Origin of the sequence: Klebsiella sp. PL-2018 (assembly GCF_019048985.1) — a bacterium.
Classification (GTDB): Bacteria; Pseudomonadota; Gammaproteobacteria; order Enterobacterales; family Enterobacteriaceae; genus Klebsiella; species Klebsiella michiganensis.
Map to the genome: position 1 here is coordinate 1,092,727 of NZ_CP077673.1, position 922,746 is coordinate 2,015,472.

Here is a 922,746-nt window from a genome sequence, read left to right on the forward strand (position 1 = left end):
GATGCGGACCTGTCTGACTATACCAACAAAAGCTATGGTACAGACATCACGCTGGGCTTCCCGGTTAACGAATACAATACGCTGCGCGCGGGCCTGGGCTATGTGCATAACAAGCTATCCAACATGCAGCCTCAGGTATCCATGTGGCGTTATCTGAATTCGATGGGGCAGTATCCGGACAACACCAACGACAGAAACTCGTTCAGCGCTGACGACTTCACCTTCAACTACGGCTGGACGTATAACAAGCTTGACCGTGGCTTCTTCCCGACCGAAGGCTCACGCGTCAACCTGAACGGTAAAGTGACGATTCCGGGATCGGATAACGAATATTACAAAGCGACGCTCGATACCGCGACCTATGTACCGATCGATGACGATCATAAATGGGTGATGTTGGGTCGTACCCGCTTTGGTTATGGCGATGGTCTGGGCGGTAAAGAGATGCCGTTCTATGAGAACTTCTATGCCGGTGGTTCAAGCACCGTGCGTGGCTTCCAGTCCAATACTATCGGTCCGAAAGCGGTTTATTTCCCGGCCAGCAGCCGTCATGACGACGACAGCAGCTACGATAACGAATGTAAGAGCAGCGAGTCCGCACCGTGTAAGTCTGATGATGCGGTGGGCGGTAACGCCATGGCGGTTGCCAGCCTTGAGCTGATCACCCCGACGCCGTTTATTAGCGATAAATATGCGAACTCGGTCCGTACTTCCGTCTTCTGGGATATGGGTACCGTGTGGGATACTCACTGGGATTCAGCCGCATATGGTGGTTACCCGGACTACAGCGATCCAAGCAATATCCGTATGTCTGCGGGTATCGCAGTACAGTGGATGTCGCCGTTAGGTCCGTTGGTATTCTCCTACGCTCAGCCGTTTAAAAAGTACGATGGAGACAAAGCCGAACAGTTCCAGTTTAACATCGGTAAAACCTGGTAATGGTATTGGCTACAATGGAATGTAAGTGCAGTTGCAGTATAGCGCTGACTATTGGCGATAACTGAGGTTATCGCCTGGCCACGCAAATAACGGTACCCCTGGGTACTCATGGGATGGTAAGGAGTTAATTGTGAAAAAGTGGTTATTAGCTGCAGGTCTGGGTTTAGCAATGGTAACTTCCGCTCAGGCGGCAGATAAAATTGCAATGGTTAACATGAACAGCCTCTTCCAACAGGTTGCCCAGAAAACAGGCGTTTCTAACACGCTGGAAAACGAGTTTAAAGGCCGCGCGAGCGAGCTGCAGCGTATGGAAGGCGACCTGCAGTCTAAAATGCAGCGTCTGCAGTCCATGAAAGCGGGCTCTGACCGTACCAAACTGGAAAAAGACGTGATGGCTCAGCGCCAGACTTTCTCCCAGAAAGCGCAGTCTTTCGAACAGGATCGTGCACGTCGTTCTAACGAAGAGCGCGGCAAGCTGGTGACTCGTATTCAGAGCGCCGTGCAGAGCGTGGCTAAAGATCAGAGCATCGATCTGGTTGTTGACTCTAATGCCGTTGCATACAACAGCAGCGATGTAAAAGACATCACCGCTGATGTGCTGAAACAGGTTAAATAAGTAATGCCTTCAATTCGACTGGCTGATTTAGCCCAGCAGTTGGATGCAGAATTACACGGTGATGGCGATATCGTCATCACCGGCGTTGCGTCCATGCAGTCCGCACAAGCGGGCGATATTACTTTCATGGTAAATCCTAAGTACCGTGAACACCTGGCCGCTTGCCAGGCATCTGCCGTCGTGATGACGCAGGATGATTTACCTTTTGCTCATAGCGCCGCGCTGGTAGTGCGTAATCCCTACCTGACCTACGCGCGCATGGCTCAAATTCTTGATACCACGCCGCAGCCGGCGCAGGATATCGCGCCCAGCGCGGTCATCGATGCGACGGCGAAGCTGGGTACCCACGTGGCGATTGGCCCGAACGCCGTGATTGAATCGGGCGTCATCCTCGGTGATAACGTGGTTATCGGCGCGGGCTGCTTCGTTGGGAAAAATACGAAAATAGGTGCCGGCTCGCGTTTATGGGCCAACGTCACCGTTTACCACGACATTGAGATCGGCGAGAATTGCCTGATCCAGTCCAGCACGGTGATTGGCGCAGATGGCTTCGGCTACGCGAACGATCGCGGCAACTGGGTTAAGATCCCACAGCTGGGTCGCGTAATTATTGGCGATCGCGTGGAGATTGGCGCCTGTACGACCATCGACCGTGGTGCGCTGGACGACACCGTCATCGGTAACGGCGTGATTATTGATAACCAGTGTCAAATTGCGCACAACGTGGTGATTGGCGACAACACCGCGGTTGCTGGCGGCGTGATCATGGCGGGCAGCCTGAAGATCGGCCGCTACTGCATGATTGGCGGAGCCAGCGTGATCAACGGCCATATGGAAATCTGCGATAAAGTCACCGTCACGGGGATGGGAATGGTTATGCGTCCTATCACCGAGCCAGGGGTTTACTCTTCAGGTATCCCGCTGCAGCCGAATAAGGTCTGGCGTAAGACCGCTGCGCTGGTACTGAATATTGATGATATGAGCAAGCGCCTCAAAGCCATTGAGCGCAAGGTTAATCAACAAGATTAGTGCTGCGTCCAGCCACATTAAATTTTCGGCCTGTTGCATTCATGAGATTGCCGCAGGCCGTGTTATTATTGCCTTTTAGGATATTTAGACAGGAAGAGTATTTTGACTACTGACACTCATACTCTGCACATTGAAGAGATTCTGGAACTTCTGCCTCACCGATACCCGTTCCTGCTGGTCGATCGCGTGCTGGATTTTGAAGAAGGTCGTTTTCTACGCGCAGTTAAAAATGTTTCTGTAAATGAGCCGTTTTTCCAGGGGCATTTCCCTGGTAAGCCGATTTTACCGGGCGTATTGATTCTCGAAGCTATGGCTCAGGCCACCGGCATTCTGGCATTCAAAAGCGTTGGAAAACTGGAACCGGGCGAGCTGTATTATTTTGCCGGGATTGACGAAGCGCGTTTCAAACGTCCGGTCGTGCCAGGCGATCAGATGATTATGGAAGTCACTTTTGAAAAAACCCGCCGCGGTCTGACTCGCTTTAAAGGCGTTGCAACCGTTGACGGAAAAGTGGTTTGCGAAGCAACGATGATGTGTGCCCGTAGCCGGGAGGCCTGATACGTGATTGATAAAACCGCCTTTATTCATCCTTCCGCCATTGTAGAAGAAGGCGCCGTTATTGGCGCTAACGTCCACGTTGGCCCGTTTTGTATTGTTGGTGCTAACGTCGAAATCGGCGAAGGTACCGTACTGAAATCTCACGTTGTCATCAACGGCCATACCAAAATTGGCCGCGATAACGAGATCTATCAGTTCGCTTCCATCGGCGAAGTTAACCAGGACCTGAAATATGCTGGCGAACCGACCCGCGTGGAAATTGGCGATCGCAACCGCATCCGCGAAAGCGTCACCATTCATCGTGGCACAGTACAGGGCGGTGGATTAACGAAGGTGGGCAGCGATAACCTGCTGATGATCAACGCCCACGTGGCGCACGATTGTACGCTGGGCGACCGCTGTATTCTGGCCAATAACGCGACCCTTGCGGGCCACGTTTCGCTGGATGATTTTGTTATCATCGGCGGCATGACCGCCGTGCATCAGTTCTGCATTATTGGCGCACACGTGATGGTGGGCGGCTGCTCCGGCGTAGCGCAGGACGTTCCGCCGTTCGTGATTGCGCAGGGCAACCACGCGACGCCGTTTGGCGTCAACATCGAAGGGCTGAAACGCCGCGGCTTCAGCCGTGAGGCGATCACTGCGATTCGTAACGCGTATAAGCTGCTGTACCGCAGCGGTAAAACGCTGGACGAAGCGAAAGCTGAAATTGCCGAGCTGGCGGCGCAGTATCCCGAAGTGCAGACCTTTACCGACTTTTTTGCCCGCTCCACGCGCGGCCTGATTCGTTAATGGCTGAATTGCGTACCCTGACGATTGCCCTGGTCGCCGGAGAAACCTCCGGCGATATTCTTGGTGCCGGTCTTATCCGCGCGCTCAAAGCCCGCATACCTGATGCCCGCTTTGTCGGCGTTGCCGGGCCGTTGATGCAGGCGGAAGGCTGCGAAGCCTGGTATGAGATGGAAGAGCTGGCAGTGATGGGCATTGTGGAAGTGCTGGGTCGCCTGCGCCGTCTGCTGCATATTCGCGCCGATCTCACCCGTCGATTGACCGAGCTTAAGCCAGACGTATTCGTCGGCATTGATGCGCCTGACTTCAATATCACCCTCGAAGGTAATCTGAAGAAGCAGGGTATCAAAACCATCCATTACGTCAGCCCCTCGGTGTGGGCATGGCGGCAAAAACGCGTTTTCAAAATTGGCAGATCCACCGATCTGGTATTGGCATTTCTGCCTTTCGAAAAAGCGTTTTATGACAAATTCAACGTTCCCTGCCGGTTTATCGGCCACACGATGGCGGATGCGATGCCGCTGGACCCGGATAAAGGCGCGGCGCGCGACCGTCTGGGGATCGATCGTAACGTGCATTGCCTGGCGCTGCTGCCGGGAAGCCGCGGGGCGGAAGTTGAGATGCTCAGCGCTGATTTTCTGAAAACGGCGCAGCTCCTGCGAGACCATTATCCCGACCTGGAAGTGGTTGTTCCGCTGGTCAACGCGAAGCGGCGGGAACAGTTCGAGCGCATCAAAGCGGAAACGGCGCCTGATCTTGCCGTCCACCTGCTCGACGGCCGGGCGCGCGATGCGATGATCGCCAGCGATGCCGCGCTGCTGGCCTCCGGCACGGCTGCGCTGGAGTGTATGCTGGCTAAGTGTCCGATGGTTGTCGGCTATCGGATGAAGCCGTTTACCTTCTGGCTGGCGAAACGGCTGGTGAAGACCGACTATGTGTCGTTGCCGAATTTACTGGCCGGGCGCGAACTGGTTAAAGAACTGCTGCAGGATGAATGCCAGCCGCAGGCGCTGGCCGAGGCGCTGAAGCCGCTGCTGGCCGACGGAAAAACCAGCCACGATATGCATGAAACCTTCCGCGCGCTGCATCAGCAGATCCGCTGCAACGCTGATGAGCAGGCGGCGGATGCCGTACTGGAGTTAGCAAAATGATGGAATTCGTATATCCGCATACCCATCTGGTTGCGGGAGTCGATGAAGTCGGACGCGGCCCGCTGGTTGGCGCAGTGGTGACCGCCGCGGTTATTCTCGATCCGGCAAAGCCGATCGTCGGTCTTAACGACTCAAAAAAGCTAAGCGAAAAACGCCGCCTTGCGCTATTTGACGAGATCAAAGAAAAAGCGCTGTGCTGGAGCCTCGGTCGCGCTGAGCCGCATGAAATCGATGAGCTGAATATTTTGCACGCGACCATGCTGGCCATGCAGCGCGCCGTTGCCGGTTTGCGCGTTTCCCCTGAGTTTGTTCTTATTGATGGTAACCGCTGTCCGCCGCTGCCGATGCCGTCACTGGCGGTCGTCAAAGGCGACAGCCGAGTGGCGGAAATCAGCGCCGCGTCTATTCTGGCTAAAGTGACGCGCGATGCTGAAATGGCCGTACTGGACCGGGAGTTCCCGCAGTACGGCTTTGCGCAACATAAAGGTTATCCCACCGCTTTTCATCTGCAAAAGCTGCTGGAACATGGCGTAATCGAGCAATACCGGCGCAGCTTTGGCCCGGTGAAACGCGCGCTGGGCCTGGCGTCCTGAACCGACACGCAAGCAATTAAGTAACGCGGAATCTGAAGATGGCTGAACCACGTTTCGTACACCTGCGGGTGCACAGCGACTATTCCATGATCGATGGTCTGGCGAAAACCGGACCGTTGGTAAAAAAGGCGGCCGCGCTCGGCATGCCTGCGCTGGCGATCACTGATTTTACCAACCTCTGCGGGCTGGTGAAGTTCTACGGAGCAGGGCACGGTGCCGGAATTAAACCCATTGTAGGGGCAGATTTTCACGTTCAGAGCGATCTGCTTGGCGATGAACTGAGCCAGCTGACGGTACTGGCGGCGAACAACGCTGGCTATCAAAACCTGACGCTGCTGATCTCCAAAGCCTATCAGCGCGGCTACGGCGCGGCAGGCCCGATTATCGATCGCGACTGGCTGATCGAATTAAAAGAAGGGCTGATTTTGCTCTCCGGCGGGCGTATGGGCGACGTGGGTCGTAGCCTGCTGCGCGGAAACATGGCGCTGGTGGATCAGTGCGTTGATTTTTATGAACAACATTTCCCTGATTGCTACTTCCTTGAGCTCATTCGCACCGGCCGTCAGGATGAAGAGCCCTACCTGCATGCGGCGGTAGAACTGGCGGAAACCCGCGGCCTACCGGTGGTGGCGACCAACGATGTTCGCTTCCTTGAGCCGGGCGACTTCGACGCCCATGAAATCCGCGTGGCTATCCACGACGGCTTTACCCTCGACGATCCCAAGCGTCCGCGCAACTACTCGCCGCAGCAGTATATGCGCAGCGAAGAGGAGATGTGCGAGCTCTTTTCCGATATTCCCGAAGCGCTGCAAAACACCGTGGAGATCGCCAAACGCTGTAACGTGACCGTGCGCCTTGGCGAGTACTTCCTGCCGCAGTTCCCGACGGGGGATATGACCACCGAAGATTATCTGGTTAAGAAATCCAAAGAGGGTCTGGAAGAGCGTCTGGAATTCCTGTTCCCCGATCCGGATGAACGGGCTAAACGCCGTCCTGAATATGATGAACGCCTGGATATTGAGCTGCAGGTGATTAACCAGATGGGGTTCCCGGGCTACTTCCTGATCGTTATGGAGTTTATCCAGTGGTCGAAGGATAACGGCGTGCCGGTAGGGCCGGGACGTGGTTCCGGCGCCGGATCGCTGGTGGCCTATGCGCTGAAAATTACCGACCTCGATCCGCTGGAGTTCGACCTGCTGTTCGAACGTTTCCTTAACCCGGAACGTGTCTCCATGCCCGACTTCGACGTTGACTTCTGTATGGAGAAGCGCGACCAGGTGATTGAACACGTCGCGGACATGTACGGTCGCGATGCGGTCTCGCAGATTATTACCTTCGGCACCATGGCGGCGAAAGCGGTTATCCGCGACGTTGGCCGCGTGCTGGGCCACCCGTACGGCTTTGTGGACCGCATTTCCAAGCTGGTACCGCCCGATCCGGGTATGACGCTGGCGAAAGCGTTTGAAGCCGAGCCGCAGCTGCCGGAGATTTACGAGGCGGACGAAGAGGTTAAAGCGCTGATCGACATGGCGCGTAAGCTCGAAGGGGTCACCCGTAACGCCGGTAAACATGCGGGCGGGGTGGTGATTGCGCCCACCAAAATAACCGATTTTGCCCCGCTGTACTGCGATGAAGCGGGCCAGCATCCGGTTACCCAGTTTGATAAGAACGACGTTGAATATGCCGGGCTGGTGAAGTTCGACTTCCTCGGTCTGCGTACGCTCACCATCATTAACTGGGCGCTGGAGATGATCAACGCCCGCCGCGAGAAGAACGGTGAGGGGCCGCTGGATATTGCCGCTATCCCGCTGGACGATATAAAAAGCTTCGACATGCTGCAGCGTTCGGAAACCACCGCCGTCTTCCAGCTTGAATCGCGCGGTATGAAGGATCTGATCAAGCGTCTGCAGCCTGACTGCTTTGAAGATATGATCGCTCTGGTGGCCCTGTTCCGACCGGGGCCGCTGCAGTCGGGAATGGTGGATAACTTTATCGACCGTAAGCACGGTCGCGAAGAGATATCGTATCCGGACGTACAGTGGCAGCACGAATGTCTGAAACCGGTACTGGAGCCAACCTATGGCATTATCCTGTACCAGGAACAGGTCATGCAGATTGCCCAGGAGCTTTCCGGCTATACCCTCGGCGGCGCGGATATGCTGCGTCGTGCGATGGGTAAGAAAAAGCCGGAAGAGATGGCCAAGCAGCGCGGCACCTTTGAAGAAGGGGCGAGAAAGCGCGGCGTTGACGGCGAACTGGCGATTAAAATCTTTGACCTGGTAGAGAAGTTCGCCGGTTATGGATTTAACAAATCGCACTCTGCCGCTTATGCTTTAGTGTCCTATCAGACGCTGTGGCTGAAGGCGCACTATCCGGCTGAATTTATGGCGGCGGTAATGACCGCGGATATGGATAACACCGAGAAGGTCGTCGGCCTGGTGGATGAGTGCTGGCGGATGGGGCTGAAAATCCTGCCGCCGGATATTAACTCCGGCCTGTACCATTTTCACGTTAACGACGATGGCGAAATCGTTTATGGTATCGGCGCCATCAAAGGCGTCGGCGAAGGTCCGATAGAAGCGATCATTGAAGCCCGTAATCAGGGCGGCTATTTCCGCGAGCTGTTCGATCTCTGCGCGCGTACGGATATTAAAAAGCTCAACCGCCGGGTGCTGGAAAAACTGATTATGTCCGGGGCCTTCGATCGCCTCGGGCCGCATCGCGCGGCGTTAATGAATTCACTGGGCGATGCGCTAAAAGCCGCCGATCAGCACGCCAAAGCTGAAGCTATCGGTCAGGCGGACATGTTCGGCGTACTGGCGGAAGAGCCGGAGCAAATCGAACAGTCCTACGCCAGCTGCCAGCCGTGGCCGGAACAGGTCGTGCTGGATGGCGAAAGGGAGACCCTGGGGCTGTATCTGACCGGGCATCCGATTAACCAATACTTGAAAGAGATCGAGCGCTACGTAGGCGGCGTACGACTCAAAGACATGCATCCGACCGATCGTGGTAAAGTGACCACGGCGGCCGGGCTCGTTATTGCCGCGCGGGTCATGGTCACCAAGCGCGGCAATCGTATCGGCATCTGCACGCTGGATGACCGTTCCGGGCGTCTGGAGGTGATGTTGTTCACCGACGCCCTGGATAAATACCAGCAGTTGCTGGAAAAAGACCGCATACTTATCGTCAGCGGACAGGTCAGCTTTGATGACTTCAGCGGGGGGCTTAAAATGACCGCTCGTGAAGTCATGGACATTGACGAAGCCCGGGAAAAATATGCTCGCGGGCTTGCTATCTCGCTGACGGACAGGCAAATTGATGACCAGCTTTTAAACCGACTCCGTCAGTCTCTGGAACCCCACCGTTCGGGAACTATTCCAGTACACCTCTATTATCAGAGGGCGGATGCACGCGCGCGGTTGCGTTTTGGCGCAACATGGCGCGTCTCTCCGAGCGATCGTTTACTTAACGATCTGCGTGGCCTTATCGGCTCGGAGCAGGTGGAACTGGAGTTTGACTAATACAGGAATACTATGAGTCTGAATTTCCTTGATTTTGAACAGCCGATTGCAGAGCTGGAAGCGAAAATCGATTCTCTGACTGCGGTTAGCCGCCAGGATGAGAAACTGGATATTAATATCGATGAAGAAGTGCATCGCCTGCGTGAAAAGAGCGTAGAGCTGACGCGCAAGATCTTCGCCGATCTTGGTGCATGGCAGGTTGCGCAACTGGCGCGCCATCCACGTCGCCCGTACACCCTGGATTATGTCCGCCTGGCTTTCGACGAATTCGACGAACTGGCCGGTGACCGTGCCTATGCTGACGATAAAGCTATCGTCGGCGGGATTGCGCGTCTGGACGGGCGTCCGGTAATGATTATCGGCCACCAGAAAGGGCGCGAAACCAAAGAGAAAATTCGCCGCAACTTCGGTATGCCGGCGCCGGAAGGCTATCGTAAGGCACTGCGCCTGATGGAAATGGCCGAACGCTTTAAAATGCCGATCATCACCTTCATCGACACCCCGGGCGCCTACCCGGGCGTCGGTGCGGAAGAGCGCGGCCAGTCTGAAGCGATTGCCCGCAACCTGCGTGAAATGTCGCGTCTGAGCGTCCCGGTTATCTGCACCGTTATCGGTGAAGGTGGTTCCGGCGGCGCGCTGGCAATCGGCGTGGGCGATAAAGTGAATATGCTGCAGTACAGCACCTATTCCGTTATCTCCCCGGAAGGCTGTGCCTCCATTTTGTGGAAAAGCGCCGATAAAGCGCCGCTGGCCGCCGAAGCTATGGGGATTGTTGCCCCGCGTCTGAAAGAGCTGAAGCTGATTGACTCCATCATTCCTGAGCCGCTGGGCGGCGCGCATCGTAATCCGGAAGTCATGGCCGCCTCTCTGAAAGCGCAGCTGCTGGCCGATCTGGCTGACCTCGATGTTCTGAGTGAAGAAGAGCTGCTGAACCGTCGCTATCAGCGTCTGATGAGCTACGGCTACGCCTGATTATCTGACTCATTTTTTATCCCTAAGGGCCGGATTTTCCGGCCCTTTTTTTATGTGTTGTTTACTGAGACGAGATGAGATGAATAAGAGCTAATGTGATTAGCCGATGATGCCGATCTCTCCTGAAACTGCAGCAACTGCCAGGGATTGCGACCCGGCAGGCCGTTAACAAGGATAAAGGAGAAATACTATGGCATTGCACAAAACCGTCGCATTAAGCGCCGTGGCCGCAGGGATCATGTTAAGCCTGGGGGCCGCACAGGCCACACCGTTGCTTGGCGCAACGGAAGCGACAACCATCAAGGCGAGTGACCTGGCCGCGAAAGAAAAAGCCTTAACCGACTTTCCGCTCATGACATCGGTAAAATCATCGATTCAAACGCTGCCGAACAGCGAAGTTGAAAAAATCGAGCCGGGTCTGGCGACTAACCCGGCAAACGTGAAGCGCGTGGAAAGCATTCTGTCCGAAAAGGATTGGGAATATCTGTTCCCGATGCGCGCGGCAGAATATACCTACTCTAACTTTCTGAAAGCTATTGGTAAATTCCCTGCGGTTTGCGGGACCTATACCGACGGACGCGATAGCGATGCCATATGCCGTAAATCTCTGGCAACCATGTTTGCCCACTTTGCTCAGGAAACCGGCGGCCACGAAAGCTGGCGCGATATTCCCGAGTGGCGCCAGGCGCTGGTTTATCTCCGTGAAGTGGGCTGGGTTGAGGGTCAGAAAGGCGGCTACAACGGGGAGTGTAACCCGGATATCTGGCAGGGGCAGACCTGGCCCTGCGGTAAAGATAAAGACGGCGACTACCTGAGCTACTTTGGCCGCGGCGCAAAACAGCTCTCCTATAACTACAACTACGGCCCGTTCTCCGATGCCATGTACGATGGCGACGTTCGTCCTCTGCTGGATAAACCGGAGCGGGTGGCGGATACCTGGATGAACCTGGCGAGCGCGGTGTTCTTCTTCGTTTACCCGCAGCCGCCTAAGCCCTCTATGCTGCACGTCATCGACGGAACCTGGGTACCAAACGATCATGATAAAGCGAATGGCCTGGTTGAAGGCTTTGGGGTCACCATTCAAATTATCAACGGCGGCGTCGAGTGCGGCGGGGCGGAAGAGAACGCGCAGTCTCTGAACCGTATTGCCTACTACAAAGAGTTCGCAAACTACCTGAAAGTGCCGATTGCTGATGATGAAGTTCTCGGCTGTAAGAATATGAAGCAGTTCGATGAAGGCGGCGCGGGCGCGTTACCGATTTACTGGGAAGAGGATTGGGGATGGAGCCCGGACACCGCTGACGGCAAGACTAACGCCTGCCAGCTGGTGGGCTACCAGACGCCGTATAGCGCCTTTAAACAAGGTGACTATGCGAAGTGCGTCCAGAGCCACTTCAACGTCAATATCATCGACGACACCGGCCAGGCCGAGGATACCACCCCGGCGACGCCTGACGATACCACGCCTGCGCAGGAAACTAACGTGGCGCCGGTTGCGCGTATCGCCGGTCCGATTGGCGCTATCGAAGCGGGCGCCAGGGTTTCCCTGAGCGCGGAGGGCTCTACCGATGCGAATGGCGATAAGCTCACCTATACCTGGATGTCGCAGGACGGCCAGACTATCAGCGGACAGGATAAAGCCGTTATCACCTTTACCGCTCCGGAAAAAGATCGCGATGCGCAATATGTGGTGAGCCTGACGGTAAGCGATGGGACCTTGTCCAGCACGGCAACGTACACCCTGAACGTGAAGGCTAAAGCTGCTGCTGCGGATGAAACGACCGATGGCAAAGACAGCGACACCATCAGTTATCCTTCCTGGAGCAGTACCCAGACCTGGAAAGCGGGCGATATCGTTAATAACCACGGCGCGCTGTATCAGTGTAAACCGCTACCTGAAGGGGCGTGGTGCAACGTGGCGCCGACCTACTATGAGCCCGGCGCAGGCATTGCCTGGGGCGATGCGTGGAAAGCGCTGTAATAGAGATAAATCCGCCAGTGCTTAGCGCTGGCGGGGTGATATGATGCTTTCCTTAGGTAAATTCAGGAGGAAAGCGTGAATATCATTGCGATCATGGGTCCCCACGGCGTCTATTATAAAGACGAACCGATCAAAGAACTGGAAGCCGCCCTGCAACGGCAAGGTTTCCAGACCATCTGGCCGCAAAATAGCGCCGATCTTTTGCAATTTATCGAGCATAATCCGCGGATCTGCGGGGTTATTTTTGACTGGGATGAATACAGCGTTGATCTGTGCAGCGATATTAATTGCTTAAATGAATATCTACCGCTGTACGCATTTATCAACGCCCATTCGACGATGGACGTCAGCAGCCAGGACCTGCGCATGACGCTATGGTTCTTTGAATACGCGCTGGGGCTGGCGGAAGAGATCGCTACCCGCATCGGTCAATACACCCGCGAATACCTCGACAACATAACCCCGCCGTTTACCAAAGCCTTGTTCAACTATGTGCAGGAGGGGAAATATACTTTCTGTACCCCCGGGCATATGGGCGGCTCGGCATATCAAAAAAGTCCGGTGGGCTGTCTGTTTTATGATTTCTTTGGCGGGAATACCCTAAAGGCCGACGTCTCTATTTCCGTGACGGAGCTGGGATCGCTGCTCGATCATAGCGGTCCGCATCTGGAGGCGGAAGAGTATATTGCCCGCGCATTCGGCGCCGAACAGAGCTATATGGTGACCAACGGAACTTCGACGTCGAATAAGATTGTCGGTATGTATTCCGCTCCGGCGGGCAGCACCCTGCTTATCGATCGCAACTGCCATAAATCGTTGGCTCATTTACTGATGATGAGCGACGTGGTGCCGCTGTGGTTAAAGCCGACGCGCAATGCGCTAGGGATCCTCGGCGGCATACCCAAGCGCGAATTTACCCGCGACAGTATTCAACAAAAGGTTAATGCGACAGGCGGCGCCGGGTGGCCTGTGCATGCGGTGATCACCAACTCCACCTATGACGGACTGTTGTATAACACCACCTGGATCAAAGAGACCCTCGACGTACCGTCAATCCACTTTGATTCCGCCTGGGTGCCCTATACCCATTTTCATCCGATCTATCAGGGTAAAAGCGGGATGAGCGGCGATCGCATTGCGGGGAAAGTGATCTTTGAAACGCAGTCGACGCATAAAATGCTGGCCGCGCTATCGCAGGCTTCGCTGATTCATATTAAAGGCAGCTATGATGAAGATACCTTCAATGAAGCCTTTATGATGCACACCTCGACCTCCCCGAGCTACCCGATCGTTGCCTCCATTGAGACGGCTGCCGCCATGCTGCGCGGCAACTCCGGCAGACGACTGATTCAGCGTTCGATTGAGCGGGCGCTGGATTTTCGTAAAGAGGTGCAGCGGTTGCGCGAAGAGTCTGACGGCTGGTTTTTTGATATCTGGCAGCCGGAAGAGGTGGGGGAAGCGCAGTGCTGGCCGGTTTCACCCGGAGAAAGGTGGCATGGCTTTCAGGACGCCGATGACGACCATATGTTCCTCGATCCGGTGAAAGTCACCATTCTGACGCCCGGTATGGACGAGCAGGGCAACATGGATAGCGAAGGCATTCCGGCCGCGCTGGTGGCGAAGTTCCTTGATGAGCGCGGCGTGGTGGTAGAAAAAACCGGGCCGTACAACCTGCTGTTCCTGTTCAGTATCGGTATAGATAAAACCCGGGCGATGGGGCTGCTGCGCGGATTGACCGAGTTCAAACGCGCTTACGATCTCAATTTACGGGTGAAAAACATGCTGCCGGATCTGTACGCCGAAGATCCGGATTTTTACCGCAACATGCGTATTCAGGATCTGGCCCAGGGTATTCATCGTCTGATTCGCCAGCACCAGCTCTCGCAGCTGATGCTTAGCGCTTTCGACGTCCTGCCGGAGATGAAAATGACGCCGCATCAGGCCTGGCAGCGGCAGATTAAAGGCGAAGTGGAAACCATTGAACTGGAGAATCTGGTCGGGCGTATTTCAGCGAATATGATCCTACCGTACCCGCCCGGCGTGCCGCTGCTGATGCCCGGCGAGATGATCGCCGAAGAGAGCCGCGCGGTGCTCAATTTCCTGCTTATGCTGTGCTCCATCGGCCGCCACTATCCGGGTTTCGAAACCGATATCCACGGCGCGAAACGCGATGAAGACGGCGTGTACTGGGTTCGAGTCTTAAAAAATGACTAAGCGCTTGCGCACTCACGAACTGAACGAGTAACTTTGTTGGCTTCAACTGGAGGAGTTGTACCATGCTGGGTTTAAAACGGGTTCACCATATCGCCATCATTGCGACGGATTATGCGAAGAGTAAAGCCTTCTACTGCGACATTCTGGGGTTCACCCTGCAGGGCGAGTTCTATCGCCAGGAGCGCGATTCATGGAAGGGCGATCTGGCGCTAAATGGCGAATATGTTATTGAACTCTTTTCATTCCCGTTTCCTCCTGCGCGTCCGAGCCGCCCCGAAGCCTGCGGGCTGCGCCATCTGGCGTTTAGCGTTGATGATGTCGATGCCGCCGTTGCGCATCTTGAGGCCCACGGCGTGGCCTGTGAAGGCGTTCGTATCGACCCCTTCACCGGTAAACGATTCACCTTTTTTAACGATCCGGACGGGCTACCGCTGGAGATTTATCAGCAGTAATTCTTGTCAGAGCGTGTTCTGCCGGGTAACGTGCCGGACACGCTTTCCTCAGTTAGTACTCTCATGATGATGATCCCAGACATGGCGCAAACGCTACAGCCGCACCGCCATTTTTTAGTGGCCTTTAGCGGCGGGCTGGATTCGAGCGTGCTCCTGTATCGCCTGGTTTGCTGGCGCGAACAGGATCCTACCGTTCAGCTGCGGGCGATGCATATTCACCACGGCCTCAGCGCGAACGCCGACGATTGGGTGGCGCACTGCCAACAAATATGCCAGCAGTGGCAGGTACCGCTTTTGGTTGAACGGGTGGCGCTCGCCGATGAGGGGCTGGGGATTGAGGCCCACGCGCGTCAGGCGCGCTATCAGGCTTTCCGTTCGGCGCTATTACCCGGCGAAGCGCTGGTGACGGCACAGCATCTTGACGACCAGTGTGAAACCTTTCTGTTGGCGCTTAAGCGGGGGAGCGGCCCAACCGGGCTTTCGGCGATGGCCGGCGAGTCCGATTTTGCCGGGACGAAACTGCTGCGTCCGCTGCTTAACGAAAGCCGCGACTCCCTGCACCGGTGGGCGATAGCCCATCAGCTCAGCTGGATTGAAGACGAAAGTAACCAGGACGACGCCTACGATCGCAATTTTCTCCGCCTGCGAATTGTTCCGCTGCTTAGCGCTCGCTGGCCGCACTTCGCCGAGGCCGTAGCGCGCAGCGCCAGCCTGTGCGGCGAGCAGGAAAAGCTGCTGGATGAAATGCTCGCTGCGGAGCTGGCAACGCTGGTGGCGGAGGATGGCGCGTTGACTATCGAACCGTTGGCGGCCATGAGCGCCCCGCGTCGGGCCGCGCTGCTGCGCCGCTGGCTGGCTGGGCTCAATGCGCCGATGCCTTCGCGCGAGATGCCGGAGCGTATCTGGCGTGAAGTGGCGATGGCGCGCGAGGATGCGTATCCCTGTCTGCGCCTTGGCCACTTCGCCGTTCGTCGCTATCAGCAACGGCTGCACTGGGTGAAATATCTCCCCGGACAGAGCGAGACGGTGCTGGCGTGGCGCGATATTGCCAGGCCGCTGCCGTTACCCGACGGCCTTGGCGAACTGAAGCTCCTGGCTGGCGGCCCGTTACGCGGCCCGCGCCAGGATGAAGCGGTCACTATTCGTTTTCGCGCCAGCGGTAATCTGCATATCGTCGGTCGCCAGGGCGGCCGCAAGCTGAAGAAAATCTGGCAGGAGCTCAACGTTGCGCCCTGGCGGCGCGATACCACGCCGCTGCTGTTTTACGGCGAAACGCTTATCGCTGCAGCCGATGGTCTGTTTATTACCGTCGATGGGAAAGTTCAGGAAGGTGAAGGCGTGCAGATGATGTGGATGAAAACGGGCGGCTGAGCCACCCGTTTTGCTTCAGGACTCGCTAACCACAACCGTACCGATTTCCGGATGGCTGAAGCTGGCGATTTTATCCAGGCGCAGTTCGCGGACATCACCGGCGAGCTCCACGACGAGATACTCGATATTTTTGCGCGAGATAAGATCGTTGGCCTTCGCTTGCAGCTGTTCGCCATCTTTGAGCTCCAGCGCCAGGACCAGATGGTGCTGACAGGCAAGTTCGAGGTTGTCATAATCATCGCAATTGATGGGTTGATAAGTATCATTCATTGACATAATCGCTCACCAGTAAGTTTGCCGCCGCATATGCGGCCTTTTCCCTGACTGACTCAGCAAGGGCCTGATCCGCCGCAACCTCATTCAATACTTTCAACACGCAACCTAGCGCATCCGGGATATACCCAAGGTCCCCGCTGGCTATTTCCGCATACCGCTTGCGTATTAACTCACAATATTTGTCCACATGCCCTCCTGTCAGCGTTCTGACTTAACCGTGGGATGTAAGTTTAAGCCTACGAAGATAAACTCTGTTTAGCAAGGTGACTATACCATAGTCATTTAAGCAATATCAGCAGGATGAAAGGGGATCCTGCGATTGCTGACAGCCTTTTGCCGCCAGTTTCGCTACAATGAACGCCATTTTTATCAGGAGTTTCCTCATGGCGCTGAAAGCGACGATTTATAAAGCGACGGTGAACGTGGCCGACCTGGACCGCAACCAGTTTCTGGATGCCAGTTTGACGCTTGCCCAGCATCCGTCAGAAACCCAGGAGCGCATGATGCTGCGCCTGCTGGCGTGGATGAAATACGCCGACGAGCGTCTGCAGTTTACCCGCGGTCTGTCTTCCGATGATGAAGCTGAACTCTGGCTGCTAAACGATCATCTGGGCGTTGATCTATGGATTGAACTGGGGCTGCCGGACGAACGGCGGATTAAAAAAGCCTGTTCGCGGGCGCAAGAGGTGGCGCTGTTTGCCTATAATAGCCGGGCGGCAGAAATCTGGTGGCAGCAAAATAAAAGCAAAATGGCACAGTTTTCAAAGCTAACCGTATGGTATTTAGATGATACTCAGCTGGCGCAGATCAGTGCTTTTGCCGATCGGACAATGTCGCTACAGGCGACTATCCAGGATGGCGCTATCTGGTTATCTGACGCTAAGAATAATCTGGAAATTCATTTAACGGCCTGGCAAACATCCGCATGATTACGATTAGCCGCAGCGTGGCGATTGCGGATGACGAGGTCTCACTTTCCGGGATACGCGCCCAGGGGGCGGGCGGTCAGCATGTCAATAAAGCATCGACGGCTATCCATTTGCGCTTTGATATTAAGGCATCGAGCCTGCCCGAGTATTATAAGGAACGTCTGCTTACCTCCAGCCATCACTTAATTTCTGCCGAGGGTGTGGTTATCATTAAGGCTCAGGAATATCGCAGCCAGGAGATGAATCGCGAAGCGGCGATTGCGCGTCTGGTTGCCTTAATACAAGAATTAACCGCAGTGCAGAAGCACCGCCGGGAGACGCGGCCGACCAGAGCGTCAAAAGAGCGCCGGCTTGCCTCAAAGGCGCAAAAATCCTCAGTTAAGGCGCTGCGTGGGAAAGTTCGTCCTTAAAGGCATGGCGAACCGGTGGAATGGATAATAAGGAATTTACAGTGAAGAAAATCGTATTTTCAGTCGTGGCGGCATGCTCGCTTTTTGCCCTATTCGGCTGTAACCATCGCGCGGAGATGGACACGCTACAACCGGCGCCGATGGAAGAGCTAAAGCCGATGCAGCAGAGCTGGCGCGGCGTGCTGCCGTGTGCCGACTGCGAAGGCATCGAAACTTCGCTCTTTCTTGAGAAAGACGGCACCTGGGTGATGAACGAGCGGTATCAGGGCGTCAGTCGCGAGCCTTCCTCCTTTGCTTCCTATGGCACCTGGGCGCGCACGGCCGATAAGCTGGTGCTGACCGACAGCAAAGGCGAGAAGTCTTACTATCGGGCGAAGGGCGACAAGCTGGAAATGCTCGATCGCGACGGTAATCCCATCGAGTCTACGCTGAACTATACGCTTGAGTCAGTCAAATCCAGCCTGCCCATCACGCCAATGGCGATGCGCGGAATGTACTTCTATATGGCGGATGCCGCGACCTTTACCGATTGCGCAACCGGCAAGCGAGTGGCAGTCGCGAATAACGCGCAGCTCGAGCGTGATTATGCCGCGGCGCGCGGAACGGATACTCGCCCGGTGCTGCTGGTGGTTGAGGGGCACTTTACGCTGGAAGCGAACCCGGATTCGGGAGCGCCGGTTAAAGTTCTGGCGGTGGATTCACCAGGCAAGTTTTATCAAAAAGAAGACTGCAATTCTCGTTAGTTAATTGAGTCCTACGAGACGGCTTGTCTTGATATAAATTCCCAATTTAAGATGCCCGATATACTGCAATTGTGTTTCGGGCTGAAAGTTTGCCACGTCCCCCTCACGCATATGAAGCAGGTCTGATGGGCTAATCCAGCCCGGTTGAGCCAGGGTCAGCGGGTGTCCGGCCTTCGCGAAGGCATCGCTGACAAACTCAGAACAAAACCACATTTTTTTGTCCCCGGAAACGGCATCGCTAAGCTGCGCTTTGGCCAGGCCATTCACGCACTGCTGGCGGAAATCTTTCGAAAAGGGATTCAGGGAGCAGAGCTGTTTGGTTACCATAAAGGGCACAAATTCAATGATGCCGCGATAGTTATAGCCGCTGTTTCTGTTTTTATAGGCGAAATTTTTAATGCCTGCGGCCTGTTGCGGCGTGAGGTCAGGCGCTCTTAGAGCAAACAGCTTATCGCTGTGCCGCATCGCTTGCTGGAGCGGAATAATCTGCACCCCAGCGCCGGTTGCTTCTGCAACCTGGTTATCACCGATATAGATAGCAACATGGCTAACGGACGATGTGCTAAAAGCACGAATCCCCAGGGACGTCACGCCAATGCTGGAAGAGAAAAGGAGATCGCCGGGGAGCAGGTCTTGTGCGTTAATTTCAGTCAGCGTGTTATTAGCCACCGAGCTCTGGCGCTGAAGTTTAACTGCCCATTGCTGCGATGGTGGCTTAATAGCGGAAGCGGAAGGCGCGGACCGGCTGACGTCTACCGTGCAGGCCGAAAGTAAAAACAATGCGGGAAAAAGCAGGACATAATTTGCCCGTTGTTTAGCCATGATTACAATCCTTGTAAAAAAGAGGCTCTGAAACCAGAGCCTCTTTTGGCGTTAACCTTTAATTTGTTGTACCAGGTAATTCACGATATCACCGGTTTTAATCAGCTGCTTCTCGCCGCTGCGACGATATTTATATTCGATATCGTCGTTGTCGAGGTTACGGTCGCCCAGCACGATGGTGTGCGGAATACCGATAAGCTCCATATCGGCGAACATCACGCCCGGACGCTCTTTACGGTCGTCCATCAGCACGTCGATACCCAGCGCGCTCAGCTCTGCGTACAGCTTCTCGGCCAGCTCCTGCACGCGGTAGGATTTATGCATGTTCATCGGCAGAATCGCAACCTGGAACGGGGCGATAGCTTCCGGCCACAGAATCCCGCGATCGTCAAAGTTCTGCTCAATGGCGGCCGCCACCACGCGCGTCACACCGATACCGTAGCAGCCCATCGTCAGGATCTGGTTACGGCCATCTTCGCCCTGTACGGAGGCTTTCATCGCTTCAGAGTACTTGGTACCCAGCTGGAAGATGTGGCCCACTTCGATACCGCGTTTAATCAGCAGCGTACCTTTACCGTCCGGGCTCGGGTCACCCGCCACGACGTTACGGATATCAGCCACTTCAGGGGTGGCGACGTCGCGATCCCAGTTGATGCCGAAGTAGTGTTTCCCGTCGATGTTCGCGCCCGCGGCGAAATCGCTCATTGCGGCAACGGTACGGTCAATAATCACCGGAATGGGCATATTAACCGGGCCCAGAGAACCAGGACCCGCCTGCACCAGCGCGCGGATCTCTTCTTCGGTGGCGAAGGTCAGCGGGCTGGCGACCTGCGGCAGTTTTTCCGCTTTCACTTCGTTCAGCTCATGATCGCCGCGAACCAGCAGGGCAATCAGCGGAGACTTGCTGTCTTCTACCGCTTTGACCAGCAGGGTTTTCACCGTTTTCTCAATCGGCAGATTGAACTGCTCAACCAGCTCGGCGATGGTTTTGGCGTTCGGCGTATCGACCAGCGTCATTTCCTGAGTGGCGGCCGCGCGCGGCTCTTTCGGCGCAACGGCTTCGGCGAACTCAATATTGGCCGCGTAGTCGGAAGAGTCAGAGAAGATCACGTCATCTTCGCCGCTCTGCGCCAGCACCTGGAATTCGTGAGATGCGCTACCGCCGATAGAACCGGTGTCAGCCTGTACCGCACGGAAATCCAGGCCCATACGGCTGAAGATTTTGCTGTACGCGGCGTACATCGCGTCGTAGGTTTCCTGCAGAGATTCCTGAGAGGTATGGAAAGAGTAAGCATCTTTCATCAGGAATTCACGGGAACGCATCACGCCGAAACGCGGGCGCACTTCGTCACGGAATTTGGTCTGAATCTGATAGAAGTTCAGCGGCAGCTGTTTGTAAGAGCTCAGCTCGTTACGAATCAGGTCGGTGATCACTTCTTCATGAGTCGGGCCGAGTACGAACGGACGTTCGCCACGGTCAGCAATACGCAGCAGTTCCGGGCCGTACTGTTCCCAGCGACCACTCTCTTGCCACAGCTCAGAGGGCTGAACTACCGGCATTAACACCTCGATTGCACCGGCGTTATTCATCTCTTCACGCACGATGTTTTCGACTTTTTTCAGGACGCGCACGCCGGTCGGCAGCCAGGTATATAACCCGGAGGCCAGCTTGCGGATCATCCCGGCGCGCAGCATCAGCTGATGGCTGATAACCTCGGCGTCGGCAGGTGTCTCCTTCAGAGTGGAGAGCAGGTATTGGCTAGTACGCATGTTGTTACGGTTCCATTTGGACGATCGATACAGGCTGGGAGCCAGCCTGACACAAAAAAGTGGTTTAGTTTACCAGTGTGGCAAAGATGCCAAAAGAGAGGAAAATAAAATTAGCGTGGTTCGAGAGAAAAGACTTCAAAACCGGACGAAATCACCCGCCAGCGCACGTTAAAATCCAGCAGCCAGACGGCGTAGGTCTTTCCCGGGTCTTCTTCTTTACGATATGCCGGGCGCGGATCTTGCGCCAGAACTTCGCTAATAAACACCTTAAGTCGGGGATAGCGCTTTTCCAGTTCTAAAAGCCGGGCTTCTGTTTCGGGCGTGAAGCTCACCGCCACTTCCGCCTGCGGTGCCTGCTGCGCGTAGCTCGCGCTGGCTTCCGGCAGCGCTTCGGCAAAGGGCAGGTAAGGTTTGATGTCCACGACCGGCGTACCATCCACCAGGTCCAGACTACCGAGTTCCAGAGCGACGTGTTCTTTCTGGCAGCGAATACCTTTTAGCTCGACCAGCGACATACCGATTGGATTAGGACGAAAGGTCGAACGGGTGGCGAAAACGCCCATCCGCGCATTACCGCCGAGACGGGGAGGGCGCACGGTCGGGCGCCAGCCGCCTTCCATGGTCTGATGAAACACAAACAGGATCCACAGATGGCTGAAGTTTTCCAGGCCACGTACGGCATCGGCCTGGTTATAGGGGGGCAGAAGATGTAATTCGCCGCCGCCGTTTTTAACCAGCCCAGGCTGGCGGGGGACGGCAAATTTTTCTTTATAGGGCGAGCGAATAACGCCTATCTGCGCAAACTGAAAATCACTCATTGCGCCGTAACGTTAAGCGCTGAACCAAGGCAGACGGCCTGGCGGTAGCAGCCCGGAGTTCCGCTGGTCACTTCGCAGCGGTGCAGCAGCACGGCATTGGCTTTCATTTTTGCAGCGTTAATCTGCATGCGCTTGCGCGCCGTCGGGATATTGGGCGGAGAGTCTTGATTCGAGGCCTGGCATGATTCACCGGTGACTTCGCCGAGTTCGCGGAAAGGTTTACCCACCAATTCTGTTGCATCGGTATAGATTCTTACCGGGGCCGGACGCGTCGCTTTCGGTTTTGCCGGTTCCGATTTGGCAGGCGGGGTTACGGTGCTTTGTACAGGCTCGACGGGAGATCTGCTTAGCATAGAACAACCGCTTAACATGAGTGCTAACAAACAGACCGGTAAAGCACGCATAGTATTTCCTCAATAAATAATAAAACAGGGCGCTATTGAATCAGGTGCTTGCATAAATGACAAGACGGGCATAAAGCCCGTCCTGAATGATATTACGCTGAGAAAAGATTACCAGCCTTTCACTGCACCGCCGTTAAAGATTTTGTTAGCCGCTTCGTAAACTTCATCACTCTGATAGGCTTGAACAAATTTCTTAACATTTTCCGCATCTTTGTTGTCTTCGCGAGCGACAATCAGATTCACGTACGGAGACTCTTTACCTTCCACGAAAATACCGTCTTTTGCCGGCGTTAAGCCAATCTGGCTGGCATAGGTGGTATTGATAACCGCCAGAGCGATTTGCGCATCATCCAGAGAGCGCGGCAGCTGCGGGGCTTCCAGCTCAACAATTTTCAGGTTTTTCGGGTTTTCAATAATATCCAGAGAGGTTGGCAGCAGACCAACGCCTTCTTTCAGTTTGATCAGGCCAACCTGTTGCAGCAGCAGCAGAGAGCGGCCAAGGTTGGTGGGATCGTTAGGAATCGCAACCTGAGAGCCCGGCTGCAGTTCGTCCAGCGATTTGATTTTTTTCGAATAACCCGCAATCGGGTAAACAAAAGAGTTACCTACGGAAACCAGCTTGTAGCCGCGATCTTTGATTTGCTGGTCAAGATACGGTTTATGCTGGAAGGCGTTAACGTCGATATCACCTTTGCTCAGCGCTTCGTTCGGCAGAACGTAGTCGTTGAAGGTCACCAGTTCGACATCAAGGCCGTATTTTTCTTTTGCTACTTTCTGCGCGACTTCCGCAACCTGCTGCTCCGCACCGACGATAACGCCGACTTTAATATGGTTAGGATCTTTTTCGTCCTGACCGCAACCCACCAGAGCCAGAGAACCGATTAACGCGCCGACTGCCGCAAAGGTTTTGAAATTAAAGGCCATGTTATTTCCTTCCTGTAAGATTCTGTATTGTGTGTAATGTTATTTGTGAGTCACAGCCCGGACGATACGATCGCCTGAGAATTGGATTAAGTACACCAGAATAACCAGCAGCACCAGTACGGTATTCATTACCGTTGCATTGTAGCCGATATAACCGTACTGATAGCCAATCTGCCCGAGACCACCGGCACCGACGGCGCCGCCCATCGCGGAATAGCCGACCAGCGTAATGAGCGTGATGGTTGCCGCATTCACCAGGCCCGGCAGCGCTTCCGGCAGCAGAACCTTACGCACGATCTGCATCGGCGTTGCGCCCATGGCGCGGGATGCTTCGATAAGGCCGGTGGGGATCTCCAGCAGGGCGTTTTCCACCATACGGGCGATGAACGGCGCAGCGCCGACCGTCAGCGGAACGATAGCCGCCTGCAGGCCAATCGACGTGCCAACGATCACGCGAGTGAATGGGATCATCCACACCAGCAGGATAATAAAAGGAATCGAGCGGAAAATATTCACCACCGCCGAAAGCGTGCGGTAGAGCTTCGCATTAGCGACAATTTGCCCCGGACGGGTGACGTACAGCAGCACGCCGACCGGCAGGCCGAGAACAAAACCGAAGAAGCCGGAGACAAACGTCATGGCCAGCGTTTCCCATACGCCGCGAACCAGCAGCCAAATCATTGGTTCAGACATATCCCAGTACCTCTACTTTTACATGGTGTTCCTGTAGCCAGGCGATTGCGGCCTGGGTATCTTCCTGCGTGCCGTGCATCTCAGTGAGCATAATGCCGAACTTCACGCCGCCCGCGTAATCCATCTGCGCGCTAATAATGTTGTTATTCACATTAAAACGACGGGCAGTCTCAGAAAGAAGCGGGGCATCAACGGAGTGACCCGTAAACTCCATGCGCAGCATGGGCACGCTATCGGGAAGCGCTTCAGGTTTAAGGCGGGCCTGATAATCATCCGGGATATCAAGGTGCAGCGTTGACTGAATAAACTGTTGCGCCAGCGGGGTTTTGGGATGAGAGAAGACCTCACTCACCGTATCCTGTTCAATCAGCTGGCCGTTGCTGATAACGGCAACGCAATCGCAAATGCGTTTGACGACATCCATTTCATGGGTAATCAGCAAAATCGTCAGGCCCAGGCGACGGTTGATATCTTTCAGCAGTTCCAGAATTGAACGCGTAGTGGCCGGGTCCAGAGCGCTGGTGGCTTCGTCGCAGAGCAGGACTTTTGGATTGCTCGCCAGCGCACGGGCGATGGCCACGCGCTGTTTTTGACCGCCGGAGAGATTTGCCGGATAGCTATCGTGTTTATCCCCCAGACCGACGAGATCGAGCAGCTCGGTCACCCGGCGCTTGATTTCATCTTTCGGCGTATTATCCAGCTCCAGAGGCAACGCCACGTTGCCGAATACGGTGCGTGAGGCAAGCAGGTTAAAGTGCTGGAAGATCATGCCAATCTGGCGACGAGCGCGAGTGAGCTCTTTTTCTGACAGCGCCGTTAGTTCCTGGCCGCCCACCTGTACGCTGCCCTGCGTTGGACGTTCGAGCAGGTTAACGCAGCGGATTAACGTACTTTTACCCGCGCCGGAAGCGCCGATGACGCCATAAATTTGCCCGGCGGGGACATGCAGGCTGACATCGTTCAGCGCCTGTATGCTGCGATTTCCCTGCTGGAACACTTTGGTAATATTCGAAAGTTTAATCATCAGTTATTTATTATCGTTTAGCCGTTTGCCGTGGCATTTTCTTCTGCCGTGTCCAGGCGATGCCTGTCAATGAAATGGATGTTAAGGCATCCAGACGTCTAAATCAATCTGACTCTGTATAATGAGCACTTTCTTGCGTCCGGAAACATGCGATACTACGCGCATTAGCCTTTATCAGGAGCAAACCGGTGGCAATGTCAGTACCCGCAATTTTTCTTGACCGTGATGGCACGATTAATGTCGATCACGGCTATGTCCATGAAATCGACAACTTTGAATTTATCGATGGCGTCATTGACGCAATGCGTCAATTAAAGGAGATGGGCTACGCGCTGGTGCTGGTGACCAACCAGTCCGGTATCGCCCGCGGTAAGTTTACTGAAGAGCAGTTTGAAACGCTGACGGAGTGGATGGACTGGTCGCTGGCCGATCGCGGCGTTGACCTGGATGGCATCTATTATTGTCCGCACCACCCGCAGGGAACTGTTGAAGAGTTTCGCCAGACCTGCGACTGCCGCAAGCCGCATCCGGGGATGCTGATTTCGGCGCGCGACTATCTGCATATTGATATGGCGGCTTCCTTTATGGTTGGCGATAAAGTCGAAGATATGCAGGCAGCTCTGGCGGCCAATGTCGGCACGAAAGTATTAGTGCGCACCGGCAAGCCGGTGACCCCAGAAGCCGAAAGTGCCGCTGATTGGGTACTTAATAGCCTGGCAGACCTGCCGGATGCTATCAAAAAGCAGCAAAAATAAGCGTTATGTATAAAAGGTGAGCGGTTGAAATAAAATTGCATTTTACCGCTTGTCACCGCCGAATAACTCCCTATAATGCGCTCCCACTGACACGGCAGATGTGAATCACTTCACAAACAACCGGGTCGGTTGAAGAGAAAAAATCCTGAAATAACGGGTTGACTCTGAAAGAGGAAAGCGTAATATACGCCACCTCGCAACGGTGAGCGAAAGCCGCGTTGCACTGCTCTTTAACAATTTATCAGACAATCTGTGTGGGCACTCAAAGTGACATGGATTCTTAACGTCGCAAGACGAAAAATGAATACCAAGTCTCTGAGTGAACATACGTAATTCATTACGAAGTTTAATTCACGAGCATCAAACTTAAATTGAAGAGTTTGATCATGGCTCAGATTGAACGCTGGCGGCAGGCCTAACACATGCAAGTCGAACGGTAGCACAGAGAGCTTGCTCTCGGGTGACGAGTGGCGGACGGGTGAGTAATGTCTGGGAAACTGCCTGATGGAGGGGGATAACTACTGGAAACGGTAGCTAATACCGCATAACGTCGCAAGACCAAAGAGGGGGACCTTCGGGCCTCTTGCCATCAGATGTGCCCAGATGGGATTAGCTAGTAGGTGGGGTAACGGCTCACCTAGGCGACGATCCCTAGCTGGTCTGAGAGGATGACCAGCCACACTGGAACTGAGACACGGTCCAGACTCCTACGGGAGGCAGCAGTGGGGAATATTGCACAATGGGCGCAAGCCTGATGCAGCCATGCCGCGTGTATGAAGAAGGCCTTCGGGTTGTAAAGTACTTTCAGCGGGGAGGAAGGCGATAAGGTTAATAACCTTGTCGATTGACGTTACCCGCAGAAGAAGCACCGGCTAACTCCGTGCCAGCAGCCGCGGTAATACGGAGGGTGCAAGCGTTAATCGGAATTACTGGGCGTAAAGCGCACGCAGGCGGTCTGTCAAGTCGGATGTGAAATCCCCGGGCTCAACCTGGGAACTGCATTCGAAACTGGCAGGCTGGAGTCTTGTAGAGGGGGGTAGAATTCCAGGTGTAGCGGTGAAATGCGTAGAGATCTGGAGGAATACCGGTGGCGAAGGCGGCCCCCTGGACAAAGACTGACGCTCAGGTGCGAAAGCGTGGGGAGCAAACAGGATTAGATACCCTGGTAGTCCACGCTGTAAACGATGTCGACTTGGAGGTTGTTCCCTTGAGGAGTGGCTTCCGGAGCTAACGCGTTAAGTCGACCGCCTGGGGAGTACGGCCGCAAGGTTAAAACTCAAATGAATTGACGGGGGCCCGCACAAGCGGTGGAGCATGTGGTTTAATTCGATGCAACGCGAAGAACCTTACCTACTCTTGACATCCAGAGAACTTAGCAGAGATGCTTTGGTGCCTTCGGGAACTCTGAGACAGGTGCTGCATGGCTGTCGTCAGCTCGTGTTGTGAAATGTTGGGTTAAGTCCCGCAACGAGCGCAACCCTTATCCTTTGTTGCCAGCGGTCCGGCCGGGAACTCAAAGGAGACTGCCAGTGATAAACTGGAGGAAGGTAGGGATGACGTCAAGTCATCATGGCCCTTACGAGTAGGGCTACACACGTGCTACAATGGCATATACAAAGAGAAGCGACCTCGCGAGAGCAAGCGGACCTCATAAAGTATGTCGTAGTCCGGATTGGAGTCTGCAACTCGACTCCATGAAGTCGGAATCGCTAGTAATCGTGGATCAGAATGCCACGGTGAATACGTTCCCGGGCCTTGTACACACCGCCCGTCACACCATGGGAGTGGGTTGCAAAAGAAGTAGGTAGCTTAACCTTCGGGAGGGCGCTTACCACTTTGTGATTCATGACTGGGGTGAAGTCGTAACAAGGTAACCGTAGGGGAACCTGCGGTTGGATCACCTCCTTACCTTAAAGAACCTGCCTTTGTAGTGTCCACACAGATTGTCTGATGAAAATGTAGCAGTAAAAAATCTCTGCAGGCTTGTAGCTCAGGTGGTTAGAGCGCACCCCTGATAAGGGTGAGGTCGGTGGTTCAAGTCCACTCAGGCCTACCAAATTCGCTCCCGTGCTGCGTTGTGAAATAACTCGCATACTTCAGTATGCTTCGTTCTTCCACGCCTTGCCCGGAATCGAATTACGGTAAATGAGATTAACTACGATGGGGCTATAGCTCAGCTGGGAGAGCGCCTGCTTTGCACGCAGGAGGTCTGCGGTTCGATCCCGCATAGCTCCACCATCTTTACTGCACAACACAAGAAAACTTCAGAGTGTACCTGAAAAGGTTCACTGCGAAGTTTTGCTCTTTAAAAATCTGGATCAAGCTGAAAATTGAAACGACACACTGTTTAAGTGTGTTCGAGTCTCTCAAATTTTCGCGACACGATGATGTTTTACGAAACATCTTCGGGTTGTGAGGTTAAGCGACTAAGCGTACACGGTGGATGCCCTGGCAGTCAGAGGCGATGAAGGACGTGCTAATCTGCGAAAAGCGTCGGTAAGGTGATATGAACCGTTACAGCCGGCGATGTCCGAATGGGGAAACCCAGTGCAATTCGTTGCACTATCGTTTGATGAATACATAGTCAAACGAGGCGAACCGGGGGAACTGAAACATCTAAGTACCCCGAGGAAAAGAAATCAACCGAGATTCCCCCAGTAGCGGCGAGCGAACGGGGAGCAGCCCGGAGTCTGAATCAGCTTGTGTGTTAGTGGAAGCGTCTGGAAAGTCGCAGGGTACAGGGTGATACTCCCGTACACTAAAACGCACAGGTTGTGAACTCGAAGAGTAGGGCGGGACACGTGGTATCCTGTCTGAATATGGGGGGACCATCCTCCAAGGCTAAATACTCCTGACTGACCGATAGTGAACCAGTACCGTGAGGGAAAGGCGAAAAGAACCCCGGCGAGGGGAGTGAAAAAGAACCTGAAACCGTGTACGTACAAGCAGTAGGAGCCCACTAGTTGGGTGACTGCGTACCTTTTGTATAATGGGTCAGCGACTTATATTCTGTAGCAAGGTTAACCGTATAGGGGAGCCGCAGGGAAACCGAGTCTTAACTGGGCGTTAAGTTGCAGGGTATAGACCCGAAACCCGGTGATCTAGCCATGGGCAGGTTGAAGGTTGGGTAACACTAACTGGAGGACCGAACCGACTAATGTTGAAAAATTAGCGGATGACTTGTGGCTGGGGGTGAAAGGCCAATCAAACCGGGAGATAGCTGGTTCTCCCCGAAAGCTATTTAGGTAGCGCCTCGTGAATTCATCTTCGGGGGTAGAGCACTGTTTCGGCTAGGGGGTCATCCCGACTTACCAACCCGATGCAAACTACGAATACCGAAGAATGTTATCACGGGAGACACACGGCGGGTGCTAACGTCCGTCGTGAAGAGGGAAACAACCCAGACCGCCAGCTAAGGTCCCAAAGTCATGGTTAAGTGGGAAACGATGTGGGAAGGCCCAGACAGCCAGGATGTTGGCTTAGAAGCAGCCATCATTTAAAGAAAGCGTAATAGCTCACTGGTCGAGTCGGCCTGCGCGGAAGATGTAACGGGGCTAAACCATGCACCGAAGCTGCGGCAGCGACACTATGTGTTGTTGGGTAGGGGAGCGTTCTGTAAGCCGTTGAAGGTGGCCTGTGAGGGTTGCTGGAGGTATCAGAAGTGCGAATGCTGACATAAGTAACGATAATGCGGGTGAAAAACCCGCACGCCGGAAGACCAAGGGTTCCTGTCCAACGTTAATCGGGGCAGGGTGAGTCGACCCCTAAGGCGAGGCCGAAAGGCGTAGTCGATGGGAAACAGGTTAATATTCCTGTACTCGGTGTTACTGCGAAGGGGGGACGGAGAAGGCTATGTTGGCCGGGCGACGGTTGTCCCGGTTTAAGCATGTAGGCGGATGTTCCAGGTAAATCCGGAACGTCACTAACGCTGAGGTGTGATGACGAGGCACTACGGTGCTGAAGTGACAAATGCCCTGCTTCCAGGAAAAGCCTCTAAGCATCAGGTAACATCAAATCGTACCCCAAACCGACACAGGTGGTCAGGTAGAGAATACCAAGGCGCTTGAGAGAACTCGGGTGAAGGAACTAGGCAAAATGGTGCCGTAACTTCGGGAGAAGGCACGCTGATGGTAGGTGAAGCGACTTGCTCGTGGAGCTGAAATCAGTCGAAGATACCAGCTGGCTGCAACTGTTTATTAAAAACACAGCACTGTGCAAACACGAAAGTGGACGTATACGGTGTGACGCCTGCCCGGTGCCGGAAGGTTAATTGATGGGGTTATCCGTAAGGAGAAGCTCTTGATCGAAGCCCCGGTAAACGGCGGCCGTAACTATAACGGTCCTAAGGTAGCGAAATTCCTTGTCGGGTAAGTTCCGACCTGCACGAATGGCGTAATGATGGCCAGGCTGTCTCCACCCGAGACTCAGTGAAATTGAACTCGCTGTGAAGATGCAGTGTACCCGCGGCAAGACGGAAAGACCCCGTGAACCTTTACTATAGCTTGACACTGAACACTGGTCCTTGATGTGTAGGATAGGTGGGAGGCTTTGAAGTGTGGACGCCAGTCTGCATGGAGCCATCCTTGAAATACCACCCTTTAATGGCTGGTGTTCTAACGTGGGCCCGTAATCCGGGTTGCGGACAGTGTCTGGTGGGTAGTTTGACTGGGGCGGTCTCCTCCTAAAGAGTAACGGAGGAGCACGAAGGTCAGCTAATCCTGGTCGGACATCAGGAGGTTAGTGCAATGGCATAAGCTGGCTTGACTGCTAGCGTGACGGCGCGAGCAGGTGCGAAAGCAGGTCATAGTGATCCGGTGGTTCTGAATGGAAGGGCCATCGCTCAACGGATAAAAGGTACTCCGGGGATAACAGGCTGATACCGCCCAAGAGTTCATATCGACGGCGGTGTTTGGCACCTCGATGTCGGCTCATCACATCCTGGGGCTGAAGTAGGTCCCAAGGGTATGGCTGTTCGCCATTTAAAGTGGTACGCGAGCTGGGTTTAGAACGTCGTGAGACAGTTCGGTCCCTATCTGCCGTGGGCGCTGGAGAATTGAGGGGGGCTGCTCCTAGTACGAGAGGACCGGAGTGGACGCATCACTGGTGTTCGGGTTGTCATGCCAATGGCATTGCCCGGTAGCTAAATGCGGAAGAGATAAGTGCTGAAAGCATCTAAGCACGAAACTTGCCCCGAGATGAGTTCTCCCTGACCCTTTAAGGGTCCTGAAGGAACGTTGAAGACGACGACGTTGATAGGCCGGGTGTGTAAGCGCAGCGATGCGTTGAGCTAACCGGTACTAATGAACCGTGAGGCTTAACCTTACAACGCCGAAGATGTTTTGGCGGATTTGAGAAGACAACAATTTCAGCTTAGATTCAGAGTTGAGTACGCGATAATTTGCGCAGCAGCAAGGCGACAAGCAAAGGAAAGGAAGGAGCATACTGAAGTATGTGACTGACTTTACGAGCGCGGGCAACGCGGCTGATGCGATAAAGAATTGCGTACTGAGCACAAAGAATTTGCCTGGCGGCACTAGCGCGGTGGTCCCACCTGACCCCATGCCGAACTCAGAAGTGAAACGCCGTAGCGCCGATGGTAGTGTGGGGTCTCCCCATGTGAGAGTAGGGAACTGCCAGGCATCAAATTAAGTAGTAAGCCGGTGCATAAATCCGGTGGTTACAGAAGTATTCGGTGGAGCGGTAGTTCAGTCGGTTAGAATACCTGCCTGTCACGCAGGGGGTCGCGGGTTCGAGTCCCGTCCGTTCCGCCACTTATTAAAAGCCCTGAGCATTTGCTCAGGGCTTTTTCTTTGCCTGTCGCTTTATTATTGCTGTTTTAGCAAAAATCCTCTGCGTTTAGCGCTCTTTTTCTCAATCCTCTCGTTGGTCATAATTACCCTCGTTAACCGATATGAATGAATAAAGAGGAAAATCATGACAATCCCTGCATTTGGCCTTGGGACCTTCCGTCTGAAAGATGACGTGGTTATTGCATCTGTAAAAACGGCGCTTGAGCTGGGCTATCGCACCATTGATACCGCGCAAATCTATGATAATGAAGCTGCTGTGGGTCAGGCTATTGCTGAAAGCGGCGTTGCGCGCGATGAACTGTTCATCACCACCAAGATCTGGATTGAAAATCTCAGCAAAGACAAGCTGATCGCCAGCCTGAAAGAGAGCCTGCTGAAGCTGCGGACTGACTATGTCGACCTGACGTTAATCCACTGGCCGTCGCCAAACGATGCCGTTGCCGTCGAGGAGTTTATGGCCGCGCTGCTGGAAGCGAAAAAGCAGGGGTTGACCCGTCAGATTGGTATTTCTAACTTCACCATTCCGCTGATGGAGCGGGCAATTGCCGCCGTTGGCGCAGAGAATATTGCAACCAACCAGGTTGAACTCTCTCCGTACCTGCAGAACCGCAAAGTGGTTGATTGGGCGCGTGAACACGATATTCATATCACCTCTTACATGACGCTGGCCTACGGTAAGGCGCTGAAAGATGAAGTGATTGCACGTATTGCGACGAAACATAATGCCACGCCGGCACAGGTTATCCTGGCCTGGGCAATGGGCGAAGGTTATGCGGTAATTCCGTCTTCGACGCGGCGCGAAAACCTGGCAAGCAACCTTAAAGCTCAGGATCTGCAGCTTGATGAAGACGATCGCCAGGCGATCGCCGCCCTGGACTGCAACGATCGTCTGGTTAGCCCGGACGGTCTGGCGCCTGAATGGGACTAATCTAATCCCCCTCTGTACTCTACAACCCTCTTACAGCTCCTTCGGGAGCTGTTTTACATGTTCGCTAAGAAAGTCGATAAAGGCTCTGATCCGCGTGCTTACGGCTCTGTCGCTGTAGTAAACCGCGCTAAACGGCATTTCAACCGGCAGCCGTTTATCAGCCAGCAGCTCGACAAACGCCCCTTCAGCAATTTCCTTATCCACCATATAGTCCGACAGACAGGCGATTCCGTTACCGGCCAGGCACAGCTGCTTGAGCGTTTCTCCGCTATTGGAAGATATCTCGCTTTCGATTTCCAGCAGCTGGCCATCGCAGCAGGAGACTGGCCAGGTATTCAATGAAGCAGGTTCGCTAAAACCGAGGCATTGATGATTTTTTAGCTCAGCGACGCTTTGCGGCGTTCCATGGCGAGCGAGATAGTCCGGTGAAGCGATTATTTTGCGGTAGCTATTAAACAATGGCCTGGCGCGCAGGCTGGAATCGGTCAGCGTGCCGGCGCGGATCGCGACGTCAACTTTCCGCTCAATCAGATTGATAAAGGTTTCGGACGAGACCAGCGTAAGGCTCATCTCTGGATAACGCTCGCGGAAGGGTCTTATCAACGGCATCAGGAAATGCAGTATCACCGGCGTCGCGGCATCAACCCGTAATAGTCCTCTTGGCGTCGTACGACTCTCCAGAAGTTCATTTTCGGCAGCGGCCATCTCCTGAAGCACAACCTGCATGCGACGGAAATAACGCTCTCCTTCTTCGGTCAGGCTTAGCTGACGGGTCGTACGGTTAAGCAGGCTCACGCCGAGCTTTGATTCCAGCTTTTTCACCGCCCGGCTGACGGCGGAATTGGCCTGACCTAGCTGTTCCGCTGCACGGCTAAAGCTGCCGCTCTCGACCACGGCGACAAAAATGGCGATTTCTTCTGAGGTAGCTCTCATTATTGCACCTGTGGCAAAATTCTATTGATACTTTGGCTATTTTTGTTATTAAAGCATCTCTTCATACTACGTGTCATCTTAATCATGTTGATACGGAGTACATTATGCCGCTGGCGCTACTTGCCTTAACTATCGGTGCCTTTGCTATTGGCACGACCGAATTTGTCATTGTGGGCCTGGTGCCCACCATTGCAGAACAACTTGCTATTTCGCTACCCTCTGCGGGGCTGTTGGTTTCTATCTATGCGCTCGGCGTGGCGATTGGCGCCCCGGTGCTCACCGCGCTGACCGGGCGTATGCCGCGTAAGCAACTGCTGCTGGCGTTAATGGCGCTGTTTACCGCCGGTAACCTGCTGGCCTGGCAGGCGCCGGGTTATGAAACTCTGGTTCTGGCACGCCTGCTGACGGGACTGGCGCACGGGGTATTCTTTTCGATCGGATCGACAATTGCGACCAGCCTGGTCCCGAAAGAGAAAGCGGCTTCGGCGATTGCGATTATGTTTGGCGGTCTGACCGTTGCGCTGGTGACCGGCGTACCATTGGGCACCTTTATCGGCCAACACTTTGGCTGGCGCGAGACGTTCCTTGCCGTGTCGATCCTTGGCGTAATCGCGTTAATGAGCAGCCTTATCCTGGTGCCGAATAACATTCCCGGTCGTGTCAGCGCCGGTTTGCGCGCCCAGCTCCAGGTTCTGACTCATCCCCGTTTACTGATAATCTATGCCATTACGGCTTTGGGATATGGCGGCGTATTCACCGCTTTTACCTTCCTGGCGCCGATGATGCAGGATCTTGCCGGATTTAGCCCGGCGGCCGTTAGCTGGATCCTCCTGGGCTACGGTGTTTCTGTAGCGGTGGGCAACGTATGGGGCGGAAAGCTGGCGGATAAGCATGGCGCCGTGCCCGCGCTGAAGCTGATTTTTGCCGCCCTGGTTGCTTTACTGCTGATCTTTCAGTTTACGGCCAGCATTCAGTATGCGGCGCTGGCGACGGTACTGGTGATGGGCATCTTCGCATTCGGTAACGTTCCGGGTCTGCAGGTATACGTTGTGCAGAAAGCGGAGCAGTATACTCCAGGCGCGGTTGACGTTGCCTCAGGCCTGAATATTGCCGCCTTTAACATCGGGATTGCCTTAGGATCGGTGATTGGTGGGCAGACGGTAGAACATTATGGTCTGGATCAGACGCCCTGGATTGGCGCGCTGATAGTTCTGGTCGCGCTGTTGCTGGTGGTTCTTAGCGGCCGGCTCGATAAGCCTCAGCGCTGTGCTACGGTTCTTTCCGTAGAAGGATAAAGGTTTCTGGCAAATTGCATTGAAAGTGTATACAAAAATCCCTATAACAGAAGGACCAGCTGCAGTCTCGGGCTGGTTTCCTGTTATCGAGGTTTGATGCCTAAATTGCGAAAGAATACCTATGCCATGCGCTACGTCGCCGGACAACCCGCGGAGAGAATCTTACCTCCGGGGTCGTTTGCTGGCATGACTCCGGCTTTTCCGGCCGGGGTACCGTTAAGTTCGGATGAGAAAATCCGCGTGCTGGTGTGGAACATCTTTAAACAGCAGCGCGCAGAGTGGAAATCCGTGCTTAATAATTTCGGTAAAGATGCGCACCTGGTGTTATTACAGGAAGCGCAAACCACGCCTGAGTTAGTGAAATTCGCCACCTCCAATTATCTGGCCGCTGACCAGGTTCCGGCACTGGTACTTCCGCAGCATCCTTCCGGCGTGATGACGTTAGCTTCCGCCCACCCCATTTACTGCTGCCCACTGCGCGAGCGCGAGCCTATCCTGCGGCTGGCAAAGTCAGCGTTGGTCACCGTTTACCCGTTACCGGATACCCGGCTGCTGATGGTGGTGAATATCCACGCGGTCAACTTTAGTCTTGGCGTGGATGTCTACAGCAAGCAGCTGCTGCCGATTGGCGACCAGATTGCCCATCACAGCGGGCCGGTGATAATGGCGGGTGACTTTAACGCCTGGAGTCGTCCGCGAATGAACGCTTTGTATCGCTTTGCGCGTGAAATGTCGCTGCGCGAAGTCCGCTTCTCTGACGATCAGCGCCGCCGTACTTTTGGCCGCCCGCTTGATTTTGTGTTCTACCGGGGGTTAAGCGTGCACGATGCTTCCGTGCTGGTGACCCGCGCGTCCGACCACAACCCGCTACTAGTTGAATTCAGTCCCGGCAAGCCTGATTAATTAAGGTATGTCAGGCCTGCCATGGGGCAGGCCTGCGTATGCATGGTGCTGCCTTTATTACTCAAAAAACCGAAGGACAATGCAATGACAACACGCTCTCATCATGACAACGTCGAAAAACAGTTTGGCTCACAGGCCAGCGCCTACCTGAGCAGTGCCGTACACGCTTCAGGGCGCGATCTGCAGCGACTGGCCGAACGGCTGGCGGACTTCCCTCAGGCCCACGTGCTGGATATGGGATGCGGTGCCGGACACGCCAGCTTTGCGGCGGCAGGGCAGGTTGCCCAGGTAACGGCATATGATTTATCCAGCCAGATGCTGGAGGTGGTGGCTCAGGCCGCAAGGGATAAAGGTTTTGCTAATATTGCCACGCAGCAGGGCTATGCCGAATCTTTGCCTTTCGCTGATGCCAGCTTTGATGTCGCGATCAGCCGTTATTCTGCGCATCACTGGCATGATGTTGGCCAGGCATTGCGTGAAGTGAAGCGGGTGCTGAAACCGGGCGGAGTGATGATTATTATGGATGTGATGTCGCCCGGCCATCCTGTTCGCGACGTCTGGCTGCAGACGGTTGAGGCGCTGCGCGATACCTCCCATGTTCGCAACTACTCCAGCGGCGAATGGCTGACAATGGCGAGTGAGGCCGGTTTGGTGATAAATCATCTGCTGACCGATCGCCTGCCTCTGGAGTTCAGCTCCTGGGTCGCGCGGATGCGGACGCCAGAGGCGCTGACGGAAGCGATTCGTTTATACCAGGAGAGCGCATCGGCGGAGGTCAAAGCCTATTTTGCATTGCAGCAGGATGGTTCTTTCACCAGCGATACGATTATGTTTGAGGCCCATAAGGCCATCTAACGCAGAGATAAAACAAAAGGCACCGCATGGGTGCCTTTTTTAATGCCTGCTGAATCATCAGGATTCCGGTCTGTCGCTGTTTTTCACAAACAGCGTCAGCTGATCGCCAGGTTTCAGGTTGCCGGTATCGCTGTTCCAGCGCATCACATCGCGAATGTTCACGCCATGGCGTTTCGCAATGCTCGACAAAGAGTCGCCCTTACGCACGCGATAGGTAATGCTATCGCTATTGTTTGCCAGACGTTCAGCGCTGCTGCCTGCGCCAATCACCAGATTCTGACCGACCTTCAGGTTAGAACCGCGAATACCGTTCCACTGCTGCAGATCTTTCGTTGATACGCCGAGACGCGATGCAATACCGGAGATGGTGTCACCGGAGCGCACCTGGTAGCTGCGGCTGGTCAACGGCTTGTTATCAGCCAGCAGCGTCGGCTGCACGGCGGCAATATCACCGGAGGCCAAAGACTCACGCAGCTGCGCCGCATGCTTCTGCGGTACCAGTACGTAATTCGGCCCGTTCGCGCCCAGAGTCGACCCCTTAACGCCTGCATTGAACGTTTTCAGCTTGCTGACGGGCATTCCTGCCATATCCGCTAGCTGTGAAATCTCAACCGGACTGTCGAGACGTACACGCGCCAGGGCACGGCTTTCGTCTGCTGTCGGCAACCTTACGCCATACCGCTTGCTGTTCTTGAGAATATCGCTCAGGGCCAGCATTTTTGGTACGTATATTTTGGTTTCCTGTGGTAATGACAGCGACCAGAAATCGGTGGGTTTACCCCGTGATTTGTTCGCTTTGATAGCCTTCATTACCCGACCTTCGCCGCTGTTATAGGCAGCGACGGTTAACAACCAGTCGCCGTCGAACATTTTGTTCAGACGTTGCATCATGTTTAACGCTGCCGTGGTTGAGGCAACGATGTCACGACGCGCATCGTAACTGCGGGTCTGTTTCAAACCATAATTGCGCCCGGTGCTCGGAATGATCTGCCAAATGCCTGCGGCATTGGCGCCAGACGTTGCGTGCGGGTCAAAAGCGCTCTCCACTATGGGTAGTAATACCAGTTCCATTGGCATGTTACGTTTCTTAACTTGCCCGGCTATCCAGTACATATACGGCTCTGCCCGTAAAGTTACATCGTGGAGATAGCTCTTATTTCTTAAGTACTTCTGTTTTTGTTCGCGAATCCGGACGTTTTCCGGAATTCCCATCTTTAGCTCGTCGCCTATTGAAGTCCACAGATCCTGGTCTTGCGCGTAGAAGGTTCCATCATCTAACCAGCGCGCTCGACTTGTGAACTTGCTTGCTTCCCCTTGACTCGCTGCAGAAAGGCTCTGTGCGTGCTGTTGTACGGTGCCATCGTTCTTAGACGCCTGGCACCCCACCAGCAGGACAGAGGCGAGTAAAATCGCTCGTGCCTTCATGTGTGTGTCAATAGTTGCTTAAAAGACGAGCAAGGATAACGGTGAAGTCGTCTGAAGACAAGAATTAAATATCAGAAGTCGTCTTTCTTTGACCTTAACCAGGCAAATCGCTGAATAGAGTGTTGCAAATTTGTTTCTTTGTCTATTTCTTTAATTAAATCATCATCATCCGTTCGAAGAAATAAATTAATAAGACGCTCATTTTTCAGAGTTACGGGGAGTGTTTTTTGGTTTTTTGCACGTAACTCATTAACTTTGTGGTAGTAATCGTTTATCTCCCTATCATGGGGAAGGATGCTTATTGCAAACTTCATGTTTGCTAAAGTGTACTCATGTGCGCAACATATTAATGTTTCGTCAGGAAGGGCGCTAATCTTCTTAAATGATTGATACATCTGCTCTGCGGTCCCTTCGAATAGTCTGCCGCAGCCGCCGGAAAACATTGTATCGCCACAAAATAGATAAGGTGCGCTGTAGAAACAGATGTGTCCTAAAGTGTGACCTGGCGTGGCAAAAATAGAAAATTCGCGGCCCAAAACAGTGAGGCTATCTCCGTCCTTCACGACGTGGGTTGCGCCCTTATCCTGGGTTTCTGCCGGTCCGTAAACCACCAGGTTCGGGAATTTTTCCCGCAGTTGTTTAACGCCGCCAATGTGGTCGCGGTGGTGATGCGTCAACAAGATAGCTTCCGGCTGCCAGCGGTTTTGTTCGACGGCGGCGAGCACGGGCGCGGCTTCTCCTGGATCGACTATCAGGCAGCGCCCGCTATCTTCACTAAGAACCCAGATGTAGTTGTCCTGAAATGCGGGAATACTGATAAGATTCATAAATTACCTCTAATGCGTAGCGGAAGGTTGCGATGAAGCCGGCAAGGATACCTCATACAGTTACAGCGCCAGAGCACTGGTCCAGCATGCCGTGGGGCGAATACTACCGCGAATCGCTGGAACGGCAGATGAAACCGTGGCTCGCTAAATTATATGGCTTTCATTTACTTAAGATTGGCAATCTGAGCGCGGAAATCAATACCGAAGCCTGCGCGATTTCCCATCAGGTGAATGTCTCTTTGCAGGGGAATCCTGTGCAGGTAAAGGCCGATCCGCTGCATTTGCCTTTTGCCGAAAAGTCGGTAGATGCCTGCCTGCTGGCGCATACCTTACCGTGGTGCAGCGATCCGCATCGACTGCTGCGGGAAGCGGACCGGGTGCTGATTGACGATGGCTGGATAATTTTAACCAGTTTTAATCCTGTAAGCCTGATGGGGTTACGTAAACTGGTGCCGGTGTTACGCAATAAGCCCCCCTATAACAGCCGCATGTTCACCTTAACGCGTCAGATGGACTGGCTGGGGTTGCTGAATTTTGAAGTTATGCACTACGGGGGCTATCAGGTCCTTCCCTGGTCGCGCCACGGGGGGAAAATGCTCAGCACGCATCTACCGGCGTTGGGATGTCTGCAGCTCATTGTTGCCCGTAAACGCACTATCCCATTGACGCTAAACCCGATGAAATCGGGCAAAGCAAAAAAACGGATACCGCAGGCGGTAGGCGCCACGCGTCAGTGGCGCAAGGGGCAGAATTAACTTTCTGCCTGATAACCGATGTCGTCCCGGGTTGGGTTAGATGCTGCCGCGCGCGCCAGTTCGTCGCAACGTTCGTTTTCCGGATGTCCGGCATGGCCTTTAACCCATTCCCATTTTATCTTGTGTTGACCCAGCGCGGCGTCCAGGCGCTGCCAGAGATCGACATTTTTTACCGGTTTCTTGTCGGCCGTTTTCCAGCCGCGTTTTTTCCAGTTGTGGATCCACTGCGTAATCCCCTGACGCACATACTGGCTGTCGGTACTGAGGATCACTTCACAATGTTCTTTCAGCGCTTCCAGGGCGACGATGGCGGCCATCATCTCCATGCGGTTGTTCGTTGTAAGGTTAAAGCCTTCGCTAAAAGTTTTTTCCTTCCCGCGATAGCGTAAAATCGCACCGTAGCCGCCAGGACCTGGATTTCCCAGGCAAGAACCATCGGTGAAAATTTCTACCTGTTTGAGCATCTCTGGTAGACTTCCTGTAATTGAAATCGATACGTAAAACGGTAAGTCTGACATAAATGACCGCTATGAGCACTGCAATTACGCGACAGATCGTTCTCGATACCGAAACCACCGGTATGAATCAGATTGGTGCGCACTATGAAGGGCACAAGATAATTGAAATCGGTGCGGTGGAGGTGATCAACCGCCGCCTGACCGGAAACAACTTCCACGTCTATTTAAAGCCGGACCGGCTGGTGGATCCTGAAGCGTTTGGCGTCCACGGTATTGCGGACGAATTCCTGATGGATAAGCCCGCGTTTGGTGATGTGGTCGATGAGTTTCTCGACTATATCCGCGGCGCGGAGCTGGTCATCCATAACGCATCGTTCGATATCGGCTTTATGGACTATGAATTTGCTAAGCTAAATCGCGGAATTCCGAAGACGGATACCTTTTGTAAGGTGACCGATAGCCTGGCCCTGGCGCGTAAAATGTTCCCGGGCAAGCGTAACAGCCTTGATGCCCTCTGTTCACGTTATGAAATAGACAACAGCAAGCGAACGCTGCACGGGGCGTTGCTCGATGCCCAGATTCTGGCCGACGTTTATCTGATGATGACCGGTGGCCAGACGACGATGGCTTTCTCAATGGAAGGGGAAGGGCAGCAGCAGGCCGGAGAAATGGGCATTCAACGCGTTGTGCGCGCCGCCAGCAAATTACGGGTGGTTTACGCCTCTGATGAAGAGCTGATGAACCACGAGTCGCGGCTCGATCTGGTGCAAAAGAAAGGCGGAAGCTGCCTGTGGCGGGCCTGATTTACCCATAAACGCGCTAAAAATAGTCTGTTGGGTGATTTTTGCAGCAAGCGATTCAAAAATGAAGAAAAAGCGTTGACGGAGTAGAGGGGAATCCGTAATATTCGCCTCGTTCCCAAGGGAACAGTAAGTGGAGCGGTAGTTCAGTCGGTTAGAATACCTGCCTGTCACGCAGGGGGTCGCGGGTTCGAGTCCCGTCCGTTCCGCCACTATTCAGAAAGCCTGAATCAGCAATGATTCAGGCTTTCGTCGTTTTAGCCTGCAGAACACATTCTCTTCCCCGTCTTCGCCAGCCATCCGTCGCGCCGGTCTGACAACGTTTGCCCGCGAGCCTGGCGTTAACAGCATTCATATTCTCGTTCCGCGCTGCGGGCGTTTACCTGCAGGGCTTTGGGGCGAGCGGGCGGGATAGCGCTGGTTTGAGGCATAAAAAGGGAGCCTGGGCTCCCCTGCCAGTCTGGCTTTAGCTGAGCGTGAAGGGATCAGCGTCCTGCCAGGCCGGAAACTTCTCGCGATACTCTTTTAGCGACGTCAGCGAAAGCTCAGCATCCAGGCGAGTCGCCTGATGCGGTTCGGCCGTCGCGATAATCTCACCCTGCGGCGTGATTATCCGACTATCGCCCCGGTAATGGTGTCCGTTGCCATCGGTGCCGACGCGATTGCATCCGGCAACATAAGCCTGATTTTCGATAGCTCTGGCGACCAGCAGCGACTGCCAGTGCATTGAGCGCGGGGCGGGCCAGTTGGCAACATACAGCGCTAAATCGTAGTCGTTATGGTTGCGTGACCACACGGGGAAGCGCAGGTCGTAGCATACCAGCGGCAGAATTCTCCAGCCGCGCCAGGCAAAAATGACCCGCTCGTTACCCGCTGCGTAATGATGATGTTCATCCGCCATGCGAAACAGGTGGCGTTTGTCATAGAAATGGATTTTACCGCCGGGCTCAACCAGCAAGAAGCGGTTAACCGGACCACGGTCCGTTTGCAGCGCGGCGCTACCGGCAATCAGCGCGTTGGTTTGGTCGGCTTTAGCCTCCATCCAGGCTACCACTTCCTCTTGCGACAGCGACTGTTTTGCTGCTTCCATCGCGAAACCGGTGGTGAACATTTCGGGTAAAACAATGAGGTCACGCCCGGTAATCCCTTCCAGTTGACGATCGAAATGGCGCAGGTTGGCGGGACCGTCCATCCACACCAGCGGTTGTTGTAAAAGGGTAATTTTCAGTCCGGGCACGGTGGTGAACTCCAGTATGATGAGAGGAATTATAATGACTTTAACACCATATCAGCCGATGGACGGCTCAGGGAATATTTTGTAAAAGAATGACAGCCCTGGAAATACCTTCCGCTGAATTGTCAGAAAAAAGAGAGGCGGGGAAGTCCCCGCCTCGATCGTGATGGGTTTATTTTTTTGTTTTTAAGCCGCTTCGATCTTGCGCACTTTCTCCGGCAGCTTTACCGGGCGGGTCGCCAGTTCATCCGGGGCGAAATCGTCGACGTTAATGCTGCGCAGTCGGCTGGTTTCCGCACGGACCAGGATGTCCGCCTCGTCCTGATTGATTAACCCTTTTGCCAGCGCGTTGCGGGCCAGTTCATCAAGACGCGTAAACGACAGATTCTTGCCCAGCTCTTTGCACAGGCGCTGGTGGATAGGGTCTGCTGCCATAACATCAAGCAGCGCTTCTTCCAGCAGGCCAACCGGATTATGCTCGCTCGGCGTCAGATACTGACCGCGGCCGATACGCGAACGCGTCGCGCTCGGAACCTGCAGGATTTTCGCTACCTTATGATCCAGCTTGTCTGAAGGCGCCAGGTAATGACGTCCGGTCGGGAAGATTGCCACGCGAAGCGCCCCAGCGACCAGACGATTCGGGAAGTTCACCAACAGATCGTCAATCGCCTGCTCGGCCTGATACAGCGCATCCTGCACCCCCCAGTGAACCAGCGGTAAGTCCGCTTCGTTACGCCCCTCATCGTCATAGCGTTTCAGGACCGCCGACGCCAGGTAGAGCTGGCTCAGCACATCTCCCAGACGCGCAGAAATTCTTTCACGACGCTTCAGACTACCGCCCAGTACCGCCATTGAGACATCGGACAGCAGAGCCAGGTTGGCGCTCAGTCGGTTCATATGTTGATAGTAGCGACGAGTGGCATCGCGGGTCGGCGAGCTGCTGGTGAGACCGCGGGTCAGGCCCAGCCAGAAACTGCGTACCTTATTGCTGCCCACGTGCCCGATGTGTTTAAACAGCAGCTTATCGAAAGCGTTAACGTCGTTATTCTGCGCGGCCGCCATTTCATCCAGCACGTACGGATGGCAACGAATCGCACCCTGGCCGAAGATCATCATGCTGCGGGTCAGGATATTCGCCCCTTCAACGGTGATGGCGATCGGCGCGCCCTGATAGGCCCGCGCCAGGAAGTTTCCGGTGCCGAGCATAATGCCCTTACCGCCGGTAATATCCATTGCGTCAATAATGGAACGCTGACCACGGTGAGTACAGTGATACTTCACAATTGCCGACAGTACCGCTGGTTTTTCGCCAAGCATAATGCCGTAGGTAATCAGCGAGGCGGCGGCATCCATTACGTAGGCGTTGCCTGCGATACGCGCCAGCGGTTCTTCGATCCCTTCCATTTTACCGATAGAGATTTTGAACTGGCGGCGAATGTGCGCGTAGGCGCCGGTAGCCATGGCGACGGATTTCAGGCCGCCGGTAGCGTTTGACGGCAGGGTGATGCCGCGTCCCACGGATAAACACTCAACCAGCATCCGCCAGCCCTGGCCGGCCATCGACGGGCCGCCAATAATGTAATCGATAGGAACGAAAATATCTTTCCCCTGGGTCGGGCCGTTCTGGAACGGAACGTTCAGCGGGAAATGGCGACGCCCGATTTCAACGCCGGGGGTGCTGGTGGGGATGAGCGCGCAGGTGATGCCCAGCTCCTCTTCTCCACCCAGCAGGCGGTCTGGATCGGAGAGTTTAAACGCCAGCCCCAGTACGGTGGCGATAGGCGCAAGGGTGATATAGCGTTTGTTCCAGGTCAGGCGCATACCCAGCACCTGCTGGCCCTGCCATTCGCCCATGCAGACGACGCCGGTATCCGGAATGGCGCCGGCATCTGAACCCGCTTCCGGGCTGGTCAGCGCGAAGCACGGGATCTCCTGGCCGCGAGCCAGGCGCGGCAAATAGTGGTTTTTCTGTTCTTCTGTACCGTAATGCTGCAGCAGCTCGCCCGGGCCTAATGAGTTCGGCACGCCGACGGTAATCGCCAGGATCCCGGAGACGCCCGATAGCTTTTGCAGGACGCGAGCCTGCGCGTAGGCGGAGAATTCCAGCCCGCCGTACTCTTTCTTAATGATCATCGCGAAGAAGCGATGCTCTTTCAGATAGGCCCACAGCTCCGGCGGCAGATCGGCCATCTCGTGGGTAATTTCGAAGTCGTTCGCCATACGGCAGGCTTCTTCGACCGGGCCGTCAATAAAGGCTTGTTCTTCAGCGGTGAGGCGCGGCTGCGGATAGTTGTGCAGTTTCTGCCAGTCGGGGTTGCCGCGGAACAGATCGCCTTCCCACCAGGTTGTGCCAGCGTCAATCGCTTCTTTCTCGGTGCGCGACATCGGCGGCATGACCTTACGGAAAGCGCGGAACGCCGGGACTGAAATCATGGATTTACGCATCGGCGCAAGGTTAAACGGCAGTAAAACGATCGCCAGCGGAATCAGCAGCCAGATATTCCACAGCCCCGCAGCGCCGAGTGCGGCGGTCCAGACAAGCAAAATCGCGCTGCTCAGCAGCAGATTGATTCGGTGATAGAAGAGCGCACCGAGTAAAACAACGGTTGCAACAATACTCAAAATCATCATAGAGAAATGCTCCCTGTCTTGTAGGAGGTCTGACCACTTGTGATGATATGGTTGTAGTGGATGTAATTTGTTTTAGCAATGTGTTTACAAAATAATTACAACCTTGCTCACATTGTTGTACGGAAATGCGGCACATAAAATCAAAAGCACAGGGGATTGCATTGCGTGCTGCTTCTCGCTGCGTCGGCTATCCGGTAAACTGCCTAGGTTATCCCACAAATACTGAAGGATTATCCTCATGTACCAGGATCTTATTCGTAACGAACTGAATGAAGCCGCTGAAACGTTGGCTAACTTTCTGCAGGACGAAGCCAACATTCACGCGATTCAGCGTGCTGCGGTGCTGCTGGCGGATAGCTTTAAAGCTGGCGGCAAAGTCCTTTCCTGCGGTAACGGCGGTTCGCACTGCGATGCGATGCATTTTGCGGAAGAACTGACCGGGCGCTATCGTGAAAATCGCCCCGGCTATCCGGCCATTGCGATTTCCGACGTGAGCCATCTCTCTTGCGTCAGCAATGATTTCGGCTATGAATATGTTTTCTCTCGCTATGTAGAATCAGTGGGTCGTGCAGGCGACGTATTACTGGGGATCTCTACTTCCGGTAATTCAGGTAATGTTATCAAAGCGATTGAAGCCGCCCGCGCCCAGGGGATGAAAGTGATTACTCTGACCGGGAAAGATGGCGGTAAAATGGCGGGGTCAGCGGATGTAGAAATTCGCGTACCGCATTTTGGCTACGCCGACCGTATTCAGGAAATCCATATTAAAGTGATTCATATCCTGATTATGCTGATCGAAAAAGAGATGGTTAAAGCTTAAAAGGCTATTTTGTTAGCCATTTTGAACCCGGGCAGTGCTCAAGATCCTCACGTACATGAAGTACGCTCCGGTTTCTGCGCGCTGGCCGTGTCCAAACTGGCTGCACCAATAACGCCTTTTATGTTTCAGTAAGTGGTATGAGGTGATCTATGTGCGAATTGCTCGGGATGAGCGCGAATGTGCCCACAGATATTTGCTTCAGTTTCACCGGGCTGGTGCAGCGCGGTGGCGGAACCGGGCCACATAAAGACGGCTGGGGCATTACGTTTTATGAAGGTAAGGGCTGTCGCACATTTAAAGATCCGCAGCCTAGCTTCCAGTCGCCCATAGCAAAGCTGGTGCAGGAATATCCTATCAAGTCCTGCTCGGTCATCGCCCATATTCGCCAGGCCAACCGAGGTATCGTTGCGCTGGAAAACACTCACCCCTTTACCCGGGAGCTATGGGGGCGCAACTGGACCTACGCCCATAACGGTCAGCTGGAGGGGTATGAGAGCCTCGAGACGGGAAGTCTGCATCCTATCGGGGAGACCGACAGCGAAAAGGCCTTCTGCTGGCTGCTGCACAGCATCACCGAGCGCTATCCGGAAATGCCGGGCGATATGGTTGAGGTATTCAGATTTATCGCCACGCTTGCCGGAGCGCTGCGTGAAAAAGGCGTGTTTAACATGCTGCTCTCCGATGGGCGCTACGTGATGGCGTTTTGCTCGACGAATTTATACTGGATTACGCGAAGGGCGCCGTTTGGCGTAGCGACGCTGCTGGATCAGGACGTAGAAATTGACTTTCAACGCGAGACCACACCGAATGATGTGGTCTCCGTTATCGCCACTCAGCCGCTTACCGGCAACGAAACCTGGAATAAAATTATGCCAGGCGAGTGGGCGTTATTTTGCCTCGGGGACCGAGTAGTTTGACGCGAGCTGCGGCTGCACAACTTCGTGGCTGAGCGGTTTGCTCACCACGTAGCGGCCATTGGCTACCGAAACCACTGGCGGCTTATGCGTCTGCCGGAAGTAGTCGTACCCGGGTTTCAGCTGCTGCCAGAAATCCGCGAAGTAGGAAAATTTGTGACGCGCCATGTTGGCGTCGGTCATGCGGAAAGGATAAATGCTCACCTGAACGTTGGGCTGGCCGAAGACTAACGCGCCGGTGACGAACTGGAAGATTTCATCAATGCCGGTATCGGTCATGGCGTAACAGCCAACGGATACGCAGGCACCGTGAATCATCAGATACTTTCCTTCATAGCCATGCGCGCGATCGTAGGCGTTCGGGAAACCGATATTGATCGCTTTGTAGAAACGGCTGTCGGGTTTTAGCTGATTGCGGGAAACGTTATAGAAACCTTCGGGGCTCTTGAAATCGCCCTGGCGCTGCTTTGGACCGAGCCCGCCGGAGTAGTTACAGATCCGGTAGCTGTCGAGAAGCTGCCAGGTTTCGCCCATCTTGACGTAAAGATCGAGCATGCGCTCTTCTTTGAAGATCTCAATGTAGACCGGCGAACCCATGAGCTGCTGCTTATACTCTTTGCTCATCGGCGTTGTCGAGCTGTTACTGCTAAGTAGCCCTGCGAATGAAACGCACGGCAACAGAAGCATCGCAATAAATAATGCGATTTTGCGCATACTACTTGTTCCTTGATAAAACAAATAACCACATTGCCAGGACGGCAAGAGAGACCCGAAATCAGAGTTTTCTGGTTTTAGAGCGCTCACATTAGCATCACGGCATTTTTTCGCAAGCACGACGTGCCACGTTTACGTTTTAGTTTTCCGTTATAGCGAATATTCAGGTAAAGCGCAGTCAGAACTTTGCGTAATAGCTCGCATTTTAGAACGACTTAATGGCAGTTTGTCTACAGGCGCTGCTCACGAAATGTTACACTTGCTCCGCTAAATACTCAGGGTAAGAAAGGATGCTTCTCTCCCGTCTTGTGAATCACCAGGACTACGATGTTCCTTTCTTCCTCTTATTTTCCATTAATTATGCTGGCCTCGGCCTGATGCCGGGGTTTACGTAACGGATACCTGCTAACGATATGATTAAAATCACGAAAGGGCTGAATTTGCCCATAGCTGGCATGCCATCACAGCAGATTTCTTCGAAGACTGCGGTCAAGCGCGTTGCGCTGTTGGGTGAAGAGTACATCGGTATGCGCCCCTCAATGGCGGTGCGTGAAGGCGACCGGGTACAAAAAGGTCAGCTTCTGTTCGAAGATAAAAGAAATCCTGGCGTGCGATTTACTGCCCCTGCGAGTGGAACCATCAGCGCCATTCATCGCGGCGAACGGCGGGTTCTGCAATCGGTCGTTATTGACGTAGATGGCGATGATGCTGTTCACTTTCCCCGCTATGAATTAGCCGATCTTGCCGCGTTGACGCGCGAGGCCGTGCAGCAGCAGCTGGTGGAGTCGGGGATGTGGACGGCGTTTCGCACCCGCCCTTTCAGCAAAATACCTGCGCCGGGCAGCGTTCCAGCGGCCATATTTGTCACTGCCATAGATACGAATCCACTGGCGGCAGACCCTCAGCCAATCATTCTGGCCCAGCGCGAGGCTTTTGACGCGGGCTTAACCCTGTTGACGCGGTTGACCGACGGTAAGGTCCACGTCTGCCAGGCCAGCGGTGGCAAGCTTGGCGGGCATCCCGTGGGCCAGGTGACCTTCAACCAGTTTGCCGGGCCGCATCCGGCCGGGCTGGTCGGGACCCACATCCATTTTCTCGAGCCGGTTAGCCTGAAAAAGCAGGTCTGGCATCTTAACTATCAGGACGTTATCGCCGTTGGCAAATTGTTCCTTGAAGGGGTGTTGTCTAGCGAACGCATTGTTGCGCTCGGCGGCCCGCAGGTGAAAGAGCCTCGTCTATTAAAGACCTGCTCTGGCGCCAGCCTTGATGAACTGCTGGCAGATGAACTTCTGGATGATGAAAACCGCGTTATTTCTGGTTCAGTCCTCAGCGGAACGCATGCTCAAGGGCCCCATGCTTTTCTTGGCCGCTTTCATTTACAGATAAGCGTCGTAAAAGAGGGGCGTGAGAAAGAGCTGTTCGGCTGGGTAATGCCCGGGAAAGATAAATTTTCCATCACCCGCACCACGCTCGGCCATTTTATGAAGCGTAAGTTATTTAATTTCTCGACGGATACCAACGGCGGCGAGCGGGCTATGGTGCCGATTGGCAACTATGAGCGAGTGATGCCGCTGGATATTCTGCCCACCATGCTGCTGCGTGATTTGCTGGCGGGGGATACCGACAGCGCGCAGGCGCTGGGCTGTCTGGAACTGGATGAAGAAGACCTGGCGCTTTGCACCTACGTATGTCCCGGCAAGTACGAATATGGCCCGGCATTGCGCAGCGTGTTAACCCAGATAGAGCAGGAAGGATAAGTGATGGGCTTAAAGCAACTGTTTGACAAAATTGAGCCGCACTTTACGCACGGCGGCAAGCTGGAAAAATACTATCCGCTGTTTGAAGCGACGGCGACGCTGTTCTACACCCCCGGGCAGGTCACGCGCGGCGCGGCGCACGTCAGAGACGCCATCGATCTCAAGCGGATGATGATTCTGGTGTGGTTCGCCGTTTTCCCGGCGATGTTCTGGGGAATGTATAACGTTGGCCTGCAGACCATTCCTGCACTGCATAAATTATACGGCGCTGAGCAGCTGCAGCAGGTTATCGCCGGGAACTGGCACTACAGCATCGCGCAGTGGTTGGGGGTGAACTTCACCGCTGACGCCGGTTGGCTCAGTATGATGACCCTGGGGGCGGTATTTTTCCTGCCTATCTACATCACCGTGTTTCTTGTCGGCGGGTTCTGGGAAGTCTTGTTTGCTATCGTGCGCAAGCACGAAATAAACGAAGGCTTCTTCGTGACGTCAATTCTGTTCGCGCTGATTGTGCCGCCATCGCTGCCGCTATGGCAGGCCGCGTGCGGGATCACCTTCGGCGTCGTCATGGCCAAGGAGATTTTTGGCGGAACCGGGCGTAACTTTCTCAACCCGGCCCTGGCGGGGCGCGCGTTTTTATTCTTTGCCTGGCCGGCGCAAATTTCCGGCGACCTGGTGTGGACTGCGGCGGATGGTTTCTCCGGCGCGACGCCGTTATCCCAGTGGGCAAGCGGCGGCGGTGAATCGCTGGTTAACGTCTCTACCGGTCAGCCGGTAAGCTGGATGGACGCCTTCCTCGGCAATATCCCGGGGTCGATTGGCGAAGTCTCGACGCTGATGATTCTCATCGGCGGCGCCATCATCATTTTTGGTCGCGTGGCCTCGTGGCGCATTGTCGCAGGGGTTTTCATCGGCATGGTGGCCACCGCGACGCTGTTTAACTTTATAGGCTCTGATACCAACCCGATGTTTGCCATGCCGTGGTACTGGCATCTGGTGCTCGGCGGTTTTGCCTTCGGCATGATGTTTATGGCGACGGACCCGGTGTCCGCGTCGTTTACGGATAAAGGTAAATGGAGCTACGGCCTGCTGATCGGCGTGATGTGCGTCCTGATCCGCGTGGTCAACCCGGCCTATCCGGAAGGGATGATGCTGGCGATCCTCTTCGCCAACCTCTTCGCGCCGCTGTTTGATTACCTGGTGGTGCGGGCCAATATTAAGCGGAGGAAATCGCGTGGCTGAGAATAAAAGTAACGATAGCATCGGCAAAACGCTGCTGGTGGTGCTGGTGCTTTGTCTGGTCTGCTCAATTGTGGTCGCCGGTTCTGCCGTGGGGCTAAAATCGCGCCAGCAGGAGCAGCGCGCTCTCGATAAACAGCGCAATATCCTGGCGGTTGCCGGTCTGATGAAGCAGGGAATGAGCGCAGATGAAGTGGCTGACATTTTTAAGGCCCATATCTCTCCGCGTTTAGTCGATTTAGCCAGCGGTGAGCTGCTGGATAAAGATCCGGGCAAGTTTAATCAGGCCCAGGCCCTGAAAGACCCTCAGCAGAGCCTACAGCTGGAGGCGAGTCAGGATCCTGCCGGTATCAAACGCCGCAGTAATATTGCCGAAATTTACCTGGTGCGCGATGAAAAGCAGCAGATTCAGGAAGTGGTACTGCCTATTTACGGTAATGGCCTGTGGTCGGTGATGTACGCTTTTGTGGCGCTGGAAACCGATGGCCGCACGGTCAAAGGGATCACCTATTACGATCACGGTGAAACGCCGGGGCTGGGCGGGGAAATTGAAAACCCCAACTGGCGCCAGCAGTTCGTCGGTAAACAGGTGCTTGATGATAAAGGGATGCCTGCGCTGAGAATCGTCAAAGGCGGCGCGCGTCCTGGCGACCTGCACGCCGTTGATGGCCTGTCGGGCGCAACGCTGACGTCAAACGGCGTGCAGCATAGCTTTGATTTCTGGATGGGCAAACTGGGCTTTGGCCCATTCCTGCAAAAGGTGCGAGAAGGGGAGCTGAATAATGGCTGATTTGGGCGACATGAAAGAAATGAAGCGCGTGCTGGTGGGGCCGCTTATCGCTAATAACCCTATCACTCTGCAGGTACTGGGCGTCTGCTCCGCGCTGGCGGTGACCACCAAGCTGGAGACCGCTTTTGTAATGACCATTGCGGTGACGCTGGTTACGGCATTCTCCAGCATGTTTATCTCCATGATTCGCCACCACATTCCGAATAGCGTGCGCATCATTGTGCAGATGGCGATTATCGCTTCGTTGGTTATCGTCGTCGATCAGGTGCTACGCGCGTTTGCCTATGAGATCTCGAAACAGCTTTCGGTTTTCGTCGGTTTGATCATCACTAACTGTATCGTGATGGGGCGCGCCGAAGCCTATGCCATGAAGTCGCCGCCGTTGGCGAGCTTTATGGACGGTATTGGCAACGGTCTGGGATACGGGGCGATCCTAATCATCGTCGGTTTCCTGAGAGAGCTGATCGGCAGTGGTAAGCTATTCGGTATTACCGTGCTGGAAACGGTGCAGAACGGCGGCTGGTACCAGCCAAATGGTCTGTTTCTTCTGGCGCCCAGTGCGTTCTTCATTATCGGTTTGTTGATTTGGGCGGTGCGCAGCTGGAAGCCTGAACAGCAGGAAAAGGAGTAACCGATTATGGCTCATTATATTAGCCTGTTTGTTCGCGCCGTGTTTGTTGAAAATATGGCGCTGGCCTTCTTTCTTGGGATGTGTACTTTCCTCGCGGTATCGAAAAAGGTCTCGACCGCTTTCGGACTCGGCGTGGCGGTAACGGTCGTACTTGGGCTGGCGATGCCGATCAATAATCTGGTGTATAACCTGGTGCTGCGCGACGGTGCGCTGGTTGAAGGCGTCGACTTAAGCTTTCTGAACTTTATCACCTTTATTGGCGTGATTGCCGCGCTGGTGCAAATCCTGGAGATGATCCTCGATAAGTACTTCCCGACGCTCTATAACGCGCTGGGGATCTTCCTGCCGCTGATCGCCGTCAACTGTGCGATCTTTGGCGGCGTCTCCTTCATGGTGCAGCGTGACTATAACTTCACCGAATCTATCGTTTACGGCTTTGGCTCCGGCATCGGCTGGCTGCTGGCAATTGTGGCGATGGCGGGCATTCGTGAAAAAATGAAATACGCAAACGTGCCTGCGGGTCTGCGCGGGTTAGGGATCACCTTTATTACCACGGGTCTGATGGCGCTGGGCTTTATGTCATTCTCCGGTGTGCAGCTATAAGGGCGGAAAGTATGGAAATAATTCTTGGCGTAGTGATGTTCACGCTGATCGTCCTGGTTCTATCGGGGCTGATACTGGCCGCGCGTTCGAAATTAGTGAATGCGGGCGACGTGGTCATTGAAATCAATAACGAAGCGGATAAACAAATTCGTACTCCGGCCGGCGACAAGCTGCTGAATACGCTCTCCAGCAACGGTATCTTTGTTTCATCCGCCTGCGGCGGCGGCGGTTCCTGCGGCCAGTGCCGGGTGACGGTGAAAGAGGGCGGCGGTGATATTCTGCCTACCGAACTGTCTCATATCACCAAGCGTGAGGCGAGAGAGGGCTGCCGTCTGGCCTGCCAGGTCGCGGTGAAGCAGAACATGAAAATTGAGCTGCCGGAGGAGATTTTTGGCGTTAAGAAGTGGGAGTGTGAAGTTATCTCGAACGATAACAAAGCCACTTTTATCAAGGAGCTGAAGCTGCGCGTGCCGGACGGTGACGCGGTTCCGTTCCGGGCCGGCGGGTATATTCAGATCGAATGCCCCTCGCACAAGGTTGCCTATGCCGATTTTGACGTTCCGGACGAGTATCGCGGCGACTGGGATAAATTTAACCTTTTCCGCTACGTCTCTGACGTGAAAGAGCCAACGCTACGCGCCTACTCCATGGCTAACTATCCGGAAGAGAAGGGTATCATCATGCTCAACGTGCGTATCGCAACGCCGCCGCCGCAGGTACCTGATGCGCCTCCGGGGATCATGTCCTCCTATATCTGGTCGCTGAAGCCGGGCGATAAAGTGACGATTTCCGGGCCGTTTGGGGAGTTTTTTGCCAAAGAAACGGATGCTGAGATGGTCTTTATCGGCGGCGGAGCGGGGATGGCGCCGATGCGCTCGCATATTTTCGACCAGCTTAAGCGACTGCACAGCAAACGTAAAATCAGCTTCTGGTACGGTGCGCGATCTCTGCGAGAAATGTTCTATGATGACGAATTCGAGCAGCTGGCGCGGGAAAACCCGAATTTTACCTTCCACGTGGCGCTCTCCGATCCGCAGCCGGAAGATAACTGGACCGGCCATACCGGCTTTATTCATAACGTTCTGTATGAAAACTATCTGCGCGATCACCCGGCGCCGGAAGATTGTGAATTCTACATGTGCGGGCCGCCGGTGATGAACGCCGCGGTCATTAAAATGCTTAAAGATCTCGGCGTTGAGGATGAAAACATCATGCTGGACGATTTTGGAGGCTGATGATGCTGACGGTATTTGTCGCGACCTTCGTGATTTTCGCGCTGGTTATCCTGGGAATGTCGCTTGGTTATCTGATCAAGCGCAAAAGTATTCAGGGCAGCTGCGGCGGGATCTCATCGCTGGGTATGGAAAAGGTCTGCGACTGTCCTGAGCCCTGCGATGCGCGCAAAAAACGCCTGGCTCGCGAAGCGCAGCGCAAGCAGGATCGCATCCTATAATCAGCAGGCCGCACCGTGCGGCCTTTTTTGATTTACCAGGTTTTCGCTTTCGCCGGCGAGTCTACCATCACGCCGTCGGCGCCCAGCTCGCTTGCGGTACGAAAATCATCGGCACTATTAATGCCGAAGAAGACAATATGGGCTTTGCCCTGTGAGCGGAAACAGTCCATAGCTTCTTTATCCCAGGTGAGCGTGGCTGGCGATACGCCTTCGCCCAGCGTGAACTTCTCCACTATTTCTACCTTGCGTTTCAGCTCCAGACCGTACCAGTATTCATTGCCCGACGCCGCAGTTGGCTGGCACTGGTGGCTAAGCGAAATATTAGCCAGCTTCGTTCGCGTTTCGCCCCGGCTGACGAAATGGGGGATAGATGCTGGCAGCGCCGCGATATAGCGGTCTTCCGTTGAATACACCCGTACGCGCGAGAGGCTATTGGTCTTTTGCAGTACTTCGCTAAGACGCGCCGCCATGATGGCCGGATCTGCATCAGGTGATTTGATATCGATGTAAAAGAAGGTCTGCGGCCACTGTTCCAGTACCGATTGCAGCGTTGGAATGGTTGCGTTTTTACCGCGCCAGGGGTGAGTTTCACCGCCCCATGTCCATCCCGCGTCCATACGGGTCAGCTCGGCAGCGCTGAAGCTTGAGATTTTCCCCGTATGGTCAGTCAGCGCGGACAGATCGCTCGGGCGATATAAGACCGGAACGCCATCCTGGCTTAATTGTACCGTTATCCAAATCGCCTCGGCCTTATTCTCCAGCGCAAGTTTTATCGCCGGAAGGGTATTTTCCGGCGCATCGCCGGTGCCTCCCCGATGGGCAATGAGCTGCGGCGCGGCGCAGGCGCTGCTGGCAATAAGCAAACCAAGCGCAGTAAGTATTGATTTCATGATTGCATTCACCTTATATACTCATATAACTATATGAAAAGTAACTTATATTTATTGCATTTTTATGTTGTAGCACGTTTTTCAGGATAGTGGATTTAAAAAGATTAAATTTCGCCGTATTTTGCTATGCTGTATGCATGTACAGTCTAAGGTTTGGCTATGCGTAAAATCATCCACGTTGATATGGACTGCTTCTTCGCGGCGGTGGAAATGCGTGACAACCCGGCACTGCGCGACATCCCTATTGCCATTGGCGGCAGTCGGGTGCAGCGCGGTGTTATCAGTACGGCTAACTATCCGGCGCGTAAATTCGGCGTGCGCAGCGCCATGCCAACCGCCACCGCGCTCAAACTTTGCCCCCACCTGACGCTGCTTCCCGGCCGCTTTGACGCCTATAAAGAGGCGTCGAACCATATCCGGGAGATTTTTTCCCGCTATACCTCGTTAATCGAACCATTATCGCTGGACGAAGCCTATCTCGACGTTAGCGACAGCGTTCATTGTCAGGGGTCGGCGACGCTGATGGCGCAGGAGATCCGCGAGACCATCCATCGTGAGCTAAATTTGACCGCCTCCGCAGGAATTGCGCCGGTAAAATTTCTCGCAAAAATCGCCTCGGATCTGAATAAACCCAACGGTCAGTTTGTTATTGCGCCGCATCAGGTCGCGGAGTTTGTCAAAACGTTGCCGCTATCGAAGATCCCTGGCGTCGGCAAGGTTTCCGCCGCGAAGCTCGAGAGCATGGGGCTGAGGACCTGTGAAGATGTGCAGAACAGCGATCTGGCGATGCTGCTCAAGCGCTTTGGTAAATTTGGGCGGATACTGTGGGAACGCAGCCAGGGGATTGATGAACGAGAAATCAGCAGCGAGCGCCAGCGAAAATCGGTGGGCGTTGAACGAACCCTGATAGAAGATATCCACGAATGGGCGGAGTGTGAATCGATTATTGAGAACCTCTACCCGGAGCTGGAACGGCGACTGGCGAAGGTTAAACCGGATTTGCTGATTGCCCGTCAGGGGGTCAAGCTGAAGTTTAATGATTTTCAGCTCACCACCCAGGAACATGTCTGGCCCCGGCTGAATAAAGATGATTTGATTTCTACCGCGCATAAAGCCTGGCACGAGCGGCGCGGAGGTCGGGGAGTAAGGCTGGTGGGGCTGCACGTGACGCTGCTTGATCCGCAGCTGGAGCGGCAACTCGTTTTGGGATTGTAACGATGTTAACGATAAGAATGTACGAAGAGCGGGATTTTCCGGCGCTATGCGCACTATTTTTACGCGCCGTTAAAGAGACCGCCAGCGCCGACTATTCCCCCCGGCAAATTGCCGCCTGGGCGCAGGTTGATGAAGCCCGCTGGCGGCAAAAACTCGCGGCGTCACGCGTACTGGTGGCAATAAATGATGCCTCGCCGGTCGGGTTTATTACCGCCGTGGATGACTATATCGATTTACTATTTGTCTCTCCCGACTATAGCCGCCAGGGCGTCGCCAGCGCGCTGCTCAATACGCTATTGAGGCAGCTTCCTGAGCGCGTTTATACGGTAGAGGCCAGTATTACGGCAAAGCCCTTTTTTGCGCGTCACGGCTTCACCGTTATGCAGCCACAGGAAGTGACGGCGCGGGGTGAACAATTTCTTAATTATTTGATGCGGCGGCAAATCGACCCCACATACAGCGCGTGACAGGTATGCCCGGATGCGGTTACCACAATCGGCACGGCGTGCTTTCGCTCGGTCATTTTATAAAGAAAAGGCCCACTCTCTGCGGAGTGGGCCTGTGTTGTCTTACTTCGCCGGAATGGATTTCAGCAGTTCAGTCAACAGCGTCCAGTACTGGCCCACGCTTTCGATATGAACCTGCTCATCCGGGGAGTGAGGACCGGTGATGGTTGGCCCGATAGAAACCATGTCCATATCCGGATACGGTTTTTTGAACAGCCCGCACTCCAGGCCCGCGTGGATAATCTGGATGTTCGGCGTCTTGTTGAACAGACGCTGATAGGTTTCACGCACCAGATGCATCACCGGCGAGTTGGCGTCCGGCTGCCAGCCCGGGTAGGCGCCTTTCGCTTCGGTTTTCGCACCGGCCAGCTTGCCCAGCGAATCCAGCATGCTCACGACATAATCTTTGCCGCTGTCGATCAGCGAGCGAATCAGGCAGTGAATCTGCACGTTGTCGCCGGTCATGGTCACCACGCCGACGTTCAGCGAGGTTTCCACCACGCCTTTTGCCACATCAGAGTTGCGGATGACGCCGTTTGGCGTGGCGTTCAGCAGACGCACAAAGGTATCACGAGATTGGGCCGTCAGCGCAGGCTGCTCGTTAGCAACCGACTCCAGCAGCACAGTCAGGTTTTTCTCTTTGGCCGCCAGCTCGTTTTTCAGGATCGCCTGGTACTCATTAGCCAGCGCTTTCAGCGCGTCCGCTTTATCCGCGGCCACGGCGACTGTCGCGAACGCTTCACGCGGGATCGCGTTGCGCAGGGTGCCGCCGTTGAAATCGACCAGGCGCAGATCCAGCTCTTCAGCATGGCCTGCGAGGAAGCGTGCCAGCAGCTTGTTGGCATTACCTAAACCAACGTGGATCTCGCCGCCGGAGTGGCCGCCTTTGAGTCCTTTAAGGGTCAGCTTAAAGCTCTGGAAACCGGCCGGAACGGCTTCGCGGGTCAGCGCCAGGTCAGAGGTGAAGTCGATACCCCCCGCACAGCCCATGTAAATCTCACCTTCTTCTTCGGAGTCGGTGTTGATCAGGATATCCGCCTGCAGCCAGTTGGCCTGCAGGCCAAACGCGCCGTCCATACCGGCTTCTTCCGTCATGGTCAGCAGCACTTCCAGCGGGCCGTGAACCACGTTGTCGTCAGCCAGTACCGCCAGCGCGGAAGCCATGCCGATACCGTTGTCGGCGCCCAGGGTGGTGCCGCGCGCTTTGACCCACTCGCCGTCGATGTACGGCTGAATCGGGTCCTTAGCGAAGTCATGAACGGTATCGTTGTTTTTCTGCGGCACCATATCGAGGTGCGCCTGCAGCACAACCGGTTTGCGGTTTTCCATACCGGCAGTCGCGCCTTTACGAATCAGAATGTTGCCAACCTGGTCGCGTTCCGCGTGTAAGCCTTTTTCTTTTGCCCAGCCCATGATGTGCTCAGCGAGCTGTTCTTCGTGATAGGAGGGGTGAGGAATAGAGCAGATTTTGGCAAAAATATCCCACAGCGGCTGCGGGGATAATTGAGACAGTTCAGACACGATAAGTCTCCTTACAATCACCTGCAAAAGTCGTTTGCAGATCGAGGGGTTAGCAATCAAATACACTACAAGCCCGGGCTTGCGCGATGGGGTTGAGAATACCACTTTCCGTGTACTCTGGTAGTGTAAACCACGTAAAAAGAGTCGTCGTGGCCGCTTAACGCTGGTTTTTAGCGCGTCAGATCTCTATAATCTCGCGCAACCATTTTCCCCCTCGAACATTATTTAAGCCGTATTACACAGGCTGGGACACTTCACATGAGCGAAAAATACGTCGTCACCTGGGACATGTTGCAGATTCACGCCCGCAAGCTGGCAACTCGCCTGCTGCCGGTTGAACAGTGGAAAGGCATTATTGCCGTTAGCCGCGGCGGTCTGGTACCGGGAGCACTACTGGCGCGTGAACTGGGTATTCGTCATGTTGATACCGTTTGCATCTCAAGCTATGACCACGATAATCAGCGTGAACTGACCGTGCTGAAACGTGCTGAAGGCGATGGCGAAGGCTTTATCGTGATCGATGACCTCGTCGACACCGGCGGTACCGCCGTAGCCATCCGCGAAATGTATCCGAAAGCACATTTTGTCACTATCTTCGCAAAACCGGCCGGTCGCCCGCTGGTTGATGATTATGTTGTTGATATTCCCCAGGATACCTGGATTGAACAGCCGTGGGATATGGGCGTGGTGTTCGTACCGCCTATCGCAGGTCGTTAATTTCCAGCATAAATGCTAATTACCACGCCCGGTTTTGCCGGGCGTGGTTTTTTTTACCCTTGCGCAGGTTACAATAGCTTCAGTGGCAACATGATGGAGGCTGCACATGTCCCAGGCTAACCTTAGCGAAACGCTGTTTAAACCCCGATTCAAACATCCGGAAACCTCTACGCTGGTGCGTCGGTTTAATACCGGAGCGCAGCAACCGATCCAGTCTGCGCTCAGCGGTAATCACGTTGATCACTGGTATCGATTGATTAACCGCCTGATGTGGATCTGGCGTGGCGTGACGCCGCAGGAAATCCTCGACGTGCAGGCGCGCATCGTCATGAGCGATGCCGAGCGAACCGACCCGGAGCTTTACGATACGGTCGTTGGCTATCGCGGCGGCAACTGGATCTTTGAATGGGCCAAACAGGCGATGGACTGGCAGCAGAAGGCCGGTCAGGAAGAGAATCTGCTCGTGAGCGGTCGTCACTGGCTCCATGCGGCAAACCTTTACAGCATTGCCGCCTATCCGCACATCAAGGGCGATGAGCTGGCGGAACAGGCGCAGGTGCTGGCATACCGGGCTTATGAAGAAGCCGCTCAGCGCTTGCCCGGCAAGCTGCGAGAGCTGGAGTTCTCTATCCCCGGCGCCGCGCCGATCACCGGTTTCCTGCATATGCCGCCAGGCGATGGGCCGTTCCCGACGGTACTGATGTGCGGCGGGCTTGACGCGCTACAGACCGATTATTACAACCTGTATGAAAACTATTTTGCGCCGTTGGGTATCGCTATGCTGACCGTGGATATGCCTTCCATCGGTTTCTCCTCAAAATGCAAGCTGACCCAGGATACCAGTCTGCTGCACCAGTATGTGCTGCAGCATCTGGCTAATGTGCCCTGGGTCGATCATACCCGCGTGGCCGCTTTTGGTTTCCGTTTCGGCGCGAATATCGCCGTGCGGCTGGGCTATCTTGAGTCCCAGCGCCTGAAGGCGGTGGCCTGCCTGGGGCCGGTGGTACACGGCCTGCTGGTGGACCCGCTGCATCAGGGGCGGGTGCCGGAGATGTATCTTGACGTTCTGGCTTCGCGGCTGGGGATGCATGACGCTTCCGACGACGCGCTGCGCGTTGAGCTTAACCGCTATTCCCTGAAGGTTCAGGGGCTGCTGGGACGCCGCTGCCCCACGCCGATGCTCTCAGGCTTCTGGAAAGACGATCCGTTCAGCCCGGAGGAGGAGTCGCGGCTGATTACTTCATCATCATCCGACGGCAAGCTGCTGGAGATCCCGTTCAATCCGGTCTATCGCAATTTCGATCACGCGCTGCGGCAGATCGCCCGCTGGATTAGCCATAGATTTAGTTAATATATTGCTAAATTCTATCGATTTGGTAACGTCATGGCATCACTAAAGGAGATCGCAATGACGTTACCGAGTGGACACCTGAAGAGTAAGCTGATTAAGAAATTCACGGCGCTTGGCCCTTACATCCGTGAGGAGCAATGTGAAGACAACCGCTTCTTTTTCGATTGCCTGGCTGTTTGCGTCAACGTAAAACCAGCGCCTGAAAAACGCGAGTTCTGGGGATGGTGGATGGAGATGGAAGCGCAGGAATCGCGCTTCACCTATAGCTATCAGTTTGGATTGTTCGACAAAGAGGGCGTCTGGCGTCCGGTCGCGATTGACGATCCTGAAGTCACTGAAAAGCTTGAAAAGACGCTACGTGGTTTTCACGAACGAGCCGAAGCGTTACTGGCGACGTTCAGTCTTAAGCTGGAGCCCGCCGATGATTTTAGCGAACCGGTTAAGCTGAGAGCCTGAGTTCCGGTCGGCGGCTGTCATCCTGCTCGCAATAAAACCCGCGTTTCGACCAGCGCGGGTTTCCTTCCCAGGCAAACCCGCGCTAAATACCGTTTAATATCCGACAGGGTTGACCGACGGCAATCATTCCTGCGGCCAGATCTTTGGTCACCACCGTGCCTGCCCCAACCTTGACGTTGTCGCCCAGCGTGACCGCGCCAATCACTACGGCGTGGGCGCCAAATTCGACGTTATCGCCGATGCGCGGGCTGTCGCCCTCACGACCCTGACTGTCGGTCACGCTGCCAATCGTGACGCCCTGGCGCAGGGTGCAGTTCTGGCCGATGACCGTTCCCCGATTAATCACGATGCAGTGCGGATGATACAGCTTCAGCCCATAGCCAATGCGCGCTCGCCACGGCAGCTCAATGCAAAATAAACACTCGTTAATCACGATATTGAGAATAACGAAGGGGATCCCGCAGATCTTCCACAGAGGGTTACGGCTGCGATAGAGCGTCGCCAGACGATAAAGCAGAACCGCGATTTTCGCTTTTATGCCGCCGCAGGATTTGATTTCCCGGGCGACCAGCCTGATAGCCTCAAACATGGTTATTCCTTAAGGTTAAACGAAGCCAGTGAATACCATCCATCACCGGTTTTACCTTCGTTAGCGAGTTGAATACGCGGCTGGCCCTGATAATTGGTCAGGGCCGCTTCCAGGCGATATTGGCCGCCCGGGAGTCCGGCAGGCAGCGGCAGCGTAGCGCTGCTGTGATGATCGCCGGGCAGCCACTGGCGAACGTCATCCGCCGTTTTGATTTGCGTAACGGTCGTTCCGGCGTCATTGACTATCCGCCATTGCACAAGGTACGGGAGATAGGCTGGCGCGACGCCGTCGTTACGCCAGGTGACGTTTAGCGTAAGCGGCATGCCGCTGCGTACGGGCGTATCCCATTCCATCTGACCCACCCGGTAGCGGTAGCCGATTCGCAATAACGCGCTATCAACGATATCGCGATACGCTGCCGGCACCGGACGCGATTTCAGATTCAGGGTACTGGCGTGCTGCGCTAATGCCCAGTCGAAGCTTGCCTGGACCTCTTCGCGGGTATAGTGCTGCACGCTTTCCCACTCCGCCATATAACCGCAAATTTCCAGGCTAACGGGGGCGTGCTGCCAGCTATCATTAAACCCGGACCACGCCGTCTGCGCCGCGGCCAGGCGTTGAGGATAGTCATCGCGCATATGGCTCCACTCTGCGGAAAAGTTATGCCAGTCTCCCCAGCAATCCGCGCGCCACCCCGCGCCTTTTTGGCTGGCCCAGGCCAGCGAATTACCGCCGCTGATTAACATGATTTTGGGCGTTTTCGGGAAACTGCTGAAGTGCATATCAACGTAGCGATTGAGCTGCTCCGGAGCGTACTTTTCCAGCAACGGCGCAACGTCAGGGAAATTGGAGTTGTGCCATTCCCCCCACGAACCCACCATGCCGATATCGACAAACCCGAGGTTCGGATTGCCGTCATAACGCGCGCCGAGGGCGTTAAGCAGCTTTTGCGCATAGGCGATAAAGGTCGGATCGCTGAGGTCCGGCACAAAGGTTTTGCCATTTTCGACCCATTGTCCCTGAATGCCTTTTTTGATAAGCCAGGCGGGGATTTTCGAGCCCGATTGCGGTTCATCGAGCGCCATGAAACGCAATCCGACGTTCATCGCCGGCTGATGCCGGGCGGCGACGCTGAAAGCACGATCGATCGGCGCAAAATCATAGACGCCTTCTTCAGGCTCCAGATCGCTCCAGTAAAAGCGATCGTATTCAAACCCGGTGTCCGGATACTCTTTCAGAGAGGGTTTCTGACCATAACCATCGTGGAAACTGGCCACGCCGATCCCTGGGTTCGTCAACAGACCGGTAAAGGCCGGCGGGGTGATAACCGTGCGTTCAGCCAGCACTGCCGCTGAGGGTATGACTCCGGCCAGCAGTAGCGCCACAAGCAGCGCGGCGCGGCGCAGCGAAAAAGAGCTCATCGTTAATTCACTTTATCGTGGAGGTTCACAAACCACGTCCAGATACCGACGTGGAAGTTTTTAAACACATCGATACCCAGCGCGGATTTCAGCATATAGAGCGCCAGCAGCACCGCAAGAATGGCGAACAGCACGGCGATGGTAATCGCCAGGGTGGAGAATATACGCCCGAGCAGCGTACTCTCTCGCGGAATTTTGCGCAGATCGCGGCCGCATAAAAAGACCACGAAATAGCGGCGATGCAGAAAAGGAAAGCTATGGCGAAAATCAATGCGATGGCGCGAGGCCAGGCTCGCTCTCACCAGCGCCTGTTCAATACCGCGCTTTTGCTCCGGCGTGAGTGAGGTTTCTGTTTCCGGGTCAAGCGCGGAATAAAAGCGCTCGACGACCAGGTCGGATGTTGATTTAGTCACGGTTGACTCTTATTCATTAAACGCTGATAGACCTGAGCGGTTTTTGCCGCAATGTCCGGCCAGCGGTATTTAGGCATCAGTTGGCTGTAATCCGCGGTCTCCTCGCCGCGCCAGGACTGGAGCTTTTGCGCCAGCGCGGCGACATTGCCCGTCGGAAAATAGACCTCGGCAGGCAGGCCAATCTCGAGGTTGGCCGGGATATCGCTGACGATAACCGGCAGTGACCAGGACATGGCTTCCAGCAGGGCAATGGGCAGCCCTTCGTGATAAGACGGTAGAACAAAAAGCCCGGCCTGTGAGAACAAAGTGTGCAGCGGATCGCCGCTAATAAAACCGGTCATGATCGCTCCCGGGGTTTCGGCCGCCTGCTTCTTCAGCCGCTCGCTGTACTCATCGGGATGGTCGGCATCGCCAATCAGTACCAGCGGCAGCGAACAGTTCGAGGCTTTGTAGGCGGCAAGCAGATCGTGCAGCCCTTTTTCTTCCACAAAACGGGCGACGGCGACAACGTATTGCCCGGCTTTCAGCGAGTACTGATTCAGCGTGGCCCGTCGCGTCTCTTCGGCGGGAAGCTGCGGTTGGCGCACGCCGTTATAGATCACGTTAGCGTTGGTACGGCCGTGTTTGGTCTTAATCAGCGTATTAATCACTTCCGAGATAACAATAACCTCGTTGGCATATTTCACCGCCCATTTCTCACCGAGGCGCAGCATCTCTTTCGCCATTTTGCCCCACTTCTGCCTGTCGTAGTCCGGGCCGTGGTGGGTAAAAACGACGCGCTTGCCGAGCAGGCGCAGCAGCGGGACCACCAGGCCAGGGCCGACCGCGTGAACGTGAACCACATTCGAGCCGTCAAACAGGGTAGTGAAGGCGGCCAGCGTAGAGTGAATAATGGCTTCGAATTTACGGCTTTTGGGCGCCCACAGGCTTTTCAACCGCACGCCTTTATATTCGCTACGGCGATAGTCCACGTACGGTGAGCGGGCAATGACGCAGATATCGGCGTGATTCTGGTGATAGATTTCTGGATAAAGATTCTGGCAATGGGTCTCAACGCCGCCCTGGACGTTCGGAATACCGCGGGTGCCAAGCACCGTCACTTTGAGCTTCATTTCGCTTCCCCCACGAGCTGCTGATAGAGTTCCTGCAGAACCTGCATATGCCGGGCGAGATCGTATTTCTCCTCTAAACGCTGGCGTGCGTTGATGCCCATTTCACGCGCCTGCTGCGGATTGGCGGCCAGGCTATCCATGATGCGCGCCAGCGCGTCGGCATCCCCGGGTTCCACCAGATAGCCATCAATGCCATCGCGAATTTGCTCCGGAATGCCGCCGATATTGCCGCCGACGACGGGGCGACCGAACGCCATCGCCTCCAGCACCGACATCGAGCAGTTTTCATAATATTCGGAAGGGACGATCACCGCCCGCGCGCCGCGAATCAACGCGTTGAGCGCGTCTCCGTGGCGCATATAGCCGAGAAATTCCGGACCGCTAAAGCGGGCGCGCAGGTCGCTGCCGAGAGGGCCATCGCCGACGATTTTCAGCGGCATGGACTGCTGCATTTTTTGCTGCGCCAGCGCCAGGGTGGCCACGCCTTTCTCACGGCTCAAGCGGCCGATATAGAGTAAATAATCCCCCGCCGTATCGCCCGGGATCGTGGTGCTGGCATCAATACCGTTGACGATCACATCGATCCGCGATCTGGGTAATTTACGCAGCAGCGTCTGACGCATAAATTCGCTGGGAGCGATAATGCAATCGAGCATGGCGTAATTTTGCGCGAACTTTTGCCAGTAGGCCTCAAGCGAGAGCAGCAGGCTTTTAAAGGTATCGCCCTGCTGGCAACGATGGCGAAAGGCATTGCTCACCGAACCGGTAAGACAGTCATCGCAGACGTGGCCATCGCGTAGCATGGTGTACGATGGGCAGACGATTTTATAATCGTGCGCCGTCAGTACGGTTTTGCAGCCAAAGCGCTTAGCGACGCCAATCAATGCGGGCGTCAGCTGGTGGTAGATATTATGAAAGTGCACAATATCCGGGCGCTGCTCCAGCAGCAGGGTGTTGAGTTTATTGCAGGCCTCAGCGTTGTAGATAAAGTCGATGCCCGCTTTGAGCTTGCCCGTCAGCCCGTGGCTTTGATGATAATCCACGTTATGTACGAAGAAGCTTTCCCAGGGCGAAGGCTTATTTTCCGCATGCTGCATGCTGAAGTCGACAACCTGATAGCCCGCTTGCAGCATGGCGTCTCGCTCCTGGAAAAAAACGGTTTCCGCTCCGCCCTTAATAAAAAAGAATTTATTAACGAATAATATTTTCATGTTCTGTCTGGATATGTTTTGGGTTGGAGACGGTCACGGCGGGTTGTTTCAGCGGATCGCGAACGGAGTTAAGCAGGCCTCGCACCATACCTGCGGAAAATAACGATAAGTTGATCACGCTCTGGACGCCGTCCCGCAGCGACTTATTTTTAATCGCCTTCAGCGCGATAAATGCCAGCAGCGGAAGCAGGGCGATAAAAATCACCCCGGGATTGAACGACAGGAGGCAAATAATCAATACCAGGATATACAGCGTGAATATCAGTTCGTTGCGAACAATCTTAAGCGCGGCGGGGAAATGCTTTTTCCCCCAGCAGTTGCGTAATAGCTCACCCGGCGCCCATAAAAAACCGTTCTTCCAGCGATAGGTCAGCATTTTGAACGTCGGCATGGTATAGGACGCATGGCTAAAATAGGGCGCGGCGAGGCGGTGGAGTTTATAGCCCGCGGCCTGCAAGCGGATCCCCAATTCGGCTTATTCATAACCGTGAAGGTTAAGATTGGTCAGATAGCCAATTTTCTCGATTGCCGAACGGCGGTAAAGGCCGCCGCCGCCAAGATGATCGGTATCGCCCTGCGGATAGATAAGATGCAGACGCTGCTTGCGCGATTTAAACTCATAGTTAGCGGCGTCATCCATCTCGACGCTGCCCGCCACGCCCGCATATTCGGGATGCGTTTCAAGAAACGCCACCGCGGTGTCGAGAAAACCCGGCTCCAGCTCCATATCGCCGTCCAGCAGCAGCAGATAGTCCCCTTCGCTGAATAACCAGCCCAGCTGGTGGCCCACGCCGCAGCAGCGATCTTTCGCGTTATCGAGGCAGACCACCATCGCGTCTTTGGCGACGGCCAGCTCGCGGGTATTATCGGTGGACAGGCTATCGGCGACGATAATCTGATGCGGGTAAGGCTGCAATTGCTTGCGGACGCTGTCGATCGTTTTTTCAATACCCTGCGCTTCGTTGAGGGTCTTAATGCTGACGGTAATTGATGGCGTTTTATTCATATTGGGTACCGGAGTTCAGACGGACGGAACGATGAATGACAATAAGCGCCCCGAGGGCCAGCCATAATAAAAACTGTAGCATGGGAATGATCATCAGGATCTGGCTGTAGGGAAGGCTGAGCAAACAGCCAATGGCAAAGACGTAAAACGCAGGCGCGGAGCTGAGCAGCTGTAAATCTTCCCGTTTGAGATCGTAGCGGGAAAAGGTCTCTTTGGGCCGCATGCCGATGAGAATAGCGGCAATCATGGCGATAAATAAGATCACGCCGATAATACCGACTTCCCACAGCATCATGCTCAGCGCGGTGGAGTCGAGTATCAGATGATACCAGGCGCCAATATAGCCGGGGGAGACGGTACTGCCGCTGTTGGTGGCGTTCAGACCGTAGCCAAACAGCATCCCGCCGGGGCCAAAAAGCTCGTTATGCTGGAGCCAGAAGAAAATAGTGGTAAAACGGCCGAGCTCGCCGCTTTCCATAATGTAATTGGTATCAAAGATATAGCCGAGGGAATCGATAAATACCGAGAGCGCGCTTTTGGTCGGGTCCCCGCCGAAGGCCGACGAGTAATTGGACGCCAGAATGGTGATAGCGGCAAAAATTAGCACCACCATTCCGGCGGCGATAATCATCAACGAGCGCAGGGTGACTTTGCTGATGCCGCTGACGTAAGCGGGCATGATCCACAGCAGCGCCAGTAAGAAAGGCGACAGCAGAATCACGAATTTTACCTCGCCCACCACGCAGAGGAAAAAGGCCAGCACGATATGCGCCGCCATCGACTTGAACGAGCAGATACCGTGCTTAAATTCGGACACCTTCAGCAGCATAATCAGCAGGCAGAACATCCCCATAGCCGCGGTATTGCCGCCGCCCATCGGGTCGCCGCCAAACGTGCCGACCACCGAATCCCACTTTTCATCCTCGCCGCGCAAAGCCACGCGTTTTGGCACCACCACCAGCACCTGATAGATAGCCAGCGGGAACTGGACGTAGAACAGCCAGTAAAATAGCCGGGTCAGGCGGTGCAGCTGCGACTCGCGAAACATGCCGAGCAGCATGCAAAACATCACCAGCGACAGGGCCAGTTCGTTTTTGAAGCCGACGATGGCGGTAACGATGCCGGATTGTAAAACCGTGGCGCAGAGGCTAAGGATGATAAACGTCAGATACAGCGCCAGCACCACCTTCTCGCGCGCGCTAAGCGCCAGCGGCTGCGGCCGGCTTTGCATCATCAGCAGGACCACCATCACCAGCACCATGAAAAAGGGGAGCCACAGCACGGCTGCCACGCCGGTGAAATACTGAATCGTGCCGCAGAAGACGATGGTCGTCAGCGCGAATACCTCCAGATAGCGACCGGTGTTTAGCTGCATATTTTCTGCTCCTGCCGGGAGAGCTGTAGCGCCCGTTTGTTCATTTTCAGCAGGATGAACAGATAGCGAATGCTGGTCAGCACGGAGAACGTCAGGAGGGCTATCTCATAGCGCTGGCCCAATTCAGGCAGCGCGATAAAAGCGACGATAATAATCAGCAGCTGCTCGATCTGAATGCGTAAAAAATAGCGTTTAGAACCAAAGATAAGCTCAATAACGGTCAGCGGACTGACGGCCAGCGCGGCGAACAGATAGGGCAGCATATAGCGTGAGGTTGGAATTGAATTGAGCCACTCCTGACTGAATCCCAGGCGCATGACCAGCGGATAGAAAATCCAGATCCCAAGGATACAGATCAGCGCCGCGGCCATCAGCAGCAGGCGAATCTTTTTGTACTCCGGATAGTTAAAGGTGCCGTTGCGAAAATCCATCGACCATTTTGAAAAGATGGAGTTGCGCACCGCGTTACCGACAATCATCACCGGTGATAAACAGAAGCGGCTCACCACCGAGAAATAGCCCGCGACCAGCGGTGAAAACCAGATATTTATCAACATCGTCGGCAGGTTATTGCTGGCCATCGCCAGCACTTCCGCGCTGCCGACGCGGCTGAGGTGCTGCCAGTGCTGGCGCGCAAAAAGGCCGTTCGCCCGTGGTGAAAAGTGCGCCGGCGTCAGGGTGCTGAAGCGAAACAAACGCAGCAGGCAGAGGCCGAGCAGCAGCAAAATGCCCGCCATCCAGGCAATATAGAACAGCGTGGTATTCGGCATCGCCAGCAGAGCTATCGCCACCACCAGCGACACGGCGATACGCTGAAAGGTGAGGAACCGATAGTTACCGCCGCGCAGCGAGAGGTTCTCGGCGATCAAAACCAGCGCATAGCCGAAGGTGAGCAGATAGAGAAACGCGATATTGAGATGGAATATCAGTCCCGTGATGACCGCCCATGGCAGCGCCAGAAGCAGGCTTTGCAGCAGGCAAAACACCACGTTCTGCCCCAGCTCATGCTCTTCCTGGCGCGGGATCAGCAGCTGCGACGCAAAGGTGCAAACCTGCGCGCCAATCAGCACGTTGCTGTAGATCATCGCATAGTGCCCGACTTCCGCCATGCCGTAGCGATGGGAAATCAGCCACACGGAAAAAGCGCCGATCGCCTGCGAGAGGACCGAGGAGCTGGCGATTGAAGAAATACTCTTAATTAAGTTCATAATCGCTACTTCGGTGAAATCAGTTCGCCCATGCCGCGCTCGGGCAGGCGTTTGCCCTCCTGCGTCTCCAGGTTCTCTTCTTGTACCCGGTTAAGCATGGTGGCGACAGGCGTTGGCGCGGCGGCTTGCAGACGATGTTGCGCGTCGCGGATGCGCGACGCCTGCTCGCCTGCGCTGACCACCAGCAGGCTGATATCGACGTGCGGCGCGAGCAGCAGGGCGTCCTGGGCCAGCCCGAGCGATGGCGCATCAATAATCAGATAATCGTAGGTCTGCCGCAGCGTCGTCAGCAGCGCCGGGAGCCGCTCAGAAGTGAGCAGCAGCAGGGCTGAGTCGCTGAGTTCGCCTCGCGGCATAAAATCCAGCGTCTCGGAAAGGGGGACCACAGCCTGGGACGCGGCGCTGCGGCCATCAAGACGCTCGCTGAACCCTGTTTTATGCTGAGGATAGCGCGCGGAGAGCCCCGCGCTTGCCAGATAATCTATATCGATGAGCAAGGTTTTGCCTGACTTAGCGGCGGACCACGCCAGCATTTCGGCAATCAGGCTGCTGCCGGCATCGGCCTGCGCCGAGGTCACCAGTATCGTCCCGCTATGAGTATTCTGGCCGAGCAGCGCCAGGCGCAGGCTGTGGAGCATATCGGCATACAGCAGGTTCTGGAACGTCAGCTTCGCGCTGTTCGCCTGAGGCAACAGCGGAAACTCACCGCTGGCATCAAGGCCCGTTTTGGCTTTCAGTTCGCTGATGCTGTTCACCGTTTTGTCGAGCGCGGTGCTGACTATCAGGTACATGATGTACAGCGCCAGCGCCATCAGGGTCGCCATCACGATAAGCAGACCGCGCTGCGGTTTAGAAGGAAGATTTGGCGGCACGGCGGCATCGTAGATCACTTCATCGGGAACCGAAAAGCTCTCGGAGAGCTTCTGCTCATTCGCCCGCTGATACAGCGATTTATACAGCTCTTCGGTTTTGTTCAGCGCGGTCATCATGGTGTTGTATTTGTCGCGCTTGGCGCCCAGCGCCTGGAAGTCGGCTTTCTGATCGTCGAGCATCTTCTGATAGTGCTGTTCATCGTCCAGCGCAATCTGATACTGCTGGCGTAAGCCGTTAAGCAGTTCCCCCAACACCTGGCCTATCTGCCCGTTGACGACCTGCAGCTGGGCCTGAGCCTGAAGATATTTCGGATGCTTAGGGCCATAGTGTTTTGCCGCTTCCGATAGGTTACGCCGCGTCTGGATCAGCGCGATCCGCAGATCCTGAATCTGCGGATGACCGGAAATTTCCGGCAGCGAGATGATGGCTTCCGGCGCTTTTCCCTGCTGACGGCGCACTTTATCCCATACCGTTTGCGCTTTCAGACGGCGCTGGGTGGCGTCGGCCAGATGGTTAATTACGATCCCCAGGCGCTCGGTCTCGTAGCCATCCATGCTGCGGAAGGTCAGCAGGCCGTTTTGTTTGAGAAAATCATCGATGTCGGCTTTCTGGCGATCGAGCTTATCGCGCAGATCGTCCATCATTTTCTCGTTCCAGCCCTGGGCCTGAAGTAAGATTTTCTGCTTCTGCGCCAGGCTGTAATCGATAAACGCCTGCGCCACGCCGTTGGCGATATCGGCGGCTTTTTGCGGCGATTTCGCCTCCATCGAAACGGATACCAGCTGCGTGGTGCGCACGCCGGAGATGGTCAGGTTTTTTTGCAGGGCGCGCAGCGCATTATTGACCCGCGCGGCCTCATCAAGATTGTCCCCGCCGTTAAATTCCGGGTCCCGATCCAGCTTTAGCGCTTTTACCGCGGCTTCCAGCACGACGCGGGAGCCCATCAGCGCGTATTTGGTTTCATAGTAATCGCTGCGGGTGGAATCATAGTTTTCCAGCCGCGGCAGGGGGGTAACATCCTGCGACTGCGCTTTAAACAGCACCGTCGCGGTTGCGGTATAGCTGGATGACATAAAGCGCGTCAGGATCCACGACGCCGCGGCAGCCACCACCACCACCACCAGGCACCAGATCAGCTTGTGCTTAATTTTGTTGAAATAAGGCGTGAAGTCGATAAAGCCTTCTTTCTTCTTTCCATTTTCAACTAATGAAATAGCCATATCAGAAGAAACTCATGCCAATGATGATGGTATCTCCGGCCTGTACGGCGGAGTCGGCGGCGACGTTTTCCAGCAGTTTACCGCTGCGAAACTGACGAATGCGGATGTCATGGCGATCGGCGCGATCGGTAAACCCGCCGGCCAGCGCAATGGCTTTTTCAGCGGTTAAGCCCGGTTCCCAGGCGTAACCGTCCGGTTTTTTGACTTCGCCTAACAGATAAATTTTACGGTATTCGGCAATGCTCACGGTCACCATTGGCGCCTGCAGATAGTTACCGCGCAGCTTATCGGCAATTTCGTTGCCGACCTGTTCAGGCGTTTTCCCTTTCAGCATCAGGGAGCCTATATAAGGATAATCAACGCTGCCGCTATTATCGATTTTTACGCGCATAGTGAGATCCTGTTCGCCGGAAACCGCGATATTGATCTCATCTCCCTGGTCCAGATGATAAACGGCATCCGGCGGCGTTCGGATTGTCTGCGGCGGCGCCGAACAGCCCGCCAGCCATAGCGCCAGAAGAGAAATCACCGCCCGTTTTCCATAGCTAAGGATCATATTTGTACCTGCGTCATAAAAATAATGGCCGAGTCGTTGTAGCCCAGCGTGCGCTCGACCTCATGGTCATAGTCCGGGCCAATATAAAAGGCATCTTTTTCTTTATTAGAATGCATCGTGTTCCATTGCAGCTTCAGCTGAAAATTAACGGATGGACGGTAGTCGTAGTTGAAGGTGAGCGAAACGAGGTTTGATCGATCTTTGCGTCCGTTGGTCTGGTGTTTGTAATCCTCTGTAATATAAGAGTAATCAACCAGAGTGGAGAACCGGTCGACCAGCCAGTGGTGCTCATAGCCCAGACCGAAATTTGATACCAGAATATAGCCGCCGGAGTCGGTGGGATCTTTTATTCGTTGTGAACTGTGTAGGTTGAGCTTTATCTGTTCAAGCGGTTTCCAGTCGGCGTTAATATCCCAGTTCAGGCCGTTGAATCCCTGCGAGTCGGGATTATGGATAAAATCTTTATACAGCCAGGCGACGTTGCCGTTGATCTCGGTCTTGCCGGAAAGACGATTTTTCATGCCGACCAGCAGGTAATATTCATTACTGTCTTTTAACGGGTTGAGCTCATAGCGACGCTGGTTGGTAATAAAACTGTAGCGATAGCGCAGCGTTTTGGCTTTTTGATCAAAAAGCTCGGCGACCACGCTGTTTTCATGCCACTCCTGATCGTGCATGTAATAATGAAAGTCGGCGCTGGCGTCCTCAATGCTGTCGAGATTGCGAAAGCGCAGCTGCTTATGCATTAGCGCAACTTCTGCTTTACCGCGGCCTTCCGGCGCCCCGTAGCTATAGCGCAGTTCACTGTTAAAGAAGCGCGTGGCGATGGGCTTATTAATGCCAAACTCTTTAAACTGCTCGGGGAGAAACCCCTCGGTGGTATCGCGGCCGCGCTCTTCATGGCCGAACGTTTCATCGAGATCCAACGACAGCCCGTGCATGCTGCCGAAGCGCCACTTGCCGTTAAACATAAAAAAATGGTTGTCGCGGTTATCTGCGCTATCGCTGGCGTAGCGGCGGTAATCGCCGGAGTACATCAATAAATAGCGGTCCTCGTAGCGCTCGCCGATGGCTTTGAAAATCGGCTTAACGCCTTGATAAGCGGAGCCGATTTCATTCCCGCCGTAGCGTTGCCAGGTCACGTTGTCATTGTAACCGACGTCATAACCCACCTGGCTCTCGAAATCGATGCCAGCCACACCGGTATGTGGTTTTGCCTGCAGGTCAGCCCATGCGTAAGGCATCGCCAGCAAACCTGCGAGGAAAGTGAGTTCAGAACGCATTCTTCCCCACAAATCCGCGGAAAAACGTTAAAAACACAATTTTAATGTCCAGCAGCAGCGACCACGACTGAATATATTCCAGATCGTACTGAATGCGTTTTTCCATTTTATCAATCGTGTCGGTTTCGCCGCGAAAACCGTGTATTTGCGCCAGCCCGGTAATGCCGGGCTTCACTTTATGGCGGATCATGTAATTTTCCACCAGCACGCGATACTGCTCATTATGCGCGACCGCGTGAGGGCGTGGGCCCACTATCGACATGGTTCCCTGCAGCACGTTAAAAAACTGCGGCAGTTCGTCAAGCGAGGTTTTACGTAAAAAGGCGCCGAAGCGGGTAATGCGCGGATCGTTACGCGTTGCCTGGGTCACTACCGCGCTATTTTCCATCACGCGCATGGTTCTGAACTTCCAGACGGGGATCTGTTTACCGTTCAGGCCGTAACGGTTTTGTTTAAACAGCACCGGGCCCGGCGAAGTCAGCTTAATTCCGATCGCCACCGCCAGCATGACCGGCAGGCTGACCAGGGTAAAAAAAGCGCCAAGCACGATATCTTCGATACGCTTGAGTACCGCGCCTTCGCCTTCAAACGGCGAGGTAAAAATGCTGATCGTCTGAATATTGCCAAACATCCGCAGCTGAGAAATATGTGAGCTGTAGGAAAAGAGGTCCGGTACCAGAAACACATCTACGGTGGTGTCGGAAAATTCATTCAAGAACTGGCGAATACGCTGCTGGGCGACCATCGGCAGGGCAATATAGACTTCATCGATTTCTCCGGCTTTCGCCAGCGCCAGCAGGTCGCGTGAGTTGCCTTTTTTATCAATGCTGAGCAGGCGACTGTCGCGCTGCACGGCGCGGTCCTCAAAGAAGGTGATGTCAATCCCGTCGTGGGTATACTCCTTAAACAGCGCCTGCTCGATGGCCAGCCCGGCTGGCGTTATGCCTAAAATAGCCACCTTGAGTCTGGATTTGAAAAAATAGCGGCTGGAGATAACGCGAATCAGAAACATACTAATAAATATGGCAATCGAGCACAGCACAATAATTTCAGCTAATCGCACCGCGTTTGTGCTGGCGTGATTGTTCAGTAATAATTCGGCACTTACAAACAATAAAAATGATAACAAGCCGCTTATACTGACGCTGAAAAACAATTTAGTTAATTTTTTTAAATACTGGCCTTTAAACTGACCAGAATATAGCTGAAAGTGTTCATTGGCTCTGATAAAAATCAGTGAATATATTATGCCCAGGAACAGAGAGGCCGTTGAGGGTTCGACGAAAAAGTATTTTAAATAAGCGAAAATGAACAAGTTGACGGCAATAAAATCCAGTAGCTTCATCAGCTTACTATAGCGGGCGTTGTAAATTTTAATGGTGCTATCCGTCATCTTTTTGCTCGTTTTATAGTCAATAAAATGATGTCCTGTCCTTCTTTAAAGCTGAATTTATGTCTATGAATCTATTCAAAAATTAAGCTTTAGCTCGGCGTTGATTATTGTAGCCTACGATTAATCTTATGTCGAACCTGCCCCGGACTGAGAGGAGATAACTTTTCCTGACGGGCAATAATATTTTTATCATTGCCTGAAGCATAAAAATGGCGGTTACGATTAAATAGGGGCGGAGAGACCCGGGCGGCAAACGAACGGCCGTCGTGACTACATTTCCTGGCCGATCCGCACTTGAGCGTTAAAAAATTCGCGCCAGCGGGGCTGGCGCGTTTATTGGCTAAATCCCAATGCACATGTATTTGATTTCTAAGTAATCCTCGATGCCATACTTCGACCCTTCGCGGCCGAGACCGGAAGATTTCACGCCGCCGAACGGGGCGACCTCGGTGGAGATCAGGCCGGTGTTAATCCCGATAATGCCGTACTCCAGCGCTTCGCCGACGCGAAAGACGCGGCTCAGATCGCGAGCGTAGAAATAGGCCGCCAGGCCGAATTCGGTGTCGTTGGCCTGAGCAATAACATCCGCTTCATCTTTAAAGCGGAATAGCGGGGCGAGGGGGCCAAAGGTCTCTTCTTTCGCCACTTTGGCATCACCGGGGACGTCCACCAGAATCGTTGGCTGAAAGAAGTTTCCGCCGAGCTCATGAACTTTCCCGCCGGTTACTATCCGCGCGCCTTTGCCCAGCGCATCGGCGATATGCTCCTGTACTTTGGCGATCGCTTTCTCGTCAATCAGCGGCCCGATGGTGACGTTCGGCTGCAGGCCATCGCCGATTTGCAGCTTACTCACCGCCTGCTGAAGCTTTTCGGCGAAACGATCGTAGACGCCATCCTGGACATACAGGCGGTTGGCGCAGACGCAGGTCTGCCCGGCGTTGCGAAACTTGGAGGCCAGCGCGCCTTCGACGGCTTTATCCAGATCGGCGTCGTCAAAAACGATAAACGGCGCGTTGCCGCCGAGCTCCAGCGAGACCTTCTTGATATCTTTCGCGCACTGTTCCATCAGCTGGCGGCCAATTTCCGTCGAGCCGGTAAACGAGAGTTTGCGTACCAGCGGGTTACCGGTGAGCTCATTGCCGACTTCGCTGGCCGAACCGGTGACCACGTTAAACACGCCCTCGGGGATCCCGGCGCGGTTGGCGAGCTCCGCCAGCGCCAGCGCGGAGAACGGGGTCTGGCTGGCGGGCTTGAGCACCATCGTGCAGCCTGCGGCCAGCGCCGGACCCGCTTTACGGGTGATCATCGCCGAGGGAAAATTCCACGGGGTGATAGCGGCGGTCACGCCAATCGGTTGTTTAATCACCAGCAGCCGCTTGTCGGCCTGATGGCCGGGAATGGTATCGCCGTAGATGCGCTTTCCCTCTTCGGCAAACCACTCGATAAAGGAGGCGGCGTAGCTGATTTCACCTTTTGCTTCCGCCAGCGGTTTACCCTGTTCCAGCGTCATCAGGCGCGCCAAATCGTCCTGATGCTCCATCATCAGCTCAAACCAGCGGCGCAGGATAGCGGAGCGTTCTTTGGCGGTAAGGGCGCGCCATGCGGGCAGCGCGCCGGCGGCGGCATCGATAGCCTCGCGGGTTTCTGCGGCGCCCATTTTGGGCACGCTGCCCAGCTGCTGGCCGTTGGCGGGGTTCGTGACCGCGAGGGTCTCTTTGCTGCTGGCGTCGCGCCAGCGTCCGTTAATCAACGCCTGCTGGCGAAAAAGGGTAGGGTCGTTAAGTTGCATGGTTGCGTCCTGTCGTAAACTGTTTTAGCAGTGAATGCGTCCGGCTCGGCTGGGCCTGCCGTTTATAGAAGCTCCCGGCAGACGCAGCGGTATCAAACATCTGTCCCTGTTTAGTGTAGTCGAACGCGTTCAGGAAGCCGGGCACAAGCCAGGCTGTGGCTATAATAACCACGGGTAATTTACGGTTATTTGAGCTGGCAGGACGTTATTGGACGAAAAACGCGGTATTTTTTATGCTCAATCCGCAAGAAAGGAGCGCTCTATGTCACAGCAAGAACGGTTTTGTCAGGCCTGTGGAATGCCAATGTCCGCCGGGGAGGCGAAAAGCGCAAGCGAAGAGTACTGCGCCTGGTGCTGCGATAGCGAGGGGAAGCTTAAATCCTGGGAGGACGCCGTCTCCGGCCTGGCCGAGTTCCTCGATTCCTGGCAGAAGGTTGGCCCCGCGGAAGCGCGCAAGCGGGCGATGCGCTACTTAACGGCCATGCCCGCGTGGGCCCATAAAGCGGAAGAGTAACCCGCAGCCCGGAGCGCAAAACTCCGGGCTTTTTTAGCGCGATCAGAACTTCCAGGAGACGCTGCCGACGATACTGCGCTCTGCGCCAAAGTAGCAGTAAGAGAGCGAGTTACAGGCGGCAATGTAGCTCTTGTCGGTCAGGTTATTCACGTTCAGCTGGGCGCTGAGGCCTTTAATTCCCACCTTCGACAGGTCATAGCCGATCGCCATATCCACCAGCGTCCAGGACGGCAGAGTGTGCGTATTCAGGCGGTCGCTGGTAATGCCGTTGACGTAGCGCACGCCGGAACCCAGCGTCAGGCCATCCAGCGGGCCGCTTTTCACATCATAGCTCAGCCAGGCGCTGGCCTGATTGCGCGGCGCGTAAACGGCACGCTTGCCTTGCTCTTCCGGGCTGCTTTTCTTATAGCGAATGTCGGTGTAGGTATAGGCGGCCTGCAGGCGGAAGCTATCGGTTAGCTGGCTTATCGCCTCCAGCTCCACCCCTTTCGACTCAATTTCACCAATCGAACGATACGGATCGGTCGGCTCTTCTTTGGTGGCGATATTGGTCTGATTGATGCGGAATACCGAGGCGCTGAACTGGCTGTTCATTCCTTCCGGCTCATACTTCAGCCCGGCTTCCCACTGCTTGCCTTTCATCGGATCCAGCACGTTGCCGTTTTCGTCGGCGAAGCTGGTGGGCGTAAAGGCGGTGGAGTAGCTGATGTACGGGGCAAACCCGTTATCGAACAGATACAGCAGCGCGGCGCGGGTGCTGAAGTTGTTCTTATCCAGATCGCTGCGCGTTTGATTAAGCTTATCGATGTTGGAGACGCTGACCTGGTCGTAGCGCCCGCCGAGGGTCAAACGCCAGCGCTCCCAGGACATTTGATCCTGTAAATAGTAGCCGGTCTGGCGCAGCTTGTGCTTCTCGCGGCTGTACATGGTGATGTAATCCGGCTTCGCGCCGTAGACCGGATTAAAAGCGTCAATGGCCGGGAATGCGCCATAGTAGCCGGTGGTGTCGTTGCTGCGGTCCTGATAGTCGATCCCTATCAGCAGGCGATGGTTAACGGCCCAGGTATCGACGCTGCCGTCGAGCTGGTTATCGAGGGTGATGGCGTTCATCTTTTCGTCCGAGCCGGAATAGCCGCGGTTCAGCTCGGTTTCGTTCAGCCAGCCCGCGGCATAAACCTGATTCAGCTCGACTTTGGTATGCAGGTAGCGCAGCTTCTGCCGCACCGACCAGCCGTTATCAAACAGATGCTCGAAGTTGTAGCCGACCATATTTTCGCGGCGATCGTACTTGTCGTAGTCATCTTCTCCCTCGAAGAAGGTGTTAGCGATTTTCTTGCCGTAGTGCGGCACCACAGTACCTTCATAGGGGAGGCCCGAGTGGCTGCCGCCCTCCGGGTCGCGATGCAGATAGGCCATTAAATCAAGGCGCGTCTGGTCGGTGATGCGCCAGGTCAGGCTGGGCATAATCGCGTAGCGCTGCTCTTTTAAGGTATCAAACTGCGAGTCTGCATAGCGGGTCATGCCGCTTAAGCGCGCCGCCACGCGATCGTTATCGTCCAGCGCCCCGGTAACGTCAAACGCTGCCCCGCGCTGGTTGTTATTCCCGGCAAACAGCTTAATTTCTCCGCCGGGATCGAATGAGGGTTTACGCGAGGTGAGGGCGACGATGCCGCCGGGTGAAGAGCGGCCGTACAGCACCGAGGCCGGGCCGCGCACCACTTCGATATTTTCCAGGAACCACGGATCGACCACCAGCGAGCTGTGCGAGTTGGTATCGCCCATCATTTTCAGGCCGTCGAGATAGACGTTATCCAGGCTGCCGTCGGAGAAGCCGCGCAGGACGATATAGTCAAAGCGGTTGGAGGCGCCAATCTGGTTGCTGTAAACCCCGGGGGTATAGCTCACGGCCTGGCGGACGCTGATCGCGCCCTGTTCTTCAAACTGCTCGCGCGTGATAATGGACACCGATTGCGGGGTCTCTATATCCGGGGTGGCAATTTTGGTCGCGCCGCTCTGCATCTGCGAAGTGACCACGATGGTTTCGTTTTTTGTTGTTTCCTGGGCCAGCAGCGGGAAGGCGACGCCGCCGGTCACCCATCCTACCAGTAGCGCCAGGCGAGTTTTCGCAAACATGAACATCTCCAAAGGCATTTCTAATTGTTAATAAGAATTATTACCTTTTTGATGCTGTCTATAGCTATGCGCAATGCCAGGATGCGTATGCGCGCTGCCAAAGCCGCTGACTATTTTTCGCAAAAAGGGGAAAAATGGATTAGCCCGGCTTTTGCACATCGCAGGGCGAGATGCCGTAGCGCCGACGAAAAGCGGTAGAGAAGTTGGTGGCGTGCTGGTAGCCCGACATCCAGGCCGCCTGCTGCACGCTATAGCCTTCCAGCAGATAGCTTCTTGCCCGCGCCAGGCGGCAATCGCGCAGGTAGTCAAAAACCGAACAGCCGTAGGCCTGGCGAAACTTACTGCGCAAGCTGCTGGAGCTCATCGCCGCCCGCTGGGCCAGCTCATTGAGGGTATAGTCGTTTTCCGGCGCCTGCTCCAGCAGGCGGCGAACTCTCTCCAGCCGCTGCTGTTCGCCGCCCGCCGGGGCGACGTGCTTCGCGCTTTCATCCTGACAGACGCTCAGCCCATGGCCGAACAGCTGCAGGATAAGCCCTTCCAGCATCAGCTGTCGGGACACGCGACTCAGCGCGCTCTGCTGCGCGTACTGCAGTCCGCTCAGCAGAAAACCCGGTATCTGCCAGATAAGCGTTGGCGTCTGGCACCTTTCCCACTCGCGCATCAATGAATCGAGCAGGCCATCGCGCCAGGTGCCGTCCGGGTAGAGTCCGAGGGAGAGCGTACGGAGCCGGCTGTCGGCATCGTGGCGGGCGCGCATGGCCTGATGTTCGCTAAGGCGCGAGGTGAAGGCCATCCCGGAACGCACCAGGTGCTGCTCCCCGTTGAGGGTCAGCGCGACGCAGCCTTCCAGCACCACCAGCATATAGAGCGGGCTACTGTGGCGGGAGGTGGTCTCATAAGGCTGCAATACGTGAACATCAGAATGGGTGACGCACATGCCGCAGGGCAGGGTCATCTCTTCCACTTCTCCCCGCAGCACCGGGCTGGCGTGCGGAGGCTCCGGCTTTTGCAGCAGCTGCGGGAAGCGGTAGTCGATACCGTATCGTTCACCAAACGCCATAAACTCGCTGACGGAGAAGGTTTTCCTCAGCGCCTGGCGGGCGGGTTCGTTCTGCGTAGTTGTCTTGTTCATGCGGTTTTCGGCACCGGAGAGGGCGTCATCGGATGACGTCACCTTATCACTGCGCGGTCAGGGCGACAATAAAGATGAGAATCATTATCAACTTTTGCGCTGCGGCACAGAAGGCGCGCGGACGGCCGCTATCCGTGCGCCAGCGGCAGGGATCAGGCGTCAGCGTTGTCCAGCGGCCAGGAGTCGAACAGGTAGCCGTCGAAGTAGATATCATCGACGTTGGAGAACTCCAGCAGGCGGCGTTTGACGTTTTCCAGATGCTGCCACATGGCAAGCTTGGCCGCCCGGGCGTCTTTTTTGATTAAGGCGGCGAGGATCCGTTTGTGATCCACCAGCCACTCCTGGCGGTAGTGGGTATCGCCGAGATGGCGGTGCAGCTGGATCCACATGGGGTTATTTTCCCGCCACTGCCATGACTGCCTGAACAGCTCGACCAGCATACTGTTGTGGGTCGCTTCGGCAATGGCCAGATGAAACTGCATATCGCCGCTTTCGGAGCCGCCCGGCGCGCTGCTGGCCAGCTCGCGCTCTTCCAGCTGCAAAGCCTGGCGCATTTTGATGATATCTTCCCGGGTTGCCTGCAGGGCGGCAAATTCGGCGATATTGCTCTCCAGCAGCTGGCGGGCCTGCAGCAGTTCAAACGGACCGGCATCATTGCAATGATTGATGTCCGCGCTCTCCGCCGCGCCTTCTCCGACGGCGTTATCGAGCACGTAGATCCCGGCGCCGCGGCGCACTTCGACCAGCCCTTTAATCTCCAGCATGATCAGCGCCTCGCGGACCACGGTGCGGGTCACGTCCAGCATCTCGGCGATTTCACGTTCCGGCGGTAAGCGATCGCCGGGGTTATAGGGCGTCTGGACGATCAGATTGCGGATCAACGCGCCGACTTCCTGATAGGGTCTGTGCTGAGAAGTTTGTGATTTCATGATGTTATGTTGTGAGATGCGATAGCCCGGTGGCTGACTATAGCATCTGGCCAGGGGGTTGGCACCTCCCCGTGCGCGGAGAGTGGGAAAACGGGTCAACCACATTGGTGTGCAGTTGACCCATGGCAGGACAGAGCGTTACAGGCCGCCGCCGAGCGCCGCAACGCACTCGCGGGCGCCGCGTTCGCACAGCGCGTGGTAAGCCTGCGTCACCGCCGCAATAAAATCGCTATTGTCCGGCAGATCGTGGGCAAAAATTCCGCTTAACGCCAGCAGCGCGGCGACGCGTTCTGCACCCTGAAAACGCTGGTTGATCTGTTGGATCTCCGCCAGCAGCGGGTCGACAACATCAATAGGCTGCCCCCGCTCGTCGATGCCCTGGGTATAGCGCATCCAGCCCGCCACGCCGAGCGCCAGATGGCGCCAGCTGCTGCCGTTTTGCAGATGCAGACGGATGGGATCCAGCAGGCGCTGCGGCAGCTTCTGGCTACCGTCCATGGCGATCTGCCAGGTACGATGGCGCAGCGACGGGTTGCTGAAACGGGCAATCAGCAGCGTGGCGTAGGCCTGGAGATCGGTGCCTTCCGGCATGGAGAGCGTCGGCGCCTGCTCCTGCATCATCAGGGCGAAAGCCGCTTCACGATAGGCCGGGTTGGTCATGGTATCGGCGATGGTTTCATAGCCGCCGAGATAGCCAAGATACGCCAGGAAGGAGTGGCTGCCGTTGAGCATCCGCAGCTTCATCATTTCAAACGGCACGACGTCTTCAACAAACTGCGCGCCGACTTTATCCCACGCCGGGCGGCCGCTGACGAAGCTATCTTCAATCACCCACTGGCGGAACGGTTCGCAGGCGATGGCGCACGGATCGTAGACCCCAAGCTGGTCGGCAATCTCCTGCAGCGTTTCCGGCGTCGCCGCGGGTACGATGCGGTCAACCATGGTACACGGGAAGGTGGCATGGGCTTCAATCCACGCCGCCAGCAGCGGGTCGCGCGCCCGGGCCAGGCCAAGCACCGCCACTTTCGCCACGTGGCCATTCTCGCGGACGTTATCGCAGGACATCACCGTAAAGGCCTCAAGACCCTGCTCACGGCGCAGGCGCAGCGCTTCGACGATATAGCCTATGGCGGATTTCGGCGTCGTCGGGTTGGCGAGGTCGTGTTGAATCAGCGGGTTGTTGAGATCGAGCTGGCCGCTGGCCGCATCGGTGCAGTAGCCTTTTTCAGTGACCGTCAGGGAGACGATTGCCGTGTGCGGACGCGTCATGGCGCGCAGAATGCCGTCACAGCCGTCGATTTCCGGATGCAGCGCCTCTTTCATCGAACCGATAATTTTCAGCGCGGTGCTGTCAGCGCCTTTTTCCGCCACCGTGTAGAGCAGCTGCTGATTTTTCAGCTGTTCAATCAGAACGCGATCGTTGCCCGGCATCAGGTTGACTTCGCAGATGCCCCAGTCGCTGTCGCTGGTTTCCAGCAGATGATGGGTATAAAGCGCCTGATGCGCGCGGTGAAATGCGCCGCAGCCCAGGTGAACGATGCGGGATTCCAGGCGAGAACGATCCCACGCGGGGCGCGTCACCGGCAGGTTGCTGTCGGCAATGGTTGCAGTCATAGCAAACTCCAGAGTGGGCCGCAAAAGGCGGCCGAAGAGGTAAAGGCGGGACGTCGGCCCCGCCAGTCAGGAATTAGCGGCTAAAAAAAGCGCGCTGAATCGCCAGCTCGACGCCGCGAACTTCAGCCAGCCCTTTCAGGCGACCAATCGCGGAATAGCCGGGGTTGGTTTTCTTTTTCAGATCGTCGAGCATCTGGTGGCCGTGGTCAGGACGCATAGGGATAAGATCCTCTTTGCCTTCCGCTTTACGGCGGTGCTCTTCTTCAACAATCGCTTTCACCACTTCGTACATGTCCACGTCGCCGTGCAGGTGAGCGGCTTCGTGGAACGTTTTCGGGTTCTCTTCGCGCAGCGTAGAGCGCAGATGGGTGAAGTAAATGCGCGGGCCGAACTGCTTAATCATATCCACCAGATCGTTGTCGGCGCGGACCCCGTAGGAGCCGGTGCACATGGTAAAGCCGTTAGCCATGCTGTTCACCGTGTCGACCATCCACTGCATATCTTCAATGGTCGAGACGATGCGCGGCAGGCCGAGAATCGGGCGCGGCGGATCGTCCGGGTGTACCGCCATACGTACGCCAACCTCTTCGGCGACGGGGATAATCGCTTTCAGGAAGACGGCGAAATTCTCGCGCAGCGCGGCTTTATCAATATCTTTATAGGTGGCAAGGTGCTGGCGGAACTGGTCGAGGGTATATCCCTCTTCCGCGCCCGGCAGACCGGCGATAATGTTGCGGGTCAGGCGCGCTTTATCTTCATCGCTCATGGCGGCGAAACGCTGATTCGCCTGAGCGACCTCTTCGGCGGTGTAGTCCGCTTCCGCGCCCGGACGCTTGAGGATATGCAGTTCAAAGGCGGCGAATTCAATTTGATCGAAACGCAGGGCTTTGGAGCCATCCGGCAGGACGTATTCCAGGTCGGTACGGGTCCAGTCAAGGACCGGCATAAAGTTGTAGCACACGGTACGGATGCCGCACTGGGCCAGATTGCGCAGGCTCTGCTGGTAGTTAGCGATCCACTTCGCGTAGTTGCCGGTATGGGTTTTGATCTCTTCGTGAATCGGTACGCTTTCGACCACCGACCATACCAGCCCGGCGGCTTCCACGATGGCTTTACGCTTGAGGATTTCGTCAACCGTCCACACTTCACCGTTCGGGATATGGTGCAGGGCGGTAACCACTCCGGTTGCGCCCGCCTGACGGACGTCAGCTAAAGTGACCGGATCGTTAGGGCCATACCAGCGCCATGTCTGTTCCATGCTTAACCTCTTTCACGTTATTGACCTGCTTCAGGCCGCTGCTTTGATGGTAGCGTCGGTTCCGGTCAACCATCGTAACGGAGGGGAAACCAGACGATATGGCGTATAAATTCCTCCAATTGGTCGAACATGTCAACCATGAATGGCAAATTGGTAAACCAAAGTGTGACGGAGATGCGTGAAGGGGAGGGAACGTTAAACAGGGCGGCATTGTTAAACCGCCACGGGGCGCGGGCTGATTCTGCTGGCGTTAGTGTTAAGCATTTTTCATGTACTTCAAGAGATTACTCAGAACCGGGGAAGTGGAATTCTTCATGGGCATAGGGTCAGTGCGCGGCGGGTAGCGTCGTGTTGCGAAATGGTTAACCAATGTACCAAACCTATCGACCAGAAGAACGGAGGCGGTCATTGATGCCGGCCGGAGCGCGTACGGACTCGCAGCAGATCACACTTTTTGATTATTACGATTTCCATATAAAAACTACGTGTTATCATTCCGCTGGTAAATACCTTTTCAACTCTCACCGAGGCTTTGATGCTGGAGAATGTCATCATCAGATAATCAGCTTCCCGACCTTTTCAGGCCGGACTGGTTATCGCTGCGCTTAAACCTTACGCGAACACCTGCGGGTGTTGGCTCGTTTTTACGCATGATGATTAACAGGTTTCTTCAGTATGAATCTATCCCGTCAGGAACAACGTACCTTACACGTTCTCGCTAAAGGTGGCCGGATCGCGCACATCCGCGATGCATCAGGCCGCGTCACCTCTGTTGAATGCTACAGCCGCGAAGGGCTCCTGCTCAGCGACTGCACGCTCGCCGTTTTCAAAAAACTCAAAACCAAAAAGCTGATTAAGTCCGTCAACGGACAGCCCTACCGCATCAATACCACCGGGCTGAATAACGTCCGCGCACAGCTGGACAATCGCTAAGGAGCCTCTGATGACAAACCACAGCTTCACTTTTCATGTCGCCTCTGAAGGCGATACCGATGACATTCTCGACGTCGAAACCCGGGCTTTCGGCTACAGCAAAGAGGCCAGGCTGGTGGCCGATTTGCTTAACGATGAGAGCGCCTGCCCGACGCTATCGCTGCTGGCCAGGCATAACGGAGAGGCGGTTGGGCATATTTTATTCACCCGGGCGACGTTCAAAGGGGAGCCGGACTCGCCGATGATGCACATCCTTGCTCCCCTGGCGGTGGTGCCGGAATACCAGGGCGTAGGCGTTGGCGGAGAGCTTATCCGGCACGGCATTGAGCAGTTGAAAGCAATGGGAAGCCAGACGGTATTTGTTCTGGGCCACGCCGCTTACTACCCCAGGCACGGGTTTGAGCCATGCGCGGGAGATAAAGGCTATCCGGCGCCTTATCCGATTCCCGCGGCGCATAAAGCCTGCTGGATGCTGCAGCCGATTTCGTCTCAGCCGCTGGGGCGAGCGGGCCAGATACAGTGCGCCCGGGCGTTAATGAAACCCGAGCACTGGCGCGAGTAATCAATAAGGAGATGATGATGACTATTGGCACGATTATTACAGGTTCCAGGCATATCGCGTTGTCATCCCGGGAGCGCAAAATCCCCTGGGATGAACCGGCTTTTAGCCAGCGTATGCTGGAGAACCATCTGTCGCAGGAGCACGACTGGGCCAGCCGCAGGCGGGCGGTTATCGAACAACAGGTCGCGTGGATTGCCGGACAGCTACCCGCCGGCGCGCGCATTCTGGACCTCGGCTGCGGGCCGGGCTTTTACACCCGCCTGCTGGCGGAGCGCGGCTTTTACTGTACGGGCGTGGATTTTTCGCCGGCGTCGATCGCCTGGGCCCGGCAGCAGGCGCAGGCGGCCGGGCTGGATATTACCTATCACCAGCAGGACGTTCGCGAGTACGCGCCGGAAACCCAGTTTGATTTCATTATGATGACCTTCGGTGAACTGAACGTGTTCAGCGCGGCTGAGGCCCGCTCGCTGGTTCATCGCTGCGCGCAGTGGCTGGTTCCGTGGGGAAAGCTGCTCATCGAGGTTCATACCTATGCAGAGGTTAAACGTCAGGGAATGGCCGATCCCGGCTGGCAGCGCTGTCCGCAGGGGCTGTTTCTTGATGTTCCGCACCTGCTGCTGACGGAGCACGCCTGGGATCCGGCGGCGCAAACCAGCTCCACGCGGTTTATGGCGATTGAAGAGAGCGGCAAGGTGACGCGCTTCGGCAGCCGGATGACCGCCTGGCATGATGATGCTTATCTCGACCTGCTGCGCACGGCGGGTTTGACCACCATTACTCGCCCGGATGAGGCGGAATGGCCGGTCAGCGAAACCTTTACCGGCAAGCTGTACGCGCTGCTGGCCGAAAAAAACGTTCCCGATTCTCTTTCCGCAAAACCCATAAAAGGAATTCAACCATTGGATATTCCACGTATTTTCACCATTAGTGAAAGCGCTCACCGCATCCATAACCCGTTTACGCCGGAAAAATACGCCGCCCTTGGCCGCGCGCTGCGAATGAAGGCCGGAACCCGGATACTCGATCTTGGCAGCGGGTCGGGGGAGATGCTCTGTACCTGGGCGCGCGATCGCGGCATTCGCGGCATCGGCGTCGACATGAGCGCGCTGTTCAGCGAGCAGGCTAAGCTGCGGGCAGAAGAGCTCGGCGTTGCCGACCGCGTGACGTTTATTCACCAGGACGCCGCCGGTTATGTGGCCGAGGAAAAATGCGACATCGCCGCCTGCGTGGGCGCGACCTGGATCGCCGGCGGCGTCGCCGGGACTATCGAGCTGCTGAGCAAAAGCCTCAAGCCCGGCGGTATGCTGCTGATCGGCGAACCGTACTGGCGCCAGGTACCGGCAACGGAAGAGATAGCACAGGCCTGTGGCGCCTCTTCGCTCGCCGACTTTCTGACGCTTGCCGATCTGGTCTCCTCTTACGATGCGCTTGGCTATGACCTCGTCGAAATGGTGCTGGCGGACCAGGAAGGTTGGGACCGCTACGAAGCGGCGAAATGGCTCACCATGCGACGTTGGTTGGAGGAAAACCCCGATGATGAGTTTGTGCCAGAAGTCCGGGCGGAGCTGACGATGGCGCCAAAACGCCATACGACTTATACGCGCGAATACTTTGGCTGGGGCGTGTTTGCGTTAATCAAACGGTAGTTGAAATACCCGGCATAGCAGGAAGGCTATGCCGGGATCAGGGGGGTTCAGAACCGCAGGAAAGGGCGCCCATGGGTAATGATCACACGCACTGGGTCAGGCCTGACGGCGGCAGCCCGTTTTATCAGAATTTGACGGTCACCTGATTGCCGAGCACCCAGGCGTTTTTAATCTCTTCGCTTCCTCCCGGATGAACGAGCAGCTGCAGGTTAGGGCGCACGGTCAGCCATGGCGTCGCGCGAAAGCTATAATGCAGCTCTGCGGCATACTCGGCTCTGCGAACCGGAACATACAGAGGGTTATCATAATCATCGATCCCCCGCATCTGGTTCAGGAGCTGCGCCCGACGGGCGACTCTGTCGTTGGCGTGCATTTTACTGACGCCGAAGCTGATAAAGTCCTGCGGACGGCTGGCGAAAGGGCCTTGATAAATGGCGCCGGCCTGAATCTGATAGTCCATTGTCGCCGTATCTTTATCATTCATTGCCAGATGCCCGAAAAGGCTAAGGCCACGCTGGCGCTGGCTGCTCGAGTAGGTCAGCTGCTGGACGACATAGAGATAACCTCCGTAGCGGCCGTCGTGTCGCCGGGCGGCCTGGTGCGTGAGCACATAGGGATCGCCATTGTCATCATCCAGCACATCATTGGCGTCCGCCGTGTTATACCATCCCCCGAGTTTCCAGATGCCGGGGAGTTTTGCCGCGCCGAGAGTAGGTCGATATCCCAGTTCAAAAAGGTACATGTACCCCAGATGCCCGGTACCATCCAGCTGGAAGCTTCCGTGGCGGGTGGCGTAGGCAGGATTGTACTGAAACGCGCCGGCCTGGACGTAAAGCGCCGGGGCAGGGCTGTATTTAATACGGCCGCCCCACTGGCCTATGGGGGTGTTATACCAGACGCCGCTGCCGTGGCCGGCTAAAGAGCCGCACAGCGACAGGTTTTGAAAAAAGCAGCCGTTGTTATCAAAATCCTCTCCCGGCGGCATCAGGCCCACCTTGAGATCCAGCTTCTTATCCCACCCGGTTTTTTTGAACCAAAACTGCGTCGCGTGCCATGTTTGCCCCCGACCGTAGTTGCTCTGAACACCGGAGCCTATTACCGGCGCGCGCGGATCCTGAAGGCGATCCTGAGTCAGATCTCGCCCGTTACGATTATTCACCGACGCTTTAAATTCACCGTCGTGAATACCTAAAATCTTTTCCAGATCCATATTTACGCCGAGAATATACTGGTCGCTGTAGCGCAGGGTTTTATCGCGATCGTAACCGCCGGAGATATTCGTGGCCGTCATTGCGCTATATTCCAGCGTAAAATCATAACCATGACGGCGCAGATCCGTACGCACGCCTCCCCATTCTCCGGTCATGTTTTTTGCGGTGGGAGAAAAAAGCGTCTCGCTGGCCAGCGTCTGTAAAGGGTGTAGTAAAGCCAGCAGCATCGTGCCGCTGTGGATGAGTTTGTTCATGTTTTTACCGCCTGTTAATGATCCAGGTCTATGAATAATTCCCGGTCAGGCGCAGCTGAATCAGCCGACTGCGCCGACCTCCCGTCAGAGGTGGCTCCGCGCTTCCTGGAGCCACAGCCGTCTATGGCGACAGCTCTTCTAACGATTTTCCTTTGGTTTCAATGGCAAAAAGCCAGGTAATTAAGCCACCAATCAGCGCAATGACCGCGAAAGTGATAAACACAAAGCGGATCCCGAAGCCGCTGACGATAAAACCGACCATCAGTGGGCCGATTGATGACCCCGCCCGGAGCCATGCGCTGGAATACGCGGTGCCGATAGCGCGCAGTCGGGTGGGGTAAAGCTCTGCCGCGTACAGATAAAGCGAGAAAGCGATGGTCTGCAGAATGGCGTAGGTCAGGCTGCCCAGAATCAGAATTTCAACGGCGGATTTCGCGCCCAGAACGGAGAGCGTAATCAGCGGAACGATGGCCAGTAAAAAGGCCCATGTGTACCAGCGTTTGCGCCCGACGCGGTCGATCATCAAGGCGCAGATCACCGAAGCCACGACGCCGCAGGAAGAGGTGATCCAGCCGTAGGCCAGACTGGTATCGAGGGAGAGGTTAAACCAGGTTTTGTAGAGGGTTGGAAACCAGGTGATCATTCCGTTGTTGACGCTATAAACCGTCAGCCACAGTCCCCAGAGCATAAAGGTGCGGGATTTATAGATACCGCCAAAGAGGGCTTTAACCCCTTCCGGAGCCGCTTTTTGCACCGCGGGGGCTTTTATTTCCGGTTCGGGCAACGTCATCCCGCGCCTGATGACCTCTGATTCCAGCGTCGATACGATGCTGTCCGCTTCCTTCAGCCTCCCTTTTGCTGTCAACCAGCGCGGTGATTCCGGCATCAGCCAGCGCAGGGGAACGGTCAGCGCGGAGGGGACTAAGCCAATTAAAAACATGACCTTCCAGCCATAGATGGGCACCAGAAAATACCCCACCAATCCGGCAAACATCATGCCGATAGGGAAAATCACTTCATACAACAAAAAGAAACGCCCGCGCTTTTTGGCACCGACAAATTCATTGATATAGGCGCTGGCAACGGGGACTTCCGCACCGATACCCACCCCCTGTAAAAAGCGAATAACAAGAATTGACCAGCCGTTCCAGGCAAAAAGGCAGGCCGCATCCATGAGTACGAACATGATGATGGTGATACGCAATACGCCGATACGGCCTATTTTTTCCGCCAGCGAGCCGAAAAACAGGGCGCCGCACAGCTGGCCCACGTAGCTGGCCGCAATAATAAGACCGACAAACGTCGGCGTGAGACCCCACTCCTGGGTAAGCTGGGGGAGCGCAAATGCGATTGCAATAATGGTATAGGCATCGAAAAACGTCGATAAGCCGACGATAACGCGGATCGCTTTCAGCCGTCGGGTGATGGGGAGGCGTTCCAGCCTTGCCAGCAGCGCGTCTGGCGTGGACGCCGTTCCGCTGGCAACGGCGTAATCTGAAGCAATGGCCTGAGTTGACATAGTATTACCCTGTTAAACGTTGTCTGGGGCATACACGTAAGGTTCTGAATAACCACAGGGCAACGAACCCTTATTCATCGACGTGCTGCATATAATGCTGTCCTGATGTGTTTATGATAACGTTACTGCAATCGATTTCACTTGCAGCTAATCCTTTGCTGGATTCGCCGCTAAGTCAATTACGCCTGTTGTATAAATGTCGAGCAGTTCACAATCTGAAAAAACTCACGCGCAAAAAGGCGAAGCGGCGAATGCAAAGCAAAATGGATAAGAAATGTGAATTAACGACCAGCCGAATGAACCCGGTAAAGTGAAGCACCATTCCTTTTGTCCGGGCGAGGTTTGACGTAAGATCCTTTAACCCCAAGGTTTGCACGATGGTATCCGTTGAACGGGCAACACGGATTTTTACCCGCATTGATGAGTTGGAGCAGCAGATGGATCAAGAAAGTGAACTGAACGATTTGCCGGAAAAAAAGCTGGCGACAATGCGGGATGTTGCTCGCGCTGCGGGCGTGAGCGTCTCGACCGTTTCGCGCGTACTCGATGAACGGTTACCCACTTCACGCAGCGCCTCGGCAGAGAAAATTCGCCAGGTGGCCCGTGAGCTGGGCTACCGTCGGGACTATGTTGCTTCCAGCCTGCGCCGGGGCGATACCGGAACGCTTGGCGTCCTGGTGCCGAGGCTGACCGATGCCGTTACGGCGATGCTTTTCGAAGAGATAGCCAGGGCGGCGGCCAGGCGAGGCTATTTCGCGATCGTTGCGACCTGCGGTGATAGCAAGGATCAGGAGAAAAACGCCGTGGAATCGCTGCTGGATCGTCGCGTGGATGGGTTGATCATGTCCACCTGCCGGCTGGACGATCCTTTGCCGCAAACCCTGCGTGAACGGGATGTGCCCCACGTTCTGGCGCTGCGTACCGACGGTTTTAGCCCCTCATCGGTCGGGGACGATGAGCTTGGCGGCTATCTGGCTACCCGACACCTGATTGATTTAGGCCACCGCGATATTGGCCTGATTGGCGGCCCTGATTTTGCCTCCAACGCGCGCAACCGGCGTAAGGGCTTTGAGCGGGCAATGCAGGAAGCCGGGCTCAGGATCGAAGCGGAATGGTGCTGTCATTCAGATTTTAATATCGCCTCGGGGGAGCAGCAGGGAATGAAAATTCTCAGCCAGCCTCATCGCCCGAGCGCACTATTTGCCGTCAATGACGAACTGGCGATCGGCGTCCTCGCGGCCGCGCACCAGCAGGGGCTGGTGATTGGCGAAGATCTCTCCCTGGTCGGTTACAATGATATTCCCCTGGTGAGCAGACTGCCCGTGGCGCTGACCTCGGTCAGAACGCCGCTGGAGCATATCGCCAGCAATGCGGTTGATATGTTATTGAATCCAGAGATAAATAATAATATTCGGATTACCACGCCTTCCCTTATTCCCCGTAAGTCTACCGCGTCTCCACGTAAATAATCCCCCTGCGATCCTCCCCCGACTTTCCAGGAGAAAGCGGGGAGGGTTGAATTTTGTATAACGGATCTCATCCCGGATGCAGATCGCGGTTTAGTTTGTGATCTGCATTGCATTTTTAACCAACATGGCGTTGACGGTTTTATTTTTGAGGTTCAATGTCAACGTCGTGAAAACGATTGCAGAAACGATTTCACTTCCGTTTCAAAGAATCGCTTAACCGTAAACAAATGCTTACTCATCAAGGGGATATTTATGATTAACATCGATCTGAGAGGTTTGACTCCGGCTCCGGTTACACCCTTCACTCGCGATGGACGCGTAGACTATGATGCCATTCAGCGCCTCGGCAGCTGGCTGGGCAGCATCGACGGGGTGAAAGGTCTGGTGGTGCTGGGACACGCAGGGGAGGGGACTTTTCTGACCCAGGAAGAGCAGGCGAATGTGATCCGCGCGTTTGTGAAGTCCGTGGATGATAAGCTTCCGATTATTGCCGGCATCACCGGGGAAGGGACGGAAGTGGCTGCGCTGGAGGCGAAGCGCGCCGTTGCCGCCGGCGCATCCGCCGGTTTGCTCTATCCTTCCCACGGCTGGCTGCGCTTTGGCTATCAGGATGGCGCGCCTCAGGATCGCTACCGCGTGGTGTACGAAGAAAGCGGCCTGCCGCTGATTCTTTTCCAGTATCCGGATGTCACTAAAGCCACCTACAACCTGAAAACGCTGCTGGATATCTCCGCGCAGCCGGGCGTATTTGCCATGAAGAATGGCGTACGTAATATGCGCCGCTGGGATACCGAAATTCCGGTTATTCGCCGCGAGCGTCCGGATCTGCAAATCTTAAGCTGCCACGATGAATATCTGCTGCATACCGCCTTTGATGTGGATGGCTTCCTGGTCGGCTACGGCAATATCGCGCCTGAGCCGTTAATTGAAATGATTAAGGCGGGTAAAGCGGGCGATTACGTTAAAGCGCGTGAGCTGCACGACCGACTGCTGCCGGTGACCAAAAGCGTCTACCACCGCGGTTCGCACATGGAAGGTACCGTGGCCCTTAAACATGCTCTGGTTGCGCGCGGGATCCTTGAACATGCCACCGTTCGCTCTCCGCTGCTGCCGCTCGAAAATGGCGCTGAAAAAGAGATCCACGACGCCATGCGCGCCGCTGAGCTGGGCCGCGTCGGTTAATTTATTCTGCGTCTGTTGTTAATCCGCAATGCAGAGATATCGCTTACTGTATTGCGGATCATCGGTTACTTCGCCCCGGTATTTTTTGCTGCTCTTCATCATAACGTCGGGGCTTTCACCTCTGTATATTGCTGGGTGATTTATGAAACTATTAAGCTTTCGCGTTAATGATAAAAACAAATATGGCCTGGCGACCGCTGACGGCGTCATCGATCTGCAGGCGCGGTTTCCTCAATATGGCAGCCTGCTGGAATTTATACCGCATCTTCATCTTGTTGATACTCTGCCGCCGTCTGCGAAACAGGCGAACTATTCTTTCGACGAGATCGCTTTCCTGCCGGTCATTACTGAACCGAAAAAAATTATCTGCGCTGGCGTGAATTATCGCGATAAAAACGCTGCCGGTGACGAGAAGCCCTCTAACCCAGTGCTATTCATCCGCTTTGCGGATTCACAGACCGGGCATCTGGCACCGCTCCTAAAGCCGGAACGCAGCAATGAGTTTGACTATGAAGGCGAAATGGCGCTGGTGATGGGCCGTGGAGGACGCAATATACCAGAGCAGGAGGCGCTGCATTATGTTGCCGGCTACAGCTGCTATATGGATGGCTCCGTGCGCGACTGGCAGCATGCCTGCTTTACCGGCGGCAAAAACTGGCCAGCGACGGGCGGCTTCGGCCCCTGGCTGGTGACCGCGGACGCTATCCCCGACCCGCAAAATCTGAATATTACCACCCGACTGAATGGCCAGACGGTGCAGCAGGATAATACGGGCAGCATGTTGTATTCAATTGCCGAACTTATTGCGTATATCAGCACCTTCAGCGCGCTCTCTCCGGGGGATGTCATTCTGACCGGCACGCCCGGAGGCATCGGAAAAAAACGTACCCCGCCGCTCTTTATGCAGCCCGGGGACAGGGTGGAAGTCGAGATTGAGCAGATCGGATGCCTGATAAATAGCGTGCGCAGCGATGCCGCGGTAGCGCGATAAGTTATCGTTTTGTATCCAAAAACAGGGTGAGAGCGCGTTTGCCCGGCGGCCAGGACTTGCAGGCCATTTAATCATGTAAAGGGTTAATGCCGGACAGGGAGCCGTGGAGGTAATGTATGATATTGGTTCAGTTTCTGGTGGTGCTGCTGTTTCTGTACATCGGCATGCGGGTCGGGGGGATCGGCGTGGGGTTTGCCGGCGGCGCCGGCGTGATTGTTCTCAGCGCGCTCGGCGCCACGCCGGGTGATATGCCGATGCTGGTTATCGTATTTATCATGGTGGTGATCGTGGCGATTGCCGCCATGCAGGAGGCCGGCGGTATTGAATACCTTGTTGACCTCACCGAGCGACTGCTGCGCCGCTATCCGCGATTGTTAGTCATCACCGCGCCGCTTTCCACCTGGCTATTAACCATGATGGCCAGCACCGGGCAGGTCTCTTTTGCCTGTATGCCGGTTATTGTCGGCGTGGCGAAAGAGAACAATATAAAACCCACCCGGGCGCTTGCTCTTTCGGTCGGCGCCTCTTTGCTGGGCATTGTGGCGTCGCCCATTTCTGCGGCGGTGATTTTCTTCTCGGGGATTCTGGAAAAAGGCCATTCTGGCTGGGGCTATATTGAGCTTATTGCGGTATCAATCCCGTCCACCTTTCTGGCGCTGCTGGTCACCTCCGTTTTTTACCTGTGCTGGGACAGGATCCGCCAGCAGGATCGGCTCAATGACAATCCGGTTCAGGTGCAGGCAAGGACTGCGCGGGCGATCCCGCCCTGCGCCGGTCGTTCGGTGCTGATTTTTATCGTCGGGTTGGTTGTGGTGCTGGTTTATGCGATTGTCACCAGTCCGAAACTCGGGCTGATTGCCCATCCGGTCATGAGCAGCGGACAGGCGCGGGTAGGGGTGATGATGGGCGTTGCGCTGCTGATTGTGGTGTGCTGCCGGGTTAACGTACACAAGGTCCCGTCCGGCTCGGTATTTAAAACCGGGATGACCTCCTGCATCTGTATTCTCGGCGTCGCCTGGCTGGGTTCAACCTTTATGGACAGTAATCAACAGTGGTTGCAAAGCGCGGTCTCGTCACACTTGCTGGATTCGCCCATGATGCTGGCCATTATTATTATGGCGGCCTCATGCTTCTTGTATTCTCAGGCGGCCTCCACAAAAATTTTATTCCCCGCCGCGCTGAGTATGGGCGTTGCCCCTGCTATTTTGGTTGCCTGCTTCCCGGCAACGGCTTCTCTTTTTATTTTGCCAAACTATCCGACGCTGCTGGCGGCGGTAGAGCTGGATGATACCGGCTCCACCAGACTGGGCCGACATATTATCGATCACCCTTTTCTGCTGCCTGGCCTGGCATCGGTCCTGCTTTCAATGCTCTTCGCCGCGGGGCTGGCTTATTGGATTCAGTGAATCGCCCGAGGCTTTTACTTTGAATACCTCCGAAAACAAAGCGGTTCACCGTCGGTGAACCGCTTTTTTCGATATCAGGCTGCAAGATCTTTCATTACCTGAATAAATGCCTGAGAGACAGATTCTTCTTTATGGTGATGCCCATCCTCAATCACCCAGCGTCCGCCAGTCATCACCGCGGTAATGGGATTAGATGAGCAGGCGAAGATCCAGCGGTTGAGCAGCATCTGGTCTTCTGCGCTGGCGATAAAGGGATTCTGGCTATCCAATACGACCAGATCGGCCCGATATCCTACGCTTAGCTGGCCAATGTTTTGGCCCAGCGCTCTGGCGCCGCCTCGTAGCGCCCCTTGATACAGAACGTTGCCGACGTGAGGCTCGCCTGGGACGATGAGCCGGTTGCGGCGCTGGGCTATCAGGCGCTGCCCGTATTCGAACCAGCGTAAATCCTCGCTGACGCTGACGCTAATGTGGCTGTCGGAACCAATTCCCCAGACGCCGTTATGCTCCAGATATTGTGGGCCAGGGAATATGCCATCGCCGAGATTGGCTTCGGTGGTCAGGCACAGGCCGGCCACCGCACCGGATGTGGCGATCTTCATCGTTTCCTGAGGCGTCAGATGAGTGGCGTGGATCAGGCACCAGCGCGAATCCACGGGGAGATGGTTGTACAGCCACTCCACCGGGCGCTCGCCGGACCAGGCCAGGCAGTCATCCACCTCTTTTTGCTGTTCAGCAATATGAATATGAATCGGCTGCTGGCCAGGATGGCAGGCCAGAATGGCGCCAATCTGCTCCGGCGTAACGGCCCGTAATGAGTGGAAGCACAGACCGGTACGCTGCATTGGCTCGCCGGCCAGCCGCGATGTGAGCGACTCGTACATTGTCAGATAGCTGTCGCTATCGTTGATAAAGCGGCGCTGTCCAACGGAGGGCGGCTGCGCGCCAAACCCGGCGTAACTGTACAGGACGGGCAGCAGCGTCAGGCCGATGCCGGTATGTTTCGCCGCGCTGGCGATACGCAGCGCTAATTCCGTCCGCTCTTCATAAGGCGCGCCGCTGCTGCTGTGATGCAGATAGTGGAATTCGGCGACCGAGGTGTACCCGGCTTTGAGCATTTCGATGTACAGATAGCTGGCGATGGTTTCCAGCTGTTCTGGCGTAATTTTATCTACCAGCCTGTACATCAGATCCCGCCAGGTCCAGAAGCTATCCGACGGATTTCCCGCCACCTCCGTTAACCCGGCCATCGCCCGCTGGAAGGCATGGGAGTGCAGGTTCGGCATACCCGGCACGACGACCCCTTTGATGCGCGTCGCCTGCGGATTCGGCGCTGCGTTCTTTTCCAGCGCGGTTATGATGCCTTCTTCGGACACGGTTATGCCGACATTATTTGCCCAGCCATCAGGCAACAGCGCTTTTTCTGCCAACCAGACTGCCATTTTACCACCTTATTATCAGTGCTAATGTATATACATGTACATATATATACATCTAACAGGTCATAGAGTAAACTGACAACGTCAGCATATGAGGAATGGTTAATGGCGCGTAACGACCTGTCAAATTCGGATTCCATGGATGAGTTACTTGAACATCCCGCCCCCTTTTATGAAAGGGTAAAGGCCATGATCAAAACCAAGATCCACAGCGGGGCATGGCCCGCGAATTACCGTGTTCCTTCTGAAAGCGAACTGGTCACGCTGTTTGGCTATAGCAGAATGACGATTAACCGCGCGTTGCGAGAGCTGACCGCGGAGGGCTTGCTGGTGCGGATGCAGGGGGTCGGTACTTTTGTCGCCGAAATTCGCGGCCAGTCGGCGCTGCTGGACATTAACAATATCGCTGACGAAATCGCCAGCCGTGGCCATCGCCACCACGCCAGAGTCTTCAGACTGACGGAAATCGAAGCCGATGCCCAGCAGGCGTTCAGCTTTGGCATGCAGCAGGGTTGCGGTCTGTACCATTCGCTGATTTGCCATTATGAAAATGGCGTACCGGTTATGCTGGAAGACCGACTGGTGAATATGCAGGTTGTGCCGGACTACCTGCAGCAGGATTTTACACGTATCACGCCGAACGCCTATCTCTCCTCAATTGCGCCGATTGTTGAAGGCGAACACGTTATTGAAGCGGTCAACGTCACGCGGGCCGAGTGTGTTTACCTGGAAATTGATGAACATACGCCTTGTCTGCTGGTCAATCGTCGGACGTGGACCGGCCGTCAGGAGAAGAAAATCGTCACCAGCGTGCGCCTGGTCTATCCCGGTCCGCGTTACCGCCTGGAAGGGAGCATGCGCAAATGATCCGTCTGCTCCCTGCCGGGTTGTATACGGAAATGCCCTGGAAAAACGGCCAGGGCGTGACGCGCGAAGTGGCCCGCTATCCGGAAGCGGGGGAATATGACTGGCGTATTTCCCTGGCGACCATTCGCCAGCCTGGTCCGTTCTCCGCATTTCCCGGCTACCTGCGCAATATCAGCGTGCTGGAAGGCGGCGGGATGTACCTGACAATCGATGGGCAGCGCAGCGCATTGATTGCGCCTTTCCAGGCGCTGGGGTTTAACGGCGCGAGCGGCGTATCCTGTGAGATTGTCGGCGGCCCGCTGCTGGATTTTAATGTGATTTACCGGGAAGCCGCTCTGCGGGCGACGGTGAGCTGGTGCGGGGCGGGGACGTGGTCGCATCAGGGCGGACTGCGGATATTGTTTAATGCCGGGCCCGCGTTGCGGGTGAGCATCGGCGACCAACGCTATTTACTGGAACATTACGACAGCCTGCTGGTGGATGAAGCGGTGGCGCTGGTTATCCAGGACTCTCCGGGCGCGCGTCTGGCCCGCATCACGCTGGTTCCCCTTTAATCACGCCGCGGGCTCCTTCTGCGGCGCCTGTTGTCACTCCTCTTCGCACAATGCCTGCAGCATCGCGCTGAGTTCGCCCTGATTAATCAGGGCGCGTAGCGCATGTATATCGGGGTAGAGCAGCGTATCTTTATCCCGGAACGGCACCGCCTGACGCACTCTCTCCAGCGTCGCCTCGCTGCCCACGGCGGCACGCAGCGGGCGATGGAACTCCAGCGCCTGACAGGCGCACAGCAGTTCGATGGCGACGATGTCCACGGCGTTTTCTACCGCCTTAAGCGCTTTACGTGCGGCGGCAACTCCCATGCTGACATGATCTTCCTGACCGGCGCAGGTGGATACCGTGTGGATACTGGCCGGGCCGGCCAGACTGCGGTTATCGCCCGCCAGCGCAGCGGCGACGTAGGGTGGGATCATCATCCCGGAGTACCCCGAATCCGGCGAGATAAGAAAGGCCGGCAGCCCGCTGAGATGCGTATTGGTTATTCGGTCGCAACGGGCCTGGGAAGCGGTGCTCAACTGGGCAATCGCAACGGCCAGCGCATCCAGCGCCAGCGCCGTTGGCGCACCGTGACCGTTGCCCCCTGGCATCACGATAAGCCTGTCTTCTTCTACCAGAAACAGCGGATTATCGGTCACCGAATTGAGTTCGATGGTCATAATCTGTCGACAGTGGGTCAGCTGGTCGCGCACCGCGCCGTGGATCTGGGGGATACAGCGTAAACTAAGCGCGTCCTGAACCCGGTGGTCGCGATAACGCGCCAGGATCTCGCTGCCTTTTAGCAGGCGGCGCAGGTTTTGCGCGGTTTCCTGCTGTCCGGGATGAGGGCGCAGGGCGTGCAGGCGGGCATCGTAGCCGCGCGTATTGCCCCGCATGGCCTCGAGGCACATCCCGCCCGCCATATCGGCGACGGGGAGCAGACGCTGGAAATCCGCCACGGCCAGGCAGCCCAGCGCGGTGATCTCATAGGTACCGCCGACCAACGCGTGACCCTCTCTGGGACCGGGAACATAGGGCGGGATACCCGCCCGCGTCAGCGCCTGTTGCGCCGGCAGCAGTTCTCCCTGATACCAGCATTTGCCCTCGCCGAAGACCGCAAGGCCGATATGGGCGGTGGCAATCAGGTAACCGACGGAGCCGCCGGCGGGTGACCACGGCGTGACCTGACGGTTCAACATATCGGCGATACGCTGCGCCAGCGCCGGGGTAACGCCGCTGTATCCCTGCAGCAGGGATTTTAACGTCACCGCCATCATGGCCCGCACTTCACGCACCGTCAGGTCTGGACCGACTCCGCAGGCGTGGCTGCGCAGCATATTCAGCTGAGTATCCGTCATCCTGTCCGGGGAAAGCCGGGTGGTGACCAGATCGCCGACGCCGGTCGTCAGCCCGTAGATTACCTGACCTTGTTCAATGGCGCGCTGAATACGGCTGCTGACCCGCGCCATATTATCCAGCGCGGCCTTCTCCAGCGCGATCGGCGCGCCGTCGGCAATCCGCACTATCTCATCCACAGTACCCGGTGCCTGCCCGAGGGTAATGCTGCAGTTCAGAGGAGTTGTCATGTCTGCGACCTTATTGGCTAAATCCGTGTTTTACCAGCCACTGATGCGCGATATCGTCGATGCTGACAAATTCGGCAATTTGCTCGTTCATGTCGATCAGATCTTCAGTCGTTAGCTGAGCAGAGACTTTGTTCAGCGTGGTGGTCACGGCGTCATTCAGCGCTTCACTGGCGACGATTGGCACAATATTTTGCGCCGCGAACAGATGTTTTGTGTCTTCCAGCACGACAAGGCGATCTTTTTTGATTGCTGGCGAGGTTGAAAGCAGATCGGCGACCTGGACCTGGTTATTTTTCATGGCGCTGAGCGTCAGCGGCCCGCCGACATCCAGCACTTTAAAACTCTTAAAGTTCAGCCCGTACACGTCGCGCAGGCCGGAGAGCCCCTCATGGCGGGTTTTCCATTCCGCCGGGCCGCCCAGCACCAGTTGGCTGGCAACAGGCTGTAAATCGGCGATGGTTTTCAGTTTATATTTATCGGCGGTTTTCTGCGTCACGGCCAGAACGTCGATATCCTGAGCCTGGGAGATCTGCAGCATTTTAACTTTCTCCGGCAGCTTAGCGGCCAGCTCTCTGGCGACATCCTCACTACCGTGTGCCGCATTTTTCGCATCCAGATAGCTCAACAGCGCGCCGCTGTATTCCGGGATCAGCGTGATGGAACCGTCCAGCAGCGCCGGGATATACACTTCGCGGCTGCCGATGTTCAGCTTTTTCTCCACCGGGATATTTTGCGCTTCTAACGCACCCGCATAAATGGTGCCCAGCAGTTGGCTTTCCGGGAAGTCTGCAGAACCGACAATGACTTTCGGCGCGGCCCAGGCCGATGAGGTCGCCGACAGCAGCAGCGCTGAACACAGCGTCAAAATACGTTTTTTCATATTCATTGAGGTATCCTTTTGAGCAGTGGAATGAGGTTATGGGTTTTTAATACGCCGGGTAATACCGGGTGAAACGACTATTTTTTGCGAGAAAGAGAACAAGCAGTCGATTAGTAAAGCCAGTAGCGCCACCAGCATGGCGCCGGCGATCATCTGGCTGAAATCGTTCGCCGCGCGTCCGTCAATAATCAGACGTCCGAATCCCCCCAGCGAGACATAGGCTGCGATGGTGGCGGTGGAAATAATCTGCAACGTGGCGCTGCGCACGCCGGAGAGGATCAGCGGAAGCGCGCAGGGCAACTCCACCTGTAGCAGGATCTGCAGCCGCGTCATCCCCATGCCGCGAGCGGCATCAAGGACATAGGGATCGAGCGCGCGAATACCCGCATGCACACCCAGCGCAATCGGCGGGAGCGCCAGCGCCACCAGCACCAGAATACAGGGCAGAATAAAGGCCATATCGGACTCAAACTCGCCGGAAAGTAAAATCACCAGCAGAATAATCAGCCCAAATGAGGGCAGGGAGCGCAGGGCGTTGGTGGTACCGATGAGCAGGCCTTCCCCTTTGCCGGTATGGCCGGTGTAGCAGCCGACGGGAAACGCGATGATAAAGGCGATCGCCAGAGCGACAGCGCTATAGCTGATGTGCTGCGCCAGAAGGGGGAAAATGCCGCCCTCACCAAACCAGTGGATGGGATCCATAAACCAGGTAAGCATAATTATCCTCTCTGAGGTTGCCAGCGGCTGAGTTGACGAGTGGCGTAAACCACCAGCATATCCAGCAGCAGCGCCAGAATGATGCTGAGCGCGATCCCGGCGATGATGGGCGTCAGAAATTGCAGCTGGAAGCCCAGGGTAAACAGCGAGCCGAGCTGCGGTGCGCCAATTAATGCCGCGACGGAAACGATACTGACGTTAGACACCACGGCAACGCGCAGGCCGGAACCAATCACCGGCACGGCCAGCGGCAGGTCGATCTGGAAAAACTGCTGAGCGGGTTTATACCCGAGCGCTGCCGCGGACTGACGGGTATCGGCCGATACGGAGTCCAGCCCGTCGCAGACGGTGCGAACCAGTAGCGCAAAGCTGTAGATGGTCAGTGCGACCACAACATTAATGGGGTCCAGAATCTGCGTGTGGAGCAGCGGGGGCAGCAGCACAAACAGCGCCAGTGACGGAATGGTATAGAGTAGGCCAAACAGGTTAACGATCGCCGACTTGACCGATGGCAGGTGGTGAATGCCCCAGCCGACGGGGATCGCCAGAATTAACCCTATCACTACCGGCACAATTGCGAGATAGCTGTGCCAGAGAAACAGGTTGAAGATTTTATCGCTCTGCGCCCATAGCCAATCGAATCTCATGCTCCCTCCTGGCGCGTGGATTTACACATGTCGAGTACTTGATCGAGGTGGATGGTCCCCTGCGGGATTTGCCGTTCATCGACGATCACGGCCCGATGGTTGGGCGAGCTCAGCGCAGCGTCCAGCAAATGGCGCAACGGGCTCCCCTGCTGGTGGAACGTCGCCCCCAGATTGATGTTGTCGTGGGTAATTGCTGTTGCCGGCTGATGGGTGTCGAACCAGCCAAACGCTTTGCCGTTTTGGGTAACCAGCAGCCAGCGGTCGATGGCCATCTCTTTGGCCTGCTCGAAGGAACAGTCCAGCTCGGCATAGGGCTCGTCGCGTAACCCGGTTTCTGTGTCGGCGGCGTGGAAACTCAGTTTGCGATAGCCTCTGTCTTTGCCGATAAAGTCCGCCACAAAGGCGTTTTGCGGCGTATTGAGCAGTTCGCCTGGGGAGGCCATCTGCGCCAGCTTGCCGCCAGGTTTAAGTACCGCGACCAGATCGCCGAGCTTCATGGCTTCATCAATATCGTGAGTGACCATAATGATGGTTTTGCTCACCTCTTTCTGAATACGCAAAAACTCTTCCTGCAGCTGTTCGCGGACCACCGGGTCGACCGCGCTGAACGGTTCGTCCATCAACATAAACTCCGGGTCTGCCGCCAGGGCGCGGGCAACGCCCACGCGCTGCTGCTGGCCTCCGGAAAGCTGCCAGGGGAAGCGTTTGGCGATTTGCGGATCCAGACCGACGACTTCCAGTAATTCCCCGGCTCTGGCTCTGGCTTTACTTTTGGCGGCGCCGTTGAGAATCGCGGTGGTGGCAATGTTGTCGATATTATTTTTATGGGGGAATAAACCTGCATTTTGAATGACATAGCCAATACGGCGGCGCAGTTGCACGATATCCATTTGCTCGGTGGCTTCGCCGTTAAGCAGGATCCGGCCCGATGATGGTTCCACTAACCGGTTAATCATCCGCAATGAGGTGGTTTTTCCACAGCCCGAAGGGCCGACAAATACCGTAATTTTGCCCCCCGGCGCTACCAGGCTAAGGCCATCTACTACGACCGAACCGTTGTCGTAGTGCTTAGTCACATTCTGGAAGGTAATCATCTTCACGCCTCTGATTGTTGTGTGTGGTGTTCCCGAATGCAGGGGAGTCACGCGACAAAATGCTGCTATGTATAATCTTGTATGTACAACTAGCAAAACTTGTGCCACTGCCAGAGGGGTATGTAATGAGATGGTTATTTAATTATTTTAAAACAATTACTTATAGTTTATTTGCGTTATCTGGTACTGCCGTCTATGGCGAGATAAGAAGTCATGACGAGATAGAAAATGCACTGGTGTTATCTTTTTGTGATGTTTTGGTGCACAAAAATAAGGCAGAGAGCTGTATTTTTGCACCGTAATGGCCCATCATCACGGTGTGTTCACGAGTGTATAGCGCAGTATGTTCTTCTGTTTTTATGTTAATTTGTTGAATTTTATTGATTTTATAAATTAATTGCTAACCTGGCATCCAATATGCTTATCATGTATATACAATTAAAATGCAAATAACAAAACTAACAATTAATTAACATATGACAGGTAACGGATAAGAAGGTAAAGCGCATGAGTAAACAAGCAACCCGTTTTCGCGATGTTGAAATCAGAGCCCCGCGAGGCACTAAGCTGAACGCAAAAAGTTGGTTCACAGAGGCGCCGCTGCGCATGCTGATGAACAACCTGGATCCTGATGTCGCCGAAAATCCAAAAGAGCTGGTGGTGTACGGCGGTATTGGCCGGGCGGCCCGCAACTGGGAATGCTACGACAAGATCGTTGAGACCCTGAAGCAGCTCAATGATGATGAAACGCTGTTGATCCAGTCCGGTAAACCGGTGGGGGTTTTCAAAACCCACGACAACGCCCCGCGGGTGCTGATCGCCAACTCCAACCTCGTACCGCACTGGGCAAACTGGGAGCACTTCAACGAGCTTGATGCACAAGGTCTGGCGATGTACGGGCAAATGACGGCCGGCTCATGGATCTACATCGGCAGCCAGGGCATTGTTCAGGGCACTTACGAAACGTTTGTGGAAGCCGGGCGCCAGCACTATAACGGTAGCCTGCGCGGACGCTGGGTGCTGACAGCGGGTCTGGGGGGCATGGGCGGCGCCCAGCCGCTGGCCGCAACCCTGGCGGGAGCCTGTTCGCTGAATATTGAATGCCAGCAGTCGCGTATCGACTTCCGTCTGCGTACCGGCTACGTCGATGAGCAGGCGAGCGACCTGGATGACGCCCTGACCCGCATCGCCCGCTATACCGCAAAAGGAGAAGCGGTATCCATCGCGCTGCATGGCAACGCGGCGGAAATTTTACCGGAGCTGGTAAGACGCGGCGTGCGCCCGGATATGGTGACCGACCAGACCAGCGCACACGATCCCCTCAACGGTTATCTGCCGCTGGGCATGAGCTGGGAAGACTACCGCGCTCGCGCGCAGTCCCACCCGGTGGAGACGATCAACGCGGCGAAATCTTCAATGGCCGAACACGTTAAAGCCATGCTCGCCTTCAGGCAGCAGGGCATTCCCACCTTCGATTACGGCAACAACATCCGCCAGATGGCGAAAGAGATGGGGGTGGAAAACGCTTTTGACTTCCCAGGCTTTGTTCCCGCCTATATTCGTCCGCTGTTCTGCCGGGGGATTGGCCCATTCCGCTGGGCGGCGCTTTCCGGCGATCCGCAGGATATCTACCGCACCGACGCGAAAGTTAAAGCGCTCATACCCGATGATGAACACCTCCACCACTGGCTGGATATGGCCAGAGAGCGCATCAGCTTCCAGGGGCTGCCGGCCCGGATCTGCTGGGTCGGCCTGGGACAGCGCGCCCGGCTGGGCCTGGCGTTTAACGAAATGGTCCGCAGCGGCGAGCTGTCGGCACCGATCGTGATCGGCCGCGATCATCTTGACTCCGGCTCCGTTGCCAGCCCTAACCGCGAAACGGAAGCGATGCAGGACGGCTCCGACGCGGTCTCCGACTGGCCGTTGCTGAACGCGCTGCTGAATACCGCCAGTGGAGCGACCTGGGTTTCCCTGCACCATGGCGGCGGCGTAGGGATGGGCTTCTCCCAGCACTCCGGCGTCGTCATTGTATGCGACGGCAGCGATGAAGCGGCGGAGCGCATCGCCCGGGTGCTGAGCAACGACCCGGCCACCGGTGTGATGCGCCATGCGGATGCGGGTTATGACATCGCGATTGAATGCGCCAGAGAGCAAGGACTCAACTTGCCAATGATTGCGGACTAATTTCTCCGGCGAAGGGGGCAATGTATCCCCTTCGCCTCACCGGAGTGCTGCCATGAATAATAACAACACAACATACATCGAAACACGTTCTATTGAACCCATCCCTGACGGTGAACGCCACGGTAGCATTTTTAGCCAGTTCACCCTGTGGCTGGGGGCTAACCTGCAAATCACCGCCATGGTCACTGGCGCATTAACTATTTTATTCGGCGGGGATGTTTTCTGGTCGCTGGCCGGTCTTATGCTGGGGCAGATTGCCGGTGGGATTGTGATGGCATTGCATGCCGCGCAAGGGCCGCAGCTGGGGATACCACAGATGATCAGCAGCCGGGTACAGTTCGGCGTCTACGGCGCCTGCCTGCCGATTCTGCTGGTCTGCCTGATGTACCTTGGCTTTATCGCCACCGGGGCGGTGCTGTCCGGCCAGGCGATCTCAGCGGTTTTCCATACTACGGAAACCAGCGGCATTCTGCTTTTTGCTGCCGCCACGCTGGTTATCGCCTATGTCGGCTATCGTTTGATCCACCTGTTGGGTAAGCTGGCGAGCCTGGTGGGGATTATCGCGTTTATCTACCTGCTGTGGAAAATCAGTTCCTTTCCGGCTATTGGCGACCTGCTGAGTATCCGACCCTTTAGCTGGAGTACGTTTTTAACCGCCACCGGCCTTGCGGCTTCCTGGCAGATCACCTTTGGCCCCTATGTTGCCGATTATTCCCGCTATCTACCGCGCAGCACCTCTCCCGGGAAGGTCTTTTTCGCCGTCGGGAGCGGTTCGGTGATTGGCGCGCAAATCGCCATGACCGTCGGGGTGCTGGCTGCCGCTCTCTCGCAGGGAAAACTGGTCGGTCATGAGGTGGACTATATCGTCGGCCTGGGCGGCACCGGCGCGATTGCCACGCTGTTATATCTGAGCATCGCGTTTGGTAAACTGACGATCAATACCCTGAATGCCTACGGCAGCCTGATGTGCCTGGCGACGGTGTACAGCTGCGGGAAGCAGCGAGTGCGCGTAAGCCAGTCGGTACGTCTGCTGGTGCTGGCGATGATTATTACCCTGGCGACCGCTATCGCGATTATCGGGCAACACTCTTTCCTGTCGGCTTTTAAATCCTTCCTGTTGTTTCTGTTAACTTTCTTTACACCGTGGAGCGCGATTAACCTGGTGGATTACTATTTCTTCAACCATCAGGCTATAGACATGGAGGCGCTGAACGATCCGAACGGGAAATATCGGGCGTGGAATGTGACGGGGCTCGGGGTTTATCTCGTTGGAGTGGCGGTACAGACGCCGTTTATTGATAGTGGATTCTATTCCGGCCCATTTGTGAAGATGCTGGGCGGTATCGATATCTCCTGGCTCATTGGGCTGGCGCTACCGGCGGGGCTCTACTATGTCCTGCGCAAAGCGCAGTCCGCAGCGGCGGCTGGCGCCGCCATCAGTCGTTAAAGGAGAGCGCCATGTATACCCTTTGGCACCACTGCCGGATCGCCACCATGGCCGCAGGGCATTATCAGTTGCTTGACGATGGCGCGATGCTGACCGACGGCGCAGTGCTGTTATGGGTCGGGAACCGGGCAGAATTGCCGGACTTGCCCGTTGCGCAGCGGGTGGATTTGCAGGGCAGGGTGGTCACGCCGGGACTGGTGGATTGTCATAGCCACGCGGTGTTTGGCGGCGACCGGGCCCGGGAATTTGAAATGCGTCTCAACGGGGCGAGCTATGCGGAGATCGCGGCTGGCGGCGGCGGGATCGCCAGTACAGTCAACGCCACGCGACAGGCCAGCGAAAGCCAGTTGCTGGAGAGCGCGCGGCAGCGTATCCGGGAGCTGTGCCGGGACGGCGTAACGGCGCTAGAGATCAAATCCGGCTACGGCCTGGATCTGGCTAACGAACGTAAAATGCTGCGGGCGATCCGCCGTTTAGGCGACATATTGCCGCTGACCGTGCGCAGTACCTGCCTGGCGGCCCATGCGGTGCCCGTCGAGTATCAGGAGCGGGCGGATGCCTGGATTGACTATATTTGCGAACGACTGCTGCCGGAACTGCATCAGGAAGGGCTGGTGGATGCGGTGGATGCGTTCTGCGAACACCTGGCATTTTCGCCCTCGCAAGTGGAGCGGGTCTTTCAGAAGGCCCGGGAACTGGGGCTGCCAGTGAAGCTCCATGCTGAACAGCTAACGCTACAGCATGGGGCGGCGTTGGCCGCTCGCTACCATGCGCTGTCGGCGGATCATCTGGAATATTTGTGCGAAGAAGATATCGCCGCAATGGCACGCCATGGGACGGTGGCGGTGCTGCTGCCGGGCGCCTATTACTTCCTGCGTGAGAAACAGCTACCGCCGCTGGATCTGCTGCGTCAGTACCGGGTGCCGATTGCCCTCGCCAGCGATTTAAATCCCGGCACCTCGCCGGTGTTGTCCCTGCGTCTGATGATGAATATGGCCTGTACGCTATTCCGCATGACGCCGGAAGAGGCGTTGGCTGGCGTGACGCTTAACGGCGCGAAGGCGCTGGGGCTGGATACCGTTTGTGGTTCTCTGGAAGCCGGAAAAGAGGCCAGCTTCGTGGCGTGGGATATCGCTCATCCGGCGGAGCTAAGCTACTGGCTGGGAGGCTCCCTTTCGAAACAGGTGATTTATCAAGGTAAGGAGGTTTATTGTGATTAAGGCGTTTGATTTGCAGCAGGGGAACCTGCCGCTTCTGGTCAGTATGCCCCACCCGGGAACGTTATTAACCCCCGAAGTCGACCAGGGGCTCACGCCGAGGGCGAAGCGTCTGGAAGATACCGACTGGCATATTCCCTTGCTCTATCAGACCATCGCGGATATGGGAGCCAGCACGTTATGCGCCCGCTATTCCCGCTATGTGGTGGATATCAATCGCCCGGCGGATGATAAACCGCTTTACAGCACGGCGACAACCGGGCTGTTTACCGATATCTTTTTTGACGGAGAAGCCCTGTTCGTGCCGGGCGGTGCGCCTGACGCGGCGGCGAAGGACGCGATCCTAAAACAGGTCTGGCAGCCTTATCACCAGGCGCTTGCCGCTGAACTGGCACGTCTGCGTGAGAAATTTGGCTATGCGCTGTTGTGGGATGCGCACTCGATCAAATCCGTGGTGCCGCGCTTGTTTGAAGGGCGACTGCCGGATCTGAACTTTGGTACGGCGGACGGCGCCAGCTGTTCGACGCAGCTTAGCCAGGCGCTGCTGGCAAGCTGCAATGCGTTCCCGCAGTATAGCCGGATACTCAATGGCCGCTTTAAGGGCGGATATATCACCCGTCACTATGGCGATCCCGCCAACCATATTCATGCTGTTCAGCTAGAAATGGCCCAGTGCTGCTATATGGATGAGGAGAGCTTTGCTTATCTTCCGGAGAAAGGGCAGCAGGCGCAACAACTGCTGGAGAGGTTGATTAATACTGCGTTGCAGTGGGGGCGAGAGCAGTACGGCGAGCCCGGAATGTGAACGCGTATATTGAAATGCTGAAGACACAGGCATCCAAAAAGTCTGTAAAACAGCCGAAGGCGATAAGAAAGGTCAAATAAAGCGACGCCTTACCGCCTGCCTGACTTCTTCTGAAGAGAGGGGGAATGCGGGCCGTTAGCGGACCCCCTTATATCCCCGTCTTTCAGGGCGGGGATCCTGCTTCAGCATTAACGCTACCGCATGAGCATACTGCTCACGCTGCTTTTCCAGCCCGGCCATTGGGCCAAGACAGGAAGCACCATCTGGATTGCTTTCAATTAAGCAACTCCAGGCACCGGGAAGCTGGAGAATGTGAATCGTGTGGCCCGTCGGCGCTGTATCATAAATGATGTGATCGAAACGGGTCAGCAGGGAAGCGTCTGTCAATAAGCCGGTGAACTCATCAAACGCCGCAATCTCAGTGGTACAGGCTCCTGAAAGCTGCTCGCTGATACTGTTAACAACGTCATCAGGCAGAAGACCTTTGATATGATCAACGATTCTGGCGCGGTATTGCTGGGCGGCTTCCTGCGGGTCAATCTCCAGAGCAGAAAGCCCAGGAACTGCCGTCACAGGGCGAATGGTATTACCGATAGCCTGATCGAATACCTGGCCGACATTGGAAGCCGGATCGGTACTGACCAGCAAAACCCGCTTACCATGTTCAGCAAGGCGGATAGCCGTCGCGCAGGAAATAGAAGTTTTTCCTACACCACCCTTGCCGGTAAAAAACAGGTAAGGCGAGATATTCTGTAAGAATTTTATATGTCCTCCTGACATATTCAGCAACAGGAAGTATTACCACCACAGCAACTGGTGGGAGCTAACCCTATCTTCTCCAGCGGAATACCGAACTAGCGAGCCAGCTCAGCACGTTTTGGGTATCGCCCAGCCATCACCGTTTCACCGTCCAACAGCAGTAGCGGAAGCCCTTCTGCTCCAGACGCTTCGAGGAATGCTTTCGCTTTCTCATTCTGAACAAAGCTCATGGGCTGCTGCGCCAGGTTGTAACGTTCAACCTGTACACCACGTCCTTTCAGCCACTGCACATCAGCAGAAAAATCAACCAGAACCTGATCGACATCTGAGCCACATACGCCGGTACTGCAGCACATTGCCGGGTCAAACACCGTTAACGTTTTCATTCTGAATACCTCACATTCGTAAAATCATATATGTTCAGGCAAATTTTTTAGATGCAAACAGCCTTACCGCTACCAGAGCAGTTTGCCGATGCCAGCTTACGGGCGATGGCCTGTATGTCGTCCTGTTGGCTTAACCAGGCCTGCTCAATCACCTGAGCAGCCCAGGAAGGAATATGCGGAGATAAGCGGTAATGAACCCATTTCCCCTGCTTGCGATCCAGCAATAGGCCACTTTCCCGAAGCATTGCCAGATGGCGGGAGATCTTGGGCTGTGACTGTTCTAGCGCAGTGCAAAGGTCGCACACGCACAGCTCTCCCATCTCTCTGAGCAGCAGTACGATCCCTAGACGGGTTTCATCGGAGAGGTTTTTGAAGAGTTGTAAGGATGTTAGTGACATCTGGCCTCCTGTCCTATTGAAGTTAGGATACTCCCATAAGGACCAAAATCAATATTTACATTCGAAAAAACATATGTGTTATTTAGAAGGATTTTTTTGCTAACGATCAATAATTACGGCTAACACACTAAAATCTAGTGAATTAAAGTGTTATACAGTTCCTAGAATACACACTTCATTGTTGGTTTAGCTGGCTTATGCGCCAAGGAATAGAATGTGATAAAAAAGATTAAAATCTCAGGTTACAGAATCTACAAGCAATTGATTTTAGAGCCAAATCCAAAGCTTAACCTGATAGTTGGGGGAAATGAGGTTGGAAAATCAACCCTAATGGAAGCAATAGCCTTAGCGCTAACAGGCAGAATCAACGGAAAAGGAGCTAATGATGAATTAAATCCGTATTGGTTTAATACAGAGCTAGTCGCTGATTTTGTTGAAAGAAGACAAAGAGGTGAAAACATTAGTCTACCTGAGATTAAAATTGAGCTCTTTTTTGATAATACGCCAGAATTACAAAATCTATGTGGAGCTATTAATAGCGACCATCCAACAAATGCATGCCCTGGTGTATTATTCCATGTACTGCCCAATAGTGACTATAGGTAATGGTGCCAACTTACTGATTTAGTGTATGATGGTGTTTTTGAGGTGCTCCAGTGGCTTCTGTTTCTATCAGCTGTCCCTCCTGTTCAGCTACTGAAGGCGTGGTGCGTAACGGTAAAAGCACTGCCGGACATCAGCGCTATCTCTGCTCTCACTGCCGTAAAACATGGCAGCTACAGTTCACTTACACCGCCTCTCAGCCCGGTACACACCAGAAAATTATTGATATGGCCATGAATGGCGTCGGATGTCGCGCCAGTGCACGCATTATGGGCGTTGGCCTCAACACGATTTTACGACACTTAAAAAACTCAGGCCGCAGTCGGTAAACTCACGCATACAACCGGGCAGTGACGTCATTGTTTGCGCGGAAATGGACGAACAGTGGGGTTACGTCGGCGCTAAATCACGCCAGCGCTGGTTGTTTTACGCGTATGACAGGATACGGAGGACGGTTGTGGCGCACGTATTCGGTGAACGCACGTTGGCCACGCTGGAGCGTCTTCTTGGCCTGCTGTCGGCCTTTGAGGTCGTGGTATGGATGACGGATGGCTGGCCGCTTTATGAATCACGCCTGAAGGGAGAACTGCACGTTATCAGCAAGCGATATACGCAGCGCATTGAGCGGCATAACCTGAATCTGAGGCAGCATCTGGCAAGGCTGGGCAGGAAGTCACTGTCGTTCTCAAAATCGGTGGAGCTGCATGACAAAGTCATCGGGCATTATCTGAACATAAAACACTATCAGTAAGTTGGAGTCATTACCCAAATCTCTGCCTTGCATAACGGATCAGGTCATCCACTTCTGCTACACTTAGGAACTCCTTAATTTCAATCCTATCAATTATATTTATTTTCCTGCTTTTGAGGAAATTGCTTAGTATTAGTAAGTTTGTTGCAACTATCTCCATCGTTGATGCGGTCGCACTTCTATTCCTGACATTGGTTGTAAGATAGAGATTTTGATAATAAACAGGCAACTGTGTTTCTTTATCGAGAACCAAACATCCTCGTTCGCCATTGCTCATCACAAATTTTTTTATTTGATATGACATTATAATAACCCTCCAAAAACTTTACATTTAGTAATCACTACGGCTTATCTTTATTTTATCAATTTAAATTTTGCAAATTTTTTTGTTATATATGGCTTTATTTATAATGAATTTAAATATTTAAAAAAATTTCTTTCACGTGAAAGAAACAGGTACGGCTAGTAGATAGTATCCATACCCGATATTAAGAAAACCATCTCTAAACCTTATAGCAAAAGCTCTGCCAGAAAAAAGGTAAAGAATTACGTTAAATATACTAATTTTTTAGATTGAAACTTTACAAAACCTCGTTTTTTTACGAAACTCAGTCAGTGAACTTATAAGGTCTCTAAATTTATTTTCTTAATATTATTAAAAGTTAAAAGATCGATGTAGCAACATTCCTCTTAAGCAACATGCTTTCTTGAATTCTCGATAGTTAATTGAATCCATTCATCGATTTCGCTTTCGATAAAAGCAATAGCACGAATACCGATCTTTACAGGCTGTGGAAACCGATTTTGGCTGATAAGACGATAAATCCAAGCCTTACCAAATCCGGTTTTATTCATCACTTCTGACAGGCGGATAAGACGTGTGCATGGCTGATTCATGGTATTTCCCTCATCTATGTTGACGGAAATGAATATACGATTGAATCACCAGCAAAAAGAGCGACCTTCAGATCGCCAAGTGTATGAATATCAGTCTTTATCAGAATCCGCGATTTTCATCACGTCTGAAACTCTGATGTTTTTGAGATGACTATTTTTGTTGATGAACAGGTGGAACTGACGGATGAAAGGTATACTGGCTGCTTTTATCGCCAGTGGTCTGTCTGTGTCCCGAATTTGGTGATTGAGGCGGGTCTGCTCTTCATCATCATCGTCGGTGTAAAGGAGGCGTGAAAGTCGATCTTCTGATATGCGAACCTTGTGCAGAGTTGACCATACAAGGATGTCGATCATGGGTATGAGTCTGTAGTTGATGATTTTCTTGATGGTCCCATAGCCAAACCTGATCGAATCAGATGTATCGGCTTCAATACCCCGTACTTTACGCCATTGAGGTAGCGCGGCTTTCAAAGATTCAGCTATTTCCTCATCAGTTCCATTCGCAAGGTCTATTTCGACCATAACCGTATCCCTGAACAATTTTGGTAAAACTTCCGATACAGGGCTATCGAGAAACTCCCTGTTAACTGAATATTCATCACTACCATCCCAAAAAAATAATGAGTTCCGTAATCCGACGATACTGATTTGAGCCAATCTCTCTATTGTCGTCAAAAAGAAATGAGGAGGTTGATAGAGAGTATCTTCCCTGGTGAGATAACCAAGGTGTTTTTCTGTGATTAGAAACGGTTTTCCAGTGAAGATCCTGTCGATGTAAAGCCTGACCGCTTCTGCTTCGAATTCCTCATGATAAGGCTTAAAGAACAGCGTCCTTGCAAGCAGCTCATGGTAAAGCTGTATAAGAGTCAGATCTTCAAATCCTCGATAGGTATTGATATCCAACCATTTTTTCACTTCTTTGGTGTGTTCCGTTGACCAGTTTTTCATCATCACTCTCCGCTGTAAACTATCATTTTATGTTAGTATAATGAAAGATATAGCACTGTGTTATTTACTCAACGCATCTGCGCCTTGTACGAAGTTTAGATATTAATATTGATATTTCGACCAATAAGAAACTAATATGCAAACTACATACAGATTAGCTAGTAATACCTCTACCATACTGGGAGTAGAGGAAAGTCATGGTATAACCGAAGTACTATTTCCAGATATAAATTATTTTGGCCACACCATAACTATCACCAAGATGTTTTCGGGATATGCCGGACATCGTTGGAAGGTAGTTTCTGTAAGTCATCCTTCCGTAACAGATATATTTGTTGATTTAGAATTGCGAGGAATAAACAATGACGAGATTTATCTATCTCAAACATACAATCAACGTAATTCTGTAATAAGCAATCTTCATAAAGGTACGTTAGTTGAGGTTGATTATGGATATATTTACTCCATAAAGAAGCAAAGTGGCGATACAAGGTCCTGCAAACGTTATCCCGATCAAAAGCAGTCTGGAGAAATGCATAAACGCAGATTGGCAATCGTCATTAAGGCATCCCCATCTGGAATACAAATTGTACCTATCACATCAAAAATACCTTCAAATGCTGGGGATAAATCTATATTTGAAGTTAGTTCCCAATCTACTCAACAACTTATCCATTACAATGATACAACGAAGCGTTCCTTTGCCCTATGCGGAATGATAGAAACAGTTTCATTAAACAGAATATTTGCCCCACTAGCCTTTCCCGTGGTACAAAAGAGTAGAAAAGGTCCGGAACGCTCAACTGGATATCCAAACAAATTAACTAAAGCCGATAAAAAGTGCCTTGATGACGCTTTATCATCATCAATTGGTTTTCAGGATTATCCTGAACTTAAGAAAAAATACCCTTTGATTTACACTGAAAACGAAGCCAATAAGTCAGAAATCATTAGATTAAATTCTGTTCTCCAGAATGAAAAGGAAAAGATAGTAAACTACGAAGCCCTCATGACGCTTGTAGAAGAACACTATCAACAGTTATACTCGCACAAATCTCTTCTGGAAATTCAGCAGATGATTAATGAAGAGTTGCATATAAGACGCGAGATTCTCGAAGGCACTTGACTTATCTTAATAATCTGTCTATCATGTACACATCTGGTAAGGAACTGGAACGGCTTCCAGCCTTACGTCGCCTATAAACGGCTTAGCCGCCTATCTAAAGCTTTACAAAAAAACCCGCTCTTGCGGGTTTTTTTGTATATGCACGTAAGCTTAGAAGCATCAGTTTAGGTGCATAAGACGCTGAACAGTTCTATAGATTGCTGAAAATTCTATTTTAGATCTGATTGGGCCACACAAACTCTTGATTTAAATCATTAAATATTTTTTTTAGTATGTACAACCTAGGAGTTCTTCATATTGGCATCCAGTGTCTTTTGTTCTTCCATCCAGAAAGAGCAGTTGTTCCAGACTGAGCACCGAGAAGCTATAAACACAAAGAATACAGGCGTGGAAACAGAGCTACGCTCTACTGAGACATAGCCCTTCGTTCAGCATCAGCATCCCCTATCCACGTCGATTAAACGTCCCATGAACCACATTACCGCCGTTCTCAAGGCTATCCATATAGTCGGCATACCATTGAAGCATTTCCCGTCTGCCATCAAGATATTGCGCATGGTTGTAGGTACCACGGATAGCGTTCTTATCAACATGCGCCAGTTGGGTTTCAATCCAAGCGGTGTTGTAGCCTTGTTCATGAAGAACGGTGCTCATGGTATGACGGAATCCATGCCCCGTAACGCGTCCCGTATAACCTATTCGCTTAAATACCTGATTGATACTGGCTTCGCTCATGGTTTTACTTGGATCATTACGTCCGGGGAACAATAGAGGGAAATTACCCGTCATTGCCCTGATTTTTTCAATAATTTCCAATGCCTGAACGGATAACGGAACAACATGAGGACGGCGCATTTTCATGCGTTCAGCAGAGATTTCCCATAATGCTTTATCAGTATCGATTTCAGACCATAACGCACCGCGTAATTCACCCGTTCGAACACCAGTGATAATCAGCAAGCGAGCTGCTAATACAACTAATTCACTACCTGAGTAGCCAGCAAGGGCCTTAAAGAAGGCGGGAAGTTCTTCGATGGTCAGAAACGGGTAATGTTTAGACTCATGCCCCTGCATAGCACTGGTGAGATCTGGTGCGGGGTTATACTCGGCTCTGCCTGTAACGATGGCGTAGCGAAACACTTCACCACACCGCTGACGTACTTTCTTAGCTTTCTCAGTCGCACCTCGCTCTTCCATCTTTTTAAGCACGTTAAGCAATTCCAGCGGCTTGATGTCTGCAACAGGACGTTGACCGATGAACGGGAAGACATCTTTGTTGAAGGCTTCAAGGATGTCAGAGGCATATCCCGCAGACCATTTTTTCACTTTCATGTTGTGCCATTCGAGCGCAATTTGCTGAAAGGTGTTTTTTACTTCTTCGATTTGGGCTAGTTTGCTTTCTTTCTTAAACGCACTCGGATCAACGCCATTAACCAGCAGCTTTTTAGCATCATCTCTTTTGCTTCTGGCATCAGCTAAGGTAATGGTCGGGTAGACACCAAACACCACACGTTTTTCTTTACCTGCGATACGGTATTTCATGCGCCAGCTTTTGGTGCCGTTAGGGAACACCTCCAGATACATGCCCCCACCATCTGCTAACTTGTAGGGTTTATCTTTAGGCTTGGCAGTCTCGACCTGTCTGGCATTGAGCTTCATTTGGGGGCATCTCCTTTAGACCGAACACGACATGCCCCCACCGATGCCCCCAATTCACCGTAGATTTTCGTGAACGGGAGTAGACGAGCAGAGACAACAAGGGCCGTAAAACCACGCATTATAAGGGTTTAAAGGGTATTTGAGTAGACTTAAGGAGACGTTAAAATAGGTAGGATGGTGCCGATAATAGGAGTCGAACCTACGACCTTCGCATTACGAATGCGCTGCTCTACCAACTGAGCTATATCGGCCCTGCAAGATGTGCTGACGAGCGTAAGCACGGGATAGAAGGTTAAAACTAAGTGGGTGATGCGTCAATGCCCTTGCGAATCAAACGGCTACTTTTGCATCACCCAATTAGCATTAAGCACGAATGGTATCGTCGCCGAAACCAATCCACTTATAGGTCGTCAGGGCTTCCAGGCCCATCGGGCCGCGCGCGTGCAGCTTCTGGGTGCTGACCGCCACTTCCGCGCCGAGGCCAAACTGGCCGCCGTCGGTAAAGCGGGTAGAGGCGTTGACGTACACCGCCGAGGAATCCACCTCGTTGATAAAGCGGTTCGCGTTGCCCAGGGTGCGCGTCAGGATGGCGTCAGAATGCTGGGTGCCGTGCTCGCGAATATGCGCTACCGCTTCATCCTGATCGGCCACCACCTTCACGTTCAGATCCAGCGACAGATACTCATTGTCATACTGCTCCGCTTTCACCGGCTCTACGCTGGCCGGGCCGTTTTGCAGCGCGGGCAGGGAGGCCGCATCGGCGTGCAGGCTGACGCCGCTTTCCGCCATCTGCTTGCTCAGCGCGGGCAGGAAGCGTTCGGCGATATCCTGATGCACCAGCAGCGTTTCGACCGAGTTACAGGCGCTCGGGCGCTGCACTTTGGCGTTAACGATAACCTTCAGCGCTTCGGCCACGTCGGCGGAGTGGTCGATATAAATATGGCAGACGCCGATACCGCCGGTGATCACCGGGATCGTCGACTGCTCGCGGCACAGCTTATGCAAACCTGCGCCGCCGCGCGGGATCAGCATATCGATATACTTATCCATCTTCAGCATCTCGCCGACCAGCGCGCGATCCGGGCTCTCAATCGCCTGCACGGTGGCCGCCGGTAAGCCGCACTCCTGCAGCGCCTGCTGAATCACTTTCACCGTGGCGGCGTTGGTGCGCCAGGTCTCTTTACCGCCGCGCAGAATCGCCGCGTTGCCGGTTTTCAGGCACAAAGAGGCGACGTCGACGGTCACGTTCGGACGGGCTTCATAAATTACGCCCACCACGCCCAGCGGCACGCGGCGACGCTCAATGCGCAGGCCGCTGTCCAGCAGGCCGCCGTCGATTACCTGACCGACCGGGTCCGCCAGGCTGCAGACCTGACGAACATCGTTAGCAATCCCGCTCAGGCGCGCCGGGTTGAGCGCCAGGCGGTCAAGCAGCGCCTCGCTCAAACCGTTGGCGCGCGCTTCCGCCAGATCCTCAGCGTTAGCCCGCAGGATCGCGTCGGTCTGCGCTTCAAGATAGTCGGCAATCTTTTCCAGCACCCGGTTCTTTTCGCGGCTGGAAAGCTGCGCGAGTTTGTACGAGGCCGCTTTGGCAGCAATGCCCATTTGTTCCAGCATTTTCAGCTCCTTAACGGATAATCATGTCGTCACGGTGGACGGCGACCGGGCCGTATTCATAGCCCAGAATGGCATCGATCTGCTGCGAGTGCTGCCCGGCGATGCGGCGCAGCGCATCGCTGTTATAGCGGCTGACGCCGTGGGCGATATCGCGGCCTTCAAGGCTGCGAATGCGGATCACTTCGCCGCGCGAGAAGTTGCCGGTGATGGTTTTAATCCCTTTCGGCAGCAGGGAGCTGCCGCGTTCGAGAATTGCCTGGGTCGCGCCGGCGTCCACGGTAATTTCGCCCGCCGGCGGCGCGCCGAAAATCCAGCGCTTACGGTTTTCCAGCGGCGATTCCTGGGCGTGGAAGCGGGTCCCGACGGAGATGCCCTCCATCACGTCGCCAATCACCCCCGGACGGCTACCGGCGGCGATGATGGTATCGATGCCCGCGCGGCAGGCGACGTCGGCGGCCTGCAGCTTGGTGCCCATACCGCCGGTACCTAAACCGGACACGCTATCGCCCGCGACGGCGCGCAGAGCGTCATCGATGCCGTAAACGTCTTTAATCAGCTCGGCCTGCGGGTTATTGCGCGGGTCGGCGGTGAACAGGCCCTGCTGATCGGTCAGCAGCAGCAGTTTATCGGCGCCGGCGAGAATCGCCGCCAGCGCCGAAAGATTATCGTTATCGCCGACTTTAATCTCGGCGGTCGCCACGGCGTCATTTTCATTAATGACCGGCACGATATTGTTATCCAGCAGCGCGCGCAGGGTATCGCGGGCGTTGAGAAAACGCTCGCGGTCTTCCATATCGGCGCGGGTCAGCAGCATCTGGCCGACGTGAATACCATAAATAGAAAACAGCTGTTCCCACAGCTGGATAAGACGGCTCTGGCCGACCGCCGCCAGCAGCTGTTTCGACGCAATGGTCGCGGGCAGTTCCGGGTAGCCGAGGTGCTCACGTCCGGCGGCGATCGCCCCGGAGGTGACTATCACAATTCGATGACCCATCGCGTGCAGCTGCGCGCACTGGCGCACTAATTCAACGATATGGGCGCGGTTCAGGCGGCGGGATCCGCCCGTTAAAACACTGGTGCCCAGTTTTACCACCAGCGTCTGGCTATCACTCATGATTCTCTGCCGTTCGAAAAGGAGTTTCGATATCGAGTTGATGTTGTAACAGGAGTCAGCCCGCTTGCCAACACCTGGCGTGGTGGACGAACCACTTCATTGCGCGGATCGGGCATTCTGGCGGGGAAGTGTGACACATTCATGACGGAAATAATTTAATACCCTTTTTTAGAAAAAGTTCCATATTGTCATAAATTTTTAATATTAGAGCGTTAAAAAACCTGCAGTTTTTGACGGGGCTTCCGCCCGGAATTGATTAGCGCGTATAAATAAATCACCAGGACTGAATAATGAAAAAGAGCTCACTGGCATTAATGATGATGGGTCTTATTGCTTCTTCGGCTACGCAGGCGGCAGAAGTTTATAATAAAAACGGCAATAAACTGGACGTCTACGGCAAAGTCAAAGCGATGCACTATATGAGCGACTATGACAGCAAAGATGGCGACCAGACCTACGTTCGTTTCGGCATCAAAGGCGAAACGCAGATTAACGACGATCTGACCGGCTACGGCCGCTGGGAATCGGAGTTCTCCGGCAACAAAACTGAAAGCGACTCTTCGCAGAAAACGCGTCTGGCGTTCGCCGGCGTGAAAGTCAAAAACTACGGTTCATTTGACTATGGTCGTAACCTCGGCGCGCTGTACGACGTCGAAGCCTGGACCGATATGTTCCCGGAATTCGGCGGCGACTCTTCCGCGCAGACCGATAACTTTATGACCAAACGCGCCAGCGGCCTGGCAACCTACCGCAATACCGACTTCTTCGGCGTGGTGGATGGCCTGGACCTGACTCTGCAATATCAGGGTAAAAACGAAGGCCGTGAAGCCAAGAAACAGAACGGCGACGGCTTCGGTACCGCCTTAAGCTACGACTTCGGCGGCAGCGACTTCGCCGTCAGCGCGGCCTACACCAGCTCCGATCGCACGAACGATCAGAACCTGCTGGCCCGCGGCACGGGTAAAAAAGCGGAAGCCTGGGCGACCGGCCTGAAATATGACGCCAATAATATCTACCTGGCGACCATGTACTCCGAAACCCGCAAAATGACGCCAATCAGCGGCGGTTTTGCCAATAAAGCGCAGAACTTTGAAGCCGTGGCGCAGTACCAGTTCGATTTCGGCCTGCGTCCGTCCCTGGGCTACGTGCTGTCAAAAGGCAAGGATATTGAGGGCGTGGGGAGCGAAGACCTGGTCAACTACATTGACGTTGGCGTGACCTATTACTTCAACAAAAACATGAACGCCTTTGTGGATTACAAAATCAACCAGCTGAAGAGCGATAATAAGCTCGGGATCAACGATGACGATATCGTCGCTGTCGGTATGACCTACCAGTTCTAAGCCGTCGCCGGTAAAAAACAATAAAGCCGCCGTGGTGACAGGGCGGCTTTATTCTTGCTGATTAACGGTTTTTCGCCAGATGCAGATTATCGTTATTCATCGTGATCTGCGCGTTATATTCCTTCGGCAGGCGGCGCGCCTGATAAAATACCGATTGCCAGTACGGATTATCCAGCGAAGAGCGCATCACGCCCTGGCTGGTGGAGGCATGGAGGAAATTACGGTCGGTATCATAGAAGCCGACGTGCATGCCGCCTTTAATACGGAAGAAAACCAAATCTCCCGGCCGCAGCTGCCGCGGGCTCACGCGTTCTCCCATATGCAGCAGTTCGCGGGTGGTGATGCGCTCCATCGGCAGGTTGAAGCGATCTTTGAGCGTACGCCAGACAAACCCGGAGCAGTCGACCACGCTTTGCTCCGTCCCGCCCCATTCGTAGGGCGTTCCCTCCCAGGTATGCATCTGATCGTGCAGCGCGGCGATCACCGGGATCAGATCGTCAGAACCTCCGTCGATGGTCGCGTGGCTACTCTGGGCGGCGGTTTTATGCGGTTTCGATGAGGATGAACATCCTGCCAAAAGCAAAAAAGGAACAAATAATAGCGCGTGAGAGAGTCTGGGCTTCATATCATTGTTTTTCGTCACTGAAAACGGGCCGTGATATTTTATAGCCGATTCGCTACGGCCTCAGAATGAGGTAATGGTGCCAACTTACTGATTTAGTGTATGATGGTGTTTTTGAGGTGCTCCAGTGGCTTCTGTTTCCATCAGCTGTCCCTCCTGTTCAGCTACTGAAGGCGTCGTACGTAACGGTAAAAGTACTGCCGGACATCAGCGCTATCTCTGCTCTCACTGTCGTAAAACATGGCAAATCAGCTTCACTTACACCGCATCACAACCCGGAACACACCAGAATATCATTGATATGGCCATGAATGGCGTCGGATGCAGGGCTACCGCCCGCATTATGGGCGTTGGCCTCAACACGATTTTACGACACTTAAAAAACTCAGGCCGCAGTCGGTAAACTCACGCATACAACCGGGCAGTGACGTCATTGTTTGCGCGGAAATGGACGAACAGTGGGGTTACGTCGGCGCTAAATCACGCCAGCGCTGGTTGTTTTACGCGTATGACAGGATACGGAGGACGGTTGTGGCGCACGTATTCGGTGAACGCACGTTGGCCACGCTGGAGCGTCTTCTTGGCCTGCTGTCGGCCTTTGAGGTCGTGGTATGGATGACGGATGGCTGGCCGCTTTATGAATCACGCCTGAAGGGAGAACTGCACGTTATCAGCAAGCGATATACGCAGCGCATTGAGCGGCATAACCTGAATCTGAGGCAGCATCTGGCAAGGCTGGGCAGGAAGTCACTGTCGTTCTCAAAATCGGTGGAGCTGCATGACAAAGTCATCGGGCATTATCTGAACATAAAACACTATCAGTAAGTTGGAGTCATTACCTAATAAACGTTGTTTTTAAAATTGTGCACCAGGTCGTAACACCCAAAATAATTTGCGTCGCAGATAATAATGATGCGGCCTGAACTATGGCGGGAATGCACACAGACGTGGGACATCAGGTCCCTTAATAAACTCAGGATGAAAAAGCTATGAAAAAAAAGGTTCTTGCAATTGCTCTGGTAACCGCGTTTGCCGGTATGGGTGTCGCTCAGGCAGCTGACGTTACTGCTCAGGCAGTCGCTACCTGGTCCGCAACCGCCAAAAAAGACACTACCAGCAAGCTGGTGGTGACTCCGCTGGGCAGCCTGGCTTTCCAGTATGCCGAAGGGATTAAAGGCTTTAACTCACAGAAAGGCCTGTTTGATGTGGCTATCGAAGGCGACGCCACCGCGACCGCATTCAAACTGACCTCTCGTCTGATCACCAACACCCTGACTCAGCTGGATACCTCTGGTTCCACCCTGAGCGTGGGCGTTGACTACAACGGCGCTGCGGTCGAAAAAACGGCTGACACCACCATGATCGACACCGCGGCGGGCATCCTGGGCGGCAACCTCAGCGCGCTGTCTAACGGCTATAACGTCGCGGGTCGTACTACCGCTCAGGACGGCTTCACGTTCTCCATCATCAGCGGCACCACCGATGGCACAGCTGCTGTTACTGACTACAGCTCCCTGCCGGAAGGTATCTGGAGCGGTGACGTCAGCGTACAGTTCGACGCGACCTGGACCAGCTGATCCTCTCGTAGCACCAGGCAGGGGGGCTCCCCCTGCCTTATTTCACGGATTGAATTCATATGAAAAAACACATTCTGGCCATCGGCCTGTTGCTCAGCACAATGACGCCAGCCCTGGCGCTGGATGTGGGCGATATCTCTTCATTTATGAACAGCGGCAGCAGCACGCTGAGCAAAGAGATCAAGAACACGACCGACAGCGGTCGCTTAATTAACATCCATATGGAACGCCTCTCTTCGCCGCTGGACGGTGGCAAGGTGATCCCGATGGATAAGCAGGACGAGATTTTACTGACCCCCGCCAGTCTGCTGCTGCCCGCGAAGGCCAGCGACGTGATCCGCTTTTTCTACAAAGGCCCGGCGGACGATAAAGAACGCTATTACCGCATTGTCTGGTTCGATCAGGCGCTCAGCGATGCTCAGCGCAATGGCTCGACCCGCAGCGCGGTAGCGACGGCCTCGGCGCGGATCGGCACCATCCTGGTGGTCGCGCCAAGAAAAGCCAACTTCCGCTATCAGTACGCCAACGGCACGCTGGTCAATACCGGTAACGCGACGTTGCGCATTCTTGCCTACGGCCCGTGTCTGAAGCCGGCTGACGGTAAAGAGTGCAAGGAAAATTATTTCCTGATGCCGGGAAAAGAACGGCGCTTCACGCGCGTGAATGTGGCGGATAAAAAAGGACGGGTCGCGCTCTGGCAGGGCGAGCAGTTTGTTCCCGTGAAATAGACATTTCTTCTGACGGATCAACATTATGGCTCTACCAGGGAACGCTCCAGGATTAAAAACACTCCTTGCCTCCGGCATGGTCATTTTGCTGGTTCCGTTTAGCGTCACTGCCGCCACCGACAAAGTACAGCAAATCGGCGGCGTGATTATCCCTCAGGCCTTCAGCCAGGCGCTGCAGGACGGAATGAGCATCCCACTGTTTATTCATCTTGAAGGCAGCACCGGTACCCAGGACGATCAGCGGATCGGCAATGCCTTTATCTGGCTGGATAATGGCGTTCTGCGCGTTCGGCAGATTCAGCTGGAAGAAAACGATAATAACGCCACCGTCAGCGAGCAGACCCGCAAACAGCTGACCGCGCTGGCCAATGAAGCTTTCAGCAAAGATCTTAACATTAGCCTGACGGATGACGCCCGGCTACAGCTCAGCCTGCGCCAGCTGCTCCTGCAACTGGTGGTAAAAAAAGAGGCGCTGGGTACGGTGCTGCGCTCGCGCAGCGAAGATATCGGTCAGTCCAGCGTCAACACCCTTAGCAGCACCCTGAACTATAACCTCGGGGTCTATAACAACCAGATGCGCAACGGCGGCAATAACACCTCCAGCTATCTGTCGCTGAACAACGTCACCGCGCTGCGCGAGCACCACGTGGTGCTGGACGGCTCGCTTTACGGTATTGGCTCCGGCAATCAGGACAGCGACGTCTATAAAGCGATGTATGAACGCGACTTTGCCGGTCACCGCTTTGCGGGCGGGATGCTGGATACCTGGAATTTACAGTCCCTTGGCCCGATGACCGCCGTTTCGGCAGGGAAGATCTACGGCGCTTCTTGGGGCAACCAGGCCAGTTCGACGGTGTTCGATAACACCCAGTCGGCTACGCCGGTGGTCGCCTTTTTACCCGCCGCCGGGGAAGTCCATCTGACCCGCGACGGACGCCTGATGAGCGTGCAGAACTTTGCCATGGGTAACCATGAAGTCGACACCCGCGGCCTGCCGTACGGGATTTATGATGTCGATGTTGAAGTGATTGTGAACGGCCGGGTGGTCAGCAAACGCACCCAGCGGGTCAATAAATTGTTCAGCCGCGGACGCGGCGCCGGCGCGCCGCTGGCCTGGCAATTCTGGGGCGGCAGCTTCCATATGGATCGCTGGTCCGAAAGCGGTAAAAAAACGCTTTCGGCAAAAGATAGCTGGCTGGCGGGGGCCTCGGCCTCCGGGTCGTTCAGCACCTTAAGCTGGGCGGCCACCGGCTACGGCTATGATAACAACGCCGTCGCCGAGACGCGCCTGACCCTGCCGATCACCGAGTCCATTAACGTGAACCTGCAGAATATGCTGGCCAGCGACAGCTCCTGGAGCAGCATCGGCAGCATCAGCGCCACGCTGCCCGGCGGCTTTAGTTCGGTGTGGGTCAACCAGGAAAAAACGCAGATTGGCGACCGGATACGGCGCAGTAATGCCGACAACCGGGCTATCGGCGGCACGCTGAACCTCAATTCACTCTGGTCAAAGCTGGGTACCTTCAGCATCAGCTATAACGACGACCGCCGCTATAACAGCCATTACTACACGGCGGATTACTACCAGACGCTTTACACCGGCTCATGGGGATCGCTGGGCCTGCGCGCGGGCGTACAGCGCTTTAATAACGGCGACAGCAGCGCCAGCACCGGGAAATATATTGCGCTCGATTTCTCGCTGCCGCTCGGCAACTGGTTCAGCGCCGGGATGACGCACCAGAACGGTTACACCATGGCCAACCTGTCGGCGCGTAAACAGTTTGATGAAGGCAGTATTCGCACCATCGGCGCGAACGTTTCGCGCGCCATTTCCGGCGATACCGGCGATGACAAAACCCTCAGCGGCGGCGCGTATGCTCAGTTTGATACCCGCTACTCCACCGGCACGCTGAATGTGAACAGCGGCGTGGATGGCTATGTGAACACCAACCTGACCGCCAACGGCAGCGTGGGCTGGCAGGGGAAAAATATCGCCGCCAGCGGCCGCACCGATGGCAACGCCGGGGTGATTTTCAAAACCGGCCTTGAGGATGACGGCAAGCTTAGCGCCAAGGTTAACGGCCGCATTGTGCAGCTCTCCGGCAACCGTAATTACCTGCCGCTGTCGCCGTACAGCCGTTATGAAGTGGAGCTGCAGAACAGTAAAAACTCGCTCGATAGCTACGATATCGTGACCGGGCGTAAGAGCCAGTTGACCCTTTATCCGGGCAACGTGGCGGTGATTGAGCCGGAAGTGAAGCAGATGGTGACGGTCTCCGGGCGTATCCGCGCGGAAGACGGCACGCTGCTGGCTAACGCGCGGATTAATAACCATATCGGTCGTACCCGCACCGATGAGAACGGTGAGTTTGTGATGGACGTGGATAAAAAATATCCCACCATCGATTTCAGTTACGGTAAAAACCAGAGCTGCGAAGTGGCGCTGGAGCTGAGCCAGGCGCGCGGCGCGGTGTGGGTGGGCGATGTGGTCTGTAGCGGCCTCTCCACCTATGCCCGCACGCAGCAGACAGGAGAAGGTAATTAAAGCTAAATGGCTGGCATGTTTAGTGATGTTCACGGCGGCGCTGTGCGTGACGCGGGTCAACGCCGCGGTCACCAAAACCACCTGGCCGGATGCGGCGACTATGCAGTTTGTTTTCGTGGAAAACAACTCGGACGATAACTTCTTTGTCACCCCGGGCGGCGGGCTGGACCCGCGCATGACCGGGGCTAACCGCTGGACCGGGCTGAAATATAACGGCTCGGGCACCATTTATCAGCAGAGCCTGGGCTATATCGACAATGGCTATAACACCGGTCTGTACGCCAACTGGTTCTTCGATATGTGGCTGGATAACTCTCCCGCATCTCATCCGTTACAGGGGCTGCGCTGTATCAACTGGTATGCGGGCTGCGATATGGCCACCAGCCTGATTCTGCCGCAAACCAGCGATGCCAGCGGCTTCTACGGCGCGACGGTGACCCCCGGCGGACAAAAGTGGATGCACGGCATGATGTCCGACGCTTTCTACCAGTATCTGCAGCAGATGTCGGTGGGCAGCAGCTTCTCGATGACCATCAACTCCTGCATGACGTCGGTGAGCTACGACGCCAGCAGCGGCGCGCGCTGTAAAGATCAGGCTTCAGGTTACTGGTACGTGCGCAAAGTCACCCATACTAAAGCGGCAAACCTGAAGCTGATTAACACCCATGCGCTGGCGGAAGTCTTTATCAACAGCGACGGGGTCCCGACGCTGGGCGAGGGGAACGCCGACTGCCGCACCCAGACTATCGGCTCCCGTTCCGGTCTGAGCTGCAAAATGGTGAACTATAATTTGCAGCACAATGGCCTGAGTAATACCTCAATTCATATTTTTCCGGCAATCAGCAACTCGGCGCTGGCTTCCGCGGTCGGAAGTTATGATATGCAGTTCAGCCTGGATGGGAATTCATGGAAGCCGGTGAGCGGCATCTCCCAGTACTATACGTTTAATGAGATGAAATCATCTGACTCGGTTTACGTATTTTTCTCGAGCAACTTTTTTAAGCAGATGGTCACGCTGGGCATCAGCGACGTGAACACCAAAGACCTGTTTAATTTCCGTTTCTATAACACCACCTCGCCGGAGTCAGGCTGGTACGAGTTTTCGACCTCCAACACCCTGATTATTAAACCGCGCGACTTCAGCATCAGCATTATTTCCGATGAGTACATTTCGGCGCCGACGCGCGAAGGCTACGTGGGCAGCGGCGAGCCGTCGCTGGACTTTGGCTATATTGTCACCACCAGCGGCAAAACCGCCGCCGATGAAGTGCTCATTAAAGTGACCGGGCCAACGCAGGCGATCGGCGGACGTTCATACTGTATTTTTAGTTCACCCGACGGCACGTCGAGAGTACCGTTCCCGGCGACGCTGGCGTTTACCACCCAGACCGGGACCATCAAAACCTACGATGCCGGATGCGATGATACCTGGCGCGATATGACCGACGCCCTGTGGTTAACCACGCCGTGGACGGATATTTCCGGCGACGTCGGTCAGATGGACAAAACGACGGTGACGTTTTCCATTCCGATGGATAACCCGATATCGCTGCGCACGGTGGAAGATAACGGCTGGTTTGGTGAAGTGAGTGCTTCAGGAGAAATTCATGTTCAGGCGACGTGGCGTAACATTAACTAATTTGCTGCGGATGCTTATCTGCCTGCTGTCGCTCGGCTTCGCGACCGCGGCGCAGGCCATCTCGGTGGGTAATTTAACTTTCTCGCTGGCGGCGGAAGATAACTTCGCGTCTAAACGGGTGATTAATAACAATAAAAGCGCCCGACTGTATCGGGTTTCTATTGTCGCTATCGACCGCCCCGGCGGCAAAGAGGTGCGTTCTCGCCCGGCGGACGGCGAGCTGCTGTTTGCCCCGCGTCAGCTTACCCTGCAGGCGGGGGAGAGCGAGTATTTTAAGTTTTACTACCACGGCCCGAAAGATGACCGTGAGCGCTATTACCGGGTCTCCTTTCGTGAAATACCCACCCGCAATTACGTGATGCGCAATAAAAGCGGTACCGAGGTGAGTATGGATCCGGTGGTGGTGATGGACACGATTCTGGTTGTGCGCCCGCGCGAGGTACGGTTCAAGTGGGCCTACGATCGGGCGGCGGGCACCGTCAGCAATACCGGGAATACCTGGTTTAAGCTGCTGATCAAGCCCGGGTGCGATACGACGGAAGAGGAAGGGGATGCATGGTATTTACGGCCCGGGGACGTTGTTCGCCAGGCCTCGCTGCGCCAACCGGGGAACCACTACATCATCTATAACGATAAATTTATAAAAATGACCAAAGACTGCCCGGTGAACTAACCGGGCAGCTTTTTTCGCGCTTCGTCGCTAAACCGTACGCCCGGCATAGCGGCGGTTCGCCAGCAGGCTCAGGCCGCAGCACAGCAGATAATAAACCGCGCCGGTAAAGACAAATATCGCCAGCGGGTAAATCTGCACCCGGTTATTGACCTGCCCGGCGACGGTGGTCAGTTCCGGCACGTTGACGATAAACGCCAGCGACGTGTCTTTGAGCAGCCCGATAAATATCCCTACCAGCGAGGGCTGAACGTTGCGCAGAGCCTGCGGCAGCAGAATAAGGCGCAGCGTCTGTCCGGGGGCAAAACCCTGGGTCAGCGCCGCTTCGTACTGCCCGCGGGGCAGCGATTGCAGGCCCGCCAGCACCGAGTGCATCACCGACGCGGCGGTAAACCACGCCAGCGCCACCGTGACGGTGACCGCGCCCGGCAGGTCGCTGCCGGTGAGCATGGGGAGCAGATACCACAGCCAGAAAATGACGAAGATCAGCGGGATGCCGCGAATAATCTCCGCCCACAGGAAGAGCAGCCGCCGCACGATCCCGTCGTAGCGCCAGGCGATGGCCGCCAGCAGCACGCCCCCCGGCAGCGCCAGCGCGGCGGCGCCGACTGCCATCAGCAGCGTCAGCACCACGCCGCCGGGAATACCGTCCGCCAGCCGTCCCCACAGCAGATAATCGAGGTTATCAACGATAACCGCCAGGTTAGCGTTCATAGCCGGCTCTCCTTTGCTGATCCCTTCCCGGACCGAGACGCGTCAGCGCCACGCCCATGAGCACCCCAAGCGCCAGATACAGCGCGGTGCCGACGGCAAACGCCTCCAGCGCATGCGCGTTGTAGCTCTCGATTTGCCGCACCTGATAGGTCAGTTCGGCGAAGCCGATACCGCTCGCCAGCGAGGAGAGCTTCATCAGGTTCAGATACTGGCCGATAATCGGCTGCCAGGCGTTAGCCAGCCCCTGCGGCAGCAGAATGTGGCGCAGCTCCTGCCACGGCGTAAACCCCTGCGACAGCGCCGCTTCCCGCTGGCCGTGGCTAACGGCGCGCAGCCCGGAGGCGATCTCTTCGATCAGAAACGCCGAAGTAAAGACCCCGAGTCCCCACATTGAGCAGAGAAACTCCGGCGTCAGCCACCAGACGTTGCCCGGCAGAATCGACCAGCTGTGGTCGTCGTTGATAAAATCTCGCGCCCCCAGCGGCAGCAGATTCCAGGCGGCAAAATACCAGAACAGCAGCTGGACCAGCAGCGGCGTATTGCGGAACAGTGAAACCCAGGCCGCCACCAGCCAGCGGCCGGGCCTTCCGCCCCCGAGACGCAGCGCCAGCAGCAGGACGGCCAGCACGGTCGCCAGAATCATCCCCGCGACGCTGACCCAGACGGTGGTGAGAAAACCGGAGATGATCCACTGCAGCGGCTGCCCGCTCAGCACGCCATGCCAGTCGAGATGTGGGATCACGCCTCACTCTCCTGGTGCAGCGGATCGAGCACCTTCTGCAGGAAACGGCGGGTGCGGGCGTGCTGCGGCCGGGCGAAAAACTCGGCCGGCGGCGCGACTTCGAGAATATCGCCGCCATCGATAAACACCACCCGATCGGCAATCTCGCGGGCGAACTGCATCTCGTGGGTCACCACCACCATGGTGATCCCGCTGTGGGCGAGGGTTTTCATGACCTGCAGCACTTCGCCGATCATCTCCGGGTCCAGCGCCGACGTGGGTTCATCGAACAGAATGATTTGCGGCGAGGAGGCGAGGGCGCGGGCGATCGCCACCCGCTGCTGCTGACCGCCCGAGAGCTGGGCAGGCATCTGCCGGGCTTTATCCGCCAGGCCAACCTGGCTGAGCAGCGCCAGAGAGCGCTCGCGGGCGGCGCTTTTGCTCCAGCCGTGAACGCGTTCCAGCGCGAGGGTAATATTCTCCTGCGCCGTCAGGTGGGCGTAGAGATTAAACTGCTGAAAAACGAAGCCGACCCGGCTGCGCAGCTGGCGCAGGGCGCTGCCGGTAAGCTGGCGCGTCGGTTTGCCGTCGATCAGAATCTCGCCGCCGCTAAGGGATTCCAGCTGATTGATCAGGCGGATCAGGGTCGATTTGCCCGATCCCGAAGGGCCGAGGATCGCCACTACTTCGCCGGGTTCAACCTGTAAATTTACGCCGTTCAGCACCCGATGGTCGCCGTAGCTTTTGGCGACATCGCGAAACTCAATGCTGGCGCGCTGCAGATGCGAAAAATCCGCGGACGATGCCGCGGAGCGTGAAAATAGAGCCGATAACATCATCTTTCTCTGCTTATTTCGCTTCGATAGTAAAGGCGCGCGGCTGCGGGGTTTTGGTGCTCGGGCCAAACCAGACGTCGTAAATTTTGGCCGCTTCACCGGTTTTTTCCAGCTTGACCAGCTCGTCATTGACCGCTTTCAGCAGGGCCGGTTCGCCTTTCTTCACGCCGACGCCAATCTCTTCTTTGCTCAGCAGGTCGGGGATGATTTTGAAGTTAGCCTTGTCCGGCGCTTCCGCCAGCAGTCCGGCGAGGATGGTGCTGTCCTGGGTGATGGCCTGCACGTTGCCGTTACGCAGGGCGGTCAGCGCCAGCGGAATATCGTCATAAGAGAGCACGCGCGACTGCGGGAAACGCTGATGCAGCGCCTGTTCGCCGGTGGTGCCTTTTACCGCGCCGATGCGCGCTTTGCTGTAATCATCGAGCTTATCCGGCGATTTTGCCGGGACGAGGAACTGCTGGCCGGTCACGAAGTAAGGCGTTGAGAAATCAATCACCTGGGCGCGTTCCGGGGTGATGGTAATATCGGCGACGATCAGGTCGGCCTTACCGGACTGCAGCAGCGGAATGCGGTTGGCCGGGTTGGTGGCGACCAGCTCCAGCTTGACGCCGAGCGATTTTGCCAGCGCTTCGGCGAAGTCCACGTCGTAGCCGACGATTTTATGCGTTTTCGGGTCTACCGAGCCGAACGGCGGGTTGGCGTCGAAGGTGGCGACTTTGACCACGCCGGCGGCTTTGATATCGGCTAATTGATCGGCTTGAGCCTGCGCGGCGAGCACCAGCATGCCCAGCGCCAGCGCGATTTTTGTTTTTGCAATGCGCATTGTTATTCCCCTGAATCCCTGTTTTGTTTTGTGTTTATCACGCTCCCACAAATCGCCCGTCGGCGGCAAAGAAGAAAAAGTTCTTATCTATAACGAAAAAGAACTTAACAAAGTTGTGGATATTGTTTACCCGGCTCTGTGCTACCAAACTGGGGAGACATTCCGTCAGCTATTGGTATCTTTCTGAAATCACAAGACTCGCAGCGATGCCCTGGTGCCCGCTGAAATCGGCGAACCGGAGGTCGGAAGACAAGGGCTGGCCGCCAGGGATGGCGGCCAGAGGCGAATCGAGACAGTGATGTCGAGTTGAGCCGACCGCAGGCTGAGGACCGGGAGGTGAGCGCAGTGCGCAGCACCGATTTCTTTGCGGGACCGCGGGGATTGTAAAGGGGGAGACGGTTTTCTCCCCCTTTACCCGTTCACGGGTAACGGTGAGGCATTTTCTGCAGATTGCGAGTGAACGGAACCCTTACGCATAGAATTACAAATCAGGCTCCGGCAAACGCTGCGGGTCCTTCCCAGCCTGCGCTGCGCTTGGCTGGGCTACGGGGTCTCAGTCGTCTGGGGTCGCGTAGCCCGGATAAGACGTTTACGTCGCAATCCGGGAAAGGCCCCAATATGCATCCCACAGAATTACAAATCCGGAATTGATATTTCCCGCCCGCCGTCAACTGTGGTTGAAATAGACACAGGCAAAAATGCTTCCCGACGGAGGAGAAAAATGAAAGTGGCGCTGTGGCAACGCATAACGGGCTGGCTGGCTTCTTTATCTGGATCCGGCGGTGAAGCCGGTCAGCAGGATACCCAACGCATCATGGAGGCAATATTACCGGTCGCCAGTCTCTACGGAATTGAGCTCGGCAACGTTGAAACAAGGTGGTTTCGCCATGATAAAACATACTGAGCGGCGCAGGACGCGTGAAGCCTACTGGAACGAGGTGTGCTTTGTGTAGCGCGAGGCTGTTTGCGGTTGCGGCGACGCAGGAAGCGAAGCCGCAGCCCTGAACAGCTTTATCCCCCCAGATACATCCGTTTGATTTCCGGATTCGCCAGCACCTCCGGCGCCGGACCAGAGAGCATAATCTTCCCATTCTCCAGCACATAGGCGCGATCGGCGATGGTCAACGCCGCCGTGGCGTTCTGCTCTACCAGCAGCACGGTAATATTCTCTTCCCGCAGCTGCTTAATCGTCGCAAACAGCTCTCCGACAATTTTCGGCGCCAGGCCGAGGCTTGGCTCATCGAGCATCAGCAGTACCGGCTCGCTCATCAACGCTCTGGCGATCGCCAGCATCTGCTGCTCGCCGCCGCTCATGGTTCCCGCCATCTGGCTGCGCCGCTCTTTCAGCCGGGGAAACAGGCTGTACATGCGATCGCGCAGGCGGGTAAAGCCGGCGAGATTGTTGTAGGCCCCCATGCGCAGATTCTCTTCGATGGTCAGGTTGGTAAAGATGCGCCGTCCTTCTGGCACCAGCGCCAGCCCCTTACGCACAATCTGATGCGTCTGGCTGCGGGAAATATCCTCGTTGAGAAAATTGACCCGCCCCGTGGAACGCACCAGGTTGACGATCCCGTTGAGGGTGGAGGTTTTCCCGGCACCGTTGCTGCCGATAAGAGTCACAATCTCCCGATCGTGAATATCAATGTCCACCCCTTTCAGCCCCTGAATCACGCCGTAAAACACTTTTAACTCGCGCGCGCTAAGCATAACGAACGTCCCCCAGGTAGGCGGAAATCACGTCCGGATCCTGAATGGCTTCGGACATCAGGCCGCTAAACAGCGGTTTGCCGTACTCCAGCACCATCACCCGCTCGCACAGCTTGTTGACGAACGGCATATCGTGCTCGATCAGCAGTACGCTGAGCTGATAGTCGTTACGCATGCGGAAGATCAGATCCGCCAGATCCTCCGTCTCTTTCGGGTTCATCCCGGCGGCGGGCTCGTCGAGCAGCAGCAATTTTGGCGACGTCGCCAGCGCGCGGGCGATCTCCACCTTGCGCTGGTTGCCGTAGCTGAGGTTGGTGGCCTGCACGTCGGCGAAATGGGCGATACCGATATCGTCCAGAATCGCCATCGCTTTGGCCTTTGCCGCCCGCTCGGCGGGGAAGTAGCGGCCAATATGCAGCGCCGCTTCCAGCAGCGAATAGCGGCTGGCGCTGTCGAGGCCGACCATCACGTTTTCTAATACCGTCATCGAGTTGAACAGGCGGATATTCTGAAAGGTGCGGGCAATCCCGGCTTTGACCACCCGGTTCGGCTTCAGCCCCTTCAGCGATTTTCCCGCCAGGGTCACGCTGCCGCTGGTCGGCTTATAGTTGGCGGTGATGACGTTGAACATCGTGGTTTTGCCCGCGCCGTTGGGGCCAATCAGGCCAAAAATTTCCGCCTCGTCGACGTGGAAACTGACGCTGTCGATGGCCCGCAGGCCGCCGAACTGCATGGTCACGTCCTGCACCTGTAAAATGACCTTATTTTGCGCCATAGCCGCGGCCCCTTTTGCCCACTTGCCAAATCTCTTTTTTGCCCAGCAGACCTTCGCGGGCGAACAGCATGATGATCAGCAGCAGCAGCGAGAACACCACCATCCGCAGGCCCGGATACGCGCCGAGATCGTGACCGAAGAACTGGAGCGGCTGGTCGAGAAAGCGCAGCCACTCGCCGCTGCCGACCACCAGTACGGTGCCGAGCAGCGCGCCGGTGGTGCTGCCCAGGCCGCCGAGCACGATAATAATCAGCAGCTGGAAGGTGAGCATAAAGTCGAACAGGCCCGGCGAGATGGTGGTCAGCAGCGAGGCCAGCAGGCCGCCGCCGATCCCTTCGAAGAAGGCGCTGGTAGCGAAGGCGCAGGTTTTAATGCGAAACGTGTTCACGCCCATGGCGATAGCGGCGTCTTCGTCGTCGCGCACCGCTTTCATCATTCGCCCGTACTTCGACCACACCAGTTGCAAAATCATCCCGGTCGCCAGCAGGGCGAACAGCCCGCACCAGAACAGGAGATGCGGCTGCTGCGGAATATCGTTGAGGCCAATGGCGCCGTTGGTGATCTGCGGATTGTTGATAGCGAGGATTTTAATGATAAAGCCGAAGCCGAGGGTCACAATCGCCAGGTAGTCGCCGCGCACGCGGAAGACCGGCAGGGCAAGGCAAACCGCCAGCGCCGCCGCGCACAGGCCGCTAATGAGCAGCGCGGGCAGGAACCCGGCATGCAGCACGAGGATCCACGGGCTGGGCGCGGCCATCTCAAACATATCCAGCTTGCTGTCGCTGGGGAGGATCAGCAGGGCGGTGACGTAAGCGCCGACCGCCACAAAGCCGTTGGGCTCCAGCGACAGCTGGCCGGTCACGCCGTTGATCAGGTTGTAGCTGACCGCGAGGATCATAAAGACGAAAATGGTGCTGATGACGCGAATAATGTAGTCGTTGAAGACGACGTTGATCCCGGCCAGCAGCGCGACGCAGAGAGCAATAATGACCAGGTTGCGCAGCTGCGCCCCGGCGGTAGTCGTAGCGTTGAGCATCAGAAACGGCTCCTTTCCAGACGTTCATCGCCCATAATGCCAACCGGGCGGAACAAGAGGACCAGAATCAAGAACATAAAGGCAAAGGCGTCTTTGTAACCGCCCAGCTCGGGAAACAGAGCGACCGCCACCACCTCGGTAAAGCCGAGAATAAAGCCGCCGAGCACCGCGCCGGTGACGCTGCCGATTCCGCCGAGCACCGCGGCGGCGAAGGCCTTCAGGCCGATCAGCACGCCCATCAGCGGGTCGATGGTCGGGTAGCTGATGGAGTAGAACACCCCGCCCAGCGCCGCGAGGCTGCTGCCGAGGGCGAACACCAGCGAGATAATGCGGTTGGCGTCGATGCCCATCAGGCGCACGGTATTAACGTCGAAGGCCACCGCGCGGATCGCCATCCCGTAGCGGGTGCGGTACAGCAGCCAGAGGATCGCCAGTAGCAGCAGGACGGTGATCAGCGGCACGATCCACGCCACGTTGGTGATAATCACGTCACCAAAGGCGCGGGTGTTGTTGAAAAATTCCGGTGCGGAAAAGAAGCGCGAGCTGCCGCCAAACAGCACGTTGAACAGGTTTTCGAGGAAGAAGCTGACGCCGATGGCGGTGATCAGCATGGAGATTTTTGATGCCTGACGCAGCGGGCGATAGGCCACCCGGTCGATCAGCATACCGAACAGGCCGCACAGCGCGAGGGTCAGGAAAACGGCTACCCCGAAGGGTAGCCCAATGGAAGAAAACAAAAACAGGGTGGTAAACGCCCCGACCATCATTACGTCCGCATGGGCGAAGTTGATCAGGCGCAGCACCCCATAAACCATCGTATAACCGATGGCAATCAGGGCGTACATGCCCCCAAGGCTCATTCCATTGACCACTTGCTGGAGAAAAATGGCACCATCCATCTGATATCCCTTATAAAACCTTAAGGATTAACCACGGTACGAAACGCCAGCTTGCCATCCTTCACTTCGTTGATGACCGCGCTGCGGATAGCGTCGCCGTTTTGTAACGTCAGCGTGCCGGTTACGCCCTGGAAGTCCTTAGTGGCGCGAATTTTTTCGTTAACGCAAACCCGGTCGTGCGGGTCGCTGCACTGGTTCATGGCGTTGATAATGACGTTATAGGCGTCCGCCGCCATCGCGCCCCAGGTGTGGGTCGGCTGCTGGTATTTGGCTTCCCAGGCTTTGATAAACACCTCGCCCGCCGGCGTTTGCTCTTTGGCGTTCGGCGAGTAGTAGTCGGTGGTCATATAGCCGTTGACCGCGTCTTTGCCGACGTCAAAAAAGACCTGATCCGCCGCCAGCCCGTCGCCGCCGACCACCGGCTTGCTCAGCCCCAGCTGCTTCGCCTGTACGGCGATCAGCGCCCCTTCGGTGTAGTAGATCGGCATATAGATCATGTCGACGTTCTTCGCCTTCACGCTGGCCAGCTGGGCCTTAAAGTCTTTGCTGCCGCCGGGAGCCTGAACTTCGATAGGAATGGTGCCGCCGTTTTTCAGGAACTGCGTGCGAAAGGCCTTCGCCAGGCCGACGGAGTAGTCGTTGCTGCTGTCGAAGACGATGGCGGCGGTTTTGGCTTTCAGATCGCGCGAGGCGAGGTTAGCGCCGACCACGCCCTGGAAGCTGTCGGAGAAGCAGACCCGGCTGACGTAAGGGTGGTTGCGGGTAACGCGGTCGTTGGTCGCGGTTGAGGAGACCAGCGGCGTTTTGCTGTCGTCGGCGATTTTGGTCATCGCCAGGGTATTGGAGGAGGTGACTTCGCCGATCACCGCATCGACTTTATCGCTGGAAACCAGGCGCTGCATGGCGTTAGCGGCTTCGACCTTATCGCTCTTATCGTCGATCACGATAAGCTTCACGGTGTCGCCGTTTTTTAACGTCGGCGTAATGCTCTGGATAATATCCAGCCCTTTTTGCGAAGGCTGACCGTAGCCGCTCAGCGCGCCGCTCAGCGGTAAGACCACGCCGATTTTAATTTCAGCCGCCTGCGCGCTGCTGGCACCGACCCACGCGGCAACCAGCGTGGCCATTAAAGACGCTTTCCCGGAAAACTTGTTCATTGTTACCTCACCGTCGGTCGATTATTTATCTTTAACCATCAATGACTGCATAACATTGAGACATAATTCGCCAGCGTATCCGGCGAATTATTGGCTGTTATGTTGAATAGATAACGAGATATATTTGGTATGCGGATTTACCTTACAACGTCCGTTTCGTTTTTACTCATGCAATATTCTTATTACCTCCAGGAGAGGGCATAAGGCTGATGAAAATACTGTTTTTGGTACGGTTAACGCATTTTGCCAGGTGGCGGCTGACGCCTTACCCGGCCTGGAAAGCCCGCAATTTTAGCGCGCACCCGAATATAATATTCAGGTGCGCCAGATAATATTAAAAATCTATTCTGCTGCCTGCGTGACTTATTATTTTAACTGGCTCAACGGTTTTATTTTTCCATGCAGCGCCGGATTATCGCTTTCGTCTTTCAGGCGCACTCCGGTAAGCCGCCGCAAAAAGGCCTGCTCCAGTAGCCAGGCCAGTTTAAATGCGGCGGCATCAAAGCTCAGTCCTTCCGGACGGATATTAGAAATACAGTTGCGCTCCGACTCCAGCCGCTGACGATGCGGCTGCCAGGTTAAATACACCCCGAGGCTATCCGGCGAGGAGAGCCCGGGCCTTTCGCCAATCAATATCGCCACCGCTCTGGCCTTCAGCGTTTCGCCTATATCATCGCCCAGCGCGACCCGCGACTGGTGCGCCAGCACCACCGGGGCCAGGCTCAGGCCGAGGGTTTCCAGATAGGGCAGCAGGGCGCGAATCAGCGGCACCGCCTGGCGCTGCACGGCGTATGACGACAGCCCGTCGCCAATCACCAGCAGCAGGTCGGCGGGGCGCGCGCCGCTGGCGGCGAGGTCGGCGCGGCTCTCTTCGTTCAGCTGTCGCCCCAGATCCGGGCGATTCAGATAGACATGGCGATCGCTGGCGGCGCTGCGGACGGTCAGCGTCGACAGCCCCAGCTCCGCCAGCGGCTGGACTAACTGGTCGCTGGCGAAAGGCTGGTGAATGGCATCGCGCGCCAGGGCATGGGCGAGGCCGAAATTCAGCACTTCGCGGGTCGGCAGGCTGGCGCCGCTGCGCCCCAGCGCAATCCGCGCATCGGTAAACTCACGCAGCGGGTTCCAGGCGTCGGGAGGATTCATACCGGTTCTCCTTGCGGCAGGACGGAAAGCAGCGGATGGCGGGCATCGGTCAGACGCAGCGCGCCGTGACGGTCAATAATCTGCATCTTCGTCAGCCAGTCGGCGAACTCAGGCGCATGCTGTAAACCCAGCAGTCGGCGGGCGTAAAGGGCATCGTGGAACGAGGTGCTTTGGTAGTTGAGCATAATATCGTCAGCCCCCGGAACGCCGATCAAAAAGGTCAGCCCGGCCGCGCAGAGCAGCGTCAGCAGGGTATCCATATCGTCCTGATCCGCTTCGGCGTGATTGGTGTAGCAAACGTCGCAGCCGATGGGCAGCCCCATCAGCTTGCCGCAGAAGTGATCTTCCAGCCCGGCGCGGATAATCTGCTTACCATCGTACAGATACTCCGGGCCGATAAAGCCCACCACCGTATTGACCAGCAGCGGCTCAAAATGGCGGGCGACGGCATAGGCCCGGGCTTCGCAGGTCTGCTGATCAACGCCGTGGTGGGCGTTGGCGGAAAGACAGCTGCCCTGGCCGGTTTCAAAATACATCACGTTGTTGCCCAGCGTGCCGCGGTTCAGGCTAAGCGCCGCTTCCCGAGCTTCCTGCAGCAGCGCCAGATTAATGCCGAAACCGCTGTTGGCGGCTTCGGTACCGGCCACCGACTGGAACACCAGATCCACCGGCGCGCCGCGCTCAATCAGCTGCAGGGTGTTGGTGACGTGGGTCAAAATGCACGACTGGGTGGGGATGGCGAAGCGCTGAATAATATCGTCAAGCATATGGTTCAGCTGCGCCAGCACCGGCAGGCTGTCGCTGGCCGGATTGATGCCGATCACCGCGTCCCCGGCGCCGTACAGCAGGCCGTCGAGCATGCTGGCGGCGATGCCTTTCATATCATCGGTCGGGTGATTGGGCTGCAGGCGCACGCTCAGGCGCCCCGGCAGGCCGATGGTATTGCGAAAACGGGTGACGACCCGGCATTTGCTGGCGGCGAGGATCAGATCCTGATTGCGCATCAGCTTGCTGACCGCGGCGGCCATCTCCGGGGTTATCGCGCGGGCGACCTGGCGCAGCGCCGCTTCATCGGTGGCGTCGTCGAGCAGCCAGTCGCGAAAATCGCCGACCGTAAGATGGCGAATCGCCGCGAAGCCCCGGGCGTCGTGGGTATCGAGGATCAGCCGGGTCACCTCATCCTGCTCGTAGGGAATCAGCGGATTATCGAGAATCTCCGTGAGCGGAACCTCCGCCAGCGCCATTTTTGCCGCCATCCGCTCTTCGGCGGAGCCGGCGATAACGCCCGCCAGCGCGTCGCCGGAACGCGCAGGAGAGGCCTTCGCCATCAAGGTTTTCAGACTGTCAAAGCGCCATACCTGGCCCGATAGCGTAGTTTTATACATGTGTCGCCTCCTCAGGAGACCGTACGCAGCTGCGGATCCACCGCCGCGCGCTGGCGGGCCGCTGCGGTCTTGCGAAACCACAGGTAGCCGCCGAGCATCATGGCGGCGAAAATCAGCGCCAGCAGCGTGTTGTACCAGACCATCGCCACCAGGCAGAGTACCGCCATGGCCAGCGCGAAGGCCGGCGCCCACGGATAGAGCGGCGCGCGGAACGGTCGAATCAGCTTCGGCTCGCTGCGGCGCAGTTTAAACAGCGCCGCCATCGAGGTGATATACATAACAATAGCGCCAAATACCGACATCGTGACGATACAGGCGGTCAGCGGCATCCCGCTAATGGTGATCAGCGAATCGGAGAAAATGGCGGCGATGCCCACCACGCCCCCGGCGAGGATCGCCAGATGCGGCGTGCGGGTGCGGCGGTTCAGCGTCGCCAGGCTGGCGGGGAGATAGCCCGCGCGCGCCAGCGAGTAAATCTGCCGCGAGTAGCCCATGATAATCCCGTGGAACGAGGCCACCAGGCCGAAGAGTCCCAGCCACACCAGCATATGCAGCCAGCCGCTGCTGTTGCCGACCACCATTTTCATCGCCTGCGGCAGCGGGTCGTTAATATTGGCCAGGGTTCGCCAGTCGCCCACGCCGCCGGCAAAAATCATCACGCCAATCGCCAGCACGGTCAGGGTCAGGATGCCGCCGCCCAGCGCCCGGGGAATGGTGCGCTGCGGATCCTTCGCCTCTTCGGCGGCCATCGATGCGCCTTCAATCGCCAGAAAGAACCAGATAGCGAACGGGATGGCGGCAAACATCCCCGGCAGCGCCAGGCCGCTGAAGCTCTCCGCGCCCGCCCAGCCGTTAGCGGTAAAGTGGCTCCAGGAGAAGCCCGGCGCGACAACGCCCATAAACACCAGCAGTTCGAAAATCGCTAATAACGTCACCACCAGCTCAAAGGTCGCGGCGATACCCACGCCGAGAATATTCAGCGTCATAAAGATGATGTAGGCGCCGCAGGCCACCCATTTGGGGTCGAGCGCCGGAAACTGCACGTTAAGATAGGCGCCGATGGCCATGGCGATGGCGGGCGGGGCGAAGACGAATTCAATCAGGGTCGCGAAGCCGGCGATAAACCCGCCGGTCGGGCCAAAGGCGCGGTAGGCGTAGGCAAAAGGCCCGCCCGCATGCGGAATGGCGGTGGTCAGCTCGGTAAAGCTAAAAATAAAGGCGCAGTACATCGCGGCGATGGCCAGCGCGACGATCATAAAGCCCAGCGTCCCGGCCTGGGACCAGCCGTAGCTCCAGCCAAAATACTCTCCGGAAATAACCAGCCCAACGGCGATCCCCCATAAGCGGAAACTGCCGAGCGTTCTTTTTAGCGTTGTGGTTTGCTCTGTCATGTTCGTTGCCTCGCCAGATAAAGATATCGGGAGGGTTGCAAAGAGAATGCCAGGGCATACCACCGATAAACGCGGCGGTTTACGCCAACGAGGATCAAAAAAGGTGCAGACCGCGCCCGGCGGGAGAGTCGCGGTGGTGCAGCTGCCCGCAAATGTGGCGTTACTGGTGCATGAGGGCGCCAGCGTCTTTTTTGCGCCATCGCGCCAGGCCGCTTTGCAATTTGGCGATAGGCGGGGTATAAGGAATCTCTTATCTGGATGTTTAGATGTCTATACGCCCATGAGGTCAAATGCAAACAACACAACAACAAGGTGGGCAGCTTAAGCGCACCATGAAGACCCGCCACCTGATTATGCTGTCGCTGGGTGGCGTTATTGGCACAGGGCTATTTTTTAATACCGGCTATATCATCTCCACCACCGGAGCGGCGGGTACGCTGCTGGCCTATCTGATTGGCGCGCTGGTGGTCTGGCTGGTGATGCAGTGTCTGGGCGAACTGTCGGTGGCGATGCCGGAAACCGGGGCGTTTCACGTCTACGCCGCCCGCTATCTCGGCCCGGCGACCGGGTACACCGTCGCCTGGCTCTACTGGCTAACCTGGACCGTCGCGCTTGGCTCAAGCTTCACCGCCGCCGGATTCTGCATGCAGTACTGGTTCCCGCAGGTGCCGGTATGGGTCTGGTGCGTGGTGTTCTGCGCGGTGATTTTCGCCCTCAACGTTATCTCCACCCGCTTCTTTGCCGAAGGTGAATTCTGGTTCTCGCTGGTGAAGGTGGTCACCATTATTGCCTTTATTATTCTCGGCGGGGCGGCGATCTTCGGCATCATTCCGATGCAGGATGGCTCCCCGGCGCCGGGGCTGCGCAATATCACCGCCGAAGGCTGGTTCCCGCACGGCGGTCTGCCGATCCTGATGACCATGGTGGCGGTTAACTTCGCTTTCTCCGGCACCGAACTTATCGGCATCGCGGCGGGGGAAACGGAGAATCCGCACAAAGTCATTCCGGTGGCCATTCGCACCACCATCGCCCGGCTGATTATCTTTTTTATCGGCACCGTCTTCGTGCTGGCGGCGCTGATCCCGATGCAGCAGGCGGGAGTCGAAAAAAGCCCGTTTGTGCTGGTGTTCGAAAAGGTGGGGATCCCTTACGCGGCGGATATCTTTAACTTTGTGATCCTGACGGCGATTCTATCGGCGGCCAACTCTGGCCTCTACGCCTCCGGGCGGATGCTGTGGTCGCTCTCCAATGAAAAAACGCTGCCGGCCTGTTTTACTAAATTAACCAAGAACGGCGTGCCGCTGACGGCGATTTTGGTCAGCATGCTTGGCGGCGTGCTGGCGCTCTTCTCCAGCGTCGTGGCCCCGGATACGGTGTTTGTCGCGCTGTCGGCGATTTCCGGCTTCGCGGTGGTGGCGGTATGGCTGAGCATCTGCGCTTCGCACTTTATGTTCCGCCGTCGCCATCTGCAGCAGGGGAAGGCGCTAAGCGAACTGCACTACCGCGCGCCGTGGTATCCGCTGGTGCCGGCGCTGGGATTTGTGCTTTGCCTGGTGGCCTGCGTGGGTCTGGCGTTTGACCCGAGTCAGAGGATTGCGCTGTGGTGCGGGATCCCGTTCGTGGCACTGTGTTATGGTGCGTATTATCTGACTCGTTCACGGAAACTCACCCAGGAGCCTCAACATGTCGCAGAATAATCCGTTAACCGCCCTCCTTGACGCAAAGCCCTTTATCCTGCTGGACGGCGCGATGGCGACGGAGCTGGAAGCGCGCGGCTGCAATCTTGCCGACAGCCTGTGGTCGGCGAAAGTGCTGGTCGACAACCCAGAGCTTATCCGCGAAGTTCACCTCGACTATTTCCGCGCCGGCGCGCAGGTGGCGATCACCGCCAGCTATCAGGCGACACCGGCGGGCTTTGCCGCCCGCGGCCTCGATGAAGCGCAGTCGAAAGCGCTGATCGGCAAAAGCGTTGAGCTGGCCCGCAAGGCGCGGGAGGCGTATCTGGCGGAAAACCCGCAGGCGGGCGCGCTGCTGGTTGCCGGTTCGGTCGGGCCGTACGGCGCCTTCCTGGCGGACGGTTCGGAGTATCGCGGCGATTATGTCCGCAGCCATGAGGAATTTCAGGCGTTTCATCGTCCGCGCGTGGAAGCGCTGCTCGACGCCGGGGCCGATCTGCTGGCCTGCGAAACGATGCCGAATTTCGCCGAGATGAAGGCGCTGGCGGAGCTGCTGATCGCCTATCCGCGCGCGCGGGCGTGGTTCTCGTTTACCCTGCGCGATGCGCAGCATCTCAGCGACGGCACGCCGCTGCGGGAAGTGGTTGGGGTGCTGGCAAACTATCCGCAGGTGGTGGCGCTGGGCATTAACTGTATCGCGCTGGAGAACACCACCGCCGCGCTGGCGCATCTGCATAGCCTGACGGCGCTGCCGCTGGTGGTTTATCCTAATTCCGGGGAGCACTATGACGCGGTATCCAAGACCTGGCATCACCACGGCGAAGCCTGTGCAACGCTGGCGGAATATTTACCCCAGTGGCTGGCGGCGGGGGCGAAGCTGATTGGCGGCTGCTGCCGCACGACGCCGAAGGATATTGCCGAACTGAACGCCCGGCGTTGAGTTTGCGCCGGGTGGCGGCTGATGCCTTACCCGGCCGACAACGTGCACGAATCGTAGGCCGGGTAAGCGTAAGCGCTACCCGGCATCAATCATCCGGCATCCGCTAACACAAACATCCCGTACGGGTGGATTTCGAGATAGTAATGCTCGCCGACGTCCGGCTGCAGCCGCGTCGCGTTCACCTGCAGCAAAATTTCCTGCCCGTGCCACTCTACCGTCACCTCGTACTGCGGCCCCATATAGGCCACGTGGCGGATCGTGCAGCGCTGGCTCTCCTCGCCGCGATCGCTCAGGGTGATCGCCTCCGGGCGGACGCCGACGCTGCCCTCGCCGTGGGCGGCAAAATGCGGCGGCCTCGGCAGCCGATAGCCATAAATATCGACGAACCCCTCGCTGAAGGCGGCCGGGAACAGGTTGGCATCGCCCATAAAGCTCGCCATAAAGCGCGACGCGGGCTGGCGGTAAAGATCCTGCGGCGAGCCGATCTGCATGATATGCCCCTTATTCATCACCAGCACGGTATCGGAAACCGCAAAGGCTTCACTCTGATCGTGGGTCACGTACAGCGAGGTGATATCAAACTGCTTTTGCAGTTCGCGGATCTTATCGCGCATGCTGCGCCGCAGGTTGGCGTCGAGGTTGCTTAAGGGCTCATCAAACAGCAGCACCTTTGGCTTGAGGATCAGGGCGCGCGCCAGCGCTACGCGCTGCTGCTGGCCGCCGGAGATCTGATCGACATAGCGGTCTTCGAAGCCCTCCAGATCCACCATCGCCAGCGCCTCCTTCACCCGCGCTTTCACATCGCTGCGCGACGCGCCGAGCATCTTCAGACCGTAGCCGACGTTGTCCCCCAGCGACATATGCGGAAACAGGGCGTAAGACTGAAACACCATACAGATGTCGCGCTGCTGAATGGAGCGATGGGTCACGTCTTCGCCATCGATGAAAATCTGCCCTTCGCTCGGTTTTTCCAGCCCGGCGACCAGGCGCAGAATGGTGGTCTTACCGCAGCCGGAAGGGCCGAGCAGGGTCACCATTTGCCCCTGCGGGATGGTGAGATTGATATTGTCGATAACCGTGTTGCTGCCGAATCGCTTGGTGACGTTGCGCAGTTCAACAAAATTTTTCTGACTCATAGTGCGCTCCATTACGCCTGGTTTTTGGCTTTTGACCGGGAGATACGCGCTTCCCCGATCAGCCAGTCAAAGATAAAAATAATCGCCAGCATCACTACGATCAGAATTGATCCGTAGGCGATCGCCACGCCGTATTCGCCGTCTTCCACCCGGTTGAGGATATAGGCGGTAGCGACGCGGGTGTCCGGCGTCACGAGGAACACAATGGCGCTGACGGTGGTAATGGCGCGCACAAAGCTGTAGATCAGCGCCGAGAGGATCGCCGGGCGCAGCAGCGGCAGCAGGATATGCGTAATGGTGCGCAGGGAACCCGCGCGCAGGCTGAGCGACGCTTCGTCCAGCGATTTGTCGATCTGGCCTAAACCGGCAATGCCCGCCCGGATGCCCACCGGCACGTTACGCATCACCATCGAGATAATCACAATCGCCGCCGTTCCGGTGAGGTACACAGGCGCGCTGTTAAAGGCGAGAATATAGGAGACGCCCGCCACGGTGCCCGGCACCGCGAAGCACAGCATGGTGGTGAACTCGATGGTCTTTTTGCCTTTAAACTGCTGACGCACCACGATCCAGGCGATCAGCAGGCCGAAGGCGGCGGTGATCGGCGCGGCGATCCCGGCGTAGAGCAGGGTATCGAGCAGCGAAGGCCAGGCGCCGTCGCTCATCCCCTGGCCGAACAGCTTGATAAAGTTATCCAGCGTCAGGGTGTAATCCACGCCCCAGTTAACGGTAAAACTGCCATAGAAAATGCTGCCGTAGAGCAGGGCGTTAAAGGCGATCCACACCGCCAGAATGGCGATCACGCTCCACACCAGGGTCACCGGCAGCGGCTGCACGTCGCCGCGATAGGACTTGCCGGAAACCGTGACGTAAGAGCGCTTGCCAATCCACATATACTGAATGCAGAACACCAGCAGCGAGAACAGCAGCAGGAATGCGCCGAGGGTACTGGCGGCCTGATAATCGAGCTGCGAACCGGTGATATAGAAGTAGATTTGCGTCGCCAGCACGTCGAAGTTGCCGCCGAGCACCAGCGGGTTGCTGAAGTCGGCCAGCGACTGAACGATGACGATTAAAAACGCGTTCGCCAGCGCCGGTTTCAGCAGCGGGACGAAGACGCCATTGAAGGTCTGCCAGCGGCTGGCGCGCAGGGTGTACGACGCCTCCTCCAGCGACGGATGAATGGTCTTAATCGCGCCGTCGAGGATCATAAATGCCATCGGGGTGAACGCCAGCACCTGCGCCAGCCAGATGCCGGTAAATCCGTACAGCCAGTTAGTGTTGGTTAAGCCGAACCAGTCGACCATCAGTTCGGTGACGTAGCCGGAACGGCCCATCATCAGGGTGACGCCGAGGCCGACGACAAAGGGCGGGGTGACGATCGGCAGAATCGAGAAAATGCGGCCGATAATCGCGCTGCGCTTCGCGATGCGGGTGGTGTAAATCGCCAGCACCAGACCAAAGAAAGTGCAGCCGATGCCTACCGCAATCGACAGGGCGATGGAGTTGAGGATCACCTGGACAATATGCGCCTGCGACAGCACGGCCATAAACGCCAGCGGGGCAAACTCGCCGGCGTCGTTGGTGAACATCGGGATGAAAATGGCGATGCTCGGCCAGACGATAAAGACGCCGATTAACGCCACGATGGTGACCAGCGAACCAATCACAAAGCGGTCGCCGCCCAGCCATTCCAGGCGGGTGAGCGCCAGGGTCATGATGGCGCCCAGCGCGACAAACAGCACGAGGGTGGCGTAGCCTAACCCGCGGCCTTCCACGGTGGCGCTGACGACGATAAACGCCATACAGAGGAGCGCCCAGCCGGCGTCGAGGTAGTGGCGGCTGCGCTGCTCCCGGCTGGCTTCCTGCCATGGACGAATCAGCAGCAGGCTCGGCAGGAGATACCACAGCCAGCTGATATTGAACTGTGACCAGCCGTAGGCCGCGAGAATTTCATCTTGCGTGGACTCCAGCAGACCGTAATCCAGGCTCCAGCTCGGCAGCAGGGCGAACGCCAGCCAGCCGAATAAAACCCAAAGGAATATCGCATCCCGCTTTTTCACGGGATGGAGTGCAAGTGTGTGTGACATAAGTTTTCCGGTGTCGTAGGCCGGGTAGGGCGTGGATGCCGCTACCCGGCAAATGAACGCAGTGCGGGCTTATTTACCCATCTTCACTTCGCTAACCCATTTATTGATGAGCGCTTTACGCACGTCCGTTGAGCCGTATTTATCCATGTCGTAGTTGATAAGCTTCAGGTCGTCGAGCTTCAGCGAGTTCGGCGAAGTTTCGGCGCTGGTGTTGGTCAGGATCTGATAGGACTTGCCTTTCTTCCACGCCAGCTCCTGGGCCTCTTTCGACAGCACCCAGTCGACAAACAGTTTGGCGTTGTCGAGGTTGCGCGCGCCCTTCAGAATGCTCACGCCGCCAATTTCGTAGCCGGTGCCTTCGCAAGGCGAGATCAGCTCCAGCGGCGCGCCCTGTTCTTTTTCCAGCGAATAGTCGTGCAGGAAGCCGATGCCGATGGCCGTTTCACCGCGGGCGGCGTTGCGCGCCGGGGCGATACCGGATTTCGTGTACTGGGAGACGTTAGCGTTGAGCTGTTTAAGATAATCGAAAGCCTGATCGTCTCCCCACAGCTGGGCGAAGGTCGCCAGCGCGGTGTAGGCGGTGCCGGAGCTCTGCGGGTCGGCAATCTGGATTTCGCCTTTGTATTCCGGTTTGGTCAGATCCTTCCAGCATTTTGGCACCGGCAGGTTTTTCTCTTTCAGGCGCTGGGTGTTCACGCCGAAGCCGAGAATGCCGACGTACACCGCCGAGGAGTAGTTGCCTTTCAGCTTCGCCGGATCGCGGAACTGCTCCATCACCTGCGTAAGATTCGGCGATTTATAGGGCTGCAGCAGGCCCATTTCGCCGGCCTGGGACTGCGGGTCGAGGGTGCCGCCGTACCAGACATCCGCCTGCGGGTTTTTCTTCTCGGCATCGACCTTCGCCAGCGTGCTGCCGGAGCCGTTGCGAATAAACGAGGTTTTTACGTCATATTTTTCGCCGAAGGCTTTAGTTTCCGCCTCACACATTTCGTTGGTGGCGCTGCAATAGACCACCAGACGACCTTTGGCGTGCGCCGCGCCGCTTAACGTCGCCAGCGCAATGCCGGAAGCAATCAGGGTAGTGACCAGCGTTTTTTTCATTATTTTATCCTTTGAGCAGCAGAGGTAGTAATGCTCGCCATCAGCAGCGGCATCAGCAATAAACCCATCAGAACTGCGGCGACCGAGAGTAAACTGAACATCCCCGACCAGCCGTAGCGTTCAATGACCAGCGATAGAGGCCAGCCCGCCAGCGCTGCCCCCAGATAGGCGAACAGGCCGAGAAATCCGCTGATTGACCCCGCCGCCGCTTTGTGTCCGCACTCCACCGCCGCGAGGCCAATCAGCATTTGCGGGCCAAAAACGAAGAAGCCCACCGTAAAGAAACACACCGCCAGCAGCGCGTAGTGGTGTACCGGCGCCAGCCAGAGCGCGGCGACGGAGACCATCAGCCCCAGCGTGAACAGTAAAATCATCGGCGCCCGCTGGCCGCTGAACAGCAGATCCGAGCCCCATCCGGCGAACAGCGCGCCGAGCAGGCCGCCCGCTTCAAACAGCATCACCGTGGCGTTGGCGCTGAGCAGATTGACGCCGTGGCTCTCCGTCAGCCAGATGTTGCCCCAGTCGTTGAGCGCGATGCGGATCAGGTAGACCAGCACATAAGAGACGCCCAGCAGCCAGATCATCGGGTTCTTCAGCATCGTGGTGCGCAGCATCTGCCACAGCCCCATCGGCGGGCTTTGCCGCTCCTGGCGCAGCTCCAGCGGGTCGTTACGCCAGGCGCCCACCGACGGCAATCCCTCTTCGCGGGGCGTTCCTTTCAGGTGCAGCGTTAACCAGATGCCTGATGCCATGCTGATCATCCCCGGTGCCAGCATCGCCGCCTGCCAGCCCCACCAGTGGGCGGCAAAGGCGCTAATCAGCGGGATAATCGCCCCGCCGATGTTGATCGACATATTCCAGCAGCCCCACCAGAAGCCGCGTTCGTTGCGCGAGTACCAGTGGGTTAGCAGGCGGGCGCAGGGAGGCCAGCCCCAGCCCTGAAAAAATCCGTTCAGCGTCCAGACCGCCAGCAGCAGCGTCAGCGACTCGCCGAAGGCGAACACCACGTTCAGCAGACCGGTGGCGAACAGGCCCGCGCCCATAAACCAGCGCTGCCCGTGGCTGTCGTGCCACAGCCCGGCGGTAAACTTCGACAGGCCGTAGGTCAGGTAAAACAGCGACCCCAGCAGGCCAATATCGCCTTTATCCAGGCCCAGATCCGTTTGCAGCGCCGGCAGAACGTAGTTGACGCTTTTGCGCGTCAGGTAAAACGCCGCATACCCGATGACCATGTACATCAGCAGCTGCGGACGCAGCGTCCTGTAACGTTGATTAATGTCGGTTGCTGAGCGCATAGCCGTCTCCGTTTTGCTGACTATATGAAAGTGAAATCGAAAGGGGATGAGAGAAAGTCCGGAGTGACTAAGACTTTTTCCTGGTTAGCCGGCTGTTTGTTGCAAATTTGTGGGCAAGTTAACAATTACGCGTGTGCCGCGCTGCGACTCCAGCGTCAGCTCTCCGCCCAGGGCGCTGACCCGCTCACGCATGCCCTGAATGCCGAAGCCGGCCATTTTGTCGGGGCTGATGCCGATACCGTTGTCCTTCACCTCCAGGCGCAGCAGCGTCCCCTGCTGATACAGGGCAATGGCGACCTCGCTGGCGTCGGCGTGCTTACAGACGTTATTAAGCAGCTCCTGCAGCAGCCGATAGAGGGTGAAGCGCACCGTTTCGCTCTCCGGCGTGGCGGTGAGCCGGTAGTCAAAGCGGCAGCGGATACCGCGCTCGGCAAAGGCAAACTCATTGAGCAAATGGTGCAGCGCCTCTTTAAACGACAGCTCATCGAGGGCCGGCGGGCGCAGCTGGCGCAGCAGCTGGCGGGTGGAGTGGTGAATACGCCGGGCGAGATCGTTAATCTGGCTGGCGGCGGCCTGGGTTTGCGCCGGATCGCGCGCCCGCTTCACCAGCTGCGACTGGATCTGAATGGCGGTAATATTCTGGCCGATTTCGTCGTGCAGCTCACGCGCCAGGCTTTTGCGCGTATCCTCTTCGGTATGGATCAGCTTTTCGGCCAGCGCCCGCCGGGCCGCCAGCTCCGCCTCCAGCCGCTGGCGGTAGTGGTGCAGGTTTTGCGCCAGGTGCTGCTGGCGGCTGATGGCAATGCCCAGCCCGATGCCGAGCAGCGCCTGGGTGGCCAGAAAAATCTCCAGCTCCACCAGGTTGCTGAATCCAACGCCAACCTGGCGGGCGATGGTGATCATCATGCTACCCAGCAGGCCGGAAAGGACGCCGCCCTGCCAGCCGAACTTCCACGCCATCACCACGTTGGGCAGAAACACCACAATTAACAGCAGGCGCTCGATTTCCGGCGACAGTACCATCTGGGTGCCGATGCCGATGATAAAGAACAGGCTGCACCAGATGATCAGCGAGGTGCGCAGCGGCGGATTATTGGTATCCAGCCCCAGCAGATGGTAGCGGTGCTGCTGGCGCAGGAATTCAAAAATCAGATAGACAAACGGCGTCAGCAGCACCCCGCCGGTAAACGAGGCCAGGCCGAGCATCATCGCCGGGCTTTTCACAAACGGCGAGAGCAGCGCGGTGTTGAGCAGCGCGCTGGCGGTGACCGTAGCCAGCAGCAGCGTCAGCCGCTGCCAGTAAAGGGGAAAGCGGTGCCAGAACTGTTGGGCGATGCCGGCGGGAAGCAGGCCGATCAACGGCGCGGCCAGCAGAATATAGCCGTTCAGCAGCTGTTCGCCGTGCAGCCAGAGCAGCATCAGCACCGGAGGCAGCACCAGCGCGGGCCAGTAGCGGCGCGAAAGCAGGATCAGCAGCGCCAGATAGACGCCGTGCGGCAGGAACAGCGCCGCCTGCTGGCCGTTATGGGTCAGGTAAAACCCGAGCGTCCACAGCATCAGCCAGCCGCTTCCCCAGGCCAGCACGATGAACAGCGAGATGACGCTGTGGCGAAGGCTGCGCGACATTAATGACCCGCCAGCAGCTGGTGGTCGAGGGCGAAATGGACCAGATCAATGGTGCTGTGACACTGTAGTTTGCCCAGCACGTTGGCGCGATGGACGTGAACCGTTTTGTGGCTGAGCTCGAGCTTAAAGGCGATCTCCTTGACGCTGTCGCCTTTAACCAGCAAATCAAAGACTTCGCGTTCACGCGGGGTGAGCACTTCCAGCACCTGCGCCGATTGTTCTCCGCCGCGCAGCGCCCGCAGCGCATCGGCGCACAGGTAGTGTCCGCCCATACCGACGGAACGCACCGCCTGGACCAACTCTTCCGGGCCGCAGCGTTTGGTCAGATAGCCGCTGGCGCCGGCATCAAGCGCGCTCTGCACGAAGGTGGGGGTGTCGTAAATACTGAGAATAATGGCGCGGAACTGCGGCTTTTGCGCGCGCAGGCGCTTTAGCAGGCTCAGGCCGTTCTCATCCGGCATTGCGATATCCATGACCGCCACGTCGACGTCGTCGCGCAGCAGCGCCGGCCAGGCTTCCGCCGCGCGGCTGAACTGGCCAACCACCTCGAGATCTTCTTCGAGGCTGAGTAACTGCGCAAAGCCTGAACGCACCACCACATGGTCATCGACCAGCACCACTCGAATCATGTTTCTTCTCTCTCAGCGCATCATGGTTCTATGATGCCTGCCGCCGCTGCGCTGGCAATCAATCAGGCGCAGTTATGCAATGAATGTAACAAAATCGCAATACACTTCATCCTTCAAGCTGCCTCTTTGTTGGCTTCGTTTGCCCGCCCCGGTCACTGACTTATGTCAGCTCCCGGGGACGAACAACCTTGCCGCCTCGATGCAGCATGAATGATTTTGTGTATAAGCATTGCCGATTTTTTTCTAAAAACGCTTTGTTCTTAGCAAGATGTTTTAATTCCTTTATCAAATTCAGGCGCAACGAAATACTGCCCCCATAACAAGACAGGGGAGCAGACAACATGGTTTTTTCATCGCGTATCACACTCATTGCCGCGCTGGCGCTGGCGGCGTTCCAGGCCCAGGCGGTCAACGTTACCGTGGCGTATCAGACCTCCGCCGAGCCGGCGAAAGTCGCCCAGGCGGACAACACTTTCGCCAAAGCGAGCGGGGCGACCGTCGACTGGCGCAAGTTTGACAGCGGCGCGAGCATCGTGCGGGCGCTGGCTTCCGGCGACGTGCAGATCGGCAACCTCGGCTCCAGCCCGCTGGCGGTCGCCGCCACCCAGCAGGTGCCGATTGAAGTCTTTCTGCTGGCCTCAAAGCTCGGTAACTCCGAAGCGCTGGTAGTGAAGAAGAGCATCACCAAACCGCAGGACCTGATCGGCAAACGCATCGCCGTGCCATTTATCTCCACCACCCACTACAGCCTGCTGTCGGCGCTGAAGCACTGGGGGATTAAACCGGGGCAGGTGCAGATCCTCAACCTGCAGCCGCCGGCGATTATTGCCGCCTGGCAGCGTGGCGACATTGACGGCGCCTACGTCTGGGCGCCGGCGGTTAACGCGCTGGAAAAAGACGGCACGGTTCTCACCGACTCGTCGCAGGTGGGCGAGTGGGGCGCGCCGACGCTGGACGTGTGGGTGGTACGCAAAGACTTTGCCGAAAAGCATCCTGACATCGTCAAAGCCTTCGCCAAAAGCGCCATTGACGCGCAGCAGCCCTATATCGCCAACCCGGATGAGTGGCTGAAGCAGCCGGAGAACATCAGCAAGCTGGCGCGCTTAAGCGGCGTACCGGAAGCCGACGTCCCGGGGCTGGTGAAAGGCAATACCTACCTGACCGCCGCCCAGCAGGCGCAGGAGCTGAACGGGCCGGTGAATAAAGCCATCATCGACACCGCTAAATTCCTGAAAGAGCAGGGTAAAGTGCCCGCAGCGGGAAGCGACTACAGCCAGTACGTCACCGACCGTTTTGTGAAGTAAAGGAGGTCATGATGCTGCAAATCTCGCATCTTTCCGCCGATTACGGCGGTAAACCGGCGCTGGCGGATATCAACCTGACGCTGGACAGCGGCGAACTGCTGGTGGTCCTGGGGCCCTCCGGCTGCGGTAAAACCACGCTGCTGAACCTGATTGCCGGATTCGTGCCTTATCAGCACGGCAGCATCACCCTTGAAGGCCAGCGGGTTGAAGGGCCGGGCGCCGATCGCGGCGTGGTGTTTCAGCACGAAGGGCTGCTGCCGTGGCGCAACGTGCAGGATAACGTTGCGCTCGGGCTGCAGCTGGCTGGGGTCGACAAAACGCAGCGCCGGGCAACCGCCGCGCAGATGCTGAAAAAAGTGGGCCTCGAAGGGGCGGAAAAGCGCTTTATCTGGCAGCTCTCCGGCGGCCAGCGTCAGCGGGTAGGCATTGCCCGCGCGCTGGCGGCCAACCCGCAGCTGCTGCTGCTTGATGAACCGTTTGGCGCGCTGGATGCCTTTACCCGCGAGCAGATGCAAACCCTGTTGCTCAGCCTGTGGCACGAGACCGGTAAGAAGGTGCTGCTGATTACCCACGATATCGAAGAGGCGGTGTTTATGGCCACCGAACTGGTACTACTCTCGCCGGGGCCGGGCCGGGTGCTCGAACGGCTGCCGCTCGATTTTGGCCGCCGCTTCGTCGCCGGTGAATCCTGCCGCAGCATTAAATCGGACCCGCGGTTTATCGAACAGCGCGAATACGTCCTCAGCCGGGTATTTGAACAACGGGAGGCTTTCTCATGAGCGTGGTCATCAATGACAAACCGCGTCAGCGGGGGCTGAAGTGGCGCTGGCCGCTCTCGCGTCAGCTCAGCCTGAGCGTGGCGACCCTGGCGGTACTGCTGGCTATCTGGTGGGCCGTTGCCGCCCTGCAGCTGATTAGTCCGCTGTTTCTGCCGCCCCCGGGACAGGTATTGCAGAAACTTATCGCTATTGCCGGTCCGCAGGGTTTTATGGACGCCACCCTCTGGCAGCACCTGGCGGCGAGCCTGACGCGTATCGTTATCGCGCTGCTGGCGGCGGTACTGCTCGGCGTGCCGGTGGGGATCGCCATGGGGCTGAGCCCCACGGTACGCGGGATCCTCGACCCGCTGATCGAGCTTTATCGCCCGGTGCCCCCGCTGGCCTATTTACCGCTGATGGTGATCTGGTTCGGCATCGGCGAGACCTCGAAGATCCTGCTGATCTACCTGGCGATATTCGCGCCGGTGGCGATGTCGGCGCTGGCAGGGGTTAAGAGCGCTCAGCAGGTGCGCATTCGCGCCGCGCAATCTTTAGGGGCCAGCCGGGCGCAGGTGCTGTGGCTGGTGATCCTGCCCGGCGCGCTGCCGGAGATCCTCACCGGCCTGCGCATTGGGCTCGGCGTGGGCTGGTCGACGCTGGTGGCCGCGGAGCTGATTGCCGCCACTCGCGGGTTAGGTTTTATGGTGCAGTCCGCCGGTGAGTTCCTCGCCACCGACGTGGTGCTGGCCGGGATCGCGGTGATTGCCATCATCGCCTTTTTACTGGAACTGGGGCTGCGCGCGCTGCAGCGTCGCCTGACGCCCTGGCATGGAGAAGTACAATGAGCGAACGTTTAAGCATTACCCCGCTGGGGCCGTATATTGGCGCGCAGGTATCCGGGGTCGACATCACCCGCCCGCTGAGCGACAACCAGTTTGAGCAGCTGTATCACGCGGTGCTGCGTCACCAGGTGGTGTTCCTGCGCGAGCAAAACATCACTCCCGAGCAGCAGCGGGATCTCGCCCTGCGCTTTGGCGACCTGCATATTCATCCGGTCTATCCGCACGCGCCCGGCGTGGATGAGATTATCGTGCTTGATACCCATGACGATAATCCGCCGGATAATGATAACTGGCACACCGATGTCACCTTTATTGAGACGCCGCCCGCCGGGGCGATCCTCGCGGCAAAAGAGCTGCCGTCAACCGGCGGCGATACCCTGTGGACCAGCGGCATTGCGGCCTATGAGGCGCTCTCCGCGCCTTTGCGCCAGCTGTTAAGCGGCCTGCGCGCGGAGCATGATTTTCGCAAATCGTTTCAGGAGTACAAATACCGTAAAAGCGAAGAGGAGCATCAGCGCTGGCTGGAGGCGGTCGCGAAAAATCCGCCGCTGCTGCATCCGGTGGTGCGCTCCCATCCGGTGACCGGGAAGCAGGCGCTGTTTGTCAATGAGGGCTTTACCACCCGCATCGTTGACGTCACGGAGAAAGAGAGCGAGGCGCTGCTCGGCTTCCTGTTTGCTCACGTTACTAAACCGGACTTCCAGGTGCGCTGGCGCTGGCAGCCGAACGACGTGGCGATTTGGGATAACCGCGTCACCCAGCACTACGCCAACGCCGATTACCTGCCGCAGCGGCGCATTATGCACCGGGCGACGATTCTCGGGGATAAACCCTATTACCGGGCGGGGTAATGCTTGTAGCCCAGCCGCGCGCCGTGGAGAACATCGGAAGCGGTATTGCACGCTGCTTCCCGGAGGCGGCGCTTAACGCGCCTTGTCCGGGCTACCGGTCCGCAGAAAGCGGTAAACCCGTAGCCCGGCTAAGGCGCAATGCGCCGCAAGCCGGGAAACAACCTACGATAAACGCGCCGCCTCCGGGAAAAGGCTTTTATGCCGATTTTTGCGCGTCCAGATGTACCCCAATATAGCGCTGATAGCGGTTCGCCTTCAGGTAGGTCAAGTCCACCAGCACCAGACCATCAACGCAGTTGTTGAAATCCGGGTCGCTGCCGAAATCGATAAACTGTACGCCGCCCGGCTCGCAAACTTCCGAGTACTGCTTATACAGCGGCGGGATCGCGCAGCCGAGGTTGCCGAGCAGGGACTTCAGCCGCGCCAGATCGTCGTTGTAATCTTCTCCGCCAAACTGCGCCAGCACATCGGGCAGCGAGGCCGGATAAGGGCGACGCGACTCCGCCAGCGGATGCGTCGCCGGGAACCACAGTCGATAGAACGCGACCAGCAGATCGCGCGCCGACGGCGGCAGCCCGCCGGAAATCGACACCGGGCCGAACAGATAGCGATAGTGCGGATAGCGCGCCAGATACGCGCCGATGCCGGACCACAGGTAGTCCAGTCCGCGGCGGCCCCAGTAGCGCGGCTGGATAAAGCTGCGCCCCAGCTCAATCCCGTGCTGCAGAATATCGTCCATGCGCGCGTCGTAATGGAACAGGCTGTAGCTGTAGATACCTGTCAGGCCGCGCTTTTCCAGCTGCATCGCGGTCGGCATAAAGCGGTAAGCGCCGACGATTTCCAGGTCTTCTTCATCCCACAGAATCAGATGCAGATAGTCGTCGTCGTAACCGTCAACGTCGCGACGTTTGCCGCTGCCTTCGCCCACCGCGCGGAAGGCGATTTCCCGCAGGCGGCCCAGTTCGCGCAGCACTGGCGCATCTTCCTGGCCGCGGCGCTGCCAGAGATAAATCACTTTGCCATCCGCCGTGCGCCCCAGCGTTTCCGCCCGTCCCAGTTCGCGCTTGAGCAGGGCGCGGTCTTCAGGTCGGGCAATAGCGCTTTCGCTTTTAAATACGCCGGGCTGCCCTTTTGCCAGCAGCTCCAGGTGGCGATAGCAGCGTTCGGTCAGCTCGCGAACAGAGCGCTGAGGATCGAACCAGCTTGACCAGGCAATCTGTTGGCCGAAATTAACCGGCAGGCTGCCGTTGCGGCGGCGAAACATTTGCTGCATCAGCAGCAGCAGCGGCAGGCTATCGGAAATCAGCGTGCTGGCGTAAAACAGCGCGCTGTTGCGCGCGCGGATCCACGCCGGCAGCAGCGGGGCGCGGTATTTCGCCGCCAGCTTAATAAATCCGGAGTGCCATTTTTTATCGCGAATACCGCGTCGGGTGAGGCGTGAAACTTCACCCGCCGGGAAGAAAATCAGCACGCCGCCGTTTTGCAACTGCTGGTCCATCTGCTGCAGCGCCGCTTTGGCGGTTCGGCCGTTGATATTATCGACCGGAATAAACAGCGAGCTCAGCGGTTCAAGGTGGGTCAGCATGCGGTTGGTGACCACTTTGACGTCGCGACGCACGCGGGACACCGCGTAGAGCAGGGCCAGGCCGTCAAGCGTACCGGTGGGGTGGTTGGCGATAATGACCAGCGGGCCATGTTCGGGGATTTGTTCGAGATCGTGCGCCGGGATAGCGCAGCGGATATTAAGATGTTCGAGCACCTGTTCGACCGTATCCAGTCCTTTCAGGTGATGATGACGCGCGGCAAACTGCTGAAACTCTTCCTCATGCAGGAGCTTTTTCAGCACCTTTTTCTGCCAGAGCGCTGGCTTTGCCTGAGGCCACAGGTCATCGATGACATTGTCGAGACTAAACATAGCGGCACCTCCTCCGTCCTGCCCAGACAGTAGAAGGCGCAGATGTCGCTCAGATTACAGTTGAGTGAAGATTTGGGATATTTCCCCGGGTTGCGGCTGGCGCCTTACCCGGCCTACCGGAGCAGATCGTAGCCCCGGTAAGCGTAGCGCGACCGGGGGTTTACTGGCGTTCGCCGCACAAAAAATCGTGAATTTCGCCACCCCAATTATCGGGATATAACCCGCGGCGTACATCCCGGTGAAAGGTTGAAAAAGGCCAATCACAAACCTGTCGTACCCAACCGTGTTTTACAGGATTAATGTAGGTGTAATCGATATGCCGGCGGTAGTCTTCTTCATCGCGGATTGCATGTTCCCAGAAACGCGGTTGCCAGACATTTTCTTGTTTTAATGCTTTGCTAAAGCAACCTTTTATGTCCCGCCATCTGGCGGAGAAATCGCTATCGTCTCCGGGTAATGTCCAGATGCAATGAAGATGTTCAGGAAGGATAACCCATGCATCAATGTAAAAGGGTTTTCGCCGTTTGATGGTGAGGATGGCGTGACGTAAAGTACCGATGTGCTCGGTCAGAAGTCTGCTTTTTCGGCTTCGCAAATTAACTGTAAAAACCAGGTTCCACCCTTCAGGTAATAACGACGGTAGGCCACCATGCAGCGCTCCTTTGCAAAAGATAGCGTCTTAAGCGGCAGGGTAGAGTCGGGGTAACAGTCTGGCAAGAATCCAAAGATAATGGTGGAAAGAGTCTCGCAACTTTTTGCAGCAGAGAAATTCCCCGGGTTGCGGCTGACGCCTTACCCGGGCTACCGGAGCAGGTTTGTAGCCCCGGTAAGCGTAGCGCGACCGGGGAACGGTAATAGCCGAATTAACGCAGGATTTTCTTTTCGGCGAGATCGAGGGCGAAGTAGCTGAAGATCAGATCCGCGCCGGCGCGCTTGATTGCGCCGAGGCTTTCCAGCACCACTTTCTCTTCATCGATAGCGCCGGCCTGGGCGGCGAACTTAATCATCGCGTATTCACCGCTCACCTGGTACGCGCCGAGCGGCAGGTTGGTGCGCTCGCGCAGATCGCGCAGGATATCGAGATAGGGACCGGCCGGTTTGACCATCAGGCAGTCGGCGCCCTGGGCTTCGTCCAGCAGCGATTCGCGAATCGCTTCGCGGCGGTTCATAGGGCTCATCTGATAGGTTTTACGATCGCCTTTCAGCGCGGTACCCGCGGCTTCGCGGAACGGACCATAGAACGATGAAGCGAACTTGGTGGAGTAGGACATAATCGCCGTATCGGTAAATCCGGCGGCGTCCAGCGCCTGGCGAATGGCCTGCACCTGGCCGTCCATCGCGGCGGACGGGGCGATAAAATCCGCGCCTGCGGCAGCGGCGACCACCGCCTGCTTACCGAGGTTGGTAAGGGTTAAATCGTTATCGACACCGTGGTCGCACAGCACGCCGCAGTGGCCGTGGGAGGTGTATTCGCAGAAACAGGTGTCGGACATCACGATCATCTCCGGCACAGCCTCTTTACAGATGCGGGACATGCGCGCCACCAGGCCGTTTTCGTTCCAGGTATCGCTGCCAACGGCATCGGTATGATGGGAAATCCCGAAGGTCATCACCGAACGGATACCGGCGTTGGCAATGCGCTCGATTTCGCGCGCCAGGTGTCTTTCCGGAATACGCATCACGCCGGGCATCGCTTCGATGGCTTTGTAATCGTCGATTTCTTCTTCAACAAAGATCGGCAACACCAGGTCGTTCAAACTCAGTGTTGTCTCTTCAAACATGGCACGTAGCGAAGCGGACTTGCGCAGTCGGCGCGGGCGAGTGATTAAATCTGTCATGGTTTGCCTGATTTTGTGAAATGAAAAAAGCGAGTTTACCTCAATTGGCGGCGGGATGTTTCGCCAAAACGATCCTTATCTATCGTCGGCAAAACATCCCAACAGGTTACTGGCTGGCGGTCTCAATCCCTGGGCGGTCGCCGCTTAATTCGCTGACCAGCTCGTTGACGCCATCGCTCATGTTGTTGAAACGCGTCAATGAAGAGCGGGTGACCACCACGAAGGCGCCGACGTTAGCCTGCGGGTTCATCGCCATGTAGGTGATAAAACCGCCGCCGCCGCCGGTCTTCTGAATAATGCCCGGCTGGCCGTTTTTCGGCTTCATGTAGACCCAGCCGAGACCCAGCGCATCGGCTTTGCCCGGCACGTCCATCCCGATCACCCTCGTCAGCTGGCTGCGCTGATAAATGAGCGTCTGCATCCGGTCCGCCTGCTGCCCGCGGGTGAAGAAATCGGAAGAGAGGAACTGCTGCATCCAGCGCATCATATCGCCAGGCGTGGAGTAAACGCCGCCGCTGCCGATGGCCGCCAGCGTATTGTTGCACGGGCTGGCCCCTTTCTCCGGGATCATCAGGCGCCGGCACTGATCGGGCGAAGGCGTAAAGGTGGTGTCTTTCATCCCCAGCGGACGGGTAATCTGCTCTTCAAACAGCTGCGGCCAGGGCTTGCCCGCGGCGGTAGAGAGCGCATCGGCCAGTAAATCGAACGCCAGATTGGAATAGGCGGCCTGCGAACCCGGCGCGGCTTTTAACGTTGCCGTGGAGAGCCAGTTCCAGCGCTGCTGGCGCGTCGGCCAGACGAACACCGGACGATGCGCCGCGCCGCCGGGCTGCTCGCGCGGCAGGGCGCTGGTATGGGTCGCCAGATTCACCAGCGTAATGGGCGCTCCCTGATATGTCGGCACGCGCGCGCCCGGCGGAGCGTATTTGCTCAGCGGATCGTTGAGCTTCACCACGCCCTGGTCGAGAAGTTTGACCAGCATTTCGCTGGTCATCAGCTTGCTCAGGGAGGCGATGCGAATCACCGAATCGAGCTGCGGGTGCTCATTATTGCCCGGGCGCGTCTCGCCGAAGCTGCGGAATACGCGCTGGTTACCATCGATAACCACCAGCGCCATGCCGATCGCGCCGCTGCCGTAGTAGATATGGTTAGCGTAACGGTCGACAACATCCGCAGCGAATTCCGGGTCGACGCTCGGCTGCGCGGCCTGGACCGATGTCAACGACGCCGCGCACAGCGCAGCAAAAATGAGCAGACTACGTTTCAACGGGGGCATCCATCATGGTGAAGAAAAATATAGAGCGTATTTATACTACGAAGCGCCGCCGAGCAAAGCGCTAATAACGCCATTCTGTGCGGAAAAACGTAACCTGGCGTAAAAAATCCTTTTTTTGCTTTCGGATAGCGGCTTTCGCCTGCGGGCGCGTATGATATTCGTTTTGGCTAAACATGGGTGGCAAGAGACGATGGCGGCGAAACGGGTAGTGATGGTAGTGGATATGCAAAACGGCGTTTTCGCGACGCCGCGTATTGAGCGCGAGCGCTGCGCGGCGCAAATTAACCGCCTGATAAACGCCGCGGATACCGTTATCTTCATTCAGCACTGCGAAGAGGGCGGTCTGGAAGAGGGGAGCGAAGGTTTTGCTTTGCTGCCTGAACTGCACCAGCCGGCAGGCGCGTTGTTCGTGACCAAGACCGCCTGCGACGCCTTTTACCGCACCCGCCTGGAAGAGGTGCTGCGCGAACATCACATCACGCAGTTTGTGATTTGCGGCTGCGCCACCGACTACTGCGTAGATACCACCATCAAAAACGGCGCCAGCCGGGGCTATGCGATTACCGTCGCTGAAGATGCCCATACCACAGCCAACCGCCCGGCGGCGCAGGCCGTCACGCTGATCGCCCACTACAACGAGGTGTGGCGTACGCTGACCGTTCCGGACAATCCTTTACAGGTGCAATCGACAGAAACAATTCTGAACGGATGGTCGGCGAACTAAGCTGCTGATATCCGGTCTCATCATCCGCCCACTTTGCTTCGCTGCGACGGCTTTGCGGCGGGCGTCTTTGTGGTACACAGCACAGCAAAACGAAAAAGAAGTTAGCAGGAGAGCATGATGTTTAAATCCTTTTTCCCCAAACCGGGGCCGTTTTTTATTTCTGCCTTTATCTGGTCGCTGCTGGCGGTGATCTTTTGGCAGGCGGGCGGCGGCGACTGGCTGCTGCGGGTCACCGGCGCATCTCAGGATGTGGCGATTAGCGCGGCGCGCTTTTGGTCGCTCAATTACCTGGTGTTCTACGCGTTCTACGTATTCTGCGTGGGCGTTTTCGCCCTCTTTTGGTTTATTTACAGCCCCCACCGCTGGCAGTACTGGTCGATCCTTGGCACCTCGCTGATTATTTTCGTCACCTGGTTTCTGGTCGAGGTTGGGGTGGCGATAAACGCCTGGTACGCCCCGTTCTACGATCTTATTCAGGCCGCGCTGGCGACGCCGCATAAGGTCAGCATTAACCAGTTTTATCAGGAGATTGGCATCTTTCTCGGCATCGCGCTTATCGCGGTGGTCATCGGGGTGATGAACAACTTCTTCGTCAGCCACTACGTTTTCCGCTGGCGTACCGCCATGAACGAACACTATATGGCGCACTGGCAGCATCTGCGCCATATCGAAGGCGCCGCGCAGCGTGTGCAGGAAGATACCATGCGCTTTGCTTCCACCCTGGAGAGCATGGGCGTCAGCTTCCTTAACGCGGTGATGACCCTTATCGCCTTCCTGCCGGTGCTGGTGACGCTCTCCGCGCACGTCCCGGATTTACCGATTGTCGGCCACCTGCCTTACGGCCTGGTGATTGCCGCCATCATCTGGTCGTTAATGGGTACCGGCCTGCTGGCGGTGGTGGGGATCAAGCTGCCCGGCCTGGAGTTCAAAAACCAGCGCGTTGAGGCCGCCTATCGTAAAGAGCTGGTGTACGGCGAAGATGACGCCAACCGCGCGACGCCGCCGACGGTGCGTGAGCTGTTTGGCGCCGTGCGCCGCAACTATTTCCGCCTCTATTTCCACTACATGTATTTCAATATCGCCCGTATTCTTTATCTGCAGGTGGATAACGTTTTCGGTTTGTTCCTGCTGTTTCCGTCGATTGTTGCCGGTACGATTACGCTGGGCCTGATGACCCAGATCACCAACGTCTTTGGCCAGGTTCGCGGTTCGTTCCAGTATCTGATTAGCTCATGGACTACACTGGTTGAGCTGATGTCTATCTACAAACGTCTGCGCAGCTTCGAGCGCGAGCTGGATGGCAAAGAGCTGCAGACCGTGACGCAAACATTAAGTTGATCAACGCAAGGATGAACCATGCCGGTAGCGCAATCCAGAATCACTTCTCTCACCCTGACGCTACTGGCAGGGATTGTCCTAAGCGCCTGCTCCAGCAAGCCGGAGCCGGAGCTGAAAAAGGGCGAAAAGGCGATTGATGTTGCCGCGGTGGTGCGGCAGAAAATGCCCGCCAGCGTGAAAGATCGCGAGGCATGGGCGCAGGCCATCGCCAAAACCTTTGCCAGCCAGAAGCTGGCGCCGACGGAAGAGAACGTCTGTTCGGTGCTGGCGGTGGCGCAGCAGGAGTCCAACTATCAGGCCGACCCGGCGGTGCCGGGGCTGAATAAAATCGCCTGGCAGGAGATTGACCGCCGGGCGGAGAAAATGCATATCCCGGTTTTTCTGGTGCATACCGCGCTGAAAATCAAATCGCCCAACGGCAAAAGCTATAGCGAACGCCTCGATAGCGTGAAAACCGAAAAGCAGCTGAGCGCGATTTTCGATGATTTTATCGGCATGGTGCCGATGGGGCAGAAGCTGTTCGGCTCGCTGAACCCGGTGCATACCGGCGGCCCGATGCAGGTCAGCATCGCCTTCGCCGAGCAGCATACCGACGGCTACCCGTGGAAAATCGACGGTACCGTGCGCCAGGAGGTGTTCAGCCTGCGCGGCGGTCTGTGGTTCGGCACCTATCATCTGTTGAATTATCCGGCGAACTACAGCGTGCCGCTGTACCGTTTTGCCGATTTCAACGCCGGATGGTACGCCAGCCGTAACGCCGCCTTCCAGAACGCCGTCTCTAAAGCGACGGGCGTGAAGCTGGCGCTGGATGGCGATTTGATTCGCTACGATAGCGACGAGGCCGGAACCACCGAACTGGCGGTGCGTCGGTTATCCTCACAGCTGGCAATGAGCGATGATGATATCCATCGTCAGTTAAAGAAGGGCGATACCCTGGCGTTTGAAGAGAGCGATCTCTATAAGCAGGTGTTTCGCATTGCCGATAAGAAAGCCGGCAAAACGCTCCCGCGGGAGGTGCTGCCGGGCATTCAGCTTGAGAGCCCGAAAATCACCCGTAACCTGACGACCGCCTGGTTTGCCAAACGCGTTGACGACCGGCGGGCCAGCTGTATGGCGCGCCGTTAGCGGCGGCTGCGCCAGCGGAATATCAGCCCAGGAATACCAATGAGCACGCAGCCCGCCAGGAAGGGAATCAGGCCGAACAGGGTACCGACCACCAGGCTAATCTCGACCCGCGGGCGGCTGCTGTCCTGCATTTGAATCAGATGCTCAAAAACGCCGGGCGCGTGGATCAGCATACTCAGCATTTGCGCACCGGCCCAGAAGCAAAACAGCACAAACAGAGCGTAAGCGATGTTGCTGCCGGTGAGAGAGCCCCTCTTTTTGCCGCCGTTGACGGTCTTTGCAAAGGTGAACTCTGCCATCTTGACCTCCGTACTTCACTTTCTTGCCGTTTTTTCCACGGCGACGTAGAGGGTAATTCTGGCAACGAAGGGGGGATTTCAGTATCAGATTGCTGGTAATTTCCGCCCAGGAATATTCCTGATTTCATCGGGTTGTGAGTTTGCTACAAATTTGTGAAATTTAGACCGATATCGCAATGTGCGACAATTCTCAACGCCGCTACAGACCCGCGGTGGCGGCTATGCGAAGATGCTTTTTTTGTTGTCGGAGTGGTTATGAAACTCACGGAAAAAATCCGCCGAGATTGGCACTACTACGCGGTAGCGCTGGGGTTAATTTTTATTATGAATGGCGTGGTCGGGCTGCTCGGGTATGAAACCGAAGGCTGGCGTTCTTACGCGGTTGGGCTGGTGACGTGGGTCATTAGCTTCTGGATTGCCGGGTTTATTATTCGCCGCCGCCCGGCAGAGGAAGCGTGAACCGGAGGTGGTGAACCCGTAGCCCGGCTAAGCGCAGCGCGAGCCGGGAAGATTCCGGGCTGATACATCAACCCCGGCGCACTCCCCGGGTCGCGGCCTAAACGCTTACCCGGGCTTAATTCATCGATGTTTTCAGCGCCCGATCGGCGGCGTGACGCTCAAGCGCCAGCTCAATCAGGCGGCTAATCAGGCTGGTATAGTCCAGACCGCTGGCCTGCCATAGCTTCGGATACATGCTGATGTTGGTGAAGCCCGGCAGCGTATTGATTTCGTTAATCACCACGTCGTTATCGGCGGTCAGGAACACATCGACGCGCGCCATCCCGCAGCAGCCGAGGGTCTGATAGGCGCGAACGGCGATATCGCGAATTTTATCGTTTACATCGCTGTCGATGGCCGCCGGAACCACCACCTTCGCGCCCTGATCGTCAATGTACTTGGTGTCATAGGCGTAGAATTCGCTGTTGAGGACGATTTCACCGCAGGTGCTGGCCTGGGGATTATCGTTGCCCAATACCGCGCACTCGATCTCACGCCCTTTAATCCCCTGTTCAACCACCACTTTATGGTCAAATTCGAAGGCCAGGGCGACGGCCTGCTGATACTGCTCTTCGCTGTTGACCTTGCTGACGCCCACCGAGGAGCCCTGGTTCGCCGGTTTGACGAACAGCGGCATGCCCAGCTTCGCCTGCACTTCGGCAAAGCTCACCTGATGACGGTTGGCGCGGGTCAGGGTAATAAAAGGCGCAATCGACAGCCCGGCATCGCGCAGCAGACGCTTGGTCACGTCTTTGTCCATGCAGGCGGCGGAGCCGAGGACGTCGGAGCCGACGAAGGGCAGGTTAGCCATCCGCAGCATACCCTGCAGAGAACCATCTTCCCCAAGGGTGCCGTGAACAATCGGGAAAATGACGTCGATGGCCGCCAGCGGCTGGCCGCTATCGGCGTTAATCAGCTGCTGCGCTTCGCGTCCGGGAATTTGCGCCAGGGTAATATCGGATGGGCGCAGGGCAATATGGGCGGGGTCCTGCGGATTGAGCAGATAGTTGCTGGCGTCGTTGATATGCCACTGCCCCTGCTTATCAATCCCCAGCAAAACGACGTCGAAGCGCGTTTTGTCGATGGCTTCCACGATATTTTTCGCTGACTGTAGCGATACTTCATGTTCTGCCGACTTACCGCCGAAAACGATCCCAACCCTCATCTTAGCCATTTCAACTTCCATCATGATTACATCAAAGGGCATAACATAGCATGTGAAACGGCCGCCTGGCTGCCATAATATTCACCGGGTAAAGCATTGGGAGGCAGCGCGTGAAAGGAAAAGGGCTTATCGTTCTGTTGGCGCTGCTGGCGGCCGGATATTACGGCTATCGTTATCTTCCCGCGCACTATAACCCGCTGGCGCCGCTGCGTCTGGAGGATCCGCCGGGGTTCATCACCCACTATAAGCTGCGGCGATTGACGCCCGGACAGTGCGCCAACCTGCTGAAGGAAGCGAATCAGCGAAATCTCATCACCAGCCGGGCGGTGGCCGATAGCGGGGGAGAGTGCCCCCTGCAAAACGTGGTTCGGGTACGCGATTTTGGCGCGGTAAAGCTTAGCAGCAGCTTCCTCGCCAGCTGCCCGCTGGCGTTAAGCAGCGCGCTGTATCTGCAACAGCAGGCGAAACCGCTGACTCGGCGGATGCTGGGGCAAGAGCTCCGCCAGGTCGACCATTTTGGCAGCTATGCCTGCCGTAATATTTACCATCGTCAGAACGCGCGGCGCAGCGAGCACGCTACCGCGGAGGCGCTGGATATCAGCGGCTTTCGTTTGGCCGATGGCCGACGCATCAGCGTGCTGAAAGGGTGGCCCGATGCGCAGTATCACCCCTGGCTACAGGCGTTACTGGCCGGCGGTTGCAGCTATTACGGCAACGCTTTAGGGCCGGACTATAACGCGGCCCATGCGAACCATTTTCACCTCGGTATGCGCGGCCAGGGGTTCTGTTTCTGAGCATAACTCGCTGTATACCACGCTTTTCACCATGAAATTATTCGCAATAGGGCAATCTGGTGTCATAAAACACTAAACTCGCCGTCAGCGCATCTCTGGTAGTACGTCGGACAGGGGAAATTGCTAAGCTAGTTAATAATTGCCAAAAAATTAATGAATACGCGTAGTTATGGAATCCTGGAAGGTTAATCTTATCTCCGTCTGGTTTGGCTGTTTTTTTACCGGCCTGGCCATCAGCCAAATTCTTCCCTTTTTGCCGCTGTACGTTTCCCAACTGGGCGTGACCTCGCATGAAGCGTTATCCATGTGGTCGGGCCTGACGTTTAGCGTCACTTTTCTGGTGTCGGCGATTGTCTCGCCGATGTGGGGGAGCCTCGCCGACCGCAAAGGGCGCAAGCTGATGCTGCTGCGCGCCTCGCTGGGGATGGCCATCGCCATTTTACTTCAGGCGTTCGCCACCAACGTCTGGCAGCTGTTTATCCTGCGCGCGGTGATGGGACTGACTTCCGGCTATATTCCCAACGCCATGGCGCTGGTGGCGTCTCAGGTTCCGCGCGAGCGTAGCGGCTGGGCGCTGAGCACGCTGTCGACGGCGCAGATCAGCGGCGTGATTGGCGGGCCGCTGCTCGGCGGTTTCCTGGCCGACCACGTCGGTTTGCGCGCCGTATTTATCATCACCGCGATTTTGCTGACCGTAAGCTTCCTGGTGACGCTGTTTCTGATTAAAGAGGGCGCCCGGCCGCAGGTCACGAGGGCGGAGCGGCTGAGCGGCAAGGCGGTATTTGCCTCGCTGCCCTATCCGGGACTGGTGATCAGCCTGTTTTTCACCACTCTGGTGATCCAACTTTGCAACGGCTCAATCGGCCCGATTCTGGCGCTGTTTATCAAGTCGATGGCGCCGGATAGCAATAACATCGCCTTTCTCGCCGGCATGATCGCCGCCGTGCCGGGCGTGTCGGCGCTGATTTCGGCTCCCCGTCTGGGGAAACTGGGCGACAGGATCGGCACCTCGCGGATCCTGCTGGCGACGCTGTGCTGCGCGGTGGTGATGTTCTTTGCCATGTCGTTCGTTACCACCCCATTCCAGCTTGGCGTCCTGCGTTTCCTGCTCGGTTTTGCCGATGGGGCGATGCTGCCGGCGGTGCAAACGCTTCTGCTCAAATACTGCAGCGACAGCGTCACCGGGCGTATTTTCGGCTATAACCAGTCGTTTATGTATCTTGGCAACGTGGCCGGGCCGCTGATCGGCGCGTCGGTCTCGGCCATGGCCGGCTTCCGCTGGGTGTTTATCGCGACGGCGGTTATTGTCCTGATCAATATCTGGCAGCTGGCCATTATGCTGCGCCGCAGCCGCCGTCCTGCGGCTTAATTCCGCTCTTTCTCCTCGGCCGCGATGGATGCGACAGCGTCAGTAGCGGCCTCGGTGTTCCTTAAGCTTTAAATGTATCACCGATCACAAAACGATCATTTTCCCCTCTCATCCTCTTCTATTCCTGACTGTTACGCGTATACAGTTACGCGTAACAGTTATTGAAAAAGAGGTTTTATGCGAAATTTATTTGATTTGTCAGGGAAGCGCGCGCTGATCACCGGATCCGCTCAGGGGATTGGCCATCTGCTGGCCGGCGGCCTGGCGGAGTACGGCGCGGAGATCATCATCAACGACCGCACCCAGGCGCGCGCGGACCAGGCGGCGCAGGCGCTGGTGGCGCAGGGTTTTCATGCGGTAGGGGTCGCCTTTGATGTCACCCGGGCGGCGCAGGTCGAGCAGGCGATAGCCCGCATCGAAGAGGAGATCGGCGCCATTGATATTTTAATTAATAACGCCGGAATCCAGAGGCGTTTCCCTTTTACCGAATTTCCGGAGGAGGAGTGGGATAACGTTATTGAGGTCAATCAGAAGGGCGTTTTCCTGGTTTCACAGCAGGTGGCGAAATATATGATGGGCCGCCGCGCGGGGAAAATAATTAATATTTGCTCAATGCAGAGCGAGCTGGGGCGTAAAACCATTACGCCTTATGCGGCCTCGAAAGGGGCGGTTAAAATGCTGACTCGCGGCATGTGCGTTGAGCTGGCCGAATATAATATTCAGGTTAACGGTATCGCGCCGGGATATTTTGCCACCGACATGACGGCCGCCCTGGTCAACGATGAGGCGTTTTCCGCCTGGCTGTACCAGCGTACCCCGGCGGCGCGCTGGGGAAAACCGGAAGAACTGATTGGCGCCGCGGTATATCTGGCCTCGTCGGCGGCAAACTTTGTTAACGGTCATTTGCTGTTTGTGGACGGCGGAATGCTTGCCGCTGTCTGAATCACTTCGCGTCCTTCGGGCAGCAGCGTGCCCGCACTACCTGAAGGACAGAGTATTAAACCCGTGTGATGATATTGATATCTGAGGAGTGCTTATGCACATGCTCGCGAAATTACCCGCGCGTCGCTGGTGGTATTTAATGCCGATTATATTTATTACCTATAGTCTGGCCTATCTTGACCGTGCGAATTATGGTTTTGCCGCTGCGGCGGGAATTGAAAGCGATTTGGGTATTACCAAAGGAACGGCATCGCTTATTGGCGCGCTATTTTTTCTCGGCTATTTCTTTTTCCAGGTACCCGGCGCGATATATGCGGTAAAACGCAGCGTGCGAAAAATGATTTTCTTTAGCCTGATTTTATGGGGATTCTGCGCGGCGGCGACCGGGTTCGTCAGCAATATTCCGATGCTGATGGCGATTCGCTTTACCCTTGGCGTGGTTGAGGCGGCGGTGATGCCGGCGATGCTGATTTATATCAGCAACTGGTTTACGAAAACCGAGCGTTCGCGCGCCAACACGTTCCTGATCCTCGGAAACCCGGTAACGGTGCTGTGGATGTCCATCGTTTCCGGCTACCTGATTCAGGCGTGGGGCTGGCGCGAAATGTTTATCATCGAAGGCATTCCGGCGGTACTGTGGGCGGTATGCTGGTGGATACTGGTGCGCGATAAACCGTCCGAGGTTTCCTGGCTGAACGAGCAGGAAAAAGAGACCCTGCAGAAGGTGATGGACAGCGAGCAGAGTCATATCAAGCCGGTGCGCAACTACGGTGAAGCGCTGCGCTCGCGCAATGTGATCATGCTCTGCGCCGTGCACGCGCTGTGGAGCATCGGCGTGTACGGCTTCATGATGTGGATGCCGTCGATTCTGAAGAACGCCGCGCAGATGGATATCGTGGCGGTGGGCTGGCTGGCGGCGGTGCCGTACCTGGCGGCAATTATCCTGATGCTGACGGTCTCCTGGCTGTCGGATAAGTTCCAGAATCGTAAACTGTTTATTTGGCCGTTATTGCTGATTGCCGCTATCGCTTTCTTTGGCTCCTGGCTGGTGGGCAACCAGGCGTTCTGGCTCTCCTATGCGCTACTGGTCATTGCCGCGGCCTGCATGTATGCGCCGTATGGGCCGTTCTTCGCGCTTATTCCTGAACTGCTGCCGCGCAACGTTTCCGGCGTATCGATGGGCTTAATCAACAGCTTTGGCGCGCTCGGCGCTTTCCTCGGCGCGTGGCTGGTGGGGTACCTCAACGGGATTACCGGCGGGCCGGGGGTTTCCTATACCTTTATGGCTGTCGCGCTGCTGTCCTCCGTCGTGCTGATGTACAACGTGCGCGCTAACCCGCAACCCGTCTCCCCGGTGACGGCAAAAAAGGTTGCCGGCTAACATAAACCGCCGCTGCTGTGGTAAGGTTCTCTGCGAGCATAAAAGTCGCTTGTCGTAGAGAACCTGATGAAAAACAACCGGATGACATTGCAGGATATCGCCAACCTGGCGGGGCTGAATAAAATGACGGTCAGCCGTTATTTACGTGACCCCGGCCAGGTTTCTGAGCGCAGCCGTGAGCTGATTTCAAAGGTCATGGAAGAGAATAACTATATCCCTAACCGCGCCCCGGAAATCCTGCTTAACGCCCGGAGTAAAACGATTGGCGTGCTTATTCCCTCCTTCCGCAACCAGATTTTTGCCGATGTGCTGGCCGGCATTGAGTCGGTGACCTCCGCGCACCAGTATCAGACCCTGATTGCCAACTACGAATATGACCCGCAGCGCGAAGAGCGCGAAGTGCTCAATCTGCTCTCTTATAATATCGATGGGCTGATTTTGACCGGGAAGCAGCACAGCGATCGCATGGTGCAGTACGTGCGCGCCAGCGGTATCCCCGTCGCTGAACTGATGGACTACGGCGGCCAGCAGCTGGATATCCAGGTGGGGTTCGATAACGAAAAGGCGGCGTGGGATATGACCCATGCTTTTCTTGAGAGCGGCAAACGGGCGATCGCCTTTTTTGGTTCAATGGACGATCCCCGCGATTTAAGCCGCTTCCGCGGCACCGAGCTGGCGCTGGCGGAGCACGGCCTGAAGGCGTATCACATGGCGCCGCGGACCATCTCCTCGGTTGCGCTTGGCCGGCAGATGTTCCTGCAGATGCAGCAGACGCGCCCGGATATTGACGCCATTTTTTGTACCAACGACGATCTGGCGGTGGGGGTGCTGCTCGAGTGCCAGGCGCAGGGGAAAGCCGTTCCGCAGGAGATCGCCATCGCCGGTTTTCACGGGCTGGAAATTGGCCGTGCGCGGCTGCAAAAAATAGCCAGCGTCATTACCCCACGTTATGAAATCGGTAAAACGGCGAGCGAAATACTTATTGCGCGCCTGGCCGGTAAAGACGCGCCGGACAGCGTGAATCTGGCCTACCAGATATATTATGGCGATACGTTATAGTTATCGATAGAATAGCGATATTCCATTTTATTCTTATTTGTTAAAGTTGGTTATGATGCTTATTAATCCGCATTGAGTAAATTCCTGGCGGGTGGCATGTAAAGAGCAAAACGTTTCGCTTGTTATTCACCGGCGTGGCGAACTTTTTTAAAAAATAATAGTGGCAACCGACGGCTAATGTATGACATAAATAGCAGACTACGGACCTCGCATAAGGATAAAGTGCTGTGAAGAATCTCATTGCTGAGCTACTGGTAAAACTCGCCCAAAAGGAAGAAGAATCGAAGGAGCTGACGGCCCAGGTTGAGGCGCTGGAAGTGGTGGTGACCGCTCTGCTACGTCATATGGAGCAGGACGCCCAGCAGGCGCTCATCACCGATATTGAGCAGGCCATCGATGAGGCCAGCCCCGGCCCGCTGGTGGATGACCGCGATACCCAGCTACTGCAGCAATATATAAAGAAGCTGTTACGGCATCCTCGTAGTTAGTTTTGTGACAGGGTATGGATGCTGTCATTTTACTGTCACATCGCTTTTATACAGTCTCCCTCGTTTTGTTTTTTAAAGTATTTTTTACATGGAGACGATAAAAGTGAAATTAAGCGCCCTGTTTATTGCCCTGCTGCCTCTGCTGGGCTCCCCGATTATTCACGCAGAAACAACAACCGCACCGGTTCTGGAAAATCGTGCCGCGCAGGGCGATATCACCACGCCGGGCGGCGCGCGTCGTTTAAGCGGTGACCAGACCGAGGCGCTGCGCGCTTCGTTAATCAATAAACCGGCTAAAAATATTATTTTGCTGATTGGCGACGGAATGGGCGATTCTGAAATCACCGCCGCGCGAAATTATGCAGAAGGGGCGGGCGGCTTCTTTAAAGGCATTGACGCGCTGCCGCTGACCGGCCAGTACACCCATTATTCTCTGGATAAGAAAACCGGCAAGCCGGATTATGTCACCGACTCCGCCGCTTCCGCAACGGCCTGGACCACCGGCGTGAAAAGCTATAACGGCGCGCTGGGCGTGGATATCCATGAAAAAGATCATCAGACCATCCTTGAGCTGGCGAAAGCGGCGGGCTTAGCCACCGGTAACGTCTCCACGGCGGAACTGCAGGACGCCACTCCCGCTGCGCTGGTGGCGCATGTGACGTCGCGTAAATGCTACGGCCCGAGCGTGACCAGCGAAAAATGCGCCAGCAACGCGCTGGAAAAGGGCGGTAAAGGTTCGATTACCGAACAGTTGCTGAACGCCCGTCCCGACGTAACACTGGGCGGCGGCGCGAAAACCTTCGCGGAAAGCGCGACGGCCGGTGAATGGCAGGGCAAAACGCTGCACGATCAGGCGGTAGCCCGCGGCTACCAGATCGTCACCGACGCCAGCTCGCTGGCCGCCATTAGCCAGGCCAATCAGGACAAACCGCTGCTCGGTCTCTTCGCGGAAGGCAATATGCCGGTGCGTTGGGAAGGCCCAAAGGCGTCTTATCACGGCAATATCGATAAGGCGGCGGTGACCTGTACGCCGAACCCGAAACGCGATGCATCGGTGCCGACGCTGGCGCAGATGACCGAAAAAGCCATCGATCTGCTGAGCAGCAATGAGAAGGGGTTCTTCCTGCAGGTGGAAGGCGCTTCTATCGATAAACAGGATCACGCGGCGAATCCGTGCGGTCAGATTGGCGAGACCGTCGATCTGGACGAAGCGGTACAGAAGGCGCTGGAATTTGCCAAAAAAGAGGGCAATACCCTGGTTATCGTCACCGCCGACCACGCTCACGCCAGCCAGATTATCCCGGCAGATACCAAAGCGCCGGGCCTGACGCAGGCGCTGAACACCAAAGATGGTTCGGTGATGGTGATGAGCTACGGCAACTCTGAAGAAGAGTCGATGGAACATACCGGCACCCAGCTGCGTATTGCCGCCTACGGCCCGCACGCCGCCAACGTGGTGGGTTTAACCGACCAGACGGACCTGTTCTACACCATGAAAGCCGCACTTAATCTGAAATAACCGGGCGCCGGTGATGAATTTTCGTTACCGGCTGGTTTTTTCTCCATCAGCGACCAGACTTACAGAGATCCACTCATAGAGGATGGTGCGATGAAAATAACATTACTTGTGACCCTACTTTTTGGCCTGGTATTTATGACAGCGGTGAGTGCCGCGGAAAAAGAGTTGACCCCTCAGCAGCAAAAGATGAGCGTCTGCAATAAAGAAGCGTCATCGAAGTCGCTGAAAGGGGATGAGCGTAAAACGTTTATGAGTAGCTGCCTGAAGAAAGATGGCGCCGCGCAGGACGGTAAGGGGCTAACGCCTCAGCAGCAGAAAATGCGCGAGTGTAACGCTCAGGCGACCCAGCAGTCCCTGAAAGGGGACGATCGCAGCAAATTTATGAGCGCCTGCCTGAAAAAACAGGTGTAAGAAATGGGCGGGTGAGGGAAACCTCACCCGCTATTCGCTATTGCAATCAGGAACGGCTCAGCTTCTCTGATTTCTCCATGCATTTCACCATCGCTTCGATGACGGCGGAACGGAAGCCTTTTTCTTCCAGCACGCGTACGGCTTCGATGGTGGTGCCGCCGGGCGAACACACCATATCCTTCAGCGTTCCCGGATGCTCGCCGCTTTCGAGTACCATTTTGGCCGAGCCCATCACCGCCTGCGCCGCGAATTTATAAGCCTGCGCGCGGGGCATTCCGCCAAGCACAGCGGCGTCGGCCATCGCTTCGATAAACATAAAGACGTAAGCCGGCGCGGAGCCGCTGACGCCGACCACCGGATGAATCATCGGCTCAGCAATGATTTCCGCCTGACCAAAGCAGCGGAATATGGTCAGGATCTCCGCGGTTTCTTCGGCGCTGACCAGCGCATTCGGCGTGACCGACGTCATCCCCGCGTTGACCAGCGAAGGCGTGTTGGGCATCGCGCGGACTATTTTGCGGTCATGGCCTAAGGCGCGCGCCAGCTGGTCGAGCGTCACGCCCGCGGCGATAGAAACCACCAGAGAGTCTTTATTCAGGCTGGAGGCGACGTCGCTGAGCACTTTTACCATCACGCCCGGCTTTACGGCGCCAAAAACGATATCCGCCACCTGAGCCACTTCCTGCGCGCTTTGCGCCGCATTAATGCCGTATTGGTCGTGCAGGGCCGCCACTTTATCCGGCGACGGGGTATAGACCCAGATTTGACCCGGCTGCACCTGCCCGCTGGCGATCAGGCCGCCCAGGATGGCCTTGCCCATGTTGCCGCAGCCGATAAAGCCGATTTTCTTCTCCATCACCAATCCCCTTTGTTTGTTTTATCGTTAGCGATATAGCTTAACATCTTGTTGCTTTCGCGGAAGGCAAAAGCAGGCGACAATACGGCATCTCTTTTTCATCGACAGGAGCCGCAATGGCTATTTGGGTTGATGCGGACGCGTGTCCGAACGTCATTAAAGATATTTTGTTCCGCGCCGCCGAGCGCGCGCAAATCTCGTTGACGCTGGTTGCTAACCAGCCTCTGCGCGTCCCGCCGTCGCGCTTTATCCGCACGCTGCGCGTGGCGCAGGGGTTTGACGTGGCGGATAACGAAATCGTACGTTTATGCGAGCCGGGAGATCTGGTGATTACCGCCGATATCCCGCTGGCGGCGGAAGTGCTGGAGAAAGGCGGGGCGGCGCTGAATCCACGCGGTGAACGCTACAGCGAGGCGACCATTCGCGAACGCCTGACGATGCGCGACTTTATGGAAACGATGCGGGCCAGCGGCGTGCAGACCGGCGGCCCGGATAGCTTATCCCAGCGCGATCGGCAGCAGTTTGCCGCCGCGCTGGAGAAATGGCTGTTAGACGTTAAGCGCCAGCAGGGTTAAACCCAGCTGTCATCGTCGCTGCCGAAATCATCATTGCCGAAACCGGCGTCAAAGTCGGCGTCATAATCGTTGTTGTCGGCGAGGAACTGCCCGTCATCCTGGCGGAAGGTATCGTCAGCGACGCTATTGTCCTGCGCCTGGCTGAGATCCGGCTGCGGTTTCTCTTCGATGATATTGACGATCTCCTGCGGATGCGAGCCGCTAAACATATTGGTCAACATGTTTCCCAGCACCACGCCGCCCGCGACGCCTGCCGCCGTTTGCAGCGCGCCGGCCATAAAACCGCCGCCGCTGCGCGACGCCTGAGGGGCGTAGTTCTGCTGCTGCGCCTGCGGAGCATACTGAGGCTGGGCGCCGGCCTGCGGTCGGCCATACTGCTCGGCGCCAGGAATCGGATCGGAACCGCGCGACTGACCGCCGCCAAACAGGCCTGAGAGAAACCCGCCGCTGCTCGGCTTCGCGGCCTGAAGCTGGGTGACCTGGCTCTCCAGCGCCTGAATACGGTCGTTGAGCTGTTTGATCGCCGCTTCCTGAATCAGAATCGTTTGCGCCATATAGTAAGGGGCGAACGGCTGCTCTTTAATGTGCCCGGCAATCCGCTCCTCAGCGCTGGCATCCCGTGATGCGCTGTGGCTCTCGGCCTCTTTTAATCGGGAAAACAGTCCATCGATAAGGCGTTGCTCTTCAGATTGCATACTACATACCTCTGTCATACTGATTGATTAGCTTCAGATTCGCTCCGAAGCACGCATCTTGTAAATATGCGGCAGCGTAAAGCTGTGCAGAAATGTGTTACTGTTTACGCCAGACTGCGAACAAAAAATAACTTCTGTACAAAAGTAAAGCTGGCATAACACCAAATGCAATGATAAGTTTACATTAAATGTCCTTTCTAATACTAAGGTGAAAGGGTTTGCAGATGGTGTGTAACGTTTATTTTACGATTTGCGTCGGGTAAGTTTGCGGTACCATTGTTTCTCTTTTCGCTTTCATTTATCCGCAAAATGCGGAACCAAGGGGTCTTCGGTAATGACACAGCTAATATTTCTTGTCGGGCCTCGCGGCTGCGGTAAAACGACCATCGGACACGCGCTGGCGAAAGCTCGCAGCTTTAAGTTCGCCGACACGGACCATGAGCTGCAGGAGCATGAGCAGCGCACGGTAGCGGCTATCGTCCAGCAGGAAGGCTGGGAACGCTTTCGTGCACTGGAAACGCAGGCTTTAGAACGCGTCGCTCAACCCGCGACGATCATCGCCACCGGCGGCGGCATTATCCTCAGCGAATACAACCGACAGTTTATGCGGGAAAATGGCATCGTTATCTATCTCGAGGCCTCGGTTTCCGCGCTGATTGACCGCCTTGAAGCCTATCCGAAGGCGGAACAGCGCCCTACGCTGACCGGAAAGCCCATCCGCGATGAAGTGGGTGAGGTGCTGGCGCAGAGGGAAGCGCTGTATCGCGCGGCCGCGCATCATATTATTAATGCGACCGCCACGCCGGATGAGGTCGTAGAACAGATTATGACCACCGTCTGCGGCGAGACCTATACCAGTTAAGACTTTGCCTGGGGTAAACGGATCGGCAGCGCCTATACTTTAAAGCTCTTAAGGTAAAAAAAGGAAACGCTATGCCGACCAGACCTCCATATCCAAGGGAAGCGCGTGTTGTCGCCGTTGAAAAGGGCCCGCAGGGCCAAACGGTCACCTGGTATGAACTGCGCGCCGATCACCCGACGCCAAACTCACTCATCAGCGAACATCCTACAGAACAGGAAGCGCTGGACGCCAAACGGCGTTACGAAGATCCTGATAAGTCTTAATTCCTCTTAAATGTCCGGGATTCGTTCTGAAAAGATCGCTACCGGACATGTATCACATTTTTAATCTATTAACGGTACTAATGATTACCTAAGGTACGGATTTTCAGGAGCGTTTTTGACGCTTCTGGAATCTTTACATTCCATATCAGCCGTAACCTGCTACGCTTCTCGACGGTTGCTTTGGGTCACCAGGGGGCAGAAGTTGTAAATAAAAGCCTGTTTTGAAACAGCGGTTGTGAAAAGGTAAACGATATGAGTAGTGCATCGATGGCAATCTTGACCATTGGGGTCGTACCCGTGGCGGAGATGCTGCCGCTTTTAACTGAACATATCAGGGAAGACGAGATCGCCCACATTAGCCTGCTCGGCAAAATGACGCGCGAAGACGTTATGCGGGACTACAGCATAGAGCCCGGCGATGAGATGCTATTGACCTTGCTTAACGATAATCAAATTGCGCAGGTCTCACGGCAGAAGGTTGAGCGTGATTTACGTAGCGTCATTGCGATGCTCGATAAACAAAATTACGACCTTATTTTACTCATGAGCACTCATCCCTTTAGCGGATTTACGGCGAATAATGCGATCCTGCTTGAGCCGCAAAGAATTATTCCGCCGCTGGTCGCGTCGATTGTCGACGGCCATCAGGTGGGGGTGATTGTTCCGGTTGAAGAGATTTTGCCGCTGCAGCGGAATAAATGGCAGGTATTAGAAAATACTCCGTTTTACGCCATTTCCAATCCGGTGAGCGGCGATAAAGAGGAGTTAATCGCCGCGGGCAGGGAGTTGATTGAACAGGGCGCAGACGTATTAATGCTGGATTGCCTTTGCTACCACCAGCAGCATCGCGACATATTACAAAAGGCGCTGGATATTCCGGTTCTGTTGTCAAATGTGCTGGTTTCACGGCTGGCGGCAGAACTATTAGTTTAACCTGATGTAACGCGTTAATTTTACGTGACAGGGGCAAGGAGCGCCCCCTATATTGTGCCTTCAACACAAGATCATAAGGGCGAGTTTATGCTTCAAAGCAATGAATACTTTGACGGAAAAGTAAAATCAATCGGCTTCACCAGCAGCAGCACCGGTCGTGCGAGCGTGGGCGTGATGGCGGAAGGGGAATATACCTTTGGTACCGCGCAGCCGGAAGAGATGACCGTAGTCAGCGGCGCGCTGAACGTACTTCTGCCGGGAGAGACCGAGTGGAAAGTCTATGCCGCCGGGGAAGTATTCAACGTTCCGGGGAATAGCGAGTTTAATCTGCAGGTGGCTGAGCCGACCTCTTATCTGTGCCGCTACCTGTAATGTTCGTTTCCTTCCTGCGCTGGCAGGAAGGAATTCACGAGATTAGCGCTGCGCTTCGCCGCCTAACCCTTCCACCAGATTCTGAATCAGCGCGGCCAGCTCGCCGGTCATCAGAATAAAGTCCGCGTCAAAACGCTGGGCGAAATCTTCCCGATCGATATCTTCATTCTGATCGCGCAGTTCGTCGCAGAACTTCAGGCGTTTAATCGAACCATCATCGCACATTAAGAACTGAATGCGCTGCTGCCAGTCGAGCGCCAGCTTGGTGACGACCTTACCGGCTTCAATGTGCACGGCGATCTCGTCGCTCACCAGATCCTGTTTTTTCGCGCGGATCACGCCGCCGTCTTCCAGCATCGCTTTCAGCTCGGCTTCATCCAGCAGCTGGAAGCCCTGAGCTACGGTACCGGAACGCACCCACTCGGTCAGCGTCAGTTCGATCGGGGTTTCCAGCGCCAGCGGAACAACCGGCAGCGAGCCCAGGGTTTTACGCAGCAGCGCCAGCGTATCTTCCGCTTTTTTGGCGCTGGCGCAGTCCACCATGATCAACCCGTTGACGGTATCGATCCACATCATGGTCTGGCTGAAGCGGCTGAAGGCGCGCGGCAGCAGGGAATGCAGCACTTCATCTTTCAGAGAATCTTTTTCGGTTTTTTTCAGCTTACGGCCCTGCTCGGCTTCCAGCTTGAAGATCTTTGCTTCCAGCGCCTGTTTGATCACCGGAGACGGCAGGATCTTCTCTTCTTTACGCGCGCAGATAACGATCTGGCCATTTGCCGTATGCGTCAGCGCATCGCTGTGCGATCCCATCGGCGGTACCCAACCGGTTTTGGCCATATCCTGGCTGCCGCAAGGGGTAAAGGTCAGCTCGGCCAGCTGTTTTTCCATCTCCTCGGCGCGCAGGGAAATGTCGCGGCTGAGACGATAAACCATTAAATTTTTGAACCACAGCATGATAATTTCCACGGCTTAGTCGTTAAATCCAGCGGGCATGATAGCGAATTGTCGCTATGCTTGCATTGTTAATCGGGAGAGGAATTCACAGTGCGCATTGGCATTGATTTAGGCGGAACCAAAACGGAAGTCATCGCGCTGAGCGACCAGGGAGCGCAGCTATTTCGTCATCGCCTGCCTACGCCAGGGGGCGATTATCGCCAGACGATAGAGACGATAGCCTCGCTGGTCGAGATGGCCGAGCAGGCTACCGGGCAGAGCGGCACGGTCGGCATCGGCATCCCCGGGTCGATTTCGCCCTATACCGGCGTGGTCAAAAACGCTAACTCAACCTGGCTCAACGGTCAGCCGTTTGATAAAGACCTTAGCCAGCGTCTGCAACGGGAAGTGCGTCTGGCCAACGATGCCAACTGCCTCGCGGTGTCGGAAGCGGTAGACGGCGCGGCGGCCGGGGCGCAAACGGTATTTGCGGTGATTATCGGCACCGGCTGCGGTTCAGGCGTGGCCCTTAACGGACGCGCCCATATTGGCGGCAACGGTACGGCGGGCGAGTGGGGGCACAACCCGCTGCCGTGGATGGATGAAGATGAACTTCGCTATCGCGCTGAAGTACCGTGCTACTGCGGCAAGCAGGGCTGTATTGAAACCTTTATCTCCGGTACCGGCTTTGCGACCGATTACCGGCGGTTAAGCGGTCATTCGCTAAAAGGCAGCGAGATTATGCAGCGTGTGGGCGAGCGGGATCCGGTGGCGGAGCTGGCGCTGAGCCGCTATGAGCTGCGGTTGGCGAAGTCGTTGGCTCACGTGGTTAACATCCTCGATCCGGACGTTATTGTGCTTGGCGGCGGAATGAGCAACGTTGACCGTCTCTACCAGACGGTGCCGAATCTGCTAAAACCATGGGTATTCGGCGGTGAATGCGAGACGCCGATTCGCCGGGCGGCGCACGGGGACTCCAGCGGCGTGCGCGGCGCGGCCTGGCTGTGGCCGCTGTAATCATCAACCGCTGCGCGGCCTGAACGGCGCAGCGGGTACCCCGCGGATTACCGGTCCGGGATCTCCTCCAGGCTGTAGTAAATCGGCAGCCCCCTTTTTTTACCCTCCTCAATATCCAGATCCGCTCCCCGGGATTCGCCCGGCATGCGCAATATAGCGTCGCAGCGGCTAATGACACGGTGAGCGACCGGATAGAGATATTCCTCGCTAATCGCATCGCCAATTTCCGTTGAACCCGCAGCTTTGGCGATGGGCAGAGCCAGCCATTCGCCGACCACGGGGATATGGCCTTTCTGGTAAACGCGTAGCGCAACCTGGGCCATATTGTTCAGGTTAGCGTCGATAAGTTCCGCGCGATTGTGGGTGCCGCTGCGTACCGGGCCGGCAATCAAAATAAGTAAGCTTTTCATGGTTAAGACCTTCTTAATGGGCCAGAGGGGATGGGACGATGCTGCCGGAGGCAGCAGCACGCCCTCAGAAAAAGTTATGAATGCACGTTTTTGCACGAAATGATGTGGTTAAAATAATAATCACGAATTTTATGCATGATTTCGCCTGAGGCTCATCGTTAAAGCAATGAGTTTAAACTTATCATGCAAATTCGTGCAATATCAAGATTTATCGTGAATGCTGAGCCCGGGCAACGGCGCGACCTCTCCCGTGGGGGAGAGGCTTGAAGACAGGTGCGGAGGGGGAAATTTATTCGACGGCGAAAGCTTTATCGAGACGGCTATAGCCCAGCCCGTTGATTTTTTTAACTTTAATTTGCACAGGAATGCGCTCTTTCATCGCCTCAACGTGGCTGATGACGCCGATAATCTTGCCGCTGGCGTTGAGCGCGTCCAGCGCATCCAGCGCGGTATCCAGGGTTTCGCTGTCCAGAGTGCCGAAGCCCTCATCGAGAAACAGCGAGTCTATCCGCGTTTTATGGCTCACCAGATCGGAGAGCGCCAGCGCCAGCGCGAGGCTCACGAGGAAGCTCTCGCCGCCGGACAGCGTCCGGGTGTCGCGCACCGCGTCCGCCTGCCAGGTATCGACCACTTCCAGCTCCAGGGCGTCGCTGGCTTTGCGTTGCAGCAGATAGCGGCCGTGCAGGCGGTTGAGCTGATGGTTGGCCAGCCACACCAGGTTATCCAGCGTCAGGCCTTGCGCAAACTTACGGAATTTATCGCCCTCTCTGGAGCCGATAAGCGCGTTCAGCCATCCCCAGTCTTCCACTTCCTGCGCAGCGCGTTCCATCTGCTGGCGTAACGACTGCTGACGCTGCTGGTTTTCTGCATTCTGCTTCAGCTGCTGGCGAATCTCTCCCTGACGGGCGCTGTTTTCCCGCAGCAGCGTCGTCAGCTGCTGAAGCTGTTCCTGTACCCGCTCAAGAGGCTGGCTGATATCCGTTTCCGCCGGCGGCTGCTGGCGGTGGCTATCCAGCGCCTCGCGGGCCCGCATCGCCAGCGCCTGATTCTGCTGTAGCGTACTTTCCAGCGTCTGCTTCAGGCGTTCAAGGCGCCGGCGCGCCTCCTCATCGAGCAGCGCGGCGAGAAACGCCTGCTGGTCAGCGAATGGGCTGGCGGCCAGCGCCGCGCTGAACTGCGCTTCGCTCTCTTTCAACTGAGCCTGCTGCTGGCTCTCCTGCTGCCCCAGGGTTTGCCACTGGCTCTGAAGCGCGAGGCAGTCGTCGTGCACCTGGCGCCAGCCGTCCAGCGGCGCGGGTTCCGCCGCTAAGTCCGTTTCCGGCAAGGACTCCAGCAGCGGGGTCAACTGCTGAAGCTGTTCCTGCAGGGCGATCAGTTCGTTCTGTTTGGCCTGCCAGCCGCGGGTCTCGTCTTCCCGCTGCGCCAGCCAGCCTGCGGCCTGCTCTGCTGCCGGTAAACTCAGCGCAAATGCGGCCAGTTCAGCCGCCAGCGCGGCGCTGCGCTGCGCTTGTTCCTGCTGGAGCTGCTGGAGCTGCTGCTGGCACTCCTGCTGCTGGGCCTGCCAGGCCAGACGCTGCTGATGCTGATACAGCCGCTGTTCATGCTCCTGCTGCGCGTTTAGCCAGCCGGGAATGTCATCCTTTGGCGTCAGGTCGATATTTAATCCGGCGATTGTCGCCTGCCAGCGTGAGGTAAGCGCTTGCTCCTGCTGCAGAAGCGATGCTTTCTCGGTGGCCTCTTTCTGCTGCTGCTTAAGCAGGGCGTCCAGCTCGCCGCGTACCAGGGCGCCGGCCTCCGCCAGCTGTTTGACTTCGCGCTCAAGCGCATCGCGCCGCGCCTGATTTACGCCGGGAACCAGCGCCTGATACTCGGCGACGGCCGGATGCTGCGCGGAACCGCAGAGCGGACAGGGGGAACCGGGCTGCAGGCGGGCTCGTTCGGCCTCCAGGCCGGCAATGCGCGCTTCCATTTCGCACAGGGCTTTGACATCGCTAAACTGCTGATTCTTCTCTTTATAGGCCTGACGGCGCTGGGCCAGGGTGGTTTCCAGCCGCTCCTGCTCCTGCTTACTGGCCTGCCCGGCGGCATGAAGCTGTGATAATCGCTGGCTCAGCGGCTGCAGCTGGCCATGCAGGGCCGCGAGCTGCTGGCGCAGAGCGCGCGCCGCGGCGTGCTGCGCGAGGCTGGCGCTGACCTGCTCAGCATCCAGCGCCAGCCCGTCGGGCGGCAGTTCGCCCAGCCGGCGGCTGGTTTCCGCCAGACGCTGCTGCAGAGCGGCTTGCTGCTGCGTATCGCGGGCCTGCTGCTGGAAAGCGGCCCGCCAGCCCGCCAGCGCATTGCCCCATCGCTGGTAGCGGTCGTGCTCTTTTAGCCATGCGGCGAGCGTTTGCTGGTGGTTCTGCAGGCGTTCAGATTGCTGCCGGGCGGCGAGGCGAATCCCCGCCCGCAGCCGCAGTCGTTCATGTAAGCGAGTATTTACTTCTTCTCTCAGATTGCGGGTTTGCGCCAGCGCGGCGGTTTGCTCCTGTTGACGCGTCCACTGCGGGCGTAGCTGCTCCGCGGGCTGGGCATTCAGCAATACGGTAAGCTGCGGTTGCGCCTGCTCCAGCGCAGCCTGCGCTTCGCGTAGCGCGGTTTGAGCCTGCCGATCTTCTGCCGTCAGCTCTGCGCCGCGTACCAGCCACTGACGGGCATTTTGCAGGCGGGTTTGTTCGCTAACCTGCTGTTTTTCTTCATCAGTAAGCGCTTGCAAACTTTGTTGGAGCGCCTGCTGCTGTTCGTCGCTCAGCAGCAGCACGCCGGAGGCCTGGGCCTGAATTTTCTCCAGCTCGACGCGGGCCTGCTTATGCTTTTCAAAGACCTGTGCCGAAATCTGGCCGTAAATCTCGGTGCCGGTCAGCTCCTCCAGCAGCTCGGCGCGCTCTTTCGGTTTCGCGTTCAGGAAGGCGGCGAACTGCCCCTGCGACAGCAGCATCGAGCGGGTGAAGCGGCCATAGTCCAGGCCGGTGAGCGAGGCGGTCAGTTCCAGCTTATCTTTGACCTTATCGGCGAGGATCTTGCCGTCCTCGCAGCGCGCCAGCTCGACGCGCGGAACCTGCAGGTTGCCGTCCGGCTGGTTTCGCGCCCGGTTCTGGCTCCAGAAGGCGCGGTAGGCGATGCCTTTTACCTCAAACTCCACTTCCGCCAGGCATTCGGCGGTGTCGCGGGTCATCAGATCGTTCTGCGATTGCGACACGCTGCTCAGGCGCGGGGTTTCGTGATACAGCGCCAGACAGATTGCATCCAGCAGGGTGGTTTTTCCGGCGCCGGTTGGCCCGGTTATCGCGAACAGTCCGTTGCTGGCGAAGGGCTCAGCGGTGAAATCAATTTTCCATTCGCCTTTGAGTGAGTTGAGGTTTTTCAGGCGTAAGCTGAGTATTTTCACAGGCGATCCTCACCGTTCAGACTATGCAGCGTTTCATTAAAGAGCTGTTCCAGGCGCTGCTGCTGCGTTGCTTCCAGCGTTTCCAGCGCCAGACGGCGGGCGAAGACGTCCTCCACCTGCAGTTCGCTGAGGGTCTCGCGCTGAGCGCCGGCCAGAATGCGATCGCGCTGGGCGCGGCTGCGGCGCACCAGCAGCACTTCTACCGGCAGCGTTTCGGTCTGCGCCTGGATTTTACGTTGGATATCATGCATATATTCGTCGCTGGTGACTTCGATATCCAGCCACGCTGAGGGCTGCTGGTCGTTATTCTGCCATTGGTTTAGCTGTGCGCTAATGCTGGCGAAATCGCCCTTCAGGACCGCCAGCGGCTGGGTGACGGGGACGATAAGCGGCGTGACGTCCGTCAGGCAGCCGTTAGCGAAAGTGACCAGATTGACGCTCTTATTTTTCCCGGTTTCGTCAAAGCTCAGCGGGATGGGCGAACCGCTGTAGCGGATATGTTCGCAGCCGCCGACCACCTGCGCCCGGTGAATGTGGCCGAGCGCGATATAGTCGGCGGGCGGAAAACGGCTCGCCGGGAAGGCGTCCAGCGTACCGATATAGATTTCGCGAACCGCGTCGCTTTTGCTGGCGCCGACGGTGGTTAAATGGCCGCTGGCGATAATCGGCAGCGCCCGGTCGCCGCGCAGTTCGCAGGCCAGCTGGTACTGCTGCTGGTAGTAGTCGCTGATGGCGCTGAGCAGCAGCTGCTGCTTTTCGCCGCCAGAGTGCCCGGCCTGGCTGGTCACCAGCTCACGCGGGCGCAGGAACGGTACCGGACAAAAAATCGCCCCCGGCGTACCGTCGCGCAGCGGCAGGATAAAAGGGGCGTGGCCGGCATTGGCCACCACCGTCGTATTCAGGAAGGCGAGAATGTCTCGCGACTCGTTGAGGGTGGCAACCGAATCGTGGTTTCCCGCCAGCACCACCAGCCGGCAGCGGGTCTGCTGCAGCTGAACGACAAAGCGGTTATACAGCTCGCGCGCGTAGCTCGGCGGTGAGCCGGTATCAAAAATATCGCCCGCAACAATAATGGCATCGACATCATGTTCCTGCGCGCTGGCCAGCAGCCAGTCGAGAAACGCCTGATGTTCGGCGGCGCGACTTTTGCTGTAAAAATTTTGCCCAAGGTGCCAGTCAGAGGTGTGAAGGATGCGCATAGTTGTTCCCTGGAGAAAAAGCGTAAGCGGCATTATATACCCGTCATCCTTCAAGTTGCTTATGCGTTGGCTACGTCCAGCCACCTGGTTACCTGTACTTGTGGGGAGTGAAACCTGAATTATTGAGGGGATAACGCTGCTTTTGGGTGAGTTAAGTCCGTGTCACAATTCGAAATCCGCGTTCATCTGGCGGTCATTTTTTTCATAAATCTGTCATAAATCTGACGCATAATGGCCGCGCACTTCTATACTGATGGCTAAAAAATACAGGGTAAATAATGGCGAGAAGAATTCTGGTCGTTGAAGATGAAGCTCCAATCCGCGAAATGGTTTGCTTTGTTCTGGAGCAAAACGGCTTTCAGCCCGTCGAGGCGGAAGATTTTGACAGCGCGGTCAATCAGCTCAATGAACCCTGGCCTGATTTGATCCTCCTTGACTGGATGCTGCCGGGCGGGTCGGGTCTGCAGTTTATTAAACAGCTCAAGCGTGAAGCGATGACCCGTGATATTCCGGTGGTGATGCTGACCGCCCGCGGCGAAGAGGAAGATCGCGTCCGCGGCCTGGAGACCGGCGCCGATGACTACATCACTAAGCCGTTTTCCCCGAAAGAGCTGGTGGCGCGAATTAAAGCCGTGATGCGGCGCATTTCGCCGATGGCGGTGGAGGAGGTGATTGAAATGCAGGGGCTGAGCCTCGACCCCTCTTCGCATCGCGTCATGACCGGCGAAAATCCGCTGGATATGGGGCCTACGGAGTTTAAATTACTCCACTTCTTCATGACGCACCCGGAGCGAGTCTATAGCCGCGAACAGCTGCTGAATCACGTCTGGGGAACCAACGTTTATGTCGAAGACAGAACGGTAGACGTGCATATTCGCCGTCTGCGCAAAGCGCTGGAACATAGCGGCCATGACCGGATGGTACAAACGGTTCGCGGTACGGGATATCGTTTCTCCGCCCGTTTCTGAATGCTGACAGGAGTGTGAACCGTGCTGGAACGGCTGTCATGGAAAAGGCTGGCGCTTGAGCTTTTCTTGTGTTGTATCCCGGCCCTGATCCTCGGGGCGTTTTTAGGTTACCTGCCGTGGTTTTTATTGGCGGCAGTGACCGGTCTTCTTGTCTGGCATTTCTGGAATCTGATGCGCCTGTCGTGGTGGCTGTGGGTTGATCGCAGCATGACGCCGCCGCCGGGCAGCGGCAGCTGGGAGCCGCTGCTTTACGGACTGCACCAGATGCAGATGCGTAATAAAAAGCGCCGCCGTGAGCTGGGAAGCCTGATTAAGCGCTTTCGCAGCGGGGCGGAGTCTCTGCCGGATGCGGTGGTGCTGACCACCGAAGAAGGGGTGATGTTCTGGTGCAACGGTCTGGCCCAGCAGATCCTGAATCTGCGCTGGCCTGACGATAACGGGCAGAACATCCTTAACCTCTTGCGCTACCCTGAATTTGCCAATTATCTGAAATACCGCGATTTTTCCAAACCGCTCAATCTGGTGCTGAATAACGGCCGTCATCTTGAAATTCGCGTGATGCCCTATAGCGATAAACAGCTGCTGATGGTGGCGCGCGATGTCACGCAGATGCACCAGCTGGAAGGGGCGCGGCGAAACTTTTTCGCCAACGTCAGCCACGAACTGCGCACGCCGTTGACGGTGCTGCAGGGGTATCTGGAGATGATGCAGGAGCAGGTGCTGGAAGGGGGAACGCGCGAAAAAGCATTGCACACCATGCGTGAACAAACCCAGCGCATGGAAGGCCTGGTTAAGCAACTGCTGACGCTGTCGCGAATCGAAGCCGCGCCGGTACTGGCGATGAACGATAAAATCGATGTGCCGATGATGCTGCGGGTGGTCGAGCGCGAGGCGCAAACGCTAAGCCAGCAGAGGCAGGTGCTGCATTTTTCGGTCGATGAATCGCTGAAAGTACTGGGTAATGAAGAACAGCTGCGCAGCGCCATTTCCAACCTGGTCTATAACGCGGTCAACCATACGCCGCCGGGAACGGACATTACCGTAAGCTGGCAGCGCGCGCCGCACGGAGCGTTGTTCAGCGTCGAAGATAACGGGCCGGGCATCGCGCCGGAACATATTCCGCGTCTGACCGAGCGTTTCTACCGGGTGGATAAAGCGCGTTCAAGACAGACCGGCGGCAGCGGTCTGGGGCTGGCGATCGTCAAACACGCCGTCAGCCATCACGATAGCCGCCTCGAAATTGAGAGTACGCTGGGGAAAGGCACCCGCTTTAGCTTCCTGTTACCGGAACGTTTAATTGCCAAAAATTGAGCCCGAGCGGCCGGGTGTCAGAATAACTTGCCAATGACCAGCTTCGGCTGGTCATTTTCCTTTGCAGCGCAATCACAGCTGCGTAATTAACGAACGCTCGCTGCTTTTTTGTTCGCATGATAAGCCAGATGTTTTCTATCCATCAGGTAAATAATTCTACGCATCAAAATAGAGTTAGCATAATCATCTGCTTTTGCGATCCCTCCTTGCTTTAAAACGTTATAAGCGTTTAAATTGCCCCCCTACGGTCGCAGACAGACTGTTTTTGCGTGGTAATTCAAAAAACAATTCTTTTCCACGCCGCTTTGGGAGCATATCCCGCTGAGTTTACTGACAATGGCCGCTGTATCATCCCCAGGGGAAAGGCGCGGTATTTATCCGTTTTTACAACACCACATCCACAGGCTGTAATGAATTTATGACCCATCAGTTAAAATCTCGCGACATCATAGCGTTGGGCTTTATGACCTTCGCGCTGTTTGTCGGCGCAGGCAATATTATCTTCCCCCCAATGGTTGGCTTACAGGCCGGCGAACACGTCTGGAGCGCGGCCATTGGCTTTCTGATTACCGCCGTGGGTCTGCCGGTGCTAACGGTCGTGGCGCTGGCAAAAGTCGGCGGCGGCGTAGAGAGCCTGAGCACGCCGATTGGTAAAGTCGCCGGTATCCTGCTGGCGGTCGTCTGCTATCTGGCCGTAGGGCCGCTGTTCGCGACCCCGCGTACCGCGACCGTCTCTTTTGAGGTGGGGATTGCGCCGCTGACCGGCGACGGCCCGCTGCCGCTGCTGATTTACAGCATTATCTATTTTGCGCTGGTGATCCTCGTTTCGCTCTACCCGGGCAAGCTGCTGGACACCGTGGGGAATTTCCTCGCGCCGCTGAAAATTATCGCCCTGATTATTCTCGCCGTGGCGGCAATCGTCTGGCCTGCCGGTCCGCTGAGCCACGCGATGGAAGCCTACCGCACCGCGCCGTTCTCTAACGGCTTCGTCAACGGCTATCTGACCATGGACACCCTCGGGGCAATGGTCTTTGGTATCGTGATTGTCAACGCCGCGCGTTCTCGCGGCGTGACCGAAGCCCGCCTGCTGACCCGCTACACCGTCTGGGCTGGCCTGATGGCCGGCGTGGGCCTGACGCTGCTGTACCTGGCGCTGTTCCGTTTAGGTTCCGATAGCGGCACGCTGGTGGAGCAGTCCGCTAACGGCGCGGCGATTCTGCATGCTTACGTCCAGCACACCTTCGGCGGCGCGGGAAGCTTCCTGCTGGCGGCGCTGATCTTTATCGCCTGTCTGGTGACGGCGGTGGGCCTGACCTGCGCCTGCGCGGAGTTCTTTGCCCAGTATCTGCCGTTCTCCTACCGTACGCTGGTGTTTATCCTCGGCCTGTTTTCGATGGCGGTCTCCAACCTCGGCCTGAGCCACCTGATTCAGATTTCGATTCCGGTGCTGACGGCTATCTATCCGCCGTGTATCGCACTGGTTGTATTAAGCTTTACCCGCGGTTGGTGGCATAATTCGTCCCGCGTTATCGCCCCGGCAATGTTTATCAGCCTGATGTTTGGTATCATTGACGGCATTAAAGCGTCGGCGTTTGCAGAGATGATGCCGTCCTGGACCGCGCGTCTGCCGCTGGCGGAGCAGGGCCTGGCCTGGCTGATGCCAACCGCCGTTATGGTGGTGCTGGCGGTTATCTGGGATCGCGCAGCGGGACGTCAGGTGACATCCAGCGCGCACTAACCGACGCTTTACACAGGTGTTTAACCACGGGACTTCAGGTCCCGTGGTTTTTTGTTTTTTTGGTCACCCTCCTTTGTTCTTTGCCCCCGCGAAGGCCAGAGGAGAAAAACGGCATGGAACACGATGGAAAGTAGTAACAAGCTTAAGCGCGGGCTAAGTACCCGGCATATTCGCTTTATGGCGCTGGGGTCGGCAATCGGTACCGGCCTTTTCTATGGTTCGGCTGACGCGATTAAAATGGCGGGGCCGAGCGTTCTGTTGGCTTATATTATCGGCGGCGCCGCGGCCTACATTATCATGCGCGCGCTGGGCGAGATGTCGGTGCATAACCCGGCCGCCAGTTCATTCTCGCGCTACGCGCAGGATTATCTTGGCCCGCTGGCGGGCTATATCACCGGCTGGACCTACTGTTTCGAAATTCTGATTGTCGCCATCGCCGACGTCACGGCCTTCGGTATCTATATGGGCGTCTGGTTCCCGGCGGTACCGCACTGGATCTGGGTACTCAGCGTGGTGCTGATTATCTGCGCCGTCAACCTGATGAGCGTGAAGGTCTTCGGCGAGCTGGAGTTCTGGTTCTCCTTCTTCAAAGTCGCCACGATTATCATCATGATCCTCGCCGGTTTCGGCATCATTATCTGGGGTATTGGCAACGGCGGGCAGCCGACGGGTATCCACAACCTCTGGAGCAACGGCGGCTTCTTCAGCAACGGCTGGCTGGGGATGGTGATGTCGCTGCAGATGGTAATGTTCGCCTACGGCGGGATCGAAATCATCGGTATCACCGCCGGCGAAGCGAAAGATCCGGAGAAATCCATTCCGCGCGCCATTAACTCGGTGCCGATGCGTATCCTGGTGTTTTACGTCGGGACGCTGTTTGTGATTATGTCTATCTATCCGTGGAACCAGGTGGGGACCAACGGCAGCCCGTTCGTACTGACCTTCCAGCATCTCGGCATCACTTTTGCCGCCAGCATCCTGAACTTTGTGGTGCTGACCGCTTCGCTGTCGGCGATTAACTCCGACGTCTTTGGCGTGGGGCGTATGCTGCACGGCATGGCGGAACAGGGCAGCGCACCGAAGATGTTCGCGAAAACCTCCCGTCGCGGGGTGCCGTGGGTGACGGTGACGGTGATGACGATTGCCCTGCTGTTCGCGGTCTATCTTAACTACATTATGCCGGAGAACGTCTTCCTGGTGATCGCCTCGCTGGCGACCTTCGCCACCGTCTGGGTGTGGATTATGATCCTGCTGTCGCAGATCGCCTTCCGTCGCCGCCTGCCGCCGGAAGAGGCGAAGGCGCTGAAGTTCAGGGTGCCTGGCGGTGTCGCGACCACGGTGATTGGCCTGCTGTTCCTGGTCTTTATTATCGGTCTGATCGGCTACCATCCTGATACCCGCATCTCGCTGTACGTTGGCTTTGCGTGGATTCTCCTGCTGCTGATTGGCTGGCAGTTTAAAACCCGCCGCGAGCGAAAACTGGCGAAAGCCTAGTCATTTTCGTTCTCTTCTTGCCGGATACGCACGGGCTATCCGGCAAGCTATCCCTCCACCCCCGCCATCCTCCCCCAATAATTCTGCCGATGATGAGTCATACGCCAGTACGCTGTGGCAAGGTGTGCCCATTCTGCAAAGAGAGGAATAATGATGTTGAAGGCATGGCACCTCCCGGTTGCTCCGTTTATTAAGGAACAGCAGGAACGACTGATTATTACGCTATGGTTAAGCGGCGACGATCTGCCGCCGCGGGTCACGCTGCGCGCGGAAGAGGATAACGAAGAGCTGTCGCTGCCGATGCACCGCCTGCGGCAGGAGCCGCATCCGGGCGTGGTGGCGTGGCGCGGGGAAATCAGCCTCGTTAACGGGCAGCCGCGTCGCCGCTACAGCTTCAAGCTGCTGTGGGCCGACCGCCAGCTGTGGTTCACGCCGCAGGGGTTCAACCGCTTTCCGCCGGCGAGGCTGGAGCAGTTTGCGGTCGATCTGCCGGACAGCGGACCGCAATGGGTAGCCGATCAGGTATTTTATCAAATCTTCCCTGACCGTTTTGCCCGCAGCGAGTCTCGCGAAGCGGGAAAGGATGCGATTTATTACCATCACGCCGCCGGTCACGACATCGTACGCAAAGCGTGGGATGAACCGCTAACCGCCGAGGCGGGCGGCTCCACCTTTTACGGCGGCGATCTCGATGGTATCAGCGAGCGGCTGCCGTACCTGAAGCAGCTTGGCGTAACGGCGCTGTACCTGAATCCGGTATTTGTCGCCCCCAGCGTGCATAAATATGATACCGAGGATTATCGTCGCGTTGATCCGCAGTTTGGCGGCGATGCGGCGCTGCTGCGCCTGCGCCACCATACGCAAAAAGAGGGAATGCGTCTGATCCTCGATGGCGTGTTCAACCATAGCGGCGATTCGCATGCCTGGTTCGACCGCCACCAGCGCGGTAGCGGCGGCGCCTGCCATAACGCCGATTCGCCGTGGCGCGACTGGTATAATTTTTCCCCCGAGGGCGTTGCCCACGACTGGTTGGGATACGCCAGCTTGCCTAAGCTGGACTACCGGTCGTCGACGCTGATCGATGAAATCTATGGCGGGGAAGATAGTATCGTGCGCCACTGGCTGAAAGCGCCATGGAGCATGGACGGCTGGCGCCTGGATGTGGTGCATATGCTGGGCGAAGAGGGCGGGGCGCGCAATAACCTGCGCCATATCGCCGGCATTACCCAGGCGGCGAAGCTGGAGCGGCCGGACGCTTTCGTGTTCGGTGAGCATTTCGGCGACGCGCGCCAGTGGCTACAGGCCGACGTTGAAGACTCGGCGATGAACTACCGCGGCTTTACCTTTCCGCTGTGGGGCTTTCTCGCGAACACCGATATCTCCTACGATCCGCAGAAAATCGATGCGCAGACCTGTATGGCGTGGATGGATAACTATCGCGCCGGACTGTCGCACCAGCAGCAGCTGCGGATGTTTAACCAGCTCGATAGCCACGATACCGCGCGCTTTAAGTCTCTGCTCGGCAAAGATGTTGCCCGCCTGCCGCTGGCGGTAGTGTGGCTATTTAGCTGGCCGGGCGTGCCGTGCATTTACTACGGCGATGAAGTGGGCGTGGATGGCAATAACGATCCGTTCTGCCGTAAGCCGTTCCCGTGGGATCCGGCTTTGCAGGATGGCGCTCTGCTCGAACTGTACAAGCGGATGAGCAAGCTGCGTAAGGCCAATCAGGCGCTGCGCTACGGCGGCTGTCAGGTGATTTATGCCGAAGATAACGTGGTGGTGTTCGTGCGCGTCTATAAACAGCAGCGCGTGCTGGTGGCGATCAACCGCGGCGAAGCCTGCGAGGTGGTGGTGGAGGATTCGCCGCTGCTCGATGTCAACGGCTGGCAGCTGAAAGAGGGCGCCGGGGCGCTACACGACGGCGTGCTGACGCTACCGGCGATCTCCGCCAGCGTCTGGTTTAGCCGCTAGTCGTAGAGCTGGCTCAGGCTTTCACTTTGCAAAATGGCCTCGCGCCACCAGCGCTGGGCCAGCCCGTCGTTGCCGCTGCGCCAGGCCATATAGGTGATATCTTTCTCGCGGCAGGAGATGACGGCCTTTTCGACCAGCTCGCCTTTTTCCAGCCACGGCCGGGCAATGTGGCGCGGTAAAAAGCCGCAGCCCAGCCCGGCGCGCAAGAGTTCGACTTTACTGGCGAAATCATCGACGCGGATTTGCGGCTGCTCGTCGAGCAGGTTGCTGTTGAGCGGATGGCAGTAGCGGGCGCTGTCGCTGATGACCACCGCGCGATGCAGGCTGAGCTGCTTGTTGGTCAGCGGTTGGGTTGTTTCCGCCAGCGGATGCCCCGGCGCGATGACGAAAATATTGTCCATGGCGCCGAGCATTTTCCACGACCATTCGGCGGAGGTCGGCGGTTCATTGATCGCCCCGAGAATAATATCCGCGCCGTTGTGGGTGAGCTCTTCCCACGAGCCCGCAAGAGTATGGTGGGTAAAGTTAAGGCGGGTTTGCGGATGCTGGGCGTAGAACGCGTCGATCAGCGGCAGCAGCGCGCTAAACGGGAAAGAGTCATCCAGGGCGATTGCCAGATCCCGTTCCCAACCGGCGCTGAGCTGCACCGCCTGCTTTTCCAGATCTTTGGCGGCATTCAGCAGCAATCGGCCTTTCTCCAGCATCATTCTGCCCGTATCGGTAAATTTTGCCCGGTGCCCGGAGCGATCCAACAGAGTGATATTCAGATCGTTTTCCAGCTTTTGAATCATGTAGCTCAGCGCGGCAGGGGTTTTAAATAGCGATTCTGCGGCGGTGGCAAAAGAGCCATGTTTGTCCAGCGCGTCGAGAATCAACAGGACATCAAGGTTCAGGCGCATGCGTCAGCTTCCGGTAAAAAAGAGTGCCCCCGTTTTACCGGAGCGCCCTGTTCAATTCCAGTGAATAATTTAGAACGGTTAACCGTAAAAATTTGATAAACATAATTTCGCCCATCTTGTAATGGTTAATCGAATAGTCATAACTTTCGCTTTGGAAATAAATCAGAAAAAAATCTTTAATAACTCGTTAGAAATTACTGACTATACTCACCATGCTTTATCAGTCAGGATCCAGACAGCACAACGGAAACGGTAGTATCTTTTTAACTCATTGATTAACAGGATATGTGGTAATGACTCCAACTTACTGATAGTGTTTTATGTTCAGATAATGCCCGATGACTTTGTCATGCAGCTCCACCGATTTTGAGAACGACAGTGACTTCCTGCCCAGCCTTGCCAGATGCTGCCTCAGATTCAGGTTATGCCGCTCAATGCGCTGCGTATATCGCTTGCTGATAACGTGCAGTTCTCCCTTCAGGCGTGATTCATAAAGCGGCCAGCCATCCGTCATCCATACCACGACCTCAAAGGCCGACAGCAGGCCAAGAAGACGCTCCAGCGTGGCCAACGTGCGTTCACCGAATACGTGCGCCACAACCGTCCTCCGTATCCTGTCATACGCGTAAAACAACCAGCGCTGGCGTGATTTAGCGCCGACGTAACCCCACTGTTCGTCCATTTCCGCGCAAACAATGACGTCACTGCCCGGTTGTATGCGTGAGTTTACCGACTGCGGCCTGAGTTTTTTAAGTGTCGTAAAATCGTGTTGAGGCCAACGCCCATAATGCGTGCACTGGCGCGACATCCGACGCCATTCATGGCCATATCAATAATTTTCTGGTGTGTACCGGGCTGAGAGGCGGTGTAAGTGAACTGTAGCTGCCATGTTTTACGGCAGTGAGAGCAGAGATAGCGCTGATGTCCGGCAGTGCTTTTACCGTTACGCACCACGCCTTCAGTAGCTGAACAGGAGGGACAGCTGATAGAAACAGAAGCCACTGGAGCACCTCAAAAACACCATCATACACTAAATCAGTAAGTTGGCACCATTACCGGATATGTTATGTCTATTCGTGAACTGATCGATCCCTCAAACTCAGCGCTTATTTTTATTGACCACCAGCCGCAAATGTCTTTTGGCGTGGCCAATATTGACCGTCAGACCCTGAAAAATAATACGGTGGCCTTAGCCAAAGCGGGCAAAATTTTTAATGTTCCGGTGATTTATACCTCAGTAGAAACCAAAAGCTTCAGCGGCTATATCTGGCCGGAACTGCTGGCCGTACATCCTGATGTGAAACCTATTGAACGTACCTCAATGAATTCCTGGGAAGACGCGGCTTTTGTTGAAGCGGTAAAGGCGACCGGACGCAAGAAACTGATTATTTCCGCACTGTGGACGGAAGTCTGCCTCACTTTCCCGGCGCTGATGGCGCTGGATGCGGGCTATGAAGTTTACGTGGTGACCGATACCTCCGGCGGCACCTCGGTTGATGCCCACGAACGCTCCATTGACCGTATGGTACAGGCCGGCGCGGTGCCGGTAACCTGGCAGCAGGTGCTGCTGGAGTACCAGCGCGACTGGTCGCGTAAAGAGACGTATGACGCGGTGATGGACCTGGTGCGCGAGCACAGCGGCGCCTACGGGATGGGCGTGGATTACGCTTATACCATGGTGCACGGCGCGCCAGAGCGTAAAGCTTAAATACACTTCATCCTTCAAGCTGCCTCTTTGTTGGCTTCGTCTGCCCGCCCCGGTCACTGACTCATGTCAGCTCCCGGGGACGAACAACCTTGCCGCCTCGACGCAGCGTGAATGATTTTGTGTATGGTCATGTATAGCGAATGGCGGCGGACAACCCGCCATTCCCTGAAGCAAGGAACTCTTAATGGCGCAACAGAAATCGGTGACCCTGGTGATCAGCCATATGCTCGACCCGGAGCATGGCCAGCGGTATGAAGCGTGGCTGGGCAAAATTATGCCGATTGCGGCAGAGTTTCCCGGCCATCTTGGCGCAAACGTCATTCGTCCGGCCCCCGGGCAGAATTTATGGAGCGTGATTATTCGCTTCGACACCATTGAGCATCTTTACGCCTGGACCCAGTCGGAGACCCGCCGCCAGCTGGTGGCGGAAATTGCGCCGCTGCTGAGCGAAGGCGATCGTACCGAAGTCCGGACTGAACCGGCCTTCTGGTTTACGCCGCCCGCGGCGAACGTGCGCCAGCCGCGACGCTGGAAGCAATTTTTAATTACCCTGCTGGTGATTTTCCCCAGTACTAACCTGGTGCCGTCAATAACCGGAATACTGTTGCCCTCGCTGAAGGGAAGCCTGTTGCTGCATCTGATCAATGATGCCTGTGTGGTCGCGCTGGTGGTCTGGTTCTGGATGCCCATCGTGACCCGTCTGTTTGCTGGCTGGTTAAAGAAAAACTGAGCCAGCCTCCTGAAGGAGTGCGTTATGTCGCAAACTGCCACACTGATCCTGACCCACGGTCGGGTTCATACTCTCGATCGTCAAAATCCCGTGGCCGATGCGGTGGCGATCGCTGACGGTAAAATTCTCGCCGTCGGTAGCCACGATCGGATCATGAGCTTTGCCGCGGACGGGACGCAAATTATCGATCTCAAAGGCCATACGGCGATCCCCGGCCTGAACGACTCCCACCTGCACCTGATCCGCGGCGGTCTGAACTACAATCTGGAGCTGCGCTGGGAGGGGGTTCCCTCGCTGGCGGACGCGCTGCGGATGCTAAAAGATCAGGCCGACCGCACGCCGTCGCCGCAGTGGGTGCGGGTGGTCGGCGGCTGGAGCGAGTTCCAGTTCGCCGAACGGCGGATGCCGACGCTGGAGGAGCTTAACGATGCGGCGCCGGATACGCCGGTATTTGTCCTGCATCTGTACGATCGCGCATTGCTAAACCGCGCGGCGCTGAAGGCGGTGGGCTACACCAAAGAGACCCCGGATCCGGCGGGCGGCGAGATCGTTCGTGACGGTAACGGCAACCCGACCGGGATGCTGATCGCCAAACCCAATGCGATGATCCTCTACTCGACGCTGGCCAAAGGGCCGAAGCTGCCGCTGGAACTTCAGGTCAACTCAACGCGGCAGTTTATGCGCGAGCTTAATCGTCTGGGGCTGACCAGCGCTATTGATGCCGGGGGCGGTTTCCAGAACTACCCGGAAGATTATGAAATTATTGAACAGCTGCACGCCAAAGAGCAGATGACCGTACGTATCGCCTATAACCTGTTTACCCAGCGGCCTAAGCAGGAGCTGGAAGATTTTGAGCGCTGGACCGATATGCTCAAGCCGGGACAGGGCACCGATTTTTACCGCGCCAACGGCGCCGGGGAGATGCTGGTTTTCTCGGCGGCGGATTTCGAAGACTTCCTCCAGCCGCGTCCGGATCTGCCGGAAGGGATGGAAGATGAGCTGGAGCGGGTGGTGCGCCATCTGGTTGAACACCGCTGGCCGTTCCGTCTGCACGCCACCTATGATGAATCCATCAGCCGGATGCTCGACGTCTTCGAGAAGGTGAATCGCGATATTCCGTTCAACGGGCTGCACTGGTTCTTCGATCACGCGGAAACCATCACCGAGCGCAATATCGAACGCGTTAAAGCGCTGGGCGGCGGCATTGCCGTGCAGCACCGTATGGCTTTCCAGGGCGAATATTTTGTCGACCGCTACGGTAAAGACGCGGTCAAACATACGCCGCCGGTCGCGAAAATGCTCGAACTGGAGGTTCCGGTGGGTCTGGGGACGGATGCCACCCGCGTGGCGAGCTACAATCCGTGGACCGCGCTTTACTGGCTGGTATCAGGGCGTACCGTCGGCGGGATGGCGATGTACGACGACAGCAACCGCCTGCCGCGCGACGTGGCGCTGGAACTGTGGACGGCGGGAAGCGCGTGGTTTTCCAGCGAGCAGGGCAAGAAAGGGCGCATTGAGCAAGGCCAGCTTGCCGACCTTGTGGTGCTGTCGAAAGACTACTTCAGCGTCGCGGAAGAGGAAATCAAGGGGATCGAGTCGGTGCTGACGGTGGTGGACGGCAAGGTGGTGTACGCGGCGGGACACTTTTCGCCGCTGGCGCCGCCGCCCATTCCGGTGCTGCCCGAGTGGTCGCCGGTGGTGAAAGTTCCGGGCCATTACCGTTCCGCGCCGCCGACGGCCGCGAATATCGGCGCGATAGTTCAGATGCACCAGTGCTGCGGCAGCTGCGGCGTACATGGGCATCAGCATGATATTGCGCGCAAATCGGCGATTCCGGTTGCCGATGAGCAGGCGTTCTGGGGCGTACTCGGCTGCTCCTGCTTTGCTTTTTAGCGCGACGGACGCTTATTAGTACCGGTAGGCCAATGAGAGCATCCACGCCCTCATTGGCCTTTTTCATTTTCTCGGATAGCGCTGATAAGACAATGTGTGTCATTCTGCTCCCTCTTCAAACAGTGAAGGTGAGAACATGGATGATCTACTGATCTTTGGCGCTGTGATTTTATTCTGCGGGCTGGTGGTTGGGCCGCTCGTGGCGATTGCCGCGCTCAGGCGCAGCGCGGCGGTCCGTGTGGAACTGGCGGCTTTGCAGCGTCGGGTTGAGGAGCTTGAGCTGCGCGGCGTTGCGCAGGCACCGGTGGCGGAGGCAAGTGGCGTCGTGCCGACTGCTCCGGAAGTCGTTGCCTCTGTTGACGCAACAGCGCTGGTAGAACACGAGCCATCACCGGCGCCCGTGGCGGAAGCCGTTGACCCATGGCTTTCGCAGCCGAAGCCAACGCCGAAGCCGGAGCAGATGGCGAAATCGGCTCCTGAAACCGAACAACCTTCCGCGTTTGGCGGGATGGTATCGTCATTGGTTCGTTGGTTTATGCAGGGTAACCCGCTGGCGAAGCTCGGGATCCTGCTGCTGTTTCTTGGCCTCTCCTTTCTGCTGCGCTATACCGTGGAACACGCTCTTTTCCCCCTCGAGTTGCGTCTGGTCGCGGCGTCGTTGTTCGCCATTGTCCTGCTGGCTGTCGGATGGCGGTTGCGGCATAAGCAACCGATGTACGCCCTGATCTTACAGGGTGGGGCAACGGGGGCGCTCTATCTCACCGTTTTTGGCGCCTTTCGCCTGTGGCAGATGCTGCCGATGACCCTGGCGTTTGCGCTGCTGGTGGTGATTTGCGCGGCGAGCGTAGGGCTGGCGATTGTGCAAAAAGCGCTCAGCCTGGCCATGCTGGCGAGTCTTGGCGGTTACCTTGCGCCGCTGCTGCTCTCTACCGGCGGCGGCAGTCATGTGGCGTTGTTCTCCTTCTATCTTCTGCTGTCAGTCGGCATTCTTGCCATCAGCATCCGCCAGCACTGGCGGGAGCTTAATCTGCTTGGCCTGCTGTTTACCTTTGGCGTCGGTGGCCTGTGGGGGCTGAATGATTATCGGCCAGAGTATTACCTGAGCTGCCAGCTGTTCTTAATCGCCAATACGATTATTTTTGGCGTGTTGAGCGTGGCGCTGTCGCTGCGGGCGCAGGAAAAGGGTAAGCAGATTATTGATGGCGTTCTGCTGTTTGCACCGCCGCTGGTCGGCTTTGGTATGCAGTACGCTATCACCCGGCATATGGAATACGGTCCGGCGCTCAGCGCGCTGGGCTACGGTGGCTTCTATCTGGCTTTAGCCTGGCTGGCACTGCGTCGCTACCCCTCTTTAGGGAAGCCGCTGGTGCTGGCCGCGCTGGCGCTCGGCGGCGCATTTACCACCCTTGCTATTCCCCTTGCGCTTTCGGCTCGCTGGACCGCGATGGCCTGGTCGCTGGAGGGGCTCGGGATCCTCTGGCTGGGCGTGCAACAGCAGCAGCGGCGTATGAGCTATAGTGGGACTGCGCTACTCTTTTTGGCGGTTGGCAGCGCGCTCTGGGCGCAGGCAAATGACGCCACGCCGCTTTCTTTGCTGCTGATTTTCGCTGTACTCAGTCTTAGCTGGCTGGTCGCCGCCTGGCTGTGGCGAAGCATTGAGGTGCACGCCAGTGGAGGACTGCTTTTGGGCGGGCTACTGTTCTGGGTGGTGGCGCTGGTCGGCGCATCGCAGCTGGCGTTGAGTAAAGACTCGCAGGTTATATTTGGCGTGCTGGCGACGCTGGCCGCGTCGGTATGGTGCTGGCGCACGGTCGCTGCGCGTTTAGTCTGGCAAGAGCTGGATGCCAGCAAATGGTTGTTGTGGCCAATGATGCTGATAGTGCTGTTTTATCAGCTATCCCAACGGCAGATTTTCGCTGCTGGCTGGCAAAATCTGGCCTGGTGCGCGGCGCTGCCCGCGGCGGTGGCGCTGCTCTGGCATGATGGGCCTTCGCTCCCGCCGCGCATAAACAGGCTCGCCCACCTGTCGCTGTTCTGGATGGTGTTGCTGGCGCTGGCGATGGAGCTGTTTTGGTTTACCCGGGATTTGCCGTGGGGCATGTCGGCCTGGGCGAGTGGATTAATGATGGCGGCAGGCGGGGGGCTGATCTTCCTTGTCTCTGAAGCCGTTCATCGGCAAATATGGCCATTCCGGGTATGGCCTGGGCTGTATGCCTCTCAGGCCATGATACCGGTGGCGGTTGCGCTGGGATGCCTGCTAACGCTGACGAACGTGCAGGATGGTACGGTCTACGGTCAGACCTATTTGCCGTTGATTAACCCGCTGGAAGAGGGCGCCGCTTTCGCGCTGCTTGGGCTGACGATATTTTATCGCGTTTCGCGGCGTTATTTTCCGCTGCAGCTATCGGTATGCCGCCCCTGGCCCGCGGTCGCGCTGCTGGCGCTCGGCTTCTGGTGGCTGAATGGCCTGCTGCTGCGCGCCCTGGCCTGGTACGGCGAGGTGGCCTGGAATATAGAGGCGCTGTGGCATTCGCGCTTAATTCAGACCACTTTCGCTCTGGTCTGGACGCTGGCGGCGCTGGCGGTCATGCTGCGTGCGACGCGGCGACACTCCCGCCGCGAATGGCTGTGCGGCGCGGCGTTGTTAGGCGTTGTCATTGTGAAACTCATGCTGGTGGACAGCGCGCGCGGCGGCGGGCTGGCGCGCGCTGTCGCGTTTATCGGCGTGGCTATTTTGGTGCTGATCGTCGGGTATTTTTCCCCGTTACCGCCCAAAGCAGGAGAAGAAAAATGAAATGGATGAAAGTGGTGTTATGCAGCGTGCTGCTGGGCGTGACGGGCGCGGCTGTCAGCGGCGATGAAGCGCGAGAAAAACCACTGGACTATATGCAGGGGGGGATGCTGGAAACCACCGGCGCGTCGCCCTGGTATCGCGTCGAGCTTTCCCCGCTGCTCTATCAGGGGACGGCGTGGCCTGACCTGCGCGATGTGCGGGTATTTAACCATCAGGGAGAGACCGTACCGTTCGCGCTGCAGGTGCAGAAGGCGCAACCCGTTACGCCTGAAGCGATGACGCTGCGGCTTTTCCCTCTGGAGATGTCGCCGGTTCCGCCGCGCGAAGAGGGGCGACGCGGCGGAGAATCGCTGGTCCTGCGTTCAACAACGGGGATCGAAATTCATCTGGAAACCGATGATGCGAAGGCGCTCGGGCAGAGCTACTTACTGACGCTGCCGGCGGAGAAAACGGACGCGTTTGCGCTGGCTCAGCTGCGGCTGAACTGGGCGGCGCTGGCGGGCAGCTGGCAGGGGAAAGCGTCGGTCTATTCCAGTCGGGATTTGAAGTACTGGCGCCCTGTCCAGGAGGATGCGCCCCTTATGGATCTGGCGCGCGATAGCGATCGTTTGAAAATGGATACCATTAGCGCTGACCTGACGCTCTCCGTGGACGGGAATCGTTACCTGCTGGTGATCCTCGATTCGCAAAGCAAGGCGGTCGTGTTAAATAGCGTGACGGCCCTGGCCGAACGCAGAGAGCCCGAGTCTACGCGCATTGAGCTTGATGCGCAGGCGAACAAGATTTCAGATGAGGAAGCCGTTTGGCGCTGGGCCCGGCCTCAGCCGCTGACTTCGCTCAGGATATCGATGGCCAGCGAAGGGGTTCTGCCGGTCGCGCTCTCCTGGCGCAGCGGCGAAAAAGAAGCCTGGCAGCCGCTGACCAAAACCGTGCTGTATCGACTGGACGGCAAGCGTTCGGAGGATATTCAACTTTCAGGCCGGCCGGTTGAAGCGGTGCGGATCACAACGATTAACGCCAGATTACCGACGTCGCTGCCCGCGATAAGCGGTGCGCGAGACAAATACCAGCTGGTTTTTAATACCCAGGGAAAAGGGCCTTATATGCTGGCCTGGGGCAACCGGGCGGCGCCAAAGGCAGATGTCGCCATGGACATGCTGATCCCGGCGTCGCTGCGCAAAACGCAGGCTGTAAGCGATCTACCGCTGGCCGTCGCGCAGGAGAGCGTCACCCTCGGCGGTGAAGCGCGGTTGACGGCGACGTCGGCTACCGAGCAGCAAAGCGGCTGGAAAACGCTGCTGGTGTGGGGAGCGCTAATAGTGGGCGTCCTGGTGCTGGCGCTGATGGCGTGGCGAATCTGGCGCGAAGTGAAAAAAAGCGGCTCCGTATAAAACAAAAAAGGCTCGCATCTGCGAGCCTTTTGCCGAACGTACGCCGATTACAGGCTGGATACGTTCTCGGTCAGGTATTTAGCGACGCCTTCCGGAGAAGCGGCCATACCTTCTTTTCCTTTTTCCCACTGCGCCGGGCAAACTTCGCCGTGCTCTTCGTGGAACTGCAGCGCGTCAACCATACGCAGCATTTCGTCGATGTTACGGCCCAGCGGCAGGTCGTTAACCACCTGGTGACGAACAACGCCGTTGGCGTCGATCAGGAAGGAACCACGCAGGGCAACGCCTTCGTCCGGGTGCTCAATACCGTACGCTTTCTGGATTTCGCGTTTGATGTCAGCAACCATGGCGTATTTAACCGGGCCGATGCCGCCCTGGTCTACCGGGGTGTTACGCCACGCGTTGTGGACGAACTCGGAGTCAAAAGAAACGCCAACCACTTCTACGCCGCGTTTCTGGAATTCTTCGTAGCGCTTGTCGAACGCGATCAGTTCAGACGGGCAAACGAAGGTGAAGTCCATCGGCCAGAAGAACAGAACGGTGGCTTTACCGCTGGTGTGCTGTTTGAAATTGAATTTCTCAACGATTTCGCCGTTACCTAAAACCGCTGCCGCGGTGAAGTCCGGAGCCTGACGAGTAACCAGAACCATATGATTCTCCTGTTAATACTAAGGTTAATTGGAACGCAACGCGGGCAAGTATAGGGAGAGGCGTCGGCGAACTCAACGTGACGCTGACAATCGATGAGATAGGTTTTGTCTATCAATCGTTATTTGAAACGGCTATTCAGAATAGTCTTTTGCCAAAAAAGCGCAATCTTTTACAGTTCACCTTTTTTCGCCTGCGCCATCATCTGCGGGTAGAAGCGCCAGAACTGCTGCTCAAGACGATCGTAATGGGTATCCAGATCCTGCCAGGAGTCGCGCAGGGCGTCCAGCCGCGGACGGCGGCTGGCCATACCGTTCAGAACCCGCTGAATAAACGCCATATCCCGATAGCGTTCAAGCCAGCGCTCTGACCACAGGTATTCGTTGAGATTGACAAAACGCGGCGGGGAATTGGGCAAAATAAACGTGACCTGGGCGTGGGCGTAGCGGACAAACTCCGGCAGCGGCAGCTCGGGCGACAGCTGCGTCCAGTGGCGTGACAAGAAATGGTCCCACATCACATCCAGCGTAATCGGCGCGACCCGGCGCGTTTCGGGGCGAAACCACCCTTTGGCTTCGGTGACTTCGGGCAGGTTATCCGTCAGTACATCGATCCGGCGGTGCATAAAAATGCCCTCCACGACGTCAGCGGGCCACTCGCCGGCGGGGTCGCCGCGAACGAAATCGGCCAGTAAATTACCGGAAAGGGAGCTGTCAGCGAGATGGGCGAGGTGCAGGTGTGCGAGAAAATTCATGCGATTCGTTATCCGGATACGGCTAGTTGTTGCAGCGAAGAGGTGTGAGCACTAGACTAAGCCGCCTGTTTTTAAGTCATGAGTATATGCCATGCGCGTCGCCGATTTCTCCTTTGAATTACCCGAATCCCTGATTGCCCACTATCCCATGCCCGAGCGCAGCAGCTGCCGCTTGCTGTCATTAGACGGGCCGACGGGCGCGCTGACGCACGGTACTTTCACCGATTTACTCGACAAGCTCAACCCTGGCGATCTGCTGGTTTTTAATAATACCCGCGTGATCCCGGCCCGCCTGTTTGGCCGTAAAGCCAGCGGCGGCAAGATTGAGGTGCTGGTCGAGCGCATGCTCGATGATAAACGTATTCTGGCACATATTCGCGCGTCTAAAGCGCCGAAACCGGGCGCGGCGCTGCTGCTCGGCGACGATGAAAGCATTAAAGCGACCATGGTTGCGCGCCACGACGCGCTGTTTGAAGTTGAGTTCGACGACGCGCGCAGCGTGCTGGACATTCTCAACGCTATCGGCCATATGCCGCTGCCGCCGTACATCGATCGTCCTGACGAAGACGCCGACCGCGAGCTGTATCAGACCGTATACAGCGAAAAACCGGGCGCCGTTGCGGCGCCAACCGCCGGCCTGCACTTTGACCAGCCGATGCTGGCGAAGCTTCGCGAAAAGGGCGTTGAGATGGCGTTCGTCACGCTGCACGTGGGGGCAGGAACCTTCCAGCCGGTACGCGTAGACAGCATTGAAGAGCATATTATGCACTCTGAATATGCGGAAGTGCCGCAGGAGGTGGTCGATGCGGTGCTGGCGGCAAAAGCGCGCGGCAGCCGGGTGATTGCGGTGGGCACGACCTCGGTGCGTTCGCTGGAAAGCGCGGCGCAGGCGGCGAAAAACGACCTGATTGAGCCTTTCTTCGGCGATACGCAGATTTTCATCTACCCGGGCTATCAGTACAAAGTCATTGATGCGCTGGTGACCAACTTCCATCTGCCTGAATCCACGCTGATTATGCTGGTTTCCGCATTTGCCGGCTATCAGCACACCATGAACGCCTATAAGGCTGCGGTAGAACAAAAATATCGCTTTTTTAGCTACGGGGACGCGATGTTTATCACGTACAATCCGCAGGCTATTTTTGAGCGCCCATAAGAAGGCTGTCGCGCTGGTTATTTTGACGCCTTCAGGAATTTATTAGCTATGGAATCATTCCGTAGCGAGTCGTTAAACGTCAGACTGTTTTTCTGACGCGGGAGTGATAATGAAATTTGAGTTAGATACCACCGATGGTCGCGCGCGCCGCGGCCGTCTTGTGTTTGAGCGCGGCGTCGTTGAAACGCCAGCCTTTATGCCGGTTGGCACCTATGGCACCGTGAAAGGGATGACGCCGGAAGAAGTTGAAGCGACCGGCGCGCAAATCATCCTCGGCAACACCTTCCATCTGTGGCTGCGTCCTGGTCAGGAGATCATGAAGCTGCACGGCGATCTGCACGATTTTATGCAGTGGAAAGGACCGATCCTCACCGACTCCGGCGGCTTCCAGGTCTTCAGCCTCGGCGATATTCGCAAAATCACCGAGCAGGGCGTGCACTTCCGCAACCCGATCAACGGCGATCCGATTTTCCTCGATCCGGAAAAATCCATGGAGATTCAGTACGATCTCGGTTCCGATATCGTGATGATCTTCGACGAATGTACGCCGTATCCGGCGGACTGGGATTACGCTAAGCGCTCGATGGAAATGTCCCTGCGCTGGGCGAAGCGCAGCCGCGATCGGTTTGACGGTCTGGGCAACAAAAACGCGCTGTTTGGCATCATTCAGGGCAGCGTTTACGAAGATTTACGTGATATCTCTGTTAAAGGTCTGGTAGAGATTGGCTTTGATGGCTACGCTGTCGGCGGTTTGGCTGTCGGCGAGCCGAAGGAAGATATGCACCGTATTCTGGAGCACGTCTGCCCGCAGATCCCGGCCGACAAGCCGCGATACCTGATGGGCGTCGGTAAGCCGGAAGATCTGGTTGAAGGGGTGCGTCGCGGGATCGATATGTTCGACTGCGTCATGCCGACGCGCAATGCGCGCAACGGCCACCTGTTCGTCACCGACGGCGTGGTGAAAATCCGCAACGCGAAGCACAAGAGCGATACTTCGCCGCTGGATGCAGAATGTGATTGCTACACCTGTCGCAACTATTCACGCGCTTACTTGCATCATCTTGACCGTTGCAACGAAATATTGGGCGCGCGACTCAATACCATTCATAACCTGCGATACTATCAGCGCTTAATGGCTGGTTTACGCAAGGCTATTGAAGAGGGTAAATTAGAGAGCTTCGTGACCGATTTTTACCAACGTCAGGGTCGAACCGTTCCACCTTTGAACGTTGACTAATTTTAATAATGAGGGAATTTCAATGAGCTTTTTTATTTCTGATGCGGTAGCAGCAACCGGTGGCGCGGCGCAGGGCAGCCCGATGTCTCTGATCCTGATGCTGGTGGTGTTTGGTCTGATTTTTTACTTCATGATCCTGCGCCCACAGCAGAAACGCACCAAGGAACATAAAAACCTGATGAACTCCATTGCCAAAGGCGATGAAGTACTGACCAACGGTGGCCTGGTTGGGCGCGTCACTAAAGTCGCGGAAAGCGGCTACATCGCTATCGCGCTGAACGATACCACTGAAGTGGTTATCAAACGTGACTTCGTAGCTGCCGTTCTGCCGAAAGGCACCATGAAGGCGCTGTAATTACCCATTTTCCCTAAGGGAACTGCCGTGTTAAACCGTTATCCTTTGTGGAAGTACGTCATGCTGGTCGTCGTCATTGTCGTCGGCTTAGTGTATGCGCTTCCCAACCTGTATGGTGAGGATCCGGCCGTTCAAATCACTGGCGCGCGCGGCGTCGCCGCCAGTGAGCAAACGCTGATCCAGGTCCAGAAAACACTACAAGAAGAAAAAATTACCGCGAAGTCTGTAGCACTGGAAGAGGGCGCAATTCTTGCGCGCTTCGACACCACTGATATCCAGCTGCGCGCGCGCGAAGCGCTGATGGGCGTGCTGGGTGACAAATACGTCGTGGCGCTTAACCTTGCTCCGGCAACCCCGCGCTGGCTGGCGGCCCTGTATGCCGAGCCGATGAAGCTGGGTCTTGATCTGCGCGGCGGCGTGCACTTCCTGATGGAAGTCGACATGGATACCGCGCTGGGCAAACTGCAGGAACAAAATATCGACAGCCTGCGCAGCGAACTGCGTGATAAAGGCATTCCTTACGCGACCGTGCGTAAAGAAGACAACTACGGCCTGAGCATCGCTTTCCGCGACAGCGCCGCGCGCGACCAGGCTATCTCATACCTTAGCCCTCGTCACCGCGATCTGGTTATCTCCACTCAGGGCAGCACTGGCCTGAAAGCCGTGATGACCGACGACCGTCTGAAAGAAGCCCGCGAATATGCCGTTCAGCAGAACATCAATATCCTGCGTAACCGTGTAAACCAGCTGGGCGTTGCCGAACCTCTGGTTCAGCGTCAGGGCGCCGACCGTATTGTGGTTGAACTGCCGGGTATCCAGGACACCGCGCGTGCGAAAGAGATCCTCGGCGCGACCGCGACCCTGGAATTCCGTCTGGTTAACACTAACGTTGATAGCGCCGCGGCCGCCGCCGGTCGCGTTCCGGGCGACTCTGAAGTGAAATATACCCGCGAAGGCCAGCCGGTTGTGCTGTACAAGCGCGTCATCCTCACCGGTGACCACATCACCGACTCGACGTCGAGCATGGATGAGTACAACCAGGCGCAGGTTAACATCTCCCTGGATAGCGCTGGCGGCAACATCATGTCTAACTTCACCAAGGACAACATCGGTAAACCGATGGCGACCCTGTTTGTGGAGTACAAAGACAGCGGGAAGAAAGATGCCAACGGGCGCGCGATTCTGGCGAAAGAGGAAGAGGTGATTAACATCGCCAACATCCAGTCTCGTCTGGGTAACAGCTTCCGTATTACCGGCATCAGCAACCCGACCGAAGCGCGCCAGCTCTCCCTGCTGCTGCGTGCAGGCGCGCTGATTGCGCCGATTCAGATTGTTGAAGAACGGACCATCGGTCCAACCCTCGGTATGCAGAACATCAAGCAGGGCCTGGAAGCGTGTCTGGCCGGTCTGGTGGTCTCCATCCTGTTTATGATCTTCTTCTACAAGAAGTTCGGCCTGATTGCGACCTCTGCGCTGGTGGCTAACCTGGTGCTGATTGTCGGCATTATGTCCCTGATTCCGGGGGCGACGCTGACCATGCCGGGGATTGCGGGGATCGTGTTAACCCTTGCGGTGGCGGTCGATGCGAACGTTCTGATTAACGAACGTATTAAAGAAGAGCTGAGTAACGGGCGCTCCGTGCAGCAGGCGATTGACGAAGGTTATCGCGGCGCGTTCAGCTCCATCTTTGATGCCAACATTACGACGCTTATCAAAGTCATTATCCTGTACGCGGTCGGTACCGGTGCCATTAAAGGGTTTGCGATTACCACCGGTATCGGTATTGCGACCTCAATGTTTACCGCTATCGTCGGCACCCGTGCCATCGTGAACCTGCTGTACGGCGGCAAGCGCGTTAAAAAGCTGTCTATCTGAGGAGTGCGTTGTGGCACAGGAATATACTGTTGAACAATTGAACCACGGCCGTAAAGTCTGGGACTTTATGCGCTGGGACTACTGGGCTTTCGGCATTTCAGGTTTTCTGCTGATTTTGTCCATCGCTATTATTGGCGTGCGCGGGTTTAACTGGGGTCTGGATTTCACCGGCGGTACGGTGATTGAGATCACCCTCGAAAAACCTGTCGATATGGACCAGGTGCGTCAGTCGCTGCAGAAGGCGGGCTTTGAAGAGCCGCAGCTGCAAAACTTCGGCAGCAGCCGCGACATCATGGTGCGTATGCCGCCGGTGCATGACGCCAACGGCAGCCAGGAGCTGGGCAGCAAGGTCGTTAGCGTGATTAACGACTCGACCAGCCAGAACGCGACGGTCAAACGTATTGAGTTTGTGGGGCCGAGCGTTGGCGCGGACCTTGCGCAGACCGGCGCGCTGGCGCTGATAGCCGCGCTGGTGTGTATCCTGATCTACGTCGGCTTCCGCTTTGAGTGGCGTCTGGCGGCAGGGGTGGTTATCGCGCTGGCGCACGACGTGGTGATCACCATGGGCGTGCTGTCACTACTGCATATCGAGATCGACCTGACCATTGTGGCCTCGTTGATGTCGGTTATCGGCTACTCGCTGAACGACAGTATCGTGGTATCCGACCGTATTCGTGAAAACTTCCGCAAGATTCGCCGCGGTACGCCGTACGAAATCTTTAACGTGTCGTTGACGCAGACGCTGCACCGTACCTTGATCACCTCCGGGACAACCTTGATGGTTATCCTGATGCTGTACCTCTTCGGCGGTCCGATTCTGGAAGGCTTCTCGCTGACCATGCTGATCGGTGTCTCCATCGGTACGGCTTCTTCTATCTACGTCGCGTCCGCGCTGGCGCTGAAGCTGGGCATGAAGCGCGAGCACATGCTGCAGCAGAAAGTCGAGAAAGAAGGGGCGGATCAGCCGTCAATTCTGCCGTAAGGCAATCGCGTAGCGATAAAACGAATCCCGGTCGCAAGGCCGGGATTTTTTTATTACAGCCGCCCGGATTTTGGTTACTCTCCCGTATCAGCACGCAATGACATGGAGAAATGCCGATGGCTGTCGTAACGCTTTCCACCGTTCCTCAACCCCCGCTCTGGCACGATGTGCCTTCCGTTACGCTTAACGACGACACGCTGCGGCTGCGCAAGTCCAGGGTGCTGGCAAATATGCGTCAGTCCGGCGTAGACACGCTTATCGTCTATGCCGACAAAGAGCACGGCGGCAACTTTGAGTATCTCACCGGTTTTATTCCCCGTTTCGAAGAGGCGCTGCTGGTGCTGCATCGGGACGGCGAGGCGGTGCTGGTGCTGGGTAACGAGAATCTCAAGCTGGCAGGCCATGCCCGGCTGGAAAACCGTGTGATTCACGCCCCGTGGTTTTCGCTGCCCAATCAGCCGATGGAAACCGGTAAAACGCTGGCTCAGCGGCTTCAGGAGGCAGGCGTTGCGGCGGAAAACCGAATTGGCCTGGCGGGCTGGAAGCTCTTTACCGGCGCGGCGGATGACCGCGCGCAGATGTTCGATCTGCCTGCTTTTATCGTGGACGCTATTCGCCAGGCCGCCGGCCCGCAGGCAAGATTAACTAACGCCACCGGCATTTTTATCGACCCGGCAAGCGGAGCGCGAGTCACCAATAATGCCAACGAGCTGGCGCACTATGAGTACGGCGCAAATCTGGCTTCCACCGCGATTCTCACCGCGCTTAACGCCGTTGCGCCGGGTAAAACGGAAAAGCAAATCGGCGCGCTGCTGGCGGCGGAAGGGCAGCCTAATAGCGTGGTGATGATTGCCGCTACCGGCGATCGCTTTGCCTGGGCGAATCTCTATCCGGGCGATAAGGTGATTCAGCGCGGAGATAAATTCTCGCTGACCACCGGCTTCAAAGGCGGCCTGAGCAGCCGCGCCGCCTACGTGGTGGCTGATGAGAGCGAACTGGCGCCCGAGGTGGCTGATTACCTCGAGGTCGTGGCGAAGCCCTATTTCAACGCGGTGGTGAACTGGCTGGAAAATCTGCGCATCGGCATGCGCGGCGGCGATATGTATGCGCTGATAGAGCAAGCGTTGCCGAAGGCGGAATATCACTGGCACCTGAATCCGGGGCATCTGGTCGCGGATGAGGAGTGGCTCTGTTCGCCCATTGGCCCCCATTCAACCGCCTGCCTGCAAAGCGGGATGATACTGCAAATCGACATCATTCCTTCCCGCCCGGGCTACGGCGGCGCAAGCATTGAAGATACCGTGGCGCTTGCCGATAGCGCGTTGCGTCGGGAGCTGGCGCAGCGCTATCCCGAACTCTGGCAGCGTATCGTCGCCCGGCGCTTGTATATCGGCGAGCAGCTTGGCATTGTGCTTCCTGAAGAGGTGCTGCCATTTTCCAGTACCGTGGGATACCTGCGTCCGTGGCTGCTGAATCCCGAGCGCGCGCTGGTGTGCGCACCATACTGACACAATGCTGTCAGTAGGCCTGTCTTACACTCCTCCTGAACCCAAACAATGGACAGGAGGATGTATGAACAACGTAATTAACTGGTTTGAGATCCCGGTTGCGGAGATGGATCGTGCCGTGGCATTTTACGAGCCGGTGATGCAGGTGACGCTGCGTCGGGAAAAAATGGATTGCATCGAGATGGCCGTTTTCCCGCATGAGGATCCGGCTCCTGGCGGCGCGCTGGCAAAGTTCGATGGCGTTAAGCCCTCCGATCAGGGATGTATTATCTATCTGCATACTGACAATCTGGCGGCCACGCTCGATCGCGTCAACTCGGCGGGCGGAAGCTGCGTGTTTGGCCCCCTTGAGCTGGCGGACGATATCGGCACGATTGCCCTGTTTATCGACAGTGAGGGTAATCGGATTGGCCTTCACCAACCCGCGTAAATGAGACAACAGAAATGAGCCGACGCGCCGACCGCCTTTTTCAAATCGTCCAGATCCTGCGCGGGAGGAGATTAACCACCGCCGGGCTGCTGGCCGAGCGGCTCGGCGTGTCAGAGCGCACCATCTACCGCGACATTCGCGACCTCTCGCTCTCCGGCGTCCCGGTTGAGGGGGAAGCCGGGAGCGGCTACCGGCTGCTGGCAGGCTATGACCTACCGCCGCTGATGCTGACAACCCAGGAATCGGAAGCGCTGATGGCCGCTATACGGCTGCTGCAAACCTGGGGCGGCGCCTCGCTGTCCCAGGCGCTGGAGTCGGCGCAGGAAAAAGTGCTGGCTATTTTGCCTGCCGAGAGCCGGCGCAAGGCGGAGCAGTCGCGCGTGTTCGCACCGGACTTTGGTGCGCAGGGCTATAGTAAAGATCAGTTTGATATAGTGCATCGGGCAGTCTCCGCCCAGCAGGCGCTGGGGCTGCGCTATCGCGATGAAGCGGGAAACGTGTCGCAGCGTGACGTACTGCCGCTGGGGCTTTTTTTCTGGGGCGAGCGCTGGCTGCTGGTGACCTGGTGCGAACTGCGGGAAGATTATCGCTGTTTTCGCCTTGACCGCTGCCTGGAGATTTCCGCCACCGGGCGTCATTTCAGCGAACGAGCCGATCGCTCATTAAGTGATTTCTTGCGTAAGGTGAGATGCGAAGAGCGTTAGCTTTTATGATCCCCGGCGTAGTTGCCGGGGATCATCGAGCCGATTAGAAGTTGTAGCCGACCACGAAGTAACCACCCCAGCCGGTAGAGCGGACGTTAAAGTCGCCGTCGCCGAAGTTCAGCTTCGCGTCATCCGCCCACTGGCCGCCGTTGTGGAAGTAACGCGCCACGACGGAGTAGTGCCAGTGATCGTAGTTCAGCGCCAGGATATGGCTGGATGCGATGGAGTTGCTGGTGCGTGAATGCTTACCGTTCAAATCATAAGCGTTGTCATCGCCCAGATCGGAGCCCCAGTCAAAGTTGGTGAAGCCGATATAGCTCAGTGAACCGCCCCACAGGTCGGTCAGCGGCACGAAGTATTTCACTTTGAAGCGGTAGCCGTCCCACTCGTTCTCGTTTGATGCGCCATAGTTTTGCCACTGATATTTCGCATAGACGTTGAGCGAGAGGCTCATCGGCAGGCCGGTATCGATATCGGTACCCAGACCCATATACCAGGTGCTCTGACGACCGGACTTGTTGCGGCCCATGTCGTAGATATAGTTGTTAGCGAAATACCACTCTTTGAACGGGCCGAAGCTGAGGTCGGTACCGGTCAGTTTGTCGATGGAGAAGCGCGGCTCAATTTCCATAAACAGCGGGGAACCGTGGTTCCAGATACCTTTCGCGTTGGTGTTACCACCGAAGAATACCGGCGCATCCATATAGCCATAGAAATCAAACCAGTCTTTCTTGGCGAACGCTTCATATTCCAGATAAGTATCGTTACGGATCTGCGGCCCAAAACGAGTGTGGTAGCTGCCCACCACGTTTACACTCTGGTGCCACCAATCAGACAGGTATTGCGGTTTGTCGTTTTCTGCCGCGCTGGCAGAGAAAGATGCGGAGAGCGCCAGAGCTGCGCCGGCTGCCAGTAATGTTTTTTTCATAATGATGCCACTGTTTAAATTAAGCCTGAAGGCGTTAAAAGAAGCGCCGAAGCGTTTCTAAATATTTCGTATTTCTGTGGCGTCTATTATAGGAATCATTGCTCACAAAAATATGTGTTGTTTCACATAACGAACATATGCGTAATCGATTGCGTTCACGATTTTATGCATTTCTTGCGGGAATGCCACCGAAATTCATAAATTCTGGCAATTTTTAGTGAACTGAATGGAAAATCTGTAAGTGGATTAGCATGAGAGGAGGGGAGCCGGATGTTCAGGGCATCCGGCTGACGGGGTTACGGCGTGTTTGCGGGCTGGATATCGTGGATGCGGACAAAGCCAACCTGCTCGGGCGTTACGCCATTCAGGCGTAGCGGAATATCGACGTCGCTCGGCGCCAGAACGCTTGCCGGCGCGCTAATCAGCTGATTTTGGACGTTAACTTCCTGATAGCTATCGGTGGTGCCGCTGATCTGCCCGGAGGCGACCGTCGCGCTAAAGGCCGGCAGCGGATCGTTTGATTCACCCTGGATACGCAGGGTCAGGCGGGTACCGTCGCCATCCGGCGTGATATTGAGCAGCGACATGCGCAGCGTACCAATCTGACTTTTGAGACGGGCCGGCGTTTTCGCCTCCGGCAGCAGGTATACGCCGCTGCTCGATTTCGCATTCAGCACGTTTTGCTGGGTAATTTTGACCGTTTGCTGGTTGAGCTGGGTCATCTCTTTGCTCAGCGTGCTCACGCTCTGGTTCATCTGGCGGATTTCGCTTTGCTGCGCGCAGGCGCTGAGGGTGAAAATGCTACCCACAATGGCCAGCTTTAAATAACGTCTTGTCATAGTTGGGATTCCGTTAACAGAGGATGCTTAATGGTAGACCGATCGGATAATCGCACTATAGATCCTTTGTCTCAAAAGCTCTTTCTTTGTTGTCGGGTCACTTCGCGGTAAACTACCCGTTAGTTTAACTACATGTCAGGACGCGCCATGCATTGCCCTTTCTGTTTCGCCGTAGATACCAAAGTTATCGACTCTCGTCTGGTGGGCGAGGGCTCTTCCGTGCGTCGTCGTCGTCAGTGTCTGGTCTGTAATGAACGTTTTACGACGTTTGAAGTGGCGGAACTGGTGATGCCGCGAGTCGTAAAAAGCAACGACGTGCGCGAGCCTTTTAATGAGGACAAACTGCGCAGCGGTATGCTGAAAGCGCTGGAGAAGCGCCCGGTCAGCTCAGACGATGTCGAAATGGCGGTTAACCATATAAAAACCCACCTGCGCGGGACCGGCGAGCGGGAAGTGCCGAGCAAAATGATCGGCAACCTGGTGATGGAGCAGCTGAAAAAGCTCGATAAAGTCGCCTACATCCGCTTTGCTTCCGTCTATCGCAGCTTCGAAGATATCAAAGAGTTTGGCGAAGAGATCGCCCGCTTACAGGACTGAGCCGATGCAGGATGAAATATACATGGCGCGAGCGCTGAAGCTGGCCGCGCGCGGACGCTTCACCACGCACCCAAACCCGAATGTCGGCTGCGTGATCGTTAAAGATGGCCAGATCGTCGGCGAAGGTTTTCACTATCGCGCCGGTGAACCGCACGCGGAAGTGCACGCGCTGCGCATGGCGGGCGAAAAAGCGAAAGGCGCGACGGCGTACGTCACGCTGGAGCCCTGTAGCCATCACGGGCGCACGCCGCCGTGCTGCGAGGCGCTGATTGCCGCAGGGGTGACCCGCGTGGTTGCGGCGATGCAGGACCCGAATCCGCAGGTCGCGGGTCGCGGTTTGTACCGTTTGCAGCAGGAAGGGGTCGACGTCAGTCACGGGCTGATGATGAACGAAGCCGAGGCGCTGAATAAAGGTTTTCTTAAGCGGATGCGCACCGGTTTTCCCTGGATTCAGTTAAAAATGGGCGCATCGCTGGATGGGCGCACGGCGATGGCCAGCGGAGAGAGCCAGTGGATCACCTCCCCGCAGGCGCGGCGCGATGTGCAGCGCCTGCGCGCGCAAAGCCACGCCATCCTGACCAGCAGCGCGACGGTGCTGGCGGATGACCCGGCGCTAACCGTACGCTGGGACGAGCTCAACGCCGACACCCAGGCGCTGTACCCGCAGGAAAACCTGCGCCAGCCTTTGCGCATCGTTATCGATAGACAGAATCGCGTCACGCCGCAGCATCGTATCGTGGAGCAGGCGGGTGAAACGCTGTTTGCCCGTACCCGTGCAGATGAACGCCAGTGGCCGGAGAACGTACGCACGCTGCTGGTGCCGGAGCATAACGGTCGCCTGGATCTGGTGGTCCTGATGATGCTGCTGGGCAAACAGCAAATTAACTCGATCTGGGTGGAAGCAGGCCCCACCCTTGCCGGCGCGCTGCTGGAGGCCGGGCTGGTGGACGAGCTTATCGTCTATATTGCGCCTAAACTGTTAGGCAGCGATGCGCGCGGATTATGTGTACTGCCGGGGCTTGAGAAACTTGAGCAAGCACCCCATTTCAAATTCAATGAGATACGTCATGTAGGCCCGGATATTTGCCTGCATTTAGTGAACGCTTGATTTCCCCGGACAAAAGGGAAAGCAGTGCGCCGATTATTATGATAGAATCCGCCCCCCTTGCGGGGCCAAATGAACTGAACCCGAAGGAAGAGTATGAACATTATTGAAGCTAACGTTGCTACCCCGGACGCTCGCGTCGCCATCACCATCGCGCGTTTCAACAACTTTATCAACGACAGCCTGCTGGATGGCGCGATTGACGCCCTGAAGCGTATTGGCCAGGTCAAAGATGAAAACATTACCGTGGTTTGGGTTCCAGGCGCGTATGAGCTGCCGCTGGCGGCTGACGCACTGGCGAAAACCGGTAAGTATGACGCAGTGATCGCGCTGGGTACCGTTATCCGTGGCGGCACCGCGCACTTTGAATATGTGGCTGGCGGTGCAAGCAATGGCCTGGCGCACGTCGCTCAGGACAGCGGAATCCCGGTAGCCTTCGGTGTTCTGACCACAGAAAGTATTGAACAAGCCATCGAACGCGCTGGCACCAAAGCCGGTAACAAAGGCGCTGAAGCCGCGTTGACCGCGCTGGAAATGATTAACGTATTGAAAGCCATCAAGGCCTGATTTTTGTAAGGGGAATTCCGTGAAACCTGCTGCTCGTCGCCGCGCCCGTGAGTGTGCTGTCCAGGCGCTTTACTCCTGGCAGTTGTCCAAAAACGACATCGCTGATGTCGAATACCAGTTCCTGGCGGAACAGGATGTGAAAGATGTAGACGTTCTGTATTTCCGCGAACTGCTGTCCGGAGTGGCGACTAACAGCGCGTATCTCGACGGCCTGATGAAGCCGTATCTTTCTCGTCTGCTGGACGAGCTGGGTCAGGTGGAAAAAGCGGTGCTGCGTATCGCACTGTTTGAGCTGTCAAAGCGTAGCGATGTACCGTACAAAGTTGCGATTAACGAAGCCATCGAACTGGCGAAAACCTTTGGCGCTGAAGATAGCCATAAGTTTGTCAACGGCGTGCTGGACAAAGCTGCCCCGGTAATTCGTCCCAACAAAAAGTAAATTCCAGGGCCGGTTTTTGCAGAGTCTCACTTCTGCAAACCGGCCTTATTCTTTTCTTTTTCTGAGGCATAACGTATGGCATGCGGCGAATTTTCCCTGATTGCCCGTTATTTTGATCGCGTAAAAAGCGCACGTCTTGATGTTGAAACCGGCATTGGCGACGACTGCGCGCTCCTGAACATCCCCGAGAAAAAAACGCTGGCAATCAGCACCGACACCCTGGTGGCGGGAAACCATTTTTTACCCGATATCGACCCTGCCGACCTCGCCTATAAAGCGCTGGCGGTCAACCTGAGCGACCTGGCGGCAATGGGCGCTGAACCGGCGTGGCTAACCCTGGCCCTGACCCTGCCGGAAGCGGACGAAGCCTGGCTTGAGGCCTTTAGCGACAGCCTGTTCGTGCAGCTTAATTATTACGATATGCAGCTCATTGGCGGCGATACCACGCGCGGACCGCTGTCGATGACGCTGGGTATTCACGGCTATGTGCCGACGGGACGCGCTTTGAAGCGCTCCGGGGCAAAGCATGGCGACTGGATTTACGTCACCGGCACGCCGGGAGACAGCGCCGCGGGTCTGGCGATTTTGCAGGATCGGCTGCAGGTTGAAGATGACGCCGACGCGGATTATCTCCTGGCGCGCCATCTGCGTCCGCTGCCGCGGGTTCTGCAGGGGCAGGCGCTGCGCGATTTGGCGAACGCCGCCATCGATCTCTCCGACGGCCTGATTTCTGACCTGGGGCATATTCTCAAGGCCAGCGGCTGCGGCGCGCGCGTCGATCTTGATGCGATGCCGTTTTCGGATGCGATGCTGCGCCAGGTTGAGCCTGAGCAGGCGCTGCGCTGGGCGCTCTCCGGCGGTGAAGATTACGAGCTGTGCTTTACCGTACCTGAACTCAATCGCGGGGCGCTGGACGTGGCCCTTGCCAACCTCGGCGCGCGTTTTACCTGCATTGGGCAGATCCTGCCGGAATCGGAAGGTCTGCAGTTCACACGCGAAGGTAAGCCCGTCACGTTCGATTTTAAGGGATACGATCATTTTGGCGCGTAGTAGAGATGTGGCGAAAAGCCGCCTGAAGATGAGCAACCCCTGGCATCTGCTGGCCACGGGATTTGGCAGCGGCCTTAGCCCCGTGGTTCCCGGCACCATGGGATCGCTGGCGTCGATCCCCTTCTGGTATTTGCTGACCTTACTCCCCTGGCAGCTCTATTCGCTGGCGGTGATGATGAGCATCTGCATTGGCGTCTATATTTGCCACCGTACGGCGAAAGATATGGGTACCCACGATCATGGCAGCATTGTCTGGGATGAGTTTGTCGGGATGTGGATCACCCTGATGGCTCTACCGACGATGGACTGGCAGTGGGTCGCCGCCGGATTTGTGATTTTCCGCCTCTTTGATATGTGGAAGCCGTGGCCCATCCGCTGGTTCGACCGCAATATCCACGGCGGGATGGGGATCATGGTGGACGATATTGTCGCCGGGGTGATTTCGGCCGGGGTGCTGTACGTGATTGGCCACCACTGGCCGATTGGTCTTTTTTAAACCAGTCTGGCCTGGCGCCTCTGGGAAATGGATCAGGCAGGCTTTTCCCGGAGGCGGTGGTGAACCCGTCGTCAGCAGATGCTGGTGAACCTGTAGCCCGGCTAAGCGCAGCGCGAGCCGGGAATCGGCAGGGAACCGCGCGTTACTTGAACCCCACAATCGGGTGCGGTTTATACGGCGTCTCCAGCTTTTCTATCTGATCCGGCGTCAGCGTTAAATCGACCGCATGCAGCAGCTCATCCAGCTGCTCCTGCCTTGAGGCGCCGATAATCGGCGCGGCCACGCCCGGCTTGCTCAATAGCCAGGCCAGAGCCACCTGCGCGCGGTTGGCGTCAAGCTCTTCCGCGACTTCGGCCAGGTTTGTCGCAATCAGTTCATCATTCTCATCAGTGGCATTGTAAAGCGCCTTACCGACTTCATCGGATACCAGACGGGCGGTGGTTTCCCCCCACGGACGGGTCAGGCGACCGCGCGCCAGCGGACTCCACGGCATCACCGCGACGCCTTCACGGCTGCACAGCGGCAGCATTTCGTTTTCTTCTTCACGATAAATCAGATTGTAGTGATCCTGCATGGTGACGAAGCGGGCCCAGTTATTCTGCCGCTGTAGCGCTAACGCCTGGGCAAACTGACGGGCATGCATTGACGATGCGCCGATATAGCGGGCTTTACCCGCCTTGACGACGTCGTTTAGCGCTTCGAGAGTTTCTTCAATGGGCGTGGTGTAATCCCAGCGATGGATTTGCAGCAAATCGACATACTCCATGCCGAGGCGGCGCAGGCTGTCGTCAATGGAGCGCAGGATCTGCGCGCGCGACAGTCCCTGCGGCAGATCGCCCACCTGATGGTAAACCTTGGTGGCGACGATCACGGAATCGCGACGAGCATACTCACGCAGCGCGCGCCCGAGGATCTCTTCGCTGCTGCCGTCAGAGTAGTTATTCGAGGTGTCGAAGAAGTTAATGCCGCCCTCGAGGGCGTATTTTATCAGCGGGCGGCTGCTCTCTTCCGGTAAGGTCCATGCATGGTTACCGCGGTCCGGTTCGCCAAAGGTCATACAGCCGAGGCAGAGTCGGGAAACGCGGAGATCGGTATCGCCAAGAGGGATATAGTGCATAGTGCGCTCCTGCTACGGGTAAAGGGTATCCTTTAAGCATAGCAGGAGCGGTGGCGGCAATTATGCCAGCCAGGCGTGGATTTTGGCTTCTATTCCGGCGGCGTCCAGGCCGAGGTCGGCGTGCGCTTCTTCCTGGGTTCCCTGCGGGATAAAGAAATCAGGCAGGCCGAGATTGAGCACAGGAATCGCGCGGCGGCGGGACATCAGCAGCTCATTCACGCCGCTGCCCGCACCGCCCATAATGGCATTCTCTTCCAGGGTGACCAGCACTTCGTGTTCTGCGGCCAGCTGTAGCACCAGCGCTTCATCCAGCGGTTTGGCAAAGCGCATATCCACCAGGGTGGCGTTAAGCTTTTCCGCGACTTTTGCCGCCTGCGGCAGCAGCGTGCCGAAGTTCAGAATCGCGATTTTTTCACCTTCGCGTTTCACTACGCCTTTACCGATAGGCAGCGAGGCTAGCGGTTCAAAGGCCGCGCCGGTACCGGAGCCGCGCGGATAGCGCACCGCGCTCGGGCCGTCGTTGTAGTGATAACCGGTATACAGCATCTGGCGGCACTCGTTCTCATCGCTGGGGGTCATGATGACCATGTCAGGAATGCAGCGCAGGAAGGAGATATCAAACGCGCCCTGATGGGTTTGCCCATCGGCGCCGACGATACCCGCACGGTCGATAGCGAACAGCACCGGCAGCTTCTGGATGGCGACATCGTGAATCACCTGATCGTAGGCGCGCTGCAGGAAGGTGGAGTAGATCGCCACCACCGGCTTATAGCCGCCGATCGCCAGGCCGGCGGCAAAGGTCACCGCGTGCTGCTCGGCAATGGCCACGTCGAAATACTGGTCGGGGTATTTTTTCGAGAACTCGACCATCCCTGAACCTTCGCGCATCGCTGGCGTGACGGCCATCAGCTTGTCATCTTTCGCGGCGGTTTCGCACAGCCAGTCGCCAAAGATTTTCGAGTAAGAGGGCAGGCCGCCGCTGCTTTTCGGCAGCACGCCGCTGGTGTGATCGAATTTTGGCACCGCGTGGAAGGTGATCGGGTCTTTTTCGGCGGGCTCATAGCCGCGGCCTTTTTTGGTCATAATATGCAGGAACTGCGGCCCTTTCAGGTCGCGCATATTCTTCAGCGTATTTACCAGACCGATAACATCATGACCGTCCACCGGCCCAATGTAGTTAAAGCCCAGCTCTTCAAACAGGGTCCCCGGAACCACCATCCCTTTGATATGTTCCTCGGTGCGTTTGAGCAGCTCTTTAATCGGCGGCACGCCAGAGAAGACCTTTTTGCCGCCTTCGCGCAGCGTGGAGTAGAGTTTGCCGGAGAGCAGCTGCGCCAGATGATTGTTTAGCGCACCGACGTTCTCGGAGATCGACATTTCGTTGTCGTTGAGCACCACCAGCAGATCGGGTTTGATATCGCCAGCGTGGTTCATCGCTTCAAACGCCATCCCGGCGGTTATCGCCCCGTCGCCGATTACGCAAACCGCGCGGCGCTGCTTATCCTCTTTGGCTGCGGCGATAGCTATGCCGATTCCGGCAGAGATGGAGGTCGACGAGTGGCCGACGCTCAGGACGTCATACTCGCTTTCTCCGCGCCACGGGAAGGGGTGCAGCCCGCCTTTCTGGCGGATGGTGCCGATCCGATCGCGGCGTCCGGTCAGAATTTTATGCGGGTAAGCCTGGTGGCCGACGTCCCAGATTAGGCGATCGAAAGGCGTGTTGTAGACGTAGTGCAGCGCCACGGTTAGTTCTACCGTACCGAGCCCGGAGGCAAAGTGTCCGCTGGAGCGGCTGACGCTGTCCAGCAGATAACGCCGCAGTTCGTCGCACAGTTTCGGCAGGCTATCTTTCGGCAACAAACGCAACTCCTGGGTGGAATCCACCAGCGCCAGGGTCGGGTATTTGGCAATATCAAAACTCATCAGAGACTCATTTATTGTTTATTTATCACGCTGAATTATGTAATTCGCGAGCGCTTCCAGTGCCGTGGTATCCAGAGATTGCGCGGCCAGCTCAGTTAACGACCGGCGGGCGTCGGTAATCAGGTCAAAGGCCTTTTTCCGGGCTTGCTCGAGTCCCAAAAGGGCGGGGTAGGTACTTTTGCCCAGCTGCTGGTCGGCTCCCTGACGTTTGCCAAGTGTGGCAGTATCCCCTACCACGTCGAGAATGTCATCCTGGACCTGGAAGGCGAGACCGATGTTCTCGGCGTATCGATCGAGAGCGGGTAGCGCCCTGCGTCCGGCTTCACCTGCGCTCAGCGCGCCCATTCGTACCGCGGCGCGAATCAACGCGCCGGTCTTATGGCGGTGAATTCGCTCCAGCGACGTTAGATCAACCTGATGGCCTTCTGCTTCCAGATCCAGCGCCTGACCGCCGCACATACCCGCGATGCCGCTGGCCTGGGCCAGCTCAGAAATCATCGCCAGGCGATCGCGATCCGGCACTTCCGGCATCGGCGCATCACTCAGTATAGAAAACGCCAGCGTTTGTAGGGCGTCTCCGGCAAGAATTGCGTTCGCTTCGCCGAATTTTATATGGCAGGTCGGCTGGCCGCGGCGTAAATCGTCATCGTCCATCGCCGGGAGATCATCGTGCATCAGCGAATAGGCATGGATGCATTCGACGGCGGCGGCAGGGGCATCCAGCGTAGCGCGGCTAACGCCAAACATATCGCCGGTCGCGTAAACCAGAAACGGGCGCAGGCGTTTGCCGCCTAATAGTGCGCCATACTGCATGGCTTCGACCAGCGGAGTGTTCTGAAAGGGCTGCGGAGCGATAAAACGGCGCAGCGCTTCGTTAGCCTGCTCGACGCACGCCTGTAGCTGTTGCGGGAAGTCCATTTATTCAGCGTCCGGCGTAAAAGGGGTAAGCGGCGCGTCTTCGCTATCCGCCAGCAGAATTTGTACGCGCTGTTCGGCCTGCTGCAGCTTTGCCTGCCCCTGGCGCGCCAGCTGGATCCCGCGCTCGAATTCGCCGAGCGCTTCTTCTAACGGCAGCGAGCCGCTTTCCAGACGATTAACAATTTGCTCCAGCTCGCCCAGGGCGGTTTCAAAGCTGGCCGGGGCCTCATTTTTCTTTGGCATAGTGAATATAGACTCTTGTAATGTCTCGATGGCTATCAATATGGTAACGAAGTCGCGCGGTTAATCAAATAACGCGCAATGCCAGGTGAAAAGCGTCCAATAGTGGTATACTCCGCGCCCTGGATGCAGACGCCAGTCGCGCCTGTACAACTTTTTATGCTTAAAGCCCCGTCGGGCTTGCCAACGACGGGCTTGCCAACGAATAGTGTCGCCATGAAGTTTATCATTAAATTGTTCCCGGAAATCACCATCAAAAGCCAATCTGTGCGATTGCGCTTCATTAAAATTTTAACCGGGAACATTCGTAACGTTCTCAAAAACTATGATGAGACGCTTGCCGTCGTTCGTCACTGGGATCATATCGAGGTCCGGGCGAAGGATGAAAATCAGCGTCCGGCTATTCGCGATGCCCTGACCCGTATCCCCGGTATCCACCATATTCTGGAAGTCGAAGACGTTCCTTATACCTCTCTGCACGATATTTTCGAGCAGACGCTGCCGCTGTGGCGCGACGCGCTGGAAGGTAAAACGTTCTGCGTGCGCGTTAAGCGTCGCGGTAAGCATGAGTTTACCTCAATCGAAGTGGAGCGCTACGTCGGCGGCGGTTTGAACCAGCATATTGAAACGGCGCGAGTGAAGCTGACCGACCCTGATGTGACGGTTAACCTCGAGATCGAAAACGATCGCCTGCTGCTGGTTAAAGGGCGCTACGAAGGTATCGGCGGTTTCCCGATCGGCACCCAGGAAGACGTGCTGTCGCTCATTTCCGGCGGTTTCGACTCCGGCGTTTCCAGCTATATGCTGATGCGCCGCGGCTGCCGCGTGCATTACTGCTTCTTTAACCTCGGCGGCGCGGCCCATGAAATCGGCGTGCGTCAGGTCGCGCACTATCTGTGGAACCGCTTCGGCAGCTCACACCGCGTGCGCTTCGTGGCGATTAACTTCGAGCCGGTGGTGGGTGAGATCCTTGAGAAAGTCGACGACGGTCAGATGGGCGTGGTGCTCAAGCGCATGATGGTGCGCGCGGCGTCAAAAGTCGCCGAGCGCTACGGCGTCCAGGCGCTGGTCACCGGCGAGGCGTTAGGCCAGGTTTCCAGCCAGACGCTGACCAACCTGCGCCTGATCGACAACGTCTCGGATACGCTGATTCTGCGTCCGCTGATTTCGCACGATAAAGAGCACATTATTGACCTCGCGCGTGAAATCGGCACTGAAGATTTTGCCCGCACCATGCCGGAATACTGCGGCGTTATCTCGAAGAGCCCCACCGTGAAAGCGGTGAAGGCGAAGATCGAGGCGGAAGAAGAGCACTTCGATTTCAGCATCCTTGAGAAAGTGGTGGCGGAAGCGAGCAACATTGATATCCGCGATATCGCTCAGCAGACCGAGCAGGACGTAGTGGAAGTGGAAACCGTCAGCGGTTTTGGCCCTGACGACGCGATCCTCGATATCCGCTCTATCGACGAGCAGGACGATAAGCCGCTGAAGGTGGAAGGCGTGGACGTGGTTTCTCTGCCGTTCTATAAGCTGAGCACCAAATTTGGCGATCTCGACCAGAGTAAAACCTGGCTGCTGTGGTGCGAGCGCGGGGTGATGAGCCGCCTGCAGGCGCTGTATCTGCGCGAGCAGGGCTTTGAAAACGTGAAGGTATATCGCCCCTAGTTCTTCAGGAGCAAGGCGCAATCATGAAAACGGCAACCCTGGGTTGCCGTTTTGCATTTATTCGTAGTAGTTATAAATTCCTGCCGCCATCACCAGCTGTGAAGCGACTTCGTGCGCTTTTTCGCGTCCAACCAGCAGGTCGATCATCTTCAAGGCGAAATCAATTGAGGTTCCCGGCCCCTGGCTGGTGAGCAGCTTAACGCGAGCGTCCCAGACGACGCGCTTATCCTGCCACTGCTCGGCGGGAATGCGTTCTTTCAGCGCCGGAAAGCCGGTCATATTGCCGATGGGGAAAAGGTTGTGCGGCACCAGCACGGTCGGCGCCGCGGCGCAAATCGCCGCAACGATGCGCCCGGAAAGATGGAATTGACGTACTGTTTCAACCAGCAGCGGGCTGTCGCGAAAGCACTCCGCACCCTTAATGCCGCCGGGCAGAACAAGGATATCGAAATCGCCATCGGCCACTTCGACCAGCGGCGCATCGGCCAGTAGCTTAACGCCGCGCGAGCAGACAATGGTCAGGCTGCCATCGCTGGCAACGCTGGCGGTCGTGACCTTTACTCCTCCGCGAACGAGTAAATCAATGGTGGTGACCGCTTCGGTCTCTTCGCTACCAGGGGCGAGGCAAATCAGTGCCGACGCGCTCATATTCATTCTCCTTACGCTTTACCAGTTCAAACAGGCGGGTATTCTCAGGTACGGCGATACCGTGGGCTCGGGCGCGTTTTAACAGATAACCGGTGATATAGTCGATTTCCGTATGGCGCTGGGCGAGAATATCCTGCAGCATGGAGGAGGTATTTTCTGCCGTACTTTCAATAACCTGATGTACATAGAATAACAGGTTTTCCGGCGAGGTATGCATCCCCTCGCGATCCATCACCGCCGCAACTTCATAACAAATTGCGGCGACCTCCTGCGGGTATTCGCGTAAATCGCCGTTCTGACAGTTTTTTAACGCCGTCAGCGGGTTAATCACACAGTTTACCGCCAGCTTGCTCCAGGTCGCGGGGTAGATATTGTTATGCCAGGCGACGTCGGGCAGCACGCTCTGCAGTACATCGGCGAGATAGCTATAATCCTCAGGGTAGGCTTTCGCTGGGCCAATATGGCTGGTGCCGTTGGCGACGTGGACGATTACGTTGCCGTCGCGGCGGGCCGCCTGCGTTGTCGAAGCCAGAAGCAGCGGCTGTTTGAGGCTCTTAAGCTCGTCAACGGTACCCATACCGTTGTGCATGAGCAGAACAGGTACTGACGACGGCAGGATGGCGCTCAGGTTTTTTACCGCGTTAGAGACCTGCCAGGCTTTGAGGGTGACCAGCAGCAGGTCGCTGCTGGCGAGAAAATCAGGATCGTTAGCGGTAAACGATTCATTAAACACGCTGCCGTCGGTTTCAATCACATTGACGCTACAGAATGGCTGTGGGACGCGTAACCAGCCCTGGACTTCATGTCCGTGTTTGTACAGCGCAGTTAGCCATAACTGTCCCAGTGCACCGCATCCGAGTACGGTTACTTTCATTATTCCTCCTCACCTGTGAGTGCTGCATCAGGTGCTCATGGCTAAAGTATAGCGTTATCAGTTATCCTTTCGGGATAACAAGTTGAGTTATGTCGCGTTGCGGGTATTATGCAACGCAAAAGAAACTGAAGGAGAGGAAAAGATGCCATCTTTCGATATTGTCTCTGAAGTCGATCTTCAGGAAGTTCGAAACGCCGTAGAGAACGCGACCCGCGAAGTTGAATCGCGTTTTGATTTCCGTAACGTCGAAGCGAGCTTTGAGCTGAACGAAAAAAACGAGACCATCAAGGTACTCAGCGAGTCTGATTTCCAGATTAACCAGCTGTTGGATATTCTGCGCGCCAAGCTGCTGAAACGCGGAATTGAGGGCAGTTCTATCGAAGTGCCGGACGAGTTCGTGCACAGCGGTAAAACCTGGTTTGTCGATGCGAAGCTGAAGCAGGGCATTGAGAGCGCGACGCAGAAAAAAATCGTCAAGCTGATTAAAGACAGCAAGCTGAAAGTACAGGCGCAGATCCAGGGCGAAGAGATTCGCGTTACCGGTAAATCTCGCGACGACCTGCAGGCGGTTATGGCGCTGGTGCGCGGTGGTGATTTAGGCCAGCCGTTCCAGTTCAAAAACTTCCGCGATTAAAAGAGTCCCGTCTGTCGGCCGGGCACGGCGTTAGCCGCCGCCCGGCAGGACACAAAGCACCGCTCAGAACCGTTTTTGCCTGCCTGTACAAAGGTGCTCGCTTTTATATCCCTTTGATTGCCTGCTCAATTTCAAAGCGGTTAGTAATCTTGCTGTCGATTTTGATATACACCGAACGCTCTTCGCTAATCACCAGCACCTCTTTGACGCCCTCTTTAGCCCGTAAGCGCGCTTCGAGCATTTTGTCCGCGGCGATATCCTCCGGGATCTCGACCCGCAGGCTGCTAACGTACGGCGGCTCGCTCATGGTGCTGGCCACCAGCAGCCACAGCATCGCCAGCAGGGCGCCGAGCAGGAAGACGGTTTGCGAATCAAAAAAGCCATCCACCCAGCCGCCGAGCGCTCCGCCGATGGCCACGCCAAGGAACTGGCTGGTGGAGTAAATGCCCATCGCGGTGCCTTTATATCCGGCCGGTGATTCTTTACTGATTAACGACGGCAGCAGCGCTTCCAGCAGGTTAAACGCGAGGAAAAATAGCTGAACGCCGGCGACCAGCTCCCAGAAATAGCCTCCGGCACCCCAGAGTACGATTTCAGCAATCAGCAGGATGGCGACGCACAGCAGAAAGACGCGCTTCATTTTGCGCTTCACTTCGGCGTAGATAATAAACGGCACCACCGCGACAAATGAGACCAGCATGGTGACCAGATAGATTTTCCAGTGCTCGGCGGCGGGGAAACCGGCGGCCTCAAGCTGGCCCGGCAGAGCGACAAACGTGGACATCAGCATGATATGCAGGCACATAATGCCGAAATTGAGCTTCAGGAGTTTTGGCTCAGCAAGAACTTTGCTGAAGCAGCCTTTCACCATACCGGACTCGCGGTTCAGCACGTGATTCTGGCTGTTCGGCACCACCCATAGCGTCAGCAGGATGCCGAGCGTCGCCAGAACAGCAATCATCCAGAACAGGGCGTGCAGGCCGAGCTGGTGGGTAACGACAGGCCCGAGAACCATGGCGATAGCAAAGGTGACGCCAAAGCTGACGCCGATAAACGCCATGGCTTTAGTGCGGTTTTGCTCGCGGGTTAAATCGGAAAGCAGCGCCATGACCGCGGCGGCAATCGCCCCGGAGCCCTGCAGCGCGCGGCCAAGAATAATGCCCCAGATAGAGTCAGAAAGCGCGGCGATAACGCTGCCGACAACGAAGATTAACAGGCCGCCGACGATCAGCGGCTTACGGCCAATGCGGTCAGAAAGCAGCCCGAAAGGTATCTGGAATAGCGCCTGGGCCAGCCCGTAAATTCCAATTGCCAGTCCGATAAGGGCTTCGCTTGCGCCCTGTAACGCCATGCCGTAAGTGGTCAGAACCGGCAGGACCATAAACATGCCGAGCATGCGCAAAGAGAATACGGTCCCCAAACCCCAGGTCGCACGCAGTTCGCCTGGCGTCATTTTATTATCGTTCATTACCACCTCAATATAAAAACTGCGCATAGTGTAGTGGGGGGAAACAGAAGCGTAAATAAATGTTTGTTTAACAGATATTACGACTGTGTTGCATGATGAGGTGAGTACGGTAGAAAGAAAAAACCAGTGGAGGGGCCTCCACTGGTGTTCAGCGGTTATTGGCAGTTAAAGTCAACCCACTGGCCGCCTGCGTCGGCGGATTTGACGCACTGCTCAACCCAGTAAACGCCGTGAAGACCGGCTTCGACGTCCGGATACCAGAAGGTCTCCAGGAACGCCTGGTCCCCGCGATCCATCGCGTCGATGGCGATAGCGTAGCGGCGATAGAGGTTGGCCCACGCCTCGAACAGCCCTTCAGGGTGACCGCCGCCAATGCGGTCGTCCGCCAGCGCCTGCTGGCTGAGATAGGGCATCCCGCGCTCGAGGACGCGGGCCGGTTCGCCCTGTACCTCATAGCTGAGCTGATTTGGACGCTCATCCCACCATTCGATGCTGGCTTTTTTGCCAATGACGCGGACTTTTTGCGAGTGCATCGCGCCGCTGTTGACCGCGCTGGTCCACAGTGAGCCAACGGCGCCGTTGTTATATTCCATCAGCACAAAGGCGTTATCTTCCAGCGGCGCGCGAGATTTGACGAAGCTTTGACGCGCGCACATCAGGCGGGTGATGTTCAGGTTCGGCACCATCGTCTCGGCAATAAATAGCGGATGGGTCGCCAGATCCCCCAGCACATAGCTAGGGCCGGCATATTTGGGCGTTACCCGCCAGCGGGTGGATTCAGCCTGTAGCTCAACGGCTTCATTATGAAAACCGTGGGCGAACTGCATATTAATAATGCGGATCTCGCCGAGCATCCCTTCCGCTATCATCTGTCGCGCCTGCTGGATCATCTGGTGCCCGGCATAGCCGTACGTGACGCCGATAATTTTATTCTGCTTTTTGCTTAGCGCCAGCAGCTCGCGCGCTTCGTCGGCGGTAAAGCACAGCGGTTTTTCGCAAATAACGTGCAGCCCGGCTTCAAGCGCCGCTTTAGTGATAGCGAAGTGAGTATTGTTCGGCGTCGTTACCGATACGGCTTCAATGCCGTCAGGGCGTTTGGCCTCCTCCGCGAACAGCGTTTGGTAATCGGCGTAGCAGCGTTCAGGAGCGATGCCGAGCTGCTCGCCGAATTGACGACCGCGCTCGGCATCGATATCAAGCGCGCCGGCGAGCAGAGTAAAGACGTTGTCGCGAAGCGCCGCACAGCGGTGGCTGTAGCCAATCTGGCTGGTGCCGCCGCCGCCGACCATGCCCCAGCGCAGGGAGCGGGATAAGGGTTTCATGCCGTTTAACATGATGGTGCACTCCTCAATGATAGAGATCCTACGGATTTCAGATGTTCTTCTGTGTACCCGCGCTCGCCGAGCGCGGGCCTGGTTCTAAGGTTTTACATCTCGCCACGGGCTTCGCGTTCTTTCAGGTCATGCATGATCTGCGGGTATTGCTTATCCAGGCGATAAAACAGCAGGGTGATAATGACCACGATCCACAGGAAGAAAGAGCCGTAGAGATAAACGTGGTTAATCATGTCGATAGCGCTTTGCGGCTGAACGCCGGATCCGCTGCTGGAGCTGACGTAACCCGCCATGCTCAGCAGGCCGGAGATAACCGCGGCGGCAATACCTGCGCCGAGTTTCGTCCCAACGGAACCGGCGGAGAAGATCATCCCTTCCTGTCTGACGCGCGTTTTCCATTGGCCGAATTCGACGGCATCGCCGCAGAAGCCGAACAGCACGGCGTTCAGCGGGGCGAAGCCAATACCGCGAATAATCGCGTTTGCCAGCGCCCAGTGGTAATCATCAGAGTTAAACATAAACAGCACCTGGCCGATGGTCGCCAGCACGATACCGCAGAGGGCAACGTTGCGTTTACCGTATTTGCGGATGGGCACGGAGCTCAGGAAGGTGAAAATAATAATGCAGGCGGTTTCGGCAACGAAAATGGAGCTATAGAAGGTATCGTCACCGAGCACGTAGCGGCAGTAGTAAGGCAGCGCGATCCCTACCACGGTGTAGTACACGCTTTGCGCGGTCCACAGGATGGCGCTGGCCCAGAAGTACTGGTTACGAAACAGCGCGGAAAGCTGGGTTTTTACCGGTACGTTTCCCTGTTTCTCTCGCGCTTTGATGACCACCTTCTCTTCGCATTTATAAAAGCAAAACAGCAGCAACAGCAGCGCCAGAAAAGCCCAAATAGACATGGTTTTGATCCACGCCGCCTGATCGTCGCCAAAGTACTTCACCAGCGGCAAAGTGCAGGCAACGGCGAGAATACGACCAAAAGGCGACATCGACATTCGGGTGATGCTGAGCATATCCCTTTCCCAGGAGGCGCGGGTCATCATCGCAGAGAGGCTGCCGTAGGGGAGGTTGATGGCGGTATAGCACACGGTGGTGCAGAAATTATAGGCGACCAGCAGATAGAGAAACTGCAGCGTGCCGGTGGTCTGCGGGACGGTGAACAGTAAAATTGCCGATACGGCGTAGGGCACGCTCATCCACAGCAGCCAGGGGCGTGATTTACCCCAGCGAGAGTTCGTGCGTTCCACCATCAGGCCCATGATGACATCGGAAACGCCGTCAAACAGACGTGAGATCAGCATCACCAGGCCAACGGTGGCGATGCTGATGCCGACATAGTCGGTATAAAACAGGGTTAAAACCGTGCCGATCATGCCGAACACGACGTTACAGGCGGTATCGCCGCCGCCGTAAGCGATTCGGGTAGCCCAGCTTAGCTTATCGCCGCGTGCTGCCGCGGGAGAGAGAAGAATCTGCTGTTCACTCATGGTCAATTCCTTTGTCTGGAAGGACAAGTCAGGACCTCTGCGCCAGTTCCACCGGCACGACCTTATCCTGAATATCAGCCAGAACATAAGGAAATATTTATTTCATTTCAATGTTTGTTTGGAATTTAATTTCTGTATATGCGAGGCGGATCGAAAAACCGTAAAAATTGAGCCGTAATTTTTCTGGCTACAGCTATCAAGCCATTCTGATTGATAAGGTTATTAAGTGTTTTTCTGAACGATGTTTTATTTTTTTCATGTATGTATTTAATGATTTTGCGCTGTGGTTTTGTGAAGTGAATCGATACTGCATGGCATTTTTCTTTTTCATTATTCATTTAAATGAAATTAATTTTTCTTTTCTGGGCAGGCGTGTTTTTGAAACACGCCTGCCTTAGCGTCAACGTTTAAAATGTACTTCTGACGGGCGCGATTGACGCGGTGGCCCTTGCCGACGGGCCAGCCGCGAAAATACCTTTGGCCGCCAGCCCGGCGACGGTTATCGCGGCGGGAATGCCAAGGATCAGGAAAACGCTTTCGAAGCTGATATTCAGCGCCAGCATCTCCGCCCCGGCAAAGGCGCTCAGGATCGCGCCCATGCGGCCAACGCCGTGCATCCAGCTGGAGCCGGTAGCCCGTGCTTCGGTAGGATAGTAGCGGGCGGAGAGCGCGTTCATGCCGGTATTGGCGCCGTTTAAGCAGGCTCCGCTGATAAACGCCAGCAGGCAGATGAGCGCAAAGCTTGCCGCGGCATAGCCCATCGCCATCGTAAACAGGCCGCCAACCGCGTAAATCAGCCCGAGCGCCCGATGTGGGTTGATCCGGTCCATTAGCCAGCCCGCAAACAGCGAGCCAAGGGTTCCCCCAGCCTGGTACATTGCGGTCATTACCGCCGCCTGGCCGACCGTTAAGCCCACCTCTTTTACCAGCGTCGGTAGCCAGCTGCCGAGGAGGTAAACCAAAAAAAGCCCCATAAAGTAAACCAGCCAGAGCATCATCGAACCGAAGCGATACTGGCGGGAGAGAACGATGCGCATGGCATTTGCCTGGACGGGCTGGGCCGGGAGGCTGAACTCGGCCTCATCGGGGATTTGTCCCGGATAGAGGCGTTGCATAATCCGCCGAATACGTTCGGCAGGCGCGCGCTTAACGACCAGAAAACGCACCGATTCCGGTAACAGCCAGATCAGGACCGGAGCGAACAGCAGCGGGAGGATCCCGCCAAGCAGCATCAGCGAGTGCCAGCCAAACTGCGGGATTAGCCAGGATGCGGAGAAACCGCCCGCCGCCGCGCCAAAGGTGAAGCCGCAAAAAATAATCGTAATCAGGAACGAGCGCTGGCGCTCCGGCGCATACTCTGACACCAGGGTGCCGATATTCGGCATGGCGGCGCCTAATCCCAGCCCGGTCAGGAAGCGGAAAACCATCATCTGCTCAATATTTTGTGAAAGGGCGGTGGCGATGGTCCAGAAGCCGAAGAAGAAGACGCTATTAATGATAATTTTTTTCCGTCCCAGCCAGTCGGCGAGCGGCCCGGAGAAAATGGCCCCCAGCGCCAGGCCTATCAGCGCGGCGCTGATGACAAAACCGAGTTGGTGATTGCTTACTCCCCATTCCTGCTTCAGCGTCGGGGCGATAAATCCCATGATGGCGATATCAAAGCCGTCCAGCGCGATAACGCAGAAGCCTAAAAACACCACCAGCTTCTGAAAGCGGCTTAGCGGATTGGCGTTGATTAACTCCCTGACGTCCAGGCGTTGAGTCTGTGTCATGGGACTCTCCTTATGCGCAAGGGCGCAGGTAGGACTGCGCGGCGTTAAACAGCAGCTGAGCGCGAGCGAGCGGCGGCAGCGCACCCCGATCGCCGCTTAGCGGGACCTCGATGGATACCGGCAGCGTGGCCGGAAGCGCCGCCATCAGACCGTGCAGGTCGAGTCCGCCTTCGCCGGGGACCTGGCGCGCGGCGCGGGCCTGGTAAATCAGCTCCTGCTCGTCAGCGGGGGGTTGCGGTGAGGCATCGCAAAGCTGCATATAGTTGAGGCAATTTTGCGGTAGCGCCGCGATCGTGGACAGGGATTCGCCGGCCCGCCAGAAGTGAATAGCGTCAATCAAAATACCGATATCGCTGCGGCCGCTGGCGGTGATGAGCGCCCGGGCTTCGGCAATGGTGCGCAGGTGGGTCCAGGGCATGGGCTCCAGGTTCATGGTTAATCCATGCTCCTGGCCGGCTTCGGCAAGCCGGGCGAGATTTCCCGCGCTGCGCGCGCGGTTATCATCGTTTCCTGCCACTAAAACCTGCTTTGCGCCAAGGCGCGCGGCGGTAGTAAGAAAAAGCTGCAAACGAGCGTCCACTGAAAAATCGGGCGTCAGGCGGACGATCTCAACGTCCGAAACGCGAACGCCGGTTTCCATCAGCGCCGCCAGGGTATCGCGTACGGCGGCGGTGTCGCCGAGCATGTCGTAATCCGGATCTGACGGGGTTGCGGGAAGCAGGCGCAGACCAACGTGGGTGAATCCGGTCTGGGCCGCAATGCGTACCTGTTCCGGCGGCGGAACGTCGAGGAGGGTAAGCGCGGCGAGTGAGAGGGTTCGCATGTTCATAAAGGACTCCAGTACAGTTGCAGGTGATTGTTGTTATGCGTATTGCCGTCCCTGGTGGAATGCTTTTACTGCGTTGTTTTATTGAGATTTTCTGCCAGGTTTTTTCCGACCAGATAGCCAAAAGTCATGGCCGGACCCAGCGTGATACCGCCGCTGGGATAGAATCCCCGCATCACGCTCGACATATCGTTGCCGATGGCGAAAAGCCCCTGGATCGGCTGCCGCTGCGCGTTGAGAACACGGGCATTTTCATCGGTGATTAGTCCACTGAAGGAACCCAGCGAGCCGGGCAATATACGTACCGCATAAAAAGGCCCATGGCTGAGTTTCCCGAGCGTGGGGTGGGGCGAGCGGCTGGCGTCACCCTGCGCGCGGTTATAGGCCGAGGCGCCGCGCTGAAAATCCTTATCCTCTCCCTGGTCTACAAAGCCGTTAAACCGGGCGATCGTTTCCGTTAGCTGCTGCGGATTGATGGCGCATGTTTTCGCCAGCGCTTCCGGCGTCTCACCGACGTACAGATAGCCGGTCCGTCGCCAGGCCTCGGGGGTAAACGGGAAGGGGCGAGCATGGCCCAATCCGTAGCGCCGCAGCGCACGGCCGTCGGCAATTAGCCACGCCTGCGGCGTTTCGCCCGACGGCGTCGCGTCCAGCAGCGCGGCAATAAAATCATGATAAGAGTCGGCTTCATTGGTGAAGCGTTTACCGTTAGGCAACACGGCAATAAAGCCGGGCTTAGCGCGCTCAACCAGATGCGGGAACGGCAACTGCAGTCCGCTGGCGAGGGTAACGCGCGACACCGGCGCCCAGGCCATGGCGTGCCTGAGTGAGGTATCAAACTGGCCGCCGACCGCTTCGCCGAGCCGAATGCCATCCCCCTGATTGCCCGGGGGCGCGGCGGAGAAGTGGCCGTAGCCGCTGGCGGCGTGCGGCACATTTTCGGCCAGACGCTGCCTATCGTGAGGAAAGCCTCCGCAGGCGAGGAGCACCGCGCCGGCGCGGACCTTCAGCGCGCCGCCGTCGCTGCGTAATATCGCGCCTGCAACGCCGTTGTTGTCGGCAAGCAGACGTTCTACCGGCGCGTTAAGCTGAAAATTAACCCCCGCATCCAGCGCCGAACGCAGCAGGCGGGCGACCAGCGCGTTGCCGTTAACCAGATGCTGTCCGCGACCGGCGCGTAGCCGCTGCCAGCCGTGACGCAGCAGGCGGCGGGTCGCATACAGCGCCGAGCCCGGTGAGCGGGTCGCGTTGAAAAAGTGCGCCATGTCCGTGCCGCCGGCAATGCCCATACCCGCAAGGCTGATGGTCTCCAGCGGAGGCCGCAGGCGATGCAGCCAGTCGCCCAGCAGCCGTCCGTCAAAAGGCTGCGCCGTGACCGAGCGGCCGCCCAGCGCAGCGCCCGGTGAAGCGTGAAAATCGGGCATTTTGCTGCCGGAAAGAAACTGCACGGCGGTACGGCGGCGGAAAAAGTCGATCATCTCCGGTCCGTACTGTAAGAAGGCAAGCAGACGCGCATCGGCAGGCTCACCGTCCATTTCATGGCGTAAATAAGCGAGCGGCGCGCCCGGCTCTTCTTCAATCCCTTCTTCACGAGCCAGCGGGTTACGCGGGATCCACAGCCAGCCGCCGGACCAGGCGCTGGTGCCGCCAATGACCGACTCTTTCTCCGCAACCAGTACGCTGGCGCCGCCGAGCGCGGCGGTGACGGCGGCAGAGAGCCCCGCCGCGCCGGAGCCGACGACCAGAACATCCACGTTCATCTGCCCGCTCATGACCCTCTCCTTATTGCAGTGGTGAAAAATCAGTGGGGCGCAGAAGCACCGACTCCAGACGCTCGACGGCGGCCAGCTCGCGGTTTTTGCGCGAGAACGTCAGCCAGCGTTCGTCCTGCGCCATGCGCGCCCGACGCGCCAGGCGATCGTCCAGACTTTCATAGGCCCAGATATGCACCACCTGATTGACCACGCCAATTTCGGTAAAGAAGAAGCCGATGAGCTTACCGAGGTGCTCGGTTTGCACGGCGTAAGCATCGCTTTTGTACAGCGCCAGCCAGTCGGCCATTTTCAGCGGATTGATGGTGTAGGTGCGTTTTTCATAGATCATGATTTTCTCCTGTTTATAGTGCGTGTTGTTGCGCCATATGGCTGGCTGAGAGATAGCCGAAGGTGAGCGCCGGGCCGAGCGTAATACCTGGGCCGGGGTAGGTTCCGGCCATCATCGAATCCATATCATTACCCACGGCATAGAGGCCTTTAATCGGTTCACCGTGCTGGTTAATGACCTGAGCATCGGCGGTAGTGACCAGGCCGCGCGAGGTACCGAGATCGCCGGTATAGAGGGTGACGGCATAAAACGGCGCGCGGGTCAGCGGAGCGTTACAGGCGTTTGGCCGGTGGCCGGGGTCGCCCATCGCGCGGTTATAGCTGTTGCCGCCTTTGGTGAACGCCGGGTCGAGGCCCTGAGCGGCGTCGCGGTTGTAGCGAGCCACCGTGTCAGCGAGCGTCTGCGGATCCAGGCCGAGCCGCTGCGCCAGTTCAGGCAGCGTATCGGCCTTATGCAGATAGCCCGCTTTCACCAGCGCGTCATTATTGACCGGGGCAGGGCGCGCCAGGCCGAGGCCGTAGCGCTTCATGGCCAGGGCGTCGCAAATCAGAAAGCAGGGCGCATTTTCTGCCCGGCTTTGCATGGCGCTGGCGAAGTGGTGATAAGAGTTAGATTCGTTCACGAAGCGCACCGCGCGCTGGTTGACGGCAATCACTCCAGGTTTGGCGCGATCGGTGACCAGATGAGGGAAGCGCTCTTGCGTGCCGTCGGGATGCTGTAAAACCGAGACCGGCGCCCAGAAAAAGTTAGACGGCAGGTCAGCCCCTTCCCGGGCATTGACCGCGGCGGCAAGGCGCAGCGCGGCGCCGTCGTTGGCGGCGGGGGACATGGTGTAGTGCTCGCGGGTCTGGGGGCGATAGCGTTCAGCCAGCCTGCCTGCGGCAAAACCACCCGCCGCCAGTACCACCCCGCAGCGGGCTTCAAGGGCCTGCTTTTGTCCCTCGTGCTCAATTTCTACGCCGGTCACCTCGCCATTGCGTTCGCTCAGCGAAAGCACGTTGACGTTGAGCCTGAGCTGCATACCTTTGCGAAAGGCGAGCGTCGCCATGCGGGCGATCAGCGCGTTGCCCATCGCCAGGCGGGTACCGCGAGGGTACCGCAGGCGATCGCGACCGAAGCGCAGCAGCAGTCTGCTGCAGTGCGCGAACGAGCGCGGGGAGCGGCGCATATCGAGAAAGTGCTGGATATCAACCCGGTTAACCATCATCCCGCCAAACAGCAGCATTCCCGGTGGGGGAGAACGGAGGTCGCGAAAATGCGCACCCAGTTCCCGTCCGTCAAACTCCACCACCTCGAGCGCCCGCCCGACATCGACGGCGCCGGGCTCATCCGGGTAATAATCCGGAGAGAGCGGGCGCAGGCTATATTTCACCGCGCCCTCTTTTTCAAGAAATGCCAGCGCCTCGCGCCCTGAAGCGATAAAGGCATCCACCAGATCCTGACGATAATGAGGCTCACCGATAATCGTCCGCAGATAGGTTTCGATGGCCTGCGGGCTGCCGCCCACGGCCATTTTCCGCGCCTGATCGCTATCGTGGATCCACACCGCGCCGCCGGAAATGGCGGAGGTGCCGCCAAACTGCGGGGCTTTTTCCAGCATCAGCACCGACAGTCCCTTACAGCTGGCGGTCACCGCCGCGGCAAAACCTGCGGCGCCGCTGCCGATAACGATGACATCCCAGCTTTTCATGCCGCCGCTCCTTGTTCCTGCGCGATGGCGCCGATGAATTGCCCCATCAGTTTCATCTGCGCCAGCGCCATCTCCGGCCCGGTCTGGATCGCGCAGCCGCGATCCCGGGCGAAGGCGAGGAGCGGGGTGATGATCGGGGCGGTCACCACGTCGGCGACATGCGTGGATAGCGGAAGGGTTTCCAGCAGCGTCTGCGGCAGCGGCAACGGCTCGAAACCGGCCATTCCCGCCGGGGAACCATTCACCAGCAAATCCAGGCCGGCAAGCGTAGCGGGCAGGTCGACGAGATGAACGTGCGGAAAATGGGTGGCCAGCCGGTTATGCAGCAGCTGAAGGGTGGCGGGATTCTGATCATAAAGGGCCAGCTGGCGGATACCCGCTTCGCAAAGCCCCCACGCGATAGCGCTGCCCACACCGCCGCAGCCGGAGAGCAGCCCCTTTTTACCGGCGGCGCTAAAGCCGTGCGCCTCTGCGGCAAGCTGAAAACCGACGCCGTCTAGCATATCGCCCTGTAAACGGCCATCGGCCAGCTTACGGATGACGTTAATGGCATTGAGGTGCTGAGCCCGCGGGGTTAACTCGTCGACCAGGGCGGCGGCCCGCTGTTTGTGCGGAACGGTGACCAGGACGCCGCTCATGTTGTGCCAGCCGCGCAGGGTCTGCAGAAAGTCAGCAACGGCTTCGGGGGCGATATCAACCGGGATCATCACGCTGTCCAACTGCTGGTCAGCAAAGAAGCGGTTGAAATTCTCCGGCGACTTAACCTGGGTAATCGGGTGGCCGATGACGGCGACGACCTGAGTGAATCCACTGACCATTTCAAACCTCATCTTGTTAAATGAATGTTGTGAAAGTATTTCAGCGGAAGCTGAGAGCGACAACGCAGAATTCGGCCATACTGGTTGTTAATCGCACTACCACTGCGATAATCGCGCTAAACTGATTGTATTGTTGCGAAAGTGTGAACAAGTATGCGAAACCAGATTCATACCCGCGATCTGATCGTCGGCCTGCAAAAAGGGCTGGCGCTGATCCAGCTATTTTCAAAAGAGTTCCCCCGGCTCACCGTGCCGCAGGCGGCGAAAATGAGCGGCCTGACGCAAAGCGCCGCGCGGCGCTTTTTCCTTACCCTGCTGCACGAGCGCTATCTGCAAACCGACGGACGTCATTACTGGCTAACGCCTAAAGCGTTAAGGTTGGGGCAGGCGTATGTCGATTCGGCGCAGTTCCCACGCATGGTACGACCGATCGTGGAGTACATCGCCAGTCGGACGGAAGAGCACGCTTCGGTCGGCGTGATAGATGATGACGAGCTGGTGTATATCGCCCGCAGTAAACACACGCCGTTTAACTCGACTTCAGTGCGTCTGGGGGAGAGAGTGCCGATTTACTGTACCGCCGGAGGGCGACTATGGCTGGCTTCCTTAGCGGAAACCGAGTGTGAAACCGTTTTGCAGCGGATCCGCCGCGAGCAGCGTACGCCCTATACGGTGACGGACGTGGCGGCGTTAATGGAAAAGATCGCTCAGGTTCGTCGCCAGGGATACGCCGCGATTGAGCAGGAGTTTGAAATTGGCATGCTGGTCCTGGCCGTGCCGCTGTCAGATCGGGAAGGGCTCTACTGGGGAGCGCTGAGTTTAACCAGCCATCAGTCAAGAACCTCGATTGAGGCACTATGCCGCGATCATCTGGATTTGCTCTATAGCGCTCAGGCGATGCTGGTGGGTTAAAACCAAAGGCGCAGACGATTCACTCATCCTCGTGCCGAGAGAGCTTACGGTAGGCAAAAAAAAGGGCAGGAAGAATCCTGCCCTGAGAATGACGAACCGATATTAGGCGGTGACGCTGTTAGTGAAAGTGTTCCACTCGCCCGACAGGTCGTGCACAGAATTGCTCCAGTTTTCGTTGCTTGAGGCAACGAAATCCTGCCACGTAGATGTGCCGCTCAGGTAATCACCGAACGCAATGGTATCGTTAACGATGGCATTGGCGATGGTAGCACCTGCGGAGGTAATAAAATCGCTCAGATGGCTTGCTGTATTATTAATAATGCTGGAAATGCTGTTAGCAATGCTGCCGAACACATTAAAACCACCAGAAATAGATTCCATTTCGCCAATAGTTAATTCTTTCATTGGTATTCCTTGTTAAGTTTGATTAATTTTTATTAGTGGGTCTCTTACCCACGGAAGAAATACTAACACTCTTAAATTATGTTAATCCAGAGTATTAATATGTGAAATATTCAATTTCATACAAATTTAATAAAATGAAGTTTTCTTCAGAGATAACGGCGTAAGCCATGAGTATGAATTTTTTATTCGGCACATCTGGCTTTAATGTGAAATTGCATGAGGGCCTTATAAAGAAAAACGCGCTGAAAGTGGTTGCAGGCGGAAATAAGACGGACAGCTTTTTTTTCATTGAAAACTTTACTATTGTTCAATAGAGATGCTATATGAACCGGAGAGAAAAATATTCATGGCAAAAGACCGCCTGTTCGTGCGGAGGAGGGGAGGGCAAGAGAACATCACCCTGGCACCATACCTCACGTTAATATGTTAATTTTCGATTTCACATTCGCCCACCGGGAATGAAGGAAGCGCAGCCCGCTGAATGAACGAGAGCCTGTCTATGGTTTGCTAACCCGAATGACGTCAGCGTTCGACGAAACAAAAATTTCGCGATATATCTCTTATACTATTTTGCGCACAATAAATTTATTTACCGTATATATGCAGCTAAACCACTCGGCGCCGTACGGGGTAGCGCGGCGGCGGGATTCATATCTCAAAGATACCATTGCCGACCGCAGTGGGAAAACCGTGCTTAGCGATGATTCGTTAAACAACGGAATCATTAGCCGGTATATAGTGCTCATTTTATTGACAGTACCAGCGTTAAAACCAATTTTAATTCATCTAAATAAACGATGGCTGCAGGATAATGAATTGCTGCTGATGAATCTGATGCGGCTATTTGTCGAAACGAATTGGCAGTACTGCGTGACTATTATCGCATCAGTATGGCTAAACGCGTTCCGGCAGTAAGCGGAGAAAGGCATGTACGGGGGGCGTCTTTGATCGAGGACGCTGAAGCGGAATTTAGCCAGGGGCAGAGAAAGCGTTGAGAGGGTTGAGGGCACAATCTCAGAATAATAGGGTGGGGAGAATGATTTACAACCATCGGCGATGCGAGATTAACAGGGGGAAATAAGTAATGGCGTATCGTGCGATACGCCATTGAGAGACACTATCTGACCATGGTCAGCAGGTTGTGTGAATCCGGCACCATAAAGTCGACGGACATCATCACCGACAGCGCGGTAATGGCTACGATGGAAAAGACGAACAGCTTACGCGCCCAGACTTTATCATCCGCCACTTTATAACCGCGCAGCGCCATTCCGAGCCACCAGACGCTCACCGCCGCAGCGACAACCAGATATTTATATCCAGCGTAGCCGCCCAGGGAGAGCATCAGCGTGGCAACGGCGAAAGCGATGATGTAAACGGTGATATGGTTTTTCGCTACCGAAATGCCTTTCACTACCGGCAGTACCGGAATGTTCGCTGCCTGATAATCCTTGAAGCGGAAAATCGCGATAGCGTAAGAGTGAGGCATCTGCCACAGGCTGAAAATCGCCAGCAGAATCGCGGCACCGCTGTCAAAATCACCGGTAACCGCGCAGTAGCCAATCACCGGCGGCGCAGCGCCGGAGAGAGAACCAATCAGCGTGCCGTAGACGGAGTGGCGCTTCATGTACAGGCTGTAAACGCCGACATAAACCACGAACCCCATCACCCCCAGCCAGCAGGCCAGGGGATTCGCGCCAAACCACAGGAGCATGAAGCCATCAATACCCAGCAGGGTGGCGTATACCAGCGAAGCTTCTGGCGAGATCAGCCCTTTGACCAGCACCCGGTTTTTCGTCCGTTCCATCTTACGATCGATATCACGGTCGATATAGTTGTTGAAAACACAACCCGAGGCGACCACCAGGGATACTCCGAGGAGCGTCCAGATAAAAAGCGGATAGTCGATGTGGCCCTTGGAGGCCAGCAGGAAACCGCCAATCACGGAGATCAGGTTGCCAAAAATAATGCCTGGTTTCGTTACTTGCAGGTATTGCTTAAACATACTCGCCGCTCTTAGTGCATCATCATGTTGTAGTTCAGGTTCCACATAATCCAGATGGAGCCGACAACTACGATAGCAATGATGATTACGGTGAAGATAAATGCGGTCAGGTTCCAACCTTCGTCCGATTTACTGTTCATGTGCAGGAAGTACACGAGGTGTACCACAATCTGCACAACCGCAGTGACCAGGATGGTTCCCAGAATAGCCGCATGCGATGCAGATCCACTCATCACCATTGCAAACGGGATAACCGTCAGAATGATCGACAGGATGAAACCTGTCATGTAGCTCTTCACGCTGCCGTGAGAAGCGCCGCTATGATCGGTAGAATGACTCATTACATCGCCCCCATCAGATAAACAACAGAGAACACGCAGATCCACACGACGTCCAGGAAGTGCCAGAACAGGCTCAGGCACATGATACGGGTGCGGTTCGTGCTGGTCAGGCCGCGACGAGAAACCTGAACCATCAGCACCGCCATCCAGATCAGACCAGAGGTCACGTGCAGACCGTGGGTGCCGACCAGCGCGAAGAACGCTGACAGGAAGCCGCTGCGATCCGGGCCCATACCTTCAACAATCAGGTGATGGAATTCATAGAGTTCCATCGCGATGAACCCAGCCCCGAAGAGGAAGGTCAGCGCCAGCCAGGAAACCACCTGGCTCTTGTTGTTTTTGTACATGGCGATAGCCGCCATGCCGTAGGTGATGGAGCTGAACAGCAGCAGCGCGGTTTCAACCAGAACGAACGGCAGTTCAAAAATATCTTTACCGGTCGGACCGCCCGCCGTGCCGTTCACCAGAACGGCATAGGTAGCGAACAGAGTGGCGAAGATAATGCAGTCGCTCATCAGGTAGATCCAGAAACCGAATACCTTCATCGGTCCTGTATCATGGTGCCCGTGTTCGTGCGCGTGGGCGTTATGCGCAAGAGTATCAGTTGCCATTTTTCAGCCCTGCTTTGTTAATCTCATCGAAATGCTGATTTTCCAGTTTTTCGACTACTGCAACCGGCACGTAGTAATCCACGTCCTCGTCAAAGCTCTTAATAATCCAGGTCACCAGGATACCGACGAAGCTTGCAATCGCCATCCACCAGATATGCCAGATCATTGCGAAACCAAACACCGTTGCGAAAGCAGCAATCACGATGCCCGCGCCGCTGTTTTTCGGCATATGAATCTCTTCATAGCCAGCCGGTTTCTTATACGCGTCGCCTTTTTCTTTCATTTCCCAGAACGCGTCACGCTCGTGAACGACAGGAACGATAGCAAAGTTGTAGAACGGCGGAGGAGAAGAGGTTGCCCACTCCAGCGTACGGCCGCCCCAAGGGTCGCCGGTCAGGTCACGGTTCTGCTCGCGATCGCGGATAGACACGTAGAACTGAATCAGCTGGCAGAGAATACCGCAAGCGATCAGCGCCGCACCGCAGGCTGCAACAACCAGCATCGGGTGGAACTGCGGGTCAATCTGCTGGCTCAGGCGACGGGTCATGCCCATGAAGCCCAGTACGTACAGCGGCATAAACGCGACGAAGAAGCCGATGATCCAGAACCAGAAAGCGCGTTTGCCCCAGGTTTCGTTCAGGGTGAAGCCAAAGGCTTTCGGCCACCAGTAGGTCAGACCTGCGAAGCAACCGAACACCACGCCGCCGATGATGACGTTATGGAAGTGCGCGATCAGGAACAGGCTGTTGTGCAGCACGAAGTCTGCGCCCGGTACCGCCAGCAGTACGCCGGTCATACCCCCTACGGAGAAGGTCACGATAAAGCCAATCGTCCACAGCATTGCTGAGTTGAAGACGATACGGCCCTGGTACATGGTAAACAGCCAGTTGAAGATCTTAACCCCGGTCGGGATAGCGATGATCATGGTCGTAATACCGAAGAAGGCGTTTACGTTCGCGCCCGCACCCATAGTAAAGAAGTGGTGCAGCCAAACGATGAACGACAGAACGGTAATACACACTGTTGCCCATACCAGCGAGGTATAGCCAAACAGACGCTTACGCGAGAAGGTTGCGGCGATTTCGGAGAAGACACCGAATACCGGCAGAACCAGAATGTACACTTCCGGGTGACCCCAGGCCCAAATCAGGTTGATGTACATCATCATGTTGCCACCCATATCGTTGGTAAAGAAATGGGTGCCCAGGTAGCGGTCCAGGGTCAGCAGCGCGACGGTGACGGTCAGAATTGGGAAGGAGGCGATAATCAGGATGTTGGCGCACAGAGATGCCCAGCTAAACACCGGCATCTTGAACATGGTCATGCCAGGGGCACGCATCTTGATAATCGTTACGAAGAAGTTAATACCGGTGAGCGTTGTACCAATACCGGATAGCTGGAGAGCCCAGATCCAGTAATCGACCCCGACGCCCGGACTGTACTCAATTCCCGAGAGCGGCGGATAGGCCAGCCAACCGGTCTGCGCGAATTCACCGACGCCCAGAGAGAGGTTAACCAGAATCACGCCCACAACGGTGAACCAGAAGCTCAGGTTGTTAAGGAATGGGAAGGCAACGTCGCGCGCGCCGATCTGCAGCGGAACCACCAGGTTCATCAGACCGATAACAAACGGCATCGCTACGAAGAAGATCATGATAACGCCGTGGGCGGTAAAGATCTGATCGTAGTGGTGAGGCGGCAGGAAGCCTGCTTCCCCGGCCGAGGCCAGCACCTGCTGGCTACGCATCATAACGGCGTCAGCGAAGCCACGCAGCAACATGACGATTGCTACGATAACGTACATGATACCGAGACGTTTGTGGTCAACCGAAGTCAGCCACTCATTCCAAAGGTAGGACCACTTACCGAAGTAAGTGATGGCCGCCAGAAGCGCCAGTCCCCCAATGATAATTGCAGCCACCGTAACCACAATAATGGGTTCATGGTAGGGCACTGCATCCAGTGTAAGTTTTCCGAACATCGTTTTCTTCCTCGGCCCCTTAGTGAGCGGTTTCCGCGTGGCTCATGTCCATGCCTTCCATTCCTTCGTGCGCAGCGTGCTCGCCCTCAGGTTGGGTCATATCCATGCTCTTACCGTGAGACATAAATTTGTTAACAACATCTTTAAACAAATCTGGTTTCACGTTAGAGAAGTATTCCACTTTGTTGTATTCGCTAGGCGCAGCCAGTTTGTCGAACGTTTCCATGGAGTCCATGGCGTTCGCAGACTGTTTGGCTTTCGCTACCCACTGATCGAAGGTTGCACGATCCGGCGTGGCGATAGCTTTGAACTTCATTCCTGAGAAGCCCGGGCCGCTATAGCTGGCGGAGATACCGTCGTAAGTACCAGCTTCGTTCGCGATGAGGTGCAGCTGAGTCTGCATCCCGGCCATTGCGTAAATCTGGCTACCTAAACGTGGGATAAAGAACGAGTTCATCACGGAGTTGGAGGTCACTTTGAAGTGTACCGGTACGTTCGCCGGGAAGGCGATTTCGTTGACGGTAGCAATGCCTTGTTCCGGATAGATGAAGAACCATTTCCAGTCCATCGAAACGACTTCGATAGTGATAGGTTTTTCATCGTGAGCAAGCGGTTTGCTCGGCTCTAATGCGTGAGTGGTTTTCCAGGTCAGAACGGCCAGGAACAGGATGATCAGGATAGGAACCGTCCAGACCACAGCTTCCACTTTGTTGGAGTGTGACCAGTTCGGGCTATACTTCGCATCTTTATTGCTCGCACGATACTTCCAGGCAAATCCTACTGCCATCAAGACGGCTGGAATAACGACGATCATCATCAGGCCGAAGGCCGTCAGAATCAGAGAGCGTTGCTCCAGTCCAATCTGTCCTTTTGGGTCGAGGAGTGCAGAATCACAACCACTGAGTAATACAGTGCCTGCGATTAATGACATCCATCCCAAACTTTTATTGTATTTCCTAAGTCTCATTGAACGACCTCAATTCCACGGAATCTGGTGGCGCTTAAAGTGTACGGGTATTTTACGGGAAGGTTGCATTACTGTAAACATAGTTGGAGCTGTGTCTGCTCTATGTTAGCGGCTTCTGCTTGCCCTGTCACATATGTTACGGAGTGTGACATTATCGCTTGCAAACCTTGATTTAGGCGGGATTGATAACGAAAGGGATAAGAACGAAAGGCTTTATAAGAGAATGAGCATAACTACCCGCAAAACAACACAAATAATTAACAATTAATTATCAAATAAAAGACATCGTAAAAGCGGAAAATAAAACCTGCAGAGCTGAATCGGTTAAATTATTTAAAGATTCGCATGAAAATTGTCAATAATTTCCAGAAATCTAAAACGCACAAAACAACAAATCGGCTACGATGAATATAAAATCGTTAATAAGACGTTATAATTACGTTTAGTAATTACAACGTCCACGTACGTTTCTGCGCTGATTTAAATCAGCTCGGTTTTACGTAATGCCAGATAGTCAAGGAAGGCGCCGAGTAAAATACCCGCGACGGCGGTGAGTACGGCGATCTCAAGCAGGCCGGCAAGGAAGGAGAAGTTGGTGTAATCCAGCGCGTTGAGCGCCAGCAGCAGCAGCCAAATCGCCAGCATCAGGCAGCCAGCAGCCAGAATAATTAATGCCAGCCCGTAGGTCTGCGGAAAGCGCGTGCGCGGCATAAAGCTTTCTGAGCGCTGAGTGTGTTCCAGCGTACGCCGGCAAATTAACAGCAGCAAAATCCCCGGCACCGCGGCGACGACGGAAAAGAGATAGAAGGTAGGCCAGCCGTGGGCTTCAACAAACCAGCCGGCGATAGGCCCAACGTACACGCGCCCAACGGCAGAGAGCGCTGAGAGCAGGGCAAACTGGGTGGCTGAAAACGATTTATTGCACAGCGTCATCAGCAGCGCGACGAACGCCGCGGTGCCCATCCCGCCGCACAGATTTTCGAAAAACACCGCCGTCGCCATGGAGAAAAGGTGTTTATCGGTAATTGAGAGCAGCCAATATCCGGCGTTGGATACCCCCTGCAGCAGGCCGAAAATCAGCAGCGCGCGGAACAACGTCAGGCGCTGCATGAGCACGCCGCCGTAAAGCGCGCCGATAATCGTGGCGAACAGGCCGAGCGTTTTATTCACCATTCCCACTTCACCCGCATCGAAACCGACGCCGCGAATCAGGAACGTGGTGGTCAGGCTCATGGCAAACGCGTCGCCAAGCTTATAAAGGACGATCAGCAGCAGAATAAGCCAGGCATTATTGCGGCCGAAGAAGTCGCGCAGCGGTGCGGCGACGGCCTGCTCCAGCGTCTTCGGCACCGGAATAACGTCGCTGGGTTCCGGCGCCAGCAGCGTGGCGATAATGCAGGGGATCAGCAGCGCGGCCATCAGCCAGTACATCCCCTGCCAACCCAGCCAGCGATCGGCCAGCCAGAGCGCCAGCCCGCCGGAGACCAGCATCCCCAGACGATAGCCCAGCACGCTGATTGCCGCTCCGGTGCCTCGCTCTTCCGCGGCCAGCACGTCAGTTTTCCATGCGTCAAATACGATATCCTGAGAGGCGGAACAAAAGGCGATGACCACCGCCAGCGCTGCCATCCAGCGCAGCTGCGTGGACGGTTCAAGGAAACCCATCGCCGCAATGGCGATAAGGAGCAGAAACTGGGTCGCCAGCAGCCAGCCGCGACGACGGCCGAGAAACGGCGGCGTATAGCGGTCCATCACCGGCGACCAGAGGAACTTAAAGACGTAGGCCTGGCCGACGAGCGAGAAAAAACCGATAGTTTTCAGATCGATGTTTTCAACGGTCATCCACGCCTGCAGCGTGCCGGAGGTGAGGGCGAGCGGTAATCCCGAGGCAAAACCGAGGATCAGCAGGATAGCTGATTTTGGCTGCGTGAAAATGCGTAAGTAATGATTAGACATGGCATGTCGTGCAGACCCGGCGCGAAGCCGGGTCTGCGACTTAAATTAACGCGCGTTTTGCTTGATGAAATCGTGAATGCTGGTGTCCTGCGCCATATCGCTAATGGTATCGGTCATGACGCTATTAACCGCATCGGCGATATTTTTATTCGAGGCCTGGAAGGCGCCTTCAACAGAGTAGCTGGCACGATAGTTTTTCGTCATCTTATTGCCGTTAGCGGCAGTGGCAACGATCGCAATATCGGCTTTAGTCGCAATGTTGTAACGCACGTTGCCCTGAGAAACGTCGGCGTACAGTTTATTCACGATGATTTGCAGATCCACGGCGCCGTTCGGGCCAATCATATAGCCACGCGAGGTCATCTGTTTCTCGAGCACTTCCTGCAACAGGAAGCGCAGGTCGCGAGAGGCGGTGAGCGTAACCTGTTGGTTATCGCGGGTGACTTTCGCCAGCGCCTGATCCGGACGCTGATCGGCGCCGTTAATGCTGACGGTCACGCCCATCAGGCTGGGATCCTGCTGCGGCAGGGTGATTTTCGGTGAAACATCAATGGTGGTCGGCGGAGTGGCGCATCCGGCCAGCATAAACAGCGCGACCAAAGGAAAAAGAATTTTCTTAAACATGTTCAGGGTCTCAACGCATGGTGGAGTGGTAATGAGGAAAATTCCCGCCATCATAACATCGCCAACGGCAAGGGGAAGTGGCAACGCATGTAAATTCATCGCCTTGTGCGTTTTCTGTCCTGACTGCATCTCTTATCGCAACGCAGGCAGGGCTTTCAGGACACCGAACCACTAAAGCCGATACTTTTGCATGAAAATATCAGAGGAATGCTAATTTTTTGTTGTTTTCGCCCAATGGAAGCGGTAAAAGCGGCTAACATTTAAAGGGAATGGCGGCAATACAGCGTTGTCGGAGGAGAAAATTCATGATGATACGTGAACAGATCGAAGCAAAACTTAGGGCAGCGTTCGACCCGGTGTATCTTGAAGTCGTGGATGAAAGCTATCGCCACAACGTTCCTGCGGGCTCTGAAAGTCATTTTAAAGTGGTGTTGGTGAGCGATCGCTTCCTTGGTGAGCGTTTTCTTAATCGTCACCGTATGATTTACGGAACGTTGACTGAGGAACTATCAAGCACCGTGCACGCTCTGGCGTTGCATACCTATACAATCAAAGAGTGGGAAGGGCTACAGGATACCGTCTTTGCTTCTCCTCCTTGTCGCGGGGCTGGAAGTATCGCGTAGAAATCGCATTTGCAACCGCTGGAGCTTTTCCAGTATGTTGCGTGAAGATTTATGAGAAAACGGCCTGCGGGCCGTTTTGTTTTGCCTGAAAAATGTGCAATTCACGCATATTTACAGGCAAATTTGCTCGGGAAATGTGAAAAAAGCCGCAGCAGTGGGCGACAACCGTTCTCGACTCACAAAAGTGATGCCGCTATAATGCCGCGTCTTTTATTATGAATGTCTTCGGGATGATTCTGACGACAGGGAATGTGTTTCTGATTTGAAGAGGGCATCCCGGTTCTGCGAAGCAACCTGTTCGCGCTTCCAGAGTTGACCGAGCACTGTGATTTTTTTGAGGTAACAAGATGCAAGTTTCAGTTGAAACCACTCAGGGCCTTGGGCGCCGTGTAACGATTACTATCGCCGCTGACAGCATCGAGAATGCTGTCAAAAGCGAGCTGGTCAACGTAGCGAAAAAAGTTCGCATTGACGGCTTCCGTAAAGGCAAAGTGCCGATGAATGTTGTTGCTCAGCGTTATGGCGCATCTGTTCGCCAGGACGTGCTGGGTGACCTGATGAGCCGTAACTTCGTTGACGCGATCATCAAAGAAAAAATTAATCCGGCCGGCGCGCCGAACTACGTTCCGGGCGAATACAAGCTGGGTGAAGACTTCACCTACGCGGTAGAGTTCGAAGTTTATCCGGAAGTTGAACTGCAGGGTCTGGAAGCGATCGAAGTTGAAAAACCGGTTGTTGAAGTGACCGATGCTGACGTTGACACCATGCTGGATACTCTGCGCAAGCAGCAGGCGAACTGGAAAGACAAAGACGGCGCTGTTGATGCAGAAGATCGCGTTACCGTTGATTTCACCGGTTCCGTTGACGGCGAAGAGTTCGAAGGCGGCAAAGCCTCTGACTTCGTACTGGCGATGGGCCAGGGCCGTATGATCCCGGGCTTTGAAGACGGTATCAAAGGTCACAAGGCTGGCGAAGAGTTCACCATCGACGTGACCTTCCCGGAAGAGTACCACGCTGAAAACCTGAAAGGTAAAGCGGCCAAGTTCGTTATCAACCTGAAGAAAGTTGAAGAACGTGAACTGCCAGAGCTGACTGAAGAGTTCATCAAACGTTTCGGCGTTGAAGATGGTTCCGTAGCCGGGCTGCGCGCTGAAGTGCGTAAAAACATGGAGCGCGAGCTGAAAGGCGCCGTGCGTAACCGCGTTAAATCTCAGGCTATCGAAGGTCTGGTTAAAGCTAACGATATCGACGTTCCGGCTGCGCTGATCGACAGTGAAATCGACGTTCTGCGTCGTCAGGCTGCTCAGCGTTTCGGCGGTAACGAGAAACAGGCTCTGGAGCTGCCGCGTGAGCTGTTCGAAGAGCAGGCTAAACGCCGCGTTGTTGTTGGCCTGCTGCTGGGCGAAGTGATTCGTACCAACGAGCTGAAAGCTGACGAAGATCGCGTTAAAGGCCTGATCGAAGAGATGGCTTCCGCTTACGAAGATCCGAAAGAAGTGGTTGAGTTCTACAGCAAAAACAAAGAGCTGATGGACAACATGCGCAACGTCGCGCTAGAAGAGCAGGCCGTTGAAGCCGTGCTGGCGAAAGCTAAAGTGTCTGAAAAAGCCACTTCCTTCAGCGAACTGATGAACCAGCAGGCGTAATTTCGCCCCAAGGTTTAAGGTTTGAGCAAAAACCCGTTGCCGAAAGGCTGCGGGTTTTTTTATTGCAATGATAGCCTTAGGATGAGTGCGAAAAGGCGATTTCAGTGATAGCGTTACGACAAAAGATTGTTATGCTTGAATTATGGCGACGTCATCCCCATAACCGGGAGACGTAACTGCATTGGCATAATCATGCGCCGTAATGAAGCGTGCATCTATGCACTTCTGCCCGACGGCAGAAATTCTGGCTGATAATCCGTCCGTAAGGTTACAATCAGTGCAGCGGTTTTTTTCAAATTAATCCAGGAGACGGAAATGTCATACAGTGGCGAACGAGACAACTTTGCACCCCATATGGCCCTGGTGCCGATGGTCATTGAACAGACCTCACGCGGCGAACGTTCATTTGATATTTACTCCCGTCTGCTCAAGGAGCGCGTCATTTTTCTGACCGGCCAGGTAGAAGACCACATGGCTAACCTGATCGTGGCGCAGATGCTGTTTCTGGAAGCGGAAAACCCGGAAAAAGATATCTATCTGTACATTAACTCTCCGGGCGGGGTGATTACCGCCGGGATGTCTATCTATGACACCATGCAGTTCATCAAGCCTGACGTGAGCACCATTTGTATGGGCCAGGCGGCCTCAATGGGCGCGTTCCTGCTGACCGCCGGGGCGAAAGGCAAGCGTTTCTGCCTGCCGAACTCCCGCGTGATGATTCACCAGCCGCTGGGCGGCTACCAGGGCCAGGCGACGGATATCGAAATCCACGCCCGCGAAATCCTGAAAGTGAAAGGTCGCATGAATGAACTGATGGCACATCATACGGGTCAATCCCTTGAGCAGATCGAGCGCGATACCGAGCGCGATCGCTTCCTGTCTGCCTCAGAAGCAGTGGAATACGGCCTCGTTGACTCTATTTTGACTCATCGTAATTGATGCCCCAGGCGCAAGGGTGCCGCTATACTTGTTTGAAAGAGGGCGGCACAACGCTTCACAGCGGTTTGCGCCTGAGAATGGCATTTGCGTCGTCGTGTGCGGCACAAAGAACTTAATAAGAGGTTTGGACTCATGACAGATAAACGCAAAGATGGTTCGGGCAAACTGTTGTACTGCTCTTTTTGCGGCAAAAGCCAGCATGAAGTGCGTAAGCTAATCGCCGGGCCATCCGTGTATATCTGCGACGAATGCGTTGATTTATGTAACGACATCATTCGCGAAGAAATTAAAGAAGTTGCGCCGCATCGCGAGCGCAGCGCGCTGCCGACGCCGCACGAAATTCGCCATCATCTGGACGATTACGTTATCGGCCAGGAGCCGGCGAAAAAAGTGCTGGCGGTGGCGGTATACAATCACTACAAACGTCTGCGCAATGGCGACACCAGCAACGGCGTTGAACTGGGCAAAAGTAACATTCTGCTGATCGGGCCGACCGGTTCCGGTAAAACGCTGCTGGCGGAAACGCTCGCGCGCCTGCTGGATGTGCCTTTCACCATGGCGGATGCCACCACCCTGACCGAAGCCGGCTACGTGGGTGAAGACGTTGAGAACATCATCCAGAAGCTGCTGCAGAAGTGCGACTACGACGTACAGAAAGCCCAGCGCGGTATCGTCTACATTGATGAAATCGACAAAATTTCCCGTAAATCGGATAACCCGTCGATCACTCGCGATGTTTCCGGCGAAGGCGTGCAGCAGGCGCTGCTGAAGCTTATTGAAGGTACCGTTGCCGCGGTTCCGCCGCAGGGCGGGCGTAAGCATCCGCAGCAGGAGTTCCTGCAGGTTGATACCTCTAAGATCCTGTTCATCTGCGGCGGCGCCTTTGCCGGTCTGGATAAGGTCATTTCCCACCGTGTTGAAACCGGTTCAGGTATTGGTTTCGGCGCGACGGTCAAGGCGAAGTCTGACAAAGCCAGCGAAGGCGAGCTGCTGTCTCAGGTTGAGCCGGAAGATCTGATCAAGTTTGGCCTGATTCCTGAGTTCATCGGTCGTCTGCCGGTTGTGGCGACCCTGAGCGAGCTGAGCGAAGAAGCGCTGATTCAGATCCTCAAAGAGCCGAAAAACGCCCTGACCAAGCAGTATCAGGCGCTGTTCAGCCTGGAAGGCGCTGAGCTGGAATTCCGCGACGAAGCGCTGGACGCTATCGCTAAGAAAGCGATGGCGCGTAAAACCGGGGCTCGCGGTCTGCGTTCTATCGTTGAAGCCGCGCTGCTCGATACCATGTACGATCTTCCGTCAATGGAAGACGTAGAAAAAGTGGTCATCGACGCTTCGGTTATCGATGGCCAGAGCAAGCCGCTGCTGATTTACGGCAAACCGGAAGCGCAGCAGGCATCTGGTGAATAATTAACCATTTTGCTCAAGCAGTTAACAAAAAGGGGGGATTTTATCTCCCCTTTTATTTTTCCTGCATTCCCGCCGTTGAATGTATGGAATACATCCCCATATACTGGTTTACATATTAACGGCGACGCGTCGTTGAGTTGCGTCGTCGGCTACCTGGCGGACTTTAAACTAAGAGAGAGCTCTATGAATCCTGAGCGTTCTGAACGCATTGAAATCCCCGTATTGCCGTTGCGCGATGTGGTGGTTTATCCGCACATGGTCATACCCCTGTTTGTAGGGCGGGAAAAATCTATCCGTTGCCTCGAAGCAGCCATGGATCATGATAAAAAAATCATGCTGGTTGCGCAGAAAGAAGCCTCGACGGATGAGCCGGGTGTAAACGATCTTTTCACCGTCGGGACCGTGGCGTCTATTTTGCAAATGCTGAAGCTACCGGACGGTACTGTCAAAGTGCTGGTCGAAGGTTTGCAGCGCGCGCGCATCTCTGCGCTGTCTGATAATGGCGAGCATTTTTCGGCGAAGGCTGAATATCTTGAATCGCCGGCCATTGACGAACGCGAGCAGGAAGTGCTGGTTCGTACGGCCATCAGCCAGTTTGAAGGCTACATCAAGCTGAACAAGAAAATCCCACCGGAAGTGCTGACGTCGCTGAATAGCATTGACGATCCGGCGCGCCTGGCGGATACCATCGCTGCGCATATGCCGCTGAAGCTGGCGGACAAACAGTCCGTGCTGGAGATGTCCGACGTTAACGAACGTCTGGAATATCTGATGGCGATGATGGAGTCGGAAATCGATCTGCTGCAGGTTGAGAAGCGCATTCGCAACCGCGTGAAAAAACAGATGGAGAAATCTCAGCGCGAGTACTATCTGAATGAGCAAATGAAAGCCATTCAAAAAGAGCTCGGCGAGATGGACGACGCCCCGGACGAGAACGAAGCGCTGAAGCGTAAGATCGACGCGGCGAAAATGCCGAAAGAGGCAAAAGAGAAAACCGAAGCGGAACTGCAGAAGCTGAAAATGATGTCCCCGATGTCGGCGGAAGCGACCGTCGTTCGCGGCTACATCGACTGGATGGTGCAGGTACCGTGGAACGCCCGCAGCAAGGTCAAAAAAGACCTGCGTCAGGCTCAGGAGATCCTCGACACCGACCACTACGGCCTCGAGCGCGTGAAGGATCGTATTCTTGAGTACCTCGCGGTGCAGAGCCGTGTTAACAAGCTCAAAGGGCCGATCCTGTGCCTGGTTGGGCCTCCGGGGGTCGGTAAAACCTCTCTCGGCCAGTCCATCGCCAAAGCCACCGGACGTAAGTACGTGCGTATGGCGCTGGGCGGCGTGCGCGATGAAGCGGAAATCCGCGGTCACCGTCGTACCTATATTGGCTCAATGCCGGGCAAACTGATCCAGAAAATGGCCAAAGTGGGCGTTAAAAACCCGCTGTTCTTACTGGATGAGATCGACAAGATGTCTTCGGACATGCGCGGCGATCCGGCCTCGGCGCTGCTGGAGGTGTTGGATCCGGAACAGAACGTGGCCTTTAACGATCACTATCTGGAAGTGGATTACGATCTCAGCGACGTGATGTTTGTCGCGACCTCCAACTCCATGAACATTCCGGCGCCGCTGCTGGATCGTATGGAAGTGATCCGTCTCTCCGGCTACACCGAAGATGAGAAGCTGAACATCGCCAAACGCCACCTGCTGTCAAAACAGATTGAGCGTAACGCGCTCAAAAAAGGCGAGCTGACGGTGGATGACAGCGCAATTATCGGCATTATCCGCTACTACACGCGTGAAGCGGGCGTGCGTGGTCTGGAGCGCGAAATCTCGAAACTGTGCCGTAAGGCGGTAAAACAGCTGCTGCTGGATAAATCGCTGAAGCACATCGAGATTAACGGCGACAACCTGCATGACTTCCTTGGCGTGCAGCGCTATGACTATGGCCGGGCGGATAGCGAAAACCGCGTGGGTCAGGTGACGGGTCTGGCATGGACGGAAGTGGGCGGCGATCTGCTGACCATTGAAACCGCCTGCGTTCCGGGCAAAGGCAAGCTGACCTATACCGGTTCACTGGGTGAGGTGATGCAGGAGTCCATCCAGGCTGCGCTGACCGTGGTGCGTTCGCGTGCGGATAAGCTGGGTATCAACTCAGACTTTTACGAAAAACGCGATATTCACGTGCACGTACCGGAAGGCGCTACGCCGAAAGATGGCCCAAGCGCAGGTATCGCGATGTGTACCGCGCTGGTTTCCTGTCTGACGGGCAATCCGGTGCGCGCCGATGTGGCGATGACCGGGGAAATTACCCTCCGTGGCCAGGTGTTGCCAATCGGTGGTCTGAAGGAAAAACTGCTGGCCGCGCACCGCGGCGGCATTAAGACTGTTCTGATTCCTGATGAAAACAAACGTGACCTTGAAGAAATTCCAGATAACGTTATCGCCGATTTAGATATCCATCCGGTGAAACGAATCGAGGAAGTTCTGGCACTTGCACTGCAGAACGAGCCGTTTGGTATGGAAGTCGTCACGGCAAAATAGTGATTTCGCGCAAATTGCGCTAAGAAAAATAGGGCTGGTAAGTAAATTCGTACTTGCCAGCCTTTTTTTGTGTAGCTAACTTAGATCGCTGGCAGGGGGGTCAATTACAACTCTGTTGTAAGGGCATGACAGTCCTGATATAACTGCTGCGCGGTCGCGCCACGAAGGATTCTGGTGCGATATAAATTATAAAGAGAGGAAGAGAACAGTGAATAAATCTCAACTGATTGACAAAATTGCTGCCGGTGCGGACATTTCTAAAGCCGCAGCTGGACGTGCGTTAGATGCTTTAATCGCTTCTGTTACTGAATCTCTGCAGGCTGGGGATGACGTTGCGCTGGTAGGGTTTGGTACTTTTGCTGTTAAAGAGCGCGCTGCCCGTACCGGTCGCAATCCGCAAACAGGCAAAGAAATCACCATTGCTGCTGCTAAAGTACCGGGTTTCCGTGCAGGTAAAGCGCTGAAAGACGCGGTAAACTGATCGACTTCCCCACTGGGGTCTGTGACGAAGTACAAGGGCGCATCGTAAGATGTGCCTTTTTTATTTGCCAGAATGAGACTTAATGTGACTTTATACGCACTTGTGGGCTGACAATCACCCCGTTTTCTTGTCAAAATACGTCCTCACGCGCGGCGGCCATCACATGCTATGCTGCGCGAGCTAAAGTCATCTACAGCGGAGCGTTGTTACACCATGATGGACAACCTACGCACGGCCGCCAACAGCGTCGTGCTCAAGATTATTTTCGGTATCATTATCGTCTCGTTCATTTTGACCGGGGTGAGTGGTTACCTGATTGGCGGTGGTAACAACTATGCCGCAAAAGTTAATGACCAGGAGATTGGTCGCGCACAGTTTGAAAATGCCGTTGCCAGCGAGCGTAATCGCATGCAGCAGCAGCTTGGCGACCAGTTCTCAGAACTGGCGGCCAATGAAAATTACATGAAGACCATGCGTCAGCAGGTGCTGAACCGTCTGATTGACGAGGCGCTGCTCGATCAGTATGCCCGTGAGCTGGGTCTCAACATCAGCGACGACCAGGTGAAGCAGGCTATCTTCCAGACCCAGGCTTTCCAGGCGGATGGCAAATTTGATAACGAGCGCTTCAGCCGTATTGTTAATCAGATGGGGATGACGACGGATCAGTACGCGCAGGCGCTTCGTAATCAGCTGACGACTCAGCAGCTGATCAACGCCGTAGCCGGTACCGACTTTATGCTGCCGGGCGAATCCGACCAGCTGGCGGCGCTGGTTTCTCAACAGCGCGTCGTCCGTGAAGCCACTCTCGACGTGAACGCGCTGGCGGCGAAGCAAACCGCTACCGACGATGAAATCAACGCGTTCTACCAGCAGAACCAAGCGCGTTTTATGGCGCCTGAGCAGTTCCGCGTCAGCTACATCAAGATGGACGCTGCCAGCATGCAGGAAAACGTCTCTGACGAAGAAATTCAGTCATGGTACGACCAGCATCAGGATCAGTTCACTCAGCCGCAGCGTAACCGCTACAGCATCATCCAGACCAAAACCGAAGCGGATGCGCAGGCGGTGCTTGATGAGCTGAAGAAAGGTGCTGACTTCGCCACGCTGGCCAAAGAAAAATCAACCGACATTATCTCTGCCCGCAACGGCGGTGATATGGGGTGGCTGGAAGATGCGGCGACTGTGCCAGAGCTGAAAGAGGCCGGTCTGAAAGAAAAAGGCCAGCTTTCTGGCGTAATTAAATCCTCCGTTGGGTTCCTGGTTGCCCGTCTGGACGATATTCAGGCAGCACAGGTTAAACCACTGGCTGAGGTTCGCGACGATATTGCGGCGAAAGTGAAGCAGGAAAAAGCCCTGGATGCGTACTATGCCCTGCAGCAGAAAGTGAGCGACGCGGCGAGCAACGATAACGAGTCGCTGGCGGGCGCAGCCCAGGTTGCCGGTCTTAAAGTGGTTGAAACCGGCTGGTTTGGCCGCGACAGCCTGCCGCAAGAGCTGAATTTCAAGCCGGTCTCTGAAGCTATCTTCAACGGCGGCCTGGTGGGCGAAAACGGCACGCCGGGCAGCAACTCCGATATCATCACCGTCGACGGCGATCGCGCGTTTGTTCTGCGCATCAGCGAGCATAAACCGGAAGCGGTGAAACCGCTGGCGGATGTGAAAGCGCAGGTGAGCGATATTGTGAAGCACACGAAAGCGGAACAGCAGGCGAAGCTGGATGCCGACAAGCTGCTGACGGCCCTGAAAGAGGGCAAAGGCGATGAAGCGATGAAAGCCGCAGGCCTGAGCTTTGGTGCGCCGCAGACGCTGTCACGCACCGGTCAGGAAGCGCTGAGCCAGTCTGTCTTTGCACTTCCGCTGCCGCAGGCGGGTAAGCCAAGCTACGGCGTGGGCTCCGATCTGCAGGGCAACGTGGTGCTGCTGGCGCTGGACGAAGTGAAAGCGGGTACGATGCCGGAAGAGCAGAAAAAAGCGATGATTCAGGGGATCACCCAGAATAACGCCCAGATCGCTTTCGAAGCGCTGATGAGCAACCTGCGTAAAGCGGCGAAAATTAAGCTCGGCGACATTATCGATCAGCAACAATAATTACGTGCTGCTTCGCAAAAGCAAGTAACGTAATGTCATTCTCAAAGGCCGCTTTCGCGGCCTTTTCCATTTCTGCATTTTGCCTTTTGTACTCTTTTTCCTTCGTCGCTATCGTGACCTTGCTGTCTACAAACAAGGAGATAACAGCATGAAACGAGGAATGAAAACGCTTATTGCCGCCGTACTGGTTTGCGCGGCGGGGAGTCAGATAGCGCAGGCGGCGCCTTCTGCCGGCAAAGCGTCGGCGCCGGTAAAGGAAAGCGTGCAGTCGCCGCAGGCAAAAGCGCCGGATGCGTTAAATGCGGCGGATAGTGAAGGCACCAGGGTGAGTATCAATAACGCCAGCGCGGAAGAGCTGGCTAAGGCGCTGAATGGCGTCGGCCTGAAGAAAGCGCAGGCTATAGTGAGCTATCGCGAAGAGTACGGGCCATTTAAAACCGTTGACGATCTTAAGCAGGTGCCCGGAATGGGCAACTCGCTGGTAGAGAGAAATCTGTCACATCTGAAGCTGTAAATTTTCAGCGAAAGTTTGCACAGTCGTCATTATTTGCCAGACTGAAGAGGTCATGCCAGTGGTGTGACCTCTGACCTCAAAACAACAATTAAAGATAAGGCATTTGCGCTATGCAGACACAAATCAAAGTTCGCGGCTATCATCTGGATGTCTATCAGCACGTTAACAATGCGCGTTATCTGGAGTTTCTCGAAGAAGCGCGTTGGGATGGCCTGGAAAGCAGCCCGGCCTTCCACTGGATGACCGCTCGCAACATCGCCTTTGTGGTGGTCAATATCAATATCAACTACCGCCGACCGGCGGTACTAGGCGATGTATTAACCGTCACCAGCAAGCTCGAACAGCTGAACGGAAAAAGCGGGACGCTAAGCCAGGTGGTCACCCTCAACCCTAATGGCGAAGTGGTCGCCGATGCGCTTATCACTTTTGTCTGTATCGATCTAAAAACGCAGAAAGCGCTGCCGCTTGAGGGCGAACTGCGGGAGAAGCTGGAGCAGCTTGAGCCTCGCTAACAGGCCAGCCGGAGGGGGATGTCCCGGAGGCGGTGCTGCGCACCTGTCCGGGCTACTTTTCCTCAGCTGTCTGCGATCCGGTAGCGCGGGCTACGCGTTCTCAGCAGCCTGCGATCCGGTAGCCCGGGCAGGCGCATCGCGCCGCCCCCGGGAGCAAGCGCACAGAAAGTGGCAGAACTTCCCGAAGGCGCTTCTGCGTATCTGACCGGGCTATGCATCGTGAGCCGCCTGCGATCCCGCCGCGCCGCCGGGAAGTAACCGGTTACTGGAGCCCGGTTTTCTGCTTCATCACCGTCATCACCCCAACCTTATCGCCCAGATACTGGCTCAGCCCGTTGGCGCGGAGGTTACAGGCGGCGCACTGCCCGCAGCCGTCGCCTTTAATGCCGTTATAGCAGGTGAGGGTTTCATGGCGCACCAGGTCGAGCTGGCCCCAGTAATCGGCCAGGGCCCACGTTTCGGCTTTGTTAAGCCACATTAGCGGCGTCTCAAAGCGAATATCTTTCGCCATACCGAGGCTGACGGCATGGTGCAGCGCTTTCACGAACTCGTCGCGGCAGTCCGGGTAGCCCGAAAAGTCGGTCTCGCAAACGCCGGTGATAATAGCTTCCGCCTTCACCTGATACGCGTAAATGGCCGTCAGGGTTAAAAACAGAATGTTGCGCCCGGGTACGAAGGTATTCGGAATGCCGCTGGTGTCCGGTTCATAATCCGGAACCGGAATGCTATCGCGGGTCAGGCTGCTGACCGCCAGTTCGTTAAGCAGGGTGACATCAAGGACTTTATGGGCCACGGCCCCCAGCTTTAGCGCCAGTTCGCGAGCAACGTCAATCTCCGCGCGATGACGTTGGCCATAATCAAAAGTGACGCAATGCACTTCATCATACTGTTGCAGAGCCTGCACCAGGCAGGTCGTCGAATCTTGTCCTCCGCTGAAGACAACTACGGCGCGTTTCATGGTAATTCCTGACAATCGAAGTGAGGCGCATATGGTAGCGCCTGATGAACGTGACCACCAGCCCCGTCACGGCGTAGAGGCCGGTAGCCAGGCGCTGGCGAAATCAAACCAGCCGCGCGCGTTTAGCCGTAGTCCGTTGACCCCCGGCGGCGCGCTGATGCGATAATTATAATTGAACAGCGGCGTCATGATGGCATCGTCCATCAGGCTGTTAAAGACGTTGCGCAACGCTTCGCTACGGCTGCGTTCGTCCGGTAAGGCCTGAACGGCATCCAGCGTCGCCTGGAGATGCGCATATTGCGCCCCGGTCAGCAAATTAGGCCACAGCACGTCGCAGCGTAGCCACTGCTCCAGCGCATAGACCGGCGCTTCGCCAATCAGGCGGTCGCCCATCATCAGGTCCGCCTGTGCAAACTGCTGGCAGCCATCCCAGTTTTTCGCATCATGGAAAATAATCGTCAGCTCACAGTCCAGTTCCGCCAGCCGTTGACGAAGCCGATCCGCCATAGCGTGTAGCTCTACGGGGAGGTGATAGAGCAGCGTAAGCCGTTCGGGCAGAGGGGTACTATGATTTTCAGGCCACTGCGGAATAGACCAGCCCGGCAATACTTCGTTGCTGGGCGCGATCAGATCCTCATCCAGCGGCAGGGTTTCTAACAGGGTGGAGCGATGAATCAGCGAGACCAGCCTTTGCGCCTGCGCTTTGTTAAGACGAGGGCTCTGGCGCAGCGTCAGATAGCAAAAGCCGAGGCTAATACTGTTGCTGACCTGACGTAGTCTGGTCAGTTCGTCAGGATCGCCAATGGTTATCTGTACCGGATGACGACAGCTGGTGCCCAGATCCTGCTCGAACAACTGCGGCGTGATCCAGTATTCCACGGCCTGCAGCAGCGGGTGAGTGAGATGATAGCGCTGATGGTTTTCCAGCCGCACCAGGTCCGCAGTAAATCGCTTCAGGCGAAACGGTCCGCTGCCGATCGCCGGATCGTCAGGATGCGCCAGCACGCTGCAGTAGCTGGCAAGGCGGAACGGCAGCCAGTAATCGGCGCGATGCAGGGTGATAGTCAGACACTGGGAGTGGGTTACGCTAATTTCGCTGATACTGGCGAACAGCGTGCGCAGCGCGGGCAGCTGCAGCAGCATCAGGAGCCGCTGCTGCAGCTGTGAGGTTTTAATCGGATCGCCGTTGTGCCAGAACAGGGTAGAACGAATATAAAAGTGCCAGCGCAGGCCGTCAGGCGACACCTCCCAGTGATGGGCTAAATCGCCTATCGGACAGGTACTCTGCGCATCAAATCGGGTCAGACCGGAAAATATCTCCCCGGCCAGGTGCTGCTCCGCGCGTCCCGGCATAAAACCCGGGCGCAGCGGCTCCAGCGGACGGTAGTAAGGAATACGCAGGGTCGGCGTATTGTTCTGCCATTGGCCGCCGAGAAAGGGGGAAAGCAGCGCTTTAAGCTCCACCGGCGCCAGCTGGGCCAGTTCGAGGGCATTTTGCTGCTGCCCTTTATTCAGCGCCTGCTCCATCATCTCATTGCGCAGCGCTTCCGGCGCTTTATAAAACTGGAGTAGCCCGCGCTTTCCGCGACCGGAGCTGGCCTGCCAGCTTAGCCAGCCTGACTCTTGCGCCTGGCGCAGCAGGGTTCGAATGTGGCGTTCGCTGCAAAAGCAGCGTTCGGCCAGCTCGCCGACGGTTACCTGCTGCGGCTCTCCGGCGGAGGGCTGCCAGAGTCGCTGGTACTGATGCAGACGGTTTAATAGCCTCATCGCTGTGTAATCCTGCGTAGATTGGTAAACCCGGAACAATAAAATTTATCTATTCACTATTACTTCCGTATATCTCAGGCAATACTGCAACACAAGCAAAATCCACCACGATTTGGGGAGCAGAAGATGGCAAGACTGGCTGCATTCGATATGGACGGTACGCTACTGATGCCGGACCATCGTCTGGGAGAAAAAACGCTTTCGACGCTCAAACGTCTGCGCGATCGCGATATCACCCTGACTTTCGCCACCGGTCGTCATGCTCTGGAAATGCGCCACGTTATCGGCGAGTTCTCTCTGGATGCGTTTTTAATCACCGGCAACGGGACGCGCATTCACTCTCTGGAAGGTGAGGAGCTGTATCGCCGCGATCTGGCTCCCGATGTGGCGGAAGAGGTGCTGCACAGCGCCTGGGAAACCACGGCCAGTATGCATTTCTTTAACGACGGCGGCTGGTACACCGGGCAGGCGATCCCGGAATTACTGAAAGCGCACGTCTTTAGCGGTTTTCGTTATCAGCTGTACGATCCAAAGCGAATACCGGCGCATCAGGTCACTAAAATCTGCTTCTGCGGCGATCATGACGATTTGCGGCGGCTAAGGCTTCAACTGAGTGAAGCGCTGGGCGGCCGAGCGGATCTCTGTTTTTCGGCGATGGATTGCCTTGAAGTGTTGCCTGGCGGCTGTAACAAAGGCGCGGCGCTGGCGGTATTAAGCCAGCATCTGGGGCTGACGATGCAGGATTGTATGGCGTTCGGTGACGCCATGAACGACCTGGAAATGCTCGGCAGCGTCGGGCGCGGCGTGATTATGGGCAATGCGATGAATCAGCTGAAAGCGGAACTCCCACATCTACCGGTTATTGGCGACTGCCGTCATCAGGCCGTCTCCCACTTTTTGACTCATTGGCTGGATAATCCCGATCTTCCTTATTCCCCCGAATAAAGAGACCCTGCCAGCAAGCCAGATATCCTGTGATATCTGGCTTCTTTTATTTTGCCTGCAGCATGTCGGCGATTTGTGCCTGCCATGAGGAGATATCGCCAATATTGGCCGCTACCCACTGCGGGTTGTAGTAGGTTTCCAGATAACGTTCACCGCTGTCGCACAGCAGCGTGACGAGAGAGCCGGTGCGCCCCTCTTCGCGCATCCGCACGGCCAGCTGCAGTACGCCCCACATGTTGGTGCCGGTGGAGGCGCCGACCTTACGTCCGAGCAGCGTTTCCAGCCATAGCGCGGTGGCGACGCTGGCGGCATCCGGTACCCGCAGCATCTCATCGACCACGTCGGGAATAAACGACGGTTCGACGCGCGGGCGGCCGATGCCCTCAATTTTACTGCCGACCGGGCTGCGCAGGCTGGCGTCGCGGCTCTGCCAGTAGTCCATAAACACCGAGTTTTGTGGGTCAACCACCAGCAGCTGCGTATCGTAGCCCTGACTACGAATGTAGCGTCCGATGGTGGCAGAGGTGCCTCCGGTGCCCGCGCTCATCACGATATACGACGGCTGCGGATGCGGCTCGTGGTTCATCTGACGGAAGATACTGTCGGCGATATTATTGTTTCCCCGCCAGTCGGTCGCCCGTTCGGCATAGGTAAACTGATCCATATAATGGCCGTTCAGCTCGCGGGCCAGGGTTTCGGAGGCGGCATAGATTTCGCAGGCGCTATCGACGAAGTGGCAGCGGCCGCCGTAGAACTCAATTTGTTCAATTTTACGTTTTGCCGTACAGGAAGGCATCACGGCGATAAACGGCAGGCCTAAGAGACGGGCGAAGTAGGCTTCAGAGACGGCGGTCGAACCGGAAGAGGATTCGATAATCGTTGTCCCTTCTTTAATCCAGCCGTTGCACAGACCATAGAGAAACAGCGAGCGGGCCAGGCGGTGCTTCAGGCTACCGGTTGGATGGGTGCTTTCATCCTTCAGGTAGAGCTGGATCCCCGGGAACCCCGGAAGCGCCAGACGAATAAGGTGCGTGTCGGCGGAACGCTGATAATCGGCATTAATTTCACTAATCGCGTGTTTAACCCAGGCGCTGTTCATCTCAAATTCCTGTTTGTCATTTTGTGCCCAGCTTAGCGGAAATCGAAGGAAAAATTGTTGCCATTTAGCCTTTCAATTACAATGAATGGAGTAAATTTTTCTCCCAAGGTGCCCTATGTTAGATAAAATTGACCGTAAGCTGCTTTCTTTACTGCAAACCGACTGCACCCTCTCTTTGCAGGCGCTGGCCGATGCCGTTAATCTGACCACCACGCCCTGCTGGAAGCGCCTGAAGCGGCTGGAAGATGAAGGTATTCTGCGTGGACGCGTTGCGCTGCTGGATGCGGAAAAGGTCGGGCTTGGGCTGACGGCGTTTGTGCTGATTAAGACTCAGCATCACAGTAGCGACTGGTATTGCCGCTTCGTCAGCGAAGTCACGCAGATGGCGGAGGTTCTCGGTTTCTGGCGTATGGCGGGGGAGTATGACTACCTGCTGCGGGTCCAGGTGGCGGATATGAAGAACTACGACGATTTTTATAAACGCCTGGTTAACAGCGTGCCGGGGCTCTCGGATGTCACTTCGAGTTTTGCCATGGAACAGATAAAATACACCACTGCCTTACCGATTGATTAACGGCATCAGCCGCTACGAATTACACACTCAGGATTTAACTGCTTGCGATTATTTGCCCAACTTAGCTGGTATTTCCGCCGGGAGTGGCGTCGTTACCTCGGCGCTATTGCTCTGCTGATCGTGATTGCCATTCTGCAACTGGTGCCGCCAAAGGTGGTGGGTATCGTGGTTGACGGCGTAACAAAACAACATTACACCGCGGAAAAGGTGTGGATGTGGATCGGCCTGCTGGTCGTTATTGCGGTGATGGTCTATCTGCTGCGCTACGTCTGGCGCGTATTGCTTTTCGGCGCCTCTTATCAGCTGGCCGTCGAACTGCGCGAGGATTTCTATCGCCAGCTCAGCCGCCAGCATCCGGCCTTTTACCTGCGCCATCGTACCGGCGATCTGATCGCTCGCGCCACCAACGATGTGGATCGGGTGGTGTTCGCCGCCGGCGAGGGGGTATTAACCCTGGTTGACTCGCTGGTCATGGGCTGCGCGGTGCTGATTGTCATGTCGACGCAAATCAGCTGGCAGTTAACCCTGCTGGCGCTGCTGCCCATGCCGCTGATGGCGCTGGCGATTAAGCGTAACGGCGATGCATTACACGAACGCTTTCGCGTCGCGCAGGCGGCCTTCTCCAGCCTCAACGACCGCACCCAGGAGAGCCTGACCAGCATCCGCATGATCAAAGCCTTTGGTCTCGAAGACCGACAGTCGGCGCTGTTTGCCGCCGACGCCGCGGATACCGGGGCGAAAAACATGCGCGTGGCGCGTATCGACGCCCGCTTTGACCCGACGATTTATATCGCTATCGGGACCGCTAACCTGCTGGCCATCGGCGGCGGCAGCTGGATGGTGATCCAGGGCAGCCTGACTCTGGGTCAGCTCACCAGCTTTGTGATGTACCTCGGCCTGATGATCTGGCCAATGCTGGCGCTGGCGTGGATGTTTAACATCGTTGAGCGCGGCAGCGCGGCCTATGCGCGCATTCGCACCATGCTGGAGGAGGCGCCGGTGGTGAACGACGGCAGCGAGCCGACGCCGGAAGGGCGCGGTACGCTTAGCGTCGCCGTGCGCGAGTTTATCTACCCGCAGGCGAACAAGGTCTCGCTGGAAAAGGTCAACTTTACGCTCCAGCCCGGGCAGATGCTGGGGATTTGCGGGCCGACCGGCTCCGGCAAGAGCACCATTCTGGCGCTGATTCAGCGCCACTTTGACGTGACTGAAGGCGATATCCGCTTCCACGACGTTCCCCTGACCCGGCTACAGCTGGATAGCTGGCGCGCACGTCTGGCGGTGGTTAATCAGACACCGTTCCTGTTCTCCGATACCGTTGCCAGCAACATTGCTCTCGGTAAACCGGACGCCACGCAGGAGCAAATCGAGCACGTTGCGCGGCTTGCCAGCGTGCATGAGGATATCCTGCGCCTGCCGCAGGGGTATAACACCGAAGTCGGCGAGCGCGGCGTGATGCTTTCCGGCGGGCAAAAGCAGCGTATTTCCATCGCCCGCGCGCTGCTGCTGGAGGCGGAGATTCTGATCCTTGATGATGCGCTGTCGGCGGTGGACGGCAGAACGGAGCACCAGATTTTGCATAACCTGCGGCAGTGGGGAGAGGGGCGGACGGTGATCATTAGCGCCCATCGCCTGTCGGCGTTGACCGAGGCCAGCGAAATTCTGGTGATGCAGCACGGGCATATTTCCCAGCGCGGTCGCCATGAGGCGCTGGCGGCGCAGCCGGGCTGGTATCGGGATATGTACCGTTATCAGCAGCTGGAAGCGGCGCTGGATGATGTCCCGCAGGAAGATAAGGAGGTCGCCGGTGCGTAGTTTCACTGAACTCTGGCCGACCTTAAAGCGCCTGCTGGCCTACGGCTCCCCGTGGCGTAAACCGCTGATGATAGCGGTTGCCATGATGTGGGTTGCGGCGGTGGCGGAAGTCAGCGGCCCGCTGCTGATCAGCTACTTTATCGACAATATGGTGGCGAAGCACTCGCTGCCGTTGAAGCTGGTCTGCGGTCTCGCCGTGGCCTATATCGGCCTGCAACTTCTTGCCGCTGGCCTGCATTATTGCCAGGCGCTGCTGTTTAATCGCGCGGCGGTCGGCGTGGTGCAGCAGCTGCGCAGCGATGTGATGGACGCCGCGCTGCGTCAGCCGCTCAGCGAGTTTGATACGCAGCCGGTCGGGCAGCTCATCTCGCGGGTTACCAACGATACCGAAGTGATTCGCGATCTCTACGTGACCGTGGTGGCGACCGTGCTACGAAGCGCCGCTTTGATTGGCGCGATGCTGGTGGCGATGTTCAGCCTTGACTGGCGGATGGCGCTGGTGGCTATCGCTATTTTCCCGGCGGTGCTGATCGTGATGATGATTTATCAGCGCTACAGCACGCCCATCGTCAGGCGGGTTCGCGCCTGGCTGGCGGACATCAACGACGGTTTTAATGAAGTGATTAACGGCATGGGCGTCATCCAGCAGTTCCGCCAGCAGGCGCGGTTCGGCGAGCGGATGCGCGAGGCCAGCTACGCCCACTATCTGGCGCGTATGCAAACCCTGCGTCTTGATGGCTTCCTGCTGCGCCCACTGCTGAGCCTGTTCTCTTCATTAATTCTCTGCGGCCTGCTGATGCTGTTTGGTTTCAGCAGCAGCGGAACGATCGAAGTCGGGGTGCTATACGCCTTTATTAGCTATCTTGGGCGACTGAACGAGCCGCTGATCGAGCTGACCACCCAGCAGTCAATGCTGCAGCAGGCGGTCGTGGCGGGCGAGCGCGTCTTCGAGCTCATGGACAAACCGCGTCAGGCGTGGGGTGAAGATAGCGAGCCGCTGCGCAGCGGGGCGATGAGTATCGATCATGTCTCTTTTGCCTACCGCGACGATAGCCTGGTGTTGCAGGATATTAATCTCGATATCCCGTCCCGCAGCTTTGTGGCGCTGGTTGGTCATACCGGGAGCGGTAAAAGCACCCTGGCCAGCCTGATGATGGGCTACTACCCGTTAACCCAGGGAGAGATTCGCATCGACGGTCGTCCGCTTTCTTCCTTAAGCCACAGCGCGCTGCGGCAGGGGATTGCAATGGTGCAGCAGGATCCGGTGGTGCTGGCTGACACCTTCTATGCCAACGTCACCCTCGGTCGCGACATCAGCGAAGAGCAGGTGTGGGAAGCGCTGGAAGCGGTACAGCTGGCGGCGCTGGCCCGTGAAATGGAAAACGGTATTTATACGCTGCTGGGCGAGCAGGGGAATAATCTCTCCGTTGGCCAGAAACAGCTGCTGGCGCTGGCGCGGGTGCTGGTCGATACGCCGCAGGTGCTGATTCTTGATGAGGCGACGGCCAATATCGATTCCGGTACCGAGCAGGCGATTCAGCAGGCTCTGGCTCGGGTGCGCGAGCACACCACGCTGGTGGTGATTGCGCACCGCTTATCGACCATCGTCGAGGCCGATACGATCCTGGTACTGCACCGCGGTCAGGCCGTTGAGCGCGGAAGTCACCAGCAGCTGCTGGCGGCCAGAGGCCGCTACTGGCAGATGTATCAGCTGCAGCTGGCTGGCGAAGAGCTGGCGGCCAGCGCGCAGGAAGAGTCGCTTATCGCCTGATGCACCATAAACAGGCAGCGGCGCCGCCGCGGCCTGAGGTGGTGCAAAATCGTCACAAGCTGCGCACTGAAATGGTGCAGTTTCAGGCAAAAGAGGCATTTTGCCGCTTCGTTTCCGCCGAATTATTCTCCTTCCTCCTCAAAAAGGGCCGCCTGGCGGTCCTTTTTCATTTCTGGCATAGCCCTTGCTTTATTAGAAACGTGTTAGCTGCGGCCATTACCGAATTCTGACTGGAGGGGACTTATGAAGCTGGTTACCGTGGTAATCAAACCATTCAAACTGGAAGACGTGCGTGAAGCATTATCTTCAATGGGTATTCAGGGCCTGACGGTCACTGAAGTTAAAGGGTTCGGCCGTCAGAAAGGCCACGCGGAGCTCTATCGCGGCGCGGAATATAGCGTCAATTTTCTGCCGAAAGTGAAGATTGACGTCGCGATTGCCGACGATCAGCTGGACGAAGTCGTCGATGTCATCAGTAAAGCGGCTTACACCGGAAAGATTGGCGACGGCAAAATCTTTGTCGCCGAGCTGCAGCGCGTGATTCGCATCCGTACCGGCGAATCAGACGAAGCGGCACTGTAACTTTCAGACCACACAGTGATGGGGAACGAAACAATGAAGATAGCAACAATGAAAACAGGTCTGGGAGCGTTGGCTCTTCTTCCGGGGCTGGCGATGGCTGCACCGGCGGTCGCGGACAAAGCCGACAACGCTTTTATGATGATTTGCACCGCGCTGGTGCTGTTTATGACGATTCCGGGCATCGCGCTGTTCTACGGCGGGCTGATCCGCGGTAAAAACGTTCTCTCCATGCTGACGCAGGTCATCGTGACGTTTGCGCTGGTCTGCGTACTGTGGGTGGTTTATGGCTACACGCTGGCCTTCGGCGCTGGCGGCAGCTTCTTCGGCAACTTCGACTGGGTACTGCTGAAAAATATTGAACTGAAAGCGCTGATGGGGAGCTTCTATCAGTACATCCACGTTGCTTTCCAGGGCTCCTTTGCCTGTATTACCGTTGGCCTGATCGTCGGTGCGCTGGCGGAACGTATTCGCTTCTCGGCGGTACTGATATTCGTTGTGGTATGGATGACGCTCTCTTATGTGCCGATTGCGCACATGGTATGGGGCGGCGGTCTGTTGGCTACGCACGGCGCGCTTGATTTCGCCGGCGGTACGGTTGTTCACATCAACGCCGCGGTCGCGGGGCTGGTGGGCGCCTACATGATGGGCAAACGCGTCGGCTTTGGTAAAGAAGCGTTCAAACCGCATAACCTGCCGATGGTTTTCACCGGCACCGCTATCCTCTACGTTGGCTGGTTCGGCTTTAACGCCGGTTCAGCAAGCGCGGCGAACGAAATTGCCGGTCTGGCGTTCGTTAACACCGTGGTTGCAACGGCGGCGGCTATCCTGGCATGGACCTTCGGCGAGTGGGCAACCCGCGGCAAGCCGTCACTGCTCGGCGCCTGTTCAGGGGCGATTGCCGGTCTGGTCGGCATCACTCCGGCCTGTGGCTATATTGGCGTCGGCGGCTCGCTGATTGTGGGTATCGCAGCGGGCCTTGCGGGTCTGTGGGGCGTCACCGTTCTGAAACGCTGGCTGCGCGTGGATGACCCGTGCGATGTGTTTGGCGTCCACGGCGTCTGCGGTATCGTAGGTTGCATCCTGACCGGTATCTTCGCCGCGACTTCTCTGGGCGGTGTGGGCTACGCGGAAGGCGTCACCATGGGCCATCAGGTTCTGGTACAGCTGGAAAGCATCGGTATCACCATCGTCTGGTCAGGCGTCGTCGCCTTTATCGGTTACAAGGTTGCCGATATGACCGTTGGCCTGCGCGTACCGGAAGATCAAGAGCGTGAAGGGCTGGACGTAAACAGCCACGGCGAAAACGCCTACAACGCCTGATAAAACGAGTTATCTCCTGAAGCTGCAGAGCCTCCCCTCGGGGAGGCTCTGCTTTTTTATGCGTTGCGATTACGCATGACGCCTTCCTGCACCGTGGAAGCCACCAGCGTACCGTCCTGAGTGTAGAACTCGCCGCGGACAAAACCGCGCGCGCTGGAGGCGGAGGTGCTCTCAACGCTGTACAGCAGCCAGTCGTTGATGTTGAACGGGCGGTGGAACCACATTGAGTGATCGATGGTGGCAACCTGCATGCCCGGCTCCAGAAAACCGACGCCGTGAGGCTGCAGGGCAACGGGCAGGAAGTTAAAATCCGAAGCGTAGCCCAGCAGAGACTGATGGGTGCGGAGATCTTCCGGCACTGCGCCGTTGGCGCGGATCCAGACCTGACGCGTTGGTTCTGCAACGTGTCCTTTCAGAGGGTTATGGAATTCGACCGGGCGAATCTCCAGCGGTTTATCGCAGAGAAATTTCTCTTTGACCTGCGGCGGCAGCAGGTGGGCCAGCTTGCGGGCAATATCCGTTTCGGAGGGAAGCGCGTCCGGAGCGGGTGCCGCTGGCATGGTTTTCTGATGTTCATAGCCGGGTTCTGGCGCCTGGAAAGAGGCGGTCATATAGAAAATGGGCTTCCCGTTTTGAATCGCCGCCACCCGGCGGGCGCTGAAGCTATTGCCATCGCGCAGGACTTCAACATCATAGATGATAGGTTTCAGGCTATCGCCGGGACGCAAGAAGTAGCTGTGAAACGAGTGAATCAGGCGTTCTGAGGGCACCGTCTCTTTTGCCGCATACAGCGCCTGACCCACTACCTGGCCGCCAAAGACCTGTCGCAATCCCAGATCTTCGCTCTGTCCGCGGAACAATCCCTCTTCAATTTTTTCCAGATTTAACAATGCCAGCAAATGGGTTAGTGCCTGACTCATAGTTATCCTCAATCAATGATGACTGCCTGGCGCAGCGCGTTATTGAGGCAAAGTATAACCTGGAATCGCAAGTGGTCCGATGGGTTCAATAATCTGAATATGGGCTCTTTTCCAGGAAGAGATCTGAGATCTGTGCCACACTTATTCACGATACTAATGTCCTGTCCCCGATTGTGGCTGGATGTACTCCTGTTAAAGAAGGGATGAAAAGGAGAAAAGAATGAAATTTGCCTATATGTTAAGTGCTTTAGCCGTAGCGGCTACGCTGTCTGCCTGTGCCAACAACCACAACAGCAATGCAGCGAACCAGGCGGCGCCCGATCCTTATGGCATTGCCTCACTAAGCTCCTCGCAGCAGCAGCCTAACGTATCCGGGACCATCAATATTCGACAGCGCGTGGCGTTACCGCCGGACGCGGTATTGACCGTAACCCTGTCGGATGCGTCTCTGGCCGATGCGCCAGCGCACGTGCTGTCGCAAAAAGCGGTAAGGACCGAAGGGAAGCAGGCGCCGTTTAACTTTGTCCTGCCCTATAACCAGGCGCAAATTCAGCCTAATGCCCGCATTCTTCTCAGCGCGGCGATTACCGTTAACGGTCAGCTGATGTTTATTACCGATACCGTGCAGACGGTGATTAACCAGGGCGGTAACCGGGCCGATCTGGTGCTGGTGCCGGTTCAGCAAACGGCGGTGCCGGTGGCGAACAACAGCGCCCCTGCTGCCCAGTAACTCCCCACCATGCCCCTTTACAGGGGCATTTTTTTGCCTTCAATAAATCCAGCGGTAGTGCTGCAGATCAATATGTCCGCTGCCTGAAACCTGGACGCCCTCCGCCAGTAGCGCCTGGCGTTGGCGCTGCAGATCTGGTCCGGTAAGGGAGATATCGCCGTGGCGGTTGACGACCCGATGCCAGGGGAGAGTCGATCCTTCCGGCAGGCGCTTTAATACTCCGCCCACCTGGCGAGCCGCTCGCGGTGAACCCGCCAGATGAGCAATGTCGCCGTAGGTGGCAACGTATCCCTCTGGAATCGAGGCGACTATCTGCCAGACCCGCTGCGGAAAAGTATCGTGAGAATCCATAGTACGTCCTGTTGCCGGAAAAGGCTCAGGATAAGCGTTGTATGACGGGCTGTACAGATAGCGGGTCAGGCCGATTTAACGATGGTAAATTCCAGCGCCAGACCCAGCACCTGCATGCCATGAACATTTTCATTCGCCGTATTGCTCAGCAGTGTTTCAAGAAACTTCAGGCGTTTTGACTGGGCGTTAATCACCAGCTTTGCGCGCATTGCCGGAAGCTTAAGCGTTGATATCGGATACACCACGCGACCGCTGACGTCGATGGGGAGTTTACGTAATTCAATGTGCTGAAGGACGCCGACGGTAGAGTAGAGCAGCGCGACCGGGGTGACGGCGAGCAGCTGATTATTGCTAATCGTCACAAAATCGAGGATGACCTCCGGACGCAGAAAGTTTAAACCGCGGAAGGAAACGGTCACTTCGGCGATGGCCGGCATCGCCAGGGTAGTGATTAAACGCGGTGATTCACTCATTCATATACCATTGAGACAGTGCGTTGATTAAAAAAGACGGTAGATAAGCCTCATTATGGCCGCTGGCGAGGATTTCCGCTGAGAGTGTGCTCGCAATCTCATAAGGGGATCGGGGCCATTTTACGCTGAGAAGCCGCTGTAGACGCGACTTTGCGCAATAAACCAGCACCCAATCGCCGGCGGCTTGCAATTCAGGGGTTCAGCAGGGATAATGCGCCAGCGCGTTAGGTAACTAACGCTCTCAATGGGGGCTCTGTTGGTTCTCCCGCAACGCTACTCTGTTTACCAGGTCAGGTCCGGAAGGAAGCAGCCAGAGCAGACGACGTGTGTGCCGGGATGTAGCTGGCAGGGCCCCCACCCATTTCAGGGTACCCTCTCGCTATTCGCATTCATTCCATGGTTTCCCTCAGCCTTCATATTTAATATCCACAAATATATTGTGAGTATTTTTGGTTTCTAAACCCTCTATTTTTTATGCCAAAAATTCACTACGTCATAAATTTGAAATTTAACTGAAATATTATTGTCATCTTTATGTCATATATAACGTGCAGATTATTCATGGGAAAATGTAGTTTGATATAAGCTAAAAATATATGTCTGGATCAGCATGTTAACTTCGTGTATTAATTATATGATGATTTTATTTCACGGGAAGCGTGACTATGACCACTGTGGTTCTGAACGTAAAAATTGATGGCGAGTTAAAAGAAAAGCTGCGTCAGTATGCGGAAGAAAATAACGAAAATTTAGGAACAGCTACGGAGAAACTGCTGCTGCTGGCCTTTCAGGTAGCGGAATCAGCAGACGAGGCGGGGGTTTCGGAAGAAGATATCGATAGCCAGCATACCGAAGAGGAAGCGTCTCCATTAACCCCTAAAGAAATCAAAGCATTACGTAAAATTCTGAAGAAGAAAAAATGAAACAACAACTCTCTACAGCCAGCAACTATAGCGAAGCCTGCGATATGCTGCGTTCCGGATACGTTAAGCACGTACGCCTGAACTGGAATATCGGTAGCGATGAGTTCTTTCGCATTGCCTCCGACTGGTGTGACACAGGGGCAAAAATAAAAAAAGATGAAGACGGCTTTATTATTTCTCTGAAAGGGTTTCCGATCCCGCGTCAGCATTAATGAAACTATTGCAATTTTGTCATCGGGCTGACACGTCAGAAAGACAAAATTGAAGCGCAATTTTATAAAAACATCTCATATGCGTCATGGATGATGGTTTTTGACGGGCTGGCTCCAGCCCGTCGATATTTTCTTAAATGATTTTCCTCAGGCGGAAACTCTCTTTCTGCTCAGTCAGACTATGCCACAACGGCTGCAATGTCGTAAACGCGTTGCGCAGTTCGTCATCCGAAAGGGTAAAGGGCAAACGCAAATAGCGATCAAACGCGCCGGCCAGGCCAAAGCGAGTTCCCGTCCCGATGTGAATTCCCCGGCTTTCAGCGCGAACGGAAAAGAGCGTCGCCAGCATTCCCGGTAATTCCACCCAAAAAGAGAGTCCTCCTTCCGGCGGCGTGAAGTGCCAGTGGGGAAAATATTCCGCCATCAGCGCGCCGCACATATCCCGGCGAGTCGCCAGCATGGCGCGCCGTGACGGTAGCAGCCTGTTCTCATTCTCAAGCAACCAGCAGCAGGCCAGCTGTTCCAGCAGCGGGGAGCCGAGATCGAGAGAGTCGCGGGCCTGAACCAGCGAAGCAATAGTTCGCGAAGAAGCGCGGATCCAACCTATTCGCAGGCCGCCCCAGAAGCTTTTTCCCGCTGAACCGATGGTTATCACCGGGGCATCAGGATTAAATGCCGCTAGAGGCGGCGGCGGCGGGGCGTCATACCATAAATCCACCATCGTTTCGTCTGCCACCAGCGTGGTGCGGGTTTGTGCGGCGATGTCCGCTACCCGCTGGCGCGTTGCGCTATCCATACAGCGGCCGGTGGGATTATGAAAATCCGGCATCAGCCAGGCCAGACGCGGAGCAGTTTGGGCAATCGTTGCCGCCAGACCATCGCAATCCCATCCCTGCTGCGGTAACGCCACGCTAACCGGACGACATGATGCGCCTTGTATCGCGCTAAGCGCCATGGGGTAAGTTGGTGCATCCACCACCACCCGATCGCCGGGCCCGGTGAATAAACGCAGTACCAGCGCAAAGCCGCTAAGGGCCCCGTTGACGATCATCACTTCATCGCTGCGGGTTGGCAGCCCGCGTTCGCTATAGCGGCGGGCGATGGCTTCGCGCAGAAGCGGGAGCCCTTGTTGATCGTAACCGGTGTTGGATAAATGTTCAGGCATGATCTTTAAGGCCTGGCTGTAGGCCTGATGGATCTCGGGGCCGGCGCTAAGGGAGGCAACGGCCAGATTCACCGATAGCGGGTCCGTTTGTTTGGCCGCCGCCTCTACCGGACGCTCCGGCAAGGCGATCCGCGAACCGCTTCCCTGACGGCTGTAGAGATAACCTTCTTCCCGAAGCTGACCGAGCGCGCTGGCAACCGTGGTGCGGCTGATATTCAGGGCAGCCGCCAGTTCACGTTCCCCAGGCAGTCGCGTTTCCAGCGCCAGGCGGCCATCGAGGATGAGCAGGCGCAGCGCTTCTGCAAGCTGACGCCAGATAGGCGTGCGAGAAGTGGACTCCTGCCAGTGACCGAGCAGCCGTACCAGCGATTGTGCACCAAAGCGACGAGATAACATAGCAATCCACTTTTTAAAAACTGGCCATTAATTATCAATCCATTTTTACTGATGATAAGGGAAATCGCAATTGTCCTGAGGTGAAAAATGGTACGTCGCTTGCTGCAACTTTACATTGGTCTGGTCCTGTACGGCGTGTCGACCGCGTTATTTGTGCATGCCAATCTGGGGGCCGATCCGTGGGATGTTTTTCATCTGGGGATCGGTAAGCAGTTTAATCTGGATTTTGGTACGGTCATGATCCTGACGGGAGCGGCAGTGCTGCTGCTGTGGATCCCGCTACGGCAAATGCCGGGGCTGGGTACGGTGAGCAACGTGATTGTGCTGGGGCTGGCGGCAAACGCGACCTTAGCCGTGCTGCCGCCGTTGGATTCGCTGGTGGCGCGTAGCCTGCTGCTGGCGGGCGCTATCGTACTGAATGCGCTGGCGACGGGGATGTATATTGGCGCGGGCTTTGGTCCCGGGCCGCGCGATGGGCTGATGACCGGTCTGCATGCTCGTACGGGGTGGTCGCTGCGCGGTATCCGCACCGCGATTGAAGTTTCGGTCCTGCTGATTGGCTGGATGATGGGCGGCAAGTTTGGCGTGGGAACCGTACTCTATGCGTTAACTATCGGCCCGCTAATCCAGCTGTGTCTGCCGTGGTTTCATCAGCCAGCCGCGCGGAAGGCTCTGGCGAAACCCGGTGAGGCTATCTCCTGATTTTACGCTGCCATCAGACCTGGAGACTAAACTTATCAATTCAGATACGGCCGGATTCTCCGGCCGTACTGTTCACTTCGGAGAGCAGACTCATGAAGTACGTTGATGGTTTTGTCGTTGCCGTACCGGCGGAAAATAAGGAGGCATACCGCGAGATGGCAGCAAAGGCCGCGCCATTATTTAAAGAGTTTGGCGCACTCCGCGTGGTCGAGTGCTGGGCGGATGATGTCCCGGATGGCAAGCTGACCGATTTTCGCCTGGCGGTGAAAGCGGAGGAGAGTGAAGAGGTGGTGTTCAGCTGGATTGAGTATCCCTCTAAAGAGGTTCGCGATGCCGCGAATGCCAAAATGATGGCCGACCCGCGGATGAAAGAGTTTGGCGAATCGATGCCCTTTGATGGAAAACGAATGATATACGGCGGCTTTGCCCCGCTTCTGGATGAGTAATTCATCTTTGCCATCCCCATAGCTTTTGGGGATGGCGATAGACGCGCTACAGATGACTCCAGCCATGCAGCAGCATATAAAAACCCACCACCATAATCAGGATGCCGGAAATCCACGGCGCTTTGCGCGAGAGATCGTTCAGCCCGGGCCAGCGGTTTGCCACGTGCTTCAGGCTGAGGGCGGCAATTGCGCCGGAAGCCACCAGGGTGATCGCCAGCCCAACGCTAAACCCCAGTACCAGGGTTGCCCCCAGCGAGAACTTTTTCAACTGCAGGCAAATGAGCAGTACGGTAATGGATGCCGGGCAGGGAATGAGTCCCCCGGTCAGTCCGAACAAGACGATCTGCCCGGTGGTGACCCGCTGGCCGTTAAAGCGGCGATTGATCGCTTGCGCATGCGCGCGCTGATGGGCGTCCTGCCAGTCATCGGCGGCAACCCGCGAAGGTTGGTGAGCGTGAGGATGATGTTGATGCGCAAGGTGGCGATCGTGATGATGTTCATGTTCATGGTCATGGTCATGGGTATGGTCATGGGTATGGGTATGTGAACGCGATTCGCGCCAGGTACGCGCCAGCATCCAGCAGACAATCAGTACGATAAGGCCCCCTGAGATTAGCTGAAACCAGGGTTCCGACGTTTGTGCATTCCAGCCGCGGCCGAACCACAGGCCTGCCATGGCCACCAGCCAGACCACCGCCGTATGCGATACCGTCGCCGCCAGCCCCAGCAGCACCGCCTGCTTTAATGTTCCGCGCACCGCCACGATAAATGCCGCCATCATGGTTTTTGAGTGCCCGGGCTCAAGGCCGTGCAGCGCGCCCAGCAGAATCGCGCTGGGAATAAATAGCCAGGCGTTGCCCTGCTGCAGGAGTGAAGCGAAATCGTTCATAACGTGATCCCTAACTAAAAAGTGCTTGTATGCTACTCCCCCCCAGTACATAAATACTACCCCCCAGTAGAAAAATACTCCGGGGGAGTAGGGCATGTTATGCTGTTCTGATTGCATACAAGGGTCGTTAGTGGAAACGATCGATTAATCAAATAGTGGATCGCGAAATGTCACATACCGTTCGTCACAAGAAGATGTTATTGACCCGATTGAAGAAAATTCAGGGGCAAAGCGCCGCGCTGGAAAAAATGCTTAACCGCGAGCATGAATGCGCAGAGGTTCTACAGCAGCTGGCTGCCATTCGCGGTGCGGTAAACGGCATGATGATGCAGGTTATCCAGGGGCATTTAACGGATCATGTCGTGAAGGAGCCGGAAGAAGGTCAGCGTGAGGCTGACCTTGATGTGGTGATGCAGGTGATAAAATCCTATCTGAAATAGGCTCAGTCATCATGTGTTCCGGACGGTGATGAATACGCCTTGAGGTTATTCTCGGCCCACAGAATAAATTTCTCTTTTGGCAGCGCCTTACTATAAAGCCAGCCCTGTGCATACAGCACGCCATGCATGCGCAGCCAGTCGCGTTGGCTTTCGGTTTCGACGCCTTCTGCGACGGTCGCCAGATTGAGCGCTTTCGCCATTTCAATGATGTGCGGCGTCAGCGATTCACACTCCAGCGTATCGACAAATGCTTTATCGATTTTTAGGGTATCAACGTCCAGCTTTTGTAAATAGCTCAGGCTGGAATAGCCGGTGCCGAAGTCATCGATGGAGATACGGTGTCCTGCCTGACGATAGCCGGCGATGACTGGCAGAGTGGTTTGCGGGTCGACAAAACCGCGCTCGGTGATTTCCAGAATGATCTGCTGAGCGCTGATGCCCCAGCGCTGAAGCTGATCTTGTAACAGCATCGGCAGCCTTGGCGAACGCAAATCATCAACCGACAGGTTTATCGAGATGTGTATCTCCGGGCGCTGCCGCAGCCAGGTACCGAGATCGGTAAATATTTTCCGTACAATATCTTCGGTTAAGCGGGTAATCAGCCCGGTTTGTTCGGCAAGCGGAATAAAAATATCCGGCGATAAGAAACTGCCATCGGGTTGCCTCCAGCGAGCAAGCGCCTCCGCGCCGACGATCTTTCCACTCTGCAGCGAAATAATGGGCTGGTAATAAACCTGGATGGCATGAGAATTCAGCGCGTCCAGCATCCCATTACGCGGTGAGCGCAGCCTTCGCAGCAGGCGAAGCAGCAGAAATGAGGCCAGAAGGCTGGTGAACAGACCAATCGGCAGCCACAGCATCAGCTGCTGATGTAGCTTTTTCTGCAGCGGCACCGTCGAGGACCAGGTGGCAATGGCCAGCCCCAGCTCCGGGAGACGATGAAGACGATAAACGGTGCTATCGAGGGTTAGGGTCCTGGCATACTGATGCTTAATTCTCTCCCAGACGGCAGCGTTGAGCGGTTTACTGCTAATGATGATTTGATTGCGCTGCGTGCCGAACAAGAGCGTGTGAATCTGTTCATGGCCTAATGGAATGACATCGATAAACGACTCGGGATCGATCATCACCACGTGATGCTCGCTGCCCATGGCCGTCATTTTATGTTTCAGACCCAGATCGTTAACTGAGGTATGCCAGGTACGATAGCCATCGGCCGTGATGTGGTCGGGAGCAGGAAAGGTAACCGAAACCTGATGATCTTCGAGGGAAGAGCACTGCGGAATACCCTCATGTAACCACAGCACTTCCTGAACGTAGCGATGGGTATAGGCGATCCGTCGCATCGTGAGCAAATGCTGCGGACTGCAGGTGGTAGCCGCATGCGCATCAGCTTCGTTCAGCGCCTCTCTTGCCTGATCGGCAACCTGCTGAACGCGGGCCAGTACGCGGACGGAAAAGTTGTCCAGTTCGCTATAAAATTGCTCTTTGGCCTGCTGCATTGCCAGCCAGATGCTCAGCGCGACCGGCAGGATAATGGCCAGTATCAATACCCCTGTAACCAGACTCACCTGATGCCGGGTCGTCATGAGTATTTCCTTATTTTATTGAGGGGTTCGATGAGTATACGCGAAAGATAAAAGAGGGTTCAGCACGGGGTAGAAAAAGGCCCGAACCGCAAGATAGCAACGAATTCGGGCTAACAGTGGATGAACCGCGACGCCCAAGGCCTGGAGCGTCGCGGAGAAAAACGAGGGCTGGTATGCTGGCAATAAGCGTTGTCAGCACAGATTCATATTCTAAAGCGCAATCATGACAGTCATATGTTGCGCTTAATGGGCGTCCGGCGCAGCGATGTCAGCGCTAATCCGCTGGTCGTTTTCGTCGAAGACCATGCAGTAGCGATCGTCAAACGCGACCCTTATCTTCTGCCATGGACGGAAATGAACGTCGCCGGGCAGCAGAATTTTGACGTTATCGTGGCCGTAGCACTGGCCGAACAGATAGGTGTTGTTACCCAGTCTCTCCACGACTTCACATTGAAACTCAACTACGGTACCGATATTCACATCAGTTGAGAGATGTTCAGGGCGAATACCGAGGGTAACGGCAGCGCCGGGCTGCAGCGGCGATGTGGTGATATTGAGCGTCAGATTATGATCTTGCGCCATCTTCACGCTAAGCTGGCCCGGCTGCCATGCGGTGACCGTCGCGGGCAGGAAGTTCATTTTCGGCGAACCGATAAATCCCGCAACGAACTTATTGACCGGGTTGTAATACAGCGACATCGGCGAACCCATCTGCTCAACTTTGCCGTAGTTCATTACCACGATTTTATCGGCCAGCGTCATCGCTTCAACCTGATCGTGGGTGACATAAACCATGGTGGTTTTGAGTTCATGATGCAGTTTAGCAATATGCAGGCGCATCTCAACGCGCAGCTCGGCATCCAGGTTGGAGAGGGGTTCATCAAACATAAACACCCGTGGATTACGCACGATGGCGCGACCGATCGCCACGCGCTGGCGCTGGCCGCCGGAAAGCTGCTTAGGTTTGCGATCCAGCAGATGAGAGAGCTGCAGCGTTTTCGCCACCATTTCAACCTGGCGGCGAATTTCATCTTTTGGCACTTTATTCACCTTCAGGCCATAGCCCATATTTTCCGCTACCGTCATATGCGGGTAGAGCGCATAGGACTGGAATACCATGGCGACGCCGCGATGGGCAGGAACGACATCATTCATCACCTCATCGCCAATAAGCACTTCACCTTCGCTCACCTCTTCGAGACCGGCAATCATTCGCAGTAGCGTCGATTTGCCGCAGCCTGACGGACCGACGAAAACCGCAAACTCGCCATCTTCAATATCAAGATTTACCTGATGCAGCGTCACTGTACTGCCGAACCGTTTGGTGACATTCCTCAGTCGTATATTGGACATCAACACTCCCCGGGTTAGTAGCCGTTTTTGCCGTTGGGATTTGGGCTGTGACGCATTATTTGTATAACGTGTAACAATTCAGCCGGGCGATGCTCAACGACACTAAAATCATGCAGTGACTATAACTTCCAGAGTTTTAGCGCCCTATATCGATGTTTCATTTCTGCAATCACGATCACACAACTGGCAGCTTTCAGTAGTTTTGTCAGCATTCAAAGCGTACCGTATAACAAATCAGGAATAACGGCATATTTGTTTATGAATCACTGTTTATCAGTTAACTGAAAGATTCTCGGAAGTCACATCGCCCAATAAAAACCATTAAATTGTTATACCTTCACATGAGGTTGATAATGAAAAAGAACACTCTTGCTGCACTGATCCTTACTACTCTGGCTGCCGGGCAGCTGGTTAGCCTGCAGGCGCACGCGGCCGGACAGCTCAACGTCTGGGAAGACATCAAAAAATCCGACGGCATTAAGGCCGCGGTAAGCGATTTTGAAAAGCAGTTCAACGTTAAGGTGAACGTGCAGGAAATGCCGTACGCCCAGCAGCTGGAAAAGCTACGCCTTGATGGCCCGGCGGGCATTGGCCCGGACGTGCTGGTGATCCCTAATGACCAGCTAGGCGGTGCGGTCGTCCAGGGACTGCTGTCTCCCCTGACGCTGGACCAGGCGAAGCAGGAGGCCTTTACGCCGGCATCAATCAACGCGTTCCATATGGATAACGTGCTTTACGGCGTACCGAAAGCGGTGGAAACCCTGGTGCTGATTTACAACAAAGACCTGATCGATAAGCCGCTGGATAGCCTGCAGGCCTGGTTCGACTATTCGAAGAAGCAGCGCGAAGAGGGTAAGTACGGCCTGCTGGCGAAGTTTGACCAGATCTATTACAGCTGGGGCGCTATTGGCCCAATGGGCGGCTATATCTTTGGCAAAAACGACAAAGGCAGCTTCAACCCGCAGGATGTCGGCCTGAATAAGCCAGGCGCGGTGGAAGCGGTGACTTTCCTGAAAAAATTCTACACCGACAAGGTATTCCCGGCGGGGATCCTCGGCGATAACGGGCTGAACGCCATCGACTCGCTGTTCACCGAGAAGAAAGCGGCTGCGGTGATTAACGGCCCGTGGGCCTTCCAGCCGTATGAAGCGGCAGGCATTCATTATGGCGTCGCGCCTTTGCCGACGCTGCCGGATGGCAAACCGATGAGCTCCTTCCTCGGCGTGAAGGGCTATGTCGTCTCGACGTGGAGTAAAGATAAAGCGCTGGCGCAGCAGTTTATCGAGTTCATTAACCAGCCGCAGTACGTGAAAGCGCGTTATGTCGCCACCGGAGAAATCCCGCCGCTGAAGGCCATGATTGACGATCCGCTGATTAAGAATGACGAAAAGGCCAGCGCGGTGGCGGTGCAGTCAGCGCGGGCGACGGCGATGCCCGGGATCCCGGAAATGGGTGAGGTATGGGGCCCGGCGAACGCCGCGCTCGAGCTTAGCCTGACCGGTAAACAGGAGCCGAAAGCGGCGCTCGATAACGCTGAAAAGCAGATCAAGATGCAGATCGAAGCCATGCAGGCCAGCAATCAATAATTCGGTGATGTAACAGAACGGGAGGGCCGTCCTCCCGTTTTCAGAAGGAGTCGTGTGTGATTATCAATCCCAGCGAAAATATTGCCGAAGCGCGCGGCGCAGGACGCCATGCGTGGTGCGGCCTGTTGCTGGCTATCGTGCCGGGTTTTGGGCAGTTTTATCACCGCCAGTGGCTGAAGGGGATTGTCTTCCTGGTGCTGCTGAGCAGTTTTATGAGCATTTTCTATGACTTTCTCAGCGAAGGCCTGTGGGGGTTATATACCTTAGGCGAGGAAGTCCCGCGGGATAACTCTATTTTCCTGCTGGCGGAAGGGATAATCAGCGTACTGATTATCGCATTCGGTTTGTTGGTCTATTTCCTCTCGCTGCGCGATGCCTGGGTTAACGGCAAAAAGCGCGATGAAGGCATGGCGCTGAATAGCGTACGCAAGCAGTATCAGATGCTGCTCAGCGAGGGTTTCCCGTATCTGATGATCACGCCCGGCTTCATACTGCTGGTGTTTGTGGTCATCTTCCCGATCCTGTTTGGTTTTGCTATCGCCTTTACTAACTACAACCTTTATCACACGCCGCCGGCGAAGCTGGTGGATTGGGTGGGATTCAAAAACTTCATCAATATCTTCACATTATCCATCTGGCGCTCGACCTTCTTTGACGTACTGCAGTGGACGGTGGTGTGGACGCTGCTGGCGACGACCCTGCAATGTACCGTCGGCGTGCTGCTGGCGATTCTGGTCAACCAGAAAGATCTGCGCTTTAAGCCTATGATCCGCACAATTTTCATTCTGCCGTGGGCGGTGCCGGGCTTCGTGACGATTCTGGTTTTTGCCGGCATGTTCAATGATTCATTCGGGGTGATTAACAACGCCATTTTGTCCTTCTTTGGCATCACGCCGAAGGCTTGGCTGACCGACCCGTTCTGGACTAAAACGGCGCTGATCATGATGCAAACCTGGCTGGGCTTTCCGTTTGTTTTCGCCATGACCACCGGCGTCCTGCAGGCGATCCCGGACGATCTGTATGAAGCGGCCACCATGGATGGCGCCAGCGCGTTTACCCGCCTGCGGACCATTACTCTGCCGCTGGTGCTCTACTCCATTGCGCCGATCATCATCACTCAGTACACCTTCAATTTTAACAACTTCAATATCATCTACCTGTTCAATAACGGCGGACCGGCGGTAGCCGGGTCGAATGCCGGCGGTACGGATATTCTGGTGTCGTGGATCTACAAATTAACGATGTCGTCTTCGCAATACGCCATCGCGGCCACCATCACGATTCTGCTGTCGATTTTTGTCGTCGGCCTGGCGTTGTGGCAGTTCCGCGCCACGAAATCCTTCAAAAACGACGACATGGCGTAAGGGAAGCAACATGGCTAAATCACCGAGTATTAAACGCGAAAAGTGGATTCGCCTGTCTCTCACCTGGCTGGTGGTCCTCTTCGTATCGACGATCATTATATATCCGCTGGTCTGGACGGTAGGGGCGTCTCTGAACGCCGGGAACAGTCTGCTGAGTACGTCGATTATTCCTGAAAACCTGTCGTTCCAGCATTACGCGGATCTGTTTAACGGCAATGTGAATTATCTCACCTGGTACTGGAACTCGATGAAAATCAGCTTCATGACCATGGTGTTGACCTTAATCAGCGTGAGCTTCACGGCCTATGCGTTCTCCCGGTTTCGTTTCAAAGGGCGGCAGAACGGGCTGATGCTGTTTCTGCTGCTGCAGATGATCCCGCAGTTCTCAGCGCTGATTGCGATCTTTGTTCTCTCTCAGCTGCTGGGGTTGATCAACAGCCATCTGGCGCTGGTGCTGATCTACGTTGGCGGCATGATCCCGATGAATACCTGGCTCATGAAGGGGTATCTGGACGCGATCCCCAAAGATCTGGATGAATCCGCGCGGATGGATGGCGCCAGCAGCTTCCGCATCTTTATCGAAATCATTATGCCGCTGTCGAAGCCGATTCTGGCGGTGGTGGCGCTGTTTTCATTTACCGGCCCGCTGGGGGATTTCATCCTCTCCAGCACCATTTTGCGTACCCCGGATAAATACACGCTGCCGATTGGCCTGTATAACCTGGTGGCGCAGAAAATGGGCGCCAGCTATACCACCTACGCGGCGGGCGCGGTGCTGATTGCCGTCCCGGTGGCAATTCTCTATCTGGCGCTACAAAAATACTTTGTTTCCGGCCTCACCTCAGGCAGTACAAAAGGATAACCCCATGAAAAGATTAACACCCGCGTGGCTTGCTGTTTCTCTGGCATGCTGTTTTTCCGCCGGTACGCTGGCGGCAGATGCGCTGCAAACGAAGGCGTTTAGCAATATGCCCGCTGATTTTATTAAAGGCGCGGATATCTCCACGCTGCTGGATGCGGAAAAGCACGGCGCGAAGTTCTTTAACCACAACAATCAGCCGCAGGATCCGATCGCGATTCTGAAGGCCGACGGCGTGAACTATGTTCGCCTGCGCCTGTGGGTGGATCCAAAAGACGCCCAGGGTCAGCGTTACGGCGGCGGCGATAACGATCTGGCGGCGACGCTGGCGCTGGCGAAGCGCGCAAAAGCGCAGGGTATGAAGCTGCTGCTTGATTTTCACTACAGCGATTTCTGGACCGATCCGGGCAAGCAGTTCAAGCCGAAGGCCTGGGAGAAAATGGATTATCCGCAGCTGAAAACCACGATCCACGACTACACCCGCGACACGATTGCCCGCTTTAAGCAGGAGGGGGTGCTGCCGGATATGGTCCAGATCGGCAACGAGATCAACGGCGGTATGCTGTGGCCGGAGGGCAAAAGCTGGGGGCAGGGCGGCGGCGAGTTCGATCGCCTGGCGGGGCTGCTTAACGCCGCCATTGACGGCCTGAAGGAAAACCTCACCGGCGGCGAGCAGATTAAAATTATGCTTCATCTGGCCGAAGGCACGAAAAACGACACCTTCCGCTGGTGGTTTGATGAAATCAGCAAGCGCAACGTGCCTTACGACATCATTGGTCTGTCGATGTACACCTACTGGAATGGTCCGATTAGCGCGCTGAAAGCCAATATGGACGATATCAGCAAGCGCTATAACAAAGACGTGTTAGTGGTGGAAGCCGCTTATGCCTATACCCTGGAAAACTGCGACAACGCCGAAAATAGTTTCCAGGCGAAAGAGGAAAAGGATGGCGGTTATCCTGCCACCGTACAGGGGCAATATAATTATATTCACGACTTAATGCAGGCCGTTGCGGACGTACCGGACCACCGCGGTAAAGGTATTTTTTATTGGGAGCCGACGTGGATTGCCGTACCGGGAAATACCTGGGCGACGCCTGCCGGAATGAAATATATCCATGATGAATGGAAAGAGGGGAATGCCCGGGAAAATCAGGCGCTGTTTGATTGCCAGGGAAAAGCATTGCCGTCGATGAAGGTATTCAATTAATTATTCAGCTTTACACTTCAGGATGTTTATTATGAAAAAATTTGCGCCTTTGAGTCCGAAGGTCAATGCGCTATTGCATGGCGCCGACTATAACCCGGAGCAGTGGGAGAACTATCCCGATATTATCGATAAAGATATTGCCATGATGCAGCAGGCAAAATGTAATGTTATGTCGGTAGGGATATTTAGCTGGGCGAAACTTGAACCTCAGGAAGGCGTATTTGAGTTTGGCTGGTTGGACAGTATTCTGGATAAACTCTATGCCGCCGGCATTCATGTCTTTCTCGCGACCCCAAGCGGCGCGCGCCCGGCCTGGATGTCGCAGAAATATCCTCAGGTCCTGCGCGTCGGTCGCGATCGGGTGCCTGCGCTACACGGTGGACGTCATAATCACTGTATGTCGTCGCCGGTCTACCGTGATAAAACCCTGAAAATAAATTCCCTGCTGGCGGAGCGCTACTCGCAGCATCCGGCGGTGCTGGGCTGGCATATCTCCAATGAATACGGAGGAGAGTGCCACTGTAGCCTGTGCCAGGAGCGTTTCCGCGACTGGCTGAAAGCGCGCTATGAAACGCTGGATAACCTCAATCACGCCTGGTGGAGCACCTTCTGGAGCCACACCTACAGCGATTGGTCGCAGATCGAATCTCCGGCCCCGCAGGGGGAAGTCTCCATTCATGGTCTGAACCTGGACTGGCATCGCTTCAATACCGCTCAGGTGACGGACTTCTGCCGCCACGAAATTGCGCCGCTGAAAGCGGCGAATGCTGCGCTGCCGGTAACAACCAACTTTATGGAGTATTTCTACGATTACGACTACTGGCAGCTGGCGCAGGTGCTGGACTTTATCTCATGGGACAGCTACCCCATGTGGCACCGTGATAAAGATGAAACCACGCTGGCCTGCTACACCGCTATGTATCATGACATGATGCGCAGCCTGAAGGGCGGCAAACCGTTTGTGTTAATGGAATCCACCCCGAGCGCCACCAACTGGCAGCCGACCAGTAAGCTGAAGAAACCGGGAATGCATATTCTCTCTTCTCTGCAGGCGGTGGCGCACGGCGCGGATTCGGTGCAGTACTTCCAGTGGCGTAAGAGCCGCGGTTCGGTTGAGAAGTTTCATGGCGCGATTATCGATCATGTCGGTCATCTGGATACGCGCGTGGGTCGTGAAGTGACGGCGCTCGGCGAGATGTTAAGCCAGCTGCCGGGCGTCGTGGGCTGCCGGACGGATGCGAAAGTGGCGATTATCTTCGACCAGCAAAACCGCTGGGCGCTGGATGATGCACAGGGGCCGCGAAATCTCGGCATGGAGTATGAAAATACCGTCAACGAACATTACCGTCCGTTCTGGGAGCAGGGGATTGCGGTTGATGTTATCGATGCTGACGTTGACCTGAGCGCTTATCAACTGGTCATTGCGCCAATGCTGTATATGGTTCGTGAGGGATTTGCCGAACGCGCCGAAGCGTTTGTGGCTAACGGTGGTCATTTAGTTACAACATACTGGACGGGTATTGTTAACGAATCCGACCTTTGCCATCTCGGCGGTTTCCCGGGCCCGCTGCGTAAACTGCTGGGCATTTGGGCGGAAGAGATTGACTGCCTGAACGACGGCGAACGCAACCTGGTACAGGGGCTGGCGGGCAATGAAGGGGGCCTGCAGGGACCGTATCAGGTACGCCATCTGTGTGAACTGATCCATGCCGAAACGGCGCAGCCGCTGGCGACCTACCGCGATGATTTTTACGCGGGAAGACCGGCGGTTACCGTCAATCACGTGGGTAAAGGTAAGGCCTGGCACGTCGCTTCGCGCAACGATCTGGCTTTCCAGCGGGACTTCTTCACCGCCATAAGTAAAGAGCTGTCGCTGCCGCGTGCGGTGGCAGCCGATTTCCCGCCGGGCGTGGTGGCGACCGCACGGACGGACGGTGAGACCACCTACGTGTTCCTGCAAAACTACAGCGCGCAGCAGCAGCAGGTGACCTTACCGCAGGGCTATCAGGACAGCCTCACCGGCGCGGCACTGAACGCGCCGTTGACCTTAAAAGCGTGGGATTGCCGCATTCTCAGCCGTCACGCGTAATTTTTCTCTATCCACGCCTGCTCGCAAGAGCAGGCGTTTTTTTATCTGCTTATCAGGAGTCTATTATGGTGAGTTTAAAATCCTTTCTGAATTATTTCTCCCAGTCTCGTCCGGCGGTAACGTTAAGCCCGGCGGAACAACAACAGATTGAACGTTTAATTCAGGCTTTTGGCGGCGAGGCGAATATTGTCAACGTTGACGCCTGTATCACCCGCTTACGCGTCACGGTGAATAATCTGTCGATTGTTGACTCTCAGGCGCTACAGCAGCAGGGAGCGCTTGGCGTTATTATCCTTGGGCAGCAGGTGCATGCTATTTTCGGTAAACAGTCGGATGCTTTGCGTCAATTACTTGACGAACACTTTGCCAGCCGTAAATAAAATAAAACGGGATAACGCAATAATGAGTTATCCCGAAAAGAAAACAAAGCATTCAATGGCAATAATGATTACCGGAGGGTAATTAACGACCTTACAGCTGGAGATAAAACAGTTAAATGACGACTACCACCAGGCCTCGACCTGTACACCAAAGTTCCACGTATTATTGGCAGTTTGATCTTCGAACGGTTTACCGTTTTCAGAGTCATTCAGATACGAAGCGAAAATGCGCAGTTCCGGGCGAGACATAAAGTCAGGGCCATCGGCCAGGCCCAGCGCGATGGTATATTTCTCACCGGCCTGCTTATAATCAGTATTGTTCTTGTAGCTATCTTTTTGGTAAAAGCCGCCCACTTCGCCAATCAGGCGCACGTATTCGGTGAACTGATACTGCCCACGAGCCACCAGCGACAGCATGCGCGTTTTATCCGTGTAATCGGTGATGTTGTCCGCGGAGCCCCAGGTGAGAACGTGGTTAATGGAGAACTTTTCGGTAATCGGAATTAAACCGGTATTAATCACGCGGTATCCGGTGGCGTCATTGACGTAGTTCCACATGTCGTACCAGCCGCCGCCCTGGGAAACCATGTTCTGCGCCAGCCCTTTGTTGGCGTACTGCAGCACCGTTTTGTTGTAACCACCCAGCATATCCTGGCTGATTTCACCGGTCAGCATGACGCCGTTTTCAGCATCGTATAGACCACCGTAGGAGTCCTGCTTTTTAGTGGTATTCGGCATCGCGTAGTCGATACCAAATTCGGTCCACGAACCGGCCCACGGCTTCCAGCCTGCGTAGCGCAGGTCGAGGTAGTTAATGTTGACGTTGCTATCGCCATCGACGCGGTAGTCGACGTCATTGGCATCTCCGCGGATCCAGGCAAATGAAACGGCCCCCGGGCCGAGCGTATAGTTTTCGATCCCGGCACCGGATCCGGAAATGTTCCAGTATTTGGTATCAATGATGTGGAGATCGTGGCGCTGGTAGTAGCGTTTACCGCCCCAAATGACCGCGTTCGGATCGCCGGGGACTAGCCCTTTGATTTGTAGGTTGAGCTGGCGCAGGCCGAATTGGGCATCATCATCGAGCGTGGTTTCGTTATCGTTAGAACCGTCAGAGACCATGCTGACCATGCTATCAAGATAGAAGCTAACGTCATTCTTCTTATAGACCTCTGATCCCAGCTCCAGCTCGCCGTAGGTATCGGACTCATTACCCAGACGGCCAATTTTGTTTTTTTGCCATTCGGCCTGACTACCGTCGCCGGAGACCCCAACCCCGGCGCGCATATAGCCATGAAAATCGATACCCGGAAGCGTGGCGGAAGCAGCAAACACGGATGGTGAAATCAGCGCAGCGGCCAACGCAGCGGAGAGTGTGCGCAGCGTAGTGTTCATGTCTATCCTCTTATTGTTTTGTATTACGTTCACATAACCGATGTCATAAAATGCCTAAACCCGAATTCAGGCAATTAAATGATCGCTATAGTGTGATTAACTGCAAATAAATTGGCGGGTTTTGTTACGACTAGTGAGTCCATTCACAATTTGTTGTATTGTGAGCGTAATACTTTTTGTGATAATTGTGGTTCGGGGGACGCGGCGATGAGCGTTTTTTCACATTGCCCCTGTTACAATCCAGGGATAACAACATAAGGAACCGGACTATGAAGTCTAAAAGCGCGACCTTAGAAGACGTTGCTCGCCATGCGGGCGTCTCCTATCAGACCGTGTCCAGGGTACTCAATAAATCTGCTAATGTATCCAAAGCCACACGCAGCAAGGTGGAGAAATCCATTGAGGAGCTGCGCTATGTCCCAAACCGCCTGGCGCAGCAGCTGGTAGGAAAGCAAAGCCGCACCGTGGGCCTGGTCACCATCTCCCTCGCATTGCACGCGCCTTCTCAGGTGGCTGCTGCGGTAAAACGCTATGCGAATGTGGAAGGCTATCAGGTGCTCATCTCCATGATCGATGAGAGCGTCAACCAAAGTATTCAAGATTCCATTAATGAACTTAAGTCTCAGCTGGTAGATAAGGTCATCATCAACGTGCCGCTGGAGACTGAACTGGCTCAAAAAATTGCCGCTGATAACGATGATATCGTCTGTCTTTTTTTAGATGTTGACCCCTACAGCTCCGTGTTTAACGTTTCGTTTAACCCGGCTGACGGCACCCGGGCCAGCGTCAAATATCTCTATGAAATGGGGCATCGGGAGATCGCGCTGCTAGCCGGCCCGGAAAGCTCGGTATCGGCCAAACTGCGTCTGAAAAGCTGGATTGAGACCCTTGAGGGATATGGCCTGCAGCCGGTCACGGTGATTCGCGGTAACTGGGATGCGCAGAGCGGCTATGCCGGCGCGCTGCAAATGCTGCGGGAGACGCCAAACTTTACCGCCGTTCTGGTGGGTAACGATCAGATGGCGCTGGGCGTACTGAGCGCGTTTCACCAACATCAGGTGCCGATTCCGGGGGAAAAATCGGTTATTGGTTATGATGACACCTATGAGAGTTCGTTCTTTTACCCGGCGCTCACCACCGTTTCGCTGGATCTTGATTTACAAGGAAAAGAGGCCGTCCGGCGCCTTCTCGATAGCGGCGATCGCGAGACATCTCATACTTCCTCTATCCTTCCGGCTCGTCTGGTCGTGCGCCACTCTACCGGACCGAAAACGGAGCCGGGCAAAAACCTGCAGTCTATTGCCGAACAGCTCAGAGCGCTGGCGCATCAGCTTAATCCTTAATCCGCAACGGGCGGCCTGCGCCGCCCTTTAGCCCCTTCCATTCTCAGGGTTGATCTTTGTATTCACCCGGCGTACCATGAATGTTATGTTATAACGTAATGATTGAGGTCGCTATGAAACCCAATATTCATCCGCATTATCGTACGGTGGTTTTTCACGATACCAGCGCCAACGAATACTTCAAAGTCGGATCAACGATCCGTACCGAGCGCGAAATTGAGCTGGAAGGCGAGACGTATCCCTACGTAACGCTCGATGTCTCCTCCAAATCGCATCCGTATTACACCGGCAAACAGAAGGCCTTCAACAATGAAGGCAGCACCGCGCGTTTCCGCCAGCGCTTCGGCGGTTTTATTGATGCGAAAAGGAGTAAATAATGCAGGTGCTCAACTCATTGCGTAGCGCGAAACAGCGCCACCCGGATTGCCAGATCGTCAAGCGTAAAGGGCGGCTGTACGTTATCTGCAAAAGTAATCCTCGCTTTAAGGCCGTCCAGGGGCGCAAGAAGAGACGTTAACGGAAGCTCTCCAGCGTTCGTAACTGCCGGCCGTCGGCGCTAAAGTTGTCGGCGGCCAGCCACTGCTGCATTGCCTTGTCAATCTGCGGCCACTCGGAATCGATAATCGAAAACCAGTCGGTATCGCGGTTGTGGCCCTTTATCACCAGCGCCTGACGAAAACGCCCCTCATACTGAAATCCCAGCCGCAGCGCCGCCCGGCGTGAAGGCTCGTTCAAACTGTTGCATTTCCACTCGTAGCGACGATAGCCGAGCGTTGCAAAAATATAATGCATCAGCAGCCATTGGGCCTCGGTGGCCATCGCCGTCCGGCTTAGTAAAGGCGAGAAGTGAACGTGGCCGACTTCAACAACGCCATTTTTAGCATCGATTCTCATCAGCGCCAGTGAGCCAACGGGCTGGTCTGTCCGTTGATCTATCACGGCAAAGTGAATGGGATCGGCCTGCCCGGAAACGTGCTCTATCCACGCGCGGTATTCCTCTACGCTGTTATCCGGCTCACGCAGCAGCCACGTCCAGCTTCGGGTGTCCGGGGCCAGACGATGGGCGTCAAACAGCGCACCGGCGTGCGTGGAGCGCAATGGCTCAAGTCGGCAAAGGCGGCCCTGCAGATTCAACCTTTCAGGATGCGGACGGGGCTGCCAGTCGGGAAGGGCTGCGCCAACGGGTTGATCGAATTGATTAAGATGGCCCATAAGGTTTTCCTTTGGCAGGTGAATGCTGCGAGATTAGGCGCTTGTTGGTTCCATAAAAAGAGCCACAGGAGTATGTTTTTAGGGTGCCACGAGGAGCGATGATGAATATTCCGGATGATGCTTTTTTTGCTTTACTGGAGCAGGCCCTGCGCGGCAGGGGAGGTGGAACCCTGCAGCGTACGCTCTATCAGACACTACGCGAGGCGATTTTGCAGGGGGCGCTGGCAGGTGATAGCCGTTTACCCGGCTCGCGCACCATGGCCCAGCGTCTGGGACTGTCGCGCAACACCGTCAACGGCGCGCTGGAGCAACTGGCGATAGAGGGGTATTTATTACGTGGCCGCCAGGGGACGTCCGTCGCGCCTTTAGGAACTCAGGGAGAGGGGGACGTTGAGGCGCGCCATATTGTGCTCCCTGAATACTTACAGGGATTACCAGCGGCAATCCATCGTGATTCACCCACGCTGCTCTTTACGCCGGGAATGCCTGCGGTTAACTACTTTCCGCTTTCCATCTGGCGCCGGCTCCTGGATCGCGTACTGCGTGAAGAGGGAAGCGCATTATTGGACTACGGCGATGCGCAGGGAGAGCTCGTACTGCGAAAAGCCATTGCCCGCCACCTTGCGCTCTCGCGGGGGATCCGCTGTGAAGCCAGCCAGATTGTGATTACGGAAGGTGCGCTGGAAGGCGTCGATTTATGCACGCATTTGCTGAGCGTCGCTGGCGATACGGCATGGGTAGAAGAACCCGGCTATCCGGGAGCAAAAAGCATCTTTCTCAAATCCGGACTTCATATAGAGGGCGTGCCGGTTGATCATGAAGGGATGCGTTTTGATAGTCATAATGATAGTGAAGTGCCGCGATTGATCTTTACTTCACCTTCCCATCAATACCCCTGCGGGGCAGTGATGAGCGCCGGGAGGCGACTGGCGCTACTGGAGTATGCCCGACGGCATGATTCTTGGATTATTGAAGATGATTACGACAGCGAGTTTCGCTACAGCGGTGAGCCCATTCCGGCCATGCTGGGGATGGCCAGGCAGGCGCCGGTGGTTTATCTGGGGACATTCAGCAAAACGCTATTTCCGGCACTGCGCATTGGCTTTATGGTGATGCCTCCCGCGCTGGCGGAGGCCGCACGTGGCGCCATTGGTTCGCTATTACGCGGCGGCCATCGGGCCGAACAGAGGGCGCTGGCGTTGTTCATTGAGGAGGGGCACTACGCACGTCATTTAGCCGCCATGCGCCGTTTATACCGTAAACGTCAGCAGCAGCTGCGGGAGATTCTGGCTCAAGAGCTCAGGCATCCTTATGAACTGTTTGGCGGCGAGGGGGGCCTGCACCTGACCGTTGCTATCGACAACGTGGATGACCTGGCGATTGTGCAGCAGGCCCGGCGGTTTCAGCTGGCACCCGGGGCGTTAAGCCGTTTTTACCTCGATGTAAAAACGGCGCGAAGCGGCTTTGTTCTGGGCTACGGTAATACGTCCGCCTCGCATTTTATGGCTGCGGTACGGACGCTGAACCGTCTTATTGCGCTGGACCGACGCGGGTAAGAGAAAACACATCGTAAAAGGAGAGTTCGCCTTTGGTGGCGATCATTTTTTGTAGCTGCGCCTTTTGTTCGCCGCCGACGCGTGGCGATTGCAGGATGCGTTCAAGCAGCTGGTCAGGGACAAATCGGGTGTTGTACCACTCACCGTTGTAGCACACGCGGAAATCAAGAACGTCAATATCTTCATAACGATAGCGCGGGTAGACGTCGAAGAAGAAGAAACCGTTTAGCAGAACAAATAACACAATTAACAGCCAGACAGAATCTACCAGCGTTTCGGAACGTAGCATCACAATAAGCGTGGCCAGGAAAGCCGCGTACATGGCGACAAAAAGCCATGGATGGTTGCGAATAAAGCTAATGCTAAAGCGCGGACGGTTGTCGCGCTTCTCTTTCACATTAAGCTCATCAATGGTGCTCTTCAGCAGCAGCTGTATTTCTGTCATCTTATTCCCCAAATTCTGCCATGAGCCCGTATCCAGGCGTGACAAACCGGGCTCAGCCTGAAGGCTATTTTATGTTGCGTAAATCCATGGGGAAAGTAACAGATTGGTTGCAGAAAAGCATAACAGTTACCGTTTTTCGCTCTCCAGCATTTTGATTATCCGTGCCGGGTTTCCGCCAACGACGGCGTTGGCCGGCACATTTTTTACTACGACGGCCCCCGACGCCACCACGGCATTATTGCCGATAGTGACGCCTGGATTAATCACTGCCCGGCCGCCAATCCACACATTGTGGCCAATGGTGACGGGTTTTCCGTACTCTTGACCACTGTTGCGGTCGACAGGGTCAAGGGGATGCGTAGCGGTATAAATATGCACGCCCGGCGCCAGCATGCAGTTATCGCCAATATGAATCGGACAGACGTCAAGCATGACGCAATCAAAGTTAGCGTAGAAATTTTTGCCGAGGAAGATATTGTAGCCATAGTCACAGCGAAATGTGGGTTCGATATACGCGTCACTCGCGTGCCCAAGCAGTTCAGAAAGTAATGCGTTTCTTAATTCACGTTCTTCAGGCGCCGAATGATTGTAGCGGTGCAGCAGCTGTCTGGCCCGCAGACGATCGGCTTTCAACGTGGCGTCACCTGCCAGATACAGTTCGCCGGCAATCATTTTTTGTTTCTCTTCGCTCATGGAGGCTTTCCTTATTTCCTTATCGTTAGGCCGCCATAGTATAAAAAAGAAACCGGTTTCATATTCGCATTGAGCCAACATCTGTGAGCACTGTCACACTTATTATCATCACGAGAGAGGGGCGTTTTTGGCACGAGATGTATGACTTTCATTTGAAATAAACTAGCGGATAAATTTCCAGACTGAAGGGGGGATCTTGTCATACAGTTTATTCATCGTCAGCTCAGCAAGACGATGGTCGGCCGCTGAGTAAAATACCGCCAGTTCATTATCGGAAAGTTCATATTTATTTTTTTCAATTACGCGCTCCAGCGTATCAATTGTCTGACAGCGTCGTAAACGCATCAAATAGTCTATTTTGGTTAATGTTTTATCAGACATAAATTCACCTTTTGATTGTAATAATACTAACAAGAAAGACTGGCCGGGTTTTCCCGACAGGCGTTGACAAAGCAGCGGAATAACCGATTGCCAGATTTACGCCATTTCTGCAGATCTGCGCTGTTAATGCCGTAGTTGCTGAACAAGACGAAAGTGTCATCCAGATATTCATCAATCTGGGTAATCAGCTTATTATCCTCTGCGTACTTAATTTTATAATTAAGTGCGAACGCGGCAATGTGCTCGATCAATTCATTAAGTTGAAGATTGACAGCCGAGGTCGGGTCATTAACCCAGCCGTGGTTGCTCTCTTCCAGGTTTGCAAGACAGTCATGATACAGGGTTTCGCAGAGAAATTTAAGCTGCGCAATATCATGTCTTTTTGGCGAGTATTCGTCCATAACGCATCCCCTTTTGAGTGGTTTAAACGACGATTATCGACACCGTTGTGGGATGAACACGACTAACAGACCTGACACATACATTGTAATCTTGCTGTTTAACTATAATCCACTCTTAAAAAGATTTCATCGTGCTATTACGAAAAATTACAATTATCAGCGTCCTTTTATCTTCAATGCCTCGGACTTTATTATATCGTGCCGTTACCCCGATCGGAAAAAACGAATACTGACCTTATATTTCATCAGGTTAGCCGACGCGTTTAGCCGTTATAGAGAGACAACCATACATAAAATCAGTGATTAAGAATATTCTGAGTTAGGGGCGCGGGAAAGAAATTGTGGAAAAAAAATGGAGATAAGCACCGCGACTCATCATTAAATATTATATCTCAGCTTATAAATTAGACAATAACAATCCGTGCGTTTTAACGAGGAACAAAAGAAAAGGGCCGCAAATGCGGCCCTGAGAGGAGAGAGATTAATGATGCTCAACCGGATGGCTGTGCTCAATATCCTCATTTTTCTTACTAAAGCGGCGGCGAACCACCACGAAGAACACCGGCACGAAGAAAATCGCCAGCACCGTCGCGGTCACCATCCCACCCATTACGCCAGTACCGACGGCGTTCTGCGCGCCGGAGCCTGCGCCGGAGCTGATAACCAGCGGCATGACCCCAAGGATGAACGCCAGCGAGGTCATCAGAATCGGACGCAGACGCATACGAACGGCTTCCAGCGTGGCTTCGATCAGGCCTTTGCCCTCTTTATCCATCAGGTCCTTGGCGAATTCAACGATAAGTATCGCGTTCTTCGCCGACAGGCCGATGGTGGTCAGCAGACCAACCTGGAAGTAGACGTCGTTGGTTAATCCACGGAAGGTAGCCGCCAGCAGCGCACCCACAACCCCCAGCGGAACAACCAGCATGACCGAGAACGGAATCGACCAGCTTTCATACAGCGCCGCCAGGCACAGGAAGACGACAATCAGCGAGATAGCGTACAGCGCTGGTGCCTGGTTGCCTGACAACCGTTCCTGATAAGACATACCGGTCCAGTCATAGCCAATACCCGCAGGCAGTTTACCCGCCAGCTCTTCCATCAGGTTCATCGCTTCACCGGTACTCTTGCCCGGTGTCGCCTGGCCGAGGATTTCCATTGATGGCAGACCGTTGTAACGCTCCAGACGCGGCGAGCCGTATTCCCAGCGTGAAGTCGAGAAGGCGGAGAAGGGCACCATCTGTCCATCGCTGCCGCGTACGTACCAGTTGCCGATATCTTCCGGCAGCATACGGTATTTCGCTTCAGACATGATATACACTTTCTTCACGCGACCGCGGTCAATGAAGTCGTTGACGTAGCTACCACCCCATGCTGCGCCAAGCGTCGTGTTAATGTCGCTGATAGACACGCCGAGAGCCTGCGCTTTTTCCTGATCGATATCCACTTTAAACTGCGGAGTATCTTCCAGTCCGTTTGGACGCACGCCGGTTAAGACGTCAGGATGCTGCGCGACCATACCAAAGAGCTGGTTACGTGCCTGGGTCAGTTTTTCATGGCCCAGTCCCGCCTGGTCGATAAGCTGGAAGTCAAAGCCCGTTGCGGTACCCAGTTCAACAATTGCCGGCAGGTTAAAGGCGAAGACCATTGCGTCTTTAATCTGCGAGAAATACCCCATTGCGCGACCGGTAATCGCCTCAACTTTGTTCTCTTCGCCCGGACGCTGGCTCCAGTCCTTCAGAGAAACGAACGCGATACCGGTGTTTTGCCCACGACCCGCGAAACCAAAGCCGTTTACGGCGAATACCGATTCAACGTTGTTTTTCTCTTTGGTGAGATAGTAGTCGGTCATCTCATCCAGAACTTTCTGAGTACGCTCCTGAGTTGCGCCAGCAGGCAGCTGCGCCATGCTCAGGAAAACGCCCTGGTCTTCGTCCGGCAGGAACGAACTTGGCAGACGAACGAACAGCCAGGCCATGCCTACCACGATGATCAGGTACAGCACCAGATAACGACCGGTACTGCGCAGGATGTTGCCTACGCTATCGGTGTAGTGATGCGTGCTCTTATCGAACATGCGGTTAAACCAACCGAAGAAGCCGGTGGTGGCGCCATGGCTGCCTTTCTGGATGGGTTTCAGCATCGTGGCGCAGAGCGCCGGGGTCAGAATCAGTGCCACCAGTACCGACAGCGCCATCGCGGAAACGATAGTGATCGAGAACTGACGGTAAATCGCACCGGTAGAACCGCCGAAGAAGGCCATCGGGATAAATACCGCGGAAAGCACCATCGCGATACCCACCAGCGCGCCCTGAATCTGGCCCATTGATTTACGCGTAGCTTCCTTCGGCGGTAGCCCTTCCTCGGCCATTACACGCTCGACGTTTTCTACCACAACGATGGCATCATCCACGAGCAGGCCTATGGCGAGCACCATACCAAACATGGTGAGGGTGTTTATCGAGAAGCCGAACAGCGCGAGGATAGCGAACGTCCCCAGCAGTACGACCGGCACGGCGATAGTCGGAATCAGCGTTGCGCGGAAGTTCTGCAGGAACAGGTACATCACCAGGAACACCAGAATGATGGCTTCAACCAGCGTTTTCACCACTTCGTGAATGGAGATCTGCACGAAGGGGGTGGTGTCATACGGGTAAACAATCTTCAGGCCTGACGGGAAGAAAGGTTCCATTTTCTTCAGTTCGGCACGAATGGCGTTGGCGGTATCCAGCGCGTTCGCGCCGGTCGCGAGCTTAATACCCAGACCGGACGCGGGCTGACCGTTAAACTTCGCAACGACGTCGTAGCTTTCGCCACCCAGCTCAATCTTCGCGACATCGCGCAGACGCACCTGGGAACCATCCTGGTTAACCTTCAGCAGAATGTTGCCGAACTCTTCAGTATTGGTCAGACGGGTCTGCGCCACGATGGAGGCGTTCAGCTGCTGACCTTTCACCGGTGGAGTACCGCCTAACTGTCCGGCTGCGACCTGGGCGTTCTGCGCTTTCAGGGCGCTGATCACGTCAACCGGCGTCAGCTGGAAGTTATTAAGCTTGTTCGGATCCATCCAGATACGCATCGCGTACTGGGAACCGAACAGCTGTACGTCACCGACGCCGCTGGTACGGCTAATCGAATCCTTCATGTTGGCGGCAACATAGTCAGAAATGTCATCCTGATTCATGGTGCCGTTGGTATTGATAACGCCGACAACCATCAGGAAGCTGCTGGATGCCTTTTCAACGCTAATACCCTGCTGCTGAACTTCTTGCGGCAGCAGCGGCGTTGCCAGCGCCAGCTTGTTCTGAACCTGTACCTGGGCGATATCCGGATCGGTACCGGATTCAAAGGTGAGGGTGATGGTTGCTGTACCGGTGGAGTCGCCATTAGAAGACATGTACATCAGGTGATCGATACCGTTCATGTTCTGTTCGATAACCTGGGTCACGGTGTTCTGCACGGTTTCAGCATCGGCACCGGGGTACATGGCTGTAATGGAAATTGCCGGCGGCGCAATCGTCGGATATTGCGCTATCGGCAACTTGAGGATCGATAACCCCCCAGCCAGCATGATGATAATGGCGATCACCCACGCAAATATGGGGCGATCGATAAAGAAATTAGGCATGTCTTAACGGCTCCTGTTTAAGTTAAGACTTGGGTTGTTCTGACTGAGCGTTGCCTGCGGCTTGCTGTTTATCGTCAGAAACGACTTCCTGCGCTTTTACCTGCACGCCTGGTCTGACTTTTTGCAGACCGGTGATGATGACGCGATCGCCCGTTTTCAGCCCTTCGGTGACCAGCCATTTATCACCAATAGCCTGAGTGGCGGTAATCTGGCGAACTTCGACTTTATCACCTTCGCCGACGACCATCGCGCTGGCATCGCCGCGCGGGGTGCGGGTTACGCCCTGCTGAGGAACCAGCAGCGCATCCGGGTTGACGCCTTCTTCCAGACGCGCGCGGACGAACATCCCCGGCAGCAGAGTGTGATCCGGGTTCGGGAAAATGGCGCGCAGCGTGATAGAACCGGTGGTCTGATCAACGGTGACGTCAGAAAACTCCAGCGTACCGTTCTGCGGGTATTTCAGACCGTCGTTCGTCACCAGCTCAACCTTCGCTTTACCGTTTTCCTGCTGCAGCTTGCCGTTGGCCAGCTCTTGTTTCAGACGCAGGAAATCGTTGCTCGATTGCGTCACGTCAACATAGATAGGATCCAGCTGTTGCACGGTCGCCAGGGCGGTGGTTTGGCCGTTTTGCACCAGAGCACCTTCCGTGACCGCGGATTTACCAATGCGGCCTGAGATTGGCGAGGTGACTTTGGTGTAGGCCAGATTAATGCGCGCGGTTTCAACCGCTGCTTTGGCGGCAACCACGGCAGCGTTGCTCTGTTGCGCGGTCGCGACGGCAGTATCGTAATCCTGTTGACTGATGTACTTAGTGCCTAACAGTTTCTGATAACGTTTAACCGTCAGCTGATCCATATTTGCCGCGGCCTGCGCTTTGGCTAAATCGCCTTTCGCGCTTTCATAAGTGGCCTGATAGGTCGCCGGATCGATTTGATAAAGAGACACCCCTGCCTGGATATCGCTCCCTTCGGTGAAGTTACGTTTAAGAATAATGCCACTGACCTGAGGACGAACTTCCGCAACGCGATAGGCGCTGGTACGGCCTGGCAGTTCGGTAGTAATTTGTAGAGGAGCGGATTTGAGCGTCACAATACCGACTTCCGGCATTTGTTGGGCTCCTTGCTGAGCCGGTTTGTCGTCACATCCTGTTAGCGCTAAGCTGCCTGAGAGCATCAGAACGACCGCCAGAGGCGTTAACCCTCTGTTTTTGTTCATATGTAAACCTCGAGTGTCCAATTTCAAATTGTTCAGTGGCTCAATCGACCACAAACCCACTGCTGTGTTTCTATTATGGTCATGCTATGGTACATACATTCACAAATGTATGTAAACGTAACCTCTGTAAACTCATCGACCTATGGCACGAAAAACCAAACAACAGGCGCTTGAGACCCGGCAACATATTCTGGATGTTGCTCTGCGTCTGTTTTCGCAGCAAGGCGTATCATCCACCTCGCTGGCCGCAATTGCAAAAGAGGCCGGTGTGACGAGGGGCGCTATCTATTGGCATTTCAAAAATAAATCAGATTTATTTAATGAAATATGGGTGCTTTCAGAAGCCAACATCAACGATCTCGAAGTTGAGTATCGGGCAAAATTCCCCAACGATCCACTGTCAGTTGTCAGAGAGATCTTAGTGTATATCCTTGAAGCAACGGTGACAGAAAAACGCAGGCGCTTGATGATGGAAATCATTTTCCATAAATGCGAGTTCGTCGGAGAGATGGTCACGCTGCAAGAAGCGCAGCGAAGTTTATGCCTTGAGAGCTACGATCGTATCGAGCAGACATTAAACGAGTGCATTGCGGCGAAGATGCTGCCCGCCAATTTACTCACCCGGCGGGCGGCGATTTTAATGCGCAGCTATCTTTCTGGCCTGATGGAGAACTGGCTGCTGGCGCCCAACGCTTTCGATCTGCAGCATGAAGCGCGGGCATACGTCGAAACGCTGCTTGAAATGTATCAATTGTGCCCCTCTCTGCGCAGTTCTGAAGGCGCGGAAGCTTAAGTATCCTCGCGGACAAAAGGGGTATTTTTCCTGCTGTCCGCCGCTATTCGCGCGATAACAGAAGTGCTATTCTTCGCGCTGCGACGATCCCCGGTATTCTCCGGCTTTTGCAATCACTCATGTTAACACTATGCTGCATACTATCCGTTGGCGAAACGCCATATCCGCTTTTGTTCTTACCCTGATGTTTTTTATCGGCTGTATTAGCGTTAACACGGCGCTGGCGGCTGACTTACCCGAACGTTCCGAGGTGCAAAGCCAGCTCACGACGCTGAATAAGCAAAAAGAGCTGACTCCGCTGGACAAGCTGGTTCAGCAGGACCTGACCCAGACCGTGGAAACCCTCGATAAAATCGAACGCATTAAGTCGGAAACGACGCAGCTGCGTCAGCAGGTGGCTCAGGCGCCAGCGAAAATGAATCAGGCTATCGATAGCCTCAACGCGCTAAGCGATGTTCCCGATGATGAGGCGACGCGTAAAACGTTGAGCACGTTATCGCTACGTCAGCTGGAATCGCGCGTCTCTCAGACGCTGGACGATTTGCAAAACGCGCAGAACGATCTGGCAACCTATAACAGCCAGTTAGTCTCCCTACAAACCCAGCCGGAACGTGTGCAGAATGCGATGTACTCCGCTTCGCAGCAGCTGCAGCAGATCCGTAACCGCCTGAATGGCACCTCGACGGGCGAGGAGACGCTGCGTCCTACCCAGCAGAGTTTGCTGCTGGCGCAGCAGGCTCTGCTGAATGCGCAGATAGACCAGCAGCGCAAAAGCCTGGAAGGTAACACGGTCCTGCAGGATACCCTGCAAAAGCAGCGTGATTACATCACCGCCTACAGCAACCGTCTTGAACACCAGCTTCAGTTATTGCAGGAAGCGGTGAATAGCAAGCGCCTGACGCTGACGGAAAAGACGGCTCAGGAAGCGGTTTCCCCGGACGAAACGGCGCGTATTCAGGCAAACCCGCTGGTGAAGCAGGAGCTGGAGATTAACCACCAGCTTAGCGAAAGACTGATTTCGGCGACGGAAAATGGTAATCAGCTGGTTCAGCGCAACATCAAAGTGAAGACCTGGCTCGATCGCGCTTTGCAATCCGAGCGTGACATAAAAGAGCAGATTTCCGTGCTGAAAGGCAGCCTGCTGCTGTCGCGTATCCTTTATCAGCAGCAGCAAACGCTGCCCTCTGCGGAGGAGCTGAGCGATATGACGAACCGCATCGCCGACCTGCGCCTCGAACAGTTTGAGGTTAACCAGCAGCGCGATGCGTTGTTCCAGAGCGATGCGTACGTCGCGAAGCTGGAGGAAGGGCACAGCAGCGATGTCAATGCCGAAGTGCATAGCGCGCTTCTCGAAATCGTTGATATGCGCCGGGAGCTGCTCGATCAGTTCAACAAACAGCTGGGTAACCAGCTGATGATGGCCATTAACCTGCAGATCAATCAGCAGCAGTTAATGAGCGTGTCGACCAACCTGAAAGCCATTCTGACGCAGCAGATTTTTTGGGTAAACAGTAACCGTCCGATGGACTGGGAGTGGGTTAAAGCCTTCCCGGAAGCGCTGAAAGGGCAGTTTAAGGCGATGAAAATCACCGTAAACTGGGAAAAAGCCTGGCCTGCGGTATTTATCGCTTTCCTTGCCGGCCTGCCGTTGCTGCTGATTGCCGGTCTGATTCGCTGGCGTCTTAACTGGCTGAAAGCGTATCAGGCGAAGCTGGCTTCACAGGTGGGGCAACTGCGCAATGACACTCAGCTTCATACGCCGAAAGCGATTCTTATCGATCTGATCCGCGCGCTGCCTGTGGTGCTGGTGATTCTGGCCATTGGCCTGATTCTGCTGACTATGCAGCTGAATATCAGCGATTTGCTGTGGGCCTATAGTAAGAAGCTGGCGCTGTTCTGGCTGGTGTTTGGCCTGTGCTGGAAGGTGCTGGAAAAAGACGGCGTGGCGGTGCGCCACTTTAATATGCCGTCGCAGTTGACCAGCCACTGGCGGCGGCAGATTGTCCGCGTCAGCCTTGCGCTGCTGCCGCTCAATTTCTGGTCGGTGATGTCGGAGCTGTCGCCGCTGCACCTGATGGATGACGTGCTCGGGCAGTTTGTTATTTTCCTCAACCTGCTGCTGATTGCGGTGCTTGTTCTGCCGATGTGCCGCGAGAGCTGGCGTGATAAAGAGTCCCACAGCCTGCGCCTTATCACCGTCACCGTGCTATCGATTGTGCCCATCGCCCTGATGGTGCTGACGGCAACCGGCTACTTCTACACGACGCTGCGTCTGGCCGGCCGCTGGATTGAAACCGTTTACCTGGTGATGCTGTGGAACCTGCTGTACCAGACCGTTCTGCGCGGCCTGAGCGTGGCTGCCCGGCGTATTGCCTGGCGCCGTGCGCTGGCGCGTCGTCAGCATCTGGTTAAAGAGGGCGCTGAAGGGGCCGAACCCCAGGAAGAACCGACGATTGCCCTGGAGCAGGTTAACCAGCAAACGCTGCGTATTACGATGCTGGTGATGATTGCGCTGTTTGCCGTGCTGTTCTGGGCGATTTGGTCCGATCTGATCACCGTGTTCGCCTATCTCGACAGTATTACGCTGTGGCATTACAACGGTACGGAAGCCGGCGTCAGCGCCGTGAAAAGCGTCACCATGGGCAGCCTGCTGTTCGCGATTGTCGCGTCGATGGTCGCCTGGGCGTTAATCCGCAACCTGCCGGGCCTGCTGGAAGTGCTGGTGCTATCGAGACTCAATATGCGCCAGGGGGCGTCGTATGCAATTACGACCATCCTTAATTACGCCATTATTGTTATTGGCGCGATGACGGTATTTGGCTCGTTGGGCGTTTCATGGGACAAACTTCAGTGGCTGGCGGCCGCCCTGTCGGTTGGTTTAGGGTTTGGCTTACAGGAAATCTTCGGTAACTTTGTTTCCGGTCTGATTATTCTCTTTGAGCGCCCGGTGCGTATTGGCGATACGGTGACCATTGGTACCTTCTCCGGTACCGTCAGCAAAATCCGCATTCGCGCCACGACGATCACCGATTTTGACCGTAAAGAGGTCATTATCCCGAATAAGGCCTTCGTGACGGAACGCTTGATCAACTGGTCGCTCTCCGACACCGTCACCCGCGTGGTCATCCGCCTTGGCGTGGCCTATGGTTCCGACCTGGATAAGGTTAAAGAAGTGCTGCTCCAGGCCGCGCATGAGCATCCGAAAGTGATGCAAGAGCCCGCGCCCTCGGTCTTCTTTACCACCTTCGGCGCCAGCACGCTCGATCATGAACTGCGCCTGTACGTGCGTGAACTTCGCGATCGCAGCTATGCGGTGGATGAGCTTAACCGCGCTATCGATCGTTTGTGCCGCGAGAACAATATTGACATCGCCTTTAACCAGCTGGAGGTGCATCTGCGCAATGAGAAGGGCGATGAAGTGACAGAGGTGAAGCGGGATAAGGGCGACGATGCCTCCCCGGCGATAAGCTAAGCATAACGGGGCGGTGGGTATCCGCCCCGCAGATGTTAATGGCTGAGCGAGGAGAGTTCTTCCTGGCTCAGACCGGTCAGTTCCATCACCATCTTCGGCTCCAGCCCGCAGGCGAGCATTTTCAGGGCAATGCTGCGCGAGATTTCTCTACGGCCCTCCTGCAAACCTTCCTGCAAACCTTCCTGTCTGCCTTCTTTTCTACCTTTTTTACGGCCTTTCTCTTCCAGCCATTCGGCAATTGTCATCAGTAGCTCCTTGTGCCTGGGCGACTGCTTCGCCAGCTCGCGAATCAGGGGCCCGGGTTTTTCCGAGGTTCCCGCCTGCAACATATAGCTGATGAGGATATTGATCTGGTTTTCCGTCAGATATCCTTGCGCCAGCAGCGTAATCAGCATCGGTTGCAGTTCGGCCAGATCGCGCTGGCGGATATGCTTTTGCAACAGTTCCAGCATCGCCATACGCTGGTGGCGGAGGATATGATTATCTGGCATAACGGTCAGGTCCACCAGCGGAAAATCTCCGCCGTACAGCGCGCCGGCAAGCTCAGGATAGTCAAAAAGCTGGAGCCAGTTGAGCGTATGTGGCCAGGGGCTGACGGTGCCGTGATAAAACAGAATCGGGACCACCAGCGGCAGCGTATTGTGGCCGGCATCCAGGTGGCGCTGCATGGCGGCCAGCGTATAGCGCATCAGGCGAAAAGCCATCAGCTTATCCGGCGAGCTTTGATGTTCAATCAGCGCGTAGATATATCCCGCGCCGTGCTGCGTTTGTAGGGAGTAGAGAATGTCGGAGTAGCTGGATCGCAGGTCTTCCTCGATAAAGCTGCCGGAAGCCAGCTGCAGCGTATTGAGATCGCAGATACTTAAAAACTGCGCGGGAAGATAAAGCTGTAAAAAATCGCGAGCGACCTCTTTCTGGGCCAGCATTTGACGAAAAATAGCATCGTGCGGCGTACGTGAGAATCTTTCCATGAGCATCTATCCGTTGTGGTAAGGGGCAGGCGACAACTCTGCCACCCCCAACGATCCGCCAACAGGCTACTCCTGTGCGTTTTGCGAGGCCTCTTCCGCACTTTTTACTTTGTTTTCATAGTCTCGACGGATAATTTCCAGCGCAGCTAGCACGGTTTGCGCAGGAACTTTATTCTCCTCAAGCAGCATAATTAAATCGACGGCCAGCTTGACCTCGTCAGGGGCATTTTCCAGCGACATACTTCTTCCTCCCGTTAGCGCGTTAAGCGGGCCAGTCTGTTTTCAATTTTTTCCAGCGCGTCGCGACAGCGGGCCAGACGCCCGGTATAGGCTTCAACTTCCTTTGCCAGCCGCTGCTGGTCATCAAGGCTTATGGCTTGCGCCAGTCGTCTCTGTCGGTCGTTGCGCATGGCCAGCAGGCGCCGTTCATACTCCTGATGCTGTAGACGTCGGCGCTGCCAGCGGCTAAGCGTTGGCGACGCGCTATCCCAGGCGCGTAATGACCAGGTCGCCGTTTCCCGGTTAATCGCGGCGATTTGAGCAACGAGACGTTCTGCCAGCCAGGCGACCTGCGCAAGCTGCTGGCGTTCGGCCGCCTGTTTTAACGCCGTTAAGCCGTCTCTGGCCTCATTGAGATAAGCCTGCATCTGCGTGCTGCGGGTACGGAACAGCTGACGATCGAAGCGCGGGCTGAGGGTCGCGTGATTGGCCATGGGCGCCACCTGAGCGGCCAGCTCCGCAAGCTGGTTTTCCAGTGAATGTAAAAGCCGGGCGGTTTTCAAATAACTCCTCCATCCCCTGATAAGCAACTGTGCTACATTAGCGTTATCTTCGTGATAACGATTCGCATTATGCCACGTATTATTTTGATCATCATTGGCTGGCTGGCGGTAGCGCTGGGAACGCTGGGCGTGTTTTTACCGCTACTGCCGACGACGCCGTTTATCCTGCTTGCCGCCTGGTGCTTTGCGCGCTCGTCGCCGCGCTTTCACCACTGGCTTTTGTATCGCTCATGGTTTGGCGGCTACCTGCGTCACTGGCAGAAATACCGCGCCATGCCGCCGGGCGCAAAGCCGCGGGCGGTCGCGATGATTTTGCTGACCTTTGCCATTTCGCTGTGGCTGGTTAATCTTACCTGGGTGCGCATCTTGCTGCTGATCATTCTGACCTGTCTGCTGATATTTATGTGGCGCATTCCGGTGGTTGATGCAAAGCAACAAAAGCACTGATGCGCAATAATGATGGTTGCAATTGTCGCTGACAGCCAGTAAATTCTGGCGTTTTCGAGCGCGGGTAAGCCTGGTCAAAGGTTAAACAAAAGTTTCTTTGGCCCATTTGGCATGCCCGCGAGTAACACCGTTTTAATCAGGCATACACTTATGACCGCAACAGCACAGCAGCTTGAATATCTGAAGAACAGCATCCAAAGCATCCAGGACTATCCGAAACCTGGCATCCTTTTCCGTGATGTCACCAGCTTGCTGGAAGACCCGAAGGCCTACGCGCTCAGCATTGAGCTGCTGGCCGAGCGTTATAAAGACGCGGGGATTACCAAAGTGGTGGGCACCGAGGCGCGTGGCTTCTTATTTGGCGCACCGGTTGCGCTGGCGCTGGGCGTAGGCTTTGTTCCGGTACGCAAGCCGCGTAAGCTGCCGCGTGAAACTATCGCAGAAAGCTACGAGCTTGAGTACGGCACCGATCAGCTGGAAATCCATGTCGATGCGATCAAAGAAGGCGATAAAGTCCTGGTGGTTGACGATCTGCTGGCAACCGGCGGCACCATTGACGCCACCGTGAAGCTTATTCGTCGCCTGGGCGGTGAAGTGCACGATGCGGCCTTTATTATTAATCTGTTCGATCTGGGCGGCGAGCAGCGCCTGGAAAAACTGGGAATCAACTGCTATAGCCTGGTCCCTTTCCCGGGCCACTAAGCAAATCCCGCCACATAGCCTCGCTGATTGAGCGGGGCTGTGATAGCATGACCCCTCGTGATTTCACCTTCCAGCGTTTCAGAGCCAGCCCATGAGTTATCAGGTCTTAGCCCGTAAATGGCGCCCACAAACCTTTGCTGACGTCGTCGGCCAGGAACATGTGCTGACCGCACTGGCGAACGGCTTGTCGTTAGGGCGCATTCACCACGCATATCTTTTTTCCGGTACCCGAGGAGTCGGTAAAACCTCTATCGCGCGCCTGTTGGCAAAAGGATTAAACTGCGAAACCGGCATTACCGCCACGCCGTGCGGCGTCTGCGATAACTGCCGTGAAATAGAACAGGGGCGCTTTGTCGATCTGATTGAGATCGATGCCGCCTCGCGCACCAAAGTCGAAGATACCCGCGATCTGCTGGATAACGTCCAGTACGCGCCGGCCCGCGGTCGCTTCAAGGTCTATCTGATCGATGAAGTCCATATGCTTTCGCGCCACAGCTTCAACGCGTTGTTAAAAACGCTGGAGGAGCCGCCGGCGCACGTTAAATTTCTGCTGGCGACGACCGATCCGCAGAAGCTGCCGGTGACCATTCTTTCCCGCTGCCTGCAGTTCCATCTTAAGGCGCTGGATGTCGAGCAGATTCGCCATCAGCTGGAGCATATTCTCGGCGCCGAGCAGATCGCTTTTGAACCGCGCGCGCTGCAGCTGCTGTCGCGCGCGGCGGACGGTAGCCTGCGCGATGCGTTAAGCCTGACCGATCAGGCCATTGCCAGCGGCGACGGTCGCCTGACGGCTGAATCCGTCAGCACCATGCTCGGCACCCTTGACGACGATCAGGCGCTTTCGCTGATTGAGGCGCTGGTGGCTGCCGACGGCGAGCGGGTCATGGCCGGCGTCAATGAGGCTGCCGCCCGCGGCGTGGAGTGGGAGGCCTTGCTGGTGGAAATGCAAAGCCTGCTGCACCGTATTGCGATGGTTCAGCTCTCGCCGTCGGCGCTGGGAACGGATATGGCCGCGATTGAGCTGCGCATGCGCGAGCTGGCGCGGACGGTGCCGCCAACCGATGTTCAGCTGTACTATCAAACGCTACTGATTGGCCGCAAAGAGCTCCCGTACGCCCCGGACAGACGAATGGGCGTCGAGATGACGCTTCTGCGTGCGCTGGCTTTCCATCCGCGTATGCCGCTGCCGGAACCGGAGGCGCCGCCGGTGCAGGCTATTCAGACCGCATCGGCCCAGCAGGCTGTCCCGGCATCCGCGCCGCCGTCGCCGCCGCCGAATTTGCCGCAGACCACCAGCCAGGTGCTGGCGGCCCGCAGCCAGCTGCAGCGAAGCCAGGGAGCGCCCACCCCAAAAAAGAGTGAACCGGCAGCCGCTTCCCGCGCGCGGCCGGTGAATAACGCTGCGCTGGAACGACTGAGTTCAATTACCGAACGCGTACAGGCGCGTCCGGCGGCGGCTGCGCTGGAGAAAGCGCCGGCGAAAAAGGAAGCCTATCGCTGGAAATCGACGACGGTTGTTGAAGCCGTAAAAGAAGAAGTGGCGACGCCGAAGGCGCTGAAAAAAGCGCTGGAGCATGAAAAAACGCCGGAACTGGCGGCAAAGCTGGCAGTCGAAGCGGTCGAGCGCGATAGCTGGGCGGCGGAAGTCAGCCGGCTTGCGGTACCCAAACTGGTGGAGCAGGTCGCCCTGAACGCCTGGAAAGAGCAGGAGGGCAATCGCGTCTGCCTGCATCTGCGTCCGAGCCAGCGTCACCTGAATTCGGCGGGCGCGCAGCAAAAGCTGGCGGAAGCGCTCGGTATTTTGTACGGTACGCCGGTTGAATTGACCATCGTGGAAGATGATAATCCCGCGATGCGCACGCCGCTTGAGTGGCGGCAGGCAATTTATGAAGAAAAGCTCGCGCAGGCGCGTGAAGCGATTATTGCGGATAATAACATTCAGACGCTGCGTCGATTCTTCGATGCGGACCTGGATGAAGAGAGTATTCGCCCCATTTGATTGCAAGTCTGACTTGCGGTCAGCATCCTTAACGATGACTTACTGAGAGAGAAGCCTATGTTTGGTGGAAAAGGCGGTCTGGGTAACCTGATGAAGCAGGCCCAGCAGATGCAAGAAAAAATGCAGCAGATGCAGGAAGAAGTGGCCCGGCTGGAAGTGACCGGTGAATCCGGCGCAGGCCTGGTAAAAGTCACCATCAACGGCGCGCACAACTGCCGTCGCGTTGAGATCGACCCGAGCCTGCTGGAAGACGACAAAGAGATGCTGGAAGATCTGGTGGCTGCCGCGTTTAACGACGCCGCACGCCGCATCGAAGAGACGCAGAAAGAAAAAATGGCGTCCGTGTCCGCCGGTATGCAGCTGCCGCCAGGCTTTAAGATGCCGTTCTGATGCAGACCAGTCCGCTGTTAACGCAGCTTATGGAAGCACTGCGCTGCCTGCCGGGCGTCGGCCCGAAGTCGGCGCAGCGCATGGCGTTTACCCTGCTGCAGCGCGACCGCAGCGGCGGAATGCGCCTGGCGCAGGCGCTAACGCGCGCGATGTCGGAAATCGGCCACTGCGCCGATTGCCGTACCTTCACCGAGCAGGAGGTGTGCAATATTTGCAGCAACCCTCGGCGCAAGGAAAACGGCCAGATCTGCGTGGTAGAGAGCCCAGCGGATATCTACGCTATCGAGCAGACCGGGCAGTTTTCCGGTCGCTACTTTGTGCTGATGGGCCACCTGTCGCCGCTTGACGGTATCGGGCCGGATGACATTGGGCTCGATCGTCTGGAACAGCGTCTGCGTGACGAATCGATGCAGGAAGTGATCCTCGCGACCAACCCAACGGTAGAAGGGGAGGCGACGGCCAATTATATCGCCGAGCTCTGCGCGCAGTATGGCGTAGACGCGAGCCGTATCGCCCATGGCGTACCGGTCGGCGGCGAGCTGGAGATGGTTGACGGCACGACGCTATCCCACTCGCTCGCCGGGCGGCATAAGATTCGTTTTTAATCAAACGGAGGCGCTTTTCGGGGCCTCCGCTTGAAAACTTCTCCCTCTGTCCCCATCTCACCCTCAACGGTTTTTTTACCATTAACAATGGCATTGTTGAGGTTGATTTAGATGAAAGGACAAGAAACTCGTGGTTTTCAGTCAGAGGTCAAGCAGCTTCTGCACCTGATGATCCATTCTCTTTATTCCAATAAAGAAATTTTCCTGCGTGAGCTGATTTCCAACGCCTCCGATGCGGCCGACAAGCTGCGCTTCCGCGCGCTGTCCCAGCCGGATCTGTACGAAGGCGACGGCGAGCTGCGCGTGCGTGTTTCATTTGATAAAGACAACCGCACCCTGACCATCGCCGATAACGGCATTGGTATGAATCGCGATGAGGTCATCGACCATCTCGGCACCATCGCCAAGTCCGGCACCAAAGCGTTCCTTGAGTCCATGGGCTCTGACCAGGCGAAAGACAGCCAGCTGATTGGCCAGTTCGGCGTGGGCTTCTATTCGGCGTTTATTGTTGCCGATAAAGTTACCGTCCGTACCCGCGCGGCGGGCGACAGCGCCGAAAACGGCGTCTTCTGGGAATCCGCTGGCGAAGGCGAATATACCGTTGCCGACATTAACAAAGCCGATCGCGGTACCGAGATCACGCTGCACCTGCGCGAAGGCGAGGACGATTTCCTCAACGACTGGCGCGTGCGTTCGATCATCAGCAAATACTCCGATCACATCGCGCTGCCGGTGGAAATTGAAAAACGCGAAGACGTTGACGGCGAAACCGTCATTAGCTGGGAGAAAATTAACAAAGCCCAGGCGCTGTGGACGCGCAATAAGTCGGAAATCAAAGACGACGAGTACAACGAGTTTTATAAGCACATTGCCCACGATTACAGCGATCCGCTGACCTGGAGCCACAACCGCGTTGAAGGTAAGCAGGAGTACACCAGCCTGCTGTATATCCCGTCGCAGGCGCCGTGGGATATGTGGAATCGCGATCATAAACACGGCCTGAAGCTGTACGTGCAGCGCGTCTTCATCATGGATGACGCCGAGCAGTTTATGCCGAACTACCTGCGTTTCGTCCGCGGCCTGGTCGACTCTAACGATCTGCCGCTGAACGTGTCGCGTGAAATCCTTCAGGACAGCAGCGTCACCCGCAATCTGCGTACCGCGCTGAGCAAACGCGCCCTGCTGATGCTGGAAAAACTGGCGAAAGACGACGCGGAAAAATATCAGACCTTCTGGCAGCAGTTTGGCCTCGTGCTGAAAGAGGGGCCGGCGGAAGATCAGGCCAACCAGCAGGCCATCGCCAAACTGCTGCGTTTCGCCAGCACCCATACCGACTCCGCCGCGCAGACCGTGTCGCTGGAAGAGTACGTCTCCCGCATGAAAGAAGGGCAGGAGAAGATTTACTACATTACCGCCGACAGCTACGCCGCCGCGAAAAGCAGCCCGCATCTGGAACTGCTGCGTAAGAAAGGCATTGAAGTGCTGCTGCTTTCCGATCGCATCGACGAGTGGATGATGAGCTATCTGACCGAGTTCGACGGTAAGCCGTTCCAGTCGGTGGCGAAAGCCGATGAGTCGCTGGATAAGCTGACGGACGAAGTGGATGAAACCACTAAAGAAGCCGAGAAGGCGCTGGAGCCGTTCGTTGAGCGTGCCAAAACGCTGCTTGGCGACCGGGTGAAAGAGGTTCGTCTGACCCATCGTCTGACCGATACGCCGGCCATCGTCACCACCGACGCGGATGAAATGAGCACCCAGATGGCAAAACTGTTTGCCGCTGCGGGCCAGGCCGCGCCGGAAGTGAAGTACATCTTTGAACTGAACCCGCTGCATCCGCTGGTAAAACGCGCGGCGGATACCCAGGATGATGCGCAGTTCGGCGAGTGGGTTGAGCTGCTGCTCGATCAGGCGCTGCTGGCCGAGCGCGGTACGCTGGAAGATCCGAACCAGTTTATCCGCCGCATGAACCAGCTGCTGGCGTCGTAATCTTTACCCTCACTCTACCCCTCTCCCGCTGGGAGAGGGCCGGGGTGAGGGCATCAAACCGCACTCTACGTAAAATATCTCACCATTAACCGTTTCAGCCGCCCCGCCTTCCTTGAGCCATCCGCGTTCTGGTGGTATGGTTTAGCGTTTTTTGAAAAATTGAATCAACTTTTGAGGGGATTTTCGTAATGCGTATTATTCTGCTTGGCGCTCCGGGCGCGGGTAAAGGAACTCAGGCTCAGTTCATCATGGAGAAATACGGTATTCCGCAAATCTCCACCGGCGACATGCTGCGTGCCGCGGTGAAGTCAGGCTCCGAGCTGGGCAAACAGGCGAAAGATATTATGGACGCCGGTAAGCTGGTCACCGACGAACTGGTTATCGCCCTGGTCAAAGAGCGTATTACTCAGGAAGATTGCCGCAACGGTTTTCTGCTGGACGGCTTCCCGCGCACCATTCCGCAGGCTGACGCCATGAAAGAAGCGGGTATCACCGTGGATTACGTGCTGGAATTCGATGTTCCTGACGAACTGATCGTTGACCGCATCATCGGGCGTCGCGTTCACGCAGCTTCCGGCCGCGTTTACCACATCAAATTTAATCCGCCGAAAGTTGAAGGCAAAGACGACGTGACCGGCGAAGAGCTGACCACCCGTAAAGACGACCAGGAAGAGACCGTGCGTAAGCGTCTGGTTGAGTATCATCAGATGACGGCTCCGCTGATCGGCTACTATCAGAAAGAAGCCGAATCGGGCAATACCCAGTACGCGAAAGTCGATGGCACCAAAGCGGTGGCCGACGTTCGCGTTGAACTGGAAAAAATCCTCGGTTAATTCCGTTAGTTCTCACCCCGCCGCGGCGGGGTGAGAACTCCTCTCATTTTACCTTTTTCTATGATTGGTTCCGTTTAGCGCCATTTCAGCTACAATTGTCAGCGATTCAAATGGTTAAGAGGCGGTAATGCATCAGACGAAAACAGGTATCTTATTAGCCAATTTAGGCACTCCCGATGCGCCCACGCCCGACGCGGTAAAGCGCTATCTACGACAGTTTCTTAGCGATCGGCGCGTGGTGGATACCTCCCGTCTACTGTGGTGGCCGCTGCTGCGCGGCGTGATACTGCCCCTGCGAGCGCCCCGGGTCGCTAAGCTCTATCAGTCCATCTGGATGGAAGACGGCTCGCCGCTGATGGTCTATAGCCAGCAGCAGCGGCAGGCGCTGGCCGCGCGGCTTCCGGATACGCCGGTGGCGCTGGGGATGAGCTACGGTTCGCCGTCGCTGGAGAGCGCGGTTGATGAACTGCTGGAGCAGGGCGTGGATCACATCGTGGTGCTACCGCTCTATCCGCAGTACTCCTGCTCCACCGTGGCGGCGGTCTGGGATGAACTAGGGCGTATCCTTGCCAAAAAGCGCGCCATCCCCGGCATCTCTTTTATTCGCGACTACGCCGATGACGTGGACTATATTCACGCGCTGGCCGCCAGCGTGCGCGCGTCCTTTGCGGTGAACGGTGAGCCAGATTTACTGCTGCTCTCCTATCATGGCATCCCTCAGCGGTACGCCCAGCAAGGGGATACCTATCCTCAGCGCTGCCGCGATACCACCCGTGAGCTGGTTTCAGCCCTGGGGCTGCCGCCTGACCGGGTGATGATGACGTTCCAGTCGCGCTTTGGTCGTGAGCCCTGGCTGACGCCCTACACCGACGAAACGCTGAAAATGCTCGGTGAGAAAGGGGTGAAGCATATTCAGGTTATCTGCCCCGGCTTTTCCGCCGATTGCCTGGAGACGCTGGAGGAGATCGCGGTGCAGAACCGGGAAATCTTCCTCGAAGCCGGCGGCCAGCAATATGAGTACATTCCGGCGCTTAATGCGGACACCGCGCATATTGAAATGATGGTCAACCTGACGGCGAAATATCGCTGATCGCGCGTGCGGCGGGGAGTATGCTACTATTCCCCGCTTGTTCACTGTCAATAAATCGCCACTATGAAATTTCCCGGTAAACGCAAATCCAAACACTATTTTCCCGTCAACGCTCGCGATCCGCTGCTGCAGCAAATTCAGCCGGACAATGAGTCTAACGTCGCCTGGGTGGTCGGCATCGATCAAACCCTGGTCGATATCGAAGCGAAAGTGGATGAGGCGTTTATCGTACGCTACGGCCTGAGCGCCGGGCATTCGCTGGTGATTGAAGACGATGTCGCCGAAGCGCTGTATCAGGAACTGGTTCGCAATGACCTGATTACCCACCAGTTTGCCGGCGGCACCATCGGTAACACCATGCATAACTACTCGGTGCTGGCGGATGACCGTTCGGTTCTGCTTGGCGTCATGTGCAGCAATATTGAAATCGGCGGCTACGCCTACCGCTACCTGTGCAACACCTCCAGCCGTACCGATCTGAACTACCTGCAGGGGGTGGATGGGGCGATTGGGCGCTGCTTTACGCTGATTAGCGACTCCGGCGAGCGCACCTTTGCGATCAGCCCCGGGCATATGAACAAGCTCCGTCCGGAAAGCATTCCGGAGAGCGTCATCGCCGGCGCCTCCGCGCTGGTGCTGACCTCCTATCTCGTGCGCTGCAAGCCGGGCGAGCCGATGCCGGACGCGACGATGCAGGCCATCGCATATGCGAAAAAGCACGATGTACCGGTGGTCCTGACTCTGGGGACCAAATACGTTATCGCCGATAATCCGGCGTGGTGGCAGGCGTTCCTCAAGGAGCATGTCTCTATTCTGGCGATGAACGAAGAGGAGGCGGAAGCGCTGACCGGACTATCCGATCCGCTGCTGGCTTCCGACAAGGCGCTGGAGTGGGTTGACCTGGTACTGTGCACCGCCGGGCCTGCCGGGCTGTATATGGCCAGTTTTACCGAGGATGAGGCTAAGCGCAAAACGCAGCATCCGCTGCTGCCGGGCGCGATTGCCGAGTTTAACCAGTATGAATTCAGCCGCGCGATGCGCCATCAGGATTGCGAAAATCCGCTGCGTATTTATTCGCATATCGCACCCTATATGGGCGGGCCGGAGAAGATCATGAATACCAACGGCGCGGGCGACGGCGCGCTGGCGGCGCTGCTGCACGATATCACCGCCAATAACTATCATCGCAACAACGTGCCGAACTCCAGCAAGCACAAGTGCAAGTGGCTGACCTATTCCTCGCTGGCGCAGGTGTGTAAATACGCTAACCGCGTGAGCTATCAGGTGCTGAACCAGCACTCGCCGCGTCTGACCCGCGGCCTGCCGGAGCGTGAAGATAGCCTGGAAGAGGCTTACTGGGATCGCTAAGCCGGTAAGTAAAGCCGGCCCCGAGAAGTCGGGGCCGGAAGCATTAACCGGTAATAAGCTCGCCTGCTGGCGGCGTTTCGAGCAGCTGCAGCATGGCGCGGGCGATTTCCCGCTCGCCCATCACCACCTGGTTGGCGCCGCGTTCAACGATATACTCCACTTCATCGTCGTAGTGGGCGCGCGCGATGATCTCGATATTCGGGCACTTCTCGCGCGCGGAAGCCACGATTTCCCCGGCTTCATAGCCGTTAGGGATGGTCAGCAGCAGCCAGCGGGCGCAGTCAAGATGCGCCAGATTCATAATCTCTTCATTGGCGGCGTTGCCTAATACCGCGCGAATACCGCGTGCGCGCAGTTCGTCAACGCGGGTACGCGAGGTTTCGATAACCACCAGCGGCACGCCCTGCGCCATCAGTTTTTCACCGAGCAGGCTCCCGACGCGACCGAAACCGACCAGCAGCGCGTGGTTACAGATATCGACGGGGATCTGTTTCTCATCTTCAAGTACTTCTTCCAGCGTCTGTTCGTCCAGCGTCTCCGTTTTATCGAGATATTTTTCCAGCAGGGTAAACAGGACCGGGTTGAGCATGATGGAGATAATGGCGCCGGCAAGCACCAGGTTTTGCCCGGCCTGCGGCAGCAGATCCAGCGCCATTCCCAGCCCGGCGAGAATAAAGGCAAATTCACCGATTTGCGCCAGGCTGGCGGCAATGGTCAGCGCGGTGCGCGGCGAGTGGCCGAACATTCGTACCAGGAAGAAAGCGGCGGCCGATTTACCGAAAATAATGATGACCAGCGTCGCCAGCACCGCCAGCGGCTGATCGATCAGGATCATCGGGTCAAACAGCATTCCCACGGAAACAAAGAACAGTACGGCGAAGGCGTCGCGCAGCGGCAGGGTATCGTGGGCCGCGCGATGGCTGAGCTCGGATTCATTGAGCACCATACCGGCGAAAAAGGCGCCGAGGGCGAAGGAGACGTCAAACAGCTCAACGGCGCCGAAGGCGATGCCGAGCGCTAACGCCAGCACCGACAGCGTAAACAGCTCGCGCGAGCCGGTTGCCGCGCTGCGTGACATAATCCACGGCACCAGGCGGCGGCCTACCAGCATCATTATGGCGATAAAGGCAACGACTTTACCGATGGTAATGCCCATATCGAGGGCCAGGGTAGCCAGGCCAACGTCGCCTTTCTCGGTCATGCCGGCGACCGCCGGCAGCAGCACCAGCGTCAGCACCATCACCAGATCTTCCACAATCAGCCAGCCGATGGCGATTTGCCCCCGCTGGCTATCAATAAGCTGTCGTTCTTCCAGCGCGCGCAGCAGCACCACGGTACTGGCGGTAGAAAGACACAGACCAAAAACGATCCCGGTCATTAACGACCAGCCCAGCATGGCAGAGAGCGCCATACCCAACAGCGTCGCCACGGCGATCTGGGCGATTGCCCCCGGAATAGCGATGGCCTTGACCGCCATCAAATCTTTTAAGGAGAAATGCAGACCCACGCCGAACATCAGCAGGATCACGCCAAGCTCGGCCAGCTCCGGCGCCAGCTTGGTATCAGCAACGAAACCTGGGGTAAAAGGTCCGGCCAGCACGCCCGCTAATAAATATCCCACCAGAGGAGAAATACGTAGCTTATTGGCAATCATGCCGAGAATAAAGGCGAGCACAAGGCCGCCGACAATGGTGGTGATTAGCGGTGTTGCGTGGTGCATTCCGTCTCCTTGCAGTGGTGAGCTGATCCATTTTCGGCATATACCCGTCATACTTCAATTTGCATGGGCGTTGGCTTTCCTCGCTCACCCCAGTCACTTACTTCAGTAAGCTCCAGGGGATTCCCTGCGTCGCCGCCTTCCTGCAACTTGAATTATTTAGGGTATAAAACCAAAAAACCGAATAATAGTTTATGACAATTTCAGCGGTTTTGTTTATGAATAATCGTTGAATTTTGCAGAAAGATGGAATTGGCATGCAAAAAAGCACGGACCGCAAAATGGCAGCAGCTTATGCGGGGTAATGCTGGTGGAGTAAGGGATTGAGGCAGCCAAAGTTACACTTTGGCTGCCGAAGAATCAGGACTTTTGGTGGTTGTTAGGCAGAAATATCGTCAGGATGCCAATCAGTGGCAAGAAAGCGCAGATTTTATAGACCAGCTCGATACTGGTATGGTCAGCTAACAGCCCCAGCACCGCGGCGCCAAGGCCACCCATGCCAAAAGCGAATCCGAAGAACAAACCAGAAACCATACCGATCCGCCCCGGCAACAGCTCCTGAGCGTAGACCAGAATGGCGGAAAAAGCCGACGCGAGGATAAAACCAATTATCACCGTTAAAATGCCGGTCCATTCCAGCGATGCGTAGGGTAAAACAAGAGTAAACGGCGCTACGCCAAGGATAGAGCCCCAAATAACATATTTGCGCCCAATCTTATCGCCTACAGGCCCGCCAATCACCGTTCCCGCCGCGACGGCAAAAAGAAAAGCAAACAGATGAAACTGCGCGTTCTGCACCGATAATCCAAACTTTTGCATCAGATAAAAGGTGTAATAGCTGCTGATGCTCGCCATATAGAAGTATTTTGAGAAAATCAGCAGCAAAAGAATGCTAACCGCCAGAATGACTTTGTTTTTCGGCAATGGATTGACAATGACCGCTTTGGGTTTACCTTTGTTCATACGGTGCTGAGCGGCATACCAGCGGCTGATCTGCGCCAGCACGACGATCGCCAGCAGCGCCGCCAGGACAAACCAGCCAACGTTACCTTTGCCGTAGGGCGCGATAATCAGGGCCGCAAGCAGCGGGCCTAACGAACTGCCAAAGTTGCCGCCGACCTGGAATATCGACTGCGCCAGGCCATGGCGACCGCCGGAGGCCATTCGCGCCACGCGTGAAGACTCAGGGTGAAAGACCGAAGAGCCGGTACCGACCAGCGCGGCAGCCAGCAGAACCATCCCGAAGCTCCCGGAAATCGCCAGCAGCACCAGACCGCTTAAGGTAAAGCACATGCCTATCGGTAGCGACCACGGCATCGGGTGTTTGTCGGTCAGATAGCCCACGACCGGCTGCAGCAGCGATGAGGCCAGCTGGAAGGTTAGGGTAATCATCCCTATCTGCACAAAGGTCAGCGAAAACTCGGCCTGCAGCAGCGGGTAGATAGCCAGAATAAGCGATTGGATCATATCGTTTAGCAAATGCGAGAGGCTGATAGCGCCGAGAATGCGAAACGAGGTGCGTGCTTTTTGCGGCGCAGCAGCAGGGCCGGATAAGGGTTGTGCGGTCTGATTCATTGCCATAGGTTCGCTTAAGTATTTTTTATAGAGGATGCAGGTGGAATTATTATCTGCCTAACATACCTGCCCCTAAGGTTTGAAGGAAGTCGCAATTCTGAAAACATATTTGTCTAATCGGCTAACTCGCTATACTTTCGGCACTTGTCATTTCGTCAGGGAGAGAAATATGCACTTTATGAAGCAAGGCGTTGCGCTGGCGCTATTCATGGCGTTATCGCTGGGGAGCCTGTCTGCGCAGGCTTATGAGCAGGATAAAACCTATAAAATTACCATCCTGCATACTAACGATCATCATGGCCACTTCTGGCGCAGCGACTACGGTGAATACGGACTGTCGGCACAAAAAACGCTGGTGGACGGCATTCGCAAAGAGGTGGCGGCAGAGGGCGGCAGCGTGCTGCTGTTATCCGGCGGCGATATCAACACCGGCGTGCCGGAATCCGACTTACAGGACGCGGAACCCGATTTTCGCGGGATGAACCTGATTGGCTATGATGCGATGGCGGTAGGCAATCACGAGTTTGATAATCCCCTTAGCGTACTGCGTCAGCAGGAAAAATGGGCGAAGTTCCCGTTCCTCTCCGCCAATATTTACCAGAAAAGCACCGGCGAGCGTCTGTTTAAGCCGTGGGCGCTGTTCAAACGCGGCGGGCTGAATATTGCGGTTATCGGCCTGACGACCGACGATACGGCCAAAATTGGTAACCCTGAGTTCTTTACGGATATCGAGTTCCGCAAACCGGCGGAAGAGGCCAAACTCGTTATCCAGGAGCTGCAGCAGAATGAAAAACCGGACGTCATTCTGGCCACCACCCACATGGGCCATTATGACAACGGCGCCCACGGCTCGAATGCGCCGGGCGACGTCGAGATGGCGCGCAGCCTGCCGGCAGGTTCGCTGGCGATGATCGTCGGCGGCCACTCGCAGGACCCGGTATGCATGGCCTCTGAGAATAAAAAACAGGTGGATTACGTTCCGGGCAGCCCGTGCGCGCCGGACAAGCAGAACGGTATCTGGATCGTCCAAGCCCATGAGTGGGGCAAATATGTGGGCCGCGCCGACTTCGAATTCCGCAACGGCGAAATGAAGCTGGTGCACTATCAGCTGATCCCGGTCAACCTGAAGAAAAAGGTCACTTACGACAACGGCGAGAGCGAGCGCGTGCTCTATACGCCGCAAATCGCCGAAAATCCGCAGATGCTCTCCCTGCTGACGCCGTTCCAGAATAAGGGCAAAGCGCAGCTGCAGGTCAAAATCGGTAGCGTAAACGCGCACCTGGAGGGCGATCGCAGCAAAGTGCGTTTTGTGCAAACCAATATGGGACGTCTGCTGCTGGCGGCGCAAATGGCGCGCAGCAATGCCGATTTCGCGGTGATGAGCGGCGGCGGAGTGCGTGATTCGATTGAAGCGGGCGATATCACCTATAAAGACGTGATGAAGGTGCAGCCTTTCGGCAACGTGCTGGTGTATGTCGATATGAGCGGTAAGGAAGTGACGGAGTATCTGACCGCCGTGGCGCAGATGAAGCCCGATTCTGGCGCCTATCCGCAGTTTGCCAACGTCGGTTTTGTGGCCAAAGACGGTAAGCTTAATAATTTGACTATCAAAGGCGAACCGGTCGATCCGGCGAAGACCTACCGTATGGCGACCCTGAGCTTTAACGCCACCGGCGGCGATGGCTACCCGCATATTGATACCAAGCCCGGCTATGTGAATACCGGCTTCATCGACGCGGAGGTGCTGAAAGAGTATATCCAGAAAAACTCACCGCTGGACGCGGCAGCTTATGAACCGAAAGGCGAGGTAAGCTGGCAGTAACGTCAGAGCAGCGCCCCGGTGGCGCTGCGCTTACCGGGGCGACAGGTCTGAGCGGTTTTGGATTTTGTAGCCCGGACAAGGCGCGTCAGCGCCGCCTCCGGGATTATCCTCTGACGCAAAACCGTCAATTAATCGCGCCGCGCGATATCGGCGAATTTTGCCTCAAGGATCTTCGCCAGATCGCTGGCCGCCAGCTCAATATCCAGCCCGCGTTTGCCGCCGGAAATATAGATGGTGGCAAACGACTGGGCCGGCGCGTCAATCACCGTCGGCAGGCGTTTTTTCTGTCCAAGCGGGCTGATCCCGCCCACCAGATAGCCGGTGACCCGCTGTGCGACCATCGGGTCTGCCATATCGACTTTCTTAGCGCCTAAAGCCCTCGCCACCTTTTTCAAATCCAGCTGACCCGCTACCGGCGTCACCGCGACGGCCAGATGCTTCATGTCGCCGTTGACGGCGACCAGCAGCGTTTTATAGACCTGGTCCGCGTTGAGCCCCAGCTTACGCACCACCTCATCGCCAAAATTGGTTTCGTTCGGATCGTGATCGTAGCTGTGAATGTGAAAACTAATTTTGTTTTTTTCGAGTAATTTTACGGCGGGAGTCATCGTTATCCTTCTTACCAACCGATTTAATGTGACATAAGCATACGCCCGACGGCTGTCTAAAAAATAGTATCATCTTGCGCAATAGTATTGGCAGTGATGGTCACTTTGAGCGACAATCAGACGATCCGGGGCGCGAACCCCGGAATAATAATAATGATGAAATTCCTCTTTGACGGGCCAATAGCAATATTGGCCATTTTTTTACGTCAGCATGTCCGGCAGATTTCCTTCCCCGTACAAATGAAGCGCCCCTACGGCAACCACGTAGCGCCCCGGCGGCAGCGCCAGCAGCGTTTCGCGCCAGGCGAGATTGCGCTGATGCATCAGCACATCATACAGCGACTGGCTAAACGTTGTCGGTAGCGAGGTTGCGCCCGTTGACGGCGGCTGCTCCAGCCACCAGCCGATCATCACCTGCAGCAGACGCGCATTCGTGCGCCAGTGGGTGAGGGTATCCTCCAGCAGCGCCAGGCCGCCGTCGGGCAGATCCCGCAACAGCGCTATCTGGCTGTCGGCTCCCTCCAGCTCCATCACGCGGATATTGCTCTCGCGTGCCGCCATCAGCAGTTGATAATCAATGCCGTAATCCGCCCTTAGGCCCAGTTTTTGCGCCTGAGTTGCCTGCAATACCATCGCCACCTGCCACAGCGGCTGGCTGTCGAACAGCGCGATGGACAGCCCCATTTCTCCCGCCCGCTCTTGCAGTTCAGCAAGCTGGGAGGCGCTCAGGCGTTCCGCCAGCGGCGGACAGGAGGGGAGGTTGCTGAACGGCGTTTCGCTGCCGCTAATATCCGCTTCCACAATCAGCGCATCGGCCTGGCGGATCTTTTTTAATAACCTGGCGGGCGGCGGCGACATGTCGCGGGTGCCCATATGAATACTGCCGACCAGGTGCAGATAGCGCTCGCCGGGAAGCGTGATATCCAGCGCGGGCCAGGAATAAGACGAGCCGACGGCGGCTTGCCACAGCATTTTTATTCGGTTTAACAGGCCCATACGTGCTCCGTAGTGTGAGGAAGCCATGCTAGCGCGCGGGGGGCTGGGGCGCAAGGGGACTCAACGTGCGCGACGGAAGAGGCGTTTTGCAATGTCACGAAAATAACAAAAAAATTTGATGTTCTCTTCTTTGTCATTTCTGTAATGGCGTTTTGAAATTAATTATCACTTAAAAAACAATGGAGTGACTATTTATAACGTGAATGACCATGGTGTTTTTTTCTCAAATATTCCTCTGTTGTGATAATAAAATAAAAAATCTGTAACAAAAAATAAACAAAACGCTTCTATATTGGCCCCTTCAATTTTTGGGGGGAGTGACATGCGTAACTGGAGTGAGCCTAAAAAGAATAAAGCCCATATCGAGCTGATCCCGATGATCGATGTGATGATGTTTCTACTGGTTTTCTTTGTCCTGATTAGCCTGAATGTGATCCCGGCTCTGGGCTTGAAAACGCAGCTGCCGTCGGCCGGCAGCGCCCAACAGCTTAAACCGCAAAAAAAAGCCATTATCACCCTCGGCATCGGCGACCAGCTGCAGCTTGATGGCCAGCCGCTGCCCCTGAATGCGCTGGTCAATACCCTGAAGCAACAGCAGCAGGAAAACCAAACCACCACCATTATCGTGAACAGCGATAAAGAGGTTGCGGTGGAACGCCTGATCGCCGTGATGGATACCCTGCGTCAGGGTGGTTTCTTCTCCATTTCCATTGCCACACGGAAGCAGTGATATGTATCTGCTTTATCGCTCACGTCACGTTGTTAGCTGGCTACCCGCCCTTGTCGTCGCCGGATGTTTACTGTTTGTCAGCCAGCAGGCAGTGCTGCAGGTCAAACCGCATTACGACGATACGGTCATGGAACTGTCGCTGGCTGAACCCGAACCGCCGCAGCCGGAGCCTGTCCCGGAACCGCAGCCGGAAATACCGCCGCAAATTCAACCTGAGCCGGAACCGGAGGCGGTCGCTGAACCCGTCGTTTCTGCGCCAGAACCCATTATCCAGGCCAAACCGGTTGTTAAACCGAAAGCCAAACCCAGGCCCAAACCGGTTGTGAAGGAAAAAGCGCCGAAACCGCAGGCGATCGCGGCTCCGCAGCCCGCCGCCGTTCGTAGTCCGGTGAGTAAACCGGCCCCGCCGCCTTCTCCCCCGGCGCCGAAGGCGAACGCGCAGGCGGTGGAAAACGGCTATCTGCAGGCGCTGCGCCGGGAGCTGGAGCAGCGCAAGCGCTACCCGAGCGGCCGTCAGGCTTCGCTGGAACGTCCGCAGGGCAACGTGGAGGTCTGGCTGGAGGTTGACCGCAGCGGCAGAGTGCTGGCTTCCGGTATTGCCAGCAGGGCGCCGAACATGCTGCTCAATCGCGCTGCGCTTAGTTCCCTGCAAAGCATCAGCCAGCTGAAGCCCTTTCCTGAAGAGGCTTTTGCCGGACAAAGCAGCAAAAAATTTACCGCGACGTTTAATTACCAGGCGCCATAAGCCTAATTAATCATTTGTTTTTACAGGAAAAGAAATGAAAAACTTTAATTATTCTGGGATTGCGTTAGCCGTGGTGTCGGCCCTGTTATCGGGGTCCTCGCTGGCGGCGGAAAGCAGCGACGTGGGGGAGATTAACGTTAAGGGGCAATCGCTCGGCGGCGGTCTGATGGTGCAGGAAGACAGCGGCAAAGCGCGTTCCACCCTGACCAAAGAGGCGATGGAAAAAGCCCCCGGCGCCAGCAACGCTATCGACATGCTGAAATATACGCCGGGAATGAACGTCAACAGCAATGACGCCAGCGGCCTGAGCGGTATCGACTACACCATGCGCGGGATGAACTCGGATCAGATCGGCCTGTCGATGGACGGCATCCCGATTAACGACTCGGGCAACTATGCGGTCTACCCCAACCTGCTGGGCGACGCGGAAAACCTTGAGCAGATCTTTGTCACCCAGGGCTCTTCCGAGGCTGACGGCCCGCATATTGGTTCCAGCGGCGGTAATATTGGCCTTGTGACAAAGCGTCCCTCAAAGGAGTTTGGCGGCTTCGTCAAACAAACGCTCGGCAGCCATAACCTCAGCAAAACTTTCGCTCGTCTGGAGACCGGGGAGTACAACGGTTTTAGCAACTGGCTCTCGTACTCGCATACTGAAGCCAAAAAATGGCGCGGGGAGGGGCGTAATTATTCCGATAAGTTCGAAATGAACTCGCTGTACGAGGATGGCAACGGCAACAGCAGCAACCTGATCATGAAGTATAACCGTCAGGATAACAGCAACTATAACACCCTGAGTAAAGCGCAGTTCGAAGAAGACCCGCGTCAGGACTACTCGACCACCCCGGTCTACAACAGCAAAGGTCAACTGAGCAAATATTACAAGCTGAACCGTAATCCGTTTGAAACCTTCACCCTCTCTTTTGCCCAGCGCTTACAGCTGCGCGATAACCTCGCGTTGACCGTTCAGCCCTATTACTACTGGGGTAACGGCGGCAGCTTTACCGGACAAACGGCCTCGGTGCTGTCCAATACGTCTGATACCGCCGGACAGTACGATCTCAGCAACCTGACTTCTAATACCTATTACCGGCCTTCGTGGACCCAGACCTGGCGGCCGGGCGTTACCACGAAATTGAAGTGGGATATTAACGACGAACACAGCCTGGATATTGGCTACTGGTACGAGCGCGCGCGTCAGTCGCAGACCCAGCCGTTTATTAGCATTCAGGACGATGGCAACCCGGCGAACGTTTCCGGCAAACCGGGCGGTTCCGATCAGGTTAAAGATGCGAACGGCAATACGGTACAGGGGCGTAACCAGTACACGGTGACTCCTGCGCACAAAGTATGGCTTCAGGACAGCTGGTTCGTGACGCCGGACTGGACGCTGGTGGGCGGGCTGGCTTATCAGTATGTTGAACGTAAAGGCGATAATAAAGGCAGCCTGTATAGCGCTGCGGAAAAACGCCAGGCGACCTACCATGAATTCCTGCCGAACTTTAGCATCAGCTATAAGCCGGATAGCGAAAATCAGCTGTTCTATAACCTGACGCGCAACATGCGTACGCCACCCAACTACGTGCTCTACAACGTCGGCGATTCGATCAGCACCAAACCTGAGCTGAGCTGGAACCACGAGCTGGGCTGGCGTTTTCAGCGCGAAGATATGCTGCTGAGCGCGACGCTCTTCTATATGCGCTATACCGACCGGCAGATTTCGACCACCAATGCGGATGGTGACTACGAAATGATGAACATCGGCAGCGTGGAGAGTAAAGGTCTGGAGCTGGAGTGGAGCGGTAAGCTGCCGTACAACTTCAACTACTACACCTCTTATACCTACACCCATTCCGAACAAAAAGACGACATTGTGAGCAACGGCGGACATCCGCTGCCAACGGCGGGCAAAACGGTGCCAAACGTACCGAAAAACATGCTTAACGCGTCGCTGGGCTATGACGATGGTCTCTACTACGGCAGCTTCGGCGGCAAATACGTCAGTTCGTTCTACGGCGATTTGACCAACGACGAAAAAATCGGCGGGCGCACGGTCTTTGATGTCGCCGCGGGCGTGCATCTGCCGGTGGATAAAAAGATTGTCAAAAGCGCCACCCTGCGCTTTGGCATCGATAACCTGTTCGATAAACAGTACCTGACCTCCGTCCGCTCGACGACTTTTAACGCGGCGGCTTACGACGGCGTGAAGGCCAGTACCCCGTACTACAACGTTGGCGAAGAGCGCACCTTTAGCGTCTCGCTGGAAGCAACCTTTTAATTAACCGGAGGGCACTCTGATGGATGCCAATCTGATTCACGATATTATTTTCTACGTTATGTACGCCGCGCTGGCGATCGCCGTGGTGATACTGGTTGAACGCGGCCTCTATTTTTCGTGGGCCCAGCGTCAGGCTTTGCGCTTTGAAAAGGCGCTGACGCCGGACGTTCGCCGCGCGTCGGATCTGCCGGAATCGCTGACCGGCCGCAGTAGCCTCCCGCTGACCCTCATTCTGCCGGTGCTGGAGAAAAAGCAGACGGCGGAAGACCGTGAGGCGATGAGCGATCTGATCGACGCTCAGTATCTGCTCAGCAAACCGCAGATGTCGCGTGGGCTGTGGATGCTTGAAACCGTTGTCACCGCCGCGCCGCTGCTGGGCCTGCTGGGGACGATCCTCGGTATTATGGATACCTTTAAGGCCCTTTCCGCCTCAGGCGTCTCCGATGCCAGCATGGTTTCTGCGGGTATGGGGACCGCCCTGTATGCCACCGGCCTGGGCATTGCTATTGCGCTGCTGTGCCTGGTGGGCAATAACTATTTGCAAAGCCGCATGGAGCGAATCAACGAACTGCTGAAGGTGCTGCTGATCCGCGCCGGCAGCCCGGTCAGCCGTCCGGAGCAGGGCGGCAAACGCTGGGAAGGCCACGAGGCGCAGCGCTATGCCTGAACATGGTCAATGCGGGTGGCCGGCAGGCCGCCTGATGAGCGCACTGGCGGGGAGCTGGATGCTGTTAAGCCAGCCGGTATGGGCGGCGTTCTCTATACCCGGCTACGAGCTGGTGTATAACGCGCCGCAGGAAACCACCTTACAGGATAACGATTTACGTCATGCCGCCGAAGTCTGGCAGCAGATGTTCGATGCGGCGCGCAGCCATATCGATCTGGCGCAGTTTTACGTGGCGAATGAAAAAGGCTCTCTGCTGGATGGGGTTCTGGCACGTCTGCGGGCCGCCGGGGAGCGTGGAGTAAAAATTCGTTTTCTGATGGAGGAGAAGGGCGTGGGCCTTTCAACGCCGGAAACGCTGACGGCCCTGAAAGCTATCCCCAACCTGGAGCTGCGGGTGATTCCGTTCCATCGGCTGACCGGCGGTATTGTTCACGCCAAGTATCTGCTGGTGGATGGCAAAGAGGCTTTTGTCGGTAGCCAGAATTTTGACTGGCGCGCGCTGGAACAGATCCAGGAGACCGGTCTGCGCATCAGCGATCCGCAAACGGTGCAGCAGATTCAGGCTATTTTCGATCAGGACTGGCAGGCGCAAGCTCTGCTGGCGGAGAGTAAGCCGGTACCGAAGCCGGCGAGGCAGGCGGTAGCGTCGGCCCCGCAGGGCAATTATCTGGTTGCCAGCCCGCGCGATTATAACCCGGGCGGGGTGATTGATTCGCAGGTGGCGCTGCCGCGGCTGCTGGCGAGCGCCAAATCGCGGATCCGGGTGCAGGTGATGGACTATGCGCCGCTGGCGTGGGGAGAAAAGGGGAGCCGGCCCTTTTATGCGCCCATTGATAACGCCCTGCGCAGCGCGGCGGCCCGCGGCGTACAGGTGGAGCTGATGGTGGCGAACTGGAACCTGAAAAAGCCGGAGGTATTCTGGCTGAAGAGTCTCTCTCTGGTGCCAAACGTTCAGCTAAAAGTGGTGACCATACCTCCCGCCAGCCGAGGGTTTATCCCCTTTGCCAGGGTGGTACACAGTAAGCTGATGACCATCGATGGTACGACGGCGTGGGTCGGAACCAGCAACTGGAGCGGAGGCTATTTCGATAACTCACGCAACCTTGAGCTGGTGCTGAATAATGCGTCGATGGCCGCGCGCGTGGACGCGCTTTACAGCCAGCTGTGGAATAGCCGCTATGCGGCGCCGATCAAGGTTGATTTTGATTATCCGGTTCCGCATCCTGGCCGCGAGTTCGAATAGATAAATCGGCTGAGGCTTCCCCTCTCCCGAAGGGGGCGAGGGGAAGCCTGTTTTCGCCCTCGCCAGAGGCTGCCTTATGCTTTGGGCTTATAGCGCAGCAGGCGGTTGGCGTTGCTCACAACGGTAATCGAAGAGAGCGCCATGGCCGCGCCCGCCACCACCGGGTTGAGCAGCGTGCCGGTCAGCGGCCACAGGATCCCGGCGGCAATCGGAATGCCCAGCGAGTTATAAACAAATGCCCCCAGCAGGTTCTGCTTCATATTACGCAGCGTGGCTTTGGCGATGTCCAGCGCATCGGCAACGCCGTTCAGGCTATGGCGCATCAGGGTAATCGCCGCCGTCTCAATGGCGACATCGCTGCCGCCGCCCATGGCGATCCCCACATCGGCCTGCGCCAGCGCGGGCGCATCGTTGATACCGTCGCCGATCATCGCCACCTGATGCCCTTCGCTTTGCAGGCGCTTAATCGCATCGGCTTTCCCGTCCGGCAGCACCCCGGCAATCACCTCATCAATGCCCGCCTCTTTGGCGATAGCTTTGGCGGTGGTGGGGTTATCTCCGGTCAGCATCACCAGACGATAGCCCTGGCGGTGCAGCCTGGCTAATGCCGCCACGCTATCTTCGCGCAGCGGATCGCGGATGGCGAACAGCGCCGCCGCCTGACCATCTACCGCCAGCAGCACCGGCGTGGCACCCTGTGACGCCTGGGCGGTCATGTCGTCTTCTATTTCAGCCGTTGCAATCTTGTGCTCATTAAGCAGCGCCTGGTTGCCGAGCAGCAGACGGCGGCCTTCGGCTTCGCCGCTGACCCCCAGCCCGCGCAGCGTGCGGAAGTTTTCTACCGCAGGCAGGCGTTGGTCCGCGGCTTTGTCGAGAATGGCTCGCGCCAGCGGGTGGCTGGAACCTTGCTCCAGAGACGCCGCCAGACGTAGAGCGGTGGACTCATCCATGGCGGTAAAGGTTTTTATCGCCACCACCTGCGGTTTACCCTCGGTCAGGGTACCGGTTTTATCAAAGACCAGCGTATCGAGAGTGCTGGCGCGCTGCAGCGCATCGGCGTCGCGCACCAGTACGCCGTACTCCGCCGCGCGGCCCACGCCGGAGATAATCGACATCGGCGTTGCCAGCCCCAGGGCGCACGGACAGGCGATAATCAGCACCGTAGTGGCGATCACCAGGGTATAGACAATTTGCGGCGCCGGGCCAAAAAAGTACCAGATCGCGGCGCTGAACAGGGCTATCGCCACAACCGCCGGGACGAACACGGCGGAGATTTTGTCCGCCAGCTGGCCGATTTCAGGTTTACTGCTCTGCGCCTGGCGCACCATGCGGATAATGCGCGCCAGGGTGGTTTGACTGCCGACGGCGCTGGCGGTAAACAGTACGCTGCCGTCCTGCACTACGGTCCCGGCATGAACGGCGTCACCGTCGCCTTTTTGCTGCGGCACCGGCTCGCCGGTGAGCATCGCTTCATCGAACCAGGCTTCGCCCTGGCTAATGACGCCGTCGACCGGTACGCGATCGCCGGTGGTCAGACGCAGGATCATTCCCGCCTGAACCTCAGCCAGCGGCAGATCTTTTTCGCCTTCGTCGGTGACCACCCTCGCTGACGGCGGGGTTAAATCGAGCAGTTTTTCCAGCGCTTTCGAAGAGCGCTGGCGCGCGCGGGCTTCCAGCATATGGCCCAGGTTAATCAGACCGATAATCATCGCGCTGGCTTCATAATAAAGGTGGCGGGCTTCCATCGGAAACCACTGCGGCCACAGGTTGACGCTCATTGAATAGAGCCAGGCGACGCCGGTACCCAGCGCCACCAGCGTATCCATGGTCGCGGTGCCGTTTTTCAGGCTTTTCCACGCGCTGCGGTAGAAATGGCCGCCGGCAAAGACCATCACCGCCAGGGTGACAACACCGATAGCCAGCCACAGGGCGCGGTTATCATCGCTGACCATCATATTGTCGCCGATCATTCCCCAGCCCATGACCGGGATACCTACCAGCAGGGCGACGATAGCCTGCCAGCGGAAGCGCTTCATTGTGGCGACGGCGGTTTCCTGCTGGCGCTCGCGGCGTTCGAGGTCGTCTTCGATAGCTTCCGCGCCGTAGCCCGCTTTCTCTACGGCCTGGACTAATTCTGCGGCGGACGCGCTGCCCATCACCAGCGCAGTGCGTTCCGCCAGGTTGACCCGCGCCTGCGAGACGCCAGGCACCGCGGCGAGCGCGTGTTGTACCCGGGATACGCAGCTGGCGCAGCTCATGCCGTTGATTAACAGCTGCTGGCTGTCATCTTCGTCACGGGCTGCCGGAAGCTCAGAGGTGGCCGCTGTCAGCGCTTCCGGCGGGATTGATGATTCTGCCAGCGGTTTAGCCTTTGGGTGGCTGAGCTCCGCGCCGTATCCGGCCTGTTTAATGGTCTCAATCAGCGCTTCCGCGCTGGCGCTGCCCGTGACGTGGGCTTCGGTAACGGTGACTTCCGCCTGCTCAACGTCGGGACGCTGCTCCAGACTCTCTTTCACCCGTTTAACGCAGTGGCCGCAGGAGAGGCCATCAAGCGCGAGGTCGATAGTGGTAGACATACATAACTCCTGAATAAATTTCCGGTTAATGATTGACCGAACACACTCTTTCATCGAGTATTAACAAGGTTAAACCTTCCAGCAAGGGGAAGGTCAAGGGGGAAAGATGAATATTAGCGATGTGGCGAAAAAGACCGGCTTAACCAGCAAAGCGATCCGTTTTTACGAGGAGAAGGGGCTGGTGACGCCGCCGCTGCGTAGCGAAAACGGCTACCGCAGCTACAGCCAGCAGCATCTGGATGAACTGACCCTGCTGCGCCAGGCGCGCCAGGTGGGGTTTAATCTGGAAGAGTGTCGCGAGCTGATATTCCTGTTCAACGATCCCTCGCGGCACAGCGCCGACGTGAAACGCCGGACGCTGGAGAAAGTCGCGGAAATTGAGCGGCATATCAGCGAGCTGCAGGGCATGCGTACGCAGCTGCTGGCGCTGGCGGACTCCTGCCCCGGCGATGACAGCGCGGATTGCCCGATCATCGATAATCTCTCAGGCTGCTGTCACCGCAAGGCGCAGGCTTAACGCCGCGCCGGGTTGAGCATAAAGACCACCGTGCCGCGGTAGTAGGGGGAGTCATTCAGCTGCATTTCCGCCTGCCGATCGCGTCTGCCGTTTTGCACCAGCCCGAGTTTGAACGGGATACGCAGCCGGCTGAGCGCGGGGAGATAGTCCTGATAATTCGCCACCGTGTGGCGTCCTTGATAGCTTTGCACCACCAGTTCATCAACCGCAAGCGCGTTCAGTGTGGCAATATCGCCGGTTTTAGCCCAGTCCAGCAGGCCCGTTACCCCCAGCGCGAACTCTGGCGGCAGCTGCTGGCGTAGCTGTTGCAAAAACTGGGCGTAGTCGGCGAGCTGATATGTGGCTGCGTCAAAATCAACCTGCAGACCAACCACCTGATTGCCAGCTGCCCGCCAGCGCTGCATCAGGCGTACGATCCGCGGCACAATCGTCTGTGGTACATCAAGTGTGGTAAACCGGACGGTAAGCCAGATTGCGGGAAACGTCAGGCGGCTGACCGGCAGGCCGAGGCGCTGGAATATGACCTCGCCAGCGCGCGTCAGCACCTCGCCCTGATGCAGATATACCGTCTGCGCGTTCTGCAGATCGTTGCTGGCTTTCACCCCGGACCACAGCCAGAAGGCGGAATGCTGGCGCGCATCAACGCGCTCCGCCGCCTGCGCTGACCCGGACAGCAGCGCGATTACCAGTAATATTTGAGTTTTTGCGCCCACGGGCTTCCCGGATACTGCGTTTTCAACTGCGTGAACCAGCCCTTACGCTGCAGTTTTTCGACATCTTCGCCGCCGCATTCGTTGCTACCGGAGGGGGCGTAACAGAGAATCGCCCGATAGAGCGCATAGCTTTTATCTTCCGGCTCCGCTTTCGGCGAGGTGATAATCTGCTGGTAATAGCGTTGGCGATCGTACTGTCCCAGAGGCTGCTGGCGGTTGATGGCAGCCTCGAGCATATCGTTGCCGGCGTGGTCTTTCCACAGATCAACATGCGTCTGCGTGGTGCGGAAGAACTCGCCCAGGCAGTTAAGCCCATGGGCATCGTCGGCGTTTTTACTGAGCACGGTGACGGTGTCATCCAGGCTGCGGCAGGCATAACCGGCTTCGGTCGCCTCGCCATCCCAGTCGAAGCTGCTAAGGTTGACGTCGTTAAAGGCCTCGCTGATTACCGGCTGGGTAATAGCGGTGGCGAGCTTTTTGTCGTTCAGCCAGTCGCTGAAGCGACTTTCCGTGAGATCCCGCACCAGCAGCGTATGCAGAGCGATAGTACGTTCTTCATTATTGGGACCGTTGGCCGCCTGTTGGCGTAGCAGTTCAGGCGAGGCCTGGGTTTTCAGCACTCGGGAGCGAAAGCGTAGATTGGTCACCGGGCTATCGGCGGCAAAGATAGCCGCCGCGTTACCGCTGTAGACCAGCGTTGCCGCCAGTTTTGCCTGGATATACTGCTGTTGCTCGGGGTTTTGGCTAAGTTGTAGCAGCTGCTGCCAAAAATCGCGCGCCGCGGGCCACTGTGTTTGTCCCATTAGCGCTTCGCCGTAGAGGACCTGTTCGCTGAAGGCGAGAATATCATTCGCCGGCAGCGTTTTTGCCGGCGTGACAGCCTGCAGGATGGCGGCATTGTTGCCCGTCGCGCTCCACAGCTGCAGCTGCAGGTCGCGCCACAGCGGCAGATCTCCGCTCTTCTCAAACGCCGCTTTGCTGGCGTCAAGCTGTGCCTGGGTTAAGGTTGGCTTATTGTCAGCATTCAGGCGCAGGGCGCGGAGAAGTTCGACATAGCTGACCTGCGGCGCGTCCGGGAATGCTGCCAGAACGGGCTGCGCGTAGAACGGCATGCCGAAGACATTATCATATTCACTCACCAGTTTACGCAGTTCCCCGGCGTCGGCAGCCTGCCGGAAGGCCTGCTCATAGAGTCCGGCCAGCTGCGGCCACGCCTGCAGATACCAGTTAATGCGGCGCAGCATATTGCGCGCGGAGTCGGCATAAAGCCCTGCGGGCCAGCGTTGCAAATAGGTTTGTGCTTCTTTTTGCGCCTGTGCGGCATCATCACGATTGATCCGCGCAATATCAAAATCACCGTACTGCCCGACGCTGTTCTGGCTACTTTTGTTGAGCGCCGTGCGCATCAGCATATATTGCGCGGTCTCGGTCAGCCAGGGCTGCTGACTCTCCAGCAACAGGGTGAAATCGTGGGTCGCGGCGGTGTAATTGCCGCCATAGAAGTGGGCGATGCCGGAAAGGTAATAAGCGAATAAGTCGGCGTCCGCATCTGTCGGGAAGCTATTGAGGATATCAGCGACTGCGGTGATATTGGCGCCATAAAACAGTTTCAGCCGCGCCAGCGCCAGGTCATGACGCTGCTGCGGGGTCACAGAGGGCGCGGCGAGCAGGGCGGCGTTGAACTGGCTAACGGCGGCAAGGGTGTTGCTGACAAAGCGGTTTTCCAGTTCATAGTCGGATGTTCCCAGCCGTTCAGCCGAATTGGCCGGCATGATCTGCGCCGGATCGATATTCAGCGCCGCCATTTGTTGGATGAAGGTTTCATCTTCGCGTTGCGCCGGCGGCGCGGGAGGCGGCGGCGCGCTATCCCATTCAGGATGCCAGGCGAAGTAAACATCGCGGGTACGGCTGACATCAGCGGGAATGGCCTGAACGGGCAGGGCGAAAGATTTCGCTTCGCTCAGCAGGCGCAGCAAGTTGTCCCGCGAGTCATTTCCCGGTGTCAGTACAGGTTCGCCTTTTAGCAGGCATAGCGGGTCGCTCCACGAGCAATCTTCGATATCAGCAGAAGCATATGCCTGAGCGGCTGCCGCGAGCAGGGCGCAGAGCGAAAGGGTAAACGTTGTCTTCCTGACCATGACGGATGTCCTGTGGCGTGATTATTGTGATACGACTCTTATATGTAGGGTTATGCCTTCGATGGCGACCACTTCAACCTTGCTGCCCGCAGCGAGGTCGTCATCGGCAATGACCGGCCATGAACTGTCGCCCACGCGGACGTGTCCGCGGCCGTTAACCAGCGCCGTTTCCAGCGTAAAGCGGCGGCCAAGCAGCTGCTGCCCGCGCTGATTAAGCTGAGCGTCCGCCGGCTTCTGGCGCTTAACGCGGTTACGCAGCCAGCGCGACCACAGCCAGGCCGCCAGCAGAGTCAGGACGGCAAACAGCGTACCCTGCCACTCCCAGCTCAACGGCAGCATCCAGACCAGCAGCCCGGTTACGACGCCGGCAATGCCGCTCCACAGCAGATAACCGTTGCCGCCGAGCATTTCCGCCGCCAGCAGCAGCCCGCCGAGGCTGAGCCAGAAAATATGCGGGTGGGCGAGAATCAGCGCGATCATGATTTTTTCTGCGCGCCAGCGCCTTCTTTAAGCAGCTCGCCGATCCCGGCGATGGAGCCCATCAGGCTGCTGGCATCGAGCGGCATCAGCACCACTTTGCTGTTGTTGGCCGCGCCAATTTGCTGCAGCGCATCGGTATATTTCTGCGCGACAAAGTAGTTGATGGCCTGAATGTCGCCGGAAGCGATAGCGGATGAGACCATCTGCGTAGCGCGCGCTTCCGCTTCCGCGGAACGTTCGCGCGCCTCTGCCTGTAAAAACGCCGACTGACGCTCGCCTTCGGCTTTGAGGATCTGCGACTGCTTCTCGCCCTCGGCTTTTAAAATTTCCGCCTGACGTATCCCTTCGGCCTCAAGAATATAGGCGCGCTTGGTGCGCTCGGCTTTCATCTGGGCGTTCATTGAGGCGATAAGCTCCGCCGGCGGGCGTACGTCGCGGATCTCAACGCGGGTGATTTTGATGCCCCACGGGTTGGTCGCTTCATCGACAATATGCAGCAGGCGGGTGTTGATGCTGTCGCGCTGGGAGAGCATTTCGTCCAGCTCCATGGAGCCCAGCACGGTACGAATGTTGGTCATAGTCAGGTTGATAATCGCCAGCTCGAGGTTGCTGACTTCATAGGCGGCTTTCGGCGCGTCGATAACCTGAATAAAGCACACCGCATCAATGGTGACGTTGGCGTTATCGCGCGAAATCACCTCCTGCGAAGGGATATCGAGCACCTGCTCCATCATATTAATTTTGCGCCCGATACGATCCATAAAGGGCACCACCAGGCTCATCCCCGGCTGCAGCGTTTGCGTATAGCGGCCAAAGCGCTCTACCGTCCACTGGTAGCCCTGAGGAACGATTTTTACCGCCGCTCCGACGATAACCAGCGCGACGAAAATAAGAATGGGGATAAAAATCAGCATCAAAAACCTCCTGTCTTGTTGCCTGTTGATGCGCCGGGAGAGTGGCGCGCGTTTAACCAGAGTATATCTTTCCGCGCATCCGGGTGAAAGAAAAGTGGAGTAAACTAGAGGCGTTGTCGAAAAACTGGGAATAATAATGACCGAAAGTAACGCTATTTTGCGCCTGGACAATGTGGGTTTTCAGGCCGATGGAGTGACCATCCTTAATGAGATGAGTTTTCAGCTCAGGGCAGGGGAATTTAAGCTGATTACCGGCCCTTCCGGCTGCGGAAAAAGCACGTTATTAAAAATAATCGCTTCGCTGCTGAGCCCCACCGCGGGAAGCATTTTCTTCGCCGGTAAAAACATTAATGACTTAACGCCGGAAACCTATCGTCAGCAGGTTTCCTACTGCGCGCAAACCCCGGCGCTGTTCGGCGATTCAGTGTATGACAACCTGGTCTTCCCGTGGCAGATCCGTCATCAACAGCCGGATCCTAAGGCGCTGGTGGCCGATCTGCTGCGCTTCGGGCTGGCGGAGAATACGCTGGAAAAGTCAATCAATGAACTTTCGGGCGGGGAAAAGCAGCGCGTTTCGTTGATTCGCAATCTGCAGTTTTTACCGCAGGTGCTGCTGCTCGATGAAATTACCAGCGCGCTGGACGAGAGCAATAAAAAAAACGTGAATGAGATTATCCATCGCTACACGACCGAAAAAAATATCGCCGTTCTGTGGGTCACTCACGATAGCAATGAAATTGCCCATGCGGATGAAGTGATCACGCTCGAGCCTGCCGGCGGAAAAGCGCAGGAGGAGAAAAAAAATGAACGGGCATAATATTACTAACGAATCGCTGGCGCTCTCCATGGTTCTGGTGCTGGTGGCGATCGTGGTCAGCTACCGGGAAAAGCTGGCGCTGGAAAAAGATATTATCTGGAGTATCTGCCGGGCGATTGTGCAACTGATTATCGTCGGCTACGTGCTGAAATATATCTTTAACGTTAATCACGCCGTGCTGACGCTGCTGATGGTGCTGTTTATCTGCTTTAACGCGGCGTGGAATGCGAAAAAGCGCAGCAAATATATCGATAAAGCCTTTGTTTCTTCGTTTATCGCGATAACCACCGGTGCCGGATTAACCCTGGCGGTGCTGGTTTTTTCCGGATCGATTGCGTTTGTGCCGATGCAGGTGATTCCGATTGCCGGGATGGTGGCCGGTAACGCGATGGTGGCGGTCGGGCTGTGCTACAACAACATGGGGCAGCGTTTCAGCAGCGAGCAGCAGCAGATCCAGGAGAAGCTGAGCCTGGGCGCGACGCCGAAGATGGCTTCCGCAAGGCTTATCCGCGATAGCATTCGCGCCGCGCTGATCCCGACGGTAGATTCGGCGAAAACGGTGGGGCTGGTGAGCCTGCCGGGGATGATGTCGGGGCTGATTTTCGCCGGGATTGATCCGGTAAAAGCGATTAAGTACCAGATTATGGTGACGTTTATGCTGCTGTCGACTGCCAGCCTGTCAACGATTATCGCCGGGTATCTGACCTACCTGAAGTTCTTTAATGCTCGCCATCAGCTGGTGGTGACTCAGCTGAAAAAACGCGCGTAAGTTTTTTCCCCGGAGGCGGCGCTGAACGCGCCTGTCCGGGCTACCGTCCCGCTGACGGCGGGTAACCTGTAGCCCGGCTAAGCGCAGCGCGAGCCGGGTTTTTTACGATTAATAAAGCAGAGAGTAGAGCTGGCGGCGGTACTTCGCGGCCAGCGCGTCACCGGTGCCGAGGGCGGAGAGGATCTCCTGCAGCAGCTTGCGAACCTCGCCGTTTCCGGCGCCTAAATCTTTTTGCAGATGGCTGAACAGCAGCGCCAGCGCCTCTTCGTTACGCCCAACCTGATGCAGCTGTAATGCCAGCTGGGAGGCCAGCGCCGCGTCTTCCGGGTTCTGCTCTACCTGCTGCTGCAGCTGCTGAATTTCCGGCGTGTCGGCGGCTTTTTTCAGCAGCTCGATCTGCGCCACCAGTCCCTGATAGCGGGTATCCTGATCCTGCAGCGGCACGGTTTTCAGCACCGTTTCCGCTTCATCGGAACGGTGGAGGGCAATCAGCGTTTCCGCCAGCAGGAGGCCAATCTGGCTCTCCTGGTTCGACAGTTGCCAGGCGTCTTTCAGCAGCGGCAGCGCTTCGGCGTAGTTCTCTTCCTCCATCAGCGCCAGCGCCTGCTGCGCTTTGAGCTCCTCTTCGCGCGGCAGGAACTTATCCAGCAGCGCGCGCACCGCTTCTTCCGGCTGCGGGCCTTCGAAGCCGTCGACCGGCTGACCGTTCTGGAACAGGTAAACCGTAGGGATTGCGCGCAGGCCAAACTGCGAAGCCAGCATTTGTTCGGCATCGCAGTCAACTTTAGCGAGGGTAAACAGGCCGTTGTACTGGGCGGCGAGGCTCTCCAGTACCGGCGTCAACTGCTCGCAATGTTGGCTGCGCGCGGACCAGAAATAGAACAGCACCGGCGTTGTCGCGGACTGCTGTAGCGTCTGGTGTAGGTTAGCTTCGGTAATATTGACAATATTCTGTGCGGACATGAGCAAGTCTCTTTAATCGATATTTGTATAGATATATGGGGGCGACGGCAGGCGCTTCAACTTAGCCCTGGATAATTTTGTCCATCGCGCGGGTCGGCAGCAGGCGTTTCAGCAGGGCGACCGCATGCGCCACCAGAGTGACCCGGTAGCGCAGCTTCGGTTTATCGCTGACAAAAGCATGGCGCACTTTTTCCACCACCGCTTCCGGCCCGAGAGTAAAGCGGGCGGCGATGCCGGGGTTTTCCACCGGCTGATCGGCCTGGGTCTGGTTGACGTTGTTGGTGAAGCGGGTGTGGATCGGGCCCGGCTCAATCAGAATGACCTTAATTCCGCTGTGGCGCAGCTCCATGCGCAGCGCGTCGGACCAGGCTTCCAGCGCGAATTTGCTGGCGGCATAGGCGCCGCGGCCGGGGCTGGAGATAATTCCCATCACCGATGAGGTCATCACAATTCGCCCTTCGCCGTGCGGCTCCATCGCCGGAAGCAGCAGCATCGTTAGCTGATGGACGCCGAAAAAGTTGGCGGAAAACTGCTGCTCCATCTGCCGGCGGCTGATGGTCGGCAGCGGGCCGTAGACACCGTAGCCCGCGTTGTTAAACAGGCCGTACAGGCGGTTGTCGGTCAGAGCAATCACCTCGGCGGCGGCGCGTTCAACGCTCTGCGGATCGTCAAGATCCAGCAACACACCGGTCAGCCCCAGCTCCTGCATCCGTGCGACATCTTCCGCTTTGCGGCAGGCGGCCAGCACGTTAAAGCCCTGGCGCTTTAAATCAAGGGCGCTTTCAAGACCAATTCCGCTGGAACATCCTGTAACTAAAACCGATTTTTGCATAACTTTACCTGCAAATGACTCGCTGTTATCAGGAGTCATGATTAACTAAGGGAGCCAAACGCGTCGCCATCCAGTCGGCGATAAACGGCTGGGCGTCGCGATTAGGGTGAATTCCATCGTCCTGCATCCACTGCGGTTTCAGATAAACCTCTTCCATAAAAAAGGGCAGCAGAGGAATATCAAACTCTTTGGCCAGTGCCGGATAAATTGCGCTAAAGGCTTCATTATAACGGCGGCCATAGTTGGCGGGCAGGCGAATTTGCATCAGCAGCGGCTGGGCGTTCGCCGCTTTGATATGCTCAATAATGGTACGCAGCGTCTGCTCCGTCTGCTGGGGCGGGAAACCGCGCAGCCCGTCGTTACCGCCCAGCTCTACCAGCACCCAGCGCGGCTGATGCTGCTTAAGCAGAGCCGGCAGCCTTGCCAGCCCCTGCTGCGAGGTATCGCCGCTGATGCTGGCGTTAACCACCGGCGTTTTGGTCTGCCACTTATCGTTAAGCAGCGCAGGCCAGGCGGTATTGCCCGCCATGCGATAATCGGCGCTCAGACTGTCGCCGAGAACCAACAGCGTGTCGGCCGCCATCGCGCGGCAGGTAAACAGGACCAGAAACAGGAAAGGCAAATGCCAGCGGAAAACATACTTGAAGTTCATCATCTTAAGAAATCCGTCGGTCAGGGTGAGCATCAGCTTTCCATCCTTACCGGAGTTGAGCTGGTTGTCAAACAGGGGCAGACCATCGCCCTGATTGGCGAGTCGGGGTCCGGTAAATCGACGCTGCTGGCGATCCTCGCCGGGCTGGACGACGGCAGCAGCGGGGAGGTTTCGCTGCTCGGACAGCCGCTGCACCAGATGGACGAAGAGGCGCGGGCGAAGCTGCGCGCTAAGCACGTCGGCTTTGTGTTTCAATCTTTTATGCTGATACCCACCCTCAATGCGCTGGAAAACGTTGAGCTTCCTGCGCTGCTGCGCGGCGAAAGCGATAGCCAGAGCCGCGGCAGCGCCCGGGCGCTGCTGGAGCAGCTGGGGCTGGGCAAACGCCTGCATCACCTGCCGGTACAGCTCTCCGGCGGCGAGCAGCAGCGGGTCGCGCTGGCGCGCGCGTTTAACGGCCGCCCGGAGCTGCTGTTCGCCGATGAACCCACCGGCAACCTCGACCGTCACACCGGGGATAAAATCGCCGACCTGCTGTTCTCGCTGAACCGCGAGCACGGCACCACGCTGATCCTCGTCACCCACGACCCGCTGCTGGCGGCGCGCTGCGACCGACGGCTGAGGCTGGTGGATGGCCAGCTGCGGGAGGAAGCATGATCGCCCGCTGGTTCTGGCGCGAATGGCGCTCGCCGTCGCTGCTGATCGTCTGGCTGGCGCTGAGCCTGGCGGTGGCCTGCGTGCTGGCGCTGGGCTCGATAAGCGACCGCATGGAGAAAGGACTCAGCCAGCAGAGCCGGGAATTTATGGCCGGCGACCGCACGCTGCGCAGCTCGCGCGAAGTCCCAGGCGCATGGATTGACGAAGCGCGTCGCCTTGGTTTAACCGTCGGCGAACAGCTGAGCTTCGCCACTATGACGTTTTCCGGCGATACGCCGCAGCTGGCGGACGTCAAAGCGGTTGACGACACCTATCCGCTATATGGTCAGCTGCAGACCCAGCCGCCGGGGCTGAAGCCGCACGCCGGCACCGTGCTGCTGGCGCCGCGATTAATGGCGCTGCTGAATCTGAATACCGGCGACACCATCGACGTGGGCGACGCCACGCTGCGCATTGCCGGCGAGGTGATACAGGAGCCGGATGCCGGATTTAACCCCTTCCAGATGGCGCCGCGGCTGATGATGAATACCGCAGACGTGGCGAAAACCGGCGCGGTGCAGCCCGGGAGCCGCGTCTCCTGGCGCTATAAGTATGCCGGAACCCCGCAGCAGCTGGCGGACTACGAAAAGTGGCTGCTGCCGAAGCTGGGGCCTGAACATCGCTGGATCGGCCTGGAGCAGGACGACAGCGCGCTGGGTAAATCGCTGGAGCGCTCGCAGCAGTTTTTGCTGCTGTCTGCGCTGTTAACGCTGCTGTTGGCGGTCGCCGCGGTGGCGGTGGCGATGAGTCACTACTGCCGCAGTCGTTACGATCTGGTGGCGATCCTCAAAACCCTCGGCGCCGGGCGGGCGCAGCTGCGCAAGCTGATTGTCGGCCAGTGGCTGATGCTGCTGGCGCTGGCGGTGGTCGCCGGCGGGGCGATGGGCGTCGGGCTGGAGCATATTCTGCTGCTGATGCTTAAGCCGGTGCTCCCGGCGGCGCTGCCGGCGGCGAGCGGCTGGCCGTGGCTGTGGGCGATCGGCGCGATGGTGGTGATTTCCCTGCTGGTCGGGCTGCGTCCTTATAGACTGCTGCTGGCGACGCTGCCGCTGCGGGTGCTGCGCCAGGATGTCGTCGCCAACGTCTGGCCGCTGACGTTCTATATTCCAGTGGTGTGCGCGGTGGTGGTAGCCCTGCTGGCGCTGCTGATGGGCGGCAGCCCCCTGCTATGGGCGGTGCTGGCGGGCGCCGTGGTGCTGGCGCTGCTGTGCGGCCTGGCGGGATGGGGCGTTCTGTGGCTACTGAAGCGTTTGACGTTAAAAGCGCTGCCGCTGCGCCTGGCGGTGAACCGTCTGCTGCGTCAGCCGTGGTCGACCTTGAGCCAGCTGGCGGCCTTTTCGCTGTCGTTTATGCTGCTGGCGCTGCTGCTGGTGCTGCGCGGCGATCTGCTTGACCGCTGGCAGCAGCAGCTGCCGCCGGAAAGTCCTAACTATTTCCTGATTAACATCGCGCCGGAGCAGGTGGTGCCGGTGAAAACCTTCCTCGCCGAACATCAGACCCGCGCCACCGAGTTCTACCCCATCGTGCGCGCCCACCTGACGCAAATTAACGGTCAGGTGACGGAGGGCAATAAAGATGAAGCCCTGAACCGGGAGCTTAACCTCACCTGGAGCCGCGAGCGTCCGGATCATAATCCGCTGGTTGCCGGTAGCTGGCCGCCGAAGGCGGGCGAGGTGTCGATTGAAGAGGGGCTGGCACAGCGTCTGGGCGTCAAGCTCGGCGATAGCGTGACCTTTACCGGGGATACTCAGGATTTTAGCGCGAAGGTGTCCAGCGTGCGTAAAGTCGACTGGGAGAGCCTGCGGCCGAACTTCTTCTTTATCTTCCCGCAGGGGGCGCTCGACGGCCAGCCGCAAAGCTGGCTGACCAGCTTCCGCTGGGATAACGGCAACGGGATGCTCACGCAGCTCAACCGCGAATTCCCCACCGTCAGCCTGCTGGATATCGGTGCGATTTTGCAGCAGATTGGCCAGGTGCTGACCCAGGTAAGCCGCGCGCTTGAGGTGATGGTGATTCTGGTGACCGCCTGCGGCGTTTTGCTGCTGCTGGCGCAGGTACAGGTCGGGATGCGTCAGCGTTATCAGGAGCTGGTGGTCTGGCGCACGCTGGGGGCCGGGAAGTCTCTGCTGCGCACCACGCTGTGGGCGGAGTTCGCGCTGCTGGGCGTGGTGTCCGGCGTCGTGGCGGCGATTGGCGCTGAGGTGGCGCTGGCGCTGCTGCAAAGCAAAATCTTTGACTTCCCGTGGTCTCCGGACTGGCGGCTGTGGGTGATGCTGCCGCTGTGCGGGGCGATACTGCTGTCGCTGTGCGGCGGCTGGCTGGGGCTGCGTCTGCTGAAAGGTAAGGCGCTGTTCCGCCAGTTTAGTCAGGGATAGGGTTAGCTATGTAGCCCGGGTAAGGCGTTATCCGCCACCCGGGGGTTTCACTGTATGCGGAAAAGTAGCCCGGGTAAGGCGTCAGCCGCAACCCGGGGGGTACCCGGTACGGATGCGCGTTGCTATTGCAGATGACCGTGGTTCAGCGCGGTGAGCGGCTCATTAACATCGAAAATTTTGCAGATAACCTCGTTTACGCCGAGAGATTTCAGGCGCGCGGTGTGCTTGTTGAGATAAGCGAGCGCGGTTTCTTCATTCGCAAAAAGATAGATCCCGCCCGCCTCCTGATTTTTTTCGCTTTCCGTCCAGACCTTCCAGATAAACCCCGGCTCCTGATTGATGGACTCGGCCAGCTCCACGAGCTGACGGGACATCTCGCTGCCGAAAGGACCGTTAAAGGCAAAGTGCAGCTGCAGTAGTTTTTTCGACATACTTCCTCCATGGATGATGTTTGCGCGGTAATAGACCATTTTAATGACATGGCGATGAAAAGATAACCACAGTTTTTTTAACGGCACAAAATGGTAAGTCACTGATTTTTAACCGCACGAAACATTAAAAACTCAACAACACGCCATACTCGATCGCAGTTAATATTCAACTGGTAAATATAAGGTTGCTTATTAATCAAGGAAAAAGTATGGCACATAAAATAAAAGCGCTGGCGATAACGATCGGCGCAGCCCTGGCGTTAACCTCTTTTGCATCCCAGGCGGAAATTACGCTTTTAAAACAAGATCCGCAGGCGGGCGATCCGTTAAGCCGGCTTAATTTCACCGTCGGCGGGAGCATCCGTCCCCAGTTCAACATGATGTCCGGCGACGGAGACAAAGGCTCTTATAAACGTAACGGTTTCGATGGCGGTACCCGTTTCCGCTTCGCCGCCGACTACTATCTGTTCGATGATATTAGCTGGATCAGCTACTACGAGCTGGGCGTCAATATTCCGGCGCTTTTCGACTGGGATAACCACTACGCCGAAGGCGCGAATAACACCAGCCGCCGTATGCTCTATACCGGCCTGAAAAGCGATACCTGGGGGACGTTAACCTACGGTCAGCAGAACAGCGTTTATTACGACGTGGTCGGGGTAAAAACCGATATCTGGGATTACGACATGATAGGCCAGGCACCGGGTAACGGCATCAACGGCGACTACGATGGCTCCTATCGCTCACGCAATATGCTGAAATATAAGAAAACCGTTGGCGATGTCGATCTTTACGCCTCTTATCTGTTTGAGGACAGCGAATATCTGCCGGGCAACGGCCTGCGCTACAAGCGTAAAGGCGGCGGCTCCATCGGCGCCGATTACCACATCATGAAGGATTTGACCTGGGGCGCAGCGTGGAACTATACCCGCGCCGATATGCGTAACCCCTCCAGTTCAGACAGCAAATCATACGATCAGAATATCGTCGGTACCGCGCTAAGCTGGACGCCGGATAACTGGACCTTCTCCTTCGGCGGCGGCTGGTATCAGAACTTCCTGACCACCAAAAAAACCGATGTTCATAACTACTTCGCGGGCGATGCCTGGGGTATTGAGTACTTTGCCGGTTATAAATTCCCGATTGGTCAGTATGCGGTGAAATCTATTCAGCCGTACTTTATGGGCGACCGCCTGCAGTACGTGAACGGCCGCAACTATCAGCGGATTGATAATGGCGTCGGCGTGAGCTTCCAGCTGGATTATGGTTTCCGCGTTGACTATGAACACGTCTTCACGTCGAGCACCGACAACCTGGGCGATATGAACCTGGTGCGTCTGCGCTACGACTTCTAAGCGCTGACACTTCCCCGGTGACGCTGCGCTTACCGGGGCTACAGGTTCACCGCCGTCTGCGGACCCGTAGCCCGGCTAAGGCGTTTACGCCGCAAGCCGGGACAGGAGAGGATGTGATTACTCCGCCAGCCAGGCGGCGACGTCCTGCCAGCTGCCGCGAAAAATAATCTTCTCCGCTTTTTTGCCGAGCTGGTAGCGGTACATCGGATCGTAATACTCGTTCAGCAGGGGAACCAGCCAGCTGAAGTGGGCTTCGGTGCTGGCGGTTCGCTGTTGCTCAAGCAGGGCTTCATCAAGCCGGGCGGTGAGCTGGGCAAAACGCTGTAACCCGAGGCGGCGGCGGATTGCGAACAGACCATGATGCAGATATTCGCTATACGCCTGCCAACCTTGCTCTTCGCCGTAGGCCGCCAGGAAATCATGATGCATGCGCGCAAAATACTCTTCCCGCAGCCGTTCAAGACGGACAGCGAACGGATCTTCCACCACCGCCAGCGGCGACTGCGCCATGCGAAGGCGCATGCACTCCGGCAGGTGATTGGCGCCAATCATATGCCCCTCATCCTCCAGCACCCAGCGCGTCTGCTGCCCTGACTTTTTGAGCATTGCCACGGCCAGGTGATTTTCAAAGGTTGCCTGCTGATGCTGCTCCTGCAGGGTGCGACCGAATGAAGAGCCGCGGTGATGGGCGAGCCCTTCGAGATCGATACCGTCCGGTTGAGCGCCGACCAGCTGGGTTTTACCGTTACCGGTACAGCCGCCGATCAGCACGATAGGGCGCTGCACCAGCTCTTCGGTAAGCTGTATCGCCGCCTGGCGCAGCGCTTTGTAGCCGCCGACGATCAGCGGGTAATCCACGCCCGCTTCCTTCAGCCACTGCTGGACGATATGCGAACGCTGGCCGCCGCGAGCGCAGCACAGGTAGCCCTCGGGATAGCGCACGCAGGCCTCTTTCCAGGCGGCGAGGCGGCGGGCGCGAATCTCACCATTCACTAACTGATGGCCCAGCGCGAGAGCGGCTTCCGGCCCCTGACGCTTATAGCAGGTGCCGACGGCGGCGCGCTCGTCATCGTTCATCAGCGGCAGGTTGATCGCCGCGGGCATGGCGCTTTGCCTGAATTCAACCGGGGCGCGTACGTCAATCAGCGGCGTATCGCTGGCGAGAATCTGCCGAATATTCTGTGGTACTAATTCCATCATTTAAACCGTTAAGCCATTCAGACGCGTCGCTCGACGCGATAATTCCTCTATTGTACGCGGTGAGCGCCCTGCTGAATTGATTTTTCACGGTGTATCGCTGAATAGCGTCAGGAATGGCTGGATTTAAGCATCCGTGGGGCTGGCAAGTTGGGTAGCCCGGCTAAGGCGCAGCGCGCCGCAAGCCGGGATAAAGGAGAGAGGATTACGCCAGCTGCGCCTGCGCCCAGAAGATACCGCTGGCATATTCCGGCGGCAGCAGCGGCTTCAGCGCTTCCAGCGTCGCGCTCAGGCGGTCGGTATCGCTGTCGGTCAGGTTCAGGTGGCCGACTTTACGACCCGGGCGTACCTCTTTGTCGTACCAGTGCAGATGCACCAGCGGCAGCTTCAGCCAGTCATAGTTCAGATCGGTACCGATCAGGTTGATCATCACCGACGGGCTGTTCACCACCGGCGGCGGCAGCGGCAGATCGGTAATCGCCCGCAGATGCAGCTCGAACTGGCTAATGGAGGCGCCGTTTTGCGTCCAGTGGCCGCTGTTGTGCACGCGCGGCGCCAGTTCGTTAATCAGCAGGCCATCAGCGGTGACGAAACACTCCATCGCCATCACGCCAACGTAGCCCAGCTCATGCATGATCGCCGACAGCATCTGCTCCGCCTGCGCCTGCTGGCGGGCATTGGCCTGCGGAAAGGCGACGCTGGCGCGTAAAATACCGTCCTGATGCAGGTTGCGGGTCAGAGGATAGAAGACCGTGCTGCCGTCCCGGGCGCGAGCGCCGACCAGCGATACCTCGGCGGAGAAGTTAATGCCCTGCTCAACGATACACTCGCCGTAGTTATCCTCCGGCAGCTGCGCGGTTTCATTTTCCCGCAAACGCCACTGGCCGCGGCCATCGTAGCCGCCGACGCGGCGCTTAACGATAGCCAGCTCCCCGAGGCGGGCGAATACCGCAGGCCATTCGCTTTTATCCGCCAGAAGCTGCCACGGCGCGGTGGCGAGCGCTAGCTTATCGAACAGTTGCTTTTGCGTCAGGCGGTCGGCGATTATCGGGAAAACGTCGCGGTTAACGAAGGCGGAATGACGCGCCAGCTCGCGGGTCAGCGCTGTTTCCGGCCAGCGTTCAATCTCTGCGGTAATCACGCTTTGCTGTACCGGCACCGCTTCCGGGTCGGCTTCCAGACCGACCGGCCAGACCGCAATACCCAGCGGCTCGCCGGCCTGGCGCAGCATCCGGCCTAGCTGACCGTTGCCGAGAACGCAAACCTGCTTCATGCCGCACCCCGCGGATCCGGGTTATCCAGCACGTCATCGGTTTGCGCCTGACGCCAGGCGCTGAGGCGCTGGTGCAGTTCCGCATCGTGCTGGGCGAGGATCTGCGCCGCCAGCAGGGCGGCGTTGGCGGCCCCGGCTTTGCCGATGGCCAGCGTACCCACCGGGATGCCGCGCGGCATCTGGACGATGGAGTAGAGGCTGTCTACGCCGCTCAGTGCCGCGCTCTGAACCGGCACGCCTAACACCGGCACCAGCGTTTTCGCCGCAATCATGCCCGGCAGGTGCGCCGCGCCGCCGGCACCGGCAATAATCACCTGAAAACCGTTTTCTTCCGCGCCTTCGGCGAAGCTGAACAGTTTATCGGGCGTGCGGTGGGCGGAGACCACTTCGACATGGTACGGAACGTTCAGGGCATCAAGGATTTCTGCGGTAAACTGCATGGTAGCCCAGTCGCTTTTGGACCCCATCACGATGGCGATACGCGCCGAATTATTGCGGGAAGACATGCGTCTTAAAACTCCTGTGGGTGTGTTTCACACTGCTTTAGAGGCCACAGAGAATAGCATGAACTCCCGGCAAGGAAAACGGTTGCGTGTGCATGGCCAGCCGCCTTTGTGTTGTCGGTATTCGATGAAACGCGCCGGTTATGAGCGGGCAAAAAGTAAAACCAGCCCCCGTCCCCGGGTCAGCATAAGAATGCCCATCACCAGCAGGTAGATTTGCACAACGCGCTCATCGTGCGGCCCGGATAAATCGCGGAAAAAGAAAGAATCAGCCCTTGCCGGGGCTAGAAAGGAAAATGAATCAGCTCAACGTCTTCTGGCGTCACTTTGACCATAGAGCCCTGGCTATGCCAGGCGCCGAGCACCACGCGGTACGCGGTTTGGCCGTTGGCTTCTAGCGGGTGGACGGCGGGGCGGTGCGTATGCCCGTGAATCAGCCACTGAACGCGATGTTTCTCCATGACGTCAACCACCGCCTGGGGATTCACATCCATAATTTCCATCGACTTGCTGCTGTTGGCCGCTTTGCTGTCGGCGCGCATTCTGGCGGCGATACGGCGGCGGATAAACAGCGGCAGGGCCAGAAACAGGCGCTGGATCCAGGGATTGTGAACTTTCGCGCGAAACGCCAGATAGCCTGCATCGTCGGTGCAGAGGGTGTCGCCGTGCATAATCAGCACCTTGCGCCCGTAGAGGTCGAGAAGCTTCTCTTCCGGCAGCAGGGTCATCGCGCTTTCGCGGGCAAAGCGCTTGCCGACGAGAAAGTCGCGGTTGCCGTGAAGGAAGTAGCAGGGGACGCCGGAATCGGCCAGCGCTTTGAGCGCTGAGGCGATTTGCCGATGCAGCGGGTTAGGATCGTCATCGCCGATCCAGGCTTCAAAGAGATCGCCGAGGATATACAGGGCGTCCGCCCTGCGGGCTTCCCCCTGTAAAAAGCGCAGAAAACCGGCGGTAATCGCCGGTTCTTCCGTTTGCAGATGCAAATCCGCAATAAAAAGTGTCGCCACGAATTATTCGCTAACGGTGACGCTTTTGATCACAACATCTTCTTTCGGCACATCCTGGTGCATGCCGCTGCGGCCGGTGGCGACCGCTTTGATTTTGTCGACCACGTCCATCCCTTCAACGACTTCTGCGAATACGCAGTAGCCCCAACCCTGCAGGCTTTCGCCGGAGAAGTTCAGGAAGTCGTTATCGGCGACGTTGATGAAGAACTGCGCGGTGGCGGAGTGGGGCGCCTGAGTACGGGCCATCGCCAGCGTACCGCGGGTGTTTTTCAGACCGTTGTTCGCTTCGTTCTGAATAGGAGATTTGGTGGTTTTCTGATTCATGCCCGGCTCAAAACCGCCGCCCTGAATAATAAAACCGTTGATTACACGGTGGAAAATAGTGTTGTCGTAGAAACCTTCACGACAGTAGTCCAGGAAGTTTTTAACTGTTTCCGGCGCTTTGTCGTCAAACGTCTTGATTACGATATCGCCATGATTGGTGTGGAAAGTAACCATTTTTGCATCCTGTTCCGATGATTGTGGTGCCTGCACCCGGAGTCGGGTGAGATATAGGGGGCTGTTATAGCATAACCGCGGGGTTGGATCACCTTGCAATGTGTGCTGCTTCGGGGTTGAATTAAGGTTAGAATACGCGACTTATATCCACACACGTCTACACGGAATCTTCGATGTTAAAAATTTTTAATACACTGACGCGCCAAAAAGAAGAATTTAAACCTATCCATGCCGGGGAAGTTGGCATGTACGTGTGTGGTATTACCGTTTATGACCTCTGTCACATCGGCCATGGCCGTACCTTCGTCTCATTCGATGTGGTCGCGCGCTACCTGCGTTTCCTGGGCTACAAGCTAAAGTACGTGCGCAATATCACCGATATCGACGACAAAATCATTAAGCGTGCTAATGAAAACGGCGAAAGCTTTGTTGCGCTGGTGGATCGCATGATTGCCGAGATGCACAAAGACTTCGACGCGCTGAATATCCTGCGCCCGGATATGGAGCCGCGAGCGACTCATCACATTGCGGAAATTATTGAGATTACCGAGCAGCTGATCGCTAAAGGCCACGCGTATGTTGCCGACAACGGCGACGTCATGTTCGATGTGCCGACCGATCCGAACTATGGCCAGCTGTCGCGTCAGGATCTCGACCAGCTGCAGGCCGGCGCGCGGGTTGATGTCGTTGACGTCAAGCATAACCCGATGGACTTTGTGCTGTGGAAGATGTCGAAAGAGGGCGAGCCAAGCTGGCCGTCGCCGTGGGGCGCGGGCCGTCCAGGCTGGCACATTGAGTGTTCAGCGATGAACTGCAAACAGCTGGGCAACCATTTTGATATTCACGGCGGTGGTTCGGATCTGATGTTCCCGCACCATGAAAACGAAATCGCCCAGTCCACCTGCGCCCACGACGGCGAGTACGTCAATTACTGGATGCACTCCGGGATGGTGATGGTTGACCGCGAGAAGATGTCAAAATCGCTGGGCAACTTCTTTACCGTGCGCGACGTGCTGAAGTTCTACGACGCGGAAACTATTCGCTACTTCCTGATGTCCGGCCACTATCGCAGCCAGCTGAACTACAGCGAAGAGAACTTAAAGCAGGCGCGTTCCGCGCTGGAGCGTCTGTATACCGCGCTGCGCGGAACCGACAAAACCGCAGAGCCGGCCGGCGGCGAGGCGTTTGAGGCGCGCTTTATCGAAGCGATGGACGACGATTTTAATACTCCGGAAGCCTATTCCGTGCTGTTCGATATGGCGCGTGAGGTTAACCGCCTGAAAACCGAAGATGCCGCCGCGGCCAACGCGATGGCGGCGCATATGCGCAAGCTCTCTTCTGTGCTGGGGCTGCTGGAACAGGAGCCGGATGCTTTCCTGCAGAGCGGCGCGCAGGCGGACGACGGGGAAGTGGCGGAAATTGAGTCGTTGATCCAGCAGCGTCTGGACGCGCGTAAAGCGAAAGACTGGGCGGCGGCGGATGCCGCGCGTGACCGTCTCAACGAGATGGGCATCGTGCTGGAAGATGGCCCGCAGGGCACCACCTGGCGCCGTAAGTAGTCTCATTCTCTCTTTTTAGCCGGGGCCATCCCCGGCATTTTTTTGCCCTGACTCAGGCTAAGAAACGAAGCGCGGTCCTGATTTCGCCTTCGTACGTTCCCGGCCAGCGGCTGCAGCGTTCGTTGGGAAGAAGAGGTATCAGGCGGAAGTGCAGGTTGCCGGAGGCAGCCAGGGGAGCGGCTGTGCTACACAGGACGTGATATCGGAAGATGGCGGCGCTGACTGAAGTGCAGAAAAACGAGAGATCATCTGTCGGGGTGGGGGGACAGGCGCCGGTTGCGGCGCCTGAACGTTTTACTCGGTAACGGTAACGCTCTGACCTTCAAAGCTCACCGTTTGACCGGCGACGATTTTGCAGCGCTTGCGGGTTTCCACCACGCCGTCAACGTTGACCAGGCCGTCGGCAATAGCGATTTTCGCCTGCGCGCCGCTTTCGCTCCAGCCTTCCAGCTTCAGCAGGTCGCACAGTTCAACGTGCGGGTGTTTGCCTAAAGAAAAATTCGCCATCTCAGGCCTCCTGAATGTCGTGATACTCTTCGCACGCCTGCAGCGTGTTCTGAATGAGGGTGGCTACGGTCATCGGGCCGACGCCGCCGGGAACCGGCGTGATGTACGACGCGCGCGCGGCGGCATCTTCATAGACCACATCGCCAACCACTTTGCCGCTTTCCAGGCGGTTAATCCCGACATCGATCACGATCGCGCCTTCTTTAATCCATTCGCCCGGAATAAAGCCCGGTTTACCGACAGCCACGATCAGCAGGTCGGCATTTTCGACGTGATGACGCAGGTTTTTGGTAAAACGGTGGGTGACGGTGGTGGTGCAGCCTGCCAGCAGCAGCTCCATGCTCATCGGGCGTCCGACAATATTGGAGGCGCCAATGACCACCGCGTTCAGGCCGTAGGTATCAATGTTGTAACGCTCAAGCAGCGTGACGATCCCACGCGGCGTGCACGGACGCAGACGCGGCGCGCGCTGGCACAGACGGCCCACGTTATACGGGTGGAAACCGTCAACGTCTTTGTCCGGCGAAATGCGCTCCAGCACTTTGACATTATCAATGCCGGCGGGCAGCGGCAGCTGGACCAGAATGCCGTCGATGGCGCTATCCGCATTCAGGGTGTCGATGAGTTCCAGCAGATCCGCTTCGCTGGTGGTTTCCGGGAGATCGTACGAGCGGGAGACGAAGCCTACCTCTTCACACGCTTTGCGCTTGCTGCCGACATAAATCTGCGATGCCGGGTTGCTGCCGACCAGCACGACGGCTAACCCTGGAGCACGAAATCCGGCCGCAACGCGCGCCTTCACTTTTTCCGCAACCTCAGAGCGTACCTGCTGCGCAATCGTTTTACCGTCAATAATTTTTGCTGCCATCAGAGAGAGGATTCCATCTGTATCTTTACGAAAGGGGGATGGCGATATTTTGTCAGAAGCCAGCCCCGCTGTCAGTCTTCGTTTAAGATTTTATCTTTCTTTGGCGTTACGGCGGCTGAAAAACGGGCCTGACCGCGCTGCGAATGGCGCAAAAAGGAGCCCGGGAGCCGAAGAAAAGTTAACGTGCAGAAACATAAGGTTGGATAAACTTTATACTGCTTTTGCGGCATAAGCCGCCAGCCTGCACAGGCAAGCGCAGTTTCGCGGCAAAATACATTGACTCATCAGGCGTGGACCGTATAATTCCGGCGATTGCACATCATGAAGCTCGCTTCTCAATGCGCCCTTAGCTCAGCTGGATAGAGCAACGGCCTTCTAAGCCGTAGGTCACAGGTTCGAACCCTGTAGGGCGTACCATTTTTTTGTTAAGAATCCTCTGCCAAATCCTCTTCCCTTACCTTTTACTCCCTAGAATGAGTCTTTTTCTATGACTGGCTTTATCGAAGCCTACGCAGGTGTAAACGAATCAGGGCGGCGCAGAAGACTTTTACGGGCTTATTTCATTCAGGCGAATAGGGGCGCCCTCAATCCACCAATAAAAGGAACGGCAGAGCCAAATGAGAGATAATACCAACTCATTGATGGTGGCGAATTGCATCGGTTGGTTACAGCAGTAGGTCTTTCGTTGATTGAGGGATGCGTAGTAATATAGGCAGATACAGTCTAAAATATTTGAGTTAGTATATTCGCCATTGAATCACATAATATGCCGGGTCGGATGAAATATATGAAACTATGAGGATGCTATAGCATTCAATCATGGAACATGCCGCTAAGGACAGTATATGAATATAACTGAAGATAATCTCAATGAAACAATTGATTTGCTGAATGATTTAATTTGCGATGAAAATTTGTTAACACGCACGGAACGCCTTGATTTGGTCCGGGCTGTTGCCGCCATCGGGGCGATGAAAGCACGTGTTGCTATACTGTCTTCACAAAAATCTTCGTCGGTAAAAAAGAGTGGAGAAAAGAAAGAAAAGGTTATCGATCCACGGTTTCCAAACGCTGGCATACCCTGGAATGATAATGATGAGTCCATGCTACGGGAAGTATTAGAGCCTATTCCGGAGGAGGAGATAGGAGAGCATCTCTTCTGGCTGGCTGAAAAGCTTGGGCGCACTCCTTATAGCGTAGCTTGTAAGATAGCTCAGATAAACAAATTACCTGCAGAATGGAAAGATAGCTTCCGTAAAATTTCCGATCGGATTCGCGATTCGAAAATGACGATTAGCGAATATATTCAAGCTAAAGGCCATGAATAGACGCGGAATAAGATTCGAGCCCACATGGCTTTGAGGCACTTTTTAGTACAGGATCTGCGTGCAAGCTGCAGGCAGATCGACTGTATAACGATTTCTTGTGACGTTACCAAAAAATATTTTCAGAGATATTCGGCACTATTGAGAAAGATCAATATGCTGTTTCTTGCTGCCGCGTAATTTGAGTTGTCCTCTCTCACAAGAGCAATCATTATGGCCGTTAAACGACCCGTTACCGCCGTGTTAGTGTTGCTGTGCACTTTTATCGTCGGCGCTGCTGCTGCTAAAACACCGCAATTAACTGATGATCAAGTTAAGCAGCAAATTATTGAGGCTTCTATCGCTTCTTACCCCGGCGTTTGCGCTTGTCCGTTTAATCGGGCGAGAAACGGCAGTGCCTGCGGCAGGCGCAGTGCCTGGAGTAAAGCAGGAGGCTATGCGCCAGTTTGTTATAAGAAAGAAGTCACTCAAGAGATGATTAAACGCTGGCGTCAATCTCAACAAATATAAATATTTATCTCCGCTGGAAACTCAACGATAGTTTGCGCTGGAACCTGGTTTCAGAGAGTCCAGCAACACGCAGACTCTCTGGAAAAAGGGCAGAGGCACGCTCGTTTTCCTGGCCTCAGGCGCCGGTTTCATTTTTTATTCGCCTGTTAATGTATTCCACGGCCTGAGAGACATCCATAATCCCATTTATCGCGTTCGTCACGCCCTGGCCGATAATAATTTCTGCCTGGCGCAGGTTGAAGGGCTTACCCTGCGTACCCTGCGACTCTCTTATCCCGACCATGCCCTTTTCATTCAATAAATTAAACCATGGATAGAGGTTCAGGACGTTCTGATCGTGACAAACCCCTGACCAGGCGCAGTTTCCTCCGAGCAGAACCAGATGACGCGCAATTTCATCGGAATAAAGCCAGTTGAAGAACTGTTCAACCTGCTTTTTCTTTTTGCTGTAGCGGGACATCCCAATGGATCCCCCTCCCAACTGTGGAAGCTGTCCCGGGACTGAAGCATAGCCGATAGTGGGAGCGATAGGGCTATGCGCGACGTCGTTGAACAAATTGAGATACATGATCAACATGGCGAGGTTGCCGCGCTCAAACTGCTTAACGGCGTCACTCCACCATTCTCCTGAGAGATTCACGGCGACGGAGAGCTGTTGCAGGTATTGTTCAAGCGCCGTAGCGGCAAGCGAAGTCTCCAGTTGAACTGGTTCGCCTTCGCGAACCAGACGTCCGCCGAGCGCGTAGTAACGCAGCAGATATTCCGTGGCGATAAGCCCTGAGCTGCCTAAGGTCACCGCCGTGCCCATCGGGCGCAGCCTGTTATCCGGCTGATGCTGGCGACTGAAGAAAGTCGCTAACTCATCAAATTGCGCAAAGTTTTCGGGTAGCGTTAACTCTTTGCCCGTCGTTTCGTAGAACATCCGTTTTATCGTCGCATCTTCAAAGAGATCGCGTCGGTAAAACAGGAGCTGCATACTGGCATCAAAGGGGATGGCCCACGCGGTGCCATTCACCATGCTGAAGTGCTGTTGAATCTGGTCAGAAAAATGAGTCAGCAGCTGCGGCAGCGCAGGGGAAATCGACTCCAGCGGCAATAACGCTTTTTCTGCAAACCAGGGAAAACAGGCCATATCGATGCGCAGGAGATCGTAATAGGGATGCAGATGAAGATGGGAAAGAATTTCAAACACTTCATCATAAGGATAAACCGCAAGATTTACCTTGATACCGGTCTGACGATAAAAGTGAGGTAACAGCTTTTTCAGCGCATCGGTTGAGGGGCTGGGTAAAATTAACATATTCAACGTCGCCTCAGTCTCAGGCGGCTGGACGGATTGGCCATCTAATGAAAATCCGCTATTTGTCAGAATTCGATGCGTTACCTGTTTTTTAGGCTGGCGAATATGGGAAGCGATGGCGGTACCCAGGCGACCATAGTCCATCTGGTAGTTTGTGACGCCGTCGAAGGCTGCCGGAAGATTATCACTCAACTGCAGTATCTGCGGACAGGACTGCACGCTACCAAACCAGGCTGCCTGCGTCACGGCTCGCGTTTTATCACTATCCTGAGTGATGAAAATATCGGGGGGAACGCCGCGGAAAAAATCAAACGCTACGGTGTTAGACTCGCCCGCCTGCGAGGATAAAACGGTGAGCTTAGTCTGCGGACTTACTGTCCGGCAGGTCTCCTGTATCGCCTGCATAAAACATGCGCTATGAGCATATTCAAGTGGTTCGCAGAAGATACCGATATGGCCCGGCCGCTGCGCGAGCGCTCTTCTCGCAAGGTGTTCACCCGCAGTGACGTAATCGAGGCTGAAATAGTTGTCAGCTCCGGCAGGTTGCCGGTACGCAAAAAGGATCTGTTCCGCGGGCAGCTTAAGCATTTCATAATAAGGTTGGCTATTGCTCAGGCAGCTGACGGTAACAATGGTCTGGTAAGATTTTGCCGCCAGCATTTGCAGAATCTCCAGTTCCAGGCTGGGCAGATCGTTGGTCAGGTAAAGATCCAGCGGTTCGCTTAATGATGGCTGACAGACCTGATGTAAGCCCCGGTAAAGCTGGTAATACTGCTCCGCATTAATGTCTGGCAGCAGTAGCGCCACCCCCTGGCTTTTACTGGCTCTTAACGATTGCGCCTGCGCATTTAACTGATAGCCCACTTCCTTAGCCGCTCGTTGAACCGCTTCAATCTTCTCAACGCTGACATTACCTCTGCCATTAAGTACGTTCGAGACAGTGCCGTGTGACACACCGGCTAGCTTTGCTATGTCTTTGATTGTCGGCATATTTTAATCCTTACCCTCATGCGTTGATGCTAGCACGGCCTACCTCTGAAAACTATCGTTGCCGGTGTTATTTGAACGTTACAAAATAAATTTGTGTGATTTATAGACATTAAAAATATTAATCTTTTCCGGCTTGAGACGAGTAACCATGTAGTAAAGATTACAATTTGTTGAAATTTAACATAAATAAAATAAGTTTTTGAAGGTGATCACTTCTGGGATAAAAGATCATTGTTCCTGTTAAACGGCAGAACCATAATTGACACGTTCCAATTACTTTTGATTGCATTTCTGATGATAAAAACAGCAACCTGTTAGTGATAAGAGGAAATCATGAAGATCCATTTTCTGGGAACGGCAGCGTCTGAAGGAATACCTAACCCGTTTTGCCGCTGCGAGCACTGTCAGCAAGCCCGTATACGTAAGGGAAAAGACATTCGTACACACTCTTCCGCGATTATTGATGATGAACTGTTGATTGACGTCGCACCGGAATTTAGCCAGCAGCTGCTGCGCGACGGCATGGACGCAACTGAAATCAGGTCGCTTCTGTTTACCCATACTCATCCCGATCATTTCAACGTCGGCGATCTTTTCAGCCGAATGGAGGGTTACGGATTTGAGATTACCCATCCGCTGAATATCTTTGGGAACGATCGTGCGATTAACGGTGCGGCAGAGGTTTTGCCGGGCTATAGCGCAGAGCGCTTTGCCTTTCATTGCCTGGTGCCCTTCGTCACCGTAGAAACCCGTGGTTATCGGATAACTCCGCTGCTGGCTAACCATGCTAAATGGGAGCTTTGTTATACCTGGTTTATCGAAAAAGAGGGCCAGTCAATATTTTACGGTCATGACTCTGGCTGGTTTCCTGAGCTCACCTGGCAGTGGCTGGAAGGAAAAAAAATCGATCTGGTCGTTCTGGAGTGTACCTACGGCTTTAATGGAGAAAATCGTACCAATAACCATATGAGTCTGGAAACGGTGTTCGCTGCCAGAGACAGACTGGCGGAACTGGGCTGCCTGAAGAAAACAAGTCAGCTTGTCGTCTCGCATATTTCACACAGCGGCGGTCTTCTGCACGATGAGCTAGTAGCAGCATGCGATAAAGAGAACATTCTTGTTGCCTGGGACGGGCTTAACCTGAGCATTAACCAATAAAGGATATGCAATATGGACCTTAATAAAACACCACGCCTGTTAATTATGATGTTCATACAGTACTTTATGCAGGGTGCCTGGAATATGACCATGGGGCTGGTATTAAGTACCTATGGAATGGCGACCATAATCGGCTCATCCTATGCCTTGCTCGGATTAGCGACAATTATTTCACCGTTATTTATTGGTATGGTGGCCGATCGCTTCTTTGCATCACAAAAGGTCATGGCGATCCTGCACTTAATCAATGCTGGCGTTCTGCTGTTTGTTCCGCAATTTATTGAAGCACAAAATACCGGCATGACGCTGACCATGATTTTCCTCGTTGGTCTGCTGTTTTATCCGACAACTGCGCTGGCTAACAGTATCAGTTTTAGCCATATCAATGGGGTTAAATATTTCCCATTCATCCGCGTTTTTGGCACCTTCGGCTTTATGGCAATCGGCTTTATCATTGGTGAAATGGGATATTCCGGCAACACGGTTACCTGGTATATTGCGGCAGCTTCCGGCGTCGTCCTGGGCTTATATTGCTTCACATTGCCGAATACGCCGCCAAAAGCAAAAGGAAACGCTTTTGCGCTGCGCGATCTGTTATGTCTCGATGCTCTGGCACTCTTCAAAGATCGTAGCTTCAGCGTGCTGATGCTGAGTATCTTTGTCTTAATGATCCCCAAAACCGCATATTCCGCCTATATTCCGGTCTTTTTGAAAGCGCTGGGGTTCGATAATGCCGCATCAATGATGCAGATCGGGATTGCCTGCGAAGTGATTTTCATGTTCCTGCTGTCGTTCTTCTTACTAAAAGCCGGCTTTAAAATCACGCTGATGCTGGGGGCCGTTTGCTGGATCATCCGCACGCTATTGTTTGCTCATGCCTCGCTGGATGCCAACATGATGTTTGTGCTGATTGGCCTGATGTTACAGGGATTCTGCTGGGACTTTTTCTTTACCGTCGGCGATATTTATGTCGACCGCAAAGCCGCGCCAGAGATCAAAGCGCAGGCGCAAAGCTTGAGGTTTATCGTCTCCAACGGCGTCGGGCTGCTGTTTGCTTCTACCGTTTGCGGGCAGATTTTTAACAATACCGTGACAGAGCAAGGGCCGGAAGCATTACCGCAATGGGAAACATTCTGGTTAGTTTCAGCCGGTGTGGCCGCGGTAGTGAGCGTCTTCTTCCTGATTTTCTTCCGCGACGATCTGTCAAAACGCAAAACGGATCTCGCATTGAAGAAAGCGAATTCCTGATTGATAACGGATCTTTCATTAAGGTAATAATATGAATAATCTGGCCGCCACGATCGTCGATCACGGATGGTTTCCGTTATTGACCATCGTCAAAATCAGCATTGCGTTTATTCTGGGAGGCATCATTGGTCTGGAAAGAGAATCGAAAGGGAAACCTGTCGGATTCAAAACCTGCGTCATTTTGTCTGTCGCCAGCTGTGTGTTAACCATCGTTTCAATACAGTCGGCGGAATACTATGCTGAAATTTCGATGAACATTCGTAGCGATCCGATGCGCCTGGCGGCCCAGATTATCAGCGGCGTCGGTTTTCTGGGGGCGGGAGTGATTCTGCATCGACACGACGATGCTATTTCAGGCCTGACGACGGCGGCCATTGTCTGGGCATCTGCCGGGGTTGGAATTACCTGCGGCGCCGGTTTTTATTTTCATGCTTTTTTCGCCACGGGTTTGTTCTTATTGGCGATAAAATTAAGCCCGTTCATTATATTCCTGCAAACTAAAAATCAGTTCCCCGGAAAAGTGAAAGTACGGGTGGTTCTTGATGAACGAGGGGCCCTTGAAAAGCTGATAAGCCGTATTCATCAGCAAAAAAATATTATTGAGAATATTACGATTAGAGATCTTAAAAAGGGAAAGATTGAGGTTAATTTGAAAATGGTTATTCGCCAGAAAATGACCTTACCTGACTTATACCACGATCTGTCTCATGTTGATCATGTCTGCGCGCTCGCTCTTGAACACTAAGCTGGCGAGCACATTTGGGATGTAATGGAATTATATCGTCCGGGGAACGCTGAATACGCCGGTTATGACCTGCGTCTTTACTTTGGACCACTGAGCGACAGATATCTGTCGAGGCCAGAAGCGCTGATAAAACCCGGCGCCTTACGCCGCCGGGAACGCCATTACTTCATTGCCCCCTCAAGGATAAGTTTGTCCTTTTCTCCGCGGGTGATGCTCTGCTGATGCAGGCTGTCAGCGAGCGTCACGTCATTGACGGCGAAAAAAGCCCAGGCCTGCGGCGTATTGGCGAACGTCACCTCATCAAACTGACTGTCGTGCAGGAAGGAGATACTGGTCGCTTTGGTGTTACGGAAGCTGACGTTGGAAAAACGCAGATTCTGGTGATAGGCATCGCGAGAATAGGTCAGCCCAAATGATTCTGCCATTTCGGCTACCGTCATGCCGTCAATCAGGATGCTGTGCTTAGCCGAAGTACCATCGACGGTGACGTCCTGCACCTGAACGTCGCGGAACTGAGCGGGCTCGTCGGCAGGGGTCGTATCATTCACGTCGGCGCTGTATTTGATAGTAAAAACGAACGGCTCTTTGGCGATATCTTTCATCGCATTATGGCGAAACAGCACATCCCTTACGCCGCCGCCGTAGTAAGGGCGGCTTTTCATGCGCAGGCCGACATCGGTCATATACATGACGTTATCCTCGGCGCGAACTTTTTCGATCCACGCGCCGGTATGGCTACCGGTCACCACGGCGCCGTGGCCTTTGCGGAAATAGTTATTAAAGATCCACGCCCCGCTTTGCGGCTGTTGATGAAAAGTTTCCGCGCCTTTACCAAACCTGGCGGCGAAATTGACGCAATCATCTCCGGTATCGAAGAAGTTATTGAAGACCAGCGCATTCTGGCTATTGCCGAACTCGACGCCGTCGGCGTTATTGCCGTCAAAGGTCTGGTGGACCAGGCCATTCAGGGTGATATTTTTTGACTCCAGCGCCATTACCCCGTGGAACGCGGGGTTGCGGATTGTCAGCCCGGCAAGATAGAGGTTCTGCACACCGCGCAGGGTCATCAGGCTGGAGCGGCGATTTTTATAGGCGCTATTGCTTTCGATGCCTTCCGCAATAGCCGCTTCGGTCTGATGCTTTGCCAGAATGCCGTCCGCGCTGACTTTTGCCGCACTGCTGGCCCGGTATTGCGGCAGCGCGTTCCCCATTTCGTCGATGATGGTGGCCTCGCCGCCGCTTTTGACGCCCCGGGTCCAGCCGTTGCCGTCAATCGTGCCTTGACCGACGATGCGAATATTGCGAAACGTTCCGGCCGGAGACTCGCCCTTATCGTCCGCTTCCAGCACGTTAATTAATGACGGCGGGCGGCGGGGCTGCGGATGATCGCTGTAGGGATAGAGGTAATAGCCTTTTTCCAGCGGATACTGGGCCGGATCGTCCGAACCCAGCAGGGTGGCGCCAGCGGCAATCTCCAGGGTCATATCGCTGTGCAGAAACAGCGCGCCGGTTTTGAATTCGCCGTCGGAAATCACCACCTTGCAGCCCTGAGGATAGTACGAGACCGTACAGCTATCGATCGCCTGCTGCAGCGCCTGGGTATTCAGCGTTGTGCCGTCACCCTTCGCACCAAAGGTTCTGGCTTCGATGATGTGCGGCGTTTTGCTGGTCCGCGCTTTAATCACCGCGCTATCCGGCGACTCTTTGCCATTGGCGTAGACCGCACGCACCGTAAATGCGTATTCCGTATCCGGCTCCAGGTGGGTGACCGTAAAGGTACGCAAGTCGATTGGCTGCTGCCAGCCGTCGCTGGCAATCCGCTGATAGAAGTTATCAATATAGGGTTTGGCCGGTGAAAAATGGTTTTGATTTTCGCGCGCCAGACCCAGCCGCTCGCCCTGACGGTAAATCGCGTAGTCCACCACCTGCTGCGTCTCTGATTCCGGCTTTTCCCAAACCAGCACCAGGCTATTTTCATCGGCAGAAAGCGCGGGAACGAAGACATTCTGCGGCGCGGAGGCGGGCGCATCCTGCTGATTGTCGCGTGGGGCGCCGCTATCATTACAGCCGCCCGCGAGGCCAGCCAGCGCGATAGCCAGCGCCAGCATACTGCGTGAAGGTCCAAAGGTATTGCGCATAAATTTCCCTTAATGTCATATCGCTTGTAAAAAACAAAATGCATATTCATTTAAAATAAAATGACATTTTATATTTATGGCAAAAAATAAACGCGAGTCAGTTCAATCTTTCAGCAGGTGAAAAATAAAGCGTTGTTGGATAAGAAAAGGCGGCCAGGGCGTTAACCTCCGGCCCGCTTTCTCTTTACGGCGCGGAATATTGAATACGATAGCCGTGCGAGGTCGGTACGATATGCGCAAATCCCGACCCGCCAAGGTGCATACCGGCAATCAGCAGGTTTTCGCTGACGGCCTGGGCGAGGATCGCTTCCCGCGTCGCTCTGGCCTGCGCGGGATCGCAATCAAAAGCAACGGCGGCGGCGGGTCGGGCGGTCTGAATATGCGGAAAATGGACGATGTCGCCCCAAATCAGCAGGCTTTGCGCCGCGGCGTCGATGCGAAACCCGCTATGGCCTGGCGTGTGCCCGGGTAGCCATAGCGGGCGGATACCCGCGACGGCCTCGCGCTCATCCAGAAAACCGAGGCTGCGGGAATAGGCGTCCAAGGCGCGGCGGGCGAGCGTGAAGTTGCGCTGCCCCCGCGCATTGGCCCGGTTTAGCATGGCGTCGTCCTGCCAGTATTCGGCTTCCAGAGGGTGCAGATAAAGACGGGCGTGGCGATAGCGCGGCGCGCCGTTGGCATCCAGCAGGCCGCCGATATGATCCGGGTGAGCGTGGGTCAGCAGGACAGTATCCACGTCGTCTGGCGCACTCCCCGCCGCTCGCAGACTGGTTTCCAGCACGCCGCCTCCCGTACCCGCGTCGACCAGAATCGTCCTTCCCCGACCGCGAATAAGATAGCCACTAATGTCGATATTGCCGGGGTCAATGACGCCCGCGCTGCGCTGAATGTCTGCGGCATCGTCGATATTAATACCCGACAGCAGCGCCAGGCCAGCGGCCATGCTGCCGTCGCTGAGGGGCGTCACCTGAAAATCGCCAATCTGGCGGGAGAGAAAAGCGGGTTTGTGCATATCAACCTCTTAGCGTGATGGGGGCGGTATTTCAGTCGGGCTTTGCATCTGACCGGCCATGGGCTCATACATCGAGACGTTTTCCCGTCCCGCCAGCAGCATGGCTTCCCGGCGCGGCAGAACGTACGCCACGCGCTGCGGCGGGTTGTTATCCAGCCCGGCGGCCGAAAGGTTTGTCGGCGGATATCCCAGCTCCGACTCAACGACGTCCAGCGGCTCGGGGCTCAGCAGCAAAACATCCCCCTCAGCGACGGCAGGAAAGACGCCGCCGTAGCGATACAGGTTTCGCCGCCAGTCGCGAATATGCGCCTGCCAGCGGGAAAAGCTGCCGCCGCCTTTCTGGCGATACGCTTCACTGGCGAGCGTATCGCCATGCTCGATGGTATGAATAGCAAGATAGACCGGGCAGCCGGAGGAGAGCGCCCTGAAGCGCTGCGAGGCGCGGAATCCGCTGACGGACACCAGCGCAGGCAGCTTGTCCTCGCTGTAAAACCTGTTCCAGCCGGCTTCGCTTTGCGGGTCGGCGTAGCTGCACTCAACGATATATAACATGGGCTGCCCTCTGCATGATGGAATGATGTTATTGACGTTTGATCATGCTACGTTGGGCACTAAGCGCTATAAAACGATATTATTTCACCACTCAATGACATTTCGTCATTGATAAACCTTCAGCAGAGGCGGCGTTCGTGCGAAAAAAACTCCCCAGCAGTACCTCGCTGCAGGCCTTTGAGGCTGCCGCCAGGCACGGTAACTTTGCCCGCGCGGCGGAAGAGCTGTCGCTTACCGAGGGCGCAATCAGCCGGCAAATCGCCCGCCTGGAATCGCTGTTAAACTGCAAGCTGTTTGAGAGGACGGGAAGCCGGGTGCGGCTGAACCCCAACGGCGCGCGCTATGCGCACCATGTCCGCGAGACGCTGGAGCGTCTTGAGCGAGATACGCAGTATCTGATGGGGGCTGCGGACGGCAGCCGAAGCCTGGAAATCGCCGCGCCGCCGACCTTTGCCAGCCGCTGGCTCATTCCCCGACTGGGGGATTTTCAGCGCCGGAATCCGGATATCACGCTGAATATCGCGGTCAGAACCGACCCGTTTATCCTCACCGGCAGCGGTTTTGACGCGGCGGTTCATTTCGAGCATCCCGCATGGGCAGGAATGCGCTTGCGGTTTCTGTTTGAAGAGAGACTGGTGCCGGTATGCCACGCCGGGCTACTTACGGGAGAAGATCTCGCCAGCCAGCTGAACGCGCTGCCGCGTATTCATCGACGGCAGAATCCTGACGCCTGGCAGCGCTATGCTGAAGAGTGCGGGATCGCGCTGGATAATCCGGCGCGGGGCGTGCGCTACGATCTGCATGAGATGGCGATAGCCGCCGCGCTGGCCGGGCAGGGCGTTGCGCTGGTACCGCACGTGTACGTTGAAAAAGCGCTCGAAAACGGGACGCTGGCTGCGCCCTGGCCGCAGGCCCGCAGCCTGAGCAAGCGCTTTTGCCTGGTGAGGCCGCTGGAAAACGGCGTCAACGAATCGGCGCTACAGGCGTTTGAACAGTGGTTATTGGCGCAATAAGGCCCGGTCGCGGGCCGTAGACGCGTTAAGCGCAGCCTCAGGCGTGGGATAAAAGCGGGAACATCAGCTTATTCTCTTTGAAGATATTTTCTTTTTGTCCGTAGATAAACAGAATATCTTCGCCTTCGATTTTTTCATACTCGCCGGTCCGATTCTCTTTGGGGGTAAAGCCGAGGATAGCCTGGTACGTATTTTCATCGGCGAGCTCGTTAATAATGGCCGACAGGGAGCGTCCGCTGTCGCAGAAAATATCAAAACAGATCAGCGCCGGACCGTTTTGCATCGCAATCGCGATGGCCTGGTTTTTGTCGGAATAATAGACGAAGTGCTTCATAAAGGCGGAGCAGTAGAACATCAATAAACCGAAATTATCCTGTACCCGCAGCTGTGAAAACGGATTCGATTTTTGATAGTACCGCTGTAATCGCGCAACCTCTTCCGGCTGGTCCATATCGAGCTTGCGGAAGTCGCCCGCTGTCGGTACTACCGGCATAATATATTGATGTTCGGCGGTGCGCTCGAAGCCAAATTTCGGATAAAAATCAACGGTTGTCGGGTTAGCAAACAGGAAAAAGGCGTCGGCCTTATCCTGCCAGTCCGTCAGAATCTCCCTGACGAGCTGCCCGGCCAGGCCCTTATCACGATGATCGATATCGGTCATCACGGTGCCGATTTGAATATAGCGGCGGGGTTCGCCCTGCCAGATCAGATCGATAATATTGGCGGAGGCGTTAGCAATCACTTTATTGTTGCTCACCAGGGCGTAGGGAATATAGGCGTCGGTCCAGTACCCTTTGCGGTACCACTCTTTAAAGGAGAGATCGAAGGTTTTAATCGCCAGGTCAATGAAGCTATTTCTTAACACGTCATTGTGCACAATTTGCTTATCTAATTTGTAGTTCATCGTCGACATTCCTTACGCTGCGGGTGAGGCACTGTTTTCGGCCATCTGTTCGGCGGTCCGATCTCTGTCGGGCGAGCTAAAAATAGCATATCCCCACGGATGGGCGACGATTGTCGCGCCTAAGCTTTGCTCAGGTCACACATTCGGGGAAAATAGGGCTAAAAATGGCGCGCTTTTGTCGCCCCAGGGAACATCGCCCTCAGGCAAAAGACGCCTTTAGCAAATGAAAGTTTGCCAGTCATCAAAAACGAAGAGGAATATATTGCGTTCATGGTCATGACCCCTATCATTAATAGGTAGGGTAAATGTGGTATCATCGCGCCTTTCCCTTTTCGTCCTGGGGCTCTTTTTTATGCAACAACCTGTTGTTCGCGTTGGAGAATGGCTGGTTACTCCCTCTGTTAACCAAATTAGCCGCAAGGGGCGTCAGCTAACTCTCGAACCGCGCTTAATCGATCTTCTGGTTTTCTTTGCCCGTCATCCCGGCGAAGTACTCAGTCGGGATGAGCTCATCGATAATGTCTGGACCCGCAACGTTGTCACCAGTCACGTCGTCACGCAAAGCGTTTCCGAGCTACGTAAGTCGCTGAAAGATGGCGACGATGGCAGCCTTGAATATATCGCTACCGTACCCAAACGCGGCTATAAGCTGACGGTGCCGGTGATCTGGTGTACCGAAGAGGGGGAGGAGCCGACGCCGGTTATTCCCGCAGAAACGCCGACGGTCGGGTTTGACGCGCCGTTGACCTCCCCGCAGCACGATGCGGCTGCGCCAGACAGCACAGCGGTGGCGAAGCCGGAAAAACGCAAGCGGCTGACCACGTTTATCGTCTGGGGTCTGTTCCTGCTGGCCCTCGCGAGCTGCGTGGCGCTGGTGGCCCTGTCAACCCTGCAGTCGCGCCCGCCGGTCACGAAAACCCGGCTGCTGCTTAACCCGCGTGATGTCGATATTCACCTGCTCAGCGGCAACACCTGCAACAACTGGTCATCGCAGCACTCCTATGCCATCGGTCTGGGGAGCCTGATTACCACCTCGCTGAACACCTTCTCCACCTTTATGGTGCACGACAAAACCAACTACAACATCAATGAGCCGAGCAGTTCCGGTAAAACCCTGACCATTGAGTTCGTCAACCAGCGGCACTATCGCGCGCAGCAGTGCTTCATGTCGGTGAAGGTGGTGGATAACGCCGACGGCTCGACCATGATGGATAAGCGTTACTTTGTCACCAGCGACAATCAGCTTTCGATTCAGAACGACCTGCTGAGCAGCCTCTCTGAGGCTCTGAAGCAGCCGTGGCCGGCGCGGATGCAGGAGATGTTAAAGCAGTATCAGCCGTCGCAAAGTATCGCGCTTACCCATTTCTATCAGGCGCATCAGCTATTAATGAACGGAGACGTTGATTCGCTGGGCAAAGCCAGTAGCCTGCTTGCCGACGTGAATAAGCAGTCGCCGGACTTTACCTATGCGTGGGCGGAAAAAGCGCTGGTTGACGTATTGCGCCATTCTCAGCAGCCGCTGGATGATAAACAGCTCGCCGATCTGTACAGCGAAATAACCCGGGTGGGTAATATGCCGGGGATTAAAGATATGGCAATATTTTATCAGATTAAAACGGTGGATATGCTGGGCAAAGGAAAAGTGGATGAAGCCTATGACGCGATTAATGCCGGGATTGATCTGGAAATGTCGTGGATGAATTACGTGCTGCTGGGCAAAGTCTACGAAATGAAAGGGCAGAACCGGGAAGCTGCCGATGCCTATCTGACGGCGTTTAATTTACGCCCGGGTGAGAATACATTTTACTGGATTGAAAACGCCGTATTCCAGACCTCCGTGACCCGCGTGGTTCCGTATCTTGATAACTTCCTCGCTTCAGAATAAGTAAACCCTCACCATGGTCATGGTTTTGGCCGTGGTGAGGTTAAAATTATGTTTCTCATGAGCCACCGAGTTGTTATTTTTTATAACCACCCTGGTCCCGCACGCAACACTTTTTCAACACGAAATTGATCATATAACCTAATGAAAAGTATCTGAATTTACCTTTTCCTGATATCAACATGTCATCCTGATATGTTGCACGAAAAAGGTCAAAATATCATTTGTCTGATGTTTGCAGTTATTTCACTTTATCTTTAGGACTTATCTCGTACTAATCCGTAATCTTGTTGGCAGTTGGTCGGGTCAATAAAAGGTTCATCATCATGATCTGTACCTCCCAAATAAACTTAGGAGAAAAGCAAACATGAGTTCTGCCAAGAAGATCGGGCTATTTGCCTGTACCGGCGTAGTCGCCGGTAATATGATGGGGAGCGGTATTGCATTATTACCTGCAAACCTCGCTAGCATCGGTGGTATTGCCATCTGGGGTTGGGTGATTTCTATTATTGGCGCGATGTCTCTGGCTTATGTTTATGCCCGGCTGGCGACCAAGAATCCGCAGCAGGGTGGCCCAATTGCCTACGCCGGTGAAATATCCCCAGCGTTCGGTTTCCAGACCGGCGTGCTTTATTATCACGCCAACTGGATCGGTAACCTGGCAATCGGTATTACCGCCGTCTCTTATTTATCAACCTTCTTCCCAATTTTAAATAACCCGGTGCCGGCAGGTATTGCCTGTATCGCCATCGTATGGATATTCACCTTCGTGAATATGCTCGGCGGGACCTGGGTGAGCCGCCTGACAACAATTGGCCTGATACTGGTACTTATTCCGGTGGTCATGACCGCGGTGGTCGGCTGGCACTGGTTTGATGCCGCAACCTATCAGGCAAACTGGAACACCTCCAGCACCACTGACAGCCACGCGGTAATCAAAAGTATCCTGCTCTGCCTGTGGGCCTTTGTCGGGGTAGAATCTGCCGCCGTGAGTACCGGGATGGTGAAAAACCCGAAACGCACCGTGCCGCTGGCCACCATGCTGGGCACCGCGATGGCCGGTATCGTCTACATCGCCGCGACCCAGGTGATTGCGGGTATGTATCCTGCCTCTCAGATGGCCGCATCCGGTGCGCCGTTTGCAGTGAGCGCCTCCACCATTCTCGGTGGCTGGGCTGCGCCGATGGTTTCCGCCTTCACCGCCTTTGCCTGCCTGACTTCGCTGGGCTCGTGGATGATGCTGGTGGGTCAGGCCGGCGTACGTGCCGCCAATGACGGTAACTTCCCGAAAGTGTATGGCGAACTCGACAGCAACGGTATTCCGAAAAAAGGCCTGCTGCTGGCCGCGGTGAAAATGACCGCGCTGATGGTGCTGATTACCCTGATGAACTCTACCGGCGGCAAAGCGTCTGACCTGTTCGGTGAGCTGACCGGTATCGCGGTACTGCTGACCATGCTGCCTTACTTCTACTCCTGCGTTGACCTGATTCGCTTCGAAGGCATCAATGTACGCAACTTCGTCAGCCTGATTTGCTCCGTACTCGGCTGCGCGTTCTGCTTCATCGCCCTGATGGGGGCAAGCTCCTTCGAACTGGCCGGTACCTTTATCGTCAGCCTGATTATCCTGATGTTCTACGGTCGCAAAATGCACCAGCGTCAGAACAACGACAACTCCGCTGATAGCAGCACCGCCAGCGCGCATTAATCAGCAACCCTATTCCTGAGGCTCCTTCCATCACCTGTCACGACGTGGCGGGAGGGGCTTTCTTTATCTGGAGATTTGACTATGAACGTTATCGCAATCATGAATCACATGGGTGTCTACTTCAAAGAAGAACCCATCCGTGAACTGCATCGCGCCCTCGAACGCCTGGACTTCCGTATTGTCTACCCGAACGACCGTGAAGACTTATTAAAACTTATCGAAAACAATGCGCGTCTGTGCGGCGTGATCTTCGACTGGGATAAATACAATCTCGAACTGTGCGAAGACATCAGCAAAATGAACGAATACATGCCGCTGTACGCCTTTGCGAACACTTACTCAACGCTGGACGTGAGCCTCAACGATCTGCGGATGCAGGTTCGCTTCTTCGAATATGCGCTGGGCGCAGCGGAAGATATTGCCAACAAAATCAAACAGAATACCGACGAGTATATCGACACCATTCTGCCGCCGCTGACCAAAGCGCTGTTTAAATACGTGCGTGAAGGCAAATACACCTTCTGTACCCCAGGCCATATGGGCGGTACCGCGTTCCAGAAAAGCCCGGTCGGCAGCATCTTCTACGATTTCTTTGGTTCTAATACCATGAAATCCGATATCTCGATTTCGGTTTCTGAACTCGGTTCTCTGCTGGACCACAGCGGCCCGCACAAAGAAGCGGAAGAGTACATCGCCCGCGTCTTCAACGCGGAACGCAGCTACATGGTGACCAACGGGACCTCTACCGCCAACAAAATTGTCGGCATGTATTCCGCCCCGGCCGGTAGCACCGTGCTGATTGACCGTAACTGCCATAAATCGCTGACCCATCTGATGATGATGAGCGACATTACGCCAATCTACTTCCGCCCGACCCGCAACGCCTACGGTATCCTCGGCGGTATCCCGCAGAGCGAATTCCAGCATGCGACCATCGCGAAGCGCGTGAAAGAAACCCCGAACGCGACCTGGCCGGTGCACGCGGTTATCACCAACTCCACCTATGACGGTCTGCTGTACAACACGGACTACATCAAGAAAACCCTGGATGTGAAATCCATCCACTTTGACTCCGCGTGGGTGCCTTACACCAACTTCTCGCCGATTTATGAAGGCAAATGCGGGATGAGCGGCGGCCGCGTCGAAGGGAAAGTGATTTACGAAACCCAGTCCACGCACAAACTGCTGGCGGCGTTCTCTCAGGCCTCGATGATTCACGTTAAAGGCGACGTGAACGAAGAAACCTTTAACGAAGCCTACATGATGCACACCACCACTTCTCCGCACTACGGCGTGGTGGCCTCGACGGAAACCGCGGCGGCGATGATGAAAGGCAACGCCGGTAAGCGCCTGATTGACGGCTCTATCGAACGTTCAATCAAGTTCCGTAAAGAGATTAAACGCCTGAAAGGCGAGTCCGACGGCTGGTTCTTCGACGTCTGGCAGCCGGAACATATCGATGGCGCTGAATGCTGGCCGCTGCGCTCCGACAGCGCGTGGCACGGCTTCAAAAACATCGATAACGAGCACATGTATCTCGACCCGATTAAAGTCACGCTGCTGACTCCGGGGATGAAGAAAGACGGCACCATGGATGAGTTCGGTATTCCGGCGAGCATCGTGGCGAAGTATCTCGACGAGCACGGTATCGTGGTCGAAAAAACCGGTCCGTACAACCTGCTGTTCCTGTTCAGTATCGGTATCGACAAAACCAAAGCGCTGAGCCTGCTGCGTGCGCTGACCGATTTCAAACGCGCGTTCGACCTGAACCTGCGGGTGAAAAACATGCTGCCGTCGCTGTATCGTGAAGATCCGGAATTCTACGAAAACATGCGCGTTCAGGAACTGGCGCAGAACATTCATAAACTGATTGAGCACCACAACCTGCCGGATCTGATGTTCCGCGCGTTCGAAGTGCTGCCGACCATGATGATCACGCCGTACGCCGCGTTCCAGAAAGAGCTGCACGGTCAGACCGAAGAGGTGTATCTCGAAGAGATGGTGGGCCGCGTCAACGCCAATATGATCCTGCCGTATCCTCCGGGAGTGCCGCTGGTCATGCCGGGTGAAATGATCACCGAAGAGAGCCGTCCGGTGCTGGAGTTCCTGCAGATGCTGTGCGAAATCGGCGCCCACTATCCGGGCTTCGAAACCGATATCCACGGCGCCTATCGTCAGGCGGATGGTCGTTACACCGTTAAAGTGCTGAAAGAAGAAAATAACAAATAATCGATGCACAACAGGGAAGTGGCTTGCCACTTCCCTTTTTCACGCTGCAAGGAGAACACATGAAAACACCCTCACAGCCGCGCGCGATTTATTACATCGTTGCGATCCAAATCTGGGAATATTTCAGCTTTTACGGCATGCGTGCCTTACTCATCCTCTACCTCACCCATCAGCTCGGCTTTGGTGACAGCCACGCTATCAGCCTGTTCAGCGCTTACGCTTCCCTCGTGTACGTCACTCCTATTCTCGGCGGCTGGCTTGCCGACCGCCTGCTCGGCAACCGCACGGCGGTGATTGCCGGCGCGCTGTTAATGACGCTTGGCCACGTGGTGCTGGGCGTGGAATCCGATTCCACCTGGAGCCTGTACCTCGCGCTGGCGATCATTATCTGCGGCTACGGCCTGTTCAAATCCAACATCAGCTGCCTGCTGGGCGAGCTCTACGCCGTTGACGACCCTCGCCGCGACGGCGGTTTTTCGCTGCTGTACGCCGCCGGTAACGTCGGCTCCATCGCCGCGCCTATCGCCTGTGGGCTGGCGGCGCAGTGGTACGGCTGGCATATCGGCTTTGCGCTGGCGGGAATCGGCATGTTTGTTGGCCTGATGATTTTCCTCAGCGGTAGCCGCTACTTCCGCCACGCGCGCGGCGTCGATAAACAGGCGCTGCGGGCGGTAAAGTTTGTGCTGCCGACCTGGGGCTGGCTGGTGGTGATGCTCTGCGTTGCGCCGGTGTTTTTCACGCTGCTGCTGGAGAATAACTGGTCCGGCTATCTGCTGGCGATCGTGTGCGTGTTCGCCGCCCAGATGGTGGCGCGCATTATGGTCAAATCGCCGGAGCATCGCCGCGCGCTGTGGCAGATCGTTCTGCTGATGCTGACCGGGACTCTGTTCTGGGTTCTGGCGCAGCAGGGCGGGAGTTCGATCAGCCTGTTCATCGACCACTTTGTTAACCGTCATCTGCTGAATATTGAGGTGCCGACCGCGCTGTTCCAGTCGGTTAACGCCGTGGCGGTGATGGCGGCTGGCGTCGTGCTGGCGTGGCTGATGCGGCCGGAAGGCGCGACCCGCTCGGCGCTGCGCGTGTGGCTGAAGTTCGCCTTTGGCCTGGTGCTGATGGGCTGCGGCTTTATGCTGCTGGCGCTTAATGCGCGCCACGGCGCGGCGGAAGGGCAGGCATCAATGGGCATGATGGTGGCCGGCCTGGCGCTGATGGGCTTTGCCGAACTGTTTATCGACCCGGTAGCGATGGCGCAGATCACCCGCCTCAATATGCCCGGCGTCACCGGGGTACTGACCGGGATTTATATGCTGGCGACCGGCGCGGTAGCCAACTGGCTGGCGGGAGTGGTGGCGCAGCAGACCACCGAGTCGCAGATCAGCGATACGGCGATTGCCGCATATCAGCACTTCTTTGCCCAGATGGGCGAATGGACGCTGGGCTGCGTGGCGGTGATTGTCGTCGTCGCCTTTGCCGCCGCGTTTAGCGTCGGCAAACGCCGCGCGGCCGCCGGTGAACTTCCCGGCGGCGGCGCCTAGCCCCGTCTGGCGACAGGTCCGGCTTACCGGGGCTACAAAATCGTGCTCCCTGGTAGCCCGGCTAAGGCGTTTACGCCGCGAGCCGGGGATCGGTAACCCCAACAGTGGAGCGACAAGCCGCTCCTTGCACCGTTTACTGAACAGGAGGAGGATATTCTGGCAGGCGCGGAAGCCGAAGATAAAAAACTGTTACTGAAGCGATGGCTGAGCGAAATCAGCCGGAATTGAAGCCAGGCTCCTTAAGATTGTTCTTTGGCGTCGACGCCGGAACAGGCCGCGCTGGAGAGTGACCTGGTTCAATTATCGAAGCAAGTTTGCAAGCAGGGTTATGAGGAACCAACATGTCTGAACAACAAGCACAAGGTGCCGATGAGGCAATTGACCTTAATAATGAACTGAAAACCCGTCGTGAAAAACTGGCCGCGCTGCGTGAGCAGGGCGTGGCGTTCCCGAACGATTTTCGCCGTGACCACACTTCTGATCAGCTCCATGCGGAATTTGATGGTAAGGAAAACGACGAGCTCATCTCTCTGAACGTCGAGGTCGCCGTGGCTGGCCGCATGATGACCCGCCGGATTATGGGGAAAGCCTCTTTCGTCACCTTACAGGACGTCGGCGGCCGCATTCAGCTGTACGTCGCGCGCGACGATCTGGCGGAAGGCGTCTACAACGAACAGTTTAAGAAATGGGATCTTGGCGACATCATCGCCGCCCGCGGTAAGCTGTTTAAAACCCAGACCGGCGAACTCTCCATTCACTGCACCGAGCTGCGCCTGCTGACCAAGGCATTGCGCCCGCTGCCGGACAAGTTTCACGGCCTGCAGGATCAGGAGGCGCGCTATCGTCAGCGCTATCTGGATCTAATCTCCAACGAAGAGTCGCGCCACACCTTCAAGGTGCGTTCGCAGATCCTCGCCACCATGCGTCAGTTCATGGTCGCGCGTGGCTTTATGGAAGTCGAGACTCCGATGATGCAGGTGATCCCCGGCGGCGCCTCCGCGCGTCCGTTTATCACCCATCACAACGCGCTCGATCTGGATATGTATCTGCGCATCGCGCCGGAGCTGTATCTGAAACGGCTGGTGGTCGGCGGCTTCGAACGGGTGTTCGAAATCAACCGCAACTTCCGTAACGAAGGGATCTCCGTGCGCCACAACCCTGAGTTCACCATGATGGAACTCTATATGGCGTATGCGGATTACAAAGATCTGATCGAACTGACCGAATCTCTGTTCCGCACGCTGGCGCAGACCGTGCTGGGGAAAACCGAAGTCCCGTACGGCGACCAGGTGTTCGACTTCGGCAAGCCGTTTGAAAAACTGACCATGCGCGAAGCGATCAAGAAATACCGTCCGGAAACCGAGATGGCGGATCTGGATAACTTCGAGGCGGCAAAAGCGCTGGCGGAATCCATCGGTATTCACGTTGAGAAGAGCTGGGGGCTGGGGCGTATCGTCACCGAGATTTTCGACGAAGTAGCGGAAGCCCATCTGATCCAGCCAACCTTTATCACCGAGTATCCGGCGGAGGTTTCGCCGCTGGCGCGCCGTAACGACGTGAACCCGGAAATCACCGATCGCTTTGAGTTCTTTATCGGCGGGCGTGAAATCGGCAACGGCTTTAGCGAGCTGAACGACGCGGAAGACCAGGCCCAGCGTTTCCAGGATCAGGTCAACGCCAAAGCGGCGGGGGATGATGAAGCGATGTTCTACGACGAAGACTACGTCACCGCGCTGGAATATGGCCTGCCGCCGACGGCCGGCCTGGGCATCGGTATCGACCGCATGGTGATGCTGTTTACCAACAGCCATACCATTCGCGACGTGATTCTGTTCCCGGCAATGCGTCCGCAGAAGTAAATTCCGCTAAAACCAGGTCCCCTCGTTTCCCTGAACCGGGGGGCCTTTATTTCGACGTGTTTAATTCCGACGAGTAATAATTGCGAATCAGCTTACTCCGGACACCTTATGTGCTATAACAGCGCGCATAAAAAACATAAGGTGTTGATTAAATGAAAAAAATAAAATTAATTGTTGGTGGCGTGATCTGTGCAAGTTATTTATTTACGTCAGTGTTATCAATGGCAAGTGATAATATCAACAACCATACCGTTCATTTTGATAAAGGCAGCAACGGCACGATAATAAAAAGCACCGTGACCGGTGACGGTGTTAACGACTATACGCTGGAGGCGAAAGCGGGCCAGATGATGCATATCAATATGAACAGCCAGCGGCCGCATCCTTATTTCAATGTTATCGCTCCTGATAATAATTCGATTTTTAACGGTTCTCTGAGCGGTGATACCTTTGAGCAACGTCTGATGAGCAGCGGTAAATATACGGTGCGGGTTTATCAGATGGGCGGAGCGCGCGATGAAAGGAAAACCAGCGCTTACGCGCTGACGTTTAAAATTACCGACTAATATTTGGCGGCTGTCTATTCAGGCTGTCCCGGAGGCGGCGGGCTGCGCCTGTCCGGGCTACCGGCCCGCAGACGGCGGGGAACCCGTAGCCCGGTCAGCGCAGCGCCACTGGGGAAACAAAGCGCAGAGTGGCTGAATTTCCCGGAGGCGATGCTGCGCATTTGTCCGGGCTACCGGCCCGCAGACGGCGGTGGACCCGTAGCCCGGTCAGCGCAGCGCCACCGGGAAACAAAGCGCAGAGTGTTGCAGAGGGGCCTGTTCCCGGGTTAAAGCCCTTCGGTGACGATTTTTGCCGCCGCGGCTAACACCTCTTTGCGGCTTTTCGCATCCTGCTGCGGCTGGGTAAAATAGGTCACCAGCACCAGCGGGGCATGATTTTCCGGCCAGATCACCGCGATATCGTTGGTGGTGCCGTAATCTCCGCCGCCGGTTTTATCCCCGACCACCCAGCTTGCGGGCAGGCCTGCGCGAATGCTTTGCCCGCCGGTGGTATTGCCTTTTAGCCACGTCACTAACTGGGCGCGCTGCTGTTCGCCCAGCGCATTGCCCAGCGTCAGCTTGCGCAGGCTTTCGGCCATCGCCAACGGGGTGGTGGTATCGCGCTTATCGCCGGGAATCGCGCTGTTCAGCGCCGGCTCCGTACGATCGAGACGAAAAGTGACATCCCCGATACTCTGGGCGAATGCGGTCACCTTTTCCGGTCCGCCAAGGTAGCTAATCATCTTATTCATCGCGGTATTGTCGCTGTACTGCAGCGCCGCCGCGCTGAGTTCCGCCAGGGTCATTCCGCTTTGCAGATGTTTTTCGGTGATCGGGCTCCAGACCACTAAATCCGATTTTTTAATCTCCAGCCTTTTATTCACCACCTCTGGATTGCTTTCGCTCTGTTTTAACACCGCGGCGGCGGCCATCACTTTACCGGTGCTGCACATGGCAAAACGTTCATCGCCGCGATAGAGGGTTTGCGAATCATCTGCCGTGTTAATCAGCGCTACGCCCAGCCGACCGCCGGAACGTTTTTCTAAATCAGCCAGCTTTTGCTGGATAGCATCGGCACTGGCCCATAATGAACCGCTCGCCAGCAGCAGCGGAACGGCGGCGGCGGCCATCAGGGCGGTTTTACGCCACGAACTTTTCAACATCTCAGACTCCTTGATAGTGATGAGCTGCCCGGACTATCCGCGACTCCCGCGCTTTTGACAAGCACTGTGTCGATGATGGAATTCCATCATAAATTCGTTATTCGTCCTCCTCTGCGCCTGCTTATAGTGTCTCTCCCCGGCAAAATAAAATCAGGAGCCGCTATGTTCCCGTCACAGTTACCAAAACCGCGCCATCCCGCCGCCTCGGCGATCCCCTCGCTGCGCTGGGCCATTATTGGCCCCGGCTGGATTGCCGAGCGCTTTGTGAAATCGTTAAAAGAGCTCAGCCGCCAGCGGGTGGTTGCCGTCTCCTCGCGCACGCAGCAAAAAGCCGACGATTTCGCCGCCCGCTGGGGGATCCCGCAGGCTTACGCTCAGGTGGATGAGATGCTGGCGCGACCGGATATTGATGCGGTTTACGTTGCCACGCCGCATAACCACCACTTTCCCGACGGGCTGCGGGTGCTGCAGGCGGGCAAACATGTGCTGATTGAAAAGCCGTTTGCGCTGAACCGGCGGGAAGGCGCGGCGCTGAAAGCGGAGGCCATGAAGCAGGGGACGCTGGCGATGGAGGCGATGTGGTGCGACTACGCGCCGAAGTATGACGTGATTCGCCAACTGCTGGAGGACGGCGTGCTGGGCGATCTGCACACGCTGCTCGCCGATCACGGCGAGTTTTTTACCCCGGATCATCGCATTTTTAATGCCGATCTCGCCGGCGGGCCGATGATGGATCTCGGCAGCTATCTGACCTCATTCTGCGTGATGGTCGGCGGCGTGCCGCAGGACATTATCGCCCGCGGGCGTCCCGCCCAAAGAGGCGTCAACGGGCAGATTTCGATGCTGTTTAACTGGGAAAACGGCTTACAGGGATTGCTCAATACCACCCTGTTCAGCAACACGCCGGGCGGCGCGGTGGTGGCCGGGCGCGATGCGACCCTTACCCTCGACGGGCAGTTCTACGCGCCGGGGAATTTTACCCTCGCCGCCAGCCAGGGCGGGCAGGTGCTGCGCTGGGAGGAGCCGCGCAACCGCTACGACCAGCTGTTTTATCAGGCCGAACATTTTGCCTGGTGCGTGGGGCAAGGGCTTGCGGACTCGCCGATCCGCCCGCTGGCCAGGGTGTTGGAAAACCTGAGCGTGATGGACGAAGTGCGGCGGCAGGTTGGCGTGATATTTAACGAGGAGCGTTAACGGCGCGCCGTTGCCCCGTATGCCGACCGCATACGGGGCTTTTTTACGCCAGCGGTTCGACGCTGACAAACTGCCCTTGCCGCAGGGAAAGCACGGCGGCTTCGGCGATAGCCTGCGCCCGCAGCCCGTCCAGCAGCCCCGGCAGGTCCGGCACCGCTTCTCCGCCTAGCGAGCGGACAAAAGCATCCAGATGCGCGTAGTACGACCCCTCGACGCGACTGAACCAGTCCGGATAGAGGCCGGGCTGAATGCAGCGCGCTCCCTGCCACAGCGTGACGCCGCGCGATGCCTGACTGCCGGACTCTATCACCCCCTGCGGGCCAAGCAGGCTAATGCGCTCATCGTAGCCGTGGCCGGTGCGCCGGGTGTTGTCCAGCTGCGCCAGCGCGCCGCCGCGCATCCGCAGCATGACAATAGAGGTATCGACATCGTCGAATTCGGCAATTTCCGCCAGCGCCAGCGCAGCCCCCAGCGCGGCGACGGTCGTCACTTCATCACCGGTAAGAAAGCGCAGCAGGTCAAAGAAGTGAATCGCCTGGTCGCGCATCTGGCCGCCGGAGCTGCGCAGATATTCCAGCGGCGGCATAACCGATGCCCGACACACCATCTGAACCAGTTCGATTTGGCCAATCGCGCCCGCCTCGATCTCCCGGCGCAGCTGCTGGTGGCTGGCGTCGAAGCGGCGGTTAAAGCCAACGGTCACCGGTACCCCGAGCGGCAGCACTTTCTCGACGACCTGGCGGGCGCGGGCCAGCGAAAGATCGATCGGTTTTTCGCAGTAGACCGCTTTTCCCGCGCGCGCGGCGGCTTCCAGCAGCGCCGCGTGTGAAGGCGTCGAGCTGGCGATCAGTACCGCGTCAATGGCGTCGCTATTGATGGCCTCGGCGACGGTTACCGCCCGCGCGCCGTAGCGGGAAGCCAGCGCTTTCGCCCGCTCGGGATCGGCGTCGGCCACCATGGCCAGAACGGTCCGCTCATGGCGAGCGAGGCTGGCGGCGTGAACCTGGCCAATAAAACCGCTGCCCAACAATGCAAAACGAATGCAGGTCATTTTTTTCTCCAGAAAGAGGGATTTAGCGTTGCCAAAGTAATCCGTTTGCTACACTGACCGACACGGGCGTTTTGATGGATTTCCATCATGGGGGAGACGAGACGATGAAAAGCATTTCGCTGGAGGCACTGGCTAAACGGATTGGCGTGGGCGTCGCGACCGTTGACCGGGTGCTTAACGAACGCGGCGGCGTGTCGCCGGAAACCACGCGCAGGGTGCTGCAGGCCGCGCGGGAGGCCGGGCTGAAGCGCATTCTGCCGGAAGAGCGCCGTCTCCCGTGGCAAATAGAAGTGTTTCTCAGCGATAACGATTCGCGCTTTTTCTCCCGTCTGACGCAGGATTTCGCCGACGTGGCGGATAGCCTTGGCTATCGCCGACTGACGCTGCACCGCACGCTGGTGGCGGAGTCCGCGCCGGAAAAGCTGGCGAAAAGCCTTATCCGCAGCAGCAAAAAGCGCCATGCGATAATTGTCTTTGGCAACGAACATCCGCGGGTCTATGACGCCTTGCGCCAGTGTCGCGAGGCGAACGTGCCGGTGATTACGCTGGTCACCGATCTCCCCGGCGCGCAGAGGCTTTGTCACGTCGGGATCGATCAGCAGCAGGCCGGCCGCACCGCGGGCAGGATGATGGGGTTAATGGCGCACCGTCCTGGAGAAGTGCTGATGCTCAGCGGGCGCCAGGACTTCAGCGCTCATCGCTTACGGATTCAGGGATTTCGCGAGGTGATTAGCCAGCGCTTTCCGCATCTGCTGCTGGGCGAGGTTTTGGCGGGGGAGGACAACCGACAGCGAATCGACCGCGTGCTGGAAGAGGCCCTGCGCCGCAACCGCGACGTGGTGGGCATCTACAATACCGGGCTGGGCAACACGCAGGTGGCGCAGGCGCTGGCTCGCCATCGCCGCTACGGCGAGTGCTGCTGGATGACCCATGAACGCTACAGCACCACCCGTGAACAGCTGGCCCTGGGGGGAATGGCGCTGACGATCGATCAAAACCCGCGCCAGCATGCCCGTCTGGCGGTGGAGCTGGCCCTGCGCCATCTGGAAACCGGCTATCAGCCGCATCTCTTCAGCGACGGCAAGGTCGAATTTATCCTTTACAGCGCTGAAAACGTCGACTGAGCGCCCGCCGCCCGCGGGGCGACATCCCCTTTTACACCCTATATCCTGTCTCGTTTTAAACCGCTGCCGCTATCGGCGCGCCGCGCGGCAAACCGTCGCCTGCCTCTCATTTTTTGCGCATTTATGCGTCAATGTTAGATGTGTGTCAAAGTTCTGTTAACACGCAGTTTTAAAATTTTCATTTCAGTTATTTACTTATAAAAGTTTCATATGTGTTGTTAATGAAATAAATGGTCTGGAATTTTTCTTCCGCTATAAATGGACTAATGTTTCAAAAAACCATTTTAAAACAACTGAATTTTGTGATTTCGATCAACAACAAAAAATGCACCAGCGCGCGGGCTGTTTTTTCAAAAAGCTGGAAAAGCAGGCGCTTAACGCACAATTAATGAAACTATTTTTTCATTTTACCTTACCTAACCGATGTACCTGAAAATAAAGGATCAACGATGAATATTAAGAAAACGGTTGTTGCCTCTTTGATAGCCTGCATGCTGCCAGCGGTCGTGATGGCGAAAGATATTTCGGTCGGTGTTTCCATGGCGCTATTCGATGACAACTTCCTGACGATTCTGCGCACCGCAATGCAAAAAGAGATGCAAAAAGATGGCGTTAAGGCGCAGGTGGAAGATGCCAAAGGCGACGTCTCCCAGCAGCTACAGCAGGTGCAGAACTTTATTGGCCAGGGCGTCGACGCGATTATCGTCAACCCGGTCGACACCAACGCGGTCAAACCGATTATGGACCAGGCGACTAAAGCGGGCATTCCGCTGATCTTTGTTAACCGCCGCCCGCAGGCGCAGCTGACCGACAAAATGGCCTACGTTGGCTCCGACTCGGTGCTGGCGGGGCGCTTACAGATGGAAGCGTTAGCCAAAGCGATGAACGGCAAGGGGAACGTCGCCATTCTGCTCGGCGACCTGGCGAATGAATCGACCCGTGACCGCACCAAAGGCGTCGAAGAGGTGGTGGCGAAGTATCCGGATATCAAAATCGTGCAGAAGCAGACCGCGAAATTTACCCGCAACGATGCCGTTGACGTGGTCAGCAACTGGATGACCAGCGGCGAAGACATTCAGGCCATCGCCTCCAACAACGATGAAATGGCCATCGGCGCGCTGCAGGCGCTGGGTAAAAACCCGAACCATATCCTGATAGCCGGGGTGGACGGGACGCCGGATGCCCTGCAAATGCTCAAAAACGGCAAGATGATCGCCACGATTTTCCAGGATGCCAAAGGGCAGGGCGAAGGCGCGGTGGATGCCGCCATTAAGCTGGCCAACGGCGAGAAAGTGGAAAAGATCATCGATGTCCCTTACCAGCTGATCACCAAAGACAACATGGCTGAGTTCGTTAATCGCAACCAGAAATAGTCGCTCAGGGTACGGAGGTGAAGTATGAACGCTTTTGCACTTGAAGCCGAAGGGATCAGCAAATTCTTCCCCGGCGTGAAGGCGCTCGACAACGTCTCATTACGCGTGCGCCCGGGGACGGTGCACGCGCTGATGGGCGAAAACGGCGCCGGAAAATCCACGCTGATGAAATGCCTGATCGGGATCTACCGTCCCGATAAGGGCGCGATTCGCGTTAAAGGGGAGCCGGTCCAGTTTCAGGATACGATGGACGCGCTGCGCGCCGGGATCTCGATGATCCACCAGGAGCTGAATCTGGTGCCGCATATGACGGTGGCGGAAAATATCTGGCTCGGCCGCGAGCCGATGAAATACGGTTTTGTCGATCATCGCCAGCTTGCCCGCCAGACGCAGGATCTGCTGGATAAACTCAATATCCGGCTATCCGCCGACCGGCTGGTGGGGGAGTTAAGTATCGCCTCCCAGCAGATGGTGGAAATTGCCAAAGCGGTTTCGTGGAACGCGGATATTGTGATTATGGATGAGCCGACCTCGGCGTTAACCGAAAGCGAAGTGGCGCATCTGTTTACCATTATTCGCGATTTACGCCAGCAGGGAAAAGCCATTATTTATATCAGCCATAAAATGGATGAGATTTTCGCGATTACCGATGAGATCAGCGTATTTCGCGATGGCACCTGGGTCGGCAGTAAACATACCACCGAGTTTACCCGTCAGTCGCTGATCACCCAGATGGTCGGCCGGGAGCTCACCCAGCTCTTTCCCAAGTTCAATAACGCCATTGGCGAAGAGGTGCTGACCGTCCGCAATCTGTCGCGCAAGGGGGTCTTTCACGATATCAACTTTAGCGTACGCCGCGGCGAAATCCTCGGCGTGGCGGGGCTGGTGGGGGCCGGGCGTAGCGAAGTGATGGAGAGCCTGTTCGGCATGGATAAAGCCGATAGCGGCGAAGTGCTGATTGAGGGAGTGCCGGTCACGATTGACTCGCCTTCGACGGCGATTGAAAAAGGGATGGCGCTGCTGACGGAAGACCGCAAAAAGTCCGGACTGTTTCTCGTGCTGTCGGTGCTGGAGAATATGAGCATCGTCAAAATGCCGGAATATATCGGTAAAACCGGCTTTGTTCAGCACCTCAAAATGGCCGAAGACTGCATGGAGCAGATCCGCCGCCTGAATATTAAAACCCCCACCATGGATCAGATTATTAATAACCTCAGCGGCGGTAATCAGCAGAAGGTACTGATTGCCCGCTGGCTGCTGGCCCAGCCGAAAATACTGATTCTCGATGAGCCGACGCGCGGAATCGACGTCGGGGCGAAAGCGGAAATTTACCATCTGATCAGCGAGCTGGCCAACCGCGGCGTGGCGGTGATTATGGTCTCTTCAGAATTGCCGGAGATTCTCGGGATGAGCGATCGGGTGATGGTCATGCATGAAGGGCGTATTACCGGCATCCTCAATAAAGAGGACGCCGACCAGGAAACCATTTTGTCGTTGGCATCCCATTGAGGCACAGAGAATGAGCAATATGAAAATAACGGCGACCCCGATCACTGAGAAACCCTCTTTCTTTGGGCAATTACGCCACCGGCTGCCGAAAGATACCGGGATATTTATCGTCATGCTGGTGATTGCCCTGACGTTTGAAATTGCCGGCTGGTACGTCCGCGACCAGTCCTTTTTATTAAACACCAATCGCCTGATATTAATTGTTTTACAGGTAGCGATTATCGGTATTATCGCCGTCGGGGTCACCCAGGTCATTATTACCACCGGCATTGACCTCTCCTCCGGCTCGGTGATCGCTCTCGCCGCCGTGGTGGCGGCAAGCCTCGCGCAAACCTCCGATAGCCTGTCGCCGATGTTCCCGTCGCTGGTCAATATGCCGGCGATTATCCCGATTGGCGCCGGCATCGGCGTCGGTCTTCTGTGCGGCTTAACCAACGGTTTTCTGGTGACCCGCACCGGCATCCCGCCGTTTATCGCGACGCTTGGAATGATGGTGTCGGCGCGCGGTCTGGCGCAGTACTACACTCAGGGCAACCCAATCAGCTTCTTATCCGACAGCTTTACCGCCATCGGCCAGGGGGCGATGCCGGTGATTATTTTCTTCGTCGTCGCCGCGGTCTTCCATATCGCCCTGAAGCATACCCGCTACGGTAAATACGTTTACGCTATCGGCGGTAACATGACGTCGGCCAAGGTCTCCGGTATCAACGTGAATAAATACCTGGTGATCGTCTATGCCATCGCCGGGGCGCTCTCCGGCCTGGCGGGCGTGGTGCTGGCGGCGCGCGTCAGCAGCGGGCAGTCGAGCATGGGCATGTCCTACGAACTGGATGCTATCGCCGCGGCGGTTATCGGCGGCAGCAGCCTGATGGGCGGGGTGGGGCGCATCACCGGGACCTTAATCGGCGCGATGATCCTCGGCCTGATTAAAAGCGGGTTTACCTTTGTCGGCGTCGATGCCTACGTGCAGGATATTATCAAAGGCATCATTATCGTCGCGGCGGTGACTATCGATATGCGCCGCAACCGCAAAAAGCATTGATCGGCAATAGCCCACGGCCTTGGCTGGCGTGGGCTGTATCGCGTTTTACGTCGCGCCGCAAGCGGGCTCATCCGCGGCAAGACGTAAACTGTTGAGCAGCACGTTCGCCCCTTTCTCCGCCCATTCCGGCAGAATGTTCTCCGCTTCGTTATGGCTAATTCCCTTCTCGCAGGGAATGAAAATCATGCTGGCGGGCGCGACCTTGCTGATATAGCAGGTATCGTGCCCGGCGCCGGAAACCATGGTTCGCGCGCTATAGCCCAGTTCGTCCGCCGCCCGCTGGCTGCGCGCCAGACATCCGGTATCAAAGGCAATGGGCGCGTAATCAAAAATACGCTCGACGTTTGCCGTCACGCCGCGCGCCGCCAGCGCTTCAGCGGCGCGATGCAGGGCGAGTTCCATCGCTTCCAGCGCCGGGGATTGCGGATGACGAAACTCGACGCTGCACGCCACGCCTCCCGGCACCACGTTGCGCGATCCCGGAATGACCTGCGCCATGCCGATAGTCGCGCGCCCGTCTGGATTATGGGCGATACCGATTTGCTCCACCGCCAGCGCCAGTTCGGCGAAGGCGGTCAGCGCGTCGCGGCGGCTGCCCATCGGCGTGGTTCCTGCGTGGGCGGAAAAGCCCTCCAGAGTGACGTTGAACCAGCGCTGGCCCATTGCCGCGTGAACGAGGCCGATATCAACGCCTTCTTCTTCCAGAATCGGCCCTTGTTCGATATGCACTTCGTAGCAGGCGTGGAGCGGGAAGGCGGCGGCAGGACGCTCCCCGCGATAGCCGATAGCCTCCAGCGCCGCGCCAACGCTGATGCCGTCGCGATCTTCGCGGGCGAGGGCGAAAGCTTCGCTAAACTGCCCGGCCCACACGCCGGACGCCAGCATCGCCGGGGCAAAGCGCGCGCCTTCTTCGTTGGTCCAGTTCACCAGCACAATATCGCGTTCGGTCTCAATGCCGCGATCGTTCAGCGTGCGCAGCGCCTCCAGCCCGGCGAGGACGCCGTAAATGCCGTCATAGCGGCCGCCGAGCGGCTGGGAGTCGACGTGGGAACCGGTCAGCACCGGGGCTAACTGCGAATTTTTACCGGCGCGGCGAATAAACATATTGCCCATGCTGTCGACTTCGCAGGGAAAGCCGGCCTCCTGAGCCCACTGGCGCAGCAGGTCGCGCGCCTGACGATCCTCTTCGCTGAGCGCCAGCCTGGTCACGCCGCCCGCCGGCGTGGCGCCGAGCAGCGCCATCTCGTTGAGCATCGACCACAGACGTGCGCCGTTGACGGTTATCATGACTTGTCCTTTTGCACGCGATAGCGGAAGTCGCAGCATTTACCGCCCTGCATGATGGTGGTGGTGCGGGTCAGCTCCACGTCCGGGGCGTAGCCGACGATAAATTTATCGTCGCGGGCGCAGGAGAGCAGGTGGCCAATCTCGCCGAGGCCCATTTCGTGGTACATCTCGGCGTAGCGGCAGCGGTTTACGTTGTAGTTATACTGCTGGTCGTCGGCGTCCAGCACCGTGACTTCCAGGGCGTTATCTTTCTCCCACAGATACTGCAGCGCGACAAAGCTCTGGATATCCGCACCGTTCGGCTCCTGGCGGGCAAACGCTTTTCCCGCCTCAATGGCGGCGTTTTCAATCGCTTCGCCGATGACCGCCTGGGCGCGAGCTTTCCCTATCTCGCGCACCAGGATGGCGTAAATCGGCTTGATTATTTCTGCTTCAATTTTGCGGCGGGCGAGAATGCCCAGCTCGTTATTATCACTCATCACATTGCCTCACTGCGTTACTTCGTTGTTGCGCCGCCGAGTACGGTTTGCGGCTGCCATTTTCCGTCGACGACTTTATAAACGGTAAAGGTTGGCGATTTCAGGTTGCCCTCTTTATCAAAGGCGATTTGTCCGGTCACGCCGGCGTAGTTAATGGCGCGCAGGGCGGGCAGATAGTCGGCAGGGTCGACGGAGTCGGCTTTTTCCATCGCCGCGACCAGCACGCGGGTAGCGTCATAGGCGAACGGCGCGTGCAGTTCGATATGGGTGTGATAGCGCGACTGGTAGGCCTGCTCGAAGGCTTTACCGCCCGGCATCTGCTCGACCGGCAGCCCCGGCTCCAGCGCCACCACGCCGTCGCCCTCTTTTTGCGCCAGCTGGAGGAAGGTCTGGCTAACGAAGCCGCCTGCGCCCATCAGGGTGGCGTTCATACCCAGCTGTTTGATGCGGCGCGCCAGCGGGGCGGCCTGGCTATCGACGCCGCCAAAGAAAATCAGGTCGGCGTTTTTGCTGCGGATCGCGGTCAGCACGGCGCTGAAGTCGACGGTTTTGTCATCGACGTACTGGCGGTCGACGATGTTGATTCCCTGCGCTTCCAGCGACTTAATAAACTCATCCGCCAGCCCCTGGCCGAAGGCGGTACGGTCATCAATGACCGCGATGCGTTTGGCCTTCAGGGTTTGTACCGCGTACTGTCCGGCAAACTGCCCGCCGTCATCGTCGTGGCCCATCACGCGGAAGCTGGTGTCGAAGCCCTGTTTGGTGTAGGCGTGCCCGGTGGCGACCGGCGCGACCTGGGCGATGCCCGCATCGTGATAAACCCGCGCAGCGGGAATGCTGGTGCCGGTGTTCCAGTGGCCGACGACGCCCGCGACGCCGCTATCCACCAGACGCTGGGCGACGGCAACGGCGGTGCGTGGGTCGGACTGATCGTCTTCCGATTGCAGCTTGAAGGTTACCGCCTTGCCGCCAATGGTCGGGTGCTGCTTGTTGATATCGTCAATCGCCAGCTGCGCGCCGTTTTCCAGATCCTTGCCGATACGCGCGGAAGGGCCGGTGAGCGGGCCAGCCAGGCCGATAATAACGGTTTCGCTGGCCGCGGACCACGCGGCGGATGAGGCAAAACCACTGAGCAGAATAGCGGCGCTGAGCGCGCTGATTTTTACGGTTTTCATTGTTTTTCCCTGATGCTGGTTGGTGTGTTAAACGGGCATTTCGCCCAAATAAATCTGTGCTATACGATCGTCGGCCAGCAGCGTCTGCGACGGACCGCGCTCGACGATGCTGCCGCTGTCCATTACCCAGGCGCTGTCGGTCGCCTCCAGCGCCAGACGTGCGTTCTGCTCGATCAGCAGCAGCGCGACGCCGCGCTGGCGCAGGGTGGCGATAACGCGAAAAATGTTCTCGACCATCAGCGGCGCCAGGCCCATTGACGGCTCGTCGAGGATCAGCAGGCGCGGCTGGCTGAGCAGGGCGCGGTTGAGCGCCAGCAGCTGCTGTTCACCGCCGGAGAGCAGCCCCGCCAGCTGATGCTGGCGTTCGGCGAGGCGCGGGAAATTAGCGAAGATGGCGCCCATCTCCTGCTTTACCGCCGCCGCGTCGCGTCGGAGCCAGGCGCCCATTTGCAGGTTTTCCAGCACCGTCATGCGCGCAAAGATGCCGCGTCCTTCCGGCACCATCACGAGTCCTTCGCGCAACAGGGATTCGGCCCGACGTTTGCGGATCGGCTTGCCGTTAAACAGAATTTCGCCGCGAAAGGGTTCCAGCCCGGTAATGGCGCGGACGGTGGAGCTTTTGCCCGCGCCGTTGGCGCCGATAAGCGTGGTCTGCTCGCCCTCTTTCACGCTGAATGAGACGTCGCGCACCGCCTGGATGCCGCCGTAGTGGACGCTAAGCTGGTTAACGGTTAATAAATCAGACATGGACATTGCCTCCCAGCCAGGCGGCGATCACCGCCGGATCGCGGCGTACGGTATCCGGCGTGCCGCTGGTTAACGTTTTGCCGTAATCCAGCACCATCAGGCGATCGCAGATCCCCATCACCAGCTTGACGTCATGCTCGATCATCAGCAGCGTTTTGCCGTCGTCGCGAATGCGCAGCAGCAGTTCGCCAAGGGCCATCTTCTCGGCGGCGTTCATCCCGGCCGCCGGTTCATCCAGCGCCAGCAGGCGCGGTTCGGTGGCCAGCGCGCGGGCAATCTCCAGCCGCCGCTGGTGGCCGTAGGCGAGGTCGCAGGCGCGATAGTGGGCGAACTGCGCGATGCCGGTATAGTCCAGCAGGTGCCAGGCCAGCTCGCGGGTTTGCGTCTCCTCGGCGCGGGCGCGTTTATGACGGGAGATCGCGGCCCACAGGCCGTTGCGGGTGCGGACATGGCGGCCCACCATGACGTTTTCCAGTACCGACATGTCGTTAAACAGCCGCACGTTCTGGAAGGTGCGGGCGATGCCCGCGGCGGTCACTTTCTCAATATTGTTCGGAGAATAGGCTTCGCCGCCGATAGCGAACTCGCCGCTGTCCGCCGGGTAGAGCCCGGTAATCAGGTTAAAGCAGGTGGTTTTCCCCGCACCGTTGGGGCCGATCAGGCCGTAGATTTCACCCTGATTAATGCTCAGCGATACGTTGTCGACCGCCGTCAGACCGCCGAAACGCTTCGTCATATGGCGTACGCTTAACAGGCTCATGCTTTCGCTCCTTGATGTCGCGCGGGCCAGATGCCCTGAGGGCGCAGCAGCATGACCAGCACCAGCGCCAGGCCGTAGAACAGCTGGCGCAGCACTTCCGGGTCAATCAGCACTTCGCCAAACAGCGCCTGCTGTACCGGCGCCGCCTGGCTGCGCAGCAGCTCCGGCAGCGCGGTCAGCAGCACCGCGCCGAGGATCACGCCGGGGATATGCCCCATCCCGCCCAGCACCACCATCGCCAGGACCGCAATCGACTCCTGCAGGGTAAAAGATTCCGGCGAAACGAAGCCCTGAAATGCGCCGAACAGCGCGCCCGCCACGCCGCCGAATGAGGCGCCGATAGCGAAAGCCAGCAGTTTGTAGTTCCGCAGGTTGATGCCCATCGCGCGGGCGACGTCTTCATCCTCGCGGATGGCGTGCCAGGCCCGGCCAATGCGCGAATGCTGCAGTCGCAGGCAGACGAAAATAATCGCCACAATCACCAGCATCAGCAGGTAGTACCACAGCCACAGCGCCGGGACTTTAAAGCCAAACCAGTGATAAACGCCGCTAAACTTGAGGCCGAACAGATTCAGCGAATCGACCCCGGAAATGCCTTTTGCGCCGTTGGTGATGTTGACCGGACGGTCGAGGTTGCGCATCAGGATGCGGATAATTTCGCCGAACCCGAGGGTGACGATGGCCAGATAGTCGCCGCGCAGCTTCAGCGTCGGCGCGCCCAGGACGATACCGCAGCCTGCCGCCAGCAGCGCGGCGAGCGGAATAATCACCAGCCAGGAGGTGTGCAGGCCGTCCGGAAACCAACTATTTAAAATCGGGAAGACGTCCAGCAGATGCGGTGAGGCCAGCAGCGCCGCCAGATACGCGCCGACGGCGTAAAAGGCGATAAAGCCCATATCCAGCAGGCCGGTATAGCCGACCACAATATTCAGCCCCAGCGCCAGCATAACGTAGAGCAGGGCGAAGTCGATGACCCGCACCCAGTAGTTGCCGCCGAGCTGGCTGGCGACCATCGGCGCCACCAGCAGCGCGCAGACCAACAGGGTCATCCCGGACCAGAAGCGGCGGGAGACGACAGGCGTATCGAGTTGTGCCGTTGTCATGATTTTTCTCCTAAGCCCGGTGCGCGACGCGTTCGCCGAGCAAACCGGCAGGGCGGAAGACCAGCACCAGGATCAGCACCATAAAGGCGAAAATATCCTGATAGTTGCTGCCGAAGACGCCGTGGGTCAGGTCGCCGAGATAGCCTGCGCCGAGGGATTCGATAAGGCCCAGCAGCAGGCCGCCGATCATCGCGCCGCGAATATTGCCGATGCCGCCGAGCACCGCGGCGGTAAAGGCTTTAATGCCGGGCAGAAAGCCCATGGAGAAGCTGGCATTACCGTAGTTGCTGGCCATCATCACGCCAGCCAGCGCGGCGAATATGCCGCCGATGGCGAAAGTGAGGGCGATAATTGCGTTAGGGTTTACGCCCATTAGCGTGGCGATGCGCGGATTTTCCGCTACCGCGCGCATACCGCGACCTAAACGGGTGTACTCCACCAGCAGCCACAGGCCAAGCATCACCGCGAAGGCCAGCGCGACGGTGACGATTCCGGTGACGGTAACGAGAGCCGGTGGATGCGCTGCGCTACCGTGGGTCACGGCGATCGCATCCATTGGCAGGATCTGCGGGAACATCAGCGGATTGCGCGACCAGACGATCATCGCCACGGTTTGCAGCAGCACCGAGACGCCGATCCCGGAGATCAGCGGCGCCAGGCGCGGGGCGTTGCGCAGGCGGCGGTAGGCAAAGCGTTCGACCGCCATCGCCAGCAGGGCGCAGACCGCCATGGCCAGCAGCAGCGCCAGCCCGAGCTGCGCCAGCGGTGGCAGAGTGGGGAAATGCGCGTTCAGGGCGTGCATCCCGGAAAGGGTGGTCAACGCGCCGACCATCAGAATGTCGCCGTGGGCAAAGTTAATAATGCGCAGGATGCCGTACACCATGGTATAGCCGAGCGCGATCAGGGCGTAGATGCTGCCGAGCATGACCCCGTTGATGATTTGTTGTATGAGTGTGTCCAACTGATTGTTCCGACAAGATGCTCAAATAATAGCTACCATCCAACAAATGAATTAAATTGTAAAATACGCATATATTCTTTCTTATTATAAATGTGTGGTTAACTATCATTATGATTTTAAATATAATTTAATAACTCGCCGGATAGCGTAATGCGCTAAGAAAATCAACATATGAAAAAAACAGAACAATCAGAAGCGCCGGTTAGCTGGTCGGAGAGTACGTTGGCCAACGATCCGCCGCTGCGGGCGGTGCGCGCCTTCGAGGCGATCGCACGCCTGGGCAGCGTGACCCTGGCGGCGCAGGAGCTGGCGATATCGCCTTCGGCGGTCAGTCATCAGCTTAAGGTGCTGGAGGGCTATTTGCAGATCCCGCTCACCGAACGGCAGGGGCGGCGGCTGACTCTCAGCCAGCAGGGGCGGGAGTATTATCGCTCGATCCGCGCGGCGTTTAACGTGCTGCGTCAGGCCACCGAGCATCTGGTCGAGCAGGTGCAAACCCAGCAGGTGACGATCAGCCTGATCCCGCTGTTTGGCATGGGCTGGTTTATTCCCCGCCTGCCGTCGTTCGTGCACGCGAACCCGCATACCGAAATCAACGTGGTTTATGCTAACCACCGCAACTATCTTAGCGACGCTTCCGATATGTCGATCCGCTTTGGCAACGGTCACTGGGTGGGCTATCAAAGCGAAAAGCTGATTTCCGGCAAAATGGTGCCGGTATGCAGCCAGGCCTTTTTGCGCCTGCACGGGCATATTGATACCCCGGAACAGCTGTTGCAGATGCCGCTGCTGCACGATGAGGAGCGCACGACCTGGAATCAGTGGTTTGTGCAGCAGGGCGTGAAGCGCCCGCCGCGCTCGACCGGGCCGCTGTTTGAGGATGGCCTGTTGACCCTGGCTGGCGTACAGGCCGGGCTGGGCTGCGCGCTCATGCGCGAGCCGCTGATCGCTCCCTATCTGAAGCGCGGGGAGCTGGTGAAAATCTTCGATGCGGCAATTGATGATGGCCGGGATTATTATCTCTGCGTGCGTCAGGATAGCGAGATGACCCCCAACGGTAAGCTATTGCAGAGCTGGCTACGCCAGCAGGCCCTCGGTTGATATTTACTTAAGAATTTACTTAATCCAGTTCACACTTTTGTTCGGTCGCCATTGTCATTACGCAGGGGCGCTTAGATAATCCGCCGAAATAACCCATTTTTATGATGGCGTGCTACTGCGAAAGCAGGCAAGACCAAAATAGAAATGCTCTCCCGCCAAGGGGAGCGTCTCTGTTTTGGTCTTTTTTTTTGCCCCAACACCAGGGAACACTATGAACTATAACGAAACAGCAGACAAAATCCTCCACGCGGTGGGCGGTGCGGAAAATATCCGCATGCTCACCCATTGCGCGACCCGGCTGCGCATGGAGTTCAACGACCGCGCAAAGGTTAACGATGCGCAGATTGGCTCCCTCCCCGGCGTGATCAGCGTGGTGGAGAAGGGCGGCCAGTTCCAGATTGTGATCGGCAACGAGGTGCAGCAGGTTTACCGGCGGCTTAATAAGGCGCTGCCGGAGAAGAAAGGCCCGGCAGGCGGCGATAAAAACGCGAAGCCGGCCGGCATCGTCGCCCGGATTATCAGCGTCATTTCGACCACCTTTACCCCGGTGATCCCGGCGATTACCGGCGCGGGAATGATTAAAGCGCTGCTGGCCATTCTCAAGCTCACGGGGGTGATTAGCGAAACCAGCTCGACGTATCAGCTGCTGAATATTATTGCCGACGCCGCCTTCTTCTTCCTGCCGGTGCTGCTGGCCTACGGCGCGTCGCTGAAGTTTGAATGCAATCCGATTCTGGCGATGACCCTCGCGGGCGTGCTGCTGCATCCGGGCATCGGCCAGATGCTGGCGGCCGGTAAAACGGTCGATTTTGTCGGCATCAACGTCCTGCTTTCCGATTACGCCGGTTCGGTGCTGCCGATTATTCTGACCGTGTGGCTGATGTCGTGGGTGGAGCGCTTTGCCGAAAAAGTGTCGCCATCGATTATCAAGTTTTTCGTTAAGCCGATGCTGATTCTGCTGATTACCGCGCCGCTGGCGCTGGTGGTGGTCGGCCCGGCGGGCATTTTGCTTAACGATCTGGTCGCCGCCGGGGCGGGCGCTATCGACCGCCACGCCAGCTGGTTAATCCCGATGCTGATGGGCACCCTGCAGCCCTTCCTGATCATTACCGGCACCGCCTGGGCGATGACGCCGATCGCCACCGGTCAGCTGAGTAAAAGCGGTTACGAGATGATTAACGGCCCGGGGATGCTGGCATCCAACGTGGCGATGGGAGCGGCGACGCTGTGCGTGGCGCTGAAAACCAAAAATAGCAACCTGCGCCAGCTGGCCTCTTCGTCGGGCTTTACCGCGCTGCTGGGGATCACCGAACCGGCGCTGTACGGGGTGCTGCTCAAGTTCCGCCGGGTGCTGATTGCCGCGATGATCGGCGGCGGCTGCGCCGGGGTCTACGCCGGGGTGAGCGGGCTGGTGCGCTACGCGTTTGTCTCGCCAGGCCTCGCTGCGCTGCCGGCGTTTATCGGCGAAAACCCGATGAACATCGTCCATGCGCTGGTGACCTGCGCGATTTCCATCGTGGTGACCTTTACCCTGACCTGGTTTATCGCTTTTAAAGACGTTCCTGAGGAACAAGACGCGGTGAGCGAGACGCCGCAGCCTGCGGTCAGCCCGACAAGCGAGGGGGAGACGGAAGTATTCAGCCCGCTGCGCGGCCAGGTGGTGGCGCTCAGCGACGTGAACGACGACGTCTTTTCCGGCGGCCTGCTGGGCGAGGGGCTGGCGATTCGTCCCGAAGAAGGGGTACTGCGCGCGCCGTTTAGCGGCACGGTAATGATGTTTCTGCCCTCCTGCCACGCCGTTGGCCTGCAGAGCGACAGCGGTCTTGAGCTGCTGATCCATATCGGTATCGACACCGTCAATCTTAACGGCCAGCACTTTAGCTCTACGCTGAAGGTGGGTGATAAGGTGGAAGCGGGACAGGCGCTGATCCGCTTTGATATTCCCGCCATCGAACAGGCCGGATACGACCTGATTACCCCGGTGATTGTGGTCAACGGCGACGCGCAGCGCGCTCTGCGCCTCACCGCCGCCGCGCAGGTGGATTACGGCGAACCCCTGATGGTGCAATCCGCTAAGGAGGCGCAGGTATGATTTATCAACAGCAGGCCCGGTTCCCGGACGGTTTTCTGTGGGGCGCCTCCACCTCGGCCTATCAGGTTGAGGGCGCGTGGAATGAAGACGGTAAAGGGCCGTCGGTGGTCGACATGCTCAGCCATCCGCCGGGAACGGCGGACTTCCGCATCGCCAGCGACCACTATCACCGGGTGGAGGAGGACGTCGCGCTGATGGCGCAGATGGGGCTGAAGGCCTACCGTTTTTCGGTGGCCTGGTCGCGGGTGATACCTGACGGCGATGGCCCGGTGAATCCGGATGGGCTGGCCTTTTATCACCGCCTGATCGACGCCCTGACGCGCCACGGGATCACCCCCATCGTGACGCTCTACCACTTCGATCTGCCGTGGGCGCTGGAGCTAAAAGGCGGCTGGCTGAACCGCAAAACCGGGGAGGCATTCGTGCGCTATGCCAGGCTGCTGTTCAGCGAATTTGCCGCCAAAGTTCCGCTCTGGCTGACCATCAACGAACAGAACACCATGATTCTGCATCCCGGCGCGATTGGCGTGCCCGCCGATCGTGAACTGCCGGACAAGAAAGCGCTGTACCAGCAGAATCATCATATGATGCTGGCCCAGGCGCAGATCTTCGCCCTGTGCCACCGTGAGTTCCCCGGGCTGCGCATCGGCCCGGCGATAAACACCACGTCGATGTACGCCGAAAGCTGTAAGCCGGAGGACGCCATCGCCGCGCATAACTGGGAGACGCTGCGCTGCTGGAGCTTTTTGGATGTTGCGGTGCATGGGCGCTACAACGCCCTGGCGTGGGCCTATATGCAGGATCGCGGCCTTGCGCCGGAGGTGCAGCCGGAAGATGCGCTGATTTTGCAGCAGGGGAGGCCAGACTATATCGCCATTAACTACTACTCGACCGCCACCATTGCCGCCAGCCGGGGCGACGGCGGCGACGTTGCGCCCCGCGCGGGCGATCAGCAAATTATGCTGGGCGAAGAGGGGGTTTATCGTCCGGCGGAAAATCCGTGGGTTGGCAAAACCCCCTACGGCTGGGTTGTTGACCCGGTGGGGCTGCGCCTGACGCTGCGTAAAGTGTGCGAGCGCTACGGTCTGCCGATTCTGATTAGCGAAAACGGGATGGGCGCGCCGGACAAACTGGAGCATGACGGGACGGTAAATGACGACTATCGCATCGCCTTCCTCGACGCGCATATCGAGCAGATGCGGCTGGCGATAGCCGACGGCGTCGAGCTGATGGGCTACTGCCCGTGGGCGGCGATTGACGTGGTCAGCACTCACCAGGGATACGCCAAGCGCTACGGTTTTATTTATGTCGATCGCGGCGAGGATGACCTGAAGCGCCTGCAAAGGATCCGCAAACGCAGCTTCTGGTGGTATAAGGATGTCATCGCGCAGAACGGCAACCACGACGAGTCGCAGAGATGATTGTTCAGAAGGTGCTCAATAATAGCCTCGTGCTCTCTACGGATGACGATAACAGGGAGGTTATCGTCATGGGGAAAGGCATTGGTTTCAATAGCAGACCCGGGGACGAGATCGCCCCGGAGAAGATAGAGAAGCTGTTCGTGACCCAGACGCTCGGCGCGCGCAGCGGCTATCTTGAGGCGCTCTCCGCCATTCCGGATGAGGTCATCGAAATGGCGGCGATGATTATTTCCCGCGCCAATCTGCAGCTCGCCGGCAAGGTTCGCGAGCAGATTTTCTTTACCCTCGCCGACCACCTGACCTTTGCCATCGAGCGCAGCCGTAAAGGGATCGCCATTCAAAATCGCCTGCTGCCGGAAGTCAGGCGCTTTTATCCGCAGCAGTTCCGCGTCGCCAGCGAGGCGGTGACGATTATTCGCAAGCAGTACGGGATTGAACTGCCGGAGGAGGAAGCCGGGAATATCGCCTTTCATCTGGTAAACGGCCAGAGCGAGGGCGACGACGTGGCGCAGACCATGCAGTCGGTGAAAATGCTGAAGGATATTTTTAATCTCGTGCAGTACCACTTTAAGCAGCAGATAGACACCGACTCGATTAACTATTCGCGCTTTCTGGTCCATATGCAGTTTTTCCTCCAGCGTTTACAGGAGGGGGAGCTGGACGGCGCGCGGGACAGTTTTCTGCTGGTGCAGGTGATTAAGGCGTATCCGGACGCATACCGCTGCGCGCTGCTAATCCGCGACTACGTCAAAGCCCAGCTCGATATCACCCTCGGCGGCAACGAGCTGCTGTGGCTCACCGTTCATCTGGTGCGGATCGCGGGACTGGATGCGTGAATCACCGATGCCGAAACTGCAGCGTCGCCGGCAGGTAGCGCTGTAGCGGCTCAGGCGTATTGCCGTCAATCAGCTGGCTGATTAAATCGTAGCAGTGCCAGGCCAGCTGGCGGTTGTCCTGCTGGACGGTATCAATACGCAGCGACAGCGAATCGTAGAGATAGTGATCGTCAAAACTTGCCAGGTGGATGTCTGAATCCAGCAAATGGTGCTGGCTCATATAGCGCAGCACCCCTTCCAGCAGACCACAGGCGGCGGTAAACAGCGCCTTTGGCGGCCGGCCCAGGCGCGCGCAGAGGGCGGCGAACATCTCATAGCCGGAGCTGGGGTGATAGTTGCCGTTGATCACCCACTCCGGGCGCAGCGCAATGCCCGCCTGAGTCAGACCCTGCGTAAACCCGGCCAGGCGATCGCGGGAGGGCGACAGACGTGGCTGGCCGCCTAAAAACCAGAACTCATCGTGATGCTGAGGCGCGATACGGGAAATTAGCTCCGCCGTCGGGGTAATCGAATCGGTCATCACCAGCGGCAGCGCGCTTTCAGTTGGACAGCGGTCAAACAGCACCACCGGCAGCTGTTCGCTGAGCTTCAGGTAGTCGGCATCGTTGTGCATACAGGAGGCGACAATCAGACCGTCGACCTGGCGGGCAATCATGTTATTGACCACCATGCTCTCCTGACCGGGGTTTTCATCGGTACAGGAGATCAGCAGCTGGACGCCCGCTTCGCGGCACAGCATCTCCAGCTCATGGGAAAAGACCGCAAAGCCGTAGTTGGTGATCTCCGGCACCACCAGGCCGATGGTGTGGCTGCGGTTATCGCGCAGCGAGCGGGCGTGAATGCTCGGCTGATAGTGCTGCTCGCGGGCAATCGCCAGCACGCGCTCGCGCGTTTCCTGCGCCACGCGCAGCTCCTTGCCACGACCGTTCAGCACCAGGCTGGCGGTCGCTTTGGAAACGCCCGCCAGTTCGGCGATATCTTTAATGGTTACGCGTTTGGTTTTCATTACGACGCCATGAGCCTGAAAGCAAAACGCTTATTCTATCATGCATGTTCGCAGCGGCCAGTAGCAGAATGCATCCGGCGCGCTGCCGGAGAAAATCAGCTGCGCCGGATAATCCGGGAAGCAGCGGCTGCTCATCACCCCCTCGCCGTCGTTGATGAAAATCTCCACGCTCGACCGATCGATGAAAATCCGCAGCGAGCGCACCTCGCCGCGCCAGTAGCGATAGTGCATTTCGTCGCTGGCGAGGCTGCGTCGCGCCAGACGGATACCGCTGGCGTCGCGCTCCAGGGTTAACGCGCCGCCGAAATCAAGGCTTAGCGCGTCGTCGCCGGCGGTTTGCAGCGAGATTTCCATCGGAGCCAGCGGCAGTGCGTTCCCCTGCCAGCCGTGCGCCTCCCCGCGCAGGGCGGTCAGCTCGCGCAGCGGACGCTGGTAGAGCCGGCCGTCGATAAATTCCAGCTCGCGCAGGCAGGTCATCTGGTGGATCCAGCCGCTGGCAAGCGTCGGCTGAAGCATCTCTTCACCGTCCGGGACGCCCATCCAGCCGACCAGCAGGCGGCGGCCATCGCTGGTGTGCATGGTTTGCGGGGCATAAAACTCAAACCCGGCGTCCAGCTCGTGCAGCTCGCCGTGTTTGAACGCGGCGCGGTCGTAGTCGACATCGCCGCTCATCCATACCGCCGGATAGGTATTGAGGAAGCGCTCTTCTTCGCGGGCAATCCCCTGCGGGCAGCAGATCAGAATATGCTGGTCGCCGAGCGGAAACAGATCCGGACACTCCCACATATAGCCCGCGTCGCTCAGGCCGTTAATGCCGTAGCCGGCGATTTCGCCCTCGCTGCGCCACTGATGAAGGTCCGGGGAGCTGAACAGCAGCACCTTACCGCGCTTTTGCCGATCCTGCGCTCCCAGCACCATGTACCAGCGGTCTTTATGCCGCCAGACCTTCGGGTCGCGCACGTGGCCGGTATAGCCCTCCGGCAGCGGCAGGACCGGACCGATTTTGCGGAAGGTACCGTCGGCGTTTTCCGTCGCCAGGCACTGCCACGCGGTTCGGCCGCCGTCGTCAAACTTCACGTTGCCGGTATAGCACAGGGTGAGCGTACCGTTGTTATCCACCGCGCTGCCGGAGTAGCAGCCGTTGCGGTCGTACTCTTCATCCGGCATCAGCGCAATAGGCTCATGCCGCCAGCGCAGCAGATCCTCTGAACTCCAGTGCGCCCAGCACTTGAACTTATGATCGCAGGCGAGCGGGTTCCACTGGTAGAACAGATGATAGCGCCCGGCAAACTCGACAAAGCCGTTGGGGTCGTTCATCAGCCCGGTCACCGGCGCATGGTGCCAGCGTGGATAATGGCTATCGGCCAGCGCGCGCGGCTGGCCCTGCATAACGGCCTGCAAAATCGCAGGCAGACGTGATGGTAGTGACATTATTCAGCGTCCGTTTTGTATTTCAGCAGCAGAGAGACGACGAAAGCGACGCCAAAGGCGATGACCATGCCGATAATGTAGTTCAGCAGCGAGCTGGCCTGTACGATGGCCATGCCGGGAATCGCCGTCAGGCCGACTGCGGTCATATAGACGTGCACTGACACGACCCACGCGCCGCCCGCCGCGCCGCCGATCAGCGCCGCGATAAACGGCTTCATGAAGCGTAAGTTGATACCAAAAATCGCCGCCTCGGTGATGCCCAGCATAGCGGAAAACGCCGAGGGCAGCGCAATGGCTTTGATTTTGACGTCTTTGGTTTTAAACCATACCGCCAGGCAGGCGCCGCCCTGGGCGACGTTGGCCATGGACCAGATCGGCAGCAGGAAGTTGACCCCGATGGACGGGTTGCCCAGCAGTCCGGCTTCGATGGCGTGGAAGCTGTGGTGAATACCGGTAATGACGATAACCGAATAGAGACCGCCAAACAGCAGCCCGGCGAGCCAGCCGGCGTGGCTAATCAGAGTGCTGAGGACAAACGAAATGCCGTCGCCGAGCGCGCGACCGGCCGGGCCGATAATCAGCAGGGCGATAAAACCGGAAATAATCACCGTCAGGAACGGCGTCAGGATCAGGTCCAGGGCATCGGGGATCGCGCGGCGCAGCTGCTTCTCAACGATGCTCATAAACCACACCGCCAGCAGCACCGGGAACACCGTCCCCTGATAGCCGATCATGGCGATTTCGAGGCCGAAGAAGTTCATGGTATGGAAACCGGCGGCCACGCCCCAGGCGTTAGTCAGCGCCGGGTGGGTCAGAATGCCGCCGAGCGTCGCGCCGAGATAGGGGTTACCGCCGAATTCGCGGGCCGCGGTAAAGCCAATCAGGATTGGCAGAATGATAAACGCCGCCGAACTGCACATATCCAGCATGATGTAGAGGGCGTTGCTCGGATCAACCCAGCCGTAGGTTTTGACCATCCCCAGCAGGCCCATCAGCAGGCCGGAGGCGACGATAGCCGGGATAATCGGTACGAAGATGTTCGACAGCAGGCGCGCGATGCGCTGGAAAGGATTAAGCTTTTTCGCCGCGATGTCGGCGGCCTCCGATTTGCTGGATTCGCTTATACCTGCCGCCTGAATAAAGGCGGCGTAGACTTTATTCACCACCCCGGTGCCGAAAATAATCTGCATCTGCCCGGCATTGCGGAAACAGCCCTTAACCCCTTCAATTTTGCCGATAGCCTGCTGGTCTGCCAGCGCGTCATCGACCAGCACCAGGCGCAGGCGCGTGGCGCAGTGCGCGGCGCTGGCGATATTTTCCTTGCCTCCCAGAAGCGGAAGCAGCGAGCGGGAAATCTGTTCAAAATCCATAGTACCCTCTGAATGCGTAAAAAAATTCGTGTTGTCGTCCCGCGTTAACGGGGGCGCAGTCTCTGCGTCGTTATTGTGTCCGGGGCGATGAAAGGCGCGTCGTCGCCCCGGAGGGGCCTGTCGTCAGGCATTCACCGTCAGAACCAGGTTTCCATCTGCATACCGAACGACCATTCGCCGCCCGAGGTAAAACCATTGCTGCCCAGCGCGTCATCGCTGGCGTAATTATTCAGTTTTTTGCTCCAGTCCATCCACGAGGTGTAAAGGCGGATTTCAGGGCGGCTGAAGAAATCACCGATGCTGCCGACCTTAAATGTCGGGGCGAAGGTGAGCTTGTAGAAGCTACCGTTTACCGCATGACGATCGTTATAACCTTCGGGTTTGAGATCCATATACTGGTAGCTGCCTTCGTAAGCGAGAGCGAAGTTCTGGTTGATCTCCTGGATCAGGCGCATGTTGAGCGTGGCCCACTGATAGCTGTCGCCATCGGCATAACGGCCTTTACTGCTTTGCGCCAGGATCGCCGGGGCGATAGACCAGTTTTCGCTGAGCGGGGTGGTGCCATAGCTGGCGAAGCGCCAGGTGTTGGCTCCCGACCGTAGCGCGCCGTCAGAGCCGATACCTTTAACTTCCGCGCCCAGGCCGTGACCGTAGAGCAGGGCGGTTTTGCTGGTGCCTTCACGCAGACCGTAAAAACTGTCGTTGTGCAGGCCGAGCAGCGTATGTACCCCGGTATTTGCCGCATCGCCTTTGACCGGGTTACCGTTGGTATCCTGACGGTCGTCGTTGTCTTTTGCCCGCATCCCGCTGACCATCACCTGCACCGGACCGATGAAGTTGTTCATGCTGAGGATATAGTTCTGCACGCTGTTGCTCGAGTCAGCAATATCGCCGAAATTGCGCCCGTAAAGCGAGAGGTTGCTGCGGATGCTGTCGTTCCACCTGACGTCGTAAATACCGCCGCCGGTACCGGCGAGGAACACAACGTCAGAGTCAATCCAGTGAATATCAAAGTTGTCGCGGTCGAAGCGTTTCCCGGCCCACAGGGTGGAGCCTTTAAACGCCCCTGTGAAGGTGGGCAAGTTGCCCAGTTCGACAAAGGCCTGACGAACGTTCAAATCGCTGCTGCTTGCCGTCCAGTCGTTATAAGTGGTTTGTCCGTCGGCGACCATCACTTTGAAACGGGTCGTCGCGCCATTATCCAGAGTCTGCTTGTGTTCAAGGTTCATTTCAACATAGGTATCGGCCTGGTTTCCCAGACGACCGATAGCCCCGCCGGTTTCCCCCGCTGGCGTCATGTAGGCGCCGGATTTGGTGCTGGCGGCGGAATCATTCATTATCACGCCGGAGCGGGCGTAGCCGTGAAACTCAAAGCCGCTTTTCTCATCGGCCTTCTTCTCGAGTTTGGCGGTACGTTGAACCACTTCCTGCGTCGTGTCCTGATTTTTCTGCTGCTGCGCGGTGAGCTGCTGGACCTGTTTCTCCGCCGACTCGGCGCGGTTTTCCGCAGTCTGCGCCCGGTTTTCCGCCTCCTGCAGGCGTTTTTCCAGGGCGATCAAACGGGCTTCGATCGTGCTGAGATCCGTTTGCGCGTGGGCTGAGGCGGCGCCGGTTAGCAAAGCGATAAGGACGGCGAGTGTACTTTTTTTATACATGCTGGTTGCATCCCGAAAGGAAAATGTAAAATGTTGTTTTTTGCTAAACCGGTTTAGGCGTTATGTTAAGCATGACCCTTAACATTTTGAAATGGATTTTGCTAAACCGGTTTAATAAATGTGATGGATGCAACAAAGTGGGCCGCGCGCGGCGGCCTGAAGGATCAAAACTGGCGATTAAGATCGCGCTGGTATGGCAGGGCGGTCATGGCGCCTTTCGCCGTTGTCGCCAGGGCGCCGCAGGTTTGCGCCAGCGTGAGCGTCGGTTCCAGCGCAGCGATATCCGTCGGCATCCCGTTGGCAGCAAGGCTTGCGAGCAGTCCGGCGACAAATGCGTCGCCCGCGCCGGTGGTGTCCACGCTGACAACGGGCTTGGCGCTGAAATGGGTAAACTGCTGCTGAAAGGCGGCAAGTACGCCGGCTTTGCCCTGGGTCACCAGCAGCAGTTCAGGCTGATAGCGTTCGGTCACGCTGGCGATTCCGTAGGCTAAATCATCACTGCCGCTGATGAATACCAGCTCCTCTTCCGACAGCTTCACCACGTTGGCCATGCGCAGGGCGCGATCGAGGCAGGCGTGCAGTAGCTCCTGATCCTGCCAGAGGTCCGGGCGGATATTGGGGTCAAAGCTGACCCGGCCGCCGGCATGTTTGATGCTTTCCATCGCCGAGAAGGTGGTGCTGCGGCTGGGCTCGGCGCTGAGCGCGATGGAGCAGACGTGCAGCCACTGGTTGGCGGTAAACTGCGGCAGGTCTTCTTCCGCCAGAAACAGGTCCGCGCTGGGGCGCACCATAAAGGTAAAGGTACGTTCCCCTTGATCGTCCAGGTCGACCACCACGGTGGAGGTACGGTGCTGGCCGTCGAGGCGCATATGGCTGACGTCGACCTGCTCCTGTTGCAGGGTATGGCGCATAAAGCGGCCAAACGGATCGTCGCCGACGCGGCCGATAAATCCGCTGTCGCCGCCAAGGCGGGCGATACCGACCGCCACGTTAGCCGGGGCGCCGCCGGGGCAGCGCAGCAGGCGGCCTTCGCTCTCCGGCAGCAGGTCCACTACCGCGTCTCCCAGAACCCAAACTTTTGCATTCATGTTGAAAATTCTCCATAGCTAAACTTAATTAAACCGGTTTAGCACATTAAAGCATAGCGACAGAATGAGGGGAACGTCACGGGCGGAAAAGTGCCAATCAGGGCATAAAAACGTGAGCTGGTTAGCAAAAGAGTGATGATTCGGCCAGGCGGGAGGGGCTTCCGGTGGCGGCGGGCGAGATGGCGGCATAACGCGGTAGGCCGGAGAGGCGCAGCGCGCCGCCTCCGGCAAAGCCCTGGAGAGAGGGGATCTCAGGGCTTGATGTTCAACGCCGCAGCCGCTTAAGCCCCCGCCGCCAGACCGTCGATAATCACCTGCATCACCCCCTGAGAACAGGGCTCGATGCGCCCGCGCACGCCGTAAACCGCAGCCAGAGCCTGCGGGGTAATCACCTCGGCCGGCGCGCCGTCCCCCAGCAGTTGTCCCTCTTTCAACATCAGCACGTGATCCGCGTGGCGCAGGGCGATATTGATGTCGTGAACCACCACCAGCGTGATGATGTTGCGCCTCTGCGTCTCCTCACGCACCAGATCCATCACGTGGAACTGATAGTTTAAATCCAGCGCGCTAAGGGGCTCATCCAGCAGCAGCAGGGCTGGCTGACGGATAAGCGATTGCGCCAGGCCGACGAGCTGCTTCTGCCCGCCGGATAGCCGGTCGAGATAGCTCAGCGCCAGATGTTCAATGCCTAGCTGGCGCAGCAGAGACATCACCTGTGCCTGATTTTCCGGGCTGTGCGCTCCTCCGGCGGCGCGTTGAGCGACAATAATCGACTCCAGCACCCGCAAGTGCACGCCGGCGGGCAGCGTCTGCGGCAGGTAGACCACTTTTTCCGCACGCCGGGCAAAGGGGAGGGCAAGCAGATTCTCACCGTCCAGCGACAGCTCGCCCGCGGACGGCCCCAGCCCGGCCATCGCCCGCATCAGGGTGGATTTCCCGCTGCCGTTGGGGCCGAGCAGCGCGGTGATTTTACCGCGCTGCAGCCGCGGTACCGTCAGGTCGCGGATCACCTGACGTCTGGGATAACCGGCGCTGAAATGGGTCAGCGCCAGTCCGGATACAACATGGCTCATACGTGCCCCCGATGGCGCAAAATGATGCTCAGGAAAAAAGGCACCCCCACCAGCGAGGTGACGATGCCCACCGGAATCACTGCGCCGGGAATCAGGTTTTTTGCCGCAACCGAAGCCAGCGACAGGACGAGGGCGCCGATTAACGCGCTGGCCGGCAGGTAAAAGCGGTGATCTTCGCCGAAAACCAGCCTGGCGATATGCGGCGCCACCAGGCCGATAAAACCGATTGGGCCAACGAACGCCACCGAAATCGCCGACAGAACGCTGATGCGCAGCAGGGTGGTCAGGCGCAGGCGGCGCACGTTGATGCCGAAGCTGACGGCCCGGTCCTCGCCGAGGCGCAGCGCGGTCAGCTTCCACGCACTGCGCATTGATAGCGGCATGACGACCGCCAGTATCGCAAGCAGGATCCCCACCTTTTGCCATGAGGCGCGGTCAATGCTGCCCATCGTCCAGAACACCAGCCCCTGGAGGGTATCTTCATTGGCGACAAACTGCAGCATCGATACCAGCGCATTGAAGGTAAACACCAGCGCGATCCCGAACAGAATGACGCCGGAGGTGGCGACCTGGGTCCAGCGCGTAATACCGTCCAGCAGCAGCGCCGCCAGCAGAGCGAAGATAAAAGCGTTGGCCGAGACAAACCACTGGCCGGGAATGCCGGGAATCCCTATCCCCAGCACGATAGCCAGCGCCGCGCCGAATGCCGCCGCCGAGGAGACGCCGAGCGTAAACGGGCTCGCCAGCGGATTGTTAAGGATGGTCTGCATTTCCGCCCCGGCGAGGCCGAGAGCCAGGCCGACGACGATCGCCATCAGCGCATAGGGCATGCGGATATCCCAGACGATCGCCCGCGTCCCGGCGCTGGCGCTGGCCGGGTCGGTAAGGGTTTGCCAAAGCGCCTGCAGCGACAGGCCGGATGGCCCCATCACGAAGTCGAGCAGCAGCGAGGCGACAATCAACAGCGTCAGCAGCAGCAGCATGATGGCGCGGCGGCGCACAATGTGACGGTAGTTTGCCATTACGTCACGGCTATCGAGGCCGAACGCGACGATATCGGATTCAGGAGAGAGACTCATGGCTAATTACTCACCTTGTTGCCAGGAAAAAACAAACGGCAGATCGGGAAGGGTGGTGAAATGACGGACAATGTAGTGCCAGCTATCGTCAGGGTTGAGGTCGCTGAAGGTCTGGGGATAGATATCCTTCGCCAGATACGCCATCCCGACGATATTCCACGGATGGTTGTAGAAGTGGTGGTAAATGCCGTAAGCGCGTTTTGCTTCAATCGTCGGGATGTTGCTCACGCCGGTGCGCGACAGCAGCCGCTCCGCCTGACGATTGACCTCCTGGGGATCGGCCTGTAAACCGAGCGGCAGCACCTGGCTATTCCCGCGTTTTGAACCGGTCATAATATAGGCATCCGGCTTCATGCTAATCACTTTTTCCAGCGACACAAAGCCGGAAGCGCCCGGCAGCAGCTGCGAGCCGATATTGTTCGCGCCGACGGCTTCGACCAGACCACCCCAGCCGTTGTGGCCGTGGGTAAAGCAGCAGGCATCGCTATTACCCGCCAGCGCCTCGACAAAAACGTTAGCCTTCGGCGTGATGTTCGCGGTTTTCTGGCGGATGGCGTCCAGCTGCTGACGGTAATAGTCGGTATAGGCTTTGGCGTTTTCTTCACGGTTAAGGACTTTCCCCAGCAGATCGATACTCGGGGCGGTGTCTTTGCCGGGGTTGATTTCATAATCGACGAACAGCACGGGAATATTCAGCGCGCTGAGCTTGCTGATGACACCGCTCTCCTCCAGCGCGGGCTTCGCGCGAAGCTGGGCGATCATCAGGTCCGGCTGGCGGGAAATGACGCTCTCAAGGTCAACGTTGCCCTTATCGCTAAAGCCCATATCGAGGATCTGAGCGGATTGCGGCCACTTCTCTTGCAGCATTTTCCAGGTATTGATGTCCTGTTTTCTGGCCAGGTTATTCCATGCCACGACGCGCCTGAAGGGGTTGTCGCGGTCGAGCAGGGCCATGGCCATAATATCGCGACCATCCTGCAGGATAATGCGCTGTGGCTCATGCTGGAGCGTAATCGCGCGGCCGTCGAGATCGGTGACGGTGAGCGGATATTGCGCGGCAAAGCTACAGAGAGGAGTGGAAATCAGGGCAGTAAGGATGAACGAACCTACTGATTTTCTTGCCATAATATGCGTTCCGTTTGCTAATTTATAAATATAATGATTCTGAGAATTATTCTCGTGTAAACATAAACGGCAAGTATATCAACGGCAAATGACTTAAAATGTAACAAATTTGTTGGAATTTATTCGCGCATTCAGAAGCGGGACGCGGCAGACCAAAAGTCGATAGAAAAGTCCGAAATCAGTTTTAAGAACAATCCCTAAAGCCAGGCGGTAAAATCTTGTGCCATGCTAAATGCGACTCATAACATTAAGTTCGTTAGCGAGAGAGGACATTATGAAAAAAGCAATGATTGCGTTATCTGCGATTCTGGTAGCAGCTCCTGTTTTTGCTGCAACAACGACACACGCAACCGACGATACCGTCGCGGCGGCCCATGAAGGGGCGAACACCGCGAAAGAAAAACTGCACGAGGCCCAGCACCAGGGTGAAGAGCAGCAGCTGAAAGCCAAACACGCGGCAGAAGGCAAAAGCGACAGCGTAGGCAGCGAAGTTAGCGAAGGCGCGCAGAAAACCTGGAATAAGACCAAAGAAGGGACTGAGAAGGGCTGGAACGCGACTAAAGAAGGCACCGAAAAAGGCTGGAATAAGACCAAAGAGGTCAGCAAAGAAGGCTGGGATAAAACCAAGCAGGGTGCCGAAGAGCTAAAAACCAAAGTCACTGAGTAATCTCTGGCTATTTTCTAAAAAAGGTCGCGAAAGCGGCCTTTTTTGTTATTTGGTGCGCTTTGTTCAGCGTCGGGATAATATTTTAAAAACGTTATCATGCTCTCTCCCTGGATTTTTAGCCGCACTGCGGCGGCGAATTTATAAGTCCCCGGGAGCACCGGTCGCCAGGTGAACGGGGGAATGCATCCAGCCAGGACATGCGCCTTAAAAGATGAAAGGTATAAGCCAGGAATTGTCCTGGTTATATTGTTACTCACTATTCCTCCACATTTTCCCGGTACAAAGGAAATATATCAGGAGGTGTATTATGAAAAAGATTCTTTCACTGGCGATTATTCTATCTTGTGCTTTGACTTCCGTCTCCTGGGCGGATGGCCCTGGCGGCAACAACCGCGGTCAGCAGCAGGTCTGGCAGCAAGACGCCGGCCGCGGCGGTCCGGACGGCAACCGTCAGCAGGGGCCGGGCAAGGGGCCGCAGGCCAACAATCATCAGGGTAACGACGATAACCGTGGCCCGTCGCGCGGTGACAAGGGGCCGCAGGGCAACCCTCATCAGGAGCGCCATGAGCGGGACCACTTCGCGTGGAACGGCCATGATTTTCGCAAAGGTCAGCCGGCTCCGGAACGTTATCGCGGCAATGATTACCGGATAAACGACTGGAACGATCGCGGATTACCGGCACCGCCGCACGGACAACACTGGTCCTATATTGACGGTAACTATGTGCTGATTGCCGCCGCGACCGGGATTATTACGTCGATCCTGATTAACGGCGCGCTGAGCCACTAACCTTTTCTGCTTTAACCTCGCAACCGCCTCCTCCGGAGGCGGTGCTGTGCACCTGTTCGCGCTACCGATTTCCGCGTCTGCGGGACGGTAGTCCGGCCAGCCTGGCGCTATCGGGCGATGCCCACCTGCCCCTGTTCTCACATCAAATCCGCTTAAAAACCGCAAAGTTGAAAATATCATCCTTGCGCCTCTTCTTTGATGTTTTATCTGCTTATTTAGGCTTTATAAATGAGTATTGTGCTTCATGATTAATAAAAGGCAGAGAATGTAAGACGTTTCCTGGTTCAGGTGATAGTAAAACTCGTCCGCTTCGCCGTTAAATCGCTATGAATAAATCAGATGAAAACCCCGCGCGGAATAAGAAATCCTGCTTGCAATAAACCCTTAGCACGTTAAGTTATTAAAGCTTAGCACTTGATTCTATATCCCGGAGACCGGCATGACCGACTGTGTAATTCCTGAAATTAAAGCCACCGAAGATGAAATGATTGCGATCCGTCATTATTTGCACGCCCATCCGGAATTAAGCCTGGAAGAGTTTAATACCAGCGAGCTGGTGGCCGGAAAACTGACCGAGTGGGGCTATACGGTGACCCGCGGGCTGGCGAAAACCGGGGTGGTAGGAACGTTAAGCAAGGGCGATTCGCCGCGTACTATCGGCCTGCGCGCCGACATGGACGCGCTGCCGATTTTCGAAGCGACCGATCTCCCCTGGGCCAGCACCGTGGCCGGAAAAATGCACGCCTGCGGCCACGACGGCCACACCACCATTCTGCTGGCGGCGGCGAAATATATCGCCTCGCCGGCCTGCCAGTTCAACGGCACGGTACACCTGATTTTCCAGCCCGCGGAAGAAGCGATCGGCGGCGCGGATTTAATGATCAAAGACGGCCTGTTTGAGCGCTTTCCCTGCGAGCGCATCTTCGGCCTGCATAATATGCCGGGCCTGCCGGTGGGGAAAATCGGCTTTTACGCCGGGAATTTTATGGCCTCGGCGGATACGGTAAAAATCACCATTACCGGCTACGGCGGCCACGGCGCGCATCCCGAGCGCACCGTCGATCCCATTGTTACCGGCGCGGCGCTGGTGATGAATCTGCAAAGCATCGTTGCGCGTAACGTACCGCCGGGCGAAACCGCGGTGGTGAGCGTCGGCACCTTCCAGGCGGGTATCGCCTCCAACGTCATCCCTGAGAACGTGGTGATGGAGCTGAGCGTGCGGGCGATGAAGCCGGAAATTCGCGACCTGCTGATTAAGCGGATCAAGGAGCTCGCTGATTTTACCGCCAAAAGCTACGGCGCCAGCAGCGAGGTAGCGGTTTTTGACTCCTATCCGGTACTGACCAACAGCGTCGAAGAGACCGAATTCGCCAAAGCGCTGGCGCTGGACGTCTTTGGCGAGGAGGGCGTGCTGGAATCCATTTCGCCGATGAACGCCAGCGAAGATTTCGCCTTTATGCTCCAGCAGCGCCCCGGCTGCTACTTCCTGCTGGGCAATGGCGAGAAAGGCGGGAAGGGCAGCTGTATGGTGCACAACCCCGGCTATGACTTTAATGATGACATTATTTCTACCGGCGCGACGCTGTTCGCCCGGTTAGTTGAAACACACTGCCGTTGATCTCTGGAGTCCGTAAATAATGAAAAAATCTCTTCTGCTGTGGGTCGCGCTGATGGCCTCAACTTCAGCCCTGGCCGCAGAAAATAAGGAAATTCGCTTTGGCGTCGATCCGACTTTCGCGCCGTTTGAATGGAAAGATCCGCAGGGTAAGCTGGCGGGTTTTGATATTGACCTCGGCAACGCGATTTGCGCCCAGCTGCAGGCGAAGTGCGTGTGGGTGGAAAGCAACTTCGACGGCATTATTCCGGCGCTGAAGGCGCGTAAGTTCGACGCGATCCTCTCCGGCATGTATATGACCGAGAAGCGCAAAGAGCAGATCGGCTTTAGCGACAAGCTGTACAACGGCCCGGTGTTCCTCGTGGCGCGTAAAAACACCCTGGCCGGGAATACCGTCGAGCAGCTGAAGGGCAAAACCATCGGCGTAGAGCAGGGCTCGGCGCAGGAGACTTACGTTAACCAGCACTGGCGCACGGCGGGGATCAATATCGTCGCCTATCAGGGGGCGGATCGCGTGGTTCAGGATCTGGAGTCCGGGCGTATTGACGGCGCGGTGCTTTCCGGGATGATGGCCGACTACAGCTTCCTGCAGCAGCCGCAGGGTAAAGATTTTGCCTTCGTTGGCGGCCACCTGAAGGACGACAAGCTGTTCGGCGCCGGCGCGGCGATTGGCCTGCGCAAAGAGGACGATGCTCTGCGCCAGGAGATAAACGGCGCGATTGCCACTATTCTCGCCGACGGCACCTATAAAAAGTTAGCCGGGAAATATTTTAGCTTTGACGTCTATTCCGGGACATAATGTTGTTATGCATTCAGCGGGCACGGATAGCCCGCTTCAAGCTTCCTTTTCTTACTATCCCGTAATTGTCCTTTTCTGGCCCTCACGGCGTTCCGAAGGATACTGAATATAAGCGATAAGGAGTGAACGGCATGATGACACGTCCCTTGGGCAAAACCGGATTTTCCATCGCCCCGCTGGTGTTTGGCGGTAACGTTTTTGGCTGGACCATCGATGAAAAAACCAGTTTTGCCATTCTTGATGCGTTTATAGACCACGGCTTCGATGCTATCGACACGGCGGATGTCTACTCCCGCTGGGCGGATGGCAACCAGGGCGGCGAGTCTGAAACCATTATCGGCCGCTGGCTACAGGCGCGGCCAGGCATGCGCGATAAGGTAAAGCTCTTCACCAAAGTGGGTTCCGATTTAGGCCTTCCCGGTCATAAAGGGTTGAAAAAAGCCTGGATCCAGCAGGCGGTGGACGACTCCCTGCGACGCCTGAATACCGATTATATTGACCTCTATTTCGCCCACTGGCCGGACCCGGAAACGCCGGTCGCCGAAACCCTCGACGCCTTCCACGCCCTACAGCAGGCGGGGAAAATCCGCGCCATGGGCGCCTCGAACCTCGATGCGCAGCAGCTTTCAGGCGCGCTGGAGGTGTCGCGTAAAAGCGGCCTGCCGGCCTGGCAGGTGCTGCAGCCGGAATACAATCTTTATCATCGCTCGGCTTTTGAGGGCGCGCTCTGCGACCTGTGCATCAGCCGCGATATCGGCGTGGTGACCTACTACAGCCTGGCGTCCGGCTTCCTGACCGGCAAATACCGCCAGCAGTCCGACCTGGCGCAAAGCCAGCGCGGGGGCGGTATCGGCAAATATCTCAATCCTCGCGGGCTGCGTATTGTCGATACCCTGGTTGAAGTGGCGGAGCAAAGCGGCGCTAAACCTGCCGAAGTCGCGCTGGCCTGGCTGATGAGCCGCGACGGCGTGACGGCGCCCATCGCCAGCGCCACCAGCCTCGCTCAGGTGGAGAGCTTTGCTCGCGCCGCCGCGCTGAGCCTGAGCGCCGGGCAGCTGGCGCGTCTGGATACCGCCAGCGCGTAGTGATTGAGGCCGGAGCCTGTCGGGTTCCGGCCTTTTGTCTCTCCGCGTTTTGCTGCGCGCGCTTCCTCACCTTTCGCCCAAACCTCTGCGGCGAATCCCTTTCAGCGAAAAATGAAACGTTTTTCCAGACGGCAAAAGCCAGGCTTGATTACGATAAGATAATGCGTATAGTTCTCATTCTTCTTCTTGTTTGCGGTTTTATCAGGAGATAACCTGCGTACGTCGCGGGCTCACAGGGAAACGGCGAAGGCACTGGATGGGGCTCACAGGCGCAAGACCGGAAATGCGAATTTCGGCGGCGGAGTCACTATCGGATCGTTGATTTTGTTCAGGACTGATCTTATGAAACGCACTCTCCCGGCGCTGGCCGTCTCTGCCAACTTAAGCGGCTGCGCCGCACCGGCTTTCCCGCTGCGGAAAACGCTGCTGGCGTTAACCATTGGCGCAATCTCCCATTCGGCAACGGCGGCGGAAAACGTCGCCGAACGCCAGAAAAGCGAAGAAACGATGGTCGTTCAGGCCGCATCCGCCAGCGATTTTAAAGCCGGCGGCGATTTGATAGTGCCCGCCTATCTCGATGGTCAGATAGCCAACGGCGGCCGTCTAGGGATGCTCGGCGAACAAAACGCGATGGACGTTCCGTTTAGCATCATCGGCTATACCTCGAAGCTTATCGAGGATCAGCAGGCGAAAACCATCGCCGATGTGGTCAGCAACGATGCCGGGGTTCAGCCGGTGCAGGGCTACGGTAACTACGCCGAGACCTACCGCATTCGCGGCCTTAAATTTGACGGCGATGATATGACCCTGAGCGGGCTGGCGGGCGTGGTGCCGCGTCAGGTGGTGGATACCGCCATGCTTGAGCGGGTCGAAATTTTTAAAGGCGCCAACGCTCTGCTTAACGGTGCGGCCAGCTCCGGCGTCGGCGGGATGATCAACCTGGAGCCTAAGCGCGCGGAAGATACCCCGACCGCCCGCGTGGGCGTCGACTATACCTCGGATTCTCAGGTCGGCGGCACGCTGGATTTGGGCCGCCGCTTTGGCGACGACAACCAGTTCGGCGCGCGGGTGAATCTGGTGCACCGCGAAGGCGAGGCGGCGGTGGAGAGTGATAAGCGCAGAACCACGCTGGCCTCCATAGGGCTCGATTATCGCGGCGAACGGATGCGCAGCTCGTTTGACTTTGGCTATCAGAAAAAAACCTTCCACGGTAGCCCGATGGGCATCAACATTTCGGGCGTCGATTTTATTCCGCGCCTGCCGGATAACACCCACAACTACACGCAAAAATGGGCTTACAGCGATATCGAAAATGAGTTCGGTATGCTGAGAATGGAATACGACATTGTCGATAAATGGACCGCCTACGCCGCTCTGGGGGCGCAGCATGCCCATGAAATCGGTCTCTATAGCGCCTCGAAGCTGATTGACCGGGCGGGCAACGCCACGGCGGGGCGCCTGGACACCAACCGCTATATGGATACCGCCAGCGGCATGGCCGGGATACGCGGCGAATTCGCCACCGGTTTTGTGTCGCACAAGGTCAACGTCGGCTATTCGGCGAAAACCCAGAACGACAAAACCGCGTGGCGGATGTCGAAGGCGGCGGATAATCCGCTGGTGAATATCTACGATACCCGTCCGGTTGCGCCCCCGGCGAACGCTTCATTCGGCGGCGACTATGACGATCCGCTCACCAGCGGCCGCACCCGTTCCCAGGGCTGGCTGCTGAGCGACACCCTCGGCGTGCTGGACGATACGCTGCTGTTCACCGTCGGCGCCCGTCATCAAAAAGTGGTGGTGCGCAACTACGATAAAGTCACCGGCCTGCAAAGCGATGCGTATGACGACAGCCGCTGGATGCCGACCTATGGCGTGGTCTATAAGCCGTGGCAGGTTCTCTCTTTATACGCTAACCATACCGAAGCCCTGCAGCCGGGCAGCAATGCGCCAACCTCCGCCGCTAACTATGGGGAAAGCGTCGGAATTATTCACTCAAAACAAAACGAAGTCGGGATGAAGGCGGATTTTGGCCGCATTGGCGGCTCGCTGGCGCTGTTTGAAATTAAAATGCCTTCCGCCTTCCTGGATAGCCAGAAACGCTATGGCCTTAACGGCGAGCAGCGCAATCGCGGCGTGGAATTTAACGTTTTCGGCGAACCGCTGTACGGCCTGCGCCTTAACGCCAGCGCGACCTGGCTGAAAGCCGAACTGTCGAAAACCAAGGATGGCGTCAATGATGGTAAAACGGCCATCGGCGTACCGGGCTTCTACGCGGTGCTTGGCGCAGAGTATGACATCAAACCTATCGACGGCCTGACCGCCACCGCACGCCTCAATCACTCGGGTTCGCAGTATGCCGACCAGGCGAACAGCAAGAAGATTGATAGCTTCACGACCCTGGATCTCGGCGTGCGCTATCGTCTGGCGCTTAACGAGAACCAGAATCAGATGACGGTACGCGCGGGCGTCGATAACGTGACGGATGAGAACTACTGGTCCGGCGCGGACGACAGCGGAACCTATCTGTTCCGCGGCGAACCGCGCACGTTCAAGGTTTCGGTCGGCTACGAATTTTAAGGCAAAACCGCAGGAGCGGGCAGGGCGGCTCGCCGGTTGTAATAAATCAATGAATGTATAAAGCCAGGGCATCTGCGGCTTGAAGTATGACGATTTTATACCCTAAATAATTCGAGTTGCAGGAAGGCGGCGACGCAGGGAATCCCCAGGAGCTTACTCCAGTAAGTGACTGGGGTGAGCGAGAAAAGCCAACGCACATGCAGCTTGAAGTATGACGGGTATAAGTGTTAAAAGGTGCCCCTTCATATATACACACAGGGGATCGACGTGAAAGACGCGTCAACATCGTCGGATGCCGTAGAGGAAAGCGGCCCGACGCTTCATCGCGGTTTACAGAACCGACATATTCAACTTATCGCCCTTGGCGGCGCCATCGGTACCGGCCTGTTTCTCGGCATCGGGCCGGCGATTCAAATGGCGGGACCGGCCGTACTGCTCGGCTATGCCGTCGCCGGGATCGTCGCCTTTCTGATCATGCGCCAGCTGGGCGAAATGGTCGTCGAAGAACCGGTTTCAGGCTCCTTTGCCCACTTTGCTTATAAATACTGGGGCCCGTTCGCCGGTTTTCTTTCCGGCTGGAACTACTGGGTGATGTTCGTGCTGGTCGGGATGGCGGAGCTGACCGCCGCCGGGATCTATATGCAGTACTGGCTGCCGGATGTGCCGACGTGGATCTGGGCCGCCGCGTTCTTCATCATTATCAACGCCGTAAACCTGGTGAACGTGCGCCTGTACGGCGAAGCGGAGTTCTGGTTCGCGCTGATTAAGGTGCTGGCGATTATCGGCATGATCGGCTTTGGCCTGTGGATGCTGTTCGGCGGCCACGGCGGCAGCAAAGCGGGCATTGATAACCTGTGGAAACACGGCGGTTTCTTCGCCACCGGCTGGCACGGCCTGATCATGTCGCTGGCGGTCATTATGTTCTCCTTCGGCGGGCTGGAGCTCATCGGCATTACCGCGGCGGAAGCCCACAATCCGGAAAAGAGCATCCCGAAAGCGGTTAACCAGGTGGTATACCGTATCCTGCTGTTTTATATCGGCTCGCTGGTGGTTCTGCTGGCGCTCTATCCGTGGGTGGAAATTAAATCCGACAGCAGCCCGTTCGTGATGATCTTTCATAATCTCGACAGCAACGTGGTGGCTTCCGCGCTGAACTTCGTGATTCTGGTAGCGTCGCTGTCGGTTTATAACAGCGGCGTTTACTCAAATAGCCGGATGCTGTTCGGTCTGTCGGTGCAGGGCAATGCGCCGAAGTTTCTCGCCCGCGTCAGCAAGCGCGGCGTGCCGGTTAACTCCCTGCTGCTCTCGGGGATTATCACCTCGCTGGTGGTGCTGCTTAACTATCTGCTGCCGCAGAAAGCCCTCGGCCTGCTGATGGCGCTGGTGGTAGCGACGCTGCTGCTGAACTGGATTATGATCTGCCTGGCGCACCTCAAGTTTCGCGCCGCCCAGCGGCGCAAGGGGCGCGAGTCGAAGTTTAAAGCGCTGCTGTCGCCCGCCGGAAACTATATCTGTATCGCCTTTCTGGGGCTGATCCTGGTGCTGATGTGCACGATTGACGGGATGCGCCTGTCGGCGATTCTGCTGCCGGTGTGGATCCTGTTCCTGTTTGTGGCCTTTAAAACCCTGCGCCGTTCGGCGTAGCGCGATCGCCCCGTCGTCCGGCGGGGCATTATCTCTTTTTATTGTGATCTTCTTCGCGCTTAGCGTATTTTGCCCGCGACCTTCTTTTTGTAATCGATTACTTTTTATTTGAGCGTATTTGTAATCGATTACTTTTTGAGGGCGGTCGAAATGGTCACAACAACCGAAGGTCGTGAAAGTCCCCGCGTAGCCCACCGTTTTCTGGTGCCGCGGCTGTCGTTAATGATGTTTATGCAGTTCTTTATCTGGGGTAGCTGGTCGGTGACGCTGGGGCTGGTGATGACCCGCTATGAGATGTCGCTGCTGATCGGCGATGCTTTCTCCGCCGGGCCGATTGCGTCTATTCTCTCGCCGTTTGTGCTGGGAATGCTGGTCGATCGCTTTTTCGCTTCGCAGAAGGTGATGGCGGTGATGCATCTGGCCGGAGCGGTTATTCTGTGGTTTGTCCCGCAGGCGCTGGTGGCGCAAAACGGCGCGCTGCTGATTGGCCTGCTGTTCGGCTACACCCTGTGCTATATGCCGACGCTGGCGCTGACCAACAACATCGCTTTCCACAGCCTGGCGAACGTCGATAAAACCTTTCCGGTGGTGCGCGTCTTCGGCACCATCGGCTGGATCATCGCCGGTATCTTCATCGGCGTCACCGGTATCTCCGATACCACCGGCATTTTTACCCTGGCGGCGCTCTGCTCGGCGGCGTTGGCCGTTTATAGCCTGACGCTACCGCACACGCCGGCGCCGGCGAAAGGGACGCCGGTCCAGTTTCGCGATCTGCTGTGCGCCGACGCTTTCGCGCTGCTGAAAACGCGCCACTTCCTGATTTTCTCCCTCTGCGCGACGCTGATTTCGATTCCGCTGGGGACCTACTACGCCTATACCGCCTCTTATCTGGCGGATGCCGGCATCGCGGACGTCAGCACCGCGATGTCGTTCGGTCAGATGTCAGAAATTTTCTTTATGCTGGTGATCCCGCTGCTGTTCCGCCGCCTCGGGGTGAAATACATGCTGCTGATCGGCATGGCGGCGTGGTTCGTGCGCTACGCCTTCTTTGCGCTGGGGGTCAGCGAAGAGGGGCGCTTCCTGCTCTATCTCGGCATCCTGCTGCACGGCGTGTGCTATGACTTTTTCTTTGTTGTGGGCTTTATCTATACCGACCGCGTGGCCGGTGAAAAAGTGAAGGGCCAGGCGCAAAGCATGATCGTGATGTTCACCTACGGTATCGGCATGCTGCTGGGGTCGCAGATCTCCGGCGCGCTGTACAACCATCTGGTGGCAGGCCAGAGCGTACCGCAGGCGTGGGTGACCTTCTGGTGGATCCCGGCGGTGGCCGCTGCGGTTATCGCGCTGATTTTCCTTTTCTCTTTCCATTACAACGAGAAAGAGCAGCGTTAATTTTTCAGGAGGTGGTATGAAAACAATCAAAGGACCGGGCATTTTCCTGGCGCAGTTTATCGGCGCGCAGGCGCCGTTTAATACCCTGGAGGGCGTGGCGCAGTGGGCCGCCGGTTTGGGCTATCAGGCACTGCAGATCCCCTGTAACCATCCGGCGATTTTCGACGTTGAACGCGCCGCCGCGAGCCAGACCTACTGCGATGAGGTGAGCGGCATACTGGCGGAACAGGGCCTGGCGATCGGCGAGCTGTCCACCCATCTAGAGGGGCAGCTGGTGGCCGTTCATCCGGCTTATGATACGGCCTTTGACGCGTTTGCGCCCGCCGCGCTGCGCGGTAACCCGCAGGCGCGCCAGCAGTGGGCGGTCGAGAAAGTGCGCCAGGCGGCGGTGGCCTCGGCGCGTCTGGGGCTCAAGGCGCACGCCACCTTTTCCGGCGCGCTGGCGTGGCCTTATTTTTATCCGTGGCCGCCGCATAATCAGCCGCTTCTTGATGAGGCCTTCGATGAACTGGCCCGGCGCTGGCGACCGCTGCTGGACGTTTTTGACGAGCAGGGCGTGGATGTCTGCTACGAAATCCATCCCGGCGAAGACCTGCATGATGGCGTGACATTTGAGCGTTTCCTGCAGCGGGTCGATAACCATCCGCGCTGCAATATGCTCTATGACCCCAGCCACCTTCATCTTCAGCAGATGGACTACCTGGGTTACATCGATATCTATCATTCGCGAATCAAAGCCTTTCACGTCAAAGATGCCGAATTCCGCCGCGACGGGCGCAGCGGGGTCTACGGCGGCTATCAGAACTGGCAGCAGCGGGCGGGGCGTTTTCGTTCGCTGGGCGATGGGCAGATCGATTTCAAAACGATTTTCAGCAAGCTCACCGAGTATGATTTTGACGGCTGGGCGGTGCTGGAGTGGGAGTGCTGCCTGAAGGACGCGGAGGTCGGCGCGCGCGAAGGCAGCGAGTTTATCCGCCGCCATATCATCCCGGTCTCCGGGCGGGCGTTTGACGATTTCGCCGCAGGCAAGGAGGGGGAATAATGATTCAGGTCGGCATTATTGGCTCCGGATTTATCGGGCCGGCGCATCTGGAAGCGCTGCGCCGGGTGGGCGACATCGAGGTGGTGGCGCTGTGCGACGGTTCGCTGGAGATGGCGCAGCAGAAGGCGCGCCAGCTCAACGTGGCGCACGCCTACGGTAGCGTTGAGGCGCTGCTGGCGCATCCCGGGCTACAGGTGGTGCATAACTGTACGCCGAACCATCTGCATGCGCGGATTAACCGACAGATCCTCTCCGCCGGACTGCACGTCTTTTCGGAAAAGCCGCTCTGCATGACCGCGGAGGAGGCCCGTGAGCTGGTGGCGCTGGCGGAAAGCGCCGGGGTGATTCATGGCGTCAGCTTTGTTTATCGCCAGTTTGCCATGGTGCAGCAGGCGGCGGCGATGATGCGCAACGGCGATGTCGGGAGGCTGTTTGCGGTGCACGGCAGCTATTTGCAGGACTGGATGCTGCTGGAGACCGACTATAACTGGCGGGTGGATTCGGCGCAGGGCGGGGCCTCGCGGGCGATGGCCGACATTGGTTCCCACTGGTGCGATACGGTGCAGTTTATGACCGGCCGACGCATTGTGGAGGTGATGGCGGATCTCTCCATCGTCTGGCCGACGCGCCAGGCGCCCGTGGCCGGCGACGCGACGTTCAGCCAGCATCGCGATGATATCGCGTATGAAGCGCGGCCCGTCGATACCGAAGATTTGGGGTCGGTCCTGTTTCGCTTCGACGATGGCAGCAAGGGGAGCTTTATCGTTTCGCAGGTCAGCGCCGGGAGAAAAAACGGCCTGACGGTGGAGATCGGCGGCAGCCGCTGTTCGCTGGCCTGGGATCAGGAAATGCCACAGCGGCTGTGGATTGGCCATCGCCAGGGGCCAAACCAGCTGCTGAGCGACGATCCGAGCCTGATGCTCGGCGAGGCCGCCGCCAGCGCCCACTTCCCCGGCGGGCATAATGAAGGCTGGCCCGATGCGTTTAAAAATATGATGCTGAGCTTTTATCAGGCGGTGCGCACCGGTGAGATGCCGCCGGCATCGTCACGGCGTTTCGCCTCGTTCTACGAGGGGGCGGATGTGATGTACATCATTGCGGCGATAGTGAAAAGCCATCAGCAGCAGCGCTGGGTGAAGGTGGAAAGATAAGCCGAAGGCGCGGTGCGCATTTCGCGCACCCGCTGGGTTATTTCACGCCAAAATAGCCGTCGAGATACGTTCCGGCCAGTTCATTACCGAACAGCACGGCGTCTTTATTTTCCATTTCGTTATCCCATTTATCGCTGACGTTGCCGGTAAATGCGTGCTGGGTTTTTGTGCCCTCTGCCACCTGCTGCCTGATTGCGTCGGCGGTACGGCGGGCGTCGCTTTCGCTCATCCCCGACTTTCTGTCCTGCTGGCCGCGGGCATAGATGTCGGTAAAGTTCGGCAGATTTAAGCGGTAGTTTTCCTGACGGTTACTAACGAAGTTACCGCCGACGAAATCGCTGCGGTGTGAGACAAAATAGTAAGCGTGGCGTTCCGGGGACGATTTTGAGGAGGTACAGCCGGAAAGGGCGGCAAGCGAACAGCCGAGCGCGATAAACGCTATTTTTAGTTTCATTGATATCATCATCCATAATTATTAGAACAGGTATACCGATCATTCGGCTACAGAACAAAACGGCTAATTATGTCTATACGGTAGCACCTGAAGACCCATGAATCCAAGGGTCTTCAGGCAGCATTTTTTAGTTCTGCGCCAGCCCGCCATCAACGTAGTCTGGTGGTTGCTGACAGCCCCTCGGACCTTATCAGCGGCAATATCGACTGCGCGTATTTATCGACTGGCTGGCGGAGGCATTTCCGGCGGCGGCGAGTGGGCCACTGCCCACCGGAGCCAGAGAATGACGATTGCCTGCGAATATTATGCATCGCGTGATGATAAATTAAGTCACAAAATTGTATGCTCGCTTCGAGTAAGGGAATCAGGCAGCGATGTTTTGCTATATATGATATAGTTAAATTATATGATGGTTCTATTAAAATATTTAATGAAAGGTGTTAACGTTATTTTTCCGAAGGTCTGGAATTATAAATTAGTCTTTTGTTTTCTATGGTTATAGTAAATATAATAGCGGCAATAATTTTTGTTTATAGTATGTTTGATATTCCATATGTATCTTTTTGAAAATATTTTTTAGCCACTCAAGAGGTAAGCGTAATGCCGGCAGGTAACCATGAGATTAAATGTATGGCGTGTGGTTTAAACTGCCCTATTGAAGCGGAAGATAAAATGGAGCGATCCCTTTGCGGAGAGAGGAAGTTTTCTGTATGGCCAGATAAAAACTATTTTTTTAAGCGAGCGGTGAATGATTTGGTTTTTCGTGAAATTACCTGTTTTTTGCCTGAAGGAATGGTGGTGGTGGATTTCTCCCTCGACAATATTTTGTATTTTCTGCATGAGGAGTGGGCTGAAAAACTGCAGGAGACCGGGCTGAAAGTTATTTTACTCGCGGATAAGAGCATGCTGCCCATGGCTAATTTTTGGATGCTGCGCTCCGGATTATTATGGTCGGTGGTGGAAGTCAACGATAGCTTAAGCAGCTTAATCAAGAAAATAAAACGCATCATGCTGGGGCGAAATCTTCGCTGCCGGCGCACACCGTCGCTGACGGAGCATGAAATGAAGACGCTGCGCCTGCTGGCGGACGGGCATTCCAGCCAGGATATCGCCCGCATCATGGCGTGCGATACCCGCAGCGTCTACCGCTTTCAATACTCTTTATGCAAGAAGTTCGGCGGACTCAATCGCCTGCGCGAGCTGCGCTTCAGGCATAACATACCCGCTCTGGATCGGCAGTGATTAGTCAGAGGCATCGGTAAAGCAGCTGCTTCCTAAGCGATGGTATTTACCCAGTGCGACAATAAATTTTTTATTACCGTATTGAGCCTTAGGATCTTTCCAGCTTTCCCCTGGCAGCATGTAAAATTGCGTCGAACTTTCATCATCACCATTGCATCCTTTCTGGATAACAACTCTAAAAAAGGTGTTACCGGTATTTTTAATAGTGCCTGTTTCTTCGTTTATCTCATACTTGAACTGCGTTTTACGCGGGCGCACGATGAGTATGGTGCTCATAGACACTGAGGGAACGACATCCATTTGTTTCTGGTCCTGACGCCAGGGGAAAATCGTAACCGGGGTTTCCTTAAAAATTACCCGATAATATCTCTCAACGGCATCTTTAGGCCCGCGATAATAGAGTTTAAAATATTCCTGGCCATTCGCCTGTACCGTGAACTTCAGCGGCGACCAGACCAGATCTTTATCCTGGCCTGGAACGGGTCTTTCATCTCCGCTGCCCGGTCGGGAGATTTTATAAGCCGATATGGTATACAAATTGTTGTTTTTTGTATCATTGACTATTGGCCGGGAGATAAAATCTTTACTGGCATCCATATCATAGATAATAGAGTCAAAGTACACCGCAGACGCGGGCGGCATCCACAGCCCGCATAATCCGATGACAAGGATTTTTTTCATCATACCCCCCGATCGACGCCAATCCAGGTGGCGGTCACTTTCACATCTCCGGTAGCGTTGACGACACCCATCCAGTCATGGCCATTGGTGGTGAACTGTGAATGCGGGTCATCCATCGGAAACAGCAGTTTCAGCGTGGTGGTAAAAAAGAAACCATCGTTAACGTTGGCGTTCCAGGCCGTCTGAACCCAGGCGGCATTGGTCATATCGACAGGATCTTCGCCGCAGCTGTTGCGGACTTTTACCGCTTTACCGGTAGCGGACGTCCATTCGAGGTAGGCCGGGACAGGCACTTTTAGCGTCTCGTCCGCTGAGGTAAACAGGCAGTACGGCAGACCATACATGTTGATGGAGTCGCCGATGACCTGGGCGGTGATGCTATCGGCCTGACGCGATGCGGAGGTGGTGACTGTATACTCAAAGGTGATGGGCTCTTCGCTACCGATCTTGCCGGATGCTTGTGGATGCGAATGCCCGTCGCTGGCGACAATGCTGATGCCGTATTCCCGCGGGATGAGGTTAATTAATGTTGATGGCGTGAACTGATAATAACCCGATTGTGTGGTGACGGCGTTATCAAAATAGAAGGTAAACAGAGAATCCTTGTTGGTTAAATCCGTTCCCGCCTTGAGGACTTTTTGGAAAAAGGCGTTGGACAGGAACACGTAGACGTAGTTACCTGACGGTGTGAAAACCTGGTTATAGTCGACGGTAGTGCTACTGTAGTTGTACCAGGTTGCCCCATCACCGCTGAACCTTACTTCCGATGCGGAAGGAGAGAATCCCAACATTGCCGTATCAATGAGCATCCGGATATCAAGGCTGGAGGTGAGTACTTTGGTCTCCTGTAAATTGTAAGACACCATTTTACAGATGATTCCCGAAGCTCTCGACGAACCGCTTCCGGCCTCGCCCATCTGGCATAATTCAGAGCCGAGGTTAACGCTTGGCGTGCCATCGCTGGCAATCCACACTTCAGCCATAGCACCGGTACTGTTTAACTTCAGATGCGAGACCTTTTCGAGGTTGAACGTGTAGTAGCGCCATGTTCCCCCGCTGGGGAGATCTTTACAGCGAACGCCGGAGGCAAAGTCATAATCGGTATTGGTATTCATGTAGCAAAGATTAAGCTGCAAAGAATCGATGGTCCCTACCGGCCGATCGCGAAAATACTCATAGGCCGACTGGCTCAGCGCGCCGGCGCCGTAATAACCGTTTGCTACGGTGTTGCCGGACATCGCGTGATAGTAGCCGTCTTTATCGATGACATCGGGAGAAATATAGCCAGACGCCGGGCAGTTTGCGCCCGTAGACATGCAGCGGATCCCGAGAAACGGCTGGTTAATGGGCGAATTCTCGATCCACAGGTCGAAGTAGCGGTTGGCGTAAGCCCAGCCTACGTAGGTTATATATCCCAGGCTACGCTGGTTAGTCGGATATTTTGTCCAGACGTTGGCTCCGGTGAAGCGCGGGTCGAGGGAGCTGGTGGTGATGAAATATTCGTCATCGACATCATTGTCGATAAACATATAGGAGTTGCTGCCGCTTCCGCTGTTGCTGGGGGTGAGCGCCATAGCTGGCGCAGCCAGCAGCCAGCCGGCCAGCAGCATGATGCTTTGGGGTTTAATAGACATTCTTAACATCTCCAGTCACTGATGCCGTTTGTTGTTGGATCTCACAAGGAATCTCCCCGACCCACACGGCGCCTTTCGCTTCATTCAGATCCAGATCCACTTCGCAAATGCCGCCGAATTTATCCACCAGGGTAATCACTGGATAACGCTTATCGACGTCCATGGCGAACTCACCGAGTTCGTCGGTTCGGGTTTTACCAATGTGGTTATGAATATCGGCGTTGGCGTAGTAACCGCCGCGACGGTCTTTCACCCGGCCAAATACGGTGACCAGCTGTTTGACTTCCGGATTAATCACGCTGACGTTGCCCGGATAGAGCACGACTTTGCTGCGGCGGTCGGTAACGATGTCGACGCTGTCTTCTGAGTTTTTGTCGTTCATCAGCTCCACCTTATATTCCGCGTAAGGCGGAAGGCTGATGAAGTTGCTTTTGCCGGTGAGGGGATAGCTTTGACCGTTGATCTGCGCCATCATCCGGCCCTTGCCGCTGAAATTGGTGTTAACCACCAGGCCTGCGGTTTGGGTACCTTTTCCGGCATAGATATTTTTTTGCGTCCAGGCCACGCTGCCCTGTGAGCTCAGGCTGTAGTTTGAGCTGTGCTGCGATGAGCGGCTGACGGAGACGGTGCCGGCGTTATATTTGGTGTCATAGCTGACGTAACCATTGGTTGCGTAATCGTCGGCGCGATAGCTGCTATCGTCATTTTTATTCTGTTTAATTTGTTTCGAAACCGATGCCCCCACCTGGGTAATGGCGCTGTTGTCGAAGCTCTTTCGCAGCGTGGCGTTAGCCAGCATATTACCGTTCTGGCTGGACACCCCGGTGCTAAGCCAGGTAGAGAAGGGGATAGAGATATCAATATTGACGTACTTATCGCGCAGATTTTCGTGGTTGTTGTACTGATAATTCTGAATACCGGCGCGCAGAGAAATCGTCGCATAGCGATTGGCTAACAGCGATTGATCGTAATCGACGTTGGTATAGGTGCTTCCGGTATATTTATTATTGGTTCGGCTGACGCTCAGCGTACCGAGGAACGGCGCTATTTTGCGCAGGTTAGCGTTAGCGCCTACGGTAAAGTAGTCGTTCTGCTGCATGGGCAGCGCGTTACCGATAGAACCATACTGGCGCGACCCCCACAGGCTGCCGTACCCATCCGGTAAACTCATATTGAAGGTGGAGGTACTCTGCCAGCTGCCGTCGGTAGCGAGCAGCCCCTGCTGGTTAAAGCTGAACGAGTTGTTGAAAATAACGTTCGCTTCCGTTTCATTGACGCCGTTATTGTCAAAACCGTAGAGCGTGGTTTTCAGATTCACGCCGGAAAGCCAGGATTGGTTGGTTGCAGCGGCGACCCCGGCAATCCACGTATTCCGTGTGCCATAATTGATGTTGTAGTTGTGGCGATAGTCCATCTTGTTGTATTCGAGGCTGCCCGCGAAGGTTTGCCATGAGAGATCGCCGGTGACGCTCGATTTTCGGGCGAACGTTTTATTGATGTTCGCCGTCCGGCTGCTGACCACGCGCCCGTTAACGACCACCTGTATATCAACGTTGTAGATGCCAAACGGCAGGCGCGACGTATCCAGTTCGTAGCTGCCCATGGAGAAGTTTTGAATGCTGAGCAGTTTACCGTCACGGTAAACGTGTACTTCACCGGCGGCCGGCAGGAACACCGTTACGGGCACCAGAGCAAGCGTGTTATCTTGCGTTTGTGAACTGCTTTTATTGCCATAGCTGATGCCGTAAATGCGGCTGGAGTTCAGGGCGCTCATGCTGGCGATCGATTGCAGATTCCAGGTATCCACCATCCCCATCGCCAGGCGGCGCCCCTGATAGTCACGTTCGTACATCGAGCGATACAGTTTGCTCTGCTGGTTGCTGGTACCAATACCGTACAGAGAACCGTTGAAGTTCAGATGGTGCTCGCGCAGCGACCAGGTATTGTCCAGCGTCAGGTAGCTACTTGCGCTATCGGTATTCTCATATTTGTTGTAATAGCTTCCCATGGAGTAATTCAGTACGCTGGAGAGGTCCTGCGCAGTGGATTCTCCAAGTACGTTGGTACGCGGCAAAATAGCGGCCTGCATGGCCTCCCGGTTAACCGTCAATTCAAGATAAAATGAACGCGTATCGAGTGATAACGAGGCGTCTTTGTTGATATAAACGCGCTGACCGTCGCCGATGCTTTTGTCCTGCATCTCGTTAATCAGCGATTTTATTTGCGGCGATAGTTCAGTTCGCTCAGGGAGATCGCTGAGGGTGATCTGGTTCAGGCGAAACTCATTATCCTTGATGGTAAGGATGGCATCAGCGATTTTTTGCTGGCTGCGTTGGGTACTATTATCGCCTTCATAACGAATAAAAACAGGGACCGACATGCCCTGATATAACGCGTTAGCAAATACCGAAGGAATAACATAGTTACTGACTTTAACTGGCGCTGTAGCATTAGCTGCCCAACCCTGGTTTACCGTAAGCAATAACCCAGCGAACAACGTCCCTTTGACATAACCAAGATTATCCATAATATTACTCAGTTTACATTTATATATTGCTCACCGTGCCATATTCCAATTCGCGTTTTTTTGTTGGTGAGATCGGTATGCTTTATTTTTACGCTGACACCAGGCATGACATAATAGCGTTCACGGCAGCCTTGACCCTCATCCTTCGCTTTATCACGACAGGGCCCGTAGGAGATAACGCGGAATGAAGCGTTGCCGGTATTGGTCACCGTGTCATTATCGCGACGATAGTCAAATCTTTCTTCACGCGGCGCGACCACCAGAATGGTACCAATAATGGCAGAGGTCGTTGCCTCACCCTGTTTTTTCTTTTTACTGGCTTCGAACTCGGTCACCGGCTCATCGGTCCAGGATATGCGGTAATAACGTTCCTGGTTGTCCTGAGGTCCTTTGTAAAAAAAACGAAAGTTCTCTTTGGCATTTCCGGGTAATATCAGGCTGGCTGGCGTTGATAATAATTCCGATCTGCTCGCCATCGGGATAACAGTGCCGCCGGCCATAGGCGATGAAATACGCTCCACGCTGACGCTAACGTAACGCGCCGTATCGGTGGTATTAATGATTTCTTTTGCCAGAGTCGAGGCATCCGGCCCCATTATTGAGGTGACGTCTCCGACATTAATTGCATGGGAGGAGGGCGTCACGGTGAATAAGAAGAGAGAGAGTAATAATGGATTCAGTTTCATGGCGCATCCTTATAAGGAGGCCGAAGCCTCCTTGTCATACCGGACAGGTGTTGGCTACACCTGATTAGATAGTCCAGACCGCGTTGAACTGAACGCGAACGTCGCCGCTCCAGTAACCGTCGGTTAAATCTTTGAACTCAGCGGCGGTGCTGCCGTCAGAAGTCGCGGAGTCGACAGTGAAATCGAAGGAACCCTGAGTGCTGACGCGATCGGCGCCTGCGAAGGCGGTAGCGACAGCCAGCGCATCCAGACCCGCGGAGATGTTGTTGGCGGTATCAATCATCGTTACCGGGGTGGTTTTGTTCAGCGCGTTGCCGTTCCAGCTCACACCGACGGCCAGAGTAGAGGCATCAGTGGTACGGCTCAGGGTGTTGCTGACAATCTGAGAGGTCAGCGTGAAGTCGGTCGCGCCAGACTGGCCCTGGATGGTGATGTCAAAAGCGCCTTTCTGGGCGTTAAACGCTTCAATCCCTTCAGCGTACTGGAAGTTCAGGGATTTCAGCGGAGTGACAACCAGCGCGCTGGTGGTGTCTTTAGTTGCGCTTGCATCCCAGCTTGCAGTGGCGGAAGTGGTCACGTCAGCCATTGCGTTGGAAGAGATAAGAGCCGCAGCCACAACACCCGCTAATACGATTTTTTTCATTTTAAATTTCCTGAGAATAATTAAGTTAGTTCCATTTATGGAGTTATTGCTACAAATACTGATAATGACTTTATCCAGATAGAATAATGTTTAACTTCCCTCTGCCTCCCATCTTATTCTGCAAGCTGAGCTTGATTGCGTAGATCCTTTTTTCTGCCATCTGCAAATCGTTGGCTATTTGCTTAACCGACTTTTCTGCGAGTAAAAGATCGAGAACCAGCACTTCCTGGTCGCTGAGTTTTTGGCGGTAACCTCGACCATCTCTTTGACCGAGAAACGAAAGCTGTATTTTCTTTTCAATCTCGTCTCGGGTATCGCTGGTGTTGATAATCGAAACTATCTGCTGACAGCGGTGTTTCCAGAACAGCGCCAGCGGCTGCGCTAACCTGTCGGCAATCAACACTATCCGCAACCCTGTTTTGATCAGATATTCAATCCATTTATCATTGGTGAATAATCTGATGTTGTAGCGAGAAAAATCAACAAAAATAAATCCAGAATTAGAGAAGTTGTAGTGCTTGTTAATTAAAAAACAATGCACACCATTTTTTAAATAGATGTTTTTATCGGGCCATACGCAATAGCGGGTTTCAATGCAGTTAATCGATTTTATCGTAGGTCGTGGATAGATTTCGCATTGATACTGACAGCTTATGCAGTATACCTTCTCATATTTCTGCGGAGCCATATGTCGATTTATTTCCCTATATTGTATTACCCTATCGTTCAATGATGTGGCTATATTATGGCTAGTTAATAAATGTGACAACTTTAATTTCTGGAGAGTTATATAGATGAAAAATGTGTAAATTCTTAAGGGCTGAAATTGACTGGATTGATACTAACCTACTATTCTGAATAAGAAAAATCTTAAGGTGCAGGATTTTATGTCGATCGCTCCTTAAGAATTATCCATGGTGACCAGGAATTTTCTCGCTGAATGGGGGAGAATTGGTTAAAAAAAAACAGCACAATAAGTCAAAAAAAATGCTATTTCATCGCTGTTTGTTAATTTTGTGTTTTTGTTTTGTTTTATTTTGTGGTGTTTATTCTGTAATCACCTGTTTTTTGTAAGGGAAAGTTGCGATATTTTGGATTATGGGGGAAAGGACCGTCTGGCGAAATATGATCTGGCGTACAAAACAGGGCGTTTTTAAGAACTAAAACGCGTCGGCGCTTGAAAAGGAGCGAATCAGAAGGATGTGCTAAATCTTAACCGGAAGAAGCGGACAAATGCTTCTCGGGGAGACGGGGCGCTGCAGCCTGAACGGGCTCTGCCTGCAGGCCGCCGTAGCGCCACCGGGACGATGGCAGCGTGAATGTGCAGACAAATGAGCCAATACTTTCGATGCGCCCCGGGCGCTTACGCCCCTTTCAGCAGAGGAAGCAGGTGATTCTCGGTAAGAGGAGCAAGCTTAATATGCCGATCCTGGCCCGGCGTATACCAGATAACTTCTTCTATTTCTGCCGTCGGTGTAAAGCTCGCTCTGTTGGTGGCTATCTGAAAGATATCCGCCGAGACCGTATGGCCCGGCTCGTTTGCCGCCGTATCGGTGAAGCGGCCTAACGGGACCAGTTCTTCAGGTGAGACGATGAAGTTGAGCTCCTCTTCGAGCTCGCGGATCAGCGCCGCTTCCGGGGCTTCCCCGATTTCAGGTTTTCCACCGGGCTGCATAAAGTACTCAGTCCCTCGTTTGCGTACTAAAAGACAGCGTCCTTGACCGTCGGCGATCACTGCCGCCGCGATATGAATATTTTTTATTGTGTTCAAGAGATACCCCAGTTATATGCCGATGATGTTCAACGGCCGGCGTACGTTTCATCTCTCGCGAAACAACGCCGACGCTATCATGATAGCGACCTTAGCGTGCTAATCAATCCCGTCGATTCTCGCAAAACCTGCTGACGGCGCAGGCGGGGCTCATTTATGATAGCCTGCGAAATATAACGTCTATGCGGGAAGTGCAGCCTCTATGTCAATTCAGAAAATCGCTCGCCTGGCGGGCGTCTCGGTGGCGACGGTATCGCGGGTATTGAATAACAGCGATACCGTTAAAGCGAAGAATCGCGAACGTGTGCTGCAGGCGATCAAAGAGAGTAACTACCAGCCGAATTTGCTGGCCCGCCAGCTGCGAACGGCCCGCAGCAATATGATTCTGGTGATGGTCTCTAATATCGCCAACCCCTTTTGCGCCGAGGTGGTCAAGGGCATTGAAGAAGAGGCGGAAAAGAACGGCTACCGGATCCTGCTGTGTAATTCAGGTTCGGATTTAGCCCGTTCAACCTCGGGGCTGCAGCTGCTCTCCGGCAAAATGGTCGACGGCATCATCACCATGAACGCGCTCTCCAGCCTGCCGGAACTCACCACCATGATCGGCGACGCGCCCTGGGTGCAGTGCGCGGAATATGCCGATAACGGCAGCATCTCCTGCGTCGGCATCAACGACGTCGACGCGGCGCAGGGCGCCGTTTCCCGGCTGGTTGACGGCGGGCGTAAACGCATTGCTTTAATCAACCACGATCTCAGCTATCGCTACTCGCGCCTGCGCGAGCGCGGCTATAAAAGCGTTCTGCACGTTCGCGAACTGGCGTATCAACAGGTGATCTACGCCAGCGATCTGAGCGCCGCGGCCGGTAAACAGGCGATGGAGACGCTGCTGGCGCAGGAAGAGCAGCCGGACGCGGTGTTTGCCGTCTCTGATTCGCTGGCGGCGGGCGCGCTGCGGGCTATCGCTCAGGCCGGAATGCGGGTGCCGGAAGATATTGCGGTGGTCGGTTTTGATGGCACCGAACTGGCTGAAGTGGTATCGCCGCAGCTGACCACCGTGGAACAGCCTTCGCGCGAGATTGGCCGTACGGCGGTCACGCTGCTGATGAAAAGAATCGACAATCCCGACGCCGCGGTCGAGCGGGTGATGATGGACTGGCGCGTCATTTCCCGCGCCAGTGCCTGAGGATATTACTGAGACACCGCGCCCGCCAGCGAACGAATGTCGTTACCGGTAGGGGACTGATGGATCCGCAGGCCGAATTCGTCAACCACGGCATAAACGTGATCGAATATATCCGCCTGAATGCTTTCATATTCCGCCCACACCACGGTGTTGGTGAAGCAGTAAATCTCAATCGGCAGGCCGCTGGCGTCCGGCGCCAGCTGGCGCACCATCAGCGTCATATCTTTGCGGATGCGCGGATGATTACGCAAATACTCCTGCAAATAGGCGCGGAAGGTGCCGATATTGGTCATCCTGCGCTGATTCAATATCGATTGATCGGCGGCGTTCTGCTGGTTCCACAGGCTGATTTCCTGATGACGTGAATCCATATACGGTTTCAGCAGCCTGGCCTGAATTAAGCGCTGCTGCTCCTGTTCATCAAGAAAATGAATGCTGGTGGTATCGATATTCAGGCTGCGCTTAATGCGGCGACCGCCGGATGCCGACATACCGCTCCAGTTTTTAAACGAGTCGGAAACCAGCGACCAGGTTGGAATGGTGGTGATGGTGTTATCCCAGTTGCGCACCTTCACCGTGGTCAGGCCGATGTCAATCACCGCGCCATCGGCGCCATATTTTGGCATCTCCAGCCAGTCGCCGAGCTTGAGCATATCGTTGGCGGAGAGCTGAATTCCCGCCACCAGGCCAAGAATAGGATCTTTGAATACCAGCATCAGTACCGCGGCCATCGCGCCGAGTCCGCTAATCAGAATCGCCGGCGACTGGCCAATCAGTAAGGAGATAACCAGAATGCCGACAATAATCGCGCAGACCAGCTTAATACCCTGAAATATCCCTTTAAGTGGCAGCTGAGAAGCGGTGGCGAATTTCTGCGATAAATTGAACACCACGTCAAGCAGCGAAAAGAAGGACAGCATCGCGTAGATCATCACCCACAGCTGCGCGCAGGTGGTGAGTATTTCCGCGGCCTCGCTGCCTTTTTGCAGCCACAACACCGCCTGCACGTTGACGATAATCCCCTGCAGGGTGAAGGCCAGACGATGAAACAGTTTGTTCTGGGTAATAATTTGCAGCCACAGGTGGCTACTGGCCTTCGCCCGCTTTTCGAAGGTGCGCAGCACCACTTTGTGCAGAATAAGATGAACGACAATCGCCGTCAGAAAAATAATGCCGAAGATAATAATGAGTGAGGTGGTGGGGGTAATTTTGATGCCTAATGCGGCGATTTGCGATATGAATTCCTGCATAACGTCTCCTTTACATCCAGCGGTTATGATGACCGCTGGATGTCTATTATGCAAATCGCAGGTTACGCTGTTGTGAATTATGGGGTCGCTACCGCCGGACGGACGTTAAGGTGATGGCGTAGCCACAGCGCGATGGCGCCCAGTACCAGCATCATCACCACTTCCACCGCCAGGAAATCGATCAGCGCCCGGGGATAGTCGCCGCCGCTGCGCTGGGCAAGGGTTAAGAATAGCGACCCGAGAATTGCCGGGCCCAGACCCAGCGTCGCCTGCTGCAGAGTGCTGAGAATCGCGCTCCCGGCCCCGGCGTCGCAGGCGCTGATATCGCGCATCCCGATACGGTAAAAGCTGTTGACGATCAGCGCCTGCCCGTAGCCGATAAGCGCCGTGGAGGGGACCAGCGCCAGGGTGGTGGTGTGGATACCAAGGCGATAAAAGGTCGCGCTCAGCAGCAGCAGGCCGACAATCTGCACCGACAGGCCGGTCAGCAAAATGCGCCCCATGCTGTAGCGGGCAATCAGCTTCGGCGCGTACAGCGCGGAGATGAAGTAGGCCACGCCGAGCGCGATAAAGCTGTTGCCGGACTGCCACGGCGCCATCCCCAGACCGGCCTGCATGGTCAGCGCCATGCAGAACATAAACCCGGACCAGGCGCTGAAAAAGAGCAGGGCGATGGCCATGCCAAAGCGAATGCTGGTGAGCTTCAGCAGGCGAGGCGGCAACAGCGGCTGCTCGCCGCGCTGCTGTTTGCTCAGCGCGCTGGCCCGCATCCAGACCAGCAGCGGCAGCACCGCAGCTAACATCAGCTGCAGCGTCCACGGCCAGTGCAGCTCCGGCCCCAGCGCCATCGGAAACAGCAGGCAGCAGAGGATCAGCGCAAGGCTGAAGGTGCCCTGCCAGTCGATGCGCGAATGCGCTTCGCGCCGGGTCTCCGGAACGTATCGCGGGCTAAAGGCCAGCACCAGCAGGCAGATCGGCACGTTTATAAAGAAGGCATTTCGCCAGCCTAAACCGGCGATATCCGCCGAGACCAGCCAGCCGCCGCCCATCTGACCGACGATAAAGGCGATTCCGCCAATGCCGCCGTAGAGGCTGATGGCCCGGGCGTGGGCGGTGCCTTTGAGGGTGATATGCAGCGTAGCGAGAATCTGCGGCACGATCAGGGCCGCGCCGGCGCCCTGGACCGCGCGCGCCGCCAGCAGCGTGGAGATGGAGTTCGCCATCCCGCACAGCAGGGAGGCGACGCCAAAAATCGCCACGCCCCACATAAACAGACGGCGGCGGCCATAGTTATCGCCAAGCTTGCTGCCCATCGCCAGGCAAACGGCAAAGGCGACGCCGTACAGCGCGACGATCAGCTCCAGCTGGGTGGCGCTGGCGTTCAGCGACTGGGTGATGGAGTCCAGCGCGACGTTGGCGATCGAGGTGTCGATCAGCGGCAGCATCTGGCCGGTCAACAGAAGGAATAAACCGGCGCGGCCGGGTGAAACAGCAGACGAATTCATCGGATCTCTCCATTGCGTCATTCAGCGGATGGCCGTAGCATCACCGATAAATTAAACGGGTACCAGTTCCTGCTTATACTGGTATTGGCACTACCATGCTGGAGGTTTTATGACGACCATGCCGCAACGTGAATCGACGATCGCCGCGCCCGATGACGGCCGTAAACAGCTGGGGGCGTTTCTGCGCGCCCGGCGTGAGAGCCTCGATCCGCAGCGCCTGGGGTTACCTCGCGTCGGCCGGCGGCGCACGCCGGGCCTGCGGCGGGAAGAGGTGGCGATGCTGGCGGAGGTCGGCGTCACCTGGTACACCTGGCTTGAGCAGGGGCGGGAAGTGAATCCGTCCGCGGCCGTGCTGGTGTCGGTGGCGAACGCGCTGCAGTGCAGCCCGCTGGAGACCCGACATCTGTTTGTCCTGGCCGGACTGACGCCGCCGGAAGCCGCGCAGGTCACGGTATGCGAAGGCATCAGCCCGGGCACCCGGCGGATGCTCGATAGCCTGATGCCGCAGCCCGCCAGTATTCAGAAGCCGAGCTTTGATATTGTGGCCTGGAACGACAGCTTCTGCCGCCTGATGGGCATCGATTTCGCCACCATTCCGGAAGAGGATCGCAACTGCATTTATCTGTATCTGACCAATGAAACCTGGCGCAGCCGCATCGAGAATCGCGACGTGCTGGCGACGTTTGTCTCCTATTTCCGCGCGGCGATGGCGGAGCACCGCGGCGATCCGCTGTGGGAGAATAAGCTGGCGCGCTTTTTCGCCGCGTCGGCGGAGTTCGAGGCGCTCTGGCATCAGCGCTATGAGGTGCGCGGGGTGGAGAATCAGGTGAAACACTTTAACCATCCGCAGCTCGGACGCTTCAGCCTGCAGCAGATGTACTGGTACTCGGCCCCGCGCAACGGTTCGCGCCTGCTGGTCTATTTGCCGATGGATGAAACGGGCGAGCGGGCGCTGGCGTGGCTGCACACACACTAACGGAATGCTTATGAACGTGACCCGAAAAGAGCAGCGCATTATTCAGCGTACGCTCAACGCCTGGCGGTCATTGGCCGCTATGCGGAGCGCATCTGGCACGTGGAGGTATCCTGGCTGCAAAATACTGCGGGCTATCCCCGGGGGCGGCGCTTGACGCGCCTTACCCGGGCTACGGGTTCCCACAGTGTGTAATTTTGTAGCCCGGATAAGGCGACAGCCGCAATCCGGGGATCATCCTGACGTAAAAGAAAAGCAGAGAATTAAATCTCGGTAATGGTCGTCGCCTGCGGCAGGCGTGATTTCGGCAGCGTAGCGTTGAAGTCTTCGACGCTATGATGGCCGACCGGCACCACCACCAGGCTGGTGTAGCCCTGGGCTTTCAGGTCGAATTCGGCATCGAGAATCGCGAAATCGACTCCTTCAATCGGCACTGCGTCCAGGCCCATTGCCGCCACGCCCAGCAGGAAGTTGCCGACGTTGAGATAAACCTGCTTCGCCATCCACTGATCGTCGTCGTGCAGCTCTTTGCGGTGCATATCGGCAAAGAAGGTGCGGCCTTTATGGTTCGCGGCTTTGGCGTCGGCGTTTGCGAAGCGGCCATCGGCCTCTTCCTGGTTCACCACGCGCTCAAGCCAGGCGTCGTCCATTGCGGTTTTGGCGCAGAACACCACCACGTGGGAGGCATCGAGAATTTTACGTTCGTTAAACACGTAGGTGCCGCTCGCCGCTTTGGCAACGCGCGCTTTGCCTTCATCGCTGCTGGCAACGATAAAGTGCCACGGCTGGGAGTTGGTGCTTGACGGGCTGTACTGCAGCAGCGTTTTCAGGTTTTCCGCCTGCTCGGCAGTTAGCTTTTTGGTGGCGTCAAATGCCTTGGTGGAGTAGCGCTTTAAGGCAACCGATACGATATCCATACTCTTCCTCACTGTTTACAACCCCTTGCGGGTGCGTTTCGTGAAGGAAGAGTACAGCGATGGCGGGCAAATGATAAGGGGCAAAAATGCGATAACACTTATCGCGCAGCGCTGAAAATCACCCCGGACGTAGGCGCTGCTGCTCTTTTTTGCTGAGTTTATCGACGATCAGATTCCACGAATCATCGATCAGCTCCGCTAGTAACTCGACGCTGATGTCCTCGCCGGGAACCACGGTGATCCAGTGCTTTTTGTTCATGTGATAGCCGGGCTCGATGCTGCGGTAAATCGCCTGATGAAGCAGCGATTTTTGCGGATCGCACTTCAGGTTGACCAGCGCGCGGCCGCGTACCGTCGCGGTGAGTATAAAAATCTTCCCGCCGACTTTAAACACATCGTACTCCGGGCCAAACGACCAGCAGTGCTCGGTAAAGGGGAGCTCCAGCGCGATACGATGCGCGTTGTCATGCAGCGAGCGGTGATCCATCAGCTATTGTCCTCGGCAAGGGCCTGCCACATGGCTTCAAAGCCCAGCTCGACAAAACGGACGGCGCGCTCCGGCTCGTGGCTGGCGTATTCAATGGTGGTTTCGGCCAGCGAAAGAAACAACGCATCGCCGAAGGTACGGTACTCGTCGGATTGAAAAACGGGTTTGATTGAGCGCTGGCACAGTTCATTGAGCTCGGGAAACATCTCCTGGACGCGGTTGCGGGTTTCGTCGGTGATCCGTTCACTCAGCGCCATCCGGCGAATCGCTTTATGCTCCATGGGGTTACGCACGCCCCAGCCGATATAGCTATTCCAGATATTGCGCGTGTTCTCTTTTGGCCGGGTCTCGTTCGGGTTGAGACCCGCTATCATTGTCTGAACCAGGTCTGCTTTTATGGTCAGATAAAGCTCGTTGAGCAAATCGTCCTTGGTGGCAAAGTAGCGAAAAAGCGTACCCTCGGCAACCCCGGCGCTGCGGGCGATGGCGGAGGTTGAGGCGGCGATTCCCGATTGGGCAAAGGCGGCGGTTGCTGCCTCCAGTAACGCTTGCTTTTTATCTTCACTCTTAGGACGAGCCACTACACTTTACCTCACTCATAATAAAACCACGATCTAAGCACGCCCGGCATGGGCGCTGCAACGCTGTCTGTCAAAATTTGAAAATCGTCTTGACGACTTTCAGCTTCTTCCTAATAATGAGTGCTTACTCACTCATAATCAAGCCTTATAACAAAAACCTCCAGGAAGGGGGATTTCGCCAGGTCAGGATATGAACCGTGTCACTTTCAGCGTGGTCGCCATCATGTTATTAGCGTCAGCAACAACTTTGCCGTTTGTGTTAAATGCCGGATTTGGTCAGGCGCCGCAGGGCGCGCAGCTCAGCCTGGTGGAGCAGTCGCCGCACTATCATGACGGTCAGTTTCACAATCAGCTCCCGACGCCTGGCTTTACCGGGCAAAAAAATATGCTGGCCGCATGGTGGGAGTTTCTGGTCGCCAAACGTGAAAATGCCAGACCGGCCCAGCCGCTGCCGCTGGTGAATACCGATCTGGCCAGCCTGCCGTCAGGGCAGGACGTGATGGTCTGGCTCGGTCACTCCTCCTGGTACCTGCAGCTGGCGGGCAAACGCATCCTGATCGATCCCGTATTTAGCAACTATGCCGCGCCGTTTTCGTTTATTAATAAGGCCTTTGCCGGGGATTACCCGTGGCACGCTGAGGGCATGCCGGATATCGACCTGCTGATTATCTCGCACGATCATTACGACCACCTCGATTACGCCACCATCAAAGCTCTGATGCCGAAGGTCAAGCGCGTGGTGACGCCGCTGGGCGTGGGGTCGCACCTGCGCTACTGGGGAATGGAGAGCGCGATCATCAGCGAGGCGGACTGGAATCAGTCGGTGCAGGTGAGCGATGAGCTGACGGTACACGTCCTGCCCGCGCGCCACTTTTCCGGCCGCGGCCTCAAGCGCAACCAGACCCTGTGGGCCAGCTTTATGTTCGTTACCCCGCAGCAGAAAATTTACTACAGCGGCGACAGCGGCTACGGCCCGCACTTTAAAGCCATCGGCGAACAGTTTGGCGAAGTGGATTTAGCGATCATGGAAAACGGTCAGTATGACCAGGACTGGAAGTACATCCACATGATGCCGGAAGAGACGGCGCAAGCCGCTGACGATGTTCATGCACGCGCGGTGCTGCCGGGTCACGCCGGGCGCTTCGTGCTGGCAAAACACGCATGGGACGATCCGTACAAAAGGCTGGCGGAGGCCAGCACAGGGCGACCGTGGCGACTGCTGACGCCAATGTTGGGTGAGCCGGTTTGGGTCGCTGATAAAACGCAATCATTTAACGCCTGGTGGCGCTAACGATGAGAGTGGTTCAGGAGGAGAGAGGACATATGACTATTTCCGCTCAGGTCATTGATACTATCGTCGAGTGGATTGATGATAATTTGCATCAGCCGCTACGTATTGACGATATTGCGCGCCACGCCGGTTATTCGAAGTGGCATTTGCAACGACTGTTTTTACAGTATAAAGGGGAGAGTCTTGGGCGCTATATCCGCGAGCGTAAGCTGCTGCTGGCGGCCCGCGATCTGCGCGATACCGATCAGCGGGTCTACGATATTTGCCTGAAATACGGTTTTGACTCGCAGCAAACCTTTACCCGCATCTTCACCCGCACGTTTAATCAGCCGCCGGGTGCCTACCGTAAAGAAAATCACAGCCGCGCGCACTGAAAAGCGTCCGCCGGGGGAAGACCGGCGGACGCTTTTTTACCAGGCTCACGTCGTCAGGCCGAGAGAGACAGAATTCAGCAACCGCTGCTGGCATTTCGATATGACGCGTTTAAAGAGCGCAGATAACGCCCTTACAGTCTGAAATATGAGGGGTTAACGGTACGAATAATCGCCCGGTTCTTCAGGACGGCGTGGAACAATGTCGTACTTAAGCTGGTTATCTTATTGAAGAAATTGTTGTCTATTGATGACAACTCACTTATCTTTTATTTCTAATGTTAATTATCATTCTTTAATATTAATTAATCATTTATATTAATGATTAAATTTCATTTGCATCACTGAGTGAAAGTCGTGATATTTTCATTTTCAACGTACTGGCGGTAATGACTCCAACTTACTGATAGTGTTTTATGTTCAGATAATGCCCGATGACTTTGTCATGCAGCTCCACCGATTTTGAGAACGACAGTGACTTCCTGCCCAGCCTTGCCAGATGCTGCCTCAGATTCAGGTTATGCCGCTCAATGCGCTGCGTATATCGCTTGCTGATAACGTGCAGTTCTCCCTTCAGGCGTGATTCATAAAGCGGCCAGCCATCCGTCATCCATACCACGACCTCAAAGGCCGACAGCAGGCCAAGAAGACGCTCCAGCGTGGCCAACGTGCGTTCACCGAATACGTGCGCCACAACCGTCCTCCGTATCCTGTCATACGCGTAAAACAACCAGCGCTGGCGTGATTTAGCGCCGACGTAACCCCACTGTTCGTCCATTTCCGCGCAAACAATGACGTCACTGCCCGGTTGTATGCGTGAGTTTACCGACTGCGGCCTGAGTTTTTTAAGTGTCGTAAAATCGTGTTGAGGCCAACGCCCATAATGCGTGCACTGGCGCGACATCCGACGCCATTCATGGCCATATCAATAATTTTCTGGTGTGTACCGGGCTGAGAGGCGGTGTAAGTGAACTGTAGCTGCCATGTTTTACGGCAGTGAGAGCAGAGATAGCGCTGATGTCCGGCAGTGCTTTTACCGTTACGCACCACGCCTTCAGTAGCTGAACAGGAGGGACAGCTGATAGAAACAGAAGCCACTGGAGCACCTCAAAAACACCATCATACACTAAATCAGTAAGTTGGCACCATTACCGGAATTTTAAGGGAGATATATTTTGACCAAAACGATCAAAACTAATAATACCACCCCCTCAGGGGATGTCGCGCCACGCCGCGCATATCAGCAGACGGTTGATGCGGTGCTGGCGCAGAAAAAAAGCCACGTCGACGGCCTCAGTTCCGCCGAGGCCGCCGAGCGTTTGAAGACCTTCGGCCCCAACGCCTTGCCGGAGAAAAAAGGCAAGCCGGCCTGGCTGCGCTTCCTTGCCCATTTTAACGACGTCCTGATTTTTGTCCTGCTGGCCGCCGCCGCGCTCACCGCGGTCATGGGCCACTGGGTCGATACGCTCGTCATCCTGGGCGTCACGGTGATCAACGCCCTGATCGGCCATATCCAGGAGAGCAACGCCGAAAAATCGCTGCAGGGCATCCGCAATATGCTCTCCAGCGACGCGCGCGTGCAGCGCAGCGGCAAGCATGAAACCATCCCGACCCGCGACCTGGTGCCGGGCGATATCGTGATTCTGCGCGCGGGTGACCGCGTACCTGCCGATATGCGCCTGATTGAGAGCCATAATCTGCGGGTCGAAGAGGCGATTCTCACCGGCGAGTCGACGGTAGTGGATAAAACCACCGACGCGCTGGAAGGCGAACTGCCGCTGGGCGACCGTACCAATATGCTCTTCTCCGGCACCACCATCAGCGCCGGCGGCGGCGTTGGCGTGGTGACCGCAACCGGTCAGGAGACCGAGCTCGGCCACATCAACCAGATGATGGCGGGCATCGAGAAGCACCGCACGCCGCTGCTGGTGCAGATGGATAAGCTCGGTAAGGCGATTTTCGTTATCATCCTGGCGATGATGGCCGCGCTGTTCGTCTTCAGCCTCGCGCTGCGCGACATTCCTCTCGGCGAGCTGCTGCTCTCCCTGATTAGCCTGGCGGTGGCCGCCGTGCCGGAAGGCTTACCGGCGATTATCTCGATTATTCTCTCTCTGGGCGTACAGGCGATGGCGCGTCAGCGGGCGATTATCCGCAAGCTGCCAACGGTGGAAACCCTGGGCGCCATGACCGTGGTGTGCTCGGATAAAACCGGCACCCTGACGATGAACGAGATGACCGTCAAAGCGATCATCACCGCCGACTGCTGCTACCGCGTCGAAGGCGACAGCTACGAGCCTCAGGGTAACATCTGCCTGGAAGGCAGCAACGAGCCGGTGCTGCTTAAACCGGGCAGCGTGCTGGAAACCTATCTGCGCACCATCGACCTGTGTAACGACAGCCAGATGATTCAGGACGAGCGCGGCCTGTGGGGCATTACCGGCGGGCCGACCGAAGGTGCGCTGAAGGTACTGGCGGCGAAAGCGCAGCTTGCGCCAGTCGATGCCCGCCTGGTCGCGAAAATCCCGTTCGACTCGCAGTACAAGTACATGGCGACCCACCAGAAAATGGGCGACGTCGAGCAGGTGCTGATTACCGGCGCGCCGGACGTGATTTTTGCCCTGTGCCGCCAGCAGATGAGCAAACAGGGGGCGGTGCCGTTTGAGCCGCAGTACTGGGAAGAGGAGATGGCGCGCTTTGCCCGCCAGGGCCTGCGTATGGTCGCCGCCGCCTACAAACCGGCCACCGTTGGCAGCACCACGCTGACCCACGACGATCTGCGCGAAGGACTGGTCTTCCTCGGCATTGCCGGAATGATGGACCCGCCGCGTCCGGAAGCGATTGACGCTATCCACGCCTGCCAGAACGCGGGGATCCGCGTGAAGATGATTACCGGCGACCACCCGCAGACGGCGATGAGCATTGGCCAGATGCTGGGGATCACCAACAGCAGCCAGGCGATGACCGGCTATCAGCTGGAGCACATGGACGACGCCGAGCTGGCGAAAGCCGCCGTTGAGTACGATATCTTTGCCCGTACCAGCCCGGAGCACAAGCTGCGCCTGGTAAAAGCGCTGCAGGATAACGGTGAAGTGGTTGGCATGACCGGCGACGGCGTCAACGACGCCCCGGCGCTGCGCCAGGCCGACGTCGGGATCGCCATGGGGATTAAAGGCACCGAGGTGACCAAAGAGGCCGCCGACATGGTCCTGACCGACGACAACTTTGCCACCATCGCCAGTTCGGTCAAAGAGGGGCGTCGGGTCTACGACAACCTGAAGAAGACCATTCTGTTCATCATGCCGACCAACCTGGCGCAGGGGCTGCTGATTATCATCGCCCTGCTGGCGGGGAACATCATTCCGCTGACGCCGGTGCTGATTCTGTGGATGAACATGGCCACCTCCGCGACGCTCTCCTTCGGCCTCGCGTTTGAAGCCGCCGAGCGCAACGCCATGAACCGGCCGCCGCGTAAAACCGGCCAGCACGTTATGGACGCCTTCGCCGTCTGGCGCGTCGCTTTCGTCGGCACCATGATCGCCGTCGCCGCCTTTATGCTTGAAGCCTGGCTGGCGCCGCGCGGCCACAGTCCGGAGTTTATCCGCACCGTCCTGCTGCAGATGCTGGTCACCGCACAGTGGGTCTACATGATTAACTGCCGCAGCAGCGACAGCTTCTCGCTGAACATGGGACTGCTGCGCAACAAAGGCATCTGGCTGGTGAGCGGCGTGCTGCTGCTGATGCAGCTGGTCATCATCTACGTACCGGTGATGCAGACGATGTTTGGCACCGAAGGGCTGCCGCTGCGCTACTGGTTCATCACGCTGGTCATCGGTATCGCGATGTTCCTGGTGGTGGAGGTTGAGAAGCGCCTGACCCGTCGTTTCCGCAAAGCCGCATAGCGTGTCTGACCCGCCCGGCGTCCCTTCTCCTGAGGGGGGAGGGACGCCGCATCGTCGTAAGGAATTCCCCATGAACAAGATTATCCGCTCCGCCCTGCTGGCCTGCGGTCTGGCAGGCTACGCGCTCACCGCCGCCGCCGCGCCGGCCGTTCCGGTGCGCGTTGCCACCGTGGAACACGCGCCGCATGCCGATGAACGGCAAATCTCCGGCCGCGTTGAGGCCATTCACTCCGTCGATATTCGCGCCCGCACCGAAGGAAAGATTGTGCAGCGCCACTTCCAGGATGGGCAGTACGTCAACCAGGGCGAGCCGCTATTTACGCTGGATGACGCCCAGCCGAAAGCCGCGCTGGCGCTGGCGCAGGCCGAACTGAAAAGCGCGCAGGCTTCGCTACGCCAGGCCCAGCAGCAGCTGAGCCGCTACCAGCAGCTGAAAAATAACCACGCAATCAGCCGCAACGACGTAGACACCGCGCAGATGCAGCGCGATGTCGCCGCCGCCGCCGTCGAGCAGGCCCGGGCGCGCATTGCCGCCCAGCAGATTACGCTCGGCTATACCCGCATTACCTCGCCGGTCACCGGGCGCGTCGGCCATAGTCCTTTTCACGTCGGCGGTCTGGTGAATCCCGCCAGCGGCGTGCTGGTCGATGTGGTCCAGCTTGATCCCATTCGCGTGGCGTTCTCGCTGGATGAAACCGCCTTTTTCGCGAAAGCGGGACAGCACACCGATATCGCCGCGCTGAAGCAGGCGTGGCTGGCGCAGGTGGATGTCGATGGGCGGCGTGAAGACGGCGCCCTGACCTCCGTCGATAACCGTATTGATAGCCGCACCGCCAGCGTGGCGCTGCGCGCTGAGTTTGCCAACCCGCAGCACCGTTTGCTGCCGGGCGGCAACGTCACGGTTTTCTTCCGGCCGCAGCAGCTTAAGGAGAGCCCGATGATCCCGGCCTCTGCGCTACAGCAGGATGCGTTGGGCTTTTACTGCTGGGTACTGACGGCGGACAACACCGTGACGATGCGCCGTTTAGCGCCCGCCGGTCAGCATGGCCAGAGCTTCGTGGTGGCCGATGGTCTGAAAGCGGGGGAGCGCGTAGTGACGGAAGGCGCCCAGCGCCTGCGTGACGGCGCGGCCGTTCAGCTGCTGAGTGAATAAGGGAGAGGCGATGCTCACATTTTTTATCCGTCGCCCGCGCTTTGCGATGGTGATTGCGCTGCTGATGACCTTTGTCGGCGCGGTCTCGCTGAAGCTGATCCCGGTCGAGCAGTATCCGCAGATTACGCCGCCGGTCATCAACGTTAGCGCCAGCTGGCCGGGCGCCAGCGCGGCGGACGTGGCGGAAGCCATTGCCGCGCCGCTGGAGACCCAGATCAACGGCGTCGATCATATGCTCTATATGGAGTCCACCAGTTCCGATGAGGGGACCTACAGCCTGAGCCTGACTTTTGCCGCCGGGACCGATGCCGATTTAGCCGCGATCGATGTGCAGAACCGCGTGTCGCAGGCGGTGGCGCAGCTGCCTGCCGACGTGCAGCAGAACGGCGTACAGGTGCGAAAGCGGGCGACGAACCTGCTGATGGGCGTGAGTCTCTATTCGCCGCTCGGCACGCTGTCGCCGCTGTTTGTCAGCAACTACGCCAGCACTCAGGTGCGCGAGGCGCTGGCGCGTCTACCCGGCGTCGGTGAAGTACAGATGTTCGGCGCGCGCGACTACAGCATGCGCATCTGGCTGCGGCCCGACCGCATGAACGCGTTGAATATCACAACCGACGATATTGCCCAGGCGCTGCGCGAGCAGAACGTTCAGGGCGCGGCGGGGCAGGTGGGGACGCCGCCGGTATTTAACGGCCAGCAGCAGACGCTGACCATCAACGGTATCGGGCGACTCAGCGACGCCGCCGGCTTCGGGCAAATTGTGGTTCGCAGCGGCGAACGCGGCCAGCTGGTGCGCCTGTCTGACGTGGCGACCATTGAGCTGGGCGCGCGCAGCTACAGCTCCGGCGCGCAGCTCAACGGCAAAGATTCCGCCTATCTCGGTATCTATCCGACGCCCACCGCCAACGCCCTGCAGGTCGCCACTGCGGTGCGCGCTGAGCTGACCCGGCTGCACGCGCGTTTCCCGGCGGATCTCACCTGGGAAGTGAAGTTTGATACCACCCGCTTTGTGGCGGCGACGATCAAAGAGATCGGCGTGTCGCTGGCGCTGACCCTTATGGCGGTGGTGGTGGTGGTTTCGCTGTTCCTCCAGAGCTGGCGGGCAACGCTGATTGTCGCGCTGGCGATCCCGGTGTCGCTTATCGGCACCTTTGCCGTGCTTTATGCGCTGGGCTACAGCGCCAATACCCTGAGCCTGTTCGCGATTATTCTCGCCCTGACCATGGTGGTGGATGACGCCATCGTGGTGGTGGAGAGCGTGGAAACGAAAATGGCGGAGGGGCTGGATCGCGGCGCCGCGACCGCCGAGGCGCTGCGGCAAATCGCCGGGCCGGTGATCGCCACAACTCTGGTGCTGCTGGCGGTGTTTGTGCCGGTAGCGATGCTGCCGGGGATCGTCGGCGAGCTGTATCGCCAGTTTGCGGTGACCTTATCGACGGCGGTGACGCTGTCGAGCGTGGTGGCGCTGACCCTGACGCCCGCGCTGTGCGCGCTGCTGCTGCGTCCGCGGCCGCAGCAGCCAGCCGCTATCTGGCGCGGTTTTAACCGCGGTCTGGATACGGTGCGCGATGGCTACGGGCGTCTGGTCGGGAGGATGAATCGTCGCCCCTGGCTGGCGCTGGCGGCGACGATGGCGGCGGCCGGGGTGGTGGTGTTTAGCTTTACCACCATGCCAAAGGGTTTTCTGCCGCAGGAAGATCAGGGCTACTTCTTTGCCAGCGTGCAGCTGCCTGAAGCCGCCTCGCTGGAGCGTACCGAAGCGGTGATGGCCCAGGCGCGCGAGCTGCTGTTGTTGAATCCGGCGGTTGAGGATGTGATTCAGGTCTCCGGTTTTAATATTCTCAACGGTACCAGCGCTTCAAACGGCGGATTTATCTCGGTGATGCTGAAGGACTGGCACCAGCGGCCGCCGCTGGAGGCGGTGATGGAAAAGGTGCAGGGCCAGCTGATGGGGCTACCGGAGGCGACGATCATGACTTTTGCGCCGCCGACGCTGCCGGGGCTGGGCAACGCCTCCGGGTTTAATTTACGCATTCTGGCCCAGGCCGGACAATCGCCGGCGGAGCTGGAGCAGGTGACGCATCAGGTGCTGCGGACGGCTAACCAGTACCCGCAGCTGAGCCGGGTATTTACCACCTGGAGCAGCAACGTGCCGCAGCTGACGCTCACCGTCGATCGCGACCAGGCGGCCCGGCTGAACGTACCGGTGGCGAGGATTTTCAGCAGCCTGCAAACCGCGTTTGGCGGCACCCGCGCCGGCGATTTCAGTATTAACAATCGTGTCTACCACGTGGTGATGCAAAACGAGATGCAGTGGCGCGAGCGGGCAGAGCAGATAAGCGAGCTGTACGTGCGCAGCGACAGCGGCGAGCGGGTTCGCCTGAGTAATCTGGTGACGATTACGCCGACGGTGGGCGCGCCGTTTATTCAGCAGTATAACCAGTTCCCGTCGGTATCGGTGAGCGGGTCGGCGGCCGAAGGCGTCAGCAGCCGGACGGCAATGGCGGTGATGGAGCAGATTTTACAAGCGAACCTGCCGCACGGTTATGATTACGCCTGGAGCGGCATCTCCTGGCAGGAGCAGCAGACCGGTAACCAGGCGGTGTGGATTGTGCTGGCGGCGGTAGCGATGGCGTGGCTGTTCCTCGTCGCCCAGTATGAGAGCTGGACGCTGCCGGCGAGCGTGATGCTGTCTGTGCTGTTCGCCATCGGCGGGTCGCTGCTGTGGCTCTGGTGGGCCGGTTACGCCAACGATGTGTACGTGCAGATAGGCCTGGTGCTGCTGATCGCGCTGGCGGCGAAAAACGCGATTTTGATCGTCGAGTTTGCCCGGGCGAAGCGCGAAGAGGGGATGTCGATCGTCGATGCCGCCCGCGAAGGGGCGACCCGCCGCTTCCGCGCGGTAATGATGACGGCTGTCTCTTTTATCATCGGGATTGTGCCGATGATGCTCGCCACCGGCGCCGGGGCGCAGAGCCGGCGGATTATCGGTACCACGGTGTTCAGCGGCATGCTGGTGGCGACGGTAATCGGCATTTTATTTATTCCTTCGCTGTACGTGCTGTTCCAGCGGCTGCGCGAGTGGGCCCACCGCCGGATGTAGGTGGCCCGGACCTGTCCGGGCTACAATACTGCATATTGCCGATAACCCGTAGCCCGGGTAAGGCGTTTACGCCGCAACCCGGGGAATATGCCGCGACGTGGTATTGCTGTGGCTTCTTCCCGGCTTGCGCTGCGCTTAGCCGGGCTACCGGGCCGCAGATTGCCGGTAATCCGTAGCCAGGACAGGCGCGTAAGCGCCGCCTCCGGGAGAGTTTCATGCAGCTACGGATATGTCTCTGAAACAACGTGTTATGCAGCGATGCCCTGGCCCCCGCTGAAATCGGCGAACCGGAGGACCGAAGACAAGGGCTGGCCGCCAGGGATGGCGGACAGAGGCGAATCGAGACACGACAAAATTGCCTGGAGCAATTTTGAACAGCGCTTGCGCTGGCCCCGTAGGGGCGAGTCCCAGGGATGGGACGAGTAAGGTCGAGTTGAGCCGACCTCGGGCTGAGGACCGGGAGGTGAGCGCAGTGCGCAGCACCGATTTATTTGCGGGACCGCGGGGATTGTAAAGGGGGAGACGGTTTTCTCCCCCTTTACCCGTTCACGTACCACGGTGAGATATTTGCTGTGGGATAATAGTGAACGGAATCCCTCAACACCGTCCCGGAGGCGGCGCTGCCACGCCTGTCCGGGTACCCAATCTCCCTCCCTCAGGCACCGGGCCCGGAAATCCCGGGTCACGGCGTAAACGCCTTACCCGGGCTACTCCCCGCAGACGATGTTATGAAAACTACCTGCTCTCCACCGCGATCATGGTGACGAACGGATGGTACTGCCACGGCACGCTGCCGCCTTTCTGGTACATCTTCGAAATGGTACCGTCGAGATAGAGCATCTGGCGCACGTTGAGCTTCGACTGCGCGTAGCAGGCAAAATCATAGAAATTGGTTTCGCGCGCGCTGAGCATAAAGACCACTTTGCCATCGCCGGTGATGCCCACGCCGTTACGCAGCTTGCGCGAGCTGGCGGACGGCTTCAGCCGCCAGTTGATCTTGCCGTTTTCAATCAGCATCGGCCCGGACTGCACGGCGTAGCGGATGGCTGGCGACGGCTTGAATTTATCGATGCTGACAATCCCCGCGTTTTGCCCGCGCAGATAAAACACCCCGCCGGGACGAATAAAAAAGTTGCCGCCGCCGGAAGCACGGTTAAGCGGGGTCAGCTGCCTGCCTTTCTCGATATACAGCCCCAGCGGCGCATAGGCTTTATCATAAATTCCGCCGTTCATCGCCATCTGCACCTGTCCGTTGTGGTCGATATCCGCCAGCAGGGCGCGCAGCGATCCCCAGGCTTTACCGTCCTCTTTTTGCCAGTACATCACGATGCGTTCGCGCTGCGGATCAACGGTATAGCTTTGCAGCGTCAGCGACGGGTCGGTCAGCGAGCACTTCCCGCTGGCGAAAGCGGGCAGGGATAACAGCAGCAGCGGCAGAAGAGAGAAAAAGCGCACGACAGGTTCCAGACAGACGACGAAAGCGTGCAGTATAGCGTTTTATCGCCGCTACGCCGTCCAGATTTCGCAGTGCTTTTGTACCAGCCCGATCAATGAACCGCCGTTGGCGACAAACTCGCGCATCTGCTGCGGCTCGCTGCGATCCTGCTTCGCCTGGCGCACAATCGCCTCCAGCGCGCTGCCGGCATTCAGCTTGTGGGCGCTGGGGGCCAGCCTATCCGCCAGCTGTAAAATTTCTTCGCGCAATGTTCGTTGTTCGCCGCCGTTAACATCGGTATTGATCCCATCGAGCCCGTAGCGGCAGGCCTGATAGCGGTTGAAGGGGTAGAGCAGATAATCCTCGGGCTGATGCTTAAACGGCCGCTCCGTCAGCAGCCAGCAGGCGATGATCTGAATAAACCCGGCGATATTCACCGCCTGAGCAATCGTCAGCGGCGTATCCATCACCCGGACTTCGACGGTACCAAAGCGCGGGCTGGGGCGGATATCCCAGTGCAGATCCTTCATGCTGTCGATCATGCTGGTATAGCTAAGACGGCGAAACAGACCGGTAAAAGCCTGCCAGTTATTCACCCACGGCATCGGGCCGTTATCGGGATAGGCGGCAAAAAGGTTAAGCCGCGAACAGGCAAAGCCGCTATCGGTCCCGTCGAGCCAGGGCGATGCCGCATTCAGCGCGATAAAATGCGGTACGAAGCGCGACAGGCCGTGCAGAAGATAGATGGCATCATCGCCGTTTTGACACCCCACGTGCACGTGCTGGCCGAAGATCGTCGCCTGCTTCGCCAGGTAACCAAAGTGCTCGACGGTTTTCAGGTAGCGCGGGTTATCGCTGATCTGCTGGCGCTGCCAGCTTTGAAACGGATGCGTTCCGCCGCCGCAGATTTGCACATGATGGCGGGAGGCGGCGCGCAGCACCGCCTGTTGAATCGCGCTCAGCTGCGCGGTGGCCTGGTGGATATCGCGGCAGACGCCGGTGGCGATCTCCAGCATGCTTTCGGTAATGTCATGCTTGGCCTCGCCCGCTTTCAGCGTGCCCTGAACCTCGTCAATCAGCGCGGAAGAGTCCTGGCTCAGATCGAAACCCGGCGGGTTGACGACCTGAAGCTCCAGCTCGATACCGAGGGTAAACGGCTCGGAGCGGTGAAAATCAGGTAACGGCATGGCGACTCCCTCTTTCTCTATATAAAGGAGTATATACCCTAAATAATTCGAGTTGCAGGAAGGCGGCAAGTGAGCGAATCCCCGGGAGCTTACTTTGGTAAGTGACCGGGGTGAACGAATGCGGCCAACGCACATGCAACTTGAAGTATGACGGGTATAGAAGACAACGCCTCAAACTGATGATCTGCCGGATATTATGAATTTAATTTATAGAAAATAACGCCACGTGATTATCCCTTTAAAAAGAAAGTAAGGCTGGTGCAATCCTGCAACAGAATTCCCGCCGGTGGTGCAAAAAGATAAGGTTATTCTATTTTTTAAATAAAATCATATAGATGATATAAGTCATTCTTATTTTATAAGCCATTTCACGCTTATTCCCCGCGCGTTCAGAACTGGTATGTATCTTGCCTGTTAAATAGCGACTTTTATTTAACAGGGACAATGTGATGCTGAAGAAAAAAATATTTTCGCGTAAATGCCATCTCGCCGTTGCTGTTAGCGGAGCATTGGCGCTGATCGCCTCTTTGCCGGCCAATGCCTCAACCCTGCGGATCGCCATGACCGCCGCCGATATCCCTTTGACCCTCGGACAGCCCGATCAGGGCTTTGAGGGCAACCGCTTCACCGGCATTCCGCTCTACGACGCCCTCGTTGAATGGGATCTCTCTCAGGGAGAAAAGCCCAGCGGCCTGGTGCCGGGGCTGGCGACCGAGTGGCACGTTGACCCGCAAAATCAAAGCCGCTGGATTTTCACCCTGCGCCCGGGCGTTAAGTTTCACGATGGTTCAACGGTCAACGCCGATGCCATCGTCTGGAACGTGGATAAGGTGCTGAATAAAGCCGCGCCGCAGTATGCCCCGGGCCAGATAGGCAACACCCTCTCACGCATGCCGACCCTGACCGGCGCGGAAAAGATTGACGACCACACCGTGGCGCTGACCACCTCCGAACCGGACGCGCTGCTGCCTTACAACCTTACCAACCTGTTTATCGTTTCGCCGACGGCGTGGCAGAAGCTGTATGACGCAGTGCCGGCAAACGCCGGCGATGCCGCCGCGCGTAGTAAGCAGGCGTGGACCGAGTTCGCCGCCCACGCGGTGGGCAGCGGTCCGTTCAAAATGGAAAAACTGGTTCCTCGCCAGCAACTCATCCTCGATAAGAACCCCGACTACTGGAACAAAGATCGCATTCCGCGAGTGGACAAAGTGGTGCTGATCCCGCTGCCGGAAGCTAACGCCCGCACGGCGGCGCTGCTCTCGAAGCAGGTGGACTGGATCGAAGCCCCGGCCCCGGACGCGGTCGATCAGATAAAAGCCCAGGGCTTTAAAATCTACGCCAACACCCAGCCGCACCTGTGGCCGTGGCAGTTCTCCTTCGAAGAGGGCTCGCCGTGGAAAGATATTCGCGTGCGCAAAGCCGCCAACCTGTGCCTGAACCGCGCGGAGCTCAAAAGCTATCTCGGCGGCTATATGACCGAAGCGACCGGCGTCTACGAGGCCGGCAGCCCGTGGCACGGTAAACCCACCTTCCAGATCAAATATGACCCGGATACCGCCCGTAAGCTGATGACCGAAGCCGGGTATAGCGCCGGGAAACCGCTGCACGTCACGGTCGCCACCTCGGCCTCCGGCTCCGGGCAGATGCAGCCGCTGCCGATGAACGAGTACATCCAGCAGAGCCTGAAAAGCTGCTTCTTTAACGTTGACATTAAGGTCAACGAATGGAACACCCTGTTTACCAACTGGCGTCTCGGGGCGAAAGATCCGTCGGCGAAAGGGATCGACGCGATCAACGTCAGCGCCGCGGTTAACGATCCCTATTTCGGCATGATCCGCTTCTCCACCGCGAAGGCCTTCCCGCCGGTGGCGACCAACTGGGGCTACTTCTCGACCCCGGAAACCGAAAAGCTGGCGGCGGCGGTGAAACATGCGTTTACCCCGGCTGAAATGGATAAAGCCGCGGGTGAACTGCACGCCGCGCTGGTCGATCAGGTGCCGTTCCTGTTCGTCGCCCACGATGTCGGGCCAAGGGCGATATCGCCAGCCGTCACCGGTGTGGTACAGCCGCAAAGCTGGTTTATCGACCTCAGCCTGGTGAGCAAAAAAGAGTAATCGACACGGGAGCAAGAGATGATCAATACGCTGCTATATCGCATCCTGCTGGCCGTCCCCACCATGCTCGGGGTGGCGGTGATCTGTTTTATGCTGGTGCAGATAGCGCCGGGCGACCCGCTGGTATCGGTGATGCCGCCGGACGCTTCGGAATCGCTGCGTCAGACCTTAATGCAGGCCTACGGCTTTGATAAACCGCTGCCGCTGCAGTTTGTGCACTGGCTATGGCGGGCGCTGCACGGCGATCTGGGCATGTCGGTCGCCACCGGGCGCCCGGTCATCGATGAAGTGATGACGGCGGTCACCTACTCTCTGCGTCTGGCGCTGCTGGCGACGGCGATCGGGTTTGCGCTGGGCAGCCTGTTCGGTTTTGTCGCCGGCTACTTTCGTAACAGCATTATTGACCGTCTGGCCTCAGTGCTATCCGTGTTTGGCGTCAGCGTACCGCACTACTGGCTGGGGATGCTGCTGGTCATCGTTTTTAGCGTCAAATTCGCGCTGCTGCCGGCGACCGGCGGCGGGCCAATCGGCGAGGTGGGCTGGCAGTGGAACTGGGAACACCTGCAGTTTATGCTGCTGCCGGCCTTCACGCTGTCGGTGATCCCGACCGGCATTATCGCCCGCACCGTTCGTTCGCAGGTGGCGGACATTCTCAGCCAGGAGTTTATCGTCGGCCTGCGCGCCCGGGGGCTCAACGAGTCGCGGATCTTTCTGCACGTGGTGAAAAACGCCGCCCCGACCGCGCTGGCGGTGATGGGGCTGCAGGTCGGCTATCTGATGGGCGGCTCGATTCTGGTGGAAACCGTCTTCTCCTGGCCCGGCACCGGTCTGCTGCTGAACACCGCTATCTTCCAGCGCGATCTGCCGCTATTGCAGGGCACCATCTGGGTACTGGCGCTGTTCTTTGTCCTGCTCAATCTGCTGGTGGATATTCTGCAAACCAGTCTCGATCCGCGAATTAAGAGGAGCTGACGATGGTGGATACCGTGACGACCAAAGGCATTACCGTCTCTGCCGCGACGGTTGCCAGACAAGGCTACTGGCGCGGCGTGTTTCGCCGCCTGCTGCGCGACCCGGGCGGCGTATTCGTCGGCGCGATCATTCTCATCCTGCTGGCGCTGGCGCTGTTCGGTCCTTGGCTAATCGTGAAAGATCCGTATCAAACATCGATGTTTTTACGCCTCAAACCGATTGGCGCCGACGGCTTTCCGCTGGGCTCCGATGAGCTCGGGCGCGATATGCTATCAAGGCTGATTCTCGGCACCCGGCTGTCGCTGTTTATGGGGATTGTCCCGGTGGTGTTCGCCTTTTTCATCGGCGGGGCGATCGGCATTATCGCCGGCTATGCGGGCGGTAAAACCAACACCCTGATTATGCGCACCGTGGACGTGTTTTACGCCTTTCCCTCGGTGCTGCTGGCGATCGCGCTCTCCGGCGCGCTGGGGGCGGGCATCGGTAACGCGCTGCTCTCGCTGACCCTGGTGTTCGTGCCGCAGGTGGCGCGTATCGCCGAAAGCGTCACCGCGCAGGTGCGGCATATGGACTATATCGACGCCGCCCGGGCCACCGGGGCCAGCGCGTTCACCATTATTCGCGTCCAGGTGCTGGGCAACGTGCTGGGGCCGATTTTCGTCTTCTCCACCGGCCTGATTTCGGTGTGCATGATCCTCGCCTCCGGGCTCTCTTTTCTCGGTCTCGGGGTTCGCCCGCCGGAGCCGGAATGGGGGCTGATGCTGAACACCCTGCGTACGGCGATTTATACCCAGCCGTGGGTAGCGGCGCTGCCCGGCCTGATGATTTTTATCACCTCCATTTCGTTCAATATCCTCGCGGACCGCCTGCGTGCGGCAATGGCGATTAAGGAGTAAGCGATGCAACCCTTTATCAATATCGACCTCGGCGGACCGGCGCAGCCGCTGCTGAAGGTCAACAATCTGCTGAAACATTTTCCCGCCGGCGGCGGCAAAGCGCGCGAAGTGGTGCAGGCGGTGGACGACGTCAGTTTTTCGGTGATCAAAGGCGAAACCCTCGGCGTGGTGGGGGAGTCAGGCTGCGGTAAATCCACCACCGCGCGGCTGCTGATGCAGCTGCTTAAGCAGGACAGCGGGGAGCTGATCTTCGATGGTCTGGAGGTGGGTTCATCGCGCCTGCCGATGAAAGCGTATCGCCGCCAGGTGCAGATGGTTTTCCAGGATAGCTACGCCTCGCTCAACCCGCGCATGACTATGGAAGAGAGCATTGCGTTCGGCCAGCGGGTACACGGCGTCAGCGCCAAAGAGGCCAGCGAGTACGCCCGCTATCTGCTGGCGCACGTCGGCCTTGAGCCGGAACGTTTTGCCCATCGTTATCCGCACGCGCTTTCCGGCGGCCAGCGCCAGCGGGTGAATATTGCCCGCGCGCTGGCGATGAAGCCCCGGCTGGTGATCCTCGACGAGGCCGTCTCGGCGCTGGATAAGTCGGTGGAAGCTCAGGCGCTGCAGCTGCTGCAGGAGCTGAAGCGGACGCTGGCGCTGACCTATGTGTTTATCAGCCACGATCTGCACGTGGTGCGCTGGCTGTCGGACCGCATTCTGGTGATGTATCTCGGCGAGGTGGTGGAGATTGGCCCGGCGGAGCAGCTGTTTACCGCCTCGGCCCACCCCTATACCCGGGCGCTGTTAAGCTCGATGCCGTCAATGGACCCGCACAATCGCACCTTAACCTCGCCGCTGAGCGGCGATCCGCCCAGCCCGATTTCTCCGCCCTCCGGCTGCCGCTTTCATACCCGCTGCCCGCACGCCAGAGCGGTGTGCGCCGAGGTGAAACCGACGCTCGAAAGCGTCGGCGAGGGGCACCAGAGCGCCTGCCTGATGGCGCAGCCCGCGTCGCCCTGGCATCAAAATATCGCCATTCAGGAGGTCAGCCATGTCGCATGAAGCCTACGTCCATATCCGTGACCTGCGGGTTGAGTTTCGCCGCGACGGTCAGACGGTCAACGCGGTCAACGGCGTCTCCTTTGATGTGCAAAAAGGCGAGGTGATGGCGCTGATCGGCGAGTCTGGCTCCGGGAAAAGCGTCACTCTGCGCGCCCTGATGCGGCTGCACCCGCCGAAAAGCAGCGTGCTTTCCGGTACCCTGAGGGTCGGGGAAGAGGATGTGTTGAACATGAGCGCCGGGCAGCTGCGGCGCTACCGCGGCGCGCGCTGCGCGATGATTTTCCAGGAGCCGCTGCTGGCCTTCGACCCGGTCTATACCGTGGGCCAGCAGATTGTCGAGGGGCTGCGTCGCCATGAAGGCCTGTCGCGGCAGGCGGCGCGGGAAAGGGCGCTGGAGGCGCTGCGTCAGGTGCGCATTCCGAGCCCCGAGCGGCGGCTGGATGCTTACCCGCACGAGATGTCCGGCGGGATGCGCCAGCGGGCGATGATTGCCCTCGCGCTCTCCTGCAACCCGCAGCTGCTGCTGGCGGATGAGCCGACCACCGCCCTCGATGCCACGGTGCAAATCCAGATCCTGATTCTGCTGCGTGAGCAGCAAAAGCAGCGCGATCTGTCGATTATATTTGTGACCCACGATATCGGCGCGGCGGTGGAGATCGCCGACCGGGTGGCGGTGATGTACGCCGGGCGCATCGTGGAGGAGGCGTCGATCGAGGAGATTCTGTATCGTCCGCGCCATCCCTATACCCAGGTGCTGCTGGGCAGCCGGCCGAAAGAGGGGCTGAAAAAGGGCGATGCGCTGCACTGTATTCCCGGCTCGCCGCCGGATCTCTCGTGCCTGCCGCCGGGCTGCGCGTTTGCCGAACGCTGTCCACACGCGCGCCCCGCCTGCGCGCAAAGCCAGCCGACGACCGAACCGGCCGGGCCGCGTCACGTGGTAAGTTGCCATCGCTGGCGTGAGCTGAGCCCGTCCGTTGAAAACCAGGCGCTTTACGCCTGAGGCCAGGAGGAAACCATCATGCAGGACGACATTCGCGCCTTTATGCCCTATCCGCCGCATCCGGTGGCGCATGCGCTCAGCGGGCCGCTGAGCGGCTTAACCTTTGCGGTCAAAGATCTGTTCGACGTGGCGGGCTACCCAACCGGCGGGGGCAATCCGCACCTGCTGGCGCTGTCCGGGATTAAAAACCGCACCGCGCCGGTGGTGCAAAAGCTGTTAGATAACGGCGCGCGCTTTATCGGCAAAACCCATACCAGCGAGCTGGCGTATTCGATGAGCGGGCACAACGTGCATTACGGTACCCCGCGCAACGGCGCCGCGCCGAATCATATACCCGGCGGATCGTCGTCCGGCTCGGCGTCGGCGGTATCGAACGCGGCGTGCGACTTTGCCCTCGGCAGCGATACCGGCGGCTCGGTACGCACGCCGGCGAGCTACTGCGGACTGTTTGGCCTGCGTCCAACCCACGGCCGTCTCTCCCTCGACGGCTGCCAGCCGCTGTGCGCCACCATGGACACCTGCGGCTTCTTTGCCCGCTCGCCGGAGGTCTTTTCCGCCGTCGCCGCTTGTCTGTTCGACGATGAACGCGCGGATTTCGACGGCGTGCGGCTGGCCTGCCACGATGGGCTGTTTTCCCGCCTGCCGCTGCGCAGCCAGCAGGCGCTGCTGCCGGTCCGCCAACGGCTGGCGCGCTTTTTCGGCCCGTTAGCGCCGCTCGATGCGCCGCTGCCCGACGCGGACGATATTTATCTCGCCTTCCGCCAGATTCAGGGCTACGAAGCGTGGCAGGCGCAGGGCGAAACCATTGAGCGCTATGGTCTGCAGCTAGGCCCGGACGTCCGCGAGCGCTTTTTCTGGGGCAAAGCGGTCACTCGCGCGCAGTTTGACGCCGCCTGCCAGCTGCGCGAGCGTTTTACCGCCTGGTGGGACGCGCAGCTGGGCGATGCGGTCCTGGTGATGCCGACCGTTCCCGATGGCGCGCCGCTGCTGACGGCGCAGGCCGAAGAGATAGAAGCGGTCCGGCGCCTGTCTCACGACCTGCTGTTAATTTCCGTGATGACCCAACGTCCGCAGGTGACGCTGCCGGTCGCCCAGACGGGCGGTCTGCCGCTGGGGATCTCATTTTTAGGCCCGCGCGGCAGCGATCGTCTGCTGGTCGAGCTGGCCGCCGCGTTTATGCAAGGAGACCGAAATGAGCAGTGATGTCCTTTTTACCCCGATGACCGAAACCACCGACTGCCGGGTTAACGGCGAGCGTCTGTGGGAGTCGCTGATGGCGCTGGCGGAAATCGGCGCCACGCCGAAGGGCGGCTGCTGTCGTCTGACGCTCACCGATCTCGATCGCAAGGGGCGGGATTTGGTGATTAGCTGGGCGCAGGCGGCGGGGATGCGCGTCACCGTCGATAAAATCGGCAACGTCTTTATGCGCCGGGAAGGGCGTAATCCGGCGCTGCCGCCGATTGTCTCCGGCAGCCATATTGATACCCAGCCCACCGGCGGCAAATTTGATGGCAACTACGGCGTGCTGGCGGCGCTGGAGGTGGTGCGCACCCTGAACGATCGGCATATCGAAACCGAAGCGCCAATTGAAGTGGTGTTCTGGACCAACGAAGAGGGCTCGCGCTTTGTGCCGGTGATGATGGGCTCCGGGGTGTTTGCCGGAGTATTCCCGCTGGAAACTGTCTATGCCGCGCAGGATGCGGACGGTAAAACCGTGGGCGAGGAGCTGGCGCGCATCGGCTATATCGGCAGCCAGACGCCGGGCGATCATCCGATTGGCGCCTACTTTGAAGCGCATATTGAACAGGGGCCGATTCTGGAAGATGAAGCGAAAATTATCGGTATCGTGCAGGGCGTGCTGGGGATCCGCTGGTATGACTGCGTGGTGACCGGCCAGGAGTCCCACGCCGGACCGACGCCGATGCGCCTGCGTCAGGATGCGCTGCAGGTGGCGACCCGCATTATGCAGGAGGTCGTGGCGATCGCCGGGCGCAGCGAGGAAGGGCGCGGTACGGTAGGGAGGGTGCAGGTCTATCCGAACAGCCGCAACGTGGTGCCGGGAGAGGTCACTTTTTCGATTGATATGCGTAATCTCAGCGATGCGCTGGTGGATGAGATGGACCGCCAGCTGCGGGCGTTTATCGCCGGGGTTGAGCGGGAGAGCGGCCTGAAGGTGGCGCTGAAAGAGGTGAGCCACTATCCAGCGGCGCCGTTCCACCCGGATTGCCAGGCGGCGATCGCCGACGCCGCGCAGCGGCTGGGCTATCCGGCGCGGGAGATTGTCTCCGGCGCCGGGCACGACGCGGTGTATATGAGCTACCTGGCGCCAACCGGGATGATTTTTATCCCCTGCAGGGACGGGATCAGCCACAACGAAATTGAGTATGCGTCGCCGGAGCACGTTGAGGCCGGCGCGAACGTGCTGCTGCAGGTGATGCTGCAGTACGCGCGGGTGGTATAAACGGCCGCTCTCCCCGGTCGCGCTGCGCTTACCGGGGCTACGGGTTTCCAGCCGCCTGCGGGGGAGTAGCCCGGGTAAGGCGTTTACGCCGCGACCCGGGATTTCCGGGCTACAAGGGCAATACAGGCTAGCTGCCAAATTTGCGCGAACCGATAACGCACAGAATCATGCCCAGGGTTACGGTCAGCATCAGGCCGTTCTCCCCGGTCGCGCTGCGCTTACCGGGGCTACGGGTTTCCAGCCGTCTGCGGGGCGGTAGCCCGGGTAAGGCGTTTACGCCGCGACCCGGGATTTCCGGGCTACAAGGGCAATACAGGCTAGCTGCCAAATTTGCGCGAACCGATAACGCACAAAATCACGCCCAGCGTCACGGCCAGCATCAATGGGCTGACGGTTTCGTGCAAAAGCGCCGCCGCCAGGCCAAGCCCGAAGAACTGCTGTAATAGCTGGAGCTGGCCGACGGCGGCGATACCGCCAGCGGCGAGCCCTTTGTACCAGAAAATAAAGCCGATAAGCATGCTAAAGAGCGACACATAGCCGAGCGCGATCCAGGCGGAAGGCGATATAGCGCCCCATGACGCTGGCCGGGTCATCCACGAGGCCACCAGCATAAAAGGCAGCGCCATAATCAGCGCCCAGCTAATCACCTGCCATCCGCCGCCGCCGGTGGCCAGCTATGCGCCGGAAAGCACGGTTTATATCACCGGTTTTTCGAAAAGGAGCGCCATATTTCCGTGTCGACCGCCGAGCCTTTTTGCGTTACAGCGAACGTTCCGCAGGCGATCCGCATCGCCCTCGGCTCCGTTCCCTTCGATAGCCTGCGCGCGGCGCTAGTCCAGGTTCGCGAAGCCGTGGAGTATGAGCAATATCGCTAGCGTTTCGGCGGCGAGCGATAGGGTGACTTATTAGTAACGTTTTATGGGGTAAATAGCGGGTTAATAGTCTTAAAATAAATGTTTGTTTTTTATTATTATGATTTATAGGGTTAATTTTAAATTTGATGACAATATAAAATTGTTACGGTAGTGTACAAAACACATCAAGTACGGTTGTGCTGTTGACGCTGAGCGAGCGCACGTCCTGAAGATACGACGTTGTTAATCATTTCAGGGGCGGAGCCGCGCCCTGTTCTGTACAGGATCCTTTTTCAATGCAGCAGCTCTACCTTTATATACTGATTGCCAGCCTGACCATTGCCAGCCCCGGGCCAGGAGTGCTTCTGACGCTGACCAACACCCTGAATTATAATCTGCGTAATGCAATGGCGGGGATTATCGGCGTGGCGGTGGGGATGGGCGTCATATCTATTATTGCTGCCAGCAGCGTTGGCGTGATGATTACCACCTCTCAGCTGACGCTGTTGATAGTCAAGGGGGTTGGGGCGGCCTATCTGATCTATCTGGGCGTAAAGCTCTTTCGCTCGGTGCCCCGCGCGCTGAATCAACCTCTCTCTTCTGCCGATTCAACGATGCCTTCCGCCAGCCAGCGGTTTCGTCAGGGAGTACTGGTGTCGTTGTTTAACCCCAAACCCATTGTGTTTTTTATGGCGCTGTTTCCCCAGTTTATTCATCCGCAGCAGCCCTTTATTCCGCAGTTCAGCGTGCTGTCGATAACCTTCTGTATTCTGGTGGTTGTCATTCATTCACTCTACGGCCTTTTCGCACACAGCGTAAAAACGAAAATGTCGTCCGGGAATGCCTTTGTTAAGCTGAATAAAACCGGTGGCATCGTGTTTGTGTGTTTTGCCGTCGGTCTTATTGTTTCCGCCGTTCATCCTTATTTGTCGCTATCATCGTGAGGCCGCCGCGTTAAGGCTGGGGGCCCTGCGTTCAGCCCATCTGCGCCAGCTGGCCGCGCAGTACCTCCACGCCCTGTTCGATGGCGTCAGGGTGAATGGCGTGGAACCCCATCCGGAAGAAATTAGCCGGCGGCGCGTCGCTGAGAAAATGCCGCGCGCCGGGCTCAATCAGCACCCCGGCGTGGGCGGCGCGCCAGGTCAGCTGCTGGGTGTTGATTTGCTCCGGCGTGGCCAGCCAGAACGCGTTGGCGTGTTCGCTGCCGGGGATGATGCGGCACTCCGGCAGATGCTGCTGTAGCGCGTTGTTGAGACGGTCCCAGCGCTGGGCAGAGTCGTAATGGTAGCGCCGCAGGTGGGTTTCATAGTGGCCCTGGGCGAGGAAATGGGCCATCTGATACTGAATATTGGTCGGCGGATGACGATACACCAGCCGCCGCAGCGCCCGGGCTTCGTCAATCAGATCCGGGTCAGCGACCATAAAGCCCAGCCGCAGGCCCGGCGATAGCGCTTTTGACAGGCTGCTCACGTAGATCACTCTTCCGCAGCGATCGCTGGCCTTCAGCGCCGGCAGCGGGTTGAGCATAAAGTTACTTTCAGAGTCGTAATCGTCCTCAATAATCACCGCATCATGGCGAGCGGCATGCTCCAGCAGCTGGTCGCGCCGCGCTTTGCTCATCGCCACCCCGGTTGGCACCTGGTGTCCGGGAGTGACGTAGTAGTAATCGCAGGGGGCGTCGTTGAGGACGATCCCCTGTTCATCCACCGGATGCGGCACGATATCGGTATCGGCAAGCAGAAAGGTGTTAATAGCCTCGCGAAAGCAGGGATTCTCCACGCCAACGCGCGTGCTGGATGACATCAGCAGGCGCGTCAGCAGGTACAGCGCGTTTTGCGAACCGAGGGTAATCAGAATCTCGTCCGGCGAGGCGACAATGCCGCGTTTGGGCAGCACCCGGGTGCGGATCTGCTCAATCAGCATCGGCACGTCGCGATCGATGTGATCCACCACCCACTCCGGGTCGCGCACCCCGCCGTGCAGCCAGTTTGCCGCCGAGCGCCAGGTCGCCAGCGGGAACTGGCGGGTATCCGGCTGGCCGTAGATAAACGGATAGCGGTAGTTCATCCAGCCGGCCGGTTTCAGAATCGACTCCTGCTGGCTGGGGGTGATTTGCAGCCGCGTGCCCCAGCGTGGTGCAGAACCCTCGTCCTGCGGTGCAGCTTCCGGCGCCGAAGCGGGGCTGGCGTGCTGGTAATCCGGATGCAGGTAATAACCGCTGCGCGGGCGACTCACGAGGTATCCCTCGTTAACCAGCCCTTCAAAAACCAGCGCCGTGGTGTTGCGCGAGACCCGCAGCTGGCTGGCCAGCTGGCGGCAGGAGGGGAGCGGCGTGTCGGCGGAAAAAATGCCGCCCAGAATGGCGTTAATCAGCGTCTCGCGCACCTGCTCCTGCAAACCGCGGCGCGGGTCGAAATCAACGTGTAACAGGTGTCGGATCATGCCTGGCTCCTTACTCAAACGCACAGTACAGACACTGGAGCAAATTCCATACCACCCTGAGAATGACTGACACATCCGCGCGGTGAATCTGGCTCTATCCGGAAATTTAAAACGCTCCCTACAGTAAAAACGTATTCATCAGTCGCGGACCGGAACTTCCGTCGGCACATATTTTGCAAAACCTTTTCATGTTCTGGAGTGAACACGTCTGGCGAATTAATTAGGGGTGAATTAATGAAAAAATCATTAGGTTCAATTTGTCTGGGCGCCATCATGGCGATGGCCTTTTCTTATCACGCAGCCGCCGCGGATCTTCCGGAAATAGAAAAATCCGGCACCCTGAAAGTCGCAACCGAAGATGATTACGCGCCTTTTAACTTTATGAATAACGGCCAGGCGGATGGCTTCAACAAAGATATGCTCGATGAATTACGCAAATACGCGAAATTCAACGTCGACCAGAGCATTTTGCCGTGGACCGGATTACTGGCGGCGGTTTCTACCGGGCAATACGATATGGCCTTAACCGGCGCGGTAATTACCGACGACCGTCTCAAGGTCTTTGATTTCACGCCGCCGTGGGCGTCAGCGCAGCACTATTTTGTCAAACGCGCGGGCGATAATTCATTGAACACCATTGCCGAACTGAGCGGGAAAAAGGTGGGCGTACAGGCGGGCAGCGCGCTGCTGGCAAGGCTGCCGGAACTGAAAGCGATGCTGGAGAAAACCGGCGGTAAGCTGGGGCCGGTGGTGGAGTATCCCTCCTACCCGGAAGCCTACGCCGATCTTGCCAACAAACGCCTGGACTACGTGATTAACGTGGTTATCTCGGTCAACGACCTGGCGAAGGCCAAGCCGAAGGTGTTCGCCAAAGGTCTGGCGGTATCCGGCCCGGGCTATATGGCCTGGCCGATCCCGAAAAACTCGCCGCAGCTGCTGGCCTATATGACCAAGTTTATGAACCACATGAAGGAGACCGGCAAGCTTGCGGAACTCCAGAAAAAGTGGTTTGGCGAAACCTATGACGATCTTCCGAACGTGCCAATCACCAGCCCGGAACAGTTCCATAAATTGGCCGGTCTGTAATGCGTTCTGCGGCGGGTAACCGCCGCCCGTTGAGTGAAGGAGGGCTTCATGGATGCAATTTCCTGGCAGTTACTGATTGAAGGCGCATGGACGACCCTCTGGATTTCGGCCATCGCCATTGCCTTTGGGGTGGTGATTGGCCTGCTAATTGCGCTGGTGCGCATGCTGCGCATTCCGGTTATCGATCAGCTGCTGGTGGTCTATATCAGCCTCGCCCGCGCGACGCCGCTGGTCACGCTGGTGCTGTTCCTGTTTCTTTCTCTGCCGACCGTCGGGATTAACCTCGACAAAAACGTCGCAGCGATAGTGGCGCTGACGCTCAATACCTCGGCCTTTAACGCCGAAATATGGCGCAACGCCTTTCGCACTTTTCCCCGCGAACAGCGGGAAGCGGCGGAGTCGGTCGGGATGCGCCGCTGGGCCTACTTCCGCTACATCATGCTGCCGCAGATGTGGATTGAAAGCCTGCCCGCGCTGGTTAACGAGATGTCGTTCCTGATTAAGGGCAGTCCGGCCATTGCGGTGATTGGCGTGGTGGATTTGACGCGCGTCACCAACCGGATTTCTTCGGTCACCTATGAACCGCTTTCGCCGATTCTGGCGGCGGGTCTGCTGTACGTGGTGATTATTGGCCTGCTGCTGAAACTGCAGGGAATGGCCGAGCGTAAAGCGAAGCGTCTGGCACGATAAATACGGGAGGTGCTATGAATCAGTGGGCCGTTATCTGGTCGGTGCGCGACAGCTTTATTGCCGGTTTACTCGCCACCCTTGAGCTTTTTATTACCGCGGCAATTGCTGGATTAATTATCGGCGTTGTCCTGTGCTATTTAAGCGAATATCAAAAGAAAACCCTTAACCGGCTTATTATTGCCTTTGTCAGCTTAATGCGGGCGATTCCCTTTTTGATCCTCGCCTATTTGCTCTATTACGGGCTGCCGCAAGTGGGTATTAGTATGGAGCCCTGGACCGCCGGCTTAATTGCCTTAATTATCTACCACGGCGCCTATTTCTTTGAGATTTTGCGCAGCCAGCGGCGGGTATTTTCCGGTGGCTATATCGAGGCGGCGGTCGCGCAGGGGTTTTCGCGCTACAAAATATTCCGCCGCATTATTCTGCCCAATATTCTCTCTTCCGCGCTCCCGCTGATGGGGAACCAGCTGATTATCTGCCTGAAAGATACCGCTTTCCTCAGCATTATCACCGTCCAGGAGATAACCGCCGCGGCTAACAGCGTGCAGGCCACCTATTTTATCCCGTTTAACGCTTTTATCGTCGCGATTGGGCTCTACTGGGCGATCAGCATCCTGGTGGAGCTGCTGATTAAACGCCTGAGCGCCTGGGGAGTCAGAAGAGGAATGAGTCATGTCTGATACTACTGCTGTAAGCGTCAAAAACGTCTCTAAACAGTTTGATAACGTGGAAGTTCTGCGTGATATCAACCTGACGGTAGAAAAGGGGACCGTGGTGAGCATTCTCGGCTCGTCGGGGTCGGGTAAATCGACGCTGCTGCGCTGCATGAACTGGCTGGAACAGCCGGATCGCGGCGAGATCCGCATCAGCGGCCAGCGGCTGGGGATTGATGAGCATAATGGCCGCGCGATGTCCCATCGCCAGCTGTCGAAAATCCGCGAGCGGGTTGGCATGGTGTTTCAGAGCTTTAACCTGTGGCCGCACCTGACGGTGCAGCAGAACGTCAGCGAAGCGCTGCTGCACGTGAAGGGGATGAAGCGTGATGAAGCGAAAGCTATCGCCATGCAGCAGCTGGAGAAAGTGGGGATGGCGCATAAAGCCGACGTTTACCCGATTACGCTCTCCGGTGGACAGAAGCAGCGGGTGGCGATTGCCCGTTCGCTGGCGATGTCGCCGGAGGTGATTCTGTTTGATGAGCCGACGTCGGCGCTGGACCCCGAGCTGGTCAACGAGGTGCTGGGGGTAATGAAGGCGCTGGCCGCCGAGGGCTACACGATGGTGGTGGTGACCCACGAGATGGATTTTGCGCGCCAGGTCTCGGATGAGGTGGTGTTTCTAGAGAAGGGGTTGTTGATTGAGAAAGCGCCGCCGGAGAAGTTTTTCACCAACCCGGATTCCGAGCGCGTTAGGCAGTTTTTGCAGAGTAGTCGGTAAGCATCAGCGGCCGTTCTCCCCGGTCGCGCTGCGCTTACCGGGGCTACGGGTCTCCAGCCGTCAGCGGGGAGTAGCCCGGGTAAGGCGTTTACGCCGCGACCCGGGATCTCCGGGCTCGGTGCATGAGGGAGGCAGATCGAGTAGCCCGGACAGGCGCGTCAAGCGCCGCCTCCGGGACGGTGTTCATGCAGGGGCGGTAGCCCGGGTAAGGCGTTTACGCCGCGACCCGGGATTTCCGGGCTCGGTGTTGGAGGGTGGCAGATTGGGTAGCCCGGACAGGCGCGATAAGCGCCGCCTCCGGGACGCTGTTGAGGGGTTCCGTTCACCGCTATTTCGCAGAAAATGTCTCACCGTGGTAGGTGAACGGGTAAAGGGGGAGAAAACCGTCTCCCCCTTTACAATCCCCGCGGTCCCGCAAAGAAATCGGTGCTGCGCACTGCGCTCACCTCCCGGTCCTCAGCCCGAGGTCGGCTCAACTCGACATCACTGTCTCGATTCGCCTCTGTCCGCCATCCCTGGCGGCCAGCCCTTGTCTTCGGTCCTCCGGTTCGCCGATTTCAGCGGGGGCCAGGGCATCGCTGCATAACACGTTGTTTCAGAGACATATCCGTAGCTGCATGAAACATTCCCGGAGGCGGCGCTTACGCGCCTCTCCGCTCTACCAAACCTTAATCCCGATCGATGGCGAACGGCTGCCAGGCCTGACGCACCGGCATCACCTCGACCCGGTTGATATTCATATGGTCCGGCAGCGTAGCGATGTAGAACATCTGTTCGGCAATATCCCGCGCGCTCAGCGGCGTGGTACCGCGATACAGGTTGTCCGACGCCGCCTGGTCGCCTTTGGTGCGCACCAGGGTAAATTCCGTTTCGGCAATGCCCGGTGCGAGATCGGTCACACGCACCCCGGTCCCGAGCAGATCGCAGCGCAGGTTATAGCTGAACTGCTTCACGAAAGCCTTACTGGCGCCGTAGACGTGGCTGCCGGGATAGGGCCACTGCCCGGCGATAGAGCCGATATTGATGATGCTCGCGCCCGCGCCGTGGTTAATCAGCGTCGGCAGCAGCGCGTGGGTCACGTTGACCAGCCCGGTGACGTTGGTGTCGATCATCGTTTTCCAGTCGTCCAGATCCACTTTCTGCGCGGGCTGCGGCGACAGCGCCAGCCCGGCGTTGTTAATCAGCGTCGTGATATCGGCGAAGCCCGCGGGCAGCGCCGCTACGGCCGCGGCCACCGCATCGCTATCGCGTACGTCGAGTTCGATAATGTGCACCGGCACCTGCGAGGCGAGCTTATCCTGTAACGTCTTCAGCCGCGTAAAACGGCGTCCGCTCAGCACCAGCGACCAGCCCGCATCGGCGAAGACCTGCGCCGCTGCTTCCCCAAATCCCGAGGTCGCCCCGGTAATAAACACCACTTTGCTCGTTGCCATTTCATTCTCCTGTGCAGGTTGTCGCTCCCACTATAAAAACCGCGCGCGCGCGGGCACAGGGCCAGTCGGCGCGCGGCGATGTGACACGGTGTCACATCATTTTCGCCTGACTGGCTCTATCCGTTTCTCCCCCGCACGGCCAATGATGAGGCCAACAACAACGACATGAGAGAGGGCAGGGTATGAAGCTGGCACTACAGAACGAGGTAGCGATAAGCAATGATGAAGTTCGGCAGCTGGATCGCGCTTATGTGTTTCATTCATGGTCGATGCAGGGCAATTTACATCCGCTGGTGATCGCCGGGGCAAAAGGCTGCGAGCTGTGGGATTACGAAGGCAATACTTACCTGGATTTCAGCAGCCAGCTGGTCAACGTCAACATTGGCTATCAGCATCCTCGCGTGCTGGCGGCGATGAAAGCCCAGCTGGAAGAGCTGGTGACCATCGCGCCCGCCACCGCCAACCTCGCCCGCGGCGAAGCGGCGAAGCGGATTGTCGAGCTGGTGCCGGAAGGCTTTAGCAAAGTGTTCTTCACCAACGCCGGCGCCGACGCCAACGAGAACGCCATCCGTATGGCGCGGCTCTATACCGGGCGCGATAAAGTGTTCTCCGCCTATCGCTCCTATCACGGCAATACCGGCAGCGCGATTGCCGCCACCGGCGACTGGCGCCGCGTGCCGAATGAGTATTCACGCGGTCACGTGCACTTCTTTAATCCCTATCTCTACCGCAGCGAATTTAACGCCACGACGGAAGAGGAGGAGTGCCAGCGCGCGCTGGCCCATCTGCGGCGGATGATCGAGTGCGAAGGCCCGAACGCGATAGCCGCGATTCTGCTGGAGTCGATTCCTGGCACCGCCGGGATTCTTGTCCCGCCGGAGGGCTATATGCAGGGCGTGCGGGCGCTGGCCGACGAGTTTGGCATTGTGCTGATCCTCGATGAAGTGATGGCCGGTTTTGGTCGTACCGGGAGCTGGTTCGCCTTCGAGCAGGATGGCGTGGTGCCGGATCTGGTGACTTTCGCCAAAGGGGTTAACGCCGGCTACGTCCCGGCCGGCGGCGTGCTGATTAGCGAGCCAATCGCCCGCTACTTTGATGACCATTTCTTTGCCGGGGGGCTGACCTATTCCGGCCATCCGCTGGCGATGGCGGCGATTGTCGCCACCATTGACGCGATGAAGGAAGAGAAGGTGGTGGAGAACGCGGCGACCATCGGCAACGAAGTGCTGCGTCCGGGGCTGGAAGCGCTGGCGGAGAAGCACGCGATTATCGGCAACGTACGCGGCCGCGGTCTGTTCCAGGCGCTGGAGCTGGTCAGCAGCCGCGAGCGGAAAACTCCTCTGACCGCTGCCGATATGGCGGCCATTAAAGGCGCGTTAACCGAAGCCGGCCTGCTGGCGTTTGTGGTGGAGAACCGCATTCACGTGGTGCCGCCGTGCACCATCAGCGCCGAACAGGTGGCAAAAGGGCTGGCGATTTTTGATGCGGTATTCGCCCGCTTCGCGAGCCTGGCGAAATAAGGGGATGATTTCCCGGGTCGCGGCGTATATGCCTTACCCGGGCGACCTTCTCGCAGATGGCGGCGAACCCGTAGCCCCGCTAAGCGTAGCGCGAGCGGGGGCGGGTTTTCAGCCTATCCGATGTTCGCCGTTCACCAGCGCTTCGCGGTCAAAGAAGCGCTGAATCACGCCCTCCGCCATAAACGCCGCGCGGTCCGACATATGGGCAATCACATCGGCATCGTGGCTGACCAGCAGATAGGTCATTCCGTGCTCCTGCTTTAGCCGATTGAGCAGATTCAGTATTTCCGCCTGCACCGACATATCCAGCGCCGACGTTGGCTCATCCAGCAGCAGAATCTTTGGCCGCAGCAGCAGCGCGCGAGCAATCGCCACCCGCTGGCGCTGGCCGCCGGAAAGCTGGTGCGGATAGCGGCGCGCGGCGTCGGCAGGCAGCCCCACCTCTTGCAGGGCGGTGGACACCCGATGTTCGATCTCGCCGATAGCGTGAATTTTCAGCGGCTCCGCCAGCTTGCGCCATAGCGTATGATTGGGATGCAGCGAGGCGTACGGGTCCTGAAACACCATCTGTACGTTGCGCCGCAGCTCGCCCTGAAAACGCAGGCCCGGCGTAATGGCCTTATCGAACAGTTCAACGCGGCCGCGCCAGTCCCGCTGCAGCCCGGCTAATACCCGGAGAATCGTTGATTTTCCGCAGCCGGATGCGCCGATCAGGCTGAACGTTTCTCCCGCGTCAACGGCAAAGCTGGCGGCGGACACCGCGGTTTTTTCGCCAAAAATAACCTGTAAATCCTTGAGATTAACGACCGCCATGCGCCGCCTCCGTCAAGTTCAGGGTTCGGTCGAGGGTCGGCAGCATCTGACCGTAAGTTTGCGCGGCCGGGCGACAGGTCCAGAGCGTACGGGTGTAGGGATGCGTCGCCGTCGGCAGATCTCGCGCCGCCATCTCATCGACCTTTTCCCCTTGATACAGGACCAGCACCCGCTGGCAGTGCTCGGCCACCAGCGGCAGGTCGTGGCTAATCAACAGCATCGCCATCCGCCGCTGTTCGCTCTGCTCTACCAGCAGTTCGAGGATCTGATTGCGCAGCCGGGCATCGAGGGCTGAAGTGGGCTCATCGGCGATCAGCACCTGCGGATTATTGAGCAGCGCAAGGGCAATCATCACCCGCTGGCCCATCCCCCCGGAGAGTTCGCCTGGATAACGGTTGAGCACCGGTAAATCCAGACCGACGGCGGCAATGGCGGCTTTGACTGCCTCCAGCCGCGCGCGGCGGCTAAGGCGCTGATGCAGAGTTAATGCCTCTTCCAGCTGCGCCTGAATGCTTTTTACCGGATTGAGCGCGTAGCGCGGGTCCTGCAGCACCATCGCTATATCGTTGCCGCGTAGCTCGCGCCAGCCGCGTTCGCGAAGGGTTAATGCGTCGCGCCCCAGCACGTTGAGCGCCTCGGCGCTGACGACGCCGGGCCGGCGGACCAGCCCCATCAGGGCGCGGGCGGTCATGGATTTACCGGAGCCGGATTCGCCGACCAGCGCCAGCCGCTCGTTGCCGAGCGTGAAGCTTAAATGGTCCACCACTCTGGCGGTGGGATAGTCGATGGTCAGACCCTGAACGATCAGGCGAGTATCAGTCATGTTGCGGCTCCAGAACGTCGCGCAGGCCATCGCCCAGCAGGTTAAACGCCAGGCTGGCGATCAGGATAACGGCGCCAGGGGCGGCGGCGATCCACCACTGGTCGAAAATGACCTGCATGCCGTCGGCGATCATCGCGCCCCATTCCGCCATTGGCGGGCGGGCGCCGAGGCCGAGGAAGCCAAGACCGGCAGCGGCGAGAATAATCCCGGCTAAATCCAGCGCCAGCCGGACGATGGCCGAGGGCAGACAGAGCGGCAGAATATGACCTATCAGCAGACGCCGGCCGCGAATGCCCATCATCTCCGCCGCCGCCAGATAGTCGCTATGGCGCAAGCGCTGAATTTCGCTGCGCGCCTGACGGGCGTAAGCGGGCCAGGTCGTCAGCGCCAGCGCCAGGGCGCCGTTCACCAGGCCCGGGCCGAGCATCGCGACAAACGCGAAGGCCAGAATCAGCCGCGGCATCGACATTACCACGTCGGTAAAACGCATCAGCACGCGTTCCAGCCAGCCGCCGTAATAGCCGGACAGGATCCCCACCAGCAGACCGGCGGGGAGCGTAATCGCCGTCACCAGCGCGACCAGCCCCAGCGCCGGACGGGCGCCGAAAATCAGCCTTGAGAGAAGATCGCGGCCGTAGCTGTCGGTGCCGAGCCAGTGCCGCGGGCCCGGACCCTGCAGCCGCGCGGCGGCGTCCTGCCAGTTCGGGTCGAGCGGAGCCAGCCAGGGCGCAAAGAGCGCAATCAGCAGGAGTAACGTAATGATGATCAGGCCGCAAAAGGCGGCGGGAGAGCGGCGCAGGCGGCGTAAAAACAGATAGCCCGGCATCAGCGTATCCTCGGGTCGGTCAGCCGCACCAGCAGGTCGGTGAGGTGATTAATCAGCACAAAGCTCGCGCCGATCAGCAGCGTACCGCCCATGATAGCCGTGGTATCGCCGGCAAAGAGCGCGGTAGTCAGATAGCGGCCAATTCCCGGCCAGGAGAAGACGGTTTCGGTCAGCACCGCGCCTTCCAGCATGGCGGTCCAGGCGAGGGCGGTCACCGTCAGCAGGGTGCCGCGGATATTGGGCAGGACGTGACGCAGTAGAATCGTCATCTCACCGGCCCCTTTGGCGCGCGCCAGCAGGATGTACTCTTTGTTCATTTCGCTCAGGCAGGCGGAACGGGTCAGGCGAGTGATGCTCGCCAGAGAATAATAGGCCAGCAGCAGCACCGGCAGCAGCAGGTGCCCGGCGGCGTTTTTAACCGCCTCTTTATCACCCGAGAGCCAGGTATCAATGAGCGCAAAGCCGGTGCGCGGTTCGACGGTGTACTGATAGATATCGTCCAGCCGCCCCGGCCCCGGCGTCCACTGCAGTTTGGCGTAAAACAGCGCCAGCATCAGCAGACCGAGCCAGAAGATCGGCACCGAGTTGCCGAGCAGCGTAAAGGTGCGCATCGCCAGATCCCACGGCGAGCCGACGTAGCGGGCGCAGAGAACGCCTGCGATAACGCCCGACAGCGCGCCGATAATCAACGCCAGCGTGGCCAGTTCGAGGGTGGCCGGGAACGCGGCAAGCAGGTCGTGCAGCACCGGCTGGCCGGTTGAGCTGGCGATACCGAGATCGCCGTGGACGAGATTCACCAGATAGCGCCAGAACTGCAGCGGCAACGGCTGGTCGAGGCCGAGCTGGTGACGTACCTGATCATAGGTGGACTGACTGGCGTGGTCGCCGACGATTTGCAGCACCCGATCAACCGGCGACAGCGCCGAGAGCGCAAAGGTCACCAGCAGCAGGCCGAGCAGCGTCAGGGCCAGCGTCAGCAGTCCCTGAAACAGCGCGAGCAGGGGGCGTTTTGCGCGCCGCTCTGCTCGGGGGGGTAACACAGCAGACATGGTTATTCCGTTGGTAAAAAGTACAGTGTTATCAGCTGGCGCGATCTGTTGTTGTAGCCCGGTCAGCGCAGCGCCACCGGGAAAACATAAGGTATCGGGGCCTGCGTTCCCGGAGGCGGCGCGTTGCGCCTGTCCGGGCTACCCGATCGTACCTGCCCCAGGCGTTATTTGGTTACCCGGTCATACCAGACCATATCGGCATTGAGACCCTGCTGATAACCCTTCACGTTATCGCGAACCACAATCTGGGTTTTACCCTGATCGATAAACACGTAAGGCGAACTGCGCTGCAGCGCCTCCTGCATGTTTTTATACAGATCCAGGCGCTTCGCTGCGTCCGGCTCGGCGACTGCCGCCAGGGTCGCTTTATTCAGCTCCGGGATCTGCCAGCCGTTTAGCCCGGCGACGGTACTGGATTTACCGTCGTTGTACGCAAAGGCGCTGGCGTTAGAGTGGGCATCGAAATAGTCAGGGATCCACAGCCGAATCGCCGCCTGATGCTGTTTGGCGCGCACGCGAGCATAGACCTGACTACCCGCGGCCGGCAGCAAATCCACCTTCACGCCGCCCTGGGCGAAGCTCGCCTGCATCGACTGGGCGATGGTGATAAACGGCGGCTTGTTTTCGACGTCGAGGGTGAAATGCGCCTCTTTGATGCCCGCTTTAGCGAGGATATCTTTGGCTTTTTGCGGGTTGAATGTAAATGGGTTATTGTCCAGCGCGCCCGGCAGGCCGACCGGCAGGAAGCTCTGATGGACGAAATATTGCCCCTTCAGCAAATCTTTCGTGATGCCGTTGTAATCTACCAGCCAGCGCGCCGCTTCCCAGAAGGCCGGGTTTTTCAGCAGCGGGTTGGCGCTGTTGCCGGTATTAAAGACCAGATAGTTCTGCTCAGCGGAAGGGATGCTGAGGACCTTGACGCCCGGTTTACCCTGCAGAGCCGCAATCTGGTCGGCGCCGAGATCGCGCGCCACGTCGGCATCACCCTGCTGGATGAGAAGACGACGTGAGGCCGGGTCCGGAACGTTCTTAATAATGATGCTTTTCAGCTTCGGCGCGCCGCCGGGTGCGCTGCTGTTGGCCTCCAGCACGATGGCCTGATGCGGCTGATAGACCCGCATTTTATACGCGCCGCTGCCCGCCGAGTGCATTTTCAGCCAGCCGTTACCGAAGTCGCTATCTTTGGCGTTCGGGGCGACCTGTTTCTCATCGACGATAGAGGCGATCGGCGTTGAGAGAATATTCAGCGCCACCGCCGGGCTGACGTCGGCGGTCCAGCGGAGCTCCAGGGTATGGTCGTCTACCTTCTTCAGCTGGCTGGCGATGTTATCCGGCTGCCAGCCGAGGACGTTAAGAATAAACGCCGGCGATTTGTTCAGGATGACCGCGCGGGTGTACGAGTAAATGACATCTTCCGGGCGCAGCGGGTTACCGGAGGCGAATTTGGCGTCGGGCTTTAGCTTGATGGTCAGGGTTTTCGCCGCCGGATCGGCCTGCCAGCTTTCGGCCAGGATCGGGGTGATTTTTTCAGGGTTATCGCGGTCCGGCTGCACCAGGCGCTGATAAAGGCTCGGTACCGTCTGGATGCTGGAGAGCTCGTTGGCTTCCGCCGGGTCGAGGCTGACGATATCGTCGAGGCCCTGCGCGACCACCAGGGTCCCCGGCGGCGTGGCGGCGTGAACGGCGGCGGATAACGCGGCGAGCACCAGCAGCGGCAGCAGTTTTTTAGTCATATGCGATCCCTGAAAAAAGTTATTGTGATTATTGATGTTTCGCTACGTTAGGCCGCTTAATTACGGGCGTAAAGTCAAAGATCGGCTAAGTTTATGCTTAAAAAGCATAAGCAAGACCAAGGGGTTATGACGATCGATCGTACCGGGCATCTTCCGGCCATTCGCCTTTCTTGATATAACAATTTGATAACACTACGGGAGAGATAAGCGTGCCGGAAATTAATGAATTTGGTCAGCAGGTCAACGATCGCGTGCCAGGGTGGCAGGGCGCGGGACTTCTGCGCCGCACGGCGTTAAATGGCCGTTTTTGCCGGCTGGAGCCGCTGGATACCGAGCGGCACGCGGCGGATCTGTTTGCCGCCTATGCCCTCGGCGACGACAGCGACTGGACCTGGCTTGCCAGCACCTGCCCACAGAGCGTGGAGTCAACGGCGAACTGGATCACCGGTAAGGTTATGGACGACGGGCTGGTGCCGTATGCGGTCATCGATTTGCGCGCCGAGCGGGCCGTCGGGCTGGTCAGCTATATGGCGATTGAGCGGGCGATGGGCACGGTGGAGATAGGGCACGTCACCTGGTCGCGGGCGATGAAAAATACGCCGCTCGGGACCGAGGCGGTGTGGCTGCTGCTGCAAAATGGTTTTGCTCACGGCTATCGTCGGCTGGAGTGGAAGTGCGATTCGATGAATCTCGCCTCCCGCCGCGCCGCCGACCGGCTGGGGTTTACCTGGGAGGGGCGTCTTCGTCAGAGGATGGTGCGCAAAGGACGAACCCGCGATAGCGATATGCTGTCGATTATCGATAGCGAATGGCCCGCGCGCGACGCGGCGCTGCGGGCGTGGCTGGCGCCGGAGAACTTTGATGCTGATGGACGGCAGCTAAAGCGGCTGGAAGATTTTCGCTAGTTTTTCCTCACCCTAACCCTCTCCCGCAGGGAGAGGGTTAGGGTGCTTACTTTTACCGGCGAACCGGCGCGCCGTTCGCCACGTAATACGCCGCGGTGCTCTTCGGCAGCGGCTGACGGCCGCGAATGGCGTCAGCCATTTTTTCGCCAATCATGATGGTGGTCGCGTTAAGGTTGCCGGTAATAATCTGCGGCATAATCGAGGCGTCGACCACGCGCAGGCCTTCCAGCCCGTGAACCCGACCTTCGCCATCCACCACCGCCATCTCGTCGTAGCCCATTTTACAGGTGCCGCACGGATGGAAGGCGGTTTCCGCATGATTGCGCACAAACTCATCCAGCTCGGCATCGCTCCGGCACTCCGCCCCCGGACTGATCTCCCGGCCGCGATAGTTATCCAGCGCCGGCTGATGCATGATTTCGCGGGTAATGCGAATCGCGTCGCGGAACTCCTGCCAGTCCTGTTCGCTGGACATATAGTTAAACAGAATCGCCGGATGTTCGTGCGGGTCGCGCGACTTCAGACGCACGTGGCCGCGGCTTGGGGAGCGCATGGAGCCGACGTGGCACTGGAATCCGTGCTCTTTCACCGCGTTTGAGCCGTTGTAGTTAATCGCGACCGGCAGGAAGTGGTACTGAATATTCGGCCACGCAAAGGCTTCCCGGCTGCGAATAAATCCGCCCGCTTCAAACTGGTTGCTGGCGCCGATGCCGGTCCCGCCGAACAGCCATTCGGCGCCGATTTTCGGCTGGTTCCACCACTGCAGCGCCGGGTAGAGCGACACAGGCTCTTTACATTCGTACTGCAGATACATCTCCAGATGATCCTGCAGGTTCTCGCCGACGCCGGGCAGGGCGTGAACCAGCGGAATATCGAACTGGCGCAACAGTTCCGGGCTGCCGACGCCGGAGCGCTGCAGGATTTGCGGCGAAGCGATGGCGCCCGCGCAGAGCAGCACTTCTTTACTGGCGGTGGCGTTTGACGGCGCCGTGCTGTCGCCCTCCAGCCACTCGACGCCGACGGCGCGTTTGCCGGCAAAAATAATGCGATCGGTCAGCGCATGGGTGCGAATGGTCAGATTGGGTCGCGCGCGCGCCTGGTCGAGATAGCCGCGCGCGGTACTGGCGCGGCGTCCCTGCGGCGTCACGGTACGATCCATGGGGCCAAACCCTTCCTGCTGGTAGCCGTTAAGATCGTCGGTGCGCGGGTAGCCGGCCTGTACGCCGGCTTCAATCATCGCGTGGAACAGCGGATTGTTGCCCTGCTTTGGCGTGGTGACGCTGACCGGGCCGTTGCCGCCGTGGTAGTCGTTGGCGCCAATATCGCGGGTTTCCGCTTTGCGGTAGTAGGGCAGGCAGTCGAGGTAGCTCCAGTGCTCAAGCCCCGGCGCCGAGGCCCAGTTATCGAGATCCATAGCGTTGCCGCGGATATAGCACATGCCGTTGATTAACGAGGACCCGCCGAGGCCCTTACCGCGTCCGCACTCCATGCGGCGATTGTTCATATGCGGTTCAGGCTCGGTCTCGTAGGCCCAGTTATAGCGCCGACCCTGTAGAGGAAAGGCCAGCGCGGCGGGCATCTGGGTGCGGAAGTCGAAACGGTAATCCGGGCCGCCCGCTTCCAGCAGCAGGACGGTGGTCTGGGGATCTTCCGTCAGTCGTGTAGCCAGTACGTTGCCGGCGGAACCGGCACCAATAATAATGTAGTCAAACTGCAAAAATGACCTCCTGGTTAAAATATGGATTGAAACTGACCCATCTCAACCTGGATGGATTTTATCTGGGTGTAGCTGTGCAGCGTCTGCACGCCGTTTTCGCGGCCAATCCCGGAGTGCTTGTAGCCGCCGACCGGCATCTCCGCCGGGGATTCGCCCCAGGTGTTGATCCAGCAGATCCCGGCCTCCAGCCGATGAATCAGGCGATGGGCGCGGTTTAAATCCGGCGTGACGACGCCGGCGGCGAGGCCGTATTCGGTGGCGTTGGCGCGGCGAACCGCTTCTTCCTCATCGTCGTAGCTCAGAATCGACATCACCGGGCCGAAGATCTCTTCGCGGACGATGGTCATCTGGTCATCGCAGTCGGTAAACACCGTCGGGGCGACCCACGCGCCGCGGTCGAAGCCTTCGCCTTTCAGCACCTCGCCGCCGCAGAGCAGGCGCGCGCCTTCTTGCTTGCCGATCGCGATGTAGCGCAGCACGTTATCGCGGTGCGGGAAGCTCACCAGCGGCCCGAAGTTGGTGCTTTCAGCAAACGGATCGCCGGGGCGGATACGCGCCACGCGAGCGAGGATTTTCTCTTCAAACGCCGCCTTCAGGCGCGCCGGAACGAATACCCGGGTGCCGTTGGTGCAGACCTGTCCTGAGCTATAGAAGTTAGCCATCATCGCGATGTCGGCGGCGAGGTCGAGGTTGGCGTCTTCGCAGACGATCAGCGGCGATTTACCGCCCAGCTCCATGGTGACTTCCTTCAGCGAGGAGGCGGCGGAGTTGGCCATCACTTTTTTGCCGCTGGCGACGCCGCCGGTAAAGGAGATTTTGGCGATGTCCGGGTGCTCGGTAAGATACTGGCCGGTTTCGGCGCCGATGCCCGGCAGCACGTTAAATACTCCCGCCGGCAGTCCCGCCTCGCGGTAAATTTCCGCCAGCTTCAGGGCGGTGAGCGGGGTGACTTCACTCGGCTTAAAGATCATCGCGTTACCGGCCGCCAGCGCCGGGGCTGATTTCCACAAGGCGATCTGGATCGGGTAGTTCCAGGCGCCGATCCCGGCGACGACGCCCAGCGGTTCCCGGCGGGTGTAGACGAATGAACTATCGCGCAGCGGGATCTGGCTCCCTTCCAGCGCCGGGATCAGGCCCGCGTAGTACTCCAGCACATCGGCGCCGGTGACGATATCGACGGCGGCGGTTTCGCTCAGCGGTTTGCCGGTATCGAGAGTCTCCAGACGCGCCAGTTCATCGTTGCGATCGCGCAGAATATCGACCGCTTTACGCAGAATGCGCGAACGTTCCATGGCGCTCATCGCCGCCCAGATTTTTTGCCCTTTTTGGGCGCTCTTTACCGCCCGGTCGACGTCTTCGCGGCCGGCGGCCTGGACGGTCGCCAGCACTTCCCCGCTGGCGGGGTTAATCGTCTCGAAGGTTTTACCGCTGGTGGCGGAAACATAACCACCGTCGATGTAAAGCTGCTGTTCGGCCATTCGGGACATGGGTCCTCCATTAGTGAGAAGTCGGTGGCAGATATTGGCTGATGAAGTGCTCGGCGAGCGTTTCGGCGCGGGCTTTATCCAGCGGTTTACCGCTCAGCGCCGCGCGTAGCCACAGCCCGTCGATCAGCGCGGCGAGACCGTATCCGGCCTCCTGCGCCTCTTCGCGCGGCAGGGCGCGCTGAAACTCATAGACGATATTCGACAGCAGTCGCCGGCTGCTGACCTGCTGCAGGCGATAGAGCATCGGCTGATGCATGCTGCTGGCCCAAAAGGCGAGCCAGGCCTTCATTGCCGCGCTGCTTATCTGGCTGTCGTCGAAGTTTCCCGCCACGATGGCGCGCAGGCGTTCCTGCGGGCCGGCGCCGGGCAGGGCGTGCAGACGGCCCAACACCGCCTGGCGCAGCTGGCCGGTGATATCGCGCATCGTCGCTTCCAGCAGGCCGTTCTTATCCTTGAAATAGTGGCTGATGATGCCGGTTGATACGCCAGCCCTCCGGGCGATCTGCGCGACGGTGGCATCGTGCATTCCCACTTCATTGATGGCGGCCAGGGTGGCGTCAATCAGCTGCCGCTGCCGTATCGGTTGCATCCCCAGTTTGGGCATTTCTCAGACTCCATTCATCAGCTTTGTTTATCTATTAAAGCGGTTTTTGATTGGACGTTCAATATAAAATGTGTCTTAATTGTTGCCGATTTTGGTTCTAATAGTTGCAAAAACAGTAAGGAGAATGGATGACAGACCTTTCGCCGAGCAGAGAAAAGGACAAAATCAATCCGGTGGTTTTTTACACTTCCGCCGGACTGATTTTGTTGTTTTCCCTGATGACTCTCTTCTTCAGCGATTTTTCCGCGGCCTGGATTGGCCGTACCCTGAACTGGGTTTCCCGCACCTTTGGCTGGTACTATTTGCTCGCCGCGACGCTCTATATCGTGTTTGTTGTGTGCATCGCCTGCTCGCGTTTCGGTTCGGTGAAGCTCGGGCCGGAACATTCGAAGCCGGAGTTTAGCGTGCTCAGCTGGGCGGCAATGCTGTTCGCCGCCGGTATCGGTATCGACCTGATGTTTTTCTCCGTCGCCGAACCGGTGACCCAGTATATGCAGCCGCCGGAAGGGGCGGGGCAGACCATGGAGGCGGCGCGCCAGGCGATGGTGTGGACGCTGTTTCACTACGGGTTGACCGGCTGGTCGATGTATGCCCTGATGGGGATGGCGCTGGGATACTTTAGCTATCGTTATAATTTACCCCTGACCATCCGCTCCGCGCTCTATCCGATCTTCGGCAAAAAGATTAATGGCCCAATCGGCCACAGCGTGGATATCGCCGCCGTTATCGGCACCATTTTTGGTATTGCCACTACGCTCGGGATTGGCGTGGTGCAGCTAAACTACGGCCTCAACGTGCTGTTTGATATTCCGGACTCGCTGGGCGCGAAAGCGGCGCTGATCGTGCTGTCGGTCATTATCGCCACCATCTCCGTGACCTCCGGGGTGGATAAAGGCATTCGTATTCTTTCCGAGCTTAACGTTGTGCTGGCCCTCGGGCTGATCCTGTTTGTCCTGTTTATGGGCGACACCGAGTTTCTGCTCAACGCGCTGGTGCTCAACGTTGGCGACTATGTGAATCGTTTTATGGGCATGACCCTGAACAGCTTCGCCTTCGATCGTCCGGTAGAGTGGATGAACAACTGGACCCTGTTCTTCTGGGCGTGGTGGGTGGCGTGGTCGCCGTTTGTCGGTCTGTTCCTGGCGCGTATTTCACGTGGACGCACCATTCGTCAGTTTGTGGTAGGAACGCTGATTATCCCGTTCACCTTTACCCTGCTGTGGCTGTCGGTTTTCGGCAATAGCGCGCTGTATGAAATCATCCACGGCAATGCGGCCTTCGCCGCCGAGGCGGTCGCCCACCCGGAGCGCGGCTTCTATAACCTGCTGGCGCAGTATCCCGCGTTTACCTTTAGCGCTTCGGTGGCAACGATTACCGGCCTGCTGTTCTATGTGACCTCCGCGGATTCCGGGGCGCTGGTGCTGGGTAACTTCACCTCGAAGCTGAAGGATATCAACAGCGATGCGCCAAACTGGCTGCGGATCTTCTGGTCGGTGGTTATCGGCCTGCTGACCCTCGGGATGCTGATGACTAACGGCATTTCCGCCCTGCAGAACGCGACGGTGATTATGGGGCTGCCGTTTAGCTTCGTGATCTTCTTCGTGATGGCGGGATTGTACAAGTCGCTGAAGGTTGAGGATTATCGCCGCGAGAGCGCCAACCGCGACACCGCCCCGCGACCGCTCGGCGTGCAGGATCGCCTGAGCTGGAAGAAGCGCCTGTCGCGGCTGATGAACTATCCCGGCACGCGCTATACCCGCCAGATGATGGAGACGGTGTGCTTCCCGGCGATGGAAGAGGTGGCGCAGGAGCTGAAGCTGCGCGGCGCTTACGTCGAGCTGAAAAGCCTGCCGCCGGAAGAGGGAGACAGCCTGGGCCATCTTGACCTGCTGGTGCATATGGGCGACGAGCAGAACTTTGTTTATCAGATCTGGCCGCAGCAGTACTCCATTCCCGGCTTTACCTACCGGGCGCGCAGCGGGAAGTCGACCTACTATCGTCTGGAGACCTTCCTGCTGGAAGGGAGTCAGGGCAACGACCTGATGGACTACAGCAAAGAGCAGGTCATTACCGATATTCTTGACCAGTACGAGCGTCATTTGAACTTTATCCATCTGCATCGCGAAGCGCCGGGCAACAGCGTGACCTTCCCCGGAATGTAGGTCATCTAAACGTTTTCTGAAAAAGGATTGCGGCTGGTTAAATATACAGTGAATTGCGCAGGGAAGCGTATGATGGCGGCGGGTGCCTGAGGCTTTCTGCGTTCAGGCTTAGGTGAGGATTCAGAAAGACGAAGCCCCAGGAGATGTTCCCATCAACCTGAGGCTCACGATCCAACCCTAGCACGTTGGATAGTAGCCTCTTCTTCGCATGGAGGCAACGAGATGCTGACAAAATACGCCCTGGTGGCAATCATCGTGCTGTGTCTGACAGCGCTGGGATTGACGTTAATGGTGCGCGACTCACTGTGCGAGCTGAGCATCAAAGAACGTAGTATGGAGTTCAAGGCCGTTCTCGCTTACGAAACGAAGAAGTAGCCGGTATGCGGGGAGCTATCCCCGCTTATCCGCAGGCTGGGTAAGGAACCTTAAGGCACCTTTTTTTTTCTGCTTATGGGGGCAGGATGGACGGCGAGAGAACATCGACCGGTTAAAACAATCGCGCCGCCACCCTGCATACTGCTTCGCTGACGTCAACCTCACCCTTACCGGCATTTTTCTAAGCTAAATCCGTTCTACCAGCAGACAAAACCACCATCAACCACCAGGTCAACGCCGGTGCAGAACGAGGCGGCATCGCTGGCGAGGAACAGCGCCGGGCCGGCCATCTCCTCAACCTTCGCCATGCGCTGGATCGGCGTCTGGCTTTCGAATTCGCGGGTCTGATGAACCATCTCAGGACGCGTGTTCATCGGCGTGGCGGTATAGCCGGGGCTGATGGAGTTGACCCGAATCCCTTTGCCGATCCACTCCATCGCCAGGCTTTTTGACAGGTGGATAACGCCCGCTTTAGAGCAGTTATAGTGCGCCTGATCGAGACCGCGGTTAACGATAATGCCGGACATCGAGGCGATATTAATAATCGAACCGCCGCCCGTTTCCTGCATCAGTTCGGCTTCCGCTTTGCAGGAGTTCCACACGCCGGTCAGGTTAATATCGATAACCCGCTGCCACTGCTCGGTTTCCATCTCCAGCGCCGGATTGGCGTTGGCAATCCCGGCGGCGTTGACGGCTATATCGAGGCGGCCAAAGCGGCTTTTCGCTAATGCCACGCCGGCGCGTAGGTCGCTAAGCTGGCGCACATCACCGGTGTAGAAGCAGGCCTCTCCGCCGATGGCTTCAATATTTTTGACGGTTTCGGCGAGGCCGCCGTCTTCGCGGAGATCGAAGCAGACGACCCGAGCCCCCGCGCTGGCGAGCCCGTAAGCAATCATCTGGCCGATGCCGCTGCCCGCGCCGGTGACAAAGGCCACGCGGTCCTGCAGGTTAAACAGCTGTTGGGCAAAATCTTTTGCGATCATAGTTATTACTCTCTAAAAAAATATTCTTTAGCATGCCCGGTGTTGGCGTTCCCGGAGGCGGCGCGTTGCGCCTGTCCGGGCTACGGGGCTTGTGCCGTCGGGTAGTCGGGTAGCCCGGACAGGTGCGCAGCACCGCCTCCGGGACATGATTTGTGTAGCCTGACCTGAAAAATGCCAGGCTGGCGGCATTACGACATAATCAAGCCGCCATCGATATTGATGGTCTGCCCGGTGAGGTAGCGCGCATCGTCGGAGGCGAGAAACGCCACCAGCCCGGCAACGTCTTCCGGTTTGCCGGCGCGCTTCATCGGAATGCCTTCGACCCACTCCGCCATCAGCTCGCCTTTACCGTAGCGCTTCTGCTCGGTGCTGAGGATTTCGCCCCAGACGCGGTCGTTGTAATCCCACATCTCGCTTTCGATAATGCCCGGACAGAAGGCGTTAACGGTGATATTCCACGGCGCCAGCTCGTGCGCCAGGCTTTGGGTGATGCCGATCACGCCCATTTTGCTGGCGGCATAGTGCGGGGTGTAGATAAAGCCCTGACGACCCTGGCCGGAAGAGGTGTTGATCAGGCTGCCGTGGTTCTGCTTGACCATATATTTGGCGGCTTCGCGGCAGCACAGCCAGACGCCGGTGGTGTTAACGGCGAGCACTTTTTCAAAGTCGGCTTTCGGCATGCGATCGTAATAGTCGATAGTGATCACGCCTGCGTTCTGGATAGAGACGTCGATGGTGCCGAAACGCGCTGCCGCCTGCTCGTACAGCGACTGCACCTGCGCTTCGTCGGTCACATCAACCTGTAACGACAGGATGTCGGCCTGGTAGCGCTGGCGGAGGGTTTCCGCCGTTTCGTGGACGCGCTCGGCGTTAGAGACCATCACCAGATTCGCGCCGTCGCGCGCAAAGCGCTCGGCAATACCTGCACCGATTCCGCGGCAGGCGCCGGTGATAACAACCGTTTTGTTCTGGAAATTTCTTTGCATGTTTTTCATCCCTTATAGAGGCCGGACGGCAGAGCATCCGGCGGGGTAATAAAGACGTGATTAGCTGGTGGCGCCTGCCGCCGCCAGCTTCTCCTCATGGCGGCGCATCAGGATGACTTTGTTCTGCAGTTTCTGCTGGAACTGGTCGACGACGACGGCGGTGACGATAACCACCCCCTTAATGACCATCTGCCAGAAATCGCTGACCCCCATCATCACCATGCCGTCGGCGAGGAAGACGATGACGAACGCGCCAATGATTGACCCGGTCACCCGGCCGCGACCGCCCGCCAGCGCGGTTCCGCCGAGCACGGTGGCGCCAATGGCGTCCATTTCGAACATATTGCCGGTCATCGGGTGCGCGGTTTGCAGCTGCGAAGCGACGATAAGGCCGACGAACGCTGAGCACAGGCCGGAGAAGGCGTAAACGAAGATTTTTGCCTTGACGATAGGCACGCCGGCCAGGCGTGCGGCGGATTCGTTACCGCCGATAGCGTAGATATAACGGCCCAGCGGGGTTTTGGTGGTCAGCCAGTAGCCCAGCAGCAGGAAGCCGATCATCAGCCAGATTGGCAGATAGATGCCCAACAGCGTCCCGGATCCCAGGGTGGAGAAACCGGTGTTGCCCAGCGCTTCCATGCCGTTGAGGTTGGGGTAGGTGCTGCCGTCGTTGAACAGCAGCGCCGAGCCTCTGGCGACATACATCATGCCCAGGGTGCAGATAAAGGGCGCGACGCCGAAGCGGGTGATGACCGCGCCGTTAACGAAGCCAACCAGCACGCCGAAGAGCGCCACGCAGAGGATCACTTCCGGTACGTTGAAGAAGATAACGCTGCCGTTCCATAAGGGCAGGCCGTTGGTTAACAGCGCTCCGGCCACCATGCCGCAGATGCCGGCCACGGCGCCGACGGAGAGGTCGATACCGCCCGTCAGGATAACCAGCGTCATGCCGATGGCCAGCAGGCCGGTGATGGCCACGTGCTGGGTCATAATCAGCAGGTTAGATGTGGTCAGGAAATTCGGTACCATCACGCTGAAGAACGCGATAACCAGCAGCAGAGCGATGAACGTTCTGGCCTTCAGCAGGTACATATAAATCATATATTTCTGGTTCATGATGGGTTCCAGCCTGATTAATCTTGAGGTGTTGAAGCCGCGATTAATTTTTCGCGGGTCACCGCATGACGCGGTAAATCGGCGGTAATCCGACCGTCGGCCATGACCAGGATGCGATCCGCCAGCGCCATCACTTCATCCAGCTCCGATGAAGAGAACATCACTGCCAGACCCTGCTGGGCCATTTTGCCGATCAGATGATAAACGTCGGTTTTCGCGCCGACGTCGATACCGCGAGTGGGCTCATCGAGAAACACCACCTCCGGCTTCGTCATCAACGCCTTGCCGAGCACCACCTTTTGTTGGTTGCCGCCGCTGAGCGAGGTGACAGGCAGATCGGGGTCGCTCACCTTGATTGCCAGTTCGCGAATCATCTCTTTGACGCAGGCGATTTCTTTCTGCGGATTCAGCCATTTCCACGCCCGGCGAAATCCCTGCAGGCTGAAATCGGATAAGGTCATATTTGATTGAATCGACATCATCTGCACCACGCCTTCGCCCTGACGGTCTTCAGGCACCAGAGCCAGCCCTTTTTTCAGCCGCGCCTGGAACGGGGCCTTTTCGATATTTTCGCCGTTGAGATGGACGTTACCGCTCTGGCAGGGCATCAGGCCGACCAGGCCTTTAAACAGCTCCGTGCGTCCGGCGCCGAGCAGGCCGTAGATGCCGATCACTTCTCCCTTACTTAAGGTAAAGGTCACATCGTTGAGCTTATAGCCGCCGCTGGGGTGCAGCGCCGTCAGACCTTCAACGGCAAGGACCGCTTCGCCTTTCGGCGCCGGCCGGTAGTCGAAATGTTTTTTCTTATCGCCGACCATCTGTTCGATAATCCACGGAATACTGGCGTCGCTGACCTCGCGCTCGCTGATAAAGCGCCCGTCGCGGAAAATAGTGATGTGGTCGCCAATTTCCATCAGCTCTTCCAGACGGTGGGAAATATAGATAATGGTGACGCCGCGGCGTTTAAGCTGTTCGATCACGTTAAACAGGATTTTGACTTCCGACTGGCTGAGCGCGGAAGTGGGTTCATCCATAATTAATACCCGGGTGTCCTTAGAAAGCGCGCGCGCAATTTCCACCAGCTGCTGATGGCCAATGCCTAATTCGCCAAGCTGGGTGTAGGGATCGACATTCAGCTCCAGTCTTTCCAGTAATGATTTGGCTAACTCATATTGATATTTTTCGTTAATCTTCCCTTTTTGAAAGAATTCGTTAGCCATAAAAATATTATCCATGACGTTCATATTCGGGAATAAATTTAATTCCTGAAAAATGATGCTGATTCCCTGCTTTTCAGCCTGATGCGTCGAGCTAAGGGTCACCGGGGCGCCATCAAGAATAATTTGACCGGAAGAGGGTGTTTCAACGCCAGCAAGCATTTTCATCATGGTGGATTTACCCGCACCATTTTCACCGATCAGAACGTTTACTTTATTTCGATAGACCCGGTAATTCACGCTATCTAAGGCGACAACGCCCGGATAAACGCGAGATAATTCGCGAGTTTCGATAATAACTTCAGAGTCGACTGGTTGGGAATTGACGAGTTCTTGCCGCTGCATGTTATTGCCCTCCCAAACGAACAATTTTGGCTGGCGTAATATCAGGCATGGTCTGCGGAATATCCCAGGCCGAGAACACGCCGTACACCTGTACCGCTTCGCCGGTTTTCACCTGCGCCGTCTGGATCATCTTGACCGCATGTTCGTTAATCGCCCGGCTATATTCGCCAAACAGCACCTGATCGTTAAAGTCCTGATAGCTGGCGCCCTGATAGCCGTCGCGTAATAATGTGCCGCGCAGCGTTGGGCCAATTTGCACCACCACGTTGCCGCCACTGATATCCTCAATCGTCATTTTTCCGCTGCGCGAAGCGGAGTCAATTTTACTGATATTGCCTTCGACTTTGACGTAAAACACGCAGGGGTTTTCGTCCTGAGCGCGATAGCCTAAGGTTTTGCAGGCGCTATCGATATCTTTCGCCGCGCGCAGGGCGGTCATCAGCTCGGCAACGGGGCGGGCTTTAGCCACAACCTGGGGAACCAGCTGGTCTTGCCATGTCCGATCGATATCCGCCATATGCGGGTTGGGCGGAGATTTAAGATCGGCCAGCTCCTGCTGAGAGACGATACGACAGCCCCCGAGCGCAAGAATAACCAGCGTCAGCGAGATTTTTTTATACATAATACGCTCCTGTGCGCCCCGGACGGGGCGCAACAACCCAAAATCAGGATTTGATATTGAAGTCCTGCACTTTGTCTGCATTGTCCTGAGTAATCAGAATGCCGCGGAACATCACGCGCTGCTTGGCCGGTTTTTCACCTTTTTGCAGGTAGTTATCGAGGTCGGTCACCCCCTGAGCGGCGATAGCCTGCGCCTGAAGCATTACGGTGGCCTGCAGGGTGCCGGCTTTTACCGCGTCGCGCTCATCGTTGCTGCCATCGATACCGACCACCACCACATCGTTACGATTCGCGGCTTTCAGCGCGGCAATGGCGCCGAGGGCCACAGGACCGTTGCCGCAAATCACGCCTTTCACGTCGGGGTGCGCCTGCAGAATACTGTCCATAATGCGCTTGCCGTCGATTAACGTGCCTTTCGCGTCCTGCTTAGCGACGCTGACCATATCCGGGTACTGGTCAATCACCTGGTGGAAAGATTTAGAGCGGGTCACGCAGTTATTATCCGCAAGGTTACAGGTCAGTTCGGCATATTTGCCTTTCTCCGCCATTTTCTCGACAAATACGTTGGCGACTTCAGAACCGGCCTGGAAGTTATTATGGGTAATTTGCTCCAGCGCGATATCATCGACAGGAATTTCGCGGTTAATTAAAACCACCGGAATACCCGCTTTCTTCGCTTTTGCAATGGCGGCGACGCTGGCGGTGGAGTCGGCGTTATCCAGAATAATGCCCTGAACTTTTTTACCGATGGCGGTATCGATCAGCTCATTCTGTTTTTTGACATCTTCGCCATGCGACAAAATGGTGGTCTGGTAGCCCAGCTCTTTGGCTTTCTCGCTAGCGCCCTTGGCTTCAGAGGCGTAATAGGGGTTATCCAGCGAGTTAACCATGATCATGATGGTGCCTTTTTCTGCCGCCTGGGCAGCGAAAGAAAAGGCGGTCAGGGTAGCAGCGGTTAAAAGCGTTAAACGTAATTTCATGACAATTTTCTCTCTTGGTTGTTATTGTCGGGTACGGTGAAACAACGTAAGGCCTGTAAATCGAGTTTATGGGCCGGGGTTCTCCTTTTGTTGATGATTAAGAGCCTATCCATTAGGGCTATTTTACTGGCCATTTTGAACCAGGGCAGTGCTCAAAACCCTCACGTACTACGTGTACGCTCCGGTTCTTCCGCGCTGTCCGTGTTCAAACTGCCTGCGCCAATAACGCCTACTGGGATAGGCTCTAAGGTGCGTCACGCGTTCGATTCCCTGGTGGGCGTCAGGCGGACGTTGCCGGTTTCCATAATGTTCTGTTCACCGCATGGCGCCACTCCTGCCATCTTTTCTGCAGGCGCTGGTGGCGGGCCATATCGGGGATAAATTCGCTGTGTTCGGTTAAAAACGCGTTCAGGTCGGTCACCGATCCGGGATTCAGGGCTTTGCGCGCGAGCAGGGCCGCGCCAATCGCCGACAGCTCGGCAACGTCGCTGCGCATCACCGGACAGCCGAGCAGGTCAGCCTGATACTGCATTAGCCAGTCGTTCCTGGTTGGGCCGCCGTCGACCATCAGCGCCGTTAAGTGGAAGTCGTCCTGCTGGCGCATCGCCACCACCACATCGGCGATTTGATAGGTAATGGATTCCAGCGCGGCGCGAATCAGATGGGCGCGCTTGACGCCGCGGCTCAGGCCGCAAATCACGCCGCGGGCGCTGTCATCCCACCACGGGGCTCCCAGGCCGGTTAACGCTGGCACAAAATAGACGCCCAGCGTGGAGTCCACGGAGGCGGGCAGGGTGTTGAGTTCATGCGCCAGTTCGGCATCGGAAAGTTCGCTCAGACCGGTGCTGTCCGCCATCCACGCCACGGCATCGCCGGTATGCGGAATATTACCTTCGAGTCCGTAGGTGATGCTGTCGCCGTCGTGCCAGGCGATGGTGGTGGCCAGCGCGTCGATATCGCACTGTGCGGATTTTACCGGCGCCATCACCGATGACCCCGTACCGTAGGTGGCTTTCACGCAGCCGAGTTCACCCAGCGCGTGGCCAAACAGCGCGGCGTGGGAATCCCCGACCATCGCCATTACGGGAATACCGTCAGGGATAGCGTTCAACCCCCGGGTATAGCCAAACAATCCGCTGGAGGGCTTGATCTCCGGCAGCGCGGCGCGCGGGATCTGGAACAGCGCCAGCATGTTGTCATCCCACTGGCCGGTTTGCAGGTTCAGCAGCTGGGTACGCGCGGCATTGGAGTAATCGCAGCAGAACGCCTCGCCCTGGGTTAAGTTCCACAGCAGCCAGCTGTCGATAGTGCCGAGGCAGATTTCTCCGCGCTCAGCCAGCGCGCGCCCCTCAGGAAGAGATTCCAGCAGCCAGCGCATTTTCGAGGCCGAAAACAGAGGCGCAATCGGCAGGCCGGTCACGGCCTTGATTTGCCGCTCTTTGTCGCTGTGGCGCAGTTCATCGCAAAACGCGGCGCTGCGGCTGCACTGCCAGGTGATCGCGGCGTTGATTGGCTTACCGCTCTGGCGATACCAGCCGATCGCGGTCTCGCGCTGGTTACTGATGGCTAATGCCGCGACATTTTCTGCGCCAATGTGCGCTACCGCTTGCGCGATAACCGCCAGCGAAGCGTCAACCAGGACTTCTCCCGACTGCTCGACCCAGCCTTCACGCGGCGTCTGGATCGCCAGCGGCTGAGAGAATTTCACCACGACCTGGCCGCGGCTATCGAGTACGACGGCTTTGGCATTGGTGGTGCCTTCGTCCAGCGCAATGATGAACTCTTTACGTGTTGCCTGCATTAGGTAGTCTCCTGAGTCACACTTCGTCCTGGCGCGGAGGGGGAAGTCGGCATTCCTCTTTATCGCATTGCTTCTTAGCAGGCCATGATGTGACAATTCGTTTTCACTTTTTTAATCACTGAATATATATTCGATAGTGATTATTTATTTGTTACCTTAGCCAGAAACTTCCCGTCGGGCTACAGGAAAAGTTATCAATTGTGCTGGCAATCACACTTATCCGTTTGGTGAAGCTTCCGGATGTCGGGGGAAAAGAGCGCGGTTTTCTGGTTATATACGATTGAAATATAAAAATTTATTGGCGAAGCCTTTACGCCTGAAGGAAAGCGTAAAGGCTGTGGGAAAGTGTTTGAGTGAGGAAATTACCCGGCGATAAGCAGCCTGGCCGTTGGATAATCGGTGATCAGAACATCGATATAACCGCCTGAAAGCGCGCCTTTGATAGCCGCTACCTTCTCGCTGCCGCCGGCAAGGGCCACCACGTTAGGGCACTTCTTCACTTTCTCCAGCGCCATGCCGATCACAGGATCTTCATCATCGCGTAACACCGCCTTGCCGTTTTTATCGTAGTAGTGCAGGCAAATGTCACCCACGGCGCCGCGTTCCGCCAGCACCTGCAGCATATCTTCGTGATAGTAGTTACCGGACGTTTTGAGCAGCTGCGAAGGTTCAAGGATGCCAATCCCGACGATGGCGATATCGACTTCGTCGAAGCGCGCAATCACATCGGCGACATCTTTGCTGGCCACGAGGCGATTTTTCTCCTCCGTAGAACCTTCGATGCTCTGGGAAGGGAGCAGCCAGGCTTCACAGTTCAGACGCTGCGCCAGGGTCTGGGTCAGGATGGTCGCCTGCACGTTACCGTTAGGACCCACGCCGCCGAGCAGTTGAATCACGCCGTTGGCCTTCAGGTTTTGCGCGTGAACCTCATCAACCATTGCGCGAATAGTCGAACTCCACGACGAGACGCCAATCAGATCTTTCGGCCGCAATCGCGTTTCCAGATAGTGGGCCGCGGCGGATCCGATGGCGCGCTTGATAGTGTGATCGCTGGCGTCCTCTTCGGTATCCACGACGATGGCCTGTTTAATTCCGTAGCGATCCTCGAGGCCTTTTTCAAGATTGAGGAAAATATTCGATGGCTGAACAACGCTGATTTTGACCACGCCTTCTTTTTGGCAGCGGGCGATCGCTCGGGAGATAAATGACTGAGAAAGCGAGAGAAGTTGAGCGATATCGGACTGCTTTCGTCCTTCAAGATAGTAGAGCGTGGCAATCTTAACTAATAGCCGTTGTTCATCCTGCTTAGCCATATATTTCCCCGAAAATCATTTACGTGCAGCCATTATGTTAGAGCTCATTATCATACGCGAAAAGAAAAGACAGTTAAGTGTGATGGATATCTAACTTTCGCCAATCCTCAAAATCAGCTATGGACAAAAACAGAACAGTAGCCGCATAATTGAATAAAGAGTCGTTAGTGAATATATATTCATAGCGATTTCAGGTCAACTGAAAAGTGCCCGGGTGACGTCACGCCCGGTGGTAAGGAGGCAGAATGTTCCTGAGTATGATGCAGCGGCGTAAGCCTTACGATGCGTTGCCTGGGGATGTCTGGTTTTTTTAGTCCCTGACGGAATAAATATTCCAAGTTGAAAATAAATTCAGAGGTATTAAATGAATCCCTATAGCTATGATGTCCAGGCCCTTGAGCGTAAAGCCCGCGCCGTACGTCGCCATATCGTCAGATTGAACGCCAACAGCCCTGCGGGCGGGCACACCGGCGCCGACCTGTCGCAGGTTGAACTGCTCACCGCGCTCTATTTCCGCATTCTGAACGTCGCGCCGGAGCGTCTGGCTGACGACCAGCGCGATATCTACATCCAGTCGAAAGGCCATGCGGTGGGCTGCTACTACTGCGTGCTGGCCGAGGCGGGCTTCTTTCCGGTTGAGTGGCTGGAAACCTATCAGCATGCGAACTCCCATCTTCCGGGTCACCCGGTGCGCCAGAAAACGCCGGGGATTGAGCTCAACACCGGCGCGCTGGGCCACGGTTTGCCTGTTGCGGTGGGGCTGGCGCTGGCTGCGAAAAAAAGCAACAGCTCCCGCCGCATTTTTTTAATTACCGGCGATGGCGAGCTGGCGGAAGGCAGCAACTGGGAAGCGGCGCTGGCCGCTGCGCACTACGGCCTTGATAATCTCATCATTATTAATGACAAGAACAATCTCCAGCTGGCGGGTCCGACGCGCGAAATCATGAATACCGATCCGCTGGCTGATAAATGGAAGGCCTTCGGGATGACGGTCACCGAATGCCAGGGCAACGACATGGCGTCGGTAGTGGCGACCCTGGAAGGGCTGAAGCAGGAAGGTAAACCGAACGTCGTTATCGCCAACACCACGAAAGGTGCCGGTATTTCCTTTATCCAGGGGCGCCCGGAGTGGCACCACCGGGTACCGAAAGGCGAAGAAATTGCACTGGCACTGGAGGAACTGAAAGATGAGTAATGCAGAACACCTGGCGAGCGTGATGGTTCAGGCCTTTATTGATGCGGTCGACCGCGGCGTCGATCTGGTGCCGGTGGTGGCTGACTCCACGTCAACGGCCAAAATCGCGCCGTTTATTAAACAGTTCCCCGGGCGTCTGGTGAACGTGGGCATCGCCGAGCAGAGCATGGTCGGGACGGCGGCGGGTCTGGCGCTGGGGGGCAAAGTGGCGGTCACCTGTAACGCCGCGCCGTTCCTGATTTCCCGCGCCAATGAGCAGATTAAAGTCGACGTTTGCTATAACAACACCAACGTTAAGCTATTTGGCCTTAACGCCGGCGCCAGCTACGGCCCGCTGGCCAGCACCCATCACGCGATTGACGATCTGGCGGTGATGCGCGGCTTCGGTAATATCCAGATTTTCGCTCCGTCTTCGCCGCGCGAATGTCGGCAGATTATCGATTACGCCATCGGCTATCAGGGGCCGGTCTATATTCGCCTCGACGGCAAGGCGCTGCCGGAGCTGCACGATGAAAGCTATCGCTTTGTGCCGGGAGCAGTCGTTACGCTGCGGGAAGGCGAGGATATCGCGCTGGTGGCCACCGGCTCGACGGTGCATGAAATCGTCGATGCCGCGCAGAGGCTGGCCGATGCGGGGATTCAGGCCAAAGTGGTGAGCGTGCCGTCCATTCGCCCTTGCGATACCGCCGCGCTGCTGGCGGCCCTGAAGCCGTGCAAAGCGGTGATAACGGTGGAGGAGCATAACGTCAACGGCGGCTTGGGGAGCCTGGTGGCGGAAGTGCTGGCCGAAGCCGGCGCGGGAATCCCGCTCAAACGTCTGGGGATCCCGGATGGCGAGTATGCGGCGGCGGCAGACCGCGGCTGGCTGCGCAAACACCACGGCTTCGATGCCGCTTCCGTCGCCGGGCTGGCGCAGAAAATGCGCTGACTTTACGCCGGCTTAAACCGATAACCCGCGCGGTCTGCCGCGCGGGTTTTGTTTTTTACGATGCGCAGAGCGTGATGACGTAGTCACCGGCCTTAATCCATTGCAGCCGATACTCCCCGGCGGAGAGCCGAAGAAGCAGATTTCCTTCCTTTATATACGTCACCTCAAAATCGCTGAAACCCACGCCGTTCTGTATTTCGGGCGGGCTGGCCTTAAATGCGCTCTCTTTTGCCGAAAACGCCAGCGTCAGCGCCAGCGCCGACGGCAGGCCGCTGGCGTCCAGCAGGCTTTTTTCCGCGCTATTGACGATGCTGCTTTCCAGCTCGGCCGCGAGGGCGGGAGACAGGATGCGCTCAATATCAACGCCGACCGGCCCGGCGGAGACAACCGCCAGCGCGCTGCGTTCGCAGTGGCTGATGCTGCCATACCACGGCGCGGGCCACAGGGGCTGGCGCCGATCGCCAACGGCAGGCACCTCTTTTTCACCGACTTCCCGCAGCGCGTAAACCGCGGCGATACGCCCCGCGAGGTGCTCGGTCTGCCGCTTGCGGGCGCAGTCGCTTAGCCGGGCATAGTGCGGCAGCCAGAGGAGATCTTCAGGCCGAAAGGTCAATGGGTCGAAATCGACACGCTGCAGCGAGCGATCGGCAAGCTGAATGATAGAACGTTGGGTTTGCATAGGGGGGATGTTAACAGATTCTCCCCGCCGCCCTCTATGGCAAGAGGGCGGGGGGAACGGCCAGACAATCAGAAGTGGGTATTGACGCCCAGATACCAGGTGCGGCCTGATTCGTTATAGGTATTGGCGCCCGCGCCAGCCATATAAGAAACATCGGTCAGGCTACCGGTGGTTTGCGCATTCCCCGCGCGCCAGTGGCGCTTGTCGAAGACGTTATCCACGCCGCCGGTCAGGCTGACGTTTTTGGTCACATCCCAGGTGGCGCTCAGGCCAACGATGCTGTATGGGCTGACTTCATCCGTTTCAGAACCCACCGCTGGCTCACCTTTGTAGTTATATTTCTTCGGCTGCTGCTTGCCGTACCAGGTGAAGGTCGACTGTACGGAAATATCCTGCTGAATCTGCCAGCTCAGGGTGGAGTTCAGGGTATATTCCGGAATAATCGACAGACGATCGCCGGTTTCCTTGTTTTTACTTTGCAGCATATAAGTGATGTTATTGGTCCAGTTCACCGTTTCGCTGACCGGCACGTTCAGGGTGCCTTCCAGACCTTCAACCACCGCTTTAGGCACGTTTTCCCACTGATAGATATCAGTTTTCACTTTACCGTTCGTAGTCTGCGAAATCGGCGCGTAGCCGGCTTCGATTTTATCGCGGTAGTCGTTGCGGAACCAGGTCACCCCCGCCAGCCAGCCGTCGCGTTTAAACTCAAGGCCAATCTCTTTGTTGATGCTGGTTTCGGCTTTCAGGTCATCGTTACCCATCATGTAGCAACCGGTACCGGTGCCGCTGGCGTAGCAGCCCTGGCCTTTGCTATAGAGAATATAGTTCGGGTTGGTTTGGTACAGGCTCGGCGCTTTATAGGCGCGGGCGATGCCCATTTTCAACGTGAAGTCATCCCCCAGCCCCTGAGACAGGTTGAGCGACGGGCTCCAGTTGTTGCCGACGATGGTGTGATGATCGAAACGCAGCGCCGGCGTCAGCATGGTGGTGTCGGTCAGCTCCACGTTGTCTTCGGCAAACAGGGAGAAGATCTCGGCCTTCGAGTATGGGCTACGGCCGGTGCTGTCATAGCCGTCGATATCGCCGCCCATAAAGGTTTGGGTATTTGACGCCAAATCCTTCATCCGCTGCTGGTTCCACTCGGTGCCCAGCGTCAGGTTCTGGTTAAACACCAGATCCAGCGGGATGTTAACTTCGCTGTGCAGCATCACGTCGGCCAGGTCGATATCGCTGAACTGGTTGCTGTTGAAGATACCTTCCGTACCGCCCGCCAGACCTTCGCCTTTACGCGAGTTACGGGTACGTTCGTACTGGGCCCAGTTGCTGGTGGTCACGCCGTTATCCCAGCCGCCGTTCCAGGTGACGGAATAAGTCTGGCGATAGAGGCGGTTCGTCTCTTTCCCGTAGTTCTCTTTCACCAGATCGTTGGTATTGGTGTTCTGCGTATCGCCCGCGTAGAGGTTGCCCTGACGGCTGTAGCCGGATTCAAACTCCAGCGACTGCATCGGGGCGAAATCCCAGCGCACGACGCCGTTAATGTTCTTATTTTTAACCCCTTCACGCCCGGCAGGCATGGTATTAGCGTACGCACCGGTACGCTCTGACTGATGCCCGTCGTTGATATCCCAGGCATCGGCCTGCGTTTTATCGAGGTTGCCCAGCAGGCGGAAGCTGAAATCGCCGCCCAGCGGGCCGCTGAGGCTAAAGTTGGTGCGTTTGGTCGAGCCTTCTTCTTTATGCTCCGGGGCGTTCATGTAGGTGTTCCATGAACCGTGCCATTCGCCGTCGCTTTTCTTGGTGATGATATTGACCACGCCGCCCGCCGCGCCGTTGCCGTAGCGCGCGGCCGCCGGGCCGCGAATGACTTCAATACGTTCGATCAGCTCCGGCGGTACCCATGAAGTATCGCCGCGGGTATCGCGCTCGCCGCGCCAGCCCAGACGCACGGAGTTGCGGCTGGTCACGGGCTTGCCGTCAATCAGGATCAGGGTGTTTTCCGGGCCCATGCCGCGAATATCAATCTGGCGATTATTGCCGCGCTGGCCGCTGGTGGAGTTGCCGGTCAGGTTAACGCCGGGCATGGTACGGATAATTTCCGACACGTCACGCGCAGGCGGGCGTTTACGAATTTCATCTGCGGTAATGGTTGAAACGCCGGGCGCCTGCAGGTTCTGCTCGGCGGCGGTGACGACCATGGTTTCATCAGCGGTTGCGGTTTTGCTATCGGAGGCGGTTTCCGCCGCGCTCAGCGGAAACGCAGCCCCGTAGATTCCCAGATTGACCAGCAAGGCCAGGGATTTGATCCTGTTATTCATTGTAATTCCTGCTTTTTGTCGCCACCTTCTCCAAAAGACCCTTCCCAGCGGGAGGAGAGGCGGTATCAATGTTGCCAGTCGAGGGCAAAGGGCGCTCCGTCGCGGACTAAATGAGCCCTCTCAGACATGTTTAATTTTGAAAGACGCGCTTCCCACAGCGCGCTAATACGCTATTGCAAATGAAAATAGTTATCAATAATATTATCAATAAATATTGCGTTTATTAATGCGTTTGTTGATAAATGTCACGATAAACATAGGGTTGAAAAGGAATGCATAAGACAGGAAGTGACGACTGGTGGCAGCATATCTCCGGCCCGCAAATCGAAGCCGTTGACGGCGCGTATCGGGTAACCTTCTGGTGGCGCGATCCGGCGGGCAACGAAACGTCTTCGGCCATCCAGCGGGTATGGATTTATATCACCGGCGTGACTGACCATCATAAAAATGCCGTACCGCAAACCCTGCGGCGCATTCCCGGTACCGATGCCTGGTGCTGGCAAACCACGCTTTCTCCGACCTGGCGCGGCAGCTATTGCTTTATCCCTTCCGCCCGCGACGACGACTTTTCCCCCCAGCTTTTTAACGGTGACGGCCCGGACCGCGCGCTGCTGCGCGAAGGCTGGCGCAGGCTGCTGCCGCAGGCGATTGCCGACCCGCTCAATCCGCAAAGCTGGAAGGGAGGGCGCGGCCACGCGGTCTCCGCGCTGGAGCTGCCTGCAGCCCCGGAGCAGCCGGGCTGGGCGCTGCGCGATGAACCTTATCCACCTCCGCTCTGCATCGAATGGCAGAGCCAGCGACTCGGCAACCGCCGACGGATATGGGTTTACGCCACCGGCGACGCGCAGCCGCAGGCGCGCCCGCTGGCGATCCTGCTGGATGGCCAGTTCTGGGCAGAAAGCATGCCGGTATGGGCGCCGCTGGCGGGCTTAACCCGCGAAAAACGGCTGCCGCCGGCGGTTTATCTACTGATTGACGCGATTGATAATCCGCACCGGGCCGCGGAGCTTCCCTGCAATGAGGCGTTCTGGCAGGCGGTTCAGGAAGAACTGCTGCCAATGGTTCACCGGCTGGCGCCTTTCAGCGATCGCGCCGACCGCACGGTGGTGGCGGGTCAGAGCTTTGGCGGCCTGGCCTCGATGTTCGCCGCGCTCTACTGGCCCCAGCGCTTTGGCTGCGTGCTCAGCCAGTCCGGCTCTTACTGGTGGCCGCATCGCGGCGGCGCGCAGACGGGTCTGCTGATTGACCGCCTGAGCCGCGGCGAATTACATCCGCAAGGGCTACGTATCTGGCTGGAAGCCGGTATTCGCGAGCCGATCATTTTTCGCGCCAACCAGGCGCTACTGGCGCATCTGGAACAGCAGACGATTTTCTGGCGTCAGGTTGACGGCGGGCATGATGCGCTGTGCTGGCGCGGCGGGCTGACCGCCGGGCTTATCCAGCTGTGGCAGCCTTTATGCCGTGATGAGTAACAACGCGCGCTTTACGAGGAATTAGACATGCAATTCAGTAACCCCTTCGACAATCCGCAAGGGCAGTTTTACATCCTGCGCAATGGCCAGCAGCAGTTCAGCCTGTGGCCGCACTCCTGCGCGCTGCCGGAAGGCTGGTCGGTGGAGTGCCCGCCGCAGTCGTTAGCGGCGTGCAATGACTGGCTGGCGGCAAACTGGTCTACCTTGACCCCCGCCCACCATGCATCCTGAGGAGCCCACGATGACCACACGTTTACCGCTGGTTGCGGCGCAGCCGGGGATCTGGATGGCGGAGCGCCTCTCGACGCTGCCCGGCGCCTGGAGCGTCGCCCACTATGTTGAGCTGCGCGGTGATATCGACCCGATACTGCTCGGCCGGGCCATTGTCACCGGGCTGTCGCAGGCCGACACCCTCAGCATGCGTTTTTGCGAAGATAACGGCGAAGCCTGGCAGTGGGTCGATGAACATCGTGCGTTTGCCGAACCGGATTACCGGGATCTGCGTGCCGCGAGCGACCCGCACGCGGCCGCGCTGGCGCTGATGCAGGCCGACCTCGGACAAAACCTGCGGGTGGACGGCGGCAATCCGCTGGTCTGCCATCAGCTGCTGCGGGTGGGCGATAACCGCTGGTACTGGTATCAGCGTTACCACCATTTGCTGGTCGATGGCTTCAGCTTCCCGGCGATTACCCGCCAGATCGCCGCGATCTACCGCGCCTGGCAGCGCGGCGAAGCGACGCCTGATTCCCCGTTTACGCCGTTTGCCGAGGTGGTGGAAGAGTATCAGCGCTACTACGGCAGCGACGCCTGGCAGCGCGACAAACAGTTCTGGCAGGCGCAGCGTCAGGCGCTGCCGGCACCGGCCTCGCTGTCGGACGCGCCGCTGGCGGGAAGGGCGACCAGCAGCGATATCTGGCGCATGAAGCTGGAGGTGGATGCCGGGGTCTTTAGCCGGCTGGCGGCAGGGGCGCCGCAGTGCCAGCGCGCCGATCTGGCGCTGGCGCTGACCGCCCTGTGGCTGGGACGGCTGTGCAGCCGAACGGACTACGCCGCGGGCTTTATTTTTATGCGCCGCATGGGCTCTGCGGCGCTCACCGCTACCGGCCCGGTGCTCAACGTTCTGCCGCTGGCGGTCACTATTGACGCCGGGGAAACGCTGCCGGAGCTGGCCACGCGTCTTGCCGGGCAGCTGAAGAAAATGCGCCGCCATCAGCGCTATGACGCCGAACAGATTGTGCGCGACAGCGGCAGAGCGGCGGGCGATGAACCGCTGTTTGGCCCGGTGCTCAATATTAAAGTCTTCGACTATCAGCTGGATATCGACGGCGTGGAGGCCATTACCCACACCCTGGCCACCGGCCCGGTCAATGACCTGGAGCTGGCGCTCTTCCCGGATGAAGCCGGGGGGCTGTCGCTGGAGGTGCTGGCAAATAAGCAGCGATACGAGGAACGGACGCTGCGTAACCATATCTCCCGACTCTCCGCGCTGCTGGCCCAGTTTGCCGATAATCCGACCCTGCGCTGCGGCGAGGCGAATATGCTGTCGGCGGCGGAAACGGAACAGCTGCGGCAGGTCAACGCGACCGCCATCGACCTGCCGCTCACCACCCTGAGCGCGCTGGTAGCGGAGCAGGCGGCGAAAACCCCGAATGCCCCGGCGCTGGCGGACGGCCGCTGGCAGTTTAGCTACCGCGAGATGCGCCAGCAGGTGGTGGCGCTGGCTGAACAGCTTCGCGCGCGGGGCGTCAAGCCGGGCGATAGCGTCGCGGTCGCGCTGCCGCGTTCGGTATTCCTGACGCTGGCGCTGCACGGTATTGTTGAGGCCGGCGCCGCGTGGCTGCCGCTGGATACCGGCTATCCCGACGATCGTCTGCGGATGATGCTGGAAGACGCCCGGCCGTCGCTGCTGATTACCTCTGAAGATCAGCGGGCGCGCTTTAGCGATATTCCCGGCCTGGAAAGCCTGTGCTACCAGCAGCCGCTGGCGGCGGGCGAGTCCGCACCGCTGGCGCTCTCACGGCCGGAGCATACTGCCTATATCATCTTTACCTCCGGCTCTACCGGGCGACCGAAAGGGGTGATGGTCGGGCAAACCGCCATCGTCAACCGCCTGCTGTGGATGCAGGACCACTATCCGCTCTGCGCTGACGACGTCGTGGCGCAGAAAACGCCGTGCAGCTTTGATGTGTCGGTCTGGGAGTTCTGGTGGCCATTTATCGCCGGCGCGCAGCTGGTGATGGCCGAGCCGGAAGCCCATCGCGATCCGCTGGCGATGCAGCGGTTCTTTGCCCGCTATGGCGTCACCACCACCCACTTTGTGCCGTCGATGCTGGCGGCGTTCGTCGCCTCGCTGGAGGCGGAGAACGTCGGCGCCTGCCAAACCCTGCGCCGGGTATTTTGCAGCGGCGAAGCGCTGCCGACGGCGCTGTGTCGGGAATGGGAGCAGCTGACCGGCGCGCCGCTGCATAACCTGTATGGCCCGACGGAAGCGGCGGTGGACGTTAGCTGGTATCCGGCCTGCGGGCCCGAACTGGCGGCGGTAAGCGGCACCAGCGTGCCGATTGGCTGGCCGGTGTGGAATACCGGGCTGCGCATTCTTGATGCCGCCATGCGCCCGGTGCCGCCGGGCGTGGCGGGGGATCTCTACCTGACCGGCATTCAGCTGGCGCAGGGCTATCTGGGGCGCCCCGATTTGACAGCCAGCCGCTTTATTGCCGACCCTTACGCGCCGGGCGAGCGCATGTACCGCACCGGGGACGTTGCCCGCTGGCTGGATAACGGCGCCGTCGAGTATCTCGGGCGCAGCGACGACCAGCTAAAAATTCGCGGCCAGCGGATTGAGCTGGGCGAGATTGACCGCGCGATGTCCGCGCTGCCGGACGTTGCGCAGGCGGTGGCTCACGCCTGCGTCTTCAATCAGGCGGCGGCAACCGGCGGCGATGCCCGTCAGCTGGTGGGCTACCTGGTTTCTGACTCCGGTCTGCCGCTGGACGCCGTCGCGCTCAAAGCGCGGCTTGGCGAACAGCTGCCGCCGCATATGGTGCCGGTGGTGCTGATACAGCTGCCGGCGCTGCCGCTGAGCGCTAACGGCAAGCTGGATCGTAAAGCGCTGCCGTTACCCACGTTGAGCGGTGAGCGCAGTGGCCGTCCGCCGGAGCCTGGCGTGGAAACCACCGTCGCCACGGCCTTTAGCCAGCTGCTCGGCTGCGAGGTGAACGATATCGACGCCGATTTCTTCGCCCTCGGCGGCCATTCGCTGCTGGCGATGCGCCTGGCGGCGACGCTCGGCCGCGAGCTGGAGCGGCAGGTGACGCCGGGGCAGGTGATGGTCGCGTCTACCGTCGGCAAGCTGAGCGCGCTGCTGGCATCGGACCTCAGCGATGAGCAGGCGCAACGGCTGGGCTTCGACGCTCTCCTGCCGCTGCGCGAGAGCGACGGCCCGACGCTATTTTGCTTCCATCCTGCTTCCGGTTTTGCCTGGCAGTTCAGCGTGCTGGCGCGTTATTTAAGCCCGCGCTGGTCGATCGTCGGCATTCAGTCGCCGCGACCGCAGGGACCGATGGCCACGGCGGCGGATCTGGATGCGGTGTGTGAACATCATCTGCACACCCTGCTGACGCAGCAGCCCCACGGCCCCTATTATCTGCTGGGCTATTCGCTCGGCGGTACCCTGGCGCAGGGGATTGCCGCCCGGTTACGCCAGCGCGGCGAAGCGGTGGCCTTCCTCGGTCTGCTGGATACCTGGCCGCCGGAGACGCAGAACTGGGCGGAGAAAGAGGCGAACGGCCTGGATCCTGAGGTGCTGGCGGAGATCGCCCGTGAACGCGAGGCGTTTCTGGCCGCCCAGCAGGGGCAGGCTTCCGGCGAGCTGTTCAGCGTTATCGAAGGCAACTATGCCGATGCGGTGCGCCTGCTGACCACCGCGCACAGCGCGAAGTTTGACGGTAAGGCGACGCTGTTCGTGGCGGAGAAAACCCGTCAGCCGGGGATGGACCCGCAGGTGGTGTGGGGGCCGTGGGTCGGCGAGCTGGAGGTGTTCAGCCAGGATTGCGCACACGTGGATATTATCTCTCCGCAGGCCTTTGAAGCGATCGGCCCGGTGCTCAGGGAGATATTGGATTAGGGGCAGATGAACTCCCGGGTTGCGGCTAACGCCTTACCCGGGCTACCGTTTGTGCCAGATTGGGTAGCCCGGCGAAGCGCAGCGCGAGCCGGGAAGCATTAGCGCCAATGTATCAGCCCGGCTCATTTACCGGAGGCGGCACCTGACACGGCTGTCCGGGCTACCGGACCGCAGATGGCGGTGAACCTGTAGCCCGGCTAAGCGCAGCGCGAGCCGGGAATCTCTACTTGCGGCCCAGCGGCACCACCAGCGGCGTATGCGCCACCGGATCGTCAATGATCGTACAGCGCAGGCCGTAAATTTCCTCGATCAGCGCCGCATTGACAATCTCCTTCGGCGCGCCCTCGGCGACGATTTTGCCGTCGCGCAGGGCGATCAAGTGGGTCGCGTAGCGGCAGGCCTGGTTCAGATCGTGCAGCACCGCCGCCAGGGTATAGCCCTTCTCCTGATTCAGCTCGCTTAGCAGCTCAAGCAGGTCGATCTGATGGCTGATATCCAGCCAGGTGGTGGGCTCATCGAGCAGCATAATCGCCGTCTCCTGGGCCAGCACCATGGCGATCCACGCCCGCTGGCGCTGGCCGCCGGAGAGCGTATCGACGCTTTGCAGCGCCAGGTCGGTAATGCCGGTGGCCTTCATCGCCCTGCTGACCGCCTCTTCATCCTCTTTGCGCCAGCGGGTAAACAGCGGCTGGTGCGGATAGCGCCCGCGGGCCACCAGCTCCTGAACCGTAATATCTCCCGGCGTAGTGGCGTTCTGCGCCAGCAGGCCGACCCGCTTCGCCACCTCTTTACTGGCGTAACGCTGGATCTGCTCGCCGTCGAGATACACATGACCGGATGTCGGGGTCATCAGGCGGCTCAGGGTACGCAGCAGCGTCGATTTACCGCAGCCGTTAGGGCCAATAATGGCGGTGAAGTGGCCGTCGGGAATGGTGACGCTCAGCGATTCGGCGATGGTTTTTTTGCCGTACGCCAGGGTCAGCTGGTCGCCGCGCAAACGGGAGGTTACAGCGGTCATTTTTTGCGGGACTCCTGAATTAACAACCCGATAAGGTAGATGCCGCCAAGGCTGACGGTCACCACGCCCACCGGTAACTGATAGGGCATAAACAGACGCTGCGCGCAGTAGTCAGACAGCGCCAGCAGCAGGGCGCCGCACAGCGCCGCCTGGGCCAGCCCCCAGCGCGCGGTGCCGCTGAGGCGGCGCGCGATATGCGGCGCCACCAGGGCGATAAACGAAATCGGCCCGGCGAGCGCGGTAGCGGCGGCGGTCAGCACCACCCCGACCAGCATCAGCAGCAGCCGCGAGCGCTCAACCCGCACGCCCAGGGCGCAGGCGGTATCGTCACCCATCTCCAGCAGCCGCATGCGCCGCGCCAGCAGCGCCCCGCAGACCAGCATCAGCAGAATCAGCGGCGCCGAGGGCCAGGTTTTTCCCCAGGTCAAACCGTTAAGCGAACCGGCATACCACAGCCCGGCGGAGAGGGCGGTTTCCAGCGAAGCGCGCAGCAGCAGCCAGGTATTGAATGCCACCAGCATAGCGCGCACGCCGATGCCGATAATAATCAGGCGAAAGGTTTCAATCCCGTTGCGCCACGCCAGCAGCCAGAGCGCCAGCGCGGTAAGGATCCCGCCAGCCATGGCCGCCATGGCGATGGCCGCCAGGTTCTGGCCAAACATCACCATCGCTACCAGCACGCCGCTCCAGGCCCCGGTGTTAAACCCCATCACGTCCGGGCTCCCCAGCGGGTTGCGGGTCAGCGACTGGAAAATCGCGCCGCTGACGCCGAGGGCGGCGCCAATCAGCAGCGCCATCAGCACGCGGGGCAGGCGCCACTCGGTCACCACCATGGCGACGTTGCGCGGCGCATCGCCGAGCAGCGCCGAGATAACCTGCTCAACGCTCAATGGCACCAGGCCGGTGCCCAGCCCCCACAGGGAGACCAGCGCGCTGGCGACCAGCAGCAGCAGGCAGCTAAAAATCAGGCGACGAGAAGGCGCAATCACATGCCACCTCCGCGCGGCTGGCGGCGTACCAGCCAGATCAGCACCGGTGCGCCGATAAAGGCGCTGACCACCGAAACCCGCAGTTCGCCGGGCACCAGCAGGCGCCCCAGCACGTCGGCAAACAGCAGCAGGGCAGGGGTAGCCAGCAGGGTCACCGGCAGCGACCAGCGATGATCCGCGCCCACCAGCCAGCGGGCCATATGCGGCATCATCAGGCCGATAAAGGCGATGGGCCCGACCACCGCCGTGGCGCTGCCGCACAGGACGGTAATCGCCAGCAGACCAATAAGCTGAGTACGCGCGACCCGGCTGCCGAGCGCGGTGGCCGTATCGTTGCCGAGGCTCAGGCTGTTTAAGGCCCGGCTCAGCAGCAGCGTCACCAGGCCGGCAATGAGTACCGGGATCAGCACGATTTTCAGTGTTTGCAGGGTGCGCACATCCAGCGAGCCCGCCTGCCAGAAGCGCAGCTGGTCGTAGACGTCAGGGTTAAGCAGGGCGATACCGCTGGAAAGCCCTTCCAGCACCGCCGCCAGGGCGACCCCCGCGAGGGTCAGGCGAACCGGGCTCAGCTGGCCGCCGCCCTGGCTGCCGGTAAAGGCCACCAGCAGCGAGGCGCCGAACGCGCCGCAAAAGGCCATCAGCAGCTGCTCCTGCGGCGAGGAGAGACCAAACAGCGCCGCGCCCAGCACGATAGCGAAGCTGGCGCCGGAGTTGACGCCGAGGATCCCCGGGTCCGCCAGCGGGTTGCGGGTCAGCGTTTGCATCAGCGCCCCGGCCAGGCCCAGCGCGGCGCCGGCCAGCAGCCCGGCGAGGGTTCGCGGCAGTCGTGCATCAAGGACGATGGTGCAATCGGCGCTCTGGCAGGTGCCGGTGAAGGCATCAATGACGACGCTAAACGGCAGGGGTTTGGCGCCGACCAGCAGGCTGAGCGCAACGGCGATGATTAAAACGATTAAAAGACCCGGCACGGCAAAGGCGCGCGCCGCGGTCGTGGAAGACGACATGGCTTACATCCCTGACATGATAATGATAGTAATTATCGTTATCGATTCTATCCGGTTATGTTAGCATGTGCACCCATAAAAATGGTATGGAAAATAATAACAAGGCGCTGTCATGAACCGACAATCCTGGCTGCTGAATCTCAGCTTGCTGAAAACCCACCCGGCCTTTCGCGCCGTCTTTATCGCCCGCTTTATCTCGATCCTGTCGCTTGGCCTGCTGGGCGTGGCGATCCCGGTACAAATCCAACTGATGACCCAATCCACCTGGCAAGTGGGGCTGTCGGTGACCTTAACCGGCGGGTCGATGTTTGTCGGTCTGATGATCGGCGGCGTGCTTGCCGACCGCTATGAGCGTAAACGTCTGATCCTGCTGGCGCGCGGCACCTGCGGGATTGGCTTCGTCGGCCTGTGTCTCAACGCCATGCTGCCGGAGCCGTCGCTCATCGCCATCTATCTGTTGGGCATCTGGGACGGCCTGTTTGCCTCAATCGGCGTGACCGCGCTGCTGGCGGCGACTCCGGCGCTGGTTGGCCGGGAAAACCTGATGCAGGCCGGAGCGATCACCATGCTGACGGTGCGGCTGGGCTCGGTGATTTCGCCGATGATCGGCGGCCTGCTGCTGGCAACCGGCGGCGTGGCCTGGAACTACGGCCTGGCGGCGGCAGGTACCTTTATTACGACGCTGACGCTGCTGCGTTTGCCGCGGCTGGCGCCGCCGCCGCAGCCGCGCGAGCATCCGCTAAAATCGCTGTACGCGGGACTGAAGTTTCTGTTTAACAGCCCGCTTATCGGCGGCATTGCGCTGCTTGGCGGCCTGCTGACCATGGCCAGCGCGGTGCGCGTGCTCTATCCGGCGCTGGCCGGGAGCTGGCAGATGTCGACGTCACAGATTGGCCTGCTGTACGCCGCGATCCCTCTGGGCGCGGCGTTCGGGGCGTTGACCAGCGGACAGCTGGCGCAGACGGCGAGGCCCGGCGTGCTGATGCTGGCGACTACCGTTGGCTCCTTTGTGGCGATTGCGCTGTTCAGCCTGATGCCGGTGTGGGCGCTGGGCGCCCTGTGCCTGGCGCTGTTTGGCTGGCTGAGCGCGATAAGCTCGCTGCTGCAATATACGCTGATTCAGACGCAAACCCCGGAAAATATGCTCGGGCGTATCAACGGGCTGTGGACCGCGCAGAACGTGACCGGCGATGCGATAGGCGCGGCGCTGCTCGGCGGCCTGGGCGCGATTCTGACGCCGGCCGCTTCGGCAAGCGCCAGCGGCTGGGCGCTGGTCATTGTGGGCGTGGTGCTGGTGGGGCTGCTACGCGAGCTGCGCCGCTTTCAGCGCCCGGAGACGGCGAGCGAAAATTAATTCAGCCGGGGTTTCCCGGAGGCGGCGCGCTGCGCCTGTCCGGGCTACCGGCCCGCAGACGGCGGCGGACTCGTAGTCCGGGTAAGCGCAGCGCAGCCGGGGAAGAAGCCGCACCGATGTATTTATCCCCGTACATTCCCGGGTTGCGGCGTAAACGCCTGACCCGGGCTACCGGCCCGCAGACGGCGGTGGACCCGTAGCCCGGGTAAGCGCAGCGCAGCCGGGGAAGAAGCCGCACCGATGTATTTATCCCGACGCATTCCCGGGTTGCGGCGTAAACGCCTGACCCGGGCTACCGGCCCGCAGACGGCGGTGGACCCGTAGCCCGGGTAAGCGCAGCGCGACCCGGGAAGAAGCCGCACCGATGCATTCATCCCGGAGCAACCCAGGCTACCGACCTGCAGTTGCCCGATAGCGCCACCGGGAAAACCGAAAAGAGCGATAATAAAAAGCCCCGGATTGCTCCGGGGCTGGCTATCACTCGTCAGTGACGATTTACGCTTAGTACGCGCCGAGATCGCTCCAGACCTGGAACTGACCGCAGTTCAGATCCGGCTGGTTGCCCTGAGACCACCATTTCACCTGGTAGTTATGGCCTTTCCAGCTCACGATTTCAAAGCTGCCCCAGTTGCTGCCATAGACGGTGCTGGCATTCCACAGCGGGTAAGGCGTGGTTTCGTCAGAAGGAACAGCATCATCATCTGCCGGTTGAGGCGTATCATCGGTGCGATCCTGGTCGTCTGCCGGCTCGTCCTCGGTATCATCGGTCTGAGTCGCAGCGACGACGGAGAGCACAAAGCGCTGCTGCGTTGACGGTTCACCCCAGGTATCGCGCACGAACAGGGTGAAGGTATACTCGGTATCCGCAGCCACTTTCGGCACATCGAACTCAATGACCGCCGCGGTTTTATCGGCGACGTTGATCGCCGCGGGCACGCCCCAGCTAAAGGTCAACTCGTCGTTATCTTCATCAGAAGATTTTTCGCCGGAAAGGCGCACGCGGGAGCCGCCTACCACCATCAGTTCGATAGCGGCTTTCGGCGCATGGTTTACCGACGGTTCAGGCTGGACGGTATCCTCCTCCTCTTCCTCCGGTTCAGCCGGTTCATCCGCCGGGTCGACGTTGATGCCTTCGAAATAGAACGGCTCCATATCGATAACTTCAGACGCCATTTCATAGCCCAGACCTTCACGGGCGGCGTTAACCAGCACCCCGTTGTCCTGGTCGATTGTCCAGGTGAACAGCGCGCCCAGGCCGAGGCTGGCGGCGTATTCGCCCTTGGCTTTCACCGTGCGCGGCGTATCCAGGGACATGAACAGTTTGCTGTCAGGGTTGTAGAGGTAGTCCGCGTCGGCAACCTTGTCGGTGTAAACGTTGAAGCCGTTACGGCCTTTCTGGTTTTCCAGATCCAGGTAGTTATAAATGATGTCGTACCATTCGGTAGTACCCGATTCGAAGGAGCCTACGGTGGTGCCGGTGCCCGGGCTATAGGTGCCTTTCAGCGGGGACAGGGATTCCAGCTCCGCGTTGCGCCCGTTACGGGTGTAGGCAGCGTAACCAATGTTGATGCGCTCTGCCGGGAAGCCTTCGGACAGCAGATGGCCGACAACGGTATCCACTCCCCAGCCGCCTTCTTCCAGCGCCTTCAGGTTGGTGTGGTGGGTCACGCTCTCCGCCCACGGGGTACCGAAGAAGTCATAGGTCATGACGTTGATACCGTACAGGCCCGCTTTCAGCAGCGCATTGACGTTGGAGTAGCCGAGCGTCTTGACCACCGCCGAGCTGGCAATGGAGATTTTGACGTTGCTCAGGCCTGCGGCGTCCAGCTGCTTACGCAGTTCGCCAATCAGCAGGGCGTAGTTCTCGCCGTCTTCCGGGCCGTACGGGTTGCCAGCGCCTTCGGCGTTCGGATATTCCCAGTCGATATCCACTTCGCTGAACATCGGGAACTGTTTGAACAGTTTTACCACGCCTTTGGCAAAGACCTTACGCGCGGCGTCAGACGCGGCGGTTTCATGGAAACCGTTGCTCATGCTCCAGCCGCCGATGCTCATGGACAGCACCAGGTCGTGGCCCTGCTGCTTCGCTTTGGCCTGCAGATCGCGCAGGCCGCCGAGCAGGCCTTTAGTATTACTCTGGGTCACGGTCTTCGGATCGACATCCCAGCCGCTGACGGTGTGGCCAACGTTAACGTAAGACTGGAAGTCGCCCCACGGGTCGAGGAAGGTGGGCTCGTACTTCACTTTCCCGCACTGATCGGCACCTTCGGCAACCACGTCGCGCCACAGGTTGTCTACTTTGTGGAAGCCGGTCACGCCGACGAAACCGACGATGATTTTGTCGTAGGCGGTAGGAGAAACGTTGGCCAGGTCGTAGCCGCGACCGCGGTTATCTTTTGAATTATCGCCCTGCAGACGACCATCATACTGTGACCAGTCGGTGTAGTAGCCGAAGACTTTGGGTTTGGTGGTGGAGGCTTTGTATTTGTTATAGACCGGTTTAGCGACGCGAGCGGAGGTATAGCTGTATGCGCTCACTTCTGTTGCCGGGTTAAAGCCGTCTGCGGCGTTGCTGGTTTCGGTCAGCGTATCGCCCTTAATCAATTTGCTCGTTGCCACGTTAATTTCCTTCTGTGTTGAATGACCACCTCAAGCGGTGTGGGGCAGATAATCGGGCAACGCGGCGGCCGGGGCTAATCACAAATTAACACCTGAAACGATGATATTTCGGCTGATGGGCGATGAGGGTGATAGGGCGTTAAACGGTGAAAAAGCCTGTTATAACAATGCGATGATATATGAAATGAGGCGCGATGAGATCCCGGCGACCGGCGCCGGGAAGCGTGGCTTACGCAAAGAGGGCCGCTAAGCGCTGCAGCACCAGTACGGCGCTGTAGTAATCCAGGCGGAAGGTTTCCGTCCCCAGCGGATAAACGCGTTTGCCTTCAACGGCGGGCAGATGCACCAGCAGCGGGTTGGCGTTAATCGCGTCGGCGTCCTTTTGGTCGCCGGCAAACAGGAACAGGCTCTGGCCGTTAAGTCCGGCGGCTAAGTTTTCCCCGCCCAGCTGCACGATATCATGCCGTTTTCCCTGGCTCTGGCTGGCATGCAGCCCGCCGGGCAGGTCGGCGAGGGTAAAGCCCAGCTGCTCGAGCAGCTGTCCCTGAGCGGATTCTTTGGTCCAGATATTGGCGCTATGGGCCGCGGCGGTGTAGACCAGCGCGGTGACCGGCTGCGGCGGCAGCTTCATTTTCTCTTTCAGCGCCGCCAGCTTTTTATCAAACTCCGCGATTCTCTCCGCCGCCTGTTTTTCGTGGCCGGTAATCTCCCCCAGTTGGGTCAGCAGGGCCTGCCAGCTTTTATCATCGTAGTTAATGATAAGCGTCGGGGCGATGGTGGAAAGCTGGTCGTAGAGCATCATCGCCGAATCGCCGCCGGTGGCGCTAATCAGAATGAGATCCGGCATTGGCGCCGCGACGGCCTCAGCGCTCGGTTCGCCAATATAGAGGCGCGACAGCTTGCGCGCTTTCGCCACATCGCTCCACTGGCGTAAAAATCCCTGACCGTCGGCGACGCGGTTATTGGGAGTCGTGGCCCCGCTGGCCACCACCGGCGCGTCAATCGCCAGCAGCGAGCCGGTCAGCGTCACGCTGGTGGAAACAATACGCAGCGGCTGGCTTTCCAGCGTATGGGGTCCCCGGCTGTCGGTTATCTGACGCGGCCAGTCTGCCGCCAGCGCTGAGCTAATTCCGAAAATCGCCAGGCCGCTGGCGAGGAGGGTACGGCGGCAAAAGGTGGAGAAATTCACGTATTCGCATCCTGGTTAAGTAGTGATAAATGCTTCTCATTTTCAGCTGTGAGCGGCGTCGATGCAAGCTTAAGTCGCACAACATGCTACCTGTACGGTTGACATAGCGCGCAATACCTTTTAGGTTACCCAACCAAAATATAAATGATAATTATTCGTAATATCTTTATCGTTTTTGGAGGATGATATGGAAACGTCTTTGGCTGAGGAAGTACGGGAGAAAAAAATGACTCTGCCGCCGGAAAGCTTCTTCTTTATGTCGCCGTACCGCAGCTTCACCACCGCTGGCTGCTTTAGCCGATTCTCTCATCCGGCCGCCGACGGCGATAATCCGGACGGGGAGTTTCAGCAAAAAATAGCGGCCTCGTTTAAAGCGGCGCGGGCTGCCGGGATCGCAAAGCCGGTGATGGTCGGCGCCATTCCGTTCGATACCAGCGAGCCTTCCGAGCTGTTTATCCCCGCGAGCTGGACAGCGTTCTCCCGCACTGAAAAGCAGCACTCCGCGCGCTATGCGTCCGGGCAGCAGCCGATGGACGTGGTGCAGCGCCGGGAGATCCCCGAACAGGACACCTTCATGGCAATGGTGGCGCGCGCGGCGGCCCTCACCGCGACGCCGGAAGTGGACAAAGTGGTCCTCTCGCGCCTGATTGATATCACCACCCGCGAACGGGTGGATAGCGGGGCGCTGCTCGAGCGCCTGATCGCCCAGAACCCGGCCAGCTATAACTTCCACGTGCCGCTCTCGGACGGCGGCGTGCTGCTGGGCGCCAGCCCGGAGCTGCTGCTGCGTAAAGAAGGCGCGCATTTCAGCTCTCTGCCGCTGGCCGGTTCGGCCCGTCGCCAGCCGGACGATGTGCTGGACCGCGAAGCGGGGCACAGGCTGCTGGCATCGGAAAAAGACCGCCACGAACATGAGCTGGTGACCCAGGCGATGAAGGCCGTATTAGCGCCGCGCAGCAGCGAACTCTCCCTGCCGGACTCTCCGCAGCTGATCACCACGCCGACCCTGTGGCATCTGGCGACGCAGATTCAGGGCACCGCGCTGGCAAATGAGAACGCCATGTCGCTGGCCTGCCTGCTGCACCCGACGCCGGCGCTGAGCGGCTTCCCGCATCAGGCGGCGAAACGCCTGATTAACGAACTGGAGCCGTTCGACCGTCAGCTGTTCGGCGGCATCGTCGGCTGGTGCGATGATGAAGGCAACGGCGAGTGGGTGGTGACCATCCGCTGCGCGCGCCTGCAGCAGCGCACCCTGCGGCTATTTGCTGGCGCAGGTATCGTCCCGGCCTCTTCGCCGCTAGGCGAGTGGCGCGAAACCGGCGTCAAACTGACCACCATGCTGAACGTATTCGGCTTGCAATAAGGGACTATGATGATCGAATTTACCCGCTGGCCGGAAGAGTTTGCGGCCCGCTATCGGCAAAAAGGTTACTGGCAGGATCTGCCGCTAACCCATCTGATTACCCGTCATGCGGAAAACGACGCTCCCGCGATTATCGACGGCGACAAAAGCTACAGCTACCGTGAATTCAACCGCCTGGTGGATAACCTCGCCTCCTCGCTGCAGCGTCAGGGCCTGAAGCGCGGCGAAACGGCGCTGGTGCAGCTGGGCAACGTTGCGGAATTTTATATCACCTTCTTCGCGCTGCTGCGTATCGGCGTTGCGCCGGTCAACGCGCTGTTCAGCCACCAGCGTAGCGAGCTGAACGCCTACGCCGCGCAGATTGAACCCGCTTTGCTGATTGCCGACCGCGAACACGCGCTGTTTGCCGATGATGATTTTCTTAACGCTTTTGTCGCCCAGCATGCGTCGGTACGCGTGGCCCTGCTGCTGAACGACGGCGGCGAACGCAGCCTGGCGGCGGCCATCGCGCGGCCTGACGATAATTTCGTCGCGCATCCGACGCCCGCTGACGAAGTGGCCTTTTTCCAGCTCTCCGGCGGCAGCACCGGTACGCCGAAGCTCATTCCGCGTACTCATAACGACTACGAATACAGCATTCGCCGCAGCAACCAGCTGTGCGGCGTAAGCGCCGAAACGCGCTATCTGAACGCGCTTCCCGCCGCCCACAACTACGCGATGAGCTCGCCGGGTTCACTCGGCGTCTTCCTCGCCGGCGGCGTGGTGGTGCTGGCGCACGACCCGAGCGCCACCCTCTGCTTCCCGCTGATCGAAAAGCACCAGATTAACCTGACCTCGCTGGTTCCGCCGGCGGTAAGCCTGTGGTTACAGGAGATCCATGAGTCCGGCAGCAATGCCCGTCTGCAGTCGCTGCGGCTGCTGCAGGTAGGTGGGGCGCGCCTGTCCGCGACCCTCGCCGCGCGTATTCCGGCGGAAATCGGCTGTCAGCTCCAGCAGGTCTTCGGCATGGCGGAGGGGCTGGTGAACTATACCCGCCTCAACGACAGCCCCGAGCGCATTATCAATACCCAGGGCTGCCCGATGTGTCCTGATGACGAAGTGTGGGTGGCCGATGCGCAGGGTAATCCGCTGCCGCGCGGCGAAGTCGGGCGCCTGATGACCCGTGGCCCTTATACCTTCCGCGGGTACTACAAGAGCCCGCAGCATAATGCCGAGGCCTTTGATGCCGATGGTTTCTACTGCTCTGGCGATCTGATCTCGATCGATGAAGATGGCTATATCACCGTGCAGGGGCGGGAAAAAGATCAGATCAACCGCGGCGGCGAGAAGATCGCGGCGGAAGAGATCGAAAACCTGCTGCTGCGCCATCCGGCGGTGATCCACGTCGCGCTGGTCAGCATGGAAGATAGCCTGCTGGGGGAAAAGAGCTGCGCATATCTGGTGGTAAAAGAGCCTCTGCGCGCGGTGGCGGTACGCCGCTTCCTGCGGGAACAAGGGGTCGCAGAATTTAAACTGCCGGACCGCGTGGAGTGCGTTGATGCGCTGCCGCTGACGCCGGTGGGCAAAGTCGATAAAAAACAATTACGTCAGTGGCTGGCTGAACGCAAGCTGGGCTGAAGGAGAAGACAGAATGGCAATCCCAAAATTACAGGCTTACGCGCTGCCGGAAGCCAGCGATATCCCGGCGAATAAAGTGAACTGGGCATTTGAGCCGTCCCGTGCCGCGCTGTTGATCCACGATATGCAGGAGTATTTCCTTAACTTCTGGGGCGAAAACAGCGCGATGATGGAGAAAGTGGTGGCCAACATCGCCGCCCTGCGCGAGTTCTGCAAACAGAACCATATTCCGGTTTTTTACACCGCCCAGCCGAAAGAGCAGAGCGATGAAGACCGCGCGCTGCTGAACGACATGTGGGGGCCGGGCCTGACCCGTTCGCCGGAACAGCAGCAGGTGATTGCCGCGCTTGCGCCGGACGACAACGACACCGTGCTGGTGAAGTGGCGCTACAGCGCGTTTCATCGCTCGCCGCTGGAGGAGATGCTGAAAGAGGCGGGGCGCGATCAGCTAATCATCACCGGCGTATATGCCCATATCGGCTGCATGACCACTGCGACCGATGCGTTTATGCGCGATATTAAGCCGTTCTTCGTTGCCGACGCGCTGGCCGATTTCAGCCGCGAGGAGCACCTGATGGCGCTCAACTACGTGGCGGGTCGCTCCGGTCGAGTGGTGATGACCGAAGAGCTGCTGCCGCTGCCGGCATCGAAAGCGGCGCTGCGGGCGCTGGTGCTGCCGCTGCTGGATGAATCCGACGAACCGATGGATGACGAAAACCTGATCGACTACGGCCTGGATTCGGTACGCATGATGGCGCTCGCCGCCCGCTGGCGTAAAGTGCACGGCGATATCGACTTCGTGGTGCTGGCGAAAAATCCGACCATTGATGCCTGGTGGGCGCTGCTTTCCCGCGAGGTGAAATAATGAACGGGCTCGATTTTCACGGCCGGACCGTGTGGATCACCGGCGCGGGCAAGGGGATCGGCTACGCCACCGCCCTGGCGTTCGTTGAGGCCGGCGCGCAGGTAACCGGGTTTGATTTGGCGTTCGACGGCGAAAGCTACCCGTTCGCCACCGAGACGCTGGACGTTGCCGACGCGCAGCAGGTGGCGCAGACGTGCGGCCGCCTGCTGGCAGGGATCGCGCGGCTGGATGTGCTGGTCAATGCCGCCGGTATTTTGCGGATGGGGGCGACCGATGCGCTGAGCCAGGAAGATTGGCAGCAGACCTTTGCCGTTAACGTTGGCGGGGCGTTTAACCTGTTCCAGCAGACGATGGCGCAGTTCCGCCGCCAAAAAGGCGGGGCGATTGTGACCGTGGCGTCCGACGCTGCGCATACGCCGCGCATTGGCATGAGCGCCTACGGCGCATCAAAGGCGGCGCTGAAGAGCCTGGCGCTGACCGTCGGGCTGGAGCTGGCGGGCAGCGGCGTACGCTGTAATCTGGTTTCTCCTGGCTCTACCGATACCGATATGCAGCGGACGCTGTGGGTGAGCGATGACGCTGAGCAGCAGCGCATTCGCGGCTTCGGCGAGCAGTTTAAGCTGGGCATTCCGCTGGGCAAAATCGCCCGCCCGCAGGAGATTGCCAATACCATTCTGTTCCTCGCCTCCGACCACGCCAGCCATATCACGCTGCAGGATATCGTGGTGGACGGCGGCTCGACGCTGGGGGCATAAATGGCCTGGAAACGTCAGCTGACGCTGGATGAACTCAACGCGACCAGCGTCAATACGATGGTGGCGCATCTGGGCATCGTTTATACCCGGATTGAGGAGGGCGTGCTGGAAGCGGAAATGCCGGTCGACGCGCGAACCCATCAGCCGTTCGGGCTGCTGCACGGCGGCGCCTCCGCGGCGCTGGCGGAAACCCTGGGCTCGATGGCCGGGTGGCTGATGACCGAAGAGGGGCAGTGCGTAGTGGGGACCGAGCTCAACGCCACCCATCACCGGGCGGTCTCCAGCGGCAAAGTCCGCGGCGAATGCCGGGCGCTGCACCTGGGGCGTCAGGGCCAGAGCTGGGAAATTGCGGTGTTCGACGAGCGGGGACGACGCTGCTGCACCTGCCGTCTGGGCACGGCGGTCCTCGGCTGAGGCATAGCCTGTTCCCGGGTCGCGCTGCGCTTACCCGGGCTACGGGTAACGCGCCGTCTGTGGTTCCGGACAACTCACCGTCGTCTGCGGTGTGCTTCCCCGGTGGCGCTGCGCTGACCGGGCTACGGGTTCATCATCGTCTGCGGGCCGGTAGCCCGGGTAAGGCGTTTACGCCGCAACCCGGGGATACGCCGGGATGAATGCATCGGTGCGGCTTCTTCCCGGGTCGCGCTGCGCTTACCCGGGCTACGGGTTCACCATCGTCTGCGGACCGGTAGCCCGGGTAAGGCGTTTACGCCGCAACCCGGGGATACGCCGGGATGAATGCATCGGTGCGGCTTCTTCCCGGGTCGCGCTGCGCTTACCCGGGCTACGGGTTCACCATCGTCTGCGGACCGGTAGCCCGGGTAAGGCGTTTACGCCGCAACCCGGGGATACGCCGGGATGAATGTATCGGTGCGGCTTCTTCCCGGGTCGCGCTGCGCTTACCCGGGCTACGGGTTCATCATCGTCTGCGGACCTGTAGCCCGGACAGGCGCGTCAAGCGCCGCCTCCGGGGAAGCAGGATGCGATGCAGTGACAGATTATCCCTCCCCGTTTTCATCCATTTTCCTGCCAGAAGTGATCTCGCTTGCAATGTGAGATAAATCCTTGCCGTCAGGCGACATCTGCAACGTTTCAAAGTTGTTAAAACTTCCATTGTGTTCTAGAAACAACTTGTAACATCCTGATTACCCTACCTGTGGAACACAATGATGAATAATTCAGGGAAATACCTCATCTGGACACTGCTCTCCGTTATCGGAGCCTTTGCCCTGGGCTATATCGCGCTAAACCGGGGTGAACAGATTAACGCGCTGTGGATTGTCGTCGCGGCAGTCTGCGTCTATCTGATCGCCTATCGCTTTTACGGCCTGTATATCGCTAAAAACGTGCTGGCGGTCGACCCGACGCGCATGACTCCGGCGGTGCGTCACAACGACGGCCTCGACTACGTTCCAACCGATAAGAAAGTGCTGTTCGGTCACCATTTTGCGGCCATTGCCGGCGCGGGGCCGCTGGTTGGTCCGGTGCTGGCGGCGCAGATGGGCTATCTGCCGGGAATGATCTGGATCCTCGCGGGCGTGGTGCTGGCCGGAGCGGTACAGGACTTTATGGTGCTGTTCGTCTCCACCCGTCGCGACGGACGTTCGCTCGGCGAGCTGGTGAAAGAGGAGATGGGCCCGACCGCCGGCGTACTGGCGCTGGTGGCCTGCTTTATGATCATGGTGATTATCCTCGCGGTACTGGCGATGATCGTGGTGAAAGCGCTGACCCACAGCCCGTGGGGCACTTACACCGTGGCCTTTACCATCCCGCTGGCGATTTTCATGGGGATCTATATTCGCTATCTGCGCCCCGGGCGCATTGGCGAGGTGTCGGTGATTGGCCTGGTGATGCTGGTGTTCGCCATCATTTCCGGCGGCTGGGTGGCGGAAAGCCCGACCTGGGCGCCGTGGTTTGACTACACCGGCGTACAGCTCACCTGGATTCTGGTGGGCTACGGGTTTATCGCCGCGGTGCTGCCGGTCTGGCTGCTGCTGGCGCCTCGCGACTACCTCTCCACCTTCCTGAAAATCGGCACCATCGTCGGTCTGGCGATTGGTATTCTGATTATGCGTCCGACGCTGACGATGCCGGCGCTGACCAAATTTATCGATGGCACCGGGCCAGTATGGAGCGGCAGCCTGTTCCCGTTCCTGTTTATCACCATCGCCTGCGGCGCGGTTTCCGGCTTCCATGCCCTGATTGCCTCCGGCACGACGCCGAAGATGCTGGCTAATGAAGGCCAGGCCTGCTTTATCGGCTACGGCGGCATGCTGATGGAGTCCTTCGTGGCGATTATGGCGCTGGTGGCGGCCTGTATTATCGACCCGGGCGTCTACTTCGCGATGAACAGCCCAATGGCGGTGCTGGCCCCGGCGGGCGTGACCGATGTGGTAGCGTCGGCGGCGCAGGTGGTGAGCAGCTGGGGCTTTACCGTAACCCCGGATACGCTTAATCAGATTGCGAACGAAGTGGGGGAACAGTCGATTATCTCCCGTGCGGGCGGCGCGCCGACGCTGGCGGTGGGCATGGCCTATATTCTGCACGGTTCGCTGGGCGGCCTGATGGACGTCTCCTTCTGGTATCACTTCGCGATTCTGTTCGAGGCGCTGTTTATCCTGACCGCGGTGGATGCCGGCACGCGCGCGGCGCGCTTTATGCTGCAGGATCTGCTCGGGGTGATCAGCCCGGGCCTGAAGCAAACCAGCTCGCTGCCGGCGAACCTTCTCGCCACGGCGCTGTGCGTGCTGGCTTGGGGCTACTTTCTGCATCAGGGCGTGGTTGACCCGCTTGGCGGCATCAACACGCTGTGGCCGCTGTTTGGTATTGCCAACCAGATGCTGGCGGGGATGGCGCTGATGCTCTGCGCGGTGGTACTGTTTAAGATGAAGCGCCAGCGCTATGCCTGGGTCGCGCTGCTGCCGACCTCCTGGCTGCTGATCTGTACGCTGACCGCGGGCTGGCAGAAGTCGTTCAGCACCGATACCAAAGTGGGCTTCCTGGCGATTGCCAACAAGTTCCAGGCGATGATTGACAGCGGCAATATTCCGCCGCAGTACACCGAGTCGCAGCTGGCGCAGCTGGTGTTTAACAACCGTCTGGATGCCGGGCTGACCATCTTCTTTATGGTGGTGGTGGTCGTGCTGGCGCTGTTCTCGATTAAGACCGCGCTGGCGGCGCTGAAAGAGGACAAACCGACGGCGAAAGAGACCCCTTACCAGGCGATGCCTGCTGATGCTGATAGCCTGGTGACCCAGGCGAAACGCGCCCACTAAGCCATGACGTTATCGCCCTCTTTTGCGAGAAGGGGGGCGATGATGGGAGTTGAAAATGTTTGATACCCTTTCGAAAGCCGGAAAATATTTAGGCCAGGCGGCGAAAATGATGATCGGCGTCCCGGATTACGACAACTACGTGGAGCACATCCGCGCGACCCATCCGGAACAAACGCCGATGACCTATGAAGAGTTTTTTCGCGAGCGTCAGGACGCGCGCTACGGCGGTAAAGGCGGCGCGAAGTGCTGTTAACCCTCTTTCGGCAGATACAGGCTGATCTGCTCCTGGGTGCAGCCGTATATTGCCGCCAGCTTTTCGCGGGTGCGCTTTTGCGGGCGGGAATCGATAGCTTCTAGCTGGGATACCGCCGACTGGCTAATCCCGAGCTTATTGGCCACCTCCTGCTGCGACAGGCCGCGCAAAATGCGCCAGGCCGCCTGCAGGCTGACTTTCTCTTTATCCATGATGTCGCAGACGTCACCCGGCAGCATCACGTTGTCGTAGATATCGTGTTCTACCGGAATATCTTCAAGATCGGCTTCCGTTTCATCATCCAGCTCGGCTAGCTGCAAACACATCTGGAAGTATTCGTCGTAGGGGATCACCGCGTACTGCGCTTTCCCTTCATCATCCTTAATTATCTGAACAGCCATATGGCATATTCTCCTCATGCAAATAGGTTGTTGAGGTTCTGCGCTTAACGGACACGATAAACAGGTCGCTCAGCGTCAGCCCCTGACGTGTGAAAATGACCCGATAATCCCCTACCCGAAGACGGTAATGATTCTCTGGTTTAGATAACTTTCTGACATCAGGCCGAGGAGCCGTACGGTCACCTAAATCAGCTAGCCTGCTTTTGATTCGCTGCTGATAGCGATAATCGGTATTTGCCAGTTCCTTTTTGCCACTTTTGACCAGATGAGCATGCTATGTACCTCCACTGTACACCTCAGTTGAACATAAGAAAATAATAAGTTTATAAGATAAGTTTGTTATTTTCTTATGAGGGTACCCTAACGCAGAATCGTCTTCTGGCGAAGGCAGAAACATCGGCTTTGCGAGGCGGCTCGAAAGCGCCTCCGCCGGGCGGCAGAGGCGAATAAAACGGGGGATTAACCGGCGAAACGTTCGACCTTCTCAAACGCCGCGCGCAGGGTTTCGGCGTTCAGTTCAACCGGCAGAAAATGGATGGACTCCACCGGGCGCAGGGTATGGGCAATCACCTTATCCAGCTGTTCGCGGTTGTTGATGTCCACCTCCAGCGCCGCCAGCGTAGTCGGCAGATTAAAGCGCCGGTACGCCTGCACCAGCTGCGCCAGCACGTCGTCCTGGCCGAGCAGGGCGCTCTGGACCAGAATGCCGTAGGCGACTTTGGTCCCGTGAAGATACTTCTCGGTCTGCGGCAGTACCGTCAGCCCGTTGTGCACCGCGTGGGCGGCGGCGACGCGGGTATAGCGCTCGCCCAGCCCGCCGACCATACCGCCGCCGGCGATAACCGCATCCACCACGTCGCGAAACGCCTGGGTCAGCTCGCCGCGCTGCTGGTCGGCCAGCGCGGTTTCGCTGCTTTCCAGCAGAACATCGCGGATCGCCAGCGCGCCGTTGATACCCAGGCGCACGGTGAGCGGCAGCGTCTCCGGCTGCGGAGCCAGCACCACCGCTTCATACCATTTCGCCAGCGTATCGCCGATGCCCGCCAGCAGATATTCCGCCGGCGCGTTAAGAATAATGTGCGGCTCCACCAGCACCAGAAAGTTGGCGTCGTCGAAGATTTCAAACTGCAGCGCCTGACCGGCATCGTTATACCACACCGACAGCGGCGTCCACGCCGCGCAGGTGGCGGCGATGGTGGGGATGGCCACCACCGGCAGGCCGAGGCGACGGGCCAGCGCCTTCGCGGTATCGAGCAGCGCGCCGCCGCCCACGCCAATCACCACCGATCGATCGTCGCCGGATGCGCGGGCCAGCTCGCTGACGTCGCTTTCGCTGCAGTGGCCTTTAAATAATATTTTTTTGGCGCCAGGCGCGTTAAACGCTGCCGGCAGGAAAGCCTGCGCGCCCGCGATAGCCCGCTCGCCGTAAACCCACACCGCGCGTGAAAGCTGTTCTTCGCTGTAAAAATCCTGCAGCCGGGCAAGGCTGCCGGGATGGGAATAGTAGTTGGCGGGGCCGGGGACCACGCGGATATCGCTGTGACTCATCAATGCTGTCCTTGTGCTGTTTCGCTAACCCGATGTTATGTCTGGACATCCGGATGGCTAATATTATTTCGCTTTATCTTATGCCTTTTATGCATTTGTCAGTCAAGGAGAGCTATGAAAAATTCGTTAAATCAGAACATTAATCGACAGGGTGCAGGGGATGACCGGCAATCGCCTTGAGATGCAAAATATTAGCCTGGCCTTTTCCGGCTTTCGGGCGCTCAGCAACGTGGCTTTCACCCTGAAGGGGGGATCGGTGCATGCGCTGACCGGCGCCAACGGCGCGGGTAAGTCCACGCTCATGGCGGTGCTGTGCGGCACGCACGCCCATTACGAAGGCGAGGTGGTGATTAACAACCAGTCGGTAAGCATTCGCTCGCCGCGCGATGCCAAACAGCTGGGGATCCATCTGGTGCAGCAGGAGGTTGACGTGGCGCTGGTCCCGGGCCTGAGCATCGCGGAAAACATCATGCTCGACAGGTTGGCGGAGCCGGGGATCGCCTTCCGCTGGGGGCGGCTGCGCCAGCTGGCGCGCGAGGCGCTGGCTCAGCTTGACGTCAGCCTCGACGTACGCCGCTCCATCGACAGCTGTACGCTGGCGGAAAAACAGCAAATCCTGCTGGCCCGCGCGCTGTCGCATCACTGCCGCTTTCTTATCCTCGATGAACCGACCGCGCCGCTGGACCAAAACGAAAGCGAGCGCCTGTTTGCGGTGGTTCGCCGCCTGCAGCGGCAGGGCATTGGTATCGTGTTTATCTCGCACCGCATTCATGAATTAAAAGCGGTCTGCGACACCCTGACGGTGCTGCGCGACGGCCGGCTGATTGAGAGCGGGCCGATGGCCGACCTGAGCGGCGAGCAGATCGTCGAGAAGATGCTCGGGCATGAGCTGAGCGATATCTTTCCGCCGAAGCGGCCGCCGCATAGCGATGAGGTGCTGCTACAGATTGAAGGGCTGCACGACGAAGGGCTGCTGCAGGATATCTCGTTGCGTCTGCGCAAGGGGGAGATTCTGGGGATCGCCGGGCTGGCGGGCGCCGGGAAAACCGAGCTGTGCAAGGCGCTGTTTGGCGCCAGCAAAAGCCGTTTGACCCGCGGCGAACTGAACAGCCAGCCGTGGCGACCGCGCGACCCGGCGGACTCGGTGGCGCGCGGTCTGGCGTTGGTGCCGGAAGAGCGGCGCAAAGAGGGCATTTTTATCGAAGAGCCGGTGGCGATGAACCTGGCGGTCAGCGCCGATAGCAGCTTCTCCCGCTGGAGCCTGTTTGGCCATCGTCAGGCCTGGCGCTGGGCGGAAGAGGTGATCGCCCGGGTGGGCATTCGGACATCGGGTCCGGCGCAAACCCTGCGCCGTCTCTCCGGCGGCAATCAGCAAAAAGTGGCGATAGGCAAATGGCTGCGCGGCAACGCCAACGTCCTGATTTTCGATGAGCCGACCAAAGGGGTCGACGTCAAAGCCAAAACGGACCTCTTCAACGCGATCGACGGCCTGGCGCGGGAAGGCAAAGGGGTGATTTACGCCTCGGGCGAGTTCGCCGAACTGGTCGGCCTGTGCGATCGCATCTGCGTGCTGTGGGACGGGCGCATCGTGGCGGAAATTCCGGGCGCAGAGGCCCGGGAAGAGAACATTCTTTATTACTCCACCGGAGGAGCAGCAGCGTGAGTAAGGCCCTGGCAGTTAACGCGACGGTATCGGGCCGTCAGCGATTTTTCGATTTTCTCTACAAATGGGGCATGTTGCTGACCGTCGTCCTGCTGATCGCCGTTTTTGGCCTGGCGTCGGACAACTTCCTCGACCCGTTTAACATCATCAACATCCTGCGTTCCATCGCCATCGTGACGGTGATCGCCATCGGCGTATCGATATCCCTGACCATCGGCGGTTTCGATTTGTCCGTGGGCTCCACCGCCTCGCTGGCCAATGCGCTGGTGGTTTCGCTGTTTGTCTGGCACGGCTTCGGCACCACCGAGGCGATCCTTATCACCCTCGCGCTCTGTACCTTAGTGGGGCTGTTCAACGCGTTTCTGATCGTGATCCTGCGTATTCCCGACATGCTGGCGACGCTTGCCAGCCTGTTCGTGATTCAGGGCGTGGCGATGACCTACAGCTACGGCGGGTAGATCACCGAAAACATGGTGCTGCCGAGCGGCGATATGGCGGAAGGCGCGATTCCGGGGGCGTTCGGTTCGCTGGGGCAGGTGCCAACGATAGTGATCATTATGCTGGTGGTGACCGTTATCGCTCAGCTGGCGCTCTCTTTTACCACCCACGGACGGCGGATGTACGCCATCGGCGGCAACCCGGAAGCGGCGCGCCTCTCCGGCCTGCGCATCACCCGTTACAAAGTGGCGGCGTACGTCATCGCCTCTCTGCTGGCGGGGCTCGGCGGCATTCTGCTGGCGTCGCGCATCGGCTCATCGCAGGTGAACGCCGGCGGCGGCTACCTGATGGATGCGGTGGCGGCGGCGTGGATTGGCTTCTCGCTGGCCGGTTCCGGTAAGCCGAACGCGCTCGGTACGCTGGTGGGGGCGGTCATTTTAGGCGTGCTTTCCAACGGCCTGGTGATGCTCTCGGTGCCCTATTACGCGATGGACATTATTAAAGGGCTGGTGCTGGCTGGCGCGCTCGCACTGACTTATTTTCAGCGCCGCATCTAAAATTTTACCCGTCATTCTTCAAATTTCAGGTGTGTTGGCTGCGTTCACTCACCCGAATAACTTACTTATGTAAGCTCATCGGGATTCGTTTACTTGCCGCCGTCCTGCAATTCGAATTATTTAGGGTAACAAAAAGGAAACACTATGAAAAAGATAACATTTTCACTCATCGCGCTGGGGTTGTTCAACGCTGCAGCGGCCTTTGCTGAAACCCCGACGCCGCTTCCGGCTGCCATTGCTGAACACAGCGGGCCGATTCGCATTGCGGTGATCCGCAACCTGGGCTCCGACGATAACACCACTCAGTTTGTCTCCGGAGCGATCCAGGAGGGGAAAAAGCTCGGCTTTAAAATCAGTACCTTCCTCAGCAACGGTGATGACGCCAAATTCCAGGACTTCGTTAACCAGGCGATTAGCCAGAAATACGACGGCATTATCCTTTCTCAGGGGCGCGATCCCTACGCCACCGCGCTGGTGAAAAAAGCGGTGGACGCCGGGATCAAAGTCTCGGTTTTCGATACCGCGGTAAACGGCCAGATCCCGGGCGTCACCGTCACCCAGCAGGATGATGCTTCGCTGACCGAGCTCTCCTTTGGCCAACTGGTGAAAGATTTCAACGGCAAAGCCAATATCGTCAAACTGTGGGTCGCGGGTTTCCCGCCGATGGAGCGCCGCCAGGCGGCCTACCAGACGCTGCTTAAACAAAACCCCGGCATCAAAGAGCTGGAATCCATCGGCGCGGTCTCTTCCGACGTTCAGGGCGATACCGCCAACAAGGTCGGCGCGATCCTGGCGAAATACCCGAAAGGTAAAATTGATGCCATCTGGGGAACCTGGGACGCCTTCAGCCAGGGCGCCTATAAAGCGCTGAAAGAGAACGGCCGCACCGAGATCAAACTCTACAGCATCGACATTTCCAACCAGGATCTGCAGCTGATGCGCGAATCCGGCAGCCCGTGGAAGGTGAGCGTAGCGGTGGATCCGAAGCTTATCGGCGCCACCAACGTGCGCCTGATCGCCAATAAGATTGCCGGGGAACCGACGCCTGCGACCTACGACTTTAAGGCGGCGGCGATCCCGCAGGCGCTGCTGGCGGCGCAGCCGGGGGCGGTTAACGTCGCCTCGCTGGGTAAAATTATCCCGGGCTGGGGCCAGACCGAAGACTTTATCGCCCCGTGGTTCGCTACCCTGGAAGCGAAAAACAAATGAGTGTTTTGCCAACACCAGAATACAGCCGCAATATGCGGCTGATCGGGCATAGCGATCAGGGGGGACGCCCGGACGGCGTTCAGCTGATGGTCCATCGTGGTTTTGCCTATATCGGCCATATGGTCTCGCAGGGCTTTTCCGTGGTGGACGTGCGCGACCCTAAACATCCGCAAACGGTCAACTACATCGCCGCGCCGCCCGGTACCTGGAACGTCCATTTACAGGCGCACGATGATCTGCTGCTGGTGATCAACGCCCGGGATCTGTTCGCCGATGCCCGCTTCGCCGACGAGAAGGTGTACTACACCCGTTCGGTGGGCGAGACGGTCAGCGACGTACGGGATAGGGGCTGGAGCGCCGGGCTGCGGATTTTTGATATTTCCACTCCGGATAAACCGCGAGAGATCGCCTTTCTGTCGCTTAACGGCATCGGTATCCACCGAATCTGGTACGTCGGCGGACGCTGGGCCTACGTTTCCGCGCTGATTGACGGCTTTAGCGACTACATTTTCCTGACTATCGACCTGGCCGACCCGCGCAAGCCGGAGGTCGCCGGGCGCTGGTGGCTGCCGGGGATGAACCAGGCGGCGGGGGAGACCGCGCAGTGGCCGGAAGGTAAGCGCTATGCCCTGCATCACGCGATTATCGCCGGCGACACCGCCTACGGCAGCTGGCGCGACGGCGGCCTGACCCTGCTCGATGTGCAGGACCGCACTCAGCCGAAGCTGATTAGCCACCGTAACTGGAGCCCGCCGTTTGGCGGCGGCACCCACACCGCGCTGCCGCTCCCGGATCGGGATCTGCTGGTGGTGCTTGATGAGGCGGTGCTGGATAACCAGCAGGATGGCGAGAAGCTGATCTGGCTGTTCGACATTCGCGACCCGACGAATCCGGTGAGTATCGCCACTTTCCCGCAGCCGGACGAAGCTGACTACGTGGCGAAAGGGGCGCACTTTGGCCCGCATAACCTGCATGAGAATCGTCCCGGCAGCTTTGTCAGCTCAACGCTGATTTTCGCCACTTATCAGAACGCGGGCGTTCGCGCTTACGATATTTCCAATCCTTATCGACCGGTGGAAACCGGGGCGCTGGTGCCCGCCGCGCCGGCGAAAATGATGGATACCCGCCCCGGTCGCCCGCGGGTGATCCAGTCCTGCGACGTGTTCGTCGACGCGCAGGGAATTATTTACAGCACCGACTATAACGGCGGGCTGTCGGTGATTGAGTATCTGGGGTAGGGGATTGTGGGTTGTTGCCTTCCCGGGTTGCGGCGTAAACGCCTTACCCGGGCTACCGGATCGCAGATGGTGGCGAACCCGTAGATACTGTGAACGCCTGCAACCATTTTTAGTTGCCGATACTTTCTCCGGCTCCCGGATGACAGGCACACCAACGACAGCACTCTCTGGTGCTGTCGTTTTTTCTCAGGGAACGTTGTTACGCTATCAACAGCTCATGCTGTGAGGCATCGAACGCCTTTCCTGACTTCAGTACTCCATAAGCCACCTGCGCCAGCTTTCGCATCATCGCCCCTATGATGACTTTTGCCCGCTTTCCGTTATCTTCCAGCCTTTTCCTGAACGCTTTTCCCCACGCCGTATGGTACAGCGCCGATAACGCTGGCATGTATAACGCCTTGCGCAGTTGAACCGGCCCCGCTTTGCTCATCCGGCTCGCCCGCATCACGCTGCTGCCCGACTCATGCTGCACCGGCGTCAGTCCTGCATACGCCGCGAACTGCCGCGCTGTACCGAACTTCAGCCTCAGGCCCGTATACGCCAGCAGAACAGCCGCTGTTTTCTCCCCGATGCCCGGGATACTGTTCAGCAGCTTCCGCCGTCGTTTCATATCCGGGTCGTTATCCGTCAGGTCTTTTATCTGTTTTTCGATACGCGCCAGCTCCGCGCTCAGACATCCCAGCAGGATGTCAATGCTGGCCAGCTGAACCTCCGGCGCGGTTTCCCGCCGGTTTTTCTCCTGCGTCTGCATCTCTGTCAGCGCCTGATGCCTTAACACCAGGGCTTTCAGTGCCCGCTCTGTCGGATGAGGGGCCTCCCAGGCTGACGGGCGTTTTTCCCGGCAGAAGTGAGCCAGCATACGGGCGTCCACTTTGTCAGTTTTACTGCGCAACCCCTCACTCTGTGCGAAAGCTTTACTGAGGGCGGGGTTGATGATGGACACGGTATACCCGGCATCACTCAGATGCGCGGCCGCGTCTTCCATGTAGGTGCTGGTGGACTCCATGCAGACATGGGCACGGTTCACGTCATGGCCGCGAAGCCAGCGGACCAGCGCTTCGTGTCCGGAGAGGGTGTTGTCAAATTTTTTACAGCGATGCCGGCCATCAGGGCGAAGAATATCGACATCCAGTTTAGCTTTGGCGACATCAATACCGATGAAGTGGAGTTCATTTTCCATAGTGAAACCAACCTTGCAAATACGGGTTACCGGTGAAAGCCGGTCCATGATACTGTCCGGTTTATCACATGAGAAAGAACGGCGGTCCGGTGCAAAGGATCTACGGAACAGGCGCGAAAGCCTAAGCCCGGACACGGCATCCGGACCGCCATCAGAGAGAACTGGCCGGTTCTTTCTGACGGAGTAATCATACAAGCCCGGACAGATGCGAAGCATCGCCTCCGGGGAAAAGAGGCAAATACCCGGATGCGGCGCTTGACGCGCCTGTCCGGGCTACCGGCATTATAACGATGGGCTGTCGGTGATTGAGTATCTGGGGTAGGGGATTGTGGGTTGTTGCCTTCCCGGGTTGCGGCGTAAACGCCTTACCCGGGCTACCGGATCGCAGACGGTGGTGAGCCCGTAGCCCGGCTAAGCGCAGCGCGAGCCGGGAAAGGCTGGACGGAGATTCAACCGTACTGGCGAATTCGCGCAATCAGCTCATCCACGCTGTCGATACGCCCGGCAATCACAATCAGCGCTTTACCCAGCGTGATGGCGTGGCGCAGGCATTCATGGCGCATGGCTTCGTCCTGGATAGTATCGATATCCGCCACGTGCGACAGCCCGACGCTGCGGCGAATCAGTTCGGTGCCGCAGAAGCCCACCGCGTCGGCCCACACTTTCTTCAGGAACGCGGAGGCATAGCCGGGCCAGGCCAGCGCGGCGTCGCGGGATCTCTCCGCCGCCAGCGCCTGAAAACGCTCGGCAAAGGTGGTCCAGAACTGCTGGATATCGCTGAGGCGCTGTTCGCGAGCGGCGGCGGCATCGCGAATGCCCAGATGCCCCGGCAGACCGCAGTAGTTGAGCAGCAGGTTGCCGATGGCGGTGCCGATATCGAAGCCAATCGGGCCGAAAAAGCCGAACTCGGCGTCGATGGCCTTAAAGCTGCCTTCGGCGACGAAAATCGAGCCGCTGTGGATATCGCCGTGCAGCAGCGCTTCGGCATGGGAGAAGAAGCGATGCTTGAGCGCGGCCACCGCCAGCTTCAGCTGGGCATCGTCGCGCAGGGCGGCGACATCGGCTTCCAGCGCGGCTGGATAGCTGTTGCGCTCGTGAACCTGATACGGGTCGTTAAAGAACAGATCCTCGGTGATTTCGCACATCTCGGGATTAATAAATTGCGCCACCTGGGCCTTTTTCTCATGAGGATGCAGATAAAAGTCGCTGGTGTGGAACAGCGTCTGGGCCAGGTATTCCCCCAGCTGGCTGGCGGCCTGGGGGTAGTAAACGTTGTTGATCAGCTCCCCGCGCCAGATGCGGTGATCGGAGAGATCTTCCATCACCATCACCGCCAGCTCGGGATCGAAATGCACAATCCGCACCGTGTGTTGCGGGCAGTGCTGATAGTGAGCCACCAGGGTTTGTGCTTCAAGGCGCGCGCGGTCAAGGGTCAGCGGCCAGGATTCTCCCACGCAGCGCACGTAGGGCAGCGCCTGCTTAACGATAATCCGGCTCACGCCCCTGATATCGAAAATTTTAAACACCAGGTTGAGGTTGCCGTCGCCCACTTCCTGTGCGGACACCAGTTTTGACGGATTGTCGATACCGCCAAATTGTTGGGCGTAAGCCACCGCATCGCTGGCCGTGAAAGTATGGTATTGCGACATTGCCTCGATCCTCAAAATTCTGATTAAGCCGTTCAGACGTCTATACTTCTGGATTTCATCCTGACACAATGTGATACAACAACGCAACAGGGATTTAACTAAATGCAGACACTACAGACCACCAGCCTGCGGGTAAGCGAAAATCAGCTCTTTATTCTTGACCAGCAGGCTTTACCGCAGGAAAAACGCTGGCTGGCGGCGGATAACGTGGCGCTGCTGGTGGACCATATTCACGCCCTGCGGGTACGCGGCGCGCCGCTGATTGGCCTGTCGGCCAGCCTGCTGCTGGCGCTGCTGGCGCAGCGCGGCCTGACCCGCGATGCGCTATCTGAGGCGCTGGAAACACTGCGCGCCGCGCGTCCGACGGCGGTAAACCTGATGAATAATCTGGATCGCATGAAGCTGGCGCTGGCGGAGGAGCGCTTTCCACAGGCTCTGGAAGCGGAAGCGCTGCGCCTGATCGAAGAGGATAAACAGCTTTGCGCCAGCATCGCCGAGGCGGGCAGCGCGCTGGTGACGCCGGGCAGCCGCCTGTTGACCCACTGCAATACCGGCGGCCTGGCGACGGCGGGCGTCGGCACCGCGCTGGGGGTGATTGCGCTGGCGCATCAGCAGGGAAAGGTGGCGAACGTCTGGGTGGATGAAACGCGCCCGCTGTTACAGGGCGGACGTTTGACCGCCTGGGAGCTGGGTGAACTGGGCGTGCCGTATCGGCTGATTACCGACTCGATGGCCGCCAGCCTGATGGCGCAGGGCCAGGTCGACGCGGTTTGGGTGGGCGCTGACCGTATCGCCGCCAACGGCGATGTGGCAAATAAAATCGGCACCTATTCGCTGGCGGTGCTGGCGAAGTATCATCAGATTCCCTTTTACGTGGCCGCGCCGCAGACTACCCTGGACCGCCATTGCCCGAACGGCGCGGCAATCCCGATTGAGCAGCGGGCGGCCGCCGAAGTTACCGGCGTCGCCGGCAGCTTTGGCGCGGTGCAGTGGGCGCCGAAAGAGGCCGCCGTTTATAATCCGGCATTTGACGTCACGCCCGCGGCGTTAGTGAGCGGCTGGGTGCTGGACAGCGGCGTGGTGACCCCGGAGCAGGTCGCCGCCGGGGCGTTTGCGCCAGAAAAGGCCTGAACCTGAGCGAAAAAGGCGAAGCGACCTCCCTCGCTTCGCCTTCAACTTATGGCAGCACCATCTCTACCGCCGGAGCGGACTGCGGGTCGATATTACGGCCAAGCGCCGTCAGCGCCGCCTGGTACGGGCACAGCGTCCCGACGGCGGTGGTCCGGCAGCCCGCCTGATGCCACTCCTGGCGCAGCAGCGGATGCTGGCTATCCGGCGTTTGCAGGCGGCGTAAATCGTCCAGACTTTGCGCCTGGAAGTAGACGCGCAGGTAGCGTTTTCCGCTATGGGTGTCGCGCCAGCGTTCCAGTACCAGGCTGCTGCCCGGCGGGATATTGCCGCGGCTGTACCCCGGCAGCTGCCAGCTAAAGTCCATTAACGTCCGCACCATGGCGATATTGGTATCGTGCGCCACCAGCAGCAGCCAGCGCACGTTCGGCGCGGCGCCCTCTTTTACCCCTTCGAGCATGGCGTTGAGCAGAATCGAGCCGCGTTTTTGCGCGGTATAAAACACATCGTTGCTCAGATCGTAGTTCTCCGTCAGCAGCGGCAGCAGGGCGGTGACCTGGCTGGCGCGGGTAATATTGCCCCACGCCAGCTGGCTGAGAGGCAGGTTCTCGCTCCAGCCCAGACGCAGCGTCTCAACCATATTGGCCATCACGCTCAGCCCGCTAATCGAGGTTTTGCCGCTTTTGCTCTGCTCCACCTGCCACGGCAGGTCAAATACCGGGCAGGGCTTATCGGGCGCGCAGACGGCGTTTTTCAGCAGCTGAATCACCGGAGCCAGCGCCTGCCGACGCTGCGCCAGATCGCCGGCCGTCTTCTTCACTTCCGCCAGCTGGCGGGCGGGATCGGTTTGCGTGGCGGCAAATTTATCGGTCTGAAACAGCGGGTCGGCGTCGCCGCTGACGTGATGAATCATTACGCCGCAGCCGGGAAAGGCGCCGTCCACCAGCGCCTGGGCGGTGGCCCGCGTGCGCTGCAGGGGGCTGGCGCGCACGTAAATCTCTCCACTCGCCGGACAGCCCGCCGCCAGTAGTCCGAGCTGACGATAGCGTGCGCCTTCATCACGACCTTTATTGACGACGGCGGCATAGCCGTGGCCGGTCAGCTCGCCGTCGTGAGTGGTCCACTGCGTCCACGGACGCTGGGTCGCGGCTTCGATGGCCTCCCGGTTGCCCTCCGTCGGCGGACGAATGCCGTGGCGGCTGAGCTCAACCACTTTTTCCAGCGTAAACTGCGCGGCGGCGTGGCCCGGCGCGGCCAGCAGCGGCAGGGCGCAGGCGAGCAGCAGGCGTAGCAAAACCTGATGTCGTACAGGCATCATAAAATATTCCTTATAAGTTAAAAGGTTATGACGAGAATGAGGTCTGACGCTCTGTCGCGTGTCGCCTGGCGACAATCGCGGCGGTGGTAAAACAGAATAGCGCGGACATCAGGCCGGTGCCTACCCAAAACAGCGATAGCGTACTGAAGTCATACAGCGTTTTGCCATTTTCGATTATCGATGTTTTATCGATGATGATGCCGGTCAGAAACTCGCCGAGTCCCGCCCCCGCGTAGCTGGCAATACCGATGGTGCCGAGCGCGGCGCCCGCGGCTTTACGGGACGAAATATCGACGGCGATCAGTCCGCCAAGGAAGCAGGTCAACGCCCCGATGGTAGCGCCGAAGATAATCATCGCCAGAATATCGGTGTAGTAGCCGTGCGGCGACCAGAGCATCAGCGCGAAGCCGGCGGTGTTGAGCAGGCTGATAAAACCGGCCATCACGCTGCGGTTGCGCGGGAAGAAGCGGTCGGAGAGCATCCCGGCGATAATCGTTCCGGCAATACCCGCGATAGCGTTGACCCCGATAATCCCGGACGCTTCGAGAGTAGAGTAGGCTTTATCCTGCTCCAGGAAGAAGATCCCCCATGAATTCACCGCGTAGCGGTCGATATACATAAACGCCGAGGCCAGCGCCAGCGCCCACAGGGCCGGGTTGCGCAGCGCCAGCCGCTGGTTTTTAAACACCGAGCCGCGGGCTTCCGTCTCCTCCTGCGGTTCGTCGCGAATCACGTTGATTGACGGGAAGCCGCAGCTTTGCGGCGAGTCGCGCATAAACAACAGCATCAGCACCACCCCGGCGGCGCCGAGCGCGGCGGTCGACAGATAGCCCATCTGCCAGCCGAATCCGGCAATCACCGCCGCGATCACCATATAGGTCATCGCTTCGCCGATGTTATGCGCCGTCGACCAGATGGCGTAAAAGGTGCCTCGTTCTTTACAGCCGTACCAGCGCGCCAGCGATACCACGCACGGACCGACGCCCATCGACTGCGCCCAGCCGTTAATCCCCCAGAAGATAGCCAGCAGCATGGCGTTGCTGGTCATCCCCATCATCAGGTTCATCCCGGCGCTCAGCAGCAGCCCAAGGCTCATATAGCGCACCACGTTGGCATGATCGGCGATAAAGCCGTTGACCAGCTTGCCGATGGCGTAGCTGAAAAACAGCGTTGAGCCGATCATGCCCAGCTCCGTCGGGGTAATGCCAAGCTCCACCAGCGCGCTTTTGGCGACGGTGAACGACAGCCGGCAAACGTAGAACGTGACGTACGCCAGGGTCATGGTAATAAAGGTTTGCCAGCGCACGCTGCGAAAGCGCCGCTCATCGAACTCTCCGCCCGCTTTGGGCGGCGAAGCGCGAAAAAATGCGATAATTCTTCCAGACATAATGGTATCTCCGAAGGTCGGAGGCCTGACTGATTAGTGTGGTTCGTCCATGAGGTTTAACCCGTCATACTTCAAGTTGCATATGCGTTGGCTGCGTTCGTTCACCCCAGTCACTTACCAGAGTAAGCTCCTGGGGATTAATGAGAGGCTCCTGCCTCTCACCGGAGGCCAGCCTTCGGCTGGTCAAATTCGTTCCCGACGAATTTGTCGCTCACTTGCCGCCTTTCTGCAACTCGAATTATTTAGGGTTGATTGTCGTTGTGTAGAGTACATAATCAGATAAAGCCTGACCCGATGCGGTTAAGGTAAGGGGTGACAAAGCATGTTTTTTAATTGTGGATAGAGCGTCTTGCTGGCCAGCAGCAGCGGATTACCGTGACGAATCCCGTCGTTTGCCAGATAGTCGTTGCTGAGGCCGCCCGCTTCGCGCATCAGCACCAGCCCCGGCAGCCCGTCCCAGGGGTTCATATGCGGTTCGTAGTAGCCGATAAGCCTGCCCGCCGCCGCCCAGGCGCTCATCAGCGCCCCGGAGCCGTTGCGGATAAACATCCCGCCGTCGCTCAGCAGCGCATCGAGGAAGGGCAGAAAGACCGCAGGCGTCACGCGGTGCGAGGTGCCGACGCCCATCACGCCCTCTTTGACCGTCGCTGCCGGATGCGGCGCGATAGGCGCATCGTTAAGCCACGCGCCCTGGCCTTTCAGGGCGTGGAACAGCTCGCGATGGTTGGGGTCGTACACCACGCCGATAACCGGTTCGCCGTCTGCAATGATGGCCAGCGACAGGCACCAGGTGTGCAGGCCGTTAAGAAAACAGCTGGTGCCGTCGATGGGATCGACAACCCACAGCACGCGCGCGTCCGGCATCTGCGTCCCGCTCTCCTCGCCGAGAAAACCGTCCTGCGGGAAGGCGTCGGTAATGCGCTGCTTAACAAACGCTTCGACCCGCTTATCGGCGACGCTGACCACGTCCTGCAGATCCTCGCCTTTATGATCCACCGTCAGTCGGTCGCGCTGTTGATAGTATTCGAACGCCAGTTCAGCACCGGCCTTCGCCAGCTCGCAGGCTAAACGGTAGCGGGCCTGCAGTTCATTTGATTCCAGTGATTTCATCATAACTCCCTATTTTGCACACGTGTGCAAATTGCCTGAAAAAAACGGCCCCGAAGGGCAAAATGAGTGTGGATGGATTAAAAATATTATTCTGTGATCGCTCCGGCATAAAATGAATTTTTCATTTCGCGCTTTGACGAACGATCAGTTTCACCGGCACTTCGCGATGGCGTGACGGCAGGCTGAATTTGGCGATCCGCGTGACCAGCAGATCCACCGCGTGGTGGGCGAGCAGGGAGGTATTCTGCTGCACGGTAGTCAGCTGATAGGGCTGCCAGTCCGCCTGGGGAATATCATCGAAGCCGATAATCGCCGGTAGCGAAGCGGCGGGGTTGTCCGCCCGCAGGCCGTCCAGCGCGCCGAGCGCCAGCATATCGGTGGCGCAGAACAGCGCCTGCAGCTGCGGATGCGCGGCAAGCAACTGCCTGGCTGCGGCAAAGCCCGCCTGATAGCCGCTGCTGTCGCAGAAGTGCGCGGCGACCTCCATGCCCTGGGTATGGGCAACAAACGCTTCGTAGCGCTGGCGGGTGCTGAAGTTATCCAGGCTTTCGCCGATAAACCCGGCCTGGCACCACTGGCGCTGGGCAAACAGGTCGGCCACCAGCTTCGCGCCCTGCGCGTTGTCGCTGCACACGCGATCGCAGCCGGCCAGCTCGGCGTGGCGGTTGATAAGGGTCACCGGGATTTTTCGCTCCAGATACTCCTCCGCCAGCGACAGCGGCGGCGCCCCGGAGGTGATAATGACCCCCGCGACGTGATAGCTCAGCAGCTGCCTGAGCGACGGGGCGAGCTGCTGCGGATCGTCGGCGTTCATCAGCAGCGGCATAAAACCGTTGAGCGCCAGCTGGTGGACCAGCGGCGACAGCAGCTTGCTGCGGAAGGGATTATCAAAACCGGCGGTGACGATGCCGATAAAATTGCTGCTGCCGGTATTCATCGTGCGGGCGATAATGTTGACCTGATAGCCCAGCGTTTCCGCCGCGGCGAGGACCTTCTGGCGGGTTTTTTCCGCCACCGATGCGCCGGGCGTAAAGGTGCGGGAAACGGCGGAACGGGAGACGCCAGCGAGTCGGGCAACGTCCTCTGCCTTAATCCATTTTTTTTCGCTCATAGTATCAGGGTACGGGTTATCCTCAGTGAGCCCGCGCCGACGCTGGAACCCATGGCCGGCACGGAAAAAGTCGTTAAAAGGTACCACATAAATCCCCGGGCGAGCAGTGGGTTGACGCGGCATCGCGGCCGCGTCAACGTCAGGCTTATGCCGGATAGCGAATCTGCTCCGCCTGGCGCTGCAAAATAACTTTGCCGTGACGAATGGAGGTCAGCACTTTGGCCTGGCGGCGCAGCGCGTCATAGTCGTTTTCCGCATCGAGGATCAGCAGGTTCGCCGGGCGTCCTTCGGCAATGCCGTAGTTGTCGCCGAGGCACAGGGTGCGGGCGCTGTTATCGGTAATCAGATCGAGGCAGCGCTGCAAATCTTCATATCCCAGCATATGGCAGATATGTAGCCCGGCGTCGAGGATGCGCATAATGTTGCCGTTGCCCAGCGGGTACCACGGATCCTGAATGGAGTCCTGGGCAAAGCAGACGTTGATCCCGGCGCGGTCCAGCTCCGCCACCCGCGTCACGCCGCGGCGTTTCGGCCAGCTGTCGAAGCGCCCCTGCAGGTGAATGCTTTCGGTCGGGCAGGAGATAAAATTGATGCCAGACGCTTTGAGCAGACGGAACAGCTTCGAGCAGTAGGCGTTATCGTAAGAGCCCATGGCGCAGGTATGGCTGGCGGTGACCTGCGCGCCCATGCCGCGCACCCGGGCCTCTTCCGCCAGCACTTCCAGAAAGCGCGACTGCGGGTCGTCGGTTTCATCGCAGTGCACGTCCACCAGGCAGCCGTGGCGCTCGGCCAGGTCCATCAGAAAAACCAGCGAGCTGACGCCCTTATCGCGGGTATTTTCATAGTGCGGAATGCCACCCACCACGTCGGCGCCCATTTCGATGGCGCGGGTCATCAGTTCGCGTCCGCCGGGGAAGGACTCAATGCCCTCCTGCGGGAAGGCGACAATCTGCAGATCGATAAGATGGGCCGCCTCTTTTTTCACTCTCAGCATCGCCTCAAGCGCCGTCAGGGAAGGGTCGGTGACATCAATGTGGGTGCGCACGTGCTGCACGCCGTTGTCGCGCAGCATGCCGATGGTTTTCAGCGCCCGCTGGCATGTATCTTCGACGGTGACGCTCGCTTTGCGCTGGCTCCAGCGGGCGATGCCCTCAAACAGGGTACCGCTCATATTCCACTCCGGCTCGCCCGCCGTCAGGGTGGCGTCAAGATGGATATGCGGTTCGACGAACGGCGGGATGACCAGCTTTTGTTCAGCGTCGATATTGTCGGCGTCAGCCGCCTGCGCCGCGGCCTGCGCGGTGATGCTTTTAATCACGCCGTCCTGTAAGTCGAGAGTATAGAGCGCTTCTTGATGGCGCAGGCGCGCGTTGATAATTTTCATGGTTGTTCCCGTAAATGATTTTGCGACATACGCCAGATCGCTAAGGCGACCGAGGCGTTGAGATGAAACTGCGGGTGGCTGACCGGATAGCCGGTCAGCTTTTCAATACGCTGAATGCGTTGATGCAACGTGTTGCGGTGAATGCCCAGCCGCTCGGCGGCTCTGACCACGTTGCCGCTCTCCTGAAGCAGCGTTTCCAGGGTCTCCATCAGCAGCCAGGGACTTTTGCGATCCGGCTCAATCAGACAGCCGAGGGTGTCGTGCATAAAGTCGCTCAGCAGGGCGGGGTCGCTAACGGCGGAGAGCAGCTTGATAAACCCCAGCTGCTGGTAGTCGCTGATGCGCTGGGCCGGACGCAGGTTATCGCTGAGGTCCAGCGCCTGACGCGCCTGCGACAGCGCGCGCTGATATCCCTGCAGCTGCTGCACCGGCGCCGAAAGGCCACACAGCAGCGATAGCCCGTCGTCGCCCTCCGCCAGCGCTATCAGCCACGCCTGGAGCCACGTTTTTTGCTGATAAAACTCGCCTTCCTCATCCGGAAGCAGAAAGAGAAACATATTGCTGCGCTCGACCAGCGGAAAGGGATTACCCTGCTGATTGAGCTGCTGCTGCAGCCGCTGGCGTATGGTGCGGCGGGCCTGCTGCAGCCAGGCTTCGGCCTGCTCCGGCGGAAACTGGCGAAACAGGCGCGGTATCCCCTCAAGGCGCAGCGCCGCCACCCGCAGCGGGCGGGTAAAATCCAGCTGCTGGTGGAGCGCCCGCTGATGCAGGATTTGCAGGTCGGGATAGTCGCCGGTTAACAGCTGCAGCAGAATATCGCGCTGCGATTGCAGGGCGTTTTCGCTGCGCACCAGCGCGGTACCGATGCGTTCGGTCACGATCACCATTTTCAGCAGATAGGGCTGTTCGATCAGCGGAATGCCCAGCTCGTCGGCCAGCGCAATCAGGCGCGGCGGGATCGCCTGAATGTACGCGTCGCCGGTGAGGATCACCATCCCGGCGATCCCGCGCTGCTTGCCCTCCATCAGCAAATGGATCAGGTTTTCTTCATCGCGGGGATGGTTGATCCCGGTGATAAACACCAGCTCCCCGCCCATGATCCATTCGGCGATATTTTCATTTTCCGCCACGTAGTACCAGCGAACCGCCAGCTGCAGCCCCTGCTTACCGGCGCGCAGGCGCATGGCGGAGAGCCCCTCCAGGGCGAGGATTTCGCTGACCGTCAGGCTCACGGCTACTGCTCCGCGACCGAATCAGCGGCGGGCTGGCGTTTGCTCAGGCGAGTCAGCGCGATATAGGCCAGCGCTGACACGCTAATGCCAACCAGCGGGGCGATCCACGGCGACAGGTAAGCCACCACCGCGCCCACGGCGTAGGCGCCCAGCCCCAGCCAGTTAAAACGCGGCAAACGGGCGGTGTGCAGCAGCGGATAGCGGCCGCCGCGATAAAACCAGTAGTCGGCGAGGATAACGCCGCCGATGGGCGGGATGATGCTGCCCAGCAGCACGAGGAAAGGGATCAGCATTTCATACATACCGCCAATGGCCAGCAGAATGCCGACGCCGGCGGCGACCACGGTCAGGGTGCGGCGACGCTCGCTGCGCAGCAGATGACAGGCGGCGGCCGAGACGTTATAGATCGTCGGCCCCTGAATCGTCAGCAGGTTGAGGCACAGCATTACCACCGCGGCGACCGACAGCCCCTGCAAAATCAGCACCTCGACGATATCGGCCTGCTGGTAAACGATGGCGCACCAGGCGCCGGCGATAATCATCAGCCCGTTGCCGATCAGGAAGCTGCTCATGCTGGCGACGATGGCGGTGCGGCTGGAGTTGGCCAGCCGCGTCCAGTTCGTCGCCTGGGTCGCGCCGCTGGCAAAGGTGCCGAATACCATGGTAATGGCCGCCGACCAGGTCATGGTTTCACCCGGTTCGATTTGGGTCATCGCCTGCCAGCCGCCGGCGTGATGGGCGGCAAGGTACATCGACACCACCAGCAGAATAAACATCAGCGGTACCGATACGCGCGACAGCGCATCCAGCCCCTTATAGCCCACCAGCGCGGTGACGCAGAACAGGATGCCGAACAGGATCATCAGCGGAATCGTCATCGCCGCAGGCAGGGCGAGGATTTTGACCAGCGAGATGGCGACCGTCGCGGTTCCCCAGGCGTACCAGCCCAGCTCGGCGAAACCGAGAATAAAATCGGCGAGCTTGCTGCCGATTTCACCGAAGCAAAAACGGCCCATCAGTACGGTATTTAGCCCGCTGCGCGCGGCAATCCAGCCGAGCGAGGCGGCGTACAGGGCCAGCAGAAAGTTACCGATAACCGCAATCCACAGCAGGTTAACGATGGAGAAAGAGACGCCAAGCTTGCCCCCCGCGAACATGGTGCCGGTGAAAAAAGTAAAGCTGAACAGAACCATCGAAATGGAAAAAACGCCCTTGCGCCCGGCGGTGGGCGCTTCGACGAGCGGAAAATCATTGCTGTTTGACATGGTGGAACCTCTGAGTGGCTATCCAAATAGCGATGGCAGAGGGGTAGCAAGAGGTGTGCCAGAAAAAGCGGGGCAGGGGTAACACAATGGGGTGGGCAGTATGCACATAAAACGGCGTTAAACGGCCGTTGTTTGCCATAAATGTGTGCACAGTGCCATGTTTTGCACCGCCGTGGGGCAGTGGGATGTGACTCCTGCCCCCGCATTTTGTCGGACGACGGCTGGCGTCTTACCCGACCTGGGGGGCAGGTCAGAATCGACAAATGATGCCAATTTTACGCCGTTTCCCGGCGGCACGATCCCCCATCTTTGTAACCGCCCGCAGGCGGTAATTTTGGCGTCATGAAAATGCTCAGTTGTATTGTTGTTAAAAAGAGTAATTTCATATGCTTTTCTGATATAACCATTATCAATGTAAGTCTTTCCTGAAATATTGTTCGCTTACGCTGGCGGTGTTAGTATCGGGTAAATAGCCATTTAGACGGCTAAATACAACATCGCTAAACTAAGGAACTGCTATGTGGCAAGAAAGACTCGCGCAACTGGTCACCACCTGTCATTGGATCGGCGCGAAAGGCTGGGCACCGGCCACCGGCGGCAATATGTCGGTGCGTCAGGATGAGACCTGGTGCTGGCTGAGCGAGTCGGGGCGCGATAAAGGCAGCCTGACGACGGAGGATTTCCTGCAGGTGGAGATCGCCAGCAATAAAGCGCCTTCCGGACGTAAACCCTCTGCTGAAACCGGCCTGCATACCCTGGTGTATCGCCTGTTCCCGGAAGCGAATGTCGTGCTGCACGTGCATACCGTCAACGCGACCGTGCTGTCGCGGATTGAAAAAAGCGCCACCCTGGCGCTGCAGGGCTATGAGATGCAGAAAACCCTGACCGGCCAGCACAGCCATCTTGATACCGTGCCGGTCGCCATTTTTGATAACGACCAGAATATCGATGCCCTGGCGGCGCGCATTGAAGATTATGCGCAGACTCACCCGCTGCGCTACGGCTTCCTGCTGCGCGGCCACGGCCTGACCTGCTGGGGCAAAGACATTCACGAAGCCCGTCGCCAGCTCGAAGGACTGGAATTTTTGTTCGAATGTGAACTGATGCGCCGCCGCTACGAGCGCGACTAATTTCTCTTCACCAACGGGTCAGGCATGGATTTTTATCTCGGAATCGATATCGGCACCTCGCGCGTGAAAGCGGTGCTGTTTGATGAACGCTTTCAGGCGTGCGCCAGCGCGGCGCAGAACACCGGCCCGCGGTTGTCGGCCAACGGTCACGCCGAGCAGGATATGGCCCAGCTGTGGCAGTCGGTGGTGGCGATTTTACGCGATATCGCCCGGTATCCGGCGCTGCAAAGCGGGCGTTTACGCGCCATCGGCCTTGCCGGGCAGGGCGAAGGGGTCTGGCTCAGCGACGCCGAAGGCGAACCGGTCGGGCCGGGTATCCTGTGGAGCGACACCCGCAGCCGCGACCTGATGAGCGAACTGCTCAGTCGCCCCGGTTTTGACCGTCGCTTCTTTGACGATACCGGTACCCATCTGCAGCCCTGCAACACCAGCATGCAGCTGTGCTGGCTCAAGCATCACCAGCCGGAGCGGCTGGCGGCGGCCCGCTATCTGTTTTTCGCCAAGGACTGGATCCGCTTTCGCCTCACCGGCGTCGCGGCGCTGGATCTTACCGATGCCAGTACCTCTTTGCTGAATCAGCAGAGCGGAAAGCTATCCACGGTGGTGCTCAATGAGATGGGCCTGGCAGATTTACAATCTCTGTTCCCACCGCTGCTGGCGCCGGACGCTCAGGCGGGCGCGCTGCGTGAAGAGGTCGCGGCGCTGACCGGGCTTCCCGCCGCCACGCCGGTCGCGGCGGGGGCGCTGGATGTGTGCAGCGCGGCGCTGGGCTGCGGCGCGGTCAACGATGGCGATATTTATACCATTCTTGGCACCACCTGCTGCACCGGTATCGTCTGCCACGGTCGCCAGACGGTCAACGAGGGGACGCGCTACGTCACCCATACCGAAGCGGGCAGCTTTATTAACCTTTTTCCGATGCAGGCCGGGACGCCGAACATCGACTGGCTCCAGCAGCAGATTGCGCTGGAGCCGGATTTACAGCAGCTGGAACAGCATATCGCCAGCGTTGAGCCCGGCAGCGGCGGCGTCTTCTGGCAGCCCTACCTCAACGGCGAACGCGCCCCGTTCTTTAGCCCCGAGGCGCGGGCCGGTTATTTCGGCATTAGCCAGCACACCACCCGTGCGGAGCTGCTGCGGGCGGTGTTTGAAGGGCTGGCTTACGCTATCGTCGACTCGCTTCAGGGCTACCCGCAGGGCGGCGAACTGTACCTGACCGGCGGCGGCGCGGCTTCGGCAACCTGGCTGCAAATCATTGCCGACTGCACCGGCAGAACGGTGGTTTCCAGTCCTTTCAACGAGCTTAGCGCGCGCGGCGCGGCGATTCTGGCGGCGCGCAGCGTCGATGCCCTGAGCCGCTATCCGGCGCTGGAGCAGACCCGCTATCGACCCCATCCGCAGGCGCACAGCCGCTACGCCGCGCTCTATCCGGTGTATCGCCTGCTGCGCGAGCAGATGCTCCCGGTGTGGCAGGCCCGCCGCGAGGCGCTTCAACGTATTTCTCAGGAACAACGCATATGAAAATTGTTTTTACCGCCGAACACGCCGGCGACCTCAGCGCTTTTCAGCAACTGGGCGAACTGCGGGTAGAAGGCTGGGCGCTGGGCAAGCCGAAGCTGAGCGCAGGCCAGCTGATCGAACTGGCCCACGACGCCGAGGTGCTGGTGACCAGCTACGATGAGGTGACGGAAGCGGTGATCGCCGCCTGCCCGCGTTTACAGGTGATCGCCTGCACCCGCGCCAATCCGGTGAATATTGATACCAAAGCCGCCCAGGCGCGCGGTATCCGCGTGCTCTATACGCCGGGGCGCAACGCGGACGCCGCCGCCGAGCTGACGCTGGGGCTGATGCTGAGCCTGGCGCGGCATATTCCGCAATCCCACGCGGCGCTGAAGCGCGGCGAATTTACCCACGCCGAAAACGCCGCGCAGGCCACCCAGAGCGGACTGCGCCGCGATGTTGTGTGGGACGTTAGTCCGCAAAGCCCTTATGAAGTCTTTAAAGGCAGCGAGCTGCGCAACAAAACCCTGGGGCTGATTGGCTACGGTAATATTGGCCGCCGGGTGGCGCGTATCGCCCGCGCCTTTGGCATGGCGGTACTGGTGGTGGACCCGTTTGTCGCCGCCGAGGATATCAACGAACCGGGGCTGCAAAAGACGACCCTTGAGGGGCTGTTCCGCGAGGCGGATATCGTGAGCCTGCATCTGAGCAGCGGCCCGCACAGCGATGGGCTGGTGAACGCGCCATTGTTGAACAGCATGAAGCCGGGCGCGCTGCTGATCAATACCTCGCGCGCGGCGGTCGTGGACGAAGACGCGCTGATTCACGCGCTGCGCCACGGCCCGCTGGGCGGCGCGGCGCTGGATGTCTACCATAGCGAGCCGCTGTGGCGCGACCATCCGTTTGTCACCGAGTTTGATAACGTGATTATTACGCCGCATATCGCCGGGGCGACGCGGGAGAGCATTGCTAAACATACGGCGATGATTGCCGCCGACCTCCAGCGCTATGTCGCCGGAGAGCCGCTGCTCTACCAGTGGCGTTAAGCCGCGCTTGCCGCCGCGCAATGCGGCGGCGAAGCTTGTTATCCGCGACGGTGGGTCGCCATAAACTCCTGCGTATGCTGCCAGTCCACCACGCCGGCATCCGATCCCATGCCGGTTGCCACCAGCGCGGCGACGGCGGAAGCCACCTCGCACGCCGCTTTGACGCTTAACCCCCGGGCCAGTGCGGCAATAAAGCCGCCGCAGTAGCTGTCGCCGCAGCCGGTAGTATCTACGGCATCGACCCGGAACGGCGCGATATGCTCGACCGCGCCGTCGCGGGTCAGCAGCCAGGAGCCGTTTTCGCCGTCCTTCAGAATGCAGGTTCCGACGCCAAGCGCAAAGAAGACGCGGGCAATCGCTTCCGGCTGGGTCTCCCCGGAGAGATACGCCGCTTCTTCAAGGGAAGGCATAAAGTAGTCCACCGACGGCAGCAGCGGGCGCAGCAGATCCAGGGTGCGTGCGTCGGGGGCGATTAAATCAAAGCTGGTGGTGACGCCGCGGGCTTTCGCCGCCCGCAGCAGCAGCGCGCTTTGCCCGCTATCCATCGCCGCCAGCAGGCCGGTGCCGCCGTGGTGCAGGAACCGGCAGTCGAGGATCGCGTCAAACTCTTCTTCGCGGATAAAAAGCGCATCGGAAGCGCCCCGACAGTGCAGCGCAGGGCGCTCGCCGTTGGGGCGGATGGGCAGGATCGTTGCCGACGTTTCCTGCTGCGCCGTGCGCTGGACCAGCGAGCAGTCGATCCCCAACCGCGCATAGCTGGCGAGGATAAAATCGGCTTTTTCATCTTCACCGAGGCAGGCCACCGCGGCGGTGCGAATGCCCAGCTTCGCGGCGTTAATATTGGCCCCGGCGGCGGTTCCGGCGGGGTTAAGACGAATTTGTTCGATAAAGGCTACCCCGCCGCGCGGTGGGATGTCGATCACCGGGCGACCGGCGATATCAAGAATAGTCAGGCCGACAAAGACGGCGTCAAAAGCTGCCATAGGTGCTCCGCTTAACGATGGGTCTGGCGCAGACGCGCCTGCCAGAAGGAGAGGGCCAGCGCGACCACCAGAATCACGCCCACCAGCGCATCCTTCACCAGGTAGTTCAGCCCCATCAGGTTCAGGCCGTTATCAATAATCGCGAGAAACAGCACCCCGCCGAGGGTGCCGGCGATGCTGACCCGGCCGAGCCGGTTAAAGGCGGTGCCGATAAAGACCGCGGCGATGGCGTCCATCAGGTAGGCCTGGCCGGCCAGCGGCGTAAACTGGCGCAGGTTGGCGGAGAGAATGACGCCGCCGACGGCGCACAGCGCGGAGGCCGCTACCAGCACCCACAGCATGGTCCGGCGGTCGCGGATCCCGGCGATACGTGCCGCTTCGCCGTTCTGGCCGATAGCGCGCACGTACTTGCCAAACAGCGTGCGTTCGGTCAGCAGCCAGGCTACCAGCCACAGCGCCAGCACAATCACCACCGGCGTCGGAATACCGGCGATATTGCCGACCGCCAGATCGTGATACTCCGGCGCCATCCGGCGGTAGGAGATAGAGCCGCCGCCGTCGGTATAGATACGCTCGGCGCTGCTGGCGATAAACCAGGTGCCGAGGGTGGCGAGGAACGGACGAATCTGGCAGATAAGGATCAGAAAGGCGTTCAGCAGGCCGATAATCACCCCGCCGAGCAGCGCGCAGCCCACCGCCGCCTGCCACGGCAGGTGCCAGGTCTTCAGCGCCACCAGCGCAAAAGCGGCGCCGAAATCCAGCGCCACGCCGACGGAGAGGTCAATCGCCCCGGCGCTAACGATAAGGGTCATCGCCATCGCCACGATCAGCAGAATCGCGCTGCCCTGCAGCAAATTGGCCCAGTTATCGAAGGTCAGAAATACCGGGTTCGCCCAGCCGAACAGGGCAATCGCCAGCAGGGTAATGACGCCGAATCCTGCTCGCGATAGCCACGCCAGCGGACCGCTGCCGGTTTGCCCCGTTGAGGGGGGCTTGAGCGTCAGTTGGCTCATTAATGGCCTCCTTTATGTCTGACCGCCGAAGCTGCCAGCACCACGAGGATCAGGCCGCCTTTGATCGCGCCCATCCAGAAAATATTCACTCCCAGCAGGCCGAGCCCGTTAGAGAGCGCGTTGACCAGCACCGCGCCGAGCAGCGCCCCCCAGATGGTGACCACGCGCCGCCGCGAGAACGCCGCGCCGATAAAGGTCGCGAGGACGGTTTCCAGCAGCAGCGGCGTCGCCGTGCCGCTGGAGCTGCCTGAGCCCTGGCTGAGCAGCGGCAAAATCGCCAGGCCGGCGGCGATGCCCGCCAGCAGCCAGACGATAATGGTCAAACGGCGAACGTTGAGTCCGCTCATCTGCGCCATATCGCGGTTACCGCCCACCGCCTGTAAATGCTGGCCGAAGCGGGAGTGGTGGAGCAAAAACTGAAACAGCGCGAATACCGCCAGCAGATAGATCAGCGGCCAGGGAATGCCGAACAGATCGTTATCGCGAAAGGCCACCATCAGCGGGTCGCTCACCGCGATGCGCCGCTGGCCGGTCAGCAGGTCGGTCAGCCCGGTGAAGGCCACTGAAGTTGACAGGGTCGCCAGCAGCGGCGGCAGGCCCGCCGCCAGCACCAGCGTGGCGTTGACGGCGCCGCAGACCAGGCTAACGGCGAGCAGCAGTAACAGCAGCGCCAGGTAAGGGGTGTTCCACTCCGCCATGCCGAGGCTGAGCAGCGCGACGCCGAGCACCGCGATGGCGGGCAGCGACAGGTCGATGCCGCCGGAGACCACATCATCGCCGCCGACGGCAATCACGCAGACCAGGCCGAAGCAGAGGATCGCCAGCGGCACGCTTTGCACCAGCATCATGCTGATATTTTGCCAGCTTAAAAAGAAAGGCGACTGCAGGCTGAGCCAGACCAGCAGCGCAAAAAAGAGAATCAGGGGAAATTTTTCGATAAGCGTCGTGATGCCCGGAAGGGGGCGGCGCTGGATACCTGCACTCATACCTGTTGTTCCTGTCCACCGTTAATCGTCACCAGCAGCGCGTCCAGCGTCAGCCCCCGGGTCGGGAGATTGGCCACCAGCTCGCCGCGCCACATCACCAGGATGCGGTCGCAAAGGCCCAGCAGCTCCGGCGCGTCGCTGGATGAGACCAGAACGCCGCGACCGCGATCCGCCAGCTCGCGGGTGCGCTGATAAATATCGCGGCGCGCGCCGATATCCACCCCGAGAGTGGGTTCATCAAGAATAAAAAGCCGCGCATCGGTGCCCAGCCAGCGGGCGAGAATCGCCTTTTGCTGGTTGCCGCCGCTCATAAAGCGCACCGGAAGCTCCGGACGGCCGGGGCGGATAGAGAGCTGGTCGATCCAGCTGCGCGCTTTTTCCAGCGCCCGGCCGCGGTGCTCCCAGCCGAAAGTGGCGGTCTCCGGTAGCGAGGCCAGATTGATATTGTCGGCGGTGGTGAAGGGGAGAATCAGCCCCTGATGGCGGCGGTCGCGCGGCACCAGGGCCAGTCCGGCCCGGGTTGCCTGATACGGCGTCCGCAGCCGCTTCGGCTGGCCGTCAACGCTTATCGTGCCGCTGCGGGCGCGGCGTAGCCCGTAAAGCAGATCGATCAGCACGTCGCGCCCGGCGCCCAGCAGTCCGGCGACGCCGACGATCTCTCCCGGCTGAATATCAAAGGTAATATCGCGTAACTGCTGCCCGTCGCTGAGATGGCGAACCGACAGTACCGGGGCAGCGGCATCGACCTGATGCGCGCTGCTCTGGCGCGGGGTATAGAGCTGTTCGATATCGCGGCCGACCATCATTTTGATCAGCGCGTCGGTATTCTGCAGAAGCGCCCGGTCGGGGTAGCCGACCACCTCGCCGTTACGTAGCACCGTGCCGCGATCGCAAAGGGCGGCGATTTCGTTGAGATAGTGGGAAATGTAGAGAATCGCGATCCCCTGTTCCCGCAGGCGCAGAATCGCGGAGGTGACCAGGCCGGCTTCCTGCGCTTCCAGCGGCGCGGTGGGTTCATCGAATACCACCAGCTTTGCCGCGCCGTCGATCAGCGCTCTGGCGATTTGCACCAGCTTGCGTTCGGCGAGGCTGAGGTCGCGGATCAGGCGGCGGGGATGAATATCCAGCTGCCAGCTGTCGCGGAAAAACGCCCGGGTGGCCGCGTTCATTCGCCGCCGGTCCAGCGCGCCCCAGCGGGTGCGGTACTCCTGGCCGAGAAACACCGATTCCGCCACCGTAAAGTGCGGGATCAGGTTAAGTTCCTGGTGAATAACGCGGATACCCAGCGCTTCAATCGCCGCGGGATTGCCTAGCGGCAGCGGCGCGCCGTCAAGGGTGGCGCTGCCGCTGTCGGCCCGATAGACGCCCGCGAGGATTTTTATTAGCGTCGATTTTCCCGCGCCGTTCTCGCCGATCAGGCCGTGAATTTCACCGGGATTCAGAAGCAGCGTGACCGCATTTAATGCAGTCACGTTGGCAAAGCTTTTGCCGATCTGGTTCATCGCCAGACCAGCGGCGGGGTTAACCCCGCCGGAGGATGGAGTGATCACTGCAGTTCGCCATATCCCAGCTGTTTGTAGACCGCTTTTGCCTCCTGCGGGCCTTTCACCGGCACCACCGGAATAAAGGTCTGCAGGGGCAGCTTCTGTTTGTCGAAGTAGCGCGCGACGTTATCGGCGGAGGTCTGGCCAATCAGGTGCGGCTGCTGGGCGACGTTGGCGACGAACGGGCTGCCCGGCTCGGCCATGATCTCCAGGGTTTCCGGGCCGGCGTCGATCGCGGTGACCTTGACGTCTTTATCGCGGCCGGTCTCTTCCAGCGCCTGGACAATACCGATAGCCGGCTGATCCCAGCAGGCGACATGGATGGCGTCGAGTTTGCCTTTTGGATACTGGCTCAGCAGTTCGAGGGTTTTCTTACGCGCATCTTCCGGCGAGTTGGCAAACTGCTCGGCCAGCTCCGGTTGAATAATGTGAATATCCGGATAATCTTTGAGGACATATTTCCACTGGTCATAACGAATGCCGCAAATACGCAGGGAGCTGGAGAATGCGTTAAATACCGCAACGTTGCCTTTGCCGCCCAGTTCATCGGCCATATAGCGACCAATGGTCGATCCCAGGGTGTAGTTATCGGAGGTGGTGTTATTGACCGAATATTTTGAAACGTGGTCTACGGTAAATACCGGAATGCCGGCATCGCGTAGCGCTTTGAATTTAGGCTCAACGGCGCTGTCGCCCAGAATGCTAATTACCGCATCGACCTTGCGCGACAGTAAAACATCGTGGTTATTCGCATGAACCTGGTTATCGCGGCCGCCATCGACGCCGATCACTTTACCCCCCAGTTTCTCTACCTCTTCGGTCGCACCCTTATAGGCTTCACGATCCCAGAAGTGCTGCGTCCCGACCACGGCGACGCCGATAGTTTTCCCCTGAAGTGATAAGGCATCCGCCGCCAGAGCGTTGACGGAGGCGAGCGAGAGCAGGCCCAGCGCGATGGGCAATAATTTCATTTTCTGCGACATTCTTATTATGGTCCTGTGATGGAGGTGGCTGTGCGGAGCAGTAGCATGACAACAACAGCCACACAATCTCAAATACAAAATATGTCTAAGTTATACCCGTTATACTTCAAGTTGCATGTGCGTTGGCTACGTGCGTTCACCCGAATCACTTACTTGAGTAAGCTCATCGGGACTCTCTTACTTGCCGCCTTCCTGAAACTTGAATTATTTAGGGTATATTAACGATGTTATATCGCAGATTTGCCTGAGGAAAACGTAAATTTGTTATCTGTAACCTGAAAATATTTCATGATGCAGCTTAATCCCTTTTTATTTTGTGGGCTTAATTTGCTTGCAACTCTTATTTATTCAAATAAAGATTGCTGCTTAATTAAAATTATTCTGTCGCTGTAATATATCGCATCCCGGAATAGCGTAGAACTATTCTGCGTGGAAAATCCTTTCTCAGCAGCAGATTGTATGGTGATACGTATTTTATTCCCAGGATTCGCACGCTTTATTATGGCGGCCTTTATCGGGTGAGAAGAAAACAGGCAAGATGAAAAAACAACATAATCTGACCGTAATGCACTGGGGAACCTGGCAGGTCCAGGCCCGTGACGGCAACATTGAGGCGGTGACGCCGGTGCCCTGGGATAAAAATCCCTCACGTATTGGTCAGTCGCTCCCCGATGCGGTCACCAGCGAGACGCGCATTCGCCGTCCGGCGGTGCGCGCGGGTTACCTGCAAAATGGCCCGGCTTCGCGCGAGGGGCGCGGCAAAGAGCCGTTTGTTGAGGTGAGCTGGGAGGTGGCGCTCGATTTACTGGCCCGCGAACTGAATTCGGTCAAAGCGCGCTGCGGCAATGAGGCGATTTTCGGCGGCTCCTACGGCTGGGCCAGCGCCGGCCGTTTTCACCATGCGCAAAGCCAGCTGCACCGTTTCCTCAAGTGCTTCGGCGGCTATACCGCCAGCACCAACACCTACAGCAGCGCGGCGGGCGAGCGCATCCTGCCGCATATTCTCGGGCCGCTGAGCCCGCTGCACCGCCAGCACACCCACTTTTCCGAGCTGGCGCGCGAATGCCAGCTGTTTGTCGCATTCGGCGGCCTGCCGCTGCGTAATGCGCAGGTCAACGGCGGCGGCGCCAACGACCATATGCTGAAATACTGGCTGGAAAAGATGCAGGCGCAGGGGACGCGCTTTATCAATATCAGCCCGGTGCGCAATGACCTGAGCGCCGTGGAGAGCGCCGAGTGGCTTGCGGTTCGTCCGGGAACCGATACCGCGCTGCTGCTGGCGCTCTGTTATGTGCTGATTAACGAATCCCTCTACGACAGCGGTTTTATCGCCAGCCATACCGTGGGTTTCGCGCCCTATCGCGCCTACCTGATGGGGGAGAGCGATGGCGTCGCAAAAACGCCGGAGTGGGCGGCGGCGATAACCGGTATTGAGGCGCAGCGGATTGCCGCGCTGGCGCGCGAGATGGCCAGCCAGCGCACGATGGTCAATATCTCCTGGTCGATTCAGCGGGCGCGCCAGGGCGAGCAGGCCTACTGGGCGACGGTGGCGCTCACCGCGCTGCTGGGGCAAATCGGTACGCCGGGCGGCGGACTGGGGTTTGGCTACGCCTGCACCAATCTGGCGGGGGCGGCGCGTAAGGCCTTTTCCGGGCCGCGCCTTCCCGCCGGAGAGAACGCGGTAAACCAGGTGATTCCGGTGGCGCGCCTTTCCGATATGCTGCTGCATCCGGGCGAGGCATACGAGTTTGACGGCCAGCATCTGCGCTATCCCGACATCCGCCTCGTCTACTGGGCCGGCGGCAACGCGTTTCATCATCATCAGGATATTAACCGCCTGTGTGAAGCCTGGCGGCGGCCGGAAACGGTGGTCGTTCATGAACAGTTCTGGACCGCGCAGGCCAAATTTTCCGATATCGTTCTGCCGGTCACCACGTCGCTGGAGCGGGAAGATATCGGCAGCGGCGGTCACGACGGCTTTATGATCGCCATGAGCGCGCAGATCCCGCCGGTGGGCGAAGCGCGCGATGATTACGCCATCTTCTGCGACCTTGCCGAGCGGCTGGGCTGCGGCGAGCGCTTTAGCGAGGGGCGCGACGCCGGGCAGTGGCTGCGGGAGATCTACGAAGCGTCGCGGCCGCGCGCGCGGGAAGAGGGGATCGCGCTGCCGTCGTTTGATGAATTCTGGCGGCAGGGGGTGCTGGAATACAGCGCGCCGGAGAAACCGCAGGTTTTCCTGGCGGATTTTCGCGCCGACCCGCAGCGCTATCCGCTCTCTACGCCTTCCGGCAAGATCGAACTTTTTTCCGAAACCATCGCCGGGTTTGGCTATCGCGAGTGTCCCGGCCACCCGTGGTGGGATGAGCAGGAGGCGGCCTGGCAGCGGCAGGAGGCGGCGCGCTGGCCGCTGCATCTGCTCTCCAGCCAGCCGCGCACCCGCCTGCACAGCCAGTACGATCACGGCAGCGTGAGCCGGGCGACGAAAATTCAGGGGCGCGAGCCGCTGTGGATGCATCCGCAGGATGCGCAGGCGCGGGGCATCAGCGAAGGCAGCGTGGTCAAGGTCTTTAACGCCCGGGGAGCGATTCTCGCCGGCGTGCATCTCAGCGAGCAGATTTTGCCGGGAGTGGTGCAGATGTCGACCGGCGCCTGGTACGATCCGCTGGACCCGAATGAAAAAGGCTCGCTGGATAAGCACGGCAATCCCAACGTGTTGACCGAAGATCGCGGCAGCTCGCGGCTGGGGCAGGGCTGCAGCGCCCAAAGCTGCTGGGTGGAGATTGCGCCGTGGAGGGACGCGCTGCCGCCGGTGACCGCTTTCGACCCGCCGAGGTTTATTGGCGCTTAGGCGCAGAGAATCGCCAGGCGGCGGCTGGCGCCTTGCCCGGCTTACAGGATCATCGCCGTTTGCGGGTCGGGTAGCCCGGACAGGCGCGTTACGCGCCGCCTCCGGGAAAGCGCCTTGAGAGTGATGATAAGCCTGTTCACCCGTTGAATCGCGGCGTTACGCCAGCCGCGGGTAGGCGCTGGCGATATCGTCGCCGGTAAACTGGGCAATCCAGCCTTCCGGGTTGTCGAAGATGCGGATGGCGGTGAAGTTGGGCTCCGAGCCCATATCAAACCAGTGCGGCGTGTGCGCCGGAACGGAAATCAGGTCGTTCTTTTCACAGAGCACCTGGAATACCTCGTCGCCAATATGCAGGCAAAACAGGCCGGCCCCCTCGACGAAGAAGCGCACTTCGTCTTCCCCGTGGGTATGCTCGTTGAGGAATTTTTCCCGCAGCGCCTCTTTCTGCGGATTATCCGCACGCAGGCTGATCACGTCCCAGCTCTGGTAACCTTTCTCAGCCACCAGCTTATCAATCGCATGCTGATAGGCGGCAATAACCGTTTCTGAGGCTGGCGCCGCGCCTAAATCGCGGTCGGCCTGCCAGCGCTCGAAGCGGACGCCTTTGGCGTTGAGCTGCTGCTGGATCTCTTCGGCGTTCGTGCTGTGCCAGAGAGAGTTTTGCGGGTCTTTCACGGAAAAAATGGTTAATGCGCTCATGCTGGGATCTGCTCCGGATGAATATCGTCAAAACGCTGAACCTGCGGATGGTGGCTGGCCGGGTCACGGTCGCCGCGCACCAGCTGTAGGGTGCGGAAGCCGGCCTCTTCGGCGGCATCCAGCTCCTGATGGATATCGGACAGGAACAGAATGGCGGCAGGAGGCTGTCCCAGCTGCTCAGCAATATTGCGGTAGGACTGCGCTTCGCGCTTGGCGCCTACCAGGGTATCGAAATAGCCGTTGAACAGATGAGTAATATCACCTTCGTCGCTGTAGCCAAATAACAATTTCTGCGCGGCGACGGAGCCTGAGGAATATACATATAAATCAATGCCCTGTGACTTCCATTTTTCCAGCGACGGCAGGACGTCAGGATACAGGTGGCCGGTGAAGTCGCCATTGACGTAGCCTTCGCGCCAGATAATGCCCTGGAGCGCCTTGAGGGCGGTGGATTTGCGGTCTTCATCCATAAAGGCGAACAGGGTAGCAATAAGCTGCTCGACGCTGGCCGCCGGTTGGGCGATCTCTTCGCGCAGGTTATCGAGAATGGTCTTTACCGGATCGACAAACTGCTGGGCGGTCACGAAGCCGGCCAGGCGTTCGCGAGCGTACGGGAACAGGACGTTGTGGACGAAGCGAATATCGCTGGTGGTGCCTTCAATATCGGTCACGATAGCGCGGATCATGAGTTCTCCAGAGTGAGCGGTAGGTCGTGCTGACGGTGGCGTTGTGCTGCTCGCTGTTTTCCACTCATAAGCATAAGCGAAATAACATTATCATTTAGACGTCTAAGCGTCTTGATTGCCAAATATTAACATCGTGTTATAGTGGCTTCAACAACAGCATGACAGACGGTACAAAAAGAATGAGCAATAAGCCACTGATTCCTGTGAGTAAACTTCCTTCACTGGGCACCACGATCTTTACCCAAATGAGCGCTCTGGCCCAGCAGCATCAGGCGATTAACCTGTCGCAGGGGTTCCCGGATTTCGATGGTCCGCGCTATCTGCAGGAGCGTCTGGCGTATCACGTGGCGCAGGGGGCGAATCAGTACGCGCCGATGACCGGCGTGGCCGCGCTACGCGACGCCATCGTCGATAAAACGGAAGAGCTTTACGGCTACCGTCCCGATGCCAACAGCGACGTGACCGTTACCGCCGGCGCGACGGAAGCGCTGTATGCGGCGATTACCGCGCTGGTCCGTACCGGCGACGAGGTTATCTGCTTTGACCCTAGCTACGATAGCTACGCCCCGGCGATTGAGCTGTCGGGCGGTGTGCTGAAGCGAATTGCTCTCCAGCCGCCGCATTTTCGCGTTGACTGGCAGCAGTTCGCCGCGAGCCTCAGCGACAAAACCCGGCTGGTTATTCTCAATACGCCGCACAACCCGTCAGCGACGGTGTGGCAGCGGGAAGATTTTGCCGCGCTGTGGCAGGCGATTGCCGATCGTGAAATCTATGTGCTGAGCGATGAGGTTTACGAACATATCTGCTTTGCCGCCGAAGGGCATGCCAGCGTGCTGGCGCATCCGCAGCTGCGGGAGCGGGCGGTGGCGGTCTCTTCGTTTGGCAAGACCTTTCATATGACCGGCTGGAAGGTGGGCTACTGCGTGGCGCCTGCCACCATTAGCGCCGAGCTGCGTAAAGTGCATCAGTATCTGACTTTTGCCGTCAATACGCCCGCTCAGCTGGCGATTGCCGATATGCTGCGCAGCGAGCCGGAGCACTATCGCCAGCTGCCGGCGTTTTACCGCGAGCGGCGGGACCTGTTTATTGATGCGCTGCGCGCCAGTCGGCTGGACATTTTGCCCTGCGAAGGGACCTACTTCCTGCTGGCGGACTACAGCGCGGTCTCGGATCTGGATGATGTCAGCTTCTGCCGCTGGTTAACCACCGAAATCGGCGTCGCGGCGATTCCGCTGTCGGTGTTCTGCGCCGATCCGTTCCCGCATAAGCTGATACGCCTGTGCTTCGCCAAACAGCCAGCCACGCTGCTGGCTGCGGCGGAACGACTGTGTCGTCTGTAGTTATTTAACGGTCCACGCCTGAGAAAATTGACGGTCGCCGAACATCTCCACCAGGCCGTTGATTTGCTTCAGGCGCAATACTTCGTCTGAGTCCATCCCTAACTCTTTGCCGATTTTCTCGTCACACCAGCCGAGATGCGCCAGCTCCTGGACGATTTCCGACATCGCATGAATCTGATGACGTCCGCGCGCCCGGTTGTGGCGGATGGTGGCGGCCATCAGAGAATCACGCCGGGGGCTGCTCTTTTCCAGGCAGGTGACGGGAAGGTAGCCTTTCAGCCGTTTCTTCAGCGCCGCTCTGCCGCTCGCCAGCTCATGACGGTGAAAACCGTCGATAATGGAATAGCGCTCCCGATCCTGTTTCACTACCACAATGGGCTGCGTGAAGCCGTCCGTTTCCAGCGAGGTGAACAGCAGGCGTTTTTCCGGTGGAGCAAGGTTATTTGGGTTGTAATCATTAGGCAAAACGGCGTCCTGTTTTACCCACAATACGCAGTCAACCGGTTGTGATTTGAAGGGGCTATATTCATGCAGAATCTGGCGAAAGGCGTTAAGCGCAGTAATCTTTTTCTCTTCATCTTCCAGCGATTGCAGATAGCGTTCGAGATCCTGGATTAATTGTCGTTGCATAGTATTCCCCATTGCTGGCGCTTTTTATTCATCCGTTCGCGATAGCGTTTATATTGCGTCGCTTTGGTCGGGCTGAAAGAGAGCTGGCGGCACCAGTAATCATTGTTCAACAGAACCTTACAGATGCGCCGCCAGGACGGGACGTCTTTCGAGCCAATATCCGCCGGTTGCGTGTCCGGAATATCCATCATTCCCTTTTTTTGGTACCAGTGAAGATAGACGGCGATTTTATTGCGGTAATGTTCCGCCGTTTTCTCCGGCATGCTGTCGAGTAAAAACAGGGCGTAGCTTTTCCAGGTATGATGCGCGGGTTTATCCAGCTTTCGATGGCCGTAGAACTGATTATCGTGACCGGCATAAACCCCGCCGCAGTGGACGCCGCTGACGCGCTGGCACATGGCGGCCCAGCGATCAGGCTCCAGCACATGGTAGAGCCACAGCCCCTGGCGCTGCTCCGGGCCAAAGGGTTCGCAGATACGCATATAGCGCAGCGGAACGCCAGCCTGATACATCAGGTTATAGAGCGGGTTATAGGAAAGGCCGCTTTTGCCGAACCAGGTCCAGATATCGGCGGTTTTCCAGTCGTAGATAGGATAGATGTACCACGCGTGTCCGCCCGGCGCGGAGGTGGTCCAGGGTTTATCGTCGGCGAAGCGAAGCTTGCGCTGCGAGGAGATGGTGATAAACCGATTTAACGATTCATCGGCGCGGATGCCGATCATCACCGCCGCGGGACGGTTTTGCGAAAACCAATCGGCAAATTCGCGAACGAACCTTTCAAAACTCATACCCGCTTGATAAAACGGGAAATAGCCGGGGTCGGTAATCGCGTCCTCCGGCGGTTGACGCACCCAGCGCGCGCCGGGTTCCCAGCACTGCCATTCGGGATGATATTGGGTCAGAGAGTTCTGGGTGGTGAGAGGCAGCGCGACCCAGAAAAATTGCTCAATAACGTCGCGATACTCTGCGCGCATCTTTTCGCAATGCGCAATGGTGCAGGAGAACTGCGCTTCCCAGTCAATAAACAGGACGCAAATTTTTTTGCCTGTACGGCGGGCCTGCTGCGCCGTGAGATGCAGCATGGTTGTAGAATCTTTACCGCCAGAAAAAGAGACGCAAATACGGGAGAAGTTTTCCATTACCCATTCTATTCGCTGCTGACTGGCCTGCAGAACGGACTCGGGTAATGGAAGTTTAATAAAAGACACAGCCATTATTCCTTTAATGCTAAAAGATACTGTGTACTTATATCATATTTATTTCTTAATCAAGAGATTAGTTATCATTCACTAATTAAATAAAATGGCTTTAACTATTCAATAATCTTATTTTTTTCACACTCGTCGATAAAGTTGGTAAAGTTTGGATCGTCAAGGTTTACCCGATTGTAAATCATATAAATAGCGATGGAGGGGATCTTAAACGGCGCCTCTATGATCTTAAATTTATTATGGAAGCTGATGTGCTCTAAAATACAGCTGGGTACAAACCCAATAATATCAGTTTGCTGAATAACATTAAGGATTGCTATGTATGAATCGCTACTGAAAGAAATTTTCCTGTCAGACAGTATGCCGGCAGCCTGGCTTTGAAAAGACTTCGTTCCCTGATCGTTACAAATATAATAAGTAAAGCGCTCCTGCAGTATGGCTTTTGTCGTTGTTAGCGATGCCAGCCGAGGATGATTTTCACTACAGACCAGAGAAATATCCAAATCCTGGATACGTTTACACACCGTGGCCCGCGATGACAGGGGGGTGGTGCTGAATATCAGGTCGGCTTTACGGTAGGCCAGCAGGCTTTCTACCGACTCTCCGGACGCCAGCAGGTCATGATGTTCAACGTGAAGGTTTGAATCATCTAATAACATATGGATCAGGCTGGTTGTTTTAGGGGTTATAAAAAGCTGCGGCGCATAGACAACCAGACGTTTCTTTAATTCAGAACGATTGGTGAGATAAATAGTTTGTTCTAATTGATTAAGGTTTTTTTCCAGATGATGGTGGAGATTAACCCCTACGGTGGTAGGCGTAATTCCTTTACCTGAGCGAACGAATAGCGGATCGTTCAGCTGGGTGCGTAACCGCTGAAGCGACTGACTGACGGCGGAGGGGGTAATAAATAGCGTTTCCGCCGCTTTACTGATGCTTAAATGCTGGTAAATGCATTCGAAAATAACGAGTAGGTTCAGATCAAATTTCTTGAGATCGTAAAGATTAGCCATTATCAACGTCCTGTTAAGCTGGCGGTAAGGGAAATAGATGAGTATATATCCGTGTTATATTCACTGTGTGAATACTTGTTTCTTATTATTTAATGCTGGCGTAGTCATTAAGTTTATCTAAATATATACCAGCGTTGCGCATTCTACCAGATCCTTTTGTGTACCGCTAAAGTCAGGGGAGGAGGTCATTTATAAACGCTTGCCTTGCCCCGCTTATCATCTGTAGTTTTTCTTTAACGGCAAGCCCTAACGCTTATTGAAGCCTGTTTTGTTATTCATATTGTAAATTACTGATACGTTGTTGGTACGCGATCGTTTATCAACCGCGGGCGGTAATTGAATATCTTTATCCTCCGGGTTTCGCGGGATCCTGCGGGCAAGTATGGCGAGTGGAAGAGCGGCAGCGGGGGACCGTCTGCATCGCGCTAACGCGGGAAACATGTCAGAAAGGATGGGCAATTCAACATGGTGATGCCCGGTGGAATCACAGGAAACAGTATGGGTAGCGGTAAAACCTATTACAGCCATAGGTAAGACCTGCCGCCGCGTGGATTGCCCTTTCGTTCAGCGGGTGATGTAATCCCTAAGCTGTTACATTAAGGTGTAGAGCGCAACACATTGCCAGCTACTGGCGCTGAACCTACCTGCGGGTGTTTCAGGTAACGGGGCCGCCTGCGAGGGCGGCCTTTTTACTTTTCAGCGCATATAATGCGAAACGCGGTAGCAAATTGTCATCGCGTTGACAGGTTCACAAAGTTGTCTTGTTCCGGTTGTTAGATAACGCTTATTGATTCGATAATGCAAACGCATTGGTCGAGTCAGGAAAAATTCGTTAACTTAGACCTCAACGAAAACACGGAGGAAGTATAGATGTCCTTAATTAATACCAAAATCAAACCTTTCAAAAACCAGGCGTTCAAAAACGGTGAATTCATCGAAGTTACCGAGAAAGATACTGAAGGCCGCTGGAGCGTCTTCTTCTTCTACCCGGCTGACTTCACCTTCGTTTGCCCGACCGAACTGGGCGATGTGGCAGACCACTACGAAGAACTGCAGAAGCTGGGCGTAGACGTTTACTCCGTCTCTACCGACACTCACTTCACCCACAAAGCGTGGCACAGCAGCTCTGAAACCATCGCGAAAATCAAATACGCGATGATCGGCGACCCGACTGGCGCCCTGACCCGTAACTTCGACAACATGCGTGAAGATGAAGGCCTGGCAGATCGTGCCACCTTCGTTGTTGACCCGCAGGGTATCATCCAGGCTATCGAAGTTACCGCTGAAGGTATCGGCCGCGACGCGTCTGACCTGCTGCGTAAAATCAAAGCAGCTCAGTACGTAGCTTCTCACCCAGGCGAAGTTTGCCCGGCTAAATGGAAAGAAGGTGAAGCGACTCTGGCTCCGTCTCTGGACCTGGTCGGCAAAATCTAAATTTCCGTCTCCTTTCACGCAATTGCTGCGTTGGCGTCGCCTGCTCACCCCGGTCACTTACTGAGGTAAGCTTCCGGGGATTCTCAGGCTAGCCGCCTTGCTCTTGCGCGAAATGCTTAGGAAATTGCGTAGTAATATCTGGGCGCATCTGCGCCCGTTTTATTCCAACACCATGATGCAAGCGTATTCAGGCTGCCTGAACGAGGCCGCTTGCATGATGATGTTTTAAGCCCAGGAGATAAAAATGCTCGACACCAACATGAAAACCCAGCTCAAGGCTTATCTTGAGAAGCTGACCAAACCTGTTGAGCTGATTGCCACGCTGGATGACGGCGCTAAATCGGCAGAAATCAGGGAACTGCTGGCTGAAATTGCTGAACTGTCAGATAAAGTCACCTTCAAAGAAGATAACGGCCTGGCGGTGCGTAAGCCGTCATTCCTGATTACCAACCCCGGCTCCAGCCAGGGGCCGCGCTTTGCCGGCTCTCCGCTGGGACATGAATTCACCTCTTTAGTTCTGGCTCTGCTGTGGACCGGCGGTCATCCGTCAAAAGAAGCGCAGACCCTGCTGGAGCAGATCCGCAATATCGACGGTGATTTTGAATTCGAAACCTACTATTCGCTTTCATGCCATAACTGCCCGGATGTGGTTCAGGCGCTGAACCTGATGGCGGTACTGAACCCGCGCATCAAGCACACGGCGATTGACGGCGGAACGTATCAGAATGAAATCACCGAACGCAACGTGATGGGCGTACCGGCGGTATTTATGAACGGTAAGGAATTTGGTCAGGGTCGCATGACGCTGACGGAAATCGTTGCCAAAGTGGATACCGGCGCGGAAAAACGCGCGGCGGAAGAGCTGAATAAACGTGAAGCCTATGATGTCTTAATCGTCGGCTCCGGCCCGTCCGGCGCAGCGGCAGCCGTTTACTCCGCGCGTAAAGGCATTCGTACCGGCCTGATGGGTGAACGCTTTGGCGGCCAGGTGCTGGATACCGTTGATATTGAAAACTATATTTCAGTACCCAAAACGGAAGGCCAGAAACTGGCTGGCGCATTAAAAGCGCACGTCAGCGAATACGATGTTGATGTGATCGATTCTCAGAGCGCCTCCAGACTGATCCCGGCGACGGTTGAAGGCGGCCTGCATCAGGTTGAGACCGCTTCCGGCGCGGTGCTGAAAGCGCGTAGCGTTATCATTGCCACCGGCGCGAAATGGCGTAACATGAACGTGCCGGGTGAGGATCAGTATCGTACCAAGGGCGTGACCTACTGCCCGCACTGCGACGGCCCGCTGTTTAAAGGCAAGCGCGTGGCGGTTATCGGCGGCGGTAACTCCGGTGTGGAAGCGGCAATCGATCTGGCTGGCGTTGTTGAACATGTTACTCTGCTGGAGTTCGCGCCGGAAATGAAGGCCGACCAGGTTCTGCAGGATAAAGTCCGCAGCCTGAAAAACGTCGATATCATTCTCAACGCGCAGACCACGGAAGTGGTGGGCGACGGTAGCAAAGTCACTGGCCTGCAGTACCGCGACCGCGTGAGCGGCGATGAGCATCACGTGGCGCTGTCGGGGATCTTCGTGCAGATCGGTCTGCTGCCGAATACCAACTGGCTGGAAGGCGCGATTGAGCGCAACCGCATGGGTGAAATCATCATTGATGCGAAATGTGAAACCAACGTGAAGGGCGTTTTCGCTGCCGGCGACTGCACGACCGTTCCGTACAAACAGATTATTATCGCCACCGGAGAAGGTGCGAAGGCGTCCTTGAGCTCGTTCGATTACCTGATTCGCACTAAGACTGCATAATTCATAATAAAGTAAGACCAAACCTGCACAGCAAAGAGGCTACCCTGGAGTAGCCTCTTTTTTTACCTTACCGCCGCTACCTGACCACCATCACCGGAATATGCGCATGGCGAATCACGCTTGAGGCGTTGGAACCCAGCAGATGGGTGCTGATCGAAGGGTTACGGGAGCCTATCACCACCACATCGGCTTTAATTTCATTGGCCAGCTCATTGACCATATCGCGCACGTTGCCAAAGCGGACGTGCATTTTGATTCGCGACGGGTCAATGCTGAAATGGCCGGCCATCGTTTTCAGGCGCGTTTCTGCTTCATGCTGCAAATGCTCTTCAAAGCGGCGCAGATCGGCGGTAAAACGACTCATCGTGAAGCTTGATGAACCGGGCAGTACGTGGAGAAGATGGATAACCCCGTCCTGCTGGGCTAAAAACTCCGCATGGCGAACGGCTTTATCGCTTAACTCCATTTCAAAGACATCAACGGGCATAATGATGGTTTTATACATATGCATTCCTCCTTGTTCGTCTGCTTTTATATCAACACATTATAGGAAAGTATTGTGCCATTCAGGTCGCAAAATTGTCAGAACGGTACGAGGGTGGCGTAAAAGTTTGTCAAAAGAGAGGAGAAGAGCGAAAGATGCAGAAAGAGGATGCAGTCACATCCTCTGGATAAAGCGCGAAACGCTTCAGGCAGCGGGGAGATTAACGGTGGAAATCGCCAGCGGCCTCCGGCTGATACAGCAATTCCAGCACTTCAAGGTGCGTTGAGGTGCCGCCCGGTAATTCCCAGTGAATGGTGCTGCCGACTTTGAGGCCCAGCAGGGCTGCGCCAACAGGCGCCATCACCGAAAGCTGGGTGGCGCTATCCGTAACCTGCGCCGGGAAAACCAGCGTGCGGGTGCGCTCTTCACCGGTGGTTAAATCGCGAAATCTGACCTGGCTATTCATGCTGACAACATCATGCGGCATGGCTTCCGGGGCCAGCATCTGCGCGCGGTCAAGCTCGTCATTCAGCGCGTCCGCTACCGGTGAGTTGGCGAAAGCCGGTTGTTCCAGCAGACTGTCGATGCGTTCTGCATCCAGTTCATTAATGATAATTGCGGGTCTGGTCATCTCATACTCCATGTTATCCAGGAACCTGTCCGTAAAAGAAAACCCTCACCGAAAATGGCAAGGGTTAATGTCCTCTCATCATACTGAGACTTGCTGGTGGTTTGAAGTGATTAAACGCACATTCATCAACGAACCATAGCGAAGTTGTATGAAATCTAGCCGGCTTTATCCAGCAGAAATTGCTTACCGCAGTTCCCCGGATGGGGTTGGGGTAAGAATGAATCAGCGGAGAGAGGGGCATTAATGGCCGCGGCTTTGATGGAGATTTGCATCTCAGTCAGATAGGCGGGGTTGCCGTTGCAGGTTAACTTGAAAGCCCTGACGTTCTGTTTTCCATAGGCTTCAGCAACCGCGGCGTTGAAGTCATCCCGGCTAACGGTTTGCCCATAGTGCCTGGCCAGGAAGGCGCCCAGATGGCTCTGTTTGATCTCGCCGTTCAGGCGCACCATGGTGCCGAAATAGTTGTCAGGATCGAAACCAAAGCAAACGCCATGCTTGGCGTATTCATAACGTTCGAGACATGAGTTACCGCCCGAACCCGGCATCACGCCGTTAAGCTTATTGGCCATTTCCAGCGAGAGCCCGGTTTCAGCCGCCCGACATTTTTGCCCGGCTTTTGCTTCCGGCATATTGGGAACAGGGCGGGTTGCACAGCCAAAGCGCATCCAGCGGCGCTCGTCCACCCCGCGCGCGGCAATAGATTTTGGCAGGCTCGGCCACAGGCCGTGAACGGTGAGAAAATCGGCTTTATTGCTGAGTTCCTGCTGCAGGCGGCACTCTTCCGGTTCGCTGCGGTTGCGGTCTTGCATACTTTGGCAGAACCCCGTTTGCCAGGAGAGAGCCAGCACGTAGCGGTCAAAATCACCGTATTGTGTGGCGATCAGCGGATCTGCGCTGACCTGGGCGGCGCTGAGCAAAAGGGCAATGGCAACGAAATCCTTCCTGAACATTTTTATTCCTGATGACAAATGGTCATTGATAACATTGAGTTATTAAAGCATAAAAAAGGCGCCAACAGGCGCCTTTTCACACGGTTTCAGCGTTAGCGGATTGCGCTGCCGGGAACCAGAACTTCGGTGGCGATAATCACCACTAACAAACCAACCAGCACCGGGACAGAGGTCCGTTTCACCACTTCGAACGGCGAAATTTTTGCCATCCCGGCCACGGCGACCACCACGCCGGAGACCGGAGAAATGGTTCGGCCAAGGTTAGATGCCTGCAGCATCGGGATCGAGAGATAAGCCGGATTGATGCCGGAAGAGTGCGCCAGCTTCGGGATCATCTCAACGAAAGCATAGAAGGGGGCGTTACCGGAACCGGTGGTCATCGCCGCCAGCATGGTCAGAATGACCAGCACCAGCATCAGAATGATACTGGCGGAGCCGAACGACGTGGCGATAGAGATCAGACCGTTAATAAAGCCAATGGTACTCAGCCCCTGAGCAAAGACGCCGGCGGCCACCAGCAGCATCACCACACCGGCAAACGCGTCAGCCATGCCGCGATACGCCGCTTCCAGGCCATTGAACACATTTTTAGTGTTAAAGCCGCGGCAGAATTCCAGAACCGCCGCCAGCAGCATGCAGAGCACAAGAATGGTGATGATGTGCAGCTCCGGGCCCCATTTGCCGTCGAAAATCAGTACGCCGATTATCGGCGTAAACGGCAGAATGGCGTAGAAAGCGGGGGCGGTCGTGGTTATCTCGTTTACATCGAGCATTTCATGGGCGACGTTTTCTTTTTTATCCAGGTAGCGCTGCCAGAAAAAGTGAGCGATCGCCATGCTGATAATGGCCACAATAGAAATGGGCAGCGTGGTTTTAAAGGCAAAGTCAATCAGCGGCATTTCGGCGGCTTTGGCGGCCAGCACGACATCCCCGGAAGTGGGGGAGAGAATAATCGCCGCCGGAGAAGCGCAGATAGCGGCGGCAGCGCCGCGGCTGATGCCCACGTTGACCATCACCGGGAACAGTGTCGCCATCAGCAGTACTCCCAGACCGGTAGCGGAGGAGACGGCCAGCGACATCAGGCAGGCAACGAAATAAGCGGCGATCATCAGTAGATAGGGGGAGTTAATGAAGCGCAGCGGTTTTGACGCCAGCTTCACCACCATGTCATTGGCGCCGATGTGCGTCATATAAGTCGCGAAACCGCAGAGCATCATGATCATCATGCCGAGGTCGCCGCCGCGGCTCATCAGCAGTATCTTAATATATTCAACAATATCGGTTGCAGAATAACCGGTGCTCTTTGCGTCGCCTGGTAAAACCTTATGCCCCATCAGCGCGCTGGCGATGAGTAATACTAAGCCACCGACGAACAGCACGCCGGTGGCGGAATAGCCTTTAATGATATAGCGGGCGACGCCCACAATGACCACAATCCCAATCAGGATCTCTACTAGCGTAAGCATTCTTTTACCCCTAAACCATTAACCCAAAGAATCTACTAATAAATGAAGCGAAGAAAAAATTTAGTGAGGGAATGTGCCTAAAAAACGGGCAAAACTCGCTGACGCAAATCAATAAATCGATGAGAATCCCTGTCAGGCAGTAACATGCCCGCCCGGTCAAAGCCTGGACGCGAGAGATTTTCAGATTTTTTGCACCGGATATATCAAGAGTTTGCCTAATACCGTTAAGGTAGTATTAAGATTATCTTTGTTATCTTACTCCGCTTTAAAAATGATACTGGTAAGAGAAAAGTGTAATGCGACGTCGATTTATAGGGTTGTTTCTGGGATGCCTGGGCCTGCTGCTATCATCCACCTCCGCTAATGCTTCGTTTAGTTCGACGCTTCGCGACGGCTACAATACGCTGAGCGATAACGTCGCGCAGACCTGGAATGAGCCTGAGCACTATGATCTTTATATCCCCGCGGTGACCTGGCACGCCCGTTTCGCCTATGACAAAGAGAAAACGGACCGCTACAACGAACGTCCCTGGGGCGCCGGCTTCGGCGTCTCGCGCTGGGATGATAAAGGGAACTGGCATGGCATCTATTTGATGGCCTTTAAAGACTCTTATAATAAGTGGGAGCCTATCGGCGGCTATGGCTGGGAGAAAACCTGGCGTCCCTTAGCAGACGATAATTTCCATCTGGGTTTAGGCTATACGCTTGGCGTGACGGCGCGCGATAACTGGAACTACATCCCGATTCCGGTCGTGCTGCCTCTGGCTTCTATCGGTTACGGCCCGGCCACGTTCCAGATGACCTATATCCCGGGCACCTATAACAACGGAAACGTTTACTTTGCCTGGGCGCGCATTCAGTTTTGATGCGATTTTTTATAGCAATAAAAGAGATAAGCGGACTGTCTTGTTGAAAAACAATGACTAACGTGAGCCCGGTGCAAAAAGATAGAGACTTTTATCACTTTTTAGCAAAGTTGCGCTGGACAAAAGGTACCACAATTGGTGTACTGATACCCGACACAGTATTAGTGTCGATTTTTTCATATAAAGGTAATTTTGATGTCTAAGATTAAAGGTAACGTTAAGTGGTTTAATGAGTCCAAAGGATTCGGTTTCATTACTCCGGAAGATGGCAGCAAAGATGTATTCGTACATTTCTCTGCAATCCAGTCCAACGGTTTCAAAACTCTGGCTGAAGGTCAGCGCGTAGAGTTCGAAATCACTAACGGTGCCAAAGGCCCTTCTGCTGCAAACGTAATGCCTATCTAAGCAACGCGTCAGTAGAATATAAAAACCCGCTCATGGCGGGTTTTTTTTTGCCTGCGGTCAGGGGCTAGCGGCTGGCCGCATGTGAAAACAGCCAGAACGCGGTGGCCGTCATGGCAAATGAGCCTAACAAGTTGACCAGTACGTTGAGTAACGCCCAGCTAAAGCGCCCCTGCTGGAGTAGAAACACCACTTCGGCGGAAAACGTGGAGAAGGTGGTCAGCCCGCCGCAAAAGCCGGTGGTGATAAGCAGCTTCCACATCGGATCGATATCCGTCAGGCGGTTAAACCATGCCAGCCCTGCGCCGATAATAAAAGCGCCCAGCAGGTTAGCGGTGAGCGTACCAATGGGGATAGCATGATGCATAGGGTTAAACTTCATACCCAGCCACCAGCGCAAAACGCTGCCGGTGCCGCCGCCAAGAAACACAGCCAAAAGGAGTTGCAACACGGTCATTCCCTGTTTATTGATCGAGACTAAACTTCGAGTGTAGCGCGCGAAAGACCTCACTGGCTATGACTAACCTGACGGGAGAGAAAAGATGCTTGTTGCTGCCGGACAATTTGCCGTAACGCCGGACTGGACGGAAAACGCGCAGACCTGCGTGAGCATGATGCGTCAGGCCGCAGAGCGGGGGGCTGCGCTTCTGGTTCTCCCGGAAGCGCTGCTGGCGCGAGACGATAGCGATGCGGACTTATCGGTTAAATCCGCCCAGCGCCTTGATGGCGGCTTTCTACGGCTCTTGCTGGCAGAGAGCGAAAACAGCGCGTTAACGACGGTGCTGACCCTGCATATTCCTTCCGGCGAAGGACGGGCAGCGAATACGCTGGTGGCGCTACGTCAGGGCAGGATTATTGCGCAATATCAGAAACTGCATCTATATGATGCTTTCAATATCCAGGAGTCCCGGCTGGTCGATGCCGGGCGGCAGATTCCGCCGCTTATCGAGGTGGATGGGATGCGCGTCGGGCTGATGACCTGCTACGATTTACGTTTCCCTGAGCTGGCGCTGTCGTTAGCGCTCAGCGGTGCGCAGCTCATCGTGTTGCCCGCCGCGTGGGTAAAAGGGCCGCTGAAGGAGCACCACTGGGCGACGCTATTGGCGGCGCGGGCCCTGGATACTACCTGTTATATTGTCGCCGCCGGGGAGTGCGGGACGCGTAATATCGGCCAGAGTCGTATTGTCGATCCCTTAGGAACAACGCTTGCCGGGGCAGGAGAGCGGCCGCAGTTGATTTTTGCCGAACTTTCAGCTGATTATATTCAGCAGGTACGCGAGCGTCTGCCGGTGTTGCAGAATCGCCGCTTTGCGCCACCGCAATTATTATGACGTTTTTTTAAACAAGGCTTGATTCACCTTGTTACAGATTGCTATTGTGTCCGCGCGTCAAATAGCCGTTAATTGTATGCGTGTATGATGGCGTATTCGCAGCTTGTATTAGAGAAGAAGGTTAGCTATGGGTGAGATTAGTATTACCAAACTGCTGGTAGTCGCAGCGCTGATTATCCTGGTGTTTGGTACCAAAAAGTTACGCACGCTGGGTGGAGACCTGGGCTCGGCTATCAAAGGCTTTAAAAAAGCCATGAACGATGACGATGACAGTGCGAAAAAGACCAGTGCTGAAGAAGCGCCGGCACAGAAGCTCTCTCATAAAGAGTAATTCGCGACGAGTTTCCTGAACGAGGGGGCTCGCTACCGGCGGGGATAAACCGCGTCGGCAAAGAGGCTGCAGCGATAGCGCTGCGGCCTCTTTTGTTATTTGCACTGGGTTTTGACGAAAAAGATGCAACCAACTGTTACCGGGGTGGGATTTTTAGCGGGTAACGAAACGCATCGGCAGAACGGACCGCTGCGCTAAAAATATCACGCCGCGGTCGAGGCAGAGATTACTTCACTTCCATGCCTTTGGCCTGTAGATCGGCATGATAGGAGGAACGAACGAACGGCCCGCAGGCAGCATGGGTAAAGCCCATGGCCATCGCTTCGGCTTTCATCTCTTCGAACTCATCCGGGCTGACGTAGCGCTGTACCGGCAGGTGGTGGCGGCTCGGCTGTAAATACTGGCCTAACGTCAGCATGGTGACGCCGTGGCGGCGCAGATCGCGCATCACTTCTACGATTTCAGCATTGGTTTCGCCTAAACCCACCATCAGGCCCGATTTCGTCGGGATCTCCGGGTGGGCTTCTTTAAAACGTTCCAGCAGCTTCAGGGACCAGTTGTAGTCGGCCCCCGGGCGGACCTGGCGATACAGGCGCGGCACGTTTTCCAGGTTATGGTTAAACACGTCCGGCGGCGTCGCCTGAAGGATTTCCAGCGCACGATCCATACGGCCGCGGAAGTCCGGCACCAGGGTTTCAATTTTAATCGTCGGGCTTTTTTCGCGAATCGCGCTGATGCAGTCGGCAAAGTGCTGAGCGCCGCCATCGCGCAGATCGTCGCGATCCACGGAAGTCACCACCACATAGCGCAGCGCCATATCGGCGATGGTTTGCGCCAGCTTTTGCGGTTCGTTGGCGTCCGGCGTCACCGGGCGACCGTGGGCAACATCGCAGAACGGGCAACGACGGGTACAGATGGCGCCCAGGATCATAAAGGTTGCCGTTCCGTGGTTAAAACATTCCGCGAGGTTAGGGCAAGAGGCTTCTTCGCACACGGAGTGCAGGCCGTTCTTACGCATCGCTGCCTTGATCCCCTGGATACGGGACGAGTCAGCCGGAAGTTTGATTTTCATCCATTCCGGTTTTCTGAGCAGAGCTTCACGCTCAGTTGCCACGTTTTTCACCGGGATAAGGGCCATTTTATCGGCATCGCGGTATTTTACACCGCGTTCCATCACAATGGGTTTACTCATAGCGTGCGTGTTCCAGTTGCGAGTGACGAAGGAAAGCGAATCAATTCAAGTAAATGTTGCATTTATCAACTATTTTTGAATTAAACGCAGGCAGTATATCATTGATACGGGGCATAAAGCAGCCTGCTGGCCGGGCAAATTGTAAAATAGTTGTTGTTTTATGCTTTTCCCTCTCGTGCCTTATCGGCTAAAAAGCCTGACGAATCGTCTCTACGATCTCTTTCAGCAAGGGCTCCTGCGCGCTGAGCTTGTTATAGTGCAGCGCAATATCAATTTTTTCTTCCCGCAGCGGCGGGAAATCGAGCATCTTTAAGGGCCAAATCTTCTCGACCAGGGAAAACATTCCGGAAGTGATTAGCCCCAGCATATCGCTGTCGTTGACCAGGGCTGCTTGAGTTAACAGATTGTAGCTGCTGAAACCATAGCGGCGTTCGCCGAGATGCTCCTCCAGGCGACGCAGGATTGTCGTATAGCGCTGGCCTTCGGGCTGCAGGAGAGCGAATTCATATTGGCTCAGGTTTGCTGAGTTTGCGGGGAGCGCGAGGACCGGATGCCCTGCCCGGCAGAAGATATGTACGCTATCCTGAAATAGCACATGGTGCGTAATCGCCTGCCCGCTGTGGGGGAAGCTATCGACCAGCAGGTCAACCTGACGCTGGTTTAACTGGCTGGCCGCGTCGGTAATGGCGACGTTGTGCAGCAAAATCTGGGGAAAGACGCTCCGCAGCTTTTTGGTGATAACCGGCATGATCAACGCGCCGATAGCCGGGGAGGTGGCAACGGTTATTACCCGTTCCCGCTGCGTATTGCCGGTTAAATCCAGGGCGTTGAGAAACGCCTCCATCCCCTGGCTGATATGCTTATGCAGATGCGTGGCGTAGGCCGTTGGCGTCACGCCCTGGCCCTTGCGAATAAAGAGCGGGTCAGGGAAGAGGGCGCGCAGTTTGTTCAGGGACTGACTAATCGCCGACGGCGTGATATTCAGTATTTTTGCCGCGTTGACGATACCGTTATGGACGTAAACCGCTTCAAAAATAGTGAGTAAATTGAGGTCTATGTTGCGCAAAATGCGAAACATCTGACGATCGTAGCGATCGTCAACTCGTTCGGTTGGTACGCTCTGAGCGTTATTTTCTTCCACTCTGTATTTCCGCTAGTGATGATTAGCACCATTATAGCGGCCACAATTATTTTATTAGTGATAATTGATTGCAAAAATAAAGGCTTAATCGCGCCTGAGGGATAAATGTGACGTCCCGCGGTAGCGGGACGTGATGGCTAGCGGCCTTGAAGATATTCCGCGGGTGGATCGTTGAGCAACGCCAGCAGATTGGCGGTCAGGCGTGGAGACACGGTCTCCGTACGGGCATCGGGCAGCCACTGGCGCATCTGGGTCATCTCCATTCCGGCATAACCGCAGGGGTTAATCCTCAGGAACGGTGACAGATCCATGTTGATATTCAGCGCCAGGCCGTGGAATGAGCAGCCTTTGCGAATGCGCAAGCCCAGGGAGCAGATTTTTCGATCGCCCACGTAGACGCCGGGGGCGTCGGCTCGCGGGTGCGATTCAATACCGTACTCCGCCAGGGTATTCACAACGGTTTGCTCTAACAGCGTGACCAGCTCACGTACGCCCAGCTTGCGCCGTTTCAGGTTCAGCAGAACGTACATCACCTGCTGTCCGGGACCATGATAGGTGACCTGTCCGCCGCGATCGCTCTGAATAACGGGGATCTCGCCGGGAACCAGAACATGTTCGGCCTTTCCGGCCTGACCCTGTGTGAACACCGGGTAATGCTCTACCAGCCAGATTTCATCCAGCGTGGCATCGTCGCGGGTGTCGGTAAATTCATGCATTGCCTGCGAGACAGGTTCGTAAGGTTGCAGGCCGAGCTGGCGGATGAGGATTTTATTGTGCTGCAAAACAACGTCTCCGCAGAGAGAGAATGATTTGAGTGGGGCAGTATATCACAGCGAGAAAGCGAGAATGACCCGGCGTGGATGCCGGGTCAGGGGAAGAGATTTACAGCACCATCCGAACGATTTCAATATTGCCCAGCTCTTCGTAGAGGGTTTCTACCTGCTCAATATGGGTTGCATTGATGGTAATAGAGACAGAGTGGTAGTTGCCTTTGCTGCTGGGTTTTACCGTCGGAGAGTAATCACCTGGTGCATGGCGCTGTACCACTTCAACCACCTGGTCAACCAGCTCCGGCAACGCCTGTCCCATTACTTTGTAAGTAAATGGTGTAGGGAATTCAAGCAGTTCGTTAAGTTTGGTTTTCATGTCAGCTCCGGTGTTACAACAAAAAATAATAACTCCCACGACGTGTGGGAGTTATCAGGATACCTAGTATATGGGGATGTAAATCACACTTTCAAGTGGTCGATTTTTAACCAAACCAGTGATGGAACATTAATTTAATGTAATCAATGATTTTACCGAAGAAATTGCCTTCCGGGATTTCCTGCAGTACGACCAGCGGGCGCTGATCGATCGTTTTGCCATCCAGCTGGAAGTTAATGGTGCCTACCACCTGATTTTTCTGCAGCGGCGCGTGCAGCTCAGCGTTATTCAGCACGTAGCTGGCTTTCAGATCTTTCATGCGACCGCGCGGGATAGTCAGATAAACATCTTTATCCACGCCGAGCGAGGCGCGATCGGTATCGCCAAACCAGGCGGGCTCAGAAGCGAACTCTTTACCGGCTTTAATCGGATTAACGGTTTCAAAGAAGCGGAAGCCCCAGGTCAGCAGCTTTTTGCTTTCAGACTCGCGGCCTTTGTAGGTGCGGCCGCCCATCACGGCGGAGATCAGGCGCATCTGGCCTTCGGTTGCCGACGCCACGAGGTTATAGCCCGCTTTGTCAGTATGGCCGGTTTTAATCCCGTCGACGTTCAGGCTGTTATCCCACAGCAGCCCGTTGCGGTTGAGCTGACGAATACCGTTGAAGGTAAACTCTTTTTCTTTATAGATGGTGTATTCATTCGGGACATCGCGGATCAGCGCCTGGCCGATAAGCGCCATGTCGCGCGCGGAGCTGAACTGACCATCGGCATCCAGGCCGTGTACGGTCTGGAAGTGGGTGTTTTTCAGACCAAGGGCGTTAACGTAGTTGTTCATCAGGCTGACGAAGGCATCCTGGCTGCCGGCGACGTAGTCGGCCATCGCCACGCAGGCGTCGTTGCCGGACTGCAGGTTGATGCCGCGGATCAGCTGCGAAACCGGCACTTGCATACCCGGTTTAAGGAACATCAGCGAGGAGCCTTTAAAGACCGGGTTGCCGGTCGCCCACGCGTCGTTACCCACGGTGACCAGATCGGACTCTTTAAACTTGCCCGCTTTCATGGCCTGACCAATCACGTAGCTGGTCATCATTTTGGTCAGGCTCGCCGGGTCGCGGCGGGAGTCGGCGTTGTTTTCTGCCAGGACTTTGCCTGAGTTGTAATCAATAAGAATCCAGGATTCGGCGTCAATCTGCGGGGCGCCTGGGATCATCGTTTTGATATTCAGGTCATCGGCGCGGGCAGCGGAGGACAGCGCTGCCACGGAGAGCGCCGTAACGAGTAAGCGAGCGGTAAAAGAGGTCTTCATGGTCTGAACAACGGCATCCGTGATGGAGTTAAAAAAAGTGCCTTACTATAACAAACGCACTACGAACCAGCATCCGACATTGCGCACGACTTTGTTAATGACTTTGTCATGCGCAACGAGCAGGGGAGGCGGGTGCGATGCCTTTAGTTGGCGCGAGTAATAAATGACTGCAGCTGAGCTTCGCTTTGCAGACGCTGTTGAATCGTGCTGGCCTGCGCTTTGCTGCTGAATGGGCCGAGCTGAATACGCCATACCGCGCCGTTTTGCGTGACGCGGCCCGGGACGGAAAATTGCTGACTCAGACGCTGCTGGTACTGCTGCGCGCGGGCCTGGTCGCTGACGGCGCCGACCTGTACGACGAAATCGCCGCTGGCGCTGGCCGCTGCGGCAGGCGCTACGGCAGCGGTGGCGGCCACGGCGGGCGCAACGCTGCCTTGTACTGAACCCGGGGCGGTAACTGGCGCGCTTTGAACGACAGGCTCGCTGCCTTCCAGCACGCCATTATTCAGCGGCGTCGGGGCGCCGAGGAAACCGCCGCTGTTGACCGGCGCGCCGGTGGCGTCTTCCGGCTTCAGCGTTGAATTACTGATGGCGTGCACGTCAGTTTGCGCGGGTTGACTCATTGCCGCGCCGCTGTCGCCGTCAAGATTCGGGCGGGCGGGCAGCGCGTAGGTCTGTTTGGCTACGGTGGTACAGGCCATACCCGGACCGGAAAGCGAGCCGTCCGGTGCGACGACGATCGGGTCGATGCGCACTTTGGTATTGTTCGAGGTATTCAGACGATCGGCTGAGGCGCGGGACAGTGAAATCACGCGATCGTTACCGTAAGGCCCGCGATCGTTGATGCGCACGACGATCATGCGGCCGTTCGCCAGGTTGGTGATCCGCGCGTAGCTTGGGATCGGCAGCGTAGGATGGGCCGCGGTAAGCTGCGTGGGATCGAACGCTTCTCCCGATGCGGTCAGATTGCTGTTAGGCTCGGCGTCGTAGATGGCTGCGAAGCCTGCCTGGGTGAAGTTAGACGGATCCTGGACGATTTTGTAGCTTTTGCCGTCGCGTTCATAATCCTGATTCGCCGTGGCGTTAGGCGTTTCGTACTGCGGATCGGCGCCGCTAATCTCCACCGTTGGGCCATTGCAAACGGCCGGCTGTGGAGTGCTGACCGTTTTCTGTTGAACGTCTTCACTCGAACATGCCGCCAGCAGCCCTGCTGCTATGCAGATCCCCAGCCATTGCTTACGCATCGCGAACCCCTTACACGCTTTTCGACAACATTTTTCTGTGAGTATGGATCGACATGACGATACCAAACCCGGCCATCAATACGATTAGGGCAGAGCCCCCGTAGCTGACCAGCGGCAAAGGTACCCCCACCACCGGTAAAATACCACTTACCATACCAATATTTACGAAGACATAAACGAATAAAATCAACATTAAACCACCGGCCATCACCCGGCCAAAGGTGGTTTGCGCCTGGGCGGCAATCCACAACCCGCGCATAATCAGCAGAATATAGAGCGCCAGCAGAATCAGCACGCCGATCAGCCCCAGCTCTTCCGCCAGGACGGCAAAGATAAAGTCGGTATGGCGCTCAGGCAGAAACTCCAGCTGCGACTGGGTTCCGTGTAGCCAGCCTTTTCCGCGCAGTCCGCCGGAGCCGATGGCGATTTTTGACTGAATAATGTGGTAACCCGCGCCGAGCGGATCGGTTTCCGGGTCGAGCAGCATCATTACGCGCTGGCGCTGATAATCATGCATCAGGAAGAACCAGAGGATGGGAATAAAGGCGGCGACCAGCACCACGGCAATACCAATCAGACGCCAGCTCAGGCCAGACAGAAAGAGGACAAACAGACCGGACAGGGCGACCAGAATCGAGGTCCCGAGGTCAGGCTGCGCGGCGACCAGCAGCGTAGGCAGGAAAATCAGCACCAGCGCGATAGCGGTATTTTTCAGCGATGGCGGGCAAACGTCGCGGTTGATAAAGCGCGCCACCATCAGCGGTACGGCTATTTTGGCGATTTCCGACGGCTGGAAACGGACGATGCCGAGATCCAGCCAGCGCTGCGCCCCTTTGGAGATGGCGCCGAAGGCGTCAACCGCCACCAGCAGGATAATACAGAAGATATAGAGATAGGGCGCCCAGCCTTCATAGACCCGCGGCGGGATTTGCGCCATGACGATCATGATAACAATCCCCATGGCGATCTGGCCGATTTTGCGCTCCATCATGCCCATGTCCTGACCGCTGGCGCTCCAGATCACCAGCGCGCTGTAGGTCAGCAGCGCCAGCAGGATAAGCAGCATGGTGGGGTCGAGGTGGATTTTATCCCATAGCGATTTTTTATTCGGATTATCAGTCATTATTGATCCTCCCCAGCCGTTACCGCCGGGTTTTCACTCGGCAGATTGGTGTTGTTATCACCCAGCATTATATGATCGAGAATCTGACGCATAATGGTACCGACTGCCGGACCTGCGCCGCCGTTCTCAAGAATAATCGCCACGGCAACCTGGGGGTTGTTGTAAGGGGCAAACGCCGTCATCAGTTTATGGTCACGCAGGCGTTCAGCGATTCTGTGCGCGTTATAGGTTTCATTGGCTTTCAGGCCGAAGACCTGAGCGGTACCCGATTTGGCCGCAATTTTATACGGCGCGCTGGCGAAGTATTTATGCGCGGTACCGTTGCCGCGGTTGGCTACGCCAAACATCCCGTCTTTGGCGATTTCCCAAAAACCGGAGTGAATATCGCCGACCGGCGGTTCATGCGGCTGAACCCACGGCACCGGTTTGCCGTCCTCCACCGTGCTCTGCAGCAGGTGCGGTACTTTAACCACGCCGTCGTTAATCAGGATCATCAGCGCCTTGTTCATCTGGATAGGCGTCGCCGTCCAGTAGCCCTGTCCGATGCCGACCGGGATAGTATCGCCCTGGTACCACGGTTTCTTGAAGCGCTTGAGCTTCCATTCGCGGGTCGGCATATTGCCGGAGCGCTCTTCCGCCAGGTCAACTCCGGTATAGTGGCCATAGCCAAATTTGCCCATCCACTCCGACAGGCGATCGATGCCCATGTCGTAGGCGACTTGGTAGAAGTAGGTATCGGCCGACTCCTCCAGCGCTTTGGTGACGTTCAGATGGCCGTGGCCCCACTTTTTCCAGTCGCGGTAGCGTTTATCCGAGCCGGGAAGCTGCCACCAGCCGGGGTCAAACAGGCTGGTGTTGCGGGTAATAACCCCGGCGCTGAGCGCCGAGACGGCCACGTATGGCTTAACCGTCGACGCCGGTGGGTAAACGCCCTGAGTCGCGCGGTTAACCAGCGGCGTATTGGGATCGTTGAGGAGTCCGGAGTAGTCTTTGCTGGAAATACCGTCAACGAACAGGTTGGGATCGTAGCTTGGCGTCGAGACCAGCGCGAGGATTGCGCCGGTGCGCGGGTCGGTGACCACGACCGCCGCGCGGCTGCCGGCCAGCAGCGTTTCAATGTACTGCTGTAGCTTCAGGTCGAGCGTTAAATAGATATCGCGCCCGGCCTGCGGCGGGACCTCTTTCAGCTGGCGAATCACGCGGCCACGGTTGTTCACTTCAACCTCTTCATAGCCGGTTTGCCCGTGCAGGACATCTTCGTAATAGCGCTCGATGCCCAGCTTGCCGATATCGTGCGTGGAGGCGTAGTTAGCCAGCTTCCCCTCTTTATCCAGGCGATCGACGTCTTTATCGTTAATTTTAGAGACGTAGCCGATAACGTGGGTCAGGGCGGAGTTATAGGGATAGTAGCGGCGCTTATAGCCTTTGACTTCCACGCCGGGAAAACGGTACTGGTTCACTGCGAAACGGGCGACCTGCACTTCGCTGAGGTTAACTTTCACCGGAATAGAGGTAAAGCGGTGCGAGCGGGCGCGCTCTTTTTTAAAGTTCGCCACATCGTCATCGGTGAGGTCGATAACATCGCGCAGCGCATCCAGCGTTTGCTGAACGTTGTCGACCTTCTCCGGCATCATCTCCAGCTGGTAAATCGTACGGTTGAGCGCCAGCGGCGTGCCGTTGCGATCGTAGATAATGCCGCGGCTCGGCGGAATCGGGACCAGCTTGATGCGGTTTTCGTTTGAACGCGTTTGATAGTCGGTGTAACGCACAATTTGCACGTTATAAAGGTTGGCGATCAGTACGCCGGTAAGCAGCAAAATCCCCAAAAAAGCGACCAGCGCCCGGCGCACGAACAGCGAGGATTCAGCCGTATAGTCGCGGAAAGAATTCTGTAATTTCATTCGCTGCTTAGTCTACCCTGGTCATCATTACTCACGGTGGTAAGGGTGGTTGGTGGTAATGCTCCACGCCCGATACAGACTCTCGGCCACCAGTACGCGAACCAGCGGGTGAGGTAGGGTGAGCGTTGAGAGCGACCAACTTTGTTCCGCCGCCGCTTTGCAGGCGGGTGAAAGGCCTTCCGGGCCGCCGATAAGCAGGCTAACGTCGCGGCCATCCTGTTTCCAGCGTTCCAGTTCGCGCGCCAGCTGAGGCGTATCCCAAGGTTTCCCCGGAATATCCAGGGTGACGATGCGGTTTTTGCCTGCAGCCGCCAGCATCATTTCACCTTCTTTTTCGAGAATGCGCTTGATGTCGGCGTTTTTGCCGCGTTTACCGGCGGGAATTTCCACCAGTTCGAACGGCATATCCTTTGGAAAACGGCGCAGATATTCGCTAAAGCCGGTCTGAACCCAGTCCGGCATTTTGGTGCCAACGGCTACCAGGTGCAGCTTCACGCGCTAACTCCAGAGTTTTTCCAGCTCGTACAGACGACGGCTCTCTTCCTGCATAACGTGAACCATAACGTCGCCGAGATCGACCACGATCCAGTCCGCGGCGGCTTCGCCTTCAACGCCCAGCGGCAGCATCCCGGCGGCGCGAGACTCCTGCACAACGTGGTCGGCAATGGACATAACATGGCGCGTGGAAGTGCCTGTGCAGATAACCATGCAATCTGTAATGCTGGATTTGCCATGAACGTCAATGGCTACGATGTCCTGACCTTTCAGGTCATCAATTTTGTCGATAACAAAATCCTGGAGTGCTTTACCCTGCAAGAGTTCCCCCTGGGTGTGTGAAGAGTGATAACAATAAACAGCCTGACAGTATACCCGAACTGTTGGCAAAGTCGGGATAAATGTCGATAAACGGGCGGTGAAGGCGGCTATCATCCCATCCATCGCCGATGATTGCATCGCCATTTTTGTAAAACAATTTCTGCAAAGTTCAAATGGCGGATGCAGCCTGGCTGCGGAGAATAACAGCCTGCTTTGCACTGTCAATGGTCTGCGCGCAATTCTTCTTCCGCCAGCCAAACGGCCCGGCTATTTAGTACGCGCAGCGTGGTGAAATCAGGCTGGAGATCGACAAGGCTCCACGCGCCATGCTCGATGGGGAAGTGCCACATCGCCGAATCCGGCATGTTCAGAAGTTGCGCGACTAAGAGGCTAAGCACGCCCTGATGACCGACGATAAGCAGATGGTCAAGTTCCCGAAACTGAGAGAGGGTGACGGTAAAGCCGCGTACGCGTTCGGCAAACGCCTGGAAGCCCTCCCCGTTGGTGGGCGCCGCGTGCTGCCAGTCGGCGCACCATGCGGCGTAGTTTTCGGCATCTTCCTGCTGTAAATCGCGGTGGTGGCGCATTTCCCAGTCGCCGAAGAACATTTCATTGAGCGCGGCGAAGGACTGGCGGGGGACGTCACGGTCGCCCAGCAGGAGGCTGGCCGTGCGCTGGGTGCGCTCAAGCTCACTGCAAAACGCGCGCTGAAACGGGACGGCCCGCAGCCGCTTTCCCAGCGTTTGCGCTTGTTTGATTCCGCGCTCGGTTAACGCAGTGGGCGCGTGCCCGCTATAGAGGCCCGCGACGTTGGCCTCGGTTTCGCCATGACGAACTAACCATAACTTCATGATGACCCTCTCGAAAGGAGTCTATGAGACTGTCCTTGTGGCAAGGCTAGCAGTAAAGCTTCTGCTCATGGATATAGTCGAGTACGGTTTCCGGCAGCATGTCCGCGCAGGATTCGCCGGATTCAAGACGCTGGCGAATCAGGGTGGCTGAGATATCAAACCACGGCGTTTCGGCCAGGTAGATAACGCCCGCCGGGCTGCTATGCATCCGCTCTACGTCATGAGTGAGATGTTTGTCCAGCCACTGCTGATCCTGCTCGCACGCCATGGTCAGCGGATAGCCCGGGCGCCGGCAAACGATCAGATGTACGTTATCAAGAATGCTTTCATAGTCGTGCCAGGTGGTAAAGGTGAGCAGCGAATCCTGGCCAATAATAAACGCCAGCGACCGTTTTGGCCCTTGCTCCTGGCGCCACTCGCGCAGGGTTTGCGCGGAGTATGACGGCGTGTCGCGCTTGAGTTCGCGATCGTCGAGGATAAACAGCGGCTTATCCGCGATGGCCAGCTCCAGCATATGCCTGCGTTGGTCGCTGGTGGCTTCGGGCTGCGGGCGGTGCGGCGGCACGTTGTTGGGCACGATGGTGACTTGATTAAGGCCAATCTGGTTGGCCAGAATTTCCACCGGTTTAAGGTGACCATAATGCACCGGATCGAAGGTGCCGCCGTACATTGCCAGTAACTGAGTCATATCAACCATCAATAAAAACGTCTGCCAGCGCTTTATGGCAGAGCAATAAAGAGAGACTTTCCAGCTCGGGCCATACGGAGTGCCCGTAATCCTGCTTGAAGGTGAGTTCGGCACGGGTCAGCAACGTGACGGCCTGGCGCAGCTGGTCGGCGCTGAGGCGGGCCAGCGCATCGCTAACCAACTGGCGGCGGTTCTGCCACACGCGATGTTTGTCAAACAGCGAACGCAGCGGCGTATGGGCCGACTGCCGCTTCAGGTTGACCAGCAGCAGCAGCTCGCGCTGTAGGGTGCGCAGCAGGATAGCGGGCTCGCTGCCTTCCAGACGCAGCTGTTGCAGAACGTGGAGTACGCGCTTACTTTTCCCGGCCAGCAGCGCATCAACCCAGTGATAGGGGGTGAAATGCGCGGCATCATTCACCGCCTGCTCAACCCGCGGCAGCGTCAGTTTACCGTCCGGCCACAGCAGCGACAGACGCTCCAGAGCCTGCGCCAGCGCCAGAAGATTACCTTCATAGCAGTAGCACAGCAGCTGACTGGCCGCGTCATCAAGCTGCAGATTATTCTGCTTTGCGCGCGCGGCGAGCCAGCGCGGCAGCTGGGCATATTCCGGCGTCTGGCAGCTTACCTGCACCGCCCGGCTGGTCAGCGCCGTCATCCATGCGGCGTTCTCCTGCGCTTTCGTCAGCTTATTACCGCGAACGATGAGCAATAAATCTTCATGCAGCATGCCGACAAGCGTCGCGAGCTGTTCGTTAATTGCCGCATTAGGGCCATTATCGGGCAGGATGAGCAGCAGCGTCTGGCGGCTGGAAAACAGGCTCATGGCCTGGCTTAACGAGAACAGGGCAGGCCAGTCGGTACTGGCATCAACGGTGACGGTGTGATGTTCGATAAAGCCCTGGGCGGCCGCGGCTTCGCGGATGGCGTCCTGGCTTTCCTGCAACAGCAGCGGATCGTTGCCAAGCAGCAGATAGGCCGCGCGCAGCCCTTCAGGGAGCTGCGCGCGGAGCTGTTCCGGGTACAACCGAATCATCAGTTACCCAGCGTGGTGGAGACGCGATTGCCGGAGGTTGAAGCGGCTGGGGTCGTCGTGACCGGCTTCTCATCCTCTTTGGTGGCTTCGACATCCGCAACGTGTACGCTCGGCAGCTTACGGATCAGCTGCTCCGCGGCTTTGTCGTACATTTCCTGAACGATCATGTCCTGCTCGGCATCTTTCGCTAACGCCGCCTGCGGGTTATCGAAGAACGAGCGGTAGACTTTGGTCGTGATGGGATAGATATCATGGCCTGGGATCAGGACGCTGGCATTTACCGTCATCACCATCTGATATTCCGCAGTACGGCCGTCCTGGAAAATAGATGCTGTATCTTTCTGAATGGACGATGTCTCCAGACGCAGGGAAGGAATATCCTTGCGCAGGGTACTGCTATCGACCAGTTCAACGCCGTTCAGACGCAGCTGATTACGGACAGCACGACTTAATGGTCCATTGGGATCGCCCGACTGGAAGATCATGGTTTTCATTGCGGTCGGAACCTGCGTAGTGCTACGCAGGTGCCAGCCGCAACCGGCGGTGATTAACACCGCCAAAGATAACAACAATGTTGCCAGATATCGCACGCTTCCTCCTGCGCTTAGCCAACGACCAGATTGAGCAGTTTACCCGGAACGTAGATCACTTTACGTACGGTCACACCGTCGAGATATTTCGCGACCAGATGCTCCTGACCCGCGCGCTCACGAACCTGCTCTTCAGTTGCATCCACCGCAACGGTAATTTTACCACGAACTTTACCATTTACCTGGACCACGACCAGAGTCGTGTCTTCAACCATTGCGCTTTCATCAGCGACCGGCCACGGCGTGTTGTCAATATCGCCTTCGCCGCCCAGCTCCTGCCACAGGGTAAAGCTGGCGTGCGGGGTGAACGGATTGAGCATGCGAACCACGGCCAGCAGGGCCTCACGCATCAGCGCGCGATCCTGATCGTTTTCCTGCGGCGCTTTCGCCAGCTTGTTCATCAGCTCCATAATCGCCGCAATCGCGGTGTTGAAGGTCTGACGACGGCCGATGTCATCGGTCACTTTCGCGATGGTTTTGTGCACGTCGCGACGCAGCGCTTTTTGATCTTCGCTGAGGCTGGCAACGTCCAGCGCAGGGGCTTCACCCAGGGTAGTGTGTTCGTAAACCAGTTTCCAGACGCGTTTCAGGAAGCGGTTCGCACCTTCCACGCCGGATTCCTGCCACTCCAGCGTCATGTCGGCCGGAGAAGCGAACATCATAAACAGGCGCACGGTGTCCGCGCCGTAGCGTTCCACCATCTCCTGCGGGTCGATGCCGTTGTTTTTCGACTTGGACATCTTGCTCATGCCGGTATAGACCAGCTCGCGACCCTGCGGATCGAAGGCTTTAACGATACGTCCTTTCTCGTCGCGCTCGGTGGTCGCCTCTTTCGGAGAGACCCAGTTACGCTCGCCGTTTTCGCCAACATAGTAGAAGGCATCTGCCAGCACCATGCCCTGGCAAAGCAGCTGTTTAGCCGGTTCGTCAGAGTTCACCATGCCCGCGTCGCGCATCAGCTTGTGGAAGAAGCGGAAATAGAGCAGGTGCATAATGGCGTGTTCGATACCGCCGATATAGATATCGACCGGCAGCCAGTAGTTGGCCGCTTCGGGGTCGAGCATACCCTGGTCATACTGCGGGCAGGTGTAGCGCGCGTAGTACCAGGAAGACTCCATAAAGGTGTCAAACGTATCGGTTTCGCGCAGTGCCGGCTGGCCGTTAACGGTGGTTTTCGCCCACTCAGGATCGGCTTTGATTGGGCTGGTGATGCCGTCCATCACAACGTCTTCCGGCAGAATAACCGGCAGCTGATCTTCCGGCGTCGGCATCACGGTACCGTCTTCAAGGGTCACCATTGGGATCGGCGCACCCCAGTAGCGCTGACGGGAAACGCCCCAGTCGCGCAGACGGTAGTTCACTTTACGTTCGCCGACGCCAAGAGACGCGAGCTTATCCGCGATGGCATTAAAGCCAGCTTCGTGATCCAGACCGTCGAATTCGCCGGAGTTGAACAGCACGCCTTTTTCGGTCAGCGCCTGTTCGGAGAGATCGGGTTCGGAGCCATCAGCGGCCAGGATGACCGGCTTGATGTTGAGACCGTACTTGCTGGCAAACTCGTAGTCGCGCTGATCGTGACCCGGAACGGCCATCACCGCGCCGGTGCCGTACTCCATCAGCACAAAGTTTGCCGCCCATACCGGGATCGCTTCGCCGGTCAGCGGGTGAATCGCTTTGTAGCCAGTATCGACGCCTTGTTTCTCCATGGTTGCCATTTCGGCTTCGGCAACTTTGGTATTACGGCATTCGTCGATAAACGTCGCCAGCGCGGAGTTATTGGCTGCTGCCTGCTGCGCCAGCGGGTGACCCGCAGCGACGGCCAGGTAGGTACAGCCCATAAAGGTGTCCGGGCGGGTGGTATAAACGGTCAGCTTGTCGGCGTAGTCGTTAACGTCGAAGGAGATTTCGACGCCTTCGGAGCGGCCAATCCAGTTGCGCTGCATGGTTTTAACGGTATCAGGCCAGTGATCCAGGTTATCCAGATCGTTCAGCAGCTCGTCAGCGTAGGCGGTGATTTTGATAAACCACTGCGGGATCTCTTTACGCTCAACTTTTGTGTCGCAGCGCCAGCAGCAGCCGTCGATAACCTGTTCATTCGCCAGAACGGTCTGATCGTTCGGGCACCAGTTTACCGCGGAGGTTTTTTTATAGACCAGCCCCTTTTTATACAGCTCGGTGAAGAACTTCTGCTCCCAGCGGTAGTATTCCGGGGTGCAGGTTGCCACTTCACGGCTCCAGTCATAGCCGAAGCCCAGTTTTTTCAGCTGGTTTTTCATGTAGGCGATATTGTCGTAGGTCCACGGGGCCGGAGCGGTGTTGTTTTTCACCGCGGCGCCTTCCGCAGGCAGACCAAACGCATCCCAGCCGATAGGCTGCAGAACATTTTTGCCCAACATACGCTGGTAACGGGAAATCACGTCGCCGATGGTATAGTTGCGCACGTGGCCCATGTGTAGTCGACCAGAAGGATAGGGAAGCATCGACAGGCAGTAATACTTCTCTTTGCTCTCGTCTTCGGTAACTTCAAAGGTACGCTTCTCGTCCCAGTGTTGCTGGACTTTTGATTCTATCTCTTCCGGGCGGTATTGCTCTTGCATGGCAGCCAGTGGTCCTGTTTTCAATACAGCTACAAAATGTAGCCAATGGATGTGTTATTTCAGATCGGCATAGCATAGCCCAAACGCCAACGTCAAAACAGCCTTTCACACACTTACAGAGATGAAAGCGGTGGAGAATATTTCGCGACTCTGTGGCTTGGCTGGCAGAGCAATCCGCAGATAACGTCTATCATAAGAAGAAGTTAACCACACCGGAGGCGAAAAGATGAACAAGGTTGCTCAATTCTACCGAGAGCTGGTGTCGACGCTCAGCGAGCGGTTACGCAATGGAGAACGCGATATTGATGCGCTGGTGGAGCAGGCCAGGGTCAAGATTAGCCAGTCCGGCGAGTTAACGCAGAGCGAAATCGAGAATGTTATCCGCGCTGTCAGACGCGATCTGGAAGAGTTCGCGCTCAGTTATGAAGAGAGTCAGGATGAGCTGACTGATAGCGTCTTTATGCGGGTGATCAAAGAGAGCCTGTGGCAGGAGCTGGCGGATATTACCGATAAAACTCAGCTTGAGTGGCGCGAGGTGTTCCAGGATCTCAGCCACCACGGCGTCTATCACAGCGGCGAAGTCGTGGGGCTCGGCAATCTGGTGTGTGAGAAGTGCCATTACCATCTGCCGGTTTATACGCCGGATGTGCTACCGCGTTGTCCAAAATGCGGGCACGATCAGTTCCAGCGCCGGCCATTCGAGCCGTAAATACGTGAGAGATATTTGCGGAGCCTTTACACTGGCGTTAAGCCAGCCCGAGGGCCAATATAAAGCGCGTTAATATATTGGCCTTCCTTTTAAAGGACAGGCTAACCCTTCATCTGTATGCGTAAAAATGCTGGTGCCGAAGCACCAGCATTAACTTTCTTTTAAAAAAAGACGCGCATTTTCAATGATAACTTCATGTTAATTGATGGTGTTAATGGTCGCGCTCTTAAACTGCTGAGTGCCGCCCATTTCACTGGCGTATTTATGTGAGGAATTTAAAACCAGATTAGTCGTGGAAATCGTGCCTTTGCCACAGGTTGCCCACCCCAGGAAACCGCAGCGGTATCCTCCGTTAACCACTTTATTAACTGACATGGTTAAAGTGCCGCCAGCTCCTATGTGAGAACGGTTAGTAATATTACCGTGATTCCGTGTATCCAGCGTCATATTTGATGAGCTTAAAATTTCGCCTTCATTATAAAGCTCATGATAGGTTTTAACGCCAACATTATCCTGACCAACAATAGCCCCATAGTTGTGGGTGACATAGTTATCAATAGCTATCGTATCGGCCCCCATATAACCTTCATTTTTAAGCCAGTAGCTTTTTGTCGTCAGCGTATCAGTCGCTTCCATAAAGCTATCTTTGGTTAACGCCAGAGTACCATCGGTTTTTACGGTCACGTTGCCGCCGGAGGTGGTACCAGAATTGGTAATTTCCCCGGATGTTATCTGGTCATTTATTTTCGCCTGAACCAGCAGAGTATCGTAGCCAAAAATATTGCCAGTGACTTTAAGCGTGTCTCCTCCGAAGGTGACCGTTGTGTTTTTACCTCTGGTCGAGCCTCCGTTTTCAATGTTACCGGCGGCGGTGACTGTCAACTGATTATCTGAAAGTAAATTGGAACCATATGTCGTTTTCAGGTTACCGTTAGTCATTACGCTCAATGTGGAGGCCGCTTTGAATTTACCCGTGTTTTCGATATTTCCGGATGCGTTGACTAATAAATTTCCTGTGCTGGAAATGGTTCCACTATTGCTTATCGAACTGAGGCTGTTCAGTAAGGCGATATTATTCGAGGATATATTTCCCGTATTTTTAAAATTGCCTGCAGAGAGTACCTGAGTCATCATACCATTACTGGCGATAGAGCCTTCGTTGGTGAGTGAGCCAAAGCTGGTCAAAGAGAGGCTGGTGTTAGCAACAATAGCGCCTTTATTTCGAACGCCAAAACCTAAATTATTGCCAACCATAGTAATACTATTGGCTTTGATGCCGCCAAGATTACTAATGTCGATACTATATTCAGGGTAAACATACTGCCGTGCCGTTGCCGCTTTGCCCGCTGAGGTTATCGCGCCAGAGCCGTTATCAAAGGTGAAGTTTCCTGCGGCCACTATCGCGTTCGTAGCATTAACCGTACCGTTAATGGCTATCGCATCGGCGAGCAGAACCGCATAGCTATTACTGGCATCCATTCCATTCTTGTCGATGGACAGTTTACCCCCGGTAACGTCATAACTGGCGATAGCGCCAGTATCAGAGAATGTTACCTTTCCTGTCGTTAAAATCGCCTTATTGGTGTTGATGAAACTACATCCTGAGCAGGAAATACCATTGGGGTTAGCAATAACCACATCAGCTCGCTGACCCGCAACTTCAATAAATCCATTCAGTGAGCTTGCACGGTTTGAGGTAACTTCGTTAAGAATAACAGAAGCACTACCATTAGTCAGATTGTTATTTTTAGCGATATTCCCCAACGTCGCATGGGAGAGATCGCTGGGGCTATTGTTCAGAACAACACCCTTACTATCAACATTAAACTCACGATACATATTATGTGAGACGCCGGCGGCATTGGGTTTTTCAATATCAATGACTTTGGCGCCTGATAAATGGGTGTAAGTTGTCGGGTCGGCATAAACAAAGCTTGAGCTCAATGCTGCTGCTAGCGCAACATAGGTTAAATTGAATTTAAACATTTAATAGAGTCCTTTAGAAATAAATGAGGTTAACTGATGCGTTGAAAAACTGATTTTAATACCTCCATTGTAATGAAAATCCCAGGTTTGCAGGGTCTGTATGAAAACCGTTTGGCTTTATCAGTGGGGTTCCGATGAATAAATCATACTGAGTTGAAATTATGCTTCCGCGTATTCCCACCGTGGCGCCAGACATGACTTTGCCATTTCCGTACTGCTCTGTTCCTGTAATGCGTCCAACGTCTATGCCTAAGTACAGCTGTCGTTCTGGGGCGGGCATATCCCAGATGAAATCATTGCGCCAGTACCAGCCTTGATTTCCTGAAAGGGTTCTTTCACCGTCAAAACCTCGTACCGTCCAACGATTGCCTATATTAAATTGATTGTCTGCGGATAAGATATCGGGGCTAATTTGTATATTAATATGCGGAGCATAGCTGAATTTATCCCCCGTTGATTCAAACTTCATTAAGGCTTGAAGGTCGGCATGAATAATGCGCGAAAGCTTACTGTACAGACCGGCTTTTTCCTCCGGAGTTGGCATTGAACTGAGCCAGGGAAGGCTACGCTGTACGCCCAGGCTGGCATCTACGATTGTATGGGTAAAATATCGCTGATGATGTGCCGTAATATCCCAGGCAGGATTCTGTTTGCGCATAACGCTCAGTTCGCTGCCACCAAAATAATAATGTGAGGTACTTTTTGCTATTCGCGCATCAATGGTTGTTTTTTGCTGGCGGGTGTGCGAAATTAGACGCGTTAAGGTTGCGCTGGCATAATCATTTTTGCTTTTATATTCAATGGTGGAGTATCTGCCATTGAACTGCTGACGATATTCACTTTGTGAACCGTAAAGATTGAGTGACCAAAATCCAAAGGGAATAGAATAATAGAGGCTTTTATTCTGGTTGCCATCGTTATGTTGATTAAACTCGACATCGCCCCCCATGGATAAATAGAAAATGTCATTTAGCGTCGTCAGGTCATAAAGATAAAGCGCGCCACCGGCCTGGTAACGCCCGCTGCTACGGCTTCCTGCATCATCCAGCCATGCGCCTACTTGCCAGTTTCGTGCCAGATGCCGGGAGATTTGGATATCGCTTTCCGCATGGTTCTTACCCGGCATGATTTTCATCTGCGCCGATGAGCCGGGTAAACGCTGCAAGTTAGCCATCCCCTGTTCCAGTTCGGTTAGCTTCAGAATATCCCCTGTTTTAGCCGGTATGGCATTCCACAGGCTGGTTGTCGCGCTATTGCCGGAAGCCCAGCTAATATTACCGATATAGCCATAGCTCAACGTGATGCTCAGAATGCCATCATTCAAGGATTGTGAAGGTACATCAATAAGCGAAGTGATATATCCCCGGGCAATGAGTTCATTTTGCAAGGTTGTGGTGAGTAGACGTATGCCTTCAATACCCAGGCACTTTTTTTCTGCCTGGCGAGCGATATTGCCTAACAGGCCGCGGGTCAACTTGTGGTCAGCGGAAATAATTTCAACATGGTTGATATATCGGCAGGTTGCTTCAAGTGGAAAGGCGAGTTTATATTTTTGCGATCCTGTACCTGATGCCGAATATTCCTGCTGTGCTGGTGCCAATGCGCTTTGACGTGCCTTATCCTGTTCCACCTGATTGGTATTGCTAATCGATACATTCGCCAATGTCGATGCGGTTAACAGAATATAAAGAGAAAGGGCGGTTATGAGACTTTTATTATTCACGAAGCAATATCCATTTGTTTCACTCGTCCGTTATAGCCTTGTCAAGAATGTTTAGCGTTAACTGAGTAGGGTTAACGAAGCCGGGTTCTCAATCTTAAGAATCTTAATTTTCTAAAATCAAAAAAATCCGCTGCCGGCGCTCAGCGTTGTTGTCAAATTCGCGCCATGTTATCTATGACAGATTATGTAATCCACGATGTAAAGAGTGAATTTTTGTTGAATTGAGCGTTTCAGGTCGTGAATTATTTGGGGTGAGGCTGGATATATTTATGACGCGTATTTGAGAGCGGCAAAGCTATTGCCATAACTATGGAGAGAGACAGGAGCGGGAAGAGATAAAAGGCGTGTACGGTACCGTACACGCCGGAAGATTAGTGCAGAATTTTGGCGAGGAAGTCTTTGGCGCGTTCAGATTGCGGGTTAGCAAAAAACGCTTCTTTATCGGCGTCTTCGACAATTTTTCCTTCATCCATAAAGATAACCCGGTTGGCTACCTTACGCGCAAAGCCCATTTCATGGGTGACCACCATCATGGTCATCCCTTCATTTGCCAGTTCAACCATAACGTCCAGCACTTCGTTAATCATCTCCGGATCCAGCGCGGAAGTGGGTTCATCAAACAGCATGGCGATAGGATCCATACACAGCGCGCGGGCGATGGCCACGCGCTGCTGTTGGCCGCCCGAGAGCTGGGCGGGGAATTTTTCGGCATGAGCGGAAAGCCCCACGCGTTCCAGCAGCTTAAGCCCTTTCGCCCGGGAGGCGGCTTTGTCGCGATTGAGCACCTTGACCTGCGCCAGGGTGAGATTCTCGATAATCGATAAATGCGGGAACAGCTCAAAGTGCTGGAATACCATCCCGACGCGCGAACGCAGTTTGGCCAGGTTGGTCTTTTTATCGTTGACGGTGGTGCCGTCGACGATGATTTGACCTTGCTGAATGGGCTCCAGGCCGTTTACGGTTTTAATCAGCGTTGATTTACCCGAACCCGAAGGCCCGCAGACCACCACCACTTCGCCTTTTTTCACTTCCGTGGAGCAATCGGTCAGCACCTGAAAGTGACCATACCATTTTGAAACATTTTTCAGGGTAATCATTACACAGTCCTTTTCTTCAACCAGCTGACCAACAGCGATGCGCTGAGACTAAACACAAAATATACGGCGCCTGCGAACAGGATCATTTCTACCTGGGTTCCATCACGCTCGCCGATAGTTGAGGCGGTGCGGAAAAAGTCGGCCAGGCTCAGAACATAAACCAGCGAGGTATCCTGGAACAGGACGATGCCCTGCGTCAGCAGCAGCGGTACCATGGCGCGGAAGGCCTGCGGCAGAATCACCAGCTTCATGGATTGCCAGTGGGTCATGCCCAGCGCCAGCGCGGCGCTGGACTGGCCGCGCGAGATACTCTGAATGCCGGCACGGATAATTTCCGAGTAATAGGCCGCTTCAAACATGGAGAAGGCGATCATCGCCGAAATCAGGCGGATATCGGTTTTCGGCGACAGGCCAAGCACGTTCTGCAGGAACCCGGGAACAATCAGATAAAACCACAGCAGTACCATCACCAGCGGAATGGAGCGGAAAACGTTAACGTAGGTTTTGGCGAACCACGCCAGCGGCAGGAAGCTCGACAGGCGCATCACGGCCAGGATCGTCCCCCACACAATTCCGACAACAATCGCGGTCACGGTAATTTTTAAGGTAATCACCAGCCCTGCCAGCAGGTATGGCATGGAAGGAATAATGGAGCTCCAGTCAAAATCGTACATTATTTACCCCCCATATTGCCCGGCAGGCGGACTTTACGTTCGACCACGTACATGATCAGCATAATAACGGCGTTGATAAACACGTAGGCGAGGGTGATAGCGGTAAACGATTCCCAGGCATGGGCCGAGTAGTCCAGCAGCTTGCCCGCCTGGGCGGCCATATCGGCAAGACCAATGGTGGAAGCGATGGCCGAGTTTTTCACCAGGTTCATCATTTCAGAGGTCATTGGCGGCACGATAACGCGATAGGCGTTGGGCAGCAGAACGTAACGGTAAGTTTGCGGGAGCGTTAGCCCCATCGCCAGCCCGGCGTTTTTCTGGCCGCGCGGCAGGGATTGAATACCGGAACGAACCTGCTCGCAGACGCGCGCGGCGGTAAACAATCCCAGACACAGCATCGAAGAAACGAAAAACTGAATATTCGGATCCAGCTCGGACTTAAACCACATGCCGATGTTTTCCGGCAGCAGTTCAGGCACCACCAGATACCAGGTGAAAAATTGAACGATAAGCGGAACGTTACGAAAAAGTTCAACGTAGCAGGTGCCGATAGTCGACAGCAGACGGTTCGGGACCGTACGGAGAATACCGAAGAGCGAACCTACAAAGAACGCGATAATCCAGGCCGTTACCGACAGGGTGACGGTGATCTGAAAACCACTCCACAGCCAGCCTAAATAGGTGGTGTTGCCGAACGGGGCCTGTTGCAGGAATATTCCCCAGTTCCAGTCTATTGACATAAATGACTCCTGGAAAAAAAAGGGTAGCAGCGCTACCCTCGAAGATTGTTGCTCAGCCTGTTTCGGTATTCGCGGCCGCTGGGGAACGACCAGCCGCCGTATAGTCTGTCCGCGCCGTAGCAACAATCGGGAGGGCAGGATTCCCCGCCCTTTGTTTTTTTAATTAGTTAAGAGCTTTATCGTTAGGTGATTTGAACAGCGCTTTCATCTCGTCAGAGAGTTCAAAGTTCATATTCAGGTTCTTTGGCGGAATAGGATTTTTAAACCACTTATCGAACCATTTTTCGGCTTCACCGGAGGTCTGAACCTGGGCGACCGTCTCATCGACCAGCGTTTTGAACTGCGGGTCATCTTTGCGCAGCATGCAGCCGTAGGCTTCCTGAGACTGAGCGGTACCGACAATCTCCCAGTTATCCGGTTTCTTCGCTTTCGCACGTTCGCCCGCCAGCAGCGCGTCATCCATCATAAAGGCCACCGCGCGACCGCTTTCCAGAGTACGGAAAGAGTCACCGTGATCTTTTGCGCTGATAATACGCATATTCATTTTTTTCTCGTCGTTCAGCTTGTGCAGCAGAATTTCGGAGGTGGTGCCGGAGGTGACGACGACGGCTTTATCCTTCAGGTCCGGGAAATCTTTAATCGCGCCGCCTTTTTTCACCAGCAGACGGGTACCGACGACGAAAATCGTATCGGAGAAGGCCGCCTGTTTCTGGCGTTCAAGGTTGTTGGTGGTGGAGCCGCATTCGAAATCATACGTGCCGTTTTGCAGCAGCGGAATACGGTTTTGTGAGGTAACCGGGATCAGTTTGACCTGCAGATCCGGTTTGTTCAGCTTCTTCTTGATGGCATCAACGATCGCATTCGAGTAGTCCTGGGAGTAGCCAACGACCTGCTGCTTGTTGTCATAGTAAGAGAACGGAACGGATGATTCACGGTGACCAACGACGATAACGCCGTTTTTGGCAATTTTATCCAGAGTGCTCTGGCCAGCGGTGGATGCCGCATCTTCTGCATGCGCCACCCCAGCGGTGAGGCCCATGACCAGCATTGCTGCGGCCAGTTTACGTAATTGCATATCCGACTCCTTATCCTCAGCGCCGTCAGACGCTATTGATACCCATTGTGAATGTGTGTGCTTTTTTATCGCTGCCGTCTTTGCGTGCAGCATTTGTATGTGTTTGTTAGCATTTAGTTTGGCTTAATGTAAAGATTTTGCTCTTATATTGTTGATTTTTGCGAAGCGCACCGCACCATTTAAAGGCAAAAATCCCCCATTGCACCAAAATAGCGCCGCCTGACGATCGATGGTGGTGCAACCGGGTTGTACCCCCGAGGATCGCGTTGCTACATGTATTTATTAAGCAATGGTCGTGCCAGAATGGATAAGAAGGGGAGATGACCGCGGCGACGAGTGCCGCCGCGGGAGAAGCAATTATTGACGGCGCTGGCGCAGGCTCATCAGCAGCGCAGCAAAGCCAAACAAGGCGGTTAACGCCCACAGCGGCCAGTTCCCCGTACGCGCGTACGGCGTCAGTCCTGCCGTTGGGGTCACTTTGGTGGTTAATACGGCGCGGGTGAACTGCGGGATCATCTCCTGTATTTCACCGCGTGGGCCGATGACCGCGGTAATGCCGTTATTGGTGCTGCGCAGCAGCGGACGGGCCAGCTCCAGCGCGCGCATTCGCGCCATCTGGAAGTGCTGCCACGGGCCGATAGATTTGCCGAACCATGCGTCATTCGAAATGGTTAACAGAAAATCCGTATCCGGGCGGAAGTTATCCCGCACCTGCTCGCCAAGAATGATCTCGTAGCAGATAGCCGCCGTCAGACGCATATTATGCGCCACCAGCTGCGGCTGCACGTACGGCCCGCGGCTGAAAGAGGACATTGGCAGGTCGAAGAACGGCGCCAGCGGACGCAGAATCGATTCCAGCGGCACAAACTCACCAAACGGCACCAGATGATTCTTGTTGTAGCGATTCTTTGAGTCGTAGCTGTATGGGTTATCTTTGCCCAGCGTAATAATGGTGTTGTACGTATCGTAGCGATTGCGCGCGTTCAGACGCGCATCGACGATGCCGGTGATCAGCGAGCTATTTTTCGACCGCATCAGGTCGTCCATCATGCTGAGGAAGCGCTGCTGGTTAATTTCCAGATCCGGAATCGCGGACTCCGGCCAGACGATCAGCTGCGATTTACCCATATGCGGCTGGGTGAGATCCAGATAGGTTTTCAGGGTGTTGAGTAGCTGATTCTGGTCCCATTTCATCGCCTGGGGGATATCGCCCTGTACCAGCGAAACCGTGGTCGCGCGCGCCGGCAGCGGTTGATACCACTGAATGTAGCGAAGCGGGAAGGGCAGGGCGAACAGCACGACGGCGGCAATCAGCGGCTTCCAGTTACGCTGCGCGATAGCCAATACCAGCAGGCCGCTGACGAGCATCAGCAGGAAGTTAATCGCCTCAACGCCCATCACGGGCGCCAGGCCTTTGAGCGGGCCGTCAATCTGACTGTAGCCGAACTGTAGCCACGGGAAGCCGGTCAGCACCCAGCCGCGCAGAAACTCGGTAACCTGCCATATCACCGGGGCGGCGATGGCAACGCGTATCCAGCTGGTTTTCGGCCACAGGCGCGAAAGAATGCCGGCAAATAATCCGGTATAGAGCGACAGATAGGCCGCCAGCAGAACCACCAGGAAAACGTTGACCGGACCGGGCATACCGCCGAACTGCGCGATGCTCACGTAGACCCAGTTAATACCGGAGCCGAACAGCCCTAATCCCCAGAAATAGCCAATCGCGGCGCTTTGCAGGGGACGTCGGTTGAGGGTTAAACCCTGCAGGCCAATTAACGAAATAAGGGCTGCGGGCCAGAAGTCATAAGGTGAAAAAGCCAGCGTTCCGCTGGCTCCGAATAACAGCGCCAGCAGCAAACGTACGCGCTGGCGTTCAATAAGAGAGGCAAATACCATTTAGGTTAATCGTCCCGTTGGATTAGTCTTCCAGCTTCGGCTGCGGGGCATCATCAGGAAGCTTTACATGTACCTGAATAATACGTCGACTGTCAGCCATTGCGACCTTGAATTGGTAACCATCAATGTCGATAGACTCGCCGCGGGCAGGCAGATGACCAAACGCCTGCATGACCAGACCGCCGATGGTGTCGACCTCTTCATCGCTGAAGTGGGTGCCATACGCTTCGTTGAAATCTTCGATTGAGGCCAGCGCGCGCACCGTCCACGTGTGGCGGCTCAGCTGACGGAAATCGATATCTTCTTCTTCGTCGTATTCGTCTTCTATTTCACCGACGATGAGCTCAAGGATGTCTTCAATGGTCACCAGACCTGAGACGCCGCCAAACTCATCGATAACGATAGCCATATGATAACGTTGGGAGCGAAACTCCTTCAGCATGCGGTCAACCCGCTTGCTCTCGGGCACGACAACCGCCGGACGCAACACTTTTTCCATGCTGAAGGCTTCGGCATCGCTGCGCATAAACGGCAGCAGATCTTTGGCCATCAGAATCCCTTCGATGTGATCTTTATCTTCGCTGATCACCGGGAAACGCGAGTGGGCCGATTCGATGATCACATCGAGGCACTCGTCCAGCGTCTGGTTGCGTTTCAGGGTAATCATCTGCGAGCGGGGGATCATGATGTCGCGGACGCGCTGGTCGGCGATATCCATTACCCCTTCGAGCATATCGCGCGTATCTTCGTCGATAAGGTCGTTTTGCCCGGAATCACGGATCAGCGCCAGCAGTTCGTCACGATTCTTGGGTTCACCGTGAAAGAGCTGGCTGAGTAACAGGGAGAAGAATCCCTTTTTGCTGTTTACTGTGTCGCTACTGTGTGAATTGTCGTCGCTCATGGCGTCGTATGGGTTCTCATGTTAGTTAAATAGTCGCTCGTCACGCGTATACTCAGCGCCCGGCATAGCGGCCAGTCGCCGGCAAAGCCGGCAACGGGTTATTCCTTCTCGGCAATGTACGGATCCTCATAGCCCAGAGCAAGCATTATCTCTGTTTCGAGGGATTCCATCTCTTCCGCTTCTTCATCAATGATGTGGTCATAGCCCAAAAGATGCAGGCTACCGTGGACCACCATATGCGCCCAGTGCGCTTCCAGCGGTTTACCTTGCTCTTTCGCTTCCTGTTCAACCACCTGACGGCAGATGACCAGGTCGCCAAGCAGCGGCATTTCGATACCCGGCGGGGCTTCGAACGGGAAAGAGAGCACGTTAGTCGGTTTGTCCTTCCCGCGATAGGTCAGGTTCAGCTCGTGGCTTTCCGCTTCATCAACCAGGCGAATCGTCAGCTCCGACTCTTCCTGAAACTGCGGGATAACGCTATCGACCCAGCGCTGAAACAGGGCTTCATCCGGCATTCCGCTGTTATCTTCGCAAGCCAGCTGTAAATCGAGAATGACCTGACTCATTTATGCTCCTGTTCCTGGGCTTCGCGTTTGCGCTCGGCGGCCAGTTCTGCTTTACGTTTCTGGTCTGCTTCTTCCCAGGCTTCATAGGCGTTAACGATGCGGGCGACCACCGGGTGGCGCACGACGTCTTCGCTATGGAAGAAGTTGAAGCTGATCTCATCGACTTCTGCCAGCACTTCAATCGCATGGCGCAGGCCCGATTTGGTGCTGCGCGGCAGGTCAATCTGCGTGACGTCGCCGGTAATGACCGCCTTAGAGTTAAAGCCGATACGGGTCAGGAACATTTTCATCTGTTCAATGGTCGTGTTCTGGCTTTCGTCGAGAATGATAAACGCATCGTTCAGCGTACGGCCGCGCATATAGGCCAGCGGCGCGACTTCAATCACGTTGCGCTCAATCAACTTTTCGACTTTCTCGAAGCCGAGCATCTCGAACAGCGCGTCGTAAAGGGGCCGCAGGTACGGGTCAACTTTCTGGCTCAAATCGCCGGGCAGGAAGCCCAGTTTTTCGCCGGCCTCAACCGCCGGACGGGTCAGAAGAATACGGCGGATCTCCTGGCGCTCCAGCGCGTCTACCGCGGCGGCGACCGCCAGGTAGGTTTTCCCGGTCCCGGCAGGGCCGACGCCGAAGGTAATGTCGTGGTCGAGAATATTGGCGATGTACTGCGCCTGATTCGGCGTACGCGGCTTAATCACGCCGCGCTTGGTTTTGATATTGATGGCCTTACCGTAGTCCGGCACGCTTTCGGCGCTCTGCTCCAGCACGCGGGCTTCTTTGATCGCCAGATGAATTTGTTCCGGTTCAATATCCTGAATTTCGCCGCGCATCGGCGCGGTATCGACGTACAGACTGCGCAGGATATCCGCCGCAGCGGTGACGCAAATCGGCCGACCGGTCAGTTTAAAGTGGTTGTCTCGACGGTTAATCTCGATGCCGAGGCGGCGTTCCAGCTGTTTAATGTTGTCATCAAACGGGCCGCACAGGCTCAGCAGACGGGCGTTGTCCGCGGGCTCAAGGGTGATTTCGCGAGTGTCTGTATTCAAGCTGTTCCTCTTATACATAGATAGCCGGAAGGTAGCCGGTCAGGAAATTATTCACGTCATCGGAATATGGCGCAAGCATCGCTATAGATATTGGGTTCAGGAGAGGAAATACAAGGCCTGCCGGAGCCGGCAGGCCTGAACGGATTATGGCTGGTAGATACCGACGCCAAGATCGTTTTCTTTACGGGTGCGGGCAATCACCGACTCCGGGGTTTCCGCGATGCGCAGACCCATTTCGTCCTCGGTGCGCACCACTTTACCGCGCAGGGAGTTTGTCCAGACGTCGGTGATCTCGACATCGACAAACTTGCCGATCATCTCAGGCGAGCCTTCGAAGTTCACCACGCGGTTATTTTCGGTGCGGCCAGACAGCTCCATGATGCTCTTACGTGAGGTGCCTTCCACCAGAATGCGCTGCACGGTGCCGAGCATACGGCGGCTCCAGGCCATCGCCTGCTGGTTGATGCGCTCCTGCAAAATATACAGACGCTGCTTCTTGTCCTCTTCCGGTACGTCGTCGACCATATCGGCCGCCGGCGTTCCCGGACGCGCGGAGAAGATGAAGCTGTAGCTCATATCGAAATTCACATCGGCAATCAGCTTCATGGTCTGCTCGAAATCCTGGGTGGTTTCGCCAGGGAAGCCGACGATGAAGTCGGAGCTGATCTGAATATCCGGACGCGCCGCGCGCAGTTTGCGGATAATCGCTTTATATTCCAGCGCCGTGTGGGTTCGGCCCATCAGGTTCAGTACGCGGTCGGAGCCGCTCTGTACCGGCAGGTGCAGGAAGCTGACCAGCTCCGGCGTATCGCGGTAAACCTCAATGATATCGTCGGTGAACTCGATGGGATGGCTGGTGGTAAAGCGGATCCGGTCGATACCGTCGATCGCCGCAACCAGACGCAGGAGATCGGCAAAGCTACCGGTGGTGCCGTCATAGTTTTCCCCGCGCCAGGCGTTTACGTTCTGCCCGAGCAGGTTGACTTCACGCACGCCCTGAGCCGCAAGCTGGGCGATTTCAAACAGGATATCGTCGCTTGGGCGGCTCACTTCCTCACCGCGGGTGTAGGGCACCACGCAGTAGGTGCAGTACTTGTTGCAGCCTTCCATGATGGAAACAAAGGCGCTTGGGCCTTCGGCGCGCGGTTCCGGCAGGCGGTCGAATTTTTCGATTTCCGGGAAGCTGATATCGACGACCGGGCTGCGGTTGCCTCGTACCGAGTTGATCATTTCCGGCAGACGGTGCAGGGTCTGCGGCCCAAAAATAATATCGACGTAGTGGGCGCGCTGGCGAATATGGTCGCCTTCCTGAGAGGCCACGCAGCCGCCAACGCCGATGATCAGGTTGGGATTCTTCTCTTTCAGCAGCTTCCAGCGTCCTAGCTGATGGAATACTTTTTCCTGAGCCTTCTCACGGATTGAGCAGGTATTGAGCAGCAGCACATCCGCTTCTTCCGCCACTTCAGTGAGTTGATACCCGTGGGTGGCATCCAGCAGATCGGCCATCTTTGATGAATCGTATTCGTTCATCTGACAGCCCCAGGTTTTAATATGGAGTTTTTTTGTCATCGACTTGCTCATGCTTAATTAGGTATACCCAAAGTCAGCGTCTTCACCGGATGTTGCTCTGCAATGTGAAGGGTGACGGATATAAAGCCAGGATTGCAGGGCGCGTATTGTAATGCTTTGACCGCGCCCTGACCAGTACGACCGTAATCACCACAAGCCGAATAAAAATCCGGTAAACTGAGGGGATTCGGGTTTAAGGATAATAGCCATGACAATTCATGCAACAGATGTCGTTATCGTCGGCGGCGGAATGGTTGGCGGCGCGCTCGCGCTTGGCCTGGCGCAGCTGGGCTTTACGGTGACGGTCATTGAAAAAAACGCGCCACCGGTTTTTGATGCGTCTTCACCGCCTGACGTGCGTATTTCGGCAATCAGCGCGTCATCGGTAGGGCTGCTGAGAGGCCTCGGCGTCTGGGACAGCGTGCGGTCCATGCGCGCCCATGCGTACCGCCAGCTAGAAACCTGGGAGTGGGAAAGCGCCCATGTTGTCTTCAATGCCGCGGAGCTGAAGCTGCCGGAACTGGGCTATATGGTGGAGAATAACGTCCTGCAGCGAGCCCTGTGGCAGGCGCTGGAAGCCCATGAGCGCATATCGCTGCAGGTGGGGACATCGCTCCAGGAGATGCGTCGGGAAGAAACGTACGCCTCCTTAACGCTGACCGACGGCAGCCAGCTTGATGCGCGGCTGGTGGTGGGCGCGGACGGCGCCAGTTCGCAGGTGCGTCAGCTGGCCGGAATCGGCATCCACGCGTGGCAGTATCAGCAATCCTGTATGTTGATAAGCGTACAGTGTGCGGACGATCCCGGCGACAGCACCTGGCAGCAGTTCACTCCGGCGGGGCCGCGCGCGTTTTTACCGCTGTTCGATCATTGGGCCTCGCTGGTGTGGTACGACGCGCCGGCGCGGATCCGCCAGCTGCAGGGCATGAGCATGGCTCAGCTACAGCAGGAAATTACTCGCCACTTCCCGTCGCGGCTGGGAGAGATTACGCCGCTGAGCGCGGGCGCCTTCCCGCTCACCCGCCGCCACGCATTGCAGTATGTTAAGCCGGGGCTGGCGCTGGTGGGCGATGCTGCGCACACCATTCATCCGCTGGCGGGGCAGGGAGTTAACCTCGGCTATCGCGATGTCGATGCGCTGCTCGATATTCTTGGCAGAGCCAAAGCCCACGGCGAAGAGTGGGCTAGCCTGCCGGTACTTAAGCGCTACCAGACGCGCCGTCAGGCGGACAACTTTATTATGCAGTCTGGGATGGATCTGTTTTACGCCGGGTTTAGCAACGATCTGCCCCCGGTGCGTATGCTGAGAAACATTGGGCTGATGGCGGCCGAACGCGCCGGCGGACTGAAGCGTCAGGCGTTGAAATACGCGTTGGGGCTATAATCCGCATTCAAAATAATCGCGCAAACAGCGTGTCTTTACCCTCTTTTTTGGGCAAGAATCCCTGATACCAGATACTGCCGCCAGAGGTTGTCAGGGATTCGCACTGCCACTGATTCGTGGCGAGCAAATAGAAGGAATAGGCGCTTTTACCTGACATATAGAGCAGGAACAGCAGCGCCAGCAGCGCAAGGATGGCAGTTACCGCGTCGCCTTCGGAAGACAGAACGTCACAGGCAAGGATGGCGATACATGCTGCCTGAAGAATCATCTTGCTCGCAAAGCAGCGAAGAAAAAATTGCCGCGTTCTTTCTGTTGACCAAAAACAGGGATTCTTAATGACGTCTCTCTGCTCCTTAGCCGGGAAGCCATGAATGTAGGTTATCCAGCGGGTATCCTCGGTGAGCGTTAGCGCGAGGCCCGTTTCGTTGAGCCGATGCAGGCGCATGGATATGCCGACGGGAAAAAACAAACCAACCACGATGCTGTAGGTTAGTAAGGCTGAAATCCCGAACAGGCAGAAAGCGAAGCCGATCAGAAAAAAGAGCAAGGTTATGGTGCGGGTAAAGAGAGGGAAAACCTGATAGTTCATCGTAAATCCTTTTACTCATTGACTCTGTAATTTATCAGAGCTGAGAACGAGGTACACTTCAGGTCAGCTTTTTTCGGAATTCATAAAGCAAAAAGCCCGCCGAAGCGAGCTTTTTGCTTTTTGTTGGCTGGGGTACGAGGATTCGAACCTCGGAATGCCGGAATCAGAATCCGGTGCCTTACCGCTTGGCGATACCCCAATTTTACGTTGACCATTTCGTACCGGGGTCAAACCGGTGGCTTAGCGCCTGGAGATACTCCAACGGGTGCGCGCACAGCGTGGGCGACTTTTAAAATTGGCTGGGGTACGAGGATTCGAACCTCGGAATGCTGGTATCAGAAACCAGAGCCTTACCGCTTGGCGATACCCCAACAATTCTTTTGGATTTATCGAACTGAATCAATAATTCCTTTGTATGGTGGCTACGACGGGATTCGAACCTGTGACCCCATCATTATGAGTGATGTGCTCTAACCAGCTGAGCTACGTAGCCAAAATCTTACTCTATTTTCGATGGCTGGGGTACCTGGATTCGAACCAGGGAATGCCGGTATCAAAAACCGGTGCCTTACCGCTTGGCGATACCCCAATACCGTCGCGGTGAACCGCAAACATCGAAAATATGGCTGGGGTACCTGGATTCGAACCAGGGAATGCCGGTATCAAAAACCGGTGCCTTACCGCTTGGCGATACCCCAACAAAAATCTTTTACCGCAACGCGAACGAGTAAATGGTGCGGGAGGCGAGACTTGAACTCGCACACCTTGCGGCGCCAGAACCTAAATCTGGTGCGTCTACCAATTTCGCCACTCCCGCAAAAAAGATGGTGGCTACGACAGGATTTGAACCTGTGACCCCATCATTATGAGTGATGTGCTCTAACCAGCTGAGCTACGTAGCCATCTTTTTGCGCGTTACCTTATCGGCGTTGCGGGGCGCATTATGCGTATTGAGCCTTGAAGCGTCAACCCCTTTTTCATCGAAAATGGACTGAACGTAACTGTTTGGTTAGGTTGCGAACAGCGTGGTGCAATAATCGGCAATTATTGGTTATTTATCGTTTTTAACGGCTTAAATAAGGCACAAAACAAAAACGGACCCCGAAGAGTCCGTTTTGAAAACAGCGTCGGTTAGTAGGCCGACTGGTGTACGCCAACCGCGCGTCCCGACGGATCGTTCATTTTTTTGAAAGATTCGTCCCACTCAATCGCTTTTGCTGAAGAGCATGCGACGGAAGGGCCGCCAGGAACGCATTCGGCCGCGCTCGGTACCGGGAACAGCTCTTCGAAAATCTCACGGTACAGATACGCTTCTTTCGAGGAAGGCGTGTTGTACGGGAAGCGGAAGCTGGCGGTTTCCAGCTGCCGATCGGAAATCTGTTCAGCGGCCACTTCTTTTAAGGTATCGATCCAGCTGTAACCAACGCCATCAGAGAACTGTTCTTTCTGGCGCCAGGCGACGCTCGCCGGCAGGTAAGATTCAAAACATTCACGCAGGACATGTTTTTCCATTTTACCGTTGCCGCACATTTTATCCTGCGGGTTAATACGCATTGCCACGTCGAGGAATTTCTTATCCAGGAACGGGACGCGCGCTTCAACGCCCCAGGCGGACATCGCTTTGTTGGCGCGAGCGCAGTCAAACATATGCAGCGCCTGCAGTTTGCGCACGGTCTCTTCGTGCAGCTCTTTGGCGTTGGGCGCTTTATGGAAATAGAGGTAGCCGCCAAATACTTCGTCAGAACCTTCGCCGGACAGCACCATTTTGATGCCCATGGCTTTGATTTTACGCGACATCAGATACATTGGCGTTGACGCGCGAATCGTCGTCACGTCGTAGGTTTCAATGTGATAGATAACATCGCGAATCGCGTCCAGGCCTTCCTGCACCGTAAAGTGGATCTCGTGGTGTACGGTACCCAGATGGTTAGCCACTTCCTGCGCGGCTTTCAGATCGGGGGCGCCCTCCAGGCCGACGGCGAAGGAGTGCAGCTGCGGCCACCAGGCTTCTGATTTTTCCTGATCTTCGACGCGGCGCGCGGCATATTTTTTGGTGATGGCGGAAATCACCGATGAATCCAGGCCGCCGGAGAGCAGCACGCCGTACGGAACATCGGACATCAGGTGGCTTTTCACCGACTCTTCCAGCGCCTGACGCAGCTCGTTTTTGTCCGTGACGTTGTCTTTGACCGCGTCGTAGTCGAACCAGTCGCGCTGGTAGTACTCGCGGATTTCGCCATCTTTGCTCCACAGGTAGCTGCCTGCCGGGAACTCTTTAATCGTGCGGCAAACCGGAACCAGCGCTTTCATTTCAGAGGCAACGTAGAAGTTACCGTGTTCGTCGTGACCCATATACAGCGGGATGATGCCGATGTGGTCGCGACCAATCAGATACGCGTCTTTTTCGCTGTCGTAGAGAGCGAAAGCAAACATCCCCTGCAGATCGTCGAGGAAGTCCGGGCCTTTTTCCTGATACAGCGCGAGGATAACTTCGCAGTCGGAACCGGTCTGGAACGCATAGCGGTCGCCGTATTCCGCGCGCAGCGCCTGGTGGTTGTAGATTTCACCGTTGACGGCGAGAGCGTGAGTTTTAGCGGCGTTATACAGCGGCTGCGCGCCGGCGTTGACGTCGACGATCGACAGGCGTTCATGCGCCAGGATGGCTTTATCACAGGCATAGACGCCGGACCAGTCCGGACCACGGTGGCGCATCAGTCGGGAAAGCTCCAGTGCCTTTTTACGCAGCTCACCCGCGTCAGTTTTAATATCCAGTACGCCAAAAATCGAACACATAGCCTTCTCCGTTACCCTGTCTTGTTTGATGTTGTGCAGACTTCGTCTTATTGCGAAGCCTCAGTGCATGCTTTAGAAAATGCCGCAAAGGCGCGGAGGGCGCAAGGGGTTTACGGCAGTAAAAGGAAATAATGCAATTGTGATTGTCGAATAGTGAAAAAAGAGTACGTTTTGAGCGCTTTTGTTGCTGAATATTTAGTGATGGCGCTTTTTTTTTAGATAAAAGCGTTCAGGAGAGGCTTAGAAATAAGAAACCACGTCGCAGGACGTGGTTTTATTTAGAAGATATCGATTTCCGCAACGGAGGGATAAATCCAGGAAGGGCGGAACGGCATGCTGTCGATATCATCGAGCGTGGCAACCCCGGAAAGCACCAGAATGGTTTCCAGACCGGCCTGGAAGCCTGCCAGAATATCCGTTCGCAGGTTATCGCCGACGATCACCGTCTGTTCCGAATGCGCCTGCATTTTATTGAGCGCGGAGCGGATAATCCACGGGCTCGGTTTCCCCACGTAGAACGGCTTACGACCGGAGATTTTTTCTATACCGGCGCACAGCGCCCCGCAGGCCGGGTAGTAGCCGCGACCGTGGGTATCCGGGTTAGTGGCGATAAAGCGCGCGCCGTTGGCGACAAAAAAAGCGGCCTTATGCATCATCTCCCAGTTAAAGGAGCGCGTCTCACCGACGATAACAAAATCCGGATTGACGTCGGTGATGGTAAAGCCGGCTTTGTACAGTTCGTGAATCAGCGCGCCTTCCCCGACCACATAGGCTTTTTTGCCTTCCTGGCGACGCAGAAAATCCGCCGTGGCCATTGCTGAGGTATAAAAGGCGGTATCAGGAACATCGATTCCCGCCGTCGCAAAGCGGTTTGCCAGATCCTGACCGGTTTGAGAAGGGTAGTTGGTCAGCATCACCAGCGGCATCTCTTTCTCGAGTATGCGTTTGATGAATTCAGCGGCGCCCGGCACGGCCACATTGTCGTGCATCAGCACGCCGTCAATATCACAAATTACGTTTTGAATGGTCATGAACTGTCCGACATCGTTGGAGAAAGGCGAAACTATAAAGCGGCTTTAGCTTTCCAGCAAACGCTGGAGCAGAGTCCCATTGAGCATCGCACGCTTTACCAGGGCAAAAGCGCCAATGGCTGAGCGATGATCGAGCGTGGATCGCACTACCGGCAGGTTTTTGCGAAACGCCTTCAGCGCCTGGGTATTAATACAGCCTTCGATTGCCGGCAGAAGGACTTTTTCCGCTTCCACGATCTCCCCGGCAATCACCACTTTTTGCGGATTAAACATGTTAATGGCGATAGCGATGGTTTTACCCAGATGGCGGCCAACGTGCTCGATCACCTCACAGGCCAGCGCATCGCCTTTATTCGCGGCTTTGCAGATCGTTTTGATCGAACAGTCATCGAGGGAGATTTTGCTCTGATAACCCTGTTCCAGCAGATGACGAACGCGATGTTCAATAGCGGCATTGGCGGCGACGGTTTCCAGACAGCCGAAGTTACCGCAGTGGCAGCGCTCGCCTAACGGATCGACCTGGATATGGCCGATTTCCCCGACGTTACCGTTACGGCCAATAAAAATCCGCCCGTTGGAGATGATCCCTGCGCCGGTTCCGCGGTGTACGCGCACCAGAATGGAGTCTTCACAGTCGTGGCTCGCACCAAAATAGTGCTCCGCCAGCGCGAGGCTACGAATATCGTGGCCGACGTAGCAGGTAACTTTAAAGCGTTTTTCCAGCGCTTCAACCAGCCCCCAGTTTTCCACCTGAATGTGCGGCATATAGCGAATGACGCCGCTTTCCGGATCGACCAGCCCCGGCAGGATCACCGAAATGGCGATCAGCTCGCGGATTTTACGCTGACAGCTCTCCATAAAGGTGGCGATGATGTTAAGCAGGGCGTGTTCCAGCGTTTCCTGGGTTCTTTCCGGCAGCGGGTAGTGCTCTTCTTCAAGAGTCTTGCTGCTTAAATCATAGAGGGTCAGGGTGGCGTCGTAGCGGCCAAGGCGTACGCCGATGGCGTGGAAGCCGCGGGTTTCGGCAACAATGGAGATGGCGCGGCGGCCCCCGGTGGAGGCCTGCTGATCGACTTCTTTGATCAGTCCGCGTTCAATAAGCTGACGCGTAATTTTGGTTACGCTGGCAGGGGCAAGCTGGCTTTGTTCCGCAATCTGGATACGCGAGATGGGGCCGTGCTGATCGATGAGCCGATAGACGGCCGCGCTGTTCAGCTGTTTTACGAGATCGACGTTACCAATTTGAGCCTGTCCGCCTGCTGTCATACTTTTACTTACTCAGTGACGACCTCGTTACCATTAACGATGGTCTTGGTGATTTTATAATCACGGGTGAATGCGGTCAGGTTAGCGACCATCCCCGGGGCAATGCTGCCTAACTGTTTGTCTACGCCAATGGCGCGGGAAGGGTAGAGCGTCGCCATACGCAACACTTCATCCAGCGCGATGCCGCAATGCTCAACGAGGTTACGCACCCCTTCAATCATGGTCAATGAAGAGCCGCTGAGGGTACCGTTCTCATCTACGCACAGGCCGTTCCGGTAGTATATTGTTTTACCGGCAAAAATGAACTGCTCAATATTGGCACCCGCCGGCGCCGTCGCGTCGGTAACCAGACACAGCTTGTCGCCTTTCAAGCGTTTAGCGAGGCGCACGTTAGCGAAATCGACGTGCATACCATCGACGATGATGCCGCAGTAGACATCCGGCTCGTCGAAAATCGCGCCAGCCAGGCCCGGCTCACGGCCGGTAATATACGGCATGGCGTTAAACAGATGGGTAGCAAAGGTAATCCCGGCGCGGAAACCGATTTTCGCTTCTTTAAGCGTCGCGTTGGAGTGACCGGCGGAGACAATGATGCCGGCGGCCACCAGTTTGCGGATAACCTCCGGTTCCACCCGTTCCGGCGCAAGCGTGATTTTGGTTATCACGTCCGCGTTTTCGCACAGGAAATCCACCAGCGCGGCATCCGGTTTGCGTACGTAGTCCGGGTTGTGGGTGCCTTTTTTAACAATATTCAGCCACGGGCCTTCAAGATGCAGACCCAGCGCCTGGTTAGGATGTTTTTGCAGGTATTCGCGCATCACGCGTACGCCCTGTTTCATCAGGTCGTCGCTGGAGGTGATCAGCGTGGGCAGATAGCTGGTGCAGCCGGAGCGTTCATTGGCCTTCTGCATAATCTCCAGCGTTTCAACGGTGACCGCGTCCGCCGTGTCGTTGAACTGCACGCCGCCGCAGCCGTTAAGCTGGACGTCGATAAAACCGGGGGCAAGGATCGCGCCATCAACCGAGCGCTGTTCGATCCCGGTGGGCAGTTCAGTCTGAGGACAGATACGTTCGATAAGGCCATTGGCGATAACAATCGCATGGTCATCCAGAATTTCATGACCGGTATAAATCCGGCCTTGGGTTAATGCATACATTACGACCCCCGGTTGTCAAAAATGGTTGTCCCGCGGGGGCAGCCGCGGGACGAGACTACATTACAGACCTTTGATATTTTCGGCTTCTAACTCGTTGAAATATTTCAGTGTCTTAACTTTTAGTTCCATGGTGGACGGCTCATCGCAGACCACCACCGCTTTCGGGTGCAGCTGCAGACAGGTAATGGTCCACATATGGTTTACGTTGCCTTCCACCGCCGCCTGCAGCGCCAGCGCTTTCTGATGACCCAGCACCAGAATCATCACTTCCTCCGCGTCCAGCAGCGTGCCCACGCCAACGGTCAGCGCGTACTTAGGCACCTGGTCAACGTCACCGTCGAAGAAACGGGAATTCGCTACGCGAGTATCATGGGTCAGGGTTTTGATGCGTGTGCGTGAAGCCAAAGAAGAGGCTGGTTCGTTAAAAGCGATGTGGCCATCGTTACCCACGCCGCCCATAAACAGGTGGATTTTACCGTAAGAACGAATTTTTTCTTCATAGCGACGGCATTCTGCATCAATATCCGGCGCGTTACCATTCAGCAGGTTAATATTTTCCGCCGGGATATCAACGTGATCAAAGAAGTTGCGATGCATAAAGCTATGATAGCTTTCCGGATGCTCTTTCGGCAGCCCAACGTACTCATCCATGTTGAAGGTGACAACATGCTTAAAGCTAACCTGGCCTGCTTTGTGCATCTCAACCAGGGCTTTATAAGCGGTCAGAGGCGTACCGCCGGTAGGCAGGCCCAGGACAAACGGACGGTCCGCAGTCGGTTTGAACGCATTGATGCGGTTAACGATATGCCGGGCAGCCCATTTACCGACTTGTTCAGCTGTTACCAGGGGGATCAGTCTCATTGTTCACCTCTATAGTTAAATTAGAACCTGGCGGATTGGCGCCAGCATACTATTAAGAGTATCGCAGCAACTGCGCCGAGCGGGGTCAATCCGTGTTGATTTTTTGAATGATAAAATAAGTTTTCGTTGTTAGCCAGTCAAAGGCGGAGGTGAATACGATATTTGGTGACTATTGTCACAAAAAATACCCATTTAATTTGCGAGACGAATTAATTTTTCAGACACTTTGCAGGTAAGTTAAAAATTTAACCAGGTTACACAATAATAAAGTGGCTTTAATGAGCCTTATCGGGGTCTCATAGGGGGAATAAGATGAATATTTTAGGTTTTTTTCAGCGACTCGGTAGGGCGTTACAGCTCCCTATCGCAGTGCTGCCGGTCGCGGCGCTGCTGCTGCGATTCGGTCAACCGGATCTGCTTAACATTTCGTTTATCGCCCAGGCGGGCGGGGCAATCTTTGACAACCTGGCGCTGATTTTCGCTATCGGCGTCGCATCCAGCTGGTCGAAAGACAGCGCCGGTGCCGCAGCGCTGGCGGGGGCGGTAGGTTACTTCGTGTTGACGAAAGCGATGGTCACCATCAACCCGGCCATCAACATGGGCGTCCTGGCGGGTATCATTACCGGTCTGGTTGGCGGTGCCGTCTATAACCGCTGGTCGGGTATCAAACTGCCTGACTTCCTGAGCTTCTTCGGCGGTAAACGCTTTGTACCTATCGCAACCGGCTTCTTCTGCCTGGTGCTGGCAGCCATCTTCGGCTACGTCTGGCCGCCGGTGCAGAACGCCATCCATGCAGGTGGTGAATGGATTGTGGGCGCGGGCGCGCTCGGCTCCGGTATCTTTGGTTTCATCAACCGTCTGCTGATCCCGACGGGTCTGCATCAGGTGCTGAACACCATCGCCTGGTTCCAGATTGGTGAATTCACCAACGCTGCTGGCGCCGTGTTCCACGGTGATATCAACCGCTTCTATGCGGGTGACGGCACCGCGGGGATGTTCATGTCCGGCTTCTTCCCGATCATGATGTTCGGTCTGCCGGGTGCGGCGCTGGCGATGTATTTCGCGGCCCCGAAAGAGCGTCGTCCGATGGTCGGCGGTATGCTGCTGTCGGTTGCCATCACCGCATTCCTGACCGGTGTGACTGAGCCGCTGGAATTCCTGTTCATGTTCCTGGCGCCGCTGCTGTATCTCCTGCACGCCATCCTGACCGGTATCAGCCTGTTCGTTGCGACGGCGCTGGGTATCCACGCGGGCTTCTCTTTCTCCGCAGGCGCCATCGACTATGTGCTGATGTACAGCCTGCCGGCAGCCAGTAAAAACGTCTGGATGCTGATTGTGATGGGCGTTGTGTTCTTTGTTATCTACTTCCTGTTGTTCAGCGCGGTAATCCGCATGTTCAATCTGAAAACGCCGGGTCGTGAAGATAAAGTGGATGACGTGGTCACTGAAGAGGCCAACAGCAATACCGAAGAAGGTTTAACCCAGCTGGCGACCAACTACATCGCGGCGGTCGGCGGTACGGATAACCTGAAAGCGATTGATGCCTGTATTACCCGTCTGCGTCTGACCGTGGCGGACTCTGCGCTGGTTAACGACGCGGCCTGTAAGCGCCTCGGTGCTTCCGGTGTGGTTAAACTGAACAAGCAGACCATCCAGGTTATCGTGGGTGCGAAAGCCGAATCCGTCGGCGATGAAATGAAGAAAGTGGTTGCCCGTGGCCCGGTTGCCGCGGCGGCTGCAGCGTCTCACAGCGCACCCGTAGCCGCTCAGGCTGCTAAACCGCAGGCTGTTGCTAACGCGAAAACCGTCGAAGCGCTGGTTTCGCCGATTACCGGCGACATTGTAGCGCTGGAGCAGGTACCGGATGAAGCGTTCGCCAGCAAAGCCGTCGGCGACGGCGTGGCGGTGAAACCGACCGATAAGATTGTTGTTGCGCCGGCGGCTGGCACCGTGGTGAAGATTTTCAACACCAACCATGCTTTCTGTCTGGAAACTGAAAACGGTGCGGAAATCGTCGTCCATATGGGTATCGATACCGTCGCGCTTAACGGCCAGGGCTTTAAACGTCTGGTGGAAGAGGGCGCGGAAGTGAAAGCGGGTCAGCCGATTCTGGAACTGGATCTTGAGTTCCTGAACGCTAACGCGCGCTCGATGATTAGCCCGGTCGTATGCAGCAATAGCGACGACTACAGCGCGCTGGTTATCCAGGCAACCGGTAAAGTGGTTGCAGGCCAGACGCCGCTGTACGAAATTAAAGGCAAATAAGACTCCTGAGTGGCGTTTATGCCTCAGCGGCGCAGCGAAACCTGCGCCGCTTTTTTTACCGCAAACACCCCCATAATCTCCTTCCGATCGCTATTTTGCGTAACTAATAGTTGTCTCTACGCCCTGCTTGTAAGATCATGTACCGTTATACGTTGTTTACGCTTTGAGGAACCCACGATGAGTGAGGCAGAAGCCCGCCCGACTAACTTTATTCGTCAGATCATTGATGAAGATCTGGCTACTGGTAAGCACACCACCGTTCATACCCGTTTTCCACCGGAACCGAACGGCTATCTGCACATTGGCCACGCGAAGTCTATTTGCCTGAACTTTGGTATCGCTCAGGATTACCAGGGCCAATGCAACCTGCGTTTCGATGACACCAACCCGGTGAAGGAAGATATCGAATACGTTGAGTCGATTAAAAACGACGTGCAGTGGTTAGGTTTCCACTGGTCCGGGGATGTTTGCTACTCGTCTGATTATTTCGATCAGCTGCACCAGTATGCGGTTGAACTGATCAATAAAGGTCTGGCCTACGTTGACGAACTGTCAGCGGAAGAGATCCGTGAGTACCGCGGCACGCTGAAAGAGCCGGGTAAAAATAGCCCGTACCGCGATCGCAGCGTGGAAGAGAACCTGGCGCTGTTTGAAAAAATGCGCAGCGGTGGATTTGCCGAAGGTAAAGCCTGCCTGCGCGCGAAAATCGACATGGCCTCTCCGTTTATCGTGATGCGCGATCCGGTGCTGTACCGCATTAAGTTTGCCGACCATCACCAGACCGGAAGCAAGTGGTGCATCTACCCGATGTACGACTTTACCCACTGCATCAGCGATGCGCTGGAAGGGATTACCCACTCGCTGTGTACTCTCGAGTTCCAGGATAACCGCCGCCTGTACGATTGGGTGCTGGATAACATCAGCATCCCCGTGCATCCGCGCCAGTATGAATTCTCGCGCCTCAACCTCGAATACACCGTGATGTCCAAGCGTAAGCTGAATCAGCTGGTGACCGAGAAGCACGTTGAGGGCTGGGATGACCCGCGTATGCCGACCATTTCCGGTCTGCGCCGTCGCGGCTATACCGCTGAATCCATCCGCGAGTTCTGCAAACGCATCGGCGTGACCAAGCAGGACAACACCATCGAAATCGCTTCGCTGGAATCCTGCATCCGTGAAGATCTGAACGAAAACGCCCCGCGCGCGATGGCCGTTATCGACCCGGTTAAGCTGGTTATCGAAAACTATCCGCAGGGCGGCAGCGAAATCGTGACCATGCCGAATCATCCGAATAAACCGGAGATGGGCAGCCGCGAGGTGCCGTTCAGCGGCGAAATCTGGATCGATCGCGCCGACTTCCGCGAAGAAGCGAACAAGCAGTACAAGCGTCTGGTGCTGGGCAAAGAAGTTCGCCTGCGTAACGCTTACGTGATCAAAGCGGAGCGCGTGGAGAAAGATGCGGAAGGCAACATCACCACTATCTTCTGCACCTACGATGCCGATACCCTGAGCAAAGATCCGGCCGACGGCCGCAAGGTGAAGGGCGTGATTCACTGGGTGAGCGCGGCGCACGCGCTGCCGGTAGAAATCCGCCTGTACGATCGCCTGTTCAGCGTACCGAACCCGGGCGCGGCGGAGGACTTCCTCTCGGTGATGAATCCGGAGTCGCTGGTGATCAAACAGGGTTTTGCCGAGCCGAGCCTGGCGCAGGCGCAGCCGGAAAAAGCGTATCAGTTCGAGCGCGAAGGTTATTTCTGCCTGGATAGCCGCTATGCAACCGCAACCCAGCTGGTGTTTAACCGCACCGTCGGTCTGCGCGACACATGGGCGAAAGTCGGCGCGTAGCTACCCGCCGTTATTGAGAACGCCGCTTACTGCGGCGTTTTTTTTATTCAGAATCAGAGAATTAAATCCTCATATTTTTGCGATGCGAATTAATCTTGTTTACAGATTGTAATAACCGCTTTTTTTAACCCTTTCCATCTATTGCATATAAATATGTAATCGCTTTCATTTCCCCTAATTTTCTCTTTTTTTGCAAGCACTTCACCCGAAAAAAGTGTGACATCTACGACTGAAACAAAAAGACATAAATTATGTGCGCTTTGTCATAATCTTCATCTTTGGTCGGCGAAAGAGATTGATAATTCGCGTCACGAAAAATAGTCTATACCTAGTGGTTATGCGAATTTTTACCGCACCACTTTTTAAGCAGTCTTATTTTATTTTTTTGCGCGTTGCCATTGGTAACCGCACTTTAAAACGTCAAAGAGGATATGCATATGCGTACGTTTAGTGGCAAACGTAGTACGCTGGCGCTGGCTATTGCCGGTGTCACAGCCCTGTCAGGATTTGCAATGGTGCCGGATGCAAAAGCAGAAGGGTTCATTGATGATTCAACGTTAACCGGCGGTATCTATTACTGGCAGCGTGAGCGCGACCGTAAAGATGTGACCGACGGCGATAAATATAAAACTAACCTGTCGCACTCCACCTGGAACGCCAACCTCGATTTCCAGTCCGGCTATGCCGCCGACATGTTCGGTATTGACGTTGCTGCCTTTACCGCCATCGAAATGGGCGAAAGCAGCGAGAGCGGTCACCCGAACGAAATCGCTTTCTCCTCGCGCAATAAAACCTACGATGAAGACTATTCCGGCGATAAGAGCGGGATCAGCCTGTATAAAGCAGCCGCAAAATTTAAATTTGGCCCGACCTGGGCGCGCGCGGGCTATATTCAGCCAACCGGCCAGACGCTGCTGGCGCCGCACTGGAGCTTTATGCCGGGTACCTATCAGGGGGCTGAAGCCGGTGCGAACTTTGACTACGGCGATGCGGGCGCGCTGAGTTTCTCCTATATGTGGACGAACGAATATAAAGCGCCGTGGCACATTGAGATGGATGAGTTCTACCAGAACGACAAGAAAACCAAGGTGGATTACCTTCACTCTCTCGGCGCCAAATATGATTTTAAAAACGACCTTGTGCTGGAAGCGGCGTTTGGTCAGGCACAGGGTTACATCGACCAGTATTTTGCCAAGGCCAGCTATAAGTTTGATGTTGCAGGCACGCCGTTAACCACCAGCTATCAGTTCTACGGCACCCGCGATAAGGTCAGCAACGGCGGGGTTAACGATATCTATGACGGCACCGCGTGGCTGCAGGCATTGACCTTTGGCTATAAGGTTGCCGACGTTCTGGACCTGCGTCTGGAAGGAACCTGGGTTAAAGCTGATGGTCAGCAGGGCTACTTCCTGCAGCGTATGACGCCAACTTACGCATCGTCTAACGGGCGACTGGATATCTGGTGGGATAACCGTTCGGACTTCAACGCCAACGGTGAAAAAGCGGTGTTCTTCGGCGCGATGTATGACATGAAGAACTGGAACATGCCGGGCTGGGCCTTCGGCGCCTCCTACGTTTATGCCTGGGATGCGAAGCCGGGGAGAATGTCCTCGCCTGATGCGTACTACAACCCGGATAAACGCCTGGAAGAGTCCGCCTATAGCCTGGATGCCATGTACACCGTTCAGGAAGGACGCGCTAAGGGCACGCTGTTCAAACTCCACTTTACGCAATACGACAACCACTCCGATATCCCAAGCTGGAGCGGTGGTTACGGCAACATCTTCCAGGATGAGCGCGACGTGAAGTTCATGGTTATTGCTCCGTTCACCATTTTCTGATGCCACTGCGGCGGGGGAAACCCGCCGCAATTTCCCGAGGTTCATGATGAAAAAGTTAATACTTGTCGCCATTATGGCAGCAGGTCTGGTTGCCTGTACCCAGTCGCCAGCGCCTAAGGAAGACTCAAAGTTAAAAGATGCCTACAGCGCCTGCATTAATACCGCAGAGGGCAATCCGGATAAAGTTGAAGCCTGTCAGAGCGTACTGAACGTGCTGAAGCAGGAGAAACAGCATCAGCAGTTCGCGACCCAGGAAAGCGTGCGGGTGCTGGATTATCAGCAGTGCATCCAGGCGCGCAAAACCGGGAACGATCAGGCTGTAGAGGCGCGCTGCGACCAGATCTGGAAAGAGATCCACAGCAACAATACGCCGCGTTAAGCCAGACGGCGGCAAGCAAACGGGCGGAGCGTCAACTCCGCCCGTTGCTATTTTAGCGGGGTATTTCTGCCGGCTGGTAGCCGCGGCCCAGGCGTACGAAGAGCATCGCGGTAGCGGCCAGGCCGCATAGCGCGGCGCACATCAGCCACCAGCCCGGCGAGCTTTTGTCGCCCGTTATCTCGACCAGCGCGGTGGAAATGGCCGGCGTCAGGCCGCCGAAGATTGCGGTGGCGAGGCTAAAGGCCAGTGAAAAGCCCACGGTGCGGACGTAGACCGGCATCACTTCCGTCAGAGCGGCCACCATCGCGCCGTTATACATACCAAAGAAGAACGAGAACCAGAGCAGGACCAGCGTCATGCGGGGGAAATCCGGCGCGGCGGTGAGCCAGTGCATGACCGGCCAGGTAGTGAGCAGCGCCAGCAGGGTTATGCCCATCAGCACCGGCCGACGGCCTATTCTGTCAGAAATTGCCCCGCCAATCGGTAACCAGATAAAGTTAGAGATGCCGACCAGCATGGTCACCAGCAGACTGTCGCGGGCGCTCAGATGCAGAACGGCTCTACCGTAGGTCGGCGTATAGACGGTAATAAAATAAAAGGTGGTGGTGGTCATCGCCACCAGCAAGGTCCCCGCCGTGATGATGCGCCAGTTTTTGGCAATCGTGCTCAGGATCTCCCGCGTGTCAGGGCGATGCTTGCGCTGCAGAAAGGCTTCGGTTTCCTGCAACGAACGCCGCAGCACAAAAATCAGCGGAATAATCATACAGCCAATAAAGAAGGGAATACGCCAGCCCCATTCGGCAATCTCATCGTGGCCGAGCGTTTCATTCAGCGCGTAGCCAATCAGCGCCGCGACGACGATAGCCACCTGCTGGCTGGCGGATTGCCAGCTGGTATAGAACCCTTTTTTCCCCGGCGTGGCGATTTCCGACAGATAGACCGACACGCCACCGAGCTCGACGCCCGCCGAGAATCCCTGCAGCAGGCGACCCACTAATACCAGAACGGGGGCGAGAACGCCGATGGTTTGATAGCCGGGAACCAGCGCTATCAGCAGCGTCCCGCAGCCCATAATTGCCAGCGTCACCATCAGCCCTTTACGCCGTCCGATCCTGTCAATATAGGCCCCCCAGCACTATCGCGCCGATGGGGCGCATCAGAAAGCCCGAACCAAACACAGCGAAGGTCAGCATTAACGCCGCAAACTCGCTCTCCGCCGGAAAGAACGTTCTGGCGATATAGGTGGCGTAAAAGCCAAACAGAAAAAAGTCGAATTGTTCGAGAAAATTACCGCTGGTCACGCGGAGAATGGCGCCAAAGGTACCGGCGCGCGATGAGGGTTGCGTCATAGGGGTTGCTCTCCATTGTCTTTATCTTGTTTTTATAGAGGTAAGAGGAGCGGACTAGTCGCCTGCGACTGCCGCCTGTTTTCCGCGTCGTTTCTCAATCGCCCACTTGAGTAACGCCGCACAGCGATAAAATCCGTGGGCGAATTTTCCGTATGGCAGGGTCAAAAACAGCGCCATCACCACGCCGAGGTGAATGGCAAGCAGAATGCCCATCCACGAGGTGTCTCGTCCCGCCAGCAGGGCGAGGCCGGTGAAGCTGGTCAGCAGCAGCAGCAGAATAAAGCCGCGATCCATCGGTTTTTGCCGCGGGTCGCCGTGCAGCGGCGAGCGGCGCAGGTTCAGCCATAGCAAACCCGCCGGGCCCACCAGCAGGCCGATGCCGCCGAGCGTGCCCAGCACAACCGGTACGCTGAAGAACGGGTAGGGGGCCTCCCAGCCGGCGATATAGTGATACCCCGTGGCCACCACGGTGGCGGCGAAACAGAGCAGAAACCCGTAGAAGGTAAAGTGATGGAAACGGCGGCGCAGCAGGGTAAACGCGTCATCGGCCTCGTTGCAGCCCTTACCGTGCCCGCCGTCGAGATACTTCAGCGTGAGCGCATTATGCGAGGCTTTAGCGATGTCGATGGCCTGAGGCTGACCCGGCGAGATCTCGCGCCAGAAGCGGATCACCCCGGCCATTAGTAACCCCATGGCCAGTATGAAGACCGTGCCAAACATCCACGCCAGCAGGTTATGGGGAAAAATCTGGTAGAAATCGCCGGCCAGCGGTGGATGAAGCAGGGAGCCTTTGAGCCCCATCGCCAGCAGCAGAAAGAGGATCAGCCCGCCGACCAGCGCCAGTACCGTGGTTACGCCGGCCCGACGATACAGGCTGCCGAAAGCCGCGGGCTGAGCATAGTGTTGATAGGTCTCCAGGCGCACTTCCGCCATCGCCTTCGGGACATTAATGGCAAACTCGTGCGGCGGCGCGTACTGACAGGCATGCAGGCAGGCGCCGCAGTTATGGCACAGGTTGGCCAGGTAGTTTATATCCGCTTTGCCAAAAGCCAGGCGCTGGGTCATGGCCGGAAACACGGCGCAAAACCCTTCGCAATAGCGGCAGGCGTTACAGACCTGCATCACCCGTTCAACTTCCGCTTCCGACTCGGTGATGATTTGCGCGTCAATGATCAGCTTTTCAAGCGATTTCATGGTGTGTCTCCTGCTGTGCCGAGCGGGCGGCCTGCTGGCCGGCAATGCGTCCGAACGTCGTACCGATGGACATGCCCACGCCGGCGGTATACCCCTTGCCCAGCACGTTGCCGGCCATCATTTCGCCGGCGACGAACAGGTTGCGGCTCGGCTTGCCCGCAAAATGGACGGCGGCGCGTTCATTAACGTACAGCCCAAGGTAGGTAAAGGTGATCCCCGGCCGTAGGGCATAGCCGTAGTAGGGCGGGGTATCGATGGGCCGCGCCCAGTGGGTTTTCGGCGGCGTCAGGCCGGATGTCGCGCAGTTATCAAGCCGGGTATGATCGAACTGGCCCGGCGTACAGGCGGCATTGTAGCGGGCGATGGTTTGCGCCAGGCGTTCCGCGTCCAGCCCCAGCTGGCGAGCCAGCTCTTCAATGGTATTGGCCCGGGCGCCGGGGAAAACGGGCGGCATAAAGTGGCCGATCGCTTTGCTGTCGATGATCGAGTAGCCGATTTGCCCCGGCTGGTGGGCGACCAGCCTGCCCCAGATGGCATAGCGTTTGGGCCAGAAATCTTCCCCTTCATCATAAAAGCGCCCGGCGTCGCGGTTCACGACCACCCCCAGCGACACGCAGTCCACGCGCGTGCAGATGCCGCCATCGTAGAGCGGCGCCCTGGCGTCAATGGCGACGCAGTGGGATTGCGAGGGGTCGCCAATAATGTCAGCCCCGGCGTCAATCATAAACTTGAGCAGCACGCCCTGATTGAAGCGGGTGCCGCGGATGAGAAAGTTATCGGCTGGCCATTCACCGCGCTCGTTCTGTCCCCATGCTTCACGCAGCCACTCGCGGTTAGATTCAAATCCGCCGGCGGCGAGGACGCAGGTTTTGGCGACGATCCTCTCTTCGCCCGCCAGCGCGGCGATGAATTCGCCGTTATCTAATTCGAGCGCCTGTACCGGCGTGTTGTAGCGGATCTTTACGCCCATCTGCTCCGCGCTGCGGTAATAGGCATTTATAAGAGCTTTGCCGCCGCCCATAAAAAAGGCGTTGGTGCGGGCCACGTGCAGGGCGCCGGAGAGGGGCGGCTGAAAGTTAACCCCGTGCTGGCGCATCCAGTCCCGGCACTGCGATGAGGTGCGGATCACCAGGCGCGCCAGCGCTTCGTTGGTGTTGCCCTCGGTGACGCGCAGCAGGTCCTGCCAGTACTCTTCTTCCGGATAGCTGTCGACCAAAACATCCTGCGGAGCATCGTGCATACAGCGAAGATTCCGCGTGTGCTGAGAGTTGCCGCCTCGCCATTCCCGCGGCGCGGCCTCCAGCAGCAGTACGGACGCGCCAGCTTCCCGGGCGGTTAAGGCGGCGCATAGCGCGGCATTGCCGCCGCCAATGACCAGTACATCCACCATTTATGGCTCCATTACGCTTTGCTTGATTGTTAAATTTGTAATGGAAATGTATGCGTTACGGCCGGCTGGACGCTATGGCGTATTGCTAAAGGGGGGTTTAGTTTGCGTAAAGGCTGGCGCCGGGCCAGCGACCCGACTCAACCAGCTGACGCATGACTTTCGCCAGTATTACGCGGGCCGCAAGGCCTGCCGGAGTCAGCTCATCATCGGAAAGGCTGACGAGAAAATTAGGTCGACTGAGTATCGGATTGTCGACGCCGATCACTCTCAGGGACTCGCTGTCGAGATGGGAAATTGCCGCCCCCGGCTGCAAAGTGGCGCCGAGCCCGTCGCGGACGGCGCGCATCAGCAGGGCCAGGCCGTCGATTTCAGCCACCACATCGACGCTCAGGGCATGCTCCTGGCAGATCGCCTCCAGCCTGCCGCGCAGTCCATGCCCCAGGCTTGGCATAATCAGCGGGATAGCGGCCAGCTGGCCAGGCGAGATGCTCGCTTCGGGAAGGGGAGAGAGCACGTCATGGGTGCCAATCAGAAACAGACGCTCTTCGAGAATAGGTCTGGCGCTCCAGCGCACAAGCTTCTCCTTCTGGAACACGATAGCTAAGTCAAGCTGGCGGGTGTTGATCATGCGTTCAAGGTTACCGGAGAGGCTCTCGACCAAATGCAGGCGGACGTCGGCATAGCTTTCGCGCATCGCGTGAATAAAAGGCACCCCGAGAACGGAGGCGGTGCTGGGGGCCATACCGACGCTGACGTGGCCGGAAAGGCGCGCCTCGCGCGCGGCGAGAACCGCATCATCGGCGTGACGCAGCGCGAGCTGCGCCTGGGAGTAGAAGGCGAGGCCGGCGCTGGTCGGCATTACGCCGCGAGACGTCCGCTGCAGCAGGCGAATGGCGAGTTCGTTCTCGAGGCGCGCCATCTGTTGGCTAAGCGCGGAGACGCCGATATCCAGGTCAAGCGCGGCGCGGCCCATACTGCCGGTTTCAATAATGCGCACAAAATAGCGTAGCTGGCGAAGCTCCATGTCGACTCTCCGTACACGTCAGGATGCACTGACAGTAAACGTATTGCAGCGCGAGAGAAAGAGGCGGCAGATTCCGGGCAAAAAAAAGCCAACCTTCAGGTTGGCTTTTGGCGGTATACGATGCGGTGATTATTTCTCTGCCGCGTCGTGGGCATGTTCATCTTCGCGGCAGTCGCCTTCTGCGCAGTGGCCGTACAGGTACAGGCTGTGGTTAGTCAGGCGAATACCGTGCCTTGCGGCAATTTCACGCTGGCGCGCTTCGATGGAATCATCGCTAAATTCGATCACTTTGCCGCAGTCGAGGCAAATCAGGTGATCGTGATGATGCTGCTGCGTCAGTTCAAAAACGGATTTACCGCCTTCGAAATTATGACGGGTGACGATGCCGGCGTCGTCGAACTGGTTCAGTACGCGGTAGACGGTGGCCAGGCCAATCTCTTCACCCATATCAATCAGGCGTTTGTATAAGTCTTCCGCACTGACATGATGGTTATCCGGTCCTTGCAGCACTTCCAGGATTTTTAATCTCGGAAGCGTCACTTTCAGGCCAGCTTTCTTTAATGCGGTATTGTTGTCAGTCATGCGGAATCTGTCCTGTTGCTAAACGATCTACTTCCTTCAGCGGAAGTAATACAGAGAATCACCCGATGTAATGCGTCTCATTATAGAACTGCCATGGTGAAATGAAAACTGCAAGCATCGGGCCTTGTATGCTGTCAAAAACGAGGCACTCGCTACAAAGTGCTTCACGCGACCCCGTTAAATCAGAGGACATTGTACAGATATGTGATTAAAAGTTAAAAACTTGTAGCTATAACTTTGATTGCTTTTATCTATCAATTCGGCGAAACCTGATGATTACGCCGTTCAGACTCAGGCATTCTTGATTTCTTCGAGGTGCAGTTCTTCAGAAATCTGTTTTACCCATTTTTCCACGCGTTCGTTAGTCAGCTCAGGCTGACGGTCTTCGTCAATGGCCAGGCCAACAAAGTGATCGTCATCGGCCAGGCCTTTAGAGGCTTCAAAATGGTAGCCGGCGGTCGGCCAATGGCCAACGATAGTTGCGCCGCGCGGTTCGATGATATCGCGGATAGTCCCCAGTGCATCACAGAAGTATTCAGCATAGTCCTCCTGATCGCCACAGCCAAACAGAGCCACCAGTTTGCCATTGAAATCGATCTCTTCCAGCGTCGGGAAAAAATCGTCCCAGTCGCACTGGGCTTCGCCGTAGTACCAGGTGGGAATGCCGAGCAGCAGGATATCGTGAGCTTCCAGATCCTCTTTGCTGCTTTTGGCAATGTCGTGAACATCAGCAACGTCTTTACCAAGCTGCTTTTGGATCATTTTTGCAATATTTTCGGTGTTGCCGGTGTCGCTGCCAAAAAAGATGCCGATGATTGCCATGAGTAAAATAACCTCTTGAAACTTAATGATGTGGTAGTGGCGTAATGCCCGCAGATAGGGGCAATGATAGCAGAACTGAGAAGGGCGCGGAAACAGCAATCACGCCCAACTGCACACTCTGCTACACGAAAGCTTATTTTTTGAGGGTTTTAGGCTTTATCCTGGTCGCGCAGGGCTGCCAGCTGGTTCATCAGCATCTCTTCGATGAGATCGCTGCGGTTCATGTTACGGGCTTCGGCCAGCTCATTAAGCGCATCGACAGCATCGGCATTGAGCTTTAGCTCCACGCGCTTCAGACCGCGACTCTTATCGCGTTTAAGCTGATTGCGTTTGTTGATGCGCAGCTGTTCATCGCGCGAAAGCGGATTCGTTTTCGGTCTACCCGGCCGACGCTCAGTTGCGAACAAATCTAATGTCGTACGGTCCGTTTGTTCTTTTGCCATGATTCAGAGTGACTTCGGGGGAAACAAGCTATCGGGCATAGCCGATGCAGACAGCGCGCCATAATACATCAGGCGACGGGCTGCGCCAACGGCCGCGGGCATTAAGCCGCGCGGTCGAGTATATTTTAGGCAGTTACGCGGCGATAGAGGTCAAATAACGACGGATCGCGCGGATAACGGCCTCCGGTTTTTCTGCATGCACCCAGTGCCCGGCGCCGGCGATAACGTGCGCGCGCGCCTGGGGAAACTGAGCTAATAAAGTCTCGCGGTAGGCATCGGTGACGTAGGGGGAGTTGCCGCCCGGAATAAACAGCGCCGGATGCGGCCAGGGCGGAACGGTTTGCCAGCCGACGATATTATCGTACTGCTCCCACAGCACCGGTACGTTAAACCGCCACTGGCCGTCCACGAAAGATTTTAACAGAAACTGAATCACGCCCTCTTCGTTAAGGTGCTGGCGCATGACCGTCGCCGCCTGCTGACGCGTAGCGGCCCCCGCGTCGGTGACGGCATTGATGGCGGCGAAGATTTCATCATGGCGGCGGACGTGATAATCCACCGGGGCGATATCAATGGCGACCAGGCCCGCGATGCGCTCCGGGGCCAGCGCGCTCAGCGCCATCACCGCTTTACCGCCCATTGAGTGACCAATAAAGGTGGCTTTCTCAATCTGTGATTCATTGAGAATATCAAGCAGATCCTGGGCCATCGCGGGATAGGTCATGTCAGGCGAGCGCGGCGAAAGGCCGTGGTTTCGCATGTCGACCTGGATAATATCGCGATCGAGAACCAGATCGCGGGCGAGGATCCCAAGATTATCCAGGCTGCCAAAAAGGCCGTGGACCAGGACGATAGGGGGATTATTGTGCGGATTCTGTGCAGATTGCGCTCGGCTATTTAATTTCATGGCAAAGTTCTTTTTTTCGCTCCGTCGGGTTAGGGTATTATGTTGGACATTCTGCCATCCGGCTGCAAGACCCGGAAGATATCCGAGTTTTACCGCCATCCTGGTTTGACGCTATCCGCGGTTGGGATTTGTCCCTATAATCCCGACAACTTGTATTCAGAAAAAGATATCGCACTGGATTAAGATGAAAACAATTGAAGTTGATGATGAACTCTATAGCTATATTGCCAGCCACACCAAGCATATTGGCGAGAGCGCATCCGACATTTTACGGCGCATGTTGAAGTTTTCCGCCGTTTCCCAGCCTGTCGCACCGGTAGCGAAAGCCGCTCCGGCCCCTGCGCCAACGCCTGTCGTTGAAGTGAAACCCGCCAATCCTCTGAAAGATAAAGTTCGCGCTATGCGTGAGCTGCTGTTATCTGATGAGTACGCCGAACAAAAGCGCGCGGTAAACCGTTTCATGCTGGTTCTGACCACCCTCTACGCCTTAGACAGCAAAGTGTTTGCCGAGGCGACCGAGTCCCTGCACGGGCGCACCCGCGTTTATTTCGCTGAGGATGAACGCACGCTGCAGAAAAACGGTAATCAGACGAAACCTAAGCAGGTACCGGGGACGCCGTGGTGGGTCATTACAAATACCAATACCGGTCGCAAATGCAGCATGATCGAACATATCATGCAGTCAATGCAGTTCCCTGCGGAATTGATCGAAAAGGTTTGCGGTACGATCTAGTTAGTTAACTTTGCACCAGAAGGATCAGGCAATGGCAATCGATAAGCGCGCGGGTCAACCTGCGCAACAGAGTGATTTGATTAACGTCGCCCAACTGACTGCCCAGTACTATGTGCTGAAGCCGGAAGTTGGCAACGCGGAACATGCAGTGAAGTTTGGCACCTCCGGTCACCGCGGCAGCGCGGCGCGCCACAACTTCAACGAGCAGCATATTCTGGCGATTGCTCAGGCAATTGCTGAAGATCGCGCGAAGAACGGGATCACCGGCCCATGCTATGTTGGTAAGGACACACACGCACTCTCCGAACCGGCTTTCATTTCCGTACTGGAAGTGCTGGCGGCGAACGGCGTTGACGTCATCGTTCAGGAAAACAACGGCTTCACCCCGACGCCGGCGATTTCCAATGCGATTCTGGTGCACAACAAGAAGGGCGGCCCGCTGGCTGACGGTATTGTTATCACGCCGTCCCACAACCCGCCGGAAGACGGTGGTATCAAGTACAACCCGCCTAACGGCGGCCCGGCGGATACCAACGTGACTAAGGTGGTAGAGAATCGCGCCAACGAACTGCTGGCTGCCGGTCTGCAGGGCGTGAAGCGTATTTCTCTTGATGCGGCGCTGGCCTCCGGCCACGTCACAGAGCAGGATCTGGTGCAGCCGTTTATTGAAGGGCTGGCGGATATCGTCGATATGGCGGCGATCCAGAAAGCCGGACTGACGCTGGGCGTCGATCCGCTGGGCGGCTCCGGTATCGAATACTGGAAGCGTATCGCTGAGCATTACAATCTCAACCTGACCATCGTTAACGACCACGTCGATCAGACCTTCCGCTTTATGCACCTCGATAAAGACGGCGCAATCCGCATGGACTGCTCCTCCGAGTGCGCGATGGCGGGCCTGCTGGCGCTGCGCGACAAGTTTGACCTGGCCTTCGCCAATGACCCGGATTACGACCGTCACGGTATCGTCACGCCGGCCGGGTTAATGAACCCGAACCACTACCTGGCGGTGGCGATTAACTACCTGTTCCAGCATCGCCCGCAGTGGGGCAAAGATGTGGCTGTCGGTAAAACCCTGGTCTCCTCGGCGATGATTGACCGCGTAGTCAACGATCTGGGGCGCAAACTGGTGGAAGTACCGGTTGGCTTTAAGTGGTTCGTTGACGGCCTGTTTGACGGCAGCTTCGGCTTCGGCGGCGAAGAGAGCGCGGGGGCGTCGTTCCTGCGCTTTGACGGCACGCCGTGGTCGACCGACAAAGACGGCATCATCATGTGCCTGCTGGCGGCGGAAATCACCGCAGTCACCGGCAAAAACCCGCAGCAGCACTACGACGAGCTGGCAGAGCGCTTTGGTGCGCCAAGCTACAACCGTCTGCAGGCTTCCGCGACGTCTGCCCAGAAAGCGGCGCTGTCTAAGCTCTCCCCGGAAATGGTGAGCGCCAGTACCCTGGCAGGCGATCCGATTACCGCGCGTCTGACCGCGGCGCCGGGCAACGGGGCGGCGATTGGCGGTCTGAAGGTGATGACCGACAACGGCTGGTTCGCCGCGCGTCCGTCAGGTACCGAAGATGCCTATAAAATCTACTGCGAAAGCTTCCTCGGCGCTGAACATCGTCAGCAGATTGAGAAAGAAGCGGTAGAGATTGTCAGCGAAGTGTTGAAAAACGCGTAATTGACCGCACGATAAACAGGCCCTTTTCAGGGCCTGTTTTTTTCGCAGGGATAGCGATGAATCTGGAACGAAAGAAGGTTTTTTGGTTTTGGGGTGGGATGGATCTCTTTTATCTCTTGCAGTTTATTGGCTGGAACATCTACCACCGGCGAGTACCGCTTTACGACGATATCCTCTCATTTTTACCGCTGCTGCAAACCTGGGGCTCCGCGGCCGCCTGGCTGTTTACCCTTCATTTTATTCTGACTATCAGCATTCCCGCGTCGATGATTCTCTTATGGCGCCAGAGCCGCTATGCGCCGTGGCTGGCCTATGCGCAGACGCCGCTGCGTCTGGCCTTTATGCTCCCGTCGCTTTCGCTGGTGGTCTGGCTGGCGCAGGCGGTGGCGTTGAAAAGCGCGGCCTTCTTTATTGCTCTGCTGCTGGTCTCAGAGGCGGCAAAAGTCGTGACACTATGGCGATGCCGCAAGGTTTGACGTTATGTGTTATCCAGACGGCACAGGTTTGGCGGATATTACGCTGACTGAATCGGGCATAAACGGGTATTATTGCTTTGACCGGGTTTGCCCGTTTTAGCGAATATACGGCTAAAGCAAACGAACAATCACGGCTAATTCTGCGATTTTAATCACAAATTTATTCCATCCAAAATGAAAGTTGCCTCATATATATGATCAGCTTCAAACTAAAAAAAGCTAAAAACTTGTTTTGATTTTGTATGATTTATGTCACTTACTGATATGGACGATTTTGTTATATTTATGTCATTAAATCCTGAATGCTTTCTTGAGAACGTCTATGTTACAAGTTAAACGTCATTCATTAATTGTGGAATATGTCGTAGAAAAAGGATGCGCCAGAGTTAATGAGCTCTCACAGATATTCGGTGTATCTCCAGAAACCATTCGCCGGGATTTAACCGCGCTGGCGAGAAATAAAAAAATAGTTCGCAGCTTTGGCGGTGCAATGATTTCTGAAAATAACGCATCATTTTTAGCTGCCGATACGCCGACAAATCACGGGAACTTTGTCGATAAAGCCGAGGCCTTTATTAAGCGCACCAAAGAGCAGCCGGAACGTAAGATGCGTATTGCTAAAGGCGCGCTGCAGTTTATTCATGAGCATGAGTGCATTATCATGGATAATAGCAGCTCCTGCTGGTTTTTAGCGCGCCAGCTGCCTGACATCGAGCTGACCGTGATTACCAATTCTTTGAATATTATTCAAACCTTAGCCTGTCGTAAGAAAATAAGAATAGTCAGCGTTGGGGGTGAATATTCTGAGCGCCACGGTGATTTTCACGGTCCGGTCGCCGAGTTCATTATCAACAACTTTAAGGTCAATAAGCTGTTTTTTTCTTGCCAGGGTCTCGACGCCGGGCTGGAAATAAAAGACAGCAATGAAGTCAACGTCCGGCTGAAGCAGGAGATGCTGAAAGTTGCCGATCAAAAAATCCTGATGGTCGATAGCAGTAAGTTTGAACGCTATTCACTCTATAAAATATGCGATCTGGCGGATATTGATGTGTTGATCACTAACGAATTACCAGCTGATACCTATCGCCAGCACCAGGTACATATTGTCGAGACTAAATAGCCGCTCTGCCAGATATTCTACCGGCATTATTATTGAATAGCCCTTGTGCCCGATGGAGGGGTATTGCGCCAGCAATACCATCCCTCTTCATTATTTATCCGAAAAAGAGGTTTACGATGGAACAATTACCTGAAGATATGAAAGCGGTTGTCTGCCATGGTCCCCAGGATTATCGCTTTGAGAAAATTCCCCGCCCGGTCGCCAAAGAAAAGGAAGTGGTCATTAAGGTTGACGGGTGTGGAATCTGCGCCGGCGACTGCAAGGCCCAGGACGGCGCGCCGATGTTCTGGGGCGATAATCCGTGGGTGAAAACGCCGGTGGTGCCCGGCCATGAGTTTTACGGTCGGGTTGCCGAATTAGGCCCGGGCTCCGCTGAAAAATATCAATTAAAAATTGGCGATCGCATCCTGGCTGAACAGATTGTCCCCTGCCATGAGTGCCGTTTCTGTAAAACCGGCAAATACTGGATGTGCGAAACCCATGACATTTACGGCTTTCAGAAAGATGTTGCCGATGGCGGTATGGCTGAATATATGCGTTTCTCCGAACGGGCGATTATTCACAAAATTCCTGAATCATTAAGCGAAGAAGATGCCGCGCTGATCGAACCTATGGCCTGCGCAATCCACACGGTACGCCGCGGAGATATCGAACTGGATGATGTGGTTGTTATCGCCGGCGCCGGGCCGCTGGGGCTGTGTATGGTGCAGGTCGCTCATCTGAAAACGCCGAAGAAACTGGTGGTCATCGACACGATGGACGACCGCCTGGCGCTGGCGAAAGCGTTTGGCGCCGACGTGGTCATCAATGCGGCGCAAGAGGACGCCATCGCTATCGTAAAATCCATGACCGATGGCTACGGCTGCGATGTGTATATCGAAGCGACGGGGGCCCCCATCGGCGTGACCCAGGGTCTGGAGATGATTCGTAAGCTGGGACGTTTCGTTGAGTTCAGCGTGTTTGGTAAAGAAACGACCGCCGACTGGTCGATTATTGGCGACCGTAAAGAGCTGGATATTCGCGGCGCGCATCTGGGGCCTTACAGCTATGAAATCGCCATCGATCTCTTTGCGCGCGGTCTGCTGACCGCCAAAGGCGTGGTGACGCATTTCTATTCTATTGATGAGTGGAAAGCCGCTTTTGAGATGGCTAAATCGCTCGATTCGATTAAGGTCGTCATTAAACCATAAATTTTTTAACTAGTTAAGTTCGCCATTTTTAATTATTACGCAAATGACCGCTGATGGCTGTTCATTAAATACTGGATTTCAATCATGGGGATAACTGAGATCAATATCGGTGGCTTCTGGCTATCTGCCAGCGGCGTATTTATTGCTCAGTATATCAGGCAGCATCCGTACCATGAAAACGCTGATAAATAAATTTTATTTCTCAGCGCATTACTCAATAAGGAGATAGTGAATGCCTGTAAAATTTAAGACTAAAGCAATACTCTCAGGACTTCTTGCGATGAGCATGGTTGCCTGCGTTAATGCCAAACCTTTGACTATCGGTATGTCGTTCCAGGAATTGAATAACGAATATTTCGTCACCATGAAAGAGTCGCTTGAGCAGTCGGCAAAAGATATTAACGCCACCGTCTATACAGCGGATGCGGCGCATGATGTTTCCAAGCAGATTAGCGACGTTGAGGATATGCTGCAAAAGAAAATAGATATTTTGCTGATTAACCCGGCTGATAGCGTCGGTGCGGAAACCGCCGTGCTGGCCGCTAAAAAAGCCGGCGTGGTGGTGGTGGCGATAGATGCTCAGGCTAATGGCCCGATAGATTCTTTTGTCGGCTCAAAAAACTATGATGCGGGCTTTATTGCCGGAGAACACTTAGCCAAAGCGCTGGGTGATAAAGGCAACGTAGCGATTCTCGACGGGATTCCGGTGGTACCTATTCTGGAGCGCGTGCGCGGCTTTGAAGATGCGATGAAAAAGCATCCCAATATTAAAGTGATTACCAAACTGAATGGTAAACAAGAGCGCGATACCTCCATGAGCGTGACGGAAAATATGCTGCAATCCAACCCGACGCTCAACGGTATTTTTAGCGTGAATGATGTTGGCTCACTCGGCGCTCTGGCGGCGATTCAGGCATCAGGGCGCGATGTGAAGCTGGTGAGCGTTGATGGCTCTCCGGAAGCGGTCGCTGAAATTGCTAAAGGTAATACGCCGTTTATTGCCACCGCCGCTCAGTTCCCGCGCGATCAGCTGCGTATTGGTTTAGGTATTGCCCTGGCCAAACATTGGGGGGCGAATATTCCTAAAGAGATCCCTGTTGATGTGAAGCTTATCGATAAAACCAACGCCAAAGATTTCCACTGGTAATCGCATTATTACGCTACAGCGGCTCTCGCTTATTCAGGTGAGCCGTGCCGGATTCTTATTAAAGTATGGCTCGCTATTTTATCGAGCCATTATGGAGCGATGTTTATGCCCAGCTTACTGGAAGTCAAAAACGTCAGTAAAAGCTTCCCCGGGGTCAAGGCGCTGGATAATGTCAATATCACCCTTGGCCGAGGGGAGGTGCATGCTTTATTAGGTGAAAACGGCGCGGGTAAATCGACGTTAATGAAAATCCTTTGCGGGATATATCAACCTGACGCCGGTAATATTTTTATTGACGGTAAGCAGCAGCATTTTCATAACTATCGTGACGCGATTGCCTGCGGCGTAGGGATTATCTTTCAGGAGTTTTCTCTTATTCCCTATCTGAACGCTTATGAGAATATTTTCCTTAATCGCGAAAAGGTAAATCGTTTTGGCCTGCTAGATCGTAAAGCGATGCGCCGCGAGGCGTTACGCATTTTTAAAGATCTTGGCGTGACCCTCGATCCCGATGAGCAAATTTGCCATCTCAGCGTCGCCGAACAGCAGTTTGTGGAAATTGCCAAAGCGCTGTCGCTGGATGCGCGAATTCTCATTCTGGATGAACCCACCGCGACCTTAACCCCGAGCGAGGCGGAGCATCTTTTCCGCGTGATGCGCGATTTAAAGGCCAAAGGCGTCGGGATGTTCTTTATCTCACACCATCTTGAGGAGATATATGAGATCTGCGACAGCCTGAGCATTCTCCGCGACGGCAAATATATCGGGTCGGCAAAGGTCGACAATATCGATATCGCCGAGATGATCCAGATGATGGTCGGCCGTGAGGTGGAGAATATCTATCCCGAGCGGCGGACGCTGGCGCATGATGAGATACTGCTGGAGGCCGAAATTCAGCTTACCGAGAGTAGCCAGCTCAATCGACTGACGCTGTGCAAAGGGGAGATCCTGGGCCTCGCCGGGCTGGTGGGGTCGGGGCGTTCCGAAGCGATCCTGGCCCTGACCGGCGCGGATAAATGCTTCAAAAAGCGCGTCCGCCTGGCCGGAAAAGAGGTGACGATAAAATCCACCGACCGGGCTCTGCGTTTGGGCATTGGTCTGTTGCCGGAAAGCCGCAAAACGCAGGGACTGGTGCTGCCTTTTTCGGTCAAAGATAATATCTGGCTTAACAAACACGCCTGCCAGTTCTCGCTTATCCGCGATAACGAAGAGCGCCTGACCGCCGAGCGTTTAATTAATCACGTTGGCGTGAAAACGCCGGATGCCGGGACCGCGGTGGGGACGTTGAGCGGCGGTAACCAGCAGAAAGTCGTTATTTCCCGTTGGTTGAATCATGATGTCAATATTCTTATTTTTGACGAACCGACTCGCGGTATTGATGTCGGAGCGAAATCAGAAATCTATCAGATTATGCGCGACCTCACCGCCCAGGGTATTTCAATAATTATGATTTCATCTGAGCTACCAGAGGTGATTGGCGTTAGCGACCGGGTAATGGTTTTTCGCGACGGTAATATCGTTGCCGAACTCGAGAACGACCAAATCAATTCCACTGTGATTATGCTGCACGCTGCCGGTAATATTATTTAGGGAGTATTAAATGAGTAATGAAAACGTGTCATTAGCGCCCGCCGCATCTCCTGATAAAAATAAAAAGATGCTCCATGGTTTATTAAAAATGCCCGCGTTCCTGCCGTTTGTTGGTCTGGTACTCCTGTTCTCCTGTATGGCTATTTTTAATGACTACTTTTTAACGGTCGATAACTTATCGACCGTCGCCCGTCAGGTCTCGATTAATGCCATCATTGCCATCGGGATGACCTTTGCCATCCTGACCGGCGGGATCGACCTCTCCGTCGGCGCGGTCATGGCCCTGGCCGGTACCCTGATGGCGGGATTAATGAAGTACTATGGTTTAGATCCGTGGTTAGCCATTCTTATCGGTCTGTGCTCCGGCGTCGCCTTTGGCGCGCTGAACGGCTTTTTAACCGCCTACGGTAAAATGCCGCCGATTATCGTGACCCTCGGGGCAATGATTATTGCGAAGGGGTTGGCGCTGATCTATACCGGCGGCTACCCCATCTCCGGCTTACCGGATTCATTCGCTTTTTGGGGCCGTGAATATCTGTTCGGTATTCAGGTGCCTATTATTCTGATGGTGGTTTTATATCTCATCTTTTATATCGTCCTGAATCATATGCCGTTTGGTCGCTATGTTTATTCCCTCGGCGGCAATGAAGAAGCGGCGCGCCTGAGCGGTCTGCGGGTGAAATATTATAAATTGCTGGTTTACGTGATCAGCGGTTTTACCGCCAGTTTTGCCGGTCTTATTTTCACCTCGCGGGTGATGAGCGGCCAGCCGAATGCCGGCGTCGGATTTGAACTGGATGCCATTGCCGCCGTGGTGCTCGGCGGGGCATCCATTGCCGGCGGCCGCGGAATGATTATCGGCACCCTGATTGGCGCCATGATGCTCGGCGTACTGAATAATGGTTTAAACCTTCTGGGGATCTCACCTTACGTTCAGTACGTGGTGAAAGGGCTTTTTATTTGGGGCGCCACCTTTATTAGCTCAGCCAGACGTTAACTTATTTTAAATATGAGGCGAAGGGATATGAATTTTATCGGGGTTGATATCGGTGGTACGGTCACCAAAGCCGGTATATATAATGAGTTAGGGCAAGAGATTCACGTGGCGTCGCAATATGCGCAGGTATTATCCGAACAGCCGGGCTTTACCGAGCGGAACATGCATGAGCTATGGGACACCGTTTGCAGCGTGATAAAAAAAGCGCTGTATGAAAGCCAGGTGCCGCCGCTAAGCATCGGCGGGATCGGTTTCTCCTCGCACGGCAAAGGGCTCTACGCGATTGACAAAAAAGGCGAGCCGGTGCGCAACGGGATTATCTCATCCGATACCCGGGCGCTGGCGTTTGTCAAAAAATGGTATCGCGAAGGTATAGACAAGCTGGCATACCCAAAAGGATTGCAGCAGCTGTGGACCGGACATCCGGTGTCGCTACTGGCGTGGCTGAAAGCGCATGAGCCGGCCAATTACGACAGGATCGACGCCGTTTTAATGGTGCACGACTACGTTCGTTTCCGCCTGACCGGCGAGGCGACGGCGGAGATCACCAATATTTCCGGCAGCAATTTTTATAACCAGTTTACCTCCCGCTATGACCGCGACATGATGGCGCTGTTTGGCATTGAGGAAGTGGCGGATAAAACCGCGCCGGTGGTGAACTCGACGGACTGCGTGGGCCACATTACCCTGCAGGCCTCGCTGGATTGCGGTTTGTGCCCGGGGACGCCGGTTTTCGGCGGCTTTTTCGACGTGGTAGCCTCCGCCGTCTCCTCGGGGATTGACCGGGCGGATACCCTGAGCGCGGTGGCCGGCACCTGGAGTATCGCCACCTCGGTGACGGATAGCATTATTGCCAGCGACTTTCCCTACATCTGGGGGAAATACTGCATTCCGGGCAAATACTTCGTTCACGAGGGCAGCCCCACTTCGGCGAGCAATCTCTCCTGGTTTGTGAAGCAGTTTTTCCCTGACGATGACCGCTGCTACGACCATTTCGAAAGCTGGATTGCGCAAGATACCGACAGTAACCTCATTTTTTTACCCTATTTGTTCGGTTCCAATCTGGCGATGGATCTGCCCGGCGCGCTAGTGGGCCTCGCGGGGCATCATACGAAAAAGGATATTATTGCGGCCATCTATCGCGGCATCGTTTTTTCTCACCTGGTGCATCAGGACCGCATTATTGAACTCAATCGGGATATTCAAAAAATTCGCTTTACCGGCGGGCCGAGCCAGTCGAGAGGCTGGACGCAGATGTACGCCGATGCGGCCAATCTTCCGCTGGAAGTGGTGGATATCGAACAGGCCGGCTGTCGAGCCGCCGCGCTGTGCGCCGCGGCCGGCAGCGGCGCCTACGCTAACTTCAGCGAAGCGATTGCCGCCACGCAGCCCGAGGTGGTCTGCTATCAACCCGACAGCAATCGGCATCAGCAGCTGCGTGAAGGCTACGCCCGTTACTTAGCGGTCGCGCAAAGCCTCTCCAGGGCGACGGGAGCGGCGCAATGAAACCCAGACTTGGCATCTACGAAAAAGCGCTCCCCGCGGCGCTGGACTGGCCGAAACGCTTTGAAATGGCGGCGGGCCTGGCGTTTGATTTTATTGAAATCTCCGTTGACGAAAGCCCCGAGCGCCAGGCCAGGCTGCGCTGGAACCGGGGGCAGCGGCTGGCGTTCGTGGCCGACAAAATTAACAGCGGCATTGATGTGCCGAGCATGTGCCTCTCCGCGCACCGCAGCCATCCTTTTGGTAGCGTCAATCGCGATACCCGGCTTAAGGCGCGGGAACTGATGCTTGATGCGCTGGATTTTGCCAGCCACGTCGGCATTCGCAACATCCAGCTGGCAGGCTATGACGTCTATTACGAATCCTCTTCGGCGCAGACCCGGGAATACTTTATCGAGGGCATCAACTGGGCGGTGGCTGAAGCGGCGAAAGCGCAGGTGATGCTGTCGATGGAGATTATGGATACCGCCTTTATGAGCAATATCTCCCGCTGGCTGGATCTCGAACGGAAGGTTTGCAGCCCGTGGTTTTGCGTCTACCCGGACGTTGGCAACTTAAGCGCCTGGCAAAACGATGTTCCCGAAGAGTTGAGGAAGGGCATTCATAAAATCACCGCCATTCATTTGAAGGATACCCAGCCCGTTTCGCACGCTTCGCTGGGGCAGTTCCGCGATGTGCCATTCGGGACCGGCTGCGTCGATTTTACCGAGATATTTCGTACGCTCTCGGCGCTGAACTATCGCGGCGCCTGGCTGATTGAGATGTGGGCCAAAAATGACGGGCGGGACAGCGAGAGAATCGCCGACGCTAAAGCGTGGCTAACGGATAAATACCAGCAGGCGTTTCTCCCGCCTCAGTATGAAGGCATTGTGAATTCAGGAGTGAAGTATGTTGGATAACCTCAAGCAGGCGGTTCTTGACGCCAATCTGGCGCTGCCGAAATTTCATCTTGTGACCTTTACCTGGGGCAACGTCAGCGGTATCGATCGCGAGGCCGGGCTGGTGGTAATCAAACCCTCCGGCGTGGAATACGCCGTGATGACGGCCGAGGATATGGTGGTGGTGGAGCTGGCGACCGGCAGGGTGGTGGAGGGGCGCTATAAGCCCTCGTCGGATACGCCGACCCATCTGGAGCTGTATAAGGCGTTTAGCGGCGTGGGCGGAATTGTGCATACCCATTCGCGCCACGCGACGATTTGGGCGCAGTCGGGCAGGCCGCTGCTGGCGATGGGCACCACCCACGCCGACTATTTTTATGGGCCGATCCCCTGTACCCGCCCGCTCAGCGATGATGAAATCCGCGGTGATTATGAAACCAATACCGGTCACGTGATTATTGAAACGCTGGGCGCGCAGCATACCGATCCGCTCAGCGTGCCCGCCGCGCTGGTCCACGGCCACGGCCCGTTTGCATGGGGAAAAGATCCGGCGAACGCGGTGCATAATGCGGTGGTGCTGGAGGAGATTGCCTATATGAATATGTGGACCCGTCAGCTGAGCATTGACGAACAGCCGGTCTCTGCGACGCTGCTGGATAAACACTATTTGCGTAAACACGGGGCAGGGGCCTACTACGGACAATAATCGCCTGCCTTCCCCGGATTGCGGCGTAAACGCCTTATCCGGGCTACCGGCCCGCAGTCGACGGTGAACACGTAGCCCGGTCATACCGCAGCGCCACCGGGATGAAACAGCGTTGATTTATGAGGCCCGGCACATTTCCCGGAGGCGGCGCTTGACGCGCCTGTCCGGGCTACCGCCTGGCAGACGACGGCGGAACTGTAGCCCGGCTAAGCGAAGCGCGAGCCGGGGACAACGGCTAGGGCATAAACCGATAGCCGATCCCCGTTTCGGTCAGCAAATGCTGCGGACGCGCCGGATCGGCCTCCAGCTTTTGCCGCAGGTGCCCCATATAAATGCGCAGATAGTGGCTGTGCTCCACCGCATTCGGCCCCCAAACCTGATTGAGCAGCTGCCGCTGGGTCAGCACCTTGCCGGGATTATTGAGCAGTACCGCCAGCAGGCGAAATTCAATCGGCGTGAGGTGGATCTCCTGATCGCCGCGTACGATGCGGCGGGCGGGGATATCAACGTCAATATCGGCAAAACGCACCCGCGGTTCGTCGGCCTGGGCGCCGGCATGGCGGCGCATCGCCACCCTCAGCCGCGCCTGCAGCTCGCCAATACCAAAGGGTTTACTGAGATAGTCATCGGCACCGGCGTCAAGCGCGGCGATTTTGTCCTGCTCCTCGGTGCGCGCCGACAGCACGATAATCGGCATTTGGCTCCACTGGCGAACCTCGCGAATAAACGCGTTGCCGTCACCATCGGGTAGTCCAAGATCGAGAATGGTTAAATCCGGCTTGCGGGTCGCGGCTTCGATCAGCCCGCGCTGCAGGGTCTCCGCTTCAAATACGCGCATGCCGTCGGCTTCCAGCGCGGTGCGCAGAAAGCGGCGGATAGCATTTTCGTCTTCAACGATCAGAACGTTAATCACATTTCCTCGGCTAACTCTTCCAGTTCAGGGGGCGTTTCCCTCGGCAGTGTAACACGGAAGCAGGCGCCGCCCTGCGGGCGCGTCGCGGCGCTAATGGTCCCGCCGTGCACCTCAACGATCGCCTGGCAAATGGCCAGCCCCAGCCCGACGCCGGGGATCGCCGACTCTTTATTGCCGCGAGCGAATTTATCAAAGATAGCCTGTTCTTGCCCGGCGGGAATACCCGGTCCGTTATCCCATACCTCAAGCACTAAAGTGTGCGGATCGACGTCCGCGGTAATGCCGATTTGCGCCTGTACTCCCGCGTATTTCACCGCATTTTCCAGAAGATTAATCAGTACCCGCTCAAAAAGCGGACCGTCGACGTGAACCAGCAGCAGCGGGTCCGGCAGCGCAAGCTGAATATGCCGCCCGCCGAGCCCCGGCTCCAGCATACGCAGCGCGCTGCCGACGACCTCTTCCAGGGTTAGCCACTCTTTATGCAAATTAAAGCCGCCGGACTGGATCCGCGCCATATCCAGCAGATTATTCACCAGGCGGGTGGTATTGAGCACGTGCTGGCGTATCTCGTTGGCCTGCGGCGCGTGCTTCGATCCTTCGCTGGCGAGATCGAGCGTCAGGATCTCCGCCTGGCCAAACAGCACCGTAAGCGGAGTCCGTAGATCGTGGGACAGCGCCGCCAGCAGCGAGTTGCGCAGGCTTTCCCGTTCGCTGTTCAGCCGGGCCTGCTCTTCGCTGGCGGTGAGCGCCAGCCGTTCCAGCGCGCTGGCGACCAGCAGGGTGAAGGTTTCCAGCAGGCGCTGCTGTTCGGGGATCATCAGCTGGCGCAGGTTGGCCGGCTCCACCACCAGCAGCCCCCAGGTGCGGGCGGCGCTTTTCAGCGGCAGGATCTGGTAGGGCACTCCGGGAAGCGTATCGGTGCCCGCACCGGCGGGTTGGCCTTTATCAAAGCTCCAGCGGGCAATCGCGTCATCCCAGGTGATTGCCGCCGCGGGCTGCGTCAGCGGCGTGAGTCTTAATGTTTCATCGGGCAGCAGCAGCTGGCTGCGCGCCTGAAACGTTGAGGCGATAAACCGCTCGCTGGTGGCGGCGATATCTTCACGGCTGCGGCCCACCGCCAGCGCTTTTGACATTTCGTACAGATGCCGGGTGCGCTGTTCGCGGTAGCGCGCCACCCGCGCCTGGTAGCGTACGCCGGCGGTGAGGTTGCCGATAAGCAGCCCGACGGTTAGCATCACGCCAAAGGTCAGCAGATACTGCACGTCAGAAACCGCCAGCGTGCCGCGCGGCGCGACAAAAAACAGGTCGAAGCTGACCACGTTAATCACCGTCGCCAGTACCGATGGCCAGCGGCCGTACAGGAGGGCGATAATTACCACGCCGAGCAGGTACAGCATCACCAGGTTGGCGGCCTCAAAGGCCATCAGCCACTGCATGGCGACGACGGTAATAACCGCGCACAGGGCGATGGCGACGACGCACCCCTGGAGCTGCAAACGCCATTTTTCCATCGCCGTCCGGCTATCGCTGGCGCGCGCCGGCAGGGAGGCGGCCTTCTCATCCAGCGCGATCACCACCAGGTCGAGATCCGGCGCGTGACGGGCCAGGCGATCGGCGAAGCCGCTGCGATCCCACCAGCGCCTTTTCTGCTGGCGGCCAATCACTATCTTGCCGAGATTATGTTCGCGGGCGTAGTGGAGAACGGCCTTCTCTTCAGAAGGATCGGCGAGGGTGGCGGTTTCCGCGCCCAGCTCCTGCGCCAGCCTGAGCGCGGCGAGAATCGCCCGCCGTTTCGCCTCCGGCAGGCGGTGCAGAGAGGGGGTTTCAACATACACCGCATGCCAGACGCTCCCCAGCCGGGCCGCCAGCCGGGCGGCGGCGCGGACCAGCTTTTCGCTGCCGGTGTTATGGCCGATGCACAGCAAAATGGCGTCGCGGGTATGCCAGACCTTTTCCTGGCCCTGACGGTCGCGCCAGGCGCGCATCTGCTCATCGACCCGATCGGCGGTACGGCGCAGCGCCAGCTCGCGCAGGGCGATGAGGTTGCCCTTGCGAAAGAAGTTCTCGATGGCCCGCTCGGCCTGGCCGCCGATATAGACTTTTCCCTCATTGAGCCGCTGACGCAGATCGTCGGGGGGCAGGTCCACCAGCACCACATCGTCGGCGGCGTCGAAAAACGGATCCGGGACGGTTTCGCGAACCTGCACGCCGGTGATGCCGCTGACGACATCGTTCAGGCTCTCGAGGTGCTGGACGTTAACGGTGGTAAATACGTCAATGCCGGCTTCCAGCAGCTCTTCGACGTCCTGCCAGCGTTTAGGATGACGCGAGCCGGGCGCGTTGCTGTGCGCCAGCTCATCGACCAGAATCAGCGCCGGGCGACGGGCCAGCGCGCCGTCAAGGTCAAACTCCTTTACGTAGCGCCCGCGGTGGGAAAGGCGGCGCTGGGGCAGGGTACTGAGCCCCTCAAGCATTGCGGCCGTCTCTTTGCGTCCGTGGGTTTCCGCCACGCCAATCAGAATATCCAGACCCTGGGCGCGCAGCCGCTGCGCTTCCGCCAGCATCGCCCAGGTTTTACCGACCCCGGCGCAGGCGCCAAAAAATATCTTTAGCTTACCGCGATGCGGGGCGGCGGCGTGTTGCAGCAGGCGGTCAGGGTCCGGACGCAGCGGCTCGTCACTCATTTTTACTTATCCTTCAGGGCATCCAGCGACATATTCAGCTGCAGTATATTTACCACAGGTTGGCCGAGAAAACTGAGCAACGGTTTTTGCGTTGCCTCGTTCACCAACTGCGTGACCTGCTCCACGCTAAGCTGGCGCGCTTTGGCGACGCGCGGCGCCTGCCACAGAGCGGCGGCAGGCGTCAGACTGTAATCCAGTCCGCTCGCCGAGGCGGTCACCAGCTCCACCGGAACCGTTGCGCTGGCGTCCGGATTGGCGGCGCGCAGGGTCTGCACCCGTTCGCTGATGGCTTTGTCCAGCGCCGGATTGCTGGCGGCGAGGTTGCTGCCGCCGGACGCCAGCGGGTTATCCGGCATCTCCGCCGTCGCGGAAGGACGGCCCTGGAAGTAGCCCGGCGCGGTAAAGTTCTGCCCGATAAGGCGGGAACCGCGCACTTCGCCGTCAATCCGCACCAGCGAGCCGTTGGCCTGCTGCGGGAACCACCACTGTCCCAGCGCGGTGGTTAACAGCGGATAGACGCCGCCGGTGAGCAGCGTTAACAGAATAAACAGCACAACAGCAGGACGAATGAATGACATGGTTTTTTCCTCACAGCAGCCCGGTCAGGGTCAATAACAGGTCGATCGCTTTGATACCGATAAAGGGCACCAGCAGTCCGCCCAGGCCGTAGACCCAAAGGTTGCGGCGCAGCATCGCCGAGGCCGTCAGCGGCTTATAGCTCACGCCCTTCAGCGCCAGCGGGATCAGGAAGATGATAATCAGCGCATTAAAAATCACCGCGCTCAGGATCGCCGAAGAAGGCGAGTGCAGATGCATCACGTTAAGCATCGCCAGCGGCGGATAGACGGCGGCAAAGGCGGCCGGAATGATGGCGAAATACTTCGCCACGTCGTTGGCGATACTGAAAGTGGTTAACGAACCGCGGGTCATCAGCATCTGTTTACCGATATGTACGACCTCGATCAGTTTGGTGGGGTTAGAGTCGAGATCCACCATATTGCCCGCCTCTTTCGCCGCCTGGGTACCGGAGTTCATCGCAACCGCCACGTCGGCCTGCGCCAGCGCCGGGGCGTCGTTGGTACCGTCGCCGGTCATCGCCACCAGCCGTCCTTCCGCTTGATACTGGCGGATCAACGCCAGCTTGGCCTCCGGCGTCGCTTCGGCGAGAAAGTCGTCCACGCCTGCTTCCGCGGCAATAGCGGCGGCGGTCAGGCGGTTATCGCCGGTGATCATCACCGTCTTAATCCCCATTTTACGCAGCTGGGCAAAACGCTCTTTGATGCCGCCTTTGACGATATCTTTCAGCGAGATAATCCCCAACACGCGTTCGCCTTCGGCGACCACCAGCGGCGTGGCGCCAAGTCGCGCCACGTCTTCAACCTGTTTATCGACGTCGGCCGGGAAGTGGCCGCCGTTGGCCTCAACGTGGCGGCGAATGGCATCCACGGAACCTTTGCGGATCATCCGCTGGTCGATGTTGATGCCGCTCATCCGGGTCTGGGCGGTAAACGGCACGAAGGTGGCATGCAGCGATTGCAGATCGCGCTCGCGCAGATTAAAGCGCTGTTTTGCCAGCACCACGATGCTGCGGCCTTCCGGCGTTTCGTCGGCCAGCGACGACAGCTGGGCGGCATCGGCAAGGGTTTTCTCTTCCACGCCCTGCGCAGGCAGGAATGCCGAAGCCTGGCGGTTGCCGAGGGTAATGGTGCCGGTTTTGTCCAGCAGCAGGACGTCGACGTCGCCCGCCGCTTCAACCGCGCGGCCGCTGGTGGCAATCACGTTCGCGCCGAGCATGCGGCTCATCCCGGCGACGCCGATGGCCGACAGCAGGCCGCCGATAGTGGTGGGGATCAGGCACACCAGCAGCGCCACCAGCACCGTGACGCTGACCGCGTTACCGCTCCAGGCGGAGAAAGGCCAGATGGTGGCGGTGGCCAGCAGGAACACCAGGGTCAGGGCGATAAGCAGGATAGTCAGCGCGATTTCGTTCGGCGTCTTGCGGCGCTGGGCGCCTTCAACCATGGCGATCATCCGGTCAAGGAAGGTTTCGCCGGGGTTGACGCTGCAGCGGATCACCAGCCAGTCGGAGAGAATACGCGTCCCGCCGGTCACCGAGGCGAAGTCGCCGCCGGACTCGCGGATAACCGGCGCGGATTCACCTGTAATGGCGCTCTCATCCACCGACGCGCCGCCTTCGATAACTTCGCCATCGCAGGGAATGATATCCCCCGCTTCGACCAGCACCACGTCGCCTTTACGCAGCTCTTCGGCGGGGACGTGGTCAATTTGCGCATCGTGCTGCGGCGCGCGCAGCTTACGGGCAAAGGCGGTCTTTTTGACCCCTTTGAGGCTGTTAGCCTGCGCTTTACTGCGGCCTTCCGCCATCGCTTCGGCGAAGTTGGCGAACAGGACGGTGAACCACAGCCAGAGACTAACGGCGGCGGTAAATCCGGCGCTGCCGGCGATCTGCCCGCTTGCCATGGCAAGAGCCAGCAGGGTGGTGAGCAGACTGCCAATCCAGACGATAAACATCACCGGGTTACGCCACTGTACGGCAGGGCTCAGTTTTTTCACGGCGTCCAGCAGGGCCTGACGCACCAGCGTCGGCTCCAGCAGGGCTAATGATTTGCGACTCATAACAGGTTGCTCCGCAATCGCTTAAAGTAAGGAAAAGTGTTCCGCCAGCGGGCCGAGCGCCAGCGCGGGAATAAAGGTCAGGGCGCCAACCAACAGCACGGTGCCGATCAGCAGGCCGATAAACAGCGCGTCATGGGTGGCTAGCGTGCCGCTGCCGGCGGGCTGAATTTTCTTCGTTACCAGCGAACCGGCAATCGCCATCACCGGGATAATGACCGCGAAGCGGCCAACCAGCATGCAGAACGCCAGCAGCAGGTTCCAGAACGGCGTCGCCGCGCTGAGGCCGCCAAAGGCGCTGCCGTTGTTGTTGGCCGCCGAGGTGACGGCGTACAGCACTTCGCTGAAGCCGTGCGGCCCGGGGTTGAACATGCCCGCGCGACCGGCTTCGGTCATCATCGCCAGCGCCGTGCCGAGGAGCACCAGCGTCGGGGTCACGAGGATCGCCAGCGCAATCATTTTCATTTCGCGGACGTCAATTTTCTTCCCGAGGTACTCCGGGGTGCGGCCAATCATCAGCCCGGCGATAAATACCGCCAGCATCACGAACAGCAGCATGCCGTACAGACCCGAGCCGACGCCGCCGAAGACCACTTCGCCTATCTGCATCAGCCACATGGGGACCATTCCGCCCAGCGCGGTAAAGGAGTCGTGCATGGCGTTGACCGCCCCGCAGGACGCGGCGGTGGTGACCACGGCAAACAGGCTGCTGGCGAGAATACCGAACCGGCTCTCTTTGCCTTCCATATTGATACTGCTGTCGGCGCCAAGGCTCAGCAGATGCGGGTTACCGCGGGTTTCCGCCCACATCACTACCGCCACGCAGACGATGAAGATGAGCGTCATCGCCCATAGAATGGCCCGTCCCTGACGGCGATCGCCCACCACCTCGCCGAAAGCGAAGCACAGCGCCGCCGGGATGAGAAAGATCGCCAGCATCTGCACCAGGTTGGTCAGCGCGGTCGGGTTTTCAAACGGATGCGCTGAGTTGGCGTTAAAGAAGCCGCCGCCGTTAGTACCCAGCATTTTGATCGCCTCCTGTGAAGCCACCGGCCCCATCGGCAGCATCTGGCGTACCCCTTCAAGCGAGGTAAAGCCCTGATTCGGGGAAAAACTCTGTGGCACGCCCTGCTGAATAAAGAACAGCGCGATGAGCAGCGAAATGGGCAGCAGCAGCCAGAGGGTGATGCGGGTCAGATCGACCCAGGCGTTGCCAAGGGTGCTGACTTTTTGCCGGGAGTAAGCGCGGGTAAGGGCAAAGATCACCGCGATGCCGGTGGCGGCGGAGAGGAAGTTTTGCACCGCCAGCCCGGCCATCTGGCTAAGGCTACTCATGGTGGTTTCACCGGCATAGGCCTGCCAGTTGGTGTTGCTGACAAAGCTCACCGCCGTATTCAGCGCCAGGTCCCACGACAGGCCTGGCAGGTGCTGCGGATTGAGCGGCAGCGAGCCCTGGAACATCAGCAGCGTGAACAGGACCAGCAGACCCAGCGCGTTAAACAGCAGAATAGCGAATAAATATTGATACCAGTTCATCTCCTGCGAACGAATGCCCGCCGCCCGCCATAAACCGCGTTCGATACCGGCCAGGCCCGGTAGCGGGGCATCATTGATCATCGTCGCCAGCGCCGTGCCCAGCGGACGAGCCAGGATCAACAGCAGCAGAATAAAGCTCGCGATGAGTAAAAATCCTTGAGCGGCCATCAGAATGCCTCCGCGTGTATCAGGGCATAAACCAGATAAACCAGCAACAGGAACACCAGCGCTACGCCAGCGATTACGCCTGCACTCACAATCCACCTCCGGATGTCTTTTTGATTTACGAGGAGAATAGGCAGTCGGGCGCAAAGATTTCGCAAAAATCAGCGGCGGGGGTGTAAAAAAAATATAAAAATCGCCAAGACCACAATTTAACTAATGGTTAGTATTAATTTAACTTTTTTGTAACCAAGTTACCGGGTGAATGTAAATAAAGGCTAAATACGTGCTTTTTAGTGGTCGGATGAGTAGTAAAATTACAGCCAAAGCGGTACTATTTTAAGCAGAGAAACAGATTAACTTTACCGGCTTTGCTTGCCGGCCTGACAAAGGGGAGAGAAATTATGGCGTTGTACAAAACTTATCCTGCTCATATCATCTTTGCGCGTCGCGCTTTCGCCGTGGCGGCTGGCGTGCTGGCGCTGCCGGTAATGCTGTTCTGGAAAGATCGCGCCCGTTTTTACAGCTGGCTGCACCGCGTGTGGGCGAAAACCAGCGAACAGCCGGTATGGCTGGCGCAGGCTGAAAAAGTCTCCGCAGATTTTTATTAATAACGGTTTATGGCTCAGCGGGCGCGCGCTGCGGAAACGGGCTAATGGATTGATATCCTGGCTTATTTACCCTGTCTTCCCCGGCACAGCGTGCCAACAGATTGCCTTATCATCATGCCGCCGGTTTACCCGGCGGTTTTTTTTGCCATGAGTGGCTTACACTTATTCACTCCCCGAAGGTTAAGCCTGCGGGAGGGTTAAATATAAGTCGAACTTATCAATTTTCATGATGAAAGGAATGCTATGGCCACCCATCTGGTCTGGTTTCGCGCGGATTTGCGCATCCACGATAACCTGGCGCTCGCCGCCGCCTGCCGCGATCCCGATGCCGAGGTGCTGGGATTATTTATCGCCACGCCTGGGCAATGGCGCCAGCACGGTATGGCGCCGCGCCAGGCGGCGTTTATGGTCAGCCACCTTCATAGCCTGCAAGCGGCGCTGGCCGAAAAGGGGATCCCGCTGCAGATTGAACATGCCGCAGATTTCACCGCCAGCGTGGCGCTGCTCGCCAGCATTTGCCGGCAGCGGCAGGTGACCCATCTGTTTTACAACTACCAGTACGAAATCAATGAACGCCAGCGCGATGCGGCGGTGGAGAAAACCTTAGCAGAGGTGACCTGTCAGGGCTTTGATGACAGCGTTCTGCTGCCGCCGGGCAGCGTACTGACCGGCAGTCGTGAAATGTATAAGGTCTTCACGCCGTTTAAAAATGCCTTTATTCGCCGTTTGCAGGAAGCGCTGCCGGAGTGCGTCGCCGCGCCGCAAGTCCGCGCGGGCGGGCCCATCGCTGCGGCGTCTGAAGTGAAAATAGATTATCCGCAGACGCCATTTGATAGCGAGCTGTTCGCCGCGGATGAAAAAAGCGCCATCGCCCGGCTTCGCCGCTTCTGCCAGCAAAAGGCCGCCGACTATGAGCAGCAGCGCGATCTTCCCGCCATCGAGGGGACCAGCCGACTGTCGCCGTGCCTGGCGGTGGGCGCGCTCTCACCGCGCCAGTGCCTGCACCGTTTGCGGGTGGAGCAGCCGCGGGCGCTGGATGGCGAAGCCGGATCGGTATGGCTCAACGAGCTTATCTGGCGCGAGTTTTATCGTCACCTGATGGTTTACTACCCAAACTTGTGTAAGGGGCGGCCTTTTATCGACTGGACCGATAACGTGGCGTGGCTGGATGATAAATCCGCGCTTCAGGCCTGGCAGCGCGGGCAAACCGGCTTCCCGATTGTCGACGCCGCGATGCGTCAGCTTAATGCGACCGGCTGGATGCATAACCGCCTGCGGATGATTGTCGCCAGTTTCCTGGTGAAAGACCTGCGCATCGACTGGCGGCTGGGCGAGCGCTACTTTATCGAACAGCTTATTGATGGCGATCTGGCGGCGAATAACGGCGGCTGGCAGTGGGCGGCATCCACGGGTACCGATGCCGCGCCCTATTTTCGTATTTTTAATCCGACGACCCAGGGAGAGCGCTTCGACAAAGCGGGGCAGTTTATTCGTCAATGGCTGCCGGAGCTGGCCGGGGTACCTGAAAAAGCGGTGCATCAACCGTGGCTGTGGGCGGAGAAACAGGGCGTAACGCTGGATTATCCGCGCCCGATTGTTGACCACAAGCAGGCGCGGCTGGCGACGCTGGCGGCCTGGGAAGCCGCCAGAGGGCTTAAGACTCCATCGCCAGGCGACGAGTCCGGATCTTAACGGCGTGATACAGCCAGATAGCCAGCACCAGGCCGACGCAGGCCAGCGCGCCCCAGGTTATCTGGCTGAACACCTCAATGTAGGCGTTGATCGAGTAGTTGACGGCCCCGGCGGCGTCGAACGACCCCTGCGAGGTTTGATCGGCAATCACGCCTGCCAGATAGTTAGCGATAGCGCCGGAGAGCAGCATATAAATACCGGTCAGCACCCCGGTCACGCCGGGGATCTCAATACGGGTAATCTGCGACATCGCCACCGGGTCGATAAACAGCTCGGCGAAGCCCATCACCGCCAGGCCCAGCACCATCAGCGGCATTGAAGATTGTCCGTAAGCCGCCGACCAGCGTGCGCTGAGGGTCAGGATACAGAAACCGGCGCTCATCAGGCCGAGGCCCAGCGCGAATTTGCCCCAGATGCGCACGGTACGGTTGCCGTTATTATTCTCCTTCACCAGCCACGCCAGCACCACCCCACAGAGCATCACCGCAAAGGCGTTCACCGACTGGAACATCGCGGTCGGTATCTCATAGCCCATAAAATGACGATTAACAAAACGGTCGATATAGAGGCTGATGGAGCTGCCGCCCTGCTGCGCAAAGGCCCAGAACAGCAGGCTGAAGCAGGTGAGCACCATAATCAGACGCAGCTCTTTACGCTGCCTGGCGGTCTCCGCCCGCAGGTAGATCCGCGTCAGTACCGCCAGGCCGATAACCGTCGCCACAATCAGCGCGTAAACCGACCACTCCTGCCAGAACAGCACGGTGATCAGCAGCGGCGCGGCGATCAGCAGCACCAGCAGCCAGCCCCAGTTTGGTAAGACGAAAGTCCGCGCCCGCAGCGCTTCGCGATTGACGCCCCGGGTGTGGCGGAAATGGTGATTGCCGCTGAGGAAAATCACCAGCCCGGCGATCATGCCGATGGCCGCCAGCGCGAAGCCCATCGCCCAGCTGTACTCCTCCTGCACGTAGCCGCAGGCGATCGGCGCAACGATAGACCCGACGTTGCCCGCCGCGTACATCAGCGAAAAACCGCCGTCGCGGCGCGGGTCGGTGGGTTCATACAGCTCGCCGAGCAGGCAGCTGACGTTGGATTTAAACAGCCCGTAGCCGCAGACAATAATCGCCAGCGACAGATAGAGGAAGGTAGGGGCGATTTCGCTGGCGCCGAGCACCAGATGGCCGATGGCCATCAGCAGCGCGCCGAGCATTACCGCCATGCGGTTGCCCAGCAGCTTATCGGCCAGGAAGCCGCCGAGAATCGGCGTGACGTAGACTAAAGAACAGTAGGCGCTGAACAGCGCATAAGCATGATTATCGTCATACTTGAGCTGATTGGTGAGATAAAGAATCAGCAGCGCGCGCATGCCGTAAAAACTGAAATATTCCCAGATTTGCAGCGCAACGACGTAATAAATCGCCCGCGGCTGTGAGGATTGTGTGTTCATGTAATGCCTTGTCCTGCCGTAAAAAAGAAAGTCGATCTTTCTGCATGAATAGCCATTAACTAGCGATATTCATGGCCTTATGGGCTTTCTGGTTATTTAATATGCTGTAATAGTGCATAAATATACACGAATGCGCGAGCGAGGGAGTAGACAAATTGCGGGATTTCGCGAAAAGTCAAAATGGACGGCGAAGCGGCAGAACTATCGACTGACCGGACGGATACCGTTATGTTATTCCTCTGCATAGAACGATGACCTGGTGGAACGGCAATGAAAAATAGTGAACTGGAACAACTGATTAATGAAAAACTCAATAGCGCGGCCATCAGTGATTACGCCCCCAACGGGCTCCAGGTGGAAGGGCGCGAAACGATACAAAAAGTCGTCACCGGCGTGACCGCCAGCCAGGCGCTGCTGGATGAAGCCGTCCGCCTGGAGGCCGATGCGGTGATCGTCCATCACGGCTACTTCTGGAAAGGCGAATCGCCGGTCATTCGCGGCATGAAGCGCAATCGCCTCAAAACGCTGCTGGCTAACGACATTAACCTCTATGGCTGGCACCTGCCGCTCGACGCTCACCCGGAACTGGGCAATAACGCTCAGCTGGCGTCGCTGCTCGGCATCAATGTGATGGGGGAGATTGAACCGCTGGTACCGTGGGGCGAACTGTCGATGGCGGTATCGGGCCTGGAGCTGGCTTCATGGATTGAAGCGCGGCTGGGTCGCAAACCGCTGTGGTGCGGCGACACCGGGCCGGATAAAGTCGCCCGCGTGGCCTGGTGCACCGGCGGTGGGCAAAGCTTTATCGACAGCGCGGCCCGCTTTGGCGTCGATGCGTTTATTACCGGTGAAGTTTCAGAGCAAACCATACACTCGGCGCGCGAGCAGGGGCTGCATTTCTACGCCGCCGGGCACCATGCCACCGAGCGCGGCGGCATTCGCGCGTTAAGCGAATGGCTGACGGAAAATACCGAACTGGACGTCACGTTTATTGATATCCCGAACCCGGCCTGATGAACGGAGGCAAAAGTGCAGCGAGCGCGTTGTTATTTATTAGGTGAAACGGCAGTCGTACTGGAGCTTGAGCCTCCGGTGACGCTGGAAAGCCAGAAGCGGATCTGGCGGTTAACCCAGCGGCTGGTAGGCCATACCGAGGTGGTGGAAGCCATCCCGGGCATGAACAACATTACCGTGATATTGCGCAACCCGCAGCAGACGGCGTGGGACGCGATTGAGCGCCTGCAGCTCTGGTGGGAGGAGTGCGATACGCTCGAACCGGAATCGCGGGAGGTCTCGGTCCCGGTAGTTTATGGCGGCGAATACGGACCGGATCTGGGAGAAATTGCCCGCCACAGCGGCCTGAGCGAAAAGCAGGTGGTTGAGCTGCATTCGTCGGTGGAGTACGTGGTGTGGTTCCTCGGCTTCCAGCCGGGGTTCCCGTACTTCGGCGGCCTGCCGGAGCAACTGGCGATGCCGCGACGGGCGGAGCCGCGCCTGCTGGTGCCCGCCGGGTCCGTCGGTATTGGCGGGGCGCAAACCGGGATCTATCCGCTGGCGACGCCGGGGGGATGGCAGCTGCTGGGGCGTACGCCGCTGGCGCTGTTTGATCCGAAGCGCAAGGAGCCGGTGCTGCTGCGTTCCGGCGACAGAGTGCGTTTCGTGCCGCAAAAGGAGGGCGTATGTTAAAAATTATCCGCGCCGGAATGTATACCTCGGTGCAGGACGGCGGGCGTGAAGGGCTGCGTCAGCTGGGCATCAGCCGCTGTGGCGCTATGGATAAGCCGGCGCTGGTCACCGCTAATCTGCTGGTGGGTAACGGCGCTAACGCCGCGGCGCTGGAGATAACGCTGGGTCAGGTGGATATTCAGTTTGAACGCAGCGGCTGGTTTGCGCTGACCGGCGCCGCCTGCGAGGCGAAGCTCGATGGCGAGCCGGTATGGGTGGGCTGGCGAACGGCGGTCAAGGCCGGGCAGCATCTGGTGCTCAAGAACCCGCAGCACGGCGTGCGCAGCTACCTGGCGGTGGCGGGGGGGATTGCGGTGCCGAAGGTGCTGGGTTCGCGCAGCACCGATCTGAAAGTGGGGATTGGTGGTCTGGAAGGTCGACGTTTGCAGGACGGAGACCGGCTGAAGCTGGGGAAATCGGATAAGCAGTTCCGCGGGCCGCGCGGCGTGAAGCAGCTCCCCATCGGCAACCGCATCCGCGCGCTGCCCGGGCCCGAGTACCAGGAGTTTGATAGCGTGTCGCAGGACACGTTCTGGCGCTCGCCGTGGCAGCTTAGCCCGCAGAGCAATCGTATGGGCTATCGTCTGCAGGGGCAACCGCTGAAGCGGACGACCGACCGCGAGATGCTTTCGCACGGCCTGCTGCCCGGCGTGGTACAGGTTCCGCATAATGGCCAGCCCATCGTACTGATGAACGACGCGCAGACCACCGGCGGCTATCCGCGGATTGCGACCATTATCGAAGCCGACATGTACCAGCTGGCGCAGATCCCGCTGGGACAGCCGATCCACTTTGTTCCCTGCTCCCTGGAGGAGGCGCTGAAGGCGCGCGCCGACAGACAACGTTATTTTGAACAGCTGGCATGGAGACTGAACGATGAAGATTGATTTAAACGCCGACCTGGGCGAAGGCTGCGCCAACGATAGCGCGCTGCTGCAGCTGGTCTCTTCCGCCAATATCGCCTGCGGTTTCCATGCGGGCGATGCGGTGATGATGCTGCAGTGCGTCCGCGAAGCGCTGAAATATGGCGTCGCGGTGGGCGCGCATCCCAGCTTCCCTGACCGGGAAAATTTTGGCCGTACGGCGATGCAGCTGCCGCCGGAAACGGTTTATGCGCAAACGCTGTATCAGGTCGGCGCGCTGGCGGCGCTGGTGCGCGCGCAGGGCGGCGAGCTGCAGCACGTCAAGCCGCACGGCATGCTCTATAACCAGGCAGCAAAAGATCCGCAGCTTGCTGACGCTATCGCCAAAGCGGTATATGACGTTGACGCGGGTCTGGTGCTGGTAGGCCTGGCGGGCAGCGAGCTGATTCGCGCCGGGCATCGTTATCAGCTGACCACCCGCCAGGAGGTCTTCGCCGACCGCGGCTATCTGGCGGACGGCAGCCTGGTGCCGCGCACCCAGCCCGGCGCGCTGATCGAGAGCGAAGAGCAGTCGCTGGCGCAAACCCTGGAAATGGTGCAGCACAGCCGGGTGCGGAGCATCACCGGCGAATGGGCGCACGTGGTGGCGGAAACCGTCTGCCTGCACGGCGACGGCGAGCACGCGCTGGATTTTGCGCGCCGCTTGCGCGCGGCGTTTGCCGGGCGCAATATACAGGTCAGTGCGGAAGTAGAAGAATAAAAACAATATTATCAAGCAATTAACATTAGACAACAATTCACAACAACATACAGGATGTAACTATGGGAGAGTCATTATCTCTCTGGCCACTGATCGGCATTGCTGCGATCGTGGTCGGATTTGTTCTGCGTTTTAACCCGGTACTGGTGGTTATTGTGTCCGGGATCATCACGGGTCTGACGGCGCATATGCCGATCGCGACCATTCTGGAAAAGCTGGGAGAAGGATTTCTTAATACCCGCAACCTGCCGTTTATTCTTCTGCTGCCGCTGGCGGTGATTGGCCTGCTGGAGCGGCACGGTCTGAAAGAGCGCGCGCAGACGTGGATCGCGAAGATCCGCAGCGCCACCGCCGGTCGTCTGCTTATCGTCTATCTGTTCGTTCGTGAAGTGACCGCGGCGATGGGCCTCACTAGCCTGGGTGGTCATCCGCAGATGGTGCGCCCGCTGCTGGCGCCGATGGCGGAAGGGGCGGCGGAGAAAAACTTCGGCGCCTTGCCCGGCGAGGTGCGCTATCGTCTGCGTGCGATGTCGGCGGCGACCGACAACGTGGGCCTGTTCTTCGGGGAAGATATTTTCGTCGCCTTCGGGGCGATTATCTTTATGCATAACTTTATGCTGGAGTCGGGCGGCATTCAGACCGAGCCGCTGCATATCGCCCTGTGGGGGATCCCAACGGCGGTCTGCGCCTTCCTGATCCACTCCGCCCGCCTGTGGCGCCTCGACCGCCATCTCCAGCGCGAGCTGGACAAGGTTAACGCCGGGCAGGTGAAAGGCGGTGCCGCATGAATTTTCAGCAAACCTGGCTGTACTGGCTGGCGGGCGCGGTTCTGCTGGTGGTGGCGGTGATGTCATGGCGCGATAAGGCCAACCCGCGCAGGCTGACAACCGGCCTGTTCTGGGGGCTCTATGGCCTGGTGTTTCTGTTTGGCGACTGGACCTATGAGCTGGTCGGCGACAAGCGGGCCGTTAATATCGGCGTTGGCGTGGTGGTGGTGGTGCTGGCGCTGATCGCCGGTTTTGGCGGCGTGCGCCTCGGTCGCTATCATCAGCGCTCGCAGGAAGAACGTACCGCCAGCGCCGCGCGTCTTGGCAACCGGCTGTTTTTCCCGGCGATGGCGATCCCGGTAGTGACGGTGATCGGCGTGCTGCTGTTTAATAATCTCCCCTCGCTGCAGGTCGCTATCTTTGGCCCGGGCAATCACGCCACGCTGATCACGCTGTTTTCGATGACCGCGGGCACGCTGCTCGGTCTGGTGATGGCTATCCGCATGACCCATGAAACGGCGGCGCAGCCGTTACAGGAAGCCCGCCGCCTGCTGGATTCGGTGGGCTGGGCGTTTATTTTGCCGCAGATCCTCGCGGTGCTCGGGCTGCTGTTTACCGCCGCCGGCGTTGGCAACAGCATCTCCCTGCTGACGCAGCACTACCTGGCGGTAGACAGCCGGTTTATCGCCGTTGCCGTCTATACCCTGGGAATGGCGCTGCTGACGATGGTGATGGGCAACGCTTTCGCCGCGTTTCCTATCGTGACGGCGGGGGTCGGGATCCCGATTCTGGTGCTGCAGCACGGGGGGAACCCGGCGGTGATGGCGGCCATTGGCATGTTCTCCGGCTACTGCGGTACCCTGATGACGCCCATGGCGGCGAACTTCAATATCGTGCCTGCCGCGCTGCTGGAGCTGCCGGATAAAAACGCGGTCATAAAAGCCCAGGTGCCGACCGGCGTTATGCTGCTTATCGTGAACGTATTTTTGCTCTATTTCCTGATGTTCCTGTAAGGAGGGATCATGGCTGGCGTGTTAATTACCGGTTTTGAGCCGTTCGGCGGCGAAGCGGTTAACCCTTCGTGGGAAGTGGTAAAGCGGCTGGATGGCGCTATTATCGGCGGACAGCCGGTGGCGGCGCGGCAGCTGCCGTGCGTCTTTGGCGACGCCCTGACGGCGCTGAACGCCGCGCTGGATGAGCTGGATCCCGTCCTGACCCTGGCGATTGGCCAGGCGGGCGGTCGCGTCGACATCACCGTTGAGCGGGTGGCGATCAACGTCGATGATGCGCGGATCCCGGACAATAAAGGCCTGCAGCCGATCGACGTACCGATCGCTGCCGGCGGGCCGGCGGCGTACTTCAGCACGCTGCCGATCAAAGCGATCGTAACCGCCCTGCGCAGCCGGGGGATCCCGGCGTCGGTGTCGCAGACGGCGGGGACGTTTGTCTGTAATCACGTGATGTACGGCCTGCTGCACAGCCTGCGTCATCGCAGCGGCGCGAAGGGCGGGTTTATCCATATTCCGTATTTGCCGGAGCAGGCCGCGGCTCATCCCGGCGAAGCCAGTATGGCGGTAGAGACGGTGCAGGCCGCGCTGGAGACGGCCATCGCCGTTGCCCTGCAGCAGGATGGCGATGTGAAAGTCGGCGGTGGGGCAACGCATTAACACAAGGACAAGATTATGCCGGAAGGTCCGGAAATTCGCCGCGCGGCGGATAGCCTGGAAGCGGCGATTAAAGGCGAACCCCTGACCGGGGCGTGGTTCGCCTTCCCGCAGTTACAACATTACCAATCTCAGCTGGTCGGCCAGCGAGTGACGCACATTGAAACTCGCGGTAAGGCGCTGCTGACCCACTTCTCCGGCGGGTTAACGCTGTATAGCCACAATCAGCTGTACGGCGTCTGGCGAGTGGTGGACGCGGGGGAGCAGCCTGAAACGACGCGCGTTCTGCGCGTTCGGCTGCAGACCGCGCGCAGGGCGATTTTGCTCTACAGCGCCTCTGATATTGAGATGCTGACGCCCGAGCAGCTCGCCCGCCATCCGTTTTTGCTGCGGGTCGGGCCGGATGTGCTCGATATGCGCCTTAGCGTTGAACAGGTCAAAGCGCGGCTGCTGTCGGCGAAATTCCGCAACCGCCAGTTCTCCGGTCTGCTGCTGGATCAGGCGTTTCTTGCCGGATTAGGCAACTATCTGCGCGTGGAGATCCTCTGGCAGGTGGGGCTGACCGGGCGGCATAAAGCCTCTGAACTGGATGAAAAACAGCTCGATGCGCTGGCGCATGCGCTGCTGGAGATCCCGCGATTGTCCTACAACACCCGCGGTCTGGTGGACGAGAATAAGCACCACGGCGCGCTGTTTCGCTTTAAGGTTTTTCATCGCGAAGGGGAGGCCTGCGAGCGCTGCGGCGGAATAATCGAGAGAACGATGCTATCGTCGCGGCCGTTTTACTGGTGCCCGGGATGTCAGCAATAAAAAAACGCGCCTTCAGGCGCGTTTTTTGTCGCTGCGATAGCCCTCTTAACGGGCGATATCGTTTTTGAAATCGCGCTTTTCGTAGCCGGTATACAGCTGGCGCGGACGGGCGATTTTCATGCCGTCGCTGTGCATTTCGTTCCAGTGCGCAATCCAGCCCACGGTACGCGCCATCGCGAAGATAACGGTAAACATAGAAGACGGAATGCCCATCGCTTTGAGGATGATACCGGAGTAGAAATCGACGTTCGGGTAGAGTTTCTTCTCGATGAAGTACGGGTCGTTGAGCGCGATGTGCTCAAGCTCCATGGCCACTTCCAGCAGATCGTCTTTGGTACCGAGCTCTTTCAGCACTTCGTGGCAGGTCTCACGCATCACGGTGGCGCGCGGGTCGTAGTTTTTGTACACGCGGTGGCCAAAGCCCATCAGGCGGAAAGAGTCATTTTTGTCTTTCGCGCGACGGACGAATTCCGGAATGTGTTCAACGGAGCTGATCTCTTCGAGCATCTTCAGCGCTGCTTCGTTGGCGCCGCCGTGTGCCGGTCCCCACAGGGAGGCAATACCCGCAGCGATGCAGGCAAACGGGTTCGCGCCGGAAGAGCCGGCGGTACGTACGGTGGACGTTGAAGCGTTCTGTTCGTGGTCGGCGTGCAGGATCAGGATACGGTCCATGGCGCGTTCCAGAATCGGATTCACTTCATATTTTTCACACGGCGTGGAGAACATCATATTCAGGAAGTTACCCGCGTAGGAGAGGTCGTTGCGCGGATAAACGAAAGGCTGGCCGATAGAGTACTTGTAACACATTGCCGCCATCGTCGGCATTTTGGAGAGCAGGCGGAATGCGGCGATATCGCGGTGGCGTGGGTTATTCACATCCAGCGAATCGTGATAGAACGCGGCCAGCGCACCGGTGATACCGCACATGACGGCCATCGGGTGAGAATCGCGGCGGAACGCGTGGAACAGACGGGTAATCTGTTCGTGAATCATGGTGTGGCGGGTAACGATGGTTTTGAATTCGTCGTACTGGGCCTGGGTCGGCTTCTCACCGTTCAGCAGGATGTAGCATACTTCCAGATAGTTGGAGTCGGTTGCTAACTGATCGATCGGGAAACCGCGGTGCAGCAGGATACCTTCATCACCGTCGATAAAGGTGATTTTAGATTCGCAGGATGCGGTGGAGGTAAAACCAGGGTCAAAAGTAAACACGCCTTTTGAACCAAGACTACGAATATCAATAACATCCTGACCGAGCGTGCCCTTTAGCACATCCAGTTCGATAGCAGTATCACCACCCAGGGTGATTTTTGCTTTAGCATCAGACATTTATGGTCTCCTTAGCGCCTTTATTGCTTAAGGCTGCCGGGTGGTGGATTTGCATTCAGCCCGTAGCAGATGACATTACCAGTTTGTTATGTTGCACATCGCTCTGCGTCGCGAAAAGGGCAGGGTACAGAGCAAGGGCGCTTGATGGTACGTCTTCAGCCTACGACGAAACAACAGCAAATCAGCGTTTTAGCAGCCCGAATATTATAAAACTATATACCACTAATAACTGTCCTGATTACATCGGTCAATACTCTCTCACTGTTGCATAACTTATTCTCAGGTAAAAGAGTGACCCCATAACTTTTGCGTATTATTGCATTTATCTGGTAATGGTTGTAACAATAATGTTTAATATTTGTCAAATCAGATGATTAAAAATTAAAAATATGTTGTTATCGTGACATGGATCACTGTTCGGGAGAAAACCCGACAAACTATATGTAGGTTAATTGTAATGATTTTGTGAACGGCCTATACTGCCGCCAGGTCTCCGGAACACCCTGCAATCCCGAGCCACCCAGCGTTATTTTGTCACGCTTTAACTCCTGGAAAGGCGTTTTAACATGACTTTTAGTTATAGATAAGGACGCTGTCTGACCCGCAAGCAGACCGGAGGAAGGAAACAATAAGAACAGCATGTGGGCGTTATTCATGGTAAGAAATGTGAAAAAACAAAGACCTGTCAATCTGGATCTGCAAACGATCCGGTTCCCAATCACGGCGATAGCGTCCATTCTCCATCGCGTATCCGGAGTGATCACCTTCGTGGCGATCGGGATTCTGCTTTGGCTGCTGGGCACCAGCCTTTCCTCTCCCGAAGGTTTTCTCACTGCGGCATCCATTATGGATAGCTTCTTTGTGAAGTTCATCATGTGGGGCATCCTGACCGCGCTGGCGTATCACGCGGTGGTCGGTATTCGCCACCTGCTGATGGATTTTGGCTACCTTGAAGAAACCCTCGAAGTAGGGACACGCTCCGCCAAAATTTCTTTTGTTATTACTGTCGTGCTTTCACTTCTCGCAGGAGTCCTCGTATGGTAAGCAACGCCTCAGCACTAGGACGCAACGGCGTACATGACTTTATTCTGGTCCGTGCTACCGCTATCGTTCTGACCCTTTACATCATCTATATGGTTGGCTTCTTTGCCACCACCGGTGAAATTTCATGGGAAGTCTGGACGGGCTTTTTCTCCTCCGCGTTCACTAAAGTCTTCACCCTGCTGGCTCTCGTTTCCATTCTGATCCACGCCTGGATCGGGATGTGGCAGGTATTAACGGACTACGTTAAACCACTGGCCGTGCGCTTAATTCTGCAACTGCTGATCGTTGTTGCGCTGGTGGCTTACGTTCTTTATGGATTTGTTGTGGTGTGGGGTGTGTAATGAAATTGCCTGTCAGAGAATTTGATGCTGTTGTCATTGGTGCCGGCGGCGCAGGTATGCGCGCGGCGCTGCAGATTTCCCAGAGCGGCCAGACCTGTGCGCTGCTCTCTAAAGTTTTTCCGACCCGTTCCCATACCGTTTCCGCGCAGGGTGGTATCACCGTCGCGCTCGGTAATACCCATGAAGATAACTGGGAATGGCATATGTACGACACCGTTAAGGGGTCGGACTACATTGGCGATCAGGACGCCATCGAATACATGTGTAAAACCGGCCCGGAAGCGATTCTGGAGCTGGATCATATGGGTCTGCCGTTCTCGCGCCTCGAAAATGGCACGATTTATCAGCGTCCGTTCGGCGGCCAGTCGAAAAATTTCGGCGGCGAGCAGGCGGCACGTACCGCTGCGGCGGCTGACCGTACCGGTCACGCCCTGCTGCACACCCTCTATCAGCAGAACCTGAAGAATCACACCACTATTTTCTCCGAGTGGTACGCGCTGGATCTGGTGAAAAACGCCGATGGCGCGGTGGTCGGTTGTACCGCCCTGTGTATCGAAACCGGTGAAGTGGTTTACTTCAAGGCTCGCGCCACCGTGCTGGCTACCGGCGGCGCCGGTCGTATCTACCAGTCCACCACCAATGCCCATATCAATACCGGCGACGGCGTTGGTATGGCGATCCGCGCCGGCGTGCCGGTGCAGGATATGGAAATGTGGCAGTTCCACCCGACCGGTATCGCCGGGGCGGGCGTTCTGGTGACAGAAGGCTGCCGCGGTGAAGGCGGCTACCTGCTGAACAAACACGGCGAACGTTTCATGGAACGTTATGCCCCGAATGCGAAAGACCTGGCGGGTCGCGACGTGGTGGCGCGTTCCATCATGATCGAAATCCGTGAAGGTCGCGGCTGCGATGGTCCGTGGGGCCCGCACGCCAAGCTGAAGCTCGATCACCTCGGTAAAGAAGTGCTGGAATCCCGCCTGCCGGGTATCCTGGAGCTCTCCCGCACCTTTGCCCACGTCGACCCGGTAAAAGAGCCGATTCCGGTTATCCCAACCTGCCACTATATGATGGGCGGTATTCCGACCAAAGTGAGCGGACAGGCGCTGACCGTCAACGAGCAGGGCGAAGATGTGGTTATTCCGGGACTGTTCGCGGTAGGCGAAATCGCCTGCGTATCGGTACACGGCGCGAACCGTCTGGGCGGCAACTCGCTGCTTGACCTGGTGGTCTTTGGCCGCGCGGTGGGTCTGCACCTGCAAGAGTCTATCGCCGAGCAGGGCGTACTGCGCGACGCGACGGATGAAGAGATCGACGCTTCTCTGGAACGTTTGAACCGCTGGAACGGCAACCGGAATGGTGAAGACCCGGTCGAAATCCGCAAAGCGCTGCAAGAGTGTATGCAGCATAACTTCTCGGTCTTCCGCGAAGGGGATGCAATGGCGAAGGGCCTTGAGCAGCTGAAAGCCATCCGCGAGCGTCTGAAAAACGCCCGCCTGGATGATACTTCCAGCGAGTTCAACACCCAGCGCGTTGAGTGCCTGGAGCTGGATAACCTGATGGAAACCGCTTACGCCACCGCGATGTCTGCGAACTACCGTACCGAAAGCCGCGGCGCGCATAGCCGCTTCGACTTCCCGGATCGTGATGATGAAAACTGGCTGTGCCATTCCCTGTATCTGCCAGAGTCGGAATCCATGACGCGTCGTAGCGTCAATATGGAACCGAAGCTGCGTCCGGCATTCCCGCCGAAGATTCGTACTTATTAATGCGGAGACAGGAATATGAAACTCGAGTTTTCAGTTTATCGTTATAACCCGGACGTAGACGATGCTCCGCGCATGCAGGATTACACCCTGGAAGCGGAAGAGGGTCGCGACATGATGCTGCTGGACGCGTTAATCCAGCTGAAAGAGAAAGACCCGTCGCTGTCGTTCCGCCGCTCCTGCCGTGAAGGGGTTTGTGGCTCCGACGGTCTGAACATGAACGGGAAAAATGGTCTGGCGTGCATCACGCCGATCTCCGCGCTGAATCAGCCGGGTAAGAAAATTGTTATCCGTCCGCTGCCAGGATTACCGGTTATCCGTGATTTGGTGGTAGACATGGGGCAATTCTATGCACAATATGAGAAGATTAAGCCTTACTTGTTGAATAATGGGCAAAATCCTCCGGCTCGCGAGCATCTGCAGTCGCCAGAGCAGCGTGAGAAACTCGATGGTTTGTATGAGTGTATTCTCTGCGCATGTTGTTCAACGTCTTGCCCGTCGTTCTGGTGGAACCCGGACAAGTTTATCGGCCCGGCCGGCCTGCTGGCCGCGTATCGCTTCCTGATCGACAGTCGCGATACCGAAACCAGCGAGCGCCTCGAAGGGCTGAGCGATGCTTTCAGCGTATTCCGCTGTCACAGCATTATGAACTGCGTCAGTGTGTGTCCTAAGGGGCTGAACCCAACGCGCGCCATCGGCCATATTAAGTCGATGCTGCTGCAGCGCAGTGCGTAAGTAACCCGGTCTGCCCCGGATGGCGCTAGCGCTTATCCGGGCTACCAAAAGCAGTAGCCCCGGCAGCGTTCGTGCCGCCGGGAAATGAATACCCTAAATAATTCGAGTTACAGGACGGCGGCGACGCAGCGAATCCCCAGGAGCTTACTCAAGTAAGTGACTGGGGTGAGTGAGGAAAGCCAACGCACATGTAACTTGAAGTATGAAGGGGATAGCAGGAAATCTTTAAAAACCGCCAAATATGTACCAGTAATCAAGGCGTTCAGAGCGAGGTAAGGCGGCAACTGAACGCATCTCCGGGAGCATAGTGAACTATGTGACCGGGGTAAGTGAAGGCAGCTGACGCAACCGCAGCCTGAACGCCGAAGATTAATGGCAGTTTTTAAAGGTTCCTTAGCGGACGAAACCACAACTCATCCGCAACAAGTGAACCCCGGCACGTACAACTTCTGTGCGTGGTAGTTTCTACGGCGAAATAAGCATATAAATGCTTAAGGGATCACGATGCAGAACGGCGCAATGAAAGCCTGGCTGGACTCTTCTTACCTCTCTGGTTCGAACCAGAGCTGGATAGAACAGCTCTATGAAGACTTCTTAACCGATCCTGACTCTGTTGACGCCAACTGGCGTTCTATGTTCCAGCAGTTACCTGGCACCGGAGTCAAACCGGATCAATTTCATTCCAAAACGCGTGATTATTTCCGCCGCCTGGCGAAGGATGCCTCGCGTTACACTTCTTCGATTTCCGACCCTGACACCAATGTGAAGCAGGTTAAAGTCCTGCAGCTCATCAACGCATACCGCTTCCGTGGTCACCAGCATGCGAATCTCGATCCGCTGGGACTGTGGCAGCAAGAGAGAGTGGCGGATCTCGATCCGGCTTACCACGATCTGACCGAGGCCGATTTCCAGGAGATCTATAACGTAGGTTCTTTTGCCATCGGTAAAGACACGATGAAGCTGGGCGATCTGATCTCTGCCCTGAAGCAAACCTATTGCGGCTCCATCGGCGCGGAATATATGCACATTACTTCTACCGAAGAAAAACGCTGGATCCAGCAGCGTATCGAGTCGGTAGCAGGCAAAGCGAGCTTTAGCGCCGAAGAGAAAAAACGCTTCCTGAGCGAGCTGACCGCGGCGGAAGGCCTCGAACGCTACCTCGGGGCGAAATTCCCGGGCGCGAAACGCTTCTCGCTGGAAGGCGGCGATGCGCTGATCCCGATGCTCAAAGAGATTATCCGCCACGCGGGTAAGAGCGGCACCCGCGAAGTGGTGCTGGGCATGGCGCACCGCGGTCGTCTGAACGTACTGGTCAACGTGCTGGGTAAAAAACCTCAGGACCTGTTCGACGAATTTGCCGGTAAACATAAAGAACACCTCGGTACCGGTGACGTGAAGTACCACATGGGCTTCTCGTCCGACATGGAAACCGAAGGCGGCCTGGTGCACCTGGCGCTGGCGTTTAACCCGTCGCACCTGGAAATCGTCAGCCCGGTAGTTATCGGCTCCGTACGCGCTCGCCTCGATCGTCTCGACGAACCGAGCAGCAACAAAGTTCTGCCGATCACCATTCACGGCGACGCCGCGGTCACCGGCCAGGGCGTGGTTCAGGAAACCCTGAACATGTCCAAAGCTCGCGGTTACGAAGTGGGCGGTACCGTACGCATCGTGATTAACAACCAGGTGGGATTCACCACGTCTAACCCGCTGGATGCGCGTTCTACCCCGTACTGTACCGACATCGGTAAGATGGTGCAGTCGCCGATTTTCCACGTCAACGCCGATGACCCGGAAGCGGTCGCTTTCGTGACCCGCCTGGCGCTGGATTTCCGTAATACCTTCAAACGCGATGTCTTCATTGACCTGGTGTGCTACCGCCGTCACGGCCACAACGAAGCCGACGAGCCGAGCGCAACCCAGCCGCTGATGTACCAGAAAATCAAAAAGCATCCGACCCCGCGCAAAATCTACGCTGACAAGCTGGAAGCCGATAAGGTCGCGACGCTGGAAGACGCTACCGAGCAGGTTAACCTCTACCGCGACGCGCTGGATGCCGGCGAATGCGTGGTGCAGGAGTGGCGTCCGATGAACATGCACTCCTTTACCTGGTCCCCGTACCTCAACCACGAGTGGGATGAGAGCTATCCGGACAAAGTTGAACCTAAGCGTCTGCAGGAGCTGGCGAAACGCATCAGTACGGTGCCGGAAGCCGTTGAGATGCAGTCGCGCGTCGCGAAAATCTATGGCGATCGTCAGGCAATGGCCGCCGGCGAGAAGCTGTTCGACTGGGGCGGCGCGGAAAACCTCGCCTACGCCACGCTGGTCGATGAAGGTATTTCGGTGCGTCTGTCCGGCGAAGACTCCGGGCGCGGGACCTTCTTCCACCGCCACGCGGTGATCCATAACCAGAAAAATGGTTCAACCTATACGCCGCTGCAGCACGTCCACAACGGTCAGGGCCATTTTAAAGTCTGGGACTCCGTGCTGTCGGAAGAAGCGGTCCTGGCGTTTGAATACGGCTATGCCACCGCAGAGCCGCGTACTCTGACCATCTGGGAAGCGCAGTTCGGCGACTTCGCCAACGGCGCGCAGGTGGTTATCGACCAGTTCATCAGCTCCGGCGAGCAGAAGTGGGGCCGTATGTGCGGTCTGGTGATGCTACTGCCGCACGGCTACGAAGGCCAGGGGCCGGAGCACTCCTCCGCGCGTCTGGAACGCTATCTGCAGCTCTGCGCCGAGCAGAACATGCAGGTTTGCGTACCGTCCACGCCGGCGCAGGTTTACCATATGCTGCGTCGTCAGGCGCTGCGCGGTATGCGTCGCCCGCTGATCGTGATGTCGCCGAAATCGCTGCTGCGTCACCCGCTGGCGGTATCGAGCATGGACGAACTGGCTAACGGCACCTTCCAGCCGGCAATCGGTGAAATCGACGATCTCGACCCGAAAGCCGTGAAGCGTGTTGTGCTGTGCTCTGGTAAGGTTTATTACGACCTGCTGGAACAGCGCCGCAAGAAAGAGCAAAAAGATGTCGCTATCGTTCGCATAGAGCAGCTCTACCCGTTCCCGCACCAGGCGGTACAGGAAGCGCTGAAACCGTATGCGCACGTGCATGATTTTGTCTGGTGTCAGGAAGAACCGCTCAACCAGGGCGCGTGGTACTGCAGCCAGCATCACTTCCGTGAAGTGATTCCGTTTGGGGCCTCTCTGCGTTATGCAGGCCGCCCGGCCTCCGCCTCTCCGGCGGTAGGATACCTGTCCGTTCACCAGAAACAGCAACAAGATCTGGTCAATGACGCGCTGAACGTCGATTAATTAAAGGATACATAATGAGTAGCGTAGATATTCTGGTTCCCGACCTGCCTGAGTCCGTAGCTGACGCAACGGTTGCCACCTGGCATAAAAAACCGGGCGATGCGGTTGTTCGTGACGAAGTGCTGGTAGAAATCGAAACTGACAAAGTGGTACTGGAAGTACCGGCTTCAGCGGATGGCATTCTGGACGCGGTGATTGAAGACGAAGGCGCCACCGTGCTCTCTCGTCAGATCCTCGGCCGCCTGCGTGAAGGCAACAGCGCGGGCAAAGAGTCCGGTGCGAAAGCCGACGCCAAAGAGTCGACGCCGGCCCAGCGCCAGCAGGCTTCTCTGGAAGAACAAAACAACGATGCGCTGAGCCCGGCGATTCGCCGTCTGCTGGCGGAACACAGCCTCGACGCGGCGGCCATTAAAGGCACCGGCGTTGGCGGCCGCCTGACCCGTGAAGACGTGGAGAAGCATCTGGCGAGCGCGCCGGCTAAAGCTGAAGCGCCGGCGGCTGCTCCCGCTGCTGCTGCTGCTGCTCCGGCGCAGCTGGGCAACCGCTCGGAAAAACGCGTGCCGATGACCCGTCTGCGCAAACGCGTTGCCGAGCGTCTGCTGGAAGCGAAAAACTCCACCGCCATGCTGACGACCTTCAACGAAGTCAACATGAAGCCGATTATGGATCTGCGTAAGCAGTACGGTGACGCGTTTGAAAAACGTCACGGTATCCGCCTGGGCTTCATGTCCTTCTACGTGAAGGCGGTCGTGGAAGCGCTGAAACGCTATCCGGAAGTGAACGCCTCTATCGATGGCGACGACGTGGTGTACCACAACTATTTCGACGTCAGCATGGCGGTCTCCACGCCTCGCGGCCTGGTCACCCCGGTTCTGCGCGACGTCGATCTGCTGGGCATGGCGGATATCGAGAAGAAAATTAAAGAGCTGGCAGTAAAAGGCCGCGACGGCAAGCTGACCGTAGACGACCTGACCGGCGGTAACTTCACCATTACCAACGGCGGCGTATTCGGTTCTCTGATGTCCACGCCGATCATCAACCCGCCGCAGAGCGCGATTCTGGGTATGCATGCCATCAAAGATCGTCCGATGGCGGTGAATGGTAAGGTGGAAATTCTGCCGATGATGTACCTGGCGCTCTCCTACGACCATCGTCTGATCGACGGACGTGAGTCGGTTGGCTACCTGGTTGCGATTAAAGAGCTGCTGGAAGACCCGACTCGTCTGCTGCTGGACGTGTAGTCAGCAAGAGTATGACCTACCGTAGGCCGGGTAAAGCGCGCGAGCGCCGTTATCAGGCCTACAGGTTTATAATTATTCCCTGAAGGATGGACTGAACACATGAACTTACATGAATATCAGGCAAAACAACTCTTTGCCCGCTATGGCTTACCGGCGCCGGTGGGTTATGCCTGTACTACTCCGCGTGAAGCAGAAGAAGCCGCTTCAAAAATCGGCGCGGGTCCGTGGGTAGTGAAATGTCAGGTTCACGCTGGTGGCCGCGGCAAAGCGGGCGGTGTGAAAGTAGTGAAGAGCAAAGAAGACATTCGCGCATTTGCTGAACACTGGCTGGGCAAACGCCTCGTCACCTATCAAACAGATGCGAACGGCCAGCCGGTTAACCAGATTCTGGTTGAAGCGGCGACCGATATTGATAAAGAGCTGTACCTGGGCGCGGTTGTTGACCGTAGCTCCCGTCGCGTGGTCTTTATGGCCTCTACCGAAGGCGGCGTGGAAATCGAAAAAGTGGCGGAAGAGACCCCGCACCTGATCCACAAAATCGCCATCGATCCGCTGGCGGGTCCGATGCCTTACCAGGGCCGCGAACTGGCGTTCAAACTGGGTCTGGAAGGTAAACAGGTTCAGCAGTTCACCAAAATCTTTATGGGCCTGGCGACCATTTTCCTTGAGCGCGACCTGGCGCTGATCGAAATCAACCCGCTGGTGATCACTAAGCAGGGCGACCTGATCTGTCTCGACGGTAAACTGGGCGCTGACGGCAACGCGCTGTTCCGCCAGCCGGATCTGCGCGAAATGCGCGACCAGTCGCAGGAAGACCCGCGCGAAGCTCAGGCGGCGCAGTGGGAGCTGAACTACGTCGCGCTGGACGGTAACATCGGCTGCATGGTGAACGGCGCGGGCCTGGCCATGGGCACCATGGACATCGTTAAGCTGCACGGCGGCGAACCGGCTAACTTCCTCGACGTTGGCGGCGGCGCAACCAAAGAGCGAGTCACCGAAGCGTTTAAAATCATCCTCTCTGACGACAACGTAAAAGCGGTTCTGGTTAACATCTTCGGCGGTATCGTACGCTGCGACCTGATTGCCGACGGCATCATCGGCGCGGTAGCCGAAGTGGGCGTTAACGTCCCGGTAGTGGTTCGTCTGGAAGGTAACAACGCCGAACTGGGCGCGAAGAAACTGGCTGACAGCGGCCTGAATATTATTGCAGCGAAAAGTCTGACGGATGCAGCTCAGCAGGTTGTTGCCGCAGTGGAGGGGAAATAATGTCCGTTTTAATTAATAAAGATACCAAGGTTATCTGCCAGGGCTTCACCGGTAGCCAGGGTACATTCCACTCTGAACAAGCCATCGCTTACGGTACGCAAATGGTTGGCGGCGTAACGCCGGGCAAAGGCGGCACCACCCATCTGGGCCTGCCGGTGTTCAACACCGTGCGCGAAGCGGTAGAAGCGACCGGCGCAACCGCATCCGTTATCTACGTTCCGGCGCCGTTCTGCAAAGACTCCATCCTGGAAGCTATCGATGCAGGCATTAAGCTGATTATCACCATCACCGAAGGCATCCCGACGCTGGATATGCTGACCGTGAAGGTGAAGCTGGATGAAGCGGGCGTGCGCATGATCGGGCCAAACTGCCCGGGCGTGATCACCCCAGGCGAATGCAAAATCGGCATCATGCCGGGCCACATTCACCAGCCGGGTAAAGTGGGCATCGTTTCCCGTTCCGGTACCCTGACCTATGAAGCGGTTAAGCAGACCACTGATTACGGCTTCGGCCAGTCCACCTGCGTGGGCATCGGCGGCGACCCGATCCCGGGCTCTAACTTCATCGATATCCTGAAGCTGTTCCAGGAAGATCCGCAGACCGAAGCGATCGTCATGATCGGTGAGATCGGCGGTAGCGCGGAAGAAGAAGCGGCCGCTTACATCAAAGATCACGTGACCAAACCGGTTGTCGGCTACATCGCCGGCGTGACCGCGCCGAAAGGCAAACGTATGGGACACGCGGGCGCCATCATTGCCGGTGGTAAAGGGACGGCGGATGAGAAATTCGCCGCGCTGGAAGCCGCTGGCGTGAAGACCGTTCGCAGCCTGGCCGATATCGGCGAAGCGCTGAAAACTGTAATTAAGTAATAAGTAAAAAAACAGCCCTGACGTTCTGCATGGTTAAGGGCTGGTCCAATTTCGACATGGTTGGCCATCTGATGATGGCCTTTTTTTTGCCTGCCACTGCGCCATCAGGCGTTACGCCGTTTTCGCCCGCGATTTCATGCCGTTTAATCATATTCATCTGCGCAAATGAGATTATTTTTTGCGTCCGGCATCATCCTTTTTATCCGCGCTATTTTGCATATTAAGTGCTTGCAAAAGGCGGTGGGGAATAATGTGGTGCGAAAGAAAATGCATGAACAATGGGAGAGCTTTAGCTCGCTGGCAGCGCTTTTTTCGCGGGCTACCGGGCTGGAGACCACGGTGATTGAGGCGAATGACAATCGATTACCTGCTGGCTATGGTGGGTTAAATTTCTTTGCCTTACCGTTGATTCAGGACAATACATTATCCGGTTATATTATTTGCGATCATCATAACGCGACCGACAACCAGCATCGGGCGGCGGCGATAAGATTACTGCATTTTATCGTTAATAATATGTCTGCGATTGCAGAAAACAGGCAAGTGGACGAGAAACCGTTGCGGCATAAGAGAGAGTTTTATTATTCGCAAAAATCGTCCCATGAAATAAAACTGCTGTCGGCATTACGCTATATTGATGAAAATTTATATGGTGAGCTGTCTTTAGAGACCGTCGCCGCTCACGTTTGTTTAAGCGCAAATTATTTTAGTCGTTTTTTTAAAAAACGCCAGGGGGTGAATTTTAAAGTCTGGGTTAATCAGCGCAAAATGCAGCGTGCCGGAGAACTGCTTGGCGATCCGTCATATTCGGTAGACAGCGTAGCGCGTAAGCTTCAGTTTGCGCAAACCAGCTACTTTTGTCGGGTGTTTCGCGCCGCTCATCGCACCAGCCCGCAGTCGTTCCGCGATCGGCATCTCGCAGCCGCTTCACGGTAAGTCGATTAGCCGCCGTTTTATCGTTAATACAGATTTTTCCTGGAGCGCTCATAATGTGTGGCCGATCGCGGAAAAATTTTCATTTATGCTCACCAGCGGGCAATTAAATTTCATCGTCTCATCGACTGACTTCGCAAATAAACAAGTTAATGTGAAAAAATATTGACAACTTATTGCTGTTATTTGCATGGCAATCACATTGTATAAATTGTGTTTATTGTAGTGCCTGGGTATTATTGGTTATTATTTGATCAATAACAGTGTGCATTAATCATGGAATAGATCAATGACATCTGAAGGTAAAATAAAATATAACACCCGGGGCTAATCTGATGTCCTTGCGCGCTTTTTTTATCTATTAAACAATTTTTTGCACGCCGTAAATGGAAGACGTTATGAGAGGAAAAATCCCCAAAACTGAATTACTGGTGACCTTTGAGGTTGTGGCTCGCCACGAAAGTTATACTCGAGCAGCGGAAGAGTTGGCTTTAACACAAAGCGCCGTGTTCCGACAGGTCACGGCGCTGGAGGATTTCCTCCATACGTCATTATTTAATCATGCTAAAAAAAGGATTTTTTTAAATGCGGCTGGCAAGCATTATTTGACTATCGTTAAGGAAACGCTTAACAAACTGGAACGTGATACCAACTCCATTATGACATGGCAACCGACGGTGCAGGTGCTTGAGCTGGCCGTCAATCCTACCTTTAGCACCCACTGGCTGATCCCCAACCTGCGCGAGTTTAATAAATTACATCCGGGCATTATCGTTAATATTCATTCGCTGGCTAATATTGGCGATTTTCTTAGCCGCGAGTACGATGCCGCCATTATGCGCGAGGATTTTTGCTCGCCGTGGGCGGAGGTTGAGTATCTGTTCGAAGAGGAAATTCTGCCGGTGTGCGGCTGCGGGCTGCTATCCGAACCCGGGCAGAAGCTGGCGGTCGAGGAGCTGCTGGGCGAGTTTCCGCTGCTGCATCAAAGCACGCGAATTCACGGCTGGCAGGAGTGGTTTGCGCTGTCGAATATCACCAGCCCGCAGATCAACATCGGTCCGCGTTTTGACTTGCTCTCAATGCTGATTGCGGCGGTGCGTTCGAACCTGGGGGTGGCGCTGCTGCCGCGTTTTGCCATTCAGCATGACCTGGATAGCGGTGAGATGGTGATCCCCTGCGATGTGCCGATTCGCACCGGCAACCGCTTCATTATGACGTGGCAGGAGGATAAAGCGGAATCCCGACATTTACAGGTATTCCGCGAGTGGCTGCTGCAAAAATCGGTGGTCTCGGCAGCCTGACGGCGCGTTGTCAGCGCCGCAGACGGCGGTGCCGGGCGCAAAGCGGCATCATTTCCCGGAGGCGATGCTGCGCATCTGTCCGGGCTACCGGCCCGCAGACGGCGGTGAACCCGTAGCCCGGGCAAGGCGCGTCGAGCGCCGCCCCCGGGAGCAGAGCGCAGAGTGGCTGAATTTCCCGGAGGCGATGCTTACGCATCTGTCCGGGCTTGTATGATTACTCCGTCAGAAAGAACCGGCCAGTTCTCTCTGATGGCGGTCCGGATGCCGTGTCCGGGCTTAGGCTTTCGCGCCTGTTCCGTAGATCCTTTGCACCGGACCGCCGTTCTTTCTCATGTGATAAACCGGACAGTATCATGGACCGGCTTTCACCGGTAACCCGTATTTGCAAGGTTGGTTTCACTATGGAAAATGAACTCCACTTCATCGGTATTGATGTCGCCAAAGCTAAACTGGATGTCGATATTCTTCGCCCTGATGGCCGGCATCGCTGTAAAAAATTTGACAATACCCTCTCCGGACACGAAGCGCTGGTCCGCTGGCTTCGCGGCCATGACGTGAACCGTGCCCATGTCTGCATGGAGTCCACCAGCACCTACATGGAAGACGCGGCCGCGCATCTGAGTGATGCCGGGTATACCGTGTCCATCATCAACCCCGCCCTCAGTAAAGCTTTCGCACAGAGTGAGGGGTTGCGCAGTAAAACTGACAAAGTGGACGCCCGTATGCTGGCTCACTTCTGCCGGGAAAAACGCCCGTCAGCCTGGGAGGCCCCTCATCCGACAGAGCGGGCACTGAAAGCCCTGGTGTTAAGGCATCAGGCGCTGACAGAGATGCAGACGCAGGAGAAAAACCGGCGGGAAACCGCGCCGGAGGTTCAGCTGGCCAGCATTGACATCCTGCTGGGATGTCTGAGCGCGGAGCTGGCGCGTATCGAAAAACAGATAAAAGACCTGACGGATAACGACCCGGATATGAAACGACGGCGGAAGCTGCTGAACAGTATCCCGGGCATCGGGGAGAAAACAGCGGCTGTTCTGCTGGCGTATACGGGCCTGAGGCTGAAGTTCGGTACAGCGCGGCAGTTCGCGGCGTATGCAGGACTGACGCCGGTGCAGCATGAGTCGGGCAGCAGCGTGATGCGGGCGAGCCGGATGAGCAAAGCGGGGCCGGTTCAACTGCGCAAGGCGTTATACATGCCAGCGTTATCGGCGCTGTACCATACGGCGTGGGGAAAAGCGTTCAGGAAAAGGCTGGAAGAGAGCGGAAAGGGGGCAAAAGTCATCATAGGGGCGATGATGCGAAAGCTGGCGCAGGTGGCTTATGGAGTACTGAAGTCAGGAAAGGCGTTCGATGCCTCACAGCATGAGCTGTTGATAGCGTAACAACGTTCCCTGAGAAAAAACGACAGCACCAGAGAGTGCTGTCGTTGGTGTGCCTGTCATCCGGGAGCCGGAGAAAGTATCGGCAACTAAAAATGGTTGCAGGCGTTCACAGTATCTACCGGCCCGCAGACGGCAGTGAACCTGTAGCCCGGGCAAGGCGCGTCGAGCGCCGCCCCCGGGAGCATAGCGCAGAGCGGCTGAGTTTCCCGGAGGCGATGCTGCGCATCTGTCCGGACTACCGGCCCGCAGACGAATGTGAACCCGTAGCCCGGCTAAGCGCAGCGCGAGCCGGGTAAAACTACCAGTCGATTCCCACCTGCGCCTGAATACCGCTGTCAAAGGCGTGCTTCACCGGACGCAGCTCACTAACCGTATCGGCAAGCTCCAGCAGCCGGGCGTGGCAGCCGCGGCCGGTGACAATCACGTTCTGCCGCGGCGGACGATTCTCTATCGCCGCGATCACTTCCTGAGTATCCAGATAGTGATACGCCAGCATATAGGTAAGTTCATCCAGCACCACCAGATCGTAGCTCGGGTCGGCCAGCATGCGCTTGCTCTCCTGCCATACGGCCGACGCCGCCTCGATATCTGCCTCCCGGTTTTGCGTTTCCCAGGTAAAGCCGGTGCCCATAATGTGAAACTCAACGCCCAGCGGATGCAGCGTGTTGTACTCTCCATTATCCCACTGACCTTTAATGAACTGGGCAACACCGACGCGCTTACCGTGGCCGACGGCGCGCGTTGCCGTACCGAAGGCGGCGGTGGATTTACCTTTGCCGTTGCCGGTGAAGACGATCAGAATGCCTTTTTGCTCCGTTGCCGCCGCCACGCGGGTAGCAACCTGCGTTTTCAGCTTCTGCTGGCGCTGACGATGGCGGTCGGGATTGCCTCGCGCGTGCATAAATGCTCCTTAGTGTCCTGCCGGACAGGTGGCGCAGCGGTGCTGCTGCTCGAACTGGCTAAAGAAGTTGTTGCCTTTGTCGTCAACCAGCACAAACGCGGGCAGATTTTCGACTTCCATCATCCATACCGCTTCCATGCCCAGCTCCGGATACTCCAGGCAGCGCAAACTTTTCACATACTGCTGCGCCAGCAGGGCCGCCGCGCCGCCGATGCTGCCGAGATTAAAGCCGCCGTGTTTATGGCAGGCCTCGGTCACCTGCTGGCTGCGGTTGCCTTTGGAAAGCATGATCAAACTGCCGCCCGCCGCCTGGAAAGCGTCAACATACCCATCCATGCGTCCGCCGGTGGTGGGGCCCAGCGAGCCGCAGGCCAGATTATTCGGCGTTTTCGCCGGGCCGGCGTAGTAGACAATATGCTTGCGCATATACTCCGGCATCGGTTCGCCGTTATCCAGACGCGCTTTGATTTGGGCATGGGCGATGTCGCGGGCGACGACAATCGGACCGCTCAGCGACAGTCGGGTGCCCACGGGCAGGGCTGACAGGTCGTGGAGGATGTCGCGCAGCGGCCGGTTCAGATCGAGCTGGACGGTCTGCGCCCCGTTTTCTATGCGCTGAGAATCAGGGATAAACTTGCCCGGGTTATGTTCCAGCTTCTCCAGCCAGATGCCGTGTTTGTTGATTTTGGCTTTGATGTTTCGGTCGGCGGAGCAGGAAAGCGCCATTGCGATAGGGCAGGAGCCGCCGTGCCGCGGCAGGCGAATCACGCGAATGTCGTGGGCGAAGTATTTGCCGCCAAACTGTGCGCCGATGCCGAACTCGCGGCTGGCTTTGAGCAGCGCCGCTTCCAGCGACGTATCGCGAAACGCCTGGCCCAGTTCGTTTCCGCTGGTGGGCAGATTGTCGTAATATTTTGTCGAAGCCAGCTTCGCCACCTTCAACGCCTGGTCCGCCGACAGGCCCCCCACGACAAAGGCGATGTGGTACGGCGGGCAGGCGGCGGTGCCCAGCGCCTTCATTTTTTCAATCAGGAAGGCGGTGAGTTTTTCCGGCTGCAGAATAGATTTTGTTTCCTGAAATAGCGCGGCTTTGTTCGCCGAGCCGCCGCCTTTATTGACGAAAAGGAAGCGGTACTCGCTGCCCGGCACCGCGCTGATATCAATCTGCGCGGGCAGGTTGGTCTCAGTGTTGACCTCGGTATACATATCAAGGGGGGCATTTTGCGAATAGCGTAAATTGTTTTCCTGAAAGGTGGTGTAGATGCCCTGACTCAGAGCTTCCGCGTCGTTGCCGCCGGTCCAGACGTTCTGGCCTTTGCTCGCGACGATGGTGGCGGTCCCGGTATCCTGGCAGTTTGGCAGCACACCTTTTGCCGAGACTTCGGCGTTGCGCAGCAGCTGTAGCGCCACGTATTTATCGTTGCCGCTGGCCTGCGGGTCGTGCAGGATGCCGGCGATCTGCTTTAAGTGCCCGGCGCGCAGGAAAAACGACGCCTCATAAAATGCCTGCTGAGCCAGCAATGTTAACGCTTCCGGCGCAACCTTGATGACCTCTTCTCCATCTAACTCTGTCACCTTAACATGTTGATTCGTTAGCAGTTCATATTCGGTATTATCGTTGCTCTGAACAAAAAGTTCCTGCCAGACAAAGGGTTTCGACATTTTACTTCTCACTATTTCGCTAAAAAGAGATTGGCCCGCGTCGCATTCGCGACGTACTCGATGGTCTGCTGGGCGCGGACGCTGTTACCGGCTGCATCCAGCGGAGGGGAGTAGACGGCGATAGCGTATTGCCCGGGAACGACGGCGACCATTCCGCCACCAACGCCGGATTTTGCCGGGATACCGACGGTGTACAGCCATTTGCCGCTGCCGTCGTACAGCCCGGCGATCGCCATTTCCGCCAGCACCTGCGGGACGTAGCTGGCGGTGAGCAGCTGCTTGCCGTTGAACGGTGATTTGCCATTGTTGGCGAGTACGGCCCCCATTTTGGCGAGCTGCTCAACGGTGATATCCACCGAACACTGACGGGTGTAGATTTCGACGGCTTCCTGAGGGTCGCCATAGAAGCTGCGGTATGAATTCATCAGCATCGCCAGCGCCTGGTTATGCTGATTGGTCTCCATTTCGGATTGAAATACCGGCTCGTTAACGCTCAGGGAGCTGTCGGCCCAGGCGTTGAGGTTGTTGAGAATGTTGTTCCAGCGGTCGGTTTTGTCTTTCGCCGCAATCAGGCTCACGGTGCTCATGGCGCCGGCGTTGACTAACGGGTTCTCCGGCGCGCCTTGCGTGAGCTCGACGGCTAAGCCGGAATTGAAGGGCAGGCCGGTCGCGTTCGCGCCGAGTTTATCCAGCACCTCCTGCGGCCCGCGCTGCTCCATTGCCAGCGCCAGGGTGAAAACTTTACTTAAGGATTCCATCGGAAAGGCTTTTGTCACGTCGCCGGTCTGGTAAATTTTGCCTTCGACCGTCGCGAGCGTAATGGCGAAATTATTCGGGCTATAGCTCGCCAGGGCAGGGATATAGTCGGCGACTTTACCGTCGTGATTACTCTTATATTTCTGATGTGCCTGCTCGATGATGCTGGCGTAGTCCGGCGCGCTTTGCGCCTGCGCGGCGGCGCTAAACAGTAAGCTGGCGGTTAAGATGCAGGTGCCAAGAAATTTCACGTTCATGGGGTGTCCCGTTGGGATGATTGGAGGGAACCGGGCCGGACGTATCCGGCCTGGGGCTCATAGCCATTTTGCTGTCAGGACATCGCCACTTCTGACGTTTCGCTGGCAGGGCGCTCCTGCTCCGGTTTTTTGACCGGGGCGGTGCCGCGGCAGCCTTCTCCGTAATGCTCGCCTTCCCAACGGCCAACGATGGCGGCGCCCATGGCGTTACTCATCACGTTGGTGGCGGAGCGACCCATATCGAGGAACGGGTCGACGCCCATCAGCAGGATCAGGCCCGCTTCCGGAATGTTGAACTGGTTCAGCGTCGCGGCGATAACCACCATTGAGGCGCGCGGCACGCCCGCCATCCCTTTGGAGGTCAGCATCAGGATCAGCAGCATGGTGATCTGCTCGCCCATGCTGAGGTGGACGTTACAGGCCTGGGCGATAAACACCGTGGCGAACGAGCAGTAGGCCATGGAGCCGACCAGGTTAAAGGAGTAACCGATGGGCAGGACGAAGCTGGCGATTTTGGAAGAGACGCCGAATTTTTCCAGCTTATCGAGGGTTCCTGGGAAGGCGGCTTCTGAGCTGGATGTGGTGAAGGCCAGCAGCGCGGGCTCGAAGATCGCTTTGGTCAGGCGGCTGATACATGGGCCGACAATCACCGTCGACAGGCCAATCAGGATTGCCCACAGCATGCCCAGCGTCAGGTAGAATTCACCCATAAAGATCCCGGCGCTGACCATCACGCCCAGACCGCGCTCGGCAATCAGCCCGGAGATGGCGGCGAAAACGGTCAGCGGCGCGAACAGCATGACGTACCCTGTGAGCTTCAGCATCACGTGGACCAGCGAATCGAGCACCTTCACAATGGGCTCGGCTTTTTCGCCGATCGCCGCCAGGCTGCAGCCGAGGAAAATAGAGAACACCACGATTTGCAGAATTTCGTTGCGCGCCATCGCATCAACGATGCTGGTGGGTACTGCGTGCGAGATAAACACTTTCAGGGTGAAGGGCTCGGACTGAACGGCGGCCACGGCTCCGGCATCGTGGGGGACAAAGTTGATGCCCGCGCCTGGCTGGAACAGATTGACGATCACCAGACCCAGCGCAATCGACAGCAGCGAGGCGCAAATAAACAGGAAAAAGGTTTTAGAGAATATGCGCCCGAGCGTTTTCGCATCGCCCATTTTGGCGATGCCGACCACCAGCGTTGATATTACCAGCGGGGCGATAATCATTTTTACCAGGCGTAAAAATATAGTGGTAAAAATGGAAATATCCTGCGCATAGGATTTTGCTGTATCTGCTGATGCCATATTATTAATGATCACCCCGGCAATCATGCCGAGTATCAGGCCTAATATGATCATTTTGGTTAAACTTATTTTTTTCATATTTACTCCATCGGAACAGGGTTAGTCGGTGAAGTGGTGTAGGGCGGTGTACGCCTGCGCCAGGCAGCAGCGCAGACGTACGCCTGTGGTGACCAACCGCATAAATTGTCTGGAATACAGTGATACAGCGAAATTCTGTACCCCAATGGATGTTGTTGTATTTTAGAAATTACAGGTCGAACTCAATACTTAATAACGGCGCATGCTGCTGAGCGCCATAAACATCATTGTCCCCGACGTTGCCGGAAATAATATCTCGCGGCATGACGATTTTTACCGCGTTGGCCGGATCGAACCAGATAATGCGATGAATAAAATCAGGCTTTACGTTATATAAGCCGGCAATGAGCTGCGGGGTTAATTGCTCAGAACGTTTGACCCGCTGATAATCTTCCCGGGTTTTAAATAAAATATCTAAAACCAGTTCATACGGTCCGGCGTTTTTGGAGCGGATCACCTGCGCCAGTGAGCATAGGGATTGTTTCATGCCTGAACTCCTTCTGGCGTCACCTGTTCGATATGGAAGTCAAAGCGCAGCGCGTCGCTGGCTTCGATCAGATGATAGATTGAGAACTCATACACCGGGCCGCTCTGAATATCGGAAGGTGAGAACGGGAAGGCGAGGTTGCCCGCGGTGGCAATGCGGTTTTCATAGCCGTAGTGCAGCAGGGTAGAGCGCACCAGCGAACAGACGCTGTTGGCGATATCCTGGGTTGGCGCAACGACATCAAGCAGGATGCCCAGTTCGTGCCCGGCGGTTTTCATCGGTTCGTGATTGCCCATCACGCCGTTCTTTCCATACAGATGGAAGGTCATGCGGATGCTGTCATCGTTCAGGGAGAGGTTGCGTGCGACGCTGGTCTGTACCTCTTCAAGAATATTATCGATTCCGGCAATCATGATCGGGTCGCGCGTTCCGGCAATGGTCAGGCAGCGGAAGCCGACCCGCCGCGCGCCTTCCAGCTTCAGCGCGTACGGCGTCGCTTCATGACGAGAACCGCTGACGTAAACCTCGCCTTCGTTGACGGCTTTGAAGGTGCATCCTTTCAGGTTAAGCACGCCGCCCGGACCGGGCAGGAAATACGGATCGGACTTCTCGTACAGCGTATGCGCCGCCGCAGAGGTTTCGGTAAACTTACGCTTTGGATTAAACGCTTTCAGCGTAAAGCCGCTGTCGTCGATAATCCCCATGGCGCAGTCGGAACCGGAGCCCGGCGTGGCGGCAATGGCCGCGCATTCGAGGATCTTGCCGCAGTGCAGGGCGAGCCCCTCATCAAAGCCCTGCATAATCGGCAGCGCCGCGAAGCAGGCCGGATCGTACGCCCGGCCGCCAAGCACCACCTGGGCGCCGGCGGCGAGCGCCCGCTGAAAGGGTTCGATCCCCATCTGGGCGACGATATAGGTACTCTCTTCAATGGCCTCGTGGGTCAGTTCAGGCACAAAGTCCAGGGCGGTGATTTTGCCGTTATCCAGCGCCTGATGAATGATGGCTTTATCAACATCAGACGGGATCAGTGCCATGGAGAACGACAGTTTTTCTTCCTGCGCAATCTCATGGATAATCTGCCGACACCACTCCAGATGCGGCGCGGCGCCGGATCCTCCAGCGGTGCCGATCACCACCGGTATGTTGTTCTTCACGCCGGCGACGATCATATAGCGCAGATCGCGTTTCACCCCGGCCCGGTCGGTAAAAGGTTTGCCTGCCCCCAGATAGTGGGGGCCGGGATCGGATGAACCGGCGTCAACGGCAATCAGATCCGGGGACTCCGCCATGGCTTTAAGAAAGCTCTCTTCCGGGAAGCCATAGCCGAGGATTGCCGTCGGCGATAAGATCTTAAAGGTACGAGCCATCTCTTAATCCTTAGTCTGCAACAGCGCGATGGTGCGGTTCATTTCGTTAAACACGATGTTAAGACCTTCGTCGAAGCCCATGCCCGGCTTGATCAACATGCGCATCGGACGCGCGGCCAGCGCGACGTGAACGCAGGTGCGGGCGCTGATCTCGGTTTCGTTACAGGTACCGCCCTGATAGGCTTCCATCGCGTGTTTGTTGCAGTACAGCACCGCGTCCACGATGTTATGAATGCCGCCGAGATCCGGGGTTTTGATCTGCACCATGTGGCAGCTGCCGGCATCGGTAAAGTCAACGATATCCTGGTAGGTGTTACACCACTCGTCGGCGACAATTTTTACGCCGGAACCGAGGCGGGTCAGCTCTTTGGTAATGGCCGTGAGCATACGGATCTGGTCCGGTTTATTACCCGCATCCACCGGGCCTTCTATGTAGAGCGGCAGGCCCTGCGCCTCTTGCTCCAGGCTGGCGATATAGTCGGCGCAGCGAACCGGATCCATATCGAAAATCAGGCCGATGGTGCCGTACACGTCGATATGCAGCGTGGGGCGATAGCGGGGGCTGGTGCGCAGGCTTAAGATGCGGTCGGACAGCCAGCGGACATACTCACGCAGTTTTTCCCCTTTCAGACCCAGCTTCTCTTCGACGTTGTTAATGAGCGCATGCGGCAGGACGTCAACGCCTTTGAGGATCATTTTGTCCACGGCGATGTAGCGGTCGTCGCCGCTCTGACCAAATAACGGAATCGCTTCCGGTATGCAGGGCAGCTGCCATTCGTCGCAAACCACCTCCGCCTTCAGGCGGCCGCTGGCCAGCGCGGTGGCGTCGAGCAGCGCCTGGGAAAGACCGTAGCGGACGGCGGTATGCAGCAGATGACCGTCGATGCGCAGTTTGTCGAAGAAGCGGGCGTTCGGCAGGAAGGTATCGACATCGCGGCCCTCCAGCAGCGGTTTGATATGATCGTTGAGGAACGGGATAAAGTTCTCCGCCAGGAACAGCGGGTCGCGGCCGCCCGCGCCGGAGTACTGTACGGCGGCACAGTCACCGACCGCCACCGCGCCGTTTTCCAGAATCAGCTGGACGGATACGCATTCACCCGCCTGGCGTACCGAGGTGAAGCCTGGCGTTACCGGAGCACCGGTATAAATGAACCCATCATGACCCGCGCCGTTTTTAATCGCCTGCTGATCGTCAAAATAGAATGAAGAGTAGCCAGCGGTGAAAAGGGCCTGTTTAATTTTCATTATGGTCTTCCTATTAATTTACTGTGGGATACCGCGTTGATGTCATCAACAACCATCTGGAATGAGGGTTTGCGTCCTTCAAAATGCGCACGTTCAGCGACGTAATCGTGGTGCAGGGCGAGGATGTCCTTCGGCAGCGGAACCGCGCCGGCTTCAAGCACGCGAATGGCGCCGGCATTGTCGCGGACCGGCAAAATTTTGCCCGCGTTGCAGGATGCGGGGGCAAAAGGCACGTCCAGGACGCCCGCTTCAAAGGCCAGCACCGTACCGCGGGCGATGTCGCCGTTGCCCAGCTCGAACACTTTCTTCAGCACTGCGCGAACCTCGCTTTTTATCAGCTCCACTTCCTGCTCAACCGCGGCGCGGGCGGGAACTTCTGATCGCTGACCATATTGAGCATCTGGCGGGATGCCCTCAGCCCCTGCGCGTTGGCCGCCGCGGTGGGAATACCGAACGCTTCATGCGGGCTCTTGGTGATCACTTTGGTGGCGCCGGACATCCCGGCTACCGCCGCGCCCCAGGAGATAATGGCAAAGGCTTTTGATTCATCTTCCGGAAAGCCGCCCATCCACTGGTGGAAGACGGTACTCAGCTCATAATCGTCGAATCCGTAATTGCCAAAGTATTCGTGGGAGAGTTCGCGAAGAGATTTAATCGCCGCGATGTCCTGGGTGAGGCTGCCGACCTGGCCGTAGCCGACGGTGATTGACTTGACGCCCTGTTCCAGCGCCAGCAGACCTTCGATAATGGCCACCGCGTGGGACATAAACGGTGGGATCAGGGTGCCGGTCAGAGGGCCGAACGGTTCGCGGTTAATACGAATGCCGTGTTCTTCATACAGGCCCATCAGGCGGTCGCAGTATTGCCAGTCGCGAATCGACTTCTCCAGGGTGACGCGCTTGGCGTAGGGAATGTTGTAGGAGATACCGCCGCCTTCGTAGCTGGTAAAGCCGCTGGCCATGGAGATTTCCGCCAGCAGGCGCGCGTCTGGCGTACCGTGACGTACCTGGACCGGTTTTTCCAGCGCTTCGGTCATCCGGCGGCAGGCGGCGACGCCGTGGTTAACCACCGGCAAACCATTCAGTTTGGAGGTTCCCGCCTCGATGGATTTCTGTATGCCGACCGCCGCTTCTTCGTAACGGTTGAGGCGGGTATAGGCATCGATGGTGCTGGGCAGCAGATCGCACTCTTCCTGCAGGGTTTTGAGCAGCGCAATATGTTCATCCATCAGCGCCACGCCCGCGCGCGGCTGGCTCAGGGTTTTACCCTCCTGGTCGGCCTTAAGCAGAGCGTGAGAAAAGCGTTTTTTCTCAGGAATGGTTTGCTGGTACTTCACGCCATCTTCGAAGTGCTCAACGTCCTTGCCGGTATGCCAGGTCTGCAATACCTGATGCCGCTCGGTCATGAATTCGTCGTGGGTTAATTTTTTATTTCGAAGTTCCATTCGTAGCTGCCTTCATTTATAGGGTTAAACAGTGAATGCTGGTGCGAGCGGCGAGCTCGGGGTAGAGCCTGGCAACGTTTGCCAGCAGCGGAAGCAGGCCTTTTGCATCGCGGTAATAATCAAACCGGGTTGGCAGAAGAATGCGTCTGCCGTCGTCATCCAGTTCGCGGTATTTCAGCCAGCGGTGGATGTCGAAGCCGCTGGCGCGGGAGAGCCATCCACCGGAACCGACGACTTTACGCACGGGGGTCAGATCGCGGCCCATCTGTAAATCGACGTTGCCCACGCAGGTGCAGACCTGCTTTTTGGTGCCCGCGTGGCGTTCGCTGGCGTAGCCGACGCACAGCCCGGCCAGCACGGTGTCGAAATATTTTTCTTCCGCGTTGAGCGGCAGATAATCCGGCTGAGCGACCAGATGGCGCAGGTAGCGGTAAAAGGCCTCCTGACGCTGCGGCTGGTGGGCAAACACCACGTTCACCAGCTCCTGAGTACTTTCACCGACCACGACAGCTGAAACGCGCATGCCGAGATCGCCTTCCACCGTGCGTTTTACATATGGCTCCGGAACGCCGTGCAGAACGGTATCCGGCGAGAGCGTGTTGGCGCTGGCGGAGTAGACGTCGGTGGTGGCGCCGCCCATATCGATCAGCATGAACTCTTTCCACGCGCTGTCGTAATGACTGATGGTTTTCACCAGCTCGTAGACGGTCCACGGCGTTGGCATCGGCTCTTCGCCGGTTTCTGCGACGATAACGTCCAGTCCTTTACCTTTGACGATTCGGGATAAGAAGACATCGCAAATCGCCTTGCGGGCAGCGTAGGGATTAGGGTGATCGAGATCGGGCAGAATGTTGTCTACCGTGGTCAAATCTTTGTGGCCAAGGATGGCCTGAACCTCGTCCTGAATATCCCGGTTTCCGGCATAGATAATGGCGCAGTCGAGCGTTGACTCCGCCAGCGCATGGGCGTTGGCCAGGCCGTAGCTCTCCTCGCCGCCGTCGGTTCCGCCGGTAAACAGCAGGATATCCGGCGGCGTGGCTTCCAGCGCCTGGATATCGTGGCGGTTGAGTTTGTAGGCGTAGTATTGGGCGATTTTGGCCCCCGCCGAGTGGGCGGTGACTTTTGCTGATTCCAGGGTGATGGACGGCACCAGACCCATCGCGGCAACGGCAAGACCGCCTTTTGCCGATGAAGAGTATTTCAGCGTGACGTCACCGCGGTGCAGCAACGGGCGCGCATCGGCAACGTTAAGCACCCGGTTCAGGCTGGCAAAAAAGCCTTCCGCCAGGTGATGGGTAGTGGTCGGGGTCAGAACGTGGTTTACCAGCGTCAGCTCATCCCCCTCCTGTGCGAAGAGGGCCGCTTTGGTCCACGTCGAGCCGATATCGACAGAGACGGTTTGCATCAGATAGCCTCTTCCAGACACTGCTGTTCAACGCCGTGGCGCTGGTTGATATCGTTCGCCATCAGCCTGCAGACGTCTTCCAGATCGTGGCTTGGGGCAAAGACGCGATTGAAGCCCATCTCTTTGAATTTGGCCTCGACGTCGGCAAAATCATGCTTACCGACCACCAGGTTGCCGCCAACGTAAAGAAGAATATCGCCGATACCCCGTTCGATGCAGCGTTCGCGCAGTCCCAGGCAGTCGATATCGCCGTGGCCGTAAATAGACGAGACAACGATGGCGTCCGCGCCGGTTTCGATAGCGGCATCGATATATTCATCCTGACTGACCATCACCCCCAGATTGATTACGCGAAAATCATGGGCAGTAAAAACGCGGTCCAGGACTTTGTTGCCTACTGCATGGCAGTCAGCACCAATGACGCCAATAACAAGTGTTGATTTCTTCATGGGTAATCCTCTGTAAGGCTGATGGTATAAAAATAAAAACGACTTTCTAATATTTGCAGCGTTGATGATGGCCGCCTGTTAATAGGGCTGGAGTGTCTGTGGTTCGAAGGGGGGAAGCAATTGATCTATTTTCAGAATATCTTTCAAAAAAGTCTTGTTTTTGATTTTTCTTTAAAAAATCCTTTTGTATCATGATGTTGTTAGTTTTTTTATTGTCTGGGGATATTTCTGTTCAGATCTTTTTAATAAATGGATTGCGATGTTTGTGAGCAAGGTCTTATTTTATATTTTGCGTTTATTTTGCCTTGATAATAAGCGGTAAATACAATTCTTTAAATTTTTCTGTGAGCATAGTAACGGAATTTATGTGCTGTTTTTTATATGCGTCACGGCGAATTTGTTAGATTAAAGATATAAAATGGTGATTTGTTTATTTAATATTTCATTTTTGTTGAATGGCGGAGTGGGGCAGGAGAGCTGCTGTCCGGGGGGGATAAAAGCGCAGGGGGAAAGTCTGCTGCATAAAGAGCAGGGTGCGTTGCGTCACAAAACGACGAGAAAGAGAATGTACGCCGCATTTACTTGATAATGAGATAGTTACGCATCTGTGTTAATTGAAAGTAAACGCAATGATAAATGTAATAAGCAAAAAAATTTAGGGCATTAACTTGATAAAAAAAATCTGTGAGCTACACGACATTGTCAGCTGATGCCCGGATTAATGCGCCCAGCGCTCATCCCATTAAATTCCCCTCCGCGGCGAAATAAATGGACTATCATTTTCAGTAACCGTTGATACTCTTGAAAAACATATTGTTAACCTAGTGTTTACCTGTACGGTACACGGTATACATAATTAACATTTAAAATGAAAATTGATTTAAATCAATGTTTAAAACTTGGAAAAGGTCGCGAAATGGAGTTAAATTGTCGCGGATCAAATTGACCGAAATCTGGTATTTTCGCTATAAATTGATCGCTGTCGAAAACTGCAAATTTATCACAATAAAAACCTATTTATTGTAAGGGTTTTGCAGCGTAATATAATCACGGGATCAATTTGGGTGTTTTGTTAACATGTTTGTAACTTCTCATTACTATCGTTTTCTTGCATGAGAAAACGGGCGTGACGAGAAGAAGCAAATAAATTTGTATTGGGGCATGCGTGTGACCCTTTCTAACGGGGTTCACTCTCGGAGTCTTCATGCGATGAGCAAGGAGTCATGATGTTAGATATAGTCGAACTGTCGCGCTTACAGTTTGCCTTGACCGCGATGTACCACTTCCTGTTTGTGCCGCTGACGCTAGGTATGGCGTTCCTGCTGGCCATCATGGAAACGGTCTACGTCCTTTCCGGCAAACAGATTTATAAAGATATGACCAAGTTCTGGGGCAAGTTGTTTGGTATCAACTTCGCGCTGGGTGTGGCAACCGGTCTGACCATGGAGTTCCAGTTCGGGACTAACTGGTCTTACTACTCTCACTATGTGGGCGATATCTTCGGTGCGCCGCTGGCCATTGAAGGTTTGATGGCCTTCTTCCTCGAATCTACCTTTGTCGGTCTGTTCTTCTTCGGTTGGGATCGTCTGGGCAAAGTTCAGCACATGGCCGTGACCTGGCTGGTGGCGCTGGGCTCCAACCTGTCGGCGCTGTGGATCCTCGTCGCTAACGGCTGGATGCAGAACCCGATTGCGTCGGACTTCAACTTTGAAACCATGCGTATGGAGATGGTCAGCTTCTCTGAGCTGGTCCTGAACCCGGTTGCTCAGGTTAAGTTCGTTCATACCGTGGCGTCAGGCTACGTGACCGGCGCGATGTTCATTCTTGCCATCAGCTCCTGGTATATGCTCAAAGGCCGCGACTTCGCTTTTGCCAAGCGCTCCTTCGCTATCGCAGCAAGCTTCGGTATGGCGGCGATTCTCTCCGTTATCGTTCTCGGTGATGAATCCGGCTACGAAATGGGCGACGTGCAGAAAACCAAACTGGCGGCTATCGAAGCTGAATGGGAAACTCAGCCTGCTCCGGCGGCCTTTACCCTGTTTGGTATTCCCGATCAGAAGGCGCAGGAGAACCGCTTCGCGATTCAAATTCCTTACGCGCTGGGCATCATTGCGACTCGCTCCGTGGATAAACAGGTTACCGGCCTGAAAGACCTCATGGTTCAGCACGAAGAGCGTATCCGTAACGGGATGAAAGCTTACGCGCTGCTGGAACAGCTGCGTGCCGGTTCAACCGACCAGGCCGTGCGCGATCGCTTTAACGACGTGAAGAAAGATCTGGGCTACGGTCTGCTGCTGAAACGCTATACCGACAACGTCTCTGACGCGACGGAAGAGCAGATTGCTCTGGCGACCAAGGACTCTATTCCTGCCGTGGCGCCGCTCTACTTCGCCTTCCGTATCATGGTAGCGTGCGGCGTGCTGATGCTGTTGATTATCGGCGCCTCCTTCTGGAGCGTGATTCGCAACCGCATCGGTGAGAAAAAATGGCTGCTGCGCGCCGCGTTCTATGGCCTGCCGCTGCCGTGGATTGCCGTTGAATCGGGCTGGTTTGTCGCCGAATATGGCCGTCAGCCGTGGGCTATTGGTGAGGTGCTGCCGACGGCCGTCGCGAACTCGTCGCTGACCGCGGGCGACCTGATCTTCTCTATGGTGCTGATTTGTGGCCTGTACACGCTGTTCCTGGTGGCTGAACTGTTCCTCATGTTCAAGTTTGCCCGCAAAGGACCAAGCAGCCTGAAAACCGGTCGCTATCACTTTGAACAGTCCTCTGCGGCTATTCAGTCGGCACGCTAAGACAGGAGTCGTCAAATGATCGATTATGAAGTATTGCGTTTTATCTGGTGGCTGCTGATCGGCATTTTGCTTATTGGTTTTGCCGTCGCCGATGGCTTCGACATGGGGGTGGGGATGCTCACCCGTTTCCTCGGTCGTAACGACACCGAGCGTCGAATTATGATTAACGCCATTGCCCCGCACTGGGACGGAAACCAGGTGTGGCTGATCACCGCCGGCGGCGCGCTGTTTGCCGCCTGGCCGATGGTCTACGCCGCCGCGTTTTCCGGCTTCTATGTGGCCATGATCCTGGTGCTGGCCTCTTTATTCTTCCGTCCGGTGGGTTTCGACTACCGCTCGAAGATTGAGGATAACCGCTGGCGTAACATGTGGGACTGGGGCATCTTCGTCGGCAGCTTCGTGCCGCCGCTGGTGATTGGCGTGGCGTTCGGCAACCTGCTGCAGGGCGTTCCGTTCCACGTTGATGAATATCTGCGCCTGTACTACACCGGTAACTTCTTCCAGCTGCTGAATCCGTTTGGCCTGCTGGCCGGTATTGTTAGCGTGGCGATGATCCTGACGCAGGGCGCGACCTATCTGCAGATGCGTACCGTGGGTGAACTGCACCTGCGCACCCGCTCCGTGTCTACGGTGGCGGCGCTGGTGACGCTGGTCTGCTTCGCGCTGGCGGGCGTTTGGGTCTACTACGGTATCGACGGTTATGTGGTGAAATCGGTGATGGATCATACCGGCCCGTCTAACCCGCTGACCAAAGAAGTCGCGCGTGAAGCCGGCGCGTGGATGGTGAACTTTAATAACATGCCGGCGCTGTGGGCGATTCCTGCTCTGGGCGTGGCGCTGCCGCTGCTGACCGTCATCTCGACAAAAGCGGATAAAGGCGCATGGGCGTTTCTGTTCTCCTCGCTGACGCTGGCGTGCATCATTCTGACTGCCGGTATCGCCATGTTCCCGTTCATTATGCCATCAAGCACGGCGATGAACGCGAGCCTGACCATGTGGGATGCGACCTCCAGCCAGCTGACGCTGAACCTGATGACTTACGTGGCGATTGTCTTCGTACCGATTATTCTGGCCTACACCGCCTGGTGTTACTGGAAAATGTTCGGTCGCATCACTCGCGAAGACATCGAAAAGAACACCCACTCGCTGTACTAAGGTAAGGAGCTATATATGTGGTATTTCGCATGGATTTTGGGAACGCTTCTTGCCTGTGCTTTTGGGGTGATTACCGCGCTGGCGCTTGAGCACGTGGAAGCCACCAAAGCAGGTAAAGAAGAACACTGATGAGTATTATCGCGACTCTTTACGCGATAATGGACAAGCGCCCGTTAAGGGCGCTTTCCTTATTGATGGCGCTGGCGCTAGCGGGCTGCATCTTCTGGGATCCGTCGCGCTTTGCGGCCAAAACCAGCGAGCTGGAAATCTGGCACGGCTTCCTGCTGATGTGGGCGGTTTGTACCGGCGTTATCCACGGCGTGGGCTTCCGCCCGCGCGCCATTCACTGGCAGGGAATTTTTTGTCCGCTTATCGCTGATATTGTGCTCGTTTTGGGCCTGTTCTTTTTCTTCTTTTGAATAAGAAATCTCTGTTAACCATATGGGCTTGCATAAGCCCATAAAAATTTACTCCTCGTTTACTTTCCCCCATTCCAAACCACGATTCCCGCGCGTATAGTAGCGAAGTTTGAAAGCACTAACCTTTTGTTGCATTACCGGGATGTAAAGTGAATACAACGCTGTTTCGATGGCCGGTTCGGGTCTATTACGAAGACACCGACGCCGGTGGTGTGGTTTACCACGCCAGCTACGTCGCTTTCTATGAAAGAGCACGCACAGAGATGCTGCGCCATCATCACTTCAGCCAACAGGTTTTGCTGGCTGAACGAGTTGCCTTTGTGGTTCGCAAAATGACGCTGGAGTATTTTGCGCCCGCCAGACTCGACGACATGCTCGAAATCCAGACGGAGATAACCTCAATGCGAGGAGCTACCCTGGTTTTCACGCAGCGAATCGTCAACGCCGAGAACGTCGTTTTGAATGAAGCTGAGGTTCTTATCGTGTGCGTTGATCCACTCTTAATGAAGCCTCGTGCGCTTCCCAAGTCTATTGTCGCGGAGTTTAAGCAGTGACTGAGATGAATATCCTTGATTTGTTCCTGAAGGCGAGCCTTCTGGTTAAACTTATCATGTTGATTTTAGTTTGTTTTTCCATCGCCTCCTGGGCCATCATTATTCAGAGAACGCGTATCCTCAATTCGGCGTCACGTGAGGCCGAAGCGTTTGAAGATAAGTTCTGGTCCGGTATCGAGCTTTCTCGTTTGTACCAGGAAAGCCAGGGTCGTCGCGATAATCTGACCGGTTCGGAACAAATCTTCTACAGCGGCTTCAAAGAGTTTGCGCGTCTGCATCGTGCGAACAGCCATGCGCCGGAAGCGATTGTCGAAGGGGCGTCGCGCGCCATGCGTATTTCGATGAACCGCGAGCTGGAAACCCTGGAAACCCACATCCCGTTCCTCGGTACGGTGGGTTCTATCAGCCCATATATCGGTCTGTTTGGTACCGTATGGGGGATCATGCATGCCTTTATCGCGCTGGGCGCGGTAAAACAGGCGACGCTGCAAATGGTCGCGCCGGGTATCGCAGAAGCGCTCATCGCGACGGCAATTGGTCTTTTTGCCGCTATCCCGGCGGTTATGGCCTATAACCGTCTGAACCAGCGCGTGAACAAACTTGAGCTGAACTACGACAACTTTATGGAAGAGTTCACCGCCATTCTGCACCGTCAGGCGTTTACCAGCAGCGAAAGCAATAAGGGGTAAGCCATGGCCAGAGCACGTGGACGCGGACGTCGCGAACTGAAGTCCGAGATCAACATCGTTCCGCTGCTGGATGTCCTGTTGGTGCTGTTGCTGATCTTTATGGCGACAGCGCCGATCATTACGCAGAGCGTAGAGGTCGACCTACCGGACGCAACGGAGTCGCAGGCGGTGAAAAGCAACGATGAGCCGCCGGTGATCGTTGAAGTCTCCGGCGTCGGGCAGTACAGCGTGAAAGTTGGCCCGGAAACGTTATCGCAGCTGCCGCCGGAACAGGTTATTGCGGAAGCCAGGCGTCGACTTGAGGCGAATGAGAAAACGGTGTTCCTGATCGGTGGTGCTAAAGAGGTGCCATACGATGAGATTATTAAAGCGCTTAACCTGTTGCACAGCGCAGGGGTTAAATCGGTTGGCTTGATGACCAAGCCGATCTAATCGCTCGCAATATGCACGCCCGCCAGCACGTCGGCTTTGGGACAACAGCGTCTCGTGGCCGACGTCATATAACGGGAACAGGCGAACAGTTTTTGGGAACCGATAGTGTCAAAGGCAACCGAACAAAACGACAAGCTTAAACGAGCGATCATAGTATCAGTCGCGCTGCACATCGTATTGATAGCGCTGCTGATCTGGAGTTCGTTTGACGAGCATCTGGATGCTTCTGCCGGGGGTGGCGGAGGTTCCTCTATCGATGCGGTAATGGTCGATCCGGGGGCGGTTGTGAAGAATTATGACCGCCAACAGCAGCAGCAGGCCAGCGCCCGCCGCGCCGCCGAGCAGCGTGAAAAGCAGGCTCAGCAGCAGGCGGAAGAGCTACGTGAAAAACAGGCCGCCGAGCAGGAACGGCTGAAACAGCTGGAACAGGATCGTCTACAGGCGCAGGAAGCGGCTAAAGAGGCGAAAGAACAGCAGAAACAGGCGGAAGAAGCCGCGGCGAAAGCCGCCGCAGCGGCAAAAGCCAAAGCGGACGCACAGGCGAAAGAGGCGCAGGAAGCTGCCGCCAAAGCCGCCGCTGACGCGAAAGCGAAGGCCGATGCGCAGGCGAAAGCAGCCGAAGCCGCTGCGGCGAAAGCGGCGGCGGATGCGAAGAAACAGGCGGAAGCCGCGAAAGCGGCCGCGGACGCGCAGAAAAAAGCCGAAGCGGATGCAGCGAAGAAAGCTCAGCAGGAAGCTGAGAAGAAAGCGCAGCAGCAGGCAGAGAAAAAAGCGCAGCAGGAAGCGGCGAAACAGGCCGCTGCTGAAAAAGCTGCCGCCGAAAAAGCGGCAGAAAAAGCCGCCGCGCAGAAAGTCGCCGCTGAGAAAGCGGCAGCCGAGAAAGCCGCCGCAGCGGAAAAAGCCGCCGCCGAGAAAGCCGCGGCAGCCAAAGCTGCAGCAGCAGAGAAGGCCGCCGCAGACAAAGCGGCGAAAGCCGCCGCCGCTAAGGCAGCAGCCGCCAAGAAAGCCGCTGCGGCCAAAGAGGCCAACGGCGTTGACGATCTGCTCGGCGACCTGAGCTCCGGTAAGAATGCGCCGAAAGGTAATACCAGCGGTAGCGCTGGGGGTTCATCTCCTGCTAAAGGAAGTAAGCAGGGGCAGGGTGGGGCATCCCAGGCTGAGATTAACAGCTATATTTCACAGGTGCAGGCTGCGATTAAAGGTCATCTCTATGACTGGGATACCTACAAGGGGAAAACCTGTACTTTACGTGTGAATCTGGCTCAGGATGGAACGCTGTTAAGTGTGAAATCGGAAGGCGGCGATCCGGCGTTCTGTCAGCAAATGCTGGCGGCAACGAGCCGGATGACGAAGTTCCCTAAACCGCCGTCGCAGGCTGTTTATGAAACATTCAAAAATGCGCCACTGGACTTCAAACCTCAGTGATAGTTTTCCCCGTTTATGCGGGGAAAACAAACGTCGGTAGGCCCAGGGTTTTGGTAGTTTTGTGTATTTGAGTTTGTTAACATTCTGCTAAATTATCGTGGGCTTTTCGCCTGGATAAGGGAGATATGATGAAGCAGGCATTACGAGTAGCATTTGGTTTTTTAATGCTGTGGGCGGCAGTGCTGCACGCAGAAGTACGCATCGAGATTACCCAAGGGGTCGACTCGGCACGCCCAATCGGCGTTGTGCCGTTCCAGTGGGCGGGGCAGGGTGCTGCGCCGGAAGATGTGGGCGGTATCGTGGCGGCTGACCTGCGCAACAGCGGCAAGTTTAATCCGCTCGATCGCTCGCGTCTGCCTCAGCAGCCGGGTAGCGCTCAGGAAGTGCAGCCGGCGGCATGGTCTGCGCTGGGCGTTGACGCCGTCGTGGTTGGTCAGGTGACGCAAAACCCTGACGGTTCCTACAACGTGGCGTATCAGCTGGTTGATACCGGCGGCGCGCCGGGTACCGTGCTTGCGCAGAACTCCTTTAAAGTCACGAAACAGTATCTGCGCTATGCCGCGCATGCTGCCAGCGACGCCGTATTTGAGAAGCTGACCGGTATTAAGGGTGCCTTCCGTACCCGTATCGCCTACGTGGTACAGACCAACGGCGGCCAGTTCCCGTACGAGCTGCGCGTGTCCGACTACGATGGCTACAATCAGTTCCTCGTTCACCGTTCAACTCAGCCGCTGATGTCTCCGGCATGGTCTCCGGACGGCGCGAAGCTGGCCTACGTGACCTTTGAAAGCGGACGCTCTGCGCTGGTTGTGCAGACGCTGGCTAACGGCTCCGTTCGTCAGATTGCTTCGTTCCCGCAGCATAACGGCGCGCCGGCGTTCTCGCCGGACGGCAGCAAACTGGCTTTCGCTCTGTCGAAAACCGGTAGCCTGAACCTGTACGTGATGGACCTGGGATCTGGCCAGATTCGCCAGGTGACCAACGGTCGCAGCAATAACACCGAACCAAGCTGGTTCCCGGATAGCCAGAACCTGGCCTTTACTTCCGACCAGGCCGGTCGTCCACAGGTGTATAAAGTCAATATTAATGGCGGCACGCCGCAGCGTATTACCTGGGAAGGTTCACAAAACCAGGACGCTGACGTGAGCGCTGATGGTAAAACTATGGTAATGGTAAGCTCGGCCGGTGGTCAGCAGCACATTGCCAAACAAGATCTGGAAGCGGGTGGTGTGCAGGTTCTGTCATCAACGTTTTTAGATGAAACGCCAAGTCTGGCACCTAACGGCACTATGGTAATCTACAGCTCTTCTCAGGGGATGGGATCCGTGCTGAATCTGGTTTCTACAGATGGGCGTTTCAAAGCGCGTCTTCCGGCAACTGATGGACAGGTAAAATCACCTGCCTGGTCGCCGTATCTGTGATAATAAATAATTGATTATTAAAGGAATCAAAGAAATGCAACTGAACAAAGTGCTGAAAGGGCTGTTGATCGCTCTGCCGGTTATGGCAATCGCGGCGTGTTCTTCTAACAAGAACGCCAGCAACGACCAGAGCGGTGAAGGCATGCTGGGTGCCGGCACTGGTATGGACGGTAACGCTAACGGCGGCAACATGTCTTCCGAAGAGCAGGCTCGTCTGCAGATGCAACAGCTGCAGCAGAACAATATCGTTTACTTCGATCTGGACAAATACGATATCCGTTCTGACTTCGCTGCAATGCTGGACGCGCACGCAAACTTCCTGCGCAGCAACCCGTCCTACAAAGTGACCGTAGAAGGTCATGCGGATGAGCGTGGTACGCCGGAATACAACATCGCTCTGGGTGAGCGTCGTGCTAACGCCGTTAAGATGTATCTGCAGGGCAAAGGTGTTTCTGCTGACCAGATCTCCATCGTTTCTTACGGTAAAGAAAAACCTGCAGTACTGGGCCACGACGAAGCGGCTTACGCCAAAAACCGTCGCGCCGTACTGGTTTACTAAGAGAATTGCATGAGCAGTAACTTCAGACATCATCTATTGAGTCTGTCGTTACTGGTTGGCATAGCGGCCCCCTGGGCCGCTTTTGCTCAGGCGCCAATCAGTAGTGTCGGCTCAGGCTCGGTCGAAGACCGCGTCACTCAACTCGAGCGTATTTCCAATGCGCACAGCCAGCTTTTAACCCAACTCCAGCAACAACTCTCCGATAATCAGTCCGATATTGATTCCCTGCGCGGTCAAATTCAGGAAAGCCAGTATCAGCTGAATCAGGTTGTTGAGCGCCAGAAGCAGATCCTGTTGCAGATCGACGGTCTGAGCAGCGGTGGCGGCGCAGCGGGAGCGCAAACCCAGACGTCAGCGGGCGATCAGGGCGCTGCGGCTAGCGGGACGGCGCCAGCGGCCTCGTCAGGCGCCCCGGCGCAGACCGGTGATGCTAATACCGATTACAACGCGGCTATCGCGCTGGTGAAGGATCCCTCTCGCCAGGACGATGCGATGGCGGCTTTCCAGAACTTCGTCAAAAAGTACCCCGATTCAACGTATCAGCCGAACGCCAACTACTGGCTCGGTCAGCTGAATTACAACAAGGGTAAAAAGGACGATGCGGCGTACTATTTCGCTTCCGTGGTGAAAAACTACCCTAAATCCCCGAAGGCGCCCGACGCGATGTTTAAAGTCGGCGTGATCATGCAGGACAAAGGCGATACCGCAAAAGCGAAGGCGGTTTACCAGCAGGTGGTCAGTAAATTTCCTGGCACCGACGGGGCCAAACAAGCGCAAAAACGCCTTAACGCACTCGGATGATTATGGCATGACCAGAAATCGCATCATTTCTGGTCTTGTCGCATGAATCCTAAGCAGTTAAGCAATCTTTATCTAAATTGTTGTTGCGCTGAATTCTGAAATCAGTAATATATGCCGCCGTTGCCAAGGGATATCGAACAAGCCCAAAGCGGCGAAAATAGTGGGTCGTTAGCTCAGTTGGTAGAGCAGTTGACTTTTAATCAATTGGTCGCAGGTTCGAATCCTGCACGACCCACCAATCGTTCTGGTGGAACGCGATAGTAAAACGTGAAGGATAACGTTGCGTCAGCAACGGCCCGTAGGGCGAGGCGAAGCCGAGTCATCCTGCACGACCCACCGTTAAAAGATGTATCCAGCGCAGTATCGGGTGATTAGCTCAGCTGGGAGAGCACCTCCCTTACAAGGAGGGGGTCGGCGGTTCGATCCCGTCATCACCCACCACTCGGGTCGTTAGCTCAGTTGGTAGAGCAGTTGACTTTTAATCAATTGGTCGCAGGTTCGAATCCTGCACGACCCACCAATTTAACATCAAACTCAGATGTTAAGCGTGAAGGATAACGTTGCGTCAGCAACGGCCCGTAGGGCGAGCGAAAGCGAGTCATCCTGCACGACCCACCAATTTCGAATTGGTGACGAGTGAAGAATATTCAGGCAGTACCCGAGCGGGTCGTTAGCTCAGTTGGTAGAGCAGTTGACTTTTAATCAATTGGTCGCAGGTTCGAATCCTGCACGACCCACCAATGCTTAGGTGAGCAGTGGTAGTAAGCGTAAAGGATAACGTTGCGTCAGCAACGGCCCGTAGGGCGAGCGAAAGCGAGTCATCCTGCACGACCCACCATCCTGAATCGTTCCAGTTAGCAGTAAACCCGCAAGGGGTCGTTAGCTCAGTTGGTAGAGCAGTTGACTTTTAATCAATTGGTCGCAGGTTCGAATCCTGCACGACCCACCAATTTAACATCAAACTCAGATGTTAAGCGTGAAGGATAACGTTGCGTCAGCAACGGCCCGTAGGGCGAGCGAAGCGAGTCATCCTGCACGACCCACCAATGCAAAAAAGCGCCCTAAAGGCGCTTTTTTGCTATCTGCCATTTCCTCGAAAATCACAACAATCCGCAATACCTTAATGCTGCGTTATTCTACCGTCGCGCTGCGTTTACCGTGGCTACAATTGGCACAGGCCAGTAGCCCGGACAGATGCGTAGCATCGCCTCCGGGAAATGTGCCGGGCCTGATGCCTTTGCGTGGCTTCGTCCCGGGGGCGGCGCTTGACGCGCCTTGCCCGGGCTACAGATTCGTGCGTTCTGCAGGTTTAGCAGCCCGGACAGATGCGCAGCATCGCCTCCGGGAAATGTGCCGGGCCTGATGCCTTTGCGTGGCTTCGTCCCGGGGGCGGCGCTTGACGCGCCTTGCCCGGGCTACAGATTCGTGCGTTCTGCAGGTTTGGCAGCCTGGACAGATGCGCAGCATCGCCTCCGGGAAATGCTCCCTGTGGGAAAAATTCCTCACGACATTTTCTGCACAATCGGCTATCTTGTTTAGCATATAAAACACCATGACCGGTTAATACCTTTCTTCAGGCATTATTACGGTCTGAAAGTTAAGCCAGTGAAACGAGACTGCAAGATGAGCGTAATGTTTGACCCGGAAGCGGCGATTTATCCTTTTCCTCCGAAGCCCATGCCGTTAAACCGCGATGAGAAGCACTTTTATCGCGAAAAAATTAAACGCCTGCTGCGCGAGCGCGATGCGGTGATGGTGGCCCATTACTATACCGACCCTGAAATTCAGCAGCTGGCCGAAGAGACCGGCGGCTGTATCTCCGATTCTCTGGAGATGGCGCGCTTCGGCGCCCGACATTCTGCCTCGACGCTGTTGGTTGCCGGCGTGCGCTTTATGGGAGAAACGGCGAAAATCCTCAGCCCGGAAAAAACCATCCTGATGCCCACGCTCCACGCGGAGTGCTCGCTCGATCTGGGCTGCCCGATCGAGGAGTTTAGCGCTTTCTGCGATGCGCATCCGGATCGTACGGTCGTGGTCTACGCCAATACTTCAGCGGCGGTAAAGGCGCGCGCCGACTGGGTTGTGACGTCGAGCATCGCCGTGGAACTCATTGAGCATCTTGATAGCATGGGTGAAAAAATCATCTGGGCGCCGGACCGCCATTTAGGCAGCTATGTGCAGAAACAGACCGGCGCCGACGTACTGTGCTGGCAGGGCGCCTGCATCGTTCATGATGAATTCAAAACTCAAGCGCTGGCGAGAATGCGGGCGCTTTATCCGCAGGCCGCGGTGCTGGTTCACCCGGAATCACCGCAGGCGATTGTCGATATGGCTGACGCGGTGGGGTCAACCAGCCAGTTGATCAATGCCGCTAAAACGCTGCCGCACAAGCAGCTCATCGTCGCCACCGACCGCGGCATTTTCTACAAAATGCAGCAGGCGGTACCGGAAAAAGAGCTGCTGGAAGCGCCTACGGCAGGCGAAGGGGCAACCTGTCGCAGCTGCGCCCACTGTCCGTGGATGGCGATGAACGGCCTGCAGGCGATTGCGGAAGGGCTGGAAAAGGGAGGCGTTGAACATGAAATTCACGTTGATGAACAGCTGCGAACCGGGGCGCTGGTTCCGCTAAACAGAATGCTCGATTTTGCGGCTACACTTCGGGGATAGCTCATTACTGCGTTACAGAACGCTCTGGGGATAAGATGGATTTTTTTAGTACGCAGAACATATTAGTGCATATACCCATTGGCGCCGGAGGATATGACCTGTCGTGGATTGAAGCGGTAGGCACCGTCGCAGGATTGCTGTGCATCTGGCTGGCGAGCCTGGAGAAGATTGCCAACTATGCCTTTGGGCTGATCAACGTCACGCTGTTTGCCATTATCTTCTTTCAGATCCAGCTCTACGCCAGCCTTCTGCTGCAGATCTTTTTCTTCGCGGCCAACGTCTACGGCTGGTACGCCTGGTCACGACAAACCAGCGATAACCAGGCGGAACTGCAAATCCGCTGGCTGCCGCTGCCGAAAGCGTTAGGCTGGCTGGCGGCCTGCGTGGTGGCGATTGGCCTGATGACGGTATTTATCGATCCGGTTTTTGCGTTTCTGACCAGGATTGCCGTCGCGCTGATGCACACCCTGGGCCTGCAGGTTGCTATGCCGGAGCTGCAGCCAGACGCGTTCCCGTTCTGGGACTCCTGCATGATGGTTCTCTCGGTTGCGGCGATGATCCTGATGACGCGCAAATACGTCGAAAACTGGCTGCTGTGGGTGATTATCAACGTCATCAGCGTGGTTATTTTCGCCCTGCAGGGCGTTTATGCGATGTCGCTCGAATATCTGCTGCTGACCTTCATCGCCCTCAACGGCAGCCGTATGTGGATTAACAGCGCGCGTGAGCGCGGCTCTCACGCGTTTTCCCGTTAATGGTGATGATGATGTCCATGCCCGGCGTGCGTCATGTTCAGACGGCACTCCGGGCCGCTGCAGGGCTGATACTCCATCTGAACCGTAATGTGTTCAATTTCATACTTATGCTGTAAGAAGCCCTGGATTCGTTCAAGCAGGCCGTCGTGATCGTGCGGCGGTACCACCTGCACGTGCAGCGTCATCACCGTTTTTTCTCCTACCAGCCACGCATGAACGTGGTGTACGTCGCGAACTTCAGGTATCGAGCGGCGCAAATCGCGCTTTAAGGCGTCGACGTCAAGCGAACGCGGCGCGCCCTCCAGCAGCTCATTAACGCTCTCCTGCAGCAAACGCCATGCGCTGCGCAGAACCAGGCACGATACCAGCACGGACAGAATAGGATCGATAGGCGTCCAGCCGGTGGTGATGATCACGATTGCGGCAATAATGGCCCCAACCGAACCGAGTAGATCCCCCAGCACATGCAGAGCGGCGGCCCGCACGTTGAGGTTACGCTCTTCACTGCCGCGATGGAGGATCCAGAAGGCCAGAATATTGGCCAGCAGGCCGGCAACGGCGATGATCATCATGGTTTTACCGGCTACCGGTTGCGGATGATGAAAACGCTGAATGGCCTCCCAGACGATTAATATCGTAATGACCACTAAGGCGATAGCATTGAGAAAGGCCGCCAGCGTGGTCAGCCGCAGCCAGCCAAAGGTGTGTTGAGCATTAGGCGGGCGACTGGCGAAACGCACGGCCAGAAAGGCGAACAGCAGCGCTGCGGCGTCCGTCAGCATATGCCCGGCATCGGCCAGCAGCGCCAGCGAACCTGAAATAAGTCCGCCTGCAACCTCAACCAACATGAATCCGGCCGTGACGCAGAACGCCAGCAGCAGCCGACGGGCATTATTATCTTCGGTGGATTGCGGAGAATTATGCGAGTGTGATTGCCCCATGGTGCCATCCCTACATTATTATTTTGATGATTACTTTATGACATGATTCACCTCTTGGGGTGAATAAAATGAAAAAAGGAGAGCCTTAGCTCTCCTTCCGGGCGGATACCGCGCAGATTATTGGGTGGTACCGTCGGTTTTCGTCGCCTCGTCCTGGCCGACCTTTTTATCGGTATCCGGGCAGCGGCCATCTTTGCACATTGAGTTTTTGTGGACTTCATCGCTCGACATCCCGTCGTGGTTCATGGTCGAGCCGTTGGGGTGGAGCATGGTGCCGCCGGTATCGGTGGAACCAGCGTTAATTTTACCGTTGTCCACGTTGTTTGGCGCCACGTTTTCACGCGCGTCGGGGGCAACCTGACCCGCGTCGGCTGCCGAATTGGCCTGCCCGTTGTTCGACTGCGCGCCGGTATCGGCGGCCAGCGCCGCGCCGCTGGCCAGGCCCAGGGTTGCTGCGAGGAGAAGACTGGTTAGCTTGTTCATTTTCATTGGATGCTCCTGTTATATCGATTTACCGAATTACCTCTTCCAACAGTGCATTGCCGGAGGTTCTACTCGTTGTGGTTAAAGCTTCGCTGTTAGCGAGCGGCATTAATATATAATGCTGAATGCTAAAGAAAATTAAGTTCTAACAGTTAAAAATTATAGCTTGTGGCCACTATTCCGCGACTTTATGGCGTTTTTTAGCCTATTTCCAGGAATATTCTGCCGCTACTGTAAAATCACGTTTACACTTTTTGAGCGAAGAGATAGATTGGAGGGATTGCATTTAACTAGATAAGTATGGCAACGCTGGAAATAAGATGAATTATCAGAACGACGATTTACGCATTAAAGAGATCAACGAATTATTACCTCCCGTTGCGCTCCTGGAAAAATTCCCCGCTACCGAAAACGCCGCCAACACCGTTGCGCATGCGCGCAAAGCGATCCACCAGATCCTGAAAGGTCATGACGATCGGCTGCTGGTCGTGATTGGTCCATGCTCCATTCACGATCCGGCGGCGGCAAAAGAGTATGCCGAGCGTCTGCTCGCGCTTCGCGAAGAGCTTAAAGGCGAGCTGGAAATCGTGATGCGCGTGTATTTTGAAAAACCGCGCACCACAGTGGGCTGGAAAGGGCTGATCAACGATCCGCATATGGATAACAGCTTCCGCATCAACGATGGTCTGCGGATCGCGCGCAAGCTGCTGCTTGATATTAACGACAGCGGACTGCCAGCGGCCGGGGAGTTCCTCGATATGATCACCCCGCAGTATCTTGCCGACCTGATGAGCTGGGGCGCGATTGGCGCGCGTACCACCGAGTCACAGGTGCACCGCGAACTCTCTTCCGGCCTCTCCTGCCCGGTAGGCTTTAAAAACGGCACAGATGGCACCATTAAAGTCGCTATCGACGCCATCAATGCCGCCGGTGCGCCGCACTGTTTCCTGTCGGTGACCAAATGGGGACATTCGGCGATTGTGAACACCAGCGGCAATAGCGATTGCCATATTATCCTGCGCGGCGGTAAAGAGCCGAACTACAGCGCGCAGCACGTGGCAGAAGTGAAGGTGGGTCTGGCGAAAGCAGGCCTGCCCGCTCAGATCATGATCGATTTCAGCCATGCCAACTCCAGCAAACAGTTTAAAAAGCAGATGGATGTCGGCACAGACGTATGCCAGCAGGTTGCCGGCGGCGAGCGGGCGATTATGGGCGTGATGATCGAAAGCCATCTGGTGGAAGGCAATCAGAGCCTCGACAGCGGTGAGCCGCTGGCCTACGGTAAAAGCATTACTGATGCCTGTATCGGGTGGGAAGATACCGATACGCTGCTTCGCCAGCTGGCGAATGCGGTAAAAGCGCGCCGCGGTTAGGTTTTACGGCGAGTCTCAAAATAAAAAAGCGTGGAGGGCTCCACGCTTTTTTTACATCCCGCGAAAATTACTTCGCTTTACCCTGGTTCGCTACGGCAGCGGCTTTCGCGGCAATCTCGTCGGCGTTACCCAGATAGTAATGTTTAATAGGCTTGAAGTTCTCGTCGAACTCATACACCAGCGGTACGCCGGTCGGGATGTTCAGTTCGAGGATCTCTGCTTCGCCCATGTTGTCGAGGTATTTCACCAGCGCGCGCAGGGAGTTACCGTGAGCGGCGATAATCACGCGCTCACCGCTTTTCAGACGCGGCAGAATGGTTTCATTCCAGTACGGTACGACGCGGTCGATGGTCAGCGCCAGGCTCTCGGTGGTAGGCAGCTCAGCGTCGGTCAGTTTTGCATAGCGCGGATCGTGACCCGGGTAGCGCTCGTCGTCTTTGGTCAGCTCCGGCGGCGTTACCGCAAAGCCGCGACGCCACTGCTTAACCTGCTCGTCACCGTATTTTTCAGCGGTTTCCGCTTTGTTGAGGCCCTGCAGCGCACCGTAGTGACGCTCGTTCAGTTTCCAGGACTTTTCTACCGGCAGCCAGGCCTGATCCAGTTCGTCCAGCACGTTCCACAGGGTGTGGATGGCACGTTTCAGCACAGAGGTATAAGCAAAGTCGAAGCTGAAGCCTTCTTCTTTCAGCAGCTTACCGGCCGCTTTTGCTTCACCCACGCCTTTTTCAGACAGGTCAACGTCATACCAACCGGTGAAACGGTTTTCGTTGTTCCATTGGCTTTCGCCGTGACGAACGAGTACCAGCTTAGTTACAGCCATACACTTACTCCTCAATACACGTCATCTTTCTCGCCGCCTTGATGCGACCCGAAATCTGTAGTGTGTATATTTATTGATTGATAACTATTCTCATTATATTGCCGCGACTTACCTCACGGCAATGCTTATCCCTAACCATAGCGAAAATAGTCGCTCAGTGTAAGGTGCTTGTAAAACAGAGGTTATGTTTTTGTCTGTAAGTGGCGTATTTTTCAGCGAAAGGATAAAAAAAGCCCTCCATCAGGAGGGCGGGGGATTATTTCGCAATAAACTGATATTCCGTCAGGCTGACGTACTCTTCGCCGGGGCGCAGTACGCAGTCCGGCTGCGGCCATTCCGGATGGTTCGGTGAATCCGGCAGGAACTCGCTCTCCAGAGCCAGACCTTGCCAGTCAGCGTAAGGCTGCGCCGTGCGCGACGGCGTGCCGGCCAAATAGTTGCCGGAGTAGAATTGCAGCGCCGGAGCGGAGGTATAGACCGTCATCTGCAGCTTTTCGTCCTGCGACCAGACGTGAGCAGCCGGGCTTTTGGCATCGCCCAGCGCCTGGAGCAGAAAGGCGTGGTCGTAACCTTTAACCTTTTGCTGGTCTTCATCGCGCAGGAAATCGTCCGCCAGCATCTTCGGCGTGCGGAAATCGAAGCTGGTCAGGGTGACGTTTTGCAAATCGCCTCCCGGAATACCGTCGCTCTCAACGGGCAGATACGCATCGCCAAAGATTTGCAGCTTATGGCTACGCACGTCGCTCTGCACGCCATCAAGATTGAAATAGACGTGGTTGGTCAGGTTTACCGGGCAGGGCTGATCAACGGTGGCGCGATACTCGATGGAGATGCGATTATCGTCGGTCAGCCGGTAGTGCGCCGTAGCCGTCAGATTGCCGGGGAACCCCTGATCGCCATCGTGGGAGGAGAGTGAAAACAGCGCGTGACGATCGTCGGCGCTGACAATCTGCCAGCGGCGCTTATCAAAACCTTCAGGACCGCCGTGCAGCTGATGGCCGGCCTCGTTGGAGGGCGTCAGATTAACGCTACGGCCATCAAGGGAAAAGTGGCTGTTGGCGATACGGTTCGCGTAACGGCCTACGGAAGCGCCGAGATAGGCGGCCTGGCGCGTGTAGTCGCCAGGGGTCGCGCAGCCGAGCAGCGCTTCGCGTACGCTGCCGTCGGCCAGCGTCACTCGCGCGGAGAGCAGCGTCGCGCCCCAGTCCATTACGGTGACCGTCATGCCTGCGTCGTTACGCAGGGTGAGGAGATTCCACGGCTGGCCGTCCGGCGCCAGCTCCGTTGTTGGGTTTAGCATTGTCCAGCTCCCTGCGACGGTTTGCAGACGTAAAAGGTCTCTTTGATACCGGTTTTCGCTTCATACTCTTTGGCAACGGCCTGCTGTACGGTCTCGACCAGATCTTCCGGCACCAGGGCGACGATACAGCCGCCGAAACCGCCGCCGGTCATGCGAACGCCGCCTTTATCGCCGATGGTCGCCTTGACGATGTCCACCAGGGTATCAATCTGCGGGACGGTGATTTCAAAATCATCGCGCATGGAGGCGTGGGATTCCGCCATCAGCTCGCCCATCCGCAGCAGGTCGCCTTTTTCCAGCGCCGCTGCGGCTTCTACGGTGCGGGCGTTTTCAGTCAGCACGTGGCGAACGCGTTTGGCGACCACCGGGTCAAGCTCGTGGGCGACGGCGTTGAACTCTTGCAACGTGACGTCGCGCAGGGCCGGCTGCTGGAAGAAACGCGCGCCGGTTTCACACTGCTCGCGGCGAGTGTTGTATTCGCTGCCGACCAGAGTGCGCTTAAAGTTACTGTTAATAATCACCACCGCGACGCCTTTCGGCATCGAGACCGCTTTGGTCCCCAAGGAGCGGCAGTCGATCAGCAGCGCGTGATCTTTTTTACCGAGCGCGGAGATCAGCTGGTCCATAATGCCGCAGTTGCAGCCGACGAACTGGTTTTCCGCTTCCTGGCCGTTCAGCGCGATTTGCGCGCCGTCGAGCGGCAGATGGTACAGCTGCTGGAACACGGTGCCGACGGCGACTTCCAGCGAAGCCGAGGAGCTTAACCCCGCGCCCTGCGGCACGTTGCCGCTGATGACCAGATCCGCGCCGCCGAAAGCGTTATTCCGCTGCTGGAGATGCTTCACCACGCCGCGGACATAGTTTGACCACTGCTGGGTATCGTGGCTGGTAATCGGCGAGTCGAGAGAGAATTCATCGGTCTGATTGTCGTAATCGGCGGCAATCACCCGCACGGTACGATCGTCGCGCGGCGCACAGGCGATGACCGTCTGGTAATCAATGGCGCAGGGCAGCACGAACCCATCGTTATAGTCGGTATGCTCGCCGATCAGGTTAACGCGGCCAGGGGCCTGGATAACATGGCTGGCCGGATAGCCAAATTTCTCAGCAAACAGGGCTTGGGTTTTCTCTTTCAGACTCATAGTTATACTCCGGATTCGCGAAAATGGACGTCGCTCACAGCGCGCAGACGTTCGGCGGCCTGCTCGGCCGTCAGGTCACGCTGGGTTCCAGCCAGCATTTCATAGCCGACCATAAATTTACGCACCGTCGCGGAGCGCAGCAGCGGCGGATAAAAATGCGCGTGCAGCTGCCAGTGATTATTCTCTTCATCGTTAAACGGCGCGCCGTGCCAGCCCATAGAGTAGGGGAATGAGCACTGGAACAGGTTGTCGTAACGGCTGGTCAGCTTTTTCAGCGCCAGCGCGAGGTCGCTGCGCTGGTCATCGGTTAAATCAGTCAGGCGCTGTACGTGCGCTTTCGGCAACAGCAGCGTCTCGAAGGGCCACGCTGCCCAGTAAGGGACCACCGCGAGCCAGTGTTCGGTCTCGACGACGGTGCGGCTACCGTCGGCTAATTCGCGCTGCGCGTAATCCACCAGCATCGGCGCGCCGTGCTCGGTGAAGTACGCTTTTTGCAGACGATCTTCGCGTTCCGCCTCGTTAGGCAGAAAGCTGTTTGCCCACACCTGGCCATGCGGATGTGGGTTGGAGCAGCCCATTGCCGCGCCTTTATTTTCAAAGACCTGCACCCACGGGTAGGTTTTCCCGAGGTCGGCGGTCTGCTCCTGCCACGTTTTAACCACGCCTTCCAGCGCCTCTACGCTCAGTTCCGGCAGCGTTTTGCTGTGGTCTGGCGAGAAGCAGATGACCCGGCTGGTACCGCGGGCGCTCTGACAGCGCATAAGCGGGTCGTCGCTTTCCGGGGCGTCAGGGGTATCGGTCATCAAAGCCGCAAAGTCATTGGTAAAAACAAACGTACCGGTGTAGTTCGGGTTTTTGTCGCCGGTGACGCGGGTATTACCCGGGCACAGGAAACAGTCCGGGTCGTGCGCGGGCAAGGTCTGTTTTGCCGGCGTTTCCTGCGCCCCCTGCCAGGGGCGCTTGGCGCGATGCGGAGAAACCAGAATCCACTGCCCGGTTAACGGGTTATAACGACGATGTGGATGGTCGACGGGGTTAAATACGCTCATGAAGGTTCCTTAGTCGGGATAACCCTGCGGATGACGGGACTGCCAGTGCCAGGTGTCCTGCGCCATTTCGTCAAGGTTGCGCGTCACGCGCCAGTTCAGCTCGCGATCGGCCTTTTCAGCGTCCGCCCAGTAGGCCGGGAGGTCGCCTTCGCGGCGCGGTGCGAAGTGGTAGTTAATCGGTTTGCCGCAGGCTTTGCTAAATGCGTTGACCACGTCGAGCACGCTGCTGCCGACGCCTGCGCCAAGGTTATAGATATGCACGCCGGCTTTATCGGCCAGTTTTTCCATCGCCGCGACGTGGCCGTCTGCCAGGTCCATCACGTGAATGTAGTCGCGTACGCCGGTGCCATCTTCGGTTGGGTAGTCGTTGCCGAATACCGCCAGCGATTCACGACGGCCAACCGCGACCTGCGCGATATACGGCATCAGGTTGTTCGGAATACCCTGCGGATCTTCCCCCATATCGCCCGACGGATGCGCGCCGACCGGATTGAAGTAGCGCAGCAGCGCGATGCTCCAGTCCGGCTGCGCTTTTTGCAGGTCGGTCAGGATCTGCTCAACCATCAGCTTGCTTTTACCGTAAGGGCTCTGAGGCGTACCGGTCGGGAAGCTTTCGACGTAAGGGATTTTGGGCTGGTCGCCGTAGACGGTCGCGGAGGAGCTGAAAATAAAGTTTTTCACGCCCGCGGCGCGCATGGCGGAAACGAGTTTCAGTGTGCCGGTTACGTTGTTGTCGTAGTACTCGAGCGGCTTAGCGACGGATTCTCCGACGGCTTTCAGGCCGGCGAAATGGATCACCGCTTCAATGGCGTGATCGTGGAGAATTTCCGTCATCAGCGCTTCGTTACGAATGTCGCCTTCGACAAAGGTGGCGCTTTTCCCGCCGAGACGTTCAATGATCGGCAATACGCTGCGCTTACTGTTGCAGAGATTGTCGAGAATAATCACTTCGTGTCCCTGCAGTAGCAGTTGAACGCAGGTGTGACTTCCAATGTAACCGCTACCACCTGTAACCAGTACTTTCATGATTCGCTCCAATAGGCTTATCGTGTGAGAAGAAGATAGCATACCAAAGAAGCCAAAAGTGTGACACAGGCCAAATTGGTGGAATCGTTTACACTAAAATTTTTAAACAGCCCATTTGAGTTTTTTTGTTTTAAAAACAGGGTGATGTTATGTCTGGTAGCTATTATTCTGAAAAAAACAGGGATCAGCAGACCCCTGTACAGGCTTAATTTTACAGCGGATCCAGCTGGTAAGTGTAACCGTCTCCACTACTCACAAAGGCCAGTCGGTGGGTGATACAGTCCGGGGCGTCTTCGGCGTGATGAGAGACAAACAGCAGCTGCGTCGCCCCTTCGCCAATCAGCACATCAACGAAGCGGCGCACCAGCTGGCGGTTGAGCGGGTCCAGCCCCTGCAGCGGTTCGTCAAGGATCAGCAGAGTGGGATGTTTGACCAGGGCGCGGACGATCAGCGCCAGCCGCTGCTGCCCCCAGGAGAGGCTATGGAACGGCGCATCGGCGGTGCGTTTGTCGATACCCAGAATATCCAGCCAGTTCTGCACCAGCTTATGCTGCTTGTCAGATACGGCCTGATAGATGCCGATTGAGTCGAAGTAGCCGGAGAGAATCACGTTACGCACGTTGGTGCTGACGCGGTATTCAAGGTGCAGGCTGCTGCTGACGTAGCCAATATGCTTTTTGATATCCCAGATGGTTTCACCGCTGCCGCGGCGGCGGCCAAACAGGGTCAGGTCGTTGCTGTATCCCTGAGGATGGTCGCCGGCGATCAGGCTGAGCAGCGTGGATTTACCGGCGCCGTTGGGGCCGACTATCTGCCAGTGTTCGCCAGGGTTCACCGTCCAGCTCAGGCGGTTAATGATCGGACGATCGTTGTACGAAACCACGCCGTCGTTCAGCACGATGAGCGGCGCTTCGGCGTCCAGCGCAAGACGCGCTGCCGGTGCGTCCGGCTCCGGCAGCGTCATGCCGTCAAGCTTTTCGCTGTGCGCGAGCTGGGCAATAAGCGCCTGCTGCAGCAGGGCCTGCTTTTCGCCGGTTTCGCTCAGCACGCAGTCCGCCAGTACCCCGGCATACTGAACGAACGCCGGGATCTCGTCAAAACGATTGAGGACCAGCACCAGGGTGATACCTTCGCCGTTCAGCGCGGCCAACATCCCGGCGAGCTGCTGGCGCGAGGCGACATCAAGACCGTCGAACGGCTCATCAAGAATAAGCAGGTCGGGATCGCCCATCAGCGCCTGGCACAGCAGGGTCTTGCGCGTTTCGCCGGTAGAGAGATATTTAAAACGGCGTTCGAGCAGGTGGCTAATTGCAAACTGTTCAGCAAGGCGAGCGCAGCGGGAGGGGTCTTTAAACTCATCCTGGATAATTTCCGCCGTCGTGCGGCCGGTGTCTTCTTCTCCCGGGCTGAGCAAATCGGTGTTATTGCGCTGCCACTCATCGCTGACCAGCTTTTGCAGCTGCTCAAAAGAGAGACGGGTGATGCGCGAGAAGGTGCACTCACGCTGCCCGCTTAGCAGGGTCAGCTCGCCGGAGAGCGCCCGCGCAAGCGCCGATTTCCCGCTGCCGTTGCTGCCGACGAAAGCCCAGCTCTCGCCAGCCTGCACGCGGAGGTGTTCAATATTTAACGTTTTTGTATCGCTAAGACGAAACGTGCCTTGCGAAATTTGCAACAATGACATTGTGTATCCCACTTTTTGCAGCGATTTGTTTCAGGGATACGTCTTCGCGAGCGCAATGTCAATGCCGTTAGCACAACGTGGCAAGAATGATGCGATCGGCATTAAAATATGCTATCACCTCCGCCCCTTCCGCCAGATCGCGCGTCTGTTCCACCGGCAGGGTGGCGCAAAGGCTCTGCCCATCCGGGAGCGCCATCAGCACTTCACACTGTTCCGGCCCGCGTTCGATGTGGTTGATACGTCCGGCCAGCTGGTTGTCGGCCCGTTCCGCCTGTGCGGCATCCTGAGTAATGCCAACCCACGGCGCTTTCAGCAGCACCAGTACCTCCTGGCCTTCCTCAAGGCCCAGACGATCGGCGCTTTGGGCGGTAATCGCGACCTTAAAGCGGGTTTGGCCGTCGGCCAGCAGAACGTCAACGTGCTGCTGGACCTGCTGATGGTCGCGGCCGGTAATGGTGCCAAACCACTGGTTGCGCGCGCTGGTCTGCAGAGAGAATCGCGAAATGGCAGCCAGCAGGCTGTCGAGGGGAAGGGCGTCATCATCGCTCAGGACATCGAATGCTTTCTGCTGAATCTGCGCCAGCAGGTCGTAGAGCTGAATCAGCCGCTGCCCGTAGCGGGTGAGGACCGCGCCGCCGCCGCCTTTGCCACCGGTCGCCCGGTCAACCAGGGTCTGCTCGCTGAGCTGATTCATTTCATTAATCGCATCCCAGGCGCTTTTATAGCTAATGCCCGCGTTTTTTGCCCCCTGGCTAATCGAGCCGGTCTGTTCAATCTGTTTCAGCAGGGCGATACGGCGAGGATCGGCGAACAGGCGCTGCTGTAATTTGAGGGTAAGAAGAATTTCAGCCTGCATAATCATATCCTGATGAAAAAGGATATTGTGACCGATAGCGGTCATCTTGCAAGATGCATCTCTCACGGTGGCCTGCGGGGCACCGCACAAATGGGGCGTGTTTTTCCGGCTGAATTGGTTACAATAAACTATTCGTACTTTCTGGAGCCAACCATGTTAGAGCTATTGAAAAGTCTGGTTTTTGCCGTAGTCATGGTCCCTGTGGTGATGGCGGTCATTCTGGGCCTGATTTACGGGCTGGGCGAAGTGTTTAACCTCTTCTCCGGAGCCGGTCATAAAGACAGCAGACCGCAAAATCACTGATTTCCCCCGCGCCCGGTTCTGCCGGGCGTCCTTATTTCTTCCCCCCCTCCATTTTTCGAACGCTGATTACCCCTAATTTTCGCTGGGAAAAACCTGGCGCTATCGTTATATTGTCTATTACATAACGAACCGACGGGAGATTCAGATGACAGGTCAATGGTTACGCTTTTTTGCCGGAGCAACATTAACGCTCTCCGTTGCGGGCCACGCGCTGGCGGAAGAGGGCAAAGTGACGGTTTTTGCCGCGGCATCGCTCACCAACGCCATGCAGGATATCGCCAAAGAGTATAAAAAAGAGAAGGGCGTGGAGGTGGTTTCTTCATTTGCCTCTTCATCGACCCTGGCACGGCAGATTGAAGCGGGGGCGCCGGCGGATCTGTTTATCTCCGCCGATCAAAAATGGATGGATTACGCGGTCGAGAAAAAGAGCATTGATACCGCCTCGCGCGCGACCCTTCTCGGTAACAGCCTGGTTGTCGTGGCGCCAAAAGCCAGCGCGCAGGGCGAGATAAACATCAGTGATAAAACCGACTGGACCAGCCTGCTGAAAGGCGGCCGCCTGGCCGTAGGTGACCCGGAACACGTGCCTGCTGGCATCTATGCGAAAGAGGCGCTGCAAAAGCTGGGAGCCTGGGAAACCCTGTCGCCGAAGCTGGCGCCGGCAGAAGACGTGCGCGGCGCGCTGGCCCTGGTTGAACGCAGCGAAGCGCCGCTGGGGATCGTTTACGGCTCCGATGCGGTCGCCAGCAAGGGGGTAAAAGTTGTCGGTACCTTCCCGGAAGATTCGCATAAGAAAGTGGAATATCCGCTGGCAATCGTCGACGGCCATAAAAATGCCACGGTCAGCGCGTTTTATGACTATTTAAAAGGGCCGGAAGCGTCCGCCATCTTTACACGTTACGGATTTACTACCCACTAATGTTCTTAAGCGATCCTGAATGGCAGGCGGTACTGCTGAGCCTGAAAGTCTCCTCCCTGGCGGTGGTACTGAGCTTGCCTTTTGGCATCTTTTTCTCCTGGCTGCTGGTGCGACGAGATTTTCCCGGTAAAGCGCTGCTCGATAGCATTCTCCACCTGCCGCTGGTATTGCCACCGGTGGTGGTAGGGTATCTCTTGCTGATCGCGATGGGGCGACGCGGTTTTATCGGCAGCTGGCTGTATGACTGGTTTGGTCTGAGCTTTGCGTTTAGCTGGCGCGGCGCGGTACTGGCGGCGGCGGTGATGTCCTTTCCGCTGATGGTGCGGGCTATTCGCCTCGCGCTGGAAGGGGTGGACATCAAGCTCGAGCAGGCGGCGCGTACCCTCGGCGCTGGCCGCTGGCGGGTGTTTTTCACTATTACGTTACCGTTGACGCTACCCGGCATTATCGTTGGCACCGTGCTGGCTTTCGCCCGCTCGCTGGGCGAGTTCGGCGCCACCATCACGTTTGTTTCCAATATTCCCGGCGAAACGCGCACCATCCCTTCGGCCATGTATACCCTGATCCAGACCCCCGGGGGAGAAGGCGCGGCCGCGCGTTTATGCTTGATTTCGATTGCGCTGGCGCTGGTATCGCTGCTGATTTCCGAATGGCTGGCCCGCCTCAGCCGTCAGCGGATGGGGAAATAAACATGCTTGAGCTCGATTTTACCCAGACGCTGGGTACCCACTGTCTGCAAATTTGCGAGACGCTTCCCGCCAGCGGCATTACGGCGGTGTTCGGCGTCTCCGGCGCGGGTAAAACCTCGCTGATTAACGCCATTAGCGGCCTGACGCGCCCGCAGCAGGGGCGCATCGTCCTCAACGGCAGAGTGCTGAACGACGTTGATAAAGGTATCTGCCTGGCGCCGGAAAAGCGCCGCATTGGCTACGTTTTTCAGGACGCGCGCCTGTTTCCGCACTATAAAGTGCGCGGCAATCTGCAATATGGCATGGCGAAGTCTATGGCGGCGCAGTTTGACAAGCTGGTGGCGCTGCTCGGCATTGCGCCGCTGCTTGACCGCCTGCCGGGCGGCCTCTCCGGTGGGGAGAAACAGCGGGTGGCGATTGGCCGGGCGCTGCTTACCGCGCCGGAGCTGCTGCTGCTGGATGAGCCGCTGGCATCGCTGGATATTCCGCGCAAGCGCGAGCTGTTGCCCTATCTGCAGCGTCTGGCGCGCGAAATCAAGATCCCGATGCTGTACGTCAGCCACTCTCTGGATGAAATCCAGCATCTGGCGGATAACGTGCTGGTGCTGGAAGAGGGGAAAGTGAAAGCCTTTGGCTGTCTGGAAGAGGTGTGGAGCAGCAGCGTGATGCACCCCTGGCTTCCCCAGGAGCAGCAAAGCACGATCCTGAACGTGACCGTTGCCGCTCAGCATCCGCAGTATGCCATGACCGCGCTGGCGCTGGGGGATCGGCAGATATGGGTTAACCGTCTTGACAGGCCGCAGGGCGAAAGCGCGCGGATCCGCATTCAGGCCTCGGACGTTTCTCTGGTACTGCAGCCCGCTCAGCAAACCAGCATCCGCAATATTTTACCCGCGCAGGTCATGCAGTGTATTGAAAGTCATGGGCAGGTTGAGGTCAGGCTGGAGATAAGCGGCCGTACCCTGTGGGCGCGCATCAGCCCCTGGGCTCGCGATGAGCTGGGGGTGACCCCGGGCCAGCGGCTGTATGCGCAGATAAAAAGCGTGTCGATAGCCGCCTGATTACAGCAGGTGGCGATAGATGTAGTCGGCGATGCTGGTGGTTTCGTTTTCACCGATCACCACGTTGGCGCGCGCTTTGACCTCTTCCACCGCGTTGCCCATCGCCACGCCGGTACCGGCGGCTTCCAGCATGCTGAGGTCGTTATAGTTGTCGCCGAAGGCGATAACATCCTGCATCGACAGGCCCTGCGACGCGACCCACTGCGCCAGGCGTTTACCTTTGCTGTTGCCTTCCCGGGCAATATCCACCTGATCGTGCCACGACCATTCGCACTCCAGACCCAGCGTCTGGCCAACGTGTTGGGCAAAGCGCTGCAGTTTGGCGGTATCTTCATCGGTCAGGGCGAATTTCCACACGGCGTTAACTTTGCGGGCCGCCTGCGCCAGAGAATCGACCTGAGTGAATACCGGACGCTGCTCGACGGGGAGCGATTGCGCCCAGCTGGCGGTGCGGATAACGTGCCCGGTCGGCTGCTCGTACAGCATGGCGTCATCGACGTACATCAGGCCGTGAATATCATGCTCGTTCAGCATTTCCGTCAGGCTCAGGGCTTTATCTACCGGCATCGGGTCGGATTCAAGCACCTTTTTTGCATGATAATCATACAAATAAGTGCCATTGCAGCAAATTGCAGGTGTATCCAGCGCCAGCGCCTGATAAAAAGGATGGATAGCGACGTGATGTCGGCCGGTGACGACGATGATCTGATATCCCGCGTCTTTGGCGCGAGCCAGCGCATCGAGCGAGGCGGGGAGGATGGTCTTTTTGCCGGTTAAGAGCGTGCCGTCTAAATCGAGGGCAATCACGCGTGAGGTCATGGGTTGTTTCCGGTTAATGATGAAAAGTTAGCAGGCTATGATGGTACACCGCTGTGCCATTCCGGCAAACTTTTCAGCATCTACCGCTAAAGAGCCGATACACTTGATCTTTCAGGCTGCCAGGAGGCAACCTGAAGAGCGTTGTGTATGCATATTGTGTTTTTCAGGGTGTCGTTAGTCTGAAAAATGAAATTTCCACGTGCAGTGAGGAAGGAGTATTCATGAAACAAACCGTTTATACCGCCAGCCCGGAAAGCCAGCAGATTCACGTCTGGGATCTGGATCTTGAGGGGAAACTGACCCTGGTGCAGGTTGTTGATGCCCCGGGCCAGGTGCAGCCGATGGTGGTGAGCCCGAACAAAGAGTTTCTCTACGTCGGCGTGCGTCCGGAGTTTCGCGTACTGGCCTACCGCATTGCGCCCGATAATGGCGCCCTGACTTTCGCCGGCGAAGCCGCGCTGCCGGGTAGCCCAACGCATATTTCTACCGATCGTCAGGGGCGCTTTGTGTTCAGCGCTTCCTATAACGCGGGCTGCGTGAGCGTTACGCCGCTGGTGGACGGCCTGCCGCGAGAAGCGGTGGCGGTGGTTGAAGGTCTGGAAGGCTGCCACTCGGCAAATATCTCTCCCGATAATCGCACCCTGTGGGTACCGGCGCTGAAGCAGGATCGTATCTGCCTGTTTACCCTGAGCGACGACGGTTTCCTCGCAGAGCAGGAGCCGGCTGAAGTGACCACCGTTGAAGGCGCGGGCCCGCGTCACATGGTGTTCCATCCGAATCAGCAATACGGCTACTGCGTCAACGAACTGAACAGCTCCGTTGACGTCTGGGAGCTGAAAGATCCGTACGGAAAAATTGAATGCGTGCAGACGCTGGACATGATGCCGCCTGATTTTGCCGGCGTGCGCTGGGCGGCGGATATCCATCTGACCCCGGATGGCCGTCATCTCTACGCCTGCGATCGTACCGCCAGCATTATCACTATCTTCAGCGTCTCGGAAGACGGCAGCGTGCTGTCCATCGAAGGCTATCAGAATACCGAGACCCAGCCGCGCGGCTTTAACCTCGATCATAGCGGCAAATATCTGATCGCCGCCGGTCAGAAATCGCATCATATCGCGGTGTATGAAATCAAAGGCGAGCAGGGGCTGCTCCAGGAAAAAGGGCGCTATGCCGTAGGCCAGGGCCCGATGTGGGTCGTGGTCAACGCTCGCTAAGTTCTCTGTCAGTGACGAAACCTCGCCGCGGCGAGGTTTTTTTACGCCTGCGCAGGGGCTACTTCACCCGCATACGATACTCAATCATGCCGCTTTTCTCCGCGACCCAGTTATACAGACGCTGCCCCCGAAGGTTGGTCTCATGCGTGTGCCAGTACAGGCTGGCTGCGTGACGTTTGCGCGCCTGCAGCTGAACATACTCAATCAGCTGTTTGCCGATATGCTGACCGCGAACGGCCGGGTCAACGAAGAGGTCCTCCAGATAGCAGTAGTCGCTTTCGGCCCAGGTGGAGCGGTGGAAGAGATAATGCACGAAACCCACTATCCTGCCTTCCTGTTTTGCCACTGCGCAGAACATCGGTTCGGCGGGATGGAAAAAGCGCTTCCAGGTGAGCTGCGTGATGCTTTCCGGGATGTCGACGCGATAAAACGTCTGGTAGCTTTTCCACAGCGGCAGCCACTGGGCAAAGTCGCTTTCAGCCGCGGGGTGGAGGGTTACCTGCGCGAGGTTAACGTCGGTTTTGTTGCTATTCATGGCTGTTCCTTATTTTTATCAACCGGGTGATTTGACCTGGCGCTATGGTAGGTGCTGTTCTGGTTCCTAAAAAGTGACACTTTCTGTATATTTATAGGATCCACTTTTATGCCGTCGATGCCCGCTGCCGCTCATGCCAAAACCCATTGCCCCTCTGTTTCAGGAACTGTTATTAGCCCGCGGCGTGATTAAAGATCAGGTCTACCACGCCCTGCGTCAGGCGATTCTGGATGGCCGATTGTCGGCGGGTTCAAAAATCCCCTCCAGCCGGGCGCTGGCTGAGATGATGGCGATCTCGCGAAACTCGGTTATTGCCGGTTTTGACCGCCTGATGGATGAGGGGTACCTGGTCACGCGCAAGGGGGCGGGCACCTTTGTCTGCGAGCATATCCCGGATAACCTCATTAGCGAGTATGACGCGTCGACGCCGCCCGAAACGGCAATAGCCGCCGCAGGGCCGCTTAATCCTGATGTCGCCGCACTGGTTTCATCATGGTCAGAAAGAGAGGACAGCGGCGAAATGCGTCAGGTTTTTGCCGTCGGTATCGGCTGTACCGATCTCTTCCCTCATGCTTTATGGGGGCGGCTGCTGGGGCGCGTCTGGCGGCAATCGCGTCGTGAGCTGGGAGCGCACGCCACGCCCTATGGATATCAACCTCTACGCCAGGCGATTAGTCGCTATATTCAGGCGACGCGCGGCGTCAATTGCCACGAAGATCGGGTGATCATTGTCAACGGTATTCAGCAAGCGCTTTCCATCACCGCTCAGGCTTTACTGGAAAAGGGCGATGAAGTCTGGCTCGACGATCCCGGATACAACGGCGCCCGCGGCGCATTCGCCGCCAGGGGAGCGGTGGTCCGGCCCGTTCGGGTTGACGAGGAGGGCATGGATATTCAGGATGGCATTCGCCATTACCCGCAAGCTAAGCTGGTCTATACCGCGCCGTCGCACCAGTTCCCGCTCAGTGGAACGCTTAGCCTGCCCAGAAGGCTCGCCTTACTGGAATGGGCGGAAGCCCATCGGGCGTGGATATTTGAAGACGATTACAATAGCGAATTCCGCTATGCCGCCCGCTCTCTGCAGGCGTTGCAGGGGTTAGATAATCATCAGCGCGTCATCTACGCGGGCACATTTTCTAAGATGATGTATCCGGAGTTCCGGCTGGGCTTTTTAGTGGTCCCCGAGCATTTGCGTGAACAGTTTGCCATGACGAAATATTACACCGATCTCTGTAGTGGATATCTCGAACAGGCCGTCCTGGCCCGTTTCATCAGCGAGGGGCACTATGCCAGCCACGTCCGTCGTATTCGCAAAGCCTGTTTTGAGCGTAAAAGCGCGCTGGAGGCGGCGATTGCACGCTACTTTGCCGGGCGCATGGTCGTACATCCAACGGATTCGGGTATTCACATAGTCTGCTGGCTATCAGCGGGTTTAAAGGCAGAAGAGGTCGTCGCTAAGGCGCGCCAGCCAGGTTTCGGCGTGCAGACGTTTGAGCGCTATTGTCAGCGGCCGATGTCGCGCGAAGGAGTTCTATTCGGTTTTGCAAACCATCCCCCAGCGGTTTTGACCGAGGGAATTCGCCGCCTGGCTGCGATGTTTTAGCTCAGCAATACGGGAAATATTTTGCAGGGGATTAATGGCATTCATTGCCGGATTATATTGCAGACAATGATTATCTTTTTGGAAAACCTGCCCCGTCCTGATTATTCATCTGACAACAGGGGCAGAGTTTTAAAAAGAGAGATACCGCGCCTGGATTTAACGTATATCCACAGCTTCTGTAATAATATAACCATTCGCTTAGCGATATGTGACTTCCCTGTTTAATTACAGCCGGTTAATAAATCAGATATCATCCATGGTGTAGCTGACGACGATTTCCAGGGTTTTGCGGATTACGTCTGCAGTTACGACATCGCTGGTGGTTTCCAGCGCCGTAATTAACCACAAAATAATCGCCTTGTTGCTGAGGTGACCCTCAGACTCAAGGATGCTGCTGATAGCCAGCGACATCACCGCTGATTCATCGATCAGTCTGTCGCCTGCGTTGCGGAAATATTCAGAGAGTGCGGTATCGTTCAGGCCTGCGTAAATATCCGGTTGCTGATGCATAGTCTGTCTCATCATATTCTCTACTTTGTAAGTTAAACATTAGACCAGTAGTGGTCAGTGTATTTTATTCGTACCTGGCTGCTGAGGAGAACCTAATAACGAATTCGGCTCATCCCAATTATGCTTAGCGCCTGAAGTACCCACGGTATTGTTTTTTCCACGGCGAGCTACCATATTACTGATTTCATCGATAATACGCCCAAGTGCATTCCGCCGTTTTTTATCCTGTTCCCCAGCCTGCATGGCCTGGAGTTTCCCGATCAGTGCTTGTTTACTAATAGGCCCCTTATTTTTGAGTAGAGAGAGGACAGCCTCTCCAATCAATAAATCGGTTAGTGGATCATAATCATTGCGATTCATAACGGTATCTCTGATCATTGTCATCTCCTTGACTGGGAATTTAGTAGCAAGCCGGTAATCCGTGTCAGATACTGGCCCATCCCTTATATTTCCTCATTCAGTAACGACTTAAATCACCAGATAGCTGAAGCCACTTTTATCACTGATGCTCAAACAAGAGACCAATCAACGTTTGATAATGGTTTTCTTCTTCAGGTTCTGAAGCCACTTCAAGGCGACCCAGCAGTTTCGTACACAGGGATTTGCGATTCAGATTGCGTCCTTCATTAAGGATATCCATTACAATCTGCCCTAACGTCTCCTGCTGCGAAGGTAACGACGCTTTATTGAAGTAGTGGGCAATAGCGTTAGCCGTGTCAGGAATGTAACCGTTCTGCTGCATATGTGCTCCTGTAAGTTCAATTATCAGTGAAGTTGCGATTAAAGTTATACAATGTTTATCAACTTGTACATAGGAAATGGAAAAAATATGTTAATTTTCTTAATGTTTTTTATAACATATTGATTTATATGGTTTTAAAATTATACAAATCTTAAGGTAAACATCGAGTGGAGATGTACGAATTGTACAGGTATACAGGAAGGCAAGAACGCCAGCGAAAAGAGGGTGTTAATGTGATTTATTTGTTAATGATTCGGGCGCTTTTACAGGACTTATGCGGGTAGACCTGCTACTGTAATATCTTATTAGCTTTCATCTCTTCTGTCGGAAACTTCATGCTCACTACCATTATTTATCGCAGCCATATCTGCGACAACGTGTCAATTAAATCGCTCGAAAGCATGGTTGCTGAAGCAAATGTCAAAAATAGTCAGGAAAACGTGTCGGGTATTCTGCTTTTTAACGGCACCCACTTTTTTCAGCTATTAGAAGGACCTGAAGAGAAGGTTGAGGAAATTTACCGTCTTATCTGCGCAGACCCGCGGCACCATAACCTCGTGGAGCTGCTCAGGGATCATGGACCGATGCGGCGCTTTGGTAAAATTGGCATGGAACTCTTTGATTTACGAGAGTTTGACCGCGATGAAGTGCTGCAGGCTGTGCTGGATAAAGGGACCACAAAATATCAGCTCACCTATGACGACAGAGCGCTCCATTTTTTCCGTACCTTCGTCGAAGCCACGGAAAAGGAAAACTATTACGAAATTCCTGAGGCTGAAAGCTGGGAGTTTGTGATAGAAGACGCTGCCTGCTACCCTGAAACTCCGCTGCAAGAGGCCGAATGCAGCTTTGCTTTTCAGCCGGTCATCGATCCGTTTGCCAAAGAGGTCGTCTCCTACGAAGCGCTGCTGCGCACGACTTCCGGTGATTCGCCAGCGGTCTATTTTGACGGACTTTCGCGAGAGGAAATCTACTGGACGGATCTCCACAGCAAGCGCATTGCCTTCGCCATGGCGGGACTTTTGCACCTCCGTGGACGCACGTTGTCGATTAATCTGCTGCCCATGACGCTGGTGAATGTTCCCAACGCTGTCGAATTTCTGTTAGCGGAAATTGAAGCCAGCGGTTTGATCCCTGAGCAAATTATTGTGGAATTTACCGAAAGCGAAGCCATTTCCCGTCTTGATGAATTCACCGATTCCGTGCGTAAGCTCAAGTCTGCGGGAATTCGCGTGGCTATCGATCATTTTGGCGCCGGGTTTGCCGGGCTGTTGCTGCTGGCTCAGTTTCAGCCGGACCGCATCAAGATTAATCGCCAACTGGTCAAAGATATCCATAAGCACGGCCCAAAACAGGCAATCGTTCAGGCGATTATTAAATGCTGTCATTCCCTGGAAATCGCCATTTCTGCGGTGGGTATCGAGCAGGCGGAGGAGTGGATGTGGCTGGAGTCAGCGGGGATTACGCATTTCCAGGGAAATTTATTTGCCAGTCCGTGTCTGGGAGGCATTCCGCCGGTAGCATGGCCAGAGAAAAAAATAGCGTGTGAGCTTCTTTAAATTTTGACCCCGGCTCAGCGCAGCGTGTCGGTTAAAAAAGCGGTGTATAACGGTAAAATAAGCCCTGTTTTTTTGCCCAGTATATCGGCGCCCGACCTGTTTATTTTAGCTGTACAAGAAAAGTTAATTGTACAACCAGGCTAAATTCGTTAATTTAGTCGGTAAAGTATTATCAGGTTAGAGGGCGCTAATGGCATATTACAGCATCGGTGAAGTTGCCGAACGTTGCGGAATCAACCCCGTGACTTTGCGTGCATGGCAGCGAAGATATGGTTTGCTAAAGCCGCAGAGAAGCGAGGGAGGACACCGCCAGTTTGACGAGGAGGACGTTCAGCGCATTGAGGAAATCAAACGCTGGATCGATCGCGGGGTCTCCGTGGGCAAGGTTAAGGCGCTTCTGGAAGGCCATCAACCTGAAACGCAAGACGCTGCCGTCCTGCTCCAGGAAGAGATGATGACGCTTCTGCGAGGCGTCCAGCCCTCAAAATTACGCACCCGCATCATGTCCCTCAGCCATGAATATCCCGTAGATAAACTGATTGACCGGCTCTTTGTCCCCGTCCGCAGTAAGCTCAATCTCGATCCGAACACCTCCATGGCGATTATCAGTATGCTGGACGGTATCCTGATTGATTGCGTAGCGTCCATTCTTGCTGAATCGCGCAAAAAGGTGGGGAAAGAGACGCTGTTGGTGGGGTGGGGTAATGAAGACCGTACCCGTCTGTGGCTGGAAGCGTGGCGTTTATCGCAGCGCGCCTGGCACGTCAACGTGCTGGCGGAGCCGCTGGATTCTCCTCGCCCGGAACTGTTTCCTGGTCAGCACATTTTTGTCTGGACCGGCCGCGCGCTGACCCCCTTGCAGGCAGAATTACTTAGCCACTGGCAAAGCCAGGGCTTCACCATTGAGTTTCACGGAGAGTAAGCGTCTTAGAGGGTTAGCAGCGGAACATTTTTAGAGATGTTATTCCGCCGCTTGTCTTCCTGAAGCATGGCAACATGCGCTGGCAGGTAAATTATCAGAAATTGAGCTGGGTCCAGGCTTTAAACGTTTCGCTGCGGCTAATATTAAAAAAATCTGTCCGACCCGAGCAGCCGAGCTTTTTGATTAAGGTCAGGCGAATTTGATAAATTGTTTTAATATGTAAATTCAGCGACTTCCCTATATTTGCCATCGCTTCACCATCGTTCATCAGGCGAATCACTTCTTTTTCGCGATTGGTAAAAACGATACTTTCAGATTCCCGGTCAGGCTTCTTACCGAACAAGGTGGGGCGGAGAATAAACGATTTTATCTCAGCGGGCGTTGAGCGCGCCGGGATTCTGTACATTGGTATTTCGCTCAGGAAGTTCAAATCATTACCGTCGGTGAGCAGGACAAAACGAACTCTTTTGCGATCGTAATGATGATTAAGCACCGCATAATAGTTATCGCTGGTGAAAAAGACATATTTTCCATGAAAACAGCCTGGTGATAATGAATCGAGTACAAGCTGTAATCCTTGACGAAGAAGGTTATTGTTAATCCAAAGATCGTAATGATTAAAAAAGTGACCTTGCTTGTCGTTATTCATTTGTCCTCCGAGGTAGAAGTGTTAATAATGGCTTAATTTAACAAATCACATATCATGCTTAGTGATGGTTTTTACCACGTAGCACATGCAGCGTTTGCATATATAAATCGGCGAGTATTTCATTTTTCTCGAGATTCAGGCGCCGCTGAACCTCAACGATTAAACGCTCATGGCTAACGGCTTCGCTCTCCGTTTGGGTCTGCACCATGTGTTCGATATTTTTCAGCAAAGCAGAGTTAGAAATAAACTCTGCAGGAATAGTATTTTTAATCTGCATGGTATATCTCGGGTTATGTTAGACAATAAATCAACAAACAAAGATGCGGGATAAAAATCATCTTTGCTCTACGGTTCTTCACCATCTCAAAGGAAATGGTGTGCATTTTTTTAAATCATAAGAATGCTGTAATGCAGAATTTAAAACTTACGTAATAACTATAGTCACGATCTTCAGGATGTACAATTTTTCCGAATTAATTTTGTACATTTAGTTGGTTTTTTTAACATTGTCTCGTAAGATGTTGTTTTATATGGTTATTTATTGTAAAGATAATGTGAAAAAGTTGTACAGAACGGCGTCTGTACAGGGATAACCTACAGGATGAGGGGATAGCGGTGAAGAAGCGGGAAGGGCACAGCGGGAAGAGAAAGAGACAAAGGGGGAATAGCTTCCCCCTTTTGGCGTAAGCGTTACTGCTTCGGTTCAGCGACGACAAAGCTTCCCACGCCGCGGTTGTTGTATTCCCACATGCGGTTGAAGTTAGCGTCATTCAGGTTACGCTGCGGGTTGCCTTTGGCATCCGCAGTACCGGTGTTGCCGCTAAACGGACGGTTTGAACCGACGGCATCAGCCCACGGTTTGGCAATATTAAAGCCTTCATTAATGACGCTATCGCGAATAACGACCTGGCCATTGGTGTTGCCGTCAACGTCCAGAGAGCGGCCCAGCTGCGCGACGTTATCGCCGGAAGCGGTAAAGCGGCTGTTAATCGCCAGGAAGCCGTAGGTCACGCTCTTCAGGGTCGCTGGCGCAAAGACGTAGCCCTCTTTCTGGGTGCGCGAGTTGACCACGCGGAAGTCGGTATTGTCGAACACGACTGCCCCACGACCGGAAACGATATCGACGTCGCCTTCAATATAGCTGTTGCTGACCAGGGTTCGGGTCTGACGGTTATCCTGCAGGCGGTTTTGTACGCCGCTGTTGGTCACGAAAAAGGTGTTCTGGCGACCGAGGATATTCACCTTGTTAATCTGTACCCGATCGCCATCGCTACGCAGCGCCACGGCCTGATGGGTGCCCGCGTCTACGCTGTCGCCGAGGTTGTTGGCGATAGTCAGGTTCTGTAGCTGGAGATCGTTATTCTGCGACCAGAATACCGCTGAGCACATCACGCCAACGGTGGCGGCACGTCTGCTCTGGCAGCTGTCGTACATATACCAGGCCGGTTTGCCCGGCATATATTTGCCGCCCGGATTAACCTGGTGACGCCAGGAGACCGGATCCATTTCTGAATCAATCGCTGCGCTGATTTTTACATCAATCGGCTTCTCACCGGTGCCGTACAGGGTCAGCGCGCCAGGCGCCGCCGGAACGTATACGGTGCCCGCATATTCACCCGGCATGATGGCGATAAACTGACGACGATTGGAGTGGCGGGTAATCGCTGCATCCACCGCGGCCTGAATCGTGGTGTGGGTTACCCCCTGGGTACCCGCAGGACCCACAACAAAATCCGGCTGCGCCGGGAGGCTGATGGCGGACGGGCTCCACGCAGCGGCGTTAGGATCGAGAGACTGGAAATAGCTCGCCGGTAAGAAGTTTTTCGCCTCATCGGCGGTTAAAACTGGACGAGAGGCCGTGCCCGGCGCTGTTTGCGTTGAGGGCTGTTGATCGGCAGGCGTCGAACTACAGGCGGACAACGTCACGCCAAAGGCCAGCGCCAGCGCCAGGCGGGAAACGGAATATGTGTTCATGTTGCTCCGGGCAAGAATAAATTAAGGGTATAGGTCCTTTAAAGCCTGCTGTTTTATACCAACTTAAGCGAAACGGGAAGACGTAGCGCAAAAAAGTTGCTTCTTTACATAATAAGAGCCGGAAACGTGCCGCTTTTGATCACAAATAGATAACATTTGCCGGGGGCTGAGTTGACATTTCTCGCGGAATCAAAATAAATGTCTATACAACCCATGACAAGTTGACCGCTATGACACACACACCTTCCGAACGCGTAATCTGGCGAAACGTCCGCCTGGCCACGCTCGATCCGCGTTTCTCTCAGCCGTATGGACTCGTGGAGCATCATGCGTTGCTGGTGCGCGATGGACGCATTGAAGCTATTGTGCCCGAAAGCGAGGCGCCCGCAGGGCAGAGTATTGACCTCGGCGGCAGGCTGCTCACGCCGGGGCTGATTGATTGCCACACGCACCTGGTCTTCGGCGGCAGCCGGGCGCAGGAGTGGGAGCAGCGCCTCAACGGCGTCTCCTACCAGACCATTAGCGCCAACGGCGGCGGCATTAACGCGACCGTGCGCGCCACCCGGGAAAGCAGCGAAACGGAGCTGCTGGCGCGGGCCCGGCAGCGGCTGGCTCGTCTGCTGCGCGAAGGGGTCACCACCCTGGAGATCAAGTCCGGCTACGGGCTGGATCTCGCAAACGAACGTAAAATGCTGCGGGTTGTACAACAGCTTGCCGCAACGCATACCGTTGAGATTTCCCCCACGCTACTCTCCGCCCACGCCACGCCGCCGGAATATAAAGGCGACCCGGACGGCTATATCAATCTGGTATGCGAAATCATTCTGCCCACGCTGTGGGAAGAGGGGCTATTTGAAAGCGTCGATGCCTTCTGCGAAAACGTCGGCTTTACCCCCGCGCAGACTGAACGGGTTTACAGTACGGCCCAGGCATTAGGTATCCCGGTAAAAGGTCACGTTGAGCAGCTCTCTTCGCTGGGCGGCGCTGAATTAGTGAGCCGCTATAAAGGCCTGTCCGCCGACCATATTGAATACCTGACCCCAGCGGGCGTGGCGGCGATGAGCCGCAGCGGCACTGTGGCGGTGCTCCTGCCCGGCGCGTTCTATTTCCTTAACGAAACCCGCAGGCCGCCGGTTGAACTGCTGCGCGAATATCAGGTTCCGATGGCGGTGGCGACGGACTACAACCCCGGCACCAGCCCCTTCGCCAGCCTGCATCTGGCGATGAATATGGCCTGCGTGAAATTTGGCTTAACGCCGGAGGAGGCGTGGGCAGGCGTAACCCGTCATGCGGCTCAGGCGTTGGGCCGCCAGGCGAGCCACGGTCAGCTGGCGCCGGGCTTCGTTGCTGATTTTGCTATCTGGGACGCGGAGCATCCGGTTGAGATGGTTTACGAGCCGGGGCGCAGCCCGCTCTGGCAGCGCGTGGTGCGAGGAGAAATCGCGTGAAGCTATGACAACCGACGGCGGCCGGGATTTGGCAGGGACGCGACGACAGCGCGGAGGCGCGGCAAATCGCCCATTGGTGGCAGTAGCGATTCAGTATATTCTGGACGTTTCGCCGCCCATTCGCACAAGGAAGCCCGGCCATGTTCTCATCGCAACCTCGTTCCGCGCCTGCGCCTTTCTATGAAAAGGTGAAACAGGCTATTAGCGAAAAGATCCACAGCGGCGTCTGGCGTCCGCACGATCGCATTCCTTCGGAGGCGGAGCTGGTGGCGCAGTTTGGCTTTAGCCGGATGACCATCAATCGGGCGCTGCGCGAGCTGACCGATGAAGGCCGGCTGGTGCGATTACAGGGGGTGGGGACGTTTGTCGCGGAGCCGAAAGGGCAGTCGGCGCTGTTTGAAGTGCGCAGCATCGCGGAGGAAATTACCTCTCGTCATCATCAGCACCGCTGCGAGGTGGTGCTGCTGGAGGAAACGCAGGCGGATCTGATTCAGGCCGCGGCGCTCAACGTGGCCGCCGGTACGCGGATTTTCCATTCGCTGATGGTGCATTTTGAAAATGAGGTCCCGGTACAGATTGAGGACCGCTGCGTCAACGCCTCCGTGGTGCCGGACTATCTGCGTCAGGACTATACCGCGACCACGCCCCACGACTATCTGTCGCTGATCGCCCCTCTGACCGAAGGGGAGCACATTGTTGAGGCGGTGCAGGCAACGGCGGAGGAGTGCGCGCTGCTGCATATTCACGCGCACGACCCGTGTCTGCTGATCCGCCGCCGCACCTGGTCCACCACCCATATCGTTTCCCACGCGCGCCTGATTTTCCCCGGCAGCCGCTACCGTCTGCAGGGCCATTTTGGTTCCTGATCTTACTGCGCGTCGGCAAAACGTGATTGCTGACGCAATATAACAAAAATGTATCTTTTGTGTTAAATCCTGGCTTGCGCATGCTTGTATAGACAAGTATATGTATCTACGTACACAACGTTAATTGTCAGGAGAAACCCCCGATGTCGCAAAGCAAATACCGCCAGCAGGACGTACGTGCACCGCGTGGCACAACGTTAAATGCGAAGAGCTGGCTGACCGAAGCTCCGCTGCGTATGCTCATGAATAACCTCGACCCGGATGTCGCCGAAAACCCGCATGAGCTGGTGGTGTATGGCGGCATCGGACGCGCGGCGCGCAACTGGGAATGCTATGACGCTATCGTGAAGGCGCTGAAAAACCTGGAGAGCGACGAAACGCTGCTGGTGCAGTCCGGTAAGCCGGTGGGTGTATTCAAAACCCATGAAAACTCGCCGCGGGTGCTGATCGCCAACTCCAACCTGGTGCCGCACTGGGCAACCTGGGAACACTTTAACGAGCTGGATGCCAAAGGGCTGGCGATGTACGGCCAGATGACCGCCGGCAGCTGGATCTACATTGGCAGCCAGGGCATCGTGCAGGGCACCTATGAAACCTTCGTTGAGGCAGGCCGCCAGCACTACCAGGGCAGCCTGAAGGGGCGCTGGGTGTTGACCGCCGGTCTGGGCGGCATGGGCGGCGCGCAGCCGCTGGCCGCGACCTTAGCGGGCGCCTGCTCGTTGAATATCGAATGCCAGCAGAGCCGCATCGATTTCCGCCTGCGAACCCGCTACGTTGACGAACAGGCGACGTCGTTGGATGACGCGCTGGCGCGCATCAAAAAATACACCGCCGAGGGCCGGGCAATCTCTATCGCACTGTGCGGCAATGCGGCAGAGATCGTGCCGGAAATAGTCAAACGCGGCGTGCGCCCGGATATGGTGACCGATCAGACCAGCGCCCACGACCCGCTGCACGGCTATCTGCCGAAAGGCTGGAGCTGGGAAGAGTACCAGGCTAAGGCCGAGTCGGACCCGCGGGGCACTATCCTGGCGGCGAAACGCGCAATGGCCGACCACGTGCAGGCGATGCTGGCATTCCACGAAATGGGCGTGCCGACGTTTGACTACGGCAACAACATTCGCCAGATGGCCCAGGAGATGGGCGTTGGCAACGCGTTTGCTTTCCCAGGCTTCGTTCCCGCCTATATCCGCCCGCTATTCTGCCGCGGCATCGGCCCGTTCCGCTGGGTTGCCCTGTCCGGCGACCCGCAGGACATCTATAAAACCGACGCGAAAGTGAAAGAGATCGTTAAAGACGATAAGCACCTGCATCACTGGCTGGATATGGCCCGCGAGCGTATTAGTTTCCAGGGGCTACCGGCGCGTATCTGCTGGGTAGGCCTCGAATGGCGGCAGAAGCTGGGGCTGGCGTTTAACGAAATGGTCCGCAGCGGCGAAGTCTCCGCGCCGATCGTCATTGGCCGCGACCATCTTGACTCCGGCTCCGTCGCCAGCCCGAACCGCGAGACGGAAGCGATGCGCGATGGTTCCGACGCCGTCTCCGACTGGCCGCTGCTCAACGCCTTACTGAATACCGCCAGCGGGGCGACCTGGGTGTCGCTGCATCACGGCGGCGGCGTCGGGATGGGCTTTTCGCAGCACTCCGGCATGGTTATCGTCTGCGACGGTACCGATGAAGCGGCGGCGCGCATTGCCCGCGTCCTGCACAACGACCCGGCGACCGGCGTGATGCGTCATGCCGACGCGGGCTACGATATCGCGATTGAGTGCGCGACAGAACAAGGTTTGAATCTTCCGATGGTGGCAGCAACGCAGGGGCACGCTAAATGAACGCTTTAACACTGATTCCGGGTCAACTCAGCCTGTCGCAGCTGCGCGACGTCTACAGCCAGCCGCTGAACATTACGCTAGACGAAAGCGCGTTCGCGGCGATTGATGACAGCGTTGCCTGCGTCAACGCGATTCTGGCGGAAGGCCGCACCGCCTACGGTATCAACACCGGTTTTGGCCTGCTGGCGCAGACGCGCATCTCAACCGAAGATCTGGAAAACCTTCAGCGATCGCTGGTGCTTTCGCACGCGGCGGGGATTGGCGAACCGCTGGATGATGACCTCGCGCGTCTGATTATGGTGCTGAAAATTAACAGCCTGTCGCGCGGCTTTTCCGGCATTCGCCTGAGCGTGATTCAGGCGCTGATTGGCCTGGTCAACGCGGGCGTGACGCCGTGGATCCCGGCGAAGGGATCGGTCGGCGCCTCCGGCGACCTCGCGCCGCTGGCGCATATGTCTTTAACCCTGCTTGGCGAAGGGAAAGCGCGCGTGCGCGGCGGGGAGTGGCTGCCGGCGACGGAAGCGCTGCGTCAGGCGGGGCTTGAGCCGATTACTCTGGCGGCGAAAGAGGGGCTGGCGCTGCTCAACGGCACGCAGGCGTCGACGGCGTTTGCCCTGCGCGGCCTGTTCGAAGCCGAAGACCTGTTCGCTTCCGCGGTGGTTTGCGGGTCGTTAACCACCGAAGCGGCGCTCGGTTCGCGTCGTCCGTTTGATCCGCGCATTCACGAAGCGCGCGGTCAGCGCGGGCAGATTGACGCCGCGGCGCTCTATCGCCATCTGCTGACCGACGACAGCGCGATTTCCCAGTCGCACCATAACTGCACCAAGGTGCAGGACCCGTACTCTCTGCGCTGCCAGCCGCAGGTGATGGGTGCCTGCCTGACCCAGCTTCGCCAGGCGGCGGAAGTGCTGCTGGTTGAAGCCAACGCGGTATCCGATAACCCGCTGGTGTTCGCCAGCGAGAACGACGTGATTTCCGGCGGTAACTTCCACGCCGAACCGGTGGCGATGGCGGCGGATAATATCGCGCTGGCGATTGCCGAAATCGGTTCGCTGTCGGAGCGCCGTATCGCGCTGATGATGGACAGCCATATGTCGCAGCTGCCCCCTTTCCTGGTCAAAAACGGCGGCGTTAACTCCGGCTTTATGATTGCCCAGGTGACGGCGGCGGCGCTGGCTAGCGAGAACAAAGCGCTATCGCACCCGCACAGCGTGGACAGTCTGCCGACCTCCGCTAACCAGGAAGACCACGTCTCGATGGCCCCGGCCGCCGGCCGCCGCCTGTGGGCGATGGCGGAAAATACCCGCGGCGTACTGGCCGTGGAGTGGCTGGCCGCCGTGCAGGGTCTGGATATGCGCGAAGGCCTGAGCAGCAGCCCGCTGCTGGAAGAGGCGCGCCACCTGCTGCGCGAACGGGTGACCCATTATACCGAGGACCGCTTCTTCGCCCCGGACATCGAAAACGCCATTGCGCTCCTGGCGGCGCGTCATCTGACGCGGCTGCTGCCTGCCGTGCTCTGAGACCAACGCTAAACCATCGCTGTTCGCTGTACCTGCGCCGGGAGGATCTCTTCCTCCCGGCCACCCTACACGCATATTTGTCGTCGTATAAAAACTATCAGGACACTTGCATATGCAACAACAAAACAAGCCACACCTGCTGCGCGGGCTGAATGCCCGGCACATTCGTTTTATCGCCCTCGGCTCCGCCATCGGTACCGGGCTGTTCTACGGCTCGGCATCGGCGATCAAGGCCGCGGGCCCGGCGGTACTGCTGGCCTATCTGATCGGCGGCGCGGCGGTGTTTATCGTGATGCGGGCGCTGGGGGAAATGGCGGTACGCAACCCCGTTTCCGGCTCCTTCAGCAGCTACGCGCGCCAGTATCTTGGCCCGCTGGCGGGTTTTATTACCGGCTGGACCTACACCTTTGAGATGGTGATCGTCGCCCTCGCGGACGTTACCGCGTTCGGCATCTATATGGGGCTGTGGTACCCCGATGTTCCCCGCTGGATCTGGGTGCTGAGCATTATCTTTTTTATCGGCGCCATGAACCTATGCAGCGTGCGCGTTTTCGGCGAGATGGAGTTCTGGCTGTCGCTGATCAAAGTGGTGGCGATTATTGCCATGATTGTGGCGGGCGGCAGCATCATTTTCTTTGGATTCGGTAACGCCTTTCCGGCAACCGGGCTGGAGAATTTGTGGAGCCACGGCGGCTTTGCCCCTAACGGCTGGGAGGGGATTATAGCCTCGCTCGGTATCGTGATGTTTGCCTTTGGCGGCGTCGAGATTATCGGCGTGACCGCGGCGGAAGCGAAGAATCCGCAGAAGGTGATCCCGCAGGCGATCAATACTATCCCGCTGCGAATCGTGCTGTTCTATGTCTGCACCCTGGCGATTCTGATGGCGATTTTCCCGTGGAACAGCTTCGGCGAGCGGGGCAGTCCGTTCGTGCTGATTTTTGATGGTCTGGGGATTCCGGCGGCGGCCACCATCCTGAATATCATCGTGATCAGCGCCAGTATTTCGGCGATTAACAGCGATATTTTTGGCGCGGGGCGCATGATGTACGGCATGGCGAAAGAGGGGCTGGCGCCGAAGAGCTTCCAGCGCATCGCCAGCAACGGGGTACCGTGGATGACGGTGGTGGTGATGGGCGTAGCGCTGCTGGCGGCGGTGGTGCTGAACTACCTGATGCCGGAGCAGGTGTTTGTGCTGATTGCCTCGCTGGCGGCCTTCGCGACGGTGTGGGTCTGGCTGATGATCCTGCTGGCTCACTTTGCGATGCGTCGCGGCCTGTCCGCTGAAGAGCGCGGCAATATCGCGTTTCCGGTGCCGTTCTGGCCGGTGGCGCCGCTGCTGACGCTGCTGTTTATGGGACTGGTCATCGCGGTGCTGGGGATGGTGGAGGAGACGCGGATTGCGCTTATCGCCGGTCTGGTATGGCTCGGGCTGCTGACGGCGGTGTGGTTTGCGCGGGTGCGCAAAAACGCCGTGCAGGCGGTGACGGAGTCGTGATTGTTTTGGTTTACCCGGGTTGCGGCTGACGCCTTACCCGGGCTACCCAATCGCACTCACCTGTAGCCCGGATAAGGCGTTTACGCCGCCATCCGGGGCTTAGCTAAATAGGGCGGTAATCGACGCGCTGCCGAGGCTGTGGAAATGGACGTTAAAGCCGACCATCGCGCCGCTCGCGCCCTCATCGACCGCAATTTTTTCGACGTCCAGCGCGTGGACGGTAAAGATATAGCGATGGGTCTCGCCTTTTGGCGGCGCCGCGCCGCCGTATCCGGCCTGGCCAAAATCGGTACGGGTCTGAATCGCCTCTTCGGGCAGTTCCGCCTGTCCGGAGCCAGCTCCCTGCGGTAATACGCGGGTATCGGCCGGAAGATTGGCCACCAGCCAGTGCCACCAGCCGGAGCCGGTGGGCGCATCGGGATCGAAGCAGGTCACCACAAAGCTTTTGGTTCCGGCCGGCACATCGTCCCACGCCAGATGCGGCGAGATATTATCGCCATCGTAGCCCATGCCGTTAAAGACATGACGATTGGGCAGCTTCTCACCATCCTGTAAATCATGACTGATTAATTTCATCGTCTCTCCTCGTAGTCATCCGCTGATTAGCCAGAAAGTGTAGCGCGAGAGAGGCGCCATTACCGTCGCTTATTCGCTAAAAAATGTTTCTTCCTGAACCGCGGCGTTTACCGCCCGCGTCAGGCGGCTCAGCTGATCCGGCGTAATGATGTACGGCGGCATCAGGTAAATCAGGCGACCGAACGGGCGGATCCACACGCCTTGTTCGACGAAAAAGCGCTGCAGGGCGGCCATATTCACCGGCCGATGCGTCTCGATCACGCCAATCGCTCCCAGCACCCGCACATCGGTAACCTGCGCGGATTCGCGCGCCGGGGCCAGCTCGGCGCTGAGCTGCGCTTCAATGGCTGCCACCTGCTGCTGCCATTCGCCGCTTTCCAGCAGGCGCAGACTCTCGGTCGCCGCCGCGCAGGCCAGCGGGTTGCCCATAAAGGTCGGGCCGTGCATAAAGCAGCCGGCTTCCCCGTCGCTGATAGTTTCTGCCACCTGACGGGTGGTGAGGGTGGCGGAGAGGGTCATGGTGCCGCCGGTCAGCGCTTTGCCGAGGCACAGAATATCCGCCGCAATCCCTGCGTGCTCGCAGGCGAACAGCTTACCGGTTCGACCAAAGCCGGTGGCGATCTCATCGGCGATCAGCAGGATGCCCTCGCGATCGCACATCCTGCGGATCCGCCTGAGCCACTCGGGGTGGTATATCCGCATTCCGCCAGCGCCCTGAACAATCGGCTCGAGGATCACCGCGGCGATTTCATGGCGGTGGGCGGCCATCAGACGGGCGAAGGGCACTATATCCCGCTCATCCCAGTCGCCGTCGAAGCGGCTCTGCGGCGCCGGGGCGAAGAGGTTATCCGGCAGATAGCCCTGCCACAGGCTGTGCATTGAGTTCGTCGGATCGCAGACCGACATCGCGCCGAAGGTATCGCCGTGATAGCCGTTGCGGAAGGTGAGAAAGCGCTGGCGCGGGTCACCTTTCGCCTGCCAGTACTGCAGCGCCATTTTCATCGCCACTTCGACGGCGACGGAGCCGGAATCGGCGAGGAACACGCATTCGAGGCTTTCCGGGGTCATCGCCACCAGCTGGCGGCACAGGGCGACCGCGGAAGGGTGGGTAATCCCACCGAACATGACGTGCGACATCTGGTCAATCTGCGCTTTCATCGCCGCGTTCAGGCGCGGGTGATTGTAGCCATGAATGGCCGCCCACCAGGACGACATGCCGTCAACCAGCTGCCCGCCGTCGGCGAGGGTTAGCTCACAGCCGTGGGCGGCCACGACCGGATAGACCGGCAGCGGCGAAGTCATTGAAGTGTAAGGGTGCCAGATGTGGCGCCGATCGAAAGCGAGATCGTCCGTTGTCATAATCGACTTGTAAACCATTTTGAAAGCATTTAGGTTTACGAGTATAAACCGAACCAACAATTAACAAAACCCTTTGGAGAGGCTAATGGCTCACCACCCCCGCTGGACAATGTCGCAAGTTACTGATTTATTTAATAAACCATTTCTGGATCTGCTGTTTGAAGCGCAACAGATCCATCGTCAGCACTTCGACCCGCGCCAGGTTCAGGTCAGCACGCTGCTGTCGATTAAGACCGGCGCCTGCCCGGAAGACTGCAAATACTGCCCGCAAAGCGCGCGCTATAAAACCGGTCTGGAATCCGAACGCCTGATGGAGGTTGAACAGGTGCTTGAGTCGGCGCGACAGGCGAAACAAGCCGGTTCAACCCGCTTTTGTATGGGGGCGGCGTGGAAGAATCCGAACGATCGCGATATGCCGTATCTTGAGCAGATGGTGAAAGGGGTGAAAGCGCTGGGGCTGGAAGCGTGCATGACCCTTGGCACGCTCAACGATAGCCAGGCCCAGCGTCTGGCCGGCGCCGGTCTGGATTACTACAACCACAATCTCGATACCTCGCCGGAATTCTACGGCAATATCATCACCACCCGCACCTATCAGGAGCGCCTCGATACCCTTGATAAAGTGCGCGATGCCGGAATTAAAGTGTGCTCCGGCGGTATTGTCGGGCTGGGGGAAACGGTCAAAGACCGCGCCGGGCTGCTGCTACAGCTGGCCAATCTGCCGACGCCGCCGGAAAGCGTGCCGATCAACATGCTGGTGAAGGTCAAAGGCACGCCGCTGGCGGATAACGACGACGTGGACGCCTTTGATTTTATTCGTACTATCGCCATTGCGCGCATCATGATGCCGACCTCGCACGTGCGCCTCTCCGCCGGTCGTGAACAGATGAACGAACAGACCCAGGCAATGTGCTTTATGGCTGGGGCGAACTCGATTTTCTACGGCTGCAAGCTGCTGACCACGCCAAACCCGGAAGAGGACAAAGACCTGCAGCTGTTCCGCAAGCTGGGGATTAATCCGCAGCAGACCGAGGTACTGGAAGGCGATAACGCCCAGCAGCAGCGGCTGGAGCAGGCGTTGATGAACCCGGATACCGAGGAATATTACAACGCGGCGGCGCTATGAGCTGGCAGCACCGCATCGAGCTGGCGCTGGCGGAACGGCAGGCGGCGGATGCCTTGCGCAGTCGCCTGCCGGTGACGCTGGGCGCAGGACGCTGGCTCAGCCGCGAAGGGCGGCGCTGGCTCAATTTTTCCAGCAACGATTATCTTGGCCTCAGCCAGCATCCGGCTATCGTCAAGGCCTGGCAGCAGGGTGCGGACCGCTACGGCGTCGGCAGCGGCGGCTCCGGCCACGTCAGCGGCTATAGCGAGGCGCACCGCGCGCTGGAGGAGCAGCTGGCCGACTGGCTGGGCTATCCGCGCGCGCTGCTGTTTATTTCCGGCTTTGCCGCGAATCAGGCGGTGATTGCCGCGCTGGCGGGCAAAGAGGATCGGATTGTCGCCGACCGTCTCAGCCACGCTTCGCTGCTGGAAGCCGCCAGCCTAAGCCCGGCGCAGCTGCGGCGTTTTCAGCACAACGACAGCCGCCATCTTGACGATTTGCTGGCGAAACCGCTATCCGGCCAGCAGCTGGTGGTGACCGAAGGCATTTTTAGCATGGACGGCGATAGCGCGCCGCTGGCTGAGGTTTCTCAGGCGGCGCGGGCGGCCGGCGCGCTTCTGCTGGTTGACGACGCGCACGGTATCGGCGCGCTCGGCGAAGAGGGGCGCGGCAGCTGCTACGCGCAGCAGGTACGCCCGGATCTGCTTATCGTCACCTTCGGTAAAGCGTTTGGCGTCAGCGGCGCGGCGGTGCTGTGCAGCGAGGCGCTGGCGGATTATCTGCTGCAGTTTGCCCGCCATCTGATTTACAGCACCGCCATGCCGCCGGCGCAGGCGGTGGCGCTGAGCGCCGCGCTGGCCGTGATTCGCAGCGACGAGGGTCAGCAGCGGCGGGAAACGCTGGCCGGCCATATCGCCGACTTTCGCCGGGGAATGTCCCACTATCCCGGGGAGCTCACTGATTCCGGCAGCGCGATCCAACCGCTGATCGTCGGCGACAACGCCCGCGCGCTGCGGCTGGCGGCGCGTCTGCGTGAGGAAGGCTGCTGGGCGACGGCCATTCGCCCGCCGACGGTCCCCGTCGGCAGCGCGCGGCTGCGCCTGACGCTGACCGCCGCGCACGAGTCTGCCGATATCGCCCGCCTGCTGGAGGTGCTGCATGACGGCGGTGAATAAGCGCGCCGTCGCGGCGGCGTTTGGCCGCGCGGCGGGACATTACGCTCAGCACGACGAATTACAGCGCCTTAGCGCCTCGCTGCTGCTGGAACAGCTCGATATCAAGACCTTTCCTGAGGTGCTGGACGCGGGCTGCGGCCCCGGCAGCATAAGCCGCTTCTGGCGCGATGCAGGGAGCCGGGTGACGGCGCTGGATCTTTCCGTCGACATGCTGGCGGAGGCCCGCCGCGGAAACTGCGCGCACCGCTACGTCGAGGGCGACATCGAAGCGCTGCCGCTGGCGGACGGCTGCGTTGATCTGGCGTGGAGCAACCTTGCGGTTCAGTGGTGCGACAATCTCGCGACCGCCATTGATGAGCTGTCCCGGGTCGTGCGGCCCGGCGGCCGCGTGGCGTTTAGTACGCTGCTGTCAGGTTCGTTACCTGAGCTCAATCAGGCCTGGCGAGCCATCGATGAGCGGCCGCACGCCAACCGTTTTCTCAGCGAGCAGGCGGTGCGTCAGGCGCTGGCCGGTCGCCGCGCCAGCGGCCACGTCCACGCCATCACGCTGCCGTTTCCCGACGCGCTCAGCGCGATGCGGTCGCTTAAAGGCATTGGCGCGACCCATCTGCACCACGGACGCAGCCCTGCGCCGCTCAGCCGCGGCAAGCTGCGGCAGCTCCAGCTCGCCTGGCCGCAGCAGCAGGGCCAGTGCCCGCTGACGTATCATCTTTTTACAGGAGTTATCGAACGTGACTAAACGTTTCTTCGTTACCGGCACCGACACCGAGGTGGGGAAAACCGTCGCCAGCTGCGCGCTGCTGCAGGCGGCCAATCGCGAGGGATTTAAGAGCGCGGGCTACAAACCGGTGGCTTCCGGCAGCGACTATACGGCCCAGGGATTACGTAATGAGGATGCGCTGGCTTTACAGCGCAATAGCCGCGTGGCGCTGCGCTACGAGCAGGTCAATCCGTTCACCTTTGCTGAACCGACGTCACCGCATATTATCAGCGCTGATGAAGGGAGACCGATTGACGCCGCCGCGATTTCTGCTGGCCTGCGCGAGCTGGAAGCGCTGTCCGACTGGCTACTGGTGGAAGGGGCGGGGGGCTGGTTTACGCCGCTGTCAGAAACGCTGACCTTTGCCGATTGGGTACAGGAAGAGCGGCTGCCGGTGATTTTAGTGGTCGGCGTTAAGCTGGGGTGCATCAACCATGCCATGCTGACCGCTCAGGCGGTGCTACAGGCCGGACTGCCGCTGGCGGGCTGGATAGCCAACGATATCCAGCCGCCCGCCAGGCGCCATCCTGAATATCTGGCAACGCTGAAACGCGTGCTGCCCGCGCCGTTTCTTGGCGAGATCCCGTGGCTGGCGGAGGCGGCTCAGCGCGAGGATCTCGGTCAGTATCTCGACCTCAGCGCGCTGGATCGGGCGTCATCCACTTCGCCAGCAGCGGGGCATCCAGCTGGATAACGTCTCCCTGGGCTACGCTGCGTCCACAGTGCAGCAGACAGAAACGATCCGCCACCCGACGAATAAACGGCAGGTGCTGTTCGGCGATCAGCACCGTCAGGCCAATATCGCGGTTCAGGCGCATCAGTAAATCCCCGAGCTTGTGCAGGAAGCGCTGGCCGCCGCCGCGCGAAGGTTCGTCGAGGATCAGCAGGCGCGGACGGGTTATCAGCGCCCTGGCCAGCGCCAGCTGATACTGATCGTCGGCGCTCAGGGTAATCCCTTTACTTTGGCGCAGAGCGTACAGCTCGGGGAACAGATCGTAAATCTCTCCGGCGACCGCTGACGCCGGTTCGCCGCCCGCCGCAAGGGCAATGTGCAAATTTTCCTCCACGCTCAGCTGCGAAAAAATCCGTTTATCCTGCGGTACATAGCCAATGCCGATGGCGCTGCGCGACTGCGCGGAGAGCGGCATCAGGTCATAGGGCGCCGATCCTCCGTCCTGCCAGGTGATAGTGCCGCTGGCCACCGGCAGATGACCGGTAATACAGTTGACGAGCGTGGTTTTCCCCATTCCCTGGCGCCCCATGACGCAAGTGCATTTACCGGGTTTGAGCTCAAGGTCAACATTCCACAGCGTGTGCTGGCTTCCGTAATAGTGGTTCACGGCGCGTAGACTCAACATAGACGTTTTCTCCTTTCCTGGGATAGCAGGCGACGAGAAGATTCTGCAAATCTCTTGCCAGGAAAAAGAACTCTCGGTATTTGCTGGTCAATACAGGTGCGACCGGGCACAAGCGGACCGACCTTGCACTTTCCCGGTGCCCGCGCGCTGAAATGTGGTGCAAAAAATAACAAAAAATCTAGCCACTCTTCGCCAATAAACAGCAAAAAAAATTCAATTAATTTTTTTCGCGGCGGGTTTGGTCGGGGCGACGGGTTTTGTTCGGGTGGCTCGGGTCATGGGCTGCAGACAGTTATCCACTATTCCTGTGGATAACCTTGTGTATTAGAGTTAGAAAACTTGCGGTAAGCTAGAGAGTACGCGGCCTGCGGCCGAATTGGCGCGAAACCCGTCTTTTATTAAATTCTATTAAATATCAATTATTTAAATAAAATCAATGCCTGTAAGAAAAGTGTCACCGACTGCCATAAAACATTCATCCCCTCGCTTGACAAATGTTAAATGGTCATACTTTTTGGGGATAACCCTGAGGCGTGGTCGATTATCCCGTAAAGCGGTTTTTATTCGTCCATGTTGGCGGTAAAAAGCGCTAATTAGTCCGACTACGATAATACGGCACTGTTTTTATATCCAGTATTTTTTATTGGCAAAAGCTGAGCCGGCGAGTAGAATTAAACACCTGCCGTTCAACCCTTCTTCAGGTTCTGATTGATGAGTAAACCGTTCAAGCTGCATTCTGCTTTCCGTCCCTCCGGCGATCAGCCGGAAGCCATTCGTCGCCTGGAAGAGGGGCTGGAAGATGGCCTGGCGCATCAAACCCTGCTCGGGGTCACCGGCTCAGGTAAAACGTTTACCATCGCCAACGTCATTGCTGACCTGCAGCGTCCGACGATGGTGCTGGCGCCAAACAAAACCCTGGCGGCGCAGCTATACGGCGAAATGAAAGAGTTCTTCCCGGAGAACGCGGTGGAGTATTTCGTCTCGTACTACGACTACTACCAGCCGGAAGCCTACGTGCCAAGCTCGGACACCTTCATCGAGAAAGATGCGTCGGTGAACGAACATATTGAACAGATGCGTCTGTCGGCGACCAAAGCGCTGCTGGAGCGTCGCGACGTGGTGGTGGTGGCCTCGGTCTCCGCTATCTACGGTCTGGGCGATCCGGATCTGTATCTGAAAATGATGCTGCATCTGACGGTCGGCATGATTATCGACCAGCGCGCTATTTTGCGCCGCCTGGCCGAGCTGCAGTATACCCGCAACGATCAGGCCTTCCAGCGCGGTACCTTCCGCGTGCGCGGCGAGGTGATTGATATCTTCCCGGCGGAGTCTGACGATATCGCGCTGCGCGTTGAGCTGTTCGATGAGGAAGTTGAGCGCCTGTCGCTGTTCGATCCGCTGACCGGTCATATTGAGTCGACGATCCCGCGCTTCACCGTTTATCCCAAAACCCACTACGTCACCCCGCGCGAGCGCATCGTCCAGGCGATGGAAGAGATTAAAGTTGAACTGTCGGAGCGGCGTAAGGGACTGCTGGAGAACAACAAGCTGCTGGAAGAGCAGCGTCTGAGCCAGCGTACGCAGTTCGACCTCGAAATGATGAACGAGCTGGGCTACTGCTCGGGGATTGAAAACTACTCGCGCTATCTGTCGGGCCGTGGGCCGGGCGAACCGCCGCCGACGCTGTTTGACTACCTGCCGGCCGATGGTCTGCTGGTCATCGATGAGTCCCACGTCACGATCCCGCAGATCGGCGGTATGTACCGCGGGGACCGGGCGCGCAAAGAGACGCTGGTGGAGTACGGTTTCCGCCTGCCGTCGGCGCTCGATAACCGTCCGCTCAAGTTTGAAGAGTTTGAGGCCCTGGCGCCGCAAACCATCTATGTTTCGGCGACGCCGGGAGCCTATGAGCTGGATAAATCCGGCGACGAGGTGGTGGACCAGGTCGTCCGTCCTACGGGGCTGCTGGATCCGGTCATCGAAGTGCGTCCGGTAGGCACCCAGGTCGACGATCTGCTCTCGGAGATTCGCATCCGCACCGCGATCAACGAGCGCGTGCTGGTCACGACGCTGACCAAACGCATGGCGGAAGATTTAACCGAATATCTGGAAGAGCACGGCGAACGGGTGCGCTACCTGCACTCGGACATCGACACCGTGGAGCGCATGGAGATTATCCGCGATCTGCGCCTCGGCGAGTTTGACGTGCTGGTGGGGATCAACCTGCTGCGTGAAGGTTTGGATATGCCGGAAGTGTCGCTGGTGGCGATCCTGGATGCCGATAAAGAAGGCTTCCTGCGCTCTGAACGCTCGCTGATTCAGACCATTGGCCGCGCGGCGCGAAATATCAACGGCAAAGCGATTCTCTACGGCGATAAAATCACCCCGTCGATGGCGAAAGCGATCGGGGAAACCGAGCGCCGCCGCGAGAAGCAGCAGGCGTACAACGAAGAGCACGGTATCGTTCCGCAGGGTCTGAATAAGAAAGTGGTCGATATTCTGGCGCTCGGTCAGAATATCGCGAAAACCAAAACCAAGGGGCGCGGCAAGTCTCGCTCACCGGTTGAGGCGGATGTCGTCGCGCTAACGCCGAAGGCGCTCCAGCAGAAGATTCACGAACTGGAAGGGCAGATGATGCAGCACGCGCAGAACCTGGAGTTTGAAGAGGCGGCGCAAATTCGCGACCAGCTTCACCAGCTGCGCGAGCTGTTTATCGCCGCTTCGTAGCGGCGTTGCCAGATAAATATCGCCCGGGCCTTACCGGGTCTTCGGGCGATGGACGGGATGTGTTTTTCGTAGGTCGGGTAAGGCGCCAGCCGCCACCCGACAGAAAAGCGGGCACATGAGCCGAAACGCTTTGGTTATTTGTTGCCCCTCTGTCGCGATTTTCCGTGATGCTTAATGTTGGCTTAATCTTGTTTGGCGAAACTATCCTCACTTTACTGAGGATAGCGCCATGCAAAAATTAACCTTCCGCGAATACCTGGCAGTCACCTGCGCGTTTGTTATCGTCGTTGCCTTTTTCCATCAGTGGGTGCTGACGTTCTGACGCGAAGCTTTAGGGAAGAGTACCCAGGCGCGAACGCCGGGCCCGGGCTGTCGGTTATGTAAAAAGAACTGCGCGTCGTGCAGCTGGGCGATGCGGGTGACGATGCTTAACCCGAGACCAATACCGCCATAGCGGCTGTCCATGCGGACGAACGCTTTGCTTAACTCACCGCTTTTAGCCTCATCAATTCCCGGGCCTTCATCCTCAACGGCCAGAATGGGCGTTGGGCCAGGCGCTATCGACACTTTAATCGTCGACCCCGTCGGGCTATAACGATGCGCGTTTTCGACCAGGTTACGTAAAATAACCTGCACCAGCGTGGCGTCGCCCGACACGATCGCCTCTCCATCCTTGACGTTGATCGCCAGCGTCTGCTGGCGCTGCTGCAGCATAGTCTCAAGCTCGCTCTGCAGCGGTTCGATTACATCCTCTTTCAGCGCAACCTGCTGATAGCTTCCGGCGGAGAATGACTGGCCAACGCGCGCCAGCTGAAGCAGCTGGGTAATGCTATTGGTCATTTGATCGAGACGCTGAATTAGCGGGTCCACGCTAACGCCATGCACTTTCGCCAGAAGCTCCAGGTGCAGACGCAGCCCGGCCAGCGGCGTGCGCAGCTCATGGGCGACGTCGGCGGTAAACAGACGCTCGCGATCGAGGGTTAAATTCAGGCGGGACACCAGCTGATTAATCGCGGTGGTCACCGCGGTGACTTCAGGAACCGATTCCTTCAGCGTGATAGGCTGCAGGTTGTCCGGGGTGCGGCTTTCCAGCTCGAGCTGCAGTCTGGAAAGCGGCTTTGTGATTTTTTTCACCGCCAGCAGGGAGATATACAGCGCCAGGCCGATAATCAGCAGGCTTGGGATCAGCAGGCTGGCTACCGCTTCGCGAACCTCATGCTCTATATGCTTCTGATTGTTATGCCCTTCAATGGCGCTGGCGACCAGCAGCTGAATCTGCTCCTGACTTTCATGCCACAGCCAGAACACGCTGATGAGCTGACAAACGGCCAGAATAGCGCCAATTGTCAGCAGCAGCCGATGACGCATAGTCCAGTTTTCACTGACAAAAAAAGCCATAGCGTTATTCGGTCTCCGCGTTATCAACCAGCATATAGCCAAAGCCCCGGACGGTGCGGATGCGTGATTTGCCGACTTTATCGCGCAGATTATGGATATGCACCTCCAGCGTATTGGTGGCCGGTTCGTTGTCCCAGCTGTAAATGTCGTTGTAGAGAATTTCGCGATGCACCGGGCTGCCTGCTTTCATCATCAGGCGTGAAAGCAGAGCGTACTCTTTGGGCGTTAAATCCAGGGACTGCTCGCCGAGCCAGACCAGCCGCCGGGTGACGTTCAGGCGCAGATTGCCGACGGACAGTTCGTTATCGCCCTGATTATTGTGACGACGCAGCAGGGCGCGAATGCGCGCGTTCAGCTCTTCCAGCGCAAACGGCTTAACCAGGTAGTCATCCGCGCCGGTATCCAGGCCGCTGATGCGGTCATCCACGGTATCGCGGGCGGTGAGGATCAGTACCGGCTGGCTGAACTTCTCCCGTCGCATGCGCGCCAGGAAGTGCAGACCGTCTTCATCCGGCAGGCCGAGGTCGAGAACCACCAGGCTGTAGTGGTTGCTGGCCAGAGAGAGGGCGGCTTCGTGGGCGGTTGATACGCCGTCGCAAACGTAGCCCTCGCTTTGCATCGCCAGGATTAACCCTTGTAACAGGAGCGCATCGTCTTCAATGACTAAAATTTTCATCGGCCTGCCTCTCTACATGGCGTTAAAATATCGTCTGTTGCCTGGTACTCGCGGGTGCTGACCCCGAGCAGACCGAGCAGGGTGGAGAAAAGATTATCCTGCGAATACGCTTGCGTTTTCGCTTTTTGCTGCAAACACTGGCTGGACACGCCATAGCGCTGTTGATAATCCGCTGACAGCCACAGCAGCATCGGGACGTGTTTTTGCGTCTCCGGGGCGATGGACCACGGTAGCCCGTGTAAATACACCCCATCCTCGCCAAGCGACTCGCCGTGATCCGAGAGATACACCAGGCTGGTGGTAAATTTATCCTGCTTTGACTGCAGTAATTTTATCGCTTTGTCGACCACATAATCGACATACAAAATCGTATTATCGTAGGTATTGGTGAGCTGCTGCTGGGTACAGCTCTGAATCTCGTTGGTGTCGCAGGTGGGCGTAAACTGTTTAAACTGCGCCGGATAACGATTGTAGTAGGTTGGGCCGTGGCTGCCGATAGTGTGCAGAACGATAATCCCGTCCTGCTGCAGATTATCGATATAGTTCTCCAGGTTATGGAACAGCACCTCATCGTAGCACTCGCCGTCGATGCACTGGCCGCTAAGCTTGAGATCGGTGACGTTCTGGTGCGGTACCCGGTCGCAGGCTCCTTTACAGCCGCCGTCGTTATCATTCCACTGAACCTGAATTCCCGCGCGCTGCAGGATATCCAGCACGCCTTCCTGATGGTGCGCCAGCTCTTCATCATAGTGGGCGCGCGGCATATTAGAGAACATGCACGGTACAGAAACCGCGGTCGCGGTGCCGCAGGACGTGGTGTCGGGGAAATAGATAACATTATCCTGTTTCAGGCGCGGGTTGGTCTCGCGGGCGTAGCCGTTCAGGGAAAAGTTTGCCGCCCTTGAGGTTTCGCCTAACACCACGATAGTCAGGTTTTTCCGCGGTCCGCTGCGCATCTCCGGCTTCTGAACCGCGTCTTCGCCAATTTTGACCAGCGGAAGATTATCCATCCTGTTATGCGCATACCAGGAGTTCACGGCCACAATGCTGTTTGACGGGCTCAGGGACTTAACCAGCTCTTTATTATTGCGAAACAGCGAGGCGTAATCTTTATAGAAAAATGCCGCGACCAGAATAATCAGTAGCGCTGAAACCACGATGCTCAACAGCCTTACCGCCACGCTGCGCCACAGGGTTGCCGGTTTGCGGATTTTAACCCACCAGGCCACGACCACCGCCAGAATGCCGGAGAGTCCCAGGATCAGGACCATTTTTCCGGAGAGTAGCGCAAAGCTTTCGGCGGGAGTGGTATCGAGAATATTGGTGATCATCGCCCGATCGATAACCACGCCAAAGGTCCAGATAAAATACTGGGCCGAGGCGCTAAGCAGAATAAACAGGCTGATAACGAGGCGGTCAAGCTTAAGAAATGACGCTAGCGTGGTGATGATATTCATCACGCTGATAGCCACTATCGGCATACTGAGGAACACCAGCCAGTTATGCAGGCCGTTGACCGGCAGCAGGGTAAACGCCTGGCGATAGAAAGCGATGTTCAGCGCCAGGCCAATATAGCAGGCGAACAGAATCAAATAGACCGTACGGTTAAGCATTGGCCGACGTAAAGAAAATAACGACATAGCGAAGTCCATATAAAGAGATGTTCGCTATGCTGCCCGTTTTTTTTTAAGACAACCTTAAGATTTTAAGCCTGCCTGTTTTTGTCGCGAGGATAAGGCCACGTTGAGGATTAGCCTAAGGCCTGAATCGCTTTATCCAGCGCGCGGCGCAACAGCTGGCGATCGTGACGATAGGGCACATCGCTGGCGTCCAGCGGCGTCTGAATGACGACCCGATCCTTAATCCCTGCGATATCGGCTTTCGGGCCGACAACCAGCGCGTCAATCACCCGTTTACCAATCTGCTGCTCCATAATGGCGACCCTGTCCGCCAGCGTCAGGCTGGCTGCCGGGCTATGCTCTTTGCCAAGGTTATCGATAAACACCATTGGCGCGGGCGTGCGGCGCAGCGCCTTCGCCATCTCATCAAGCAGCAGAATCGGCATCAGGCTGGTATAGAAGCTGCCGGGGCCAATCAGGATTAAATCGGCTTCGGCGATGGCTTCTATCGCTTCACGGGTGGTGGGCACCGGCGGGGAGAGCATAAGCTCGCGCGGCACGCTGGCAAGCTGATCGATATTCACTTCACCGTAAACTTCGTGCCCTTCATGGTCGATGGCCATAAGATCGACCGGTTGTTCCGACATCGGGATCAGAAACGCGTCGACCTTAAGAAGATTCCTGATCAAATTGATCGCTTCAAGCGGGCGCACGCTCAGGTGATCCAGCGCCTTAAGCATCAAATTGCCGAGGTTATGCCCGGAAAGCTCGCCGTTGCCGCTAAAACGGTACTCAAACATCGCCGAGGCCACGCTGGGTTCGGCGATGAGCTGATTAATACAGTTGCGCATATCGCCCCAGGCGATGCCGCCTTCCGCGCGACGAATGCGCCCCGTAGAGCCGCCGTTATCGGTCGTGGTGACGATGCCGGTGAGGCGTGAACCGAGCGAAGAGAGGGATGACATTACCCGGCCCAGCCCGTGCCCGCCGCCGAGTGCCACCACGCGATCCAGATCGGCGAAAGTGCGATTGCGCATAAAAATCCCTTATAACCATTTATCGGGCTCACAGTAACCGATCTACCCCTAAAAGACGATGGGCTGAATCTGACAAACTGACCGACATCAATGCAAAAGCGTGGTTTTTAGCTATTCTGTAGCGAAAATACGCGATCGTATCGATATATACATTATTATATAACGAAACTGGAAATGGCATAACCGTTATTAAAGCGCTACTATTCGGCGTAACCCACTAACACTCTAGCCTCTGTGCCTGTGTCGAAAGATATGGTGCTTTGGCCGTGACAACCTCGGTTGCCACCAGGGCGCGAAAAGAAATGACCGCGTCTCCCGTATTTGGAAAGGTGTCTATGGCTTCACAGCTTACCGATGCATTTGCGCGGAAGTTTTACTATCTGCGTTTATCAATTACCGACGTATGCAACTTTCGTTGTACCTACTGTCTTCCCGATGGCTATAAGCCCGGCGCCGTCACCAATAAAGGCTTTCTCAGCGTTGATGAAGTTCGCCGCGTGACGCGCGCGTTCTCCGCCCTGGGGACGGAAAAGGTGCGCCTGACCGGCGGCGAACCCTCGCTGCGTCGCGATTTTACCGACATCATCGCCGCGGTGCGGGAAAACCCTTCTATTCGCCAGATTGCGGTCACCACCAACGGCTACCGGCTGGCGCGCGACGTTGAAAGCTGGCGCGATGCCGGGCTGACGGCGATTAACGTCAGCGTGGATAGCCTCGATGCGCGTCAGTTTCACGCCATCACCGGCCAGGACAAGTTTCATCAGGTGATGGACGGCATCGATGCCGCATTTGCCGCTGGCTTCGAAAAAGTGAAGGTCAATACCGTGCTGATGCGCGACGTTAACCATCACCAGCTCGACACTTTTCTGGCGTGGATCCAGCCGCGCCGCATTCAGCTGCGTTTTATTGAATTGATGGAAACCGGCGAAGGCAGCGATCTGTTCCGCCGCCATCATATCTCTGGCATGGTGCTGCGCGATGAGCTGCTGCGTCGCGGCTGGATCCATCAGATCCGCCAGCGTAGCGACGGCCCGGCGCAGGTGTTTTGCCATCCGGATTATGCCGGGGAAATCGGTCTGATTATGCCTTATGAAAAAGACTTCTGCGCCACCTGTAACCGTCTGCGCGTCTCTTCCGTGGGTAAATTGCACCTGTGCCTGTTCGGCGAAGGCGGCGTCGATCTGCGCGATCTGCTCGCCGATGAGCAGCAGCAGCCGGCGCTGGAGGCGCGCATATCCGAGGCGTTAACGCACAAAAAACAGACCCACTTCCTGCATCAGGGCAACACCGGTATTACCCAGAACCTGTCCTATATTGGCGGATAATTCATTTTAAGGAGCGATCAGATGAGCCAGGCCAGCGCTGAGTTTATCCCGACCCGTATTGCTATTCTCACCGTCTCCAGCCGACGTGGCGAAGAGGACGACACCTCCGGACACTGGCTGCGCGACGCGGCTGAGGAGGCGGGGCATGTCATCGTCGATAAGGCGATTGTGAAAGAGAACCGCTACGCCATTCGCGCTCAGGTGTCGGCGTGGATTGCCGGCGATGAGGTGCAGGTGGTGCTGATTACCGGCGGCACCGGTTTTACCGACGGCGACCAGGCGCCGGAAGCGCTGCTGCCGCTGTTTGACCGCGAAGTGGAAGGTTTCGGCGAGGTGTTCCGCATGCTCTCCTTCGAAGAGATCGGTACCTCGACCCTGCAGTCCCGCGCCGTTGCCGGGGTGGCGAACCGCACGCTGATTTTTGCGATGCCCGGCTCAACCAAAGCCTGTCGTACCGCATGGGACAATATTATTGCGCCGCAGCTCGATGCGCGCACGCGCCCGTGCAACTTTATCTCTCATCTTAAGAAGTAATTTATGACGCAGCTGACCCATATTAACGCCGCCGGCGAAGCGCACATGGTCGATGTCTCAGGGAAAGCGGAGACGGTTCGCGAAGCGCGCGCCGAGGCCTATGTTGAAATGCAGGCCACGACGCTGGCGATGATTATCGACGGTAGCCATCACAAAGGCGATGTCTTTGCCACCGCGCGCATTGCCGGGATCCAGGCGGCAAAACGCACCTGGGAGCTGATTCCGCTTTGCCATCCGCTGATGCTGAGCAAAGTCGAAGTCAATCTGCAGGCGCAGCCCGAGCATAACCGGGTGCGTATCGAATCCCTGTGCCGTCTGACCGGGAAAACCGGCGTTGAGATGGAAGCCCTGACCGCCGCTTCCGTCGCCGCGCTGACGATTTACGATATGTGCAAAGCGGTGCAGAAAGATATGGTGATAGGTCCGGTGCGCCTGCTGGCGAAAAGCGGCGGCAAGTCCGGCGATTTCAGAGTGGAAGATAGCCATGATTAAGGTTCTTTTTTTTGCCCAGGTGCGCGAACTGCTCGGCACCGACTCCCTGACGCTCGATCCGCAAGGCCTGACCACGGTTGAAGCCGTTCGCCAGCAGCTGATCGCCCGCGGCGACCGCTGGGCGCTGGCGCTGGAGGAGGGCAAGCTGCTGGCGGCGGTAAACCAGACGCTGACGACGTTTGATCACCCGCTGGCGGCCGGTGATGAAGTGGCGTTTTTCCCGCCGGTTACCGGGGGATAACATGACGCAGACGCGTATTATCGTCAGCCATGACCGCTTTAAGGTCGGCGACGAATACCCCTGGCTGGCCGAGCGCGATGAAGACGGCGCGGTAGTGACGTTTACCGGCAAGGTCCGCAACCACAACCTTGGCGACAGCGTCAAAGCGCTGACCCTCGAACACTATCCGGGGATGACGGAAAAGTCGCTGGCGGAGATTGTGGAACAGGCGCGCGAGCGCTGGCCGCTGGGCCGGGTGACGGTGATTCACCGTATCGGCGAGATGTGGCCCGGGGAGGAGATTGTCTTTGTCGGCGTCACCAGCGCCCACCGCGGTAGCGCGTTTGCGGCGGGGGAGTTTATTATGGATTACCTGAAGACCCGCGCGCCGTTCTGGAAGCGGGAGGCGACGCCGGAAGGCGAGCGCTGGGTCGATGCGCGAGATAGCGACCGTGAAGCGGCAGAACGCTGGTAGTGTGGTACGCTTAGAAGATAAATTTCGTTAATCAGGAGACAGTCATGGATAGATATCCTCGTTCCGGGTCGATCGTACAGGGTCGCAGCGGACTTCAAACTTATATGGCGCAGGTGTACGGCTGGATGACGGTCGGGCTGCTGCTCACGGCGTTTATCGCGTGGTTTGCGGCCAACACCCCTGCGGTGATGATGTTTGTCTTTTCCAGCAAAATAACCTTTTTCGGCCTGATCATCGCCCAGCTGGGGCTGGTATTTGTGCTCTCCGGCATGGTGCAGCGGCTGAGCGCGGGAATGGCGACCACTCTGTTTATGCTCTATTCGGCGCTAACCGGGCTCACCTTATCCAGTATATTCCTCGTCTATACCTACTCATCGATCGCCAGTACCTTCGTGGTGGCAGGCGGGATGTTTGGCGTGATGAGCCTTTACGGCTATACCACTAAACGCGACCTGAGCGGCTTCGGCAATATGCTGTTTATGGCGCTTATCGGTATCCTGCTGGCGTCGCTGGTTAACTTCTGGCTGAAGAGCGAAGCGCTGATGTGGGCGGTGACCTACATCGGGGTGATCGTCTTCGTCGGCCTGACCGCCTATGACACCCAGAAGCTGAAAAACATCGGCGAGCAGATTGACGTTCGCGATGCGTCAACGCTGCGCAAATACTCGATTCTTGGGGCGCTGACGCTGTATCTGGACTTTATCAACCTGTTCCTGATGCTGCTGCGCATTTTCGGCAACCGTCGTTAACTCGTTCCCGGATGGCGGCGCGATGCGCCTTATCCGGGCTACCAGACCGCAGAAAACGATGAACCTGTAGCCCCGGTCAGCATCCGCGACCGGGGCTTTTTTGACTACTCGCCCGCCAGCTTGCGCTGGTTTTTCTCCCGCAGATGCTTCGCCCGGCTCTCCAGAATCAGGTAGCCGATGGTCGCCAGCAGCAGCGGCAGGAAGTAGTACAGGGCGCGATAGGCAAGCAGGGCGGCAATAATCGCGCCGCGCGAAATCTCTTCCCCGGAAAGCATGGCGATAAATACCGCCTCAAGCACGCCAATGCCTGCCGGAATATGCACGATAACCCCCGCAATGCTGCTGACCAGCAGCACGCCGAGCACGAGAAAATAGTCCACCTGCGGGCCCAGCAGCAGCCAGATAATCGCCCCCATCGCCATCCAGTTCAGGCTGGAAACCGCCATCTGCAATAACGCGAAGCGCCAGGACGGCAGAACCAGCCGCTGGCCTTTTATCGTCAGATGGCGCTTTTTAGCAAAGGCGCAGGCCCACAGGTAAAACGCGGAAATCAGCAGTAAAACGACGCCCAGAATTTGCAGCGACGACTGGCTGATATACCAGCGCTCGGGCACCTTCACCATGCCGGAGCTAAAAATAATGCCGCCGAGCAGAATATAGCCCAGCCAGTTGGTGGTAATGCTCAGGGAGAAGATACGGGTAATGGTTGCGCCGCTCAGGCCGAGGCGCGAGTAGAGCCGATAGCGCATACCAATCCCACCCACCCAGGTGCTGAGCGTCAGGTTAAAGGCGTAGCAGATAAACGACACCAGCATCACCTGGCGTTTAGCCAGCTTGTGGCCGCAGTAAGCGCGCCCCAGCAGGTCGTAGCAGCCATAGATCAGGTAGCTGGCGATAACCAACCCGATGGCGCTGAGCAGCGCCGTACGGTTGTAATCGCGAATGACCTTCCACACGTCCTGCCAGTCGATTTTTTGCGCGTAGACCACCAGCAGAACGACGACGGCGATAAAAAAGAGCACCGTCAGGATTTTTTTCGCCATCCGCCAGCGAGGGTGAGATTTCGCCATCAGGATTTCACCTCCTGGTTTTCCGGGTCCACGCGGTCCTGGGTTTCTATTTCTGGCTGTACCGGGGGCTGAACCCGCGACAGCAGCGGCGTATGGGCCGGTAGCCATCCGACCCAGGCAGGGAAGTGGCGCAGGAAGTGGAACGCCAGCACGCTAATGCCGAGCCGCCACCAGGTTCGTTTCGACAAAATGCGCTTATCGACCTCGCGGCAGTCGTTAAGGATTAAGCCATTGAGATTATCGCGCAGCGTCTGGTTAAACTCGCGGTCGTGAATCACCAGGTTGGCTTCCAGATTCAGCGACAGGCTCAGGGGGTCGAGGTTGCTGGAGCCCACAGTGGCCCAGTGATCGTCCGCCAGCGCCACTTTGCCGTGTAGCGGACGGCGGCGATATTCGAAAATCTGCACGCCGCCTTTTACCAGATAGTGGTAGAGCAGGCGCGCGCCGAATTTGACAATCGGAATATCCGGCTCACCCTGAACGATGAGCTTAACGCGCACGCCGCGGCGGGCAGCGTTGCGCATAGCGTGCAGCAGCCGATAGCCGGGGAAAAAGTAGGCGTTAGCGATAATCACTTCCCGGCGGGCGCTGGTCAGCATCTTCAGATAGTGACGCTCAATATCATCGCGATGATCCTGATTATCCCGCCAGATAAACAGCGCCTGCGCTTCGCCGGGGTTGCGGTTGATTTCAGGCTTATGCCGACGCCGCTGCCACCAGCGTCGGGTCGCTTCGCTGGTGGGGAGGTTTTCGAGTTCAAATTGCAGAATATCGAGCACTACCGGCCCTTCGACCTGTACGGCGTAATCCTGTTTGGCCTCCGGACCGTAATCGGTCATGTGCTCGGCGGAGTAGTTAATGCCGCCGACAAAGGCGGTAACGTCGTCAATCACCACGATTTTGCGATGCATACGGCGAAATAAATTGGTGCGCATGCCGAGCAGGCGCGGGCGCGGATCGTAATAGCGAAAAATCACGCCAGCCGACGTCAGCTCGCCCACAAAGCTTTCGCTTAAATCCGGCGAGCCGTAGCCGTCCAGTAAGACCTCGACGCGCACGCCGCGCTGGGCCGCTTTTAACAGAACGGCATGGAGCTGTTTGCCGACGTCATCTTCAAACCAGATAAAAGACTCAAGGATCACCCGCTGCTGCGCGCGGCCGATGGCGGCAAACAGGGCCGGATAATAGTTATCGCCATTTTCTAATAGCCGAATGCGGTTTCCTTCCTGCCAGCTGCATTTCACAGATGTATCTCCACGCTAAGCGGTGCATGATCGGACAGATGACGCCACTGTTTTAACGCCAGCGCTCTGGGCTGGCTGGCGTGGGCGTTTTTTACGTAGATGCGGTCAAGTCGCAGCAGCGGAAAGCTGACCGGGAAAGTGCGCGCCGGGCGCCCTCTGGCGCGGGTAAAAATCTCCTCCAGCCCGGCCTGGGCTTTAAGCTGGCGGTTCGCCTGCTGCCGCCAGTCGTTAAAATCACCGGCTACCACCACCGGTTCGCCCGCGGGTAAACCGTTCACCCAGTCTGCCAGCATCGTCAGCTGGGCCTGACGTTGATGAGCGCGCAGTCCCAGGTGCACGCAGAATAAATGGATAGCGATGCCGCTTTCCGGCGGGACGATGCGGCAGTAGAGCAGGCCGCGCTTTTCGCTGTTGCCGACCGAAACATCGAGATTTTGATAATGTTCGATGGGGAAGCGGGAGAGGACCGCGTTGCCGTGATGCCCTTCCGGGTAAACGGCGTTGCGGCCGTAGGCATAATCGCTCCACATGGTATCGGCCAGAAACTCATAGTGGGTGGTATCCGGCCAGTTTTCGATATGCAGCGGATGAATTTCGTGCGCCCCCATTACCTCCTGCAGGCAAACAATGTCGGCGCTGACGCTGCGCACCGCTTCGCGTAATTCGGGCAAAATAAAGCGGCGATTGAACGCAGTAAACCCTTTATGGGTGTTAATTGTCAGCACGTTTAACGAAAATCGCGGCATTTGTTTGTCCTTATTTCTCTGGGCAATGTCACTTTCCTGTAGGAAATAGTGTAGTAGAGGTCACAAAAAGATGCGGTGATACGGAATTTTCCGTAAAGTGCGGTACTCTGAGTAGCAGAGAAAAATCCTTCAGGAGAGAAGCCATGAAGTGGCAACAACGTGTACGCGTCGCAACGGGTCTTAGTTGCTGGCAGATTATGTTGCATCTACTGGTCGTGGCAGTACTGGTGATGGGTTGGATGAGCGGCGCGCTGGTGCGCGTCGGATTAGGTTTGTGCGTGCTGTACGGCGTCACGTTAGTGTCGATGCTGTTTTTGCAGCGCCATCACGATGAGCGCTGGCGCGACGTCGGTGATTTCCTTGAGGAACTCACCACCACCTGGTACTTCGGCACCGCGGTGATCGTGCTGTGGCTGCTGTCGCGCGTGCTGCACAATAACCTGCTGCTGGCCCTCGCCGGGCTGGCAATACTGGCCGGTCCGGCGGTGGTTTCACTGCTGGCAAAAGATAAAAACAGATACGCTAAATCGTTCGGGCTACAACAAGGCGGCAACGCAGCGAATCCCCAGAAGCATAGATAACTATGTGACTGGGGGGAGCAAGGCGAGCCAGCACAGTTGTGGCTTGAACGATGACGAGTATTACGCGATCTTTCTTCGGAACATCGCATACGCCGCCGAGCCGGTGGTGGCCGCTATGACCAGTAGCGGCCACAAACTTCCCCACACGATTTCCAGACTCGCATCCTTCAAATAGATCTGCTTGGTGATATCGGTGAAATGACGAATCGGGTTCACCCACGTCAGGTTTTGTAGCCATACCGGCATATTTTCCACCGGCGAAACGTAGCCGGAGAGTAAAATCGCCGGCATCATAAAGACGAATACGCCGATAAACGCCTGCTGCTGCGTGGAGCACAGCGACGAAATCAGCAGTCCGAATCCTACCAGCGACAGACCGTAAACGATCATCGTGAAGTAAAACAGCAGCAGTGAGCCAGCGAAGGGAATCTGATAGGCCCAGATACCGATCCCCAGCACGATGGTCGCCTGCAGGGTGGCGACAATCAGCGCCGGGACCGCTTTACCGATAAAGATCTGCCAGGTTGCCAGCGGCGAGACCAGCAGCTGGTCGAGCGTCCCCTGTTCGCGCTCGCGGGCAACGGAGAGCGAGGTGACGATCATTACGCCGATGGTGGTGATCATGGCGATCAGCGACGGCACCACGAACCATTTGTAATCGAGATTCGGGTTATACCAGTTGCGAACCACCAGCTCGCTATTGTTCGGTTTGGCTTTGCCTTCCAGCAGGTCCTGCTGATAGCCTTTGACGATCTGCTGGAGGTAGTTGGCGGCAATTTGCGCGCTGTTGGAGTTGCGCCCGTCCAGCAGCAGCTGGAGCGGGGCGGTCTGGTTGGTGTCGAGGTTGCGCGAAAAATCCGCCGGGAAACGCACGACCAATAGCGCTTTTTGTTCATCGATGGTCGGTCTTATTTCCTGAGGGCTTTTCAGTAACAGCACGTGGGTGAAGGCTTTGGCGCGGGCAAAGCGCTGGGTCAGCTCCACGGCGTGCTTGCCGTTGTCTTCGTTATAGATGGCGATGGTGGCGTTCGTTACCTCCAGCGTGGCGGCAAAGGGGAACAGCAGCACCTGAATGAGCACCGGCATAATCAAAATCGCCCGCGTCTGCGGTTCACGCAACAGCGACTGTAGCTCTTTGCGGATTAACGTCCATAAGCGATGAAACATCTTATATTCTCTCTTTATACTGCTTTGTATTCCCGGACTGCGCTTATCCTGGCTACCCAATCTGGCAGAAACGGTAGCTCGGGTAAGACGTTAGCCGCAACCCGGGGGGCACGCAGGCAAATTAATCCAGACGCCGTTTGGTTTTCAGCCACGTCAGGCCGATAAACATCACCGCCGAGGCGATTAAAAACATCACGTTCACCAGCAGCACCACCGGGATGTTGCCCGCCAGAAACAGGCTTTGCAGGGTGCTGACAAAATAGCGCGCCGGGATCACGTAGGTCACCGCGCGGATTATCGCCGGCATGCTGTCTATCTGAAAAATAAACCCGGACAGCATAATTGAAGGCAGGAATGCGGCATTCAGCGCCACCTGCGCGGCGTTAAACTGGTTGCGGGTAATGGTGGAAATCAGCAGCCCCATTCCCAGGGTGCTCAGCAAAAACAGGCTGGTGATAAAAAACAGAATCACCAGCGAACCGCGAAAGGGCACGCCGAGAATAAACACCGCCACCAGCATACACAGCAGCATCGCCAGCATGCCGAGGAAATAGTAGGGGATCAGCTTGCACAGCAGCAGCTCGGCGCGGGTAATCTCGGTCGACAGCAGCGCCTCCATGGTGCCGCGCTCCCACTCGCGGGCCACCACCAGCGAGGTCAGGATCGCGCCGACTACCGTCATAATGATGGTAATCGCGCCGGGGATAATAAAATGCTGGCTGATCGCGGCCGGGTTAAACCAGTAGCGCGTCTGCACGTCGATTAGCGGCTCGAAGGTTTCGCCGCGATCTTCCGCCCGCTGCTGCTGCCAGATTTGCCAGATGCCTTCGACGTAGCCCTGGGCGAAGTTAGCGGTATTCGGTTCGCTGCCGTCGGTGATGAGCTGGATCGGCGCATCGTCGCCGGGGCGGGCCATCTTCTGGTCGAAGTCCACCGGCAGGGTTACCAGGGCGCGAATGCGTCCCGCCTGCATCATCTGCACCAGTTCCTGGCGGTTATCGCTGATGGTGGCGTCGATATAAGGGGAGCCGGTCATGGTATGGACAAAATCTAGCGCCTCTTCGCTCTGCTGCTCCAGCAGCACGCCCACCCGCAGCTTGCTGGAGTCGAGGTTAATCCCGTAGCCAAAGATAAACAGCAGCAGCAGGGGGATGACCACCGCAATCAGCCAGCTGCTGGGGTCGCGGACAATCTGCCGCGTCTCTTTCACGCACAGGGCGCGTACGCGCCGCCACGATAGCAGTTTACCGCTCACCGGCGTTCTCCTTATCCCAGTCGTGAATGAGGGTGATAAACGCCTGCTCCATCGTCGGGTCAGGCTGTTCATCATCCGCCGCCAGCGCCTTCAGATCGTCCGGCGTGCCGCTGGCGATCAGTTTGCCGCGATAGACCAGGCCGATACGATCGCAATACTCCGCTTCATCCATAAAGTGGGTGGTGACCATCACCGTCACGCCTTTATCCACCATACTGTTGATATGCAGCCAGAATTCGCGGCGGGTGAGGGGATCGACCCCGGAAGTGGGTTCATCAAGAAACAGGATATCCGGTTCGTGCATCAGCGAGCAGGCCAGCGCCAGGCGCTGTTTATAGCCGAGCGGCAGATCGTCGGCGGCCTGCCGGGCGATGCTTTTCAGGCCAAACGCCTCGCTCATGCTGGCGATTTTGTCGTTCTGCGCCCGTCCGCGCAGGCCGTAGACGCCGGAGAAGAAGCGCAGGTTCTGCTCAACGGAAAGGTTGCCGTAGAGCGAGAACTTCTGCGCCATATAGCCCAGATGCTGACGCGCCTTGCCGGAGCTGACTTTCAGGTCCATGCCCAGCACCAGCGCTTTCCCGGAGGTGGGGACCAGCAGGCCGCACATCATCTTAAACGTCGTGGACTTTCCCGCGCCGTTAGGCCCGAGGAGGCCGAAAATCTCCCCGCGTTTGACCTGAAAATCAACGTGGTCGGTGGCGGCAAAATCGCCGAATTTCTTGGTCAGGGTCTGCGCCTCAATCACCGTGTCCTCATGGGAGCCTTCCACGGTGTGGATAATGTTGCCCAGCGGCGATTCGGCAGTACCGGCGCCGCCCAGCAGGTCGATAAAGGCATCCTCGAAGCGCGGCGCGGTTTCGGCGACCTCCAGCGGCGGCATATCGCCAGCCTTCTGTACATCGCTGATGCTGGCCTCTTTTTTAAGGATCAGGCGTACCGATTTACCCTGAATCACGCCATCGCTGACCTGCGGTAGCTTCAGCGTACGCTGGAGGAGGCGGCGGTTATTCTCCCGGGCGCTGGAAACCAAAAAGCTGCGTCCGGCCATGGTCTGCGTCAGCTCTTTTGGCGCCCCCTGGTAGAGCAACTGGCCCTCGTTCATCAACAGAACGTCCCGGCACTGCTCGGCCTCATCAAGATAAGAGGTGCTCCAGAGGATCAGCATTCCGTCGCCCGCCAGTTCGTGCACCATCTGCCACAGTTCGCGGCGGGAGATAGGGTCGACGCCGACGCCGGGTTCGTCCAGTAGCAGGACTTTCGGTTCGCCGACGAGGGTGCAGGCCAGGCCAAGTTTCTGCTTCATGCCGCCGGAAAGCTTGCCCGCCAGCCGGCCGGTAAAGGGGCCGAGGGAGGTAAACTCCAGCAGCCTGGCGAAGGTTTTTTCCCGCGCCTCGCCGGTCACGCTGCGCAGATCGGCGTAGAGCGTCAGGTTTTCCATCACCGTCAGATCTTCATACAGGCCGAATTTCTGCGGCATATAGCCGAGCACCGCATGCAGGGCGCTATCGTCGGCAATCGGGTCGAAGCCGATCACTTTTGCGCTGCCTGCGTCTGGCTTCAGCAGCCCGGCGAGCATGCGCATCAGGGTGGTTTTTCCGGCGCCATCCGGGCCCACCAGACCGGTCACATAGCCGGAGTGAATGGTGCAGTCCAGCGGCGCGACGGCCGGGCGATCCATGCCGGCAAAGCGCCGGGTCAGGCCGCTCAGCGTAATCACGTCCTCGCTCATTGGCCGTTTCCGTGACTGAAGGTGACGGTGACCGGCATCCCCTGGCGCAGCGCGTCGTCGGCATCGGTGACCACAATACGCAGGCGATAAACCAGATCGGTGCGCAGGTCCGGCGTTTCCACGGTTTTCGGCGTGAATTCAGCGGTAGGGGAGACGAAGCCGATTTTGCCGCGGTAGGGTTTATCCGGGCGACTATCGGTGTAAAGCAGCACTTCGCGACCCGGCTGGGCCTGACCGAGGTTTTTTTCATCGATATAGGCGCGTACCCACACTGGATGGGTTAACGATAACGTCATCACCGTGCCGCCAGCGCTGAGCATGCTGCCCGGCTCGACGGCGCGGGTCATCAGCGTCCCGTCGGACGGCGAGGTCAGCGTGGTATCGTGCAGATCCAGCTTCGCCTGCGCCAGCGCGGCCTGCGCCTGTTCAAGGCTGGCTTTGGCCTGGGCGATTTCCTGCGGACGATTACCGGCGCGGTACTGGCGCAGCTTATCCTGCGCGGACTTCAGCGTCGCCTGGGCCTGATCGCGCGATGAGCGGGCGTTTTCCAGGTCGTTAGCGGAGATGGCGCTGCTTTTGCGCAGCCCCAGCTGGCGCTGGTAAAAATTCTGCGCATAGTCGTAAGCGGCCTGCGCCTGGTTGACCGCGGCGGCGGCCTGGGCGATCTCTTCCGAGCGATACCCCGCCATCATCAGATCGTACTGCGCCTGGGCGGTGGAAACGTTGGCCTGAGCCTGCTGCAGGGCATTCTCGTAGGGCGCGCGGTCCAGCTCGCCCAGGGTCTGCCCGGCTTTAATCGCATCGCCCTCGTCGACGCTGAGCGACGCCAGCCGCCCGCCCACTCGGAAGCTGAGGTTGACGGTACGAATATCCACGTTGCCATACAGCGTGAGCGCTTTCTGCTGGCTGCTCTGGTACCACCACCAGCCTCCGCCAATGACAGCGGCCAGCAGGAGAAGCAGCACAACGACGATGAGCGGTTTTTTCATGACTCCAGACTCCTTTGCGATAATCCTTCCAGAACGAAATCAATATGGCAGGTGATAACCTCAATAATTTGCGCGGTTTTGTCCCGATCGAACTCAGCCCAGCCCGCGCGGCGCAGCACCGTTTCCCGACCAAGGCGAAAAGCGAGAACTTCGCCCAGCAGCGCGTGGGTGTGGAGGACCATTTCCGTGCTGTCAGCGTTAAGGCCGGTATAGGCGGCGATTAAGCGGGTCAGGTAGCAGTGTAGCGGAGCAATCACCTGATCGTGGATGAGCCGGTAGGCCGGCGTTGGCGACAGCTGCTCGCGGGAGATAAATTTGCTCAAATTGACGGTGTCGTCCTGGGTCAGCAGCAAAATCATATTCTGGCAGGCGCCCAGTATCAGGGTGCGCATGGCGGCTTTATCTGGAACAGGCTCAGCGCACAGCGCTTCCGCCGCCTGCGCGTGGGGGCGGAAATTGTGCTCGATAAAATCGGCAATCCACTGGGCGCAGGCGAGATAGAGATCGTCCTTGGAACCAAAATAGTAGGTAATGGCGGCGATATTCTGCCCGGCCTGGGCGGCAATATCGCGGGTTGTGGCGTGCAGGCCGTATTCGCCAAACTGGGCGATTGCGGCGGCGATAAGCTGGCTTTTCGCCTGCTCGCCCTTACTGGTCGTAGGAGTGGTTGTCATCGCGCGAGAAAAGTTAATCAATCGATTGATTAACTCTAGGCGCAGGTTGGCGGTTTGTCCACCGTTTGCTGCTAGATATGAAATCCTTCGCGACTCAGCTCTTCGGCAACCCAGGCAAAGAAGATCTTCACTTTCTCTTTTTGTTCATTCGGGTGCGGTAAAACGAAGTGATGCGCGTTAACCGGCATGCTGACGTCGCGGGTAAAGACGGGTTCCAGGTGGCGCTGGCTCACGCTCTGCCCGGCCAGCAAATTACTCTCAAGAATAATCCCCATTCCCATCCGGGCAGCCTCAATACTCATATAGGAGCGGTCAAAATTAAAAATAAAGTTTTTATTCCAGCCGCGAACCTTATGCCACGACAGCCAGTTGCTCCAGCCGATCAGCGTGCTATCGGAATGAATAAGGTCGCAGGCCAGCAGGTCTTCAATGGACTGAACGTCGCGGCCGGCTAAATAAGTCGATGAGCTAAAGGGGAGCACGCGTTCATTTTTTATGGTCTTGACCACCAGGGTTGGCCACTGTGAGAGCCCGTGGCGAATATCGATATCAATATTATCGCGGGAGAACTGGATGCTTTCATAAGAGCAGGTCAGGCTAATTTTAAGCTCCGGCCAGGCCTGGCGAAATTTATTCAGACGGGGCATCAGCCACAATAATCCAAAGCTCGGCGCGGAATGAATCCGTAAATAATCCTGGTGGATATCATTAATCACCTGGTTAGTGGCCTGACCAATAATATTTAACGCCCCGGAAACCTCTTTAAGGTATTTTTCGCCAATTGTGGTTAATACCATCCCTTTACTGCTACGGGAAAATATTTTTTTTCCCAGATACTGTTCCAGGCTGGCTATCTGATGACTTACCGCGGAGGCCGTAATATTAAGATTCTCTGCCGCCAGGTTCAGGCTGCCGGTATCAGCCACTTCAATAAAGGCCTGAATATTACGTAAGGATGGCATCGGCAAGCTTTTATTCTGCAGCGGCTGGTTCATGATTTCCTCCGGCGGGGGGAATAACGCAAGGCGGTTTTTTTACTCAGAAAGAAGGACGTCCAGCCGTTATCCCAGAAAATGATGGTCAGCATAGCACAGCCGGAAAATAAGTGATGGCGCAATCCGTGATGAAGTTAACAGTTTTAAATGCACAACTCTCGAAAAAAATAATTGACAGGAATTTGAGTGCAGTCACGAAGCAAATTTTTCTCACGCGCAATTGAGCTTTTTTGAATACCCTTTCTTTTTGGGATTGTTATATTGCAACTACAGGCCTGATAACAGGGCGCGATGCGGTAAGGGTCGCGACAAAAAACATAAAAAAATAAAGAGGATACCCTATGTCACGTATAGATACTGTTGTCTGTACTGACGCCAGAAAAACAAAATATCGTTTCGTGGTTTTGACGATGATTTTCCTGGTGTATGCCATAAATTACGCCGACAGAACGAATATCGGTGCGGTACTGCCGTTCATTATTGACGAGTTTCATATCAACAACTTTGAGGCCGGGGCCATCGCCAGCATGTTTTTCCTCGGCTATGCGGTAAGCCAGATTCCGGCCGGTTTTTTTATTGCCAGACGCGGCACCCGGGGACTGGTCTCGCTGTCTATTTTCGGCTTTTCCGCTTTTACCTGGCTGATGGGCACCGTGAGCTCGGTGTTTGGCCTGAAGATGGTGCGACTGGGGCTGGGGCTTAGCGAAGGGCCGTGCCCGGTGGGGCTGGCTTCAACCATTAATAACTGGTTCCCGCCGAAAGAGAAAGCCACGGCAACGGGCGTCTACATCGCCGCCACCATGTTTGCGCCGATAATCGTACCGCCGCTGGCGGTGTGGATCGCAGTTACCTGGGGCTGGCGATGGGTCTTTTTCTCCTTTGCGATACCGGGGATTGTGGCGGCGGTCGCGTGGTACCTGTTGGTTAAGTCAACGCCCGCGGAAAGCGGATTTGTTTCGCAACGCGAACTGGAAGAGATTAATGCCGGGCGTGAAACTGATAAAAACGCCGTCAGCGAAAATATATTAATTGCCGACCGCTTCACCTGGCTGGATAAAATTATTCGGGTGAAAAAGATGGCGCCTGTCGATACGGCGAAAGGATTATTTACCTCGAAAAATATTCTTGGTGACTGTCTGGCCTATTTTATGATGGTCAGCGTGCTGTACGGGTTATTAACGTGGATCCCGCTGTATTTAGTGAAAGAGCGCGGTTTTGACGTGATGAGTATGGGCTTCGTGGCGAGTATGCCGTGCATCGGCGGCTTTATTGGCGCGATTGGTGGAGGTTGGATCTCGGATAAAGTGTTAGGCCGCCGGCGTAAACCCACCATGATGTTCACCGCGATTTCAACCGTGGTCATGATGCTCATTATGCTGAACATTCCAGCAAGCACCTTGGCGGTATGTATTGGATTATTCTTTGTCGGTTTTTGTTTGAATATTGGCTGGCCGGCTTTTACCGCCTACGGAATGGCCGTTTCGGACAGTAAAACCTATCCGATTGCCTCTTCTATTATTAATAGCGGCGGCAACCTTGGCGGCTTTGTTGCCCCGATGGCCGCCGGTTTTTTACTTGATCAGACCGGCAGCTTTAATTCTGTATTCACCTATTTTGGTATCTGCGCCGCAATAGGTCTGGTGGTGATTCTTTTCCTCGATGAGCCACAGTAACGGCAATATTTCTGTTAATTAATATGACGTCATGTCATGGAGTGAAAATATGTTATTAAAAGATAAAGTCGCCATTATTACTGGCGCGGCCTCCGCACGCGGTTTGGGTTTTGCCACCGCCAAATTATTTGCCGAGAACGGCGCCAGCGTGGTCATTATCGACCTCAATGGCGAAGCCAGCAAAGCCGCTGCGGCGGCTCTGGGCGAAGGCCATCTTGGTCTGGCAGCGAACGTCGCCGATGAAGTTCAGGTGCAGGCCGCAATCGAACAGATTCTGGCGAAATATGGCCGGGTCGATGTGCTGGTGAATAACGCCGGCATTACCCAGCCGCTGAAGCTGATGGAAATTAAGCGCGCCAACTATGACGCGGTGCTGGACGTCAGCCTGCGCGGCACGCTGCTGATGTCGCAGGCGGTTATTCCGGCGATGCGGGCGCAAAAATCGGGCAGCATTGTCTGTATCTCATCGGTTTCCGCCCAGCGCGGCGGCGGTATCTTCGGCGGCCCGCACTACAGCGCGGCAAAAGCCGGTGTGCTCGGCCTTGCGCGGGCGATGGCGCGCGAGCTTGGCCCGGATAACGTCCGCGTAAACTGCATCACGCCGGGGCTGATTCAGACCGATATTACCGCCGGCAAGCTGACCGACGACATGACGGCCAATATCCTCGCCGGGATCCCGATGAACCGTCTGGGCGATGCGGTGGATATCGCGCGCGCCGCCCTGTTCCTCGGCAGCGATCTCTCTTCCTACTCGACCGGTATCACCCTGGACGTAAACGGCGGCATGTTAATCCACTAAGCGAGGCAATCAGATGAAGATGACAGAAACACAACAAGTTGCCGCGGCGGCGTGGCGTATTCGTCGCTATGCCCTGCAAATGGGCGAAGTCCAGGGACAGGGCTATATCGGCCAGGCATTAGGCTATGCGGATGTGCTGGCCACCGCGTTCAGCCACGCGATGCGCTACCGTCCGGAAGATCCGCAGTGGGAAGGGCGTGACCGTTTTCTGCTCTCTCACGGCCATTACGCCATCGCCTATTATGCGGCGCTGCTGGAAGCGGGAATTATCCCGGAAGCGGAGCTGGAGACCTACGGTTCCGACGACAGCCGCCTGCCGATGTCGGGCATGGCGACCTATACGCCTGGAATGGAGATGTCCGGCGGCTCGCTGGGGCAGGGGCTCTCCATCGCCGTCGGGATGGCGCTCGGTCTGAAGAAGAAGGGCAGCGCATCCTGGGTTTTTAACTCTATGTCGGATGGGGAGCTGGACGAAGGTTCAACCTGGGAAGCGGCGATGTCGGCGGCCCACTACGGCCTGACTAACCTGATTAACCTCGTTGACGTGAACAAACAGCAGGCGGACGGCGATTCGCGCAAAATTCTCGGCTTTGAGCCGCTGCATGAAAAATGGGCCGCCTTCGGCTGGTACGTGCAGCGCGTGGACGGTAACGATCTGGCGGCGGTGGTGGCCGCCTTTGATAACGCGAAAAATCATGCGGGCAACCAGCCGCGGGTCATTTTATGCGACACGCTGATGGGCAAAGGGGTGCCGTTCCTTGAAACCCGCGATAAGAACCATTTTATCCGCGTCGATGCCGACGAATGGCAAAAAGCGATTGCGGTGCTGGACGCCAACAAACCGGAAGGAGTGCTGTAATGAGCCAGAGTAAACCACGCTTAAAAACGTCGGCGATGATCGCCTCCATTGCTGATGAAGGTCAGGCGACCGTTTCCGCGCCGTTTGGCGTCGCGCTCTCGAAGCTGGCTGCCCAGCGCCCGGAAATCGTCGGTATGACCGCGGACCTGTCAAAGTATACCGATCTGCATATTTTCGCCCAGGCCTTTCCGGATCGCTTCTTCCAGATGGGAATGGCGGAGCAGCTGCTGATGGGGGCCGCCGGGGGAATGGCGAAGGAGGGATTTATTCCCTTCGCCACCACCTACGCCGCTTTTGCCACCCGTCGCGCCTATGATTTTATCCATCAGGTGATTGCCGAAGAGCATCTGAACGTGAAGATCTGCGCGGCGCTGCCGGGCCTGACCACCGGCTACGGGCCGAGCCATCAGGCAACGGAAGATCTGGCGATTATGCGCGGCATTCCCGGCATGGTCATCGTCGATCCCTGCGATGCGCTGGAGATAGAGCAGGCGGTACCGGCGATTGCCGACCACGACGGTCCGGTGTATATGCGTCTATTGCGCGGTAAGGTGCCGCTGGTGCTCGATAAATATGATTATCAGTTTGAGCTGGGCAAGGCGAAGCTGCTGGAGGACGGTAACGATGTACTGATTATCTCTTCCGGGCTGATGACCATGCGCGCCCTCGAGGCGGTTGAAAAACTGCGGGCCGATAATATCAGCGCGGCGGTGCTGCATGTCCCCACCATCAAACCGCTTGATGAAAAAACGATCGTTGCGCAGGCTTCGAAGCCCGGCCGTCTGGTAGTGACCGCGGAAAACCACACGTCGGTCGGCGGGCTGGGGGAGGCGGTTGCCGCGCTGCTGATGCGTAAAGGCGTACGCTGCGAGCTGGATACCGTCGGTTTGCCTGACGAATTCCTGCTGGCCGGCGCGCTTCCGACGCTGCACGACCGCTACGGCATCTCCACCGCGAAGATGGTCGAAAAAATTAAGTATCGCCTGCGTTAATCGCTTTCGCCGCCGCGTTCTGCGGCGGCGTTTCTCCGCTTTTGTTCGCGGTTTCCCCGTCGAGGCATTAAACGGGCTATTTCGGGGACGCCTGGCGCGAAGCGCCATCGCCGCTTCTCATCGACAGGACGGGGAACAGTGGTTTGTTAGCCGGAGGATTCTTTTCGGCAGATTTTATGCGGTTCGTCACAAAATCTGCTAGACTGCGCAGCTTCATGGCATTGTGGTTTTTGCCATCTCTTTCGCAATAATCTCCCTGAAAACTACGCCTGTGACGGGCCGGGGCGGTTCGGAGTTGTTATGTCTTTTGATTCCCTTGGCCTGAATCCTGAAATCCTGCGCGCCGTCGCTGAGCAGGGCTACGTTGAGCCAACCCCAATTCAGCAGCAGGCTATCCCGGCAGTATTACAAGGGCGCGATCTGATGGCCAGCGCTCAGACCGGTACCGGCAAAACGGCGGGATTTACGCTGCCGCTGCTTCAGCATCTGATCCAACAGGAGCCGCATGCTAAAGGGCGTCGCCCGGTGCGTGCGCTGATCCTGACCCCAACGCGCGAGCTGGCGGCGCAAATTGGCGAGAACGTCCGGGATTACAGCAAATACCTCAACGTTCGCTCGCTGGTGGTGTTCGGCGGCGTGAGCATTAATCCGCAGATGATGAAGCTGCGCAGCGGCGTCGATATCCTGGTGGCAACGCCGGGTCGTCTGCTGGATCTTGAACATCAGAACGCCGTGAGCCTCGACAAAGTCGAAGTGCTGGTGCTGGACGAAGCCGACCGTATGCTGGATATGGGCTTTATTCACGATATTCGCCGGGTGCTGGCGAAGCTGCCGGCCAGACGTCAGAACCTGCTGTTCTCCGCAACCTTCTCCGATGACATTAAATCGCTGGCGGAAAAGCTACTGCATAACCCGCTGGAGATCGAAGTCGCCCGCCGCAACACCGCCTCTGAGCAGGTGAGCCAACTGGTGCATTTTGTCGATAAAAAGCGCAAACGCGAGCTGCTGTCGCAGATGATCGGTGAAGGTAACTGGCAGCAGGTGCTGGTCTTTACCCGCACCAAGCACGGCGCAAACCATCTGGCGGAACAGCTCAATAAAGACGGCATCCGCAGCGCCGCTATTCACGGCAACAAGAGCCAGGGCGCGCGTACCCGCGCATTGGCTGACTTTAAATCCGGCGGCATTCGCGTACTGGTGGCCACCGATATCGCCGCGCGCGGTCTGGATATTGAAGAGCTGCCGCACGTGGTGAACTACGAGCTGCCAAACGTACCGGAAGACTATGTGCACCGTATCGGTCGTACCGGGCGCGCCGCGGCAACGGGTGAAGCGCTGTCGCTGGTTTGCGTTGATGAACATAAACTGCTGCATGATATCGAACGCTTGCTGAAAAAAGGGATCCCGCGTATTGCCCTGGCGGGCTACGAGCCGGATCCATCGATTAAAGCCGAGCCGATTCAGAACGGTCGTCAGCAGCAGCGCGGCGGCGGTCGCGGTGGCCAGGGTCAGGGCCGCGGTGGCCAGGGGCAAGGTCGCGGTCAGCAGTCCGCTCCGCGTCGTACCGATGGCGAAGCGCCGAAAGCGCGAACTCAAGACGGTAAGCCTCCTCGCCGTCGTCGCCCGCGCAAACCCGCCGCGGCGGAGTAACGCTATCCCGTCACTCCTGTGGCGAGTGTCGCAATCGCGCGGCTAAGCCACTGATGGGTTGTCCGGGTAAGACTCCTTACCCGGACGCGCTTCGCTCAGCATAACCTCGAGCGTGATTCCAGTTTGCTCAGAAAGACGTTCCTTCCGACGGCTAAAAAATGGCACAATAGTGGCTGTTTATACAGTATTCAGGTTTTCTCATGGCTTTGACCGCAGCGCTGAAAGCGCAAATCGCCGCCTGGTATAAGGCGCTTCAGGAACAAATCCCTGACTTTATTCCCCGTCCTCCGCAGCGGCAGATGATTGCCGATGTGGCGAAGACGCTCGCCGGGGAAGAGGGGCGACATCTGGCGATAGAAGCCCCGACCGGCGTCGGCAAAACCTTGTCATACCTGATTCCCGGCATCGCCATTGCCCGTGAAGAACAAAAAACGCTGGTGGTCAGTACCGCCAACGTTGCTCTGCAGGACCAAATCTACAGTAAAGACCTGCCGCTGCTGCGCAAAATCATTCCCGACCTGCGATTTACCGCCGCCTTTGGCCGCGGGCGCTACGTCTGCCCGCGTAACCTGGCCGCGCTTGCCAGCACCGAGCCAACGCAGCAGGATTTACTGGCCTTTCTTGATGACGAACTCACGCCTAACAACCAGGCGGAACAGAAGCTGTGCGCGACGCTGAAAGCGGACCTTGATAGCTACAAATGGGACGGCCTGCGCGATCATACCGATAAAAATGTGGATGATTCATTATGGAGCCGCCTGAGCACCGATAAAGCCAGCTGCCTGAACCGCAACTGCCACTATTATCGCGAATGTCCGTTTTTTGTCGCCCGCCGGGAAATCCAGGAAGCGGAAGTGGTGGTGGCGAACCACGCGCTGGTGATGGCGGCGATGGAAAGCGAAGCGGTGCTGCCAGAACCGAAGCATCTGCTGCTGGTGCTGGATGAAGGCCACCATCTTCCGGAGGTGGCCCGCGATGCGCTGGAAATGAGCGCGGAAATCACCGCCCCCTGGTACCGCCTGCAGCTGGATCTTTTTACGAAACTGGTCGCGACCTGCATGGAGCAGTTTCGCCCTAAAACCACGCCGCCGCTGGCGAATCCCGAGCGTCTGAATGGGCATTGCGAGGAGCTCTATGAGCTCATCTCCTCCCTGAATAATATCCTCAATCTGTACATGCCGGCCGGGCAGGAGGCGGAGCACCGCTTCCCGATGGGGGAGCTGCCGCAGGAAGTGATGGAGATTTGCCAGCGGCTGGCGAAGCTCACCGAAACGCTGCGCGGTCTGGCGGAGCTGTTCCTTAACGATCTGGGCGAAAAAACCGGCAGTCACGACGTGGTGCGTTTGCATCGGGTTCTGCTGCAGATGAACCGCGCGCTGGGGATGTTTGAAAGCCAAAGTAAACTGTGGCGGCTGGCATCACTGGCGCAGTCCTCCGGCGCGCCAGTGACCAAATGGGTCACCCGCGACCTGCGGGATGGCCAGATGCATATCTGGTTCCACTGCGTGGGGATCCGCGTCAGCGATCAGCTGGAGAGGCTGCTGTGGCGCAGCGTCCCGCATATTGTCGTTACCTCTGCGACGCTACGCTCGCTTAATAGCTTTTCGCGTCTGCAGGAGATGAGCGGGCTGAAAGAGAAAGCGGGAGATCGCTTTGTGGCGCTGGATTCGCCCTTTAATCACGTCGAACAGGGTAAAATCGTCATTCCGCAGATGCATTACGAACCGCTTATCGATAACGAAGAGCAGCATATTGCCGAGATGGCCGCCTATTTCCGGGAACAGGTCGAGAGCAAAAAGCATCTCGGCATGCTGGTACTCTTCGCCAGCGGAAGAGCGATGCAGCGGTTTCTCGAACACGTTACCGATCTGCGCCTGCTGCTGCTGGTTCAGGGGGATAAGCCTCGCTACCGGCTGGTCGAGCTGCATCGTAAACGCGTTGAAGGCGGCGAGCGCAGCGTACTGGTTGGGCTGCAATCCTTCGCGGAAGGCCTGGATTTAAAAGGCGAACTGTTAAGCCAGGTGCATATCCACAAGATCGCTTTCCCGCCGATTGACAGCCCGGTGGTGATCACCGAAGGCGAATGGCTCAAAAGCCTCAACCGCTATCCGTTCGAAGTTCAGAGCCTGCCCAGCGCGTCATTCAACCTGATTCAACAGGTTGGCCGCCTGATCCGTAGCCATAGCTGCTGGGGAGAGGTGGTAATTTATGATAAACGCCTGTTGACCAAAAACTACGGTAAGCGTTTATTGAATGCATTACCCATATTTCCGATAGAGCAGCCAGCCGTCCCTGAGGTTATAGTAAAAACTAAAACAAAACAGACGCGTCGCAAACGGCGTTAGCGGTGCAATGTCGACGCGGTGAGAAGCTCAGAGGAGCCTGCAATGGACTACAGCAAAATCATTAAAGAAGTCGGGCGCGGAAAAAACCACGCTCGCGACCTGGACGTGGAAACGGCCCGCGCGCTCTACTCGCGGATGCTTAACGGCGAGGTGCCTGACCTTGAGCTCGGCGGCATTCTTATTGCCCTGCGCATCAAGGGCGAAGGTGAAGCGGAGATGAAGGGCTTCTATGAAGCGATGCAGGAGCACACCATTAAGCTGACGCCGCCGGTCGGCAAACCGATGCCGATTGTGATCCCCAGCTATAACGGTGCGCGTAAACAGGCCAACCTGACGCCGCTGCTGGCCGTCCTGCTGCATAAGCTCGGCTTCCCGGTCATTGTTCACGGCGTTAGCCACGATCCCACCCGCGTGCTGACGGAAACCATTTTTGACCTGATGGGGATCCCGGCGACGCTTCACGCGGGCCAGGCACAGGCGCGGCTAGACAGTCACCAGCCGGTTTACGTTCCGGTTGGCGTATTTTGTCCGCCGCTGGAAAAACAGCTGGCGATGCGCTGGCGCATGGGCGTGCGTAACAGCGCCCACACCCTGGCCAAGCTGGCGACGCCGTTTGCCGAAGATGCGGCGCTGCGCCTGTCGAGCGTTTCGCACCCTGAGTACGTCGGTCGGGTCGCGAAATTTTTTGCCGGGATCGGCGGCCGGGCGCTGCTGATGCACGGTACTGAAGGCGAAGTTTACGCTAACCCGCAGCGCTGCCCGCAGATTAGCCTGATTGATGAGACCGGTACGCGGGTGGTTAACGAGCGTCAGGATGGCGCCGCTGCGCAGGCAGTCGCTCTGCCGGAGTCAAAAGACCCCGAAGTGACCGCGCGCTGGATCGAGCGCTGTATGGTCGGGAGCGAACCGCTGCCGTCATCGTTGAAAATTCAGCTGGCCTGCTGTCTTCTGGCCACCGGCGTGGTCTTGTCTCTGGAGCAGGGGCTGGCGAAGGTGGCTGAGAGCTGGTAACTCTATCGCAGGATCGCAGGCAAAAAAAAGCCCGTCCAGTGGCATGGACGGGCAAGGCAAGGGTATTAAAGGATCTTACAGGGTTAAAACAGTGGCATTACAGGGTGTTGCTGTTGCTACAGGGATAACTGACGATTATTTATAGATAACCGCAGTACCGCTCAGTTTGTTGTTGCTGTTAGCGGAGGTAATGCTATAGCCGGTTGCGCCAGCGGCCTCAGCTTTTTCAGCCAGTTTAGCTTCCAGTCCATCCAGCGTCGTCGCGCCTTCAGCGGAAACCACACCAATTTTGTTCATGCTCTCTGCCTGAGCCGATGTCACCGGCTGAGCGGCGAACGCGCCGAAAGACAGAGCGGAAAGGGCGATAGCGGCGGCAGCATATTTGATGTTTTTCATAATTAATCTCTCGCATGTTGTTCTGTATAGGGGACGATGTTCCGTCGATGTGATAAGTATCACGGTTTTTAGCGGGAGATAAAATCGAAGGAAATTAACAGTCTTCATCTAATTTTTTGAATGATTATTAATTTATTGAATATTAATAAATTATTTTAGCCGGCGGCGGCGAAACAGGTCGGGGCGGCGAACGGGAGGCTGGAAGGGCACATTTTGCCACGCCGTTTGCCAAAAAACGTGCGCGAAAAGATAACGCGATGTGCGTAATGAACGGTAAATATTGGTCAGCGAAGCTGGCTATCCTTGGAGCCTCTGCGATTATATCCTGAAAATGTATTGTTATGTAAATCTTTCTCCTGTTGGCATTTTACGCAGTATTTCACCCCCGCCACCGCCCGTCGGCGCGCTTCAGGAATCGGCTCCCCGCATTCTTCACAAAATTTGTTGCTTTCCCCCGATGACAGTTCGTTTCGCGCCCGAGCTATCGCGTCGTTGATGGTGCTGTCGATCTGTTCCTGCACCGCGTCATCATTCGCCCAGCCTGATGCCATAGTTCACCTCGCTATCTCGCCTCTCTTTAGTATAGAGAATATGGGGATAAAAAATGACCAGACAAGGCTCAGATCTCTGACCATTCGCGCAGCAGGTTATGGTACAGATTAAGCAGAGACAGGACTTCGTCACTTTCGCCGTGGCGGCTTTTTAATTTCTGAATATTGCCATCCAGTTCAAACAGCATACTGCGGCGTTTATCGTCGCGGATCATTGACTGAACCCACAAGAACGAGGCGACGCGAACGCCTGAGGTCACCGGGGTGACGCAGTGCAGGCTGCTTGAAGGATAGAGCACCAGGTCCCCGGCAGGGAGCTTAACCGAATGCTGTCCGTAGGTATCGTTCACGACCAGCTCACCGCCTTCGTAGCTCTCCGGGGGGCTTAAAAAGAGCGTGGCGGAAAGATCGGTGCGCATCCAGCCTCCCTGCGCCTGGCTGCGCACCGCGCCGTCGACGTGGAAACCATAAGTTTCGCTCTGCTGATAACGATTAAACAGCGGGCTGGAAATCGCTTTCGGCAGCGCGGCGGCAAAAAACAGCGAGCTGCGATTCAGCGCCGCCAGTACGTTGCCCTGAAGTTCGCCGTAACGATTGCTGTGGGTATCAACCTGCTGGTTATTTTTGACCTGGGCGCCCAGATCGCCGGTCGTCACGCGCCCGTCGACCCATTCCGCCTGCTGCAGCTGAGCGATAAAATCGTCCACTTCCTGAGAGCTGAGAACGGCGGGAATATGATACATCATCGTTTTATCTCCGGAGAAAACGGGGCGCAGCCGCCCCGGGGTGGATCAGAAGTGCATATTGGCGGTGAGCACGAAGGTTCGCGGTTCACCCGGGTGATAACGGTAGCCGCTCTTGTTAATCGAGGCGACATAGTCGGTATCAAACAGGTTGTAGACGTTCAGCTGCAGGTCGAGATTACGGTTAATGCGATAGCCGACTTTGGCATCAGCCACCCAGTAGCCTTCGGTATAGGAAGGCGTGCCGACCGCACCGTCGCTGCCGCGATGCATGCTGCCGACGTATCGCGCGCCGGCGCCGACGGCGATCGCATCGGTGGCCTGATACTGGCTCCAGAGGGTAAACGCGTGCTCTGGCGTATACGGCAGCGCGCTGGTGCCATCCTGGGCGGTATTCGCGCCTTCACGAACGCTGGCGTGCTGTTGGGTATAGCCGCCAATCACCTGCCAGTCGGGCGTGATATTACCGGCCAGAGAGATCTCATAGCCTTCAACGCGCTTCTTACCGTACTGCGAATAGCTGCCGTCGTCGTTCTGCTCGACTTCGTTTTCAATATCGGTGCGGAAGAGGGCGGCGGTCAGCAGCAGGCGCTTATCCATCAGCTCCCACTTGGTGCCGACTTCGCTGGTTTTGGCCTTCTGCGGTTTAAAGTCGGTTCGGTTGGCGCTGCTGCCGGTGCCGCTTTGCGCGAGGGTGAAGTTGCTCCCTCCCGGCGGCTGCTGGGAGACGGCGTAGTTGACGTAGAGGTTGCCGTTATCGGTCAGGTGGTACAGCGCGCCAGCCTTCCAGTTAACCAGGTTACCGCTGGTTGAGGTATCGACGGTGGTGACGGGGGTATTTTTCGCGACTCCGGTCGGGCAGGCGATGGCGCCGCGTCCGGTACCGCCGCACAGGCTGGCGCTATCGTATTTGGTCTGGTAGTTATCCAGACGGATCCCGCCGTTAAGTTCGACGTCCTGGGTTATCTGCAGCGTATCGAAAGCATAGACGCCGAAGGTATCCGTCTGTCCGTTAGCGTTGGCGCCGCTGCGGTTCAGGCCGCCGATGGAGATATCGCTGTTCGGATGATAAATATTCACCGCCGGAGGCGTGAGCGGATATACCCCGTAGTTGGTCTGGGTTTCGCGGGTAAATTCCACACCGGTGCTGACGTCATGACCGATGGCCCCGGTATAGAACGTCGACGTCAGGTTAGTCTGGTTGGTCAGGATCTTGTTGCTGGTATCTTTGGTGTTCGCCAGGCGCGACCAGGTCCAGGTGCCGACATCGTTGGGGTTTGGCTGAGTGATGTTTGACGCGCCGCCCATCACCGCAGTCATCAGGTAATCCTGCTTCACGCGAGACCAGCGGGTGGTGTTGCGAATCGTCGTCGTGTCGCTCAGGTCGTGCTCGAAGCGCATCGTCACGGTATCGGTTGTGGAATCATCGTAGTCGGAGTCGGTGCCGTAGAAGTTGCTGGTGGCGACCTTGCCGGAGTGATTCAGCGCCGAGGTGCCGGCGTTGGGAGCGGAATAGCCCGGCAGACCGATGGTGGGAATGCCGCCGTCGGGCGTGTTGTGCTGGGTTACGTGCAGATAGTTAAGATACAGGCGGTTTTCGGTGCCGAGGCCAAATGCGGCCGATGGCGCGACGCCGTAACGCTCGTTTTTCACCTTGTCCCGGCCCGCATCATGGGTTTTCTCGCCCATCAGATTCAGACGCACCGCGCTGGTTTCGCCAATGGCCTCGTTAATATCCAGGGTGCCGCGTCGGAACCAGGCGCTGCCCGCGCTGGCGGAGGCGTCGATGCCGGAATCGAGGCGCGGCTGTTTGCTGATCATATTGATCGAGCCGGTCGGCGCGCTGCGTCCGTAGTCGGAGCCTGAAGGTCCCTTGATGACTTCGATCTGCTCGGTATTAAAAGTATCGCGGCTGACGCTGCCGATATCGCGGATGCCGTCGACGTAAATGCTGTTGGAAGTGTCCGCCCCGCGCATGTAAATCGCGTCGCCGGTCGTCGAGTTGCCGTTTTCGCCGGCAAAGAAAGCGCCGACGCCGGGAACGTTTTTCAGCGCGTCGGTGAGGTTAGTGACGCCCTGGTCCTTCATCATCTGCTCAGAGACCACGCTAACCGTCCGCGTCGTGTCGGCGATCGGGCGTGAAAATTTAGGATCGGCGGAGCGGGTCGGCGCGTACAGCGATGGCGTCTGAGCTTCGACCACCAGCGTTTCGCCGCTATTTTTTTCAGTGCTATCCGCGGCAAGCAGCTGGCCGGTCGGAGAAAGACTCAGGCATAAGCCGGTGAAGAGAGTGAGCGAGTGAAAACTGCTGAACGGCAAATTGTTATTTTTTTCCATATCAATAAGTGACTTATAATTTTAATTAGGCCATAACGACCGCAGACGAAGCGTTGCTTCGCCCCGACCACTGCAGGTGATTTTTTACAAAAGCAATGAGTTTGATAATGATTGTGATAATCATTATCAAACAACAGGCGAATTTCTATCACTCATTTATAAAAAAATAAATACATTTATTTACATTGGCTGCATTTTTTCTACATAAAGGCGCGCCGGGCAGGCGAGGTTGTCGCGGGAAATGGCATTCAGCTACCCGGCCTGGAAAACGGCGTTAGTACAGGCCGGGTGGGAGGGTTAGCGGGCGTCCGGACGAACGAGGTCAAAGCGCAGGCTTTCATCAATGCCATAATAGGCGCTGGGGCCTCCGGCGCGCAGAATCGGCTGGGCCCTGGCGGTCTGGTAAATTCCGTCTTCCAGCAGCGATTCATCGATATGCACCGCCACCACTTCGCCCAGCACCAGCCAGGTGTCAACCGCTCGCCCTTCTGCGGTCGTTAACTGGATGCATTGTGAAAGGCGACACTCGAAGTTTACCGGGCTTTCGGCGACCCGCGGCGCGCTGACGATGCGGCTGGGAGCGGCAGTCAGCCCGGCGCGGATGAATTCATCTTCATTATGGGGAAGGGTGGCGGAGGTTTCGTTCATCGCGACCGCCAGAGGCCGGGTGGCCAGATTCCAGACGAACTCTTTAGTCTCGGCGATATTCTGTACGCTATCTTTCCAGCCGCTGCTGGCAAAACCAATAATCGGCGGCCGATAGTTAAAGCAGTTGAAAAAACTGTACGGCGCGAGGTTACGCTGGCCGCTGTTATCAAGGGAGGCTATCCAGCCGATGGGGCGCGGCCCGATAATGGCGTTAAGCGGGTCGTGCGGCAGCCCGTGTCCGTGCGAAGGTTGGTAGAAATACATACGACACCCGTGACAAAAAAAGAGATAACCAGACTCACTTATTTACCGCGCCGCCGTCAACGGGTATCTTACGCGGCTGTTCAAAGGAGATTGCCATGAAAGCCCAGAAACCGGGGTTACACCCGCGTAACCGTCACCAACAACGCTACGACCTGCCCGCGCTGTGCCAGGCCCACCCTGAGCTCCAGGGCTTTATCACCCTTAACCCGGTGGGTGAGCAGACCATCGACTTTGCCAATCCGCTGGCGGTGAAGGCGCTGAATAAAGCGCTGCTGGCGCACTTCTACGCGGTGAACCACTGGGATATTCCCGACGGCTTTCTCTGCCCGCCGGTGCCGGGCAGGGCTGACTACATCCATCATCTCGCCGATCTGCTGGCGCTGGATAGCGGGACGATCCCGGCCAACGCCAGCATTCTCGATATTGGCGTTGGCGCAAACTGCATCTATCCGCTCATTGGCGTGCACGAGTACGGCTGGCGTTTTACCGGCAGCGAAGTGAACGCCGACGCGTTCGCCAGCGCCCAGGCTATCGTCAACGGCAATCCCGGCCTGACTCGCCAGATCCGCCTGCGTCGTCAAAAAGACGCTAAAGCGATTCTGACCGGCATTATTCATAAAAATGAGACCTACGACGCGACCCTGTGTAACCCGCCGTTCCATGATTCCGCCGCCAGCGCGCAGGCGGGCGGTGAGCGTAAACGTCGCAACCTGGGACTGGGCGAGGAGAGCGTGCTGAACTTTGGCGGCCAGCAGCAGGAGCTGTGGTGCGAAGGGGGCGAGGTTGCGTTTATTACGCAGATGATTGCGGAGAGCCAGCAGTTTGGCCGTCAGGTGAAGTGGTTTACCTCCCTGGTTTCTCGCGGCGACAATTTGCCGCCGCTCTACCGTGCGCTGACCGACGTCGGCGCGGTGAAAGTAGTGAAAAAAGAGATGGCCCAGGGAAATAAGCAGAGCCGCTTTATCGCCTGGACCTTTATGGACGAAGCCAAACGTCGCCGCGCTTTATAACGTGGGCTCGGCGGGTGCCGGCGGTCCCGCCGGTGCCGGCATCGGCAGAACCTGGTAAGTTTGTACCGGCGCCCGCACGCCCGCGAGGTCAAAATGCCTTTTCACCTGAGTGTCGAGGGCGAACCTTACCGTCCACTGCTTCAACGGCAGGGTAGTAAAGGTGACGCGCAGGGTGAAGGCGGTATTGCTTAAGCCCACCAATCCTGCGAAAGAGGGCTCGCCAATGATCAGCCCGCGAATCTCTTCCTGCGCCATCACTTCCGCGACCGCGTCTTTCAGCGCCTGGTTGGCCTTATCCAGATCCTCCTGTCGATCAACGTCATAGTTGGCCACCACCGAGCCGATCCCGCGCACGAAGTTGGCGAAGGTGGTTATCGAAGACCACGGAATAATGTGATAAGCACCGGTATCCTGGCGTACGCCGACGGAGCGAATCGACATGCGTTCTACCGTCCCGGTTAACGGCCCGATGGTCACCAGATCGCCGGTATTCATGCCGTTCTCAAACTGGATGAAAATCCCGGTAATAATATCTTTAACCAGGGTTTGCGCGCCGAACGAAATCGCCAGGCCCAGCGCGCCGGCGCCGGCCAGCAGCGGGGCGATATTCACGCCCACTTCCGAAAGCAGGATCATGATAGTAATGGTGCTAATGACCACCGCCAGCGCGTTGCGAAACAGCGTCAGCAGCGTTCGGGCGCGGGCGCTGGGCAGCGGGCGGCCGTGAATATCCGATGCCAGCCGGTTCTCAATCAGGCTGGCGAGCAGCGTCCAGCCAATTGCCGAGAAGAAGAGGATCAGTGCGATACGAATCAGCACATCGACCGCTTTTTGCCCGCTGCCGTTATGCATCCACTGCCAAAAATCGAACAGCCCCCACGCGCTGAGCAGCAGCATGATCGCCACGCAGACCGTCAGGATACGCGCGGCTTTCAGCGACGCGGAGATCCAGCCGTTCAGCCGTTTTTGCAGTTCGGGGTAGTTGCGCTGGGTTTCCGGCGACAGGGTGATGGTTTTCGCAATCCAGCGCGACAGAATACCGGAGACTAGCGCGGCGGCGCCGATGATGGCCAGGCTGCGCAGCGTCGCGCCCATCATAAATTTCAGGCTGTTGCCGGGATCGAACAGGGAGAAGAAAAACAGCACGATAAAATAGGCGCAGGCCAGCCAGTGCCAGATCAGCGCAAAGGCGCGGATAAACAGGCTAAAGAAGGCCAGCGAGCGGTCGGCGAGATGGATAAGCCCTTGGGTAATCAATTTCTTATTGTGAAATATCAGGTACAGCGCCCAGAGCGTAATGCACAGCATAATCACCACGTTGGCCAGCGCTCCGAACTGTACGTTGACCTGGTTGGAGATAATCGGCACCGCGACGATGAGCCCGTAGCCAATCAGGCTGCTCAGCGCGCTGAGACGCAGGTTCCAGTATTTCGCCGCTTCATCGCTGAGGTTGAACGGGCGTAGCTCCGGGATGCGGGGGCAAAAAATAAGCCGCAGAATGGCCTTGAAAAATTCAATCAGCGCGAAGGCGTTGAGAAACAGGCTTTGTTGAAAGGCGATGGTGGGGTTGTTACCGTTCAGGCGGTCGCTTAAAAGCTGGCCCACGAAGAGCGTGAGCGCCAGCAGAAGCAGGTCAAAAATAAACGCGCCGGCGATCGTTGCAGGTAGCTGAAGCCAGTTGCTGCGGTCGCGGTTTTTATGCCGTCCCCAGTGGCCCATTTTGCGATACAGCGGCAGGGCCGCCAGGCGTACCAGCCACCAGAACGCAAAGACCAGGCCCGCCAGCAGCAGGAAATGCCAGGCGGCGTTGGTGAAAGTCTGAGAATTAAACGCTTTGTGCGGAGAACCGGTGATGTTGCGCCACAGCTGGGAGAAGCGCGAAGAGAGCTGCTCTCCGTATTCGCGGCTGATGTGAGTGACGTTCTCCAGCACCGTGGTCTCGTCTTTTATTTCCGGCGGCGTCAGCTTCGGCGTACTGTCCGGCGGCGGCGTGGCGGCGGCTTTCCGCAGCTGCTCGATAAGCTCCTGACGGGCGTCGGCGTTTTCAAGCACGTCGGCCAGCGCGCCGTAGGCCGCTTTCTTCTGCGCCACATCGGGTTCACTGCTGCTGGACGGGTCCGCTGTGGTTGCCGGAACGCCGGGCAGCGTCGCGGCCCATAGCGGAGCGGTGAAGAGTAGGGCAAGCAGTAACAAAATCCGCGGCACAGGCACCTCCATTGCATCTCAAACCAATAAGTATAGAAGATGAGATCCGCAGAGCGAGGTTGGGATGATTCTGGAAAGCGGCTCTCCCGCGAAGGGAGAGCCGGGGGGGATCAGGCTACGTGCTGCAAAAACTCGCGCAGGCGCGGGCTGGGCGGGTTATTCACCAGCATCTGCGGATCGCCATCTTCCGCAATGCGCCCTTTATCGATAAAGATCAGGCGCGACGCCACTTTTTCGGCGAAGCCGATTTCGTGGGTAACGATAACCATGGTCATGCCTTCTTCGGCCAGATCCTGCATCACTTTCAGCACTTCATGACGCAGTTCAGGGTCAAGCGCGGAAGTCGGCTCATCAAACAGCATCATTTTGGGTTTAACCGCCAGCGCCCGGGCAATGGCCACGCGCTGCTGCTGTCCGCCTGAAAGCTCAGAAGGGTAGTGGTGCGCACGTTCCGCGAGGCCCACTTTCTCCAGCAGGTCTTTCGCCAGTTTTTCCGCCGCCGCTTTATTGGCGCCGCGAACGCGCAGCGGGCCGAACATCACGTTTTCCAGCGCCGTCAGGTGCGGGAACAGATAAAACTGCTGGAACACCATCCCGGCTTCCTGACGAATCAGCCGCTCGTCAACCTTCGGGTCGTTGACCTTCAGACCGTCGACGATCAAATCGCCGCTGGTAATCTCTTCAAGTTTGTTAATACAGCGCAGCAGGGTCGATTTACCGGAACCGGACGGCCCGATAATCACCACGACTTCGCCCTGGTTGATCTTCAGATCGATATCATGCAGCACCTTGGTTGGGCCAAAATGCTTGGAAACGTTTTTAAATTCAATCACAGGATTTTCATCCTTCTTTCAAGACGACGCAGAACAAAGCTCAGCACCAGGGTGATGATCAGGTAGATAACCGCAACGGCGCTCCAGATCTCCAGCGCGCGGAAGTTACCGGCAATAATTTCCTGGCCCTGACGGGTCAGTTCGGCCACGCCGATGACGATAAACAGCGAGGTATCTTTGATGCTGATAATCCACTGGTTGCCCAGCGGCGGCAGCATACGGCGCAGCGCCAGCGGCAGGATCACGTAGCGGATAGTTTCCCGACGAGAAAGGCCCAGCGCGAGGCCGGCTTCCCGGAAGCCTTTATGGATCGACAGCACCGCGCCGCGGGTGATTTCCGCAATATAGGCGCCGGAGTTGATCATAATGGTTACCACCGCCGCCGAGAACGGGTCGATGCGTAAATCGCTAAACGCCATCGGCAGGGCGAAGTAGATGAACATGACCTGCACCACAATTGGGGTGCCGCGGATGATTTCGATAAAGACCAGCGCGATGTGGTTGGCAATCCAGCCGCCGAAACAGCGGGCGAAACCGGCCACCAGACCGATTATCAGACCGCCGACCAGGCCGAGGACCGAAATCCACAGCGTCATTTTGGCGCCTTCCAGTAAAATTGGGATGGCGGGCCAGATGGCACTCCAGTCAAACTGCATAATGTGTTCCTGTTACCGTGTCGAAAACAGAGGAAAACCCCCTGAGAAAACTATTCAGGCCTGCTGACGGGTAGCCCGGAGAGCTCCAGGTCTACCAGACCACAGCAGGCCTGGAAGAGAGTATCGCTAATTATTATTTGGGTTCAGTACCGAACCATTTTTTATAAATTTCGTTGTAAGTGCCGTTCTCACGCAGCGTTTTCAGCGCGCCGTTCACTTTTTCACGCAGCTCGTCGCTGCCTTTCGGGAAGGCGATACCGTAGTTTTGCGCTTCCAGCGAGTCGCCTACCGCTTTGAACTTGCCGTTACCCGCAGTTTTGATGAAGTAAAGGATGTTTGGCGTATCGTGCAGAACCGCATCAGCGCGACCGGTACCCAGTTCCATATAGGCGTTATCGATGTTCGGGAACTGGCGCAGATCTTTGGTTTTGATATTGGCTTTCGCGTAATCAACGGAGCCGGTGCCGCCCTTCACGGCAACCACTTTACCGTTCAGATCTTTGACATCTTTAATATCGTTATTATTCGCGTTAACCATGACCAGCAGGCCGCTTTTGTAGTAGCCGTCAGAGAAGTCGATCGCTTTTTTACGTTCGTCGGTGATGGTGATCCCCGCCAGCGCGAGATCGATGTTTTTGGTCTGCAGCGCCGGAATGATACCGCTGAAGTCCATTGGCTTCAGGGTGTAGTCAAGCTTTAGCTCTTTCGCAATGGCAGCCCACAGGTCAACGTCGAAACCGACATACTTATCGCCCTGTTTAAATTCGAACGGTACAAACGCCGTGTCGGTCGCGACAACCAGTGTTTTATCAGCGGCGTGAGAAGAAACCGCAAAAGCCAGGGTCAGTGCAGCCAGTGAAACTTTAAATACAGACTTCATAGCATTTCCTTTTATATCCACGGGACGATCCCCTGCGAGAACGAGTTGCCTTATGAAAAAATCATGCCACTTTTACAACCTGTTGTTTTATAACAAGCAGGAAGGCGCCTGTTGCACAATTTTGATAACGGATAACGTTAAATGCACCGATATGGGGCGCCGTTTTGGTGCGTCATAAAGGCATCGCATAACAAGAGCATTTTTAACGCAAACCCTGATGTTAAAACAATCTCGGCGTAACGATTGTGTGAGGTGATTATTACAATTGATTTACTTTTGCGCGTATTTTGTACATTCTCATGCACTGAAGTGGTGCGCGGCGGGGAAGTGGAAAGAAAAAAAGCCGCCAGCGTGGCTGACGGCAGTTGGCCTTACTCGATATTGGCTTCGATGAACCACAGGAATTTATCCAGGTCGCGTGAAGCAGCGGTGAAGATATCAGCGGTATCTTCATCTTTGGCTTCATCGATGGCTTTACGCACATCGTTGGCGACGATCGCATAGCGGTCGGCCAGCTCTTTCAGATGGTCCTGGACGCTATGGATATCCAGCGGGTAGCTTTTCAGCGGGCTTTTGCTGTTAATGACCTGAGTCGTACCCAGCGCTACGCCACCAAGCTGTACGGCACGTTCTGCCATCGTATCAAGGTGGTCGACGAGCGCAGTGCGGAAGCCGTCCAGCATCTCATGAACGGCAATAAAGTTTGCACCGCGCATATTCCAGTGAGCCTGTTTGGTAATCAAAGACAGGTCAATGAACTGGATCACCTGGCGATTCAGCAGCTCAACGGTCGCTTTCTTCGCGCTATCAGCGACGTCGTTACGGGTATAGAGCAGATTCGTTGCTTTAGTTTTAACCAGTTTTGCGGTACTCATAGTGTCATATCCTCTTGATATTTGTACTCGTCATACTTCAAATTCGAATTATTCGGAGCGTCTCATCCCAATAACTTGCGGAATTAAGTATAGCAACGGATTTGAGCTTTGCAGCGGCGGTAGTCTCTATCGGTCTGATAGCGCAGGGCTGTTAGTCAGGAAAAATAGTTTATAAATTAAGGAGATGATTGAGTTTCTCGTCAATCAGCTCCTTTTCGCTAGCTGATGTCGACCTTCTGTATCTTCGTTTCCCGACGCATCGTCAGCGTGGAGCCCATCGAGGCAAGAATAATCGCCCCCAGCGCCAGCGTTTGGGTCGCGGTTAGCGTTTCCCCAAGAAACACCATTCCGGAAAGCGCGGCGAGAGCCGGCTCCATGCTCATCAGGGTGCCAAAGGTCTTGCTGGGCATGCGGGTCAAGGCAACCATTTCCAGAGAGTAGGGCAGCGCGGTCGATAAAATGGCGATCCCCAGTCCCGGCAGCAGCAGCCCCCACTGAAAGAGCGTATCGCTGGCCTGGATCATCCCCATCGGGACGAAGACCACCGCAGCGATCAGCGACCCCATAGCGACCGTTGCGGGGCCATGCTCTTCGCCGGCGCGCTGGCCGGTCAGAATGTAGACCGCCCAGCAGGCGCCAGCGCCGAGGGCCAGCAGCGCGCCAATGGGATCGATCTGCGCCACGCTTTGCCCCAGCGGCAGTAGAAACCAGAGCCCGAGCACCGCCAGCGCCACCCAGACGAAATCGAGAGGGCGACGGGAGCCAAAGAGCGCCACCGCCAGGGGGCCGGTAAATTCCAGCGCGACGGCGACGCCTAGCGGAATGCGCTGAATCGATAAATAGAACAGGTAGTTCATCGCACCGAGCGACAGGCCGTAGAAAAGCAGCGGCAGGCGCTGCTCCGGGGCAAAGCGCAGGCGCCAGGGTTTGAAGATAACCACCAGGATGAAGGTGCCGAGCGCGAGGCGCAGGGCGGTAACGCCTGGCGCACCCACCAGCGGGAAGAGTGACTTGGCCAGCGAGGCGCCACTCTGGATCGAAATCATGGCAATTAAAATAACCAGTATCGGCAACCATGCCGGTACTTTGCGGGACGAGCCGGGCATCCTTTCTCCTGTCAATTTTGTCAAATGCGGTAAAGGTTCCAGTGTAAATGAATTACCCCGCGCCGGTTGAGCTAATGTTGAAAAAAAGGGGTGTAAAAGCAGTACAATAGCGCGGGGTTGAAGATAATTTCACCAGAAGATTAGGAATAATCTGGATACACGTCTGGCGCTTTATGAGCCTTAATAGGAGTATATTTGTAAAAAAGGTTTGTTTTCCAGTTTGTTATAGAAACGTAGAAACCTTTAGTTACATGAAAAAGTACGTTAGACAATGTAAAGTGAAAAGAGTTTCCCAAAAGTTTTTGTTATATTTAAGGCTTAGGACTTATTAGAAACACATTTGAGGTGGTTATGAATAAAATTGCACGTTTTTCAGCACTGGCCGTTGTTCTGGCTGCATCCGTAGGTACCACTGCTTTCGCCGCGACTTCTACCGTTACCGGTGGCTACGCGCAGAGCGATATGCAGGGTGAAGCGAACAAAGCAGGCGGTTTCAACCTGAAGTACCGCTACGAGCAAGACAACAACCCGCTGGGTGTTATCGGTTCTTTCACCTACACCGAAAAAGATCGTTCTGAGTCTGGCGTTTACAAAAAAGGCCAGTACTACGGCATCACCGCAGGTCCGGCTTACCGTCTGAATGACTGGGCGAGCATCTACGGCGTAGTGGGTGTTGGTTACGGTAAATTCCAGGACAACAGCTACCCGAACAAATCTGACATGAGCGACTACGGTTTCTCTTACGGTGCTGGTCTGCAGTTCAACCCGATCGAAAACGTTGCTCTGGACTTCTCCTACGAGCAGTCTCGCATTCGTAACGTTGACGTTGGCACCTGGATTGCTGGCGTAGGTTACCGCTTCTAATCACTCTGGTGATATAAAAAATCCGCCTCAAGAGGCGGATTTTTTTTGCCTGCGGTTTACGCGACTGTGTTAATTGACGGTAAACGCGTCGGTACCCAGATGGGTATAGTCCACTTTCTTCAGCTGGAAGTTAGTGATGTAGATGGGGCCGGCCTTCTGTTCCGAGATAAAACGATAGCGCGGGGCAATCTCCTGAGCGCTGATGCCGGTCCACTGCGAAAAGAAGCTGAGGAAGTCGTTGGCGGACCGCCGCGCTTTAATGACCTTATGCGCTTTATCATCGCTGGAGATCACCATAAAGGGGACCTGGAAATTCTGCTGGTACTTATCATCGTGCGCCAGATACTGCACCTCTTTCCCGCGCTCCTTAAAAGCCAGACCGTGATCGGAAAAATAGGTCATCGAGAAGGTTTCGCCCGAGTTTTGTAGCTGAGTATAAAGATCGCTCAGCAGCGTATCGGTTTGCGTCATGGTGTAGAGATAGCAGGAGGTCTCTTTCGACTGAACAAAAACCGCGTATTTCCCTTTAGTGCGGTCGCAGGCCTGCGGATGCGAACCCATCAAATGCAGGACAATCAGCTGCGGCTGGGTGCGGCGGGTGGCAAGCACCTGCGCGGTCAGCTTTAATAGCTGCTCATCCTGAGTGTTTTTATTGGCCTCGAAATCGCCGTTCTTGAGGAACTGAACTTCGTCCGCGCGTTTGGCGATGCTGGCAATCGCCGTATCGTATTCGCCAATTTGCCCCTGATTCGAGAACCACCAGGTCTGAAAACCGGCGCGGTTGGCGAGGGTGACAAAGTTATCCTGAAACTGCGGTTTATCATCGACCACCCGGTTGAGGGTTAAACCGAGCGATTTCTGCGTTGAACCGCTGGCGGCAACGTAGTCATTGAACAGATAGCCTTTTACCGAGCTGGCGAACGGGGTGTTGTCCCAGTGGCCGCCAAAGGCGCCGAGCGCATCGCGACGCGCGCTCTCGCCGATCACCACCACATACAGATGATATTTGGGCTTTACCGCCAGCACGTGCCAGCTGTCTTTCATATTCGCCAGCTGCGCCATTCGCGCCTGCTCATCCAGCACTTCATTATTATTCACCACCACATCTTTAACGAAGCGTACGGCGGGGTAGCCGGTGTCGATAACCTTAAAGACGCCGCCCCAGGCGAGGTTTTGCACCGGCTGGAGAAAGAAAATAGCGGTGCAGAACAGCAGCCCCAGCGTCTCCATTTTCCCCCAGCGCGCCGATGCATCCGGCTTGCGCCGTACGGCAATCACGCCGAGCGCAAAGATAAACACGGCCAGCAGATAGTTGTACCACGGGAAAATGGTCAGGATCTCGGTGGACTCTTCGATGTTTGTGGCATGCAGCGCCAGCAGCGTGTTGAAATTGGGCGCGCCGTAGGCCTGGCCGAAAGGATAGTACATGGCCGCCAGCAGCGAATAGGCACCGATCGCCACTTTTTGCGCGCGCGGAAAGCTGCGCCACAGCAGATGCAGCACGCAGGTAAAAGCAACGGTATAGAGCAGGCTAAAGTCGTAGCCCAGCGCCAGGTTAATAAACAGCGATTGTAAAAAGTAGAATCCTGTCCATGGGTTCAGTACCAGTCCGCGGGCGACCAGCGTTTCTTTCAGCGTGACATTCATAGTAAACAATCAAAAAGAGCCATGTGCGTCCCCTGGCATCAAGGGGTAAAACCTGCTGGACAGTGCGTGAAGAGGGTCTCTGCGAGCCGCAGTAGTGGCAGGGCTGACAAAAGATAGGGCTTGCAAATGTTAAGGTCAACCATCCATAACGGATTGTTTTGGGAGGAAGCTTACAAAACTTGAAAAAAGTTGCCGTAGCGCTGAGTAATCAGCCAGTTTGACGGGAAATTATGACAGAAAAATGAAGCGGCGTACCGCGACGCCGCATTAGTTGTTGGGTTTATCCTGCTGGGGCTTGCCGTTGATCAGATCGCACAGCATACCGACAAGCATTAACCGTACTTTAAAAGGAGAATGGGTAAACACGTTTAAACACCTCTTGAATTCATTCATCTCGACCTCCTGTAACTTCGTCCTTCACTCCTTGAAGGATGTGTGTATTACATACAGATATAGCACAGGCTATATTTTATAGCTATGGCTAAAACGTTAATTTTTTGTTCTCTGTGCGCGATCCATTACAATAGGGATCCTTTTATATGATGCTTGATGCGTCACAGGAATGAGGAAGCACAATGAACCGTCGCGCAGGTAAGCCAATAACAAAAAAAGTGACGCAGCTAGTGAATGTCGAAGAACACGTTGAGGGGTTTCGTCAGGTGCGCGAGGCGCATCGTCGGGAGCTGATTGATGACTACGTGGAGCTGATCTCCGATCTGATTATGGAAGTGGGGGAAGCCCGTCAGGTGGACATGGCCGCGCGTCTTGGGGTGTCGCAGCCAACGGTTGCGAAAATGTTAAAACGACTGGCCAGCGTCGGGCTGATCGAACAGATCCCATGGCGGGGGATCTTTTTAACCCCGGAAGGTGAGAAGCTGGCGCATGAAAGCCGCGAACGCCACCAGATCGTCGAAAACTTTTTACTGGTGATCGGCGTTAGCCCGGAAATTGCGCGTCGCGACGCCGAAGGCATGGAGCACCACGTCAGCGAAGAGACGCTGGCGATGTTTAAACAGTTTACCCTCAAGCAGGGGTCACCGGGAGAATGAACCTCGTCTTTGTTCAGTCGCTAATCCGCGACCGTTTTTTGCATCTGCTGCTGATCGTCGGCGTTGTTTTAAGCTTTTTTGTTCCGTTTGTCCCTGCAGGCTGGCTACACGCCATTGACTGGCATACGATTATCACCCTTAGCGGGCTGATGCTACTGACCAAAGGTATTGAACTGAGCGGCTATTTTGACGTAATAGGTCGCAAAATGGCGCGCCGCTTTGTGACCGAGCGCCAGCTGGCCATCTTTATGGTGCTGGCGGCCGCGCTGCTATCCACCTTCTTAACCAACGACGTGGCGCTGTTCATCGTCGTGCCGCTCACGCTGACTCTAAAAAAATGGTGCGCCATCCCGACAAGCCGTCTCATCATTTTTGAAGCGCTGGCGGTGAACGCCGGGTCGTTGTTAACGCCCATCGGTAACCCGCAAAACATTCTTCTCTGGGGGCGCTCGGGCCTCTCCTTTCCGGCCTTTATCGGCCAGATGCTGCCGCTGGCGGCAGCGATGATGCTCACCCTGCTGGCGCTGTGCTGGTTCTGTTTCCCCGCGAAGCGTCTCGACTATCAGAGTAGCGACAGGGCGCCCTCCTGGCGGCCAAAGCTGGTCTGGAGCTGCCTGGCGTTTTATGGGGTCTTTTTAGCCGCCTTAGAGCTGAAGCAGGAGCTGTGGGGACTGGCACTGATCGCGCTGGGTTTTTTGCTGCTGGCGCGGGCGGTCATTATCCACGTCGACTGGACGCTGCTGCTGGTCTTCATGGCGATGTTTATTGACGTTCACCTGTTGACCCAGCTACCGGCTCTCCAGCATGCGCTTAACGGCGTCGGCCAGCTCTCGGCAGGCGGATTGTGGCTGACGTCGATTGGCCTGTCGCAGTTTATCAGCAACGTCCCGGCGACCATTTTGCTGCTCAATTACGTTCCACCATCGGTGCTGCTGGCCTGGGCGGTAAACGTCGGCGGGTTCGGCCTGCTGCCGGGCTCTCTGGCAAACCTGATTGCGCTGCGCATGGCTGGCGATCGCCGTATCTGGTGGCGTTTCCATATCTACTCTCTGCCCATGCTGCTGTGGGCCGCGCTGGTAGGGTACGGATTGCTGCAGCTCTGATTTTCAGAGAATTGGGCAAGAAACGGACAGAAACGCCACATTCGCGCTCTCCTTTTCCGGGGTATAACTTTATTCACGATGGTGAATCACCCTGATTGAAGGAGAGTCCTATGCGTTATCAAAAACTGGGCCATACCGGCCTTTTTGTCTCTGAGCTGTGCCTCGGCACCATGACCTTCGGCGGCGAAGGCGGCCTGTGGGGGAAAGTGGGGCAGCTGCGCCAGGCGGAGGCAGAGCAGCTGGTGGGCAGCGCGCTGGATGCGGGCATCAACTTCATCGACACCGCTGACGTCTATTCAGAAGGGCGCTCGGAAGAGATTACCGGCCAGGCGCTGAAGAATCTGAAAGTGCCGCGTGAAAACGTCGTCGTGGCGACCAAAGTGTTTGGCGAAACCGGCACCGCAGGCGTGAACTCGCGCGGCAGTTCGCGCTATCACATCATCGGCAGCGTGAAGGAGAGCCTGCGTCGCCTGCAGCTCGATCATATCGATCTCTATCAACTCCATGGCTTCGATCCGGCAACCCCGATCGAAGAGACGCTGTATGCGCTGGATAACCTGGTGCAGCACGGGCACGTCCGCTATATCGGCGTGTCGAACTGGGCGGCATGGCAGATAGTCAAAGCGCTGGGCATTTCCGAACGTCTGGGGCTGGCGCGTTTTGCCTCGTTACAGGCTTACTACACCCTTGCCGGACGGGATCTGGAGCGCGAGCTGGTGCCGATGATGCAGAGCGAAGGCCTGGGCCTGATGGTCTGGAGCCCGCTGGCGGGAGGGCTGCTCAGCGGTAAGTACGATCGCGATGGGCACTCGGCGAGCGGCGGCCGCCGTCAGGAGTTTGATTTCCCGCCGGTGAACAAAGCGCGGGCTTTTGACTGCATTGATGTGATGCGCGAGATTGCCGATGCGAAGGGTGTTTCGGTGGCGCAAATCGCGCTGGCCTGGCTGCTGCATCAGCCGGCGGTAAGCAGCGTGATTATTGGCGCGAAGCGCGCTGAGCAGCTCGCCGATAACCTCGCGGCGACCAGCATTGCCCTGAATGATGATGAACTGGCGCGGCTTGACGCGGTCAGCGCGCTGCCGCGAGAGTATCCGGGCTGGATGCTGGAGCGCCAGGGCGAATACCGCCGCGACCAGCTCGCCCAGCAGTAACTTCCTCTCTTGCACGCCGGATCGTCTGTTTCGCGATCCGGTTTTTTTATCCGTTGCGCTCACAAAACGCGATCCTGGACTTTGCCTGACGGGAGAATTTCGTTTATATGACTAGTCATGAAATTAATATGACTAGTCATAGGTGCGAGCGATGAACAGAACACTACCGGCAGATTTTTTATGGGGTAACTCGGTTTCCAGTATGCAAACCGAAGGGGCGTGGAATGAGGGCGGGAAGGGGATGTCGGTTTACGATATCCGCCAGCCGGCGGAATTTGCGTCCGACTGGAAGGTGGCAACCGACTCGTACCACCGCTACCGGGAAGACTTCGACCTGATGCAGGATTTGGGCATGAACTGCTACCGCTTCCAGATTGCCTGGAGCCGCGTTTGCCCGGAAGGCGACGGTGAGTTCAATGAAGAAGGTATCGCCTTTTATCACCAGTTTATCGATGAACTGCTTGCCCGCGGCATTGAGCCGATGATCTGCCTCTATCACTTCGATATGCCGCTGTCGCTGGCTGAACGCTACAACGGTTTTACCGACCGTCGGGTGATGGAAGCCTTTATTCGTTACGGGCAGAAGATGATCGACTGCTTTGGCGACAAGGTGAAGTGGTGGTTGACCTTTAATGAACAGAACCTCTACCACATGCCGGACGCGTTTCTGATTTCAGGCTATATGCGCGGCGAGAAGACCCTGCGCGAGCTGTATCAGATCCAGCACCACGTGATGATGGCCCACGTGCACCTGACGCAGTATCTGCATCAGGCGAAGCCGCAGTGCCTGATGGGCGGCATGCTGGCCCACGCGCTGGTCTATCCGGCGACCTGCAAACCGCGCGATATCCTTTGCGCCCAGCAGCTCGATGAGTTTTTAAACCAGAACCTGCTGCGCGCCTTCGCCGGAGAGGGCTACAGCCCGGAGGTCATGCACGTTGTCGCCCGTGAAGGCTTTGCGGATATCTACCGCGCAGAGGATCTGGCGCTGATGGCGCAGGTTAAAATCGACTATCTGGCCTTTAGCTACTACGCCAGCAAGGCGCTGGATAGCGACCCGATCCCGCCGGGCACGCCGGTGAACCACTACATGCAGTTTGGCGATAAAAAGAATGACTTTCTGCAGGCCACCGAGTGGGGCTGGCAGATTGACCCGCTGGGCTTTCGCACCATCATTACCCGCTACTACAACGACTGGCGTCTGCCGGTATTCCCGATTGAAAACGGCATCGGGGTGATTGAGTCCTGGGACGGCGAAAATCCGGTCGCTGACGATTACCGCATCGCCTATCATCGCGACCATATCAACGCCATGAAAGAGGCGATGTTTGAGGACGGCGCGCGGGTGATTGGCTATCTGGGCTGGGGGTTAATCGATATTCTCAGTTCGCAGGGCGATATGCGCAAGCGCTACGGGGTTGTCTACGTGAACCGTGAAAACCACGACCTTAAGGACCTTAAGCGCGTCCCGAAGAAAAGCTATGCCTGGCTGAAGCGGGCCATCCGCAGTCACGGCGAAGAGATGTAGCGGCGCCTCGCGCGGGCAGATGGTATATTCTGCCCGCCAGCCACTATCAGACACGTAAAAGGATCCGGGAATGACGGCCAAATATCTGAGTATCGCGCGGGAAATCAAAAAACGTATTATCAGCCGGCAGTATCCCGCCAGCGCGCCGTTACCCGACCAGTTCGCCTTAGCGGCGGAGTTCAGCACCAGCAGGATGACCATCCAGCAGGCGATGCGCCAGCTGATTGTCGAAGGCCTTATCTACACCCGTAAGGGGCAGGGAACCTTCGTGCGCAAAAACTTCCTCCAGCTTTCGCAGTGGGAGCTGCCCGGCAGCGACTATTTTGGCGCCACCAAAACCTGGGAGCATGTAGGGGAAGTGACCAGCCGGGTGATTCGCTTCGAGCTGCGTTTTCCGTCGGAAAAAGAGCAAAGCTCGTTGCTGATTGACGCCGATGCCCCGGTCTATGATTTCGTCCGCCTGCGGCTGCTCAACGAGGAACCCGTGTCGCTGGACCTCACCGTGATGCCCGTTGCGCTGGTGCCTGGCCTGAATAAAACGCATCTCGAAAGCTCGGTATTTCGCTACGTGCAGGAGACGCTGGGGCTGAAGATGATGGGATCGTATCGGGTGGTGCGGGCGGTGAAACCGCAGGCGCTGGACAGAGAACATCTCAACTGCGAAGCGAGCGACCCGGTGCTGGAGGTGGAACAGGTGATCTATCTGGAGGACGGTACGCCGCTGGAGTATGCCCATTGCCACTATCGCTACGACCACGGCGGAATTATTCTGGTCAATAACGGATAAAAAAATGGCGGGCACCGGGCCCGCCACTCTGCGCGATGCGTTTTAGTTCAGACGCACCGGCATACCGGAACGGTTCTGGATCGCCTGATCGACCACGCTCTGGTCTACGTCAGTTTGGCTGGTAATCGCCTGTACTGATTTGGTCAGGTTAATCGGCACGATTTCGCCGCCCTGGAACTGCTCTTCCGTGGTGGACAGCGGGTTGTGAACTTCAATGAAGCGGCTGCCGTCAGGCTCGGTAGTGGCTTTTACCGGCTCATCGATAAACTCAACGCGGGTGCCGACCGGCACGTTTTCAAACAGGAACTTGATATCGTCATTACGCAGACGCACGCAGCCGTGGCTGACGCGCAGGCCGATGCCGAAGTTAGCGTTGGTACCGTGAATAGCGTACAGGCGGCCGATATACAGCGCGTACAGGCCCATCGGGTTATCAGGGCCGGCAGGAACAACGGCCGGCAGCGGTTCACCGGCTGCGGCATATTCAGCGTGCATTTTGGCGGTAGGCGTCCAGGTCGGACCGGCTTTTTTACGCTCAACTTTCGTCACCCAGTTGATCGGCGTGTCTTTGCCTAACTGGCCGATGCCGATCGGCAGCACGATGACGGTGTTGGTGCCTTTCGGATAGTAGTAGAGGCGCATTTCCGCGCTGTTGATGACGATACCTTCATGCACGGTGTCCGGCAGGATCAGCTGCTGCGGGATATTCAGCACGGTGCCGCCTTTCGGCAGGAAGGTGTCCACGCCCGGGTTGGCTTCCAGCATGTTGGATAAACCCATCTGGTATTCAGCGGCGAAATATTCCAGCGGCTGCTTGTTGCCTTCCGGAATGGTGATCACCTGGTTCTGGCCAATCAGACGGCTGCCGTCGGTGGGCAGAGGGTAGGTTACAGCAGAAGCTGTGTTGCAAAAGCCCACGATGGCGAAGGCTGCCGCGAAGAGTGTTGATAATTTCATAATCTTTATATCGTGGGCGATGTTAATGCCGCACAGGCCTTTGTCAGTTTAAACAGGAAGTCGATGGGAGCGCATTATATGTGCTTTCCGGCAAACAGGTAAATGAGATGTGTACGAAATCACATTTTTTTCCTGTGACCCTGAGTGTAGCCCGTCAACGCGGGCTCTGCAGCCTGAAAACGGGAGGGGATTACCCCTCCAGAAGCCGCGACTGGAGCGCTTCTCGCGCCTGCGGCGTGAGCTGATACTCTTTCTCCAGCCAGGCATCGACGCTGGCGTAGCGTTCGTCGATTTGCGAAAGCGCGGCGGCAAGGTAGGACTCATGCACCGTCATCATTTCCGCCAGGTTCTGCCGGCCGCGGGGGGTCAGCGCATTGCCGAGGGACTGGAGCATGAAATCTTCGACCTGCGTCAGCATGCCCTGGGTGAGCAGATATTCCTCCATGACCGTATGACGATCGCAGCCGAGGGCGAACAGCGTCAACGCGCAGCCAACGCCGGTGCGGTCTTTTCCCACCGCGCAGTGCTGCAGCAGCGCGCCGTCGAAAGGCTCCATCAGCCAACCGGCCAACTGGCGATAAGCGGCGTTATTGAACGGCAGTTGGCGGTAGAGCGCCAGCATAAACTGCTCGCCGTTAAGGGCGTTCAGGGTGGCGGCGTTGAGCTCGGTGACTTTGGCGTTGACGTCGCGAACGTGCGGATTCGCCGGGGCGTTGAGGTAGTGAGCCGCTTCGTTCAGCTTATCGGGGCTGCGATTCACTTCGCCCGGGTCGCGATAATCAATCACCCGGCTAAGCGGGATCGCGTCCAGATGGGTGAGGTCATCTGCCGTCATCATATGCAGCGAGCCGGAGCGGAATAATTTCCCGGTACGCACGCGACGGCCGTCGGCGGTACGCTGGCCGCCCAGGTCACGAAAGTTGATACCGCCCTGCAGCGATAAGAAAGCCGGATGGCGGGAGTGTGTGGTCATAGGTTCCTTCCAGATTAAGGTAAAAAATTACGCATTAAGCAGTGTAACCGCGCAATATGACATGACCCTAACACAGGCGTCATTGATGATTTTATAACGCCCCGTGAAAAGTGAAGCATTTGCTGGCATAATGTCTGGTTCATCACACTTCTCATTCTCTATTTTCAGGATAACCCCGTGCTAGTATCCAGCAACGTCACCATGCAGTTCGGCAGTAAGCCGCTGTTCGAAAATATTTCCGTCAAATTTGGCGGCGGCAACCGTTACGGCCTGATTGGCGCCAACGGTAGCGGCAAATCCACCTTTATGAAGATCCTCGGCGGCGATCTTGAGCCGACGCTGGGCAACGTCTCCCTCGATCCGAACGAGCGTATCGGTAAGCTGCGTCAGGATCAGTTTGCGTTTGAAGAGTTCAGCGTGCTGGATACGGTCATTATGGGCCACGGCGAGCTGTGGGAAGTGAAGCAGGAGCGCGATCGTATCTACTCCCTGGCGGAGATGAGCGAAGAAGATGGCTACAAAGTGGCTGACCTGGAAGTGCTGTACGGCGAGATGGACGGTTACTCCGCTGAAGCGCGCGCCGGCGAACTGCTGCTCGGCGTCGGCATCCCGGTTGAACAGCATTACGGCCCGATGAGCGAAGTCGCTCCCGGCTGGAAGCTGCGCGTGCTGCTGGCGCAGGCGCTGTTCTCTAACCCGGACATTCTGCTGCTTGATGAACCGACGAACAACCTGGACATCGACACCATCCGCTGGCTGGAGCAGACCCTCAACGATCGCGACAGCACCATGATCATCATTTCGCACGACCGTCACTTCCTGAATATGGTCTGTACCCACATGGCGGATCTGGATTACGGCGAGCTGCGCGTTTACCCGGGCAACTACGATGAGTACATGACCGCGGCGACCCAGGCGCGCGAACGTCTGCTGGCGGACAACGCCAAGAAAAAAGCGCAGATTGCCGATCTGCAATCATTCGTCAGCCGCTTTAGCGCCAACGCCTCTAAATCTCGCCAGGCGACCTCGCGCGCCCGTCAGATTGACAAAATTAAGCTGGACGAAGTGAAAGCGTCCAGCCGTCAGAACCCGTTCATTCGCTTTGAGCAGGATAAGAAGCTGTTCCGTAACGCCCTGGAAGTGGAAGCGCTGGCGAAAGGCTTTGATAACGGCCCGCTGTTTAAAAACGTCAATCTGCTGCTGGAAGTGGGGGAGAAGCTTGCCATTCTGGGCGCCAACGGCGTGGGTAAATCCACGATGCTGAAAACCCTGGTCGGCGATCTGACGCCCGATAACGGTACCGTTAAATGGTCTGAGAACGCGCAGATTGGCTACTACGCGCAGGATCATGAATATGAGTTTGAAAACGATCTGACGGTATTCGAGTGGATGAGCCAGTGGAAGCAGGAAAGCGATGATGAGCAGGCGGTGCGCAGCATCCTGGGTCGTCTGCTGTTCAGTCAGGACGATATCAAGAAGCCGGCGAAAGTGCTCTCCGGTGGCGAAAAAGGCCGCATGCTTTTCGGTAAGCTGATGATGCAAAAACCGAATATCCTGGTGATGGATGAACCAACCAACCACCTGGATATGGAATCGATCGAATCGCTGAACATGGCGCTGGAGATGTATCAGGGCACCCTGATCTTTGTTTCCCACGACCGTGAGTTTGTGAGCTCGCTGGCGACCCGAGTGATTGAAATTACGCCGGAGCGCGTTGTGGACTTCACCGGTAACTACGAAGATTATCTGCGCAGCAAAGGTATCGAATAATATTGCTGTTGTCTGTCCCGGATTGCGGCGCTGCAGCGCCTTATCCGGGCTACCGGCCCACAGACGGCGATGAACCTGTAGCCCGGGCAAGGCGCGTTAAGCGCCGCCCCCGGGAGCAGAGCGCAGAGTGGCTGAATTTCCCAAAGGCGCTGCTGCGCCTTATCCGCACTACACCCGCCACTCGCTCCTTTCTTCACCGTTCACCAGCAGCCTGCGTTTTTCCCCCGCCGGCAACGACACCTTCAGCGCTTTCCACGCCGGACGATAATCGCCGCGCGCGTTCACCTTCAGGTTGATGCTGGCGCTATCGCAAACCATTTCCCATTCTACCCACAGCGCATGGCCATTCTGGTAGCCCCAGCTTTCGCCATCATCTTCAAACAGCAGGCCGCGACGGGTCCCCACGCCCTTCAGCGGGAACAGCTTTAGCTCGCGGCAATCATCTTTTTGCGCATCGACGTGGCGGATACGCTCGCTCAGCGGCAGGCCTGCTCCGGCGCGAACCAGCAGCGGCAGTTTTTCCAGCGGCGCATCAAGGACGATCCACTGACCTCCCGCGAACCACTGGTGGCTATCAAAGTCGTACCAGCCGTCCTGATTGGCCGGCAGCCAGACGCGGCGCTGACGCGCGCCGGGTTCGACGACGCTGGCGACCAGCAGATCGCGACCCAGCAGGAAGTCGTCGCATTCGGCAAACGTCTGCGGATCGTGTTCGTGATCGAGGAAGGTCGGACGCAGCATCGGTTCATCGTCGGCGTGAGCCTGCCACAGCAGCGTATAGAGATACGGCAGCAGACGATAGCGCAGCTCAATGGCTGAACGGATAGCCGGCGTGACTTCCGGGTACATCCAGGCTTCGTTGACCGTCTGGTCGTCATTCCACGAGTGAATGGTAAAGCGCGGATGCATAACGCCGTTTTGTACCCAGCGTACGAACAGCTCCGGGTCCGGTTTATCGCCAGAGAAGCCGCCAACATCGTGGCCGACATTGAACAGCCCGGAGAGGCTCATTCCCAGCCCCATGCGGGTGTTATAGCGCAGCGTATCCCAGTTGGTACGGTTATCGCCGCTCCAGGTCTGGACGTAGCGCTGCATCCCGGCGCAGCCGGAGCGAGAGATCAGGTACGGTCGTTTGTGCGGCGCAAAGCGCTGCTGAGCCTCCAGAGACGCGCGCATCATCAGCAGCGGCATGACCGGGCGAATATGTTTAATGGCAATTTCCTCGCCAAACCCGTAACAGCGGGCTTCGCCGTCCCAGACTTCATACTCGTTATTATCGTTCCACGTGGAGTCGATACCCATCTCCAGCAGCTGGGTTGTCACGCCTTCCTGCCACCAGGCGACGGTCTGCGGATTGGTAAAGTCAAGGTGCGACCCTTCGTCATCCCAGAAGCTGGAGCGCTCGGGAGCATCCGCCTGTGAATCGCGGATAAAAAGCCCGCGCTCCGCGACCTCGTTATAGCGCGGATGGTCCTGCAGCAGGCAGGGCTTAATATTGGCGGCGAGCTTCAGTCCGGCATCGTGGAAGGCCTGGCTCATCACCTTCGGCTGCGGCACTTTATCGTTGTTCCAGTTAAAGACGTAGCGCTTGCCGTCAATCGAGGTATAGCCGGAAGAGAGCTGGAACGAATCGCACGGAATGGCGTGTTCATCACACAGGCGGATGAAGTTCATCAGCTGGTTTTGCGCATCCGGCGCGTCGGTGTAGTGCATCGTCGAACCGCTGTAGCCGAGACTCCATTTCGGTCCGAACAGCGTTTTGCCGGTCAGGCGTACGAATGCTTTGGTGATATCCAGTACCCGTTTGCCGGAAAAAAGATAGTAATCGATGTCGCCGGCTTCCGCCTGCCAGCGGCGATAGGCGGTATGGTAATTATCGATTTCGTTGCCGAGATCCAGCCAGCAGCTGCTCAGGTTGTCGTAAAACAGACCGTAGCTGACATCGCTACGCTGCGCGATGGTAAACGGAATATGTTTGTACAGCGGGTCGGTGCTCGCCGCGTTATAGCCCATGGCGTCGAGGTTACGCATCTCATAGCGCTTCCCGTTACGCTGCAGATCGCCGGCTTTTTCGCCCAGACCGTAGAAGCGTTCGTCTTTGCGTCGGCTCAGGTAGTGGGCAACGCCGTCGCCGTGGGCATTCGCCAGGTAGGCGCTGGTGGGGCGGTCGTTAACCAGCGGCTGCCACTCGCCGGCCTCATCGCGATAGCTCCATTCCAGCCACAGCGGCTGGTGGACGGTGACGCGCAGCTGGTCGGTGGCGATGCTCAGGGTATCGCTATGCTCCGTGAGCTGCCAGGCGGGGAGGCTAAAGCCGCTCAAATCTTCGCGCGGGCGTCCTTCCCACGGCACGTCCTGCTGGGGAGCGATACTCCAGGTGCGATCCAGCGCCAGCTGGCCGTGCCGCTTTAGCAGCACGCGGAACATATTCTCTTCCAGCACGTACAGACACAGGGTGTGCTGGCCGTCTACGATCAGCTCAACGTGGTGGTCCAGCCGTTGGTGCAAAGTCCAGTTTTTCAAAGTCTTCATTTTTTACATCCACTCTCAGGCGCGTTTTGCGCGACGTTCAGCAATAAATGCCACCAGGAATACCGCGCCAATCAGGTCAAAGAACCCCATGGCGATAAATAGCGGGTTGAAGCCGATTTTGTCGGCGGTGACGCCAATCAACAGCGAGAACAGAAAGCTGGCGATCCAGGCGGCGGAGCCGCGCATCCCGTTCACGGTCGCCATCTGTCCTTTATCGAACGACTCCACCACCAGCGCGCTGAGCATGCAGGAGATGATCTGGTGGCCGAAGCCGCCTATCGAAATCAGCACGATGGTGATATAGGGATCGCGGGTGATCGCCACGGTGGCGAGCGAAATCATCAGGAAGGCGCCGGTGACGGAGCTGGCGACCACCGAGTTCACCCGCGAACAGCCGAACCAGCGGGTATATAGTTTGGTCAGATAGCCGCTGGCGACGCTGCCGAGGTCGGCCGCCAGAAACGGCAGCCAGGCAAACATGGCGATTTGTTTTAAATCCATGCCGTGCTCTTTCGCCAGGTAGAGCGGTACCCAGAAGCTCAGCACCGCCCAGGCAGGCTCAGCCATAAAGGCCGGAATGGCGATACCGTAGAAGCGCTTGTTTTTCGATACGGTTTTCAGCGCGGTAAAGAAGGGCAGTTTGACCGGTGGCGCTTCATTGTCCTGCTGGATCAGCGCCAGCTCAGCTTTACCCAGGTTAGGGTGTTTTTCCGGGTTATGATAGAACGCCCACCACAGCACGACCCACAGCAGCGCCAGCGCGCCGGTGAACATGAATGCCCCCTGCCAGCCGAACGAAGCGTGTGCGAAGTAGATAATCGGCGGCGCCAGCATGGCGCCCACGGAGAAGCCGACGCCCGCCCAGCCTGCCGCGATCGGCCGCTCGGATTTTGGAAACCACTCACCCAGCGTTTTGGCGTTGGCTGGCGTCGCCGCCGCCTCAGCGCCGCCCATGAAAAAGCGCAGAATCGCCAGGTGCAGCCAGCTCCCCGCCCCGGCATGGGCGATGCAGGCGATGGCCCACAGGGTGGCGCAGATCATAAAGCCGAGCTTGAGGCCAATAACGTCGATAAGCCAGCCGTAGAGCGGCTGGAAAATGGTGTACGCCAGCTGAAAAGCGCCGACTATCCATGAGTACTGTTCAGTGGTAATACCCAGGGAGGTTTTTAGTTCCGGGGCGATAATCCCCAACGAATTACGCGTGATGTAGTTAACGGTGACGCCGAGTAAAAACAGCACCAGCATCCACCAGCGCAGGTTCTTCACTATGCGGCGCGATTTACTGACCGCCATATCATTATTGAGGCCTTGGCTCATAGAACTCTCCACGAGACATGTAGTAGGGAAAATTGACCAACCCGCTTGCTGAGTTGTCGCTAAAATTTTCTATTTCGTTGTTTGTTAAGGTTGATGTCTCGACACTATTGGTTGACTAATCTCAAAGGTGTTGGACCAATTCAGGCTAAGGGAGAATGCGAGCGGGCAATAGCGACAATTCTGCAAATATTTTCATGGAACGATCCAGATCGCAGTATGACATCGCCAAATCGCTTAAAAATATTCACATTCTCAATATGAAAATTTTTTCATGAGCTAAGTAGAGCGCGATCACAAAATGGACAAAAAGCTGAAAGTGAGCGAAATCGCGGCGCGTACCGGGCTGTCGGTGAGCACGGTATCGCGGGTGCTGGCGGGGAAAGCAAATACCAGCGCCAGGGCTCGCCAGAGGGTACTGGATTGCGCCCGCGAGCTGGGCGTGATGGAGGGTATCGCCGCCGGGCGAATGCTGCTCAATAATCTGGTGGTCTTTGCCCCTCAGCGCGCTTTCGATGAACGCACGGATATTTACTACTATCGGGTGATTCAAAGCATCAATAGCGCCCTTATGCCGCATGAGGTACACCTGCGCTATTGCGCGCTGGAAGAGAACGACAGCGATGCCAATTTGTTTTTGCAGTGCATGCATGAAGCATCGACCCAGGCCGCGATTTTACTGGGTATCGACGATCCGCATATTCACGATCTGGCGGCCGATCTGGCGAAGCCCTGCGTGATGATTAACTGCCACGACGCGGGAATGCGTTTACCCTCCGTCGCGCCGGATCATCGGCTGATCGGCCAGTTCGCCGCCCGGTATCTGTTTGAGATGGGGCATCAGGCGATCATGAACGTGATGTGCCTGCGCCGCTATACCATGGAGCTGCGTCTGCTGGGCATTAAGCAGGCATGGCGGGCGCGGAATCTCCGTTTCGTTGACGGCAGGGATTTACTCGCTGTGGCCAACTTCAGCGCCAGGGATACCGAGGAAAAAGTCGGGGAGTGGCTGGATCAGCGCGGCGATGGCCCGCTGCCGACGGCATTTCTGGTGGGCGGTGATTTTATGGCGGCAGGCACGATCGCCGCATTACAAAAACGCGGTTTGCGCGTCCCGCAGGATGTTTCCGTCATGAGCATCGACGGCTTTAACCTGGCGGCGATCCAGGATGTACCGCTAACCGCCGTCCACGTCCCACGCGATGAATTAGGGGTTGAAGCGGTACATCTATTACAGCAGAGACTGATCCGTCCCGATGCGCCGCACGGCGCGTTACTCCTGCATGGGACGCTGGCGGTACGCGATTCGGTGCGGCGGATACGCGCCGGTAACCGCCGTACCGCCGTTGAAGCGAAGGGGTTATATGATGATTAATTCGCCATCCCCAACGCGCGCTTACCGTGGATATTTAAGTCATCCAGCGTAAAGCGGCCTTCCCAGTCGCTTTCATAATCCTCGCGGGGGAAATCTCCCGGCGAAGCGCCGCGCGCCAGCGCCGCTTTGACCTTCTGCGCGTAGGCGAGGTTTTTCTCGCACATTGGTGCGGCGGGAATATACATCACGTTGCCCCAGCCCTGCTGATTTTCCACCGGCGCGACCGAGTGGATCACGTCGCAGTGCCACCATACCGAATCGCCCGCATTCAGCGCCGGAATAGAGCTTAAGGCTTTGATCAGCAGCGGGTGCCATTTTTCCGAAATCGGCAGCACCTTGCCCGGCGCGACGCCGCACAGCTCATCTTCCGGGACATCGTCGAGCAGCGGACGCAGCAGCACGTAAGCCATCGCTTCCGGGATCGGCACCACGTGCAGCAGGCCCTGATCGGGGATCATATCGGAGAGCGCGGTCCACCCCTGGAAGGTGCGGAACACCGAGCATTTGGTGGTGTTGTCGACCGTATACTCTTCGACTTCGGTGCGGTGCGCCGCGTCCCACGGGTCGTAAGCATCAATGTTGCCGTTAAACACGTCGGCAAACACTTTCTGATAGGCCGGCAGCAGCCAGCGCTCCAGGGCGCCGGAATCGGTATGCGCCCCCAGACCTTTCGAGGTGGTTCCCGGCGGGCGGCGGCGAATGCGGTCCGGGTAAATGACGCTGACGTCCGGGTCGAACCACTGTTTGCCGTCGCGGTTAAAGGTCCACAGACGGTTGAGGAACGACTGCACGGCGGCCATTTCATCGCTCTGTCGCGCCTGCATCTGCGCCTGGGACCAGTAAATCGGATAGATTTCCGGGCGCGAAGCTTCCAGCGACCCGAAAAAGGTATCGCCGGGACCTTTATAAACGTCATCGAAATGGTTGCGGTCGAGATACTCGAGCATTGCGTTGTCCCACGCCAGCGCCTGTTCGCGAGAAAAATGGCCCTTGATAACGGCGCAGCCGCGACGCTTGATGAGCTCGCGCTGGGCTTCCGTGACCTGGCCCCGGGCAATATCGGCGAACGGGATCGTTGGCCAGACGTCCTGACCGCTGGCCTTAAGGGCGTCAATCTCTTCCAGACGCGCGGAGATACGCGCCGTCAGCCGATCGAACACCGCCTGCACGTCGCCAATTTGCGCCCGCAGCTCCTGTTTAATCCGGCGGATGGCCGCTTTGGGGTCGGCGGGTAAAGTTTCACAGGTATGGGTAACAGCCATAATGACCTCTCATCTTTCATTCGAAAGTAATTTATCTTACATATGATAATTTAAGTTAAAATTAAGTTAATGCAAGTTTAAAATTATGCGGAGGTGCACAAAACGGGAAGCCGGGGCGGTAAACCCCGGGTGGCGTTACTCGTTGAACGGGGCGGTGTGGTCGAGGACGGCCTGAATGACGTTCAGCGCGCCGTCGTGGTTGTTATCATCGGTGGCAAAACGCGACACCGCTTTGATGCTTTCGGCGGCGTTGGCCATCGCGAAAGAGTATTTCACCAGCTTGAGCATTTCCGTATCGTTAGCGCTGTCGCCAATGGCTACGCAGGCCTGCGGCGAGATGTTCCAGCGCTTCAGCAGGCGGCTGATGCCGTTGGCTTTATGCAGGCCGGGGATAATCAAATCGACGAAGCCGAAGCCGCTGGTGACCGGCTTCATGATGCCGTCCAGCGAGACGTGCAGTTTGTCGATAAGCTGCGGGATTTCGCTATCCGGCAGGTTCAGGGAAAACTTAAACAGCGTGTCGTCGATGTCATGATAGCTGCTAATGCGCTGCAGGCGATGGTAGTGCTTTGACATCAGGGTGACAAACGCCTCGGGCGCGCGCTCGCTGACGTAAGCGCTCTTGAGGCCGCAGGCGACGAAGTTGAGCTGCGGGTCTTTCAGCAGTTCGCCGATGACGACCTGGGATTCATGACGGGTGAGTTCGCCGTGGAACAGCTGTTGACCGCGTTCGTAAACCAGCGCGCCGTTCTCGGCAACAAAGGAGATTTGGTCACGGATTTCCGGGAAAAAAGAGATCAGCTGGTAGTACTGGTTGCCGCTGGCGACCACGAACTCAATACCCTGCTGCTGGAGTTGCGCAAACTGCGCGAGAAAACGCGAGCGGTCATACTGCTTGGCGTCATTGAGAAAAGTTCCGTCCATATCGGTGACGATAACTTTAACGGTCATAACACATGCTCCTGGCTTAACTTCGACCAGTAACATTCTAATTACAATGTGATGGGGAGCACAAATTTATTTCGAATGAAAGTTTGCGTTCACCTCTGTGCAGCAGAAAACCCCGGATTGCGGCGTAAACGCCTTACCCGGGCTACCGGCCCGCAAACGGCTTCGAACCTGTAGCCCGGCTAAGCGTAGCGCAAGCCGGGGGATGAGATTTACAGCGTATGCTCGGTACGGGCGATAATATCGTCCTGAGCATCCGGCGACAGGGCGGTAAAGAACGCCGAGTAACCGGCCACGCGGACCACTAAATCACGATACTGGTCTGGGTGCTTCTTCGCTTCCAGCAGCGTCTCGCGCGACACGATGTTGTACTGAATATGCCAGCCTTTATGCACCTCGAAGAAGGTGCGCAGCAGCACCATCAGTTTCTGCTTATCGGATTCGTTCTCCAGCGTGGCCGGGTTCAGCTTCTGGTTAAGCAGTACGCCGCCGAGGATTGAGCCGGTCGGCAGTTTGCCCACCGAGCTGATTACCGCTGTCGGCCCGAGATGGTCGGTACCGGAGGCCGGGCTGGCCCCTTCCGCCAGCGGCGAGTGCGCTTTACGGCCATCCGGCGTCGCCATCGTTTGGGCGCCAAACGGCACGTTGGCGGAGATGGACGAGGTGCCGGCGTAGTAGTTGCCGCCGATCGGGCCGCGACCGTAGCGCGGGTTATGATACAGCTTCAGCTCGTCGATATAGGTCTGGTAGGCGCGAGCCAGCAGCATATCCACGCTGTCTTCATCGTTACCGTATTTCGGCGCGCCGTTGATTAAGCGCTGGCGCAGCTGCTCGTGGGTCAGGCCTTCGAAGTCTTCAGCCAGCGCCTTTGCCAGCTCCTGCTGGCCAATAACGCCCTGATCGAACACCAGCTTCTTCACCGCCGCCAGGCTGTTGCCGAGGTTAGCGATGCCGACCTGCAGACCGGAAACCCAGTCATACTTCGCGCCGCCCTGCTTGATGCTCTTCGCGCGCTCGATGCAGTCATCGACCAGCGCCGAGCAGAGAATATCGTGCACGTTCTCTTCCAGCATGGTGTCGACCACGTACTCAATCTCGATAGATTTGCGCGTGTAGTAGCGGATCTGCGTATCCCAGTCGGCCAGAACCTGTTCAAAGTTGTCGAAGTTGCCTTTTGACAGCGCATGTTCCTGCGGCAGGAAAACCTGGCCGCTGGTGGCGTCGCGGCCGCCTTCCAGGGTTGCCAGCATGACGCGGGCGAAGTTGATAAAGCTCATCCCGGTGCAGCGATAGCCCCATTTACCGCCGACGGCGGTTTCGATGCAGCCGATAGCGGCATAGTCGTACGCGTCCTGCGGCTCAATCCCCAGCTTGATAAATTCCGGGATGACGATTTCATCGTTGTTGAACGCCGGCATGCCGAAGCCGCAGCGGATCACCTGCATGCAGGCGTCGAGGAAGTCGTTGCTCATGCCCGCGTGATAGCGCACGCTGAGGTTAGGTTGAGTCGAACGCAGCCGACCGCAGGATTCCAGGATGGCGTAGGAGAGCGGGTTCACCGCGTCCTGCGCGTTGCCGTCCACCAGATTCTGGCCGCCGATGGTGACGTTCTGGTACAGCGGGCTACCGGCGGAAGCCTTGGAGTGCGAGCCGGAGCGAATTTTGTTCACTTCCAGCAGCTTCAGCCAGCAGCAGTGCAGCAGCTCGATGGCGTGTTCGCGATCCAATGATTGCGCCAGCTCAACGTCGCGGCGATAGTAAGGGTAGAGATACTGGTCCATACGGCCGAAAGAGACCGAGTGACCGTTGGATTCGATCTGCAGAATCAGCTGAATGAAATAGCACAGCTGCAGCGCCTGCCAGAAGGTTTTCGGCGGCTCGTGGGCGATAATATCGCAGTTTTCGGCTATCGCCAGCAGCTCGTCGCGGCGGGATTCGCGGCTCTCCGTCGCGGCCATGCTGCGCGCCAGCCCGGCATAGCGCTTACAGTGGTCGCTGACCGCTTCCAGCACGATATCAATGGCTTTAAGGAACTGCTCGCCGTGCAGATCTTCCAGCACGGTCAGGTTAATGCGCGAACGGCGCTCGGCGACTTTCGCCCGCATGCCGTCGAGGCCTTTTTCCAGCAGCAGCGGATAGTTGACCGCAAGGTGAGCGTCGCCGGAGGTCATATTGCCTTCGGCTTTGATAATGCCGGTCGCCAGCAGCGCTTTTTGCTCGTCGGTAAACATGCCGTAGCAGCGATCCTGTACGGTTTGACCGCGCCACCACGGGCACACTTCGTGGAGCACGCGTTTGTTCTCTTCGCTAACGGCAAACCCGGCGCCGGGGCGATCGGCGAGGTCGTCGATCTCTTTTTCGATCCAGCTAACGGTGTATTCCGGGAAGATAGGCGCCGCGCGAACTTCGCTGGCCTGGTTGCCGACGATCAGTTCATCGTGCTTAATCCAGATCGTGCGTTCCGCCAGGTGATGAGCCAGCGCCAGCGCGCGGCGTACCGGGATCGGCTTATCCAGGTGCTGCTGATAGGCTTCGGTATAGTGCAGGGCGCGCTCGGTACAAACCGGCGGCTTAACGATATGCACCAGCGCCATTTTATGCGCCTGAATGCGCGGGCTCAGAGTGTCCAGTTTCAACGTTGTCATAAGGTTATCCTCGTAGAGTCGCCGTTAAACCTTTGCTCTGAGCATAGCGCTGCGCGAAGGCGAGCAGCTCGGGTGCAGCAAGCGGTTTATCCGGAGCGGTATAGGGCTGACTGAGTAATTGGTATTTATTCATGCCTAAGGTGTGGTAAGGCAGGAAGTGGATCTCGCCAACCTGTAAACGGTCAGCGGCAAAATCGGTAATGGCGGCAATATCGCTTTCGTTGGCGTTAAAGCCCTGGATCAGCGGCACGCGAATGATGATTTTCTTTCCGGCCTGCGCGACGCGCTGCAGGTTATCCAGCACCCGGCGGGCGCTGCCGTCCGTCCACTGCTGAAAAATCGCTTCGTTGACGTGCTTGAGGTCGGCGAGAAACAGGTCGATAAACGGCAAAGCGGGTTCGACGTATTTCCACGGCACGTGCAGGCAGGTTTCGACCGCGGTGTGGATCCCCGCGCGGTGGCTGGCCTCAAACAGCTGTCGGGCCAGTTCGGGATTCATAAACGGCTCGCCGCCGGAAAGCGTGACGCCGCCGCCGCTGCGGTCGTAAAACGGTTTGTCGCGCAGCACCGTAGCCATAATCTCTTCGACGCTTTTCTCTTCGCCGCACACGGTTAATGCCGTGGTCGGGCAGCAGTCGCGCAATTTGCCGATATGCGCATCGGTGAGCTTTTCGCGGTGGATAATCAGACCGTCCAGCTTGCGGGTAATCACCTCCGGCGCAGCCTGCTGGCAGAGGTCGCAGCCGTCCAGGCAAAGGCGGGCGTCATACAGCAAATCCGCCGTGCGGGCGCGGCTTTCCGGATTCTGGCACCAGCGGCAGCCCAGCGAACACCCTTTGAGGAAGACAACAGTGCGGATCCCCGGGCCGTCATGGGTTGAATAACGCTGAATGTTGAAGATCATGATTCACCCTCTTATTTGCATATGAAGATTAAATTACTTTCGAATGAAAGTTGTATTGATATAAATCAACAAGCAGAAAGAGGAAGGAGAATGAAGGTTAAAATGCCGCTGCGGGTCACAAAACATCCGGCGACAGCACCGCCGGAAAAGGGTCAGGGCGTACCGCACACCTCGCAGTGAGGGTTACGCGGCAGCCTCATTTCGCGGAACTGGCAGCGCATGGCGTCGTACATGACGATTTTTCCCGTTGCCGGGCTGCCGTAGCGGGCCAGCAGCTTAATCGCTTCCATCGCCTGCAGCGAACCGATGATGCCGACCAGCGGCGCCATGACGCCGGCTTCGACGCAGGTGAGGGCGTTTTCGCCAAACAGGCGGCTCAGGCAGCGGTAGCAGGGTTCATCTTCCTGATACGTAAAGACGCTGATTTGCCCCTCCATGCGAATCGCCGCGCCGGAGACCAGCGGCGTTTTATGGCGGAAACATCCGGCGTTGAGCTGGTTACGGATCGCGACGTTGTCGGTACAGTCGAGCACCAGATCGTGGGCGGCGATTTGCGCCGCCAGCGCCTCGTCTTCCAACCGCGCGTTGAGCGCCGTGAGCTGAACGTGGGGATTAATCCGCGCCAGCGCGGCGCGGGCGGAGTCGACCTTCGGCTGGCCGATGGTGTCGTCGCTGTGCAGCGTCTGGCGCTGAAGGTTGGAGAGCGAGACGGTGTCGAAATCGAGCAGGGTTAGCTGGCCGACGCCTGCCGCCGCCAGATACTGCGCGGCGGCGCAGCCCAGCCCGCCGAGGCCGACGACCAGCACGCGGGAGGCTTTCAGCTGCTCCTGACCGTCAAAATCGAAATCGCGGAGAATAATTTGCCGGTTATAGCGCAGCATCTCCTCATCGCTCAGCTCCATGCCCATTACAGCCCTCCGAACAGATGATTAAACGGCTCGACTTCCACCCATTCGCCCGCTTCCACGTTGCCGCGCTCGCGTTCGAGAACGATAAAGCAGTTGCCGAGGCTGAATGAACTGAAGATATGCGAGCCCTGGTGACCGGTGCTGCTAACCACCAGCTCGCCGTCGGGACCGCGCTGCAGCACGCCGCGCTGAAAATCTAGGCGGCCCGGCGATTTCTTCAGGCCGGAGGCGGCGCGAACGCGCAGGCGCATCGGCTGAGCTTGCCCGACGTTGCCGGACAGCTTCGCCAGCAGCGGCTGAACCAATTGGTAGAAGGTCAGCGTTGCGGAAACCGGGTTGCCGGGCAGGCCGCAGAACCAGCTGTGGTTGAGCTTGCCGAAAGCGAAAGGTTTACCCGGCTTAATCGCCAGCTTCCAGAAGCCGATTTCCCCCAGCTCTTCGAGGATCGCTTTGGTGTAGTCCGCCTCGCCGACGGAAACGCCGCCGGAGCTAATCACCACGTCGGCCTGCTGGTCAGCCTGAATAAAGGCTTCGCGCAGTTTAGCCGGGTCGTCGGGAATAATGCCGAGGTTAATGACCTCGCAGCCCAGCTCCTGCAGCATCAGGTGCACCGCCAGGCGGTTGGTATCGTAAATTTGCCCGTCGGCCAGCGGCTGGCCCGGCAGCTGGAGTTCATCGCCGGTGGAGAAGACCGCCACCCGCACTTTACGCACCACCTCAACCTCGGCAATCCCCAGCGAGGCGATGACCGGCAGCTCGGCGGCGGTCAGGCGGGTACCTGCGGGGAAGACGACCGCGCCGTGGGCGATGTCTTCGCCAAGACGACGAATATTCTGCCCGTTTTTCACCGGGGCGAGGAAGCGGATACCCTCATCGGTTTGTTCGGCCTGCTCCTGCATCACCACCGCGTCGCAGCCTTCCGGCACCGGCGCGCCGGTCATAATGCGGATACAGGTGCCCGCGGGCCAGACGCCGTCAAAGGGTTGACCGGCGAAGGCCTTGCCGGCCACCGGCAGCGCTGCGCCCGCGGTGAGATCCGCCAGGCGCACGGCGTAGCCGTCCATCGCCGAGTTATCAAAACCGGGAACGTTAAGCGGCGAAACGAGATCATGGGCGGTCACGCGCGAAAAGGCCTGCAACAGCGGTACGGTATCCGTCGCATTCAGCGGCGTAATACGAGTGAGCATCTGGGTCAGGGCTGTGTCGAGCGGCATCAGTCCGGCGGTAAAATCCATGGGTTTCTCCTGCGGGCAAACATCGAAAACGCCTATTATGGCAGAAAAGAGAGGCGGGCTATATCCCACCTGGCGACAAGCTTTACATCACCGTCCGCTCTTTCTATATTCAAAAATTGTATAGGACAGTCAGCACGATAATGATATTTATACACTTTATCGTTAAGGAATGGCGCAATGGGTAAGGCGGTTATAGCAATTCACGGCGGGGCCGGGGCGATTAGCCGCGCGCAGATGACGCCGGCGCGCGAGCGGGAGTACGTGGCGGCGCTGTCGGCGATTGTCGATAGTGGACAAAAAATGCTGGCTGCCGGGGCCAGCGCGCTGGATACGGTCACCGAAGCGGTCCGGCTGCTGGAGGAGTGCCCGTTATTTAACGCCGGTATTGGCTCGGTATTTACCCGCGATTCCCGCCATGAGCTCGATGCCTGCGTGATGGATGGTTACAGCTTACAGGCGGGGGCCGTGGCCGGGGTTCAGCATTTACGCAATCCGGTGCTGGCGGCGCGTCTGGTGCTGGAGCAAAGCCCGCACGTGCTGTTGATTGGCGAGGGGGCGGAAGCGTTTGCCGCTTCCCGCGGTATGGCGCGGGTCGATAACAGCCTGTTTTCGACTCCCGAGCGTTTGCTGCAGCTGCGTCAGGCGCAGGAGGGGGACGATATCGTGCTCGATCACCACGCCGCGCCGCTGGATGAACGGCACAAAATGGGCACCGTCGGTGCGGTCGCGATGGATCTGGCGGGCAACCTCGCGGCGGCGACCTCCACCGGCGGCATGTCCAATAAGCTACCGGGACGCGTCGGCGACAGCCCGCTGCCGGGTGCGGGCTGCTATGCCAATAACGCCAGCGTCGCCGTTTCCTGTACCGGTACCGGCGAAGTGTTTATACGTACGCTCGCGGCCTACGATATTTCGGCGCTGATGGAGTATAGCCAGCTCAGCCTGCAGGAGGCCTGTGAAAGGGTGGTGATGGAGAAACTTCCGGCGCTGGGCGGCAGCGGCGGCCTGATCGCCATCGACAGAGAAGGCAACGTGGCGCTGCCGTTTAATAGCGAAGGCATGTACCGGGCCTGGTGTTATGCGGGCGATACGCCCACGATTGGTATTTATCGCGAATAAGAGGAAAGGGCGTTGCCGCATAGTCAAGAAATCGATGCCGATGATGTTCTGCAGGTGCGCGGCCTGAACGTCGTGTTCAATCAGCAGCAGCAGGCTTTTTCCGCCGTCCGCGACCTGTCGTTTACCCTGCGGCGCGGCGAGACGCTGGCGATTGTCGGCGAGTCCGGCTCCGGGAAGTCGGTGACGTCCCTGGCGCTGATGCGCCTGCTCGACCAGGCGGTCAGCGAAGTGCGCAGCGATGCGCTGCTGCTGCGTCGTCGCAGCCGACAGGTGATTGAGCTGAGCGAACAGTCTGAAACCGAGATGCGCGGCGTGCGCGGCGCGGATATGGCGATGATCTTCCAGGAGCCGATGACGTCGCTGAATCCGGTCTTCACCATCGGTGAACAGATTGCCGAATCTATCCGCTTACACCAAGGGCTGAAGCATGATGAGGCCCTGCGCGAAGCGAAGAAAATGCTCGATCAGGTGCGCATTCCGGAAGCGGAAGCCATGCTCTCGCGCTATCCGCATCAGCTTTCCGGCGGGATGCGTCAGCGGGTGATGATCGCCATGGCGCTCTCCTGCCGACCGGCTGTGCTGATTGCCGATGAACCGACCACCGCGCTGGACGTGACTATCCAGGCGCAGATTTTACAGCTGATCGCCGTCCTGCAAAAAGAGATGGCGATGGGCGTTATCTTTATTACCCACGATATGGGGGTGGTTGCCGATATCGCCGACCGCGTGCTGGTCATGTATCGCGGCGAAGCGGTGGAAACCGGCAGCGTGGAGGAAATTTTCCGCGCGCCGAAGCACCCGTATACTCAGGCGCTGCTGGCCGCGGTGCCGCGGCTGGGGGCAATGCGCGGCACTTCGCTGCCGCGCCGCTTCCCGCTGTTAAACCAGAGCCCGTCGCCGGAGGTGCAGAACACCGTTGTGCCCGGGGAACCGATCCTGAAAGTTCGCGATCTGGTGGCGCGCTTCCCGCTGCGTAGCGGCATTCTCAACCGCATTACCCGCGAGGTGCATGCGGTCGAAAAGGTCAGCTTTGATTTATGGCCCGGCGAAACCCTGAGCCTGGTGGGGGAGTCCGGCTGCGGTAAATCAACGACCGGCCGGGCGCTGCTGCGGCTGGTGGAAACTCAGGGCGGCAGCATCACCTTCAACGGCCAGCGGATTGATACGCTGACGGGCAGTAAGCTTCAGGCGCTGCGCCGCGATATCCAGTTTATCTTTCAGGACCCCTACGCCTCCCTCGACCCACGGCAAACGGTGGGCTATTCGATTATGGAACCGCTGCGCGTGCATCGGCTGCTGGAGGGCGATGCCGCTCGTGAGCGGGTCAGCTGGCTGCTGGAACGCGTCGGGCTGGAGCCGGAGCATGCGTGGCGCTATCCGCACGAGTTTTCCGGCGGCCAGCGGCAGCGCATCTGTATTGCCCGCGCGCTGGCGCTCAATCCGAAAGTGGTGATTGCCGATGAGTCGGTATCGGCGCTTGATGTGTCGATTCGCGCGCAAATTATCAATCTGATGCTCGATCTACAGCGTGAGATGGGTATCGCATTTCTGTTTATCTCCCATGACATGGCGGTGGTTGAGCGCATCAGCCACCGCGTGGCGGTGATGTATCGCGGGCGTATTGTCGAGATCGGCCCGCGCCGCGCCGTGTTTGAAAACCCGCAGCACCCCTATACCCGTAAACTGATGGCCGCCGTTCCGGTGGCCGATCCTGCGCATCGTCGTCCGCAGCGCGTGCTGCTCTCAGACGAGCTGCCGGGCAACATCTTCAAGCGGGGCGAAGAGGGGATCAGTACGCCGTTACAGCAGGTGGGACCGGGGCACTTTGTCGCCAGAGAGCCCGCCGCCGACGTGCTGGCGCGCTAACAACGACACCAATAATGCAGCATTTCAGGAGAACAACATGACTCAACGCGTTTCAGGCAAATGGCTGTTGGCGCTGGGCGTCGCTTCGGCGCTGACAGCGGCTCCGGCCTTTGCCGCAAAAGATGTGGTGGTGGCGGTCGGCTCTAACTTTACGACCCTCGACCCGTATGATGCTAACGACACGCTGTCGCAGGCCGTCGCGAAGTCCTTCTATCAGGGGCTGTTCGGCCTTGATAAAGAGATGAAATTGCAAAACGTGCTGGCGGAAAGCTATACCGTTTCCCCGGACGGCCTGGTGTATACCATTAAGCTGCATTCGGGGGTGAAGTTCCAGGACGGAACCGAGTTTAATGCCGAAGCGGTTAAGGCCAACCTCGATCGCGCCAGCAATCCGGAAAATCATCTCAAGCGCTATAACCTGTATAAAAATATCGCCAGCACCGAGGCGGTTGACCCGACAACGGTGAAAATCACCCTCAAACAACCTTTCTCGGCGTTTATCAATATCCTGGCCCACCCGGCGACGGCGATGATTTCTCCGGCGGCGCTGAAGAAATATGGTAAAGAGATTGGTTTCCATCCGGTTGGCACCGGCCCGTACCAGCTCGACACCTGGAATCAGACCGACTTCGTTAAAGTGAAGAAGTTCGCCGGTTACTGGCAGCCGGGGCTGCCGAAGCTGGACTCCATCACCTGGCGCCCGGTCGTGGATAACAATACCCGCGCGGCGATGCTGCAGACCGGCGAAGCGCAGTTTGCGTTCCCGATCCCTTACGAGCAGGCGCCGCTGCTGGCGAAAAACAGCAAGCTGGAGCTGGTGGCCAGCCCGTCGATCATGCAGCGCTATATCAGCATGAACGTGACGCAGAAGCCGTTTGATAACCCGAAAGTGCGCGAGGCGATTAACTACGCCATTAACCGTCAGGCGTTGGTAAAAGTCGCCTTTGCGGGCTATGCCACCCCGGCGACCGGCGTGGTGCCGCCGTCAATTGCCTACGCTGAAAGCTACAGCGCCTGGCCGTACGATCCGGCGAAGGCCCGCGAGCTGCTGAAAGAGGCGGGCTATCCGAATGGATTTAGCACCACGCTGTGGTCGTCGCACAACCACAGTACGGCGCAGAAAGTGCTGCAATTTACCCAGCAGCAGCTGGCGCAGGTGGGCATTAAGGCGCAGCTGACGGCGATGGATGCGGGCCAGCGCGCGGCGGAAGTGGAAGGTAAGGGGCAGAAAGAGAGCGGCGTACGCATGTTCTATACCGGCTGGTCGGCGTCGACCGGAGAAGCGGACTGGGCGCTGTCGCCGCTGTTCGCGTCGCAGAACTGGCCGCCGACCTTGTTCAATACGGCTTTCTATAGCAATCCCCAGGTGGATAAAGACCTCAACGACGCGCTGAAAACCACCGATGCGCAGGAAAAAACGCGGCTGTATAAAGACGCGCAGGATACTATCTGGAAAGAGTCGCCGTGGGTGCCGCTGGTGGTAGAGAAACTGGTCTCGGCGCACAGTAAAAATCTGACCGGATTCTATATCCAGCCGGATACCGGATTTAGCTTTGAACAGGCGGATCTTAAGTAGATAGCTGCGGGTCCCCGGGCGCAGGCTGCGGGGACTTCGCGCAAGGAGAAGCATGCTCAATTATGTGATTAAACGCCTGCTGGGGCTGATCCCCACGCTGCTGATTGTGGCGGTGCTGGTGTTTCTGTTCGTGCATATGCTGCCCGGGGACCCGGCGCGGCTGATTGCCGGACCGGAAGCCGATGCTCAGGTGGTGGGAATGGTGCGCCAGCAGCTGGGGCTCGATCGGCCGCTGCACGTGCAGTTCTGGCACTATATCAGCAATATTGTGCAGGGGGATTTCGGTACCTCGATGGCCTCGCGTCGCCCGGTAAGCAGCGAAATCGCCAGCCGTTTCATGCCCACGTTCTGGTTAACGCTCGCCAGCATGAGCTGGGCGGTGATCTTCGGTATGGCGGCGGGGATCGTGGCGGCAGTCTGGCGCAACCGCTGGCCGGATCGCCTGGGAATGGCGCTGGCGGTAACCGGCATCTCGTTCCCGGCGTTCGCGCTCGGCATGCTGCTGATGCAGGTCTTTTCCGTTGAGCTGGGCTGGCTGCCGACGGTGGGTGCCGACAGCTGGCGCCACTATATTCTGCCTTCGCTGACCCTGGGCGCGGCGGTGGCGGCGGTGATGGCGCGCTTTACCCGCGCCTCGTTCGTCGATGTCCTGCATGAAGATTACATGCGTACCGCGCGGGCAAAAGGCGTCAGCGAAACGCTGGTGGTGCTCAAGCACGGCCTGCGCAACGCGATGATCCCGGTGGTGACCATGATGGGGCTGCAGTTCGGCTTTTTGCTCGGCGGTTCAATTGTGGTGGAGAAGGTCTTTAACTGGCCAGGCCTCGGGCGTCTGCTGGTAGACTCGGTGGAGATGCGCGACTATCCGGTGATTCAGGCGGAAGTTCTCCTGTTTTCGCTGGAGTTTATTCTTATTAATTTAGTGGTGGACGTGCTGTATGCCGCCATTAATCCGGCTATCAGGTACAAGTAAGGTGCGATTGCTCAACTGGAGAAGACAAGCGGCTATCAACGCGATGCCGGGGATTAAACCCGGGCAGATACGTACCCCGTGGCACGAGTTCTGGCGGCGGTTTCGCGGTCAGCCGGTGGCGATGGGAGCGGGGGTATTTGTTCTGCTGCTGATTGCGGTGGCGATCGTGGCGCCGTGGATTGCGCCGTTCAACGCGGAAAACTATTTTGATTACGACCGGCTCAACGACGGCCCGTCAATGATGCACTGGTTCGGCGTTGATTCGCTGGGGCGGGATATCTTTAGTCGGGTGCTGGTCGGCGCGCAGATCTCGCTGGCCGCCGGGGTACTGGCGGTATTCATCGGCGCGGCCATCGGCACCGTACTTGGGCTACTGGCCGGGTATTACGAAGGCTGGTGGGATCGCATCATTATGCGTATCTGCGACGTGCTGTTCGCTTTCCCGGGGATTTTGCTGGCAATTGCGGTCGTGGCGGTAATGGGGAGCGGGATGTCGAACGTCATCATCGCGGTGGCGATCTTTTCGATCCCGGCCTTTGCGCGTCTGGTGCGCGGCAATACCCTGGTGCTTAAGCAGCAGACCTTTATTGAGTCGGCGCGCAGCATCGGCGCCAGCGATGCTACCATCCTGTTTAATCATATATTGCCCGGAACGGTATCATCGATTGTGGTCTACTTTACGATGCGTATCGGGGTGTCGATTATCTCCGCTGCCAGCCTGTCATTTCTGGGGCTTGGCGCGCAGCCGCCGACGCCGGAGTGGGGGGCGATGCTGAACGAGGCGCGGGCGGATATGGTGATGGCGCCGCACGTGGCGCTGTTCCCGGCAATCGCGATTTTTCTGACGGTGCTGGCGTTTAACCTGCTGGGTGACGGCCTGCGCGATGCGCTGGATCCGAGGATAAAAGGGTAGCGTTCGAGGATTGCGCAGCCCGGACAGGTGTCCGGGAAAGCACACCGCACGTTAATCCTGTGCGGTTTTGTCGCCCGGATAAGGCGCGCGAGCGCCGTCATCCGGGATAGGTTAAGCGGGCGGAATTAAACCCGGCTGCCCCACAGATCGTATTCGTCGGCGTGTTCGACTTTCACCCGCACAACGTCGCCCGGTTTGACTTTACTCTCACCGTTCAGGTAAACCGCGCCGTCGATTTCCGGCGCATCGGCCATGCTGCGGCCAATTGCCCCTTCTTCATCCACTTCGTCGATCAGCACCATAATTTCACGACCGACTTTCTCCTGCAGGCGCTCGGCGGAGATCTGCTGCTGCAGCTGCATAAAGCGGTTCCAGCGCTCTTCTTTCACCTCTTCCGGCACCTGATCCGCCAGTTCGTTGGCGGTCGCGCCTTCAACCGGGCTGTATTTGAAGCAGCCGACGCGGTCGAGGCGGGCTTCTTTCAGGAAGTCGAGCAGCATCTGGAAATCGTCTTCCGTTTCACCCGGGAAGCCGACGATAAAGGTCGAGCGCAGGGTGAGATCCGGGCAGACTTCGCGCCACTGCTTGATGCGCGCCAGCTGGCGGTCGGCGGAGCCCGGACGCTTCATCATCTTGAGAATACGCGGGCTGGCGTGCTGCAGCGGAATATCGAGGTAGGGCAGAATTTTGCCTTCCGCCATCAGCGGGATCACATCATCGACGTGCGGGTACGGATAGACGTAGTGCAGGCGCACCCAGATACCGAGCTTCGCCAGCTCTTCGCACAGGCTAACCATACTGGTTTTGACCGGCATACCGTTGTGGAAACCGCTGCGATGTTTGACATCAACGCCGTAGGCGGAGGTGTCCTGAGAGATCACCAGCAGCTCTTTGACGCCGGCGTCGGCCAGGCGTTTGGCTTCCGCCAGCACTTCGCCAATCGGACGGCTGACCAGATCGCCGCGCATTGACGGGATGATGCAGAAGGTGCAGCGATGGTTGCAGCCTTCGGAAATTTTTAAGTAAGCGTAATGACGCGGCGTCAGCTTCACGCCCTGTTCCGGCACCAGGCTGAGGAACGGGTTGTGTTTAGGCTTCGGCGCGTAGTGGTGGACGTGTTCCAGCACCTGTTCATAGCTGTGCGGGCCGGTAATTTCCAGCACCTTCGGATGCACTTCGCGGATCTGATCTTCTTTTGCGCCCAGGCAGCCGGTGACGATCACTTTGCCGTTTTCTTTCAACGCTTCGCCAATCGCTTCCAGCGACTCCTGCACGGCGCTATCGATAAAGCCGCAGGTGTTAACGATAACCATATCAGCGTTATCGTAGGAGGGAACCACGTCATATCCTTCGGTACGCAGTTCAGTCAGGATACGTTCTGAGTCCACGAGGTTTTTCGGGCAGCCCAGAGAGACAAAGCCGATCTTCGGCTGAGGGGTGACATTGCTCATAGCTTAAAAAGTGTTCAATTATTGGGATGGTCAGGGCAGGGATTCTACAGAGATCGGCGGAAAGTTTATACTCCTTTTCTTGTTAGCCTGGCGATGTCCGTGTTTCTTTTTATCGGGATGATTATCCAGATTGTTAATCAAAATAAGGGAGTTATTCACCTTTTATCTTGCAACCCGGGGAAGTCGGTTTAGATCTGGTTTAACCTGAAGCGGTAAAATAGCCGCTGCTTTCAGTCTTTATTTTTATCAGGTTTCCCATGTTTAAAAAGTTGGGTGGTTTCGTCTGCGCGCTGGCCATGATTGGCGCGACGCCCGTTTATGCCAACGAGATGGCGTTATATTCGGTCAATACCGGTTCCTTTGTTTACCACATGACCGGCAATCACGGTCAATATAACGAAAAATTCAATAACCAATTTTTTTCCGTTGAGCGCAAGCTGTCAGCGGATTCAAAGTACAGCCTGTTGGCCGGCACCATGAAGAATAGCTTTGCCGACCGCTGCCTCTCTTTAGGGGCGAGGAGAGACTGGTACGCGGGGGCAAGCGGCTGGACGTTCAAGGGCGTCTATGCCTATACCGGCGAGTTTTTCTTTAAAGCCTTTCGCGATTGCGGGGATTCAGGCACCTATCGAACGGCGAAGAAAATCACCGGCGTCGGTTTCTCTCCCTATATTTATCATGGCCTGCAGTACAATTTTACCGATTATTTCGGCGTGGAAACGGGCATTATCGTCCCGGCCATATTTGTGATGAGCGTGCAGTGGAGCTTCCGCTAATTTGCCCGAAAGAGGCTTCCGGGCGAATTTTGATTAATGGCTTTGCGCAACGCCAGCGCCTGGCGCAGCCCCCGGCGCGGTCGGTTCTCTATTGTCGCGCAGCGTAAATACCGAGATCAGCGTAAACAGCCCGGCAATGCCGCCCAGAATATAATAGGTATGCGCGAAGCCGATGGTGTCGTACAAATACCCGGCCAGCGGCGAGTAAATCGCGGTGGCGATGGAGGCGACGAACAGCACCAGCAGGTAGACCGTCGAGGAGAGCTTGTTGTCGAAGTTGGCGGCGATAAATTTAAACACCGACACCAGAATCAGCGGTTTTTCCAGCGCATGCATCATTTTGACCGCGCCGATCCACACCGGGCCCAGCGGAATCGCGGAGCCGACGATACGCACCGACATGATCAGTCCGGCGATGATCAGCGCCCATTTCGCGCCGGTGCGGTTTACGAACCACGGCATCAGGCATAAAAACAGCGTCTCGCCGCATACCTGAATGGAGGCCAAAATGCCGTACCAGCGATTGCCTTCTTCCGGCGTCGGGAACTGCAGAGAAAAGTACTGGGCAAACTGCTGATCGTAGGTGTCGTAGATTTGCGTGACGAACAGGGTAAAGACCAGCAGCATCCAGAACTGGCCGTTCTTCGCCAGCTCCAGGGCATGCGAAACTTTCAGCGCGCTGGTTTTCTGCATTTCCGCTTCGGTCAGCTCGATTTTGGTCAGCATAAAACAGAGCGCGGCAATCACAATGGCGATACTCGCCAGCCAGAAGGCGAGGTTCGGATTGCTGTCGATATACTTGCCGACGATCCACGCGGCGGCGGCCCAGCCTAACGATCCCCACATTCTTACCCGGCCATATTCGAACTGGTAGCGCCGCGAAATTTTATCAATATACGAATCAATCACCCCGCAGCCGGAGTTAAAAATTATTCCCAGGTATACTCCGCCAAGCAGCGCACCCAGCCAGAAGCTGTGCACCAGCAGCGGCGCGTACAAATAAATAAAGAACGGGCCTACCGGTAGCAGCATGGCGACCAGGATCCAGATCAGCCGCTTTTTCAGGCCGAACTTATCGGAAATAAAGCCGAAGAAGGGCTGCATCAGCAGGGCAATAAAGGCGTTGACCGAGTAGAGCAGGCCGGTTTTCGTTGCGCTAATCCCGAGGTGCTGAGTCGTCCAGATCACAAAGAACGCCATGGTCGAGGACCAGGCGAAGAGATAGAGGAAATCGAAAAGACTCAACAAGATATAGTTTCTTTTGCCGGGCGTCATCATTTCAGTTCCTTCAAGCGATAGAGATAAAGGTTACAAACAGGATCGATATGCCTGCCGTTCTTATTGAATGTTATACGTAATACATTTTATTTGATGATATGACACCCGGCGGCATTTTCTGGCAACGTGAATTGCGCTAATTTGTGATCATTACTGCAATAAATGATTTTATATCCCAGTGTTGGAATTTTTACTTTTATGAGAACGTATAACATTTTTGGCTTTCAGGAGATGATGTCGCAGGTGGGGATTTTAAGCTTCGTTGTAACATTGTAAAGGATGTTAATGACCTGAGAATTATTGATCTGCCTCATCGTTTTGTACAAAAAATGACCATATTATGATTGTGGTAAAGGACGACAGAGGAGGAACCGCGATGAGCGTTGACAGACTATATCGTAACCTGATGAATAAGCTGATTAATGCCAACATTGATCTCGATGCTTATTTACAGCTGCGTAAAGCAAAAGGCTATATGTCAGTCAGCGAAAACGACCATCTACGTGATAACTTGTTTGAACTGTGCCATGAAATGCGTCAACACGCGCCGCGCCTGCAGCACGTCGTTGCGCCGGAGGAAAAGGATGCCCTGCGGCTGGCGGGCGAAGCCGTCGCTTCCGCGGCGGTGTGCCTGCTGAGCGGACATCATGACTGCCCGTCCTACATCGCTGTCGACGTAGATAAGCTGGAAAGCTGCCTGGCGGTATTGCGGCTAAATATTCATAAATTGAATGATTCCAAGCCCATTACTCATGCCTGAGATCGGGGGGAGCCTGCTCCCCCCGATTAATGTTATGTAAAAATCCCTTCCCGTTTTCCCACGCTGGCTACCCTTATCGCATTGCTGACAAAAGGAGTATGCCATGCGCCAGACCATTACCCTGATGATAGCCCTTACCGCACTGTTGCTGCCTGCGGCTGCCCTTGCCGCCCGGGAGCGCGTAGAGGTGCTGCAGAACCAGCTTGAACACCCGTGGGCGCTGGCCTTTCTTCCGGACGATCGGGGCATTCTGATGACCCTGCGCGGCGGTGAGCTCCGGCTGTGGCAGCGGGAAAAAGGCCTCGCGCCTGCGATTTCGGGCGTACCGCAGGTCTGGGCCAACGGGCAGGGGGGGCTGCTTGACGTGGCGCTGGCCCCGGATTTCGCCCAGTCGCGCCGGGTCTGGCTAAGCTACGCCGAAGGCGGGAGTGACGACAAGGCCGGGACCGCCGTAGGCTACGGCCGACTGAGCGAGGATCTCCAGCGCCTGGAAAACTTCCAGGTGGTTTTCCGCCAGCAGCCGAAGCTCTCAACCGGCAACCATTTTGGCGGGCGGCTGGTGTTCGACGGCCGCGGTTATTTGTTTATCGGTCTCGGGGAGAATAACCAGCGTTCGACCGCTCAGGATCTCGATAAGCTGCAGGGAAAAGTGGTGCGGCTAACGGCTGATGGCAAGGTCCCGGACGATAATCCTTTTGTCGGCCAGGCTGGCGTCAGGCCGGAAATCTGGTCTTACGGTATTCGCAACCCCCAGGGGATGGCGATGAACCCGTGGAGCGATACGCTATGGTTAAATGAACACGGCCCGCGCGGCGGGGATGAGATCAACCTGGTGCAAAAAGGGAAAAACTACGGCTGGCCGCTGGCGACGCACGGCATTAACTATAGCGGCCTGCCGATCCCGGAGGCCAAAGGCAAAACGCTGGAGGGAACCGAAGCGCCGCTGTTTGTCTGGGCGAAGTCGCCAGCGGTGAGCGGTATGGCGTTTTACAACGCCCCGACCTTCCCGCAGTGGCAGCACAGGCTCTTTATCGGCGCGCTGAAGGATACGTCGCTGATTGTCCTCAAGGTTGACGGCAATAAGGTGACGGAACAGGAGCGGATTCTGGGCGATCGCGGTAAACGTATCCGCGATGTGCGCGTTGGACCCGATGGCTATCTGTATGTCTTAACCGACGAATCCAACGGCGAGCTGCTGAGGGTGAGCCCGGCGGGCTAATATCAGGTGACCGGGATCATCACCACGTTGCGCCAGACCTGGCGCTGGTTAATCTGCTGATACCAGCGCTGCAGGTGCGGGCGCGGTTGCCAGGTTTTCACGGTCTCCAGCAGGTTATAAATGAACGGCGCGACGGCGATGTCGCCGAGGCCGAAGGCGTCGCCTGATAGCCACTGACGGCGCGACAGTTCGTCATCGAGAATGGCGAACAGGGTCTCGCAGGTGGCAATACCGGCTTCAATCGCGGCGGGGTCGCGTTTTTCCGGCGGGGTTCTCACCAGCCCCATTAAAATCGGCCGATGGGCCGGCGAGAGCGAACCGTTGGCCCAGTCCATCCATTTCTCTCCCTGAGCGCGTTCGGCGGGCGACTCCACCCACAGGCGATCCTGACCATACTGCGCGGCCAGATAGCGGATAATGGTGTTTGATTCCCAGAGCACGATATCGGTCGTCTCATCTTTCAATAGCGGTACCAGCCCATTGGGATTCATGACCAGATAGGCCGGATCGTGATTCAGACCGAACTCCAGGCCTGCCAGAATTTGCTGATACGGGAGGTCGAGTTCTTCCAGCACCCAGCGCACTTTCTTCACATTGGTCGAGTTATTTCTGCCCCACAGCGTAATCATATCCGCTCCTGCTTTTTATTTCGCCGCCGTTGCGGCGTAGTGAGCATTCATGTTGGAATAAAGTTAATATTTAGGCAACCGCGATCAAAAAAATTGCGCTGTTTGCAGCACCGGGCGAGGTTATTGCGTAAACTTTAAAAACTTTACCAACTCGCTGTTTCTTTAAGGTCATTTGTACGCTTTACTCACCGGCTGCTGCGGCGCGGAACGAGTGTGGCGGCATATTTTTGTTTGGAAAGGATACTTGGGTGGCTCTTATGACGCATGATGCTTTTTCCCTTCGCGGCCTCGCGGCAGGCTGCGCACTTTTACTTCTCGTTGCGCCTGCGGTGCAGGCTGCGGAACAACTCCCCGATGCGCCATCCATTGACGCGCGAGCCTGGATCCTGATGGACTATGCCAGCGGCAAAGTGCTCAGCGAAGGCAATGCCGACGAAAAACTCGACCCGGCGAGCCTGACCAAAATCATGACCAGCTACGTTGTCGGCCAGGCGTTAAAGGCGGGTAAGATTAAGTCTACAGATATGGTGACCATCGGACGCGATGCGTGGGCCACCGGTAACCCGGCGCTGCGCGGCTCTTCGGTGATGTTCCTCAAGCCGGGGATGCAGGTGTCGGTAGAAGATCTTAACAAGGGCGTCATCATTCAGTCCGGCAACGACGCCAGCATCGCGATAGCCGACTACGTGGCGGGCAGCCAGGACGCGTTTGTCAGCCTGATGAACGGCTATGCGCAGAAAATGGGCCTGACCAATACCACCTTTATGACCGTGCACGGTCTGGACGCGCCGGGTCAGTTCAGTACCGCCCGCGATATGGCGCTGCTCACCAAAGCGATGATCCATGACGTGCCGGAAGAGTATGCGATCCATAAAGAAAAAGAGTTCACCTTCAACAAAATCCGCCAGCCGAACCGCAACCGCCTGCTGTGGAGCACGAACCTCAACGCTGACGGGGTGAAAACCGGGACCACCGCCGGGGCGGGCTACAATCTGGTTTCTTCCGCGACGCAAAACGATATGCGCCTGATTGCCGTCGTGCTCGGCACCAAAACTGACCGTATCCGTTTTAACGAATCAGAAAAACTGCTGACCTGGGGATTCCGCTTCTATGAAACCGTGACGCCGATTAAACCCGATGCCACCTTCATTACCCAGCGCGTCTGGTTTGGCGATAGCAGTGAAGCGAAGCTGGGGGCGGGCGAGGCGGGTTCCATCACGCTGCCGAAAGGCCAGCTGAAAAACCTCAAGGCCAGCTACACCCTGAACGAGACGCAGCTGACCGCGCCGCTGACCAAAGGGCAGGTTGTCGGCACCATCGACTTTAAACTGAATGATAAAACCATTGAGCAGCGGCCGCTGATTGTGATGGAAGCGGTAAACGAAGGCGGTTTCTTTAGCCGGATGATCGATTTCGTGCTGATGAAACTGCACGGCTGGTTCGGCGGTTGGTTCTCTTAAAATGCAGGCCGCGCCCTGCGGGGCGCGGTTAGTAAAGCAGTGAAATTTGTTTTTCCTTCGCCAGCGCGAGCAGATCGTCATCCGGACACACGTCGCTGGCTATTACGTCAAACTGCGATAAATCCCCCATCCGCGCCGGCCGGACTTTGCCGAATTTACTGTGATCGACAACCAGCACGTGGTAGCGAGCGCTTTTCATCGCCCAGTGTTTGACCGGCAGCTCTTCCAGGTTAAAACAGGTCGCGCCCTGCTCGCAATCGACGCCCGCGGCGGAATAAAACGCGATGTCCGGGCACAGATGGCTCAGCGTATCCTGCAGGCTTAGCGGTTTAAAAATGGCGTTGCTGGCGTGGAACTCGCCGCCGCACAAAATTGCGCGGCACTGGGGCTTTTCCTGTAAGGAAAGAAAGGTATTGAGCGAATAGCAGACGCCGGTAAAGGGCAGGGCGCTATCGATGGCGTCGATGATCCACGGCGTGGTGGTCCCGCAGTCAAAAAAGGCCATCTGGTGGGGCTCAAGCAGCTTTGCCGCATGGCGGGCTGCGCGGCGTTTTTCATCCACAAGGCGCGTTTTCTGATCGCTCAGCAGATAGTGCGTTGCGCTGCGCGGCTCCAGAACGATATAGCCGCCCAGTAACACGACCGGGCCGCTGTGGCCGTTGAGGTCGCGACGAATGGTCATCTCTGACACGCCAAGCAGGGTGGCCGCTTCTTTTAGATGGAGTTTATCACTGCGCTTGAGTGCCTGAATAAGCTGGCTGATGCGTTCGTCACGACGAGTTTCCATATTCCCTCTAAGCTGAAAGCGCCCTGCATTGACAGGGCGTCAGCGGCGATTTTACCTGCCGGAAGAGGCTTAGTCACGTGCAGGAATCGGGCGCTGCCGCAACTTTACCGGCTGGTCAGGAACGTCTATTCGCGCACCCAGCCTTTGCGAATCGGCAGCGAAAAGAACAGGCGGTACAGCCGCTGCAGATGCTGATAGAGGGTTTTTCCGCCGCTTTGCCACAGCAGTTGGGCGCTAAGGCAGGCGATCATCGCGGTGAGAAGCCCGCCCAGCATGTCCATCGGCCAGTGAACGCCGAGATAGACCCGGGCCCAGGCAATCGCGCAGGCAACGGCGATAAGCAGCGCGCCCGACCACAGGCGGTGCCAGAACATAAAGGCCAGCGCAAAGGTAAAGCAGATAGTACCGTGATTGCTTGGGAAGGAGTTATTGGGTGAATGATGCAGGAAGTTATAGCCCACACCGGCGGCAAACGGACGTTCATGCGGAAAAAACACGCCGAATATCCATGAAAGCGTGAGGCTAATCGCGAGCGCCATCATCACCTTAAATACTAGCTGACGCTGGTTTGGCCCCCAAAGCCATAAGGCGAATACCAATAATGGCACAATAATAATCAGGTCTTTGGCGATAAACGTCGCGATTTCAATTGCCCACCACGGCGACGCGGGGGTGGCATTGAGGAATGCAAACAGCGAGTAGTTAATATTTTCCAGCATACATCCAGGCTCTTGGGTCCGTTAGCAACAAGCCGCCCACCTTAAAAAACGGTGGCGATAAGGTAAAGCAGTATTGTCTTAATTATCAGTTTGTTATGAATGAAAGTGCACATGTGGCTTCGTTAACAGACTGAGTAAAGGAGTATATAGCCTGTAATCTAATTGAAACATAAACGAAATATATACAGTGGGATTTTCATTCGGTGATGGCGACGCGGTCTCTGCGTGGCGATATTTCTCTTCATCGCTCACAATTCACTATCTCCCCGGCACGACTTTCATTAAACTTTGCGCGGTTTTATTTAAATAAGAGATTTCATGCACAATTCTTCGCTTTCAGGCAAACGCCTCGGACGTCAGGCGCTGCTCTTTCCGCTGTGCCTGGTGTTATACGAATTCGCCACCTATATCGGCAATGACATGATCCAGCCGGGAATGCTCTCGGTGGTGGAAGAGTTTGGCGTGGGCAATGAGTGGGTTCCGACCTCAATGACCGCCTATCTGGCCGGCGGTATGTTTTTGCAGTGGCTGCTGGGGCCGCTTTCGGATCGCATCGGCCGCCGTCCGGTCATGCTGACCGGGGTGGTGTGGTTTATCGTGACCTGCCTGGCGACGCTGCTGGCGCAGACGATTGAGCAGTTCACGCTGCTGCGCTTTTTGCAGGGCATCAGCCTGTGCTTTATCGGCGCGGTTGGCTATGCGGCGATACAGGAGTCTTTTGAAGAGGCGGTGTGCATCAAGATCACGGCGCTGATGGCCAACGTCGCGCTGATTGCGCCGCTGCTTGGGCCGCTGGTGGGCGCGGCCTGGGTTCATCTCCTGCCGTGGGAGATGATGTTTGTCCTGTTTGCCGTGCTAGCCGCTATCGCCTTTTTTGGGCTACAGAAGGCGATGCCGGAAACCGCCACCCGCATGGGCGAGAGGCTATCGGTTAAAGAGCTGGGGCGTGATTATCGTGAGGTGCTGAAAAACCTGCGCTTTGTCGCCGGCGCGCTGGCCACCGGCTTTGTCAGCCTGCCGCTGCTGGCGTGGATTGCCCAATCGCCGGTGATCATCATCAGCGGCGAGCAGGCGACCAGCTACGAGTATGGTCTGCTGCAGGTGCCGATATTTGGCGCGCTGATTGCCGGTAACCTGGTGCTGGCGCGCCAGACTTCCCGCAAGACGGTGCGTTCGCTGATTATTCTCGGCGGCTGGCCAATTATGATCGGCCTGCTGATCTCCGCCGTCGCGACGGTGGCGTCAACCCACGCGTATCTGTGGATGACCGCCGGGCTGAGCGTTTACGCCTTCGGGATTGGGCTCGCTAACGCCGGGCTGGTACGCCTGACGCTGTTTGCCAGCGAGATGAGCAAAGGAACGGTGTCGGCGGCGATGGGGATGCTGCAAATGCTGATCTTTACCGTGGGTATCGAAGTGAGCAAGCACGCCTATGAGGCTGGCGGCAGCGGACTCTTCAGCTTGCTCAACCTGCTGAGCGGGGTGCTCTGGCTGGCGATGACGGTCTACTTCCTCAAGGATAAACGCGTAGGCAGCTCCCTCGAACCGCAGTAATCTTCAGATGCCCTGCTGCGACGTTACGCGCCGCAGCAGGCGCGGCCTCAGGCGAACGGCGCTTCGCGATTAAGCACTTTATCAATAATATGCAGCACGCCTTCTTCGTTATTGTGCGGCGCGCGGTAGCCGGCGACGGCCTTCACCGGCGCGGCGGCGTTGGCCATGGCGAAACCGAAGCCGGCATGCTGCAGCATTTCGATATCGTTGCCGCTATCGCCAAACGCCACCACTTCATGGTTCTCGATGCCCCAGCGTTCCTGCAGGATGCGCAGTCCGTTGGCTTTGTGCACGCCGGGAATAATCAGGTCAATGCTGCCGTAGCCGGTAGCGACCGCGGTCACCATATCGCCAAGCGCAGCGTGCAGCTTCGGCTGTATCTGCGGGATCAGCTGGTCCGGGACGTTGAGACCGAACTTCAGAATTTCATCATCAGCAATATGATTAAAGTCGTCGACCAGTTCGAGGCGATGATAGTACTTCGCCGCGACCGCTTTCAGCTCATCATTATACTGGTTGAGGGTATAAGCGCTGCGCTTACCGCAGGCGATGATTTCAATGTTGGTCAGCGTCTGGAGATGGTCGATAACAGTATTGAAATGTTCCTGCGGCATTCGGCAGTTAAATACATCTTCTCCGGCGCTGACCACCCAGCCGCCGTTTTCGGCGACAAAGGCGATCTCGTGCGCTACCTCCGGGAAGAAGGAGATAAGCTGGTAATACTGGTTGCCGCTGGCAACGACGAAGCGGATGCCCTGCTCGCGCATCCGTTGATACTGGGCGAGGAAGCGCTGACGGTTATAGGTTTTGGCATCGCTCAGAAAGGTGCCGTCCATGTCTACCGCAATCATTTTGATGCTCATTAACTGTTCTCCATCACGGGTTCAGATTGTGGCTTCGCTACCGCGCGGGCGACGATGGCCGCGACCAGCACGAGTGCCAGCACCACCATCATGGCGCTGCGCAGGCCGAAGTGTTCGCCGAGAAAGCCCAGCAGCGGCGGCCCGACGAGGAAGGCGAGGTAGCCGGTAATCGCCACCACGCTGACGCGCTTCGGCGCATCGGGGCCGGTGTCGCTGGCGGCAGAAATGGTCAGCGGGAAGCCCAGCGACGCGCCGAGGCCCCATAATAGTACGGAGAGTCCGGCGACCCACGGGTTATCGACGAAAATAATCAGGCCAATGCCCAGGGCGCCCATTACCGCGCTGGCGCGAACCACCGTCACCCGGCTGTAGCGGTCAATAAACCAGCCGCCGGTGAAGCGGCCAAGGGTCATGCCGAGGGTGAAGCCTGCGTAAATCAGCGAGCCGGAGGTTGGGCTGAAGCCGTGGCCGTCAACCATCAGCAGCGGCAGCCAGTCGTTGGCGGAGCCTTCAGCAAAGGCCATGGCCAGGACGATCACGCCAATCAGCAGCAGTTGGGCATCGCGCCATATCGGCAGGCCTTTGCCTTCATGGCGCGCCGCTTCCGCCGCATTTTTGCCGGTACCTTCAGGGATCGCGCGGATGGCGATAGCAATGGGGGCGACGGCCACCAGCGCCGCCAACAGGATGTGCGGCGCGGCGGGCAGGCCGAAGCCGGTTACCGCCATACCAATCCCGGCGCCGATGAGCGTACCGAAGCTGTAGAAACCATGCATCATCGGCAGGACGGTTTTATTCATCTCACGTTCAACGGCGGCGCCTTCGACGTTAATGGCCACTTCCGCGGAGCCAAAGCTGGCGCCGAAGATGGCTAAGCCGATAGCAAACAGCACCGCCGAGGTAAACCATAGCGCGGCGCTGAGCACCAGCATGCCGACCACCGCGCAGGACATGGTGGCGCGAATCACTTTACGGGTGCCGAATCGATTGACCAGCCACGCTGAGCAGAGGATGCCGCTCATCGAACCTATTGATAGTCCAAATAATACAATCCCCATTTCCGCCGTCGATAGCGCGAGCAGATCGCGAATCGCCGGCGTGCGGGTCGCCCATGAGGCCATGAGTAATCCGGGGATAAAAAAGAACATGAAGAGCGCCCACAGCCTTAGCTGGAGGGCTCTGCGGGAGGTTTGCGCTGTCATCCGTAAATGCCCGAGAGTGAAGAGATGCAGACAACAGTAGCAAGGTTGTGTACATTTGTACATCCAGGCAGGCTGCCGCGGAATGCTTTTTTATTGACCTCTATGATTCGATTCAGCCTGAGGCATATTTGACGCGTACGCCGTGGGATTCAGCATCTGTTTAAATGAAAGAGGAAAAGGGGATGGCCCGTCGACCAAACGACCCGCAGCGGCGGGAGCGGATTTTGCAGGCGACTCTGGACACGATCGCGATACACGGTATCCACGCGGTCACGCACCGGAAAATCGCCACCTGCGCGGGCGTGCCGCTGGGCTCGCTGACCTACTATTTCAGCGGCATTGAGGCGCTGGTCGAAGAGGCGTTCAGCCTGTTTACCGGCCAAATGTCGGCGCAGTATCAGGAGTTTTTTGCCGATGTGCATAGCCGCGAAGAGGCCTGTGACGCCATTGCGGAGCTGATTTTTAGCGCCCAGGTGACAACCGCGCGCAATATGGAGCTGATGTATCAGCTGTATGCTTTTTGCAGCAGCCAGCCGAATTTAAAAGCGGTCATGCAGAACTGGATGCTGCGCAGCCAGCAGACTCTTGAGCAGTGGTTTGAACCGGCAACGGCCCGCGGGCTTGACGCCTTTATCGAGGGCATGACGCTGCACTTCGTGACCGACAGAGCGCCGCTATCGAGAGAAGCGATTCGACTGATGGTAGACCGGCTGGCGGGAGCGTGAGCGGGGCGCAGAAAACAAAAAAACCATTTATGTAAACGGGTTAGTGAAAACAGCGACTTGCAATATTATCACCGAGTTAGGTTGGTGGTAAGGAGTGGAGATTACGGGGCAATGCCAACCGCTGCCGCCATTTTGTCGCCACTGTTTGTTGTAACTTTACGAATTCCCTTTAGCCTTTGGTTGGTATCCAAGCACTTTTATTAGGGTTCCATCGCTTGGTCATATCCAAAGTGAGTAGGGTTACCAGAAAACCTCCGCGATAACCTCCCTCTATTGAGTCTCTAACGACACCACCGCTCAAGCCACGATTATAGCTGACCTTGATTTCAGTTATGCCATCCAGAGGTTCAGCTAAGGTCATTGTCAGTGTATCGTCAAACACAGGAAAGCCATCAGTACCTAAAGTAAGTGGCCTTTGTGAATACCAGTATGAGTGCCCGCGAGCATTCGCTAGGTCTTCAGCATATCTTTCCATTACATCCATCGTGTAATAGTTGTTGTCATGCTCCTTTCTGGATTCTTCGGCCCATTTGTCATAAGAAGTAAAATAGCTCACGACATCTTTCTGATACTGCTGGTTATCTTTCCATGCACTGTATTGGAGCCAGCCCGCAACTGAGCCTATGAGCAGAACAGCTACAGAAAGTAAAATTAAGGAAATACGAAACAAGGTTTTCTTGTGTTGTCCGATAAGACGCCAAATAACAATAATTAACACAATAGCGAGTAGAAAAAGAACGATCTGAGACATCAGAATTCTTGCCTAAATGAGGTATTTAAAGGGTGATTAGGCTGAATTATACATGCGCGCATTAGATTGTCATTGGCAAATCATCGATGGAATGTTGTCCGGTAATGTAGCTAAAGGATTAAAGCGAAGCGCTGTTTCAATATGATCAGGGGCCAGGTGGGCGTAACGCATGGTCATTTTTATGTCGTGGTGACCGAGGATCTTTTGTAGGGCAAGTATGTTTCCTCCCGGCATCATAAAGTGCTCTGCAAACGTGTGGCGCAGAACGTGGGTAAGCTGGCCGCGCGGAAGCACGATGGAGGTTTTTTCCATCACGGACAAGAACTGGAAGTAGCAATCCGTAAAGAACTTGAAGCCGTCTAGGGCAATGATTTCCTCGTAAAGCTCTTTGCTAATCGGAATGCTTCGGTTCTTTTTGCCTTTGGTCCTGACGAACGTGATTCGGTACTTTGTGACCTGGGAGCGAGTGAGGTTCACCGCTTCGCGCCAGCGTGCTCCGGTACTCAAACAGATCTTGACGACTAAAGCGAGCAGGGTGCTTTGGCGTTGGCAGTCGTAAAGCAACTCAGCGATCTGCTCATGCGTTAGCTAGGCCATTTCTTTTTCGGCAATCGTGAACTTACGCATGTTCTCCAGCGGGTTCGGTGCCGCCCATTCTCCGAGTCGTGCCAGCTCGCTAAAAACGCCACTCAGATAGCTTTGTTCGAGGTTGATTGTTACCGGGCTGGCACCTTTCCTCCACTTCTCACTGAAATAGATTTCACCCGTAAGGCGTTTGTCCCGGTAATGCGCGAACAATTTCGAGCTGAGATCAGTAGCAATTGGGTTTCCGAGTGCATTGACCATCAGGACCAGCTTATCGTAAACATGCTCGCCAGCGGTCAGGGATTTGCTATGCAGTTTGAACCAGAGTTCAATTACGTCTTTCAGAGTTCGACGGTCTACCGATTCACCCAGCCAGGGCTTAGTTAGCCTCTGCCTCGTCCATAGTATGGCGTTCAAAAGCCAGTGCCTCTCCTTTGGTGGCAAACTGCTTACGCACACGACGCCCACTGCGTCCGGCGGGGTAGCATTAGCAAATCCATTTTCCGGAGTCGAGTTTTCGTACTGCCATAAAAAAGCCCTCATGTCTGAGGGCTTAATTTAACTGTGTATTTGAACAGTAATCAATGTTTTCTCAGTATGAATCAAACAACTGGTGTTATCCACGCCACCAAGTCCTCAACACTATCATAATCAGTGCAGATGTCTGACAGAGGTTGTGCCTCAGCGTTAGATTTGAATTCGGCCCAAGCCGATTCACTTTTTTCTGTCAGGCCCAGATGATTTTCAATTGCTCCTTTTTGCCAAATCCATATATTTGATTCTAGTAATTTATTAGCCAAAGATAATATTAGTGGTGCCGCATTAGCTTTTTGTGACATAAGTTCATAGGCTTGCGCTGCAGTAACTACACCATTCTTTGTTGGTAATCCAGAAGCATCTAATGCACATTGCCCATCATTCTGCATATCAACTAAAATAGCCTTAAGCCCGATAATATCGGGGTCGTTACCTTGTAGGAAATTATTTCTTATTGCACCCCTGAGTGCAAAATCAAGATCAACGATTGCCTTTGTCGGTATGTCCATACTGGCAAGTATTTGCATGGTTTTCGAAATGCTATCAACTGAACCAGTTTCTATTAGGGCCACTTGCATTTGACCTGTTGTTTTATTATTTATTTTTTTGAATATAAATGGCAATAGGGTTGTTTCAGTTTTTCCTTCTGTTAGAACAACGTTATTAGCAAATAATATTTTTGAAGATTGTGTTAGTGAAAATAAATGTGTAGCTTGCGCAGGACGTTGTACTATTACTTGATTTACTGCTTCAGATATTGTCAACCTACAATGTGTTCCTTGTTGGTTGTTTTTTCGTATTAAAATAGTATCCTTAGCCAAATCAGAAGTAATCATTTGTGAGGAGTGAGTTGAAAAAATGATTTGATAGCCATGTTGGGATAAGGTATTTAATGATTCTCTTATTTGTTCTATTGCAAAAGGATGGAGATATAATTCTGGCTCATCAATTAATAGTAAGGTTGTTGTTCCGATGTTCTCATTTGTAGTAATGTCAGCTAAATGGCGAATAAGCGCCATCTGGATAGAGCGCTGAGTTCCATGACCGTAACATGAGCAGTCTCTTGCTATATCTGGCAGAGAGTCTTCGTAAACTTTTACTGTTCCAGCTTTAAAAATATCTTCAAAATTCGGAAGTTCAAAATGTAGTTTAAGATTGATGCCAGGGAAAAAATCTGCAACTTTATCACTAATTGAGTTATCGATATCAACAAGGTCTGATAGTCTTTTATTTCCTGAGGCCGTCATTCTCCTGTTTACTGCTTCTATGTGCTTCAATATTCTATTTGAGTGTTGCTCCTGAATTTTAGCGCTCAACTCTGATAATAATTTACCTATTGTTGTTCCTGCTTTTGATTTAGACGAATCCTCTGCTGCGTTTTCCATCGCTCCGATGCGTATAGGATCTGGAAATAAGGCCTTTATCGCATTATCGATCCCTGATGGTGATGGTCGGAATAGGCCATTATCTGGATTCTTTATTAGTAGCTTCACATCTTTTGCTGCTAATGCACCAACAGACTGGGTGCGTTTGAATGTTAATGTGCCTGCTGTAATAAATGGATTAATACGATTTCTGTTTTCTTCTGTTAAAGCTGACAGTATCTCGTCGGTAATACCTTCAACTTTACCCTCAACTTCTATCTCGTTATCATTATTAAAGTAATCGCTTGGTGACAATACCTTTTTCTTAAATAACCACTCAATAGCGTTCAGAATAGTGGATTTCCCCGCATTATTGTATCCAATTAAAGGTGTGAACAAGGAAAAATTTAAGTTTTTCTTTACAAGATCTAAAGTTTTTAATTGATATATTTGAAAGTCTATGGCTCATTATTATGTCCCTTATAAGTAATCATTTTATTTTCAAAACAACACTTGCCGTTACTTCTATATCGTCCAGCATACAGTCAAATTCTTTGCTGCCCCCAGAAACGAGAATTTTATTTTTAGGCAGGCGTGTTATTTCTCGAATGGAGACTTCATTGTCAATGTTAACTAGCCATATACCATCACGAACGTTAGTAAAATCCTTACTGCAAACGTAATTATCATGCCCGTGACGAACATAAAACAACCGACTAACTTTTGTAGGCAAAAGAGAGTTATCGAATGTTACAGCACCGTTTTCAGATAGCACTCCCTCAACTAGGTCAAATCTAGGTAGAATAGTGGTGTTCTCTTTTTGTGAACTTGTCGGCCTACCAGTTCCAGTAACAAGCCACGCTAAGTCAGATTCAGTTTCTAATGCACATTGTATTACCCACTCTGCAGGAAAAGAGTCACGCATGTATCTAGTTGCTAAAGTACTTTTTGATATACCTAAATGATCACATAAAGCCTGTCTTGTCTTGAAACCATAGGCTTCAACCATGCGCTCTATAGCCCCACGACCGCCTTTTTCCAAATTCATGGTCACTCCAAGTGAACTTTTTTTGGCGATTTCATGATGCGATCGCATGTTTATGGTGTTCACAAAATACAAACGATCAGTATTCATCCTGATTAATCATTGCTAAACGAGGAATGTTGCATCATGAGACCTAACATTTCAATCACTCTCATCACACCCCACGTCACTATAGAAAGATATAGTGAACTCACAGGGTTATCTATTGACAAGCGTTCTGGTTACCAGGCTGACTGAATATGGGGTAAGGCAGGATGAGAGTACGCATTAGTGATTCCGCACCATGGGAAACTCCCTCCCATATGGCATCCTGCGGTTTGAGAACGCAGTGCATGTCAATGGTGCATGGATTCGCATGATCCAAAAAGGATCGCAACGGGTCGGGGCCGCCAGGACTGGCTCGCTTTCCGGCCCGTCATGCATCTGCATGAAAACCACTACACAATGCGGGCAGGCGTGGCGGGGATACGAGCACGCGTTGAGTTAAAATCTCTTGAGTTGATGAAAATAAGAGGTATTTTAATCTAGCACAGTAAATCCTAACAACTCATAAGGATAATGATAATAATGCAAATAGTTTCCGTTATAAATTATAAAGGTGGCGTTGGTAAAACAACAGTTACGTCTAATTTAGCAGCTGAATTAGCATTCCGAGGAAAGAATGTTTTAGTTCTGGATATGGATGCTCAAGCAAGCCTGACATTTTCGTTTCTAGCTCCCGATTATTGGGACGACCATCTTAAAAATGAAAGGACCATTAAAAACTGGTTTGATTGTATTAGTCAGGGAGAGCAAACAATGCCTCTTTCGACTTTAAGGGTGCGACCTGAACCAGTTAATAGTAGATTTGGTAGAAATGGTGGATGTTTAGATTTAATTTCTTCTCACCTCGGGTTGATAAATGTTGATCTTGAACTTGCGACTCTTCTAGGAGGAGCTAGCCCTAGCCAAACTCAAAAAAAATATCTTAAAGTTCATGGTAAACTTAGAGAGGAACTTAAAATCTTAGCTGATGAAATGAATTATGATGTCGTTTTAATTGATTGCCCACCTAACTTTAATATCGTAACAAAAAATGCTTTAATTGCATCAGATAAAATTTTAATACCAGCAAAACCTGATTATTTGTCAACTCTAGGTATTGATTATTTAAAAAGAAGCGTAGATTCTCTGGTTACAGACTATAATTTCTATGCCGATAAAGATGAAGATTATGAAAGAGTAGCTCCTGAAATCCTCGGAGTGGTTTTTACTATGATTCAAATTCATTCAGAACAACCTATTGCTGCGCAAAGGCAATATATTGCGCAGACAAGACGTCTGGGTGTCCCCGTATTTGATGCTATTTTTAGGGAGAATAAAACTATATTTGCTGATGCCCCTAGAGATGGAATTCCTGTAGCATTAATTGGCTACTCGCATTCAACTCACTCTTCTATTGTTGGAGAGATTGAGGATTTTGTTGATGAATTCCTTCAAAAGATTGGAGAGTAAAAGTGAGTAAAGCTAAAATTTTAACTGTGCTATTTCGTGAATTACAAGATGCAGTTCTTGAACTCAATGAGGGGGAGTTGGAAAAAATTATTTCAGGCGAGTATCAATTTGTCCTTAAGGTAGTTAAAAAACGAATTGGTACTAGTGCAAAGATAAGTCCAGTAGATGATTTTAGCTATAGCGAGTTGCTTAATTTACTTAACCAGTGCGAGTCAAGAGAACAAGGTAACGAGCTTTTGTCGCGTGAGCTAAAGACTAAATCTGAGTTTGAAAAATTCGCGCGTCATGTCGAGGTTGCTGTAATGAAAAGCGATAAACTCGAGAAGATTAGAGATAATATTATTGAGTCGACAGTAGGTGCTAAACTCCGTTCTGATGCCATTCAGAATAAAAACTAATCAATAGCCGCCAATTTGGCGGCTATTTGTCATAATTCATAATTCCTAAAATTAATGACATTTACGTCAAGCCACCTATTTAATTCCTCCAGTCGTTTCTGAAGAGGTAATATAGCGGATTTACGACCAGCATCGAGCTGGAAGTGAAAATTGATGATTTAGTAATGGACTGAGGTTTTCAAAAGAGAGCTTAAAAATCACAAAATGAAACAATATTGTATCATTATTGCGCTTTCAGCAAAAAAGGCGGGGATGTAAAATGATGATTTGCCCATTATGTGGAAGTGCAGCCCATACTTGCAGCAGTTTCCAAGTCTCTTCAATGACCAAAGAACGTTACAACCAGTGCCAGAATATCAACTGCAGCCATACGTTCGTAACGCATGAGACTTTTGTTCGCTCAATTTCTACACCTAAAGAGGCCCATCCTGTGCAGCCTCACCCCACAAATTCAGGCCAGGCTGCGCTAGCTCTTTGAGGCTGTCGCCACTTTGTCGCCATGACTTAAAAAGAGGGTTTGTAACTCAATGATTTTAAAGGCCGTAAAATTCAGGCAACAAAAAACCCATCAACCTTGAACCTAAGTGGCGGGGTTGATGGGCTCCACAAAATGGGGACATCAAAGAAAAGCAGTGGCACTACTTATGACTGATGCCAGCAAAAAAAGTTCTGCGTATGCGCGTTTTTTTCTTAAAAAATTCACTGTAGCCCCGGCCAGATGATGACAATCAGCGTACCTGCCAGGGTTAACAACACGTTAGCGATGGCGTAGGTCCCCGCGTATCCCAGCGCAGGAATATTGCTGCGCGCGGTATCGCTGATGATTTCCATCGCCGGCGCGCAGGTACGGGCCCCCATCATGGCGCCGAAGAGCATCGCCCGGTTCATGCGCAGCACGTACGCGCCGAACAGGAAGCAGATAACCACCGGCACCAGGCTGACGATGAGGCCCGCCGCCAGCATCTGACCGCCGACGGCGCCGAGGCCGTTATTTATGCCGGCGCCCGCGCTGAGCCCCACGCCTGCCATAAACACCATCAGGCCGAACTCCTTCACCATATTCAGCGCCCCCTGCGGAATGTAGCCAAACGTCGGATGGTTGGCGCGCAGGAAACCGAGCATAATGCCGGCAAACAGCAGACCGGCGGCGTTACCGATGCCGAAGCTGAACGAGCTGAACTGGAAGGTGATCATGCCGATCATCAGGCCAACGATAAAGAAGGCGCAGAAGGCGAGCAGGTCGGTCACCTGGCTGTGGATGGAGATAAAGCCGATACGATCCGCGACGGTTTTAACGCGACGCGCGTCGCCGCTGACCTGCAGCACATCGCCCTTGTTGAGCACCACGTTATCGTCGATAGGCATTTCGATCTGGCTGCGGATAACGCGGTTTAAGAAGCAGCCGTGATCGGTCAGCTTCAGCTGCGCCAGGCGACGGCCGACGGCATTGTGGTTTTTGACCACGATCTCTTCGGTGACGATGCGCATATCGAGCAGATCGCGGTCGAAGACCTCTTTGCCGTTACGGAAGCTTGGGTCGAGGCGGGCATGGGCATCCGGGTAACCCACCAGGGCGATATCATCGCCCATCTGCAGCACCGCATCGCCGTCCGGGTTCGCGAGAATGCCGTTGCGGCGGATGCGCTCAATGTAGCAGCCGGTCTGGCGGTAAATGCCCAGCTCGCGCAGGTTTTTACCATCAGCCCACGCCACCAGCTCCGGGCCGACGCGGTAGGCGCGGATCACCGGCAGATAGACCTTGCGCCGGGAGTCGGTATCGAGGCCGCGCTCGCGGGCGATTTGCTGGGCGCTGGTCTGCAAATCCTGATGCTGCAGCTTCGGCATATAGCGGGCGCCGACGATCAGGCTGACCAGGCCAATCAGGTAGGTCAGCGCATAGCCGAGGCTCAGATGATCGAGCGAGAGGGCGAGCTGGTCGCTGGGCATGCCGAAGTGCCGTAGCGTATCCCCGGCGCCCACCAGCACGGGCGTGGAGGTCATGGCGCCGGCGAGCATCCCGGCCGTCAGGCCGATATCCCAGCCGAAGAGCTTACCCAGCCCCATGGCGATCAGCATCGCGCTGCCGACCATCACCAGCGCGAGCATCAGGTAATTTTTGCCGTCGCGAAAAAAAATAGAAAAAAAGTTGGGCCCCGCTTCCACGCCGACGCAGAAAATAAACAGCATAAAGCCGAGATTGAGGGCATCAGTGTTAATACTGAAATGCTGTTGCCCTAATAATAGGGAAACCACTAAAACGCCAATGGAATTACCAAGTTGTACCGACCCGAGACGCAGTTTCCCGAGGCAGAGTCCTAATGCAAGCACAACGAACAATAACAGGATGTAATTCCCGTTTAACAAATCTGCGACGTTTATATTCACGAAAGCCAACTTCTCATTTACTAGTAAGTTGTTGAAGGAAATGGTTATTTGGTCTAAGGTTGGTCCAGTGTTCGCGTTGTCCCGAACGCTATTCTGGCATCCCGTTATAACCAGCAAAATATAGTCGATAGTTTAATCTTTCCTGGAGGCTGCGGCTAGTAACAATCGTGTTTACATTGACGGGATCTTTTATTGGCATGGATTGCCAGAATCTTTATCTGACTGGGCGAAGTGGAAGTTGGTTAGAGGCAAAATCAGGAGGATGTCGTGAAATCTGAGCGTGCTTGGGCCGGTATTATCTGTGGGTTCTTTCTATTTATCGTGGTTTGTTTATCACTACTGTTACATATGAAAGGCGCCTTTCGGGCTACTGGTCACCCTGAGCTCGGGCTGCTGTTCTTTTTGCTCCCCGGTGCGGCGGCAAGCTGCCTCTCTCCCGGGCAGCGGGTACTGCGTCCGCTTATTGGCGCGATGCTGGCTGCACCTGTATGTCTGGTGGTTATGCGGCTTTTCTTTGTGACCGAGCGTTCTTTCTGGCAGGAACTGGCGTGGCTGTTTAGCGCGGTGTTCTGGTGCGCGCTGGGCGCGCTGTGCTTTTTGTTTATTTGCGCCTGGCTTGATACCAGACGCAGGCACTCGTCAGAGGAGTGAGCCGTCTCAGGCGAACAGGCCGAGATTCTCTTTCGCCCAGGCTTCAAAGTCAGTGCAGCCGCCAATGTGCTTCTGATCGACAAAAATCTGCGGTACGGTTTCAACCGGTTTACCCACGGTTTTTTCCAGGTCGGCTTTGCTGATGCCTTCTGCGTGAATATCAATATAGCGATAGTTAAAATCATCACGCTCGTTGCTCAGCTTTTCCGCCAGCTCTTTGGCGCGAACGCAATAGGGGCAGCCTGGACGACCAAAAATTACCGTAAACATAGTCCTTCTCCTTAAACCTCAGCCGGATGGCGAATGCCGCGTATCATGCCGCGTTATGTCGAGGAGGGAAAGAAGGTTCTGCCTTTTGCTTCGATGGCTTAAGGCTATGTTTGGTAAATATTCTGCTGATGAAACCGCTATACTCCCCTGATACGCGACCGGTTTTTGCCCGGGAGCGTGCATGATTTTGACCGGAGGAGCGTTATGCGATCGCCCGCTGCATTACCAAAAAGCATTCTGGTAGTCGAGATTATCGGCATGGTGCTGTTGACCCTGGCCTGGCTCTCGCTCAACCAGTACGTCAGCCTGCCCGCGCCGTTTTCCAGCCCAACGGCGGCGCTGCTGATGATCTTAGCGGGGATCCTGCTGATGCTTCCGGCCGCCGTGGCGTTAATGTGGCGAGTGGCGAAAGTGATTGCCCCGCAGTTGACGCAAACGAAAACCCCACCTTCTTCATTGCCTGACAGAGAAAAACGAGATGACGCCGACCATTGAGCTGCTGCGTAGCCACCGTTCTATTCGCCATTTTACCGACGCGCCGATAAGCGACGAACAGCGCGCCGCGATTATTGCCAGCGCGCAGGGCGCTTCCAGCTCCAGTTTTTTACAATGCTCCTCAATTATTCGCGTTACCGACCCGGAAATACGCCAACAGCTGGTCCCGCTGAGCGGCGGCCAGCAGCACGTAGCGCAGGCCGCTGAATTTTGGGTATTCTGCGCTGATTTCAATCGCAATCTGCAAATCTGCCCGGACGCTCAGCTGGGCCTCGCCGAACAGCTGCTGCTGGGCTGCGTCGATACCGCGATTCTGGCGCAGAATGCGCTGGTGGCGGCGGAATCCCTTGGCCTCGGCGGCGTCTATATTGGTGGCCTGCGCAACAATATTGATGCGGTGACCGAGCTGTTGAAGCTCCCGCAGCACGTACTGCCGCTGTTTGGCCTGTGCCTTGGCTGGCCGGACGATAACCCGGAGGTGAAACCGCGCATGCCGTCGGCGATGCTGGTGCATGAAAATCACTATCAGCCGGTGGACGACGCGGTGCTTGCGGAATATGACGAGCAGATAGCGCAGTATTATCTCTCTCGCGGCAGCAATACGCGTCGCGATACCTGGAGCGACCATATCCGTCGGACTATTGTTAAAGAGAGCCGTCCGTTTATTCTGCAATATCTGCATAAGCAGGGATGGGCTACGCGCTGATTGCGTGTAAACTGCCCTCGGTCTGACGCAAGGAAATTCCGCAGGTCAGCGCTAATTGACTACCAGAGGCCCGCCAGAGCGGGTCTTTTCGCAGAGGTGCAGGGTGAAAATTGCCATATTATCCCGGGATGGAACGCTTTATTCATGTCGACGCCTGCGCGAAGCCGCGCAAAAACGCGGACACCAGGTGGAAATCCTCGATCCGCTTTCCTGTTATATGAACGTCAGCCCGGTGGCCTCGTCGATTCACTATAAAGGTCGCCAGCTCCCGCATTTCGACGCCGTGATCCCGCGCATTGGCACGGCGATCACCTACTATGGAACCGCGGCGCTGCGTCAGTTTGAGCTGCTGGGCAGCTATCCGCTGAATGAATCGGTGGCGATCACCCGCGCCCGCGACAAGCTGCGCTCGCTCCAGCTGCTGGCCCGTCAGGGGATCGATCTGCCGCTCACCGGTATTGCCCATTCGCCAGACGATACCAGCGACCTGATTGCCATGGTTGGCGGCGCGCCGCTGGTGGTAAAGCTGGTGGAGGGTACCCAGGGCATCGGCGTCGTGCTGGCCGAAACGCGCCAGGCGGCAGAGAGCGTCATCGACGCTTTTCGCGGCCTGAATGCGCATATTCTGGTGCAGGAGTATATCGCCGAGGCGAAGGGGCGGGACGTGCGCTGCCTCGTGGTGGGTAATGAAGTGGTGGCGGCGATTGAACGGCGGGCGAAGGAGGGGGATTTTCGCTCTAACCTGCATCGCGGCGGCGTGGCGTCGGTGGCGTATATCAGCGAGCAGGAGCGTGAAATGGCCATCAAGGCCGCGCAAACGCTCGGGCTGGACGTGGCCGGCGTTGATATCCTGCGCGCCGCACGCGGTCCTCTGGTGATGGAGGTCAATGCTTCTCCTGGGCTGGAAGGAATTGAAACCACCACCGGCGTCGATATTGCCGGCAAAATGATCGCCTGGATCGAACGACAAGCCACGCCCGGATTTTGTCTGAAAATGGGCGGATAATTCCCTTTCACGACACCGTCATGGAACAGGACGCTTTTTTTGCGTAAGCTATGGCGTCGCATTTTTCACAGTAAGAGGTCACAGGTCATATGGATTCACTGGTCGTTCCGGGTCTTGATACGTTACGTCAATGGCTCGACGAATTGGGCATCAGCTTTTTTGAGTGTGATTCCTGCCAGGCACTGCACCTGCCGCATATGCAAAATTTCGAAGGCATTTTTGATGCCAAACTTGACCTGGTGGATAACGTGGTGCTTTTCTCCGCGCTGGCAGAGGTGAAACCCTCCGCGCTGCTGCCGCTCTCCGCCGATCTTTCTGCGATTAACGCCAGTTCGTTGACGGTGAAAGCTTTCCTCGATATTCAGGATGATAATCTGCCGAAGCTGGTGGTGTGCCAGGCCTTGACCGTAGGCGTCGGCGTGACGATCGATCAGTTCGCGTGGTTTTTCCGCCAGAGCGAAGAACAGATATCGATGGTCATCCTCGAAGCCAGCGCCAATCAGGTGCTGTATAAGTCTGAGGAAGAAGAGCCGGTGGCTGAGAATATTCAGTACCATTTTCTTCACTAAGCCTGTCGAAAAATAGCGCAGCCACTGCCATAGCGGCTGCGTATTACATGCTTTTATTCTGCTATTAACCTTTCGGAAAAGAATTTTTCACCGCCATTCCGCCGCTTTCGGCTTATCACATAGACCCTTATTGCATAAAAAATTGATAAAAGCCGTTTTTTTACCTGGGCTATAGCCTCTTATTCTGGCTACAGTTATTCTGACGCTGCTTCCAGTTGCGGGCAACCATTCCGGGAGAGGTCCTCTCTCCTTTTCTTAGGCAATGAAAAAATATGCATGATTATTGCATGCGAACAAGTGCGTATATTCAGCCCGCTTGTTAACGGGCATTGAGAAGGAATAAGAGATATGACCGCCTTTGGTAAAAAATGGTTAACAGGTCTGGTTACGGGTGCGCTGATGGCCGTTTCTGCCGGTTCGCTCGCAGCCGAACAAAAAAACCTGCATGTTTATAACTGGTCTGATTATATTGCGCCGGATACGGTGGCGAATTTTGAAAAAGAGACCGGTATTAAAGTGGTGTATGACGTCTTTGACTCCAACGAAGTGCTGGAGGGTAAGCTCATGGCGGGCAGCACCGGTTTTGACCTGGTGGTACCGTCGGCAAGCTTCCTTGAACGCCAGCTGGCGGCCGGGGTATTCCAGCCGCTGGATAAAAGTAAGCTTCCCAACTGGAAAAATCTCGACCCGGAAGTATTGAAGCTGGTTGCGAAGCACGACCCCGACAATAAATACGCGATCCCGTACCTGTGGGCGACAACCGGCATAGGCTATAACATCGATAAAGTGAAAGCCGTGCTGGGCAAAGATGCGCCGCTGGACAGCTGGGATCTGGTGATGAAGCCGGAAAACCTGGAAAAGCTGAAAAGCTGCGGCGTCTCCTTCCTGGATGCCCCGGAAGAGATTTTCGCTACCGTGCTGAACTATCTCGGCAAAGATCCTAACAGTACTAAAGCCGATGACTACACCGGCCCGGCGACCGATCTGCTGCTGAAGCTGCGTCCGAATATTCGCTATTTCCACTCCTCTCAGTACATCAACGACCTGGCGAACGGTGATATCTGCGTCGCTATCGGCTGGGCGGGGGACGTATGGCAGGCGGCTAACCGGGCGAAAGAAGCGAAAAACGGGGTGAATGTTTCCTACTATATTCCGAAAGAGGGCGCGCTGGCGTTCTTCGACGTCTTCGCCATGCCGGCGGATGCGAAAAACAAAGATGAGGCTTATCAGTTCCTGAACTATCTGATGCGTCCGGAGGTTATCGCCCACATCAGCGATCATGTCTATTACGCTAACGGCAACAAAGCCTCTGTTCCGCTGGTCAGCGAAGCGATCCGCAATAATCCGGCCATTTACCCGCCGGCTGACGTCTTCGCCAAGCTGTTCACCTTGAAAGTCCAGGATCCGAAAATCGACCGCGTGCGTACTCGCGCGTGGACGAAGGTGAAAAGCGGTAAGTAATTCTCCGTGAGTTGTAGGCCGGATAAGCGTCGCGCTGCCGGCAACAGGCGCACCGCGATGGTGCGCCTGCACCATGATTTGATTTCTGCCGGAGAACACCCCGTGAATGATGTGATTCCTCGCCCGCAGGCGAAAACCCCCAAAGCGCTGACCCCGCTGCTGGAAATCCGTAATTTAACCAAGTCCTTCGATGGCCAGCACGCCGTCGATGACGTCAATCTCACCATTTATAAAGGCGAAATTTTTGCCCTGCTGGGCGCATCCGGCTGCGGCAAGTCAACCCTGCTGCGCATGCTGGCGGGATTTGAACAGCCTACCGCCGGACAGATTGTCCTGGATGGCGTCGATCTGGCGCGGGTGCCGCCGTATCAGCGGCCGATTAATATGATGTTCCAGTCCTACGCGCTGTTTCCCCATATGACGGTGGAGCAGAATATCGCCTTTGGCCTCAAGCAGGACAAATTGCCCAAGGCCGAAATCACCAGCCGGGTGCAGGAGATGCTGGCGCTGGTGCATATGCAGGAGTTCGCAAAGCGTAAACCGCATCAGCTCTCTGGCGGCCAGCGTCAGCGCGTGGCCCTGGCCCGCAGCCTGGCGAAAAGACCGAAACTGCTGCTGCTTGATGAGCCAATGGGGGCGCTGGATAAGAAGCTGCGCGACAGGATGCAGCTGGAAGTGGTCGATATCCTTGAGCGCGTCGGCGTTACCTGCGTGATGGTGACCCACGATCAGGAAGAGGCGATGACCATGGCGGGGCGTATCGCCATTATGAACCGCGGCAAGTTCGTGCAAATCGGCGAGCCGGAGGAAATCTACGAGCACCCGACCACCCGCTACAGCGCGGAGTTTATCGGCTCGGTCAACGTCTTTGAAGGGTTGGTGAAAGAGCGGCAGGAAGATGGCCTGGTGCTGGACTCTCCGGGCCTGACCCATCCGCTGAAGGTCGATCCCGATGCCTCTGTCGTCGATAACGTGCCGGTGTGGGTGGCCCTGCGCCCGGAAAAAATCATGCTCTGCGAAGACCCGCCCGCGGATGGCTATAACTTCGCGGTGGGCGAGGTTATCTATATTGCCTATCTCGGCGACCTGTCTATCTACCATGTGCGCCTGAAAAGCGGGCAGATGCTGAGCGCTCAGCTGCAAAACGAACACCGTTACCGTAAAGGGGCGCCCACCTGGGGTGATGAGGTGCGTTTGTGCTGGGATGCCGATAGCTGCGTCGTGTTGACGGTGTAAGGAGAGGGCGATGAGTACATTAGAACCCCCGTCAGGCGTAAAAAAACCTGGCGGTTTTGCGCTGTGGCTGGCGCGGCTGCAGATGGCCCACGGACGCAAGCTGGTCATTGCGCTGCCCTACGTGTGGCTGATCCTGCTGTTTCTGCTGCCGTTCCTGATCGTCTTTAAAATCAGCCTGGCGGAGATGGCGCGGGCGATCCCACCCTATACCGACCTGCTGGAGTGGGCCGACGGTCAGCTTACGTTAACGCTGAATCTCGGGAATTTCCTGCAGCTCACCGACGATCCGCTCTATTTTGAAGCGTATCTGCAATCGCTTCAGGTGGCGGCGATCTCGACGTTCTGCTGCCTGCTGTTGGGGTATCCGCTGGCGTGGGCGGTGGCGCACAGTAAGCCATCGACGCGAAATATTCTGCTGCTGCTGGTGATCCTGCCGTCATGGACCTCCTTCCTGATCCGCGTCTATGCCTGGATGGGGCTGCTGAAAAGCAACGGCGTGCTGAACAACTTCCTGCTGTGGCTGGGGGTCATCGACCAGCCGCTGGAGATCCTGCACACCAACCTGGCGGTCTATATCGGTATTGTTTACGCCTACTTGCCGTTTATGGTGCTGCCGATCTATACCGCCCTCACGCGTATCGATTACTCGCTGGTGGAGGCGTCGCTGGATCTGGGGGCCCGGCCGCTGAAGACCTTCTTCCAGGTGATCGTTCCCCTCACCAAAGGCGGGATTATTGCCGGGTCGATGCTGGTGTTTATTCCGGCAGTCGGGGAGTTCGTTATCCCGGAACTGCTGGGCGGGCCAGACAGCATTATGATTGGCCGCGTGCTGTGGCAGGAGTTTTTCAATAACCGCGACTGGCCGGTGGCGTCGGCGGTGGCGATCGTGATGCTGTTGCTGCTGATCGTACCGATCATGTGGTTCCACAAGCATCAGCAAAAACAGGTGGGGGAACACGGATGAATAATTTACCGGTAGTCCGTTCGCCGTGGCGAATTTTGATTCTGCTGCTCGGCTTTACCTTTCTGTATGCCCCGATGCTGATGCTGGTGATTTACTCGTTCAACAGCTCAAAGCTGGTGACGGTATGGGCGGGGTGGTCGACGCGCTGGTATCGCGAGCTGTTTCATGACGATGCGATGATGAGCGCGGTAGGCTTAAGTCTGACCATTGCCGCCTGCGCCGCGACTGCGGCGGTGATCCTCGGTACCATTGCCGCAGTGGTGATGGTGCGTTTTGGCCGCTTCCGCGGTTCAAACGGCTTTGCTTTTATGATCACCGCGCCGCTGGTGATGCCCGATGTGATTACCGGCCTGTCGCTGCTGCTGCTGTTTGTCGCGCTGGGGCATTCAATTGGCTGGCCGTCGGATCGCGGCATGCTGACCATCTGGCTGGCGCACGTGACCTTCTGTACCGCGTACGTCGCAGTGGTCATTTCATCGCGCCTGCGTGAGCTGGACCACTCTATTGAAGAGGCGGCGATGGATCTGGGCGCCGCGCCGCTGAAGGTCTTTTTCGTCATTACGCTGCCGATGATTATGCCGGCGGTGGTCTCCGGTTGGCTGCTGGCCTTTACGTTGTCGCTCGACGACCTGGTTATTGCCAGCTTTGTTTCCGGGCCGGGGGCGACGACGCTGCCGATGCTGGTCTTCTCCAGCGTGCGCATGGGGGTCAACCCGGAGATTAACGCCCTGGCGACGTTAATCCTCGGCGTGGTCGGGATTGTTGGTTTTATCGCCTGGTATTTGATGGCCCGCGCGGAAAAGCAGCGGGTGCGCGATATCCAGCGTGCAAGAAGCGGCTGAACCACCTAAAATCTGCAATAGAGTTAACATCGGCGCCGCATTTGTGGCGCCGTTTTCATGGAAGACTTTACGTTGGGATTGTTTACTAAAACGCGTTCGTCTCATGCTCGTCTTAACGTTCCTGCGCTGGTGCAGGTGGCGGCCTTCGCCATTATTTTAATCCGCGGCCTGGATTTGCTGATGATCCTCAACCAGCTTGGCGTTCAGGGAATCGCGGATTTTGTCCATCGCAGCGTGCAGACGTGGGCGCTCACCCTGGTGTTTCTCTCAAGTCTGGTGCTGGTATTTATTGAAATCTGGTGCGCGTTTTCGCTGGTAAAAGGGCGCAACTGGGCGCGTTGGCTGTTCCTGTTGACGCAGATTATCGTGATTGGCTATCTATGGGCCGCTTCATTGGGCTACGGTTATCCCGAGCTGTTTAGTATTGCAGGGGAATCGAAGCGCGAAATCTTTCGCTCCCTGATGCTGCAAAAACTACCGGATCTGCTGGTGCTGGCGATGCTGTTTGTGCCGGCCCCGTGCCGACGCTTTTTCCGTTTACAGTAACGGTGATACAATCCCCGCCCCTGTTTTTTTGAAGGTCTTGTTATGCATTGCGCACTTTATGACGCGGGCCGCTGCCGCTCCTGCCAGTGGCTGGAACTGCCGGTATCCCAACAGCTCGCCGATAAAATGGCCGATCTTCGCGCGCTTCTCGCCGATGCGCCCGCCGCTGAATGGTGCGCACCGGTTTGCGGGCCGGAAAGCGGGTTTCGCAACAAAGCGAAAATGGTGGTCAGCGGTAGCGTGGAGCGCCCATTGCTGGGGATGCTGCACCGTGATGGCGCCCCGGAAGACCTGACCGACTGTCCGCTTTATCCGCAAAGCTTCGCGCCCGTCTTCGCTGCGCTCAAGCCGTTTATCGCCCGCGCCGGGCTCACGCCCTATAACGTTGCCCGCAGGCGCGGAGAGCTGAAGTACATTCTGCTGACCGAAAGCCGGCTCGACGGCGGTATGATGCTGCGCTTTGTCCTGCGTTCGGAGACCAAGCTTGCCCAGCTGCGCGCCGCGCTGCCGGAGCTTCAGGCGCTGCTGCCGCAGCTGCAGGTGATTACCGCCAATATTCAGCCGGTGCATATGGCCATCATGGAAGGAGAGCGGGAAATTTTCCTCACCGACCAGCAGGCGCTGGCGGAAAATTTCAACGGCGTGCCGCTGTGGATCCGCCCGCAAAGCTTCTTTCAGACCAACCCGGCGGTGGCCAGCCGCCTGTATGCCACCGCTCGCGACTGGGTGCGCCAGCTGCCGGTCAACCATATGTGGGATCTCTTCTGCGGGGTGGGCGGCTTTGGTCTGCACAGCGCAACGCCTGAGATGCGCCTGACCGGGATTGAAATTGCCCCGGAGGCGATCGCCTGCGCGAAGCAGTCGGCGGCGCAGCTCGGGCTGCATAATCTGCATTTTCAGGCGCTCGATTCCACGCAGTTTGCGACCGGCGAAGGCGACATTCCCGATCTGGTGCTGGTGAATCCGCCGCGTCGCGGTATCGGCGACGGCCTGTGCGACTATTTAAACCGTATGGCGCCAGGCTTTATTATCTACTCCAGCTGCAACGCCCGGACGATGGCGAAAGATATCGCTCGCCTGGCCGGTTATCGCATTGAGCGCGTCCAGCTGTTCGATATGTTCCCCCATACCGCCCACTATGAGGTGCTGACCCTGCTGGTTCGCGAAGTATAAACAAAATGTGAACTCTTCAGGCGGTGAAGATCGGGTAAGCTTGGCTAATCAGAACGTAAGAATAGCGGAGTGCTGCCGGTGGCAAAAAAAATCCTGTTGGTTGAAGATGATGAAGATATCGCCGCGCTGCTGCGCCTGAATCTGCTGGATGAGGGCTATCAGATTGTCCACGTGGCGGACGGAGCCCAGGCCCTGCGCCTGCTGGAAAAAGAGCTTTGGGATGCGGTGATCCTCGACCTGATGCTGCCGGGCGTAGACGGTCTGGAAATTTGTCGGCGCATTCGTCAGCAAACCCGCTATCTGCCGGTGATTATTATCAGCGCTCGCGCCAGCGAAACCCAGCGGGTACAGGGGCTGGAGATGGGAGCGGATGATTATCTGGCCAAACCGTTTTCGATTCTCGAACTGACCGCCCGGGTCAAAGCGGTGTTCCGTCGTCAGGAGGCGATGGGGCAGAATCTGCTGATGGATGCCGGCCGTATCGCCAGCCATGGTTTAAGCATTGACCCCTTGTCGCGCGACGTTAAGCTGCGCGGCGAGACGGTGGATCTGACGCCGCGCGAGTTCGACCTGCTCTACTACTTTGCCCGCCATCCGGGGGAGGTCTTTTCCCGCCTTGAGCTGCTTGATCGGGTGTGGGGCTATCAGCACGACGGCTATGAGCATACGGTCAATACCCATATCAACCGCCTGCGCACCAAAATTGAGCGCGACCCGGCGGAGCCGGACATCATTCTGACCGTCTGGGGAAAAGGCTATAAATTTGCCGTGGAGCGCAAAGAGGCGCAGCCATGATCCGCCGTCTCAGCCTCAGCCAGTGCCTGGCGCTGGTGTTTACCTCACTGCTGCTGCTCTGTGCCGTAGCCGTTTGTCTGATCCAGCTGTACAGCAGCGCGCAGTACGGCAATGTCATGGTCCAGCGTCTCTCCGCCGGGCTGGCGCAGCAGATCGCCGCCCGCGAGCCGCTGCTGGACGCTCAGGGGCAGGTTGATCGCCGGATGCTGAAGCCGCTTTTTGATCGGCTGATGACCTTCAATCCCAGCGTAGAGCTGTATCTGCTTTCGCCCGACGGCGAGCTGCTGGCCGACGCCGCGCCGCCGGGGCATATTAAGCGCCAGCGCATCGATCTGGCGCCGGTGCAAACGTTTCTTTCCGGCGGCGCCTGGCCGGTGTACGGCGACGATCCGCGCAGCCTTGATAAGCAAAAGGTGTTTAGCGTGGCGCCGCTGCGCCAGGACGGCCAGCTGCGCGGCTATCTCTACATTATCCTGCAGGGCGAAACCTTTAATGAACTGGCGGCAAGCGCCTGGCAGAAAACCTTGTGGAGCCTGCTGCTGTGGACTCTGCTGCTGGTGGCCGGTCTCGGCGGGCTGGCTGGCTGGCTTGCCTGGTTCTGGGTAACGCGCCCGGTGCGTCAGCTCACCGCGCTGGTGGCAACCGACAGCCAGGACAGTATTCATGCGATCAAGGCGCTGGCGGCGCAAACTCCGGAGGCGAACCCGGGGAATGAAGTGGCCGTGCTGCATAATCGCTTTATTGAACTGGCCCGCCAGATTGCCGGGCAGTGGGACCGTCTGGCCGACAGCGATCGCCAGCGGCGAGAATTTGTCGCCAATATCTCCCACGATTTACGCACGCCGCTCACCTCTTTGCTGGGATATCTGGAAACGTTAAGCCTGAAGGCCGATCGCTTGACGATGGAGGAGAACAAGCAGTATCTGAATATCGCCCTGCGCCAGGGGAACAAGGTCCGCCATCTTTCTCAGCAGCTGTTTGAGCTGGCTCGCCTGGAGCACGGCGGGATTAAGCCGCAGCCGGAAACCTTCGTGCTGGCTGAGCTGGTGCAGGATGTCGCGCAAAAATTCGACCTGGCAATCGCGACGCGCAATATCGGTTTACAGCTGGATCTGGCCACCGGGCTACCGCCGATAACGGCGGATCTCTCGATGATTGAACGGGTGCTGACTAATCTGCTCGATAACGCCATTCGCCATACGCCGGAAGGTGGGCTTATCCGCCTGACGGCGCGTCGCTCAGGTCCGGAGTTTATCGTCGAGGTGGCCGATAGCGGACCGGGCGTTGCCGGTGAGCTGCGGGCAACCTTGTTCGAACGGCCTTCGGTGCTTGAACCTGGCGCGCAAAGCGCATCACGAGGGGGACTGGGTTTGATGATTGTGCGACGGATGCTGCAGCTGCACGGCGGCGATATTCGCCTGCTTGAAGCGCCCGCAGGGGCCTGTTTCCAGTTTACCCTGCCGGTTTAAGGTGGCGGATTGGCCGATCGGGATACCGGTCTATCGCTGTCTGCGGGCCGGTAGCCCGGGTAAGGCGTTTACGCCGCAGCCCGGGAAATGCGTCGGGATTGAGACTTTGGTGCGGCTTCGTCCCGGGCCGCGCTGCGCTTGCCCGGGCTACGGGGCCACGGCTGTCTGCGGGCCGGTAGCCCGGGTAAGGCGTTTACGCCGCAACCCGGGGAATGCGCCGGGATTGAGGCTTTAGTGCGGCTTCGTCCCGGGCCGCGCTGCGCTTGCCCGGGCTACGGGGCCACGGCTGTCTGCGGACCGGTAGCCCGGGTAAGGCGTTTACGCCGCAACCCGGGGAATGCGCCGGGATTGAGGCTTTAGTGCGGCTTCGTCCCGGGCCGCGCTGCGCTTGCCCGGGCTACGGGGCCACGGCTGTCTGCGGACCGGTAGCCCGTGTAAGGCGTTTACGCCGCAATCCGGGGAGTGCGCCGGGGTTGAGGCTTTAGTGCGGCTTCGTCCCGGGCCGCGCTGCGCTTGCCCGGGCTACGGGGCCACGACTGTCTGCGGGCCGGTAGCCCGGGTAAGGCGTTTACGCCGCAACCCGGGGAGTGCGCCGGGGTTGAGGCTTTGGTGCGGCTTCGTCCCGGGCCGCGCTGCGCTTGCCCGGGCTACGGGGCCACGACTGTCTGCGGGCCGGTAGCCCGGGTAAGGCGTTTACGCCGCAACCCGTTGAATGCGCCGGGATTGAGGCTTTAGTGCGGCTTCGTCCCGGGCCGCGCTGCGCTTGCCCGGGCTACGGGGCCACGGCTGTCTGCGGGCCGGTAGCCCGGACAGGCGCGTCAAGCGCCGCCTCCGGGAAATGCTTACTCCGGGAACCACTGCTTGCTGATTTTCTCGTAGGTGCCGTCGGCTTTAATCGCCTTCAGCGCGGCGTTCAGTTTTTCCAGCAGCGCTTTGTTATCCGGGCGTACCGCAATGCCGAGGCCGGTACCGAAGTACTGCGCGTCGGTGACTTTCGGCGTTGCCGCGCCCAGCTGCGGGTTGGTTTTCAGCCACTCGTTGACCACGGCGGTATCGCCAAACACCCCATCAATACGGCCATTTTTCAGGTCGATAAACGCATTCTGGTAGCTATCGTAAGCCACGGTTTTCACTTCCGGATGTTTATCCTGCAGGTATTTCTGGTGCGTGGTGCCGTTTTCCATCCCGATACGCTTACCTTTCAGATCGGCAAAAGAGTGGAAGGCATCTTTCTTCGAGATAACCAGCGCGGAGTTAGCGTAGTACGGGTCGGTAAACGCCACCTGCTTGCTGCGCTCCGGGGTAATGTCCATGCCGGAGATGACCGCATCATATTTCTTAAATTTGAGCGCCGGGATCAGGCTGTCGAAGGCATGGTTGGTAAACGTACACTCAGCCTGCATCTGCTTACACAGCGCGTTTGCCAGATCGATGTCGAAACCGGCGATCTGGTTATTGGCGTCCATCGATTCAAACGGTGGGTAAGTTGCAGAAACGCCAAAGCTGATTTTTTCTGCGGCAGCGGCGCCAAAGGCGAAAGTGCTAAGCAGTGCGGCCAGAACTAACTTTTTCATTGTGGAACTCCCGTCGGTCAATCTTATGATGTTGTGCCGTGTCTGCGGCTGGGAGTAACAATGCCACTAAATGAATTTATATTCAATAATCATGGGTATTTATTTTAATTAGAATAAAAAAAGACGGATAATTCAGTGAGCTTATCCGTCTTGATTTGGCTTTTTATGCGTTTTTAATTGCGTCGCTCAAAGGCCAGCGCTTTATGTTCCACCAGGCGCATCAGCAGCGTCAGCAGGCCATTGACCACCAGATAGACAATGCCAGCGGCGCCGAACACCATCACATCATAGGTACGCCCATAGAGCAGCTGGCTGTGACCCATCACTTCCATCAGGGTAATGGTGTAGGCCAGAGACGTACTCTTGAACACCAGCACCACTTCGTTGGAGTAGGAGGAGAGGGCGCGTTTAAAGGCGTACGGCAGCAGGATCGCCAGCGTATCTTTCTTACTCATTCCCAGCGCGCCGCAGGATTGCCACTGGCCATCCGGGATGGCGCGAATGGCGCCATAAAACAGCTGCGTGGTATAAGCGGCGCTGTTGAGAGAAAGGGCGATCAGCGCGCAGAGCCAGGGCTCGGAAATCAGATGCCAGAGTACCGGATACTCCTGCAGCGACGGGAACTGTCCCGGGCCGTAGTAAATCAGGAAGATCTGCACCAGCAGCGGCGTGCCGGTAAACAGCGTGATATAGCCGCGCACGATCCACACCAGCCCCGGCGTTTTTAGCGTCAGAATGATGGTGAAGATCAGCGACAGAATCAGCGCTACGACGATAGAGGCTGCGGTCAGCGTCAGGCTGGTATGCAGCCCTTTTAGCAGTTCGGGTAAGTAATCAAGCATCAGCCTGGTCTCCGTTCGAAGCGCGTCGCACGCTGGTCAATACGTTTCAGAATGTACTGACTCAACAGGGTGATGACCAGATAGATTGCCGCCGCGATGATATACCAGTTAAACGGCTCCTGGGTTCGGGTGGCGATGCTTTTAGTTTGCAGCATCAGATCGTTGACGCTGATCAGGCTCACCAGCGCGGTATCCTTCAGCAGCACCAGCCACTGGTTGCCGAGTCCCGGCAGCGCGTGGCGCCACATTTGCGGCATCACTAAGCGAAAGAAAATAGCGGCTTTCGATAATCCCAGCGCCTGACCGGATTCCCATTGCCCCTGCGGAACGGCTTTAAGCGCCCCGCGCAGGGTCTGCGATGCGTAAGCGGCATACAGCAGAGAAAGCGCGATAGCCCCGCAGAGGAACGGACTGACGTCGAAGTGTTCAATCTGCATCTGTACCGGGATCTGCACAATGCCGAGATTGATCGTAAAACCGTCAGAAATGGTCAGCAGAAGCTGTGAGGAACCAAAATAGATAAACAGAACCACCAGAATTTCCGGTAGTCCGCGCAAAAGGGTGACAATGCCGGTTGCGAGCCAGGCGACCGGACGCAGCTTTACCGACTCGAGGACGGCAAACAGCATCGCCAGAACCAGGCCGATGATCAGGGCGCAAACGGCAAGGCCGACGGTCATCCCGGCGGCGCTTGCTAATGGAAAAAATTCGTTCATTCAGCGTTACTTCTGGAACCATTTGTTATAGATAGACTGGTAAGTCCCATCGCTTTTCACTTTTTCCAGCGCAGCGTTAAATTTCTGCTGCAGTTCGGTATTGCCCTGGCGCAGCGCAATGCCGAGACCGGTGCCGAAGTAGTCTTTATCGGTCACCTTGTCGCCCACCGCGGCCAGCTTCGGATTGCTCTTCAGCCATTCGGTCACCACGGCGGTATCGCCGAATACGGCATCAATACGGCCGTTCTGCAGGTCCAGCTTCGCATTCTGGTAGCTGTCGTAAGGAACGGTCGTGATTTCCGGGTGTTTGTCGGTGATGAATTTCTGGTGAGTGGTGCCGTTCTGCACGCCGACTTTCTTGCCTTTCAGGGCGTCAATGCTGGTGAATTTACCCTGCTGGCCGACGAACAGCGCGGAGTTTTCATAGTACGGGGTGGTGAACAGCACCTGTTTTTCACGCTCAGGGGTGATGTCCATCCCGGCCATGACCGCGTCGAAACGGCGGAACTTCAGGCTGGGGATCAGGCTGTCGAAAGCCTGGTTGGTAAAGGTGCAGGTGGCATCAATCTCTTTACACAGCGCGTTCGCCAGATCGACATCAAAGCCGACAATTTTGTTATTGGCATCGATCGATTCAAACGGAGGGTAGGAGGCCTCGGTGGCGAAACGAATGGTCTGGGCTGCGGTAGCGGAGAGGCTCATGCCCGCAAGAAGAGCGGCAATCAGTACTTTTTTCATCGTCATTTCCCCGAAAACATCAATGTGAAAGATAGTTTTTAAACGCGTCGGTCTGCGGATGCGCGAAGCAGCCGGCATCACCTTGTTCAACGATATGGCCATTTTCCATATAGACCACGCGGCTGGCTGTTTTGCGCGCCACTTCCACTTCGTGGGTGACGATAACCTGCGTAATACCGGTTTCAGCCAGTTCGCGGATAATACTGACGATCTGGGCGGTGATTTCTGGATCGAGCGCCGCCGTGGGTTCATCGAACAGCAGAACCTGCGGTTCCATCATCAGGGCGCGGGCAATAGCGACGCGCTGCTGCTGGCCGCCGGAAAGATGCAGCGGGTAGCGATCGCTATAGGGTTTCAGGCGCAGACGTTCGAGCAGCTTTTCAGCGCGGGCGAGAGCCTGATCTTTGCTCAAACCGAGCACGCGGCAGGGAGCTTCAATCAGATTTTGCTGCACGGTCAGATGCGGCCACAGATTGTACTGTTGGAAAACCATACCCACGTTCTGGCGCAGCTCGCGAATGGCTTTGTCAGAAGGCGCTTTGGTAAAGTCGAAATGATTTCCGGCGATATGCAGCGTACCGGAACGCGGCATCTCCAGCAGATTGAGGACGCGCAGCAGCGAGCTTTTACCGGCACCGCTTGGGCCGAGCAGCACCAGCGTTTCCCCCTGCGGGCAATCCAGCGTGATGTCGAACAGCGCCTGGTGTGCGCCGTAGAAGCAATTAATGCCGTTTAATTTTATGCTCATCTGGGCAGTCTGATACATATAGCAATTGAGGCCGCAAATAGTACCTTTGGCAGAATAGTTATGCAATATTTATGCGTTAAAAGTTAAATGTAAACCATGTTTACATTTAAAGTTAGCACAAAATATGGCTTCGTGAAGGTGGGATAAGTCAATGTCGGCATTACCAGCGGAAATGCCGACATTTTACCGGGGTTATTTCATTCGGCCCGAGCGGCCCAACGCCTGGATTAGCGTTTTTCCAGACTCTGACGCAGGGTGCCCGCCGGCGCATGGGCGTTGTTGCCGAGGTAGCGCACGTCATCCACGGCCCAGCACTGGCCTTCCTGAATCATCAGCACTTCGTCTTTCCAGCTTTGGGTGCCCTGTTTCAGCTCCACGCGCAGGGGAATATTGCGCGCGTCGCGATTAGGGATGGTGGAGGCGCTGGCGACATCGGCGCTGTCGGCTGGCGTTGTGCTACTGGAGAAAAGATTCGACTGCAGCAGGGCGTTGTTAGACGGGTCCTGACGCGCGTCGTTCAGCAGTTTTGCCAGACCGTCGCTCAGGTATGGGCGCAGCGCGGTTAAATCGCTGTTGCGGTGCTGTACCTGGTAGTCATAAAACTTCTGCGCTACGTCATCCGGGCCGCCTTCGATGCAGGGGCCGCTGCGGGTGCCGTTATCTTTGTACGCAGGCGTGACGGTAGTACAGGCGCTGAGCGCCAGCGCGCAGGGGAGGACTAATGCAAGAACTTTGTAGCGCATGATGATTTCCTTATGAGCTCACTACGTTAGAATATCTTTTCAAGCATAGTGTATCAGATAGGGATTGTGCTTGACCCTTAGAGCTAACGCATTGAACGCTAAAGAAGGAGTTTCATCATGCAATTTTCCACCACTCCGACCCTCGAAGGTCAGCCCATCATTGAATACTGCGGCGTCGTCACGGGGGAAGCGATTCTCGGCGCCAACGTATTCCGCGATTTTTTCGCCAGCATCCGCGATATCGTCGGCGGTCGTTCCGGCGCCTATGAAAAGGAGCTGCGTAAGGCCCGTGAAATTGCGTTTGAAGAGCTGAGCGAGCAGGCGAAGGCGCTGGGTGCCAATGCGGTGGTCGGGATTGATATTGACTACGAAACCGTAGGTAAAGATAGCAGCATGCTGATGGTCAGCGTTAGCGGCACCGCGGTGAAGACCCGCCGATGAGAGCTTGCCGGGCAGGCGTACTGCTGGCGCTGCTGCTGGCGGGCTGCGCCAGCGAAAAAGGTATTATCGATCGCGATGGCTATCAGCTGGATACGCGCCATCCGGCGCAGGCGGCTTATCCGCGCATCAAAGTGCTGGTGATTCACTACACCGCCGATGATTTCGACGTTTCGCTGGCGACGCTGACGGATAACCAGGTGAGCTCTCACTACCTGATCCCGGAGAAACCGCCGCTGCACGGAGGCAAACCGCGGATCTGGCAGCTGGTGCCGGAAGAGGAACTGGCCTGGCATGCGGGCGTCAGCTTCTGGCGCGGCAGCACGCGCATTAACGACACTTCGATTGGCATCGAGCTGGAGAACCGCGGCTGGCAAAAAACGGCGGGGGTGAAAAGCTTTACGCCGTTTAATCCGGCGCAGATTGACGCCCTGATCCCGCTGGCGAAAGATATTATCGCCCGCTACCACATCGCGCCGCAGAACGTGGTCGCCCATGCGGATATCGCGCCGCAGCGCAAAGACGATCCGGGGCCGCTGTTCCCGTGGCGCAGGCTGGCCGAGCAGGGGATTGGCGCATGGCCTGATGCCCGGCGCGTGGCATTTTATCTGCAGGGCCGTCCGTCATACGAGCCGGTAGACGCCGCAGCGCTGCTGGACGTCCTGGCGCGCTACGGCTATCAGGTGACGCCGGAAATGACGCCAGCGCAGCAGAAGCGGGTCATTATGGCTTTCCAGATGCACTTCCGTCCCGCGCGCTGGGACGGGGTTGCCGATGCGCAAACCCTGGCGATAGCCGAAGCGCTGCTGGAAAAGTACGGGCGCGGTTAATAGTGCAGCTTGCCGTGGTCCTTCAACCACGCGGCGGTGCGGAGAATCCCTTCATCCATCGTGATGACCGGCTGATAGCCTAGCTCCTGCTGGGCGCGGGAGATATCAAGAGTAAAATCAAAGTTCAGCTTAGAGACGCCGTAGTGGGTAAATGCGGGCTCTTTCGCTGACTTATTGCCAAAGCGCTCCATGCTGCGGGCGATGATATCCAGCATGGGATAGGGAACCGAACGGATGCGGCACTTAATCCCCAGCTCGTCTATGAGTTTCTGCACAATGCTGTGCAGGGTTTGCGGTTCGCCGTTAGTAATGTTGTACGCGCGGGCCGAGGGCAGAAGGTCACTCTGCGGCTGGCTGGCGAGCCACATCGCGTGTACCGCGTTTTCATAGTAGGTCATATCCACCAGCGCGCTGCCGCCGCGCGGCAACAGGACGCTGCCGTAGTGCTGCATCATCTGCGCCAGGCGCGGGATAAACACTTTATCATGCGGGCCAAACAGGCTTTGCGGACGCAGGATTGTAAAACGGGTATTTGGGTTGGCCTGCGCCAGCAGATTGATCACATCTTCGCTTGCCGCCTTGCTGCGGGCGAATTCGTTGGCGAAACGCTGCGGGCGGAAATCCTCCGCAACATCGCGATGATGGTGATAATCAAAATAGAGCGACGGCGAAGAGATATGCACGAAGTTGCGCACGCCCCAGGCAACCGCCCACTCGCCGAGACGCCGGGTCGCGCGCACGTTAGCTAAATCGAAGGCCTGCTGGGTGCCCCACGGCGAGGTAAAGCTGGAACAGTGCCACAGGGTATCGATACCGGCGAGCATCACTTTGGCCTGCGAAGAGACCAGCTCGGTTAAGTCCGCAGGGACGAACTCTGCGCCCATTTTGCTCAGAAGCTTGCCCATCGCTTCGTTGCGCCCGGTCGCTCTGACGCTAATGCCCCTGTTACGCAGATATTCCACCGCGTTGCGGCCCAATCCGCTGGTCGCACCGGTAACCAGTACCTTCATATCGATCCACTGTTTAACAAAAGAATTTCGTGCGCATTTTTCCGTGATTCTGACTACGATGCAATGAGAATCATGAAAGAATTCTGCACCTATACTCTATTTGATGGTGATTTGCTCCGCCAGGTGGGCGATGCGTCGCGCCATACCGCGAAAAATAAACAGATGCGCCGGGATCATCAGCAGCCAGTAGAAAAGCCCCGGCATACCGTGCGGGTGCCACCAGGCGCGCACGTCCAGTTCGCGATGATCGCCTTTATCGCGCAGGGTAAAGCTCAGGCGGCCAAGGCCGGGCGCTTTCATGCCGAATAACAGCGTCAACTGCTTTTCCGGCTCGACGATAATCACCTTCCAGCTGTCCACCGCATCGCCGGTCTGCAGATATTCATTTTCCGGGCGACCTTTTGCCAGCCGGTGACCGACCAGCAGATCCATCACCCCGCGTGTTTTCCACAGAGCGTTGCCGAAGAAATAGCCCTCTTTGCCGCCAATTTGGTTGACTACCTTCCACAGCGCAGCAAGGCTGGCGGAAGTGTTAACGGTACAGCCTGCCTGTTTCGGATAGTAGCCGTACTCGGGCCGCCAGCGGGCGAAGGCCTGCGCATCGTAGCCCCAGTCGCTGGAGTTCACCAGCTGCTCCTCTTCTTTAAGCGTAAGGCGCACCGCTTCATCAAACGCGATAAGCGGTTGAGGAATTAAGGCCCGCAGGGCCCGATCGTCGGCAATCAGATCGTGCTTTAGCCCCTGGATCAGCGCTTTGGCCGTGGTTGGCGGCACTGAGGTAATGACGTTGAGAAACCACACCGAAATCCAGCGGGTCGGGAAAGGGATGGGGATCAGCGGGCGGCGTTTGCCGCTGACCGCCATAAAGCGGATGAACTGCTGCTGATAGCTCAAAATTTCCGGTCCGGCGGCTTCAAACACCCGATGCTCGCGGGCCGGATGGTTTAGCAGCTGCAGCAGATAGTAGAGTAAATTTTCCAGCGCAATCGGCGTGGTGCGCGAGCGCACCCAGCGCGGCGGCGTCAGCACCGGCAGGTTGTAGACCATATCGCGCATCACTTCGAAGGCGGCGGAACCGGCGCCGACGATAATGCCGGCGCGAACTTCCGCTACCGGAACGCCTGATTCGCGCAGCAGATCGCCGGTGATCTGGCGGGCGCGCAGATGATCGGATTGCTCCTGCTTCTCCACCTGTAAGGAACTGAGAAAGATGACTTCGTTCACCGGCGACTTGCGCAGCGCGTCGCGAACGTTGAGGGCGACCCGCCGTTCGTGGCGGATAAAGTCGCCGCCTTCGCCCATCCCGTGCACCAGATAGTAAACGGTATCAGCCTGCGCCAGCAGGGCGGGTAGCGCGTCCGGCTGGTTTAAATCGAGCGAATAGCACTCGACGCCGGGGAGCTGCTGTTTTTTAAGCCTGTCGATCTGGCGTGCCGCCGCCAGCACGGTGAAGCCCTGCTCGCTGAGCCTTTTCACCAGATGCTGGCCGATATAACCGCTGGCGCCAAGCACCAGAATTCGCTGCGACACGCCGGACTCCTTAACGGTTTAAAAATGCCTGCCAGTGGCTAACCACCTCGGTGAGCTGCTGGCGGTTAACGTCAATATGCGTCACCAGGCGCACGATGGGCGAGGCGTTGATCAGCACCCCGCGTTCGCGCAGATACTCGCCCAGCGCGGCGGCGCGCGCTTCACCGACGCGAACAAACAGCATATTGGTATCATGACGCGTCACCTCGGCGCCGGCGGCGCGCAGCTGCTCCGCCATCCACGCGGCGTTGTCGTGATCCTCTTTTAAGCGCGCGACGTTGTTCTGCAGGGCATACAGGCCCGCGGCCGCCAGAATACCGGCCTGACGCATCCCGCCGCCGACCATTTTCCGCCAGCGGATAGCGCGGTGAATGTACTCTTCGCTCCCCACCAGCAGCGAGCCTACCGGCGCGCCGAGTCCTTTAGACAGGCAGATGGTGAAGGAGTCGCAGTAGCGGGCGATCTCGCGCAGCGCGCAGCCGTATTCCACGACGGCGTTAAAAATACGCGCCCCGTCAACGTGCAGTCCCAGGCCGCGCTGGCGCGTAAACTCCCAGGCTTCTTTGAGATATTCACGCGGCAGCACTTTGCCGTTATGGGTGTTTTCCAGCGACAGCAGCCGGGTAGGGGCGAAATGGATATCGTCCGGTTTGATTTTGGCCGCGACTTTATCCAGCGGCAGGGAACCGTCCGCTGCGGCATCGATTGGCTGCGGCTGGATGCTGCCAAGCACCGCCGCGCCGCCGGCTTCGTAGAGATAGTTATGCGCGCCCTGGCCGACGATATACTCTTCGCCGCGCTGGCAGTGGCTGAGCAGGGCGACCAGGTTGGCCTGGGTGCCGCTAGGCAGGAAGATAGCGGCCTCTTTGCCCGCCAGGTCGGCGGCAAAGCGCTGGAGTTCGTTAACGGTCGGGTCATCGCCATACACGTCATCCCCGACCGGGGCGGCCATCATGGCTTCCAGCATGGCGCGGCCCGGACGGGTAACGGTATCGCTGCGTAAATCTATCATGTCATATCCTTATACACTTCATCCTTCGCGCTGCCCCGGCGTGGGCTGCACCCTCAAACCCCGGTCACAGAGTTATCTCTGCGCCCGGGGATTTTCGGCCTTGCCGCCTTGAGGCAACACGAATAATTTTGCGTATGAATTGAAAAGGATATTTTTACCTTAGCCAGTTAGTTTTCGCCAGTTCGATAACTTCGTCGCCGCGGCCGCTGATAATCGCGCGCAGCATATAAAGGCTGAAACCTTTGGCCTGCTCCAGTTTAATTTGCGGCGGCATCGCCAGCTCTTCACTGGCGACGACCACATCCACCAGGACCGGGCCATCGGTAGCGAAAGCGGTTTGCAGCGCTTCATCAACCTCTGACGCGCTTTCAACACGTATGCCCTTGATGCCGCACGCTTCGGCGATGCGGGCAAAGTTGGTGGCGTGAAGTTCAGTGCCGTCTGTCAGATAGCCCCCGGCCTTCATCTCCATCGCCACGAAGCCCAGTACGCTGTTATTGAAGATAACGATCTTCACCGGCAGCTTCATCTGCGCCAGCGAGAGAAAATCCCCCATCAGCATGCTGAAGCCGCCGTCGCCACACATTGCCACAACCTGACGGTCAGGGGCGGTGGCCTTCGCACCGATGGCCTGCGGCATGGCGTTAGCCATTGACCCATGGTTGAACGATCCGAGCAGGCGACGCTTGCCGTTCATCTGCAAATAGCGCGCGGCCCAGACGGTCGGCGTACCCACGTCGCAGGTAAAGATGGCATCGTCGTCGGCATAGTGGCTGATGCGCTGCGCCAGATACTGCGGATGAATTGTTTTGTCGCTGGGCTTCGCCAGGTCATCAAGCCCCTTGCGCGCGTCGCGATAGTGTTCCAGCGCTTTATCGAGGAACTTACGGTCGGTTTTCTCCTCAAGATGCGGCATCAGCGCGCTGAGGGTCGATTTAATATCGCCGACCAGCGCCATATCCACTTTACTGTGGGCGCCAATACTGCCGGGATTGATATCAATCTGAATGATTTTCGCGTCCGTCGGGTAGAAGGCGCGATAGGGGAACTGGGTGCCGAGCAGCACCAGGGTGTCAGCGTTCATCATGGTGTGGAAGCCGGAGGAGAAGCCAATCAGCCCGGTCATCCCCACATCATAAGGGTTGTCGTATTCTACGTGCTCTTTGCCGCGCAGCGCGTGAACGATAGGCGCTTTGAGCTTCGCGGCGAAGTCTACCAGCTCTTTATGCGCCCCGGCGCAGCCGCTGCCGCACATCAGGGCGATGTTGCTTGAATAGCGCAGCAGCTGGGCCAGCTTTTTCAGCTCTTCTTCCGCCGGCGTCACCTGCGGCAGCGGCGCGTGGTACCAGTGGCTGCTGGCGCTTTCCGGCGCGGCTTTCAGCGCAACGTCGCCGGGAAGCACCACTACCGAGACGCCGCGGTTAATCACTGCTTTGCGCATGGCGATGGCCAGCACCTGCGGGATCTGTTCCGGGGTTGAGACCAGTTCACAGTAGTGACTGCATTCCCGGAACAGCTCCTGCGGATGCGTTTCCTGAAAATAGCCGCTGCCGATTTCGCTGGAAGGAATATGGGCGGCGATGGCCAGAACCGGAACGTGATTGCGGTGGCAGTCGAAAAGGCCGTTAATCAGATGCAGGTTGCCCGGCCCGCAGGAGCCTGCGCAGACCGCCAGTTCGCCGGTAAGCTGCGCTTCCGCCCCGGCGGCGAAGGCGGCCACTTCTTCATGGCGCGTGGGCATCCAGTCGATGGTCCCCATACGGTTCAGGCTGTCGCTTAAGCCGTTGAGCGAATCCCCGGTTACGCCCCAAATACGTTTAACGCCAGCCTGTTCAAGAGTTTTGGCAATGTATGCCGCCACGGTCTGTTTCATGGTTCTCCATCTCCTTTTTGTGATAACGCTTACAAGCTTAGATGAAACTGCCAGTTACGCCCGCTTTCACCTCTCATTTTCCGCTGGTTTTTTTCAGCGAAAACTCCGCATAATCTGAGCTCACATAAAGTGGTAAACAGGAATCATTTCAAATGGTTAAATCGCTGTTAAATGCTGTTAATAAACTGCTATCCCATGACGATTTCGGCAAACTCTTGTTACGACTTGCCGTTGGCGGGCTGATGCTGTTTCACGGGTTGCATAAGCTATTTGATGGCGTAGGGGGAATCAGCAATATGCTGGTAGCAAAAGGATTGCCGGGGTTTATCGCTTATGGGGTTTTAGTGGGCGAGGTGGTAGCGCCTTGCCTGCTGATTCTGGGAGTGCTTACGCGTCCGGCGGCGCTGGTGCTGGCGTTTACGATGGTCGTGGCCTGGCTGATGGTCGGGACGGGCAAAACCTTTGCGCTGGATGCGGTAGGCGCGTGGGCGATTGAGAGCCTGGTCTATTTCTTTGTGGGCGCGCTGGCGATTGCCTTCCTCGGGGCAGGGCGCTATGCCATCGCCGGCAATTCAGCCTGGCGGTAAACGTTGCCGGATGGCGTTGCGCCATCCGGCAGTTGAGGGTTAAGCCAGTACTAAATCACCCTGCGGGTGGCAGGAGCAGGCCAGCACGTAGCCTTCAGCGATTTCCGCATCGGTTAACGTCATGGTACTGCTGACGGTATATTCTCCGGAAACCACTTTGGTTTTGCAGCAGCCGCAGACGCCTGCGCGACAGGCGACGGTAACCGGCACCTTATTGCTTTCCAGCGCTTCGAGCAGCGTGGTGCCGACCGGCGCGTAGAACGCTTTCGCCGGCTGCAGTTTGGTGAACTTCAGGCCGCTGGTAGCGGCTTCGGCTACCGGCGTAAAGAACTGCTCTTTAAAGAAACGCGTCGCGCCCAGCGCTTTCACCTCCTGCTCAACCCAATCCATATACGGCACCGGGCCGCAGGTCATCACGGTACGAGAGGTCAGATCCGGTACGCTTTTCAGCAGATCGGTCGTCAGTCGGCCAGAAACAAAACCGTGGGTGGCATTGTTTTCAGCGACTAAGGTCACCGGATATTCGCGCCATTCGTCGGCAAAAATAACATCTTGCGGTGAACGAACGTTAAAGATCACCTGCACATCGGCCTGCGGGCGGTACTTTGCCAACCAGCGACGCATTGACATGATTGGCGTAACGCCGCAGCCAGCAGCCAGCATCAGGAACTTATCTTCAGCCTTATCTTCACAGGTAAATTCACCCATGGCATCGGACAGCCAGATATAGTCGCCGCGCTTCACGTCGCGGGTCAGCCACTGTGAGCCTGCGCCATCGTCAATCCGACGGATGGTCAGCGTGATGTACTCGCTTACTCCCGGCGTCGATGAAATGGTGTAAGCACGCAGCGTCTCCGCTGAATTACGTACGCTGACCAGTGCATACTGCCCGGCACGGTACGGATAATAGTCGTGGCACAGCAACGAAATTGTCCATACATCCGGCGTTTCCTGATGGATGTGATGAACCTGCATCCGCCATGGGCACTGATGAGTTGGCATTGTCATTCTTTACTCCTTACGCGCTCAGCAGCTGCTTCATGTCTTCTTCAACGGTGGTCACGGAACGCAGACCGAATTTCTCGTTGAGAACGGCCAGCAGGTCCGGCGTGAAGAAGCCCGGCGCCGTCGGGCCGGTGACGATATTTTTCACGCCCAGCGACAGCAGGGTCAGCAGAATAACAATCGCTTTCTGTTCAAACCAGGAGAGCACCAGAGACAGCGGCAGGTCGTTCACGCCACAACCCAGTTTCTCAGCCAGGGTGACCGCCAGGATGATGGCAGAGTAAGCGTCGTTACACTGACCGGCATCGACCAGACGCGGCAGACCTTCGATATCGCCGAATTCGAGTTTGTTGAAACGGTATTTACCGCAGGCCAGGGTCAGGATCAGGCAGTCGTCCGGTACGCTGGTGGCGAAATCGGTGAAGTAGTTACGTTCGCCGCGCGCCCCGTCGCAGCCGCCCACCAGGAAGATATGGCGCAGTTTTTCACGGCTCACCAGGTCGATCAGCGTATCAGCCGCGCCCAGCAGGGTCTGACGACCGAAGCCAACGGTGATCAGGTGCGGGATCTCGCTGTACGGGAAGCCCGCCATCTGCTGCGCCTGGGCGATAACCGGGGCGAAATCTTCGCCTTCCAGATGATTGACGCCTGGCCAGCCGACGATGCTGCGGGTCCAGATACGGTCGTCATAGGCGCCGACGGTTGGGTCGATGATGCAGTTAGAGGTCATCACAATCGGGCCAGGGAAGCGGGCAAACTCAACCTGCTGGTTTTGCCAGCCGCTGCCGTAGTTACCAATCAGATGCTTGAATTTACGCAGTTCCGGGTAACCGTGCGCTGGCAGCATTTCACCGTGGGTGTAGACGTTAACCCCGGTACCTTCGGTTTGCTCCAGCAGGTTGTACAGATCTTTCAGGTCATGGCCGGAAATCAGAATGCATTTGCCTTCGGTCGCTTTGACGTTGACCTGAGTCGGGGTGGGGTGACCATATTTGGTGGTCTCGCCAGCGTCCAGAATGCTCATCACTTTGAAGTTCATCTGGCCGATTTCCATCGAGCACTCCAGCAGCGCGTTCATATCGGCAGGCCAGGTACCGAGCCACGCCATGATTTTATGGTACTGGGCGTAGATGTCGTTGTCGTACTGACCCAGAACGTGCGCGTGCTCCATATAAGCCGCAGCGCCTTTCAGGCCGTACAGGCACAGCAGGCGCAGGCCGAGAATGTTCTCGCCGATGGCCGCTTTGTCTTTGTTCGGGGTGAATTCCGCCGCCTGGCGCTGCAGGTCGCCCAGATCGTCGCTCGCCAGCTGCAGATCGGCCATCGGGTTGTTAACCGTCGCGTGGGCATCAATATTCAGGCACTGGGCTTTCAGCGCTTCACGCAGGGTGATGGCCTCGCGCGCATAGCCAACGATACGCGGGGAATCGAAGTTAACGTTGGTCAGCGTGGAGAAAAAAGCGCGCGGCGCAAAGCTATCGATGTCGTGGTCGATGATGCCGTATTCACGGGCTTTAAGCGCCCAGGCGGAGAGCCCCTGCAGAGAGGCAATCAGCAGATCCTGCAGATCGGACGTTTCGGCCGTTTTCCCGCACATACCCTGCGCGTAAGAGCAGCCGTTCCCTGCCGGGGTACGGATGGTTTGTTCACATTGCACACAAAACATGGTCACACCTTTTTAAAGTTATATTTAATATACATGTTTAAGATTATGCCCGAGCGCGAGAAGAGAAAAGGTATTTCTGATACAACTTACGGGGAGATTGATTTAGCGCAAAATTGGCGGCAGAAGACTACCGCCAGAGAGGTATTAAGCGGAGAAGAAAGCCATCAATATGGGCACCAGCAGACTGAGAATGAAGCCATGAACGATGGCCGCCGGCACAATCTCCACCCCGCCAGAGCGTTGCAGTACCGGCAGCGTAAAGTCCATTGATGTCGCGCCGCAAAGGCCCAGCGCGGTGGAACGGCTGCGGCGCACCAGTCCGGGGATAAGCATTATCGCCAGCAGCTCGCGGGCAAGATCGTTAAAGAAGGCGGCGCTGCCAATTACCGGGCCATAGGATTCGGTCAGCAGGATCCCGGAGAGCGAATACCAGCCAAACCCGGAAGCCATGGCCAGCCCGGTTTTTAGCGGCAGGTCGAGAATAAAGGCGTTGATGATACCGCCCAGCAGTGAACTGACCATGACCACTACCGCGACAATCATTCCGCGGCGATTCAGTACGATCTGCCGCAGCGTCATGCCATTATTGCGCAGTTGAATACCGATGAGGAACAAAAGGAAGATCAGGGTATATTCGCTGGCCTCGGTGGCGTGTTGTAAAAAGGATATGCCGCTCAGACCAATCAGAAAACCAATAAATACCACGCCGCATAGCTGAAGGGATTCCAGAGCCATTGCTAGACGGGAGGGTAATTTTTCCTGACGATGATGATTTTGCCAGGGCATTTTTTGCTCGAGCCACATCAGGGCGGCAATATTGCACAGCAGAATAATAACGACGCTGACCGCCGCATAATGAAGGATCGCCAGGAGGTTGCTGGCCAGATTATCCAGGAAGGCCAGGCTAATACCCATAAAAAAGAGAATAACGTAGACAATCCAGCTCAGAAGTCGCGCGATGAGTTTAAGGGCTGATGGCCGATGAAGAGGAATAAGATAGCCTATAACCAACGGCAGCAGAATGATTAAAAGTCCCGAAAACATGAACGACCTGGTCCTTGCAGAATGAAAATAGCGCCCCTGACACTACCCAAATCGCCGGACTGAGTAAAGTGGTGGAAAAAAAGAAAGGCCCGGCAGCACCGGGCCTCAAGAAAAGTGGGGGAAGTTTAGCTGCGTTTTTCCAGCAGGGTGCGGTAGAGCACGCCGCCGAGAATGCCGCCGATAATCGGCATCACCCAGAATAGCCACAGCTGCTGCAGCGCCCAGCCGCCCTGAAATATCGCTACCGCGGTACTGCGCGCCGGGTTTACCGACGTGTTGGTGACCGGAATGCTGATCAGGTGGATAAGCGTTAGCGCCAGGCCAATAGCGATAGGAGCGAAGCCGGCCGGTGCGTTTTTATCCGTGGCGCCGTGAATGACCAGCAGGAAGCCGCAGGTCAGGACGATCTCAATCACAATAGCGGAGAGCATGGAGAAACCGCCGGGAGAATGTTCGCCATAGCCGTTCGATGCGAATCCGCTAGCGGCGGCGTCAAAGCCCGCTTTACCGCTGGCGACAACGTACAGAATAGCGGCGGCGATAATACCGCCGACAACCTGGGCGATAATATAACCAATCACGTCCCTGGCCGGGAAACGACCGCCGGCCCATAAACCTAAAGTTACCGCCGGGTTAAAGTGTCCGCCGGAAATATGACCGACGGCATACGCCATGGTTAATACGGTTAAACCGAAAGCCAGCGCGACGCCGGCAAAACCAATTCCCAGCTCAGGGAATGCCGCAGCCAGAACGGCGCTGCCGCAACCACCAAATACCAGCCAGAATGTACCAAAGCATTCTGCTGCTAATTTTCTAAACATAACCACCTCAATAAAAACGTAAACGCGCACGAGTTTTCGTGCCGGCCTTTATTTTCGCCACAAAGAATGACGACCAGAATAAAGCGACGCTATTCTAGGGACGATCGCCACCTTGGGACCAGTTAAATAAATTGATGTAATTTGATTTAGAACAATGCGCTGGGATTCCTTTTCATGTCGGATTTTTTAAAAGTGTAGAACAAAAACGGTTAAAAAAACGACTTTCAATGATGAATGCGTTTCTCAATTAAGTGAAGTACGGCGCATCACATTCCCCCCTGCAGCCATGAGCGATTCGCAGACGCCCGGAGTGTCATGTTGATGCTCACCTCGCTATACTGCTGATAACTGAAGGAGATAGTCGCCACTGAGCGGAGGGCATATGCATCTTGAGCGCGTAGAAATAGTCGGTTTTCGCGGCATTAACCGATTATCGTTGATGCTTGAACAAAATAACGTGCTGATTGGCGAAAATTCCTGGGGTAAATCCAGCCTGCTGGATGCCCTGACGCTGCTCCTGTCGCCGGAGTTCGACCTCTATCATTTTGTTCGGGAAGATTTTTGGTTTCCGCCCGGCGATATTCAGGGGCGCGAGCATCATCTGCATATCATCCTGACCTTCCGTGAAAATGAACCCGGTCGCCATCGGGTTCGACGCTATCGTCCTCTCAGCAGCTGCTGGGTTCCCTGCGACGATGGCTATCAGCGCGTTTTCTATCGCCTGGAGGGGGAGCTTGCCGATGACGACAGCGTGATGACCCTGCGCAGCTTTATTGATGGTGAAGGGAAAGCGCTGGAGCTTGACGATATTGATGAACTCGCCCGTCACCTGGTACGGCTGATGCCGGTTCTGCGGCTACGCGACGCCCGTTTTATGCGGAGGATCCATAACGGTACCGTGCCGCATTCGCCGCAGATCGAGATTACCGCCCGCCAGCTCGATTTTCTCTCCCGCGAGCTGGTGCATCATCCGCAAAATTTAACCGATGGGCAGATCCGCCAGGGGCTGTCGGCTATGGTGCAATTGCTGGAGCACTATTTTGCCGAGCAGAGCAGCGCGCAGTCGCGCCATCGTCTGATGCGCCGTCATTCACATGATGAACAGCGCAGCTGGCGCTATCTGGACATCATCAACAGGATGATCGACAAACCCGGCGGGCGCAGCCATCGGGTGATTTTATTGGGGCTGTTTTCGACTCTGCTGCAGGCGAAAGGCACGGTAAGGCTCGATCGCGATGCGCGGCCGCTCTTGTTGATTGAGGACCCGGAAACCCGGCTGCATCCTATTATGCTGTCGGTGGCCTGGCATTTGCTCAATTTACTGCCGCTGCAGCGGGTGACGACAACGAACTCCGGCGAACTGCTGTCATTAACGCCCGTCGAGCACGTCTGTCGGCTGGTGCGTGAATCTTCACGAGTGTCGGCCTGGCGGCTGGGGCCCGGCGGGATGAATGCGGAAGACAGCCGGCGCATCGCGTTTCATATTCGCTTTAACCGTGCTTCATCGCTGTTTGCCCGCTGCTGGCTGCTGGTGGAGGGGGAGACGGAAACCTGGGTTATCAACGAGCTGGCCCGCCAGTGCGGCCATCACTTTGATGCGGAAGGGGTGAAGGTCATTGAGTTTGCCCAGTCGGGTTTGAAGCCGTTGATTAAATTCGCCCGGCGAATGGGTATTGAGTGGCATGTGCTGGTGGATGGCGATGAAGCCGGGAAGAAATACGCCGCCACCGTTCGCAGTTTGTTGAATGACGATAAAATGCTGGAGCGAGACCATCTCACCGCGCTACCGGCGATGGATATGGAGCATTTTATGTACCGTCAGGGCTTCGACGATGTTTATCACCGGGTCGCGCAGCTGCCGATGAATATACCCATGAATATGCGGCGGGTGATCACCAAAGCGATTCACCGTTCGTCAAAACCGGACCTGGCGATTGAAGTGGCTATGGAGGCCGGGCGGCGCGGGGTTGACGCCATTCCAGCACTGCTGAAAAAAATGTTCTCTCGCGTGCTATGGCTGGCGCGCGGACGCGCGGATTAGCGCTGGCCGCTGTTTCTCTCTTTCTGCCGGGCGATCCATCCCGGCAGGTCTTCATCTGCACACCCTCAACTTCAGTTAAACAAAAATGAAGCGCATCTAAAAATGCGCGTTATTCTATTGCCGCATTTAGATAGAATTGTCGCGGGTTCTGCGGGTTAAAACATCAGGAATTGTTATGAAATTAAATGGAAAGCGCAGGAAAGTTTGGTGGCTGCTGGCGATTGTCGTGCTGGCCCTCGCCGTCTGGGGATGGCGAATTCTGAATGCGCCGCTGCCGCAGTATCAGACGCTGGTGGTGCGTAAAGGCGACCTTCAGCAGAGCGTGCTGGCGACCGGTAAGCTCGATGCGTTGAAAAAAGTGGACGTCGGGGCGCAGGTGAGCGGGCAGCTAAAAACGCTGCGCGTCGAGATTGGCGACAAAGTGAAAAAAGACCAGCTGCTGGGGGTTATCGACCCGGAGCAGGCGGAAAACCAGATAAAGGAAGTCGAAGCGACGTTGATGGAGCTACGGGCGCAGCTGAACCAGGCGCGCGCGGAACGTAAACTGTCTGCGGCGACGCTGGCTCGTCAGCAGCAGCTGGCGCAGCGGCAGCTGGTCTCTCGCCAGGACCTCGATACCGCCGCGACCGACTTAGCGGTCAAAGAGGCGCAAATCGGCACGATTGAAGCCCAGGTCAAACGCAATCAGGCGACCCTGGATACGGCCAAAACCAACCTCGACTACACCAAAATTCTGGCGCCGATGTCCGGAGAAGTGACGCAAATCACCACCCTGCAGGGGCAGACGGTGATTGCCGCCCAGCAGGCGCCGAATATTTTGACCCTGGCCGATCTCAGCACCATGCTGGTGAAGGCGCAGGTCTCGGAAGCGGACGTCATTCATCTTAAGCCGGGGCAAAAGGCCTGGTTTACCGTACTGGGCGATCCGCTGACGCGCTATGAAGGAACGCTGAAGGATATTCTCCCGACGCCCGAAAAGGTCAACGACGCTATTTTCTACTACGCCCGTTTTGAAGTGCCGAACCCGCAGGGCATCTTGCGTCTGGAGATGACCGCCCAGGTGCATATTCAGCTCTCAGAAGTGAAAAATGTTATTACCATCCCGCTGAGCGCGCTGGGTGAGGCCATCGGCGATAACCGCTATCACGTGCGTCTGCTGCGTACCGGTGAAGTTAAAGAGCGTGAAATCGTTATCGGCGCGCGTAACGACACCGATGTGGCGGTGGTGAAAGGGCTGGACGAGGGGGATGAAGTCATTATCGGCGAAGGTGCGGCCGGAGCGGCGAAATGACGGCGTTACTGGAACTGCGTGATATTCGCCGCAGCTACCCCTCCGGCGATGGCAACGTTGAGGTGCTGAAAGGCATTACGTTGAACATTGCCGCCGGTGAGATGGTGGCAATCGTCGGCGCGTCCGGCTCCGGGAAATCCACGCTGATGAATATTCTCGGCTGTCTGGACAAACCGACCGGCGGTACCTACCGGGTCGCGGGAACGGACGTGGCTCGTCTCAACGGCGACGAGCTGGCGCGCCTGCGGCGGGAACATTTCGGTTTTATTTTCCAGCGCTATCACCTGTTATCGCATCTCACCGCGGCGCAGAACGTGGAAGTTCCTGCGGTTTATGCCGGCGCCGAGCGCAAAGCGCGCCTTGCCCGGGCCCATGAGCTGCTGGTTCGGCTGGGGCTGGGCGACAGAGCTGAATATCAGCCTTCGCAGCTCTCCGGCGGCCAGCAGCAGCGGGTGAGTATCGCCCGTGCCCTGATGAACGGCGGGGAAGTGATTCTGGCGGATGAGCCAACTGGTGCGCTGGATAGCCGCTCCGGCGAAGAGGTCATGGGGATCCTTCACCAGCTAAAAGCGCAGGGGCATACGGTGATTATCGTCACCCATGACCCGCAGGTAGCGGCCCAGGCGGAGCGGGTGATTGAGATCCACGACGGTGAAATCGTGCGTAATCCGCCCGCGCTGAGCCCGGCGCAAGGCGGCGTACTGCGCCAGCGCACGGCGGCCGAACCGTCGGCGTGGCGTCAGTTCAGCAGCGGCTTTCGCGAAGCGCTGATCATGGCCTGGCGCGCGATGGCGGCAAATAAAATGCGTACGCTGCTGACGATGCTCGGGATTATTATCGGCATCGCATCTGTGGTGTCGATTGTGGTGGTGGGCGATGCCGCGAAGCAGATGGTGCTGGCCGATATCCGCGCCATCGGCACCAATACCATTGATGTATATCCCGGCAAGGATTTCGGCGATGACGATCCCCGCTATCAGCAATCGCTCAAGTACGATGACCTGTTAGCTATTCAGAAACAGCCGTGGGTGAGCTCGGCGACCCCTGCGGTATCAAAAAGCCTGCGCCTGCGGGCGGATAATATCGACGTTGCCGCCAGCGCCGAGGGCGTAGGGGCGCAGTACTTTAACGTCTACGGCATGACCTTTAGCGAAGGCAATACCTTTAACGAGCTTCAGCTAAATAGCCGCGCGCAGGTGGTGGTGTTCGACAGCAACGCGCGCCGACAGCTATTTCCGCACAAAGCGCGGGTCGTCGGCGAAGTGATTCTGGTCGGCAATATGCCTGCGACGGTGATCGGCGTGGCGGATGAAAAACAGTCAATGTTCGGCAGCAGCAAAATTCTGCGCGTCTGGTTGCCCTATACCACGATGGCTGGCCGGGTGATGGGGCAGTCGTGGCTGAATTCCATCACCGTGCGCGTCAATGAAGGCTACGACAGCGCGGTTGCCGAGCAGCAGCTGTTGCGTCTACTGGAACTGCGTCACGGTAAGAAAGATGTTTTCACCTGGAATATGGACAGCATCTTGAAAACGGCGGAACGGACCACACATACATTACAGCTGTTTCTGACGCTGGTGGCGGTGATTGCGCTGGTGGTCGGCGGGATTGGCGTGATGAATATTATGCTGGTCTCCGTCACCGAACGCACGCGGGAGATCGGTATCCGTATGGCGGTCGGGGCGCGGGCCAGCGATGTCTTACAGCAGTTTTTGATCGAGGCGGTGCTGGTTTGCCTGGTTGGCGGGGCGCTGGGCGTCACGCTTTCGCTGCTGATTGCCTTTGTATTACAGCTGTTTTTACCCGGCTGGGAGATCGGTTTTTCACCGTTGGCGCTATTGACCGCGTTTTTATGCTCCACGCTGACCGGGGTGCTGTTTGGCTGGCTACCGGCGCGCAATGCGGCTCGTCTGGACCCCGTCGACGCCCTGGCGCGCGAGTAGCGATAAAAAAATGCCAGTCAGAAGGACTGGCATTTTGCTGGCGGGATGTACACAATGAAGCAAAAGAGTTATGCGGCTGTTTCTGTTTCTTCAGCTTCAACAGGGACAATCACGCTGGCGTGGTTACCTTTTGGCCCCTGGTGAACATCAAACCGAACCGCTTGTCCGGCTTTTAGCGTTCTGTAACCATCCATCTGGATGGTCGAGTAATGGGCGAAAATGTCTTCGCCGCCGCCCTCAGGGCAGATAAAACCGAACCCTTTGGCATTGTTGAACCACTTAACAGTACCCATTTCCATACTTCGACATCCTTCGTAAATCTTATAAGTAAGATGGAATGAACCGGTAGTGGAGTGACGAGTTGTTCATTTGCTCGCCAACTCTCGCCACTACAATTTAGAGAAATCAGGAAATGCGTCAAGCGATTGACGCCAGGGGACGGTGAAAAATGCGTCAAAATTTGAAGCAGTTAACGCTATTGCCGGGGAATGTGACAGACGTCGCGGATGGAAGTAATAGATGATAATTATCTATGATCTATTGTAGATTTGTGATGTGCATAGCCTCTGGTCATCGACAGGCCACCGCCTGTTGGCAACAGCAACCGATGATGAACACTGACGATGAGTAAGAGAGACTGGTTGGACTTCGATCAGCTAATTGAGGACGAAGTTAAAGATGCGCTTAAACCGCCATCTATGTATAAAGTGATATTAGTCAATGATGACTACACTCCAATGGAGTTTGTTATTGACGTGTTACAAAAATTCTTTTCTTATGATGTTGAACGTGCAACGCAACTGATGCTGACGGTTCACTATCAAGGTAAAGCGATTTGCGGGGTGTTTACCGCAGAAGTCGCAGAAACCAAAGTATCGATGGTGAACCAGTATGCGAGGGAGAACGAACATCCGTTGTTGTGTACGCAAGAAAAAGCCTGAATGCAGGCAATAAACTTGGGGGAGGTGCCTATGCTCAATCAAGAACTGGAACTCAGTTTAAACATGGCTTTCGCCAGAGCGCGCGAGCACCGTCATGAGTTCATGACCGTCGAGCACTTGTTGCTGGCGCTGCTTAGCAACCCTTCGGCCCGCGAAGCGCTTGAAGCGTGTTCAGTGGACCTGGTCGCGCTGCGTCAGGAGCTTGAAGCCTTCATCGAACAGACCACACCCGTACTGCCTGCAACGGAAGAAGAGCGCGACACTCAGCCGACGCTGAGCTTCCAGCGCGTGCTGCAACGTGCTGTTTTCCACGTCCAGTCTTCCGGCCGCAGCGAAGTGACCGGCGCCAACGTTCTGGTCGCGATTTTTAGCGAACAGGAATCTCAGGCGGCATACCTGCTGCGTAAACATGAAGTCAGCCGACTTGATGTGGTGAATTTCATCTCTCACGGTACGCGTAAAGACGAGCCGAGCCAGTCTTCCGATAACAGCGGAAGTCAGCCTGGCAGCAGCGAAGAGCAAGCAGGCGGGGAGGATCGTATGGAAAACTTCACCACCAACCTCAACCAGCTTGCCCGCGTAGGCGGTATCGATCCGCTGATCGGCCGCGAGAAAGAGCTGGAACGTGCTATTCAGGTTCTGTGCCGCCGCCGCAAGAACAACCCGCTGCTGGTGGGGGAATCCGGCGTTGGTAAAACCGCTATCGCTGAAGGTCTTGCCTGGCGTATCGTGCAGGGCGACGTGCCGGAAGTGATGGCCGATTTCACTATCTATTCACTGGATATTGGCTCGCTGCTGGCAGGTACCAAATACCGCGGCGACTTTGAAAAACGCTTTAAAGCGCTGCTTAAGCAGCTGGAGCAGGACACCAACAGTATTCTGTTCATCGATGAGATCCACACCATTATCGGTGCGGGGGCGGCTTCCGGCGGGCAGGTCGATGCCGCTAACCTGATTAAACCGCTGCTTTCCAGCGGTAAGATTCGGGTCATTGGCTCGACGACCTATCAGGAGTTCAGCAACATCTTTGAAAAAGATCGTGCCCTGGCGCGGCGTTTCCAGAAAATTGATATCACCGAACCTTCCGTGGAAGAGACGGTGCAGATTATTAACGGCCTGAAGCCGAAGTATGAAGCGCACCACGACGTCCGTTACACCGCGAAAGCGGTACGTGCGGCGGTAGAGCTGGCGGTGAAGTACATTAACGATCGTCATCTGCCGGATAAGGCGATTGACGTGATTGATGAAGCCGGGGCGCGTGCGCGCTTGATGCCGGTGAGCAAACGTAAGAAAACGGTTAACGTGGCGGATATTGAGTCCGTGGTGGCGCGGATTGCGCGTATACCTGAGAAGAGCGTTTCCCGCAGCGATCGCGATACGCTGAAAAACCTCGGCGATCGCCTGAAAATGCTGGTCTTCGGCCAGGATAAGGCGATTGAGGCCTTAACCGAAGCGATCAAGATGGCGCGCGCCGGGCTTGGCCATGAGCACAAACCCGTCGGCTCTTTCCTGTTTGCCGGGCCTACCGGGGTCGGTAAAACCGAGGTTACCGTACAGCTGGCGAAGTCGCTGGGCATTGAGCTGCTGCGTTTTGATATGTCCGAATATATGGAACGTCATACCGTCAGCCGCTTAATCGGTGCGCCTCCGGGCTACGTCGGTTTCGATCAGGGCGGGCTGCTGACCGATGCGGTTATTAAGCATCCGCACGCGGTGCTGCTGCTGGATGAAATTGAAAAAGCGCATCCGGATGTCTTTAACCTGCTGCTGCAGGTGATGGATAACGGGACGCTGACCGACAACAACGGCCGCAAAGCGGATTTCCGCAACGTGGTGCTGGTGATGACCACCAACGCCGGGGTGCGCGAAACCGAGCGTAAATCCATTGGCCTCATCCATCAGGACAACAGTCCGGATGCGATGGATGAGATCAAAAAGATCTTTACGCCGGAGTTCCGTAACCGTCTCGACAACATTATCTGGTTCGATCATCTGTCTACGACGGTTATCCATCAGGTGGTGGATAAATTTATCGTCGAGCTGCAGGTTCAGCTGGATCAGAAAGGCGTCTCTTTGGAAGTCAGCCAGGAAGCCCGCGATTGGCTGGCCGAGAAAGGCTACGACCGGGCCATGGGCGCGCGTCCGATGGCGCGGGTGATTCAGGACAACCTGAAAAAACCGCTGGCCAACGAGCTGCTGTTTGGCTCACTGGTTGACGGCGGACAGGTGACCGTTGAACTGGATAAAGAGAAAAATGCGCTGACCTACGACTTCCAGAGTGCGCAGAAGCACAAACCGGAAGCGGCGCATTAAGTTTCGGTACTCAGTGACAAAACCGGCCTCAGGGCCGGTTTTTTTATCTGCGCGCTTTAAGTTGTAAATGACGCAGAAATGAAAAGACCGGGAATTATCCCGGCCTTCAGCATCTGGCGCGCTAAGCGCGAAAACGATCAGCGACTACGGAAGACAATGCGGCCTTTGCTCAGGTCGTACGGGGTCAGCTCAACAGTCACTTTGTCGCCCGTCAGAATGCGGATGTAGTTTTTACGCATTTTACCGGAAATATGCGCAGTTACCACGTGACCGTTTTCCAGTTCTACGCGGAACATAGTGTTAGGCAGCGTATCAAGTACGGTGCCCTGCATTTCAATATTGTCTTCTTTGGCCATCTAGTCCTCTGGGGTATCACTACCGTAGTTTTGAACCGGCAAGATAATGCCGAAGTTCAGCAAGTATGTAAAGTTTTACGTCAAATCGCCGAAGTAGTTTTGGCGCATTACCCGTAATTCACGCGGATAAACCGGGTGACAGGCGCAAACGTAAAGGGGGAGTGACAGAACAATGGGTGTTATCTGACTCTTATTATTCCCAAACGGCGGCGGGGCAACGGGCAGAAGCTACTCTACCGCGCAATTATAACATCCCAACAAAAAATGTGCTGAAAACATTTATGCTTCTCCTGCAAATAGCATCCTTGGTACCCAGAATCGCTCCGGCAGACGATACGTCCGCAGCACGGAAAGATAGTCGAGGTAATCGCGGCGGGGAATTTCCACTGCGCCCAGCGACGCCGTATGCTTATTCAGCACCTGACAATCGATTAATTTTCCGCCATCCTGCGAAAATATCTGGCTAAAGACCAGCAGCGCGGTTTTAGAGGCGTTTTCGGCACGGCTGAACATCGACTCTCCGCAAAACAGCGCGCCCTGCGCGACGCCGTACATCCCGCCGACTAATTCCTTTCCCTGCCATACTTCAACAGAATGAGCATGTCCCAGCTCATGCAGCTGGTGGTACGCCTGAACGATCCCCGGCGTTATCCATGTTCCCTCATCGCGGTGGTCGGCGCAGCCCTCGATAACCTGACCAAAGGCGTGATTCAGCGTGACGCGATAAGGCGAGCGCTGATGGAAACGCTTCATGCTGCGGCTGAGATGAAATTTCTCTGGCCACAGTACCGCTCGCGGATCGGGGGACCACCACAAAATAGGGTCGCCGGGCGAAAACCACGGAAAAATACCGCGCTGATAGGCCATCAGTAAACGCGCCGGGCTAAGATCGCCGCCCAGCGCTACCAGGCCATTAGGTTCGCGTAAAGCGCCTTCCGGGGAGGGGAAGGCGATGGAATGATGAGAGAGCTGAACCAGCCGCATTTTTACCTCAACGCATCAGGCAATGATTCAATAGTAGCCTACAGGCGCTGCTTAAACTGGTAGTAACGCCCCTGTTCAGCCAGCAGTTCTGCGTGACTACCTTGCTCAATAATCTTCCCGTTGTCCATGACTATTATCTGATTAAAACGCGCCAGTCCGCGCAGACGATGGGTTACCATTAACACGGTTTTTTCACGCATCACTTCCGCCAGTAAATCAAGGATTTGACTTTCGGTCGTCGCATCGAGGCCTTCAGTAGGTTCATCAAGCAGCATGACCGGCGCATCGTGAAGCAGGGCGCGGGCGATAGCCAGCCTGCGCAGCTCGCCGCCGGAAAGCTGACGGCCGCCTTCACCCAGCCAGCTATTCAGACCGCTATCTTCCAGTAATTTCGCTAAGCCGACGCGTTCAAGCGTTTGGGCAAGTCGGGCATCGCTGGCTCCGGGAGAAGCCAGCAGCAGGTTGTCGCGCAGCGTAGCGCTGAACAGATGTACGCGCTGCGGCACGACGCTCATCGCCCGGCGCAGCGTCGCCTCATTAAACTGCCCCAGCAGCTGATTGTTGAGTAAGATTTCCCCTTCAGCCGGATCCCAGGCGCGGGTCAGCAGCTGCAGCAGGGTCGATTTACCGCAGCCTGTTCGTCCGAGGATGGCGATATGCTCTCCGGCCTCGATCTGCAATGACACTTTCTCCAGCGCGGGGGAGGGCTGCTGCGGATAGCTGAAGGTGACCTGATGTAAGCGTAACGAGACGCGATCCAGCGTCTGGCCTTCGCCCTGAGGGAAGGCCACTTCCGGCTCTTGCTCGGTAATTTGCGTGATGCGCTTTGCGGAGGCGATCACCTGCCCTAAATGCTGAAATGCGCCGGTTACCGGCGCCAGCGCTTCAAACGCCGCCAGCGCGCAGAAGACAAACAGCGCAATCAGCGCCCCTGGCTGAGTATCGCCGCCAACGCCCGCGGAGGCGAGCCACAGCATAGCGATAACCGCAATTCCGCCAATCAGCAGCATCAGCGCCTGAGAGAGCGCGGTGAGCTCAGCCTGGCGACGCTGCGCATCCAGCCAGCGCGCTTCCGTTTTTTCCATTTGCTGCCGGTAGCGGTCGCTGGCGTTGAACAGCATGAGTTCCGCCTGTCCCTGGAGCCATGAGGTCAGATGCTGGCGATATTGCCCGCGAAGCCGGGTTATGCTTTCACCTGCGGGTTTACCTGCGCGATAGAACAGCGGCGGCATCACCAGCAGGGTGAGCAGCATAATACCACCGAGGGTCAGGGCCAGAGTGACGTCCAGCACGCTCAACCCTACGGTGACGACCAGGATCACCACCAGCGCGCCTACCAGCGGTGATATGACGCGCAAATAGAGATGATCCAGGGTATCGACATCTGCAACCACCCGGTTAAGCAGCTCGCCCTGACGAAAACGCGCCAGCCCGGCGGGGGAGAGCGGCAGCAGCTTACTGAAGGTAAAGACCCGCAGGTGTTGCAGAACGCGGAAGGTGGCGTCATGGCTGACCAGACGCTCAAAGTAGCGGCCCGCGGTGCGAATAATTGCCGCGCCGCGCACGCCCGCGGCTGGCAGCATATAGTTAAAGCTGTAGATGCCCGCCACGCCAACGACGGCTGATGCCGACAGGAACCAGCCGGATAGCGTTAATAAGCCAATGCTGGCCAGCAGCGTCACGATCGCCAGCACGATACCGAGCAGCAACAGCCATTTGTGTCGTTTGTACAGCGCCAGGTAAGGCCATAATGCGCGCATTTAAATCTCCTCCTGACGATGAGCGAGCAGGGTCGCGAAGGGGCCGCCAGCGGCCGCCAGCTGCGAATAGCTGCCTTGCTCAACAATTCGACCATCCTGCATAACCCAGATCGCATCCCAGTTCGCCAGTCCTTCCAGCTGATGGGTAACCATTAACGTGGTTTGCTGCGTTGATGCATTGGTCAGCGCCTGCATCACGCGCTGTTCGCTATGCGCGTCAAGGCTGGCGGCAGGCTCATCAAGCAGCAGCAGACGACAGGGCACCAGCAGCGCTCGTGCGACGGCGACGCGCTGAGCCTGCCCGACCGACAGCCGGCCGGCCTGATCGCCAACAGGCGTATTAATACCCTGCGGCAGAAGAGAGACGAACTCGCTAACCCAGGCTTTATCCAGCGCAAGCTGCAGCTGCGCTTCGGTGGCTTCAGGGCAGGAGAGCAGGACGTTTTCGCGCAGCGTCGCCGCGGGCAGCTGCGGATTTTGCCCGACCCAGCTCAGGAGACGACGCCAGCGGTCGGCATCCAGACTCTTTAACTCGACGCCATTGACCTTGAGCGAGCCGTCATAGGGAAGAAAACCCGTTAACGTATTCAGTAGCGAGCTTTTTCCCGAGCCGCTTTGCCCAACCAGCACCACGCGTTCACCGGCGCGCAGGGAAAAATTCAGCGGCCCGGCCAGCACTTTTCCTTCGGGAGACTTAATCAGCAGGTCGCGAGCTTCAAGGCTTACCGTTTCATTATCTTTTAATGCCTTTTCCCCACGCTCTGCCTGCGCCAGCGGCGCTTCCATAAAGGTCTTCAGGCTATCGGCGGCGCCAATCGCCTGCGCTTTCGCATGATAAAAGGTGCCTAAATCGCGCAGTGGCTGGAAAAACTCAGGAGCCAGAATCAGGGCGAGGAAACCGGACATCAACGTCACCCCGGCGCCGTAATGGCCAAAGTTGAGCTCTCCCAGATAGGAAAAACCAAAGTAAACGGCGACCAGCGCAATCGACAGCGAGGTGAAAAACTCCAGGACACCGGAGGAGAGAAACGCCAGGCGCAGCACTTCCATTGTCCGCTGGCGGAAATCCTGCGAGGCCTCGCGTATGTTGTCCGTCTCCGCTTCGCCGCGATGAAAAATACGCAGCGTTTCCATACCGCGCAGGCGATCGAGAAAATGGCCGCTTAAACGCGCCAGAGCGAGAAAGTTGCGGCGGTTGGCATCAGCCGCGCCCATTCCCACCAGCGCCATAAACAGCGGAATAAGCGGTGCGGTACCCAGCAGAATCAGCGCCGCGGCCCAGTTGATGGGGAAAATCGTAATAACAATCAGCAACGGTACAGAGGCGGCCAGCGTCATCTGCGGCAAATAGCGAGCATAGTAGTCATGCATATCGTCGATCTGTTCAAGGATCAGCGTGGCCCAGCTACCCGCAGGTTTGCCCTGTATCCACGCCGGTCCCGCCTGCTGTAAACGATCCAGAACCTGACGGCGGATCTCAAGGCGGATATGTTGACCGGCCTGAAAACCCACTCTTTCACGCAGCCAGACCACCCAGGCGCGCAGCACAAAGACCAGCACCAGTAGCGTAAAGGGCAGCAGCAGCGCCGTCGCGGGGATATTTTCCATAATCATGCGATGGAGGATCCTCGCCAGGAACCAGGCCTGGGCGACGATCAACAGGCCGCTAACGACGCCCAATACGCGGGAAATCATCAACCAGCGACGGGAGATAATGCTTTGATCTTTTAACCAACGGGTTAACTCTTGTTGACGGGTTTTATTCATTGCGCGCTTAGCAGGTGTAGTTATGAGTTTTTTGGGCACGGCAATGTTACAACGAGGCAAAAATAAAGGCGACTTTTCGTCGCCTTCTTTACCTTTGTTACTGACTTGTAAAGATTATTTGCAAGCGTCGGCTAAACCATCCAGATAGCGCTCCGCGTCCAGCGCCGCCATGCAGCCGGTACCCGCAGAAGTAATCGCCTGACGGTAGATATGATCCATCACGTCGCCGGCGGCGAAGACGCCCGGGATGCTGGTCTGGGTAGCGTTGCCGTGGATGCCGGACTGGACTTTAATGTAGCCGTTTTCCAGCTCCAGCTGACCGGCGAAAATTGCCGTGTTCGGGCTGTGGCCGATAGCCACGAACAGCCCCGCAACTTCGAGGGATTCAACGTTATCCGCATTCTGGGTATCGCGCAGACGCAAGCCGCTTACGCCCATCTGGTCGCCGGTCACTTCTTCCAGCGTACGGTGGGTGTGCAGCACAATATTGCCGCTCTCCACTTTGTCCATCAGGCGTTTGATAAGGATTTTTTCCGCGCGGAAGCCGTCACGACGGTGGATCAAATGCACTTCAGAAGCAATGTTAGACAGGTACAGCGCCTCTTCGACGGCCGTATTGCCGCCGCCGATGACGGCAACCTTCTGGTTACGATAGAAGAAACCGTCGCAGGTCGCGCAGGCAGACACGCCGCGGCCCTTAAACGCTTCTTCCGAGGGAAGACCCAGATAGCGTGCTGAAGCGCCGGTGGCAATAATCAGGGCATCGCAGGTGTATTCGCCGCTGTCGCCGACCAGGCGGAACGGACGGTTTTGCAGGTCGACGCTGTTGATATGATCGAAAATAATTTCGGTTTCAAATTTGGTGGCATGTTCATGCATGCGCTCCATCAGCAGCGGTCCGGTCAGTTCGTTAGGATCGCCTGGCCAGTTTTCCACTTCCGTGGTGGTGGTCAGCTGACCGCCTTTTTCCATTCCGGTAATCAGTACCGGCTGCAGATTTGCGCGCGCTGCGTAGACCGCAGCGGTGTATCCCGCAGGTCCAGAACCAAGAATAAGCAGTTTACTGTGTTTGGCCGTGCCCATGAGATCCTCATAATTTATTGGCATACATGAGCTGGATTGTAGGGAATTTGTGGACGTAAAAAAAGAGCGCGGCGGTTTTGTTAACGATATGTGCAATAGAAGCTGCCGATTAATCGGCGATTTAACGAACGAAGAATATAACTAATTCTACTGTTAGCGAGACAATTATAAGAGGAAAACATGAGAATCAACCGGGGAGGATTATGAATATCTGGCATCTTGTACTAAAAATCGATGTTTTGCTTTGACAATCCCCTGTGCTTTTGCGAAAACATTCATGGAAGAAGAAAAGCAGTGTTTCGCGTGTGGCGAATTTTCATGCACGCAAATGCCATTTTTATCCGGGTTAGCGAAATCTACGCATGGTGTGGACAGACGCCATGCGTGATGTCGGTGACTGCCGTCAGGCAACGGGCTTCTCACGTACCCCTGGGTTACCCAACGTCGTACGGGTGATAACAGGATGGACTCTGGCAGTGAAGGCTCAGAGTCGGAACAGGAGTAGGGAAGGAATACAGAGAGACAATAATAATGGTAGATAGCAAGAAGCGCCCTGGCAAAGATCTCGACCGCATTGATCGTAATATTTTGAATGAATTGCAAAAAGACGGGCGTATTTCCAACGTCGAGCTTTCTAAACGGGTGGGACTTTCTCCGACGCCTTGCCTTGAGCGCGTGCGTCGACTGGAAAGACAGGGTTTTATTCAGGGCTATACAGCGCTGCTCAACCCGCACTATCTGGATGCATCACTTCTGGTATTTGTTGAGATTACTCTGAATCGTGGCGCGCCGGATGTGTTTGAGCAATTTAACTCCGCTGTGCAAAAACTTGAAGAAATTCAAGAGTGTCATCTGGTTTCCGGGGATTTTGACTACCTGTTGAAAACCCGCGTACCGGATATGTCAGCGTATCGTAAATTACTGGGCGAGACCTTGCTGCGCCTGCCGGGCGTAAATGACACCCGTACCTATGTGGTAATGGAAGAAGTCAAGCAGAGTAATCGTCTGGTAATCAAGACGCGCTAACACGGAACAGGTGCAAAATCGATGTAGTTTGATTACACTCCTGTTAATCCATACAGCAACAGTGCCGGGGAGACCCGGCACTGTTGTCCGTTTTAGCCGAAGGCAGGAAACAGCCTGATACCTGGAGAGCCTTTCTTGAGCCAGGAATACACTGAAGACAAAGAAGTCAAATTCACAAAGCTGAGTAGCGGACGCCGGCTCCTTGAGGCGTTACTCATTCTTTGCTCCCTTTTTGCCATCTGGTTGATGGCGGCCTTACTCAGCTTTAATCCCTCGGATCCTAGCTGGTCGCAAACGGCGTGGCATGAGCCTATTCACAACATAGGCGGGACGCCGGGAGCCTGGCTTGCCGATACGCTATTTTTTATTTTTGGCGTAATGGCCTATACCATTCCGGTCATCATTATCGGCGGCTGCTGGTTTGCCTGGCGTCATCAAGAAAACGACGAGTACATCGACTATTTCGCCGTCTCGCTGCGTTTAATTGGCGCGCTGGCGCTGATCCTCACTTCCTGCGGTCTGGCGGCAATCAACGCTGATGATATCTGGTATTTCGCCTCCGGCGGCGTGATCGGCAGTCTGTTGAGCACCACCCTGCAACCGCTGCTGCACAGCAGCGGCGGCACAATCGCGCTGCTCTGCATCTGGGCGGCAGGACTGACGCTATTTACCGGCTGGTCCTGGGTTAGCATTGCTGAAAAACTCGGCGGTGCGATTCTTTCTATTCTCACGTTTGCCAGCAACCGTACCCGTCGTGACGATACCTGGGTTGATGAAGGGGAATATGAAGATGATGAAGAAGAATATGAAGATGATGAACCCGCGAAGCCGCAGGGTTCTCGACGCGCGCGAATTTTACGCAGCGCCTTAGCTCGCCGCCAGCGTCTGGCTGAGAAGTTCTCTAATCCGATGGGGCGTAAGACCGATGCGGCGCTGTTCTCGGGTAAACGGATGGATGACGCCGAAGACGAGGTTCAGTACAGCGCCGGCGGTGCGCCTGTTGCCGCTGACGATGTCCTTTTTTCTGGCTCCAGCGCAGCGCGTCCGGCAAATGCTGATGATGTTCTGTTCTCCGGCGTCAGTGCGGCACGTCCCGGCGATTTTGACCCCTACGATCCTCTGTTGAACGGTCATAGCATTGCCGATCCGGTGGCTTTGGCCGCGCAGGATACCGCTGCGCCGCAGGCATGGTCTGAACCGCTGCCAGGGTATGAGGCTCAGCCGGTCTATCATCCGGAACAGGCCCCGGTACAGCAGCCAGCGTATCAGCCTGAACCGGCTTACCAGCCGCAGCATGCTTACCAGCCGGAACAGGCCCCGGTACAGCAGCCAGCGTATCAGCCAGAACCGGCTTACCAGCCGCAGCATGCTTACCAGCCGGAACAGGCCCCGGTACAGCAGCCAGCATATCAGCCGGAACCGGCTTACCAGCCGCAGCATGCGTACCAGCCGGAACAGGCCCCGGTACAGCAGCCAGCGTACCAGCCGCAGCATGCGTACCAGCCGGAACAGGCCCCGGTACAGCAGCCAGCATATCAGCCGGAACCGGCTTACCAGCCGCAGCATGCGTACCAGCCGGAACAGGCGCCGGTACAGCAGCCAGCGTATCAGCCGGAACCGGCTTACCAGCCGCAGCATGCGTACCAGCCGGAACAGGCCCCGGTACAGCAGCCTGAGCCTTACGCCGCCTCCGTTGAGCCTGAGCCTCCGCAAGAGGAGGTGAAGCCTCAGCGTCCGCCGATGTACTACTTCGAAGAAGTGGAAGAGAAACGCGCGCGTGAACGCGAGCAGCTTGCCGCATGGTATCAGCCGATTCCGGAGCCGGTCAGTCCGGTTGCGACAAAACCGATCTCGCCTCCGCCTGCTCCGGCGGCTGATGTTGCCGCGGTGAGCGCGCTGGCGTCTGGCGTCCATCAGGCCACCGGGGCGGCCTCCGTCGCATCTGCCGCATACAGCGCCGCGCCGCTGTTTAGCCCGGTGTCGGGCGGCCCGCGTGCGCAGGTAAAAGAGGGCATAGGCCCGAAATTGCCGCGTCCAAACCGCGTTCGCGTGCCCACGCGCCGTGAGCTGGCTTCCTATGGCATTAAGTTGCCTTCGCAGCGGTTGGCTGAAGAACGTGCGCGTCAGGCAGAGCATCAGCACTATGATGACGATGCGCTGACGGACGAGGAAGTTGCAGAGCTTGAGCAGGGTGAGCTGGCGCGTCAGTTCGCGGCTGCGCAAAATCAGCGCTATGGCGATAGCTACGCTGCGGAAGAGGCTGATGTAGACGAGGATTCTGCCGCTGAAGCCGAACTTGCCCGTCAGTTTGCCGCTTCCCAGCAGCAGCGCTACGCCAGCGAGCAGCCGCCGGGATCGCATCCGTTCTCTGCGGCGGATTATGAATTCTCGCCAATGAAAACGTTAGTTGATGATACGCCGAGCGAGCCTGTCTTCACGCCGTTGCCGGAAGTACAGCAGCCTGCCCCGCAGAATCAGCAGCCGGCCCAGCATTCGCAGCCCGTACAGCAGCCGATGCCGCACCAGCAGATGCCTCAGCCGCCGCAACATGCGCAGCAGCAGTCTTATCAACCCGCGCCGCAGCAGCCGGTTCACCATCAGCCGATGCCGCAGCAGGCTCCTGGCAGCTATCCGCAGCAGCAGGCTCCGCAGCAGCCGATCCCGCAGCCGCAGGAAAGTCTCATTCACCCGCTGTTGATGCGCAATGGCGACAGTCGCCCATTACAGAAGCCGACAACGCTGCTGCCCTCGCTTGACCTGCTCACGCCGCCACCGGCTGAAGTTGAGCCGATCGATACCTTTGCGCTTGAGCAAATGGCGCGTCTGGTTGAAGCTCGTCTGGCCGATTTCCGCATTAAAGCCGATGTGGTGAACTACTCACCTGGCCCGGTTATTACCCGCTTTGAGCTTAACCTGGCGCCGGGCGTGAAAGCGGCGCGCATTTCCAACCTGTCGCGCGATCTGGCCCGTTCTCTGTCCACTGCGGCGGTTCGCGTGGTGGAAGTGATTCCGGGTAAACCCTACGTTGGCCTGGAGCTGCCTAACAAAAAGCGCCAGACCGTTTACCTGCGCGAAGTGCTGGATAATGCGAAATTCCGCGATAATCCTTCACCGCTCACGGTGGTCCTCGGGAAAGACATTGCGGGCGAACCTGTCACTGCCGATCTGGCGAAGATGCCGCACCTGCTGGTAGCGGGTACCACCGGTTCCGGTAAATCCGTTGGGGTCAACGCCATGATCCTCAGCATGCTCTATAAAGCGCAGCCGGAAGACGTGAAATTCATCATGATTGACCCGAAAATGCTCGAGCTGTCGGTCTATGAGGGAATACCGCATCTGTTAACGGAAGTCGTGACGGATATGAAAGACGCGGCCAATGCTTTGCGCTGGAGCGTCAACGAGATGGAGCGCCGGTATAAACTCATGTCTGCGCTGGGCGTACGTAATCTCGCGGGTTATAACGAGAAGATTGCTGAAGCCGCACGTATGGGACGGCCCATTCCGGATCCTTACTGGAAGCCTGGCGACAGTATGGATGCGACGCATCCGGTACTGAAAAAAGAGCCTTACATCGTGGTGCTGGTCGACGAGTTTGCCGACCTGATGATGACCGTCGGCAAGAAAGTGGAAGAGCTGATTGCGCGCCTGGCGCAGAAAGCGCGCGCCGCGGGGATCCACCTGGTGCTGGCGACCCAGCGACCGTCGGTTGACGTTATCACCGGCCTGATTAAAGCCAACATCCCGACGCGTATCGCCTTTACCGTATCGAGTAAAATTGACTCACGTACTATCCTTGACCAGGGCGGTGCGGAATCACTGCTGGGAATGGGCGATATGCTCTACTCCGCGCCTAACTCGACGATCCCTGTGCGCGTCCACGGCGCTTTTGTACGCGACGAGGAAGTTCACGCCGTCGTTCAGGACTGGAAGGCGCGCGGGCGTCCGCAGTATGTCGATGGCATTACCTCCGATAGCGAAAGCGAAGGCGGCGGCGGTGGCTACGAGGGCGGTGAAGAGCTCGATCCGCTGTTCGATCAGGCCGTCAACTTTGTGACGGAAAAACGCAAAGCCTCCATATCTGGGGTACAGCGTCAGTTCCGCATTGGCTATAACCGCGCCGCGCGTATCATTGAGCAAATGGAAGCTCAGGGGATCGTGAGCGAGCAGGGGCATAACGGTAACCGTGAAGTGCTGGCGCCGCCGCCTTTTGAGTAACCGCAAAGTTGGGTAAATAAGTGAAAATCAGCCTGTTCTGCTGTTTTACGGCCGTTGGCCGTTCTACATTAGCAGCAGACCAGGCTCCCGCGTCGGGAGTGACGCACATTAAGGAATAACAATGAAAAAACTCGCAATCACCTGTGCATTACTGTCCAGTTTTGTCGTCAGTCAGGTATGGGCGGATGCCGCCAGCGATTTAAAAAGCCGCCTTGATAAAGTGAGCAGCTTCCACTCCAGCTTTACGCAGAAGGTCACCGACGGCAGCGGTAATGCCGTGCAGGACGGGCAGGGGGACCTGTGGGTCAAGCGGCCTAATCTGTTCAACTGGCATATGACCCAGCCGGATGAAAGCGTGCTGGTTTCCGACGGCAAAACGCTGTGGTTTTACAACCCGTTTGTTGAGCAGGCTACCGCTACCTGGCTGAAAGATGCGACCAGCAACACGCCGTTTATGCTGATTGCCCGCAATCAGGCCAGCGACTGGCAGAACTACAACATTAAGCAGAACGGTGACGATTTTGTTCTGACGCCGAAAAACGGCAGCGGTAATCTGAAGCAGTTCACCATCAACGTGGGTCGTGACGGTACGATTCATCAGTTCAGCGCCGTGGAACAGGACGATCAACGCAGCAGCTATCAACTGAAATCGCAACAAAATGGTGCCGTGGATGCATCTAAGTTCACCTTCACGCCGCCGCAAGGGGTTACGGTGGACGATCAACGTAAATAGAGGCGAACGTGAGCAACCTGTCGCTCGATTTTTCCGATAACGCGTTTCAACCTCTGGCCGCCCGTATGCGGCCAGAAAATTTAGCGCAGTACATTGGCCAGCAGCACCTGCTGGCGCCGGGTAAACCCTTACCGAGGGCGATTGAGGCCGGGCATCTACACTCGATGATCCTCTGGGGGCCGCCCGGGACAGGAAAAACCACCCTGGCCGAAGTGATTGCGCGCTACGCCAGCGCCGACGTTGAACGTATCTCAGCGGTGACCTCCGGGGTGAAAGAGATCCGCGAGGCCATTGAACGCGCGCGCCAAAACCGCAACGCGGGTCGCCGCACGATCCTGTTTGTCGACGAAGTGCACCGTTTCAATAAAAGCCAGCAGGACGCCTTTCTGCCGCATATTGAAGACGGGACCATCACCTTTATCGGCGCGACGACGGAAAATCCCTCCTTTGAACTCAATTCCGCGCTGTTATCCCGCGCGCGCGTTTATCTGCTGAAGTCGCTGATCAGCGACGACATCGAGCAGGTGCTCAACCAGGCGATGAGCGACAAAACGCGCGGCTACGGCGGGCAAAATATCGTCCTGCCGGACGAGACGCGCAAGGCCATCGCCGACCTTGTCAACGGTGATGCGCGCCGGGCGCTGAATACGCTGGAAATGATGGCCGATATGGCCGAAGCCGACGCCTCCGGCAATCGCGTGCTGAAAGTTGAGCTGCTGACTGAAATTGCCGGTGAGCGCAGCGCGCGTTTCGACAACAAAGGCGATCGCTTTTACGATTTAATCTCCGCGCTGCACAAATCGGTTCGCGGCAGCGCCCCGGACGCCGCCCTCTACTGGTACGCGCGGATTATTACCGCCGGCGGCGATCCGCTCTACGTTGCCCGCCGCTGCCTGGCGATTGCCTCGGAAGATGTCGGCAACGCCGATCCGCGCGCGATGCAGGTTGCGATCTCCGCATGGGACTGCTTTACCCGTGTCGGGCCGGCGGAAGGCGAACGGGCGATTGCTCAGGCCATTGTCTATCTTGCCTGTGCGCCCAAAAGCAACGCAGTTTACACCGCGTTTAAAGCGGCGATGGCCGACGCCCGCGAACGTCCCGATTACGACGTCCCGGTTCATTTGCGCAATGCCCCAACGAAGCTGATGAAAGAGATGGGCTACGGGCAAGAGTATCGCTATGCTCACGATGAACCGAATGCTTATGCCGCCGGGGAGCAGTACTTCCCGCAGGAAATGGCGCAAACGCGCTATTATAAGCCGACAAACCGGGGGCTGGAGGGCAAAATAGGCGAAAAGCTCGCCTGGTTAACCGAACAGGATCAAAATAGCCCGATAAAACGCTACCGATAATTGAGGCGTTGCGGTAAGGTTGTCACACTATTTCCGTGGTCGCGCTCTGCGGCCATTTTTCTTTTATTAATTCGATAAGCACAGGATAAGCATGCTCGATCCCAATCTGCTGCGTACCGAGCCAGACGCAGTCGCAGAAAAACTGGCACGCCGGGGCTTTAAGCTGGATGTAGATAAACTTCGCGCTCTGGAAGAGCGTCGTAAAGTTCTGCAGGTTCAAACTGAAAACCTGCAGGCGGAGCGCAACTCCCGATCGAAATCCATTGGCCAGGCGAAAGCGCGCGGGGAAGATATTGAGCCATTACGCCTGGAAGTGAACAAACTCGGCGAGCAGCTTGATGCCGCTAAGACCGAGCTGGACGCGCTGCTGGCGGAGATCCGCGATATCGCGCTGGCTATCCCTAATATCCCGCACGATGACGTTCCGGCCGGTCGCGACGAAAACGACAACGTGGAAGTCAGCCGCTGGGGAACCCCGCGCGAGTTCGATTTTGACGTTCGCGATCACGTCACGCTGGGCGAAATGCACGGAGGGCTGGATTTTGCCGCCGCCGTGAAGCTGACCGGTTCTCGCTTTGTGGTCATGAAGGGCCAGCTGGCACGCCTGCACCGCGCGCTGGCGCAGTTTATGCTGGATCTGCATACCGAACAGCACGGCTACAGCGAAAACTACGTCCCGTATCTGGTTAACCAGGACACGCTGTACGGTACCGGTCAGCTGCCGAAATTCGCCGGCGACCTGTTCCATACTCGTCCGCTGGAAGAAGAAGCCGACAGCAGCAACTACGCGCTGATCCCGACGGCGGAAGTTCCGCTGACCAACCTGGTTCGCGATGAAATCATTGATGAAGACGATCTGCCGATCAAAATGACCGCGCATACGCCGTGCTTCCGCTCTGAAGCCGGATCTTACGGCCGCGATACCCGCGGTCTGATCCGTATGCACCAGTTCGACAAAGTCGAGATGGTGCAGATTGTACGTCCGGAAGATTCCATGGCGGCGCTGGAAGAGATGACCGGCCACGCCGAGAAAGTGCTGCAGCTGCTGGGTCTGCCGTATCGTAAAGTGGCTCTGTGCACGGGTGATATGGGCTTCAGCGCATGCAAAACCTACGATTTGGAAGTGTGGGTGCCGGCGCAGAATACCTATCGTGAGATCTCTTCCTGCTCCAACGTCTGGGATTTCCAGGCGCGTCGCATGCAGGCACGCTGCCGCAGCAAATCTGACAAGAAAACTCGCCTCGTACACACGCTGAACGGTTCTGGCCTGGCGGTTGGACGTACGCTGGTCGCGGTGATGGAAAACTATCAGCAGGCGGATGGTCGCATCGAGATCCCGGAAGTTCTGCGCCCGTATATGCGCGGCCTTGAATTTATCGGCTGATTTTTCAACGCTCTTCTCAAAAGCGCCTGCGGGCGCTTTTTTTTTACCCCCTTCTTGATACCGGGCAATAATCGCCTTCGCGATTACGAAGATACTCCCTTTGGATTAAACAGGATAAAAAACTAATAAAGGTTAATTTCGTTGTATATATAACTATATAACGGCATTAAGTTAATTGTGAGCAACCAAAGCGAGTATCTATGAAAACCAAAACCTCCGATGCTTTACTGGCTGCTGAGGTGAGCCGGCGTGGTTTAATGAAAACCACGGCGATTGGCGGGCTGGCGATGGCCAGCAGCGCTTTTACCTTACCCTTCACGCGCATTGCCCAAGCCGCAGACAACCTCAACCCCGCCAGCGAAACGGTCACCTGGAGCGCCTGTACGGTGAACTGCGGCAGCCGCTGCCCGCTGCGGATGCATGTGGTGGGTGGTGAGATAAAATATGTTGAAACGGACAATACCGGCGACGATAGCTACGACGGTCTGCATCAGGTTCGCGCCTGTCTGCGCGGCCGCTCGATGCGTCGACGCGTCTACAACCCGGACCGCCTGAAATATCCGATGAAGCGCGTGGGCAAACGCGGCGAGGGCAAATTCGAGCAAATCAGCTGGGAAGAAGCGTTCGATACTATCGCCAGCAATATGCAGCGCCTGATAAAAGAGTACGGTAATGAGTCCATCTATCTGAACTACGGAACGGGAACCCTCGGCGGAACCTTGACTCGCTCATGGCCACCGGGGAAAACTCTGATTGCCCGCCTGATGAACTGCTGCGGCGGCTATCTCAACCATTATGGCGACTACTCCACCGCGCAAATTGCCGCGGGACTGAACTACACCTACGGCGGCTGGGCCGATGGCAATAGCCCGTCGGATATCGAAAACAGCAAGCTGGTGGTGCTGTTTGGCAATAACCCCGGGGAAACCCGCATGAGCGGCGGCGGAGTGACCTACTACCTGGAACAGGCGCGGGAGAAATCCAACGCCAGGCTGATTATTATCGATCCACGCTATACCGACACCGGCGCCGGACGCGAAGACGAGTGGATCCCTATCCGCCCGGGAACCGATGCCGCGCTTGTCTCCGCGCTGGCGTGGGTGATGATTAACGAGAACCTCGTTGACCAGCCTTTCCTCGACAAGTACTGCGTAGGCTATGACGAGAAAACGCTGCCGGAAGGGGCGCCGGCCAATGGCCACTATAAGGCCTATATTCTCGGTCAGGGCAAAGACGGTATCGCGAAGACCCCTGAGTGGGCGTCGACGATTACCGGCATTCCCCAGGCGCGTATCGTGCAGCTGGCGCGCGAAATCGCCAGCGCTAAACCTGCCTATATTTCTCAGGGCTGGGGCCCACAGCGTCATGCCAACGGTGAGCTGGTTTCCCGCGCGATTTCCATGCTGGCAATCTTAACCGGCAACGTCGGGATTAACGGCGGCAATACCGGCGCGCGTGAAGGTTCTTACTCCCTGCCTTTTGAACGTATGCCGACGCTGGATAATCCGGTGGAAACCAGTATTTCCATGTTTATGTGGACCGATGCGATTGAGCGCGGGACGGAAATGACCGCGCTGCGCGACGGCGTGCGCGGCAAAGATAAGCTCGACGTGCCTATTAAAATGGTCTGGAACTATGCCGGTAACTGCCTGGTCAACCAGCATTCAGAGATTAACCGTACCCATGACATCCTTCAGGATGACAAGAAGTGCGAGATGATTGTGGTCATTGATTGCCATATGACCTCCTCGGCGAAATATGCCGATATTCTGCTGCCGGACTGTACGGCTTCGGAGCAGATGGATTTTGCCCTCGATGCCTCCTGCGGCAACATGTCATACGTGATTTTTGCCGATCGGGCCATCAAGCCGCGTTTTGAATGCAAAACCATCTATGAGATGACCACGGAGCTGGCGAAGCGCATGGGCGTTGAGCAACGTTTCACCGAAGGCCGCACTCAGGAAGAGTGGCTGCGTCACCTCTATGAGCAATCCCGTAAAGCGATCCCGGCGCTGCTGCCGTTTGATGAATTCCGCAAGCAGGGAATCTTCAAACAGCGCGATCCGGAAGGCCACCACGTTGCCTATAAAGCTTTCCGCGAAGATCCCGCCGCCAATCCGCTCACGACGCCGTCAGGGAAAATTGAAATCTACTCTGCGCAGCTGGCGGAAATTGCCGCGACCTGGGAGCTGAAAGAAGAGGATGTTATCGACCCGCTGCCGATATACAGCCCTGGGTTTGAAAACTATGACGATCCGCTGGCGAAAAAGTATCCGCTGCAGCTGACCGGTTTTCACTATAAAGCCCGCACGCACTCCACCTACGGCAACGTTGACGTACTGAAAGCCGCCTGCCGTCAGGAGATGTGGATCAACCCGCTTGATGCACAGAAGCGCGATATCGCCAATGGCGATCGGATCCGCATTTTTAACGATCGCGGTGAAGTGCATATCGAGGCCAAAGTGACCCCGCGCATGATACCGGGCGTGGTCGCGCTGGGTGAGGGGGCCTGGTATAACCCGGACGCAGGCCGCGTGGATCAGGCTGGCTGCATTAACGTGCTGACCACCCAACGCCCGTCGCCGCTGGCGAAAGGCAATCCATCGCATAGCAACCTCGTCCAGGTTGAAAAGCTGTAAGGAGTAACCGATGACAACTCAATATGGATTTTTTATTGATTCCGCCCGTTGCACCGGTTGCAAAACCTGCGAACTGGCTTGTAAAGACTATAAAAACCTCACGCCGGAAGTGAGCTTCCGTCGTATCTACGAATACGCCGGCGGCGACTGGCAGGAGGATAACGGCGTCTGGCAGCAAAACGTCTTTGCCTATTACCTCTCTATTGCCTGCAACCATTGTGAGGATCCGGCCTGCACCAAAGTTTGCCCGAGCGGGGCGATGCATAAACGTGAAGATGGCTTTGTCGTTGTCGATGAAGATGTCTGTATCGGCTGTCGCTATTGCCATATGGCCTGCCCGTACGGTGCGCCGCAGTACAATGCGACAAAAGGTCATATGACCAAATGCGACGGCTGCCACGAGCGCGTCGCCGACGGCAAAAAGCCGATTTGCGTGGAATCTTGCCCGCTGCGCGCGTTAGATTTCGGCCCGATTGAAGAGCTGCGCCAAAAACACGGCCAGCTGGCCGCCGTTGCGCCGCTGCCTTCGGCCCACTTCACTAAACCGAGTATCGTGATTAAACCTAACGCCAACAGCCGACCGTGTGGAGATACCACCGGCTACCTGGCCAACCCGAAGGAGGTGTGAGATGGGGAGTGGATGGCATGAATGGCCGCTGATTATTTTCACGGTCTTTGGTCAGTGCGTGGTGGGCGGCTTTATTGTGCTGGCTCTGGCGCTAATGAAAGGCGACTTATCGCGTGAACAGCAGCAGCGCGTCGTGTGGAGCATGTTTGGCCTGTGGGTGCTGATGGGCGTGGGCTTTATTGCCTCAACCCTGCATCTTGGGTCGCCCATTCGCGCGTTTAACTCGCTCAATCGCGTAGGCGCCTCGTCGCTCAGTAACGAAATCGCCAGCGGGGCGCTTTTCTTCGCCGTTGGCGGCATTGGCTGGCTGCTGGCGGTGGTCAATAAGCTACCGGCGGGGCTGCGTCATCTCTGGCTGGTCATTACTATGGTGCTGGGGGTTATCTTCGTCTGGATGATGGTCCGCGTCTATAACACTATTGATACGGTACCCACCTGGTATACAGTCTGGACGCCGCTTAGCTTCTTCCTGACGATGTTTATCGGCGGTCCGCTGCTGGGATATCTGCTGCTGCGCGTTGCCGATGTCAACGGCTGGGCGATGCGCCTGCTGCCGGCGGTGACCCTGCTGGCGCTGGTGATTAGCGCCATCGTGGTGCTGATGCAAGGCAGCGAGCTGGCGACAATCCATAGCTCTATTCAGCAGGCCTCGGCGCTGGTGCCGGCCTACGGTTCGCTGATGGCGTGGCGCCTGGTTGCGCTGGCGTTGGCGCTGGTCTGCTGGATTGCCCCCCAGCTCAAAGGCTACCAGCCTGCGCTGCCGATGCTGGGGCTGGCTTTTGTGCTGGTGCTGATCGGCGAGACGATTGGCCGCGGCGTCTTCTACGGCCTGCATATGACCGTTGGAATGGCAATCGCCAGCTAATCGCCCTTTATCGCGCCAGAAACCCTTATTCTGGCGCGATAAAAAGTGCGGTCGATTCATGAAATATTTCTACCGATATTCCCACCGCTATTTTCCAATAAATTAATAAAAACAATGGAATAATATAAATAACTATTCTGTTGTCGATCCGCTGGATAAAAAACTTCTATCGTTCCCCCGCAAACCGCGTCACGCCTGATTTCAGGCGGATTGACAATGTTTGCAGCAGTGGCATGATGCGCACGAAATCTGAACTCCATCACGGTTTATATCCATGACCATCTACACCCGGCCAGTGCAAATGCTGCTCTGTGGCCTGCTTTTGTTGACCCTGGCGATAGCGGTTTTAAATACGCTCGTCCCGCTTTGGCTCGCCCATGAAAATATGCCGACCTGGCAGGTCGGGATGGTGGGCTCGTCCTATTTTACCGGTAATCTGGTGGGAACATTGCTTGCCGGATGGGTAATTAAGCGTCTGGGCTTTAACCGCAGCTATTACCTGGCATCGGTTATTTTTGCCGTGGGCTGCGTGGGTCTTGGTATTACGCTGGGCTTCTGGAGCTGGTTCAGCTGGCGCTTTATCGCCGGCGTCGGCTGCGCGATGATTTGGGTGGTGGTGGAGAGCGCGCTGGTCTGTAGCGGCACTTCGCGGAGCCGGGGTCGCCTGCTGGCGGCGTATATGATGATTTATTACGTCGGCACGGTGCTGGGCCAGTTAATGGTCAGCAAGCTGCCGACGGATCTGATGAGCGTTCTGCCGTGGGTGACGGCGCTGGCGCTGGCGGCCATTCTGCCGCTGCTGTTTGCTCGCGTGGCGACTCAGGCCGATGAGCCGCACGAACCGGCGCGTATCTGGCCAATGTTAAGGCTGCGTCAGGCCCGTCATGGCGTCAACGGCTGCATTATTTCCGGCATTGTGCTCGGTTCGCTGTATGGCCTGATGCCGCTGTGGCTCAACCACCAGGGCGTTAGCGATTCCGGCATCGGCTTCTGGATGGCGGTGATGGTGAGCGCGGGTATCGTGGGGCAGTGGCCGATTGGCCGGCTCGCCGATCGCTACGGCCGTCTGCTGGTCCTGCGCGTTCAGGTGTTTGTGGTGATTCTCGGCTGTCTGGCGATGTTAAGCCAGGCCGCAATGGCGCCCGCGCTGTTCGTGCTGGGCGCTTCCGGCTTTACGCTCTATCCGGTGGCTATGGCCTGGGCCTGCGAAAAAGTTGAGCGTCATCAGCTGGTGGCGATGAACCAGGCGCTGTTAATGAGCTATACCGTGGGCAGCCTGCTTGGGCCGACGCTGACCGCCATGCTGATGCAGAACTTCTCTGACAATCTGTTGTTTATCATGATTGCCAGCGTGTCATTCATCTACCTGCTGACGCTGCTGCGCAAAGCGGGGCACCATCCTACGCCGGTGGCGCACGCCTGATTTTTCAGAACATAGCCAGGGCACGACCCTGGCTATAGATTAATGCGACGCAAGAAGCGCAATAAACTGTGCCCGGTTTTGCACCGTGCTGTATCGCTGAAGTCTTTCCCCCTCATCCAGCCAGCAGACTAACCGCTGGATAGTCTGGATATGCTGTTCACTATCGGCCGCCGCCAGTACGACTATCAGCCGAATGCCGGGATGCTCCGGAAAATCAACGGCCTCGCTACAGCAAAGCAGCGAAAGCGCGCTGTTTCTGCTCAGCACGCCGGCTTCCGGACGCGCGTGCGGTAGCGCAAACGCCGGGCTCAATATATACCAGGGGCCATCCTGCTCCGTGGCGCTGATAATAGCCCTGGCATAGCCCCCGGTGATTTTTCCCTGCTCCTCAAGCGGGCGGCAGGCGAGATGAACGGCGCTGCGCCAGCTCAGGCAGTCGCTGGTGAACTGACAGGCGGAAAATAGCCTCTCTTCCATAAACGTTCCCTTTACGCGCGAGCCGACCGCCAACTGACCGGCTCGCCTGGTGGTTAACGTAGCGCGTTAAACAGCGCGTCTCCCGAGATGCCATATTTCGCTTTTAGCTGCCTGCTATTACCCGATTCGGTAAATGTGTCCTGCGTTCCCAGACGCGTAAGGCGCGCCGGATGTGCCTTTTGCGCCAGGGTTTCCGCGATCAGGCCGCCGAGGCCGCCGTTGACGGTGTGATTTTCAAGCGTAGCGATAAGCGGGCAGCCTTCGACCAGCCGATAAAACGCCTGCTGGTTGAAGGGTTTGACGGTTGCAACGTGAATAAGCTTGCCCTTTTTGCCGCTGGCGAGCAGCTTTTCATAGCCGTCGGTAGCCTGTTCCAGTACCGTTCCTTCAAACAGAATCGCAAAATCCGTGCCGCTGTCGGCGATGGCGGCGATATCGCTGACCCGGGGAACGACGCTTTTGTCGCGAACCGGCATCGGCTCGCGCGCCACGCGAATATAAACGGGTCCCTTTATTTTTGCCGCCTGCTCGAAGGCCTCGGCGATTTCTTCCGCATCTGCCGGGGTCAGGACGGTTAATCCCGGAAGGACGCGGGTCAGCGCTAAATCCTCCAGCGCATGGTGCGAAGCGCCGTCCGGGCCATCATCCATACCGGGGTGGCTACCGACGAGTTTAATATTGGCTTTGGCATAGCAGGCCTGCCGCAGCTGGGTCCAGGCGGTGCCGGTGACGAACATCGCAAAGTTAACATAGAAGGGCATAAAGCCTTCCAGCGCCTGGCCGACCGCGAAGCTCATGGCGGAACCTTCCGCAATGCCCATTTCGAAAAAGGCCTCAGGATAGACGGCCTGAAACTGGTCGGTACGGGTAGAGCTGGCTAAATCGCTGTCGATAACAACAACGGGATAGCCCTTTTCTTTTAGCGCAATCAGGGCATGCCCGATCTCATCACGGGGTGCTTTCATCACTGTAACTCCTCCATCGCCTGCTGAAATTGTTCTTTGCTCGGGGTTTTTGAGTGCCAGTCGCCGTTGTTTTCCATATAGCTGACGCCGGAACCTTTGGTGGTGCGCGCCACGATGGCGACAGGTTTACCTTTCAGGTGACGGGATAGCATCAGGGTATCGGCAACCTGATGCATATCATTGCCGTTGTGCAGTTCCAGTACATGCCAGCCAAAGCTGCGGATTTTGTCCGCCAGCGGCTCGAGATTAATGACGTCATTGACCGGATCGTGGGAAGAGAAGCCGTTGTAATCGATGATGGCGACCAGATTATCCATTTTCATATGCCCGGCCTGCTGTAAGGTTTCCCAGATTTGGCCTTCATGCATTTCGCCATCGCCAACGATGGCAAATACCCGGTGTGGATCGTTGCGCCGCTTTTTGGCGGCCGCCATACCAAAAGCAATCGACAGCCCCTGACCCAGCAGTCCGGTTGTCGCATCGACTTCCGGCAGCGACTTAATGCTCGGGTGCCCCTGCAGGCGCGAGTTGATCTGTCGGAACGTATTGAACTCGCTGCGCTCGATCTTGCCTTGTTGATACAGCATGGCGTACTGCGCGGCGACGGCGTGGCCTTTACTCATCACCACGCGCGAGCGGGGGGAGGCGGCCAGATCGACTTCCTGGTAATAGAGCCAGGTAAGCACGTCGATTATCGACAGCGCCCCGCCCGGATGGCCAATTCCGGACTCGTAAATCATGGTGACGATCTCGCGGCGGGCGGCAAGCGCGTGGGATTTCAGTTCATCAATGTTCATGTTCATTCCTTCTTAGGGCAGCATTTTACCGATGTAGTACACGACCAGACCCAGAGCGACGAAGTCGGTTTCCGGGAAGCTGGTGCCTGAAAGACCGACGGATTCCATAATCGGGTAAATCAGCGCCGGGCCGATGCCGATCAGGATCCCGGTGATAAAGCTTCCGGCAATCGCGCCTTTCCAGCCGCCGGAGGCATTACCAAATACCGCTGCGGTCGCGCCAATAAAGAAGTAGGGAATGGCTACCGGGATAATCACGGTTTGGCCAAGGATCGCCAGAAAGCCCATCACCACCAGCCCGCCGACAAACGAAGAGATAAACCCCAGCACCGTGGCGGTCGGGGCGTAGGGGAAGACCACCGGGCAGTCGAGCGCGGGTTTGGCGTTAGGAATAAACTTCTCCGAGATACCGAGGAAGGCCGGAACAATTTCTGACAGCAGCAGGCGTACGCCGGTAATGATGATGTACAGCGAAGCGGTAAAGGTCAGCGACTGAAAGAGCGGGTAAACCAGCCAGTGCATCCCGCCTGCCGCTGCGGTGACCGCGGCTTTTCCGGCAGCGAGCGCGGCGATGTAGTAGAAGATGCTCACCGAGATCGACACCGAGACGATGTAATCTTTAAAGATCCCCAGCCAGCCGGGAAGATTCAGCTTTTCGGTGGATTGTTTCGGATCGCCGACCTTTGCGCCAATCCAGCCGGAGGCGGCGTAGGCCAGGGTGACGTAGTGCCCCATCGCTATCTCATCATTACCGGTAATTTTTCGCATCCACGGTTGCGCAATGGCTGGATAGAGGCAGGCGGCGAGACCCAGCAGCACGGAGCCGACAATGATGGTCGTCATGTCGCTGTAGCCCAGCGCCTTCAGCGTTACGGTAAGCAGCGCGGAGAGATAAAGATTATGTTGCCCGGTAAGAAAGATGTATTTAAACGGCGTCACGCGGGCAAAAAACAGGTTCCAGCCAAAACCAATCACCATGATCAGCGACACGCACATGGCGAATTTGGTTTGCGCCAGTCCGGTTAGCGCTTCTGCCAGCGGCATGACGCCCTTCAGGCCAAAGCCATCGCTGAATAAGGTCTGAAAGTTACCCAGGGAAGTGACTGCCAGACCGGCGCCGCCGGCAAAAACCAGAAAGCCGACGATGGTTTTGAAGGTGCCGGAAAGGACTTTTTCAATCGGCTTGCGTTGGATTAACAGGCCGATTAATGCAATAAAGCCAACTGAAAGTGGGGTTACGCCCAGAATGTCGAATACAATAAATCTGAGGAAATCCATATTGCCTCCGGGAGAGGTTAGTTGCTTTGAACGATGTCGGTGAGCGCAGACTCCATCTCTTCACTGTTCATCAGGTCGGTGATGCCGACCGCTCTGAATCCGGCGGCTTCGACTTCGTCGGTGAGATCGCGCATAGTGATGACAAAATCAATATCTCGCCAGGTGCGTAACCCTGAGAGGACATCGTGCTCCAGCTCGATATTCCAGCCGTGCTTGTCGATGATTTTTTGTGCTTTGATTTTGAGCATTAAGGAGCTGCCCATACCGGTACGACAGACTATGAGACCTTTCATTCGATGTTCTCCTGTTTGTAAAAATAATTATTTTTATTTATTTGTATGAGATAATAATTATTATCTTTGCGGCAGGACGAAAGATGTGACTGTGTTTGCATTTTGAGCAAATAAGGCAAAACATGAGCCAGATAGACAATAACTTGTTGATAAGCATAAGAAATGGAGCTTCAGGGCTAAGCCCGATACTGGAGAAAGTTGGCCGTTTTATTACGGAAAATCCTGACTTTGTGATGCGTCACACGATTTCAGAACTGGCCGACTCCATTGATACCAGTGAGGGGAGTATCACCCGTTTTTGTCGGGCCTTTGGTTTTAAAGGTTTCTCGGATTTCAGAACCGCGCTGGCGATGGAGCAGGGCGCCGCGCGCTCGGAAGACCACGGTACCAACGAGAGCGAAGAGATTGCGCCGGTGCTGGCGAGCATTCGCGACAGTAATGCCATTGTCGATAACCAGGAGCTGAAAGCCGCGGCCGACTGGCTTAACACCCTGAACAGCATTGCTATCTATGCCGTGGGCACGGCGGTGCCGGTGGCGTTGTTCCTGCAGATGAATTTAATCAATATGGGTAAGGCGGCCAGCTTTATCGATCGCTCCTATCCGGCGGCGATGCCGCTGCTTTCGGATAACCAGAAAACCGGCATTATTGTGGTGCATAGCGAACAGGCGTCGGCGGATATGATGCAGGCCCTGTCGCTGGCAAAGCAGCAGGGCGTTAAAATTTTATCGCTGACCCGCGGGACGTTTGCGCCGCTGGCCCGTTTATCTGACTGGAATCTTCAGGCGGCGGTGGCTTTACAGGGGGAAGGGGAGTCGGGGTTTGCGGAAATCGCTGGCGCAATGATGGTGGCCGACCGGATCCTCAGCGCGCTGGAAGAGCAGGATGAACGCTATGCGGAATACCGAAAAGCGCATCAGAAGCGCATTTTCTCGATTGAGAGCGTGGCGAATAAGCTGTCGGAATATTTTATGTCCTGACGCTGATTTTGTTGGGGAAACACCCGGTAGCGCAATCTCTACCGGGCGGGGATTTTAGTACATCACTTTATGACCGTACTGTTCCAGAATGCCCTTCACGCGTTCCATGGTCTCATTCTTTGGCGGATGGACGCCGTCCAGCTTGTACTCTTCGCCCATGGCTACCCATTTGTGCTTGCCCAGCTCGTGGTACGGCAGCAGTTCGATTTTCTCGACGTTGCCCATGTCACGAGTAAACTCACCCAGGCGATGCGCGGAATCATCATCGTCGGACCAGCCCGGAACCACAACGTAGCGGATCCAGACGTTGATGTTTTTGTTTGACAGGTAACGGGCAAACTCCAGCGTCCGATGGTTAGAGACACCAACCAGATTCTGGTGAATTTCATCATTCATTTGCTTGAGGTCGAGCATCACCAGATCGGTGACTTCCAGCAGTTCATCAATAACCGGGTCGTAGCGGCGCACAAAGCCGTTGGTATCGAGACAGGTATGAATACCTTCTTTCTTACAGGCGCGGAACCAGTCGCGAACAAATTCGGCCTGCAGGATAGCCTCGCCGCCGGATGCCGTCACGCCGCCGCCGGAAGCGTTCATAAAGTGGCGATAGGTCACCACCTCTTTCATCAGCTCTTCAACGGTAATCTCTTTGCCGCCGTGGGTATCCCAGGTATCGCGGTTGTGGCAATAGAGGCAGCGCATCAGGCAGCCCTGGAAGAAGGTGATAAAGCGGATCCCCGGGCCATCGACGGTGCCACAGGATTCAAAGGAGTGAATGCGACCAATTGTTGACATTGCGGTGATATCTCCGAATTTGGCCCATCCGGGGCCTATGTAGATGCACAGCTCAAAGGCTATGTCGAGTCTGTTTTGGCTGTTATCCATAAAGTATAGACAGCAGACAAAAGAGACTGGGGCAGGATGATATTGCTAAAAAGGCCCCACTTGCGTGGAGCCTTTATTGTACGCTTTTTACTGTACGATTTCAGTCAATACCATTACATGGTCTGAGTGAAGGTACGAGTAATAACGTCCTGCTGCTGCTCTTTCGTCAGGGAGTTAAAACGTACTGCGTAGCCGGATACGCGGATGGTCAGCTGCGGATATTTTTCCGGGTTTTCCATCGCGTCGAGCAGCATTTCGCGGTTCATGACGTTGACGTTCAGATGCTGACCGCCTTCGATGGACGCTTCGTGGTGGAAGTAACCATCCATCAGGCCGGCGAGGTTAGTTTTACGAACTTCGTCGTCTTTACCCAGCGCGTTCGGCACGATAGAGAAGGTGTAAGAAATACCATCTTTCGCGTAAGCAAACGGCAGTTTCGCAACGGAGGTCAGAGAGGCAACAGCACCTTTCTGGTCACGGCCGTGCATCGGGTTAGCACCCGGTCCGAACGGAGCGCCAGCGCGACGACCGTCAGGGGTGTTACCGGTTTTCTTACCATACACAACGTTAGAGGTGATGGTCAGAACGGACTGAGTCGGGATAGCGTTGCGGTAGGTGTGCAGTTTCTGAATTTTCTTCATGAAACGTTCAACCAGGTCAACGGCCATATCATCGACGCGAGAGTCGTTGTTACCAAACTGCGGGTATTCGCCTTCGATTTCGAAGTCGACAGCCAGACCGTTTTCGTCACGAATCGGTTTAACTTTCGCATATTTGATTGCAGACAGGGAGTCAGCCGCAACGGACAGACCTGCGATACCACATGCCATGGTGCGGATAACATCACGGTCGTGCAGCGCCATCAGGGAAGCTTCGTAGCTGTACTTGTCGTGCATGTAGTGGATGATGTTCAGCGCAGTGACGTACTGTTTAGCCAGCCAGTCCATGAAGTGATCCATGCGGTCCATCACTTCGTCGAAGTTCAGAACGTCGCCTTTGATCGGTTCAGATTTAGGACCAACCTGCATTTTCAGTTTTTCATCAACGCCGCCGTTGATTGCGTACAGCATGGTTTTCGCCAGGTTAGCACGCGCGCCGAAGAACTGCATTTGCTTACCAACAACCATCGGGCTTACGCAGCAAGCGATAGCGTAGTCATCGTTGTTGAAGTCAGGACGCATCAGGTCATCGTTCTCGTACTGCAGAGAAGAGGTATCGATGGACACTTTCGCGGCGTATTTTTTGAAGCTCAGCGGCAGTTTTTCAGACCACAGAATGGTGATGTTCGGCTCCGGAGACGGCCCCATGGTGTACAGGGTGTTCAGGAAACGGAAGCTGTTTTTGGTGACCAGAGTACGGCCATCAACGCCCATACCGCCGATAGATTCGGTTGCCCAAATCGGGTCGCCAGAGAACAGTTCATCATATTCAGGGGTACGGAGGAAACGAACCATACGCAGTTTCATGACCAGGTGGTCAATCATTTCCTGTGCGTCTTGCTCGGTGATTTTACCGGCTTTCAGGTCACGTTCGATGAAGATGTCCAGGAAGCTGGAGGTACGACCGAAGGACATTGCCGCGCCGTTCTGAGATTTAACGGCAGCCAGGTAGCCGAAGTAGGTCCACTGGATAGCTTCCTGAGCGGTGGTTGCCGGACCAGAGATATCGCAGCCGTATTTTGCCGCCATTTCTTTGATCTGACCCAGCGCACGGTGCTGTTCAGAGATTTCTTCGCGCAGACGAATAGTTCCTTCCAGATCTTCGCCGTTTTCCAGTTTCTCTTGCAGAGAGACGAACTGAGCGTATTTGTCTTTCATCAGGAAGTCGATACCGTACAGCGCAACGCGACGGTAGTCACCGATGATACGACCACGGCCATAGGCATCCGGCAGACCGGTCAGAACGCCAGATTTACGGCAGTTCAGGATGTCTTTGGTGTAAACGTCAAACACGCCCTGGTTGTGAGTTTTGCGGTATTCAGTGAAGATTATCTTCAGCATCGGGTCCAGCTCGCGATTGTACGCTTTGCAGGAACCTTCTACCATTTTGATGCCGCCGAACGGGATAATCGCGCGTTTCAGCGGAGCTTCAGTCTGCAGACCAACGATTTTCTCGAGACCTTTCTCGATGTAGCCAGCGTCATGAGAAGTGATGGTGGATGCAAGGGAAGTATCAAAATCAACAGGCGCGTGAGTGCGGTTTTCCTGTTTAACGCCTTCCATTACGGTGTCCCACAGCTTGGTGGTCGCGTCAGTTGCGCCAGCCAGGAAGGACTCGTCACCTTCGTACGGGGTATAGTTTTTCTGGATGAAGTCGCGGACGTTGACTTCGTTCTGCCAGTCACCTTTCGCAAAACCTTCCCAGGCTGTGGCTAACTTTTCATTAAGCTCGGACATGTAACACCTACCTTCTTAAGTGGATTTTTTATTTACTGCCTGAAACAACCCTTAGTGATGGTCGTCGCCACGCAGGTAAATGACCCAGTATGTCAACCCAACCAGCAGACCACCGCCGATGATGTTCCCGATAGTTACCGGAATCAGGTTATCAGTGATGAAGTTCATGACGGTCAGGTGAGAGAAACTTTCCGGAGTTGAACCGACAGCGGTCCAGAATTCCGGGCTTGCAAAGTCGCGGATAACGATACCCAGCGGGATCATAAACATGTTCGCGATACTATGCTCAAACCCGCTGGCAACAAACATTGCCACCGGTAAAACCATAATCATGGCTTTATCCATCAGGCTGCGGCCGGAGTAGCTCATCCATACCGCAAGGCAGACCATCAGGTTTGCCAGGATACCTAGGCACACGGCTTCAACAAAAGTATGGTGCATTTTGTGGTCGGCGGTTTGCAGAACGTTAAGTCCCCATTGACCGTTGGCAGTCATATATTCGCCTGAAAGCCACATCAGCAATACAAAGAGTAAGCAACCAATCAGGTTACCAACATAGACGTTGAGCCAGTTTTTCGCCAGTTGACCCCATGTGATTCTTCCGCTGGCTTTCGCGACAACGATAAGAACGGTTGAGGTAAACAGGTCGGCACCGCAAATAACGCAGAGAATCAAACCTAGTGAGAAGCAGATGCCTCCAATCAGTTTGGCAACCCCGAATGGCATCCCGGCCGTGCCGGTTGTCGCGGTAATATAGAAAACAAAAGCGATAGAGATGAAGACACCTGCGGTGATCGCCAGATAAAACGTCTTTATCGGATGTTTTGTCGCTTTATAGACACCCGCTTCTTCGGCGACTTTCGCCATGGCAGCAGGGAGTAAAAGATCAAAAGGGTTGTCAGCTTTCACACTAACTCTCTCTTTATGTAAGTTGGCGGTGAGATACTAACAAAGCATTATAGAAGGGAATTTGATGTAGATCATATCCTACCGGAACTATAGGCCTTTTGAGTGTGTGGATTTGCCTTAATGTTGGTTTAAATTGTTGTTTTTTAATAAAAAAATAAATTTTAAAATTTACAAATAATGTTGATTATTTTCATTTTACCCCCGTTTTTCGGTTAATTAAAATGGGGTATTTTTATTAAAATTAACAATATTTGCGGTGGGATTTTATTATTTCTCACCACTAATTAACTTTATGGCTACAATCGGGCTTTGGGGTTGCGGAAAACATAAAAATGGGGGCCTTCGCCGGCCCCCATCATAGGGTTATTCAGGCAGTAAAGCGCGCTTATTTACCCCAGAATGCTGCTTTTGCGCGCTGCAGCTTTTCGTAGGCTTTCAGCAGCGACTGATGAGCCGGGAACGCGAGCAGGTCGCTGTCTACTGCCTGCAGGCCGTAGAACGGCGCTTCTCCGCTCAGCGCGGCGCTGGCGGCTTCTACGGCATCGGCGCCGTACATGCGTACAAAAGCGTTCAGATACTGCAGCGGCTGGCGCTCCTCTTCCTGGCTCAGCAGCAGCAGGGTTTGCAGGCAGCGGTAGTAATTAGCGCGCTCGGCGCTAAAGATTGAAGCGTTGAACTCCATGGTCCACTCGGTCCAGATTAGCGCCTGCTCGAGATCGCCGCCCGCCAGCGCGAGCATGGCTTTCAGCTCGCCAATGCGCAGCGTATACCAGCCGTTGTCTTTGCCGGTCGCCAGACCCAGCAGTTCGCGCACGCGGGTGAAGTCATCAAGGCCTTCATTATCCATTTGTTCGATAAGCGCCAGATAATCTTCTTTTTCCCACTCGCTTTCCGGCAGGGAAAGAATCGTTTCCCGCAGAGGCGCGCCCATGCTGTTATTTGCCAGCCAGAGGTCTTCCGCCGGATAAATATCAGACATGCCCGGGACAATGATTCGGCAGGCGTAGACGCTCAGGTGTTCGTAATCGGCGATGTAAACTTCTTTATCTTCTTGTTTAAAGATAGCCATCAGGGTGGCGAACTCTTCCTCCGTGGTTCCGGAGAAGCTCCAGTCCACGAACGGGTAGTCGGCATCCTGCTTAAACATATCCCAGGAGATCAGGCCGCTGGAATCGATAAAGTGCGTTTCAAGGTTCGCATGTTCGGCAACTTCTTCATCGTCGAAGGTGGGCGGCGTGAAGACGTCGAGATCTTTCAGGCTGCGGCCCTGGAGCAGTTCGGTAACGGTACGTTCCAGCGCCACGCCGAAATCGGGATGCGCGCCGAAAGAGGCGAAACAGGTGCCGTTAGCTGGGTTAAACAGCACGACGCAGATAACCGGATATTTGCCGCCGAGCGAACCGTCATAAGCGAAAATCGGGAAACCTTCGGCCTCCAGCTTATTGATCGATTCAACTACGCCCGGATAGCGCGCCATCACCTCCGCCGGGATCTCCGGCAGACTGATGCTTTCGGCGATAATGCGGTTTTTAATATGCCGTTCGAACACTTCTGAGAGGCCCTGAACGCGGGCTTCGTTGCGGGTGTTGCCCGCGGACATCCCGTTAGAAACGTACAGGTTGCCGACAATATTCATCGGAATATAGACCGTTTCACCATCAGACTGGCGGGTGAACGGCAGACCGCAGACGCCGCGATCGTCATTCCCTGACTGCAGATCGACCAGCATGCTGGCGGTTAACTGATCGTCAGGATCGTAGAACGCGCGCAGGCGGGTATCCAGCAGGCCTTCCGGTACTTCGTCATCGTCGGTTAACGGGAACCATTTTTCATTCGGATAGTGAACGAAGGGACCGTTGGCGATAGTCTCGCCCAGCCAGAAGTCGGCAAAGAAATAGTTGGTCGAGAGGCGCTCAAAGTACTCTCCGAGCGCGGAGGCCAGCGCGGCTTTTTTGGTGGCGCCTTTGCCGTTGGTGAAGCACAGGGCGCACTCTTTATCGCGGATATGCACTGACCAAACGTGCGGAACCGGGTTGAGCCATGAGGCCTCTTCAATATCGAATCCGAGGTCGTGCAACTTCTGCTGGAAGCGAGCGATGGAATCTTCCAGGGCGGCATCTTTGCCGGGAATAAATGTTTGAGTCATGGCAGTCACTTTTATCGTACGTAAAGCGCGCAATGATACGGGTTTTAGATGACGGGTGCTATCTCCATCGTCTGGCTATGCTTATGTCACTCAATAACTGTTCAGGCGTTAATCATGAAGACATTTGACTGGCATCGTATGGCACTGGATAAAGTGCCCGTGGAATTTCTGGCCGAGGTGGCATTACGGAGCCTCTACACCTTCGTACTGGTATTTATTTTTCTCAAGATAACCGGGCGGCGGGGCGTTCGTCAGATGTCACTGTTCGAAGTGCTCATCATTTTGACCCTCGGTTCGGCCGCGGGCGACGTCGCATTCTATGATGACGTTCCGATGCTGCCGGTACTGGCGGTTTTTATCACTCTGGCCCTGCTGTACCGATTGATTATGTGGCTGATGGGGCATAGCGAAAAACTGGAGGATCTGCTGGAGGGTAAGCCGATTATTGTTGTGGAAAACGGCGAGCTGGCCTGGGAGAAACTGCAGGCGGAAAACATGACCGAATTTGAGTTTTTTATGGAGCTGCGAATCAGCGGGGTTGAGCAACTGGGGCAGGTGCGGCTGGCTATTCTGGAAACCAACGGCCAGATCAGCCTCTATTTCTATGAGGATGACGATGTTAAAGCCGGACTCTCCATTCTTCCTTCCCGCTTTACCGATCGTTTTACCACGATACCCCGGGACGACGAGTATGCCTGCGTTCGCTGTAGCGCAATCCTTACGCTACGAGCCGGGGATAAACAATTATGCCCTCGCTGCGCAAATGCAGAATGGTCGAAGGTCAGCCGGGCAAAAAGAGTCACCTGACAGCAATTATGTCGGTTTTATGACGTCAAGCTGGCAGATTCTTTTGTGTGAGCGAGGCCGCATTTCCCCGACGCTCAGTTTTAGCCATTGCGGTGCGTGTCACTGAATGATAAAACCGATAGCCACAGGAATAACTTATGCCCGCGACGGTTCGCGGGTAAATAACATAGTAAGTGGTGAGGGGAAATGGCTCAGGTCTATAACTTCAGTTCAGGCCCGGCAATGCTGCCGGCGGAAGTACTCAAACTGGCACAAAAGGAACTGTGCGACTGGAACGGTTTGGGGACGTCGGTGATGGAAATCAGCCACCGTGGTAAAGAGTTCATTAAGGTGGCTGAAGAAGCGGAACAGGATTTTCGCTCCCTGCTCAATATTCCTTCCAACTATAAAGTTTTATTCTGCCACGGCGGCGGTCGCGGACAGTTTGCCGGTATCCCGCTGAACCTGCTTGGCGATAAAACCGTTGCCGACTACGTCGATGCCGGCTACTGGGCGGCCAGCGCGGTAAAAGAAGCGCATAAATACTGCACGCCCAACGTGATCGACGCCAAAATCACCGTTGACGGCCTGCGCGCGGTTAAGCCGATGAGCGAATGGCAGCTGACCCCTGGCGCGGCCTACCTGCACTACTGCCCGAACGAAACCATTGACGGTATTGCCATTGAAGAAGCGCCAAACTTTGGCGACGATGTGGTCGTCACGGCGGATTTGTCATCGACGATTTTATCCCGTGAAATTGACGTCAGCCGCTATGGCGTAATCTACGCGGGCGCGCAGAAAAACATCGGTCCCGCAGGTCTGACGCTGATTATTGTGCGCGAAGATCTGCTGGGTAAAGCCAGCGTAGCCTGCCCGTCGATTCTTGATTACTCCATCCTATCCGCCAATGACTCCATGTTTAACACGCCGCCGACGTTTGCCTGGTACCTGTCAGGTCTGGTGTTTAAATGGCTGAAAGAGCAGGGCGGCGTTGCCGCTATGGATAAAATCAACCAGCAGAAAGCCGACCTGCTGTATAGCACCATCGATAACAGCGGTTTCTATCGCAACGATGTCGCTGCGGCGAACCGCTCGCGGATGAACGTGCCGTTCCAACTGGCGGACAGCGCGCTTGATAAACTGTTCCTCGAAGAGTCCTTTGCCGCAGGTCTGCATGCGCTGAAGGGCCACCGCGTCGTGGGCGGCATGCGCGCTTCCATTTATAACGCCATGCCGCTGGCGGGCGTGAAGGCGCTGACCGATTTTATGCAGGACTTCGAACGCCGTCACGGTTAATCGCCGCCGCGTTTTTTCATCCCCGCAGCCGGTCTGCGGGGTTTTTATTCTGTTTGTTTGAGAGTTGAGTTTAATGGAATCCCTGACGTTACAACCCATCGCACGCGTAGATGGCACGATTAACCTGCCCGGGTCCAAGAGTGTCTCTAACCGTGCCTTGCTGCTGGCGGCTTTGGCCCGCGGCACGACGGTGCTGACCAACCTGCTGGATAGCGACGATGTACGCCACATGCTGAATGCTCTGAGCGCGCTGGGAGTTCATTACACCCTGTCTTCCGATCGTACCCGCTGTGAAGTCACCGGCAACGGCGGCCCTCTGCAGGCGGCTGAAGCATTAGAACTGTTCCTCGGTAATGCCGGAACGGCGATGCGTCCGCTGGCGGCGGCGTTATGTTTAGGCCGTAACGATATTGTGCTGACCGGCGAGCCGCGAATGAAAGAGCGGCCGATTGGCCACCTGGTTGACGCGCTGCGTCAGGGCGGGGCCCAGATTGATTACCTGGAGCAGGAAAACTACCCGCCGCTGCGCCTGCGCGGCGGTTTCAGCGGCGGCCAGGTTGAAGTGGACGGCAGCGTTTCCAGCCAGTTTCTGACCGCGCTCCTGATGACCGCCCCACTGGCGCCTCAGGATACCGTCATCGCGATTAAAGGCGATCTGGTTTCCAAACCTTATATTGATATTACGCTGCACCTGATGAAAACCTTTGGCGTTGAGGTTGAAAATCAGTCTTACCAGCGTTTTATCGTACGCGGCAATCAACACTACCGCTCGCCGGGCGACTACCTGGTTGAAGGCGATGCCTCCTCGGCATCCTACTTCCTCGCCGCCGGCGCAATTAAGGGCGGAACGGTGAAAGTCACCGGTATTGGCCGCAACAGCGTCCAGGGCGATATCCGTTTTGCCGATGTGCTGGAAAAAATGGGCGCAACCGTCACCTGGGGCGATGACTTCATTGCCTGCACCCATGGTGAACTGAACGCCATCGATATGGATATGAATCATATTCCGGATGCGGCGATGACCATCGCCACGGCGGCCCTGTTCGCGAAGGGCACCACGACGCTGCGCAACATCTATAACTGGCGTGTCAAAGAGACCGATCGCCTGTTTGCGATGGCCACGGAGCTGCGTAAAGTGGGGGCAGAGGTGGAAGAGGGGGAGGATTACATCCGCATTACTCCGCCCGCGAAGCTCCAGTTTGCTGAGATCGGCACCTATAACGACCACCGTATGGCAATGTGCTTCTCGCTGGTGGCGCTTTCCGATACGCCGGTCACCATCCTTGACCCGAAATGTACGGCGAAAACGTTCCCGGACTACTTTGAGCAGCTGGCGCGAATCAGTACGCTGGCCTGAATAACGCGCGTTTAAGGTAAAAACGCCGGCCATCGTGTCGGCGTTTTTTTATGCCCGCGAGTTAAACCGGCAAGCCCTGGCGCAGTACATTCGCGCTGGCATCGCCGCAGATTAACGGTAAAACGGCATCATCTTCCGGGCTGTTGCTCTGTCAGCCCGCTATAATTGCACAATTCTTCCACAGGAGATTTCCTGTTATCCGTAATTTACAAGCAATGCTCACTTTCCGTCGAAGAGATGCGTATAATGCGCGGCGTTTATATATTGATGCGCCTTGCTGAAGGAGAAAAAGATGACGGCAACAGTTCCGGTAATCACCATTGATGGGCCTGGCGGTGCGGGCAAAGGCACCTTATGCAAGGCAATGGCAGAAACGCTGGGCTGGCATCTGCTCGACTCTGGGGCGATTTATCGCGTGCTTGCTCTCGCTGCGCTACATCATCATGTGGATGTTGAATCCGAAGAGGCGCTGGTGCCGCTGGCTGCGCACCTGGATGTTCGTTTTGTCTCCACTAACGGTAGCCTGGAAGTGGTACTGGAGGGGGAGGACGTTAGCGCTGAGATTCGCACTCAGGATGTTGCCAACACGGCCTCTAAAGTAGCGGCTTTTCCCCGCGTGCGTGAAGCGTTGCTGCGCCGCCAGCGGGCCTTTCGCGAATTGCCAGGCCTGATTGCCGACGGACGCGATATGGGCACCGTCGTATTCCCTGATGCGCAGGTGAAAATTTTCCTTGACGCCTCCGCGGAGGAACGTGCTCATCGCCGCATGCTTCAGTTGCAGGAGAAGGGCTTTAGTGTTAACTTTGATCGCCTTTTATCCGAGATAAAAGAGCGCGACGATCGCGACCGCAATCGTACAGTCGCGCCGCTGATCCCGGCTGCCGATGCTTTAGTTCTTGATTCAACAGAACTAAACATTGAGCAAGTGATTGAAAAAGCGCTACACTATGCGCGCGAAAAACTGGCTTCCGCTTAATCGTCTTATCGATAAAGCACAACAGCCTCCGAATTATAGCAGTACCCCCGCAGCAATGGAGTGTTAGCGGGTATGTTAAACAACCCCATCCGGCATGGAGCCAGGTGGACGTTAAATATGAAACCTGAAGATTAAACATGACTGAATCTTTTGCTCAACTATTTGAAGAATCCTTAAAAACAATCGAAACCCGTCCGGGTTCCATCGTTCGTGGTGTTGTTGTTGCTATCGACAAAGACGTAGTACTGGTTGACGCCGGTCTGAAATCTGAGTCTGCCATTCCGGCAGAGCAGTTCAAAAACGCCCAGGGCGAGCTGGAAATCCAGGTTGGTGACGAAGTTGACGTTGCTCTGGATGCAGTAGAAGACGGCTTCGGTGAAACCCTGCTGTCCCGTGAGAAAGCTAAACGTCACGAAGCTTGGATCACGCTGGAAAAAGCTTACGAAGACGCTGAAACTGTAGTCGGTATTATCAACGGCAAAGTTAAAGGTGGCTTCACTGTTGAGCTGAATGGTATTCGTGCGTTCCTGCCGGGCTCCCTGGTAGACGTTCGTCCGGTGCGCGATACGCTGCACCTGGAAGGCAAAGAGCTTGAATTCAAAGTCATCAAGCTGGACCAGAAACGTAACAACGTTGTTGTTTCTCGTCGTGCCGTTATCGAATCCGAAAACAGCGCAGAGCGCGATCAGCTGCTGGAAAACCTGCAGGAAGGCATGGAAGTTAAAGGTATCGTTAAGAACCTCACTGACTACGGTGCATTCGTTGATCTGGGCGGCGTTGACGGCCTGCTGCACATTACCGATATGGCATGGAAACGCGTTAAGCATCCGAGCGAAATCGTAAACGTTGGCGACGAAATCACTGTTAAAGTGCTGAAGTTCGACCGCGAACGTACTCGTGTATCTCTTGGCCTGAAACAGCTCGGCGAAGATCCGTGGGTAGCTATCGCTAAGCGTTATCCGGAAGGTACCAAACTGACCGGTCGCGTGACCAACCTGACCGACTACGGCTGCTTCGTTGAAATCGAAGAAGGCGTTGAAGGCCTGGTTCACGTTTCCGAAATGGACTGGACCAACAAAAACATCCACCCGTCCAAAGTTGTTAACGTTGGCGATGTAGTGGAAGTTATGGTTCTGGATATCGACGAAGAACGTCGCCGTATCTCCCTGGGCCTGAAGCAGTGCAAAAACAACCCATGGCAGCAGTTCGCGGAAACCCACAACAAGGGCGACCGTGTTGAAGGTAAAATCAAGTCTATCACTGACTTCGGTATCTTCATCGGCCTGGACGGCGGCATCGATGGCCTGGTTCACCTGTCTGACATCTCCTGGAACGTTGCAGGCGAAGAAGCAGTTCGTGAATACAAAAAAGGCGACGAAATCGCAGCAGTTGTTCTGCAGGTTGACGCAGAGCGCGAGCGTATCTCTCTGGGCGTTAAACAGCTCGCAGAAGATCCGTTCAACAACTGGGTTGCACTGAACAAGAAAGGCGCAATCGTAAACGGTAAAGTCACTGCAGTTGACGCTAAAGGCGCAACCGTAGAGCTGGCTGACGGCGTTGAAGGTTACCTGCGCGCTTCTGAAGCTTCCCGTGACCGCGTTGAAGATGCAACTCTGGTTCTGAGCGTTGGCGACGACGTTGAAGCTAAATTCACCGGCGTTGATCGTAAAAACCGCGCAATCAGCCTTTCTGTTCGTGCGAAAGACGAAGCTGACGAGAAAGATGCAATCGCAACTGTTAACAAACAGGAAGATGCAAACTTCTCCAACAACGCAATGGCTGAAGCTTTCAAAGCAGCTAAAGGCGAGTAATCTTAGTCTTTCGGGTTACAACAACCTGAATTACGACGAGTTTACTTGACAGATTGCAGGATTCGTCCTGTAATCAAGCACAAAGGGCGGCTACGGCCGCCCTTGTTTAAGCTGTTAGCTAATTTTGCCTTGAAGGAAACCGGAGGAATAATGACCAAGTCAGAATTGATAGAAAGACTTGCCAGCCAGCAATCTCACATTCCTGCGAAAGCAGTGGAAGATGCTGTTAAAGAAATGCTGGAGCATATGGCCTCAACGCTTGCTCAAGGCGAGCGCATTGAAATCCGCGGTTTCGGCAGCTTCTCTCTGCATTATCGAGCACCCCGCACCGGGCGTAACCCAAAGACTGGCGATAAAGTTGAGCTGGAAGGTAAATACGTTCCCCACTTTAAGCCGGGCAAAGAATTACGCGACCGCGCCAATATTTACGAAGAGTAAGTTTCGCCGATCGGCGACAACATACTTAAACGTTAAAAAAGCACCTTCGGGTGCTTTTTTTATGCCTTTAAATCTCTCTTTGAAGTGACCTCGCAAAACGCGGGTTCTGTTGCGTTAACGCAGTAGATTTTGCGGATGGCGCGGCGCAGTTCCTTTCCTTGCCTGGCGACACTCTCCCCGTTTAGCGTAACACTCCCTCTGACAGGGAGGTGCTAATGCGTTTACCACAACTTGCCGGCTGTGTGATTATCGGTATTCTGCCGCTGGTCTGGCTGCCAGTACTGCCCGGGCGGTGGGTTATCTGGGGGCTCATGGCCCTGGCGCTACTCATTGCGCAATGTCGACGCAGACCTGCGCAATATGCGGCATTGATAACGCTGTTTTTTGTCTGGGGAGCCCTCAGCGCAGGCGAGGTACTGTGGCCGACGGAGAGGTTAACGGACAGGAATCGCCAGGTTGACGTTGAGCTAACCGCAACGGACGGGCAGACAACGCATCAGGGGAAGATTATCCGTCTGGATGGGCGACGGCTGTTTCCTGCGCCAGGGATTAGCCTCTACGGCAGCTACCTGCCAGAAACGCCCTGCGCAGGTCAGGTTTGGGCAATGACGCTGCGCGCGCGTCCGGTACACGGACAGCTCAACGATGGCGGGTTTGATAGCCAGCGTCGTGCATTGTCGCAGCATCGTCCGTTAACCGGACGCTTTATCACCGCTGACGTTCGGGTGCGGACCTGTAGTTTGCGGGCGCGTTATCTTGCTTCGCTGAATCAAACGCTGAACGCGTTGCCGTGGCAATCGGTGATGCTAGGGTTAGGCATGGGGGAGCGTCTGGCGATACCGCGCGAGATAAAGACCCTGATGCAGGAAACCGGGACATCGCACCTGATGGCGATTTCTGGCTTACATATCGCGCTAGGGGCTTCATTGGGCTGGTTGCTGCTCAGAGGTGTGCAGTTTTTTCTCCCGTGCCGCTGGCTTGGCTGGCGGGCGCCGCTGCTCGTTGGCCTGGCGAGCGCGATTTTTTACGCCGGGCTGACCGGCATGCAGCCACCCGCGTTGCGCACCTGCGTCGCGCTGGCCGCCGGCTGCGCGCTGCGGCTATCCGGAAAACGCTGGTCGCCATGGCAGCTATGGGTCTGCTGCATTGGCGCAATACTGTTTGCCGATCCGCTGGCGGTGTTGTCCGAAAGCCTCTGGCTTTCCGCGTTTGCCGTTGCGGCGCTTATCTTCTGGTATCAGCTGGCGCCGATGCCGGGCGGCAAAAGGAGCGGGCTACTGCGTCAAAGCCTTGCGTTATGTCATCTGCAGATCGGTTTAATGTTTTTACTTGCTCCTCTACAGATCGCACTTTTTCACGGCATCAGCCTGACGTCCGTGCTGGCCAACTTGATTGCCGTGCCGCTGGTGACCTTTGTCGTTGTCCCGCTAATTCTGACCGCGATGTTTTTACACCTCTGCGCGCCGTTTATCATTGAGATGGCGGTCTGGCAGTCGGCGGACCGTGTTCTGGCCGCGCTATTCTGGTTCTTACGACAGCTACCGCCCGGCTGGCTGGCGCTGGATGCGCGCTGGCTTGGGATAAGCTTGCTGCCGTGGCTGGCGTTAATCGTCTGGCGTTTTCATGCGTGGCGCACGCTGCCCGCGTTTTGTTTAGCATTTCTTGGGCTATTGAGCTGGCCCTTCTGGCGGAGTACGGTTGCTAACGAATGGCGAGTCACCATGCTGGATGTCGGGCAGGGGCTGGCAATGGTGATTGAACGCGAGGGCGCGGCGCTTCTCTATGATACCGGCCTGGCCTGGCCCGAGGGAGACAGCGGTCAGCAGATCATTATTCCCTGGCTACGCTGGCATCATTTGCAGCTTGAAGGCGTCGTTCTCAGCCACGAGCATCTCGATCACCGCGGCGGGCTAAATTCGGTGTTAAAGGCGTGGCCCCTGATATGGGTGCGAAGCCCTTTAGGCTGGGCGGGTCATTTAGCCTGCCAGCGCGGAGAAACCTGGCAGTGGCGGGGTTTAACCTTTCGCGCGCTCTGGCCGCTGCCCGGAGCGACAGCGCAGGGGAATAATCGCTCGTGCGTGGTGCGTATTGATGACGGTAAACATAGTATTCTGCTGACCGGGGATATCGAAACGCCCGCGGAACGGGCGATGATTAGCCGCTACTGGCAACATCTTACGTCTACACTTATCCAGGTCCCCCACCACGGCAGTAATACCTCGTCGGGAATCGCCCTGCTGCGGAGCGTTGGCGGAGAAGCTGCGCTGGCTTCCGCTTCGCGCTATAACGCATGGCGCATGCCATCAACCAAAGTGATTCAGCGCTACCGAAAACAGAGCTATCAGTGGTTCGACACGCCGCATCAGGGGCAAATTACGGTGGTTTTTTCTCCGGATAGCTGGCAAATCCATGGCTTACGGGATCAAGTTTTACCGCGATGGTATCATCAGTGGTTTGGCGGGAAGGCGTAGAACGGGTAGAATATGCGGCTATTTCAACACAAGCTGGTTTATTGAATGCAGAACGATAAAGATCTCTCCACGTGGCAGACCTTCCGCCGACTCTGGCCGATTATAGCGCCGTTTAAACCCGGGCTAATCGTGGCAGCGGTAGCGTTAGTGCTTAACGCGGCTAGTGATACCTTCATGCTATCGCTTCTTAAACCGTTATTGGATGATGGTTTTGGTAAAACGGATCGCTCGGTGCTGATATGGATGCCGCTGGTGGTGATCGGGTTGATGGTTCTGCGCGGCATTACCAGCTACGTTTCGAGCTACTGTATCTCCTGGGTTTCCGGCAAGGTCGTGATGACGATGCGCCGTCGTTTATTCAGCCACATGATGGGGATGCCGGTTGCCTTCTTTGACAAACAGTCCACAGGGACGCTGCTATCGCGTATTACCTATGATTCCGAGCAGGTCGCGTCTTCTTCCTCCAGCGCGCTGATTACCGTTGTGCGCGAAGGCGCGTCGATTATTGGCCTCTTCGCGATGATGTTTTATTACAGCTGGCAGCTGTCATTGATTCTGATCGTGCTGGCGCCGATCGTGTCTATTGCGATTCGCGTGGTCTCGAAGCGTTTTCGTAATATCAGCAAGAATATGCAGAACACCATGGGCCAGGTGACGACCAGCGCAGAGCAGATGCTGAAAGGGCATAAAGAAGTGCTGATGTTTGGCGGTCAGGCCGTCGAAACCAAACGTTTTGATAAAGTCAGCAATAAAATGCGCCTGCAGGGGATGAAAATGGTCTCCGCGTCGTCAATTTCTGACCCGATTATTCAGCTGATCGCCTCTCTGGCCCTGGCTTTCGTGCTTTATGCTGCCAGCTTCCCGAGCGTAATGGAGACGCTGACGGCGGGTACCATCACCGTTGTCTTCTCTTCAATGATCGCCCTGATGCGCCCGCTGAAATCACTGACTAACGTCAACGCGCAGTTCCAGCGCGGGATGGCCGCTTGCCAGACGCTTTTCGCTATCCTTGACTCCGAGCAGGAGAAAGATGAAGGCACGCGGGTTATCGAACGCGCGAAGGGCAACCTCGAATTTAAAAACGTCACCTTCAGATACCCGGGACGTGAAGTCGCCGCGCTGCGCAATATAGACCTGAATATTCCGGAAGGGAAAACCGTGGCGCTGGTAGGGCGCTCGGGTTCGGGTAAGTCGACCATCGCCAGCCTGATTACGCGTTTCTACGATGTCGATGATGGGCAGATCTTACTGGACGGCCACGACCTGCGTGAATACACCCTGAGCTCCCTGCGCGATCAGGTTGCGCTGGTGTCGCAAAACGTTCATCTCTTTAACGATACCGTAGCGAATAACATCGCCTACGCGCGTACTGAAGAGTACAGCCGCGAGCAGATAGAAGAAGCCGCTCGTATGGCTTATGCCATGGACTTTATCAACAAAATGGACAATGGCCTGGATACGATTATCGGGGAAAACGGCGTTATGCTTTCCGGCGGTCAGCGCCAGCGTATCGCTATCGCTCGCGCCCTGCTGCGTAACAGCCCGATACTGATCCTCGACGAAGCCACGTCGGCGCTGGATACCGAATCGGAACGCGCTATTCAGGCGGCGCTGGACGAACTGCAGAAAAACCGCACCTCGCTGGTGATTGCCCACCGTCTGTCGACGATTGAGCAGGCCGACGAGATCGTGGTGGTGGAAGATGGCCAGATCGTTGAACGCGGCAGCCATACCGACCTGCTTGAGCACAAGGGCGTTTACGCCCAGCTGCATAAGATGCAGTTCGGCGCATGATTGCACGCATCTGGTCCGGTGAGTCGCCCTTATGGCGGCTGCTGCTTCCGCTCTCCTGGCTCTATGGCCTGGTGAGCGGGTTGATACGGCTGAGCTATAAACTCGGTTGGCAAAAAGCCTGGCGAGCGCCGGTGCCGGTGGTGGTGGTGGGTAATCTGACCGCGGGCGGTAATGGTAAAACGCCGGTTGTCGTCTGGCTGGTGGAACAGCTCCAGCAGCGCGGTATTCGCGTTGGCGTCGTTTCACGCGGCTACGGCGGTAAAGCGGTGAGCTATCCGCTGCTGCTGAATACGGCTACCCCCACAGCGGAAGCGGGCGATGAGCCGGTGCTGATTTACCAGCGTACCGGCGCGCCGGTTGCCGTCTCGCCGGTACGCAGCGATGCGGTACAGGCCCTGCTCGCCGCCCACGATCTTCAGCTTATCGTCACAGATGATGGCCTGCAGCACTATAAGCTGGCGCGCGACAAAGAAATAGTGGTGATTGACGGCGTGCGCCGTTTTGGCAACGGCTGGTGGCTGCCTGCCGGCCCCATGCGCGAGCGCGCTTCGCGTTTACGCAGCGTGGATGCGGTTATCGTTAACGGCGGTCTCGCCCGTCCGGGAGAGATCCCGATGCAGCTTCGCCCCGGGCAGGCGGTAAATCTGCTGACCGGCGAACGCCGGGATGCGGCGGCGTTGGACAACGTGGTGGCGATGGCCGGAATCGGCCACCCGCCGCGCTTCTTCGCCACCCTTGAAAGCTGCGGCGTCAGTCCGGTAAAAACCGTCGCCTTAGCCGATCATCAGGCATTGGCGCAGAGCGCAGTCGCCGCGCTGGCGACGCCGCAGCAAACCCTGCTGATGACCGAAAAAGATGCGGTGAAGTGCCGCGAATTTGCTCAGGCAAACTGGTGGTATCTTCCGGTCGACGCGATAATGACTGACCAACGCGCGCAGCGGTTGCTCACGGACTTAGTTACCCTGGCGCAACGCTAATCGTCGTATCACCGCTTGCGCCGGAACCCTTAACGGAGAAGCTGCATGCCGGTATTGTCCCTCTCGCTTAAAGAAGCCCGCCATCTTCACCTTGCCGCTCAGGGGCTGCTAAAAAAGCCCCGTCGCCGCGCAAAGCCCGGGGATATTCTGCAAACCATTAAGCAGATGTCCCTGCTGCAAATCGATACCATCAACGTTGTTGCGCGCAGTCCTTATCTGGTGCTGTTCAGCCGCCTCGGCCACTATCCGCAGCGCTGGCTGGACGAGGCGCTCCGCGCCGGCGAGCTGATGGAGTACTGGGCGCACGAAGCCTGCTTTTTACCGCGCAGCGACTTTTCACTGGTGCGTCACCGCATGCTGACGCCGGATAAAATGGGCTGGAAATATCACAAAGCGTGGATGACCGAACACGCCGAGGGCATTCAGGCGCTGTTGGCGCATATAGCCGAAAATGGCCCGGTTCGCTCGGCCGACTTCGAGCATCCGCGCAAAGGCGCCAGCGGATGGTGGGAGTGGAAACCGCATAAGCGCCATCTTGAAGGCTTATTCACCGCCGGTGAAGTGATGGTTATCGAGCGGCGTAATTTTCAGCGCGTTTACGATCTGACGCAGCGGGTCATGCCGGACTGGGACGATGAGCGCGACGGGCTCTCTCAGGAGCAGGCTGAAGCCATGATGTTACGTAATAGTGCTCGCAGCCTGGGGGTTTTTCGCGCGCAGTGGTTGGCGGATTATTATCGTCTGCGTCAGCCCCCGCTGCCGCTACTGTTGGCGAGCTGGCAGGAGGAGGGGCTGGTGGTGCCGGTTAACGTTGAAGCGCTGGGCGAAATGTGGCTCCACCGTGATGCTCTGGCGCTGCTGGAATCTTCTCCCGGCGGTAGGCTCGCCGCCAGCCGCAGCGCGGTGCTTTCGCCTTTCGATCCGGTAGTCTGGGATCGCAAACGAGCGGAACAGCTGTTTAACTTTACCTATCGCCTGGAGTGCTACACGCCCGCGCCGAAACGGCAGTATGGCTATTTCGTATTACCGCTGCTGCACCAGGGGAGACTGGTTGGCAGAATGGATAGCAAAATGCACCGCAAAACCGGCGTTCTGGAAATTATCGCCCTGTGGCTGGAGGAGGGCGTCAAGGTGACGTCGGGCCTGGAGAGCGGGCTAAAACGTGCCATTGATGATTTTGCCCTCTGGCAGGACGCCACGCGGGTGAGCTGCGGGAAGCTGCCGGCGGAACTTTTTGCCGGGCGGCAACAGGGTTGGGAAATTGACGCTGCCTGAGCCCACGTGTGATATGCTGCTGAAGAATCTATTCGGTCCATCTGGAGGAATCATGGATCACCGTTTACTTGAAATTATCGCCTGTCCGGTTTGTAATGGTAAGCTGTATTACAGCCAGGATAAGCAAGAACTGATCTGCAAACTTGATCGCCTGGCTTTTCCGCTGCGTGAAGGCATTCCCGTACTGCTGGAAACCGAAGCTCGCCCGCTTCCTGTAGAAGAGAGCCAGTCATGAGTTTCGTTGTTATTATCCCCGCGCGCTTTGCTTCTACCCGCCTGCCAGGGAAACCGCTCCAGGATATCAACGGCAAGCCGATGATTGTCCATGTTCTGGAACGCGCTCGCGAATCCGGGGCCGAGCGGATTATCGTTGCTACCGACCATCCAGACGTGGCCCGCGCGGTGGAAGCCGCCGGCGGTGAAGTCTGCATGACCCGTGAAGATCATCAGTCAGGCACCGAACGCCTGGCCGAGGTGGTTGAAAAATGCGCCTTCAGCGATGACACCATCATTGTGAATATTCAGGGCGATGAGCCGATGATCCCGCCCGCGATCGTGCGCCAGGTAGCCGAGAATCTGGCTGCCAGCACCAGTGGTATGGCAACCTTAGCGGTGCCAATCCACGATGCGGAAGAGGCGTTTAATACAAATGCGGTGAAGGTCGTCATGGATGCTGAGGGCTACGCGCTCTATTTTTCCCGCGCCACCATTCCGTGGGATCGCGATCGTTTCGCTAAATCCCGCGAGGCTATCGGTGATTCGCTGCTGCGTCATATCGGTATTTATGGCTATCGCGCCGGTTTTATTCGTCGCTATGTGAGCTGGGCGCCGAGCCCGCTGGAGCAAATAGAGATGCTCGAGCAGCTGCGCGTGCTGTGGTATGGCGAGAAAATCCATGTCGCGGTGGCGGAAGTGGTTCCCGGTACAGGTGTCGATACGCCGGAAGATCTGGAGCGCGTTCGCGCGGAGCTGCGTTAATCCCCCCATCCCCTCCGCCAGGAGGGGATATCCCCAGGCTGTTATTCCATACTTTTTTACGTCAATTTTGATCTCACCCGATGACAACCCCGGCCCAGGCGCTCATTATGAAACCGGTAGTATTCATAGGGGTAATCAGAAATGGAACAGTTGCGTACCGAGCTGAGCCACCTGCTGGGTGAAAAACTAAGCCGCGTGGAGTGCGTCAGCGAGAAACCGTCGTCGGCGCTGTGGTCGCTATATGATGCGCAGGGAAACCCAATGCCGCTGCTGGCGCGCAGCTTTACGACGCCGGGCGTGGCGCGTCAGCTGGCGTGGAAGATATCAACCCTGGCGCGAAGCGGCACCGTCCGTATGCCGGTTGTCTACGGCGTGATGACGCACGACGAGCATCCGGGTCCCGATGTACTGCTGATTGAACGACTGCGCGGCGTCTCGGTTGAAGCCCCCGCCCGCACGCCGGAGCGCTGGGAGCAGCTGCAGGAGCAGATCGTGGAAGCGCTGCTGGCCTGGCATCGTCAGGATAGCGGCGGCTGCGTCGGGATGGTCGATAGCACTCAGGAAAATCTCTGGCCCTACTGGTACCGCCAGCGCGTGGAGGTGCTATGGAGTACGCTGAATCTTTATCAGGATACCGGCCTGACGATGCGGGACAAACGCATCCTGTTCCGCACGCGCGAATGCCTTATGGATTTGTTTAAAGGTTTCAATGATAACTGCGTGCTGGTACACGGTAGCTTCACGCTGCGCAGCATGCTTAAAGATCCGCGCAGCGATCAGCTGCTGGCGATGGTGGGGCCGGGCATGATGCTCTGGGCGCCGCGGGAATACGAGCTTTTCCGTCTGGCCGAGAGCGGTCAGGAAGAGGAGCTGCTGTGGCACTATCTGCGCCGGGCGCCGGTGGCGGAAGCGTTTCTCTGGCGGCGCTGGCTGTATCTGCTGTGGGACGAAGTGGATAATCTGGTGAATACCGGACGCTTTGACCGCGTCCGGTTTGACCTGGCGGCAAAGTCAATCCTGCCCTGGCTCGCCTGAAGAACCTTTTAGCCACTGCCAGATGCGGCCTAACGTTTCGTAACCCACCCGATCGCTATGCATAAGCCAGACGGGCGAAGGAATTGCCCGCTCCCACGGGTTAAGCGGTGACTCAATCGCCAGCTGGTTGGCCGGCGCGGGCAGGGGAGTTAGCCCGGCGCGGCGAAAGAAAATCATCGCCCGCGGCAGATGAGAGGCGGAGGTGACCAGCAGGAACGACGCATCGCCTATCGCCATCTTCACCGCAGCGGCTTCCTCTTCGGTATCTTTGGGTTTATCCAGAACAAGGATTTCGCTGCGCGGTATGCCCAGGCTCTCTGCCACTCTGGCCCCGGCTTCTGCCGTACTGACCGGATTTGTTTTTGCCGCTGCGCCGGTAAAGATGAGTTTCGAGCCCGGATTTTCATACCACAGGCGGATCCCCTCCGTCAGCCGCGGCAGGCTATTATTGATGAGATTGGAACTGGGCGCCCAGTCCGGGTTCCAGGTGTAGCCTCCGCCAAGCACGACCACGTACTGCACGCGTTTTTCACCTCGCCACGTCGGGTACTTATCTTCAATTGGCTTGAGCAGGCTATCGGCGACCGGTTGCAGGCTCAACAGCAGTAACAGCAGCCAGCCGAGGCTGACGCAGAGCTTGCCGGTACGCTGGAAACGGCTAAACCACAGCAGGGCTATGCCGAACGCAATGAGCAGCAGCAGCAGGGGAAGCGGCAGCATCATACCGCCTAAAACCTTTTTCAGCGTAAAAAGCATGCCGTACGGTTCCTTTTTTAACCATATAACCAAAGATATGCCCGGATCTTACAACAGATCGCTTCATTCTCCGCGCGGGTATGACAAAATAGCGGCTTTGTGTTGGCGTGTGGAGTCACCCGTGCAGGATCGTAATTTCGATGATATTGCTGAAAAGTTTTCGCGCAATATATACGGCACCACCAAAGGCCAGCTGCGGCAGGCGATCCTCTGGCAGGATCTGCAACCGCTGCTGGACCGGCTGGGGCCTGGGCCATTGCGAGTTCTTGACGCGGGCGGCGGCGAAGGGCAGACGGCGATCAAAGTGGCGGAAATGGGGCATCACGTCACGTTATGCGATCTCTCTGGTGAAATGGTGGCTCGTGCCCGGCAGGCGGCAGCCGATAAAGGTGTGATCGACAACATGCATTTTGTACAATGCGCGGCTCAGGATATTGAGCAGCATTTGGAAAGTCCGGTCGATCTGATACTGTTTCATGCGGTGCTGGAGTGGATAGCCGAACCACAGGCGATGTTGCGTACCCTTTGGTCGATGCTGCGCCCCGGCGGCGCGTTGTCGCTGATGTTCTACAATGCTAACGGTCTGTTGATGCACAATATGGTCGCCGGAAATCTCGACTATGTGCAAATCGGCATGCCGAAAAAGAAAAAACGCACGCTGTCGCCGGACTATCCGCGCGATCCGCAGCAGGTTTACGGCTGGCTGGAAGAGATTGGCTGGCAGATTACCGGCAAGACCGGCGTGCGGGTGTTTCATGATTATCTGCGTGAAAAACACCAACAGCACGATAAATTTGCGGCGCTGCTGGAGCTGGAAACGCGCTACTGTCGCCAGGAGCCGTATATTAGCTTAGGCCGTTATATTCACGTCACCGCGCTTAAGCCGCAGATGCAAGGATAAACTATGAGTGAATTTTCCCAGACAGTCCCCGAACTGGTTGCCTGGGCCAGGAAAAATGATTTTTCTATTTCGCTGCCGGTCGACAGACTCTCTTTTCTGCTGGCGATTGCCACGCTGAACGGCGAGCGGATGGAAGGGGAAATGACCGAGGGAGAACTGGTGGATGCGTTCCGCCACGTGAGTGATGCGTTTGAGCAGACCAGCGAAACCATCAGCCAGCGCGCCAATAATGCCATTAACGATATGGTGCGCCAGCGTCTGCTGAACCGCTTTACCAGCGAAATCACCGAGGGTAACGCTATTTATCGCCTGACGCCGCTGGGCATTGGGATCACCGACTACTATATTCGCCAGCGCGAGTTCTCCACCCTGCGACTGTCGATGCAGCTCTCCATCGTTGCCGGCGAACTCAAGCGCGCCGCCGACTCGGCAGAAGAGGGCGGCGATGAGTTCCACTGGCATCGTAACGTTTTCGCTCCGCTGAAGTACTCGGTAGCGGAAATCTTTGACAGCATTGACCTGACTCAGCGAATCATGGATGAGCAGCAGCAGCTGGTGAAAGATGATATTGCCCAGCTGCTGAATAAAGACTGGCGGGCGGCGATCTCCAGCTGCGAGCTGCTGCTGTCGGAAACGTCCGGCACCCTGCGGGAACTGCAGGATACCCTGGACGCGGCGGGCGATAAGCTGCAGGCAAACCTGCTGCGTATCCAGGATTCGACCATGGCGCGCGACGATCTGAATTTTATCGATCGTCTGGTGTTCGATCTGCAAAGCAAGCTGGACCGTATCGTCAGTTGGGGGCAGCAGGCGATTGACCTGTGGATCGGCTACGATCGCCACGTGCATAAATTTATCCGTACCGCCATTGATATGGATAAAAACCGCGTCTTCGCACAGCGTTTGCGTCAGTCGGTGCAAACCTACTTCGACGCCCCCTGGGCGCTCACCCATGCGAATGCCGATCGTCTGCTGGATATGCGCGATGAAGAGATGGCGCTGCATGATGAAGAGGTTACCGGGGAACTTCCAACGGATCTGGAGTACGAAGAGTTTAACGAAATTCGCGAACAGCTGGCGGCGCTGATTGAAGGACAGCTGGTGGTCTATAAAGAGAAGGGACTGCCGCTGGATCTTGGCCTGGTGGTACGCGAATATCTGTCGCAGTATCCGCGCGCGCGCCACTTTGACGTCGCGCGTATTGTGGTCGACCAGGCGGTACGTTTGGGCGTAGCGCAAGCAGATTTCACCGGACTGCCGGCAAAATGGCAGCCGATTAATGATTACGGAGCCAAGGTACAGGCGCATGTCATCGACAAATATTGAACAAGTGATGCCGGTTAAACTGGCGCAAGCGTTGGCTAATCCGTTATTTCCGGCGCTGGATAGCGCCCTGCGCGCGGGCCGTCATATCGGCCTTGACGAGCTGGATAATCACGCATTTTTAATGGATTTTCAGGATTACCTGGAAGAGTTTTATGCTCGCTACAACGTCGAGCTGATTCGCGCGCCGGAGGGTTTTTTCTATCTGCGCCCGCGGTCGACCACGCTGATCCCGCGCTCGGTGCTCTCCGAGCTGGATATGATGGTGGGTAAAATTCTCTGCTATCTCTACCTCAGCCCGGAGCGTCTGGCCAACGAGGGCATCTTCACTCAGCAGGAGCTTTACGACGAGCTGCTGACCCTCGCAGACGAAGCCAAGCTGCTCAAGCTGGTCAATAACCGTTCTACCGGGTCCGACCTTGACCGCCAGAAGCTGCAGGAAAAAATGCGCGCTTCGCTCAACCGCCTGCGCCGCCTCGGCATGGTGTGGTTTATGGGCCATGACAGCAGCAAATTCCGCATTACCGAATCGGTGTTTCGCTTCGGCGCCGACGTGCGCGCCGGTGACGATCCGCGCGAAGCCCAGCTGCGTATGATCCGCGACGGTGAAGCGATGGCGCTGGAAAATCGCCTGCAGCTTAATGATGAGAATGAAGAGAATCAGCCGGATAGCGGGGAGGAAGAGTAATGATTGAACGCGGTAAGTTTCGCTCGCTGACGCTGGTTAACTGGAACGGTTTTTTTGCCCGTACTTTTGATCTCGATGAATTAGTGACCACGCTTTCCGGTGGTAACGGTGCCGGTAAATCCACGACCATGGCCGCCTTCGTCACCGCACTGATCCCGGACCTGACGCTGCTGCACTTTCGTAACACCACGGAAGCGGGGGCGACCAGCGGCTCGCGCGATAAAGGCCTGCACGGTAAGCTGCGCGCTGGCGTCTGCTACTCCGTGCTGGACGTGATCAACTCCCGCCACCAGCGCGTGGTGGTCGGCGTTCGTCTACAGCAGGTCGCCGGTCGCGATCGTAAAGTCGATATCAAGCCTTTTGCGATCCAGGGCCTGCCAACCTCCATCCAGCCAACTCAGCTGCTGACCGAAACCCTTAACGAGCGCCAGGCGCGCGTGGTGACGCTCAACGAGCTGAAAGATAAGCTCGAAGCGATGGAAGGGGTGCAGTTCAAGCAGTTTAACTCTATTACCGAGTATCACTCGCTGATGTTCGATCTGGGCGTGGTGGCTCGCCGCCTGCGTTCGGCTTCGGACCGTAGCAAATACTATCGCCTGATCGAAGCCTCGCTGTACGGCGGTATTTCGAGCACCATTACCCGCTCGCTGCGCGACTACCTGTTGCCGGAAAACGGCGGCGTGCGTAAGGCGTTCCAGGATATGGAAGCGGCGCTGCGTGAAAACCGCATGACGCTGGAAGCTATCCGCGTGACGCAGTCGGACCGCGACCTGTTCAAGCATCTGATCAGCGAAGCCACCAACTACGTTGCCGCCGACTATATGCGTCACGCTAACGAGCGACGCATTCATCTCGACAAGGCGCTGGAGTATCGTCGCGATCTGTTCACCTCCCGCGCTCAGCTCGCGGCGGAACAGTATAAACACGTCGATATGGCCCGCGAGCTGCAGGAACATAACGGCGCGGAAGGCGATCTGGAAGCCGATTATCAGGCCGCCAGCGACCATCTGAACCTGGTGCAGACCGCTCTGCGCCAGCAGGAAAAAATCGAGCGCTATGAAGCGGATCTTGATGAACTGCAGATTCGCCTCGAAGAGCAAAATGAAGTCGTCGCGGAAGCGGTTGACCAGCAGGAAGAGAACGAAGCCCGCGCCGAAGCCGCCGAGCTGGAAGTGGATGAGCTGAAAAACCAGCTTGCCGACTATCAGCAGGCGCTGGACGTGCAGCAGACTCGCGCGATTCAGTACACCCAGGCGCTGCAGGCGCTGGAGCGGGCAAAAGCCCTCTGCCATCTGCCGGATTTAACGCCGGAGAGCGCCGACGAGTGGCTGGAAACTTTCCAGGCGAAAGAGCAGGAAGCGACGGAGAAAATGCTGTCGCTGGAACAGAAGATGAGCGTGGCGCAAACCGCGCACAGCCAGTTTGAACAGGCTTACCAGCTGGTGGTGGAGATCAACGGCCCGCTGGCGCGTAATGAAGCCTGGAACGTGGCGCGCGACCTGCTGCGCGAAGGCGTTAATCAACGTCATCAGGCCGAACAGGCGCACGGGCTGCGCAGTCGTCTGACGGAGCTTGAACAGCGTCTGCGTGAACAGCAGGATGCCGAACGCCAGCTCAATGAGTTCTGTAAGCGCCAGGGCAAACGCTACGATATCGACGAGCTGGAAGCCCTGCACCAGGAGCTGGAAGCCCGCATCGCATCCCTTTCCGACAGCGTTTCCACCGCCAGCGAACGGCGGATGACCCTGCGTCAGGAGCTGGAACAGCTGCAGTCGCGGACGCAAACGCTGATGCGCCGCGCGCCCATCTGGCTGGCGGCGCAGAACAGCCTCAATCAGCTGTGCGAGCAGAGCGGCGAGCAGTTTGAGTCAAGCCAGGACGTCACCGAATATCTCCAGCAGCTGCTGGAGCGTGAACGCGAAGCTATCGTGGAGCGCGATGAAGTCGGGGCCCGCAAGCGCGCTATCGACGATGAAATTGAGCGTCTTAGCCAGCCGGGCGGTTCAGAAGATCAGCGCCTGAACGCGCTGGCGGAACGTTTTGGCGGCGTACTGCTGTCGGAAATCTACGATGACGTGAGTCTCGATGATGCCCCGTATTACTCCGCGCTCTACGGTCCTTCCCGCCACGCCATTGTGGTACCGGATCTGTCGCTGATTGCCGATCAGCTGGAAGGTCTCGAAGATTGTCCCGAAGATCTCTACCTGATCGAGGGCGATCCGCAGTCGTTTGATGACAGCGTATTCAGCGTCGATGAGCTGGAAAAAGCGGTGGTCGTTAAGATTGCCGATCGTCAGTGGCGCTATTCACGCTTCCCGACGCTGCCGCTGTTTGGCCGCGCCGCGCGTGAAAGCCGCGTTGAAACGCTGCACGCCGAGCGCGAAAGCCTGTCCGAGCGCTTTGCGACCCTGTCGTTTGATGTGCAGAAAACCCAGCGCCTCCATCAGGCGTTCAGCCGCTTTATCGGCAACCATCTTGCGGTGGCCTTTGAGGACGACCCGGAAGAAGAAATCCGTAAACTGAATACGCGTCGCGGCGAACTGGAGCGGGCGCTGACCGCCCATGAGAGCGATAACCAGCAGAACCGGGTGCAGTATGAGCAGGCAAAAGAGGGCGTATCCGCACTCAACCGCCTGCTGCCGCGTCTGAATCTGCTGGCCGATGACTCGCTGGCCGATCGCGTGGATGAGATCCAGGAACGCCTTGACGAAGCGCAGGAAGCCGCGCGCTTCGTCCAGCAGCATGGGAATCAGCTGGCAAAACTGGAGCCGATCGTTTCCGTGCTTCAAAGCGACCCGGAGCAGTTTGAACAGCTGAAAGAAGATTACGCCTATTCGCAGCAGACTCAGCGCGACGCGCGTCAGCAGGCATTTGCGCTGACCGAAGTGGTGCAGCGTCGCGCCCACTTTAGCTACTCCGATTCCGCAGAGATGCTGAGCGGTAATAGCGATCTGAACGAGAAGCTGCGCCAGCGTCTGGAGCAGGCTGAGGCGGAGCGCGCCCGTACCCGCGAAGCGCTGCGTACCCACGCCGCGCAGCTCAATCAGTACAACCAGGTGCTGGCATCGCTGAAAAGCTCCTACGACACCAAGAAAGAGCTGCTCAACGACCTGCATAAAGAGCTTCAGGACATTGGCGTGCGCGCCGACGCCGGCGCCGAAGAGCGTGCTCGTCTGCGCCGCGATGAGCTTCATGCTCAGCTCAGCAACAACCGCGCGCGGCGGAACCAGCTCGAAAAAGCATTGACCTTCTGCGAAGCGGAAATGGATAACCTGACCCGCAGGCTGCGCAAGCTGGAGCGCGATTACTGCGAAATGCGCGAACAGGTGGTCAGCGCTAAAGCCGGCTGGTGTGCGGTCATGCGCCTGGTGAAAGACAACGGCGTGGAGCGTCGCCTGCATCGTCGCGAGTTGGCCTACCTTTCGGCAGATGAACTGCGCTCGATGTCGGATAAGGCGCTCGGCGCGCTGCGTCTGGCGGTCTCGGATAACGAACACCTGCGCGATGTACTGCGTATTTCTGAAGATCCGAAACGCCCGGAGCGTAAAATCCAGTTCTTTGTCGCCGTTTATCAGCATCTGCGCGAGCGTATTCGCCAGGATATCATCCGCACCGACGATCCGGTGGAAGCGATTGAGCAGATGGAGATCGAACTCAGCCGTCTGACGGAAGAGCTGACCAACCGCGAGCAGAAGCTGGCCATCAGCTCCCGCAGCGTGGCCAATATTATCCGCAAGACTATCCAGCGCGAGCAAAACCGTATTCGTATGCTCAACCAGGGGCTGCAGAGCGTCTCCTTCGGCCAGGTCAACAGCGTGCGTCTGAACGTCAACGTGCGGGAAACCCACTCGATGCTGCTGGACGTGCTGTCAGAACAGCATGAACAGCATCAGGACCTGTTTAACAGCAATCGTCTGACCTTCTCGGAAGCGCTGGCGAAGCTGTATCAGCGCCTCAATCCGCAGATTGATATGGGGCAGCGTACGCCGCAGACCATCGGTGAAGAGCTGCTGGACTACCGCAACTATCTGGAGATGGAAGTGGAAGTTAACCGTGGTTCTGACGGCTGGCTGCGCGCGGAATCCGGTGCGCTATCGACCGGTGAGGCTATCGGTACCGGGATGTCGATTCTGGTGATGGTGGTACAGAGCTGGGAAGATGAATCCATGCGCCTGCGCGGTAAGGACATTTCGCCGTGTCGTCTACTGTTCCTTGATGAAGCGGCGCGTCTGGATGCTCGCTCTATCGCGACGCTGTTCGAGCTCTGCGATCGTCTGGAGATGCAGCTGATTATCGCGGCGCCGGAAAATATCAGCCCGGAAAAAGGTACCACCTATAAGCTGGTGCGTAAGGTCGTGAATAATCACGAGCACGTGCACGTCGTCGGGCTGCGTGGCTTCGCACCGCAGCTGCCCGAAACGCTGCCGGGAACGGCAAATGCTTCATAGGATGGTACAATAACCAGCCAAAGGGCGACGCGATGTCGCCCTTTTTGTTATCCGTTCCTGTACTTTAGGATTGTATAATCTTTTAACTTCTTTACATTTGGGAAGGCAAAAGCGTTTTCGTCTTCATATACTGAAAGTAAGCCCCATTTTAGCGGGCAGCAATGTGTTAACAGGGGGCAAGGGATGTTGCTAAAGAAACGGTATGGTCGTCAATTGTCTGCGCTCAGCCTGAGCCTGGCGTTTGCATTTGCTCCACTGTTCAATGTCCAGGCTGAAGAGCCTGAAGTGGTACCATCGGATAGCTCTGCCACCATCAGCGAGCTCTCTTCCGCGCTAAGCCAAAGCGCAAACCAATCCGCGGCGGTCGCTCAAATGGCCGGCGAGCAGGCGCTTTCTGCCGATGCGGCAGCGAAGAGCCGCGCCGGGATTCAGGCGGTACTGCCGTCCGGTTATCAACCCGTATTTATGAATCCGCTGGTATCGCTGTATGCGGCCAGGGATATGAAACCGATGTGGGATAACCGCGAGGCGGTGCAGGCGTTTCAACAACAGCTGGCTGAGGTCGCTATCGCCGGTTTTCAGCCGCAGTTCACCACCTGGGTTGAGCTGTTGACCGACCCGGCAGTGAACGGTCTGGCGCGGGATGTCGTTCTGTCTGACGCCATGATGGGCTATCTGCATTTTATTAGCGGTATTCCGACTCAGGGCAACCGCTGGCTGTATGGCACGAAACCGTATGCCATGTCGACGCCGCCTCTGTCGGTGATTAACCAGTGGCAGGTGGCGCTGGATAACGGTTCGCTGCCGCAGTTTATTTCGAGTCTGGCTCCGCAGCATCCGCAGTATGCCGCAATGCATCAGGCGCTATTAGCTCAGGTTGCCGATTCCCGTCCCTGGCCGCAGCTCACCGGTAAGACGTCGCTGCGCCCGGGGGAATGGAGCAACGATGCCGGCGCGCTGCGCGAAATTTTACAGCGCACCGGTATGCTGGATGACGCGGCAAAAATTTCGTTGCCCGGCGATGAGGTGGTGAGTCCGTCCGCCGGGAAAAAGGCCAAAAGCAGCGGCCGTGGCGTTTACGATCGCCAGTTAGTGGAGGGCGTTAAGCGCTTCCAGGCGTGGCAGGGACTGGGCGCAGACGGCGTGATTGGTCAGGCGACCCGCGACTGGCTCAACGTTTCTCCTGCGCAGCGCGCCGGCGTGCTGGCATTGAATATCCAGCGTTTGCGCCTGCTGCCGGGTAATCTGGCGACCGGAATTATGGTGAATATTCCCGCCTTTTCGCTGGTCTATTACCAGGACGGTAGCCAGGTGCTGGCATCGCGGGTTATCGTTGGCCGTCCGGACCGCAAAACCCCTATGATGAGCAGTGCGCTGAACAACGTTGTGGTCAACCCGCCGTGGAACGTTCCGCCGACGCTGGCGCGCAACGATATTCTGCCGAAGGTGCGCAATAACCCAGGCTATCTTGAGCAGCACGGCTATACGATGATGCGCGGCTGGAATAGCAAAGAGACTATCGACCCGTATCAGGTGGACTGGGAAACGATAACCGCATCGAATCTGCCGTTCCGCTTCCAGCAGGCTCCCGGCGCGCGCAATTCGCTGGGGCGCTATAAATTCAATATGCCAAGTTCAGATGCGATATATTTGCACGATACGCCCAATCACAATCTGTTCCAGCGTGATGGACGCGCGCTGAGTTCCGGGTGCGTGCGCGTGAATAAAGCCTCAGAACTGGCCAATATGCTGCTTCAGGATGCTGGCTGGAATGATTCGCGTATTTCAGATGCGCTTAAACAGGGGAATACCCGCTACGTTAATATTCGCCAGAATATCCCGGTTAATCTCTATTATTTGACCGCGTTCGTCGGCGCTGATGGACGTACACAATATCGAACAGATATTTACAATTACGATCTCACCGCGCGATCCAGCGCACAAATTCTACCTAAAGCTGAACAATTAATCAGATAAATGAAGTAGTTCAACGGATTTGGTTGTCCTACCTCTGTGTGAAAACGGGCCTTGCACGCTGCAAGGCCCGAGTTTACTGGGGTTAGGCTACCTTGACGTTGGCAATAATGCCCGGTAAGGTGCCTTTCGTGCGCCAGAAGTGCATATACATATAATCCTGCAAAGGCGCTGTGGCAGTAAGCAGCCCGTTCTCCATAGCTGATATTTATTAGCCGTAGGGGAGCGAGCGCGTGCTGGCGGCTAACGGGCGCATTGCGGGAAAAGTATATTACGATTCATTTACCTGTAGACCTGATTATCATGGACAAATTTGACGCTAATCGCCGCAAACTGCTGGCGTTAGGTGGAGCCGCGCTCGGTGCTGCTGCCATTCTGCCTGCGCCGGCATTTGCCACCCTCTCGACCCCCCGACCGCGTATTTTGACGCTGAACAACCTGCATACCGGTGAATCACTCAAGGCGGAGTTTTTCGATGGCAGAGGCTATATTCAGGATGAATTAGCAAGACTTAATCATTTTTTCCGTGATTATCGCGCGAATAAGATTAAGTCCATCGATCCCGGTTTGTTCGATCAACTCTATCGTTTGCAGGGATTACTTGGTACCAACAAGCCTGTCCAGCTTATTTCCGGTTATCGTTCTGTTGATACCAATAATGAGCTTCGCGCGCGTAGCCGGGGTGTGGCAAAACACAGCTACCACACTAAAGGCCAGGCCATGGATTTTCATATTGAAGGCATTTCGTTAAGCAATGTTCGCAAAGCCGCGTTATCTATGCGCACAGGTGGTGTAGGATACTACCCACGTAGCAACTTTGTGCATATTGATACCGGGCCAGTACGGCACTGGTAACGAAAGGAGCCTCATGAACTATCGTATTATTCCGGTTACCGCGTTCGCGCAGAACTGTTCTTTAATCTGGTGTGAACAAACCAAACTGGCGGCGCTGGTCGATCCCGGCGGTGATGCTGAGCGAATCAAACAGGAAGTCGCGGCGGCAGGCGTTAGCCTGATGCAGATTCTGCTCACGCACGGTCATCTCGATCACGTTGGTGCGGCGGCGGAGCTGGCACAACATTATGGCGTGCCGATTATTGGGCCGGAAAAAGAAGATGAGTTCTGGCTGGAAGGACTACCGGCGCAGAGCCGGATGTTCGGTCTGGAAGATTGCCAGCCGCTGCAGCCGGATCGCTGGCTGAACGAAGGCGATACGGTCAGCGTGGGGAATATTTCCCTACAGGTGCTGCACTGCCCAGGCCATACGCCGGGGCACGTGGTCTTCTTCGATCCTGCTTCCCGACTGTTGATTTCTGGCGATGTGATTTTTAAAGGCGGAGTAGGGCGTAGCGACTTCCCTCGCGGCGACCATAGCCAACTGATCGATGCGATTAAGCGCAAGCTGTTGCCGCTGGGCGATGACGTGTCGTTTATTCCGGGTCATGGACCGATGTCGACCCTTGGCTATGAGCGTCTGCACAACCCATTCCTGCAGGATGAAATGCCGGTCTGGTGACCGAAGCCAGCATATAAAAAAGGCCGCACATGCGGCCTTTTGTTTGCCCTGCGCTGAGGTTACAGTACGGCAACAATCGCTTCGCACAGCGGCGCCATGTTGTCGGGCGTCATACCGGCGACGTTTATACGTCCGGACGCCACCGCGTAAATTCCGAACTCTTCACGCAGACGCAGTACCTGCTCTTTGGTCAGGCCGCTGAACGAGAACATCCCGTTTTGCTGAATGATGAAAGAGAAATCGCGGCTGGCGCCTTTTTCCTGCAGGGTATTAACGAACAGCAGACGCATACGCTGGATGCGTTGACGCATGTCGGTCAACTCTTGCTCCCAGATGGCGCGCAGCGCGTCATTGCTGAGAATGGTCGCCACTACCGAGGCGCCGTGAGCGGGCGGGTTTGAGTAGTTCGCGCGGATAACCGACTTCATCTGGCTGAAAGCGCGGTCTACCGCTTCCTGGTCAGCGGCGACCAGCGTACAGGCGCCCACGCGCTCGTTGTACAGGCCGAAGTTTTTCGAGTAGGAGCTGGCAACCAGCAGCTCTTTATGCAGAGCGGCGAAAGCGCGCAGGCCTTCAGCATCTTCTTCCAGGCCGCGGGCAAAGCCCTGGTAGGCAAAGTCAAACAGCGGCAGCCAGCCTTTCTCTACGGAGAGCTGCGCCAGCTGTTGCCACTGCTCCAGCGTCGGATCGATGCCGGTTGGGTTATGGCAGCAGCCGTGGAACAGAACCACGTCGCCGGCCTGCGCTTCGTTCAGGCTGGCCAGCAGCCCGTCGAAGTCGAGTTTGTGATTAGCGGCATCGTAGTAGGTGTATTCGCGAACTTCCAGCCCGGCTGAATTGAACACGCTTTTATGGTTCGGCCAGCTGGGGTTGCTCACCCAAATACGTTTAACGTCGGTGTTCTTCGCCAGAAAATCGGCGGCGACGCGCAGGCCACCTGTACCGCCGGGCGTTTGCGCGGTGCGGGCGCGTTTATCATTGATAATTGCGCTTCCTTTCCCGAACAGAAGCTCCTGGGTGCAGCGGCCAAATTCCGGAATACCATCGATACCCAGATAATTTTTAGTGGTTTCATTTTCCAGCAGATACTGCTCTGCTTTTTTCACGCTAGTCAGGACCGGTGTTTTACCCGTTTCATCTTTATAAACACCAATTCCAAGATTAATTTTTGTTGGGCGGTCATCGGCACGAAACAGATCGGCCAGGCCCAGAATTGGGTCGGCAGGGGCGGCGGTAATGTTCTCAAACATGACGAGGTTCCATTGTGATTACTGAAGGGAAATCCGCTATCAGGTTAACGGGAGTTATGTTAATTGCCAACCGTTTGCGACAAAAAGCGAGAAGGTTTTTGAAAGTTACGATCTTCCTCTCAGGAAAGCAGAAAAGCAGGACCGAAGTCCTGCTTTTTAGGCATATCACGAAGGGGTGTACTGCAGATTAGAACTGGTAAACGATACCCACTGCGGCCTGGTCGTCGGTCGCAACGCCAGCGGCTTTGGTGTAATCGTTGTCGTTCAGCTGGTTGAATTTATACGCAGCGTAGACGTTCATGTTTTTGTTGAAGTAGTACCAGGTACCCACTTCGACGTATTTAACCAGGTCAGCATCGCCGCCGGAGAAGCCAGCGCGAGAGCGCAGGTCTTTACCTTTAGTCTGTACGTAGCCGATGGACGGACGCAGGCCGAAGTCGAACTGATACTGAACAACGGCTTCGAAGTTCTGAGTTTTGTTAGCGAAGTAGTTGCCTTCGTTTTCCGGCGTCATGTTGTAAGTCTGAGAGTACATGACCGCAGCATAGACGTTGTTCGCGTCATACTTAGCGGAGGTTGCCCATGCTTCAGCTTTTTCGCCCTGACGGTCAGCTTTCTGATCGCCGCTACGGTTGGAGTTCGCATAGCCTGCAGACAGCGCAATGCCGTTGTCAAACGCGTAGGTTGCCGCGGTGCTGAAGCCGTCGCCGTTTTGTTTCTTAACATCACGGCTAGAAGCGTCGTTTTTACCCTGGTACTGCAGCGCGAAGCTCAGGCCGTCAACCAGACCGAAGAAGTCAGAGTTACGGTAGGTGGCTACGCCGTTGGTACGCGCGGTCATGAAGTTGTCGGTGTAGCTCCAGCCGTCGCCGCCCCATTCAACCAGCATATCGGTTGCCGCTTCAACGTCGTAGATGGCGCCGTAGTTACGACCGTAGTCGAATGAACCGTATTCACCGGCTTTTAAGCCTGCGAAAGCCAGACGAGTTTTGGTGGTCTGTTTACCTTCAACATTGGACGCATCCATGTTGTATTCCCACTGACCGTAGCCGACCAGCTGATCGTTGATCTGGGTTTCGCCTTTCAGGCCGATACGGGCGTAGGTGGTATCATCGCTGCTGGTGTCGCCGTTGGTGGTCCAGACGTGCTCGCCAACCATTTTTCCGTAGAAGTCCAGTTTGTTGCCGTTTTTGTTATAGATTTCTGCAGCGTTAGCTGCACCGGCTACCAGCAGGGCAGGAATTACCGCTGCCAGAATTTTGCGCTTCATCATTATTTATTACCCTCATTTATATTTTTTTATGAACACTTGCCACTGCCGTCAATAAGTTTCGTCAATAAAAATTTACAGAACTATTGATGATAGTTTGGTGTCTGGAGGCATCTTTCCATTCAGAACAACGTTTCGCTAGCCTGAAAATGCTACCAATATCGCATATGAGTAACAAAAGGAAATTCTATGTAACTAAATATGTATTTTTGGGAACTTTGTGAACTCAATCAACATTCCGCCCCTGTTCGCCGATTAAATCACCTGTCTTTATATATCTATATGAATTAATTATGATTAATTTAGATAAGAGAGGGTTTGTGCATTTTACGTCAGCATTTTGCTTTATTTTTATTCAAATCTTGTCGTTGCAAGTTGTGCTGTGACTGGTTAAAAAACGAGCAATATAATCAGCATGTTTGCCAATTTATGAACATAAGGTGCGGTTTTAATTAGCGGTCGCTAATGAAATAGTGCGTAACATAATTGTGAATCAGGATGGTTGATGTTTAAGTTTCCTGATATTCGTTAACGTAAATTGACATAAAAAAAGGCCAGCTTGCGCTGGCCCCGGATGAAAATTGCAGAAAAAAATCAGAAAGTCGCGTTACGCGGGGTCCGCGGGAACGGAATGACGTCGCGAACGTTCTGCACGCCGGTCACGTAGGCGATAAGACGCTCAAAGCCCAGACCGAAACCGGAGTGCGGTACGGTGCCGTAACGGCGCAGGTCGCGATACCACCAGTAGTCTTCTTTATTAAGACCCATTTCCGCCATACGCGCGTCAAGCACGTCCAGGCGCTCTTCACGCTGGGAGCCACCGATAATTTCACCGATGCCCGGCGCCAGAACGTCCATTGCGGCGACGGTTTTACCATCTTCGTTAAGGCGCATATAGAACGCCTTGATGTCTTTCGGGTAGTTTTTCACCACCACCGGGGCTTTAAAGTGCTCTTCCGCCAGATAGCGTTCGTGCTCGGAGGAGAGATCCACGCCCCAGTAGACCGGGTTTTCGAACGACTTACCGCAGTTTTCCAGAATGGTGACCGCGTCAGTGTAATCAACCTGGGCAAAATCAGCGGAAACGAAACGCTGCAGGCGGTCGATAGCGTCTTTATCAACGCGTTCGGCAAAGAACTGCATGTCGTCTGCGCGCTCTTCGAGAACGGCTTTGAAGACGTACTTCAGCATCGCTTCCGCCAGACCTGCCACATCGTTCAGGTTAGCAAAGGCGACTTCCGGCTCCAGCATCCAGAACTCCGCCAGGTGACGGCTGGTGTTGGAGTTTTCCGCACGGAAGGTCGGGCCAAAGGTGTAGATTTTGGACAGCGCGCAGGCGTAGGTTTCGCCGTTCAGCTGGCCGGAAACGGTCAGGAACGACTCTTTGCCGAAGAAGTCTTTATCGAAATCGACTTTGCCCTGTTCGTTGCGCGGCAGGTTTTCCAGATCCAGCGTTGACACGCGGAACATCTCGCCGGCGCCTTCAGTGTCGGAAGCGGTAATCAGCGGAGTCGAAACCCAGAAGAAGCCCTGCTCGTCGAAGAAACGGTGCAGCGCCTGCGCCAGGGTATGGCGAACGCGCGCCACCGCGCCAATCAGGTTGGTGCGCGGGCGCAGGTGGGCAACTTCACGCAGGTACTCGATGCTATGGCGTTTAGCCGCCATCGGATAAGTATCCGGATCTTCCACCCAGCCGCTGACTTCCACGTGGCTGGCCTGGATTTCAAAGCTCTGACCCTGGCCCTGAGATGCCACGACTTTACCGGTCACCACGACCGAGCAGCCGGTGGTCAGGCGCAGCACTTCCTGATTGTAATTGGGAAGAGAATTACTAATAACGGCCTGTACAGGATCAAAGCAGGAACCGTCATAGACGGCGAGGAAAGAAAAGCCAGCTTTAGAATCTCGGCGGGTACGCACCCATCCGCGCACGGTGACTTCGCTGTCAACGGCAACGCGGCCCTGGAGTACGTCGGCTACAGGCACAACGCTCATAATAGTCTCTCTTGTTAGTCCAATAGAAAAATCTGTATTCCCCTGCAACAGGGGGATATCTATGTTACCTGTCATCTTCCATCAGACAAGTAGATTTCGCACAAGAAAGGGGGGTTTTAGGAAATAAATAAGGAGATAGCCTACTTTGCTGCGTGAGAGCCTGATATTCAGAGAGATTCGTTCAGCGCGATGATCCCATGCAGGGCGAACGGGGTTCTTAATGCCTGATAACGTCCCGGGGTGATAAGCGGAGGCGAATAAAAATGCGCCCGTTTTGGCGGACGCATTTTGTCTTTATATGACCTAGCTGGCTTTTTTAACCGGCGGTAGATCGAAGGCTTTGCGCAGGGCGCGGACGAAAGCTTTATCGTGACAAATCGTTTTACCCGGGCTATCCGAAAGTTTCGCCACCGGTTTACCGTTGCACTCCACCAGCTTGATAACAATATTAAGCGGCTTCACCTGGGGAATATCGCAGGTTAAACGCGTGCCGATACCGAAGCTCAGATTCACCCGCGATGAGAAGTGGCGATAGAGATCAACCGCTTTTGTCAGGTCGAGATTATCGGAAAATACCAGCACTTTGCTCAGCGGGTCGATGCCCAGCTTTTTGTAGTGGGCGATAGCCTTCTCGCCCCATTCCACCGGGTCGCCGGAGTCGTGGCGCAGCCCCTGATAGCGGGTCGCGAACTCCGGCCCGAAATCGCGCAGAAAAGCGTCCATCGTAATGCAGTCGGTCAGCGCAATCCCCAGCCGATCGGGATACTCTTCCAGCCAGGCAGCGAGAGCCGCGCGCTGGCTGCTCGCCAGGTTCGGGCTGATCTGCTGATGCGCCTGGAACCATTCGTGAGCCTGGGTCCCCATTGGGGTCAAATTCAAACGCCGCGCCAGATCGTAATTGCTGGTACCGGTGAACCAGGATTCTTGCTGAAGACGCTGAACAATCGCCTGCTGCACCTCGCGGGAGAAGCGGCGGCGGGTACCGAAATCCATCAGGCGGAAGCCCGACATATCGATATCAGCAGTGAGGCGGTTAAAGTCAGTCAGCTTATGCTCAAGGGTGTCCAGCGCGAGATCGACGCTGATTTCCGGCGAGCGATAGCGATGTACCAGCTCGCTTATCACCGCCAGCAGCGGAACTTCCCACATAATAACTTCAAGCCAGGGGCCGGAAAGGCGAATATTCAACTTGCCGTTGTCATTGATGACCGTGACCTGGCGCGGGTCGTAGCGGAAGCCGCGTAGCCACTCGAGATAGTCTGGCGCAAAGAAGGGCAGGCTCGACAACCAGTGATATTCATCGTCCTGCAGTCTCAGGTCGCGCATCGTCTCAACCTGCTCGCGAATCGCATCGGCGTAGATGCCGAGCAGATCGTCCCCGCGGCAGCGGAACTCCGCCGCAACCTGTACATCATTGTAGCGGTGGAAGACAGCCTGCTGCATGTGCAGCTTGTAGGCATCCGTATCAAGCAACGAGTGCAGTACAGGAGAAGTGAATTGGGTCATGGTGCGCAGTAGCATCCTCTCACTGGAGCGTTTCCATCAAAACCAAAGCGGTAAAAGGAGGCGGAGTATACCTGTAATACCCGACGCTGTCCCGCGGTGACGGCTGATGGCTACGCTGACGGTCATTTGCGAGGCCTAGTTTAATATATTGAACACGCATCACACCACAAGCTTTGCGCCTGGTCGAGCGCATTTCGTGCCTCTTGTGTTATCAAAATGTAGCAATTTTCATGTTTAGCATTGAAAAGATGAAGATTCTGCATAGCGAGATTTGCGCAACAGGAATAGACTGAGTCGACACTTTACAGGACACGCTAAAGGTTTTTTATGACACAACAGCCCCAAGCCAAATACCGCCACGACTACCGTGAGCCGGAGTATCTGATTAGCGATATCGATTTGACCTTTGACCTGGATGCCGCGAAAACCGTTGTGACGGCTGAGAGCAAGGTCTCCCGCCACGCGGCTACGTCTGATGTGCCATTGCGTCTGGATGGCGAAGACCTGACGTTGGTCTCTCTGCGGATTGATGGTCAGCCGTGGAGCGACTACAAGGAAGAAAATAACCAGCTGGTGATTAGCGGGTTGCCGGAACATTTCACTCTGACCATCGTCAATGAAATCAGCCCGGCGGCGAATACCGCGCTGGAAGGGCTATATCAGTCCGGCGAAGCGCTGTGTACCCAGTGCGAGGCGGAAGGCTTCCGCCACATTACCTGGTATCCGGACCGCCCGGACGTTCTGGCGCGCTTCACCACCAAAATCATCGCCGATAAAGCAAAATACCCGTTTCTGCTCTCCAACGGTAACCGCGTGGCCCAGGGCGAGCTGGAAAATGGCCGTCACTGGATCCAGTGGCAGGACCCGTTCCCAAAACCGTGCTACCTGTTTGCGCTGGTGGCCGGTGATTTTGACGTCCTGCGCGATACCTTCAAAACCCGTTCGGGGCGTGAAGTGGCGCTGGAGCTCTACGTTGACCGCGGTAACCTTGACCGCGCGCCGTGGGCGATGACCTCGCTGCAAAATTCGATGAAGTGGGACGAAACCCGCTTTGGTCTCGAGTACGACCTCGACATCTATATGATTGTCGCCGTCGATTTCTTCAACATGGGCGCCATGGAGAACAAAGGCCTTAACGTCTTTAACTCCAAATACGTACTGGCGCGTACCGATACCGCGACCGATAAAGATTACCTGGATATCGAGCGCGTGATTGGTCATGAATATTTCCATAACTGGACCGGCAATCGCGTGACCTGCCGCGACTGGTTCCAGCTCAGTCTGAAAGAGGGGTTGACCGTTTTCCGCGATCAGGAATTCAGCTCCGACCTCGGCTCGCGCGCGGTGAACCGCATCAATAACGTACGCACCATGCGCGGCCTGCAGTTTGCCGAAGACGCCAGCCCGATGGCGCATCCGATTCGCCCGGATAGCGTGATTGAGATGAACAACTTCTATACCCTGACGGTGTATGAGAAGGGAGCGGAAGTGATCCGCATGCTGCATACCCTGCTGGGGGAAGAGAATTTCCAGAAAGGCATGCAGCTCTATTTTGAGCGCCACGACGGCAGCGCCGCGACCTGCGACGACTTTGTCCAGGCGATGGAAGACGCTTCCAACGTCGATCTGTCCCACTTCCGCCGCTGGTATAGCCAGTCCGGTACGCCAATTGTCACCGTCCATGATGACTACAATCCGGAAACGGAGCAGTACACGCTGACCATCAGCCAGCGCACGCCGCCGACCGCTGAGCAGGCGGAGAAGCTGCCGCTGCATATTCCGTTCGACATCGAGCTGTACGATAACGAAGGCAAGGTAATCCCGCTGCAGAAGGGCGGTCACCCGGTGCATCACGTGCTGAACGTCACCCAGGCGGAGCAGACTTTTGTTTTCGACAACGTTTACTTCCAGCCGGTCCCGGCGCTGCTTTGCGAGTTTTCCGCGCCGGTGAAGCTGGAGTACAAATGGAGCGATCAGCAGCTGACCTTCCTGATGCGCCACGCGCGGAATGATTTCTCCCGCTGGGACGCGGCGCAGAGCCTGCTGGCGACCTATATCAAACTCAACGTCAACCGTCACCAGCAGGGGCAGCCGCTGTCTCTGCCGATTCACGTCGCCGATGCGTTCCGCGCGATTCTGCTGGATGAGAAGATCGATCCGGCGCTGGCGGCTGAGATCCTGACGCTGCCTTCAGCGAATGAAATGGCGGAGCTGTTTGCGATTATCGATCCGCTTGCCATCGCGGCGGTGCGCGAAGCGCTGACCCGCACGCTGGCGAAAGAGCTGGCTGACGAGTTCCTGGCGGTTTACAACGCCAACAAGCTCGACGGCTACCGCGTTGAGCATGCCGATATCGGTAAGCGTTCTCTGCGTAATACCTGCCTGCGCTACCTGGCGTTTGGCGATACCGAGCTGGCGGATAAACTGATTAGCGCGCAGTATCACCATGCGGACAATATGACCGACGCGCTGGCGGCGCTGGCGGCGGCCGTAGCGGCCCAGCTGCCGTGCCGCGATGCGCTGATGCAGGAGTATGACGACAAGTGGCACCAGGACGGACTGGTCATGGATAAATGGTTTATCCTGCAGTCCACCAGCCCGGCGGATAACGTCCTGGAGACGGTTCGCGGCCTGTTGCATCATCGCTCGTTCAGCATGGGTAACCCGAACCGCGTCCGTTCTCTGATCGGCGCCTTTGCCGGCAGCAACCCGGCGGCGTTCCATGCAGAAGACGGCAGCGGCTACCAGTTCCTGGTCGAGATGCTGACTGAGCTGAACAGCCGCAACCCGCAGGTGGCTTCGCGTCTGATTGAGCCGCTGATACGTCTGAAACGCTATGACGAGAAACGTCAGGCGTTGATGCGCGGGGCGCTGGAGCAGCTGAAGGGGCTGGAGAATCTTTCCGGGGATCTGTTCGAGAAAATCAGTAAAGCGCTGGCGTAACGCCAGCGCGAGTCCAAACCTGTAGCCCCGCTAAGCACAGCGCGAGCGGGGGAACGTCGCAGTCGTTAACCGTGGCTCACTAAGCGTGGCGAGGATTCGTTCTTGCCGCGCTGCATCACCCGATTCAGTACTTCCGCTTCCAGTTCGGCCAGCTTCGCTGAACCCGTGCGTCGCGGACGGGGAATGTCCACCAGCAGATCCAGCCCTATCTTCCCCTCTTCAATCAGCAAAACGCGATCGGCCATCGCCACCGCCTCGCTGACGTCGTGGGTGACCAGCAGAACGGTAAATCCGTGCTCCTGCCACAGCGAAACAATCAGATCCTGCATCTCCAGGCGAGTGAGGGCGTCCAGCGCGCCCAGCGGTTCATCAAGCAGTAATAATCCGGGGCGATGAATTAACGCGCGAGCCAGCGCCACGCGCTGCTTTTGCCCGCCGGAAAGCGCCGCGGGCCATTCACCGGCGCGGTCTTCAAGGCCGACGCTCGCCAGCGCCTTGAGCGCCGCCTCGCGCCACTGCCCCTTCAGCCCGAGGCCGACATTGTCGATCACCGTTTTCCACGGCAGCAGGCGGGAATCCTGGAACATCATCCGGGTATCCTCCTGGATTTGCGCCAGCGGCGTCGAACCCGCCAGCAGCTGCCCGGCGTTGGGTTTTTCCAGCCCGGCCAGCAGCCGCAGCAGGGTGCTTTTACCGCCGCCGCTGCGTCCGACCACCGCGACAAATTGCCCGGTGGGAATATGCAGATCGAGTTCATTCAGAATCGTTTTGCTGCCGTAACGCTTGCTTACGCCGTTTAGCAGTAGCGGGATCCCCGGATTAAGACGCGCGGTTGTCATGCGTTGGCCTCCTGAAGGTGGTAAGCCGGATTCCAGCGCAGCCAGACGCGTTCAAGAAGCTGTGCGCTGAAGTCGGCCAGTTTGCCGAGAATAGCGTAAAGAATAATGGCGACGACCACGACATCGGTCTGCAGAAATTCGCGGGCATTCATCGCCAGATAGCCGATACCGGCGTTAGCCGAGATGGTTTCAGCCACGATCAGCGTTAACCACATCAGGCCGAGCGCAAACCGGATGCCGACCATAATGGAGGGCAGGGCGCCCGGCAGGATCACGTGACGGAACAGAGCAAAACCCGATAAGCCATAGCTGCGGGCCATCTCCACCAGACCCCGGTCAATGTTTCGAATACCGTGCCAGGTGTTGATATAAATCGGGAACATCGTCCCCAGCGCCACGAGGAAAATTTTGGCGCTTTCATCGATGCCGAACCATAAAATCACCAGCGGAATCAGCGCGAGGTGCGGCACGTTGCGCAGCATCTGAATGGAGGTGTCCAGCAGGCGTTCGCCCCAGCGCGACAGGCCGCTGATAAGCCCGAGAACCAGGCCAATGGAACCGCCGATGCTGAAACCAATAAGCGCCCGCCATGAGCTGATGGCCAGATGTTGCCAAAGCTCGCCGCTGGCGGAGAGCGTCCAGAAGGCTTTGAGCACTCCTTCCGGTGACGGCAAAATACGGGTAGAGAGCCAACCAACGGAAGAGGCGAATTGCCATACAATCACGCTGCCAACCGGCAAAAGCCAGGGGGCTATGCGGATCAGGAGTTTTTGCGAAAGCGTCGCCATACAGTGTTCCTTTATTCTTTAGCGTTTTGCCTGGTGACGGGCATCAACGCTGAACTTTAAACGTGCTCAACCCGCTGTAAGGTTTTCAGCGCCGGCGCGCGGCTGCTGGGGCGATGCAGCGCCTGCCAGAAGGTTTCCAGCGCCTGGTCGAGGCGGCCCTGCAGATTCGGGGTAAACTGCGGTTTATGCTGATAATCCGTAACCTGGCTATCGTCAGCGAAAACGCCGTGGAGGATCTCCTGGGCTTTCAGCGCGTTGAGTACCGGTTTTAAGGCGTAATCCACCGCCAGCATATGGGCGATGGTTCCGCCGGTAGCCAGCGGCAGAACGATTTTGCCCTCCAGCGCGCGCTCCGGCAGCAGGTCCAGAAGCGTCTTTAACGCGCCGGAAAAAGAGGCCTTATAGACGGGCGTCGCAATGATCAGCCCA

813 protein-coding genes, 18 tRNA genes, 3 rRNA genes, 1 other RNA gene, 15 pseudogenes, 1 riboswitch and 1 other annotated feature (2 of these 852 cut by a window edge) are annotated in these 922,746 nt (G+C 56.7%); of the genes and pseudogenes, 433 read left to right on the forward strand and 417 right to left on the reverse strand.

Features of this window, described 5'->3' with window-relative positions; all coding sequences use genetic code 11:
* The 13 genes from bamA to tilS form a co-directional block, all read left to right on the forward strand.
* Positions 1–939: the 3' portion of an outer membrane protein assembly factor BamA gene (gene bamA / locus MKleb_RS05060; protein ID WP_014228002.1), read on the forward strand. The gene continues 1,491 nt to the left of window position 1, outside the view; the window shows 939 of its 2,430 coding nt (coding positions 1,492–2,430); the start codon falls outside the window, past its left edge; it ends in the stop codon at positions 937–939.
* Between the two features lie 130 nt (positions 940–1,069).
* Positions 1,070–1,555: a molecular chaperone Skp gene (skp, locus tag MKleb_RS05065; RefSeq protein WP_004098757.1), complete on the forward strand. Its 486-nt coding sequence runs from the start codon at positions 1,070–1,072 to the stop codon at positions 1,553–1,555.
* 3 nt (positions 1,556–1,558) lie between these two features.
* Positions 1,559–2,584, forward strand: coding sequence for a UDP-3-O-(3-hydroxymyristoyl)glucosamine N-acyltransferase (gene lpxD / locus MKleb_RS05070; protein ID WP_014837448.1), 1,026 nt, complete (start codon positions 1,559–1,561; stop codon positions 2,582–2,584).
* Between the two features lie 102 nt (positions 2,585–2,686).
* Positions 2,687–3,142, forward strand: a complete 456-nt coding sequence (fabZ, locus tag MKleb_RS05075; RefSeq protein WP_004098761.1) for a 3-hydroxyacyl-ACP dehydratase FabZ — start codon at positions 2,687–2,689, stop codon at positions 3,140–3,142.
* 3 nt (positions 3,143–3,145) lie between these two features.
* The gene (lpxA, locus tag MKleb_RS05080; protein WP_004098763.1) at positions 3,146–3,934 is read left to right on the forward strand and encodes an acyl-ACP--UDP-N-acetylglucosamine O-acyltransferase; all 789 of its coding nucleotides are present in this window, start codon (positions 3,146–3,148) and stop codon (positions 3,932–3,934) included.
* Complete coding sequence (gene lpxB / locus MKleb_RS05085; RefSeq protein WP_217076509.1) at positions 3,934–5,082, forward strand: lipid-A-disaccharide synthase; 1,149 nt, start codon at positions 3,934–3,936, stop codon at positions 5,080–5,082. The genes lpxA and lpxB overlap by 1 nt, the downstream gene beginning before the upstream one ends.
* Entirely contained in the window at positions 5,079–5,675 is a 597-nt protein-coding gene (gene rnhB / locus MKleb_RS05090; RefSeq protein WP_014228005.1) for a ribonuclease HII, read from the forward strand. The genes lpxB and rnhB overlap by 4 nt, the downstream gene beginning before the upstream one ends.
* Before the next feature lie 38 nt (positions 5,676–5,713).
* A complete protein-coding gene (gene dnaE, locus MKleb_RS05095; protein ID WP_217076510.1) occupies positions 5,714–9,196 on the forward strand; it encodes a DNA polymerase III subunit alpha in 3,483 nt (1,160 codons plus the stop codon).
* Positions 9,197–9,208: 12 nt separating this feature from the next.
* Positions 9,209–10,168: an acetyl-CoA carboxylase carboxyl transferase subunit alpha gene (accA, locus tag MKleb_RS05100; RefSeq protein WP_004137983.1), complete on the forward strand. Its 960-nt coding sequence runs from the start codon at positions 9,209–9,211 to the stop codon at positions 10,166–10,168.
* 190 nt (positions 10,169–10,358) lie between these two features.
* Entirely contained in the window at positions 10,359–12,149 is a 1,791-nt protein-coding gene (locus MKleb_RS05105) for a chitinase (RefSeq protein ID WP_014228007.1), read from the forward strand.
* A 75-nt stretch (positions 12,150–12,224) separates the two neighbouring features.
* The gene (locus MKleb_RS05110; protein ID WP_025107388.1) at positions 12,225–14,363 is read left to right on the forward strand and encodes a lysine decarboxylase LdcC; all 2,139 of its coding nucleotides are present in this window, start codon (positions 12,225–12,227) and stop codon (positions 14,361–14,363) included.
* Positions 14,364–14,425: 62 nt separating this feature from the next.
* Positions 14,426–14,815 (forward strand): VOC family protein, encoded by a 390-nt coding sequence (locus tag MKleb_RS05115; RefSeq protein ID WP_004098774.1) that lies wholly within the window; start codon positions 14,426–14,428, stop codon positions 14,813–14,815.
* A gap of 69 nt (positions 14,816–14,884) precedes the next feature.
* Complete coding sequence (gene tilS, locus MKleb_RS05120; protein ID WP_196587690.1) at positions 14,885–16,186, forward strand: tRNA lysidine(34) synthetase TilS; 1,302 nt, start codon at positions 14,885–14,887, stop codon at positions 16,184–16,186.
* Between the two features lie 15 nt (positions 16,187–16,201).
* Here tilS and rof read toward each other — a convergent pair whose 3' ends face one another.
* The gene (gene rof, locus MKleb_RS05125) at positions 16,202–16,462 is read right to left on the reverse strand and encodes a Rho-binding antiterminator (RefSeq protein WP_004098776.1); all 261 of its coding nucleotides are present in this window, start codon (positions 16,460–16,462) and stop codon (positions 16,202–16,204) included.
* Complete coding sequence (locus MKleb_RS05130; RefSeq protein WP_004098778.1) at positions 16,449–16,649, reverse strand: YaeP family protein; 201 nt, start codon at positions 16,647–16,649, stop codon at positions 16,449–16,451. Before MKleb_RS05130 ends, rof begins: the two co-directional genes overlap by 14 nt.
* 196 nt (positions 16,650–16,845) lie before the next feature.
* On the opposite strand from MKleb_RS05130, the gene MKleb_RS05135 reads away from it, so the two are divergent.
* The 3 genes from MKleb_RS05135 to nlpE are packed head-to-tail and all read left to right on the forward strand — an operon-like array spanning position 16,846 to position 18,544.
* A complete protein-coding gene (locus tag MKleb_RS05135) occupies positions 16,846–17,391 on the forward strand; it encodes a YaeQ family protein (RefSeq protein ID WP_025107390.1) in 546 nt (181 codons plus the stop codon).
* Positions 17,388–17,801 (forward strand): alternative ribosome rescue aminoacyl-tRNA hydrolase ArfB, encoded by a 414-nt coding sequence (gene arfB / locus MKleb_RS05140; protein ID WP_025107391.1) that lies wholly within the window; start codon positions 17,388–17,390, stop codon positions 17,799–17,801. The genes MKleb_RS05135 and arfB overlap by 4 nt, the downstream gene beginning before the upstream one ends.
* Before the next feature lie 20 nt (positions 17,802–17,821).
* Positions 17,822–18,544, forward strand: coding sequence for an envelope stress response activation lipoprotein NlpE (nlpE, locus tag MKleb_RS05145; protein ID WP_025107392.1), 723 nt, complete (start codon positions 17,822–17,824; stop codon positions 18,542–18,544).
* Here the strand turns inward: nlpE and MKleb_RS05150 are convergent, their stop codons facing one another.
* The 7 genes from MKleb_RS05150 to metN all read right to left on the reverse strand — a co-directional run bounded on the left by MKleb_RS05150 (position 18,545) and on the right by metN (position 24,999).
* The gene (locus MKleb_RS05150) at positions 18,545–19,366 is read right to left on the reverse strand and encodes a YaeF family permuted papain-like enzyme (RefSeq protein ID WP_025107393.1); all 822 of its coding nucleotides are present in this window, start codon (positions 19,364–19,366) and stop codon (positions 18,545–18,547) included.
* Between the two features lie 51 nt (positions 19,367–19,417).
* On the reverse strand, positions 19,418–21,136 hold the full coding sequence (proS, locus tag MKleb_RS05155; RefSeq protein ID WP_014837454.1) for a proline--tRNA ligase: 1,719 nt from the start codon (positions 21,134–21,136) through the stop codon (positions 19,418–19,420).
* A 110-nt stretch (positions 21,137–21,246) separates the two neighbouring features.
* Positions 21,247–21,954 (reverse strand): tRNA (N6-threonylcarbamoyladenosine(37)-N6)-methyltransferase TrmO, encoded by a 708-nt coding sequence (gene tsaA / locus MKleb_RS05160; protein ID WP_025107394.1) that lies wholly within the window; start codon positions 21,952–21,954, stop codon positions 21,247–21,249.
* Positions 21,951–22,358 carry an Rcs stress response system protein RcsF gene (rcsF, locus tag MKleb_RS05165; protein WP_004098790.1) on the reverse strand — a complete coding sequence of 136 codons (408 nt, stop codon included), beginning with the start codon at positions 22,356–22,358 and terminating at the stop codon, positions 21,951–21,953. The genes tsaA and rcsF overlap by 4 nt, the downstream gene beginning before the upstream one ends.
* A 108-nt stretch (positions 22,359–22,466) precedes the next feature.
* Complete coding sequence (metQ, locus tag MKleb_RS05170; protein WP_004098791.1) at positions 22,467–23,282, reverse strand: methionine ABC transporter substrate-binding lipoprotein MetQ; 816 nt, start codon at positions 23,280–23,282, stop codon at positions 22,467–22,469.
* Between the two features lie 39 nt (positions 23,283–23,321).
* Entirely contained in the window at positions 23,322–23,975 is a 654-nt protein-coding gene (locus tag MKleb_RS05175) for a methionine ABC transporter permease MetI (protein ID WP_004098792.1), read from the reverse strand.
* The gene (metN, locus tag MKleb_RS05180; protein WP_004098793.1) at positions 23,968–24,999 is read right to left on the reverse strand and encodes a methionine ABC transporter ATP-binding protein MetN; all 1,032 of its coding nucleotides are present in this window, start codon (positions 24,997–24,999) and stop codon (positions 23,968–23,970) included. Before metN ends, MKleb_RS05175 begins: the two co-directional genes overlap by 8 nt.
* A gap of 188 nt (positions 25,000–25,187) precedes the next feature.
* On the opposite strand from metN, the gene gmhB reads away from it, so the two are divergent.
* From gmhB to dkgB, 8 genes are all read left to right on the forward strand, one after another.
* The gene (gmhB, locus tag MKleb_RS05185) at positions 25,188–25,754 is read left to right on the forward strand and encodes a D-glycero-beta-D-manno-heptose 1,7-bisphosphate 7-phosphatase (RefSeq protein WP_014837457.1); all 567 of its coding nucleotides are present in this window, start codon (positions 25,188–25,190) and stop codon (positions 25,752–25,754) included.
* A 368-nt stretch (positions 25,755–26,122) separates the two neighbouring features.
* Positions 26,123–27,662 (forward strand): 16S ribosomal RNA (locus MKleb_RS05190).
* 71 nt (positions 27,663–27,733) lie between these two features.
* Positions 27,734–27,810: transfer RNA gene (locus MKleb_RS05195), tRNA-Ile, on the forward strand.
* Positions 27,811–27,916: 106 nt separating this feature from the next.
* Positions 27,917–27,992: transfer RNA gene (locus MKleb_RS05200), tRNA-Ala, on the forward strand.
* A gap of 178 nt (positions 27,993–28,170) precedes the next feature.
* Positions 28,171–31,076, forward strand: a 23S ribosomal RNA gene (locus MKleb_RS05205).
* A 201-nt stretch (positions 31,077–31,277) separates the two neighbouring features.
* Positions 31,278–31,393, forward strand: a 5S ribosomal RNA gene (gene rrf, locus MKleb_RS05210).
* The 16S, 23S and 5S rRNA genes sit together here with 3 tRNA genes alongside, the layout of an rRNA operon.
* A 55-nt stretch (positions 31,394–31,448) precedes the next feature.
* Positions 31,449–31,525, forward strand: a tRNA-Asp gene (locus MKleb_RS05215).
* Positions 31,526–31,688: 163 nt separating this feature from the next.
* Positions 31,689–32,492 carry a 2,5-didehydrogluconate reductase DkgB gene (gene dkgB / locus MKleb_RS05220; protein WP_025108461.1) on the forward strand — a complete coding sequence of 268 codons (804 nt, stop codon included), beginning with the start codon at positions 31,689–31,691 and terminating at the stop codon, positions 32,490–32,492.
* Between the two features lie 30 nt (positions 32,493–32,522).
* Here the strand turns inward: dkgB and yafC are convergent, their stop codons facing one another.
* Positions 32,523–33,425: a DNA-binding transcriptional regulator YafC gene (yafC, locus tag MKleb_RS05225; protein WP_025108462.1), complete on the reverse strand. Its 903-nt coding sequence runs from the start codon at positions 33,423–33,425 to the stop codon at positions 32,523–32,525.
* A 104-nt stretch (positions 33,426–33,529) separates the two neighbouring features.
* Between yafC and MKleb_RS05230 the strand changes: the two genes are divergently transcribed.
* From MKleb_RS05230 to MKleb_RS05240, 3 genes are all read left to right on the forward strand, one after another.
* Positions 33,530–34,720, forward strand: a complete 1,191-nt coding sequence (locus MKleb_RS05230; protein WP_014228021.1) for an MFS transporter — start codon at positions 33,530–33,532, stop codon at positions 34,718–34,720.
* A 105-nt stretch (positions 34,721–34,825) separates the two neighbouring features.
* Positions 34,826–35,623: an endonuclease/exonuclease/phosphatase family protein gene (locus MKleb_RS05235; RefSeq protein ID WP_025108464.1), complete on the forward strand. Its 798-nt coding sequence runs from the start codon at positions 34,826–34,828 to the stop codon at positions 35,621–35,623.
* 84 nt (positions 35,624–35,707) lie between these two features.
* Positions 35,708–36,478, forward strand: a complete 771-nt coding sequence (locus MKleb_RS05240) for a class I SAM-dependent methyltransferase (RefSeq protein ID WP_014228023.1) — start codon at positions 35,708–35,710, stop codon at positions 36,476–36,478.
* A gap of 57 nt (positions 36,479–36,535) precedes the next feature.
* Here the strand turns inward: MKleb_RS05240 and mltD are convergent, their stop codons facing one another.
* Both mltD and gloB read right to left on the reverse strand, forming a co-directional pair.
* Positions 36,536–37,903, reverse strand: coding sequence for a murein transglycosylase D (gene mltD, locus MKleb_RS05245; RefSeq protein WP_004129156.1), 1,368 nt, complete (start codon positions 37,901–37,903; stop codon positions 36,536–36,538).
* A 71-nt stretch (positions 37,904–37,974) separates the two neighbouring features.
* Positions 37,975–38,730 (reverse strand): hydroxyacylglutathione hydrolase, encoded by a 756-nt coding sequence (gene gloB, locus MKleb_RS05250; RefSeq protein WP_025108465.1) that lies wholly within the window; start codon positions 38,728–38,730, stop codon positions 37,975–37,977.
* Positions 38,731–38,762: 32 nt separating this feature from the next.
* Between gloB and MKleb_RS05255 the strand changes: the two genes are divergently transcribed.
* Positions 38,763–39,485 carry a class I SAM-dependent methyltransferase gene (locus tag MKleb_RS05255; protein ID WP_004847912.1) on the forward strand — a complete coding sequence of 241 codons (723 nt, stop codon included), beginning with the start codon at positions 38,763–38,765 and terminating at the stop codon, positions 39,483–39,485.
* Here MKleb_RS05255 and rnhA read toward each other — a convergent pair.
* Complete coding sequence (gene rnhA, locus MKleb_RS05260; RefSeq protein WP_004129160.1) at positions 39,482–39,949, reverse strand: ribonuclease HI; 468 nt, start codon at positions 39,947–39,949, stop codon at positions 39,482–39,484. The genes MKleb_RS05255 and rnhA overlap by 4 nt on opposite strands.
* 65 nt (positions 39,950–40,014) lie before the next feature.
* On the opposite strand from rnhA, the gene dnaQ reads away from it, so the two are divergent.
* On the forward strand, positions 40,015–40,746 hold the full coding sequence (gene dnaQ, locus MKleb_RS05265; RefSeq protein ID WP_025108466.1) for a DNA polymerase III subunit epsilon: 732 nt from the start codon (positions 40,015–40,017) through the stop codon (positions 40,744–40,746).
* Positions 40,747–40,878: 132 nt separating this feature from the next.
* A tRNA-Asp gene (locus MKleb_RS05270) sits at positions 40,879–40,955 on the forward strand.
* Positions 40,956–41,209: 254 nt separating this feature from the next.
* Here MKleb_RS05270 and MKleb_RS05275 read toward each other — a convergent pair.
* Together MKleb_RS05275 and fadE are read right to left on the reverse strand one after the other, a co-directional pair.
* The gene (locus tag MKleb_RS05275; RefSeq protein ID WP_014837467.1) at positions 41,210–41,980 is read right to left on the reverse strand and encodes an amidohydrolase; all 771 of its coding nucleotides are present in this window, start codon (positions 41,978–41,980) and stop codon (positions 41,210–41,212) included.
* A 183-nt stretch (positions 41,981–42,163) separates the two neighbouring features.
* Positions 42,164–44,608, reverse strand: a complete 2,445-nt coding sequence (gene fadE, locus MKleb_RS05280) for an acyl-CoA dehydrogenase FadE (protein WP_014837468.1) — start codon at positions 44,606–44,608, stop codon at positions 42,164–42,166.
* A gap of 238 nt (positions 44,609–44,846) precedes the next feature.
* On the opposite strand from fadE, the gene lpcA reads away from it, so the two are divergent.
* Entirely contained in the window at positions 44,847–45,428 is a 582-nt protein-coding gene (gene lpcA / locus MKleb_RS05285) for a D-sedoheptulose 7-phosphate isomerase (protein ID WP_004099149.1), read from the forward strand.
* Between the two features lie 149 nt (positions 45,429–45,577).
* On the forward strand, positions 45,578–46,345 hold the full coding sequence (locus MKleb_RS05290) for a class II glutamine amidotransferase (protein ID WP_004847917.1): 768 nt from the start codon (positions 45,578–45,580) through the stop codon (positions 46,343–46,345).
* Here MKleb_RS05290 and dpaA read toward each other — a convergent pair.
* Complete coding sequence (gene dpaA / locus MKleb_RS05295; protein ID WP_004847918.1) at positions 46,316–47,056, reverse strand: peptidoglycan meso-diaminopimelic acid protein amidase; 741 nt, start codon at positions 47,054–47,056, stop codon at positions 46,316–46,318. The two genes, MKleb_RS05290 and dpaA, sit on opposite strands and share 30 nt — an antisense overlap.
* Before the next feature lie 413 nt (positions 47,057–47,469).
* Here dpaA and MKleb_RS05300 point away from each other — a divergent pair, with 413 nt between their 5' ends.
* The 7 genes from MKleb_RS05300 to nqrM are packed head-to-tail and all read left to right on the forward strand — an operon-like array spanning position 47,470 to position 53,529.
* A complete protein-coding gene (locus MKleb_RS05300; protein ID WP_108703584.1) occupies positions 47,470–48,813 on the forward strand; it encodes a Na(+)-translocating NADH-quinone reductase subunit A in 1,344 nt (447 codons plus the stop codon).
* Positions 48,814–48,816: 3 nt separating this feature from the next.
* Positions 48,817–50,055 carry an NADH:ubiquinone reductase (Na(+)-transporting) subunit B gene (locus MKleb_RS05305; protein ID WP_025107269.1) on the forward strand — a complete coding sequence of 413 codons (1,239 nt, stop codon included), beginning with the start codon at positions 48,817–48,819 and terminating at the stop codon, positions 50,053–50,055.
* Positions 50,048–50,842 (forward strand): Na(+)-translocating NADH-quinone reductase subunit C, encoded by a 795-nt coding sequence (locus MKleb_RS05310; RefSeq protein WP_004847924.1) that lies wholly within the window; start codon positions 50,048–50,050, stop codon positions 50,840–50,842. Before MKleb_RS05305 ends, MKleb_RS05310 begins: the two co-directional genes overlap by 8 nt.
* On the forward strand, positions 50,835–51,473 hold the full coding sequence (locus MKleb_RS05315) for an NADH:ubiquinone reductase (Na(+)-transporting) subunit D (protein WP_004099162.1): 639 nt from the start codon (positions 50,835–50,837) through the stop codon (positions 51,471–51,473). The genes MKleb_RS05310 and MKleb_RS05315 overlap by 8 nt, the downstream gene beginning before the upstream one ends.
* A 6-nt stretch (positions 51,474–51,479) precedes the next feature.
* Positions 51,480–52,076 carry an NADH:ubiquinone reductase (Na(+)-transporting) subunit E gene (nqrE, locus tag MKleb_RS05320; RefSeq protein WP_025107268.1) on the forward strand — a complete coding sequence of 199 codons (597 nt, stop codon included), beginning with the start codon at positions 51,480–51,482 and terminating at the stop codon, positions 52,074–52,076.
* Between the two features lie 11 nt (positions 52,077–52,087).
* A complete protein-coding gene (gene nqrF / locus MKleb_RS05325; RefSeq protein ID WP_004847931.1) occupies positions 52,088–53,311 on the forward strand; it encodes an NADH:ubiquinone reductase (Na(+)-transporting) subunit F in 1,224 nt (407 codons plus the stop codon).
* Between the two features lie 2 nt (positions 53,312–53,313).
* The gene (gene nqrM / locus MKleb_RS05330) at positions 53,314–53,529 is read left to right on the forward strand and encodes a (Na+)-NQR maturation NqrM (protein WP_004847934.1); all 216 of its coding nucleotides are present in this window, start codon (positions 53,314–53,316) and stop codon (positions 53,527–53,529) included.
* A gap of 32 nt (positions 53,530–53,561) precedes the next feature.
* On the opposite strand, the gene MKleb_RS05335 is transcribed toward nqrM, so the two are convergent.
* The gene (locus MKleb_RS05335) at positions 53,562–54,419 is read right to left on the reverse strand and encodes a glycerophosphodiester phosphodiesterase family protein (RefSeq protein ID WP_025107267.1); all 858 of its coding nucleotides are present in this window, start codon (positions 54,417–54,419) and stop codon (positions 53,562–53,564) included.
* A 159-nt stretch (positions 54,420–54,578) separates the two neighbouring features.
* Here MKleb_RS05335 and dinB point away from each other — a divergent pair, with 159 nt between their 5' ends.
* Complete coding sequence (gene dinB / locus MKleb_RS05340) at positions 54,579–55,634, forward strand: DNA polymerase IV (RefSeq protein ID WP_025107266.1); 1,056 nt, start codon at positions 54,579–54,581, stop codon at positions 55,632–55,634.
* Between the two features lie 2 nt (positions 55,635–55,636).
* Positions 55,637–56,101, forward strand: coding sequence for a GNAT family N-acetyltransferase (locus MKleb_RS05345; protein WP_025107265.1), 465 nt, complete (start codon positions 55,637–55,639; stop codon positions 56,099–56,101).
* 102 nt (positions 56,102–56,203) lie between these two features.
* Here the strand turns inward: MKleb_RS05345 and pepD are convergent, their stop codons facing one another.
* On the reverse strand, positions 56,204–57,661 hold the full coding sequence (gene pepD, locus MKleb_RS05350; RefSeq protein ID WP_025107264.1) for a cytosol nonspecific dipeptidase: 1,458 nt from the start codon (positions 57,659–57,661) through the stop codon (positions 56,204–56,206).
* Positions 57,662–57,919: 258 nt separating this feature from the next.
* Here pepD and gpt point away from each other — a divergent pair, with 258 nt between their 5' ends.
* The 3 genes from gpt to crl all read left to right on the forward strand — a co-directional run bounded on the left by gpt (position 57,920) and on the right by crl (position 60,185).
* On the forward strand, positions 57,920–58,378 hold the full coding sequence (gpt, locus tag MKleb_RS05355) for a xanthine phosphoribosyltransferase (protein ID WP_004129200.1): 459 nt from the start codon (positions 57,920–57,922) through the stop codon (positions 58,376–58,378).
* A gap of 106 nt (positions 58,379–58,484) precedes the next feature.
* Positions 58,485–59,729 carry an esterase FrsA gene (gene frsA / locus MKleb_RS05360; protein WP_004129202.1) on the forward strand — a complete coding sequence of 415 codons (1,245 nt, stop codon included), beginning with the start codon at positions 58,485–58,487 and terminating at the stop codon, positions 59,727–59,729.
* A gap of 57 nt (positions 59,730–59,786) precedes the next feature.
* Complete coding sequence (gene crl / locus MKleb_RS05365; protein ID WP_004847949.1) at positions 59,787–60,185, forward strand: sigma factor-binding protein Crl; 399 nt, start codon at positions 59,787–59,789, stop codon at positions 60,183–60,185.
* 82 nt (positions 60,186–60,267) lie between these two features.
* Here crl and MKleb_RS05370 read toward each other — a convergent pair whose 3' ends face one another.
* The 13 genes and pseudogenes from MKleb_RS05370 to gabD form a co-directional block, all read right to left on the reverse strand.
* Complete coding sequence (locus MKleb_RS05370; RefSeq protein WP_025107263.1) at positions 60,268–60,774, reverse strand: serine acetyltransferase; 507 nt, start codon at positions 60,772–60,774, stop codon at positions 60,268–60,270.
* Positions 60,775–60,776: 2 nt separating this feature from the next.
* Positions 60,777–62,195, reverse strand: coding sequence for a DUF4832 domain-containing protein (locus MKleb_RS05375; protein ID WP_025107262.1), 1,419 nt, complete (start codon positions 62,193–62,195; stop codon positions 60,777–60,779).
* A 2-nt stretch (positions 62,196–62,197) separates the two neighbouring features.
* The gene (locus tag MKleb_RS05380; RefSeq protein ID WP_025107261.1) at positions 62,198–62,608 is read right to left on the reverse strand and encodes a hypothetical protein; all 411 of its coding nucleotides are present in this window, start codon (positions 62,606–62,608) and stop codon (positions 62,198–62,200) included.
* Positions 62,605–63,720: a glycosyltransferase family 4 protein gene (locus tag MKleb_RS05385; protein ID WP_025107260.1), complete on the reverse strand. Its 1,116-nt coding sequence runs from the start codon at positions 63,718–63,720 to the stop codon at positions 62,605–62,607. The genes MKleb_RS05380 and MKleb_RS05385 overlap by 4 nt, the downstream gene beginning before the upstream one ends.
* Complete coding sequence (locus MKleb_RS05390) at positions 63,717–64,931, reverse strand: glycosyltransferase family 4 protein (RefSeq protein WP_025107259.1); 1,215 nt, start codon at positions 64,929–64,931, stop codon at positions 63,717–63,719. The genes MKleb_RS05385 and MKleb_RS05390 overlap by 4 nt, the downstream gene beginning before the upstream one ends.
* Positions 64,912–65,937 (reverse strand): annotated as a pseudogene (locus MKleb_RS05395) (glycosyltransferase). Before MKleb_RS05395 ends, MKleb_RS05390 begins: the two are co-directional and overlap by 20 nt.
* Positions 65,930–67,312 (reverse strand): hypothetical protein, encoded by a 1,383-nt coding sequence (locus tag MKleb_RS05400; protein ID WP_014837479.1) that lies wholly within the window; start codon positions 67,310–67,312, stop codon positions 65,930–65,932. Before MKleb_RS05400 ends, MKleb_RS05395 begins: the two are co-directional and overlap by 8 nt.
* Positions 67,303–68,520 (reverse strand): lipopolysaccharide biosynthesis protein, encoded by a 1,218-nt coding sequence (locus MKleb_RS05405; RefSeq protein WP_025107257.1) that lies wholly within the window; start codon positions 68,518–68,520, stop codon positions 67,303–67,305. Before MKleb_RS05405 ends, MKleb_RS05400 begins: the two co-directional genes overlap by 10 nt.
* 5 nt (positions 68,521–68,525) lie before the next feature.
* Positions 68,526–70,613 carry a GumC family protein gene (locus MKleb_RS05410; protein WP_025107256.1) on the reverse strand — a complete coding sequence of 696 codons (2,088 nt, stop codon included), beginning with the start codon at positions 70,611–70,613 and terminating at the stop codon, positions 68,526–68,528.
* 1 nt (position 70,614) lies between these two features.
* The gene (locus MKleb_RS05415; RefSeq protein WP_004847971.1) at positions 70,615–71,169 is read right to left on the reverse strand and encodes a polysaccharide biosynthesis/export family protein; all 555 of its coding nucleotides are present in this window, start codon (positions 71,167–71,169) and stop codon (positions 70,615–70,617) included.
* The gene (locus tag MKleb_RS05420) at positions 71,166–72,452 is read right to left on the reverse strand and encodes an outer membrane beta-barrel protein (protein ID WP_025107255.1); all 1,287 of its coding nucleotides are present in this window, start codon (positions 72,450–72,452) and stop codon (positions 71,166–71,168) included. Before MKleb_RS05420 ends, MKleb_RS05415 begins: the two co-directional genes overlap by 4 nt.
* Positions 72,442–73,845: an undecaprenyl-phosphate glucose phosphotransferase gene (locus MKleb_RS05425; protein WP_025107254.1), complete on the reverse strand. Its 1,404-nt coding sequence runs from the start codon at positions 73,843–73,845 to the stop codon at positions 72,442–72,444. The genes MKleb_RS05420 and MKleb_RS05425 overlap by 11 nt, the downstream gene beginning before the upstream one ends.
* A 340-nt stretch (positions 73,846–74,185) precedes the next feature.
* On the reverse strand, positions 74,186–75,634 hold the full coding sequence (gabD, locus tag MKleb_RS05430) for an NADP-dependent succinate-semialdehyde dehydrogenase (RefSeq protein WP_014228049.1): 1,449 nt from the start codon (positions 75,632–75,634) through the stop codon (positions 74,186–74,188).
* Between the two features lie 262 nt (positions 75,635–75,896).
* Here gabD and MKleb_RS05435 point away from each other — a divergent pair, with 262 nt between their 5' ends.
* Entirely contained in the window at positions 75,897–76,148 is a 252-nt protein-coding gene (locus tag MKleb_RS05435) for a zinc ribbon domain-containing protein (protein WP_025107253.1), read from the forward strand.
* A 42-nt stretch (positions 76,149–76,190) separates the two neighbouring features.
* Here the strand turns inward: MKleb_RS05435 and foxA are convergent, their stop codons facing one another.
* The 5 genes from foxA to uxuA all read right to left on the reverse strand — a co-directional run bounded on the left by foxA (position 76,191) and on the right by uxuA (position 83,214).
* Positions 76,191–78,299, reverse strand: coding sequence for a ferrioxamine B receptor FoxA (gene foxA, locus MKleb_RS05440; protein ID WP_108703586.1), 2,109 nt, complete (start codon positions 78,297–78,299; stop codon positions 76,191–76,193).
* Between the two features lie 121 nt (positions 78,300–78,420).
* Positions 78,421–79,413: a helix-turn-helix transcriptional regulator gene (locus tag MKleb_RS05445; RefSeq protein ID WP_014228052.1), complete on the reverse strand. Its 993-nt coding sequence runs from the start codon at positions 79,411–79,413 to the stop codon at positions 78,421–78,423.
* Between the two features lie 152 nt (positions 79,414–79,565).
* Positions 79,566–80,342 (reverse strand): Uxu operon transcriptional regulator, encoded by a 777-nt coding sequence (uxuR, locus tag MKleb_RS05450; RefSeq protein WP_004847986.1) that lies wholly within the window; start codon positions 80,340–80,342, stop codon positions 79,566–79,568.
* A gap of 138 nt (positions 80,343–80,480) precedes the next feature.
* Positions 80,481–81,956, reverse strand: a complete 1,476-nt coding sequence (locus tag MKleb_RS05455) for a fructuronate reductase (protein WP_128696736.1) — start codon at positions 81,954–81,956, stop codon at positions 80,481–80,483.
* Between the two features lie 73 nt (positions 81,957–82,029).
* The gene (gene uxuA / locus MKleb_RS05460) at positions 82,030–83,214 is read right to left on the reverse strand and encodes a mannonate dehydratase (RefSeq protein WP_014228054.1); all 1,185 of its coding nucleotides are present in this window, start codon (positions 83,212–83,214) and stop codon (positions 82,030–82,032) included.
* Between the two features lie 675 nt (positions 83,215–83,889).
* On the opposite strand from uxuA, the gene MKleb_RS05465 reads away from it, so the two are divergent.
* The 4 genes and pseudogenes from MKleb_RS05465 to MKleb_RS29850 all read left to right on the forward strand — a co-directional run bounded on the left by MKleb_RS05465 (position 83,890) and on the right by MKleb_RS29850 (position 86,355).
* Positions 83,890–84,147 (forward strand): YjhX family toxin, encoded by a 258-nt coding sequence (locus MKleb_RS05465; RefSeq protein WP_004110819.1) that lies wholly within the window; start codon positions 83,890–83,892, stop codon positions 84,145–84,147.
* A 10-nt stretch (positions 84,148–84,157) separates the two neighbouring features.
* The gene (locus MKleb_RS05470; RefSeq protein ID WP_064378312.1) at positions 84,158–84,709 is read left to right on the forward strand and encodes a GNAT family N-acetyltransferase; all 552 of its coding nucleotides are present in this window, start codon (positions 84,158–84,160) and stop codon (positions 84,707–84,709) included.
* Between the two features lie 113 nt (positions 84,710–84,822).
* Positions 84,823–85,248 (forward strand): annotated as a pseudogene (locus MKleb_RS29845) (class I SAM-dependent methyltransferase); the annotation flags it as partial.
* 360 nt (positions 85,249–85,608) lie between these two features.
* Positions 85,609–86,355 (forward strand): class I SAM-dependent methyltransferase, encoded by a 747-nt coding sequence (locus MKleb_RS29850; RefSeq protein ID WP_224322392.1) that lies wholly within the window; start codon positions 85,609–85,611, stop codon positions 86,353–86,355.
* 124 nt (positions 86,356–86,479) lie between these two features.
* Here the strand turns inward: MKleb_RS29850 and MKleb_RS05480 are convergent, their stop codons facing one another.
* A complete protein-coding gene (locus MKleb_RS05480) occupies positions 86,480–87,820 on the reverse strand; it encodes a carbohydrate porin (protein WP_163586119.1) in 1,341 nt (446 codons plus the stop codon).
* A 121-nt stretch (positions 87,821–87,941) separates the two neighbouring features.
* Positions 87,942–89,339 carry an MFS transporter gene (locus tag MKleb_RS05485; protein ID WP_014228060.1) on the reverse strand — a complete coding sequence of 466 codons (1,398 nt, stop codon included), beginning with the start codon at positions 89,337–89,339 and terminating at the stop codon, positions 87,942–87,944.
* A gap of 437 nt (positions 89,340–89,776) precedes the next feature.
* On the opposite strand from MKleb_RS05485, the gene MKleb_RS05490 reads away from it, so the two are divergent.
* From MKleb_RS05490 to MKleb_RS05505, 4 genes are all read left to right on the forward strand, one after another.
* Positions 89,777–90,808 carry a LacI family DNA-binding transcriptional regulator gene (locus tag MKleb_RS05490; RefSeq protein ID WP_025107245.1) on the forward strand — a complete coding sequence of 344 codons (1,032 nt, stop codon included), beginning with the start codon at positions 89,777–89,779 and terminating at the stop codon, positions 90,806–90,808.
* Between the two features lie 252 nt (positions 90,809–91,060).
* Entirely contained in the window at positions 91,061–91,990 is a 930-nt protein-coding gene (locus MKleb_RS05495) for a dihydrodipicolinate synthase family protein (protein WP_004848004.1), read from the forward strand.
* A 142-nt stretch (positions 91,991–92,132) separates the two neighbouring features.
* A complete protein-coding gene (locus MKleb_RS05500; RefSeq protein ID WP_102803745.1) occupies positions 92,133–92,981 on the forward strand; it encodes a fumarylacetoacetate hydrolase family protein in 849 nt (282 codons plus the stop codon).
* Positions 92,982–93,097: 116 nt separating this feature from the next.
* Positions 93,098–94,387 (forward strand): anaerobic C4-dicarboxylate transporter family protein, encoded by a 1,290-nt coding sequence (locus tag MKleb_RS05505; RefSeq protein ID WP_004848008.1) that lies wholly within the window; start codon positions 93,098–93,100, stop codon positions 94,385–94,387.
* 74 nt (positions 94,388–94,461) lie between these two features.
* Here MKleb_RS05505 and MKleb_RS05510 read toward each other — a convergent pair whose 3' ends face one another.
* Positions 94,462–95,829: a formimidoylglutamate deiminase gene (locus MKleb_RS05510; RefSeq protein ID WP_014228062.1), complete on the reverse strand. Its 1,368-nt coding sequence runs from the start codon at positions 95,827–95,829 to the stop codon at positions 94,462–94,464.
* A 102-nt stretch (positions 95,830–95,931) separates the two neighbouring features.
* Between MKleb_RS05510 and hutC the strand changes: the two genes are divergently transcribed.
* Together hutC and MKleb_RS05520 are read left to right on the forward strand one after the other, a co-directional pair.
* Positions 95,932–96,693, forward strand: a complete 762-nt coding sequence (gene hutC / locus MKleb_RS05515; protein ID WP_004848014.1) for a histidine utilization repressor — start codon at positions 95,932–95,934, stop codon at positions 96,691–96,693.
* Complete coding sequence (locus MKleb_RS05520; RefSeq protein ID WP_032748106.1) at positions 96,690–97,247, forward strand: HutD/Ves family protein; 558 nt, start codon at positions 96,690–96,692, stop codon at positions 97,245–97,247. Before hutC ends, MKleb_RS05520 begins: the two co-directional genes overlap by 4 nt.
* A 33-nt stretch (positions 97,248–97,280) precedes the next feature.
* Here the strand turns inward: MKleb_RS05520 and MKleb_RS05525 are convergent, their stop codons facing one another.
* From MKleb_RS05525 to MKleb_RS05545, 5 genes are read right to left on the reverse strand one after another with little or no spacing between them, the layout of a single operon-like run.
* A complete protein-coding gene (locus tag MKleb_RS05525) occupies positions 97,281–98,813 on the reverse strand; it encodes an HAL/PAL/TAL family ammonia-lyase (protein ID WP_163586120.1) in 1,533 nt (510 codons plus the stop codon).
* Positions 98,814–98,823: 10 nt separating this feature from the next.
* Positions 98,824–99,699, reverse strand: coding sequence for an ABC transporter substrate-binding protein (locus MKleb_RS05530; RefSeq protein ID WP_004848020.1), 876 nt, complete (start codon positions 99,697–99,699; stop codon positions 98,824–98,826).
* A gap of 30 nt (positions 99,700–99,729) precedes the next feature.
* The gene (locus MKleb_RS05535; RefSeq protein WP_014228066.1) at positions 99,730–100,410 is read right to left on the reverse strand and encodes an ABC transporter permease; all 681 of its coding nucleotides are present in this window, start codon (positions 100,408–100,410) and stop codon (positions 99,730–99,732) included.
* 2 nt (positions 100,411–100,412) lie between these two features.
* Entirely contained in the window at positions 100,413–101,057 is a 645-nt protein-coding gene (locus MKleb_RS05540; protein WP_004848024.1) for an ABC transporter permease, read from the reverse strand.
* Positions 101,054–102,151: an ABC transporter ATP-binding protein gene (locus MKleb_RS05545; RefSeq protein WP_217076511.1), complete on the reverse strand. Its 1,098-nt coding sequence runs from the start codon at positions 102,149–102,151 to the stop codon at positions 101,054–101,056. Before MKleb_RS05545 ends, MKleb_RS05540 begins: the two co-directional genes overlap by 4 nt.
* A gap of 125 nt (positions 102,152–102,276) precedes the next feature.
* Here MKleb_RS05545 and MKleb_RS05550 point away from each other — a divergent pair, with 125 nt between their 5' ends.
* The 5 genes from MKleb_RS05550 to hutG all read left to right on the forward strand — a co-directional run bounded on the left by MKleb_RS05550 (position 102,277) and on the right by hutG (position 107,804).
* The gene (locus MKleb_RS05550) at positions 102,277–102,453 is read left to right on the forward strand and encodes a hypothetical protein (RefSeq protein WP_157835620.1); all 177 of its coding nucleotides are present in this window, start codon (positions 102,277–102,279) and stop codon (positions 102,451–102,453) included.
* 205 nt (positions 102,454–102,658) lie between these two features.
* Positions 102,659–104,335, forward strand: coding sequence for a urocanate hydratase (gene hutU, locus MKleb_RS29855; protein ID WP_064378319.1), 1,677 nt, complete (start codon positions 102,659–102,661; stop codon positions 104,333–104,335).
* A 52-nt stretch (positions 104,336–104,387) separates the two neighbouring features.
* A complete protein-coding gene (locus MKleb_RS05565; protein ID WP_217076512.1) occupies positions 104,388–105,782 on the forward strand; it encodes a purine-cytosine permease family protein in 1,395 nt (464 codons plus the stop codon).
* 11 nt (positions 105,783–105,793) lie between these two features.
* On the forward strand, positions 105,794–107,002 hold the full coding sequence (hutI, locus tag MKleb_RS05570; protein ID WP_025107234.1) for an imidazolonepropionase: 1,209 nt from the start codon (positions 105,794–105,796) through the stop codon (positions 107,000–107,002).
* Positions 106,995–107,804 carry an N-formylglutamate deformylase gene (hutG, locus tag MKleb_RS05575; protein WP_025107233.1) on the forward strand — a complete coding sequence of 270 codons (810 nt, stop codon included), beginning with the start codon at positions 106,995–106,997 and terminating at the stop codon, positions 107,802–107,804. The genes hutI (MKleb_RS05570) and hutG overlap by 8 nt, the downstream gene beginning before the upstream one ends.
* 159 nt (positions 107,805–107,963) lie before the next feature.
* On the opposite strand, the pseudogene MKleb_RS05580 reads toward hutG, so the two are convergent.
* The 3 genes and pseudogenes from MKleb_RS05580 to arsR all read right to left on the reverse strand — a co-directional run.
* Positions 107,964–108,569: pseudogene (locus MKleb_RS05580) on the reverse strand (TRC40/GET3/ArsA family transport-energizing ATPase); the annotation flags it as partial.
* A gap of 17 nt (positions 108,570–108,586) precedes the next feature.
* Positions 108,587–108,949 (reverse strand): annotated as a pseudogene (gene arsD / locus MKleb_RS05585) (arsenite efflux transporter metallochaperone ArsD).
* A gap of 47 nt (positions 108,950–108,996) precedes the next feature.
* Positions 108,997–109,347: an As(III)-sensing metalloregulatory transcriptional repressor ArsR gene (arsR, locus tag MKleb_RS05590; RefSeq protein ID WP_025107231.1), complete on the reverse strand. Its 351-nt coding sequence runs from the start codon at positions 109,345–109,347 to the stop codon at positions 108,997–108,999.
* 216 nt (positions 109,348–109,563) lie between these two features.
* On the opposite strand from arsR, the gene MKleb_RS05595 reads away from it, so the two are divergent.
* Positions 109,564–109,953, forward strand: a complete 390-nt coding sequence (locus tag MKleb_RS05595; RefSeq protein WP_217076513.1) for an AAA family ATPase — start codon at positions 109,564–109,566, stop codon at positions 109,951–109,953.
* Between the two features lie 50 nt (positions 109,954–110,003).
* A protein-coding gene (locus tag MKleb_RS05600; RefSeq protein WP_223274117.1) for an IS1 family transposase occupies positions 110,004–110,701 on the forward strand; the annotation gives its coding sequence in 2 pieces (ribosomal slippage) (positions 110,004–110,253 and positions 110,253–110,701; 699 coding nt in all).
* Between the two features lie 16 nt (positions 110,702–110,717).
* Here MKleb_RS05600 and MKleb_RS29860 read toward each other — a convergent pair.
* The 3 genes and pseudogenes from MKleb_RS29860 to MKleb_RS05610 form a co-directional block, all read right to left on the reverse strand.
* Positions 110,718–111,005 (reverse strand): annotated as a pseudogene (locus MKleb_RS29860) (site-specific integrase); the annotation flags it as partial.
* A 386-nt stretch (positions 111,006–111,391) separates the two neighbouring features.
* The gene (locus tag MKleb_RS05605; RefSeq protein WP_001075424.1) at positions 111,392–111,598 is read right to left on the reverse strand and encodes a helix-turn-helix transcriptional regulator; all 207 of its coding nucleotides are present in this window, start codon (positions 111,596–111,598) and stop codon (positions 111,392–111,394) included.
* A gap of 90 nt (positions 111,599–111,688) precedes the next feature.
* On the reverse strand, positions 111,689–112,546 hold the full coding sequence (locus MKleb_RS05610; RefSeq protein WP_217076743.1) for a DUF6387 family protein: 858 nt from the start codon (positions 112,544–112,546) through the stop codon (positions 111,689–111,691).
* A 136-nt stretch (positions 112,547–112,682) separates the two neighbouring features.
* Between MKleb_RS05610 and MKleb_RS05615 the strand changes: the two genes are divergently transcribed.
* Positions 112,683–113,672, forward strand: a complete 990-nt coding sequence (locus MKleb_RS05615; protein ID WP_217076514.1) for a type II toxin-antitoxin system PemK/MazF family toxin — start codon at positions 112,683–112,685, stop codon at positions 113,670–113,672.
* A gap of 444 nt (positions 113,673–114,116) precedes the next feature.
* On the opposite strand, the gene MKleb_RS05620 is transcribed toward MKleb_RS05615, so the two are convergent.
* The 4 genes from MKleb_RS05620 to proB form a co-directional block, all read right to left on the reverse strand.
* On the reverse strand, positions 114,117–115,331 hold the full coding sequence (locus MKleb_RS05620) for a tyrosine-type recombinase/integrase (protein ID WP_217076515.1): 1,215 nt from the start codon (positions 115,329–115,331) through the stop codon (positions 114,117–114,119).
* 175 nt (positions 115,332–115,506) lie between these two features.
* Positions 115,507–115,582, reverse strand: a tRNA-Thr gene (locus MKleb_RS05625).
* A gap of 112 nt (positions 115,583–115,694) precedes the next feature.
* The gene (proA, locus tag MKleb_RS05630; RefSeq protein ID WP_014228088.1) at positions 115,695–116,948 is read right to left on the reverse strand and encodes a glutamate-5-semialdehyde dehydrogenase; all 1,254 of its coding nucleotides are present in this window, start codon (positions 116,946–116,948) and stop codon (positions 115,695–115,697) included.
* Between the two features lie 10 nt (positions 116,949–116,958).
* Positions 116,959–118,062 (reverse strand): glutamate 5-kinase, encoded by a 1,104-nt coding sequence (gene proB, locus MKleb_RS05635; protein WP_004848066.1) that lies wholly within the window; start codon positions 118,060–118,062, stop codon positions 116,959–116,961.
* A 290-nt stretch (positions 118,063–118,352) separates the two neighbouring features.
* Here proB and phoE point away from each other — a divergent pair, with 290 nt between their 5' ends.
* A complete protein-coding gene (gene phoE / locus MKleb_RS05640) occupies positions 118,353–119,405 on the forward strand; it encodes a phosphoporin PhoE (protein ID WP_004129421.1) in 1,053 nt (350 codons plus the stop codon).
* Positions 119,406–119,466: 61 nt separating this feature from the next.
* Here phoE and MKleb_RS05645 read toward each other — a convergent pair whose 3' ends face one another.
* On the reverse strand, positions 119,467–120,030 hold the full coding sequence (locus MKleb_RS05645) for a C40 family peptidase (protein ID WP_217076516.1): 564 nt from the start codon (positions 120,028–120,030) through the stop codon (positions 119,467–119,469).
* A gap of 124 nt (positions 120,031–120,154) precedes the next feature.
* Here MKleb_RS05645 and MKleb_RS05650 point away from each other — a divergent pair.
* The 6 genes from MKleb_RS05650 to MKleb_RS05675 all read left to right on the forward strand — a co-directional run bounded on the left by MKleb_RS05650 (position 120,155) and on the right by MKleb_RS05675 (position 127,189).
* Positions 120,155–120,852, forward strand: a protein-coding gene (locus tag MKleb_RS05650; protein WP_228740777.1) for an IS1 family transposase whose coding sequence is annotated in 2 segments (ribosomal slippage) — positions 120,155–120,404 and positions 120,404–120,852 — 699 coding nt in all. Because the reading frame shifts where the segments join, the coding sequence is not laid out codon by codon here.
* A 164-nt stretch (positions 120,853–121,016) separates the two neighbouring features.
* Positions 121,017–121,604, forward strand: coding sequence for a common pilus major fimbrillin subunit EcpA (gene ecpA, locus MKleb_RS05655; protein ID WP_049082470.1), 588 nt, complete (start codon positions 121,017–121,019; stop codon positions 121,602–121,604).
* 59 nt (positions 121,605–121,663) lie between these two features.
* The gene (locus MKleb_RS05660) at positions 121,664–122,332 is read left to right on the forward strand and encodes an EcpB family pilus assembly chaperone (RefSeq protein ID WP_014228103.1); all 669 of its coding nucleotides are present in this window, start codon (positions 121,664–121,666) and stop codon (positions 122,330–122,332) included.
* Positions 122,333–122,357: 25 nt separating this feature from the next.
* Positions 122,358–124,877: a fimbrial biogenesis outer membrane usher protein gene (locus MKleb_RS05665; protein ID WP_217076518.1), complete on the forward strand. Its 2,520-nt coding sequence runs from the start codon at positions 122,358–122,360 to the stop codon at positions 124,875–124,877.
* Positions 124,878–124,902: 25 nt separating this feature from the next.
* Positions 124,903–126,516, forward strand: coding sequence for a fimbrial adhesin EcpD (gene ecpD, locus MKleb_RS05670; RefSeq protein WP_217076745.1), 1,614 nt, complete (start codon positions 124,903–124,905; stop codon positions 126,514–126,516).
* Positions 126,485–127,189: a fimbrial biogenesis chaperone gene (locus MKleb_RS05675; protein ID WP_014837540.1), complete on the forward strand. Its 705-nt coding sequence runs from the start codon at positions 126,485–126,487 to the stop codon at positions 127,187–127,189. Before ecpD ends, MKleb_RS05675 begins: the two co-directional genes overlap by 32 nt.
* Before the next feature lie 27 nt (positions 127,190–127,216).
* Here the strand turns inward: MKleb_RS05675 and MKleb_RS05680 are convergent, their stop codons facing one another.
* From MKleb_RS05680 to MKleb_RS05695, 4 genes are read right to left on the reverse strand one after another with little or no spacing between them, the layout of a single operon-like run.
* Positions 127,217–127,900 carry an amino acid ABC transporter permease gene (locus MKleb_RS05680; RefSeq protein ID WP_025107213.1) on the reverse strand — a complete coding sequence of 228 codons (684 nt, stop codon included), beginning with the start codon at positions 127,898–127,900 and terminating at the stop codon, positions 127,217–127,219.
* On the reverse strand, positions 127,890–128,642 hold the full coding sequence (locus MKleb_RS05685; RefSeq protein ID WP_014228108.1) for an amino acid ABC transporter permease: 753 nt from the start codon (positions 128,640–128,642) through the stop codon (positions 127,890–127,892). Before MKleb_RS05685 ends, MKleb_RS05680 begins: the two co-directional genes overlap by 11 nt.
* Positions 128,639–129,457 (reverse strand): amino acid ABC transporter ATP-binding protein, encoded by an 819-nt coding sequence (locus MKleb_RS05690; RefSeq protein WP_014837542.1) that lies wholly within the window; start codon positions 129,455–129,457, stop codon positions 128,639–128,641. The genes MKleb_RS05685 and MKleb_RS05690 overlap by 4 nt, the downstream gene beginning before the upstream one ends.
* Before the next feature lie 13 nt (positions 129,458–129,470).
* Positions 129,471–130,280, reverse strand: coding sequence for an ABC transporter substrate-binding protein (locus MKleb_RS05695; protein WP_014228110.1), 810 nt, complete (start codon positions 130,278–130,280; stop codon positions 129,471–129,473).
* Positions 130,281–131,001: 721 nt separating this feature from the next.
* On the opposite strand from MKleb_RS05695, the gene MKleb_RS05700 reads away from it, so the two are divergent.
* A complete protein-coding gene (locus tag MKleb_RS05700) occupies positions 131,002–131,184 on the forward strand; it encodes a hypothetical protein (RefSeq protein ID WP_004129481.1) in 183 nt (60 codons plus the stop codon).
* A 107-nt stretch (positions 131,185–131,291) separates the two neighbouring features.
* Here the strand turns inward: MKleb_RS05700 and MKleb_RS05705 are convergent, their stop codons facing one another.
* From MKleb_RS05705 to MKleb_RS05725, 5 genes are read right to left on the reverse strand one after another with little or no spacing between them, the layout of a single operon-like run.
* Entirely contained in the window at positions 131,292–131,987 is a 696-nt protein-coding gene (locus MKleb_RS05705; protein ID WP_004848112.1) for an ABC transporter ATP-binding protein, read from the reverse strand.
* Positions 131,980–132,762, reverse strand: a complete 783-nt coding sequence (locus MKleb_RS05710; protein ID WP_025107212.1) for an ABC transporter ATP-binding protein — start codon at positions 132,760–132,762, stop codon at positions 131,980–131,982. The genes MKleb_RS05705 and MKleb_RS05710 overlap by 8 nt, the downstream gene beginning before the upstream one ends.
* The gene (locus MKleb_RS05715) at positions 132,749–133,798 is read right to left on the reverse strand and encodes a branched-chain amino acid ABC transporter permease (RefSeq protein ID WP_004848115.1); all 1,050 of its coding nucleotides are present in this window, start codon (positions 133,796–133,798) and stop codon (positions 132,749–132,751) included. The genes MKleb_RS05710 and MKleb_RS05715 overlap by 14 nt, the downstream gene beginning before the upstream one ends.
* Complete coding sequence (locus MKleb_RS05720) at positions 133,798–134,697, reverse strand: branched-chain amino acid ABC transporter permease (protein ID WP_004099333.1); 900 nt, start codon at positions 134,695–134,697, stop codon at positions 133,798–133,800. Before MKleb_RS05720 ends, MKleb_RS05715 begins: the two co-directional genes overlap by 1 nt.
* Positions 134,698–134,717: 20 nt before the next feature.
* Complete coding sequence (locus tag MKleb_RS05725; RefSeq protein ID WP_024359092.1) at positions 134,718–135,824, reverse strand: ABC transporter substrate-binding protein; 1,107 nt, start codon at positions 135,822–135,824, stop codon at positions 134,718–134,720.
* On the opposite strand from MKleb_RS05725, the gene MKleb_RS05730 reads away from it, so the two are divergent.
* Positions 135,817–135,960: a hypothetical protein gene (locus MKleb_RS05730; protein ID WP_162557331.1), complete on the forward strand. Its 144-nt coding sequence runs from the start codon at positions 135,817–135,819 to the stop codon at positions 135,958–135,960. The two genes, MKleb_RS05725 and MKleb_RS05730, sit on opposite strands and share 8 nt — an antisense overlap.
* A gap of 260 nt (positions 135,961–136,220) precedes the next feature.
* On the opposite strand, the gene eutC is transcribed toward MKleb_RS05730, so the two are convergent.
* The 3 genes from eutC to eat are packed head-to-tail and all read right to left on the reverse strand — an operon-like array spanning position 136,221 to position 139,773.
* Positions 136,221–136,997, reverse strand: coding sequence for an ethanolamine ammonia-lyase subunit EutC (gene eutC / locus MKleb_RS05735; protein WP_025107211.1), 777 nt, complete (start codon positions 136,995–136,997; stop codon positions 136,221–136,223).
* Positions 136,994–138,382 (reverse strand): ethanolamine ammonia-lyase subunit EutB, encoded by a 1,389-nt coding sequence (locus MKleb_RS05740; RefSeq protein ID WP_004133738.1) that lies wholly within the window; start codon positions 138,380–138,382, stop codon positions 136,994–136,996. The genes eutC and MKleb_RS05740 overlap by 4 nt, the downstream gene beginning before the upstream one ends.
* Positions 138,383–138,393: 11 nt before the next feature.
* On the reverse strand, positions 138,394–139,773 hold the full coding sequence (eat, locus tag MKleb_RS05745) for an ethanolamine permease (RefSeq protein WP_004129501.1): 1,380 nt from the start codon (positions 139,771–139,773) through the stop codon (positions 138,394–138,396).
* A gap of 290 nt (positions 139,774–140,063) precedes the next feature.
* Between eat and mmuP the strand changes: the two genes are divergently transcribed.
* Positions 140,064–141,470, forward strand: coding sequence for an S-methylmethionine permease (mmuP, locus tag MKleb_RS05750; protein ID WP_025107210.1), 1,407 nt, complete (start codon positions 140,064–140,066; stop codon positions 141,468–141,470).
* Positions 141,457–142,389 carry a homocysteine S-methyltransferase gene (mmuM, locus tag MKleb_RS05755; RefSeq protein ID WP_025107209.1) on the forward strand — a complete coding sequence of 311 codons (933 nt, stop codon included), beginning with the start codon at positions 141,457–141,459 and terminating at the stop codon, positions 142,387–142,389. Before mmuP ends, mmuM begins: the two co-directional genes overlap by 14 nt.
* 89 nt (positions 142,390–142,478) lie before the next feature.
* Here mmuM and fbpC read toward each other — a convergent pair whose 3' ends face one another.
* From fbpC to MKleb_RS05785, 6 genes are all read right to left on the reverse strand, one after another.
* On the reverse strand, positions 142,479–143,525 hold the full coding sequence (gene fbpC, locus MKleb_RS05760) for a ferric ABC transporter ATP-binding protein (RefSeq protein WP_025107208.1): 1,047 nt from the start codon (positions 143,523–143,525) through the stop codon (positions 142,479–142,481).
* Between the two features lie 11 nt (positions 143,526–143,536).
* Positions 143,537–145,615, reverse strand: coding sequence for an ABC transporter permease (locus MKleb_RS05765; RefSeq protein ID WP_025107207.1), 2,079 nt, complete (start codon positions 145,613–145,615; stop codon positions 143,537–143,539).
* Positions 145,616–145,684: 69 nt separating this feature from the next.
* Positions 145,685–146,716: an ABC transporter substrate-binding protein gene (locus tag MKleb_RS05770; protein WP_025107206.1), complete on the reverse strand. Its 1,032-nt coding sequence runs from the start codon at positions 146,714–146,716 to the stop codon at positions 145,685–145,687.
* A complete protein-coding gene (gene uhpC, locus MKleb_RS05775; RefSeq protein WP_223852531.1) occupies positions 146,716–148,035 on the reverse strand; it encodes an MFS transporter family glucose-6-phosphate receptor UhpC in 1,320 nt (439 codons plus the stop codon). Before uhpC ends, MKleb_RS05770 begins: the two co-directional genes overlap by 1 nt.
* A 60-nt stretch (positions 148,036–148,095) precedes the next feature.
* Positions 148,096–149,637, reverse strand: coding sequence for an MASE1 domain-containing sensor histidine kinase (locus tag MKleb_RS05780; protein ID WP_025107205.1), 1,542 nt, complete (start codon positions 149,635–149,637; stop codon positions 148,096–148,098).
* Positions 149,637–150,266 (reverse strand): response regulator transcription factor, encoded by a 630-nt coding sequence (locus MKleb_RS05785; RefSeq protein WP_025107204.1) that lies wholly within the window; start codon positions 150,264–150,266, stop codon positions 149,637–149,639. The genes MKleb_RS05780 and MKleb_RS05785 overlap by 1 nt, the downstream gene beginning before the upstream one ends.
* A 341-nt stretch (positions 150,267–150,607) precedes the next feature.
* Here MKleb_RS05785 and tauA point away from each other — a divergent pair, with 341 nt between their 5' ends.
* From tauA to tauD, 4 genes are read left to right on the forward strand one after another with little or no spacing between them, the layout of a single operon-like run.
* Entirely contained in the window at positions 150,608–151,570 is a 963-nt protein-coding gene (tauA, locus tag MKleb_RS05790) for a taurine ABC transporter substrate-binding protein (RefSeq protein WP_004848133.1), read from the forward strand.
* A gap of 11 nt (positions 151,571–151,581) precedes the next feature.
* On the forward strand, positions 151,582–152,349 hold the full coding sequence (gene tauB / locus MKleb_RS05795) for a taurine ABC transporter ATP-binding subunit (RefSeq protein WP_004848135.1): 768 nt from the start codon (positions 151,582–151,584) through the stop codon (positions 152,347–152,349).
* Positions 152,346–153,173, forward strand: a complete 828-nt coding sequence (tauC, locus tag MKleb_RS05800; protein WP_004848136.1) for a taurine ABC transporter permease TauC — start codon at positions 152,346–152,348, stop codon at positions 153,171–153,173. The genes tauB and tauC overlap by 4 nt, the downstream gene beginning before the upstream one ends.
* Positions 153,170–154,021 (forward strand): taurine dioxygenase, encoded by an 852-nt coding sequence (gene tauD / locus MKleb_RS05805; RefSeq protein ID WP_025107203.1) that lies wholly within the window; start codon positions 153,170–153,172, stop codon positions 154,019–154,021. The genes tauC and tauD overlap by 4 nt, the downstream gene beginning before the upstream one ends.
* A gap of 196 nt (positions 154,022–154,217) precedes the next feature.
* Here tauD and MKleb_RS05810 read toward each other — a convergent pair whose 3' ends face one another.
* From MKleb_RS05810 to ampH, 4 genes and pseudogenes are all read right to left on the reverse strand, one after another.
* Positions 154,218–155,936, reverse strand: coding sequence for a bifunctional ornithine lipid synthase OlsF (locus MKleb_RS05810; protein ID WP_025107202.1), 1,719 nt, complete (start codon positions 155,934–155,936; stop codon positions 154,218–154,220).
* Between the two features lie 160 nt (positions 155,937–156,096).
* Positions 156,097–156,587: pseudogene (locus tag MKleb_RS05815) on the reverse strand (REP-associated tyrosine transposase).
* Between the two features lie 212 nt (positions 156,588–156,799).
* Complete coding sequence (hemB, locus tag MKleb_RS05820; RefSeq protein ID WP_004848143.1) at positions 156,800–157,774, reverse strand: porphobilinogen synthase; 975 nt, start codon at positions 157,772–157,774, stop codon at positions 156,800–156,802.
* 106 nt (positions 157,775–157,880) lie between these two features.
* Positions 157,881–159,041: a D-alanyl-D-alanine-carboxypeptidase/endopeptidase AmpH gene (gene ampH, locus MKleb_RS05825; protein WP_025107201.1), complete on the reverse strand. Its 1,161-nt coding sequence runs from the start codon at positions 159,039–159,041 to the stop codon at positions 157,881–157,883.
* Between the two features lie 220 nt (positions 159,042–159,261).
* Here ampH and MKleb_RS05830 point away from each other — a divergent pair, with 220 nt between their 5' ends.
* From MKleb_RS05830 to MKleb_RS05840, 3 genes are all read left to right on the forward strand, one after another.
* A complete protein-coding gene (locus MKleb_RS05830) occupies positions 159,262–159,774 on the forward strand; it encodes a cysteine hydrolase family protein (protein ID WP_162557351.1) in 513 nt (170 codons plus the stop codon).
* Between the two features lie 117 nt (positions 159,775–159,891).
* On the forward strand, positions 159,892–161,112 hold the full coding sequence (gene sbmA / locus MKleb_RS05835; protein WP_025107199.1) for a peptide antibiotic transporter SbmA: 1,221 nt from the start codon (positions 159,892–159,894) through the stop codon (positions 161,110–161,112).
* 18 nt (positions 161,113–161,130) lie between these two features.
* Positions 161,131–162,237, forward strand: a complete 1,107-nt coding sequence (locus MKleb_RS05840; protein WP_025107198.1) for a DUF1615 domain-containing protein — start codon at positions 161,131–161,133, stop codon at positions 162,235–162,237.
* Here the strand turns inward: MKleb_RS05840 and MKleb_RS05845 are convergent.
* Positions 162,234–162,536, reverse strand: a complete 303-nt coding sequence (locus MKleb_RS05845; protein ID WP_009653569.1) for a DUF2755 family protein — start codon at positions 162,534–162,536, stop codon at positions 162,234–162,236. The two genes, MKleb_RS05840 and MKleb_RS05845, sit on opposite strands and share 4 nt — an antisense overlap.
* A gap of 255 nt (positions 162,537–162,791) precedes the next feature.
* Between MKleb_RS05845 and MKleb_RS05850 the strand changes: the two genes are divergently transcribed.
* Complete coding sequence (locus MKleb_RS05850) at positions 162,792–162,995, forward strand: DUF2754 family protein (protein WP_004132489.1); 204 nt, start codon at positions 162,792–162,794, stop codon at positions 162,993–162,995.
* A gap of 115 nt (positions 162,996–163,110) precedes the next feature.
* Here MKleb_RS05850 and ddlA read toward each other — a convergent pair whose 3' ends face one another.
* Positions 163,111–164,208 carry a D-alanine--D-alanine ligase gene (ddlA, locus tag MKleb_RS05855; RefSeq protein WP_033836946.1) on the reverse strand — a complete coding sequence of 366 codons (1,098 nt, stop codon included), beginning with the start codon at positions 164,206–164,208 and terminating at the stop codon, positions 163,111–163,113.
* Positions 164,209–164,309: 101 nt separating this feature from the next.
* Between ddlA and MKleb_RS05860 the strand changes: the two genes are divergently transcribed.
* From MKleb_RS05860 to psiF, 8 genes are all read left to right on the forward strand, one after another.
* Complete coding sequence (locus MKleb_RS05860; RefSeq protein WP_014228135.1) at positions 164,310–164,993, forward strand: extensin-like domain-containing protein; 684 nt, start codon at positions 164,310–164,312, stop codon at positions 164,991–164,993.
* A gap of 169 nt (positions 164,994–165,162) precedes the next feature.
* On the forward strand, positions 165,163–166,362 hold the full coding sequence (locus MKleb_RS05865) for a multidrug efflux MFS transporter (RefSeq protein ID WP_014228136.1): 1,200 nt from the start codon (positions 165,163–165,165) through the stop codon (positions 166,360–166,362).
* A 177-nt stretch (positions 166,363–166,539) separates the two neighbouring features.
* Entirely contained in the window at positions 166,540–167,304 is a 765-nt protein-coding gene (gene idnO / locus MKleb_RS05870; protein WP_014228137.1) for a gluconate 5-dehydrogenase, read from the forward strand.
* Between the two features lie 94 nt (positions 167,305–167,398).
* Positions 167,399–168,685 (forward strand): MFS transporter, encoded by a 1,287-nt coding sequence (locus MKleb_RS05875; protein ID WP_004848153.1) that lies wholly within the window; start codon positions 167,399–167,401, stop codon positions 168,683–168,685.
* 66 nt (positions 168,686–168,751) lie between these two features.
* On the forward strand, positions 168,752–169,744 hold the full coding sequence (idnR, locus tag MKleb_RS05880; protein ID WP_014837560.1) for a DNA-binding transcriptional regulator IdnR: 993 nt from the start codon (positions 168,752–168,754) through the stop codon (positions 169,742–169,744).
* A 227-nt stretch (positions 169,745–169,971) separates the two neighbouring features.
* Positions 169,972–170,232 (forward strand): anti-adapter protein IraP, encoded by a 261-nt coding sequence (gene iraP / locus MKleb_RS05885; protein ID WP_004848155.1) that lies wholly within the window; start codon positions 169,972–169,974, stop codon positions 170,230–170,232.
* 88 nt (positions 170,233–170,320) lie between these two features.
* A complete protein-coding gene (gene phoA / locus MKleb_RS05890) occupies positions 170,321–171,751 on the forward strand; it encodes an alkaline phosphatase (protein WP_025107196.1) in 1,431 nt (476 codons plus the stop codon).
* A gap of 90 nt (positions 171,752–171,841) precedes the next feature.
* Positions 171,842–172,162: a phosphate starvation-inducible protein PsiF gene (gene psiF / locus MKleb_RS05895; protein WP_004132478.1), complete on the forward strand. Its 321-nt coding sequence runs from the start codon at positions 171,842–171,844 to the stop codon at positions 172,160–172,162.
* Between the two features lie 46 nt (positions 172,163–172,208).
* Here the strand turns inward: psiF and proC are convergent, their stop codons facing one another.
* Complete coding sequence (gene proC, locus MKleb_RS05900; protein WP_004848157.1) at positions 172,209–173,018, reverse strand: pyrroline-5-carboxylate reductase; 810 nt, start codon at positions 173,016–173,018, stop codon at positions 172,209–172,211.
* A 116-nt stretch (positions 173,019–173,134) separates the two neighbouring features.
* Between proC and MKleb_RS05905 the strand changes: the two genes are divergently transcribed.
* Positions 173,135–173,593 (forward strand): YaiI/YqxD family protein, encoded by a 459-nt coding sequence (locus MKleb_RS05905; RefSeq protein ID WP_009653579.1) that lies wholly within the window; start codon positions 173,135–173,137, stop codon positions 173,591–173,593.
* Here the strand turns inward: MKleb_RS05905 and MKleb_RS05910 are convergent.
* Positions 173,590–174,288, reverse strand: coding sequence for a DUF2076 domain-containing protein (locus MKleb_RS05910; RefSeq protein WP_014228142.1), 699 nt, complete (start codon positions 174,286–174,288; stop codon positions 173,590–173,592). The two genes, MKleb_RS05905 and MKleb_RS05910, sit on opposite strands and share 4 nt — an antisense overlap.
* Before the next feature lie 334 nt (positions 174,289–174,622).
* Here MKleb_RS05910 and aroL point away from each other — a divergent pair, with 334 nt between their 5' ends.
* The 4 genes from aroL (at position 174,623) to ppnP (ending at position 176,718) form a co-directional block, all read left to right on the forward strand.
* Entirely contained in the window at positions 174,623–175,150 is a 528-nt protein-coding gene (aroL, locus tag MKleb_RS05915) for a shikimate kinase AroL (RefSeq protein WP_004848163.1), read from the forward strand.
* A gap of 71 nt (positions 175,151–175,221) precedes the next feature.
* Positions 175,222–175,413, forward strand: a complete 192-nt coding sequence (locus tag MKleb_RS05920) for a YaiA family protein (protein ID WP_004129622.1) — start codon at positions 175,222–175,224, stop codon at positions 175,411–175,413.
* A gap of 252 nt (positions 175,414–175,665) precedes the next feature.
* The gene (locus MKleb_RS05925) at positions 175,666–176,346 is read left to right on the forward strand and encodes an AroM family protein (protein WP_196587662.1); all 681 of its coding nucleotides are present in this window, start codon (positions 175,666–175,668) and stop codon (positions 176,344–176,346) included.
* An 87-nt stretch (positions 176,347–176,433) separates the two neighbouring features.
* The gene (gene ppnP / locus MKleb_RS05930) at positions 176,434–176,718 is read left to right on the forward strand and encodes a pyrimidine/purine nucleoside phosphorylase (RefSeq protein ID WP_004099395.1); all 285 of its coding nucleotides are present in this window, start codon (positions 176,434–176,436) and stop codon (positions 176,716–176,718) included.
* Between the two features lie 42 nt (positions 176,719–176,760).
* On the opposite strand, the gene rdgC is transcribed toward ppnP, so the two are convergent.
* On the reverse strand, positions 176,761–177,672 hold the full coding sequence (gene rdgC / locus MKleb_RS05935) for a recombination-associated protein RdgC (protein WP_004099396.1): 912 nt from the start codon (positions 177,670–177,672) through the stop codon (positions 176,761–176,763).
* Positions 177,673–177,762: 90 nt separating this feature from the next.
* Here rdgC and mak point away from each other — a divergent pair, with 90 nt between their 5' ends.
* On the forward strand, positions 177,763–178,668 hold the full coding sequence (mak, locus tag MKleb_RS05940; RefSeq protein WP_025107194.1) for a fructokinase: 906 nt from the start codon (positions 177,763–177,765) through the stop codon (positions 178,666–178,668).
* Between the two features lie 47 nt (positions 178,669–178,715).
* On the opposite strand, the gene MKleb_RS05945 is transcribed toward mak, so the two are convergent.
* The 3 genes from MKleb_RS05945 to sbcD all read right to left on the reverse strand — a co-directional run bounded on the left by MKleb_RS05945 (position 178,716) and on the right by sbcD (position 183,701).
* On the reverse strand, positions 178,716–179,078 hold the full coding sequence (locus MKleb_RS05945) for a TIR domain-containing protein (protein WP_025107193.1): 363 nt from the start codon (positions 179,076–179,078) through the stop codon (positions 178,716–178,718).
* 289 nt (positions 179,079–179,367) lie between these two features.
* Positions 179,368–182,502, reverse strand: a complete 3,135-nt coding sequence (gene sbcC / locus MKleb_RS05950; RefSeq protein WP_025107192.1) for an exonuclease subunit SbcC — start codon at positions 182,500–182,502, stop codon at positions 179,368–179,370.
* Positions 182,499–183,701 carry an exonuclease subunit SbcD gene (gene sbcD / locus MKleb_RS05955; RefSeq protein WP_014228147.1) on the reverse strand — a complete coding sequence of 401 codons (1,203 nt, stop codon included), beginning with the start codon at positions 183,699–183,701 and terminating at the stop codon, positions 182,499–182,501. The genes sbcC and sbcD overlap by 4 nt, the downstream gene beginning before the upstream one ends.
* A 278-nt stretch (positions 183,702–183,979) precedes the next feature.
* Between sbcD and phoB the strand changes: the two genes are divergently transcribed.
* The 5 genes from phoB (at position 183,980) to malZ (ending at position 191,183) form a co-directional block, all read left to right on the forward strand.
* Positions 183,980–184,669, forward strand: a complete 690-nt coding sequence (gene phoB / locus MKleb_RS05960; RefSeq protein ID WP_004099401.1) for a phosphate response regulator transcription factor PhoB — start codon at positions 183,980–183,982, stop codon at positions 184,667–184,669.
* Between the two features lie 21 nt (positions 184,670–184,690).
* Positions 184,691–185,980 (forward strand): phosphate regulon sensor histidine kinase PhoR, encoded by a 1,290-nt coding sequence (gene phoR / locus MKleb_RS05965; RefSeq protein WP_004848171.1) that lies wholly within the window; start codon positions 184,691–184,693, stop codon positions 185,978–185,980.
* Positions 185,981–186,398: 418 nt separating this feature from the next.
* Positions 186,399–187,718, forward strand: a complete 1,320-nt coding sequence (brnQ, locus tag MKleb_RS05970) for a branched-chain amino acid transporter carrier protein BrnQ (protein WP_025107191.1) — start codon at positions 186,399–186,401, stop codon at positions 187,716–187,718.
* A 123-nt stretch (positions 187,719–187,841) separates the two neighbouring features.
* Positions 187,842–189,212: a proline-specific permease ProY gene (gene proY / locus MKleb_RS05975; protein ID WP_014228149.1), complete on the forward strand. Its 1,371-nt coding sequence runs from the start codon at positions 187,842–187,844 to the stop codon at positions 189,210–189,212.
* A gap of 153 nt (positions 189,213–189,365) precedes the next feature.
* The gene (malZ, locus tag MKleb_RS05980) at positions 189,366–191,183 is read left to right on the forward strand and encodes a maltodextrin glucosidase (RefSeq protein WP_217076746.1); all 1,818 of its coding nucleotides are present in this window, start codon (positions 189,366–189,368) and stop codon (positions 191,181–191,183) included.
* On the opposite strand, the gene MKleb_RS05985 is transcribed toward malZ, so the two are convergent.
* On the reverse strand, positions 191,180–192,082 hold the full coding sequence (locus MKleb_RS05985; protein WP_014228151.1) for a LysR family transcriptional regulator: 903 nt from the start codon (positions 192,080–192,082) through the stop codon (positions 191,180–191,182). The genes malZ and MKleb_RS05985 overlap by 4 nt on opposite strands.
* Positions 192,083–192,386: 304 nt before the next feature.
* Positions 192,387–193,084 (reverse strand): IS1 family transposase gene (locus tag MKleb_RS05990; RefSeq protein ID WP_223274117.1). Its coding sequence is split into 2 segments (ribosomal slippage): positions 192,387–192,835 and positions 192,835–193,084, totalling 699 coding nucleotides; the frame shifts between segments, so codons are not numbered across the junction.
* A 64-nt stretch (positions 193,085–193,148) separates the two neighbouring features.
* On the opposite strand from MKleb_RS05990, the gene MKleb_RS05995 reads away from it, so the two are divergent.
* From MKleb_RS05995 to MKleb_RS06015, 5 genes are all read left to right on the forward strand, one after another.
* Positions 193,149–193,790, forward strand: a complete 642-nt coding sequence (locus MKleb_RS05995; RefSeq protein ID WP_004848179.1) for a hydrolase — start codon at positions 193,149–193,151, stop codon at positions 193,788–193,790.
* 184 nt (positions 193,791–193,974) lie between these two features.
* Complete coding sequence (locus MKleb_RS06000) at positions 193,975–194,520, forward strand: antibiotic biosynthesis monooxygenase (RefSeq protein ID WP_025107189.1); 546 nt, start codon at positions 193,975–193,977, stop codon at positions 194,518–194,520.
* Positions 194,521–194,544: 24 nt separating this feature from the next.
* Positions 194,545–196,413, forward strand: coding sequence for an amidohydrolase (locus MKleb_RS06005; RefSeq protein ID WP_025107188.1), 1,869 nt, complete (start codon positions 194,545–194,547; stop codon positions 196,411–196,413).
* Positions 196,414–196,549: 136 nt separating this feature from the next.
* A complete protein-coding gene (locus tag MKleb_RS06010) occupies positions 196,550–199,207 on the forward strand; it encodes a DUF2339 domain-containing protein (RefSeq protein WP_025107187.1) in 2,658 nt (885 codons plus the stop codon).
* Entirely contained in the window at positions 199,204–200,598 is a 1,395-nt protein-coding gene (locus MKleb_RS06015) for a DUF3999 domain-containing protein (RefSeq protein WP_217076520.1), read from the forward strand. Before MKleb_RS06010 ends, MKleb_RS06015 begins: the two co-directional genes overlap by 4 nt.
* Before the next feature lie 47 nt (positions 200,599–200,645).
* Here MKleb_RS06015 and MKleb_RS06020 read toward each other — a convergent pair whose 3' ends face one another.
* Together MKleb_RS06020 and acpH are read right to left on the reverse strand one after the other, a co-directional pair.
* Entirely contained in the window at positions 200,646–201,248 is a 603-nt protein-coding gene (locus tag MKleb_RS06020) for a peroxiredoxin (protein ID WP_004099418.1), read from the reverse strand.
* A 170-nt stretch (positions 201,249–201,418) separates the two neighbouring features.
* Positions 201,419–202,000, reverse strand: coding sequence for an ACP phosphodiesterase (gene acpH, locus MKleb_RS06025; protein ID WP_025107185.1), 582 nt, complete (start codon positions 201,998–202,000; stop codon positions 201,419–201,421).
* A 91-nt stretch (positions 202,001–202,091) separates the two neighbouring features.
* Here acpH and queA point away from each other — a divergent pair, with 91 nt between their 5' ends.
* The 8 genes from queA (at position 202,092) to MKleb_RS06065 (ending at position 210,247) form a co-directional block, all read left to right on the forward strand.
* Positions 202,092–203,156, forward strand: coding sequence for a tRNA preQ1(34) S-adenosylmethionine ribosyltransferase-isomerase QueA (gene queA, locus MKleb_RS06030; protein WP_025107184.1), 1,065 nt, complete (start codon positions 202,092–202,094; stop codon positions 203,154–203,156).
* Positions 203,157–203,265: 109 nt separating this feature from the next.
* Complete coding sequence (gene tgt / locus MKleb_RS06035; RefSeq protein ID WP_004129667.1) at positions 203,266–204,393, forward strand: tRNA guanosine(34) transglycosylase Tgt; 1,128 nt, start codon at positions 203,266–203,268, stop codon at positions 204,391–204,393.
* Between the two features lie 22 nt (positions 204,394–204,415).
* A complete protein-coding gene (gene yajC, locus MKleb_RS06040) occupies positions 204,416–204,748 on the forward strand; it encodes a preprotein translocase subunit YajC (protein WP_004099423.1) in 333 nt (110 codons plus the stop codon).
* 27 nt (positions 204,749–204,775) lie between these two features.
* On the forward strand, positions 204,776–206,623 hold the full coding sequence (gene secD, locus MKleb_RS06045; RefSeq protein ID WP_071957337.1) for a protein translocase subunit SecD: 1,848 nt from the start codon (positions 204,776–204,778) through the stop codon (positions 206,621–206,623).
* Between the two features lie 10 nt (positions 206,624–206,633).
* Entirely contained in the window at positions 206,634–207,605 is a 972-nt protein-coding gene (gene secF / locus MKleb_RS06050) for a protein translocase subunit SecF (protein WP_004848195.1), read from the forward strand.
* 116 nt (positions 207,606–207,721) lie between these two features.
* Positions 207,722–209,113: a M24 family metallopeptidase gene (locus tag MKleb_RS06055; protein ID WP_025107182.1), complete on the forward strand. Its 1,392-nt coding sequence runs from the start codon at positions 207,722–207,724 to the stop codon at positions 209,111–209,113.
* A 64-nt stretch (positions 209,114–209,177) separates the two neighbouring features.
* Positions 209,178–209,543, forward strand: coding sequence for a VOC family protein (locus MKleb_RS06060; RefSeq protein ID WP_014228160.1), 366 nt, complete (start codon positions 209,178–209,180; stop codon positions 209,541–209,543).
* 14 nt (positions 209,544–209,557) lie between these two features.
* Entirely contained in the window at positions 209,558–210,247 is a 690-nt protein-coding gene (locus MKleb_RS06065) for a helix-turn-helix transcriptional regulator (RefSeq protein WP_014228161.1), read from the forward strand.
* Between the two features lie 43 nt (positions 210,248–210,290).
* Here MKleb_RS06065 and MKleb_RS06070 read toward each other — a convergent pair whose 3' ends face one another.
* The gene (locus MKleb_RS06070; RefSeq protein ID WP_004848202.1) at positions 210,291–211,175 is read right to left on the reverse strand and encodes a nucleoside-specific channel-forming protein Tsx; all 885 of its coding nucleotides are present in this window, start codon (positions 211,173–211,175) and stop codon (positions 210,291–210,293) included.
* Between the two features lie 296 nt (positions 211,176–211,471).
* Entirely contained in the window at positions 211,472–212,014 is a 543-nt protein-coding gene (locus MKleb_RS06075) for a SadB/YajI family lipoprotein (protein ID WP_025107181.1), read from the reverse strand.
* Between the two features lie 147 nt (positions 212,015–212,161).
* On the opposite strand from MKleb_RS06075, the gene nrdR reads away from it, so the two are divergent.
* The 6 genes from nrdR (at position 212,162) to pgpA (ending at position 216,268) form a co-directional block, all read left to right on the forward strand.
* Positions 212,162–212,611, forward strand: a complete 450-nt coding sequence (nrdR, locus tag MKleb_RS06080; protein WP_014228162.1) for a transcriptional regulator NrdR — start codon at positions 212,162–212,164, stop codon at positions 212,609–212,611.
* A 4-nt stretch (positions 212,612–212,615) separates the two neighbouring features.
* Positions 212,616–213,719 carry a bifunctional diaminohydroxyphosphoribosylaminopyrimidine deaminase/5-amino-6-(5-phosphoribosylamino)uracil reductase RibD gene (gene ribD / locus MKleb_RS06085; RefSeq protein ID WP_217076522.1) on the forward strand — a complete coding sequence of 368 codons (1,104 nt, stop codon included), beginning with the start codon at positions 212,616–212,618 and terminating at the stop codon, positions 213,717–213,719.
* A 93-nt stretch (positions 213,720–213,812) separates the two neighbouring features.
* Positions 213,813–214,283 carry a 6,7-dimethyl-8-ribityllumazine synthase gene (gene ribE, locus MKleb_RS06090; protein WP_004129690.1) on the forward strand — a complete coding sequence of 157 codons (471 nt, stop codon included), beginning with the start codon at positions 213,813–213,815 and terminating at the stop codon, positions 214,281–214,283.
* Between the two features lie 19 nt (positions 214,284–214,302).
* On the forward strand, positions 214,303–214,722 hold the full coding sequence (gene nusB / locus MKleb_RS06095; protein ID WP_004099457.1) for a transcription antitermination factor NusB: 420 nt from the start codon (positions 214,303–214,305) through the stop codon (positions 214,720–214,722).
* A 75-nt stretch (positions 214,723–214,797) separates the two neighbouring features.
* A complete protein-coding gene (gene thiL / locus MKleb_RS06100; RefSeq protein WP_014228164.1) occupies positions 214,798–215,772 on the forward strand; it encodes a thiamine-phosphate kinase in 975 nt (324 codons plus the stop codon).
* Entirely contained in the window at positions 215,762–216,268 is a 507-nt protein-coding gene (gene pgpA, locus MKleb_RS06105; protein WP_004133926.1) for a phosphatidylglycerophosphatase A, read from the forward strand. The genes thiL and pgpA overlap by 11 nt, the downstream gene beginning before the upstream one ends.
* Positions 216,269–216,410: 142 nt before the next feature.
* Here the strand turns inward: pgpA and MKleb_RS06110 are convergent, their stop codons facing one another.
* The 4 genes from MKleb_RS06110 to xseB are packed head-to-tail and all read right to left on the reverse strand — an operon-like array spanning position 216,411 to position 220,469.
* Positions 216,411–217,385, reverse strand: a complete 975-nt coding sequence (locus tag MKleb_RS06110; protein WP_014228165.1) for an aldo/keto reductase — start codon at positions 217,383–217,385, stop codon at positions 216,411–216,413.
* Between the two features lie 60 nt (positions 217,386–217,445).
* Positions 217,446–219,308 carry a 1-deoxy-D-xylulose-5-phosphate synthase gene (dxs, locus tag MKleb_RS06115; protein ID WP_025107179.1) on the reverse strand — a complete coding sequence of 621 codons (1,863 nt, stop codon included), beginning with the start codon at positions 219,306–219,308 and terminating at the stop codon, positions 217,446–217,448.
* A gap of 18 nt (positions 219,309–219,326) precedes the next feature.
* Entirely contained in the window at positions 219,327–220,226 is a 900-nt protein-coding gene (ispA, locus tag MKleb_RS06120; RefSeq protein ID WP_004848218.1) for a (2E,6E)-farnesyl diphosphate synthase, read from the reverse strand.
* On the reverse strand, positions 220,227–220,469 hold the full coding sequence (gene xseB / locus MKleb_RS06125) for an exodeoxyribonuclease VII small subunit (RefSeq protein ID WP_004099468.1): 243 nt from the start codon (positions 220,467–220,469) through the stop codon (positions 220,227–220,229).
* 213 nt (positions 220,470–220,682) lie between these two features.
* Here xseB and thiI point away from each other — a divergent pair, with 213 nt between their 5' ends.
* Positions 220,683–222,131, forward strand: a complete 1,449-nt coding sequence (thiI, locus tag MKleb_RS06130; RefSeq protein ID WP_014228166.1) for a tRNA uracil 4-sulfurtransferase ThiI — start codon at positions 220,683–220,685, stop codon at positions 222,129–222,131.
* 57 nt (positions 222,132–222,188) lie between these two features.
* Here thiI and yajL read toward each other — a convergent pair whose 3' ends face one another.
* Together yajL and panE are read right to left on the reverse strand one after the other, a co-directional pair.
* A complete protein-coding gene (gene yajL / locus MKleb_RS06135) occupies positions 222,189–222,779 on the reverse strand; it encodes a protein deglycase YajL (protein WP_004848222.1) in 591 nt (196 codons plus the stop codon).
* Positions 222,742–223,653 carry a 2-dehydropantoate 2-reductase gene (panE, locus tag MKleb_RS06140; protein ID WP_004848223.1) on the reverse strand — a complete coding sequence of 304 codons (912 nt, stop codon included), beginning with the start codon at positions 223,651–223,653 and terminating at the stop codon, positions 222,742–222,744. Before panE ends, yajL begins: the two co-directional genes overlap by 38 nt.
* Positions 223,654–223,795: 142 nt before the next feature.
* Between panE and MKleb_RS06145 the strand changes: the two genes are divergently transcribed.
* The gene (locus MKleb_RS06145) at positions 223,796–224,287 is read left to right on the forward strand and encodes a YajQ family cyclic di-GMP-binding protein (protein ID WP_004129715.1); all 492 of its coding nucleotides are present in this window, start codon (positions 223,796–223,798) and stop codon (positions 224,285–224,287) included.
* Between the two features lie 103 nt (positions 224,288–224,390).
* Here MKleb_RS06145 and MKleb_RS06150 read toward each other — a convergent pair whose 3' ends face one another.
* The 9 genes from MKleb_RS06150 to MKleb_RS06190 all read right to left on the reverse strand — a co-directional run bounded on the left by MKleb_RS06150 (position 224,391) and on the right by MKleb_RS06190 (position 235,791).
* On the reverse strand, positions 224,391–225,755 hold the full coding sequence (locus tag MKleb_RS06150; protein ID WP_004848226.1) for an MFS transporter: 1,365 nt from the start codon (positions 225,753–225,755) through the stop codon (positions 224,391–224,393).
* Positions 225,756–225,910: 155 nt separating this feature from the next.
* Positions 225,911–227,089: a Gfo/Idh/MocA family protein gene (locus MKleb_RS06155; protein ID WP_025107178.1), complete on the reverse strand. Its 1,179-nt coding sequence runs from the start codon at positions 227,087–227,089 to the stop codon at positions 225,911–225,913.
* 92 nt (positions 227,090–227,181) lie between these two features.
* Positions 227,182–228,582 (reverse strand): MFS transporter, encoded by a 1,401-nt coding sequence (locus MKleb_RS06160; RefSeq protein ID WP_004129763.1) that lies wholly within the window; start codon positions 228,580–228,582, stop codon positions 227,182–227,184.
* 407 nt (positions 228,583–228,989) lie between these two features.
* Positions 228,990–230,354 carry an MFS transporter gene (locus tag MKleb_RS06165; protein WP_025107175.1) on the reverse strand — a complete coding sequence of 455 codons (1,365 nt, stop codon included), beginning with the start codon at positions 230,352–230,354 and terminating at the stop codon, positions 228,990–228,992.
* Between the two features lie 10 nt (positions 230,355–230,364).
* Entirely contained in the window at positions 230,365–231,183 is an 819-nt protein-coding gene (locus MKleb_RS06170) for a sugar phosphate isomerase/epimerase family protein (protein WP_025107174.1), read from the reverse strand.
* A 65-nt stretch (positions 231,184–231,248) separates the two neighbouring features.
* On the reverse strand, positions 231,249–232,952 hold the full coding sequence (locus tag MKleb_RS06175) for an FAD-dependent oxidoreductase (protein WP_025107173.1): 1,704 nt from the start codon (positions 232,950–232,952) through the stop codon (positions 231,249–231,251).
* Positions 232,953–232,962: 10 nt separating this feature from the next.
* Positions 232,963–233,283, reverse strand: a complete 321-nt coding sequence (locus tag MKleb_RS06180) for an NIPSNAP family protein (protein ID WP_004133454.1) — start codon at positions 233,281–233,283, stop codon at positions 232,963–232,965.
* Positions 233,284–233,296: 13 nt separating this feature from the next.
* Complete coding sequence (locus MKleb_RS06185) at positions 233,297–234,973, reverse strand: FAD-dependent oxidoreductase (RefSeq protein WP_025107172.1); 1,677 nt, start codon at positions 234,971–234,973, stop codon at positions 233,297–233,299.
* Positions 234,970–235,791, reverse strand: coding sequence for a shikimate dehydrogenase family protein (locus MKleb_RS06190; RefSeq protein ID WP_025107171.1), 822 nt, complete (start codon positions 235,789–235,791; stop codon positions 234,970–234,972). The genes MKleb_RS06185 and MKleb_RS06190 overlap by 4 nt, the downstream gene beginning before the upstream one ends.
* Before the next feature lie 153 nt (positions 235,792–235,944).
* Between MKleb_RS06190 and MKleb_RS06195 the strand changes: the two genes are divergently transcribed.
* Positions 235,945–236,703, forward strand: coding sequence for an IclR family transcriptional regulator domain-containing protein (locus tag MKleb_RS06195; RefSeq protein ID WP_025107170.1), 759 nt, complete (start codon positions 235,945–235,947; stop codon positions 236,701–236,703).
* Between the two features lie 102 nt (positions 236,704–236,805).
* Here MKleb_RS06195 and MKleb_RS06200 read toward each other — a convergent pair whose 3' ends face one another.
* From MKleb_RS06200 to MKleb_RS06235, 8 genes are all read right to left on the reverse strand, one after another.
* Positions 236,806–237,108, reverse strand: coding sequence for a hypothetical protein (locus MKleb_RS06200; RefSeq protein WP_025107169.1), 303 nt, complete (start codon positions 237,106–237,108; stop codon positions 236,806–236,808).
* 1,117 nt (positions 237,109–238,225) lie between these two features.
* Complete coding sequence (gene cyoE, locus MKleb_RS06205; protein WP_217076525.1) at positions 238,226–239,113, reverse strand: heme o synthase; 888 nt, start codon at positions 239,111–239,113, stop codon at positions 238,226–238,228.
* An 11-nt stretch (positions 239,114–239,124) separates the two neighbouring features.
* A complete protein-coding gene (locus MKleb_RS06210) occupies positions 239,125–239,454 on the reverse strand; it encodes a cytochrome o ubiquinol oxidase subunit IV (protein WP_004099523.1) in 330 nt (109 codons plus the stop codon).
* A complete protein-coding gene (locus tag MKleb_RS06215; protein WP_004099525.1) occupies positions 239,454–240,065 on the reverse strand; it encodes a cytochrome o ubiquinol oxidase subunit III in 612 nt (203 codons plus the stop codon). The genes MKleb_RS06210 and MKleb_RS06215 overlap by 1 nt, the downstream gene beginning before the upstream one ends.
* The gene (gene cyoB / locus MKleb_RS06220; RefSeq protein ID WP_004848247.1) at positions 240,055–242,046 is read right to left on the reverse strand and encodes a cytochrome o ubiquinol oxidase subunit I; all 1,992 of its coding nucleotides are present in this window, start codon (positions 242,044–242,046) and stop codon (positions 240,055–240,057) included. The genes MKleb_RS06215 and cyoB overlap by 11 nt, the downstream gene beginning before the upstream one ends.
* Before the next feature lie 19 nt (positions 242,047–242,065).
* Positions 242,066–243,013 carry a cytochrome o ubiquinol oxidase subunit II gene (gene cyoA / locus MKleb_RS06225; protein WP_004848249.1) on the reverse strand — a complete coding sequence of 316 codons (948 nt, stop codon included), beginning with the start codon at positions 243,011–243,013 and terminating at the stop codon, positions 242,066–242,068.
* A gap of 480 nt (positions 243,014–243,493) precedes the next feature.
* Positions 243,494–244,969 (reverse strand): muropeptide MFS transporter AmpG, encoded by a 1,476-nt coding sequence (gene ampG, locus MKleb_RS06230; protein ID WP_025107167.1) that lies wholly within the window; start codon positions 244,967–244,969, stop codon positions 243,494–243,496.
* Positions 244,970–245,014: 45 nt separating this feature from the next.
* Positions 245,015–245,593 carry a lipoprotein gene (locus MKleb_RS06235; protein WP_004848253.1) on the reverse strand — a complete coding sequence of 193 codons (579 nt, stop codon included), beginning with the start codon at positions 245,591–245,593 and terminating at the stop codon, positions 245,015–245,017.
* Between the two features lie 305 nt (positions 245,594–245,898).
* On the opposite strand from MKleb_RS06235, the gene bolA reads away from it, so the two are divergent.
* The 9 genes from bolA to MKleb_RS06280 all read left to right on the forward strand — a co-directional run bounded on the left by bolA (position 245,899) and on the right by MKleb_RS06280 (position 256,341).
* Complete coding sequence (bolA, locus tag MKleb_RS06240) at positions 245,899–246,216, forward strand: transcriptional regulator BolA (protein ID WP_004133447.1); 318 nt, start codon at positions 245,899–245,901, stop codon at positions 246,214–246,216.
* A 347-nt stretch (positions 246,217–246,563) separates the two neighbouring features.
* Positions 246,564–247,862, forward strand: coding sequence for a trigger factor (gene tig, locus MKleb_RS06245; protein ID WP_004848255.1), 1,299 nt, complete (start codon positions 246,564–246,566; stop codon positions 247,860–247,862).
* A gap of 315 nt (positions 247,863–248,177) precedes the next feature.
* On the forward strand, positions 248,178–248,801 hold the full coding sequence (gene clpP / locus MKleb_RS06250) for an ATP-dependent Clp endopeptidase proteolytic subunit ClpP (RefSeq protein ID WP_003021624.1): 624 nt from the start codon (positions 248,178–248,180) through the stop codon (positions 248,799–248,801).
* Between the two features lie 132 nt (positions 248,802–248,933).
* Positions 248,934–250,208, forward strand: coding sequence for an ATP-dependent protease ATP-binding subunit ClpX (gene clpX, locus MKleb_RS06255; RefSeq protein WP_004099538.1), 1,275 nt, complete (start codon positions 248,934–248,936; stop codon positions 250,206–250,208).
* Between the two features lie 183 nt (positions 250,209–250,391).
* On the forward strand, positions 250,392–252,746 hold the full coding sequence (gene lon, locus MKleb_RS06260; RefSeq protein WP_004099539.1) for an endopeptidase La: 2,355 nt from the start codon (positions 250,392–250,394) through the stop codon (positions 252,744–252,746).
* A 208-nt stretch (positions 252,747–252,954) separates the two neighbouring features.
* A complete protein-coding gene (gene hupB, locus MKleb_RS06265; RefSeq protein WP_002444653.1) occupies positions 252,955–253,227 on the forward strand; it encodes a nucleoid-associated protein HU-beta in 273 nt (90 codons plus the stop codon).
* 213 nt (positions 253,228–253,440) lie between these two features.
* Positions 253,441–255,315 (forward strand): peptidylprolyl isomerase, encoded by a 1,875-nt coding sequence (gene ppiD, locus MKleb_RS06270; protein ID WP_025107166.1) that lies wholly within the window; start codon positions 253,441–253,443, stop codon positions 255,313–255,315.
* 148 nt (positions 255,316–255,463) lie between these two features.
* Positions 255,464–255,829, forward strand: coding sequence for a helix-hairpin-helix domain-containing protein (locus MKleb_RS06275; RefSeq protein ID WP_025107165.1), 366 nt, complete (start codon positions 255,464–255,466; stop codon positions 255,827–255,829).
* Positions 255,830–255,939: 110 nt separating this feature from the next.
* A complete protein-coding gene (locus tag MKleb_RS06280; RefSeq protein ID WP_004848264.1) occupies positions 255,940–256,341 on the forward strand; it encodes a YbgC/FadM family acyl-CoA thioesterase in 402 nt (133 codons plus the stop codon).
* 262 nt (positions 256,342–256,603) lie between these two features.
* Here the strand turns inward: MKleb_RS06280 and queC are convergent, their stop codons facing one another.
* Together queC and MKleb_RS06290 are read right to left on the reverse strand one after the other, a co-directional pair.
* Positions 256,604–257,299, reverse strand: coding sequence for a 7-cyano-7-deazaguanine synthase QueC (queC, locus tag MKleb_RS06285; RefSeq protein ID WP_025107164.1), 696 nt, complete (start codon positions 257,297–257,299; stop codon positions 256,604–256,606).
* A 66-nt stretch (positions 257,300–257,365) separates the two neighbouring features.
* Positions 257,366–259,066: an SgrR family transcriptional regulator gene (locus MKleb_RS06290; protein WP_025107163.1), complete on the reverse strand. Its 1,701-nt coding sequence runs from the start codon at positions 259,064–259,066 to the stop codon at positions 257,366–257,368.
* 126 nt (positions 259,067–259,192) lie between these two features.
* Between MKleb_RS06290 and cof the strand changes: the two genes are divergently transcribed.
* A complete protein-coding gene (gene cof, locus MKleb_RS06295) occupies positions 259,193–260,011 on the forward strand; it encodes an HMP-PP phosphatase (protein ID WP_025107162.1) in 819 nt (272 codons plus the stop codon).
* 46 nt (positions 260,012–260,057) lie between these two features.
* On the opposite strand, the gene MKleb_RS06300 is transcribed toward cof, so the two are convergent.
* On the reverse strand, positions 260,058–261,110 hold the full coding sequence (locus tag MKleb_RS06300; protein ID WP_025107161.1) for a PLP-dependent cysteine synthase family protein: 1,053 nt from the start codon (positions 261,108–261,110) through the stop codon (positions 260,058–260,060).
* A gap of 115 nt (positions 261,111–261,225) precedes the next feature.
* Between MKleb_RS06300 and MKleb_RS06305 the strand changes: the two genes are divergently transcribed.
* The 6 genes from MKleb_RS06305 to amtB are packed head-to-tail and all read left to right on the forward strand — an operon-like array spanning position 261,226 to position 267,172.
* Complete coding sequence (locus MKleb_RS06305; protein WP_004135994.1) at positions 261,226–261,684, forward strand: Lrp/AsnC family transcriptional regulator; 459 nt, start codon at positions 261,226–261,228, stop codon at positions 261,682–261,684.
* A 42-nt stretch (positions 261,685–261,726) separates the two neighbouring features.
* A complete protein-coding gene (locus MKleb_RS06310; RefSeq protein ID WP_025107160.1) occupies positions 261,727–263,499 on the forward strand; it encodes a SmdA family multidrug ABC transporter permease/ATP-binding protein in 1,773 nt (590 codons plus the stop codon).
* On the forward strand, positions 263,492–265,270 hold the full coding sequence (locus MKleb_RS06315; RefSeq protein ID WP_025107159.1) for a SmdB family multidrug efflux ABC transporter permease/ATP-binding protein: 1,779 nt from the start codon (positions 263,492–263,494) through the stop codon (positions 265,268–265,270). The genes MKleb_RS06310 and MKleb_RS06315 overlap by 8 nt, the downstream gene beginning before the upstream one ends.
* Positions 265,270–265,500, forward strand: a complete 231-nt coding sequence (locus MKleb_RS06320) for a hypothetical protein (protein ID WP_025107158.1) — start codon at positions 265,270–265,272, stop codon at positions 265,498–265,500. The genes MKleb_RS06315 and MKleb_RS06320 overlap by 1 nt, the downstream gene beginning before the upstream one ends.
* A gap of 13 nt (positions 265,501–265,513) precedes the next feature.
* On the forward strand, positions 265,514–265,852 hold the full coding sequence (gene glnK / locus MKleb_RS06325; protein WP_004099573.1) for a P-II family nitrogen regulator: 339 nt from the start codon (positions 265,514–265,516) through the stop codon (positions 265,850–265,852).
* 33 nt (positions 265,853–265,885) lie between these two features.
* Positions 265,886–267,172, forward strand: a complete 1,287-nt coding sequence (amtB, locus tag MKleb_RS06330; RefSeq protein WP_004848284.1) for an ammonium transporter AmtB — start codon at positions 265,886–265,888, stop codon at positions 267,170–267,172.
* Between the two features lie 56 nt (positions 267,173–267,228).
* Here amtB and tesB read toward each other — a convergent pair whose 3' ends face one another.
* The gene (tesB, locus tag MKleb_RS06335; RefSeq protein ID WP_004848287.1) at positions 267,229–268,092 is read right to left on the reverse strand and encodes an acyl-CoA thioesterase II; all 864 of its coding nucleotides are present in this window, start codon (positions 268,090–268,092) and stop codon (positions 267,229–267,231) included.
* A 220-nt stretch (positions 268,093–268,312) separates the two neighbouring features.
* Here tesB and MKleb_RS06340 point away from each other — a divergent pair, with 220 nt between their 5' ends.
* The gene (locus tag MKleb_RS06340; protein WP_004848288.1) at positions 268,313–268,822 is read left to right on the forward strand and encodes a YbaY family lipoprotein; all 510 of its coding nucleotides are present in this window, start codon (positions 268,313–268,315) and stop codon (positions 268,820–268,822) included.
* Positions 268,823–268,861: 39 nt separating this feature from the next.
* On the opposite strand, the gene MKleb_RS06345 is transcribed toward MKleb_RS06340, so the two are convergent.
* Together MKleb_RS06345 and MKleb_RS06350 are read right to left on the reverse strand one after the other, a co-directional pair.
* Positions 268,862–269,173, reverse strand: a complete 312-nt coding sequence (locus MKleb_RS06345; protein WP_025107157.1) for an MGMT family protein — start codon at positions 269,171–269,173, stop codon at positions 268,862–268,864.
* Positions 269,174–269,238: 65 nt separating this feature from the next.
* The gene (locus MKleb_RS06350; protein WP_025107156.1) at positions 269,239–269,646 is read right to left on the reverse strand and encodes a hypothetical protein; all 408 of its coding nucleotides are present in this window, start codon (positions 269,644–269,646) and stop codon (positions 269,239–269,241) included.
* A 254-nt stretch (positions 269,647–269,900) separates the two neighbouring features.
* Between MKleb_RS06350 and ffs the strand changes: the two genes are divergently transcribed.
* From ffs to MKleb_RS06365, 3 genes are all read left to right on the forward strand, one after another.
* An RNA gene (ffs, locus tag MKleb_RS06355) (signal recognition particle sRNA small type) lies at positions 269,901–269,997 on the forward strand.
* A gap of 314 nt (positions 269,998–270,311) precedes the next feature.
* Positions 270,312–270,569 carry a hypothetical protein gene (locus tag MKleb_RS06360; RefSeq protein WP_004848294.1) on the forward strand — a complete coding sequence of 86 codons (258 nt, stop codon included), beginning with the start codon at positions 270,312–270,314 and terminating at the stop codon, positions 270,567–270,569.
* Entirely contained in the window at positions 270,566–270,781 is a 216-nt protein-coding gene (locus MKleb_RS06365; RefSeq protein ID WP_004129860.1) for a hypothetical protein, read from the forward strand. The genes MKleb_RS06360 and MKleb_RS06365 overlap by 4 nt, the downstream gene beginning before the upstream one ends.
* Positions 270,782–270,914: 133 nt before the next feature.
* Here the strand turns inward: MKleb_RS06365 and MKleb_RS06370 are convergent, their stop codons facing one another.
* Positions 270,915–272,342 carry a MocR-like transcription factor YczR gene (locus MKleb_RS06370; protein ID WP_025107155.1) on the reverse strand — a complete coding sequence of 476 codons (1,428 nt, stop codon included), beginning with the start codon at positions 272,340–272,342 and terminating at the stop codon, positions 270,915–270,917.
* Positions 272,343–272,429: 87 nt separating this feature from the next.
* Here MKleb_RS06370 and MKleb_RS06375 point away from each other — a divergent pair, with 87 nt between their 5' ends.
* Together MKleb_RS06375 and MKleb_RS06380 are read left to right on the forward strand one after the other, a co-directional pair.
* Positions 272,430–273,044 (forward strand): membrane protein YczE, encoded by a 615-nt coding sequence (locus tag MKleb_RS06375; protein ID WP_014228193.1) that lies wholly within the window; start codon positions 272,430–272,432, stop codon positions 273,042–273,044.
* A gap of 92 nt (positions 273,045–273,136) precedes the next feature.
* Entirely contained in the window at positions 273,137–273,490 is a 354-nt protein-coding gene (locus tag MKleb_RS06380) for a DUF1428 domain-containing protein (RefSeq protein ID WP_004848301.1), read from the forward strand.
* Positions 273,491–273,536: 46 nt separating this feature from the next.
* Here MKleb_RS06380 and MKleb_RS06385 read toward each other — a convergent pair whose 3' ends face one another.
* Positions 273,537–274,379 carry a nickel/cobalt efflux protein RcnA gene (locus tag MKleb_RS06385; protein ID WP_217076527.1) on the reverse strand — a complete coding sequence of 281 codons (843 nt, stop codon included), beginning with the start codon at positions 274,377–274,379 and terminating at the stop codon, positions 273,537–273,539.
* A 167-nt stretch (positions 274,380–274,546) separates the two neighbouring features.
* Between MKleb_RS06385 and MKleb_RS06390 the strand changes: the two genes are divergently transcribed.
* Positions 274,547–274,819 carry a metal-sensing transcriptional repressor gene (locus tag MKleb_RS06390; RefSeq protein ID WP_004129869.1) on the forward strand — a complete coding sequence of 91 codons (273 nt, stop codon included), beginning with the start codon at positions 274,547–274,549 and terminating at the stop codon, positions 274,817–274,819.
* Positions 274,820–274,821: 2 nt separating this feature from the next.
* Here the strand turns inward: MKleb_RS06390 and MKleb_RS06395 are convergent, their stop codons facing one another.
* Together MKleb_RS06395 and MKleb_RS06400 are read right to left on the reverse strand one after the other, a co-directional pair.
* Positions 274,822–276,408 carry an EAL domain-containing protein gene (locus MKleb_RS06395; RefSeq protein WP_217076528.1) on the reverse strand — a complete coding sequence of 529 codons (1,587 nt, stop codon included), beginning with the start codon at positions 276,406–276,408 and terminating at the stop codon, positions 274,822–274,824.
* Positions 276,409–276,651: 243 nt separating this feature from the next.
* Entirely contained in the window at positions 276,652–277,761 is a 1,110-nt protein-coding gene (locus MKleb_RS06400) for an ABC transporter ATP-binding protein (RefSeq protein WP_004848307.1), read from the reverse strand.
* 353 nt (positions 277,762–278,114) lie between these two features.
* Between MKleb_RS06400 and MKleb_RS06405 the strand changes: the two genes are divergently transcribed.
* The 6 genes from MKleb_RS06405 (at position 278,115) to MKleb_RS06430 (ending at position 285,249) form a co-directional block, all read left to right on the forward strand.
* Complete coding sequence (locus MKleb_RS06405; protein ID WP_025107152.1) at positions 278,115–279,347, forward strand: maltodextrin ABC transporter substrate-binding protein; 1,233 nt, start codon at positions 278,115–278,117, stop codon at positions 279,345–279,347.
* Positions 279,348–279,403: 56 nt separating this feature from the next.
* The gene (locus tag MKleb_RS06410; RefSeq protein WP_004848312.1) at positions 279,404–280,711 is read left to right on the forward strand and encodes a carbohydrate ABC transporter permease; all 1,308 of its coding nucleotides are present in this window, start codon (positions 279,404–279,406) and stop codon (positions 280,709–280,711) included.
* Positions 280,712–280,721: 10 nt separating this feature from the next.
* Complete coding sequence (locus MKleb_RS06415) at positions 280,722–281,573, forward strand: sugar ABC transporter permease (protein ID WP_014837601.1); 852 nt, start codon at positions 280,722–280,724, stop codon at positions 281,571–281,573.
* Between the two features lie 4 nt (positions 281,574–281,577).
* Positions 281,578–282,780, forward strand: coding sequence for a glycoside hydrolase family 53 protein (locus tag MKleb_RS06420; protein WP_025107151.1), 1,203 nt, complete (start codon positions 281,578–281,580; stop codon positions 282,778–282,780).
* 31 nt (positions 282,781–282,811) lie between these two features.
* Positions 282,812–284,869 carry a beta-galactosidase gene (locus MKleb_RS06425; protein WP_025107150.1) on the forward strand — a complete coding sequence of 686 codons (2,058 nt, stop codon included), beginning with the start codon at positions 282,812–282,814 and terminating at the stop codon, positions 284,867–284,869.
* Positions 284,870–284,934: 65 nt separating this feature from the next.
* On the forward strand, positions 284,935–285,249 hold the full coding sequence (locus MKleb_RS06430) for a glucose PTS transporter subunit EIIB (RefSeq protein WP_025107149.1): 315 nt from the start codon (positions 284,935–284,937) through the stop codon (positions 285,247–285,249).
* Positions 285,250–285,372: 123 nt separating this feature from the next.
* On the opposite strand, the gene MKleb_RS06435 is transcribed toward MKleb_RS06430, so the two are convergent.
* Positions 285,373–286,644: a maltoporin gene (locus tag MKleb_RS06435; protein ID WP_014228201.1), complete on the reverse strand. Its 1,272-nt coding sequence runs from the start codon at positions 286,642–286,644 to the stop codon at positions 285,373–285,375.
* Between the two features lie 269 nt (positions 286,645–286,913).
* Between MKleb_RS06435 and MKleb_RS06440 the strand changes: the two genes are divergently transcribed.
* From MKleb_RS06440 to ykgO, 3 genes are all read left to right on the forward strand, one after another.
* Positions 286,914–287,987 (forward strand): LacI family DNA-binding transcriptional regulator, encoded by a 1,074-nt coding sequence (locus MKleb_RS06440; protein WP_009653595.1) that lies wholly within the window; start codon positions 286,914–286,916, stop codon positions 287,985–287,987.
* Positions 287,988–288,100: 113 nt separating this feature from the next.
* The gene (locus tag MKleb_RS06445; protein ID WP_004848323.1) at positions 288,101–288,364 is read left to right on the forward strand and encodes a type B 50S ribosomal protein L31; all 264 of its coding nucleotides are present in this window, start codon (positions 288,101–288,103) and stop codon (positions 288,362–288,364) included.
* Entirely contained in the window at positions 288,364–288,504 is a 141-nt protein-coding gene (gene ykgO / locus MKleb_RS06450; RefSeq protein WP_003859006.1) for a type B 50S ribosomal protein L36, read from the forward strand. Before MKleb_RS06445 ends, ykgO begins: the two co-directional genes overlap by 1 nt.
* Here the strand turns inward: ykgO and MKleb_RS06455 are convergent.
* Complete coding sequence (locus tag MKleb_RS06455; RefSeq protein WP_025107148.1) at positions 288,501–289,199, reverse strand: GNAT family N-acetyltransferase; 699 nt, start codon at positions 289,197–289,199, stop codon at positions 288,501–288,503. The two genes, ykgO and MKleb_RS06455, sit on opposite strands and share 4 nt — an antisense overlap.
* 101 nt (positions 289,200–289,300) lie before the next feature.
* Between MKleb_RS06455 and MKleb_RS06460 the strand changes: the two genes are divergently transcribed.
* A complete protein-coding gene (locus MKleb_RS06460) occupies positions 289,301–290,755 on the forward strand; it encodes a MocR-like pyridoxine biosynthesis transcription factor PdxR (RefSeq protein WP_217076747.1) in 1,455 nt (484 codons plus the stop codon).
* Here the strand turns inward: MKleb_RS06460 and MKleb_RS06465 are convergent.
* Entirely contained in the window at positions 290,730–291,200 is a 471-nt protein-coding gene (locus tag MKleb_RS06465) for a YlaC family protein (protein WP_004848329.1), read from the reverse strand. The genes MKleb_RS06460 and MKleb_RS06465 overlap by 26 nt on opposite strands.
* Positions 291,201–291,220: 20 nt before the next feature.
* Between MKleb_RS06465 and MKleb_RS29865 the strand changes: the two genes are divergently transcribed.
* Entirely contained in the window at positions 291,221–291,355 is a 135-nt protein-coding gene (locus tag MKleb_RS29865) for a hypothetical protein (protein ID WP_223226764.1), read from the forward strand.
* On the opposite strand, the gene maa is transcribed toward MKleb_RS29865, so the two are convergent.
* The 5 genes from maa to acrA all read right to left on the reverse strand — a co-directional run bounded on the left by maa (position 291,327) and on the right by acrA (position 297,519).
* Complete coding sequence (gene maa, locus MKleb_RS06470) at positions 291,327–291,893, reverse strand: maltose O-acetyltransferase (RefSeq protein ID WP_025107146.1); 567 nt, start codon at positions 291,891–291,893, stop codon at positions 291,327–291,329. The two genes, MKleb_RS29865 and maa, sit on opposite strands and share 29 nt — an antisense overlap.
* A 162-nt stretch (positions 291,894–292,055) precedes the next feature.
* Positions 292,056–292,274 (reverse strand): HHA domain-containing protein, encoded by a 219-nt coding sequence (locus MKleb_RS06475; RefSeq protein WP_004099646.1) that lies wholly within the window; start codon positions 292,272–292,274, stop codon positions 292,056–292,058.
* 26 nt (positions 292,275–292,300) lie between these two features.
* Entirely contained in the window at positions 292,301–292,675 is a 375-nt protein-coding gene (gene tomB, locus MKleb_RS06480) for an Hha toxicity modulator TomB (RefSeq protein WP_025107145.1), read from the reverse strand.
* Between the two features lie 481 nt (positions 292,676–293,156).
* Entirely contained in the window at positions 293,157–296,303 is a 3,147-nt protein-coding gene (gene acrB, locus MKleb_RS06485; RefSeq protein WP_014228207.1) for a multidrug efflux RND transporter permease subunit AcrB, read from the reverse strand.
* A gap of 22 nt (positions 296,304–296,325) precedes the next feature.
* On the reverse strand, positions 296,326–297,519 hold the full coding sequence (gene acrA, locus MKleb_RS06490) for a multidrug efflux RND transporter periplasmic adaptor subunit AcrA (RefSeq protein WP_004136054.1): 1,194 nt from the start codon (positions 297,517–297,519) through the stop codon (positions 296,326–296,328).
* Between the two features lie 142 nt (positions 297,520–297,661).
* On the opposite strand from acrA, the gene acrR reads away from it, so the two are divergent.
* Together acrR and mscK are read left to right on the forward strand one after the other, a co-directional pair.
* Entirely contained in the window at positions 297,662–298,312 is a 651-nt protein-coding gene (gene acrR, locus MKleb_RS06495) for a multidrug efflux transporter transcriptional repressor AcrR (protein ID WP_014228208.1), read from the forward strand.
* A 130-nt stretch (positions 298,313–298,442) separates the two neighbouring features.
* Positions 298,443–301,784: a mechanosensitive channel MscK gene (mscK, locus tag MKleb_RS06500; protein WP_025107144.1), complete on the forward strand. Its 3,342-nt coding sequence runs from the start codon at positions 298,443–298,445 to the stop codon at positions 301,782–301,784.
* A gap of 35 nt (positions 301,785–301,819) precedes the next feature.
* On the opposite strand, the gene MKleb_RS06505 is transcribed toward mscK, so the two are convergent.
* The 3 genes from MKleb_RS06505 to priC all read right to left on the reverse strand — a co-directional run bounded on the left by MKleb_RS06505 (position 301,820) and on the right by priC (position 303,537).
* Positions 301,820–302,755, reverse strand: a complete 936-nt coding sequence (locus MKleb_RS06505) for an Rpn family recombination-promoting nuclease/putative transposase (RefSeq protein WP_014837608.1) — start codon at positions 302,753–302,755, stop codon at positions 301,820–301,822.
* Between the two features lie 66 nt (positions 302,756–302,821).
* The gene (gene rsmS / locus MKleb_RS06510; protein ID WP_014228211.1) at positions 302,822–302,995 is read right to left on the reverse strand and encodes a pleiotropic regulatory protein RsmS; all 174 of its coding nucleotides are present in this window, start codon (positions 302,993–302,995) and stop codon (positions 302,822–302,824) included.
* 14 nt (positions 302,996–303,009) lie between these two features.
* On the reverse strand, positions 303,010–303,537 hold the full coding sequence (gene priC / locus MKleb_RS06515) for a primosomal replication protein N'' (RefSeq protein ID WP_025107143.1): 528 nt from the start codon (positions 303,535–303,537) through the stop codon (positions 303,010–303,012).
* A gap of 69 nt (positions 303,538–303,606) precedes the next feature.
* Between priC and MKleb_RS06520 the strand changes: the two genes are divergently transcribed.
* The 9 genes from MKleb_RS06520 (at position 303,607) to MKleb_RS06560 (ending at position 312,957) form a co-directional block, all read left to right on the forward strand.
* The gene (locus MKleb_RS06520; protein WP_004848353.1) at positions 303,607–303,984 is read left to right on the forward strand and encodes a DUF454 family protein; all 378 of its coding nucleotides are present in this window, start codon (positions 303,607–303,609) and stop codon (positions 303,982–303,984) included.
* Between the two features lie 150 nt (positions 303,985–304,134).
* Positions 304,135–304,686, forward strand: coding sequence for an adenine phosphoribosyltransferase (gene apt / locus MKleb_RS06525; protein WP_004099669.1), 552 nt, complete (start codon positions 304,135–304,137; stop codon positions 304,684–304,686).
* A gap of 91 nt (positions 304,687–304,777) precedes the next feature.
* Complete coding sequence (dnaX, locus tag MKleb_RS06530; protein WP_025107142.1) at positions 304,778–306,685, forward strand: DNA polymerase III subunit gamma/tau; 1,908 nt, start codon at positions 304,778–304,780, stop codon at positions 306,683–306,685.
* Positions 306,018–306,082: a sequence feature (DnaX frameshifting element), on the forward strand. Its footprint overlaps the gene before it by 65 nt.
* 57 nt (positions 306,686–306,742) lie before the next feature.
* Positions 306,743–307,075 carry a YbaB/EbfC family nucleoid-associated protein gene (locus tag MKleb_RS06535; protein ID WP_004099673.1) on the forward strand — a complete coding sequence of 111 codons (333 nt, stop codon included), beginning with the start codon at positions 306,743–306,745 and terminating at the stop codon, positions 307,073–307,075.
* A complete protein-coding gene (gene recR, locus MKleb_RS06540; protein WP_004129946.1) occupies positions 307,075–307,680 on the forward strand; it encodes a recombination mediator RecR in 606 nt (201 codons plus the stop codon). Before MKleb_RS06535 ends, recR begins: the two co-directional genes overlap by 1 nt.
* A gap of 111 nt (positions 307,681–307,791) precedes the next feature.
* The gene (htpG, locus tag MKleb_RS06545; protein WP_217076529.1) at positions 307,792–309,666 is read left to right on the forward strand and encodes a molecular chaperone HtpG; all 1,875 of its coding nucleotides are present in this window, start codon (positions 307,792–307,794) and stop codon (positions 309,664–309,666) included.
* A gap of 188 nt (positions 309,667–309,854) precedes the next feature.
* Positions 309,855–310,499 (forward strand): adenylate kinase, encoded by a 645-nt coding sequence (gene adk, locus MKleb_RS06550; RefSeq protein ID WP_217076530.1) that lies wholly within the window; start codon positions 309,855–309,857, stop codon positions 310,497–310,499.
* A gap of 127 nt (positions 310,500–310,626) precedes the next feature.
* Positions 310,627–311,589: a ferrochelatase gene (gene hemH, locus MKleb_RS06555; RefSeq protein ID WP_025107141.1), complete on the forward strand. Its 963-nt coding sequence runs from the start codon at positions 310,627–310,629 to the stop codon at positions 311,587–311,589.
* Positions 311,590–311,652: 63 nt separating this feature from the next.
* Positions 311,653–312,957 carry an inosine/guanosine kinase gene (locus tag MKleb_RS06560; RefSeq protein WP_004137947.1) on the forward strand — a complete coding sequence of 435 codons (1,305 nt, stop codon included), beginning with the start codon at positions 311,653–311,655 and terminating at the stop codon, positions 312,955–312,957.
* A 43-nt stretch (positions 312,958–313,000) separates the two neighbouring features.
* Here the strand turns inward: MKleb_RS06560 and ybaL are convergent, their stop codons facing one another.
* Both ybaL and MKleb_RS06570 read right to left on the reverse strand, forming a co-directional pair.
* Positions 313,001–314,677: a YbaL family putative K(+) efflux transporter gene (gene ybaL, locus MKleb_RS06565; protein ID WP_014228214.1), complete on the reverse strand. Its 1,677-nt coding sequence runs from the start codon at positions 314,675–314,677 to the stop codon at positions 313,001–313,003.
* Positions 314,678–315,034: 357 nt separating this feature from the next.
* Positions 315,035–316,255 (reverse strand): MFS transporter, encoded by a 1,221-nt coding sequence (locus MKleb_RS06570; RefSeq protein WP_004848370.1) that lies wholly within the window; start codon positions 316,253–316,255, stop codon positions 315,035–315,037.
* Positions 316,256–316,418: 163 nt separating this feature from the next.
* Between MKleb_RS06570 and ushA the strand changes: the two genes are divergently transcribed.
* Positions 316,419–318,071 carry a bifunctional UDP-sugar hydrolase/5'-nucleotidase UshA gene (gene ushA / locus MKleb_RS06575; protein WP_025107140.1) on the forward strand — a complete coding sequence of 551 codons (1,653 nt, stop codon included), beginning with the start codon at positions 316,419–316,421 and terminating at the stop codon, positions 318,069–318,071.
* A 128-nt stretch (positions 318,072–318,199) separates the two neighbouring features.
* Here ushA and ybaK read toward each other — a convergent pair whose 3' ends face one another.
* Together ybaK and MKleb_RS06585 are read right to left on the reverse strand one after the other, a co-directional pair.
* Positions 318,200–318,679, reverse strand: a complete 480-nt coding sequence (gene ybaK / locus MKleb_RS06580; RefSeq protein WP_025107139.1) for a Cys-tRNA(Pro)/Cys-tRNA(Cys) deacylase YbaK — start codon at positions 318,677–318,679, stop codon at positions 318,200–318,202.
* 201 nt (positions 318,680–318,880) lie between these two features.
* The gene (locus MKleb_RS06585; RefSeq protein WP_025107138.1) at positions 318,881–319,675 is read right to left on the reverse strand and encodes a TraB/GumN family protein; all 795 of its coding nucleotides are present in this window, start codon (positions 319,673–319,675) and stop codon (positions 318,881–318,883) included.
* 322 nt (positions 319,676–319,997) lie between these two features.
* Between MKleb_RS06585 and MKleb_RS06590 the strand changes: the two genes are divergently transcribed.
* The 5 genes from MKleb_RS06590 to MKleb_RS06610 are packed head-to-tail and all read left to right on the forward strand — an operon-like array spanning position 319,998 to position 325,335.
* Positions 319,998–320,405 (forward strand): ExbD/TolR family protein, encoded by a 408-nt coding sequence (locus MKleb_RS06590; RefSeq protein ID WP_025107137.1) that lies wholly within the window; start codon positions 319,998–320,000, stop codon positions 320,403–320,405.
* 1 nt (position 320,406) lies between these two features.
* Positions 320,407–321,150 carry an energy transducer TonB family protein gene (locus tag MKleb_RS06595; RefSeq protein ID WP_025107136.1) on the forward strand — a complete coding sequence of 248 codons (744 nt, stop codon included), beginning with the start codon at positions 320,407–320,409 and terminating at the stop codon, positions 321,148–321,150.
* 34 nt (positions 321,151–321,184) lie between these two features.
* Positions 321,185–323,425: a TonB-dependent receptor family protein gene (locus MKleb_RS06600; protein ID WP_014228220.1), complete on the forward strand. Its 2,241-nt coding sequence runs from the start codon at positions 321,185–321,187 to the stop codon at positions 323,423–323,425.
* Positions 323,426–323,444: 19 nt separating this feature from the next.
* Complete coding sequence (locus MKleb_RS06605) at positions 323,445–324,092, forward strand: MotA/TolQ/ExbB proton channel family protein (RefSeq protein WP_004137930.1); 648 nt, start codon at positions 323,445–323,447, stop codon at positions 324,090–324,092.
* Positions 324,085–325,335, forward strand: coding sequence for a phospholipase D-like domain-containing protein (locus tag MKleb_RS06610; protein ID WP_025107135.1), 1,251 nt, complete (start codon positions 324,085–324,087; stop codon positions 325,333–325,335). The genes MKleb_RS06605 and MKleb_RS06610 overlap by 8 nt, the downstream gene beginning before the upstream one ends.
* A gap of 74 nt (positions 325,336–325,409) precedes the next feature.
* Here the strand turns inward: MKleb_RS06610 and copA are convergent, their stop codons facing one another.
* Complete coding sequence (gene copA, locus MKleb_RS06615; protein ID WP_108703605.1) at positions 325,410–327,911, reverse strand: copper-exporting P-type ATPase CopA; 2,502 nt, start codon at positions 327,909–327,911, stop codon at positions 325,410–325,412.
* 106 nt (positions 327,912–328,017) lie between these two features.
* On the opposite strand from copA, the gene cueR reads away from it, so the two are divergent.
* Positions 328,018–328,428, forward strand: coding sequence for a Cu(I)-responsive transcriptional regulator (gene cueR / locus MKleb_RS06620; RefSeq protein WP_014228223.1), 411 nt, complete (start codon positions 328,018–328,020; stop codon positions 328,426–328,428).
* Here cueR and MKleb_RS06625 read toward each other — a convergent pair.
* Genes MKleb_RS06625 through MKleb_RS06640 form a run of 4 tightly spaced genes read right to left on the reverse strand, consistent with a single transcriptional unit; the run spans position 328,425 to position 332,673 of the window.
* The gene (locus MKleb_RS06625) at positions 328,425–329,141 is read right to left on the reverse strand and encodes a DUF3142 domain-containing protein (protein WP_025107133.1); all 717 of its coding nucleotides are present in this window, start codon (positions 329,139–329,141) and stop codon (positions 328,425–328,427) included. The genes cueR and MKleb_RS06625 overlap by 4 nt on opposite strands.
* Positions 329,111–331,279, reverse strand: coding sequence for a PA5441 family protein (locus MKleb_RS06630; RefSeq protein WP_025107132.1), 2,169 nt, complete (start codon positions 331,277–331,279; stop codon positions 329,111–329,113). Before MKleb_RS06630 ends, MKleb_RS06625 begins: the two co-directional genes overlap by 31 nt.
* 21 nt (positions 331,280–331,300) lie before the next feature.
* The gene (locus MKleb_RS06635) at positions 331,301–331,759 is read right to left on the reverse strand and encodes an NfeD family protein (RefSeq protein ID WP_014228226.1); all 459 of its coding nucleotides are present in this window, start codon (positions 331,757–331,759) and stop codon (positions 331,301–331,303) included.
* On the reverse strand, positions 331,756–332,673 hold the full coding sequence (locus tag MKleb_RS06640; protein WP_004129981.1) for an SPFH domain-containing protein: 918 nt from the start codon (positions 332,671–332,673) through the stop codon (positions 331,756–331,758). Before MKleb_RS06640 ends, MKleb_RS06635 begins: the two co-directional genes overlap by 4 nt.
* 136 nt (positions 332,674–332,809) lie before the next feature.
* On the opposite strand from MKleb_RS06640, the gene fetA reads away from it, so the two are divergent.
* Together fetA and fetB are read left to right on the forward strand one after the other, a co-directional pair.
* A complete protein-coding gene (gene fetA, locus MKleb_RS06645) occupies positions 332,810–333,490 on the forward strand; it encodes an iron efflux ABC transporter ATP-binding subunit FetA (RefSeq protein WP_025107131.1) in 681 nt (226 codons plus the stop codon).
* Positions 333,477–334,259: an iron efflux ABC transporter permease subunit FetB gene (fetB, locus tag MKleb_RS06650; protein WP_004129987.1), complete on the forward strand. Its 783-nt coding sequence runs from the start codon at positions 333,477–333,479 to the stop codon at positions 334,257–334,259. Before fetA ends, fetB begins: the two co-directional genes overlap by 14 nt.
* A 108-nt stretch (positions 334,260–334,367) precedes the next feature.
* On the opposite strand, the gene MKleb_RS06655 is transcribed toward fetB, so the two are convergent.
* The 3 genes from MKleb_RS06655 to tesA all read right to left on the reverse strand — a co-directional run bounded on the left by MKleb_RS06655 (position 334,368) and on the right by tesA (position 336,706).
* Positions 334,368–335,222 (reverse strand): co-chaperone YbbN, encoded by an 855-nt coding sequence (locus MKleb_RS06655; RefSeq protein WP_014228228.1) that lies wholly within the window; start codon positions 335,220–335,222, stop codon positions 334,368–334,370.
* Positions 335,223–335,283: 61 nt separating this feature from the next.
* Entirely contained in the window at positions 335,284–336,093 is an 810-nt protein-coding gene (locus MKleb_RS06660; protein ID WP_162557334.1) for an SDR family oxidoreductase, read from the reverse strand.
* Positions 336,083–336,706: a multifunctional acyl-CoA thioesterase I/protease I/lysophospholipase L1 gene (tesA, locus tag MKleb_RS06665; RefSeq protein WP_217076748.1), complete on the reverse strand. Its 624-nt coding sequence runs from the start codon at positions 336,704–336,706 to the stop codon at positions 336,083–336,085. Before tesA ends, MKleb_RS06660 begins: the two co-directional genes overlap by 11 nt.
* Between tesA and ybbA the strand changes: the two genes are divergently transcribed.
* Both ybbA and ybbP read left to right on the forward strand, forming a co-directional pair.
* On the forward strand, positions 336,677–337,363 hold the full coding sequence (gene ybbA / locus MKleb_RS06670; RefSeq protein ID WP_004099723.1) for a putative ABC transporter ATP-binding protein YbbA: 687 nt from the start codon (positions 336,677–336,679) through the stop codon (positions 337,361–337,363). The two genes, tesA and ybbA, sit on opposite strands and share 30 nt — an antisense overlap.
* Positions 337,360–339,777, forward strand: a complete 2,418-nt coding sequence (ybbP, locus tag MKleb_RS06675) for a putative ABC transporter permease subunit YbbP (protein ID WP_217076531.1) — start codon at positions 337,360–337,362, stop codon at positions 339,775–339,777. The genes ybbA and ybbP overlap by 4 nt, the downstream gene beginning before the upstream one ends.
* A 122-nt stretch (positions 339,778–339,899) precedes the next feature.
* On the opposite strand, the gene MKleb_RS06680 is transcribed toward ybbP, so the two are convergent.
* A complete protein-coding gene (locus tag MKleb_RS06680) occupies positions 339,900–340,208 on the reverse strand; it encodes a monooxygenase (protein ID WP_014228233.1) in 309 nt (102 codons plus the stop codon).
* 209 nt (positions 340,209–340,417) lie between these two features.
* Between MKleb_RS06680 and MKleb_RS06685 the strand changes: the two genes are divergently transcribed.
* A complete protein-coding gene (locus tag MKleb_RS06685; protein ID WP_004130005.1) occupies positions 340,418–341,563 on the forward strand; it encodes a porin in 1,146 nt (381 codons plus the stop codon).
* Between the two features lie 117 nt (positions 341,564–341,680).
* Here MKleb_RS06685 and mnmH read toward each other — a convergent pair whose 3' ends face one another.
* From mnmH to ppiB, 5 genes are all read right to left on the reverse strand, one after another.
* On the reverse strand, positions 341,681–342,760 hold the full coding sequence (mnmH, locus tag MKleb_RS06690; protein ID WP_025107128.1) for a tRNA 2-selenouridine(34) synthase MnmH: 1,080 nt from the start codon (positions 342,758–342,760) through the stop codon (positions 341,681–341,683).
* A gap of 205 nt (positions 342,761–342,965) precedes the next feature.
* Positions 342,966–344,033 (reverse strand): 5-(carboxyamino)imidazole ribonucleotide synthase, encoded by a 1,068-nt coding sequence (gene purK / locus MKleb_RS06695; RefSeq protein WP_025107127.1) that lies wholly within the window; start codon positions 344,031–344,033, stop codon positions 342,966–342,968.
* Positions 344,030–344,539, reverse strand: coding sequence for a 5-(carboxyamino)imidazole ribonucleotide mutase (gene purE / locus MKleb_RS06700; RefSeq protein WP_004130058.1), 510 nt, complete (start codon positions 344,537–344,539; stop codon positions 344,030–344,032). The genes purK and purE overlap by 4 nt, the downstream gene beginning before the upstream one ends.
* A 281-nt stretch (positions 344,540–344,820) precedes the next feature.
* Positions 344,821–345,543 carry a UDP-2,3-diacylglucosamine diphosphatase gene (lpxH, locus tag MKleb_RS06705; RefSeq protein ID WP_025107126.1) on the reverse strand — a complete coding sequence of 241 codons (723 nt, stop codon included), beginning with the start codon at positions 345,541–345,543 and terminating at the stop codon, positions 344,821–344,823.
* Between the two features lie 3 nt (positions 345,544–345,546).
* Positions 345,547–346,041 (reverse strand): peptidylprolyl isomerase B, encoded by a 495-nt coding sequence (gene ppiB / locus MKleb_RS06710; protein ID WP_217076532.1) that lies wholly within the window; start codon positions 346,039–346,041, stop codon positions 345,547–345,549.
* Between the two features lie 173 nt (positions 346,042–346,214).
* Here ppiB and cysS point away from each other — a divergent pair, with 173 nt between their 5' ends.
* Positions 346,215–347,600: a cysteine--tRNA ligase gene (gene cysS, locus MKleb_RS06715; protein ID WP_004848430.1), complete on the forward strand. Its 1,386-nt coding sequence runs from the start codon at positions 346,215–346,217 to the stop codon at positions 347,598–347,600.
* Positions 347,601–347,894: 294 nt separating this feature from the next.
* Here the strand turns inward: cysS and ybcJ are convergent, their stop codons facing one another.
* Together ybcJ and folD are read right to left on the reverse strand one after the other, a co-directional pair.
* On the reverse strand, positions 347,895–348,107 hold the full coding sequence (ybcJ, locus tag MKleb_RS06720; protein WP_025107125.1) for a ribosome-associated protein YbcJ: 213 nt from the start codon (positions 348,105–348,107) through the stop codon (positions 347,895–347,897).
* A 1-nt stretch (position 348,108) separates the two neighbouring features.
* Positions 348,109–348,975, reverse strand: a complete 867-nt coding sequence (folD, locus tag MKleb_RS06725; RefSeq protein WP_025107124.1) for a bifunctional methylenetetrahydrofolate dehydrogenase/methenyltetrahydrofolate cyclohydrolase FolD — start codon at positions 348,973–348,975, stop codon at positions 348,109–348,111.
* Between the two features lie 340 nt (positions 348,976–349,315).
* On the opposite strand from folD, the gene MKleb_RS06730 reads away from it, so the two are divergent.
* The 3 genes from MKleb_RS06730 (at position 349,316) to MKleb_RS06740 (ending at position 350,810) form a co-directional block, all read left to right on the forward strand.
* Positions 349,316–349,392 (forward strand) — tRNA-Arg (locus MKleb_RS06730).
* 428 nt (positions 349,393–349,820) lie between these two features.
* Entirely contained in the window at positions 349,821–350,303 is a 483-nt protein-coding gene (locus MKleb_RS06735; protein ID WP_217076534.1) for a DNA-binding protein, read from the forward strand.
* A gap of 210 nt (positions 350,304–350,513) precedes the next feature.
* Complete coding sequence (locus MKleb_RS06740) at positions 350,514–350,810, forward strand: hypothetical protein (RefSeq protein ID WP_071846135.1); 297 nt, start codon at positions 350,514–350,516, stop codon at positions 350,808–350,810.
* 115 nt (positions 350,811–350,925) lie between these two features.
* Here the strand turns inward: MKleb_RS06740 and MKleb_RS06745 are convergent, their stop codons facing one another.
* Positions 350,926–353,100, reverse strand: coding sequence for an extracellular solute-binding protein (locus tag MKleb_RS06745; protein ID WP_025107122.1), 2,175 nt, complete (start codon positions 353,098–353,100; stop codon positions 350,926–350,928).
* Between the two features lie 333 nt (positions 353,101–353,433).
* On the opposite strand from MKleb_RS06745, the gene MKleb_RS06750 reads away from it, so the two are divergent.
* The 3 genes from MKleb_RS06750 to MKleb_RS06760 are packed head-to-tail and all read left to right on the forward strand — an operon-like array spanning position 353,434 to position 356,251.
* Positions 353,434–354,258, forward strand: a complete 825-nt coding sequence (locus MKleb_RS06750) for an MBL fold metallo-hydrolase (protein WP_025107121.1) — start codon at positions 353,434–353,436, stop codon at positions 354,256–354,258.
* Between the two features lie 12 nt (positions 354,259–354,270).
* Positions 354,271–355,506 (forward strand): MFS transporter, encoded by a 1,236-nt coding sequence (locus MKleb_RS06755; RefSeq protein WP_025107120.1) that lies wholly within the window; start codon positions 354,271–354,273, stop codon positions 355,504–355,506.
* 31 nt (positions 355,507–355,537) lie between these two features.
* The gene (locus MKleb_RS06760; protein WP_025107119.1) at positions 355,538–356,251 is read left to right on the forward strand and encodes an MgtC/SapB family protein; all 714 of its coding nucleotides are present in this window, start codon (positions 355,538–355,540) and stop codon (positions 356,249–356,251) included.
* A gap of 161 nt (positions 356,252–356,412) precedes the next feature.
* On the opposite strand, the gene MKleb_RS06765 is transcribed toward MKleb_RS06760, so the two are convergent.
* From MKleb_RS06765 to MKleb_RS06775, 3 genes are all read right to left on the reverse strand, one after another.
* Complete coding sequence (locus tag MKleb_RS06765; RefSeq protein WP_217076536.1) at positions 356,413–358,389, reverse strand: glycosyl hydrolase family 28 protein; 1,977 nt, start codon at positions 358,387–358,389, stop codon at positions 356,413–356,415.
* Positions 358,390–358,573: 184 nt separating this feature from the next.
* Entirely contained in the window at positions 358,574–359,401 is an 828-nt protein-coding gene (locus MKleb_RS06770) for an MBL fold metallo-hydrolase (protein WP_134899201.1), read from the reverse strand.
* A 9-nt stretch (positions 359,402–359,410) separates the two neighbouring features.
* Positions 359,411–359,953, reverse strand: coding sequence for a sugar ABC transporter (locus MKleb_RS06775; RefSeq protein WP_102803083.1), 543 nt, complete (start codon positions 359,951–359,953; stop codon positions 359,411–359,413).
* A gap of 137 nt (positions 359,954–360,090) precedes the next feature.
* Between MKleb_RS06775 and MKleb_RS06780 the strand changes: the two genes are divergently transcribed.
* Positions 360,091–360,966: a LysR substrate-binding domain-containing protein gene (locus tag MKleb_RS06780; RefSeq protein ID WP_025107115.1), complete on the forward strand. Its 876-nt coding sequence runs from the start codon at positions 360,091–360,093 to the stop codon at positions 360,964–360,966.
* A gap of 37 nt (positions 360,967–361,003) precedes the next feature.
* Here the strand turns inward: MKleb_RS06780 and MKleb_RS06785 are convergent, their stop codons facing one another.
* A complete protein-coding gene (locus MKleb_RS06785) occupies positions 361,004–361,870 on the reverse strand; it encodes a GNAT family N-acetyltransferase (RefSeq protein WP_064378353.1) in 867 nt (288 codons plus the stop codon).
* A 352-nt stretch (positions 361,871–362,222) separates the two neighbouring features.
* Here MKleb_RS06785 and cadC point away from each other — a divergent pair, with 352 nt between their 5' ends.
* The 6 genes from cadC (at position 362,223) to MKleb_RS06815 (ending at position 371,646) form a co-directional block, all read left to right on the forward strand.
* A complete protein-coding gene (gene cadC, locus MKleb_RS06790) occupies positions 362,223–363,755 on the forward strand; it encodes a lysine decarboxylation/transport transcriptional activator CadC (protein ID WP_064378352.1) in 1,533 nt (510 codons plus the stop codon).
* A 364-nt stretch (positions 363,756–364,119) separates the two neighbouring features.
* Entirely contained in the window at positions 364,120–365,457 is a 1,338-nt protein-coding gene (cadB, locus tag MKleb_RS06795) for a cadaverine/lysine antiporter (protein ID WP_163586125.1), read from the forward strand.
* Between the two features lie 81 nt (positions 365,458–365,538).
* Complete coding sequence (cadA, locus tag MKleb_RS06800) at positions 365,539–367,686, forward strand: lysine decarboxylase CadA (protein ID WP_004848492.1); 2,148 nt, start codon at positions 365,539–365,541, stop codon at positions 367,684–367,686.
* A gap of 59 nt (positions 367,687–367,745) precedes the next feature.
* On the forward strand, positions 367,746–369,221 hold the full coding sequence (gene dtpD, locus MKleb_RS06805) for a dipeptide permease DtpD (RefSeq protein ID WP_217076538.1): 1,476 nt from the start codon (positions 367,746–367,748) through the stop codon (positions 369,219–369,221).
* A 341-nt stretch (positions 369,222–369,562) separates the two neighbouring features.
* Entirely contained in the window at positions 369,563–371,080 is a 1,518-nt protein-coding gene (gene lysS / locus MKleb_RS06810; RefSeq protein WP_025107111.1) for a lysine--tRNA ligase, read from the forward strand.
* Between the two features lie 152 nt (positions 371,081–371,232).
* Positions 371,233–371,646, forward strand: a complete 414-nt coding sequence (locus MKleb_RS06815; RefSeq protein ID WP_014228246.1) for a hypothetical protein — start codon at positions 371,233–371,235, stop codon at positions 371,644–371,646.
* Between the two features lie 266 nt (positions 371,647–371,912).
* On the opposite strand, the gene MKleb_RS06820 is transcribed toward MKleb_RS06815, so the two are convergent.
* Positions 371,913–372,788: an extended-spectrum class A beta-lactamase OXY-1-2 gene (locus MKleb_RS06820; protein ID WP_025107110.1), complete on the reverse strand. Its 876-nt coding sequence runs from the start codon at positions 372,786–372,788 to the stop codon at positions 371,913–371,915.
* A 162-nt stretch (positions 372,789–372,950) separates the two neighbouring features.
* Here MKleb_RS06820 and MKleb_RS06825 point away from each other — a divergent pair, with 162 nt between their 5' ends.
* Positions 372,951–373,982, forward strand: coding sequence for a Gfo/Idh/MocA family protein (locus MKleb_RS06825; RefSeq protein WP_025107109.1), 1,032 nt, complete (start codon positions 372,951–372,953; stop codon positions 373,980–373,982).
* A 43-nt stretch (positions 373,983–374,025) separates the two neighbouring features.
* Here the strand turns inward: MKleb_RS06825 and MKleb_RS06830 are convergent, their stop codons facing one another.
* Entirely contained in the window at positions 374,026–375,033 is a 1,008-nt protein-coding gene (locus tag MKleb_RS06830; RefSeq protein WP_025107108.1) for a Gfo/Idh/MocA family oxidoreductase, read from the reverse strand.
* Between the two features lie 104 nt (positions 375,034–375,137).
* On the opposite strand from MKleb_RS06830, the gene MKleb_RS06835 reads away from it, so the two are divergent.
* The 4 genes from MKleb_RS06835 (at position 375,138) to MKleb_RS06850 (ending at position 380,081) form a co-directional block, all read left to right on the forward strand.
* Positions 375,138–376,157, forward strand: coding sequence for a LacI family DNA-binding transcriptional regulator (locus MKleb_RS06835; RefSeq protein ID WP_025107107.1), 1,020 nt, complete (start codon positions 375,138–375,140; stop codon positions 376,155–376,157).
* A 449-nt stretch (positions 376,158–376,606) separates the two neighbouring features.
* Complete coding sequence (locus tag MKleb_RS06840; protein ID WP_004848507.1) at positions 376,607–377,530, forward strand: sugar ABC transporter substrate-binding protein; 924 nt, start codon at positions 376,607–376,609, stop codon at positions 377,528–377,530.
* A 24-nt stretch (positions 377,531–377,554) separates the two neighbouring features.
* Positions 377,555–379,039: a sugar ABC transporter ATP-binding protein gene (locus tag MKleb_RS06845; RefSeq protein WP_004848509.1), complete on the forward strand. Its 1,485-nt coding sequence runs from the start codon at positions 377,555–377,557 to the stop codon at positions 379,037–379,039.
* Positions 379,040–379,058: 19 nt separating this feature from the next.
* A complete protein-coding gene (locus tag MKleb_RS06850; RefSeq protein WP_170873311.1) occupies positions 379,059–380,081 on the forward strand; it encodes an ABC transporter permease in 1,023 nt (340 codons plus the stop codon).
* 45 nt (positions 380,082–380,126) lie between these two features.
* Here MKleb_RS06850 and MKleb_RS06855 read toward each other — a convergent pair whose 3' ends face one another.
* Genes MKleb_RS06855 through MKleb_RS06885 form a run of 7 tightly spaced genes read right to left on the reverse strand, consistent with a single transcriptional unit; the run spans position 380,127 to position 386,593 of the window.
* Positions 380,127–381,368, reverse strand: coding sequence for a Zn-dependent hydrolase (locus tag MKleb_RS06855; protein ID WP_025107106.1), 1,242 nt, complete (start codon positions 381,366–381,368; stop codon positions 380,127–380,129).
* Positions 381,365–381,847, reverse strand: a complete 483-nt coding sequence (locus MKleb_RS06860) for an L-2-amino-thiazoline-4-carboxylic acid hydrolase (protein WP_025107105.1) — start codon at positions 381,845–381,847, stop codon at positions 381,365–381,367. Before MKleb_RS06860 ends, MKleb_RS06855 begins: the two co-directional genes overlap by 4 nt.
* A gap of 17 nt (positions 381,848–381,864) precedes the next feature.
* Positions 381,865–383,022 (reverse strand): branched-chain amino acid ABC transporter substrate-binding protein, encoded by a 1,158-nt coding sequence (locus tag MKleb_RS06865; RefSeq protein ID WP_023320490.1) that lies wholly within the window; start codon positions 383,020–383,022, stop codon positions 381,865–381,867.
* Positions 383,023–383,049: 27 nt separating this feature from the next.
* Positions 383,050–383,769: an ABC transporter ATP-binding protein gene (locus MKleb_RS06870; RefSeq protein WP_046876916.1), complete on the reverse strand. Its 720-nt coding sequence runs from the start codon at positions 383,767–383,769 to the stop codon at positions 383,050–383,052.
* Positions 383,762–384,529, reverse strand: a complete 768-nt coding sequence (locus MKleb_RS06875; protein WP_025107103.1) for an ABC transporter ATP-binding protein — start codon at positions 384,527–384,529, stop codon at positions 383,762–383,764. The genes MKleb_RS06870 and MKleb_RS06875 overlap by 8 nt, the downstream gene beginning before the upstream one ends.
* Positions 384,526–385,632 (reverse strand): branched-chain amino acid ABC transporter permease, encoded by a 1,107-nt coding sequence (locus tag MKleb_RS06880; protein WP_025107102.1) that lies wholly within the window; start codon positions 385,630–385,632, stop codon positions 384,526–384,528. Before MKleb_RS06880 ends, MKleb_RS06875 begins: the two co-directional genes overlap by 4 nt.
* 10 nt (positions 385,633–385,642) lie before the next feature.
* A complete protein-coding gene (locus MKleb_RS06885; protein ID WP_025107101.1) occupies positions 385,643–386,593 on the reverse strand; it encodes a branched-chain amino acid ABC transporter permease in 951 nt (316 codons plus the stop codon).
* 171 nt (positions 386,594–386,764) lie between these two features.
* Here MKleb_RS06885 and MKleb_RS06890 point away from each other — a divergent pair, with 171 nt between their 5' ends.
* From MKleb_RS06890 to MKleb_RS06905, 4 genes are all read left to right on the forward strand, one after another.
* Positions 386,765–387,694, forward strand: a complete 930-nt coding sequence (locus MKleb_RS06890) for a LysR substrate-binding domain-containing protein (RefSeq protein WP_025107100.1) — start codon at positions 386,765–386,767, stop codon at positions 387,692–387,694.
* A 211-nt stretch (positions 387,695–387,905) separates the two neighbouring features.
* Entirely contained in the window at positions 387,906–389,786 is a 1,881-nt protein-coding gene (locus MKleb_RS06895; protein ID WP_025107099.1) for a beta-glucoside-specific PTS transporter subunit IIABC, read from the forward strand.
* Positions 389,783–391,207, forward strand: coding sequence for a glycoside hydrolase family 1 protein (locus MKleb_RS06900; protein WP_217076540.1), 1,425 nt, complete (start codon positions 389,783–389,785; stop codon positions 391,205–391,207). Before MKleb_RS06895 ends, MKleb_RS06900 begins: the two co-directional genes overlap by 4 nt.
* A complete protein-coding gene (locus tag MKleb_RS06905) occupies positions 391,204–392,043 on the forward strand; it encodes a PRD domain-containing protein (protein ID WP_025107097.1) in 840 nt (279 codons plus the stop codon). The genes MKleb_RS06900 and MKleb_RS06905 overlap by 4 nt, the downstream gene beginning before the upstream one ends.
* 1 nt (position 392,044) lies before the next feature.
* Here MKleb_RS06905 and MKleb_RS06910 read toward each other — a convergent pair whose 3' ends face one another.
* The 8 genes from MKleb_RS06910 to MKleb_RS06945 form a co-directional block, all read right to left on the reverse strand.
* The gene (locus tag MKleb_RS06910) at positions 392,045–393,049 is read right to left on the reverse strand and encodes a LacI family DNA-binding transcriptional regulator (protein WP_004848520.1); all 1,005 of its coding nucleotides are present in this window, start codon (positions 393,047–393,049) and stop codon (positions 392,045–392,047) included.
* 30 nt (positions 393,050–393,079) lie between these two features.
* The gene (locus tag MKleb_RS06915; protein ID WP_025107096.1) at positions 393,080–394,480 is read right to left on the reverse strand and encodes a sucrose-6-phosphate hydrolase; all 1,401 of its coding nucleotides are present in this window, start codon (positions 394,478–394,480) and stop codon (positions 393,080–393,082) included.
* On the reverse strand, positions 394,480–395,850 hold the full coding sequence (locus MKleb_RS06920) for a sucrose-specific PTS transporter subunit IIBC (RefSeq protein WP_014837718.1): 1,371 nt from the start codon (positions 395,848–395,850) through the stop codon (positions 394,480–394,482). The genes MKleb_RS06915 and MKleb_RS06920 overlap by 1 nt, the downstream gene beginning before the upstream one ends.
* A 137-nt stretch (positions 395,851–395,987) precedes the next feature.
* Complete coding sequence (locus MKleb_RS06925) at positions 395,988–397,505, reverse strand: carbohydrate porin (protein ID WP_004848527.1); 1,518 nt, start codon at positions 397,503–397,505, stop codon at positions 395,988–395,990.
* A 164-nt stretch (positions 397,506–397,669) separates the two neighbouring features.
* On the reverse strand, positions 397,670–398,593 hold the full coding sequence (locus MKleb_RS06930; RefSeq protein WP_025107095.1) for an aminoimidazole riboside kinase: 924 nt from the start codon (positions 398,591–398,593) through the stop codon (positions 397,670–397,672).
* A 281-nt stretch (positions 398,594–398,874) separates the two neighbouring features.
* Positions 398,875–399,666 carry an ABC transporter ATP-binding protein gene (locus tag MKleb_RS06935; protein ID WP_025107094.1) on the reverse strand — a complete coding sequence of 264 codons (792 nt, stop codon included), beginning with the start codon at positions 399,664–399,666 and terminating at the stop codon, positions 398,875–398,877.
* Positions 399,663–400,745, reverse strand: coding sequence for a FecCD family ABC transporter permease (locus tag MKleb_RS06940; RefSeq protein ID WP_025107093.1), 1,083 nt, complete (start codon positions 400,743–400,745; stop codon positions 399,663–399,665). Before MKleb_RS06940 ends, MKleb_RS06935 begins: the two co-directional genes overlap by 4 nt.
* Positions 400,746–400,751: 6 nt before the next feature.
* On the reverse strand, positions 400,752–401,870 hold the full coding sequence (locus tag MKleb_RS06945) for an ABC transporter substrate-binding protein (RefSeq protein ID WP_009654147.1): 1,119 nt from the start codon (positions 401,868–401,870) through the stop codon (positions 400,752–400,754).
* Positions 401,871–402,144: 274 nt separating this feature from the next.
* On the opposite strand from MKleb_RS06945, the gene MKleb_RS06950 reads away from it, so the two are divergent.
* From MKleb_RS06950 to MKleb_RS06995, 10 genes are all read left to right on the forward strand, one after another.
* Positions 402,145–402,537 (forward strand): hypothetical protein, encoded by a 393-nt coding sequence (locus MKleb_RS06950; protein WP_004130158.1) that lies wholly within the window; start codon positions 402,145–402,147, stop codon positions 402,535–402,537.
* Between the two features lie 307 nt (positions 402,538–402,844).
* The gene (locus tag MKleb_RS06955; protein WP_025107092.1) at positions 402,845–403,327 is read left to right on the forward strand and encodes an RcnB family protein; all 483 of its coding nucleotides are present in this window, start codon (positions 402,845–402,847) and stop codon (positions 403,325–403,327) included.
* Positions 403,328–403,766: 439 nt separating this feature from the next.
* Positions 403,767–404,945: a M20 aminoacylase family protein gene (locus MKleb_RS06960; RefSeq protein ID WP_004848538.1), complete on the forward strand. Its 1,179-nt coding sequence runs from the start codon at positions 403,767–403,769 to the stop codon at positions 404,943–404,945.
* A gap of 19 nt (positions 404,946–404,964) precedes the next feature.
* Positions 404,965–405,741, forward strand: a complete 777-nt coding sequence (locus MKleb_RS06965; RefSeq protein ID WP_004848539.1) for an ABC transporter substrate-binding protein — start codon at positions 404,965–404,967, stop codon at positions 405,739–405,741.
* A gap of 131 nt (positions 405,742–405,872) precedes the next feature.
* The gene (locus MKleb_RS06970; protein WP_014228266.1) at positions 405,873–406,826 is read left to right on the forward strand and encodes an aldo/keto reductase; all 954 of its coding nucleotides are present in this window, start codon (positions 405,873–405,875) and stop codon (positions 406,824–406,826) included.
* 342 nt (positions 406,827–407,168) lie between these two features.
* Positions 407,169–409,406 (forward strand): TonB-dependent receptor, encoded by a 2,238-nt coding sequence (locus tag MKleb_RS06975; protein ID WP_025107091.1) that lies wholly within the window; start codon positions 407,169–407,171, stop codon positions 409,404–409,406.
* Between the two features lie 267 nt (positions 409,407–409,673).
* On the forward strand, positions 409,674–411,050 hold the full coding sequence (gene pheP / locus MKleb_RS06980; protein WP_025107090.1) for a phenylalanine transporter: 1,377 nt from the start codon (positions 409,674–409,676) through the stop codon (positions 411,048–411,050).
* Between the two features lie 150 nt (positions 411,051–411,200).
* Entirely contained in the window at positions 411,201–412,442 is a 1,242-nt protein-coding gene (locus MKleb_RS06985) for an MFS transporter (protein WP_025107089.1), read from the forward strand.
* Between the two features lie 16 nt (positions 412,443–412,458).
* Complete coding sequence (locus MKleb_RS06990) at positions 412,459–413,484, forward strand: sugar phosphate isomerase/epimerase family protein (RefSeq protein WP_025107088.1); 1,026 nt, start codon at positions 412,459–412,461, stop codon at positions 413,482–413,484.
* A complete protein-coding gene (locus MKleb_RS06995) occupies positions 413,484–414,635 on the forward strand; it encodes a Gfo/Idh/MocA family protein (RefSeq protein WP_025107087.1) in 1,152 nt (383 codons plus the stop codon). Before MKleb_RS06990 ends, MKleb_RS06995 begins: the two co-directional genes overlap by 1 nt.
* Positions 414,636–414,672: 37 nt before the next feature.
* Here MKleb_RS06995 and MKleb_RS07000 read toward each other — a convergent pair whose 3' ends face one another.
* On the reverse strand, positions 414,673–415,089 hold the full coding sequence (locus MKleb_RS07000) for an Exc2 family lipoprotein (protein WP_014228272.1): 417 nt from the start codon (positions 415,087–415,089) through the stop codon (positions 414,673–414,675).
* Between the two features lie 600 nt (positions 415,090–415,689).
* Between MKleb_RS07000 and MKleb_RS07005 the strand changes: the two genes are divergently transcribed.
* Complete coding sequence (locus MKleb_RS07005) at positions 415,690–416,331, forward strand: helix-turn-helix transcriptional regulator (protein ID WP_025107086.1); 642 nt, start codon at positions 415,690–415,692, stop codon at positions 416,329–416,331.
* On the opposite strand, the gene MKleb_RS07010 is transcribed toward MKleb_RS07005, so the two are convergent.
* The 7 genes from MKleb_RS07010 to MKleb_RS07040 all read right to left on the reverse strand — a co-directional run bounded on the left by MKleb_RS07010 (position 416,332) and on the right by MKleb_RS07040 (position 424,264).
* Complete coding sequence (locus MKleb_RS07010) at positions 416,332–417,015, reverse strand: fimbrial biogenesis chaperone (RefSeq protein WP_025107085.1); 684 nt, start codon at positions 417,013–417,015, stop codon at positions 416,332–416,334.
* Positions 417,012–418,646, reverse strand: a complete 1,635-nt coding sequence (locus MKleb_RS07015) for a fimbrial protein (protein WP_217076542.1) — start codon at positions 418,644–418,646, stop codon at positions 417,012–417,014. The genes MKleb_RS07010 and MKleb_RS07015 overlap by 4 nt, the downstream gene beginning before the upstream one ends.
* Positions 418,636–421,173 (reverse strand): TcfC E-set like domain-containing protein, encoded by a 2,538-nt coding sequence (locus tag MKleb_RS07020; RefSeq protein WP_025107083.1) that lies wholly within the window; start codon positions 421,171–421,173, stop codon positions 418,636–418,638. The genes MKleb_RS07015 and MKleb_RS07020 overlap by 11 nt, the downstream gene beginning before the upstream one ends.
* Positions 421,174–421,181: 8 nt before the next feature.
* A complete protein-coding gene (locus MKleb_RS07025) occupies positions 421,182–421,859 on the reverse strand; it encodes an EcpB family pilus assembly chaperone (RefSeq protein WP_025107082.1) in 678 nt (225 codons plus the stop codon).
* A gap of 64 nt (positions 421,860–421,923) precedes the next feature.
* Positions 421,924–422,502 carry a common pilus major fimbrillin subunit EcpA gene (ecpA, locus tag MKleb_RS07030; protein WP_004111140.1) on the reverse strand — a complete coding sequence of 193 codons (579 nt, stop codon included), beginning with the start codon at positions 422,500–422,502 and terminating at the stop codon, positions 421,924–421,926.
* Positions 422,503–422,572: 70 nt separating this feature from the next.
* Entirely contained in the window at positions 422,573–423,190 is a 618-nt protein-coding gene (locus MKleb_RS07035; RefSeq protein WP_217076545.1) for a LuxR C-terminal-related transcriptional regulator, read from the reverse strand.
* A gap of 675 nt (positions 423,191–423,865) precedes the next feature.
* Positions 423,866–424,264 carry an NUDIX hydrolase gene (locus tag MKleb_RS07040; protein WP_025107080.1) on the reverse strand — a complete coding sequence of 133 codons (399 nt, stop codon included), beginning with the start codon at positions 424,262–424,264 and terminating at the stop codon, positions 423,866–423,868.
* Between the two features lie 211 nt (positions 424,265–424,475).
* On the opposite strand from MKleb_RS07040, the gene MKleb_RS07045 reads away from it, so the two are divergent.
* A complete protein-coding gene (locus MKleb_RS07045; RefSeq protein WP_014228283.1) occupies positions 424,476–425,456 on the forward strand; it encodes a LacI family DNA-binding transcriptional regulator in 981 nt (326 codons plus the stop codon).
* 5 nt (positions 425,457–425,461) lie between these two features.
* On the opposite strand, the gene MKleb_RS07050 is transcribed toward MKleb_RS07045, so the two are convergent.
* Entirely contained in the window at positions 425,462–426,706 is a 1,245-nt protein-coding gene (locus MKleb_RS07050) for a mechanosensitive ion channel family protein (protein WP_014837733.1), read from the reverse strand.
* 77 nt (positions 426,707–426,783) lie between these two features.
* Positions 426,784–428,211, reverse strand: coding sequence for an MFS transporter (locus MKleb_RS07055; protein ID WP_014228284.1), 1,428 nt, complete (start codon positions 428,209–428,211; stop codon positions 426,784–426,786).
* Between the two features lie 109 nt (positions 428,212–428,320).
* Between MKleb_RS07055 and MKleb_RS07060 the strand changes: the two genes are divergently transcribed.
* Positions 428,321–429,187 carry a helix-turn-helix transcriptional regulator gene (locus tag MKleb_RS07060; RefSeq protein WP_025107079.1) on the forward strand — a complete coding sequence of 289 codons (867 nt, stop codon included), beginning with the start codon at positions 428,321–428,323 and terminating at the stop codon, positions 429,185–429,187.
* 260 nt (positions 429,188–429,447) lie between these two features.
* On the opposite strand, the gene nfsB is transcribed toward MKleb_RS07060, so the two are convergent.
* The 3 genes from nfsB to MKleb_RS07075 all read right to left on the reverse strand — a co-directional run bounded on the left by nfsB (position 429,448) and on the right by MKleb_RS07075 (position 431,169).
* Positions 429,448–430,101, reverse strand: coding sequence for an oxygen-insensitive NAD(P)H nitroreductase (gene nfsB / locus MKleb_RS07065; RefSeq protein WP_014228307.1), 654 nt, complete (start codon positions 430,099–430,101; stop codon positions 429,448–429,450).
* Between the two features lie 118 nt (positions 430,102–430,219).
* Complete coding sequence (locus MKleb_RS07070; RefSeq protein ID WP_025107078.1) at positions 430,220–430,588, reverse strand: MmcQ/YjbR family DNA-binding protein; 369 nt, start codon at positions 430,586–430,588, stop codon at positions 430,220–430,222.
* Positions 430,588–431,169 (reverse strand): TetR/AcrR family transcriptional regulator, encoded by a 582-nt coding sequence (locus tag MKleb_RS07075; RefSeq protein WP_004848568.1) that lies wholly within the window; start codon positions 431,167–431,169, stop codon positions 430,588–430,590. The genes MKleb_RS07070 and MKleb_RS07075 overlap by 1 nt, the downstream gene beginning before the upstream one ends.
* A gap of 190 nt (positions 431,170–431,359) precedes the next feature.
* On the opposite strand from MKleb_RS07075, the gene MKleb_RS07080 reads away from it, so the two are divergent.
* Entirely contained in the window at positions 431,360–432,460 is a 1,101-nt protein-coding gene (locus tag MKleb_RS07080) for an MBL fold metallo-hydrolase (protein WP_025107077.1), read from the forward strand.
* A 32-nt stretch (positions 432,461–432,492) separates the two neighbouring features.
* Positions 432,493–432,834: a RamA family antibiotic efflux transcriptional regulator gene (locus MKleb_RS07085; protein ID WP_004848570.1), complete on the forward strand. Its 342-nt coding sequence runs from the start codon at positions 432,493–432,495 to the stop codon at positions 432,832–432,834.
* Between the two features lie 397 nt (positions 432,835–433,231).
* On the opposite strand, the gene MKleb_RS07090 is transcribed toward MKleb_RS07085, so the two are convergent.
* Positions 433,232–433,929, reverse strand: a protein-coding gene (locus MKleb_RS07090; protein ID WP_223274117.1) for an IS1 family transposase whose coding sequence is annotated in 2 segments (ribosomal slippage) — positions 433,232–433,680 and positions 433,680–433,929 — 699 coding nt in all. Because the reading frame shifts where the segments join, the coding sequence is not laid out codon by codon here.
* Positions 433,930–434,006: 77 nt separating this feature from the next.
* On the opposite strand from MKleb_RS07090, the gene MKleb_RS07095 reads away from it, so the two are divergent.
* The 3 genes from MKleb_RS07095 to MKleb_RS07105 all read left to right on the forward strand — a co-directional run bounded on the left by MKleb_RS07095 (position 434,007) and on the right by MKleb_RS07105 (position 440,986).
* The gene (locus tag MKleb_RS07095) at positions 434,007–436,730 is read left to right on the forward strand and encodes a cation-transporting P-type ATPase (protein WP_025107070.1); all 2,724 of its coding nucleotides are present in this window, start codon (positions 434,007–434,009) and stop codon (positions 436,728–436,730) included.
* Positions 436,731–436,800: 70 nt separating this feature from the next.
* Positions 436,801–437,883 carry an efflux RND transporter periplasmic adaptor subunit gene (locus MKleb_RS07100; RefSeq protein WP_025107069.1) on the forward strand — a complete coding sequence of 361 codons (1,083 nt, stop codon included), beginning with the start codon at positions 436,801–436,803 and terminating at the stop codon, positions 437,881–437,883.
* Positions 437,884–437,893: 10 nt separating this feature from the next.
* Entirely contained in the window at positions 437,894–440,986 is a 3,093-nt protein-coding gene (locus MKleb_RS07105; RefSeq protein ID WP_025107068.1) for an efflux RND transporter permease subunit, read from the forward strand.
* A 735-nt stretch (positions 440,987–441,721) separates the two neighbouring features.
* Here MKleb_RS07105 and MKleb_RS07110 read toward each other — a convergent pair.
* The gene (locus MKleb_RS07110; RefSeq protein WP_025107067.1) at positions 441,722–442,441 is read right to left on the reverse strand and encodes a phosphodiester glycosidase family protein; all 720 of its coding nucleotides are present in this window, start codon (positions 442,439–442,441) and stop codon (positions 441,722–441,724) included.
* 51 nt (positions 442,442–442,492) lie between these two features.
* Entirely contained in the window at positions 442,493–443,608 is a 1,116-nt protein-coding gene (locus MKleb_RS07115) for a YbdK family carboxylate-amine ligase (RefSeq protein ID WP_025107066.1), read from the reverse strand.
* A 449-nt stretch (positions 443,609–444,057) separates the two neighbouring features.
* Between MKleb_RS07115 and MKleb_RS07120 the strand changes: the two genes are divergently transcribed.
* The 7 genes from MKleb_RS07120 to MKleb_RS07150 are packed head-to-tail and all read left to right on the forward strand — an operon-like array spanning position 444,058 to position 452,098.
* Positions 444,058–445,722, forward strand: a complete 1,665-nt coding sequence (locus MKleb_RS07120) for an ABC transporter substrate-binding protein (protein WP_014228317.1) — start codon at positions 444,058–444,060, stop codon at positions 445,720–445,722.
* Positions 445,723–445,740: 18 nt separating this feature from the next.
* Positions 445,741–446,694, forward strand: a complete 954-nt coding sequence (locus MKleb_RS07125; RefSeq protein ID WP_004848587.1) for an ABC transporter permease — start codon at positions 445,741–445,743, stop codon at positions 446,692–446,694.
* A 2-nt stretch (positions 446,695–446,696) separates the two neighbouring features.
* On the forward strand, positions 446,697–447,590 hold the full coding sequence (locus MKleb_RS07130; protein ID WP_014228319.1) for an ABC transporter permease: 894 nt from the start codon (positions 446,697–446,699) through the stop codon (positions 447,588–447,590).
* 3 nt (positions 447,591–447,593) lie between these two features.
* On the forward strand, positions 447,594–448,637 hold the full coding sequence (locus tag MKleb_RS07135; protein WP_025107065.1) for an ABC transporter ATP-binding protein: 1,044 nt from the start codon (positions 447,594–447,596) through the stop codon (positions 448,635–448,637).
* Complete coding sequence (locus MKleb_RS07140) at positions 448,627–449,637, forward strand: ABC transporter ATP-binding protein (RefSeq protein WP_025107064.1); 1,011 nt, start codon at positions 448,627–448,629, stop codon at positions 449,635–449,637. The genes MKleb_RS07135 and MKleb_RS07140 overlap by 11 nt, the downstream gene beginning before the upstream one ends.
* A gap of 18 nt (positions 449,638–449,655) precedes the next feature.
* Positions 449,656–450,840, forward strand: coding sequence for an amidase (locus tag MKleb_RS07145; RefSeq protein WP_025107063.1), 1,185 nt, complete (start codon positions 449,656–449,658; stop codon positions 450,838–450,840).
* Positions 450,830–452,098 carry a Zn-dependent hydrolase gene (locus tag MKleb_RS07150; RefSeq protein ID WP_025107062.1) on the forward strand — a complete coding sequence of 423 codons (1,269 nt, stop codon included), beginning with the start codon at positions 450,830–450,832 and terminating at the stop codon, positions 452,096–452,098. Before MKleb_RS07145 ends, MKleb_RS07150 begins: the two co-directional genes overlap by 11 nt.
* A 317-nt stretch (positions 452,099–452,415) precedes the next feature.
* On the opposite strand, the pseudogene MKleb_RS07155 reads toward MKleb_RS07150, so the two are convergent.
* Positions 452,416–452,757, reverse strand: a pseudogene (locus tag MKleb_RS07155) (EamA family transporter); the annotation flags it as partial.
* Positions 452,758–452,817: 60 nt separating this feature from the next.
* Here MKleb_RS07155 and MKleb_RS07160 point away from each other — a divergent pair.
* Positions 452,818–452,973 (forward strand): annotated as a pseudogene (locus MKleb_RS07160) (PLP-dependent aminotransferase family protein); the annotation flags it as partial.
* Between the two features lie 275 nt (positions 452,974–453,248).
* The gene (locus MKleb_RS07165; RefSeq protein ID WP_025107060.1) at positions 453,249–453,896 is read left to right on the forward strand and encodes a LysE family translocator; all 648 of its coding nucleotides are present in this window, start codon (positions 453,249–453,251) and stop codon (positions 453,894–453,896) included.
* 31 nt (positions 453,897–453,927) lie between these two features.
* On the opposite strand, the gene MKleb_RS07170 is transcribed toward MKleb_RS07165, so the two are convergent.
* Positions 453,928–455,394 (reverse strand): MocR-like pyridoxine biosynthesis transcription factor PdxR, encoded by a 1,467-nt coding sequence (locus tag MKleb_RS07170; RefSeq protein ID WP_025107059.1) that lies wholly within the window; start codon positions 455,392–455,394, stop codon positions 453,928–453,930.
* A 234-nt stretch (positions 455,395–455,628) separates the two neighbouring features.
* Here MKleb_RS07170 and MKleb_RS07175 point away from each other — a divergent pair, with 234 nt between their 5' ends.
* Genes MKleb_RS07175 through MKleb_RS07190 form a run of 4 tightly spaced genes read left to right on the forward strand, consistent with a single transcriptional unit; the run spans position 455,629 to position 458,604 of the window.
* On the forward strand, positions 455,629–456,480 hold the full coding sequence (locus tag MKleb_RS07175; RefSeq protein ID WP_004848610.1) for a transporter substrate-binding domain-containing protein: 852 nt from the start codon (positions 455,629–455,631) through the stop codon (positions 456,478–456,480).
* Between the two features lie 48 nt (positions 456,481–456,528).
* Complete coding sequence (locus tag MKleb_RS07180) at positions 456,529–457,170, forward strand: amino acid ABC transporter permease (RefSeq protein WP_004100025.1); 642 nt, start codon at positions 456,529–456,531, stop codon at positions 457,168–457,170.
* Between the two features lie 14 nt (positions 457,171–457,184).
* Positions 457,185–457,850, forward strand: coding sequence for an amino acid ABC transporter permease (locus MKleb_RS07185; protein WP_025107058.1), 666 nt, complete (start codon positions 457,185–457,187; stop codon positions 457,848–457,850).
* Positions 457,843–458,604: an amino acid ABC transporter ATP-binding protein gene (locus tag MKleb_RS07190; RefSeq protein WP_014228328.1), complete on the forward strand. Its 762-nt coding sequence runs from the start codon at positions 457,843–457,845 to the stop codon at positions 458,602–458,604. Before MKleb_RS07185 ends, MKleb_RS07190 begins: the two co-directional genes overlap by 8 nt.
* 668 nt (positions 458,605–459,272) lie before the next feature.
* Here the strand turns inward: MKleb_RS07190 and MKleb_RS07195 are convergent.
* Positions 459,273–460,037 (reverse strand): SDR family NAD(P)-dependent oxidoreductase, encoded by a 765-nt coding sequence (locus MKleb_RS07195; RefSeq protein WP_025107057.1) that lies wholly within the window; start codon positions 460,035–460,037, stop codon positions 459,273–459,275.
* Between the two features lie 182 nt (positions 460,038–460,219).
* Between MKleb_RS07195 and MKleb_RS07200 the strand changes: the two genes are divergently transcribed.
* Positions 460,220–461,557 (forward strand): aspartate aminotransferase family protein, encoded by a 1,338-nt coding sequence (locus tag MKleb_RS07200; RefSeq protein WP_025107056.1) that lies wholly within the window; start codon positions 460,220–460,222, stop codon positions 461,555–461,557.
* Positions 461,558–461,665: 108 nt separating this feature from the next.
* Here MKleb_RS07200 and MKleb_RS07205 read toward each other — a convergent pair whose 3' ends face one another.
* The 5 genes from MKleb_RS07205 to MKleb_RS07225 all read right to left on the reverse strand — a co-directional run bounded on the left by MKleb_RS07205 (position 461,666) and on the right by MKleb_RS07225 (position 466,801).
* Positions 461,666–462,370 carry an ABC transporter ATP-binding protein gene (locus MKleb_RS07205; protein ID WP_217076547.1) on the reverse strand — a complete coding sequence of 235 codons (705 nt, stop codon included), beginning with the start codon at positions 462,368–462,370 and terminating at the stop codon, positions 461,666–461,668.
* A complete protein-coding gene (locus tag MKleb_RS07210; RefSeq protein WP_025107054.1) occupies positions 462,357–463,193 on the reverse strand; it encodes an ABC transporter ATP-binding protein in 837 nt (278 codons plus the stop codon). The genes MKleb_RS07205 and MKleb_RS07210 overlap by 14 nt, the downstream gene beginning before the upstream one ends.
* Positions 463,186–464,019, reverse strand: coding sequence for an ABC transporter permease (locus MKleb_RS07215; protein ID WP_025107053.1), 834 nt, complete (start codon positions 464,017–464,019; stop codon positions 463,186–463,188). The genes MKleb_RS07210 and MKleb_RS07215 overlap by 8 nt, the downstream gene beginning before the upstream one ends.
* Positions 464,019–465,068 carry an ABC transporter permease gene (locus MKleb_RS07220; RefSeq protein WP_025107052.1) on the reverse strand — a complete coding sequence of 350 codons (1,050 nt, stop codon included), beginning with the start codon at positions 465,066–465,068 and terminating at the stop codon, positions 464,019–464,021. Before MKleb_RS07220 ends, MKleb_RS07215 begins: the two co-directional genes overlap by 1 nt.
* Before the next feature lie 164 nt (positions 465,069–465,232).
* Positions 465,233–466,801, reverse strand: coding sequence for an ABC transporter substrate-binding protein (locus tag MKleb_RS07225; protein WP_025107051.1), 1,569 nt, complete (start codon positions 466,799–466,801; stop codon positions 465,233–465,235).
* A gap of 209 nt (positions 466,802–467,010) precedes the next feature.
* Here MKleb_RS07225 and MKleb_RS07230 point away from each other — a divergent pair, with 209 nt between their 5' ends.
* Positions 467,011–467,706 carry a GNAT family N-acetyltransferase gene (locus MKleb_RS07230; RefSeq protein ID WP_014228336.1) on the forward strand — a complete coding sequence of 232 codons (696 nt, stop codon included), beginning with the start codon at positions 467,011–467,013 and terminating at the stop codon, positions 467,704–467,706.
* Positions 467,707–467,758: 52 nt separating this feature from the next.
* Here MKleb_RS07230 and betA read toward each other — a convergent pair whose 3' ends face one another.
* The 3 genes from betA to betI are packed head-to-tail and all read right to left on the reverse strand — an operon-like array spanning position 467,759 to position 471,514.
* The gene (gene betA, locus MKleb_RS07235) at positions 467,759–469,423 is read right to left on the reverse strand and encodes a choline dehydrogenase (protein WP_025107050.1); all 1,665 of its coding nucleotides are present in this window, start codon (positions 469,421–469,423) and stop codon (positions 467,759–467,761) included.
* 14 nt (positions 469,424–469,437) lie between these two features.
* Positions 469,438–470,910: a betaine-aldehyde dehydrogenase gene (betB, locus tag MKleb_RS07240; RefSeq protein WP_025107049.1), complete on the reverse strand. Its 1,473-nt coding sequence runs from the start codon at positions 470,908–470,910 to the stop codon at positions 469,438–469,440.
* Positions 470,911–470,920: 10 nt separating this feature from the next.
* A complete protein-coding gene (gene betI, locus MKleb_RS07245) occupies positions 470,921–471,514 on the reverse strand; it encodes a transcriptional regulator BetI (RefSeq protein WP_025107048.1) in 594 nt (197 codons plus the stop codon).
* A 128-nt stretch (positions 471,515–471,642) separates the two neighbouring features.
* Between betI and betT the strand changes: the two genes are divergently transcribed.
* Both betT and MKleb_RS07255 read left to right on the forward strand, forming a co-directional pair.
* On the forward strand, positions 471,643–473,676 hold the full coding sequence (betT, locus tag MKleb_RS07250) for a choline BCCT transporter BetT (protein WP_025107047.1): 2,034 nt from the start codon (positions 471,643–471,645) through the stop codon (positions 473,674–473,676).
* Between the two features lie 222 nt (positions 473,677–473,898).
* Positions 473,899–474,051 carry a Hok/Gef family protein gene (locus tag MKleb_RS07255; protein WP_004130292.1) on the forward strand — a complete coding sequence of 51 codons (153 nt, stop codon included), beginning with the start codon at positions 473,899–473,901 and terminating at the stop codon, positions 474,049–474,051.
* Between the two features lie 197 nt (positions 474,052–474,248).
* On the opposite strand, the gene MKleb_RS07260 is transcribed toward MKleb_RS07255, so the two are convergent.
* The 8 genes from MKleb_RS07260 to MKleb_RS07295 form a co-directional block, all read right to left on the reverse strand.
* Positions 474,249–475,034 (reverse strand): SDR family oxidoreductase, encoded by a 786-nt coding sequence (locus MKleb_RS07260; RefSeq protein ID WP_004130297.1) that lies wholly within the window; start codon positions 475,032–475,034, stop codon positions 474,249–474,251.
* Positions 475,035–475,222: 188 nt separating this feature from the next.
* Positions 475,223–476,020, reverse strand: a complete 798-nt coding sequence (locus MKleb_RS07265) for an SDR family oxidoreductase (RefSeq protein ID WP_004100047.1) — start codon at positions 476,018–476,020, stop codon at positions 475,223–475,225.
* A 60-nt stretch (positions 476,021–476,080) separates the two neighbouring features.
* Positions 476,081–477,136 carry an ABC transporter permease gene (locus MKleb_RS07270; protein ID WP_004848640.1) on the reverse strand — a complete coding sequence of 352 codons (1,056 nt, stop codon included), beginning with the start codon at positions 477,134–477,136 and terminating at the stop codon, positions 476,081–476,083.
* Positions 477,137–477,153: 17 nt separating this feature from the next.
* A complete protein-coding gene (locus MKleb_RS07275; protein WP_014228343.1) occupies positions 477,154–478,698 on the reverse strand; it encodes a sugar ABC transporter ATP-binding protein in 1,545 nt (514 codons plus the stop codon).
* Between the two features lies 1 nt (position 478,699).
* Positions 478,700–479,320: a DUF2291 family protein gene (locus tag MKleb_RS07280; RefSeq protein ID WP_025107046.1), complete on the reverse strand. Its 621-nt coding sequence runs from the start codon at positions 479,318–479,320 to the stop codon at positions 478,700–478,702.
* Between the two features lie 43 nt (positions 479,321–479,363).
* Complete coding sequence (locus MKleb_RS07285; protein WP_025107045.1) at positions 479,364–480,299, reverse strand: D-ribose ABC transporter substrate-binding protein; 936 nt, start codon at positions 480,297–480,299, stop codon at positions 479,364–479,366.
* 280 nt (positions 480,300–480,579) lie between these two features.
* Entirely contained in the window at positions 480,580–482,100 is a 1,521-nt protein-coding gene (locus tag MKleb_RS07290; RefSeq protein ID WP_025107044.1) for an FGGY family carbohydrate kinase, read from the reverse strand.
* A 362-nt stretch (positions 482,101–482,462) separates the two neighbouring features.
* Positions 482,463–483,413 (reverse strand): sugar-binding transcriptional regulator, encoded by a 951-nt coding sequence (locus MKleb_RS07295; RefSeq protein ID WP_004848649.1) that lies wholly within the window; start codon positions 483,411–483,413, stop codon positions 482,463–482,465.
* Between the two features lie 364 nt (positions 483,414–483,777).
* Between MKleb_RS07295 and MKleb_RS07300 the strand changes: the two genes are divergently transcribed.
* Together MKleb_RS07300 and MKleb_RS07305 are read left to right on the forward strand one after the other, a co-directional pair.
* Entirely contained in the window at positions 483,778–484,608 is an 831-nt protein-coding gene (locus MKleb_RS07300) for a transketolase (RefSeq protein ID WP_004848651.1), read from the forward strand.
* Positions 484,601–485,536: a transketolase family protein gene (locus MKleb_RS07305; protein ID WP_025107043.1), complete on the forward strand. Its 936-nt coding sequence runs from the start codon at positions 484,601–484,603 to the stop codon at positions 485,534–485,536. The genes MKleb_RS07300 and MKleb_RS07305 overlap by 8 nt, the downstream gene beginning before the upstream one ends.
* 55 nt (positions 485,537–485,591) lie before the next feature.
* On the opposite strand, the gene entD is transcribed toward MKleb_RS07305, so the two are convergent.
* Complete coding sequence (gene entD / locus MKleb_RS07310) at positions 485,592–486,215, reverse strand: enterobactin synthase subunit EntD (RefSeq protein ID WP_025107042.1); 624 nt, start codon at positions 486,213–486,215, stop codon at positions 485,592–485,594.
* A gap of 68 nt (positions 486,216–486,283) precedes the next feature.
* Positions 486,284–488,533 carry a TonB-dependent siderophore receptor gene (locus MKleb_RS07315; RefSeq protein ID WP_025107041.1) on the reverse strand — a complete coding sequence of 750 codons (2,250 nt, stop codon included), beginning with the start codon at positions 488,531–488,533 and terminating at the stop codon, positions 486,284–486,286.
* Between the two features lie 272 nt (positions 488,534–488,805).
* On the opposite strand from MKleb_RS07315, the gene fes reads away from it, so the two are divergent.
* From fes to entF, 3 genes are read left to right on the forward strand one after another with little or no spacing between them, the layout of a single operon-like run.
* Positions 488,806–490,005: an enterochelin esterase gene (gene fes, locus MKleb_RS07320; protein ID WP_217076549.1), complete on the forward strand. Its 1,200-nt coding sequence runs from the start codon at positions 488,806–488,808 to the stop codon at positions 490,003–490,005.
* Positions 490,006–490,032: 27 nt separating this feature from the next.
* Positions 490,033–490,236 carry an MbtH family protein gene (locus MKleb_RS07325; protein ID WP_025107039.1) on the forward strand — a complete coding sequence of 68 codons (204 nt, stop codon included), beginning with the start codon at positions 490,033–490,035 and terminating at the stop codon, positions 490,234–490,236.
* A 10-nt stretch (positions 490,237–490,246) separates the two neighbouring features.
* A complete protein-coding gene (entF, locus tag MKleb_RS07330; protein ID WP_102803114.1) occupies positions 490,247–494,128 on the forward strand; it encodes an enterobactin non-ribosomal peptide synthetase EntF in 3,882 nt (1,293 codons plus the stop codon).
* Between the two features lie 223 nt (positions 494,129–494,351).
* Here the strand turns inward: entF and fepC are convergent, their stop codons facing one another.
* From fepC to fepD, 3 genes are read right to left on the reverse strand one after another with little or no spacing between them, the layout of a single operon-like run.
* On the reverse strand, positions 494,352–495,146 hold the full coding sequence (gene fepC, locus MKleb_RS07335) for an iron-enterobactin ABC transporter ATP-binding protein (protein WP_025107037.1): 795 nt from the start codon (positions 495,144–495,146) through the stop codon (positions 494,352–494,354).
* On the reverse strand, positions 495,143–496,135 hold the full coding sequence (gene fepG, locus MKleb_RS07340; RefSeq protein ID WP_217076551.1) for an iron-enterobactin ABC transporter permease: 993 nt from the start codon (positions 496,133–496,135) through the stop codon (positions 495,143–495,145). Before fepG ends, fepC begins: the two co-directional genes overlap by 4 nt.
* Positions 496,132–497,139 (reverse strand): Fe(3+)-siderophore ABC transporter permease, encoded by a 1,008-nt coding sequence (gene fepD, locus MKleb_RS07345; protein ID WP_014228353.1) that lies wholly within the window; start codon positions 497,137–497,139, stop codon positions 496,132–496,134. The genes fepG and fepD overlap by 4 nt, the downstream gene beginning before the upstream one ends.
* A gap of 112 nt (positions 497,140–497,251) precedes the next feature.
* Here fepD and entS point away from each other — a divergent pair, with 112 nt between their 5' ends.
* The gene (gene entS, locus MKleb_RS07350; protein WP_102803115.1) at positions 497,252–498,493 is read left to right on the forward strand and encodes an enterobactin transporter EntS; all 1,242 of its coding nucleotides are present in this window, start codon (positions 497,252–497,254) and stop codon (positions 498,491–498,493) included.
* Between the two features lie 501 nt (positions 498,494–498,994).
* Here entS and MKleb_RS07355 read toward each other — a convergent pair.
* Positions 498,995–501,112 carry a glycoside hydrolase family 18 protein gene (locus MKleb_RS07355; RefSeq protein ID WP_108703612.1) on the reverse strand — a complete coding sequence of 706 codons (2,118 nt, stop codon included), beginning with the start codon at positions 501,110–501,112 and terminating at the stop codon, positions 498,995–498,997.
* Positions 501,113–501,341: 229 nt separating this feature from the next.
* Positions 501,342–502,301, reverse strand: coding sequence for a Fe2+-enterobactin ABC transporter substrate-binding protein (gene fepB / locus MKleb_RS07360; RefSeq protein WP_217076553.1), 960 nt, complete (start codon positions 502,299–502,301; stop codon positions 501,342–501,344).
* 187 nt (positions 502,302–502,488) lie between these two features.
* Between fepB and entC the strand changes: the two genes are divergently transcribed.
* The 8 genes from entC (at position 502,489) to MKleb_RS07400 (ending at position 510,429) form a co-directional block, all read left to right on the forward strand.
* Entirely contained in the window at positions 502,489–503,664 is a 1,176-nt protein-coding gene (entC, locus tag MKleb_RS07365) for an isochorismate synthase EntC (protein ID WP_025108239.1), read from the forward strand.
* 9 nt (positions 503,665–503,673) lie between these two features.
* Positions 503,674–505,281, forward strand: coding sequence for a (2,3-dihydroxybenzoyl)adenylate synthase EntE (entE, locus tag MKleb_RS07370; protein ID WP_025108238.1), 1,608 nt, complete (start codon positions 503,674–503,676; stop codon positions 505,279–505,281).
* 13 nt (positions 505,282–505,294) lie between these two features.
* Positions 505,295–506,146 (forward strand): enterobactin biosynthesis bifunctional isochorismatase/aryl carrier protein EntB, encoded by an 852-nt coding sequence (entB, locus tag MKleb_RS07375; RefSeq protein WP_025108237.1) that lies wholly within the window; start codon positions 505,295–505,297, stop codon positions 506,144–506,146.
* A complete protein-coding gene (gene entA, locus MKleb_RS07380; protein WP_014837779.1) occupies positions 506,146–506,901 on the forward strand; it encodes a 2,3-dihydro-2,3-dihydroxybenzoate dehydrogenase EntA in 756 nt (251 codons plus the stop codon). Before entB ends, entA begins: the two co-directional genes overlap by 1 nt.
* Positions 506,902–507,315 (forward strand): proofreading thioesterase EntH, encoded by a 414-nt coding sequence (gene entH / locus MKleb_RS07385; RefSeq protein ID WP_024358838.1) that lies wholly within the window; start codon positions 506,902–506,904, stop codon positions 507,313–507,315.
* A gap of 196 nt (positions 507,316–507,511) precedes the next feature.
* Complete coding sequence (locus MKleb_RS07390; protein ID WP_108703613.1) at positions 507,512–507,763, forward strand: hypothetical protein; 252 nt, start codon at positions 507,512–507,514, stop codon at positions 507,761–507,763.
* Between the two features lie 307 nt (positions 507,764–508,070).
* Positions 508,071–510,176 (forward strand): pyruvate/proton symporter CstA, encoded by a 2,106-nt coding sequence (gene cstA / locus MKleb_RS07395; RefSeq protein WP_025108508.1) that lies wholly within the window; start codon positions 508,071–508,073, stop codon positions 510,174–510,176.
* Between the two features lie 55 nt (positions 510,177–510,231).
* Positions 510,232–510,429: a YbdD/YjiX family protein gene (locus tag MKleb_RS07400; RefSeq protein WP_004130340.1), complete on the forward strand. Its 198-nt coding sequence runs from the start codon at positions 510,232–510,234 to the stop codon at positions 510,427–510,429.
* Here the strand turns inward: MKleb_RS07400 and MKleb_RS07405 are convergent.
* From MKleb_RS07405 to MKleb_RS07410, 3 genes and pseudogenes are all read right to left on the reverse strand, one after another.
* Positions 510,426–510,830 carry a helix-turn-helix domain-containing protein gene (locus tag MKleb_RS07405; protein ID WP_004100084.1) on the reverse strand — a complete coding sequence of 135 codons (405 nt, stop codon included), beginning with the start codon at positions 510,828–510,830 and terminating at the stop codon, positions 510,426–510,428. The genes MKleb_RS07400 and MKleb_RS07405 overlap by 4 nt on opposite strands.
* Positions 510,811–511,103: pseudogene (locus MKleb_RS30290) on the reverse strand (type II toxin-antitoxin system RelE family toxin). Before MKleb_RS30290 ends, MKleb_RS07405 begins: the two are co-directional and overlap by 20 nt.
* A gap of 186 nt (positions 511,104–511,289) precedes the next feature.
* Complete coding sequence (locus MKleb_RS07410; protein ID WP_014228365.1) at positions 511,290–512,378, reverse strand: oxidoreductase; 1,089 nt, start codon at positions 512,376–512,378, stop codon at positions 511,290–511,292.
* A 160-nt stretch (positions 512,379–512,538) separates the two neighbouring features.
* Here MKleb_RS07410 and MKleb_RS07415 point away from each other — a divergent pair, with 160 nt between their 5' ends.
* From MKleb_RS07415 to MKleb_RS07430, 4 genes and pseudogenes are all read left to right on the forward strand, one after another.
* Positions 512,539–514,041, forward strand: a complete 1,503-nt coding sequence (locus MKleb_RS07415) for a sugar ABC transporter ATP-binding protein (RefSeq protein ID WP_025108509.1) — start codon at positions 512,539–512,541, stop codon at positions 514,039–514,041.
* A pseudogene (locus MKleb_RS07420) lies at positions 514,038–515,036 on the forward strand (ABC transporter permease). Before MKleb_RS07415 ends, MKleb_RS07420 begins: the two are co-directional and overlap by 4 nt.
* A gap of 144 nt (positions 515,037–515,180) precedes the next feature.
* On the forward strand, positions 515,181–516,245 hold the full coding sequence (locus tag MKleb_RS07425; protein WP_014228368.1) for a sugar ABC transporter substrate-binding protein: 1,065 nt from the start codon (positions 515,181–515,183) through the stop codon (positions 516,243–516,245).
* Positions 516,242–517,483, forward strand: coding sequence for an LVIVD repeat-containing protein (locus MKleb_RS07430; protein WP_004848703.1), 1,242 nt, complete (start codon positions 516,242–516,244; stop codon positions 517,481–517,483). The genes MKleb_RS07425 and MKleb_RS07430 overlap by 4 nt, the downstream gene beginning before the upstream one ends.
* A 199-nt stretch (positions 517,484–517,682) precedes the next feature.
* Here the strand turns inward: MKleb_RS07430 and MKleb_RS07435 are convergent, their stop codons facing one another.
* Positions 517,683–518,663, reverse strand: coding sequence for an IS110 family transposase (locus tag MKleb_RS07435; RefSeq protein WP_108703615.1), 981 nt, complete (start codon positions 518,661–518,663; stop codon positions 517,683–517,685).
* Positions 518,664–519,112: 449 nt separating this feature from the next.
* Positions 519,113–520,312, reverse strand: coding sequence for an S-methyl-5-thioribose kinase (gene mtnK, locus MKleb_RS07440; protein ID WP_025106424.1), 1,200 nt, complete (start codon positions 520,310–520,312; stop codon positions 519,113–519,115).
* A 102-nt stretch (positions 520,313–520,414) separates the two neighbouring features.
* Here mtnK and mtnA point away from each other — a divergent pair, with 102 nt between their 5' ends.
* On the forward strand, positions 520,415–521,443 hold the full coding sequence (mtnA, locus tag MKleb_RS07445; RefSeq protein ID WP_025106423.1) for an S-methyl-5-thioribose-1-phosphate isomerase: 1,029 nt from the start codon (positions 520,415–520,417) through the stop codon (positions 521,441–521,443).
* Between the two features lie 46 nt (positions 521,444–521,489).
* On the opposite strand, the gene MKleb_RS07450 is transcribed toward mtnA, so the two are convergent.
* From MKleb_RS07450 to codB, 7 genes are all read right to left on the reverse strand, one after another.
* Positions 521,490–522,758, reverse strand: coding sequence for a histidine-type phosphatase (locus tag MKleb_RS07450; RefSeq protein ID WP_014228372.1), 1,269 nt, complete (start codon positions 522,756–522,758; stop codon positions 521,490–521,492).
* A gap of 25 nt (positions 522,759–522,783) precedes the next feature.
* Positions 522,784–524,145, reverse strand: coding sequence for an MFS transporter (locus tag MKleb_RS07455; RefSeq protein ID WP_217076555.1), 1,362 nt, complete (start codon positions 524,143–524,145; stop codon positions 522,784–522,786).
* A gap of 300 nt (positions 524,146–524,445) precedes the next feature.
* Entirely contained in the window at positions 524,446–525,255 is an 810-nt protein-coding gene (locus MKleb_RS07460; protein ID WP_025106421.1) for an inositol monophosphatase family protein, read from the reverse strand.
* Between the two features lie 121 nt (positions 525,256–525,376).
* Positions 525,377–526,366, reverse strand: coding sequence for a LacI family DNA-binding transcriptional regulator (locus tag MKleb_RS07465; protein ID WP_025106420.1), 990 nt, complete (start codon positions 526,364–526,366; stop codon positions 525,377–525,379).
* A gap of 145 nt (positions 526,367–526,511) precedes the next feature.
* Positions 526,512–527,750: a cytosine deaminase gene (codA, locus tag MKleb_RS07470; RefSeq protein ID WP_025106419.1), complete on the reverse strand. Its 1,239-nt coding sequence runs from the start codon at positions 527,748–527,750 to the stop codon at positions 526,512–526,514.
* On the reverse strand, positions 527,747–528,982 hold the full coding sequence (locus MKleb_RS07475) for a PucR family transcriptional regulator (RefSeq protein WP_025106418.1): 1,236 nt from the start codon (positions 528,980–528,982) through the stop codon (positions 527,747–527,749). Before MKleb_RS07475 ends, codA begins: the two co-directional genes overlap by 4 nt.
* A gap of 2 nt (positions 528,983–528,984) precedes the next feature.
* Positions 528,985–530,247 carry a cytosine permease gene (gene codB / locus MKleb_RS07480; RefSeq protein ID WP_025106417.1) on the reverse strand — a complete coding sequence of 421 codons (1,263 nt, stop codon included), beginning with the start codon at positions 530,245–530,247 and terminating at the stop codon, positions 528,985–528,987.
* 518 nt (positions 530,248–530,765) lie between these two features.
* Here codB and MKleb_RS07485 point away from each other — a divergent pair.
* From MKleb_RS07485 to MKleb_RS07495, 3 genes are read left to right on the forward strand one after another with little or no spacing between them, the layout of a single operon-like run.
* Positions 530,766–531,377: a methylthioribulose 1-phosphate dehydratase gene (locus MKleb_RS07485; protein WP_014837792.1), complete on the forward strand. Its 612-nt coding sequence runs from the start codon at positions 530,766–530,768 to the stop codon at positions 531,375–531,377.
* Positions 531,378–531,401: 24 nt separating this feature from the next.
* Positions 531,402–532,898 (forward strand): FGGY-family carbohydrate kinase, encoded by a 1,497-nt coding sequence (locus tag MKleb_RS07490; protein ID WP_163586360.1) that lies wholly within the window; start codon positions 531,402–531,404, stop codon positions 532,896–532,898.
* Positions 532,895–533,923: a 2-hydroxyacid dehydrogenase gene (locus tag MKleb_RS07495; RefSeq protein ID WP_025106415.1), complete on the forward strand. Its 1,029-nt coding sequence runs from the start codon at positions 532,895–532,897 to the stop codon at positions 533,921–533,923. The genes MKleb_RS07490 and MKleb_RS07495 overlap by 4 nt, the downstream gene beginning before the upstream one ends.
* Positions 533,924–533,961: 38 nt before the next feature.
* Here MKleb_RS07495 and MKleb_RS07500 read toward each other — a convergent pair whose 3' ends face one another.
* Genes MKleb_RS07500 through MKleb_RS07520 form a run of 5 tightly spaced genes read right to left on the reverse strand, consistent with a single transcriptional unit; the run spans position 533,962 to position 539,432 of the window.
* Positions 533,962–534,906 carry a carbohydrate kinase family protein gene (locus MKleb_RS07500; protein WP_025106414.1) on the reverse strand — a complete coding sequence of 315 codons (945 nt, stop codon included), beginning with the start codon at positions 534,904–534,906 and terminating at the stop codon, positions 533,962–533,964.
* An 11-nt stretch (positions 534,907–534,917) separates the two neighbouring features.
* Positions 534,918–535,919, reverse strand: a complete 1,002-nt coding sequence (locus MKleb_RS07505) for an ABC transporter permease (RefSeq protein WP_217076557.1) — start codon at positions 535,917–535,919, stop codon at positions 534,918–534,920.
* Complete coding sequence (locus MKleb_RS07510; protein WP_025106412.1) at positions 535,919–536,905, reverse strand: ABC transporter permease; 987 nt, start codon at positions 536,903–536,905, stop codon at positions 535,919–535,921. Before MKleb_RS07510 ends, MKleb_RS07505 begins: the two co-directional genes overlap by 1 nt.
* Entirely contained in the window at positions 536,902–538,407 is a 1,506-nt protein-coding gene (locus MKleb_RS07515) for a sugar ABC transporter ATP-binding protein (protein ID WP_047725149.1), read from the reverse strand. The genes MKleb_RS07510 and MKleb_RS07515 overlap by 4 nt, the downstream gene beginning before the upstream one ends.
* Positions 538,408–538,451: 44 nt before the next feature.
* Positions 538,452–539,432, reverse strand: coding sequence for a sugar ABC transporter substrate-binding protein (locus MKleb_RS07520; protein ID WP_217076559.1), 981 nt, complete (start codon positions 539,430–539,432; stop codon positions 538,452–538,454).
* A 538-nt stretch (positions 539,433–539,970) separates the two neighbouring features.
* On the opposite strand from MKleb_RS07520, the gene MKleb_RS07525 reads away from it, so the two are divergent.
* Positions 539,971–542,280: a molybdopterin-dependent oxidoreductase gene (locus tag MKleb_RS07525; RefSeq protein ID WP_025106410.1), complete on the forward strand. Its 2,310-nt coding sequence runs from the start codon at positions 539,971–539,973 to the stop codon at positions 542,278–542,280.
* Positions 542,281–542,436: 156 nt separating this feature from the next.
* On the opposite strand, the gene MKleb_RS07530 is transcribed toward MKleb_RS07525, so the two are convergent.
* Positions 542,437–542,979 carry a 1,2-dihydroxy-3-keto-5-methylthiopentene dioxygenase gene (locus MKleb_RS07530; RefSeq protein ID WP_004848741.1) on the reverse strand — a complete coding sequence of 181 codons (543 nt, stop codon included), beginning with the start codon at positions 542,977–542,979 and terminating at the stop codon, positions 542,437–542,439.
* Positions 542,976–543,665 (reverse strand): acireductone synthase, encoded by a 690-nt coding sequence (gene mtnC / locus MKleb_RS07535; RefSeq protein ID WP_014837800.1) that lies wholly within the window; start codon positions 543,663–543,665, stop codon positions 542,976–542,978. Before mtnC ends, MKleb_RS07530 begins: the two co-directional genes overlap by 4 nt.
* 194 nt (positions 543,666–543,859) lie before the next feature.
* Between mtnC and MKleb_RS07540 the strand changes: the two genes are divergently transcribed.
* Positions 543,860–545,005: a pyridoxal phosphate-dependent aminotransferase gene (locus MKleb_RS07540; protein WP_217076749.1), complete on the forward strand. Its 1,146-nt coding sequence runs from the start codon at positions 543,860–543,862 to the stop codon at positions 545,003–545,005.
* Here the strand turns inward: MKleb_RS07540 and MKleb_RS07545 are convergent, their stop codons facing one another.
* The 3 genes from MKleb_RS07545 to citR form a co-directional block, all read right to left on the reverse strand.
* On the reverse strand, positions 545,006–545,635 hold the full coding sequence (locus MKleb_RS07545) for an IbrB-like domain-containing protein (protein WP_025106408.1): 630 nt from the start codon (positions 545,633–545,635) through the stop codon (positions 545,006–545,008).
* A complete protein-coding gene (locus MKleb_RS07550) occupies positions 545,620–546,843 on the reverse strand; it encodes a phosphoadenosine phosphosulfate reductase (RefSeq protein ID WP_025106407.1) in 1,224 nt (407 codons plus the stop codon). The genes MKleb_RS07545 and MKleb_RS07550 overlap by 16 nt, the downstream gene beginning before the upstream one ends.
* Positions 546,844–546,947: 104 nt before the next feature.
* Entirely contained in the window at positions 546,948–547,859 is a 912-nt protein-coding gene (gene citR / locus MKleb_RS07555; RefSeq protein ID WP_025106406.1) for a DNA-binding transcriptional repressor CitR, read from the reverse strand.
* Positions 547,860–548,729: 870 nt separating this feature from the next.
* On the opposite strand from citR, the gene ahpC reads away from it, so the two are divergent.
* Positions 548,730–549,293: an alkyl hydroperoxide reductase subunit C gene (gene ahpC, locus MKleb_RS07560; RefSeq protein ID WP_002894394.1), complete on the forward strand. Its 564-nt coding sequence runs from the start codon at positions 548,730–548,732 to the stop codon at positions 549,291–549,293.
* 244 nt (positions 549,294–549,537) lie between these two features.
* Entirely contained in the window at positions 549,538–551,103 is a 1,566-nt protein-coding gene (ahpF, locus tag MKleb_RS07565; protein WP_004848755.1) for an alkyl hydroperoxide reductase subunit F, read from the forward strand.
* 76 nt (positions 551,104–551,179) lie between these two features.
* On the opposite strand, the gene uspG is transcribed toward ahpF, so the two are convergent.
* From uspG to dcuC, 4 genes are all read right to left on the reverse strand, one after another.
* A complete protein-coding gene (uspG, locus tag MKleb_RS07570) occupies positions 551,180–551,608 on the reverse strand; it encodes a universal stress protein UspG (protein WP_004100140.1) in 429 nt (142 codons plus the stop codon).
* Positions 551,609–551,807: 199 nt separating this feature from the next.
* Positions 551,808–552,218 (reverse strand): nucleoside diphosphate kinase regulator, encoded by a 411-nt coding sequence (rnk, locus tag MKleb_RS07575; protein ID WP_025106405.1) that lies wholly within the window; start codon positions 552,216–552,218, stop codon positions 551,808–551,810.
* A gap of 155 nt (positions 552,219–552,373) precedes the next feature.
* Positions 552,374–553,168 (reverse strand): ribonuclease I, encoded by a 795-nt coding sequence (gene rna, locus MKleb_RS07580; protein WP_025106404.1) that lies wholly within the window; start codon positions 553,166–553,168, stop codon positions 552,374–552,376.
* Between the two features lie 92 nt (positions 553,169–553,260).
* Entirely contained in the window at positions 553,261–554,634 is a 1,374-nt protein-coding gene (gene dcuC / locus MKleb_RS07585; RefSeq protein WP_014228392.1) for an anaerobic C4-dicarboxylate transporter DcuC, read from the reverse strand.
* Positions 554,635–554,930: 296 nt separating this feature from the next.
* Here dcuC and pagP point away from each other — a divergent pair, with 296 nt between their 5' ends.
* Entirely contained in the window at positions 554,931–555,500 is a 570-nt protein-coding gene (pagP, locus tag MKleb_RS07590; RefSeq protein ID WP_014228393.1) for a lipid IV(A) palmitoyltransferase PagP, read from the forward strand.
* A 195-nt stretch (positions 555,501–555,695) separates the two neighbouring features.
* Entirely contained in the window at positions 555,696–555,905 is a 210-nt protein-coding gene (gene cspE, locus MKleb_RS07595; protein WP_004100146.1) for a transcription antiterminator/RNA stability regulator CspE, read from the forward strand.
* Between the two features lie 64 nt (positions 555,906–555,969).
* Here cspE and crcB read toward each other — a convergent pair whose 3' ends face one another.
* Positions 555,970–556,353: a fluoride efflux transporter CrcB gene (gene crcB / locus MKleb_RS07600; RefSeq protein ID WP_025106403.1), complete on the reverse strand. Its 384-nt coding sequence runs from the start codon at positions 556,351–556,353 to the stop codon at positions 555,970–555,972.
* Positions 556,354–556,444: 91 nt separating this feature from the next.
* Between crcB and MKleb_RS07605 the strand changes: the two genes are divergently transcribed.
* The gene (locus MKleb_RS07605) at positions 556,445–557,233 is read left to right on the forward strand and encodes a deaminated glutathione amidase (protein WP_048261236.1); all 789 of its coding nucleotides are present in this window, start codon (positions 556,445–556,447) and stop codon (positions 557,231–557,233) included.
* Positions 557,234–557,360: 127 nt separating this feature from the next.
* Positions 557,361–557,564: a twin-arginine translocase subunit TatE gene (tatE, locus tag MKleb_RS07610; protein WP_004130411.1), complete on the forward strand. Its 204-nt coding sequence runs from the start codon at positions 557,361–557,363 to the stop codon at positions 557,562–557,564.
* Positions 557,565–557,790: 226 nt separating this feature from the next.
* Here tatE and lipA read toward each other — a convergent pair whose 3' ends face one another.
* From lipA to leuS, 15 genes are all read right to left on the reverse strand, one after another.
* Positions 557,791–558,756: a lipoyl synthase gene (gene lipA, locus MKleb_RS07615; protein ID WP_004848774.1), complete on the reverse strand. Its 966-nt coding sequence runs from the start codon at positions 558,754–558,756 to the stop codon at positions 557,791–557,793.
* Between the two features lie 187 nt (positions 558,757–558,943).
* Positions 558,944–559,897 (reverse strand): YbeF family transcriptional regulator, encoded by a 954-nt coding sequence (locus tag MKleb_RS07620; protein ID WP_025106401.1) that lies wholly within the window; start codon positions 559,895–559,897, stop codon positions 558,944–558,946.
* A 137-nt stretch (positions 559,898–560,034) separates the two neighbouring features.
* A complete protein-coding gene (gene lipB / locus MKleb_RS07625) occupies positions 560,035–560,679 on the reverse strand; it encodes a lipoyl(octanoyl) transferase LipB (protein ID WP_025106400.1) in 645 nt (214 codons plus the stop codon).
* Between the two features lie 100 nt (positions 560,680–560,779).
* Entirely contained in the window at positions 560,780–561,043 is a 264-nt protein-coding gene (gene ybeD / locus MKleb_RS07630) for a DUF493 family protein YbeD (RefSeq protein WP_004100153.1), read from the reverse strand.
* A gap of 106 nt (positions 561,044–561,149) precedes the next feature.
* Positions 561,150–562,349, reverse strand: a complete 1,200-nt coding sequence (gene dacA / locus MKleb_RS07635; RefSeq protein ID WP_014228398.1) for a D-alanyl-D-alanine carboxypeptidase DacA — start codon at positions 562,347–562,349, stop codon at positions 561,150–561,152.
* A gap of 143 nt (positions 562,350–562,492) precedes the next feature.
* On the reverse strand, positions 562,493–563,593 hold the full coding sequence (rlpA, locus tag MKleb_RS07640; protein ID WP_025106399.1) for an endolytic peptidoglycan transglycosylase RlpA: 1,101 nt from the start codon (positions 563,591–563,593) through the stop codon (positions 562,493–562,495).
* Between the two features lie 10 nt (positions 563,594–563,603).
* Positions 563,604–564,716, reverse strand: a complete 1,113-nt coding sequence (gene mrdB / locus MKleb_RS07645; protein WP_004100156.1) for a peptidoglycan glycosyltransferase MrdB — start codon at positions 564,714–564,716, stop codon at positions 563,604–563,606.
* Positions 564,716–566,617, reverse strand: coding sequence for a peptidoglycan DD-transpeptidase MrdA (gene mrdA / locus MKleb_RS07650; RefSeq protein ID WP_004130417.1), 1,902 nt, complete (start codon positions 566,615–566,617; stop codon positions 564,716–564,718). The genes mrdB and mrdA overlap by 1 nt, the downstream gene beginning before the upstream one ends.
* A 27-nt stretch (positions 566,618–566,644) precedes the next feature.
* On the reverse strand, positions 566,645–567,112 hold the full coding sequence (gene rlmH, locus MKleb_RS07655) for a 23S rRNA (pseudouridine(1915)-N(3))-methyltransferase RlmH (protein ID WP_004100160.1): 468 nt from the start codon (positions 567,110–567,112) through the stop codon (positions 566,645–566,647).
* Between the two features lie 3 nt (positions 567,113–567,115).
* On the reverse strand, positions 567,116–567,433 hold the full coding sequence (gene rsfS / locus MKleb_RS07660) for a ribosome silencing factor (RefSeq protein WP_004100162.1): 318 nt from the start codon (positions 567,431–567,433) through the stop codon (positions 567,116–567,118).
* Between the two features lie 221 nt (positions 567,434–567,654).
* Positions 567,655–568,284: an adenosylcobalamin/alpha-ribazole phosphatase gene (locus MKleb_RS07665; protein WP_025106398.1), complete on the reverse strand. Its 630-nt coding sequence runs from the start codon at positions 568,282–568,284 to the stop codon at positions 567,655–567,657.
* Between the two features lie 46 nt (positions 568,285–568,330).
* Positions 568,331–568,981 (reverse strand): nicotinate-nucleotide adenylyltransferase, encoded by a 651-nt coding sequence (gene nadD, locus MKleb_RS07670; protein ID WP_004848799.1) that lies wholly within the window; start codon positions 568,979–568,981, stop codon positions 568,331–568,333.
* Complete coding sequence (gene holA / locus MKleb_RS07675; RefSeq protein ID WP_217076560.1) at positions 568,974–570,005, reverse strand: DNA polymerase III subunit delta; 1,032 nt, start codon at positions 570,003–570,005, stop codon at positions 568,974–568,976. The genes nadD and holA overlap by 8 nt, the downstream gene beginning before the upstream one ends.
* The gene (gene lptE / locus MKleb_RS07680) at positions 570,005–570,595 is read right to left on the reverse strand and encodes an LPS assembly lipoprotein LptE (protein ID WP_004130425.1); all 591 of its coding nucleotides are present in this window, start codon (positions 570,593–570,595) and stop codon (positions 570,005–570,007) included. Before lptE ends, holA begins: the two co-directional genes overlap by 1 nt.
* A 14-nt stretch (positions 570,596–570,609) precedes the next feature.
* Positions 570,610–573,192, reverse strand: coding sequence for a leucine--tRNA ligase (gene leuS / locus MKleb_RS07685; protein WP_217076561.1), 2,583 nt, complete (start codon positions 573,190–573,192; stop codon positions 570,610–570,612).
* A 226-nt stretch (positions 573,193–573,418) separates the two neighbouring features.
* Between leuS and MKleb_RS07690 the strand changes: the two genes are divergently transcribed.
* A complete protein-coding gene (locus tag MKleb_RS07690; RefSeq protein WP_014228404.1) occupies positions 573,419–573,901 on the forward strand; it encodes a zinc ribbon-containing protein in 483 nt (160 codons plus the stop codon).
* A gap of 198 nt (positions 573,902–574,099) precedes the next feature.
* Here MKleb_RS07690 and MKleb_RS07695 read toward each other — a convergent pair whose 3' ends face one another.
* From MKleb_RS07695 to miaB, 11 genes are all read right to left on the reverse strand, one after another.
* Positions 574,100–575,887: a filamentous hemagglutinin N-terminal domain-containing protein gene (locus tag MKleb_RS07695; RefSeq protein ID WP_025106395.1), complete on the reverse strand. Its 1,788-nt coding sequence runs from the start codon at positions 575,885–575,887 to the stop codon at positions 574,100–574,102.
* Between the two features lie 55 nt (positions 575,888–575,942).
* On the reverse strand, positions 575,943–577,610 hold the full coding sequence (locus MKleb_RS07700) for a ShlB/FhaC/HecB family hemolysin secretion/activation protein (RefSeq protein WP_025106394.1): 1,668 nt from the start codon (positions 577,608–577,610) through the stop codon (positions 575,943–575,945).
* 371 nt (positions 577,611–577,981) lie between these two features.
* Entirely contained in the window at positions 577,982–578,707 is a 726-nt protein-coding gene (locus MKleb_RS07705) for an amino acid ABC transporter ATP-binding protein (RefSeq protein ID WP_004848813.1), read from the reverse strand.
* Entirely contained in the window at positions 578,707–579,381 is a 675-nt protein-coding gene (gene gltK / locus MKleb_RS07710; protein ID WP_004848815.1) for a glutamate/aspartate ABC transporter permease GltK, read from the reverse strand. The genes MKleb_RS07705 and gltK overlap by 1 nt, the downstream gene beginning before the upstream one ends.
* Positions 579,381–580,121, reverse strand: coding sequence for an amino acid ABC transporter permease (locus MKleb_RS07715; RefSeq protein ID WP_014837812.1), 741 nt, complete (start codon positions 580,119–580,121; stop codon positions 579,381–579,383). Before MKleb_RS07715 ends, gltK begins: the two co-directional genes overlap by 1 nt.
* Positions 580,122–580,284: 163 nt before the next feature.
* Positions 580,285–581,196 (reverse strand): amino acid ABC transporter substrate-binding protein, encoded by a 912-nt coding sequence (locus MKleb_RS07720; RefSeq protein ID WP_004848819.1) that lies wholly within the window; start codon positions 581,194–581,196, stop codon positions 580,285–580,287.
* A 357-nt stretch (positions 581,197–581,553) separates the two neighbouring features.
* Positions 581,554–583,092: an apolipoprotein N-acyltransferase gene (lnt, locus tag MKleb_RS07725; RefSeq protein WP_025106393.1), complete on the reverse strand. Its 1,539-nt coding sequence runs from the start codon at positions 583,090–583,092 to the stop codon at positions 581,554–581,556.
* A 22-nt stretch (positions 583,093–583,114) separates the two neighbouring features.
* Entirely contained in the window at positions 583,115–583,993 is an 879-nt protein-coding gene (gene corC / locus MKleb_RS07730) for a CNNM family magnesium/cobalt transport protein CorC (RefSeq protein WP_004130445.1), read from the reverse strand.
* Between the two features lie 98 nt (positions 583,994–584,091).
* Complete coding sequence (ybeY, locus tag MKleb_RS07735) at positions 584,092–584,559, reverse strand: rRNA maturation RNase YbeY (RefSeq protein WP_004130446.1); 468 nt, start codon at positions 584,557–584,559, stop codon at positions 584,092–584,094.
* Positions 584,556–585,602: a PhoH family protein gene (locus MKleb_RS07740; protein WP_004134159.1), complete on the reverse strand. Its 1,047-nt coding sequence runs from the start codon at positions 585,600–585,602 to the stop codon at positions 584,556–584,558. Before MKleb_RS07740 ends, ybeY begins: the two co-directional genes overlap by 4 nt.
* 144 nt (positions 585,603–585,746) lie before the next feature.
* Positions 585,747–587,171, reverse strand: a complete 1,425-nt coding sequence (gene miaB, locus MKleb_RS07745) for a tRNA (N6-isopentenyl adenosine(37)-C2)-methylthiotransferase MiaB (RefSeq protein WP_004111391.1) — start codon at positions 587,169–587,171, stop codon at positions 585,747–585,749.
* Positions 587,172–587,379: 208 nt separating this feature from the next.
* Here miaB and ubiF point away from each other — a divergent pair, with 208 nt between their 5' ends.
* Positions 587,380–588,555 carry a 3-demethoxyubiquinol 3-hydroxylase gene (gene ubiF, locus MKleb_RS07750; protein WP_025106392.1) on the forward strand — a complete coding sequence of 392 codons (1,176 nt, stop codon included), beginning with the start codon at positions 587,380–587,382 and terminating at the stop codon, positions 588,553–588,555.
* Between the two features lie 7 nt (positions 588,556–588,562).
* On the opposite strand, the gene MKleb_RS07755 is transcribed toward ubiF, so the two are convergent.
* From MKleb_RS07755 to nagB, 13 genes are all read right to left on the reverse strand, one after another.
* Complete coding sequence (locus tag MKleb_RS07755; protein ID WP_025106391.1) at positions 588,563–589,144, reverse strand: hypothetical protein; 582 nt, start codon at positions 589,142–589,144, stop codon at positions 588,563–588,565.
* Positions 589,145–589,268: 124 nt separating this feature from the next.
* Positions 589,269–589,343: transfer RNA gene (locus tag MKleb_RS07760), tRNA-Gln, on the reverse strand.
* A 97-nt stretch (positions 589,344–589,440) separates the two neighbouring features.
* Positions 589,441–589,515: transfer RNA gene (locus MKleb_RS07765), tRNA-Gln, on the reverse strand.
* A 45-nt stretch (positions 589,516–589,560) separates the two neighbouring features.
* A tRNA-Met gene (locus MKleb_RS07770) sits at positions 589,561–589,637 on the reverse strand.
* A gap of 21 nt (positions 589,638–589,658) precedes the next feature.
* Positions 589,659–589,733 (reverse strand) — tRNA-Gln (locus MKleb_RS07775).
* A 34-nt stretch (positions 589,734–589,767) separates the two neighbouring features.
* Positions 589,768–589,842 (reverse strand) — tRNA-Gln (locus MKleb_RS07780).
* A gap of 34 nt (positions 589,843–589,876) precedes the next feature.
* Positions 589,877–589,961: transfer RNA gene (locus MKleb_RS07785), tRNA-Leu, on the reverse strand.
* A gap of 8 nt (positions 589,962–589,969) precedes the next feature.
* Positions 589,970–590,046 (reverse strand) — tRNA-Met (locus MKleb_RS07790).
* Between the two features lie 229 nt (positions 590,047–590,275).
* The gene (gene asnB / locus MKleb_RS07795) at positions 590,276–591,937 is read right to left on the reverse strand and encodes an asparagine synthase B (protein ID WP_025106390.1); all 1,662 of its coding nucleotides are present in this window, start codon (positions 591,935–591,937) and stop codon (positions 590,276–590,278) included.
* Between the two features lie 278 nt (positions 591,938–592,215).
* Positions 592,216–592,968, reverse strand: coding sequence for an HAD-IIA family hydrolase (locus MKleb_RS07800; protein ID WP_004100215.1), 753 nt, complete (start codon positions 592,966–592,968; stop codon positions 592,216–592,218).
* Between the two features lie 45 nt (positions 592,969–593,013).
* Positions 593,014–594,234 carry a DNA-binding transcriptional regulator NagC gene (gene nagC, locus MKleb_RS07805; protein ID WP_217076562.1) on the reverse strand — a complete coding sequence of 407 codons (1,221 nt, stop codon included), beginning with the start codon at positions 594,232–594,234 and terminating at the stop codon, positions 593,014–593,016.
* 8 nt (positions 594,235–594,242) lie between these two features.
* Positions 594,243–595,391: an N-acetylglucosamine-6-phosphate deacetylase gene (gene nagA, locus MKleb_RS07810; RefSeq protein WP_014228413.1), complete on the reverse strand. Its 1,149-nt coding sequence runs from the start codon at positions 595,389–595,391 to the stop codon at positions 594,243–594,245.
* 60 nt (positions 595,392–595,451) lie between these two features.
* Entirely contained in the window at positions 595,452–596,252 is an 801-nt protein-coding gene (gene nagB / locus MKleb_RS07815) for a glucosamine-6-phosphate deaminase (RefSeq protein ID WP_004130458.1), read from the reverse strand.
* Between the two features lie 312 nt (positions 596,253–596,564).
* Between nagB and nagE the strand changes: the two genes are divergently transcribed.
* From nagE to chiQ, 4 genes are all read left to right on the forward strand, one after another.
* On the forward strand, positions 596,565–598,517 hold the full coding sequence (gene nagE, locus MKleb_RS07820) for a PTS N-acetyl glucosamine transporter subunit IIABC (RefSeq protein ID WP_004848836.1): 1,953 nt from the start codon (positions 596,565–596,567) through the stop codon (positions 598,515–598,517).
* A 177-nt stretch (positions 598,518–598,694) separates the two neighbouring features.
* Positions 598,695–600,362 (forward strand): glutamine--tRNA ligase, encoded by a 1,668-nt coding sequence (glnS, locus tag MKleb_RS07825; protein ID WP_004848839.1) that lies wholly within the window; start codon positions 598,695–598,697, stop codon positions 600,360–600,362.
* A gap of 437 nt (positions 600,363–600,799) precedes the next feature.
* Positions 600,800–602,203 carry a chitoporin ChiP gene (gene chiP, locus MKleb_RS07830; RefSeq protein WP_004130464.1) on the forward strand — a complete coding sequence of 468 codons (1,404 nt, stop codon included), beginning with the start codon at positions 600,800–600,802 and terminating at the stop codon, positions 602,201–602,203.
* A gap of 46 nt (positions 602,204–602,249) precedes the next feature.
* Positions 602,250–602,582 carry a ChiQ/YbfN family lipoprotein gene (chiQ, locus tag MKleb_RS07835; protein ID WP_004848843.1) on the forward strand — a complete coding sequence of 111 codons (333 nt, stop codon included), beginning with the start codon at positions 602,250–602,252 and terminating at the stop codon, positions 602,580–602,582.
* A gap of 52 nt (positions 602,583–602,634) precedes the next feature.
* Here chiQ and MKleb_RS07840 read toward each other — a convergent pair.
* The 8 genes and pseudogenes from MKleb_RS07840 to ybfF form a co-directional block, all read right to left on the reverse strand.
* Positions 602,635–603,931, reverse strand: a pseudogene (locus MKleb_RS07840) (MFS transporter).
* 54 nt (positions 603,932–603,985) lie between these two features.
* Positions 603,986–605,125, reverse strand: coding sequence for a tricarballylate utilization 4Fe-4S protein TcuB (tcuB, locus tag MKleb_RS07845; RefSeq protein ID WP_014837817.1), 1,140 nt, complete (start codon positions 605,123–605,125; stop codon positions 603,986–603,988).
* The gene (gene tcuA / locus MKleb_RS07850; protein ID WP_217076563.1) at positions 605,112–606,515 is read right to left on the reverse strand and encodes an FAD-dependent tricarballylate dehydrogenase TcuA; all 1,404 of its coding nucleotides are present in this window, start codon (positions 606,513–606,515) and stop codon (positions 605,112–605,114) included. Before tcuA ends, tcuB begins: the two co-directional genes overlap by 14 nt.
* Before the next feature lie 97 nt (positions 606,516–606,612).
* Positions 606,613–607,539 carry a tricarballylate utilization LysR family transcriptional regulator TcuR gene (tcuR, locus tag MKleb_RS07855; RefSeq protein ID WP_025106387.1) on the reverse strand — a complete coding sequence of 309 codons (927 nt, stop codon included), beginning with the start codon at positions 607,537–607,539 and terminating at the stop codon, positions 606,613–606,615.
* A gap of 129 nt (positions 607,540–607,668) precedes the next feature.
* On the reverse strand, positions 607,669–608,121 hold the full coding sequence (gene fur / locus MKleb_RS07860; RefSeq protein ID WP_004130476.1) for a ferric iron uptake transcriptional regulator: 453 nt from the start codon (positions 608,119–608,121) through the stop codon (positions 607,669–607,671).
* A gap of 291 nt (positions 608,122–608,412) precedes the next feature.
* Complete coding sequence (gene fldA, locus MKleb_RS07865) at positions 608,413–608,943, reverse strand: flavodoxin FldA (RefSeq protein WP_004100234.1); 531 nt, start codon at positions 608,941–608,943, stop codon at positions 608,413–608,415.
* A 149-nt stretch (positions 608,944–609,092) separates the two neighbouring features.
* On the reverse strand, positions 609,093–609,386 hold the full coding sequence (gene ybfE / locus MKleb_RS07870) for a LexA regulated protein (RefSeq protein ID WP_025106386.1): 294 nt from the start codon (positions 609,384–609,386) through the stop codon (positions 609,093–609,095).
* A 133-nt stretch (positions 609,387–609,519) separates the two neighbouring features.
* Positions 609,520–610,293 carry an esterase gene (ybfF, locus tag MKleb_RS07875; protein WP_014837821.1) on the reverse strand — a complete coding sequence of 258 codons (774 nt, stop codon included), beginning with the start codon at positions 610,291–610,293 and terminating at the stop codon, positions 609,520–609,522.
* A 184-nt stretch (positions 610,294–610,477) separates the two neighbouring features.
* Between ybfF and seqA the strand changes: the two genes are divergently transcribed.
* The 11 genes from seqA to araD all read left to right on the forward strand — a co-directional run bounded on the left by seqA (position 610,478) and on the right by araD (position 622,305).
* On the forward strand, positions 610,478–611,026 hold the full coding sequence (gene seqA, locus MKleb_RS07880) for a replication initiation negative regulator SeqA (protein ID WP_025106385.1): 549 nt from the start codon (positions 610,478–610,480) through the stop codon (positions 611,024–611,026).
* Between the two features lie 31 nt (positions 611,027–611,057).
* Positions 611,058–612,698 carry a phosphoglucomutase (alpha-D-glucose-1,6-bisphosphate-dependent) gene (gene pgm / locus MKleb_RS07885; protein ID WP_014228422.1) on the forward strand — a complete coding sequence of 547 codons (1,641 nt, stop codon included), beginning with the start codon at positions 611,058–611,060 and terminating at the stop codon, positions 612,696–612,698.
* Positions 612,699–612,754: 56 nt separating this feature from the next.
* Complete coding sequence (locus tag MKleb_RS07890; protein ID WP_217076564.1) at positions 612,755–613,174, forward strand: arginine:ornithine antiporter; 420 nt, start codon at positions 612,755–612,757, stop codon at positions 613,172–613,174.
* 322 nt (positions 613,175–613,496) lie between these two features.
* A complete protein-coding gene (locus MKleb_RS07895) occupies positions 613,497–614,294 on the forward strand; it encodes a DeoR/GlpR family DNA-binding transcription regulator (protein ID WP_004848865.1) in 798 nt (265 codons plus the stop codon).
* 116 nt (positions 614,295–614,410) lie between these two features.
* On the forward strand, positions 614,411–615,484 hold the full coding sequence (locus MKleb_RS07900; protein WP_004848867.1) for an erythritol/L-threitol dehydrogenase: 1,074 nt from the start codon (positions 614,411–614,413) through the stop codon (positions 615,482–615,484).
* Between the two features lie 280 nt (positions 615,485–615,764).
* Entirely contained in the window at positions 615,765–616,631 is an 867-nt protein-coding gene (locus MKleb_RS07905) for an ABC transporter substrate-binding protein (protein ID WP_014228426.1), read from the forward strand.
* A gap of 105 nt (positions 616,632–616,736) precedes the next feature.
* Complete coding sequence (locus MKleb_RS07910; protein ID WP_025106382.1) at positions 616,737–618,221, forward strand: sugar ABC transporter ATP-binding protein; 1,485 nt, start codon at positions 616,737–616,739, stop codon at positions 618,219–618,221.
* A 67-nt stretch (positions 618,222–618,288) separates the two neighbouring features.
* Entirely contained in the window at positions 618,289–619,218 is a 930-nt protein-coding gene (locus tag MKleb_RS07915) for an ABC transporter permease (RefSeq protein ID WP_228740799.1), read from the forward strand.
* Between the two features lie 27 nt (positions 619,219–619,245).
* The gene (locus MKleb_RS07920; protein ID WP_004848873.1) at positions 619,246–620,724 is read left to right on the forward strand and encodes an FGGY-family carbohydrate kinase; all 1,479 of its coding nucleotides are present in this window, start codon (positions 619,246–619,248) and stop codon (positions 620,722–620,724) included.
* Complete coding sequence (locus MKleb_RS07925; protein WP_025106381.1) at positions 620,721–621,620, forward strand: L-ribulose-5-phosphate 3-epimerase; 900 nt, start codon at positions 620,721–620,723, stop codon at positions 621,618–621,620. Before MKleb_RS07920 ends, MKleb_RS07925 begins: the two co-directional genes overlap by 4 nt.
* Entirely contained in the window at positions 621,610–622,305 is a 696-nt protein-coding gene (gene araD / locus MKleb_RS07930; protein ID WP_025106380.1) for an L-ribulose-5-phosphate 4-epimerase, read from the forward strand. Before MKleb_RS07925 ends, araD begins: the two co-directional genes overlap by 11 nt.
* A gap of 235 nt (positions 622,306–622,540) precedes the next feature.
* Here the strand turns inward: araD and kdpE are convergent, their stop codons facing one another.
* The 6 genes from kdpE to kdpF are packed head-to-tail and all read right to left on the reverse strand — an operon-like array spanning position 622,541 to position 630,329.
* Positions 622,541–623,218, reverse strand: a complete 678-nt coding sequence (kdpE, locus tag MKleb_RS07935) for a two-component system response regulator KdpE (protein ID WP_025106379.1) — start codon at positions 623,216–623,218, stop codon at positions 622,541–622,543.
* On the reverse strand, positions 623,215–625,902 hold the full coding sequence (gene kdpD / locus MKleb_RS07940) for a two-component system sensor histidine kinase KdpD (protein WP_025106378.1): 2,688 nt from the start codon (positions 625,900–625,902) through the stop codon (positions 623,215–623,217). The genes kdpE and kdpD overlap by 4 nt, the downstream gene beginning before the upstream one ends.
* Before the next feature lie 2 nt (positions 625,903–625,904).
* Positions 625,905–626,480: a potassium-transporting ATPase subunit KdpC gene (gene kdpC, locus MKleb_RS07945; RefSeq protein ID WP_025106377.1), complete on the reverse strand. Its 576-nt coding sequence runs from the start codon at positions 626,478–626,480 to the stop codon at positions 625,905–625,907.
* Positions 626,481–626,490: 10 nt separating this feature from the next.
* Complete coding sequence (gene kdpB, locus MKleb_RS07950; protein ID WP_004848888.1) at positions 626,491–628,539, reverse strand: potassium-transporting ATPase subunit KdpB; 2,049 nt, start codon at positions 628,537–628,539, stop codon at positions 626,491–626,493.
* 21 nt (positions 628,540–628,560) lie between these two features.
* Positions 628,561–630,240 (reverse strand): potassium-transporting ATPase subunit KdpA, encoded by a 1,680-nt coding sequence (kdpA, locus tag MKleb_RS07955; RefSeq protein WP_025106376.1) that lies wholly within the window; start codon positions 630,238–630,240, stop codon positions 628,561–628,563.
* Positions 630,240–630,329 carry a K(+)-transporting ATPase subunit F gene (gene kdpF / locus MKleb_RS07960; protein WP_009651669.1) on the reverse strand — a complete coding sequence of 30 codons (90 nt, stop codon included), beginning with the start codon at positions 630,327–630,329 and terminating at the stop codon, positions 630,240–630,242. The genes kdpA and kdpF overlap by 1 nt, the downstream gene beginning before the upstream one ends.
* A gap of 309 nt (positions 630,330–630,638) precedes the next feature.
* Here kdpF and MKleb_RS07965 point away from each other — a divergent pair, with 309 nt between their 5' ends.
* The gene (locus MKleb_RS07965; protein ID WP_004848892.1) at positions 630,639–630,845 is read left to right on the forward strand and encodes a DUF2517 family protein; all 207 of its coding nucleotides are present in this window, start codon (positions 630,639–630,641) and stop codon (positions 630,843–630,845) included.
* Between the two features lie 243 nt (positions 630,846–631,088).
* The gene (phrB, locus tag MKleb_RS07970) at positions 631,089–632,537 is read left to right on the forward strand and encodes a deoxyribodipyrimidine photo-lyase (protein WP_025106375.1); all 1,449 of its coding nucleotides are present in this window, start codon (positions 631,089–631,091) and stop codon (positions 632,535–632,537) included.
* Here phrB and dtpD (MKleb_RS07975) read toward each other — a convergent pair.
* Positions 632,500–633,981, reverse strand: a complete 1,482-nt coding sequence (dtpD, locus tag MKleb_RS07975) for a dipeptide permease DtpD (RefSeq protein ID WP_108703617.1) — start codon at positions 633,979–633,981, stop codon at positions 632,500–632,502. The two genes, phrB and dtpD (MKleb_RS07975), sit on opposite strands and share 38 nt — an antisense overlap.
* 270 nt (positions 633,982–634,251) lie before the next feature.
* On the opposite strand from dtpD (MKleb_RS07975), the gene MKleb_RS07980 reads away from it, so the two are divergent.
* The 8 genes from MKleb_RS07980 (at position 634,252) to nei (ending at position 640,570) form a co-directional block, all read left to right on the forward strand.
* Entirely contained in the window at positions 634,252–634,995 is a 744-nt protein-coding gene (locus tag MKleb_RS07980) for a type 2 GTP cyclohydrolase I (RefSeq protein ID WP_014228436.1), read from the forward strand.
* 15 nt (positions 634,996–635,010) lie between these two features.
* On the forward strand, positions 635,011–635,667 hold the full coding sequence (gene pxpB / locus MKleb_RS07985) for a 5-oxoprolinase subunit PxpB (RefSeq protein ID WP_025106373.1): 657 nt from the start codon (positions 635,011–635,013) through the stop codon (positions 635,665–635,667).
* Positions 635,661–636,593, forward strand: coding sequence for a 5-oxoprolinase subunit PxpC (gene pxpC / locus MKleb_RS07990; RefSeq protein ID WP_009651642.1), 933 nt, complete (start codon positions 635,661–635,663; stop codon positions 636,591–636,593). Before pxpB ends, pxpC begins: the two co-directional genes overlap by 7 nt.
* On the forward strand, positions 636,583–637,329 hold the full coding sequence (gene pxpA / locus MKleb_RS07995; protein WP_025106372.1) for a 5-oxoprolinase subunit PxpA: 747 nt from the start codon (positions 636,583–636,585) through the stop codon (positions 637,327–637,329). Before pxpC ends, pxpA begins: the two co-directional genes overlap by 11 nt.
* A 62-nt stretch (positions 637,330–637,391) precedes the next feature.
* Positions 637,392–638,117 (forward strand): DUF969 domain-containing protein, encoded by a 726-nt coding sequence (locus MKleb_RS08000; protein WP_025106371.1) that lies wholly within the window; start codon positions 637,392–637,394, stop codon positions 638,115–638,117.
* The gene (locus MKleb_RS08005; protein WP_217076567.1) at positions 638,114–639,109 is read left to right on the forward strand and encodes a DUF979 domain-containing protein; all 996 of its coding nucleotides are present in this window, start codon (positions 638,114–638,116) and stop codon (positions 639,107–639,109) included. Before MKleb_RS08000 ends, MKleb_RS08005 begins: the two co-directional genes overlap by 4 nt.
* A gap of 9 nt (positions 639,110–639,118) precedes the next feature.
* Entirely contained in the window at positions 639,119–639,763 is a 645-nt protein-coding gene (gene pcp / locus MKleb_RS08010; protein ID WP_014228439.1) for a pyroglutamyl-peptidase I, read from the forward strand.
* Between the two features lie 15 nt (positions 639,764–639,778).
* A complete protein-coding gene (nei, locus tag MKleb_RS08015; RefSeq protein ID WP_025106369.1) occupies positions 639,779–640,570 on the forward strand; it encodes an endonuclease VIII in 792 nt (263 codons plus the stop codon).
* Positions 640,571–640,615: 45 nt separating this feature from the next.
* Here the strand turns inward: nei and gltA are convergent, their stop codons facing one another.
* Positions 640,616–641,899: a citrate synthase gene (gene gltA / locus MKleb_RS08020; protein WP_004100276.1), complete on the reverse strand. Its 1,284-nt coding sequence runs from the start codon at positions 641,897–641,899 to the stop codon at positions 640,616–640,618.
* A 639-nt stretch (positions 641,900–642,538) separates the two neighbouring features.
* Here gltA and sdhC point away from each other — a divergent pair.
* From sdhC to MKleb_RS08075, 11 genes are all read left to right on the forward strand, one after another.
* The gene (sdhC, locus tag MKleb_RS08025; RefSeq protein WP_014837839.1) at positions 642,539–642,943 is read left to right on the forward strand and encodes a succinate dehydrogenase cytochrome b556 subunit; all 405 of its coding nucleotides are present in this window, start codon (positions 642,539–642,541) and stop codon (positions 642,941–642,943) included.
* Entirely contained in the window at positions 642,937–643,284 is a 348-nt protein-coding gene (sdhD, locus tag MKleb_RS08030; protein WP_004100278.1) for a succinate dehydrogenase membrane anchor subunit, read from the forward strand. Before sdhC ends, sdhD begins: the two co-directional genes overlap by 7 nt.
* Positions 643,284–645,050, forward strand: coding sequence for a succinate dehydrogenase flavoprotein subunit (gene sdhA / locus MKleb_RS08035; RefSeq protein ID WP_025106368.1), 1,767 nt, complete (start codon positions 643,284–643,286; stop codon positions 645,048–645,050). The genes sdhD and sdhA overlap by 1 nt, the downstream gene beginning before the upstream one ends.
* Before the next feature lie 15 nt (positions 645,051–645,065).
* Positions 645,066–645,782 carry a succinate dehydrogenase iron-sulfur subunit SdhB gene (sdhB, locus tag MKleb_RS08040; RefSeq protein ID WP_004130526.1) on the forward strand — a complete coding sequence of 239 codons (717 nt, stop codon included), beginning with the start codon at positions 645,066–645,068 and terminating at the stop codon, positions 645,780–645,782.
* Positions 645,783–646,286: 504 nt separating this feature from the next.
* The gene (gene sucA, locus MKleb_RS08045; RefSeq protein ID WP_004130528.1) at positions 646,287–649,094 is read left to right on the forward strand and encodes a 2-oxoglutarate dehydrogenase E1 component; all 2,808 of its coding nucleotides are present in this window, start codon (positions 646,287–646,289) and stop codon (positions 649,092–649,094) included.
* A gap of 14 nt (positions 649,095–649,108) precedes the next feature.
* Positions 649,109–650,335, forward strand: coding sequence for a 2-oxoglutarate dehydrogenase complex dihydrolipoyllysine-residue succinyltransferase (gene odhB, locus MKleb_RS08050; protein ID WP_025106367.1), 1,227 nt, complete (start codon positions 649,109–649,111; stop codon positions 650,333–650,335).
* A 99-nt stretch (positions 650,336–650,434) separates the two neighbouring features.
* Positions 650,435–651,601, forward strand: coding sequence for an ADP-forming succinate--CoA ligase subunit beta (gene sucC / locus MKleb_RS08055; RefSeq protein WP_004848923.1), 1,167 nt, complete (start codon positions 650,435–650,437; stop codon positions 651,599–651,601).
* Entirely contained in the window at positions 651,601–652,470 is an 870-nt protein-coding gene (gene sucD, locus MKleb_RS08060) for a succinate--CoA ligase subunit alpha (protein ID WP_004100288.1), read from the forward strand. The genes sucC and sucD overlap by 1 nt, the downstream gene beginning before the upstream one ends.
* 165 nt (positions 652,471–652,635) lie before the next feature.
* Entirely contained in the window at positions 652,636–653,406 is a 771-nt protein-coding gene (locus MKleb_RS08065; protein ID WP_029946893.1) for a helix-turn-helix transcriptional regulator, read from the forward strand.
* A gap of 395 nt (positions 653,407–653,801) precedes the next feature.
* Positions 653,802–654,704: a LysR family transcriptional regulator gene (locus tag MKleb_RS08070; RefSeq protein ID WP_004848928.1), complete on the forward strand. Its 903-nt coding sequence runs from the start codon at positions 653,802–653,804 to the stop codon at positions 654,702–654,704.
* 401 nt (positions 654,705–655,105) lie between these two features.
* A complete protein-coding gene (locus tag MKleb_RS08075; RefSeq protein ID WP_108703487.1) occupies positions 655,106–656,086 on the forward strand; it encodes an IS110 family RNA-guided transposase in 981 nt (326 codons plus the stop codon).
* Positions 656,087–656,384: 298 nt separating this feature from the next.
* Here the strand turns inward: MKleb_RS08075 and cobO are convergent, their stop codons facing one another.
* The 10 genes and pseudogenes from cobO to glmS form a co-directional block, all read right to left on the reverse strand.
* On the reverse strand, positions 656,385–656,987 hold the full coding sequence (gene cobO / locus MKleb_RS08080) for a cob(I)yrinic acid a,c-diamide adenosyltransferase (RefSeq protein ID WP_014228448.1): 603 nt from the start codon (positions 656,985–656,987) through the stop codon (positions 656,385–656,387).
* 9 nt (positions 656,988–656,996) lie between these two features.
* Positions 656,997–658,649 (reverse strand): class I fumarate hydratase, encoded by a 1,653-nt coding sequence (locus tag MKleb_RS08085; protein WP_025108138.1) that lies wholly within the window; start codon positions 658,647–658,649, stop codon positions 656,997–656,999.
* A gap of 11 nt (positions 658,650–658,660) precedes the next feature.
* The gene (gene glsA, locus MKleb_RS08090; protein WP_014228450.1) at positions 658,661–659,662 is read right to left on the reverse strand and encodes a glutaminase A; all 1,002 of its coding nucleotides are present in this window, start codon (positions 659,660–659,662) and stop codon (positions 658,661–658,663) included.
* Positions 659,663–659,765: 103 nt separating this feature from the next.
* A pseudogene (locus MKleb_RS08095) lies at positions 659,766–661,044 on the reverse strand (dicarboxylate/amino acid:cation symporter); the annotation flags it as partial.
* A gap of 169 nt (positions 661,045–661,213) precedes the next feature.
* Positions 661,214–661,531, reverse strand: coding sequence for a DUF4387 domain-containing protein (locus tag MKleb_RS08100; protein ID WP_025108137.1), 318 nt, complete (start codon positions 661,529–661,531; stop codon positions 661,214–661,216).
* Positions 661,528–662,898, reverse strand: coding sequence for an acyclic terpene utilization AtuA family protein (locus MKleb_RS08105; protein ID WP_025108136.1), 1,371 nt, complete (start codon positions 662,896–662,898; stop codon positions 661,528–661,530). The genes MKleb_RS08100 and MKleb_RS08105 overlap by 4 nt, the downstream gene beginning before the upstream one ends.
* A gap of 3 nt (positions 662,899–662,901) precedes the next feature.
* Complete coding sequence (locus MKleb_RS08110; RefSeq protein ID WP_025108135.1) at positions 662,902–664,143, reverse strand: methylaspartate ammonia-lyase; 1,242 nt, start codon at positions 664,141–664,143, stop codon at positions 662,902–662,904.
* Positions 664,143–665,587 (reverse strand): annotated as a pseudogene (locus MKleb_RS08115) (methylaspartate mutase subunit E). Before MKleb_RS08115 ends, MKleb_RS08110 begins: the two are co-directional and overlap by 1 nt.
* A 16-nt stretch (positions 665,588–665,603) precedes the next feature.
* Complete coding sequence (glmL, locus tag MKleb_RS08120; RefSeq protein ID WP_025108134.1) at positions 665,604–666,992, reverse strand: methylaspartate mutase accessory protein GlmL; 1,389 nt, start codon at positions 666,990–666,992, stop codon at positions 665,604–665,606.
* Positions 666,992–667,441 (reverse strand): methylaspartate mutase subunit S, encoded by a 450-nt coding sequence (gene glmS / locus MKleb_RS08125; protein ID WP_004848951.1) that lies wholly within the window; start codon positions 667,439–667,441, stop codon positions 666,992–666,994. The genes glmL and glmS overlap by 1 nt, the downstream gene beginning before the upstream one ends.
* A gap of 1,226 nt (positions 667,442–668,667) precedes the next feature.
* On the opposite strand from glmS, the gene cydA reads away from it, so the two are divergent.
* The 18 genes from cydA (at position 668,668) to pnuC (ending at position 681,113) form a co-directional block, all read left to right on the forward strand.
* Complete coding sequence (cydA, locus tag MKleb_RS08130; protein WP_004130574.1) at positions 668,668–670,236, forward strand: cytochrome ubiquinol oxidase subunit I; 1,569 nt, start codon at positions 668,668–668,670, stop codon at positions 670,234–670,236.
* Positions 670,237–670,251: 15 nt separating this feature from the next.
* Positions 670,252–671,391, forward strand: a complete 1,140-nt coding sequence (gene cydB / locus MKleb_RS08135; RefSeq protein WP_004848954.1) for a cytochrome d ubiquinol oxidase subunit II — start codon at positions 670,252–670,254, stop codon at positions 671,389–671,391.
* Between the two features lie 15 nt (positions 671,392–671,406).
* On the forward strand, positions 671,407–671,520 hold the full coding sequence (gene cydX, locus MKleb_RS08140) for a cytochrome bd-I oxidase subunit CydX (RefSeq protein WP_004100325.1): 114 nt from the start codon (positions 671,407–671,409) through the stop codon (positions 671,518–671,520).
* Positions 671,520–671,810 (forward strand): cyd operon protein YbgE, encoded by a 291-nt coding sequence (ybgE, locus tag MKleb_RS08145; protein WP_004100327.1) that lies wholly within the window; start codon positions 671,520–671,522, stop codon positions 671,808–671,810. The genes cydX and ybgE overlap by 1 nt, the downstream gene beginning before the upstream one ends.
* A gap of 149 nt (positions 671,811–671,959) precedes the next feature.
* Complete coding sequence (gene ybgC, locus MKleb_RS08150; protein ID WP_004100330.1) at positions 671,960–672,364, forward strand: tol-pal system-associated acyl-CoA thioesterase; 405 nt, start codon at positions 671,960–671,962, stop codon at positions 672,362–672,364.
* On the forward strand, positions 672,361–673,053 hold the full coding sequence (gene tolQ, locus MKleb_RS08155; protein WP_014228456.1) for a Tol-Pal system protein TolQ: 693 nt from the start codon (positions 672,361–672,363) through the stop codon (positions 673,051–673,053). The genes ybgC and tolQ overlap by 4 nt, the downstream gene beginning before the upstream one ends.
* Positions 673,054–673,056: 3 nt before the next feature.
* On the forward strand, positions 673,057–673,485 hold the full coding sequence (gene tolR, locus MKleb_RS08160) for a colicin uptake protein TolR (RefSeq protein WP_004130580.1): 429 nt from the start codon (positions 673,057–673,059) through the stop codon (positions 673,483–673,485).
* 105 nt (positions 673,486–673,590) lie between these two features.
* The gene (tolA, locus tag MKleb_RS08165; RefSeq protein WP_025108133.1) at positions 673,591–674,910 is read left to right on the forward strand and encodes a cell envelope integrity protein TolA; all 1,320 of its coding nucleotides are present in this window, start codon (positions 673,591–673,593) and stop codon (positions 674,908–674,910) included.
* Between the two features lie 128 nt (positions 674,911–675,038).
* Complete coding sequence (gene tolB / locus MKleb_RS08170) at positions 675,039–676,331, forward strand: Tol-Pal system beta propeller repeat protein TolB (protein WP_004133400.1); 1,293 nt, start codon at positions 675,039–675,041, stop codon at positions 676,329–676,331.
* A gap of 34 nt (positions 676,332–676,365) precedes the next feature.
* Positions 676,366–676,890 (forward strand): peptidoglycan-associated lipoprotein Pal, encoded by a 525-nt coding sequence (gene pal, locus MKleb_RS08175; protein ID WP_004100337.1) that lies wholly within the window; start codon positions 676,366–676,368, stop codon positions 676,888–676,890.
* Between the two features lie 9 nt (positions 676,891–676,899).
* Positions 676,900–677,691, forward strand: a complete 792-nt coding sequence (gene cpoB / locus MKleb_RS08180; protein WP_004848965.1) for a cell division protein CpoB — start codon at positions 676,900–676,902, stop codon at positions 677,689–677,691.
* Positions 677,692–677,853: 162 nt separating this feature from the next.
* A tRNA-Lys gene (locus MKleb_RS08185) sits at positions 677,854–677,929 on the forward strand.
* Between the two features lie 127 nt (positions 677,930–678,056).
* Positions 678,057–678,132, forward strand: a tRNA-Val gene (locus MKleb_RS08190).
* A 3-nt stretch (positions 678,133–678,135) separates the two neighbouring features.
* A tRNA-Lys gene (locus tag MKleb_RS08195) sits at positions 678,136–678,211 on the forward strand.
* A gap of 144 nt (positions 678,212–678,355) precedes the next feature.
* Positions 678,356–678,431, forward strand: a tRNA-Lys gene (locus MKleb_RS08200).
* Between the two features lie 133 nt (positions 678,432–678,564).
* A tRNA-Lys gene (locus tag MKleb_RS08205) sits at positions 678,565–678,640 on the forward strand.
* A 674-nt stretch (positions 678,641–679,314) separates the two neighbouring features.
* Positions 679,315–680,358, forward strand: a complete 1,044-nt coding sequence (gene nadA, locus MKleb_RS08210) for a quinolinate synthase NadA (protein ID WP_004848967.1) — start codon at positions 679,315–679,317, stop codon at positions 680,356–680,358.
* A gap of 35 nt (positions 680,359–680,393) precedes the next feature.
* Complete coding sequence (pnuC, locus tag MKleb_RS08215) at positions 680,394–681,113, forward strand: nicotinamide riboside transporter PnuC (protein ID WP_025108132.1); 720 nt, start codon at positions 680,394–680,396, stop codon at positions 681,111–681,113.
* On the opposite strand, the gene zitB is transcribed toward pnuC, so the two are convergent.
* On the reverse strand, positions 681,110–682,054 hold the full coding sequence (gene zitB, locus MKleb_RS08220; protein ID WP_014228460.1) for a CDF family zinc transporter ZitB: 945 nt from the start codon (positions 682,052–682,054) through the stop codon (positions 681,110–681,112). The two genes, pnuC and zitB, sit on opposite strands and share 4 nt — an antisense overlap.
* Positions 682,055–682,171: 117 nt before the next feature.
* Positions 682,172–682,543, reverse strand: coding sequence for a YbgS-like family protein (locus MKleb_RS08225; protein ID WP_025108131.1), 372 nt, complete (start codon positions 682,541–682,543; stop codon positions 682,172–682,174).
* A 314-nt stretch (positions 682,544–682,857) separates the two neighbouring features.
* Between MKleb_RS08225 and aroG the strand changes: the two genes are divergently transcribed.
* Positions 682,858–683,910, forward strand: a complete 1,053-nt coding sequence (gene aroG / locus MKleb_RS08230; RefSeq protein WP_014228462.1) for a 3-deoxy-7-phosphoheptulonate synthase AroG — start codon at positions 682,858–682,860, stop codon at positions 683,908–683,910.
* Between the two features lie 67 nt (positions 683,911–683,977).
* Here aroG and gpmA read toward each other — a convergent pair whose 3' ends face one another.
* The 7 genes from gpmA to modE form a co-directional block, all read right to left on the reverse strand.
* Positions 683,978–684,730: a 2,3-diphosphoglycerate-dependent phosphoglycerate mutase gene (gpmA, locus tag MKleb_RS08235; protein ID WP_004100351.1), complete on the reverse strand. Its 753-nt coding sequence runs from the start codon at positions 684,728–684,730 to the stop codon at positions 683,978–683,980.
* A 256-nt stretch (positions 684,731–684,986) separates the two neighbouring features.
* Positions 684,987–686,030 (reverse strand): galactose-1-epimerase, encoded by a 1,044-nt coding sequence (galM, locus tag MKleb_RS08240; protein WP_025108130.1) that lies wholly within the window; start codon positions 686,028–686,030, stop codon positions 684,987–684,989.
* Positions 686,024–687,172 (reverse strand): galactokinase, encoded by a 1,149-nt coding sequence (gene galK, locus MKleb_RS08245; protein WP_004848984.1) that lies wholly within the window; start codon positions 687,170–687,172, stop codon positions 686,024–686,026. Before galK ends, galM begins: the two co-directional genes overlap by 7 nt.
* Before the next feature lie 2 nt (positions 687,173–687,174).
* Entirely contained in the window at positions 687,175–688,221 is a 1,047-nt protein-coding gene (gene galT / locus MKleb_RS08250) for a galactose-1-phosphate uridylyltransferase (protein WP_217076568.1), read from the reverse strand.
* Between the two features lie 9 nt (positions 688,222–688,230).
* Positions 688,231–689,247, reverse strand: a complete 1,017-nt coding sequence (gene galE, locus MKleb_RS08255; RefSeq protein WP_004130603.1) for a UDP-glucose 4-epimerase GalE — start codon at positions 689,245–689,247, stop codon at positions 688,231–688,233.
* Between the two features lie 211 nt (positions 689,248–689,458).
* A complete protein-coding gene (modF, locus tag MKleb_RS08260; protein WP_025108129.1) occupies positions 689,459–690,928 on the reverse strand; it encodes a molybdate ABC transporter ATP-binding protein ModF in 1,470 nt (489 codons plus the stop codon).
* A 67-nt stretch (positions 690,929–690,995) separates the two neighbouring features.
* The gene (modE, locus tag MKleb_RS08265) at positions 690,996–691,784 is read right to left on the reverse strand and encodes a molybdenum-dependent transcriptional regulator (RefSeq protein ID WP_004848991.1); all 789 of its coding nucleotides are present in this window, start codon (positions 691,782–691,784) and stop codon (positions 690,996–690,998) included.
* Between the two features lie 153 nt (positions 691,785–691,937).
* Here modE and MKleb_RS08270 point away from each other — a divergent pair, with 153 nt between their 5' ends.
* From MKleb_RS08270 to modC, 4 genes are all read left to right on the forward strand, one after another.
* On the forward strand, positions 691,938–692,087 hold the full coding sequence (locus MKleb_RS08270; protein WP_004848993.1) for an AcrZ family multidrug efflux pump-associated protein: 150 nt from the start codon (positions 691,938–691,940) through the stop codon (positions 692,085–692,087).
* A gap of 145 nt (positions 692,088–692,232) precedes the next feature.
* Positions 692,233–693,006: a molybdate ABC transporter substrate-binding protein gene (gene modA / locus MKleb_RS08275; protein ID WP_025108128.1), complete on the forward strand. Its 774-nt coding sequence runs from the start codon at positions 692,233–692,235 to the stop codon at positions 693,004–693,006.
* Positions 693,006–693,695: a molybdate ABC transporter permease subunit gene (gene modB / locus MKleb_RS08280; RefSeq protein ID WP_004848997.1), complete on the forward strand. Its 690-nt coding sequence runs from the start codon at positions 693,006–693,008 to the stop codon at positions 693,693–693,695. The genes modA and modB overlap by 1 nt, the downstream gene beginning before the upstream one ends.
* 2 nt (positions 693,696–693,697) lie before the next feature.
* Entirely contained in the window at positions 693,698–694,756 is a 1,059-nt protein-coding gene (gene modC / locus MKleb_RS08285; protein ID WP_014228468.1) for a molybdenum ABC transporter ATP-binding protein ModC, read from the forward strand.
* On the opposite strand, the gene MKleb_RS08290 is transcribed toward modC, so the two are convergent.
* Positions 694,757–695,575, reverse strand: a complete 819-nt coding sequence (locus MKleb_RS08290; RefSeq protein WP_025108127.1) for a pyridoxal phosphatase — start codon at positions 695,573–695,575, stop codon at positions 694,757–694,759.
* Between the two features lie 221 nt (positions 695,576–695,796).
* Between MKleb_RS08290 and pgl the strand changes: the two genes are divergently transcribed.
* Positions 695,797–696,792 carry a 6-phosphogluconolactonase gene (pgl, locus tag MKleb_RS08295; RefSeq protein WP_014228470.1) on the forward strand — a complete coding sequence of 332 codons (996 nt, stop codon included), beginning with the start codon at positions 695,797–695,799 and terminating at the stop codon, positions 696,790–696,792.
* 58 nt (positions 696,793–696,850) lie between these two features.
* Here the strand turns inward: pgl and MKleb_RS08300 are convergent, their stop codons facing one another.
* A complete protein-coding gene (locus MKleb_RS08300) occupies positions 696,851–697,327 on the reverse strand; it encodes a GNAT family N-acetyltransferase (RefSeq protein ID WP_025108126.1) in 477 nt (158 codons plus the stop codon).
* Between the two features lie 133 nt (positions 697,328–697,460).
* Here MKleb_RS08300 and MKleb_RS08305 point away from each other — a divergent pair, with 133 nt between their 5' ends.
* On the forward strand, positions 697,461–698,930 hold the full coding sequence (locus tag MKleb_RS08305) for a MocR-like pyridoxine biosynthesis transcription factor PdxR (RefSeq protein WP_025108125.1): 1,470 nt from the start codon (positions 697,461–697,463) through the stop codon (positions 698,928–698,930).
* Positions 698,931–699,173: 243 nt separating this feature from the next.
* Here the strand turns inward: MKleb_RS08305 and MKleb_RS08310 are convergent, their stop codons facing one another.
* The 3 genes from MKleb_RS08310 to ycgZ all read right to left on the reverse strand — a co-directional run bounded on the left by MKleb_RS08310 (position 699,174) and on the right by ycgZ (position 700,182).
* On the reverse strand, positions 699,174–699,440 hold the full coding sequence (locus tag MKleb_RS08310) for a biofilm development regulator YmgB/AriR family protein (RefSeq protein WP_004849010.1): 267 nt from the start codon (positions 699,438–699,440) through the stop codon (positions 699,174–699,176).
* 54 nt (positions 699,441–699,494) lie between these two features.
* Positions 699,495–699,818, reverse strand: a complete 324-nt coding sequence (locus MKleb_RS08315) for a hypothetical protein (RefSeq protein WP_025108124.1) — start codon at positions 699,816–699,818, stop codon at positions 699,495–699,497.
* Positions 699,819–699,939: 121 nt separating this feature from the next.
* Entirely contained in the window at positions 699,940–700,182 is a 243-nt protein-coding gene (gene ycgZ, locus MKleb_RS08320; protein ID WP_004849015.1) for a regulatory protein YcgZ, read from the reverse strand.
* Between the two features lie 335 nt (positions 700,183–700,517).
* Here ycgZ and MKleb_RS08325 point away from each other — a divergent pair, with 335 nt between their 5' ends.
* Complete coding sequence (locus MKleb_RS08325; RefSeq protein ID WP_025108123.1) at positions 700,518–701,741, forward strand: diguanylate phosphodiesterase; 1,224 nt, start codon at positions 700,518–700,520, stop codon at positions 701,739–701,741.
* Between the two features lie 190 nt (positions 701,742–701,931).
* Complete coding sequence (locus MKleb_RS08330; protein ID WP_014228475.1) at positions 701,932–702,663, forward strand: MerR family transcriptional regulator; 732 nt, start codon at positions 701,932–701,934, stop codon at positions 702,661–702,663.
* A gap of 94 nt (positions 702,664–702,757) precedes the next feature.
* On the opposite strand, the gene MKleb_RS08335 is transcribed toward MKleb_RS08330, so the two are convergent.
* The 3 genes from MKleb_RS08335 to MKleb_RS08345 all read right to left on the reverse strand — a co-directional run bounded on the left by MKleb_RS08335 (position 702,758) and on the right by MKleb_RS08345 (position 705,286).
* A complete protein-coding gene (locus MKleb_RS08335; RefSeq protein WP_004849021.1) occupies positions 702,758–703,312 on the reverse strand; it encodes a LuxR C-terminal-related transcriptional regulator in 555 nt (184 codons plus the stop codon).
* Between the two features lie 58 nt (positions 703,313–703,370).
* Positions 703,371–703,589: a hypothetical protein gene (locus tag MKleb_RS08340; RefSeq protein WP_025108122.1), complete on the reverse strand. Its 219-nt coding sequence runs from the start codon at positions 703,587–703,589 to the stop codon at positions 703,371–703,373.
* A gap of 413 nt (positions 703,590–704,002) precedes the next feature.
* Positions 704,003–705,286 (reverse strand): putative acyl-CoA thioester hydrolase, encoded by a 1,284-nt coding sequence (locus tag MKleb_RS08345; protein WP_014228478.1) that lies wholly within the window; start codon positions 705,284–705,286, stop codon positions 704,003–704,005.
* Between the two features lie 230 nt (positions 705,287–705,516).
* On the opposite strand from MKleb_RS08345, the gene hutI (MKleb_RS08350) reads away from it, so the two are divergent.
* The 5 genes from hutI (MKleb_RS08350) to MKleb_RS08375 all read left to right on the forward strand — a co-directional run bounded on the left by hutI (MKleb_RS08350) (position 705,517) and on the right by MKleb_RS08375 (position 712,447).
* Positions 705,517–706,734: an imidazolonepropionase gene (gene hutI, locus MKleb_RS08350; protein ID WP_025108121.1), complete on the forward strand. Its 1,218-nt coding sequence runs from the start codon at positions 705,517–705,519 to the stop codon at positions 706,732–706,734.
* A gap of 140 nt (positions 706,735–706,874) precedes the next feature.
* The gene (locus tag MKleb_RS08355; protein ID WP_025108120.1) at positions 706,875–707,600 is read left to right on the forward strand and encodes a histidine utilization repressor; all 726 of its coding nucleotides are present in this window, start codon (positions 706,875–706,877) and stop codon (positions 707,598–707,600) included.
* A gap of 143 nt (positions 707,601–707,743) precedes the next feature.
* The gene (hutU, locus tag MKleb_RS29880) at positions 707,744–709,432 is read left to right on the forward strand and encodes a urocanate hydratase (protein ID WP_025108119.1); all 1,689 of its coding nucleotides are present in this window, start codon (positions 707,744–707,746) and stop codon (positions 709,430–709,432) included.
* Positions 709,429–710,952 carry a histidine ammonia-lyase gene (gene hutH / locus MKleb_RS08370; protein WP_025108118.1) on the forward strand — a complete coding sequence of 508 codons (1,524 nt, stop codon included), beginning with the start codon at positions 709,429–709,431 and terminating at the stop codon, positions 710,950–710,952. Before hutU (MKleb_RS29880) ends, hutH begins: the two co-directional genes overlap by 4 nt.
* Positions 710,953–711,064: 112 nt before the next feature.
* Positions 711,065–712,447, forward strand: a complete 1,383-nt coding sequence (locus MKleb_RS08375) for an amino acid permease (RefSeq protein ID WP_004849033.1) — start codon at positions 711,065–711,067, stop codon at positions 712,445–712,447.
* A 99-nt stretch (positions 712,448–712,546) separates the two neighbouring features.
* Here the strand turns inward: MKleb_RS08375 and MKleb_RS08380 are convergent, their stop codons facing one another.
* Both MKleb_RS08380 and bioA read right to left on the reverse strand, forming a co-directional pair.
* Positions 712,547–713,023, reverse strand: a complete 477-nt coding sequence (locus tag MKleb_RS08380; protein ID WP_009653774.1) for a kinase inhibitor — start codon at positions 713,021–713,023, stop codon at positions 712,547–712,549.
* 69 nt (positions 713,024–713,092) lie between these two features.
* Positions 713,093–714,382: an adenosylmethionine--8-amino-7-oxononanoate transaminase gene (gene bioA / locus MKleb_RS08385; RefSeq protein WP_025108117.1), complete on the reverse strand. Its 1,290-nt coding sequence runs from the start codon at positions 714,380–714,382 to the stop codon at positions 713,093–713,095.
* Between the two features lie 85 nt (positions 714,383–714,467).
* Here bioA and bioB point away from each other — a divergent pair, with 85 nt between their 5' ends.
* The 4 genes from bioB to bioD are packed head-to-tail and all read left to right on the forward strand — an operon-like array spanning position 714,468 to position 718,116.
* Positions 714,468–715,508 carry a biotin synthase BioB gene (gene bioB, locus MKleb_RS08390; RefSeq protein WP_025108116.1) on the forward strand — a complete coding sequence of 347 codons (1,041 nt, stop codon included), beginning with the start codon at positions 714,468–714,470 and terminating at the stop codon, positions 715,506–715,508.
* Complete coding sequence (gene bioF, locus MKleb_RS08395; protein ID WP_025108115.1) at positions 715,505–716,662, forward strand: 8-amino-7-oxononanoate synthase; 1,158 nt, start codon at positions 715,505–715,507, stop codon at positions 716,660–716,662. Before bioB ends, bioF begins: the two co-directional genes overlap by 4 nt.
* The gene (gene bioC, locus MKleb_RS08400) at positions 716,646–717,401 is read left to right on the forward strand and encodes a malonyl-ACP O-methyltransferase BioC (protein ID WP_025108114.1); all 756 of its coding nucleotides are present in this window, start codon (positions 716,646–716,648) and stop codon (positions 717,399–717,401) included. The genes bioF and bioC overlap by 17 nt, the downstream gene beginning before the upstream one ends.
* Positions 717,394–718,116 (forward strand): dethiobiotin synthase, encoded by a 723-nt coding sequence (bioD, locus tag MKleb_RS08405; protein WP_025108113.1) that lies wholly within the window; start codon positions 717,394–717,396, stop codon positions 718,114–718,116. The genes bioC and bioD overlap by 8 nt, the downstream gene beginning before the upstream one ends.
* Here bioD and MKleb_RS08410 read toward each other — a convergent pair.
* On the reverse strand, positions 718,058–718,780 hold the full coding sequence (locus tag MKleb_RS08410; RefSeq protein WP_014228488.1) for an ABC transporter ATP-binding protein: 723 nt from the start codon (positions 718,778–718,780) through the stop codon (positions 718,058–718,060). The genes bioD and MKleb_RS08410 overlap by 59 nt on opposite strands.
* A 711-nt stretch (positions 718,781–719,491) precedes the next feature.
* Between MKleb_RS08410 and uvrB the strand changes: the two genes are divergently transcribed.
* Positions 719,492–721,507 carry an excinuclease ABC subunit UvrB gene (gene uvrB / locus MKleb_RS08415; RefSeq protein WP_004849041.1) on the forward strand — a complete coding sequence of 672 codons (2,016 nt, stop codon included), beginning with the start codon at positions 719,492–719,494 and terminating at the stop codon, positions 721,505–721,507.
* Positions 721,508–721,807: 300 nt separating this feature from the next.
* Here the strand turns inward: uvrB and pmrB are convergent, their stop codons facing one another.
* The 4 genes from pmrB to yvcK form a co-directional block, all read right to left on the reverse strand.
* The gene (gene pmrB / locus MKleb_RS08420; protein WP_014228490.1) at positions 721,808–722,905 is read right to left on the reverse strand and encodes a two-component system sensor histidine kinase PmrB; all 1,098 of its coding nucleotides are present in this window, start codon (positions 722,903–722,905) and stop codon (positions 721,808–721,810) included.
* Positions 722,906–722,909: 4 nt separating this feature from the next.
* Positions 722,910–723,581: a two-component system response regulator PmrA gene (gene pmrA / locus MKleb_RS08425; protein WP_004849045.1), complete on the reverse strand. Its 672-nt coding sequence runs from the start codon at positions 723,579–723,581 to the stop codon at positions 722,910–722,912.
* A complete protein-coding gene (eptA, locus tag MKleb_RS08430; protein WP_025108112.1) occupies positions 723,578–725,221 on the reverse strand; it encodes a phosphoethanolamine transferase EptA in 1,644 nt (547 codons plus the stop codon). The genes pmrA and eptA overlap by 4 nt, the downstream gene beginning before the upstream one ends.
* A gap of 110 nt (positions 725,222–725,331) precedes the next feature.
* A complete protein-coding gene (gene yvcK, locus MKleb_RS08435; protein WP_004849048.1) occupies positions 725,332–726,237 on the reverse strand; it encodes a uridine diphosphate-N-acetylglucosamine-binding protein YvcK in 906 nt (301 codons plus the stop codon).
* 209 nt (positions 726,238–726,446) lie between these two features.
* A riboswitch (molybdenum cofactor riboswitch) is annotated at positions 726,447–726,585 on the forward strand.
* Here yvcK and moaA point away from each other — a divergent pair.
* The 6 genes from moaA to MKleb_RS08465 all read left to right on the forward strand — a co-directional run bounded on the left by moaA (position 726,573) and on the right by MKleb_RS08465 (position 730,032).
* A complete protein-coding gene (gene moaA, locus MKleb_RS08440) occupies positions 726,573–727,562 on the forward strand; it encodes a GTP 3',8-cyclase MoaA (protein ID WP_014837864.1) in 990 nt (329 codons plus the stop codon). It overlaps the preceding riboswitch by 13 nt.
* Positions 727,563–727,583: 21 nt before the next feature.
* Positions 727,584–728,096, forward strand: a complete 513-nt coding sequence (gene moaB, locus MKleb_RS08445; RefSeq protein WP_009653795.1) for a molybdenum cofactor biosynthesis protein B — start codon at positions 727,584–727,586, stop codon at positions 728,094–728,096.
* A gap of 3 nt (positions 728,097–728,099) precedes the next feature.
* Positions 728,100–728,588: a cyclic pyranopterin monophosphate synthase MoaC gene (gene moaC / locus MKleb_RS08450; RefSeq protein WP_014228494.1), complete on the forward strand. Its 489-nt coding sequence runs from the start codon at positions 728,100–728,102 to the stop codon at positions 728,586–728,588.
* Entirely contained in the window at positions 728,581–728,829 is a 249-nt protein-coding gene (moaD, locus tag MKleb_RS08455) for a molybdopterin synthase sulfur carrier subunit (RefSeq protein ID WP_004849056.1), read from the forward strand. Before moaC ends, moaD begins: the two co-directional genes overlap by 8 nt.
* A 1-nt stretch (position 728,830) precedes the next feature.
* A complete protein-coding gene (gene moaE, locus MKleb_RS08460; RefSeq protein WP_004849058.1) occupies positions 728,831–729,283 on the forward strand; it encodes a molybdopterin synthase catalytic subunit MoaE in 453 nt (150 codons plus the stop codon).
* A 44-nt stretch (positions 729,284–729,327) separates the two neighbouring features.
* The gene (locus MKleb_RS08465) at positions 729,328–730,032 is read left to right on the forward strand and encodes a Bax inhibitor-1/YccA family protein (protein WP_025108111.1); all 705 of its coding nucleotides are present in this window, start codon (positions 729,328–729,330) and stop codon (positions 730,030–730,032) included.
* 104 nt (positions 730,033–730,136) lie between these two features.
* Here MKleb_RS08465 and MKleb_RS08470 read toward each other — a convergent pair whose 3' ends face one another.
* Genes MKleb_RS08470 through MKleb_RS08480 form a run of 3 tightly spaced genes read right to left on the reverse strand, consistent with a single transcriptional unit; the run spans position 730,137 to position 733,092 of the window.
* Positions 730,137–731,102 carry a lysylphosphatidylglycerol synthase transmembrane domain-containing protein gene (locus tag MKleb_RS08470; RefSeq protein ID WP_025108110.1) on the reverse strand — a complete coding sequence of 322 codons (966 nt, stop codon included), beginning with the start codon at positions 731,100–731,102 and terminating at the stop codon, positions 730,137–730,139.
* A complete protein-coding gene (gene clsB, locus MKleb_RS08475) occupies positions 731,102–732,346 on the reverse strand; it encodes a cardiolipin synthase ClsB (RefSeq protein ID WP_014837867.1) in 1,245 nt (414 codons plus the stop codon). The genes MKleb_RS08470 and clsB overlap by 1 nt, the downstream gene beginning before the upstream one ends.
* Positions 732,343–733,092, reverse strand: coding sequence for an endonuclease/exonuclease/phosphatase family protein (locus MKleb_RS08480; RefSeq protein WP_014228498.1), 750 nt, complete (start codon positions 733,090–733,092; stop codon positions 732,343–732,345). Before MKleb_RS08480 ends, clsB begins: the two co-directional genes overlap by 4 nt.
* Before the next feature lie 143 nt (positions 733,093–733,235).
* Between MKleb_RS08480 and MKleb_RS08485 the strand changes: the two genes are divergently transcribed.
* Entirely contained in the window at positions 733,236–733,673 is a 438-nt protein-coding gene (locus tag MKleb_RS08485; RefSeq protein WP_004130686.1) for a YbhQ family protein, read from the forward strand.
* A 60-nt stretch (positions 733,674–733,733) separates the two neighbouring features.
* Here MKleb_RS08485 and MKleb_RS08490 read toward each other — a convergent pair whose 3' ends face one another.
* The 6 genes from MKleb_RS08490 to MKleb_RS08515 all read right to left on the reverse strand — a co-directional run bounded on the left by MKleb_RS08490 (position 733,734) and on the right by MKleb_RS08515 (position 740,482).
* Positions 733,734–734,840 (reverse strand): ABC transporter permease, encoded by a 1,107-nt coding sequence (locus MKleb_RS08490; protein ID WP_025108109.1) that lies wholly within the window; start codon positions 734,838–734,840, stop codon positions 733,734–733,736.
* A 121-nt stretch (positions 734,841–734,961) separates the two neighbouring features.
* Entirely contained in the window at positions 734,962–736,095 is a 1,134-nt protein-coding gene (locus MKleb_RS08495) for an ABC transporter permease (protein WP_014228500.1), read from the reverse strand.
* Positions 736,085–737,824: an ATP-binding cassette domain-containing protein gene (locus MKleb_RS08500; protein ID WP_025108108.1), complete on the reverse strand. Its 1,740-nt coding sequence runs from the start codon at positions 737,822–737,824 to the stop codon at positions 736,085–736,087. The genes MKleb_RS08495 and MKleb_RS08500 overlap by 11 nt, the downstream gene beginning before the upstream one ends.
* Entirely contained in the window at positions 737,821–738,813 is a 993-nt protein-coding gene (hlyD, locus tag MKleb_RS08505) for a secretion protein HlyD (RefSeq protein WP_025108107.1), read from the reverse strand. Before hlyD ends, MKleb_RS08500 begins: the two co-directional genes overlap by 4 nt.
* On the reverse strand, positions 738,810–739,487 hold the full coding sequence (gene cecR / locus MKleb_RS08510; RefSeq protein WP_014228503.1) for a transcriptional regulator CecR: 678 nt from the start codon (positions 739,485–739,487) through the stop codon (positions 738,810–738,812). The genes hlyD and cecR overlap by 4 nt, the downstream gene beginning before the upstream one ends.
* A 71-nt stretch (positions 739,488–739,558) precedes the next feature.
* Positions 739,559–740,482, reverse strand: coding sequence for a LysR substrate-binding domain-containing protein (locus tag MKleb_RS08515; protein WP_014837871.1), 924 nt, complete (start codon positions 740,480–740,482; stop codon positions 739,559–739,561).
* Between the two features lie 341 nt (positions 740,483–740,823).
* Here MKleb_RS08515 and MKleb_RS08520 point away from each other — a divergent pair, with 341 nt between their 5' ends.
* The 7 genes from MKleb_RS08520 to ybiB all read left to right on the forward strand — a co-directional run bounded on the left by MKleb_RS08520 (position 740,824) and on the right by ybiB (position 749,811).
* Entirely contained in the window at positions 740,824–742,155 is a 1,332-nt protein-coding gene (locus tag MKleb_RS08520) for an MFS transporter (RefSeq protein ID WP_163586295.1), read from the forward strand.
* Between the two features lie 49 nt (positions 742,156–742,204).
* Positions 742,205–742,954 (forward strand): SDR family NAD(P)-dependent oxidoreductase, encoded by a 750-nt coding sequence (locus MKleb_RS08525; RefSeq protein WP_014228506.1) that lies wholly within the window; start codon positions 742,205–742,207, stop codon positions 742,952–742,954.
* 13 nt (positions 742,955–742,967) lie between these two features.
* Positions 742,968–743,813, forward strand: coding sequence for a transketolase (locus tag MKleb_RS08530; protein ID WP_025108103.1), 846 nt, complete (start codon positions 742,968–742,970; stop codon positions 743,811–743,813).
* Positions 743,813–744,805 (forward strand): transketolase family protein, encoded by a 993-nt coding sequence (locus MKleb_RS08535; protein WP_014837873.1) that lies wholly within the window; start codon positions 743,813–743,815, stop codon positions 744,803–744,805. The genes MKleb_RS08530 and MKleb_RS08535 overlap by 1 nt, the downstream gene beginning before the upstream one ends.
* 300 nt (positions 744,806–745,105) lie before the next feature.
* Positions 745,106–746,455: an ATP-dependent RNA helicase RhlE gene (gene rhlE, locus MKleb_RS08540; protein WP_217076569.1), complete on the forward strand. Its 1,350-nt coding sequence runs from the start codon at positions 745,106–745,108 to the stop codon at positions 746,453–746,455.
* Positions 746,456–746,655: 200 nt separating this feature from the next.
* Positions 746,656–748,800 (forward strand): ATP-dependent DNA helicase DinG, encoded by a 2,145-nt coding sequence (gene dinG, locus MKleb_RS08545; protein ID WP_025108101.1) that lies wholly within the window; start codon positions 746,656–746,658, stop codon positions 748,798–748,800.
* Positions 748,801–748,842: 42 nt separating this feature from the next.
* A complete protein-coding gene (gene ybiB / locus MKleb_RS08550) occupies positions 748,843–749,811 on the forward strand; it encodes a DNA-binding protein YbiB (protein WP_025108100.1) in 969 nt (322 codons plus the stop codon).
* A gap of 135 nt (positions 749,812–749,946) precedes the next feature.
* On the opposite strand, the gene ybiJ is transcribed toward ybiB, so the two are convergent.
* From ybiJ to MKleb_RS08575, 5 genes are all read right to left on the reverse strand, one after another.
* A complete protein-coding gene (gene ybiJ / locus MKleb_RS08555) occupies positions 749,947–750,207 on the reverse strand; it encodes a DUF1471 family protein YbiJ (protein WP_004130722.1) in 261 nt (86 codons plus the stop codon).
* 284 nt (positions 750,208–750,491) lie between these two features.
* Positions 750,492–750,758: a DksA/TraR family C4-type zinc finger protein gene (locus tag MKleb_RS08560; protein ID WP_004130731.1), complete on the reverse strand. Its 267-nt coding sequence runs from the start codon at positions 750,756–750,758 to the stop codon at positions 750,492–750,494.
* Positions 750,759–750,826: 68 nt separating this feature from the next.
* Positions 750,827–751,504, reverse strand: a complete 678-nt coding sequence (gene ybiX, locus MKleb_RS08565) for a PKHD-type hydroxylase YbiX (protein ID WP_025108099.1) — start codon at positions 751,502–751,504, stop codon at positions 750,827–750,829.
* Between the two features lie 45 nt (positions 751,505–751,549).
* A complete protein-coding gene (locus MKleb_RS08570; RefSeq protein ID WP_025108098.1) occupies positions 751,550–753,838 on the reverse strand; it encodes a catecholate siderophore receptor Fiu in 2,289 nt (762 codons plus the stop codon).
* Positions 753,839–754,135: 297 nt separating this feature from the next.
* Positions 754,136–754,750, reverse strand: a complete 615-nt coding sequence (locus MKleb_RS08575) for a flavin reductase family protein (RefSeq protein ID WP_025108097.1) — start codon at positions 754,748–754,750, stop codon at positions 754,136–754,138.
* Positions 754,751–754,845: 95 nt separating this feature from the next.
* On the opposite strand from MKleb_RS08575, the gene rlmF reads away from it, so the two are divergent.
* Positions 754,846–755,760 (forward strand): 23S rRNA (adenine(1618)-N(6))-methyltransferase RlmF, encoded by a 915-nt coding sequence (gene rlmF / locus MKleb_RS08580; protein ID WP_025108096.1) that lies wholly within the window; start codon positions 754,846–754,848, stop codon positions 755,758–755,760.
* Here the strand turns inward: rlmF and ybiO are convergent.
* The 6 genes from ybiO to rhtA form a co-directional block, all read right to left on the reverse strand.
* Complete coding sequence (gene ybiO, locus MKleb_RS08585; RefSeq protein ID WP_032694518.1) at positions 755,755–757,965, reverse strand: mechanosensitive channel protein; 2,211 nt, start codon at positions 757,963–757,965, stop codon at positions 755,755–755,757. The genes rlmF and ybiO overlap by 6 nt on opposite strands.
* Positions 757,966–758,075: 110 nt before the next feature.
* Complete coding sequence (glnQ, locus tag MKleb_RS08590; protein ID WP_004849106.1) at positions 758,076–758,798, reverse strand: glutamine ABC transporter ATP-binding protein GlnQ; 723 nt, start codon at positions 758,796–758,798, stop codon at positions 758,076–758,078.
* Positions 758,795–759,454 carry a glutamine ABC transporter permease GlnP gene (gene glnP, locus MKleb_RS08595; RefSeq protein WP_004100490.1) on the reverse strand — a complete coding sequence of 220 codons (660 nt, stop codon included), beginning with the start codon at positions 759,452–759,454 and terminating at the stop codon, positions 758,795–758,797. Before glnP ends, glnQ begins: the two co-directional genes overlap by 4 nt.
* A 133-nt stretch (positions 759,455–759,587) precedes the next feature.
* Entirely contained in the window at positions 759,588–760,334 is a 747-nt protein-coding gene (gene glnH / locus MKleb_RS08600) for a glutamine ABC transporter substrate-binding protein GlnH (protein ID WP_004849110.1), read from the reverse strand.
* 371 nt (positions 760,335–760,705) lie between these two features.
* Positions 760,706–761,209, reverse strand: a complete 504-nt coding sequence (gene dps / locus MKleb_RS08605; RefSeq protein WP_004130751.1) for a DNA starvation/stationary phase protection protein Dps — start codon at positions 761,207–761,209, stop codon at positions 760,706–760,708.
* A 218-nt stretch (positions 761,210–761,427) separates the two neighbouring features.
* On the reverse strand, positions 761,428–762,315 hold the full coding sequence (gene rhtA, locus MKleb_RS08610) for a threonine/homoserine exporter RhtA (protein WP_004100495.1): 888 nt from the start codon (positions 762,313–762,315) through the stop codon (positions 761,428–761,430).
* A 351-nt stretch (positions 762,316–762,666) separates the two neighbouring features.
* Between rhtA and ompX the strand changes: the two genes are divergently transcribed.
* A complete protein-coding gene (gene ompX / locus MKleb_RS08615) occupies positions 762,667–763,179 on the forward strand; it encodes an outer membrane protein OmpX (RefSeq protein WP_004130755.1) in 513 nt (170 codons plus the stop codon).
* Positions 763,180–763,248: 69 nt separating this feature from the next.
* Here ompX and MKleb_RS08620 read toward each other — a convergent pair whose 3' ends face one another.
* Positions 763,249–764,826: a phosphoethanolamine transferase gene (locus MKleb_RS08620; protein ID WP_025108094.1), complete on the reverse strand. Its 1,578-nt coding sequence runs from the start codon at positions 764,824–764,826 to the stop codon at positions 763,249–763,251.
* 267 nt (positions 764,827–765,093) lie between these two features.
* Positions 765,094–765,219 (reverse strand): manganase accumulation protein MntS, encoded by a 126-nt coding sequence (mntS, locus tag MKleb_RS08625; RefSeq protein ID WP_004100500.1) that lies wholly within the window; start codon positions 765,217–765,219, stop codon positions 765,094–765,096.
* Between the two features lie 182 nt (positions 765,220–765,401).
* On the opposite strand from mntS, the gene mntR reads away from it, so the two are divergent.
* The 5 genes from mntR to MKleb_RS08650 all read left to right on the forward strand — a co-directional run bounded on the left by mntR (position 765,402) and on the right by MKleb_RS08650 (position 770,444).
* Complete coding sequence (mntR, locus tag MKleb_RS08630) at positions 765,402–765,875, forward strand: manganese-binding transcriptional regulator MntR (RefSeq protein WP_014228517.1); 474 nt, start codon at positions 765,402–765,404, stop codon at positions 765,873–765,875.
* Positions 765,872–766,978: an anion transporter gene (locus MKleb_RS08635; protein ID WP_048261128.1), complete on the forward strand. Its 1,107-nt coding sequence runs from the start codon at positions 765,872–765,874 to the stop codon at positions 766,976–766,978. The genes mntR and MKleb_RS08635 overlap by 4 nt, the downstream gene beginning before the upstream one ends.
* Positions 766,979–767,088: 110 nt before the next feature.
* A complete protein-coding gene (locus MKleb_RS08640; RefSeq protein ID WP_025108092.1) occupies positions 767,089–768,129 on the forward strand; it encodes an aldo/keto reductase in 1,041 nt (346 codons plus the stop codon).
* Between the two features lie 151 nt (positions 768,130–768,280).
* Entirely contained in the window at positions 768,281–769,657 is a 1,377-nt protein-coding gene (locus MKleb_RS08645; RefSeq protein WP_025108091.1) for a glycoside hydrolase family 1 protein, read from the forward strand.
* A 70-nt stretch (positions 769,658–769,727) separates the two neighbouring features.
* A complete protein-coding gene (locus tag MKleb_RS08650; RefSeq protein ID WP_025108090.1) occupies positions 769,728–770,444 on the forward strand; it encodes a GntR family transcriptional regulator in 717 nt (238 codons plus the stop codon).
* A 42-nt stretch (positions 770,445–770,486) separates the two neighbouring features.
* Here the strand turns inward: MKleb_RS08650 and ldtB are convergent, their stop codons facing one another.
* Both ldtB and MKleb_RS08660 read right to left on the reverse strand, forming a co-directional pair.
* Positions 770,487–771,401, reverse strand: coding sequence for a L,D-transpeptidase (gene ldtB / locus MKleb_RS08655; protein WP_004130773.1), 915 nt, complete (start codon positions 771,399–771,401; stop codon positions 770,487–770,489).
* Between the two features lie 190 nt (positions 771,402–771,591).
* Positions 771,592–772,374: a tyrosine-protein phosphatase gene (locus MKleb_RS08660; protein ID WP_014228522.1), complete on the reverse strand. Its 783-nt coding sequence runs from the start codon at positions 772,372–772,374 to the stop codon at positions 771,592–771,594.
* A 177-nt stretch (positions 772,375–772,551) separates the two neighbouring features.
* Between MKleb_RS08660 and MKleb_RS08665 the strand changes: the two genes are divergently transcribed.
* The gene (locus MKleb_RS08665; RefSeq protein WP_004849135.1) at positions 772,552–774,144 is read left to right on the forward strand and encodes an ABC-F family ATPase; all 1,593 of its coding nucleotides are present in this window, start codon (positions 772,552–772,554) and stop codon (positions 774,142–774,144) included.
* A gap of 168 nt (positions 774,145–774,312) precedes the next feature.
* Here MKleb_RS08665 and MKleb_RS08670 read toward each other — a convergent pair whose 3' ends face one another.
* Complete coding sequence (locus MKleb_RS08670; protein ID WP_025108088.1) at positions 774,313–776,676, reverse strand: glycoside hydrolase family 31 protein; 2,364 nt, start codon at positions 776,674–776,676, stop codon at positions 774,313–774,315.
* Between the two features lie 15 nt (positions 776,677–776,691).
* The gene (locus tag MKleb_RS08675) at positions 776,692–777,993 is read right to left on the reverse strand and encodes an MFS transporter (RefSeq protein WP_217076570.1); all 1,302 of its coding nucleotides are present in this window, start codon (positions 777,991–777,993) and stop codon (positions 776,692–776,694) included.
* Between the two features lie 298 nt (positions 777,994–778,291).
* Between MKleb_RS08675 and MKleb_RS08680 the strand changes: the two genes are divergently transcribed.
* Positions 778,292–779,365 (forward strand): LacI family DNA-binding transcriptional regulator, encoded by a 1,074-nt coding sequence (locus MKleb_RS08680; RefSeq protein ID WP_108703626.1) that lies wholly within the window; start codon positions 778,292–778,294, stop codon positions 779,363–779,365.
* Here the strand turns inward: MKleb_RS08680 and MKleb_RS08685 are convergent.
* The 6 genes from MKleb_RS08685 to moeA form a co-directional block, all read right to left on the reverse strand.
* Complete coding sequence (locus MKleb_RS08685) at positions 779,362–780,627, reverse strand: DUF1479 domain-containing protein (protein ID WP_025108086.1); 1,266 nt, start codon at positions 780,625–780,627, stop codon at positions 779,362–779,364. The two genes, MKleb_RS08680 and MKleb_RS08685, sit on opposite strands and share 4 nt — an antisense overlap.
* A 135-nt stretch (positions 780,628–780,762) precedes the next feature.
* On the reverse strand, positions 780,763–781,578 hold the full coding sequence (locus MKleb_RS08690) for a Cof-type HAD-IIB family hydrolase (RefSeq protein WP_025108085.1): 816 nt from the start codon (positions 781,576–781,578) through the stop codon (positions 780,763–780,765).
* Positions 781,579–781,787: 209 nt separating this feature from the next.
* Positions 781,788–784,220: a formate C-acetyltransferase/glycerol dehydratase family glycyl radical enzyme gene (locus MKleb_RS08695; protein ID WP_217076572.1), complete on the reverse strand. Its 2,433-nt coding sequence runs from the start codon at positions 784,218–784,220 to the stop codon at positions 781,788–781,790.
* 4 nt (positions 784,221–784,224) lie between these two features.
* Complete coding sequence (locus MKleb_RS08700; RefSeq protein WP_014228528.1) at positions 784,225–785,124, reverse strand: glycyl-radical enzyme activating protein; 900 nt, start codon at positions 785,122–785,124, stop codon at positions 784,225–784,227.
* A 152-nt stretch (positions 785,125–785,276) separates the two neighbouring features.
* Entirely contained in the window at positions 785,277–786,032 is a 756-nt protein-coding gene (gene moeB / locus MKleb_RS08705) for a molybdopterin-synthase adenylyltransferase MoeB (protein ID WP_025108083.1), read from the reverse strand.
* The gene (gene moeA, locus MKleb_RS08710; RefSeq protein ID WP_025108082.1) at positions 786,032–787,267 is read right to left on the reverse strand and encodes a molybdopterin molybdotransferase MoeA; all 1,236 of its coding nucleotides are present in this window, start codon (positions 787,265–787,267) and stop codon (positions 786,032–786,034) included. Before moeA ends, moeB begins: the two co-directional genes overlap by 1 nt.
* A 177-nt stretch (positions 787,268–787,444) precedes the next feature.
* Here moeA and iaaA point away from each other — a divergent pair, with 177 nt between their 5' ends.
* Genes iaaA through gsiD form a run of 5 tightly spaced genes read left to right on the forward strand, consistent with a single transcriptional unit; the run spans position 787,445 to position 793,714 of the window.
* A complete protein-coding gene (gene iaaA / locus MKleb_RS08715; RefSeq protein WP_025108081.1) occupies positions 787,445–788,386 on the forward strand; it encodes a beta-aspartyl-peptidase in 942 nt (313 codons plus the stop codon).
* Positions 788,387–788,398: 12 nt separating this feature from the next.
* On the forward strand, positions 788,399–790,252 hold the full coding sequence (gsiA, locus tag MKleb_RS08720) for a glutathione ABC transporter ATP-binding protein GsiA (protein ID WP_025108080.1): 1,854 nt from the start codon (positions 788,399–788,401) through the stop codon (positions 790,250–790,252).
* Between the two features lie 37 nt (positions 790,253–790,289).
* Positions 790,290–791,828, forward strand: a complete 1,539-nt coding sequence (gsiB, locus tag MKleb_RS08725; RefSeq protein ID WP_025108079.1) for a glutathione ABC transporter substrate-binding protein GsiB — start codon at positions 790,290–790,292, stop codon at positions 791,826–791,828.
* A 52-nt stretch (positions 791,829–791,880) separates the two neighbouring features.
* Positions 791,881–792,801 carry a glutathione ABC transporter permease GsiC gene (gene gsiC, locus MKleb_RS08730; RefSeq protein WP_009653824.1) on the forward strand — a complete coding sequence of 307 codons (921 nt, stop codon included), beginning with the start codon at positions 791,881–791,883 and terminating at the stop codon, positions 792,799–792,801.
* Position 792,802: 1 nt separating this feature from the next.
* Entirely contained in the window at positions 792,803–793,714 is a 912-nt protein-coding gene (gsiD, locus tag MKleb_RS08735) for a glutathione ABC transporter permease GsiD (protein ID WP_217076573.1), read from the forward strand.
* Between the two features lie 125 nt (positions 793,715–793,839).
* On the opposite strand, the gene rimO is transcribed toward gsiD, so the two are convergent.
* The gene (gene rimO / locus MKleb_RS08740) at positions 793,840–795,165 is read right to left on the reverse strand and encodes a 30S ribosomal protein S12 methylthiotransferase RimO (protein ID WP_025108078.1); all 1,326 of its coding nucleotides are present in this window, start codon (positions 795,163–795,165) and stop codon (positions 793,840–793,842) included.
* 296 nt (positions 795,166–795,461) lie between these two features.
* Between rimO and MKleb_RS08745 the strand changes: the two genes are divergently transcribed.
* Positions 795,462–795,941, forward strand: a complete 480-nt coding sequence (locus tag MKleb_RS08745; protein ID WP_161506334.1) for a hypothetical protein — start codon at positions 795,462–795,464, stop codon at positions 795,939–795,941.
* A 33-nt stretch (positions 795,942–795,974) separates the two neighbouring features.
* Here the strand turns inward: MKleb_RS08745 and MKleb_RS08750 are convergent, their stop codons facing one another.
* Positions 795,975–797,216, reverse strand: coding sequence for an oligosaccharide MFS transporter (locus tag MKleb_RS08750; RefSeq protein WP_025108077.1), 1,242 nt, complete (start codon positions 797,214–797,216; stop codon positions 795,975–795,977).
* A 379-nt stretch (positions 797,217–797,595) separates the two neighbouring features.
* Between MKleb_RS08750 and bssR the strand changes: the two genes are divergently transcribed.
* The gene (gene bssR, locus MKleb_RS08755) at positions 797,596–797,979 is read left to right on the forward strand and encodes a biofilm formation regulator BssR (protein WP_004849210.1); all 384 of its coding nucleotides are present in this window, start codon (positions 797,596–797,598) and stop codon (positions 797,977–797,979) included.
* A 103-nt stretch (positions 797,980–798,082) separates the two neighbouring features.
* On the forward strand, positions 798,083–799,198 hold the full coding sequence (locus MKleb_RS08760; RefSeq protein WP_025108076.1) for a PQQ-dependent sugar dehydrogenase: 1,116 nt from the start codon (positions 798,083–798,085) through the stop codon (positions 799,196–799,198).
* A 2-nt stretch (positions 799,199–799,200) separates the two neighbouring features.
* Here MKleb_RS08760 and MKleb_RS08765 read toward each other — a convergent pair whose 3' ends face one another.
* Positions 799,201–799,827 (reverse strand): glutathione S-transferase family protein, encoded by a 627-nt coding sequence (locus tag MKleb_RS08765; protein WP_025108075.1) that lies wholly within the window; start codon positions 799,825–799,827, stop codon positions 799,201–799,203.
* Between the two features lie 257 nt (positions 799,828–800,084).
* Here MKleb_RS08765 and dacC point away from each other — a divergent pair, with 257 nt between their 5' ends.
* Positions 800,085–801,287 carry a serine-type D-Ala-D-Ala carboxypeptidase gene (gene dacC, locus MKleb_RS08770; protein WP_029946969.1) on the forward strand — a complete coding sequence of 401 codons (1,203 nt, stop codon included), beginning with the start codon at positions 800,085–800,087 and terminating at the stop codon, positions 801,285–801,287.
* A 28-nt stretch (positions 801,288–801,315) separates the two neighbouring features.
* Here dacC and deoR read toward each other — a convergent pair whose 3' ends face one another.
* Positions 801,316–802,074: a DNA-binding transcriptional repressor DeoR gene (deoR, locus tag MKleb_RS08775; RefSeq protein ID WP_004849345.1), complete on the reverse strand. Its 759-nt coding sequence runs from the start codon at positions 802,072–802,074 to the stop codon at positions 801,316–801,318.
* A gap of 125 nt (positions 802,075–802,199) precedes the next feature.
* Complete coding sequence (gene ybjG, locus MKleb_RS08780; RefSeq protein ID WP_025108035.1) at positions 802,200–802,793, reverse strand: undecaprenyl-diphosphate phosphatase; 594 nt, start codon at positions 802,791–802,793, stop codon at positions 802,200–802,202.
* Between the two features lie 318 nt (positions 802,794–803,111).
* Here ybjG and MKleb_RS08785 point away from each other — a divergent pair, with 318 nt between their 5' ends.
* Positions 803,112–804,347, forward strand: a complete 1,236-nt coding sequence (locus MKleb_RS08785; protein WP_025108034.1) for an MFS transporter — start codon at positions 803,112–803,114, stop codon at positions 804,345–804,347.
* A 47-nt stretch (positions 804,348–804,394) separates the two neighbouring features.
* Here the strand turns inward: MKleb_RS08785 and MKleb_RS08790 are convergent, their stop codons facing one another.
* Together MKleb_RS08790 and MKleb_RS08795 are read right to left on the reverse strand one after the other, a co-directional pair.
* Entirely contained in the window at positions 804,395–805,210 is an 816-nt protein-coding gene (locus tag MKleb_RS08790) for a Cof-type HAD-IIB family hydrolase (RefSeq protein ID WP_025108033.1), read from the reverse strand.
* Positions 805,210–806,412, reverse strand: coding sequence for an MFS transporter (locus MKleb_RS08795; protein ID WP_025108032.1), 1,203 nt, complete (start codon positions 806,410–806,412; stop codon positions 805,210–805,212). Before MKleb_RS08795 ends, MKleb_RS08790 begins: the two co-directional genes overlap by 1 nt.
* A 182-nt stretch (positions 806,413–806,594) precedes the next feature.
* Here MKleb_RS08795 and MKleb_RS08800 point away from each other — a divergent pair, with 182 nt between their 5' ends.
* Positions 806,595–807,137: a TetR/AcrR family transcriptional regulator gene (locus MKleb_RS08800; protein WP_025108031.1), complete on the forward strand. Its 543-nt coding sequence runs from the start codon at positions 806,595–806,597 to the stop codon at positions 807,135–807,137.
* Between the two features lie 169 nt (positions 807,138–807,306).
* On the opposite strand, the gene MKleb_RS08805 is transcribed toward MKleb_RS08800, so the two are convergent.
* The 4 genes and pseudogenes from MKleb_RS08805 to MKleb_RS08820 all read right to left on the reverse strand — a co-directional run bounded on the left by MKleb_RS08805 (position 807,307) and on the right by MKleb_RS08820 (position 811,422).
* Positions 807,307–807,888: a hypothetical protein gene (locus MKleb_RS08805; protein ID WP_025108030.1), complete on the reverse strand. Its 582-nt coding sequence runs from the start codon at positions 807,886–807,888 to the stop codon at positions 807,307–807,309.
* 69 nt (positions 807,889–807,957) lie between these two features.
* A pseudogene (locus MKleb_RS30205) lies at positions 807,958–809,002 on the reverse strand (tyrosine-type recombinase/integrase).
* Between the two features lie 73 nt (positions 809,003–809,075).
* The gene (locus MKleb_RS08815; protein WP_217076574.1) at positions 809,076–810,689 is read right to left on the reverse strand and encodes an ATP-dependent nuclease; all 1,614 of its coding nucleotides are present in this window, start codon (positions 810,687–810,689) and stop codon (positions 809,076–809,078) included.
* A gap of 175 nt (positions 810,690–810,864) precedes the next feature.
* The gene (locus tag MKleb_RS08820) at positions 810,865–811,422 is read right to left on the reverse strand and encodes a phage repressor protein CI (protein WP_071889118.1); all 558 of its coding nucleotides are present in this window, start codon (positions 811,420–811,422) and stop codon (positions 810,865–810,867) included.
* Between the two features lie 123 nt (positions 811,423–811,545).
* Between MKleb_RS08820 and MKleb_RS08825 the strand changes: the two are divergent.
* From MKleb_RS08825 to MKleb_RS08840, 4 genes and pseudogenes are all read left to right on the forward strand, one after another.
* Positions 811,546–811,653 (forward strand): annotated as a pseudogene (locus MKleb_RS08825) (regulator); the annotation flags it as partial.
* A 333-nt stretch (positions 811,654–811,986) separates the two neighbouring features.
* Positions 811,987–812,913, forward strand: coding sequence for a ParA family protein (locus MKleb_RS08830; protein ID WP_025108028.1), 927 nt, complete (start codon positions 811,987–811,989; stop codon positions 812,911–812,913).
* A 2-nt stretch (positions 812,914–812,915) separates the two neighbouring features.
* Positions 812,916–813,311 carry a hypothetical protein gene (locus tag MKleb_RS08835; RefSeq protein WP_025108027.1) on the forward strand — a complete coding sequence of 132 codons (396 nt, stop codon included), beginning with the start codon at positions 812,916–812,918 and terminating at the stop codon, positions 813,309–813,311.
* 259 nt (positions 813,312–813,570) lie between these two features.
* The gene (locus MKleb_RS08840; RefSeq protein ID WP_071998104.1) at positions 813,571–813,789 is read left to right on the forward strand and encodes an ogr/Delta-like zinc finger family protein; all 219 of its coding nucleotides are present in this window, start codon (positions 813,571–813,573) and stop codon (positions 813,787–813,789) included.
* 221 nt (positions 813,790–814,010) lie between these two features.
* On the opposite strand, the gene MKleb_RS08845 is transcribed toward MKleb_RS08840, so the two are convergent.
* Positions 814,011–815,696, reverse strand: a complete 1,686-nt coding sequence (locus MKleb_RS08845; protein WP_004849356.1) for an aspartate:alanine antiporter — start codon at positions 815,694–815,696, stop codon at positions 814,011–814,013.
* Positions 815,697–815,963: 267 nt separating this feature from the next.
* On the opposite strand from MKleb_RS08845, the gene ybjM reads away from it, so the two are divergent.
* Positions 815,964–816,347 carry an inner membrane protein YbjM gene (gene ybjM, locus MKleb_RS08850; RefSeq protein WP_004849358.1) on the forward strand — a complete coding sequence of 128 codons (384 nt, stop codon included), beginning with the start codon at positions 815,964–815,966 and terminating at the stop codon, positions 816,345–816,347.
* Positions 816,348–816,353: 6 nt separating this feature from the next.
* Here the strand turns inward: ybjM and MKleb_RS08855 are convergent, their stop codons facing one another.
* The gene (locus MKleb_RS08855) at positions 816,354–816,617 is read right to left on the reverse strand and encodes a GrxA family glutaredoxin (RefSeq protein WP_004100567.1); all 264 of its coding nucleotides are present in this window, start codon (positions 816,615–816,617) and stop codon (positions 816,354–816,356) included.
* A 204-nt stretch (positions 816,618–816,821) separates the two neighbouring features.
* Here MKleb_RS08855 and MKleb_RS08860 point away from each other — a divergent pair, with 204 nt between their 5' ends.
* From MKleb_RS08860 to MKleb_RS08915, 12 genes are all read left to right on the forward strand, one after another.
* Positions 816,822–817,112 carry a YbjC family protein gene (locus MKleb_RS08860; RefSeq protein ID WP_025108026.1) on the forward strand — a complete coding sequence of 97 codons (291 nt, stop codon included), beginning with the start codon at positions 816,822–816,824 and terminating at the stop codon, positions 817,110–817,112.
* The gene (nfsA, locus tag MKleb_RS08865) at positions 817,096–817,818 is read left to right on the forward strand and encodes a nitroreductase NfsA (RefSeq protein ID WP_025108025.1); all 723 of its coding nucleotides are present in this window, start codon (positions 817,096–817,098) and stop codon (positions 817,816–817,818) included. The genes MKleb_RS08860 and nfsA overlap by 17 nt, the downstream gene beginning before the upstream one ends.
* 103 nt (positions 817,819–817,921) lie before the next feature.
* Entirely contained in the window at positions 817,922–818,824 is a 903-nt protein-coding gene (gene rimK / locus MKleb_RS08870; RefSeq protein WP_009653278.1) for a 30S ribosomal protein S6--L-glutamate ligase, read from the forward strand.
* Positions 818,825–818,913: 89 nt separating this feature from the next.
* Positions 818,914–819,393, forward strand: a complete 480-nt coding sequence (locus MKleb_RS08875) for a type III secretion system chaperone family protein (RefSeq protein WP_004849367.1) — start codon at positions 818,914–818,916, stop codon at positions 819,391–819,393.
* A gap of 348 nt (positions 819,394–819,741) precedes the next feature.
* The gene (gene potF / locus MKleb_RS08880; protein WP_217076576.1) at positions 819,742–820,854 is read left to right on the forward strand and encodes a spermidine/putrescine ABC transporter substrate-binding protein PotF; all 1,113 of its coding nucleotides are present in this window, start codon (positions 819,742–819,744) and stop codon (positions 820,852–820,854) included.
* Between the two features lie 102 nt (positions 820,855–820,956).
* On the forward strand, positions 820,957–822,090 hold the full coding sequence (gene potG, locus MKleb_RS08885; RefSeq protein ID WP_004134592.1) for a putrescine ABC transporter ATP-binding subunit PotG: 1,134 nt from the start codon (positions 820,957–820,959) through the stop codon (positions 822,088–822,090).
* Between the two features lie 10 nt (positions 822,091–822,100).
* On the forward strand, positions 822,101–823,054 hold the full coding sequence (gene potH, locus MKleb_RS08890) for a putrescine ABC transporter permease PotH (RefSeq protein WP_014228601.1): 954 nt from the start codon (positions 822,101–822,103) through the stop codon (positions 823,052–823,054).
* Positions 823,051–823,896: a putrescine ABC transporter permease PotI gene (potI, locus tag MKleb_RS08895; RefSeq protein ID WP_004130847.1), complete on the forward strand. Its 846-nt coding sequence runs from the start codon at positions 823,051–823,053 to the stop codon at positions 823,894–823,896. Before potH ends, potI begins: the two co-directional genes overlap by 4 nt.
* A 57-nt stretch (positions 823,897–823,953) precedes the next feature.
* On the forward strand, positions 823,954–824,442 hold the full coding sequence (locus tag MKleb_RS08900; protein ID WP_025108023.1) for a YbjO family protein: 489 nt from the start codon (positions 823,954–823,956) through the stop codon (positions 824,440–824,442).
* 42 nt (positions 824,443–824,484) lie between these two features.
* Positions 824,485–825,615: a 23S rRNA (uracil(747)-C(5))-methyltransferase RlmC gene (rlmC, locus tag MKleb_RS08905; RefSeq protein WP_025108022.1), complete on the forward strand. Its 1,131-nt coding sequence runs from the start codon at positions 824,485–824,487 to the stop codon at positions 825,613–825,615.
* 78 nt (positions 825,616–825,693) lie between these two features.
* The gene (locus MKleb_RS08910; RefSeq protein ID WP_004849381.1) at positions 825,694–826,410 is read left to right on the forward strand and encodes a response regulator transcription factor; all 717 of its coding nucleotides are present in this window, start codon (positions 825,694–825,696) and stop codon (positions 826,408–826,410) included.
* Entirely contained in the window at positions 826,407–827,879 is a 1,473-nt protein-coding gene (locus MKleb_RS08915; protein ID WP_217076578.1) for a sensor histidine kinase, read from the forward strand. The genes MKleb_RS08910 and MKleb_RS08915 overlap by 4 nt, the downstream gene beginning before the upstream one ends.
* A gap of 842 nt (positions 827,880–828,721) precedes the next feature.
* Here the strand turns inward: MKleb_RS08915 and artJ are convergent.
* From artJ to MKleb_RS08945, 6 genes are all read right to left on the reverse strand, one after another.
* Positions 828,722–829,453, reverse strand: a complete 732-nt coding sequence (gene artJ, locus MKleb_RS08920) for an arginine ABC transporter substrate-binding protein ArtJ (protein ID WP_014228605.1) — start codon at positions 829,451–829,453, stop codon at positions 828,722–828,724.
* Positions 829,454–829,626: 173 nt separating this feature from the next.
* On the reverse strand, positions 829,627–830,295 hold the full coding sequence (gene artM / locus MKleb_RS08925) for an arginine ABC transporter permease ArtM (RefSeq protein WP_014228606.1): 669 nt from the start codon (positions 830,293–830,295) through the stop codon (positions 829,627–829,629).
* Positions 830,295–831,011, reverse strand: coding sequence for an arginine ABC transporter permease ArtQ (artQ, locus tag MKleb_RS08930; RefSeq protein WP_217076580.1), 717 nt, complete (start codon positions 831,009–831,011; stop codon positions 830,295–830,297). Before artQ ends, artM begins: the two co-directional genes overlap by 1 nt.
* Positions 831,012–831,017: 6 nt before the next feature.
* Positions 831,018–831,749: an arginine ABC transporter substrate-binding protein ArtI gene (gene artI, locus MKleb_RS08935; protein WP_004130868.1), complete on the reverse strand. Its 732-nt coding sequence runs from the start codon at positions 831,747–831,749 to the stop codon at positions 831,018–831,020.
* A 19-nt stretch (positions 831,750–831,768) separates the two neighbouring features.
* Complete coding sequence (gene artP / locus MKleb_RS08940; protein ID WP_004111834.1) at positions 831,769–832,497, reverse strand: arginine ABC transporter ATP-binding protein ArtP; 729 nt, start codon at positions 832,495–832,497, stop codon at positions 831,769–831,771.
* Between the two features lie 227 nt (positions 832,498–832,724).
* Positions 832,725–833,240 carry a lipoprotein gene (locus MKleb_RS08945; RefSeq protein WP_004849391.1) on the reverse strand — a complete coding sequence of 172 codons (516 nt, stop codon included), beginning with the start codon at positions 833,238–833,240 and terminating at the stop codon, positions 832,725–832,727.
* A 117-nt stretch (positions 833,241–833,357) separates the two neighbouring features.
* Between MKleb_RS08945 and MKleb_RS08950 the strand changes: the two genes are divergently transcribed.
* Positions 833,358–833,681 carry a heavy metal-binding domain-containing protein gene (locus MKleb_RS08950; protein ID WP_004100606.1) on the forward strand — a complete coding sequence of 108 codons (324 nt, stop codon included), beginning with the start codon at positions 833,358–833,360 and terminating at the stop codon, positions 833,679–833,681.
* Complete coding sequence (locus tag MKleb_RS08955) at positions 833,678–834,508, forward strand: N-acetylmuramoyl-L-alanine amidase (RefSeq protein WP_014837943.1); 831 nt, start codon at positions 833,678–833,680, stop codon at positions 834,506–834,508. Before MKleb_RS08950 ends, MKleb_RS08955 begins: the two co-directional genes overlap by 4 nt.
* On the opposite strand, the gene MKleb_RS08960 is transcribed toward MKleb_RS08955, so the two are convergent.
* From MKleb_RS08960 to poxB, 4 genes are all read right to left on the reverse strand, one after another.
* Complete coding sequence (locus MKleb_RS08960; RefSeq protein ID WP_009653274.1) at positions 834,505–835,518, reverse strand: NAD-dependent epimerase/dehydratase family protein; 1,014 nt, start codon at positions 835,516–835,518, stop codon at positions 834,505–834,507. The genes MKleb_RS08955 and MKleb_RS08960 overlap by 4 nt on opposite strands.
* A gap of 96 nt (positions 835,519–835,614) precedes the next feature.
* Complete coding sequence (locus tag MKleb_RS08965) at positions 835,615–837,048, reverse strand: DUF2867 domain-containing protein (RefSeq protein ID WP_025108288.1); 1,434 nt, start codon at positions 837,046–837,048, stop codon at positions 835,615–835,617.
* 10 nt (positions 837,049–837,058) lie between these two features.
* Positions 837,059–838,060, reverse strand: a complete 1,002-nt coding sequence (gene ltaE / locus MKleb_RS08970; protein WP_025108289.1) for a low-specificity L-threonine aldolase — start codon at positions 838,058–838,060, stop codon at positions 837,059–837,061.
* A gap of 154 nt (positions 838,061–838,214) precedes the next feature.
* Complete coding sequence (gene poxB / locus MKleb_RS08975; RefSeq protein WP_025108290.1) at positions 838,215–839,933, reverse strand: ubiquinone-dependent pyruvate dehydrogenase; 1,719 nt, start codon at positions 839,931–839,933, stop codon at positions 838,215–838,217.
* Between the two features lie 152 nt (positions 839,934–840,085).
* Between poxB and MKleb_RS08980 the strand changes: the two genes are divergently transcribed.
* Entirely contained in the window at positions 840,086–840,520 is a 435-nt protein-coding gene (locus tag MKleb_RS08980; RefSeq protein ID WP_025108291.1) for a DoxX family protein, read from the forward strand.
* A gap of 39 nt (positions 840,521–840,559) precedes the next feature.
* On the opposite strand, the gene hcr is transcribed toward MKleb_RS08980, so the two are convergent.
* The 4 genes from hcr to aqpZ all read right to left on the reverse strand — a co-directional run bounded on the left by hcr (position 840,560) and on the right by aqpZ (position 845,056).
* The gene (gene hcr, locus MKleb_RS08985; RefSeq protein ID WP_025108292.1) at positions 840,560–841,528 is read right to left on the reverse strand and encodes an NADH oxidoreductase; all 969 of its coding nucleotides are present in this window, start codon (positions 841,526–841,528) and stop codon (positions 840,560–840,562) included.
* A 10-nt stretch (positions 841,529–841,538) separates the two neighbouring features.
* Positions 841,539–843,191: a hydroxylamine reductase gene (gene hcp, locus MKleb_RS08990; RefSeq protein ID WP_025108293.1), complete on the reverse strand. Its 1,653-nt coding sequence runs from the start codon at positions 843,189–843,191 to the stop codon at positions 841,539–841,541.
* Between the two features lie 144 nt (positions 843,192–843,335).
* Complete coding sequence (locus MKleb_RS08995; protein ID WP_004849412.1) at positions 843,336–844,235, reverse strand: LysO family transporter; 900 nt, start codon at positions 844,233–844,235, stop codon at positions 843,336–843,338.
* A 125-nt stretch (positions 844,236–844,360) separates the two neighbouring features.
* Positions 844,361–845,056 carry an aquaporin Z gene (gene aqpZ / locus MKleb_RS09000; protein WP_004849414.1) on the reverse strand — a complete coding sequence of 232 codons (696 nt, stop codon included), beginning with the start codon at positions 845,054–845,056 and terminating at the stop codon, positions 844,361–844,363.
* A 382-nt stretch (positions 845,057–845,438) separates the two neighbouring features.
* On the opposite strand from aqpZ, the gene MKleb_RS09005 reads away from it, so the two are divergent.
* The 3 genes from MKleb_RS09005 (at position 845,439) to macB (ending at position 850,331) form a co-directional block, all read left to right on the forward strand.
* The gene (locus tag MKleb_RS09005; RefSeq protein WP_217076583.1) at positions 845,439–847,097 is read left to right on the forward strand and encodes an ATP-dependent endonuclease; all 1,659 of its coding nucleotides are present in this window, start codon (positions 845,439–845,441) and stop codon (positions 847,095–847,097) included.
* Positions 847,098–847,272: 175 nt separating this feature from the next.
* Entirely contained in the window at positions 847,273–848,388 is a 1,116-nt protein-coding gene (macA, locus tag MKleb_RS09010; protein ID WP_014228619.1) for a macrolide transporter subunit MacA, read from the forward strand.
* Complete coding sequence (gene macB, locus MKleb_RS09015) at positions 848,385–850,331, forward strand: macrolide ABC transporter ATP-binding protein/permease MacB (RefSeq protein ID WP_217076585.1); 1,947 nt, start codon at positions 848,385–848,387, stop codon at positions 850,329–850,331. The genes macA and macB overlap by 4 nt, the downstream gene beginning before the upstream one ends.
* 68 nt (positions 850,332–850,399) lie before the next feature.
* Here the strand turns inward: macB and cspD are convergent, their stop codons facing one another.
* A complete protein-coding gene (gene cspD / locus MKleb_RS09020) occupies positions 850,400–850,630 on the reverse strand; it encodes a cold shock-like protein CspD (RefSeq protein WP_004100627.1) in 231 nt (76 codons plus the stop codon).
* 324 nt (positions 850,631–850,954) lie between these two features.
* Here cspD and clpS point away from each other — a divergent pair, with 324 nt between their 5' ends.
* Entirely contained in the window at positions 850,955–851,272 is a 318-nt protein-coding gene (gene clpS, locus MKleb_RS09025) for an ATP-dependent Clp protease adapter ClpS (RefSeq protein ID WP_217076586.1), read from the forward strand.
* Positions 851,273–851,302: 30 nt separating this feature from the next.
* On the forward strand, positions 851,303–853,585 hold the full coding sequence (clpA, locus tag MKleb_RS09030) for an ATP-dependent Clp protease ATP-binding subunit ClpA (protein ID WP_217076588.1): 2,283 nt from the start codon (positions 851,303–851,305) through the stop codon (positions 853,583–853,585).
* A gap of 137 nt (positions 853,586–853,722) precedes the next feature.
* On the opposite strand, the gene infA is transcribed toward clpA, so the two are convergent.
* From infA to trxB, 5 genes are all read right to left on the reverse strand, one after another.
* A complete protein-coding gene (gene infA / locus MKleb_RS09035; RefSeq protein WP_002211347.1) occupies positions 853,723–853,941 on the reverse strand; it encodes a translation initiation factor IF-1 in 219 nt (72 codons plus the stop codon).
* Positions 853,942–854,220: 279 nt separating this feature from the next.
* Positions 854,221–854,925 carry a leucyl/phenylalanyl-tRNA--protein transferase gene (gene aat / locus MKleb_RS09040; protein WP_217076589.1) on the reverse strand — a complete coding sequence of 235 codons (705 nt, stop codon included), beginning with the start codon at positions 854,923–854,925 and terminating at the stop codon, positions 854,221–854,223.
* A 38-nt stretch (positions 854,926–854,963) separates the two neighbouring features.
* Positions 854,964–856,685: a heme ABC transporter ATP-binding protein/permease CydC gene (gene cydC, locus MKleb_RS09045; RefSeq protein ID WP_025108297.1), complete on the reverse strand. Its 1,722-nt coding sequence runs from the start codon at positions 856,683–856,685 to the stop codon at positions 854,964–854,966.
* Positions 856,686–858,452 carry a heme ABC transporter permease/ATP-binding protein CydD gene (cydD, locus tag MKleb_RS09050; protein ID WP_025108298.1) on the reverse strand — a complete coding sequence of 589 codons (1,767 nt, stop codon included), beginning with the start codon at positions 858,450–858,452 and terminating at the stop codon, positions 856,686–856,688. It abuts the gene before it with no gap.
* Positions 858,453–858,566: 114 nt separating this feature from the next.
* The gene (gene trxB, locus MKleb_RS09055) at positions 858,567–859,535 is read right to left on the reverse strand and encodes a thioredoxin-disulfide reductase (RefSeq protein WP_025108299.1); all 969 of its coding nucleotides are present in this window, start codon (positions 859,533–859,535) and stop codon (positions 858,567–858,569) included.
* Between the two features lie 531 nt (positions 859,536–860,066).
* Between trxB and lrp the strand changes: the two genes are divergently transcribed.
* From lrp to MKleb_RS09100, 9 genes are all read left to right on the forward strand, one after another.
* The gene (gene lrp / locus MKleb_RS09060; RefSeq protein WP_002439523.1) at positions 860,067–860,561 is read left to right on the forward strand and encodes a leucine-responsive transcriptional regulator Lrp; all 495 of its coding nucleotides are present in this window, start codon (positions 860,067–860,069) and stop codon (positions 860,559–860,561) included.
* Positions 860,562–860,696: 135 nt separating this feature from the next.
* Complete coding sequence (gene ftsK, locus MKleb_RS09065; RefSeq protein WP_217076590.1) at positions 860,697–864,776, forward strand: DNA translocase FtsK; 4,080 nt, start codon at positions 860,697–860,699, stop codon at positions 864,774–864,776.
* Positions 864,777–864,897: 121 nt separating this feature from the next.
* Positions 864,898–865,509 carry an outer membrane lipoprotein periplasmic chaperone LolA gene (gene lolA / locus MKleb_RS09070; RefSeq protein WP_004130911.1) on the forward strand — a complete coding sequence of 204 codons (612 nt, stop codon included), beginning with the start codon at positions 864,898–864,900 and terminating at the stop codon, positions 865,507–865,509.
* A gap of 8 nt (positions 865,510–865,517) precedes the next feature.
* A complete protein-coding gene (rarA, locus tag MKleb_RS09075; RefSeq protein ID WP_163586383.1) occupies positions 865,518–866,861 on the forward strand; it encodes a replication-associated recombination protein RarA in 1,344 nt (447 codons plus the stop codon).
* Between the two features lie 91 nt (positions 866,862–866,952).
* Positions 866,953–868,245 (forward strand): serine--tRNA ligase, encoded by a 1,293-nt coding sequence (serS, locus tag MKleb_RS09080; RefSeq protein ID WP_009653254.1) that lies wholly within the window; start codon positions 866,953–866,955, stop codon positions 868,243–868,245.
* 200 nt (positions 868,246–868,445) lie between these two features.
* The gene (gene dmsA, locus MKleb_RS09085) at positions 868,446–870,884 is read left to right on the forward strand and encodes a dimethylsulfoxide reductase subunit A (protein ID WP_104011456.1); all 2,439 of its coding nucleotides are present in this window, start codon (positions 868,446–868,448) and stop codon (positions 870,882–870,884) included.
* A gap of 10 nt (positions 870,885–870,894) precedes the next feature.
* Positions 870,895–871,512, forward strand: coding sequence for a DMSO/selenate family reductase complex B subunit (locus MKleb_RS09090; protein ID WP_009653301.1), 618 nt, complete (start codon positions 870,895–870,897; stop codon positions 871,510–871,512).
* Between the two features lies 1 nt (position 871,513).
* Positions 871,514–872,377, forward strand: a complete 864-nt coding sequence (locus MKleb_RS09095) for a dimethyl sulfoxide reductase anchor subunit family protein (protein ID WP_103814736.1) — start codon at positions 871,514–871,516, stop codon at positions 872,375–872,377.
* 274 nt (positions 872,378–872,651) lie between these two features.
* Positions 872,652–873,800: an MFS transporter gene (locus tag MKleb_RS09100; RefSeq protein WP_009653261.1), complete on the forward strand. Its 1,149-nt coding sequence runs from the start codon at positions 872,652–872,654 to the stop codon at positions 873,798–873,800.
* A 39-nt stretch (positions 873,801–873,839) separates the two neighbouring features.
* Here MKleb_RS09100 and MKleb_RS09105 read toward each other — a convergent pair whose 3' ends face one another.
* Genes MKleb_RS09105 through MKleb_RS09125 form a run of 5 tightly spaced genes read right to left on the reverse strand, consistent with a single transcriptional unit; the run spans position 873,840 to position 877,610 of the window.
* Positions 873,840–874,277, reverse strand: coding sequence for a PTS sugar transporter subunit IIA (locus MKleb_RS09105; RefSeq protein WP_025107511.1), 438 nt, complete (start codon positions 874,275–874,277; stop codon positions 873,840–873,842).
* A gap of 53 nt (positions 874,278–874,330) precedes the next feature.
* Positions 874,331–875,242: a transketolase family protein gene (locus tag MKleb_RS09110; RefSeq protein ID WP_025107510.1), complete on the reverse strand. Its 912-nt coding sequence runs from the start codon at positions 875,240–875,242 to the stop codon at positions 874,331–874,333.
* On the reverse strand, positions 875,242–876,039 hold the full coding sequence (locus tag MKleb_RS09115; protein ID WP_025107509.1) for a transketolase: 798 nt from the start codon (positions 876,037–876,039) through the stop codon (positions 875,242–875,244). Before MKleb_RS09115 ends, MKleb_RS09110 begins: the two co-directional genes overlap by 1 nt.
* Before the next feature lie 12 nt (positions 876,040–876,051).
* Complete coding sequence (locus MKleb_RS09120) at positions 876,052–877,317, reverse strand: PTS ascorbate transporter subunit IIC (protein ID WP_217076591.1); 1,266 nt, start codon at positions 877,315–877,317, stop codon at positions 876,052–876,054.
* A 17-nt stretch (positions 877,318–877,334) separates the two neighbouring features.
* The gene (locus MKleb_RS09125) at positions 877,335–877,610 is read right to left on the reverse strand and encodes a PTS sugar transporter subunit IIB (RefSeq protein WP_014228635.1); all 276 of its coding nucleotides are present in this window, start codon (positions 877,608–877,610) and stop codon (positions 877,335–877,337) included.
* 122 nt (positions 877,611–877,732) lie between these two features.
* On the opposite strand from MKleb_RS09125, the gene MKleb_RS09130 reads away from it, so the two are divergent.
* Complete coding sequence (locus MKleb_RS09130; protein WP_025107508.1) at positions 877,733–878,590, forward strand: MurR/RpiR family transcriptional regulator; 858 nt, start codon at positions 877,733–877,735, stop codon at positions 878,588–878,590.
* 54 nt (positions 878,591–878,644) lie between these two features.
* Here MKleb_RS09130 and pflA read toward each other — a convergent pair whose 3' ends face one another.
* The 4 genes from pflA to ycaO all read right to left on the reverse strand — a co-directional run bounded on the left by pflA (position 878,645) and on the right by ycaO (position 884,926).
* Positions 878,645–879,385, reverse strand: coding sequence for a pyruvate formate lyase 1-activating protein (pflA, locus tag MKleb_RS09135; protein WP_217076592.1), 741 nt, complete (start codon positions 879,383–879,385; stop codon positions 878,645–878,647).
* A gap of 203 nt (positions 879,386–879,588) precedes the next feature.
* Positions 879,589–881,871, reverse strand: a complete 2,283-nt coding sequence (gene pflB / locus MKleb_RS09140; protein WP_217076593.1) for a formate C-acetyltransferase — start codon at positions 881,869–881,871, stop codon at positions 879,589–879,591.
* 51 nt (positions 881,872–881,922) lie between these two features.
* Positions 881,923–882,780 carry a formate transporter FocA gene (gene focA / locus MKleb_RS09145; RefSeq protein ID WP_004849465.1) on the reverse strand — a complete coding sequence of 286 codons (858 nt, stop codon included), beginning with the start codon at positions 882,778–882,780 and terminating at the stop codon, positions 881,923–881,925.
* Between the two features lie 385 nt (positions 882,781–883,165).
* Entirely contained in the window at positions 883,166–884,926 is a 1,761-nt protein-coding gene (ycaO, locus tag MKleb_RS09150) for a 30S ribosomal protein S12 methylthiotransferase accessory factor YcaO (RefSeq protein ID WP_025107507.1), read from the reverse strand.
* Between the two features lie 114 nt (positions 884,927–885,040).
* On the opposite strand from ycaO, the gene MKleb_RS09155 reads away from it, so the two are divergent.
* From MKleb_RS09155 to MKleb_RS09215, 13 genes are all read left to right on the forward strand, one after another.
* Positions 885,041–885,733: a DUF421 domain-containing protein gene (locus MKleb_RS09155; RefSeq protein ID WP_014228639.1), complete on the forward strand. Its 693-nt coding sequence runs from the start codon at positions 885,041–885,043 to the stop codon at positions 885,731–885,733.
* Positions 885,734–885,919: 186 nt separating this feature from the next.
* Positions 885,920–887,008 carry a 3-phosphoserine/phosphohydroxythreonine transaminase gene (gene serC / locus MKleb_RS09160; RefSeq protein ID WP_004849472.1) on the forward strand — a complete coding sequence of 363 codons (1,089 nt, stop codon included), beginning with the start codon at positions 885,920–885,922 and terminating at the stop codon, positions 887,006–887,008.
* A gap of 73 nt (positions 887,009–887,081) precedes the next feature.
* Entirely contained in the window at positions 887,082–888,365 is a 1,284-nt protein-coding gene (aroA, locus tag MKleb_RS09165; RefSeq protein WP_004849473.1) for a 3-phosphoshikimate 1-carboxyvinyltransferase, read from the forward strand.
* Positions 888,366–888,657: 292 nt separating this feature from the next.
* Positions 888,658–889,341 carry a (d)CMP kinase gene (cmk, locus tag MKleb_RS09170; protein ID WP_004849475.1) on the forward strand — a complete coding sequence of 228 codons (684 nt, stop codon included), beginning with the start codon at positions 888,658–888,660 and terminating at the stop codon, positions 889,339–889,341.
* Between the two features lie 137 nt (positions 889,342–889,478).
* Complete coding sequence (gene rpsA / locus MKleb_RS09175) at positions 889,479–891,152, forward strand: 30S ribosomal protein S1 (RefSeq protein WP_004100702.1); 1,674 nt, start codon at positions 889,479–889,481, stop codon at positions 891,150–891,152.
* Positions 891,153–891,302: 150 nt separating this feature from the next.
* Positions 891,303–891,590 carry an integration host factor subunit beta gene (gene ihfB, locus MKleb_RS09180; RefSeq protein ID WP_004100704.1) on the forward strand — a complete coding sequence of 96 codons (288 nt, stop codon included), beginning with the start codon at positions 891,303–891,305 and terminating at the stop codon, positions 891,588–891,590.
* A gap of 215 nt (positions 891,591–891,805) precedes the next feature.
* Positions 891,806–894,061, forward strand: a complete 2,256-nt coding sequence (locus MKleb_RS09185) for a ComEC family protein (RefSeq protein ID WP_025107506.1) — start codon at positions 891,806–891,808, stop codon at positions 894,059–894,061.
* A 45-nt stretch (positions 894,062–894,106) separates the two neighbouring features.
* The gene (gene msbA, locus MKleb_RS09190; RefSeq protein ID WP_004849478.1) at positions 894,107–895,855 is read left to right on the forward strand and encodes a lipid A ABC transporter ATP-binding protein/permease MsbA; all 1,749 of its coding nucleotides are present in this window, start codon (positions 894,107–894,109) and stop codon (positions 895,853–895,855) included.
* Positions 895,852–896,832, forward strand: a complete 981-nt coding sequence (lpxK, locus tag MKleb_RS09195; protein WP_025107505.1) for a tetraacyldisaccharide 4'-kinase — start codon at positions 895,852–895,854, stop codon at positions 896,830–896,832. The genes msbA and lpxK overlap by 4 nt, the downstream gene beginning before the upstream one ends.
* A 45-nt stretch (positions 896,833–896,877) precedes the next feature.
* Positions 896,878–898,107 (forward strand): winged helix-turn-helix domain-containing protein, encoded by a 1,230-nt coding sequence (locus tag MKleb_RS09200; protein WP_014837962.1) that lies wholly within the window; start codon positions 896,878–896,880, stop codon positions 898,105–898,107.
* Positions 898,108–898,159: 52 nt separating this feature from the next.
* On the forward strand, positions 898,160–898,342 hold the full coding sequence (ycaR, locus tag MKleb_RS09205; RefSeq protein ID WP_004130952.1) for a protein YcaR: 183 nt from the start codon (positions 898,160–898,162) through the stop codon (positions 898,340–898,342).
* Positions 898,339–899,085 carry a 3-deoxy-manno-octulosonate cytidylyltransferase gene (kdsB, locus tag MKleb_RS09210; protein ID WP_025107504.1) on the forward strand — a complete coding sequence of 249 codons (747 nt, stop codon included), beginning with the start codon at positions 898,339–898,341 and terminating at the stop codon, positions 899,083–899,085. Before ycaR ends, kdsB begins: the two co-directional genes overlap by 4 nt.
* A 141-nt stretch (positions 899,086–899,226) precedes the next feature.
* Positions 899,227–900,120 (forward strand): YcbJ family phosphotransferase, encoded by an 894-nt coding sequence (locus MKleb_RS09215; protein WP_025107503.1) that lies wholly within the window; start codon positions 899,227–899,229, stop codon positions 900,118–900,120.
* Here MKleb_RS09215 and elyC read toward each other — a convergent pair.
* The gene (elyC, locus tag MKleb_RS09220) at positions 900,097–900,876 is read right to left on the reverse strand and encodes an envelope biogenesis factor ElyC (RefSeq protein WP_025107502.1); all 780 of its coding nucleotides are present in this window, start codon (positions 900,874–900,876) and stop codon (positions 900,097–900,099) included. The two genes, MKleb_RS09215 and elyC, sit on opposite strands and share 24 nt — an antisense overlap.
* Positions 900,877–900,997: 121 nt before the next feature.
* Between elyC and cmoM the strand changes: the two genes are divergently transcribed.
* From cmoM to MKleb_RS09255, 7 genes are all read left to right on the forward strand, one after another.
* Positions 900,998–901,777 carry a tRNA uridine 5-oxyacetic acid(34) methyltransferase CmoM gene (cmoM, locus tag MKleb_RS09225; protein ID WP_004849490.1) on the forward strand — a complete coding sequence of 260 codons (780 nt, stop codon included), beginning with the start codon at positions 900,998–901,000 and terminating at the stop codon, positions 901,775–901,777.
* A 3-nt stretch (positions 901,778–901,780) separates the two neighbouring features.
* Positions 901,781–903,103, forward strand: coding sequence for a chromosome partition protein MukF (gene mukF, locus MKleb_RS09230; protein WP_004849491.1), 1,323 nt, complete (start codon positions 901,781–901,783; stop codon positions 903,101–903,103).
* Positions 903,084–903,788, forward strand: coding sequence for a chromosome partition protein MukE (gene mukE, locus MKleb_RS09235; protein ID WP_004100725.1), 705 nt, complete (start codon positions 903,084–903,086; stop codon positions 903,786–903,788). Before mukF ends, mukE begins: the two co-directional genes overlap by 20 nt.
* Positions 903,788–908,236: a chromosome partition protein MukB gene (gene mukB, locus MKleb_RS09240; RefSeq protein WP_025107501.1), complete on the forward strand. Its 4,449-nt coding sequence runs from the start codon at positions 903,788–903,790 to the stop codon at positions 908,234–908,236. The genes mukE and mukB overlap by 1 nt, the downstream gene beginning before the upstream one ends.
* A gap of 183 nt (positions 908,237–908,419) precedes the next feature.
* Positions 908,420–910,213: a L,D-transpeptidase gene (ldtD, locus tag MKleb_RS09245; protein WP_025107500.1), complete on the forward strand. Its 1,794-nt coding sequence runs from the start codon at positions 908,420–908,422 to the stop codon at positions 910,211–910,213.
* Between the two features lie 300 nt (positions 910,214–910,513).
* Positions 910,514–911,065 (forward strand): YcbK family protein, encoded by a 552-nt coding sequence (locus MKleb_RS09250; RefSeq protein WP_004130967.1) that lies wholly within the window; start codon positions 910,514–910,516, stop codon positions 911,063–911,065.
* A gap of 13 nt (positions 911,066–911,078) precedes the next feature.
* Positions 911,079–911,726, forward strand: coding sequence for an MBL fold metallo-hydrolase (locus tag MKleb_RS09255; protein WP_014837967.1), 648 nt, complete (start codon positions 911,079–911,081; stop codon positions 911,724–911,726).
* Positions 911,727–911,785: 59 nt separating this feature from the next.
* Here MKleb_RS09255 and MKleb_RS09260 read toward each other — a convergent pair whose 3' ends face one another.
* From MKleb_RS09260 to pncB, 4 genes are all read right to left on the reverse strand, one after another.
* Positions 911,786–912,976 (reverse strand): amino acid aminotransferase, encoded by a 1,191-nt coding sequence (locus tag MKleb_RS09260; protein WP_009653304.1) that lies wholly within the window; start codon positions 912,974–912,976, stop codon positions 911,786–911,788.
* Positions 912,977–913,163: 187 nt separating this feature from the next.
* A complete protein-coding gene (locus MKleb_RS09265) occupies positions 913,164–914,249 on the reverse strand; it encodes a porin (protein ID WP_014228653.1) in 1,086 nt (361 codons plus the stop codon).
* A gap of 591 nt (positions 914,250–914,840) precedes the next feature.
* Complete coding sequence (gene asnS, locus MKleb_RS09270; RefSeq protein WP_004849497.1) at positions 914,841–916,241, reverse strand: asparagine--tRNA ligase; 1,401 nt, start codon at positions 916,239–916,241, stop codon at positions 914,841–914,843.
* 303 nt (positions 916,242–916,544) lie between these two features.
* Positions 916,545–917,747 carry a nicotinate phosphoribosyltransferase gene (gene pncB / locus MKleb_RS09275; RefSeq protein ID WP_025107499.1) on the reverse strand — a complete coding sequence of 401 codons (1,203 nt, stop codon included), beginning with the start codon at positions 917,745–917,747 and terminating at the stop codon, positions 916,545–916,547.
* Between the two features lie 327 nt (positions 917,748–918,074).
* Between pncB and pepN the strand changes: the two genes are divergently transcribed.
* Entirely contained in the window at positions 918,075–920,690 is a 2,616-nt protein-coding gene (pepN, locus tag MKleb_RS09280) for an aminopeptidase N (RefSeq protein WP_014228655.1), read from the forward strand.
* Between the two features lie 65 nt (positions 920,691–920,755).
* Here the strand turns inward: pepN and ssuB are convergent, their stop codons facing one another.
* The 3 genes in view from ssuB to ssuE are tightly spaced (at most 56 nt apart) and all read right to left on the reverse strand, a layout consistent with a single transcriptional unit that may run on beyond the window.
* Positions 920,756–921,529 (reverse strand): aliphatic sulfonates ABC transporter ATP-binding protein, encoded by a 774-nt coding sequence (gene ssuB / locus MKleb_RS09285; RefSeq protein ID WP_014837971.1) that lies wholly within the window; start codon positions 921,527–921,529, stop codon positions 920,756–920,758.
* Complete coding sequence (ssuC, locus tag MKleb_RS09290; RefSeq protein ID WP_004849501.1) at positions 921,526–922,317, reverse strand: aliphatic sulfonate ABC transporter permease SsuC; 792 nt, start codon at positions 922,315–922,317, stop codon at positions 921,526–921,528. Before ssuC ends, ssuB begins: the two co-directional genes overlap by 4 nt.
* Positions 922,318–922,373: 56 nt before the next feature.
* Positions 922,374–922,746 carry the 3' portion of an NADPH-dependent FMN reductase gene (gene ssuE, locus MKleb_RS09295; protein WP_217076595.1) on the reverse strand. Its footprint extends 203 nt past the window's final position, so only the last 373 of its 576 coding nucleotides appear in the window; its start codon lies off the right edge, out of view; it ends in the stop codon at positions 922,374–922,376.

Coding starts and splice junctions, on each gene's coding strand:
- MKleb_RS09090 (WP_009653301.1), top strand. CDS start 870,895: ATGACAACTCAATATGGATTTTTTATTGATTCCGCCCGTTGCACCGGT.
- MKleb_RS07505 (WP_217076557.1), bottom strand. CDS start 535,919: ATGAGCCAACTGACGCTCAAGCCCCCCTCAACGGGGCAAACCGGCAGC.
- MKleb_RS07400 (WP_004130340.1), top strand. CDS start 510,232: ATGTTTGATACCCTTTCGAAAGCCGGAAAATATTTAGGCCAGGCGGCG.
- MKleb_RS06840 (WP_004848507.1), top strand. CDS start 376,607: ATGAATATTAAGAAAACGGTTGTTGCCTCTTTGATAGCCTGCATGCTG.
- phoA (WP_025107196.1), top strand. CDS start 170,321: ATGGAGACGATAAAAGTGAAATTAAGCGCCCTGTTTATTGCCCTGCTG.
- MKleb_RS05420 (WP_025107255.1), bottom strand. CDS start 72,452: ATGCGTTCTGAACTCACTTTCCTCGCAGGTTTGCTGGCGATGCCTTAC.
- tcuA (WP_217076563.1), bottom strand. CDS start 606,515: ATGGTGGATGTACTGGTCATTGGCGGCGGCAATGCCGCGCTATGCGCC.
- clpA (WP_217076588.1), top strand. CDS start 851,303: ATGCTCAATCAAGAACTGGAACTCAGTTTAAACATGGCTTTCGCCAGA.
- galE (WP_004130603.1), bottom strand. CDS start 689,247: ATGAAAGTACTGGTTACAGGTGGTAGCGGTTACATTGGAAGTCACACC.
- MKleb_RS06370 (WP_025107155.1), bottom strand. CDS start 272,342: ATGTTATCTCGTCGCTTTGGTGCACAATCGCTGGTACGGCTGCTCGGT.
- acpH (WP_025107185.1), bottom strand. CDS start 202,000: ATGAATTTTCTCGCACACCTGCACCTCGCCCATCTCGCTGACAGCTCC.
- MKleb_RS06570 (WP_004848370.1), bottom strand. CDS start 316,255: ATGGCAATGAATCAGACCGCACAACCCTTATCCGGCCCTGCTGCTGCG.
- nfsA (WP_025108025.1), top strand. CDS start 817,096: ATGACGCCGACCATTGAGCTGCTGCGTAGCCACCGTTCTATTCGCCAT.
- MKleb_RS06350 (WP_025107156.1), bottom strand. CDS start 269,646: ATGAGTGAATCACCGCGTTTAATCACTACCCTGGCGATGCCGGCCATC.
- MKleb_RS05410 (WP_025107256.1), bottom strand. CDS start 70,613: ATGGCTATTTCATTAGTTGAAAATGGAAAGAAGAAAGAAGGCTTTATC.
- MKleb_RS05810 (WP_025107202.1), bottom strand. CDS start 155,936: ATGTTTAGTCTCGACAATGTCATCGATGACCTGTGGCCTCAGGCAAAG.
- acrB (WP_014228207.1), bottom strand. CDS start 296,303: ATGCCTAATTTCTTTATCGATCGCCCCATATTTGCGTGGGTGATCGCC.
- MKleb_RS06600 (WP_014228220.1), top strand. CDS start 321,185: ATGAAAAACTTTAATTATTCTGGGATTGCGTTAGCCGTGGTGTCGGCC.
- MKleb_RS08085 (WP_025108138.1), bottom strand. CDS start 658,649: ATGTCGAAACCCTTTGTCTGGCAGGAACTTTTTGTTCAGAGCAACGAT.
- MKleb_RS05610 (WP_217076743.1), bottom strand. CDS start 112,546: ATGAAAAACTGGTCAACGGAACACACCAAAGAAGTGAAAAAATGGTTG.
- MKleb_RS05290 (WP_004847917.1), top strand. CDS start 45,578: ATGTGCGAATTGCTCGGGATGAGCGCGAATGTGCCCACAGATATTTGC.
- aroA (WP_004849473.1), top strand. CDS start 887,082: ATGGAATCCCTGACGTTACAACCCATCGCACGCGTAGATGGCACGATT.
- MKleb_RS07300 (WP_004848651.1), top strand. CDS start 483,778: ATGAATCCCTATAGCTATGATGTCCAGGCCCTTGAGCGTAAAGCCCGC.
- MKleb_RS06475 (WP_004099646.1), bottom strand. CDS start 292,274: ATGTCTGATAAAACATTAACCAAAATAGACTATTTGATGCGTTTACGA.
- MKleb_RS08490 (WP_025108109.1), bottom strand. CDS start 734,840: ATGTTTCATCGCTTATGGACGTTAATCCGCAAAGAGCTACAGTCGCTG.
- modA (WP_025108128.1), top strand. CDS start 692,233: ATGACAGGTCAATGGTTACGCTTTTTTGCCGGAGCAACATTAACGCTC.
- lnt (WP_025106393.1), bottom strand. CDS start 583,092: ATGGTATTTGCCTCTCTTATTGAACGCCAGCGCGTACGTTTGCTGCTG.
- MKleb_RS07020 (WP_025107083.1), bottom strand. CDS start 421,173: ATGGATAATCTTGGTTATGTCAAAGGGACGTTGTTCGCTGGGTTATTG.
- MKleb_RS06940 (WP_025107093.1), bottom strand. CDS start 400,745: ATGAGTCTCTCTCCTGAATCCGATATCGTCGCGTTCGGCCTCGATAGC.
- MKleb_RS08690 (WP_025108085.1), bottom strand. CDS start 781,578: ATGACCGTTAAAGTTATCGTCACCGATATGGACGGAACTTTTCTCAAT.
- MKleb_RS05665 (WP_217076518.1), top strand. CDS start 122,358: ATGGCTCTACCAGGGAACGCTCCAGGATTAAAAACACTCCTTGCCTCC.
- MKleb_RS07460 (WP_025106421.1), bottom strand. CDS start 525,255: ATGAAATCACTGGAATCAAATGAACTGCAGGCCCGCTACCGTTTAGCC.
- MKleb_RS06070 (WP_004848202.1), bottom strand. CDS start 211,175: ATGAAAAAAACATTACTGGCAGCCGGCGCAGCTCTGGCGCTCTCCGCA.
- MKleb_RS06060 (WP_014228160.1), top strand. CDS start 209,178: ATGAACAACGTAATTAACTGGTTTGAGATCCCGGTTGCGGAGATGGAT.
- MKleb_RS07210 (WP_025107054.1), bottom strand. CDS start 463,193: ATGACTGATACTCGCCTGATCGTTCAGGGTCTGACCATCGACTATCCC.
- panE (WP_004848223.1), bottom strand. CDS start 223,653: ATGAAAGTAACCGTACTCGGATGCGGTGCACTGGGACAGTTATGGCTA.
- MKleb_RS07195 (WP_025107057.1), bottom strand. CDS start 460,037: ATGGCAACGAGCAAAGTGGTGTTTATTACCGGGGCGACCTCGGGATTT.
- MKleb_RS05780 (WP_025107205.1), bottom strand. CDS start 149,637: ATGTCGCGCAGCCTTCGCCACAGCGTCATCTCGCTGTTCATCGTGCTG.
- MKleb_RS07225 (WP_025107051.1), bottom strand. CDS start 466,801: ATGACTAAAAAACTGCTGCCGCTGCTGGTGCTCGCCGCGTTATCCGCC.
- kdpA (WP_025106376.1), bottom strand. CDS start 630,240: ATGGCCGCTCAAGGATTTTTACTCATCGCGAGCTTTATTCTGCTGCTG.
- dacA (WP_014228398.1), bottom strand. CDS start 562,349: ATGAAGACCTCTTTTACCGCTCGCTTACTCGTTACGGCGCTCTCCGTG.
- MKleb_RS08005 (WP_217076567.1), top strand. CDS start 638,114: ATGAATTTTCAGCAAACCTGGCTGTACTGGCTGGCGGGCGCGGTTCTG.
- MKleb_RS07205 (WP_217076547.1), bottom strand. CDS start 462,370: ATGGCGGTCGTTAATCTCAAGGATTTACAGGTTATTTTTGGCGAAAAA.
- MKleb_RS05415 (WP_004847971.1), bottom strand. CDS start 71,169: ATGATCCTTAGCTATGGAAAACGGGCGGTGATTTCTCTTCTGGCGCTA.
- xseB (WP_004099468.1), bottom strand. CDS start 220,469: ATGCCAAAGAAAAATGAGGCCCCGGCCAGCTTTGAAACCGCCCTGGGC.
- moeB (WP_025108083.1), bottom strand. CDS start 786,032: ATGGGCATGGAGCTGAGCGATGAGGAGATGCTGCGCTATAACCGGCAA.
- MKleb_RS07070 (WP_025107078.1), bottom strand. CDS start 430,588: ATGGATCACCGCTCGCTGCATGACAACGCGCATCGTATCGCGCTGGAG.
- gloB (WP_025108465.1), bottom strand. CDS start 38,730: ATGAATCTTATCAGTATTCCCGCATTTCAGGACAACTACATCTGGGTT.
- MKleb_RS08225 (WP_025108131.1), bottom strand. CDS start 682,543: ATGAAAATGAACAAGCTAACCAGTCTTCTCCTCGCAGCAACCCTGGGC.
- entB (WP_025108237.1), top strand. CDS start 505,295: ATGGCAATCCCAAAATTACAGGCTTACGCGCTGCCGGAAGCCAGCGAT.
- entF (WP_102803114.1), top strand. CDS start 490,247: ATGACCACACGTTTACCGCTGGTTGCGGCGCAGCCGGGGATCTGGATG.
- MKleb_RS06065 (WP_014228161.1), top strand. CDS start 209,558: ATGAGCCGACGCGCCGACCGCCTTTTTCAAATCGTCCAGATCCTGCGC.
- codB (WP_025106417.1), bottom strand. CDS start 530,247: ATGTCAAACAGCAATGATTTTCCGCTCGTCGAAGCGCCCACCGCCGGG.
- ushA (WP_025107140.1), top strand. CDS start 316,419: ATGCACTTTATGAAGCAAGGCGTTGCGCTGGCGCTATTCATGGCGTTA.
- MKleb_RS06945 (WP_009654147.1), bottom strand. CDS start 401,870: ATGGCAAGAAAATCAGTAGGTTCGTTCATCCTTACTGCCCTGATTTCC.
- eutC (WP_025107211.1), bottom strand. CDS start 136,997: ATGAATCCTCCCGACGCCTGGAACCCGCTGCGTGAGTTTACCGATGCG.
- sbcD (WP_014228147.1), bottom strand. CDS start 183,701: ATGCGCATCCTTCACACCTCTGACTGGCACCTTGGGCAAAATTTTTAC.
- fldA (WP_004100234.1), bottom strand. CDS start 608,943: ATGGCAATCATCGGCATCTTTTTTGGCAGCGACACCGGCAACACCGAA.
- MKleb_RS06655 (WP_014228228.1), bottom strand. CDS start 335,222: ATGTCCGCACAGAATATTGTCAATATTACCGAAGCTAACCTACACCAG.
- gabD (WP_014228049.1), bottom strand. CDS start 75,634: ATGCAACTTAACGACCCTACCCTTTTTCGCCAGCAGGCGTTGATTAAC.
- MKleb_RS08535 (WP_014837873.1), top strand. CDS start 743,813: ATGAGCCAGAGTAAACCACGCTTAAAAACGTCGGCGATGATCGCCTCC.
- accA (WP_004137983.1), top strand. CDS start 9,209: ATGAGTCTGAATTTCCTTGATTTTGAACAGCCGATTGCAGAGCTGGAA.
- MKleb_RS08790 (WP_025108033.1), bottom strand. CDS start 805,210: ATGAGCATCAAAATGATTGCGGTAGACATGGACGGCACCTTTCTGAGC.
- lpxB (WP_217076509.1), top strand. CDS start 3,934: ATGGCTGAATTGCGTACCCTGACGATTGCCCTGGTCGCCGGAGAAACC.
- MKleb_RS07010 (WP_025107085.1), bottom strand. CDS start 417,015: ATGATGAAAAAAATCCTTGTCATCGGATTATGCGGGCTGTGGATGCCG.
- artM (WP_014228606.1), bottom strand. CDS start 830,295: ATGCTTGATTACTTACCCGAACTGCTAAAAGGGCTGCATACCAGCCTG.
- MKleb_RS06160 (WP_004129763.1), bottom strand. CDS start 228,582: ATGAGTGAACAGCAGATTCTTCTCTCTCCCGCGGCAGCACGCGGCGAT.
- MKleb_RS06830 (WP_025107108.1), bottom strand. CDS start 375,033: ATGACCTGCATTCGTTTTGCATTGTTGGGCAGCGGTTTTATTGGCCAG.
- sdhD (WP_004100278.1), top strand. CDS start 642,937: ATGGTAAGCAACGCCTCAGCACTAGGACGCAACGGCGTACATGACTTT.
- MKleb_RS07100 (WP_025107069.1), top strand. CDS start 436,801: ATGAACAAGATTATCCGCTCCGCCCTGCTGGCCTGCGGTCTGGCAGGC.
- gsiB (WP_025108079.1), top strand. CDS start 790,290: ATGACTCAACGCGTTTCAGGCAAATGGCTGTTGGCGCTGGGCGTCGCT.
- nagA (WP_014228413.1), bottom strand. CDS start 595,391: ATGTATGCATTAACCCAAGGCCGGATTTATACCGGTCATGAAATTCTG.
- MKleb_RS06015 (WP_217076520.1), top strand. CDS start 199,204: ATGAAATGGATGAAAGTGGTGTTATGCAGCGTGCTGCTGGGCGTGACG.
- MKleb_RS08700 (WP_014228528.1), bottom strand. CDS start 785,124: ATGATCTTCAACATTCAGCGTTATTCAACCCATGACGGCCCGGGGATC.
- MKleb_RS07800 (WP_004100215.1), bottom strand. CDS start 592,968: ATGACCATTCAAAACGTAATTTGTGATATTGACGGCGTGCTGATGCAC.
- artQ (WP_217076580.1), bottom strand. CDS start 831,011: ATGAACGAATTTTTTCCATTAGCAAGCGCCGCCGGGATGACCGTCGGC.
- cydD (WP_025108298.1), bottom strand. CDS start 858,452: ATGAATAAAACCCGTCAACAAGAGTTAACCCGTTGGTTAAAAGATCAA.
- elyC (WP_025107502.1), bottom strand. CDS start 900,876: ATGCTTTTTACGCTGAAAAAGGTTTTAGGCGGTATGATGCTGCCGCTT.
- thiI (WP_014228166.1), top strand. CDS start 220,683: ATGAAGTTTATCATTAAATTGTTCCCGGAAATCACCATCAAAAGCCAA.
- MKleb_RS07170 (WP_025107059.1), bottom strand. CDS start 455,394: ATGATCCGACACCTGTTACACGTTGATTTCGACCCGCGCCGCGGTTTG.
- MKleb_RS29865 (WP_223226764.1), top strand. CDS start 291,221: ATGAGCCCGTATCCAGGCGTGACAAACCGGGCTCAGCCTGAAGGCTAT.
- MKleb_RS05680 (WP_025107213.1), bottom strand. CDS start 127,900: ATGAACGCTAACCTGGCGGTTATCGTTGATAACCTCGATTATCTGCTG.
- MKleb_RS05705 (WP_004848112.1), bottom strand. CDS start 131,987: ATGCTTAGCGCGCGCGAGTTAAAAGTGTTTTACGGCGTGATTCAGGGG.
- hcr (WP_025108292.1), bottom strand. CDS start 841,528: ATGACAATGCCAACTCATCAGTGCCCATGGCGGATGCAGGTTCATCAC.
- dnaX (WP_025107142.1), top strand. CDS start 304,778: ATGAGTTATCAGGTCTTAGCCCGTAAATGGCGCCCACAAACCTTTGCT.
- cecR (WP_014228503.1), bottom strand. CDS start 739,487: ATGACAACCACTCCTACGACCAGTAAGGGCGAGCAGGCGAAAAGCCAG.
- modE (WP_004848991.1), bottom strand. CDS start 691,784: ATGCAGGCTGAAATTCTTCTTACCCTCAAATTACAGCAGCGCCTGTTC.
- MKleb_RS07920 (WP_004848873.1), top strand. CDS start 619,246: ATGAATTTTATCGGGGTTGATATCGGTGGTACGGTCACCAAAGCCGGT.
- MKleb_RS08105 (WP_025108136.1), bottom strand. CDS start 662,898: ATGGCTCGTACCTTTAAGATCTTATCGCCGACGGCAATCCTCGGCTAT.
- metQ (WP_004098791.1), bottom strand. CDS start 23,282: ATGGCCTTTAATTTCAAAACCTTTGCGGCAGTCGGCGCGTTAATCGGT.
- mtnA (WP_025106423.1), top strand. CDS start 520,415: ATGCAGACACTACAGACCACCAGCCTGCGGGTAAGCGAAAATCAGCTC.
- MKleb_RS07430 (WP_004848703.1), top strand. CDS start 516,242: ATGAGTGTTTTGCCAACACCAGAATACAGCCGCAATATGCGGCTGATC.
- MKleb_RS08980 (WP_025108291.1), top strand. CDS start 840,086: ATGGTTAAATCGCTGTTAAATGCTGTTAATAAACTGCTATCCCATGAC.
- cof (WP_025107162.1), top strand. CDS start 259,193: ATGGCAAGACTGGCTGCATTCGATATGGACGGTACGCTACTGATGCCG.
- MKleb_RS08675 (WP_217076570.1), bottom strand. CDS start 777,993: ATGAGCCAAGGCCTCAATAATGATATGGCGGTCAGTAAATCGCGCCGC.
- MKleb_RS05150 (WP_025107393.1), bottom strand. CDS start 19,366: ATGGCTAAACAACGGGCAAATTATGTCCTGCTTTTTCCCGCATTGTTT.
- malZ (WP_217076746.1), top strand. CDS start 189,366: ATGTTGAAGGCATGGCACCTCCCGGTTGCTCCGTTTATTAAGGAACAG.
- MKleb_RS05645 (WP_217076516.1), bottom strand. CDS start 120,030: ATGAAGCCCAGACTCTCTCACGCGCTATTATTTGTTCCTTTTTTGCTT.
- poxB (WP_025108290.1), bottom strand. CDS start 839,933: ATGAAACAGACCGTGGCGGCATACATTGCCAAAACTCTTGAACAGGCT.
- amtB (WP_004848284.1), top strand. CDS start 265,886: ATGAAGATAGCAACAATGAAAACAGGTCTGGGAGCGTTGGCTCTTCTT.
- hutU (WP_064378319.1), top strand. CDS start 102,659: ATGAGTAAACAAGCAACCCGTTTTCGCGATGTTGAAATCAGAGCCCCG.
- phoE (WP_004129421.1), top strand. CDS start 118,353: ATGAAAAAGAGCTCACTGGCATTAATGATGATGGGTCTTATTGCTTCT.
- glnS (WP_004848839.1), top strand. CDS start 598,695: ATGAGTGAGGCAGAAGCCCGCCCGACTAACTTTATTCGTCAGATCATT.
- rimO (WP_025108078.1), bottom strand. CDS start 795,165: ATGAGCAATGTCACCCCTCAGCCGAAGATCGGCTTTGTCTCTCTGGGC.
- fbpC (WP_025107208.1), bottom strand. CDS start 143,525: ATGAGTCAGAAAAATTTTGTTGAACTGCGCAACGTCACCAAGCGATTC.
- MKleb_RS07510 (WP_025106412.1), bottom strand. CDS start 536,905: ATGAGTGCAGGTATCCAGCGCCGCCCCCTTCCGGGCATCACGACGCTT.
- MKleb_RS08685 (WP_025108086.1), bottom strand. CDS start 780,627: ATGGCTGTTACCCATACCTGTGAAACTTTACCCGCCGACCCCAAAGCG.
- ybaK (WP_025107139.1), bottom strand. CDS start 318,679: ATGACTCCCGCCGTAAAATTACTCGAAAAAAACAAAATTAGTTTTCAC.
- cpoB (WP_004848965.1), top strand. CDS start 676,900: ATGAGCAGTAACTTCAGACATCATCTATTGAGTCTGTCGTTACTGGTT.
- MKleb_RS08345 (WP_014228478.1), bottom strand. CDS start 705,286: ATGAACACATATTCCGTTTCCCGCCTGGCGCTGGCGCTGGCCTTTGGC.
- tsaA (WP_025107394.1), bottom strand. CDS start 21,954: ATGAGTGATTTTCAGTTTGCGCAGATAGGCGTTATTCGCTCGCCCTAT.
- MKleb_RS06890 (WP_025107100.1), top strand. CDS start 386,765: ATGAAAAAAACAGAACAATCAGAAGCGCCGGTTAGCTGGTCGGAGAGT.
- mukE (WP_004100725.1), top strand. CDS start 903,084: ATGTCATCGACAAATATTGAACAAGTGATGCCGGTTAAACTGGCGCAA.
- glnK (WP_004099573.1), top strand. CDS start 265,514: ATGAAGCTGGTTACCGTGGTAATCAAACCATTCAAACTGGAAGACGTG.
- ssuB (WP_014837971.1), bottom strand. CDS start 921,529: ATGACAACCGCGCGTCTTAATCCGGGGATCCCGCTACTGCTAAACGGC.
- MKleb_RS08310 (WP_004849010.1), bottom strand. CDS start 699,440: ATGCATCAGCAACCGGATATTTACGCAGGCCTGAACGATACCGCACTC.
- cadC (WP_064378352.1), top strand. CDS start 362,223: ATGCAACAACCTGTTGTTCGCGTTGGAGAATGGCTGGTTACTCCCTCT.
- artI (WP_004130868.1), bottom strand. CDS start 831,749: ATGAAAAAAGTACTGATTGCCGCTCTTCTTGCGGGCATGAGCCTCTCC.
- lpxD (WP_014837448.1), top strand. CDS start 1,559: ATGCCTTCAATTCGACTGGCTGATTTAGCCCAGCAGTTGGATGCAGAA.
- rcsF (WP_004098790.1), bottom strand. CDS start 22,358: ATGCGTGCTTTACCGGTCTGTTTGTTAGCACTCATGTTAAGCGGTTGT.
- MKleb_RS06400 (WP_004848307.1), bottom strand. CDS start 277,761: ATGTCCAATATACGACTGAGGAATGTCACCAAACGGTTCGGCAGTACA.
- codA (WP_025106419.1), bottom strand. CDS start 527,750: ATGAAAATTATCAACGCGCGCCTGCGCCATCAAGAAGCGCTCTATACT.
- MKleb_RS07530 (WP_004848741.1), bottom strand. CDS start 542,979: ATGAGCGCATTAACCATTTTTTCCGTGAAAGACCCGCAAAACTCTCTC.
- nfsB (WP_014228307.1), bottom strand. CDS start 430,101: ATGGATATCGTATCGGTTGCCTTAAAGCGCTACTCCACCAAGGCATTT.
- MKleb_RS08995 (WP_004849412.1), bottom strand. CDS start 844,235: ATGTTTTCGGGACTTTTAATCATTCTGCTGCCGTTGGTTATAGGCTAT.
- bssR (WP_004849210.1), top strand. CDS start 797,596: ATGAGCGTTGACAGACTATATCGTAACCTGATGAATAAGCTGATTAAT.
- modF (WP_025108129.1), bottom strand. CDS start 690,928: ATGTCATTGTTGCAAATTTCGCAAGGCACGTTTCGTCTTAGCGATACA.
- MKleb_RS07495 (WP_025106415.1), top strand. CDS start 532,895: ATGAAAATTGTTTTTACCGCCGAACACGCCGGCGACCTCAGCGCTTTT.
- MKleb_RS06685 (WP_004130005.1), top strand. CDS start 340,418: ATGGCACATAAAATAAAAGCGCTGGCGATAACGATCGGCGCAGCCCTG.
- MKleb_RS05565 (WP_217076512.1), top strand. CDS start 104,388: ATGAATAATAACAACACAACATACATCGAAACACGTTCTATTGAACCC.
- ybfF (WP_014837821.1), bottom strand. CDS start 610,293: ATGAAATTAAATAGCCGAGCGCAATCTGCACAGAATCCGCACAATAAT.
- MKleb_RS06190 (WP_025107171.1), bottom strand. CDS start 235,791: ATGGTCAGTGGATTCACTCAGGTCGTCGCCGTCATCGGCCACCCGATT.
- chiQ (WP_004848843.1), top strand. CDS start 602,250: ATGAAAAAGTTAATACTTGTCGCCATTATGGCAGCAGGTCTGGTTGCC.
- cadA (WP_004848492.1), top strand. CDS start 365,539: ATGAACGTTATCGCAATCATGAATCACATGGGTGTCTACTTCAAAGAA.
- iaaA (WP_025108081.1), top strand. CDS start 787,445: ATGGGTAAGGCGGTTATAGCAATTCACGGCGGGGCCGGGGCGATTAGC.
- MKleb_RS07290 (WP_025107044.1), bottom strand. CDS start 482,100: ATGCAGGCAACACGTAAAGAGTTCATCATTGCGCTGGACGAAGGCACC.
- MKleb_RS08500 (WP_025108108.1), bottom strand. CDS start 737,824: ATGAGCGAGGACGTGATTACGCTGAGCGGCCTGACCCGGCGCTTTGCC.
- ssuC (WP_004849501.1), bottom strand. CDS start 922,317: ATGGCGACGCTTTCGCAAAAACTCCTGATCCGCATAGCCCCCTGGCTT.
- MKleb_RS05305 (WP_025107269.1), top strand. CDS start 48,817: ATGGGCTTAAAGCAACTGTTTGACAAAATTGAGCCGCACTTTACGCAC.
- MKleb_RS07390 (WP_108703613.1), top strand. CDS start 507,512: ATGAATGCATCGGTGCGGCTTCTTCCCGGGTCGCGCTGCGCTTACCCG.
- cspE (WP_004100146.1), top strand. CDS start 555,696: ATGTCTAAGATTAAAGGTAACGTTAAGTGGTTTAATGAGTCCAAAGGA.
- MKleb_RS08955 (WP_014837943.1), top strand. CDS start 833,678: ATGAGAGCTTGCCGGGCAGGCGTACTGCTGGCGCTGCTGCTGGCGGGC.
- MKleb_RS05740 (WP_004133738.1), bottom strand. CDS start 138,382: ATGTATAAAACTACGCTATCGGGCCAGGTATGGCGCTTTGACAGTCTG.
- fetB (WP_004129987.1), top strand. CDS start 333,477: ATGAACGGGCATAATATTACTAACGAATCGCTGGCGCTCTCCATGGTT.
- rnhA (WP_004129160.1), bottom strand. CDS start 39,949: ATGCTCAAACAGGTAGAAATTTTCACCGATGGTTCTTGCCTGGGAAAT.
- MKleb_RS07275 (WP_014228343.1), bottom strand. CDS start 478,698: ATGCAGCGGCAAGAACTCGTCAATTCCCAACCAGTCGACTCTGAAGTT.
- MKleb_RS06775 (WP_102803083.1), bottom strand. CDS start 359,953: ATGTTATATATCGTTGAGTGCAGCTACGCCGACCCGCAAAGCGAAGCC.
- ybfE (WP_025106386.1), bottom strand. CDS start 609,386: ATGGCAAAAGAACAAACGGACCGTACGACATTAGATTTGTTCGCAACT.
- MKleb_RS06430 (WP_025107149.1), top strand. CDS start 284,935: ATGGTGAGTTTAAAATCCTTTCTGAATTATTTCTCCCAGTCTCGTCCG.
- pgm (WP_014228422.1), top strand. CDS start 611,058: ATGGCAATCGATAAGCGCGCGGGTCAACCTGCGCAACAGAGTGATTTG.
- MKleb_RS05710 (WP_025107212.1), bottom strand. CDS start 132,762: ATGGCGCAAAATAAGGTCATTTTACAGGTGCAGGACGTGACCATGCAG.
- entE (WP_025108238.1), top strand. CDS start 503,674: ATGATCGAATTTACCCGCTGGCCGGAAGAGTTTGCGGCCCGCTATCGG.
- ybiB (WP_025108100.1), top strand. CDS start 748,843: ATGGACTACAGCAAAATCATTAAAGAAGTCGGGCGCGGAAAAAACCAC.
- MKleb_RS05115 (WP_004098774.1), top strand. CDS start 14,426: ATGCTGGGTTTAAAACGGGTTCACCATATCGCCATCATTGCGACGGAT.
- MKleb_RS08375 (WP_004849033.1), top strand. CDS start 711,065: ATGCAACAACAAAACAAGCCACACCTGCTGCGCGGGCTGAATGCCCGG.
- entH (WP_024358838.1), top strand. CDS start 506,902: ATGGCCTGGAAACGTCAGCTGACGCTGGATGAACTCAACGCGACCAGC.
- MKleb_RS06605 (WP_004137930.1), top strand. CDS start 323,445: ATGGATGCCAATCTGATTCACGATATTATTTTCTACGTTATGTACGCC.
- pflB (WP_217076593.1), bottom strand. CDS start 881,871: ATGTCCGAGCTTAATGAAAAGTTAGCCACAGCCTGGGAAGGTTTTGCG.
- tomB (WP_025107145.1), bottom strand. CDS start 292,675: ATGGACGAATACTCGCCAAAAAGACATGATATTGCGCAGCTTAAATTT.
- MKleb_RS06965 (WP_004848539.1), top strand. CDS start 404,965: ATGAAAAAATCTCTTCTGCTGTGGGTCGCGCTGATGGCCTCAACTTCA.
- maa (WP_025107146.1), bottom strand. CDS start 291,893: ATGAGCGAAGAGAAACAAAAAATGATTGCCGGCGAACTGTATCTGGCA.
- MKleb_RS06680 (WP_014228233.1), bottom strand. CDS start 340,208: ATGTCGAAAAAACTACTGCAGCTGCACTTTGCCTTTAACGGTCCTTTC.
- proY (WP_014228149.1), top strand. CDS start 187,842: ATGGAAAGTAGTAACAAGCTTAAGCGCGGGCTAAGTACCCGGCATATT.
- tesA (WP_217076748.1), bottom strand. CDS start 336,706: ATGAACTTCAAGTATGTTTTCCGCTGGCATTTGCCTTTCCTGTTTCTG.
- purE (WP_004130058.1), bottom strand. CDS start 344,539: ATGTCTTCCCGCAATAATTCGGCGCGTATCGCCATCGTGATGGGGTCC.
- MKleb_RS05425 (WP_025107254.1), bottom strand. CDS start 73,845: ATGACGGATAGCACCATTAAAATTTACAACGCCCGCTATAGTAAGCTG.
- MKleb_RS06055 (WP_025107182.1), top strand. CDS start 207,722: ATGGCTGTCGTAACGCTTTCCACCGTTCCTCAACCCCCGCTCTGGCAC.
- hutC (WP_004848014.1), top strand. CDS start 95,932: ATGGCGCGTAACGACCTGTCAAATTCGGATTCCATGGATGAGTTACTT.
- folD (WP_025107124.1), bottom strand. CDS start 348,975: ATGGCAGCAAAAATTATTGACGGTAAAACGATTGCGCAGCAGGTACGC.
- MKleb_RS06195 (WP_025107170.1), top strand. CDS start 235,945: ATGCGAAACCAGATTCATACCCGCGATCTGATCGTCGGCCTGCAAAAA.
- MKleb_RS06610 (WP_025107135.1), top strand. CDS start 324,085: ATGCCTGAACATGGTCAATGCGGGTGGCCGGCAGGCCGCCTGATGAGC.
- MKleb_RS06975 (WP_025107091.1), top strand. CDS start 407,169: ATGAAACGCACTCTCCCGGCGCTGGCCGTCTCTGCCAACTTAAGCGGC.
- MKleb_RS05435 (WP_025107253.1), top strand. CDS start 75,897: ATGTCACAGCAAGAACGGTTTTGTCAGGCCTGTGGAATGCCAATGTCC.
- moaE (WP_004849058.1), top strand. CDS start 728,831: ATGACGCAGACGCGTATTATCGTCAGCCATGACCGCTTTAAGGTCGGC.
- galT (WP_217076568.1), bottom strand. CDS start 688,221: ATGAGCGTATTTAACCCCGTCGACCATCCACATCGTCGTTATAACCCG.
- MKleb_RS05485 (WP_014228060.1), bottom strand. CDS start 89,339: ATGTCAACTCAGGCCATTGCTTCAGATTACGCCGTTGCCAGCGGAACG.
- MKleb_RS08650 (WP_025108090.1), top strand. CDS start 769,728: ATGACGGCCAAATATCTGAGTATCGCGCGGGAAATCAAAAAACGTATT.
- ppnP (WP_004099395.1), top strand. CDS start 176,434: ATGCTTCAAAGCAATGAATACTTTGACGGAAAAGTAAAATCAATCGGC.
- MKleb_RS06360 (WP_004848294.1), top strand. CDS start 270,312: ATGACCACTGTGGTTCTGAACGTAAAAATTGATGGCGAGTTAAAAGAA.
- MKleb_RS05785 (WP_025107204.1), bottom strand. CDS start 150,266: ATGATTCGAGTGGTGCTGGTCGATGACCATGTGGTGGTGCGTTCAGGC.
- MKleb_RS07450 (WP_014228372.1), bottom strand. CDS start 522,758: ATGATGCCTGTACGACATCAGGTTTTGCTACGCCTGCTGCTCGCCTGC.
- moeA (WP_025108082.1), bottom strand. CDS start 787,267: ATGGATTTTACCGCCGGACTGATGCCGCTCGACACAGCCCTGACCCAG.
- ybjG (WP_025108035.1), bottom strand. CDS start 802,793: ATGCTGGAAAATATTAACTACTCGCTGTTTGCATTCCTCAATGCCACC.
- mntS (WP_004100500.1), bottom strand. CDS start 765,219: ATGAATGAATTCAAGAGGTGTTTAAACGTGTTTACCCATTCTCCTTTT.
- MKleb_RS07490 (WP_163586360.1), top strand. CDS start 531,402: ATGGATTTTTATCTCGGAATCGATATCGGCACCTCGCGCGTGAAAGCG.
- gpmA (WP_004100351.1), bottom strand. CDS start 684,730: ATGGCTGTAACTAAGCTGGTACTCGTTCGTCACGGCGAAAGCCAATGG.
- fur (WP_004130476.1), bottom strand. CDS start 608,121: ATGACTGACAACAATACCGCATTAAAGAAAGCTGGCCTGAAAGTGACG.
- MKleb_RS07285 (WP_025107045.1), bottom strand. CDS start 480,299: ATGAAATTACGTTTAACGCTTTTAACCGCTGCTACCCTGACCGCCTTT.
- aroG (WP_014228462.1), top strand. CDS start 682,858: ATGAATTATCAGAACGACGATTTACGCATTAAAGAGATCAACGAATTA.
- arsR (WP_025107231.1), bottom strand. CDS start 109,347: ATGTCACTAACATCCTTACAACTCTTCAAAAACCTCTCCGATGAAACC.
- MKleb_RS07050 (WP_014837733.1), bottom strand. CDS start 426,706: ATGCAGGAATTCATATCGCAAATCGCCGCATTAGGCATCAAAATTACC.
- psiF (WP_004132478.1), top strand. CDS start 171,842: ATGAAAATAACATTACTTGTGACCCTACTTTTTGGCCTGGTATTTATG.
- nagB (WP_004130458.1), bottom strand. CDS start 596,252: ATGAGACTGATCCCCCTGGTAACAGCTGAACAAGTCGGTAAATGGGCT.
- moaB (WP_009653795.1), top strand. CDS start 727,584: ATGAGCCAGGCCAGCGCTGAGTTTATCCCGACCCGTATTGCTATTCTC.
- MKleb_RS05720 (WP_004099333.1), bottom strand. CDS start 134,697: ATGGATGGTGCCATTTTTCTCCAGCAAGTGGTCAATGGAATGAGCCTT.
- lolA (WP_004130911.1), top strand. CDS start 864,898: ATGAAAAAACTCGCAATCACCTGTGCATTACTGTCCAGTTTTGTCGTC.
- MKleb_RS06745 (WP_025107122.1), bottom strand. CDS start 353,100: ATGCCGACAATCAAAGACATAGCAAAGCTAGCCGGTGTGTCACACGGC.
- MKleb_RS07045 (WP_014228283.1), top strand. CDS start 424,476: ATGTCAATTCAGAAAATCGCTCGCCTGGCGGGCGTCTCGGTGGCGACG.
- MKleb_RS05405 (WP_025107257.1), bottom strand. CDS start 68,520: ATGAACTTAATTAAGAGTATTTCTTCAATCGCCAGCTCCTCGGTCCTC.
- gpt (WP_004129200.1), top strand. CDS start 57,920: ATGAGCGAAAAATACGTCGTCACCTGGGACATGTTGCAGATTCACGCC.
- MKleb_RS06210 (WP_004099523.1), bottom strand. CDS start 239,454: ATGAGTCATTCTACCGATCATAGCGGCGCTTCTCACGGCAGCGTGAAG.
- rhtA (WP_004100495.1), bottom strand. CDS start 762,315: ATGCCCGGCTCGTCCCGCAAAGTACCGGCATGGTTGCCGATACTGGTT.
- MKleb_RS06740 (WP_071846135.1), top strand. CDS start 350,514: ATGGCCGTTAAACGACCCGTTACCGCCGTGTTAGTGTTGCTGTGCACT.
- mltD (WP_004129156.1), bottom strand. CDS start 37,903: ATGAAGGCACGAGCGATTTTACTCGCCTCTGTCCTGCTGGTGGGGTGC.
- MKleb_RS07925 (WP_025106381.1), top strand. CDS start 620,721: ATGAAACCCAGACTTGGCATCTACGAAAAAGCGCTCCCCGCGGCGCTG.
- MKleb_RS07015 (WP_217076542.1), bottom strand. CDS start 418,646: ATGTCTATTAAACCCCAAAGCATCATGCTGCTGGCCGGCTGGCTGCTG.
- MKleb_RS09130 (WP_025107508.1), top strand. CDS start 877,733: ATGAGCCAGATAGACAATAACTTGTTGATAAGCATAAGAAATGGAGCT.
- modB (WP_004848997.1), top strand. CDS start 693,006: ATGTTCTTAAGCGATCCTGAATGGCAGGCGGTACTGCTGAGCCTGAAA.
- fepC (WP_025107037.1), bottom strand. CDS start 495,146: ATGACCGCTGTAACCTCCCGTTTGCGCGGCGACCAGCTGACCCTGGCG.
- MKleb_RS09255 (WP_014837967.1), top strand. CDS start 911,079: ATGAACTATCGTATTATTCCGGTTACCGCGTTCGCGCAGAACTGTTCT.
- ycaO (WP_025107507.1), bottom strand. CDS start 884,926: ATGACTCAAACATTTATTCCCGGCAAAGATGCCGCCCTGGAAGATTCC.
- MKleb_RS05455 (WP_128696736.1), bottom strand. CDS start 81,956: ATGACTGCAACCATTGCCGACAGCAACCTGCCGGTGACGCGCCCCGCG.
- acrA (WP_004136054.1), bottom strand. CDS start 297,519: ATGAACAAAAACAGAGGGTTAACGCCTCTGGCGGTCGTTCTGATGCTC.
- ecpA (WP_049082470.1), top strand. CDS start 121,017: ATGAAAAAAAAGGTTCTTGCAATTGCTCTGGTAACCGCGTTTGCCGGT.
- MKleb_RS06365 (WP_004129860.1), top strand. CDS start 270,566: ATGAAACAACAACTCTCTACAGCCAGCAACTATAGCGAAGCCTGCGAT.
- MKleb_RS08830 (WP_025108028.1), top strand. CDS start 811,987: ATGCAAATAGTTTCCGTTATAAATTATAAAGGTGGCGTTGGTAAAACA.
- cadB (WP_163586125.1), top strand. CDS start 364,120: ATGAGTTCTGCCAAGAAGATCGGGCTATTTGCCTGTACCGGCGTAGTC.
- MKleb_RS06280 (WP_004848264.1), top strand. CDS start 255,940: ATGCAGACACAAATCAAAGTTCGCGGCTATCATCTGGATGTCTATCAG.
- apt (WP_004099669.1), top strand. CDS start 304,135: ATGACCGCAACAGCACAGCAGCTTGAATATCTGAAGAACAGCATCCAA.
- MKleb_RS08800 (WP_025108031.1), top strand. CDS start 806,595: ATGGCCCGTCGACCAAACGACCCGCAGCGGCGGGAGCGGATTTTGCAG.
- odhB (WP_025106367.1), top strand. CDS start 649,109: ATGAGTAGCGTAGATATTCTGGTTCCCGACCTGCCTGAGTCCGTAGCT.
- aroL (WP_004848163.1), top strand. CDS start 174,623: ATGACACAGCTAATATTTCTTGTCGGGCCTCGCGGCTGCGGTAAAACG.
- MKleb_RS05465 (WP_004110819.1), top strand. CDS start 83,890: ATGAATCTATCCCGTCAGGAACAACGTACCTTACACGTTCTCGCTAAA.
- MKleb_RS07305 (WP_025107043.1), top strand. CDS start 484,601: ATGAGTAATGCAGAACACCTGGCGAGCGTGATGGTTCAGGCCTTTATT.
- cspD (WP_004100627.1), bottom strand. CDS start 850,630: ATGGAAATGGGTACTGTTAAGTGGTTCAACAATGCCAAAGGGTTCGGT.
- MKleb_RS08805 (WP_025108030.1), bottom strand. CDS start 807,888: ATGTCTCAGATCGTTCTTTTTCTACTCGCTATTGTGTTAATTATTGTT.
- infA (WP_002211347.1), bottom strand. CDS start 853,941: ATGGCCAAAGAAGACAATATTGAAATGCAGGGCACCGTACTTGATACG.
- MKleb_RS07105 (WP_025107068.1), top strand. CDS start 437,894: ATGCTCACATTTTTTATCCGTCGCCCGCGCTTTGCGATGGTGATTGCG.
- MKleb_RS08640 (WP_025108092.1), top strand. CDS start 767,089: ATGCGTTATCAAAAACTGGGCCATACCGGCCTTTTTGTCTCTGAGCTG.
- moaA (WP_014837864.1), top strand. CDS start 726,573: ATGGCTTCACAGCTTACCGATGCATTTGCGCGGAAGTTTTACTATCTG.
- MKleb_RS06990 (WP_025107088.1), top strand. CDS start 412,459: ATGAAAACAATCAAAGGACCGGGCATTTTCCTGGCGCAGTTTATCGGC.
- MKleb_RS08915 (WP_217076578.1), top strand. CDS start 826,407: ATGATCCGCCGTCTCAGCCTCAGCCAGTGCCTGGCGCTGGTGTTTACC.
- copA (WP_108703605.1), bottom strand. CDS start 327,911: ATGTCTACCACTATCGACCTCGCGCTTGATGGCCTCTCCTGCGGCCAC.
- MKleb_RS09155 (WP_014228639.1), top strand. CDS start 885,041: ATGAAGACATTTGACTGGCATCGTATGGCACTGGATAAAGTGCCCGTG.
- ybbA (WP_004099723.1), top strand. CDS start 336,677: ATGCCAGCGGAAAACATACTTGAAGTTCATCATCTTAAGAAATCCGTC.
- MKleb_RS05620 (WP_217076515.1), bottom strand. CDS start 115,331: ATGAAGCTCAATGCCAGACAGGTCGAGACTGCCAAGCCTAAAGATAAA.
- MKleb_RS07080 (WP_025107077.1), top strand. CDS start 431,360: ATGAACCGTGTCACTTTCAGCGTGGTCGCCATCATGTTATTAGCGTCA.
- MKleb_RS09200 (WP_014837962.1), top strand. CDS start 896,878: ATGCCGGTATTGTCCCTCTCGCTTAAAGAAGCCCGCCATCTTCACCTT.
- pcp (WP_014228439.1), top strand. CDS start 639,119: ATGGCTGGCGTGTTAATTACCGGTTTTGAGCCGTTCGGCGGCGAAGCG.
- MKleb_RS05480 (WP_163586119.1), bottom strand. CDS start 87,820: ATGAACAAACTCATCCACAGCGGCACGATGCTGCTGGCTTTACTACAC.
- yafC (WP_025108462.1), bottom strand. CDS start 33,425: ATGAGAGCTACCTCAGAAGAAATCGCCATTTTTGTCGCCGTGGTCGAG.
- MKleb_RS06985 (WP_025107089.1), top strand. CDS start 411,201: ATGGTCACAACAACCGAAGGTCGTGAAAGTCCCCGCGTAGCCCACCGT.
- MKleb_RS06385 (WP_217076527.1), bottom strand. CDS start 274,379: ATGAACGATTTCGCTTCACTCCTGCAGCAGGGCAACGCCTGGCTATTT.
- clpS (WP_217076586.1), top strand. CDS start 850,955: ATGAGTAAGAGAGACTGGTTGGACTTCGATCAGCTAATTGAGGACGAA.
- MKleb_RS07415 (WP_025108509.1), top strand. CDS start 512,539: ATGACCGGCAATCGCCTTGAGATGCAAAATATTAGCCTGGCCTTTTCC.
- ahpF (WP_004848755.1), top strand. CDS start 549,538: ATGCTCGACACCAACATGAAAACCCAGCTCAAGGCTTATCTTGAGAAG.
- MKleb_RS05865 (WP_014228136.1), top strand. CDS start 165,163: ATGGAATCCTGGAAGGTTAATCTTATCTCCGTCTGGTTTGGCTGTTTT.
- ompX (WP_004130755.1), top strand. CDS start 762,667: ATGAATAAAATTGCACGTTTTTCAGCACTGGCCGTTGTTCTGGCTGCA.
- pxpC (WP_009651642.1), top strand. CDS start 635,661: ATGTTAAAAATTATCCGCGCCGGAATGTATACCTCGGTGCAGGACGGC.
- kdsB (WP_025107504.1), top strand. CDS start 898,339: ATGAGTTTCGTTGTTATTATCCCCGCGCGCTTTGCTTCTACCCGCCTG.
- dxs (WP_025107179.1), bottom strand. CDS start 219,308: ATGAGTTTTGATATTGCCAAATACCCGACCCTGGCGCTGGTGGATTCC.
- MKleb_RS09115 (WP_025107509.1), bottom strand. CDS start 876,039: ATGAACATTGATGAACTGAAATCCCACGCGCTTGCCGCCCGCCGCGAG.
- MKleb_RS06955 (WP_025107092.1), top strand. CDS start 402,845: ATGAAAAAGATTCTTTCACTGGCGATTATTCTATCTTGTGCTTTGACT.
- lrp (WP_002439523.1), top strand. CDS start 860,067: ATGGTAGATAGCAAGAAGCGCCCTGGCAAAGATCTCGACCGCATTGAT.
- MKleb_RS08570 (WP_025108098.1), bottom strand. CDS start 753,838: ATGGAAAAAAATAACAATTTGCCGTTCAGCAGTTTTCACTCGCTCACT.
- entD (WP_025107042.1), bottom strand. CDS start 486,215: ATGCAAACCCAACGTTCTATCATTCAGCTTGCCGATCGCTCGCTGCAG.
- MKleb_RS09120 (WP_217076591.1), bottom strand. CDS start 877,317: ATGGATTTCCTCAGATTTATTGTATTCGACATTCTGGGCGTAACCCCA.
- MKleb_RS05875 (WP_004848153.1), top strand. CDS start 167,399: ATGCACATGCTCGCGAAATTACCCGCGCGTCGCTGGTGGTATTTAATG.
- MKleb_RS05675 (WP_014837540.1), top strand. CDS start 126,485: ATGTTCAGGCGACGTGGCGTAACATTAACTAATTTGCTGCGGATGCTT.
- rpsA (WP_004100702.1), top strand. CDS start 889,479: ATGACTGAATCTTTTGCTCAACTATTTGAAGAATCCTTAAAAACAATC.
- MKleb_RS07130 (WP_014228319.1), top strand. CDS start 446,697: ATGGTGGATACCGTGACGACCAAAGGCATTACCGTCTCTGCCGCGACG.
- MKleb_RS05770 (WP_025107206.1), bottom strand. CDS start 146,716: ATGAAAAAAACGCTGGTCACTACCCTGATTGCTTCCGGCATTGCGCTG.
- ecpD (WP_217076745.1), top strand. CDS start 124,903: ATGTTCACGGCGGCGCTGTGCGTGACGCGGGTCAACGCCGCGGTCACC.
- MKleb_RS07165 (WP_025107060.1), top strand. CDS start 453,249: ATGCAGCAGCTCTACCTTTATATACTGATTGCCAGCCTGACCATTGCC.
- MKleb_RS09095 (WP_103814736.1), top strand. CDS start 871,514: ATGGGGAGTGGATGGCATGAATGGCCGCTGATTATTTTCACGGTCTTT.
- tcuR (WP_025106387.1), bottom strand. CDS start 607,539: ATGGAGCTTCGCCAGCTACGCTATTTTGTGCGCATTATTGAAACCGGC.
- MKleb_RS06460 (WP_217076747.1), top strand. CDS start 289,301: ATGAATATTCCGGATGATGCTTTTTTTGCTTTACTGGAGCAGGCCCTG.
- ycaR (WP_004130952.1), top strand. CDS start 898,160: ATGGATCACCGTTTACTTGAAATTATCGCCTGTCCGGTTTGTAATGGT.
- galK (WP_004848984.1), bottom strand. CDS start 687,172: ATGAGTCTGAAAGAGAAAACCCAAGCCCTGTTTGCTGAGAAATTTGGC.
- hutI (WP_025108121.1), top strand. CDS start 705,517: ATGACACACACACCTTCCGAACGCGTAATCTGGCGAAACGTCCGCCTG.
- cydX (WP_004100325.1), top strand. CDS start 671,407: ATGTGGTATTTCGCATGGATTTTGGGAACGCTTCTTGCCTGTGCTTTT.
- dps (WP_004130751.1), bottom strand. CDS start 761,209: ATGAGTACCGCAAAACTGGTTAAAACTAAAGCAACGAATCTGCTCTAT.
- mmuM (WP_025107209.1), top strand. CDS start 141,457: ATGTCGCAGAATAATCCGTTAACCGCCCTCCTTGACGCAAAGCCCTTT.
- cyoE (WP_217076525.1), bottom strand. CDS start 239,113: ATGTTTAAGCAATACCTGCAAGTAACGAAACCAGGCATTATTTTTGGC.
- rlpA (WP_025106399.1), bottom strand. CDS start 563,593: ATGCGTAAGCAATGGCTGGGGATCTGCATAGCAGCAGGGCTGCTGGCG.
- MKleb_RS06390 (WP_004129869.1), top strand. CDS start 274,547: ATGTCACATACCGTTCGTCACAAGAAGATGTTATTGACCCGATTGAAG.
- MKleb_RS07180 (WP_004100025.1), top strand. CDS start 456,529: ATGGATGCAATTTCCTGGCAGTTACTGATTGAAGGCGCATGGACGACC.
- ahpC (WP_002894394.1), top strand. CDS start 548,730: ATGTCCTTAATTAATACCAAAATCAAACCTTTCAAAAACCAGGCGTTC.
- yvcK (WP_004849048.1), bottom strand. CDS start 726,237: ATGCGCAATCGCACTTTCGCCGATCTGGATCGCGTGGTGGCACTCGGC.
- pgl (WP_014228470.1), top strand. CDS start 695,797: ATGAAACAAACCGTTTATACCGCCAGCCCGGAAAGCCAGCAGATTCAC.
- MKleb_RS06560 (WP_004137947.1), top strand. CDS start 311,653: ATGAAATTTCCCGGTAAACGCAAATCCAAACACTATTTTCCCGTCAAC.
- aat (WP_217076589.1), bottom strand. CDS start 854,925: ATGCGGCTGGTTCAGCTCTCTCATCATTCCATCGCCTTCCCCTCCCCG.
- glnH (WP_004849110.1), bottom strand. CDS start 760,334: ATGAAGTCTGTATTTAAAGTTTCACTGGCTGCACTGACCCTGGCTTTT.
- brnQ (WP_025107191.1), top strand. CDS start 186,399: ATGACCCATCAGTTAAAATCTCGCGACATCATAGCGTTGGGCTTTATG.
- MKleb_RS06910 (WP_004848520.1), bottom strand. CDS start 393,049: ATGAAAACCAAACGCGTAACCATTAAAGATATCGCCGAACTGGCGGGC.
- potI (WP_004130847.1), top strand. CDS start 823,051: ATGAATAATTTACCGGTAGTCCGTTCGCCGTGGCGAATTTTGATTCTG.
- hutI (WP_025107234.1), top strand. CDS start 105,794: ATGTATACCCTTTGGCACCACTGCCGGATCGCCACCATGGCCGCAGGG.
- ykgO (WP_003859006.1), top strand. CDS start 288,364: ATGCAGGTGCTCAACTCATTGCGTAGCGCGAAACAGCGCCACCCGGAT.
- rnhB (WP_014228005.1), top strand. CDS start 5,079: ATGATGGAATTCGTATATCCGCATACCCATCTGGTTGCGGGAGTCGAT.
- MKleb_RS08100 (WP_025108137.1), bottom strand. CDS start 661,531: ATGAAACAATCCCTATGCTCACTGGCGCAGGTGATCCGCTCCAAAAAC.
- pagP (WP_014228393.1), top strand. CDS start 554,931: ATGCGACGTCGATTTATAGGGTTGTTTCTGGGATGCCTGGGCCTGCTG.
- asnB (WP_025106390.1), bottom strand. CDS start 591,937: ATGTGTTCGATTTTTGGCGTACTGGATATTAAAACTGACGCGGGTGAG.
- MKleb_RS07005 (WP_025107086.1), top strand. CDS start 415,690: ATGCCGGCAGGTAACCATGAGATTAAATGTATGGCGTGTGGTTTAAAC.
- MKleb_RS06855 (WP_025107106.1), bottom strand. CDS start 381,368: ATGATAACCGTCAACGGCGCACGTCTGTGGTCGATGCTCAACGAGATG.
- ppiD (WP_025107166.1), top strand. CDS start 253,441: ATGATGGACAACCTACGCACGGCCGCCAACAGCGTCGTGCTCAAGATT.
- MKleb_RS05520 (WP_032748106.1), top strand. CDS start 96,690: ATGATCCGTCTGCTCCCTGCCGGGTTGTATACGGAAATGCCCTGGAAA.
- ppiB (WP_217076532.1), bottom strand. CDS start 346,041: ATGGTTACTTTCCACACCAATCATGGCGATATCGTAATCAAGACGTTT.
- ybeY (WP_004130446.1), bottom strand. CDS start 584,559: ATGAGTCAGGTCATTCTCGATTTACAGCTGGCTTGCGAAGATAACAGC.
- lipA (WP_004848774.1), bottom strand. CDS start 558,756: ATGAGTAAACCCATTGTGATGGAACGCGGTGTAAAATACCGCGATGCC.
- MKleb_RS08065 (WP_029946893.1), top strand. CDS start 652,636: ATGAGATTATTTTTTGCGTCCGGCATCATCCTTTTTATCCGCGCTATT.
- ybbP (WP_217076531.1), top strand. CDS start 337,360: ATGATCGCCCGCTGGTTCTGGCGCGAATGGCGCTCGCCGTCGCTGCTG.
- MKleb_RS08575 (WP_025108097.1), bottom strand. CDS start 754,750: ATGTATTTCTACCAACCTTCGCACGGACACGGGCTGCCGCACGACCCG.
- MKleb_RS09250 (WP_004130967.1), top strand. CDS start 910,514: ATGGACAAATTTGACGCTAATCGCCGCAAACTGCTGGCGTTAGGTGGA.
- nqrM (WP_004847934.1), top strand. CDS start 53,314: ATGCTGACGGTATTTGTCGCGACCTTCGTGATTTTCGCGCTGGTTATC.
- nadA (WP_004848967.1), top strand. CDS start 679,315: ATGAGCGTAATGTTTGACCCGGAAGCGGCGATTTATCCTTTTCCTCCG.
- MKleb_RS06320 (WP_025107158.1), top strand. CDS start 265,270: ATGCACCATAAACAGGCAGCGGCGCCGCCGCGGCCTGAGGTGGTGCAA.
- MKleb_RS08645 (WP_025108091.1), top strand. CDS start 768,281: ATGAACAGAACACTACCGGCAGATTTTTTATGGGGTAACTCGGTTTCC.
- glmL (WP_025108134.1), bottom strand. CDS start 666,992: ATGCAAACCGTCTCTGTCGATATCGGCTCGACGTGGACCAAAGCGGCC.
- proS (WP_014837454.1), bottom strand. CDS start 21,136: ATGCGTACTAGCCAATACCTGCTCTCCACTCTGAAGGAGACACCTGCC.
- bioC (WP_025108114.1), top strand. CDS start 716,646: ATGACGGCGGTGAATAAGCGCGCCGTCGCGGCGGCGTTTGGCCGCGCG.
- MKleb_RS06755 (WP_025107120.1), top strand. CDS start 354,271: ATGGACCTTAATAAAACACCACGCCTGTTAATTATGATGTTCATACAG.
- sucC (WP_004848923.1), top strand. CDS start 650,435: ATGAACTTACATGAATATCAGGCAAAACAACTCTTTGCCCGCTATGGC.
- MKleb_RS05925 (WP_196587662.1), top strand. CDS start 175,666: ATGAGTAGTGCATCGATGGCAATCTTGACCATTGGGGTCGTACCCGTG.
- thiL (WP_014228164.1), top strand. CDS start 214,798: ATGGCATGCGGCGAATTTTCCCTGATTGCCCGTTATTTTGATCGCGTA.
- MKleb_RS06010 (WP_025107187.1), top strand. CDS start 196,550: ATGGATGATCTACTGATCTTTGGCGCTGTGATTTTATTCTGCGGGCTG.
- MKleb_RS06970 (WP_014228266.1), top strand. CDS start 405,873: ATGATGACACGTCCCTTGGGCAAAACCGGATTTTCCATCGCCCCGCTG.
- MKleb_RS06375 (WP_014228193.1), top strand. CDS start 272,430: ATGGTACGTCGCTTGCTGCAACTTTACATTGGTCTGGTCCTGTACGGC.
- MKleb_RS05660 (WP_014228103.1), top strand. CDS start 121,664: ATGAAAAAACACATTCTGGCCATCGGCCTGTTGCTCAGCACAATGACG.
- fes (WP_217076549.1), top strand. CDS start 488,806: ATGCATAAGACAGGAAGTGACGACTGGTGGCAGCATATCTCCGGCCCG.
- cobO (WP_014228448.1), bottom strand. CDS start 656,987: ATGCACGCGCGAGGCAATCCCGACCGCCATCGTCAGCGCCAGCAGAAG.
- MKleb_RS07175 (WP_004848610.1), top strand. CDS start 455,629: ATGAAAAAATCATTAGGTTCAATTTGTCTGGGCGCCATCATGGCGATG.
- MKleb_RS08290 (WP_025108127.1), bottom strand. CDS start 695,575: ATGACCTCACGCGTGATTGCCCTCGATTTAGACGGCACGCTCTTAACC.
- MKleb_RS09185 (WP_025107506.1), top strand. CDS start 891,806: ATGCGTTTACCACAACTTGCCGGCTGTGTGATTATCGGTATTCTGCCG.
- MKleb_RS08620 (WP_025108094.1), bottom strand. CDS start 764,826: ATGAATGTCACGCTGAAAGAAACGCTGGTCGCCCGCGGACTGGTACTG.
- MKleb_RS08465 (WP_025108111.1), top strand. CDS start 729,328: ATGGATAGATATCCTCGTTCCGGGTCGATCGTACAGGGTCGCAGCGGA.
- MKleb_RS05105 (WP_014228007.1), top strand. CDS start 10,359: ATGGCATTGCACAAAACCGTCGCATTAAGCGCCGTGGCCGCAGGGATC.
- mrdA (WP_004130417.1), bottom strand. CDS start 566,617: ATGAAATTACAGAATTCTTTCCGCGACTATACGGCTGAATCCTCGCTG.
- MKleb_RS07455 (WP_217076555.1), bottom strand. CDS start 524,145: ATGTCTGGAAGAATTATCGCATTTTTTCGCGCTTCGCCGCCCAAAGCG.
- MKleb_RS05255 (WP_004847912.1), top strand. CDS start 38,763: ATGAAGCCGGCAAGGATACCTCATACAGTTACAGCGCCAGAGCACTGG.
- MKleb_RS07910 (WP_025106382.1), top strand. CDS start 616,737: ATGCCCAGCTTACTGGAAGTCAAAAACGTCAGTAAAAGCTTCCCCGGG.
- MKleb_RS08670 (WP_025108088.1), bottom strand. CDS start 776,676: ATGAAGACTTTGAAAAACTGGACTTTGCACCAACGGCTGGACCACCAC.
- MKleb_RS06290 (WP_025107163.1), bottom strand. CDS start 259,066: ATGAGGCTATTAAACCGTCTGCATCAGTACCAGCGACTCTGGCAGCCC.
- MKleb_RS06275 (WP_025107165.1), top strand. CDS start 255,464: ATGAAACGAGGAATGAAAACGCTTATTGCCGCCGTACTGGTTTGCGCG.
- MKleb_RS08380 (WP_009653774.1), bottom strand. CDS start 713,023: ATGAAATTAATCAGTCATGATTTACAGGATGGTGAGAAGCTGCCCAAT.
- MKleb_RS06465 (WP_004848329.1), bottom strand. CDS start 291,200: ATGACAGAAATACAGCTGCTGCTGAAGAGCACCATTGATGAGCTTAAT.
- MKleb_RS06960 (WP_004848538.1), top strand. CDS start 403,767: ATGACCGACTGTGTAATTCCTGAAATTAAAGCCACCGAAGATGAAATG.
- MKleb_RS08075 (WP_108703487.1), top strand. CDS start 655,106: ATGGAAAATGAACTCCACTTCATCGGTATTGATGTCGCCAAAGCTAAA.
- mtnK (WP_025106424.1), bottom strand. CDS start 520,312: ATGTCGCAATACCATACTTTCACGGCCAGCGATGCGGTGGCTTACGCC.
- MKleb_RS08335 (WP_004849021.1), bottom strand. CDS start 703,312: ATGAATAACGACAAGCAAGGTCACTTTTTTAATCATTACGATCTTTGG.
- MKleb_RS05995 (WP_004848179.1), top strand. CDS start 193,149: ATGTCTATTCGTGAACTGATCGATCCCTCAAACTCAGCGCTTATTTTT.
- tolB (WP_004133400.1), top strand. CDS start 675,039: ATGAAGCAGGCATTACGAGTAGCATTTGGTTTTTTAATGCTGTGGGCG.
- MKleb_RS07410 (WP_014228365.1), bottom strand. CDS start 512,378: ATGAGTCACAGCGATATCCGCGTGGTCCCCGGCCCCGCCAACTACTAT.
- serC (WP_004849472.1), top strand. CDS start 885,920: ATGGCTCAGGTCTATAACTTCAGTTCAGGCCCGGCAATGCTGCCGGCG.
- MKleb_RS05490 (WP_025107245.1), top strand. CDS start 89,777: ATGGATCAAGAAAGTGAACTGAACGATTTGCCGGAAAAAAAGCTGGCG.
- MKleb_RS05175 (WP_004098792.1), bottom strand. CDS start 23,975: ATGTCTGAACCAATGATTTGGCTGCTGGTTCGCGGCGTATGGGAAACG.
- cyoB (WP_004848247.1), bottom strand. CDS start 242,046: ATGTTCGGAAAACTTACACTGGATGCAGTGCCCTACCATGAACCCATT.
- dtpD (WP_108703617.1), bottom strand. CDS start 633,981: ATGAACACACAATCCTCACAGCCGCGGGCGATTTATTACGTCGTTGCG.
- MKleb_RS08795 (WP_025108032.1), bottom strand. CDS start 806,412: ATGACAGCGCAAACCTCCCGCAGAGCCCTCCAGCTAAGGCTGTGGGCG.
- MKleb_RS08875 (WP_004849367.1), top strand. CDS start 818,914: ATGGATTCACTGGTCGTTCCGGGTCTTGATACGTTACGTCAATGGCTC.
- MKleb_RS07325 (WP_025107039.1), top strand. CDS start 490,033: ATGCAATTCAGTAACCCCTTCGACAATCCGCAAGGGCAGTTTTACATC.
- MKleb_RS05530 (WP_004848020.1), bottom strand. CDS start 99,699: ATGAATATGAAAAAACGTATTTTGACGCTGTGTTCAGCGCTGCTGCTG.
- rlmF (WP_025108096.1), top strand. CDS start 754,846: ATGAAAGCCCAGAAACCGGGGTTACACCCGCGTAACCGTCACCAACAA.
- MKleb_RS06520 (WP_004848353.1), top strand. CDS start 303,607: ATGCCACGTATTATTTTGATCATCATTGGCTGGCTGGCGGTAGCGCTG.
- nagE (WP_004848836.1), top strand. CDS start 596,565: ATGAATATTTTAGGTTTTTTTCAGCGACTCGGTAGGGCGTTACAGCTC.
- tgt (WP_004129667.1), top strand. CDS start 203,266: ATGAAATTTGAGTTAGATACCACCGATGGTCGCGCGCGCCGCGGCCGT.
- MKleb_RS06925 (WP_004848527.1), bottom strand. CDS start 397,505: ATGTATAAAAAAAGTACACTCGCCGTCCTTATCGCTTTGCTAACCGGC.
- proB (WP_004848066.1), bottom strand. CDS start 118,062: ATGAGTGATAGCCAGACGCTGGTGGTAAAACTGGGCACCAGTGTTTTA.
- MKleb_RS07755 (WP_025106391.1), bottom strand. CDS start 589,144: ATGAACTATCAGGTTTTCCCTCTCTTTACCCGCACCATAACCTTGCTC.
- MKleb_RS07405 (WP_004100084.1), bottom strand. CDS start 510,830: ATGGCTGTTCAGATAATTAAGGATGATGAAGGGAAAGCGCAGTACGCG.
- cydB (WP_004848954.1), top strand. CDS start 670,252: ATGATCGATTATGAAGTATTGCGTTTTATCTGGTGGCTGCTGATCGGC.
- MKleb_RS05400 (WP_014837479.1), bottom strand. CDS start 67,312: ATGCAGCTAAACACCGGTCGCTATCTGGAGGTATTCGCGCTGACGACC.
- pncB (WP_025107499.1), bottom strand. CDS start 917,747: ATGACCCAATTCACTTCTCCTGTACTGCACTCGTTGCTTGATACGGAT.
- lon (WP_004099539.1), top strand. CDS start 250,392: ATGAATCCTGAGCGTTCTGAACGCATTGAAATCCCCGTATTGCCGTTG.
- MKleb_RS06835 (WP_025107107.1), top strand. CDS start 375,138: ATGAAAAGCATTTCGCTGGAGGCACTGGCTAAACGGATTGGCGTGGGC.
- MKleb_RS06635 (WP_014228226.1), bottom strand. CDS start 331,759: ATGATCGCGCTGATTCTCGCCCACCCGCATATTTTCTGGCTCAGCCTC.
- MKleb_RS05315 (WP_004099162.1), top strand. CDS start 50,835: ATGGCTGATTTGGGCGACATGAAAGAAATGAAGCGCGTGCTGGTGGGG.
- MKleb_RS05470 (WP_064378312.1), top strand. CDS start 84,158: ATGACAAACCACAGCTTCACTTTTCATGTCGCCTCTGAAGGCGATACC.
- MKleb_RS07520 (WP_217076559.1), bottom strand. CDS start 539,432: ATGTCGCAGAAAATGAAATTATTGCCCATCGCGCTGGGCCTGCTCTCG.
- rna (WP_025106404.1), bottom strand. CDS start 553,168: ATGTTCAGGAAGGATTTCGTTGCCATTGCCCTTTTGCTCAGCGCCGCC.
- MKleb_RS05375 (WP_025107262.1), bottom strand. CDS start 62,195: ATGAGCTCTTTTTCGCTGCGCCGCGCCGCGCTGCTTGTGGCGCTACTG.
- MKleb_RS08760 (WP_025108076.1), top strand. CDS start 798,083: ATGCGCCAGACCATTACCCTGATGATAGCCCTTACCGCACTGTTGCTG.
- MKleb_RS08525 (WP_014228506.1), top strand. CDS start 742,205: ATGTTATTAAAAGATAAAGTCGCCATTATTACTGGCGCGGCCTCCGCA.
- hutU (WP_025108119.1), top strand. CDS start 707,744: ATGTCGCAAAGCAAATACCGCCAGCAGGACGTACGTGCACCGCGTGGC.
- pxpA (WP_025106372.1), top strand. CDS start 636,583: ATGAAGATTGATTTAAACGCCGACCTGGGCGAAGGCTGCGCCAACGAT.
- MKleb_RS06900 (WP_217076540.1), top strand. CDS start 389,783: ATGATTTATCAACAGCAGGCCCGGTTCCCGGACGGTTTTCTGTGGGGC.
- ycgZ (WP_004849015.1), bottom strand. CDS start 700,182: ATGCAGCAGAACGGTTACATTCCTGACACGGCTAACGCTATTGCCCAC.
- MKleb_RS06770 (WP_134899201.1), bottom strand. CDS start 359,401: ATGCACAAACCCGCTTTTCTCTCCCGCCAGATTGGCGATTTTCAGGTG.
- MKleb_RS06875 (WP_025107103.1), bottom strand. CDS start 384,529: ATGAGCCTGTTAAGCGTACGCCATATGACGAAGCGTTTCGGCGGTCTG.
- rsmS (WP_014228211.1), bottom strand. CDS start 302,995: ATGTCGCTGGAAAATGCCCCTGACGAGGTCAAGCTGGCCGTCGATTTA.
- MKleb_RS09260 (WP_009653304.1), bottom strand. CDS start 912,976: ATGTTTGAGAACATTACCGCCGCCCCTGCCGACCCAATTCTGGGCCTG.
- glmS (WP_004848951.1), bottom strand. CDS start 667,441: ATGAAGAAATCAACACTTGTTATTGGCGTCATTGGTGCTGACTGCCAT.
- MKleb_RS06440 (WP_009653595.1), top strand. CDS start 286,914: ATGAAGTCTAAAAGCGCGACCTTAGAAGACGTTGCTCGCCATGCGGGC.
- MKleb_RS06505 (WP_014837608.1), bottom strand. CDS start 302,755: ATGGAAAGATTCTCACGTACGCCGCACGATGCTATTTTTCGTCAAATG.
- chiP (WP_004130464.1), top strand. CDS start 600,800: ATGCGTACGTTTAGTGGCAAACGTAGTACGCTGGCGCTGGCTATTGCC.
- ldtD (WP_025107500.1), top strand. CDS start 908,420: ATGTTGCTAAAGAAACGGTATGGTCGTCAATTGTCTGCGCTCAGCCTG.
- MKleb_RS07295 (WP_004848649.1), bottom strand. CDS start 483,413: ATGGCTAAGCAGGATGAACAACGGCTATTAGTTAAGATTGCCACGCTC.
- eat (WP_004129501.1), bottom strand. CDS start 139,773: ATGACAGAGCAAACCACAACGCTAAAAAGAACGCTCGGCAGTTTCCGC.
- nadD (WP_004848799.1), bottom strand. CDS start 568,981: ATGGTTGATATGACTCAGTTACTGGCAATGTACGGCGGCACCTTCGAT.
- mscK (WP_025107144.1), top strand. CDS start 298,443: ATGCTGCATACTATCCGTTGGCGAAACGCCATATCCGCTTTTGTTCTT.
- MKleb_RS05135 (WP_025107390.1), top strand. CDS start 16,846: ATGGCGCTGAAAGCGACGATTTATAAAGCGACGGTGAACGTGGCCGAC.
- idnR (WP_014837560.1), top strand. CDS start 168,752: ATGAAAAACAACCGGATGACATTGCAGGATATCGCCAACCTGGCGGGG.
- MKleb_RS06415 (WP_014837601.1), top strand. CDS start 280,722: ATGGCTAAATCACCGAGTATTAAACGCGAAAAGTGGATTCGCCTGTCT.
- MKleb_RS06075 (WP_025107181.1), bottom strand. CDS start 212,014: ATGACAAGACGTTATTTAAAGCTGGCCATTGTGGGTAGCATTTTCACC.
- MKleb_RS06845 (WP_004848509.1), top strand. CDS start 377,555: ATGAACGCTTTTGCACTTGAAGCCGAAGGGATCAGCAAATTCTTCCCC.
- MKleb_RS05540 (WP_004848024.1), bottom strand. CDS start 101,057: ATGAGATTCGATTGGCTATGGGCGCAGAGCGATAAAATCTTCAACCTG.
- uxuR (WP_004847986.1), bottom strand. CDS start 80,342: ATGAAATCACAAACTTCTCAGCACAGACCCTATCAGGAAGTCGGCGCG.
- bolA (WP_004133447.1), top strand. CDS start 245,899: ATGATGATACGTGAACAGATCGAAGCAAAACTTAGGGCAGCGTTCGAC.
- ldtB (WP_004130773.1), bottom strand. CDS start 771,401: ATGAAATTATCAACACTCTTCGCGGCAGCCTTCGCCATCGTGGGCTTT.
- MKleb_RS06395 (WP_217076528.1), bottom strand. CDS start 276,408: ATGACGACCCGGCATCAGGTGAGTCTGGTTACAGGGGTATTGATACTG.
- MKleb_RS05230 (WP_014228021.1), top strand. CDS start 33,530: ATGCCGCTGGCGCTACTTGCCTTAACTATCGGTGCCTTTGCTATTGGC.
- MKleb_RS07605 (WP_048261236.1), top strand. CDS start 556,445: ATGCTTGTTGCTGCCGGACAATTTGCCGTAACGCCGGACTGGACGGAA.
- kdpB (WP_004848888.1), bottom strand. CDS start 628,539: ATGAGTCGCAAATCATTAGCCCTGCTGGAGCCGACGCTGGTGCGTCAG.
- proC (WP_004848157.1), bottom strand. CDS start 173,018: ATGGAGAAGAAAATCGGCTTTATCGGCTGCGGCAACATGGGCAAGGCC.
- ribD (WP_217076522.1), top strand. CDS start 212,616: ATGCAGGATGAAATATACATGGCGCGAGCGCTGAAGCTGGCCGCGCGC.
- tauC (WP_004848136.1), top strand. CDS start 152,346: ATGAGCGTGGTCATCAATGACAAACCGCGTCAGCGGGGGCTGAAGTGG.
- MKleb_RS06825 (WP_025107109.1), top strand. CDS start 372,951: ATGTTCCCGTCACAGTTACCAAAACCGCGCCATCCCGCCGCCTCGGCG.
- tig (WP_004848255.1), top strand. CDS start 246,564: ATGCAAGTTTCAGTTGAAACCACTCAGGGCCTTGGGCGCCGTGTAACG.
- MKleb_RS08110 (WP_025108135.1), bottom strand. CDS start 664,143: ATGAAAATTAAACAGGCCCTTTTCACCGCTGGCTACTCTTCATTCTAT.
- MKleb_RS08070 (WP_004848928.1), top strand. CDS start 653,802: ATGAGAGGAAAAATCCCCAAAACTGAATTACTGGTGACCTTTGAGGTT.
- MKleb_RS07255 (WP_004130292.1), top strand. CDS start 473,899: ATGCTGACAAAATACGCCCTGGTGGCAATCATCGTGCTGTGTCTGACA.
- MKleb_RS07220 (WP_025107052.1), bottom strand. CDS start 465,068: ATGTCTGCTGTGTTACCCCCCCGAGCAGAGCGGCGCGCAAAACGCCCC.
- MKleb_RS08855 (WP_004100567.1), bottom strand. CDS start 816,617: ATGTTTACGGTAATTTTTGGTCGTCCAGGCTGCCCCTATTGCGTTCGC.
- ybeD (WP_004100153.1), bottom strand. CDS start 561,043: ATGAAAACCAAACTTAACGAACTGCTTGAATTCCCTACACCATTTACT.
- metN (WP_004098793.1), bottom strand. CDS start 24,999: ATGATTAAACTTTCGAATATTACCAAAGTGTTCCAGCAGGGAAATCGC.
- MKleb_RS05535 (WP_014228066.1), bottom strand. CDS start 100,410: ATGCTTACCTGGTTTATGGATCCCATCCACTGGTTTGGTGAGGGCGGC.
- queC (WP_025107164.1), bottom strand. CDS start 257,299: ATGAAACGCGCCGTAGTTGTCTTCAGCGGAGGACAAGATTCGACGACC.
- MKleb_RS07715 (WP_014837812.1), bottom strand. CDS start 580,121: ATGTCAATAGACTGGAACTGGGGAATATTCCTGCAACAGGCCCCGTTC.
- MKleb_RS06185 (WP_025107172.1), bottom strand. CDS start 234,973: ATGAAAAGCTGGGATGTCATCGTTATCGGCAGCGGCGCCGCAGGTTTT.
- MKleb_RS08330 (WP_014228475.1), top strand. CDS start 701,932: ATGGCATATTACAGCATCGGTGAAGTTGCCGAACGTTGCGGAATCAAC.
- MKleb_RS06765 (WP_217076536.1), bottom strand. CDS start 358,389: ATGCGCAATACCTTTGGACCTTCACGCAGTATGCTGGCGCTGGCTATC.
- betI (WP_025107048.1), bottom strand. CDS start 471,514: ATGCCCAAACTGGGGATGCAACCGATACGGCAGCGGCAGCTGATTGAC.
- MKleb_RS05920 (WP_004129622.1), top strand. CDS start 175,222: ATGCCGACCAGACCTCCATATCCAAGGGAAGCGCGTGTTGTCGCCGTT.
- MKleb_RS08355 (WP_025108120.1), top strand. CDS start 706,875: ATGTTCTCATCGCAACCTCGTTCCGCGCCTGCGCCTTTCTATGAAAAG.
- MKleb_RS05345 (WP_025107265.1), top strand. CDS start 55,637: ATGTTAACGATAAGAATGTACGAAGAGCGGGATTTTCCGGCGCTATGC.
- ispA (WP_004848218.1), bottom strand. CDS start 220,226: ATGGACTTCCCGCAACAGCTACAGGCGTGCGTCGAGCAGGCTAACGAA.
- MKleb_RS05370 (WP_025107263.1), bottom strand. CDS start 60,774: ATGTTTGAGGCTATCAGGCTGGTCGCCCGGGAAATCAAATCCTGCGGC.
- sdhB (WP_004130526.1), top strand. CDS start 645,066: ATGAAACTCGAGTTTTCAGTTTATCGTTATAACCCGGACGTAGACGAT.
- MKleb_RS07265 (WP_004100047.1), bottom strand. CDS start 476,020: ATGCAAAGAAATTTCCAGAACAAAACGGTTGTTATCACCGGCGCCTGC.
- queA (WP_025107184.1), top strand. CDS start 202,092: ATGCGCGTCGCCGATTTCTCCTTTGAATTACCCGAATCCCTGATTGCC.
- acrR (WP_014228208.1), top strand. CDS start 297,662: ATGGCACGAAAAACCAAACAACAGGCGCTTGAGACCCGGCAACATATT.
- MKleb_RS06920 (WP_014837718.1), bottom strand. CDS start 395,850: ATGGATTTTGAACAGATTTCCCGCTCGCTGCTTCCGCTTCTGGGAGGC.
- MKleb_RS05985 (WP_014228151.1), bottom strand. CDS start 192,082: ATGCGCCTGAACCTTGATGTCCTGTTGATTCTCGACGCGCTGGACAAA.
- holA (WP_217076560.1), bottom strand. CDS start 570,005: ATGATTCGGTTGTACCCGGAACAGCTCCGCGCGCAGCTCCCTGAAGGG.
- ybgE (WP_004100327.1), top strand. CDS start 671,520: ATGAGTATTATCGCGACTCTTTACGCGATAATGGACAAGCGCCCGTTA.
- MKleb_RS07465 (WP_025106420.1), bottom strand. CDS start 526,366: ATGAGCGAAAAAAAATGGATTAAGGCAGAGGACGTTGCCCGACTCGCT.
- MKleb_RS08340 (WP_025108122.1), bottom strand. CDS start 703,589: ATGCAGATTAAAAATACTATTCCTGCAGAGTTTATTTCTAACTCTGCT.
- uxuA (WP_014228054.1), bottom strand. CDS start 83,214: ATGGAACAGACATGGCGCTGGTATGGCCCTAACGATCCGGTCACTTTA.
- MKleb_RS05690 (WP_014837542.1), bottom strand. CDS start 129,457: ATGTTATCGGCTCTATTTTCACGCTCCGCGGCATCGTCCGCGGATTTT.
- MKleb_RS06950 (WP_004130158.1), top strand. CDS start 402,145: ATGAAAAAAGCAATGATTGCGTTATCTGCGATTCTGGTAGCAGCTCCT.
- dnaQ (WP_025108466.1), top strand. CDS start 40,015: ATGAGCACTGCAATTACGCGACAGATCGTTCTCGATACCGAAACCACC.
- fetA (WP_025107131.1), top strand. CDS start 332,810: ATGACCGAAAGTAACGCTATTTTGCGCCTGGACAATGTGGGTTTTCAG.
- MKleb_RS07720 (WP_004848819.1), bottom strand. CDS start 581,196: ATGCAATTACGTAAACTGGCCGCAGCAATGCTGGTCATGGGCCTCACC.
- rlmC (WP_025108022.1), top strand. CDS start 824,485: ATGCATTGCGCACTTTATGACGCGGGCCGCTGCCGCTCCTGCCAGTGG.
- MKleb_RS09215 (WP_025107503.1), top strand. CDS start 899,227: ATGGAACAGTTGCGTACCGAGCTGAGCCACCTGCTGGGTGAAAAACTA.
- seqA (WP_025106385.1), top strand. CDS start 610,478: ATGAAAACAATTGAAGTTGATGATGAACTCTATAGCTATATTGCCAGC.
- entC (WP_025108239.1), top strand. CDS start 502,489: ATGGAAACGTCTTTGGCTGAGGAAGTACGGGAGAAAAAAATGACTCTG.
- trxB (WP_025108299.1), bottom strand. CDS start 859,535: ATGGGCACGGCCAAACACAGTAAACTGCTTATTCTTGGTTCTGGACCT.
- cmk (WP_004849475.1), top strand. CDS start 888,658: ATGACGGCAACAGTTCCGGTAATCACCATTGATGGGCCTGGCGGTGCG.
- MKleb_RS08680 (WP_108703626.1), top strand. CDS start 778,292: ATGGACAAAAAGCTGAAAGTGAGCGAAATCGCGGCGCGTACCGGGCTG.
- MKleb_RS06815 (WP_014228246.1), top strand. CDS start 371,233: ATGAAAAAAATAAAATTAATTGTTGGTGGCGTGATCTGTGCAAGTTAT.
- MKleb_RS06175 (WP_025107173.1), bottom strand. CDS start 232,952: ATGAGCGGGCAGATGAACGTGGATGTTCTGGTCGTCGGCTCCGGCGCG.
- sucD (WP_004100288.1), top strand. CDS start 651,601: ATGTCCGTTTTAATTAATAAAGATACCAAGGTTATCTGCCAGGGCTTC.
- MKleb_RS06750 (WP_025107121.1), top strand. CDS start 353,434: ATGAAGATCCATTTTCTGGGAACGGCAGCGTCTGAAGGAATACCTAAC.
- MKleb_RS06735 (WP_217076534.1), top strand. CDS start 349,821: ATGAATATAACTGAAGATAATCTCAATGAAACAATTGATTTGCTGAAT.
- MKleb_RS06150 (WP_004848226.1), bottom strand. CDS start 225,755: ATGAACGATAATAAAATGACGCCAGGCGAACTGCGTGCGACCTGGGGT.
- MKleb_RS09265 (WP_014228653.1), bottom strand. CDS start 914,249: ATGATGAAGCGCAAAATTCTGGCAGCGGTAATTCCTGCCCTGCTGGTA.
- MKleb_RS06235 (WP_004848253.1), bottom strand. CDS start 245,593: ATGTTTAAGAAAATTCTTTTTCCTTTGGTCGCGCTGTTTATGCTGGCC.
- eptA (WP_025108112.1), bottom strand. CDS start 725,221: ATGTCGTTATTTTCTTTACGTCGGCCAATGCTTAACCGTACGGTCTAT.
- modC (WP_014228468.1), top strand. CDS start 693,698: ATGCTTGAGCTCGATTTTACCCAGACGCTGGGTACCCACTGTCTGCAA.
- MKleb_RS06640 (WP_004129981.1), bottom strand. CDS start 332,673: ATGCTGATTTTTATCCCCATTCTTATTTTCGTCGCGCTGGTTATCGTC.
- MKleb_RS06425 (WP_025107150.1), top strand. CDS start 282,812: ATGAAAAAATTTGCGCCTTTGAGTCCGAAGGTCAATGCGCTATTGCAT.
- MKleb_RS07435 (WP_108703615.1), bottom strand. CDS start 518,663: ATGGAAAATGAACTCCACTTCATCGGTATTGATGTCGCCAAAGCTAAA.
- MKleb_RS08745 (WP_161506334.1), top strand. CDS start 795,462: ATGATTGGCGCGACGCCCGTTTATGCCAACGAGATGGCGTTATATTCG.
- MKleb_RS07900 (WP_004848867.1), top strand. CDS start 614,411: ATGGAACAATTACCTGAAGATATGAAAGCGGTTGTCTGCCATGGTCCC.
- tesB (WP_004848287.1), bottom strand. CDS start 268,092: ATGAGTCAGGCACTAACCCATTTGCTGGCATTGTTAAATCTGGAAAAA.
- tcuB (WP_014837817.1), bottom strand. CDS start 605,125: ATGAAATCGCTTGAAAAGCTGATCATTGACGCGCAAATCATCACCGAG.
- tauD (WP_025107203.1), top strand. CDS start 153,170: ATGAGCGAACGTTTAAGCATTACCCCGCTGGGGCCGTATATTGGCGCG.
- betB (WP_025107049.1), bottom strand. CDS start 470,910: ATGTCCCGAATGGCCGAACAGCAGCTTTACATCGACGGTGGTTATGTT.
- rdgC (WP_004099396.1), bottom strand. CDS start 177,672: ATGCTGTGGTTCAAAAATTTAATGGTTTATCGTCTCAGCCGCGACATT.
- dmsA (WP_104011456.1), top strand. CDS start 868,446: ATGAAAACCAAAACCTCCGATGCTTTACTGGCTGCTGAGGTGAGCCGG.
- dinG (WP_025108101.1), top strand. CDS start 746,656: ATGGCTTTGACCGCAGCGCTGAAAGCGCAAATCGCCGCCTGGTATAAG.
- MKleb_RS08470 (WP_025108110.1), bottom strand. CDS start 731,102: ATGGCGAAATCTCACCCTCGCTGGCGGATGGCGAAAAAAATCCTGACG.
- leuS (WP_217076561.1), bottom strand. CDS start 573,192: ATGCAAGAGCAATACCGCCCGGAAGAGATAGAATCAAAAGTCCAGCAA.
- nagC (WP_217076562.1), bottom strand. CDS start 594,234: ATGACAGCAGGCGGACAGGCTCAAATTGGTAACGTCGATCTCGTAAAA.
- MKleb_RS07125 (WP_004848587.1), top strand. CDS start 445,741: ATGATCAATACGCTGCTATATCGCATCCTGCTGGCCGTCCCCACCATG.
- tilS (WP_196587690.1), top strand. CDS start 14,885: ATGATCCCAGACATGGCGCAAACGCTACAGCCGCACCGCCATTTTTTA.
- MKleb_RS06145 (WP_004129715.1), top strand. CDS start 223,796: ATGCCATCTTTCGATATTGTCTCTGAAGTCGATCTTCAGGAAGTTCGA.
- MKleb_RS06895 (WP_025107099.1), top strand. CDS start 387,906: ATGAACTATAACGAAACAGCAGACAAAATCCTCCACGCGGTGGGCGGT.
- fadE (WP_014837468.1), bottom strand. CDS start 44,608: ATGATGATTTTGAGTATTGTTGCAACCGTTGTTTTACTCGGTGCGCTC.
- MKleb_RS05850 (WP_004132489.1), top strand. CDS start 162,792: ATGAAACTCACGGAAAAAATCCGCCGAGATTGGCACTACTACGCGGTA.
- MKleb_RS06020 (WP_004099418.1), bottom strand. CDS start 201,248: ATGGTTCTGGTTACTCGTCAGGCTCCGGACTTCACCGCGGCAGCGGTT.
- fepD (WP_014228353.1), bottom strand. CDS start 497,139: ATGTCGTCTTCCACGACCGCGGCGCGCGCCTTTGCCGTGCCGGGTCTT.
- dcuC (WP_014228392.1), bottom strand. CDS start 554,634: ATGCTTACGCTAGTAGAGATCCTGATTGGGATTGTGGTCATTGTGGGC.
- gltK (WP_004848815.1), bottom strand. CDS start 579,381: ATGTACGATTTTGACTGGAGCTCCATTATTCCTTCCATGCCATACCTG.
- MKleb_RS05335 (WP_025107267.1), bottom strand. CDS start 54,419: ATGAAATCAATACTTACTGCGCTTGGTTTGCTTATTGCCAGCAGCGCC.
- dkgB (WP_025108461.1), top strand. CDS start 31,689: ATGACAATCCCTGCATTTGGCCTTGGGACCTTCCGTCTGAAAGATGAC.
- mntR (WP_014228517.1), top strand. CDS start 765,402: ATGAACCGTCGCGCAGGTAAGCCAATAACAAAAAAAGTGACGCAGCTA.
- MKleb_RS08945 (WP_004849391.1), bottom strand. CDS start 833,240: ATGCGCTACAAAGTTCTTGCATTAGTCCTCCCCTGCGCGCTGGCGCTC.
- bioA (WP_025108117.1), bottom strand. CDS start 714,382: ATGACAACGGACGATCTCGCTTTCGATCGGCGCCACATCTGGCACCCT.
- dinB (WP_025107266.1), top strand. CDS start 54,579: ATGCGTAAAATCATCCACGTTGATATGGACTGCTTCTTCGCGGCGGTG.
- MKleb_RS08325 (WP_025108123.1), top strand. CDS start 700,518: ATGCTCACTACCATTATTTATCGCAGCCATATCTGCGACAACGTGTCA.
- MKleb_RS07695 (WP_025106395.1), bottom strand. CDS start 575,887: ATGTTTAAATTCAATTTAACCTATGTTGCGCTAGCAGCAGCATTGAGC.
- MKleb_RS05495 (WP_004848004.1), top strand. CDS start 91,061: ATGATTAACATCGATCTGAGAGGTTTGACTCCGGCTCCGGTTACACCC.
- MKleb_RS08515 (WP_014837871.1), bottom strand. CDS start 740,482: ATGAACCAGCCGCTGCAGAATAAAAGCTTGCCGATGCCATCCTTACGT.
- MKleb_RS07150 (WP_025107062.1), top strand. CDS start 450,830: ATGAGCAGTGATGTCCTTTTTACCCCGATGACCGAAACCACCGACTGC.
- phoB (WP_004099401.1), top strand. CDS start 183,980: ATGGCGAGAAGAATTCTGGTCGTTGAAGATGAAGCTCCAATCCGCGAA.
- artJ (WP_014228605.1), bottom strand. CDS start 829,453: ATGAAAAAGTTAGTTCTGGCCGCACTGCTTAGCACTTTCGCCTTTGGC.
- MKleb_RS07120 (WP_014228317.1), top strand. CDS start 444,058: ATGCTGAAGAAAAAAATATTTTCGCGTAAATGCCATCTCGCCGTTGCT.
- dtpD (WP_217076538.1), top strand. CDS start 367,746: ATGAAAACACCCTCACAGCCGCGCGCGATTTATTACATCGTTGCGATC.
- hutH (WP_025108118.1), top strand. CDS start 709,429: ATGAACGCTTTAACACTGATTCCGGGTCAACTCAGCCTGTCGCAGCTG.
- MKleb_RS07895 (WP_004848865.1), top strand. CDS start 613,497: ATGTTACAAGTTAAACGTCATTCATTAATTGTGGAATATGTCGTAGAA.
- MKleb_RS07185 (WP_025107058.1), top strand. CDS start 457,185: ATGAATCAGTGGGCCGTTATCTGGTCGGTGCGCGACAGCTTTATTGCC.
- MKleb_RS05830 (WP_162557351.1), top strand. CDS start 159,262: ATGGTAGTGGATATGCAAAACGGCGTTTTCGCGACGCCGCGTATTGAG.
- sdhA (WP_025106368.1), top strand. CDS start 643,284: ATGAAATTGCCTGTCAGAGAATTTGATGCTGTTGTCATTGGTGCCGGC.
- MKleb_RS07915 (WP_228740799.1), top strand. CDS start 618,289: ATGCTCCATGGTTTATTAAAAATGCCCGCGTTCCTGCCGTTTGTTGGT.
- MKleb_RS07025 (WP_025107082.1), bottom strand. CDS start 421,859: ATGAAACTGAATCCATTATTACTCTCTCTCTTCTTATTCACCGTGACG.
- ybiX (WP_025108099.1), bottom strand. CDS start 751,504: ATGATGTATCATATTCCCGCCGTTCTCAGCTCTCAGGAAGTGGACGAT.
- MKleb_RS06590 (WP_025107137.1), top strand. CDS start 319,998: ATGCGTAACTGGAGTGAGCCTAAAAAGAATAAAGCCCATATCGAGCTG.
- MKleb_RS08785 (WP_025108034.1), top strand. CDS start 803,112: ATGCACAATTCTTCGCTTTCAGGCAAACGCCTCGGACGTCAGGCGCTG.
- mukB (WP_025107501.1), top strand. CDS start 903,788: ATGATTGAACGCGGTAAGTTTCGCTCGCTGACGCTGGTTAACTGGAAC.
- entS (WP_102803115.1), top strand. CDS start 497,252: ATGAACCGACAATCCTGGCTGCTGAATCTCAGCTTGCTGAAAACCCAC.
- MKleb_RS06880 (WP_025107102.1), bottom strand. CDS start 385,632: ATGACAACGGCACAACTCGATACGCCTGTCGTCTCCCGCCGCTTCTGG.
- yajL (WP_004848222.1), bottom strand. CDS start 222,779: ATGAGCGCGTCGGCACTGATTTGCCTCGCCCCTGGTAGCGAAGAGACC.
- MKleb_RS06305 (WP_004135994.1), top strand. CDS start 261,226: ATGTTAGATAAAATTGACCGTAAGCTGCTTTCTTTACTGCAAACCGAC.
- MKleb_RS08860 (WP_025108026.1), top strand. CDS start 816,822: ATGCGATCGCCCGCTGCATTACCAAAAAGCATTCTGGTAGTCGAGATT.
- frsA (WP_004129202.1), top strand. CDS start 58,485: ATGTCCCAGGCTAACCTTAGCGAAACGCTGTTTAAACCCCGATTCAAA.
- ampG (WP_025107167.1), bottom strand. CDS start 244,969: ATGTCTAATCATTACTTACGCATTTTCACGCAGCCAAAATCAGCTATC.
- MKleb_RS05700 (WP_004129481.1), top strand. CDS start 131,002: ATGAAAGTGGCGCTGTGGCAACGCATAACGGGCTGGCTGGCTTCTTTA.
- MKleb_RS07545 (WP_025106408.1), bottom strand. CDS start 545,635: ATGCAACGACAATTAATCCAGGATCTCGAACGCTATCTGCAATCGCTG.
- MKleb_RS06380 (WP_004848301.1), top strand. CDS start 273,137: ATGAAGTACGTTGATGGTTTTGTCGTTGCCGTACCGGCGGAAAATAAG.
- MKleb_RS07525 (WP_025106410.1), top strand. CDS start 539,971: ATGAAAAAACAACATAATCTGACCGTAATGCACTGGGGAACCTGGCAG.
- tolR (WP_004130580.1), top strand. CDS start 673,057: ATGGCCAGAGCACGTGGACGCGGACGTCGCGAACTGAAGTCCGAGATC.
- ecpA (WP_004111140.1), bottom strand. CDS start 422,502: ATGAAAAAAATCGTATTAGCGGGTGTTGTGGCTGCGGCTCTTATCTCT.
- ybcJ (WP_025107125.1), bottom strand. CDS start 348,107: ATGGCGAATTTTTCTTTAGGCAAACACCCGCACGTTGAACTGTGCGAC.
- sbmA (WP_025107199.1), top strand. CDS start 159,892: ATGTTTAAATCCTTTTTCCCCAAACCGGGGCCGTTTTTTATTTCTGCC.
- ribE (WP_004129690.1), top strand. CDS start 213,813: ATGAACATTATTGAAGCTAACGTTGCTACCCCGGACGCTCGCGTCGCC.
- pmrB (WP_014228490.1), bottom strand. CDS start 722,905: ATGGCTTTTTTTGTCAGTGAAAACTGGACTATGCGTCATCGGCTGCTG.
- MKleb_RS06300 (WP_025107161.1), bottom strand. CDS start 261,110: ATGAACAGCGCCTGGGTTAAACACGCGATTAGTGAAATTAATGCCGAT.
- MKleb_RS06405 (WP_025107152.1), top strand. CDS start 278,115: ATGAAAAAGAACACTCTTGCTGCACTGATCCTTACTACTCTGGCTGCC.
- lysS (WP_025107111.1), top strand. CDS start 369,563: ATGTCTGAACAACAAGCACAAGGTGCCGATGAGGCAATTGACCTTAAT.
- tauB (WP_004848135.1), top strand. CDS start 151,582: ATGCTGCAAATCTCGCATCTTTCCGCCGATTACGGCGGTAAACCGGCG.
- kdpD (WP_025106378.1), bottom strand. CDS start 625,902: ATGAGTGACGAGCCGCTGCGTCCGGACCCTGACCGCCTGCTGCAACAC.
- cysS (WP_004848430.1), top strand. CDS start 346,215: ATGTTAAAAATTTTTAATACACTGACGCGCCAAAAAGAAGAATTTAAA.
- MKleb_RS05695 (WP_014228110.1), bottom strand. CDS start 130,280: ATGCGCATTGCAAAAACAAAAATCGCGCTGGCGCTGGGCATGCTGGTG.
- MKleb_RS06785 (WP_064378353.1), bottom strand. CDS start 361,870: ATGAACTACAAATTAGATAAGCAAATTGTGCACAATGACGTGTTAAGA.
- ybiJ (WP_004130722.1), bottom strand. CDS start 750,207: ATGAAAAACATCAAATATGCTGCCGCCGCTATCGCCCTTTCCGCTCTG.
- uspG (WP_004100140.1), bottom strand. CDS start 551,608: ATGTATAAAACCATCATTATGCCCGTTGATGTCTTTGAAATGGAGTTA.
- MKleb_RS05545 (WP_217076511.1), bottom strand. CDS start 102,151: ATGATTACCTTCCAGAATGTGACTAAGCACTACGACAACGGTTCGGTC.
- idnO (WP_014228137.1), top strand. CDS start 166,540: ATGCGAAATTTATTTGATTTGTCAGGGAAGCGCGCGCTGATCACCGGA.
- phrB (WP_025106375.1), top strand. CDS start 631,089: ATGGCCACCCATCTGGTCTGGTTTCGCGCGGATTTGCGCATCCACGAT.
- MKleb_RS05845 (WP_009653569.1), bottom strand. CDS start 162,536: ATGGCAGAGTTCACCTTTGCAAAGACCGTCAACGGCGGCAAAAAGAGG.
- msbA (WP_004849478.1), top strand. CDS start 894,107: ATGCAGAACGATAAAGATCTCTCCACGTGGCAGACCTTCCGCCGACTC.
- MKleb_RS05500 (WP_102803745.1), top strand. CDS start 92,133: ATGAAACTATTAAGCTTTCGCGTTAATGATAAAAACAAATATGGCCTG.
- MKleb_RS05385 (WP_025107260.1), bottom strand. CDS start 63,720: ATGAAGCTCAAAGTGACGGTGCTTGGCACCCGCGGTATTCCGAACGTC.
- MKleb_RS05910 (WP_014228142.1), bottom strand. CDS start 174,288: ATGCAATCTGAAGAGCAACGCCTTATCGATGGACTGTTTTCCCGATTA.
- cueR (WP_014228223.1), top strand. CDS start 328,018: ATGAATATTAGCGATGTGGCGAAAAAGACCGGCTTAACCAGCAAAGCG.
- MKleb_RS06660 (WP_162557334.1), bottom strand. CDS start 336,093: ATGACTCCTGATAACAGCGAGTCATTTGCAGGTAAAGTTATGCAAAAA.
- MKleb_RS08480 (WP_014228498.1), bottom strand. CDS start 733,092: ATGCCGCGATTTTCGTTAAACGTGCTGACAATTAACACCCATAAAGGG.
- MKleb_RS05240 (WP_014228023.1), top strand. CDS start 35,708: ATGACAACACGCTCTCATCATGACAACGTCGAAAAACAGTTTGGCTCA.
- MKleb_RS08820 (WP_071889118.1), bottom strand. CDS start 811,422: ATGAATTTGGAAAAAGGCGGTCGTGGGGCTATAGAGCGCATGGTTGAA.
- mukF (WP_004849491.1), top strand. CDS start 901,781: ATGAGTGAATTTTCCCAGACAGTCCCCGAACTGGTTGCCTGGGCCAGG.
- MKleb_RS07035 (WP_217076545.1), bottom strand. CDS start 423,190: ATGGCTCCGCAGAAATATGAGAAGGTATACTGCATAAGCTGTCAGTAT.
- purK (WP_025107127.1), bottom strand. CDS start 344,033: ATGAAGCAGGTTTGCGTTCTCGGCAACGGTCAGCTAGGCCGGATGCTG.
- MKleb_RS05905 (WP_009653579.1), top strand. CDS start 173,135: ATGGCTATTTGGGTTGATGCGGACGCGTGTCCGAACGTCATTAAAGAT.
- citR (WP_025106406.1), bottom strand. CDS start 547,859: ATGGCTAATCTTTACGATCTCAAGAAATTTGATCTGAACCTACTCGTT.
- clpX (WP_004099538.1), top strand. CDS start 248,934: ATGACAGATAAACGCAAAGATGGTTCGGGCAAACTGTTGTACTGCTCT.
- sdhC (WP_014837839.1), top strand. CDS start 642,539: ATGTGGGCGTTATTCATGGTAAGAAATGTGAAAAAACAAAGACCTGTC.
- foxA (WP_108703586.1), bottom strand. CDS start 78,299: ATGCCTTTGGAGATGTTCATGTTTGCGAAAACTCGCCTGGCGCTACTG.
- MKleb_RS06915 (WP_025107096.1), bottom strand. CDS start 394,480: ATGTCACTACCATCACGTCTGCCTGCGATTTTGCAGGCCGTTATGCAG.
- MKleb_RS05605 (WP_001075424.1), bottom strand. CDS start 111,598: ATGAATCAGCCATGCACACGTCTTATCCGCCTGTCAGAAGTGATGAAT.
- MKleb_RS06870 (WP_046876916.1), bottom strand. CDS start 383,769: ATGTCTGATTTATTAACCGTTAACCAGCTTAGCGTCCACTACGGCGGC.
- glsA (WP_014228450.1), bottom strand. CDS start 659,662: ATGAACGTGAAATTTCTTGGCACCTGCATCTTAACCGCCAGCTTACTG.
- galM (WP_025108130.1), bottom strand. CDS start 686,030: ATGCTAAACCCAACAACGGAGCTGGCGCCGGACGGCCAGCCGTGGAAT.
- MKleb_RS05765 (WP_025107207.1), bottom strand. CDS start 145,615: ATGTCACACACACTTGCACTCCATCCCGTGAAAAAGCGGGATGCGATA.
- MKleb_RS07190 (WP_014228328.1), top strand. CDS start 457,843: ATGTCTGATACTACTGCTGTAAGCGTCAAAAACGTCTCTAAACAGTTT.
- MKleb_RS07425 (WP_014228368.1), top strand. CDS start 515,181: ATGAAAAAGATAACATTTTCACTCATCGCGCTGGGGTTGTTCAACGCT.
- MKleb_RS05525 (WP_163586120.1), bottom strand. CDS start 98,813: ATGACAACTCCTCTGAACTGCAGCATTACCCTCGGGCAGGCACCGGGT.
- MKleb_RS06865 (WP_023320490.1), bottom strand. CDS start 383,022: ATGAAAACCGTAAAAATCAGCGCGCTCAGCGCCGCTATTCTGCTCAGT.
- MKleb_RS06585 (WP_025107138.1), bottom strand. CDS start 319,675: ATGGGCCTGTTAAACCGAATAAAAATGCTGTGGCAAGCCGCCGTCGGC.
- mtnC (WP_014837800.1), bottom strand. CDS start 543,665: ATGATCCGCGCTATCGTGACCGATATTGAAGGCACCACCAGCGATATT.
- MKleb_RS08840 (WP_071998104.1), top strand. CDS start 813,571: ATGATGATTTGCCCATTATGTGGAAGTGCAGCCCATACTTGCAGCAGT.
- MKleb_RS08315 (WP_025108124.1), bottom strand. CDS start 699,818: ATGATCAGAGATACCGTTATGAATCGCAATGATTATGATCCACTAACC.
- MKleb_RS05445 (WP_014228052.1), bottom strand. CDS start 79,413: ATGAACAAGACAACTACGCAGAACGAACCCGCCCGCCAGGCGCTGAGG.
- MKleb_RS06860 (WP_025107105.1), bottom strand. CDS start 381,847: ATGAGTGATAATAACGAGCTGGGCATTCTCGCCCGCCGCAAAATTGAA.
- moaC (WP_014228494.1), top strand. CDS start 728,100: ATGACGCAGCTGACCCATATTAACGCCGCCGGCGAAGCGCACATGGTC.
- hcp (WP_025108293.1), bottom strand. CDS start 843,191: ATGTTTTGTGTGCAATGTGAACAAACCATCCGTACCCCGGCAGGGAAC.
- entA (WP_014837779.1), top strand. CDS start 506,146: ATGAACGGGCTCGATTTTCACGGCCGGACCGTGTGGATCACCGGCGCG.
- corC (WP_004130445.1), bottom strand. CDS start 583,993: ATGAGCGACGACAATTCACACAGTAGCGACACAGTAAACAGCAAAAAG.
- MKleb_RS05715 (WP_004848115.1), bottom strand. CDS start 133,798: ATGCTCAACGCTACGACTACCGCCGGGGCGCAGCTGCGCAACCTGGTC.
- MKleb_RS07315 (WP_025107041.1), bottom strand. CDS start 488,533: ATGAATAACAGGATCAAATCCCTGGCCTTGCTGGTCAATCTGGGAATC.
- MKleb_RS08750 (WP_025108077.1), bottom strand. CDS start 797,216: ATGACGCCCGGCAAAAGAAACTATATCTTGTTGAGTCTTTTCGATTTC.
- MKleb_RS06930 (WP_025107095.1), bottom strand. CDS start 398,593: ATGAATGCAAAAGTTTGGGTTCTGGGAGACGCGGTAGTGGACCTGCTG.
- clpP (WP_003021624.1), top strand. CDS start 248,178: ATGTCATACAGTGGCGAACGAGACAACTTTGCACCCCATATGGCCCTG.
- MKleb_RS07200 (WP_025107056.1), top strand. CDS start 460,220: ATGAAGCTGGCACTACAGAACGAGGTAGCGATAAGCAATGATGAAGTT.
- MKleb_RS07115 (WP_025107066.1), bottom strand. CDS start 443,608: ATGCCGTTACCTGATTTTCACCGCTCCGAGCCGTTTACCCTCGGTATC.
- ltaE (WP_025108289.1), bottom strand. CDS start 838,060: ATGATAGATTTACGCAGCGATACCGTTACCCGTCCGGGCCGCGCCATG.
- MKleb_RS06200 (WP_025107169.1), bottom strand. CDS start 237,108: ATGAAAGAATTAACTATTGGCGAAATGGAATCTATTTCTGGTGGTTTT.
- MKleb_RS06445 (WP_004848323.1), top strand. CDS start 288,101: ATGAAACCCAATATTCATCCGCATTATCGTACGGTGGTTTTTCACGAT.
- yajC (WP_004099423.1), top strand. CDS start 204,416: ATGAGCTTTTTTATTTCTGATGCGGTAGCAGCAACCGGTGGCGCGGCG.
- ubiF (WP_025106392.1), top strand. CDS start 587,380: ATGACAATTCATGCAACAGATGTCGTTATCGTCGGCGGCGGAATGGTT.
- MKleb_RS06630 (WP_025107132.1), bottom strand. CDS start 331,279: ATGGTCAGGAAGACAACGTTTACCCTTTCGCTCTGCGCCCTGCTCGCG.
- araD (WP_025106380.1), top strand. CDS start 621,610: ATGTTGGATAACCTCAAGCAGGCGGTTCTTGACGCCAATCTGGCGCTG.
- MKleb_RS08560 (WP_004130731.1), bottom strand. CDS start 750,758: ATGGCATCAGGCTGGGCGAATGATGACGCGGTGCAGGAACAGATCGAC.
- MKleb_RS06760 (WP_025107119.1), top strand. CDS start 355,538: ATGAATAATCTGGCCGCCACGATCGTCGATCACGGATGGTTTCCGTTA.
- bioB (WP_025108116.1), top strand. CDS start 714,468: ATGGCTCACCACCCCCGCTGGACAATGTCGCAAGTTACTGATTTATTT.
- mnmH (WP_025107128.1), bottom strand. CDS start 342,760: ATGGAATTAGTACCACAGAATATTCGGCAGATTCTCGCCAGCGATACG.
- MKleb_RS07000 (WP_014228272.1), bottom strand. CDS start 415,089: ATGAAACTAAAAATAGCGTTTATCGCGCTCGGCTGTTCGCTTGCCGCC.
- MKleb_RS07260 (WP_004130297.1), bottom strand. CDS start 475,034: ATGATCGCAAAAGATTTTGCCCAACAGCTGTTTAACCTGCAGGACCGC.
- MKleb_RS06905 (WP_025107097.1), top strand. CDS start 391,204: ATGATTGTTCAGAAGGTGCTCAATAATAGCCTCGTGCTCTCTACGGAT.
- cstA (WP_025108508.1), top strand. CDS start 508,071: ATGAATAATTCAGGGAAATACCTCATCTGGACACTGCTCTCCGTTATC.
- macB (WP_217076585.1), top strand. CDS start 848,385: ATGACGGCGTTACTGGAACTGCGTGATATTCGCCGCAGCTACCCCTCC.
- MKleb_RS08900 (WP_025108023.1), top strand. CDS start 823,954: ATGGAAGACTTTACGTTGGGATTGTTTACTAAAACGCGTTCGTCTCAT.
- ybaL (WP_014228214.1), bottom strand. CDS start 314,677: ATGCACCACGCAACACCGCTAATCACCACCATTGTCGGCGGCCTTGTG.
- MKleb_RS05550 (WP_157835620.1), top strand. CDS start 102,277: ATGAGATGGTTATTTAATTATTTTAAAACAATTACTTATAGTTTATTT.
- potH (WP_014228601.1), top strand. CDS start 822,101: ATGAGTACATTAGAACCCCCGTCAGGCGTAAAAAAACCTGGCGGTTTT.
- rof (WP_004098776.1), bottom strand. CDS start 16,462: ATGTCAATGAATGATACTTATCAACCCATCAATTGCGATGATTATGAC.
- MKleb_RS06215 (WP_004099525.1), bottom strand. CDS start 240,065: ATGGCAACTGATACTCTTGCGCATAACGCCCACGCGCACGAACACGGG.
- nrdR (WP_014228162.1), top strand. CDS start 212,162: ATGCATTGCCCTTTCTGTTTCGCCGTAGATACCAAAGTTATCGACTCT.
- MKleb_RS07965 (WP_004848892.1), top strand. CDS start 630,639: ATGGCGTTGTACAAAACTTATCCTGCTCATATCATCTTTGCGCGTCGC.
- MKleb_RS06850 (WP_170873311.1), top strand. CDS start 379,059: ATGAAAATAACGGCGACCCCGATCACTGAGAAACCCTCTTTCTTTGGG.
- rnk (WP_025106405.1), bottom strand. CDS start 552,218: ATGACCAGACCCGCAATTATCATTAATGAACTGGATGCAGAACGCATC.
- MKleb_RS06345 (WP_025107157.1), bottom strand. CDS start 269,173: ATGGATTCTCACGATACTTTTCCGCAGCGGGTCTGGCAGATAGTCGCC.
- crl (WP_004847949.1), top strand. CDS start 59,787: ATGACGTTACCGAGTGGACACCTGAAGAGTAAGCTGATTAAGAAATTC.
- MKleb_RS08960 (WP_009653274.1), bottom strand. CDS start 835,518: ATGAAGGTACTGGTTACCGGTGCGACCAGCGGATTGGGCCGCAACGCG.
- sucA (WP_004130528.1), top strand. CDS start 646,287: ATGCAGAACGGCGCAATGAAAGCCTGGCTGGACTCTTCTTACCTCTCT.
- MKleb_RS06155 (WP_025107178.1), bottom strand. CDS start 227,089: ATGTTAAACGGCATGAAACCCTTATCCCGCTCCCTGCGCTGGGGCATG.
- MKleb_RS09110 (WP_025107510.1), bottom strand. CDS start 875,242: ATGAAAGCACCCCGTGATGAGATCGGGCATGCCCTGATTGCGCTAAAA.
- MKleb_RS08410 (WP_014228488.1), bottom strand. CDS start 718,780: ATGTTGAGTCTACGCGCCGTGAACCACTATTACGGAAGCCAGCACACG.
- dnaE (WP_217076510.1), top strand. CDS start 5,714: ATGGCTGAACCACGTTTCGTACACCTGCGGGTGCACAGCGACTATTCC.
- cyoA (WP_004848249.1), bottom strand. CDS start 243,013: ATGAGACTTAGGAAATACAATAAAAGTTTGGGATGGATGTCATTAATC.
- MKleb_RS06420 (WP_025107151.1), top strand. CDS start 281,578: ATGAAAAGATTAACACCCGCGTGGCTTGCTGTTTCTCTGGCATGCTGT.
- recR (WP_004129946.1), top strand. CDS start 307,075: ATGCAGACCAGTCCGCTGTTAACGCAGCTTATGGAAGCACTGCGCTGC.
- MKleb_RS07890 (WP_217076564.1), top strand. CDS start 612,755: ATGAATCTGGAACGAAAGAAGGTTTTTTGGTTTTGGGGTGGGATGGAT.
- miaB (WP_004111391.1), bottom strand. CDS start 587,171: ATGACAAAAAAACTCCATATTAAAACCTGGGGCTGTCAGATGAACGAA.
- MKleb_RS07085 (WP_004848570.1), top strand. CDS start 432,493: ATGACTATTTCCGCTCAGGTCATTGATACTATCGTCGAGTGGATTGAT.
- MKleb_RS07145 (WP_025107063.1), top strand. CDS start 449,656: ATGCAGGACGACATTCGCGCCTTTATGCCCTATCCGCCGCATCCGGTG.
- pflA (WP_217076592.1), bottom strand. CDS start 879,385: ATGTCAACAATTGGTCGCATTCACTCCTTTGAATCCTGTGGCACCGTC.
- MKleb_RS06165 (WP_025107175.1), bottom strand. CDS start 230,354: ATGACACAGACTCAACGCCTGGACGTCAGGGAGTTAATCAACGCCAAT.
- MKleb_RS07280 (WP_025107046.1), bottom strand. CDS start 479,320: ATGTATAAAAAAATCTCGCTGACGCTGGTTATTCTTGCGCTCGGGGGC.
- MKleb_RS06110 (WP_014228165.1), bottom strand. CDS start 217,385: ATGCACTATATCCCTCTTGGCGATACCGATCTCCGCGTTTCCCGACTC.
- MKleb_RS08520 (WP_163586295.1), top strand. CDS start 740,824: ATGTCACGTATAGATACTGTTGTCTGTACTGACGCCAGAAAAACAAAA.
- uvrB (WP_004849041.1), top strand. CDS start 719,492: ATGAGTAAACCGTTCAAGCTGCATTCTGCTTTCCGTCCCTCCGGCGAT.
- MKleb_RS07980 (WP_014228436.1), top strand. CDS start 634,252: ATGAAAAATAGTGAACTGGAACAACTGATTAATGAAAAACTCAATAGC.
- hlyD (WP_025108107.1), bottom strand. CDS start 738,813: ATGAAAAAACCGCTCATCGTCGTTGTGCTGCTTCTCCTGCTGGCCGCT.
- MKleb_RS06180 (WP_004133454.1), bottom strand. CDS start 233,283: ATGATCTATGAAAAACGCACCTACACCATCAATCCGCTGAAAATGGCC.
- potF (WP_217076576.1), top strand. CDS start 819,742: ATGACCGCCTTTGGTAAAAAATGGTTAACAGGTCTGGTTACGGGTGCG.
- gltA (WP_004100276.1), bottom strand. CDS start 641,899: ATGTCTGATGCTAAAGCAAAAATCACCCTGGGTGGTGATACTGCTATC.
- MKleb_RS06435 (WP_014228201.1), bottom strand. CDS start 286,644: ATGAACACTACGCTGCGCACACTCTCCGCTGCGTTGGCCGCTGCGCTG.
- htpG (WP_217076529.1), top strand. CDS start 307,792: ATGAAAGGACAAGAAACTCGTGGTTTTCAGTCAGAGGTCAAGCAGCTT.
- MKleb_RS06935 (WP_025107094.1), bottom strand. CDS start 399,666: ATGAGCCATGTTGTATCCGGACTGGCGCTGACCCATTTCAGCGCCGGT.
- MKleb_RS08765 (WP_025108075.1), bottom strand. CDS start 799,827: ATGATTACGCTGTGGGGCAGAAATAACTCGACCAATGTGAAGAAAGTG.
- aqpZ (WP_004849414.1), bottom strand. CDS start 845,056: ATGTTTAGAAAATTAGCAGCAGAATGCTTTGGTACATTCTGGCTGGTA.
- MKleb_RS08305 (WP_025108125.1), top strand. CDS start 697,461: ATGCCAAAACCCATTGCCCCTCTGTTTCAGGAACTGTTATTAGCCCGC.
- MKleb_RS06820 (WP_025107110.1), bottom strand. CDS start 372,788: ATGTTGAAAAGTTCGTGGCGTAAAACCGCCCTGATGGCCGCCGCCGCC.
- MKleb_RS08695 (WP_217076572.1), bottom strand. CDS start 784,220: ATGACAACGTTGAAACTGGACACTCTGAGCCCGCGCATTCAGGCGCAT.
- MKleb_RS08000 (WP_025106371.1), top strand. CDS start 637,392: ATGGGAGAGTCATTATCTCTCTGGCCACTGATCGGCATTGCTGCGATC.
- MKleb_RS05725 (WP_024359092.1), bottom strand. CDS start 135,824: ATGGCCACGCTGGTTGCCGCGTGGGTCGGTGCCAGCAGCGCGCAGGCG.
- lpxK (WP_025107505.1), top strand. CDS start 895,852: ATGATTGCACGCATCTGGTCCGGTGAGTCGCCCTTATGGCGGCTGCTG.
- cydA (WP_004130574.1), top strand. CDS start 668,668: ATGTTAGATATAGTCGAACTGTCGCGCTTACAGTTTGCCTTGACCGCG.
- deoR (WP_004849345.1), bottom strand. CDS start 802,074: ATGGAAACTCGTCGTGACGAACGCATCAGCCAGCTTATTCAGGCACTC.
- MKleb_RS08270 (WP_004848993.1), top strand. CDS start 691,938: ATGTTAGAGCTATTGAAAAGTCTGGTTTTTGCCGTAGTCATGGTCCCT.
- MKleb_RS07905 (WP_014228426.1), top strand. CDS start 615,765: ATGAGCATGGTTGCCTGCGTTAATGCCAAACCTTTGACTATCGGTATG.
- MKleb_RS07500 (WP_025106414.1), bottom strand. CDS start 534,906: ATGGCAGCTTTTGACGCCGTCTTTGTCGGCCTGACTATTCTTGATATC.
- macA (WP_014228619.1), top strand. CDS start 847,273: ATGAAATTAAATGGAAAGCGCAGGAAAGTTTGGTGGCTGCTGGCGATT.
- glnP (WP_004100490.1), bottom strand. CDS start 759,454: ATGCAGTTTGACTGGAGTGCCATCTGGCCCGCCATCCCAATTTTACTG.
- nlpE (WP_025107392.1), top strand. CDS start 17,822: ATGGATAATAAGGAATTTACAGTGAAGAAAATCGTATTTTCAGTCGTG.
- moaD (WP_004849056.1), top strand. CDS start 728,581: ATGATTAAGGTTCTTTTTTTTGCCCAGGTGCGCGAACTGCTCGGCACC.
- MKleb_RS07215 (WP_025107053.1), bottom strand. CDS start 464,019: ATGCCGGGCTATCTGTTTTTACGCCGCCTGCGCCGCTCTCCCGCCGCC.
- MKleb_RS07665 (WP_025106398.1), bottom strand. CDS start 568,284: ATGAAGTTATGGTTAGTTCGTCATGGCGAAACCGAGGCCAACGTCGCG.
- MKleb_RS08660 (WP_014228522.1), bottom strand. CDS start 772,374: ATGACCACACACTCCCGCCATCCGGCTTTCTTATCGCTGCAGGGCGGT.
- MKleb_RS09125 (WP_014228635.1), bottom strand. CDS start 877,610: ATGAAAGGTCTCATAGTCTGTCGTACCGGTATGGGCAGCTCCTTAATG.
- MKleb_RS07705 (WP_004848813.1), bottom strand. CDS start 578,707: ATGATTACCCTGAAAAATGTTTCAAAATGGTATGGTCACTTTCAGGTG.
- mrdB (WP_004100156.1), bottom strand. CDS start 564,716: ATGACTGATAATCCGAATAAAAAATCGCTATGGGATAAAATCCACCTC.
- MKleb_RS07135 (WP_025107065.1), top strand. CDS start 447,594: ATGCAACCCTTTATCAATATCGACCTCGGCGGACCGGCGCAGCCGCTG.
- MKleb_RS07140 (WP_025107064.1), top strand. CDS start 448,627: ATGTCGCATGAAGCCTACGTCCATATCCGTGACCTGCGGGTTGAGTTT.
- MKleb_RS07270 (WP_004848640.1), bottom strand. CDS start 477,136: ATGAACCAGAAATATATGATTTATATGTACCTGCTGAAGGCCAGAACG.
- MKleb_RS05840 (WP_025107198.1), top strand. CDS start 161,131: ATGCCGGTAGCGCAATCCAGAATCACTTCTCTCACCCTGACGCTACTG.
- MKleb_RS07055 (WP_014228284.1), bottom strand. CDS start 428,211: ATGAATTCGTCTGCTGTTTCACCCGGCCGCGCCGGTTTATTCCTTCTG.
- MKleb_RS08635 (WP_048261128.1), top strand. CDS start 765,872: ATGAACCTCGTCTTTGTTCAGTCGCTAATCCGCGACCGTTTTTTGCAT.
- MKleb_RS09100 (WP_009653261.1), top strand. CDS start 872,652: ATGACCATCTACACCCGGCCAGTGCAAATGCTGCTCTGTGGCCTGCTT.
- serS (WP_009653254.1), top strand. CDS start 866,953: ATGCTCGATCCCAATCTGCTGCGTACCGAGCCAGACGCAGTCGCAGAA.
- nei (WP_025106369.1), top strand. CDS start 639,779: ATGCCGGAAGGTCCGGAAATTCGCCGCGCGGCGGATAGCCTGGAAGCG.
- rhlE (WP_217076569.1), top strand. CDS start 745,106: ATGTCTTTTGATTCCCTTGGCCTGAATCCTGAAATCCTGCGCGCCGTC.
- MKleb_RS07485 (WP_014837792.1), top strand. CDS start 530,766: ATGTGGCAAGAAAGACTCGCGCAACTGGTCACCACCTGTCATTGGATC.
- MKleb_RS06170 (WP_025107174.1), bottom strand. CDS start 231,183: ATGAACATGCGAACCCTCTCACTCGCCGCGCTTACCCTCCTCGACGTT.
- pnuC (WP_025108132.1), top strand. CDS start 680,394: ATGGATTTTTTTAGTACGCAGAACATATTAGTGCATATACCCATTGGC.
- MKleb_RS07690 (WP_014228404.1), top strand. CDS start 573,419: ATGAACAAGGTTGCTCAATTCTACCGAGAGCTGGTGTCGACGCTCAGC.
- nqrF (WP_004847931.1), top strand. CDS start 52,088: ATGGAAATAATTCTTGGCGTAGTGATGTTCACGCTGATCGTCCTGGTT.
- MKleb_RS07060 (WP_025107079.1), top strand. CDS start 428,321: ATGACGACCATGCCGCAACGTGAATCGACGATCGCCGCGCCCGATGAC.
- hemB (WP_004848143.1), bottom strand. CDS start 157,774: ATGACAGATTTAATCACTCGCCCGCGCCGACTGCGCAAGTCCGCTTCG.
- MKleb_RS06595 (WP_025107136.1), top strand. CDS start 320,407: ATGTATCTGCTTTATCGCTCACGTCACGTTGTTAGCTGGCTACCCGCC.
- mmuP (WP_025107210.1), top strand. CDS start 140,064: ATGCAAACAACACAACAACAAGGTGGGCAGCTTAAGCGCACCATGAAG.
- cydC (WP_025108297.1), bottom strand. CDS start 856,685: ATGCGCGCATTATGGCCTTACCTGGCGCTGTACAAACGACACAAATGG.
- asnS (WP_004849497.1), bottom strand. CDS start 916,241: ATGAGCGTTGTGCCTGTAGCCGACGTACTCCAGGGCCGCGTTGCCGTT.
- MKleb_RS06005 (WP_025107188.1), top strand. CDS start 194,545: ATGTCGCAAACTGCCACACTGATCCTGACCCACGGTCGGGTTCATACT.
- gsiC (WP_009653824.1), top strand. CDS start 791,881: ATGCTCAATTATGTGATTAAACGCCTGCTGGGGCTGATCCCCACGCTG.
- pal (WP_004100337.1), top strand. CDS start 676,366: ATGCAACTGAACAAAGTGCTGAAAGGGCTGTTGATCGCTCTGCCGGTT.
- MKleb_RS05510 (WP_014228062.1), bottom strand. CDS start 95,829: ATGGCAGTCTGGTTGGCAGAAAAAGCGCTGTTGCCTGATGGCTGGGCA.
- betT (WP_025107047.1), top strand. CDS start 471,643: ATGACAGACCTTTCGCCGAGCAGAGAAAAGGACAAAATCAATCCGGTG.
- proA (WP_014228088.1), bottom strand. CDS start 116,948: ATGCTGGAACAAATGGGCATTGCTGCCAAAGCGGCCTCGTACAAACTC.
- MKleb_RS08300 (WP_025108126.1), bottom strand. CDS start 697,327: ATGAATAGCAACAAAACCGACGTTAACCTCGCGCAGGTAACCCTCCAC.
- MKleb_RS06000 (WP_025107189.1), top strand. CDS start 193,975: ATGGCGCAACAGAAATCGGTGACCCTGGTGATCAGCCATATGCTCGAC.
- zitB (WP_014228460.1), bottom strand. CDS start 682,054: ATGGGGCAATCACACTCGCATAATTCTCCGCAATCCACCGAAGATAAT.
- MKleb_RS08485 (WP_004130686.1), top strand. CDS start 733,236: ATGAAGTGGCAACAACGTGTACGCGTCGCAACGGGTCTTAGTTGCTGG.
- lpcA (WP_004099149.1), top strand. CDS start 44,847: ATGTACCAGGATCTTATTCGTAACGAACTGAATGAAGCCGCTGAAACG.
- MKleb_RS05945 (WP_025107193.1), bottom strand. CDS start 179,078: ATGAAAAGCTTACTTATTTTGATTGCCGGCCCGGTACGCAGCGGCACC.
- MKleb_RS07515 (WP_047725149.1), bottom strand. CDS start 538,407: ATGAACCAGATCGGCAAAAGCTTTGCCAACGTGACTGCATTAAATGCG.
- bioF (WP_025108115.1), top strand. CDS start 715,505: ATGAGCTGGCAGCACCGCATCGAGCTGGCGCTGGCGGAACGGCAGGCG.
- MKleb_RS05505 (WP_004848008.1), top strand. CDS start 93,098: ATGATATTGGTTCAGTTTCTGGTGGTGCTGCTGTTTCTGTACATCGGC.
- MKleb_RS09005 (WP_217076583.1), top strand. CDS start 845,439: ATGCATCTTGAGCGCGTAGAAATAGTCGGTTTTCGCGGCATTAACCGA.
- MKleb_RS06535 (WP_004099673.1), top strand. CDS start 306,743: ATGTTTGGTGGAAAAGGCGGTCTGGGTAACCTGATGAAGCAGGCCCAG.
- MKleb_RS09105 (WP_025107511.1), bottom strand. CDS start 874,277: ATGGAAGAGAGGCTATTTTCCGCCTGTCAGTTCACCAGCGACTGCCTG.
- MKleb_RS08530 (WP_025108103.1), top strand. CDS start 742,968: ATGAAGATGACAGAAACACAACAAGTTGCCGCGGCGGCGTGGCGTATT.
- hemH (WP_025107141.1), top strand. CDS start 310,627: ATGCATCAGACGAAAACAGGTATCTTATTAGCCAATTTAGGCACTCCC.
- kdpC (WP_025106377.1), bottom strand. CDS start 626,480: ATGTCATTCATTCGTCCTGCTGTTGTGCTGTTTATTCTGTTAACGCTG.
- nqrE (WP_025107268.1), top strand. CDS start 51,480: ATGGCTCATTATATTAGCCTGTTTGTTCGCGCCGTGTTTGTTGAAAAT.
- dpaA (WP_004847918.1), bottom strand. CDS start 47,056: ATGCGCAAAATCGCATTATTTATTGCGATGCTTCTGTTGCCGTGCGTT.
- pmrA (WP_004849045.1), bottom strand. CDS start 723,581: ATGAAAATTTTAGTCATTGAAGACGATGCGCTCCTGTTACAAGGGTTA.
- ihfB (WP_004100704.1), top strand. CDS start 891,303: ATGACCAAGTCAGAATTGATAGAAAGACTTGCCAGCCAGCAATCTCAC.
- pepN (WP_014228655.1), top strand. CDS start 918,075: ATGACACAACAGCCCCAAGCCAAATACCGCCACGACTACCGTGAGCCG.
- artP (WP_004111834.1), bottom strand. CDS start 832,497: ATGAGCATAAAATTAAACGGCATTAATTGCTTCTACGGCGCACACCAG.
- ddlA (WP_033836946.1), bottom strand. CDS start 164,208: ATGGCTAAGATGAGGGTTGGGATCGTTTTCGGCGGTAAGTCGGCAGAA.
- MKleb_RS06455 (WP_025107148.1), bottom strand. CDS start 289,199: ATGGGCCATCTTAATCAATTCGATCAACCCGTTGGCGCAGCCCTTCCC.
- arfB (WP_025107391.1), top strand. CDS start 17,388: ATGATTACGATTAGCCGCAGCGTGGCGATTGCGGATGACGAGGTCTCA.
- adk (WP_217076530.1), top strand. CDS start 309,855: ATGCGTATTATTCTGCTTGGCGCTCCGGGCGCGGGTAAAGGAACTCAG.
- MKleb_RS06340 (WP_004848288.1), top strand. CDS start 268,313: ATGAAATTTGCCTATATGTTAAGTGCTTTAGCCGTAGCGGCTACGCTG.
- tatE (WP_004130411.1), top strand. CDS start 557,361: ATGGGTGAGATTAGTATTACCAAACTGCTGGTAGTCGCAGCGCTGATT.
- MKleb_RS05300 (WP_108703584.1), top strand. CDS start 47,470: ATGATTAAAATCACGAAAGGGCTGAATTTGCCCATAGCTGGCATGCCA.
- dacC (WP_029946969.1), top strand. CDS start 800,085: ATGACGCATGATGCTTTTTCCCTTCGCGGCCTCGCGGCAGGCTGCGCA.
- MKleb_RS05390 (WP_025107259.1), bottom strand. CDS start 64,931: ATGAAAATATTATTCGTTAATAAATTCTTTTTTATTAAGGGCGGAGCG.
- MKleb_RS05615 (WP_217076514.1), top strand. CDS start 112,683: ATGCAAACTACATACAGATTAGCTAGTAATACCTCTACCATACTGGGA.
- MKleb_RS08950 (WP_004100606.1), top strand. CDS start 833,358: ATGCAATTTTCCACCACTCCGACCCTCGAAGGTCAGCCCATCATTGAA.
- tauA (WP_004848133.1), top strand. CDS start 150,608: ATGGTTTTTTCATCGCGTATCACACTCATTGCCGCGCTGGCGCTGGCG.
- MKleb_RS06995 (WP_025107087.1), top strand. CDS start 413,484: ATGATTCAGGTCGGCATTATTGGCTCCGGATTTATCGGGCCGGCGCAT.